822 protein-coding genes, 15 tRNA genes, 4 rRNA genes, 1 other RNA gene, 4 pseudogenes, 1 CRISPR repeat array and 1 other annotated feature (2 of these 848 only partly in view) are annotated in these 922,746 nt (G+C 28.7%); of the genes and pseudogenes, 369 read left to right on the forward strand and 477 right to left on the reverse strand.

Annotation, left to right across the window (positions count from 1 at the left end; all coding sequences use genetic code 11):
• From ACZ5RS_RS00810 to ACZ5RS_RS00850, 9 genes are all read right to left on the reverse strand, one after another.
• Positions 1–359: the 5' portion of a HAMP domain-containing sensor histidine kinase gene (locus ACZ5RS_RS00810; RefSeq protein WP_464636971.1), read on the reverse strand. The gene continues 832 nt to the left of window position 1, outside the view; the window shows 359 of its 1,191 coding nt (coding positions 1–359); the start codon lies at positions 357–359; its stop codon lies beyond the left edge, outside the window.
• Positions 347–1,021 carry a response regulator transcription factor gene (locus ACZ5RS_RS00815; protein ID WP_464636972.1) on the reverse strand — a complete coding sequence of 225 codons (675 nt, stop codon included), beginning with the start codon at positions 1,019–1,021 and terminating at the stop codon, positions 347–349. The genes ACZ5RS_RS00810 and ACZ5RS_RS00815 overlap by 13 nt, the downstream gene beginning before the upstream one ends.
• A 73-nt stretch (positions 1,022–1,094) precedes the next feature.
• A complete protein-coding gene (locus ACZ5RS_RS00820; RefSeq protein WP_464636973.1) occupies positions 1,095–2,417 on the reverse strand; it encodes a phospholipase D-like domain-containing protein in 1,323 nt (440 codons plus the stop codon).
• Positions 2,418–2,513: 96 nt separating this feature from the next.
• On the reverse strand, positions 2,514–3,233 hold the full coding sequence (locus ACZ5RS_RS00825) for a CatA-like O-acetyltransferase (protein WP_464636974.1): 720 nt from the start codon (positions 3,231–3,233) through the stop codon (positions 2,514–2,516).
• Positions 3,172–3,759 (reverse strand): helix-turn-helix domain-containing protein, encoded by a 588-nt coding sequence (locus ACZ5RS_RS00830; protein ID WP_464636975.1) that lies wholly within the window; start codon positions 3,757–3,759, stop codon positions 3,172–3,174. Before ACZ5RS_RS00830 ends, ACZ5RS_RS00825 begins: the two co-directional genes overlap by 62 nt.
• 81 nt (positions 3,760–3,840) lie before the next feature.
• The gene (locus ACZ5RS_RS00835) at positions 3,841–5,259 is read right to left on the reverse strand and encodes a phospholipase D-like domain-containing protein (protein WP_464636976.1); all 1,419 of its coding nucleotides are present in this window, start codon (positions 5,257–5,259) and stop codon (positions 3,841–3,843) included.
• 62 nt (positions 5,260–5,321) lie between these two features.
• Positions 5,322–5,792: a GyrI-like domain-containing protein gene (locus ACZ5RS_RS00840; RefSeq protein ID WP_464636977.1), complete on the reverse strand. Its 471-nt coding sequence runs from the start codon at positions 5,790–5,792 to the stop codon at positions 5,322–5,324.
• A gap of 4 nt (positions 5,793–5,796) precedes the next feature.
• Positions 5,797–6,177, reverse strand: a complete 381-nt coding sequence (locus ACZ5RS_RS00845) for a hypothetical protein (protein WP_464636978.1) — start codon at positions 6,175–6,177, stop codon at positions 5,797–5,799.
• Positions 6,178–6,183: 6 nt separating this feature from the next.
• Positions 6,184–6,600, reverse strand: a complete 417-nt coding sequence (locus tag ACZ5RS_RS00850; protein WP_464636979.1) for a hypothetical protein — start codon at positions 6,598–6,600, stop codon at positions 6,184–6,186.
• A 124-nt stretch (positions 6,601–6,724) separates the two neighbouring features.
• Here ACZ5RS_RS00850 and ACZ5RS_RS00855 point away from each other — a divergent pair, with 124 nt between their 5' ends.
• A complete protein-coding gene (locus ACZ5RS_RS00855; RefSeq protein ID WP_464636980.1) occupies positions 6,725–7,414 on the forward strand; it encodes an aspartate/glutamate racemase family protein in 690 nt (229 codons plus the stop codon).
• A gap of 32 nt (positions 7,415–7,446) precedes the next feature.
• On the opposite strand, the gene ACZ5RS_RS00860 is transcribed toward ACZ5RS_RS00855, so the two are convergent.
• The 10 genes from ACZ5RS_RS00860 to ACZ5RS_RS00905 all read right to left on the reverse strand — a co-directional run bounded on the left by ACZ5RS_RS00860 (position 7,447) and on the right by ACZ5RS_RS00905 (position 16,112).
• On the reverse strand, positions 7,447–8,442 hold the full coding sequence (locus ACZ5RS_RS00860) for a serine hydrolase domain-containing protein (RefSeq protein WP_464636981.1): 996 nt from the start codon (positions 8,440–8,442) through the stop codon (positions 7,447–7,449).
• Complete coding sequence (locus ACZ5RS_RS00865; protein WP_464636982.1) at positions 8,436–9,275, reverse strand: MerR family transcriptional regulator; 840 nt, start codon at positions 9,273–9,275, stop codon at positions 8,436–8,438. Before ACZ5RS_RS00865 ends, ACZ5RS_RS00860 begins: the two co-directional genes overlap by 7 nt.
• Before the next feature lie 109 nt (positions 9,276–9,384).
• Positions 9,385–10,371: a C45 family autoproteolytic acyltransferase/hydolase gene (locus ACZ5RS_RS00870; RefSeq protein WP_464636983.1), complete on the reverse strand. Its 987-nt coding sequence runs from the start codon at positions 10,369–10,371 to the stop codon at positions 9,385–9,387.
• A gap of 90 nt (positions 10,372–10,461) precedes the next feature.
• Complete coding sequence (locus ACZ5RS_RS00875) at positions 10,462–11,121, reverse strand: YczE/YyaS/YitT family protein (RefSeq protein ID WP_464636984.1); 660 nt, start codon at positions 11,119–11,121, stop codon at positions 10,462–10,464.
• A 440-nt stretch (positions 11,122–11,561) separates the two neighbouring features.
• Positions 11,562–12,815: a hypothetical protein gene (locus ACZ5RS_RS00880; RefSeq protein ID WP_464636985.1), complete on the reverse strand. Its 1,254-nt coding sequence runs from the start codon at positions 12,813–12,815 to the stop codon at positions 11,562–11,564.
• A 56-nt stretch (positions 12,816–12,871) separates the two neighbouring features.
• Complete coding sequence (locus tag ACZ5RS_RS00885; protein WP_464636986.1) at positions 12,872–13,609, reverse strand: GNAT family N-acetyltransferase; 738 nt, start codon at positions 13,607–13,609, stop codon at positions 12,872–12,874.
• Positions 13,610–13,758: 149 nt separating this feature from the next.
• Positions 13,759–13,887 carry a hypothetical protein gene (locus ACZ5RS_RS00890; RefSeq protein WP_464636987.1) on the reverse strand — a complete coding sequence of 43 codons (129 nt, stop codon included), beginning with the start codon at positions 13,885–13,887 and terminating at the stop codon, positions 13,759–13,761.
• A gap of 13 nt (positions 13,888–13,900) precedes the next feature.
• Positions 13,901–14,638, reverse strand: coding sequence for an amino acid ABC transporter ATP-binding protein (locus ACZ5RS_RS00895; protein WP_464636988.1), 738 nt, complete (start codon positions 14,636–14,638; stop codon positions 13,901–13,903).
• On the reverse strand, positions 14,628–15,317 hold the full coding sequence (locus ACZ5RS_RS00900; protein ID WP_464636989.1) for an amino acid ABC transporter permease: 690 nt from the start codon (positions 15,315–15,317) through the stop codon (positions 14,628–14,630). Before ACZ5RS_RS00900 ends, ACZ5RS_RS00895 begins: the two co-directional genes overlap by 11 nt.
• A gap of 9 nt (positions 15,318–15,326) precedes the next feature.
• Positions 15,327–16,112 carry a transporter substrate-binding domain-containing protein gene (locus ACZ5RS_RS00905; RefSeq protein WP_464636990.1) on the reverse strand — a complete coding sequence of 262 codons (786 nt, stop codon included), beginning with the start codon at positions 16,110–16,112 and terminating at the stop codon, positions 15,327–15,329.
• A 617-nt stretch (positions 16,113–16,729) separates the two neighbouring features.
• On the opposite strand from ACZ5RS_RS00905, the gene ACZ5RS_RS00910 reads away from it, so the two are divergent.
• Positions 16,730–17,326, forward strand: a complete 597-nt coding sequence (locus ACZ5RS_RS00910; protein WP_464636991.1) for an N-acetyltransferase family protein — start codon at positions 16,730–16,732, stop codon at positions 17,324–17,326.
• Between the two features lie 147 nt (positions 17,327–17,473).
• Complete coding sequence (locus ACZ5RS_RS00915) at positions 17,474–18,085, forward strand: hypothetical protein (RefSeq protein ID WP_464636992.1); 612 nt, start codon at positions 17,474–17,476, stop codon at positions 18,083–18,085.
• Between the two features lie 63 nt (positions 18,086–18,148).
• Here the strand turns inward: ACZ5RS_RS00915 and ACZ5RS_RS00920 are convergent, their stop codons facing one another.
• The 9 genes from ACZ5RS_RS00920 to ACZ5RS_RS00960 all read right to left on the reverse strand — a co-directional run bounded on the left by ACZ5RS_RS00920 (position 18,149) and on the right by ACZ5RS_RS00960 (position 25,998).
• Positions 18,149–18,583 (reverse strand): DUF3021 domain-containing protein, encoded by a 435-nt coding sequence (locus ACZ5RS_RS00920; protein ID WP_464636993.1) that lies wholly within the window; start codon positions 18,581–18,583, stop codon positions 18,149–18,151.
• Positions 18,584–18,586: 3 nt separating this feature from the next.
• Positions 18,587–19,030 carry a LytTR family DNA-binding domain-containing protein gene (locus tag ACZ5RS_RS00925; protein WP_464636994.1) on the reverse strand — a complete coding sequence of 148 codons (444 nt, stop codon included), beginning with the start codon at positions 19,028–19,030 and terminating at the stop codon, positions 18,587–18,589.
• Positions 19,031–19,152: 122 nt separating this feature from the next.
• Positions 19,153–19,881 carry an ABC transporter ATP-binding protein gene (locus ACZ5RS_RS00930; RefSeq protein ID WP_464636995.1) on the reverse strand — a complete coding sequence of 243 codons (729 nt, stop codon included), beginning with the start codon at positions 19,879–19,881 and terminating at the stop codon, positions 19,153–19,155.
• Positions 19,874–21,358 carry an ABC transporter permease gene (locus ACZ5RS_RS00935; protein ID WP_464636996.1) on the reverse strand — a complete coding sequence of 495 codons (1,485 nt, stop codon included), beginning with the start codon at positions 21,356–21,358 and terminating at the stop codon, positions 19,874–19,876. Before ACZ5RS_RS00935 ends, ACZ5RS_RS00930 begins: the two co-directional genes overlap by 8 nt.
• A 133-nt stretch (positions 21,359–21,491) precedes the next feature.
• Positions 21,492–22,523 carry an extracellular solute-binding protein gene (locus tag ACZ5RS_RS00940; protein ID WP_464636997.1) on the reverse strand — a complete coding sequence of 344 codons (1,032 nt, stop codon included), beginning with the start codon at positions 22,521–22,523 and terminating at the stop codon, positions 21,492–21,494.
• 244 nt (positions 22,524–22,767) lie between these two features.
• Positions 22,768–24,165, reverse strand: a complete 1,398-nt coding sequence (locus ACZ5RS_RS00945) for an MATE family efflux transporter (RefSeq protein ID WP_464636998.1) — start codon at positions 24,163–24,165, stop codon at positions 22,768–22,770.
• Positions 24,166–24,280: 115 nt separating this feature from the next.
• Positions 24,281–24,745 carry a MarR family transcriptional regulator gene (locus tag ACZ5RS_RS00950; protein WP_464636999.1) on the reverse strand — a complete coding sequence of 155 codons (465 nt, stop codon included), beginning with the start codon at positions 24,743–24,745 and terminating at the stop codon, positions 24,281–24,283.
• 73 nt (positions 24,746–24,818) lie between these two features.
• Positions 24,819–25,355 carry a flavodoxin domain-containing protein gene (locus ACZ5RS_RS00955; RefSeq protein WP_464637000.1) on the reverse strand — a complete coding sequence of 179 codons (537 nt, stop codon included), beginning with the start codon at positions 25,353–25,355 and terminating at the stop codon, positions 24,819–24,821.
• A 112-nt stretch (positions 25,356–25,467) separates the two neighbouring features.
• Complete coding sequence (locus ACZ5RS_RS00960) at positions 25,468–25,998, reverse strand: GNAT family N-acetyltransferase (RefSeq protein ID WP_464637001.1); 531 nt, start codon at positions 25,996–25,998, stop codon at positions 25,468–25,470.
• A 126-nt stretch (positions 25,999–26,124) separates the two neighbouring features.
• On the opposite strand from ACZ5RS_RS00960, the gene ACZ5RS_RS00965 reads away from it, so the two are divergent.
• Positions 26,125–27,255, forward strand: a complete 1,131-nt coding sequence (locus ACZ5RS_RS00965; protein WP_464637002.1) for a GGDEF domain-containing protein — start codon at positions 26,125–26,127, stop codon at positions 27,253–27,255.
• Here the strand turns inward: ACZ5RS_RS00965 and ACZ5RS_RS00970 are convergent.
• Genes ACZ5RS_RS00970 through ACZ5RS_RS00985 form a run of 4 tightly spaced genes read right to left on the reverse strand, consistent with a single transcriptional unit; the run spans position 27,252 to position 29,392 of the window.
• The gene (locus ACZ5RS_RS00970; protein WP_464637003.1) at positions 27,252–27,785 is read right to left on the reverse strand and encodes a DUF4256 domain-containing protein; all 534 of its coding nucleotides are present in this window, start codon (positions 27,783–27,785) and stop codon (positions 27,252–27,254) included. The two genes, ACZ5RS_RS00965 and ACZ5RS_RS00970, sit on opposite strands and share 4 nt — an antisense overlap.
• 12 nt (positions 27,786–27,797) lie before the next feature.
• Entirely contained in the window at positions 27,798–28,157 is a 360-nt protein-coding gene (locus ACZ5RS_RS00975; protein WP_464637004.1) for an iron chaperone, read from the reverse strand.
• Positions 28,158–28,217: 60 nt separating this feature from the next.
• Positions 28,218–28,703 (reverse strand): GNAT family N-acetyltransferase, encoded by a 486-nt coding sequence (locus ACZ5RS_RS00980; RefSeq protein ID WP_464637005.1) that lies wholly within the window; start codon positions 28,701–28,703, stop codon positions 28,218–28,220.
• A gap of 35 nt (positions 28,704–28,738) precedes the next feature.
• Positions 28,739–29,392, reverse strand: coding sequence for a sister chromatid cohesion protein PDS5 (locus ACZ5RS_RS00985; RefSeq protein WP_464637006.1), 654 nt, complete (start codon positions 29,390–29,392; stop codon positions 28,739–28,741).
• Between the two features lie 102 nt (positions 29,393–29,494).
• Here ACZ5RS_RS00985 and ACZ5RS_RS00990 point away from each other — a divergent pair, with 102 nt between their 5' ends.
• Positions 29,495–30,022 carry a PadR family transcriptional regulator gene (locus tag ACZ5RS_RS00990; protein ID WP_464637007.1) on the forward strand — a complete coding sequence of 176 codons (528 nt, stop codon included), beginning with the start codon at positions 29,495–29,497 and terminating at the stop codon, positions 30,020–30,022.
• A 63-nt stretch (positions 30,023–30,085) separates the two neighbouring features.
• Here the strand turns inward: ACZ5RS_RS00990 and ACZ5RS_RS00995 are convergent, their stop codons facing one another.
• From ACZ5RS_RS00995 to ACZ5RS_RS01050, 12 genes are all read right to left on the reverse strand, one after another.
• The gene (locus tag ACZ5RS_RS00995; protein WP_464637008.1) at positions 30,086–31,129 is read right to left on the reverse strand and encodes a DGQHR domain-containing protein; all 1,044 of its coding nucleotides are present in this window, start codon (positions 31,127–31,129) and stop codon (positions 30,086–30,088) included.
• Positions 31,123–32,268, reverse strand: a complete 1,146-nt coding sequence (locus tag ACZ5RS_RS01000; protein WP_464637009.1) for a hypothetical protein — start codon at positions 32,266–32,268, stop codon at positions 31,123–31,125. Before ACZ5RS_RS01000 ends, ACZ5RS_RS00995 begins: the two co-directional genes overlap by 7 nt.
• Positions 32,269–32,389: 121 nt before the next feature.
• Positions 32,390–33,517, reverse strand: coding sequence for a class I SAM-dependent RNA methyltransferase (locus ACZ5RS_RS01005; RefSeq protein WP_464637010.1), 1,128 nt, complete (start codon positions 33,515–33,517; stop codon positions 32,390–32,392).
• Positions 33,501–35,225: a M3 family oligoendopeptidase gene (locus ACZ5RS_RS01010; RefSeq protein ID WP_464637011.1), complete on the reverse strand. Its 1,725-nt coding sequence runs from the start codon at positions 35,223–35,225 to the stop codon at positions 33,501–33,503. The genes ACZ5RS_RS01005 and ACZ5RS_RS01010 overlap by 17 nt, the downstream gene beginning before the upstream one ends.
• Before the next feature lie 188 nt (positions 35,226–35,413).
• The gene (locus ACZ5RS_RS01015; protein WP_464637012.1) at positions 35,414–36,511 is read right to left on the reverse strand and encodes a glycerol dehydrogenase; all 1,098 of its coding nucleotides are present in this window, start codon (positions 36,509–36,511) and stop codon (positions 35,414–35,416) included.
• Between the two features lie 131 nt (positions 36,512–36,642).
• Complete coding sequence (locus tag ACZ5RS_RS01020) at positions 36,643–38,004, reverse strand: sigma-54-dependent transcriptional regulator (RefSeq protein ID WP_464637013.1); 1,362 nt, start codon at positions 38,002–38,004, stop codon at positions 36,643–36,645.
• Positions 38,004–39,320 carry a sensor histidine kinase gene (locus ACZ5RS_RS01025; RefSeq protein ID WP_464637014.1) on the reverse strand — a complete coding sequence of 439 codons (1,317 nt, stop codon included), beginning with the start codon at positions 39,318–39,320 and terminating at the stop codon, positions 38,004–38,006. The genes ACZ5RS_RS01020 and ACZ5RS_RS01025 overlap by 1 nt, the downstream gene beginning before the upstream one ends.
• 21 nt (positions 39,321–39,341) lie before the next feature.
• Positions 39,342–40,529: an ABC transporter permease gene (locus ACZ5RS_RS01030; RefSeq protein ID WP_464637015.1), complete on the reverse strand. Its 1,188-nt coding sequence runs from the start codon at positions 40,527–40,529 to the stop codon at positions 39,342–39,344.
• Between the two features lie 6 nt (positions 40,530–40,535).
• Positions 40,536–41,210: an ABC transporter ATP-binding protein gene (locus ACZ5RS_RS01035; RefSeq protein ID WP_464637016.1), complete on the reverse strand. Its 675-nt coding sequence runs from the start codon at positions 41,208–41,210 to the stop codon at positions 40,536–40,538.
• Complete coding sequence (locus ACZ5RS_RS01040; protein ID WP_464637017.1) at positions 41,210–42,355, reverse strand: efflux RND transporter periplasmic adaptor subunit; 1,146 nt, start codon at positions 42,353–42,355, stop codon at positions 41,210–41,212. The genes ACZ5RS_RS01035 and ACZ5RS_RS01040 overlap by 1 nt, the downstream gene beginning before the upstream one ends.
• Positions 42,356–42,365: 10 nt before the next feature.
• Entirely contained in the window at positions 42,366–43,835 is a 1,470-nt protein-coding gene (locus tag ACZ5RS_RS01045; protein WP_464637018.1) for a hypothetical protein, read from the reverse strand.
• Positions 43,836–43,865: 30 nt separating this feature from the next.
• Positions 43,866–44,594 carry an SDR family NAD(P)-dependent oxidoreductase gene (locus tag ACZ5RS_RS01050; RefSeq protein WP_464637019.1) on the reverse strand — a complete coding sequence of 243 codons (729 nt, stop codon included), beginning with the start codon at positions 44,592–44,594 and terminating at the stop codon, positions 43,866–43,868.
• 280 nt (positions 44,595–44,874) lie between these two features.
• Between ACZ5RS_RS01050 and ACZ5RS_RS01055 the strand changes: the two genes are divergently transcribed.
• Positions 44,875–45,792, forward strand: a complete 918-nt coding sequence (locus ACZ5RS_RS01055; RefSeq protein ID WP_464637020.1) for an Hsp33 family molecular chaperone HslO — start codon at positions 44,875–44,877, stop codon at positions 45,790–45,792.
• A gap of 71 nt (positions 45,793–45,863) precedes the next feature.
• A complete protein-coding gene (gene rlmKL / locus ACZ5RS_RS01060; RefSeq protein ID WP_464637021.1) occupies positions 45,864–48,104 on the forward strand; it encodes a bifunctional 23S rRNA (guanine(2069)-N(7))-methyltransferase RlmK/23S rRNA (guanine(2445)-N(2))-methyltransferase RlmL in 2,241 nt (746 codons plus the stop codon).
• Positions 48,105–48,206: 102 nt separating this feature from the next.
• On the opposite strand, the gene garR is transcribed toward rlmKL, so the two are convergent.
• From garR to ACZ5RS_RS01100, 8 genes are all read right to left on the reverse strand, one after another.
• Positions 48,207–49,091, reverse strand: a complete 885-nt coding sequence (garR, locus tag ACZ5RS_RS01065; protein WP_464637022.1) for a 2-hydroxy-3-oxopropionate reductase — start codon at positions 49,089–49,091, stop codon at positions 48,207–48,209.
• 11 nt (positions 49,092–49,102) lie between these two features.
• Complete coding sequence (locus ACZ5RS_RS01070) at positions 49,103–50,032, reverse strand: transketolase family protein (protein WP_464624074.1); 930 nt, start codon at positions 50,030–50,032, stop codon at positions 49,103–49,105.
• A 4-nt stretch (positions 50,033–50,036) separates the two neighbouring features.
• Positions 50,037–50,879 (reverse strand): transketolase, encoded by an 843-nt coding sequence (locus ACZ5RS_RS01075; protein ID WP_464637023.1) that lies wholly within the window; start codon positions 50,877–50,879, stop codon positions 50,037–50,039.
• An 18-nt stretch (positions 50,880–50,897) separates the two neighbouring features.
• Positions 50,898–51,647, reverse strand: coding sequence for an SDR family NAD(P)-dependent oxidoreductase (locus ACZ5RS_RS01080; protein ID WP_464637024.1), 750 nt, complete (start codon positions 51,645–51,647; stop codon positions 50,898–50,900).
• A 2-nt stretch (positions 51,648–51,649) separates the two neighbouring features.
• Positions 51,650–52,684: a zinc-dependent alcohol dehydrogenase gene (locus ACZ5RS_RS01085; RefSeq protein ID WP_464637025.1), complete on the reverse strand. Its 1,035-nt coding sequence runs from the start codon at positions 52,682–52,684 to the stop codon at positions 51,650–51,652.
• A 9-nt stretch (positions 52,685–52,693) separates the two neighbouring features.
• Positions 52,694–53,977 (reverse strand): TRAP transporter large permease, encoded by a 1,284-nt coding sequence (locus ACZ5RS_RS01090; protein WP_464637026.1) that lies wholly within the window; start codon positions 53,975–53,977, stop codon positions 52,694–52,696.
• 8 nt (positions 53,978–53,985) lie between these two features.
• The gene (locus ACZ5RS_RS01095; RefSeq protein WP_464637027.1) at positions 53,986–54,483 is read right to left on the reverse strand and encodes a TRAP transporter small permease; all 498 of its coding nucleotides are present in this window, start codon (positions 54,481–54,483) and stop codon (positions 53,986–53,988) included.
• Positions 54,484–54,553: 70 nt separating this feature from the next.
• On the reverse strand, positions 54,554–55,717 hold the full coding sequence (locus ACZ5RS_RS01100) for a TRAP transporter substrate-binding protein (protein ID WP_464637028.1): 1,164 nt from the start codon (positions 55,715–55,717) through the stop codon (positions 54,554–54,556).
• 439 nt (positions 55,718–56,156) lie between these two features.
• Between ACZ5RS_RS01100 and ACZ5RS_RS01105 the strand changes: the two genes are divergently transcribed.
• Positions 56,157–56,858, forward strand: a complete 702-nt coding sequence (locus tag ACZ5RS_RS01105) for a FadR/GntR family transcriptional regulator (protein WP_464637029.1) — start codon at positions 56,157–56,159, stop codon at positions 56,856–56,858.
• 85 nt (positions 56,859–56,943) lie between these two features.
• On the opposite strand, the gene ACZ5RS_RS01110 is transcribed toward ACZ5RS_RS01105, so the two are convergent.
• From ACZ5RS_RS01110 to ACZ5RS_RS01120, 3 genes are all read right to left on the reverse strand, one after another.
• The gene (locus ACZ5RS_RS01110) at positions 56,944–58,128 is read right to left on the reverse strand and encodes an iron-containing alcohol dehydrogenase (RefSeq protein ID WP_464637030.1); all 1,185 of its coding nucleotides are present in this window, start codon (positions 58,126–58,128) and stop codon (positions 56,944–56,946) included.
• A 101-nt stretch (positions 58,129–58,229) separates the two neighbouring features.
• Complete coding sequence (locus ACZ5RS_RS01115) at positions 58,230–58,991, reverse strand: Fic/DOC family protein (RefSeq protein ID WP_464637031.1); 762 nt, start codon at positions 58,989–58,991, stop codon at positions 58,230–58,232.
• Positions 58,992–59,162: 171 nt separating this feature from the next.
• Complete coding sequence (locus ACZ5RS_RS01120; protein ID WP_464637032.1) at positions 59,163–60,158, reverse strand: fibronectin type III domain-containing protein; 996 nt, start codon at positions 60,156–60,158, stop codon at positions 59,163–59,165.
• 319 nt (positions 60,159–60,477) lie between these two features.
• Between ACZ5RS_RS01120 and ACZ5RS_RS01125 the strand changes: the two genes are divergently transcribed.
• On the forward strand, positions 60,478–61,053 hold the full coding sequence (locus tag ACZ5RS_RS01125) for an LOG family protein (protein WP_464637033.1): 576 nt from the start codon (positions 60,478–60,480) through the stop codon (positions 61,051–61,053).
• Positions 61,054–61,064: 11 nt separating this feature from the next.
• Complete coding sequence (locus ACZ5RS_RS01130; RefSeq protein ID WP_464637034.1) at positions 61,065–61,970, forward strand: YitT family protein; 906 nt, start codon at positions 61,065–61,067, stop codon at positions 61,968–61,970.
• 43 nt (positions 61,971–62,013) lie between these two features.
• On the opposite strand, the gene ACZ5RS_RS01135 is transcribed toward ACZ5RS_RS01130, so the two are convergent.
• Complete coding sequence (locus ACZ5RS_RS01135) at positions 62,014–62,922, reverse strand: nucleotidyltransferase family protein (protein ID WP_464637035.1); 909 nt, start codon at positions 62,920–62,922, stop codon at positions 62,014–62,016.
• Between the two features lie 173 nt (positions 62,923–63,095).
• Between ACZ5RS_RS01135 and ACZ5RS_RS01140 the strand changes: the two genes are divergently transcribed.
• From ACZ5RS_RS01140 to ACZ5RS_RS01160, 5 genes are all read left to right on the forward strand, one after another.
• Positions 63,096–63,404 (forward strand): ArsR/SmtB family transcription factor, encoded by a 309-nt coding sequence (locus tag ACZ5RS_RS01140; RefSeq protein WP_464637036.1) that lies wholly within the window; start codon positions 63,096–63,098, stop codon positions 63,402–63,404.
• A 120-nt stretch (positions 63,405–63,524) separates the two neighbouring features.
• A complete protein-coding gene (locus tag ACZ5RS_RS01145; protein ID WP_464637037.1) occupies positions 63,525–65,369 on the forward strand; it encodes a heavy metal translocating P-type ATPase in 1,845 nt (614 codons plus the stop codon).
• Positions 65,370–65,447: 78 nt separating this feature from the next.
• A tRNA-Asp gene (locus ACZ5RS_RS01150) sits at positions 65,448–65,521 on the forward strand.
• Positions 65,522–65,748: 227 nt separating this feature from the next.
• Positions 65,749–67,872 (forward strand): helix-turn-helix domain-containing protein, encoded by a 2,124-nt coding sequence (locus ACZ5RS_RS01155; RefSeq protein ID WP_464638967.1) that lies wholly within the window; start codon positions 65,749–65,751, stop codon positions 67,870–67,872.
• A gap of 1 nt (position 67,873) precedes the next feature.
• Positions 67,874–68,827, forward strand: a complete 954-nt coding sequence (locus tag ACZ5RS_RS01160) for a serine hydrolase domain-containing protein (RefSeq protein WP_464637038.1) — start codon at positions 67,874–67,876, stop codon at positions 68,825–68,827.
• On the opposite strand, the gene ACZ5RS_RS01165 is transcribed toward ACZ5RS_RS01160, so the two are convergent.
• A complete protein-coding gene (locus ACZ5RS_RS01165) occupies positions 68,793–69,815 on the reverse strand; it encodes a pectinesterase family protein (protein ID WP_464637039.1) in 1,023 nt (340 codons plus the stop codon). The two genes, ACZ5RS_RS01160 and ACZ5RS_RS01165, sit on opposite strands and share 35 nt — an antisense overlap.
• A gap of 256 nt (positions 69,816–70,071) precedes the next feature.
• Between ACZ5RS_RS01165 and ACZ5RS_RS01170 the strand changes: the two genes are divergently transcribed.
• The 10 genes from ACZ5RS_RS01170 (at position 70,072) to ACZ5RS_RS01215 (ending at position 82,022) form a co-directional block, all read left to right on the forward strand.
• Entirely contained in the window at positions 70,072–71,586 is a 1,515-nt protein-coding gene (locus tag ACZ5RS_RS01170) for a type 2 periplasmic-binding domain-containing protein (protein ID WP_464637040.1), read from the forward strand.
• 35 nt (positions 71,587–71,621) lie between these two features.
• The gene (locus ACZ5RS_RS01175; RefSeq protein WP_464637041.1) at positions 71,622–72,632 is read left to right on the forward strand and encodes an ABC transporter permease; all 1,011 of its coding nucleotides are present in this window, start codon (positions 71,622–71,624) and stop codon (positions 72,630–72,632) included.
• A 13-nt stretch (positions 72,633–72,645) separates the two neighbouring features.
• On the forward strand, positions 72,646–73,497 hold the full coding sequence (locus ACZ5RS_RS01180; protein WP_464637042.1) for a carbohydrate ABC transporter permease: 852 nt from the start codon (positions 72,646–72,648) through the stop codon (positions 73,495–73,497).
• A gap of 3 nt (positions 73,498–73,500) precedes the next feature.
• Entirely contained in the window at positions 73,501–74,178 is a 678-nt protein-coding gene (locus ACZ5RS_RS01185) for a rhamnogalacturonan acetylesterase (RefSeq protein ID WP_464637043.1), read from the forward strand.
• 10 nt (positions 74,179–74,188) lie between these two features.
• The gene (locus ACZ5RS_RS01190; protein ID WP_464637044.1) at positions 74,189–75,658 is read left to right on the forward strand and encodes a glycoside hydrolase family 43 protein; all 1,470 of its coding nucleotides are present in this window, start codon (positions 74,189–74,191) and stop codon (positions 75,656–75,658) included.
• Complete coding sequence (locus ACZ5RS_RS01195) at positions 75,651–77,015, forward strand: MATE family efflux transporter (protein WP_464637045.1); 1,365 nt, start codon at positions 75,651–75,653, stop codon at positions 77,013–77,015. Before ACZ5RS_RS01190 ends, ACZ5RS_RS01195 begins: the two co-directional genes overlap by 8 nt.
• 9 nt (positions 77,016–77,024) lie before the next feature.
• Positions 77,025–78,137, forward strand: a complete 1,113-nt coding sequence (locus tag ACZ5RS_RS01200) for a glycoside hydrolase family 88/105 protein (RefSeq protein ID WP_464637046.1) — start codon at positions 77,025–77,027, stop codon at positions 78,135–78,137.
• A complete protein-coding gene (locus tag ACZ5RS_RS01205) occupies positions 78,137–79,705 on the forward strand; it encodes a glycoside hydrolase family 28 protein (RefSeq protein WP_464637047.1) in 1,569 nt (522 codons plus the stop codon). Before ACZ5RS_RS01200 ends, ACZ5RS_RS01205 begins: the two co-directional genes overlap by 1 nt.
• Complete coding sequence (locus ACZ5RS_RS01210; protein ID WP_464637048.1) at positions 79,705–80,559, forward strand: sugar phosphate isomerase/epimerase family protein; 855 nt, start codon at positions 79,705–79,707, stop codon at positions 80,557–80,559. Before ACZ5RS_RS01205 ends, ACZ5RS_RS01210 begins: the two co-directional genes overlap by 1 nt.
• Before the next feature lie 152 nt (positions 80,560–80,711).
• Positions 80,712–82,022, forward strand: a complete 1,311-nt coding sequence (locus ACZ5RS_RS01215) for a dicarboxylate/amino acid:cation symporter (RefSeq protein ID WP_464637049.1) — start codon at positions 80,712–80,714, stop codon at positions 82,020–82,022.
• Positions 82,023–82,076: 54 nt separating this feature from the next.
• On the opposite strand, the gene ACZ5RS_RS01220 is transcribed toward ACZ5RS_RS01215, so the two are convergent.
• Both ACZ5RS_RS01220 and ACZ5RS_RS01225 read right to left on the reverse strand, forming a co-directional pair.
• Complete coding sequence (locus ACZ5RS_RS01220; RefSeq protein ID WP_464637050.1) at positions 82,077–82,469, reverse strand: PH domain-containing protein; 393 nt, start codon at positions 82,467–82,469, stop codon at positions 82,077–82,079.
• Between the two features lie 50 nt (positions 82,470–82,519).
• Positions 82,520–82,699, reverse strand: coding sequence for a 4Fe-4S binding protein (locus ACZ5RS_RS01225; protein WP_464637051.1), 180 nt, complete (start codon positions 82,697–82,699; stop codon positions 82,520–82,522).
• Between the two features lie 179 nt (positions 82,700–82,878).
• On the opposite strand from ACZ5RS_RS01225, the gene ACZ5RS_RS01230 reads away from it, so the two are divergent.
• From ACZ5RS_RS01230 to asd, 3 genes are all read left to right on the forward strand, one after another.
• Positions 82,879–84,849 carry a PAS domain-containing protein gene (locus ACZ5RS_RS01230; protein WP_464637052.1) on the forward strand — a complete coding sequence of 657 codons (1,971 nt, stop codon included), beginning with the start codon at positions 82,879–82,881 and terminating at the stop codon, positions 84,847–84,849.
• Between the two features lie 297 nt (positions 84,850–85,146).
• On the forward strand, positions 85,147–85,560 hold the full coding sequence (locus tag ACZ5RS_RS01235) for a flavodoxin domain-containing protein (RefSeq protein WP_464637053.1): 414 nt from the start codon (positions 85,147–85,149) through the stop codon (positions 85,558–85,560).
• A gap of 401 nt (positions 85,561–85,961) precedes the next feature.
• The gene (gene asd / locus ACZ5RS_RS01240) at positions 85,962–86,987 is read left to right on the forward strand and encodes an aspartate-semialdehyde dehydrogenase (RefSeq protein WP_464637054.1); all 1,026 of its coding nucleotides are present in this window, start codon (positions 85,962–85,964) and stop codon (positions 86,985–86,987) included.
• A gap of 112 nt (positions 86,988–87,099) precedes the next feature.
• Here asd and ACZ5RS_RS01245 read toward each other — a convergent pair whose 3' ends face one another.
• The 6 genes and pseudogenes from ACZ5RS_RS01245 to ACZ5RS_RS01270 all read right to left on the reverse strand — a co-directional run bounded on the left by ACZ5RS_RS01245 (position 87,100) and on the right by ACZ5RS_RS01270 (position 93,052).
• Entirely contained in the window at positions 87,100–89,244 is a 2,145-nt protein-coding gene (locus ACZ5RS_RS01245; protein WP_464637055.1) for a U32 family peptidase, read from the reverse strand.
• A gap of 156 nt (positions 89,245–89,400) precedes the next feature.
• Entirely contained in the window at positions 89,401–90,222 is an 822-nt protein-coding gene (locus ACZ5RS_RS01250; RefSeq protein ID WP_464637056.1) for an SDR family NAD(P)-dependent oxidoreductase, read from the reverse strand.
• Positions 90,219–90,995 (reverse strand): annotated as a pseudogene (locus tag ACZ5RS_RS01255) (NAD-dependent epimerase/dehydratase family protein); the annotation flags it as partial. The gene ACZ5RS_RS01250 and the pseudogene ACZ5RS_RS01255, both read right to left, overlap by 4 nt.
• Before the next feature lie 13 nt (positions 90,996–91,008).
• On the reverse strand, positions 91,009–91,266 hold the full coding sequence (locus ACZ5RS_RS01260) for an NAD-dependent epimerase/dehydratase family protein (RefSeq protein ID WP_464637057.1): 258 nt from the start codon (positions 91,264–91,266) through the stop codon (positions 91,009–91,011).
• A gap of 60 nt (positions 91,267–91,326) precedes the next feature.
• A complete protein-coding gene (locus ACZ5RS_RS01265; RefSeq protein WP_464637058.1) occupies positions 91,327–92,385 on the reverse strand; it encodes a sensor histidine kinase in 1,059 nt (352 codons plus the stop codon).
• On the reverse strand, positions 92,378–93,052 hold the full coding sequence (locus tag ACZ5RS_RS01270) for a response regulator transcription factor (protein ID WP_464637059.1): 675 nt from the start codon (positions 93,050–93,052) through the stop codon (positions 92,378–92,380). Before ACZ5RS_RS01270 ends, ACZ5RS_RS01265 begins: the two co-directional genes overlap by 8 nt.
• Positions 93,053–93,584: 532 nt before the next feature.
• Between ACZ5RS_RS01270 and ACZ5RS_RS01275 the strand changes: the two genes are divergently transcribed.
• From ACZ5RS_RS01275 to ACZ5RS_RS01290, 4 genes are all read left to right on the forward strand, one after another.
• A complete protein-coding gene (locus tag ACZ5RS_RS01275; protein ID WP_464637060.1) occupies positions 93,585–95,483 on the forward strand; it encodes a phosphoenolpyruvate carboxykinase (GTP) in 1,899 nt (632 codons plus the stop codon).
• A 110-nt stretch (positions 95,484–95,593) separates the two neighbouring features.
• Positions 95,594–96,523 carry a helix-turn-helix transcriptional regulator gene (locus tag ACZ5RS_RS01280; protein ID WP_464637061.1) on the forward strand — a complete coding sequence of 310 codons (930 nt, stop codon included), beginning with the start codon at positions 95,594–95,596 and terminating at the stop codon, positions 96,521–96,523.
• 389 nt (positions 96,524–96,912) lie between these two features.
• Complete coding sequence (locus ACZ5RS_RS01285) at positions 96,913–98,214, forward strand: solute carrier family 23 protein (RefSeq protein WP_464637062.1); 1,302 nt, start codon at positions 96,913–96,915, stop codon at positions 98,212–98,214.
• A 91-nt stretch (positions 98,215–98,305) separates the two neighbouring features.
• A complete protein-coding gene (locus tag ACZ5RS_RS01290; protein WP_464637063.1) occupies positions 98,306–99,193 on the forward strand; it encodes a ribonuclease D in 888 nt (295 codons plus the stop codon).
• Here ACZ5RS_RS01290 and ACZ5RS_RS01295 read toward each other — a convergent pair.
• Both ACZ5RS_RS01295 and xdh read right to left on the reverse strand, forming a co-directional pair.
• Positions 99,190–100,113: a ketopantoate reductase family protein gene (locus ACZ5RS_RS01295; RefSeq protein ID WP_464637064.1), complete on the reverse strand. Its 924-nt coding sequence runs from the start codon at positions 100,111–100,113 to the stop codon at positions 99,190–99,192. The two genes, ACZ5RS_RS01290 and ACZ5RS_RS01295, sit on opposite strands and share 4 nt — an antisense overlap.
• Positions 100,114–100,168: 55 nt before the next feature.
• Positions 100,169–102,739 (reverse strand): selenium-dependent xanthine dehydrogenase, encoded by a 2,571-nt coding sequence (xdh, locus tag ACZ5RS_RS01300; protein WP_464637065.1) that lies wholly within the window; start codon positions 102,737–102,739, stop codon positions 100,169–100,171.
• Positions 102,740–102,949: 210 nt separating this feature from the next.
• On the opposite strand from xdh, the gene ACZ5RS_RS01305 reads away from it, so the two are divergent.
• The 5 genes from ACZ5RS_RS01305 (at position 102,950) to ACZ5RS_RS01325 (ending at position 108,076) form a co-directional block, all read left to right on the forward strand.
• Entirely contained in the window at positions 102,950–103,366 is a 417-nt protein-coding gene (locus tag ACZ5RS_RS01305) for a DUF3842 family protein (protein WP_464637066.1), read from the forward strand.
• Between the two features lie 151 nt (positions 103,367–103,517).
• Positions 103,518–104,546, forward strand: a complete 1,029-nt coding sequence (locus ACZ5RS_RS01310; protein ID WP_464637067.1) for a DUF1893 domain-containing protein — start codon at positions 103,518–103,520, stop codon at positions 104,544–104,546.
• Positions 104,539–105,342: a metal ABC transporter permease gene (locus ACZ5RS_RS01315; protein ID WP_464637068.1), complete on the forward strand. Its 804-nt coding sequence runs from the start codon at positions 104,539–104,541 to the stop codon at positions 105,340–105,342. Before ACZ5RS_RS01310 ends, ACZ5RS_RS01315 begins: the two co-directional genes overlap by 8 nt.
• A complete protein-coding gene (locus tag ACZ5RS_RS01320) occupies positions 105,339–106,094 on the forward strand; it encodes a metal ABC transporter substrate-binding protein (protein WP_464637069.1) in 756 nt (251 codons plus the stop codon). Before ACZ5RS_RS01315 ends, ACZ5RS_RS01320 begins: the two co-directional genes overlap by 4 nt.
• A gap of 317 nt (positions 106,095–106,411) precedes the next feature.
• Positions 106,412–108,076 carry an ammonium transporter gene (locus tag ACZ5RS_RS01325; RefSeq protein ID WP_464637070.1) on the forward strand — a complete coding sequence of 555 codons (1,665 nt, stop codon included), beginning with the start codon at positions 106,412–106,414 and terminating at the stop codon, positions 108,074–108,076.
• A gap of 58 nt (positions 108,077–108,134) precedes the next feature.
• Here ACZ5RS_RS01325 and ACZ5RS_RS01330 read toward each other — a convergent pair whose 3' ends face one another.
• The 3 genes from ACZ5RS_RS01330 to ACZ5RS_RS01340 all read right to left on the reverse strand — a co-directional run bounded on the left by ACZ5RS_RS01330 (position 108,135) and on the right by ACZ5RS_RS01340 (position 113,427).
• Positions 108,135–109,436: a transglutaminase domain-containing protein gene (locus ACZ5RS_RS01330; RefSeq protein ID WP_464637071.1), complete on the reverse strand. Its 1,302-nt coding sequence runs from the start codon at positions 109,434–109,436 to the stop codon at positions 108,135–108,137.
• Positions 109,437–109,542: 106 nt separating this feature from the next.
• Positions 109,543–111,207: an asparagine synthase B gene (gene asnB, locus ACZ5RS_RS01335; protein ID WP_464637072.1), complete on the reverse strand. Its 1,665-nt coding sequence runs from the start codon at positions 111,205–111,207 to the stop codon at positions 109,543–109,545.
• Positions 111,208–111,339: 132 nt separating this feature from the next.
• Positions 111,340–113,427, reverse strand: a complete 2,088-nt coding sequence (locus tag ACZ5RS_RS01340; RefSeq protein WP_464637073.1) for a glutamine synthetase III family protein — start codon at positions 113,425–113,427, stop codon at positions 111,340–111,342.
• Between the two features lie 457 nt (positions 113,428–113,884).
• Here ACZ5RS_RS01340 and ACZ5RS_RS01345 point away from each other — a divergent pair, with 457 nt between their 5' ends.
• From ACZ5RS_RS01345 to ACZ5RS_RS01370, 6 genes are all read left to right on the forward strand, one after another.
• Positions 113,885–114,985, forward strand: coding sequence for a class II glutamine amidotransferase (locus ACZ5RS_RS01345; RefSeq protein WP_464637074.1), 1,101 nt, complete (start codon positions 113,885–113,887; stop codon positions 114,983–114,985).
• Positions 114,986–114,988: 3 nt separating this feature from the next.
• Positions 114,989–116,494 (forward strand): glutamate synthase-related protein, encoded by a 1,506-nt coding sequence (locus tag ACZ5RS_RS01350; protein ID WP_464637075.1) that lies wholly within the window; start codon positions 114,989–114,991, stop codon positions 116,492–116,494.
• Positions 116,495–116,514: 20 nt separating this feature from the next.
• Complete coding sequence (locus tag ACZ5RS_RS01355; protein WP_464637076.1) at positions 116,515–117,243, forward strand: GltB/FmdC/FwdC-like GXGXG domain-containing protein; 729 nt, start codon at positions 116,515–116,517, stop codon at positions 117,241–117,243.
• Positions 117,244–117,271: 28 nt separating this feature from the next.
• Complete coding sequence (locus ACZ5RS_RS01360) at positions 117,272–118,555, forward strand: glutamine synthetase family protein (RefSeq protein ID WP_464637077.1); 1,284 nt, start codon at positions 117,272–117,274, stop codon at positions 118,553–118,555.
• Positions 118,556–118,623: 68 nt separating this feature from the next.
• Positions 118,624–119,154 carry an ANTAR domain-containing response regulator gene (locus tag ACZ5RS_RS01365; RefSeq protein ID WP_464637078.1) on the forward strand — a complete coding sequence of 177 codons (531 nt, stop codon included), beginning with the start codon at positions 118,624–118,626 and terminating at the stop codon, positions 119,152–119,154.
• 15 nt (positions 119,155–119,169) lie between these two features.
• Entirely contained in the window at positions 119,170–120,777 is a 1,608-nt protein-coding gene (locus tag ACZ5RS_RS01370) for a CTP synthase (RefSeq protein ID WP_464637079.1), read from the forward strand.
• A 44-nt stretch (positions 120,778–120,821) separates the two neighbouring features.
• On the opposite strand, the gene ACZ5RS_RS01375 is transcribed toward ACZ5RS_RS01370, so the two are convergent.
• From ACZ5RS_RS01375 to ACZ5RS_RS01405, 7 genes are all read right to left on the reverse strand, one after another.
• Entirely contained in the window at positions 120,822–121,286 is a 465-nt protein-coding gene (locus ACZ5RS_RS01375) for a hypothetical protein (RefSeq protein WP_464637080.1), read from the reverse strand.
• Positions 121,287–121,298: 12 nt separating this feature from the next.
• Positions 121,299–121,796 carry a deoxycytidylate deaminase gene (locus ACZ5RS_RS01380; protein WP_464637081.1) on the reverse strand — a complete coding sequence of 166 codons (498 nt, stop codon included), beginning with the start codon at positions 121,794–121,796 and terminating at the stop codon, positions 121,299–121,301.
• Positions 121,789–122,715 carry an alpha/beta hydrolase gene (locus ACZ5RS_RS01385; RefSeq protein WP_464637082.1) on the reverse strand — a complete coding sequence of 309 codons (927 nt, stop codon included), beginning with the start codon at positions 122,713–122,715 and terminating at the stop codon, positions 121,789–121,791. Before ACZ5RS_RS01385 ends, ACZ5RS_RS01380 begins: the two co-directional genes overlap by 8 nt.
• 45 nt (positions 122,716–122,760) lie before the next feature.
• Complete coding sequence (locus ACZ5RS_RS01390) at positions 122,761–123,378, reverse strand: NUDIX hydrolase (protein ID WP_464637083.1); 618 nt, start codon at positions 123,376–123,378, stop codon at positions 122,761–122,763.
• A complete protein-coding gene (locus ACZ5RS_RS01395) occupies positions 123,378–124,301 on the reverse strand; it encodes an Mrp/NBP35 family ATP-binding protein (protein WP_464637084.1) in 924 nt (307 codons plus the stop codon). Before ACZ5RS_RS01395 ends, ACZ5RS_RS01390 begins: the two co-directional genes overlap by 1 nt.
• Positions 124,302–124,448: 147 nt before the next feature.
• A complete protein-coding gene (locus ACZ5RS_RS01400) occupies positions 124,449–124,994 on the reverse strand; it encodes a nitroreductase family protein (protein ID WP_464637085.1) in 546 nt (181 codons plus the stop codon).
• A gap of 51 nt (positions 124,995–125,045) precedes the next feature.
• Positions 125,046–126,020 carry a sensor domain-containing diguanylate cyclase gene (locus tag ACZ5RS_RS01405; protein WP_464637086.1) on the reverse strand — a complete coding sequence of 325 codons (975 nt, stop codon included), beginning with the start codon at positions 126,018–126,020 and terminating at the stop codon, positions 125,046–125,048.
• Between the two features lie 513 nt (positions 126,021–126,533).
• On the opposite strand from ACZ5RS_RS01405, the gene ACZ5RS_RS01410 reads away from it, so the two are divergent.
• From ACZ5RS_RS01410 to ACZ5RS_RS01465, 12 genes are all read left to right on the forward strand, one after another.
• Positions 126,534–126,752, forward strand: coding sequence for an OadG family protein (locus ACZ5RS_RS01410; RefSeq protein ID WP_464637087.1), 219 nt, complete (start codon positions 126,534–126,536; stop codon positions 126,750–126,752).
• Positions 126,753–126,767: 15 nt separating this feature from the next.
• On the forward strand, positions 126,768–128,858 hold the full coding sequence (locus tag ACZ5RS_RS01415; RefSeq protein WP_464637088.1) for a biotin/lipoyl-containing protein: 2,091 nt from the start codon (positions 126,768–126,770) through the stop codon (positions 128,856–128,858).
• A gap of 15 nt (positions 128,859–128,873) precedes the next feature.
• Positions 128,874–130,073 (forward strand): sodium ion-translocating decarboxylase subunit beta, encoded by a 1,200-nt coding sequence (locus ACZ5RS_RS01420; RefSeq protein ID WP_464637089.1) that lies wholly within the window; start codon positions 128,874–128,876, stop codon positions 130,071–130,073.
• Between the two features lie 129 nt (positions 130,074–130,202).
• Positions 130,203–130,922, forward strand: a complete 720-nt coding sequence (locus ACZ5RS_RS01425; RefSeq protein WP_464637090.1) for an SIMPL domain-containing protein — start codon at positions 130,203–130,205, stop codon at positions 130,920–130,922.
• A gap of 67 nt (positions 130,923–130,989) precedes the next feature.
• A complete protein-coding gene (locus tag ACZ5RS_RS01430) occupies positions 130,990–131,535 on the forward strand; it encodes a histidine phosphatase family protein (protein ID WP_464637091.1) in 546 nt (181 codons plus the stop codon).
• 198 nt (positions 131,536–131,733) lie between these two features.
• Entirely contained in the window at positions 131,734–132,765 is a 1,032-nt protein-coding gene (locus ACZ5RS_RS01435; protein WP_464637092.1) for a BMP family ABC transporter substrate-binding protein, read from the forward strand.
• Positions 132,762–134,252, forward strand: coding sequence for an ABC transporter ATP-binding protein (locus ACZ5RS_RS01440; RefSeq protein ID WP_464637093.1), 1,491 nt, complete (start codon positions 132,762–132,764; stop codon positions 134,250–134,252). Before ACZ5RS_RS01435 ends, ACZ5RS_RS01440 begins: the two co-directional genes overlap by 4 nt.
• A gap of 1 nt (position 134,253) precedes the next feature.
• Positions 134,254–135,261 carry an ABC transporter permease gene (locus tag ACZ5RS_RS01445; RefSeq protein WP_464637094.1) on the forward strand — a complete coding sequence of 336 codons (1,008 nt, stop codon included), beginning with the start codon at positions 134,254–134,256 and terminating at the stop codon, positions 135,259–135,261.
• A complete protein-coding gene (locus ACZ5RS_RS01450; RefSeq protein ID WP_464637095.1) occupies positions 135,242–136,108 on the forward strand; it encodes an ABC transporter permease in 867 nt (288 codons plus the stop codon). The genes ACZ5RS_RS01445 and ACZ5RS_RS01450 overlap by 20 nt, the downstream gene beginning before the upstream one ends.
• The gene (locus ACZ5RS_RS01455; RefSeq protein WP_464637096.1) at positions 136,105–137,529 is read left to right on the forward strand and encodes a xylulokinase; all 1,425 of its coding nucleotides are present in this window, start codon (positions 136,105–136,107) and stop codon (positions 137,527–137,529) included. The genes ACZ5RS_RS01450 and ACZ5RS_RS01455 overlap by 4 nt, the downstream gene beginning before the upstream one ends.
• Positions 137,530–137,611: 82 nt before the next feature.
• On the forward strand, positions 137,612–139,513 hold the full coding sequence (locus ACZ5RS_RS01460; RefSeq protein ID WP_464637097.1) for an EAL domain-containing protein: 1,902 nt from the start codon (positions 137,612–137,614) through the stop codon (positions 139,511–139,513).
• A 94-nt stretch (positions 139,514–139,607) separates the two neighbouring features.
• A complete protein-coding gene (locus tag ACZ5RS_RS01465) occupies positions 139,608–141,752 on the forward strand; it encodes a sodium-translocating pyrophosphatase (protein WP_464637098.1) in 2,145 nt (714 codons plus the stop codon).
• 1 nt (position 141,753) lies between these two features.
• Here ACZ5RS_RS01465 and ACZ5RS_RS01470 read toward each other — a convergent pair whose 3' ends face one another.
• The gene (locus tag ACZ5RS_RS01470; protein ID WP_464637099.1) at positions 141,754–142,215 is read right to left on the reverse strand and encodes a MerR family transcriptional regulator; all 462 of its coding nucleotides are present in this window, start codon (positions 142,213–142,215) and stop codon (positions 141,754–141,756) included.
• Positions 142,216–142,272: 57 nt separating this feature from the next.
• Here ACZ5RS_RS01470 and radC point away from each other — a divergent pair, with 57 nt between their 5' ends.
• The gene (radC, locus tag ACZ5RS_RS01475; protein WP_464637100.1) at positions 142,273–142,959 is read left to right on the forward strand and encodes a RadC family protein; all 687 of its coding nucleotides are present in this window, start codon (positions 142,273–142,275) and stop codon (positions 142,957–142,959) included.
• Between the two features lie 34 nt (positions 142,960–142,993).
• Here the strand turns inward: radC and hisIE are convergent, their stop codons facing one another.
• From hisIE to ACZ5RS_RS01530, 11 genes are all read right to left on the reverse strand, one after another.
• On the reverse strand, positions 142,994–143,623 hold the full coding sequence (hisIE, locus tag ACZ5RS_RS01480; protein WP_464637101.1) for a bifunctional phosphoribosyl-AMP cyclohydrolase/phosphoribosyl-ATP diphosphatase HisIE: 630 nt from the start codon (positions 143,621–143,623) through the stop codon (positions 142,994–142,996).
• A gap of 6 nt (positions 143,624–143,629) precedes the next feature.
• On the reverse strand, positions 143,630–144,394 hold the full coding sequence (gene hisF / locus ACZ5RS_RS01485; protein ID WP_464637102.1) for an imidazole glycerol phosphate synthase subunit HisF: 765 nt from the start codon (positions 144,392–144,394) through the stop codon (positions 143,630–143,632).
• Positions 144,388–145,122: a 1-(5-phosphoribosyl)-5-[(5-phosphoribosylamino)methylideneamino]imidazole-4-carboxamide isomerase gene (locus tag ACZ5RS_RS01490; RefSeq protein ID WP_464637103.1), complete on the reverse strand. Its 735-nt coding sequence runs from the start codon at positions 145,120–145,122 to the stop codon at positions 144,388–144,390. The genes hisF and ACZ5RS_RS01490 overlap by 7 nt, the downstream gene beginning before the upstream one ends.
• Positions 145,123–145,127: 5 nt before the next feature.
• Complete coding sequence (gene hisH / locus ACZ5RS_RS01495) at positions 145,128–145,718, reverse strand: imidazole glycerol phosphate synthase subunit HisH (RefSeq protein WP_464637104.1); 591 nt, start codon at positions 145,716–145,718, stop codon at positions 145,128–145,130.
• The gene (gene hisB, locus ACZ5RS_RS01500; RefSeq protein WP_464637105.1) at positions 145,718–146,833 is read right to left on the reverse strand and encodes an imidazoleglycerol-phosphate dehydratase HisB; all 1,116 of its coding nucleotides are present in this window, start codon (positions 146,831–146,833) and stop codon (positions 145,718–145,720) included. Before hisB ends, hisH begins: the two co-directional genes overlap by 1 nt.
• Positions 146,820–147,875, reverse strand: coding sequence for a histidinol-phosphate transaminase (hisC, locus tag ACZ5RS_RS01505; protein WP_464637106.1), 1,056 nt, complete (start codon positions 147,873–147,875; stop codon positions 146,820–146,822). Before hisC ends, hisB begins: the two co-directional genes overlap by 14 nt.
• Entirely contained in the window at positions 147,868–149,172 is a 1,305-nt protein-coding gene (gene hisD, locus ACZ5RS_RS01510; protein ID WP_464637107.1) for a histidinol dehydrogenase, read from the reverse strand. The genes hisC and hisD overlap by 8 nt, the downstream gene beginning before the upstream one ends.
• 3 nt (positions 149,173–149,175) lie before the next feature.
• The gene (gene hisG, locus ACZ5RS_RS01515) at positions 149,176–150,036 is read right to left on the reverse strand and encodes an ATP phosphoribosyltransferase (protein WP_464637108.1); all 861 of its coding nucleotides are present in this window, start codon (positions 150,034–150,036) and stop codon (positions 149,176–149,178) included.
• Between the two features lie 242 nt (positions 150,037–150,278).
• Positions 150,279–150,878, reverse strand: a complete 600-nt coding sequence (locus ACZ5RS_RS01520) for a DUF308 domain-containing protein (protein WP_464637109.1) — start codon at positions 150,876–150,878, stop codon at positions 150,279–150,281.
• A 12-nt stretch (positions 150,879–150,890) separates the two neighbouring features.
• Positions 150,891–151,700, reverse strand: coding sequence for an FKBP-type peptidyl-prolyl cis-trans isomerase N-terminal domain-containing protein (locus tag ACZ5RS_RS01525; protein ID WP_464637110.1), 810 nt, complete (start codon positions 151,698–151,700; stop codon positions 150,891–150,893).
• Positions 151,701–151,904: 204 nt separating this feature from the next.
• Positions 151,905–152,408: a hypothetical protein gene (locus ACZ5RS_RS01530; protein ID WP_464637111.1), complete on the reverse strand. Its 504-nt coding sequence runs from the start codon at positions 152,406–152,408 to the stop codon at positions 151,905–151,907.
• A gap of 188 nt (positions 152,409–152,596) precedes the next feature.
• Between ACZ5RS_RS01530 and ACZ5RS_RS01535 the strand changes: the two genes are divergently transcribed.
• On the forward strand, positions 152,597–152,941 hold the full coding sequence (locus ACZ5RS_RS01535; RefSeq protein WP_464637112.1) for a DRTGG domain-containing protein: 345 nt from the start codon (positions 152,597–152,599) through the stop codon (positions 152,939–152,941).
• Between the two features lie 65 nt (positions 152,942–153,006).
• Here the strand turns inward: ACZ5RS_RS01535 and ACZ5RS_RS01540 are convergent, their stop codons facing one another.
• Positions 153,007–155,940 carry an insulinase family protein gene (locus ACZ5RS_RS01540; protein ID WP_464637113.1) on the reverse strand — a complete coding sequence of 978 codons (2,934 nt, stop codon included), beginning with the start codon at positions 155,938–155,940 and terminating at the stop codon, positions 153,007–153,009.
• A gap of 109 nt (positions 155,941–156,049) precedes the next feature.
• On the opposite strand from ACZ5RS_RS01540, the gene ACZ5RS_RS01545 reads away from it, so the two are divergent.
• Entirely contained in the window at positions 156,050–156,820 is a 771-nt protein-coding gene (locus ACZ5RS_RS01545) for a glycerophosphodiester phosphodiesterase (protein WP_464637114.1), read from the forward strand.
• A 4-nt stretch (positions 156,821–156,824) separates the two neighbouring features.
• Here ACZ5RS_RS01545 and ACZ5RS_RS01550 read toward each other — a convergent pair whose 3' ends face one another.
• From ACZ5RS_RS01550 to ACZ5RS_RS01575, 6 genes are all read right to left on the reverse strand, one after another.
• On the reverse strand, positions 156,825–158,153 hold the full coding sequence (locus ACZ5RS_RS01550) for a hypothetical protein (RefSeq protein WP_464637115.1): 1,329 nt from the start codon (positions 158,151–158,153) through the stop codon (positions 156,825–156,827).
• 52 nt (positions 158,154–158,205) lie between these two features.
• Positions 158,206–159,219, reverse strand: coding sequence for a hypothetical protein (locus tag ACZ5RS_RS01555; RefSeq protein ID WP_464637116.1), 1,014 nt, complete (start codon positions 159,217–159,219; stop codon positions 158,206–158,208).
• Complete coding sequence (gene pepT, locus ACZ5RS_RS01560; RefSeq protein ID WP_464637117.1) at positions 159,220–160,464, reverse strand: peptidase T; 1,245 nt, start codon at positions 160,462–160,464, stop codon at positions 159,220–159,222.
• 91 nt (positions 160,465–160,555) lie between these two features.
• Positions 160,556–161,407, reverse strand: a complete 852-nt coding sequence (locus ACZ5RS_RS01565) for a hypothetical protein (RefSeq protein ID WP_464637118.1) — start codon at positions 161,405–161,407, stop codon at positions 160,556–160,558.
• An 18-nt stretch (positions 161,408–161,425) separates the two neighbouring features.
• A complete protein-coding gene (locus ACZ5RS_RS01570; RefSeq protein ID WP_464637119.1) occupies positions 161,426–161,986 on the reverse strand; it encodes a hypothetical protein in 561 nt (186 codons plus the stop codon).
• A 78-nt stretch (positions 161,987–162,064) separates the two neighbouring features.
• Positions 162,065–162,544: a hypothetical protein gene (locus ACZ5RS_RS01575; RefSeq protein ID WP_464637120.1), complete on the reverse strand. Its 480-nt coding sequence runs from the start codon at positions 162,542–162,544 to the stop codon at positions 162,065–162,067.
• 114 nt (positions 162,545–162,658) lie between these two features.
• On the opposite strand from ACZ5RS_RS01575, the gene ACZ5RS_RS01580 reads away from it, so the two are divergent.
• Positions 162,659–164,719 (forward strand): hypothetical protein, encoded by a 2,061-nt coding sequence (locus ACZ5RS_RS01580; RefSeq protein WP_464637121.1) that lies wholly within the window; start codon positions 162,659–162,661, stop codon positions 164,717–164,719.
• Between the two features lie 32 nt (positions 164,720–164,751).
• On the opposite strand, the gene ACZ5RS_RS01585 is transcribed toward ACZ5RS_RS01580, so the two are convergent.
• From ACZ5RS_RS01585 to ACZ5RS_RS01615, 7 genes are all read right to left on the reverse strand, one after another.
• On the reverse strand, positions 164,752–166,377 hold the full coding sequence (locus tag ACZ5RS_RS01585; RefSeq protein WP_464637122.1) for a cation:proton antiporter: 1,626 nt from the start codon (positions 166,375–166,377) through the stop codon (positions 164,752–164,754).
• A 25-nt stretch (positions 166,378–166,402) separates the two neighbouring features.
• Positions 166,403–166,849 (reverse strand): PTS sugar transporter subunit IIA, encoded by a 447-nt coding sequence (locus tag ACZ5RS_RS01590; protein WP_464637123.1) that lies wholly within the window; start codon positions 166,847–166,849, stop codon positions 166,403–166,405.
• Positions 166,850–167,008: 159 nt separating this feature from the next.
• A complete protein-coding gene (locus tag ACZ5RS_RS01595) occupies positions 167,009–168,754 on the reverse strand; it encodes an NADH-dependent [FeFe] hydrogenase, group A6 (RefSeq protein WP_464637124.1) in 1,746 nt (581 codons plus the stop codon).
• Between the two features lie 23 nt (positions 168,755–168,777).
• Positions 168,778–170,565, reverse strand: coding sequence for an NADH-ubiquinone oxidoreductase-F iron-sulfur binding region domain-containing protein (locus tag ACZ5RS_RS01600; protein WP_464637125.1), 1,788 nt, complete (start codon positions 170,563–170,565; stop codon positions 168,778–168,780).
• Positions 170,565–170,969 carry a (2Fe-2S) ferredoxin domain-containing protein gene (locus tag ACZ5RS_RS01605; RefSeq protein ID WP_464637126.1) on the reverse strand — a complete coding sequence of 135 codons (405 nt, stop codon included), beginning with the start codon at positions 170,967–170,969 and terminating at the stop codon, positions 170,565–170,567. Before ACZ5RS_RS01605 ends, ACZ5RS_RS01600 begins: the two co-directional genes overlap by 1 nt.
• Positions 170,970–170,989: 20 nt before the next feature.
• Entirely contained in the window at positions 170,990–171,574 is a 585-nt protein-coding gene (locus ACZ5RS_RS01610; protein ID WP_464637127.1) for an ATP-binding protein, read from the reverse strand.
• Positions 171,575–171,585: 11 nt separating this feature from the next.
• Complete coding sequence (locus ACZ5RS_RS01615; RefSeq protein WP_464637128.1) at positions 171,586–172,056, reverse strand: NADH-quinone oxidoreductase subunit NuoE family protein; 471 nt, start codon at positions 172,054–172,056, stop codon at positions 171,586–171,588.
• A gap of 200 nt (positions 172,057–172,256) precedes the next feature.
• On the opposite strand from ACZ5RS_RS01615, the gene ACZ5RS_RS01620 reads away from it, so the two are divergent.
• A complete protein-coding gene (locus ACZ5RS_RS01620) occupies positions 172,257–172,904 on the forward strand; it encodes a redox-sensing transcriptional repressor Rex (RefSeq protein ID WP_464637129.1) in 648 nt (215 codons plus the stop codon).
• Positions 172,905–173,151: 247 nt separating this feature from the next.
• Complete coding sequence (locus ACZ5RS_RS01625) at positions 173,152–173,634, forward strand: hypothetical protein (protein ID WP_464637130.1); 483 nt, start codon at positions 173,152–173,154, stop codon at positions 173,632–173,634.
• 74 nt (positions 173,635–173,708) lie between these two features.
• Here the strand turns inward: ACZ5RS_RS01625 and ACZ5RS_RS01630 are convergent, their stop codons facing one another.
• The 4 genes from ACZ5RS_RS01630 to ACZ5RS_RS01645 form a co-directional block, all read right to left on the reverse strand.
• Positions 173,709–174,722, reverse strand: coding sequence for an endonuclease/exonuclease/phosphatase family protein (locus ACZ5RS_RS01630; protein WP_464637131.1), 1,014 nt, complete (start codon positions 174,720–174,722; stop codon positions 173,709–173,711).
• Positions 174,723–174,786: 64 nt separating this feature from the next.
• A complete protein-coding gene (locus ACZ5RS_RS01635) occupies positions 174,787–175,362 on the reverse strand; it encodes an ATP-dependent Clp protease proteolytic subunit (RefSeq protein WP_464637132.1) in 576 nt (191 codons plus the stop codon).
• Between the two features lie 75 nt (positions 175,363–175,437).
• Complete coding sequence (locus ACZ5RS_RS01640; protein ID WP_464637133.1) at positions 175,438–175,851, reverse strand: DUF134 domain-containing protein; 414 nt, start codon at positions 175,849–175,851, stop codon at positions 175,438–175,440.
• A 154-nt stretch (positions 175,852–176,005) separates the two neighbouring features.
• Positions 176,006–176,212 (reverse strand): DUF5320 domain-containing protein, encoded by a 207-nt coding sequence (locus tag ACZ5RS_RS01645; RefSeq protein WP_464637134.1) that lies wholly within the window; start codon positions 176,210–176,212, stop codon positions 176,006–176,008.
• 236 nt (positions 176,213–176,448) lie between these two features.
• Between ACZ5RS_RS01645 and era the strand changes: the two genes are divergently transcribed.
• Positions 176,449–177,330 (forward strand): GTPase Era, encoded by an 882-nt coding sequence (era, locus tag ACZ5RS_RS01650; protein ID WP_464637135.1) that lies wholly within the window; start codon positions 176,449–176,451, stop codon positions 177,328–177,330.
• A 44-nt stretch (positions 177,331–177,374) separates the two neighbouring features.
• Here the strand turns inward: era and ACZ5RS_RS01655 are convergent, their stop codons facing one another.
• The 3 genes from ACZ5RS_RS01655 to ACZ5RS_RS01665 form a co-directional block, all read right to left on the reverse strand.
• Positions 177,375–177,944, reverse strand: coding sequence for a flavodoxin family protein (locus ACZ5RS_RS01655; RefSeq protein WP_464637136.1), 570 nt, complete (start codon positions 177,942–177,944; stop codon positions 177,375–177,377).
• A gap of 58 nt (positions 177,945–178,002) precedes the next feature.
• The gene (lysS, locus tag ACZ5RS_RS01660; protein WP_464637137.1) at positions 178,003–179,583 is read right to left on the reverse strand and encodes a lysine--tRNA ligase; all 1,581 of its coding nucleotides are present in this window, start codon (positions 179,581–179,583) and stop codon (positions 178,003–178,005) included.
• 124 nt (positions 179,584–179,707) lie between these two features.
• A complete protein-coding gene (locus tag ACZ5RS_RS01665) occupies positions 179,708–180,805 on the reverse strand; it encodes a hypothetical protein (RefSeq protein WP_464637138.1) in 1,098 nt (365 codons plus the stop codon).
• Between the two features lie 171 nt (positions 180,806–180,976).
• On the opposite strand from ACZ5RS_RS01665, the gene ACZ5RS_RS01670 reads away from it, so the two are divergent.
• The 8 genes from ACZ5RS_RS01670 (at position 180,977) to ACZ5RS_RS01705 (ending at position 185,737) form a co-directional block, all read left to right on the forward strand.
• Positions 180,977–181,390 (forward strand): rhodanese-like domain-containing protein, encoded by a 414-nt coding sequence (locus ACZ5RS_RS01670; protein ID WP_464637139.1) that lies wholly within the window; start codon positions 180,977–180,979, stop codon positions 181,388–181,390.
• Between the two features lie 91 nt (positions 181,391–181,481).
• A tRNA-Ile gene (locus ACZ5RS_RS01675) sits at positions 181,482–181,555 on the forward strand.
• Positions 181,556–181,669: 114 nt separating this feature from the next.
• The gene (locus ACZ5RS_RS01680; RefSeq protein ID WP_464637140.1) at positions 181,670–182,908 is read left to right on the forward strand and encodes a tyrosine-type recombinase/integrase; all 1,239 of its coding nucleotides are present in this window, start codon (positions 181,670–181,672) and stop codon (positions 182,906–182,908) included.
• Positions 182,909–182,922: 14 nt separating this feature from the next.
• On the forward strand, positions 182,923–183,483 hold the full coding sequence (locus tag ACZ5RS_RS01685; RefSeq protein WP_464637141.1) for a zinc ribbon domain-containing protein: 561 nt from the start codon (positions 182,923–182,925) through the stop codon (positions 183,481–183,483).
• 167 nt (positions 183,484–183,650) lie between these two features.
• Complete coding sequence (locus tag ACZ5RS_RS01690) at positions 183,651–183,851, forward strand: helix-turn-helix domain-containing protein (protein WP_464637142.1); 201 nt, start codon at positions 183,651–183,653, stop codon at positions 183,849–183,851.
• A gap of 1 nt (position 183,852) precedes the next feature.
• Positions 183,853–184,194: a hypothetical protein gene (locus ACZ5RS_RS01695; RefSeq protein ID WP_464637143.1), complete on the forward strand. Its 342-nt coding sequence runs from the start codon at positions 183,853–183,855 to the stop codon at positions 184,192–184,194.
• Positions 184,195–184,319: 125 nt separating this feature from the next.
• Positions 184,320–185,318: a hypothetical protein gene (locus ACZ5RS_RS01700; RefSeq protein WP_464637144.1), complete on the forward strand. Its 999-nt coding sequence runs from the start codon at positions 184,320–184,322 to the stop codon at positions 185,316–185,318.
• Positions 185,319–185,383: 65 nt separating this feature from the next.
• Positions 185,384–185,737, forward strand: coding sequence for a hypothetical protein (locus ACZ5RS_RS01705; RefSeq protein WP_464637145.1), 354 nt, complete (start codon positions 185,384–185,386; stop codon positions 185,735–185,737).
• A gap of 82 nt (positions 185,738–185,819) precedes the next feature.
• Here ACZ5RS_RS01705 and ACZ5RS_RS01710 read toward each other — a convergent pair whose 3' ends face one another.
• From ACZ5RS_RS01710 to ACZ5RS_RS01720, 3 genes are all read right to left on the reverse strand, one after another.
• Positions 185,820–186,413: a hypothetical protein gene (locus ACZ5RS_RS01710; RefSeq protein ID WP_464637146.1), complete on the reverse strand. Its 594-nt coding sequence runs from the start codon at positions 186,411–186,413 to the stop codon at positions 185,820–185,822.
• Between the two features lie 51 nt (positions 186,414–186,464).
• Complete coding sequence (locus ACZ5RS_RS01715; protein ID WP_464637147.1) at positions 186,465–186,950, reverse strand: DUF4468 domain-containing protein; 486 nt, start codon at positions 186,948–186,950, stop codon at positions 186,465–186,467.
• A gap of 393 nt (positions 186,951–187,343) precedes the next feature.
• A complete protein-coding gene (locus ACZ5RS_RS01720) occupies positions 187,344–188,411 on the reverse strand; it encodes an alpha/beta hydrolase (protein WP_464637148.1) in 1,068 nt (355 codons plus the stop codon).
• A gap of 315 nt (positions 188,412–188,726) precedes the next feature.
• Here ACZ5RS_RS01720 and ACZ5RS_RS01725 point away from each other — a divergent pair, with 315 nt between their 5' ends.
• Positions 188,727–189,608 carry an AraC family transcriptional regulator gene (locus ACZ5RS_RS01725; protein ID WP_464637149.1) on the forward strand — a complete coding sequence of 294 codons (882 nt, stop codon included), beginning with the start codon at positions 188,727–188,729 and terminating at the stop codon, positions 189,606–189,608.
• 40 nt (positions 189,609–189,648) lie between these two features.
• On the opposite strand, the gene ACZ5RS_RS01730 is transcribed toward ACZ5RS_RS01725, so the two are convergent.
• Positions 189,649–190,557, reverse strand: a complete 909-nt coding sequence (locus tag ACZ5RS_RS01730) for an aldo/keto reductase (RefSeq protein WP_464637150.1) — start codon at positions 190,555–190,557, stop codon at positions 189,649–189,651.
• Positions 190,558–190,840: 283 nt separating this feature from the next.
• Between ACZ5RS_RS01730 and ACZ5RS_RS01735 the strand changes: the two genes are divergently transcribed.
• Entirely contained in the window at positions 190,841–191,599 is a 759-nt protein-coding gene (locus ACZ5RS_RS01735) for an NERD domain-containing protein (RefSeq protein ID WP_464637151.1), read from the forward strand.
• A gap of 114 nt (positions 191,600–191,713) precedes the next feature.
• Positions 191,714–192,913, forward strand: a complete 1,200-nt coding sequence (locus ACZ5RS_RS01740; protein WP_464637152.1) for a glycosyltransferase — start codon at positions 191,714–191,716, stop codon at positions 192,911–192,913.
• A 5-nt stretch (positions 192,914–192,918) separates the two neighbouring features.
• On the opposite strand, the gene ACZ5RS_RS01745 is transcribed toward ACZ5RS_RS01740, so the two are convergent.
• The gene (locus ACZ5RS_RS01745) at positions 192,919–193,752 is read right to left on the reverse strand and encodes an AraC family transcriptional regulator (protein ID WP_464637153.1); all 834 of its coding nucleotides are present in this window, start codon (positions 193,750–193,752) and stop codon (positions 192,919–192,921) included.
• Between the two features lie 219 nt (positions 193,753–193,971).
• On the opposite strand from ACZ5RS_RS01745, the gene ACZ5RS_RS01750 reads away from it, so the two are divergent.
• Complete coding sequence (locus tag ACZ5RS_RS01750; RefSeq protein WP_464637154.1) at positions 193,972–197,211, forward strand: DUF5107 domain-containing protein; 3,240 nt, start codon at positions 193,972–193,974, stop codon at positions 197,209–197,211.
• A 93-nt stretch (positions 197,212–197,304) separates the two neighbouring features.
• Here the strand turns inward: ACZ5RS_RS01750 and ACZ5RS_RS01755 are convergent, their stop codons facing one another.
• From ACZ5RS_RS01755 to ACZ5RS_RS01770, 4 genes are all read right to left on the reverse strand, one after another.
• Complete coding sequence (locus ACZ5RS_RS01755) at positions 197,305–198,189, reverse strand: aldose epimerase family protein (protein WP_464637155.1); 885 nt, start codon at positions 198,187–198,189, stop codon at positions 197,305–197,307.
• A gap of 138 nt (positions 198,190–198,327) precedes the next feature.
• Complete coding sequence (locus tag ACZ5RS_RS01760; protein WP_464637156.1) at positions 198,328–199,332, reverse strand: substrate-binding domain-containing protein; 1,005 nt, start codon at positions 199,330–199,332, stop codon at positions 198,328–198,330.
• Positions 199,333–199,375: 43 nt separating this feature from the next.
• The gene (locus ACZ5RS_RS01765; protein ID WP_464637157.1) at positions 199,376–200,371 is read right to left on the reverse strand and encodes an ABC transporter permease; all 996 of its coding nucleotides are present in this window, start codon (positions 200,369–200,371) and stop codon (positions 199,376–199,378) included.
• 1 nt (position 200,372) lies between these two features.
• Positions 200,373–201,878 (reverse strand): sugar ABC transporter ATP-binding protein, encoded by a 1,506-nt coding sequence (locus ACZ5RS_RS01770; protein ID WP_464637158.1) that lies wholly within the window; start codon positions 201,876–201,878, stop codon positions 200,373–200,375.
• A 242-nt stretch (positions 201,879–202,120) separates the two neighbouring features.
• On the opposite strand from ACZ5RS_RS01770, the gene ACZ5RS_RS01775 reads away from it, so the two are divergent.
• Genes ACZ5RS_RS01775 through ACZ5RS_RS01790 form a run of 4 tightly spaced genes read left to right on the forward strand, consistent with a single transcriptional unit; the run spans position 202,121 to position 205,975 of the window.
• The gene (locus ACZ5RS_RS01775) at positions 202,121–202,903 is read left to right on the forward strand and encodes an SDR family NAD(P)-dependent oxidoreductase (protein WP_464637159.1); all 783 of its coding nucleotides are present in this window, start codon (positions 202,121–202,123) and stop codon (positions 202,901–202,903) included.
• The gene (gene dgoD, locus ACZ5RS_RS01780; RefSeq protein ID WP_464637160.1) at positions 202,884–204,032 is read left to right on the forward strand and encodes a galactonate dehydratase; all 1,149 of its coding nucleotides are present in this window, start codon (positions 202,884–202,886) and stop codon (positions 204,030–204,032) included. The genes ACZ5RS_RS01775 and dgoD overlap by 20 nt, the downstream gene beginning before the upstream one ends.
• A complete protein-coding gene (locus ACZ5RS_RS01785; protein WP_464637161.1) occupies positions 204,026–204,895 on the forward strand; it encodes an SMP-30/gluconolactonase/LRE family protein in 870 nt (289 codons plus the stop codon). Before dgoD ends, ACZ5RS_RS01785 begins: the two co-directional genes overlap by 7 nt.
• Positions 204,896–205,975, forward strand: a complete 1,080-nt coding sequence (locus ACZ5RS_RS01790; RefSeq protein WP_464637162.1) for a substrate-binding domain-containing protein — start codon at positions 204,896–204,898, stop codon at positions 205,973–205,975.
• Here ACZ5RS_RS01790 and ACZ5RS_RS01795 read toward each other — a convergent pair.
• The 4 genes from ACZ5RS_RS01795 to ACZ5RS_RS01810 form a co-directional block, all read right to left on the reverse strand.
• Positions 205,972–206,865: an ArsA family ATPase gene (locus ACZ5RS_RS01795; protein ID WP_464637163.1), complete on the reverse strand. Its 894-nt coding sequence runs from the start codon at positions 206,863–206,865 to the stop codon at positions 205,972–205,974. The two genes, ACZ5RS_RS01790 and ACZ5RS_RS01795, sit on opposite strands and share 4 nt — an antisense overlap.
• Positions 206,866–206,879: 14 nt before the next feature.
• Positions 206,880–207,167 (reverse strand): DUF7990 family protein, encoded by a 288-nt coding sequence (locus ACZ5RS_RS01800; protein ID WP_464637164.1) that lies wholly within the window; start codon positions 207,165–207,167, stop codon positions 206,880–206,882.
• A 5-nt stretch (positions 207,168–207,172) separates the two neighbouring features.
• Entirely contained in the window at positions 207,173–207,601 is a 429-nt protein-coding gene (locus tag ACZ5RS_RS01805) for a hypothetical protein (protein ID WP_464637165.1), read from the reverse strand.
• 63 nt (positions 207,602–207,664) lie between these two features.
• Positions 207,665–209,398 (reverse strand): carbon starvation CstA family protein, encoded by a 1,734-nt coding sequence (locus ACZ5RS_RS01810; RefSeq protein ID WP_464637166.1) that lies wholly within the window; start codon positions 209,396–209,398, stop codon positions 207,665–207,667.
• Positions 209,399–209,832: 434 nt separating this feature from the next.
• Between ACZ5RS_RS01810 and ACZ5RS_RS01815 the strand changes: the two genes are divergently transcribed.
• From ACZ5RS_RS01815 to ACZ5RS_RS01840, 6 genes are all read left to right on the forward strand, one after another.
• Positions 209,833–210,630 (forward strand): gluconate 5-dehydrogenase, encoded by a 798-nt coding sequence (locus tag ACZ5RS_RS01815; protein ID WP_464637167.1) that lies wholly within the window; start codon positions 209,833–209,835, stop codon positions 210,628–210,630.
• 70 nt (positions 210,631–210,700) lie between these two features.
• Positions 210,701–211,711: a TRAP transporter substrate-binding protein gene (locus ACZ5RS_RS01820; protein WP_464637168.1), complete on the forward strand. Its 1,011-nt coding sequence runs from the start codon at positions 210,701–210,703 to the stop codon at positions 211,709–211,711.
• A 62-nt stretch (positions 211,712–211,773) separates the two neighbouring features.
• Complete coding sequence (locus tag ACZ5RS_RS01825) at positions 211,774–212,289, forward strand: TRAP transporter small permease (RefSeq protein ID WP_464637169.1); 516 nt, start codon at positions 211,774–211,776, stop codon at positions 212,287–212,289.
• Positions 212,290–212,291: 2 nt separating this feature from the next.
• On the forward strand, positions 212,292–213,572 hold the full coding sequence (locus ACZ5RS_RS01830) for a TRAP transporter large permease (RefSeq protein ID WP_464637170.1): 1,281 nt from the start codon (positions 212,292–212,294) through the stop codon (positions 213,570–213,572).
• 59 nt (positions 213,573–213,631) lie between these two features.
• A complete protein-coding gene (locus tag ACZ5RS_RS01835) occupies positions 213,632–214,411 on the forward strand; it encodes an HpcH/HpaI aldolase family protein (RefSeq protein WP_464637171.1) in 780 nt (259 codons plus the stop codon).
• A gap of 26 nt (positions 214,412–214,437) precedes the next feature.
• Entirely contained in the window at positions 214,438–215,178 is a 741-nt protein-coding gene (locus tag ACZ5RS_RS01840; RefSeq protein WP_464637172.1) for a GntR family transcriptional regulator, read from the forward strand.
• 62 nt (positions 215,179–215,240) lie between these two features.
• On the opposite strand, the gene ACZ5RS_RS01845 is transcribed toward ACZ5RS_RS01840, so the two are convergent.
• Positions 215,241–215,819, reverse strand: coding sequence for a DUF2202 domain-containing protein (locus tag ACZ5RS_RS01845; RefSeq protein ID WP_464637173.1), 579 nt, complete (start codon positions 215,817–215,819; stop codon positions 215,241–215,243).
• A 377-nt stretch (positions 215,820–216,196) separates the two neighbouring features.
• Between ACZ5RS_RS01845 and cas9 the strand changes: the two genes are divergently transcribed.
• From cas9 to csn2, 4 genes are read left to right on the forward strand one after another with little or no spacing between them, the layout of a single operon-like run.
• Positions 216,197–220,411, forward strand: a complete 4,215-nt coding sequence (gene cas9 / locus ACZ5RS_RS01850) for a type II CRISPR RNA-guided endonuclease Cas9 (protein ID WP_464637174.1) — start codon at positions 216,197–216,199, stop codon at positions 220,409–220,411.
• Positions 220,411–221,298, forward strand: coding sequence for a type II CRISPR-associated endonuclease Cas1 (gene cas1 / locus ACZ5RS_RS01855; protein WP_464637175.1), 888 nt, complete (start codon positions 220,411–220,413; stop codon positions 221,296–221,298). The genes cas9 and cas1 overlap by 1 nt, the downstream gene beginning before the upstream one ends.
• Positions 221,299–221,302: 4 nt before the next feature.
• A complete protein-coding gene (cas2, locus tag ACZ5RS_RS01860; RefSeq protein ID WP_464637176.1) occupies positions 221,303–221,608 on the forward strand; it encodes a CRISPR-associated endonuclease Cas2 in 306 nt (101 codons plus the stop codon).
• Positions 221,605–222,282: a type II-A CRISPR-associated protein Csn2 gene (gene csn2 / locus ACZ5RS_RS01865; protein WP_464637177.1), complete on the forward strand. Its 678-nt coding sequence runs from the start codon at positions 221,605–221,607 to the stop codon at positions 222,280–222,282. Before cas2 ends, csn2 begins: the two co-directional genes overlap by 4 nt.
• Before the next feature lie 135 nt (positions 222,283–222,417).
• Positions 222,418–223,312: a CRISPR direct-repeat array (repeat unit 37 nt; unit sequence GTTTGAGTTATATGTTCTTTCAGTAATTACAAACACA).
• 92 nt (positions 223,313–223,404) lie between these two features.
• On the opposite strand, the gene ACZ5RS_RS01870 is transcribed toward csn2, so the two are convergent.
• Both ACZ5RS_RS01870 and ACZ5RS_RS01875 read right to left on the reverse strand, forming a co-directional pair.
• On the reverse strand, positions 223,405–224,484 hold the full coding sequence (locus tag ACZ5RS_RS01870) for a Gfo/Idh/MocA family protein (protein ID WP_464637178.1): 1,080 nt from the start codon (positions 224,482–224,484) through the stop codon (positions 223,405–223,407).
• A gap of 29 nt (positions 224,485–224,513) precedes the next feature.
• Positions 224,514–225,713 carry an ROK family transcriptional regulator gene (locus ACZ5RS_RS01875; protein WP_464637179.1) on the reverse strand — a complete coding sequence of 400 codons (1,200 nt, stop codon included), beginning with the start codon at positions 225,711–225,713 and terminating at the stop codon, positions 224,514–224,516.
• 312 nt (positions 225,714–226,025) lie between these two features.
• On the opposite strand from ACZ5RS_RS01875, the gene ACZ5RS_RS01880 reads away from it, so the two are divergent.
• The 12 genes and pseudogenes from ACZ5RS_RS01880 (at position 226,026) to ACZ5RS_RS01935 (ending at position 238,969) form a co-directional block, all read left to right on the forward strand.
• Positions 226,026–226,538, forward strand: a complete 513-nt coding sequence (locus ACZ5RS_RS01880) for a TRAP transporter small permease (RefSeq protein WP_464637180.1) — start codon at positions 226,026–226,028, stop codon at positions 226,536–226,538.
• Positions 226,538–227,818, forward strand: a complete 1,281-nt coding sequence (locus ACZ5RS_RS01885; protein ID WP_464637181.1) for a TRAP transporter large permease — start codon at positions 226,538–226,540, stop codon at positions 227,816–227,818. Before ACZ5RS_RS01880 ends, ACZ5RS_RS01885 begins: the two co-directional genes overlap by 1 nt.
• Positions 227,819–227,828: 10 nt before the next feature.
• Entirely contained in the window at positions 227,829–228,983 is a 1,155-nt protein-coding gene (locus ACZ5RS_RS01890; RefSeq protein ID WP_464637182.1) for a Gfo/Idh/MocA family protein, read from the forward strand.
• Between the two features lie 36 nt (positions 228,984–229,019).
• Positions 229,020–230,015, forward strand: a complete 996-nt coding sequence (locus ACZ5RS_RS01895; RefSeq protein ID WP_464637183.1) for a TRAP transporter substrate-binding protein — start codon at positions 229,020–229,022, stop codon at positions 230,013–230,015.
• A 143-nt stretch (positions 230,016–230,158) separates the two neighbouring features.
• Positions 230,159–230,548 (forward strand): winged helix-turn-helix domain-containing protein, encoded by a 390-nt coding sequence (locus tag ACZ5RS_RS01900; protein WP_464637184.1) that lies wholly within the window; start codon positions 230,159–230,161, stop codon positions 230,546–230,548.
• A 15-nt stretch (positions 230,549–230,563) separates the two neighbouring features.
• Positions 230,564–231,367 (forward strand): annotated as a pseudogene (locus ACZ5RS_RS01905) (ROK family protein); the annotation flags it as partial.
• Between the two features lie 289 nt (positions 231,368–231,656).
• A complete protein-coding gene (locus ACZ5RS_RS01910) occupies positions 231,657–232,685 on the forward strand; it encodes a galactose ABC transporter substrate-binding protein (protein ID WP_464637185.1) in 1,029 nt (342 codons plus the stop codon).
• Between the two features lie 74 nt (positions 232,686–232,759).
• Complete coding sequence (locus ACZ5RS_RS01915; RefSeq protein WP_464637186.1) at positions 232,760–234,262, forward strand: sugar ABC transporter ATP-binding protein; 1,503 nt, start codon at positions 232,760–232,762, stop codon at positions 234,260–234,262.
• An 11-nt stretch (positions 234,263–234,273) separates the two neighbouring features.
• On the forward strand, positions 234,274–235,299 hold the full coding sequence (gene mglC / locus ACZ5RS_RS01920) for a galactose/methyl galactoside ABC transporter permease MglC (protein ID WP_464637187.1): 1,026 nt from the start codon (positions 234,274–234,276) through the stop codon (positions 235,297–235,299).
• A 10-nt stretch (positions 235,300–235,309) separates the two neighbouring features.
• Entirely contained in the window at positions 235,310–236,284 is a 975-nt protein-coding gene (locus ACZ5RS_RS01925) for an aldose epimerase family protein (RefSeq protein WP_464637188.1), read from the forward strand.
• A gap of 16 nt (positions 236,285–236,300) precedes the next feature.
• On the forward strand, positions 236,301–237,680 hold the full coding sequence (gene melA, locus ACZ5RS_RS01930) for an alpha-galactosidase (protein ID WP_464637189.1): 1,380 nt from the start codon (positions 236,301–236,303) through the stop codon (positions 237,678–237,680).
• A 14-nt stretch (positions 237,681–237,694) separates the two neighbouring features.
• A complete protein-coding gene (locus ACZ5RS_RS01935) occupies positions 237,695–238,969 on the forward strand; it encodes a family 4 glycosyl hydrolase (RefSeq protein ID WP_464637190.1) in 1,275 nt (424 codons plus the stop codon).
• Positions 238,970–239,015: 46 nt separating this feature from the next.
• On the opposite strand, the gene ACZ5RS_RS01940 is transcribed toward ACZ5RS_RS01935, so the two are convergent.
• Both ACZ5RS_RS01940 and ACZ5RS_RS01945 read right to left on the reverse strand, forming a co-directional pair.
• A complete protein-coding gene (locus ACZ5RS_RS01940; protein ID WP_464637191.1) occupies positions 239,016–239,504 on the reverse strand; it encodes a glycosyl-4,4'-diaponeurosporenoate acyltransferase CrtO family protein in 489 nt (162 codons plus the stop codon).
• Between the two features lie 12 nt (positions 239,505–239,516).
• The gene (locus ACZ5RS_RS01945; RefSeq protein ID WP_464637192.1) at positions 239,517–240,596 is read right to left on the reverse strand and encodes a glycosyltransferase family 2 protein; all 1,080 of its coding nucleotides are present in this window, start codon (positions 240,594–240,596) and stop codon (positions 239,517–239,519) included.
• A 99-nt stretch (positions 240,597–240,695) separates the two neighbouring features.
• Here ACZ5RS_RS01945 and ACZ5RS_RS01950 point away from each other — a divergent pair, with 99 nt between their 5' ends.
• Positions 240,696–242,300, forward strand: a complete 1,605-nt coding sequence (locus ACZ5RS_RS01950) for a phytoene desaturase family protein (RefSeq protein ID WP_464637193.1) — start codon at positions 240,696–240,698, stop codon at positions 242,298–242,300.
• On the opposite strand, the gene ACZ5RS_RS01955 is transcribed toward ACZ5RS_RS01950, so the two are convergent.
• The gene (locus tag ACZ5RS_RS01955) at positions 242,280–242,780 is read right to left on the reverse strand and encodes an HD domain-containing protein (RefSeq protein ID WP_464637194.1); all 501 of its coding nucleotides are present in this window, start codon (positions 242,778–242,780) and stop codon (positions 242,280–242,282) included. The genes ACZ5RS_RS01950 and ACZ5RS_RS01955 overlap by 21 nt on opposite strands.
• Positions 242,781–243,051: 271 nt before the next feature.
• Between ACZ5RS_RS01955 and ACZ5RS_RS01960 the strand changes: the two genes are divergently transcribed.
• The 6 genes from ACZ5RS_RS01960 (at position 243,052) to ACZ5RS_RS01985 (ending at position 250,272) form a co-directional block, all read left to right on the forward strand.
• The gene (locus ACZ5RS_RS01960) at positions 243,052–244,629 is read left to right on the forward strand and encodes a phosphohexomutase domain-containing protein (RefSeq protein WP_464637195.1); all 1,578 of its coding nucleotides are present in this window, start codon (positions 243,052–243,054) and stop codon (positions 244,627–244,629) included.
• Positions 244,630–244,639: 10 nt separating this feature from the next.
• Complete coding sequence (locus tag ACZ5RS_RS01965) at positions 244,640–245,476, forward strand: hypothetical protein (RefSeq protein ID WP_464637196.1); 837 nt, start codon at positions 244,640–244,642, stop codon at positions 245,474–245,476.
• Between the two features lie 38 nt (positions 245,477–245,514).
• Positions 245,515–246,510 (forward strand): extracellular solute-binding protein, encoded by a 996-nt coding sequence (locus ACZ5RS_RS01970; protein ID WP_464637197.1) that lies wholly within the window; start codon positions 245,515–245,517, stop codon positions 246,508–246,510.
• A 75-nt stretch (positions 246,511–246,585) separates the two neighbouring features.
• Positions 246,586–247,710, forward strand: a complete 1,125-nt coding sequence (locus ACZ5RS_RS01975; protein ID WP_464637198.1) for an ABC transporter ATP-binding protein — start codon at positions 246,586–246,588, stop codon at positions 247,708–247,710.
• A 3-nt stretch (positions 247,711–247,713) separates the two neighbouring features.
• The gene (locus ACZ5RS_RS01980) at positions 247,714–249,420 is read left to right on the forward strand and encodes an ABC transporter permease (RefSeq protein ID WP_464637199.1); all 1,707 of its coding nucleotides are present in this window, start codon (positions 247,714–247,716) and stop codon (positions 249,418–249,420) included.
• 75 nt (positions 249,421–249,495) lie between these two features.
• On the forward strand, positions 249,496–250,272 hold the full coding sequence (locus ACZ5RS_RS01985; RefSeq protein WP_464637200.1) for a DeoR/GlpR family DNA-binding transcription regulator: 777 nt from the start codon (positions 249,496–249,498) through the stop codon (positions 250,270–250,272).
• On the opposite strand, the gene ACZ5RS_RS01990 is transcribed toward ACZ5RS_RS01985, so the two are convergent.
• The 5 genes from ACZ5RS_RS01990 to ACZ5RS_RS02010 are packed head-to-tail and all read right to left on the reverse strand — an operon-like array spanning position 250,261 to position 255,484.
• Positions 250,261–251,526, reverse strand: coding sequence for a hypothetical protein (locus ACZ5RS_RS01990; RefSeq protein WP_464637201.1), 1,266 nt, complete (start codon positions 251,524–251,526; stop codon positions 250,261–250,263). The genes ACZ5RS_RS01985 and ACZ5RS_RS01990 overlap by 12 nt on opposite strands.
• Before the next feature lie 22 nt (positions 251,527–251,548).
• Positions 251,549–252,850 carry a TRAP transporter large permease gene (locus ACZ5RS_RS01995; RefSeq protein ID WP_464637202.1) on the reverse strand — a complete coding sequence of 434 codons (1,302 nt, stop codon included), beginning with the start codon at positions 252,848–252,850 and terminating at the stop codon, positions 251,549–251,551.
• Complete coding sequence (locus tag ACZ5RS_RS02000) at positions 252,851–253,351, reverse strand: TRAP transporter small permease (RefSeq protein WP_464637203.1); 501 nt, start codon at positions 253,349–253,351, stop codon at positions 252,851–252,853.
• Between the two features lie 54 nt (positions 253,352–253,405).
• Positions 253,406–254,389, reverse strand: a complete 984-nt coding sequence (locus ACZ5RS_RS02005) for a TRAP transporter substrate-binding protein (protein ID WP_464637204.1) — start codon at positions 254,387–254,389, stop codon at positions 253,406–253,408.
• A gap of 9 nt (positions 254,390–254,398) precedes the next feature.
• The gene (locus ACZ5RS_RS02010) at positions 254,399–255,484 is read right to left on the reverse strand and encodes a substrate-binding domain-containing protein (protein ID WP_464637205.1); all 1,086 of its coding nucleotides are present in this window, start codon (positions 255,482–255,484) and stop codon (positions 254,399–254,401) included.
• 165 nt (positions 255,485–255,649) lie between these two features.
• On the opposite strand from ACZ5RS_RS02010, the gene nagA (ACZ5RS_RS02015) reads away from it, so the two are divergent.
• The 11 genes from nagA (ACZ5RS_RS02015) to cuyB all read left to right on the forward strand — a co-directional run bounded on the left by nagA (ACZ5RS_RS02015) (position 255,650) and on the right by cuyB (position 270,640).
• Positions 255,650–256,846 carry an N-acetylglucosamine-6-phosphate deacetylase gene (gene nagA, locus ACZ5RS_RS02015; RefSeq protein ID WP_464637206.1) on the forward strand — a complete coding sequence of 399 codons (1,197 nt, stop codon included), beginning with the start codon at positions 255,650–255,652 and terminating at the stop codon, positions 256,844–256,846.
• Between the two features lie 5 nt (positions 256,847–256,851).
• The gene (locus ACZ5RS_RS02020) at positions 256,852–257,586 is read left to right on the forward strand and encodes a glucosamine-6-phosphate deaminase (RefSeq protein WP_464637207.1); all 735 of its coding nucleotides are present in this window, start codon (positions 256,852–256,854) and stop codon (positions 257,584–257,586) included.
• A 143-nt stretch (positions 257,587–257,729) separates the two neighbouring features.
• A complete protein-coding gene (locus tag ACZ5RS_RS02025; RefSeq protein ID WP_464637208.1) occupies positions 257,730–258,647 on the forward strand; it encodes a ketopantoate reductase family protein in 918 nt (305 codons plus the stop codon).
• Positions 258,648–258,750: 103 nt separating this feature from the next.
• On the forward strand, positions 258,751–259,239 hold the full coding sequence (locus ACZ5RS_RS02030; protein ID WP_464637209.1) for an HD domain-containing protein: 489 nt from the start codon (positions 258,751–258,753) through the stop codon (positions 259,237–259,239).
• Positions 259,240–259,331: 92 nt separating this feature from the next.
• On the forward strand, positions 259,332–259,880 hold the full coding sequence (locus tag ACZ5RS_RS02035) for a TetR/AcrR family transcriptional regulator (RefSeq protein WP_464637210.1): 549 nt from the start codon (positions 259,332–259,334) through the stop codon (positions 259,878–259,880).
• 1 nt (position 259,881) lies between these two features.
• Positions 259,882–260,790 (forward strand): alpha/beta hydrolase, encoded by a 909-nt coding sequence (locus ACZ5RS_RS02040; RefSeq protein WP_464637211.1) that lies wholly within the window; start codon positions 259,882–259,884, stop codon positions 260,788–260,790.
• Between the two features lie 188 nt (positions 260,791–260,978).
• The gene (locus ACZ5RS_RS02045) at positions 260,979–262,076 is read left to right on the forward strand and encodes an efflux RND transporter periplasmic adaptor subunit (RefSeq protein ID WP_464637212.1); all 1,098 of its coding nucleotides are present in this window, start codon (positions 260,979–260,981) and stop codon (positions 262,074–262,076) included.
• Between the two features lie 9 nt (positions 262,077–262,085).
• Complete coding sequence (locus ACZ5RS_RS02050; protein WP_464637213.1) at positions 262,086–265,373, forward strand: efflux RND transporter permease subunit; 3,288 nt, start codon at positions 262,086–262,088, stop codon at positions 265,371–265,373.
• Positions 265,374–265,377: 4 nt separating this feature from the next.
• The gene (locus ACZ5RS_RS02055; protein WP_464637214.1) at positions 265,378–268,434 is read left to right on the forward strand and encodes a hypothetical protein; all 3,057 of its coding nucleotides are present in this window, start codon (positions 265,378–265,380) and stop codon (positions 268,432–268,434) included.
• 15 nt (positions 268,435–268,449) lie between these two features.
• Entirely contained in the window at positions 268,450–269,838 is a 1,389-nt protein-coding gene (locus ACZ5RS_RS02060; RefSeq protein ID WP_464637215.1) for a TolC family protein, read from the forward strand.
• A 103-nt stretch (positions 269,839–269,941) separates the two neighbouring features.
• Positions 269,942–270,640 carry a cysteate racemase gene (cuyB, locus tag ACZ5RS_RS02065; protein WP_464637216.1) on the forward strand — a complete coding sequence of 233 codons (699 nt, stop codon included), beginning with the start codon at positions 269,942–269,944 and terminating at the stop codon, positions 270,638–270,640.
• Here cuyB and ACZ5RS_RS02070 read toward each other — a convergent pair.
• The 6 genes from ACZ5RS_RS02070 to ACZ5RS_RS02095 all read right to left on the reverse strand — a co-directional run bounded on the left by ACZ5RS_RS02070 (position 270,637) and on the right by ACZ5RS_RS02095 (position 275,906).
• On the reverse strand, positions 270,637–271,587 hold the full coding sequence (locus ACZ5RS_RS02070) for an alpha/beta hydrolase (protein ID WP_464637217.1): 951 nt from the start codon (positions 271,585–271,587) through the stop codon (positions 270,637–270,639). The two genes, cuyB and ACZ5RS_RS02070, sit on opposite strands and share 4 nt — an antisense overlap.
• 55 nt (positions 271,588–271,642) lie before the next feature.
• Entirely contained in the window at positions 271,643–272,998 is a 1,356-nt protein-coding gene (locus ACZ5RS_RS02075; RefSeq protein ID WP_464637218.1) for a sodium/glutamate symporter, read from the reverse strand.
• Entirely contained in the window at positions 272,991–274,166 is a 1,176-nt protein-coding gene (locus ACZ5RS_RS02080; RefSeq protein WP_464637219.1) for a lysophospholipid acyltransferase family protein, read from the reverse strand. The genes ACZ5RS_RS02075 and ACZ5RS_RS02080 overlap by 8 nt, the downstream gene beginning before the upstream one ends.
• A 101-nt stretch (positions 274,167–274,267) precedes the next feature.
• Positions 274,268–274,456, reverse strand: coding sequence for a methylated-DNA--[protein]-cysteine S-methyltransferase (locus ACZ5RS_RS02085; RefSeq protein WP_464638925.1), 189 nt, complete (start codon positions 274,454–274,456; stop codon positions 274,268–274,270).
• A gap of 12 nt (positions 274,457–274,468) precedes the next feature.
• On the reverse strand, positions 274,469–274,741 hold the full coding sequence (locus ACZ5RS_RS02090; RefSeq protein WP_464637220.1) for a methylated-DNA--[protein]-cysteine S-methyltransferase: 273 nt from the start codon (positions 274,739–274,741) through the stop codon (positions 274,469–274,471).
• A 13-nt stretch (positions 274,742–274,754) separates the two neighbouring features.
• Positions 274,755–275,906 (reverse strand): aminotransferase class V-fold PLP-dependent enzyme, encoded by a 1,152-nt coding sequence (locus ACZ5RS_RS02095; RefSeq protein WP_464637221.1) that lies wholly within the window; start codon positions 275,904–275,906, stop codon positions 274,755–274,757.
• 99 nt (positions 275,907–276,005) lie between these two features.
• Here ACZ5RS_RS02095 and yedE point away from each other — a divergent pair, with 99 nt between their 5' ends.
• The 8 genes from yedE (at position 276,006) to ACZ5RS_RS02135 (ending at position 284,498) form a co-directional block, all read left to right on the forward strand.
• Complete coding sequence (gene yedE, locus ACZ5RS_RS02100) at positions 276,006–277,052, forward strand: YedE family putative selenium transporter (protein ID WP_464637222.1); 1,047 nt, start codon at positions 276,006–276,008, stop codon at positions 277,050–277,052.
• A gap of 10 nt (positions 277,053–277,062) precedes the next feature.
• On the forward strand, positions 277,063–277,281 hold the full coding sequence (locus ACZ5RS_RS02105; RefSeq protein ID WP_464637223.1) for a sulfurtransferase TusA family protein: 219 nt from the start codon (positions 277,063–277,065) through the stop codon (positions 277,279–277,281).
• On the forward strand, positions 277,281–277,514 hold the full coding sequence (locus ACZ5RS_RS02110; protein WP_464637224.1) for a putative Se/S carrier protein: 234 nt from the start codon (positions 277,281–277,283) through the stop codon (positions 277,512–277,514). The genes ACZ5RS_RS02105 and ACZ5RS_RS02110 overlap by 1 nt, the downstream gene beginning before the upstream one ends.
• On the forward strand, positions 277,501–278,523 hold the full coding sequence (gene selD / locus ACZ5RS_RS02115; protein ID WP_464637225.1) for a selenide, water dikinase SelD: 1,023 nt from the start codon (positions 277,501–277,503) through the stop codon (positions 278,521–278,523). The genes ACZ5RS_RS02110 and selD overlap by 14 nt, the downstream gene beginning before the upstream one ends.
• A gap of 114 nt (positions 278,524–278,637) precedes the next feature.
• A complete protein-coding gene (yiaK, locus tag ACZ5RS_RS02120; protein ID WP_464637226.1) occupies positions 278,638–279,642 on the forward strand; it encodes a 3-dehydro-L-gulonate 2-dehydrogenase in 1,005 nt (334 codons plus the stop codon).
• Positions 279,643–279,644: 2 nt separating this feature from the next.
• Complete coding sequence (locus ACZ5RS_RS02125; protein ID WP_464637227.1) at positions 279,645–280,631, forward strand: LacI family DNA-binding transcriptional regulator; 987 nt, start codon at positions 279,645–279,647, stop codon at positions 280,629–280,631.
• Positions 280,632–280,647: 16 nt separating this feature from the next.
• On the forward strand, positions 280,648–281,142 hold the full coding sequence (gene msrA / locus ACZ5RS_RS02130) for a peptide-methionine (S)-S-oxide reductase MsrA (RefSeq protein ID WP_464637228.1): 495 nt from the start codon (positions 280,648–280,650) through the stop codon (positions 281,140–281,142).
• A 128-nt stretch (positions 281,143–281,270) separates the two neighbouring features.
• Positions 281,271–284,498, forward strand: a complete 3,228-nt coding sequence (locus ACZ5RS_RS02135) for an ATP-binding protein (RefSeq protein ID WP_464637229.1) — start codon at positions 281,271–281,273, stop codon at positions 284,496–284,498.
• 17 nt (positions 284,499–284,515) lie between these two features.
• Here ACZ5RS_RS02135 and citF read toward each other — a convergent pair whose 3' ends face one another.
• The 3 genes from citF to citD are packed head-to-tail and all read right to left on the reverse strand — an operon-like array spanning position 284,516 to position 287,256.
• Positions 284,516–286,072 carry a citrate lyase subunit alpha gene (gene citF, locus ACZ5RS_RS02140; RefSeq protein ID WP_464637230.1) on the reverse strand — a complete coding sequence of 519 codons (1,557 nt, stop codon included), beginning with the start codon at positions 286,070–286,072 and terminating at the stop codon, positions 284,516–284,518.
• 9 nt (positions 286,073–286,081) lie between these two features.
• Complete coding sequence (gene citE / locus ACZ5RS_RS02145) at positions 286,082–286,963, reverse strand: citrate (pro-3S)-lyase subunit beta (protein ID WP_464637231.1); 882 nt, start codon at positions 286,961–286,963, stop codon at positions 286,082–286,084.
• Entirely contained in the window at positions 286,963–287,256 is a 294-nt protein-coding gene (gene citD / locus ACZ5RS_RS02150) for a citrate lyase acyl carrier protein (RefSeq protein ID WP_464637232.1), read from the reverse strand. Before citD ends, citE begins: the two co-directional genes overlap by 1 nt.
• A gap of 329 nt (positions 287,257–287,585) precedes the next feature.
• Between citD and ACZ5RS_RS02155 the strand changes: the two genes are divergently transcribed.
• Entirely contained in the window at positions 287,586–288,173 is a 588-nt protein-coding gene (locus ACZ5RS_RS02155) for a class I SAM-dependent methyltransferase (RefSeq protein WP_464637233.1), read from the forward strand.
• An 8-nt stretch (positions 288,174–288,181) separates the two neighbouring features.
• Here the strand turns inward: ACZ5RS_RS02155 and ACZ5RS_RS02160 are convergent, their stop codons facing one another.
• A complete protein-coding gene (locus ACZ5RS_RS02160) occupies positions 288,182–290,671 on the reverse strand; it encodes a response regulator (RefSeq protein WP_464637234.1) in 2,490 nt (829 codons plus the stop codon).
• A 458-nt stretch (positions 290,672–291,129) separates the two neighbouring features.
• Between ACZ5RS_RS02160 and citC the strand changes: the two genes are divergently transcribed.
• Positions 291,130–292,164 (forward strand): [citrate (pro-3S)-lyase] ligase, encoded by a 1,035-nt coding sequence (citC, locus tag ACZ5RS_RS02165; protein ID WP_464637235.1) that lies wholly within the window; start codon positions 291,130–291,132, stop codon positions 292,162–292,164.
• Here citC and citG read toward each other — a convergent pair.
• Entirely contained in the window at positions 292,113–293,513 is a 1,401-nt protein-coding gene (gene citG / locus ACZ5RS_RS02170) for a triphosphoribosyl-dephospho-CoA synthase CitG (RefSeq protein WP_464637236.1), read from the reverse strand. The genes citC and citG overlap by 52 nt on opposite strands.
• A 128-nt stretch (positions 293,514–293,641) precedes the next feature.
• Here citG and ACZ5RS_RS02175 point away from each other — a divergent pair, with 128 nt between their 5' ends.
• Together ACZ5RS_RS02175 and ACZ5RS_RS02180 are read left to right on the forward strand one after the other, a co-directional pair.
• Entirely contained in the window at positions 293,642–294,352 is a 711-nt protein-coding gene (locus ACZ5RS_RS02175; protein ID WP_464637237.1) for a LytR/AlgR family response regulator transcription factor, read from the forward strand.
• 2 nt (positions 294,353–294,354) lie between these two features.
• The gene (locus ACZ5RS_RS02180; protein WP_464637238.1) at positions 294,355–295,674 is read left to right on the forward strand and encodes a sensor histidine kinase; all 1,320 of its coding nucleotides are present in this window, start codon (positions 294,355–294,357) and stop codon (positions 295,672–295,674) included.
• A gap of 53 nt (positions 295,675–295,727) precedes the next feature.
• Here ACZ5RS_RS02180 and ACZ5RS_RS02185 read toward each other — a convergent pair whose 3' ends face one another.
• From ACZ5RS_RS02185 to ACZ5RS_RS02240, 12 genes are all read right to left on the reverse strand, one after another.
• On the reverse strand, positions 295,728–296,672 hold the full coding sequence (locus ACZ5RS_RS02185) for an ABC transporter permease (protein WP_464637239.1): 945 nt from the start codon (positions 296,670–296,672) through the stop codon (positions 295,728–295,730).
• Complete coding sequence (locus ACZ5RS_RS02190; RefSeq protein ID WP_464637240.1) at positions 296,672–297,757, reverse strand: ABC transporter permease; 1,086 nt, start codon at positions 297,755–297,757, stop codon at positions 296,672–296,674. The genes ACZ5RS_RS02185 and ACZ5RS_RS02190 overlap by 1 nt, the downstream gene beginning before the upstream one ends.
• Positions 297,750–299,249 carry an ABC transporter ATP-binding protein gene (locus ACZ5RS_RS02195; protein WP_464637241.1) on the reverse strand — a complete coding sequence of 500 codons (1,500 nt, stop codon included), beginning with the start codon at positions 299,247–299,249 and terminating at the stop codon, positions 297,750–297,752. The genes ACZ5RS_RS02190 and ACZ5RS_RS02195 overlap by 8 nt, the downstream gene beginning before the upstream one ends.
• A 94-nt stretch (positions 299,250–299,343) precedes the next feature.
• A complete protein-coding gene (locus ACZ5RS_RS02200; RefSeq protein ID WP_464637242.1) occupies positions 299,344–300,375 on the reverse strand; it encodes a BMP family lipoprotein in 1,032 nt (343 codons plus the stop codon).
• A 42-nt stretch (positions 300,376–300,417) separates the two neighbouring features.
• Positions 300,418–300,921, reverse strand: coding sequence for a nucleoside deaminase (locus ACZ5RS_RS02205; RefSeq protein WP_464637243.1), 504 nt, complete (start codon positions 300,919–300,921; stop codon positions 300,418–300,420).
• Between the two features lie 86 nt (positions 300,922–301,007).
• The gene (locus ACZ5RS_RS02210; protein ID WP_464637244.1) at positions 301,008–303,728 is read right to left on the reverse strand and encodes a hybrid sensor histidine kinase/response regulator; all 2,721 of its coding nucleotides are present in this window, start codon (positions 303,726–303,728) and stop codon (positions 301,008–301,010) included.
• 98 nt (positions 303,729–303,826) lie between these two features.
• The gene (gene glmS / locus ACZ5RS_RS02215; protein ID WP_464637245.1) at positions 303,827–305,638 is read right to left on the reverse strand and encodes a glutamine--fructose-6-phosphate transaminase (isomerizing); all 1,812 of its coding nucleotides are present in this window, start codon (positions 305,636–305,638) and stop codon (positions 303,827–303,829) included.
• 185 nt (positions 305,639–305,823) lie between these two features.
• A complete protein-coding gene (gene xylB / locus ACZ5RS_RS02220) occupies positions 305,824–307,302 on the reverse strand; it encodes a xylulokinase (protein WP_464637246.1) in 1,479 nt (492 codons plus the stop codon).
• 18 nt (positions 307,303–307,320) lie between these two features.
• Positions 307,321–308,310, reverse strand: coding sequence for a LacI family DNA-binding transcriptional regulator (locus tag ACZ5RS_RS02225; RefSeq protein ID WP_464637247.1), 990 nt, complete (start codon positions 308,308–308,310; stop codon positions 307,321–307,323).
• Positions 308,311–308,420: 110 nt separating this feature from the next.
• Positions 308,421–309,461 carry an ABC transporter permease gene (locus ACZ5RS_RS02230; protein WP_464637248.1) on the reverse strand — a complete coding sequence of 347 codons (1,041 nt, stop codon included), beginning with the start codon at positions 309,459–309,461 and terminating at the stop codon, positions 308,421–308,423.
• Between the two features lie 17 nt (positions 309,462–309,478).
• Positions 309,479–310,972 carry a sugar ABC transporter ATP-binding protein gene (locus ACZ5RS_RS02235; protein WP_464637249.1) on the reverse strand — a complete coding sequence of 498 codons (1,494 nt, stop codon included), beginning with the start codon at positions 310,970–310,972 and terminating at the stop codon, positions 309,479–309,481.
• A gap of 80 nt (positions 310,973–311,052) precedes the next feature.
• The gene (locus ACZ5RS_RS02240) at positions 311,053–312,030 is read right to left on the reverse strand and encodes a sugar ABC transporter substrate-binding protein (RefSeq protein WP_464637250.1); all 978 of its coding nucleotides are present in this window, start codon (positions 312,028–312,030) and stop codon (positions 311,053–311,055) included.
• A gap of 245 nt (positions 312,031–312,275) precedes the next feature.
• Between ACZ5RS_RS02240 and ACZ5RS_RS02245 the strand changes: the two genes are divergently transcribed.
• On the forward strand, positions 312,276–313,307 hold the full coding sequence (locus ACZ5RS_RS02245; protein WP_464637251.1) for an NAD(P)-dependent alcohol dehydrogenase: 1,032 nt from the start codon (positions 312,276–312,278) through the stop codon (positions 313,305–313,307).
• A 169-nt stretch (positions 313,308–313,476) separates the two neighbouring features.
• Here the strand turns inward: ACZ5RS_RS02245 and bglB are convergent, their stop codons facing one another.
• The 6 genes from bglB to ACZ5RS_RS02275 form a co-directional block, all read right to left on the reverse strand.
• Positions 313,477–314,565: a beta-galactosidase BglB gene (bglB, locus tag ACZ5RS_RS02250; RefSeq protein WP_464637252.1), complete on the reverse strand. Its 1,089-nt coding sequence runs from the start codon at positions 314,563–314,565 to the stop codon at positions 313,477–313,479.
• A 69-nt stretch (positions 314,566–314,634) separates the two neighbouring features.
• Positions 314,635–315,882 carry an ABC transporter substrate-binding protein gene (locus ACZ5RS_RS02255; protein WP_464637253.1) on the reverse strand — a complete coding sequence of 416 codons (1,248 nt, stop codon included), beginning with the start codon at positions 315,880–315,882 and terminating at the stop codon, positions 314,635–314,637.
• Positions 315,883–315,910: 28 nt separating this feature from the next.
• Positions 315,911–316,732, reverse strand: a complete 822-nt coding sequence (locus ACZ5RS_RS02260; protein ID WP_464637254.1) for a carbohydrate ABC transporter permease — start codon at positions 316,730–316,732, stop codon at positions 315,911–315,913.
• A gap of 3 nt (positions 316,733–316,735) precedes the next feature.
• A complete protein-coding gene (locus ACZ5RS_RS02265; RefSeq protein WP_464637255.1) occupies positions 316,736–317,638 on the reverse strand; it encodes a carbohydrate ABC transporter permease in 903 nt (300 codons plus the stop codon).
• Between the two features lie 141 nt (positions 317,639–317,779).
• The gene (locus ACZ5RS_RS02270; RefSeq protein WP_464637256.1) at positions 317,780–319,036 is read right to left on the reverse strand and encodes a glycoside hydrolase family 28 protein; all 1,257 of its coding nucleotides are present in this window, start codon (positions 319,034–319,036) and stop codon (positions 317,780–317,782) included.
• A 102-nt stretch (positions 319,037–319,138) separates the two neighbouring features.
• The gene (locus ACZ5RS_RS02275) at positions 319,139–320,059 is read right to left on the reverse strand and encodes an AraC family transcriptional regulator (protein WP_464637257.1); all 921 of its coding nucleotides are present in this window, start codon (positions 320,057–320,059) and stop codon (positions 319,139–319,141) included.
• A 118-nt stretch (positions 320,060–320,177) separates the two neighbouring features.
• On the opposite strand from ACZ5RS_RS02275, the gene ACZ5RS_RS02280 reads away from it, so the two are divergent.
• Positions 320,178–322,628, forward strand: coding sequence for a hypothetical protein (locus ACZ5RS_RS02280; RefSeq protein ID WP_464637258.1), 2,451 nt, complete (start codon positions 320,178–320,180; stop codon positions 322,626–322,628).
• Entirely contained in the window at positions 322,625–323,509 is an 885-nt protein-coding gene (locus tag ACZ5RS_RS02285) for a sugar phosphate isomerase/epimerase family protein (protein WP_464637259.1), read from the forward strand. Before ACZ5RS_RS02280 ends, ACZ5RS_RS02285 begins: the two co-directional genes overlap by 4 nt.
• Here the strand turns inward: ACZ5RS_RS02285 and ACZ5RS_RS02290 are convergent.
• From ACZ5RS_RS02290 to ACZ5RS_RS02325, 8 genes are all read right to left on the reverse strand, one after another.
• Positions 323,506–324,411, reverse strand: a complete 906-nt coding sequence (locus ACZ5RS_RS02290; protein WP_464637260.1) for a helix-turn-helix domain-containing protein — start codon at positions 324,409–324,411, stop codon at positions 323,506–323,508. The two genes, ACZ5RS_RS02285 and ACZ5RS_RS02290, sit on opposite strands and share 4 nt — an antisense overlap.
• A gap of 4 nt (positions 324,412–324,415) precedes the next feature.
• The gene (locus ACZ5RS_RS02295) at positions 324,416–324,958 is read right to left on the reverse strand and encodes an HAD family hydrolase (RefSeq protein ID WP_464637261.1); all 543 of its coding nucleotides are present in this window, start codon (positions 324,956–324,958) and stop codon (positions 324,416–324,418) included.
• On the reverse strand, positions 324,951–325,940 hold the full coding sequence (locus ACZ5RS_RS02300; protein WP_464637262.1) for an ABC transporter ATP-binding protein: 990 nt from the start codon (positions 325,938–325,940) through the stop codon (positions 324,951–324,953). The genes ACZ5RS_RS02295 and ACZ5RS_RS02300 overlap by 8 nt, the downstream gene beginning before the upstream one ends.
• Positions 325,915–326,946, reverse strand: coding sequence for an ABC transporter ATP-binding protein (locus ACZ5RS_RS02305; RefSeq protein WP_464637263.1), 1,032 nt, complete (start codon positions 326,944–326,946; stop codon positions 325,915–325,917). Before ACZ5RS_RS02305 ends, ACZ5RS_RS02300 begins: the two co-directional genes overlap by 26 nt.
• 10 nt (positions 326,947–326,956) lie before the next feature.
• Positions 326,957–328,057 carry an ABC transporter permease gene (locus ACZ5RS_RS02310; protein WP_464637264.1) on the reverse strand — a complete coding sequence of 367 codons (1,101 nt, stop codon included), beginning with the start codon at positions 328,055–328,057 and terminating at the stop codon, positions 326,957–326,959.
• 2 nt (positions 328,058–328,059) lie between these two features.
• Positions 328,060–329,064, reverse strand: coding sequence for an ABC transporter permease (locus ACZ5RS_RS02315; RefSeq protein WP_464637265.1), 1,005 nt, complete (start codon positions 329,062–329,064; stop codon positions 328,060–328,062).
• Between the two features lie 80 nt (positions 329,065–329,144).
• Positions 329,145–331,100 (reverse strand): ABC transporter substrate-binding protein, encoded by a 1,956-nt coding sequence (locus ACZ5RS_RS02320; RefSeq protein ID WP_464637266.1) that lies wholly within the window; start codon positions 331,098–331,100, stop codon positions 329,145–329,147.
• Between the two features lie 297 nt (positions 331,101–331,397).
• Entirely contained in the window at positions 331,398–332,066 is a 669-nt protein-coding gene (locus tag ACZ5RS_RS02325) for an NPP1 family protein (protein ID WP_464637267.1), read from the reverse strand.
• A gap of 123 nt (positions 332,067–332,189) precedes the next feature.
• On the opposite strand from ACZ5RS_RS02325, the gene araA reads away from it, so the two are divergent.
• The 3 genes from araA to ACZ5RS_RS02340 all read left to right on the forward strand — a co-directional run bounded on the left by araA (position 332,190) and on the right by ACZ5RS_RS02340 (position 335,509).
• Positions 332,190–333,671, forward strand: a complete 1,482-nt coding sequence (gene araA, locus ACZ5RS_RS02330; RefSeq protein ID WP_464637268.1) for an L-arabinose isomerase — start codon at positions 332,190–332,192, stop codon at positions 333,669–333,671.
• Entirely contained in the window at positions 333,664–334,410 is a 747-nt protein-coding gene (araD, locus tag ACZ5RS_RS02335; protein WP_464637269.1) for an L-ribulose-5-phosphate 4-epimerase AraD, read from the forward strand. Before araA ends, araD begins: the two co-directional genes overlap by 8 nt.
• A gap of 85 nt (positions 334,411–334,495) precedes the next feature.
• Entirely contained in the window at positions 334,496–335,509 is a 1,014-nt protein-coding gene (locus ACZ5RS_RS02340) for a substrate-binding domain-containing protein (protein ID WP_464637270.1), read from the forward strand.
• 66 nt (positions 335,510–335,575) lie between these two features.
• On the opposite strand, the gene ACZ5RS_RS02345 is transcribed toward ACZ5RS_RS02340, so the two are convergent.
• Positions 335,576–337,159: a xylulokinase gene (locus tag ACZ5RS_RS02345; RefSeq protein ID WP_464637271.1), complete on the reverse strand. Its 1,584-nt coding sequence runs from the start codon at positions 337,157–337,159 to the stop codon at positions 335,576–335,578.
• Positions 337,160–337,370: 211 nt separating this feature from the next.
• Between ACZ5RS_RS02345 and ACZ5RS_RS02350 the strand changes: the two genes are divergently transcribed.
• The 7 genes from ACZ5RS_RS02350 to ACZ5RS_RS02380 all read left to right on the forward strand — a co-directional run bounded on the left by ACZ5RS_RS02350 (position 337,371) and on the right by ACZ5RS_RS02380 (position 344,642).
• The gene (locus ACZ5RS_RS02350) at positions 337,371–338,330 is read left to right on the forward strand and encodes a D-2-hydroxyacid dehydrogenase (protein ID WP_464637272.1); all 960 of its coding nucleotides are present in this window, start codon (positions 337,371–337,373) and stop codon (positions 338,328–338,330) included.
• Between the two features lie 18 nt (positions 338,331–338,348).
• Entirely contained in the window at positions 338,349–339,005 is a 657-nt protein-coding gene (locus tag ACZ5RS_RS02355) for a GntR family transcriptional regulator (RefSeq protein ID WP_464637273.1), read from the forward strand.
• A gap of 3 nt (positions 339,006–339,008) precedes the next feature.
• Positions 339,009–339,647: a GntR family transcriptional regulator gene (locus tag ACZ5RS_RS02360; RefSeq protein ID WP_464637274.1), complete on the forward strand. Its 639-nt coding sequence runs from the start codon at positions 339,009–339,011 to the stop codon at positions 339,645–339,647.
• A gap of 231 nt (positions 339,648–339,878) precedes the next feature.
• Positions 339,879–340,706, forward strand: a complete 828-nt coding sequence (locus tag ACZ5RS_RS02365) for an MBL fold metallo-hydrolase (protein WP_464637275.1) — start codon at positions 339,879–339,881, stop codon at positions 340,704–340,706.
• Positions 340,703–341,821 (forward strand): CdaR family transcriptional regulator, encoded by a 1,119-nt coding sequence (locus ACZ5RS_RS02370; protein WP_464637276.1) that lies wholly within the window; start codon positions 340,703–340,705, stop codon positions 341,819–341,821. The genes ACZ5RS_RS02365 and ACZ5RS_RS02370 overlap by 4 nt, the downstream gene beginning before the upstream one ends.
• An 11-nt stretch (positions 341,822–341,832) precedes the next feature.
• Entirely contained in the window at positions 341,833–343,170 is a 1,338-nt protein-coding gene (locus tag ACZ5RS_RS02375; protein WP_464637277.1) for a GntP family permease, read from the forward strand.
• Positions 343,171–343,286: 116 nt separating this feature from the next.
• Positions 343,287–344,642 carry an MATE family efflux transporter gene (locus tag ACZ5RS_RS02380; protein WP_464637278.1) on the forward strand — a complete coding sequence of 452 codons (1,356 nt, stop codon included), beginning with the start codon at positions 343,287–343,289 and terminating at the stop codon, positions 344,640–344,642.
• On the opposite strand, the gene ACZ5RS_RS02385 is transcribed toward ACZ5RS_RS02380, so the two are convergent.
• The 7 genes from ACZ5RS_RS02385 to ACZ5RS_RS02415 all read right to left on the reverse strand — a co-directional run bounded on the left by ACZ5RS_RS02385 (position 344,633) and on the right by ACZ5RS_RS02415 (position 352,262).
• Positions 344,633–346,075 carry a sodium:solute symporter family protein gene (locus ACZ5RS_RS02385; RefSeq protein WP_464637279.1) on the reverse strand — a complete coding sequence of 481 codons (1,443 nt, stop codon included), beginning with the start codon at positions 346,073–346,075 and terminating at the stop codon, positions 344,633–344,635. The genes ACZ5RS_RS02380 and ACZ5RS_RS02385 overlap by 10 nt on opposite strands.
• Positions 346,076–346,487: 412 nt before the next feature.
• Entirely contained in the window at positions 346,488–347,486 is a 999-nt protein-coding gene (locus tag ACZ5RS_RS02390) for an ATP-binding cassette domain-containing protein (protein WP_464637280.1), read from the reverse strand.
• Positions 347,483–348,175 carry a GTP-binding protein gene (locus ACZ5RS_RS02395; protein WP_464637281.1) on the reverse strand — a complete coding sequence of 231 codons (693 nt, stop codon included), beginning with the start codon at positions 348,173–348,175 and terminating at the stop codon, positions 347,483–347,485. The genes ACZ5RS_RS02390 and ACZ5RS_RS02395 overlap by 4 nt, the downstream gene beginning before the upstream one ends.
• 2 nt (positions 348,176–348,177) lie before the next feature.
• On the reverse strand, positions 348,178–349,380 hold the full coding sequence (locus ACZ5RS_RS02400; RefSeq protein WP_464637282.1) for an ABC transporter substrate-binding protein: 1,203 nt from the start codon (positions 349,378–349,380) through the stop codon (positions 348,178–348,180).
• Positions 349,381–349,509: 129 nt separating this feature from the next.
• Entirely contained in the window at positions 349,510–350,829 is a 1,320-nt protein-coding gene (locus ACZ5RS_RS02405; protein ID WP_464637283.1) for a M20/M25/M40 family metallo-hydrolase, read from the reverse strand.
• The gene (locus ACZ5RS_RS02410; RefSeq protein ID WP_464637284.1) at positions 350,829–351,512 is read right to left on the reverse strand and encodes a hypothetical protein; all 684 of its coding nucleotides are present in this window, start codon (positions 351,510–351,512) and stop codon (positions 350,829–350,831) included. Before ACZ5RS_RS02410 ends, ACZ5RS_RS02405 begins: the two co-directional genes overlap by 1 nt.
• Before the next feature lie 9 nt (positions 351,513–351,521).
• On the reverse strand, positions 351,522–352,262 hold the full coding sequence (locus ACZ5RS_RS02415) for a DUF5058 family protein (protein ID WP_464637285.1): 741 nt from the start codon (positions 352,260–352,262) through the stop codon (positions 351,522–351,524).
• Positions 352,263–352,639: 377 nt separating this feature from the next.
• Between ACZ5RS_RS02415 and ACZ5RS_RS02420 the strand changes: the two genes are divergently transcribed.
• Together ACZ5RS_RS02420 and ACZ5RS_RS02425 are read left to right on the forward strand one after the other, a co-directional pair.
• The gene (locus tag ACZ5RS_RS02420; protein WP_464637286.1) at positions 352,640–353,665 is read left to right on the forward strand and encodes a LacI family DNA-binding transcriptional regulator; all 1,026 of its coding nucleotides are present in this window, start codon (positions 352,640–352,642) and stop codon (positions 353,663–353,665) included.
• An 11-nt stretch (positions 353,666–353,676) separates the two neighbouring features.
• Positions 353,677–355,008, forward strand: coding sequence for a GH1 family beta-glucosidase (locus ACZ5RS_RS02425; protein WP_464637287.1), 1,332 nt, complete (start codon positions 353,677–353,679; stop codon positions 355,006–355,008).
• A gap of 132 nt (positions 355,009–355,140) precedes the next feature.
• Here ACZ5RS_RS02425 and ACZ5RS_RS02430 read toward each other — a convergent pair whose 3' ends face one another.
• The 8 genes from ACZ5RS_RS02430 to ACZ5RS_RS02465 all read right to left on the reverse strand — a co-directional run bounded on the left by ACZ5RS_RS02430 (position 355,141) and on the right by ACZ5RS_RS02465 (position 361,793).
• A complete protein-coding gene (locus ACZ5RS_RS02430; RefSeq protein ID WP_464637288.1) occupies positions 355,141–355,578 on the reverse strand; it encodes a hypothetical protein in 438 nt (145 codons plus the stop codon).
• A 150-nt stretch (positions 355,579–355,728) separates the two neighbouring features.
• Entirely contained in the window at positions 355,729–356,826 is a 1,098-nt protein-coding gene (locus ACZ5RS_RS02435) for a DUF362 domain-containing protein (protein ID WP_464637289.1), read from the reverse strand.
• Positions 356,827–356,881: 55 nt separating this feature from the next.
• On the reverse strand, positions 356,882–357,853 hold the full coding sequence (locus ACZ5RS_RS02440; protein ID WP_464637290.1) for a permease: 972 nt from the start codon (positions 357,851–357,853) through the stop codon (positions 356,882–356,884).
• 47 nt (positions 357,854–357,900) lie between these two features.
• Positions 357,901–358,206, reverse strand: a complete 306-nt coding sequence (locus tag ACZ5RS_RS02445; RefSeq protein ID WP_464637291.1) for an ArsR/SmtB family transcription factor — start codon at positions 358,204–358,206, stop codon at positions 357,901–357,903.
• An 81-nt stretch (positions 358,207–358,287) separates the two neighbouring features.
• Complete coding sequence (add, locus tag ACZ5RS_RS02450; RefSeq protein WP_464637292.1) at positions 358,288–359,232, reverse strand: adenosine deaminase; 945 nt, start codon at positions 359,230–359,232, stop codon at positions 358,288–358,290.
• 161 nt (positions 359,233–359,393) lie between these two features.
• Positions 359,394–360,641, reverse strand: a complete 1,248-nt coding sequence (locus ACZ5RS_RS02455) for a sensor histidine kinase (RefSeq protein ID WP_464637293.1) — start codon at positions 360,639–360,641, stop codon at positions 359,394–359,396.
• A complete protein-coding gene (locus ACZ5RS_RS02460) occupies positions 360,631–361,314 on the reverse strand; it encodes a response regulator transcription factor (RefSeq protein ID WP_464637294.1) in 684 nt (227 codons plus the stop codon). The genes ACZ5RS_RS02455 and ACZ5RS_RS02460 overlap by 11 nt, the downstream gene beginning before the upstream one ends.
• 98 nt (positions 361,315–361,412) lie before the next feature.
• Entirely contained in the window at positions 361,413–361,793 is a 381-nt protein-coding gene (locus ACZ5RS_RS02465; RefSeq protein ID WP_464637295.1) for a hypothetical protein, read from the reverse strand.
• Positions 361,794–361,979: 186 nt separating this feature from the next.
• Between ACZ5RS_RS02465 and ACZ5RS_RS02470 the strand changes: the two genes are divergently transcribed.
• On the forward strand, positions 361,980–363,068 hold the full coding sequence (locus tag ACZ5RS_RS02470; protein WP_464637296.1) for a GGDEF domain-containing protein: 1,089 nt from the start codon (positions 361,980–361,982) through the stop codon (positions 363,066–363,068).
• Positions 363,069–363,156: 88 nt separating this feature from the next.
• On the opposite strand, the gene ACZ5RS_RS02475 is transcribed toward ACZ5RS_RS02470, so the two are convergent.
• The 3 genes from ACZ5RS_RS02475 to ACZ5RS_RS02485 form a co-directional block, all read right to left on the reverse strand.
• A complete protein-coding gene (locus ACZ5RS_RS02475; protein WP_464637297.1) occupies positions 363,157–364,869 on the reverse strand; it encodes an ABC transporter ATP-binding protein in 1,713 nt (570 codons plus the stop codon).
• Between the two features lie 76 nt (positions 364,870–364,945).
• Positions 364,946–365,374 carry a DMT family transporter gene (locus tag ACZ5RS_RS02480; protein WP_464637298.1) on the reverse strand — a complete coding sequence of 143 codons (429 nt, stop codon included), beginning with the start codon at positions 365,372–365,374 and terminating at the stop codon, positions 364,946–364,948.
• Between the two features lie 8 nt (positions 365,375–365,382).
• A complete protein-coding gene (locus tag ACZ5RS_RS02485) occupies positions 365,383–365,802 on the reverse strand; it encodes a DMT family transporter (protein ID WP_464637299.1) in 420 nt (139 codons plus the stop codon).
• A 114-nt stretch (positions 365,803–365,916) separates the two neighbouring features.
• Here ACZ5RS_RS02485 and ACZ5RS_RS02490 point away from each other — a divergent pair, with 114 nt between their 5' ends.
• Complete coding sequence (locus tag ACZ5RS_RS02490; RefSeq protein ID WP_464637300.1) at positions 365,917–366,495, forward strand: Crp/Fnr family transcriptional regulator; 579 nt, start codon at positions 365,917–365,919, stop codon at positions 366,493–366,495.
• Here the strand turns inward: ACZ5RS_RS02490 and ACZ5RS_RS02495 are convergent.
• The 8 genes from ACZ5RS_RS02495 to ACZ5RS_RS02530 form a co-directional block, all read right to left on the reverse strand.
• Positions 366,492–367,445, reverse strand: a complete 954-nt coding sequence (locus ACZ5RS_RS02495) for a methylenetetrahydrofolate reductase (RefSeq protein WP_464637301.1) — start codon at positions 367,443–367,445, stop codon at positions 366,492–366,494. The genes ACZ5RS_RS02490 and ACZ5RS_RS02495 overlap by 4 nt on opposite strands.
• A gap of 10 nt (positions 367,446–367,455) precedes the next feature.
• On the reverse strand, positions 367,456–371,031 hold the full coding sequence (metH, locus tag ACZ5RS_RS02500; protein ID WP_464637302.1) for a methionine synthase: 3,576 nt from the start codon (positions 371,029–371,031) through the stop codon (positions 367,456–367,458).
• Positions 371,032–371,153: 122 nt separating this feature from the next.
• On the reverse strand, positions 371,154–371,852 hold the full coding sequence (locus ACZ5RS_RS02505; RefSeq protein WP_464637303.1) for a YaaA family protein: 699 nt from the start codon (positions 371,850–371,852) through the stop codon (positions 371,154–371,156).
• A gap of 84 nt (positions 371,853–371,936) precedes the next feature.
• Positions 371,937–373,205: a TolC family protein gene (locus tag ACZ5RS_RS02510; RefSeq protein WP_464637304.1), complete on the reverse strand. Its 1,269-nt coding sequence runs from the start codon at positions 373,203–373,205 to the stop codon at positions 371,937–371,939.
• A gap of 3 nt (positions 373,206–373,208) precedes the next feature.
• Complete coding sequence (locus tag ACZ5RS_RS02515; protein WP_464637305.1) at positions 373,209–374,516, reverse strand: ABC transporter permease; 1,308 nt, start codon at positions 374,514–374,516, stop codon at positions 373,209–373,211.
• Between the two features lie 11 nt (positions 374,517–374,527).
• Entirely contained in the window at positions 374,528–375,943 is a 1,416-nt protein-coding gene (locus tag ACZ5RS_RS02520) for an ABC transporter permease (protein WP_464637306.1), read from the reverse strand.
• Positions 375,933–376,634: an ABC transporter ATP-binding protein gene (locus tag ACZ5RS_RS02525; RefSeq protein WP_464637307.1), complete on the reverse strand. Its 702-nt coding sequence runs from the start codon at positions 376,632–376,634 to the stop codon at positions 375,933–375,935. Before ACZ5RS_RS02525 ends, ACZ5RS_RS02520 begins: the two co-directional genes overlap by 11 nt.
• 9 nt (positions 376,635–376,643) lie before the next feature.
• The gene (locus ACZ5RS_RS02530; RefSeq protein ID WP_464637308.1) at positions 376,644–377,936 is read right to left on the reverse strand and encodes an efflux RND transporter periplasmic adaptor subunit; all 1,293 of its coding nucleotides are present in this window, start codon (positions 377,934–377,936) and stop codon (positions 376,644–376,646) included.
• 150 nt (positions 377,937–378,086) lie between these two features.
• Between ACZ5RS_RS02530 and ACZ5RS_RS02535 the strand changes: the two genes are divergently transcribed.
• From ACZ5RS_RS02535 to ACZ5RS_RS02555, 5 genes are all read left to right on the forward strand, one after another.
• A complete protein-coding gene (locus ACZ5RS_RS02535; protein WP_464637309.1) occupies positions 378,087–379,832 on the forward strand; it encodes a sensor histidine kinase in 1,746 nt (581 codons plus the stop codon).
• On the forward strand, positions 379,829–380,524 hold the full coding sequence (locus ACZ5RS_RS02540; RefSeq protein ID WP_464637310.1) for a response regulator transcription factor: 696 nt from the start codon (positions 379,829–379,831) through the stop codon (positions 380,522–380,524). Before ACZ5RS_RS02535 ends, ACZ5RS_RS02540 begins: the two co-directional genes overlap by 4 nt.
• Positions 380,525–380,600: 76 nt before the next feature.
• A complete protein-coding gene (gene putP / locus ACZ5RS_RS02545) occupies positions 380,601–382,067 on the forward strand; it encodes a sodium/proline symporter PutP (protein WP_464637311.1) in 1,467 nt (488 codons plus the stop codon).
• Between the two features lie 66 nt (positions 382,068–382,133).
• Complete coding sequence (locus ACZ5RS_RS02550) at positions 382,134–383,333, forward strand: FAD-dependent oxidoreductase (RefSeq protein ID WP_464637312.1); 1,200 nt, start codon at positions 382,134–382,136, stop codon at positions 383,331–383,333.
• Complete coding sequence (locus ACZ5RS_RS02555) at positions 383,317–383,982, forward strand: succinate dehydrogenase/fumarate reductase iron-sulfur subunit (RefSeq protein WP_464637313.1); 666 nt, start codon at positions 383,317–383,319, stop codon at positions 383,980–383,982. Before ACZ5RS_RS02550 ends, ACZ5RS_RS02555 begins: the two co-directional genes overlap by 17 nt.
• Positions 383,983–384,046: 64 nt before the next feature.
• Here the strand turns inward: ACZ5RS_RS02555 and ACZ5RS_RS02560 are convergent, their stop codons facing one another.
• The 3 genes from ACZ5RS_RS02560 to ACZ5RS_RS02570 form a co-directional block, all read right to left on the reverse strand.
• A complete protein-coding gene (locus ACZ5RS_RS02560; RefSeq protein ID WP_464637314.1) occupies positions 384,047–385,936 on the reverse strand; it encodes a DUF2207 domain-containing protein in 1,890 nt (629 codons plus the stop codon).
• Between the two features lie 10 nt (positions 385,937–385,946).
• On the reverse strand, positions 385,947–386,417 hold the full coding sequence (locus ACZ5RS_RS02565) for a LemA family protein (protein WP_464637315.1): 471 nt from the start codon (positions 386,415–386,417) through the stop codon (positions 385,947–385,949).
• A 98-nt stretch (positions 386,418–386,515) separates the two neighbouring features.
• Positions 386,516–386,995 carry a nucleoside deaminase gene (locus ACZ5RS_RS02570; RefSeq protein ID WP_464637316.1) on the reverse strand — a complete coding sequence of 160 codons (480 nt, stop codon included), beginning with the start codon at positions 386,993–386,995 and terminating at the stop codon, positions 386,516–386,518.
• 264 nt (positions 386,996–387,259) lie between these two features.
• Between ACZ5RS_RS02570 and ACZ5RS_RS02575 the strand changes: the two genes are divergently transcribed.
• The 7 genes from ACZ5RS_RS02575 to ACZ5RS_RS02605 all read left to right on the forward strand — a co-directional run bounded on the left by ACZ5RS_RS02575 (position 387,260) and on the right by ACZ5RS_RS02605 (position 396,086).
• The gene (locus ACZ5RS_RS02575; RefSeq protein WP_464637317.1) at positions 387,260–390,268 is read left to right on the forward strand and encodes a glycoside hydrolase family 2 TIM barrel-domain containing protein; all 3,009 of its coding nucleotides are present in this window, start codon (positions 387,260–387,262) and stop codon (positions 390,266–390,268) included.
• A gap of 113 nt (positions 390,269–390,381) precedes the next feature.
• A complete protein-coding gene (locus ACZ5RS_RS02580; RefSeq protein WP_464637318.1) occupies positions 390,382–391,344 on the forward strand; it encodes an NAD-dependent epimerase/dehydratase family protein in 963 nt (320 codons plus the stop codon).
• 124 nt (positions 391,345–391,468) lie between these two features.
• Positions 391,469–392,035: a hypothetical protein gene (locus tag ACZ5RS_RS02585; RefSeq protein WP_464637319.1), complete on the forward strand. Its 567-nt coding sequence runs from the start codon at positions 391,469–391,471 to the stop codon at positions 392,033–392,035.
• 126 nt (positions 392,036–392,161) lie between these two features.
• The gene (locus ACZ5RS_RS02590) at positions 392,162–392,479 is read left to right on the forward strand and encodes a thioredoxin family protein (RefSeq protein WP_464637320.1); all 318 of its coding nucleotides are present in this window, start codon (positions 392,162–392,164) and stop codon (positions 392,477–392,479) included.
• Between the two features lie 197 nt (positions 392,480–392,676).
• A complete protein-coding gene (locus ACZ5RS_RS02595; protein WP_464637321.1) occupies positions 392,677–394,068 on the forward strand; it encodes a uracil-xanthine permease family protein in 1,392 nt (463 codons plus the stop codon).
• A gap of 233 nt (positions 394,069–394,301) precedes the next feature.
• Positions 394,302–395,525 carry an arginine deiminase gene (gene arcA / locus ACZ5RS_RS02600; protein ID WP_464637322.1) on the forward strand — a complete coding sequence of 408 codons (1,224 nt, stop codon included), beginning with the start codon at positions 394,302–394,304 and terminating at the stop codon, positions 395,523–395,525.
• A gap of 9 nt (positions 395,526–395,534) precedes the next feature.
• The gene (locus tag ACZ5RS_RS02605) at positions 395,535–396,086 is read left to right on the forward strand and encodes an NUDIX hydrolase (protein ID WP_464637323.1); all 552 of its coding nucleotides are present in this window, start codon (positions 395,535–395,537) and stop codon (positions 396,084–396,086) included.
• Between the two features lie 2 nt (positions 396,087–396,088).
• Here the strand turns inward: ACZ5RS_RS02605 and ACZ5RS_RS02610 are convergent, their stop codons facing one another.
• The 4 genes from ACZ5RS_RS02610 to ACZ5RS_RS02625 form a co-directional block, all read right to left on the reverse strand.
• Positions 396,089–397,150: a sigma-54-dependent transcriptional regulator gene (locus ACZ5RS_RS02610; protein WP_464638927.1), complete on the reverse strand. Its 1,062-nt coding sequence runs from the start codon at positions 397,148–397,150 to the stop codon at positions 396,089–396,091.
• A 79-nt stretch (positions 397,151–397,229) separates the two neighbouring features.
• A complete protein-coding gene (locus ACZ5RS_RS02615) occupies positions 397,230–397,697 on the reverse strand; it encodes a hypothetical protein (RefSeq protein WP_464637324.1) in 468 nt (155 codons plus the stop codon).
• Between the two features lie 17 nt (positions 397,698–397,714).
• On the reverse strand, positions 397,715–398,971 hold the full coding sequence (locus tag ACZ5RS_RS02620) for a YihY/virulence factor BrkB family protein (RefSeq protein ID WP_464637325.1): 1,257 nt from the start codon (positions 398,969–398,971) through the stop codon (positions 397,715–397,717).
• 4 nt (positions 398,972–398,975) lie between these two features.
• The gene (locus tag ACZ5RS_RS02625; RefSeq protein ID WP_464637326.1) at positions 398,976–399,890 is read right to left on the reverse strand and encodes an alpha/beta hydrolase; all 915 of its coding nucleotides are present in this window, start codon (positions 399,888–399,890) and stop codon (positions 398,976–398,978) included.
• A 110-nt stretch (positions 399,891–400,000) separates the two neighbouring features.
• Here ACZ5RS_RS02625 and ACZ5RS_RS02630 point away from each other — a divergent pair, with 110 nt between their 5' ends.
• Positions 400,001–400,639, forward strand: coding sequence for a YfcE family phosphodiesterase (locus ACZ5RS_RS02630; RefSeq protein WP_464637327.1), 639 nt, complete (start codon positions 400,001–400,003; stop codon positions 400,637–400,639).
• On the opposite strand, the gene ACZ5RS_RS02635 is transcribed toward ACZ5RS_RS02630, so the two are convergent.
• On the reverse strand, positions 400,622–402,286 hold the full coding sequence (locus ACZ5RS_RS02635; RefSeq protein WP_464637328.1) for an aldehyde ferredoxin oxidoreductase N-terminal domain-containing protein: 1,665 nt from the start codon (positions 402,284–402,286) through the stop codon (positions 400,622–400,624). The genes ACZ5RS_RS02630 and ACZ5RS_RS02635 overlap by 18 nt on opposite strands.
• A gap of 122 nt (positions 402,287–402,408) precedes the next feature.
• Here ACZ5RS_RS02635 and ACZ5RS_RS02640 point away from each other — a divergent pair, with 122 nt between their 5' ends.
• Positions 402,409–404,082: a uridine kinase family protein gene (locus ACZ5RS_RS02640; RefSeq protein WP_464637329.1), complete on the forward strand. Its 1,674-nt coding sequence runs from the start codon at positions 402,409–402,411 to the stop codon at positions 404,080–404,082.
• Between the two features lie 54 nt (positions 404,083–404,136).
• Here the strand turns inward: ACZ5RS_RS02640 and ACZ5RS_RS02645 are convergent, their stop codons facing one another.
• The 12 genes from ACZ5RS_RS02645 to ACZ5RS_RS02700 all read right to left on the reverse strand — a co-directional run bounded on the left by ACZ5RS_RS02645 (position 404,137) and on the right by ACZ5RS_RS02700 (position 415,708).
• Positions 404,137–404,745, reverse strand: coding sequence for an iron-sulfur cluster assembly scaffold protein (locus ACZ5RS_RS02645; RefSeq protein WP_464637330.1), 609 nt, complete (start codon positions 404,743–404,745; stop codon positions 404,137–404,139).
• On the reverse strand, positions 404,742–405,902 hold the full coding sequence (locus tag ACZ5RS_RS02650; protein ID WP_464637331.1) for a cysteine desulfurase family protein: 1,161 nt from the start codon (positions 405,900–405,902) through the stop codon (positions 404,742–404,744). Before ACZ5RS_RS02650 ends, ACZ5RS_RS02645 begins: the two co-directional genes overlap by 4 nt.
• A 68-nt stretch (positions 405,903–405,970) precedes the next feature.
• Positions 405,971–406,321: a CxxCxxCC domain-containing protein gene (locus ACZ5RS_RS02655; RefSeq protein ID WP_464637332.1), complete on the reverse strand. Its 351-nt coding sequence runs from the start codon at positions 406,319–406,321 to the stop codon at positions 405,971–405,973.
• On the reverse strand, positions 406,322–407,113 hold the full coding sequence (surE, locus tag ACZ5RS_RS02660) for a 5'/3'-nucleotidase SurE (protein WP_464637333.1): 792 nt from the start codon (positions 407,111–407,113) through the stop codon (positions 406,322–406,324).
• A 3-nt stretch (positions 407,114–407,116) separates the two neighbouring features.
• Complete coding sequence (locus tag ACZ5RS_RS02665; RefSeq protein ID WP_464637334.1) at positions 407,117–408,283, reverse strand: galactokinase; 1,167 nt, start codon at positions 408,281–408,283, stop codon at positions 407,117–407,119.
• Between the two features lie 109 nt (positions 408,284–408,392).
• A complete protein-coding gene (rpmE, locus tag ACZ5RS_RS02670) occupies positions 408,393–408,596 on the reverse strand; it encodes a 50S ribosomal protein L31 (RefSeq protein ID WP_464637335.1) in 204 nt (67 codons plus the stop codon).
• 68 nt (positions 408,597–408,664) lie between these two features.
• The gene (gene rho / locus ACZ5RS_RS02675; protein ID WP_464637336.1) at positions 408,665–410,656 is read right to left on the reverse strand and encodes a transcription termination factor Rho; all 1,992 of its coding nucleotides are present in this window, start codon (positions 410,654–410,656) and stop codon (positions 408,665–408,667) included.
• A gap of 210 nt (positions 410,657–410,866) precedes the next feature.
• The gene (locus ACZ5RS_RS02680) at positions 410,867–412,120 is read right to left on the reverse strand and encodes a nicotinamide-nucleotide amidohydrolase family protein (RefSeq protein ID WP_464637337.1); all 1,254 of its coding nucleotides are present in this window, start codon (positions 412,118–412,120) and stop codon (positions 410,867–410,869) included.
• Positions 412,113–413,762 (reverse strand): apolipoprotein N-acyltransferase, encoded by a 1,650-nt coding sequence (lnt, locus tag ACZ5RS_RS02685; RefSeq protein ID WP_464637338.1) that lies wholly within the window; start codon positions 413,760–413,762, stop codon positions 412,113–412,115. Before lnt ends, ACZ5RS_RS02680 begins: the two co-directional genes overlap by 8 nt.
• A gap of 29 nt (positions 413,763–413,791) precedes the next feature.
• Positions 413,792–414,118: an HU family DNA-binding protein gene (locus tag ACZ5RS_RS02690; RefSeq protein ID WP_464637339.1), complete on the reverse strand. Its 327-nt coding sequence runs from the start codon at positions 414,116–414,118 to the stop codon at positions 413,792–413,794.
• Positions 414,119–414,150: 32 nt separating this feature from the next.
• On the reverse strand, positions 414,151–414,414 hold the full coding sequence (gene rpsT / locus ACZ5RS_RS02695; RefSeq protein WP_464637340.1) for a 30S ribosomal protein S20: 264 nt from the start codon (positions 414,412–414,414) through the stop codon (positions 414,151–414,153).
• Positions 414,415–414,616: 202 nt separating this feature from the next.
• On the reverse strand, positions 414,617–415,708 hold the full coding sequence (locus ACZ5RS_RS02700) for a PSP1 domain-containing protein (protein WP_464637341.1): 1,092 nt from the start codon (positions 415,706–415,708) through the stop codon (positions 414,617–414,619).
• Between the two features lie 257 nt (positions 415,709–415,965).
• Between ACZ5RS_RS02700 and dusB the strand changes: the two genes are divergently transcribed.
• Both dusB and purD (ACZ5RS_RS02710) read left to right on the forward strand, forming a co-directional pair.
• Positions 415,966–416,961, forward strand: a complete 996-nt coding sequence (dusB, locus tag ACZ5RS_RS02705) for a tRNA dihydrouridine synthase DusB (protein WP_464637342.1) — start codon at positions 415,966–415,968, stop codon at positions 416,959–416,961.
• 83 nt (positions 416,962–417,044) lie between these two features.
• Positions 417,045–418,316: a phosphoribosylamine--glycine ligase gene (purD, locus tag ACZ5RS_RS02710; RefSeq protein WP_464637343.1), complete on the forward strand. Its 1,272-nt coding sequence runs from the start codon at positions 417,045–417,047 to the stop codon at positions 418,314–418,316.
• Positions 418,317–418,441: 125 nt separating this feature from the next.
• On the opposite strand, the gene ACZ5RS_RS02715 is transcribed toward purD (ACZ5RS_RS02710), so the two are convergent.
• The 13 genes from ACZ5RS_RS02715 to ptsP all read right to left on the reverse strand — a co-directional run bounded on the left by ACZ5RS_RS02715 (position 418,442) and on the right by ptsP (position 434,388).
• Positions 418,442–418,855, reverse strand: coding sequence for a DUF6672 family protein (locus ACZ5RS_RS02715; RefSeq protein ID WP_464637344.1), 414 nt, complete (start codon positions 418,853–418,855; stop codon positions 418,442–418,444).
• A complete protein-coding gene (locus ACZ5RS_RS02720) occupies positions 418,845–419,960 on the reverse strand; it encodes an ABC transporter permease (protein ID WP_464637345.1) in 1,116 nt (371 codons plus the stop codon). Before ACZ5RS_RS02720 ends, ACZ5RS_RS02715 begins: the two co-directional genes overlap by 11 nt.
• Positions 419,957–421,018, reverse strand: coding sequence for an ABC transporter permease subunit (locus ACZ5RS_RS02725; protein ID WP_464637346.1), 1,062 nt, complete (start codon positions 421,016–421,018; stop codon positions 419,957–419,959). Before ACZ5RS_RS02725 ends, ACZ5RS_RS02720 begins: the two co-directional genes overlap by 4 nt.
• Positions 421,018–422,655, reverse strand: coding sequence for a sugar ABC transporter ATP-binding protein (locus tag ACZ5RS_RS02730; protein WP_464637347.1), 1,638 nt, complete (start codon positions 422,653–422,655; stop codon positions 421,018–421,020). Before ACZ5RS_RS02730 ends, ACZ5RS_RS02725 begins: the two co-directional genes overlap by 1 nt.
• 72 nt (positions 422,656–422,727) lie before the next feature.
• Positions 422,728–423,945 (reverse strand): DUF3798 domain-containing protein, encoded by a 1,218-nt coding sequence (locus ACZ5RS_RS02735; RefSeq protein WP_464637348.1) that lies wholly within the window; start codon positions 423,943–423,945, stop codon positions 422,728–422,730.
• A gap of 357 nt (positions 423,946–424,302) precedes the next feature.
• On the reverse strand, positions 424,303–425,049 hold the full coding sequence (rlmB, locus tag ACZ5RS_RS02740; protein ID WP_464637349.1) for a 23S rRNA (guanosine(2251)-2'-O)-methyltransferase RlmB: 747 nt from the start codon (positions 425,047–425,049) through the stop codon (positions 424,303–424,305).
• A gap of 145 nt (positions 425,050–425,194) precedes the next feature.
• The gene (dnaJ, locus tag ACZ5RS_RS02745; RefSeq protein ID WP_464637350.1) at positions 425,195–426,313 is read right to left on the reverse strand and encodes a molecular chaperone DnaJ; all 1,119 of its coding nucleotides are present in this window, start codon (positions 426,311–426,313) and stop codon (positions 425,195–425,197) included.
• A gap of 81 nt (positions 426,314–426,394) precedes the next feature.
• Entirely contained in the window at positions 426,395–428,338 is a 1,944-nt protein-coding gene (dnaK, locus tag ACZ5RS_RS02750) for a molecular chaperone DnaK (RefSeq protein ID WP_464637351.1), read from the reverse strand.
• A 90-nt stretch (positions 428,339–428,428) separates the two neighbouring features.
• Entirely contained in the window at positions 428,429–429,040 is a 612-nt protein-coding gene (locus ACZ5RS_RS02755) for a nucleotide exchange factor GrpE (RefSeq protein ID WP_464637352.1), read from the reverse strand.
• Between the two features lie 147 nt (positions 429,041–429,187).
• Positions 429,188–430,342 (reverse strand): hypothetical protein, encoded by a 1,155-nt coding sequence (locus ACZ5RS_RS02760; RefSeq protein WP_464637353.1) that lies wholly within the window; start codon positions 430,340–430,342, stop codon positions 429,188–429,190.
• A gap of 16 nt (positions 430,343–430,358) precedes the next feature.
• Entirely contained in the window at positions 430,359–431,066 is a 708-nt protein-coding gene (locus tag ACZ5RS_RS02765; protein WP_464637354.1) for an HAD family hydrolase, read from the reverse strand.
• Positions 431,066–432,592 carry a ribosome biogenesis GTPase Der gene (gene der, locus ACZ5RS_RS02770; protein WP_464637355.1) on the reverse strand — a complete coding sequence of 509 codons (1,527 nt, stop codon included), beginning with the start codon at positions 432,590–432,592 and terminating at the stop codon, positions 431,066–431,068. Before der ends, ACZ5RS_RS02765 begins: the two co-directional genes overlap by 1 nt.
• 53 nt (positions 432,593–432,645) lie before the next feature.
• A complete protein-coding gene (ptsP, locus tag ACZ5RS_RS02775) occupies positions 432,646–434,388 on the reverse strand; it encodes a phosphoenolpyruvate--protein phosphotransferase (RefSeq protein ID WP_464637356.1) in 1,743 nt (580 codons plus the stop codon).
• A gap of 75 nt (positions 434,389–434,463) precedes the next feature.
• Here ptsP and ACZ5RS_RS02780 point away from each other — a divergent pair, with 75 nt between their 5' ends.
• Complete coding sequence (locus tag ACZ5RS_RS02780) at positions 434,464–435,018, forward strand: hypothetical protein (protein WP_464637357.1); 555 nt, start codon at positions 434,464–434,466, stop codon at positions 435,016–435,018.
• On the opposite strand, the gene ACZ5RS_RS02785 is transcribed toward ACZ5RS_RS02780, so the two are convergent.
• The 45 genes and pseudogenes from ACZ5RS_RS02785 to ACZ5RS_RS03005 all read right to left on the reverse strand — a co-directional run bounded on the left by ACZ5RS_RS02785 (position 435,002) and on the right by ACZ5RS_RS03005 (position 466,927).
• Positions 435,002–436,297: a hypothetical protein gene (locus ACZ5RS_RS02785; RefSeq protein ID WP_464637358.1), complete on the reverse strand. Its 1,296-nt coding sequence runs from the start codon at positions 436,295–436,297 to the stop codon at positions 435,002–435,004. The two genes, ACZ5RS_RS02780 and ACZ5RS_RS02785, sit on opposite strands and share 17 nt — an antisense overlap.
• Before the next feature lie 36 nt (positions 436,298–436,333).
• A complete protein-coding gene (locus ACZ5RS_RS02790) occupies positions 436,334–437,110 on the reverse strand; it encodes a TlyA family RNA methyltransferase (protein WP_464637359.1) in 777 nt (258 codons plus the stop codon).
• A gap of 3 nt (positions 437,111–437,113) precedes the next feature.
• Positions 437,114–437,908, reverse strand: coding sequence for a TIGR00282 family metallophosphoesterase (locus tag ACZ5RS_RS02795; RefSeq protein WP_464637360.1), 795 nt, complete (start codon positions 437,906–437,908; stop codon positions 437,114–437,116).
• A gap of 45 nt (positions 437,909–437,953) precedes the next feature.
• On the reverse strand, positions 437,954–439,483 hold the full coding sequence (gene rny / locus ACZ5RS_RS02800) for a ribonuclease Y (RefSeq protein ID WP_464637361.1): 1,530 nt from the start codon (positions 439,481–439,483) through the stop codon (positions 437,954–437,956).
• Positions 439,484–439,750: 267 nt separating this feature from the next.
• A pseudogene (rplQ, locus tag ACZ5RS_RS02805) lies at positions 439,751–440,125 on the reverse strand (50S ribosomal protein L17); the annotation flags it as partial.
• Complete coding sequence (locus tag ACZ5RS_RS02810) at positions 440,115–441,167, reverse strand: DNA-directed RNA polymerase subunit alpha (protein WP_464637362.1); 1,053 nt, start codon at positions 441,165–441,167, stop codon at positions 440,115–440,117. The pseudogene rplQ and the gene ACZ5RS_RS02810, both read right to left, overlap by 11 nt.
• A 123-nt stretch (positions 441,168–441,290) precedes the next feature.
• Positions 441,291–441,680 (reverse strand): 30S ribosomal protein S11, encoded by a 390-nt coding sequence (gene rpsK / locus ACZ5RS_RS02815; RefSeq protein WP_464637363.1) that lies wholly within the window; start codon positions 441,678–441,680, stop codon positions 441,291–441,293.
• Positions 441,681–441,693: 13 nt separating this feature from the next.
• Positions 441,694–442,059 carry a 30S ribosomal protein S13 gene (gene rpsM / locus ACZ5RS_RS02820; RefSeq protein WP_464637364.1) on the reverse strand — a complete coding sequence of 122 codons (366 nt, stop codon included), beginning with the start codon at positions 442,057–442,059 and terminating at the stop codon, positions 441,694–441,696.
• Between the two features lie 48 nt (positions 442,060–442,107).
• Positions 442,108–442,221 (reverse strand): 50S ribosomal protein L36, encoded by a 114-nt coding sequence (gene rpmJ / locus ACZ5RS_RS02825; protein WP_464624916.1) that lies wholly within the window; start codon positions 442,219–442,221, stop codon positions 442,108–442,110.
• A gap of 9 nt (positions 442,222–442,230) precedes the next feature.
• Positions 442,231–443,544 (reverse strand): preprotein translocase subunit SecY, encoded by a 1,314-nt coding sequence (gene secY, locus ACZ5RS_RS02830; RefSeq protein WP_464637365.1) that lies wholly within the window; start codon positions 443,542–443,544, stop codon positions 442,231–442,233.
• A 17-nt stretch (positions 443,545–443,561) separates the two neighbouring features.
• Positions 443,562–444,002 carry a 50S ribosomal protein L15 gene (gene rplO, locus ACZ5RS_RS02835; protein ID WP_464637366.1) on the reverse strand — a complete coding sequence of 147 codons (441 nt, stop codon included), beginning with the start codon at positions 444,000–444,002 and terminating at the stop codon, positions 443,562–443,564.
• A gap of 1 nt (position 444,003) precedes the next feature.
• Positions 444,004–444,195 carry a 50S ribosomal protein L30 gene (rpmD, locus tag ACZ5RS_RS02840; RefSeq protein ID WP_464637367.1) on the reverse strand — a complete coding sequence of 64 codons (192 nt, stop codon included), beginning with the start codon at positions 444,193–444,195 and terminating at the stop codon, positions 444,004–444,006.
• 2 nt (positions 444,196–444,197) lie between these two features.
• Entirely contained in the window at positions 444,198–444,710 is a 513-nt protein-coding gene (gene rpsE, locus ACZ5RS_RS02845) for a 30S ribosomal protein S5 (protein WP_464637368.1), read from the reverse strand.
• Positions 444,711–444,719: 9 nt separating this feature from the next.
• Positions 444,720–445,079 carry a 50S ribosomal protein L18 gene (rplR, locus tag ACZ5RS_RS02850; RefSeq protein WP_464637369.1) on the reverse strand — a complete coding sequence of 120 codons (360 nt, stop codon included), beginning with the start codon at positions 445,077–445,079 and terminating at the stop codon, positions 444,720–444,722.
• A gap of 14 nt (positions 445,080–445,093) precedes the next feature.
• Complete coding sequence (rplF, locus tag ACZ5RS_RS02855) at positions 445,094–445,630, reverse strand: 50S ribosomal protein L6 (protein WP_464637370.1); 537 nt, start codon at positions 445,628–445,630, stop codon at positions 445,094–445,096.
• A gap of 11 nt (positions 445,631–445,641) precedes the next feature.
• Positions 445,642–446,040 carry a 30S ribosomal protein S8 gene (gene rpsH, locus ACZ5RS_RS02860; protein ID WP_464637371.1) on the reverse strand — a complete coding sequence of 133 codons (399 nt, stop codon included), beginning with the start codon at positions 446,038–446,040 and terminating at the stop codon, positions 445,642–445,644.
• 9 nt (positions 446,041–446,049) lie between these two features.
• Positions 446,050–446,235 (reverse strand): type Z 30S ribosomal protein S14, encoded by a 186-nt coding sequence (locus tag ACZ5RS_RS02865; RefSeq protein WP_464637372.1) that lies wholly within the window; start codon positions 446,233–446,235, stop codon positions 446,050–446,052.
• A 14-nt stretch (positions 446,236–446,249) separates the two neighbouring features.
• Positions 446,250–446,804, reverse strand: a complete 555-nt coding sequence (gene rplE / locus ACZ5RS_RS02870) for a 50S ribosomal protein L5 (protein ID WP_464637373.1) — start codon at positions 446,802–446,804, stop codon at positions 446,250–446,252.
• Positions 446,804–447,106 carry a 50S ribosomal protein L24 gene (rplX, locus tag ACZ5RS_RS02875; RefSeq protein WP_464637374.1) on the reverse strand — a complete coding sequence of 101 codons (303 nt, stop codon included), beginning with the start codon at positions 447,104–447,106 and terminating at the stop codon, positions 446,804–446,806. The genes rplE and rplX overlap by 1 nt, the downstream gene beginning before the upstream one ends.
• A 10-nt stretch (positions 447,107–447,116) precedes the next feature.
• A complete protein-coding gene (gene rplN / locus ACZ5RS_RS02880; protein ID WP_464624934.1) occupies positions 447,117–447,482 on the reverse strand; it encodes a 50S ribosomal protein L14 in 366 nt (121 codons plus the stop codon).
• Positions 447,483–447,497: 15 nt separating this feature from the next.
• Positions 447,498–447,749, reverse strand: coding sequence for a 30S ribosomal protein S17 (rpsQ, locus tag ACZ5RS_RS02885; RefSeq protein WP_464637375.1), 252 nt, complete (start codon positions 447,747–447,749; stop codon positions 447,498–447,500).
• A 15-nt stretch (positions 447,750–447,764) separates the two neighbouring features.
• On the reverse strand, positions 447,765–447,971 hold the full coding sequence (gene rpmC / locus ACZ5RS_RS02890) for a 50S ribosomal protein L29 (RefSeq protein WP_464637376.1): 207 nt from the start codon (positions 447,969–447,971) through the stop codon (positions 447,765–447,767).
• Positions 447,972–447,973: 2 nt separating this feature from the next.
• Positions 447,974–448,390, reverse strand: a complete 417-nt coding sequence (gene rplP, locus ACZ5RS_RS02895) for a 50S ribosomal protein L16 (RefSeq protein WP_464637377.1) — start codon at positions 448,388–448,390, stop codon at positions 447,974–447,976.
• On the reverse strand, positions 448,390–449,082 hold the full coding sequence (gene rpsC / locus ACZ5RS_RS02900) for a 30S ribosomal protein S3 (RefSeq protein ID WP_464637378.1): 693 nt from the start codon (positions 449,080–449,082) through the stop codon (positions 448,390–448,392). The genes rplP and rpsC overlap by 1 nt, the downstream gene beginning before the upstream one ends.
• Positions 449,083–449,445: a 50S ribosomal protein L22 gene (gene rplV / locus ACZ5RS_RS02905; RefSeq protein ID WP_464637379.1), complete on the reverse strand. Its 363-nt coding sequence runs from the start codon at positions 449,443–449,445 to the stop codon at positions 449,083–449,085.
• A 3-nt stretch (positions 449,446–449,448) separates the two neighbouring features.
• The gene (gene rpsS, locus ACZ5RS_RS02910; protein ID WP_464637380.1) at positions 449,449–449,727 is read right to left on the reverse strand and encodes a 30S ribosomal protein S19; all 279 of its coding nucleotides are present in this window, start codon (positions 449,725–449,727) and stop codon (positions 449,449–449,451) included.
• A 9-nt stretch (positions 449,728–449,736) separates the two neighbouring features.
• Positions 449,737–450,561 carry a 50S ribosomal protein L2 gene (rplB, locus tag ACZ5RS_RS02915; RefSeq protein ID WP_464637381.1) on the reverse strand — a complete coding sequence of 275 codons (825 nt, stop codon included), beginning with the start codon at positions 450,559–450,561 and terminating at the stop codon, positions 449,737–449,739.
• 14 nt (positions 450,562–450,575) lie between these two features.
• The gene (rplW, locus tag ACZ5RS_RS02920) at positions 450,576–450,878 is read right to left on the reverse strand and encodes a 50S ribosomal protein L23 (protein WP_464637382.1); all 303 of its coding nucleotides are present in this window, start codon (positions 450,876–450,878) and stop codon (positions 450,576–450,578) included.
• A 13-nt stretch (positions 450,879–450,891) separates the two neighbouring features.
• A complete protein-coding gene (rplD, locus tag ACZ5RS_RS02925; protein ID WP_464637383.1) occupies positions 450,892–451,521 on the reverse strand; it encodes a 50S ribosomal protein L4 in 630 nt (209 codons plus the stop codon).
• Between the two features lie 14 nt (positions 451,522–451,535).
• Positions 451,536–452,156 (reverse strand): 50S ribosomal protein L3, encoded by a 621-nt coding sequence (rplC, locus tag ACZ5RS_RS02930; RefSeq protein ID WP_464637384.1) that lies wholly within the window; start codon positions 452,154–452,156, stop codon positions 451,536–451,538.
• Positions 452,157–452,172: 16 nt separating this feature from the next.
• Positions 452,173–452,481: a 30S ribosomal protein S10 gene (gene rpsJ, locus ACZ5RS_RS02935; protein ID WP_464624951.1), complete on the reverse strand. Its 309-nt coding sequence runs from the start codon at positions 452,479–452,481 to the stop codon at positions 452,173–452,175.
• 65 nt (positions 452,482–452,546) lie between these two features.
• A complete protein-coding gene (gene tuf / locus ACZ5RS_RS02940) occupies positions 452,547–453,737 on the reverse strand; it encodes an elongation factor Tu (RefSeq protein ID WP_464637385.1) in 1,191 nt (396 codons plus the stop codon).
• A 439-nt stretch (positions 453,738–454,176) separates the two neighbouring features.
• Positions 454,177–454,647, reverse strand: a complete 471-nt coding sequence (gene rpsG, locus ACZ5RS_RS02945) for a 30S ribosomal protein S7 (RefSeq protein ID WP_464637386.1) — start codon at positions 454,645–454,647, stop codon at positions 454,177–454,179.
• 10 nt (positions 454,648–454,657) lie between these two features.
• Positions 454,658–455,032, reverse strand: a complete 375-nt coding sequence (gene rpsL / locus ACZ5RS_RS02950) for a 30S ribosomal protein S12 (RefSeq protein ID WP_464637387.1) — start codon at positions 455,030–455,032, stop codon at positions 454,658–454,660.
• 227 nt (positions 455,033–455,259) lie between these two features.
• Positions 455,260–459,495 carry a DNA-directed RNA polymerase subunit beta' gene (gene rpoC / locus ACZ5RS_RS02955; protein ID WP_464637388.1) on the reverse strand — a complete coding sequence of 1,412 codons (4,236 nt, stop codon included), beginning with the start codon at positions 459,493–459,495 and terminating at the stop codon, positions 455,260–455,262.
• Between the two features lie 16 nt (positions 459,496–459,511).
• The gene (rpoB, locus tag ACZ5RS_RS02960) at positions 459,512–463,075 is read right to left on the reverse strand and encodes a DNA-directed RNA polymerase subunit beta (protein WP_464638929.1); all 3,564 of its coding nucleotides are present in this window, start codon (positions 463,073–463,075) and stop codon (positions 459,512–459,514) included.
• A gap of 179 nt (positions 463,076–463,254) precedes the next feature.
• Entirely contained in the window at positions 463,255–463,638 is a 384-nt protein-coding gene (rplL, locus tag ACZ5RS_RS02965) for a 50S ribosomal protein L7/L12 (protein ID WP_464637389.1), read from the reverse strand.
• A gap of 68 nt (positions 463,639–463,706) precedes the next feature.
• Positions 463,707–464,237, reverse strand: a complete 531-nt coding sequence (rplJ, locus tag ACZ5RS_RS02970; RefSeq protein WP_464637390.1) for a 50S ribosomal protein L10 — start codon at positions 464,235–464,237, stop codon at positions 463,707–463,709.
• A 12-nt stretch (positions 464,238–464,249) separates the two neighbouring features.
• Positions 464,250–464,936, reverse strand: coding sequence for a 50S ribosomal protein L1 (rplA, locus tag ACZ5RS_RS02975; RefSeq protein ID WP_464637391.1), 687 nt, complete (start codon positions 464,934–464,936; stop codon positions 464,250–464,252).
• Position 464,937: 1 nt separating this feature from the next.
• Positions 464,938–465,369: a 50S ribosomal protein L11 gene (rplK, locus tag ACZ5RS_RS02980; RefSeq protein WP_464637392.1), complete on the reverse strand. Its 432-nt coding sequence runs from the start codon at positions 465,367–465,369 to the stop codon at positions 464,938–464,940.
• A gap of 207 nt (positions 465,370–465,576) precedes the next feature.
• Complete coding sequence (gene nusG, locus ACZ5RS_RS02985) at positions 465,577–466,140, reverse strand: transcription termination/antitermination protein NusG (RefSeq protein WP_464637393.1); 564 nt, start codon at positions 466,138–466,140, stop codon at positions 465,577–465,579.
• Positions 466,141–466,153: 13 nt separating this feature from the next.
• Positions 466,154–466,333 carry a preprotein translocase subunit SecE gene (secE, locus tag ACZ5RS_RS02990; protein ID WP_464637394.1) on the reverse strand — a complete coding sequence of 60 codons (180 nt, stop codon included), beginning with the start codon at positions 466,331–466,333 and terminating at the stop codon, positions 466,154–466,156.
• 182 nt (positions 466,334–466,515) lie between these two features.
• Positions 466,516–466,589 (reverse strand) — tRNA-Trp (locus ACZ5RS_RS02995).
• A 31-nt stretch (positions 466,590–466,620) separates the two neighbouring features.
• Positions 466,621–466,800: a 50S ribosomal protein L33 gene (rpmG, locus tag ACZ5RS_RS03000; RefSeq protein ID WP_464637395.1), complete on the reverse strand. Its 180-nt coding sequence runs from the start codon at positions 466,798–466,800 to the stop codon at positions 466,621–466,623.
• A gap of 55 nt (positions 466,801–466,855) precedes the next feature.
• Positions 466,856–466,927 (reverse strand) — tRNA-Thr (locus ACZ5RS_RS03005).
• 209 nt (positions 466,928–467,136) lie between these two features.
• Here ACZ5RS_RS03005 and ACZ5RS_RS03010 point away from each other — a divergent pair.
• The 3 genes from ACZ5RS_RS03010 to ACZ5RS_RS03020 all read left to right on the forward strand — a co-directional run bounded on the left by ACZ5RS_RS03010 (position 467,137) and on the right by ACZ5RS_RS03020 (position 470,983).
• Positions 467,137–469,650, forward strand: coding sequence for a glycogen/starch/alpha-glucan phosphorylase (locus ACZ5RS_RS03010; protein WP_464637396.1), 2,514 nt, complete (start codon positions 467,137–467,139; stop codon positions 469,648–469,650).
• A 126-nt stretch (positions 469,651–469,776) separates the two neighbouring features.
• A complete protein-coding gene (locus ACZ5RS_RS03015) occupies positions 469,777–470,724 on the forward strand; it encodes an SPFH domain-containing protein (RefSeq protein WP_464637397.1) in 948 nt (315 codons plus the stop codon).
• Positions 470,725–470,776: 52 nt separating this feature from the next.
• The gene (locus ACZ5RS_RS03020) at positions 470,777–470,983 is read left to right on the forward strand and encodes a type II toxin-antitoxin system antitoxin (protein WP_464637398.1); all 207 of its coding nucleotides are present in this window, start codon (positions 470,777–470,779) and stop codon (positions 470,981–470,983) included.
• Between the two features lies 1 nt (position 470,984).
• Here ACZ5RS_RS03020 and ACZ5RS_RS03025 read toward each other — a convergent pair whose 3' ends face one another.
• Positions 470,985–471,701 (reverse strand): DUF554 domain-containing protein, encoded by a 717-nt coding sequence (locus ACZ5RS_RS03025; protein WP_464637399.1) that lies wholly within the window; start codon positions 471,699–471,701, stop codon positions 470,985–470,987.
• A gap of 48 nt (positions 471,702–471,749) precedes the next feature.
• Between ACZ5RS_RS03025 and ACZ5RS_RS03030 the strand changes: the two genes are divergently transcribed.
• Positions 471,750–472,355, forward strand: coding sequence for a nucleotidyltransferase family protein (locus ACZ5RS_RS03030; protein WP_464637400.1), 606 nt, complete (start codon positions 471,750–471,752; stop codon positions 472,353–472,355).
• Here the strand turns inward: ACZ5RS_RS03030 and clpB are convergent.
• Both clpB and ACZ5RS_RS03040 read right to left on the reverse strand, forming a co-directional pair.
• On the reverse strand, positions 472,322–474,898 hold the full coding sequence (gene clpB / locus ACZ5RS_RS03035) for an ATP-dependent chaperone ClpB (RefSeq protein ID WP_464637401.1): 2,577 nt from the start codon (positions 474,896–474,898) through the stop codon (positions 472,322–472,324). The two genes, ACZ5RS_RS03030 and clpB, sit on opposite strands and share 34 nt — an antisense overlap.
• Before the next feature lie 92 nt (positions 474,899–474,990).
• Complete coding sequence (locus ACZ5RS_RS03040; protein ID WP_464637402.1) at positions 474,991–475,596, reverse strand: TetR/AcrR family transcriptional regulator; 606 nt, start codon at positions 475,594–475,596, stop codon at positions 474,991–474,993.
• 227 nt (positions 475,597–475,823) lie between these two features.
• Here ACZ5RS_RS03040 and ACZ5RS_RS03045 point away from each other — a divergent pair, with 227 nt between their 5' ends.
• Positions 475,824–476,672 carry an AraC family transcriptional regulator gene (locus tag ACZ5RS_RS03045; protein WP_464637403.1) on the forward strand — a complete coding sequence of 283 codons (849 nt, stop codon included), beginning with the start codon at positions 475,824–475,826 and terminating at the stop codon, positions 476,670–476,672.
• A gap of 61 nt (positions 476,673–476,733) precedes the next feature.
• Here the strand turns inward: ACZ5RS_RS03045 and argF are convergent, their stop codons facing one another.
• The 28 genes from argF to ACZ5RS_RS03185 form a co-directional block, all read right to left on the reverse strand.
• The gene (gene argF / locus ACZ5RS_RS03050; RefSeq protein WP_464637404.1) at positions 476,734–477,753 is read right to left on the reverse strand and encodes an ornithine carbamoyltransferase; all 1,020 of its coding nucleotides are present in this window, start codon (positions 477,751–477,753) and stop codon (positions 476,734–476,736) included.
• 48 nt (positions 477,754–477,801) lie between these two features.
• Entirely contained in the window at positions 477,802–479,010 is a 1,209-nt protein-coding gene (locus tag ACZ5RS_RS03055) for a DNA recombination protein RmuC (RefSeq protein WP_464637405.1), read from the reverse strand.
• Between the two features lie 81 nt (positions 479,011–479,091).
• Positions 479,092–479,895 (reverse strand): MetQ/NlpA family ABC transporter substrate-binding protein, encoded by an 804-nt coding sequence (locus tag ACZ5RS_RS03060; protein WP_464637406.1) that lies wholly within the window; start codon positions 479,893–479,895, stop codon positions 479,092–479,094.
• 326 nt (positions 479,896–480,221) lie between these two features.
• Positions 480,222–480,884 carry a methionine ABC transporter permease gene (locus tag ACZ5RS_RS03065; RefSeq protein ID WP_464637407.1) on the reverse strand — a complete coding sequence of 221 codons (663 nt, stop codon included), beginning with the start codon at positions 480,882–480,884 and terminating at the stop codon, positions 480,222–480,224.
• Positions 480,881–481,876 (reverse strand): methionine ABC transporter ATP-binding protein, encoded by a 996-nt coding sequence (locus ACZ5RS_RS03070; RefSeq protein WP_464637408.1) that lies wholly within the window; start codon positions 481,874–481,876, stop codon positions 480,881–480,883. The genes ACZ5RS_RS03065 and ACZ5RS_RS03070 overlap by 4 nt, the downstream gene beginning before the upstream one ends.
• 137 nt (positions 481,877–482,013) lie before the next feature.
• Positions 482,014–482,124, reverse strand: a 5S ribosomal RNA gene (gene rrf / locus ACZ5RS_RS03075).
• 64 nt (positions 482,125–482,188) lie between these two features.
• A 5S ribosomal RNA gene (rrf, locus tag ACZ5RS_RS03080) occupies positions 482,189–482,299 on the reverse strand.
• Between the two features lie 78 nt (positions 482,300–482,377).
• Positions 482,378–485,321, reverse strand: a 23S ribosomal RNA gene (locus tag ACZ5RS_RS03085).
• Between the two features lie 86 nt (positions 485,322–485,407).
• Positions 485,408–485,481 (reverse strand) — tRNA-Ile (locus tag ACZ5RS_RS03090).
• A 140-nt stretch (positions 485,482–485,621) separates the two neighbouring features.
• Positions 485,622–487,163 (reverse strand): 16S ribosomal RNA (locus ACZ5RS_RS03095).
• The 16S, 23S and 5S rRNA genes sit together here with 1 tRNA gene alongside, the layout of an rRNA operon.
• A 502-nt stretch (positions 487,164–487,665) precedes the next feature.
• The gene (locus tag ACZ5RS_RS03100) at positions 487,666–488,841 is read right to left on the reverse strand and encodes a glycosyltransferase family protein (RefSeq protein WP_464637409.1); all 1,176 of its coding nucleotides are present in this window, start codon (positions 488,839–488,841) and stop codon (positions 487,666–487,668) included.
• A 92-nt stretch (positions 488,842–488,933) separates the two neighbouring features.
• Positions 488,934–489,530 (reverse strand): CDP-diacylglycerol--glycerol-3-phosphate 3-phosphatidyltransferase, encoded by a 597-nt coding sequence (gene pgsA, locus ACZ5RS_RS03105; protein ID WP_464637410.1) that lies wholly within the window; start codon positions 489,528–489,530, stop codon positions 488,934–488,936.
• A gap of 9 nt (positions 489,531–489,539) precedes the next feature.
• A complete protein-coding gene (locus tag ACZ5RS_RS03110) occupies positions 489,540–491,063 on the reverse strand; it encodes a carboxypeptidase M32 (RefSeq protein WP_464637411.1) in 1,524 nt (507 codons plus the stop codon).
• A gap of 151 nt (positions 491,064–491,214) precedes the next feature.
• On the reverse strand, positions 491,215–492,966 hold the full coding sequence (gene thrS / locus ACZ5RS_RS03115; RefSeq protein ID WP_464637412.1) for a threonine--tRNA ligase: 1,752 nt from the start codon (positions 492,964–492,966) through the stop codon (positions 491,215–491,217).
• 78 nt (positions 492,967–493,044) lie between these two features.
• Positions 493,045–493,277: a binding site (T-box leader), on the reverse strand.
• 45 nt (positions 493,278–493,322) lie between these two features.
• Entirely contained in the window at positions 493,323–493,772 is a 450-nt protein-coding gene (locus ACZ5RS_RS03120; RefSeq protein ID WP_464637413.1) for a GAF domain-containing protein, read from the reverse strand.
• Positions 493,773–493,821: 49 nt separating this feature from the next.
• Complete coding sequence (locus ACZ5RS_RS03125; protein WP_464637414.1) at positions 493,822–495,285, reverse strand: monomeric [FeFe] hydrogenase; 1,464 nt, start codon at positions 495,283–495,285, stop codon at positions 493,822–493,824.
• Positions 495,269–495,535, reverse strand: coding sequence for an NAD(P)H-dependent oxidoreductase subunit E (locus tag ACZ5RS_RS03130; protein WP_464637415.1), 267 nt, complete (start codon positions 495,533–495,535; stop codon positions 495,269–495,271). Before ACZ5RS_RS03130 ends, ACZ5RS_RS03125 begins: the two co-directional genes overlap by 17 nt.
• Before the next feature lie 12 nt (positions 495,536–495,547).
• Positions 495,548–496,744, reverse strand: coding sequence for a SpoIIE family protein phosphatase (locus ACZ5RS_RS03135; protein WP_464637416.1), 1,197 nt, complete (start codon positions 496,742–496,744; stop codon positions 495,548–495,550).
• An 11-nt stretch (positions 496,745–496,755) separates the two neighbouring features.
• Positions 496,756–498,537: a [Fe-Fe] hydrogenase large subunit C-terminal domain-containing protein gene (locus ACZ5RS_RS03140; RefSeq protein WP_464637417.1), complete on the reverse strand. Its 1,782-nt coding sequence runs from the start codon at positions 498,535–498,537 to the stop codon at positions 496,756–496,758.
• A 9-nt stretch (positions 498,538–498,546) separates the two neighbouring features.
• Positions 498,547–498,801: a (2Fe-2S) ferredoxin domain-containing protein gene (locus ACZ5RS_RS03145; protein ID WP_464637418.1), complete on the reverse strand. Its 255-nt coding sequence runs from the start codon at positions 498,799–498,801 to the stop codon at positions 498,547–498,549.
• Positions 498,802–499,007: 206 nt separating this feature from the next.
• Positions 499,008–499,670 (reverse strand): redox-sensing transcriptional repressor Rex, encoded by a 663-nt coding sequence (locus ACZ5RS_RS03150; protein WP_464637419.1) that lies wholly within the window; start codon positions 499,668–499,670, stop codon positions 499,008–499,010.
• Complete coding sequence (gene ispH / locus ACZ5RS_RS03155; RefSeq protein WP_464637420.1) at positions 499,660–500,529, reverse strand: 4-hydroxy-3-methylbut-2-enyl diphosphate reductase; 870 nt, start codon at positions 500,527–500,529, stop codon at positions 499,660–499,662. The genes ACZ5RS_RS03150 and ispH overlap by 11 nt, the downstream gene beginning before the upstream one ends.
• Before the next feature lie 104 nt (positions 500,530–500,633).
• Positions 500,634–501,824, reverse strand: coding sequence for a protein translocase subunit SecF (secF, locus tag ACZ5RS_RS03160; RefSeq protein WP_464637421.1), 1,191 nt, complete (start codon positions 501,822–501,824; stop codon positions 500,634–500,636).
• On the reverse strand, positions 501,814–503,550 hold the full coding sequence (gene secD, locus ACZ5RS_RS03165; protein WP_464637422.1) for a protein translocase subunit SecD: 1,737 nt from the start codon (positions 503,548–503,550) through the stop codon (positions 501,814–501,816). The genes secF and secD overlap by 11 nt, the downstream gene beginning before the upstream one ends.
• Positions 503,551–503,584: 34 nt before the next feature.
• Positions 503,585–504,049: a preprotein translocase subunit YajC gene (gene yajC / locus ACZ5RS_RS03170; RefSeq protein ID WP_464637424.1), complete on the reverse strand. Its 465-nt coding sequence runs from the start codon at positions 504,047–504,049 to the stop codon at positions 503,585–503,587.
• Between the two features lie 199 nt (positions 504,050–504,248).
• A complete protein-coding gene (gene groL, locus ACZ5RS_RS03175; protein ID WP_464637426.1) occupies positions 504,249–505,886 on the reverse strand; it encodes a chaperonin GroEL in 1,638 nt (545 codons plus the stop codon).
• Between the two features lie 122 nt (positions 505,887–506,008).
• Positions 506,009–506,890 (reverse strand): DUF92 domain-containing protein, encoded by an 882-nt coding sequence (locus tag ACZ5RS_RS03180; RefSeq protein ID WP_464637427.1) that lies wholly within the window; start codon positions 506,888–506,890, stop codon positions 506,009–506,011.
• Positions 506,887–507,558 carry a hypothetical protein gene (locus ACZ5RS_RS03185; RefSeq protein WP_464637429.1) on the reverse strand — a complete coding sequence of 224 codons (672 nt, stop codon included), beginning with the start codon at positions 507,556–507,558 and terminating at the stop codon, positions 506,887–506,889. Before ACZ5RS_RS03185 ends, ACZ5RS_RS03180 begins: the two co-directional genes overlap by 4 nt.
• Positions 507,559–507,794: 236 nt before the next feature.
• Here ACZ5RS_RS03185 and argR point away from each other — a divergent pair, with 236 nt between their 5' ends.
• From argR to ACZ5RS_RS03205, 4 genes are all read left to right on the forward strand, one after another.
• The gene (argR, locus tag ACZ5RS_RS03190; RefSeq protein WP_464637430.1) at positions 507,795–508,265 is read left to right on the forward strand and encodes an arginine repressor; all 471 of its coding nucleotides are present in this window, start codon (positions 507,795–507,797) and stop codon (positions 508,263–508,265) included.
• 89 nt (positions 508,266–508,354) lie between these two features.
• Positions 508,355–509,929 (forward strand): glucose-6-phosphate isomerase, encoded by a 1,575-nt coding sequence (locus ACZ5RS_RS03195; RefSeq protein ID WP_464637432.1) that lies wholly within the window; start codon positions 508,355–508,357, stop codon positions 509,927–509,929.
• A gap of 120 nt (positions 509,930–510,049) precedes the next feature.
• Complete coding sequence (locus ACZ5RS_RS03200) at positions 510,050–511,840, forward strand: hypothetical protein (RefSeq protein ID WP_464637433.1); 1,791 nt, start codon at positions 510,050–510,052, stop codon at positions 511,838–511,840.
• An 11-nt stretch (positions 511,841–511,851) separates the two neighbouring features.
• Positions 511,852–513,582 (forward strand): hypothetical protein, encoded by a 1,731-nt coding sequence (locus ACZ5RS_RS03205; RefSeq protein WP_464637435.1) that lies wholly within the window; start codon positions 511,852–511,854, stop codon positions 513,580–513,582.
• 199 nt (positions 513,583–513,781) lie between these two features.
• Here the strand turns inward: ACZ5RS_RS03205 and ACZ5RS_RS03210 are convergent, their stop codons facing one another.
• The 4 genes from ACZ5RS_RS03210 to ligA form a co-directional block, all read right to left on the reverse strand.
• The gene (locus ACZ5RS_RS03210) at positions 513,782–515,143 is read right to left on the reverse strand and encodes an ATP-dependent 6-phosphofructokinase (RefSeq protein WP_464637437.1); all 1,362 of its coding nucleotides are present in this window, start codon (positions 515,141–515,143) and stop codon (positions 513,782–513,784) included.
• 60 nt (positions 515,144–515,203) lie between these two features.
• Positions 515,204–515,584, reverse strand: coding sequence for a winged helix-turn-helix domain-containing protein (locus ACZ5RS_RS03215; RefSeq protein WP_464637439.1), 381 nt, complete (start codon positions 515,582–515,584; stop codon positions 515,204–515,206).
• The gene (locus ACZ5RS_RS03220) at positions 515,575–516,876 is read right to left on the reverse strand and encodes an aminotransferase class I/II-fold pyridoxal phosphate-dependent enzyme (RefSeq protein ID WP_464637440.1); all 1,302 of its coding nucleotides are present in this window, start codon (positions 516,874–516,876) and stop codon (positions 515,575–515,577) included. The genes ACZ5RS_RS03215 and ACZ5RS_RS03220 overlap by 10 nt, the downstream gene beginning before the upstream one ends.
• A 104-nt stretch (positions 516,877–516,980) precedes the next feature.
• Positions 516,981–519,092, reverse strand: coding sequence for an NAD-dependent DNA ligase LigA (gene ligA / locus ACZ5RS_RS03225; protein WP_464637442.1), 2,112 nt, complete (start codon positions 519,090–519,092; stop codon positions 516,981–516,983).
• Positions 519,093–519,196: 104 nt separating this feature from the next.
• Here ligA and ACZ5RS_RS03230 point away from each other — a divergent pair, with 104 nt between their 5' ends.
• From ACZ5RS_RS03230 to ACZ5RS_RS03270, 9 genes are all read left to right on the forward strand, one after another.
• The gene (locus ACZ5RS_RS03230; protein ID WP_464637444.1) at positions 519,197–521,227 is read left to right on the forward strand and encodes a molybdopterin cofactor-binding domain-containing protein; all 2,031 of its coding nucleotides are present in this window, start codon (positions 519,197–519,199) and stop codon (positions 521,225–521,227) included.
• Positions 521,224–521,781 (forward strand): (2Fe-2S)-binding protein, encoded by a 558-nt coding sequence (locus ACZ5RS_RS03235; protein ID WP_464637446.1) that lies wholly within the window; start codon positions 521,224–521,226, stop codon positions 521,779–521,781. The genes ACZ5RS_RS03230 and ACZ5RS_RS03235 overlap by 4 nt, the downstream gene beginning before the upstream one ends.
• Complete coding sequence (locus tag ACZ5RS_RS03240; RefSeq protein ID WP_464637447.1) at positions 521,771–522,655, forward strand: FAD binding domain-containing protein; 885 nt, start codon at positions 521,771–521,773, stop codon at positions 522,653–522,655. Before ACZ5RS_RS03235 ends, ACZ5RS_RS03240 begins: the two co-directional genes overlap by 11 nt.
• Positions 522,656–522,702: 47 nt before the next feature.
• Positions 522,703–526,173 carry a DNA polymerase III subunit alpha gene (gene dnaE / locus ACZ5RS_RS03245; RefSeq protein WP_464637449.1) on the forward strand — a complete coding sequence of 1,157 codons (3,471 nt, stop codon included), beginning with the start codon at positions 522,703–522,705 and terminating at the stop codon, positions 526,171–526,173.
• A 12-nt stretch (positions 526,174–526,185) separates the two neighbouring features.
• The gene (locus tag ACZ5RS_RS03250) at positions 526,186–526,797 is read left to right on the forward strand and encodes a YggT family protein (RefSeq protein ID WP_464637451.1); all 612 of its coding nucleotides are present in this window, start codon (positions 526,186–526,188) and stop codon (positions 526,795–526,797) included.
• A gap of 9 nt (positions 526,798–526,806) precedes the next feature.
• Positions 526,807–528,882 carry an ATP-dependent DNA helicase RecG gene (gene recG / locus ACZ5RS_RS03255; protein WP_464637453.1) on the forward strand — a complete coding sequence of 692 codons (2,076 nt, stop codon included), beginning with the start codon at positions 526,807–526,809 and terminating at the stop codon, positions 528,880–528,882.
• Between the two features lie 8 nt (positions 528,883–528,890).
• On the forward strand, positions 528,891–529,430 hold the full coding sequence (gene rsmD / locus ACZ5RS_RS03260) for a 16S rRNA (guanine(966)-N(2))-methyltransferase RsmD (RefSeq protein WP_464637455.1): 540 nt from the start codon (positions 528,891–528,893) through the stop codon (positions 529,428–529,430).
• A 45-nt stretch (positions 529,431–529,475) separates the two neighbouring features.
• A complete protein-coding gene (locus tag ACZ5RS_RS03265) occupies positions 529,476–530,360 on the forward strand; it encodes an AEC family transporter (RefSeq protein WP_464637457.1) in 885 nt (294 codons plus the stop codon).
• Between the two features lie 63 nt (positions 530,361–530,423).
• Positions 530,424–531,242 carry an acyl-[acyl-carrier-protein] thioesterase gene (locus ACZ5RS_RS03270; RefSeq protein ID WP_464637459.1) on the forward strand — a complete coding sequence of 273 codons (819 nt, stop codon included), beginning with the start codon at positions 530,424–530,426 and terminating at the stop codon, positions 531,240–531,242.
• A 1-nt stretch (position 531,243) separates the two neighbouring features.
• On the opposite strand, the gene ACZ5RS_RS03275 is transcribed toward ACZ5RS_RS03270, so the two are convergent.
• Positions 531,244–531,462, reverse strand: coding sequence for a SlyX family protein (locus ACZ5RS_RS03275; protein ID WP_464637461.1), 219 nt, complete (start codon positions 531,460–531,462; stop codon positions 531,244–531,246).
• Between the two features lie 293 nt (positions 531,463–531,755).
• Between ACZ5RS_RS03275 and ACZ5RS_RS03280 the strand changes: the two genes are divergently transcribed.
• The 4 genes from ACZ5RS_RS03280 (at position 531,756) to ACZ5RS_RS03295 (ending at position 534,619) form a co-directional block, all read left to right on the forward strand.
• Entirely contained in the window at positions 531,756–532,727 is a 972-nt protein-coding gene (locus ACZ5RS_RS03280) for a helix-turn-helix transcriptional regulator (protein WP_464637463.1), read from the forward strand.
• Between the two features lie 36 nt (positions 532,728–532,763).
• Positions 532,764–532,928, forward strand: a complete 165-nt coding sequence (rd, locus tag ACZ5RS_RS03285; protein ID WP_464637464.1) for a rubredoxin — start codon at positions 532,764–532,766, stop codon at positions 532,926–532,928.
• Between the two features lie 68 nt (positions 532,929–532,996).
• Positions 532,997–533,770 carry a nitroreductase family protein gene (locus ACZ5RS_RS03290; RefSeq protein WP_464637466.1) on the forward strand — a complete coding sequence of 258 codons (774 nt, stop codon included), beginning with the start codon at positions 532,997–532,999 and terminating at the stop codon, positions 533,768–533,770.
• Between the two features lie 42 nt (positions 533,771–533,812).
• Complete coding sequence (locus tag ACZ5RS_RS03295; protein ID WP_464637468.1) at positions 533,813–534,619, forward strand: histidinol-phosphatase HisJ family protein; 807 nt, start codon at positions 533,813–533,815, stop codon at positions 534,617–534,619.
• 72 nt (positions 534,620–534,691) lie between these two features.
• On the opposite strand, the gene nifJ is transcribed toward ACZ5RS_RS03295, so the two are convergent.
• From nifJ to gdhA, 3 genes are all read right to left on the reverse strand, one after another.
• Complete coding sequence (gene nifJ, locus ACZ5RS_RS03300) at positions 534,692–538,228, reverse strand: pyruvate:ferredoxin (flavodoxin) oxidoreductase (RefSeq protein WP_464637469.1); 3,537 nt, start codon at positions 538,226–538,228, stop codon at positions 534,692–534,694.
• A 387-nt stretch (positions 538,229–538,615) separates the two neighbouring features.
• Positions 538,616–538,843 carry a hypothetical protein gene (locus ACZ5RS_RS03305; RefSeq protein ID WP_464637471.1) on the reverse strand — a complete coding sequence of 76 codons (228 nt, stop codon included), beginning with the start codon at positions 538,841–538,843 and terminating at the stop codon, positions 538,616–538,618.
• A 359-nt stretch (positions 538,844–539,202) separates the two neighbouring features.
• Positions 539,203–540,540 carry an NADP-specific glutamate dehydrogenase gene (gdhA, locus tag ACZ5RS_RS03310; protein ID WP_464637472.1) on the reverse strand — a complete coding sequence of 446 codons (1,338 nt, stop codon included), beginning with the start codon at positions 540,538–540,540 and terminating at the stop codon, positions 539,203–539,205.
• Positions 540,541–540,751: 211 nt separating this feature from the next.
• Between gdhA and ACZ5RS_RS03315 the strand changes: the two genes are divergently transcribed.
• Positions 540,752–543,688: a PEP/pyruvate-binding domain-containing protein gene (locus tag ACZ5RS_RS03315; protein ID WP_464637474.1), complete on the forward strand. Its 2,937-nt coding sequence runs from the start codon at positions 540,752–540,754 to the stop codon at positions 543,686–543,688.
• 2 nt (positions 543,689–543,690) lie between these two features.
• Here the strand turns inward: ACZ5RS_RS03315 and ACZ5RS_RS03320 are convergent, their stop codons facing one another.
• From ACZ5RS_RS03320 to ACZ5RS_RS03330, 3 genes are read right to left on the reverse strand one after another with little or no spacing between them, the layout of a single operon-like run.
• Entirely contained in the window at positions 543,691–544,386 is a 696-nt protein-coding gene (locus ACZ5RS_RS03320) for an RluA family pseudouridine synthase (protein ID WP_464637476.1), read from the reverse strand.
• 8 nt (positions 544,387–544,394) lie between these two features.
• Positions 544,395–546,347, reverse strand: coding sequence for a DNA topoisomerase IV subunit A (locus tag ACZ5RS_RS03325; RefSeq protein WP_464637478.1), 1,953 nt, complete (start codon positions 546,345–546,347; stop codon positions 544,395–544,397).
• On the reverse strand, positions 546,347–548,158 hold the full coding sequence (locus ACZ5RS_RS03330) for a DNA topoisomerase IV subunit B (RefSeq protein WP_464638931.1): 1,812 nt from the start codon (positions 548,156–548,158) through the stop codon (positions 546,347–546,349). Before ACZ5RS_RS03330 ends, ACZ5RS_RS03325 begins: the two co-directional genes overlap by 1 nt.
• A gap of 165 nt (positions 548,159–548,323) precedes the next feature.
• Between ACZ5RS_RS03330 and ACZ5RS_RS03335 the strand changes: the two genes are divergently transcribed.
• The 3 genes from ACZ5RS_RS03335 to leuS all read left to right on the forward strand — a co-directional run bounded on the left by ACZ5RS_RS03335 (position 548,324) and on the right by leuS (position 552,918).
• Complete coding sequence (locus ACZ5RS_RS03335; protein ID WP_464637480.1) at positions 548,324–548,917, forward strand: lysoplasmalogenase family protein; 594 nt, start codon at positions 548,324–548,326, stop codon at positions 548,915–548,917.
• Positions 548,918–549,048: 131 nt separating this feature from the next.
• Positions 549,049–550,302 carry a hemolysin family protein gene (locus ACZ5RS_RS03340; RefSeq protein WP_464637482.1) on the forward strand — a complete coding sequence of 418 codons (1,254 nt, stop codon included), beginning with the start codon at positions 549,049–549,051 and terminating at the stop codon, positions 550,300–550,302.
• Positions 550,303–550,404: 102 nt separating this feature from the next.
• On the forward strand, positions 550,405–552,918 hold the full coding sequence (gene leuS, locus ACZ5RS_RS03345; protein WP_464637484.1) for a leucine--tRNA ligase: 2,514 nt from the start codon (positions 550,405–550,407) through the stop codon (positions 552,916–552,918).
• Between the two features lie 48 nt (positions 552,919–552,966).
• Here the strand turns inward: leuS and ACZ5RS_RS03350 are convergent, their stop codons facing one another.
• Both ACZ5RS_RS03350 and aroF read right to left on the reverse strand, forming a co-directional pair.
• Positions 552,967–553,719: a hypothetical protein gene (locus tag ACZ5RS_RS03350; protein ID WP_464637486.1), complete on the reverse strand. Its 753-nt coding sequence runs from the start codon at positions 553,717–553,719 to the stop codon at positions 552,967–552,969.
• Positions 553,720–553,784: 65 nt separating this feature from the next.
• A complete protein-coding gene (aroF, locus tag ACZ5RS_RS03355; protein ID WP_464637488.1) occupies positions 553,785–555,689 on the reverse strand; it encodes a 3-deoxy-7-phosphoheptulonate synthase in 1,905 nt (634 codons plus the stop codon).
• Between the two features lie 92 nt (positions 555,690–555,781).
• Here aroF and ACZ5RS_RS03360 point away from each other — a divergent pair, with 92 nt between their 5' ends.
• The gene (locus ACZ5RS_RS03360) at positions 555,782–556,450 is read left to right on the forward strand and encodes an endonuclease III domain-containing protein (protein ID WP_464637490.1); all 669 of its coding nucleotides are present in this window, start codon (positions 555,782–555,784) and stop codon (positions 556,448–556,450) included.
• Here the strand turns inward: ACZ5RS_RS03360 and ACZ5RS_RS03365 are convergent.
• Positions 556,444–556,755: an NGG1p interacting factor NIF3 gene (locus ACZ5RS_RS03365; protein ID WP_464637491.1), complete on the reverse strand. Its 312-nt coding sequence runs from the start codon at positions 556,753–556,755 to the stop codon at positions 556,444–556,446. The genes ACZ5RS_RS03360 and ACZ5RS_RS03365 overlap by 7 nt on opposite strands.
• A gap of 36 nt (positions 556,756–556,791) precedes the next feature.
• On the opposite strand from ACZ5RS_RS03365, the gene pth reads away from it, so the two are divergent.
• The 4 genes from pth (at position 556,792) to ACZ5RS_RS03385 (ending at position 562,989) form a co-directional block, all read left to right on the forward strand.
• Positions 556,792–557,292: an aminoacyl-tRNA hydrolase gene (gene pth / locus ACZ5RS_RS03370; protein ID WP_464637493.1), complete on the forward strand. Its 501-nt coding sequence runs from the start codon at positions 556,792–556,794 to the stop codon at positions 557,290–557,292.
• Positions 557,293–557,440: 148 nt separating this feature from the next.
• The gene (locus tag ACZ5RS_RS03375; protein ID WP_464637494.1) at positions 557,441–560,770 is read left to right on the forward strand and encodes an alpha-amylase family glycosyl hydrolase; all 3,330 of its coding nucleotides are present in this window, start codon (positions 557,441–557,443) and stop codon (positions 560,768–560,770) included.
• Positions 560,771–560,883: 113 nt separating this feature from the next.
• Entirely contained in the window at positions 560,884–562,152 is a 1,269-nt protein-coding gene (locus ACZ5RS_RS03380) for a cation:dicarboxylate symporter family transporter (RefSeq protein WP_464637496.1), read from the forward strand.
• 69 nt (positions 562,153–562,221) lie between these two features.
• Entirely contained in the window at positions 562,222–562,989 is a 768-nt protein-coding gene (locus ACZ5RS_RS03385; RefSeq protein ID WP_464637498.1) for a hypothetical protein, read from the forward strand.
• A 54-nt stretch (positions 562,990–563,043) separates the two neighbouring features.
• Here ACZ5RS_RS03385 and gpmI read toward each other — a convergent pair whose 3' ends face one another.
• The 3 genes from gpmI to lgt form a co-directional block, all read right to left on the reverse strand.
• Positions 563,044–564,690 carry a 2,3-bisphosphoglycerate-independent phosphoglycerate mutase gene (gene gpmI / locus ACZ5RS_RS03390; RefSeq protein ID WP_464637499.1) on the reverse strand — a complete coding sequence of 549 codons (1,647 nt, stop codon included), beginning with the start codon at positions 564,688–564,690 and terminating at the stop codon, positions 563,044–563,046.
• 138 nt (positions 564,691–564,828) lie between these two features.
• A complete protein-coding gene (locus ACZ5RS_RS03395; RefSeq protein ID WP_464637501.1) occupies positions 564,829–566,610 on the reverse strand; it encodes an aminopeptidase P family protein in 1,782 nt (593 codons plus the stop codon).
• Positions 566,594–567,562 carry a prolipoprotein diacylglyceryl transferase gene (gene lgt / locus ACZ5RS_RS03400; protein WP_464637503.1) on the reverse strand — a complete coding sequence of 323 codons (969 nt, stop codon included), beginning with the start codon at positions 567,560–567,562 and terminating at the stop codon, positions 566,594–566,596. The genes ACZ5RS_RS03395 and lgt overlap by 17 nt, the downstream gene beginning before the upstream one ends.
• Before the next feature lie 49 nt (positions 567,563–567,611).
• On the opposite strand from lgt, the gene ACZ5RS_RS03405 reads away from it, so the two are divergent.
• Positions 567,612–569,042: a S41 family peptidase gene (locus tag ACZ5RS_RS03405; RefSeq protein ID WP_464637504.1), complete on the forward strand. Its 1,431-nt coding sequence runs from the start codon at positions 567,612–567,614 to the stop codon at positions 569,040–569,042.
• Positions 569,043–569,801: an RsmE family RNA methyltransferase gene (locus tag ACZ5RS_RS03410; RefSeq protein WP_464637506.1), complete on the forward strand. Its 759-nt coding sequence runs from the start codon at positions 569,043–569,045 to the stop codon at positions 569,799–569,801.
• Positions 569,802–569,827: 26 nt separating this feature from the next.
• Here the strand turns inward: ACZ5RS_RS03410 and ACZ5RS_RS03415 are convergent, their stop codons facing one another.
• The 5 genes from ACZ5RS_RS03415 to murA all read right to left on the reverse strand — a co-directional run bounded on the left by ACZ5RS_RS03415 (position 569,828) and on the right by murA (position 574,496).
• Positions 569,828–569,962, reverse strand: coding sequence for a FeoB-associated Cys-rich membrane protein (locus ACZ5RS_RS03415; protein WP_464637508.1), 135 nt, complete (start codon positions 569,960–569,962; stop codon positions 569,828–569,830).
• 10 nt (positions 569,963–569,972) lie between these two features.
• Positions 569,973–572,009: a ferrous iron transport protein B gene (gene feoB, locus ACZ5RS_RS03420; RefSeq protein WP_464637510.1), complete on the reverse strand. Its 2,037-nt coding sequence runs from the start codon at positions 572,007–572,009 to the stop codon at positions 569,973–569,975.
• Between the two features lie 47 nt (positions 572,010–572,056).
• Positions 572,057–572,284 (reverse strand): FeoA family protein, encoded by a 228-nt coding sequence (locus ACZ5RS_RS03425; protein ID WP_464637512.1) that lies wholly within the window; start codon positions 572,282–572,284, stop codon positions 572,057–572,059.
• Positions 572,285–572,320: 36 nt separating this feature from the next.
• Complete coding sequence (locus ACZ5RS_RS03430; protein WP_464637513.1) at positions 572,321–572,533, reverse strand: FeoA family protein; 213 nt, start codon at positions 572,531–572,533, stop codon at positions 572,321–572,323.
• Positions 572,534–573,215: 682 nt separating this feature from the next.
• Positions 573,216–574,496: a UDP-N-acetylglucosamine 1-carboxyvinyltransferase gene (murA, locus tag ACZ5RS_RS03435; protein WP_464637515.1), complete on the reverse strand. Its 1,281-nt coding sequence runs from the start codon at positions 574,494–574,496 to the stop codon at positions 573,216–573,218.
• 242 nt (positions 574,497–574,738) lie between these two features.
• Between murA and metK the strand changes: the two genes are divergently transcribed.
• Complete coding sequence (metK, locus tag ACZ5RS_RS03440) at positions 574,739–575,893, forward strand: methionine adenosyltransferase (protein ID WP_464637517.1); 1,155 nt, start codon at positions 574,739–574,741, stop codon at positions 575,891–575,893.
• A 36-nt stretch (positions 575,894–575,929) separates the two neighbouring features.
• Here the strand turns inward: metK and ACZ5RS_RS03445 are convergent, their stop codons facing one another.
• The 9 genes from ACZ5RS_RS03445 to dnaA all read right to left on the reverse strand — a co-directional run bounded on the left by ACZ5RS_RS03445 (position 575,930) and on the right by dnaA (position 584,328).
• Positions 575,930–576,508: a hypothetical protein gene (locus ACZ5RS_RS03445; protein ID WP_464637518.1), complete on the reverse strand. Its 579-nt coding sequence runs from the start codon at positions 576,506–576,508 to the stop codon at positions 575,930–575,932.
• 134 nt (positions 576,509–576,642) lie between these two features.
• Entirely contained in the window at positions 576,643–577,293 is a 651-nt protein-coding gene (jag, locus tag ACZ5RS_RS03450; protein WP_464637520.1) for an RNA-binding cell elongation regulator Jag/EloR, read from the reverse strand.
• Between the two features lie 43 nt (positions 577,294–577,336).
• Entirely contained in the window at positions 577,337–579,193 is a 1,857-nt protein-coding gene (gene yidC / locus ACZ5RS_RS03455; RefSeq protein WP_464637521.1) for a membrane protein insertase YidC, read from the reverse strand.
• A gap of 59 nt (positions 579,194–579,252) precedes the next feature.
• Positions 579,253–579,600, reverse strand: a complete 348-nt coding sequence (rnpA, locus tag ACZ5RS_RS03460; protein WP_464637523.1) for a ribonuclease P protein component — start codon at positions 579,598–579,600, stop codon at positions 579,253–579,255.
• Positions 579,581–579,748 carry a 50S ribosomal protein L34 gene (gene rpmH / locus ACZ5RS_RS03465; protein WP_464637524.1) on the reverse strand — a complete coding sequence of 56 codons (168 nt, stop codon included), beginning with the start codon at positions 579,746–579,748 and terminating at the stop codon, positions 579,581–579,583. Before rpmH ends, rnpA begins: the two co-directional genes overlap by 20 nt.
• Positions 579,749–579,851: 103 nt before the next feature.
• Complete coding sequence (locus ACZ5RS_RS03470) at positions 579,852–580,163, reverse strand: DciA family protein (protein WP_464637526.1); 312 nt, start codon at positions 580,161–580,163, stop codon at positions 579,852–579,854.
• Complete coding sequence (recF, locus tag ACZ5RS_RS03475) at positions 580,156–581,244, reverse strand: DNA replication/repair protein RecF (RefSeq protein ID WP_464637527.1); 1,089 nt, start codon at positions 581,242–581,244, stop codon at positions 580,156–580,158. The genes ACZ5RS_RS03470 and recF overlap by 8 nt, the downstream gene beginning before the upstream one ends.
• Positions 581,244–582,362, reverse strand: coding sequence for a DNA polymerase III subunit beta (gene dnaN / locus ACZ5RS_RS03480; RefSeq protein WP_464637529.1), 1,119 nt, complete (start codon positions 582,360–582,362; stop codon positions 581,244–581,246). The genes recF and dnaN overlap by 1 nt, the downstream gene beginning before the upstream one ends.
• A 523-nt stretch (positions 582,363–582,885) precedes the next feature.
• Positions 582,886–584,328, reverse strand: coding sequence for a chromosomal replication initiator protein DnaA (gene dnaA / locus ACZ5RS_RS03485; RefSeq protein ID WP_464637530.1), 1,443 nt, complete (start codon positions 584,326–584,328; stop codon positions 582,886–582,888).
• Positions 584,329–584,676: 348 nt separating this feature from the next.
• On the opposite strand from dnaA, the gene gyrB reads away from it, so the two are divergent.
• Positions 584,677–586,719, forward strand: coding sequence for a DNA topoisomerase (ATP-hydrolyzing) subunit B (gene gyrB, locus ACZ5RS_RS03490; protein WP_464637532.1), 2,043 nt, complete (start codon positions 584,677–584,679; stop codon positions 586,717–586,719).
• A 12-nt stretch (positions 586,720–586,731) separates the two neighbouring features.
• On the forward strand, positions 586,732–589,242 hold the full coding sequence (gyrA, locus tag ACZ5RS_RS03495; RefSeq protein ID WP_464637533.1) for a DNA topoisomerase (ATP-hydrolyzing) subunit A: 2,511 nt from the start codon (positions 586,732–586,734) through the stop codon (positions 589,240–589,242).
• A gap of 444 nt (positions 589,243–589,686) precedes the next feature.
• On the opposite strand, the gene ACZ5RS_RS03500 is transcribed toward gyrA, so the two are convergent.
• On the reverse strand, positions 589,687–589,905 hold the full coding sequence (locus ACZ5RS_RS03500; RefSeq protein ID WP_464637535.1) for a NifU family protein: 219 nt from the start codon (positions 589,903–589,905) through the stop codon (positions 589,687–589,689).
• Between the two features lie 139 nt (positions 589,906–590,044).
• Between ACZ5RS_RS03500 and ACZ5RS_RS03505 the strand changes: the two genes are divergently transcribed.
• The 4 genes from ACZ5RS_RS03505 to radA all read left to right on the forward strand — a co-directional run bounded on the left by ACZ5RS_RS03505 (position 590,045) and on the right by radA (position 594,152).
• Positions 590,045–590,806, forward strand: coding sequence for a ParA family protein (locus ACZ5RS_RS03505; protein ID WP_464637536.1), 762 nt, complete (start codon positions 590,045–590,047; stop codon positions 590,804–590,806).
• On the forward strand, positions 590,796–591,698 hold the full coding sequence (locus tag ACZ5RS_RS03510) for a ParB/RepB/Spo0J family partition protein (protein ID WP_464637538.1): 903 nt from the start codon (positions 590,796–590,798) through the stop codon (positions 591,696–591,698). The genes ACZ5RS_RS03505 and ACZ5RS_RS03510 overlap by 11 nt, the downstream gene beginning before the upstream one ends.
• Positions 591,699–591,735: 37 nt before the next feature.
• Positions 591,736–592,683 carry a peptidylprolyl isomerase gene (locus ACZ5RS_RS03515; protein ID WP_464637540.1) on the forward strand — a complete coding sequence of 316 codons (948 nt, stop codon included), beginning with the start codon at positions 591,736–591,738 and terminating at the stop codon, positions 592,681–592,683.
• A gap of 125 nt (positions 592,684–592,808) precedes the next feature.
• The gene (radA, locus tag ACZ5RS_RS03520; protein WP_464637541.1) at positions 592,809–594,152 is read left to right on the forward strand and encodes a DNA repair protein RadA; all 1,344 of its coding nucleotides are present in this window, start codon (positions 592,809–592,811) and stop codon (positions 594,150–594,152) included.
• 48 nt (positions 594,153–594,200) lie between these two features.
• On the opposite strand, the gene ACZ5RS_RS03525 is transcribed toward radA, so the two are convergent.
• On the reverse strand, positions 594,201–595,394 hold the full coding sequence (locus ACZ5RS_RS03525) for a TraB/GumN family protein (protein WP_464637543.1): 1,194 nt from the start codon (positions 595,392–595,394) through the stop codon (positions 594,201–594,203).
• A gap of 113 nt (positions 595,395–595,507) precedes the next feature.
• Here ACZ5RS_RS03525 and ACZ5RS_RS03530 point away from each other — a divergent pair, with 113 nt between their 5' ends.
• Positions 595,508–596,530 carry a LysO family transporter gene (locus ACZ5RS_RS03530; RefSeq protein ID WP_464637544.1) on the forward strand — a complete coding sequence of 341 codons (1,023 nt, stop codon included), beginning with the start codon at positions 595,508–595,510 and terminating at the stop codon, positions 596,528–596,530.
• Here the strand turns inward: ACZ5RS_RS03530 and ACZ5RS_RS03535 are convergent.
• Positions 596,519–596,989, reverse strand: coding sequence for a hypothetical protein (locus tag ACZ5RS_RS03535; protein WP_464637546.1), 471 nt, complete (start codon positions 596,987–596,989; stop codon positions 596,519–596,521). The genes ACZ5RS_RS03530 and ACZ5RS_RS03535 overlap by 12 nt on opposite strands.
• 34 nt (positions 596,990–597,023) lie before the next feature.
• On the opposite strand from ACZ5RS_RS03535, the gene ACZ5RS_RS03540 reads away from it, so the two are divergent.
• Positions 597,024–597,746 (forward strand): M48 family metallopeptidase, encoded by a 723-nt coding sequence (locus ACZ5RS_RS03540; RefSeq protein ID WP_464637548.1) that lies wholly within the window; start codon positions 597,024–597,026, stop codon positions 597,744–597,746.
• 116 nt (positions 597,747–597,862) lie between these two features.
• Entirely contained in the window at positions 597,863–599,080 is a 1,218-nt protein-coding gene (locus ACZ5RS_RS03545; protein WP_464637550.1) for an FprA family A-type flavoprotein, read from the forward strand.
• Between the two features lie 51 nt (positions 599,081–599,131).
• Here the strand turns inward: ACZ5RS_RS03545 and ACZ5RS_RS03550 are convergent, their stop codons facing one another.
• The 4 genes from ACZ5RS_RS03550 to ACZ5RS_RS03565 all read right to left on the reverse strand — a co-directional run bounded on the left by ACZ5RS_RS03550 (position 599,132) and on the right by ACZ5RS_RS03565 (position 604,047).
• Positions 599,132–599,884: a gamma-glutamyl-gamma-aminobutyrate hydrolase family protein gene (locus tag ACZ5RS_RS03550; RefSeq protein WP_464637552.1), complete on the reverse strand. Its 753-nt coding sequence runs from the start codon at positions 599,882–599,884 to the stop codon at positions 599,132–599,134.
• A 58-nt stretch (positions 599,885–599,942) separates the two neighbouring features.
• Positions 599,943–601,382, reverse strand: a complete 1,440-nt coding sequence (locus ACZ5RS_RS03555) for an aminoacyl-histidine dipeptidase (protein ID WP_464637553.1) — start codon at positions 601,380–601,382, stop codon at positions 599,943–599,945.
• Between the two features lie 12 nt (positions 601,383–601,394).
• On the reverse strand, positions 601,395–602,573 hold the full coding sequence (gene nagA / locus ACZ5RS_RS03560; protein WP_464637555.1) for an N-acetylglucosamine-6-phosphate deacetylase: 1,179 nt from the start codon (positions 602,571–602,573) through the stop codon (positions 601,395–601,397).
• A 124-nt stretch (positions 602,574–602,697) separates the two neighbouring features.
• Positions 602,698–604,047, reverse strand: coding sequence for an MATE family efflux transporter (locus ACZ5RS_RS03565; protein ID WP_464637556.1), 1,350 nt, complete (start codon positions 604,045–604,047; stop codon positions 602,698–602,700).
• A 159-nt stretch (positions 604,048–604,206) separates the two neighbouring features.
• On the opposite strand from ACZ5RS_RS03565, the gene ACZ5RS_RS03570 reads away from it, so the two are divergent.
• The 4 genes from ACZ5RS_RS03570 to ACZ5RS_RS03585 all read left to right on the forward strand — a co-directional run bounded on the left by ACZ5RS_RS03570 (position 604,207) and on the right by ACZ5RS_RS03585 (position 608,422).
• Positions 604,207–605,142 carry a diacylglycerol/lipid kinase family protein gene (locus ACZ5RS_RS03570; protein WP_464637558.1) on the forward strand — a complete coding sequence of 312 codons (936 nt, stop codon included), beginning with the start codon at positions 604,207–604,209 and terminating at the stop codon, positions 605,140–605,142.
• A gap of 151 nt (positions 605,143–605,293) precedes the next feature.
• Positions 605,294–606,718 carry an MGH1-like glycoside hydrolase domain-containing protein gene (locus tag ACZ5RS_RS03575; RefSeq protein WP_464637559.1) on the forward strand — a complete coding sequence of 475 codons (1,425 nt, stop codon included), beginning with the start codon at positions 605,294–605,296 and terminating at the stop codon, positions 606,716–606,718.
• Positions 606,718–607,512 (forward strand): TerB family tellurite resistance protein, encoded by a 795-nt coding sequence (locus ACZ5RS_RS03580; RefSeq protein ID WP_464637561.1) that lies wholly within the window; start codon positions 606,718–606,720, stop codon positions 607,510–607,512. Before ACZ5RS_RS03575 ends, ACZ5RS_RS03580 begins: the two co-directional genes overlap by 1 nt.
• Before the next feature lie 49 nt (positions 607,513–607,561).
• Entirely contained in the window at positions 607,562–608,422 is an 861-nt protein-coding gene (locus ACZ5RS_RS03585; protein ID WP_464637563.1) for a patatin-like phospholipase family protein, read from the forward strand.
• A 13-nt stretch (positions 608,423–608,435) separates the two neighbouring features.
• Here the strand turns inward: ACZ5RS_RS03585 and recR are convergent, their stop codons facing one another.
• The 10 genes from recR to ACZ5RS_RS03635 all read right to left on the reverse strand — a co-directional run bounded on the left by recR (position 608,436) and on the right by ACZ5RS_RS03635 (position 613,171).
• Positions 608,436–609,023 carry a recombination mediator RecR gene (gene recR / locus ACZ5RS_RS03590; RefSeq protein ID WP_464637564.1) on the reverse strand — a complete coding sequence of 196 codons (588 nt, stop codon included), beginning with the start codon at positions 609,021–609,023 and terminating at the stop codon, positions 608,436–608,438.
• Complete coding sequence (locus ACZ5RS_RS03595; protein ID WP_464637566.1) at positions 609,023–609,343, reverse strand: YbaB/EbfC family nucleoid-associated protein; 321 nt, start codon at positions 609,341–609,343, stop codon at positions 609,023–609,025. The genes recR and ACZ5RS_RS03595 overlap by 1 nt, the downstream gene beginning before the upstream one ends.
• Before the next feature lie 69 nt (positions 609,344–609,412).
• On the reverse strand, positions 609,413–611,557 hold the full coding sequence (gene dnaX / locus ACZ5RS_RS03600; RefSeq protein ID WP_464637568.1) for a DNA polymerase III subunit gamma/tau: 2,145 nt from the start codon (positions 611,555–611,557) through the stop codon (positions 609,413–609,415).
• A gap of 66 nt (positions 611,558–611,623) precedes the next feature.
• Positions 611,624–611,722: signal recognition particle sRNA small type (gene ffs, locus ACZ5RS_RS03605), an RNA gene on the reverse strand.
• Positions 611,723–611,731: 9 nt separating this feature from the next.
• A tRNA-Ser gene (locus ACZ5RS_RS03610) sits at positions 611,732–611,817 on the reverse strand.
• A gap of 45 nt (positions 611,818–611,862) precedes the next feature.
• A tRNA-Ser gene (locus ACZ5RS_RS03615) sits at positions 611,863–611,950 on the reverse strand.
• Between the two features lie 26 nt (positions 611,951–611,976).
• Positions 611,977–612,050: transfer RNA gene (locus ACZ5RS_RS03620), tRNA-Arg, on the reverse strand.
• 131 nt (positions 612,051–612,181) lie between these two features.
• Positions 612,182–612,847 carry a Crp/Fnr family transcriptional regulator gene (locus ACZ5RS_RS03625; protein ID WP_464637569.1) on the reverse strand — a complete coding sequence of 222 codons (666 nt, stop codon included), beginning with the start codon at positions 612,845–612,847 and terminating at the stop codon, positions 612,182–612,184.
• 115 nt (positions 612,848–612,962) lie between these two features.
• A tRNA-Ser gene (locus tag ACZ5RS_RS03630) sits at positions 612,963–613,049 on the reverse strand.
• Between the two features lie 37 nt (positions 613,050–613,086).
• Positions 613,087–613,171 (reverse strand) — tRNA-Ser (locus ACZ5RS_RS03635).
• 224 nt (positions 613,172–613,395) lie between these two features.
• Here ACZ5RS_RS03635 and ACZ5RS_RS03640 point away from each other — a divergent pair.
• Positions 613,396–614,802, forward strand: coding sequence for a M28 family peptidase (locus ACZ5RS_RS03640; RefSeq protein ID WP_464638933.1), 1,407 nt, complete (start codon positions 613,396–613,398; stop codon positions 614,800–614,802).
• Here ACZ5RS_RS03640 and ACZ5RS_RS03645 read toward each other — a convergent pair.
• Entirely contained in the window at positions 614,799–615,410 is a 612-nt protein-coding gene (locus tag ACZ5RS_RS03645) for a YigZ family protein (RefSeq protein WP_464637571.1), read from the reverse strand. The two genes, ACZ5RS_RS03640 and ACZ5RS_RS03645, sit on opposite strands and share 4 nt — an antisense overlap.
• A 77-nt stretch (positions 615,411–615,487) precedes the next feature.
• Positions 615,488–616,402 (reverse strand): 8-oxo-dGTP diphosphatase, encoded by a 915-nt coding sequence (locus ACZ5RS_RS03650; protein ID WP_464637573.1) that lies wholly within the window; start codon positions 616,400–616,402, stop codon positions 615,488–615,490.
• Between the two features lie 198 nt (positions 616,403–616,600).
• Here ACZ5RS_RS03650 and deoC point away from each other — a divergent pair, with 198 nt between their 5' ends.
• Positions 616,601–617,263, forward strand: a complete 663-nt coding sequence (deoC, locus tag ACZ5RS_RS03655; RefSeq protein ID WP_464637575.1) for a deoxyribose-phosphate aldolase — start codon at positions 616,601–616,603, stop codon at positions 617,261–617,263.
• Complete coding sequence (locus ACZ5RS_RS03660; protein WP_464637576.1) at positions 617,250–618,377, forward strand: thymidine kinase; 1,128 nt, start codon at positions 617,250–617,252, stop codon at positions 618,375–618,377. Before deoC ends, ACZ5RS_RS03660 begins: the two co-directional genes overlap by 14 nt.
• On the opposite strand, the gene ACZ5RS_RS03665 is transcribed toward ACZ5RS_RS03660, so the two are convergent.
• The gene (locus ACZ5RS_RS03665) at positions 618,367–619,254 is read right to left on the reverse strand and encodes a hypothetical protein (protein ID WP_464637578.1); all 888 of its coding nucleotides are present in this window, start codon (positions 619,252–619,254) and stop codon (positions 618,367–618,369) included. The genes ACZ5RS_RS03660 and ACZ5RS_RS03665 overlap by 11 nt on opposite strands.
• Positions 619,255–619,423: 169 nt before the next feature.
• Here ACZ5RS_RS03665 and ACZ5RS_RS03670 point away from each other — a divergent pair, with 169 nt between their 5' ends.
• Both ACZ5RS_RS03670 and ACZ5RS_RS03675 read left to right on the forward strand, forming a co-directional pair.
• Positions 619,424–620,122, forward strand: coding sequence for a metallophosphoesterase family protein (locus ACZ5RS_RS03670; protein WP_464637580.1), 699 nt, complete (start codon positions 619,424–619,426; stop codon positions 620,120–620,122).
• Positions 620,123–620,124: 2 nt separating this feature from the next.
• A complete protein-coding gene (locus ACZ5RS_RS03675) occupies positions 620,125–621,039 on the forward strand; it encodes a transcriptional regulator (protein ID WP_464637581.1) in 915 nt (304 codons plus the stop codon).
• Between the two features lie 48 nt (positions 621,040–621,087).
• Here ACZ5RS_RS03675 and ACZ5RS_RS03680 read toward each other — a convergent pair whose 3' ends face one another.
• A complete protein-coding gene (locus ACZ5RS_RS03680) occupies positions 621,088–621,678 on the reverse strand; it encodes a flavodoxin family protein (protein ID WP_464637583.1) in 591 nt (196 codons plus the stop codon).
• Between the two features lie 152 nt (positions 621,679–621,830).
• Here ACZ5RS_RS03680 and ACZ5RS_RS03685 point away from each other — a divergent pair, with 152 nt between their 5' ends.
• Complete coding sequence (locus ACZ5RS_RS03685) at positions 621,831–622,397, forward strand: manganese efflux pump MntP (protein WP_464637584.1); 567 nt, start codon at positions 621,831–621,833, stop codon at positions 622,395–622,397.
• Between the two features lie 49 nt (positions 622,398–622,446).
• Here ACZ5RS_RS03685 and ACZ5RS_RS03690 read toward each other — a convergent pair whose 3' ends face one another.
• Entirely contained in the window at positions 622,447–623,187 is a 741-nt protein-coding gene (locus tag ACZ5RS_RS03690) for a FadR/GntR family transcriptional regulator (RefSeq protein ID WP_464637586.1), read from the reverse strand.
• Between the two features lie 659 nt (positions 623,188–623,846).
• Here ACZ5RS_RS03690 and htpG point away from each other — a divergent pair.
• Together htpG and ACZ5RS_RS03700 are read left to right on the forward strand one after the other, a co-directional pair.
• On the forward strand, positions 623,847–625,730 hold the full coding sequence (gene htpG / locus ACZ5RS_RS03695) for a molecular chaperone HtpG (protein ID WP_464637587.1): 1,884 nt from the start codon (positions 623,847–623,849) through the stop codon (positions 625,728–625,730).
• A 137-nt stretch (positions 625,731–625,867) separates the two neighbouring features.
• Positions 625,868–626,740 (forward strand): mechanosensitive ion channel family protein, encoded by an 873-nt coding sequence (locus ACZ5RS_RS03700; protein ID WP_464637589.1) that lies wholly within the window; start codon positions 625,868–625,870, stop codon positions 626,738–626,740.
• Positions 626,741–626,781: 41 nt separating this feature from the next.
• Here the strand turns inward: ACZ5RS_RS03700 and ACZ5RS_RS03705 are convergent, their stop codons facing one another.
• Positions 626,782–627,381, reverse strand: a complete 600-nt coding sequence (locus ACZ5RS_RS03705) for an SAM-dependent methyltransferase (RefSeq protein WP_464637590.1) — start codon at positions 627,379–627,381, stop codon at positions 626,782–626,784.
• Between the two features lie 738 nt (positions 627,382–628,119).
• Here ACZ5RS_RS03705 and ACZ5RS_RS03710 point away from each other — a divergent pair.
• Together ACZ5RS_RS03710 and ACZ5RS_RS03715 are read left to right on the forward strand one after the other, a co-directional pair.
• The gene (locus ACZ5RS_RS03710; RefSeq protein ID WP_464637592.1) at positions 628,120–628,752 is read left to right on the forward strand and encodes a rhomboid family intramembrane serine protease; all 633 of its coding nucleotides are present in this window, start codon (positions 628,120–628,122) and stop codon (positions 628,750–628,752) included.
• A gap of 82 nt (positions 628,753–628,834) precedes the next feature.
• Complete coding sequence (locus ACZ5RS_RS03715; RefSeq protein WP_464637593.1) at positions 628,835–629,344, forward strand: ankyrin repeat domain-containing protein; 510 nt, start codon at positions 628,835–628,837, stop codon at positions 629,342–629,344.
• A gap of 407 nt (positions 629,345–629,751) precedes the next feature.
• Here the strand turns inward: ACZ5RS_RS03715 and ACZ5RS_RS03720 are convergent, their stop codons facing one another.
• Positions 629,752–631,512: a proline--tRNA ligase gene (locus ACZ5RS_RS03720; RefSeq protein WP_464637595.1), complete on the reverse strand. Its 1,761-nt coding sequence runs from the start codon at positions 631,510–631,512 to the stop codon at positions 629,752–629,754.
• Between the two features lie 317 nt (positions 631,513–631,829).
• Between ACZ5RS_RS03720 and ACZ5RS_RS03725 the strand changes: the two genes are divergently transcribed.
• Genes ACZ5RS_RS03725 through ACZ5RS_RS03740 form a run of 4 tightly spaced genes read left to right on the forward strand, consistent with a single transcriptional unit; the run spans position 631,830 to position 635,144 of the window.
• The gene (locus ACZ5RS_RS03725; protein WP_464637597.1) at positions 631,830–632,657 is read left to right on the forward strand and encodes a transketolase; all 828 of its coding nucleotides are present in this window, start codon (positions 631,830–631,832) and stop codon (positions 632,655–632,657) included.
• The gene (locus ACZ5RS_RS03730) at positions 632,657–633,601 is read left to right on the forward strand and encodes a transketolase family protein (RefSeq protein WP_464637598.1); all 945 of its coding nucleotides are present in this window, start codon (positions 632,657–632,659) and stop codon (positions 633,599–633,601) included. Before ACZ5RS_RS03725 ends, ACZ5RS_RS03730 begins: the two co-directional genes overlap by 1 nt.
• A gap of 59 nt (positions 633,602–633,660) precedes the next feature.
• The gene (locus ACZ5RS_RS03735; RefSeq protein WP_464637600.1) at positions 633,661–634,392 is read left to right on the forward strand and encodes a glycerophosphodiester phosphodiesterase; all 732 of its coding nucleotides are present in this window, start codon (positions 633,661–633,663) and stop codon (positions 634,390–634,392) included.
• A gap of 8 nt (positions 634,393–634,400) precedes the next feature.
• Positions 634,401–635,144: a DUF6062 family protein gene (locus tag ACZ5RS_RS03740; RefSeq protein WP_464637601.1), complete on the forward strand. Its 744-nt coding sequence runs from the start codon at positions 634,401–634,403 to the stop codon at positions 635,142–635,144.
• Positions 635,145–635,216: 72 nt separating this feature from the next.
• Here the strand turns inward: ACZ5RS_RS03740 and ACZ5RS_RS03745 are convergent, their stop codons facing one another.
• Positions 635,217–636,404: a phosphopentomutase gene (locus tag ACZ5RS_RS03745; protein WP_464637603.1), complete on the reverse strand. Its 1,188-nt coding sequence runs from the start codon at positions 636,402–636,404 to the stop codon at positions 635,217–635,219.
• Positions 636,405–636,561: 157 nt separating this feature from the next.
• Between ACZ5RS_RS03745 and ACZ5RS_RS03750 the strand changes: the two genes are divergently transcribed.
• Positions 636,562–637,098, forward strand: a complete 537-nt coding sequence (locus ACZ5RS_RS03750; RefSeq protein ID WP_464637604.1) for a GNAT family N-acetyltransferase — start codon at positions 636,562–636,564, stop codon at positions 637,096–637,098.
• Here ACZ5RS_RS03750 and ACZ5RS_RS03755 read toward each other — a convergent pair.
• The 6 genes from ACZ5RS_RS03755 to ACZ5RS_RS03780 form a co-directional block, all read right to left on the reverse strand.
• Positions 637,095–637,991 (reverse strand): cation diffusion facilitator family transporter, encoded by an 897-nt coding sequence (locus ACZ5RS_RS03755; protein ID WP_464637606.1) that lies wholly within the window; start codon positions 637,989–637,991, stop codon positions 637,095–637,097. The genes ACZ5RS_RS03750 and ACZ5RS_RS03755 overlap by 4 nt on opposite strands.
• A gap of 59 nt (positions 637,992–638,050) precedes the next feature.
• Entirely contained in the window at positions 638,051–639,850 is a 1,800-nt protein-coding gene (gene aspS, locus ACZ5RS_RS03760; RefSeq protein ID WP_464637607.1) for an aspartate--tRNA ligase, read from the reverse strand.
• 183 nt (positions 639,851–640,033) lie between these two features.
• Positions 640,034–640,933: a DUF4097 family beta strand repeat-containing protein gene (locus ACZ5RS_RS03765; RefSeq protein WP_464637609.1), complete on the reverse strand. Its 900-nt coding sequence runs from the start codon at positions 640,931–640,933 to the stop codon at positions 640,034–640,036.
• Positions 640,930–641,298, reverse strand: a complete 369-nt coding sequence (locus tag ACZ5RS_RS03770; RefSeq protein ID WP_464637610.1) for a PspC domain-containing protein — start codon at positions 641,296–641,298, stop codon at positions 640,930–640,932. Before ACZ5RS_RS03770 ends, ACZ5RS_RS03765 begins: the two co-directional genes overlap by 4 nt.
• Positions 641,299–641,303: 5 nt before the next feature.
• On the reverse strand, positions 641,304–641,669 hold the full coding sequence (locus tag ACZ5RS_RS03775; protein WP_464637612.1) for a hypothetical protein: 366 nt from the start codon (positions 641,667–641,669) through the stop codon (positions 641,304–641,306).
• A gap of 1 nt (position 641,670) precedes the next feature.
• Entirely contained in the window at positions 641,671–642,312 is a 642-nt protein-coding gene (locus ACZ5RS_RS03780) for a PspA/IM30 family protein (RefSeq protein ID WP_464637613.1), read from the reverse strand.
• 243 nt (positions 642,313–642,555) lie between these two features.
• Here ACZ5RS_RS03780 and pspF point away from each other — a divergent pair, with 243 nt between their 5' ends.
• The gene (gene pspF, locus ACZ5RS_RS03785; RefSeq protein WP_464637615.1) at positions 642,556–643,623 is read left to right on the forward strand and encodes a phage shock protein operon transcriptional activator; all 1,068 of its coding nucleotides are present in this window, start codon (positions 642,556–642,558) and stop codon (positions 643,621–643,623) included.
• A 36-nt stretch (positions 643,624–643,659) separates the two neighbouring features.
• Here the strand turns inward: pspF and ACZ5RS_RS03790 are convergent, their stop codons facing one another.
• A complete protein-coding gene (locus ACZ5RS_RS03790; RefSeq protein ID WP_464637617.1) occupies positions 643,660–643,890 on the reverse strand; it encodes a PspC domain-containing protein in 231 nt (76 codons plus the stop codon).
• 2 nt (positions 643,891–643,892) lie between these two features.
• Positions 643,893–644,561 (reverse strand): PspA/IM30 family protein, encoded by a 669-nt coding sequence (locus tag ACZ5RS_RS03795; RefSeq protein ID WP_464637618.1) that lies wholly within the window; start codon positions 644,559–644,561, stop codon positions 643,893–643,895.
• Positions 644,562–644,854: 293 nt separating this feature from the next.
• Here ACZ5RS_RS03795 and rsmI point away from each other — a divergent pair, with 293 nt between their 5' ends.
• Together rsmI and ACZ5RS_RS03805 are read left to right on the forward strand one after the other, a co-directional pair.
• Positions 644,855–645,556 carry a 16S rRNA (cytidine(1402)-2'-O)-methyltransferase gene (gene rsmI / locus ACZ5RS_RS03800; RefSeq protein ID WP_464637620.1) on the forward strand — a complete coding sequence of 234 codons (702 nt, stop codon included), beginning with the start codon at positions 644,855–644,857 and terminating at the stop codon, positions 645,554–645,556.
• Complete coding sequence (locus tag ACZ5RS_RS03805; protein WP_464637621.1) at positions 645,556–646,362, forward strand: TrmH family RNA methyltransferase; 807 nt, start codon at positions 645,556–645,558, stop codon at positions 646,360–646,362. Before rsmI ends, ACZ5RS_RS03805 begins: the two co-directional genes overlap by 1 nt.
• Here the strand turns inward: ACZ5RS_RS03805 and ACZ5RS_RS03810 are convergent.
• Positions 646,330–648,342 (reverse strand): AAA family ATPase, encoded by a 2,013-nt coding sequence (locus ACZ5RS_RS03810; RefSeq protein WP_464637623.1) that lies wholly within the window; start codon positions 648,340–648,342, stop codon positions 646,330–646,332. The two genes, ACZ5RS_RS03805 and ACZ5RS_RS03810, sit on opposite strands and share 33 nt — an antisense overlap.
• A gap of 54 nt (positions 648,343–648,396) precedes the next feature.
• Between ACZ5RS_RS03810 and ACZ5RS_RS03815 the strand changes: the two genes are divergently transcribed.
• Genes ACZ5RS_RS03815 through ACZ5RS_RS03830 form a run of 4 tightly spaced genes read left to right on the forward strand, consistent with a single transcriptional unit; the run spans position 648,397 to position 651,037 of the window.
• On the forward strand, positions 648,397–649,149 hold the full coding sequence (locus tag ACZ5RS_RS03815) for a Nif3-like dinuclear metal center hexameric protein (RefSeq protein ID WP_464637624.1): 753 nt from the start codon (positions 648,397–648,399) through the stop codon (positions 649,147–649,149).
• 9 nt (positions 649,150–649,158) lie between these two features.
• Positions 649,159–649,695, forward strand: coding sequence for a signal peptidase II (gene lspA, locus ACZ5RS_RS03820; protein ID WP_464637626.1), 537 nt, complete (start codon positions 649,159–649,161; stop codon positions 649,693–649,695).
• Positions 649,696–649,730: 35 nt separating this feature from the next.
• Positions 649,731–650,009, forward strand: coding sequence for a leader peptide processing enzyme (locus ACZ5RS_RS03825; RefSeq protein ID WP_464637627.1), 279 nt, complete (start codon positions 649,731–649,733; stop codon positions 650,007–650,009).
• The gene (locus ACZ5RS_RS03830) at positions 650,009–651,037 is read left to right on the forward strand and encodes a hypothetical protein (protein ID WP_464637629.1); all 1,029 of its coding nucleotides are present in this window, start codon (positions 650,009–650,011) and stop codon (positions 651,035–651,037) included. The genes ACZ5RS_RS03825 and ACZ5RS_RS03830 overlap by 1 nt, the downstream gene beginning before the upstream one ends.
• Here ACZ5RS_RS03830 and ACZ5RS_RS03835 read toward each other — a convergent pair.
• Positions 651,034–652,104 carry an alpha/beta hydrolase gene (locus tag ACZ5RS_RS03835; RefSeq protein WP_464637631.1) on the reverse strand — a complete coding sequence of 357 codons (1,071 nt, stop codon included), beginning with the start codon at positions 652,102–652,104 and terminating at the stop codon, positions 651,034–651,036. The two genes, ACZ5RS_RS03830 and ACZ5RS_RS03835, sit on opposite strands and share 4 nt — an antisense overlap.
• A gap of 158 nt (positions 652,105–652,262) precedes the next feature.
• Between ACZ5RS_RS03835 and ACZ5RS_RS03840 the strand changes: the two genes are divergently transcribed.
• Positions 652,263–654,425, forward strand: coding sequence for a DUF4954 family protein (locus ACZ5RS_RS03840; protein WP_464637633.1), 2,163 nt, complete (start codon positions 652,263–652,265; stop codon positions 654,423–654,425).
• Between the two features lie 72 nt (positions 654,426–654,497).
• Here ACZ5RS_RS03840 and ACZ5RS_RS03845 read toward each other — a convergent pair whose 3' ends face one another.
• The 5 genes from ACZ5RS_RS03845 to accB form a co-directional block, all read right to left on the reverse strand.
• Positions 654,498–655,265 (reverse strand): NYN domain-containing protein, encoded by a 768-nt coding sequence (locus tag ACZ5RS_RS03845; RefSeq protein WP_464637635.1) that lies wholly within the window; start codon positions 655,263–655,265, stop codon positions 654,498–654,500.
• Between the two features lie 119 nt (positions 655,266–655,384).
• A complete protein-coding gene (locus ACZ5RS_RS03850) occupies positions 655,385–656,296 on the reverse strand; it encodes an acetyl-CoA carboxylase carboxyltransferase subunit alpha (protein WP_464637636.1) in 912 nt (303 codons plus the stop codon).
• Position 656,297: 1 nt separating this feature from the next.
• Positions 656,298–657,059 carry an acetyl-CoA carboxylase, carboxyltransferase subunit beta gene (accD, locus tag ACZ5RS_RS03855; protein WP_464638935.1) on the reverse strand — a complete coding sequence of 254 codons (762 nt, stop codon included), beginning with the start codon at positions 657,057–657,059 and terminating at the stop codon, positions 656,298–656,300.
• Positions 657,060–657,070: 11 nt separating this feature from the next.
• Complete coding sequence (locus ACZ5RS_RS03860) at positions 657,071–658,387, reverse strand: acetyl-CoA carboxylase biotin carboxylase subunit (protein WP_464637638.1); 1,317 nt, start codon at positions 658,385–658,387, stop codon at positions 657,071–657,073.
• Positions 658,384–658,827 (reverse strand): acetyl-CoA carboxylase biotin carboxyl carrier protein, encoded by a 444-nt coding sequence (gene accB / locus ACZ5RS_RS03865; protein WP_464637640.1) that lies wholly within the window; start codon positions 658,825–658,827, stop codon positions 658,384–658,386. The genes ACZ5RS_RS03860 and accB overlap by 4 nt, the downstream gene beginning before the upstream one ends.
• A 121-nt stretch (positions 658,828–658,948) precedes the next feature.
• Between accB and ACZ5RS_RS03870 the strand changes: the two genes are divergently transcribed.
• From ACZ5RS_RS03870 to ACZ5RS_RS03905, 8 genes are all read left to right on the forward strand, one after another.
• Positions 658,949–659,884: a beta-ketoacyl-ACP synthase III gene (locus ACZ5RS_RS03870; protein ID WP_464637642.1), complete on the forward strand. Its 936-nt coding sequence runs from the start codon at positions 658,949–658,951 to the stop codon at positions 659,882–659,884.
• Positions 659,872–660,789, forward strand: a complete 918-nt coding sequence (locus tag ACZ5RS_RS03875; protein ID WP_464637644.1) for an ACP S-malonyltransferase — start codon at positions 659,872–659,874, stop codon at positions 660,787–660,789. The genes ACZ5RS_RS03870 and ACZ5RS_RS03875 overlap by 13 nt, the downstream gene beginning before the upstream one ends.
• A gap of 2 nt (positions 660,790–660,791) precedes the next feature.
• Positions 660,792–661,502, forward strand: coding sequence for a 3-oxoacyl-[acyl-carrier-protein] reductase (gene fabG, locus ACZ5RS_RS03880; RefSeq protein WP_464637646.1), 711 nt, complete (start codon positions 660,792–660,794; stop codon positions 661,500–661,502).
• A gap of 9 nt (positions 661,503–661,511) precedes the next feature.
• Positions 661,512–662,747, forward strand: a complete 1,236-nt coding sequence (fabF, locus tag ACZ5RS_RS03885; RefSeq protein WP_464637648.1) for a beta-ketoacyl-ACP synthase II — start codon at positions 661,512–661,514, stop codon at positions 662,745–662,747.
• Positions 662,748–662,750: 3 nt separating this feature from the next.
• On the forward strand, positions 662,751–663,167 hold the full coding sequence (fabZ, locus tag ACZ5RS_RS03890; RefSeq protein WP_464637650.1) for a 3-hydroxyacyl-ACP dehydratase FabZ: 417 nt from the start codon (positions 662,751–662,753) through the stop codon (positions 663,165–663,167).
• A 4-nt stretch (positions 663,168–663,171) separates the two neighbouring features.
• Positions 663,172–664,368: an enoyl-ACP reductase FabV gene (gene fabV, locus ACZ5RS_RS03895; RefSeq protein WP_464637652.1), complete on the forward strand. Its 1,197-nt coding sequence runs from the start codon at positions 663,172–663,174 to the stop codon at positions 664,366–664,368.
• A gap of 180 nt (positions 664,369–664,548) precedes the next feature.
• Complete coding sequence (locus ACZ5RS_RS03900; protein ID WP_464637654.1) at positions 664,549–665,826, forward strand: GGDEF domain-containing protein; 1,278 nt, start codon at positions 664,549–664,551, stop codon at positions 665,824–665,826.
• A gap of 100 nt (positions 665,827–665,926) precedes the next feature.
• The gene (locus tag ACZ5RS_RS03905; RefSeq protein ID WP_464637656.1) at positions 665,927–667,756 is read left to right on the forward strand and encodes an amino acid permease; all 1,830 of its coding nucleotides are present in this window, start codon (positions 665,927–665,929) and stop codon (positions 667,754–667,756) included.
• 60 nt (positions 667,757–667,816) lie between these two features.
• On the opposite strand, the gene ACZ5RS_RS03910 is transcribed toward ACZ5RS_RS03905, so the two are convergent.
• The gene (locus tag ACZ5RS_RS03910) at positions 667,817–668,596 is read right to left on the reverse strand and encodes a GNAT family N-acetyltransferase (protein WP_464637658.1); all 780 of its coding nucleotides are present in this window, start codon (positions 668,594–668,596) and stop codon (positions 667,817–667,819) included.
• Positions 668,597–668,738: 142 nt separating this feature from the next.
• On the opposite strand from ACZ5RS_RS03910, the gene ACZ5RS_RS03915 reads away from it, so the two are divergent.
• Entirely contained in the window at positions 668,739–669,683 is a 945-nt protein-coding gene (locus tag ACZ5RS_RS03915) for a YkvA family protein (protein WP_464637660.1), read from the forward strand.
• A 4-nt stretch (positions 669,684–669,687) separates the two neighbouring features.
• On the opposite strand, the gene ACZ5RS_RS03920 is transcribed toward ACZ5RS_RS03915, so the two are convergent.
• Genes ACZ5RS_RS03920 through ACZ5RS_RS03930 form a run of 3 tightly spaced genes read right to left on the reverse strand, consistent with a single transcriptional unit; the run spans position 669,688 to position 675,259 of the window.
• Entirely contained in the window at positions 669,688–673,140 is a 3,453-nt protein-coding gene (locus ACZ5RS_RS03920; protein ID WP_464637662.1) for an ATP-binding protein, read from the reverse strand.
• A gap of 6 nt (positions 673,141–673,146) precedes the next feature.
• A complete protein-coding gene (locus ACZ5RS_RS03925) occupies positions 673,147–673,758 on the reverse strand; it encodes a DUF4194 domain-containing protein (protein ID WP_464637664.1) in 612 nt (203 codons plus the stop codon).
• Positions 673,751–675,259, reverse strand: a complete 1,509-nt coding sequence (locus ACZ5RS_RS03930) for a DUF3375 family protein (RefSeq protein ID WP_464637666.1) — start codon at positions 675,257–675,259, stop codon at positions 673,751–673,753. The genes ACZ5RS_RS03925 and ACZ5RS_RS03930 overlap by 8 nt, the downstream gene beginning before the upstream one ends.
• A gap of 352 nt (positions 675,260–675,611) precedes the next feature.
• On the opposite strand from ACZ5RS_RS03930, the gene ACZ5RS_RS03935 reads away from it, so the two are divergent.
• Complete coding sequence (locus tag ACZ5RS_RS03935; RefSeq protein WP_464637668.1) at positions 675,612–675,851, forward strand: hypothetical protein; 240 nt, start codon at positions 675,612–675,614, stop codon at positions 675,849–675,851.
• Positions 675,852–676,039: 188 nt separating this feature from the next.
• Here ACZ5RS_RS03935 and ACZ5RS_RS03940 read toward each other — a convergent pair whose 3' ends face one another.
• Complete coding sequence (locus ACZ5RS_RS03940) at positions 676,040–676,540, reverse strand: hypothetical protein (RefSeq protein ID WP_464637670.1); 501 nt, start codon at positions 676,538–676,540, stop codon at positions 676,040–676,042.
• 315 nt (positions 676,541–676,855) lie between these two features.
• On the opposite strand from ACZ5RS_RS03940, the gene ACZ5RS_RS03945 reads away from it, so the two are divergent.
• The gene (locus tag ACZ5RS_RS03945; protein ID WP_464637672.1) at positions 676,856–677,800 is read left to right on the forward strand and encodes an AEC family transporter; all 945 of its coding nucleotides are present in this window, start codon (positions 676,856–676,858) and stop codon (positions 677,798–677,800) included.
• Here the strand turns inward: ACZ5RS_RS03945 and ilvA are convergent.
• Entirely contained in the window at positions 677,797–678,996 is a 1,200-nt protein-coding gene (gene ilvA, locus ACZ5RS_RS03950) for a threonine ammonia-lyase (protein ID WP_464637673.1), read from the reverse strand. The two genes, ACZ5RS_RS03945 and ilvA, sit on opposite strands and share 4 nt — an antisense overlap.
• Positions 678,997–679,064: 68 nt before the next feature.
• On the reverse strand, positions 679,065–681,269 hold the full coding sequence (locus ACZ5RS_RS03955; RefSeq protein WP_464637675.1) for a HEAT repeat domain-containing protein: 2,205 nt from the start codon (positions 681,267–681,269) through the stop codon (positions 679,065–679,067).
• Between the two features lie 158 nt (positions 681,270–681,427).
• Between ACZ5RS_RS03955 and ACZ5RS_RS03960 the strand changes: the two genes are divergently transcribed.
• The 4 genes from ACZ5RS_RS03960 to ACZ5RS_RS03975 all read left to right on the forward strand — a co-directional run bounded on the left by ACZ5RS_RS03960 (position 681,428) and on the right by ACZ5RS_RS03975 (position 682,955).
• Positions 681,428–681,500, forward strand: a tRNA-Lys gene (locus tag ACZ5RS_RS03960).
• Between the two features lie 8 nt (positions 681,501–681,508).
• A tRNA-Glu gene (locus ACZ5RS_RS03965) sits at positions 681,509–681,580 on the forward strand.
• 171 nt (positions 681,581–681,751) lie between these two features.
• Entirely contained in the window at positions 681,752–682,246 is a 495-nt protein-coding gene (locus tag ACZ5RS_RS03970) for a hypothetical protein (protein WP_464637677.1), read from the forward strand.
• Between the two features lie 229 nt (positions 682,247–682,475).
• A complete protein-coding gene (locus ACZ5RS_RS03975; RefSeq protein WP_464637679.1) occupies positions 682,476–682,955 on the forward strand; it encodes a hypothetical protein in 480 nt (159 codons plus the stop codon).
• 888 nt (positions 682,956–683,843) lie between these two features.
• Here the strand turns inward: ACZ5RS_RS03975 and ACZ5RS_RS03980 are convergent.
• Positions 683,844–684,200 (reverse strand): DUF134 domain-containing protein, encoded by a 357-nt coding sequence (locus ACZ5RS_RS03980; protein WP_464637681.1) that lies wholly within the window; start codon positions 684,198–684,200, stop codon positions 683,844–683,846.
• Positions 684,201–684,289: 89 nt separating this feature from the next.
• Complete coding sequence (locus ACZ5RS_RS03985) at positions 684,290–684,703, reverse strand: NifB/NifX family molybdenum-iron cluster-binding protein (RefSeq protein WP_464637683.1); 414 nt, start codon at positions 684,701–684,703, stop codon at positions 684,290–684,292.
• 141 nt (positions 684,704–684,844) lie between these two features.
• Here ACZ5RS_RS03985 and ACZ5RS_RS03990 point away from each other — a divergent pair, with 141 nt between their 5' ends.
• Both ACZ5RS_RS03990 and ACZ5RS_RS03995 read left to right on the forward strand, forming a co-directional pair.
• A complete protein-coding gene (locus ACZ5RS_RS03990) occupies positions 684,845–685,303 on the forward strand; it encodes a MarR family transcriptional regulator (RefSeq protein WP_464637685.1) in 459 nt (152 codons plus the stop codon).
• On the forward strand, positions 685,296–686,633 hold the full coding sequence (locus ACZ5RS_RS03995) for an MATE family efflux transporter (protein ID WP_464637687.1): 1,338 nt from the start codon (positions 685,296–685,298) through the stop codon (positions 686,631–686,633). Before ACZ5RS_RS03990 ends, ACZ5RS_RS03995 begins: the two co-directional genes overlap by 8 nt.
• A gap of 46 nt (positions 686,634–686,679) precedes the next feature.
• Here the strand turns inward: ACZ5RS_RS03995 and ACZ5RS_RS04000 are convergent, their stop codons facing one another.
• Together ACZ5RS_RS04000 and ACZ5RS_RS04005 are read right to left on the reverse strand one after the other, a co-directional pair.
• Positions 686,680–687,735, reverse strand: coding sequence for a LacI family DNA-binding transcriptional regulator (locus ACZ5RS_RS04000; RefSeq protein ID WP_464637689.1), 1,056 nt, complete (start codon positions 687,733–687,735; stop codon positions 686,680–686,682).
• Between the two features lie 140 nt (positions 687,736–687,875).
• Positions 687,876–688,430, reverse strand: coding sequence for a lipocalin family protein (locus ACZ5RS_RS04005; RefSeq protein ID WP_464637691.1), 555 nt, complete (start codon positions 688,428–688,430; stop codon positions 687,876–687,878).
• A gap of 313 nt (positions 688,431–688,743) precedes the next feature.
• Here ACZ5RS_RS04005 and ACZ5RS_RS04010 point away from each other — a divergent pair, with 313 nt between their 5' ends.
• The 12 genes from ACZ5RS_RS04010 (at position 688,744) to priA (ending at position 700,480) form a co-directional block, all read left to right on the forward strand.
• Positions 688,744–689,760: a C4-dicarboxylate TRAP transporter substrate-binding protein gene (locus ACZ5RS_RS04010; protein WP_464637693.1), complete on the forward strand. Its 1,017-nt coding sequence runs from the start codon at positions 688,744–688,746 to the stop codon at positions 689,758–689,760.
• Positions 689,761–689,823: 63 nt separating this feature from the next.
• Positions 689,824–690,315, forward strand: a complete 492-nt coding sequence (locus ACZ5RS_RS04015; protein ID WP_464637695.1) for a TRAP transporter small permease — start codon at positions 689,824–689,826, stop codon at positions 690,313–690,315.
• Positions 690,315–691,610: a TRAP transporter large permease gene (locus tag ACZ5RS_RS04020; RefSeq protein WP_464637697.1), complete on the forward strand. Its 1,296-nt coding sequence runs from the start codon at positions 690,315–690,317 to the stop codon at positions 691,608–691,610. Before ACZ5RS_RS04015 ends, ACZ5RS_RS04020 begins: the two co-directional genes overlap by 1 nt.
• A 10-nt stretch (positions 691,611–691,620) precedes the next feature.
• Positions 691,621–692,556, forward strand: a complete 936-nt coding sequence (locus ACZ5RS_RS04025) for a glycerophosphodiester phosphodiesterase (RefSeq protein ID WP_464637699.1) — start codon at positions 691,621–691,623, stop codon at positions 692,554–692,556.
• Between the two features lie 140 nt (positions 692,557–692,696).
• Complete coding sequence (locus ACZ5RS_RS04030) at positions 692,697–693,671, forward strand: Gfo/Idh/MocA family protein (protein ID WP_464637701.1); 975 nt, start codon at positions 692,697–692,699, stop codon at positions 693,669–693,671.
• A 71-nt stretch (positions 693,672–693,742) separates the two neighbouring features.
• Positions 693,743–695,257, forward strand: a complete 1,515-nt coding sequence (gene glpK, locus ACZ5RS_RS04035) for a glycerol kinase GlpK (RefSeq protein ID WP_464637703.1) — start codon at positions 693,743–693,745, stop codon at positions 695,255–695,257.
• Between the two features lie 19 nt (positions 695,258–695,276).
• Positions 695,277–696,086: a diadenylate cyclase CdaA gene (gene cdaA / locus ACZ5RS_RS04040; protein WP_464637705.1), complete on the forward strand. Its 810-nt coding sequence runs from the start codon at positions 695,277–695,279 to the stop codon at positions 696,084–696,086.
• Positions 696,076–696,471 carry a hypothetical protein gene (locus tag ACZ5RS_RS04045; RefSeq protein WP_464637707.1) on the forward strand — a complete coding sequence of 132 codons (396 nt, stop codon included), beginning with the start codon at positions 696,076–696,078 and terminating at the stop codon, positions 696,469–696,471. Before cdaA ends, ACZ5RS_RS04045 begins: the two co-directional genes overlap by 11 nt.
• Positions 696,472–696,474: 3 nt before the next feature.
• Complete coding sequence (gene acpS, locus ACZ5RS_RS04050) at positions 696,475–696,843, forward strand: holo-ACP synthase (RefSeq protein ID WP_464637709.1); 369 nt, start codon at positions 696,475–696,477, stop codon at positions 696,841–696,843.
• Positions 696,836–697,708, forward strand: coding sequence for a tRNA pseudouridine(38-40) synthase TruA (gene truA / locus ACZ5RS_RS04055; protein WP_464637711.1), 873 nt, complete (start codon positions 696,836–696,838; stop codon positions 697,706–697,708). The genes acpS and truA overlap by 8 nt, the downstream gene beginning before the upstream one ends.
• Entirely contained in the window at positions 697,701–698,492 is a 792-nt protein-coding gene (locus ACZ5RS_RS04060; protein ID WP_464637713.1) for a uracil-DNA glycosylase, read from the forward strand. The genes truA and ACZ5RS_RS04060 overlap by 8 nt, the downstream gene beginning before the upstream one ends.
• 14 nt (positions 698,493–698,506) lie before the next feature.
• Positions 698,507–700,480 (forward strand): replication restart helicase PriA, encoded by a 1,974-nt coding sequence (gene priA, locus ACZ5RS_RS04065; RefSeq protein WP_464637715.1) that lies wholly within the window; start codon positions 698,507–698,509, stop codon positions 700,478–700,480.
• On the opposite strand, the gene ACZ5RS_RS04070 is transcribed toward priA, so the two are convergent.
• On the reverse strand, positions 700,477–701,712 hold the full coding sequence (locus tag ACZ5RS_RS04070; protein ID WP_464637717.1) for an MFS transporter: 1,236 nt from the start codon (positions 701,710–701,712) through the stop codon (positions 700,477–700,479). The two genes, priA and ACZ5RS_RS04070, sit on opposite strands and share 4 nt — an antisense overlap.
• Positions 701,713–702,076: 364 nt before the next feature.
• On the opposite strand from ACZ5RS_RS04070, the gene ACZ5RS_RS04075 reads away from it, so the two are divergent.
• The 9 genes from ACZ5RS_RS04075 (at position 702,077) to ACZ5RS_RS04115 (ending at position 712,152) form a co-directional block, all read left to right on the forward strand.
• Positions 702,077–703,048: a hypothetical protein gene (locus ACZ5RS_RS04075; protein ID WP_464637719.1), complete on the forward strand. Its 972-nt coding sequence runs from the start codon at positions 702,077–702,079 to the stop codon at positions 703,046–703,048.
• Between the two features lie 497 nt (positions 703,049–703,545).
• Positions 703,546–705,252, forward strand: a complete 1,707-nt coding sequence (locus ACZ5RS_RS04080) for an EAL domain-containing protein (protein WP_464637721.1) — start codon at positions 703,546–703,548, stop codon at positions 705,250–705,252.
• A 335-nt stretch (positions 705,253–705,587) separates the two neighbouring features.
• Complete coding sequence (gene def, locus ACZ5RS_RS04085; protein WP_464637723.1) at positions 705,588–706,094, forward strand: peptide deformylase; 507 nt, start codon at positions 705,588–705,590, stop codon at positions 706,092–706,094.
• Positions 706,091–707,017, forward strand: coding sequence for a methionyl-tRNA formyltransferase (fmt, locus tag ACZ5RS_RS04090; RefSeq protein WP_464637725.1), 927 nt, complete (start codon positions 706,091–706,093; stop codon positions 707,015–707,017). Before def ends, fmt begins: the two co-directional genes overlap by 4 nt.
• A 3-nt stretch (positions 707,018–707,020) precedes the next feature.
• A complete protein-coding gene (locus tag ACZ5RS_RS04095) occupies positions 707,021–709,312 on the forward strand; it encodes a patatin-like phospholipase family protein (protein WP_464637727.1) in 2,292 nt (763 codons plus the stop codon).
• On the forward strand, positions 709,309–710,319 hold the full coding sequence (mnmL, locus tag ACZ5RS_RS04100; protein ID WP_464637729.1) for a tRNA modification radical SAM protein MnmL/YtqA: 1,011 nt from the start codon (positions 709,309–709,311) through the stop codon (positions 710,317–710,319). Before ACZ5RS_RS04095 ends, mnmL begins: the two co-directional genes overlap by 4 nt.
• A complete protein-coding gene (locus tag ACZ5RS_RS04105; RefSeq protein WP_464637731.1) occupies positions 710,309–710,779 on the forward strand; it encodes a VanZ family protein in 471 nt (156 codons plus the stop codon). Before mnmL ends, ACZ5RS_RS04105 begins: the two co-directional genes overlap by 11 nt.
• Positions 710,772–711,641: a fumarate hydratase gene (locus ACZ5RS_RS04110; protein ID WP_464637733.1), complete on the forward strand. Its 870-nt coding sequence runs from the start codon at positions 710,772–710,774 to the stop codon at positions 711,639–711,641. Before ACZ5RS_RS04105 ends, ACZ5RS_RS04110 begins: the two co-directional genes overlap by 8 nt.
• Entirely contained in the window at positions 711,634–712,152 is a 519-nt protein-coding gene (locus tag ACZ5RS_RS04115) for a FumA C-terminus/TtdB family hydratase beta subunit (protein ID WP_464637735.1), read from the forward strand. The genes ACZ5RS_RS04110 and ACZ5RS_RS04115 overlap by 8 nt, the downstream gene beginning before the upstream one ends.
• On the opposite strand, the gene ACZ5RS_RS04120 is transcribed toward ACZ5RS_RS04115, so the two are convergent.
• The 10 genes from ACZ5RS_RS04120 to ACZ5RS_RS04165 all read right to left on the reverse strand — a co-directional run bounded on the left by ACZ5RS_RS04120 (position 712,149) and on the right by ACZ5RS_RS04165 (position 722,282).
• Positions 712,149–713,456 (reverse strand): MFS transporter, encoded by a 1,308-nt coding sequence (locus tag ACZ5RS_RS04120; RefSeq protein ID WP_464637737.1) that lies wholly within the window; start codon positions 713,454–713,456, stop codon positions 712,149–712,151. The genes ACZ5RS_RS04115 and ACZ5RS_RS04120 overlap by 4 nt on opposite strands.
• Before the next feature lie 112 nt (positions 713,457–713,568).
• Complete coding sequence (locus ACZ5RS_RS04125; protein ID WP_464637739.1) at positions 713,569–714,573, reverse strand: hypothetical protein; 1,005 nt, start codon at positions 714,571–714,573, stop codon at positions 713,569–713,571.
• 7 nt (positions 714,574–714,580) lie between these two features.
• Positions 714,581–715,306 carry an outer membrane lipoprotein-sorting protein gene (locus tag ACZ5RS_RS04130; RefSeq protein ID WP_464637741.1) on the reverse strand — a complete coding sequence of 242 codons (726 nt, stop codon included), beginning with the start codon at positions 715,304–715,306 and terminating at the stop codon, positions 714,581–714,583.
• Between the two features lie 10 nt (positions 715,307–715,316).
• A complete protein-coding gene (locus ACZ5RS_RS04135) occupies positions 715,317–716,522 on the reverse strand; it encodes an ABC transporter permease (protein WP_464637743.1) in 1,206 nt (401 codons plus the stop codon).
• Positions 716,522–717,784, reverse strand: a complete 1,263-nt coding sequence (locus ACZ5RS_RS04140; protein ID WP_464637745.1) for an ABC transporter permease — start codon at positions 717,782–717,784, stop codon at positions 716,522–716,524. The genes ACZ5RS_RS04135 and ACZ5RS_RS04140 overlap by 1 nt, the downstream gene beginning before the upstream one ends.
• A complete protein-coding gene (locus tag ACZ5RS_RS04145; RefSeq protein ID WP_464637747.1) occupies positions 717,772–718,473 on the reverse strand; it encodes an ABC transporter ATP-binding protein in 702 nt (233 codons plus the stop codon). Before ACZ5RS_RS04145 ends, ACZ5RS_RS04140 begins: the two co-directional genes overlap by 13 nt.
• Positions 718,451–718,780: a transcriptional regulator gene (locus tag ACZ5RS_RS04150; protein WP_464637749.1), complete on the reverse strand. Its 330-nt coding sequence runs from the start codon at positions 718,778–718,780 to the stop codon at positions 718,451–718,453. The genes ACZ5RS_RS04145 and ACZ5RS_RS04150 overlap by 23 nt, the downstream gene beginning before the upstream one ends.
• Positions 718,780–719,415 carry a hypothetical protein gene (locus ACZ5RS_RS04155; protein WP_464637751.1) on the reverse strand — a complete coding sequence of 212 codons (636 nt, stop codon included), beginning with the start codon at positions 719,413–719,415 and terminating at the stop codon, positions 718,780–718,782. The genes ACZ5RS_RS04150 and ACZ5RS_RS04155 overlap by 1 nt, the downstream gene beginning before the upstream one ends.
• 142 nt (positions 719,416–719,557) lie before the next feature.
• On the reverse strand, positions 719,558–720,802 hold the full coding sequence (locus ACZ5RS_RS04160) for a diaminopropionate ammonia-lyase (RefSeq protein WP_464637753.1): 1,245 nt from the start codon (positions 720,800–720,802) through the stop codon (positions 719,558–719,560).
• Between the two features lie 217 nt (positions 720,803–721,019).
• On the reverse strand, positions 721,020–722,282 hold the full coding sequence (locus ACZ5RS_RS04165) for an ABC transporter permease (protein WP_464637755.1): 1,263 nt from the start codon (positions 722,280–722,282) through the stop codon (positions 721,020–721,022).
• 209 nt (positions 722,283–722,491) lie between these two features.
• Between ACZ5RS_RS04165 and ACZ5RS_RS04170 the strand changes: the two genes are divergently transcribed.
• The 3 genes from ACZ5RS_RS04170 (at position 722,492) to ACZ5RS_RS04180 (ending at position 727,273) form a co-directional block, all read left to right on the forward strand.
• Entirely contained in the window at positions 722,492–723,184 is a 693-nt protein-coding gene (locus ACZ5RS_RS04170) for an anaerobic ribonucleoside-triphosphate reductase activating protein (protein ID WP_464637757.1), read from the forward strand.
• A gap of 72 nt (positions 723,185–723,256) precedes the next feature.
• The gene (locus ACZ5RS_RS04175; protein WP_464637759.1) at positions 723,257–725,692 is read left to right on the forward strand and encodes a ribonucleoside triphosphate reductase; all 2,436 of its coding nucleotides are present in this window, start codon (positions 723,257–723,259) and stop codon (positions 725,690–725,692) included.
• Positions 725,693–725,974: 282 nt separating this feature from the next.
• Entirely contained in the window at positions 725,975–727,273 is a 1,299-nt protein-coding gene (locus ACZ5RS_RS04180; RefSeq protein ID WP_464637761.1) for an aspartate kinase, read from the forward strand.
• A gap of 67 nt (positions 727,274–727,340) precedes the next feature.
• Here ACZ5RS_RS04180 and ACZ5RS_RS04185 read toward each other — a convergent pair whose 3' ends face one another.
• The 3 genes from ACZ5RS_RS04185 to ACZ5RS_RS04195 all read right to left on the reverse strand — a co-directional run bounded on the left by ACZ5RS_RS04185 (position 727,341) and on the right by ACZ5RS_RS04195 (position 731,678).
• Positions 727,341–728,432: an ABC transporter ATP-binding protein gene (locus tag ACZ5RS_RS04185; RefSeq protein WP_464637763.1), complete on the reverse strand. Its 1,092-nt coding sequence runs from the start codon at positions 728,430–728,432 to the stop codon at positions 727,341–727,343.
• 104 nt (positions 728,433–728,536) lie between these two features.
• The gene (locus ACZ5RS_RS04190) at positions 728,537–730,351 is read right to left on the reverse strand and encodes an ATP-binding cassette domain-containing protein (RefSeq protein WP_464637765.1); all 1,815 of its coding nucleotides are present in this window, start codon (positions 730,349–730,351) and stop codon (positions 728,537–728,539) included.
• Positions 730,344–731,678, reverse strand: a complete 1,335-nt coding sequence (locus ACZ5RS_RS04195; RefSeq protein ID WP_464637767.1) for a sigma-54-dependent transcriptional regulator — start codon at positions 731,676–731,678, stop codon at positions 730,344–730,346. The genes ACZ5RS_RS04190 and ACZ5RS_RS04195 overlap by 8 nt, the downstream gene beginning before the upstream one ends.
• A gap of 321 nt (positions 731,679–731,999) precedes the next feature.
• On the opposite strand from ACZ5RS_RS04195, the gene ACZ5RS_RS04200 reads away from it, so the two are divergent.
• The 4 genes from ACZ5RS_RS04200 to ACZ5RS_RS04215 all read left to right on the forward strand — a co-directional run bounded on the left by ACZ5RS_RS04200 (position 732,000) and on the right by ACZ5RS_RS04215 (position 736,641).
• The gene (locus ACZ5RS_RS04200) at positions 732,000–733,013 is read left to right on the forward strand and encodes a BMP family protein (protein WP_464637769.1); all 1,014 of its coding nucleotides are present in this window, start codon (positions 732,000–732,002) and stop codon (positions 733,011–733,013) included.
• Positions 733,014–733,159: 146 nt separating this feature from the next.
• A complete protein-coding gene (locus ACZ5RS_RS04205; RefSeq protein ID WP_464637771.1) occupies positions 733,160–734,677 on the forward strand; it encodes an ABC transporter ATP-binding protein in 1,518 nt (505 codons plus the stop codon).
• Positions 734,678–735,727, forward strand: coding sequence for an ABC transporter permease (locus ACZ5RS_RS04210; protein WP_464637773.1), 1,050 nt, complete (start codon positions 734,678–734,680; stop codon positions 735,725–735,727).
• Entirely contained in the window at positions 735,727–736,641 is a 915-nt protein-coding gene (locus ACZ5RS_RS04215; protein WP_464637775.1) for an ABC transporter permease, read from the forward strand. Before ACZ5RS_RS04210 ends, ACZ5RS_RS04215 begins: the two co-directional genes overlap by 1 nt.
• Positions 736,642–736,685: 44 nt before the next feature.
• On the opposite strand, the gene ACZ5RS_RS04220 is transcribed toward ACZ5RS_RS04215, so the two are convergent.
• The gene (locus tag ACZ5RS_RS04220; protein ID WP_464637777.1) at positions 736,686–737,279 is read right to left on the reverse strand and encodes a transcription termination/antitermination NusG family protein; all 594 of its coding nucleotides are present in this window, start codon (positions 737,277–737,279) and stop codon (positions 736,686–736,688) included.
• A 180-nt stretch (positions 737,280–737,459) separates the two neighbouring features.
• Here ACZ5RS_RS04220 and galE point away from each other — a divergent pair, with 180 nt between their 5' ends.
• Positions 737,460–738,464, forward strand: coding sequence for a UDP-glucose 4-epimerase GalE (gene galE / locus ACZ5RS_RS04225; RefSeq protein WP_464637779.1), 1,005 nt, complete (start codon positions 737,460–737,462; stop codon positions 738,462–738,464).
• 65 nt (positions 738,465–738,529) lie between these two features.
• On the opposite strand, the gene ACZ5RS_RS04230 is transcribed toward galE, so the two are convergent.
• From ACZ5RS_RS04230 to ACZ5RS_RS04240, 3 genes are read right to left on the reverse strand one after another with little or no spacing between them, the layout of a single operon-like run.
• Complete coding sequence (locus ACZ5RS_RS04230; protein WP_464637781.1) at positions 738,530–739,318, reverse strand: sulfite exporter TauE/SafE family protein; 789 nt, start codon at positions 739,316–739,318, stop codon at positions 738,530–738,532.
• Between the two features lie 2 nt (positions 739,319–739,320).
• On the reverse strand, positions 739,321–739,713 hold the full coding sequence (locus ACZ5RS_RS04235; RefSeq protein ID WP_464637783.1) for a rhodanese-like domain-containing protein: 393 nt from the start codon (positions 739,711–739,713) through the stop codon (positions 739,321–739,323).
• Positions 739,714–739,728: 15 nt separating this feature from the next.
• Positions 739,729–740,115: an ArsR/SmtB family transcription factor gene (locus ACZ5RS_RS04240; RefSeq protein ID WP_464637785.1), complete on the reverse strand. Its 387-nt coding sequence runs from the start codon at positions 740,113–740,115 to the stop codon at positions 739,729–739,731.
• A 168-nt stretch (positions 740,116–740,283) separates the two neighbouring features.
• Here ACZ5RS_RS04240 and ACZ5RS_RS04245 point away from each other — a divergent pair, with 168 nt between their 5' ends.
• The 4 genes from ACZ5RS_RS04245 (at position 740,284) to ACZ5RS_RS04260 (ending at position 742,989) form a co-directional block, all read left to right on the forward strand.
• Complete coding sequence (locus ACZ5RS_RS04245; protein WP_464637787.1) at positions 740,284–740,661, forward strand: GntR family transcriptional regulator; 378 nt, start codon at positions 740,284–740,286, stop codon at positions 740,659–740,661.
• Positions 740,645–741,487 (forward strand): ATP-binding cassette domain-containing protein, encoded by an 843-nt coding sequence (locus ACZ5RS_RS04250; RefSeq protein ID WP_464637789.1) that lies wholly within the window; start codon positions 740,645–740,647, stop codon positions 741,485–741,487. The genes ACZ5RS_RS04245 and ACZ5RS_RS04250 overlap by 17 nt, the downstream gene beginning before the upstream one ends.
• 6 nt (positions 741,488–741,493) lie before the next feature.
• Positions 741,494–742,294 carry a hypothetical protein gene (locus tag ACZ5RS_RS04255; protein WP_464637791.1) on the forward strand — a complete coding sequence of 267 codons (801 nt, stop codon included), beginning with the start codon at positions 741,494–741,496 and terminating at the stop codon, positions 742,292–742,294.
• Positions 742,295–742,395: 101 nt separating this feature from the next.
• Positions 742,396–742,989 (forward strand): carboxymuconolactone decarboxylase family protein, encoded by a 594-nt coding sequence (locus ACZ5RS_RS04260; RefSeq protein WP_464637792.1) that lies wholly within the window; start codon positions 742,396–742,398, stop codon positions 742,987–742,989.
• On the opposite strand, the gene ACZ5RS_RS04265 is transcribed toward ACZ5RS_RS04260, so the two are convergent.
• From ACZ5RS_RS04265 to ACZ5RS_RS04275, 3 genes are all read right to left on the reverse strand, one after another.
• A complete protein-coding gene (locus ACZ5RS_RS04265) occupies positions 742,981–744,165 on the reverse strand; it encodes a BaiN/RdsA family NAD(P)/FAD-dependent oxidoreductase (protein ID WP_464637794.1) in 1,185 nt (394 codons plus the stop codon). The genes ACZ5RS_RS04260 and ACZ5RS_RS04265 overlap by 9 nt on opposite strands.
• The gene (locus ACZ5RS_RS04270; RefSeq protein ID WP_464637796.1) at positions 744,166–745,209 is read right to left on the reverse strand and encodes a DNA/RNA non-specific endonuclease; all 1,044 of its coding nucleotides are present in this window, start codon (positions 745,207–745,209) and stop codon (positions 744,166–744,168) included.
• Positions 745,210–745,298: 89 nt separating this feature from the next.
• Positions 745,299–746,201: a lysostaphin resistance A-like protein gene (locus ACZ5RS_RS04275; RefSeq protein ID WP_464637798.1), complete on the reverse strand. Its 903-nt coding sequence runs from the start codon at positions 746,199–746,201 to the stop codon at positions 745,299–745,301.
• A gap of 130 nt (positions 746,202–746,331) precedes the next feature.
• On the opposite strand from ACZ5RS_RS04275, the gene ACZ5RS_RS04280 reads away from it, so the two are divergent.
• Together ACZ5RS_RS04280 and ACZ5RS_RS04285 are read left to right on the forward strand one after the other, a co-directional pair.
• Positions 746,332–749,022: a PD-(D/E)XK nuclease family protein gene (locus ACZ5RS_RS04280; protein WP_464637799.1), complete on the forward strand. Its 2,691-nt coding sequence runs from the start codon at positions 746,332–746,334 to the stop codon at positions 749,020–749,022.
• Positions 749,019–752,390, forward strand: coding sequence for a UvrD-helicase domain-containing protein (locus tag ACZ5RS_RS04285; protein ID WP_464637801.1), 3,372 nt, complete (start codon positions 749,019–749,021; stop codon positions 752,388–752,390). Before ACZ5RS_RS04280 ends, ACZ5RS_RS04285 begins: the two co-directional genes overlap by 4 nt.
• A 5-nt stretch (positions 752,391–752,395) precedes the next feature.
• On the opposite strand, the gene ACZ5RS_RS04290 is transcribed toward ACZ5RS_RS04285, so the two are convergent.
• From ACZ5RS_RS04290 to ACZ5RS_RS04315, 6 genes are all read right to left on the reverse strand, one after another.
• A complete protein-coding gene (locus tag ACZ5RS_RS04290; protein WP_464637803.1) occupies positions 752,396–753,736 on the reverse strand; it encodes a hypothetical protein in 1,341 nt (446 codons plus the stop codon).
• 19 nt (positions 753,737–753,755) lie between these two features.
• Complete coding sequence (locus ACZ5RS_RS04295; protein WP_464637805.1) at positions 753,756–755,006, reverse strand: MalY/PatB family protein; 1,251 nt, start codon at positions 755,004–755,006, stop codon at positions 753,756–753,758.
• Positions 755,007–755,011: 5 nt separating this feature from the next.
• Positions 755,012–755,788 (reverse strand): EFR1 family ferrodoxin, encoded by a 777-nt coding sequence (locus tag ACZ5RS_RS04300; protein WP_464637807.1) that lies wholly within the window; start codon positions 755,786–755,788, stop codon positions 755,012–755,014.
• A gap of 100 nt (positions 755,789–755,888) precedes the next feature.
• On the reverse strand, positions 755,889–757,145 hold the full coding sequence (gene aroA / locus ACZ5RS_RS04305) for a 3-phosphoshikimate 1-carboxyvinyltransferase (RefSeq protein ID WP_464637809.1): 1,257 nt from the start codon (positions 757,143–757,145) through the stop codon (positions 755,889–755,891).
• Between the two features lie 117 nt (positions 757,146–757,262).
• Positions 757,263–758,033, reverse strand: a complete 771-nt coding sequence (gene ygiD / locus ACZ5RS_RS04310; RefSeq protein ID WP_464637811.1) for a 4,5-DOPA-extradiol-dioxygenase — start codon at positions 758,031–758,033, stop codon at positions 757,263–757,265.
• A 165-nt stretch (positions 758,034–758,198) separates the two neighbouring features.
• Complete coding sequence (locus tag ACZ5RS_RS04315; RefSeq protein ID WP_464637813.1) at positions 758,199–759,938, reverse strand: peptide ABC transporter substrate-binding protein; 1,740 nt, start codon at positions 759,936–759,938, stop codon at positions 758,199–758,201.
• A 193-nt stretch (positions 759,939–760,131) separates the two neighbouring features.
• Between ACZ5RS_RS04315 and ACZ5RS_RS04320 the strand changes: the two genes are divergently transcribed.
• The 11 genes from ACZ5RS_RS04320 (at position 760,132) to ACZ5RS_RS04370 (ending at position 772,471) form a co-directional block, all read left to right on the forward strand.
• Positions 760,132–760,704 carry a hypothetical protein gene (locus tag ACZ5RS_RS04320; RefSeq protein WP_464637815.1) on the forward strand — a complete coding sequence of 191 codons (573 nt, stop codon included), beginning with the start codon at positions 760,132–760,134 and terminating at the stop codon, positions 760,702–760,704.
• Positions 760,705–760,970: 266 nt separating this feature from the next.
• Positions 760,971–761,897, forward strand: coding sequence for an oligopeptide ABC transporter permease OppB (gene oppB, locus ACZ5RS_RS04325; protein ID WP_464637817.1), 927 nt, complete (start codon positions 760,971–760,973; stop codon positions 761,895–761,897).
• A gap of 22 nt (positions 761,898–761,919) precedes the next feature.
• A complete protein-coding gene (locus tag ACZ5RS_RS04330) occupies positions 761,920–763,518 on the forward strand; it encodes an ABC transporter permease (RefSeq protein WP_464637819.1) in 1,599 nt (532 codons plus the stop codon).
• Positions 763,519–763,532: 14 nt separating this feature from the next.
• On the forward strand, positions 763,533–764,576 hold the full coding sequence (locus ACZ5RS_RS04335) for an ABC transporter ATP-binding protein (protein ID WP_464637821.1): 1,044 nt from the start codon (positions 763,533–763,535) through the stop codon (positions 764,574–764,576).
• Positions 764,573–765,646, forward strand: coding sequence for an ABC transporter ATP-binding protein (locus ACZ5RS_RS04340; RefSeq protein WP_464637823.1), 1,074 nt, complete (start codon positions 764,573–764,575; stop codon positions 765,644–765,646). The genes ACZ5RS_RS04335 and ACZ5RS_RS04340 overlap by 4 nt, the downstream gene beginning before the upstream one ends.
• A gap of 89 nt (positions 765,647–765,735) precedes the next feature.
• A complete protein-coding gene (rimO, locus tag ACZ5RS_RS04345; RefSeq protein ID WP_464637825.1) occupies positions 765,736–767,082 on the forward strand; it encodes a 30S ribosomal protein S12 methylthiotransferase RimO in 1,347 nt (448 codons plus the stop codon).
• The gene (locus ACZ5RS_RS04350; protein WP_464637827.1) at positions 767,075–769,360 is read left to right on the forward strand and encodes an ATP-dependent helicase; all 2,286 of its coding nucleotides are present in this window, start codon (positions 767,075–767,077) and stop codon (positions 769,358–769,360) included. Before rimO ends, ACZ5RS_RS04350 begins: the two co-directional genes overlap by 8 nt.
• 516 nt (positions 769,361–769,876) lie before the next feature.
• Positions 769,877–770,305, forward strand: coding sequence for a 50S ribosomal protein L13 (gene rplM / locus ACZ5RS_RS04355; RefSeq protein ID WP_464637829.1), 429 nt, complete (start codon positions 769,877–769,879; stop codon positions 770,303–770,305).
• Between the two features lie 11 nt (positions 770,306–770,316).
• A complete protein-coding gene (gene rpsI, locus ACZ5RS_RS04360; RefSeq protein WP_464637831.1) occupies positions 770,317–770,730 on the forward strand; it encodes a 30S ribosomal protein S9 in 414 nt (137 codons plus the stop codon).
• An 18-nt stretch (positions 770,731–770,748) separates the two neighbouring features.
• On the forward strand, positions 770,749–771,372 hold the full coding sequence (locus ACZ5RS_RS04365; protein WP_464637833.1) for a regulatory protein RecX: 624 nt from the start codon (positions 770,749–770,751) through the stop codon (positions 771,370–771,372).
• 55 nt (positions 771,373–771,427) lie between these two features.
• Positions 771,428–772,471: a calcium/sodium antiporter gene (locus ACZ5RS_RS04370; protein ID WP_464637835.1), complete on the forward strand. Its 1,044-nt coding sequence runs from the start codon at positions 771,428–771,430 to the stop codon at positions 772,469–772,471.
• Between the two features lie 81 nt (positions 772,472–772,552).
• Here the strand turns inward: ACZ5RS_RS04370 and eno are convergent, their stop codons facing one another.
• Positions 772,553–773,848: a phosphopyruvate hydratase gene (eno, locus tag ACZ5RS_RS04375; protein ID WP_464637837.1), complete on the reverse strand. Its 1,296-nt coding sequence runs from the start codon at positions 773,846–773,848 to the stop codon at positions 772,553–772,555.
• A gap of 203 nt (positions 773,849–774,051) precedes the next feature.
• Here eno and ACZ5RS_RS04380 point away from each other — a divergent pair, with 203 nt between their 5' ends.
• Both ACZ5RS_RS04380 and ACZ5RS_RS04385 read left to right on the forward strand, forming a co-directional pair.
• The gene (locus ACZ5RS_RS04380) at positions 774,052–775,032 is read left to right on the forward strand and encodes a GNAT family N-acetyltransferase (protein WP_464637839.1); all 981 of its coding nucleotides are present in this window, start codon (positions 774,052–774,054) and stop codon (positions 775,030–775,032) included.
• Positions 775,033–775,358: 326 nt separating this feature from the next.
• Entirely contained in the window at positions 775,359–776,573 is a 1,215-nt protein-coding gene (locus tag ACZ5RS_RS04385; protein WP_464637841.1) for a hypothetical protein, read from the forward strand.
• A 108-nt stretch (positions 776,574–776,681) separates the two neighbouring features.
• On the opposite strand, the gene ACZ5RS_RS04390 is transcribed toward ACZ5RS_RS04385, so the two are convergent.
• Positions 776,682–777,164 carry a flavin reductase family protein gene (locus ACZ5RS_RS04390; protein ID WP_464637843.1) on the reverse strand — a complete coding sequence of 161 codons (483 nt, stop codon included), beginning with the start codon at positions 777,162–777,164 and terminating at the stop codon, positions 776,682–776,684.
• 193 nt (positions 777,165–777,357) lie between these two features.
• On the opposite strand from ACZ5RS_RS04390, the gene ACZ5RS_RS04395 reads away from it, so the two are divergent.
• Together ACZ5RS_RS04395 and ACZ5RS_RS04400 are read left to right on the forward strand one after the other, a co-directional pair.
• A complete protein-coding gene (locus tag ACZ5RS_RS04395; RefSeq protein ID WP_464637845.1) occupies positions 777,358–778,113 on the forward strand; it encodes a 6-phosphogluconolactonase in 756 nt (251 codons plus the stop codon).
• An 11-nt stretch (positions 778,114–778,124) separates the two neighbouring features.
• Positions 778,125–779,048 carry a YitT family protein gene (locus ACZ5RS_RS04400; RefSeq protein ID WP_464637847.1) on the forward strand — a complete coding sequence of 308 codons (924 nt, stop codon included), beginning with the start codon at positions 778,125–778,127 and terminating at the stop codon, positions 779,046–779,048.
• Between the two features lie 38 nt (positions 779,049–779,086).
• On the opposite strand, the gene trpB is transcribed toward ACZ5RS_RS04400, so the two are convergent.
• Together trpB and ACZ5RS_RS04410 are read right to left on the reverse strand one after the other, a co-directional pair.
• Complete coding sequence (gene trpB / locus ACZ5RS_RS04405; protein WP_464637849.1) at positions 779,087–780,382, reverse strand: tryptophan synthase subunit beta; 1,296 nt, start codon at positions 780,380–780,382, stop codon at positions 779,087–779,089.
• Between the two features lie 85 nt (positions 780,383–780,467).
• Positions 780,468–780,869 carry an NUDIX hydrolase gene (locus tag ACZ5RS_RS04410; protein WP_464637851.1) on the reverse strand — a complete coding sequence of 134 codons (402 nt, stop codon included), beginning with the start codon at positions 780,867–780,869 and terminating at the stop codon, positions 780,468–780,470.
• 76 nt (positions 780,870–780,945) lie between these two features.
• Between ACZ5RS_RS04410 and ACZ5RS_RS04415 the strand changes: the two genes are divergently transcribed.
• Positions 780,946–781,593 carry a Crp/Fnr family transcriptional regulator gene (locus ACZ5RS_RS04415; RefSeq protein WP_464637853.1) on the forward strand — a complete coding sequence of 216 codons (648 nt, stop codon included), beginning with the start codon at positions 780,946–780,948 and terminating at the stop codon, positions 781,591–781,593.
• Here ACZ5RS_RS04415 and trxA read toward each other — a convergent pair.
• Positions 781,590–781,904 (reverse strand): thioredoxin, encoded by a 315-nt coding sequence (gene trxA / locus ACZ5RS_RS04420; protein WP_464637855.1) that lies wholly within the window; start codon positions 781,902–781,904, stop codon positions 781,590–781,592. The genes ACZ5RS_RS04415 and trxA overlap by 4 nt on opposite strands.
• Before the next feature lie 174 nt (positions 781,905–782,078).
• Between trxA and ACZ5RS_RS04425 the strand changes: the two genes are divergently transcribed.
• The gene (locus tag ACZ5RS_RS04425) at positions 782,079–782,762 is read left to right on the forward strand and encodes a YjjG family noncanonical pyrimidine nucleotidase (RefSeq protein ID WP_464637857.1); all 684 of its coding nucleotides are present in this window, start codon (positions 782,079–782,081) and stop codon (positions 782,760–782,762) included.
• Here the strand turns inward: ACZ5RS_RS04425 and ACZ5RS_RS04430 are convergent.
• Positions 782,754–783,476, reverse strand: coding sequence for a DNA alkylation repair protein (locus ACZ5RS_RS04430; RefSeq protein ID WP_464637859.1), 723 nt, complete (start codon positions 783,474–783,476; stop codon positions 782,754–782,756). The genes ACZ5RS_RS04425 and ACZ5RS_RS04430 overlap by 9 nt on opposite strands.
• Before the next feature lie 205 nt (positions 783,477–783,681).
• Here ACZ5RS_RS04430 and ACZ5RS_RS04435 point away from each other — a divergent pair, with 205 nt between their 5' ends.
• Positions 783,682–787,170: an ATP-binding protein gene (locus ACZ5RS_RS04435; protein WP_464637861.1), complete on the forward strand. Its 3,489-nt coding sequence runs from the start codon at positions 783,682–783,684 to the stop codon at positions 787,168–787,170.
• A 33-nt stretch (positions 787,171–787,203) separates the two neighbouring features.
• Here ACZ5RS_RS04435 and ACZ5RS_RS04440 read toward each other — a convergent pair whose 3' ends face one another.
• Both ACZ5RS_RS04440 and ACZ5RS_RS04445 read right to left on the reverse strand, forming a co-directional pair.
• Positions 787,204–788,931 carry a DUF1846 domain-containing protein gene (locus ACZ5RS_RS04440; protein ID WP_464637863.1) on the reverse strand — a complete coding sequence of 576 codons (1,728 nt, stop codon included), beginning with the start codon at positions 788,929–788,931 and terminating at the stop codon, positions 787,204–787,206.
• Between the two features lie 5 nt (positions 788,932–788,936).
• Positions 788,937–789,009, reverse strand: a tRNA-Met gene (locus ACZ5RS_RS04445).
• A 428-nt stretch (positions 789,010–789,437) separates the two neighbouring features.
• On the opposite strand from ACZ5RS_RS04445, the gene ACZ5RS_RS04450 reads away from it, so the two are divergent.
• Entirely contained in the window at positions 789,438–789,836 is a 399-nt protein-coding gene (locus tag ACZ5RS_RS04450; RefSeq protein ID WP_464637865.1) for an Hsp20/alpha crystallin family protein, read from the forward strand.
• Between the two features lie 59 nt (positions 789,837–789,895).
• Here ACZ5RS_RS04450 and ACZ5RS_RS04455 read toward each other — a convergent pair whose 3' ends face one another.
• Complete coding sequence (locus tag ACZ5RS_RS04455) at positions 789,896–790,507, reverse strand: class I SAM-dependent methyltransferase (protein WP_464637867.1); 612 nt, start codon at positions 790,505–790,507, stop codon at positions 789,896–789,898.
• 11 nt (positions 790,508–790,518) lie between these two features.
• On the reverse strand, positions 790,519–794,502 hold the full coding sequence (locus ACZ5RS_RS04460; protein WP_464637869.1) for an acyl-CoA dehydratase activase: 3,984 nt from the start codon (positions 794,500–794,502) through the stop codon (positions 790,519–790,521).
• 143 nt (positions 794,503–794,645) lie between these two features.
• On the opposite strand from ACZ5RS_RS04460, the gene ACZ5RS_RS04465 reads away from it, so the two are divergent.
• Both ACZ5RS_RS04465 and ACZ5RS_RS04470 read left to right on the forward strand, forming a co-directional pair.
• Entirely contained in the window at positions 794,646–795,341 is a 696-nt protein-coding gene (locus tag ACZ5RS_RS04465) for a Crp/Fnr family transcriptional regulator (RefSeq protein ID WP_464637871.1), read from the forward strand.
• Between the two features lie 296 nt (positions 795,342–795,637).
• Complete coding sequence (locus tag ACZ5RS_RS04470; protein WP_464637873.1) at positions 795,638–796,042, forward strand: Hsp20/alpha crystallin family protein; 405 nt, start codon at positions 795,638–795,640, stop codon at positions 796,040–796,042.
• A 223-nt stretch (positions 796,043–796,265) separates the two neighbouring features.
• Here the strand turns inward: ACZ5RS_RS04470 and ACZ5RS_RS04475 are convergent, their stop codons facing one another.
• Positions 796,266–796,613, reverse strand: coding sequence for a cupin domain-containing protein (locus tag ACZ5RS_RS04475; protein WP_464637875.1), 348 nt, complete (start codon positions 796,611–796,613; stop codon positions 796,266–796,268).
• 137 nt (positions 796,614–796,750) lie between these two features.
• On the opposite strand from ACZ5RS_RS04475, the gene ACZ5RS_RS04480 reads away from it, so the two are divergent.
• The 4 genes from ACZ5RS_RS04480 to ACZ5RS_RS04495 all read left to right on the forward strand — a co-directional run bounded on the left by ACZ5RS_RS04480 (position 796,751) and on the right by ACZ5RS_RS04495 (position 800,406).
• Complete coding sequence (locus ACZ5RS_RS04480) at positions 796,751–797,599, forward strand: sulfide/dihydroorotate dehydrogenase-like FAD/NAD-binding protein (protein ID WP_464637877.1); 849 nt, start codon at positions 796,751–796,753, stop codon at positions 797,597–797,599.
• Between the two features lie 2 nt (positions 797,600–797,601).
• Entirely contained in the window at positions 797,602–799,086 is a 1,485-nt protein-coding gene (gene gltA / locus ACZ5RS_RS04485) for an NADPH-dependent glutamate synthase (RefSeq protein WP_464637879.1), read from the forward strand.
• 100 nt (positions 799,087–799,186) lie between these two features.
• Entirely contained in the window at positions 799,187–799,675 is a 489-nt protein-coding gene (locus ACZ5RS_RS04490) for a PTS sugar transporter subunit IIA (protein WP_464637881.1), read from the forward strand.
• Positions 799,676–799,800: 125 nt separating this feature from the next.
• Positions 799,801–800,406 carry a hypothetical protein gene (locus tag ACZ5RS_RS04495; protein ID WP_464637883.1) on the forward strand — a complete coding sequence of 202 codons (606 nt, stop codon included), beginning with the start codon at positions 799,801–799,803 and terminating at the stop codon, positions 800,404–800,406.
• Here ACZ5RS_RS04495 and ACZ5RS_RS04500 read toward each other — a convergent pair.
• From ACZ5RS_RS04500 to ACZ5RS_RS04515, 4 genes are all read right to left on the reverse strand, one after another.
• Positions 800,399–800,947 (reverse strand): 5-formyltetrahydrofolate cyclo-ligase, encoded by a 549-nt coding sequence (locus ACZ5RS_RS04500; RefSeq protein WP_464637885.1) that lies wholly within the window; start codon positions 800,945–800,947, stop codon positions 800,399–800,401. The genes ACZ5RS_RS04495 and ACZ5RS_RS04500 overlap by 8 nt on opposite strands.
• Positions 800,937–801,650 (reverse strand): energy-coupling factor transporter transmembrane component T family protein, encoded by a 714-nt coding sequence (locus ACZ5RS_RS04505; protein ID WP_464637887.1) that lies wholly within the window; start codon positions 801,648–801,650, stop codon positions 800,937–800,939. Before ACZ5RS_RS04505 ends, ACZ5RS_RS04500 begins: the two co-directional genes overlap by 11 nt.
• Positions 801,635–802,402, reverse strand: coding sequence for an energy-coupling factor ABC transporter ATP-binding protein (locus tag ACZ5RS_RS04510; protein WP_464637889.1), 768 nt, complete (start codon positions 802,400–802,402; stop codon positions 801,635–801,637). The genes ACZ5RS_RS04505 and ACZ5RS_RS04510 overlap by 16 nt, the downstream gene beginning before the upstream one ends.
• 133 nt (positions 802,403–802,535) lie before the next feature.
• On the reverse strand, positions 802,536–803,126 hold the full coding sequence (locus tag ACZ5RS_RS04515) for a TetR/AcrR family transcriptional regulator (protein WP_464637891.1): 591 nt from the start codon (positions 803,124–803,126) through the stop codon (positions 802,536–802,538).
• Between the two features lie 462 nt (positions 803,127–803,588).
• Here ACZ5RS_RS04515 and ACZ5RS_RS04520 point away from each other — a divergent pair, with 462 nt between their 5' ends.
• The 9 genes from ACZ5RS_RS04520 to phoU all read left to right on the forward strand — a co-directional run bounded on the left by ACZ5RS_RS04520 (position 803,589) and on the right by phoU (position 813,314).
• Positions 803,589–804,626 (forward strand): threonine aldolase family protein, encoded by a 1,038-nt coding sequence (locus tag ACZ5RS_RS04520; RefSeq protein ID WP_464637893.1) that lies wholly within the window; start codon positions 803,589–803,591, stop codon positions 804,624–804,626.
• A gap of 174 nt (positions 804,627–804,800) precedes the next feature.
• Positions 804,801–806,249, forward strand: a complete 1,449-nt coding sequence (gnd, locus tag ACZ5RS_RS04525; protein WP_464637895.1) for a decarboxylating NADP(+)-dependent phosphogluconate dehydrogenase — start codon at positions 804,801–804,803, stop codon at positions 806,247–806,249.
• Positions 806,250–806,261: 12 nt separating this feature from the next.
• The gene (gene zwf, locus ACZ5RS_RS04530; protein WP_464637897.1) at positions 806,262–807,758 is read left to right on the forward strand and encodes a glucose-6-phosphate dehydrogenase; all 1,497 of its coding nucleotides are present in this window, start codon (positions 806,262–806,264) and stop codon (positions 807,756–807,758) included.
• Between the two features lie 12 nt (positions 807,759–807,770).
• Positions 807,771–808,469 (forward strand): 6-phosphogluconolactonase, encoded by a 699-nt coding sequence (gene pgl / locus ACZ5RS_RS04535; RefSeq protein ID WP_464637899.1) that lies wholly within the window; start codon positions 807,771–807,773, stop codon positions 808,467–808,469.
• A gap of 155 nt (positions 808,470–808,624) precedes the next feature.
• Entirely contained in the window at positions 808,625–809,464 is an 840-nt protein-coding gene (locus tag ACZ5RS_RS04540) for a phosphate ABC transporter substrate-binding protein (RefSeq protein ID WP_464637901.1), read from the forward strand.
• A 7-nt stretch (positions 809,465–809,471) separates the two neighbouring features.
• Complete coding sequence (pstC, locus tag ACZ5RS_RS04545; RefSeq protein WP_464637903.1) at positions 809,472–810,365, forward strand: phosphate ABC transporter permease subunit PstC; 894 nt, start codon at positions 809,472–809,474, stop codon at positions 810,363–810,365.
• Positions 810,362–811,852: a phosphate ABC transporter permease PstA gene (pstA, locus tag ACZ5RS_RS04550; RefSeq protein ID WP_464637905.1), complete on the forward strand. Its 1,491-nt coding sequence runs from the start codon at positions 810,362–810,364 to the stop codon at positions 811,850–811,852. Before pstC ends, pstA begins: the two co-directional genes overlap by 4 nt.
• On the forward strand, positions 811,853–812,623 hold the full coding sequence (pstB, locus tag ACZ5RS_RS04555) for a phosphate ABC transporter ATP-binding protein PstB (RefSeq protein WP_464637907.1): 771 nt from the start codon (positions 811,853–811,855) through the stop codon (positions 812,621–812,623). It begins immediately after the preceding gene.
• Between the two features lie 16 nt (positions 812,624–812,639).
• Positions 812,640–813,314 carry a phosphate signaling complex protein PhoU gene (gene phoU / locus ACZ5RS_RS04560; protein ID WP_464637908.1) on the forward strand — a complete coding sequence of 225 codons (675 nt, stop codon included), beginning with the start codon at positions 812,640–812,642 and terminating at the stop codon, positions 813,312–813,314.
• A gap of 237 nt (positions 813,315–813,551) precedes the next feature.
• Here phoU and ACZ5RS_RS04565 read toward each other — a convergent pair whose 3' ends face one another.
• Complete coding sequence (locus ACZ5RS_RS04565) at positions 813,552–815,348, reverse strand: ATP-binding protein (RefSeq protein WP_464637910.1); 1,797 nt, start codon at positions 815,346–815,348, stop codon at positions 813,552–813,554.
• Positions 815,349–815,351: 3 nt separating this feature from the next.
• A complete protein-coding gene (locus ACZ5RS_RS04570; RefSeq protein WP_464637911.1) occupies positions 815,352–816,038 on the reverse strand; it encodes a response regulator transcription factor in 687 nt (228 codons plus the stop codon).
• A 392-nt stretch (positions 816,039–816,430) separates the two neighbouring features.
• Here ACZ5RS_RS04570 and purE point away from each other — a divergent pair, with 392 nt between their 5' ends.
• From purE to ACZ5RS_RS04620, 10 genes are all read left to right on the forward strand, one after another.
• Positions 816,431–816,916, forward strand: a complete 486-nt coding sequence (gene purE / locus ACZ5RS_RS04575) for a 5-(carboxyamino)imidazole ribonucleotide mutase (protein ID WP_464637913.1) — start codon at positions 816,431–816,433, stop codon at positions 816,914–816,916.
• Positions 816,917–816,951: 35 nt separating this feature from the next.
• Positions 816,952–817,659: a phosphoribosylaminoimidazolesuccinocarboxamide synthase gene (gene purC, locus ACZ5RS_RS04580; RefSeq protein ID WP_464637915.1), complete on the forward strand. Its 708-nt coding sequence runs from the start codon at positions 816,952–816,954 to the stop codon at positions 817,657–817,659.
• Positions 817,660–817,661: 2 nt separating this feature from the next.
• Positions 817,662–819,071 carry an amidophosphoribosyltransferase gene (gene purF, locus ACZ5RS_RS04585; protein ID WP_464637917.1) on the forward strand — a complete coding sequence of 470 codons (1,410 nt, stop codon included), beginning with the start codon at positions 817,662–817,664 and terminating at the stop codon, positions 819,069–819,071.
• 9 nt (positions 819,072–819,080) lie between these two features.
• Positions 819,081–820,097, forward strand: a complete 1,017-nt coding sequence (purM, locus tag ACZ5RS_RS04590; protein WP_464637918.1) for a phosphoribosylformylglycinamidine cyclo-ligase — start codon at positions 819,081–819,083, stop codon at positions 820,095–820,097.
• Positions 820,091–820,675, forward strand: coding sequence for a phosphoribosylglycinamide formyltransferase (gene purN / locus ACZ5RS_RS04595; protein WP_464637920.1), 585 nt, complete (start codon positions 820,091–820,093; stop codon positions 820,673–820,675). The genes purM and purN overlap by 7 nt, the downstream gene beginning before the upstream one ends.
• Complete coding sequence (locus ACZ5RS_RS04600) at positions 820,672–821,376, forward strand: IMP cyclohydrolase (RefSeq protein ID WP_464637922.1); 705 nt, start codon at positions 820,672–820,674, stop codon at positions 821,374–821,376. Before purN ends, ACZ5RS_RS04600 begins: the two co-directional genes overlap by 4 nt.
• A 2-nt stretch (positions 821,377–821,378) precedes the next feature.
• Complete coding sequence (locus ACZ5RS_RS04605; protein ID WP_464637924.1) at positions 821,379–822,545, forward strand: phosphoribosylaminoimidazolecarboxamide formyltransferase; 1,167 nt, start codon at positions 821,379–821,381, stop codon at positions 822,543–822,545.
• A gap of 11 nt (positions 822,546–822,556) precedes the next feature.
• Positions 822,557–823,816 carry a phosphoribosylamine--glycine ligase gene (purD, locus tag ACZ5RS_RS04610; RefSeq protein ID WP_464637926.1) on the forward strand — a complete coding sequence of 420 codons (1,260 nt, stop codon included), beginning with the start codon at positions 822,557–822,559 and terminating at the stop codon, positions 823,814–823,816.
• Between the two features lie 11 nt (positions 823,817–823,827).
• Positions 823,828–827,502 (forward strand): phosphoribosylformylglycinamidine synthase, encoded by a 3,675-nt coding sequence (locus ACZ5RS_RS04615; RefSeq protein ID WP_464637928.1) that lies wholly within the window; start codon positions 823,828–823,830, stop codon positions 827,500–827,502.
• Positions 827,503–827,627: 125 nt separating this feature from the next.
• Positions 827,628–828,299: a hypothetical protein gene (locus tag ACZ5RS_RS04620; protein ID WP_464637930.1), complete on the forward strand. Its 672-nt coding sequence runs from the start codon at positions 827,628–827,630 to the stop codon at positions 828,297–828,299.
• A gap of 68 nt (positions 828,300–828,367) precedes the next feature.
• Here the strand turns inward: ACZ5RS_RS04620 and carB are convergent, their stop codons facing one another.
• The 3 genes from carB to ACZ5RS_RS04635 form a co-directional block, all read right to left on the reverse strand.
• Complete coding sequence (gene carB, locus ACZ5RS_RS04625) at positions 828,368–831,577, reverse strand: carbamoyl-phosphate synthase large subunit (RefSeq protein ID WP_464637932.1); 3,210 nt, start codon at positions 831,575–831,577, stop codon at positions 828,368–828,370.
• On the reverse strand, positions 831,577–832,704 hold the full coding sequence (gene carA / locus ACZ5RS_RS04630; protein ID WP_464637934.1) for a glutamine-hydrolyzing carbamoyl-phosphate synthase small subunit: 1,128 nt from the start codon (positions 832,702–832,704) through the stop codon (positions 831,577–831,579). The genes carB and carA overlap by 1 nt, the downstream gene beginning before the upstream one ends.
• Positions 832,705–832,947: 243 nt before the next feature.
• Positions 832,948–833,020: transfer RNA gene (locus ACZ5RS_RS04635), tRNA-Phe, on the reverse strand.
• A gap of 159 nt (positions 833,021–833,179) precedes the next feature.
• Between ACZ5RS_RS04635 and ACZ5RS_RS04640 the strand changes: the two genes are divergently transcribed.
• The 4 genes from ACZ5RS_RS04640 to ACZ5RS_RS04655 all read left to right on the forward strand — a co-directional run bounded on the left by ACZ5RS_RS04640 (position 833,180) and on the right by ACZ5RS_RS04655 (position 838,048).
• On the forward strand, positions 833,180–834,115 hold the full coding sequence (locus ACZ5RS_RS04640; RefSeq protein WP_464637936.1) for a DNA-processing protein DprA: 936 nt from the start codon (positions 833,180–833,182) through the stop codon (positions 834,113–834,115).
• A 79-nt stretch (positions 834,116–834,194) separates the two neighbouring features.
• On the forward strand, positions 834,195–836,000 hold the full coding sequence (locus ACZ5RS_RS04645; protein WP_464637938.1) for an alanine--tRNA ligase: 1,806 nt from the start codon (positions 834,195–834,197) through the stop codon (positions 835,998–836,000).
• A gap of 228 nt (positions 836,001–836,228) precedes the next feature.
• Positions 836,229–837,110 carry an ABC transporter substrate-binding protein gene (locus ACZ5RS_RS04650; protein WP_464637940.1) on the forward strand — a complete coding sequence of 294 codons (882 nt, stop codon included), beginning with the start codon at positions 836,229–836,231 and terminating at the stop codon, positions 837,108–837,110.
• Between the two features lie 44 nt (positions 837,111–837,154).
• Positions 837,155–838,048 carry an ABC transporter substrate-binding protein gene (locus ACZ5RS_RS04655; protein WP_464637942.1) on the forward strand — a complete coding sequence of 298 codons (894 nt, stop codon included), beginning with the start codon at positions 837,155–837,157 and terminating at the stop codon, positions 838,046–838,048.
• 91 nt (positions 838,049–838,139) lie between these two features.
• Here ACZ5RS_RS04655 and ACZ5RS_RS04660 read toward each other — a convergent pair whose 3' ends face one another.
• The 4 genes from ACZ5RS_RS04660 to ACZ5RS_RS04675 form a co-directional block, all read right to left on the reverse strand.
• Complete coding sequence (locus ACZ5RS_RS04660; RefSeq protein ID WP_464637944.1) at positions 838,140–839,018, reverse strand: carbohydrate ABC transporter permease; 879 nt, start codon at positions 839,016–839,018, stop codon at positions 838,140–838,142.
• The gene (locus ACZ5RS_RS04665) at positions 839,018–839,971 is read right to left on the reverse strand and encodes a carbohydrate ABC transporter permease (RefSeq protein WP_464637946.1); all 954 of its coding nucleotides are present in this window, start codon (positions 839,969–839,971) and stop codon (positions 839,018–839,020) included. Before ACZ5RS_RS04665 ends, ACZ5RS_RS04660 begins: the two co-directional genes overlap by 1 nt.
• A gap of 75 nt (positions 839,972–840,046) precedes the next feature.
• A complete protein-coding gene (locus ACZ5RS_RS04670) occupies positions 840,047–841,381 on the reverse strand; it encodes an extracellular solute-binding protein (protein WP_464637948.1) in 1,335 nt (444 codons plus the stop codon).
• 35 nt (positions 841,382–841,416) lie between these two features.
• Positions 841,417–842,424, reverse strand: coding sequence for a LacI family DNA-binding transcriptional regulator (locus ACZ5RS_RS04675; protein WP_464637950.1), 1,008 nt, complete (start codon positions 842,422–842,424; stop codon positions 841,417–841,419).
• Positions 842,425–842,699: 275 nt separating this feature from the next.
• Here ACZ5RS_RS04675 and ACZ5RS_RS04680 point away from each other — a divergent pair, with 275 nt between their 5' ends.
• Positions 842,700–845,123, forward strand: coding sequence for a glycoside hydrolase family 94 protein (locus ACZ5RS_RS04680; RefSeq protein ID WP_464637952.1), 2,424 nt, complete (start codon positions 842,700–842,702; stop codon positions 845,121–845,123).
• Positions 845,124–845,247: 124 nt separating this feature from the next.
• Here ACZ5RS_RS04680 and ftsH read toward each other — a convergent pair whose 3' ends face one another.
• From ftsH to rlmN, 3 genes are all read right to left on the reverse strand, one after another.
• Positions 845,248–847,107 carry an ATP-dependent zinc metalloprotease FtsH gene (gene ftsH / locus ACZ5RS_RS04685; RefSeq protein WP_464637954.1) on the reverse strand — a complete coding sequence of 620 codons (1,860 nt, stop codon included), beginning with the start codon at positions 847,105–847,107 and terminating at the stop codon, positions 845,248–845,250.
• 71 nt (positions 847,108–847,178) lie between these two features.
• Positions 847,179–847,730 carry a DUF3267 domain-containing protein gene (locus ACZ5RS_RS04690; protein ID WP_464637956.1) on the reverse strand — a complete coding sequence of 184 codons (552 nt, stop codon included), beginning with the start codon at positions 847,728–847,730 and terminating at the stop codon, positions 847,179–847,181.
• Positions 847,714–848,754 carry a dual-specificity RNA methyltransferase RlmN gene (gene rlmN / locus ACZ5RS_RS04695; RefSeq protein WP_464637958.1) on the reverse strand — a complete coding sequence of 347 codons (1,041 nt, stop codon included), beginning with the start codon at positions 848,752–848,754 and terminating at the stop codon, positions 847,714–847,716. The genes ACZ5RS_RS04690 and rlmN overlap by 17 nt, the downstream gene beginning before the upstream one ends.
• A gap of 269 nt (positions 848,755–849,023) precedes the next feature.
• Here rlmN and ACZ5RS_RS04700 point away from each other — a divergent pair, with 269 nt between their 5' ends.
• Positions 849,024–849,470 (forward strand): hypothetical protein, encoded by a 447-nt coding sequence (locus ACZ5RS_RS04700; protein WP_464637960.1) that lies wholly within the window; start codon positions 849,024–849,026, stop codon positions 849,468–849,470.
• Positions 849,471–849,512: 42 nt separating this feature from the next.
• Here ACZ5RS_RS04700 and hflX read toward each other — a convergent pair whose 3' ends face one another.
• A complete protein-coding gene (gene hflX, locus ACZ5RS_RS04705; RefSeq protein WP_464637962.1) occupies positions 849,513–850,805 on the reverse strand; it encodes a GTPase HflX in 1,293 nt (430 codons plus the stop codon).
• A 113-nt stretch (positions 850,806–850,918) separates the two neighbouring features.
• Here hflX and ychF point away from each other — a divergent pair, with 113 nt between their 5' ends.
• Positions 850,919–852,025: a redox-regulated ATPase YchF gene (gene ychF / locus ACZ5RS_RS04710; protein ID WP_464637964.1), complete on the forward strand. Its 1,107-nt coding sequence runs from the start codon at positions 850,919–850,921 to the stop codon at positions 852,023–852,025.
• A gap of 101 nt (positions 852,026–852,126) precedes the next feature.
• Here ychF and ACZ5RS_RS04715 read toward each other — a convergent pair whose 3' ends face one another.
• Complete coding sequence (locus tag ACZ5RS_RS04715; RefSeq protein WP_464637966.1) at positions 852,127–852,834, reverse strand: hypothetical protein; 708 nt, start codon at positions 852,832–852,834, stop codon at positions 852,127–852,129.
• 334 nt (positions 852,835–853,168) lie between these two features.
• On the opposite strand from ACZ5RS_RS04715, the gene topA reads away from it, so the two are divergent.
• The gene (topA, locus tag ACZ5RS_RS04720; protein WP_464637968.1) at positions 853,169–855,724 is read left to right on the forward strand and encodes a type I DNA topoisomerase; all 2,556 of its coding nucleotides are present in this window, start codon (positions 853,169–853,171) and stop codon (positions 855,722–855,724) included.
• 121 nt (positions 855,725–855,845) lie between these two features.
• A complete protein-coding gene (locus tag ACZ5RS_RS04725) occupies positions 855,846–856,913 on the forward strand; it encodes a PIN domain-containing protein (protein ID WP_464637970.1) in 1,068 nt (355 codons plus the stop codon).
• A gap of 35 nt (positions 856,914–856,948) precedes the next feature.
• On the opposite strand, the gene ACZ5RS_RS04730 is transcribed toward ACZ5RS_RS04725, so the two are convergent.
• The gene (locus ACZ5RS_RS04730; protein ID WP_464637972.1) at positions 856,949–858,166 is read right to left on the reverse strand and encodes an aminopeptidase; all 1,218 of its coding nucleotides are present in this window, start codon (positions 858,164–858,166) and stop codon (positions 856,949–856,951) included.
• 179 nt (positions 858,167–858,345) lie between these two features.
• Here ACZ5RS_RS04730 and ACZ5RS_RS04735 point away from each other — a divergent pair, with 179 nt between their 5' ends.
• From ACZ5RS_RS04735 to mglC (ACZ5RS_RS04745), 3 genes are all read left to right on the forward strand, one after another.
• Complete coding sequence (locus ACZ5RS_RS04735) at positions 858,346–859,362, forward strand: galactose ABC transporter substrate-binding protein (RefSeq protein ID WP_464637974.1); 1,017 nt, start codon at positions 858,346–858,348, stop codon at positions 859,360–859,362.
• Between the two features lie 74 nt (positions 859,363–859,436).
• Positions 859,437–860,942 (forward strand): sugar ABC transporter ATP-binding protein, encoded by a 1,506-nt coding sequence (locus ACZ5RS_RS04740; RefSeq protein ID WP_464637976.1) that lies wholly within the window; start codon positions 859,437–859,439, stop codon positions 860,940–860,942.
• An 11-nt stretch (positions 860,943–860,953) separates the two neighbouring features.
• Positions 860,954–861,976: a galactose/methyl galactoside ABC transporter permease MglC gene (mglC, locus tag ACZ5RS_RS04745; RefSeq protein WP_464637978.1), complete on the forward strand. Its 1,023-nt coding sequence runs from the start codon at positions 860,954–860,956 to the stop codon at positions 861,974–861,976.
• A gap of 59 nt (positions 861,977–862,035) precedes the next feature.
• Here the strand turns inward: mglC (ACZ5RS_RS04745) and ACZ5RS_RS04750 are convergent, their stop codons facing one another.
• From ACZ5RS_RS04750 to ACZ5RS_RS04765, 4 genes are all read right to left on the reverse strand, one after another.
• The gene (locus ACZ5RS_RS04750; protein ID WP_464637980.1) at positions 862,036–863,013 is read right to left on the reverse strand and encodes a sugar ABC transporter substrate-binding protein; all 978 of its coding nucleotides are present in this window, start codon (positions 863,011–863,013) and stop codon (positions 862,036–862,038) included.
• 1 nt (position 863,014) lies between these two features.
• Complete coding sequence (locus ACZ5RS_RS04755) at positions 863,015–864,784, reverse strand: histidine kinase (protein ID WP_464637982.1); 1,770 nt, start codon at positions 864,782–864,784, stop codon at positions 863,015–863,017.
• A gap of 80 nt (positions 864,785–864,864) precedes the next feature.
• The gene (locus ACZ5RS_RS04760) at positions 864,865–865,284 is read right to left on the reverse strand and encodes a hypothetical protein (protein ID WP_464637984.1); all 420 of its coding nucleotides are present in this window, start codon (positions 865,282–865,284) and stop codon (positions 864,865–864,867) included.
• Positions 865,285–865,434: 150 nt separating this feature from the next.
• The gene (locus ACZ5RS_RS04765; protein WP_464637986.1) at positions 865,435–866,346 is read right to left on the reverse strand and encodes a response regulator; all 912 of its coding nucleotides are present in this window, start codon (positions 866,344–866,346) and stop codon (positions 865,435–865,437) included.
• A 126-nt stretch (positions 866,347–866,472) separates the two neighbouring features.
• Here ACZ5RS_RS04765 and ACZ5RS_RS04770 point away from each other — a divergent pair, with 126 nt between their 5' ends.
• Positions 866,473–866,868 (forward strand): (deoxy)nucleoside triphosphate pyrophosphohydrolase, encoded by a 396-nt coding sequence (locus tag ACZ5RS_RS04770; protein WP_464637988.1) that lies wholly within the window; start codon positions 866,473–866,475, stop codon positions 866,866–866,868.
• Here ACZ5RS_RS04770 and ACZ5RS_RS04775 read toward each other — a convergent pair.
• Positions 866,855–869,722 carry a DEAD/DEAH box helicase gene (locus ACZ5RS_RS04775; RefSeq protein ID WP_464637990.1) on the reverse strand — a complete coding sequence of 956 codons (2,868 nt, stop codon included), beginning with the start codon at positions 869,720–869,722 and terminating at the stop codon, positions 866,855–866,857. The two genes, ACZ5RS_RS04770 and ACZ5RS_RS04775, sit on opposite strands and share 14 nt — an antisense overlap.
• Positions 869,723–869,843: 121 nt before the next feature.
• On the opposite strand from ACZ5RS_RS04775, the gene ACZ5RS_RS04780 reads away from it, so the two are divergent.
• From ACZ5RS_RS04780 to ACZ5RS_RS04815, 8 genes are all read left to right on the forward strand, one after another.
• On the forward strand, positions 869,844–871,382 hold the full coding sequence (locus tag ACZ5RS_RS04780; RefSeq protein WP_464637992.1) for a response regulator transcription factor: 1,539 nt from the start codon (positions 869,844–869,846) through the stop codon (positions 871,380–871,382).
• Positions 871,375–872,403, forward strand: coding sequence for a sensor histidine kinase (locus tag ACZ5RS_RS04785; protein ID WP_464637994.1), 1,029 nt, complete (start codon positions 871,375–871,377; stop codon positions 872,401–872,403). The genes ACZ5RS_RS04780 and ACZ5RS_RS04785 overlap by 8 nt, the downstream gene beginning before the upstream one ends.
• Positions 872,404–872,414: 11 nt before the next feature.
• Positions 872,415–873,881 carry a sugar ABC transporter ATP-binding protein gene (locus ACZ5RS_RS04790; RefSeq protein WP_464637996.1) on the forward strand — a complete coding sequence of 489 codons (1,467 nt, stop codon included), beginning with the start codon at positions 872,415–872,417 and terminating at the stop codon, positions 873,879–873,881.
• Positions 873,882–873,981: 100 nt separating this feature from the next.
• A complete protein-coding gene (locus ACZ5RS_RS04795; RefSeq protein ID WP_464637998.1) occupies positions 873,982–875,490 on the forward strand; it encodes a sugar ABC transporter ATP-binding protein in 1,509 nt (502 codons plus the stop codon).
• Between the two features lie 13 nt (positions 875,491–875,503).
• On the forward strand, positions 875,504–876,511 hold the full coding sequence (locus ACZ5RS_RS04800; RefSeq protein ID WP_464638000.1) for an ABC transporter permease: 1,008 nt from the start codon (positions 875,504–875,506) through the stop codon (positions 876,509–876,511).
• A gap of 32 nt (positions 876,512–876,543) precedes the next feature.
• A complete protein-coding gene (locus ACZ5RS_RS04805; RefSeq protein WP_464638003.1) occupies positions 876,544–877,446 on the forward strand; it encodes a substrate-binding domain-containing protein in 903 nt (300 codons plus the stop codon).
• A 91-nt stretch (positions 877,447–877,537) separates the two neighbouring features.
• Complete coding sequence (locus ACZ5RS_RS04810; protein WP_464638005.1) at positions 877,538–878,449, forward strand: ROK family protein; 912 nt, start codon at positions 877,538–877,540, stop codon at positions 878,447–878,449.
• A complete protein-coding gene (locus tag ACZ5RS_RS04815; protein WP_464638007.1) occupies positions 878,442–879,074 on the forward strand; it encodes a D-sedoheptulose-7-phosphate isomerase in 633 nt (210 codons plus the stop codon). The genes ACZ5RS_RS04810 and ACZ5RS_RS04815 overlap by 8 nt, the downstream gene beginning before the upstream one ends.
• A gap of 38 nt (positions 879,075–879,112) precedes the next feature.
• Here ACZ5RS_RS04815 and ACZ5RS_RS04820 read toward each other — a convergent pair whose 3' ends face one another.
• From ACZ5RS_RS04820 to ACZ5RS_RS04910, 19 genes and pseudogenes are all read right to left on the reverse strand, one after another.
• A complete protein-coding gene (locus ACZ5RS_RS04820; protein ID WP_464638009.1) occupies positions 879,113–880,291 on the reverse strand; it encodes a phosphopentomutase in 1,179 nt (392 codons plus the stop codon).
• An 86-nt stretch (positions 880,292–880,377) separates the two neighbouring features.
• Entirely contained in the window at positions 880,378–881,205 is an 828-nt protein-coding gene (locus tag ACZ5RS_RS04825; RefSeq protein ID WP_464638011.1) for a carbohydrate ABC transporter permease, read from the reverse strand.
• Positions 881,202–882,089, reverse strand: a complete 888-nt coding sequence (locus ACZ5RS_RS04830) for a carbohydrate ABC transporter permease (RefSeq protein ID WP_464638013.1) — start codon at positions 882,087–882,089, stop codon at positions 881,202–881,204. The genes ACZ5RS_RS04825 and ACZ5RS_RS04830 overlap by 4 nt, the downstream gene beginning before the upstream one ends.
• Positions 882,090–882,154: 65 nt before the next feature.
• The gene (locus ACZ5RS_RS04835; RefSeq protein ID WP_464638015.1) at positions 882,155–883,483 is read right to left on the reverse strand and encodes an ABC transporter substrate-binding protein; all 1,329 of its coding nucleotides are present in this window, start codon (positions 883,481–883,483) and stop codon (positions 882,155–882,157) included.
• A gap of 1 nt (position 883,484) precedes the next feature.
• Positions 883,485–884,291, reverse strand: coding sequence for a nucleoside phosphorylase (locus ACZ5RS_RS04840; RefSeq protein ID WP_464638017.1), 807 nt, complete (start codon positions 884,289–884,291; stop codon positions 883,485–883,487).
• Between the two features lie 21 nt (positions 884,292–884,312).
• Positions 884,313–885,068 carry a GntR family transcriptional regulator gene (locus ACZ5RS_RS04845; protein WP_464638019.1) on the reverse strand — a complete coding sequence of 252 codons (756 nt, stop codon included), beginning with the start codon at positions 885,066–885,068 and terminating at the stop codon, positions 884,313–884,315.
• A gap of 143 nt (positions 885,069–885,211) precedes the next feature.
• A complete protein-coding gene (locus tag ACZ5RS_RS04850) occupies positions 885,212–885,907 on the reverse strand; it encodes an alpha/beta hydrolase (RefSeq protein WP_464638021.1) in 696 nt (231 codons plus the stop codon).
• 15 nt (positions 885,908–885,922) lie between these two features.
• Positions 885,923–887,182: a UV DNA damage repair endonuclease UvsE gene (uvsE, locus tag ACZ5RS_RS04855; protein ID WP_464638023.1), complete on the reverse strand. Its 1,260-nt coding sequence runs from the start codon at positions 887,180–887,182 to the stop codon at positions 885,923–885,925.
• A gap of 14 nt (positions 887,183–887,196) precedes the next feature.
• On the reverse strand, positions 887,197–888,174 hold the full coding sequence (locus ACZ5RS_RS04860; RefSeq protein WP_464638025.1) for a Rieske 2Fe-2S domain-containing protein: 978 nt from the start codon (positions 888,172–888,174) through the stop codon (positions 887,197–887,199).
• A gap of 42 nt (positions 888,175–888,216) precedes the next feature.
• Complete coding sequence (locus ACZ5RS_RS04865; RefSeq protein WP_464638027.1) at positions 888,217–888,984, reverse strand: tryptophan-rich sensory protein; 768 nt, start codon at positions 888,982–888,984, stop codon at positions 888,217–888,219.
• A 152-nt stretch (positions 888,985–889,136) separates the two neighbouring features.
• Positions 889,137–889,210: transfer RNA gene (locus ACZ5RS_RS04870), tRNA-Arg, on the reverse strand.
• Between the two features lie 868 nt (positions 889,211–890,078).
• Entirely contained in the window at positions 890,079–891,227 is a 1,149-nt protein-coding gene (locus tag ACZ5RS_RS04875; RefSeq protein ID WP_464638028.1) for a helix-turn-helix domain-containing protein, read from the reverse strand.
• Positions 891,227–891,781 (reverse strand): hypothetical protein, encoded by a 555-nt coding sequence (locus tag ACZ5RS_RS04880; protein ID WP_464638029.1) that lies wholly within the window; start codon positions 891,779–891,781, stop codon positions 891,227–891,229. Before ACZ5RS_RS04880 ends, ACZ5RS_RS04875 begins: the two co-directional genes overlap by 1 nt.
• Positions 891,782–891,993: 212 nt before the next feature.
• Positions 891,994–892,704, reverse strand: a pseudogene (locus ACZ5RS_RS04885) (potassium channel family protein).
• On the reverse strand, positions 892,676–894,184 hold the full coding sequence (locus tag ACZ5RS_RS04890; RefSeq protein ID WP_464638030.1) for a KAP family P-loop NTPase fold protein: 1,509 nt from the start codon (positions 894,182–894,184) through the stop codon (positions 892,676–892,678). Before ACZ5RS_RS04890 ends, ACZ5RS_RS04885 begins: the two are co-directional and overlap by 29 nt.
• A gap of 18 nt (positions 894,185–894,202) precedes the next feature.
• A complete protein-coding gene (locus ACZ5RS_RS04895) occupies positions 894,203–894,949 on the reverse strand; it encodes a hypothetical protein (RefSeq protein ID WP_464638031.1) in 747 nt (248 codons plus the stop codon).
• Positions 894,950–894,959: 10 nt separating this feature from the next.
• Positions 894,960–895,463: a hypothetical protein gene (locus ACZ5RS_RS04900; protein WP_464638032.1), complete on the reverse strand. Its 504-nt coding sequence runs from the start codon at positions 895,461–895,463 to the stop codon at positions 894,960–894,962.
• Between the two features lie 469 nt (positions 895,464–895,932).
• Positions 895,933–896,514, reverse strand: a complete 582-nt coding sequence (locus ACZ5RS_RS04905) for a hypothetical protein (protein WP_464638033.1) — start codon at positions 896,512–896,514, stop codon at positions 895,933–895,935.
• Between the two features lie 435 nt (positions 896,515–896,949).
• On the reverse strand, positions 896,950–897,198 hold the full coding sequence (locus ACZ5RS_RS04910; RefSeq protein WP_464638035.1) for a helix-turn-helix domain-containing protein: 249 nt from the start codon (positions 897,196–897,198) through the stop codon (positions 896,950–896,952).
• 270 nt (positions 897,199–897,468) lie between these two features.
• Between ACZ5RS_RS04910 and ACZ5RS_RS04915 the strand changes: the two genes are divergently transcribed.
• Positions 897,469–898,908 carry an NAD(P)H-dependent flavin oxidoreductase gene (locus tag ACZ5RS_RS04915; protein ID WP_464638036.1) on the forward strand — a complete coding sequence of 480 codons (1,440 nt, stop codon included), beginning with the start codon at positions 897,469–897,471 and terminating at the stop codon, positions 898,906–898,908.
• A gap of 70 nt (positions 898,909–898,978) precedes the next feature.
• On the opposite strand, the gene ACZ5RS_RS04920 is transcribed toward ACZ5RS_RS04915, so the two are convergent.
• The 5 genes from ACZ5RS_RS04920 to ACZ5RS_RS04940 form a co-directional block, all read right to left on the reverse strand.
• Positions 898,979–899,809, reverse strand: a complete 831-nt coding sequence (locus ACZ5RS_RS04920; protein ID WP_464638038.1) for a Cof-type HAD-IIB family hydrolase — start codon at positions 899,807–899,809, stop codon at positions 898,979–898,981.
• A 112-nt stretch (positions 899,810–899,921) separates the two neighbouring features.
• Positions 899,922–901,409 (reverse strand): sulfatase-like hydrolase/transferase, encoded by a 1,488-nt coding sequence (locus tag ACZ5RS_RS04925; RefSeq protein ID WP_464638040.1) that lies wholly within the window; start codon positions 901,407–901,409, stop codon positions 899,922–899,924.
• 28 nt (positions 901,410–901,437) lie between these two features.
• Positions 901,438–902,940, reverse strand: coding sequence for a tripartite tricarboxylate transporter permease (locus ACZ5RS_RS04930; protein WP_464638042.1), 1,503 nt, complete (start codon positions 902,938–902,940; stop codon positions 901,438–901,440).
• A gap of 20 nt (positions 902,941–902,960) precedes the next feature.
• Positions 902,961–903,407 (reverse strand): tripartite tricarboxylate transporter TctB family protein, encoded by a 447-nt coding sequence (locus tag ACZ5RS_RS04935; RefSeq protein WP_464638043.1) that lies wholly within the window; start codon positions 903,405–903,407, stop codon positions 902,961–902,963.
• Between the two features lie 15 nt (positions 903,408–903,422).
• A complete protein-coding gene (locus ACZ5RS_RS04940; protein WP_464638045.1) occupies positions 903,423–904,430 on the reverse strand; it encodes a tripartite tricarboxylate transporter substrate-binding protein in 1,008 nt (335 codons plus the stop codon).
• 201 nt (positions 904,431–904,631) lie between these two features.
• On the opposite strand from ACZ5RS_RS04940, the gene ACZ5RS_RS04945 reads away from it, so the two are divergent.
• The 12 genes from ACZ5RS_RS04945 (at position 904,632) to ACZ5RS_RS05000 (ending at position 914,828) form a co-directional block, all read left to right on the forward strand.
• On the forward strand, positions 904,632–905,309 hold the full coding sequence (locus ACZ5RS_RS04945; RefSeq protein WP_464638047.1) for a Crp/Fnr family transcriptional regulator: 678 nt from the start codon (positions 904,632–904,634) through the stop codon (positions 905,307–905,309).
• Positions 905,310–905,383: 74 nt separating this feature from the next.
• Positions 905,384–906,208, forward strand: coding sequence for a purine-nucleoside phosphorylase (locus tag ACZ5RS_RS04950; RefSeq protein WP_464638049.1), 825 nt, complete (start codon positions 905,384–905,386; stop codon positions 906,206–906,208).
• Between the two features lie 7 nt (positions 906,209–906,215).
• A complete protein-coding gene (locus tag ACZ5RS_RS04955; RefSeq protein ID WP_464638051.1) occupies positions 906,216–907,790 on the forward strand; it encodes a sulfatase-like hydrolase/transferase in 1,575 nt (524 codons plus the stop codon).
• 145 nt (positions 907,791–907,935) lie between these two features.
• Positions 907,936–908,547, forward strand: a complete 612-nt coding sequence (locus ACZ5RS_RS04960) for an ABC transporter ATP-binding protein (protein ID WP_464638053.1) — start codon at positions 907,936–907,938, stop codon at positions 908,545–908,547.
• Positions 908,544–909,311, forward strand: coding sequence for an ABC transporter permease (locus ACZ5RS_RS04965; RefSeq protein WP_464638055.1), 768 nt, complete (start codon positions 908,544–908,546; stop codon positions 909,309–909,311). Before ACZ5RS_RS04960 ends, ACZ5RS_RS04965 begins: the two co-directional genes overlap by 4 nt.
• A 299-nt stretch (positions 909,312–909,610) precedes the next feature.
• A complete protein-coding gene (locus tag ACZ5RS_RS04970; protein ID WP_464638057.1) occupies positions 909,611–910,774 on the forward strand; it encodes an ABC transporter substrate-binding protein in 1,164 nt (387 codons plus the stop codon).
• 105 nt (positions 910,775–910,879) lie between these two features.
• Positions 910,880–911,800, forward strand: coding sequence for a branched-chain amino acid ABC transporter permease (locus ACZ5RS_RS04975; protein WP_464638059.1), 921 nt, complete (start codon positions 910,880–910,882; stop codon positions 911,798–911,800).
• Positions 911,800–912,717 carry a branched-chain amino acid ABC transporter permease gene (locus tag ACZ5RS_RS04980; protein ID WP_464638061.1) on the forward strand — a complete coding sequence of 306 codons (918 nt, stop codon included), beginning with the start codon at positions 911,800–911,802 and terminating at the stop codon, positions 912,715–912,717. The genes ACZ5RS_RS04975 and ACZ5RS_RS04980 overlap by 1 nt, the downstream gene beginning before the upstream one ends.
• Positions 912,717–913,493 carry an ABC transporter ATP-binding protein gene (locus ACZ5RS_RS04985; RefSeq protein WP_464638063.1) on the forward strand — a complete coding sequence of 259 codons (777 nt, stop codon included), beginning with the start codon at positions 912,717–912,719 and terminating at the stop codon, positions 913,491–913,493. Before ACZ5RS_RS04980 ends, ACZ5RS_RS04985 begins: the two co-directional genes overlap by 1 nt.
• Position 913,494: 1 nt before the next feature.
• Positions 913,495–914,223, forward strand: coding sequence for an ABC transporter ATP-binding protein (locus ACZ5RS_RS04990; RefSeq protein ID WP_464638065.1), 729 nt, complete (start codon positions 913,495–913,497; stop codon positions 914,221–914,223).
• A gap of 142 nt (positions 914,224–914,365) precedes the next feature.
• The gene (locus ACZ5RS_RS04995; RefSeq protein ID WP_464638067.1) at positions 914,366–914,575 is read left to right on the forward strand and encodes a helix-turn-helix transcriptional regulator; all 210 of its coding nucleotides are present in this window, start codon (positions 914,366–914,368) and stop codon (positions 914,573–914,575) included.
• Positions 914,568–914,828, forward strand: coding sequence for a hypothetical protein (locus tag ACZ5RS_RS05000; RefSeq protein WP_464638069.1), 261 nt, complete (start codon positions 914,568–914,570; stop codon positions 914,826–914,828). Before ACZ5RS_RS04995 ends, ACZ5RS_RS05000 begins: the two co-directional genes overlap by 8 nt.
• A gap of 88 nt (positions 914,829–914,916) precedes the next feature.
• On the opposite strand, the gene ACZ5RS_RS05005 is transcribed toward ACZ5RS_RS05000, so the two are convergent.
• Complete coding sequence (locus ACZ5RS_RS05005; RefSeq protein WP_464638071.1) at positions 914,917–915,873, reverse strand: bifunctional 4-hydroxy-2-oxoglutarate aldolase/2-dehydro-3-deoxy-phosphogluconate aldolase; 957 nt, start codon at positions 915,871–915,873, stop codon at positions 914,917–914,919.
• 125 nt (positions 915,874–915,998) lie between these two features.
• On the opposite strand from ACZ5RS_RS05005, the gene ACZ5RS_RS05010 reads away from it, so the two are divergent.
• The 3 genes from ACZ5RS_RS05010 to ACZ5RS_RS05020 all read left to right on the forward strand — a co-directional run bounded on the left by ACZ5RS_RS05010 (position 915,999) and on the right by ACZ5RS_RS05020 (position 919,616).
• Positions 915,999–917,036, forward strand: a complete 1,038-nt coding sequence (locus tag ACZ5RS_RS05010; RefSeq protein WP_464638073.1) for a PfkB family carbohydrate kinase — start codon at positions 915,999–916,001, stop codon at positions 917,034–917,036.
• A 137-nt stretch (positions 917,037–917,173) separates the two neighbouring features.
• Entirely contained in the window at positions 917,174–917,737 is a 564-nt protein-coding gene (locus tag ACZ5RS_RS05015) for a TetR/AcrR family transcriptional regulator (RefSeq protein ID WP_464638075.1), read from the forward strand.
• A gap of 112 nt (positions 917,738–917,849) precedes the next feature.
• Positions 917,850–919,616 carry an oleate hydratase gene (locus ACZ5RS_RS05020; RefSeq protein WP_464638077.1) on the forward strand — a complete coding sequence of 589 codons (1,767 nt, stop codon included), beginning with the start codon at positions 917,850–917,852 and terminating at the stop codon, positions 919,614–919,616.
• Between the two features lie 22 nt (positions 919,617–919,638).
• Here the strand turns inward: ACZ5RS_RS05020 and ACZ5RS_RS05025 are convergent, their stop codons facing one another.
• Positions 919,639–920,397, reverse strand: coding sequence for an IclR family transcriptional regulator (locus tag ACZ5RS_RS05025; protein ID WP_464638079.1), 759 nt, complete (start codon positions 920,395–920,397; stop codon positions 919,639–919,641).
• A gap of 276 nt (positions 920,398–920,673) precedes the next feature.
• Here ACZ5RS_RS05025 and ACZ5RS_RS05030 point away from each other — a divergent pair, with 276 nt between their 5' ends.
• Positions 920,674–921,144, forward strand: a complete 471-nt coding sequence (locus ACZ5RS_RS05030) for a MarR family winged helix-turn-helix transcriptional regulator (protein WP_464638081.1) — start codon at positions 920,674–920,676, stop codon at positions 921,142–921,144.
• A 168-nt stretch (positions 921,145–921,312) separates the two neighbouring features.
• Positions 921,313–922,746, forward strand: the 5' portion of a protein-coding gene (locus tag ACZ5RS_RS05035) for an ABC transporter ATP-binding protein (RefSeq protein ID WP_464638083.1). It continues 327 nt past the right edge of the window; only the first 1,434 of its 1,761 coding nucleotides appear in the window; it begins with the start codon at positions 921,313–921,315; its stop codon lies beyond the right edge, outside the window.

Here is a 922,746-nt window from a genome sequence, read left to right on the forward strand (position 1 = left end):
TCTAAGGGTTTCTTTAATTTATTTTTATAAAATAAAAAAGCAGCTAATATAATACCAACACCAAAGAATACTGGAATTGAAGCACTACTAATAAAGCTACAAAGTTTAATGATACGATTATCTGAGGATGAATAATCAATACTTGAAGAATTAAAGACTAATACCTTACCCTCATCATTGTTGATTGTATAATTATTAGATATATCACTATAAGACATTTGAATTTTATATTTATAATCATCAACAAAATTAATTGTAATTGAACTTAATATTGTAGCTATCACCAAAAATAAAAGCATATATAACATAAAAGATTTTTTTAGTGATAAATTTTTAAATATGTTTTTTATCCTATCCATCTATACCCTATACCCCAAACTGTGTCTATATATTTTTTATCACTTACATTTGCTAATTTTACTCTAATCCTTCTAATGTGTTCTGCAACAACACTACTATCCCCTTCGCCATCATAACCCCAAACACAATCATAAATTCGTTCTTTATCAAAAACTTGATTGTTATTTAAAGATAAAAATTCAATTATCTCAAATTCTTTTTTTACAAAAGGCAATTTCTTATCATTAAAGAAGACACATTTTAAACCATAATCAATAACTAAATTATCAATAAATTTCTTCTTGGAGGAAGTTCTCTCTCTTTCTTGACGACGAAGATGGGCGGATACTCTAGCTTTTAATTCATCTAGAGAAAAAGGTTTTACTATATAATCATCACCACCAACACCAAAACCAATAATTTTATCTTTCTCTTCCACTTTTGCTGTTAAAAACAAAATTGGAGCTGAAACATAATTTCTTATTTTCTTACAAAGATTTAGTCCATCAATGTCAGGTAAGTTTATATCTAATAAAATTAGATCAGGAGATTTTTCAATTAAAGTTAAAGCTTGTTTTCCATTATAAGCTATCAATACTTCGTAATTATTCATTTCAAAATAATCTTTAATCAATTCAACTATATCAACTTCATCATCTACTACTAGAATTTTATAGGACATTAAAATACCTCCAATAAATTAAGATATAGCTAAATTATCTATTTTTTATCAATTATTAAAATTTTAACACATTTTAAAGTAAAAAGTTAAAGAAATAAGTCAGTATGGAAAAAATCACTAATATTATTCTTTTAAATAAACTTGGAGACTTCTGTTTTACATTTTTTTGATTAACTAAAACACTATCATCAATAAGAATATTCAATTTTTTTCTCAATTCTTGGTTAAATTTAACACTATCGATTATAAGCATTGTTTCAGTACTAAGATATACACTTCTTGGATCTAAATTAAAGGAACCAACAATACTTAAATTGTCATCAAATACATAGCTTTTGCCATGGATAGAAGATTTTTCTCTTTGATATTCATATAATTTAAATTTGTTTTTAATAAGACTTTTCTTATGTTTTAAATATCCAGTAAATGCTAATAAATCTAAAGTCGAATAAGCTGAATTAGTAATTACAGATATTGATTTATTAGAATAATTATTTAATTTAAACTTATTTTTCATAGCTTTAGAAAAAATTATATATGGACTTTGAATAATGATATTTTCTTTAGCCACATCAAAAAATTTGATTATCTCTTTCCAACAGGAAGGTTCTTTTTTCCCTCTCTTTATTGAATTATAAATTAAAGAAATCTTATTTACTTCAATAGAATATAAATCCCAATCAAACTCATTATTAAATAAATGCTTGTATTTTTCTCTCTCAACTTTTAAGAAACTTTCAAAGTAATTAATTTTATTATCAGCTTTTAATATCCTTTTTTTATTCATTTTTATATTTAAAACTTTAGAATATTTACTTTGCCAAATTAAATTAAAATAATCTTCAATCTGAACTACGGCAGAAGAAGTAAAGTTAGAAGTATTTGTATAAATTAATACTTCTCTATCGTTTATTTTATTATAATCAGAGTTGTGAAAGGCAAAATATTGATTTCCAATATTTCTGCCACCTATTATTGCTATTTTATTATCCACAACAATATATTTATCATGTAAAATATTATTCCAACTTATTGGATTAAAGATATTCAATGGATCATAATATTTAATCTCAATATTTGGATTTCTTAGCAGTGCTAAATTTGTATCATCAAGATTATATTTTATTTTATTACACTTACCATCTAAAAGAATTCTTACTTTAACCCCACGCTTTGCAGCTTCGATAAGTCCTGCAAAAAATAATATGCCAGCTTCATCTTTTTGAACTTGGAAATAAGAAATATCTAAACTTTTTTTAGCATTTTCTATTAAGTTAATCTTTATTTTAGCTGAAATTTCTCTCTCTTCAACTAAAACAACTCTATCTCCTAAAAAGGTAGGAGATAAATATTTCTTAATAGATTCTTCATTCAAATTTGATTGTTTAATAGACATTAAATAAACCTTATAAGTTAAATTTATTTTTATCCTATAAGATTTATTATATGTAATAAATAGTTTTACTTATATTTATAATAATTTCAACAAAAACTATTTATCCAAAAATATTTTAGGATTATTAAATAAAAACTGTAAGTCATCAACAAATTTTTTAATGTTATAGCCATCAATAGTTGCATGATGAACTGTAATAGATAATGGCATTAAAATTCTATTATCAACTTTTTTAAATTTTGATGCTTCAAAACTTGGTAAAAAGTAATCACTAATACCATGATTAACTAATGAAAAACTATTAAAAGTAACCCAAGGTATACAAGAAATAATATAACTATTAGCTAAAGGAAGACCTTTTGTTGATAAAATTCCATTTGGAGCTTTATAAGCTTTTGTATCAGAGATGTATTTTTGATAAAACTCATAATAGTTGTCTATATATTCACTCCATAGTAATGATACAGAATTATCTTCTTCATGAAAAATTGGATAAGCTGGGGTTAATTTATCCCAATACCCTAAAATATTATCGACTTTCGCTATTCTAAATTCTTCATATTTATTTACTACTGTAGTAACTAGATATAAATAGGTTGGAAAAAATTTTAACTTCATTTCTTTTAATTTATTATATGTTTCACTTACATCAAAATCTAAATTAATACTATAAGTAGTATTTGCTATTTTTGTATAATAATTAAAGGTTTCAAGACGATTCCAACTAGAAAGTTCTAATGGAATAAAAGACTTATTACTCATCTTTTTGAACCCACAACCCATCTCTATTACAACCAAAATAAAAAGTTCCACCATACATTTTTGCAAAACGAACCCCGCTAGCTTGCTCTGGATATAATCTGACTAGAAAAACTCGATCTGAGGTTACATAAGCTATAAAATTAATATAATGCGATTTACTCATTTCATGAGAAAATGTTATATAGAAATCATCCTCAATTTCTTCAATATTCAAATGATGATCTAAATCACTTGCTTTTGCTTTTAAAGCTTTTAATGGTCTACCACAACAGGTAATACTAGTATCACTTGTCGCTGTTATTATATTTGAACAATTAGGACATACATAAAACCTAATTTTATTTATATTACCTGAATCAATTTTTTTTAAATCCAATTCACCATCAAGAATTCTATCTATGCTAATATTTAGGGCTTTTGATAATTGAGTTAATAGTGTTATATCTGGACAACCGGCTCCTCTTTCCCATTTAGAAATAGCCTTATCACTTACATTAATAATGTCTGCTAATTGCTTTTGTGTTAACTTTTTTTCTTTTCTTAATTGATATATTAATTTACCAACTTTTTCACTATTCATAAAAGTTCCTCCAATTAAGAAAACTATCTTATACTTAAGTGTATTTCAATGAACGGATAGTAGAGTTCTATATATCTTTATCTATAGTAAATAATTAAAGAAATAGGTTATAACTTTGGTTCCTCTTAATATTACTTTCTTTAATATTGGAACCCTTTTTACCATATCTATGTTAGCTTTATCGTTTACTAACATACTATCATTCTCTAAAATCTTTACTTTATCAGTTAAGGCTTTAGCAAAATCTTTACTATCTATTACAAACATTGTTTCTGTACTTAAATAAGCACTTCTACCATCCATATTAAAAGATCCAACTAAAGAAATTCTATCATCGATTATATATGATTTTGCATGAATTGATCCTTCTCCTTGGTATTCATACAAATCAACATTATTTTTTAATAAAGTTTTTCTATGTTTTAAATATCCTGAGAAAGCAAATATATTAGGAGAAGCATATTCAGAATTAGTTAAAATACTAATTTTTTTATTTTTCAAATAATCAAAGTCAATAAACTCTTGCATTTCTATGGTTGGAATAACATAAGGGCTTTGAATGAAAACTGAAGAATTTGCAGTATTAATTAAATTGGTTATTGTTCCCCAAATATAAGGGAATTTTTTATATCTAGTAAGAGGGTTATTTATTAAAGTAATTTTATTTGCTGGATAAGACATTCCAATAAAATCAAAACTATTATTAAATAGTTCTGGATGTTTATCTTTTACATAAATTAAAGATTTATCTAATTCAAGTTGTTTCTCACTAGCTTTATTTATATTACTTTTAGATAAATTTGATTTAACCTTTTTAGTGTATTCGCTATTCCACACCTCATAAAAATAGTTATTTATTTGAGATAAAGCACTATCTTTATAATTTAATAAATCAGTATTAATTATTAAAACTTCCCTATCTTTAGTAATAATTGGGGCCTCCCCATTTATTGCAAAATATTGATTTCCAATATTTCTTCCCCCTAGAATTACTATTTTATCATCTACAATTATATATTTATCATGTAAGATATTATTCCAAGTCCAAGGTTTGAAAAATAAAAAAGGCTCATAATATCTAATTTCTATATTTGGATTACTAGTTAATAAATAATTTAATCCATTAAAATTTTTACTTATTTTATTAAGCTTTCCATCAATAACTAGTTCAACCTTAACGCCCCTATTAGCAGCTTCAATTATTTTTGAAAAAAATACATCTCCAGCTTCATCATTTTGAATTTTATAATATGAGATCTTTAATGATTCTTTTGCTCCATCTATTAAACTAATTTTAACTTTTGCAGAAAGTTCTCTTTCTTCTATTAAGGCAATTCTATCATTTGAAACTGTATTACTTATAAAGTTATTTATATTTGGAAAATCTTCACTAACAATATTCTTTTGTTTAAATCCAAAAATTAAAACAAAAGTTATAATTACATAAAACAAATAAAGTAAGAAAAGATTTTTAATAAAAGAATTATTTCTATTTTTCATAACTAGTTCCTTAAAAAATAATAAACTTTTTGTTTATCTTTTTATAGGTTAACTAACAAAAATTAATCAATTATTTTTCTTATAGGGAAATAAATAAAGTTATCACCACTTTGAGGAGCAGTAAAATCATGAGCTGCCCCAACCAAACTTAAATTATTTTCTTTTAAATACTCTAAACCTTTATTAAACGAATCATTATCTTCATTTTTTATAATAATATACTCAAAACTAGGAACAGTCCATTTCACCCAACCCTTTGGAGCAATTGTTGACTCATCAACTTCAATCCCAGCAAGATATAGCCCTTTTGTAAAATTATCTTCCCAAGGTTTAAAACTATAAGATAAATCACTCATTAAGCCCCAAATTCCAGCTAGAATATTACTCTTATTCTTTTTAGCCAAACAAGCTACTTCATTAAAATTTGAATTTGCATCATCCCATAAAGCTTTTATAAAATTTGCTCCATCTTCAGTTGATCCTTGTTTACCAATAACAGAAAAAGATTTCTTTATCCTTTTGTTAACTTCCATAATTTTATATCTCCAATAAATCAAACTTTGAATCTAAACTATTCATTAATTTTATTAATTCATTATAATTGTCTGGATATTTCTGATGCCCATGAATATGCCTGCATCGTTTATCTTTAATTTTATATTCTAAACTCCAACTGTGACCATCTAACATTAACTTATCACTATAATCACTTTTCCAAGTGTTTATTTTTAAAGCATAGAGCTTCTCTAACCAAAGTTTACTATCAACTTTAGAAAGCTTTGAATTAACTCTAGGTTTATCTTCAATTGATATTTTACAGTTATAGAATAAGCACTCTTGATCAACCCAAATCTCTATATCTCTAAATGAACCAGGGGATCTATATAAAATATCACTAAATATTAAGTATTCAAGCATTAAACTTTAATTCCAAAGTACCTTTTCATCATTAAACTTAGGAATATCTCCTTTCTCATATGGATCATAATTGTTTGTACTACAACCATATTCTTTTAAATATATTATTTTATTTGTAAGATTAAACTTAACTAAAGACATACCATCAAAACTTGATATATCTTCTCCCATTTTACATTCAAAAGACCATTCAACAAATGTTTGATTTTCTTTATGAATAAACTGTTTTATATCCCACTTTAAAACAGATCCTCTAGTATTCCATTCATTAAACCATAATTTCAATTTTTCAATATTTTTATAACAAGGTCCCCAACTCTCAATATAAATAATTTTTTCATCAAAAATATTTGAAATTCCTAAATCTTTCTTTTTAAGCCACATTTCAAACCATAGTCTTATAATCTCTTCTCTATCGTTCATTTAAGTTCCTAATACTATTATTTTTCTTTATATGAAACATTATAACATGTAATTGACAATATTCGGAAAAAAATGACTTTATTAAAACTTTTACAATCACTATACTCAAAACAAGAGGTATTTTATGAAAAGAATTGGACTTATTGGTGGAATGAGTTGGGAATCTTCTCAAGATTATTACAGAATAATAAATGAAGAAGTAAAAGCTCAATTAGGTGGTTCACACTCTGCAGATTGTATTATGTATTCTTTTGATTTTCAGTTAATCGAAGACTTACAACATAATGGGGAATGGGAAAAATTAACTCAAATTATGGTAAATGAAGCTAATAACCTAAAAAAAGCTGGTGCTGAATTTATTGTAATCTGTACAAACACCATGCACATCATGGCAAAAGATATTGAAGAAAAAACTAATCTAAAAGTTCTTCATATTGCCCAAGCTACAGCCTCAGCTATTAAAGAAAAACAATTAAAAAAGGTTTTATTATTAGGAACTAAATTCACTATGGAAGGAACTTTCTATAAAGACATTTTAAATAAAAATGATATTGAAGTAATAATTCCTAACGATGAAGATAGAGAATTTATACATCATGTTATATATACCGAATTAGTTAGAGGGATTGTAAAAGAGGAAAGTAAGAAAAAATATCTTTCAATTATAAACGCTCTTAAAGCAAAAGGAATCGAAGGTGTTGTTTTAGGATGTACAGAGATTCCAATGCTTGTTAAACAAGAAGATTTAGACATTCCAGTGCTTAATACTACTGAAATTCATTCAAAAGCAGCAGCGGAATTTTCACTTAAATAATCTAATAGCTACTCAAATTGAGTAGCTATATTTTACTTTATCATTGGAATAATAGTATTTGCTATTAATTCTATTCGGTCTTTTACTCTTGGTTTAAATTCACACAATATTGATATAACCACATTTAATTCTGGAATAACACATATTATATTACCTCCATCTCCAATTGCACAATTTAACTTATATTTATTATCAATTAACCACCATAAATAACCATAACTATTTTTATTATTTTTCCAACTATCATTAATCCAATCTTCAGAGATTATTCTGTTATTATTAAAAACACCTTTACTTAAATATAACTGTCCAAACTTTGACATTTCTCTTACATTTAAACTTAACCCCCAACCTCCTGCACTATTAGTCTTAGTATCAACGATCCAAACTCTCTTATTTTTATCCTTTAAAAATGAGAAATAAGTCTCTAGAGTAACAAAATAATTTTCCAATGGGCTTATTGATAATGGTGCAAATAAATTTTCATTTGCAAAAGCTAATGCATTATTACCTGTAACTTTTGTAATAATTGAAGAGATTATATGTGCTCCTGCAGTTGAATATTTAAAATCCCCTATTTGATCTTTTCCTCCTAATAAATTAAGAGCATATTCTGTCCAATCATCACTACAACATAACTTTTTAAAAGGTTCAGTTTTATATTTATATGGAGCTGTCATAGTTAATAAATTTCTTAATGTGATATCTTGTTTTTTATTATCTTTAATTTTGTATTCTGGAAAAAAATCTAAAACCTTTTGATCTATACTTTCTATTAATTTTCTATCAATTAAAATTCCAACAATTGCAGATAAAAAACTTTTAGTTACTGATGCAACATGCAAACTATCATTAATCTTATAATCTTTAAAAGATTTTTCATAAATTATCTCTTCATTCTTAACAATATTAATTGAGACAATATTTGAATAATCAAGTTTTACTTTTTCTTCAAAGGCTTTTAATTTATCTTCTTTAATTGAAGATTTTACTACTTCATTTTCACTTAAATTATCATAAATTAGCATATAATACTCTCTTTAATTTTTTTTACAGGCATATAAATTTCTGTTATTAAGTCTTGGATATTACTAATCTCATAAGGATTTGAAATATATACATCAAAAGGGTTGTTAGTTGATTCATATCCAAATCTTTCACAAAACTGTTTTTGTTTTATATATGCTGAAGTTATATTTGAATAGGATCCTTTTAAAACTGATTTTAGGCACATCCCAGGAGAGAAAAGTCTTGTTTTTTCATTAGGTTTATCTAAGGGAATTGCAAATTCTATATCATATCCTTCTATTTTATATTCACTACTATGATAAATAGTCATAGGGGCATATTTCATAGTCCATTTATTTTTTATAATTTCATTAAACAAAGGAGAAAAGAATTTATCATAGCCATCTAAACAATCCTGGTGATTTACATTAACTCTTTTTGATAAAATATTCATATCAGGAAAAATTATCTCTTCTACTTTTATTTCATCCAAATAAGAATTAAGTGACTTACCATTTTTAACATCATCTAAATCTCTATCTATTTCTGATACAATACTAATTGAATCATTAATTATTTTTTGTATTTGTGCTTTTTTATTATTTAATTTGGTATAAAAAAGTTCTAAATTTTTATCTTTAAATTCTATTAACTCTTTTATTTCTTCAAGAGAAAATTGATACTTTTTTAACTTATTAATTAATAACATATCTTCTAATTGTTTGATTGAATAATTTCTATAACCATTTTCTAAATTTATATTTGTAGGCTTTAATAACCCTATTTCATCATAATATCTAAGAGTTTTTGTTGAAACTTTACATATTTTAGAAAATTCACCAATAGATAACATAAAAAATCTCCTCATTTATCTTACTAAGAAAATCATAGTCTTTCCCCTTAGGGTAAAGTCAATGAAATTTTTAAAAAAAATTAAAAGGAGATTCTTTTTATTATATAAATCAATATGTAAATTTAAGTCTTTTATCAATTATAAATTTCTTTCTGCTTGGATTTCCTTCACATCTATAAATTACTTTATTCTTTATATCGAATACTGAAGACCAAATTGTATCCATACCTTTCTTTCTATCATATTGGCACATAAATCCATATTTTCCTTTCATTAGATCAAAGGTGGAATTTAAATCATACTTAGAAAAATCTTGTTTTTTTATTACTTCATATCTTTGGTGAGAAAAAATATCGTCTTCTCCATCATAAACATATTCTGCCATATCTTTTTCAATGAAATGGTTGGTTTTATAACCAAGATTTTGTTTTCTTACTATACATTTATTGTTTGGATTAAGCTCACACTCTACAATATTATTAAATCTATCTGCAATTAATAAACATTGAGCAGAACCAATTGGAACACTATTTAAGAAGTTAATAGCTTGATCAACTGTTTCACACTTTTCTAAAATATATCTAACTAAGAAACCAGCATTTAAACCAAAGCCAATAGTGGTTGGATAAATAAAAGTTAATCCACAGGCTAACCCTTTTTCATTTATTCCATCTTCAATTTCCATTAAGGCTGTTGTGTTTCCAATAAAAGCATAAGATGAATCTAAATTATAGAAGGGACTATCACTTAATTTTTCTACATCAATTAAAAAGTCAGAATTCCTTGCAAAGATATAGTTATTATTATTTTTAAATGCAACCATTGAACAATAATTATTTAGAGTAAATGAATACATAGTAACTAAAAAAGGATAAATACACTCAATTGAACTTCCCTGGCCTTCTACAAAACCTTCCATTTCTTCTAAAATTTCTGGATAATACTTTTTATAGATTGGATAAACTGCTTTTGCATAATCAATTCTATCTTGATTAAGCATAGATTGAAAATCTAATTTAATTCCATTTTTTAATAATCTACTACCATAAATATAACCGGCTTCTCTGTGAGTTTTTTTCCATCTTGAGTGATACATAATTTTTATATTCTCCTTACAAAAATTACGCTATCACAATAAAAATTTAATGTAAAATCTTTTATGGTTAATATATTTTTTTTATTAAAATTAGTTTATTTCAACAAATTTATCAAAAAAATGGATCTTTTCATTGAACACTTTTAATATCATCCCAACAAATATAGCAGCAAGAACTGTACCTTCTCTAATTCCAGTTAATTCATGAGTAAACATAATACACAAAACAAAACTTATTAAAACAAGAGAACAGTCAAAACCTATTTTTACCTTACCAAAATCTATTTTAGAAATAGTAGATATTGCTTTCATAGCTCCATCACCTGCAATAAGTAATAAACCTGCTTTTACTTCAAGAAAAATACCAAAAGCAATAAAGAACATACTTAATACAAATACAACAAATTGTTGATGATATACTGATGGATTTATATGAGTAAAGAGAAGTAGAGCTCCATCAATTAAAGCTCCAAATACGACAGCTAAAATTAATTGTAAAAGTTGGAAAACTTCAAATTCTTTTTTTAATAAGACAATCTGTAAAAGCACAAATGATATATGCATTGCTGCTGTGAATTCACCAATAGTTACATTAGATATTATATGATTAAGCACATAAGGCAAACTAGAAATTGGTGTAATCCCAATATCAGCTTTTATTGATAAGGCTATCCCCATAGCCATAATGCTTAAACCACAAAAAAGCATTATATAACGTCTTGTATAATTAAAAAAACATTTCTTTGACATAATCTCTCCTCAAAAACAAAAGGATCTACAATACATAAGAGTTATATATATCAATTAAACTTTATTTATCTAAATTTTATTCACATACTCCCTTCAATAAAAATATTAATTTCACATTTATAATCAAGTTATAAAATTATACTTAAACTAACCAACTTATAAGTTGAGTTTAAGTTTTATTTTCTATAATTAGTTTTTGTAAACTAATAAATTATATAAATATAATACTTTTTTTGAAAGTAAATGAATAAATGAACATTCTTTAAGAACTCAAAGAATGATTCTTTAAAGTTTAAAGGGATTTATAAGACTCCCATATTCAATAAACCTCACTTATATTACTTATGGAGAGTATTTGTGTCAACATATTGCAACAATTTATTAATATTTGAATTGAAATATCAAAATAATAGACAATATATATTTAAATATTTGAATTACTAATTTGCATTTGCAACAACAAATTCAATCAATTTATCACTTTCATTTCTCTTATATGGAAATACTCTATTAAAATATTGAAAGAAAATTAGTAAAGACCAATATACCTCATAACCACCTTCATCAAATTCTTCTTTTGTTGGAAAGTATCCTGTACAACCATTAGTATATCCGCTTAAATAAAAATTTTTATCATTTAACTTATTTGATACTTCAATTGCAAATTCACACATAATTTCATTAGGTACACCGCAAAAACAAATCTTTCCTAAATAAAAGTATTGAACTTCAACTAAATCTTTTTGAACTGATACATTTAAACCATTCAATCTTTTTACTTCTTTAAGCCAATTTTCTCCATCAATTTGGCAATACATTTTCGCTTCTTTCGCAATTTCTAAAGCTCTGTTAAAAGAAGGAACCTCTGATTCAAATTCAACCGCTTTTGAATACATCATTAGTTTTTCAATGCTCTCAATTTGCATTAAATCAAATTTTTCTTTTACTGCTAAAAGAATTTGATTAGCCATTTTAAAAAGTGCATCTTCACATCTAATAAAGTTTTCATCTGTAGCATCTGGAGGATTTATTTTAGAATTATAATATTTAGGGGCAATATTACCAGCAGAACCTTGAGTTATTACAATTGGACAATTATATTGATTTTTTAATAACTCTCTAGTTTTTCCAATAAAATCACTTGAAATAAGATAATTATCAGCTTTTAAAACATTTGCATGAACACTTAATCTTAATAGAATCAATTGCAAAGTATTATTTGTATCAATAACTTTTGTAATTGATAGTCTATCATCTAATAAATAGCTACCCTTTCTTCTATTTATGCCAATATCTAAAGAGGAGATATCTTGAGAAAGTTTTACTTCTTTTAGATTATCTTTGATTTCAATAATTGATAACTCAATTTTTTTACAAATAGAATTAAACAATTCTTCTTCAAGACTATCATTAAATGAAGAATGAGTATGAGAAAAACATAACATAACTTTTTCTTTTTTTATTGATAAAATTTTTGCAACTAAATCTCTTAAATAGTCACAATGATTTATTCCAAACCCAATATGATCTATAACTATTAAAGTACAAACTTCATTTTCTAATTCCCAAATAGTAATTTGAGCTAATAGACTATCTAAAATACCTTTTGAGGTTTCATCAAATCTTCCAAATCCAACCATTTCAACATTTTTTTTAGGTGTAATATCTATCTCTTTATATGCAAATTTTAACATTTTCTCATACCTATTTTTAATCAGGTTTTACAAAAAAATTAGATTAAATAAAATATCTAATCTAAGTCATAATAATAAACAACATATGGAGTATCTAATTGATAGCCTAATTTTTCTGCTAATGCTACAGATCTTAAATCTATTGCATCCCAACTAGGATATATATTTCTATCTAAACATTCTAAAATTAGTTTAGCTCCACATACTGTTGCTAAGTTTTTTCCTCTATAATCAAGCTTTGTATCAATTTCAATTTCAAGACCATCATCATAAACAACATATGAAGAAGCCCCCGATACTACCTCAGAGTCTTTTAAGATTACAAAACCTAATCCTTTTTCTTTAAAATCATCATAATCTTTAAATTGTGAACATAAATCTTTTGACCAAGATTCTTTAAGCACACTTTCAAATAATGTTTGATCTATTTGTTTTAATTCATATTTCTTATCTAAAGAATTTACAAACTCAGATAACTTATATCTATCAAAAGAATTAATATCTTTCTTAATTTTATATCTATATTTTTTACTAACTTTATCCCCTAAAGTATCTTCTATAGCTTTTTGCCATTCTTTATTTTGTGGAGTTAAAATCGGAGCTTTCGCATCTTTAATTAATTCTATATTTACATCTCCCACAAAGAAGGAAAAATCGCCTACAACAATTTGAGCTGAAGTTGGATAATCTTCATTATCTACAAAAGCTTTTCCCGTATACCCTTGTAAATATGATAAAATTAAACCATCATCTTCTGTCTTTAACAAAGCCTTTATTTTTTCAAAATTTATCATGTCTGCCTCTTTTATTCATCAATTGTAAAAGCATATAAAATTTTATTCAATAAAAATTTTAATTCATTTATAATAAAAAAATTAGCAACTTTATCTCATAATTTTTAAGAATAAAGTTGCCCATATAAATTTATTTTATCTAAAAGAAATTAGAAAAAAAACATATAATGAATACCTGTTGAATATCTAATTTGTCCATGTACTTTCAGTGCTATTTTTCTAATCTCTTTATATTCTTTACTATTATAATAATTATATATTCGTTTTAAGAATTTCACACTTAACTCCTTTTTACCAAATACTTGCAATAAATGATTGCAATCTTTCGCTTTTAGGATGATCAAAAATATCTTCTGGAGTTCCACTCTCTTCTATCTTACCTTCATGTAAAAATACAACTCTATCAGATACTTCTTTTGCGAAACCCATTTCATGAGTTACTATTAACATTGTCATTCCTTCTTTCGCTAATTTATCTATTACTTGTAATACTTCTCCTACTAATTCAGGGTCTAATGCTGATGTTGGTTCATCAAATAATAAAACTTCAGGATCCATAGCAAGAGCTCTTGCTATAGCTACTCTTTGTTGCTGACCACCAGATAACATTGCAGGATAAACATCTGCTTTATCTAATAGTCCAACACTATCTAATAATTTAAGAGCTTTTGCTCTTGCCTTATCCTTATTTTCTTTTTTTATTACTACTGGACCAACCATTACATTATTAAGTACAGTTTTATGAGGGAAAAGATTAAATCTTTGAAAAACCATTCCTACTTTTTCACGAAGACTATTAATATCATAAGCACTTCTTTTAATATTTTTACCCTTTAAATAAATATTACCTTTATTTTTTTTCTCTAGGAAGTTTATACATCTTAGTAATGTGCTTTTTCCTGAACCACTACCACCAATTATACTAATTACTTCACCTTCATGAACATCTAAATTAATACCTTTTAAAACTTCCAAATCATCAAAGTTTTTATATAAATTTTCAACTTTTATCATTACTTTATCTTTCATCAACTTGTAATCTCCTTTCTAACCATTTCAGTGATTTTGATAAGATTGTAATAATCACATAATAATAAACTCCTGCAATAAACAAGATTGGGAATGGATTATAAGTTGCTGCACTAAACTGTCTTGCAGTTAGTGTAATTTCAGTAATAGTAATTACACTGGCTAAAGATGAATCTTTAACTGCAATAATGAATTGATTACCTAAAGAAGGTACTGACCTTTTAAAAGCTTGGGGTAAAATAATATGAAAAAAGGCTTGCATTTTATTCATTCCTAACGCTCTTGCAGCTTCTTCTTGTCCATAATGAATTGAAACAATTGCTCCTCTAAATATCTCACTTATATATGCTCCACTGTGAAAAGCTAAACCTATTGTAGCTGAGGTAAAGGAACTAAATTCTAATCCAATTAAAGGGAGGCCAAAGAATATGAAATATAATTGTAAGAGGAGCGGAGTCCCTCTTACAATTGAAATATATACTTGAGCTATTTTTTGTAACCACTTTAATTTTGTCAATTTTAGCACTGTTACAATTAACCCAATTACGGTTCCCAATAAAATTGAAAAAACGGATAATTCTAAAGTAAATATTATCGCTTGATCAAATTTTGGAGCATATTTTATAACTACTAAAAAAAACTCTTTTAGTGAATCAAAAATTCCAGCTATTACTTGCATCTATCTCTCCTAACGTTGTTCTAAAATATTTGTGCCGAACCATTTTTGACTTATCTCATCATAAGTTCCATTTTTAACAATAGTATCTAAGGCATTATTTAAAGCATCTAAGAAATCAGAATCTTCTTTTCTAACTGCAATACCAATTTTTTCTGAATACAACATATCGCCTGCAGGAATTAAATCAACACCATATTTTACTGGAGCTTGTAAGCCTACAAAACGACCAGTAACTAATCCATCAATTCGTCCTTGCTCTAATGCCATAATATTATCTACATCACTTTCAAACTGCATTATTTGGTCAATATTATCCATCTCACTAAGAGCTTCATGGAAAGTTGTTCCTGTTACTACCCCTACTTTTCCATCAACTAAATCAGTAATACTATTGATTCCAGAAGTAGAAGTTGTAAAGAATTGAGCTCCATCATAATAATAAGGATTTGTGAAATTTACTTTTTCTAATCTTGCATCTGTAATTGACATACTACCAATAATTGTGTCAAATCTATTGCTTAATAAACCACCAATAATTCCATCCCAGGCAGTAGTAATTGGAACGGCTTTAACTCCCATTTCTTTAGCTAATGCATTTGCTATATCAATATCAAAACCATCTAAATCTCCATCATCATTAATAAAGTTAAATGGAGGATACCCACCAGTCATAGCAAAGGTCATCTCACCTTTATCTTCAATTTTTTCCATTGTTGTTTGATCCTTACTGTTACAGCCAGTAAAGAAGATTGTGATCAAAAATACATTTAATAAAATCACTAAAAACTTTTTCATATTATACTCCTTGTATATTATTATCGTGGTTTATTCACGAATTAGTGCATAATTAGTTAGTTAAATAACTCTATAGATTGTTTTTATTCTAAATAAAAGACAGTCTTATAAAAATTTATATTTCAAATATCGATTAACTAAGGCAAAAAAAAACGCTCCTAACTCTATAAATTTAGAGTTAGAGCGCTTAAACTTCACATCTGCTCGAATCATACCACATAAAGTAGTACAGGTCATGACAATTAGTCCTAACCAAGCCCCAGTTCTATAAATTAAGATTTTTCATATACATTTTCTTCTTTACAACTCATTTATTGATACCTATTTAAAAACATGTAACAACTCATAAATCAAATACTCATGCAACTACTTCATCAGTCTATATTACTAATAATAATTTAATAAAAAGCAATTTAATAATTTAGAATAAATTGCTATTTAGCAATGAATAAATAATACAATAAATATTATTTATTTGTCAAGCACATAAGGTTTTATAAATAAATTAACATTTTTTTATTATTTTATAAAATATTTATACAAAAATTATAATTCAAACTATTGTAAATTTTTTAATTTATTGATTCTATTATTTAAGCTAGTAAAGGATAAAATTTATGAAAAATATAACAATAAGATTTGCAGATGAAAACGATGCTGAAGAAATATTATATATCTATACTCCATATGTAAAAGATACCACTATTACATTTGAATGTATTGTTCCAACTCTTGAAGAATTTAAAGCAAGAATAAATAAAATTTCGTCCATTTATCCTTATCTTGTATGTCTAATTGACGATAAAATAATTGGATATGCTTATGCTAGTAGACAAAGGGAAAGAGATGCTTACCAATGGAATGCTGAATTATCTATATATTTAGATAATAGATATTTAAATTTAGGAATTGGGTCTTTACTTTATAAAGCTCTTATTGAAATTTTAAAGCTTCAAAACATTTATAATGTTTATGGAGTAATTACAACACCAAATCCTAAAAGTGAAAAACTACATGAAAAATTAGGTTTTACTAAATTAGGTGTATTTCATAACACTGGTTATAAATTTAATGCATGGCACAATGTAAGTTGGTTTGAAAAAGCCTTATGTGAATACATTGTTCCACCTGCTGAATTAACTCCAATTAATAAAGTTGATAAAAAGCAGATTAATGAAATTATTTCAAAATACATTAATCTACTAAATAAATAAAAATTTTTAATTTTCTTTAATTTTAATGCTTTAAATAAGTATAAAGCCATAATATCTATTTTTCATTACAAATTTATTATATTGACAATGGTATATATTTGCTTATATAAAATTTTATATACACTATAAATATTGAGAGAAATAAAAATGAAAAAAACACTATTAATTGCTTTATTATTGCTACAATCGGTTTTTCTTTTTGCACAAGAAAATGATTCACCTTATGAAATTCCTGAATTATTAATGGACTATAACTCATTAACTTTTATTGATAATTTAACTGACTTTTCTACATCTTTTAGGGCAGAAATGAATTTTACTATGAAATTACCAGTAATAAAAAATGTACAAAATAAGAATATTCAATTAGGTTGTTTAGAATTAAATAGTGATATGGCTAGAGATGATTACTCATCAATTTACAGCCTAGCATTACTTCTAGGTGCTTATAATATAAAAATTGATAGCCCAGAATCAGATACTTCTTATTCTGGTCTTATAACAGGATTTGCAATTCCTCTAAGTTTCTATAGCCTAAGCGAAGAGGATGGTTCCTACAGATCCCTTTTTATTTGGGGCTGGGATCACCCTTCAGTAGATATCATTTTAGGAAGAATGGTTAAAACCCAAGTAGAAAATCTATTTGGTTATACAGAAGATTTATCAATCGCTCTTATGTTAAATAACAATTTATCATATTATAAAGAAAGATTAATGATTAGATCCTCAATAGGTATTGAATTAGGAGTTTTCTTCTAAAAATAATATTTATTAAATAAAGGGGCCCTTGTTAAAAATTTTAACAAGGGCTTTATTAATTGTTTATAATTTTGATTTTAACTTTGAAACTTCATTTTTATAATGAAAAAAAGATACTAACCAAATTATCAGATAAACTGCAAAACTAATAGGTAAAACTAAAGTAAAATAATATGATAACCAACTAAAAATATAGCCGATAAGAAGCAATAAAATTTGTAATAATATAAAATGTATAATTGTTGCTTTTAATAAAGACCATTCCTCTTTATTAAAAACAAACCCACTTAAATTACTAAAAATGCCTATAAACCCAAATCCCAATAATGAAATAAAGGTAGCTAAATTACTTCCTAATTTTCCAACCAAAGCAGGTGTTGGAATTGAAAAATATGATGTACCTAATAAAACATTTATAAATAAGCTTATAAATACACCTATTGCTATACCAAGATTAAAACTATGAAACAACCCACTTATATTTCTTCTATCTTTCATAAACTAAACTCCTAAAATCATTTTTAACTTATTAATATTTCTTCGACTAACATTACAAATATCATCATTTTTTAAATGCACAAGAACTTTTCCAGAATAGGTAAAATCAAAATCCTTAACTTTATTAAGATTAATAATTTCACCTTTATTAATCTTTATAAAAGAAAACATTTCTAATTTATTCTCTATTTCATAAAGTCTTTCTTTAATTTCATATTCTAATTTCTCAGTTTTTAAAATAACTATAGTATCTCTACAATAAATTCTATAAATTTCATCTATAGAGACTTTAAAAGCCTGATTATTCTTAAAACATGTTACTGTGTTGGGATAATTATCCTTTACAAAAGATTCAATTTTTCGAATAATAGCACAATCTTCTTTAGCTACTATCTCAATAAAGTTCTCTGGTAAATTCTCATCAAATTTGATATTTATATTGTTCATGATTTGATAATAGACAACTTTTATTTACAAGTCTATAAAAAAGAAATGATTGGTAGATTTTAGTATATAAGTGGTAAAATTTTTGTTTAAAGCAATAAAAAATACTTTAAAAAATTAATTGATTATTTTCTAATAAAATTTTTTACAAAATCAGTTTTTGGATTATTTACAATATCAGTAAAAAGACCATACTGCTCAATATAACCATTATTCATTACAATTACTTCATCTGACATTTTTTCAGCTTCTCTTTGATCATGCGTAACCATAATTGTTGTTATACCCAATTTCTTTTGTATTAATTTTATTTCATATTGCATACGATCTCTTAATAAAGCATCAAGATTTGAAAGAGGTTCATCAAGCAAAAGTAAATCTGGTTCCATAATTAAAGCTCTACCTAAGGCAACTCTTTGCTGCTCTCCTCCACTTAATTGATAAGGATAACTATTAAGTTTATCCTCTAAATTTAATAAACCTAATATTTTATCACTTTTTTCAATCATTTTATTTTTTGACATTTTTTTTGCTTTTAATGGGAAAAATAAATGCTCTTTAACATTCATATGAGGCCAAAGTGCATAATTTTGAAATACAAAACCAATATTCCTTTTTTCAGGCATAATATTTATTTTTAAATTTACATCAAAAAGAACTCTGTCATCTAATGTTATATTTCCACTATTTGGTTTTTCAATCCCAGCAATACAAGATAATAAAGTGCTTTTACCACAACCACTTGGGCCAAGTATTGTTAACAAAGATTTTTCTCTAACTTTTATTGAAAAATCCTTTACAACAGAATTACTATCAAACATTTTATTTATTTTATTAAGTTTTAAATTACCCATTTAATCCTCTATTTTTATTTTTATTTAATAAGTTACCTACTAATATTATGGAAACAACAATGACTGATAGTGCTGATGTCATTTCTAAACCATATGATTGAGATTGCATTCCAAATAATAAAACTCCAACAGTTTCTTGATTTGAGGAATATAACATAATGGAAATTGGAATCTCTCTTAATGCAATCATTAGAGATACAATAAATCCTGATTTAATCCCAGGTACTAAAAAAGGGAAAACAACCTTAAAAAAAGCTTTAAATTTACCGTAGCCAGATAATCTTGCAGCATTAAACAAATTGATATCTTGAGCATTTAAAAGGCCAGTAATTTGATTAATAATTATAGGAGTAAATAAAACCATATAAGTTATTATCAACCCCCATACTGAACCATATAATTTTAGAGGATATCTATTCCAAGCAAAAATAGCAGCGACAGCTAAGACTGTATTAGGAATCGCCATTGGCCATGAAGCAATAGCCTCAAAAATTTTATATTTTCTACCATAATAATGCCCAATTACAATACTAGATAGCCCTATGATTGTGGCAAAAAAAGTAGCTATCACCCCAAATAAAATACTATTTCTAAAAGCTAATACTGATTTAGATTCTAAGTTAAATATTTCTTTATAATTATCTAATGTAAAATTACTCAAAACTAAGTCTAATCCCCATCTTTTCAACAAAGATGAAATAAACATTATTATTGAAGGAATTATACAAACAAACAAAAAGAATAAAATTACTATTAACAAAATAATGTATTTTGATTTTCTTAGTTTTACTATACTTATGTCCCTATTTGGAATTGTTCCTTTCAAACTAATTTTGTGTTTTTTATTTATAAAATAGGCTTGTATAAAATAAAGTATTGAAGAGAACACAACTAAAATCAAAGAATAAAATGCAGCTTTTGAAGTATTCAACATACTTAATGAAGCATAAATTTCTGTAGTCGCTACATCTATCCTTGCTGGTAAGCATAATAAAGCAGGAACTGAAAAATTGGCTAAAGATCTTGAAAAAATAAAAAGCCCAGAAGAAAATAGACTTGGTAATATCAGAGGCAAGGTTATCTTATAAAACACTTTAAATGTTGTTGCCCCTGAAAGCTGTCCTGCATATTCTAATTTAGGTTCAATATTTCTTAAAGCATTTTTTATTGAAAAGTACATTAAAGGATATAGATGTAATGTTAAAACAATAATAGCTGCCCATAAGGAATAAGGAGACATTGTAAAACTATCAAAATTTAAAAAATATTTAACAAATCTTTCTAAATAACCATTTCTCCCAAATATTTGAACATAAGATAATGCAATAATATATGGAGGAATCGCAAAAGAAATTATGCAAAAAACATCGACAATTTTTTTTAATGGAAAATCAGTTTTTACAACTAACCAAGCAAAAAAACCTCCAATAATAATAGTTAAAAAAAATACACTAATTGATATCTTAATTGAATTCAAAAAAGGAATTAAAAAATTCCCAATTGAATTATCAAAACTTGTTATCCCTTTATAAAATAAGAAAATTGTGGGAAATACATAAAAGACAAATAATACTACTGAGAGGAGACCAATGGCTCCCCTCATAATATTTTTATTTAAACAATTCTTCAAAATCATTATTTATTTCATTTTGAGTTTCTGCAAGTTCATCCCAGTTTATATCTATTACTTTAATATTTTCTGGGATTCCTATAGGTAATTCAGCATCTTTTAAAACACTAATAAAACCAAAGTTCTTTGTAATATTTTGAGCTTTAGGAGATATTAAAAAATCTACAAAAGATTTAGCTAATTCTTCATTTATAGCAAATCTTGCTGAATTTTTACTAATGGCAACTGGTCTCTGTATAGCAATTGCTCCTTCTTGTGGCCAGCATATTTCTAAAGGAGTTGTATATCCTTTTTTCTTAGCACTTTTCTTTAATCTCCAAACAGCGTCATGAGGGGCTATCCCAATAATAAATTCACCTTCTTGAATTTTAGAAGGAACATCACTGTTTTTCTTTGCTAAATATAATCCATTTTCAATCAATTGTTTATGATAAGATCCACTAGGAGCTTCTAAATTCCATAAACTTGCAATCAAGGCCAAAGCTGTTGCAGATTGAGTAGGATCTGCATGTACAATTTGATTTTTATAAACGGGATCAATTAAATCATAATATGAATTAATCTCATTAACAACTTTTTTACTGTTATATATTACCACTCCATATCTCTCATTAACCAAGGTATAGGGTTTATCAATTTGGAAACGATTTGCCAATTTATCATAGCCTTTTGGAATATAATATTCTAAGACATCTTGTTTACTTAATGCTTCATATAATAAAGGATCAGAACCCCAAAAAACATCTGCATTAATACTGCCTGATTGAGCTTCAGTCCAAACACGTTGTCGTAATGGCCCACATCCCATTTGAACAATATCTAGCACATCCTCTTTATCTTCTTCAAATGCATTCTCTAAAGCTTCTAACATATTTGCAGGACCAGATATATAAGCTGTAATTTTTCCTTCTTTACCAGAATAAATTTGCTTGTTTAAATCTTCCTTTGTTCCCTGAGCATTAAGTGAAAGCAAAATAAATAAACTACTAACTAACAAAAATATTTTTTTCATAAAAACCTCTTTTGTATACTAAATCAATGTATAACAATCTCTAAAAATATTAGTTAATTAAAGCTAACTTGTCAACAGAAATACAAACATAAAAATATATAATACAGCTCTTTATAGTTAATAAATAACAATTACAACTTTATTTTTTTTAAAAATTACATTTTTTGTTTTAAAACACTAACTAATTTATTTATTTTTTAAATATTTAATTACTTCAATAAATCTACTATTAAGTTACTCAATTCTATATTCTAATACTAATTTTTTGATTAACATCTTCTTTATTACTAACTTTTTTTATTAAAAATTCTTGGCGAAATTTTAAAGCAAATTTCAAGGTTAAAAGGGTTGTTAATAAATCTGCTATACATTGTGTCCATATAACACCATTCAAACCAAACACTAAAGGTAAAATAATAATTAATGGAATGAAGAAGAACCCCTGCCTACTAATACTTAATAATCCTCCTTGTTTCCCTTTTCCTAAGGCTAAGAATAAGGACATATACACTTGTTGGAAACCAAAAAACAACAAACCAAGACTACTTAATTTTAAAGCTTTAACTCCAATTTCAATCATTTGTAAATCATCATTTTTTGTAAAAATAGCAATTAAAGATTCGCTAAAAAAGAAAGTAAAAATATAAAATAATAAACAAAATAAAGTCGTCCATATCAAAACAATTTTAATTGACTTATCCACCCTATCATATTGTTTTGCTCCATAATTATATCCTACGAAAGGCTGAAAACCTTTTAAAAACCCAAAGACTACATAAGTAATAATAGTTATTATTCTCATGACAACACCGAAAGCAGCCACAGCAGAGTCTCCATATATACTTGCTGCAGAATTTGTCATCCCCATTGAAATACTAGTCAATAACTGATAAATGAGTATAGGGGCTCCAATTTTTAAGATTTCAATATAAATAGCCTTATCAAAAGTAAATAATGATAATCTAATTTTTAAACAACCTTTTCCTTTTTTCAAATAAATTAGATAAATTATAGTAGTACATATTTGCGCAACTACAGTTGCTAGAGCAGCTCCTCTAATTCCTAAATTTAAAACAAAAATAAATATTGGATCTAAAACAATATTTAATCCCCCACCAACAATCATTGATGTCATTGTTAATTTGGTTCTTCCTTCTGCCGTCACTAAATTATTCATAGTAACATTAAAAATAGTTAAAATTGCTCCACTAACATAAATATAAGCATACTCTCTAGCAAAAGGTAAAATAGTATCAGTTGCTCCAAGTTTTCTTAAAATAATATTCATAAATAATAATGTAATTATGATTGCAACTATGCCTATAAACATACTTGTAAAAAGAGCAGTACTAGCTACCCTATTAGCTTTATCCTCATCATCAGAACCTAACAATCGTGATATATAAGATGCAGCCCCTGTACCAAACATCATTCCAAGACCAATAATTATTTGAACAATCGGAAAGGCTACTGATATTGCTCCGATTTGTTGTGTACCCAACCATCCTGCAAAATAGGCATCAACAATACTGTATAAAGCAGAGACTATCATCCCTATCATAGTTGGAATACCCATTTTCAATAAAACAATTTTAATTGAACCGTTTCTCATCATTAAGATTTTTTTATCTTTTGAATTCATACATTTCTCCTATTATTGTATAGTACCTATACACTTAAAATTAAAAATAATGTTTAGCACCTAAACACTCTACCAAAAAAATTTCCCTCATTCCTTTTTTATTAATAATCGGATTTTAAAAATTATTAATTTGATTCTCCAAAGAATCAAAAAAATCCTTTAATAATTCTTTCTCTTGTTTTGTATATTTGTCAGTAACACTATAAAATAATTCATTAAATTGTTGATGCAATTTCTCATGATTATCATTAGCTATTTTTCCCTTAGGTGTTAATTTTAATATGAGCTTTGATAAATTATTAGGATCAGTTTCCTTAACTATCATATTTTTTTTCTGTAATTTTACTAATATTTGTGATACTGCACCTTTTGTAACACCTAACTTCTGAGCTAACCCAGTTACATGAATCCCTTCATTTTCATTAATTGCCTTTATTAAATGAATTTCGGCATTATGTAATTGCGTATCAGTTCCATAATATCTGGTTTTTTGATCAATCTCAGATACCTTAGTAACAATTCGTAAAAATACATAACTTAGCTTATCATTATTTTTGAAAGACATTTTATTAATTTTCATACAATATAATTGTATAGTAGCTATACACTATTTTGTCAAGAACTTTTTTTCTATTTCCAATAATATTATTAATTTATTTTAATTTTAATTCAGAAATTATAATGTTCAAATTATCAAAATTTACAAAACTTAATTCTTGGTTTTCAGATTCAAAGACCTTTTTAATTTCAACAAATCTATCATTTTGAGGTTCTTTCTTAGCATGATTATATATAATTTTCATTATCAATCTTTCAAAGAAATTCAATTTATTGATAGATAAGCCACCTTGTAAATTATATACATAACACTTATCAAATAAATCTTGTGGCAATTGCTTTTTTAGTGCAACTTTTATTTCATCAACAATACTATCTAATCTAGGATCTCCAATTCCAACAGTTACTATTACTAATTTTTGATTATCTTTGATTGGATACTTTTTTAAAGTTTTAGATAAACCCAAAACATTACTAGCATATAAGCCACCAAAATAAACTATGGTTTCATAGTTTTCTAAACTAGAAATTTCTTTATAACTAATTGCTTTAATTTTTGTCCTTTTAGCTAGTTCAATAGCATAAGATTTTGTAAAACCATATTTACTGCCATAAATAATTATTTTCTCCATTTTTTCCTCCATATCAGAGTATAACATTGTTTATTATATAAATAAATTCTTTTATATTAATGAATTATGTAAAAAAAATTACTATTATAAATCATAATAGTAATTATAAATATTAATTAATTTCTTTTTCTAAACAAGTTATATGCTCTGTTCTAATATCATTCATTAATGGCCAGGGTTGGTTTTCTTTAGTATAACAATATTTAAAGCCACATTTTTCTTGAGTCCTCTTAGATTTTATATTTCCATCAAAATATCCACACCATAATTTTTTTAATTTCAAGTCCTCAAAACTATATCTAATTAATTCTCTTACTGCTTCAGGTATTAGTCCTTGACCCCAGTAAGGCTCTCCAATCCAATAACCAATCTCAGCTTCATCATCTTTAATATCGATATTGCTTTCTTTTCCTATCATTAAACCAATACTTCCCACAGCTTTATTATTACTCTTTAAAACTACAGCGAAAGTATATTCCTTTGATAAAACATTTTTTATTATATCTAAACTATTTTCTAAGCTTGTATGAATTGACCAACCAGCAATAGGTCCTACGTTTGGATTTTTTGCTTCTTGATATAAATCATTAGCATCTTCTTCTTTCCAAGGCCTAAGCAATAATCTCTCTGTTTCTAAATTCATTTTCTAACCCTTTTTTAAAATATCAAATTCTATCAATTATTATTTATTCTATTAATACAAATAATAACACATAAGAAATAATAATATGTTATACTTTTCAACAAAATAACTTAATAAGAGGGATTCATGAATAAATATTTTAAACCTTATTTATATTCTATATATTTCTTAGGGGTTTTGACTCTAATTATTTCTTTTATTCAAAAGAATCCTTTTGAGGTTAATCCTGCTCTTATTATATTAACTATCTTTATGATAATAACTGAAATAAAAGCTATAAGTCCATCAGAAAATGTTTATTTCTCTCTAATGGGTATTTTTGTTATTTTTGCATTATCCTTAGCTCCTGCTTTTGAAGTAATCATTAGCTTGATTATTACTTTAATCTTTGTAGATATAATCAGAGTATATTATTTTAAACTATATGATAAAGTTTTTAATATAAAATTATTCTTTAATTTATCTATGCATATTATTTGTCTCTATTTATCATATTTAATCAGTTTTAATTTAATCAAAATACCATTATTAAGTATTATAGTTGGAATTATAATCTATAATATTATTAACTCAATTATATTTTCTATTTTAATTAAATTATTAGAAGATAAACCCTTTTCAATAGAAATGACTAAACAAAGTTTTATTTTAACATATTATTTTGTACTGATTTCATTAATGCTTTATTACTCTTATCTAGCCTATCAAGAAATAGGATTAACTGTAGTTTTATTATTTTTAGTATCTTATCAATCAACATCTTTAAATAGGAATTTTAAAAAAGAAATAGAAAAAAATATATTTATAGATCCTCTTACTGATGCAGCTAATAGAACAAGTCTAAATAATGATATTGGTGATAAATTATTAAATAAAACACCTTTCTCAATTATTTTTATTGATTTAGATAATTTTAAAGATATTAATGATAATTATAGTCACTCAACAGGCGATCAAGTTTTAATTCATTTTGTTAATACAATACAAAAAAATATAAAACAAAAATTATATCGCTACGGTGGTGATGAATTTTGTATCTTAATTAATAAAAAAGAAAATATAACTGAAGTCATTAAAAGTATTGATAGTTTAAAAGATAGTTTGACCATAAATTATGATAATAAAAAAATAAACTATTCAATCTCCTATGGAATATATAATTACCTAGGAGAAGAAATGAATATTGAAAATATTTTTGATATAGCTAGTCAAACTATGCATGAAAATAAAGTTAACAATAAGAAAAATAAAATTTAAACTCTTAAGAGACCTCTAAATCCTCGAGAACTGTAATATGATTCTGCACTATTATGATATACAAAAACACTCTCATATCTGTAATCACAAAAAAGTGCACCACCTAAAGATCTAATTTTCTCTGGTGTTTTAATCCAGCTAGATGTCTTCAAATCAAACGGTCCTACTTTTTGCAATTGCCTATATTGGGTTTCATCCAAAACCTCAATACCAATTTCTGCTGCCATTTCCATTACGTTACTTTCTGGCTTGTTTTGTTTTCTTGAATCTAAAGCTTCTCTATCATAACAAAGACTGCGTCTTTCTTTTGGAGTTTCTTTTGAAAAATCAAAAAATAAGAACTCATTAGTCTCCCTATCAAAGGATATTACATCTGGTTCTCCGCCTGTTGCTTCCATTTTATATAAGGGTATTAATTTATCTGGATTCTTTAATAATTTTTTTTCAACATCTTTCCAATTAATATCTTCATGTCGATTCATATTGCTTACAAATCTTTCTTTTAAAACATTAATCATTTCTCGTTCCATAATTTAATCTCCTTATTTTTTATCCTTTGATAAATTTTCTTTTACTCGAAACTCAACAATTCTTTTAATTAAATCATAAGGTAAAGGTTTATCAATAGGGAATTGGATAGCACCTTTACTTGTTTTATATTCTTTTAATTCTTTTTGAAAGAATTCTATTGCTGAAGGAGTTGGATAGAAACCAATATGTTTTTTATATGCAGCAAAATGAACTAAATTACCCTTTAAATAAAAGGTTGGCATTTGATAACTGATTTTTTCTTCTACACCTGGTGCATTTTCATTTATAACAGATCTTAGTTTTGTTAATTCTTTCTGTATATCGAGAGGAAAATTTAAAATGTATTGATCTATTGTAATAATTTTATCCATAATATCATCTATCCTTAAATATAGCTTACAACAGTATTTAAGAATTTAAAAATATTATTTTTATTTTAAATCTAATTTCATATATATCAACGTATCTAAAGGATTATTATTATAGCTTGGTATTTCATAAAAACCATAATTCTTATAAATCTTAATTGCACTAGTTAAAAAAGGAAAAGTATCTAAAAGCATAGATGAATATCCAATTGATTTTGCTTCTTCAATTATCTTCTTTACTAATAAATTACCTATATGTTTTCCTCTAAATTTTGATCTAACATAAAGCCTTTTCATTTCACAAGAACTATCATCTATTTTTCTAAGCCCAATACAACCCGCTAATTCATCATCATAATATACTAAATATAATCTTCCATAAGGTAGTCCATATTTATTATCTATATGTTTTAATTCTTCATCATAATTTTGAAGGTCTAAATATTTCTTAAAAGAACTATCCCCTTCTATTAGCATATTTGTATATTCACTAAATAGTATTTCAATTTCTTTAGGATAATCATATGCATCTATCATTTTACAATTCATCAAAAAGTCCTTATCAATTTTTTTTATAATAAATATTATATGCTTTTATTCATAACTTTTGAATAAGCTTTTATCGCTCCATTTGAATGAACACGAACAACCTTATTACTATCCGTTTCTGATAATAATTTTAACTTATCTAAATAAGGAAAAACTAAATTAGGTTGCTTTTTTGACAAAACACGAAAGATTTCTGGAGCTTCCATCCTTACCTTATCATCAGGATCATCAAGCAAAGCTAAAAATATATTCATATATTCAGCATATAATTTAGGCATATTCGTTGCTATATTTTCACTAGCCCAAATAAAATACAATCTAACCAAAGGCTCAACATCATTACTCATATTTATTATATTTTCCCAGTAAGGAAGTATTAACCTATAATCTGCTCGACCAATACGACCTAAAGCATTTACAGCTCTTGCCCTAATTATTGTCTCTTCATCATCAAGAAAGCCACCAATTTGACTCAAATAAGGAATAATTTCTTTTGGATATTTTAAACCCATTTCACCTAAAAGCCATAACACTTTTGCTTTTATTTTTAAAGAAGGATGATTTAATAAGTTTCCAATATTTTCAATATAATTATTCCATTGCTTTTTATCTTTTGTAATCTCTCTTAGCTCTTTATACAAAATCTTTTCACTCTTATCATAAGATAAAGTATCTACATTTCTAATCATTTAAGTTCCTTATATAATACTGTACATAATATTAAAATAGTGCTATACTACTACATATATATAGTAGTATAATTTTATAGTAATAAAGTCAAGGAGAAAACTATGCTTTCAAAATCTTCAACATTAATTTTAGGATTAATAAACAATAAACCAATTAATGCTTATGAAATAACGAAATTACTTAATATTATGAATATAAAGGATTGGTATAATATTGCTGATTCAACAGTATATGCAACAATAAAAACATTAGAAAACAAAAAATATATAGAAGGGAAAATTGAAAAAGAAGGAAATATGCCTGATAAAAAGATTTTTTCAATAAGTGAAAAAGGTAAAAATATTTTAATTGAAACACTAAAACATGCAATTCTAAATTTTGATTATGACACAACAATTTTCTCTATTGCAGCATTTTTCTTATCAATTTTTGAAAAAAAAGAAATAATTGTTTTACTAAATACCCGTCTTGATATTTTAGAAAAATACTTAGACGGGATTTCACATCAAATTGAAAAAATGATAAAGGATGATAAATCATCACTATATTTAGCAAATATTTATAGAAATAAAGAAATTATATTAGCTGAAAAAAAAGGAACATCATTTATTTTAGAAAAATATAGATAAAAATATTATTTCTAAAATTTAGTGATTATGATTATAATAATCATCCTAGCTCATCTAATCTACTCAATTTGCAAATGAATCAAAAAGACTTTTTGCAACTAGATTAAATCCTGCTTCTGATGAAAACTTTGAAAAACTATTACCCTTATACCACAATTCTTCACTAACATTTAGCATTTGAATCCATTGTCCAACAAAAGTATTAAATTCTTCTAAAGTACATGCATCCTTATCTAAAGATTTCAATTTCATAATTATATATTTATTTATAGCTGAAACCCCAATAGTTCCCTGTAGAACTGTATTTTTTATTCTCCCTGAAATGAACAAATTTGGCCATTTAAATTTTATTTCATCCCAGAGATTTAAATAAATAGTCTTTATTTCATCTAAAAGGTTGTTTAACTCCTTATCATTTTTCCAATCAAGTTTTATAATATTAAATTTTCCTAAATAACTTATTAACACCCGATTACTTTTTACAAAAGAATTAAGACTAATTGTTTCATATGTATTCACAGTAGGATTTCCTTCTAATAATATTTTGTTATTCCATAATGAATTATCATCTTTATTAATTCTAATTGCTAATTCAACCGCTAAAAATTCTCTTTTTGCAACTGTTAAATCTCTTGAATCAGTATTATCTATATTCGATATATTTTTTAAAATATATGCTAACGATGTATCAACTTTCCTTGAAGTTTTGTTAATTGTAATAAAGGTATCTATCTCTAACGCTTTACTAGGTTTCTCTAATATTATGACTGATAATTCATAATTTTTTATATCATCATATATATTAATATCAGTTTCTTTAAGTTTTTTAAAAGCTTCTACTCTATGTTGACCATCAACAATATATAATTCTGTATTTTTATTTACATTTTTTACTGCTGAAGCACAAATTATAGAAGTAGGTAAATAAAATGTATTTTCTTTCAGATAATTAACTATTCTTAAAACATGATTCTCATTTACTTTCCTTTGATAACCAGTAAAGTTAATATTATCAAAAGTCCTTACTTTTGTATTTTCAACTAACCATTCAATAGTTCTTGAATCATTTATAATCTTACAACCACAATTTTGTTTTATAGTTAACATAAAGTTTGTTCCTCTTTTATTTCAATATTATTTTTTGTTACACAGGCCAAAGAACGCATCACTGCATTAAACACTTCCTCTTCACTTATTCCTTGGGTAGAATCAAAAATATCATCTTTGTCATTTCCTTCTGCTACATTTTTTATTTCATTTATAATATATTTCAATAAGATATCATTTGATTCATATTCGTACAAAACAGAAGCTATAGAACAAAACATTTTCCATTTATTTTTATCAATATTACTTTTATATTTCTCAATTTCTATAAAATCTTTACCATCATACTGAAGTTTTTCCTTGGTATAGGATTGGCTCAATAGCTTTTTACCTAGATATGTATCTATAAGATTTTTACTATTATTTATAAAATAAATTAATTTGAAAAAAATTTTATAATATTCTCCTAAAATAATATTAGATTCCTGTATTATTGGTTTTGAATATTCATAGAACAACTCTTTCTTCATTTCTTCAATACTTGTGTTAAATGAATAGAGTTCGCTTAACTGTTTATCTGTTCCATCTAAAATAGTATAAATACCTTCTATAATATTGTATTTTAAGTTTTCTCTATATTTAGGGTCATATGCTTTCCCTTTATAAATTATACTATGCTCAACTTCTCCCCATATATCATTTAATTGAGCTTTTACTTGAACCTCAAAAGAAAATATTTTTGAGTCTTCTTTATACTTACATGCTACTTTAAAAATAAGATGACCATTTTTTTGAACCTTATTTACTGATTTCTCTATCTCAAAGCAATTTTTTTCTTCTAAATAACGAATTAATGTTAAATAAATATTTTCTTCTTGATTTTTAAAATAGCAATTTATTTTAAATCCTATTAAATCAGGTAAATTTTTACATATAACGTCTTGAATATCTTTCTTATCTGTAGAATCTATTTCCCACTCACTTAAATAATTTTTTCTATTAACTTTTTCTTTAAAACTTTCTTTATCTTTAATACGAGAGACTATCTTTAGCGTTCCCAGTATTCTAGGATCCTTTATATATTTTTGATTATTAATAAACTCATTCAAAAAACAACTAATTTTGTCAAGTTTTTCTTGTATAGTCTCTTGAAAAGGTTGCTCAGAAAAGGCTTCAACTAAATCATCTATTTCCAACATATCATTTATTTTTCCTTAATTAATCTTTAATAATTTACTATAAATTTATAATTAAAAAGATTCAAGTTGCTTGTAAGATCTCCGCTATTGGATTTTTTACACGTAAATATAATTTGTTATACTACTTAGAAAGAAACGCTATGTTTTCCACATGATGAGTATGTGGATAGAAATCAAAGACTTTAACCTCTTTTACTTCATAGCCCAGTTTAACAAATTCTTTTATATCCCTTGCTAAAGTTACAGGATTACAAGATACATAAATTATCTTCTTAGTCCCAAACTTATTTATTAACTTTGGAACACTTTCATATAAGCCTGTTCGTGGAGGATCTACTACAACTATATCAACACTCTCTTTATTTTTCTTTCCCCACTTCTCAACTTCACCAGTATATGAAATTGCATTTGGAGCATTTATTTTACTTAGTGTTAAACAGTCCCTTTGCTTTTCTACAGCAATAGTATTTTTAGGAAGGAAAGCAGAAAAGGTTCCAACTCCACTATATAAATCCATAACAGAATCGCTATCAATTTTTGAAACTACATAATCTACTAACTTTGATAATAACTTTGGATTAGATTGGAAAAATACACTTGCACTTACACTAAAAATGTGTTCATTGATTGTGATTTTAACTCTATCATTTGAAAAACTTAATTTATCATCACCAGCAAATACAGGTACTTGAATATATTGGCCCCTAGTATTGTTGTTAAACATATTCATTCTTGCAGCTTTTAATATTTCTCCATCATCAATTGCTTCATTTATTGAATCTACTAGTAATGGACAATTATCTATTTCACAAAGTTCATCACTTTGCTTTTTTAAAAAGCCCACCTTTTTATCTGCCATTGATACATGAAATCTAACTCTATTTCTATAAGAGGTATCACTATCTGTTTCAGTTGGTAATATTTTTATTTTTGATAAATCAAGTTTTGCTATTCTTTTTAGATGATCAAATACTAATTCTTCTTTTAATTTTATTTGTTTATCATATTTTAAATGTTGGAGATTACAACCTCCACATTCAAAATAGTGAGGACAAAAAGGTTCTACTCTATCTTTTGATGCTTTAATAATATTAGTTATTTTAGCTTTAGCATAAGATTTTGTTTCTCTATATACTTCAATTTCCACAACTTCATCAACTAAAGCACCATCAACAAATACAGTTCTTCCACTTTCAAGAGAAGCAATCCCTTCTCCCCCTTGGGCCATTTTACTAATTGTTACTTGCATCAATAAAATCCTCAACATATTGTGCAACAATATCAATACTACTTTGCCAGAATTCTTCACTTTCAATATCACAATCTAACAAGGCAGCTACATTTTTAGCACTATCTTTTCCTGTATGTTCAAGCATATTTCTATATTTTGGAGCAAAAGCTTCACCTAGTTTTTCTTTTTGAGCAAATACACCTAAAGCAAATAGTTGACCAAAAGCATAGGGATAATTATAGAAAGAGAATTGGCTACTGTAATAATGACCTTTAACTGCCCACATATATGGATGGTATTCACTTAATGTACCGTATGTTTTCTTTTGAGAATCCACCATTATTTCACAGAGTTCTTCACTACTTAATTCACTATCTCTTCTTCTATTAAATACTTCTCTTTCAAAATAGAATCTACATAAAATATCTACACAAACTTGAGTTGTATCTTGAAGGAAAGTCTCTATTAATGAAATTGTCTCTTCATTATCTGCTTTTTCAAGAGCACCTTGTAATACTATTGTTTCACTAAATATTGAAGCTGTTTCAGCTAAAGTCATTGGATAAGTTCTAAGTAAATGAGATTTAGGAAGAACTACACTATCATGATAAGCATGACCTAATTCATGAGCTAATGTAGATAATCCATTATATGTATAATCAAAATTACACAATACTCTTGAGACTCCTGCATCAGGGAAAGCTACATCATAAGCTCCACCAACTTTATTTTTTCTAGGTTCAGCATCAATCCAATTATTTTTGAATGCGTTTGATGCAAAGTCTCCCATTTCTTTGGAGAATCCATAAAACTTATCTAAAATAAAATCTTTAGCATCTTCAAATTCATACCTTTTTACATTATCTACAACAGGAGCAAAAATATCATAAAAAGCTAAATGATCTAAATTTAATAATTGAGCTTTCTTATTTAAATATTTTCTAAATAATGGAAGATTCTTTTCTAAAGTTGAAATTAAAGCATCAATGATTTTCTCATTAATTCTAGATTGAGTTAAACTTCTATTTAAAGGATCATAAAGATGTAAATCATCTAAGGATATTGTAGCACCCTTAACTCCATTTATTGCAGCTGCATATGCTATTTCATGATTTCTCAATAATTGAACTTCTTTATCAAAAGCAGTCTTTCTAACATTTCTATCTTTATCAAAAGCAAAATTTCTAAGTTCTGTTACAGTTTTTTCTTCACCATTATATTCTATAGTGGTTATACTAGTTAAAGCTTCTTGTAGTCTTTCAAAAGCTTCTGTTCCACTTCTATTTAAATCAGCAGCAACAGCTTCTACTTCAGCACTCTTCATATGATTATGTTTTTCTAATAATTCATTTAAGACAAATGAATATTCACTTAATTCATTCTCACAAGATTCAAGTACTACTGTTTTATTTTCTGCAAGATAATTAATAACTAAAACTTCTAAATGATTAACAGTTAACCCTAATTTAGAAACTCTATTTAGGGCATACATATAATCACTATTATTAGTTTCTACTGAGAGTAAAACAGAAGTGAAAGCATCTAGAGTTTCATAAGTATCTAAAACTTTTTCCCAGGTTTTAACTACTTCTTCTATGCTAAAATTATCTTTAATTAAAGCTTTTACTCTTGTGCAATCTTCTTGGCAAGTTTTTATTGCTAAGTTAAAGTCCTCACTATTGTGAGCTTTATATATTTCATCTAAATTCCAATGTGGTAACGCCATTTTACTTCTCCTTAGATTATTCTAACTAATAAATCTTTACCCAATAAGCAATTGATTATAAATCTTTATAGAATAACGAATTATTACAACAACAATAATATTACATTTATTTCTTAAACAGGTCAACTAAATAAAAAAGGATACTCTTATTAGAGAGTATCCTAGGTTTGTTAGTAGTTCAATTTATTTTAGTTTTTATAAGCTTTTCCTAATTCGTTGGCAGTTAAAATAGCTGCATAAACATCATTAGGGGTTACTTTAAAAGGCATATTACTCATAGTATCACCTTCAGCACAAGCTAAAGTTGCTACTTTCATGATTTCTTCTTCTTTAACTTCTTTAATTCCTAATTCAGCTAAAGTTGTAGGAAGACCTACACTAGTACAGAAATCTAATACTGTATTTATTTCTTCTGTTGTAGAATTTTCTAATACTAATTGAGATAAAGTACCGAAAGCAACTTTTTCACCATGGTACATGCTATGAGTTTCTTCAATAGCTGTGAAACCATTATGAATTGCATGAGCTGCTGCAATACCACCTGATTCAAAACCTACACCAGAAAGGTATGTATTTGCTTCAATTACATTTTCTACTGCTTTAGTACAAACTTTATTATCTGCAGCTACTTTTGCTTTATAACCATCAGCTAATAATGTTTTATAACATAATTCACCTAAAGCACTTGAAGTTAAAGAACCTGTTCCATTTAAACAGTTAATTGCATTTGATGCTGTACAAGCTCTTGCTTCAAAATATGTTGCAAGTGCATCACCCATACCAGCTACAATTAATCTAGAAGGAGCTTTAGCAATAATAGTTGTATCCATTAATACCATATTAGGGTTTTCACTTAAGAATAAATATTCTTCAAAAACACCTTCTTTTGAATATATTACAGAAAGTGCTGAACATGGTGCATCACTACTTGCAATAGTTGGACAGATAATTACTGGTAGTTTTGAATAATAAGCTGCAGCTTTAGCAGTGTCTAAAGTTTTACCACCACCAATACCAACAATTACATTTGCTCCTAATTTTTTTGCCTCGTCTTCTACTCTTTTAATTTCTTCTCTTGAGCACTCGCCGTTAAAATAAGTAAAGTTAATTGTTACATCTTTAACATCTTTAGCACCATCTTCGATAATAGTACCTAATCTTTTTTTGCCGCTTTCAGTAATTAAAACTAATAAGTTATCTCCTAAAGTTTTACCGAAAGATCCTAAATCGTTTAATGCATTCTTTTGTTGTACATATCTACTTGGTCCACCGATTATCATTGCCATTGTTCTGACTCCCAATAAGTAATTTTTTATCTAAAGAAACCATAACAGATTGCTATTATTTATTAAAGGGGTTTAGGTATTTATTTATCGATTTTTTTATATAAAAAAGAAGGCACATTTGCCTTCTCTTTTTATTTAGTTTTCTTATATTCGTCTATGTCATATTCACTGATTTTATTAAGTAAAGTTCGTCGACTTATACCAAGTTCTTGAGCGGCTTTTGTTTTATTACCGGCCCATCTTAAAAGAGATTCAATAATTTTCTCTCTTTCAACTTCTTTCAGTGATTTTACCTCTAGGCTCTTGTTAATTGCAGGTTCATTAACTTGAATTTTTGTTATTTTAACATTGTCATCTAAGTTTATATCGTCTTCATGGATTAAAATATCATCACAAAATAATATAGCTCTTTCAATAACATTTTCTAATTCTCTAACATTCCCATAATACTGACCACTTTTGAGTTTTTCGATAGCATTTGGAGTAAATCCTGTTATTAATTCATTACCCATTTCTTTCTTAAGACGTTTCAAAATTCCTGCAGCTAATAATGGAATATCATCTCTTCTTTCACGAAGTGGAGGTAATTTGATTCTTAAAACATTCAATCTAAAATATAAATCTTCTCTAAATGTTCCATCATTAACCATTTGTTCAAGATTTTTATTTGTTGCTGCAATAATTCTTACATTGATATCTCTTTTTTGAGTATCACCCAATCTTTGAACTTGTCTATCATTGATTACTGTTAATAACTTAACTTGTAAATCTAATGGTAAATCACCTAATTCATCTAAAAATAAAGTACCACCATTTGCAACTTCAAAAAGACCCATCTTCTTATTCACAGCACCTGTAAAAGCACCTTTTTCATGACCAAATAACTCACTTTCAATCAATGTAGCAGGGACCCCGCCAATATTAATTGATTGGAAAGGACCATCATCACCAAAACTTTGTCTATGAATTTCTTTAGCAACAACACCTTTACCTGTACCACTTTCACCTGTAATTAAAACATTAGATCTAGTTTTTGCACATCTAGTTATTGTCTTTTTAATATCAAGCATTTGTTGAGATTGTCCAATAAAAGAAGAATCTTCGAAAACATCTTCAGCTACTAATTGTTTTACCTTATTAGCCTCAACCATTTTCTTAATTTTATCTACTAATTCTTCTGGATTAAATGGCTTTACAATATAATCAGCGGCACCACCTTTTAAAGCTGATACTGCATCTGAAATCTCGCCATGAGCACTAACCATTATTACTGGAATATCATAGCCTTCATCTCTCATCCATTTTATAAGTTCTAGACCATCCATCCCTGGCATTTTTAAATCTACAACCATAGCATCAAATGAATCTGAAAAAAGTAGCCTCTGGGCTACTAATCCATTTTCGGCTAATTCACTATCTATATCGCAAACACTAAAAAACTGACTTAAAGATGTTCTAATGTTTACTTCATCATCTACTATCAAAACTCTCATCAACGGCTCCTATGAGTATGTGAGGGCGCTAACGGTAAAACAACTTGAGCAACTGTTCCACCACCTTCTCTAGGATATAAATTAAGATTTCCACCTCTTGCACGAACAAATTGACGACTGATTGATAAACCAATTCCACTTCCTGAAGTCTTTGTGGTAAAGAAAGGATCATAAATTTTATCCTTTACTCCTTCAGGTAATCCATCCCCTCTATCATTTATATCAATCTCAACAGTACGAGCTTTACTACCCTTCTTTATTATAACCTCAACTTGAGGATTTTTTCCACTCTCAACAGCATTTTTAATTAAATTCTCGAATACACTTCGAGCTCTTAATTTATCCATTTTAACATAAAACTCTGAATATGAATATAATTCAATTTTATTTGGAAATTTTGATATTATATCTTTTACAAAGTCTACAAGTTCAAATTCACTTGGAATTCCACTTGGATTATGCAAGAATTCACTAACTTTATCAGTTAATATTTTTATTCTATCTACTTCAGATTGAATTACTTCAAGATTTGTTTTATAGGATGGATCTACTTTTACTCTAAGAATTGCTAACTGAATATTAATTGAACTTAATGGGTTTTTTATTTCGTGAGTAAGAGTTCTAGCCGCTTGCCCTAAGTTTACTAGGTTTCTTTGACTATCTAATTTGATTCGATATTTTCTATTATTATAATAAATTCTAAATATAAATATGAATAATACAGTTATCAAAGCTAAAGCGACAAACAACATAATCCTTAGATTTTTTTGGATTTCATTATAAGCTTTACCCTCTAGTACTATATACAATACATCTGGGAAACTTACTGTTGGAGCTTTAAAATCTGAGAGTTTAACCAAGGTAGGATCTATAACATCCCACAAGACTGTTAATCTATTAATAAATCTAATATATTCAATAGTATCATTATCATAATTGTATGTTGCAGTTCCTCCATTGGTTTCTGAAGAACCCCAACTACTAAAATTATCTACTGTTGTTTGTGGTAAGATTTTAGGAACATCGCCTAAGGATAAAACTTGTTTACCTGTATATGAATAAACACCAACTCCAATAATTCCTTTACTTTGTAATTCATCATTTGCTTTAATTGGATCGTCTTTTAAATAATAAAAAACACTGTTAAAAGCTTGTTCCGCTTCCATTTGTAGCCTTAGATATTCTCTATCTTGAAAAGCATTAAATAAGGATAAAACGAAAATTATAATCAATACATATGCGACAGCAAGGCCACTTATAACAAATAAGTGTTCCTTGCCGTTTATAAAAGAATTATTAAATCTTTTTATTTTCATCACTGTTCCTAATAGTAAATCTTATTCGTAGTTTAATGCTTCTATAGGATCTAATCTAGAGGCTGTCATTGCGGGGTACCAACCAAAGAATACACCAACAAACATACTAAAGCCAACCGCTACTATAAAAGAATTATAGGAAAGTGCTAATTCCCATCCAGCTACATTAGTTACTGCATAACTAATTAAACTTCCAAATAATATACCTAGAAAACCACCAATCAATGTTAGAGTTACAGCCTCAACGATAAATTGTCCTCTAATAACAGAAGGAGATGCTCCCAATGCTTTTCTGATTCCAATTTCTTTAGTTCTCTCAGCTACAGAAACTAACATAATATTCATTATACCAATACCACCTACTAATAAGGAAATACCAGCAATTGCAGCTAAGAATAAACTTAATGTTGAAGTTACTTCATTAGCCATTGTAGTAATCATTGCAGGTGAGAAACTTGAATAACTATCACTACCAACTGAGGTATCTAAGAATTCATTTAATTCATCACTTACTTTTATTGTATCAAAGTTTTTATTTGTTTTAACAACATAACTAGATACAACATCATTATTTACTAATTTTGTAGTAAATGTATTAAAAGGAATGAACACTGAATTATCAAAACTCATAGTATAAGATTGTTCTTTAGCAGCTAAAACACCTACTACTTCATAGCTTTTGACAGTTCCTGATTGTAATATAAAGTTTACTCTTTGTCCTATTGGATTTTCTACAGGAAAGAGTTCTTTTGCAATACCATTACCGAGAACAACAACTTCTTTGTGATCAATATTTTGAGTAACACTATATGAAGAACCTCTTTCAAATTCTAAATTTTGTGCATCAAAATATAATGATTCTGTTCCAATTATTCTTGCATTAATACTCTTTTTGTTTGCCCTAATATTACCATTATTCATCATTTGAGGAATTACTTGATCAATTCCTTCAACACTATTTTTTAAGGTTTGAGCGAACTCACTTGTAAAAACATCCTGAGTTCTCTCATTAGGTTGTGTCCAAATCGAAATTATATCTGTTCCACCAGCATTCAAACTTTTAGTAATATTTGCTTGAGCACTATCTCCTAAATTTAATATTGCAACTACAGCACCAACACCGATTACAATACCCAATAGAGATAGAGCTGTCCTCATCTTACTAGCTTTCATTGCTGATAGAGCTAATTTAATATTTTCCCAAAACATAATATTCTATCTCTCTATTTTTCCATCTCTAATATGGATTTGTCTCTTACAACGATTACCTAGATCCCTATCATGGGTTACAAAAACTACGGTTCTACCTTCAGCGTTTAAGTTTTCAAATAATTCCATTATTTGATTACCTGTTTTTGAATCTAATGCCCCAGTAGGTTCATCAGCTAACAAAATTGCAGGATTACTTACAATTGCTCTAGCGATAGCTACTCTTTGTTTTTGTCCACCTGATAATTCATTTGGACGGTGGTACATTCTATCTTTTAATCCAACTTTCTCAAGAGCTTGCATAGCTCTTCTTTTTCTCTCTCTTGGTTTTATACCAGAGTATAAAAGTGGAGTTTCTACATTTCTTAGGGCACTTTCTTTTCCAAGCAAATTAAATTGTTGAAAAATAAAACCTACTTTTTGGTTCCTAATATAGGCTAATTCTGTTTCGTTTAAGCCAGCAGTATTTTCTCCATCGATATATATATTTCCACTAGTTGCTGTATCAAGACAACCAATTAAATTCATCATAGTTGATTTACCACTACCTGAAGGTCCCATTATTGCAGTAAATTCACCTTTTTGAATATCGAGAGAAACACCATCAAGAGCTTTAACAAAGAAATCACCTACTAGGTAGTATCTTTTTACATTCTCTAGATGTATTACATTTTTAGCCATTATCTTCTTCCTATCATTCCTGTTTGCATTTCTTGTTGGAATGTCAAAGCTTTCTTAATTACTAAAGTATCTCCTGCTTCAACTTCACCAGATAATACTTGACACTTTGATTCACCTAAATACTTAATTTTAACTACAACATCTTTTAGGCTACCATCATCCATTTTCTTTGTTACAACAGTATCATCACCGCTTTGTCTAATAGTAGCTTGATCAATAATTAATCTATTAATTTCTTTTCCACTTTCAATTGTTCCATTAAATGTGAATCCAGTTCTTAAACCTTCTGGTGGATTATTAATAGTAATTTCAACATCCATTACACCAAAGCCTTGAGAATTATATCTACCTAGCATTGGGATTTTTGTAACTACAGCTTCTGCTTCTACACCAGGAAGAGAGTCGAATGTTAAAATAGCTTTTTGTCCAACTTCAATATTATTTATATCCATTTCATCAATTTCTACTGTAGATTTAAATCTACTTAAATCTGCAATAATCATATTAGAAGTTGTAGAACTTAAATTATTATAATCACCAGTTTCCCAACCTTGATAGGCTACAACACCATCAAAGTTTGCAATTGCTTTAGTATATTCTAGATTGTTTTGAGCATTCTTTAATTGTAGTTCTAACAATTTAACTGTATTAGCATTACCATTTAATTTTGCACTTTCTAAATCACTTTGTAATTTAGCAATCATATATTGTTGGTCAGTATCATCAACAGTTGCTAAGATATCACCTTTTTTAACAGCATCGCCTTCTTCAAAGTTAACAGCTGTAATAGCACCACTTGTTCTAAGAACAACATCTTGTAAATCATAAGCACTTAATGAACCACTAATATTTACAATAGGATGGCTTATTTCTTCAGTTACTAAGGATTCAGTATATAAATCTTCTGTAGGAACTTGAGCTACTTCTTCTTGCCAAGGCAATCTACCATTTGTGTTATAGAAAGAATAAAAATAATAACCACTAGCTAATAAAGCTAATATTATCAACCAAATAATTGTTTTTTTGGTCTTTTTTCTTCTAAGTTTTTTCTTAATTTCTTTTCTTACCTGAGTCTCAGTATCTTCTTCAACTTCTACATTAATTTTATTTTCAACGCTGTCGTCGTCTTTGTATAAATCAGCCATTTCAAGCCCCCTATAAATTCATTTGTTCAATATCAAGTTCGATGGTTAACCCATCGATTAGTAAGGTTAGTTTATCGTAATTTAATTGTGATAAATCAAATTCGATATCATCAATTTCACTCTTTGTTGCCAAACCTAGGTCTAACATCTGTTTCTTTAATTCTAAATTATCTTTATTAAATTGAATGTTATTCTCAAGTTGTTTATATTGAGCATTCCAATTTGTTACTTGTGATTTAAGACTTAGTTTTGTTAATTCTACATTTTGGATAGTTGCATTTTGTGCAAGTTGTGCACTAATTAATGCATTTTCATTTAATTTATTATCGATTATATCACTTTCTGTTGTTGTATCATTTGTCCATGTTCCACCAACTTGGAAAGATGGAGTAACTGAAGTTCCAAAATCTATATCTAAATTTGTTCCAGCATTAAGAGTAAAATTATCAGCACCATAAGTTGCTTGTGCTGCTAAAGCCATGTCTTTATTTGCTCTAGCATAAGTTGTTAAATTAGTATAAGTAGCATAAGGTTTATCTACTTGAGTAGTTAAATTTATATAACTTTGAGTCTTTTCTCTTTCAACTTGGTCAATAGTATCTTGTTTAATTCTTACATTTAATTTTGCAAGTTGAACTGATAAACTATCATCACTAGAAGAGTTAATTTCTAAATTAGGCATTCTTATATCATCAACATCTTTATAATCAATACCTGTATATTCTTTAAAGTTTTCAAGTAATGCTTGATGTTGAGCTTCTAAGGTTTCAAGAGAATCTTGATAAGCTTTTAGAGCTAAATCATATTGTTTATAAGCAATAGAATCTTTACTTATTTGATTTAGTTTTAAACTATCGTTTATTATTTTTTCTTGATCTGTAATCTTTTTCTCAATATCTGCTTTTGATTTCTCATTAGCTAAAATGTTTTTAACATAGGAATAAACATTTTGCTTAAAATCTACTACACCATTTTCATAAGTTTGATTTGCTTTTAATAAAGTAATTTGATTATTTAAATCTTTCTGATTATTTGTATAATCTCCTATTAAAAAGTTATGGGACAAACCTAAAGTAGTTTTTGCATCTAAAGTAGGATCCCCATCAGTACCATTAGCACTTGAATTATATTTTAGTCCACCATCTAAAGTAATAGTAGTTGTATCACTTACTTGATCACTAGAAGTTGGAATATAATCACCAGGGATAATTACACTAACTAAATTTGAAGATCCACTATCAAGTAGATAAATACCAGATTCAGGTGTTGAAAAATTTGAGGAGACATTAACTTTTGTTTTTGCATCCAATTCACTACCTTCAATAGATAACATTGTATAATCTTTATTTAACTTCAAATTTGTTATTTGGTCGCTGTTATTAACTGCCTCATTTACTAAGTTATTAAGGGAAGTTGCACTTAATAAACTAAAAGATGTAAAAGCAATTAAACCTAATAAAATAAGTCTTTTTCTTTTCATGTATATAACCAAGAAATCTTGGCCTCCTATCTATATTAGTTTCGTGGGCAATATAGAAAGACCACTATCGACCTTTAGTGTTTGTCCACTTACTTGTTCGCTATTTATAAAATAATTAATTGCATCAATTATTTCTTTTGACTTTGTAATACCAAAAGGTAATACATCCTCAATCTTCTTAAAATATTTCTCCTCATATTCTTTTGCTAAAGTAAAACCTGGAGCTATTTCATTAACTCTTACTATTGGGGCTAAACTATTAGACAATAATTTTGTTTGAAAAGACAATGCATTTTTTGCTAAATAATATGGAATCCTACTATCTGTAGGTCTGTCCAGTTGAGCATCGCTTATATTTACTACACATCCTAATTTATTATTTAATTTAAGATATTTATAAAATTCTATTGATAATAACAAAGGAAATACAGAATGAATATCATTATATTTTTCAAGTATTTCTCTGGTGATATCTTCTGTTTTGATTCTATTAAAAATTGAAGCCGCATTAATTATAATGTCTATTTGGTTGAAAAGATTTAGTGTAGAAGAAAAAAAGTCATTAACATCAACTTTAGTAAAGTCTGCTTGAATAATTTTACAATTATTAAGGCCAAGCTCACTTTGAATTTCTAAAGCCTTTTTTTGATTACTATTATAATGAATTATAATTCTGTAATCTTTTGCTAATGCAAAAGCAATTTCTCTTGCTAATGCTGTAGCTGAACCTGTAATTAAAACTACTTTTCTTTTTTCCATTTTTTTCTCTTTTCTTTACACAAAAAAATATAACACTATAAAGTTGCTTACTTAGTTATATGAGTAACTAACCATACAATTTTATAAAAAAAGTGTCAATTAGATGTATGCAAAGTCCATGCCAACTACATATTTGCTTAAATAATACTAAAATTGCGGGCAATCGCCAACAAAAATTAGTACTATTCATAATTTAATGGCATATTTTACCATTTTTTAAATCATATAGATATTAATTATCTTGAAAAAAGAAGACTTTTATCCTAATCTTTCTTTCGCTATGATAAAAAAACAAATAACAGATTCACAACTATTAGAACATTTAAATAATCTTGATGAAGATGCAAGAGAAGTGTTCTTATTAGAAGATAATAAATTTAGAGCAACAATTATTAGCACAACTCATTTATTAAACCAAATGAGAGCTAATCATGAACTAGGAGTAATAGAATCTCTAGTTCTTGGACAGGCTTATATTGCAAGTGCACTTTTATCTGCAACTGTAAAAGGTAATGATAGAGTTCAACTTACAGTTGAATGTGGTGGTCCTGTTGGAGGCATTTACACTGAAGCTTGGGCTTGTGGTGCAGTAAGAGGTTATTTAAAAAATAATCCTATCGAATTAACAAAAGAATTAACTAGTTTTGATACTAGTGATTTATATGGACCTGGATTTTTAACAGTTACAAAACTCATTGAAGGTAATAAAACTCCATTCACTGGACAAGTTATGCTAAAGAGTGGAAACCTAGCACAAGATTTAGCTTCTTATTTTATAGAGAGTGAGCAAACTCCTTCTCTATTTAATTTATCAATTGATTTTGACAAAGATGGAAGAATCATTGGAGCTGGTGGACTTTTTATTCAAGCTTTACCTGGCTGTGAAGATGAAGATTTAGAAAAAATGGAAATTTTAGCAAATAAGCTTCCATCTCTTTCAAAGAATATAACTAAAAATACTAGTCCTAAAGAATACATTATGGCTAACTTTCCAAGTGCAGAGCATTTAGCTCATGAAACAGTAGGATTTTCTTGTCCTTGTTCAAGAGATAATTTTTCAAAGCATTTAATGGGATTACCAGAAAATGAAAAAGTTGCTATATTAAATGAAAGTACATTTCCACTTGTTTTAACTTGTTTTAACTGTAATAGTCATTATGAGTTCAGTGAAGATGAAATCAAAGATTTAATGAAATAATATACTTACAAATTGATAAGTAAGTAAATATATATTATTAATCTCTGGGGAATCAGAGGTAAGGAGAAAACATGGTTTTTTTTGCAACGTGCGCAGCAAACCAACAAGATATCTTAGAACATGAAATTCATGATCTAGGAGTTGAAGAAACCAACGTAACAAACGGTGGTGTTGAATTCGAATGTGACTTAGAAGTAGCTTATAAGTTTACTTTATATACAAGAGTTGCTTCTCGTCTTTTATTAGCATTATATCAAGATGATGATGTAATTAATGCTGATGAATTATATCAAAGTGCAATGGAAATCCCATGGGAAAATTGGGTTACTCCTGAAAAAACTTTTTCAATCACACAAACAGTTAAACATTGTAAATGGCTAAAAAATGGTCACTTTGCTGCTATCAGATTAAAAGATGCTATCGTAGATAGAATCAAAAACAATTTTGATGGAGAAAGACCTAATGTTGAAAAAGATAATCCAGATGTATCTTTCCATATACATATAAGAAATGACAATGTAATTTATTTTGTTGACTTCTCAGGTAGAAAACTTCATAAAAGAGGTTATCGCCTAGCTTTCATCGATGCATCAATGAGAGAAACTTTAGCTGCTACTGTTATCAAAAGAAGTGAGTTTAGAAGAGTCCTAGAAGGTGAAAATGTTGAAGAAATTCCAACTCTATTAGATCCTTTCTGTGGTGCTGGCACTATTTTAATTGAAGCCGCTCTTTGGGCTAGTAAAGTAGCTCCTGGCTTAATTGATAGTGAAAGATATGACTTTTTGAAACTTCCAATTCATGATGATGAAATTTGGCAAAAAGTTATTAATCAGGCTATAAAAGAAGAGGAAGAAGGCAGCAAAAGAGATTTTAAATTCTATGGTTGGGATATTGATCCTAAAGCAGTTGAAGTTGCAAAGAGAAATGCTAAAGCAGCGGGTGTTGCTGATAGAATTGTTTTTGAAGTTAAAGATTTTACTCAAATTACAAAAGAAGATATTCCTACTGATAATGGTTATATAATTACTGACCCACCTTATGGTGTTAGATTAGATGAAACAGATATTGAAGTTTTATATTCTAAAATCGGTAAAACTTTAAATGAATTATTTGGTGGTTGGAATGTAACAATCGTTTGTGGTGAAAAAGAACTTTTAGGTTTTGTTAATATGAAACCAAATAGAACAAACTCTGTTATGAACGGAAGCATTCCTTGTCAAATTGCTCATTACTATGTATTTAGTGAAGAAGAAAGACTAGAATTTATAAAAAAAGCAGAAGAAAGAAAAAAAGAAAGATTATCAATCCCATTAAGTGAAGGCTCTCAAATGGCATATAATAGATTAGTTAAAAATCTAGAGAGAATCACACCTTTAATGGAAGAAGAAAATGTTACAAACTATAGAATCTATGATGCAGATATGCCTGAATATAATGCTGCAATTGATTTATATGCTAATAAATATGTTGTATTAAGCGAATATGCTGCACCAAATAGTATCGAAGAAGAAGCTGCTGAAAAACGTTTAGAAGAATTAATTCTTGCAACTGAAAGAGCTACTAATATCGATATTGATAACATTTTTGTTAAAACTAGATTAAAGCAAAAAGGTAATAATCAATATAAGAAATTAAATAGCAAAAGCCATTTTATCATCATTAATGAAAATGATGCAAAGTATCTTGTAAACTTTAATGATTATCTTGATACAGGTATTTTCTTAGATCATAGACCTATTAGAAAGAAACTAAAAGAATTGTCTAAAGATAGAAGATTCTTAAATCTATTCTGTTATACAGCTACTGCAACAGTTCAAGCTGCTATGGGTGGAGCTCTATCAACAGTATCCGTTGATGCTTCTTCAACATATCTTGATTGGGCAATTAAAAACATGGAATTAAATAATTTTAAAACCATGAATCATTTTTATTACAAAGAAGATTGTATGAGCTATCTATATAATACTCACGATAGATTTGATTTAATTTTCTGTGATCCTCCAACTTTCTCAAATGGTAAAGGAAGAGATTCCTTTGATGTTCAAAGAGATCATAAAAGATTAATTCACTTATGCATGAGACACTTAGACAAAGGTGGTATTTTAATATTTAGTAACAATAATAGAAAATTTGTTTTAGATAATTACATTTATCAAGATTATGATGTAAAAGATATTACTGAAGAATCTATTGGTTTAGATTTTGAAAGAAATTCAAAAATTCACCAATGTTATTTAATTAGAGAAAGACAAGTTATAAAAGTTAGAAAAAACCCTAAAAAGGTTATTAAAAAAAATAATATAACTCTATAATAAAAATATAGCTAAGTATAAAAGATTAATTAAAGAATATGTTATATATAACATATTAAAGGACTTGTTACAGTAATGTAACAAGTCCAAGGTAAATTAATGTTACTTGCCTATTTTTATTCCTGAGATTCTTTCATAATACTCAGCTAAACCACTATGATCGTGTTGACCTTTTCCGTCAAAATGTAAATTCTCGAACATTTCTTGTACTTGAACAGAAATAGGCACTGGACTTCCTATTTCATGAGCTGTAGAAATTGCATTTGCTAAATCTTTTATATGTAAATCAATTTTAAAGCCTGGGTTAAAATTTGATTCAATCATCATTGGAGCTTTTGCATTCATTACCGTAGAGCCTGCTAACCCTCCTCTGATTGCTTCAAAAACAGTTTGAGGATCTACACCAGTCTTTTTCGCTAATGTCATTGCTTCTGCTAAAACAGCGATGTTTCCTGCTACAATAATTTGATTAGCAAGCTTAGTTGTATTACCAGCACCTATAGCTCCACACAAAACAGCAGATCCTCCAAGAATATCTAATATAGGTTTTACTTCATCAAATAAAGCTTTTTCTCCTCCACACATAATTGACATAGTGCCATCAATAGCTTTTGGTTCCCCACCAGAAACTGGAGCATCAAGCATTCTAACTCCTTTTTTTTCACAGGCTCTTCCTATTTCTTGACTAGCCAATGGAGCAATTGAAGACATATCGACATATTTTAAACCAGATGCAGCACCTTCTAATACACCTTTTTCACCCAAAACAACAGCCTTAACATGAGGAGAGTTTGGTAGCATTGTTATTAGTAAGGGGACTTGAGAGGCAATATCTGCTGCACTTTTCCCTCTAATTGCACCAGCTTTTTCTACTTCAACAATATTTTCTTCAATTATATCAAATACAATAACTTCATGACCTGCTTTTAATAAATTTTTAACCATTGGTTTACCCATAATTCCTAAACCAACAAATCCAATTTTCATAATTATTTCTCCTATTTATTTAAAATTTTTAATACTTTTTCGACAATATCATTTTCAGTCAAATGATATTTTTCAAGCAATTCTTCATATTTTTTAGCACTAGTACCGTAGCTATCATTTATTGCAACCATACCTATAGGTAAAGGACAATCACATAAAGCTTCAGCAACTGCACTTCCCATTCCACAAAAAACATTATGTTCTTCAGCAGTAATTATTGCTTTCACACCTTTTATATTTTCTTTTAATTGTTCTAAATTTAAAGGTTTTATAGAGGATAAATTAACAACCCTTGTACTAATTCCTTTTTCTTCCAAAATTGTTGCTGCTTTTAAACTTTGCGAAACCATAGTTCCACATGCAAATATAACAACATCCTTACCTTCTTTCATTTTTGTCATCTGACCAAAGATATAAGGCTTATTAGGATCTGTTAACTCTGGAAGCTCAGCTCTACAAACTCTCAAATATACTGGGCCTTTATGATTTAACATTGCATGAACCATCTGCTTTGTCTCAATTGCATCGACAGGACATAAAACACTCATATGAGGAAGTACTCTCATTATTCCAATATCATCAATTGATTGATGCGTTTTTCCATCCCCAAAATCAGACAAACCAGCAGAAGAGCCACATATCATTACATTTAAATTAGGAATAGCTATTGAAGATCTTATTTGATCATAAGGCCTTCCTGATGAAAAGACAGCAAAAGAACTTGCAAAAGGAATTTTTCCAGCTAAGGATAACCCTGCTGCAGTAGAAATCATGTTTTGTTCAGCTATTCCCATCTGAAAATATCTTTCAGGATATTCATTTTGAAAATATACACTCATAGTAGATTTTCCTAGATCAGCTTCTAAAGCAACTACTTTTTCACAATTTCCAATTTCTACTAAAGCTTCACCATAAGCTTTTCTAAGACTTGATGTTTTCATTGTTTTATATCTCCTCTCTCATTCTTTCAATACACTTTAAACTTTCTTGATATTCTTCTTCTGTTAACGATGCATTATGATATTGACACTTCCCTTCAGCAAAAGGAAAACCTTTACCCTTAATTGTTCTTGCAACAATCACTGTTGGAAAACCTTTAGTGTTATCGGCTTTTTTAATAGCTTCTCTAATCTCATTAATTGAATGACCATCTATTTCTATGACCTTCCAACCAAAAGCTTCAAATTTATCAGCAATTCTATCAATTGGAAAAATTTCTTTTGTTGTCCCTGAAGCTTGTACAGAATTTTTATCGACAAATAAACATAAATTATCCAATTTATAATTAACACAACTCATTGCAGCTTCCCATATTTGTCCTTCTGATAATTCACCATCTCCACAAACACAAAAAACTTTTGCATCATTCTTATCTAATTTTAATGCCATAGCCATACCACTAGATATACTCAAGCCTTGGCCTAAAGACCCGGTAACAGCTTCAAGTCCTGGTGTTTTATCTATATCTGGATGACCTTGAAGAGTTCCATTAAGAGTTTTTACCTTATGTAATTCCTCTCTATCAAAATATCCCAACTCAACCAAAGCAGCATATTGTGCTAAAACAGCATGGCCTTTAGAAAATATAAGACGGTCTCTGTTTGGATCTTTTGGATTTTTTGGATCTAAATTTTTCATCCTTTCAAAATACAAAACTGATAAAACATCTGCAATTGATGAACTACCTCCAAGGTGACCGACTTTACCAGGGGGTATCATTTCAATGATATTTGCACGAATTTGAGTTGCCATTTTTCTCAAATATTTTTCTTTATTTACTGAGTTCATTATTATCCTCCTCAATTTCTAATAACAAGTTACTCCACCATCTACACAAAGAGCTAATCCATTAATAAAGGAAGCTTCTTCACTAGATAAATATAGGACTGCATTGGCTACATCATCTTTTGAACACAATCTACCCAAAGGGACTTCTCCATAACGCTGCGCTTTCTTCTCAGGATCTTTGAAAAGTTCATCAATAAATGGCGTATTTACTGTGCTTGGATGTATTGAATTGCATCTAATTCCAAATTTGGCATATCTAGATGCAATAGATTTTGTTAATAAAGTTACAGCACCTTTTGTTGTCGTATATGCTTCAGGAGTGAATTTATGACCAACAAGGCCACATACAGAAGACATGTTAATAATTGAACCATCTTTTTGTTTTTTCATTATAGGCAAAACAAATTTTGTACCTAAAAAAACTGATCCAACATTAACATCCATCATTAATTTCCATTCATTTAAACTAATATCTTCTATATCTTTTCTTATGTTTATTCCTGCGTTATTAACTAAAACATCAATTTTATTTTCTTTCTCTATTACTTCATTAACAGCTTTTTTCCAACTATCTTCACTAGTTAAATCCATGCATATAAAGTGCAAACTATTTTTATCTTTATTTTCATTTATAAGATCAGTTCCTTTCTCTTTATCTAAATCAAGAACATAGACTATTGCACCAGCATTAACTAATTTAATGCTCATAAATGAACCTAATCCACCGGCACCACCAGTGATCAAAAAGACTTTACCTTGTAGATTCATTTTTACATCTCCAAAATTATTTTAATCTTTTCGCCTTTAGGATTATTTTCTAAAGCTTCAAAGGCTATTATTGAATCATTAAAACTATACTTATCTGTAATAACAGGAGAAACATCAATTGAATTATTTAAAAGCAAATCTACACAAGTTTTAAAATCTTCAAAGTTATATACATAATTACCCTTAATTGTTAATTCAGTAGTAACAATTTTTTGCATATTTACTTCAATCATTTTTTGAGCATTTCCAATCCAAATTGCAGTCCCTCCAATTTTTAAGCAATCAAGAGATGAACTTGCAGTTGGAGTTATGCCTACAGCTTCAATTGAAAAATCACACATTTTTGAATCAGTTATTTCTTTTATTGTTTCTATAAGATTTTCTTTAATAGGATTTATTAAATAGGTTGCCCCCATTTTTTTTGCGACATTTAATCTATAATCCATAGTATCACTTACAAAAATATTTTTTGCACCGCGATAATTTAATATTGCAATAGCTAATAATCCGATTGTACCTGCACCAATTACTAAAAAATTTTCACTAGAATTTAAATCATTATCAGTAATTTTACTTACAGCTCTATAAGCAACAGCTAAAGGTTCAGCCATAGCGGCAATATTAAAATCCAATTGATCATCTATTGGTATTAAATATTTTTCTTCAATATTAACATATTCACACATTGCACCATTATTATCTAAAACGCCCATACAAATACCATTTGGACAAACATTAATTAATCCTTTTTTGCAAAATTCACATTCTCCACAAAAAAATTTTGGAAAAACAACTACTTTTTGTCCAACTTGAAATTTAGCATTTATATTAGGGGCTTTTTCTACAATTCCACTAAATTCATGTCCCATAATCATAGGAGGAGTTCTTCTTCCTGTTTTACCTAAATAACCTTCAAAATCGGACCCACAAATGCCGCAAGAAACAATTTTTATTAAATATTCTCTATCATTTATTTCTGGAATAGGAACATCTCTCATTTCTAACTTTCTTGGTCCCAAATAAAATAATGCTTTCATTTTCTCTCCTTAATATATATATCCCAACAAACGTGGAACGAATAAAATCAAATTTGGAATATATGTTAGTAATAACAAAGCTGCTAATTCAACAAAAATAAAAGGCAAAACAGCTTTAGCAATTCTCTCAAAATCTAAATGTGCAATTGGAGCTGCTGCAAATAAACAAACTCCCATTGGTGGAGTACTTAATCCAATATTTAGGTTAACTAACATTACTAAAGCAAAATGTAATGGAGCCACTCCTAATTGAATTGCTACTGGTAATAATATTGGAGCTAACAATAATACAGAAACGCCAGTATCTAATAACATCCCAGCTATTAATAAAATTACATTCATCATCAATAAGAAAACAAACTTATTATTTGTAATAGATAATATCGTTTTAGCCATTATTTCAGGGACTCTTTCTATTGCCAAAAATTGACCAAATAGAGAAGCCATAGAAATTATAAATAAAACAACAGCACCTGAAACTGCACCAATAATAAAACTTTGCCAAATATCCTTATATGTTAAAGTTTTTAAAATAAATCTTCCTGCAATAATTGCATATAAACAGGCTATTGCGGCAGCTTCAGTTGGCGTAAAAAACCCTGAAAAAATACCTACTACAAGAATTATTGGACATAATAACGCAACAATAGATTTTTTTAGAATGATAAAGGTTTCTTTAAATTTTATTTTTTCAGTTCTTCTTGGATGATTGTATTTTTTTGCATAATATAGTGATAACGCCATCAAAGCTAAAGCTATAGCAATACCTGGGACAAAACCTGCTGCGAATAAAGCTCCGACAGATTCCCCTGTACACGTTGAATAAATTATCATTACCACTGAAGGCGGAATTATAGGCCCAATTACAGAAGAAGCACAAGTTACTGCAGCGGCATACTCAGGAGTATATCCATCTTTTTCCATAGAAGGTATTAATACAGAGCCTAATGCGACTGTATCTGCAACCCCACAACCAGTAATTCCGGCAAAGAACAAACTAGCTACAATATTAACTTGCGCTAAAGCCCCTGGAATTCTACCAACAAGAATTTTTGAAAATTCAATTAAGCTATCAGTTATTTTAGACCTATTCATCAATTCCCCTGCAAGAATAAAAAAGGGAATTGCTAATAATACATAATTGTCTAAACCACTATATAGTTTTTGTCCTATCATAGACATAGGAATATTTCCCACAAACAAAAAGTAATACAATGAAGCACTACCAAGAACAAAAGCTATAGGAACTCCTATTATAAGAAGAACAACAAACACTAAAATTATTATACTCATTTTTACACCTATTGACCTATAGTTAGTTCTTTAATATTTTGACACTTTAGGATATTAGATAATCCAGCTAAAAGATGTACTATCATACAAGCAAATCCAAGAGGCAAAAAAAGTTTTACATACATCATTGAAAAAGGGATAATATCACCTTTAATTCTATAAGCACTTATTGCAGCAGAATAGCTATAATACAAACAAAAACTACAAACAAATATTACTGCTAAATATGCAATTACAGTTACAACTTTAGCAATCTTTAAAGGAAGTCTTGTGACAATAATATTAACACCTACGTGCTGTTTTTTATATACAGCAACACTTCCACCTAAAAAACCAATCGAAATTAATCCCCATCTAGCAATTTCTTCAGTCCATGAAGGATTATTTCTAATAATTCTTCCTCCAATTCCAATAAAAATTACTATGAATACGCAAATTAATAATAGTCCAGAGATTACAGAGGTAATTTGAGCGATTTTTTTACTAATCATATTTAATATTTTCATATTGATCTCCGCTTAAAAAATCCCAGAGCATTAGAATATCTAATGCCCTAGAAATTTGAGCATCAGTAGATTAATATCCACATCTTTTTTCAGATTTAGTAACTTCATCTAAGAACTTATCTACAATTTCATCACCTATTTCACCACGTAACCAATCATATGTAGGTGCAGCCGCATCTTTGAACATGTTTAATTCAGCTGTAGTAGGAACATATACTTCCATAGCAGAATTAACGGTATCAAAATCCAAAACTCTTGAAGCTAAGTCTTCTGCAGCCCTGTCTGCTTGTTGTGCATGATAAGCTGAAACAGCTATAATATGTTGTTCATCTTCAGTCAAACTGTTATAAAAATCACTATTCATCATTACAAAATTTTCACTCCAAGTATGACCATCTAAAGTAATATATTTTTGAACTTCATACCATTTATTTGCGGCAATATTCCAAATTGGATTTTCTTGACCATCAACAACCCCTGTTTGACAAGCTGTATATATTTCTCCAGAAGCTAATGGCGTTGCACTAGCTCCCATTGCTTCAACCATTTTTACATATATTGGACTTTGCATAACTCTAAATTTAATACCTTTCATATCTTCTGGGGTATGAATAGGTCTAACATTATTTGTAAAATGTCTTGTTCCATTTTGTCCTACTGAGAGCATTTTCAATCCACTAATATCTTCAAATTCAGAGCACATATCTTTCCACAAATCACTATTGTCAAAGAAATCCCAAGCTACTTCATCTCCTTTAAAAACATAAGGAAGGAAAATACACTGTAACTCAGGCATCAATGCAGAAGCTGTTCCAGTACAAGTTACCATCTCAATACTACCTGTCATAGCCATTTCCATAGTTGCTTTTGTATCACCTAATGCATTACCTGGATACAATTCAACTGCAATTTTACCATTAGATAAAGATTCAACCATACTTTTAAATACTAATGCATAAGCATGTTCAGGTAGAGGGGATTTAGCAATATCAGGCCAAGTTGCATTATCATAATAAGCGAATCTGATAACTTTTTCTGCATTTGTAGTGCTATCATTTTCTTTGATTGATACTGCATTAGCAACAGCTTCCTTTGTTTCAACATTTTGTGTTGTTAAATTTGATTCAATTGCTCCTGAAGCAGGTTTTGCATCAGCTTTTTTTTCACAGCTAACAAATAACCCTAGAATCAATGTTAACATAATCAATGAAAAAATTAATTTTCTCCTTTTCATACATAAACTCCTTTTGTTTAATTGAGTTTATCGTAGCATTGTATACTTTAGCTGTCAACAAATAATATTATTTTTAAATATTTATTATATTAGTTTCAACAACATATTATAATATGATAGCTTTAATTTAACAACTTACAAGAAATAAATCCCATTTTTTGCTTATAATGTAAAATAAATATAAATAAATAATTAATTATTGATTATAAACCAAATTTAAGATATTATGCTATATATAACAGATTTTCATATAATTGAATTTAAAATTTTAAATTAAGCTATCTTTTCTTTTTTTAAAATATATATTATAATATGTCATGTTTATATTAATAAACAATATAGGGAATAAAGCATTAAGCAATTGATTATCTTATATTTTTTTGATTATCATAAAACAAATAACAAAGATTTGTTATAAATAATATACAATGAGGCGCCTATGAAAAAAAAAGAACCTTTAAAAGTTGTCATATCACATACTCTCGAAGAAGAAATTTTATCAGGAATCTGGCAAATTGGTTCTTTGCTACCTTCGGAAATAAATTTATGTGAAAGATTCTCTGTAAGTAGAATTACAATACGAGCCGCAATACAGATTTTAGAAATTAGAGGATTTGTAAAATCAATTAAAGGAAAAGGAACTGAAATAATTTCTACTAATCCTAATTCAACTCTAAATTTTAATTCTTTTACATCAGATAAGCCATCAAATGAAGACATAATTGCAGTAATTGAATTAAGAAAAGTCTTTGAAAAAGGAATTGCAGGAATTGCTGCTGAAAGAATCAATAAAAATGAAATCATCGAATTGGAAGAAGTCTATAAACATATGATAACATCTGCTCGAAATACTGAAGAATTTTCTAAAACAGATTTTCAATTTCATGTTTTACTTGGAACAGCAACAAAAAATCCTTTTATTATTAAAACTTATGAATCTATGCAAACATATCTAAGTGAAACAATGGAACAAATAGTATCTATTATGGGATCAGCTAATGGATTAAGATTTCACAAGCAATTGTTAGAAGCTTTAAAAAAACATGATAAAGATTTAGCAGAAAAGATTATGGAAAAACACATACAAGATACAATAGATGCTATTACAATTTTCTTTACAGAGCATAAAGATTTTAAATAATCTAATGTAAAAAATTTCATATTATACTAAATTTATATAGCTGATGTCACTTAGCATCAGCTATTTTTATAATCATATATAATTATTATTTTGCCATATTATAAATTTTAATTAAATCATCTTTATCAAGACCAATGGTAGTACCTATTAATCTACCACCAAAATTTGTTGCCTTAATACTTAATTCTTCAATTTCTTTATCACTTGGATTTAAACCTAATTCTTTTAGGTTTGTTGGCATATCAATACTTCTATAAAATTCTCTTAGTTTTTCAAGACCTGCCAAAGCTGTTTCTTTTGGACTATCTTTAGCTTCAACATTCCAAACTTTGATTGCAAACTTTTCTAATCTATCCTCGATTTTATCAAAAACATATAATGCCCAAGCACTGAATACTGCACTTAATCCAGCTCCATGAGCTACATTATACATTCCTCCTAATTCATGTTCAATTTTGTGAACAGCCCATTCACCAGAATTTGTACCACAACCAGTTAACCCATTATGAGACAAACTACTAGCCCACATGACATTCCATCTAGCTTGAACATTTTGAGGATCTTCTTTTAAAATTTTAGCATTTTTAATTACTGCTCTCATTAATCCTTCAGCAATTTCATCTGTAATATCTAAGTTTTGATCTCCATCAGTATTAAGATATCTCTCCATAGTATGCATTAAAATATCTACAATTCCACTAAAAGTTTGATAATTTGGAAGTGTTAAAGTTAATAAAGGATTCATAATTGAAAATCTACAAGCAACATCTGGATGTTTACAAGATCTCTTTAAAAGACCTTCATCTTTAGTTATTACACAACCACTACTCATTTCAGAACCAGCCGCAGCAATTGTTAAAATTGATGCAACTCTAAAAGCTCCTTCAACTTTTCTTTTTCCTTCAAAAAAGTCCCAAACATTACCACCATTAAATAAACCAATAGCTATAGCTTTTGAAGAGTCAATTACACTACCACCACCTACTGCTAAAATAAAATCAACACCTTCTCTCTTACAGAGATCAATGCCTTCATTAACTTTAGATAATAGAGGATTAGCAACTACCCCGCCTAATAATACATAAGAAATATTTGCATCATCTAAATAAGATTTTACTCTATCAATTAATCCTGATTTTATGGCACTTTGACCACCATAATGAATTAATACTTTTTTAGGATTAAAAGGTTGCAATTCTTTAGCAATATCTTTTTCCCCATTTTCTTTAAAAATCACTTTTGTTGGAGTGTAATAATTAAAACTGTTCATAAATATACCCCTTTTGTTATTCTTTCTATATTATATAAAAAAAATTTAATTAATCAAATTATAAAAAAACAAATCCTAAATTAATAAGATTTGTTTGATTTTTATTTTTTATAAACGACTTCTTCAAGAACATCAATTAGTGGTTGATAATCACCATCAATAGCACAAATATCAGCTTCTAATAATCTATCAGGATCTATTCTAGCCCAATCTACTATATAGCCAGCTAAATAGATTAAATCCCAAAAGAACAATCTAGCTGCTAAGGCATTGCCTTGTCTAAAAGGATGTAGGGCTTCCACTTCTCCCATGTAATATGCTAAATCATTAATAAATGATTCTCTATCTAAGCCTCTTAAATATCTTTCTTTTTGTAATCTTTCAAAGATTTCTTTAGCAGAACTAACAATGTATTCAGGCCGACAAAACTCTGTTCTTTTTGCAGCAGTTTTTGTCCTTAGTGAACCTGCTGAAGGATAAATATCACTAAATAAAGAAGAATGAATTTCTTTTAGTCTTTCTAAATCAAATGGCCCATCAATTTTATTAACCATCATTTCAGCAGTTCTAATAGAAGTTATATAAATAGCAACTTCTCTTAATTTATGTCTATCTTTAATATCAAAGAAATTAAAGAAACAGATTGTGTTTTCGTAACAAGAAAAATCTTTATCACTAGCAACATAATTTTGATTAATTAAAGAATTATCAATAATATATTTCTCAATCAAACTATCGGCAGTCTTATCTTCATCTAATACTGCTAATATATCAGCCTCATCGTCATCAGAAAGTTCAAAACCTTCTGAATCATAATTAAATCTAATATAGTCGATGCACCGTTGCATGCGGCCTTTTTTCATTATTTTTCTACTTGGAGGTTTTTCCTCCATCTCCTTGTCATACAATAAATTTATTAAATAATACAAATACCATTCAACTTTGGCAAGGTATTGTGTATTAAGTTTTACAATAATCACTAAATAATAAATGGGTCAGCAGTAACTGACCCATTTTATATTAAAATATTTTAATTAAAACATTAATTTTATATTAGGTGTTACTTCAACTCCCCACTTATCTAGGTTATTCCAATCACTCATACCACCAAATTTTCTAAACTTAGCATCTGCAGCAATTTGGATATGGTCATTAACTTTAATTCCTAGACCTAATTGAGCACCATAACCAATTAAGAAATAGTTAGCAACATCTGCATTAAAGTCTAAACCACCAATATATGGGTAATTAACAATTGTAGCATCTACAAATGGAGCAACATCAACAACAACTCTGTTAAAGTTTAATTCCATTTCAGGAGCTACTGTTACTCTTAAGCTATAATCAGATAGGCTAGTATCTAAGAAGAAACTCTTTAATGCATTCATTGCATTTCCTGAAGTTGGAACTACTAAGAAATCAGTATCGATATTTAAACCAAATCCAACTTTAGAGAAAGCTAAGATGTTATTAAAACCAAGTCCAAGTCCAACACTTGCATTATATTGATCATAAGTTGTTGTGCCACTATTTATTTCAGCTAAAGTATAAACACCAGAACCCCTTAGTGAAACACTAGTATAATAAGGTACTTTTGTCTTTACAGCTTTTGGAGCTGCAACAGTTTCTTCTTTAACAGGGGCCTGTACTTCTTCAGCTTTTGGTTCACTAGCAACTACTTCTGGAGTTGGCTCTACAATTGTAGGAGCTTGAGCAACTTCAGTTGTTTCTTCAGCAAATAATGGCATTGCAGTTGAAGAAGCGCTTGGTGACCAATTAACTCCATCATATGTTTGTTGTAAATATAGTGTATATTCTTTTGAACCATCTAAATTTTGAATAGCACAAGAAGTAGTGTTTGCATCAACAACAACCCAATTCTCTGGATCTTCACCGTTTAATTGATATCTAAAACCTGTAATTTGAGGGTCATCAAGCATCCATTCCCAAGTAATAACCACGTCAGTAGCAAAAACCATAACAGGTAATAATACTAATAAAGCTAATAATGTAATAAATCTTTTTTTCATAATAGTTTTGCAGGGATACTATCCCCTTATCTCCTTATAATTCTTTCATAGGTCGTTTAATTAAATAATACACAATTTAAAAAAAACTAACAACTAAATTGTTTTTTATAGTTATATTATAGCACTAATTGCTACATTTTAACATATTAAATAAATTTCTCTAATTTAGAGTATATACATATCATAATACTTTTTCACTAAAAATCAAATTCATAAATAACAAATACATAAAAAAACCAATTTATGACAAAACAGCAAAATTTTAATTACCATAAAAATAACTTGCCACATAATTAGTTAATGATGTATGTTAGTTTATATGAATAAAATTAATAACTTAGCAGTGTTTTGTGGTTCTTCTACCGGTAAAAAACAAATATATAGTGATGTTGCTATAAAAGTAGGAAATTATATTGCAGATAATAATATGACTTTAGTCTATGGCGGAGGCAATATAGGATTAATGGGATTAGTTGCCTCTAGTGCCTATGAAAAAGGGGCAAAAGTTATTGGAGTTTTACCTAAAAGATTAAACTTACCTCAAGTCTGTAACAAAGTAGTTGAAACAGAGAGAATCATTAAAGAAGATATGTATGCACGAAAAAAGGAAATGTATAATAGAAGTGATGCTTTTATTGCAATGCCAGGAGGAATTGGAACTTTTGAAGAATTCTTTGAAACTTTTACCTGGTTACAATTAAATATACACACAAAACCTATTGGTTTATTAAATATTGATAATTTCTATACCCCTTTATATGACTTTTTAATCCAAGCCCAAGAAAAAGGGTTCATGAAAAAAGATATTTTAGATTGTTTAGCAATTTCTGATAATATTGATAGCTTAATTAAAATCATGAAAAACAAGGATTTATCTTTAAGTAAAAAAGTTTAAAGGAGGAAGATATGGAAAAAGATCCTATTCAGTATAAAATTCTCGAGTATTTCTACATAATAATTGGAACTTTTCTAACTGCTCTTGGAGTAGTTTTATTTGCAAACCCTGCACAAATAGCAAATGGCGGGGTAACAGGTATAGCCATTATTTTATATCATACTTTAAATTTTGATTTAGGTATTACAATATTTATTTTAAGCTTACCTTTATTCATTCTAGGGCTTTTAATTTTTGGTAAAGAATATGGATTAAAATCTTTAGTTGGAACTTTTTTATACTCTGGTTTTACAATTCTTCTCTCACATTTAATTGGAAATAATGGAATTATTAATTATGACTATCATGTTTCTTATCTTTTATCAGCAATCTTTGGAGGAATTTTATTTGGTTCTGGTCTAGGGTTTGTTATGAAAAGTGGTGCAAACACTGGAGGCACAGATATTCTTGCTCAAGTAATCTCTCGCTTCACTTGTTTAACACTTGGAAATGCAATGTTTATAATTGATGCAATAATAGTAAGTTGTAGTATCTTTATATTTGGAATTGAAGCAGCTATGTATGCAATTATAACAATATATATTACAAGCGTTGGTATTGATAAAGTATTATTAGGATTTGGAAGCTATAGTTCAAAAACTATTTATATAATTTCAGATAAAAAAGAAGAAATCAAAAAAGTTGTTCTTGAAGAATTAAATCATGGGGGAACAATTTTAGAAGGTAAAGGCCTATATACTGATAAAGAAAGACCAGTATTAATGACAGTAATTTCTAACAATAAAACAGGAAAGTTTATTAATCTAATTCATAAAATTGATAAAGATGCTTTTGTAATTGTTCATGATGCATACCAAGTTATGGGAGAGGGATTTACTCCTATTGCAACTGCAGCTTGGAGATCTAAGCACATATAAAAAAACTCTCCTAAATTTAGGAGAGTATCTAAAAAGGGGTATACTATTTTTCCCAAAGTTTTTCAGGATAGTAGCCTTCTTCAATTTTTTTAGCTAATTCTTTTTTTACATTAGCTCTATCTTCACTATAAGTCATTCCAAACCATTTTTCATTTGTAGTATAGAATTTTAATTTACCTTGATTAGTTTTTACAATTTCACTAGCGCCTTCAGGTAAATAACTTTCTGATTTTTCACTTTCAATATTTTTACTAATAAAATCATCCCAGAATTTATCAAATACTTCAAAAGCTGAAGGAGCAAAACCAAAGAAATTCATTGAAACCCACTCGTCTCCTTTCATTTCAATATCTTTGCCATCAAGATGACTAATTATAGTATCTCCAACATACTCAATCTTAGTATTTTCTTTCATACTTACTAAATAATCATCTTTTACAGTACAAACAGCTCTAGAAACACTACCAGACTTACTCATAGTATTTTTTAATACATAGCCTACCATAGCATGCTCTCTACTACCTTCTTCTAAAGAAGATAAGTGCTTAGCTATTATTTCAAAAGCTTCTCTACCATAATAATCATCACTATTAATTACACAAAAAGGTTCATTAATAACATCTTTTGCACACAAAATAGCATGGATAGTACCCCAAGGTTTTTTTCTATCTTTGCTTAAAGATTTTTGCTCATCAGTTAATAAAGAATCTATAGATTGGAAAACATATTCAGCTTCCATATTTCTGCTTACTCTATCAAATATTCTTTCTTTAAAATCTTTCTCAATATCTTTTCTTATGATAAATACAACTTTTTTAAAACCTGCTTGTAATGCATCATAAACGCCAAAATCTAATAAGGTTTCACCATTCTTACCTACTGAATCAATTTGTTTAACCCCACCATAACGGGATCCCATACCAGCAGCTAAAACAACTAATGTTGGTTTCATAGAACACTCCTAAATATATTACTATACAGTTGGCTATAGTTTATCAATTAATATTTGCCCGGTCAAACCAATTATTCTAATTGAACAAATTTTTAATTACTTTGTACAAATTATAAATTACTAGACAGTCAATAATTATTAATAGTACAATAAATATATATAGGGGAAAACAAATGATCGAAAAAAATTTAGTTAAAACGGACTTTGATTCTTGTTGCTTATTTTTTAAAGTGCTAGGGGACCCAACAAGAATGAAAATTATTTTGGAACTTGCTACTGGACCGTTATGTGTTAACGATTTAACCAAAGCATTAGAAATGGAACAATCAGCAATATCACACCAATTAAAAATACTGAAAGAAGCAAAAGTAGTAAAATCTAAAAAAATAGGAAAAAATGTTTTTTACTCTTTTGACGATGACCATGTTGAAAAAATTATTTCAATTGCAATTGAGCATATTAATCATAAGAATGTAGAATAACAGGCTTGACATATGAACTAACATTCATATATAGTCAAATTGTAAGCAACATTAACTTAGCTTATATATTTTTTACATTTATATATGAATATTTATTCATATATAAAAAGAAGGGGAATCATGTTTAACACAAGAGTAAAAAGAATTATTATTTCTTTTATACTATTCATACTAGCATTAACAATTTTAAAAGATTACAAATTATATGTAATGTTAATTTCTTATGTTATAATAAGTTATGATATAATATTTAAAGCAATAAAAAATATCATAAAAAGAGACTTTATGGATGAAACCTTCTTAATGGCTATTGCATCCATTGGTGCTTTTATAATTGGAAGCTCAAGTGAAGGTGTTGCTGTAATACTATTTTTCCAAATTGGTGAAGCTTTTGAACACTATGCTGTTGATAAATCAAAAAAATCAATTAAAAGCTTATTAAAGTTAAAAAGTGAAGTAGCCCATTTAGTTAAAGAATATGAAACCATTGATACAGAACCAGAGAGAATATCAGTTAATGATATAATTTTAGTAAAACCTGGGGAAAGGATTCCTCTAGATGGAATAGTAATTGATGGAAATTCTTCTTTAGATGTATCTCCATTAACAGGAGAAGCTCTCCCCTTAGATGTTAGTCCTAATACTAAAGTGTTGAGTGGCAGTTTAAATATATCCTCTCCACTAAATATTAAAGTTACAAAAGTTTATAAAGACTCAACATTATCTAGAATTTTACAATTGGTAGAATCTGCTACTGAAAAGAAATCTAAAAATGAAGTATTTATTAAGAAATTTGCAAAGTATTATACTCCAATAGTTGTTTATTCAGCCTTACTATTAGCAACTATTCCTCCATTATTTAATACAGGACTTCCCTACTCAACTTGGATATATAGAGCCTTAATGTTCTTAGTTGTATCTTGTCCTTGTGCTTTTGTAGTTTCAATTCCTCTATCTTATTTCAGTGGTATTGGAGCAATTTCAAAAAAAGGTATTTTAGTAAAAGGTAGTGTTTATCTTGAAAGACTTGCAACTATAGATACTATTGTATTCGATAAAACAGGGACCCTTACAAAGGGAAAATTTAAAATTAATGATATTAAGTTAAATAATATAGAGAAAACTGAATTATTAAACTATGTAGCAAGTGTTGAAAAATTATCAAACCACCCAATAGCTAAATCTCTTGTAAAAGAATATGAAGGAATTAAAAACAATCGAGAAGATTATAAAGCAAAAGATTTAGAAGAAATTGCAGGTAAAGGTCTAAAAGCTACAGTAAATAATAAAACAATATTAGTAGGTAAAAAAGAACTTTTAAGTGATAATAATATAGAAATAAAAACTTATGAAGATTTAGATGAAACTAATACCTTTATATACATTGCAGTTGATAATGAATTTAAAGGCCTTATCGCAATTGGAGACGAGATAAAGAAAAACAGTAAACACGCTATTGAAGAACTCAAAAAACTAAAAATTAATAATTTATTAATGCTTAGTGGAGATAACTATAATAATGCTCAAAAAGTATCAAACCAATTAGAGTTAAGTGGATTTAAATCAAATCTATTACCAGAAGAAAAGGTTAAAGAATTAGAAATTATTATAAAGAATAATAATTCTGTTGCTTATATAGGGGACGGAATAAATGATGCCCCTGCTCTAGCTATGAGTAATGTTGGAATCTCTATGGGTGCTATGGGAAGCGATGCCGCAATTGAAGCAAGTGATGTAGTAATAATGGGGGAAGAAATAAACAACTTAGCCTCAGTTATAACTCTAGCAAAAAAAACAATGAGAATAGTTAAGGAAAATGCTTTCTTTGCCATTGGAGTTAAATTTTTAGTTATGATATTAGGCGCTTTAGGAATTGCTAATATGTGGGCTGCGGTTTTTGCTGATGTTGGGGTAACCTTCTTAGCCATATTAAATGCCCTAAGATTATTAAGCTTTAAAAAATAAAAATATAAATTAATTAAGTTTTTTTATATTTCCTATTGACAAGAAATGATAAATTCTATAGTTTATCACTTGTCCTTTGGGGGCGTAGCGAAGATGGTTATCGCGTCGGCCTGTCACGCCGAAGATCGCGGGTTCGATCCCCGTCGCTCTCGAATTTCAATCCTTACTTTTTTTTAAGTAAGGATTTTTTTTAATCAAATCAACCTTTATTTACTCTACTAATATGTTATAATACTTATTGTTTGATTATAATAATCTAAAAATTAAGGAACTTGCTACATTGTTAAAAAATAAATTTTTCTTTACCCGCGAAGGATTTAATACGCACAAAGAATCTCTATTAAAAATACTATTAATAAATAGTATCATCTTTGTGTTAATGCAAGCTTTATTTATTTGGACTCTATCAAGCACCTTAGGCAATATTAAAAAAGAATTCTGGAATCAAGAGGGTAAAATTTTTCAAAAATCAGTCTCAATAATTGATACTGATATTAATTTAATGAATGCATATTGCAAAGATTTAGCTCAATCCTCTGCTTTCTATAGATTAACACAATTTGAAGATAGTAATGCTAATAATTTTTATTACTCAGCTATGAAAGTAAAAAATAGTTTATCTACAAATATTTATACTGCTGGAGATTTACCTATAAAGCATTTTTTCGCATATCTTTGGAATACTGATTATGTTTTATCAAATAATAGATTCGACTCCTCTTCCCTTTTCTATAATGGAATCCAAAGCTATCCTGATGGATATCAAAAAGAATGGGAACAAACTTTAAAAGATGATTCAATAATATATTCTTTTTATGATGTTGATAAATTGACTAACTCTAGTAATGAAGAATTTTATTATGCAGTTAATATGAATAAAATATCTTATAAAAAGATGCCTGCAACAATAGTCTTCTCAATTAGTTTAGATGAGGTTAAGAATAAATTTTCTTCCCTTTTACAAGACGGATGTGAAATTGTAATTTTAAACAAAGATAATTACCCTATTTTAAATCTTAAAGCAAATGAAAATAAAACTATTAATTATTCACTCTCTCAATTAATAAATTCTAGTGATGATGAAATCAAAATTGATAATACAAAATATCATATTAATAATATTTCATCAGAATCATTAAAATGGAAATTTATATTAATCCAACCTGCCTCTTTAGCAAAGCAACAAATTGTAACTTACCAAAAGATTTCTTATGTAATAATTGCAATAACTGCATTATTAGGTATTTTATTAATAATTTATCTAATTGGAATAAGTCTACAACCATTAATGACCTTAGATACTCAATTACAAACAGTTCAAGGGGATAAAGACAAACTTGAGACCTTTATAAATGATAGAACTCCTATCTTATATAAAACATATGTTAGGGAAATTATGCGAGGCTTAATAGTACGTGGAGAAGAACTTAGAACTGCAAGAGATTTTTTAAACTTAAATAATCCAGCTATTAGATATTTAGTTTTATATGTAATTGCTTATAACAATAGCAATGAAACTTATAATAAAAATGATTTTGATAATGCAATTGTAAATGAATTATATAAGGAATTTTCTCTTAACAATAAATTATATTTCTTCTCTCCTGATGAAAGAGCCTATGCCCTTTTATTACCTTTCACAAATGATGAAGAAGAGTATAAAAAAGAAGTCGAAAATAAACTTATTTTAGCTAATAAAAATCTATTAAATGATTCAGCTATTTGGATCTTCGGTGGAATTGGTGGAACTTGTGATAAACTTAAGAGAGTTTGGACAATTTACCAACAAGCTAGAACTGCAGCACAACTGGTAAAAAGTGGAAAGATTTTTAATACCTACACAATCAGTGAAAAAGAATTTGAACAATATTACTACCCAACTGAAGTTGCAGAGCAATTAACCTATTTTATTACGAAAAGCAATGAACACCAAGTAAAAGAACTCTTTGAATTAATTAATAGAGAAAACTTTACTAATAGAAGACTATCAAGCGAAATGGTAGCTTATTTAATTAATGATATAAAAAATACTATTATCAAATGTAGACTTTTAATTAATGACAATAAACAAGAAGATAATAAAAAATTAATCAGTACAATAGATAGGAAATTACAATCTCAATTAAGTATCTCAACATTAGAGCATATTTCGCAAAAATTATGTGAGTTATTTGATATAAATAATGATAATGAAACTTTAATTGAATCAATCCAAATTTATATTAAAGAAAATTATCAAGATCCATCTCTTTGTTTAACTAAGATTGCTGATGAATTCTTAATAAGTGAAAGCTATGTATCTCATCTATTTAAAAAAGAGAAAAATATTAACTTCTCAACATTCTTAGAAAAATTAAGATTAGATGCAGCAATGAAAATATTAAAATGTAAGAATTGTAAAGTCTCTAATCTTTATAAACAAGTGGGTTATAATAATCCAACCTCATTTAGAAGAGCTTTTAAAAAGCGTTATGGTGTACCACCTAGCTCAATAAGGAACTAATATGCTCAATTATAATACTTTAGAAAGAATTGATACTAATTCATTAAATACTTTAAAAAGAAGCTATAAAGATTTTTATGAAAGTTTAAAAAATAATAATATTGAATTACATAGTTTTGCACTTATAAAAGATGATAAATTATTATTAGAAGAATATACAAACTTTCAAAAAGAAAATGACTTACACAGAATGTACTCTATAACTAAAAGTGTTATTTCAATTGGTATTGGATTATTAATTAAACAAAATAAAATTAAGCTTGATGATAAAGTATATACCTATTTTAAAGACAAAATAGATGAAACCACTGATAAAGAAATTTTAAATATGAGCATTGAAAATTTACTTTCAATGCAAACTTGCTATAATAAAACAACTTACAAAAAAGATTTATCTTTCGATTGGGTAAAAAGTTTTTTCATAAGTGAAGTTGATCACAAATGTGGAACTGTTTTTAATTATGATAGTTCAGGCTCTCATGCTCTTTGTGCATTAATAGAAAGATTATCAAATAAAAATCTAATTGATTTTATAAATGATAATCTATCTCCTTATTTTTCTTTTAGTAAAGATGCCTACATGCTTAAAGATCCATTTGGAATATCCATGGGAGCAAGCGGGCTTATGTGTACCACAAGGGATTTAATAAACTTTGCTCTCTTTTTAAAAAATGATTGCTATAATTTAATTGATTTAGATTATTTTAAAAAAGCTACCACAAAAGTTGTTGAAACAAAAGATAGAGTAAATCATGAATTCGAAACTTACGGATATGGATACCAATTCTGGGTTTCAAAGCATGATGGCTATTTTTGTTACGGTAAAGATGGCCAATTAATAATTATTATTCCAAGTCAAAAATTCATAGCAATAACTACAGCTGATACTAGAGATATACAAGGCTTATTTGATCATATCTTTAAATATTTTCTATATCCGCTATCCAATCTTTAGGTTTTGCTAAGTTAAAGTATTCAAAATAATTATTTATATAATCTTTTTTTTCAGCTTCCCTTAAAACATGAGACCAATTAACTCTATTATCAAAAACATCACTAGCTGAATCTAGGGCAAAATAAGAAGTACTGTGGGCAATTTCTTTATTCCAGTCATGAAAAACTTCATCCTTAATTATATAAGGATTAATATTGCAATCAATAAAAACAGCTTTTGCACCTATTCTCCAAGGTCTAGCTAAATAAACAGATTTTTCATCAACATCCCCACTTATCATACACTTATAAAATAAATAGCCAAATTCTAAATCTTGAGTTGTACAAGGTGCAGCAATATAACCTTTTGTATCTCTATCTTTATTATCGTCGATTACAAAAATTGAGCAATTATCAAATAAAGCTGTAGCTCCCCCAAAAATAAAATCAATATTTCCAATAATTGAACAATCTTTATATAATTGCCTACAATGTTTTCTTGGATAAATAGCTTGAGGACCTAAGCCTTTATTACTTCCTGTTTTATCAGCTTGAGGTAAAGGAGCTGTAAATAATGTATCTTGATTTGCTTTTAAAATACAATTCTCAACTTTTATATTATCTCCATCAGAATAAAGAGCAACACACTGACCATTATCCTTTCCATTTCCTGCAGAATTCTCAATTGTTAAATTTCTTAAAGTAATATTATCTCCATCTAAATGAAGTGTAGCAGTTCTAAAAGTCCCCCGAATATTTCCATCATCCATAATTTCTAAGGCTCTATAGTTATTTGAAATAATACAATTTTTAAAATTAGATCCTTCAATTATTAGATTACTTATATCAACTTTTATTCTTTCTTTATAAAATCCATCTAATATGTTTATTTTTATTAAGACCTTTTCATCTTGCAATCTAACTTCTTTTGCACTATTTAATGCTTCATAAATAGTATTAAAGCAACCATTTTTGTCTTTTGACACAGTAAATTCTTGAATTCTTTCCAATTTAGTACACTCTCTCGTTTTTTTAATTTCTTATCTGATAAAGATATCCTTTATACAAACATCTATCAAGAAACAAATTTTGTTCAATGATACAAATTTTGCTATTTAGCTCTTTATATCCTAAAAAAATATATGTAAAATTTTTAACAATTATTGTATTAATTTTCAAAAATTGTTTCTTGTCTTAGTACAATTTCTAAATTATGGTCAAATACGTGCCAAAGAAAATTTGGAAATTATCAAAAAGGAGTTACTTATGAAAGTAAAAAGATTAATCACTTTTACTTTAATTTTATTAGCAAGTTTTTCTATCTTTGCTAATGGTTCTAGTGAAAAAGACTCTGCTGCTTCAAATGAAGTTGTAGATGCTGACGGTATTGTAAAACCAAAACAAATTACAATTATGGTTGATTCAACTGTATTTACAAAAGCAAACGATAGAGATGCTTTTGAAGCAAAGTGGGAAGAACTAACTGGTATTGATTTAAAATTTATCCAACCTGATCATGATGCATATTATGATGTAGTAGGACAAACTCTAGCTAGTGGCGATTGGCCAGATGTTATTTTATTAAACTCTGTTTATTATGCTGGTTACGCTTCAGAAGGTGTTCTATGGGATATGACTGATGCTTATGAAAATTCAGAACTAAAAACTAGAGTTACTAGTCCATCTACAATTGAAGGATTAAAGCTTGACGGTTCATTATATGGCTTTAGCCCTACTCGTGGTAATGGTTGTATTACATATATCAAGAAAGCTTGGCTTGATAATGTTGGACTAGATGCTCCAACCAATTATGCTGAATATTTAAATATGTTAGATGCTTTTACAAATGAAGACCCTGATGGAAATGGTATTGATGGAGACACTTATGCAATCTCAGCAGCTGGTTTAATCGGTAAAGAAGCTCCTTATATAAACTACTTACCTAACTTCTACCAAGATGCTTATCCTAGTTTCTATAAAAATGCTAATGGCGAATGGGTTGATGGATTTACAGAACCTTCAATGAGAGCTGCATTAACTAGATTAAAATCTGCTTATGAAGCTGGATATATTGATAAAGAAAGTTTAACAAACGGAACTAAAGACTGTAGAAATAAATACTATGAAGACAAATTTGGTGTATTTACTTACTGGGCAGGAGTTTGGGCAAGTAACTTATCAACAAACTTAATCGCTCATGGTCATGATGGCGAATTAATTGCACTACCACCAATCAAAGAAACTGGTACATATGTTGAACGTGTTGCTCCAACTTGGTGTATCACATCATCTTGTGAAAACCCTGAAGGCGTATTCAAATATTTCATTGAAACCATGCTTGATGGAAAAGATATGCAATTCTTATGGACATATGGTGTTGAAGACGTTCACTGGTCAACAAAAGCTGAAACAGTTTGTGGAAACACATACACAGAAGGTCAATTCCATGGTAGAGAAAGCTTAGAATTAAAAGGAACTCAATATAAAAAACATCATATTGATCCTCTATTAGCTGTTGCTCCATTAGAAAATGATCCAAAAGCATTATCACAATTAATTATTGATTCTTCAACTACATTTAACAATAACTCGCGTCCTGCTCAAATCGTTGTATCTACTGATGAAATGTCACAATACAATGGAGATTTAACAACTCTTAAAAATGAAATCGTTGCTCTTGTTGTTACTCAAGGAATGAGTGTAGAAGATGGAATGAAAAAATTCGAATCTGATGGTGGACTAAAATGGTCTAACTTAATCGTAGATTCACTAAATAAATAAAAAACTAAGACCTGGCTATAGGAGTGCAAGAAACAATGGAAAAAGGGAAACTCGGTATAGAATTAAACTATTCTAATCGCAAGAAAGAGAAAGAAGCCTCTAAAAGATTATTAAGAGCGTCTAATGAGACTTCATTGAAATCTCAATTATATAAGTACAGATATTTTTATCTGATGTTTTTACCGGTAATGATATTTGCAATTATCTTCTTTTACGTTCCTATGGCCGGTGTTATTTATTCCTTTACTAGTTATAAAGGAATAAGAGCACCAGAATTTGTAGGTTTAGCTAATTTTAGAAAAATGTTTCAAATGCCAAACTTCTGGACAGCATTTAGAAATACTTTAGAAATCAGTGTTGTTAAATTACTATTAAATACAGGGTTAGCAGTTATTATTTCACTTTTATTAAATGAAATTACAAGCTTAAAGTTTAAAAAGGTATCTCAAACAATAATTTATCTACCTCACTTTTTATCTTGGGTTGTAACAGCATCAGTATTTACATTAATCCTATCTCCTTCTAATGAAGGCTTAGTAAACCAAATATTACTATCCCTTGGATTAATTTCAAAAGGTAATGAAATATATTTCTTAGGTAATCATGAACTTTGGAGAACTAGTTATTATATAATTAACATTTGGAAAGATAGTGGATGGGGAACAGTTATTTTCTTAGCAACATTAGCAGGGATTAATCCTTGTTTATATGAAGCAGCAGCAATTGATGGTGCTGGTAGATTTAAAAGAATGACTGCTGTAACTCTCCCAGCTTTATCAAATACAATTATTACTGTATTAATTCTTAATTTAGCTAAAATTATGAATCTATTTGAATCGGCATTTGTATTGCAAAACGATGCAGTTATGAACACAGCAAACGTTTTACAGACATATATTTACTACCAGACCTTTAATAGTGGGGCTATTCCAGATTATGGATATACAACTGCAGTTGGTTTATTTAAATCAGTAGTTGGTTGTATTTTGGTTTTAACCTGTAACTACATAAGTAAGAAAACACGCGAAGGCCGTGGAATAGTATAAGGAGCTGATTATTATGAAGAAAAAAACCTCATTAAACAAAACCTCTGGTTTTGATGTATTTAATACAATATTATTTATAGTTGTCGGCTTAATAATGCTTATCCCATTATATAAAGTGTTAATTGACTCTTTTGACTTAATGTCTGCTTATGGTATGAGATTAATTCCTAAGAAATTTGGATTTGATGGATATATTTCTGTATTTACAAACCCTACCCTTTATAGACCATTATTAATTTCAATATTTACAACCTTAGCAGGTACTTTATTAGGGTTAACACTTTCAACAGTTGGTGGCTTTGTATTAATTCAATGGAAAATGCCAGGAAGAAACTTTTTTGCAAATTTTTTATTATTTACTATGATATTTAACGGTGGTATGATTCCAACTTATTTAGTTATTAGATCTTTACATCTAACTAACTCTTTAGGTAGTGTTATCTTATTCCCAGCATTAAATATTTACAATTTAGTATTAATGAGAAACTTCTTTGAAGGAATCCCTCAAAGTTTATATGAATCAGCAGAATTAGATGGATGTACTCCAATGCAAACCTTCTATAAAATTGTATTACCACTTTCAAAAGCAGCTTTAGCATCAATCGGCTTATTATTTGCTGTTGCTTATTGGAATGATTATACAAACTATAAATTATACATAACTGATTCAAGTCTATATAACTTCCAAATGAAACTTAGAAGTATAATGATGGGTTCAGATTTACCTGGAGCTGTTGGTTCTGCAACAGAAAATACTGTTAAAAGTGCAGCAATTATAATTGCTATCCTTCCATTTATGATTTTATATCCTTTCTTACAAAAATACTTTGTAAAAGGTATGAATTTAGGTTCAGTTAAGGAATAGATAATGTCAACAATATTTTGGGCAAGTGATTCTACTGTTGCTTATAATAGTATAAAAACATATCCACAAACAGGTATGGGGCAAGTTATAAATCTATTCTTAAAACCCTCAATAAAGGTTAAAAACCATGCAAAAAATGGAAGAAGCACAAAATCCTTTATAGATGAAAATTTATTAATGCCGATATATTTCAATATAAAAGAAAATGATTTTCTCTTTATTCAATTTGGACATAATGATGAAAAAAAATCTGATCCAAATAGATATACAGATCCTCAAACTACATATAAAGAGAATCTAAAAAAATATATCAATGTAGCAACAAATAAAAAAGCTTTTCCCCTCCTTATAACCCCGCTTGAAAGACGTTGGTTTAAAGATGGGAAACTGTTAACTAGCGATCATGGACCTTATGTAAAAGCTATGAAAGAAATAGCTAAAGAAGAAAATGTCCCTTTAATTGATTTGTTTTCATTAAGTAGAAAATTAATTGAAGATTTAGGGGACAATAATAGCAAAAAATTATTTATGCAATTAAAGATAAATGAGTTTAAAAATTTCCCTAATGGCTTAGATGATAATACCCATTTAAGATATGAAGGAGCAATTGTTTTTGCTCAAATAATTGCTGAAGAATTAGCAAAGTTAAAAGCACCTTATAAAGATTTACTATTAGAATAAAAGGAATTATATGAAATACTTTAATCCTATTATATTTGCGGATTATTCAGACCCAGATGTAATAAAAGATGAAAATGCATTTATTATGACAGCTTCAAGTTTTAATTACATCCCTGGTCTTCCTATCTTAATCTCAAAGGATTTGGTTAATTGGGAATTAAAAAACTACGCAATAAAGAAATTAAATTATGAAAAATATAATCTCCCTTGTTACTCACATGGAGTTTGGGCACCTTCTATAAGAAAACACAACAACACATTTTATATCTTCTTCGGCATGCCCGATGAAGGTATTTTTGAAGTTCATACCAAAAATCCCTTAGGGGATTGGAGTGAACCTCATTTAGTAAAAAAAGCAAAAGGCCTAATTGATCCTTGCCCCTTCTGGGATGAGGATAAAGCTTATATAGTTCATGCTTATGCAAAAAGTAGGATAGGATTTAAAAGTATCTTAGGTATATTTGAAATAGATAAAGATACTAATGAAGCTATAGGGGAAGATAAACTTCTATATAACGGGATTGAAACAAATCCAACTATTGAAGGACCAAAAGTATATAAAATAAATGATTATTATTATATTTTTGCCCCAGCTGGTGGTGTAGCAACTGGTTGGCAAACAGTATTGAGAAGTAAATCCATTACTGGCCCTTTTGAAGAAAAAATAGTATTAGCACAAAATAATACTAATATTAATGGACCTCACCAAGGTGCTTTAATAAAAGATAATAATAAATATTGGTTCATTCATTTTCAAGATAGAGATATTTATGGCAGAATTACTCATTTACAACCTGTAATTTGGGAAAATGATTGGCCCATAATTGGAGAAAAGGGCTCTCCAGTTCTCTCTTATGATAAAGCAGATATAAAAGAAAATATATCGATAGAACATCCTTCCAGTGATAATTTTTCTAATGAAGAATTATCTCTTCAATGGCAATGGAGTGCAAATTTTCAAGAGAATTTTTTTAAGATTAAAGAAAATAAGTTAATACTTAATTCCATATATGTAGAAAATGGAAATTTCAAAATTGAAAAATACCCAAACATACTAACTCAAAAGATTATTTATAACTCTTTTGATGTTGGTGTTGATACTGACTTTTCAAATTTACTAAATGAAGAAGAAGCGGGGTTAGCTTTTGTTGATAGAGTTAATATCTCAATTTCACTAAGGAATACTGATGGTACATATTACCTATATTTAAATGATAAGTTTGATAATAAACTTTTATGTGTTTTAGAAGATCCAAAAGATTTAACACATTTATCAATGAAATTAATAGAAAATAATAAAAACTTAGAATTTTCTTACACTATAAAAAATAAAACTACAACTATAAATCACCCATTATATGAGCAAATAACAAGTTGGGTTGGATTAAAAATTGGTATTTATTCTATTTCAAATCACAATAATGTTGATATGGGATTTGCTGAATTTATGAAATTTAAGGTAAGGAAAATAAATGCATAACAGTAAAGATTTTCAAAAAAAACTTGAAAGTGATAGCATTTTTTCTCCCATAATTACTCTTGCCCTCCCTATTACAGCCACAAGTTTTATTCAAACTTTATATAATTTAGTTGATACCTATTGGCTCGGTAGATTAGGCACGAATGAACTTGCTGCAATAAATTTAGTAACGCCAATACAACAAACAATAATATCATTTGGCTCAGGAATAACCATAGCTGGAGCAATATTACTATCTCAAAATATTGGAGCAAATAAAATAAAAACAGCAAATAAAATTGCTGGGCAAATATTCTCTTTTTCTTTACTCTTTGCCTTATTAAGTTGTTTTATCATCACATTATTCTCAACAAACATATTATTATGGCTTGGAACTAATGATGCCCTATTTGATTATAGTAAAACTTATCTAATCTTAATTTTACTGGGAATGCCTTTTTTATATTCTCTAAACATCTATACGGCAATTAATCAATCACAGGGTGAAAGTTTTTACCCCATGTTAATCAATTTATTAGGAACAATAATTAATATTATATTAGACCCTTTATTAATTATAACTTTTGATTTGGGAGTTTTCGGTGCCGGAATTGCAACTCTTTTAGCAAAAGGAAGCTGTTCAATAATAGCAATAATTATAATGTTTAAATCTAAAAAAGAAGTAAAACTTAAAACTAAAAATTTGAAATTAGAAAAACAGATACTAAGCAAAATAATAAAACTGGGAATTCCTCTTTCAATAGGAAACTCTGCTATGCAATTTGGCTTTATTCTTATGAGCAAAATTGTCTTAGTTTATGGGGCAACTGCTATGGCAGCCTATGGAATAGGAAATAAAATTAATGGACTAATCTCATTACCAGTACAAGGTATTAGTTCAGCTCTTTCAACGGTTGTTGGGCAATATGCTGGTAAAAATAATAAAGTAAAAATTGAAAAATCTTATATATTAGCTAGAAGAATTTGCTTCATATTCTTAGTAATTGGCGGAATAATTTTATCTAGAGATTTTGTGTCAAAATCTATAGTTAGTATTTTCACCAAAGATCCACAGGTAATAAAAATGGGATCAGAATTTCTTGCCATACTAGCTATTTTCTGTTTTACAAATGCTATTCACAATACTACCAAAGCTGTATTTAACGGTGAAGGTTATACAAAAATAGCAGTATTTACAGACGTACTTAGAATTTGGATTTTTAGATTTTCTAGCATTTATATATTAGAAAGATTTTTTAATTTAGGGGTAAAAAGTATTTGGTATTCAATTGTAATAAGCAATGGATTATCTGCACTGTTATCTTTAATCATATATTTAACAAAATTTAAAAATAAAGAACTACAAATTAAAATATAGGAGAGTTATATGGAATTAGCTAATGAATTTATCACAAATTATTTAAAAGATTATCAACCTACAACCAACAAATGGAATTATGAAGATGGATGTGTTTTAAGGGGTGCAAAATTAATATATGAACAAACACAAGAAGATTTATATTACAACTTCATAGAAGATTATTTAAAAATATATATAAATGAAGATGGTAGTATAAATTACTATGATTTAAAAGAATACAATATTGATAAGATAAATTGTGCAAAAATTCTAATTTTCATGTATGAAAAAACTAAAGAAGAAAAATATAAAATAGCTTTAGAAACCTTTAGAAAACAAGTAGAAACTCAACCAAGATGTAAATGTGGTAATTTTTTCCATAAAGCTATATATCCATACCAAGTATGGTTAGATGGTGTTTATATGGCATTACCTTTTTTCATGGAATATGATACTAAATTTGGAAAATTAGAACATTATCCTGATATTTTAAACCAATTTGAAAATGTTGAAAAGTTTTTATATAACGAAGAAAAAGGGCTACATTATCATGGTTATGATGAAAATCATTCAATCTTTTGGTGTGATAAAGAAACTGGCTGTTCCAAAAACTTCTGGTTAAGAAGTATTGGCTGGCATTTAATGGCTTTAGTAGATGTTATATCATTGATAAACAAAGACATCTATGATGATTATAGAAAATATATAGAATTATACAGAAAAGCTTTGGATGGAATTTTAAGATATCAGGATCAAAAAACAAAACTTTTTTATCAAGTTGTAGATCATCCTGATTATAAAGGGAACTATTTAGAAACTTCAGGTAGTCTAATGGTTGCCTACTCAATAATCAAAGCTTGTAATCTAAGAATTATAGATAGTGAAAAATACTATAAAATTGGAAAAGAAATTTTTGATAGTATTATAGAAAATAAAATTAAAAGAAAAAATGATAAACTAGTGCTAAGTGATAACTGCGCTGTTGCAGGACTTGGTCCTTATGATAACTTAAGAAGAGATGGAACAATTGATTATTACTTAAGTGAACCAATTACTGATGATGATAAAAAATCTGTTGGAACTTTTTTAATGACATATGCTCAAGTATTAGAATATGAGAAAAATTGGAGATTTAAATAATGCATATTGAAATACTATCAACTACTTCTTCAAGTATCACATATGAATTATGTATTAACAAAATATATGATGCTCCAAGTATTGAAGTAAAAATATATAAAGCTGAGAAACTTATACAAACTACAAATACTACTAAAATTATAAACACTTTTTATAATTTGGAAAAAGATAGTGAATATAAAATTGTCGCCGAGTTTAATTCTAATCAGTTAATAAAAGAAAATATTAAAACTGATTTTTCAAAACACACTCTTGATGTAAGAGACTTTGGTGCAAAAGGTGATGGTAAACAAAATGCCACACCTTTTATCCAAGCGGCAATCAATGTAGCTCCTAAAAACTGTAGAATAATTATCCCTGAAGGAACATATTTAATTAACAGTCTTTTTTTAAAAAGTAATATTGAATTTGAAATATGTAAAAATGCTAATTTAATTGCTGATACAAATAAAACACACTACCCTTTTTTCCCAGATATGGTAGAAGATTATAATAATAATGATTTTGAATATTTAGGTTCTTGGGAAGGAAATCCGTATAAAGCATACTGCTCAATAATAAATGCTATTAATGTTGAAAACGTAAAAATCTTTGGAGAAGGGACAATCAATGGTCAAGCTTCTTTTGAGAACTGGTGGAAAGATCCCAAACATAAAGAAAATCATATAGCAAGACCAAGATTATTCTTTGCTAATCATACAAATAATATATTAATTGAAGGCCTTAAATTTACTAATAGCCCTTCTTGGACAATTCATCCATTAAATTCAAAGAATGTAAAAATAATAAACACAAAGATTTTAAATCCTGAAATCTCACCTAATACTGATGGTATAGATCCTGAATCTTGTGAGAATTTATCAATAATTGGAGTTCATTTTTCATTAGGCGATGATTGTATTGCTATTAAAAGTGGAAAAATCTTTATTGCAAATCATAAAGGCCTTCCTTCTTCAAAAATTACTATTAGGCAATGTTTAATGGAAAATGGACATGGAGCAGTAACTTTAGGCTCTGAATTAGCTTGTGGTATTTATGATGTACTAGTTGAAGATTGTAAATTTAAAAATACAGATAGAGGACTTAGAATAAAAACTAGAAGAGGTCGTGGAGAAAGAGCCATTATTGATAATATAATTTTCAATAAAATAAAAATGGATGGAGTTAAAATACCTTTTGTAATTAACAGCTATTATTTTTGTGACATTGATGGTCATAGTAATTATGTTCAAACCAGAGAAAAACTCCCTATCGATTCAAGAACCCCAAACATTAAATCTCTAACTTTTTCAAATATTGAAGCAATAAACTGTGAAATTGCTGTTGCTAGTATTGAGGGCTTAAGTGAAAAACCAATAAATAAAATTTCTTTTAAAAACATAGAAGTAAATTTTAAGCAAGAAGCAAAAGAAGCATTTGCAGCAATGAATGACAAAGCAATTCCTATTAAAAAAAGAGGCTTTATTATAGAAAATGTAAATCAAATCGAAATGAATAATATCAAAATTTCTAACTATGAAGGTCCAAAAGTATTAATAAATGGTAAAGAAAATGAGGAGTTATTTTAATGTATGAAATTGGTTTTAGAGCTCATGATTTAGGAAAGTTTAATGATGTTGAAACTTTTAATGAAGCTTTATTAAAAAACAATTGTCCCAAAAATATTCAATTAGCGCCAACAAAGCTTTTTAGTAATATAGATCAAATCAGCTATCAAGATGAAAAATGGGCATTAAAAACTAGTGAAGATTTAAAGAAATACAATATAAAAGTAAGTATTTTAGGCTGCTATGTTAACCCATTATTAATCGATATAGACAAAAGAAATCTAATGATCAATAACTTTAAAAGATCTATCGAAATTTCAAAATTGTTTAATAATACAATTGTAGGCACAGAAACAGGCACTGATAAAAATGCAAGAGAATTAAATATAACTGAGGAAAAACGAATTAATCAATTCTGGAATTTCTTAGAAACCATATTAACAGTTGCTATTAAAAATAATTCTCAAATTGCAATTGAACCTGTTGCAGGGCATACAATCAATAATTTTGAAACCATTGATAAAATGCTAGATAGATTTAATTGTGATAATTTGAAGCTTATTTATGACCCAGTGAACTTTATTCCAACAAAAAATAATATAAAAAATGAAGATTATCTAAAAAAAGAAACACAAATCAAATTATTTGACACCTTTTTTAAAAAATATCACAAAAAAATTTGTGCTGTACATATGAAAGATTTTTTAATGATTAATAATGTTAAAAAAGGTGATTTATCCTTATTTGAAGGAAGATTATTTGTCAATGAATTCATAAAAGAAATGACCAAATATAAAATAAAATCACCTCTATTACTAGAAAATGTAAATATTAAGGAAATAAATAATATTGTAGCAAATTTAAACAAAATTTAGCCCTAAAAAAAAGTTATAAAAATTTTTTTTAATGGCTATATTAAAATTTTGCACTCTGCTAAAATCAAACAAAAAAAAATTGCAAATTTTAATAATCGTGTGTTACTATTTGTAATTGTTAGTAAGTAAATATTTATTTATGGAGGGTTTTTATGGCAAAAGAAGCTCCTGTTAAAAAGAACAGGCTATTCAGTTGGTATTTCAATTTCAATCTATTGTACAGAATCTTAATTGGTTTAGTTTTAGGTGCAGTAGTTGGTATCATTTTAGCAGCAAGCGGAATTACTGCAATTCCAGGCTGGTTACAATTTCTTGGGGATATATTTGTTAGACTATTAAAAATGATTTTAATACCTATTGTTTTATCAACATTAATAGTTGGATCTGCTTCAGTTTCTCCAGCTAATCTTGGTAAAGTTGGTATCAGAGTTGTTGGAATTTATCTATTAACATCTGCTGTTGCTGTTGCTATCGGTTTGATTATGGGATTAATTTTCCAACCTAATGCACAAATTGCTGCTACAATGGCTGCTGAAGCTGCTGGAAAAACTGCTGATGTTTCAATTTGGAATACACTAGCTGAAATTATTCCAAAGAACATTTTCTCTGCGTTAACTTCCGGCACAATCTTACAAATCATCTTCTTTGCAATTCTATTCGGTATTGGTCTTTCTTATCTTAAGATTTCTGATGACGAAAGATTAAACAGAGTTGGAAATATTATATTTGATTTCTTTGATGGTTTCGCTGAAGTAATGCTTAGAATGGTTAAAGGCATTATGGAATATGCTCCAATTGGTGTATTTGCATTAATTTGTGGCGTATTCGCAAAACAAGGTGCTGCAGTTGCTGGTTCTCTAGCAGTTGTTACAGTTGCTTGTTTCTTAGGTTATTTATTACATATCCTATTAGTATACTCAAGTATCTTAAAAATTGGAAAAATAAAATTATCAACATTCTGGAAATCTGCAAGAAATCCATTTGTTACTGCATTTGTAACACGTTCTTCAAGTGGTACATTACCTGTAACTATTGAAGCTGCTAAAGAATTAGGTATTAAAAAAGAAGTATATTCTTTCTCACTTCCTTTAGGTGCAACAATAAACATGGACGGAACCGCAATCTATCAAGGTGTATGTTCAATCTTTATTGCTTTATCTGTTGGTCACGGTTTATTCGGTGCTGGTGATTTAGGAATTATTGTTTTAACTGCTACTTTAGCTTCTATCGGTACAGCAGGTGTTCCTGGTGCTGGTGCTATTATGTTAGCAATGGTAATGCAACAAGTAAGAATGCCAATTGAACCTGGTACAGCTATTGCTGGTGCTTATGCATTAATCTTAGGTATTGATGCTATCCTAGATATGGGAAGAACAGCTCTTAACGTATTTGGTGACTTAACTTGTACTTCATTCGTTGCTAAGAAACTTGGCATGTTAGAAGAAGATTCAATTATAAAATAATAATAATCATTTTATAAATATAATCCCTTTGGTCTTCCAAAGGGATTTATAATTTTACTCTTCATATTGTTTTATTGGTTGTTCCATTGCCCATAAAAATAAATCAATTATTCTTTTCTGAGTATTCTTAAAAAGAAAGCTTTGCTCTTTTGTATTAAAAGAAAACCAAGAAGAAAAAAATTTTTCTTTAGCTTGATAATCAACAACAGCTTTTCTTTTTACTATTGTGCTTTCTGCAGATCCAATAATAGGAATAAATAAAATTATTATTCTATAATCAGTTATACAAACTAATCTTCTTTTTCCATCAAAGATTGCTGTAGCCATAAAATTGATTTGCTCATCAATATATAATAATGAGGCTAATGGTTTTAATTCTTTTTTAAAACCATATAAATCATAGATATATAGTTCTTGCAATCTTAAAATAATATCGTTTTTTTCCATATAATTATATTAACATATTTTCATATCAATAAAAAAGAAAATTTAAAATATTATCTAGAAAAAGAACCATAACCACAAACTCTTAAACATCTACCACAATCAATACACTTTGATTGATCAATTGTAGGAGCTGCAAAACCCTTTTGAATTATTGCACCTGTAGGACAGAATCGAACTGCTGGGCAAGGATGGTTTTGTGGACAACGATTTGGATTAACTTTAATTGACATAATTTTTCTCCGTTATTTTATTAAAATTTACATATAACACTAATAAATAGAAAAAAGATAATTTAGTCTGTAACAAACTCACAAATAATCCCTTTATAATATAAGTGGTATAGAAATAAAATAAGACTTACAAATTTACTTTTCGCATGCTACTATTAAAAAAATTTGAGAAACATAAAATGATTAATAAAAAAGAAAATGCTCTATTAATAATAAAAAATTTTTGTAATGCTTTTTATATCGAAAGAGATATAGAAAAATCACTAACATATTTATCAGAGGAATTAGCATGGACTGGCCCAAATAAAAAGACCGTAATAACAACACATGAAAAAGTAAAAGCAATATTTTATGTGGATATTTCATTAATAAATTCAAGCTTTGATTTAGAAGAAACCTCAAATACTACATTTAAAATAACTGATAACGTTTATAACATAAACTACATTTTTAGATTATCAAATACAGCAAATAGACTTGATCTACATATAAATCTTTATGCAACAATAGTCTATAAAAAAAATGTAGGAAAAATTAGTTCAATAAAATTTGAATACCTTGATAAACCAGATTTTCAAACAAATTATACAATTCAACATTCTCAAGGTGGTCTAATTGTAGCAAATTATATAAATAAAGATTTTTTAAGTGTCGAACTAATAAACCAACAGTTTTCATCAATCTTTAAATTAGATGAAGAAGAGCAAAAAAACTTTATATCTAAAAATTTATTTGATTATATTTATAAAGATGATTTACATTTGGTTAAACAAACCCTCTTTATAAACTTTAACACAAGCATGCCCTTCTCCTGTAATTTTAGAGTAAAACGCAATAATTCATATATTTGGATTGTTACTATCGTTACCAAAAACAAACAAAACGGAGTTGAAAAATTTTATATAATGGCGAGACCTACTGAAAGTTCTGAAGTAGCCAATAAACAAATTGAGAATCTAAAAAGCACAAAAGATATTGAAAAAATTAGCATTTCTGGTACACATAGAAATTTATTAGATGATAAATTAACTATTGAGGATCTAAGTTCTGAATTTTGTAATTTATTAAATTATTCAAAAAAAGACCTTATAAAATTTACTCATAGAAATTTTACTAAGTTAATACATAAAGAAGATATTGAGTATGTATTAAAAACCTACAATAAATTAAAGACTAATCGTCCCAAAAAGTATCTTGTTTATCGACTAATAAATAAAAAAGGTAATTCAGTTTGGATAAAAGAAAACATATCGATTTCAAAATCAAATGAAGAAGCTACACATACTTATTCTATAGTTGAAGAATTAAAATACTTAAACAGCAATAATTCAGCAAACTTAAATAATGGGAATTATAATACAAATACAATAAAATCTAAATTTGTTGTTATTGATCTTGTTAATAATAAGTTTGAAACTACTGCATTTGAAAATACTCAAATAAAATTTGTAAATAAGTATGTGCAGGATCTGCCAAATTCATTAATAGAAAAAAATATTATCTATAAGGACGATGTAAAAAGTTTTTTGGATTTTTATAATAACTCATTAAAAACGCATAAAAATATTTGGAATGGTAGAATAAATCTAAAAAACAATAAGATTGGATGGTTTCAAATATTAAGCTATACATTATTTAATAATAAAATGCCAATCAAAGCTCTTTGTACAATTATAAGCATTGAGAATCAAAAACTTTTATTTAGCAAATTTAATAAATACCAAGACTTAATTAAATTAATAATTTCAGAATTTGAATTTTTAGCGGAATATGACTTATTAGAAAATAAACCAATATTCATGTATTCACCTAAAGAACCAAAAGACTTTTATGAAAATAATAAAACCTGTAATCTAGATTTTTTAAATGATAAAATTATTCATCATGATTATGTACAACAATTATTTCAATTAAAAAATGATAATTTAAATTATGCTCTAAATGGCATTTTACCTCAGGATCATGAGATTGAAATAAGGTACAGATCAATTACAAACCGTTTTGAAGGCTATCAATGGGGAAAATTTAAATTTATTTATAAATTTGATGAGCAATCAAAGCACCTTCATTTACTTATATTAATGAAAAATATAAATGAAAATAAAAAAAATGAATTAATGCTTTTAAATAATATTACAAAAAATAATTAATTAAAAAAAAGACTATTGACAAAATTGTTAAATGGTTCTAATATACAAGCATAAGTTACATATTGCTAACAAATAACTACTTACAGATGTTATTTTTATTTAGTATTATTAATTTGTCACTCCATTATTTTTCCCTGTTGTATGGTGACTATTACAAAATAGTCACCATATTTTTTTATATTACAAAGATTTAATTAATAGAACAGTTATAAAACTTGACTTTTAGGATTATTGATATTAATATATCTATTGTTATACACAACTAACTAAAATTCTGTTTTTTAAAGGAGATTAAATATGAAGTCAGTAGTAGTTTATTGGTCAATGACAGGAAATACTGAAGAAATGGCAAAAGCTATAAAAGATGGGGCTGGTGATAATTGCGATATATTTGAAGTAGGAAACACCGATGCTCAAACAATTGCAGGTTATCAGGCTATAGCTCTTGGTTGCCCTGCTATGGGTGATGAAATTTTAGAAGAAAATGAATTTCAACCTTTTTTTGATGAATTGTTACCAAAGCTAAAAGACCAACAGGTATTTTTATTTGGATCATATGATTGGGGAGATGGACAATGGATGCAAAATTGGGAAGAAATTTGTACATCAAATAAAGTTAAATTATCTTATGATAGTATAATTTCTAATCTAGAACCTGATGAAAACACTATAAACGAATTAAAAAAAATTGGGGAAAATTTTTCAAAATAAAATAAAAAAAGTTATAAAATACTCTATTAAAAATTAAAATAGAGTATTTTTTTTGTTTAATATCCTAAAATGTTAATATTATTACTTTAATTTTTCTAATTTGATGTTTTCACAAAAAAAGAACTATAAATTTTTATTATTAACTAAATACCTTTATTCTATTGCTTTAAAACAGTTGATTTACTATATTTTACATATTAGTTAGTTACCTATTAAATAGGCAATTTTGTTTTTAAAATTAATCTCTAGCGTTTAATATAATAAACTTTTATGTTTATATAATAACATTTTGTAAATTTGTTAACATTTTTCTTTTAAATGTATTGATTTTTTAACTAAAAAAATATAATGTATTAAAAAATCGATAAAAATACAGGGGTAATACCCGATAAGGAAATGACATGGAAAAAAAGATTAATGTAGCTGTAATTGGCGCAACTGGTGCTGTAGGTCAGGTATTTATGTGGATGCTTGCTGATCATCCTTGGTTCAATGTAGCTTATGCTACTGCTTCCGCTTCTAGAGTTGGATTAGCTTATTCACAAACAACTCATTGGATTCTTCCTCTTGAAATGCCTAGTTCAATTAAAGATATTAAAATGCAAGAATTTAACTTTGATTCTATGAAAGAAGCTAATGTTCAAATTGTTTTTTCGGCTTTACCAGCAACAGTTGCTAGAGAAGCAGAACCTCAATTAAGAGCTCATGGTTTCTATGTATTCTCAAATGCAGCTGCAATGAGATATGATTCAAATGTTCCAATTTTAATTCCTGAAACTAACTTAGAACAATTAGACTTAATTAGAGATCAAGGTTATCCTAACACAGGTTTCTGTGTAACTAATGCAAACTGTGTAACTACAGGTCTTGCTATGGCTTTGGCTCCATTAAGAAAGTTCAATATAAATACAATTCATATTAATTCATACCAAAGTGTTAGTGGTGCGGGTTATCCAGGTTTATCTTCATTAGATATTACTGATAACTGTATTCCTTTTATCAACGGTGAAGAAGCAAAAATTGAAAAAGAAATTAAAAAGATTCTTTCAATTGACCCTGAAGTTTATGCTTTCACAGTTAGAGTTCCTGTCATGTTCGGGCACTTAGAAACTGTATGGATTGAATGCGATGAAGATGTAAATGAAGAAGATATAATTAAAGCATGGGATGATTTCAAAGTTGTAACTGATCTACCTTCTACTCCAGCTCAACCTGTAGTATTTAGCAGTGAACAAACTTTCCCACAACCAAAATATGCATTCTGGGGCAATCCTAGAGGTATGGTTGTTTATACTGGTAGATTACGCAAAAAGGGCAATAAAATTGGTTTTGCTCTTATGGTTAACAACATCGTAAAGGGAGCTGCAGGTGGTTCAATCCAAAACGCTGAAGCTTTTGTAAGAGAATACGGTTTGTTAGAAGAATAAAAAATAATATATTAATCTAAGGAGTCTTTCATTGAATACCTTGAGATATTTACTTGAAAGATCAAAGAGAGAAAATATAAAAAATGTCTAAGTGCTAGGAGGGTTATTCCTCCTAGTTTCTTTTTATCAAATAAGTTAATTCATTATTCGAGATTACCTTATATTCTTTATCTCTCTGACTAATATAATAATTGCCATCTTCTTTTTTACTATTAAGGCTATCATATGAAAAATTTGTCCTTGAGATAAATAAAGGTGGAACAAAATCTTGATTTACTTTTGAAGGAATAAAAGGCCACTGAGAAATATCCCCTTTTACAGTTTCTAAGAATAGATAAGCACCAACTAAATTTATATCTGAATCAAGTATTGATTGGGCTGAAAATCTATTAGCTAAATATAAATAAATATCTACAAAAACTTTTACATTTAATGTTTCTACCCATTTAATATGTGCAATATTGTTCAAACCAAAATAAACTTTATCAATCAAATTATTATTTCTTAATTCTTTTACTAATTCTTGCAAGTTTGAAATTTGTTTTTTCTCATTAAAGAACACTGGAGGTAAAGGAATATAATAAATGCCATCATAATTTATTAATTGTTCTATTTTTGTCGGAACTTCTTCATAAAATGGTAATTCACCAATTTGAATTTCTGATCTATTTGGAAGTTTTTTTATAGCTTCATCAAAATTATATTCTTTAAAGTCAATTGGCTTTTCTATATAAGCAGCAACTTTTTCATCTACTATATTATAGAAAGCTCTTCTCATTTCTTTTATTGCTGATAATGGCAAAAATATATTATCTATATCAAACTCAGTATTATTGACTAAATCAATAGAATTAATTTCATAATTACTATTTTGTGATTGCTTAAAAATTTTCTCAATTTTATTTTTATAATCAAAAGCTTTATCCGATTTTTCAATTAAAAGCTGTTTCTCGGCTACAATTTTACCGATAAAAATTAAATCAGCTTCAACTTTTATAGAATCATTATCAACTATAAATTTAGCATCAGAATAAATCTTTGATAAAGGTAATCTATCAGTATTAATTAATTTTTCGTCTTGATCATGCTTTTTTATTAAAAAGAGATCATCATCAACTTGAATTTCATTTTCTTGTTTTGATAATAAAAGGTATATTAAATCATTAGGTTTTGCTCTTTTAATTTCTTTACCCGATTTATTTATCATAGCTTTAACACTAAATTTAATTGCATTATCAACGCTTTTATTTTTATTTAGAAACATTAATCCATCATGAATTGCTAATGATGTTTTTAATTTAATCAAAGCATAATTATTATTTCGTATGCCCTTTTTTTCTATTACTTTTGCACAGTAAAGACCTTTATGCGAAGCATATGTATTATCTATTAAATTAGTTTTTTCTTCACTATAACTTTTAAGCCAGCCCATAGAACTATTTCTGCTAAAAGTTGTTTTAACATCCTCTAATAAATCTTCATAAGGTTTATTATCAATAATTGCTCTATAATATTTAGTGACAGCAGAAACATAAGAAGGAGACTTCATCCTGCCCTCGACCTTTAGACTATCAATACCAATTCTTTCTAATTCTTTTACTATTTTATTTGAATCTAAATCCTTCATAGAAAAGAAATAACCTTTTTTATTATTATAGGAAAACCAAGTCCTACAAATTTGAGCACAAGCTCCTGCATTTGCACTTCTATTTGTGATAATTCTACTAGCCATACATAAACCAGAAAAGCCATAACATAATGCACCATGAATAAAGACTTTTAATTCAACATCACTACACTCTTTTCTAATATTTTCTATTTCTTTTACACTTAATTCTCTTGATAAAACTACTCTAGAAAATCCCAACTCTTGCATTTCTTTTACCCCTTGAACTGAATGAACAGCTAATTGGGTACTACCATGCAAAGGAAGAGTTAAAAAATATTCTTTAATAATTTTTGCAATACCTAAATCTTGAACGATTATACCATCACTTCCAATTAATTGAATTTGTTTTAACAACTTTATAGCACTATCAATTTGAGCATCATAAATAACAGTATTAATGGTTACATAAACCTTCTTATTATTTGTTTTTGCATACCTATATATTTTTGAATATTCTTCAATATCAAAATTTACAGCTTTTTTTCTAGCAGAAAATTTTTGTAAACCTAAATATATTGCATCAGCTCCATCTCTAAAAGCAACTAAGGCACTTTGCATTGATCCAGCAGGCATTGCCAATTCTATCATGTTTTATCCTTTAATAAATTATTTAACTTATTTACCAACACTTTATTATATTTTATATAAATAAAAAAAACTATAGATCCTGACAAGGGACCTATAGTAAAATGTATAAATAAGCTTAATCGAAATTTATTTATGTAAGGTTAAGGTTTTCAAAAATTAAGCTATATTATTCTTCTTTCCTGCGACACAACCACCATCCATCAAAATATCAACACCTGTTAAATATCCAGCATCAGGTCTAACTAAAAATTCAATCAATTTAGCTATTTCTTCACTTTTACCTGATCTCTTAAATGCACAATATTTTCTATATGTAATTGCTTCATCTTTTTCTACTTCCCCCATAGGAGTATCAAAAGTTCCTGGGGATACTGATAAAATTCTAATTCCGTTTTCACCAAAATCACTAGCCATTGCAGCGCTATACCAGATTACAAAATTCTTTGATAAACCATATGCAACATCAGCTCTAAATTTTTTAGGGAAAATTTTAATTCTCTTCATCATTTTTTTGAAAAATTGATCCTTATTTGATAATGCCAATCTATATACTTTTTTAGGAATTATAATTTTAGGCATAAAGTATCCAGCCATTGAAGAGACATTTATTATACAAGAATTATTTTCCATAATTGGTAGAAATACTTCATCAACATTTATTGTTCCTAAAGCATTAATTTCCATAATTCTTTTTCCATTATCCATATGTGGAGAAACTCCAGCAGCATGAATAACTGCAACAATTCTACCTAAGCTTGAAGCGTGATTTGCCAAATCACGAACGGAATTAATATCACTTACATCACAAGGAAATGCACAAGAAGCAATTCCTAAAGCTTGTAACTCATTAACAGCAAATTTTAATTTTTCTACAGTACGCCCAGTTAATATAATAATATCATCTTTATCAGTAAATAATTTTGCTGTAGCAAGGCCCATTCCACTACCTCCGCCAGTAATTACATAGACATTTTTCATACTACTTCACTCTTTTTAACTGTTGATTTTTTTGATGGGATTTTATTTATTGAACTTAACCATTCAATTTCATCATTGATAGTTTCTGAAAAAGGTCTAACCTTATAGCCAAGTTCAAATTGAGCTTTTTTATATGAGAAATTATTATTTCTACTTAAATTATATACTGCATAAGGAGTTAAGGCTGTTGGTTTCTTAGTTATTTTTGTAATTACTTTCAAAACTCTAGCAATAGCCATTGCTACACCCTTTGGTATAATAGTTTTAACATTCTTACAGCCACTAGCATTTGAGATTAAATCAAACATTTGACGAATTGTTACATTCTCATTCGCCATGATATAACCTTCACCTTTTCTGCCTTTATCAACACAAGCAATAACGCCATCGGCTAAATCTCTAACATCAACTGCATTAAAAGAACCTGCAATACCTGCTGACATTTCTCCAGATACAAATTCCATAATAAATTTACTAACTGGACCAAATGCATAATCATGAGGACCACAAATTCCTGATGGATAAACAATTGAAGCATTTAAGCCATCATTTTTTACTGCATTTATAACATATTGAGTTGCTAAAGCTTTTGATTTACCATAATGCCCAACAACTTTTTTAGGATTGAAAGAATCAATTTCTACAATTTCATTTTTCTTAGGCAATTCAGGAATTGCCCCTGTGGAACTAATATGTACTAGTTTTTTTACATTATGTTTTAAACATCTTTTTACAATATTTTTTGTTCCATTAACATTTACATCATACAAAAGTTTTGAATAGTGATCATCTTGTTACAATACTTGCACAGTGAATTACAACAATCTCTTTACCTTTTTCAACAGTAAATATGTCTTCTAAAGAATTATCATCTGTTAAATCACCATAAAAAATTTGTATACCGTCTGAAAGAGCATCGGCAGCTTTATCGCCTTTTAATACAAATGCTCTTACACTTTTACCTTGTTTTAATAAAGATTCAGCTACATTACTTCCTAAAAAGCCTGCTGCACCTGTTACTATATATTCTATTTCATTAATCATGTTTTCCTCCACAATTTTTAACTTTCTAAGTGGAGGATGCAATATAAAATTAAACTGAAATTAAACTTTTGGAAAAATTAAAGAAAAAATTACTTTTTTTTCTCCTTGATTTTCAACACTAACATTTCCTTTATGTAATTCCATGATTTTCTTAACTAAGGAAAGGCCAATTCCATTCCCTTTTAATGAATGATTAGTATCAACTTGATAAAACTTTTCAAAAATTTTATCTAAAGCTTTAGAATCTATATGTCCATCATTAATAACTGAAAGCTTATAATCTTTAAGATAAATACTAACAATGCTTTTCTTTGGAGCAAATTTAATTGCATTATCTAGTATATTTAAAATTGCTTGCATTATAAATTGACTATTACAATCTACTTTTAATTCTTGCAAATCTATATCTAATACTAGAGCTTTCTCTTCAATATTTTTTTCTTGAATAAGAATACATTGTCGTGTTAATTCTGCCAAATTAACCATTTCTCTTTCATTTAAAATAGATATATTTTCTAATTTATTTAACAATAAAATATTCTCCGAAAGTTTAGACAACCTTTGAGATTCTGTTACAATTATATTTAAATAATCAAATTTCTCAGTTTCACTTAAAGTATTATCATCTCTTAAAATCTTTGCAAAACCTCTTATTGATACAATTGGGGTTTTAAACTCATGGGAAAAATTATGTATAAAATCATTACTGAAAATTTCTTTTTTTTGAAGATCTTCACTTAGAATATTAAAACAATCTATCATTTCACCAAACTCTCTTGGTGTTTTTGATTCGTTTAATAATCTTGTATTAAATTTTCCTTTAGTTAAATTAATTAATCCATTTTTTATCTTATTTATGGGCTTCATTTGTAATTTAAAAATTAAATAAGAAAATCCAAAAGCACACATAAAAACAATTGAGACAAATATTATTAAAATTAAAGAAGTTCCGTGTACATAATAAACTGTTTTAAAAGTATCTCTAATACCTACTGAAAAGTAATGTAAGAAAACAAAAGTTAAAATTATTATTATTAATTGAACAGCAATTACAATTAAAATAGAACTAATTATTAAATAAAAGAGCATGCTCTTAGATATTTTATCTTTTTTACTCATGCTTAATTCCTTTATAACCTAGCCCTCTAATTGTTATTATTTCAAATTGATTCCAATCAGCAAACTTCTTTCTAAGTCTATTAATGTGAACATTAACAGTAATTGGATCTGTATAACTTTCTTTTCCCCAAATCTCATCCATCAATTGATTTTTTGTAAATATTTGTCCTGGATATGCTAATAATTTAAATAATAAATAAAATTCTTTCGGAGGCAATAAAATTGAATTCTTATCATCACTAACGGTCAATGAAGCATAATCTAAAACTGCATCCTTTATAATAATTTTCTTATCTTTGGCAATCTTAGCTCTTCTTAATAAGGCGTTTATTCTTAAAAGCATTTCTTCTTCATCAACAGGTTTTATCATATAATCATCTATTCCAGATAAAAAACCTTTTTTTATATATTCATGTTCACCTCTAGCTGTTACCATCAAAATAGGAATTTGAGATTTTACAGCTCTAAGGTTTTTTGCAAAAGAAATACCATCCATTTTAGGCATCATTATATCCAATAATATTAGATCAACATATTCTCTATCAATTATATCAAATGCTTCTTCACCATCAGATGCTTCCAAAACATTGTACCCTTTATTTTTAAGTACAGCTTTCATAAGTTTTCTTGTGTTAGTATCATCTTCAACAACCATTATTGTTAACATAAATATTCCTTTTTAAATTTCTAATATCCCCTTTTTTTAATAATTATAACTTATAGTTTCAATATTATATATAATTATTTAATTTTCACACTTAATTAATGTTACACTAAAATAATATACATTTCTTCATATTTATCACATAAAAAATTAAATTTATTATACTTTTTAGTCAAAATAACAAATTAGTGCAAAATCTTTTTTAAGTTATATATTTTTATTTTCCAAATTTTTCTTCTTTGTTAATAAAAGTATATCAAATTCATCATAAAAATAGTTCACTATAATATAAAAAGGAATTTTTAAGTATTGATATTTTTAGTTATATTTTTTATTATTAGATAAGGAAATACAATATTTTTGTATAAAGATTTTTGGTCAGATACATAGTTTATCTTGATTTTTTTTTCTATTAAAAGATAGAATTATTATGTTAGATGAAAATCATCTAGTAATTAGTAAAAACATTATGATTACAATAATGTAATTATAGATTTTAGGGTATCTTTTTTAAGATACACCAAAGGAGAAATAAATGAATTCTAAGTATGCCGATTTACTTAAGAGCAAAATGAATGAAGCTAGCTATAAGAAGCTAACTGCACTTGAAAATGAAAAAGTTTTCAATTTCGTTGGACAGTTTGCTGAACACTGTAACCCAGCAAGTATCTATGTTTGTGACGATAGCAAAGAAGACGAACAATACATTAGAGAACAAGCTTTAGCAAAAGGCGAAGAATTTGTATTAGCAAATGACAAACAAACAATCCACTGGGATGGACCAGCTGACCAAGCACGTGACAAAGTTAACACACGCTATCTAGTATACAAAGAAAACCTAGAAAAAATGAAAAGCTTAAACTCTCTTGACTATGATGAAGGTCTTGCAGAAATTATGTCTATTGCAAAAGATAACATGGCTGGAAAAGATGCAGTTGTTAAATTCTTCTGCGAAGGTCCTGCTTTTAGTGAATTCACAATGCCTTGTGTACAATTCACAGACTCTTGGTATGTTGCACACTCTGAAGCTATTCTTTATAGACCTGCTTACGAACACTTCAAAGAAATGAAAGATTCTGAAAAAGATGATTTCTTCAGATTCATCCACTCAGCTGGTGAATTAGATGAAAGAAATTGTTCTAAGAATGTTGATAAGAGAAGAATCTATATGGATACTCAAAACAACATCGTTTATTCAATGAATGCTCAATATGCTGGTAACACTGTTGGTCTAAAAAAACACTCAATGCGTCTTGCTATCAACAAAGGTGGACAAGAAGGTTGGTTATGTGAACATATGTTCGTAATGGCTTGTGTAAACGAAGACAAAGGTCGTAAAACATACTTCACAGGTGCTTACCCATCAGCTTGTGGTAAAACATCTACAGCTATGATTCCTGGTGAACAAATTGTTGGTGATGATATTGCTTACTTCAGAAACATTAATGGTGAATTCAGAGCTGTTAACGTAGAACAAGGTATCTTTGGTATTATTAAAGACGTTAATGCAAAAGATGACCCAGTTATCTTCGAAAACCTACAAAAGAACCAAGAAGTTATCTTCTCTAACGTATTACGTGGACCAGACAATAAACCTTATTGGTTAGGTTCAGGTTTAGATACTCCTAAAACTGGTGACAACTTCTCTGGTGCAGATTGGTTTGAAGGCAAAAAAGATGCTGCTGGAAACGAAATCAAATGTGCTCACGGTAACGCTCGTTACACAATGAGACTTGACTACTTAGATAACTTCGACCAAGCTGGTTTTGAAGATAAGAAAGGTGTTAAAGTTGAAGGTGTTCTTTACGGTGGTCGTGATAGCGATACAACAGTTCCTGTTGAAGAATCAGCTTCTTGGGAAGAAGGTATCTTATTAAAAGCTTGTACTCTTGAATCAGAAACAACTAGTGCAACTTTAGGTGCTGAAGGTGTTAGAAAACCTAGTCCAATGGCTAACATGGACTTCTTATCATACCCATTAGGAGAATATACTTTAAATAACATTAACTTTGTAAAAGATATCAACAATGTTCCTAAAGTATTCTCAACAAACTACTTCTTAAGAACTCCAGAAGGAAAATTCTGTACTGACAAACTAGCTAAGAAAGTTTGGTTACATTGGGCAGAAGGTAGAATTCATGGTGAATATGAAGCATTAGATACTCCTACTGGTAAAATTCCACTATATGAAGATCTAAAAGTATTATTCAAAAAATATTTAGACTTAGATTATACTCTTGAAGAATATACTTACCAATTCACTTTCCGTTGTGACAAATGGATTGCTAAATTAGAAAGAAGTAAAGAATACTTCAAGAAGATGGATGAATTCTGTCCTCAAATGATTTTTGACAAATGGGATGCATTCATTAAGAAAATTTCTGATGCTAAAGCAACTTATGGTTCTGAAATCAAACCTGGTGAATTTAAATAAGATAATTTAATTACACTGAAAATTCATAGTCGTCATTTATTGGCGACTATTTTTATTTGCCCTAATTATTATTTTCTTTATTATTATCTTTCTATATGATAATTTAAAGTATGAGTCAAACAGAAAGAATTATATACATTGATAAAAACTTATCACAAAATAAAACCTTAACTTTAAAAAATATATCAGATAGATTCGAAATAAGCTCTAGACAGGTTAAACGTGATATTGAATATATGAGAGATCGTTTCCTTGCTCCAATTGTTTATGATTATCAAGATAAAAAATATAAATATGAAAACAAATTTTCTCTTACAAATATTAATGATGACAAAACATTAATATTTAAGGCTATTTTTGATAACTTTAGCCATGCTAATGGACTACAGCCTTTATCCTCTTCTCTGATTGCGGAAGGTATTAATAATACATTAGATGAGTCAGCTAGAAATTTATCTAAAAAAATCTTATTTCTTTCTCCAATTATAGATTTACCTGATCAAAAAATATTTTCTGCCGTATCATTTTCTATGAAAAACAATTATTGCTTAACTTTCGAATATACCTCTCTGACTAACAATGTATCAAATAGAGAAGTACAACCTCTAAGACTTGTAAATGATGGTAAAGCATGGTATTTAATAGCCTTCGATCTAAATAAAAAAGAATTAAGAAATTTCCACTTATCTAGGATGAAAAGACCAAAAGAATTAATTAAAGCATATATATATACTGAAGATGATGATGAATTACAAAAATATATTTCTTCTGGATTTGGTATATTTATGAATACAATTAGTTATACGGCAACGATAGAATTTAAAGATACTGCTGCACATATTGTAAAAACACAAACTTGGCACAAAGATCAAAAGATTGAATATAAAAAAGATACTCTTTTATTAACATTACCCTTTTCCTCATATCAAGAAATTTTATCAAAAATATTGTCATTTGGAGCTTTAGCAAGACCCATATATCCCGAAAAACTAATTACTCTTTGGAAAGACGAGATAAATAAGATGAAAAATTTATTATAAATAAAATATACAGGGACATTATATGTCCTTGTATGTGGGCTATACTGTGTACATAAACAAGGAGAGCCCCAATTATGGAAAATACTTATTTATTTAAAAAACCACTAAATCATATATTTAATAATAAAAAACTCCTAATCATTTTATTATTGTTAACTATTCTTTTATTTCCAATAGTCTTAATTATTGGGGCATTTATACCACTTTTCAAAAACAAATAATCTCCTTTTTTATCTTTTTTCTTCACATTTGTTGCACTCTGTTGAAGAAATATTAAAATTCCCCCTATTCTTTTTTAATAGGGGGTTCCCTTTTGTTTGGTATTTTTGATATTGTATAATGACTTATCATAAAGTCATAAAAATCACAATCTTTCTTTAGGAGTTTTTATGTCAGGTAAATTTATGAATAATGGTGCCGTTTATGGCCCTAGTGAAAAACCCCCTGTGCAAGAATGGGTATTCTTAAGTATTCAACATGTATTTGCTATGTTTGGTGCTACCATTTTAGTTCCAATTCTTACCGGTCTTAGTCCAAGTGCAGCTCTTTTTAGTGCTGGAACAGGTACACTAATCTACATTTTATTAACAAAAGCAAAAGTTCCTGCATTTTTAGGTAGTTCATTCGCTTTTATCCCTCCAATTACTTTGGTATCTGCAACTTACGGTTTACCTTATGCTTTGGGGGGTGCTTTTTGTGCAGGTATCTTCTACGCAATTGTAGCAGCAATAATCAAAGTAGCTGGTCACAAATGGCTTGATAAAGCTTTACCTCCAGTAGTAATTGGTTCTGTTATTATTGTTATTGGTCTAAATTTGGCACCTACTGCAATGGATATGGCTATGAATGATGCAAGTGGAAATTATAGCATGGTTTATCTTTCAATTGCTCTTGTTACATTAACAATAACAATCATTGCTAATATATTCTTCAAAAGATTCTGGGCTTTAATTCCAATTCTTATTGGTCTTTTCAGTGGATATATATTTACACTAATTATGGGTTCATTCTTCCCTGCATATCATATAATTGATTATTCAACTGTAAAACAAGCAGCATGGCTTAGTTTACCTACATTCGCATTTCCTAAATTTAATATAATTGCAATCTTATCTTTTATAATTGTATCTTTTGCTACACTTTGTGAACACTTAGGAGACATCCTTGTTTTAAGTAACGTTGTTGGTGAAAACTTCTATGAAAAACCTGGTCTACATAGAACTATCCTTGGTGATGGTATTGCAACTGCTTGGGCATCAATGTGGGGTGGTCCACCTAATACAACATATGGTGAAAATATCGGAGTTTTAGCAATTACAAAAGTTTACAGTGTATGGGTTATTGGAGGAGCTGCAGTATTAGCAACTTTATTATCATTCTTTGGTAAATTTGGTGCTTTAATTCAAACTATCCCAACTCCTGTTCTTGGTGGTATTTCAATGTTACTATTTGGAATTATCGCTTCTAGTGGTCTAAGAACTTTAGTTGAAAGTGGTGTTGACTATCAAGATAAGAGAAACTTAACAATAAGTAGTGTAATTATGGTTATTGGTATCGGTGGTGGTATGATTTCCTTCCCATTAAACGATAACTTAACATTCGCTCTTGGTGGTGTTGCTTTAGCAACTTTAGTTGGTATTATTTTAAATTTAGTATTACCACAAACAAATCCAGATGTTAAATATATTTAATTAATATATAACTTATAAAATTAAAGGGACTCAATAGTGAGTCTCTTTTTTATATCTTTATTATTTTCATAAAAAATTATATGTTTTATATATGTATAAATATAAACTAATAGAAACTGAACAAGAATTAATAAATTTACTCTCTTACTTTAAAGAAAATAATCTCAAAAGCATAGCAATGGATTTTGAAGGCGAATTTAATTTACACATTTATGGAGAACATCTATGTTTAATTCAAATATTTGATTCAAAAGATTTTTATCTTATAGATCCTTTTAAAATAGAAAAAGAAGGATTAAAAACTTTTTTGGAAGATAAAGAAATTGAAAAAATCATGTTTAGTTGCGATAGTGATGCTTCCCTTGTCAAAAAACAATATGATATACAGATACAAAATATATTCGATGTAAGAATTTTAGCCTTAGAATTAGAATTTGTTAAAGGTTATGCAGCCTGTGTAGATTATTTTCTAAACAAAAATATTGGTAGCAAATCTTCAAAGAAAAAAAATCAAATGACAAATTGGCTTAAAAGACCTTTGAGTGAAACACAAATTCAATATGCTCTTGAAGATGTTGCTCATTTACACAAATTAAAAGAAGTGTTAATAGAAGAAACAAAAAAAGAAAAGAAATATGAAGCAGCTATGCGTAAAATGAAAACTGCGGGTAAAATTACTAAACCTTTTAAACCCGGTTGGACAAAACTTTCGAATTGGAAAAAACTTAATAAAAAAGATAAAATATTTATAAAACATTTTTTTATTGCAAGAGATATTGTTGCAAAAAAATTGAATGTTCCAGCTGTAAGAATTTTAGAAAAGAAAAAGCTTACTGATTTATTAAAATCTTATGAAGATAAAGCTAAATTTAAGCAAATAATAAAAAACAAAGACTATAAAATAGAAAGGCTTTTATCCCCTTTAATGGAAAAAGCCATTCTAGATGCAAAACAAGAAATAAAAGAAAAAAATCTTTAAGCTTTATTTCTCATCATTTCATTTCTGCATTCAGCACCTTGTGCCAAATAATATATACTTTCACAATATGGAACTTTTAATCCATATTTTTCTGCTAAATCAATAATAGTTTTGCTAAACCATTTATTTTCAGTAGTTCTAGAAGCTTCTATATCTTGGCACATTGAAGTTTTTCCGTAAGGATCTAAACTTTCTATAACCTTTTGATTATTTATAATATCTTCATCAGTTAAATCAATCCCTTCTTTATTAGCTATTAATTTAACTTCTTGTGCCACATTAAATACTAATTTCTTAACATCTTCATTTTTAAATACACCATAGCCAGCTCTTAAAATTGAAGAAATTGTATTATATACAATATTAAGCATAAATTTATTCCATAAATCATGTTTAATATTTTTAGGTATTAGATAATTTATTCCAGCTTTTTTAAATAGATTCTCAACAGCTATAACTTCAGAAGTCTTTTCATCATTTTCACTACCAAAAACTATTATACCATCACTTGAATAATTAATTTTTTGATTAACATTTTCACTACTTAAACCAACAGCAAAACTATATAAAATCTTTGATTGAGGAAATTTCTCTTTTAGAATTCTTTCAGAAACAATTCCATTTAATAAAGATAAAATAATAGTATTTTCATCAACAATACCTTTAACATCTTCAATAACTTGTTCAATGTGATTATTTTTGGTAGCTACAATTAGCAATTGAGCTTTTTTAGCGTCATTTGAAGAAACAAAATTATAGAAACTTTTTTTATTATTAATTAATATTCCATTTTCTTCATATCTGCTTTTTCTTTCTCCATTTACAATAACTTCAAAAGAATCAACAACTTTAGAAATCATATCTCCATAAATAGCTCCAACAGCGCCCAATCCAATTAAACTTACATTATTAATTTCCATCAAAGATTATCTCCTATTAAAATATCCTCTAGTATATTAGAGGATATTATATAATCTATTTAGCTTCTTTGTTTTTTTTATAAGGCGTGCCTCCTAAAGGCAATTCCTTTCTAAAAATACCATCATACCTATAATAAGCCATCTGGCAAGCTGGTGCAGTAGCAATTGTACTTAATTCACCAATACCTTTAGCTCCATAAGAATAACCTGTTTCTCCGGGCCCTGTAACAAAATGTGTTTCAATCTCAGGAACATCAGTACTTCTTAATAGGCCTAGTGTACCATATTTTACCTTAAGATATCCACCATAAGTTGGAAAATCTTCTTTTAAGCCATAACCTAATCCCATTACAACACCACCTTCAACTTGTCCTTCTAGGGTAGTTAAATTAACAGGAGTCCCAACATCACTTATAGCATAGATTTTCTTTAATTTCCCTTCATCATCCAATTCAACTAATTGTATTGCATAACTATAAGCTAAATGGCTAACAGGATTTTTTTTAGTTGAAGTAATTGGATCAGAATAAAAAGTAAATTCACCAAAATATTCTTTACCTTCCAATTCTTCAAGAGAATATTTATCTAAATCTTTTTTTAGTTTTTCAGAAGCTCTTTTAATTGCTTCTCCTGTAAAAGCTGTTTGTCTACTTGCAGTACTACACCCTGAATCAGGCGTACGTTTTGTATTAGGAGGTTCAACTAATATTTGATTTCTCGATAATTTACAAGTTTCACCTAACATTTGAGTTGCCATAGTTGCAATTCCTTGCCCCATACAAGAAGCACTGGTTCTAATATGAACAATAGAATTCTCAATTGATAAAATACAACGACCTGAGTCAGGAACACCAACACCAATACCAGAATTCTTTAAAGAGTTTGCAAAACCAATTTTTTTTGGATTCTTATAATAAATATCTCTAGCTGCATCCATGCATTCTAAAATACCACAATCCTGAGATGTAATTTGCCCATTAGGCATAATATCACCAACCCTTAGAACATTCTTATATTTAAATTCAAAAGGATCCATATTTACTTTTTCTGCTAACAAATTCAAGTTTGATTCAATTGCAAAACAACTTTGAGTAACCCCAAAACCTCTAAAAGCACCACCTGGAACATTATTTGTATAAACAGCTTTTCCTACAATTTCAATATTTTGATAATTATAAGGACCTGATGCATGTGTACATGCTCTTTGTAAAACAGGACCACCTAAAGATGCATAAGCACCAGTATTTGCGATAATTTCTGCCTTCATTGCAGTAATTTTCCCATTTTCATCACAAGCTGTAGTTATATCAATTTCCATAGGGTGACGTTTTGGATGAACCATTAAACTCTCTTGTCTACTAAGATGTAATTTGACAGGTTTTTGTGTAAGATAAGCCATTAATGAAGCATGATGTTGTACACTCATATCTTCTTTTCCACCAAAACCACCACCTACTAAAGCAGCTTCAACTTCTACATCCTCTAAAGGTAATTTAAGCATTCTTGCAACTTCTCTTTGGTCATCATAAATTGACTGTGAAGAAGTGTATAATTTAACACCTTTACCTTGAGGCATAGCAACAGTACATTCAGTTTCCATAAATGCATGTTCAGTATATGGAGTTTTATAAGTATTTCTTACAACATATGCACTATTTTTAATTGCAGTATCTGCATCACCTCGTTTAATATGCTCAACTTGAAGCAAATTCCCTTTAGAATGTACTTTTGGAGCATCTTCTTTCATTGCTTCATGCACATCAGTTACTGGTGCTAATACTTCATACTCAACTTCAATTAAAGCTAAGATTTCATCTAAAGCATCAAATTCAGTGGCTGCAACAATAGCAATTCCATCTCCAATATATCGAGTTATATCACCCTCGCCGATTAATACATCCCAATCATGAACTAAATGCCCCAATTTATTTTCAGGCACATCTTTACGAGTAGCAATTCTTACACATTTTGGATGTTCTTCTGCTTTAGAAACATCTAGTTTAACAACTCTAGCTCTTGGATATGCACTTCTTAAAACTTTTAAATGGAGCATGCCTTCAATATAAATATCATCAGTAAATACACCCCGACCTAATGCTTTTTCAATTGCATCTGGACGTAAGAATCTTGTTCCTAATTTTGCTTCATCATTATTAACATTTGGAATCTGTAAATTTTCTCTAAAATAACGAGCACAATCCAATATAGCTTGTTCGATTTTTATGTAACCAGTACACCTACAAATATTTCCCCTAATTGCTTTTTTTACTTCTTCAGGGGTAGGATTATCATTTACATCAATTAATGCTTTAGCCGCAAGAATCATTCCTGGAGTACAAAATCCACATTGGACAGCACCAGCATTTGCGAAGCAGTATCCGTAGACATCTTCTTCTCTTTGAGAAAGACCTTCGATAGTAATAATATTTTTACCATCTAATTTTGAAACCTTGTTTACACAAGCTTTTGTAGCTTTACCATCAATAATAACAGTACAAGTTCCACAGGCGCCTTCACTACAACCATCTTTTGTTCCATAGAGATTAAGATTTTCTCTTAAAAATCTTAATAAAGACTTATCTACATCCGTCGATATTTTTTTACCATTAACGCTGAAAGTATGCACAGCGTTCCTCCCGGTTTGCACGTTGTGCGTTAAAATCTGCGTGTCGCTTAGTTTAACGTACGGTTAAGTCTGTGATACAACGCTATATATATTTTTTCATATCTGCCAACATTTTGTCAATATATTTTTATTGAATTAAAAGAATACAGTATTTAATCTAAGTTTTATATTATATTTTACACAAATTAAAATATAAATTATACTCTTTATATGAATAATAGCAAAACAATTACAGTTATAGATGGACAAGGTGGTAGCCTTGGAAAAGCTCTTGTAAAAAAAATAAAAAATAAATACCCAGAAATTGAAATTTTGGCAATTGGAACTAACAGCATTGCAACTTCATCAATGCTTCAAAGCGGTGCTGATTTAATAGCAACAGGAGAAAATCCTGTATTAGTCGCAGCAAGAAACTCTAATTTAATAATTGGTCCTATAGGAATTATAGTCGCCGATGCTCTTCATGGAGAAATAACACCTAAAATGGCATTGGCAATAAGCCAAAGTAATGCTCATAAATTATTATTACCAATTTCTAAATGTAATTTGAGTATTGCAGGTACTACAAATATTGGGCTAGATGCATTAATTGAAGATATTATAAATTCTATTGATAAATATATTTAATTAATAATTGACACACCATTGATTAACTGATATTTTTTTATAAAAGGTTTCAGGAAGAAACCTACTTATATTTTATTTTGTATTAATATAGCCAGGAAGGCTTCGATATATTTTTATCTGCTTCCTGGCTATTTTTTTTTGGAGAAATTTAATGGAAAAATATTTACAACCCTTAATTGAGGGTACAACATTAAACATATATAACAACGATGAATTAGTATTTAAATCCTCAAGTTCCTGGCTTTATCCATTATTTGAATTTGATAATTTTCTAAAAACTGTAGATACAAAATTCACGAATCTTTATGCTCATGATACTGTCGGTGGGAAAGCTGCAGCAGCAATAATGATTAAATTAAATATTAAAAAAGTTAATTTTAATTTAATAAGCTTGAGAGCCAAAGATATTTTAGAAAAAAACAATGTAGAAACACATTATTCTCAGACAATTGATAAACTTCTATGTAAAACAGAAGATTTATTTGAAAATGAATTTGATATAAATACTATTTATCAAAATATAAAAATAAGAGCAAAACAAGTTCAAGGACTCTCAATAACTATCGATGATTTAGCAATCGGATATAACAAAAAAATCATTTACTCATTTAATAAGTTAGAACTTGCTGGAGGAGAAGCCTTAATTATTGAAGGTGATAATGGTATCGGTAAAACTACTTTGATTAAGACTCTTTTAAGAGAAATTGATCCTATAAAAGGTAGAATCTTAATTAATGATGAACCAATTAATAAACTTGCAACTAAAACAATTGGATATATAAAACAAGAAAAAGAAAATCAAGCATTCCCTATTAGCGTAAAAGAAGTTGTTTCAATGGGCATTGCAAGAAATACAAATAAAATAGAAAAAAATTATTTAATAGATACGAGTCTTAGAAAATGTAAAGCAATCCATTTAATTAATAGAAATTATTATTCACTATCAGGAGGAGAAAAACAAAAAGTCTCTCTTGCTAGATGTCTTTGCCAAAAAGCAAAAATATTAATACTAGATGAACCAACCTCTTTCTTAGATAAAGAAAGCAAAGATCAATTAATTTCATTATTAAATTCCTTAAGGAATGGAGAGATGCCAACAATTATTTTAATCACTCATGATAAAGATTTAAAAGATCAATTAAATTGGAGAACTTATAAAATGGAGAAACAATATGCTTAGTCTTTTATCCTTAGCTCCAATTTTTAAAGCTTTTATCGCTCTAATTTTTTCTGGTATATCTTTTCCATTATGTGGTGCAATGGTTTTAAGAATGGATTTAGTTCCATTAAGATATGCACTAATGCATGGAGTAATCTTAGGAGGGGCTATAGCTTTAGCACTAGAAATTCCTCAACTCCCAATTATAATTTTAGTTAATTTAATTGTTGTAGCATTAATTGTAAAAATTCCAACTTCAAATTCATTCTCATCCGCTGCAGCTATGGTTTTTACAATGGGCTTAGCATCTCTTTTAATGCATACCTTTAATGTTCCGGCAAAAGACTCCCTACAATTATTATGGGGATCTCCTTTTGCATTAAGTTATTTAGATATCTCAATACTAATATTATTAACTTTTGTTGTATTAATTTATTTATTCTTTAACTTTAATAATGTTACTGCAATATTTTTTGATAAATCAATTGCTAAAAGTTTAGGAATAAATGTTAATTTCCATTATAACTTCATGGTCATGATTATTGCTTTATGCATAGCCCTTGCTATGAGATTAATTGGAGCTTTATTGATAGATGCTCTTTTAATTTTACCTGTCTTAATTGCCACTAGATTAAGTAAAGGTACAAAAACTCTATTTATTCTATCTTCTGGCTTTGGATTATTATTAGCACTTTTAGGCTTTTTTACAACAATATATTTTGATATACCACTTAGCGCAACTATAGCAATCACTGCTGTATTAATTTATGCAGCAATTTCAATAATAAATAAATTTAAAAAAGGAATTATAAAATGAAAAAAAAGTTTTTAACAAGTTTTCTTATTGCATTAATAGCAATACCTCTATTCGCCCAAGGAACTAAAGAAGATTACTCTCCTTATGTTGCTAGTACTAGCTGGACTGCATCATTTGCTTATGTTGGAGGATTAGATAATGTAATTAACATTGCTCCAGCAGATTTAGTTCATCCACCTGAATATGAAATATTACCTAGCGATATCTCAAAAATTCAACAAAGCCAAGCTTTTGTTTATGCAGGTTATGAAGTAATGATGAAAACCTTAAGTGACAATCTAATTAATGATGATATTAGGGTTCAAATAAATACTGTAAACACTCTAGATAATATAAAAGCACAAGCAAAAAAAATAAGTGAAAAATATAATACTCAAGATAAAAGTAAAATTAGGGTGCAGGAAATAGAAGATTTATATAATAAGGCTAGAAAAGAAATTAAAGAAAAACACATCGATCAAATGAATGCTTATGTTCATTTCCATCAAGTAGAATTTGCAAAATCTCTTGGACTTAATGTTGTAGGAAGTTTTGGACCAAATGCAGTTTCTCCTAAAAATATCGAAGAAATTTCAAAAATTGACAATGCTTTAATTATTGATAATATTCACAATCCATTAGCTGCCCCATTAACCGAAGTTAATAAAGATGCAAAACTAGTAGTTTGGAGGAATTTCCCTAATAATTGTGAAGATCAAGCTTTATATAAAATGCTAAAAGGTAATATTGACTTACTATTAGATGCCTTCTAAAAAATATTAAGCAAAATTTTTAATTATTTAATTACTTATATTATAAGCAATTAATACTAAAAATGAATATATTTTAAATAAATATACATTTTTTTTATTAAAACTTATTGACAAAAAATCAATAAAAGATTAAAAAATATACATACATCAAAGGCGATGCAAAAGTAATTTTGCACCGTCTTTTTTTTGTTTTTTATTGCACCTATAAAAATCTTTTTTTATCAATTTGTTTTTCGAGTAATTTCGAAAAGAACCACACAACGGCGTGTGATCCTTCAAAAGGGTCACACGCCATTTTTATTTTTCAGGAGGAGAAAATGTATTCTTCAGTTGACACAATTTGGGTACTACTCGGGGCGGTTCTCGTATTCTTCATGCAAGCGGGTTTCGCGATGGTAGAAACAGGATTTACTAGAGCTAAGAACAGTGGAAATATAATTATGAAAAACTTAATGGACTTCTCATTAGGTACTATAGTTTTCTATGTTATTGGCTTTGGTATTATGTTTGGTAGCGGGAAATTTTTTGGAGACCTTGATTTCTTTGTAAGAGGAGATTATTCATCTAGCTATCCAACATACGCATTCTTAATTTTCCAAACAGTTTTCTGCGCAACAGCTGCAACAATTGTTTCAGGAGCAATGGCAGAAAGAACTAAGTTCTCATCTTATTGTATCTATTCAGTTATAATAAGCGCACTAATTTATCCTATCAGCGGTCACTGGATATGGGGTGGTGGCTGGTTAGCAGACTTAGGATTCCACGACTTTGCTGGTTCAACAGCTGTTCATATGGTTGGTGGTGTTGCTGCTATAGTTGGTGCTAAAATGTTAGGACCTCGTATTGGAAAATATGATAAAGACGGAAAAGCAAAAGCTATTCCAGGTCACAGTTTAACTTTAGGCGCACTTGGTGTATTCATCCTCTGGTTTTGTTGGTTTGGTTTTAATGGTGGCTCTACAGTAAGTATGAGTGGAGACGAAACTATACTAAGTGCTTCTAAGATCTTTGTTACTACAAATATTGCTGCTGCAGTTGCTGCTACAACAACAATGTTTGTTACATGGATCAAATATAAAAAGCCCGATGTGTCAATGACATTAAATGGTGCACTAGCAGGTTTAGTTGGTATTACAGCTGGTTGTGATGCTGTATCACCAATTGGCGCAGCTATCATAGGTATAGTTTGTGGTATTGCTGTAGTATTCTCAATTGAAATCGTAGAGAAAACATTTAAAATTGATGATCCTGTTGGAGCTTTTTCAGTTCACGGTGTTTGCGGTGCTCTAGGTACAGTTTTAGTTGGTTTATTAGCAGAAGATGGCGGACTATTCTATGGTGGTGGTGCATCACTTCTATTAACACAAGTACTAGGCGTTGTAAGTGTTATCGCTTGGGTTGCAATCACAATGACCATTGTATTCTTCGTAATTAAAAAGACTGTTGGTTTAAGAGTAACAGAAAAAGAAGAAATTGCTGGTTTAGATATTGAAGAACACGGATTAGAAAATGCTTATGCAGACTTTATGCCTATCGTAAATGGTGCTGGTATGCCAATCGATGTAGAAGATGAAGGTATGCCAACAGAAGAAAAGGCTGTTAAAGTAGTAGATAAGCGAGATGCTAAATCTAAGTTCACAAAAGTTGTTATTGTTACTAAGAGAAGCAAATTCCCAGAACTTAAGAAAGCTTTACATGATATAGAAGTTACAGGTTTAACTCTTACAAATGTAATGGGATGTGGAATGCAAAAAGGCGTTACAGAAATGTATCGTGGTGTTCCAGTAGATATGACATTATTACCTAAGATTAAAGTAGAAGTAGTTGTATCTAAGGTTCCAGTAAAAACTGTAGTTGATACTGTTAAGAAAACTCTTTATACAGGGCACTATGGCGATGGTAAGATCTTCATCTACAATGTTGAAAATGTTATCAAAGTAAGAACTGGTGAAGAAGGTTATGATGCTTTGCAAGAAGATTAAGAGATAATAGAAGATAAAGATTCTTTTTCCCCTAGTTAATTCAAAATTGACTAGGGGATTATTTTATCTGTATATCTAACCTATTTATTTGATCATAACTTGTAAAATTAATTGAATTGATATCATCAAAAATATCAAATACATACCTATCTTCAATTAGCACTTTTTTAGCCTCCATATAATCAGATTTCTCTTCAAATACTAAAGGAAAAATAACCATATTATTTTTTTCCTTATCTAATATTATTTTTTTAATTAAGGTTTTATCAAATTTTGTAAAATATAATATATCTTCTTTTTCTAATGGTGTATCAAGAAGAAAAGTTAAAGTATTTGCAACTTTATTTTCATAATAATTTAATGCTGATATTTTATATCCCTGCTTAGACAAATTATTAATAAATCCATTTTGATTAATTAAATAATTATAAGCATTATCAAAGGCTGTATTATCATCAAAAATTAATGATATTTGACTTTCATTAGAATTAACAAGCTCCAAAAGCTTTCTATCTAGTAAAGTCTTATCAAAGCTTTTAAAATAAAGTCCTAACCTATCTAAGTAAAAGAATTCATCACTTTCTGCTTTATTAACTTCAACCTTGGATACTAAAACATGATCTTTATATATTTGTTTATCATTAACACAAAAATAAGAATAATCAACATAATTGCCACTAGAATCAGCTTGAGTAACATCCACGTGATACCAATTATTATTTAATTCTATCATATTCCAAATATGATTTTCATCTGAGTCAACAAACTTTCCTTCTACTAGAATGCAAGGGATATTAAAGAAATCCATTAAATATTTATAAGCTTTTGCATAAGAAGAACACACTCCCCTACCATATATTAATATGCTAATAAGGGATTGATCATTATTTAACTTATCATAATAAGAATTATTTACTAAATAATCAAAACAATATTTGGCTATTTCAAATTTAGACATACCAAGAGTATCAAACAAAATTTTATATTTAATATCATTTAATTTATCATTATAAGTTCTTATTTGCTCTTTATCATAGCTCTTGTAATCTAGTTCAAGAGTAGAATCAATAACCGTATTTTTATAAGTACTAGTTAAGTAATTAATTTTATTTGTTACATAAAAAAATTTAGGATTATCATATAAAACATAATAATATATATCGCTAATTGTTGAAAAATCATCACCAATATCTTTAATCTCTGGTAAATGATTATCTATAGCATTATATATCTTATCATAAATAATTTTACTATCAGCATTTAGATAATCATAATAAGAGACTTCAGCAAATAAATTAAATATGCTACCTAAAGCTATTATAAAAATTAATACTATTTTTTTATGTGTATTGGTTATCATTAAATTCCTTTTTATATATTTGAATTTAATTATACATCAAAGATTATTAAAAGACAAAAAAAATGCCCTTTTACATATAGCAAAAGGACAAATAACAAATAAGTTTTTATTTATAAGCTTTTTCGTGAACTGATTTAACAGCTCTACCGCTAGGCTCATTCATTAGTTTGAAACTAGCATCCCATTCAAGAGCTGTAGCAGTTGAACAAGCAACTGAAGCTTCATGAGGAACAGTATAAGCAGCTCCTTCACTCTTGAAATGTCTATTAAATAAAATTCTATAATATGCTTCTTCTTTTGTAGCAGGTGTGTTAATTGGGAATCTATTTTTAATATTAGCAAATTGAGCATCACTAATAATATTGTTTGTTAATTCTTTTAGACTATCAATCCAACTATAACCTACACCATCTGAGAATTGTTCTTTCTGTCTCCAGCAAACTTCTTCAGGTACAATATCTTTGAAAGCTTCTCTTAATACCCATTTCTCAATTTTGTCATTACATAATTTCAATTTAGGATTAATTCTCATAGCAACATCCATAAATTCTTTATCTAAGAAAGGAACTCTTCCTTCAACACCCCAAGCTGCCAAAGACTTATTAGCTCTAAGACAATCATAAAGGTGAAGCTTGCTAAGCTTTCTTACAGTTTCTTCATGGAATTCTTTTTCGTTTGGAGCTTTGTGGAAATATAAATAACCACCAAAAATCTCATCACTACCTTCACCTGAAAGAACCATCTTAATTCCCATGCTCTTAATAACTCTAGCTAATAAGTACATTGGAGTTGCAGCTCTAACAGTTGTAATATCATAAGTCTCTAAGTGATAAATAACATCTTCAACTGCATCTAAAGCTTCTTCAATTGTGAAGTGAACTTCATGGTGAACTGTATGTAAATAGTCTGCAGCAATTTGTGCAGCTGCTAAGTCTGGAGAACCTTCAAGACCAATAGCAAAGCTATGTAATCTAGGCCACCAAGCTTTTTCTGTATCCTTAGATTCAACTCTATCATTTGCATATTTAGCTACAATAGCTGAAACAATTGTACTATCTAAACCACCTGATAATAATACTCCATAAGGAACATCACTCATCAATTGTTTTTTAACTGCTTCTTCTAAAGCTTCTCGAATAACTTGTGGACTACCACCATTATCTTTAACATTATCAAATTCCATCCAATCACGTTTATACCAAGTTTTGATTTCTCTTGAATCACTATCATAAACACTAGCAGGTGGGAAAATGCTAACTGCAGGACAAGTTTTTTCTAAAGCTTTTAATTCGCTAGCAACATAATAATGATTTTCTATATCCCAACCTTGATAAAGAGGGATAATACCCATATGGTCTCTAGCAATTAAATAAAAATCTTTTTCACTGTCATATAAAGCAAAGGCAAAAATACCACTTAAATCTTCAATAAAATCAGGTCCTTTAGTAAGATAAAGTGCAATAATAATTTCACAATCGCTTTCAGTTTGAAATTCATAATCCTTACAATATTTTTCTCTTAATTCTAAGTGATTGTAAATTTCACCATTAGCTGCTAATACTACTTTCTTATCCTTACTATATAAAGGTTGTTTTCCTGATAATGGGTCAACAATACTTAATCTTTCATGGGATAAGATAACCTTATCGCCTTGATAAATACCTGACCAGTCCGGACCTCTATGTCTAATTTTCTTAGACATTTTCAAAACACTTTCACGATATAAGGAAGAATCTTCCTCTATGTCAAACATTCCGACAAAACCACACATAATTTATCTCCTATAGTATATAGTAATAAAAATATACTACTTAGCATTAAAAATCTAGAAGGTTGCCACACATATGTGCAGCAACCAAAAAACTAAAAAAATTGAACATATTCACTAATAATACAATTAGTATTATACCGAATATAAAAGCTCTCCGTAAGTTGGTATTGGCCAACAATCCTTATCAACGATTAATTCTAATTCATCGGCAAAGGATCTAATTTCTCCCATCAAAGCAAAGATTTTGTCTCTAAAGAAAATTGCTTGATCTTTTTCATCTTCAATAGCTCTAGCCTTGATCAATTCATCATCTAAAGAATTAATTTTGTCGCTTAAACAATTAACTAATTGAGCAATGTGTTCCATTAAGCCTAACTGTGATTTAAGATCTATGGTTGGTAATACAGTTTTTACCTTTGATACCTCATCAGCAAGATTATTTAAATACTTATTACAAGCTGGGATAATCATTCTTCTAACCATGTCCATCAAAGTTAGTGCCTCAATGTTTATTGTCTTAGCATAATTTTCGAATAATACTGTGGCTCTACTATATAATTCAGTAGCGCTCAATACCTTGAAAGATTCATACAATTCAATATTTTTCTTATCAGTATAAGCAGCAACAGCTTCAACAGTACTCTTTAAGTTGCTTAGGCCTCTCTCCTCTGCTTCAGCAACCCATTCGCTACTATAGTTATTACCATTAAATACTATTCTTTTATGTTCTTTATATGTTTCCTTAACAATTTCTGCTAGTTTTGCATCAAAATCTTTAGCTACTTCTAATTCATCAGCAAATTCTTTAAGTATTTTAGCAACTGCAGTATTTAATACTGTATTAGGTGTTGAAACACTTGCTGAACTACCTAGCATTCTTAATTCAAATTTATTACCTGTAAATGCAAATGGTGAAGTTCTATTTCTATCTGTTGTGTCTTTAACAAAATCAGGTAAAACATCAACACCAAGTATCATATTTTCTCTCTTAACGCCTTCAACTTTTCTACCATCAGCAATTGCATCTAAAATAGCTGTTAAGTCAGTTCCTAAGAACATACTTACAATTGCAGGAGGAGCTTCATTTGCACCCAAACGGTGGTCGTTGCCCGGAGATGCCACACTAGCTCTTAAGAGATCTTGATATTCATCTACAGCTTTAATAACTGAAACTAAGAATAATAAAAATTGTGCATTATCTTTTGGATTATCGCCTGGTTCTAATAGATTCATTTTATCATCAGCTGAAATTGACCAGTTATTATGTTTACCTGAACCATTTAAGCCAGCAAAAGGTTTTTCATGTAATAAACAAACTAAACCATGTTTATCAGCTACCTTTTTCATAACTTCCATTGTGAGTTGATTGTGATCACATGCAACATTTGTTGTAGCAAAAACAGGAGCTAACTCATGTTGTGCAGGGGATACTTCATTGTGACGAGTTTTTGCATAAATGCCTAATTTCCATAATTCCTTATCTAAATCTTGCATAAATGAGCTTACTCTAGGTTTTAATGAACCAAAATAGTGGTCATCTAATTCTTGACCTTTTGGAGCTCTAGCACCTAATAAAGTTCTGCCAGTGTATTTCAAATCAATTCTTTTATTATATACTTCTTTGTCTACTAAGAAATATTCTTGTTCAGGACCAACAGTAGTTTGTACTCTATTAACTGTGTGTCCAAATAATTTTAAAATTCTCTTTGCTTCTTTATCTATAGCTTCCATACTTCTTAATAATGGAGTCTTTTTATCTAATACTTCACCACTATATGAGCAGAATGCTGTAGGAATACAAAGTGTTTCTTCTTTGATAAAAGCATAACTAGTTGGGTCCCATGCAGTATATCCTCTAGCTTCGAAAGTAGCTCTTAAACCACCTGAAGGGAAAGATGAAGCATCAGGTTCACCCATTACTAAATTTTTACCAGAGAAAGATAAAATTACTTTTCCGTCTTTTACAGGATCAATAAACGAATCATGTTTTTCCGCAGTAATACCAGTTAGAGGTTGAAACCAGTGAGTAAAATGGGTAGCACCATTCTCTAATGCCCATTCTTTCATTGCATGTGCAACCGCATTTGCAATATTTAAATCTATTACTTTTCCTTCTCTAATTGTGTTCTTTAAAGCGCGATAAACATCTTTTGGCAATCTATCTCTCATAGCATCATCGCCAAAAACCATAGAACCAAAATAATCTGTTATTTGTTGCATCAGAGCACCTCTCTTATTTTATCAAATTTTTTCCATTAAAATTAATGAAAATAAAAAAAAGACACTGTAGCTCGATATGAACTACAGCGCCTTTGCTGTTATCTAAGAAATACAACAAACTAAAATTTTTGTCAACTGATACTATAATTTTTTTTGAAAGATTTTTTTAACTTTTAAAGTATTTTTATGCATTACAAAGAATTAATAAATTTATTAAATTTATTTAATATTCATTTTATGCATAAACTTGCATATTTTATTTATAAAAGAAATAAAAACAACTAGACAAAATGTATTGAAATCAATAATATCAAGCTAGACAACGAAGTCTACTTAGATGAAAAAACACTTATATATACTATAAAAAGATTGAACAAAGGCGTTCGCGGTTAGGATAATTGCGAGCGTTTTTTCATTTTTAGACTTATTGATTAAAAATCATATAAGGAGAAAAGTAATGGACCGAATTAAAAAAGAAGGAGAAATTAGAATACCCTCAGGCTGTGCTATCAGTGGTATTTTCTCAAAAAATGGAAAAAGATTTTCTGGACAGACGGCTATAGATTCTATTAGAGTCATGCACGATAGATCCAATGGTTTAGGCGGTGGATTCGCAGGCTATGGTATTTATCCAGAATATAAAGAATATTATGCATTCCATATTTTTTATATGGACTCTATTGCAAAAAACGAATGCATGGATTTCCTTGAAGAACATTTTGATATGATTAACTTATCAAAAATTCCTACTAGAAAGATTCCTGCAATCACTGATGAACCTATGATTTGGAGATATTTCTTAGCACCTCTTCCTACAAAATTAGCTGAAAGCCAATTAGATGAGGATGAATATGTTGCAAGATGTACAATCAAAGTTAATACAACAATAAAAGGGGCTTACATTGTATCCTCAGGTAAAAATATGGGCGTATTTAAAGCTCAAGGTTTTCCTGAAGATGTAGGTGAATTCTACAAATTAGAAGAATATGCAGGCTATAGCTGGACTGCACATGGAAGATATCCAACAAATACTCCTGGTTGGTGGGGCGGAGCTCACCCATTCTCTCTACTTAATTATTCAGTAGTACATAATGGTGAAATCTCTAGCTACGATGCAAACAGACGTTATATTGAAATGTTTGGATACAAGTGTTCTTTACAAACTGATACAGAAGTAATCACTTATATGATTGACTTCTTAAACAGAAAGAAAAAAATCGATTTAGAAAGAGTTGCACATATATTAGCAGCACCTTTCTGGAGCACTATAGAAAGAATGGATGAAAAGAAAAAAGCAGAATATAAATACCTAAGAAACAATTATGAAAGTTTCTTAGTTACTGGACCTTTTTCAATTATTGTAGGATATCCTAATGGACTTATGGCATTGAACGACAGACTAAAACTTCGCTCTCTTGTAGTAGGAGAAAAAGATGACATGGTTTACATGGCTAGTGAAGAAGAAGCTATTAGAGTTATTGCTCCTGAGTTAGATTCAATAAAATATCCAAGAGGTGGAGAACCTTACATCGTTGAATTAAATAAGGAGGTACAGTAATTTATGAAAATCAATTTAATTCAGAGTGAATATGAAGTAGTAAGAGATCAAAATAGATGTATAAACTGTAGACTTTGTGAAAAACAATGTTCAAACGGGGTTAACTATTTTGATCAAAAATTAAAAGTTATGTTAAGTGACGAAACAAAATGTGTTAACTGTCATAGATGTGTTGCTGTATGTCCTACAAACGCCCTAAAGATTGTTAAATCAGATCATTGCTTTAAAACCAACTCAAACTGGAGTTCACACGATATAACTAATATTTATAGACAAGCTAAAACAGGTGGTGTATTACTTTCTTCTATGGGTACTCCAAAAGAATATCCTGTATATTGGGACAAAATTTTAATTAATGCATCTCAAGTTACTAACCCATCTATTGACCCTTTAAGAGAACCTATGGAAACAAGAACTTTCTTAGGTAAGAAAAAATTAGATATTGAATTTGATGAAAATAACAATATTATAACCGATACTGAACCTCAAATGGAATTAAGTGTTCCAATTATGTTCGGGGCTATGAGTTATGGTTCAATCAGTTACAATGCTCATAAAGCTTTAGCAACTGCTGCTCAGAAATTAGGTATTTTTTACAATACTGGTGAAGGTGGATTGCATGAAGACTTCTACGTATATGGTGAAAATACTATAGTCCAAGTTGCATCAGGACGTTTTGGAGTACATCCAAAATATTTAAAAGCTGGTAAAGCAATTGAAATAAAAATGGGACAAGGTGCAAAACCTGGAATTGGTGGACACTTACCTGGAAGAAAAATTACAAAAGAAGTTTCAAAAACTAGAATGATACCTCAAGGTAGTGATGCAATAAGTCCAGCACCTCACCACGACATTTATTCAATTGAAGATTTAAGACAATTAGTATATATGCTAAAAGAATCTACTAATTATGAAAAACCAGTTATTGTAAAAATTGCTGCTGTACATAATGTAGGAGCTATAGCAAGTGGTATTGCTCGCTGTGGTGCAGATATTATTGCAATTGATGGTGTTAGAGGCGGAACAGGTGCTGCACCATTAAGAATCAGAGATAATGTTGGAATTCCAATTGAACTTGCTCTAGCTGCTGTAGATAAAAGATTACGAGATGAAGGAATCAGAAACGAAGTAAGTTTAGTAGCAAGTGGTACTATCAGATCTTCTGCAGATATTGTTAAAGCAATAGCTCTAGGAGCAGACGCAGTTTATATCGGAACAAGTGCATTAATTGCTCTTGGATGTCACCTATGTAGAAGTTGTCATTTAGGCAAATGTAACTGGGGTATAGCAACTCAAATCAAAGAATTAGAAAGTAGACTTGACCCAGAAGAAGGTGCTCAAAATCTTATAAACTTGGTCACAGCTTGGACAAGAGAGATTAAAGAGATGATGGGAGGCATGGGTATTAATTCAATTGAAGCATTAAAAGGAAATAGATTAATGCTAAGGGGAATTGGATTAAGTGAAAAAGAACTAGAAATATTAGGCATCCAACATGCCGGCGAATAGTACAATATTCAGGAGTCAATATGCAGAAAATAACAGTCAATCATATGAGTTTCAGAGAATTAAACCAAATTATCAGAGAAACAAAACAGCAAAAATTTGAATTAGAAGATGTTCATGGCCAGCGATTTATCGCTGCTGGAATGAAAAACAAACAAATAAATATACATGGAATACCAGGAAACGCTCTAGGAGCTTGTTTAGATTCTGGAAGTAAAATATATGTAAATAATGATTGCCAAGATGCTACAGGGGATACAATGAATGATGGAGAGATCATAATTTGTGGAAACTGTGGCGATACTGCAGGTTATGCAATGAGAGGTGGAAAACTTTTTGTTAAAGAATCTGCAGGCTATAGAGCCGGTATCCATATGAAAGCTTATAAAGACGAAAAACCAGTTATTATTATTGGAGATAAAGCTGGAAGTTTCTTAGGAGAGTATCTTGCAGGTGGATTAATCATTGTGTTAGGATTAAACCAAAATGGTAAATGTCCTGTTGGGAATTTCTGTGGTACAGGAATGCATGGAGGCCAAATATTCCTAAGAACTGATGAATTACCAAAAGACTTACCAAAACAAGTTGTAGCAAGGAAAGCAAACAAAGCAGATTTAAATTCCATAAAAGATATAATAAATCAATTTTGTGACGAATTTACCTTTGACAAAGATGACGTATTTAATGCAAACTTCTATGTATTAGAACCAAATTCTACTTTACCTTATCAACAACATTATACTGCAATTTAATTACACTGCAATTTAATTAGGAGGAATTATGGGTAATATGCAATATGAAATTTCAAATTTCATTGAAGAGAATAATGTTAAATTTATTAGACTTGCATTTTGTGACATCTATGGAAATTTAAAAAACATTTCAATTAGTAGTGACGAATTAGACAAAGCATTTGACTCAGGAATTTCTTTCGACGCTTCATCCGTAAAAGGGTTTTTAAATGTTGAAAAAAGTGATTTAATGTTGTTCCCTGACCCAGAAACCTTACAGATTTTACCCTGGAGACCATCCAGTGGTAAAGTAGTTATGATGTATTGCGATATTAAATATCCAGATAATACACCTTTTGAAGGTGATGGTAGATATTTAATAAAAAACTTAAACAAAAAAATTAAAAAAGAAGGTTTATCTTTCAAAATAGGAAGTGAATGTGAATTCTACCTTTTCAAATTAAATGAACAAGGTAATCCTAGTCATGTACCACTAGATAATGGAACTTATTTAGATTTTGCTCCAAAAGATAAAGGCGAAAACATTCGTCGTGATATCTGTTTGACACTTCAAGAAATGGGTTTCCATACAGAGAGATCTCATCATGAAAATGGTCCAGGACAAATGGAGATAGATTTTTCTTATAGTAATTTACTTAATTCTGCTGATAATTTAACCACCTTTAAAAGTGTTGTTAAATCTACAGCATCATTAAATGGATTATTTGCGTCCTTCTTACCAAAACCAATTGAAGAAGCAAGTGGCAATGGGCTACATGTAAATATTTCAATTAGAGCTCAAGAAGCAGTAGATAATTCTCAATTAAGAAAATATATGATTGGGGGGATTTTAAAACATAGCAAAGAAATTTCTATATTTACCTCCCCTATCTATAATTCTTATCAGCGACTAGGTAGATGTGAAGCTCCTAATCGAATTGGCTGGGGATATGAAAATAGATCAACTACTATTAGAATTCCAAGAACAAAAGGAAAATATAATAGACTTGAAGTAAGAAACCCTGACACTTCTGCTAACCCATATATTACTTTTACACTAATATGTGAAGCAGCTTTGGAAGGAATTATTAATAAAATAGATCCACCAGAACCAATTGATATCAATGCGTTTGAAAATACTACTGGAGAATTCTTACCCAAAACTATGGAAGAGGCTATAGATTTAGCTAAAAATAGTGAATTCCTTAAAAGAGTATTACCTCAAAAATTGATAGATACTTATTTAGCATTAAAAACAGATGAAGTAAATGAGTATAAAGAATGTAATGAAACTAAAAAATTGACAGAGGAAAAATATTTCCCTATTTATTAAATAAAGGTACATTTATAGTGTTTGAATTTGAAAAAATTTTACTAGTATCACCGAATGGAAAAGGTCATATGAATTTAAAATCACTTCTAAACAATAACGAAGTGAAAGGTTCAATGACCTCTTGTTTTTCCTGCAGTAAGGCCCGACAAGAAATTTTATCAATTGATTATGATTTAGTAATTATAGATGCGCCTTTAAACGATGAAAATGGAATCGATTTAGCAATTAGCATGTCAAAAGATTCTTATTCAACTGTAATTTTATTAGTTGAAGAGAGATATTTAGGAGATATAGCTTCAAGAGTATATAAATTTGGGACTCTAGTACTTGGCAAACCCATTAATTCTCCATTATTATTCCAAAGTCTTATTTTGGCAAATTCTATTAATATTAAATTAAAAGGAATTGCTGGTGAAAATAAAAAACTCAGAAAAAAACTTGAAGAAATTAAATTAGTAAACAAGGCGAAGTTTTTATTAATTCAACATTTAAAATTAGATGAACAAAAAGCTCATAGATACATTGAAAAAAGAGCAATGGATCAAAGAAAGAGTAAAGGTTATATAGCAAACGAAATACTAAAAACTTATCAACAATAAATTTAGGAGAGATGAATGGCTAAGCATATTTTTGTAACTGGTGGAGTTGTTTCAGGTCTCGGTAAAGGGATTACTGCGGCCTCATTAGGAAGACTTTTAAAGAATAGAGGACTAAAAGTAACAGCTCAAAAGTTAGATCCTTATATGAATGTAGACCCAGGAACAATGAGTCCTTTTCAACATGGAGAAGTTTATGTTACTGAAGATGGTGCTGAAACTGATTTAGACTTAGGTCACTATGAAAGATTTATTGATGAATATTTAAATAAATATTCTAATCTTACTAGTGGTAAATGTTATTTCAACGTTTTAGAAAAAGAAAGACGTGGAGAATATCTTGGTTCAACAGTGCAAATCATACCTCATGTTACAAATGAAATTAAAGATTTTATTTATTCAATTGAAAAACAAACTGACGCAGATGTAGTAATTACTGAAATCGGTGGTACAACAGGGGACATTGAATCACAACCTTTTTTAGAAGCAATTAGACAAGTTAGCCATGAAGTGGGAAAACACAACTGTTTATTCATTCATGTTACTTTGGTTCCTTTCTTAAGTGGTAGTAATGAACATAAGAGTAAACCTACTCAACACTCAGTAAAAGAATTAATGACAACAGGTATTTTTCCAGACATTATAGTTACTAGAAGTGATGCAGATTTAGAAGAATCAATTAAAGATAAAATTGCTTTATTCTGTAATGTAAAGAAAGATTGTGTTATTGAAAACAAAACTGTTGATGTATTATATGAAGCACCATTAATGTTACATAATGAAAAATTAGACGATATTGTTTGTAGAGAATTAAATCTCGAAACAAAAGAATGTGACCTTACAAGATGGAATAAGATGATTGAGAGAATCCATAATGCAGATAAAGAAATTAACATCTCATTAGTTGGTAAATATACTCAATTACATGATGCTTATTTATCAGTTATGGAAGCTCTAAAACACAGTGCTTGGGAAATTGGCTGCACAGTAAACTTATCTTGGGTTGATTCTGAAATGCTAACTGTTGACAATATAGAAGAACAATTAAAAGATTGTGATGGTATAATTGTTCCAGGCGGTTTCGGTAATAGAGGTATTGAAGGCATGATTTTAAGTGCAAGTTATGCACAAGATAAACAAATCCCATATTTTGGTATTTGTTTAGGAATGCAAATTGCTGTAATGAGTTTTGCAAGAAAAACATTAAATTGGAAAGATGCAAACTCTAGCGAATTTAATGAAAATTGCCAATATCCTGTAATTGATTTAATGGAAGATCAAGTAGATATCTCTAATAAGGGTGGTACAATGCGATTAGGTGCATATCCTTGTAAATTAATTGAAGGAACAGTATTAAAAGAATTATACAACAACCAAGATGTTATTTATGAAAGACATAGACATAGATATGAATTCAATAATAAATTCAGAGATGAATTAGTTAATGCAGGTTTAACTATTACTGGTATCAGTCCTGATAACAGCTTAGTTGAAGCAGTAGAAATAAAAGAACATCCTTTCTTCCTTGGTGTACAATATCACCCAGAATTTAAGAGTAGACCAAATAATACAAATCCTTGTTTTAATGGTTTCATTAAAGCTGCTAAAAAGAAAAGATATAACTAATCTATTAAAAAAACATCTCATTTTTGAGATGTTTTTTATTATTGTTAAAAGCTAATTCTTATTAACCGTTTTTCATTACCTATCATATAAGGTAATTCAAGAATAAATTTGTTACTATCAAGCCAAGGAAGTACTACAAATTCTTTTTTAATTATCTGCTTTTTTATATGTCCTACAGCAACAAATTTATCTTGCAATATAGAATTTGGAGATAACTCAACATTTTCAATTCTTACAGAATTAGAATCGGAAAGTGCATCTTCAAGTCTATATAATGCAACCATTTGATTATTTTTATCAAGAACTTTTGCTTCAGTAAAAATCAGTAAAATATTCTCATTAGTATTATTATGAATGCTTAATTCAACTGCTTTATTATCAAAATCATTTATGTTGCAATTTACACTAACTAAATTATCATTAAAGTCATAATTCTCAGTTTTTGTAGTTGCACAAGAAATTAATAAAAAAATAATTAATATTACTATAAAAATCTTACTTTTTTTCACATTCACTCCTAATTAAATATCTTTTTCATCCATATTTATAGATAAATTTGTATGATCAGGAACTAATTTTACATATTCAATACCGGATGCATCAAACATTTTCTTTGAAGCAATTGTATTATCTGATTTTTCGTATTTATCACTTAAATAAACAACTTTCTTAATTCCACTTTGTATAATAGCTTTAGCACATTCATTACATGGGAAAAGACCAACATAAATTGTACATCCCGATAAATCCCTACTAACGCTATTTAATATTGCATTTAATTCTGCATGACATACATATGGATATTTTGTATCTAACCAATCTCCTGTTCTTTCCCAAGGAAGATTATCGTCGCTACAGCCAATTGGAAATCCATTATAACCAATACCAACAATCTTCTTATTCCTATTTACAATACAGGCTCCGACTTGAGTACTAGGATCTTTACTTCTCATTGAACTAAGAACAGCTAACCCCATAAAATACTCATCCCAACTAATGTAATCACTTCTTTTACTCATGTAATATTCCTTCTATATAGTTTATTATATCATAGGTTAAATCTTCTTGGACTGAAAAATATAACAATAACACATGTTTTGTATGTTTGAAACCATCCATTTTAATTATTTTAGCTTTAAAATTTCTTGAATTATTATTTTTTGCAATTATTGGTAAATTAAAAAAGGGCACAGTTTCATCAGTAACATTATGTATTGCAAACATAGGACAAGTAATTTTTTTTAAATCTTTTCGAATAGTCTTCTCTGCTTTAATTAAACTTAAACCTTGAGATATAAATAATCCTGAGTAACCAGTCCAACTCAATTCATTATCAATTCCAGTTTCATCTCTTAAACAAATTGATGTTTTAAAACTCTTTTTGAACAAATTAATTATTCTAGCAAAATAAAAACCAAAATTCGTAATTTTTCTATCACGAATAAAACTGTTATACACAACAGGTGCACTGATTGGTATTATAGCAAGAGGTTCTATGTCTGTATTACTATACTTTTCCCCAAGTTTTAGGGTAATAGCTCCACCCATACTAATTCCAACTATTACAACATTCTTATATCTTGATTTCAATTCTTCATATTTTTTACAAGCATAATTAAACCATTGAGTGAAATATGTTTTTTTGAAATCTTCAATATTTGTTCCAAATCCTGGAAGCAAATATGCATAAGAATCATATCCTTTCTCAAAAAAACAATGAGCAGAATATTGATAAACATTTGGAGTTGATGGGAACCCATGAATCATTAAAACAGCAGTATCAACTTTTATCTCGTGTTCTAAGATAATACTTTTACATTTTGGTGAAAAAACTTTCGTTTCATCAACCTCTAAATCATAAGTATTTTTATCTCTAAAAAATATTAAAGATGAACTCCATATAAAAATTAAAATTAAAATAATTAAAGCAACAGTCATATATTTATAATACTCTATAAATATATGATAAAACAAGAAAAACTATTAATTTAGCAATGAATTATCAATTCTAGTTTGCTTTAAAAAAAGAGATAATGCCATTAGCATAACACCATTATCATATAGAGAATCTTTTCCCATTTTTTCTATTACTTCTTTTACAGGAACAGAAACAACATCTAATTGCTCAGTTTTATCTAATTCTTGCTTAGAGGCAATTTGAAATACATTTTTTGCAAGAAAAAAGTTTGCTTCATTAGACATAATTGCAGGGTTTGGATTAATTTTAGAAAGAAATATCATTTCTTCAGTTCCTAAAGCAGTTTCTTCTTTTAATTCTCTATAGGCACTATCTAAAGCTATTTCGCCTTTATCAACCATACCCGCAGGAAATTCCCTAACTACCTTTGCACTACCATGTCTAAATTGTTGAACCATAACAAAGCATGGTACATTATCTTCATTAATGTACCATGGAATTATAGTAACCCAATCAGGGGAATCCAAAGTAAAAAACTTAGAGCATACACCTTCTTTTGATTCTCTATCAATTTCAATTAAATCAAAAATTGGAGTATTCAAAACAGTTTTTCTATCTTTTTCATCCCACATTAGATGATTAAAATCATCCACTTTACCTATATTAAAAGTTTTCTTTTTCATTAACTATCTTTTCTTGAACTACAATTACTAGAACAAGTTGCACAAGCAGATGGAGCACATTTTGAAGTATTAATATAATCTGTTTTTTCTGATGATACAGCAATGCTAGAATCTAAGAATTGTGCAATATCTTTTAAAGCTTTAGTACTCTTGCTTTCTGGGCTTTTTTCTAAAGCACTAACACCTTCATCTTCATATTCTCTTAAATGCATTTCTAATGGAATGCTTCCAAGATATGGAGTATCCATTTCTTGTGACATTTTTACACCGCCACCTTTACCAAAAATAGGAATTTCTTTTCCACAATCAGGGCAAATTAAGCCACTCATATTTTCTATAATTCCTAGAACAGCAACACCAAGTTTCCTTGAGAAATTTACGCTCTTTCTGGCATCTAAAATTGCAACATCTTGAGGAGTAGTAACTATAATGGAGCCTGTCATTTCTGGAATAGCTTGAATTACAGTTAACTGTTCATCGCCTGTTCCTGGTGGAGTATCGATTAATAAATAGTCTAAGTTACCCCATTCTACATCTCCTAAGAATTGCTTAATAACTGCAATTTTCATAGGACCTCTCCAAATAACTGGATCAGAGCTAGAATTCAAAGCAAAAGATAAACTTACAACAAATAAACCATCTCTAACTTTAACAGGTATAAAATTTTGTCCATCAGCACTTTCTAAAGCACCACTTTCACAACCCAACATTTTAGCTACATTTGGACCATGTAAATCTGTATCTAAAATACCTACAGTTTTACCTGCGTCTACTAATGCATTTGCTAAATTAACGGTTACAGTAGATTTACCAACTCCACCTTTACCGCTCATAACTATAATCTTTCTATTAATACGATCTAATCGTTCCCTGATTTTTGCTTCTCTTATAGCTTGTTCATCAGGAGTTCCTTCATGAGACATATATACTCCTATTTTCATTTACTAATATAAAGAATAGTAAAAATAGAATAATAAGGCAATAAATTCGATAGTAAAAATTTAAATAATTAATGACATTTGCCTTTTTCATTAAAGGCTTTAATTAACAATTGTTAACAGCTATAAAAGCTAATCAAAAAATCTAACAACTTCATTTAAAGGCTTTCTTTTAGGAGGATTAGGATGGTGCTTTTCATATCCATATGCAATTATAGCAGCAATGATTTCACCATCCCTTATTTTTATAATATCAGAAAGTTTATCTTCATCAAAATAACCTAAAATAACAGTCGAAACACCTTTATCATAAGAGGCTAAAGCAAATTGATTTGCAACAATTCCAGCATCAAACATAGCCCAAGTATCACCTTTTTTAGATTGATTGGAACTTAAAGAATACGTCCCACTTAAATTATCAACATAGCTTAAAATAACAACACCCGCGGCTCTTTTTAAAATTTTACTATTTAATTTATAACCCATAAAACAAATTTCAGCTATTTTATTTTTTATATCCTCATTCTCTATAATATTATATCTTATTGGTTGAAAATTTGACCAGGAAGGACTAAAAGTTGAAGTTTCTAAAATATCTAATAAGATATCTCTATCTACTTTATCATCAGTAAAATCTCTTACACTCCTTCTATTTCTTAAAACTTCTCTCGCTTCCATAATCTAACTCCAAAATATTTTATATATACCTATTATATCACCTATAATTAATTAAAACTTAATACAATTTCTTCCAGCTTTTTTTGCACTGAACATCAAATTATCTACACGTTTAATAATTGAATTATAATCATCATCTTTTGAACTTGATACAACTCCAAAACTTGCAGTTGCTTTTTCACATTTGTTTAAAGGACAACTTTCTATTGCTCTTCTACAATCTTCTGCAAGATTAATCGAATATTTTAAGTCCTTTTTCTCTAAGATAATAATAAACTCTTCACCACCCCATCTACAAAGATACCCATTATCTTTAATTACATTAGAAACAGTATCACAAACAGATTTTAAAACCCTATCTCCAACATCATGTCCACTAGTATCATTTATTAATTTAAAATCATCCAAATCAAATAAAATTAAGGAAAAGCTTTCCTTATTTAAATATTGATAAATCTTTTCATCAAAAAATCTTCTATTATATACTTTTGTTAATTCATCATGAATTAATAAATCCTTTAGCTGTTCATTAGCTATCATTAAATCTTTTTCAATTTGTTTATTCTTACTTATATCAAAAACAATACCAGAAAGAATTAAAGGCTTCCCCTCTTCATCTCGTTGGGTAATTCTACCTCTATCATAGTACCATTTATAGCTCCCATCTTTTGCCTTAATTCTATATTCGACTTCATAAACGGGAGTTTTACCAATCAAATGATTTTTCATATTATCCATTACATTTTGATAATCATCTTTATGTAATTTTTCAGTAAAAAACTCATATCCCACTTTCTCTGGAATTTCATTTTTATCATAGCCTAATGTTGTTATCTTTTTATCATTAAAATAAACTATATTATTCTTTATGGACCAAAGCCATTGACCCAAATTACCTATCCACGGGAAAGTAATCAAATCATAATTATTCTTTTCTTGAACTAGTTCTTCAATTATATTCTCTAGTTCTGAAACTTTACTTTCTAGTTTATGAAGTTTTTCCTCACAATTAAATTTTTTTCCCATTTTTTCCCTTCAAAAAAAACATTTAATTTATTTTTTAAAAATTATTATATAAAAATTATAATATAGATAACTAAATAAAGACAGCTTATTTTTTAGCACGCAAAAAATTAGGTTAAATATAATAAAAATAATTTTAATTTAATAAAAAAATTAATATTAGATAATCTAATATCTATTTGTGTTTTTATTAACTTTTTCTTAAAAAATAGTGATTGTTCATGAACTATAATGAATGTTTTTGGATGAAAAATTCAATACAAAAGCTATAAAAATGTTGCAGTTTGTTGCAGGACTTATATTCTTATTGGAAAAAAAAATACAATAAATTATTCCTCAAAATTTGAGCTTAAAATACCTTGAAACAATACCAAGTTATGATTATGATACATAGTGAGTATTTCATGAATGGGATACATTATTTAACATACAAAAAAATCAGGAGTTAGTATGATTTTATTGACACAAATACCAAAAGAACAACTCGTCGAACAGCTATTCAATGGTGTCACACTCATGCTATTAGGAATGGGAACAGTTCTAGTGTTCCTAGTTGTATTGATTTTTGTAACAAAAGGAATGAGTTCTATTGTTAAAAAAATTGAAGCTAAGAAGCCTCAAGTTGCTACAGCAACACCAAGTAAGGTTTCAAGCGTTAATGCAGCACCTAATACAAGTGCAGACGCAGAAATTGCAGCCGCTATCGTAGCCGCTGTTGCAAAGTCCCGAGAATAAATAAGGAATAAGTTGATGAAGAAAAAAGTAGATTTTATGTGTACCGCCTTTAGAGACGGTTTCCAGTCAGTATACGGCGCACGTGTATTCACAAAAGATTTTATGCCAGCTGTTGCAGCTGCTAAAGAAGCAGGAATTAACCATTTTGAAGCAGGCGGTGGCGCTCGTTTCCAATCATTATATTTCTATAGCAATGAAGATGCTTTTGAAATGATGGATGAATTTAGACGTGTTGCTGGTCCAGATGCAGACTTACAAACATTATCTCGTGGTGTTAATGTTGTTGGTTTAGATTCACAACCAAGAGATATTATTAAATTACATGCTCAAATGTTCAAAAAACATGGTATTTCTAGAATTCGTAACTTTGATGCATTAAACGATGTTAATAACTTAATCGATAGTGGTAAAGCTATCCATGATGCAGGTTTAAAACACGAAGTAACAGTTACAATGATGAGTTTACCACCTAACACAACAGGTGCTCACGATCCAGATTTCTATGAAATGGTTCTAAAACAAATTCTAGATGCTGGTATTCCATTCGATTCTGTTTGTTTCAAAGATGCTTCAGGTACTTCAACTCCTCACACAATCTATGAAACAATTAAAAGAGCAAGAAAACTTTTAGGTAAAGATGTAAAAATCGTTATGCACAGCCACGAAACAGCTGGTGTTTCAATTCAACAATACATGAGTGCAATTGAAGCTGGTGCAAACCAAGTTGACTTATCAATGTCTCCTGTATCAGGTGGTACATGTCAACCTGACATCATTACAATGTGGCACGCTCTTCGTGGTACAGAATATGATTTAGGTATCGATATTAAGAAAATTCAAAAAGCTGAAAGTGTATTTGAAGAATGTATGAAAGATTACTTCACTCCACCAGAAGCTTCAAAAGTAAATCCAAATATTCCTTTCTCACCTCTACCAGGTGGTGCATTAACTGCTAACACTCAAATGTTACGTGATAATAATTTAATGGACAAATATCCAGACATCGTTAATGCAATGGGTGAAACTGTAGCTAAAGGTGGTTTCGGTACTTCTGTAACTCCTGTTTCTCAATTCTATTTCCAACAAGCTTTCAATAACGTTATGTTTGGACCTTGGAAAAAGATTGCTGAAGGTTATGGTAAAATGGTTCTTGGTTATTTTGGTAAAACTCCAGTTGCTCCAGATTCAGAAGTTGTAAAAATTGCTGCTGAACAATTAGGTTTAGAACCTACAACTAAAAAAGTTGTTGATATTAATGATGCTGATCCTAAAAAAGGTCGTGATGTTGCAATCAAGATGTTAAAAGATGAAAATTTAGAAACAACAGAAGAAAATATCTTTATCGCATCAGCTTGTAAAGAAAAAGGTATCCTATACTTAACAGGCAAATCAAAAGCTAATGGTGTTAGAAAAATTGATAGAGCAGCTGAAGCAGCTAAAAAGAAAGGCGAATTCACAGTTACTGTTAATGGTAAAGCTTACGGCGTAAAACTTGGCAAATCTGATGCTAAAGTTAATGGCGTTTCTTATCCTCTTTCAGTTAAAGATGGAATCGATGCTGCTGCTATTGCTAAAGCAGCTCCTGCTGCAAGTGCATCTAACGGTCCAACTCAAAGTGTTGAAGTTGTTGCTCCAATGCCTGGTCTAATTTTAAAGACTAATGTAAAAGTTGGCGATACAGTTAAAAAGAACCAATGTATCTTAGTTATGGAAGCAATGAAAATGGAAAATGAAGTTTTCGCTCCATGCGATGGTACTATTACTGAAATCAAAGTTGAAAACGGTGATCAATGTCAAGCTGATGATGTATTACTAGTTATCGGTGGCGCTGCTCCTGCTGTTGCACCTAGTGCAAGTGAAGCTCCAGCTGCAACTCCTACTACTTCAGCTGGTGGTTCAGCAATTGTTGCTCCAATGCCTGGTTTAGTATTACGCATTAACGTTAAAGAAGGTGAAGCTGTTAAGAAAAACCAATGTGTAATGGTTATGGAAGCAATGAAAATGGAAAATGAAATTTTCGCTCCAAACGATGGTGTGGTAAATAAAATTTGTGTAAGTCAAGGTGACCAACTTAACGCAGACGATGAATTAATGGTTATCGGTTAAGGAGAATAATTAGATATGATTGGACAAGCATTTTCCCAATTATGGCAAACAACCGGTATCGTTGGTTTTCTAGGACTAGCTGGTAGCGAATTCGGTTTAGGCAATTTTGCAATGATTTTAATTGGTTTCTTACTACTTTATCTTGCAATTAAAAAAGGCTTTGAACCACTACTTCTAGTTCCAATCGGATTTGGTTGTATATTAAGTAACATCCCTCTAGCATACATTGCAGGAATTGATCCTAACAATGGTGCTGCTGGATTCATTAAAATATTGTTTGACAGTGGTTTATCCTCTGGTTTATTCCCAATTCTTATTTTCATGGGTGTTGGTGCAATGACAGACTTCGGCCCACTAATTGCTAACCCTAAAACTTTAATTTTAGGTGCTGCAGCTCAATTTGGTATTTTCGTAGCATTACTTGGTGCATTAGCTCTTTCTTTTATTCCTGGTATTACTTTCGATTTACATGCAGCAGCTTCAATTGGTATTATCGGTGGTGCTGACGGACCTACAGCTATTTATGTAACTAGTAGATTAAAACCTGAATTATTAGGTTCAATCGCAGTAGCTGCATATTCATATATGGCTTTAGTTCCAATTATTCAACCACCTATCATGAGAGCTTTAACAACAAAAGAAGAAAGAACTATCAAAATGAAACAACTACGTCCTGTTTCAAAAACTGAAAAGATTATCTTCCCTATTGCTGTATTATTTGTTTGTGCTTTATTACTACCATCAGCAACACCTCTACTAGGTTCCCTTATGTTTGGTAACTTAGCTAAAGAATGTGGCGCTGTTAATAGATTAAGTGATACAATGCAAAATGCTCTTATGAACATTGTTACAATTTTCTTAGGATTATCTGTTGGATCAAAGATGGAAGCATCACACTTCTTAAACTTAAATACTTTAGGTATTTTATTATTAGGTATGATTGCATTCTCAATTGGTACTAGTGCAGGTGTTCTAATTGCTAAATTAATGAACAAGATTGACAAGAAAAATCCTGTTAACCCATTAATTGGCTCCGCTGGTGTATCTGCTGTTCCAATGGCTGCTCGTGTATCAAGTAAAGTTGGTCAAGAAGAAGACCCACATAACTTCTTATTAATGCATGCTATGGGACCTAACGTAGCTGGTGTTATTGGTTCTGCTGTTGCAGCTGGTGTATTATTAGCTGTAGTTCCAACAATGGAAGCAATACTATAATTTAAAATTATAAAAATTTAATAAATTATATTCCCTGTTATTTATTTAACAGGGATTTTTTATTTTTTGTCACTTAAACCAAATTTATATGTTATCCTTATTATAAAGATATTATAAGGAGCTCTTTTGATGAAAAAAAATATAACATTAATACTTAGTATTGCTGTTGTTTCTTTGATTTTTACTTCATGTCTAAGTTCAGGAAATATGGAAAGCAACGAAAAGCTAATAACTGTCTCAGCAAGTGGTTCTGTAACACTCAGTCCTGATATGGCAACATTTAATGTTGAAGCTTATGAAACTAAAAAAACTACTAGTGAAGCATTAAATGAAACCAATAAAAAGATAAATGAAGTATTAACAATTTTGTATAAATATGGAATTGATGATAAAGATATCTCAACAAATTCTATTAATTTAAGTCCAAGATATAATTGGGAAGATGGTAAGCAAATTCTAATTGGACAAAGTGCTAGTCAAAGTATAAACGTTAAACTTAAGGACATAGATGTACTTGGAAAAATTATTGATGAAATTGGCAGTATTTCTAATATCAATCTATATTCAATAAACTTTGATAAAGAGGATAAGGAAGCCGCTTATAATGAAGCTAGAACAAAAGCAGTACAAAATGCTATAGCAAAAGCTACAACTTTAGTTAAAGCCGCTAATATGGAATTAGGTGAGCCTATAAGTATTAGTGAAGGATCTATTTCTCCTTATGTCTCCTACGATAGAGTTAATTCTTCAAAAATGTTAATGACTGAAGCCGCTATGGCTCCAACACAAACTCCTACAGGAGAATTAACAATAACAACAAGTGTAAATATAATATTTAATATGAAATAAACAAAAGAGCCTTCGGGCTCTTTTTTACATATCGACTAATATATTCATTTTAAATATAATCAGATTCATGAATATATACATAACTCGTCATGGTCAAACAGATTTTAATAAAGAAAGAAAAGTATGTGGAAGAAGCGATATAAGTTTAAATGAAAACGGCTTAAATCAAGCACAATTATTAAAACAAAATATAATCAATAAAAAACTAAGTTTTAATGATATTTATGTTTCCCCACTAATTAGAGCAAGACAAACGGTAGCTCCAATTGAAAAACATTTTAATCAAAAAGCTATTATAGATAATAGATTAATGGAATTCAATTTTGGAGATAAAGAAGCTTGTGATTTTGATGATCCAGCTTTTAGAAAAAAAAGAAATGATCCATTTCAATATTTTACAAATGGTGAATCTATGGTTAAAGTCGCAGCTAGAGTATATAATTTTCTAGATGAATTGATAAAAAAATATGATAATAATTCTACAATCTTAATTGTAAGTCATGGAACTACTTCAAAAATTATTAATACTTATTTTAACTCTCAAAGCTTAGAAGAATTTAATAATTTCAAAATTGATAACTGCCAATTATTAGAATATAAAATCAACAAATAATTGAATTTATATATAACTTAGTGGATACTAAATCTTATCAATTTGGTATCCATTTATATTATAAAATAAATATTTTTACACAAAAAGCTAACGTAAGGTTCACTGCGTAAGATAAAAATAACCTTTTATGTATATTTTTTTATCTAAAGACTTGTAAGTTTTTTTTACAACCCATATTTTTTTCACATGGAGGATATAATGAAAAAATTTACAACCTTTATAACATTATTTTTATTAGTAATTTTTCCATTATTTGCTAATGGTAAAAAAGAAGAAACAGTACAAAATCAAAATAAAGATTTTTCTATTTTAGTATATATTAGTGGTAATTTAGCAGGAAGCCCACCCTATCAAAAACTAAACGATGGAGCTCTTGAATTTGCTACTAAGCATGAAAATATTAAAGTTAAAACTTATGAAGCTGGCTATAATCAAGCTGAATGGGAATCTCAATTAACAAGTTTAGTTGCAACTAATCAATATGATATCGTACTAACTACAAACCCTTCTTTATCAGAAATCTGTGATAATATTTCAAAGAAATTTCCAAATCAAAAATTCTTAATAACTGATGCATATTTTACTGGTAATCCTAATATCGCAACATATGAATTCAATCAATATGAACAATCCTATATTTTAGGAAGATTAGCAGCAATGATTGCTAGAAGCGATTTAAGTGGTATTAGAAATACTAATAAACTTGGATTTGTTCTTTCGCAAGAATATCCTCTAATAACTGAACAAACAATACCAGGTTTACTTGATGGAGCTCATAGCATTGATAAATCATTCGAGCTCGATAAAAGAATCATTGGAAACTGGTATGATGCAGATAAAGCTTACGAATTAGCTAATGCCATGATTGATAATGGTTGTGATGTATTAGCAACTATTAGTGGCAGTGCTTCTGTTGGAGTACTAAACAGTGCAAAAGAAAAAAATGCTTATATTGTATTCCATGATGAAAACATTTATGCTCAAGCACCTGGTGTAGTTTTAGGCTGTGGTGCAATGAATCAAAAAGAACTCACTTTAAAAATTCTTGAAGATGCGTATAATAATAATATAAATTGGGGACAAGCTGAAGTAGAATCTATTAGTAGCGGCTATGTAGATTTCTTTGATGAAGATCCTTTATTTATAAAATATTTACCAGAAAGCATTAGATTAGAATTTGTTTCTTGGTTAGATAAAGTAAGAAATGGTGAGATAATAATTGAGCAATGATTCAAAAAATAGAATTAACTGATATTTCTAAATTTTATCCCAGTGTTGGAATAAAAGCTCTAGATAAAATAAATTGCACCTTTAAAATGGGTGAAATAACTGCAATAGCAGGAGAAAATGGAGCTGGTAAATCAACACTGGTAAAAGTATTATTTGGGATAACAAAACCTGATACAGGAAATATCAAATTTGACAACAAAGAAATAATAATCAATAGTTCTAAAGATGCTATTAATAATAAAATAGGAATGGTTTTTCAACATTTCCAATTAATTGAAGAGTTAAGCATTGCTCAAAATATTGCACTGGGTATAGAAAAAAAGAAATTATTATTTATTACAGATCAAAATAAAATCAATAATGAAGTTCAAATATTAATAGATGAATATAATTTTAATTTAAAAGCCACAGAGTTAATCAAAGATTTAACTACTGGTGAAAAACAAATTGTTGAAATCTTAAAGATGCTATACAAGAAATCAGAAATTTTAATATTTGATGAACCAACAGCAATTTTAAGCCAAAGTGAAGCAAAAAGATTATTTAAAACAATAAGACATTTAAAAAATGAAAATAAATGTATTATTTTAATTACTCACAAGCTTAAAGAAATTCTAAAAGATTCTGATAAAGTTATTATCTTAAGAAAAGGCAATTTAATAGGAGAATATCAAACAAATTCTCTAAATGAAGAAGATTTAACAAAGCTAATGATTGGTCATGAAATTAAACAGACTAAAGAAATAGCTCATAAAGAAATCAAAAATGATACTATATTAGAATTTAAGAATGTATCATTGAAAAAACATAATCAAAAAAGACCTATATTAAATAATATAAACTTCTCTCTACATAGAGGAGAAATCTTAGGCTTCTGTGCTGTAAGTGGTAATGGAAAAGGCGTTCTTGAGGCAGTACTTGGAGGAATGATGAGAATCTCTACTGGTGAAATCCTCTATAACAATAGTGATATATCAAAATATCAGGCTCCTGATTTAAGAAAAATGGGCCTTGCATTCGTCCCTTCTGATAGAAATCATTATGGTTCAGCAGCTCAAGCAACATTAAGTGAAAACTTAATAATTAATAAAAGGGATCAATTAAATTTTAAAAACAAAATTGCTAAATCCTTTATTTCAAAATACAATATAAAAGGACTCGCTCATCAAAAAATGGGAACTTTAAGTGGGGGGAATATCCAAAAAGCAATTATTGCTAGGGAAATTGACAACATGAAAGATTATATTGTTTTTTCAAACCCAACTTGGGGTTTAGATTTAGAATCTAAAGATTTCATTCATTCTCAAATAATTGAACTAAAACAAAAGAACAAAGCTATAGTTTTATTATCCTCAGATTTAGAAGAGATACTAAAATTAAGCGATAAAATAAATATTATATTTGAAGGTCAAATATATAAAACTTTTATAAATAACAACTCAATTTCTAAAAAAGAAATTGGACAATATATGCTTGGGAAAGAATAAAATGAGAAAAATAAAAGGTATAATTTCGATATTACTAGTTAGCATTATCTCATTAATAATAATTGTATTTTTAATGAGTAAAACCCCACTCAACACATTGTACCAAATTTTTATTGGCCCATTAAATTCAAAATATTTCTTTGGAAATACGCTTTCCCATACAGCACCTCTTATAATTAGTGCAATAGCAATATCTATAGCCTTTAGAGCTAATTTGATCAATCTTGGTGGCGATGGACAAATGTATTTCGGTGCTATTATTGCAAATATAGTAGCAATATATTTATCCCCAATTGGAAAGTTAAGCATTATATTTGCACTTATTGCAGCAAGTCTTGTTGGAGGATTTATTGCTTTTATAAGTGCATACTTAAAAGTAAAACTAGATACACCTGAATTAATCTCTTCCTATCTTATATCAATAGCTATTTCTTATTTTGCTTCATATTTAGTAACTGGACCATTACAAGACCCAAACTCAAATTTACAATCAACTAGAAAAGTTCAATATATGCTAAGTAAGATATTTCTTCCATCTAATCTTTCGACTTCAATAATTTATGCTTTAATTATAGCAGTCCTATTTTATTTTATTTTTACAAAAACAAAATTTGGATATGAAACAAAATTAATTGGATTTAATAAAGAATTTGCTAGATATGGTGGAATATCAATAAGTAAAAATTATCTATTAAGTTTTACATTAAGCGGAGCTTTAATTGCTTTTGCTGGGGGAATATATATCTTTGGGAATTATCAAAGTGTTTATAAAGATTTTGCCTCAGGGTTAGGTTTTAGTGCATTAACTGTTGCATTAATAGCTACAAACAATCCTTTAGGAATTATTCCAATAGCATTCTTTATTTCATTAATAAATCAAGGCTCAATAATTGCAATGCAAAATAGTGATATAAGTAGTGATGTAGCACTATTATTCCAAGCAATTATTTTCTTACTGATTACAAGCAAAACACTAATAGGAGAAAAATATGATAACCGTACTAAATAGCACATTAAATTTATTTACTCCTCTATTTTTAATATCCCTTGGAGCAATTATTACCTCAATTTCAGGAACCTTAAATATTGCTTTAGAAGGACTAACCTTGATAAGTGCTCTATTTGCCATAATCGGAGCAAACCTTACAAACTCTCTATTTCTTGGGGTAATCTTTGGAATCCTATCATCCCTAATCCTTGCTGCTATAATTAGTGGAGTAAATGCAACATTAAAAACAAATCCTTTTATAACTGCTTTATCTAGTAATATGATAGCATCAGCATTAACTTTAATTATCACATATTCATTTTATAATTCGAAAGGATTACTAAGACTAGAAATTACACCAATACAATTATTGAATATACCAATTTTAGGGAGAATAAGTCCATTCTTACCTCTCTCATTAATCTTATTCATAGTAGTATATATTTTAATTGAAAAAACTCCTTTTGGACTTAAATTAAAAGCATGTGGATATAATCCAATGGCTTTAGATTCATATGGAATATCAAAGATAAAACTAGATTCAATAGCATTTTTATTATCAAGTATATTTTGTGGATTAGCTGGTAGTTATTTATCCTTAAGACAAGGAGCCTTTATATCACAAATGAGTGCAAATAAAGGTTGGTTTGCTTTAGTAATTGTTTTCCTATGCCAATCAAATATAAAATATTTAATTCCTTCTGCACTTTTATTTGCATTAAGTGAAGCTTTATCAAATTATGCACAAGGTTTAAAAAATTTACCAGCAGATATAGCTTTAATTATTCCAAGTTTGTTTACACTAATTGTTATGATTATAATAAGTTATTATAATAAACAAAAACAGAAAATTGAGGAAAAAACATGATATTAACTATTGATTTTGGAACAACAAATTTAAAAGCTGCATTAATCGATAAAAAAGGACATTTTTTTAATTTTTTAAGCAAAAAAGTTCCAACTCAAGTTAATAATAAAATTTATGAAGTTGATAGCAAATTATATTTAGATTTCATATTAGAATATCTTACCACATGTAATTCTAAAGATATTGAAGCTATAGCAATATCTAGTAATGGACCTAGCTTCTTAAGCGTTTATTCTGAAATTTCATTTAATAATGGTAATTTTGATTTTAATGGATCAAATACAAGATTATGGATGGATAAGCGTGGAGAAAAATATTCAAAACCTGTTTCTGACTTTTACGGTTCATACATTGATGGTAGTTTCTTCTTGCCTTCAATTTTAAATATAAGAGATAATGAAAAATCAAATTATAAAAATACAAAATATTTTCTCACAATCGATGCATTTATAAATTATGCACTCACAAAAAAAGCTCTTATAGTAAACAATGCTGATTTATTGATGAAATATTATTGGAATGAAGATAGCCTAAATTATTTTAATTTAGAACAAGACAAATTTCCTAAATTCATAGATAGTGGAGAAATAATTGGAAAAATAGATAAATCAATAGCAAACTATTTTAATCTAAGTGAAGATATTAAAATTATAGCTGGAGGTTCAGATTTTTATTTCTCTATAATTGGCTCAAACATTAGTAAGAAAAATGTATTAGCTGATATAAATGGAACAAGTGAAGGCTTGAATTTATGTATAGAAAAACCAATAAAAGATGATAGATTTTTATGTTATGAGCACCCATTAAAAAATCATTATAATTTATCAGGAGTAATCTCCAATTCAGGTATTTCTACTAATTGGATACGTAAAATATTAAATATAAAAAGCGATGAATTTAATAAAATTTATGAACTCGCAAAAGAAGCAAAACCAAACAATTTAATTTTTCTCCCATATTTAACAGGAGAGAGAGCCCCAATTTGGAACCCTGAAGCAACAGGACAATTCTTTAATTTAACAATAGATACTAGAGCTGAAGAATTATCAAAAGCCGTAATTGAAGGAAATATTTTTGCTTTTAAATCAGTGTTAAATTGTTTTGAAGAATTGGGTTTCATAATTGACGAAGTTCATACTACTACCTCAAGATATAACCTAGATTTCTATTATCAATTAAAAAGTAATATAATAAATAAAAAATTAGTTATATATAAAACACAATCAGCTGAATTATTGGGCTTATCAATACTTGGCTACACTTCCATAAAAGTGTACAATGATTACTACCAAGCAACTAATAATATAGAATTTGAATCAAAAGAGTTTTATCCTCAAAAAAAAGATCAAGATTATTTTGATAAAAAATTTAATTTATTTAATGAACTATATGCAAAAACTAAGTCATTAATGTTAAAATAATGCAATAAATTTTGCATATACTTATTAAAAATTCTATATTAAACTATTAGTTGATATGACTTTCGGGAGGGGTTGTTAATCTATGCTATTTGATTATTCTTTCAATATAACAGCTTTGACTTTTATAGCTATATTAACAGTATACTATAACGTATCCCCAATTTTCCCAAACAGAGCAAACAAATTATTTTCAAAAATTCTTATTGAAGGTACAATATCTGTTTTTTTAGATGTTCTAACTTTTTTCTGTATAAATAACAAAGTAAATATCTATATTAACTATACAGTGAACATGTTATTTTTCATTTCACAATGGATTATTCCATATTTATTATTTAAATATGTAGTTGTATTAACAAAATATGAGTTAAAAATTAATTATTATTTGAAAACACTCCCAGTTCTTTTACTAGTAATTAATTTTTCTCTCTTACTTTCAAGCCCTATAACACATTATGTTTTCTATTTTGATGAAAACCTAAATTATATCAGAGGCTCATTATTTGGAGTATCAATTTTAATTGAAAGTTCTATATTACTTATTGGATTACTTTATGTAATTGCTAAAAGAAAATATTTATCTCTAAGTCAGGTTTTAATTATTCCTTCTTTTATTACAATTAATATACTTGCAACATATGTTCAAATTAGATTTCCAGAAATTTCTATTATTAGTGCATCAATTTGTGTATCAATATTTTTAATGTATATTACTTTATTAAAACCAGCCTCCTATATTGATTCAGTAACAAACCTCTATAATAGAATGGCTTTTGATGAATATATTTATGCTTTAAATTCAAAAAAAATACCATTCAGTTTTATCGTAGTTGATATTGTTGGTACAACAAAAATTAATAACCTAATATCTGAAAATTTTGGTAATCAAGTTATAAAACGAATTGGTGAAGAATTGAATTTAATTACTAATAACTGTTTATTATTCAGAATTGATGGTGATAAATTCTTAATTATTTCAAGCAAAGATAAAGCACAACATGAAAATTTAAATAGAATTCAAGAACATTTCCCTATGACTATAAAAAATAATGAAATCTCTCTTGAAATAAAAGTACACATAGCTTATTCAGAAAAACTAACTGACATAAGAACTACTACGGAAATGATTGATTTAACAAACTTTATTTGTGCAAAAGCAAAAGAAGAAAAGACTACTCAAAAACTAAATCTATCAATTATTAATGAATACAGATATAAGAAAAAAAGAGATGAAGCTATTTTAAAAGCTATTGAAACAGAAAATATTGAAATTAAACTTCAGCCTATTTTTGATACTAAATTAAAAGAATTTAATTCAGCTGAAGCTTTATGCAGAATTAATACAAAAGAATTTGGATATATTAATCCATCAATTTTCATTAATTATGCAGAGAAAAAAGGTATTATTAGTCAATTGAGTCTAACGATGATTAAAAAAGTTTGCCAATTTTTATCTTATAATACTCTACCTAAAAATTTCAAAAATATTTCTATTAATTTATCTGTAATAGATTGTTTAGACCCAAATATTCAACAAAAAATATTAAATATTATTGATCAATATAAAATTGATAAAAAAATGATTTCTTTTGAAGTTACAGAAACTACAGCTAGCATTGCTCCTCAATTAGAAAGAACAATGATGATTTTAGGTAAAGAAAATATAACGTTCTCTATGGATGACTTTGGAACAGGTTATGCGAATCTAGATTCAGTTTTGCGCTTACCTTTTGCAACAGCTAAAATAGATAGAGCTCTTTTAAATCTTGCGCAAGAAAGTGAAAAATATAAAGTTCTAATTTCTTCCTTAATAAACATGATTAAAAAATTAGATTTAGAGATTATTGTTGAGGGTATTGAAACAGAAGAACAAATAGCTTTCTTATCAAAATTAGATGTAGATTACTATCAAGGTTTCTATTATAGTATGCCATTGTCTACTGAAGAATTCATTACTTTCATAAGAGCAAATAGCAATAAATAATAAATTATAAATCTCCTCAAACCTTCTAATATTTCATTGACAGAGAAAAATTACCATTTAAAATATAATTAGAGTAAGATAAAAAGGATTTTATATGATTTACATATTAGCTGTATCCGTTTTTTTTGCACTCATTTTAGCACTTTATAATTTCAAACTAATAGACAAAGAAAATCCAGGTACAGAACAAATGATTAGAATTTCTTCGTTCATTAAAGAGGGTGCAAAAACTTTTTTAAACCAAGAATTTAAAATCATTATTTTAGTTTCAATAGTAATTTTTATTGTTTTATCATTAATTGTTTCTTTTAGCGCTGCTATTTGCTTTTTACTAGGTGCTACTCTAAGCTCAAGCGCCGCTTGGATAGGTATGCAAATTGCAACAATTACAAATGTTAGAGTTACTAATAAAGCTAGGATTACTAAAGATAAAGGGAAAACCTTAAAAGTAGCTTTTTTAGGGGGCTCTGTTATGGGATTATGTGTTGCCGCCTTCGCATTATTCGGTTTATTAATAGTTTATTTAGTCTTTGGAAAATTATTTAACCAACTCACAATTGATAGTTTAACTTTTCATACAAACTTCATTGGGATAAGAGATATTCCATTTACGATGAGTGTAAGTTCTTATGCTTTAGGTTGTTCATTAATTGCAATGTTTAACCGTGTTGGTGGTGGGATATATACAAAAGCTGCAGATATGGGAGCCGATTTAGTTGGAAAGGCTGAATATACAATACCGGAAGACGATCCACGAAATCCTGCAACAATTGCAGATAATGTTGGAGACAATGTAGGTGATGTTGCAGGCTTAGGATCTGATTTATTAGAAAGCTATGTTGGTTCAATAATCAGCTCTATAGTTTTAGCTATTTACACATCATATTCACTACGAAATACTGATTTAGAAATATCTTATTCAATTCTTAATGAATTAATACTTTATCCCTTAGTTTTTTGCTCATTAGGACTTTTAGCCTCAACCATTTCTATCTTCATTTTTTCAAAGAAAAAGAAATTTAAGGACCCACATAATGATTTAAATAAAGTAACATATCTTAGTGCATTACTTACAATAATATCTACATTTTTCCTATCACTGTTTTATATAGACCCTAATATTAAAACATTTAACTATGGGTCCTTATCTCCTTGGTACTCAGCAGCTTTAGGAATTGTAAGCGGATTAATTATTGGGTTCTTTGCAGAATATTATACAAGTTATGATTTTAAGCCTACTCTAAGAGTATCAAAAGCCTCAAAAGAAGGGGGTGCTATAGTTATTACAAAAGGACTTGCTGTAGGAATGAGAAGCACATTCTTCCCAGTTCTAATAATAAGCTTTTGTATAATTTTATCATATTCCTGTGCAGGATTATATGGAGTTGGAATGTCCGCAATTGGAATGCTTAGCTTTGTTGCAGTAACTGTTAGTGTAGATACATATGGACCAATTGCAGATAATGCAGGCGGGATTTCTCAAATGTGTAATCTTGATGAGGAAATTAGGAATATTACTGACGAATTAGATGCTATAGGAAATACTACAGCAGCAATTGGTAAAGGTTTTGCAATTGGATCTGCTGCTTTAGCTGCTTTATCCTTATTTGCTTCTTATCTACATGCACAATTGGGAGAAAACAATACTCATCAAGCTTTAATTATGAATCTGATAGATACTTATGTTTTATCAGGGGCAATTGTTGGAGCCGCATTACCATATCTCTTCTCAGGAATTTTAATTGATTCTGTGGGAAAATCTGCACAAAAAATGGTTGATGCAGTTAGAGAACAATTCATTAATAACCCATTAATTTTAGAGGGGAAAGCAACGCCAAATTATAAAGAATGTATTTCCATTTCCAGCAAAGGTGCTTTATCAGAAATGAAAAAACCAGCTTTACTTTCAGTTTTAACACCTCTTATCTCAGGCTTTATATTTGGCCCAAAATTTGTTGGAGGAATTTTAATAGGCACAACCCTTTCTGCAATTATGCTTGCAATATTTACTGCAAATTCAGGAGGAGCTTGGGATAATGCTAAGAAATTTATTGAAAAAGGTAATTATGGAGGAAATTCAAGCGATGCACATAAAGCATCAATTATAGGGGACACTGTTGGAGATCCCTTAAAAGATACTGTAGGACCATCATTGGATATCTTAATAAAAATTATGAGTGTTATATCTGTTATTACTGTATCAATTTTTTCTGAATACAATTTAATTAATCTATTATAAATTAATCATTCAATTCATCATCTAAAGCAAATCTACATTCATTTTTAAATTTACAACTAATACAATCTTTACCTGGACATTCTCTAAAATCAATGTTTGATTCTAATTGTCTTATATGCCAATTGATAGTATCAATCTTCATTTCTAAAGCAACTTTCTTATCTAAAACTACTGATAGTTTTTTTCTATATTGATGTAACAATTCACTTCGTCTTCTACTACCGGAACTATCAACATCTTTCATTTTTATGATTTTTTTTATCTCATCCAGAGTAAAATCTAACTCTTTCAATTCTAGAATACGTTTTAAATATACTAAATCTTTTTCACTATAATATCTTTGTCCTCCCTGAGATCTATAAGAAGGACTTATTAAATTTAGACTTTCGTAATATCTAACAGTTCTAACTGTTACTCTAGCTTTTCTTGCTAAATCACCTATTCTATATTTTTTTTCTTCCATAGTTTTTTATTATCATATAATTAATGCAATTTGACAAGTTCTTAAATATATTGATATATGAGATATAAAATTAGAAACACCTTTTCTTCTAGCATTAAAGAAATGCCTTTAGACCAACAACCTCGCCAAAAATTGATTAATCTTGGAGTAAACTCACTAACAGACCAAGAACTCATTACCCTATTAATTGGATCAGGAAATAAAGAATACACTGTTAATAAAATTTCCGATTCAGTAATTAATATAATTGATAAAAAAGGGAGTCATATAAGATTCGAAGAATTGAACAAGATTAAAGGACTTGGAATAGCCAAAAGTTCTCAACTTTGTGCGGCATTAGAATTAGGAAGAAGAAAGATTGAGAAAAAAATGAGACAAATTATTGAGCCAAAAGATGTCCATAAAGTTGTAAGACATTACGCTAGTAGAGAACAAGAGTTATTTATATCTGTAGCTATTAATTGTGCTCATGAAATTCTAGCTATTGATGTTGCATCAATGGGCACAATAAACCAATGCATAGTACATCCTAGGGAAGTATTTTCAAATGCAATAAAAAATCGAGCAGTAGCTATAATAATTTGCCATAACCATCCCACAGGCAATTTAAATCCAAGTATAAATGATTTACAGATTACTCAAAGATTAGTTGAATGTGGAAAGATTCTAGGTATTGAAATAATTGATCATATAATTTTCAGTGAAGAAGAATTTTACTCAATGAAAGAAAATGACGAAATATAAAAGGCTATTAAAAATAGCCTTTGAATATATTTTTTTAAGTATGTCTATGTTGTAAGCATTCTAATACATCTAATAGTTTCACACCTTTATAAGTTAATAAAACTTGTAAATGATATAATAGATCCGCTGCTTCACCAATTAATAAATCTTTTTTGTCATCCATACCTTCGATAACTAATTCAGTACATTCTTCGCCAACTTTCTGAGCAATCTTTTTGATTCCTCTAGAAAATAAAAGATTAGTATAAGATCCTTCAATTGGAAAATCTCTTCTATCTTCAATAATTTTTTCTAAATAAAACATGAAGTCTTTTGCGTCAATATCATCTAAATCATTTTCCTCTTGGAAACAAGTATCATCACCTTTATGGCATACAGGACCTGTAGGACTAGCTTTTACTAACAATGTATCGCCATCACAATCCAATAAGATTTTTTTTAAGTTTAAAAAATTACCACTTGTTGAACCTTTTGTCCAAAGCTCTTGTCGACTTCTAGAGAAAAAAGTAACTAGCTTTCTATCAAAAGTTTCTAAAATAGATTCTTTATTCATATAACCTAACATTAACACTTTATCACTAATTGCATCTTGAACAATAGCAGGCACAAGTCCATTTCCTTTTTCAAAATCAATTAAATCAATATTATCAATTGTTAATTCCATATTTTATCACTCCCTAATACAAATTCCTTTATTTATTAAATATGATTTAAGTTCTGGAATAGAAATCTCACCAAAATGGAAAATTGAAGCTGCTAATGCTGCATCAGCCTTCCCTGTGGTAAACACATCATAAAAATGTTCAAGTTTACCAGCTCCCCCACTTGCAATAACAGGTATTGTTACACTTTGACTTATCATTGAATTTAAATCAAGAGCAAAGCCATCTTTTGTACCATCCTTGTCCATTGAAGTTAATAAAATTTCTCCAGCACCTTTATTATAAAATTCTTTGGCTACCTCTAAAGCATCTCTATTTGTTTCTGTTCTTCCACCATGAACATAGCATTGATAACCGGATTTAAATCTATCATCTTTTTTTACATCTAAAGCACAAACTACACATTGTGTACCAAAATTGTTTGCAAGATCAGTTATTAAATTAGGATATTTAAAGGCACTTGAATTAATTGATGTCTTATCTGCCCCAGAAGACAATAAAACATCAACATCCTCAATTGTATTAATTCCACCACCTACTGTAAATGGTATATTAATTTTTGAAGCAACTTCTTTTACTAATTTTGCTAAAGTAGCTCTTTTTTCGACAGTAGCAGTAATATCTAGAAAAACTAATTCATCAGCACCTAAATCACTATATAGTTTTGCGAGTTCGCTTGCATCTCCTGCATCAATCAAATCGACAAAATTCACACCTTTAACAGTTCTTCCATCTTTTACATCTAAGCAGGGTATAATTCTTTTTGCTAACATATTAATTTCTCCTGTAATCTACCTAATTCTTTAATAGATATTTTTCCTTCTAGATATGCTTTACCAACAATAGCGCTATGTAAATTATTTTTACTTAACTCTTCAATATCAGATATAGAACTTACGCCACCTGAAGCAACTAATTCTAATGATGAATCACATTTTTCTAATAACATCTTATATAAATCAAAAGAAGGTCCTTTAAGCATTCCATCCTTAGAAATATCCGTTGAAATAACTCTTTTAAAACCTTCTTTCAAATAACCATTAATAAATTCATCAACTCTTAATTGACTCACTTCTAACCACCCAGTGGTAGCTATCATATTATTTTTACAATCTGCACCTAATATTAATTTATCACTACTATATTTTTTTAACCAATCTAAAACTAATTCTCTATTTTTTACAGCAATACTACCACAAGTTACTCTTTTAGCCCCAGCATTAAAAGCATCTATTAAACTTTGTTCACTTTTAACCCCGCCACCAAAATCTATAATTAAATTAGTATTAGAAGCTATTCTTTCTAAAGTTTTTAAATTCATTATTTTATTATTTTTAGCACCTTCTAAATCAACTAAATGCAAATGTGTAATACCATTTGCTTCTAATTCTTTAGCTATTTCTACAGGATCTAAAGTATAATTTCTAACTGAATCATATTCGCCTTTAGTAAGTCTAACAACTTTATTATCAATAATATCTATTGCAGGAATAATTATCATAAATCTTATAGCTCCACAAAGTTTTTTAGTAAACGAGCTCCAACTTCACCACTTTTTTCTGGATGAAATTGAACACCATAATAATTATCTCTAGTCAATGCAGCACTAAAATCTACACCAGCATAATTACATGTTGCTAATGTATTTTCACCTTTTGGTGCATAATAGCTATGAACAAAATAAAAAAAGCTATTATGTTCTATATCTTTGAATAATGGGTTTTTATCATCAAATTTTATTTGATTCCAACCCATATGAGGTATTTTATAACCTTTTGTATCATCAAACTTTTTAACTTCTAAATCAAAAATATTAAGACAATCAGTATTATTTTCAACACTAAATTTGCACATTAATTGAATACCTAAACAAATACCCAAAAATGGTTGCTTTAAGTCTTTTAATAATGAATCTAAATTTGTTTTCCTTAGATAATTCATAGCAGAAGAAGCTTCCCCTACACCTGGAAAAATTACCTTGTCAGCATTTCTTAAAACTTTTGGATCATCACTTACAATATAATCAACATTTAATCTATCTAAAGCATATTTAACACTTTGAATATTTCCAGCATTATATTTAACAATAGCAATCACTAAATAACTCCTTTAGTTGTTGGCAACTTATTACTATATGGATATACATATAATGCTTGTTTTAAGCATTTTGCAAAACATTTATATACAGCTTCAATCATATGGTGAGAATTCCCTGCACTAACACTTAAATGAAGAGTTGATTTACTTGAATCACTAAATGATTTAAAGAAATGTTCAAACATTTCTGTAGGGAAAGATCCAATGTATTCTCTTGTAATTGGAACATCATAAACCAAATAAGGTCTATTTGAAAAATCAATCGCTCCTTGAGCTAATACTTCATCCATCGCTAGCAAATTAAAACCATACCTAGCTAAACCTTTTTTATCTCCCATAGCCTCTTTTATTGCAGAGCCTAATGCAATAGCAACATCTTCAACACTATGGTGTTCATCTACATCAACATCACCTTCACAAACTAAATTTAAATCTATATCACTATGTCTAGAAATTTGTTCAAGCATATGATCAAAAAATTTAATTTTTGTATCAATTTTTGATTGGCCAGTACCATCTAAATTAATTTCTAAATCTATCTTTGTTTCTTTAGTGTTTCTAATTACATGAGCTTTTCTTGCTAACTTTAACTCGCTATGAACTAAAAAATTTGAAATTTCATTCCAGTCATCACTAGTTAAAACTATTTTTGAATTATTATTTTTTAATTTTTTTTCTGAAGAATATAAAATACTATTTAATTCAATTTCTTGAGCAATCCGCAAGTTTTCTGTTTTAGAACCAATTATAAAGGAATTGGCAATGTCATAATCGCCATCTAAATAACCCTTCATTTTTAAATCATCAATAGTAAATTTTTGACACTTATCATTAATATCATAATCAATAATATCTTTTTCAAAAAATATTTTTTCTCTTGCCAAAATATCTTTTATATCATCAAAAAAACAAGTAACTTTTTCTAAAGAATTATTACTCTCACTAGCTTTATCACAGCAAAGGAGCATAACTAAAGTAAAATTACCTTTATCTACAATATTAGATAATCCTTTAAAAACTGATGGTCTAAATTTAATTACACCAAATTGATTATTATGCTTTTCAACTAAACTTTCACATTCAATAAATAATAAAGGGCCCTTATTTTGTTTCATCTCCCAACTCCTTAATTGCATTGTAAACAGTCTCACATTCAGCTTCGCTACCAATAGTAATTCTTACACAATTCTTTAAATATAAGTCTTTAGTTCGATTTCTAATAATGATTTTTTTATCCTGAAGTATTTTACATAAGTAATTACTATCTATAACTTCCATTAATAAAAAGTTTGCATCACTAGGATATACTTTTTTTACATAACTTAACTCATTAAATTTATCAAAATATATATCTCTTCTTTTTATTACTTCATCTCTTTGCTTAAATATTATTTCACTTTTTTCTAAAATTTTCAAAGCCTCAAGCTGTGTAGATGCCGAAACATTGTATGGAGCCTTCATATTATTAATAACTTGAACGATTTCTTCGTTAGAAATCATTATCCCTGCTCTAATCCCTGCGGCTGCAAAGCATTTTGATAAAGTTTTTAAAACTACTAAATTCTCATATTTTTTAACAAGTTGTACACAACTTTCTTTATTACTAAATTCACCATAAGCTTCATCAACTACTACGATACCTTTAAAATCTTTTACAATCTTTTCAATATCCTCAATATTTTCAGCTTTTCCAGTAGGATTATTTGGAGAACAAATAAAAAGTAATTTAACTAAACCTTCCTTTTCAATCGTCTTATTTAATAAATCAAAGTCTATTTCAAAATTTGTTTTATAATTTACAAATACAGTTTTTACATTATTAATATCAGCAAATACCTTATAAGCACCATAAGTTGGATTCATCAATATAATTTTATCTTCTTTTGGTTCACAAAAAGAACGAATTAAATTATCAATTAACTCATCACTTCCATTACCAATAACTGTATTATCAAATGGCAAATTCAAATTTTTTTCTAAAGATTTTCTTAAAGTTGTACAATGAGGATCTGGATAACGATTAAAATCAAAACTCGAATATGTTTTATAATTTTCATTAGCATCTAAAAAGACATCAGCAACACCATTAAATTCATCTCTAGCACAGCTATAAGGTGTTAATTCTCGAATATTTTTTCTTAGTAAATTCTTAATCATTTTTATTTTCCTTTAAACGAACCTTTACGCTGTTTGCATGAGCCATTAAACTCTCACCTTCTGCCATTGTAACAATCGTTTTTCCTAAGGATTTTAACCCCTCATAACTAATTTCTTGAATTGTTATTTTTTTCAAGAATGAATCAGTACTAACTCCAGATACACTTTTTGCCCAACCACTTGTTGGTAATGTATGATTTGTACCACTTGCATAATCTCCTGCACTTTCACAAGCATAAGGGCCTATAAATATTGATCCCGCATTATTTATATAATTGCAAATATCTTTAGCCTTAGCCAAATTTAATACTAAATGCTCTGGCGCATATTCATTTATTATTTCAATACAATTTTCTTGAGTATCTGTAGCTATTATTTTTGAATTTGATAAAGAAGATAATAAATAATCCTTTCTATCTAATGTATCTAGTTGAGCTTCAACCTCTTCAATAAATCTATTTTTAAATTCTTCAGAGTCCTCTTTATTAGCTAGAATCAATAATATTGATTGACTATCTAGACCATGTTCAGCCTGAGAGAGAAAATCACTTGCGGCAAAACTAGGATTAGTATCTTTATCAGCTACTACCATTACTTCACTAGGGCCGGCTAACATATCTATAGAAGTTCTTGAAGAAAGAATCATCTTAGCATAACTTACAAATCTATTACCAGGTCCAAAGATCTTATCAACTTTTGAAATAGTTTGAGTTCCATATGAAAGAGCAGCTATAGCTCCTGCGCCACCACTCTTTATAATCTTTTTAATTCCAATTAATTTTGCAGTATATAATACTACAGGATTAACACTACCATCTTTAGTTGGTGGGGTTGCTAATATAATTTCTCTACAGCCAGCAACTTTTGCAGGAATTCCAAGCATCAACACAGTAGAAAATAATGGAGCGGTACCTCCAGGAACATATAATCCAACTTTATCAATTGGAACAATTTTTCTACTTAAACTGATACCTTCTTCTATTTTTACTATTTCACCTTCAGGTAATTGAGCTTGGTGGAATTTTTCAATGTTTGCTTTTGCTCTTTTGATTGCATTCTTCAAATCAAAATCAACAAGTTTATCACATTGTTCAAATTCTTCTTCAGTTACAAAAAGACTATCTAATTCAACTTTATCAAACTCTTTTGCAAAATAATAAAGAGCATCATCTCCTTCATTTTTTACTTTATCAATTATCGTTTGAACAATTTCTTTTACTTTAGTATCATCACTTAATTCTCTTGATAACAAATCATTAAGTTCTGACTTTTTTGGATTAAAATAATAAGGAATCAATTTTTACTCCGTCATTTTTTCAATTTTTGTAACTAAAATACCTTGAGCACCAATTTCTTTTAATTTCTCAAAGGCATCCCAAAAACTATCTTCAGCGACAACAGTTTGAACTGAATACCAACCATCTTCATATAATTTTGTTACTGTTGGTGATTTCATAGATCCTACTAAAGCTCCAACTTGTGATAAATGTTCTTCAGGTAAGTTAAAACTTATATACTTATAATCTTTTGCTCTATTTACTGCATCAATTCTAATTAATAATCTATTTAAAATATCTGATTTATTTTTAGGTAAATTATTATTTTTTATCATAACAGCAGAGCTAGTATAAATACTTTCTACTTCTTTTAAACCATTCATTTTTAATGTAGTTCCAGTACTTACTAAATCACAAATTGCATCTGCAACACCAATTGCAGGAGTGATTTCTACAGAACCACTAACTTTAACATAAGAAGCATTTACACCATTTTCTTTTAATATTTTATCTAAAATATTAGGATAACTAGTAGCAATTTTTTTATTGTTTAAAGATTTTAAACCTTCATATTTAAAATCATTTTGAGTAGCAATAGATAATCTACATCTTGCAAAACCTAAATCTCTAACAATAGTTAATGGTATTTGTTGTTCATCATATTCATTCTTACCTACTATACCAATATCTGCAATTCCCTGTGCTACATATGATGGGATATCATCATCTCGAACATATAAAAACTCTATAGGAAAATTAGAGGCTATTTCTTTTAATACTCGAGAATCAGAACCAAAATGGATTCCACAAGTTTTTATTAGATCTAATGATTTTTCACTTAATCTTCCTTTATTTTGAATTGCAATTCTTAATCTTTCTTCCATTTAAATTCTCCTATTCTAATCAATTTTATTTGGTAAAAAAAAATCCCCGCTAAGCGGAGACTAAAAGGATACAACGAACAATCCAGACCACTTAGAGTTGGTTAAAACCGAATAAATGATGATGTATTGTTCTATTAGTTTTCATATTACCCATTATAACTATAATTATATTCATGTCAATAATGTATGAATAAATATTGAATAATTATACATTATTTTTATATAAAATTTTAAATAAATGATTAATTCATCTTTTCAAAATCTCCTTCAACATTAGTTTTTTCGAAATCTTTTTCAACTTTTCTTAATCTAAGACTCCAGAAAAAATGACCAATTCCATAAAAAACAAAGATAACACCAAATATTCTTAAGAAGAACTGTGCAACTTGATTAGGGAATAAAAAGAAAATAACAGCTATTAATAGATTTATTAATCCATTGATTAAAAAGGAATTACTAAAGAAATCTGTCTTTTTTAAACCAAAGAAACTAAATAAGTTATTCAAGCCATTAATTAACAATTGTAGCGCCAATAAATAAACAACAATTGTTACTGCAAGATTTGAAATAAAGTATGGAGCGGCAATAATAATTATACCAATAATGATACTAAAGATTGAAGAAAATAAATTTACATTTTTTGTTCTCTTTAATTCAACTAGATTGGTTGAGAATATTAATCCTTTTACTCCAACAAAAACACTATATAATCCATATACTAAAACAGCATATCTTAATAAACCTTGTCCATTAACTATTAAAACAATTCCAAAAATTGCAATTACAATTCCAAAAATCATTGATAAAATCAAATTATTTTTAAAAAAACTCTTTTCCTTCATTTGATAACCTCATTAATTTGTTTTTGCTAATGATATTGGATCACTAACAATTTGTTTAAGTTCAACATCAAATATTAATAATGAATTTGGTGGAATAGCATTTGTACCGTCCATACCATAAGCTAACTTAGGATGAACATAAAATCTATATTTTGCGCCAACATTCATCAACTCAATTCCTTCTATAAATCCAGGAACCAATTTATCTAAAGAAAATTTAGTATCTCCATCACTATCTAACAATAAGTCTTCATTAAGAGAATATATTTGATAAGAAACAACAACTTGATCTTGGTCAGTAGGATGATCTCCTGAACCTTCCTTAATTACTTTATACTGCAATCCTGATTCTGTTTCAATAACATCCTCATTGTTTGCATTTTCAGTCAAGAACTCTTCTGCTTTTTTCAAGTTTTCTTGTGCTTCTTGTTCTTGTTGCTTTTGTGCTCGGCTAAGCATCTCTTGTTGCATTTGTTGAATAATCTCTACAATTTCTTGTTCACTAAATAATGCATTGCCTTCAGCAGCATCAATTGCACCTTTAGCATAATATTCAGCATTGATATCTAAATTTTGACTTAATGTAGAGAGATATAATAGATATGAATATGCGTAACTAAATTTATCCTCTAAAGTTTTTGGTTCCTCTAAATCTTTAATAGCATCAACTTTTACTACTTCGACTTTTTGGTTAGGAACAATTTGAGTTACTAATTCATCTTCATCTTCATTCTTTTTTTCATTGTTTGGTAAAGCAAATAAATTTACGCAAACAAAAGATAAAATTAATAAAATTAAATATATTTTTGAAAAGCTCTTCACGGTATATCTATCCTTCCGTTGCAGGGGTTAGCTTCTCTTCCATTGTAGTTTTTACCTCACCCCCAGATTCAAACCATATAAAAGAGAACTTTCTATAAAACTTTACAATAGAATAATATATAAGTCTAGTTAAACTTATATCTTTTTTATTTTTTTAACTTAAAATCTTTATTTTTTCTCATTAATATGCAGTTTTGACTAGATTTAAACTTCTTTAGTAAAAGGAATTAAGTAAAACTCTTCATTATTGCAACCAATGGTAGATCTCTCTAAATTGTCATAAGTCACTAAAAAGTTAAAGAATAATTTATTGTTTTCAAAATAGCCTAATATTTCATTTAAACTATCTGAATCTCTTGAATAAATTGCATTTTTTACAATTTCAACAGGTATATTAAAATTACCATTTCTAAGATGTAAAATTAATGAATCTTCATTTATTTCAATACTAGAAAACGGAGCTTCAATTATCATATTTTGAACAAATTCATCTTCTCCAAATGCAGAAATCATTGTGCGTAAATTACTAACATTTTCTTTAAACTCTTCAGAATTAGGATCTACCCCATTTTCCACTAAAGAAAGTTCCATTATAGAAAGGACCGTATCTAAATCATAGGTATATGTCCCTAAAATATTACTTGCATAAACAGCTGAAGATAAAAACAATATAAAAATACTAATACTTATTGTTTTTTTTATTTGCATAAAAAATTGGCCCCTAAAATGATTTCTTAACTTACTACAAGTACTTAGTCTATAACAGAAAAATTGAATTGTCCATGTTTTTAACAAATGCTTATTTTTAGCTTTAAAAGATTAATTTAATCGATAAATTCTTACAGATATATAAAAAATTACTATGCTTGATTAAGAAAAAATGTTATACTCAAGCTATGAAATTGAAAGATGTATTAGAACTCTGTTCAGGAAAAATATTATGTGGAGAATCACATCTAGATGATGAAGTAGATTTCGCTTTTGCAAGCGATATGATGAGTGATGTCTTAACATTGCTTGAAGATAACATACTTTTGATTACAGGTTTATCAAATAATCAAGCAGTTAGAACTGCAGTTATGAGTGATATAAGAAATATTGTAATTGCTAGAAACAAGATTCCAAGTCAAGATATGATTGATATGGCTAATGAATTCGATATTGCAATATTAACGACTCCATTCTCAATGTATCATTTAAGCGGAATTTTATTTAATAAAGGCTTAAAATATATTTATTAATTTAAACTTAATAAAAAAATAAAGCAGGAAAAAATCCTGCTTATTTTTATGCTTAAATATATTTACTAAATTGATAAATAAACTAATTTATCCTCATCCATGTCTAAAATATCTTTTTCTTTATCAAAAGTACTCTTATCACAGAAGAAAGCATATGAATAGTTTGTTTCTTCTGATAAAGACTTTGCTTCATTTTGAATATCGAGACTATTTACATTTAAGATTTCTTTCCTAGAATTTCTACGAACTTCATCTTCTATATTATATAAAATTCTTCTAAAATCTATAATACTCTTTCTATCAGGACCATAAGGTTTTAAATCATTTGCAACATTACTTATTATTGCATCATCAATTAAACTCTTATCTACTAAATCTTTGCTGTATTTTTCTAAAGTTTTTTTGAATACCTCAAACGTCTTTGATAAATTTGGATCACTTGCTGAAATGAAAATAAATAATCTCTCAAGGCTTTCAACATGGCAGTCTACACCGTAAGCACCACCTAAGACTCTAATTTCATTCCACAAATCATTGCCAGATAGGATTGAAGATAAAATTCTTTGGACAGAATTTTCTTTACTACCTAAAGGTTTTGCTGGAATAACATAACTAGTATGATTTACTGAAGATGGTAAAATATAACCTTTTTTACCTTTAACATTTTCAAAATTTTCATATTTTTTATTATTAACAACTAAAGAAGTAGCTTCAAAAGAATTTAAAAATTTCTCAATAGTTTTTTTACATTCATCGGTTTTTTCTTCTTCACAAGTAAGATGAATTTCAAATCTATTTAAGTTATTAATTTTATTTTTTAATTCATTAAGTTCTTTTGCTAAATTAGCAACATCTTCTCTTTTGATAGATTTTAAAAATGTCCATTGTGTTATCCCAAGTAGTTGCTCAATTATTTTAGCATTATCTGAATAATCACTTGAAGCCGCAATTGTAGCAAAGCGATAGCCAGCACTTGAGGCAACCGATTTATACATATTTTTCATATCTACTAAAGAATTCCAAATTGCTTTATAATCATCAATCTTTGATTCTTTAATAATTCTTTTAGTTAAATCAATTCCATTATTAATATCTTCATTTAACATCTTTATTCTAAAAATAATTCCCAAACATCTTTCTTGAGAAACTTTAGAACCACCTTCTAATGAGATATTAAAACCTCCAGTATTATGCATAACCTCAGTCATTACTTTTGTGTTATCCATATCTCCAACAGAACAATTTTCTAATATTTTTGTATAAAGTGGTAACAACATTATCTCTCTAGCACTAAAATCTTCCAAATGAAGAAATATATCAAAATATGCAATAGAATTTGTTGCATCATTCATTAACCAAATTGGAGTATCTTTAATTTTTAACAGTTCATGATCATAGCATCTAATATCTTGAGGCAAATCCTCAATAAATAATTTTGGAACGCTTTTTAAAGCTTCTTCAGAATCACCTTTATCTTGAAAATCTAAAAAAGTTTTAGTTTTTTCAATATAAACTTGTTTTTCTTGTTCATTTATTTCTGCGGTTTTGTCTTTTATTTTTTTTGCTAATTTTTCATTATACTTATCCATTTCATTAGAATCTGGAGTAGCAACAAATAAAAGTCTATGATTATTATTTAGAATATTTGTATCAATCCATTCTTCTAAATATCTTGGATTGTCATTCATTTTTAATTTTAATTCATCAACAGCCTTACTATACTCAATAGTACTAACAGGACTTAAGCCCCTTAACCAACCTCTTAATGCTCTTTTTAAAACAATTAATCCCATAGGATTGGATGCTGGTTTTTCATGTATTTGGAAACTTAATCTTTTTAAAGTTGCAGCAACTAATTCTTTCTCAAACCCTGTTTCTACAATTTTTGTAAGTTGTTTTATTATAAACTTTTCAATCTTTTCTGGGTCTTTATCTTTTACCCCTGAGAAAGCAATAGTTAATGGCATTAAGGTATAATCTGTACTAATTCCACTTATATTAGATACATCTTCTCCTAATTTTGAATCTAACATAGCTTTATAAAAAGGACAGCCTGTTGATCCTAGTAATAATTCATAAATGAAAGATAAGGTAATAACCTCTAAAGGAACAGAAGAATCTGTAGTTACAAAAGAAGTTGCAACCATAGCCCCAGAATCATCATCACTACCTGGACATGTAATAGACAAGGTCCTAGGCTCTTTCCATTTAGTAGGTATTAAATTACCTTTTGAAACATTAATTTTAGCACATTCTGAAAGATATTCTTTATTTAAAAGTTCCAAGTACTTTTCAATTTTTAAATCGCCATATAAAAATAATTTTGAATTAGTTGGATGATAATATTGCATATAGAAAGATTTAAATTTTTTATAGTCTAAATCTACTATATCAATTGGTTCCCCACCTGATGAATAATTATATGCTGTATCTGGATACAAGCTTCTTAAACAAATATTATTTGCAACATATTCTCCATCATTCCTATCTCCAAGCATTTCATTAAAAACAACGCCTTTATAAACAAAGTCACCTTCTTTATTACAATGAAGTCTTATCCCTTCTTGCATAAAAGTTTCTTCTCTCAGTAATGGAGCAAATACTGCATCAGTATATACATTAAAAATATTATCAAAATCTTTTTCGAGTGGACTAGCAGCCGGATATAAAGTTTTACTTGGATATGTTAGTGCATTCATAAAAGTAGAAGCACTACTTTTCTGCAATTGCATAAATGGATCGCGTATTGGATATTTTTTTGATCCTGACAAAACACTATGTTCAATAATATGAGCAACACCAGTATTATCATTTGGAATTGTTTCAAACACATAAGAAAAAAACAATTCTTTATCATCATTTAATACTTGGTAAATTTCCATTGCGGTAGCTTCATGTTTATATAATAAACCAAAACCATCATACTCATTAAGTCTTTCAATTTCGATTAGCTTAAACCCAAAAAGTTCATCACCAACCTTTTTATTTTGAAGTTCCATAAAACTCCTCCGCACTATAAAGCTATCAAAACCATCTATGTTTTGCAAGCAAATAATAAACAAACAAAAAAAACTTGCTTAAATATTTAAATTAAACTAATGTATTAATATGATTTCTTATTACGATTTTAGAGATAAACCTATTCTTTTTGCACATAGAGGAATGAATTCTTTTGCTCCTGAGAACTCTTTACCTGCATTTGAATTATGTTTAAAAAATGATATTCCTGCAATTGAATTAGATGTACACTTAATAAAAAGTGGAGAGCTTGTAGTAATTCATGATTCTGCAACCAAAAGAGTTACAAATGAGGATTATATTGTTGAAAATTTAACTTTATCGGAAGTTAAAAAATTAGATATTGGTAAAAATTTTAATAAAAATTTTGACAAAACCCAAATTCCCACTTTAGAAGAAGTTTTCCAACTTTGTTCAAATAACATATTATATGATATTGAAATTAAAACTAATAAATTAAAAAATAAAGAACTTACAACAAAACTTTGGGATTTAATTAAAAAATATAAATTAGAGTTTAACACTATTATTACTTCTTTTAATCCATTTGTTGTAAGAGAATTTGAACAAATCTCAAAACATTCTTTATTAGAGGGGATTATATTTGCTAATGAAAAATCAGTCCCATTACTTTTAAGAAAAGGATTAGGTTCAAGATTTTTTCAATGCAATATCATGAAACCAGATATTACATTAGTTAATCAAACTACTTTATCAAGGTATAGAGAGAGAAATCTAAAAATTTTACCTTGGTGTGTTGATACTGAAGAACATGTTGATAAATTACTAAATCAAAATATCTTTGGAATAGTTTCAAATGTTCCTGAAAAAATGATACAAACTGAATTATTTAAAAATTAAATAATTACAAAAAATTATAAAAGGCTTTACGCGCTACTTGAATTATTGAAGCTGATTCACCAGCTTCAATACTGTCTTCTAACGCCATGCTGTCAATCAAAGTGCTATCAAATACTAAATCTAAAGTTGATAAATCATAAACTTCTAGACTGCCATGAGAAAGAACAATAGATTTAAGGCCATCTTCTTTATTCACTACTTCAGCTCTAAATAGAAATAGGTAATCGGCTTGATTTTGATATTGTTGGATATTATTTATATTTAAATTCTCTTTAACTGTTACATTTGCTTTTTGCTCAAGTAATTTTTCCTTGAGGAAATCAGTACTTACACTTTCTCTAGTATTTTGATTTATATCATTTTCTATTGTTGATAAAATAATAGTTTTATCCGCTAAATGAGAAATCTTATTATATGAAAAAACTTTTTCTTTTATTGCAAATTCAATCTGATTTGCAGCATCATTAAAATTTTTACTTCTTAATAATTTAAGTTTTTCATCTAAATTAATTTTAAAAATTATCAAACCATCCAAATTAATATTTGTATTTTCTATATCAAAATAAAATAAATTATTATTATCTGAATATAAATCTTGATCAATTAAATAATTATCAAATTTTATATCTTTTGAATTATAAGAAACAAGTATCTCCCCATCTATAACTAAAGGATCAATAAAACCTTCTTCTCTATTTAATCGAATTTCTAAATTATAAAGATCTCTTTTCCCATAAACAGTTATATTTAAGGCTTTTACTCTAGAAATTATCATATTTAAATAATCATCAGATTGTAAGATAAAATCATTTTCTTGAGCATAAATATAAGCATCAATTAATTCTCGAATAGATTGTAAGTCTTTATTTTCTCTATAATAAGCATTGCTTGTCTCTTCAAAATTTTTTAATTCTGCTGTGATTTGTTCTTCTCGATTTATTCTCTCTAAATTTTTCTCATCAATTGTCTTTTTATCAGCAGTAATTAAAAATATAACATGAACTCTACTATCTATTATTTCATCAAATTGCTTTATAATTTTTATTGTCAAATCTTCATAACTATAATTATCATATAATTCATTAATAAAAGCAGTTTCATCTTCTATTAAAATAAAAGAAGATAACTCATCATAAAAAGTTTTTAGAGCGTCCTTTTTAGCAATAATTTCAGTATCACCATAACCTTCTACTACATAATAATTTAAAAATTCATCACTATATTTTTCACTGACCCAATTTGGTACAGATTGTAAATTTATCTCATTATTCCCACTTATACAGGATGTAAATAATAAAAAACTAAAAACTAATAAAATTAATGTCTTTTTCATAATTACCACCTAATATAATTTTATTTTACCATTAAAATAAATCAAAACAATCCTAAAACAACAAATCAAAAGATATTAATGCATTATAATAACTTTCATTATAAGAATCCATTTTATATGCTACCCCTATTTTAGTCGAAGTAGATAGATAAGCTATTAAACCAACTTCAAATATACTATGTAAAGCTATAGGATTTTCATAAACCACACCAATTTTTGTCTTATTATAAACTGAAAAATTTTTTAAAAAGCTATTTATACCAAAAACTTTTGATAAAGGCAATTCAATAAATAATCCTAAATCAGAACTAAAATTATAACTATAATCTGTCAGATTTAAATAATATGATCCAGAAATGCCTAAATAAGCTTTATCAAAAGGTGTAAACAATCCTTTTAAATAGAAATAATCACTCGATAAATTCATCATATTATTTATAAAATCAAAAGAATAATTTATCCCTATCTGACTCTTTGGACCATCAAGAATTTGTGTATTTATAAGATTGATTGGATTATTTAAATAATCAATAGTAGCGTAATTATCATATATAGAATTCACAACTGCTAAAGATTTGTTATCATCATAAGTTTTTAAAAGAACAAAATCTCCAGATCTATATTTATCTTCTATATTTAAAAAAGAATTTACTTTGTTTGTATAACTTAGATGATAAGAATCATTATCTTCAAAAAGAAGATTTAAATCATAATTAAAGCTATTGTATAAAATACTATCTAACTTGTTGAATAATACTTTTATATCCGATTCATTAAATTTAATATCCAAGGCTAAAACTTTATCATTTAATTCAAGCTCTCCATTAATAATTAATAAATCGTTTTCATAAGAAATTTCGTTTAATTTTATAATTAAAGAATTCTTAAAATCCTCATCTACCTTAGTATATGCAACTAAGGTAGAATCTAGGTTTTTTGAAATCAATCTCTCAACTTCATCTCTAAAACTATTTGATTCATAATTTCTTTCGATATTATACTCTTGAGCAAATAGCAGGTTAGAAAAAAATAAAAGTAAAATAAGAAAAATAATATTTTTCTTCATCTATTTTTCTGCTCCAATTTTAATAATTTCCAATATTAATTTTACAGCATCTTCCATAGCATCTACAGCACACCACTCATAATATGAATGATAATTGTGACCACCAGTGTAAATATTTGGACAAGGAATACCTTTTTCATTTGCCATTCTAGCCCCATCTGTGCCACCTCTAATTGGAGATTCAAATAATGGCTGTTCTAGTCTTCTACCTGCCTCATATATGCTTTCTAAAACTTTAGGATTTTTCAAAGAAATATCTTTCATATTATAATATTGTCTTTTGAAATTGATTGAAACTTTACTTCCTGGATTTATTTGTTCAATCATTTGGCTTAAAGATTTAAGAACATTTTCTCTTCTTTCAATTTCACTAATTTCAAAATCTCTTAAATATATCATCAAATGAGCTTCATCATTTGTAGCATTGAGTTCTAAAGGACAATAATAACCAAATCTTTGATCAGTAGCTTCAGGGCTTTCAGCTTGAGGTAAATTATTTACAAAAGAAGTAGCTAAAGTTAATGCATTGACCATTTTTCCTCTAGCTGCACCAAGATGATAGGATACACCCTTAAAATCTACAGTTACTTTTGACGCATTAAAACATTCACTTTCGATTTCATATCTAGTACCGCCATCAATTGTATAGCAATAATCACAATGAATTCTATCATAAGGGAAGGCATCCATACCGCAACCTGTTTCTTCATCACAAGTAAATATAATTTCAACTTCACCATGTTCTATTTCTGGATGATTAACCAAAATTTTTGCAATTGCCATAATTTCACTAACACCAGCTTTATCATCAGCTCCTAAAAGAGTTGTTCCATCAGATGTAATTATTGTTGAGCCAACATAATTTGCTAATTCTGGATTTTCTTCTCTCTTAATAATTCTTGAAGAGCCTTTTAATACAATATCTTTACCATCATAGTTTTCAACTACTTGAGGTTTAACACCATTACCTTCTACATCATCTGCTGTATCAACATGAGCCATTAAACCAATACAAGGTGCATTTTCTACAGTTGCTGGAATATGAGCTACTAGAACTCCTTCAGGACCGACTGTAACATCTTCAATATTTAATTCTTCCAAATCTTTTTTTAATAAATTAATTAAATCTAATTGATTAAGTGTTGAAGGATGTTTTGTTTCTGCAAGTTTTTCATCACTCATAGTATCAACAACTGTATATTTTAATAAGCTTGATATTAAATCATTCTTTAAATCGTTAAACATGTTATAACTCCTAAAAATTTATCTTTATTCATTATTACACAATCTGATTTATAAAACAATTATATCTATTAATCTTTACCTAATTGTACAATCAAAGTACATAATTATATTTTTTTAGCATTGGTTTTAACATATCAATTACTTGATACATGGAGAAAACACAAATCATTATTCCAGTAACAACTGGAGATCTTTTCATTGTAGAACCAACTGCTATCATGCTATTAGCTAAAGCATAAGAAACTTGAGGTTCTGTTGAAACTTCATTTACCCATTGAGCAAAAGCTTCTTGAGCTTCTCCCCCGTATTTATAATATTGATATAAACTCATAATTGTACAAGATAATACTCCTGTAGCAACACTAATTGCGGCTGCAGCTGAGACTTTACCCCAAAATACTGTATCTGGCATAAAAATATATACTACACCAGCTGTAAATAATACAAAACTTCTTATAACTAGTTTTCTCAAATCCTTTTGAAAAGCAATTTGTTGACTTGGGGGAACTAATTTAGAAACTTTAGTTATATCTTTCTTCAATATCTGTTTTGTACTATTTAATTTTTCATCAATTCTATACTCTTCACTTTCTGGTATTAATTCTTTAGCTCTTTGTGCAATTTCATCAAGATTACTTTCTCCATCAAATACAACATCATAATTAAACGATAAATATTCTTTACCTCTTTCTTCTATTAGTGCGTTCTCTACTATTTGTTTTCCATCATAACTATCAAAATCTATTGCTTTAGCAGTTTGAGAAAAATATGGGGAAACTATATCTAACTGTTCATCAACAATTTTGGAAACAGAAGTAATTAATTCATCATCACTAATTTCTTTTGTCAAATTTCTATTTAAGGCAAAAGAGCAACCACTAAGAATAAAAACTAATAATAACACTAAGAAATCCACTAAAATATTTGTTATCTTTTTCTTCATAAAAATTCGATAGAAACTCTATCCTTCCTCCTTATTATTTTTAAATTCTATTATTTTATAACCAACTAAAATTGATGGTCTAATGCTTGAAAAGTCACCAAAACTTTCTTTTAGAGTTAAAATACTATCTTCATATATGCCATTTAAATTAAAGAAAGAAAGTGAGGGTTCAATATAAAAATTTTTATTAATATCGAAGGTATAACCAAAGGCTAATTTATTTAAATATTGAATATTCTCATAAGGAGAATCATAGCCTCTTAAATATTCAACTTTAACTAATGAAAAAGAGACTAAAAACCCATTAAAAAATGGACGATATAATATATCAAGAGAACCACCTAATCCAATTAAATCAATCTGGTTCGTAGTTGGGATAATAACATTTAATGGGATACGAATAGATAAATCCTCATTTATATTCAAAGAAAATGAAATCTCATTATAAACTAAGTGATCAATTATAGGATCTATATATAGAGCATCAATTGCTACATCTAAAGAAGATATTTCTTCTTGAGCAAATATATTATTAGAAAATGATAAAACTATAAAAAATAAAAAAACTACTTTCTTCATAAATTATCTCCTTCTAAAAACTTAAAAGAAGAACTTTTATTTGAAAATAGTTTAAATTACTTAGGTTATATTACTTAATTATCTCTCAAAGCCAAGAGCTTCAATAAATTTATCCTCATCAATTTTCTTAAAAGGAACTACAAATTCATGCTTATTATTATCACATAAAAGAGTAAATCCTTTTCTATTATTTGAAGTTTTTCCGAAATCTATTGATTCTATTTCATCTATTGGTTTTGACCAAGTGAGCTTAGCTTTTCCTTTTTCTTTTGTATAAAGCAATACCATTGAGTTATAGATAACAAATCTACCTCTAATAAAATCCCCTTCACTGTCACTAGGAACTTTTTCACAATAAATAGAAAAATCAAACTCATCATTTATAACTGCTGAAATAGCTTTAGTACTCAAATAATAAACTAATTTTAAGTAAAAAAATACAATTATAAATAATACTAAAAATAATAGCCAATAATTTAATACACCGATTACTGATCTAGGAATAAAGACTAAAACAAAAAATATTCCAACAATGAGAATTCTTAATAAATATTTCAAAAGATAAACTCCTTACCTAAAAGATATTTTAGTTTATAAGCTTTGACAATATTAATTGATAAAAAACTAAAGCAAATAAAGAATATTTTTAATTTATAAAAAAAGGAGGCTATTATGAAAAAAATAAAATTCTCATTAATGTTTATTCTTTTCTGTTTATTTTTCATCAGCTGTGATGATAAAATTTTTACATCTTCTTTATCATTAAATTTAAATCAAGAAACTACAAGAAAAAGCAAATCAATATTGCCAGAAGATATTCCATTAGAAGTAACCCAATATACTATTACAGGACAAGGTCCAAATGTGGAAGATACTTTTACTATAAATACTCGTGATAAGAAAACAACAATTGAAGGAATCACTATTGGCAGTTGGGATCTATTTGCTGTAGGGAAAAACTGTGATGGACTAATTTTAGTAAGTGGAACTAATACTGTTGAGGTAAAACAAGAGCCTACATCAACTGTTATAGAATTGAATAAACTAGTTGGAAATGGAAATATAGATATTGATTTTATTTGGAATCCTGAACTAGTTAATAATCCCAAATTAGAATTAGAATTGGCTAATCAAAATAATAATAAAATAAAAGTAAGCCCAACGAGTATAGATTATTCTCAAGGATATGCAACATTTGAAACAGTTACAAAATCTGATTCTTATACTCTAAACGCAAAACTTTATGATGGGGATGTTTTAGTCTCAGGTTGTATTGAAGCAATAAGAGTAGTAATGAACAAAACTAGTTCTGGAACTATTCAATTTAAATTAAATAGTGAAAATGATGATAATTATAATTCAGATTCAAATATTCCAATTACTATTAATAATCAAACAGGAACACCTATTACTTGTTCTATAAAGCAAGTACCAGATATTGTCGAGTATAATAAAGAAATTTGTCCAATTCTTCAAGAATCAAATGATATACCCCTAAATAACTTTAATATTGATTGGTATTTAGATGGAACAATAATTGGAAGTGGTATTGATTGTAAATTTTTAGCATCTATTGGATTCCATAGATTAGATGTAATTGTTGAAAATGGTAATATTGGTAGTACAAGTTCTGCTCATAAAGATTTTGAAGTAAAAATAAATGCCCCAACATTCTTGCCAAAGGTAATTTCTACAATTAATAACTCTGAAAATGGTTATAATGTTGGATTAAATATGCATATTTGTTTTTTACCTGATAATAAAATTATATCCTATTGTGGAGAAACAAAAACATTACAAATCTGTAGATTAATTAATAATAAAATTGAAGTAATTAACACTTATAATAGTTCATCTGAAATGCCTTTAAGTAATGTTATTGATATGAAAGTTGATACTATTAGAAATAGAGTTTTCATCTCTGAACAAAATAGCAATACAATAAATATATACGATTATTGCTATAATAAATTAACTCCATATTTTACAGATGATTCTTATCATCAATATGCTAAACATTTTGGACAAATCTTTATTAGACCTCAAGATTTTTTAGTTTTTGATAATCTTGGAGATTCATACAGAGAATACAATATAGATCCAAAAGAAGATAACTCATTTTTTGCAATAAATATGGTTAAGAATCCTGACGATATTTCATATCATTGTTCAAATGGATTAATGAGTCCGGACTTAGATGCAGTAACCTTTGCAAGTGATACAGGCTTTGTTTCTCATGCTTATAATACCCCTGGATATGATAATTGTTTATTAAGAGCAACTGCAGCATTAAAATACAATTCAGGCGAAGTCCTATCAGCAGGAGCTCTTGATTGGAAGTCTTTTATAATTGGTGCAAATGATAGAATTATTTTAGGATCTTTAACTGGTGATAATTTACTTTATTCAACTACAATAGAAGAAAAAATTTCATATTCAAGTCAGCAAGAAAACTTACCACAATTTAGTGATGTTTGTAATTTCATATATTATAATGAATATGATGAAATTAATAATAAATCTGATATTTCAAAAATATATGCACTTTGTGGAGGATCAAAATCTTTATTAGCCTTTAATGTAAATATGGTAGATCTCTCATTAGATTATATTGGAAAAGAAGACTTTATAGATTTTACTCCTAAAAATGGAATTTTATCTAAAGATAAATCTATTTTAATTCTTTGGGGCAATAATGAGAAGTGTATTAAAATTTGTCAAATCAATCATTAATAAATATTCCTCCTTTTAAGGAGGAATTATCTTTAGTTATCGCTAAACATATTCATTAATAATTGAGCACTCATCATTTCTGGATCTTGCATCGAAGATAAAGTATTTGCAAAAGCTTGGAAGTCAGCAATTGAATCAAGAAGCATTAATCTTACAAACTCTTCATCATTTTCATTACAAGTTAATTTTAAGGAGGCTTGTCCATCTTCTATTCTTTGAATTTCTAGCATAATAATTGTAGATTCTTTTCTAATTTGATATAAAAGGTTTTTACTTTCTACACTAGATACGAAAAAACCTTCGCTAATAAAGCCTTCTAAAACAGTATCAGATATAAAAGTTGCTGCTCTTTTTGAAGGGAAATCAAGAGCAATAGTAATTGTATTTCTATCTTCTTGAATATTCAATTTCTTCTTATATCCGCTTCCACCTTTAAAGGCTGAAACTAACATTGGAGGAGCGGTTACTGAAGCAACTAACATCGTCATAACGGCAACACCGAACAAGTCATGAGAAATAGCACCCGAAGCTAAACCAATACCCGCAACAATTAAAGTTACTTCACCTCTTGGTAACATACCACAACCAATTCTGTAAGCGCCTTTTAAATTAAATCCTACTAATAATGCTGGAGCCCCACAACCAATTAATTTCCCTAAGAATGCTATTACAGAGAATAATAGGGCAAAACCTAAAACACTTCTCAAAGCAGAGAAGTTAACCATCATACCCATAACAGCGAAGAAAACTGGAACAAAGAATTCACTAACAGATTTTATTCTAACACTCATACCATGAGCTACATCAGTCTGACTTAATGCTAAACCAGTAATATAAGCTCCAATAATCATTGCAAGTCCAGCCATTTCAGAGAAACCTGCTAAAAGCATCGCAACACCAAAAGCTATTTCACTTATTAATGGTAATGAATTTAATCTTTTCATTCCTTTAGTAAATTTTGGAGCAATTATTACTCCAATCACAGTACAAGCTAACCAAAAGAGAATTGCTTTAAAAGCTACGGCTGCAATAATTCCCCAGTGAATTGAGCCACCTTCAACTTGAACTGAAGTAATACCAACTACTACAGATAGTAATACAATTGAGATAACGTCATCCAAAACAGCTGCAGCCATAATTGTAACACCTTCAGGAGTTGCTATCTTTTTTGTTTCACCTAAAATTCTTGCGGTAATACCAATTGAAGTAGCTGTACAAACAGTTCCTAAAAATAATGCAGCAGGATCTAATAAAGAATGAACATTATCTAATAATAAAACAGTAGCACCTGCTCCGAAAGCAAAAGAGACGATAACACCACCTAATCCAACAACGGAAGCTTTAACACTAAATTTTATAAAAGTTGGTAAGTCTGTTTCTAAACCAGAATCAAAAAGCAAAAAAATAGAGCCCAAGGTGGAAATACCATATAAGGCTGGGGATACGGGAATTGTGGTATCAAGAGGTAATGGAAATAGAGGTCCAAACTCTCCTAAAGGAATACTCCCTAAAAGATAAGGTCCAACAATCATTCCAGCACATAACTCACCTAAAACTTTTGGCTGTTTTAAATAATTTGCAAATATATACCCAACAAATTTTGTTGCAATTATTATTACTCCTAATTGCAACATTAATACCATCATTTCCTCTGCCATCATCAACCTCGATTTTTTGTTTTATTTAGATTCCAAATACATTTAATAATTCAGTAGCATCCTTTGCTTCTAAAATACTCTTTCTTGCTTCTTCTGTTTTAATAACTCTACTTACCTCAGCAAGGAATTGCACGTGAGGGCCAATGTGGTCACTTGGTGATAATGTCATTATAAATATTTTACTTTTTTCACCATCTAATGCATTAAAATCAATACCTTCTTTCTTAATTCCAATGCATGCGGTTAATTGTTTTACAGCTCTAGTTTTTGCATGAGGGATTGCAACGCCATGTTGAATACCAGTAGACATTTTTGATTCTCTGTCCATAACATCTCTATATGCTAAATCAATATCTTCTAATAAATTATTGTCTTTTAAAATATTCAACAATTCTTTAATAACATCTTCTTTGTTTAAACTATCTAAAGAAATTTTTACAACATTTTCATTTAGAACATTTTTTAATTTCATAATATACCTCATAAGTAATATAGGCACCCTATATTATAATTATAAAAATAAGCTTTCTTCATAATATCATTTCAAGGGATTAACGTAAAGATATCAAAAGAATTGTATAAAAAAAAGGGCCAGTTATTTACTGACCCTTTTTATAATTATTTAAATTAATTATGCATTATATTGTTTTCTTTTTGTATAACTTGTATGCAATAAAGAATGAGCTTTATGTGACATTGGCTGACCCAAATAATCACTATAAATTTTCTTAATTGAAGGGTTATCATGAGATTTACGATATGTTGATTGTTCATCATCATTATATAAACCTGCAATTCTTTGCTTTCTTATTTGGTCATCAGTACCATAAGGTTGACCACCACCTGCAATACAACCACCACGACAAGCCATAACTTCAATAAAGTCATAAGGAGCTGGTTCATTAGCTTTCTTAGCTGCAAGAACTTCTTCACAAACTGCTTTAACATTTGCTAAACCATGAACAATAGCTACTCTTACTTTAGTACCATTCATGTCCACTTCACCCTTACGTACATTATCCATACCACGAACAGCATCAACTTCAACTTCTTCTAACTCATCACCAGTTACTAAATGATAAGCTGTTCTTACAGCAGCTTCCATTACACCACCAGTATTACCAAAGATTGTTCCAGCACCTGAGTATTCACCAATTGGAGAATCACAACCTTCTTCACATAGAGAAGCAAAATCAATTCCGTAAGCTTTAAATAATCTAGCAATTTCACGAGTTGTTAATACTAAATCAACATCATCGTAACCAGAAGATTTCATTGAATCATCTCTCTTACTTTCATATTTTTTAGCTGTACAAGGCATTAATGCAACACTATAAATTTTTGCTGGATCATTTTTAGTTGTTTCAGCATAATATGTTTTTGTAATAGCACCTTGCATCATCATAGGAGATTTAGCACTAGAAAGATTTTCTGTTAATTCAGGATAGAACTTTTCACAGTAATCAACCCAACCTGGACAACAAGAAGTAAATTGAGGTAATACACTACCTTCTGTTGTTAATCTCTTAACTAATTCACTACCTTCTTCCATGATTGTTAAGTCAGCACTGAAGTTTGTATCGAATACTAAATCAACACCAATTTTTCTTAAAGCAGCATATAATTTACCTGTAGAAACTGTACCAACTGGCAAATCAAATTCTTCACTAATACCAACACGTACAGAAGGAGCCATTTGAACTGCAACAACTTTTTCTGGATCTGCAATAGCAGCTCTTAAATCAGCTGTTTCATCTTTCTCATAGATTGCTCCAACAGGACAGTGAACGATACATTGTCCACATTTTACACATGGGCTATCATTTAATTTTAGATTTGCTGCAGGAGACATTACAGTTCCATCACCACGGCCAATAAAATCTAAAGCATAGACACCTTGTAAATCCTGACAAACTTGTACACAACGACCACATTTAATACATTTATTAGGGTCTAAAACAATTGAAGGAGAAGATGTATCAACCTTTAATGCTGCAAGTCTCTTTTCAAAAGGTTGTTCTCTAATTCCAAATTTTGCTGCCAAAGTTTGTAATTCACAATTTCCATTTCTAATACAAGTTAAACAAGAGTTAGGATGAGTACTTAAAGTCATCTCTAAAATTGCTTTTCTAACTTCAAATAATTCAGGATCATCAGTTATTACACTTAATCCTTCATGTACAGGAGTCGAACAAGCTCTAATCATTTTATTATTATTTTCTTGTTTACATACACACATACCACATGAAGCAAAAGGAGTTAAATCAGGGTGATAACATAAAGTTGGAATATAAACACCAACTTCCTTTGCTGCTTGTAATACTGTTGTACCTTCTGCCACTTGAACGGGGATACCATTTATTTTTACGTTTATCATTATCTCTTTGATCCTCCCGACGCCTAATGAACTTCAACAGCGCCGAATTTACAAGCTGTAAGACAAGCACCACATTTAATACAAGCTGCTTGATCAATAATATGAGCTTGTTTTCTTTCACCTGAAATTGCACCAGCAGGACACTTACGTGCACAAGCAGTACATCCGATACATTTATCTGCATTAATTGAATAAGAAATTAAATTCTTACATTTTCCTGCAGGACATTTTTTATCTTCAATATGAGCTTTATACTCATCAGGGAAATATTTCAAACTTGAAAGAACTGGGTTTGGAGCAGTTTGACCTAAAGCACAAAGGGAACCTTTACGCATTGCTAAAGCGATGCTATGAATATTATCAACATCCTTTTGAGTTCCTTGACCTTTAGTAATTTTTTCTAAGATATTTAGTAAGGATCTACCTCCAATTCTACAAGGAGCACACTTACCACAAGATTCATCAACAGTAAAGTTTAGGTAGAATTTTGCTACGTCTACAATACAATCGTCTTCATCCATAACAATCATACCACCAGAACCCATCATAGAACCAATCTTTTGTAATCCACCAAAATCGATAGGAGTATCAAGATTTTCTTTAGTAATAACACCACCTGATGGACCACCTGTTTGAACTGCTTTAAATTCTTTTCCGTTAGCAATACCACCACCGATATCATAAACAATTTCTCTTAGAGTTGTTCCCATTGGAACTTCAACAAGACCTGAGTTTTTAATTTTACCAGTTAAAGCGAAAACTTTTGTACCATGGCTATCATCAGTACCAATTTTTTGGAACCAAGCACCACCCTTGTTGATAATAACAGGGATATTAGCCCAAGTTTCTACGTTATTAATACAAGTTGGTTTTTGCCATAGACCTTTAACAGCAGGGAATGGTGGACGTGGTTGAGGCATTCCTCTAAAGCCTTCAATTGATTGTAATAAAGCAGTTTCTTCACCACAAACGAAAGCACCAGCACCTAAACGAATTTCAATATCAAAATCAAAACCGCTTCCTAAAATATCTTTACCTAGTAAGCCATATTCTCTAGCTTGTTTCATTGCAACTTCAAGACGATGAATTGCAAGAGGATATTCAGCTCTAATATAAATATAACCTTGAGTTGCACCAATTGCTCTAGCACAAATAGTCATAGCTTCAAGAATAGAATGGGGATCCCCTTCTAAAGTTGAACGGTCCATGTATGCACCAGGGTCTCCTTCGTCAGCATTACAAACAACAAATTTTTCATCGTTTTGTGACATTTTGGTAAAATTCCATTTCATCCAAGTTGGGAAACCAGCACCACCACGACCTCTTAAGCCAGCAGTTTTAACTTCTTCAATAATTTGATCTGGAGTAAATTCGAATAAAGCCTTTTCTAATGCAGCATAACCTTCACGAGCGATATACTCATCAATGTTTTCTGGATCAATGAATCCACAGTTACGAAGAACAATTCTGAACTGCTTTTGATAGAATTCAATTTCTTCAACTTGTGCATGTTTATGACTTTTTTCTTTATTATATAAAAGTCTTGTTACTTCACGACCTTTTATAATATGTTCACTTACTAATTCTTTTGCGTCTTCTGGTTTAACTTGTACGTAAAAAGAATCTTCAGGAAGAATTTTAACAATTGGACCTTGTTCACAGAAACCAAAACAACCTGTTTTAACAATCTGTACTTCGTCTTTTACACCCTGTGCTTCACATTCAGCAATAAGGTTTTTATAAATATCGTCTGCGCGACTAGATTCACATCCAGTACCACCACAAACTAAAATATAGTTTCTGAAAGCCATTACTTATTACCATCCTTTGCATAAATATCTGCTGCAGGTTTATCATATAAATGATCATTAACTAGTTTATGATTAAGTATATGTTCTTCAACAATTGCTTTTGCAACTTCAGCATCAACCTTTCCATAAATAACGTCAGGCATGTTTGGAATAATTACTTCAATAGTTGGTTCAACATGGCATAGTCCCATACAACCTGTTTGTGTAACTGAAATGTTGGTAATACCTTTAGCATCTAATTCAGAAATAAAAGTATCTAAGACTGTTTTTGCACCAGCAGCAATTCCACAAGTACCCATTCCAATAATGATCTGACCTTCTTTTCCTTCAATACTACGTTTTTGTAAAGAATTCTGTTTTGAAGCTCTTAATTTTCTAAGTTCTTCTAATGTCATTTTTGCCATTATAATTTCTCCAATTTCGACTACTTAAAAATTAATTTTCTATCCAAATAATATTGATGTAAATCTTCTTCTTGACTTAGCAAAAATTCTTTTAATAAACTTAATGAAGAAACAGTTGAAAAATCGCCTAAAATATCAAGCAATTCTGTTTTTGAATATTTATAACTACTCTTTCCTTTTGAAGTATCTATTTTTCTCTCAATAACAAGCTCTTGAGCTTTTGGATCACTAAAAAGAGTTAAAAAAGTAATACATAAATCTCCTATTGGAGGTGTATCAATATTACATAAATCAAAAACACATTTAACTTTTGTTCCAACATTAACAGTTGAATCAATTTCAAAACTACCACCACTTTCATTAACACATTGAACTAAAAATGGTAATCCTAAACCAACCTTTCGTTTATTATGTTTTACCCCATCAGTATAATAAGGATCTAAAACTTTATTTAAAACATCCTTTGTCATTCCTTTTCCATTATCTTTTACAATAACTGTCAGATATTTATTATCTTCTAATAATGATAGCTCAACTAAAGAACTGTTAGCTTCAAAAGAATTTTGAACAATATCTAAAATGAAATCACAAATATAACGATGCATAATTTTTATTTTTAAGCAAATTTCTTTAAGATACCAGGAATTTGATTCTTAGTAACCTTACCAAACACTTCACCGCCAACAGTCATAACTGGCGCTAAACCACAACATCCAATACATCTAACCGCTTCAAGAGAAAATTTCTCATCATCAGTGATTCCGCCTACTTCTAAATCCAAAACTTGTGAAAGTTCTTCAATAATAGCATCGCCACCTTTTAAATAACATGCAGTACCCATACAAACTTGAATGTTAAATTTACCTGGCTTAGTAAGCTTAAAGAAATGATAGAATGTTAATACTCCCCATACTTTTGCGAATGGGATATCTAACATATTTGAAACTTCCTCAGCAGATTCACGAGATACGTAACCATATTCACTTTGAACACGGTGTAAAACCATGATGAGATTTCCTGGTTTATTTCGCCATTGATTAATGAACTCAATCAATTCAGGCGAGAATTTTACATTATTCTCAGACATGTACCCTCCTAATATTCTTACCCTATATTTACTTAATCAAGAATCTTGATTGTTAATTAGTCTAACATAATCTATTTTTTTTGTACATATGATTATAGCACGTAAAGTTCTAATAAACGATATGAAAATTAAAAGGAAAAACAAATATTGACTAAAACGCTTAAATAATATACCATTATTCACATTAATAGGAGGTTTTCATGAATAATGACCAACTAACACGTATCACTAGATACTATCGGGCACTTAATAGACTTCGCTCTATTGGATTAGAAAAAGTATTTGCTCACAACTTAGCTGACGCTGCTGGAGTTTCAGCTGCTGTTGTTAGAAAAGATTTCTCACAATTATCAATACATGGACAAAAAAGAGGTGGTTATGAAATCGTTGATTTAATAACAGCACTTTCTGAGATTCTTGGAAAAGGCGATCCTCAAAATGCTATCATAATTGGATGTGGTAGAATTGGACTTGCTTTAATGCATTATGGTGGATTTGAACCTGATGGGATCAAGATTGTTGCTGAATTTGATAGTGACCCCCAAGTATATAGCGACTCATCACAACCAATATCAATTTACCCTCTTTCTAGATTGGAAGAAGTAGTTGATGCCTTAGATGTAAGAGTAGGTATTATTACTGTACCTGAAATTGCAGCTGCAGACACTTATCACAAATTGTTAAAAGCTGGAGTAAAAGGAATTTTAAACTTCTCACCTGTTACACTAAAGCCTGTTTTACTTAAAGATGGCTCTATGAGCGTTGTACAAAATATCAACCTCAGTTTATCTCTTGAGAAAATTTTCTATGAATTAAAATTCCCTAGAAAACAAAAACCAACTGACTAATATTTATAGTTAGAACACAAAAGAACTGATTTAGTAATATATATCAGTTCTTTTTTTTATCCTTTAATTGACATATGTTTTCAAAACGCAATACCGTAATATCGCACTTAAATTAAATATTTTGATACAAATAAATTAATTTATATTTATTTCATAAAAACTATTGACATAAGTTGCAATATTTATTATACATTAAATATAAACAAGAAAAAACAAAATAATTAATCAAGAAAAGGATAAAAACAAAATGAAAAAAGTATTAACAATCTTAACAATCTCTTTAATAGCATTAGCTCCAATCTTTGCTAAAACTAGCAAAACACAACTTATCACAGAAATCGAAGAAACTCCGGTTGAATACACATTAGCATACAACAACGACACTTCTATTGATAATTCAACTGACTATAAAATCACTGTTCAATCACTAACAAATGGTGGTTCTACTCAAGATTTCACATTAAAAGCTTCAAGTAATATGAACAAAGATTTAGGAGTTAGCGTAAAAATTAATACTGAAAATTTTAAGACAACACTTAATAATAAATCCCAAGTTTATGATTCAAACATAAGACCTGAAGTTAATACTATTTCAACATTAAGCACTTTAAAAGCAGGCCTTAATAAAGACGTTTTAGTAAATAAATTCAAACTTATTTGGGGCGGTAACAAAGAATTACCTGCTGGTGTATATGTAAGTAATGTTACAATTGAATATACTATCCAATAGTTTATATTCCAACGTATCATACAACTAAAAAGACAGCTTAAATAAGCTGTCTTTTATTATATTTTTTCGAAATTTTAATGTGAAATAAAATCATGCTCATTGGGAATAAAGTATTTGAAAGTAACATATATTGGAAAATGGTCACTTATTCCAGTTAAACTTTTTTCATTCCAAGCATAGGGAATCCCCTCTGAAGTACTAATTTTTTGAGGTGCATAAATGTGAAATGAAGAAAATTCTAAACCTAAAAGATCAAAAAACCTATTATTTATTAGAATTAAATCGAAATTAAACCAATCATTATTATAAACATAAGTCCCTTTTTTTTGCTTTTTTATTTCAAAATCCAGCTGTGGTGAATATAAAATATCTTGAAAAACACCGTATGGAGTAGGACTTAATAAAAGAGAACCATTATCTCTAAAATAGAAGGCATTTTCTTTTTCAACATTATATAAAGCTGTTTGAAATGTTGAATAAATGGAGGGATCTTCATTAAAGTCTCCAACACAAATTACATTAAAATCAGGACTTTCATTTATCAATCTTTTTAGTGTTGTTGATAAATTAATTCTATATTTTTCTGTTGCTTCAAATCCCTCAATTTGGCTTTTGCCATGACAAGCAAAGATACGTACTTTCTCATTATTTACATAAAAATCTATTGCTAAGACATTTCTTGAATCTAAGACTGAATGAACCCTAATATTTTTTGCTTCAATTTTTGAAATAAACCCAATGGCAATTGCACTATCTTCTTCTTTAACTGCCCCATAATAAATATAACCTTTTCTTGAGAGATACATATCCATCATATCTTTTAAAACATTAGAGTTTTCAATTTCTTCAAGAATTACTACATCTGCATTTACATCATCAATAACATCACAAGCATTTTTCAATCTTCTTCTATAAGATTCTTCACTGTACTCATCTAAGTTAAAATCTTCAAATTCACTTCCATCTACTTTATCATCCATCAAAGCCTGAACATTCCAATCCATAACAGTAAAAGTATTCTCATTAACTATTGGCTCTTCACAACTTATTAATGTAAAACTAAAAAGGAATAAAAAAAATGCAACCATAAAAACCTCTAAATTTAAAACTAGATTTTCTTATAAATTGCATTTATTAAATCAGATTATAAAATTATAAATCAGATCTTTTTTCTACTATTTTACTTATAAGACCATAATTTAAGGCTTCATCACTAAATAACCAATGGTCTCTTTCTGTATCTTTTTTTACTTGCTCTACACTTTTGTTTGTAGCATCAGCAATAACCTTATCCAACTTATTTCTTAATTTATCAATTTGTTTAGAATAAATTTCAATAGCAGTTGCAACACCTTTCATTCCACTCATTGGTTGGTGTATTAAATAAGAAGAATTTGGTAAACCAACTCTTCTCTCAGCTGGTACTGCAAGCAATACCAAAGAAGCAGCAGAAGCTACTAAACCAGCTCCAATCATAATAACTTTTGGAGTAATAAATCTAACCATATCATAAATTGCATATCCTGCATCAACATCACCACCAGGGCTATTGATAAAAATCTTTATGTCTTTTTCACTATCATCAGCTTCTAAAACAAGTAATTGTGAAATAATTTTTTCAGCACTTTCTTTATTTATTTCGCCACTAAGCATAATACTTCTAGTTTTTAATAAACGTTCACTGAATTGAGGATCTTGAGCTTTTGTTTCTTTCTTTTCTTCACTCATTTTTATTGACTCCTAAATTTAATATCCTTAATAATATAATAGAAAAATAGTATAAAGTAAAATAGTATAAACAAATTATTTATCGCTATTTCTGAATTGCCTATTTCTCCATCCTCTATTTCTTCTCTGTCTTATTCTATATAACTCATTTTCTTCAAAACCGACTTCTCTTTCTAACTCTTTATCATTAACAAGTTCAATAATTCCACCATCAACATATAAATTACTACCCTCAAGCAGTAATAAAGATAGTTTATATCTAGCATCAGAATATAATTGTTGCACTGTTGTTCTAGCAATATTCATAGATTTACTACATTCAACTTGCGTGTACCCTTTATAATCAATAAGCCTTATTGTTTCAAATTCCTCATTTGTTAAAACAACTTTATCTCCATTGTCCATAATTTCATCTGCTTTACTAATAGGAGCAAAATGTTTTATTGAAGTAAGATATCCAATCCTTCTATATTTCTTATTTCTTGGCATAAATTCAATCCTTTATATAAATAATACCACATGAGTAAAACTAAATAAATAAAAGAGGAGAAAACTAAACTAGTTTTCCCCTCAACAAAAGAATAATAAATGAATTAATAAATGAGTTAATATTTTTAAAAAATTATCTCAATTTCTTATTCCATTAAAAAACACAATTACGGCCTTGTCCTCGACCATGACGACGAGCTCTGTTTCCTGAACATCGTCTACCTCTTGAACCATAAAAATTTGAACCTTCAGTTTCTTTATTTAGTGATTCATTATTTACATTTTCTTTATTGCAGGGACCTAAGCCTCTACCTGTCATACTACCTTTGCCCTCTGGGCCTTTTTGATTAAATCTTGGCATAATTTTTTTCCTTATATTTTTTTTGTATTTTGTATTAATATTATAAATTTAAAACATTAAGCTGTTTTATTCCGGCATATGTCGTTTATGGTTTTAAGTTATCATTATATCTGGCATATGTCAAGTATAATATAAAAAAAATTTCACTTTTTTTTATTTCTCATTCAATTAGTAAATATATTGTTAATAGTTAAACTTTAGATTATTATATCGGTATTAAACTCAAGGAGCTTAAAATGAAATGTGGAACAGTAGCAATTATAGGTAGACCATCAAGTGGAAAAAGCACAATGGTAAATACTATTGTTGAAATGCCTGTATCAATAACAGCAAAAACACCTCAAACAACAAGAAATGCAATTAGAGGTATATATACAGATCAAAGAGGACAATTAATATTTACTGATACCCCAGGCTATCATTTAAATGAACAAACTCTAAATTTAAGACTCCAAGAAATTGCTACATCACCATTAAATGAAAGCGATATGATTATGTATGTAGTTGATGCTACAAGAGCTCCTGGAAAAGAAGAATTTGCTATTATTGAAATATTAAAAGCTATAAAAAGCCCTATTGTTTGTGTTTTTAATAAAAAAGATATTATTGAAGAAGAAAAAATAAAAGAAACAGAAGAAATTATTAAAAAAGAATTACCTAATGCTATTTATCTTAGTGCTAGTGCAAAAGTTGATGAAGGAATTGATGAAATTCTAATTGAACTATTTAAATTAGCGCCAGAGGGAGATTTGATGTATAGTGAAGACTCTTACACTGATCAACCTTTAGAATTTAGAATTAGTGAAATAATTAGAGGGAACACAATTGCTTTAGCAAATAAAGAACTACCCCATGCAATTTATGTAGAGGTAAGTGATATTGAATTTAGAGAAAAAGAAAATTTAATTTGGGTACGTGCTTTCATAATTGTAGAAAGAGAATCTCAAAAAGGAATTATAGTTGGTAAAGGTGGAGCTAATATTAAAAAAATTAGAGTATCCTCTTTTAAAGAAATCAAAAAAATATTCCCAGGGAAAACTCTTCAATTAGATTTAAGAGTTAAGGCTCAACCAAAATGGAGAAAGAACTCTTTCATTCTTGATAAAATTTTAAATTAGAAATAATACAAGCTAAGCATTTTGCTTAGCTTGTTTGTTCTATATTAAATAAAATTTGTTCTAACTCGTTTTTCAGCTTTTGGTTTTTCAAGATTTGCTATTTTAAAAGCTTTAATCATATAAGACATATTTTTTGCAATAGTTCTCATTATTTGTAAACCTTCTTCATCTTTTCTAACTTCAGATGGAGTGTTTCCATGAACCATAGCCCAGTATTGAGAAGAAACAACAGGCATTTGACTAATTGTAAAAAATTTATTTAATTGATCTATTGTTGAAGTTGTTCCTGCCCTTCTAGCACTAGCAATACTAGCAGCTGGCATTAATCTTATTTTATCGTTATCTAAAACTTTCATTAATTCAATCATAAAACTAGAGATAATTGGAGTTGGAGCTGCATAATAAACTGGAGAGCCAATTATAAGACCATCGGATTCTTCAATCTTTAATTTTGTTTCTCTAATAAATTCTTTATCAATACTTCTCTCTAAAGATCCGACATATACTATTTCACTTGAAATATCATTTCTTTCAAATTCACTAGCAATCTCACATAAAGCGGTATAAGTACAACCCTTTTCTCTAGGACTACCATTTATTAAAATTACTTTCATAAAAAATCCTCCAAAAAAATTAAGCAGTAAAGCTTTGACCTTACTGCTAAAATTAAAATTAATATCTTTGTAAAATAGGTAATATTTTTTTCTTACCACAGGTCAACATAAATTGTGCTAATTTAGGTCCCTTTGGCTTACCTATTAATATCATATAAACAACTCTAAAGAATTCTGATGTTTCTAAATCAATATCTGTTGCACAAGCATACATAGCATTTGTAAATTCTTTATCACTTTCAAAAGAATCCATTTTAGCTACAACATCTTTTAATGAATTTACAGCAGCTAATTCTTTTTCATTTAATTCAATCTTTTCAGTTTCTTCAGTTGCTAGAGCAAATCTAAAATCTTCAGGAGAGAATTGAGTAATCCAAGCCCATGCACATTCACATCTCTTAATTAATCTCTCTTTTTGACTTTCACTAATGTCTTCAAGAGATTCAATTACAGAATTGATATCTCCACCATGAATTTGTAATAAATTACATAAATGTCTAAATGGAATTTGATATGAAGGTTCTTCTGGAATACCATCAACTTGGCTTAATTCATAAATTCTTTTTTGTTTTGCAGTCTTCTTTTCATTAGCCTTTTGTAAACCGAAATAAATTCTTTCACAAGTATCATAATCTTCATAGATTTTTAATACATCTAAATCAAAAGAAATTGCAAACTCAGTGTTAGGTCTTGTTCCAACAAAAAGATATCTACAAATTTCAGGAGTATAAACTTCTAAAACATCATATAAAGAAACTACTTCACCACTTGAAGAAGAAATCTTTCCACCACGTCCTTTAATAGAAATAAAATCATATTGGAATGATACAGGAGCTTTACCACCAAACACTTCAACTATTTTTCTACTAGTATCAAAAGAGCCACCTTCACTATGATGGTCTTTACCAGCTGGTTCAAAATCAACAGTTTCTTCATTCCATCTCATTGGCCAGTCTAGTCTCCAAGGAAGTTTAGTATTTGGAGTCTCTCTAATATCAATAGTTTCTTCTTTGTTAATTGAATCATCTCTATATGTGATTTTATATTCGCCATCCCAATCTAAGATTGTTGTAGTATCTTTATCAGTAAAAGAAGAGAATACAGAAATTGGCCACCAATCATCACCTAAAGGTGTTGTTCTAAATTCATTTAAGATAGCTTTTATTTCTTCTTTCTTTTCTAAAGCTTTTTTGATACCTTCAGCATATTTATTACTTCTATACCTTTCAGCTTGATAAAGATATTCTGGTTTTACTCCAACATCTGGTAAAATTTTTTCAACATCAATCTCGTTACCACGAGCATAATTGTCTGCTCTTTTTAATGTATCAGGAACAAGAGTAATTGGTTTTCTTAAATATGTTTCTAAAAGCTCAGGTTCTGGCATGTTTTTAGGAACTTTTCTAAAAACATCATAATCGTCCCAACTATAAATAAAGCGAACGTTTTTACCTTTATCTTTTAATGCTCTTGCAACTAATTCAACAGAGATTATTTCTCTGAAATTACCAATATGGACAGTACCTGATGGAGTGATGCCACTTGCACAGGTATAACATTCTTTTTCACCCTTTTCACGAATGATTTTATCGGCGTAAATATCCGCCCAGTGTGTAGATACTATTTTATTATTACTCATAGAACACAATTATATAGAAAGAATAAACCTAATTCAATATTCAATAAACTATTTATAGAAAAAACTGGATTAAAAAAGCTTCCCAAATTTTTATTGAGAAGCTTATTATATAAATTATGTCTTACTAAAAATCTAACATTAAGGTTAAAGAACCAACTGTAACACCAGTTGCCTGTTTTGCTAAATTATCCCCTGCAATAATATATGCAAGTTGATAACCTAAATCAGCAAAGTCTGAAATACTAATAGTAGCTTGAACACCGGCAGAAGCAATAAGATTATCTTCAGCAACTGTAGTATTTACATATTCTAACATTCCATAACCAACATCTACAAAGAAATTAAATCTAGGGAAAACTCTTGCAAAACTAATTTCATCAAGTTCAAATACAGAAACTCTTAAATCTAAGTTATTAACAAAAGTTAATTTATTATTGTAAGAGAAATTACTGAATCCTCTAACTTTTCTACCTAAAGAAATAGATTTTCTAAAATATGTTGGAACAGCACTACCATCAGTATAGTTTACAACAAATCTATCAACTAATACCAATGAAATTAAGTTTCTATCTGTATCATTTGCTCTAGTGTGCATTAAAGTCTTTGCAAAATTAAATTTTACATTTCCACTATAGAAATCGGATTTACCAACAATTTGATTTAATAATAGAGGAGCATATGAAACTTCGCCATCAATTGAGAAACCATCTTGAACAAACATATCATCATTCATGAAATCAAGTTTTAGACCAAAAGTAAAATAAGTACCTAGATTTTGATCATAATTCATATCAGGATATATATCATTAGTTGTTAAAAAGACTTCAGTTTTGCTATTATAATTTTCAAAAATACCATCATATGCAAGAGAAGCAGTTAAAACATCAGAGAATAAACCTTGTTTTAATCTAAATTTCCAATCTGCTCTAAATAAATCAACAGTAAAACTATTTGATGCATCTTGTGCTCCATCACCTGTAGTGTTCCATAATGTTCTCTTTTCAAGTCCACCACCTAAATATGCTTGTAATTCAGTTGAATTATTTTCTAAAAATTGTAAATCAGTTTTTCCAATTCCAACATCTACATAAGTTGGGCCAATGCCACCTAAATAATCAGGATGCATTCCTAAAGCACCAAATAAAAACTTATAATTGCTAGAAAAAGCGAGACTTGATACGAATACTAATAATAAACAAAACACTGTAAATTTCTTTTTCATAAACTAAAACACCTCTTAAGTATGATAATAAAGCAGATACAATAAAAATACTAGAAAATTTTTTACTAGTAACAATTAATTAACTATTTGTGATTATATCACAGAAAAAAAGATATATAAAATTTATATTAGTAGACAAAGAATACATAAATTAATCAAATGAGGGAAAAAATGGACACAAACAGTTTCACTATGTACTTAGCAATTATCGTTGTTGCTATCTTAATTATCAATAATGTTTATAAACAAATTACAATGTTTATCGCAAAATCAAAAGGTGCAGAATATCATTATCTATCACAAGATGATGCAAAAAGCCAAATGGATAGTAATAAAAATATTGTAATTTTAGATGTTAGAACACCTAATGAATTTCAAACAGGACATATAAAGAGAGCAAAAAACATTTCAAGTATTAAAGAAATTCAAGAAAAATACCCTAATAAAGATACAAAATTCTTTGTCTATTGCCAAAGTGGTAGTCGTAGCGTAAAAGCTGCTAAAAAATTAGTAATGAAAGGTTATAAAGAAATATATGATATTGGTGGTCTTTCATACTGGAATTATGGTACTACAAAAAAATAGTTTATAAGGGCTATTTATAAAATCTACTTGACTTTATTTATATATTGGTTTATAAAACCTTCTGTGAATTAATTTTTTAATTCACTTTTTCGGGCCTATAGCTCAGTTGGTTAGAGCAACGGACTCATAATCCGTGGGTCGTAAGTTCAAGTCTTACTGGGCCCAATAATTAATTCCTTATCTAATATGAAATTATTAGGTAAGGTTTTTTACTTTGATGATAATTTTTAGACTATGTGCCAAAGAATGTGCTAAAAATTAAAATTCGAGGTAATTTATATGTCAAGAATGCCATTCTATGTTAGTCTAAGAAAAGGGTATGGTTATTATGTTTCTTTTAGAAGTTTAGATACTGGAGAGCCTACGACAAAACAAAGTGTTGAAAAGGTAAGAGAAAGATTACAGGGTAATAATGAATATTTACCTATTACAAAAAGAAAACAAGCTGAAAGATATTGCACACTTGCACTAGAACAAAATGTAGCTTTCAAAAATAATTCTACTGATAAAGGATACAATATCACTCTTGATGAATATGTATTATCTTTTTGGAATTATGAAACATCAGAATACATTCTAAGAAGAAATAATCTTAAACCTAATTCAATTAGTAAAAGATATACCCTAGATATGATTAGTGCATACAAAAATCATGCAAAAAAATTATTACCTAAGAATATCAAGCTAAATAAAATAAAAACTATTCACTTGCAAAAAGTAATTGATACAACACTAAAAGAATTTGCACCAAGCACAGTTAATAAAATAAGTTTGGCACTAAGTACCCCTTTAAATGAAGCATTTAGATTAGGTTTGATTAACAATGATCCTTCTATAAAACTTACCAAGATACCTAATTATGTTATCAAAAAAAGAGATATTCTTTCTAATCAAGAAACAAATTCCCTACTAAAAGAAATAAGAAAACTATTCAAGGATACTGAAATAAGTGCAAGTCAATATTATGCAATCCTATTAGGTTTATATAGTGGTATGAGATTAGGAGAGATTAGAGCCTTAAATATTAATGATATAATTATCAACAATAATATTGCTAAAATTAACATCAAGCATAGTTTAGATTATCAAAACAAAATCAAATGCACAAAAGGTAAGGAAAATAGAACTATTAATATTCATATTAAACTTGCAACTGAATTAATTAATCTAGGTTCAATCAATCCTCTTGCTACAGGCACTATAATTTGGAGCAACAAGCAAGATAAAAGCAATAGTGGTTATGTTAGTACTAGATACATTGAAAGAGGCTTTTACAAGGCTTTATACAACATAGGAATAAATGAACAAACTAGAAAAGATAGAGGGCTTGTATTCCATTCTTTAAGGCATATGTATTTAACAATGATATGTGATGATAAAGGCCTTATCGTAGCACAGCAACTAGCTGGGCACAAACAAGCTACCACTACTCTAAATTACCACCATGTAACAGATGAATATAGAAAACAAGGTTATGAGGCAATAAATAATATAATTCCATTTCAAGCAATAAGCTAAACAGGAGGTTAAAAATGGATATAGATTTAAAGATAAATAATTTAAAACATGAACTGAAAACAATAAATTATAAAAAAGATGAAAAAGAAAAAGCTATAAGAAAGATAGAAAATCAATTGGAAAATAAAAGTTTAGATGATATTACAATCGAACTAGGAGAAATTAGAGAAAGGGAAAGCCATATTGCCAATGAATTTTTTTTACAACAGTCATTAGAAATAATGATAAAACAATATAAAAAGCTTGAAATAGAGTACTTTACCCTAAAAAAACAAATAGATATTCTTGAAAAGCCATATATTCGTATAGGTTTTAAAGAAGATATATTGAAAGAATTTAAGGGAAAAACCAATAAGGTCTGCTTTACAAAATCACCCAATAATCAATTTAAATGGTTCAAAAATGAAGTCATCCAACAAGGAGAACTGTTTCCTTCTAATGAAGAATTATACAAAGAAGGCATAATACTTTCCACATATAAAACCAATTATGGAAAACCTTATAAACCAAAGGCATATGAAGGTTATTATTCCCAAGATGAAAATATAAGCAAAAAACATTTCAATGATAAATAAACAAATCCCATGATTAAATTCATGGTTTTTTTATATATTACTATACTTTCCACTATACTTTCCACTCTAGTTTTAAACCTCAACTATTCTTACTCTTAAATAGTAATAGCACATGAAAGGGCACATTGCTAAAAATATAAAAGTTTAATTATTCTGAAGGAGAAAACATGGAAAAGAAAGAGCACTATTTAAGAGTAAAAGGAGTAGCACAATATACAAAGCTATCAGAAAAAACAATTAGATCTTACATTCAACAAAGAAAAATACCTTATATCAAGGTTAATAAATCTATCTTATTTGATGTAACAAAAATTGATGAATGGATTAATAGTTTTCCTTCTTATTCAGTTATTGAAGGAGGAAATTAATATGGCCTCTTTTACTACTGAAACAACAGCAACCTTTATATTGATAAAAAAAGATATTCAAGGATTACATTATCAAAATAATAAGCTAGGAATAGAATTAATATTACAAGAAAATAAAAATTCATTTGGAAGTTCAAGAAAACCTCAATACTACCTTAAACAGATTTTTTCAAATGGTGGATTAGTTCATATTAGTGGTTTATTTGCACTATCAAAAGATAGAACATTTAGTGGTGATTTTTATAATTCAAAAGAAATGAATAAAACTAGATTTAAATTAGTTCTTTCATCTGAATTAACTACTTTGACAATTATTCCAGAAAGTAGGTCTAACCATGCATAAAAGCAACCTAGACTCAATTATAAACACATTGCCTATAATTTATCATTTAGGAATACAAAAGAGTATTACAAGCCTTTTTATATCCTATATAAGTATTATATATACAAATTAATTAGGGGGAAAGAATGGCTTTCCTATACTCAAACTTTTCATTAGATAAGGTATGTATAAAATTTGATAAACTTTGTAATCCTTCTAAAGATAGTAATTATATTATTCAAAAAGTAAGCAATATAAATGAAAATTTCTCACATAACAGTAATATAAACTCAAGTTTTAGAATTGGTAATTTAAGTAATGGCAAGAATAGACAACTAAGAATTTGTGAAAATTTGAAAGAAAGCACAACAACAATAAGTGGTAGTTTAAGTAAATTTGAAAATGGTAACAATCTTAATACTATTTCTATGGACTCAATTCCTATTCTTTTATTGAGTATTGGCAAGGAGTTAGGTTTTAATTCTACTACCATACTTAAAGGAGTGCTTATAAAAGAATTAGAATATTGTTTATCTTTAGAGGTTAAACAACCTGTAACAGAATATCTCAATGCTATGCTAGAAATGAAGGGACAATGCAAATGTGTAAATTATGGTTCAAATAAAAAAAACTTACCAAAAGAAACAAAAATTTATAAAACAGGTTCATGGTCTTTTATTGGATATGATAAAGTTCAAGAAATGAAAATCAATTCAACACCTTTACCACAACAATGGGAAAACAAATATATACTTAGACTTGAAAAGAAACTTAAGTCTAGAAAGGCTATAAGAGGCCTTCTATGTAAAGATATTCAAGTAAGGGATATATCATCAACAGCTTTTAAAAAAGCATGCATAGAGGATTTTATGAAGAGTTATAATAAAATTGCAATAATTGGAAATATTCCAAAGAATATAGATTTAACAAAATTATCTGAATTGGATTGTTTAAGAATGGAAAACCCTAGAAGAGCATTAGCTATTAATGAAATGCGATATAAAGAAGGCAAAATACAGAAAGCAAATTATTACAATCAAAAGAAAAGAATACTATATCTAGCAAAAGAAAAAACTATTAAAATATCAGAGGAACTCAATCCTAAAATTAAGGAAATTGAAAAGAACTTTATATTAGGTCTATAACAAGGTAAATATAGTCTACTTTAAATGGACTAATAGAAAATAAGCAAATACAAAGGAGGTAATCAATGGGAAGAAAAAAGATTGAAATAAACAAAGAAGAATTTGAAGAACTATGCAAAATGATGTGCACTAGGCAAGAATTATGCAACTTCTTTAAGATTGCTCCTAGTACTCTAATAGGTTGGTGTAAAAGAACCTATGGTGGTGATTTTCAAACAGTATATAAAAGGTTTTCAGAGTATGGAAAAAGAAGTATAAGAAGAAACCAATTCAAACTTTGTGAACATAATTCAAGTATGGCTATATGGCTAGGTAAACAATATCTAGGACAAAGAGATTTTGACAGAGAGAAACAAACAGAAAAAGACAATGGATTACTTGAAGAATTTGCTGAAATACTTAAAGACCTTAAAGAATAAGAGTCCTCCTTGTTCACTTATCATCATATAAAAAGGTTTAACCTTCCCACTATCCTATTAATTTAGAATAGTGGGTTTTTATTTAAAATACAGTAGATTGAAAATTATTAATTTTTTCTTCAACTAAATCATTTTTATCTGATTCATACTCCAAATAAAGAATTAAAGTAGACAAATCGTTTGCCCCAACTATTAATCTAACATTTTTTAAAGGTTCTTGAGATTTTAAATTCCATTCAGATCCATAAACTCGATCTCCGTAAGCAATAGATTGAGCCCAATTATCATCACTCTTCCAGAAACTATTAGATTTCAAATTGTCTACCATTTTGGTAGGTTCACCATAACTTTTTCCAATTTGACTTTTTATTGTTTCAAAATCTGATTTAATACTAGCCCCTTTATACACAGAATATTCATCTGAAAAAGTTTGAATTTTATACAACCCATATTCATCATCAAAACTACAGTAGTAAGTAGTAAAAGTTGGATGTTTCTTTGAAGGTATAACAATATAAGACCTTGAAGGTCCTTTAATAACAATATCATCTAAGTTGATAGTTGCACCAGCATTTATGCATTGCTCTACACTCCAACCCATTTCCAAACCAAAAGGCCCAGCAAATAAAGGAACATTAATAGCTATGAATAATATTAAAATACTATATTTTTTCATTATTACCTCTTTCTATTTTATAAATTCAAGTAGTTAAACACTTATGGAAGTTTACCAATCTAAATTATCTTGATTTAGTGATATAGCCTTTTCATATGAAGGGATAAAATCAGTTCTAACCCAATCAACAAATAAATCATAGTTAATACTTGAAAATCTTCCAGTTGTAACATTCCCACTCATATTTACAACAATTGTCATTCCACTAAAAGAAAATCGACTCTTCCCATCTTTAATATCAATTCTTAATTTCCAAGTCGTATCGGTAGGCAAAGAAAAAGCTCCTACAGGTAAATTTGCATTAATTTTACCAATAATTACACCTTTTTCTTTATCTGAATATTCAATCACAGAATTTGCATTTTTAAAGGTTGAAACTAACCAATCATTTGTTTCTAAGAATATTTCATCATTACTCATACTAGGGAGTTCAATAACTTGTTGGTATTGATTTTCTTCTTCTGTTAATTTTGAAGAAGAAGCACAACTTGTAAATAAAATTAATACAGCTAAAACACCTAAAATCCATTTTTTCATAAAACAATCTCCTAAATTTTTTACTATTATTTAATATTATTCTTTAATATTACCTTATTCAAGAGGTAAGGTAACTATTTAAATTAATTGAATAATTCACTAACAATAAAAATGTGCCAAAGAATGTGCCAAAAAAAGAACATTTAATAATGATTAATAATAGTAATAGATAGCAAAAGAACTTGATATAAGTTTAGAGTAAATATATAATAAGAGTAAGTAATAGCATTTCTTTACATGATAAGTAATTAGACTCATAATCCGTGGGTCGTAGGTTCAAGTCCTACTGGGCCCATAATGACTCTTATTGATTTATTCAATAAGAGTTTTTTTATACCAAAAAAAAATGCATAGTTAGAATTTTCAACCATGCATTATTAAATATCAATAATACTAATTTAAATACTCAGTAAAAAATGATTCAATCTTATCAAATGGAATCATATCTTCTCTATCATATAAATCTATATGTCTTGCACCAGGGATTATTACTAATTCTTTTGGATCTGCTGCTCTTTCATATGCTTCTTCAGTATAATATCGAGAATGAGCATTTTCTCCCATAATAAATAAAATAGGACGTGGTGAAATAGAATCAATATAACTTAATAATGGGAAGTTCATAAAAGAGATTGCACTTGTTAAGGTAAAATTATCTACTGTATTTGGATGCCAACCTCTCTCTGTTCCATAGTATTCAAAGAATTCATCCATTACTGGAGGAAGCCCTTCTGGAACACCAGGAGCTGGGCCATCAGTTGGCCAACCACCTTGAGGCATTGCTGGATATCCATTTTCAAAATCTACCCAACGTTGTTCTCCAAGAGATTTTAATGTTTTCTCTCTTTGCTCATCACTAATATAGTATCCAAGGCCATAACGGGTCATACTACTAATATCGTACATACTAGCTGTTACAATAGCTTTAATTCTATAATCAACTTCAGCAGCTGTTAGTGCGAAACCACCGCTACCGCAAATACCAATAGCACCAATTTTTTCTCTATCAACAAAATCTAATGAACCTAAAAAATCTACTCCTGCACTAAAATCTTCTACAAAGAAGTCTGGGGAAGAAACATCTCTTGGCTCTCCACCACTCTCTCCATTAAATGATTCATCGAAAGCAATAGCTACATAACCTCTTTCAGCCATGTTCATTGCATATATCCCTGCCCCTTGTTCTTTTACTCCACCATATGGAGTACCAATTATTACTGCAGGATATTTTTGAGTTTTATCAATGTTCTTTGGTAAAAACATATGAGCGGCAATATCAATACCATAACGGTTCTTATATTGAACAGCTTCTAAGGTTACAGTATCTCTTAATTCATATGTTAAATACATTGAATCTACATCCGTTATCATCCTTTGGTCTTCTTGAGTTAAAGTGCTACAACCGGACATTACAACTACAAAGAAAGATACAGATAAAATAAAAGTTAATACTTTTTTCATTTTAATCTCCTTAATTTCAACTAAAGTGAAAATCTATAAAAATTTGAGATATAGCATAGAAAATTAGATTTTAAAAGTTGCATAAACAATCTAAAATTTTTAGATTATAAATAATTTTATCTAAAGCTCTACACTAAAAAAATAAACTATCAAAGGTTTTTATTTTATCTAAATACTAATAATCAAATTATCATTTTGGAATATACAATCCATCTTATATTTTGCCTATTTTTACATTTTTTACACTTTATATGTTTATTTTTTTTAAAATATATGCATAATAAGATTAATTTTAAAAAAATTGGAATTTAAGTTATGAAAGAAAATATAGATACAATGAAAGAACTCTTATTAAAAGAATTACCAAAAGAAAAGTTTTTAATAACGAATATAAAGGATGTAGCAATCTTTAGAGTTGATAATCCACATAAGAAAAAACCAGAATTATATAGACCCTTTATAATTTTATTAGCACAAGGAGAAAAAAGAATTTTCTTAGGAAATAAAACATATATTTATGATTCTAAACATTACTATGTTCAATCAATTCCTTTACCAATTGAATGTGAAACAATTGTTGAAAAAGATAAACCAATGCTAGGAGTTGCTATTAGAATTGATCCTCAAATGATTAGTGAAATTCTTTTCGAAATTAACTCTAGTGTTCCAACAAATAAAAAAATTTATAATTCTCTATATGATGCTGAAATTACTGATGATATTCTTGAAGCAACTAATCGACTATTAAAAACTTTAGACTCTGAAAATGATTCTAAAATATTAGGTCCTATCTACTTAAAAGAAATACTATATAAAATACTAAGTGGTGATAATGGCGAAATACTAAGAGAACTTGTTATAAATAATAGAGGATTTTTTCAAATTGCAAGAATTATCAATAAAATACATGAAGACTGTTCTCAAACCTTTGATATACAAGAATTAGCAAAAGAAGCAGGTATGAGTTCAACGGCATTTCATACTGCTTTCAAAGCTATGACAAACACTTCCCCTTTGCAATACATAAAAAATATTAGATTGCATAAAGCAAAAGAGCTTATAAAAAATACTGGCGAAAAAGCAAATATAGCTGCTAGATTAGTTGGTTATGAAAGCTCCTCACAATTTAGCAGGGAATATAAACGCTGCTTTGGAGTCTCTCCAACCACTGATAAACAAACCTATACAACAAATTAATATCTGTTTTCTCGCCATTATAATATCAAAAAGGTTTAAATTATTTATTCTTTTTTGGTTTAATCATTGAAATCATTGATTTTAAATTAAGTTTACCACCATATACTGGCATCATGCTAGCTTCTCCGTAATCCTTAATTTTTTCAACATTTTTCAATGTTTCCATATCCTCAGCTTCAATAACAAAGTTTAGATCAGCATTGTTTTTCATGTGATTTGGATTTGCAGTTTTAGGTAATGGCAAAAGACCTAATTGAAGATCATAACGAATACATAATTGAGGAATTGAAACTTTATATTTTCCAGCAATTGCTGCAACTTCTTTATTCTTGAGTAATTCTCCATGTGCAACAGGTGAATATGCTTCAACTAAAATATCTTTATCTTGAGTATATTTTATTAAATCAAATGGAGTATTACTTACGTGAGCTAAAATTTGATTAACCATAGGCTTTGTTGAACTATTATTTATAATATTATCTAAATCTTGTTCTTCAAAATTTGAAAGACCAATAGCTCTTAATTTACCAGCTTTATAAGCTTCTTCTAAAGCTCTCCAAGCTTCAAGATTACCTTCAAAAAATCTATCACTCTCTCTAAATTTAGTCCAAGGTTGTGGACTATGAATAATCATCATATCAATATAATCAAGATTCATTTTCTTAAGAGATTTATCAATTGACTCTACTGCTTTTTTATAAGATTTTACTTCTGCAGCAAGTTTAGTTGTTACAAAAAGATCTGCTCTTTTAACCCCGCAATCGTTGATTGCAAGACCAACACCTTTCTCATTTCTATAAGCTTGAGCTGTATCTATATGTCTGTATCCAATTTTAATAGCTTCTTTGACAGCGCCTGTTACATCTTTATCATTAATAAACCAAGTACCCAGGCCAAGTTTTGGAATTTTAACTCCATTTGAAAGAGTATAATATTCTTCTAAAATCATATTAATTATCTCCTTTATAATTCTAGTTTCTATTAAAAATATATTAAGAAAAGTATATTAATTAAATATCTATTTTAACATATAGTTTGCCTATTATTACATTTTTTAATTAAATTATAGTTATATTTTATCGAATATATGCACAATTTCAATAAAAAATTTATATATTAATTATAAAAAAGCAAATTATAACATTATTAATACTTAAATTAATTCATTTGCAATACCAAAAAAATCCTTTATTATATATTTTATAGTTTTTTAACTATAAAAGGTCTCTATTATGAATTTTATATTAATACTTATATTCATCTTTTTTATTTTTTATATTCTATATGAAAAACACAATAACCCGATTATTAAAGGAAAAAAAGGTGAAGCAAAAGTTGCAAATATCCTAAAAAAATTAAATTCAAAAAAATATATTATAATAAATAATTTAACTATAAAAAATAATTTTGGAAGTACCCAAATTGATCATATTATAATTTCTATTTATGGAATTTTTGTTATAGAGACAAAAAATTATAGTGGATGGATTTTTGGCGATGAAAGAAATGCCTATTGGACTCAAGTAATATTTAATGAGAGAAACAATTTTAGAAATCCTATAAAACAAAATTACTCACATATTTATACCATAAAAAATTTTCTAAAATCAAATTTTGAGTATAATAATATACCCTTTTATTCAATAATTGTTTTTACAGGAGATGCAACATTAAAAAATATAATTTCTACAACTCCAGTAATTTACACCCATGAATTACTAAGAACTATCATAAAAAATAAAAAACCATATTTAACAATTGAAAATACTAAAAAAATTGCATCTGAATTAAAACTTATGGCAAAAAAACAAAATATAAAACAAAGCACTCATAAGAAAAATATTCAAAAAAATTTAAATCACAGACACGCTTTATCACAGAAATTAATCTGTCCAAATTGTGGTGCAAAATTAATACTTCGTACTGGAAAATATGGAAAATTTTACGGCTGCTCAAATTATCCAAAATGTAGATATACAAAAAATATATAAGCATTTTGCTAGTTCCAATCATTTATGTATGATATTATTTTTAAAATAAAAGAAACTAAAAATACTATTATCAATCATAATTTTTTATAAATATTATTTAAGGGGGAAAAACTTATGAATTTATTAATACCAATATTTTCACCTCCTACAGGATCTTGGGGAAGTCTCACAAGATTAATGGCTATAGCAAATAAATTTATCAAAGAAGGACATTCAATTGCTTTTTGTGCCTCTGGATATGTAAAAGAAACTTTAATTGAGAAAGGGTTTAAAACTTATGAAATCCCAGAAATGACAATATTAAGTTTACCAAAATTCTTATCAAATATTATTAGTAAAAGGTCAAAAAATTTATCTCCACCTGCTAAGAAAGGACGTGCTGTTGGAAATATTTGGCTATTATTTAATTTTACAGGATATAACAAAACAAAAAGTATTTTAAAATTAGTTAAATCAGAAATTGAAACAATAAAAGAATTTAAGCCAGATGCTATATTAACAGAAATGGAATTAGCCTCTTATGTTAGTGCATATATTATGAATATACCAATGATTACTACATACGCAAAAATTTCTAGTAATGGGAAAGATTCCTTTTTCTATAAAAAAATCAAAAGAAGAATAAATAGAGTATTAAAAAAATATTCAATCAAAGATCATATTGAACCTTACGAACTCGCTTTTGGGAAAAATGTATTAAAATTAATACCTTCAATCCCTAAATTAGACACAACAGACTCTAACGAAATGGATGTTTGTTATACTGGGAATTTATTAGAACCAATTCAAAAAACTAAAATAAAATTTATACCAGAGCCTAACAAAAAATATATATTTTGCTATTTTGGTACAGGCTCTATAAACATCCCAACAGTAATAAAAATTTTACCTAAAGTAATTAATAAAATGAAAAATACAGTTTGCTATGTAGCTTCCCAATCAATTTGTAAAGAATTTAATATCAAAAATATTTATTTTGTAAAATATGTTCAAGCTTCAGAAATTTTACCCCATTGTAAAGTTACAATTTGCCATGGAGGTTTAAATACCATAACCCAATCTCTTGAAGCAGGAGTTCCATTAATTATTTCCCCAGGAGCTATTTTTGAAAGACGATTTAATGCTCAAAAAGTTGCAGAAGCAAAAGGTGGATATATGGGAGAATTAACTGACTTTAATGAAAAATGGATAACTGAAAAAATTGGAAGTTTAAATAAGCTAGATGTTAATAGATTAAAAAAAGAATTTCATAAATATCATGGAATTGATACCGCATATAATAAAATAATTGATTGGATAAATTCAAAAAATTAATTAACTTATTTATTTATCTGTCTAAATTTTGATGGCGATATTTTTACAATTTTTTTAAAAGAACTAGAAAAAGCACTCTCTGTTTTAAAACCGCAAATATATATAATTTCTTTAATTGATTTATTGGAAGTCGATAGATAAAATTTTGCTGCATTTATTCTAGAATTAATTATAAATTCATGAGGAGTATATCCTACCTCCTTATAAAACGTTCTAATAAAATGATATTTTGACATATAAGCTCTTTTCGCTAATTCATCAATTGTAATATTTTTATTTAAATTATTGTTTATATAACCAACAATAGTTTGAAAAGGATTCTCTTGAGATTCAACATTTTCTTCAATCAAAAACTCACTTAAAATATCAACAATTAATTTATTTATTAAAGCTTCATTACTTCCATTATTATATTTTAAACAATCAATTATTTTTTTCATATTTTCAAAAGTATTAGCAGTATTGATTAATTCTTTATAACCTTGAGTCTTATGATAAATTTGATTATACCAATCCATAGCTAATTTGCCATTAAAATGAACCCAAAATATTTTCCAACCAGTATGAGTACCATATTCATGAGGCTTATTACAATCAATTAAAGTAATAGAGTTTTGCTTGATATAATTAATCTTATTATCAACTTTATAAAAACCTCTACCCTTAATAACATAAATTAATAGAAAACTATAATAATTATTTCTTTTTACTAGGTAATGATTATCGCAAGAAAAGTTCCCACAACAAATGATATTAAAATACATTTTTTGTGATAATTGACTAGGATTATGGAAAAATATTTCTGATTCTTTCAATACACCTTTTTCATTAACTTTCATTTTTATTATTTCTCGCAATATATTAAAATTTTTTAAAAATTACTTTTTTATTAATTTATCATATATCTTAATAGAATACAATAAATTACAATTTTTAAATAAAATTTAAGCCACAAAAATTTAAATAGAAAAATAGCAATTTTTTGAAATATTTTAGCAATTATAAATATTTATTTCTCACTAACTTAATGGTAAATTATTATTGATGGAGGATTTTTAATGAATAATTCTAAAATATGGAAAGAAATGATTACAATACCCACTTATGGGATTGGAAAAGAAAATAAAAACCCTATGTTTTTTGAAAAAAGAACATATCAAGCTTCTAGTGGTAAAGTGTATCCCTACCCAATAATTGATACACTAACTAATAAAAAACAAGATAAAGAATATATTGGTATATATCTTGAAAATGATTATATAAAAGTTTTAATTTTACCTGAAATTGGGGGAAAAATTCATCAAGCAATTGATAAAACAAATAACTATGATTTTGTTTATCATAATGAGGTAATTAAACCTGCACTAGTTGGATTACTTGGACCTTGGGTTTCTGGAGGAATTGAATTTAACTGGCCACAACATCACAGACCAACCACCTTTATGAAATGTGAATATGAAATAAAAGAAAACGAAGATGGAAGTGTAAGTGCAATTCTCTATGATTTTGATAGAATGAATGGAACAAATGTAGTTACTAGTTTTACTTTATACAAAGATAAAAGTTATATCAAAATTAATGCTAGATTATTTAACCCAACATGTGAAAATCAAACTTTCTTATGGTGGGCAAACCCTGCTGTAGCAGTAAATGATAATACTCAATCTATTTTTCCACCAGATGTAACAGCTGTTTATGATCATGGGAAAAGAGCTGTTTCAAAATTTCCTATTGCTACAGGTGAATATTATAAACATGATTATAAAATGGGTGTTGATATTTCTAGATATAAAAACATTCCTGTACCTACTAGCTATATGGCATATAAAAGTAAATATGACTTTGTAGGTAATTATGACTATGGAAAAAATGCTGGGTTATTACATGTAGCAGATCATCATATTTCTCCAGGCAAAAAACAATGGACTTGGGGTAATGGAGATTTTGGTCAAGCATGGGATAGAAACTTAACTGATAAAAATGGCCCATATATTGAATTAATGACTGGTGTATTTACAGATAACCAACCTGATTTTTCTTGGTTAAAACCATATGAAGAAAAAGAATTTAATCAATACTTTATGCCTTATAAAGAAATCGGTGCAGTTAAAAATGCTAACACTGATTATGTTTTAAATTTAGAAGTTGAAGAAAATACTGCAAGTTTTAAAATTTATTCTACAGGCGAAAATGAATGTATAGTTTCTTTAATTGGGGATAAAGTTTATTTTAATGAAAAAGTTCTACTCTCTCCAAATGATATTTTATCAAAATCAATTAAGGCTATTAGCTGTTCTAAAGAAGATTTAAAATTAATAATTTCAAATCTTGATGGTAAAGAATTGATTTGTTACCAAGAAGAAGAGACAGAATTAACACCTCTACCAAAACCACAAAAACCTGCTGAAGCACCAAAAGATATAAGAACAACTGAAGAATTATATTTAACAGGTCAACATATTGAACAATATAGACATGCTACATTTATAGCTGATGATTATTATCTTGAAGGTTTAAAAAGAGATGAGAATGATATTAGATGTAACATTGCTTATGGCTCTTTATTATTAAGAAGAGGTCAATTTGAAAAAGCTGAAAAACATTTTAAAACAGCTATAAAAAGATTAACCAAATTACATCCAAATCCATATGATAGCGAAGCTTATGTATATCTAGGATATGCCCTAAAATATCAAGAAAAATATGATGCAGCATATGAATATTTCTTTAAAGGAACCTGGATGCAAAGTGAAGCAGCAGTAGGTTTCTATGAAATTGCTATTTTAGAAACTAGAAAAAAAGAATATTTAAAAGCTCTTGAATTTGTAAATAAAGCATTACAATATAATACTAAGAATTATCTAGCTCGAGGCTTAAAAGTTCTTCTACTAATGAAACTAAATGAAGAAGAAAAAGCTAAAAAAGTAGCTAAAGAAAATTTAGAAGATAATAGTTTTGATTTTATTTCCTATTACTTATTAAGTTTAATGGATTCTTCAGTTATCTTTGATTTCACAAGAATTAATACCTTCTTAAGTATAAGTTCTTTCCTTGTAGATACTAAAAATGAAACTCTAGCTTTAGAATTACTAAATAAATGCAAATGTGAAAACATTATGATTGAATATTACAAAGCATATTGTTTAATAAAAGCTAATCTTGATGCTACAGCACAATTAGAAAATGCAAATAAAACAGCTATTAACAGTTTCTTTGCTAATGGAATTCAAGATGAAATTGTTTTAAATACAGTTATAAAAGCTGATCCTAATAATGATAAAGCTTTATATCTTTTAGGAAATATGCATTACAATAATATGAGATTTGAAGAAGCAAAAACTGTTTGGTCTAAATGTGCTGAAATTAATGATAATTTCTCATCAGTTCATAGAAACTTATCAATTATATTATTTAATAAATATAATGAAGTTGAAAAAGCTAAAGCAGAAATTGAAAAAGCCTTTAAATTAGATTCTACTGATTCAAGATTATTCTTTGAATTAGATCAAATGTATAAGAAAATTGGTAAATCAATTAACTTTAGATTAGATTTATATGAAAAATTTATAAATTTAGTTAAAGAAAGAAGTGATTTAAAATGTGAATATGCAACTCTATTAAATTTAAGTAAAAAACATAAAGAAGCATATGATTTTATCATGAGTAATATTTTTAATCCTTGGGAAGGAGGAGAAGGTAAAGTTTCAACTCAATATACTCTTGCTCTAAGAGAATTAGCAATTGAAGAAATTGAAAATAAAAATTATCAAAATGCTTTAGATCTTCTTTATCAAGCTCTTGTTTATCCTCACAACTTAGGGGAGGGCATCCTAGAGGGAAATAAATCTAATGATATTTACTACTATCTTGGAATAGCTTATCAAGGATTAAATAATGATAATAAAGCTAATGAATGTTTTGAAAAAGCAACACTTGGAAACAGTGAACCAGCAGGTATTCTTTATTATTATGACCAACCAGCAGATATGATTTATTATAAAGGACTTGCATTTAGGGCCTTAAACAATGAGCCTGAAGCTAGAAGTTGCTTTAATAAACTTATAGATTATGGTGAACAACATTACTTTGATCACATTAAATTAGATTATTTTGCAGTTTCATTACCAGATTTACAATTATTTGATGAAGATCTAGATAAGAAAAATAAAATTCATTGTAATTTCCTATTAGCTTTAGGTAATTTAGGAATGAATAATGAAAAATATAAAAAATACCTTAACCAAGCTTTAGAAGAAGATAATAGCCATTTCAGAGCTAAACTAATTTTGAAAGACTAAAAGCTTCTAAAAAATTACTAAATTACAGTTATATAAAGTGCTTAAAGAACAATATGTTTTTTAAGCACTCTTTTTATATTAAAAAAATTGTTGCTAATATTTTTCTATATCAAACTCAATTGAAAAAGAAAATTCTTCACCAGTTTTTAAAATTGGGCAGGCATTATTTTTTCTTGCAATATCTATTGAATCATAATAACCATTACTCATCTCAAGTGCAAAATTATAATCAGATCTAAATCCACCTTGAGTATTCCAAAATCCTAAATAAGGCAATTTTTTACTATCAAAAGATATTAAAAGTTTTACTCTTTCATTTTTATAATCGTAGCCAATTACCCCTTCTTTAAGAGGTTTTGTAAAATAAAACTTTTCACATTCATTTTTGTTTAATAAAGTAGGTTTTGATAAATCAATACTATTTTTTGCAATTGGATAATTTACACATTCATCTTGTTCAAATCGTGAGGATGGAAATACTATTTTTACCTCATTACAATCTTTTGGAGTAATTAATTCTATTGCGGGTTTGGAATCAACTAAACAATGAAAAGTATAGAAACCAGGGAAATCAAAATCACCAGTATTTTTTATAAAATAATCAATCTTAACACCATTTTTCTTTAGAGAAATTGTTTTTTTGTAATGATAAGGTAATATAACACTGTCATATTCTAGTTTAATCTTATCTCTCAAATTTATTGCTTTCATATTAGCAGACCAAATTTCACCATGATCTGGATAAGCTATTTTTTTGTTATCAAAGATTACTTCTTGAGCATCAATTGAGGGAAAAGTATCGTCAAAACCACAGGCTTCAAATAATGAAAAATCACTATAAACTTCAGCCTTACTATAATTAGTTTTTGGATTTTGAAATAAAAACTCAAACTGTTTTTCTTTATCAAAAATTGAACTTAATTTACCACCATGGTCAGTTAAACATTCTATACTAATATTATCATTTTCTAATTTCATAATTGCTCCTAAAAAAGTTTATAATCATAAATTTTATAAATCAATATTTATGCTTATAAAATTTTCTATTTATAAAATAAAAAAGAGGCTACAGTAAAAATACTGTAGCCATACATAACTTCAAATACTAATTAAATACTACATATATTCAGGCATGATAGCATTTAAATCATCATCTGGTTCAACAATTATAGCACCTGCAGCATATACTTCAGGAATTGCTGTTCCGTTTTGTAAATAATCCATCATTTGTTTTGCTGATGTACCACCTACATCTTTAGCAGAGAAATAAGCACAAGCTTTAAAAGGAGAAGATGCTTTAGCAAATTCTTCTGGTGCAAAATATCCACCTAAGCCAACACACATTGAGCCATCAACTAAACCTACAGCTTCTAGAGCACGAGCAGCACCTTGAGCACCATCATCAGATACACCTAAAATTAACCATTTTTTAATTTGTGGGTTACCAGCAATAACTGTTGATGCAGCTTCATTACCTTTTGCAGCTGTTGTATCGTGGTCAGCTCTAAATAATTTACCTTCACTTTCGAAATTAGGGAAAGCTTTTACAATTGTTTCATATTGACCATCAGTTCTTGGTACACAAGAAGAAACTGTATCAGCTGTTAAGAACATAATAGCAAAATCAGGATCATTAGCTAAATTGTTTTTGTTAATGTAATCTACAGACCATTCACCAACGCTTTTACCAATGTTATAAGCATCAATACCTACCCATGGTGCTAATTTGTTACCATTTTCATCTTGAAGAGCATCATCACAAGCAATAACAGGGATTCCAGCTTCTTTTAATTTATTTACTGCAGCTTTTGATAAGTTTTGGTCTGGAGTACATGTTAATACACCATCAACTTGTTGTGTAATAGCATTATCTAACATTTCCATATAACGAGCACCATCAAGACCTGCATCCATATACATGAATTTTCCACCAGCTTCTTCGATTACTTTTCTTGCAGCTTCACCTTCTTGTAAGAACCACTCTGCATCGCCCATCTTATAGATACCTGCAATAACTAATTGGTCATTTGCACTATCTTCTGAAGATCCCTGTGCAAAAATAGGTGCTACACTACACAAAACTACCATCAATGAAACTAATAATTTCCATTTTTTATTCATAAGAACTCCTTTTTATGTGGGCCTTTCCCACTATTAAACTTTTTTATCTATTTGCCTTAATTTCGGCTAATTCTTTCTTTCTTGCTGAACTCTTTCTTAATAAGTCAAAAGCTAAAGCTACAATCAACAATGAACCTTGAGCAACATTTTGCCAGAATACTTGAACATTCATCATAACAAGACCTGTATTAAAACATTGTAGAATTAACATACCAATAAAGGTACCAAGCATTGTTCCAACACCACCAGTAAATGCACAACCACCTAAAACCGCTGCTGTAACACCATCAAATTCAAGACCTACACAAGCTGAAGGTTGTCCAGAATTCATTCTTGCTGCTAAGAGAGCACCTGCTAAAGCTGCTAAAGCACCAGACATGATATATAATTTAAATATTGTTTTAGTTGGATTTAATCCTGCTAATCTTGCAGCATATGGATTTCCACCTTGTACATAAACACTTCTACCAAAATAAGTTTTCTTTAAAACATAACTAAATACAAAGAAAGCTATAATTAATAAAATAATTGGAAGAGTAATTTTACCAATAATTTTATAAGTTCCTAAATGGATAAATCCCATATCATTAATTGGAACAGCTTTACCATTACAAAGGATATAAGCTAAACCTCTGAAAATTGACATTGAAGCTAAAGTAGCAATAAAAGGTTCAATCTTTAAGAAATTGATAAATGACGCATTAACAACACCAACAACACAACCCATTAAAACAGTTAAAATTAATACTAAAACAGGATTCATACCTGTAGAAACTAATAAAGCTGCAAAAACACCTGAGAAAGCGGCTACAGAACCAGCAGATAAATCAATTTGATTTGCAATAATTAAATATGTTTCAGCAATTGCAATGAAACCCATTAAAGAACAAGTAACAAGAATGTTTACCAAGTTCTGCATAGTAAAATAATGCGAATTCAGAATTGAAAACAAAAATACTAATACTATTAAAGCAACGATCAATGTCATTTTATTAGCAAAATCAGATTTTTTGATTCTATTAACTAAACTATTATTCATTTTATTTTTCTTCCTTTTTATGACTAGCCATGGCTAATTTTAATACGCTCTCTTCTGTTGCATCTTTTCTAAGCAACTCACCTGAAATACGACCTTCTTTAACTACAACAATTCTATGACTTAAACCAATAACTTCTTGTAATTCAGAAGATATTACAATTACAGCCATTCCTAATTTTGCACAATCTTGAATAATATTATAAAATTCAGCTTTTGCACCAACATCTATACCTTTTGTTGGTTCATCCAAAATTAATACTTGAGGATTTGTTTCCAGCCATCTAGCTAAAATAACTTTTTGTTGATTTCCACCTGATAATTGAGAAATAATTTTTTGAGCATCTGGTGTTTTAATATTCAATTTCTTTATCTTTTCATTAGCAATTTCTAATTCTTTCTTTTCATTAATTGAACCAAATTTATTAAGTAATGATTTAAGAATTGAAATTGAAATATTACCTTGAACAGAAATATTTGGTAAAATTCCTTGATCCTTTCTATCTTCAGGAACAAGTGCAATTCCATAATTTATTGCTTGTTCAGGATTCTTAACTACAATAGGGTTACCATTTAAAAGTATTTCACCGCTCTTTACTTCATCTATACCAAAAACAGCATTCATAATTTCAGTTCTACCTGCTCCAACTAAGCCTGCAAAACCTAAAACTTCACCTTTTCTAGCTACAAAAGAAACATCATCAACATAGTCGGTAGTAACATTTTTAAATTCTAAACAAACATCTCCGATATCTTCATTTCTATCTAATTCATCAAAGATTTGACCTAATGGTCTACCAACCATCATACGAATTAATTCATCTTCAGTTACATCTTTTTGGTGTTTAACACCTACTAAGCAACCATCTTTAAAAACAATAACATCATCAGCAATCTCTGAGATTTCATTCATTCTATGAGAAACATAGAAAATAACCTTTCCCTCTTCTTTTAATTTTTCAATAATTGAAAAAAGAATTTTAATCTCTTTATCACTTAAAGCTGCAGTAGGTTCATCAAATGCAATAATCTCTGAATTACGATTAATAGCTTTCATGATTTCTATCATTTGTTGATAAGCAATGCTCAATTTACTTACTTTTTCATCAGGTTCAATATCAAGCCCAAATCTTTTTGAAATTTCAGCAGTTTTCTTATTCATTGTTTCATAGTCAATAAAACCATTACTCTTTCTAATCCAGTCTCCTAAAAATACATTTTCAGCAACTGTCATCTCTTTTAGAATTTGTCTTTCTTGATAAATAACACTAATACCATGCTTTAATGCATCTTTTGGATTTTCAAAATTACATTCTTCAGAATTAATTAATATTTGACCATTATCAGCTATATAATCTCCATTCATTATTTTTAATAAAGTAGATTTTCCTGCCCCATTTTCTCCAAGAAAGGCATATACTTTACCACTTACAGCAGTAAAGGATATATCGTCCAAAGCTTTTACTCCTGGAAAATATTTATTAATACCTCGAAATTCGACTGTGGTCATACACACTCCTCTTAATACTAAGGTAAAAAAAGCTTTTTAAATTAGTGTGTCCGGTAACACAAGCACACACAACGAAAAGCACCTTTTTCCTATATATTTTGAAGTTTACCCCCGTATTTTTAATCTGTCAAACATTATTTTTATTTTTTTTACTTGCAATATCCAAATTTTGGGGTAATAATAATAATGTAATTTTAGTAATCAATAAAAAAAATGTGTGCGCACACATTTTAGGAGCAACAATGAAAAATGCATTAGTGACTGGAGCAAGTCATGGGATTGGACAAGCAATTGCGATTGAACTTGCAGATAAAGGTTATAACGTTGGTATAAATTATTTTCACAACCTCAAAGGTGCAGAAGAAACAGCAAAGGAAGTTGAAAAAAGAGGCGCAAAGGCTTTAATAATTCAAGCTGATGTAAGCAAAAATGCCGATTTAGAAAAAATGTTTACAACCTTCGAAAAAGAGTTTAAATCGATAGATGTTATGGTAAACAATGCAGGAATAAGTGAATTTTATCCTATTTTAGAAGCAACAGAAGAACAATGGAAAAAAGTTATATTTTGTGATTTTAAAGGCTGTTTCTTTGGAACACAACTAGCAGCAAGATTAATGGTAAAAAATAATACTAAAGGTGTTATACTAAACATTGGCAGTAATCATACTGATGGCTGTTGGCCTAATGCAACAATATATGCATCAAGTAAAGCAGCTGTTAAGAAATTTGGTGAAAATGCTGCAATGGAACTTGCTGAATATGGTATTAGAGTAACTACTCTTAGCCCTGGATATACAAATGTTGATTGGCCTAAAGATCATCCAATATTTAATTCAATGGAAAAAATTCCTCTAAAGCGTTTTGCTTCCCCTAAAGAAGTTGCTAAAATAGCTGCTTTTTTATGCAGTGAGGATTGTGCATATATGACAGGAAACTGTGTTGTTGTTGATGGAGGTTCTTTACTTCCTATTCTACCAGAAAACACTTACTATGGAGCTGAAGCATATGAAAATTGCCAAAATTGAGACTTTTAAAATCATCCCTAGATGGTTATTATTAAGAATTGAAACTGATAACGGAATTGTTGGTTGGGGAGAACCTGTTGTTGAAGGTAAAGCTGCCACAACTGAAGCTTGTGTCCATGAATTAGGAGACACATTAATAGGAAAAGATCCTACCAAAATTGAAGATATTTGGCAAACACTTTACAGAGGAGGCTTCTATAGAGGTGGTCCTGTTTTAACTAGTGCAATGTCTGGTATAGACCAAGCTTTATGGGATATTAAAGGTAAAGCCGCTAATCTTCCTGTTTATGAATTCTTTGGCGGAAGCGTAAGAAATAAAATGGAAATTTATAGCTGGATTGATTCAAATACTCCTGAAGAAGCAGCCGCTTCTGCAAGAAAAAGATACGATGCAGGATTTAAAAAAGTTAAGATGTTTGGAACAGAAAAAGGTCATTGGTATAATGATTTTGATCAAATTGATTTATTAGTTTCAAAGGTAGATGCAATAAGAAAAGAATTAGGTAATAAAATTGGAATTGCTATAGACTTTCATGGCAGAGCACATAAATCAATGGCTAAAGCTTTAATAAAAGAATTAGAACAATACAATATCTTATTTATTGAAGAGCCCGTATTAATTGAAAATGAAGAAGCTTTTAAAGAGATTCACAGCTTTAGTTCAATTCCACTTGCTACAGGAGAGAGAAACTATACTAGATGGGGCTTTAAAAAAATGCTAAGCGAAGGTTATGTTGATATTATTCAACCAGATTTAAGCCATGCAGGAGGTTTATCTGAAGTTAGAAAGATCGCAACTATGGCTGAAGCTTTTGATGTTGGCTTAGCTCCTCATTGTCCTCTTGGACCAATCGCCCTTGCCTCTTGCCTACAAGTCGACTTTTGTTCTATAAATGCTTGTTTCCAAGAACAAAGTTTAGGAATGGCTTACAACAATGGAAATGAAATGTCAAAATATATTAAAGACTCTTCAGTATTTGAATATCAAAATGGGTATGTTAATCTATTAAAGAAACCAGGATTAGGTATTGAAGTAAACGAAGAATCAATAAGAGAAATGGCAAAACAAGGCCATAATTGGAAAAATGATGTATTATATAATGAAGATGGGAGTGTAACTGAATGGTAATAGATAGAGTTGGAAATGATAATTTTGAATTAGCTGAAAATCCATTATGGATGGAAAGCTCGAACTCTTTCTTCTGGGTTGATATTGAAAAAGGCAACCTCTACAAATACAACTTAGATGAAAAAAAAGTAAAATGTATTTTATCAACCCAGTACCGTATTGGAGCTTTTGTTTTTAACTGTAATGATGAAATAATTCTTTTAACTGAGAAAGGGTTAATCAAAGTATTAAATGAGAATAATAAATATTTTTTAGATTCAAATTTTTTAATTGAATATCCATTAATTAATCAGCGTTTCAATGATGCTATATGTGATTCTACAGGCAGAATTATTGCAGGAATCAAATGTGATGACAACTCAGATAAAGGTAGATTAATAGTTTTTGAAAAAGACAAAGATCCAAGAATAATCCAACAAGGACTTCATATCAGTAATGGTATGGGATTCTCAAGTGATGAATCAGTGTTTTATCACACAGATTCAGAAAATAAAACAATTTACAAATACAAATATAATATTGAATTGGGAAATATTTCAGATAGACAAATTTTCTTTATAAATGAAGGAGAGGGTGTCCCTGATGGAATGACAGTTGATAACGATAATAATATCTATACTTGTATTTGGGGTGAAGGAAAAGTCTTGAAAATACTCAATAATGGGGGTAAAATCAACAATGTTATTCAACTTCCATGTAAGTACAGTTCAAGCCTTACTTTTGGGGGAAAGAATTTAAATATGCTTTTATTGACTTCAGCAAATATTGCGTGTGAACAAGGTGAACAAACAAATTTTGATGGAGCTATATACTTATTAGACTGTTTAGACTTTGGAAAAAATGAATATAAGGCAAAAATATAAATGATTGAAGACATGGTTAATAAAAACATTACTATAAAAGACGTTGCAAAGCTGGCACAAGTTTCTACTGGAACTGTAGACCGAGTTATTCATAATCGCGGTAAAGTTTCAGATAAAAACTTAAAGAAAGTCCAAGCTGCAATCAAAGAGCTTTCCTATTCTCCAAGTCAAATTGCTAGCGCATTATCATATAGAAAAAATCCAATAACAATTGGAATAACATATCCAGCTGTAGATATAGATTTCTGGAATGAAATACCATTAGGAATCAAAGCTGCAAGAAAACAACTTGAACCTTTTGGAGTTAATATAATTGAAATCCCAACTACCAGTTATGGATTTGCCGAACAAAACCAAGCATTAAAAAAATTATTGGAAATGGATGTTAATGCTATTATATTTTGTGCAGTAAATGATTTTTCATCTTCTGCAATAACTCCTCCAAGCGATGTGCCTTTTGCAACAATAGTTAACAAAACTAGAACAAAAGGTATAGCTTTTCATATTGGTCCAAACGATTTTCAAATAGGACAATTATCAGCTAAATTGGCCTCTTTATATACTTGTGAAAAAGGGAATGCTCTAATTCTTTCACCAAATGCAAGTTTTACAGGAACTCAAGAAAGAGTTGCCGGATTTATAAGTAAAATAAACCAAGAAAAACTTGGAATTGAAGTATTAAAGACTGAAAACATTGAAGGCGAAAGCAACAGCGAGATTAAAAAAAATATTTATGAAATGGCTATAAAAAATATTTCTAATTATCCTGAGCTTAATTGTATATATGTTACCAATGGGTTCTTCTCTTCAGCTGCTGATGCAATAATAGACGCAAATAAAGTTGGCAAAATAAAATTAATTGGACATGAATATACAAAAAATATGAAAGATTATTTGGCTACAGGAGCCTTATCAGCAACAATATATCAACACCAAGCTAGACAAACCTATTTAGCAATAATGCAAATGTTTAATCATTTGCAGAACAAACAACAATTAGAAAATTCCTCTATTCAATGTTCAATAATAATGAAAGAAACACTTTCAATTGTTAAAATTGGAGAATCTGATTTACTTTAATTTAGACTAATAAATTCAAAGTTATAATTTATAAGCTTTTCAACATTTGATAATTTATCTTGAATCATAGGATTTAGTTGAATTATTGAAGAAGGAAAAGCTTCTTTTATTCTATTATAAAAATCAAAATTATCTTTTGATGATTTGTTTATAATAATTCTATCAATAGAAAAAGCTAGTTCTTTCATTTCTTTTTTAATTAACAAACTCTCAGAAAAGCTTAATTCATCTTCATTAAGGATTAAAACAAATTCAACTAAGTTTGAATCTTTAAGTTTATCATTTAATGAATCATATCGTCTCTTCATTGAAAGCAATCTGTTATAAATTGGATCTTCACTTAATAATTCTTGATTTTCTTTTCTAATGTTTTTTATTGTATTTTTCTTATTTACAATTTCACTTCTCATTTCTATTAAACTATTAATCCAATGTAAATTAACACTTGGAAGGGCTAAAGTTTTTAAAGTTAATGCTGTTGGTGGGGTATCAATTACGACATTATCATATTTTTTTTCAGTTAAACATCTCTCTAATGCCAACAAAGCAGCATATTCTTCAGTACCAGGAGCATATTTTAAAATAGAAAAATATCTATCAATATTTAATGATTGTTGATAATGATACAATCCTTTTAGTTGTTCTTGTGTTGCTTTAATATATTTCTTTCCCAAAAGAGATATATCACTTTCTCTTATATATAGATTATCAACAACTTTTTTTACCTTATTAGAAAAAGTTTGATTAAAAATGTCATGAAGGTTATGTGCAGGATCTAAAGAATCTAATAAAACCTTATTATCCGATTTGGATAATTTAATGGCTTCCATTGAAGAACAAGTTGATTTACCAACCCCACCTTTTCCTAAAAATATATTTATTTTTTCCATTTTTAACCCTCTTTTTATGGTTCACCCATTATACTTGCTAATTCACTTAAACCGTTACCTGTTTGAGTTGCTCTTAAAAACATTTTCTCAACATCTTTTTCCATCAAAGGTAATAATTCAAGACAAAGAGGCATAGGAGGAGAAGGAAGTCCTACTGCCGATCCAAAAAGCATTAAGGCAAAAGAATTTTCCATTTCAGAAACTTCATATTCAATTTGAGATGTAGCTTTATATAAAGAAGCTTGATGAAAGCCTATAATAAAACCTTTTACATTTATAAAAATTTTCTTAAATAGATTCATAATTATTATTTTTCAACCATGTATGTAATAATATCTTTTTCATAAATTCTTTTTGAAGGAATAACAGAATATAAACCCCAAAGACCAAATAAAAAAGATAGATATAGATGATATTTTAGTATTGGAAAATAATAAGCATACAAAGCAAATAAAGATCCAATAAATACACTTATTATGATTAATAATTTCATTACAAAATATTCATTTTTTTTCAATTTTTTATTCTTATAACTTTTATTATAGAACCCTGTTCTAAAAAGAATTGGTAATGCAATTGAAAAAATTGTAGATCCTAATAAGACATTTGTAGAAAGAACTCTTGAAGCAAGTCTTTCTCCATTATCTTTAATCAAGAAAATTATTAAAAAAACAATTATTAAAACTATATAATTAATTGCCGTGATAGTAGTTATTTTTTTAAATATTTTCTCCATTTTTAATCCTTCCTTTTTTTCATTATAACAAAGGGTGCCCAATCAGGCACCCATTATTTTTAATTATGCTAATTTTTCTTCTTCAACTTTAAAGATAGCTTTAAAACTCTCAATAGAAACAACAATAACAATTAAAATAATAATTATATTTATTATGCCTAATAAATAAGTACTAGATTTAATATATGTTAATTCATTTACTACTAATGCCCAAAGGGTCATAATCAACATAAATACAGCTGGAATGAAAGAAATTAAATATTTATTACCACCACGTTTCTTCAAATAAACTGAAGCAGTAAATAATGCTAATGCAGCTAAAGTTTGGTTATTTGCACCAAATAATGGCCATAACTGTAAAGCACCTTTTCCATCAACACCAGTTGAGAAAGCTAATATACCAGCTGTTAGTAAAGCTAATAAAGTAGCACCATATTTATCAGTAAAGAAACTCTTCTTTTCAGCAGCACCAACTCTGTTAGCACCTAATAATTCTTGAATAACATAACGTTGTAATCTTGTAGTTGTATCTAAAGAAGTACCAGCAAAAGAAGCAACAAATACACCCATGATAATTAAACCTAGATATTGAGGAATACCTAAATAACTGATCATATTTGCAGATCCAAGAACAAAAGCTTCAACCTTTGAGCCTAAACCGGAAGCAGCACCCCAAGAAGCATAGTGTTCACTCCACTTAGCAACACCAACTACTCCTGTTGTATCTCCACGAGAAGCTAAACCAATACCAGCAACTGTAGCTACAATAACCAATACAGCTAAAGCACCTTCCATTAACATTGAACCATATCCAACAAATAGAGCATCATCTTCTTTTTCAACTTGTTTTGAAGTTGTACCTGATGCTACAACAGAGTGGAAACCAGAGATAGCACCACAAGCTATTGTAATAAATAAGAATGGCCAAAGAGATGGAGCCCCTTCAGGATGAACTTGTACAGTTGGAGCAACAATTTCTAATCCATTAAATGAAGAAACTACAACACCAGTTACCAATAACGCCATAGCAATAAATAATTCCCAAGCATTAATATAGTCTCTAGGTTGTAATAGAGTTGTAACAGGCAAAGTGGATGCAATAAAAGCATAAATGAATAAAATTATTGTCCAAGTTCCTGTTGCAGGCATTGAACCAATACTAGGCATATCAATAGGAATAATATGACCTAGAACAACAGTAATATACATAGCAACTACAGCAATAACAGTTGAAGTTGTAACATTCTTATTTTTCTTATATACAGCAATACCAAGAGCAATAGCAATTGGAATTTCCATCCATACAGGGAAAACGGCTTCTGGATACATATGAAAAATAACTGCCATAATCATACCTAAAATAGCTAAGAACAACCATAATTCAATAAATACAATTAAGAAAAAAGCGAAACGAATCTTTTTACTAATATATTGAGAAGCTACTTCAGAAATTGATTTACCTTGAGATCTTAAAGACATTACTAAAGCGGCAAAGTCTTGAACTGCGCCCATAACAATAGAGCCAACAAAGACCCAAATTAGAGCAGGCAACCAGCCCCAAATAACACCAATAGCGGGACCTACGATAGGGCCAGTACCAGCGATTGAAGTGAAATGGTGACCAAAAATTATTCCCTTTTTAGTTGGAACATAGTCGATTCCATCTTTAAATTCATTTGCAGGGGTAACGTTCTTTTCTGATAATTGAAAGATCTTATTACCAATAAATTTACCATATAATTTATATGCAATTATATAACCTACAAAGGCTAAAACCATAATTAATACAGCATCCATATATACCTCCTTAAAAAATATACCACTTCTAAAATTGAACACCCAATTAGGTGGTATGTCAAAAAAAATATAGTTTTTTTTTGAGATAATATACAATTATTAATTAATTTGAATATTATATAATAAATAATAAATCTTTATAAAATAAGAAATTAGTTATAACAACTCTTTTATAGATACCTAATTATAATGATAATTTCAAACAAAAATAATTAAATAAAAAAACTAATATTAACTTTAATTTGTTAAGTAATATTATGCCTTTTTACATATAACTAAATATCAATGTTTTAAATTTAAGTTTTAAAAAAAATAAGTTGACAGCTAATAAAAACCGTTATACATTACCAAATGTGATATCACTTTTTGAATTTAATATTAAAATTTAATTTTGATTTCAAAAAACCATTTTTATTAAATTTAGGACAAAAACTATGAGTTTTACTTTTTCATTAGAAAACAAGGTAGCCTGGGTAACAGGAGCATCCTATGGTATTGGATTTGCAATAGCATCAGCATATGCAAAACAAGGAGCAAAGATAGCTTTTAATGATATTAATCAAGCATTAGTAGAAAAAGGTATTAAAGCATACAAAGAAATAGGAATAGAAGCAAAAGGGTACGTATGTGATGTAACAAAAGAAGCTGAAGTACAAGAATGTGTAAAAGCAATAACCAAGGATCTAGGAAGCATAGATATATTGGTTAACAATGCAGGTATTATAAAAAGAGAAAGCATGTTAGATATGAAAGTTGAAGACTTTAGAAAAGTAATAGACGTAGATTTAAATGCACCATTTATAGTATCAAAAGCAGTATTACCACAAATGATAGAAAATGGACATGGAAAGATAATCAACATCTGTTCAATGATGAGTGAGTTAGGCAGAGAAACAGTATCAGCATATGCAGCAGCAAAAGGCGGCTTAAAGATGCTAACAAGAAATATCTGTAGTGAATTTGGTGAATATAATATACAATGTAATGGTATAGGACCTGGGTATATAGCAACACCACAAACAGCTCCATTGAGAGAAAAGCAAGCTGATGGCTCAAGGCATCCATTTGATTCCTTTATAATAGCAAAAACACCAGCAGCAAGATGGGGAACACCAGAAGATTTGATGGGTCCAGCAATATTTTTAGCTAGTGATGCATCGGATTTTGTAAATGGTCATGTCTTGTATGTTGATGGTGGTATTTTAGCTTATATCGGCAAACAACCTCAATAAATTCAAATTTTTCAATTAAAAAAATTAAAAAAACAAATATTAAAAATAATTAAAATTTAAGGAGTTAATTATGAAAAAATTTATGGCAATTGCACTCTGCCTTTTACTTAGCATCCCAATGATCTTTGCTAATGGTGAAAGCGAACAAGCACAGAAAAAGGAATATGTTATTAAACTTGGTCACTCAATGACAACACAAAGTCCAAGACATCAAGCTCTATTAGAATTCAAATCTTATGTTGAAGCTCAATCAAACGGTCAAATCAAAGTTGAATTATTCCCAGCTGGTGTTTTAGGTAAAGAAGCAGAAATGGTTGAATCATTAAAGATGGGAAATCTTGAAGCTTATGTTGGTGGACCTTTTGATGCATTAACTGAAAAATTAAACTTAATCTTAATGCCTTTCTTCTTTGATTCACAAGAATCATTAATGAAAGTAGCTCACAGTAACTTAGGTGCACAAATTATGGATGATGCAAAAAAGAATAACATCAAGATTTTAGCATTTGGTAACGGTGGTTCAAGAAATATCACAAACAATGTTAGAGAAATTAAAACTCCTGCAGACATGGCTGGTATTAAACTAAGAACACCTCCAATGAAATCAATCATTGAATGTATGAAAAGCTTAGGTGCAAACCCTGTTTCAATTCCTTATGCAGATACATATATGGCATTAAAGACTGGTGTAGCTGATGGTCAAGAAAATCCTTTAGCAAATATTGTTGATATGAAATTCTATGAAGTACAAAAATATATGACTTATATTAATTACCAATTCCATCCTGAAGTATTAAGCATGAACTTAAACTTCTTCAACAACCTTCCACAAGATTTACAAAAGATTTGTGTTGATGGCGGTTGGGTATTTGCTAATAAATTAAATGAAATCCGTAAAAACACTGACCAAGATTATTATAATGTAATTAAAGACAGTGGTGTTAAAATCTACACACCTACAGCTGATGAAGTAGAACTATTTAGAGAAGCTTGTGCTCCTGTTTATGACTACTTTATTAACGAAGGATCATTCACTCAAGCTGAATTAGATCAAATGAGAACAATCACACAAGGAAATTAATATTTCTATTATTTACGCTTCAGTTTAGACTTCTAAACTGGAGCAATTAATTTGAGGTCTATATGAACAAAGTATTGAAAATTATTGATAAAATAATTTCATTTATACTATCATCACTAGTTGCTATTTTAGCAATTGGAATTATCTTAACAGTATTTTTAAGATATATATTTGGAATATCATTTAACTTTTTCGAAGAATTTTTAACAAATTGTTTTGCTGCTATAATTTTTATTGGATCAGCTCTTGCTATCAGAGAAAAACAACATATCCAAATATCATATTTTAAAGATTCTTTTACCCCTAAACGACAAGAAATAGTTGAAATAATCATAATGAGTATAATAATTATTATTTCAGCATTCATTATAAATTATTCAATCAAATGGATAAGTATGGTTGGCTCAACAGTATCTCCTGCATCAGGAATTCCGATGGGAATATTTTATCTAATGGTTCCAATCTCATTTATATTAACAATTTTTTATTGTGCTATAGATATCTTAGGACATTTTATCAAAATTGATCCAGCAATATCAGGATATTTTGATGACGCAGACTTACCGGAGGAAAATTAATCATGTATCTAGCTATAATGTTTATTACACTCATTGTATTATTAGTTATTGGTCTTCCAATAGCCTTTGCTCTCGGAGGGTCTGGTATTATTTATATGCTTTTATCAAACCCATCTTTCTTATTAAGTTTTCCACAAAGAATTTGGAGTGGCTGTAATAGTTTCTTAATTATTGCAATGCCTCTATTTATGCTAAGTGGCGAATTAATGAACCATGGAGGACTAACAAAAAGACTTATTGATTTCTCTCTTTTATTAGTTAGACCTTTCAAAGGCGGTTTAGGAGAAGTAAATGTTGTCTCTTCAATGGTTTTTGGAGGAATTACAGGTTCTTCTGTTGCTGATACTTCTGCTTTAGGTAGTATTTTAATTCCAGATATGGTTAAAAAAGGTTATTCAAAAAGCTTTTCAACAGGTGTTACTGTAGCCTCTTCTACCGTAGGCATGATTATTCCACCTAGTATACCAATGCTCATGTTTGCTATGGTAAGTGGAGTTAGTGTTGGTAAATTATTTATGGCAGGATTGATTCCTGGTATTTTAATTGGAGCAACACAATTAGGTATTACTTGGTCACTATCAGCAAAAGGTGGATACCATAAACTACAAACAAAAAAAACATTTGCAGAAAATAAGAAAATTGCAAAAGATGGTATCTTAGCTGTTTTAATGCCAGTAATGATTTTAGTTACAGTAACTATGGGTGTTTGTACAGCAAGTGAATCTGCTGGAATTGCAGTATTATATGCAATACTTTTAGGTACTTTAGTTTATAAAGAATTAACATTTAAAAATATAAAAGCAGCATTAAAGAAAACTTCAATGATTACCGCATCTATTATGATAATTGGTGGGTTTACAATGATCTTTACTTGGATTTTAGCAATGGAACAAATTCCTACTATGCTTGCTGATTTTATTTTAAATTCAAATATTCCATATTGGGTAGTCTTAATTTTATTTGATATTTTAATATTAATATTAGGAACATTTTTAGATGTTGTACCTTGTATTTTATTAATTGCTCCTATCCTAATGCCAGTTATGCAAGCTATTGGGATGAATGAATTACAATTTGGAATAATAATGGTTGTTGGCTTAGCAATTGGACTTGTTACACCACCTGTAGGAATGTGCTTAAATGTTGCTGCCAAAATATCTGATTTATCTATTATTGAAGTATTTAAAAGTGCAATACCATTTTTAATTTGTAATATAACAGTTTTAATTATAGTAACATTTATACCATCAGTTAGCTTATGGTTACCTACTTTATTATTCTAATTACAAAAAGAACATCAAATATATTTGTTTTCAAATATATAAGTTAATACGAGGGAAAAATGACTTTAAAAGAAAAAATGAAAAACGGCCCAGTATTTGGGGTTGTTTGCTACACAGGTGCTGTTTGTGCTGTCGAAGCAATTGGATATAGTGGATTTGATTTTGTATATTTAGATTTAGAACATTGTCCAATTGATAATGTTTCAAATATAGAAAAATTAATATTAGCTGCAAAAACAAGTGGTGTTTCTCCACTAGTAAGAGTAAGTTGTGTCGATGAAGTAGAAATTAGAAAAGTTCTAGAAATGGGTGCTGAAGGCGTTATTGTTCCACACTGTAGAACAAAAGCTGATATTGAGGCTATAATACATAGTGCAAAATTCCCTCCAATTGGAAGAAGAGGTGGGGAGTCTTGCGTTAGAGCAGCACAATTTGGAGTAAATGATTTTTCTTGGGATGAATACACTAAAAAAAGCAATGAAGATACTTTAGTAATACCAATGGATGAAGATTTTGAATTTAGTGATAATATTGAAGAAATATTTAGTGTTGATGGAATTGATGCAATAAACTTTGGACCAATAGATTATTCTTTAAGCATTGGTGCAAAAGTTGGTTATAAAAACGATGATAATAGACTAAAAGAAGCTTATAATAAATTAGCTGATGAAACAAAAAAAAGAAATATTGGTATATTAGCACCTGTAGTTCCTTCTTCTCCTGCTGATTTAAAACAAGCAATTGATAAAGGAATAAACATGTTGATTCTTGGCAATGATATGTTATATTTCAATAAAGCATTAGCACAATTAAAAGAAAATATTAAAGAAATTAAATAACAAAATAAAATATAATTAGGAAGACTATGGCAAAGAAACAACAAACAGATTTAAGTAACAACATTTTTAATACGCTAAAGCAAGAAATAATTTCATTGGCGATTAAACCTGGAGAATTGATAGTAGAAAATGAAATTTGTAATCGCTTTTCTGTAACAAGACCACCTGTTAGAACTACTTTTAAAAGATTAAGTGATATAGGATTAGTCGATATTGTCCCATACAAAGGAGTTAGTGCTACCCTACTAGACCTTGGAAAGATTTATCAGATAATTCATATGAGAACTATTTTAGAAGCTCAAACAATATGTGATTTTATTGATAGTGATCCTGATGGCTTTACAATAGAAGAATTAGAACACAATCTAAGATTACAAAAACTTCTTATTCAAGAAGATCCAGTAAATGAAAATGAATTTTTTGATAAAGATAGTTCTTTTCATGAGACTTGGTTTAATAAAATGTATTGTGACCAAATCTGGGGACTAATTCAACAACAACAAGTAGAATACACCCGATTTAGAATGTTAGACTTTGTCGTTACCCTAAAATATCCAGAAATTGTTAGTGATCATGAATTATTATTAAAAACCATTAAAGCAAAAAAGAAAGATTTAGTATTACCAGTTCTTGGATCCCATCTTAATAATGGATTAAGAAGAATGGGAGATTTAATCTTTACTGATTATAAACAATATTTTAAAAATACAGATCAAACCAAATATTGGAGAGCTTATAACTTAAAATATAGAGAAGCTTTAAAATAACAAAAGAAAAGCACCATATCAATAATAATGATATAGTGCTTTTTTTATAATTAAAACTCTTTTTAATATTTACTTGCTTGTCTCTCAAAAGCTTGTAGATGGCTTATTGAACCATTTTTTAAAGCTTCAAAAACTCTTCTTACATCATCAGGTAAATCTTCTGTTGCTAAAAATTTATCATACATTGCAATATTTGCTATTTCAGCTTCAACTCCAACATCGTAAATTTCAGCTAAACTATTTGGAAGAACCACATGTTCACTTGCATCAAACTCTTCAATCTCAAAACCATATACATCATATAAATATAAAATTGCGTTTTGATGAGATTGCTCAGCTTTAATAATATTACTAAAAGGCCTACTTACATTAAACTCATCCATTATAAAAGCATATTCAGCTAAAGCTAATTTTTCATCTTCTAATGCATATTTTAACATTTCTTCTAATGTAAAATATTCTCCTGCTTTTGCAGCACTAGCTCCTAAAAGAGTAGAAGAAGTATTATCCTCTATTTGACTTAGTACTTCATTTGCTACTGGACTTGTAGTTGTACTTATTTCTTTTGTGCCTTGAGCAAATAAAACTGCTGAAGCTACTAAACTTATTAAAACTAAACTTACTAATATTTTTTTATTCATGATTATTTCCATCCTTATTTGTTTTTATCTTTTATCTATTTACAATTTATAAAACAAATGTGGTGAAAATATGATGATTTAAAATTTTTTTAATTATTGAAAAATATTTATTATTCTAATGATTTATATAAACAAAAAAAAGCTTGCCCAAAAGCAAGCCTATTCACACAATGTGAGTCCCAAAAGGACGATTTGAATAAATTTTTATTTGAACATATGTTCTTTCTTCTTTAGTTTTGCACTAAAAATATTTTAAGTCAAGCTAATTTTTTTGCATTTATTAACAATAAGGTTTATCATTAGGGTACTATATTATTATAAATTTTCATATCTATCATTTATACAAATATACTTTAATATCTCAAAAAGGAACAAAAATGAAAAACGACTATTACTTAGGATTGGATTGTGGAACCTCATCTGTAGGTTGGGCTGTTACTGACAATAATTACAACATACAAAAAGCCAAAGGCAAATCACTTTGGGGAATTAGATTGTTTGAAGAGGCAAAACCTGCGGCCGAAAGAAGAGAATATAGAGCTACAAGAAGAAGAACTTATCGAAAAAGAGCTAGATTAGATTTAATCAATGAACTATTTGAAGTAGAAATTAATAAAATTGATCCAAAGTTTTTTCAAAGATTAAAAGATAGTAAATACCTTTTAGAAGATAAAACTAACAAAAATGACAAAAATACTTTATTTAATGATAAAGATTTTAATGATATAAAATTTCATTTAACCTACCCTACAATATATCATTTAAGATCAGAATTAATACACAGTAATAATCCTCATGATATAAGGTTAGTATATTTAGCAATTCATCATATAATAAAAAATCGAGGGCATTTTATATATGATGGGCAAAATATAGAAAGTGTTCAAAATGTTGATAGATTATTAAATAATTTAAAAGAAATATTTTTTGATTTATTCCCCAATATTATTATCACATATCCTAACGGAATTAATAAAGTCAAAACAATATTAACAGATAAAACCGTAAAAAATAAATTAAAAGAATTAAAAAGTAATATTATTGTTGAAGCAGAAGATACAAAACTAGCAAAAACAATACAAGGAGAAATTGCAAAAGCTCTCAATGGAAATAAAGTCAATATTACTAAATTAATACCTGATATAACAATTGAAGAGGAAGAATTACCTAACAAAGATTTTACTTTTTCATCAAGCACTTATGATATTAATGAAGTAATAATTAAGAATTCTCTAGGATTAGATAATTTTGAAATAATATCTTGTTTAAAAGAAATTTATGATTGGTCTCTTTTATATGAAATTCTACAAGGACAAAAATATATTTCTGATGCAAAAATTAATAACTATGAAATACATAAAAAAGAATTAAATCAACTAAAGGAATTAATTAAAAAATACAATCCCACAAAATTCGAGGAAGCTTTTAAAACAACAAAAGAAAAACTGATAAATTATTGTTCATATATTGGACATGGACTAGATAATGGGAAAAAAGACAAAGGTCCAATTAAATCTAAATGTTCAAAAGAAGAAATAAATAAATATTTTCTTAAATTACTAGAAAAAGCTTACAAAGAAAACAAAGATGATAAAATACTAATTGAAATTTACAAAAAATTGGAATTAGGACAACTTCTTCCAAAAATTGTTTCAACAAACAATAGAGTTATTCCATACCAAGTTAATTTATTAGAACTTAAGGCGATTTTAGAGAAGGCATCAAATTATCTTAATTTTTTAAATATTAAGGATAGTGAAGGGTATAGTGTAAAAGAAAAAATAATAGCAATAATGGAATTTAGAATTCCATACTTTGTTGGCCCATTGGTTGAAAAAACTGACAAAAATAAAGAATATCAAAAATTCAGTTGGTTGATTAGAAAAAATAATAGTACCGGTAGAATTTTACCTTGGAAATTTGCTAAGCAAGTGGATTTAGCTGCTTGTGGCAATGAATTTATAAAAAGGATGTCCAGAAAATGTAGCTATCTCCCAAATGAAAATTGTTTACCAAAAAACTCTTTATTGTATAGTGAATACTCTTTACTTAATGAATTAAACAATTTTAAAATCAATGGACAAAAACCTCCAATTGAATTAAGAGATGAAATCTTCAGCCTTTTTAAAAATACTAAAACGGTATCCACTACCAAAATAAGAAATTTACTGATAGCTAGAGGTATATATAACAAACAAAGTGAACTTGTTTTTTCAGGTATTGATAAAACATTTAAATCATCACTCAAGTCCTATATTGATTTTAAAGAATACCTTGAAAATGAAAAATTAACAAAAGATGAAGTTGAGTTAATTATTGAATGGGGAACTATTTTTAATGAAGGGCAAAACCTTATTAAAAATAAAATAATAGAACAATTTGGAACAAAACTAACAGAAAAAGAAATTAAAGATATTTTAGGCAAATGTAAAACCTATACAGGCTGGGGTCGTCTTTCAAAAAAATTCTTAACAGAAATGTATCATTTTGATGAATATGGCGAGTGTAAAAATATAATTACATTAATGAAAGAAACTTCTAATAATTTAATGGAATTAATGAGTAACAAATATACTATTTCAAAAAGTGTTGAAGAAGAATTATCATCTTATAATAAAGATTATAATACTTGGAGTTATGAAAATCTTGTTGAACCTTTACTCGTTTCGCCTTCAATAAAAAGAAGTATTTGGCAAACTTTGCAAATAGTAAAAGAAATTAGAGAAGTTACTCAAAAAGATCCTAAAAGAATTTTTATTGAAATGGCAAGAGGTCCAGAAGAAGCACAAAAAAATAAAAGAACAATATCTAGAAAAGAAACATTAATAAAACAATATCAAGAATTAACAAATAATGATGAAGTAAATAAAATACTTAAGTCACTAGAAGACCAAAGTGATGCTAATTTAAGGAAAGACAAACTATACTTATATTTCACTCAAATGGGCAGATGTATGTATTCTAATGAAATTATAAATTTAGAAGATCTATTAAACTCTAATAATAAATATGATATAGACCATATTTATCCTCAAAAAAGTATAAAAGACGATAGTTTAAACAACCGTGTTTTAGTGCTTAAAGAAGAAAATGGTAGGAAAAGCGATAAATATCCTTTGTCCTTAGACATTCAAACAAAATGTTCTTCTCATTGGGCTTTATTATATAAAAAACATTTTATAACAAAAGAAAAATATAATAGATTGATTCGTAAAACAGAATTAGACAAGGATGAACTCGAGAGCTTCATAGCAAGACAAATTGTTGAAACAAGACAAAGTACAAAAGCAACTGGGGAATTATTAAAAAAACTTTGCCCGAATTCAACAATTGTTTACTCAAAAGCAAATACAGTAGCTGACTTCAAAACAAAAAATCAAATTTACAAATCTAGAGGAGTTAATGATCTCCATCACGCAAAAGATGCCTATTTAAATATTGTAGTTGGAAATGCTTATTATACAAAATTCACAAAAGATCCAAGTTACATTTTAAAAAATGAAATAAAAGATTCATATAACTTATCTAAATTATTCTTTTTTGATATTAGAAGAAATAATTATCTTGCTTGGGAAAGAGATATTAATGGAAAAGCACGAAGAGATAAAGAAAATCAAATAAATGGTAAATTAGATTATGAAAAATATCCGGAAACAGGAACAATTGTAAAGATAAGATCTACATTAAGTAAAAATAATATTTTATTTACTCGACAAACATTTCAAAGAAGTGGCGGAATTTCTGACATGCTATTTGTAAAGAAAAATGATAACACTGATACATTATTACCCATTAAATCTTCAGATAAAAATTTGCTAAAAGTTGAGAAATATGGGGGTTTAAATAAAATAGCTAAATCTTATTTCTTCTTAGCAGAATATACAAATAGAAATAAAAGGGTCAAAAGAATATTGGATGTTCCTATTCATAAAATATCAGAATTTGAAAGTGGTAAAACAACCCTTTATGATTACTGTATAAATGATTTAAATTTAGAAGAGCCTAATATTATAATTCCTCAAATATTAGTTAATACTAAAATAAAATATAAAAATTTTGTTTATGAAATATCAGGTGCTATGGGAGAAAAAATAGGATTAAAAACAGCTGTTCCATTAGTAATATCAGATAAAAATTACAAATATTATTTTTACATTGAAAAATATTTAGACAAAATGAAAGAATTCCTTAGATTTCACAGAAATGAATCAGAAGAAATTATATCAAATTTTTCTGAATACTTAATTTTTAAAAATAAAATCTCAAAAGAAAAAAATATTAATTTATATAGTGAATTAAAAGAAAAAGTTAATAAAACAATATTTCAATATAGAATTAGTGATGATATTAGAAATAATATAAATAATAATATTGATTTATTTATTAATTCTTCAATATATGAACAAACTTTGTTTTTAGAACAATTCATGACTTTGTTTACATGTAAATATGGTAATGTTAATTTCACTTTAATTAAAGGATTAAAAAAAACAGGAACTCCCACAATGGGCAGAAATCTAAATTCTGATATAGAATTTATTTATCAATCAGTAACAGGTCTATATGAAAATAAAAAGAAGGTGAAAATTTAATGGGATTTAGAGCTATTGTAATTTCAAAACAGTCAAAATTAGAATTTAGACAAAATTATCTTGTTATTAGAACAAAAGAAGGTATTCAAAGAATATATATTTCAGAAATATCTTTATTATTAATTGAGCATACAGCAATATCAATTACTGCTGTTTTACTTCAAGAACTAATAAATCAAAATATTGATGTTATATTTTGTGATAACAAAAGAAATCCTTGTTCAAATCTATTACCTTTTTATGGAAGTTATGATAGCTCTGAAAAAATTCGGATTCAAATTAACTGGAGTAATGATATCAAATCACTTGTCTGGACAGAATTAGTAAAAGAAAAAATCAGAAAACAAAAAGAATTATTAGAACATTTAAATATTAATACTGAAAACTATTTTGAAAACAAAATTAATGAAATGAAGTTAAATGATACAACTAACATTGAAGCTCAAGCTGCAAAAAAATACTTTCATTATTTATTCTCTAATCAATTTACAAGAAGTTCTGACAACGCTAAAAATTCAGCTTTAAATTATGGATATATAATATTACTTTCTTTAGTAAATAGAGAAGTAACATCAAAAGGCTATTTGACACAATTAGGATTACATCATAGTAGTATAAGGAATCAATTCAATTTATCATGTGATTTAATGGAATTACTAAGACCAATAGTAGTCTATGAAGTTTTTACATTAAAAATTAATGATGAATTTGGACCAGAAGAAAAACACCTATTATTAAAAATATTTGAAAAAAAATTTCTAATTAGTAATAAGAAATATGATTTAAAAGATGTTGTAAATATATATTGTTCTAGTGTTTTTACAGCTCTAAGAAACAATGATATTTCGGAATTAAAATTCTACAATTTTGCTTATGGGGAAAAATAGATTTATGAGATTAATATTAGTCTTTGATCTTCCAACACTAACAATAGAACAAAGAAGAGATTATCGAATATTTAGAAAATGGTTGATAAAAGAAGGATTTATTATGCTCCAAGAATCTGTATATTCCAAATTAGCCTTAAATAATAATTCATCAAAACTCATAATAGAAAATGTTAAAAAGCACAAAACACTTGAGGGAAGTATTCAGATATTTGAAATAACAGAAAAAGAATTTAATAATAGAGAAATTATAGTAGGAACTTCACAAAATGAAGTGCTTGATACAATGGAAAAAGTAGTTATAATATGAAAATTAGATTAGTAAATGAACCATTAGATTTATTTATAGATAATGTTGACATTACATTTAACATATTAGTTATTGAATCAAAAACATTACTTTATAATATTATACAAGATTTAAATAATCAAATTAATAATGGATATGGTGATTTTGTATTATCTATTGACGATAATCCTATTGAAATAAAAGATAATCTTGAACTAATTATTAATCCATTTAATATTGATATAAATAATAAAAAAGTATTATTAGCTATTCAAAAGCTTGCTATGTCAGAGGCAAAAAATGAAATACATTATTCTAAAACTAATAGAATTATTTCATTAATCGAAGAATATGCACAAAATATTGCTTTTACTTTTAATGGAAATATTGCTCCAAAAACAGAAATAACAAGTGACAATATTATAAAAATGATTAATTATCAAGTTGATACTTTTAGTACTAATTTCTATGAAAATTTGTTTGAATATTTATTGAATTCAAATAAATATCTTAATACACAAGTTTTTTGTTTTATTAATCTTTTTAATTATTTAGAAAACGAGCAAATTGATGAATTAATAAATTCATGCATTAACTATGATATTCATGTAATTTTTATTGAAGCTTCAGATATAAATTATAAAAATAAAAACTGTAAAAAATTAATAATAGATTCAGATTTTTGTCAGATTTAGCGTAGGAAAAGCTGTGATAATATGTTATAATTCAAATATAAAAAGAAAGGACAATTATGAAAAAATTCAAATATTCATCATTTACTAATTATTTACCTAATATAAAATTAAATAATTACGGTAAACAGATGTTATGTTTGAGTTATATGTTCTTTCAGTAATTACAAACACAATCTGTTCTTCTTCTAGTCCAGGAGGAAGGTTTGAGTTATATGTTCTTTCAGTAATTACAAACACAAATACCAACGTTCACCCCATGTTTGAGCTGTTTGAGTTATATGTTCTTTCAGTAATTACAAACACATAGATCAATCGGAAACATCTTACTTGAAAGTTTGAGTTATATGTTCTTTCAGTAATTACAAACACAAAAGTATTTGCAAACTTTTTGACGATAATGTTTGAGTTATATGTTCTTTCAGTAATTACAAACACAAGATAATAATAAATGTTGGTCGCTATCTGGTTTGAGTTATATGTTCTTTCAGTAATTACAAACACGATTACTATTTAGTAGCCGATACAGTTAATGTTTGAGTTATATGTTCTTTCAGTAATTACAAACACTTTAACATTGATTTCATGATTAAGACTATTGTTTGAGTTATATGTTCTTTCAGTAATTACAAACACAGCGAACTCGCTAGCTCTGTCTAATATCTCGTTTGAGTTATATGTTCTTTCAGTAATTACAAACACATCAAGTTTCTGACTCGGAGAAGCTTCTATGTTTGAGTTATATGTTCTTTCAGTAATTACAAACACAGAAAAACATAAAAAATCATCTAAAGATCTGTTTGAGTTATATGTTCTTTCAGTAATTACAAACACCAGTCCACTGTGAGTAAATACATCTGTTCCGTTTGAGTTATATGTTCTTTCAGTAATTACAAACACTTAAAAATAAAGGTTCGTTAATGCTATCTTGTTTGAGTTATATGTTCTTTCAGTAATTACAAACACTAGTTGGTTCTTAGTGCCACTTGCACTATTGTTTGAGTTATATGTTCTTTCAGTAATTACAAACACTGTTACGACTAATTGAGCTACATGGTTTGTGTTTGAGTTATATGTTCTTTAATACCTCTATGAAATAATAATAACATTTCATAGAGGATTTTTTTATAATACGACAGCTTCATTTTGAGCTAGGATTGCTAATTCAATAGATTTAAAAGTATGCTCTTGAGAAATAGCTAATTCAGTTCTATCTAAACAATCTCTAATCATTTGACCAAAGAAAGGGAATCCTACTTTATTATGCACTCTTAAATGTTTTTCTTCTTTTTCATCAACCAATATTATATGATCAGATTCACTAGAAGAAGCAACATCCAGATATTTTCTAATTTCAATATATCCTTTAGTTCCTGATATAATTAATCTTCCATCTCCCCAGGTAGAAAGACCATTGGGAGTAAACCAATCTACAGAAATATAGCAAGGTATATTATTATCTGTAATATAAGTTGCATCACCATAATCTTCAAAATCAGGATATTTTTTATTCTTTAAATTACCAACTCTTGATGATAATAATTTAGCATCTTTTGCTTTTGCATAATATAAGGCTTGTTCTAATTGATGAGATCCAATATCTACAATTATTCCACCAAATTGTTCTTTATTAAAAAACCAATCAGGTCTATTTTTTTCATCCAATCTATGAGGACCCCATCCTTTTATACTAACAACATCCCCTATTTTCCCTTTTTCAATTAAATCTCCTGCATATACAGCAGCTTCAACATGTAGCCTTTCACTATAATATACAAACCATTTTAAAGAAGTTTCTTTAACTTTTTTTCTAGCTAAATCAACTTGTTCTTGAGTTGTAAAAGGAGGTTTATCAGAGAAAAAATCTTTTCCATGATCTAAAGTTTTTAAACCTATTAAATATCTTTCATTAGGAATTGCTGAGGTTGCAATAAGATTTATTTCTTCAATATTCATTAAAGTTTCTTCATCTTCAATGTATTGAGCAGAAGGGAAAACTTTTTGAAAAGCTTTAACTTTTTCAAGATCTTTATCATAAACATATTTGATTTGTGCACCAGCTTCTAAAAGACCATTACACATACCATATATATGTCCATGATCCATTCTACAAACACCAACTATAAACTCTCCAGGTTTACAAACGATATTTTCTATTCCTTTAGGTGCATAATTTTGCCCATCTTTTTTCTGAAATTCACCCATTAAAGCCTCCAAGCTTTTATCAATAAAATTTAAGTTATTTTACAATCATTGGCTTTTAACTTATCTAAAACCAACTCTAATTTATTATCTAAAACTTGATATGCTGCTCCAACTGCTCCACCAAAGAAATCTATCTGAGTTTGAACTATGGAAATTTCAGTAGTATTATAGTAATCAGAAATTTTATTATTTACATATTCACAATAAAACTTACCATAAGTGCCCATAGGGCCCCCTATAATTATTCTTTGAGGATTAATAATATTAATTAAATCTCCAATAACAACACATAAAGGATCAGCAACTTTTTTAACACAATCTATTGCTAATTCATCACCTTTATTTGCAGCATTCATAATTTCTTCCATATTTACAGTATCAATTTTATCTAATAGACTTTTTTCATGGCTTTTTTCTAAAGCTAATTTAGTTTTTTCTTCTAAAACACTTAAAGAGCCAACAGTAAATAGACACCCTCTTTTACCACAACGACAAAAAGGTCCATTAGGTTCAACAACAATATGACCAATACCACCAGTGTGAATATTGGTTGTTAATACAAGTTTTCCCTCTAAAAAGATTGCTGTACCAAAGCCATTTCCAACACCTAGATAAATAAAATTATCATATTCTTTTCCAAGGCCTTGTCTTGCTTCAGCTAACCCCATAGTCCTATATCTGTTATTAATAAATATTGGAAGATTAAACTCTTCTTCTAACATTTTCTTTAATGGAATATTAAACCAACCTAAATCAACAGCTTTTACAATAGAGCCATCTTTAGGATCAATAACACCTGGGCTACCAACCCCGATAGCTGGTAAAATATTTTCGCTATATTTATCCAAAAAGAATCTAATATTTTCAACTAACTCTTTATAGAACTTATCAAAGGTCATTGGAGAAATTTCAACTTGATTTTTATCAATTATATTTCCATATAAATCTACAACAGTAAAAAACAAAGAATTGTTTTCAAAACAGGCACCAAGCGCACACCATTTACTTTCATCTAAAACTAAAGGTCTACCTGGACGGCCTCTACCTACTAAAGTATTTTCACATTCTTTTACTAGTTTAAATTCAATTAATCTATTGATATTTTGAGAGGAAGTAGTTCTACTTAATCCTAAATATTTTGCAATTGTAGCTCTGGAAGGACTATCTAATTCCTCTACACTTTTGAGCACATTCTTACAATTAATAAATTCAACTTCTCCATTTTTCATCAACAATACTCCTAAGGTTAAAAATATTTTGTCATCTATTCTTACAAAAAGTCAAGAATTATTTAGAATATTTTTAGGTAAATTTCATTAGTTAATTATATTCTAAAAAACGATATATAACAATTATTATATTATCCTAATGGCGTTTATTTACAAATTATGTCAAAAACAAGCGCTTAAACAAGTAATTTTTCTCTTATTATAATATAAAAGTCATAATAATTATTTTTTATCATTGACAACATATAAAATTATTATATAATAGCATTTTGTAAGATACTTTTACAAATTACTAACTTCATTGGGGTAAAAATGAAACAAATTTATAAAATCATAGATAAAATCCGCTCTTACATGATTATTGGAATATCAACATTAACAATAACTTTGTGCTTATTACAAATCATATTAAGATATTTTACTTTCATTTCTTTAAGACCATTTGCATGGGGAGATGAAATAATTCGTTTAAGTAGTATTTGGATTATATTTCTAGGAATAAGTATTGGAATAAAAGAAAATGCACACTTCTTTGTAGATTTCTTTTTAAATAAGATTAAAAGCAAAAAAATATTAAATATTGTTCAATTAATTACTGATGTAATAGTAATAATTATTTTTGCAATTATTAGTTTTGAAGGATTTAAATATGCTCTATCAAATACTACAAGCATGTTACAAAATGTAGATATTTCTATGTCACTTTTCTACATCTCTATTCCAATTGGAAGTTGTTTATGCATTTTTGAATACATTTTAAAAATGATATATGGCCCAAATTACAAAAACATCCTATTAAACACATCAACAGAAGGAGATAACTAATGTTTCAAATTTTTGCAATCTTCGCGCTATTATTATTCTTAATTTTTATAGGGTTCCCTATTTTTATTGCGCTAATAACTACTACAGCAACTTTCATGTTAATAATGGATTTACCATTTAATTTAATAGTTATTAAAATGTTTGGAAGTGTTAATTCGTTTTCATTAATGGCAATTCCTTTCTTTATTATTGCTGGAAATATAATGAATAAAGCTGATATTACAGACAAAATTGTTACCTTATCCGATTCTTTAGTTGGTCAATTTAAAGGTGGTTTAGGTCATGTTAATATTTTAGCAAGTATGTTCTTTGGAGGAATCCAAGGCTCTGGTATAGCTGATGCATCAGCTATTGGGGGTATGTTAATTCCAGCAATGGAAAAACAAGGCTACGAAACAGATTATGCTGTTGCAGTAACAGCTGGATCTTCTATGCTTAGCCCAATAATTCCACCTAGTATTGCTATGATTCTTTACTCATTCTACACAGAAATTCCTGTCAGTAAGTTATTCTTAGGGGGTATTCTTCCTGGTTTTATAATTGCAGCTCTAATGATGATAGTAAATAGACTTGAATACAAAAAAAGAAAATATAATATTCCAACTCACAAATTTTCACTTAAGGTATTAATCAAAAGCACAAAAGAATCAATTGGTGCATTAATGATGCCTCTCATCATTATAGTAGGGATTGTAAGTGGAGTAGTAACAGCAACAGAAGCTGGTGTTATAGCAATTGCCTATGGCCTATTATATGGATTTGTTTTTACAAAAAAATTAAAAGTATCAGATTTACCAGACATTTTAGTAAAGTCAGCAATTACTACTGCTGTAGTAATGATTACTATATCAGCAGCTGGTGCATTATCTAATGTTTTAGTTAGAATGAGATTCCAAAACTCTGTTGCAAACTTTGTTGTAAATGTTATTGCTAATAAATACTTAGGAACTCTTTTCTTAATGCTTGTAATTATGATTTTGGGAATGTTCTTAGACCCAACAGTATTAATAGCTATGTTATCAACAACTATATTAACCATTGGAACACAATTTGGGTTTGATCCAGTTTTCTATGGAGTAATTTTAGTTATATTAATGCAAGTTGGAGCAATTACACCTCCTGTTGGATCGTTTTTATTTGTATCCTGTGGGGTTGCAAAACTACCAATAGACAAAGTTGTAAAACCACTTATCCCATACATTTTATCAGTAATAGCTATTGTTTTACTTAGCTTCTTTGTACCAAGTTTAATAACTTTCTTACCAAATTTAATTAGTTAAAGGAAAAAATATGATCAATATAGGAATAATTGGAACAGGCGCAATTGCGAGAATACATATAGATAGTTATAAAAAATTCCCTAAACTATGTAGAATTGCAGCAATTTGTGACACTGTAGAAGAAAAAGCAATTGAAATATCAAAAGAAAAAGAACTTGATGTAAAGATTTACACTGATGTAAATCTTATGATGAAGGACAGTGAAATTGATGCAGTATCAATTTGTTTACCTCCAAGTTTACATAGTAAATTTTCAATTCTTGCTTTAAATAATAAGAAAAATGTTCTTTGTGAAAAGCCTATGGCAACATCAATCGAAGAATGTGATTTGATGATTGATGCAGTAAATAGAAATAAAAAAATATTATCAATTGTTAGTCAAAATAGATATAAAGATGAAATTAATAAAGTTAATCAAATCTTAAAATCAAATAAGATTGGCAAAGTCCACTATGCTAACTTTAACTCTTTATGGTGGAGATCAGATATTTATTACCACTTAAAATATAGAGGTACATGGGAAACTGATAATGGTGGTTGTACCATGAATCATTCAATCCATTATATAGATTTAATGGTAATGCTATTTGGTATGCCAAAATCAGTATTAGCATATTTTAATAATCTTAATCACCCAAATAGTGAATGTGAAGATATCTCAATTGCAATATTTGAATATGAAGATAAAGTAATTACATTTAATTCTTCTTTAGTATCTCATGGAGAGCAACAATCTATAACAATTGATGGAGAAGAAGCTCAAATAAACATCCCTTGGAAAGTTAATGCTTCTAAATCTTTAGCAAATGGATTTCCTACACAAAATAATGATAAAGAAATTGAGATTAATAAAATTTATTCTTCAATAGAAAATCTAGAGGAAATAGAACATGATGCTCAAATTAAGCATTTCTTATTAGCCATCAATGATTTAACTTCTCCATATATAAGTGAAGTTGATGGCAAAAAACCAGTTGAAATTGTAATGGGAATATATAAGTCGGCTCAAGAAGGAAAGAAAGTAACATTCCCTATTGAAAAAGATGATGTTTATTACAAAAAAGAAACAATGATTAAAGAAATAAATAGATTCAATAAAAAAGAAATATTTCTTGATGCATTACCAAATATCGAAATTAGTTTAGGAAGAAATTTTTCTAAATAAAAAAATAATTTGTATAACCAAGCATGGAGGTTTTGAATGAAAAAATTTAATCTATTAGTTTTACTATTAAGTATTACTTTAATTACACCTATCTTTGCTCAAGGACAATCTGAAGGAAGTTCTAAAACTTATAAACTAAGAACTTCAACTAACCTTGCTGCAACAGGTACAATCGGAAGAAGTTTAACAAAATTTGTTGAACTAGTTAATGAAAAGAGTGATGGAAGAATTGAAGCAACTGCTAACTTCGGTTCAGAATTAGGTAACCAATCAGAACAAGTTGAAATGTGTAGAACAGGTTCATTAGAAATGGTTGTTGCTGCTCCTGGTACAGGTCCTGGGACTTGGGTTCCTGAATTAATGATGTTCGAATTCCCTTACCTATTTAAAGACAATGCTCACTATAGAAGAGCACTAAAGTCTATGGAAGACGTAGTTAGTGATTTAGTAAAACCTTATGGTATGATTGCTAGAGCTGGTATGTCTCAGGGTTCAAGAGATATGTTAACAAAAGAACCTATTAGAAAAATTGAAGATATTAAGAACGTAAAAATGAGAGGTCCAAACTCTGTTTATATTAGTATGTTTGATAGCTTAGGTGCTGCTGGAACTACTATGGACTGGAATGAAATCTATACAGCCCTTAGCGCTGGTGTTATCGATGGTATGGAAGCTTCCCCAAGTATGATTTATTCAATGAAATTTCATGATAATGCTAAATATTTAACAATTACTGACCATATTATTGCTTGTACTTATTACTTCTTTAATGCTGAATGGTATGATAGTTTACCAGCTGATTTAAGAGCAATCGTTGATGAATGTGCTGATGAAGCTGTAGCTTTCCAAGCTCAAATTGATGATAAAGACCAAATTGATGCTCTTGAAGCTATGAAAGCTGAAGGTGTTACTGTAATTGAATTACACGACAAAGATAAATGGGTAGAAGCTTGTAAACCAATGCTTGATGAATACAGAGCAAAAGGTGAAAACTGGAATTCATTTATTGATGCTTTAACCGCTATCGAATAAACAGTTTACAAACATAATATACATTTAAAGGCTTTCATTATTGGAAGCCTTTATTTTACTAATAATCATTTAATAAAAAATTTTAAATCCAAAATTAAAAAAAAATCTATCATTTTATTAATTACTTAGTTATTATATAGCTTATGAGATATAAAAACAATTCATTAGTTCAAAACAGAAATCGAAGAAAAATATTAAAGAAAGTTTGGGAAGAAAAATCAATTTCTAGATCAGATCTCGCAAAACAACTAAAAATTACACCCGCAACAGTATCTTCAAATGTCGCTGAACTTGAAAAAATGAATTTTATTAGATTGGGAACCGAAGGAGAATCTTCTGGAGGAAGAAAACCAATCATGCTTGAAATAAATGAAGCTTCATTATTATGTATAGGTATTACAGTCAAAAAAACTGAAGTAGTATCTGCATTAGTAAATCTTAAAGGAATTTCAAAGTTAACAAAAACAAAAAAATACCCTCTACCAATTACTAAAGAACATATTTTTGAAACTATAATTGAATCAATAAAATAATTAAAAAATACCCTTAATAATAACACTCAAAGAATCTTAGGAATTGGAGTAGGATTCCATGGTATTGTGAATTATGACTCTGGTATTTCTATATACGCTCCAGCATTTAATTGGAGATATGTAAATATAAAAGCCCTACTTGAGAAAATTTTTAAAATCCCTGTAATTGTAGACAATGATGCTAGAGTAATGGTATTAGCAGAAAAATGGTTTGGAAAATATCGAAGCATAAAAAATTTAATATTTGTCAGCTTAGATTCTGGTGTTGGTAGTGGAATATTAATTGATGGAAAAATCTTTAGAGGTTCAAACTCCGCAGCAGGAGAAATAGGACATATTAGGGTAAAAGAAAATGGTACAAAATGTTTATGTGGTAACTATGGTTGTTTAGATACTGTGGCTTCAACAAAAGCTTTAATCAATGATGTTGTTACTCAAATTAATTTAGGCTACCCTACTATTATAACCTCAATGGTTGATAAAAACTTAGATAATATTAATTATGAAATAATCGATAAGGCTGCAAGAGAAAATGATGAAGTAGCTATTAGAGCTTTTAATTCTATTGGAGCATATGTAGGTACAGCTTTAGCTGATATTGTTAACGTCTTTAATCCTGAAGCAATTATAATTGGTGGAATAATATCATCTTCTTGGCAATTTATTGAAAAACAAATTACAGAAACAGTACAAAAACAATCGATGACAGAATGCTATAGAGGATTAAAAATTCTCAAATCTTCATTCCCTGGCAGCTGTGGGCAAATTGGTGCAGCAGCACTTGTCTTAAATAAAATTCTAGAAGAAGATTTCTTATAATAAAAATTTAAAAGTCACTAAAAATTATGTTTTTATAAATACTTTTTTTAATAATTAAAATTAGTTCATTTACTCTCTAATTCTTTATATTTGATTTATAATATTTAAATATCTTACATTATTTTCTTGTAATATAAAGAATTATACTCAAATATAAATTTTTATAAAAATAAACTTGCGCGATAATAAATACAATGGTATCATATTTTTAGGTAAAAAATATTATATTTTTTTAATTACTTTATTTAATCATTAAAAAAAGTAATTAAAATATAAAAAGGAGTTAACGATGAAAAAAGCTATTTTAATTTGCTTATCTGCCCTATTTATTTGCAATTTTAGTTTATTTGCAAATGGCCAAGAAGAAGCTGGTACCCCAAAAATTGGTGTTACAGTTTACAAATATGATGATAACTATATGTCATTTGTAAGAAAAGCTATCGAAAACGCTGCTACAGAAAGCAATGAAGTTGAATTATTAATCTGTGATTCAATGAATGACCAAGCAAAACAAAATGACCAAATTGATGCTTATATTAATAAAGGTGTAAAAGCATTATGTGTTAATTTAGTTGAACCAGCTGCTGGAAAAACAGTAGTTGAAAAAGCAAGAAAAGCTGATATCCCAATCGTATTCTACAACAAAGAACCAGATAAAGACGTAATCATGGGTTACGATAAATGTTGGTATGCTGGTATAACATCTGCTGAATTCGGTATTCAACAAGGTCAGATGATTGTTGATGCATGGAAAGCTAATCCTGCTTGGGATAAAAACAATGATGGAAAAATCCAATATGTATTATTAAAAGGTGAACCAGGTCATCCAGATGCAGAAGTTAGAACAACTGAACCTATTAGAATTATTAAAGAAGCTGGAATTGGCGTTGATGAATTAGAATTACAAACAGGTATGTGGGATGCAGCTAAAGGTAAAGATTTAATGGAAACTTGGTTAGCAAAACACGGTGATTCAATTGAATTAGTAATTTGTAACAATGATGCTATGGCTCTTGGTGCTGTTGAAGCACTTAAAGCAGCTGGTTATTTCACTGGAGATAAATATATGCCTGTAGTTGGTGTTGATGGTCTACCTGAAGCAATCGAACTAATTAAAAAAGGTCAATTATTAGGAACAATCTTAAATGATCCAAAAGTATTAGGTCTTGCAGCATACAAGATGACTGTTAATGCAGCAAATGGTAGAGATCCTCTCTCTGGTACTGATTATGTTTTCGGTGATAAAAAAGATGTTCGTGTTGCTTGTGAAATTACAATGGCTGGAAATCTAGAAAAAGCTATTGAAGCTTACAAATAAAAAATAGATTCAAAAACAATATATCATGGCACTTTAGTGTCATGATATATCAACCAATTGGAGAGATCTTTATTATGGATAATAATCCTGTATTATTAAAAGTTACAAATATATCAAAAGCATTTCCTGGAGTTCAAGCTTTAGATGGAGTAAGTTTAACTGTTAAAAAAGGGACAGTTCATGCTCTTTTAGGTGAAAACGGTGCAGGAAAATCAACATTGATGAAATGCATCTTTGGTATATATTATGCTGATCAAGGCACTGTAGAACTAGAAGGACAATTAGTTAATTTTACAGAACCTAAACAAGCATTGGATCATGGAATAACCATGGTTCACCAAGAATTAAATCAAGTATCTAGATTAAGAGTAATGGATAATATTTGGCTTGGTCGATTCCCAATGAAAAACAAAATAGTAATCGATGAAAAAAAAGTATTTGAAAACACTAAAGCAATATTTAAAGATTTAGAAATTGATATTAATCCTTTAGAAAAAGTTGAAAAATTATCTGTTTCAGAAAGACAAATGATAGAAATAGCAAAAGCAGCCTCCTACAACGCAAAAATTATTGTTATGGATGAACCCACTTCCTCCTTATCAGAAAAAGAAGTTGCTCATTTGTTTAAAGTTATTGATAAACTCAAAGCTAAAGGTTGTGGCATTATTTATATTTCTCACAAATTAGAAGAAATATTTAGTGTAGCAGATGAAGTCTCAGTTATGAGAGATGGAAAAATGATAGCTACTAAAAATATAAATGAAATAAATATTGATAATGTTATAACTTTGATGGTTGGTCGACAGTTAGTAAACAGATTCCCTAAAAAAACTAATACCCCAGGAGATATTCTTTTTGAAGTAAAGAATATGACTTTAACTTATTCTCCTTTAGTTAGCGATATATCTTTTTCTCTTAGAAAAGGAGAAATATTAGGTATTGCAGGCTTAGAAGGTTCAATGAGAACGGAAATTGTTGAAGGAATCTTTGGCTATAGAAAAAGAGAATCTGGCCAAATCTTTTTAAATGGCAAAGAGTGCAAAAACACCTCCCCAGAAGATTCAATAAGAAATAAATTTGCACTACTAACAGAAGAAAGAAAATATAATGGAATTTTCCATGGTATGAGCGTAAAAGATAATGTAACCATCTCAAACATTGATGAATATTGTAACCTTGGAGTTTTAAATAACGAGAAAATCAATAAAGACGTATCAAAAGTTATAGATTCTTTAAAGGTAAAAACACCTTCAGATAAAACAATAATTAGAAATCTTTCAGGAGGCAATCAACAAAAAGTAATATTTGGCCGTTGGATGCTTACCTCCCCTGACATTCTTCTTTTAGATGAACCAACAAGAGGTATTGATGTTGGTGCTAAGTATGAAATCTATCAATTAATTATAGATTTAGCAAAAGAAGGCAAAGGCATCATTATGATTTCTTCTGAAATGCCAGAACTATTAGGTGTTTCAAATAGAATTCTTGTTATGAGCAACGGCAAAATCGCCGGAATCGTAAACACAGAAGAAACAAATCAAGAAGAAATTTTAAGACTTGCTGCAAAATATTTATAGGAGTTATGAAAATGGTCGAATTAACAAATGAAGATTTAGAAAAAAGAAAAAAACATAGACAAATCAAACAAATATTAATGAACAATGCAATTTATATTGTATTAGTGTTATTAATAATTATCATTACTATGGTTGATCCAACTTTCTTATCAATAAACAATTTTAAATTTATATTTACCCAAGCATCAACAAGAATGATATTAGCCTTGGGTGTTAGTGGAATCATCGTATTGGCTGGATGTGACTTAGCCATTGGTAGATTTGTAGGATTAGCAGCTGTTATATCCGCTTCAATGATGCAATCCTTAGATAATCCAAACATTATATTTCCTGGACTTAATTTACCAGTAATTGTTCCAATTATTTTAGTTACATTAATTTGTGGATTAATCTCATTAGTTGATGGTCTTATTGTTACCAAATTATCTGTAACCGCTTTTATTGCAACATTAGGTATGCAAATGATTTTATATGGCGCAACTTCAACATACTATGAAAAAGTTTGTGGTGCTGCCCCTATTGGTAGTTTAAAATCATCTTTTACTGTTTTTGCACAAGGAGATATTTTTGGAATACCTTTGTTAATTATTTATGCAGCAATAGTTGTTGCAATCATGTGGTTTATTTGGAATAAAACAAAACTTGGTAGAAACCTTTTTGCTATTGGAAATAATCTAGAAGCTGCAAAAGTTTCAGGTGTAAATATTACAAAAACAATTATTCTAATCTATTTAATTGCTGGATTTTTATATGGTTTTGCTGGAGCACTAGAAGTTGGAAGAACAGGTAGTGCAACAAATAACTTAGGTAATGGTTATGAATTAGATGCTATCGCTGCTTGTGTAGTTGGAGGAGTTTCCCTAATGGGTGGTGTTGGATCAATATTTGGAATTGTTATTGGTGTAATAATCTTCCAAGTAATCAACTATGGTTTGGTTTATATCAGTGTAAGCCCATATATGCTTTATATCATCAAAGGTGCAATTGTTATTCTAGCTGTAGCCATTGATGCTCAAAAATATGTAACTCGAAAATAAGGAGAATATGATGGGATTTTATTATGACACTGAAATTATAGAAGGAAAACTCTCATACCTATTAGGCTATAACAAAGAAAATAATGGGGAACATAATGTACTTATTAAAGTATCTCCAACACTTGGGAACAATCTATATTGTTTTAGAGTAGATGAATACGAAGTAATTCATTATGATAGCTATTTTTCACTAAATTCTTATTATACTGGCAACCCAATTCTTTATCCTTTCCCAAATAGATTAAGAAACTGTTTCTATGAATTTAATAATAAAAAACATTGGCATCAGAAAAATGGTATCCCAGTATTCTTACATTCCTTAGTATATGATGAACAATGGGAATGTGAAGAACCTGAAATAAGTGAAAACTATTCAAGAATTAAAACCTGGATTCATGTAACTAAGAATCATCCAATTTATGAAGGCTTTCCTTGGGAACATAAATTGTATGTTATTTTCGAAGTCAATAAAAATGGTTTTGATATTAAATATGAAGTAGAGAACCTATCAAATGAAGAACTTCCTTTTGGAATTTCTTATCACACTTTCTTTAAAAAATTATGTGGCGATGATAATTCATTTATAAGAGTTCCTGCACAACATATGATGGAATTATCTGATGATTTATTACCAACTGGAAAATTATTAGATGTAGAAAATCAAGATTTTGATCTCAGAGAACCTATAGCACCTAGTAAATTAAATCTAGATAACTGTTATACAACCATGATAGAGGATGAAAGAGTTTTTGTTGATTATCCAAAACTAGGTTTAAGAGTTTACATGGATGCAACTAAAGACTTTACACATATGCAAGTTTTCACACCTAAAAACAAACCTTTTTTCTGTGTTGAAAGACAGACTTGTTCAACTGATGCTGTAAATCTAGATAATAACGGATTCAAAAAAGAAGCTCATTTGTTAAGGGTTCAACCTAATGAGAAAAAAGAAGGCACTGTTAATTTCATATATGAATTTAAATAAATGTACGAGGTAAAATATGACTAAAATATCCTTAATTGGAGCAGGGAGTGTTGTTTTTTCAAAACAACTAATGGTAGATATATTAGAATTTCCTTCCCTTTCAAAATGTGAATTCTGTCTTGAAGATATTAACCCTGAGAGATTGGATTTGATAGAAAAAGTAGCTAAAATGTTCATTAAACAAAGAAATAGTAAAGCTACTATTACTACAACAAATAGTATAAATGAAGCAGTTAAAGATGCTGATTTTGTAATTAATTTGGTACAAGTTGGAGGCTTTAAATCTACTCTTGTAGATTTTGAAATCCCAGAAAAGTATGGCCTAAAACAAACAATTGCAGATACTATGAGTGTTGGTGGAATTTTTAGAGCATTAAGAACAATGCCTGTAATGGATGAGATATGTCAAGCAATTATAAAATATGATTCTAAGGCTTATTTCTTAAATTACACAAACCCAATGGCTATGTTATCTCAATACGTTTTAACAAAATACCCAACAGTAAAATATGTTGGATTATGCCATAGCGTTCAAACCACATCCAAGCAATTAGCATTATATCTAAATGTTCCATATAAAGATTTAGATGTTAAAGTGGCTGGAATAAATCACCAAGCATGGTTCTTAAAATTAGAAACTAAAGGAAAAGATTTATATCCTCAATTACAAGAGTTAAAAAATAAAATTGATGAAGATGAAAATTTTGTTCCAGAACATCTATATTCTTGTCCTGCTTCTGATTCTTGGTTTAGAGAAAATTTCAAAGACAGTGCAGTAGATACTTTCATTGGAGATAAAGTTAGATTCGAAATGTTTAAACGTCTTGGATATTATGTAACTGAATCTAGTGAGCATAATGCTGAATATTGTCCTTACTATCTAAAAGATCCAAAGCTAATTGAAAAGTATAAAATCCCGGTAAATGAATATATTAGAAGATGCAAAATAAACTTAAAAGAATTTGAATCTATGAAAGAAAGTATTAAAGCAGGTGAAGAACTACATGTAAATATGAGTGAAGAATATGCAGGTTCAATAATTAATTCAATTGTTAGTGGTGAAAATAGTCAAATAAATGGAAATGTTTTAAACACAAATCTTATAACTAATTTACCTCAAAATTGCTGCGTAGAAGTACCCTGTTTAATTAATAAAAACGGCATTCAACCTACATATATTGGTAAAATTCCTGAACAATTAGCTTGCTACAATAGAACTAATGTAAACGTACAAATGCTTGTTGTTGAAGCTGTAATTAAAAGAGATAAACGTCTTATTTATAATGCAGTACTTGTTGATCCTCTTTGTTCATCAATGTTGGATTTTGATTCAATGGAAAAAATGGTTGATGAGTTATTTGAAGCTCATAAAGATTTAATCCCTTATTTTAATTAAAAGGAGGAGAAAATATGAAAATTGTATTAATTGGTGCTGGTAGTGCCATGTTTGGATTAGGTGCATTAGGTGACATCTTTAAAAGTAAAATATTAGAAGGTTGTGAAATTTCTCTTGTAGACATCAATTCCATTTCTCTTGGAGAAGTAGAAAAAGTATCTAAAGAATATTTAATAAACAACAATCTAAATTATAAAATAAGTGCTACAACAGATAGAAAAGCTGCATTAAAAGGTGCCGATTTCGTTTTAATTTCAATTGAAGTTGGAGATAGATACGAACTTTGGGAAATGGATTGGAACGTTCCTTTACATTTTGGTATTAAACAATGTTATGGAGAAAATGGTGGCCCAGGAGGTCTTTTCCACTCCTTTAGAATAATTCCTCCAATTTTAGATATTTGTGATGATGTAATGAAAATTTGTCCTGATGCATTAGTTATGAACTTAAGTAATCCTATGACAAATATTTTAACAGCAGTATCTAGAAAATATCCTGATTTAAAATTTGTTGGACTTTGCCATGAAGTTTCTTCCTTAGTAATCCATCTCCCAGAAATTTTAAATATGCCATTTGAAGATTTACACATCACAGCTGGTGGTTTAAATCACTTTAGTTGTTTACTAGATGCAACCTATGTAAAAGATGGCACATCTGCAATGAATGATATTATGACTAAAGGTATTCCATATTTTGAAGGAACAAATGAAAGAGGCTTATTTATGCAAATAATTAAGTATTTCAAAAAGATTCCAATTACTACAGACAGTCACTTCAGTGAATATATCCATTGGGCACAAGAAGTTGCTGATCATGCAGGGATTATGGATTTTTACACAAACTATAAAAAAGAATGTCTTGGCCACCAAGTCAATATGTATGAAAGAATAAAGTCAGGAACTCTTCCTGAAGAATATTGGAGAGTAGTTCCAATTATTGAAGGAATAATGAGTGACGATAATCATGAAGAATTAGCAGTTAACATCAAGAACAATGGATTAATTTCTACTCTTCCTCGTGATGCAATTGTAGAAGTTCCAGGCATTGTAAATAAAAATGGAATAACTGGAGTCAATCTTGATAAAGTAATGCCTTTAGGGTTCTCTTCATTATTAAATAATAGAATTGGGGTATTAAGACTTTGTGCAGAAGCTGTAATTCAACAATCAAAAGAATTAGCTCTTCAAGCATTACTGGTGGATACCACAAACAATAGTATTTTACAAACAGAAAAACTATTAAATACTATGATAGATTTACAAAAAGATTATTTAGGATACCTAAAATAATAATACAAAAACATTAACCCTTGGAGCTGATGAGAAATCATCAGCTTCATTTATTTTTTTTAAGATTATATATTTTTATTAATCTAGGTCTATTATAGCGTTGAGCTAAAATGCAAGGTATATTTACAAGCAAAGCATATATAAACATTAATACTATTACAAAAGGAGGACACCAAAATCCAAAAACCCAAAAAGGTATTATTTGAGCCCAATGTGTTATTTCCGCTCTTCCTGTTTGGAAAATAAATTCATTAATATATTTAGAATCATAACTTTTCATTTCTTTTTTTTCAAAACCTTTTTTATGGGCTTTTGCTCCATCAGGTAGAAAATGTTTCCATTTATGAATCTTGAAAACAGTTTTATAAATCTGTCCATTATTTTCCCATTTATGAGATCTTAAAAAGAAAGAATTAGGATTATATCTTTCTAATTTTATTTTATTACAAATTAAAGTAATAGAAATTTGAAGAAGTGGCCAAACAATAAAAAATGATAAAACCATCATACCATCAGATAAATATAATACTTGCACCTTTCTCCTCCTCTATAATTTTCTACCTTTCCAAGTAGTATTTCTAAATAAAAAAGTACTAAATAAAGAATAAACAAAAATTAAAAAAAATATTAATAAATAAAACGGGAACAAAATGCTTACATATATAGGATATGAACCAATTTTTTTAATATCATTATTTAATTTAATTACAGTAATAATATAAAGAATAAATGAACCAATTAAAAAAGAAGTACTCTTTAAGCTTAAAGCTATACCCATCTCTATAGGTAAGCTACCTAAATACCCAACCCAAAAAAATATCATTAAAAATAGTTTTAAATCGATAGCAAAAGAAGCTTGAGAAAAATTTTTTGACCAACCTTCTATTAATTGAGTTATTCCTTTTGGATACATTCTAAATTTAATTAAATCTCCGCCTAAGAACAATTCTATATCAATATTATTGTTCTTGTACAATTTACCTAAATGTAGATCTTCAACTACTTTATCTTTAACCCCTTCATATCCCCCTAATTTTAGAAACATATCCTTTTGTACTAAAAATACGGGACCATAAAAACCTACTGTTTTTTTTGCTCTAAAAATGGATAAAGAAGTTGAACAAATTTGAATTAAATTAAAGAAAAAGGAAAACATTTCATACTGCTTTTTTACGATATGATAAGGTTGAACAGATATTGGGTTTCTATTTTTATCATAGGCACTTACTAAGCTTGAAATTGCATCTTTATCAAGTCTAACATCTGCATCAATGAAAATTAATAAATCCCCAGTTGCATTTTGTCCACCAACCTGACAAGCCCAGTTTTTACCTCTCCATCCTTTTTTTACATCATCTATAAAAATGTATTTAACATTATGATTTTTAATTATCTCACTAGTTTTATCTGTTGAATTATCATCAACACAAATTATTTCATTAATGAGACAATCTTGATTCTTTAAATCACAAAGTAAGTTATCAATATTATTTTCTTCATTGCGTGCTGGAATAACGATAGAAATATTATATTTAAGCTTTTTATTATTTCTTGGTAAAATTGGGAATTTATAAAAAAGAAAAAATGAAATAATAAACCCAATTATTATAAAATAATTATAATGCATAACCCACCTTGATAAATATATTATTCTAATAACAATAAATTATAATTTTTTTAACATTATATCACACAATAGTATATAATATAAAAAAAGGATGGATTTATGAAAAAAAATATTATTATAGTTGGAGGCGGAATTTCTGGCCTAACTACAGCAGCTTTTCTTTCAAAAGAAAACCTTAATGTAACACTTTTAGAAAAAACAGAAAAACTTGGAGGTTTAGTTGGAAGTTTTTTCATTGATGATTTTTTAATCGATGCAGGAATTAGAGCGACAGAGAACTCTGGGGTTTTATTTCCTATGTTAAAAAGTTTAGACATAAATAATATTAAATTCAAAAGGAACATCGTAACAATAAAAATAAAAGACAAATCAATAGCAGTTAAAGATCAAGCAAGTTTAAATGAATATAAGAAAATGCTTATTGAATTGTTTGAAAAAGATAAAAAAGAAATTACTGAAATTATTGATTTGATTAATACAATATCTCAATACATGGAAATTTTATATGGCGTAGATAACCCTCTATTTTTAGATTATAAAAAAGATCAAACATATTTACTAAAAACCATATTACCCTGGATGATTAAATATCATAAAACAATAAAAAAAATTGAAAATCTAAATTTACCTGTTGAAGAATATTTAAAAAAGATTACAAATAATCAGGCCTTAATAGACATGATAATTCAACATTTTTTTAAAGATACTCCAACTTTCTTTGCTCTAAGCTATTTTAGATTATACAATGACTATTATTATCCAGAAAAAGGAACTCAAGAGTTAATAGATGAACTAGAAACTTATATAATCAATAATAAAGCTAAAATACTTAAAAACACTGAAGTTATAAAAATTAATCTAAAAGACAAAACATTAATCACAAATAATGAAACCTTTAGTTATGATCAAATAATTTGGGCAGCTGATTTAAAAACCCTTTATAAAAACACAGATCAAATAAATAGTTCAAATACTGATATAAAATTATACCAACATAAAAAAGAATTAATAAATAATGCTCATGGTAATGATTCAATCTACTCATTATATCTAACAACAAATTTTAATACTGACTATTATAGTGATAAATGCTCTGAACACACCTTCTTTACTCCGACTCTTGATGGATTATCATCAATGGAAATGGGAGAAAAAGAATTATTAGACTTATTAAAACAAAACAAATCAAAAAAACTTATATTAAAAAAATGGTTAAAAGAATTTGCTAATAAAACAACTTATGAAATTTCAATACCAGTTCTTAGAAATAAAGCTTTAGCACCTGATAATAAATCTGCAATTATAGTTAGTACAGTTTTTGATTATGATTTAACTGCATATTTAAAAGAAGAAAATTTATATGAATATTTGAAAGAAAATCTAAATAATGAAATAATTAATTGCTTAAATAACACTTTATTCACTTCACTAAAAGATAATATTATCAAATATCAAAGCTCATCTCCAATTACTATAGAAGAGAGATTTAATAATACTGATGGAGCTATTACTGGCTGGAGTTTTTCATCAACACTCCCAATAGAACATAGAATGAACAAAATGGCAAAATCAATTAATACCCCATTTAAAGATATTCATAAAACAGGACATTGGAGTTTTTCACCAACAGGCCTACCTACTTCTATAATACTAGGGAAAGTAGTTTCAGATAGAATAATTAAATTAAGCAAACATTGGACGTAATAATAATTTCTTACCTAAGTTTGTAAATAACTCATAAGTAGAACATATTTTATCACTAAAACAAACCACAAAACTTTCTTTTGATTTAGGTATAGAAAAAGTTATAGGGAACATATGCTTTAAAATAATATCAATTTCTTTTTTTGTTAAAAGAAGATCTTCTTGTGCTGCTAAAACAGCTTTTGCTGGATGACGACGTAAATGATGTTTTTTATTTAAATCTTCTTTATCATGACAATCATAGAGATAATAATCATGCAATAAAGCACCTCTTACCATTTGAAAGTAATCAACATTCAAACGAAAGAATTTAGAAATAAACATCGAAACATAGGCAACATTTACACTATGACGTAACAAGGAAGTACCAAAATGATGTGTATAAGCCCGAGTTTGCAAAATACGAGTTTTCTTACATAATTGACTAAAGATATCCGATAATAAATCGATATCGACTCTTGTTTTCCTTTTTTTATTCACGCGCTCAGTATATAGAACTTAAAAAGTTATTGCTATAGTCAACTATCCAAATTCTGTTAAAAAAATATTAATTTCTAAATTATACATTTTTTTGTTTCGAAACTTAATCATTAAGCATAATTCAATTAATAGATATTTATAGCTAATTTTTGTTTTTATACTTACAAAACAAAAACAAATAAAAATAAACAAAAAATATTTTTTTTATTTTCTTGCATTTTCTTTCATCAATGTTATACTGATTTTAAATCACAACAACTAGAGGGTCCCCATGGAAAAAGAATCAGATTTAAATATGACTATGTTTAAAGCATATGATATTAGAACTAAAAGTAAGAAATTAAACATAAACATAATAAAAAGATTAATTAAAGCTATAGGACGCTATTACATAGAAATATTAAAATGTGAATCTGTTGTAATTGCCAGAGATGCTAGATTAGCTGCTCCTGAAATAATGCAAGTTGCAATAGATTATTTCCCATCAATAGGAATTGATGTAATAATAAACCCCGCACAAATTTCAACTTGTCAATTCTACTATAGTTGTATGCAAAATTTAGACTCTGCAGGAATAATGATTACCGCTAGCCATAATCCTGGCGAATATATAGGTCTTAAACTAATGGCACAAAACGTACAAACCTTAGCAACCGATTGTGGACCAGAAGGTGGAATAAGACAAATTAAGCAATATTATATTGAGAATAAAGATTATAAACCTTTAAATAGAAAAGCTGGAATCAAAATAAAAAGATACACTGATGATTTTATTAATTACTCTATGCAATTAGCTAATATTAAAGAAGGCTCTTTAAAAGGAGCAAACATTCTTTGTGACTTTTTAAATGGTGCAGTAGGATCAGAAATTGGTGAAGCCCTACAAAAATGTGGTGCTAATGTAACAATGCGGAATTTAGTTCCTGATGGATATTTCCCTATTGGAGATCCAAACCCTAGCATTCTATCTAGTGTAAAACAAACCTGGGAATATATTAAAACAGGCAATTATGATTTTGGATTCTGCTATGATGGGGATGGAGATAGATTTGATATAATCACAAAAGAAGGAATACAAATTGCTCCAGCTTTTAATATAACAGTCTTACTACCTGAATTAAAAAAAATCTATCAATCAGCTAAGGAACAAAATTATTTTAATGCAGATAATAAATTCTTTAATGTTTATGCTGATGTAAAAGCTAATCCTCTATCTATGAAATTGCAATCTTCATCTGATACAAAGGTTCACATAATAAGAAATGGTCACTCATTTATAAAAGAAGCTTTAAGAAAACATTCTAAAGAACAATATCTAATATCAAGTGAAGAATCAGCACACTATTATCTAAACTGCCCTATAGATTTAAAAGACAGTACTAAAGGTTTTGCAGCTACTGAAAACACTCTATTCTTTTCTCTTTTGACAGCAAAAGTTTGGTTTAATAACCCACAAAAATATTTAGATATTTTAAAGATTCAAGATTCATTATTTAGAATTAGAGAATGGCCTTGTCATTTCTTAGTTGAAGAAAGAATGGAAGAAATTATGGAAAAAGTTGAAAAAACTTTTAAAGAAAAAGGCTTAACTATTATTAAATCAATGGAAGATGGAAATGATTTAGATGCAACACTAATGAGATATAATCTACCAGAAATAATAACCCATGAAACAGATATGGAACAACCTTGGTTTCAAGTAGCACAAAGAATCAGCAGAAGTGAAGAAGGAATGACTAGATGGGAAATCGTTTCTAACAATAAAGATTTAGCGATTAAAGCAAATAATACAGTAAAAGAAATTACAGATTGGTATGTAAAAAATAATTTTGCTGAGTATTGTGAATAGTTGAGGGAATATGATGAAAATATTAGAAGAATTTATTGAATCAAAAACGGGTAATTTAAACACCTGTGAAGATGGACTTTATTATAATGATGATTTTGTTGCAATAATTGATGGTTGTACAAACAAAACAATAGTAGATTATAACGAAACTCCTGGAATTATTGCTAAAAATTTAATTATTGAAGCAATTTCAAAATTACCTAAAGAAATAAAAGCTTATCAAGCTTTCGATGAACTCTCACAAAATATTACATCTTGGTATAAAGAAAACCAATTATTAGAAAAAGTATCTAAAAATCCAGAATTAAGAGTAAGTGCTTGCGCTCTAATATATTCAAAATATTACCATCAATTATGGTTTGTAGGAGATTGTCAGGCTTTAATTAACGATAAAAAACTAATACATTTTCCAACATTAATTGAACATTATACTTCTAATATAAGAGCCTTTTTAATTCAAGCAGAACTACAAAAAGGAAATACAACAAAAGCCTTATTAGAAAATGATATTACTAGAGAAAAATTGATTCCTATTTTATCACAACAAGTTTATTTACAAAATGAATTAGGAATTGGAGCATTTGCATACTCAGTTATAAATGGATTTCCAATCAGAAAAGAAGATATAAAAATAATTCAATTATCTAAAGATCAAACAACAATTTGTCTTTCAAGTGATGGATATCCAAAAATAAAAAAATCCTTAGAAAAAAGCGAGAAATATTTAAAGAAAATCATAAATGAAGATCCTTTATTATTCACAAAGTACAAAGCTACAAAAGGAGTAATGAACAATCAAATATCATTTGATGATAGATCATATATTAAATTCACAGTTAGTGAATAACTGAAAAAAATATTCAATAATTAAAAATGGAGGAGAATATGAAAAAAATTGTTACACTTAGTTTAATCTTAGCATTGCTAGCACCAATGCTATTTGCTAATGGAACTCAAGAGGAAAAATCTCAAGAACCAACAGAATTGATTGTATGGAGTGCTGCAGCAGAGGAAGAAGCACAAGCTTTAGTTGCTGAATTTGAAAGCCAACATCCAGAAATTAATGTTTCTGTTATTAGAGCAGGTTCTGGAGAATTATTAACCAGATTAAATGCTGAACAACCAAAACCACAAGGTGATATAATCCTTGCTATTGCTAAAGAATCATTCGATACAGCTTATGATTTCTTTAGACCATATAAAACAGCTAATCATGATAACATTGCTGCAACAGTACGTGATAACAAAGATGTTCCAAGATATTATGGATACTCAATGCCACTACAAGCTTTAATGATCAATACAGAAAAATTAGCTAAAGAAGATTATCCTAAAACTTGGAAAGATTTAGCTGACGAAAAGTATAAAGGAAAAATTGTTATTGCAAACCCAGCTCTATCAGGTTCTGCTTATGCACAAGTTTATATGATGTATAAACTATATGGTACAGAATTCTTAGAAAAATTAGCTAAAAATGCTACTTTCACTACTTCATCAACTATCGGTCCTGAATCAGTAGCAAGAGGTGAATATGCAATTACAGCAACAGGTGAAAATAACATTGCAAAATACATGGAAAAAGATGATCCTGTAACTTATGTTTATCCAGAAGAAGGTACTGGTGCTAGATTTGATGCTTCAGGTATTATTAATAATGGACCTAACCCAAAAGCAGCTGAAATGTTCATGGATTTCTTAACTAGTGAAGATGCTTATAAGATTATCTTAAACACAAGAAACAGAAGAGTTGTTGTTCCAACCCTACCTGGTCCAAAATTCTTACCAGCTTTAAGTGAAATTAAACTATTTGAATATGACGCAGTCGAAGCTGCAGAAATTCGTACTGATTTAACTGATAAATTCAGTGAAATGATAATGTAATTATTATTTATTATCTTTATTGGAATCTGTATAAATTAATACAGATTCCAAAATTACCTATTTGGAGTTATTTATATGAGTTTAGACTTAACATACCTCAATGTTAATAAGATTTTTGACAAAGATTCAAAAAATCCAGTACATGCTTTATCTGATGTAAGTTTTACTATTAAAGCTGGAGAGTTATTCTGTTTATTAGGTCCTTCGGGATGCGGTAAAACTACTTTATTAAGAAGCACTGCAGGTTTGGAAGACATAACAAGCGGAAAAATTATGTATGGCGATAAAGATATTTCTTCAATTCCCCCATTTAGAAGAAATATTGGAATGGTTTTCCAAAGCTTTGCACTTTATCCACATATGTCTATTTTTGAAAATGTAGCATATGGCTTAAGGATTAGAAAACTTCCTGAAGATGTAATAAAAGAAAAAGTTACTAAAGTAATGGAACTTGTTGGGCTACAAGAAGAATTAAAAAGAAATCCAAGCCCAACTGGTCTATCGGGTGGGCAACAACAAAGAGTTGCAATTGCAAGAGCTCTAGTTTATGATCCAGATATTTTATTATTAGATGAACCCTTAGCAAACTTAGATGCAAAATTAAGAAGATACATGCGCGCAGAAATACGCAGAATTCAAAAAGCAACAAACATTACTACAATATTTGTTACTCATGACCAAGAAGAAGCTATGGCTGTTGGGGATAGATTAGCCGTTTTGAAAAAAGGTGTTGTAAAACAAATTGGTACAAGTGATGAACTATATAATAAACCAAAAAGTGCATTTGTTGCTAACTTTATTGGTAAAATGAATTTCTTAAATTGTACAATTGAAAAAGTTAATGACGATAAATCTTGTTCTATTTCAATCAATGATACTAATATAAAATATGAAATTATCAGTGAAAAGAATCATATTGAAAATGTAAATAAAAAAGATAAGGCATTAATCGGAGCAAGACCTGAACAACTAATTATTACTAAAGAAGCTCAAGAAGAAGCAATTAAAGGTAAAGTATTAATAATTCAACATCTAGGACAATTTATTAGATATGAAGTTCAAGTTGATTCAAAAATATCTGAAAACAATTTTGAAATTGATATGCCAAAATTAGTTGAAGAGGTTAAAGAACAAGACACTGTTTTTGTCACTCTAAAGAAAGACTTAACTTCCCTTTATAGCAATACGGAGGTTAACTAGAATATGAAAAAGAGCTCAAAAATTAGTGGATTAAAAGAAAAAGATATTACTCCATATCTAGTTTTTTTAGTTCCAATGTTATTTTTGTGCATTTTCCTTTTCTGGCCCTTAGTAACTACTTTATTAAGAGCATTTATGAAAACAGGAAATGCCTTCTCCTTTGATAACTTAAGCTTAAGTGGCTTTGAGAAGTTTTTTACTTCAAAGTTATACCAAAAGAGTTTGAAAAATTCATTTATCGTAGGAATTTCAGTAACTTTATTAACTATATTAATAGGGGTTCCTATGGGATACTTTGTTGCGAGAGTTAAAATACCTGGCAAAAAACTAATGCTATCCTTGGGAATTTTACCAATAATTATGCCTTCCTTTGTTGGGGCTTTTTCTTGGGTTATTTTATTAGGAAATGAAGGTATTGTTAGACATATTATAAATTTCATTCTTTCTCCATTTGGCATTGAAGCACCAAGTATTTATGGGCTAGCCGGTATGATTTTCTGTATGACAATGACATATTATCCTTTTGTATTTATGCTTAGTCATGGAGCTTTCTCATCAGCTAATGCATTATTAGAAGATTCTGCAATGCTAATGGGTGCATCAAAATGGCATATTTTAAAAACTATTACTTTCCCATTAATACTACCTTCTCTTGGAGCAGCTGCATTATTAGTATTCATTAGATCTATTGATAACTTTGGTATACCAGCTATTATCGGTGGAGAAGAATATGTTTTACCAACTTTGATATACTTTAGAGTAAATGGGTTCTGGGATTTAAATGGAGCTGCATCAATTGCTGTTGTTAATGTTATGATTACAGGCTTTGTTCTTTGGTTCCAAAAATATGTTGTAAACAAACGACAATATGAAACAATATCAGCAACTCATGTTGAGATTAAAATGCATGATAATCCTACATTAAGAGTTATTGCTTTTATCTATTGTTTTATAATTCTACTTGTATCCTTAGCTCCTCAATTATGTATTATTGTAATGTCATTCTTTGAAAAATGGTCCGGACTTTTACCTCAGGGATTTACACTAGCAAATTATATAAATATTCCAAGAAAATCGAGCACAGAATTATTTAATACATTCTACTTATCTATTTTAGCTACAGTTTTATGTGCAATACTGGGAAGTTTAGTAGCATACATTACTGAAAGAAACAAACCAAAAGGCTCTGCAATTTTAGATATGGCAGTTATGGCTCCTTTTATACTTCCGGGAACTGTTGTAGCTGTTGCTCTCTTATCAGCATTTAGTGGCAATCATATAATCAGCATTGGCGGAACTTTCACAATATTAATTATAAGTTACATGGTAAGAAGAACACCTTACGTATATAGATCTGTTGCAGCATCTCTTACTCAGTTAAACCCTTCTTTAGAAGAGGCTTCAACAATAATGGGTGCAAACTGGTTTAGAACTTTTAGAAAAGTAAGTGTTCCTTTAATAATGCCTGGAATTATAAGTGGATCAATTCTTACATTTTCAACATTACTTCAAGAATTAAGTACCACAATATTATTATATGGTTCAAAAACTCGAACAGTTCCAATTCAAATTTATGGAGCAGTTGCTGATGGCGATTTAGGACAAGCTAGTGCTTTATCTGTTATCTTATTGGTTGCTGTATTCATAATTGTTTATGCAACAAATAAAAGTCAGGGAAATGATTTGTCATCCGGCTTCAAAATGGGTTAACTATTTTTTAAATTTATTATTTAATTATTATAGGTAGAACACACGTTCTACCTATAAACTCAAATTGGAGAGAAGATGCATATTTCAAATTCATATTTAAGAAAACAAAAGATTATTTCTGAATTAATTAATAACAGAAGTATAGAAGTAAATGATTTAGCACAAAAACTTGAAGTAACCCCAGCTACAATAAGAAATGATTTAACAAACTTAGAAAAAAGAGGTTTAATAATTAGAACTCATGGCGGGGCGGTTCTCTCTGAAGATGAAACACTTGCAAGAAATTTTTCAAATACAATACATGAGCATACCAAAGAAAAAGAAGAAATTGCAAAAGAAGCAGCATCCTTAGTAAAGGATGGTGATACCATCATAATTGATGCTGGTTCGACAAATGCATTTTTAGCTAAATATTTACAAAATAAAAATATTACGGTACTAACCAATAGCCTTCCTGTGGTACATGCACTAATGAATTATACAAATATTGAGATAATTATGATTGGTGGAGTTATTAGAAGAGCAAGCCAATCCTCTATTGGTAACTTTGGAAAAGCTATCCTAGAATCTTTTAATGTAGATATATATTTTATGGGTGCAACAAACTTTGATATTCAAAAAGGAATATCTAACTCTAATATAGTTGAAGGTCAAACAAAACAATTAATGCTTGAAGCCTCTCAAAAAGTTTGTTTTATTGCAGATAGTTCTAAAGGCAATAAATCTTCAATGTTTAAGATTTGTAACTGGAATAACATTGATATCTTTATAACAGATAATTTATCTCAGGATGAAAAAAATATCTTATTAACAAAAAATCCTGAAATAAAAATTACTGCTTTAGATAATTGAATCAAAAATCTTTATGAAATCAAAAGAAGGAATACTTGTATGATACCCCATATCTATATCTGGGGTTGCTGGTATTTTATCTATGATTTGCCCAGTGCTATCAACATTTTGAATTGGAACAAAAGTGTCTAAATCTTTTAAATAAATTTCATTTATACAAGCTAATTGAGCTTCAATTTTTTCTAGAATCTTTACATCTTTATTTAAATAATAAATTTCACTAAACATTCTTAAAGCTTCAAAACTACTCCACCAAGGGCAACAGTTATTAACAATATTATTATCAATAAGATTAACTTTTAAATTTATTGTATTATTTAGATTTCTTCCAACACTAAAATGAGACAATCCCATCTTAATTAAAGTATCAATACAAGAATCTATATTAATAGAATTGTTAACTAAAATTTCTTTATTAATTCTAATAAATTGTAAAGCTAATCCAATTATTTCTATACAATGACCTGGATTATTTATTAACTGTGTATCATTAGCAATTGGCTTATTATACAAATCTATATAATCAATTATAAAACACTTATCCCTTAATTCCATTGAAAATAAGCTTATTATATTTCTAATTGAGTAATATCCAAATAATAAATCATTTATATTTTTTGAATTATCATAAAGAATCTGACTAGCACCTAAAGCTAACATACTTCCTTCAATACCCACTCTATCTTCAAAATAATTAATTGTATCACCATTATCAAAACTAATTTGATCGTTTATTAAACTACCATTTATTGAAACTTCAATTATATTTCTTAGCTTATTTTTCAAAATATCATAATCATCAACAAATTCTCTAATACTTGCATAACTTAAAAGACCTCTAATAACAAACATATCTGATATTGTTGGATAGTTAAAAGTATTATATTTTGATCCATTAATATCAAAAACAAATTTTATAGTTTTCTTATTATTAATATAATCGGCATCTTTCACAATAGAGATTAAATTACTATATAAACTATCACCAAATTCAATTAGCAAAATTTTATCTATTTTTGTATATTCTATATTTTTTATGTATTCGCTTATGGTTTCTAAAGCTCTACCTTGAATCCAAGAATAAATTTTTTCTTTAGCACACCAAATATTTTTATAATAGATATCTTCTAAAGATGATGGATTGATTTTCATATCAACCCATCCATCTAATCTGTTTTCTATAAATGATCTTTGAATAGAAAGATTCATAACATCATTAATAGTTTTTTTTATAATTTTGTCATATTTTTTCATAAGTTTTTTCTTTCTATAATTTTTAAACTGTTGAAATTAAAGATGGTAACCAAAGTGATATAGCTGGTATAAAGGTAATCAGCAACAACATAAAGATCATAGATAGATAAAATGGTAAGAAATCTTTTATTACAGATTCTACAGGAACTTTACCTATTGAACACCCTAAGAAAAGAGATGTACCAACTGGTGGAGTACATAAACCAACACCTAAACTTAGAACTAAAATAATTCCAAATTGATATGGATCATAACCGATGCCTGTAGCAACAGGAAATAAAATTGGTGTTAATAATAAAATTAAAATCCCCATATCCATAAAACAGCCTAAAACTAATAATAGTAAAATAATTAACAACATTAAAATACTACTATTATCTGTTATAGATAATAAAACCATAGTCAATCTTTGTGGTACTTTTAAATATGATAAAACATAACTAAAAGCACTTGAGGTTGCGATAATTGCCATTACTGTTGATAAAGCAGGTAATGTTTTTATTACACCTTTTATAAACAATTTGAAACTCATATTTTTATAAATAAATGTAGTAACAAAAAGTGCATAAACAGCAGCAATACCAGCGGCTTCAGTTGCAGAGAAAATACCTCCAACAATACCACCAATTACTACAACAATTGCTCCTAATCCAATTAATGCTTGAGCAACAACTCTTAGACTTTCTTTTGCACCTAATTTTGGACTTACTGGATAATTTCTTTTCTTTGCTATAACAACAGTCGGGATTAATAAAGAAATACCAAGTAAAATTCCAGGGACATATCCTGCAACAAATAATTTACTAATTGATAAACCACTAGCGGCAGCTACTACATAGAAAATCATATTTTGACTTGGAGGAATTATAACCCCTTGTACAGAAGAAGTTACTGTAACAGCAACTGCATATCCAGAATCATATCCTTCATCTTTCATAGCAGGAATAATCATAGATCCAATTGAAGCAACATCAGCTGAAGAAGAACCAGAAATACCACCGAATAACATACTTACCAATATATTAACTATAGCTGTTCCACCTCTAACACGTCCTACAATAATCTTACAAAAGTTCATCAACCTATCAGTAATTTGACCATCACTCATTATTTGCGCCATCATAATAAAAAATGGAACGGCCATAAAAACAAAACTTGATAAACCAACACTCATTTTTTGAAATAAATTAAAAAATGGGATTTGTAAATATATTGCAGTAACTAATGCAGAAACACCTAAAGAAAAAGCAATCGGCATACTTAAAAGCATTAATAAAATTAATGATCCAAAAAGGATAATCATAGCTACATATTCAGGACTCATTTACTCATTCTCCTCTCTAGATTCTATTTTTGTATTAGTTATTACAGAAGCTAAATTGATTAAACTAAAAACTAACATTATAAATCCACCAATCATCATTGGGGCAAACTGAAATCCTTGTGATATATGAGAAGCCGGTAATTTTTTTCTCATAGAAATTGCTAATAATTGCTTGCCATAAACAACCATATAAAAAAAGAAAGCAGACAATAAAAAATGTTTAAAAATATTTAAAATTTTCTTTCCCTTTTTATTTAAATGATTATAAATTCCTGTTAAAGAAATATGAGAATCATAAAAAATATCAATTGACATGCAGAAAAAGCCAAACCAAACCAAAAGCACTAGTATTATTTCTTCTGACCAAGCAAAAGGAGCATTAAAAACATATCTCATTAAAACTTGCATAAAATTAATTGCTAACATAATAGTTAGAGAAATTACACAAAACCATTTTTCAATATTAACTAGTTTTTCTAAATAAAACCTAATTTTTTTCATGTTATACCTTTTATAAATTGCCAATATGATAACATATTGGCAATTATTATCTGATTATTGTAAATCTTTAATTTCTTGAAGAATATCACTGTATTGTGGATACATATCATAAATTTCAGATACTGCAGCTTGGAATTCTGTTGTATCTACTTCATAAATTGTACATCCACTATCAATTGCTGCTTGTTTAGAAACATCTTGATAATCATTCATTGCTTTTCTTTGCCAAATTGAAGCTTCTTCAGCTGCGTCTTTTACTGCTTGTTGTTGTTCTGCATTCATTTTATTCCAAGCATTTTTGCTACATAAAACAATTGCAGGAGGAGCCATATGAGCATCTACTGAATAGTTTTTAGCTACTTCATAATGACCTGAAGTATAATATGATACATAGTCATTTTCAGCACCATCTACAACACCAGTTTGAAGACCTTGGAATACTTCACCATAAGCCATTGGAGTTGCTTTTGCACCTAATAATTCAACCATTTTCATTGCAACTTCATTTTGTTGAACTCTAATTTTTAATCCAGCCATATCAGCAACAGATTTAATTGGAGTATCAGTGGTATAGAAACATCTAGAACCTGCTTCCCAATATCTTAAACCAATCATGTTATATTTTTCTAAAGCTTTAATAACATCTTGACCTGGTTTACCATCTAATACTTTATATTTATGAGTTTGATTAATAAATACATATGGTAATGTAAATACACCAACTTCATCAGCAGTGGATGCTAAAGCAGAAGTATTAACTCTTGCAAAATCTAATGTTCCAGCTTCGATTTGAGCTATAGTTGAAACTTCATCACCTAATTGAGCATCAGTATAAACTTCAATTTCTACACTTCCATTAGTTTTTTCTTTTACTAAATCAGCAAACATCATCATACCTTCAGAAATTGGATTCTTTGCAGGTTGGTTTTCTGCCAATTTAAACTTTAAAACTTTTTCACCACTACTTTCTTGTGTCCCACTTGCAAACGCAAAAGATCCGATTAAACAAACGATAAGTACCACCATTAACTTTTTCATTTTTCACTCCTAATTAGAACAATCGTCTTTATAACGACATTCATAAAATTTTAAATTACTTCTTAATACAACCATTGTCTGAATTGTTTTATAATCTTTGTTTGTTTTATTTTTTTTAACTAAGAAATCAACTAACGCTTTAATTGAATAATACCCTCTTTCAAAAGGTTCTTTATTTACGATAGCAGTTAATACCCCATCTTTTAGCATTTGCCTATTAATAGGAATTAAATCACTTCCTATCAATTTAATTTTGCCAACTAAGTTTTTATTAATGACAGCATTGCATAAATCAATTGTATTTGTTTCTCTAATCGAATACATTGCAACCACATCATCGTTAGCATCTAATATTTTTTCTATTTCTTTTTGTGTATCTTTTGTGGGATCATTAAAAACATCTATATATTCAAAATTATTATTTTCTTTATTTAAATATTCTTTAAATCCTTCTAAGTTTTCTAAATGAACTCTAGAATCTTTCTCACCAGCAGCAACAACAATTTTTCCAGTATTTAAATTCATAATATCAATCAATTCCCCAGCTAATTGCCCAGTTACAAAACTTTTAGAAGCAACATAACACAATCGATTTAATGTTGGAAAATCGTTATCTAATAACACAACAGAAGAACCTTTAATTATTAATTTTTCTATTGCATATTTCATTTTTTCTGAAGTAGTAATGGGAAGAACAACAATACCATCAAAGATTACATCATCGTTAAAAATTTCATCTAAAACATCTAATTCGTTTTGTTCTGCATTTTTATTAATGTCATACAAGAAAAAAGAAACATTAAAATTTAAATTTGAAAATTCTTTTATACTTTTTTTACAGCCTCTTATAACATGCTCATAATAATCTTCTTTATTTCTAGAAGTTGCACTAACAAAAGCAATGTTTAAAGTTTTTCTCTTCAAGGATGAGGCAGCATAGTTAACTTCATAACCCATTTCTTTAACAGCTTTTAAAATTTCTTCACGAGCTTTTTTACTAACGCCCTCTTTTCCATGGACAGCTCTATGCACAGAAATTAATGAGTATCCAGTTTCCAAAGATACATCTTTAAGTGTAACAGTTTTATTTTTCATCCCAAATCCTTGTAAAAAAAATTAAACGCTAACGTTAACGTTTACTATTACTAGTATGAATCATAAAAATTTATTTGTCAAGAGTTTTTATTTCCTTATCATATAAGAAATTAGTACTTGACAAAATTTCTTTTTAGGTAAATTATATGTCCTAAGAGGTTCAAAATGATAAGACTTTTTTTTAGGGCAAAAATCATTTCTTCAGGTGAAATTTTAACAAAAAATTCCTTATTAATTGATGATTCAAAAATCATTTTTATTGGAACAAAAGAAGAATGTTTAAACTATATAAAAGATAAAAAACTTAACTATGAAGAGGTTGATTGTAAGAACAATTACCTATCTTCTGGCTTTATAGATTTACACTGCCACGGTGGTGGTGGTTATGATTTTATGGATGGAGACGATATTAGTATAATTAAAGCTGCACAACTGCATTTAAAACATGGGACAACTTCAATTTACCCTACTTCAATGACAAGCGATAATTCATCATTATTCACATTTTTTGACAATTATAGAAAAGCTATTAATACAAATGAAATCATCCCTAATTTTTTAGGATTGCATCTAGAAGGGCCTTTTTTTTCTCCTAAACAATGTGGAGCTCAAGACCCCAATATTATGCAATTACCTACATTAGATAACGTAAAAACAATTTGGGAAAAAGGTAAGGATATAATTAAAAGATGGAGCATAGCTCCTGAATTAGAAGGCGGTTATTTAAGTGGAGACTTTTTAGCTTCTAAAAACATTCATTTATCAATGGGCCATAGTGATGCAACATACTCTCAAGTTAAAGAAGCTATCAAGCATGGATATTCTCATGTAACACATTTATATTCTGGAATGTCCACAATTACAAGAAAAGGTGGTTTTAGAGTATTAGGTCTAGTTGAATCAGCCTATCTATTTGATCAATTAAGTGTTGAATTAATTGCAGATGGGAAACACCTCCCACCAGAATTATTACAATTAATTATAAAAACAAAAGACAATAGTAAAATTTGTCTAATAACTGACAGTATGAGAGGAGCTGGTGAAGCTGAAGGTCCATCTATATTAGGAAATAAAAAAGATGGCTTAAAAGTCTTTATAGAAGACGGAATAGCAAAAACAATGGATAAAACTTGTTTTGCAGGTAGTGTAGCTACAACTGATAGATTAGTTAGAACTATGGTACAACAAGCTAATTTACCAATTGAAAAAGCAGTGCAAATGATGAGTGAAAATCCAGCAAAATTTATGAAAATAGATAAATCAAAAGGTAATATAAAAATAGGTTTAGATGCCGATTTAATTATCTTTGATGAAAATATTAATATCCAAAAAATATACATATTAGGTAAAGAGGTAAAATAAGAGTTATGAACATCTCAGTTAGCGAAAGTTCTAAAGAACTAGGTGAAAAAGCCGCAATTGTTATTGCTGATAAAATTAACAAAGCAATTGAAAAACAAGGTTATGCAAGAATTGTATTATCAACTGGTGCATCTCAATTTGATACTATTGAAGCATTAATCAAACAAGATGTAGATTGGAGCAAAGTAACAATGTTCCATTTAGATGAATATGTTGATTTAAATGAATCACACATTGCTTCCTTTAGAAAATATTTAAAAGAAAGATTCGTTTCAAAGGTTAATTTAGAAGCAGCATATTTTGTTAATGGAGAAGGAAACATTGAAGAAAACATCAAAGAATTAACAGTTAAATTAAGAGAAAAACCTGTAGATGTTGGTGTAATTGGTATTGGCGAAAATGGTCATATTGCATTCAATGATCCACCAGCAGATTTTGATACAGATTTAGCTTATAAAGTTGTTGATTTAGATGACAAATGCAAAAAACAACAAGTTGGGGAGGGTTGGTTTGAAACTGTAAATGATGTTCCAAAACAAGCTATTACAATGTGTGTAAAGCAAATCCTATCCTGTAAAGCTATTGTTACTTGTGTACCTCATGCTGTAAAAGCTCAAGCAATAAAAGCTACTCTACAAAATCCTGTTACAAATACTGTTCCTGCAACAATATTAAAAACACATAAAGACTGGAATTTATTTATTGATAAAAACTCAGCAAAAGATGCTTTTGCTCTCTAAAAATCATAAAATAAAAATTAAAAAAATTATACACATCCTCTAAAGCTAAAAGTTAATAACAAGTTTTGCTTTAGAGGTTTTATTTTATAGAATATAAATCAATGCTATAATTAATTTATATTAATACAAATAAGGAGATTATTATGAAAATTGCAATTATAGGAGCTGGTTCAATGGGATCAATTTATGCAGGAAAATTATCCAAAGCAAATGAGGTCTCCCTTATTGGCCGTCATCAAGATATTGTTGATTTAATAAACTCTAAAGGATTAAAAATTGATGAAGATGGATTAACAAATACATACTATCCAAAAGCATATGTTGACTCTACTACTATTGGTCAAGTTGAATTAATAATTCTATTTGTAAAATCCACTGATTCAAAAGAAGCTTTAGAACAAAATAAAAACCTTATTGATAAAAACACCTATATTTTAACTCTTCAAAATGGTGGAGGACATCAAGATTTAATTAAGAATTATGTAAGTGAAGATAAAATAATAATAGGAACCACAGAAGATGGTGGTAAAAGAGTTGCTACAGCCCATATTGCTAGAAATGGAATAGGAAAAACAAATATTGGATTTTATAATTCTAAAGAGATAGACAAACTAAATGCTATAAAAGAAGCCTTTGATTTAGGGGGATTTAAAACATATATTTATGAAAATATAAACCAATTAATCTGGAATAAAATCTTTATAAACACTTCCTTAAGTGCAACAACAGCCTTACTAAAATGTGAAAGTGGATATCTTGGTGAATCAAAAAATGCATTATACCTTGTCAAAGAACTTCTAAAAGAAGCTGTTTTAGTAGCACAAAATCTAGGACTTAATGCTGATTATAATAAGGAAATTGAAAGAGTATTAAATGTAATAGAAAATTCTAAAGATGGTATTACTTCTATTTGTGCTGATATTAGAAATAGTAGAAAAACAGAAGTCGATACTATAAGCGGCTATGTAATAAAAACAGCTAAAAAAATAAATATTGATACTCCTATCCATAATTTTGTTGTAAACCAAATACATGCTTTAGAAAACTATAAAATTAAATAAAAAATTAATTTCTAAATAAACTTAATAACCTTTTTTGGTTTTAATTGTTGCATTTTATATTGTTATTAATGATAATATTATAACAAGCAAGGAGTAAAATTAAATGAGCATTAAACAAGTTCGAGATAAAATGATTGAATTTTACAAAGGAGATCCAAGGAGAATCAATCATTTAATTAAAGTTCAAGCATTTGCAACATTAATTGCGGAAAAAGAGAATGTTGATGAAGATACAAAAACTTTAATTTCTATTCTAGGATATGTTCATGACATTGGAATAAAATTTGCTGAAGAAAAATATGCAAATACCAATGGAAAATTACAAGAAAAACTAGGTAAAGAGCCTTCTAAAAATTTAGTACTCGATTGTGGTTTCTCAAAAGCAATTGCTGATAGAGTTAGCTATGTAGTATCTCATCATCACACATACGATAATATCAACGGATTAGATTATCAAATTCTTGTAGAAGCAGATATTATTGTAAATATTTATGAAGATAATTTATCTAAAGAAATTCTACCCTCGGTAAAAAACAATATCTTTAAGACACAAAGTGGTAAAGATTTGTTAGATTTAATCTTTCTAGAATAATCAAATAAAAAAATAAAACTTGCGAATATAGGGGTTATATAATAAAATGGAAACTGTAATACCACTTTTGAGTTTCCATAAGGATTTGTACAATGAAAGATTTGATAATCAATGAAACCATAAACCTATTCAATATTTCTGGTTATAAATTTTCTATGGAGACTCTATCTAAAAACCTTAAAATAAGCAAAAAAACTCTCTACAAATATTTCTCATCAAAAGAAGCCTTAATTACCTATATAATTGATGAAAGTTTTAATGAAGTTCATATAAAACAACATGAAATCTATAAATCAGATTTAGATATTGATTCAAAATTAAGATTAATATTAACAACTAATTTTACTAGAGAAGATAAAATAAAAATGGATAAAGCAAAAGATATTGAAAACTATTATCCCCATCTAGCTAAAAAAATTAATCAAAGATATAGAGAAGAATGGGACTTAGTAGAGAAACTCTTAATTGAGGGGAAAAAACAAGGTCTTTATGAGTATTGGAGTCTCCCCTATACTATAAATTTAATGAAAGAAGCCATGTCCTTAGTTATGAAATACATTGATGAAGATATTACCTATACAAAGGCTATGAAAATATCCATGAACAATATAGTTAACTCAATAAAAAAAGGAAGCAATTAATATGATTTTATTAATTATTATATCAATAATCATCATAATTTTATTATTAGCACAATTAACAATAACTATTGCAACAAATAAAGTATGTAAACCCAAAGCAAGAAGTTGGGAAGAAACAAAAGAAATTGAAAACCAATATGAACAATGGAATGATTATGATAATTTAGAGAAATCAGATTTAGATTTTACTCTTGATGATAATTATCTTATTCATGGCACTTTTATTAAAGCTCCAAAAGAATCTAACAAATATATAATTTTTACTCATGGATTTAGATATTCAAGATTAGGTGGAGTTAAATACATCGATATCTTTAGAGAAAACAATTACAACATATACTTATATGATTTAAGAAATCATGGAATGAATAAACATAATGGCATTATCGAAATGGGTGAAAGAGAATATAAAGATTTAGCTCAAATAATAGATAAAGTATATGAAAAATTTGGTAATGATATAATTCTAGGTCTTCATGGGGAATCTCTAGGAGCTTTTACCTCTATGTATGTAACAACAATAAGAGAAGACAAAATAAATTTTGTAATTGAAGATTGTGGCTACTCATATACCAGAGATGAATTAGTCTATCAAATGAAGCAACAAATGAAATTACCAAGATCATTTTACAATCTTGTAGAAAACCATGCTAAAAATAAATATAACCAACATTGGGGAGATATGGATTTAAGACCAATATTAAAAAAATGTGAAATACCAATGCTATTTATACACGGAAAAGCCGATTTATTTACTCCTCCAAAAATGGCTCAAGAGTTATTTGATGCACATAAAGGTTTTAAGATGCTTTGTTTAATTGATGGTGCAAAACATGCTCAAAGCGTTGTAACTGATTACAAAAAATATAAAGAAACTGTAAACAAATTCTTAACCCATCTTGGATACTAGAAATCCTTTTTTATATAAAAATATTATTTAATTGAGTTGTTTTTATTATTTTTTTTACCCAAATAACTAAATCTGTCCAAAAATTAAATATTTTTTTACCCAGATGTGTATAATTGTCCAAAAAAAATACTTGCTAATTACTTTTTTTATTAATAATTTTTCCTTGAATCAAACATTGAGGTAGAATTATGGGGACAAAAAACAATAAGAAAAAAAGTAAAGTTTTTAAGATAATACTTAGGTATTTAATTTTATTTATCCTTTTAGGCTCATTAGTTTATTTTGTAAATTATCAAATTTCAAATAAAGAAGAAATAGTATATATTGCTCCAAAGCCAACAGTTAAAATTGAAAAACCACACATTGATACGATTGAAAAACAAGTTACTTTCCCAACTTATATTGAAGCAAACGATACAATAGCCGTCATACCTTTTGTTCAAGGTACAATAAAAAGTTATAATATAAAAGTTGGAGAATATATTGAAAAAGATCAAATAATCGCACAAATTGATCCTATACCTTTTGAACAACAAGTTTTACAAGCTCAGGCAGCTTTTGATGCTTATGAAAAAACCTTTGAAAGAGTCGAAGCTTTATACAAAAAAAATGCAACAAGTGCTCAAAATTATGATGAGATAAAAGCGAAATATAATGCAGCAAAAGCTCAATTAGAACTGGCTAAAGTTCAATTAGGCTATGCAAGTGTTAAGGCCCCAGTAAGTGGTACAATTCTTCTTGCCCCTCAATCAGTAGGTAATGTCGCAGCGGCTCCTAATCCATTAGCCGTAATAGCAAATCTTGATTCTCAAATAGTTAATATTCAAGTTCCTGAAAAATATTATGACATTTTTATTAAAAATAAGGATATGTTGACAATAAACCTAAGTAGACCTCAATCAGAAGCTACTGCTAAAGCAAAATTATTATCCATAGATCCATATATCCAACCAGAATCAAAAGTATTCATAGTTAAAGCAAAATTAATTGGAGACTTAACATACTTTAGACCAGGTATGTATACTCTTGCTACAATTACTTACGATAAAATTGATAATGTATATGTATTAAGTCAAGAAGCTAAGAAGCTTGATGGATCCTTGTACTATTATGATGAAAGTGATAAAAAAGCACATTTCTTAGATAGTAAATTTATATCATCAGATCAAGAAAATAATGAAATATTTAGAGTACCTGATAAATTCTCAAATTATAATTTTATTGTTGAAGGTCAAAACACAGTATTTGATTCACAACAGGTAAATGTAATATCTAAAGACAATTAGGAGTTCTCTATGAAAATATCACATTTCTCTGTTAAACATCCAACAATAATTGCAATGGTATTAGTAGCACTATTAGTTTTTGCTTCATATTCATTTTCAGAAATGCCTTTAGAATTTTTAAGCAATATTAATCAACCTTCAGCTACAATTGTAACAATCTATCCTGGAGCTAGTGCAACTGATGTTGAATCAGATATTACAAAAATACTTGAAGACGATTTTGTAACTTTACCTAACTACAAATCCATGGATAGTGAATCACACAACTCTTATTCTATGATTACAGTCAACTTTAATGATGGAATTGACCCATATGATCAACTTCCTGAGATTAGATATAGAGTTTCTCAATTACTTGATGATCTTCCTGATAATATTCAAGGAGAACCTAGTGTATTCGTTGGTGGAGCAAACATGCTTCCTGTTATCACTTTTACAGTACAAGGTGGAGAAGATATAGCTCAATTAACAAATTACTGTGAAGATGAATTGAAACCATTAATTAACCACATTCCTGGGGTTTCCACTGTTAATGTTTTAAATAAAAAAGAACTTCAAGTAAATGTAAAATTAAGACTTGATGATTTAGCTGCAAAAGGTATTAGTGTAGCAACAGTATATAAAGCATTACAAGCTGGAAACATTAAATTACCTGTTGGAGATGGAGAATATCAAGGAAGAACAATTGATATTAGATATGAAGGGGATTATAAAACTCTATCAGATATAAAATCTTTACCTGTTGGAATGTACAATAATGTAATAATCAGAGTAAAAGATGTTGCAGATGTTTCTTTTGAATATCCAGAAAATGAATATTATGTTGATAGTACAAATGGTTCTTTATTAGTTGTACAAATTACAAAAAGATCAGAAGGAAATGTTGTTGATATATCAAATCAATTAAAAAAGATTTTAGCATCAGAATCAGCAAGAAAAGGTAATGCTATTAATTTTGATATTATATCCGATGATAGTAAAACTACAAAAGTTGCAATTCATACTGTATTAAATTCAGGTATATCAGGCTTAATTATGGCCGTATTAGTTATACTCTTATTCCTAGGAGATTTAAGAGCAACTTTAATTATCGCACTCTCAATTCCTATATCAATTTTATTAACTCTAATTGAAATGAGAATAAGTGGCATGAGTATGAACGTATTGGCTATTGCTGGATTAGTAGTCGCACTTGGTATGATAGTTGATGGTTCAATTGTTATGTTAGAGCAAGTTTATCGGTACTATAAACAGCGAAATAGGAGTAGAGAAGAAAATATCCTATTAGCAGCTGATGAAGTTGGTCCTTCAATTTTTGGATCAGTTATGACTACTATTGTTGTATATATTCCAATACTTATGCTTAATGGATTAATTGGACAATTATTACATGATATCTCTCTTGTATTAATATTTGCCCTATCCTCTTCTTTCTTAGTTGCAGTAGGCATTGTCACATTCTTTATGAATAAGATACTAAAACCAGTATCAAAAATTCCTAGAAAAAGATTATTCGATAAGATAATGAATGGTATTGAAGCGGCATATAGAAAAGGCTTAAATTGGTGTATAAACACTCATAGATTTATAATATTAATATCCATTTTAGTATTTGCTTTCTCACTATATATAGTAACTGCTTTAGGATTTACTTTCTTACCTTCTGTAGATACAGGTGAATTCGATATTTATATGGAATTTCCACAAGGTTATAGTTTAGAAAAAACTAGAGACAAAACACTTGAAGCAATGGATTTAGTATCGGCATCAGTGCCAGAAGCAAAATCAATAGTTATTTATACTGGAGATAAAGGAGATTTTTCTGGACAACACCCCGCAAATTTCTCTCATATAAATGTAGTATTAAAGGATTTAGATCAAAGAGATAGAAAAGTACAAAAGATTATTCTTGAAACACAAAAATTATTATCATCTAAGATTATAGATTGTACAACAACTGTAACAAATGGTGGTATTGATAAGCTTATCGGATATGTTTCTGATGGTGGTGGTTACGGCTTAACTCTAGTAAGTGAAGATTTGGATTTATTATATAGTGAAGCAAAGAGAATTGAAGAAGAAATTAAAAAAGATCCAAGTGTAGTATCCACATCTCTTAACACCAATTTTGATAGCTCAACATTGATAATCGATATGAGTCATGATTTCTTAAATAGTGTTGGAGTAAACAGCTATGAAGCTGGAATTACTTCTATAATTCTATTTAGTGGTCTTGATGCTGGAATTTATCACTCTGATAATGGAGAACAATATACAATAAATCTTGAAAGTAATATGAAAGATGAGCCAATAACTCCAGACTCAATTGCAAAAATGCATATTATATCTTCTGCTGGTAAAGAAATTAGTTTTGCTTCCCTCTCTGATATTGAAATACAAAAAGCGGTATCACAGGTCAACCATAATGATAGAGCTAAAGAAATTACCATAAATGCAAAATTGGTAAGTGAAGATACAGCGCCTATTACATTCCATATAAATGATTATCTTAAAGCTCATCCCTTAGCTGATGGTGTAACTAGCCAAGCAGGTGGGATTATGGAATTAATTGAAGAATCCTTAAAACCAATAATAACTGCATTATTAATTGCAATATTTTTAGTATTTACAGTAATGGTATTCCAATTTGAAAACTTTAGACAACCAATTATTGTTATGGCTACAGTTCCTTTCTGTATCATTGGAGTTGTTTTAGGGCTATTATCTTTTGGCTCTACCATGAGCATAGTAAGTGTATTAGGGGTATTATCATTAGCTGGTATTGTAGTTAATAACGGTATTATTCTTATAGATTATTTCAATCAAAAAAGAGCCCTAAAAAAAGATAATGAAGAAAACTTAAGAAAAATTGTATTACAAGGTTCTGCTTCAAGACTTAGACCAATTTTAATGACAACTTTATCAACCATGTTTGGTGTATTGCCTATGGCTGTAGCAAAAGGAATTGGTAGTGAATTATATGCTCCACTAGGACAATCAATTGCAGGTGGATTAATTACATCAACTTTAATTTCTTTATTTATAATCCCAACAATTTACTATGTAGTAGAACTAAGAGTAATAAAGAAAAAAGTAAATAATGGTGTTTTATTAGAAGATGGAACAAAAGTCACTGTTTCAATTGAAGATCAATTAAAACAAGTAGATAAAGAAACTTTAGTTTCTCGTCAAAAACTAAGAGAACTATTAAAAGCTTCTAGAAACCAATCAAAATTAATAAATAATGTTTCAAAAAAAATTAATGAAAATCACTCAGAAAAAAAGGATGAGGAATAACGATATGAAAAACAAAAAATCCAAAATTTTATTTTTAGTTATTAGCATTTTTACAATTATATTCAATATAGGTTGTAGTAGTGCATTTACAGCAACTATAAGTGGTAATGTAAAAACTGAACCAAGAAATAATAGTAGTTCTGACGAGCAAACAGCCTTAGCCGCTGCTGATGTATATGTATTTTTTAATGAAGATGAATGGAATGCATATAAAACAAAATGGGAAAATTTTTCAACTATAACTCAAAAAAGTATTACAACCACAATTGATATGCCAAAAGCAAGTAAAACAATAAGAGAAACTACTACTAATGCTAATGGTGGATTCTCAATAAAAACAATGTGGATTACAACTTCTCCATTATTTGGAAAAGATGGAGATGAAAAAACTTTCCATGTTGCAGTCTATCATAAAGATTATGGAATGTTCTTTGATGATACAACTTACTCTGTTTTCTCCGATTCTTCACAAAACATATCCTTCATTTGCCAGTATGATGAAAAACAAAAAGCAAAATATACAATTGAATTAAACACCTTAGATTACTCAAATAATAATGAAAAAATCTCTATAAGTGATGTTGATCCAAAAGTTGTTATAAAATATAAATTAGAGACATTAAGTGGCGAAATATCAGATGTTGGAGAAATAACTCAAGTTTATGAAACTCTTCCTGAAAATGATACTACAGGCTATTCAAATAACTATTCTTTTATTTGTGATAAATATTATTATGATAGTGTAGAAAGTAAATACACCAATGATAAAGTTTATCCAGTTGGAACAATATACTTCTATGATAAAGGAGCTGATGGCGAGAAAAACTTTAGAATGTGTGATGATTTTGGTAATGATTTATCTTCATCAGGTACTAGTTTTAACATTACTACTAATAGCAATATTCTCTCAAAAGATATTTATGTTGATAGATTAAATAGAGATTATAGAATTAGTTTTGATATTGATTATCCAGACAATGATCAAAATGATTATTCAGGCAATCCCCCTACTACACAAAGTTTCTCTCCAAAAGTTACATTAAAGGTATACTTTGATGGTTATGATTCAACTAGCAACTCAATTTCAACACAAAATTCAACAATTGAAACATCTGAATTATATAAGACTTTTAATTACAATGTTGATGAAGTACCAGAAGATGGATATTACACCTTTAATATAAATAGAATGTTCGATTCAGCAGGAAATGAAGTTTTTCCAAAGGTTACATATCTTTTAGAAGATGATGCTAATGATATTGAATACTTACAAACAGATATTTCTGGTAATCTAATCAACACTGATAATACTTTAAGTAAAACTTTAACAGCCTATTCAAAGGATAATTATTCAACTACCTGCGATACTTACGTTGATAAAGTAAAATTGACATATACTGTACAATTTAACTTAGAGAATTTTGAAGATGGTTCTACAATTAATTTAGCAACTGATGAAACAGATAACTCAGAAGCATTCGATGCAAATGTAAAATTAATTATCCTCCCTTATGTAGAAGGAGATGATTTATCAGCACTAGATTTTACTTCATCACAGGCAGTAGTAAAAACTCCAGATGAAAGAATTAACAACAATACCTTCTCTTTTGATTGGGATAAATATAATAGTAATGGTAAAATCCAATACCCAGCTATAAAATATTATATTTATGATGAAGTTGATCCTCAATATTGCCAAGTTGAAAGTGATAACAATATAGACTTTACTCATATTAAAGATTTAACTATTGCTAAATCAAATGTTGAACCAATAATTTATAAGAAAAGAGTATTAAATAAAAGTATTGATGTTGATGTTGAAAAGTTAAATGAAGATTATTCTTTAAATTTCACATTAAATGATATTGAAGATAATAACAAAGAAATTAGCTTTACTGAATTTAGTCCAAAAGTAAAACTAAATATCTATAAAACTAGTATTAATGCAGCTAACCTAATAGATACTCAATATATACAACAAACTAAAACAGATGGAATTTATACCTTTAATTGGGATAAATATGGAAAAGATATTGATTTAGTTGATTTACCTTTAAACGTAAATTCAAACAAAATCTATCCAATAGTAAAATATTATTTATTTAATACAGATGAAGATTCCTATCAAATGCTTGAGGATAATAATACAACTACACCAACAGTTGTTAGTGATATAGACTCAGCACCTAATACCTCATTATTTAAAGAATATGAGACTTCAAAAGATATTGATGTATATATTAGAAGTAAAAAAATCACATACAATTTGACTTTAAAATTAATTAATATAGCAACAAATAATGAAGTATCCTTATCAACTATTAATCCAATAGTAAGAATCTCCTACAATGATGGAATAGAGGATGTTATAGATACTTATAACAATATCCCAAGAGATAATGTATATACTGTTGAAATAACTAGGGATTCTTCAGTAAGTAATCCTACAACAAATCTTTCTATTGATTTGGAAGATAAGAGAAATGAAGTTAGATATCGTTTATGTAGTAATGATCCAACCAATAGTAATCCTGATTTAAGATATACTGTTGGAACAAGTGAAACAAATAGATATGAACAAGAATTTACTTTAAATAAAGCAAATGACAATGAATTAAAAATGTATGTTAAAGATTATCAATACCCAAGTTCAATAAATATTGAAGGTCGTTTCATTGAAAATGATAATACGTTAGATAATGGTCATACAGTTTGGTTGTTACCTGAAATTAATAATGCTTTCTCAAGTGAGGATTTGATTCAATTAGCATCTCCAACACATTCAAATTATAAGAATAGTACAGACACCTATGATCCTTCAAATATCGAAAATGGATATTTCTCAACTACTTATAACCAAAACAGAATTGCTACATTTGATCAATATTCAAATAGTTCAAAATATTTAGAACAACAATTCAAAGTAATCGTAAACAAGGTACAAAATGAGACAAACCCAAGTGTAGATACAACCGATTATATGAGTGTAATAACTACAAACAACAATTCAAATAATTCTGTATATGTATATGTTGATAATTCAACAACTTATACAGAATAAACCAAGGTAAAATAAATGAATATTAAAAAAATATCTAAGATATCATTATTATTATTTATAACAACCATTACCCCTTTATTTGCTTTAACTCATCAAGAGTTAGCAAATAAAGTATATATAAATAACCCAAGCTTAATAAATAGTAAAAAAGATGTAGATTTAGCCAAATTAGATTTAAAAGATGCAAAAGCAAATTATCAACCAACAGTTGATTTTTTAACTACTGCAACTTACATGGTAAATCCACCTCTTGGAAAAATTGTGGTTAATCCAGAAGATTATATTACCGGGGAAACTGGGACTTCAGGAACTCTAGCTAATTTAGGACTTGATGGACCAATAACAGTATATAAAGGGATGGAAGATACTTTATATAATTTTGACATTAAAATAACACAACCTTTATATACTTGGAATAAAATTAATACATCTGTTAACCTATATGATAAAGTAGTTTCTATAAAAGATATTCAAGCTAAAACTTTATTTAAAAAATTATCTAGCGAATTAGAAGCAAGAGAAGCCGCAATCTATTATCTTATTCAAATGAAAAATAATTTATCAGAACAAAAAGAAATAGCTGAGGAGTTGATTAGTATTGTTAATGATGCTTATGAAAATGAAATTCTTGTTGAACAAGATTTATTAGAAGCTCAAATTAAAGCAAAAAAAATCGATGTTGGATTACAACAAATTGATAAAGAAGAAAAGACTCAATTATCTCAAATTATTAAATTGACCAATGATCGTTCAATTGAAATTGATGATATAGAATATCAATTCGATGAAAAAAAGATTAATCATTTTTTAACCGAAGATGATAAAGTCCTATTGAATAGAGCAACATCCCTTTCAAATGATAATATACAAATCTTATCAATTTTAGATGATGTAAAACAAGATGAATTATCCATTGCAAAAAACAGTATCTATTATAAACCTGATTTCGCACTTCAAGTTGAAGCAAGTTATAGTGGATCAAGAGTACCTTTAATTGAAAAAGGTTATTACACTCAAGATCAAAGCGGATTAAATTTCACCTTAGCAATAAAAACTAATTTATGGGATGGTGGTAAAAAAATTAACGATATTGCTAGAAAAAAAATCAATGAAGAAGAAGCACAATATAATATTGATGATGCAAAAAATCAGATAATTCAAACTTTTAATGAAAATCTTTATACAATGAAACTTGCAACAAGCAATATTGAATATGAAGAATTAAACTCTAAAATTATAAATAGCAAGATAAATAATTTGCAACAAGAATTTGAACAAGGCTATGGAGATAAAGCTTCTATCTTACAAGAACAACTTGAAAAAAAAGCTAGTGAGTTAGAAATACTAAAACAAAAAACACTGAGAGTACAATCATATTTTACTATTATGTATTTACTAAATTAAGATAAAAAAGCTATAACGTTAATGCTAGCAATCAAAGTTGCTAGCATTATTTTATTAGTTAATGATATAATCTTTTAAGTCATTATAAATACAGAGGTAAAAAATGAAAAAAACAGCTGGAATAATTGGAGGAATGGGTCCTCAAGCAACCGTTGATTTATTTCAAAAAATTGTATCAAATACTGTTTCAGATTCTGATAACAATCATATTCATATAATTATAGATAATAATACCGATATACCAGATAGAACTAAATCTATTTTAGAAAAAAGTGATTTACCTTTAAAATATTTGAGTGAATCGGCTAAAAAATTAGAATCAATTGGAGCTGATTTTCTAGCAATGCCTTGCAATACAGCACACTTCTTTTATGATGCATTAAAAGAAACTGTTAATATACCAATCATAAATATGATTGAAGAAACTGCAAAATATTTACAAAGCAGAAATGAAAAAAGATTATTATTACTTGCTACCACTGGAACAATAAAAACTAATATTTATCAACAAATATTTTCAAATTTTGATTTAGAAATTATAGTGCCAGAAGAGACTTTCCAAGAAGAAATTATGTCTGCAATATATGATTCAGTAAAGAAAGGGCTCCCTTATAAAAATGCAGAAAAATTTAAAACACTTTTATCAAAAGAACTTAATAAAAATATCGATAATGTCATTTTAGGTTGTACTGAATTACCCATCCTTTTTGAAGAAAACGAACTACATGATAAAGTTGTAGATCCAACTTTAATTTTAGCAAAAGCTATAATAAAAAAAGCTGGATATGAAATTAAAAACTAAATTTGTTTTTTAAAATAATTATCCTTAGCATAATTTAACTCATGCTTAATAAATTCCTTAGCTTCTAAAGATTTAGGAGCTACAGGATTTACATGTTCAAACCCATGATAAACATTCTCAAAAACTTTAATTGTATTTTTAATATTTGCGTTATCTAAATCTTTAAAATATTTTACTGTCTCATCATAAAAAGGATCTAAAGTACCAATATATGTACTTGCTGGTGGTAAATTAGAAAAATCCTTGCATCTACTAGGAGATGCATAAATTGGAACTTCTTTTATATCTTTTAAATACAAACCCCAAGCAAATTTATTTTGAGCCTCATTCCAGATTGGTGCATCATTATCTTTCATTGAATTCGTATCCATATCACTATCAAGCATTGGACAAATTGGAAATTGATATGCAATTGAAACTTTTTTCAAATCTCTTGCTAATAAAGCTAAACTAACAGCTAAATTACCACCTGCACTTTTACCCATCACAAAGATTTGATCAGATCTAAAACCTAATTTTTCACAATTTTCTTTCATCCATAATAAAGTTGCATAACTATCGTTAATTGCTGCTGGGTAAGGATGATCAAGAGATCTTCTATAATCTGGAGCTACAACAACACAATCAATTGAATTTAATATATGTTTAATTTCACTATGACTATTTTCTGGGTAATTTAATATAAAACCACCACCATGCAAATATATTATTCCAGGAGAATTATTATCATGATCTAATCTTTTATAAATTCTAAGCCTAATATCATTATTCTCTTCATCCTTAATAAAGACTTGTTTAGAATAATATTTCTTTAAAGGTTTATTTATTAATCGTGAATTTAATCTATTTATTTGTTGATATCTTTTAATATTTGGGTTCAAAATAATTTTCGAAATTTTAAACCCAAATCTATAATCTTTATCAATCATTTCTTTTTCTATTTTCATAATTCACAATTTATCATAGAAATGATTAAAATTAAATTTATTGATAAAAAATATTTTAATTTATTTTTCTTAAGGCCAATTTTTTCTTTCTAAAGAATAGATAAATTAATGCAGCCACTAAGTAAACAAAGGCTACAGCCAAAGCAATATAAAAATATAACATATTTCCAGTTGTAGCAGCCATTGCTGGTAAATTAGCACATAAAATTAAAGGGATCATTATTGGAAAAACAATTGCAGATGCATACATATAATCAGTAGCAACACTAGAATCCATATTAGGTTCTACTATTCTTAACAAGGCTAGGCCTGTAGGAAGAGTTCCTGTAGCACAACCAAATAGCACTAAAGTACGTTTAAACCAATTATCAGAAAAAACAGATCTACAATATCTTGTTAATAGTTTTGCTGCAATAAATACACCAAGAGCAATCATTAAAATAATTTCAAAGATATAATTACTAATTGCTGTTAATGAAATAGCACCAAGAGATGATGCAATAGTTAAATCAATACTTAAACCACTAATTCTATTACACATAGCAGTTTCAATAGAAGGTCCGATACCAACTTTATTAATATACTTTCTAACAACAATAGCTATTAAAGAAGAGAAAATAAAATTTAATCCCCATAAACTATCTCCAAATTGAACACCTAATGGACCTAAGAAAGCCAACAAATATGTAATAAAGGTTAGAACTAATAAACTAATCAAATAAGTAGCTAGAACTATAGCAACATGATAAGAAAGTGAATCTAAATTAAAATACTCAATCAAGCCATCATGTTTTTTTACTTCAGTTGTTTCAGATTCTTTTGGATTAGAAATATACCCTTTTAATATTCCCCAGTTAACTAAAATAACACCACCAATTGCACCGACTAAGAAACCAGCCGCTGCAATTGTTAAAGCAACAGAAGTAGCTCCTTCAAATCCCATTTGAATCCAAGAGTGAGAAATAGAATATGCCTGTCCTGGTCCTAATTCAAAACCTAAAGGTAATAAGAACCCAAAAGCAGGAAATAAATTTGGAGAAATAGTTACCATAAGAATAAGGGTTAATAATAGACCTAAAAAGGTTTGGTAACCATACTGACTTACAGTTGAAAAAACATTTGCAAAAATATTACTAGTTGTTTTATTTTCAAAATCACCGTCTTTAGTTCTTAACATCATAGCAATGAAAGAAATATTTAACATATGATAAACTAAATTACCCAAGAATTCTTGCGTCAAACCAAATTGTGGAGCCAAAAAATTATAAAATAATAATAGGAAAAATCCAGCAATAATTGGTGCAGGAATTAAAAATCTACTTAAAATAGATATCTTATGGCGAATAAATGCTCCTATAATTAGGGCTACAGAGATTACTCCTAAATTAACCATTATTTCATACTCAAGCATTATTAAGGACCTCCCATTTTTGGAAATATTTATAAGAATTTAATTTTGGTTGTAACCGGAAACTAAATAAATGATTATCATAATAGAATTCTATTGATTGTTTAACTGATAAAACCATACTCTCAATTTTATCAATCTCAAAGATATATTCTTGATTATCAGATAAACTAAATATGATATTATTCTTATCCAATAAACAAGTAAAATTAGTTGAAATCATTTCAAAATGGCTATTATCTACACCTTTTCTAAAGAAATCACCTTGATCTTTTTTATAAGTTAATTGATGTTCTTCAATATATTCTTTTTGGAATTCATTCCAATCAGGTAAAGTTTTATAACCAAAATTACCTTCTTTAAAGTTAGTATATTCAGTTAATAAATCCTCTGTATGACAATGGCTACAAATTACTTTGTTTCTTCTTCCATAAATGGTTTGAACACTATTACATTTAGGGCAAATATATAAAAGCCTTTGAATTCCATGCGCATTTTTTTTACCAACATATGCTAATTGAGCTTTATCTTGCCATTCTTGTTGATTAAAATATAAGTTTTCTTTTGTAATTTGAATTAATTGTTCAAGAGAAGAATTTTTTAATTCTTCAGCAGTCAAAACTTTCTTCAATTTTATAATAAGAAGTCCACGTCTCTTATAATCAGCCCATCTAGGGTGCAAATCATAAGCACCTTCAAATGATAAAAAATATACAGGAACTTTAAAAATCCTTAAGAGTTTAGCAGTAGCCTCATTATTAATATTTAGACTATTGCCATCCCAAGTTCGAGTTCCTTCTGGAAATAATCCAACAATAGAACCATCTTTTAAAGCTTTATTTATTCTACGAATCGTAGTTAAATCACTTCTACCCTGTTGCTTTGGAATACAAGTTGCTAAATTTCCAATAACAAAATTTGTAAATTTATTTTTGAATAAATACGCACCAGCGACCCATCGAACATGGGGCCTCATACTTGCATATGCAAATATTGGATCTAGAGAATGACTATGGTTTCCTACAATTATTGCAGGTCCTTCAATTTTATCTAAAACTCCATTATCTTCTTTTATTATCTTTACTCTAGGATTTAGATAAAAAAATTTATAAAGAGGTTTTGCTATAAATCGTAAAAATATGTGTTTCTTTCCTGACATCTGTAATATCATAAAATAGAAATAATAATTTTAAAACAATTATTTTAAAAATTAGCAAAAAAAAAATATATATTACTCAAAAGGGAAAAAACTGAGACATAATAACAAGTGAATTAATTTAAAAAATTAGAATTTTCTAATTCTAAAAGCCTTTTTTTAAACTCAAGCCCATAAGCATAACCACCTAATTTAGAATTACAAGCTACAACTCTGTGACAAGGAATTATTATAGGAATCGGATTTTTATGATTTGCTGAACCAACAGCTCTATAGGCTTTTGGATGATTTGTAGCAATAGCAATATCCTTATAGGTTCATACCTCCCCATAAGGAATATTAATTAAAGCTTTATAAACTTGTTGTTCAAATTCAGTAAAATTATCAAATTTTAATGGAATAGTAAATTTTGTTCTTTTACCATCAAAGTATTCTCTTAGTTGCTTAATAACGTTATCACTAAAAGAAGTAGTTTCAAAAGAATACTTTAAATTATCAGAAAAACTAACTGATAATAAATAATTATCATCAAATCCAATAACTACATTACCAAACTTGGTGCTATAAAATGCATATTTTATTTTGTCCATTTTCCCTCAAAATTTAGGAGGCACACTCCTTAACAACTTCTTTTACCATTTCAATAGTATATTCTATTTCATCTCTTTTTGTAAAAGAACTTGGACTCAATCTAATAGTGCCATTTGGATAAGTACCCATAGCTTTATGAGCTAAAGGAGCACAATGCAAACCAACCCTAAGTTCAATCTTACGATCATTTAACTTCATAGCAATAATTGAAGGATCTTGATTTTTAACATTAAAGGATATAGCACTACTTCTTTTATCAATATCAAAACTACCATAAACAATAACATCATTTATGGATGCAAGTCCATCAACTAATTGAGCAATTCTCTTTTTATAATCTTTTTTCAGTTGCGTTTCATTTTCATAGAAATACTTTAATGCAGCATTTAATCCTGCAACACCAATCATGTTTTGTGTACCTGCTTCAAAGTGATCAGGTAAGAAATTAGGCATTGTTAATAAAGCACTTTTTGAACCGGTACCACCTGAAATTAAAGGAGTAAGCCCTAACAAAAACTCATTACTATTAGATGTAAACCCACCAATACCCATTGGGCCAGATAATCCTTTATGTGCAGTAAATGCTATAGCTGTTATACCATCAATATCTAAATCTACCATAGGAGTACTTTGAGCTGAATCAACAAAAAGCATAATCTTATTTTCACTACAAAAGGCTTTCGCATCATCAATAGGTTGTACCATGCCAAATACATTTGATGCTAAATTAAATATTAAAGCTTTTGTATTTTTTCTAATTAATTTCTTTGCATTAGAAAAATCAGAAAAACCATCTTTTGTATTCTCTAGTATGCTGTACTCAATTTTATTTGTCTCTAAAGCTCTCACTACAGAATTATGTTCAAAAGGAGAAATTATAACATGGTCATCCTTACTCAAGGATCCATAAATCAATTGATTTAAAGAATGAGTAATACCACTAGTGAATATAACATTCTTAAAATCATTCACATTATAAAGTTTTTTGACTAACTCTCTAGTTTCAATTTGTAAAAATGAAGCATCTAAAGCACAGTCATAAACTCCTCTTGCCGGATTACTACAACAATGAGTTAAATAGTCACTTATTGCATCAATTACAATTTGTGGCTTTGGATAACTTGTTGCGGAATTATCTAAATAAATTTGATGTTTTTTATACATATATAAATAATATCATCAATTTTTGAAAAAATCCATTGCTTTTTTTAAAATATAATGGTTATAATTCCATTATATAAATATTTATCAAATGGAGTTGAAATGAAAAAAGAAAATTCAAAAATTATTTTAACTGGTGCTATTATTGGTGTAGCTGCTGTTATACTAGTTATGTTAGGAAATCCTAAAAACATGGGATTCTGTATTGCTTGTTTTATTAGAGATATTACAGGTAGTTTAAAATTGCATAGTGTAGAAAAACTTCAATATGCAAGACCTGAAATCTTTGCAATTATTTTAGGCTCATTCATTGTATCAAAAATCAAAGGAGAATACAAAACTACTGGTGGTTCTTCACCTGTATTAAGATTTGTATTAGGTGTTTTTATAATGATTGGTGCTTTAGTATTCCTAGGTTGTCCATTAAGAATGGTATTAAGACTAGGTGGTGGAGATGGTAAAGCAATCTTTGCATTAATTGGATTCATCGGTGGTATCTATGTTGGTTCTAAATTCTTAGGTCAAGGATTCTCTCTTGGAAGAACTTATAAAATTGAAAGATACGGTAGCTATAGTTTTATCGCTGCAATTATCTTTATTACAATTTTAACAGCTTTTGGTTTAATTGGTAGACCTGATCTTGAAGCACATGCTCCTTTCATTGCAAGTTTTGCTTTTGCAATTGTTGTAGGTATCATGGCTCAAAGAACTCGTTTCTGCATGGTTGGTGGATACAGAGATATCTTCCTATTTAAAGATTTTAAATTATTCTGGGGCTCTCTTTCTTTATTCGTAGTAGTATTAATTGGAAATATTATCACAGGAAACTTTACTTTCTCTATTACTTTTGATAACGCAATTTGGTACTTCTTAGCAATGGCTTTAGTAGGTTTTGCTGCTGCTCTAGCTGGTGGTTGTCCTTTAAGACAATTAATCTTAGCTGGTGAAGGTAACACAGATAGTATTATTACAATTTTAGGTATGGTTTTTGGTGCTGCTATTTCTCATAACTTTGCATATGCATCATCTCCAACTACTGTTAACCCTAACGGAAAAATTGCTGTTATAGTTGGTTTAGTTGTAGTAACAATTATTGCTGTAACTATTACAAAACAAAAGAAAGAAGAATTAAAAAAATTAGGACTATAAGGAGAAAATTATGGAAACAAAAGTAATTGATGCAAGAGGACAAAGTTGTCCAATTCCAATTGTTTTAACAAAAAAAGCAATTGATGCAAAACCTGAAAAACTTGAAGTTATTGTTGATAACGTAGCTGCAAAAGAAAACGTTACTAGATTTGCCACTACTATGGGATATAATGTTGAGCTTAAAGATATTGATAATGGTGAAACTAAATTATTTCTTGAGAAAAAATAATGAATAATTTTGTTTTAACTTTTAACACACAACTAGATGCAATTATTACAAAGAGATTTTGTGAAAAAACAAATATTAATTGCAAATTAGCCCCTGTTCCAAGATGTTTATCTTCCTCATGTGGGACTTGTGCGTTTGTCAAAACAGAAAATATCGATTTACTTTCATCACTAGAAATAGAAGATATTTATTTTGATGAAAATGGAGAATATATCAAATATGAAAGAAGTTAGATTAACCTCAATGGTAAAAACTAGTGGTTGTGCTGCAAAGTTGCCACCAAAAAAATTAGAAGAAATATTAAAAACTCTTCCTAGTTTTAAATCTCCTCAACTTCTAGAAGATTTTAGTGGAAATGAAGATGCACTTGCCTATGATTTAGGCGATGGTAGAATTATGGTTCAAAGTGTAGACTTCTTTCCACCAATGATTGATGATCCATATACATTTGGCCAAGTTGCTGCTGCAAATGCAATCTCAGATATTTATGCTATGGGCTGCGAACCTAGCATCGCTTTAAATTTGCTTTGTTTTCCTTCCTGTTTAGAGGATGATGTTATGAGACAAATCCTTAAAGGTGGATTAGACAAAGCAATTGAAGCAAATTGTATTATTGCAGGTGGTCACACAATTAGTGACGCAACACCAAAGTATGGACTTTGTGTTACAGGTTTTGGTACTAGAGAGCACCTTTGGAAAAATCATGGTGCAAAACTTGGTGATGTACTTGTATTAACAAAGAAAATTGGTGTGGGTGTTATTAACACTGCAACTAAAGCACAAATGGTGGATGATGAATTAAAAGAAGCCGCAATCAAGTCAATGACAACCTTAAACAAGGCAGCTAAACAAGCAGCTATCAAATATGATATCTCTTGTGCTACCGATGTTACAGGATTCTCATTAATTGGTCACTCTATTGAAATGGTTGGAAAGGAAAACTATTCTATAATTATTGATTCAAACAAAGTTCCTTTGTTTGACGGAGTTTTAGATTTAGCTAGACTTGGATTACTTGCTGAAGGTATGTATAACAACAGAGATTTCAGTGATAAAAAAGTCACTTATAAAAATGACATCCCAACTGAAATAGTTGATTTATTGCACGATCCTCAAACTTCTGGAGGTTTACTATTATCTCTCAACAAAGAGGACGCAAATAAATTAGTTAATGATTTAAATGATGCCTGGATTATTGGAGAAGTTGTAGAAAAACAAGAAACTCCTTTAGTTATTATTTAAAATTATTATTTAGTGATTATAAACCAGTTCAATTTATTTGGGCTGGTTTTTTATTGACAAATGACAATTATAATTTAATAATGTTAGCAATCGATTGCAAAAAAGGAGCCCAATATGAGAATTCCAGAAAAAGAAATGTTTGAAGTCTTTAATAAGATATTATTATCTAGAGGTTATGATAAAGATAGAGCAAAAGAATCAGCTACAAATTTCGTAAACAACAGTTTAGATGGCATGTACTCTCATGGTGTTAATAGATTCTCACGTGTGATTGAATATATTGATAAAGGATATATCAAAGTTGATAATATAGAATTTGTAGAACAAAAACTTGGAGCTCTAGAAATAATCAACGGAAATCTTGCAATGGGGAATCTTGTAGCAACACATTCAATGGATAGAGCAATAAAATTAGCTAATGAAAATGGAATTGGAGCAGTAGCTATTAAAAACACAAATCATTGGATGAGAGGTGGTGCATATGGTTGGCAAGCTGCAAATGCAGGATGTGCAAGTATTTGTTGGACAAATACAATAGCAAATATGCCAGCTTGGGGTGGCCTTGAAGCTGTTATTGGAAATAATCCTTTAGTACTATCACTACCAAGAGAAAATGGAAAACATGTTGTTGTTGATATGGCAATGTCCCAATTTTCATACGGAAAAATTGAACAAGTATCTCTTGAAAAAGGACAATTACCTGTTTATGGAGGCTATGATAGTAATGGTAATTTAACAAAAGATCCAAGCGAGATTGAAAAAACTCAAAGACCAATACCTGTTGGATATTGGAAAGGGTCTGCTTTATCAATAACTTTAGATCTTTTTGCTTCGTTAATTGCTGGAGGATTATCAGCAATCAAAGTAAAAGATCAATGTGAAAGTGAATATTCAATATGTCAAATTATGATTGCAATCGATACCAAAAAATTACAAAATCAAGAAGTTTCAAATGCTATGATTGAAGAGACTATAAACCTTATTAAGAACTCTCAGAAAATAGATGAAACAGGTGAAATAAGATACCCTGGAGAAAGAGAATATAAAACAAGAATTGAAAATAAAAAATTAGGAATCCCTGTAAACGATTCAATTTGGAATAAAATTCTAGGTCTATAATTATGACTATTTATGATATTGCAAAAGAAGCTGGAGTTTCTGCTAGTACTGTATCAAGAGTAATAAACAATAAATCAGGAATAAAGGCTTCAACTAAAAGAAAAGTTGAAAAATTAATAACTAAATATGATTTTAAGCTAAATGAAAATGCCAAAAGCCTAATAACAAAAGAATCAAAATTAGTTGCAATCTTTGTATCTGATATTCGCCTAGAACATCATAATACAATCTCCTATGAAATATCTAAAAAGCTATTAGAGAAGGAATATCTTTCAGTTGTAATAAATATTGCTAATGATTTCTCTCAAATAAACACGGCTATAAATATTCTTCGCCAAAGACAAATAGCTGGAATAATTTTTATCGGCTCAATTTTTGAAACACCATTAATAAAAGAAATAATAACTAAATATTTTATTTCAGTTCCAATAATTATGACAAATGGATATTTTGATCTTCCAAATGTTTATAGTGTTAAAATAGATGATTATAATGGTTCAAAGGATGGAGTAAATTTCTTATATTCAAAACAATATAAAAAAATTGCATTCATTGGTAACCTAAACACAAAGAGTAATAAAGAAAAAGTCAAAGGCTACATTGATGGTCTATCATATAATAAAAAACAAACTACCCCATTAATCATAGATACTTATAATAACAATAATTCCTTTTTTGAAATTGATAAAATGTTTGAAGAAAACCTTGATATTGATGCTATTATGTTTAGTGATGATTTTACCATGTTCAAATATATTTACTATTTAATGAAATTTAAAAAAGATATTCCAAATGAATTAGGACTTATGGGATATAATGATGATTTAATTGCTACCTTAAATAAACCAAAATTTACTACTATAAATAACAAAATCAATGATATAGTAAATACAACAGTTGATACTTTCTTAAGTGTTATAAACAATCAAGAGAGAGCAAAAAGAGTTGTTCTATTAACAGAAATAATAGAAAGAGAAACAACTAAATAATAAAGTAGGAGGCAACATGAAAAAAGTTTATTTAGCAGGTGGATGCTTTTGGGGAACTCAACATTTCTTCTCCTTAATTGATGGAATATTAGAAACAAAATCAGGATATGCAAATGGAACAAAAGAAAATCCAACATACGAAGAAGTCTGTTCAAATGACTTTGAATTTGCTGAAACAGTAGAGATTCAATACGATGAAAAAGTTATTTCATTAGAAAGAATTCTTCAAAAATTCTTTTTAACAATTGATCCAACTTCTAAAAATAGACAAGGTGGAGATATTGGACTTCAATATAGAACAGGAATATATTATTTAGATGAACAGACTGAAAAAATAGCAAAAGAAGAATTAAGTAAATTACAAACAAAAGTAGAAAAACCAATCCAAATAGAATTATTAGAACTAAAAAACTTTTACCCAGCAGAAGAATATCATCAAGAATATTTATATAAAAATCCACATGGATATTGTCATATACCACTTGATATATTAAGAAAAGCAAATGAATAAAATTTTATTACTATACTAATTAAGTTTTTTCCTTTATTTAATAAATTTTTAATGTATAATATTCATATAGGCTAATTAATTTAAATTAATTATTATTCTGTAACAGAAAATATAAATTTAGGAACGCAATGAAGAAAAGATTACTTATTACTATATTAATTACTCTTTTAACCAATTCTTTATTATGCTCAAATGATTTATCAAAATCTATATCCCCTATTCAAAATCAAACAATTATTGTAGCAAGTGTAGAAAATACCGGCTTTATAGAAAAACACTCATCAACTACTTATGCAGGGTATTTAGTTAATTATTTAAATACTGTTGGAGAAATATATAATTTAAACTTCCAATATATCTTAGTTGAAAATAATGAAGAATGTTTAGATCTGGTAAAAAAAGGATTAGCGGATATTAGTTGTTTCCAATATAAAAGTGAAAATTTAGAAAAAGATTTTGATTTTTCTTATATTCCTACAATTACCTTAAGAACTAATCTATATACAATTGGAGATAATGATTCTTATTATTATGAAGATTTTGAAAATTTTAATTCAATAAAAATTGGTGTAAGAAAGGACTTACCTTCAAAATCAAATTTAATTAAATATTCTGAAAATAATAATTTTACAATGAATCTAATTTATTTTAATTCAGAAAAAGATTTATATAATGCCTTAATATCAAAAGAAGTAGATGCTATTGCAACTGATTATTTAATTTTCACAGAAAACCCTTTAAAACAAATTGGATCAATAAGTTATGCCCCAGCTTATATAATTACTAGAAAAGGCAATCCTTTAATGGATAAATTAAATTCATCAATTAATGAAATATCAAAATATAATTCAGATATTTTTGATTTTCTTTACGATAAACATTTAGAACATGAAACATCTTTTATAGCCTACACCAAAGAAGAAGCTGAATACATACAAAATAGTAAAACATTAAAAGTAGGACTACAACCCAATTCATATGTAAATGCTCATTATGAAAACCAAGAAAAAGAATTTTCTGGCATAATTATTGATTATTTAAAAGAAATTGAAGAAAAATCAAACTTAAAATTTGAGTTTATGATCTTACCTAATAATATGTCTCCACAAAGAGCTCTAAGCACAAATTATTGTGATTTAGTACCTGAATTATCACGAAATGATATTACAATTAATGACAAATCAATCTTTGCTTCAAAAAATTATTTAAAAATGAAGCAATTAATTGCTATAAAAAATGATAATCCTGTTAATATTGATGAAATAAAAATTGTTTCTTGCCCAGAAAATTATCAAGGATTAATCTATTTTATAAAAACAGAATTTCCTGATTGGGAAATTGTTGAAACAAAAGCAGATAATATACTAAATCCATTATTAGCTGGTATAGTAGATGCCGCAATAGGAAATGAATATGAATTAAGATATTTAATGCAAAATCCCAAATATGCAGATATCGTTTTAACTGAATCTTTTTTAACTGATATTCTCTTTTCAATTGGGATGAAAAGCAATCAAAATCCTTATTTGTTATCTGTAATCAATAAAACAATTTCAAATATTCCTCAAACAACTGTTGAATCAATCAAACTAAAAGGTGTACTAAAAAATTATGAGTATACTTTTTTTGATTCATATTACGTAAACAGTAATTTATTTAATTTCATTGTTTTTCTATTAATATCAATAATTATTAGCCTAGTATTATTTGTTCTTTACCAAAAAGTAACAAATAAAAAAATAAAAAAGAATGAAACGGCTCTAAGTATTAGTAATGAGAAATTTGAAAAAGCAAATAAGGCAAAAACTGAATTCCTTGCTTCAATGTCACACGATTTAAGAACTCCAATGAATGCAATAATTGGGCTCACTGAAATTTCTAAAAACTCATTATCAAATTCTGAACAAATTGAAGATTATATTAATAAGATAGATATTTCTTCAAAATACTTACTTAGTTTAATCAATGATATTCTTGATATTTCAGCAATTGAAGATGGAAAATTAAAAATTTACAATGACCCATTTTCCTTAAAAGAATTGATTCATGAATTAGCAAGTATGTATGATGTAAAAGGTCAACAAACAGATATTAATTTTTTAATACACATGGAAAATATTTTTAACGAATATTTAATCGGTGATTATTATAGAATAAAACAAATTTTAACAAATCTTTTAAGTAATGCATTTAAATTTACACCAAAAGAGGGCACAATTGAGCTAACAATAAATGAAACCATACTTAACGATGATAAACTAAATGTTAATATTGCAGTCAAAGATACAGGAATAGGTATCCCAAAAGAAGATCAAATAGATATTTTCGAGAAATTTGTACAATCTAATAAAGAAACAGCTAACAAACAAGGAGGAAGTGGTTTAGGACTCTCAATTGTTAACAATTTAATTAAATTAATGAATGGTTCAATTTCATTAGAAAGAGAAGAAGGCAAAGGTTCAACTTTCTCAATTAACATTCCTTTACATATAAATAAAAAAATTCTTAATACGAAAACAGAAAACAAATCTATTAATGTAAAAATATTAATATTAGATAGTGACTTAGCTAATTGTTTATATATTTGTGAAGTTTTAAAAACTTATAATATTGCTTGTGAATATGCATTAAATTTTAATGAAAGTACAGAATTAATACAAAAAGCAAATTTAACAAAACAAAAATTCAACTTACTAATAATTGATAAAAACCAATTAGATTATCACAAAGATTTCTTCTCAACTGAAATAGCTCAATATTTTATGGAAAAAGGAAATAATTTAATTGTATCCGGTTATGATATTTCTTATTTAAAGAAAATTCACAAATCAAAAAAAATTAATTTTTATCTACAAAAACCTATTTTTCCATCCTCAATTGATTTTATTATTAATAATTTATCGAATCTTAATTTAGCACAACATGAAATTGAAACAGTAAAGATAAATAAGCTTACGGGATTAAGAGTTCTACTATGCGAAGATAATCAAATCAATCAACTTGTAGGTAAAAAACTTCTCGAAAACTTTGGCTGTAAAGTTACCTTAGCGTCAAATGGATTAATTGCTTATGAAACATTTATGCTTGATAAAGGACAAAGTTTTGATGTAATACTAATGGATATAAGAATGCCAGAATTAAATGGGTTTGAAGCAACAGAAAAAATTAGAAACTCTAATACATTAAAAGGTAGACTTATTCCAATTTATGCAATGACTGCAAACGTAATGAAAGAAGATATAGAAAAAAGCCATGAAGTAGGCATGAATGGGCATATCGGAAAACCAATTGATACAATGAAATTGTATAATATTCTAAAAGAAATATGGATAGAAAAAAATAGAGCTACTTTTTAGTAACTCTATTAATTAATTTATTCATCATCATCACTAATATCTTTTACTTGATATATCAAATCAATTATTGATCCATCTCTATAAGTTACTATTCCAACTACTTTGTCAGTATATTCTATTTCTTTTCCAGCACCTACTAAATTAAGAGCTTTATCTCTTAAATTTTCAATTGTAGTTAAAGGAAGATTAGTCTTAGACAATCTTTCTAATAAATCAGGTCTATTTGGATTAACAGCAACTCCTTGATCAGTTACTACAATATCTACAGATTTCCCTGGAGTTACTATTGTATTAACTTTATCTACAACACTAGCAATTCTTCCTCTAGTTAATGGACAAACAATAATTGATACCGAAGCTCCTGCAGCAGTATCTTGATGCCCACCAATTGCACCTCTAATTGTACCATCAGAGCCGGTTAATACATTTACGTTAAAATTAACATCTACTTCTAAAGCTGATAGAATAACTACATCTAATTGATTTACTGCGGACCCAGGATTATAAGGACTTGCATAATAATAAGCTGATATTTGTTGATGAAATCTATTATCTTTTAAACTTTTAGCAGCCTCTAAATCAAAGGATTGAACATCTAATATTTTTTTAATTAAGCCTTCTTCATGTAATTTTACTATAATTCCAGTAATTCCGCCCAAAGCAAAATCTGCACGAATATTCTTTCTTATCATTTTTTCCTTAAGAAATCTTGCCGTCGCTAAAGATGCTCCTCCACTACCCATTTGCAATGAGAAACCATCTTTAAAAACACCACTAGCTTCAATTACTTCAGCTGTAGTTTCTGCAATAAGTAATTCTTTTGGATTTTTAGTAAATCTTGTTGCTCCACTCATTATCCCTTCAGGATTTCCAATAGCATCAATTTTTACAACATAATCAACATCACTTTGGAATACACCAGCTGGAAGATTAGGGAAAGGAACTAAGTTATCAGTTAAAATAATTACACAATTAGCATATTGTGCATCGGTTTTTGCATAACCTAAAGAACCACAAATAATTCCATTATCATGATCTCTTGAATAACCATTTGCATTACCAAAAGAATCACAGGAAGGGGCTCCTAAAAAAGCTACATCTATTTTAATGTCTCCATTTTTTATTGCATAAGCACGGCCACCGTGAGATCTAAATACAACTGGAATATCTAAAAGACCTTTAGAAACAGCCTGAGCTAAATCCCCTCTCATACCACTTGTTTCTATTCTAGTTATTACACCATTTTTAACATGCTCAATCAAAGGAGAATGAACTGATAAAAGTGAAGATGCTGCCAAAGTTAAGTTTTTTATCCCTTTTTCTGCTATAACATCTAATACTTTATTTAATATATAATCTCCTTCTCTGAAATGGTGATGGAATGAAATTGTCATACCATCTTTTAATTGGGATTTTTCAATTGCTTCCTCTATACTAAACAACACTTTTGATTCACATTCTTCTCTTTCTTTACAAGATTTTCTATCTTTATAAACATTATCACTAGTAAAAAGTGGATGTGAATCAGCTAACTTTCCAAATTTAGGTAGATTGTTTTTATCAATATTTTTCATCTCACACCTCTAATACAAAACTTTTGAAGCTTTTGCTAAAGCAATTACTCTTTCAGCTCTTAAAACAATTGGTCTATCAATCATTTTCCCATTTAAACTAATAACTCCACTTTTATGTCTTTCAGCTTCTTTTATTGCTTCCATAACTTCCATGGCTTTCTCAATTTCTTCTTTTGTAGGAGTAAAGATTTCTATAATAGGTTCAATTTGTCTTGGATTTATTATTGATTTTCCATCAAATCCTAATTTTTTTATTAGCATTACTTCATCTCTAAATCCTTCTTCATCATTTAGATTTGAAAACACGGTATCTAGTGCATCAAGTTTTGCAGCTCTAGCTGCATGTAGAATCATAGATCGAGCAAACATCAATTCTACTCCATCTTTATATCTTTTGGTTTTTAAATCAGTTACATAATCTTCTGCACCTAAAGCAATAGCAATTAATCTTTTTGAAGAGAAAGCAATATCTTTTGCATTTAATACACCTAATGCACTTTCTATTGCTGCCATCATTTTGGTACTACCAATTTCTAAGCCAAATTCTTTTTCTGCTTTTTCAATTTCTTTTTCACAAATAATAATATCTTCTACAGTTTCAGTTTTTGGGAGTCTAATAACATCAATTTTTGAAGCAACCATAGCTTTAATATCCATAATTCCACATTCAGTTCTTGGATTATTAATTCTTACTACAAGTTCCTTCTCCCCATAATCTATAGTTCTCAAAGAATTATAAATTAAATATCTAGCAGCATCTTTTTCATTAAGAGAAACAGAGTCTTCTAAATCGAACATTATACTATCACATTTATATATATAAGCATCTTTAACCATTCCTGGATTATTGCCTGGAACAAACATCATAGTTCGTCTTAATCTATCACCCATTATTTGCTCTCCCACTTATAATCAGTTGAATCACAAGCTCTATAAAAAGCTGTTAAAGCTCTGGCTTTAATTACACAATCTAAAGCCCCTTTATCTACAGCAGTTACATAAGCGTTTTTAACACCAACTATTGAAGCAGAATCTTTTATAACTTGCTTAATTTGATCACCAAATTGCTTCTTTACTGGACTCTCTAGATGAATAAAAATACCCTCTCTATCATCCTTTTCAACTGTAATTAGAATATCACTTGATTCTAAAGTCCCAGCACTTGCTAATTTCTTGATTTCCAAAATAACCTCCTTATATTTTGACAAAAAAAATAAATTTAGCAGGGAATCCCTACTAAATTTTATTTTCTTGTACCAAATATATATTTAAAAAATCATGATTTTCTTTATCATCATCAACAAAATCTAAACCAACAATATTAAATGTATTTTTTATAAAACACTCTAACATTTTAATCTCCAAAAAATTAAAAAATACAATTTTTTTATTTCCGTTATTCATTGTAACACGTTTAAATTTTTTGTAACTAATTATTTACTTTTTTCACCTTTTTTTACCAAATCGAATTCATATTGTTCTCAATAAAACTTCATGTTACTCTATAAACAAGATGAACAATAAAACAATTAATTACTATGATAAAAATTTTGAAAGTTACAAATCAAATACCCAAAGACTTAATTTTTCGAATATACAAAAAATATTTATAAAAAAACTAAAAGCTAATTCTACGATATTAGATTTTGGATGTGGAACAGGTCGTGATACCAAATTTTTTTTAGATAATAATTTTAATGTTAAAGCAATCGATGGATCAAAAAAAATGTGCCAAATAGCTAGTGAATATTGCAATATTAAAGTTGATCAAATCTTGTTTAATGATTTCAATGAAATAAATTGCTATGATGGGATTTGGGCCTGTGCAAGTTTATTACATCTTCCATATCTAGAATTAAATTCTATTTTTCACAAACTACATGATGCGCTTAAAAAAGATGGAATATTATACACATCCTTTAAACTTGGTACTTTTGAAGGGTATATTGATAATAGATATTTCACTTTTTTAACATATGAAAGATTTATAAAAATTCCAGCGATTAAAACCTTATTTAAAGTTGATAAATACTTCATTAGTGAAGATATTAGAGATGATACAAATCAAAAATGGTTAAATGTGTTCTTAGTTAAAGAATAGATATTAATCTATGTAAAATATTTATTTAATAAATAATATAATTTCTTAATATTTACGGGTTTTGCTAAATGTTCATTCATCCCAGCTTCTAAAGACTTTTCAATATCATCTGAATAAGCATTAGCACTATATGCAAAAATAGGAATTGTAGTATTAAATTCTCTTATTTTCTTTGTAGCTTCTATACCATCCAGTTTTGGCATTCTAACATCCATTAAAACTGCATCATAGGTATTAAATAACACTTTTTTTACTGCTGTCTCACCATCATAAGCTACATCAACAATAATTTTTTTATTTTCTAATATTTTCCTAGCAATTTTAATATTAATTTCAGTATCATCACAAACCAAAATTTTCTTACCATCAAAACAATTATTATATTCTGCTTCAAAATTTATATATTGTTTTTCAATACAATCATCGATATCAATATCTTTAACAATGTCATAAACTATTTCAATTGTAAAAGTTGTACCAACTCCCAAAACACTATCACATACAATACTACCGTGCATTTGATCAATTAATTTTTTACAAATACTTAATCCTAACCCTGTTCCACCTTCACTTCTACTTAAAGAATTTTTTTCTTTTGAGAAAGGTTCAAATAAATGATTTTTTACAAAATCAGGACTCATACCAACACCTGTATCTCGAATAATAGAAATTACTTTAACTTTATCAGAACCTACATATTCACAAGTATTCTCCCAATATATAGTTCCATCTTTTGGTGTATATTTAATTGCATTATTTAAAATATTAACATATATTTGTGAAATTCTTTTCTCATCAGTATAAATACACTTATGAAAGTCATTTGTGTTATTTTTTATTTCTAATTTTATATTCTTTTCTTTAGCTTTATTATCAACAAAAGTTACGACTCTCTTAAGAATATTACACATATTTACATAAGAAAAATCAAATTCAAAATTCTCGCTTTGTAAACGTTGGCTATCTAAAATATCATCCATTAAACTTAATAAATATTTTGCTGAATCATAAATATCTAAAAAATATGCTTTGATATCATCAATACTTGCTTCGTTGATTCCGAACTCAGATAGAACAATAATAGCACCTAAAGGGGTTCTCATATCATGACTCATTCTTGCTAGGAAAACACTTTTTGCTTGGCTAGCTTCATTAGCAATTTTCTCAGCTTCAACTAATTCTTCATTATTTTCTTCCAATTCTTTTCTTCTTCTATTACTAGAGTAATAATACAACCCAAAGAAAAAGATTATTATTAAAGATAATGTAGCCAAATATTCTAATCTATGAGATAGAAAATTATCATATAATGTTGGAGAATATGAAATTTCTGAAATATTTGAATAAACAATATTTGATAAAGTATTCTTCTTTAATTTAATTGTAGCTTTATTTATAATTTGGGCTAAAATAGAATTAATATTTTGATTAACCACAATGTTTAAATCTTCAGAATAAATACTTAAAGGATATCTAGTTAATGCTTGGTATCTAGGATTAGAATTTAAATAATTAAAGCTATAACTGGAATCTATTAAACAATCAACTTCATTTTTTAATAACATATCATATCGCTTTAATATATTATCCTCAAATACGATAATCCAGGAAGGATAATTTTCTTTGACAAATTTGTAGGTTGAACTACCTTCTCTTGCAACAGCAATAGTTCTTACTTCACTATTATCTAAGACTTCTCCTCTTTTAGTTATCAATTCCATTGGAATTTTCATAACTGAATTGATATAAAATAGATTATCTTTATCTACTTTTGATTTTAAACAATCAAGTCCAATAGCAATATCTGTTTGATTATTAGAAAGAATTTCACCCATAGAAGCATGTCCATCATTTGTGACAATTTCAATATTCAATCCACTTGTCTTATTAATATCACGAATAATGTCAGGGAAAATACCAACGATTTCTCCACTTGTATTTACAGATGAAAAAACATTTTTATTTAATGCTGTAGTTGCAATCAACTTTGGATTACTGTTTATATAATTTAATTCTTCCCTAGTAAATTCAGTTGTAATAACTCTTGGGTAAAAATCTTCATATAAAGAATTATATATATCATGTGAATTATTCAATAAATTTGAGAAAGCTTTTGATACTTGCCAATATTCATTTTCTCTTGTTATATAATAAGTTGGAAAAGAATATAATCTATCTATTATATTACAACTATTCCCTATTGAACCAAAATCAAATATACCAAGATTAATTTCACTATCAAGTAAAGCAGAGTAGAGTTCTTTAGAATTATCATATTCCATAAATTCAGCATTTTTAATTTTACTTTTTACAAAAGCAATACTTTTATTTGTTGCTTCTCCCCTAAATACATATCCAATTTTTGAATTTTCAAAAGATGCATAATCTTGATAAGTATAATAATCATTTACAGAACAAAGAACTAAATTAACATTTCTAACCATTATATTAGAATAATCAAATTCTTCATCGATTTCTTTAGAATAATAAGAAGACATTACTACATCAACTTGATTATTTCTTAGAGCTTCTAAACAATCAAGCTTATCATCAAAAGCTATAATTTCTATATCCTTTTCTAAAAAAGGAACTAGCTGTTTGAATATCTCTGGTTCAAAGCCCGTGATACTTCCATCTTTATTAATAATTGCACTATTAGGTTTATTCCATACAGCAAATCGAATTGTATCAGTTTGAGTGTCATTGGCAAAAACATTAAGAACTACATTTAATAGGAATATAACTAATAAAAAAATTCTTTTGGATTTTAATCCGTTTTTTTCACAATGATAAACCCCTTTATATACTATTATGACTTAACATCAATAATATATCAAACAAAATTATCATATTAGTTAAATAAACACAAAAAAGTGCAAAAATTTATAAAAAAATATTATATTTCTCAAAACAAGACTCATAGGGTATAATGTCTTTAGTATAAAGGAATCATATTTTGTATAATAATCAGATAAAAATTGGGAAACCTTTTAAAAATCAAAAGTTAGATAAATTAATTTCTTTTCTAAATGCTAATGATTTGACATATGATGTTAATATAGAATATTCAATAATTATTGAAGATTTTGAAGGCAATATTATTGCAACAGGATCTTTAGAAAAGAACATTATAAAATGTGTTGCAGTTGATAAAACTCATAGAAATGAAAATTTAACATCAACTATTATTACCCATTTATTTAATCATTCAATTAAAAATGGAAACAAAAAACTCTTTCTTTTTACAAAAGTAAAAAATGAATTACAATTTAAAAACTTAGGTTTTTATACAATTGAAAAAACAGATCAGATTGTATTAATGGAAAATACAAAAAATGGACTTTCATCTTATTTAGATTCTATAAAACAAGAAAGCCTTAGCTTTTATACTGACAAAGTTAAAAAAATCGGTTGCATAATAGCTAACTGTAATCCCTTCACAAATGGTCATCTATATCTAATTGAAACAGCAGCAAAAGAATGTGATTTATTGCATATATTTATTTTAAGTGGTGATAATAATTTTTTTAGTGAAAACGAAAGATATAATCTTGTAAAAGAAGGAACAAAAAATATTTCAAATATTATTATCCACCATGCTAAAGAATATATTTTATCACCTTTAACTTTTCCTACATATTTTATAAAAGATAAAAATCAAACTACAAACATAAATTGTAAATTAGATATAAATCTCTTTTTAAATAAATTAGTACCACTTTTAAAAATAAACTATAGATTTGTAGGCACAGAACCAAAAGACATAGTAACAAATTCTTATAATAATGAATTAATAAAGGGGTTAGCAAATTCTAATGTTCACTTAATAATAGTTGAAAGGAAAAAACTATCCTTTGATGTTATATCTGCAACTAAAGTTAGATTTTTAATTGAAAATAAAGACTTTAAGGCTATCATTCCATATGTTCCAAAAACTACCTATGATTTTATAATATCAAAATTTGATAAAACTTCTTCCTCAAAAAAATAGAAAAAATATGTTAAAGATAATAAATCAGCAGCACCACCTGCACTAATATTTTTTGCTATAAAATATGAATCTAATTCTTTTATTAGCCCAATTTTATTTTTATCTTTCAATTCTAAAATATCTTTAATTCTTATTTTTATTTCTAAAAGAGTATTATAATCACTTCTAGCTATTATATTTGTATCTTCAATTAATAAAACAATTTCTAATAAGGTATATGCCCCACTATCATTAAATGAATTACCAGCATCAATATATGAATAAAATTTAGGTAATATTTTTTCTATTACTGTTGAGTATCCGTTATATGCCTCTCCTCTAATTCCTAAAACTTGTTCGCTTAGATAAAGCTTTTCACCATTCGTTAATTTCTCTTTATTATTTAGATTCTCAAAATCACAAAATATATTCTTTGTTAAATCTTTTATTGTTATAATAATATTTTCTCTTGAATAAAAATTATTATGAGATAGCCAACCAAGAGAAGCTAAAACTATCGCATAAGAGAAAATAATCCCCTTATGAGTATTAACATTATTTGTAACTTTATACATAGCAATTTCAGCTTTTTTACCTAACTCTCTTATAGGTATAAAAAGTTTCTCTATAGCAGTTGTACTATTCTTTGCTCCAATCATATAAAATTCTTTAAAGAAAGGAATTAAAGCTATAGCACTTTTGTTAAAAAGAAAAATATCCATATCCTTATGAGATCCAGAATTATTTTGATCAACAAGTCCTGGTTTTGGAGTTGTTAATACTTCATACAATAAAGCTTTTAAACAAATATCAGAAATTATATTTGCCATTTTATTATCAAAATAATCTAGCATCACATCAATTTGTTTCTCTAAAATTTGATCTATACTATGAGATTTTAACCTTCTACATTGATATATATTATTATTACAAATAATACATTTTCTTTGATTATAGCCAATTACTTCTCTACTTATTTTTTCTCTATTATTTGAAATAACATCAATATCAAATAATCTTCCAATCTTCAAAGACTCTTCAATATCACAACAATATCTTTTCAATAACATGGAATCACATTCGATTAGATAATATTTTTCATATCCACATTTTGACTTATTTATTTCTTGATATTTAATTTTTAAATTATGAAAGATTAATTTATCCTCTATTAATCTTGCTCCTTCATAAAAAGTTTTTTTAGATAATTCAAAAACTTTATTTGAACCAGCTATATTCAAAGTTAAAACGATTAAAGAACAATTATATTCTTTAAGTAATTGATTTTCTTTTTCAACTCTAAGATCTCTACTAAATAAAATATTCTCTAAAGTAATATCATTATTTGATAAATATTTATTATATCTCATAAGATTCACAATAATATCAATATTTTTAATTCGCAACATAAATTTAATAATATTATTCTCACATTAATTTGATTACTTTTATAAAGTACTTTATAATTAAATCCAAGTATGATAACAAGGGAATAAAAATGAAAATATGCATTTGTGATGACAATACTTTTGATACAAAAGTATTGGTTGATACAATAAGAAATTATTATAAATTAAATAATAAAATTGTTTGTACAATTGACACATATAGTTTTGCAGAAACTTTTATTGAAGAATTTTATAATTCTCCAAATAAATATGACCTTTTATTTATAGATATTTTTCTAAATGATAAAAATGGTTTTTCTATAGCCGAAAAAATAAAGAAAGACTTTGATATTAATATAGTTTTATATAGTTCCTCAAAAGATTTTGCTATCGAAGGATATTCTATAGATATTTTTGGATATCTATTAAAACCTCTTAATTCTTCGAAACTTTTTTCTTTACTAGACAAATTTCATAAAGAAAATAATAATAAAATTATTCAGTTAAAAACTAATGGAAAAATAGATTTAATCAAAATCAAAGAAATAATTTATGTTGAAAGCAAAGCTAGAAAAGTATTATTCCATTTTGACAATAATGAAATCAAATCATATTATTATCCTTTAGATAAAATACAAGAACTAATTGATAGCCCCATATTTCTTAGAACTCATAAAAGTTATTTAGTAAATATGAAAAAAATTACTAAAATTCAAGATACTCATTTTATTGTAACTAACGGTGATTTTGTACAAATTAAGCAAAAAGCTGTAAAAAAGATTTATCAAGAATACAATAGCTTTATATTAAAGGAGCACTAGTATTGGTTGTTTCAAATGAGATAAGTCACTTATTAGTAGTTGAACCTTTATATTTAATTCAACTAATAACTTGTTGGAATTTACTTCCTCAAAAGAAGAGTAGAAAAAAGAATTTATTTTTTTTACTAGTTGTTTTTTTTGTTTTATTAGCAATTTATAATTATCTACTTTTCTTTAAAGGCTTTGATGCTGCTTTTAATTCTATTTTCATATTATTAACTATTCCTGGTTTTGTTTTATATTTTATTATAAGTAAATATAAGGATGGTAGATTAGTATTTTCTTATTTTTTCTCAGATTCTATGCTATCAATTTTTAATTTCTTAACATATGTAATTGGAATTCACTTTTTTAAAGAATTAACAGTTCCCTTTATAATTGTTAGAGATGTGAGTATGATAATTTTTGCTTTATTATTTAATCTTTTATATATCCCTAAAATCAGAAAAGCTTTAAATACTAAAGATGTTAATTGGAATATAATTGCTCTAATTGCTGCATTTGCCGGAGTTTATATTTATTATGAATTAACTAGAGAAGGCTCTATGCTAAATAGACAAAATGAATTATTCCCAATAACTTTAACGTTCTTATTGCTATGCATTGTTTTTCTAACTTTATTATGGACATTGGTAAAAATAAGAGAAAAAGAAACTCAAAATATTGAATTACTCAAAAAAGAGAATGCTTTAGATTTAGTTAGAACTCAGCTCAAACAAGTTGATTCAACTTACCAACAAATCAATCAAACATATGATAAAGTTAGGATGTTACGTCATGATATAAACAAGGAACTTTCAATTATTCAAGCTTTATGTGATGAAGGTGATATAGATAAAGTAAAAAAATATACTTCAAAACTTACTAAGAAAGTTCCAATTCAAAATTTCATTAAATATTCAAATAATCACATGTTAAATTCAATATTAAACCATTACAAATCAATTCTTGAAAAAGAAAATATTCCTAATAAATTTTCAATAAGTTATAATAACAAAGATGAAATAATTACCTCTGATATATGTATTATCATATCTAACGCCATTGATAACGCAATTGAGGCTACTATTAAAGCTGAGAACAAATTTATAGAGATTAATATTAAACAAGATATAAGTTCAATATTAATCTCAGTTAAGAACTCATATAATCAACAATATTTAAAATTAACAAATGATAAATTAGTAAGCACAAAAATAGATGCACAGAACCATGGCTTAGGTATAAAAATTATAGAACACATTACGAATTCGTATTTTGGTAATATGGTTTATACTACTGATGATTCTGTTTTCAGATTAGATGTTTGGCTATATATATAAAAATAGCCAAATGATTTTCAATCAAATGGCTATTAAATATTTATTATAAATAACTAAGTCCGCTTTTCTCTATCAAAAGGAACGCCTAATGCAGCAGGTTCCTGCTTCTTCTTATCTCTAGAAAAGGCAAGTGTTAATATTACTAAAATATATGGTAACATAACCGCAAATTCATAAGGGAAATTAATTCCTTGTCCTTGAATTGCTAATTGGAAACTTTGTGCCAAAGAGAATAATAGTGCACCCCACATTATTTTAACAGGATCCCAGTGTCCAAAATATACAAGTGCTACAGCAATAAAACCTCTACCAGCAATCATTTCATCACTGAACATCTTTGCTTGACATAAGGATAAATAAGCACCAGCTAAACCTGCAAAAGCTCCACCAACGGCTAAAGCTTGGAATCTAACTCTATTAACATTAATACCCAAACTATCTGCAGCTCTTGGGAATGTTCCAACAGCTCTAACTCTTAATCCCCAAGGGGTTTTGAACAATACATAAACAGATAATGGTACAAATAAAAATGCTACATATACTAAGATATTATGAGAGAATAAAATTGGGCCTAAAATTGGAATATTTGATAATACTGGAATATTTAAATTACCAATACCTGGAATACTTTGAGTACCACCAACAAAGTGTCTAAATAATGTACCAGCTGCTCCAACACAGAACAATTGTAAACCAATACCTGCAATACCTTGTTTAGCCTTAAAAGTAATTACTACAACTCCAAATAAGAGACCTAGTAATGCTCCTAATCCAGTTCCAGCTAAAATTCCTAAGAAATTATAAACACCTGGAGTAACCCCGCCATGACCTACAGAATAAGGCACAAGCATTCCAATAAAGGCACCCATAGCCATAATTCCTTCACAACCTAGATTAAAAATACCCGATCTTTGGTTAAACATCTCACCAATACTTGCTAATAATAAGGCTACACTAAAGGGAATGCCTAAGGCTAATATATTTACTACAAAATCCATTACTTAGCCTCCTTCTTATTGATTTTTTTCCAAATCTTATCCATTAAATATTTATCATTCATAACCTGTTGAGCTGCAACTATAACTAAAATGATAATACCCTCTAGAACTTGAACCATATTTGCAGGAACACCAACAATTCTCTGAGTCATATCAGAACCAACTAATAATAATCCAAAGAAGAAGGATGCCGGAAGAATACCCGCAGGATGAAGGCCTCCAAATAAAGCTACAACCAAACCAGAAAAACCATATCCACTAGTTATACCTTCAATAGCTCTATGGTGAACACCTAAAACTTCAACACTACCGGCAATACCAGCAAAAGCACCAGAAATAACCATTGAAATTGTTACAAAGAATGCAACTTTAATTCCACCATATCTTGCAGCCTTCTCACTTGCCCCTGCAGCTCTTAATTTATAACCAAAAGAAGTTTTCCATAATAAAATATAAATTAAAATAGCTAATACAAAAACAAAGAATATACCAGAATGCAATCTTGTACCTTTAATTAATCTATTTAACCAAACAGCTTTATCTAATCTCATTGATTGTGGAGTACCACTACCCATAGTTAATTCAGCTGGATCAATCATCGGGCCTCTTAAAAAGAAAGTATATAATTGTGCCGCTATATAGTTTAACATTACCGTAGATAGCAGTTCACTGACCTTTAATTTTGCTTTTAAAATACCAGGAATAAAGCCCCATAAAGCACCACCAAGCATACCAGCTATTACAATAATGAAAATGTTAAATGGTCTAGGAATATTATAAAGAGTTAAAGCAGCTGCAGTAGCTGTTAAAATTCCAATAGCCATTTGTCCTTCAGCACCAATATTAATAATACCTGAACGATAAGCTACAGTAATACCTAAAGCAATAATTGATAGAGGTATTGCCCTAATAATAACTTCAGTTAATTGAATTTTATTCTTTAATGGCTCTGTTAAAATAACCAAATAGGTTTTAAAAACATTTGCATCAATTGTTACTAAAATAATTGAACCAATTAGTAAAGTTGCAATTATGGCAATTAACATGATTGAAGTTTTATATAATACTTTAAATTGTTTATTCATCACTTACTCCTGCCATTAACATACCAATAGCTCTCCTTGTTGCTGTTTTTGCAGGTAATACTTTTTGAATATGACCTTTAAAAATTACTGCAATATTATCTGAAAGATTCATTATTTCATCTAATTCTTCACTAATTAATAAAATACCTACTCCATTTTCTCTCATCTCAAGTAATTTTGAATGAATAAATTGAGCAGCTCCCATATCCAACCCTCTAGTAGGATATACAGCAATTAAGAACTTTGGTTTACGTGCAATTTCTCTAGCTAGAATAACTTTTTGGATATTCCCACCTGATAGTGCACCAGCACTTAAAGAAGTGTTAACACAACGAATATCAAATTGTTCTCTTAACTTTTCTGCATTACTATTTATTACTTTATTTTTAATTATTTTATGATTTGAAAATCTTTCATCTTCAATATCTTTTAGAACTAAATTTTCTTTTATAGAAAAGGATGGAACAATTCCTTCTGTATTTCTATCTTCAGGAATGTAACCCATTCCTTTTTTAATAATATTTACAGGATTTAAATTTTCAATATGATCATTAAAAAATAGAATTTCACCCTTATTAACTTTTCTTAGACCATTAATTATTTGAGCTAATTCTAATTGTCCATTTCCAGAAACACCAGCTAGTCCCATTATTTCACCTGATCTGATTTTCAAATTCAAATCATTTAATGCTAAGAAACCTCTAATGCTTTTTACATCAACATGTTTTAATTCTAAGGCATATTCTTCATCACTAAATTCTTTTCGTGTTGTATTTTCAGGCATTTTTACTTCATGACCTGTCATTAATGCAGCAATATCAGAAGAACTATAATCATCTGTATTTCCGGCAAAAACAATTTTACCATGCCTTAAAATAGCTAATTTATGTGATAATTCTTTTACTTCCTTAAGCTTATGAGAAATAAAAATCATTGGAAGTTTTTTATTCATAGTCTTAAGTAATTGAATCAATTCATCAATTTCTTGGGGTGTTAAAGCACTAGTAGGTTCATCAAGAATTAAGAATTTAGCACCTAAACATAATGTTTTAACAAGCTCAACTTTTTGCTGTTCTCCAACTGATAATTGCCAAATATAGGCCTCAGGATCAATAACTAAATCATATTTATCCCCAATTTCCTTGATTTTATTAACAACAAAGTCCATATCAATTTTTACTTTTTGCCAAGCTTTTTTCATGCCTAAAGCAATATTTTCTTTAACTGTTAAATTGGGAACCAACATGTATCGTTGGTGAACCATACCGATACCACATTTGAAAGAATCATTAGGTGAAGAAAAACATACTTTTTGTCCATTAAGAATTATACAACCATCATCACATTGATAAAGACCCATTAGAACGTTCATTAAAGTTGTTTTACCAGCTCCATTTTCACCTACTAAAGCAAAAATTTCACCTTCTTTAACTTCAATGGTAACTTTATCTAATGCCTTCATACCCGGAAAAGTTTTGGTTATATTTTCCATTCGGAGACTAGTAATTTTATCCATATTTTACCTTATAAAAAGGACATCTTTATAATATATAACTATATAAAAAGATGCCCTTCATTAATTTATCTTATAATTGAGAATAATCTACACTCTTCCAATCTACTGAATTTGGATTTTGAACAAATTTTTCAATTTGTGCATTAATAGTTGAAACTAAATCTGCACCATAAACATCTTTCAATGCATCATTAAATCCGAAAACAAATCCACCATTAGAGAAATTCATAGGTACACAATAACCCCCCTTAACTCCATTTTGTACATTTTCTACTAATGAAACAATTACAGGTGCATAATCATATGAAGAAGCAGCTAAACATTTCATTTGTCCTTCTTCCATACCTAATTGTGCTAAATCTTGTCCAACCCACCAAATATCATCATTTGGATAGTCTGCAGTAGCTCTTAAAGCACCTAAAGCTTGTTGTGATGATCCAGTTAATACATCTACACCAGCTTTAATTTGTGATTGAGCAACTTGACCTGCTTTAATATAGTCTGAGAAAGAACCAGTGTGTGCAACCATAATTTTAACATTAGGATTAACACTCTTAGCACCTAATACGAAACCTCTATTATAACGAGCTGAGTCTCCACCATCTACAGGACCAACAACACCTAGTACTTGTTTGTTAGAAACTGTAGCAGCAATAATACCTGATAAGTAACCTGTTTCTTCACTTTCTGGCATATATGTTACAACATTGTCTGGACCAATTTCTGAACTTGTTCCAAAAGCAAAAGTTACATCTGGATATTCATCAGCCATTTCTAGAATTAAGTTCTTATATTGAGCACCATGGCCAATAATAATATCATAACCATCTGCAACATATTGTCTTGCAGCAGAACCAGCATCTACAGGTTTCATTTTTTCACTATAGCTGTATTCAATTACACCTGGTAATTGTTCTTGAGCACCAAGAATACCATCATGCATTGCTTGACACCAGCCTTTATCATCAACTGTATTTTCAACAATTAATGCAACTTTAACCATTCCTGAATCTTTAGCTACTGGTTCTTCACTTCCACCTTGAGCAAACAAAGATGTTGATAGAGCAACTAACATTAAACTAAAAATAAAAATTTTTTTCATTTTTCTCTCCTCATATGTATGATATAAAAAAGTTTTACCTTTTTAATTCCAAAAACTTAAATGATCCTTTAATATAGCTTCTTTTAATTTTTCATCACTTGTAGGACCACAAACAATCATTTCTCTTTGACCATGCTCTAATACTTCATCGCAAGGCAAGTCAAAGGTAGGATTTTCTTCATGATTTCCTGTTTGTTTTAATAATTCAGCTTCTGTTAGACCAAATACTATTCTCCCAACATTGGTCCAATAAACTGCACCTGTGCACATAACACAAGGTTCAAAATTAGTATATAAACTACATGTACTTAAAAATTCTGGGCTATATTTCTTACCTGCTTCAATCATAACTGAAGTCTCAGCATGTAAACATGGACTGGCATCTTTATTATTGCCAATTTCAATTAAAATATTTCCATCTTTATCAGCTAATAAAGCTCCAAAAGGATGACAACCTCTTTCTACTGCCTCATGAGCAATACGAACAGTTTCATATAATAATTCTATATCCTGAGCGGTTAACTCATTCTTAATCACTTTTTTCATAACTTCTCCATTGAAAATTATTATAACATATTGAAAATTATACACAATATATATTGTAAAATTAAATACCCAATAAAAAATAAGATTTAATTATTTTCTAATAATTTAGAAATTGTTATAAACAGTTCATCTTGATTTATGGGTTTTGAAAGATATGCATTCATACCAGCTTTAAGATATCTATCAATATCATTCGAGAAAGCATTTGCACTTAATGCAATAATTGGTAAATTTTTATTAAATTTTCTTATATTTTTTGTTACATCAATTCCACTCATTTTAGGCATACTTATATCCATTAAAACAACATCATAATGGTGAGTTTTTACTAAATTTAATCCCTCTAGTCCATTACTTGCAATTGTTACAATTATGCCTTTAGACTCTAGAATCTTTTTAATTATAATTTGATTAATTTTAATATCTTCACAGACAAGGACTTTTAATGAAGTAAAATCAAAAATTGGAGTAACATTTTCTAAAGATTTTAAATAAGCCTTTACTTGTTCATCTGTTGGAATTTTTATTGGGATTTTAATTATAAAAGTAGTTCCTTTACCTATTTCTGATTCACATTCTATTGACCCATTCATAGCATCCACAATTCTTTTTACAATAACCAATCCTAACCCTGACCCATCTTCAATTGCAGATAAAGAATTTGTCTCTTTTGCAAATGGTTCAAACATACGTTTTTGGAATTCTTTACTCATTCCAACACCATTATCAGAAATTGTATGTGTCACAAATAGCTTATTACTATTTCTTTCAACAGTTATAGCCCACTTAACAATTCCTCCGGGGTTAGTATACTTGATAGCATTATTTAAGACATTAACTAAAACCTGTTTAACTCTTTTTGAATCAACAATTACGTATTTATAATTAATAGCTTTACCTTTATCAATAATGAAAGAAATATTTTTTTCTCTAGCTCTTTGAATAACAATTTTTTTAATTGCTTCAGAATTATAAGCAACATTAAAAAGTTTTTCTTCTAATACAATTTGATTTCTTTCAATTTGTTGATAGTCTAGAATATCATTAATCAATGATAATAAATAATTTCCATTTTCTTTAATTTGTTGGAAGTATTCTATAAAAATATTATCTTCACACTCACTTATTCCAAAATCAGATAAACTAATAACAGCTCCTAGAGGAGTTCTCATATCATGACTCATTCTAGATAAGAATTCAGATTTTGCTTTATTTGCAATAGAAGTTTCTCTTTGAGCAACAAATAATTTATTATTAACAAGTCTTAATTTTTCATTTCTCTTCTCAGCTTCTTTAGTCATATCAGTTACATCATAAACAACAGTAAATAAATCCCCTTCAGCGTCTCTAAAAGCTAAACTTCTTTTATAATAAATTTCATCATCAACTTTTATTTTATAAACTACTGAATATGGTTTATCCTTTATTAAGGCCTCTCTATCGCGACAAGATTTCAATCTTTTTTCACCAGAGGTACTAATGATTTCAGCTTTATCATGAATATAATTTTCTAATTCTTTATAGGTGTATCTACTATATCCTTTTGGGAACCCTAAAAAAGTATTCCCTCTAGAATAAACAATACATGTTTCAGTTGTTTTATCTTGTCTCATTACAAATTCATTTTGATAAGAAACTATAGCTTTGAGCATTTTTTCCATTTCAATTCTATCTGTGACATTTAAAACATTTATAACAACTAAAGGATTTTTTGAGATAGGGTCAACTAAGAAATTATAATTTGCTCTCATGTATATAATACTATCTCCAACTTTTTGGTGATATTCAACTTGAGAAGACTTTTGATCAAAATAATGAGCTTTAATTTTTTCAAATTTAAAATAATCTTTAAATTTTTTCTTATCCTCATCACCTACAATATTTGGATAATAATATGTAACGACTTCATCAAAAGTCTTACCATCAAAATTATATTTTGAAGCATTTGTAAAATAAAAAACAATTTTTTGAGTTACTAAATCAAAACAATATAAAGCACCAATTTCTGAATCAGTATTCTTTCTATGTTCAATTAGATCTTTATATAAATTAAATAATCTTTGATTTCTTCTCTGTTCAGTTTCATCAATTAAATACTCAATATAAGCTTCTTCATTATCCCATATTGTTTCAGCAAAATGTATTTTAAATTCTTTGTCTAATTCAACAAATTTTTGAAAAAAGAAAGAATCAGAATTTTTATTAGAGGCAATAGGACAATAATCACAAGGCTTATCAGTTTTTTTTACTAAATTATAACATTTACAATTATCTGATAAGGTTGAAGAATCTTTAAACATTGTTTTTGCAACTTGATTTAAATATAAAATTCTATAATCCTTCTTTGCTATTACAATAATAGCATTTGGACTTTCTTCGGCAATTTTTGTTCTTTGTTCTTGAAAGATTTTATATACTTTTGTTTCTTGGACATAACTATTAGAGATATCAGAATAGGAAAAATAAACAAAAACTTTGCCATCAATTATTTTTTTCTCTGCATTAATATTAATAATTAAAAAATCTTTATCTCCTTTAAGTTTAAGTCTACAAGTAATATTAAAGTTTTCTACTACACCTTTAATAAAATTACTTTCAACTTCTCTAACCCATACTTCATCAAATTTATCTAATTTTGAATACTCTTTATTATTTAATCCTAATATTGCTGTCTCTCTATCAATTCTAAATAAATTACAAAACCCATCAGAAACTAAAAAATATTCTAATTTTTCATCAATAATTTGTGCAAGGCTAATGGCAATAGGAAACGATTCAATTTGTTCTTTTTCTTTATCACTAATCAAAAACAAAAAAACGCCTCCATATTATTAAAAGAATATATAACAATTATATCATCATAAATGTGAAGAAACAAATAAAATCATTTTCCCTTATTTTTTTACTATTCAACTGTAACGCTTTTTGCTAAATTCCTTGGATGATCAGGATCATTTCCTCTGTTAATTGAACAATAATAAGCATATAACTGAGTTACAATTACACTTAACATAGGAGAGAGATAAGAATCAGTTTTTGGAATTTGGAACACTTCATCCGCAACTTTATCAAAAACATCATTTCCTTCAAATGTTATAGCTAGAACCTTTGCTCCTCGAGCTTTTACTTCTTTTATATTAGAATCCATCTTGTCATAAAGTTTTGAATTACAACAAGAAGCAACTACCAAAGTATCTTCATCAAGTAAAGCTATTGGACCATGTTTTAATTCTCCAGCAGCAAAAGCTTCTGAGTGGGTATAATTTATTTCTTTTAATTTCAAAGCAGATTCTAAAGATATTGCAAAATCACTTTGTCTACCAAAATAAAATACCTTTGTTTTATTAAACTGTCTCGCAGCAAAACGTTGAATTTCTTCTTGTCTTTCAGTAATTAATTGAGCTTTACTTGGTAAAGTTTCTAACTCACTCATTAATTTATTAGCAACATTCTCATCTTTTGTTAAAGCACAAGTTAATAAGAAAACACACATTAATTGAGTTGTAAAAGCCTTAGTAGAGGCAACTGCAATCTCTGGTCCAGCTTGGGTATACATTACATAATCAGCTTCTCTAGAAACAGTTGAACCAACTACATTGGTTATTGCTATAATATTTATACCCTTTTTCTTCAAGATTCTCATAGCTTGTAAAGTATCTGCAGTTTCTCCAGATTGAGATATTACAATACATAAATCATCTTTATTAATTATTGGATCTCTATATCTAAATTCGGAAGCTACATCAACCTCAACAGGAATCCTAGCATAATGTTCGATAGCATATTTTGCTACTACTCCAGCATGATATGCTGTTCCACAACCAATAATGACTACTTTTTTAGCATTTTTGACAGCTTCATCAATCTTCCCTAAATCCAATTTACCACCATAAACTCTAGCCTTAAAAGTTTGTTCAAGAGCATATGGTTGTTCAAAGATTTCTTTAAGCATGAAATGTTCATAACCATTTTTTTGGGCTGATTGCATATCCCAATCAACATGAGAAATTTCTACATCTATTAAATTACCTTCATAATCATAGATTTGAACTTCATCAGCAGTTATTTTTGCAATTTGATTATCTTCAAGATATTGAACTTCTCTTGTATATTCTAATAAAGGAGTTACATCAGAAGCTAATAAATTATATTCTTCAGCTCTTCCTATTATTAAAGGGCAGTCTTTTCTTGCAACAACAATAGAATTTGGTTCATTTTTACAAACAACAGCTAAAGCATAAGAACCTTCAACTCTTTTTAGTGCTTCAGAAACAGCTAATAATAAATCATCGTTATAATGAAAATCTATTAAATGGGCTATACATTCTGTATCTGTTTCACTTCGAAACTTAACATTATGTTTTTCTAACCAAGCTCTCAATTTTACATGATTTTCAATAATACCATTATGAACAACAGCGATATCATTACTAACATCCGTATGGGGATGAGAATTTACATCACTAGGTTCTCCATGAGTTGCCCATCTAGTATGTCCAATACCAACTGAGCCATGAATTGGTTTTTCTTTAACTAATTTTTCTAAATTTGATAATCTTCCTTTAGCCTTTCTAATTTGTAAATCTTTATTATTTAATAAAGCAATGCCAGCAGAATCATATCCCCTATACTCTAGTTTAGATAAACAATCTAATAAGATATTTGATGCATCTAAACCCTTCTCCCCGTTTGAACAAAATCCAACTATCCCGCACATAGTAAATCACCCTTAAATTTTTAAATTTTTTCCATTATAACAAAATATATTCAATTTAAGTAGTCTTTTTTGTTTATTTACCAATATAAACTAACTTTTACATTCAATTCTAATAATTATTTAATATTTCCTTAATTATTAAAATCAAATTATATAATTAAAATATAAAAGTAAATTTAAATAAATTATTTAAAAATTGGACTTAGAGCTAAATCATATTTTTTATATTTTAAATATGCTTTTTGATATTTTTCATTATTCTCAATATTAGGATAATACCTACCAATTATATTCATCTCGCAATGCTCTAAAGCACATTCATCTATACTAATCTTCTCTAATAAACTTAATACTTGAATAGCTCCGCCAAATGCAGCACTTTCTTTTATTCCTGGGATTGCAACAGGTAAGTTTAATATATCACTAACCATTTGTGCCCATATATTACTATTTGCTCCACCACCAATTAATTTTAATTCTTTTGCATCAAATCCCAATTCAACAAAAGCATCAAAACCTATTTTCATAGCATATACAGCACTTTCCAATGCAGCTCTAGCTATATTCTCTCTTGAAGTGTTTGTAGTATTCATTCCTAAAATAACTGCTTCTCCATGTGGATAATTAGGAACTCTTTCCCCATTGAAATAAGGAAGAATACATATTCCACTAGCACCAATATTTGCGTAAGAAGCTAAAGAATCTAATTCCTTAACTGAAACATTTAATAATTCTCTAATTTGTTCAGAAACTACTGTACAATTCATTGTGCAAAGTAAAGGCAAATACCCTCCACTAGAAGAAATGAAAGCAGCTAATCTAGAATCAACATCACTAACTAATTTCTCACTATAGCCAAAAAGAGTACCACTTGTACCCATACTCATTACTAAGGATCCTTCATGAGTACAACCACAACCAATGGCGCCCATCATATTATCCCCACCACCACAAGAAACAATTACACCAGATTTTAAACCTAATTCTTTGGCAACTTGATCTCTAACAATACCTTGAACTTCATCAGATTTAATAATGTTAGGTAAACACTCTAATAAATCTTTTTGTTCATCTATTGCTTTTAATATTTTCTTAGACCATTTTCTATTTTTTACATCAAATAATGCTGTGCCACTTGCATCACCTTCCTCCATTGTTAGGGTTCCAGTTAAATAAAAATTAATATAATCATGAGGTAATAAAATACAAGATAATTTATTATATAAGTCTTTATGATTTTCTTTTAAGAATAAAATCTTTGAAGCAGTATACCCAGGTAAAACTTGATTTTGAAGCTCTTTAAAGACTTCTTTTTCTCCACCAACAATCTCAGTTATTTCATTACATTGGTTAACAGTAGAGGTATCACACCAAAGTTTAACAGGGACTAAAACTTCATTTTTATCATCTAAAGCTACAAAACCATGTTGTTGTCCAGAAACTCCAATTCCTTTAATTTTTGACTTTATTTCTTTTGGAAGTTTAGAAAAACAATCTTTTATAGCATCAATATACCAAAAAGCCATTTGTTCTCTAGTGCCATCTTCTTTACTGATTAGTTCATGAGCAGAAGAAGCTTTAGCAATTATAACTTTACTATCCGAATCATAACATACAACTTTTGTACTTTGAGTACCACAATCAATTCCAGCTACTATAGCCACAATTTACTCCTATTAATTTTACAATCGATCTATAAATCCTGTTTCATACAAGATTTCAGATTGTTCAATACTGCTATTATTAGGATTTTCTATAAAATGAATTATCATATCAACAGAAGCCTTAGCTATTTCTTTTGTAGGCTGAGTAATGACTGAAATTGGATACTGAAGCATATCAAACCATTTATTATTATCATATGTAACTATTTTAATATCATTTGGGATTTTAAGGTCTAAAAGTTCTATAGCTTTTATAGCTAAATAACAAACACCAGAAGTAGCACAAATTAGTCCATCAATTTTATTTTTAGTAATGAATTTTGCAATAAGCTCTACTGAGTCTTCCTGAAAATAATTAATTTTCTGAATTTTAGGTAATTTTTCATTATATTTCTCTTGCCAACTAAGTCGATAACCTAATTCACGCTGATGAACACTATAAACTTCTTGTGGGTACCCAATAAATCCAACATTTTTACAATTATGATTAAACAAATAATTTGAAGCAAAATAACCAGATTGAAGGTTATTAATACCAAAAAATACTTTATTTACATATTCAAACTTTCTATCAAAGCAAACTACTGGAACTTTTGTAATTTTTAATCTTGGATTACAATTATATGCATCAACAGGAGAGATAATAATTCCACTAACTCTTTCATTATCTAAAAGTTTATTAATGTTTTGAGTTTCTAGTTCATAATCATCTTGTGAATCACATACAATAATAGAATAATTAATTGTTCTACAATGATTTTCAATAGATTTAATAACAGAAATTGAATAGTCTTCCGTAATATCAGCAACAATTAAACCAATATATCTAGTTTTTTTTGAAAATCCTTTACCTTTTTCAAAAGACATTTCATCCATTGTCTTTTCAACAAGTTTTCGGGTTTCAGGTTTTACAAATCTAGTATTATTAATTACATGGGATACTGTTGAAATTGATACACCTGCAGCATTGGCAACATCTTTTAAAGTAACTTGTTTTTTACTACTCATTTATTTAAAACTCCTCTTCTGCAGATATATTTTTTTAATTCTAATCTAATAATATTATTCTTTCAATATAATTATTTTTTTATCTTTTTATTATTTAAAAATATAAATAATCATTCAATTTTATTTGTTGGTTTTTCTTTTTTGTCAACATTTTTATTACTTTTCTTACTATTAATATTTCCAATATGGCTTTTTGTTCTTCTATTTTTGGACCATATATCATAAATAACAGCTAAAGCAATAATTGCACCACGTACTACTTGTTGCAAATATGAATTAACATTTTGTAGGTTCATAATATTATTTAAGAAACCAACAATAAAAGCACCAATTACAGTACCACCAGCTGTACCAATACCACCAGAGAAACTAGTACCACCAATAACAGAAGAAGTTAAAGCCGTAAATTCATAATTAATTGCACCATTTGGAAGACCTGCATTAACTCTAGACATAAATAATACACCAGCAATACCAACAAAAACACCATTAATTAAATAAGCAACCATTTTATTCTTATTAACATTAATACCTGATGCTACAGCAGCTTCTTCATTACCACCGATTGCATAAAGAGAACGACCAAATCCTGTATTTCTTAATATATACCAAGTAAAGACTAAAGTAATAACTAAAAATATAACTGGAGTTGGGATAAAACCAATTGATCCTTGTCCTACCTTAACATAATCTCCAATTTGATAAATATTTTGACCATTGGTAAATAATAGAGCGCCACCTCTAGCCATTGCTTGCATTGCAAGAGTAGCAATAAATGGCGGAGTTTTAAACTTTGTGACCATAAGTCCATTTAAAAAATTACAAAAAACGGCAACAATAATTGCAACAAAAAAAGCAAAAATCATTGAATTATAACTTTGATATGCAGCAACAGATAATACACCTGATAAAGCTAAAACTGAGCCAGCAGATAAATCCAACATACCACATATTATCAAAATAGTTTCACCAAAAGCTAAAATAGTAGTAACAGAAATCTGCCTTGAAACATTTGATAAGTTTCTCGGTGAAAAGAAGTTTTCATTCACGAAAGTAAACACAATGAATAAAACAACTAAAACCATAAATATACTATATTTCTTTGTCAAATTTGACCAAACTCGACCATATTTTTTTAATTTATTTTCCAAAACAAACACTCCTTATTTTAAATTACACCAGTTGCATAACGCATAATATTTTCTTGAGTAAAATCTTTTCTAACTAATTCACCCTGAATTTTTCCCTCAGCCATGACATAAATTCTGTCACACATACCAATTAATTCAGGCAATTCAGAAGATACCATTATTTGAGCACGACCCTCTTTTGCTAAATCGGTCATTAATTTATAAATTTCAAACTTAGCACCTACATCAATACCACGAGTTGGTTCATCTAAAATTAATACATCAGGATTACTTAACATCCATTTTGCCAAAACAACCTTTTGTTGATTTCCTCCACTTAAAGCTTCAATAGCAGTTTCAATGCTAGGAGTTTTTACATTCATAGCTACACAAATTTTATTTACACTATCAATTTCTTCTTTTGAATGTAAAAACCCATGATAAAAAATTTGTTTCAATGAAGATAAAGTAGTATTTTCTTTTACATCCCTAACAGGGATTATGCCAAATCGTCTTCTATCTTCGGATAGCATTACTAATTTATTTTTTATACTATTTTCAACATTGCTAATTTCTATTTTTTTATTTGATAAATATACTTCACCTTCATCATATGGATCTAAACCAAAAAGAGCTCTCATTACTTCTGTTCTACCCGCACCCATAAGTCCAGCAAAACCTACAATTTCTCCTGCTTTGACATTAAAATTAATATTATTAAAAACTCCAGTTTTAGAAAAATTCTTTACTTCTAGTTTTACATCCCCAATCTCAATATCTTCTTTTGGATAATTACTACTATCGAATTCTCTACCAACCATTAAATTAATAACTTTTTCAATTGTTAATTCTTTTGCAGGCTTTGAATCAACTACCATACCATCTCTTAAAACTGTAATATCATCAGCAATCCTAAAAATTTCATCCATTTTATGAGAAATATAAATTATAGCGACACCTTTTTCTTTTAACTCAAATATCTTTTTAAACAAGCTTTCAACTTCTTTATTTGAAATAGCTGAAGTTGGTTCATCCATAATTATTATTGATGAATTATTTGATACCGCCTTCAATATTTCTAACATTTGACAATCTGAAACTGATAATTCTTTTACTTTTTGTTGTGGATTATAAGATAAATTTTCACTTTCTAATAAATCTATTGCATTTTTTCTAATAGCTTTCCAATCAATTCTATTAATTTTATTTTTAGGCCATTTACCTAGAATCAAGCTTTCTTCTACAGACATTTCAGGAACAAAATTTAATTCTTGAAATATCATAGAAATCCCATTTTCTCTTGCTTGAATTGGGTTTTTTATATTGACTACTTTTCCATCAATTTTTATATCACCAGCATCTTGATGATAAACTCCATTAATTATTTTCATTAATGTAGATTTACCAGCTCCATTTTCTCCACAAAGAACATGAACAGTTGCAGGTCTAACAGCAAAATTAATATTATCTAAGGCTTTAACCCCAGGAAAAGATTTTTCAATATTAGTGACTTCCAATTTATATTGACTCATAACTCATCCCTCTGTTTTTTATATAAACATATGAGGCATATCGAGTAGATACACCTCATAAATTTTTAATTACTATTTTCTTATTTAATAAAGCCAACTTCTTTATACATTGTAATATATTGGTCAACGTTATCTGCATTAACTAATGGACAATCAATATCTATATTAATTGGTTCTGCGTTTTCATTAGTTAATAAAGTATTTGCAGTTGCTAAAAGATTTGTTGCTAAATCAAATGCACTTTGTAAACAAGTTGAAGTCATTCTACCATCTTTAATTAATAAACAAGCTTCAGCTGTTCCATCAACACCATAAGATAAAATATCTTTATATTCAGGCATATCTTTTATTACTTCAATTGCACCAGCACACATATTATCATTCATAGAAATGATTGCATCAATCTTATCGTTTGCTTGTACCCAGTCTTCCATGTGAGCCATTGCTTCATCTTTATTCCAGTTAGCAATTTGCTCCCCTACAATTGTTACATCAGAACGTTTGTCAAAAAATTCTTTTTGCCAAGAAATTCTTCTTTGATCTGCATGGAAGTTTCCTGGAGGGCCTAACAATACTACTACATTAGCATTCTTAGGAATTTGAGTTACTGCTACTCTTGCATTAACAGCTGCTTGTTCATATGGATCAGCATCAACTGAGGATGCACCATCTATTCCTGATATACGAGCATTAGTTGTAATACATTTGATTCCAGCTTGAACTACTTTTTCTGCATAAGGTCTTTGAGATTCACCATTATTTGGTTGAATAATAATACAATCAAATTGATTTGTAATAGCATTTTCAATCATGGAATTTTCAATATCATCAGAAGCTTGTCCATCAAATACACTTAATTCAATATTTGGATATTTTTCAGCTTCTGCCTTTACTGAGTTAGCTAACCATGCAGCAAATGAATCAGCTTGAGCTCTTGCGATATATGCTACTTTATAAACTTTTTCTCCTGAATCCTTTGATTCTGAAGATCCGCTTGCAAATAACATACTTACAGATAAACAACACAACAATATTGATAATAAAAATTTTTTCACCATCCAATCACTCCTTTTGTTTTATAAAAATTTTTCTTTATGCCTTATATTATCATATTAATTTTCCTTGTCAAGAAATTTTTTAAAATATTTATTTCCTTATAATATAGCTATTTATAACTTTATATATAAATATTTTTTTATCTAATTTGCGCAAATTATAATTAATTATTCGATAGATTTTTCTTGACATGATTTTTTTTTCATGCAAAACTTTATATAGATTATCAAAAAAAGGATACAGAAAAATGAAAGCATTAGTTCTTGAAGAAATTAAAAAACTATCTATCAGAGATATAGATATAAAAGAAAAACTGTCTCCAAATGATGTACGTATAGAACCTCAATGCGTTGGTATTTGTGGAAGCGATGTTCATTATTATAAATATGGAAAAATTGGAGACTTTATTGTCAAAGAACCTATGGTATTAGGCCATGAGGCAAGTGGTATAATTACTGAAATTGGATCAAATGTAAAAAATCTTAAAGTTGGCGATAGAGTTTGCATGGAACCTGGTGTTCCAAACTTTCAAAGCAAAGAAACTTTAAATGGAATGTACAACTTAGATCCAGAAGTCAAATTTTGGGCTACCCCCCCTATTCATGGTTGTTTAAGAGAGTCTTTTATTCATCCAGCTATTTTAACATTTAAGCTTCCTGAAAATGTTTCATTCGAAGAAGGTGCAGCAGTTGAACCTTTGGCTATAGGAATGTATTCAGCAAAAAAAGCAAAAATAGAACCTGGTGATATAGCTTTAGTAATGGGTGCTGGTACTATTGGTATAGTTACGGCTATTTCAGCATTAGCTTCTGGTTGTTCAAAAGTTATTATTGCTGATATTAAAGAAGAAAAATTAAACATTGTAAAAGAAAATTATCCTTCAATTATAACTGTAAATTCAAAAGAAGAAGACCTAAAAGAAGTAGTGTATAAAAATGCTCCTTATGGCGTTGATATCTTTTTTGAAGCAACAGGTGCAAAAGGTATTTTGGAAACCTTCACTAAATTTGTAAGGCCTGGTGGTCGTGCTGTTATGATTGGAATGCCAATAGAACCTGTAAAATTAGATGTTGTTGGATGCCAAGCAAAAGAAATTACTCTTTATAGTATTTTCAGATATGTTAATATGTTTGAAAAATCTCTTAGATTAATTAGCTCTCAAACTCTAAATGTAAAACCTTTAATTACTCATAGATACAACTTTGATGATGCAATTGAAGCTTTTGAATTTGCAGCCACAGAACCCGGAGATGCAATTAAAGTAATGCTCCATAAATAAAAATTATTACTTGATTCTCCTTTATCTTATAATTTTTATACAAATATATAATAACAGCTCAGTTTTAGTAAATTAAAAACTGAGCTGTATTTGTTGGTTAGTAAAATAAAAATTTTTTACCTATATATAAAATTTAAACACAAACAAAAAGAAAAATAAAACTTAAAATTTATTTATCATATTTTAGCTTCTCAACTAAAGCCAACATAGCTAAAGCTTGGCCATAGGGCATGGTTTTTATTGGTATATCCTTATAAAATTGTTTTGAATCTCTACCCATTGGAGTCCCATAAGAAACATTTTCTAAAGTTCCAACTTCATTTATATTCTCTAAAATTGCACTAATAGCTCTATCAACATTATCTAAATATTTTGGTTCAATAATTTCTTGATTAATGGCACATAAAATTCCAAAAACAAAACCACAAGTTGCACTGGTTTCTAAATATGAAGTTTCATCATCTATTAAGGTATGCCACAATCCAGATTTATCTTGGAATTCAATTAATGTCTCAATTTGCCTTGATAACAACATTTTCAAGAATCGAGCTTCACTTTCACTTGAGATTTCTAAAGATAAGAATTCTGGAATGGCCGCTGTTATCCAACAGTTTCCACGACCCCAAAAAGCTTCAACAAAATTATGATTCCCTTCAAAAGTCCAACCGTGATACCACAATCCATTTTTATTTTCACTTAAATAATAAGAATGAATTAAAAACTGATAATTTGCTTCATCGATATATTTTTTATTATTAGTAAATTTTCCCCAATTTGCTAAGAATAAAACAGACATAAATAAACTATCATCCCATAATTCTTGTCTATTAACAGAATCACTTGTTTGATGTTGCAACCCACCAAAAGCAGTTCTAGTCATTTCATTTAGAATAAAATCTGCCCAAGCTTCACATTCTTCTTTATATTTTTCATTTTCTGTATAAGCTGCATATTTAGCTAATGTAAGCATAGGAGTAACTGTATTAATATTTTTTGAAGGTAATCCTATCTCAAAGCACAATGAAAAATATTTTTCAATCATATTTAAATACTTATTATCTTTTGTTATTTCAAACAATTTCCAAAGGCCATATAATCCAACCCCTTGTGTCCATTCCCAAAATTTATATCTGTTTATATTATCTCCAGCTAAATTCTTTTTTTCCATGTTTGTTAAAAAAGCTTCATCTTTTTCATATAAAATTGATTGAAAACTCTCAATAAGTAAATTTAATTTGTTTAATAATTGCTTCTTCATATTTTCCCTTATATGTTACTAATATCAAAAATCGGGGGAGATAACTCCCCCATAAATAAAATTGTTATTTTATTTCATTGAAACGTTTGTATAGTTATCTAAAATTGCCTTAGTGAAATAATCTATTACACCTTCTGTATCTAATTCTTTAGCTATAGCTTTATCAACAGCATCTCTTAATGCATTACCATAAGTTTCACCAGGATGTGCATTTCTAACTGCTTCATCAAAAGCTGGTTGAGCAACTGTAGCATTTAATTCTGCATTGAAAATATCCATACCCTTAACAGTATATGTAGCATTGATACCTGTCTTTGATGGTAAATAGTTACCAACAGAACAATATAGTGAATAATTTTCAGGTTGATAGAACCATTCAATAAATTCTTTTGATTCTTTTTCTAATCCTGTTCCCTTAAATGCATATAAGTAGTTACCACCTAAACAAGTTGCTCTATCAGTTGTATAAGGCATTAAAGCAGGATCCCATTCGAAGTTAGTGATATTTTTTGAATAATCATTTAATACCCAGTTACCAGACATATGAACTGCAACCTTTCCTGTTTTAAAAGTTGATTGAGCATTTTCTGTACCAAGCCCTACTGAAGCTGGAGAAATATTTTGATCATAAATATTTAATAAGAAATCTAAACCTTTTCTAGTTTCTGGTGAATCAAAAGCAATTTTACTAGCATCATTTGGATCAAAAATTTGCATTCCAAATTGATAAAGTAATGTTTGAATACGTTGTGCACTATGATCAATTACAATACCATAATCACAATCAGAATTAGCTACTACTTTATTTACAGCTTCAATGAATTCATCCCAGGTCCATCTTTGAGATTCTTCTGTAGGATAAGCTACACCTGCTTGATCAAAAGCAGTTTTATTAACAATCATTCCAACTGCAGTTGAGTTAATTGGAGTTGCTAATAATTGGCCATTTCTTGTTACATCTCTTAAGAAATCTGCTTGTTTTAAGGATGTATCATCTAATGGTAATAAGAAATCAGCATATGCATCCATTTCAGTAGTTTTAACTAATGCTGGCAATTCATTTACTGAAGCTCTATTCATGATTTGAGTCTTCATATCACCATAAGCGATTTCATTAATTTTTACTTTAAATTCCTCGTGAGTTGAATTCCATTTTTCAACAATAGCAGCCATTGCGCCACCTTCTAAACTATCGTCTGATAATAGAATTTCTAATGTTTGAACATCTCCTTTTGATGATGTTTTTTCACTTGTTCCGTTTGCAAATAAACTAATACTTACTAATAAACAAAGAAACACTGTTAAAATTTTTTTCATTTTTATCTCCTTATAAAAAAATTTTTTATTATCCTTTAACACCACTTGTAACGTTGGTGCTCATAATTTGCCTATTAAAAATTATAAATACGATTAATATTGGAATCATTGTTAACACTGATGCAGATAATAAGGTTGTCCAATCAACAGCTTCTGCTCCAGACAATGTTCTTAAAGCAATTTGTAAAGTATATTTTTCTGGAGATCTTAAAGAGATTAATGGCCAAATGAAATCATTCCATCTCCATCTGAAAGAAAAAATACCTAAAATAGCTAATTGACTCTTACATAGTGGTAACATTAAAGATATAAAAATACGGCCTTCATTTGCGCCATCAATTCTTGCTGCCTCAAGCAAATCATCAGGAATTGATGTAAAAAATTGTCGCATTAAAAATACACCAGTCATTGTACCAACTGTTGGTAAAATACAAGCCCATAAAGTGTTATATAACCCAAGCTTATAAATTACAGTAAAACTAGGACGCATAATTACTTCTGTTGGTAACATCGTTGTAGCCAATAAACAAATAAATAAAATATTTAACCATTTATATTTATATTTAGCTAAAGCAAACCCACACATTGAACTCATAATTAGAGTTATTATTGTTGCTATAATTGTTATAAAAGCGGTATTTGATGTATATCTTAAAAAATCAAATCTAAATAAAGCAGTAATATAATTATCAAAACTAGGACTCTTTGGAAAAATAGTCATAGGATATGCAAATAATTCAGTCCCATTTTTAAAAGAACTAACAATTAACCAAAAAACAGGAAATGCCCAAATTATTCCAAAAAACAATCCTAGAAAACCATTTAATGTATTATTTTTTTTATTCTTCATATACTACTCCCTCTCAGCTTTTGCATTATGTTTGGTTTGAATTACAGAAATAATAATTAAGATTACAAACATCACCATTGAGGATGCAGAGGAATAACCAACTTGCATTTTGTCAAAACCAGTTTGATAAATATATTGGATCATATAAGTAGTTGCTGAACCTGGACCGCCACCAGTTAAGGTTAAAATCATAGCAAAAGACTTAAAGGCACTAATTACAGATAAGATTATTATCATGAAAGATACAGCTGATAAACCGGGAAGGGTTACATTAACAAAATCTTGAAAAGCTGTAGCTCCATCAATTTTTGCGGCTTCATGCAAAGACTTAGGAATTTGTTTTAATCCCCCAATAAAAATTAACATATTGGTACCACAATTGGCCCAAACAAAAGCAATTATTGTTGTAATAAAAGCAGCATTACCATTAGTTGCCCATTTTATTTTTGATAAATGTGCCATTTCTAATAAATAATTTAATATTCCAAAATTCTCACCAAAAATCCATCTCCAAGTAAGCCCAACCATAATTGTTGATAATAAAGTTGGCCAATAGATTAAGATTCTCATAAAAGAATTCCCTTTTATTGATTCATTATTTAACAATAGTGCTAAAAACAAAGCAGTAAAATAACCAAGAGGTACACAAAATAAAGTAAATTTCACTGTATTAAATAAGACTTTATAAAATTCAGGATCACTAAAAAGTTTAAAATAATTATCTAGTCCAACAAAGTCCATTCGAGAAAGACCATTATAATTAGTAAATGAATAACTAATTCCAAGTGTTGCTGGAGCTATAAAAAATATTAAGAAAAACAATATATTTGGTGCACAAAATAATAAAGCCCACTTTTGTTTTGTATCCAAATTATTCTTATAATTTCCTTTTTTTTGTAATTTCAAACAAGCCTCCTTAATATCAAATAACAAAAATCTTATTATTCAATTGTGAAAAAAACACATATAAACTATCTAATATTTAATAATACATTGCATTTTTTGCTATAATTTAAGTAAAAAACACTATATTTACTAATTTTTTAACTATGAAATTTTTATTATTTCAGCACTAAAATTCTCTTTATCTATATTTGATTCAAAGTCATTAATCTCTGGGGTTAAGCAATTAACTAAAATAAAAAGTGAGGGTTTATTATAAATAAATTGTGGCTCATCGTACTTTGGTCTTAAATCAATTTTATCCTTGGACCACTTACTTTTACTTTTCAAATTCATATCTATTTTATTAAATTTAATTTTTCCTATTTTGCTCTTATCATCTGTTGCTAACAAAATAGAACTTTCACTTTCAATATATATATTTTCAAATACTACATTATCAATGAATCCACTTATTGTATTTGAATTTCTATTAAAACTTGTTATTGAAATAGGTTCACCAGTACCCCACCAATCATCACTAAAGCGTCTTGTTTTTATGATAATATTAGAAAATCTAACGTTTTTGACATTTCCTGAATCTCGAATTTGCAAGGAAATACCTCTATTACTATCTATTATTTGGCAATTGTTTATTAAAACATCTTCAAAGGAATCAACACCTTCTGTTCCAATTTTTAAAGCAGCACTAGTGCTAGTTAAAATACAATCACTAATTATTACATTTTTTGTTGGAGGATATTCACTATTACCATTACAATTTTTTAAGCAAATACAATCATCAGCACAGGAAATTCTACAGCCCTTAATTATTACATTTTGACTATGATCAGGATCAATACCATCACTATTTGCAACATCTAAAGGATTATCGATTTGTATTGAATCAATTAATACATCCTTACACCCCGCAAAATGAATTGTCCAAAATGGGGCATTAATAAAGGTTGTTTCTTTTACTACTAAATTCTTACAATTTTCTACGTATAATAGAGTTTGTCTAGGATAGAAATCCCCATTTTTATAATACTTATTTATAGTATGAACAAAACAATCACAATTCCCATCAATAGTTCCATAACCATCTATTGTAATATTATTTGCATTTAAAGAATATAAAAAAGCATAAGCTGGTTTTCTTGTTACAGGAGTACCAACACCCCTATTAGAATCATTATCAATATCCCCTGGTTTAATATATTTATCTATATTATCACTAGCTAGTAATTTTGAATTTTTCTCAAAATGTAAATGAAGATTTTCATGTAATATTAAAGAACCAGTTTTATAAATCTTACCACTTTTAAATACAACAATATCATTATTATTAATTGCTGTTTGTATGGCTATTGTATCATCAACAATTCCATCTCCTATGGCATTTTTGGGATAATATTCCATGTAAAAGCTCCTTTTATAAAAAAACTTTAACACCCAAAAAAAGCATAAACTACTTATTATTTGCTTAAAAATCAAAATTATATTGCATTTTTTGTTATTTAATTAATTAAAATTCTTAAATCTTAAAAGTTTTCTCATATCTCCATTCCCAACTTTCCTAAACTGAGAAGGAGACATTTTTACATATTTTTTAAAGACCCTATTAAACTGACTAAAAGAATTAAATCCACATTCTTCACCAATTTCCTTTATTGGTTTCTTCGTATTAATTAGTAGACTTTGAACTTCCCTAACCCTAGTCATTTGAACATAATTAATTAAAGTAAAACCAGTAATTTCTTTAAATTGATGAGATAAATAACAGGGACTAATAGAAAAATAATCAGCTATATAATTTAGGTTTAATTCTTTATTCAAATTTAAGTGAATGTAACTAGAAATTTCATATATCTTTTGAGTAATTGAATTACCTATCTGTTCAACCTCAAACAAATTCTTTTCCTTATATTCTAAAATATTATATAAAAACTCAATAAATTTAGAATGAATATACAATCTATTATTTGATACTTTATTATAATGTGCTGAAAAAATTTCATTTAAAGGACTAAAGATTTTTTGTCTATCCTCAAAAGAAAATCTATAAATTGGGACATCATTTTCAAATGTAGAGAAAAGCTTTTTTAAATCTCCATTTAATCCAAACATTGTATATGGGATATTAAAATTAATAATGACTCTTTTTCTTGGATTTCCTTGATGATATTTTGATTTGTGTAATCTAGAAGGTTTTAATAAAACAATATCATATTTATTTAAGTCAAAATATCTACCTTCAATTATATGAGAAATTTTATCATCTAATGAAATTAAAATTTCATAAAAATTATGGAAATGTTGAAATTCCATATTAATCTTATAACTTCTAACATCATAATCAAAACTATAAAATAATTCATCTTTATCTTCATTAATAGTAATTCTATATTTTTCAATATATTTTAATTCTTCTAAATTTTGCATAAATCAATTGTGTTTCACTAACACAAAAAATGCAACATTTTTTTTGCAAAATAAAAAAAAATGAGTAGATTTTGCCAAAAACAATGTTAAAATTTTAAATAATTAAAAGGAGAATCTAATGTCTGAAATTAAATATGAGATAAATAAAAATGAAAGTATTACACGGTGGTGGACTAGTGATGTTAAAATCACACCATTTGAATCCCCATGTAAAACCTTTAATGCTGAAATTAATTCTGGAGAAGGATATGTCCAAATAATATATCCTGTTAGAGAAGCTTTTATTAAACAACATAGTTTATCAAATGTAGAAAGATATAAAAAAGATTATGATCATGTATATTTCCCTTTTGAGAATAATCGTGTTGATTTTTCTACCTTTATTAGTACTCCTCATAAAATGGAAGTGCACGCCCTAACTTCTATCGAAGTAAATGAAACAAAGAAATATAGTTTTGAGATTTATACTTGTGGAGCTATTAAAATCTGGGTAGATAAAAAAGTTGAACTAGAATTTTCTCCTTTTACTAGAAACATTGCAACTAGCACTGTATTAGATCTTTTATTAACTGAAGGAAAACATACTATTGAAGTCTATGCTGAAGAATTAGCGGAAAGAGATGTATTTTTCTATTTTGAAATTAGATCATTAAATGATGAAAAAATTATTGGGGTACTCCCTTTTAATGGCGATGCTAATATTTTAAACAATTATGAAAATTGGTTAAAAAGTTGTTATTTTAAAAGAGATGTTTATACAGATGGGATTATCTATTTAGATTTTGACAATTGTCCTTTTAATGAAGGAATAGAATTACTACTTAGCGTAGATAAAAAAGATTCTCCAGATTTATTTGAAGAAGATGTGGTTAAATATCAAATAAAAAATAATCAAAAGAAAATAACCTTAGGAAATGTTAAAGACTTTAGAACAGGAGTATATAAATTAAAATTAGGAATTAATATTGAAAATCAAACAGTTTATAGGATTTTACTATTAGCTATTAGACCTCCTCTTAATATTGAAAAAGCTCCATTAGCTTCAATTAATGAAAGAAAAGAGCAAGCTGCTTCCTATATAATAGAAAATGGCACAGCTTCAATTACGACCTCTCTTTTAATGATTGATAGAGAGAAGAAAGTAAGCAAAAAATGTGAACAAGGCATCTTAAAAAGTTTAAAAACTATTGAAGATAAAGCAGACTGTGCTGATTTCGTTTTTTCTCCAATGCTTATATTAATAAAAAGATATAAAGAATATTTATCGACTGAATTATATAACAAAATTTATAATACTATTATCAATTTTAGATTTTGGATTGATGAACCGGGCAATGATGTAATGTGGTATTTTTCAGAAAATCATGCGCTTCTATTCCATACTGCTCAATTTTTATCAGGACAAATGTTTCCAGATGCTGTTTTCTCTGTTAGCAAGAAGAAAGGCAAAGAGCAAGAACAAATTGGAAAAAATAGACTTATAAGCTGGTTTGATTCCTTCTTCAAATTTGGTTTTGGTGAATGGAATAGTGCAACATATATTCCTATTGATTTAATTGGATTCTTTAGTTTATATGAATTATCTGAAGATATTGAAATTAAGAATCTTGCTAAAAAAGCATTGGATTATGTTTTTGAGTTAATCGCTTATGCGTCTTTCAATGGTATCTTATCAACATCCTATGGAAGATGTTATGAAAAAACACTTAAAAGTAGAGAACAAGTTGAAACAAGTTTCTTTTCTTGGATTGGATTTAAAGAAGGTTTTGTTGGTAGAAGAACTCAAGCAGTCCCTCTTTTCTGTTTATCTAATTATACTTGCGATATTAAAATTTCAGATTATAATCCAGAAAAAAATAAAAACTTAATTTTTAAACAAGGGCAAGGCTTAAAAAAAGTAAATATTTATACCTATAAAACTGAAGATTATATGTTATCTTCTGTTCAAGCTTTTAATCCCTATAAACATGGGCATCAACAACATATAATGAATGTTACCCTAGCTAAGAATTGCGAGCAATTCTTTATTAACAATCCAGGGGAAAGATCCTTCAGCGGAGAAAACAGACCAAGTTATTGGGCTGGAAATGGCACAAATCCATATGTTTTCCAAGAAAAAAATACTTTACTTATGAATTTTAAAATTGATGAAAAAGAATTAGTTCATGCCATTCATGCTTATGTACTATTTGATAATTATGATGCAACAATTGAAGAAAATAATTATTTATTTCTAAAAAAAGATGATACTTATTTAGCTATCTGGTTTTCAAATGGTTATAAAAAAACCACTTCAGGAGCTAATACGAATAAAGAAGTTATAGCAAAAGGTTTAAATCAAGCCGTTATTATAAAATGTGGATGTAAAAGAGATGATTCATCATTTACTGATTTTATTAATAGTTTTAAAGCTTCAAAAATAACATACAATAAAGAAAAAAATTATTTAACTTTTGAAGAATTAAAATCAAATAAAATGGAAATTAAAGATACTCAATCTTATTTAAATAATCAGTTAGTTGAATTTAATTATGATTATAATCTAGAAAAAATTGAGGAATATCTATGATTGGATTTAGAGCCCATGACTTTGGAAAATTTGATGATTTCGATTGCTTAATAAATGAAATAAAAAAATTTAATACACCAACCTGTATTCAATTTGCTTTATCGAAAGTATTAAACAACTATAATTCATATTCTAATTTACCAAATGAAGTAGCAAAAGAATTTTCAACAAAATTATTAGAAAATAATATCTCTATTGCAATAATTGGTTGTTATATTAATCCTATTCATCCGAATATAGAAATTCGAAAAAAACAATGGGATGATTTTGAAAAAGCCTTAGTAAAGGCTAGGTATTTAAACTGCCCCTATGTTGCAACAGAAACGGGTATTACAAATCTAAATGATGAATATGATATTGAGACTTTTAGTCAAAAAAACCTAACTATTTTCTATAATTTTCTAGATAAAATGCTCCCTATTGCTCAAAAAAATAATTCAATAATAACTATTGAACCAGTAGCTGATAAACATACTATTTGTTCAATCGAAAGAACAACTAATATGCTAAATAAATTTAAATGTGAAAATTTGAAAATAATCTATGATAGTGTAAATTTAATGAGCAAACAAGCTATAAAAGAAATAGATGGAAGTGTAAAAAAAGTTCCAACTTATGAAGCTCAAAAAAAATTTCATGATTACTTTTTAGATGTTTTATATAAAGATATAGTAGCTTTACATATAAAAGATTTCAAAATAGATAATCATGGAAACAAAATTGGAGATTTACCAATTGGTAGTGGTGTAATGAATTACAAAGCATTATTTGATAGCTTAAATAATCATCAAATAAAAGCTCCTAAATTATTAGAAATGGTTGATTTGAATACTTTAAATCAAACTATCAAGACTTTAAAAACTCTTGATATTAATGATTAATCATCAATAGGTTGAATATATCTAACAGAATTTGTCAATTTTTCATAAACTAATTCACAATCAATTTCAGGTTCCCACTCTTCGCCTCTCTTATATTGAAGAGTTGTCAAACCTGTTATTTTTTTAAAAGATTTTGAAAAATTATATTGATCACTATAACCTACTTTTGAAGCAATCGTTGCAATTGTATCATTTGTTGTTCTCAATAATTGGCAAGCCTTTTGAATCCTTAACAAAATAAAGAATTTTTTTGGAGTCATTTTAATTGCATTTTTAAATGCAATACTTAATTGACGCCTAGTTAAATTACTTTGTTCTGCTAACTCATCAATTGAAATTGGTTTAGAAATATTACCTCTAACAGTTTCTAAGGTATTAGATACTAAATAAGCTGCATTATTTCTTACATCTATTCTAAGCATAGAATTATTAATTTCAATTAAATAAGAGAACATAGAATATAAAAGAGAAGCTATTGTACAATATCTATTAGGCAAATTCTGAGCTTTATCATAAATTTTGGTTAATTGCTTAGATAAAAAATTCTCCTTATCATTCTCAATTTTTGGGTTCCATCTATATATGTTACCTCTAGCGAGATATATTTCAATCATAAAACCAGTAAATTCAATCCAGTAAAAACAAGTATCATTATCATGCGATTTAATTTTAAAATCTTGAAAAGGAAACGCAACAAACGTTTCCCCTTCTAAAATATTTCCATCATATTCACTACCATTAAAAATAATATCATTTTTTGTAACACAAAATAAGACAAACCTATCTTTAATTGTTCTTAAATACTCTTCATTTTTTCGCATAGTAACTTTGCCACAGCCTAAAATATCTAATAATAAATTTTTGTCTTTTCTTTCAGCTATTTCAATGTTTCTACTATCCATATATTCAATCCTTATTCAAATTATCTTCTAATTTATAAATTAAAGAAAGCAGTTGTTCTGGAGTTTTAACAGAATAATCTGCTATTTCATATTTATCTCTTGGCATTGAAAAATATCTTGGAGACCAATTCATCCAAATACTTTTTATACCTAAAAGCTTTGCACCTAAAATATCTTTTCTTAAATTATTACCCACCATAACAATTCTTTTAATATCTTCTTCACAAAGATTTAATTTTTTTATTGCTGTTTCAAACATTATTGAATTAGGTTTTTGTTTTCCAACTTCACTTGAAATAATTTTTTCTTTAAAAATATCCCACAATCCATAATATTTATAAACATTTTCAAAAGACTTATAATTCCCATCAGCTACTAATGCTATGATAAAACCGTCCTTGTATATTTTTTCTAAAAATTCTTTTGCACCTTGAATTAGCTTAGCCTTAATAACGATTCCGTATTCATCATATATTTCAGTTGATTCATCAATAAAAGTGTCACCTGAATCTAAAAATAAAATTAACTTTTTATTTTTATCAATCATATTTTATTCCTTGTAATTTTAAATTTTTATATAAATGACAAGCCACTTTATGCTCATCATTTTCATCCAATTTAGGCTGAATTTGTTCACAAATTTCAGTTCTATATCTACATCTTGGATGGAAATAACATCCAGTTGGAGGATTCGAAGGATTAGGAATTTCTCCAACTAAAGGTAATCTTTCATTTTGTAATAATGGATCTGCTATTGGAACCGCAGAAAGTAAAGCTTCAGTATATGGATGCTCAGGATTTGAAAATAATTCTTTAGTATCACTAAATTCAATTAATTTTCCTAAATACATAACTCCTACTTTATCACTAATGTATTCTACTACAGATAAATCATGACTAATAAAAATGTATGTCAAATTCATTTGGTTCTGTAATTCTTTTAATAAATTTATAACTTGAGCTTGAATTGAAACATCTAAAGCTGATACTGATTCATCACAAATAATTACTTTAGGTTCAATTACCAGAGCTCTTGCTATCCCTATTCTTTGCCTTTGTCCACCTGAGAAGGCATGTGGATATCTTTTTAAATAGCTAGTATTTAAACCTGTTTTTCTAGCAATATCTATAACTCTATCATTTCTTTCACTTTTAGGCATTTTAGGATAATTTGCCTTTAAAGGTTCACTTATAATATCAAAAACAGTCATTCTAGGATCTAAAGAAGAATATGGATCTTGGAATATCATTTGAATATCTTTTCTATATTTTTTTAGTGCTTTTTTATCTAATTTTAAAAAATCAAAAGTATTATTATTTTCATCAGTATATAAAACTTCACCACTAGTAGCATTATATGCTCTAGCAATACAACGCCCTAATGTTGTTTTACCACAACCCGATTCACCAACAATTCCAATAGTTTGGCCTTTTTGAATTTTAAAACTTACATCAGTTAAGGCTTTCACTCTAGTTTTCTTTGACACGAAGACTTTTGTTAAATTATTTATTTCTAAAATTGTTCCCATCAAAAACTTCTCCATAATTATAGCATCGAACGAAATGATTCGGCTTTACCTCAATTAATTGAGGAATAGATTTATCACATTTACCCTCAATATGTTTAATACATCTTTGATAAAAACCACATTGTGTTTTTAGATTTAAGGCAAGAGGAACAGTCCCTTCAATTGAGAATAATTTATCTTGTCCTTTTGTACCTATTTTGTGTACAGACCCTAATAAACCTTGAGTATAAGGATGTAAAGGATTTTTATATAATTCAACAACATCAGCTATTTCTACAATTTCTCCCAAATACATTACGGCTATTCGATCACACATTTTAGCTACAACACCTAAATCATGAGTAATAAACAAAATACTCATCTTAAATTCTTTTTGAATTTCTTTCATTAATTCTAAGATTTGAGCTTGAATAGTAACATCAAGAGCTGTAGTTGGTTCATCAGCTATTAATAGAGAAGGATGACAAACCAAAGCCATAGCTATTAAAGCTCTTTGTAACATTCCACCAGAAAATTCATGAGGATATTGATTATATCTTTTTTCGGCATTAGCTATTCCAACTTTTTTCATCATTCCTAAAGTAATAGCTTTAGACTTCTTTTTATCTTTAGTTATATGCAACATTGTTGATTCATTAATTTGTGATCCAATAGTATACATAGGATGAAAAGCTACCATAGGTTCTTGGAAAATCATAGAAGCTTTTTCTCCTCTAATATTTCTTATTTCCTCACTACCATATTTCAATTTTAATAAATCTAAAATTTTATCATCATCATTAAATATTATTTCACCTTTAGTTATACATTTTTTCGCATTAATACCTAAAATAGCTTTACTAGTTAAACTCTTTCCACAACCAGATTCACCAACAAGGCCTAAAGTCTCTCCTTCATAAATATCGAAATTAACTGATCTAACAGGAGTTAAAAGACCTTCATCAATAGGAATATCTATACTTAAGTTTTTTATTGAAACAATTTTTTTCTTTTGAACTTCATTCATATCATTCCTCCTATTTATATGGATCCGCTGCATCTCTTAGGCCATCACCTAAGAAGTTAAATGCCAAAACGGTAATAATTACTGCAAATAATGGTACTAATCTCCAAGGATAACTAGCAATTGATGTAATATCTTGTGCTTCTTGTAATAATACTCCCCAACTAGTAGCCGGTGCTCTTATTCCTAAACCTAAGAAACTCATTGATGTTTCACCAATAATCATTGTTGGAATTCCTAAAGTTAAATTAACAATAAGATATGAAATAAAACCTGGGACCATATGTTTTCTTATTATACTCATTGTTGAAACGCCAGAAAGTCTTGCAGCCATAATAAAATCTTCTTCTTTTAAAGAGATAAAACGTCCTCGAACAATTCTAGCTAATCTAGTCCAAGATAGAAGAGATAAAATCATAGTTATATACAAATACATTCTTACAACGGGTATATCGCTAGGTATTGCTGCAGATAAAGCCATCCATAAAGGAATTGAGGGAAAAGAGGATAATACTTCTATTATTCTTTGAATAATTAAATCTGTAACTCCTCCAAAATATCCAGAAATTGAACCTATTAGAACACCAAGTACAAAGCTAATAGCTGTTCCAACGAAAGGTATTGTTAATGAAACTTGGCTACCTAAAATAATTCTAGAAAAAAGATCTCGTCCCATAGAATCTGTGCCAAAGAGGAAAACATTCCCTCCTTCTTCAGCTTCAAAGAGATGAATATCACTCTTAATAAATCCAAAGAACTTATATTCTGGTCCTTTTTGAAATAATTTAATTTTATAGAATTCTTCAGTATTTTCTTTATAAATTGTTTCATAGGTCTCAAAATCTTTCTCTGATTTTATACCATAAACATAAGGTCCAATAAATTTGCCATCTTTTATAAGATGTATTTTTGTAGGAGGACAATTCTTAGTTTTTGAATTATAAGCAACTAAATCAGATGGAGAAATAAAATTACCAAATAAAGCGAAAAAATATAAAATACATAATAAAATAATTGAGAATTTTGCTAGTTTATGTTTTTTGAGTTTTTGAAACATCAATGCCCATTGGGACGCTAAAAAATAGGATTCTTCATTTTTGTTTTTCTTTTTCATATCTATGCCGTCCTATTTTCAAATCTAATTCTTGGATCTAACCAAGCTAGGATAATATCTGCTAACAAAGTTCCAAAAACAATTAATACAGATTGAACTAATAAAATAGTTCCTGCTAAATACATATCTTGATTTTTTAAAGCTGTATAAAGAATTGGGCCTAAAATAGAAATGTTCATTACAATTGCTGAAATTGTTGAACCAGTAAATATTTTTGATAATGTCGTTGCCAAATTACTTACTATAGGATTGATTGCCGCTCTTAAACAATATTTATAAGTTATTTTTTTCTCACTTACACCTTTAGCTCTAGCTGTTAAAGTATATTGTTTTCCTTTTTCATCAAGCATCTGTGATCTAATTGTTCTAATAATTCCACAAGTATCTGCAGTACCTATTACAACTACCGGGATTATAAGCCGTGCTAAAAAAGCACCAAAATTATAAAAATGTATTCCATTTAATAACATCTCATCTGAAAAAAGACCAATAAACGGAGTGCCTGTCCAAATATATGAAAAGTACATTAGAATAATTGCTAATAAGAAATTTGGAGTTGCCATACCAATGAACCCAATAAAAGTAAACAAATAATCTCCAGGAGAATATTGATGATTAGCACTATAAATTCCAATTGGAAGAGATACTAAATATGTAAAAACCATAGTAATTAATGAAATAATTAACGTTAATGGCAAATAATCCATAATTACTGTCCAGACAGGTTTTAGATATGAAAATGAATATCCAAAATCCCAATGAGTTAGAATGCCTTTCATCCAAATAAAATATTGAATATACCAAGCTTTATCTAAACCATATTCAATTCTCAACTGATTTACCATTTCTTGAGTGAAGATTTCACCTTCTGCACTCATTTTTGCAATATAACTAGAGATATAATCTCCAGGTGGTAATTGAATAATAAAAAAAACAATAAATGAAATTATAAATACCGTTGGAATCATGGCTAAGATTCTTTTAGAAATATATTTTAATAAATTCAATTTTCTCTCCTGATAATAATTTTATTAAACAGGGCTTTTGACCCTGTTTAATAATAAAATTTAATTAATAACAATTAGTCTTATTTTCTAAAGAATAAGTTTTGCCAATGAGCTAAACCCAATTCTCTAAATTCATCACAAGAAATTGCTTTTTCAGGGAAGTTTACTAAATTATTATTTATGGCAATTAATACAGGAGTAGCAGACATATAGCCAATTTGCCAAAGATTTTCTTGGTGTAACTTCAAAATTTCTTTACTATATTCTGTTATTTCCGCTTTTGTAGGAGCAGCAATTAACTTATCATACAAATCAATCATCTTAGCTACATCACCAACTGGTTTTACACCATCTTTTCCATGAGATGCATACCAAACACCATATTGACCATACCAAGCAGCATAGTTTCTGACTGGAACTACAGTATCAGGTCTTAATGCAACGTTAATACTACTCATTGGGGCTACTGGAGCCAAAATTGCTTCAATTTTATTTGAGGAAAGCATTTCATCAACATAGCCTCTATCCTTTAGACTAAAGGTTGCTTTGATTCCAATTTCTTTAAAGTATTTTTCTGTTAATAATTCAGCACATTTTGGAGTACTAGCTGCATCATTTCCACTAACAATTTCCAAAACAAAATCATCACCATTTTTAAAATTATAATAGCCATCATTACCTAAAACTAACCCAGATTTTTCTAATAATTGTTTAGCCTTAGTAGGGTTATATTCTGTCCATTTTTTTGTCCAAGCTTCATCATAACCTTGAGCACCTAAAGGAGGGCAAGATTGAATTGGAGAGGCAAAACCATCAGATAATAGAGCATTAACTTCTTCTCTATCTACTGCAATTGAAAGAGCCTCTCTAAAGTCTTTATTGTTAAATAAAGTTCTTAAATTTGGATCTTCGCATGTTAAATTGAATTGTAATACAGTTGCTGTTTCAGCCCAATCTGTTGTGGACCATTGTAAAACAGTATAATTACCTTTTGATTCATTTTGTTTTACTGTTACAACATCTTCAAAGTTTATTAAAGAAATATCTGCTTCACCAGAAATACATTTCAAAACATTTTGATTTTCATCAGCATATTTTACAAAGTGAAGTTCATCTATATATGGTAATTGTTTTCCATCTTTATCAGTTTTCCAATAATAAGGATTTCTTTTACAAACTAATAAATCAGAATCAATATCATTTGTTAAAATCCATGGTCTTAATACAGGTCTATCTGTTTGTAACCAATAATAGTATCCTGTTTCTTTACCCATTGCAGCAACATCTTTAAAGCCTAATTCTTTTGCTTTTTGTTCAGCTGCTTCTTCACCAATAAATTCAGGTAATAATTTTTCATAATAATGTTTTGGAGCAAATAACCATTTACAATCAATTGCAACTCTTTCTAAGAACATTGGACTAGGATTTTTAAATTTAACTTTAAATGAATAATCATCAACTTTTTCCATCTCACATAAAGATTTCTCTCCTGTATTAGGATCTACAGAATAGAAACAAGAATAAATTGATTTACCAAAAGTCTTTTTCTTCATCATATGCTCATACCAGAATAAACAATCCTCAGAAGTAAAATCTACTCCATCAGACCATTTCATGCCTTCTCTTAAATAAATAGTATATTCAGTGGAATCTGCATTAACGTCATAGCCTTTTGCAACATTAGGTTCAACAAGACCATCTTCTCTGAATCTGAACAATGGTTCTTCGAAACATTTTTCAATTTTCCATTTATCATCTCTACCTTTGAACATCATAGTTAAACTGTCATTATAATTTCCAATTTCATCCATATCTTCAATCATAATATCAGAATTTACAGGAAGTCTTTGATCTAACGGTAAGATTTCTCCACTTTGAATCATTGAATCTAAATAAGGACTTTCTTTTACTAATTCAACTTTAGCACTTTCATTTGTATCAACTTTTACTTCTGGGGAAACCTCATTTGCACCTCCGGCAAAGAGACAAGTAAAACTAAATGAAAGTAAGACTAACATAGCAAATATTTTTTTCATATCTAATCTCCTTAATATAGTTATGTCTAATCATTTTTGCTAAATCACTATTAAAAAAAAATTCAAGAAAATTTATCAAAAAAAAATTTATTTTTATCTTTTTTTGACAAAGAATTAATAGTGATATACCTATCAAAAAACAGAATAAATTATATTTAAATAGCTATTTATAAGTACTTACATGAACGAATTTCTTATTCTGATTAAAATAGTATCATGGTATTTTTCATAAAAGAATGTTAATTATGGATATATTTTTTGTTATTTTGTACAAAGAAAATTAAGATTTTAATACTTTTATAACACAAAATTAATATTTTTTATTTCTTTATACAAATCATCAACTATATAAGGTTTAAAATGCTTGTTTGAAAGCAACAGTTGTTCCTCTATTACCTTTCTCTCATATTGAGGAGCATAATCAAAAGTAAACATTTTTCTAATATATTTCTCTACTTTTAAATCAAAAGTTATATCTTTTTTGAAAACATCATCAAATAAATTATAAATTAAAAAGCCTGCGATACCACAATCTTCTTTACAACAAGTATCAAACTGTTCAAATAAGTTAAATAATTCGATGCTTGGCATTAAAGCATGCTTTCCTGGTTGAACGAACAATTTTGGATGTTGTGGATCTTCTAATACATTATTATTGGGAATTAAGGAATTATAGAATTTACCATGAAAAGATGATACAACTTTATTAATTTTCTCATTTTCATCAACATAAACAAATACATGTTCTAAATCATAAAGATGTTGAATATCATAAGTATAATAAATTGCATATTCTATAGCATATTTACTATTTGGAGGAAAAATAAATTTATATTTAGATGTATTACTAACTATACTTATTGCATTTGAATAAACTTTATAAAATATTTTTTTTGGTAAAAATGGCTCATTTCTATTAAAAAACAGTCTTGGTACATATTTTTTGGCTAATTCTTTTTCATTCATTATAACAACCTCTTTACCTACTATTTTAATCAACTTATTCAAAATAAAAAAGGAAAAAAAAGTTGCAAATCAAAAATATCTATAATATACTGTGTGTACGTTAACGCAAATTAGGAGCAATTTATGAAACATATTAAAGATTACACTTTTTGGTTTTTGACTGGTTCTCAAGACCTTTATGGTGAAGAAACTCTAAAACAAGTTGAAATCCATTCAAAAGAAATTATTGAAGGACTTAATTCAAGCAATAATTTAGCTTGTAAATTAATTTACAAAGATATCTTGATCAATTCAAGAAACATTGAAAAAACAATCAAAGAAGCAAATCTTGATGACAATTGTGCTGGAGTTGTATGTTGGATGCACACCTTCTCTCCTGCAAAAATGTGGATAAATGGATTAAATGCTTTGAATAAACCTATGCTACAAATTAATACTCAATTTAATAAAGCATTACCATATGAGACAATTGATATGGATTTTATGAATTTAAATCAAAGTGCTCATGGAGATAGAGAATTTGGCTACATTACAGCAAGAATGAATATTAACAGAAGTGTTATTGTTGGACATTGGCAATCTCCTCTTTTCCAAAAAAGAATGTCTAAATGGATGAGAGCTGCTGTTGCTGCTACTGCAGGTAAATCATTAAATGTTGTTAGATTCGGAGACAACATGAGAGATGTTGCTGTAACTTGTGGTGATAAAGTTGAAGCTTATATTAAATTAGGTTGGAATATTCCTTATTTTGGTATTGGTGATTTAGTTGAGATGATGAAAGATGTTAGTGAAGCTGAAATTGATAATTTAATGGAAGAATATCAAAGAGATTATGTTATTGCTGAACCAACAAAATACAATCTAGAACATATAAGAGAACAAGCAAAAATTGAAATTGCATTAGAAAAATTCTTAATAGAAAATAATGCTGAAGCTTTCTGTACTAATTTCCAAGATTTACACGGAATGAAACAATTACCAGGTTTAGCTTGCCAACATTTAATGGCTAAGGGTTATGGCTTTGCTGGTGAAGGAGATTGGAAAACAGCGGCTATGGTTAGAACCTTAAAACTTATGGGTGAAGATTTAGATGGAGGTTGTACATTTTTAGAAGATTATACTTACAATCTTGAAGAAGATAATATGTTTAACCTTAGTGCTCATATGCTAGAAATTTGTCCATCTGTTGCTAAAAACAAACCTACAATTGAAGTTCATCCCCTAGGTATTGGAGATAAAGAAGATCCTGCTAGACTAGTATTCAACTCAAAAACCGCTGCTGGAATTAGCGTTTCAATCGTTGATTTAGGCACTAGAATGAGAATAGTTTCTAATAAAGCTCAAGTTATTGAAGCAGAAAAAGAATTTAAAAATTTACCTGTAGCAAGAATTTTATTAAAACCAGAACCAAACTTTATAACATCTAGTGAATGTTGGATTTTATCTGGGGCAGGACATCATAACTCTTTTTCAACTCAAATCGATGAAGAAACCCTAGAATATTATTCAGAAATTGTTAATATAGAATTAATAGAAATAAATAATGAAACCACTGTATCAAGTTTTAGAAAACAAGATAGGTGGAATAGGGCTTATTATGGATAAATATAAAAAAATAAAAGAAGAAGCTTATTTGGCAAATTTAGAGATCCCTAAACAAGGTCTTGCAATTTACACTTGGGGTAATGTTTCTGCTTTTGATGATAAGTTAGGTGTTTTTGCAATTAAACCTTCTGGAGTTTCTTATGACAAGCTAAAAGTTGATGATATGGTAGTTATCGATTTAAATGGCGAAAAGGTTGAAGGGAAATTAAATCCTTCTTCTGATACTCAAACCCATCTTCAATTATATAAACATTTTGAAGGAATAAATGGAATTTGTCATACCCACTCCCCTTATGCAACTGCTTGGGCACAAGCTATGAAATCAATTCCTCTACTTGGAACTACTCATGCTGATCATCTAGCAAATCCTATTATCTGTACAAAACCTCTTTCAAAAGAAGAAGTTGAAAATGGATATGAAAAAAATACAGGTATTTTGATTTTCAAAACTTTTGAAGATCCATCAAGTGCTCAAGAAATATTAAATGTTGGCCCTTACCCAAGCGCTTCTATTAATGCTAAAGAAAATCCAATGGTTTTAGTTGGCGGACATGGCCCTTTTACTTGGGGTAAAGAGGCTATGGCTAGTGTTTATAATGCTAGAGTTTTAGAAGAAGTTGCAAAAATGGCTATGTGGGTTAATAATTTGAACCCTAATTTCAAACAACTTCCTTCCCATATAACCAATAAGCATTATGAAAGAAAACATGGTAAAAATGCTTACTATGGCCAAAAATAAAATACTTTTATTATTATAATATATATCTTATAATCTATGAGACAAGAGAACCTCTTGTCTCATATTTACCAAAAAGGAACTAATTATGAAAATTGCTGAAATTGCTAAAGAAGCCGGTGTATCAGTCGGTACTGTTGATAGAGTCTTACATAAAAGAGGAAGAGTTTCTGCAGCAACAAAAGCAAGAATTGAAAAAATAATTCAAGAAAATGGGTATGTACCAAACGCAATGGCTAGAAATTTAAAGATTGGATCTAACCTTAAATTCGGTATATTAATCCCAAAATTAGATTCTGAAAGTGGTTATTGGCATAAAATATATAATGGAATAAAAAAAGCTGGTGATGAAATCGCAGCTTTTAATATCTCATTGGTAATAAAAGAATTTGATAGAGATGAAGAAAACAGTTTAAATGAAGAAGGGAAACAATTAATTGAAGAAAATGTTGATGCTATAGCTTTAGCCCCAGTAATTCAAAAAGAAGCCTTTTCTTTTGTAAAAAGTTTAAAAGATATTCCTTATGCTTTTTTTGATTCCTCTATTACTAATGCATCACCTATTTCTGAAAATATCCAAATAGCATATAAAGCTGGTTGGTGTGGTGCTAGAGTAATGCAATTATTCTCTCCAAATAATAATAATTTTATTTGTCTTCAAATGCATGAAAGTGCATATAACCAACAACAAAGAGCTCAAGGGTTTATTGATTTCTTTAAGCAAAAAAATATACCAATAAAAACTTATACTTGGAAAAGAGAAAAAAATCTTTCCTTTAATAAATTCTTAGATTCTCTTTTTGAAGATAACAATAACATAGATGGTATTTTCATTACAAATGATGCAACTGGGCTAATATCAAAATATGTATTAAAAAAAGAATTATTAAATACCCCTTATATAATTGGATTTGACTTAGTTGAAGATAATAAAGAAGAATTATTAAACGGTAATATTAGTGCAATAATCTCTCAATCACCTGAAACTCAAGGCTATAATACAATTATGGACATGTACAAAATACTATTTTTAAAACAAGAAGATAATATAAATAAATGTCCTATCCCAATTAATATTATAATTAAAGAAAACCTTCCATAAAAAAAACACCATTACTCTTTATAAGTGAATGATGTTTTGTAAATTAAGTAAATATATTTATTAAAGTTATAGGATTTCTATAGCTTTTCTTTCAATATCTAGGCCTGCATGATAAGTTTTAAAGAATTTATTAAATCCTTCAATGTCTTTTTCTTTAGCCATAATTGTTTCTTTTGTAGCATTAGCAAAAACATATTTTTCTAAGTAATCTTCTAAAAGCATATCACTATTAATAAATCCTGCTAAAATTGCAATTCCCCAAGCGCCCCCTTCACCTGCACTAGATAAAACAGAACAAGGAGTATTTGTTGCCGCAGACATAATATTTTGACCAACTTCAGCAGTTTTAAAGAAACCACCATGACCATTAATTTCATCTACTTTTACATTTTCATCTTCAAATAAGATATTTAAGCCAGTTCTTAAAGCACAAAGAGAAGTAAATAATTCAGATCTAATTAAATTTCCAACAGATAATTCACTATCAGGATTTCTAACAATTAAAGGTCTACCTTCACTAAATCCAGTAATATGTTCTCCACTTAGATAACCATAAGAGAGAATACCATCACAAGATGGATCAGCTTTTAAAGCCTCAAACAAGATTGCATCATATAATTGAGGTTTTGTTAATTTTCCACCTGTTAAATCCATAACCTGCATGAATAACTTCATCCATTTATCAATTTCGCCACTACAGTTATTAGAGTGAGCCATAGCAACAGGTAATCCTGATGGAGTCGTTACTAAATCTAATTTCTCATATAATTGTGATAATTCTTTTTCTAGAACAATCATTGCAAAAACACTTGTACCTGCAGAAACATTACCTGTTCTAGCTTTTACAGAATTTGTTGCAACCATACCTGTTCCAGCATCACCTTCAGCAGGACAAAAAGGAATATTTGATTTTAAATCACCATCAACATCTAATAACTTAGCTCCTTTTTCACTTAAATAACCACCAATCTCACCAGCAACCATTGGTTTAGGTAAAATTTCACTAATTTTCCAAGAATAATCTTTTGCTAAATCATCAAATTTTAATAACATTTTTTTATTATAATCTTTACTTTCAGAATCAATTGGGAACATACCTGAAGCATCCCCTATTCCTAAAGTAAAAGAATTTGTTAAACAATAATGAACATAACCAGCTAAAGTATTAATCTTTGCAATATCTTTTACATGTGCTTCGTTATTTAAAATTGCTTGATATAAGTGAGCTATACTCCATCTTTGAGGAATTGGGAAATTAAACTCTTTAGTTAGTTTTTCACTAGCCTCTTTAGTAATATTGTTTCTCCAAGTTCTAAATGGAACTAATAAATTATCATCTTTATCAAAAGCTAAATATCCATGCATCATTGCACTGAAACCAATTGCTTTCAAATCAGTTAGAACAACATTATATTTTGATAAAACATCTTTTTTTAAAGCACTATAACAACCAGCAACACCTTGCCAAACTTCACTAAGCTTATAAGTCCAAATATTATCAATTAATGAATTTTCCCAATCATATCCACCTGATGCAATTGGTACATTTTCACTATTTATCAATATAGCCTTAATTCTGGTTGATCCTAATTCAATACCTAAAGAACATTTACCGTTTTTTATTTCACTAGTGATTAATTTATTATCCATTTTATCTCCTATGCGTGTTCGTTAACGCTATCATTATATCACAACTTTAAAATTAAACAATATTTTTTTTGATTATATCATGGCTTATAAAATATAACAAAGACTATTATTAAACTAAATAATATTAACTTTTTAAATAATAAAACATTTACTAAACATAGAAATTTGATACAATAAAACAAGATATTTTATTAATAATCGAGGAATTTATATGAAAATTGTTGTATTAGACGGATATACTTTAAATCCTGGTGATCTAAGTTGGAATGAATTAAAAGATTTAGGTGATACCATAATATATGATAGAACAAAAGCTTGTGATATTGTATCTAGAATTGGAGATGCACAAGTTGTTTTAACTAATAAAACACCTTTAACAAAAGAAACCTTTGAAAAATGTAAAAATATAAAATACGTTGGTGTCCTTGCAACAGGATATAATGTTGTAGATACCAAAGCTGCAAAAGAACATGGAATAATTGTTACAAATATTCCAACATACAGTACAACTGCTGTAGCTCAGTTTGTATTTGCCCTTTTATTAGAACTCTGCCATAGAGTTGGACATCATAGTGAAAAAGTATCCACTGGAGCTTGGGCAAATTCAATAGATTTTGCTTTTTGGGATTATCCATTAATTGAATTATATGGCAAAACTATGGGAATTATTGGACTTGGGAAAATAGGACATCAAACAAGTATAATAGCAAAAAGCTTTGGACTAAAAGTAATTGCATATAATCCCTCAAAAAAAGAAGAATGGGAAAAAGAAGGCATTGAATATGTATCCTTAGATACTGTTTTAAAAGAGAGTGATATAATCTCACTACATTGTCCTCTAACTCCAGCAACTGAAAAAATTATTAACAAAGAAAGTTTATCAAAAGTAAAAGATGGTGTTATGATTATTAATACTTCCCGTGGAGCATTAATTGATGAAGAAGCATTATACCAAGCTTTAGAAAGTAAAAAAGTAAGCGGTGCTGCAATGGATGTTTTAACTCATGAACCACCTGAACAAGATAATAAATTGTGTACTCATCCAAATTGTATAATAACCCCACACATTGCTTGGGCACCAAAAGAAAGTAGACAAAGATTAATGGATATTGCTGTTGATAATATTAAAAACTTCATTAACAACACACCAATAAATATTGTTAATAAATAAATTAGGAAAACTCCTCTAATGTATAAAAATGATAATCACATAATGTTTGAAGATTTAACGACAAAAGCTTATAAAAAAATTAAAGATATGATTATCTCTGGTGAATTAAAACCTGGAGAAAAATTAAATCAAGAAAAATTAGCTAAACAATTAGGTATAAGCAGAACTCCTTTGCTACAAGCATTACGTAGATTATCAAGTGAACAGTTAACTCAAACAATCCCTAGAAGAGGAAGTAGAGTAAAGATTTTCTCAAAAGAAGATTTATTATCAATATTTGAAATCAGAGGTAAACTCGAACCTTATATTTGTGAATTATCTGCCAAATTTATAACAGAAGAACAAATTGAAGAATTAAAAGAAAATATAGAAAACATGAAGCTCTCTATTAGTGAAGGTAATAAAATCAAATTTAAAACTTTAGATAATCAATTCCATTCAATAATTATTAAAAGCTCAAAGGATAATATAATTTCAGACATTTTAAATAAATATATTCCTTTAATGTATTCAATAGATATATTAAAACCAATGGAAAAGATTTTAGAAGATCATAAAAACATTCTAGATTTATTGATTTCAAAAGATTCTTTTAGCGCTTCACAATTAATGCATTATCATATTTATGCATCCACAAAAAACAATTTAATTAATGAGTTAAATCAAAGAGAATAATTGATGGAAATAGAAAATAAAAACATTAATGATTATATTTATGAAGAAATAAAAAATTTATTGGATAATCATGTACTTCCGATAAATAGAAAAATTAATAAATTAGAATTATCAAATAAATTTAATATAAGTCTAACTCCAATTAATGCAGCATTAAATAAACTAGTAGGGGAAAATTATTTAACCTATGTACCTAGAAAAGGATTTTTTATAAAACAAATTTCTAAAAAAGAAATCTTAGAAGCTTTTGATATTTTAGCTGCAATTGAAAGTATTGCTATAAAACTATTTTCAACAAAAATAGACTATAACAAAATTGAAAAATTAACTCATCTCTTTGATGAATTTTCCAACGGAATTGAAGAAAATCTTATAAATGATTACTTAAAATCAGAGAAAGATTTTCATCAGAAAATCATTGAATATTCAGACAATAAAAAACTATTGGAAATTTATAATTCATTAAAATTTTACACAAATTATTATAATAGAAATATTAACAATTTAAATTTATCATTAATTGAACACTTACAAATAACCAATAATTTAAATCATCATAATTTTATTGAAGCACAACAGGCAATTGAAAATCACTTTTTAAATTCTAAAGATAGATTATTAAAAGCAAAAGATAACAATTAAGAACTATTATGCTTTTTATGTTTATCACACATATCTAAAAAAAATATTTTCGTACTATTAACCTAATTAATTAATTAAAAAATAAGTAAAATCTCATTTAATATCAAAAAAACTTTATCATAAACCTATATATAAAGGTCTAAATAGTTTTATAAAAATTCGTACTTTTATACAATTGTCCTAAGCTTTTTTACGTTTAATAATTATTATCAGCGAGGAAAAAACATAAATATGGACAAATGTACTATTTTGCTTGAAAACACTCATAGCGAACTTCTATCTACTAAAACTGAACATGGATTATCAATACTAATAGAAACAGATAAAAATAAATACTTATTTGATATGGGATCTACTGGGATTTTTGAATATAACGCAAGATTAATGAATATTAATTTAAAAGATATTAAAACAGTTATTCTATCCCATAGTCATTATGATCATTGTAGTGGCTTATTATCCTTTTTAGATAATCATTCGATTGATAACATTTATGTTGGACAAGACTTTTTTAAAGAAAAATATGCACTAAACGATAGTACTATCACATATTTAGGTTGTGGGTTTGACAAGAAATATCTACAAGATAAATCCATTAAAATAAATGAAATTAATAAGGATGTTTATAAATTAGAAGAGTCTTTATATATTGTTACAAATTTTAAGCAACACTATGAACACGAAATTATTCCCTCTAGATTCGTTAATGGAAACTTAGAGACTCTAACAAAAGATAATTTCATAGATGAAATTGCATTAGTAAAAGAAACTGAAACTGGATTAACACTAATTGTAGGTTGTGCTCATAGAGGAATATTATCAATTATAAAAAGTGTTAATTCTATGTTTAATAAAAATATAGATACTGTTATTGGTGGTGTTCATTTAAATGCTGTTGACGAAGATAGAATTATTTCGACTTCTAAAGAATTATTAAATCTTGGCATTAAAAAAACATACTTTCTACATTGCAGTGGAAAACAAATAACTAATCAATTAAAAAAAGAAAAAAATATAGAAGCTAATTATGTAGCTACAGGAGACATTATTTTATTATGAGTGCAAAAAATATTAAAGCAATAGCTCAAGAAATAATTGCTAAAACAGCCTCAATAGTTGCGCCTAACACAGTAAATTTAATGGATGAAAATGGAATTATCATAGCTAGTAGTGATGAAAAAAGAATTGGAACTTTTCACTCTGGAGCTTATAAAGCCATTAATGAAAAAAAAGAAATCCTAATTTATCCAAATGAAATCGATAAATTTGAAGGATCTAAGCAAGGTGTAAATATTCCAATAATAAAAAAGGGAAAAGCAGTAGCTGTAATTGGAATATTTGGGAACCCTGATGAAGTTAAACAAACCGCTTACCTCTTAAGTATTAGCACCTCCCTTTTTTTAGATCAAGCAGCATATATGCAAAAAGAACAAAGAAGAACTGAATTACGTTCTAATCTGTCTGAAATTCTATATTCAAAAAATAATGAAAACGTATTTCTTGAAACTATCGATGCATTAGGAATTTCTCTAAAATTTCCATTACAATTAGTTTTATTTTCTTTTGAATCAAAAAAAGCACAATACAATACGACATATCAATTCTTAAGAGATAATAAATTAATAAATAGTAATAATGATTTATTAATTGAATACCCTTCCCATTATTTAATTTTAAAAAGTGATTTTGAAAAAAGCTTAACTACTAACGATTTCATTTCAGCTCTAAATCAAAAAAATATTGCTAAAATTGTATTTAGTCCTAAAATTCATCAATTAAATGAGTTAAGTTTTGCGGCAATGATTTCTAAATCATTTATGAGTATCCCTCATGATAGAAAATATTATAATTGCACCAATTATGATGATTTAGCTTTACTAGCTTTTGATATAAATTCCAGAGATTTGCTAACAAAATATTATGAAAATTTAATAAATGAATTAGATAATATGCACTCTTATTGGATTTATCAAACAATAGATGCCTATATAAACAATGATGGAAGAATTCAAGCTATGGCTAATTCATTAAACATTCATAAAAACACTTGTATTTATAGAGTAAATAAAATTCTAGAAATTTGTAATTTAAATAATTGTAATTGCTTTACTGTATCCTATTTCTTTAGAGCAATTATGCATATAAAAAAGACGGATAATTCCGAGATTTTATAGGAGGGAAAAGAATGTCAGCTATTTATATGTTCTCAGTGATCATTCTTGCAGTAATTGCTATGGTTCTTGCCATAAGCAAATTAAAAATTCATCCATTTATAGTTTTAACAACAATTTCAATTGTTGTAGGTCTACTTTGTGGAATGGATGCTATTACAGTAATCAATACTGTAAAAAATGGATTTGGTAGTATCTTAGGTTCTATTGGTATTGTTATCTTAGCAGGAACAATCATTGGTACTATTCTCGAAAAAACTGGTGCAGCTTTAACTATGGCAAACTCAATTCTACACATTGTAGGAAAAGATAAATCTGCTCTAACTATGGCAGCAACAGGTTATGTAACTGGAATTCCTGTTTTCTGTGATTCAGGATTCGTTATCCTATCCCCTATTGCTAGAGCTTTAGCAGAACAAAGTAATAAAAGTTTAGCTATTTTAGCAACTGCTCTTTCAGCTGGGTTATATGCTACACACTGTTTAGTACCACCTACTCCAGGGCCTATTGCTATGGCAGGTACTTTAAGTGCTAACTTAGGTTTAACAATTTTAATTGGTCTTTGTGTTTCAATTCCTGCAACTATTTCTGGTTTAATTTATGCAAAAAAAGTTGCTTCAAAAGTACATATTGATGCAAATCCTGAAAATACAGTTGAAGAATTACAAGATAAATATGGTAAATTACCTTCAGCTCTTCATTCTTTTTCTCCTATTTTAGTACCAATTATTTTAATTGCTTTTAAATCTATTGCTGATTTCCCTTCTAGCCCATTTGGTACTGGTCATATTGCAACTTTCTTTAGTTTCATCGGTAACCCAGTTGTAGCATTATTAATTGGTATCGCAATTGCAACAACTTTAATTCCGGTATCAGAAAGACCTAATAAATTAAATTGGGTAACACAAGGTGTAACTAATGCTGCTGGAATTCTTGCAATCACAGGTGCTGGTGGTGCTTTCGGCGCTATCTTAAAAACATTACCAATTGCTGATGCATTAGCTGGATCATTACTTCATTTAAATATTGGTGTATTATTACCTTTTATTATTGCTGCACTTCTTAAAACTGCAATGGGAGCTTCTACTGTTGCAATGATTGTCACATCAGCAATGATAGCACCATTAATGAGCACATTAGGTTTTGATAGCGAAATTGCAAAAGTATTAGTAATTATGGCTATTGGTGCAGGTTCAATGACAGTTTCACATGCTAATGACTCATATTTCTGGGTAGTATCCCAATTCAGTGATATGAATACAAAACAAGCATATAAATGTCAAACTGGAGTTACTGCAGTAATGGGTATTACTACAATTGTAATAGTCTTTATCATATCTCTTTTTGTATAAATATTTCTAACTAATCAAAATCCATAAGTTGTTTTTTCAACTTATGGATTTTGTTATAACAAATAACAAAAACTAGCTTTACTATAAATTATAATTGATATACTTTAATTATAATCATGAAAACAAATACAAAATTATTAACCTCTGGTTCAATAAGCAAAAACATTCTTCTTTTTGCTTTTCCTATTTTTCTAGGGAATTTATTTCAACAGTTATATATGGTTGTTGATACTCTTATTGTAGGGCGCTATGTAGGTAAAGAAGCTTTAGCAGCTATTACTTCTTGCAGTCCTTTAATTTTCTTATTAGTTGGATTATTTACTGGAATTTTTATTGGGGTTGGGGTAGTAATTTCAAAATTTTTTGGTGCTAAAGATTACGAAAATGTAAAAAAGGCCGTTCATACAACTGTTGCTTTTGCATTTTTAAGTAGCATTTTTCTAACCATTATGGGATATTTTTTAACCCCTTATATATTAAAATTAATGCAAACTCCAGATTCCGTATTAGAGGATGCTAGAGGATATATACAAATTTATTTCTTAGGGATTAGTGCTTTAGTCTTCTTCAATAGTGCAAGTGGAATATTACAAGCTATGGGAGATAGTAAAAGACCATTATATTTCTTAATTATTGCATCAGTCTCAAATATTATCTTAGATTTAGTATTTGTAATTATATTTAATCTTGGAACAAAAGGTGCTGCAATTGCAACTATAATAAGTCAAGGAATTAGTGCTATTTTAGCCTATAGAATATTATTTACAACTAAAGATATTTTTAGAGTTCAATTCAAGAAAATAAAAATTGATGTTCCAATCTTAAAACAATTTTTAGCTGTTGGGATTCCATCAGGGATACAAAATTCAGTAATTTCTATAGCTAATGTTTTTGTCCAATCTAGTATTAATATTTTTGGACCAATAGCTATGGCTGGAAATGGTGTAATGATGAGAATTCAAGGCTTTGCTTTTATTCCTGTAACAAGCTTTGCAATGGCAATGACTACTTTTACAAGCCAAAATATTGGAGCTGGAGAATTCGATAGAGTTAGAAAAGGCACAAAATTTGGACTTTTATCAGCGACTATTCTTGCTCAATCTTTAGGTGTAATTATTTTTATTTTTGCGCCAAAAATAATATTACTTTTTACTAACAATCCAGAAGTAATAGAAATTGGTGTACTAAAAGCACGAATCTCAGCTTTTTTCTTTTTCCAATTAGCCATGTCACATACTATGGCAGGAATATATAGAGGAGCGGGTAAATCCGTCATACCAATGGCTGTAATGTTATTGTTCTGGTGTGTGTTTAGAGTAACTTACATTACGATAGTGTTAAAATTCTACTATGATATCAAAGTAGTTTTCTCAGCATATCCTGTTACTTGGACATTAAGTGCAATTATTTTTGTTATATATTATTACAAAGGCAAATGGCTAAATAATCAGAAAATTAGTTACTATAAATAATAATTTTCAACACTTAGTTCAACCGATTCAACCTCAGGTGGGAAAAATTTGCTAAATAATATAAAAGCAACAAGACTAATAAATAATGCTATTAAAATTGGCTCTAACCCCAATATAAAGATATTTTTAATAGCTAAAAGTGCATAGGAAGCGCTTCCAAACAATAAAGAAGCAAAAACACCAATAATAGAAGCTTTTTTCCATACTAAACCTAATACATAAGGGAAAAAGATTCCTGCTGCTCTTAATGAAATAGCGAATATAAACACTTTAATTAAAGATGCTTTACAAAAAATTGCTAAAACATAAGCAACAACTCCACCTATTACTATAAAGATTCTTGAAACCTTTATGGTTTCTAAATCTTTCGCATCTTTATTAATATATATTCTATAAATATCATTTGCAAAAATAACACCAATGGAAAAGATCAAAGAATCTGCAGAACTCATTGTTGCAGCCAATAAAGCAACAAATAAGGATACAATAATAAATGATGGCATATAATTAAAAACAAAATTAGGTAAGCCATATTTAATACCATCCACAAAAATAATAGAGCCATCAATTCGTCCCATACGTTCTAATGCCAAAGTTACTATTCCTAATAATGAAGGAAAAAATGCAAAAACAAAAAGGACAAACCCTGTAATTATAAAAACTTTTGAAACGTGATAAGAGTGCTTAATTGAAAAATATTTTGAAGAAATTTCTTGTCCAACTGTAAAATTTGCAATAAACATAATTATTAAAGCAATAATAGTAGAAATACTAATACCTTGGAAAAAATTTATTTTTGAAAGAGGAACATTACAAACTGCAGTTGAAAAATTACTACTCATTCTAAATGAATAAGGAATAACTAATAAGAATCCAACAAAAATAATTATAAACTGTAGAGTATCGGAAGCTACAAGCCCTTTTAGACCTCCAAGAGCTGTATAAGTAATTACAACAAAAGCTATTATGGTTAATGCAATTTTATAATCAACATTCAATATAATTGATAAGATTTTAGCGCCAGCAATAAATTGGACTAAAGTTAATGCAATCAAAGGAAAAATCATAAAAACAGCAACAACTAAACCTACAGTCTTACCATATCTTCTTCTAAAAAATTCTGAAACTGTTTTTAATTCTAACTTTCTTATTTTAGGTGCAATAATTGTCATTATTAAAAAAGCAATTACCATAGCAAATATATACCAAGTCGCTGAAAGACCAAATGGTCCATAAGCTTTTTCATAAACACCTAATGTATTAACTGAGCCTAAAACAGTCGCAGATAAAGTTCCAGCTAAAACTATTGAACTAACATGTCTATCTGCTACAGCAAAATCATCATTAGAATAAATACGCTTGGAAAAGAACAGTCCAATTGATAGCAAAAGAAAAAAGAATAATATAATTACTATTAACAAAAAAAGACTCATTAAAACACCCCTTACTACATCAAATAAAATATAGATGTATCAAATGCACCTTTATAGCTAGTAAACTAATTTTTAACCATGCCAGCACATCAAGAGCTATAATATTTTAATTAAGACTGCAACTTATTATAATAACAATACATTTACATACAATACCAACACTTATCCCCTATGTCATAAAGTATAAAATATAAATATACATATATTATATTAATAAAAACTATAACTCTCTATCATATATAACAGCACAACTTAAATAAAAAGTCATAAATATATCTTACCAATTATTACAAAATAACAACTAGTTTTTACATTTAGCTTCCCCAAATTATCTAAAGTTAGCTCATTATATCATGTTATAATATTTTATTAAATGATAACTTTTTTTTTAGACTATTCAATTTTTGATTTTTTAAAAATTTATTTCATTTCCTTCTCTTATTTCATTTCTTAATTTCATGAGTTCTAAATCTATAATTTCTAATTTTTCTAGAGCCTTTTTTTCTGTTTCAGAGGTCATAATTATTTTATCTATGCCCCCATTTTTTATTACAATTCTTTTATTTGCCATTAGTGCTAAAATTGGATCATGTGTAGCAATTAAAACTATTTTTTCTTCTTTGACTAATAAATTTAAAGCCTTTTTTCTATCAATTCCAGCGTTCTCAATTTCATCAATTAAAACAATAGGTGATTTTGATAGTATTGCAGTATCAGCAATCATTAAAGCTCTTGATTGTCCACCAGACAAACTTGTTATTTGAGAATTCGAGTCAAATGCTTCTCCAGCAAGTAAATTTGCTTCATTAATAATCTTATCAACAATCTCATTAACATTCTCAACCAATCTACTTTGGGCATGTAATTCTAAAAATTCTTTAACACTTAAATCCATTACAAAATTCATATTCTGGGATAATTGTGCTACTAATTTATTTGTTGACGAATATCTCCATTCCTTATCCCTAGTTTCCCCATTAATTAAGATTTTTCTTTTAGTAGGAGTATCTCTGTTTGCAATCCATTCTATATCTGAGAGCAATCTACTTTTACCAGATCCTGTTGGGCCAACTATAGCTACAATATCTCCAACATTTATAGTTACATCGTATAATTCATTATCCTTATTTTTATTATAACCCCTCAAAATTGTTATATTCTCAACCTTGTCTTTTTCTAATCCTAAGAATTCAAACATTTGATTAAAAAACTGATATGTATTATTTAAAAGTAGCTCTTTATCAAGGGCTAAATCTTCTGCTTCAACATCATTGATAGTATCAATATTTTCAAAAGCACTTTTTTCATAATCAGTAAAAATACTCTCATAATCTTTATAAAAATCAGCCATAAAAGGATAATCTTCAATAACTTTATTAATTTTTATATTCAAAAATTCTTTTTTATTCATTTATCCTCCAAATCTATTTTTCTAACATTTCCAAGTTGATAATCATCACCTATTCTTCTTTCCCCTAAACAATATGAACATAATGCACTTGGCATAGAAAATCTTAATTCTTTGCCCTTTACGCTGCATATTTGATTATTATCTACAATTAAAGTTGATAATTCAAAAGCTCCTTGCCCAGTTAATCCATTTACATTCATTACTATAGCTTTTGAATTAACTTGTCTAACTCTAGATGAAAAAACTTCTCTCTCTGCTTGAGACACAATATCACCCTTTGTTATGACTACAATATCTGCTGCTTTTAACATAGGACCTATTTTTTTTGGAGTATTAATCCCAGATAAATTATCTATAACACATATAGCTTTAATATCTTTAATATATGGGGAGCACCGATTACACAACCCCGCCGATTCTGTAATTAAAACATCTAAGTTTTTATTGACGCCCCATTGTGTAACTTCCTCAATATTAGACACAAAATAATGATCAGGACAAAGGGAACCTGATAACCCTTTTTTTACTGGAATACCTAGTTTTTGATAAATAATATCATCATCTGTATATAAACAATCAAATTTAACAACTCCAACTTTTAAATTCCTTTGTTTTAAAGAATCAATAGTTTTAACAATTACTGAAGTTTTTCCTGAGGACGGTGGCCCTGAAATTGTAATTAAATTCACTCTTATTCCTCCTTAGAGTTTTCAAAAGTAGCCAAACAAACATCTAATGTTTTTCCAATATCAGTATTATTAATATAATCCCAACCTAACCACATATATTTATTTTCTTTTGGAATCATATTATCGACATCAGGATTTGTTGAGGGAAATAATCCCTTATGACTGAAAATTTCACCAACTTCTTTAGAGCTAAAATATTCAACAAATTTTAATAATTCACTCTCTTTTTCTTTTTTTGTAAGCATAAAAATTGGAGAAATAATTGCTCCATCTTTTGGCCAAATTGCTTTCATTGCCCCCCCAAACTTTATCATTTTAGTAAAGAAATATGGCATTATAGTTATTGCAGGCTGTTCTTTTAAAGTATTTGATTTAACCATTTGAGATGGATGCATACCTTTTAATAAAGTTTTTGATAATTTCTTTACACCATCAAGTCCATATTTTTTAAATATGTTGAGAAGAATAGCATTAAATAAATCAAAATCTCCTACTGGTAAACTTACTTTATTTTCAAACTTTCCATTTATAAGTTCTTCCCAAGATTTTGGAGCCTCATTAAAATCTATTATTTCTTCATTTATCAAAAAAACGGCTGGAACAACACCTAAAATTGAATAATCACCTTTTGGGTCTTTCAATGATATATAATCATTATCAAAATCAGAATTATATTTTTCAAAAGGAATAAGATCTTTAAAAACTTTTTTCTTCTTAAATTGGTTTATATATTTATCATCAAAGAATAAATCAAAACCTGCAGATAAAAAGATATCAGATAATGATTCTTCTTTCATATTATTTTTAAGCCAATCTACTCCCATTGAAGCTGCTTTCAACTCATAATTAATAATATTTTCACAATCCTTTAATTTAAGCCATTTATCAAAAGACTCTAATAATGGAATTCGAATTGGGCAAGGAAGCACGCCATCTAATTTTATGGTTGCAGCTTCCTTGCTTACTTCTTTAGATAAAGTTAAATCAATAGATTCTTGATTTAATATTTGATTCAATTCATCAATAAATAAGTTAGTATTAATTTTTTTTGATTTTGTAATAGTTTCTATTGTAATTCTCTTTGCTAATGTTGATAAAATCAAATTATCTTCAACTTGCTTAATTCCTTTATTAATAAAATATTCTTTTGTTTGAGGGTATCTAGTTATTACATCATATAAATTATCACTGCTTTTTATTTTCATAATTTTATCCTTTATCTATATTTTAAACAGAGAATAAAAAATTTAATAATTTATGTCTGTTGCTTTTGCAACAAAAAAAAGGTTATTGCAAAAACTTACAATAACCTTAAATATTTAATTACTATTATTTTATATTTTTTCTAAAATCCTCTTATAGAAATCAACTCCAGAAGGTAATGTATTTGTACAAATATTTTCATTTAACCCATGAACTGAATCTAATTGTTGATGATTAATTTCTAAAGGAGCAAATCTAAATACATTATCACAAATTGGTGCATAATGCCTTGCATCAGTACCGCCTGTTAATGTATAAGGAGATGGAATTACATCACTCCATAACTCTTTTATTACATTTTCTAATAATTTAAATTCTTTACTCTTATAATCTACAACCTGACAATCACCACCATCATTTAATACTTCAATTTCTATGTCAAATTTTTTAGCTATCTTTTCAAATATTGCCATCATTTCTTCTGGCCCTTGATGATTTATATATCTAATATTTGCAGTAACAAAGGCTTCTTCTGGTAATACATTCAATCCATTAGCACCTTTTGCAGTAGTAAAGGCTATTGTTGTTTTAAACATAGCACCACCCATTGTATTAACTTTAGGAACTATAAAGGCCAATAAAGGAGCAAACCCCCTAGCATGTCTCATCAAAAAACCCATTGCACCAGTGGTAGTTTTTCCTAATCTAGTAAACATTTCTGCAGTAACATCATTCATTTTAGATTTAGTTGGATCATGTTTTTCTAAATACGAAATAAACTTTGCTAATCTAACAATTGGAGTATTTTTAGGAGGAGCAGAAGCATGACCACCTTCAGATCTTGCTATAAATTTTAAATTACCAGTGCTTTTTTCTAAGCTACCAATCATAGCATATTTGCCTTTTGCACCAGCCATTGGAGCTTCTACTATCATACCACCTTCATCAATAACTAATTTTAGGTGAACACCTCTATCTTTTAAGTATTGGCAAGTTCTTGGAGCTCCATCACCTAAGACTTCTTCTCCACAAGAAGATGCGATATAAATATCTGTAGGTGGTTCATAATTACTAGCAATAAGTTCATCTATTGATTGAAAGATACAAAATAATGCAGCTTTAGTATCTACAGTACCTCTGCCCCAAATAACGCCATCTTTAATCTCTCCACTAAAAGGAGGATATTTCCATTCCCCAGTAGCCTCAACAACATCTTGATGACTCATAAATAATACAGGCTCACATTTAGGATTTTTACTTTCCCATTTAATTAATAAAGATCCTTCAATATCTACAACTTCACAAGTATTAAATACATTAGGAAATAATTCTTTTAAAACATCATGAAACTTATCAAATTTCTCTTTTTGTCTAACTTGAAATATTGAAACAGTTTCACACTGAATCATTTTAGCTAATTTTGAACTATATAAAGCCTCTCTATCTTCCATTATTTCTTCTCCCTATTTACATGTCTAAAAAACAAATATGAAACACCAATTGAAATACCGCCAATTATTATAATCATTGTACCTGTGTCTCCAATTAAGGATGGAACACCAATACAAATTAAAATCATTGATACCATAGCAATTGCTGATAATTTTAAATCCTTAATAAAATATTGATAACCTAAAGCTCCAAATAAAGCAGGAAGAACATTATCAAAAGCAGGCTTAACAATAGGATTTTGTAACACCGGTGTTAAAGGAACAATTAATAAGACACCTATAGCAATTACAAGCATCGTTGTTAAAGCAGAAGTAGCAATAGATAATGTCATAATTATTTCATCTTCAGGTGTTCCAGCTCTTGTCTGAGCAATTTCTCTTGAACTAAAAGCACAAGGCAATTTTAAATTTGTTAAATTTCCTGTAAGAAAAGATAAATATACCCCACCAATTCCTAAAAGAGGAACATAAATTAAATATTCAGCAACACAAGAAGGAATATATATTAATAATATTTTTGTTATCGATGTTGCGAAAGCTTTTACATTTACATGAGCCTTTGTGAAATATGCAATTATAAAAGGAGCTAATAATAAAGCAAGAACTCCAACTGATAAGAAAAATCTTCCTAATTTATGAGTATCTTCAATATAATTATCATAATCAAAATTACTGTTTTCCATTATATTCTCCTATAATATTATTGAAAATCCGACTGTTGCTATCATAGCAATAATCATAGAAAGAGCTAATGAGAAAGATTCCAATACTTTATGATTTTTCTTTTTAATTAAATATTCGAATATAGCCATTACAAGTGCGGATACAATCGTTGTTAAAACAGGTAAATATACACCGTTTACGATAAAATCTGCTAAATAATTTCCTACAAAAGCTGCACATAAACCAATAAACATTGCTACCATAGCAATATTTGCAAATGAAGGTTTTGAAGAATCTTTTGAAGCTTTTTCACTTACTGATATTTTTTTAGAATATTTTTTTAAAGTAAAAATTGTTAATAAACATCCCCAGATTATTCCAACAGTCATAACTAATAAAATAGTTACTAAATCATCCATTGATAATAAAGCACTATCTAAAGTCTTACCCATTCCTTGCGCAGCTACTTGAGCTACAGTAGCCTCATATTGTAAATTACCAATAACAGAAAGTCTAAGCCAAGCAACAGGGACCCCTAAATTTCCACCTAAAGCTAAAACTCCTAATAAAATAGAAATACTTGGAATTGCAGTAAAAGTAGCAGAAGAAGTAATAGCTCTTTTTAATACCGTTTTATCCATCCCCATTTTTACTCCAGCTCGAAAACTCCGGAAAATAAATGTAAAGCAAAACAAGGCAACAAAAAGCAAAATAGCAGCAACTATTAAATAAATCGTCTTGGAATTTGCTAATGTTAAATAATCATTCATCAAATCCTCCAATATATAAGCACATTTAAATATTATAATGAGTATAATTATACAGTAGTATAGCATAAAATAGTCATATATAAATATTTTTTAGAAAAAGATATCAATTTATTATAACAACTCAAAATAAAATATTTCGAAACATGTTTCTACAATAAATTAATAGCATTATTATACTATAATTTCAAAAAATGTAGACTCTAAACTCTATATATTATAAAAAAATAGTTAAAAATATTTATTAAAAGCAATTGATTTAATATTCTAATATATGAAAAAAGTTTCTATATTTCGAAATTGACTTCTTTTTAATTTATGTTAACCTATATTTATAGAAATCGATTTCGATTAGATTGAATTAAAACAATGGAGCATTAATGGCAACTATTTATGATGTAGCAGAAAAAAGTGGATTCTCAGCAGCCACAGTTTCAAAGGTGTTTAATCGTTACCAAGGTGTTAATGCTAAAACAAAAGAAAAAATTCTTATAACTGCTAGAGAATTAGGATATACACCAACTCAAAGCGCTCAAGCTTTAGTTACAAAAAAATCTTGGCTAATAGGAGTTATCTTCCAAGAAGATTTAAAACAAGGATTTGTACATCCCCATTTTAGTGAAATACTTGAAGCCTTCAAATCTGAGATGGAAAAAGCTGGCTATGATATTATCTTCATCAATAGAAATTTTCCAAATCAAAATATGAGATATCTTGAACATTGTAGATATAGAAATATTGATGGAGTTCTTTTTGCATCTAGCACTCTAGATATAAAAGAAGCAATAGCAATTAATAATATTGGAATAAAATGTGTTTCGGTCGAAACAAAATACCCCAAAATACCTACTATACTTTCTACTAATTATGAGGGCTCTTTTGAAGCTTTAAAATATCTTTATTCCCTTGGACATAGAAAAATTGGCTACTTAGGATCACCTTTAAGTTCATTATCAGGAATAGAAAGATTTGAAGCTTATAAAGCTTTCTTAAAAGAATTCAATTTACCTTATGATAAAAAAATTATTGATTTTTGTGAAAACTACACACCTCAAGAAGAATTAGAAAGAGCTTCTTCATATATAGAAAGAAATAAAAATGATTTACCTACTGCTATTTTTGCTAGTCATGATAGAATAGCTATTACATTACAAAAAACTTTAATTTCAAAAGGCATTTCGGTACCTAATGATATATCAATAATTGGTTTTGATGATATTGAAATTACCAATGTTTCAACTCCAGCATTAACTACAGTTAAACAATTTAGATCAAATATTGGCATAAAAGCAGCTGAACTAATGAAAGATTTATTAAACAATAAACCAATTGAGTCAAAAGAAATTTTCAGAATTAATACTCAATTAATACTTAGAGATTCAACTTGCAGAGCAAGAATAATATAGAGGACAAATAAATGAATTTTAAAGAAGACTTTGCTTGGGGGGTTGCGACCTCCTCTTATCAAATTGAAGGGGGCAACCTTGAAGATGGACGTGGTAGAAATATTTGGGATGATTTTTGCAAATTCCCAGATAAAGTATATAAAAATCATGATGGGTTAATTGCTTGTGATCATATACATAAGTTTAAAGAAGATGTCAAAAGAATGAAAGAAATAGGTATTAAAGCCTATAGATTCTCAATTAGTTGGCCAAGATTAATACCTAATGGAACAGGTAAAATTAATGAAAATGGTATTAAATTTTACCATGATTTAATTGATGAATTAATAAAAAATAATATTGAACCATATATCACTCTATTCCACTGGGACTTACCTATTGAATTACATAAAATTGGAGGTTGGTTAAATCCAAATATAGTTGATTATTTTGAGGAATATACAAAATTGGTTGTAAAAGAATACTCCTCAAAAGTTAAATACTTTATGACATTAAATGAACCTCAATGCTTTTGTGGTTTAGGTTATATCTCAGGTATACATGCACCAGGTTTAAAGCTTAATCATAAAGATTCACTAACAGTAATTCATAATGCTTTAAAAGCTCATGGTATTGCAGTAAAAACTATTAGAGAAAATGCTAAAGGTCCTGTATCAATCGGAATTGCTCCTAATAGTTCCCCTTCTATACCAACCGGTAATACTGAAATTGAAATAGAGAAAGCCCGAGAAGACTATTTTAGAATTCCTGAATTAAATGAAAATTATTACTTCTGTGCATCTTTATTTATGGATCCTATATTTTTAGGTGACTATCCAAAGGATTACTATATTAAGTATAAAGAATTTCTTCCTGAAATAACAAAAGAAGATTTAAAGCTTATAAGCCAGCCAATAGATTTTTTAGGACAAAATATTTATTCAGGAAATAAAGTCCAACCTTTAATTAATAATGAAGAACACACTGACTTAAACTGGGAAATTGTTCCAGAAGCCTTGTATTGGGGACCTAAATTTTTGTATGAACGATATAATAAACCAATATATATTACTGAAAACGGAATGGCTAATGGAGATATTATTTCTTTAGATGGTAAAGTTCATGATCCACAAAGGATAGATTACTTAAATAGATATTTACTTCAACTAAAAAAAGCTATAGAAGAAGGAATTGATATTAAAGGATATTTTCTTTGGTCTTTATTAGATAATTTTGAATGGGCAGAAGGTTATAGACCTAGATTTGGAATTGTCTATGTTGACTATAAAACTCAAAATAGAATTTTAAAAGATTCTGCATATTGGTATAAATCAATTATTGAAAGTAATGGCAAGAAACTTTAAAAGCTATAAAATATTTTTAATAAAAGAAAATTATACTTAAATTAAAATATTAATTAATTAAAAAAAGTTGCTGCTTAAATATTTAAATTTTTTTTGCAGCAACCTTTTTATCAATATTAATTTAAATTAATATTAATAAAATTCCACCCATTCCCCGTTTTCAATTTCAAAATCATTATTATTAGGATCTGATGATTCTCCAGGTTTAAAGGTAATTTTTACAACATGACCTTCTGAATATTTAAACTTAACATCAAGATAATGATCAGGATCTTCTGAATCGTACATCTTCAAAACAAGTGTTGCATAAGAATCTTCATGCAAAATTGGAAGTAATGGTAATTTTATATATTCTCCTGGGGAAATAACTTCACCAGAATCTAAAACATTAGCCCCAATTCCAAGTCTTTTAGGAGCAGAAGACCCATTCCAAACTTCCAATTCTTCTATGTTCACATCACTACCATTAACAATCAATACCGATGTTGAAGCATAATCATCAAAAAAAGAACAACTTGATAATAATGTTAAAGCAACAATCAAAACAGATAACACTAATTTTTTCTTCATAAAGAACTCCTCTTAGGTAACTAATTTATTATAATAATTTTATTATAACAAGTTAATTATATGAGGAAAAACTCTGATTTAACAAGTTTTTTTTAATTTATTTTATATAGCAACCATTTTTTTATGTTTTATATATATAAATATAAAATATTAACTATTATCAAGTAAAAATTTTATCATGTCATTTGCACTTGGAGGACATCCTTTTAATGATTTCCCAAGTTTTCTAGTACAAGATCCAACTCCAATCAATGTTTGGTCTTCCTTATTTTTAAATCCTTGCCCAATACAAACTTTTTTAATATCAAACAATTGATTAGTATCATTAAGTCTTTTTATTGCATGTATTAAATTCCCATAACAAGCAGAACAAGCTTTATCAGCTTCAACATATTTTGCAAGATAAGCAACAGTACCTTTTGGCTTTTTGTTTAAAGCATCAATACTATCAGGATTATTTAAATTAATAATATTTGCTTTATTTATATCAGAATTTCCAACACCATAACTTTGAGCTAATTTTATGTACTCAACCTCATCAACACTGTATCCAAGTAGAGAAGCTCCAAAAGCATCACATAAAACACTATCTTTACAAGCATAGATTCGATTAGTCTCGATGGGGTTTCCACCTTCTTCAAAATCCAAATCTCCATTTAATGAATCAACAATTACCAAATCAGCAGTTCTTATTTTATTTAAAGTAGCTATAGGTTTCATTAAACCTAGATTATGAAACATTCTCTTATTTTTATCAGAAATACAACCTTTCATGTTTTTTAATGCACAGGTTATCTTAGTTTGACAATGACCTTTTAATACTGGAACTGAAATTAAAAAATCACAATTAAAAATTTCTTTACTAATTTCTACTTTTATACCATTTTCAATTTTAGTTTCATAATCATCATCTTTAACATCAATTAAAGGAACTTTATATTTTTTACTAATTTGAGGGTATCCAAAATATTTAAAGGCCTGTTTTGTTGAGGCTCCAATCCAAGAAGATTCAACGATTTTAATATTTTTAAAACCTTTTTCTTGTAAATACTCAATTATTTCTACAACAATCTCAGTATGAGTAGTAGCTCCTAAACTGGGATCTTTGGCTATAAGCAAATTAGGTTTTATTACAATATTTGCATTTTTATCTTTAATCTGATCTTCAATTTTAATATATTTTAATAATTGGTTAATACTTTTACTACAATCATTACCATATATAATTACTATATCCTCATTTCTCATACCATCTCCTCCAAATTAATCATAGCATAAAAATACTAAAATTAATTAAGAGAAATTATGCTAATAAATAAGGTGAAATATAATTAAAGACAAGACCAACAAATAATATTCCTAAAGTAGTAATAATAATAAATTTTGCAATTAATTTTGGTTTTATAACTTTTCTAAGGATTACCATTTCTGGTAAAGATAGAGCAGTTGTAGCCATCATAAAGGCTAGAGCGGTTCCAATTGCAACACCTTTATTTATTAAAGCTTGAGCTATAGGAATAGTACCTAATGCATTAGAATATAATGGGACACCGGCAATTACGGCAACCAATAAAGCTAAAGGATTGTCTTTACTAGCATATTTTGATAAGAAATTTGCAGGAACCCAACCATGTATAACAGCACCAATACCAATACCAATTAACAAAAATAAATAAACTCTTTTTATTATATCTTTCATATTTGATAGTGCAAAATTAACTCTTTCTTTGTGAGTTAATTTTTCTACTTCATGATGTGTTGCATTCAAATTATATACATATTCTTCAACTTGATCTCTATTATTAAATAAACCAATAATCGCACCACCAACAACTCCAACAAAAACACCAGTTACAACATATAACAAAGCAATCTTCCATCCAAAAGCTGCTAATAAAATAACAAATGCGGCCTCATTAACTATAGGAGAAGTTATTAAAAATGAAAAAGTTACTCCAATTGGAATGCCTGCCTCTACAAAGCCTATGAACAAAGGAACGGATGAACAGGAACAAAATGGTGTTACAATCCCTAATAGGGATGCCATAATATTAGCTTTGATTCCACTAAACTTATCAATTATTTTTTTTGTTCTTTCTGGTGGAAAAAAACTTCTAAGATATGAAATTAAAAAAATCATAAAACTTAATAAAATTATAATTTTTATAACATCATAAATAAAAAAATGAACACTTGAACCTAAAGAACTTTCCAAATCTATTTTTAAAACATTTGTAACAAAAAAACTTACTAAATTATCTAACCAATTAAACATAAAAACCTCATATCAATTTTTTTTGATATATTAGCAGAAAAAAATTTCTACTTCTTACAATTACACTTTATTTCAGTATTGTTATTAATAAATAAAGAATCCAGAATCTTTTTAACAGATTCTTTTCCTTCCATATTTAGACTATAATGACTCCATTTCCCTTCATTTCGACATACAACTAAATTGGATTCAACTAGAATTTTCATATGATATGATAAGCCGGATTGAACCATATCCAATCTCTCTAATAAATTACATGCACAAAGCTCACCATCTTGAAGTAGATTAAGAATCTTAATCCGTCTTTCATCTGATAATGCTTTAAAAATATTTGCAATTTCTTTATTATCCATATCATCCTCATATCAACTTTTCTTGATATGAGAATATTGCTAATATTATTTTTTGTCAATATTTTAAATAAATATATCCTTTTATTTTAAGAAAGAAGCTTCATAGGTATATTCTTTTATTTTATCTATCTCTTTTTCACTAAAATTTAATTTTGTTCTTAACAAATCAAATTCTTTTTGAATGTTAGTATCAGAAACTGTCATATTATCTGAAGAAAGAGCAATATGAACACCTTTATCAAATAAAGATCTAATAGGATGATTCTCAATTTTTTCAACGGCTTTTGTTTGTAAATTACTACTTACACAAACTTCTAAAGTAATATTATTATCTATTAGTTTTTTTATTATATCTTCATGATTAATTGATAGAATTCCATGTCCAATTCTGTCTGTTTTAACTTTTAAAGCCACATCTAAATCATCTCTAGTCCCGGCTTCTCCCGCATGTATTGTTAAAGGCAAGCCTTGTGCTTTCGCATCCAATAATAATGGCATAAAATCTCTTGTTGGATATATTGCTTCAGCCCCAGCTATATCTAAAGCACAAACAGTTCTTCCTAAATATTTTTTTACCAAGGAAATTGACTCTCGATTTAAATCTTCATTATCCTTTGATCTAATCATACAAATAATTAACCCCGCTTTAAAATTATCCAATTCTCTTTCTGCCTGTTCAATTCCATTAATAGCTGCTTTTAAAATTTCTTCTTGGCTATATTTAGTTAAAGTTGATAACTGTGGGGCAAATCTAACTTCAGAATAATCCATATTTAAAGCTGATAAATCTTTTATCAATTCATAACTTACTCTTTCAATTGCTTGAGGAGTTTGTAGAACTTTTAATGGTATTTTAAATTTTTCTAAATATTCATTTAAACTTTTACAAGTGGGAGAGACTTTCATAATGCTAGATAATTCATTCTTTTTTATGCCTAAATCTAATTTTTGTTCTTTCATCAGATCCCATACTGTATCAACTCTTAACGAACCATCAATATGTAAATGTAATTCTCTATTTTTCATAACACCCTCCTATTTAAAGTATCTTATATTCTATTCAATTTTTTATAAAAAGACAAATTAAATTTTATTAACTTTTTTTATCTCTTATAACAAATATAATAAAAAAATAAGCACTTAAAAAATTAAGCGCTTCTAATAATCAAAATATCAAATAAAAAATATCATTTTTTTATAATATAACTAAATTTTGTCTCTTCATTTTCTTTACTAGTAACATAAATAAATCCATCTAATTTTTTTGCACTAGCATATACTATAGATAAACCTAACCCGGAGCCACCTAAATTTCTAGAGCGAGATTTATCAACTCTATAAAATCTCTCAAAGATTTTATCAAGATTTTCTTGGGCAATTCCTTTACCATTATCACTAACACTGATTATATCATAACTATTACTTACATCTAAATTTTCAGCTATGATTTTATAATACTTAGAAGATACATCATTTGCATTGAATTGATTGTAATCTATTGTTACTTTTGTGTTCTCACCACTATATCTAATAGCATTTGAAATTAAGTTATTAATAGCTGATTTAATAATATTCTCATCATTATTAATTTCAACATCAGGGGTGATATTATTAATTAAAATCATTTTGTTCTTTTCTAACATTAAATGATGTTCTTTAGCTAAAGTATCAATCAAGTTTTTTAAATTAAAATCTACAACTGTTATAGTATCATCATTTTCTATCATCCCTAATTGATGTAGCTGATCAACTATCTTATTTAATCTCTCTATTTCATTTAAACAAAGATTTAAATTATCCTTATCGAGGTCCCAAACATCATCAAGCATAGCTTCGATTTGAAGTTTCAAATTAGTGATTGGAGTTCTAAGTTCATGCTGAACATCTTGTGACAATCTCTTATCGTGTTCAATATTTTCATTAATTCTATTAGCCATTTTTTCTAAGGCTACAATTAGTAATGAAATCTCTTCAATAGAGGTGTTTTTTTTCAATTTTATATCATAGTCACCATTTTCTATTTTTGAAGTTGCTTCTTTTAAAGTCATTAAAGGTCTAGAAATTCTTTTTGATAATAAATACCCAACTACAATTGAAACCAAGAAGGAAAATATTCCTATTATTAAAATATAATAATTAATTGAATTTTTTAAATTTTGTTCAACACTATTTAACTGATAATGCATCCCAGAAGTATTTGCATTATTTCTTTGAAGAACACTCCTATTAGATCTTAAAGCTCCAAAAACAACAGAAGAGGTATCCTCTTGTGAAAGTTGACTTTCTAATATCTGTTGGTTTTTAACAATTAAATAATTATCAAAACTCTTACCAACAGCAAAATTCAATAATAAAGCAATTAATAAAGTAAAAACTAATGAAAATATTCCAAAAGCTAAAGCCAATTGTTTTTTGATTTTTATTTTATGTTTCAAAGCTATACCCTAGCCCATGTTTTGTTACTATAAATTTAGGTTTTTTCCTATCTTCTTCTATTTTTTTTCTTAAACTTTTTATATATGTATCAATACTTCTATCAAATCCATCAAAATCATCATTTAATGCATAAGTTATTAAATCATCTCTTGAAAAAATTCGTGAAGGAGATTTAGCCATAGTAAATATTATTTTCCTCTCTGTAGGAGTTAAATCTAATATTACTGAATCCTTATATAAAATTTCTTTTTCAAAATCAAATTTTAAATTTCCATAAGTAATTGGCTTTGAAACAAGAATATCATTTTTACTTCGTCTAATTACAGCTTTTACTTTTGCTACAACTTCTTTTGGACTAAAAGGTTTTTCAATATAATCATCAGCACCTAAATTAATACCTTTTACTAAATTATCTTCACCAACTTTTGCTGTTAACATTATTATTGGTACTCTAGAATCTCTTCTGATTATATTGCACACTTGTTCACCAGAGTAATAAGGCATCATTAAATCTAAAATAATTAAATCAATTTGTTCAGATTTAAATTTTTCTAATGCTTCTTTACCATCATTAGCAACAATAATTTTATAACCTTCTTTTTGAAGATACCCTTTTAAAACATTAGTTATATTTTCTTCATCATCAGCTAATAAGATAGTATAATCTTTCATTTTTCTTCTCTCTTAATCCAATTTATATATGTATTATAGCATATAAAAAAAATACTAGTCGAAAGAAAAATCTCTCAACTAGTATATCCTATCTAATCTTATCTATTTCTAAAGTTTCTACTTGATTGAGATACTCTTCTTGACGAATTACTAGAACTTTGTCTCTTTGAATTACTACTTGATCTAAATTGATTATCATTATAACAATTTCCAATACAATCATTATTTTGATTTCTTTGGTTTAATAATTGTCCATCTCCACCAACTAATCTACAATAGTCAGGTAATTCTGATTCAGATACTATTTGATTTGTTTCTGTGTTTCTATAAGTTCCATCTGCTAATTCAACATATGTAGGATTACTATTTAAACCTAATTGTGTTCCGTCTTGATAATAAGCTCTTTGTTGTACTCCAGCGAAAAGTCCTACTGCTACTACTGATACCATTAAAATAATTGTTAAAATTCTTTTTTTCATTTTTCTATCCTTAAAATTTAATTTCACTTTTATCTTGTGATAATTCTAATTTATATATAAAATGTGGTAAAAATATGGTGATATAATTTTTTTATAATATTTTTTTACCAACTATTTTCATTAATATTTTTACAATATTTAGGACACTCTATTATAAAAAAACATTTAAATAAAAGGAGCTTATTAATGGATTTATTCTTTACAAACCCGGACAATGAGGTTCAAAAACATATAGACAATTTTAATATAAAATATTTAAGGCTTTTGACTCTTGTATTTGGATTAATTCAATTTGGCTATTTTATTTTAACTTATACTTCATATTTTGATTGTCCTGAAAGAATGGAATATAGAATTTTATATATTATTAATTCAGCAGTTTGTTTTTTCTTTTTCTTTGCATCGACTTATTTTTATTTTAAGAAAGAAAGACATGCTCAATGGGTTGTTGATATTCAAGCAATAGCCGTAATTGCAGTAATAATATGTACAATACTAATTAGTAATTTAGATTTTAGATATGGCGGAGATTGCATTATTTACTGTACTATCGTATTAGCAGTTACAACATTAACTCTTCAATCTCCATTCCAAGCAGCATTGTTTCATTTTATTGCTGGTTTCTTTTATCTATTATTTTGGACAAAATTCATTGGACATTTTGATTTAGCATACACATTTAAATTTGTAAGCTTTTCTATTTTATGTTTTGTTTCTGGTCTTGCTAAATATAAACTATATGTAGATGTTACAAAAACACAAATTGAATTAACAAATCTTAGTGAAGAATTTAGACAATCTTCAATTAAAGATTCTCTTACTGGGGTTAAAAACAGAAGAGCTCTTATCCAAGATAGTTACTTATTTTGTGATGAACATTCTTTCTTCTTGTTCACAGATATCGACCATTTCAAATTAGTAAATGATTCTTTTGGTCACCAAAATGGAGACTTAGTAATTTGCTATTACGCTGAACAATTATGCAAGATTTTTAGTAAAGAACATGTCTATAGATTTGGTGGTGATGAATTTATGGTAGTTGTTCCAAACATGGATAAACATGATGCTGATATAGCATTAGAGAAATTAAAAGTATCTCTTTCAAATGTTGTATTTGATGAATCAAGCCACAGTTTCTCAGTTAGTGGTGGATACTTATTTAATAGACTTGGTTGTGACAATCTAACAATAAAAATTGAAGACTTATTAAGAAAATTAGACCATGCTTTATATGAAGTAAAAAATAACGGACGTGGATATTTCTTACAAGGTTAATTAAAAAAGCATACAAACAAATAGAATCTCCAAAGTAAATAAAGAAATTACTTTGGAGATTATTATTTATATATATATTTAAAAAACATTATAATTTTTGACTGTTATATAAATGAGTATATTTACCATTTTTCTCAATCAAGGTTTTATGATTACCCATCTCTATAATTTTTCCATCATCAATTACGATTATATTATCAGCATTTCTAACTGTAGATAATCTATGAGCAATTACAATTGAAGTTCTTCCTTTTGCCAATCTATCAAATGCTTCAGTAATTAATTGTTCACTTTCACTATCTAAAGCACTTGTTGCTTCATCAAAAATTAATATTGGAGGATTCTTTAAGAATACTCTTGCAATTGATAATCTTTGTTTTTGGCCTCCAGATAATCTAGCCCCATGTTCTCCTACTTGAGTATCTAAACCATGTGGTAAAGAATCAACAAATTTACTTAAATTAGCGGCTTTTAAAGCATCCCAAAGTTCTTGATCAGTAGCCCCAGCCTTACCATATTTCAAGTTTTCCCTAATAGAAGCATCAAACAAAAATACATTTTGCTGAACAAAACCAATTCTCTTATGTAAAGAAGACTGAGTAATTGTTTTAATATCTTGATCATCAATATAAATAGATCCTGAATTGATTTCATAAAATCTAGGTATTAAATTAGCTAAAGTACTCTTTCCTGCTCCAGATTCTCCAACTAAGGCAATAGTTGAACCCCCTTTGATTGTTAAATTAATATCCTTTAAAACTGGAGTTTCATCATCATAAGCAAAATTTACATTTTCATATCTAATGATACCTTTTGTAACATTTAAGTCTTTTGAATTAGGAGAGTCTTCAATTTCAGGGTTAATTTCCATAACATCAACAAAACGTTGGAAACAAACAATACCTTGTTGTAATTGTTCCATAAAGTTAATTAATCTATCAATTGGAGGTAAAATTACTGTTATAAATAATACAAATGTAATTAAATCATAAGTTTGTAATACACCTTTATAAATTAATAAGGAACCACCAACAATAGGGAATAAATAACATAAATTTCTCAAGAAGTTTAAAATTGAATGGAATTTTGCCATAGCATCATATTGTGCTTTTTTTGCATCCATTAAAACATTATTACTATTTGCAAATTGTTCTTCTTGATAATTTTCTTTATTAAAAGATTTAACCTCACGAATCCCTTGAATTGAATTTTCTACAGTACTATTAACATCAGCTAAGGTTTTTCTAACTGTATCAAATCTTGATTTCAATTTCTTACCAGATATTATTCCATAAACTGCTAAAATAGGGAAAGGAATTAAAGTAATAAAAGCTAATTGCCAATTAAAAATAAACATAGCAACAAACCCACCAATAATTGTAATACTACTTATAATTATATCTTCTGGGCAGTGGTGTGCTGTTTCTGTTATTTGGAACAAATCATTTGTAATTCTACTCATTATATGACCAGTTTTTGTTTGGTCATAATAACTAAATGAGAGTTTTTGTAAATGTGAAAACAAATCGCTTCTCATATCAGTTTCTATATAAACACCTAAAATATGGCCCCATTTTAATCTAATAAAGTCACATATCAGTTGAATTACATATATGGCTAAAATAGCAACAAAAGTTAAAATCATATAATTCCACATCATATTTGGAATATATGTTTTTATTAAATTTCTAGTTACTATTGGGAAAAAAATAGATACTGTTGAGAAAATGATTGCCGCAACAATATCTAAGACGAATAAACCAATGTAAGGTTTATAATACGAAAAAAACTTTTTTAACATCAATTTTCTCCAAAAAAATCTTATATTTTAAGTATATTAAATTACCAATTAAATAACAATGTGATTCATTAATATATCAGTCTTTTTGATTAATAAATAATAACCCAATAAATACTAAAATGCCACCTATAATATTTATATAATCTAAAGTACCTTTTAATATCCAATCTATAATTATTGCAGCACTAATTTGACCAAAAAACATTAAAATTGTCATAATTAAGGATGAAATTCTGATTGCTAAATATGCTGAAAAAAACACTACCAATATCCCTAATGGACCTCCTAGATAATATATAAAAGAAGGATAATTATTATGATTAAAAAAGGAGGGTTCTCCTTTTGCAAATATCAATAAAGCTATTATAGAAAAAAACAAACCTATAACATAATTATAGAAAGTACTAACTAAAGTATTAACTTTGGTTGAAAGTAATGCATTAGTAGTTCTAGATAAAACAATTGTTACACCTGATAAAATTGAAAATATAATTGCTAAAAACATATTACCTCCTAAAACACTATCATGATTGTTATTCCAAGACTTAAAAAAGCTAGGCCAATATATGTCTTAAAATTATTTTTAGTTTGATGATTAAAAACATGCATTAAATCTAAAATTAATGAAGTAACACTCTGTCCAAATAGACAAAGTGATAATAATACTGATACATCTAAATATGAAAAGGCATAATTATTAAAGACTGTTGTAAGTACACCTAAAAAACCGCCCATAAAATAATAAAGAGGAAGTTTATTATCTATTTTAATTTTTTCTCTTCTGGCAATGACTATCACTAATAAAATTACAAGAGCAAAAACATGAGCTAATACTGTTGCATGATAAACTCCAAAACTTTCAGTAAGCTTACCATTTAGTGCAACCATAATTGAAATTATAAAACCAACTGATGCTGACAAAAAATAATACATAATTATCTACCTCAATTTTATCTTCAACTATTTTTATCAATACTAATATGACAAAGGTCATATTAGTGTGAAAAAATAATATTTAATATTAAAAATTAATGTTAAAATATTTATATGATTGAAGAACTAAAAAAATTAGGAAAAATAATAACAATAAAAAAAGATACTTATATTTGCCAAGAAGGCTTTGAATTAAATAACGTTTATATAATCTTATCTGGTAGTTGTAAAATATTTAGACTTAGTGAAACTGGTAAAGTTATGAGCTTTGGTTTCTATAACAATTCAGGAATAATTGGAGATTTAGAGACTTTTAGTGATTCGAACATTGCTGAAACAAGTGTTTTATGTACCTCTGAAATTAGCTGTATTAAAATTTCACTAGAAAAAAGTAAACAACTTATTAAAACGAATATTGAATACAGCAACAATTTAGCAAAAACGCTAGCTCAAAAATTAACTTCATCCTCTATTCAAACTACACAAAATATCTTATTGCCTTTAGAAGATAGATTAATTATCTATTTGAAAAATACATATCCTAATAACATATTTAGTGGAAATTTAACCCATATTTCACAAGAGTTAGGCACTAGTTATAGACATCTTTTAAGAGTTATAAAAAAATTAAAAGAAAACAATATTCTAATACCAATAAAAGATTCTAAGAAATATAAGATAAATATAAACTAAAAAGTTTCTTCAACAATTTTTGCTACACTATTAACAGAACCAATAGTATAAAAATGTACACCTTTTACACCATGTTCAATTAGTTCTTTAACTTGTTTAATTCCCCACCAAATTCCAATTTCTTTGATTTCTTCTTTAGATTTTGCTTTATCAATTTGAGTATATAAATCAACTGGAATATCAACAGAAAAAGTTGTTGGAATTGTTTCTATATGTGATTTTCTAGCTATAGGTTTGATACCTGGAATAATAGGAATAGTAATCCCATTTGCACGACATTTATCAACAAAATCAAAATATTTTTTATTATCATAAAACAATTGAGTTACAATATAGGAGGCTCCAGCATCCTGTTTTTTCTTCAAATTAATGATATCTACATCTAGATTTGCTGCTTCAAAATGTTTTTCAGGATATCCAGCAACTCCTATGCAAAAATCAGTTTTTATTGGATCAATAATACTCTTATCCAAATAAATACCATCATTCATTCTCTTTATTTGTTCAACCATTTCACATGAGTGTGTATAACCGTTTTCACAAGGAATAAATCTTCTTTCACCCTTTGGAGGATCTCCTCTAAGTGCAAATATATTATCTATATCTAAGAAGTTTAATTCTACTAAAGTATTTTCTATTTCCAAATCACTCATTCCGCCACATATTAAATGAGGAATTGTAGGAATATTAAATTTATATTGTAAAGCTGCAGCAATACCAATTGTACCAGGTCTTTTTCTTACTATTTTTCTAATAATTTTATTATCCCCAGCATCTTCATAAACAACTTCATTTTGATGATTAGTAATATTAATATATGAAGGAGAATATTTTAATAATTTTTCAGTTGATTTAAAAATACCTTCAATTGTATGCCCTTTTAAAGGGGGTAATAATTCAAAAGTAAACAAAGGTGATTTTGAATCTTTTAAGATATCTGTTACTTTCATTTAATCTCTCCTATCTCTCTTTTATTCCTAGTTTTAATAAAGAATCTTTTGAAATATTTAATTTATTACTAATTATTTCAATTTGCTTATTACTAATCTCACCAACATTAAAATATTTTAAATCATTTCCTTCAAATACTAATGCGGCAATACTTGCCTCAGGTAACATCATATAATTATCACTTAATTTAACTGAGGTGTTTTTCTCGCCATCTAATAAATCAAAAATTACTTTTTTATGATAGTGATTTGGACAAGAAGGATATCCAGGAGCAGGTCTTAATAAATTTTTAGACCATACCTTTTCTAAAATATCTCCAACATACTGAGATAAAGCTTCCGCTAATCTAGCTGCAATAAGATTTATCATCAAATATTCACCTTCATCAAAAAGTGCTTTAGATTCTTTTATTTTTAATCCTGCACTTACAATATACATCCCTATATAATCATTCTCATTACAGAAATCAGCTAAAGAATAAGAGAGATTCTCTCTTTCTTGTCTTGCAAAAACAAACTCAGAATTCTCACTTACTTTTACACTTAGACCGTCACTTTCACAAGGAAAAATTCCATAAACACCAACTAAAGAATCTTTTAAAGTTTTTATAACAATATCTCTATGAATAAAGTTTTTTGCATCATTGATTAAATTATTATATTCTTCACTTTTTATTGGAATTCCATAACTAAATGCAAACATTTTCCAATTAATCATTTCAATCAATTTATCTATATCTATATTATCCAATTTTTGAATACCAATATTACTTGGTTTATTTGAAATAGATTGTTTAATAAATCGATTTTTAAAGGCTGTTTCATAAGAAATAGTAGGATTAGTTTTAATACCTTTTAAATTATTTCTTACTCTTTTTTCAATTTCTTTATATTTATCAGAAAAATCATTTATATAAGGCTCTTTTTTTCTAATTATATTTAATGCTATTGTTGATAATTCTGAAGCATTTGAAGAATGAAAAACTCTATAATCATACAAAGGTGAGAGTTTTAAGGCTGTATGTTCCTCACTTGTTGTAGCGCCTCCTACCATTATAGGAGTATTCAATCTTTTTTCTTTTGCTAGTTTGCAGACTTTCTCCATTTCTTCTAGTGATGGAGTTATTAAACCAGAAAGACATATTAACTTTGCCTTATTTTCTATTGCTGTTTCAATTATCATTTCTGGAGGGACCATAACACCTAAATCAATTACATTTAAACCATTACATCTTAATACTAAAATACAAATATTTTTACCAATATCATGAACATCTCCCTTTACTGTTGCAAATACAACAGTATCGAGATTTACCCCATCATCTTCCTCTTGATTATTTTGTTTCCAATCTTCAATAGCTGGTTGCAATATGGCAACTGCATCTTTCATTATTCTAGCACTTTTAACTACTTGAGGTAAAAATAATTGGCCCTTAGAAAATTGCTCTCCTACTATTTGCATAGCATCCATTAATGGCCCTTCAACTATAGAAACAGGAGATTCATTTTCTTTTAATTGATCTAATAAAATTGTTAAATCTTCTTTTAAAGTATTTTTATTACTACTAATTATTGCATCAATTACTCTATCTTTTGGATTTAAAACTTCTATCTTATTTTCATTAGAATTTCTCTTATTTATTGTATTTTTTGCACTCAATTCTTTTGTAGCAAACTCTATTAATTTTTCTCTATTTTCTATAGATGGTTCAAAAAGAGCTTTCTCAATTACTTCTCTTAATTGTTCATCAATTTGATTAATATCTAAGTTTATACTTGGGTTTATGATTGCTAAATCAAGGCCTGCTTTTGCAGCATAGTGTAAAAAAACTACATGAATTGCTTTTCTTAAGCTATTATTTCCTCTAAAAGCAAAGGAAAGGTTACTTACACCCCCACAAACTCTTGCGCCTTTTAAATTTTGTTTTATCCAACGAGTCGCTTCAACAAAAGCTTGAGCATAATAATCACTTTCTTCAATTCCAGTTGCAACTGTTAAAATATTGGGATCAAAGATTATTGAATTTCTATTAATTCCATTTTGTATTAAAATTTCATAACTTCTTTTTGCAATTTCAATTTTTCTTTCATAAGTAGTTGCTTGTCCTTTTTCATCAAACAGCATTACTATTATTGCATGTCCAAAGCTATTAATTTTTTTCGCTTTTTCAACAAATTTTTCTTCACCTTCTTTTAAACTTATTGAATTTACAATACATCTTCCTTGTAATTCTCCAAAAGAGCTTTCTATTGTTTTCCAATTAGAGGAATCAATCATATAAGGTTTTCTTGAAACTATTGGTTCACTATTTAAATATCTAAGAAAAGTCTTCATTGCAAAAGGAGAATCTATCATAGAAGAATCCATACAAACGTCAATAACATCAGCTTTTCCTCTAGCTTGTGAAATTGCTATTTGAGTTGCTTCTTCCCAATTATTATTTTCAATAAGAGTTGCAAATTTTTTTGAACCGGCAACATTACATCTTTCTCCAACTAAAATGAGCTTTTCTTTTTCTTCAAATTTATCAATCCCAGCTAATTCAAAAATATCTTTTTTATCAATTGGCAATTCTCTAGGCAAACAAATTTTATTACCAAATTCATCCTCTTGATTAATAACATCGTAGAGGGCTTTTATGTGTTCTGTTTTTGTACCACAACAGCCACCAATAATATTTATTTTTCTTTTCTTCAATAATGGGAAAAGTAACTGAGCCATTTCTTTTGGGCTTTGGCTATAACTACCATCAGCTAAAGGAAGTCCTGCATTAGGATGAGAAGAAACATAGAAAGGTGAAATTTCTGATAATTTTTCAATCAAAGGGAGCATCTCTTTTGCACCCATAGAACAATTTATACCAATAGAAAATAAAGAATAATATGAAAGAGTTGTACAAAAGGCTTCAATGCTTTGTCCTGATAAAGTATGTCCACTTATATCACTAAAAGTTACACTTACCATTATAGGTACTTCTTTTTGACTTTCTAATTGTGCTATCCTGATTCCTTCCAGAGCAGCTTTAGCTACTAAAGTATCAAAAACAGTTTCTATCAATAAAAGATCACATCCAGAATTAATTAAAGCTAAAGCTTGTTCTTTATAAGCTAATACAAAGTCTTCAAAACTTTCTTCTCTTTTTGTTACATCATCACTATCGGTAGAAAATGATAACATTCTACCTGTTGGGCCAATGCTTCCTGCTATAAAAACAAATCTATTTTCTTCTTTTTCAGCTAAGTCTACAGAACTTTTTGCAATCTCAACAGCACTTTGATTTAGATCAAGTACATAATCTTCTAAATTATATTCTTTTAAAGTAATTCTATTTGCATTGAACGTATTAGTAGTAATAATATCAGCACCACTTTTAATAAAATCATTATGAATATCGAAGATTACATCAGGCCTATTAATATTTAATAGTTCACCAAAGTTTAAGAACTCTTTATTTTGCTCATCAAGATAGGAAGTGGTAAAATCATTACTTGTTAGATTTTTAGATTGAATAAGAGTTCCCATTGCACCATCTAGCAAGAGAATTCTTTCTTTAACTATCTTTTTTAAATACTCACACCTATCCATAAATGTCCCTAAACCTTAAAAAATAAAATTTCCTTATTCTAACATAATTCATTTATATAAACAATAATTCAAGTCATTATAACAAATTATTTAAAAGCCTTATGTATTATAAACAATTAATATCATAAAAAATCTTTTTGGAAAATTAGTTCATTTGGAAAAGAGTCTTTTAAAAAATAATTATTCCAACTAAATTTTTTTAATACATCAAATGAACTACTCTCTTCAATTGCCAAATATCTTACAAATTGACCTCGTGCAATTTTAGTATGGGTACTATAACTCTTTATTTGTCCTTTAACATTTTGTAAAAAACTAATAGTAAGTAAATTTTCTTGGTTCAAATTTTTTGAATATTCTTTAGAACATAAATTAATAACTCTTTCATTAATTTGAGCATCTAAATCTTGCTTATAATAATTATAATTAAAAAAAGATAACTTTGTATGATAGTCTAATCTGTAATTACTTATCAAATCAGTTGGCTTTAATATTCCATATAGAGCATCAATTATATATAAATTGTCTAATAAGAATTTAACTTGATTATCCTCTAAAGTATCTACACCAATATTTTTATATTGTAATCCAGAGTAAAAAAACAATGCAGGATAAGATTCTAAATTGAATTGTTTATAATCTTCAAATACTTGTTTTGCAATATTCTCATTACATTTAAATGCTGTAATTATTTTTTTTATTGATAACTTTTTTATTTTATTAGCTAAGTAATCAGCTTTTGCTTGATATATAGGAATTGTGGGTTCAAAATTATAAGGAATTTTTTGTTTCTGTTTTGAAGGACTAATTAATATTTTCATGAATATATTTTACACATATTATTAAATATTATCTACAAAAAAAACCTACCTCAAATTTTACTAAGAGGTAGATTAAGAAGGTTTCTATAAATAATTTATTAACTTTAATTGGTCCACATATAACGTAGCATATGCTTTTATTAAACTTAATTGTAAATTATTTGCATTTAATTCTAGAGTCTCATAATCCAAGCTCTCATATTCACCAAGGTCTAATAGTGCCTTAGCTTCATTCATAACTAGATTATTTTGCTCTATCTGCATTTCAATATCACTGATACTTTGTTTATCACTAGCTACAGTATTCTGTAATAATTCGATTGAACTAGTTACCTTTGAAATTGTTTGTGCAGATTCTATTTTTGATAAATCTATTTGATTTAACAAATCCTCTTTTTCATCACCATTGTAATCAGCTGCACTTGTTTTAAAGGATACTCCTGCTGAAACAGTGCCGTCTAACTTAACTTTTGTATTAATACTAAAGGTTGGACTATATAATTTTAATGTATCATATGAATCCTCTAATAATGCTGTACTATTAAGAGCAGCAACTACATCTTTATCACTTAAAGGAGAGAAAGATTTACCATCTAATACAGTTTCTAAATCTGAATTTAAATCTACTAATTGATTTAAATCAGCTTGAACTAACTCGATACTTGAATAATCACTAACACCAATTAATTGGTAAAGAGTGACTTTAGTTGAATATACTGCTAACTCTAAATCTTTTATTTTATTTTTTGATTCCGTATAACTCATTAAAGAATCTTGAAGGTCAATCAATGTAGTTTCTTGATAATCATATAATTCTTTTTGTTGTTCATACTCTTTTTGATCATGTGTAACTTGAGCTTCTTGTTGATTTAAATCTTCAATTGCTAATAAGTAGTTTATATAAGCTTGAGCTATATCAACTTTTAAAGACTCTTCAACTTCATTTAAATTTACACTTGCATTCTCTAAATTAATTTCATTTGGAACTGTTGAGTCACTAGAGGCTAAAGGATTATAAGTTAAGCCAACACTTCCATCTAAATTTGTATCAACACTAGCGGATAAAGTTAATTGATCAATTAATGGAATTGAAACATCTAATGAAGATACAAAAGTCGTTGAACTAGATGAATATGAAACACTTGAATCTGAACTAATACTTGAATCTAATATTGCTGGTGATTGTTCTAAATCATCTTGAGAATTTTTTAAATCATTTTTTGCATTCAAATAATCAATATTATTTTGCAATGAGATATTTACTAAATTACTAATTTCTTCATCCACACTTGTTGCATATAATGCTGTAAATGGAATCATTAAAACTAATAATACACTTATATATTTTTTCATAAATTATACTTCCTTTAATCCTTCTGCTATATTGTCTTTTACTACTGGAATTACAGGAATAACTCCAAAAAATCCACCAAATATTAATATTAAAACGACACTCTTTAATAAAGCGATGAAACTAAATCCAACATTAAAATTAATTTCATTTGATAAATCTCCAAATAAAGGAGAAATTATTTCTATAATTGTTGGGAATGAGAAATAAGCTATTACTGAACCAATAACAACGCCTAAGAAACTCATTGCGATTGACCAACTCCAGAATTCTTTAATTATCTTATTTTTGGTAGCTCCTAATGATCTTTCAATACAAATTTTTCTTCGTCTACTTAAGGCTTCAACTAACATAATACTAAATACACCAAGTGTACTTACAAGCATCAATACAAGACCTAATATATTAACTGAAACAGTAAATACTTGAACCGTTTGTCTTAAATCATTCATGTATGTTGATTCCCCATCTAAAGAGCCTTCCCAAACTGCAAGATCAATATCTTCACCATAGTTTTGGTAAATTACTTGACTAATAGCTTGCTCAGTTTCATCAAATGAAGAATTATTACTCTTTACAACTAAAATACCTGACATCATTTGCTTTGCCATTTCAGTATTCATATCACTAGAAAGCATAGATGTATAAGGAACAACTAAGTCACTAATTCCATAAACTTTTCTTGATATTTCTGAAGGATCTTCATAGACACCAGCGATTTTATATTGTGTTACAACTACTTGATCTCTATTTGCCATACCACGCCCCATCATCATTCCAGGAGGTTGTATCCATTTCCCTACTGCATTCTCTGCAGAGCCAAAGACTAATATAGCAGTCTCTTCACTTATCCAAACTTTTCTTGAACCTAATTCGACATCTTCACTAGTCATTGACTCCCCAGCTATTATTTGTAAATTATAAATGTCAAAATAAGATTCTTCAGTTGCTATTGAGCTTCTCAAATCATAGGAGGTACCATTATATGTAAATTCATTAAACATAGATCTACTTACAATAGCTGAAGCATCAACAACATCTGTATCACTTTGTAAATAAGATTGAACTGAAGAATCCCATTCACTAGGTCTAGTCTGATCTAAAGATCCATCAGCCGCCCAAGTTGCATTTGCTACTTGAACAATTATCCCATTGGAATCTAATTGGTTTTCAACTTGGTCTTGAATTATATCTGTGACATTAAAAGATAATACTAAAATGAAAGCACCCATAGATACAGCAACTAAAGTTAAAACCATCTTAAATGGAGCATCAGAGAATTGTCTCATTAACATAACTAAAAATTTTTTCATAACTTATTCTCCTATCTTACTCTCATTGCATCCGCAGGTTTTATCCTGTCAAATCTTCTAATTGGAATTAATGTAAAAGCAAAAATTATTGCTGCTGAAACTAAAGCGCTAACAAAAATAGTCCAGTTTGTACTTATTTCAAGATTCAAAGCACTTTGCATCTGATTATTTATTGGAAGAGCAATTAATACCCCTAAAATGGTTCCTATTGCTATAATACATATAGCTTCTATTGAAAATAGTTCATTGATTTTTCTTCTAGTTGCTCCTAAAGCCATTAATATACCAACATGTTTTTTCATTCTTAGAGTTCTACTTAATAATATATGAGCAATATTTACTGAAGAGATAAACAATCCTGAAATTGCTAATATTAAGAGCAAAATACTGATTCCAGTATTTCTACTTACGGTTTGTTCAGCTTCAACTCTAGGGTTACTGATAATTACTTGACCTTCTCCATATTCACTCTCAAACCATTGATTTAACATAGTTGATACACTTTCCAATTCACTAGTATCAGAGACGGAGAATCTTAATTGAGAGTTCATGAACATCTTTCTAAGTCCACCTGTTGATCCTTCAATTGAATCAGTATTATATGGGGAAAAATATTCATAATCATAATCAGTATTTGTATCTTCTAATATTCCAACAATAGTTTGATAACCTTGCATTGCTAACAATCTTTTACCAATTAAAGATGATAACTGACTATCATCATCAACTAAGGTTCTTGCAAAATCACTTCCTAAAATTACTAATGAATTAGTATTAGAATAATCCGCAGAAGAAAATAAGGATCCATATTCTGTTTTCAAATCCCAAGCATCAAAGAATTGAGATGTTACTTCATAACCAGAGACTTCATCTTCATCACTTAAAACAATTGAATCATCTTCTAAAAGCGTTGATATATCTTCATCAAAAATTTGATTTGTACCCATATCTTCAGGAGGAGCCCCCATATCAGAAGTTGCTCCATCACTTGATACATCACTACTAACTGCATCAGTTGTAGTATCTGATGTAGTATCACTCGTAGGTGGTGTAAAATTGGCCCTTTGAGTTTGGAAATCTTCATTTATCATCCTAAGACGAGATTGATTCATTATATAGGAATAACTAATAGAGGGGATCATTTCTGCAGCTGTTAAATCTGATGAGGTTAAAACAGCTGTTTGATTTAATAATTTTTCCTCAACTGGAACTTCCATAGTTTCTTTTTCTTCTCTAGTTGAAACAACTATTTCTTTATAAGAAGGAGAATTTAATAATGTATTATTTTGATTTACAACATTAACAAATAAAGTTCCACCAGCGGCAAAAGCCCCAACACCTAAAGCGACACTTATAATTAACAATCCAGATTCTGTAAGACGATTTATAAATCGCCTAAAAATGATCTTATAAGGTTCACTTAGCATATAATTCTCCACCTGTTACTTTGTTTAAATTTTCTACGATATGCCCATCTCTAACATTAATAATTCTATTTGCTCTTTTACCTTGATTTGGGTTATGCGTAACCATTACAACAGTTACTCCAGTTTTATTTACTTTTTCAAGAATCTTCATAACTTCATCGCCCTTATCAGTTGGTAAATTACCAGTAGGTTCGTCAGCTAAAATCAAATCAGGTTCATTAGAAAGAGCTCTAGCTATTGCAACTCTTTGTTGTTCACCACCACTCATCATTGTTGGTAAGTGGTTCAAACGATGAGATAGCCCTACTTCATCTAAAAGATATGCTGCTCTATCTTTTCTTTGTTTCAATGGAACAGAAGCATATTGCATTGGAAGCATTACATTTTCTAAAGCACTTAATTCTGGAAATAAGTTGAAACTTTGGAAAATAAAACCAAAATGCTTATTTCTAATTCTTGCTTGTTCCTTGTCTTCAAGGGTTGTAATATCATAACCTTCTAATTTATAAACACCAGATGATGCTGTATCTAAAATCCCTAGAATATGCATCAAGGTTGATTTTCCTGATCCTGAAGGTCCCATAATTGCGATATATTCGCCTCTATCTATATTTATTGAAACATTATCTAAAGCTGCTACTTTTGTTTCATCTAAATCATATACTTTTGAAATATTTTCTAAACTAATCATAATTTTCCTCTACTTTAATTGAATTACATCTTCTGAAATAAAACCTTGATAAGAAGATGTTATAACTTGATCTCCGACCTTAAGTCCGCTAACAATTTCTACTGTGTTAGATTGGATATCACCATAAACGACTTGAGTTTTATAAGCTTTGTCCCCATCGACAACATAAACATATTTTTGGTTACCTGTTGTTAAATAAGAACCTCTAGGAAGTTGTAATACATTTTCTTCAACACCTAAAACAATACTTGCAACAGCAGATGCGCCTGGGTTTAAAGTAGTTTGTGTATCGGGTTTTACTCTAATGGTTATTGTTGCAGATAATCCGTCTGAATCCATTGAAGCGACTTTACCAATACTTACAATTGTTGCATTCATTGTTTCTGTACCAATAGTTAGTTCTAATGAATCACCAACCTCTAATAAGGAAGCATATTGTTCATAAATATCTAAATCTACATATACTTTGGATCTATCAGCTACAGTAAATAGGGATTGAGAAGTTGATAAATAATTACCTTGAATCATTAAATCTTCATTTATGGATAAAACTTCTCCTGCCATTGGACTTGTAATATTTAATGCCTCAATTTCTTTTTGTAATTGGCTAATATTTAATTCTATTTTTTCAATACTAGCTTTTTGTTTTTCAATATTTATTTCTTGAATATTTTTTTGATAAGCTAATTCTGCTTGTTTATCAGAAAGCGATTGATTTAATGTTTCTAAAGAAGAAACAGCATTATCATATGAGGTTAAATAACTATTTTTTATTTCTGATAATTTTTCATATTTTTCTTTTTCTTCAGTTGCACTAGCAATTTGATCTTGTAATCTGCTAATTTCTGTTTCCAAAGTATTTAGTGTATATTCATTTGCAGCAAGCTCTGACTCTAATTCAATATTTGCTTGTTTTAATTCCAAAGTGTAACTTTCCATTTCTTCGTCATATTCTGGAACACTAAACTTTACTAATACATCATCACTAGTAATTGAATCACCTTCACTAACATATAAGGAATCAACATAGCCTTCTTGTGTATTTACTATTGTTACTTGATTTGGAAGTACAACAGTACCACTTGCTTCAGTGGTTGATACTAAGTCTCCTGCAACAACACTTGAAGTTGTATAATTAGAAACTGTGACTAAATCAGATGAAACGGATTGGTTTAAGTACCAATAAATTCCACCAGCTAATACAACTAATAATAAAAATACTATTAGAACTCTTCTTTTCTTTTTTTTTGATGAATGTGGTTTAACTTTATCAACATTAATTATTTTATCTTCTGAACTCATAAGAATTCCTCCTACACTTGAGCTAAGAATATGAAATAATTAAATTCTTATGGTTAAAAATATGTAAACGCTTTGTAAACTATGTAAAATCTAAATATCAAATTAAAATTTATTCTATGATAAATTATTGTTGTAAGTTATGATTAGGATATGGAATTAACAAAAAGAAAAACAAATATTATTATTTTTATAGCTTCAATAATCTTTATTTCTATTTTAGGAATCTTTAGTTTCTATGAATATAATTGGTTTAATAATTTAGCTTCAAAAGAATATTACAAAGCATATAACTCTATTATCTCAAACATCAATAGAACGGCAAATCGTGAGTTTGACAGAATAACGATGTTCACGTCTTGGTTAAATAGATATAATAATTTTAACAATATAGATAATACCTCCTTAGAAGATTTTACTACAAAAATATATGATGAATTTACTAGCTCCCAATCTGAGCAAAACCTTTTAACTTCAATTGGATATATTGAAAAAACAGAGGATAAAACAACTGAGTATTTATATGATGGAAAAACTTGGACTAGTAGTGATTTTGTAGATTCAACTTTACCTCAAAATAATTCAAATGAAGAGATAAGTACAAATTTAAATAATGAAACTTTATCTATTACCATATATATTAATAGTAATAAGTATTTTATTTTAAACTTTGATTTAGACAAATTCACAAATAATTATTTAGCTCCAGCAATTGAAGAATATAATGATGAAATACAAATTGAAAAAATTAGTTTATCTAATAAGACTTCTATTGATAATATAAATTATAAAGCATATACAGATACACTAAATTATAAATTTAGCCCAATAAAAACTTTATTTTATGGCCCTGAATTAACAAATAAAGATATATATGTACCATTAATTACTAATCAGATTTTTACTCAAAATCCACATAGTATTCCTTTCTTTGATGATAAATCAAATAAATTTTCACCACCTCCTGAAATGAAAGACGAAGCTAATACTTTAGACCAAAGTGAGATTTATGCTTATTTAAAAATTAATATAATGGGAAATAGTTTCTATAATTCATATATAGAAGAAACTTTAAGTTATATATTTTTAGGAGGAATTCTTTTAATAAGCTTAATAGGATTTATTTGTATTTTATTAATTTATCAATTAATTAGAATACAAAAACAACAAAATAAAGAAAGAGAATTTACAGCCTCTATTACCCATGAATTAAGAACACCATTGACAGTTATTCAATCTGCATCAGATAACTTAAGTGAAAATCTTATTCCTAGCCAAAAGATTCCATCCTATGGTAAATTAATTAAACAACAATCAATTCGTTTAAATTCAATGATTGAAAATCTATTAGTTTTTTCTAAGATAGAGAATAATAAAGCATACAAAAAAAATGAAAACTTGATTAATCTAAAACAATATATTGATAAACTACAATCCCAAGCAAATGCCTTAGCAAAAGAAAAAAATATCCCTATCTCTTGGGCAAATATTAACCTAGAGAGAGAAGTATATTTAGATATAAATCTTTTTGAATTAGTTCTTTCTAATTTAATAAGTAATAGTTTATTCCATGCATATAATAATATAGCTAAAGGTGAAATTAGAGTTTTTATACAATACTCAGATCAAAATGAAACTTTAAATTGCTCTATAGAAGATGATGGAATTGGAATTCCAACTAAAGAACAAAAATATATTTTCAATTCTTATTATAGAGGTGAAAATTCTAAAAACTCTCAAGAAAGAGGAAGCGGACTTGGATTGTTCATTGTAAAAAGAAATGTCTCTATTCTTGGCGGTAAAATTAAACTAGTATCCCCTTATAAAAGAATCAATGGAAAAATTAAAAATGGCTGTAAATTTGAAATAGTAATACCTTGTAAGGAAAACACTAAATGAAGAAAATACTTTTAATCGAAGATGAATTAGGCGTTCAAATTACTCTCGAAGATAGATTAATATCTGAAGGATATCAAGTTACGATAAAAGATAATGGCGTTGATGGAGAAAATGAAGCGAAAAAGAATATTTATGATTTAATTCTTTTAGATATAATGTTACCCCAAAGAGATGGTTTTTCTGTTTGCAAAAATTTAAGAAAAAATGATATTAATACTCCAATAATAATGTTAACAGCAAGAAATACTAATATTGATGTCATCTTAGGCCTTCAACAAGGTGCAGATGATTATGTTATGAAACCTTTTGATATGGGGGTTTTATTAGCAAGAATTGACTCTTGTATTAGAAGAACTGAGCTAATTACAGAAACACCTCCGCCTCAAAAACAAGGTGTTTATTATTTTGGCTCTTATAAACTTGATACAATAAAAGGCATTTTAGAAAAAAATGGAAATAAACAAATTGAACTTAATGCTCAAGAATTTAGATTATTAGAATATTTTGTTACCCATCCTAATCAATTACTTGATCGAAATAAAATTCTAGATGATGTTTGGGGATATGACTCTAATATTTATACAAGAACAGTTGATGTTCATATTGCAAAATTAAGATATCATTTAGAAGAATCTCAAAAACCAAATCATATTAGAACTATTAGAGGAATGGGATATAAGTTCATTCCTTAAGACAATAATATAATCTGCATAATAGTTGCATATTTATGCATAATCTTGTACTATAAAAAAATATTTAGGAGAGTATATGGCTACTATTGCAACTATTATTACATTTATTATTTATTTAATATTTTTACTTACAATCGGTTTTTTCTTCTACAAAAAGACTAATAATTTAGAAGATTATTTACTTGGTGGAAGATCAATGGGGGTTTGGGTTACTGCTTTATCTGCTCAAGCTAGTGATATGTCAGGTTGGCTACTTATGGGGCTTCCCGGCGCTGTTTTTTTATATGGAATTGGGCAAATTTGGATTGCAATAGGACTTTTTATAGGAACCGTTTTAAACTGGATTTTAGTAGCTCCTAGATTAAGAGTATATACAGAAACTACTAAATCCTTAACTCTTTCAAGTTTCTTTGAGAATAGATTTAAAGACCCAACTGGATTGTTAAGAATTATATCTGCAATAATTACTTTAATATTCTTTACAATTTATGCATCCTCCGGTATGGCTGGTGCTGGTAAATTATTTGAATCAATGTTTAACATTCCTTATAAAGTTGCTGTAATTAGTGGTTGTATTGTAATAGTATTATACACATTTTTAGGTGGTTTCTTAGCTGTTTGTTGGACAGACCTTTTCCAAGGTGCTCTTATGTTTATCTCAATTCTTATTGTACCAATCTTTGCTTTAACAAAAAATGGTGGTTTTGATGCAATTTCTGCAGCAGCAAGTGCTAAAAACATTTCAATGGCATCATTTGATTCTTCAACAGGGTTCGCAGGAGTTATTGCAATTATATCTACTATGGCTTGGGGCTTAGGTTATTTTGGTCAACCTCATATTCTAGCAAGATTTATGAGTATTAAAGATGTTAAGGAAATGTCTAGATCAACATTAATTGCATCAATTTGGGTAATAATATCTCTATGTGGTGCTGTATTAGTAGGCTTAATTGGAATATCTATTTATAAAGAAGCTCCTGGTGGAGATGCAGAAAAAGTGTTTATCTACATGATTAGTGATTTATTCAATCCTTGGGTTGGTGGAATATTACTTGCAGCTATTTTATCTGCAATTATGTCTACAATTGACTCTCAATTATTAGTATCATCCTCTGCACTAACTGAAGATTTTTATCAAAAAGTTATTAAACATGAGGCAAGTGAAAAAGAATTGATTTGGATTGGTAGATTATGTGTAATAATCATTTCTGTAATAGCTATGGTATTAGCATTAAATCCCAAAAGTAGCATTCTATCTCTTGTTTCTTATGCTTGGGGTGGTTTTGGAGCTGCTTTCGGACCAGTTGTACTTGTTGCACTATTCTCTAAGAAAACTACATGGAAATCAGCTCTATTGGGGATGATAACTGGAGCTGTTGTTTGTGTATTATGGAAACAAGTAGGACTAGGAAATGTTATGTATGAAATCGTACCTGGTTTTATACTAAACTTTATAGTAATTTTAATTGTTAATAAAATATCACCTCAAACAGATCCTATTATCTTAACTGAATTTTCACAAATGAAACAAAGTATAAAATAATATTTTTTATATGCCATTATTTAATGATATAATCTATATAAATCAATTTATAGGAGATGTTAAATAATGGCTAAAGACAATTATCATATCCTTATCATTGGTGGTGGTGGCACAGCCATTGCCACAATGTACGACTTATGTCTACGTGGATTCAAAGTTACCTTAGTTGAAAGAGGTGAACTAACTAGTGGAACAACAGGTAGACATCATGGGCAATTACACTGTGGAGCTCGCTATGCTATGGGAGATAAAGATATCGCTCAAGAATGCATGGAAGAAAGTAGAATACTTAGACACATCGCTCCTAATGCAATTGAATATAACATGGGAATGTTTGTTGCATTAAATGATGAGGATATGCAATATAAAGAAAAATTCATCGCAAGCTGTCTTGATGCGCAAATTCCTGCAAAAGAAATTCCAATATCCCTTGCTTTAGATTATGAAAAAGAATTAAATCCTAATATTAAAACTGCCGTATTAGTACCAGATGGTACAATTGATCCATATCGATTAGTAATTAGTTTTGCAGCAGGAGCAATGGAAACTAATAATGCTGATATTAGAGTATATTCAGAAGTTATTGGTTTTAATAAAAAGCATAATTTTATTGAATCAGTAAAAATAAAAAATCATTTAACAAATAAAACTGAAACTATAAAAGCTGATATATTCATTAATGCTACAGGTGCTTGGGCAAATCAAATTGCTGATATGGCTGATATAAATCTTGATGTAACCCCTTCTCCAGGGACTTTACTTGCTATGAAGAAAAGAATTTCTAACATGGTAATTAGTCGACTTCATAAAGCTGGTGATGGAGATATTCTAGTTCCTCAAAGACAATTAAGCATTATTGGAACCACACAATGGATTACTGATAATCCTGATATAGTAAAAGTACCAAAAGAAGATATTGAATTTCTTATGAAATCTGGCAAAGCGATGTTTCCAAATTTTGACAAACTTGAACATCATACTGCTTGGGTTGCCACAAGACCTCTTTATGGCAATTATTCAAACAATAAAAATGTTAGAGATCTCAGTAGAGATTTCATAGCAATAGATCATGGAAAGTTTGACAATGTTAATAACATGATAAGTATTGTGGGAGGAAAAGCTACAACCCTAAGAGCCATGGGAGAAACAGTTTCAAACATGGTATGTGAAAAATTTGGACAGTATATTGAATGTAATACTGATAAAAACGTATTGCCAAACCATAGACTTTTTTACAAAGGAGGTTTTCATGGAAAACAATACTAAACAATATAATATATCAATAAAACGAGATAATAAATTAACTGAATTTAAAATTGAATTAACCCCTAATTCTACAATACTTGATGCATTAGAACAAATTCGATTTAATATTGATTCTTCACTAACTTATAGACATTCCTGCCATCATGGTTCTTGTGGGACTTGTGCTTGTTTGATTAATGGAAAAGAAAAACTAGCTTGCATGACGTTCTTATCAGAATTTGAAAATAATAAAATTACAATAGAAGCTTTAAGTTCTTTTAAAATCATATCTGATTTAGTAGTAGATATCTCTCAAATGATATCCCAAATGCCAATCACGAACTATTTAAGAGATAGTGAAGTCTCAAAAGAGTCTATCAAACCTAATGGTATTTTCAGTTGGAAAAGATTTGAAAATTGCATCGAATGCGGATCTTGTTATAGTGCATGTCCTGTAGTTGATAATAATTTTATTGGACCTGCTGCACTTGCAGCTATAAACAATGAAATAAAAAAAGACAACCATTTCACAGATAAAGAATCCTTAAAAAATATAGCATATTCAAAAAATGGCGTAGAGAAATGTGAAGAGCATTATGCTTGCAGCAGAGTTTGTCCTACTAAAGTTTATCCCGGAAAACATATTAATGAATTAAGAAAAAATAAATAAAATTAAAAATATCCATCTGTTAATAAACTATTAACAAATGGATTATTTTTTTTAAAATATTTTTCTACCAAGCGCCACCGCCGCCGCCTCCAGCTCCGCCACCAACAGAGCCTGAGAAACCAGAGAATGAAGAGCCTGATGAAGAATGACTTGAATGAGCTTTTGCATACTCAGCTAAAGGAACATTCAAAGATTTATTCAAGCTATTAGAAATTGTATTAATTCTATGATATGAATAGAAACCATAAGTTGGTGCTATATACCAAGAAGGTTGTGCAATTTCAAAATTAGCAAATTTATGTTCCCAAGTTTTTGTCAAATCTAATACTTGAGCATAAGATAAATGTTTGAAATATAACTGAGGATTGTCTTCAATCATCTTTTCTATTTGATCTACTTCAACTAATTTCAAAAATGAAATATAACCTAATAATTGTTCTAAAACAGTCTGAGTGAAAACACTTCTTTTTTCCGTTAAACAGAATAGTAAAATTAAAGCTAACATTGAAATTGCTGATATAACTGATACAAATAAATTAACTTTAAAATCTACTAAATTAAGTAAATAAACATTAATAAAATTCATTAAACCATAAAGGACTGTTAATATAGCGGTTGCTAAAATTATAAAAAATCTTTTTGGCCACTTGAACAAAGCCCATTTAGAATTTATTGGAGCTAATAAAATAATTGCAAAAACAATATAGAAGAATGAACCAACTAAACCTAATGGCATGAAGATTGAGGATACTGAATAAGTAAATAGAAATGATAAACCAGCTGAAATAAAAGCAAATAATAGAATTAATACTCTCATTTTTGCAGCTTTAGAATCATTTAAAAGCCTTGAATCAAATTTTCTTTCTCCAGCTTTTTTAAGTTTATTTAAAGAAGTTCCTAAGTCTTCACTATCAATATTCTCTAAATTAACTTCATCTCCAATATTGGTCCCTCTAAAAATTGCTGTAAACAATTTATAGTCTAAATCATTTTTCTTATGTTGCTTTATTTCTAAAAAATCAACTTTTCTAATTAATACAATATTATCATCATCATATTGTTTTATATCAATATATCCTTGATCTGCCCAATATATAAAACTTGCTGAATAAGCTTTTGATGAAAAGAATCCATTCAAAAAATAATCTAAAGATAAGGGCGTAAAACCATTTGGAGCGTCAAACCTTGATTGTTCAATTAGTTTTTGATCTCTTCCATGTTTACTAAAAATTATAAAACCTAAAAGCATAAGAAGAATATTACCAATTGCTAAAACAAACTTCATTAAGTTTATAGTTTTTTTATAATCTCTAGCCCCAACAAAGTAACCATCTTCAAATTCACTTCTTAAAGTAGCGCCTTCTCTTGCATCTAAGTTTTTAATATTTCCACTAATACTCTTTAAATCACTAGATATAGTTATTAAAGAATTATTGACCTTATCTGTATTAGCACTACCTACTGTTAACCAGACTTTATCTTTATCTATTGGTTTTGGAAAATTAACCACAAATGAAGCATTATTTATTTCACAATCCCACATTGTACCAATTAAATTAAAATAAAATTCATCAAAATCAGCATATGTATCTACACCTATATCATAATCATAGGAAATTGAATAATTAACTTTTCCTAAAACTGTTTCATCAGGATCCCCAACTCTTATAGTTAATAATCCCCCAGATCTTTCAGTTCTATAGTCTCCACCTTTTACCCTTATATTTCTTATTTTAATATTATGATTGGGATAATTTTGATAAGGAATAACCCTATAAAAGCCATGTCTTGGAGTATCAAACTCAAAGACATAATCTTCTTTTACATTAAGCACATAATTTTCATTAACATTAACATTTATTTTATAATCGACAATTCTATAATTTGCAAATAAAGAAACAATAGAAACAAATAAAGAAACGATTAACAAAACTATTCTTTTATTAGTTTTCATGCAAACTCCATTAGAATTTTATATCAACCCTTTTCCTTTCTGTTTCTTCAACTTCTAAATAATTCATTTTCTTTTTATGCATCATATTTGCAACAATAGAAGAAGGGAATACTTCTACTAAATTATTAAATTCTCTAACTACAGCATTATAATATTTTCTAGCTTGTAATATCTGCTCTTCAATATTAGTCAATTGAGTTTGCAATTTTACAAAGCCTTCATTTGCTTTCAAATCTGGGTAACTTTCAGCTAAAGCGAAAACACTTTTTAGAGCACCTGCTAAAGTTTTATTTGCAGCTTCTTTCTCTTCGATTGAACTAGCGCCAATAGCCATATTTCTAGCTTCAATAACACTTGTTAATGTTTCTTTCTCATGTTTAGCATAACCTTTAACGATTTCAACCAAATTGGGTACTAAATCATATCTTTGTTTCAAATGAGCATCAATTTGAGCAAATGATGCTTCAATTCTATTATTCATTTTAATAATTTTATTATAAATAGAAATATAAACTATCAAAATAATTAAAACTATAGCCAAAATTACCCACAACACCATGATAAAACTCCTAATTTTTTTTAATTGTCAAATTTCCAAAAGTCAAAATGCGGTTCTCTAGCTTCTTCTTCAAGAACTGGACCTATTACCTTCACTTTTCTAGAACCACTTTCTAAAACTTCTCTACAAGAAATATTTAAAGAATTTTTATGCTCTGGATCACTTATTTCATAAAGCCATTGAGAACTAATTCCATAAATTATAGTTCCAATGTTTGACCAATAAATAGCTCCAGTACACATAGCACAAGGTTCTGCACTACAAACGATAACACAATTCTTTAGAAATTCCTTATTATATTTCTTTGTTGCCATCGAAATTAAGTTCATTTCAGCGTGAGATGTAACATCCATATCTTTATCAACAGTATTTTCAGCCTCAAGCAGAATCTTACCAGTCGAATCAACTAAAAGAGCACCAAAAGGATGATTATTATGCTCTCTTGATTTCCATGCTAATTTGATAGCCTCTCTCATAACTTGATTAATATCAAAATCCATAAAAAACCTCCTTATCATTTTGCTATTACTACACTTATATAATAACACACTTTTTCTATATGTGAGTAAATTAATAAAGAATTAACAATTAATGATAGTACAATATTTATTATTTTACTATACAAAAATATATTAAAGTATTTAAATTCCTAATATAATTGAAATTAAGTTTCAAATAATTAAGTATTTTTCACAATATAGTAATTAGTTATGATATTCTATTTTTAAGAAAAACTAATTTATTAGATTCAAAAAGGACTGACTATGTTCAATTTTAGCTATTTAGAAGACTTAACAAAATTTAATGAAGGAACGATTGCTTCTCATAGCAATTTATTTACATCTCATAAAATACATTCCTTAAATGGATTATGGGATATTAAATGCTTTAAAAACCCTCAAGAAGTTCCATCAAACTTATTATCAGGAGAGAAATTGTCTAATCCTGATCAAATTAAAGTTCCATCAAATTTACAAATCCAAGGCTTTGATATACCACAATACACAAACACCCAATATCCTTGGGATGCAAAAGAAAATATTAAACCACCTCAAGTACCTGAAATCGATAATCTTGTTGCTATTTATCAAAAAACTATAACTCTCAACAAGGAAGAAATAGAATCAAATATTATTCATTTAACTTTTGAAGGAGTTGAGACTTCCCTCGCCTTATTTATTAATGAACAATATGTAGGATATAAAGAAGACTCTTTTACTCCTTCATCATTTGAAATTAATAAATATCTTAAATCTGGAGAAAATTTAATAAGTTGCATTGTTACTCATTATTGCAGTGGAAGTTGGTTAGAAGACCAAGATTTTTGGAGATTAAGTGGAATTTTCAGACCAGTAAATCTAGAATTTCTTCCTAAAGTTTTCATCTCAGATGTATTTGTTAATCCAGAACTCTCATCTAACTTAGAAGATGGGAATTTAAAAATAAATTTAAAATTAAATAAAAAATCTAATAGCAAATTATCAATCTTTTTAAGTAATGCAGAAATTAAATCTGACAAAATTAATTTAGAAGACTTTTCTATTAATAAAATAAAAAAAGGGAACTTAATTATTGAGAAAGAAATAGATAATGAAGAACAAATAAGCCTTAATTACAATATGGGAAAAATTAAGTTATATAATCATGAAACACCATATCTATATACATTATTTTTTGTATTAGAAGAGAAAAATAATATATATGAATGTGCTCTTGAATTTGGCTATAGAAAAATTGAAGTAATAAAAAATGTAATCTATTTGAATAATAAAAGATTAGTTTTCCATGGTGTAAACAGACACGAATTTAATAGAGATAAAGCAAAAGCTATAGATTTTTCGGACATAAAAAAAGATTTATTAATAATGAAAGAAAATAATATAGATTCAATTAGAACCTCTCACTACCCTAATCAAAACATATTTTATTCTCTCTGTAATAGAATGGGATTTTATGTTATAGACGAAGTAAATATAGAATCACATGGTACAACAATCAATGCATATGGGGTAAAAGATTATACTATTGCAGTTCCTTATAATAGAAAAGAATGGAATGAGTGTACAATCGATAGAGCAAACAATATGGCTCAACGTGATAAAAACCATCCAAGCATTATTATGTTTTCCTGTGGTAACGAAAGTAGTGATGGTACCAATTTACTTGATGTCAGTAAATTACTAAAAAAATTCGGTAATAGAATAATACATTATGAAAATGTATCTTACGATTCTGAATATGAAGCTATTAGTGATGTTGAATCTCAAATGTATACGAAACCTAAAGATATTGAAAAGTTTCTAATTGAACATCCTAAAAAACCTTTCATGCTTTGTGAATATTCACATGCTATGGGAAATTCTTGTGGGAACTTAAAAGAATATACAGATTTAGCAAGAAAATATGAAAATTACCATGGTGGATTTATTTGGGATTTTATAGATCAAAGTCTTAGTTTTAATAGTAAAGAATTAGTTTATGGGGGGTTAAAAGGAAAATTTCCAACCGATGCCGATTTTTGTTGCAATGGAATAATATCCTCAAAATATGAAGAAAGCTTTAAATTAAAAGAGATAAAAAAACTTTACTCTCCTATAGTTTTTGAAAACAATATTGATTCAATTACTATTATAAACGAATACTGTTTTACCTCTTTAGACAAATTTACATTTAAAGCTGAAATAATATTAGATGGGAAGTATATAAAAGATAAAAGCCTAGAAGACTTTATTGAAACTGATAATATAACTACAATTGATAACAATTCTTTTAAATTAAATCTTCTACCAGGAGATATGATTAATTTAAAGATTAAAGAATTATCTTATAAAGATATTATTATTAATTTATTTGTATATGATGAAAAACAAAATCTAATAAATGATAACAGTTTCACAAATTTGAAGCAAAGAGATCTAAATCCATATTTTACCAAAATCTCCGATTCTAAAAAACTAATTTGGGGAAAGGACAATGTAGGCTGTAACACGGATATAGGACAGTTTTTAATAAAATATTTAAGCACAAAAGCGAACGGAATTTTATTAAATCAAATAAACATTCTAGAAAAACCAATAAGTCTAGAATTTTGGAGAGCTCCAAACAGTAATGATTTAGCAAATAATAATTCTTTCAAATGGGCAGTAAATAAATTACGTTCACTCTATCAAAAGTTAGTCAAAGTTGATATGGAAGAAAAAAAAGCAATCTTTGAAGTCTTATGCTATGACCAAAACTTTGAAATAACTTACTCTTTTGAAAACACAGGTAAGATGCAAATAAATGTGAAAAAATTAACAAAAGATTCAAGTGACATGCCATGTTTTGGCCTCAGTTTTGCACTTAATAGCCAATATAACAAAATAAGATATTTTGGTAATACCAAAGGAGAAGCTTATATTGATAGAAAAGAATCTTCATTAATAGGATTCAAAGAAGAATCTATTGATGATCAATATGTAAAATATGTAAATCCTCAAGAATGTGGAAATAAAACTGATTTAAGATATATAGAACTTTTAGATAAAGACAATCATGGATTAAGAATTACTACTTCTACGATTTTTGAAGCTTCTTTCTTACCTTATTCTTCACACGAACTAGAAGAAGCAAAACATTTTGAAGATTTAAAACAACATAATTTTAATTCAATTAGAATCTTACATGGCCAAAGTGGTATTGCTGGAGATGATACTTGGGGTGCCCCAATACACGAACAATATCTATATCATGGTATAGAAGACTCTTGGTCCATTAGTTTTGAAATAGTTTAATAATTTAATTTACCATATAAGCAACATTTTACTTCACTAAATCTCCACTCAATTAATTATTTTTCAACTTGATTTATAAATTAAATAGAAAAAAATTAGAGTGGAGGTGGCTTATGGAATATACATATTTAGTTACAGGTTCTGATGGCCATTTAGGAAGTTGGGTTGTTAGAAAGTTATTAAAAAAAGGCAAAAAAGTAAGAGGTCTTAGATTACCAAATTCAAATTATAAAACACCTATAATCGAAGAAGTCTTTTATGGTGATGTCACAAAAATTGAAACCTTAGAAGATTTCTTTACTGTTGAAAACGCTAAAGTTATTCATACTGCAGGAATTATCAATGTTTCAAATAAGATGACTGAGTCTTTGTACAATGTTAATGTTAACGGATCTATAAATATTCTTACCATGTGTAAGAAAAAAAACTTTCCTTTAATCTATGTTAGTTCTGTTCACGCCTTTGTAGATAGTTATAAAAACATTGATGAATCCTCAATCATTGATCCTGATAAAGTTGTTGGACCTTATGCAAAAACTAAAGCAATTACAACTAAAATTATGGAACAAGAAAGAAAAAACTTACCAATCAATATAATATTCCCAACTGGAATTCTTGGCCCTAAAGATTTTGGCAATAACCATCTTAATTCTGTAATAAAAGACTGTTTGCATAATAAACTTTTTAGTTATATAGATGGCGGCTATGATATGGTTGATGTAAGAGATGTTGCAACCTTTATTGCTAACTTAGCGATAAGTGATATAGAAAATGAAAATTTCATTCTATCCAACTCTTTTGTAAAAGTTAAAGATTTTATTGAATTAATTTTTAAAGATTTAAACATTAAGAAAAAGCTTGTTAAATTACCTACAGAGTTAGCAAAATTCTTGGCACCTTTGTCAGAACTATATTATAAAATGTTAAAAAAACCTGCACTTTTTTCTTCCTATTCAATTTATACACTGAATAATAGCCCAAACTTTTCTCATAAAAAAGCTACAAAATACCTCTCCTACCACCCTAGAATAATTGAAAAATCAATTAAAGCAGTAATTAAAGATTTGAAAAATTAGACTTTTGGGACATTATTACTATTGACATATGTGATTTTGTAAACTATTTTTAAGTTGTGCTTATTTGAAAATATTATATGTGCTTATATGAATATTTAACAATAATAGTAATAAGGAGAAAAACATGAAAAAAGTAATTCTATTATCTATTTTTTTGCTCTCAATTTCAGCAAGTCTTTTTGCAGCAACTATTACTAATGGTGTTGTAACCTTACCAACTGATCCATCTGGAAGTGAAAATTCTTCATTTTATGTTGAAGCTAAGGCTAGTGAACTAGCTCAAGGGTTATTATTGAAATACGGTGACAATGATGCAACTGCCGATTTAGTAACTGATACAATTAGAAAATCTGAGACTGAGGCTTGGGATGTTTTTGGTTCTGTAACAACAAAAAACTTCTATTTCTTTGGAACTGGTAGAGCTTCTTCTACAAAGTCTGTTAATGTAACAGCTTCAGCTACTTCATTTGCTAATGGTCAATTTGATACAGGTGTTGTACCAACTATCACAGGTTACGATACAGTTAATGGTTGGGATATAACAATTGCAGCAGCTAACCCTGTTGGACTGGGACAATATACCGGAACATCTTTTGCAGTTGCTTGGAACGGAACAAATTCCCCCAATTTAGCAACTACACCTGCTGGTACTTATACTTCTGAAATCACCTTAACAGTAACAAATAATTAATATATAAATACACCCTTTATATTAATTTAAAAACCATTGCTATGAAATTATATTTCTTAAACTGCAATGGTTTTTTTATGAGACTTTATCACTGAAAAAATTTTTAGATTTTATTAATATATAAATATGAAAGAATTAACAAACGAAACCTTTAATACATTTATAAATAAAAATGAAAATTTGATTCTAGTCGATTTTTGGGCCCCTTGGTGTGGTCCTTGCACGATTCAGAAAGAAATACTTGAAGCTTTAGAAAGAGATAACAAATCTAACACTTTATTTACTAGTGTTAATGTCGATTACGAAAGAGATATAGTTGATCAATTTAAAATATATTCAATTCCAGGAATATATTTATTTAAAAATGGAGAAATTTTATACAAATCTGAAGGCAAAATTAAAAATGAATCAGTGCTTAAAGATCTTATAAAAGACTATTCATAAGTTTATTTTCCTAAATAATACACTATTAAACTAATTTATCTAAAACTCAAAATATTGATTAAAATTTGATGTAAATATAATTTTATATATAAAAAATTATTTTCGTTCAATTTTTTTCAATATTTTTTTATCTTTTCCCTTTACATATAAAAAAAATTGCTTTTATACTATCTCGGTATTATTAAGGAGATTTTTATATGGCAAAAGAAATCAATGAGAATGTCTATAAACTAGACGGACCCGTTCCTGTAAAAGAAGCTATACCTTTAGGGCTTCAACACATACTAGCTATGTTTGCAGGAAACTTAACTCCAATTATTATTATTGCTGGTATGTGTGGTATTACAGCTGGAACACCATTACAAATCACAATTATTCAAAATGCAATGATAATTGCTGGAATCGTAACTTTGATTCAAGTATTAGGGGTTGGTCCTGTTGGCGGTAAACTACCAATCGTTATGGGCACAAGTTCAGGTTTCATCGGAGTTGCAAAAAGCATAGTTGCAACTATGGGTGGAGGTGTTGTTGCTTTTGGAGCAATCCTTGGAGCATCATTAATTGGAGGCCTTTTCGAAGGCATTTTAGGATTTTTCTTAAAACCTTTAAGAAGATTTTTCCCCCCAATTGTTACAGGTACAGTAGTTCTATCTATTGGATTATCTTTAATTAGCGTAGGTATTAAATACTATGCTGGTGGTGTTGGCGCAAAGGATTTTGGTTCTTTAGGTAACTTATTCATAGCAACTTTAGTTTTAATTGTAATTGTATATTTTAAGCACCGTTTTGGTGGTTTCGTTAGTGCAACTTCAATTTTAATTGGTATTGTAGTTGGTTATATTGTTGCAGCAATTATGACAGCAACAGTAGCAAATACTTTCATGCTTGATGGTCAAGAAGTTACAAAATCTTGGGTTTTACAATGGCATAAAGTTAATAATGCAGGTTGGTTCTCTATTCCAAAGCTCATGCCTGTAAAATTAGTTTTCGACATAAGAGCAATTATTCCAATGTTAATTATGTTTATTGTTACAGCTGTTGAAACTATCGGTGACGTATCAGGTATTACTCAAGGTGGTCTAAAAAGAGAAGCTACAGATAAAGAATTATCTGGTAGTGTAATGTGTGATGGTCTTGGATCTTCATTAGCATCTATTTTTGGTGTATTACCAAATACTTCATTCTCTCAAAACGTTGGTCTTGTAGGAATGACAGGAATTGTAAATAGATTTGTTATTTTTGTTGGTGGAGTATTCTTACTATGTTGTGGATTCTTCCCTAAACTAGCTGCTATCGTTTCAATCATGCCTAACAGTGTATTAGGTGGTGCTGCAGTAATGATGTTCGCATCTATTGCTGTAAGTGGTATCCAATTAATCACTAAAGAACCAATTACAAATAGAAACGTAACTATTTTAATTGTTTCTCTAGGTCTTGGTTATGGGCTTGGTAGCACAGAAGGAACACTAACTCACCTACCACAAGTTATTCAATTAATCTTTGGTGGTTCAGGAATCGTTCCTGCTGCAATTTTTGCAATTTTATTAAATATTATCTTACCAAAAGATAAGGTTAGAGAAACTGCATAAGCAATAAATTATACAAATTGATACAAAATAGGCTAAGAAAATTCTTAGTCTATTTTTTTTGATGACAAATCCTAAAACTTATCATAAAATATATTCGAAAAGAAATTAAGCAAATTACTTTAATATTGAGACCTAACAAATATTAATCTTAAATTTACTCCTGAAATAAAAATCAGGAGTATTTTATTGTAAAACTATTATATATGGAGTAAATTTAAAAAGTAGGAGCAAACATGATAAATGTTAAATCAGAAACTGGAACATTAAAAAAAGTTTTATTACATAGACCTGGAGTAGAACTTGAACAACTAACACCTGAAGCTCTTGAAACTTTATTATTCGATGATATTCCTTATCTAAAAGTTGCTAAACAAGAACATGACACCTTCTCAAATATTCTAGTAAAAAACGGTGTACAAGTAATTCGTCTTTCAAGATTAATCACAGAAACCTTAGATATTGATTTTGATATAAAGAAAGAATTTATTAAGGAATTAATTAAAGAAAGTTATAATTCTATTGCTCACACTTATGAAAAGGAATTAACTTCATATTTATTAGATTTTGAAAACACACATGATTTAATTCTTTCAATAATGGGTGGGATAAAAGCAAATCAACTTGAAAAAAAAGAAAGAAACCCACTCTCTTCATTATTGAATGATTCAAGAACTAGTTTTGCATTAGATCCAATTCCAAATCTATATTTTACTAGGGATTCTTTTGCTACTATTGGCAATGGTGTTACAATAAACCACATGTATTCAAGGACTAGAAGACGTGAGACTATATTTGGAAAATATATATTTAAATATCATCCAGAATATAATAAAACCCCAATATTTTATACCAATGATATTCCTCATAATATTGAAGGTGGTGATATTTTAAATATTAATGAAAATTTATTATTAATTGGGCTCTCTCAAAGAACTTCCTCAGAAGCTATAGAAAGATTAGCTATTAATTTATTTAAGCATCCACAAAGCAAAGTTAATAAAATTATCGCATTAGATATTCCAAACATAAGAGCATATATGCACTTAGATACAGTTTTCACTCAAGTAGATATTAATAAATTTGTCATTCATCCAAATATTCTTGATAACTTGAGAATCTTTATAATGACACCAAAAGAAAATGGATACCTTAAAGTTGAAGAATATTTTAACGGATTAAAACCTCTATTATCTCAACAGCTAGAAAGAGATGATATTCAGCTTATAAGCTGTGGAGGAAATGATTATATTGCCTCTGCAAGAGAACAATGGAACGATGGCTCAAATACTCTATGTATTGCTCCAGGAAAGGTAATTGTGTATGACAGGAACACTATAACAAATAAAATACTACAAGATTATGGAATTCAAACTTTAGAAATTCCTAGCTCAGAACTATCTAGAGGACGGGGTGGTCCAAGATGCATGAGCATGCCATTAGAAAGAATTGATACTTAGGAGAAACTCATGAAAGATTTAAAATACTGCCCTAATTGTGGTAAAGAAACATTAGAATATATTAATAACAGAAAATGGAGTTGTAGTGAATGTAACTTATCATTATACAATAATGTTGCTGCTGCAGTAGGACTAATTATAATTTTAAAAGATAAAGAAAATAAACAAAAAATTTTATTAATCAAAAGAGGTAAAGATCCTCAAAAAGGAAAACTTGCAGTACCTGGAGGTTTTGTTGATCCAGGCGAAAGTGCTGAAGAAGCGGCGATGAGAGAATGTAAAGAAGAAATTGGATTAACACCAAAAAGCATCAAATATTTAACTAGTGCAACAAACAATTACTCTTATAAAGATATTGATTATATAACCTGTGATATTTTCTTTATTGCTACTTTTGAAACATCAAATTCAGAAATAATTATTAAAAAACTATTTCCTGAAGATGAGAATGAAATTACAGGTTATGAGTTAAAAGATTTAAATATTAAAGAAGATATTAAAAAAATTGACTTAGCATTTAACTCTGCAAAAATAGCTTTAAATAAATACTTTGATAAATAATTTTAATCCTTTAATCTAATTATATTGGAAGGACTAAAAATCCTACTTTTTTCAATAACACTATTTAATTCTCTGACATTGCCCTTCCAATCTCTTTCTTTTAATTTTTTAATAAAGTCTTTTTCTAAGACTCTTTTATCATCTTTTTTACTTAAATAATAAAAGACTAACTCATCAATATCCTCTTTATGTTCATTTAAAGATGGTAATCTAATTTGAAAAGCACTTATTCGATAATAGAAATCTTCTCTAAATTTTTTTATTTTTACCAATTCCTCTATATCTCTATTAGAGGCACAAATTAATCTGAAATTACTCTTTAATATTTCATTATCACCAATCTTTCTATATTCTCCCAATTCAAATACTCTTAATAGCTTTGTTTGACAAGTTATAGATATATTTTCTATCTCATCAAAAAAAAGAGAATTATTATTAGCCTTATCCAATAATCCATCGGTATCTTCATCTGCTCCAGTAAAAGAGCCTTTTCTATGTCCAAAAAGGATTGAATCTGATATATCAGAATTTAATAATGCACAATTGATACTTACAAAATTCTTTTTATTATAAACACTATTGTTATGTATCATATTAGCTGCTAATTCTTTGCCTGTACCACTTTCTCCAATTAACATAATTGGACAATTTTGCTTAGCTAATAAAACTATTTCTTTACGAACATTTTCCATAATCTTACTTGAACCTATTAACGTATTGAATTCTGTTTTTATTATTGAATCATTATTATTCTTCTTAGAAAGAATATAATTAATCTTATTTTCAGTTAAAGGTTTATTAGTAAATAAAAAGCGCCCATTTTCAACAAAATTTGCCTTATTATATTTCAATAAAAAAATAAATTTAGAATTTAAAAATTCAAAAAATAATAAATTAAGATTTATAGATGGAAAAATTAATTCATCGATTATAAAATAATCAATTTCTTGATGTTTATTTATGTATAACTTCAATTTTTCATTTGAAGCTATCATCACACATTTATTTTGAATACTTTTATTAATTATTGTTCGCAAATGACCATCTCTAGATAATAGCAACACATTCAAAATAAAAAACCCCTTACTAATAAACTAGCAAGAGGTCTAATATCTGTAAAGAAAATTGCATTACATAACAACTTTAATTGACAAATAGAGGTTCTAATTCCTCATCACAATCTAAAGTATCCATAAGCAATTCTATAAAAAACATTTTAATACTCATTAAATCAGTTTCACCATTATATACACCAAGATCTTCTTTATCCTCATAAGAATATAAAACAGTATGTATTGGTCCATAATTTGATTTGGTATCATATTCTTCTTGCATATCCTTTAATTTACAACCAAAAGAACTTGATAAAGCTCTCAAATCATCTTTTTCAAGATTAACTGTTAAAATATTATCCCCATTTAATTTTACTATCATTGAATATTCAATCGCTACTAAAGATTCATTACTTATAGTTACAGGATTTCTTAACATAATTAATTCATAATCACCAACTTTATAACATTCGTCTTTTATAATACCAAATTTATCACTTGGAATTGAATGCCAAGTTAAGTTATCTATTTTTTTTAATTCGTCTATATCTAAATACATATAATACTACTCCAAACTTAAATTCTTTCTAAAAGATTTTCTAAATTTAACTTACCTAAAGAAGAAATTCCATGACCATGAATTTGTATAGCTATAGCTTCCCCAGCTGTATCTTTATCTTCATAACTAATCTTATTTAAGCCATATAGACCATCAACAATATCTTTAATATAAATTTCTGACAAGGGTCTTGCTGGTATAAAAGCTGTTTTACCATTATTTGTAGGAGTTAGATAATTCAAGGATACAAAATAATCTAAATAACCATATAACCTTTTATCAGGAATTGCTAAACGTTCATTCATTTCTCTAGTAGTGGTAGTACCTTTTCCTTGTCTAAAATTATCACCAATCAACATAATTATATTTACTCCTTCAGAAATAAATCTTGCAGGAGATTGAGCAAGGCCTTCCACTGGTACTAAATCAGGTCTAAATTGATAAACATAAGAAAGGTTAACCGAGAATAAAAGAATAACCCACAGCATATAAAACCAAACCAAGAATAAGAAAAAGGCCGCAAAAGAACCATAAATAATTGATAAATTAACTACAAAGGTTGATAAATTAAAGAATATATAGTTAGCAAGTAAAACAATGATACTACCTACGGTAGAACCAACTGCTGCTGCTGAAAATTCAACTTTTGTATTTGGTACAAAAAATATTAATAAGAAAATTGCTATCCACAAAATAAAAAATGGTAATAATTGGTTAACAACTTTTGCTGTATCACTAACTGTTTTTAAGCCCATTAATTCAACATATCTCTCACTTAAACGCGATTGAACATTAATAAAAGCAGCTATTAATAAAATTGCAACAATTGAAAAAGAAATAAAGTTCGCAAATCTTTTTATAATATTTCTGTTTACAGCAGTTCTATAGATCCCATTAATAATTATCCATACTCTATTAATCAATAAAATCATTGTAATTAAAAAGGAAACAAGCCCAACAATACCTAAACTAGTTGCATTTTGAGCATAACCAGTAAGTAAATTTATTACATCACTTCCAACATTATAATTTGTAAAATCATTTATCGATGAAATTATAAAGCTTTTAAACGGCGTCAAAACGCCTAGAGCACCAAAGAAAGTAAAGAATACAGTCAAAGCAGGAATCAACGCTGTCAGAGTCGTATATACAAGCCCAGAAGCCGAAACAAAAGATCTATCAGCTAGAAAATGGTTTATAGAAATTCGTCCAATTTGAACTCCGCTATAAACCCGTCTTTTAAATTCACTGGAGGAAGATTTTTTTACTACCATGTTATTATAATTTATCCTTTAACCATAAATAAAGATATTCATAAGTTTTCTCTTTATCTATTTCATTTAAAACCTCATGTCTTGCATTTTCTACTAAATACAAATCAACATTCTCTAATCCTGCTTTTTCATAAAGTTTCTTGACTTTTAATACGCCTTTACCGTAATTACCTACAGGATCTTTACTCCCACTAATTAACAGTATTGGATAATTTTTTTCAATACTTTTCGCTAAATTAATATCATTAGCCTCAAAAACACCAGTTAATAAATCAAAATAGAAAGAATTCGAGCAAACAAAACCACACCAAGGATCTTTTTCATACTTATCAACAACTTCTTTATCTCTGCTTAACCATTGAAATTCTGATCCAGATGGATCAAATTTTTTATTATATGAAGCGAATGTCATGTTATTTAACTTTTTATTTAAAGTATGAGCACCCATTTTTTTTATGCTGTTTTTTGCAATCAACTTTCCAATTTTTCCTTTTAATCCAGGATTAGCACCAGTTCCCATGACAATAGTTCCGCAATACAAATCAGGATTTCTTGCAGTCAAAACTCTTGCTATAAAAGAACCCATAGAATGACCAAATAGAAAAAGTGGTTTATTAGCATTATCTGCCTTAATTTTTAAAGACAATTCTTCTGCATCACTTACAACTTTTTCCCAACCATCTACTTCAGCAAAAAAGCCTAAAACTTCTTTTTCCCCAGTATACCCATGGCCTCTATGATCTTGTGCATATACTTTAAAACCATTATCACACAAAAAGGTTGCAAAATCATTATATCTTGAACTATGTTCTGCCATTCCATGCTGAATATGGAGAACTGCCACGCATTCTTCTTTTGGTTCCCAAACATGATAATAAAGGACGTGAAAATCCTTACAAATTAATTTCTTCCTTTTCATATAAAACTCCTCAAGAAATGCATAAACCTATTTAATGATATTATATTAGACATAATATATTAATGCAAATTAATATTTTCACCTTTATATATCAAAAACTATAAATATATATGTTTCTTGACACAGCAAATTCATCTAGCATATATTTCTTTTATAAGAAAAGAATTTATGTAAAGACTATTACTAAATTCAACAACAAAACTTTCAATAGGATACAATTAAAAATAGTAATTATGGAAAAAATATTTATCTGTTCAGATGTTCATGGCGATTATAATGCTTTCTCAAAATTTATAGAATTAAGTGAAAATAATCCTATTATTATTTGCGGGGATTTAACTCCATATAGTCAAAGCTTTGCTTATTTATTTTCTACATTAAACAATGATTTATTTATTGTGAAAGGGAATTGTGATAATGCATATGATTTTTCTATCTCAAATATTAATATTCCTCCTAGAGTTAGATTAGAAAATTTCTTTAATCGTCAAGTTTTAATTACTCATGGAGATTTAATAAAATATCCTTACCAAAGCCCATATAAATTAGAAGACGGAGATATATTTATTTCTGGACATACTCATGTAGTTAAATTATTTAAAGATAAAAATGCTGTTATTAATTTAAATCCAGGAAGTCTTAGCAGACCTAGAGGTGAATTTGATTCAAGTTATGCTATCTTATACAAAAATAAAATAGAAATTAGAACTCTCTATGATAATAAAGTAATACTAAATTTGAATATTTAATTTTTCTTTCTCATATTCTAAAATTGTAAGATACTTATCTAATTCCCCTGCTATTGATACAATGCTTTCTTTTTTAAAATTACAAATACGATTAGTTAAAAAATATATTGGAATATTACTAATTGAGTATTTACAATTATCTCTACTTTGACATTCAATTGCTCTTCTATGGAAAAAGCTTTCTTTACCAAATTGAATCAATTGTTCTTCACTGATATTATAACCTTCCGATAAAGCGAATAACTTTAATAATATTTTTATAAATTTATTATTTTCTTTTTTATAGCTACCATCAATATTAGCTAAGTAAAGAACATTCTTCCAACTAATTCCTAAAGATTCACAGATTTCTCTATATATTTGTGAATAAAATAATGCTTTTGCGCTATCTTTTTTATTTAATTCTCTAAACATTTCCCAAGGAACAAAAGTATCATCATCTATAGCTACAGCAATAGAAAAAGCATTTAAACCTCTTAAATCTAAAGGTAATAATTCTTTTCCAAAAGAAGTAAAATTATTTTTATCAAATCCATATTTTTCTGCTAAATTACTTACACTTTCATTGATTGAAGAGAAAGATCCTTTTGCACTACTTAAAGCTTCTAAAAGTAAAATTAGTCTATTCAAAAATTTAATATTTTTATCAATCTTTAAATCTATAATACCTTGGTCTTCTGCAAATAAAGCCCAATTTAAAAAAATACTTACTGAGAATGGATCTAGTGCTAAATCTAAACATTTCTCTTGTAAAATCTCAACTTTATTATAATCGTATATTCCAATATTAGCGCCTAAAGCTAAAGCATTTAACCAATCTAATGTACAATCTTTTGTTAACTCGCTACCTAATCCCCAAAGACGAGGATCATACCTGTATTGAAAACTTTCGATTGCGCCCCAACCCAATTCATTTGCAGAATTTAAATAATTCACTTTAGGTTTATTATCAAAATATTTAAATACTTCATCTACGTATCTATCATAATAAGGGGTTCTTATAACTTGTTCATTATTATATATTGCTACACATTTTAAATTTTTTTCACCAAATATTGCTCCAATACCAGCTCTTCCAACATTTTGTGAATCAATATTAATTGATGAATATATTGACCTATTTTCTCCAGAAGCCCCAATAGAAATTAAACTGGCGGCAGTTTCATGTTCTCTCTCAATTTCTCTTGTGGAAAGATTATGAAAAGTTTCACACAAATCAATATTGATTTTATTTCTAAATATTTCTATTTTTGTTAATCGTCTAGCTCTACCCTTTATAACAATTGCACAAAAACCTAAAGAGCTAATAGCTAAAGATAATTTTTTTGAAGAAAAATTATAAGTTACAACAGATTTACTTTCTAAAGAATAAGACATTAATGTTGAACTTGAGGAAAAATTGAAACCCAAATCATTAGAAACACCGAGTGTTATTATAATTGGGGCACCTACATATAAACAGTTTTCATTTATAGTTTCCCAGTTTGCATAATCATCCCAGAGCTTATAAGCTAAAGCTCTTCCTCCATGATATTGCTTTCCAATCTCTTCAGAAATACTAACAAAACTATATTCATCTTTAGTTAAATCAATAACTAATATGTCTCTATTTCTGTATGGATATCCTTTCTCAACATTTTTTTTCATCAGTATTTTTATTATACCTTTTTTTATAATATGCGCAACAATCTAAAAATATAAAATTTTTTACATCAATAGTACACAATTTTTCACTTGCACTTAAAATATAACGTTATAGAATATATAATATGAATATTACAATTAAATTTGAAAAAAAATCAATTATTTCCCAATGTGGAATAACTGTTGAAGACAGTTTAAAGCAACTTGGCTTTGCTTTAGATAACACTTATGAAAACAACCCTATAGTAGCAGCTCAAGTCAATTATGAACTATTACCTTTATCTTATATACTTACATACAATGCAACAATTAAACCTGTTTACTTATTTTCTGATCTTGGGAAAAGAGTTTACAGACATAGCATTTGCTATTTGCTTTGTTATGCTTCTTGGATTTTATTTCCTTCTCGTCAATTAACAATTGGGCATAGTCTTGGAGATGGATATTTCTTTCATTATTCAGATTCCTCAAAGATTGATGAATCTGATATAAATGCTTTATCAGAAAAAATGAAGGAAATTGTTAATAATAATTATCCTATAACTTATCGACAAATAACATTTGAGCATGGACTTGAATATTTTAAAAATAGAGGCGCTCTTGAAACAGTTGATTTAATTAATTATCAACATGAACCTACAATCGCTATTTATCAAATAAATGAATACATGGATAAAAGTTATGAACCTTTAGTAAATAAGACAGGTGTATTAGGATTGTGGCAATTAAGGAAATATGATGAAGATGGAATGTTACTAAGATATCCTAGATCAAGTGATTTCACAGTTCTACAAGATTTTAAAGACAACCCTTTATTATATAAAGTATTTAAAGAATATCGAAAGTGGAATGAAGTATTACACTTCCAATCACTTGGTAAATTAAATATGAACTGTATAAAAAATGAAATTGGAGAATATATAAGATTAGCTGAAACTCTCCAACAAAAAAAGATTTCTAGCATTGCAGATTCTATATGCAATAAGAAATCTACAAAAGTTGTTTTTATTGCGGGTCCATCATCCTCCGGTAAAACCACATTTACCAATAAATTAGGAATTCAGTTAAGGTTATTAGGTAAAAGTCCTATATTAATTTCTTTAGATAATTATTATAGATTGAAAAAAGACATTCCAATAGATGAAAATGGAAAATTAGATTTTGAATGTCTTGAAGCTCTTGATACAGATTTATTTAAACAAAATATTCTTGATTTATTTAATCATAAAGAAATAAATCTACCTTCTTTTAATTTTAAGAAAAACAAAAGAGAGTATTTAGATAAAACTGTAAGCTTAAAAGAAAATACAATTTTTTTAATTGAAGGAATTCATGGATTAAATCCAAAACTAATACCAGATCTTAATCCAAAAGATACTTTTAAAATTTATATATCAGCATTAACACAACTTAATCTTGATGATCATAATAGAATTAGCACAACAGATAATAGAATTTTAAGAAGAATAACTAGAGATAATATGACAAGAGGTATAAGTGCAACTACAACCCTTTCTATGTGGGACAGTGTACAAGCTGGTGAAAATAAACATATTTTCCCATATCAAAATAATGCAGATATTATGCTAAATTCAGCTCTTGAATATGAATTAGGAGCAATAAAACCTTTTGTTGAACCTCTTTTAAAAACTGTTGAACCTTCAAATGAAATGGCTTTTGCTATAGCAAGAAGATTACTTGTATTTTTATCAAGAGTCCATCCAATTTCTGAGGCATTAGTCCCAAAAGATTCTCTTTTAAGAGAATTTATAGGTGGCAGTGAATTTAATGTCACTTAAAACTAAAAAAGGTATGCTCTATTGAACATACCTTTTTATATTTTTATTAATTATTTATTTACCATAAATATGTTTATATTCATCAAATAAGTCTTTTACCTTATCTTTACATTTACCACAAGTAGTTCCATATTTTGTTATTTCTTGAAGTTCTTCTAAAGTATTAACTTTATCATTTTTTACCAATTCTTCAATTGTTTGATCTGTTACATTATTACATTCACAAACAACAACAGCTACTTTATGTTTATAATTATTAGGTAAGTTATTCTTCTCTAAATAGTCATCAATTGCAGCTCTTAAAGCTTTATCACCTAATACTGAACAGTGGAATTTATGTTCAGGAAGACCGCCTAAGGCATCAGTAATCATTTTAGGAGTTACATGATATGCATCTTCTAAAGTCATTCCTTTAACTAATTCACTCATTGCAGAAGTACTAGCTATTGCTGAAGCACAACCATAAGTTAACCATCTAATATCTTTAATTTTATCATTTTCAACTTTGATTCCAACTCTCATCTGATCTCCACATGCCATTGAACCAACTTCACCGACACCATCAGCTTCAAAGTTTTCTTCTTTTCTCCAAATATTTTTTGGATTCATAAAATGATCTTTAACTACATCTGTATATACCCATTGTTCTAAAAAACTACTCATCTTGTACTCATCTCCCTAATTCTTTTAATAATCGGTGGCAATTTTTCTAATACATAATTTACATCATCCATAGAATTATATCTGCCAAAACTAAATCTAATCGATCCATGAGCTATTTCTATATCTAATCCACCTGCTAATAATACATATGAAGGCTCTAAACTACCTGTAGCACAAGCAGAACCTGTTGAAACAGCTATTCCTTCCATATCTAAATACAATAAGATGGACTCACCTTCTGCCCTTGGAAAAGAAACATTTAATGTTCCGGGTAAACAATGTTCTTGATTTCCATTGATTACAACATCATCTATTCTTTCTAAAATGCCTTTTCTTAAAGCTTCTCTCATTTTCCATAATTTTTCACGTTCTACAGCAATATCTCTTTTTGCTATAGCACAAGCTTTACCTAAACCAATGATACTAAAGTTATTATAAGTACCAGGTCTAAAGCCTTGTTCTTGGTGACCACCATGCATCAAATTAAATATAGGAGCTTTTTTTCTAACTGCAAGAACACCAACACCTTTTGGTCCATAGAATTTATGTCCTGATAAACTTAAATAATCAATTTTTAGATCTTTCATTGAGATATCAATTTTACCAATTGATTGTGTGGCATCACAATGCAATAGAGCACCAACTTCATGAGTTAATTTTGATACTTCTTCGATGGGCTGAATTGTTCCAGTCTCATTGTTTGCACTCATAACGCTAACAAGTACAACATCTTTATCTAACTTACTTTTTAAATCATCTAAATCAAGTAAACCAGTCTTATCAACTTTTACTAAATCAATTACATATCCTTTAGTTTTTAGATATTTTACTGTTTCTATAATTGCAGGATGTTCAATTGTAGTAGTTACAATTCTTTTTCTATTTTCACTTTTATCTACCAAGTTAGCAGCTATATTAAATACAATATTATTTGATTCAGTAGCGCCACTTGTAAAATATATTTCTTCTTTTTGTGATCCAATCAAATCAGCAACTTGACCTCTAGCTTTTGAAATTGCCATAGCAGCAGCTCTTCCAAAGCCATGCATGCTTGAAGCATTGCCGAATAATTGTTGAGAGTCACTCATAACCTGCCAAACCTCAGGAGCAACCTGTGTGGTGGCATTGTTATCTAGATAAACAAATCTGTTATCCATAATTTCACCTCTAGTTATAATATACAAAAATATTACATAAAGTCCAAATTCGCACTTATGTAACTTTATCAATTAAAATATTGATAAAGAGAATCATTTGCATCATCATCACTAGTTGGTTGTTTACTATGAATTAATCTTAACATTCTTATTGAAGAGAATCTAATACCTTTTAATCTTGCCCATTCAACATATCCACAAGTTGGAGGTAAATAGGGAGCAAACATAGCTTTTGCAAGTGTTACTTTTTTACATCTAACACTATCAATAAAGCGTTTTGCATATATTTTACAGGTTTTAGTTTTTATATCGAAATTTTCACAATATGAATCTAAATCAACAACTAAAGTATCATCTATTACTACTTTTTCATGACAGCAAAGGCCACACTTCTTACAATGGGATTCCCAACTTTGCATTTAGGCCTCCCTTTCAAGAGCTAATAAATTCTTTTGTAAAGAAGAAACCGCTGGTAAAACCTCTAATATTGATACAGAAATTATGTTTTTACTTATTAACTCAAAATCAGTTACTGATTTATAATCTTGATTAACTAATATTGGAGAATCGGCCATAGAATTAAGACCTAAAGTAATAGCATTTGAAGGAGAGTTCTTTATATCGTTTAAATCCCCATTTGTAACTTCTGCTGCGTCTCTATAATCTAAAAGTCCTAAACTACCAGTTTTCCAATTCCCTTGCATATTATGAGGAACATTTATGTTAATAATTGAATTTGTAGTACATAATGGATAGAAAACATCTAAATGCTCAGCTAAAAATATTGCAGCATTTTCAAAATTATATGATTCATTATTTTTTGGAGGTTCTAAAGATATTGCAATAGCCTTTACTCCAATCATTACAGCTTCTCTAGCCGCACTAACTGTTCCAGAATAAAGAATATCACTAGATACATTTAAACCATGATTAATACCACTTATTACTAAATCAAATTCATTAACATCAAATAGACCACCTCTGAAACTGAATAACAGACAATCAGCTGGAGTCCCTGAACAATGATAATGATCTTTTGCATATGAAGAAATATTTATTGAATCTCTTAAACTAACTGAATGAGATGAAGCACTACGTTGATTAGAAGGCGCACAAACACTAACCTTATGACCATAAGATTTTAATACTTGCTCTAAAATAATTATACCTTCACTATTGTAACCATCGTCATTAGTTAATAATATTCTCATCAATTATTTTATAAACAATACTTCTGCGCTTTTTGTTGGGTTGAAATCTTTCCAAGTAGGTTCAAAGCCAAAAATATGTCCGTATTCCTCCATCTTTTCTTGATAGTCGTTAAGAGCATTTTCATCAACCAATAGCATTATTGAGCCACTATTGCCATCAAAAACTACGTGAGCTCCTTTACAGCCATCAATTTCGATTGCTCTTTTTACTAGCCAATCAATTTCAGGACAGGTTATCTCAAGTTTGTCTCTCAAGTCAACCTCTGCTCTATTCATACCCCTACCATATAGTACAGCTTGATTTTGTTCAAGCATATTCTTAGCCTCTAGAGCAAATCTAGATTCGCGTAAGGTAAAAACACAAATATTTCTGTATTTTTCTTCAATAGGAATAATTCTAGATGCGACATCTTTTTCTGGAATATCTCTTCTTGGAATATCTTTATAATGTAAATGAAGTTTATCTAAAGCAATTTGAGTTAATTTATGTGCATAAACATTCTCATCTCTCATAGCTTGAGGAGGAATTTTACTATCAATAATTACAGTCCAATATTTTGAAAGACCTCTTACAAATGGAAAATTTACAAATTGATAAGTACTATGCTGATGATCAAAAAATACTACTTTATTTTCCTGACCATTTAATAAAGTCATTAAATCACCAATTCTACAAGTTTCATTATTAAATGAAGTATTTGCTTGATGAACAACCCTAACTATATCTTGTTGATTTAATTCTAATTTGAATAATTCATTTAAAGCTAAACAAGTGGCTAATGCTAAACTAGTGCTTAAAGAAGTATTATCACTATTTAACCCATCACCATCTAATGTTACATTCATGCCAACAAAAGAATGTCCTTCTTTTATCAAAACTGCAACAACTGCTTTAACATAATTAGCCCAACGATCTTCTTTTCTAAATCTTAGGGCATTTATTGCAAAACGTTTTCTATCACTTCCGTCTGCTTTATATACTTTTATTAAATTATCTTTACGTTTAGAAATGGCTATTGTAACAGAATTAATGCCACAACACAAAATTGAATAACCCTGACAGGCATCCGCAAAGGCACCAAATAGAGTACAAACAATTGGAGCTTTTGCTATTACTTGAGGATCTATTTTTTCAAAAAATTTTTTATGTTTAGCAATAATATTATTCATAAATGGCCCTTTATCTTAGTTTAAGCTATCTATTGCTATATTGCAACAAAAAAAAATATTTGAAAATTTTAAAAAAAACCACTGAGAAAACTCAGTGGCATGATGATATTTATTTTGAAATACCATATCTCTTTTTAAAGCGTTCTACACGACCAGTTGTATCAACTAGTTTTTGGTTACCAGTGTAGAAAGGGTGACAAGCAGAACAAATTTCTACTTCTAAATTATTTGAGGTAGTTTTAGTCTTAAAAACATTACCACAAGAACAATGAATTTCTTTTAATTCATATTTTGGATGAATATTATCTTTCATAAGATGCCTCCACTTATATATCAATTTGCTGATACGAATTAATCTTGACAGCAAACAAATTTCTTTTTCTATTTTGCAATAGCAGTATTAATTGATTTAAAGAACGCTTCATTATTCTTTGCTTTTAACATTTTGTCAATAAGGAAAGGGGTCTGATCGACCTCATCCATATCATTTATTGCATTTCTTATAATCCAAATACGTGCTGCTTCATCATTAGGTATCAATAAATCATCTCTTCGTGTACCAGATTTCTTTAAGTTTATTGCTGGGAATATTCTTCTATCTGATAAACGACGGTCTAAAACAATTTCATTATTACCAGTACCTTTGAATTCTTCAAAAATAACTTCGTCCATACGAGAACCTGTCTCAATTAAAGCTGTTGCAACAATTGTTAAGCTTCCGCCACCTTCCATATTTCTAGCAGCACCAAAGAATCTTTTTGGTTTATGTAGTGCATTAGAATCAACACCACCACTTAAAATCTTACCACTAGCTGGAACTGTTTGGTTATATGCTCTAGCTAAACGAGTTATTGAATCCAATAAAATAACTACATCTTTTCCAGCTTCAACCATACGCTTAGCTTTTTCAATAGCCATTTCAGCAACTTGAACGTGTCTAGTAGCTTGTTCATCGAAAGTTGATGCTATTACTTCACCTCTAACATTATCTTTCATATCTGTAACTTCTTCTGGACGTTCATCAACTAAAAGAACCATTAAAACAATTTCAGGATAATTTTCACTTATGGCATTTGCAATTTTTTGCATTAAAACAGTTTTACCTGTTCTAGGAGGTGCAACGATTAAAGAACGTTGACCTTTACCAATAGGACAGAACATATCAATTAATCTTGTAGATACATCTTCACTACTATTTTCAAGTCTCATTCTCTCATCAGGGAATCTAGGAGTTAAGCTATCAAATGATGGTCTTGTTTTTGCTTTTATAACATCATCATTGTTAATTTGTAAAACTTTGTGTAAACCATAGAATCTCTCTGAATCTCTTGGAGTTTTTACTTGACCTAAAACTAAATCACCTGTTTTTAGAGAATTGTGTCTAATAATATTGGCAGAAACATAAATATCTTCAGGTCCAGAAATATAACTATTTCTACTACTTCTTAAAAATCCATAGCCATCAGGTAAAACTTCTAATGTACCTTCTACAATTAAAGCACCACCTTTTGCACAATGAGATCTTAAAACTTCAGTAACAATTTCTTGTCTCTTATAATCATAAATATTATCTTTATTTAATCCAAGTTCGATACCTTTTTCTCTTAAAACATCAAAACTCATATAATATAAATCATTTACAACTAATCTATCTGCATCAGGATTTTCATCGAGATTAACTTCTTCAATTCTTTCCTCATGATATTTTTTATTATTTTTGTTTCTATTATTTCTATTGTTGTTATTATTATTTGTTCTTCTAGTGTTATTGCGATTATTATTATTGTTATTATTTCTTCTAGAATTTTGTGAATTATCTTTTTGAGGTTTTTCTTCATTATTGTTTGAAGAAGATTTAGAATCCTCAGATTTATCTGTTTTGTTATCATCAGTTAAAGAATTTTTACTTTGAGAAACTTCTTTTTCTACTGATTTTGATTCGCTTTCAGCCTTATCTTTTGTTTCAATTGTTTTTTTAGTTCTTTTTCTTGTAGTTTTCTTAGCTACAGGTTTCTTTTCTTCTACTGTTTCTTTACTTGATGATTTTTTTTCTTCTTTCACTTCATTATCATCAACTTTTTTTACAACTTTCTTTTTTGCAACTTTTTCTACAGGCTCTGGGGTGTCAAGCGCTAGCTCTAATTGATCAGTTGCATCATCTTTTTTTGCTGCAGTCTTTGTTGTTTTTCTTTTTCTAGTTGTTTTCTTAGGTGTAACAGTTTCTTTTTCTTCAGATTTTTCACTATCTGTCTCGTTTTCTAAAGGTTTTTTTGCTGTAGTTTTTCTTACGCGTTTTTTAACAACGACTTTAACACTTTTTTTACCTTCAGAAGCAAGGTCTTTTTCAGCATCTTGCTTTACTTCTTCAGCCATATAATCAAGCTCCGTTTTATATATAGATTTTGACAATTTATTTAGAGATACAAAGCAACAAATTAGGAAGACCCTAATTTTCTTTACATCAATTTTTTATGAATTATATTATTTTTATTTAAACTGGAAATCTTTAAATTGTTTTTTTGTTTTAAGATCATAGCCTATGAATTCAATATTTTTATACAAAGTACATAAGCATTTGATAAGTTAAATATATTCCCACCCGTTAATAATGTCAAGCAAACTATACTCATTTAAATATAAACAGGTTAATAAAAATGCTGCAACAGCTGCTCTATTTCTTATACTGAATCTAGTTTTTACTGAAAAATTCAATTTTACGGCTTGTGATTTAGCATTTTTACTACTAAACCCAAACCAAACAGTACCTACAGGTTTTTCTGGTGTACCACCGGTTGGGCCGGCTATTCCTGAAATTGAAAATGCGACATCTGTATCTAATAAACTTAAAGTATTCTCAGCCATTTCTATTACAGTTTCTTTTGATACAGCACCATACTTTTCTAAAGTATCAGCTTTTACATTTAATACTTTATTTTTAATTTTATTGGAATAAGAGACTACCCCGCCTTCAAAGAAAGAGGAACTTCCACCATTATCTGTTAATAGTTTTGCGCATAATCCACCAGTACAACTTTCTGCACAACTAATAGTTAAATTATTTTCTTTTAAAATATTTATTAACATATTTAATGCAGTTTCATTTCCATCTACTACTAATTCTTTTCCAATTAATTTTCTCAAACTTTCAATAAAATTAGCAGAATCATTTCCTGTTACAAATAAACTAATTCTATCATCTTGGAAACGAGTTCCCCAGCTTATATCTTTTTTTGCAAGAGAAGAACAAGCTTCTTCTAATTTGCTTTCACAAATTAAAAAAGTAGATAATTCAACACTTTGTTTTTCACTGTAACCTACATAATTTTTTAAATATGGTAATACTTGATCAAAAAACATTGGTTTTAATTCTCTAGGAGGGCCAGGCATACTTACTATCAAAGGGTTTCTATTTGATTTTTTAATATTTCCATAAAAACCTGCAGCAGTTCCATTAGGATTTCTTAAAACAGAAAATCCGTCTGGAATATATACTTGTGAATAATTAGCACCATGAATACGATCTTGAACTCTCTTATATAAATCATCATAAGCTTCTTTGTTCTTAACTAGATTTACGTTAGCAACTTTTGCTATTGCACTTCTAGTTAAATCATCACTTGTTGGCCCTAAGCCTCCAGTTACAATTATTAAATCATTATCATCTAACCAAGATTCTAAAACTTTTTCTATTGATCCATCATCATTTACAATGATTATTTGATTTACACTAATATTTAATTTATATAATTCTTGAGATATTAATTGTGAATGTTTATCCCCAATAATACCTTTTGTTAATTCAGATCCAATTATACAGATAGATGCTGTTTTATTCATTTTTCCCTCTATTTTTTATTAATAAAGCAATTCCAAAGATTAGTAAAACTAATGAAATATACACAGAGATTTGTGCAAATAGATTAGGATGTAATGTAAAGAATGTACTACCGTTTGCTTCAGTAGTATAAACTGGAACTTCATAAATTTTCCAACCTGGGTGGAATGGTTCCATAGGATCTATCATTCTTCCTACAGTATCTATTCTACATGTTATACCACTATTAGTACTTCTAATAGTAGATTTACGATTTTCAATTGATCTAAATACACCAATAGCGGCATGTTGCATTTCACTAGTAACAGAATCAGCCCAACCATCATTAGTCATATTTACAAGTACATTTGCACCATTTTTAACAAAATCAGCTGAAATTTCTCCAAAAACATCTTCGAAACAAATTGGAGTTGAGAAGGTTATTCCTCTATCAGCTGTAAATACAACAGGATCATCGCCTTTTTCCCACCAATGATAATCATTAGCTTCTAAAAGGGCATATAAATGAGGCATTTGCTTTTGATAAGGGAAATGCTCAGTAAAAGGTACTAAATGTTGTTTTCTATAAGTATTTTGAATCTTCCCATTGCTAAAATATATAACAGTATTATAGTCTTTTCTATTCCACTCACCATTATCTAATATAGCTGGTTTAGTTACATCATCAATTACACCTTCTGGATTTCCAGTTAATAAAGGAACATTTAATTCATATCCAAAATTTACAAATTCATCAACTAATTTACTTGTTTCTTCATCACTAGGATATTTTTCATGCCATGCAACACTTGGAACAAAAGCGGTTTCACTCCAAATAACAATATCTGGATTTTCTCTTAATGATTCTAAAGAATATAATCTTAAGTTATTAAAATTACGCTTATAAGTTAAATATCCACCTTCCCAAGTATCAGAACTATGTTGAACACTAGCAACTCTCCAATAATCTTGAGGCTCAGTATTATCCCACTTATGCATAGATACAAAACCAAATATTAGAATTGCAACAAACAATGCACAATAAATGATTAAATCAATAAAATATTCTTTTATAAAAGACTTAAAAGGCTTTGCTTTATTTAGTATATAATCCCCTAAATAAATCCCAAATAAAATTTGAGGGAGAACCATAACAAAGTTAATTCCCCAAACACCAGTAATTGATGCAATTTGTATGAAAGGTATAAATTTATATGGAGCATAACCAATAATGCCATAAGGATAGCCTGCGAACCAATTTTGAGAAACATAAGTATATGCTACATATAAAATAGCATTAATAATATAGCCTCGTTTTTTGAATGCAGAATCTATTAATTTAAACAAAGGAAAAGCTACTAATAACTCCCCACCTTTGATGATAGGTACTATTAATATAGCTAGTGGATGAAAGGCTTTTAACCAATAATTAAAAATCAAATAAAACACAAAACCATATAAAAAACCATATATTGGAGTTAAATACCATTTTGTATTATGAATTACCGCAAACATTGGAATTAATCCAACAAAAGCAAAAATCCAAAATCCATGAATATTAATAAAGCTTGGAAAAGCAATTGCAAAAATAAATGCAGATATAATTAAAAACAAAACCTCAGTCATTACTGTCCTGAGGCTTCTTCTAGAGTCTAATTTAAACAATTGATGTTCTCCTTAATAGGAAAAAAGGGTTAACCACGAAGGTCCCATACTCTTTCTTTTAGCTCTCGACCAGGTCTAAAGAAAGCAACTCCATGAGTATCAACGGTTACAGGAGCACCAGTTTTAGGATTGTGTGCACGATCTCTTTGTTTTCTTGTATGAACTTCAAAAGTTCCAAATCCCCTGAGTTCGATAATTTGGTCACGTTTTAAACCATCTTTCACTTCTTCAAAGAACTCATCGATAAGCATATGAATTTCTGTTTTTGTAATTGCTGTATCTTCGTAACGTTCTTTTAATTTAGCGTATAAATTATCGATTATTATAGACTTAGTTAATTTCTTGGAATCAGCCATGAAAAATGCTCCTTAACAATTATATATTTTTATTAGTTTAATTTAGCTAAAGCTGCATAAATTCTAGATTTTTTACGACTAGAAGTGTTTCTGTGTAATACACCCTTACTAGTTGCAGAATCTAATAATTTAAAACTTTCTTTCATTGCTACTTCAGCAGCAGCTTTATCACCAGCTAAAACACATTTTTCAAAATCTTTTATTGCTGAACGAACTTCGCTTTTGATAGCACGATTTCTCATGCGGCGACTCTTATTTTGTCTTTCTCTTTTTTTTGCAGAATTGTTGTTAGACACGTAATACCTCCGAAATATTACTAATAACTTTTTTATTATTTTCTTATCATTTATATATTTAAATGAGTTGGTCAAATACCAACAAGTATTTAAAATATCACAACTATATAAGTTGGGTCAATACAAATCTTAGTATTAAGTTATAAATAATTTAATTACCTATAAAATTATGCATTTTTTTTACCTATCAGTAATTACTTAATCAATCATCAATTAATTGTTTCATATATTCTTTATCAACTACCCAATATTTACTTTCATTATTATACTTTGTTTTAGTTGCATCAATACTAATCATACGTCCATCAATAGCAACTAATAAAATTTTCTTTGAAATTACATTAACTTCAGCGACCTTCATTAACTCTCTTCCAATTTTAATTTTATTGCCTTCTTGAGGATATTTTAATTTTTCTTCAACATAAAAATCTTGTTCATAAGCTAAGCAGCATAATAGTCTTCCACAAGGCCCTGAAATCTTCATTGAATTTAGTGATAAATTTTGTTCTTTAGCCATTTTTATTGATACAGGTTGTAATTTATCAGTGATACCATGACAGCAATAATCTCTACCACATACAGCTAAACCACCTAGAACTCTACTTTCGTCACGAACTCCAATTTGTCTTAATTCAATTCTAATTCTAAAGACACTAACTAAATCTTTTACTAATTCTCTAAAATCAACTCTTGCTTCAGAAGTAAAGAAGAACACAACTTTAGGTTCAACTAATAAAAAGTGAGCAGTTACCAATTTCATATCCAAATTATGTTTTTGAATTTTTTCTCTACAAAGAGTTAAAGCATCAACTTCCCTTTTACATAACTCTTCATATCTTTCTAAATCTTTTTTTGTAGCTACTCTATCTAGCCAGGTTATATCTTTTTTTATTAAAACCTTATCTTTATTACAATGTTTACAACTGTTATCTAAATTGTCATAGTTTCTATAAAGAAAGACTTCATTTTCATCATCATTCTCTATCTCAATAGGTTCACCTTCCGCTACTAAGTCGCTATTATCTTCAACATCTTCAGCTTCTAAACAAGCTCCGCATGGAGAAGAATTTCCACAACAATAAGGAGCTCCAAGCTTTGAAGCATCGCCAACAACTTCTCCAAGATCTAATCCATATCTAGTTTCAAAAATAACTTTTTGACCTTTAACTAAAGAACTATCCCAAGCACATAATGCTACTTCATTTGAAGCTGGATTTTTTATCAAATATACATATCCATATTCAGGATGGTCTGTATTTATATTTTCTATATTATTATTTTTATTTTTTTTCATAAAGTTCCTATTTTCGTAACTTAGTATAAAATTACACTACAAATCAAATTACCATGAGAAGAATAAAAAGTCAAATATTGAACATTTTTTATATCTTATAATCCACAAAAAAATAAATATATTTTTGATATGAATTTTTGAACTTAATTTTATTGTCTGTATATATTTTTTTGATGAGCTTTGATAAACTAATTCTTGAAAACAAATTTAAAAAAATATATAAATTCATTACACAATACAATATTAGGAGATAATATTTGGATACCTCAAAATTATATCATCCAATAAAAATAAAAGATTTAACAATTGATGGGAATTTATTTCTTGCTCCTTTAGCAGGATATACAGATATTCCTTTTAGATATCTATGCAAAAAACATGGTGCAAATCTAACAACCTCTGAAATGGTAAGCACAGAAGGCATTGCTAGAGGAAATGAAAAAACTGTTAATTTAATGAAAAGAGCAGAAAATGAAGATCTTTTTGTAATACAGATTTTCACAGATAATCTTGATTCTCTTCAAAGAGGCTTTGAAGCTTTATTAAAATTTAACCCAACAATTATTGATATTAATTGTGGTTGTCCAGTTCCTAAAGTTACTAAAACTGGAGCAGGTAGTGCACTAATGCAAACCCCAGAAAAGATGGCAGCATTGGTTAATTTTATTCACAAAAACTCTGATATCCCTGTTAGTGTAAAGTTCAGAACAGGTTGGGACAGTGAAAATGAAAATTACTTAGACTTTGCTAAACTTGCGCTTGATAATGGAGCTAGTTCAATTTGTATGCATGCAAGAACAAAAACTCAAGGTTATATGCCCACTGCTCATTGGGATAGATTAGAAAATTTAACAAAAGTGATTCATGAAGAATATAAAGGAATACCAATATTTGGATCTGGAGATTTATTTGAACCAAAAGATGGTCTAAGAATGCTAAGTGAGACAAATGTTGATGGTCTTATGTTTGCAAGAGGCGCCATTGGGAATCCTTTTATATTTGAACAAACAAGGCATTTATTACAAACAGGTGAAGATATTTATCCTTCTTCAGTTATTGATAGAGTGGATATAATTCTTGAACAACTTGATTTAATGTGTCAAATTTATCGAGAAGATGTTGCTTATAGAGAAATGAGAAAACACTGTTGTGCATATTTAAAAGGAATAAATGGATCCGCAAAAGTCAAACAACTTTTAATGAAAGCAAATAGTAATAAAGATTATATAGAGGCTTTATCTTTATTATCTTAAATTATAATATATATGATAAATATATACATGTTGACCCTACCATTATGATAATGATATCTTTACAAAACTAAGGGGGAACTTTAATGAGATTATTAGTATTAGGCTCCGGAGCAAAAGATCATGCTATTACATGGTTTTTTTCACAAAGCAAACTTATAAATGGACTATATGTTGCTCATGGTAACATTGGTACAGAAGGGATTGCTGTTAATTTAAAATATGTAAACCCCTCTTCTCCTGAAAGTGTTTACAGAGCTTGTTTATTACACAATATAGACACAGTATTTATTGGTACTGAAGCTCCTTTACTCACTGGAGTTGTTGATTTTCTAAAGGAAAAAGGAATTACCGTTTTTGGAACTCCTTCTCACTGTCTAAAACTTGAAAATGATAGAGAATATGCTAGAGACTTCTCAACAAAGAATAACATTCAAATCCCAGCTCATAAAATTTTCTCAGATTATGCTTCTTTAGAAAAATTCTTAGATAAAACTGAAAATAAAAGATTTGTAATTAAAAGCAATGAGCAAGCACCTTCTAGAGTAATGATTGATAGCGATAATAAAAAATCATTATTAGATTTTGCTAAAAAACTTTTAAATAGTGCATCAATTCTATTAGAAGATCATATTGAAGGACTTCCACTAACAATAACTTTATTCATTGATAAAAAAGGTTATTTAACACTTCCTTTCTGTAGTGAATATACCAAAACAGAAGAAGGGGGCCTACCAACTGGTGGAATGGGTGCTATTTGTCCTGTACCAATCTCTCAGAAAAACAAAGAAGAAATACAAGAAAAAATTATTACACCAGTTCTAAAAGGCATGGAGAAAGAAGATTTACTATATAGAGGTGTTTTAACTTTATCTATAATCCTAAATAAAACTTTAGGTCCAATTTTAGTTGATTACCATGTAAGATTAAATGATCCAGCTACTCAAGCTATAATTCCTTTAATTAAGTCTGACGCTGTTTCTATTTATGAATCATTAACAAATGATTCTATCAAGGATTTTAAACTAAAATTAAGCAATGATACCTGTACTGCTATTGTAATTGCTAGTGAAGGCTATCCGGGCAACCCTATAATTCATAAAGAACTAAGCCCTATTTCTTCCCCATTATTATTTAATACTTTCAGCAAAGATCTTCCTTTATTCTTCTATGGTAGTATAGATAGAAATGGATCAAAACTTGAAACAACTGGTGGACGCTGTGTTACTATTGTTGGTAGATCAAGTAATATAATAAAAGCTGGTGAAGAAGCTTATAAAGCTATAAAACATATTAAATTTGATGGTATGTGGTATAGAAAAGATATTGGAATTAAATTCTACGATATTTGTAATTAATTATATTTTATAATAAATGAACCCCTTAATTTGATAAAAAATTAAGGGGTTTTAATATTTTGATAGCTAAAAATAAATATTATTAACAAAAAATTAAATAATAATATCTTTTTTATACTATCATTTTAATCTCCTACTGTTTCAATAACAAAAGGTTGTAGATAAGAATCTATATCATCAACGTTGTTAATAAAAGCAGGAATTGAGAATAATAACATATCATGAGAGAAAGGAACTTTTATCTTTTTCTCTATTACTATTTCATTCCAATCATCATCAGTATATGTAACGATAATTTTATGTCTTTGTCCTTGAACATCAACTTGATCTCTATCTCTTCTAGCTAATTCCATCACGGGTTGTTTATCTATTTGAATTTCAACTAACTGTAAAGCCTTCAATTCTTGATTATTAACTTCAATATTTTTGTTATCCAATAATATTGAATGTTGTTTCCCAACAAGTGCCATTAAAATTGCAAATAAAATTACTATAATTATTGCAGCAGCTCTAATATAAAATCTTTTATTAATTATCATTTGCTACTCCTTGGTTTTCTTGTAATTTTTCTGCATTAACTAGGTTTTCTCTTTTTTTACGCATTTCATATAAAACAAGAGATAATGTAATAACACCATAAGATACAAATACTCTGAAATATTCACCTAATTGAGCTTGACCAATTAAGTTCTTTCCTGCCATTGGAGATACAATAAACATAAGATGGAATAATATTACACCTAAGAATACGTTACCAATATTAGCTTTACTTACAGAAGCACCACCAACTAATAATGCAGCAACACTGAACATACCAATTTGTGTATGAGAGTTATAAGTATTTAAAGTTCCAATATTTTGTAAATAAATTATCATACCAATTCCAGCAACCACTGTTGAAATAACTATTGAAATAATTCTTGTTTTTTCAACTTGAATGCCAGCAGCAGCTGCAACATTTAAATCTTGTCCAACAGCTCTCATATCTTGCCCTAGTTTTGTTTTTCTAAACCAAATAATAAATAAACAAATTAATCCAATAACAATAAAGGTCATCAAAGGAATCTTAATTCCAAAAATTGATATATTAAATAATGAATCAAGACTTTTTCTAATGCCAATCAAGTTAACTGTATTTCTTATTCCATATCCTCTAGGTAATACTAAAGAAGCATTTTTAATTGGAATAACAGACCCCATTCCATATAATACAACTAATTGGTAAACACCATTCATAAAGAAGCCTAAGATATAAGAAGTAACCATTTCTCTACCTTTAGCCTTATTTAATATGCGTCCACAAATTTCACCTAAAACAATAGAAATTGGAATACTAATTATTATTGCTAAAACCATTGCAGGTATTCCAACAATATTCCAGTCAGTAACAAAAATTAAACCAATCTGTCCTGCCATAGCACCAAGAGTCATACCAAAGTTTAGCCCCATACCAGCCATGATAGGAATTAATAAACTTAATATTAAAAAGGAGTTTCTTGAGATTCTAACAATAATTTCTGAAATCAAATAATTTGCAGAGTAACCACTTAATGGAATTCCAACACTACAAATAACTAAAAATAATACTGTTACAAGATTATTTGCTATTAAATTCTTAATACTTTTAAAGGTTATTTTTTTCATCTTGTAGCCTCCGTTTTTCTAGTCAATGCATAAAGAATCATACCATTAGAAACGACAATACGAATAACCTCAGACATATCAGTCTGTATTACTGAATTCATTACACTAGGAGTCATTGTTAATATTCCTTGGAATAAGAATGTACCAATTATTACATTTGTTATTGAAGCCTTATTAACAGAAGCTCCTCCAATTAATATTGCAGATACTGCAGGTAAAGCCATAAAGAATGGCCCCATATATAATTGAATAAACCCAAAAGATTGTTGATAAACTAAAATACCAATTGCCCCTAGCCAAGTTGATAAAATTACTGACAATATTCTAGTTCTATCAATATTAATTCCACTTGCTCTAGCAAATACTGGATTTGAACCAACTGCAGTCATTGCTGTACCTTTTTTGGAATGTAAGAAAGCCCAAATTAAAAAAGCTAAAAGTACAAATAATAAGAACATACCAGTAGGGAAAACAAAGTGATCTCCAATTCTAATTGCTAAAAAATCATTTAATACATGTAAATAATAGCCCTCTGTAGAAATTGTAGTTCTCAGTCCTCTACCTGTATAACCCCATACCATTGTAGGATTTGAATAAGGAAGTAATAACCACATCATACACATAAATGCTACAGATGAAAAACCAACATAAGTTGCAATCATCATCTCTCCACCTTTAACTCTATTAAGCAATTTACCATAGGCCCAACCAAATATAACAGCAAATGGAGTAGCGAAGGCCATTGCCATTAAGAATGAAGGAAATCCTACAAAATTAAATTCAATAGCTAAAGTTCCACCTAATAATCCAGCAATAATACCAAGAGGGAGTCCAAAATTCAAACCACATCCACTATGTATCATTGGGACCATAGCCAATACCATAATACAGTTCATACCAAATCTATTTAATGTATCTGATAATGAAGTACTAATATTTACTCCAACAAACGGAGCAGCTATAAATAATAGCAATAAGAATAAACCAATAATTATTCTTGGCCATCCAAAATTTCTAATAAATGTCGCTAATTTATCTATCAATTTTTCATTTCCCATTAGATAGCCTCCTCAACCTTTTGACCAACCATTAATAATCCAAAGTCTTCACTAGGTCTTGAAGCTTTTAAAACACCTTCAATTTTACCATCGGTTACAATTGCGATTCTATCGCAAATAGCTCTTAATTCTTCTAACTCTGAAGAAATAATAACTATAGTTGTACCTAATTCTCTATTATATTTTCTTAAAGATTCTAAAACTAATGATTTCGCACCAATATCAATACCTCTAGTTGGTTCACTTACAAATAACATCTTTGGCTCTAATGCGAAGGCTTTTGCCAAACAAATCTTTTGTTGGTTACCACCAGATAACTCTTTTGCTTTTTGTTTTGAACTAGTACATTTAATTTCTAATTGATCTATATATTTATGTGTGACTTCTTCAATTGCCTTACTATCTCTCCAAGTTACAAGACCATTAAAATACTTCTTTAAGTATTTCTCTTGAACTTGCATTGCTGTAAATGCAACATTCCATTCTAGTGACTCATCTAACAATAAGCCAACGCCACGCCTATCTTCACTTACAAATGCTAATCCGGCATCTAATAAAGTTCTTGGGTCATTTAATTTTAATTCTTTTGAATCAAAATATACTTTTCCGCCAGCAGTATATAAACCCATAACTCCATTAGGAATTCCAAGTTTACCTTGTCCTGCCATTCCGCCAATACCAAGGATTTCTCCTCTCTTAACTTCTAGTGAAACATCTTTTACTGTTTCACCTGGCATATCAACCCATAAATGTTCAATTTTTAAAATGCTATCTTTATCTTTATAATCAAATTCTCTAGTACTAACATTGCTTGCTACATTTCTTCCGACCATCCATCTAGCAATATCTTGTACTTTAACACCTTCAACAGGAACTTTTTTAATTATTAATCCATCTCTCATTACCATTAATGAGTCACAAACATCAATAATTTCATTTAATCTATGACTTATAAAAATCATAGCAATTCCTTGGTTAGCTAATTTTCTCATAGCAACTAATAAACTACTTGCTTCTTTTTCAGATAAAACAGCTGTAGGTTCATCTAGAACCAATAATTCAATAGGATTATCTTCACCTTTTGAATCTTTGCTTAATTCTCTAGCTATCTCAGTAAATTGTTTATGACCAACAGGCATTGAAGATACTTTCATCTCAGTATCAATTTCAACATCAAGTTTTTTAATTGCAGTTTTAGCAATTACATCAATTTCTTCTCTATCTAAAATATTTAAACGATCACCAAATAATTCACTAGCAATAGATTTTTTTACTGGTTCTCTATTTAAAACAATATTTTCTGCAGCACTAAAATCTGGTAACAACGAAAATTCTTGATGCACCATACCTATACCTTTTTCTAATGCATCTAAAGGAGAGTCAAAATTAACTTCTTCACCTTTAATAATGACTTTACCACCAAAGCCACCAGTTTCCCTAATTTCATCCATTCCAAAAAGAATTTTCATTAAAGTACTTTTACCAGCACCATTTTCACCAACTAAACCTAAAATTTGGCCTTTATCAATTGAGAAATTGATATCATTCAATACTTGGTTGCCAGAGAAATCTTTACTAATATTTATCATCTCTAGTAAAGGTTTATTATCATCTTTCATCATTTTTCCTTTTATCATTCATAAAGGATTGTAAAGAAGAAATCTTCACAATCCTTTAGCTTTGGGACAAGCCCTAAATACTTAATTTAATTATTTAACAGTAAAATATTTGTCTGGTACTTCTACTGAAGGAGTATCCATATAACCTTTACCCATAATATAAGTATCTTGATAAATTAAAATATGATTCTTAGCTCTTACACCTGTATTTACATCAGAATAGAATGAACCATTCCATTTTGCACCTGGTGTAAATTTGTTATAAGCTTTCATGATGTCTGATAATTTTAATAATTCACTTTCGCCGTTTAATACGTTAATAGCATGTTGGCCTAAACCTGCTGTGGTTGTATAACCATAACTATATGCCCATGTACCAAATCTACCAGCACCACCCTTTTCAACAACAGCATCTTCAACTTTTGCTAAAATTGCAGGGAAATCACCAGTTTCGTTTGTTAAGTCGATACCTAAAGCTCCAGGATAACCCATTAATGGAGAAGGTAAATCAGCTTCGATGAAATATCCACCATATGCTAGTAATTGTTTTAATAATGGTTCTGTATGTGCATCATTAGTACAGAAGAATGCAGCATTTTGACCATATTTTTCAATCCAAGCTGGAACTTTTTCTAGAATGTATTGTTGAGCACCTGCAACACCAACATCACTAGTTGGGTCTGGAGCTGTTTCAAATACAAAAGTCATTCCTTTATCTTCACAAGTTTGTTTCATGATAGCAGCACGACGGCTTAATGTTTCATAACTCATATGACGAGGGAAAGAAATATGTACAAATGTATCACAACCTAATTTTTGTGCTGTATCAATAATTAAATAACCACGAGCAACGAAGTCATTATTTACAGCTAAATCAGCAGCAGATTGGATAACACCTGGATCTTCATGTGCTTCACCAGCAATACATAAGATATCAGGTCTCTTTTCTTTTATACGTCTAAAAGCTTCTGTAGTACCAGGAATTGATTGGTTAACTACTACAGCTTTCATTAATGGATCATCTGCTAATCCAGAAATAACTGAAATTGTTGTTTCAGCTTCATCCATAAAATTATCAGGATATGTAACATGTTGAATCATTCCACCATCTTCAACAGTACCGTATTCTTGAATTAATCTTTCAGCACCTCTTAAATCATCTTCTGATTGAGATACAGTTCCTGTAACTATTCCAATATGGAATTCATTAGTTTCTGCATCTCCTGTTGCAGGAGCTTCGGTTGTTCCTCCAGCAAAAACAGTTGTTAGTGCAAAAGAACATAAAATTAAAGCAATTATTTTTTTCATAACTCAATTTTCTCCTTATTTAAGTTAACTATAATAATAAATTACTTGCCGATAAAACACAAGAATAATATTCATTTTTTAGTATATATATTCATTTTATATAAATTTTTACATATATATAAAAATCAATATATTATTTTTATGTATATAAAATTATTTTAAAATGTTTTTATATAAACATTATTATTAAACTCAAAATTTATTTAATTCTTTTTTTACTTATAAAAATAATTTTCAAGGGCCTTATTTCTTATACCACAAATTTTCATTTATTTGTATAAAACAAAAAAAACCTCTTTGTTTATAGTAATTAACTAATTACATTACAAAGAGGCTTAAATAAATAGTATTTTAAAACTATTTCATATTTCTTCTAAATTCATATAATAAGATTCCAGCAGCAACACTAACATTTAAAGAATCTATATGACCTTGCATATCGATGGATGTTGTATAATCGCAAGCTTCTTTAACTAATCTTGAAATTCCAGAACCTTCACTACCCATAACAATAACACTTCTCTTATCAAATTTAGTATTATATGATGATTCACCATTCATATCAGCTGCATAAGCCCAGAATCCACTATCTTTCAATAATTTCAATTCTCTATTAATATTAACAACTGGTGCGATTGGAACATATTGTGCTGCACCACTAGATATTTTAATTACAGTTTCATTTGCTTGAACACTTCTTCTTTCTGGGATAACAACTAAATCAACTCCAAATTGATCACAAGATCTTAATATTGCACCTAAATTATGAGGGTCAGTTATACCATCTAAAATTAAAACTAAGCCACCTTGATCATCCTTTAAATTCTCAAGATATTCTTTTACGCTAGTGACATTTACTCTACTTGTTGCTCTTCTAGCACCACCTAAATCTAAAATAGCACCTCTATGGTCTACACCAGGCATCATTTTATCCATTTCAGCTACTGAAATTTTCTTTACAATAACTTTTTTGCTAAATCTTGCCATTCTATCTAGATCTGCATTCTTATTTCCATTACCTCGACATAAATACAATGTCGATCCTGAAGGAGCCATTTTAATTCCTTCTTCTATCGCATGTTTTCCATATATTTTTTCACCCATGGTGCATCTCCTACAAAAAAACGTAAATAAAAACTATCATTTTATAAGAAAAAATACTAGTAGATAAAGAGTTACATATAAAAATAAAAAACTACCAATCCAAATTTCTTATGAATTGATAGTTTGAAATATATATAATTAGAATTTATTCAAAAGGAATTGGAGTTGGAGCTTCATCTTCTCCTAATACTTTTGCCAATTCTTTTAATAGCTTTTTAGCTTTTTGAGAAGTTAATCCAATTTTAGGTGTATCAACTCTCAATTTAATATACATATCCCCTCTTCTACTCATATTTCTATCTTTAGGGATACCCTTATCTTTTACTCTAATCATTTTACCATTTTGAACGCCAGAAGGAACTACTATTTTAACATTTTTGCCTTCTAACAATGGTACTTTAATTTCTGTTCCTAAGGCTGCTTGAGTCATTGAAATTGGTATTTGAACATACAAATCATAACCATGACGGATAAAATACTTATGAGGTTTTACATTAATAAAAACATATAAATCCCCAGAAGGACCACCATTCTTGCCTGCATCTCCCATGCCTCTTAAAGAAATCCTAGTTCCATCATCTGCTCCTGGAGGAATTGAAACTTTTACTTTTTGTTGTTTTCTTACAACTCCAGAACCATGACATTGAGTACAAGGATCCTCAACAACTCTACCTGTACCATTACAATTACTACAAGGAGTAGAAACTGCAAAGAAACCACTAGTCCTATTTACTTTTCCAGTACCATTACAGTGTGGGCAGGTTTTTGTTCCACCTGTTTTACTTCCACTACCATTACAGGTTGGACAACTTACATGATGAGCATAAGATATTTCAATCTTTTTGCCAAATGCTGCTTCTTCTAAATCTAAAGAAACATCATATCTTAAAGTTGCACCTTCACTAGGTCCTGTTCGTCTTCGTGAAGAGGTACCTCCACCACCAAAGAATGATTCGAAAATGTCGCTAAAACCACCGCCACCAAAAATGTCACTGAAATCATTATAGACGTTCGAATAATCATGTCCGCCAGCCATTCCATCAACACCAGCAAAACCAAATTGATCATAAGTTGAGCGTTTTTTTTCATCACTTAACACTTCATAAGCTTCAGTAGCTTCTTTAAAGCGGTCTTCTGCAGCTTTATCTCCTGGATTTCTATCAGGATGGTTCGCAATCGCTAATTTACGGTATGCTTTTTTAATTTCATCAGCAGTAGCAGTCTTTGAAACTCCTAATACTTCATAATAATCACGTTTTGCCACGACAATTTCCTTACTATAATTTAATTAAAACACATCATGCCTATAGACATGATGCGTTCTATTTTATTATTTTACACTATCTTAGTCTACAACTTCAAAGTCTGCATCTTCAACACCATCATTATTATTTGGTGCACTATTTGCTTCATTTGGTTGAGCATTAGATTGGCCAGATGCATTAGCTGCATCAGCACCAGCTTGTTGTTGAGCTGCAGCTGAATTTTTATAAACTTCTTCAGCTAACTTATATGAAGCTTGTTGTAATGTTTCTAATTTAGTCTTAATTTCTTCTGCACTAGAATTAGAATCGTTAACAACTTTCTTTAAGTCTTCTAAAGCTGATTCAATTTTTGCTTTATCTTCACTGCTTACTTTATCACCATAATCTTTTAGTGATTTTTCTGTAGAATAGATTAAGCCATCAGCTTCGTTTTTAGCATCAATTTTAGCTCTTTCTTTTTTATCTTCTTCAGCATGTGCTTCAGCTTCTTTTACCATCTTATCAATATCTGCATCTGATAAACCTGAAGATGTTTCAATTCTAATTTTTTGTTCTTTACCTGTGCCTAAATCTTTAGCAGAAACATGAACAATACCATTAGCATCAATATCAAAAGTTACTTCAATTTGAGGTACTCCTCTAGGTGCTGAAGGAATTCCTTCTAAGTTAAAGTTACCTAAAGTTCTATTTTGGCTAGCCATTTCACGTTCACCTTGTAATACATGAATTGAAACAGCAGTTTGTCCATCAGCAGCAGTTGAGAAAATTTGACTCTTCTTAGTAGGAATTGTTGTATTTCTTTCAATTAATTTAGTACATACACCACCTAAAGTTTCAATACCTAATGATAATGGAGTAACATCTAATAATAGTACATCTTTAACATCACCACCTAAGATACCACCTTGAATTGCAGCACCCATAGCTACAACTTCATCAGGGTTAACACCTTTGTGAGGTTCTTTGTTAAATAATTCTTTAACAGTTTGTTGTACTAAAGGAACACGTGAAGATCCACCAACAAGAATTACTTCATCAATATCACTTGCACTTAATCCTGCATCTTTTAAAGCTTTGATACAAGGTTCTTTTGTTCTTTCAACTAAAGGGTTAACCATTTGTTCAAAACGAGCACGTGTTAATGACATTTGTAAATGCTTTGGACCTGTTTGGTCTGCAGTAATAAATGGTAAGTTAATATCTGAGTTATTTGAGTTTGATAATTCAATCTTAGTCTTTTCAGCTGCTTCTTTTAATCTTTGTAAAGCCATTTTATCGCTAGATAAATCAATGCCGGTTTCTTTCTTGAATTCATCAATCATCCATTCAATTAAAACTTGGTCAAAGTTATCACCACCTAGGTGTGTATCACCATTAGTTGATTTAACTTCAAAAACACCATCACCTAATTCAAGAATAGAAATATCAAATGTACCACCACCTAAGTCGTATACAGCGATTTTTTCTTCTCTTGAAGCATCTTTACCAAATCCATAAGCTAATGCTGCAGCAGTAGGTTCGTTAACAATTCTCTTAACTTCTAAACCTGCGATTTTACCAGCATCTTTTGTTGCTTGTCTTTGTGAGTCATTAAAGTAAGCAGGAACTGTTACAACAGCTTCTGTTACTGTTTCACCTAAATAATCTTCTGCAGTTTTTTTCATTTTTTGTAATACTGCAGCTGAGATTTCTTGTGGAGAATATTCAGTACCTCTAATGTCTACTTTAATTTCTTGGTTTGAGCCAGCCTTAATTTTATAAGGAACCATTTTTAATTCGTTTGGTACTTCATTATATTTACGGCCCATGAAACGTTTAATTGAGAAAACTGTATTTTCTGCGTTAGTAACAATTTGGTTTTTAGCAGGTTGACCAACTAAACGGTCACCTTTTGCTGTATAACCAACAATTGAAGGAGTTGTTCTTTGTCCTTCTGAGTTGGCAATTACCATTGGTTCATTTCCTTCCATTACGGAAACACAACTGTTTGTTGTTCCTAAGTCTATTCCAATTATTCTACCCATATGTATATCTCCTGATCTTGTTTAATTCTTTATTATTTATTTATTTTTTATTTCTAAATTAAAAGTAATAATTCTTTCATCAATCGTCAATTAATTTGGTTTACCAACTTTAACTTTTGCAGGTCTTATTACTCTATCATGTAATGTATACCCCGCACCTAACTCTAAAACTACTACTTCTTTATCATATTCATCAGATTGTTCCATCATATAAGCTTCATGTTTTTCTGGGTCAAATTCTTCGCCTACGCAATTAATTTTTTTAAGTCCCCAGTTTTTTTCTAAAACTGAATGTAGCTTATCATTTACCATTACAACTCCATCATGAATTTTATCAAAATCTCTTGAAGCTTCTGATGCTGTAATAGCTCTATCAAAATCATCTAAAGATTGTAATAAATCACAAATAAGCTCTTTATTAGCATAATGAATACTTTCTTCTTTATCTCTTATTAATCTTTTTCTAAAATTTTCAACTTCAGCAGCTTTTCTTAATAAATCATCTTTAGCTGTTTTTTCAGCTGCTTTAGCTTCTTCTAGTTGTTTCTTTAACTCTTGAATTTCTAGCTCTTTTTCTTCTAGAGGAGTTAATTCTTTATCCTCTTTCTGAGTGGCATCTGCTTCTTGAGTTTTATTAACATCTACTTTAATTTCTTTTTCTTCTACTTTTGTTTGTTTTTCATCAGTAGTTTTTTTACTCATTTTTACTTTCCTGTATTAATCAAAAGGCCTTAAAAAATTAACTAACTTTTTGCCATTAGTTAATTTATTAGCTTCAATGTTTATTTTATTTACGTGATAAAAATAATACGAGGGTAATTAATCGTCAAGTATTTGATAGAAAAAACTTTAATCTATTTCTATTTCTTCTTCTTCACCAACTACCATATATTTCTTTTTATCTTCATTATCTAAATCTTCTTTAGAATCTAACTCTTTATTAACTTTTTTATTTGCTACTTTCTTTTCTTTTTCTACTAGCTTTATTTCTTCTGTTTTATCTTCTTTAGAAGAATTTTCTTTCGCACTATTTTTGTTTTTATCTTTTTCTACAACGTTTTCTACCACTGTATTTGATTGAGCTTTTATTTGATTTATTGACTCAAAAGCTTTTGCTAAGGAATTTTCTACTTCTTCCATTTTCTTTTCATTGAGAATTTGCAGATTATTAATATATTGAGAGCTCTTTTCTACTGTTAAATTATCAATTTTTGATTTCAACTGATTAAAACCAGCAGCGGTATCTTCATTAATTTTATTCTTTAAATCAACAATTGAAGCTTCTTTTTTTTCATCTAAGTTTTTAAAATCAGTTTCGACATCAACTAAGAAATCATTATGTTTCTTTTCAATATTATTAATAATAGTTTGAGCACTATTAATATTTTCAACTAATTTATTTGAAGCTTGATTAATTAATACAACCTTTGAATTTAAATTATCTTCAACTAATTTTATATTATTTTCTATTTCAGAAAAATAATTATTTTTTAAATCTTCTAACTTAGATTCATATTCACCATAATAAGCATTTTGCTTTTTTGTAGCCTCATCATAAGAATCAATTATTTGTAAAGTTGCTTTTTGATGCTCATTAATTAACTGTTCTAATTCTTGTAGTTTTGCACAATCATTTCTAACAGTAATTACCCATTCATGAGTTTTATTTGTAGATACTTCTAAAACTGCTAGCATTGATCTATATTCATTTAAAGTATTTGTAAGTTTTGCCAACTCTTGGCTATAAGATTGTAATTCTTTAATTTTATCATCAATAGCTTGAAATAAAGTTTTCATTTCTATTTTTTGAGAATTTATTTTTTCTTCTGAGGTAATTAGTTTTTCATTTAATGACTGTTCGGCTTTTCTTACTCTTTCTATCAATCTTTTTTGAGCATTATTATTCTTATTATTTTCACTTACTTTATAATTGATAACAATAATATTAATTAATATTGTTAACCCAAATAATAAAAAAGGTAATATTAAAGAAAAAGTATTCAAGAAAAGCCTCCCTTTGTTAATTAAATAATAACGCTTCTATTTCAAACCAGTCTTTACAAATATAATCAGCCTTATTATATTTTTCTGATTTCTTTTTATTTGATATATAAAGTGTTTGCATATTAAGTTTTTTTGCACCCACCATATCTTTAGTATAACTATCACCAAAATAAATACAATTCTTAGGATCAACATTTATTTTATTTATCAAATATATGAAAGTTTTTTCACTAGGTTTCAAATATCCTGATTCTTCAGTTGAAGTTGCAAAATCAACAATATCTGATAAACCTAAGGTATTTACTTTATCTGCAATTGGGAAATCACTTAATAAAGCAATTTTAATTCCCTTTTGTTTGGCTTTTAGTAAAACTTCTCTCATATTTGCAAAACCTTTTATAGTTTTAAAAGATTCTGCCCAAGCACTATAAAATTGATGCTCTATCTTTTTGATGATCTTATCAATTTCTGCTTGAGAAGGATTATCTTTATTTAAATATATAATAGCTTGTTTTTCTAGAAAGCCTTTTCTATCATCAGTTTTTGGAGGAAACTCTTCTTGAGTTTGTCTATAAAGTTTTCTTACTTTATTAAAAGAAAGGCCTAACTTTACATCTGGAAATAACGTCAATGCAAGGCGAAGATTCATTTGCATCTTTGAATACAAAGTGCCATCGATATCAAGACATATAGCCTTGATATCTTTCTCCTTAATAATCGACATTATCTACTTCTTCCCTTTCTATTCTTTTGAATTTTCTTTGCTTTATCAATTGCTTTTCCAAGAGAAGCTTTATTCCCTGGTTTTTTATTTTTCTTTTTAGCAATAGCTTTACCAGCAGTATTCTTACTAGGAGCAACACTTTCTCTAGCTTTTGAGTCTTTAGATAAAATAGGTTTATCACCTTTTTTATTTAAGGAAGGGTTTCTTCTTCTTTCTCTTAAATCAACTTCAATTGGAATTTGAGAAAATCCTAAATCACGTCTAATACAATTCTTTAAGTATTTAACATAAATTTCTGGGAAATTCTTTATTCTATTAACAAAGAATAAAAATCTTACTGGAGTTGCACTAACTTGAGTACCATAATATACCTTAAAGTGACCTTCACTACCTCTAGGTGGAGTATAACTTTCACTCCAACTTTTTAAAGCCTCATTAATTGCAGAAGTATCTACTCTTTTATTTAATTGTTTCCAAACTGACCAAACTGTATCAAGCATAGAAGAAATTTTAATACCGTTTAATGCACTTATAGCTGTAATTGGAGCAAAACTTAATATAGGGAATAAGAATCTAATTCTATCCTTAATTGCAGTAATTTCATTATCTATTCCAGATAGTCTATCAATCTTATTTAATACAAGAATTATACCTTTACCTCTTCTAACTATTAAATTAGCAATCTTCTTATCTTGATCTGATAAGCCATCAACACTATCTATCATTAATAGAATAACATCTGCTTCATCAATAGTTTTAATTGCTCTATTAACAGAATAATATTCTACATCTTCATTTACTTTACTTTTACGTCTAATACCTGCAGTATCTAGAATTGTAAAATCAGTCCCTTTATAAGAGAATGCACCTCTTATTACATCTCGAGTAGTTCCTGCAATATCAGAAACAATTGAAACATCATCTCCAACTAATAAATTAGTCAAAGTACTCTTACCTGTGTTAGGTTTTCCCAAGACTGCAATTTTTACAGTTTCTATCTCTTCAGGAGCTTCAAATCTTTCTTCAAGATTTAACATTCCAAGAAGAGTTTCTTCTAATTCTTCAATTCCAAGTCCATGGGCAGCACTTATGCCAAGAACTCTTTGATAACCATAAGAATAATATTCCCAAATTAAATCTTCTCTATTAGTATCATCAAGTTTATTAACGACAAGTAAAACTCTATCTTCATAAGCTCTTAATTTTTGCATTATAACTTCATCTTCAGCTGTTACTTCCATACAATCCATCATGAAAATAATAACATCACTTTTATCTAATAAAGATAGGCTTTTTTTACTTACTAAATCATCAAGACCTTCAAGTTCTTGTTTTACTCCACCACTATCTACAAGTGTAATATAATGATTCCCAATCAAACATCTTTCTGGAATAGGATCTCTAGTTACACCAGGAGTTGGGTCTGTTATAGCTCTTCTTTTTCCTATTAATCTATTAAATAATGTAGATTTTCCTACATTAGGTCTTCCAATTATTGAAATTACAGGTATTTCTTGATTATCCATAATTTTAGCAGAATATAATCTGCATTCTCCTTATCAAAATTATTTACCCTTTTTTATAGAGTATGCGATTTTGGTAAATATTCAAATCTCTCACTCATCCATTTCTTTATAAATGCGACTATAGAGCTTGATGAATTCATTTTCAATACTTCATCAGTCATTTTTTGTGCTTCTTTGAAATCTATAGTCCTTAAAATTTTCCTAACTTCTAATAAAGAAGATGGACTCATACTAAATTCATCTAAACCAAGTCCTGCTAATAATATCGTTGCATATGGATTACTAGCCATTTCCCCACACATTCCTATAGGAATATTTGCTTTATGTGCATTATCTATTACTAATTTAATTAGTCTTAAAACACCTGGGTGAAAAGGTTGATAAAGATGAGCAATTTTTTCATTACCTCTATCTACCGCAATAGTATATTGAATTAAATCATTTGTTCCAATTGAAAAGAAATCAACTCTTTTAGCTAATTCATCTGATATAAGGGCAGCAGATGGGACTTCTATCATAGTTCCAATCTTTATATCTTTATCAAAAGGTATTTTATTAACACGAAGTTCTTCTTTGACTTGTCCAAAAATTAATAAAGTTTTTTCTAATTCATCCAAACCACTAATCATAGGAAACATTATATGAAGTTTACCATAAATGGAAGCCCTCAATAGAGCTCTTAACTGAATTCTAAAAATATCTTTCCTTTCTAGACAAAAACGAATTGCTCTCCAACCTAAAATCGGATTCTCTTCATCTATTCCTAGACTAGTTAAAGCTTTATCTCCACCAATATCAATTGTTCTAATTGTTACAGGTTTTCCTTTCATGCCTTCTAAAACTTCTTTATATATTTCAAATTGAACTTCTTCTTTAAGCAATCCATTTTTTTGTAAAAATATAAATTCACTTCTAAACAAGCCAATTCCACTAGCTCCTTTATCTAAAGCATTTTCTACTTCATCAGGAGTTTCGATATTTGCTTTTAAAATATATTTCTTTTTATCAGGAGAAACTACTGGCAACTTTGCCACTTGTAATAATTCTTTTTGATGGGTTTCCCAATTATTTTTAATATCATCAAAGTTTTTCTTTACATACCATTCAGGTCTTATAACAATTTGACCTTGATTACCATCTAAAATAACCTCATCACCATCTCTAGTTTTTGAACTAGCACTATATAAACCTAAGACTGTAGGGATTCCAAAGGATCTTGCAAAGATTGCAACATGGGAAGTCCTTCCTCCTGTATCTACAGCGATTGCTTTAATATATTTTTTATTTAGAGTTAACATCTCTGAAGGTAACAAAGAATCAGCTACTAGAATAACTTGTTCTTTAATATTATTTAATTTTTTACTTCTTTTCTTTAAAAGATTTTCAATAATTAAACGAGCTATATCACTCATATCAACAGCTCTATCTCTAATCATTTCAATGTCACTAGCTTCTAATGTAGCAATTAAGGAAGCAGTAACACTTTCCACAGCCCAAGCTGCATTTTGATAATGAATTTTTATCGCATCCTTAATCTCTGAATGATATTCAGGATCTTGCAACATTATAATATGTGTCTCTATTATCTCTTTTTCTGTTTCTTCAGATTTGGATTCAAGTAATTGTTGAGTTTCTTTAACACTCTTTTCAACTGCTTGCTCAAATCTCAGCAACTCATCATCAACCTTATCTGGTTCAATTTTCTCTTTGCTAACTTCTAAACTATTATGTGTAAAAACTAAAGCTTTTCCACTCGATATCCCGCCAGAAGCTGCTATACCATTAAGTATTCTCATATGCACTTATTTTACGTTCTATTTTTTGCCTTGTAAAGTATCGATTATTATAATTATTTATTATAATATATAGATATGAAAAGATTTACTTTTGGCAACAATAATAAATTTAAAAATATTTTAATAATTATTTTTTGTTTCATTATTTTAACAATAATTGAATTGTTAATTTTCTATCCAAAAGTAAAAAAAGCTGTAATAGACTCTAATGCTATAGAATTAATAAATACAGCTAAACAGAACAAAGAAGATTCTCAATATAGAGACTATAATTTATTCTTTGTTTCAATGAATAATAATATAATCTCGTTTAAGTATTCAGGCAAAAAAAGATATAATTTACTTCATGATAGCTTTGAATATCAATTAAAAACGCCTCCAATTAATGCATTAAAAAAATATTGTGTTACATTAATTCCTGAGAGAACTAAACTTATTGGAGTAACCTCAGAAGACAAAGCGACATATTTAAATGTGTCTAAAGAAATTTTAAATAGTCCAAATTTCAAACTTTGTTATCAACAATTAAAAGCACAATCTTTATCAATAAATAAAGAAGCCAAATTTTTCTTACTTATTGAAGGAGATTTATATAACGAAGATAAACAACTAATTAAAAAATACTCTTAGTTTTATTTAAATAATTTATCCTAAATAACAAATACATTACTTCCATAAAAAAGGACAGAGCATACGCTATAGAAGCTATATATACCCCAGCAACATCAAAAATTAATGGTAATATCAAAATTGACAACAATAGTGTTAATACATTTATAAAAACACCAACTGTAATTGATGAAGTATCTCTAATTGAAACCAATGTTGCCCTATAAAAAGCTATTTTAGCTCCGATAAAAGGAATTAAAGACATTAGTAACAATGAAATTGGTAGATAATGCAATAAATTTTGAGGAACTCTTGAAACATTGATAAACCAAATATTTAATAAAGGTTTATTTAAATATATTACAAAAAATAAGACAGTTAAACTTATTGCAACAATATTAACAAATCCTTTTAAATTCTTAATATTATCTTTTTTATACTCTGCAATAATTATTTCTTGTAAAGATTGACTGATAGAAGTATATAAAAATAAATAAGCTAAAATTACTGGCCAGATGGCTAAGGATTCAACAGGAAAAGCTCCTTTTGTAATTCCTAAATTCAATAACGGTCTAACTCCTAATGTTATCCAAGAAGTTATTGCTAAAGGAATATAAAAATGCACCATTTGTTTAAAATTTAAATTCTCATTATCTGTTTCAGGAAGCTTATCTAAGGCTGGTTTTGCAAGAACATAAGCTGTAATCATTCCTGAAATTACACCTAAGGATAAAGTAAATCCACCTAATAAAGCTCCACTTATATTAAAAAGTTTAGTACCAATGAATAATATTATAAAAGCTATTGCAATTCTTACATACATAACAATAGGTACATATTTACTTCTCGAGTGAGCTATCATTACACCTTGCCATAGTCTTCTATATCCTATTGTTGGAGCCCAGGGAATCAATAAAACAAAACACCAATAGGCACTATCCAATAAATTAACAGGTAAATTAAATAAATTGATAGCAATAAAATCGAAAACAAAAGGAATACATAATATTAAATGCAAAGTTACTGTAATCACTGAGAGAAAATTCATTACTCTCAATATTTTTTTATATGAGCTTATACTTTTTACTATTGCTGTTCCTGCAGATAACATTTGAACTACAGGCCCTTCAATAAAAAGTGCTAAGGCAAAAGAATAACCAAAGGCAGCAAGTTGGTTTGTTGCATCTGGCATTCTTGTTATAAAACTTGTAATCATGGGTTGTTCTGTGGCCATAACAATCCACATAATTGCTAAGGGAACCCATAATAAAAATAATTTTCTTTTTGTAATGTTGTTCATAATCGAACTAATATTAATAACAACCTAAATTAATGTCTATAGATTTAGTAACAAGGTCACTTTATTAATAAATTCATCTCTATTTAAGCCAGATGATTTATTTAAAAGTGATAAAAACTCTATATTACCTTTTCTACCTTTAATAGGGCTTAAAATAATATCAGAAACAAAAACATTATCTTCACTTAATATATCAAAAACATGCATTAAGATCTCTTTCAATAATGAAATATCTTCAACAACTCCAGAGAATTCCTTTGTATATTTTGACACTTCGAATTGAGGCTTAATTAAACAAATCAACTTAGAATCTTCACACAAAGATAATATGTGAGAAGCTGCATTTTTTATTGATCTAAAGGATAAATCACAAACTGCAAAATCAGGAGTATGTTCTAGGTTTTCAAGTTGCATAATATTTTGTTTTTCATAAACTACAACTCTTTCATCATTTCTTAATTTCCATGCAAGTTGATTATATCCAACATCAACACTATAAACTAACTTAGCTCCATTCTGCAATAAACAATCAGTAAAGCCTCCTGTTGAGGAACCTGCATCTAATACAACTTTATTTTCCACATCAACATTAAAAACTTTTAAAGCTTCTTCGAGTTTATAACCACCTCTAGATACATATTTACCAAAAGACAACTCAATATTAGAGTCTTTATCTATTTTTACTTTTGTATCAGGAACTAATTCATTATTTACATATACATTTTTACATACAACGAAAGCAGTCAATTCATCCTTACTATATTGAGGATATTCTTCTTTTAACTTTTGAAGTATTGGAATTTTTTTTGCCATTGTCTATACCAACAATTGTTTATTGATTCTTTTAATAGATTTAGCTTTTGATGTCTTTTTATCAATTTCAATTACTACGCCATTAATGACAGGAGCTGTTGTATGAATTTGAGTTTTTATTGGCATTTGTGTAAGTTGTTTTTTAATTGATATTTCTGGATCTGAACCAATTACACTATCCTTTGGACCACATAAACCCAAATCAGTAATAAAAGCTGTTCCATTTTCTAATATCATTTCATCTGCAGTTTGAACATGTGTATGTGTTCCAACTACAGCACTTACTTTCCCATCTAAATATATAGCTAAGGCTTTCTTTTCTTCGTGATTCTCGGCATGTACATCAATTAAAACAATATCACATTTTCCTTGCATTTTTCTTAATTCATCATCAGCTGCTCTAAATGGGCAATCAATTTGTGGTAAGCTAATTCGACCTTGCAAATTAATAACACCAACTTTCACACCATTAGATTCAATTATAGTTGAACCATGGCCAATAGTACCACTTGGATAGTTTAAAGGTCTTAATAGTCTATTATCATTTTTTAATGAATCATAAATTTCTTCTTGTTGCCAGATATGATTACCACTTGTAATCACATTAGCTCCAAGAGAAAATATTTGATTTTTTTCACTTTCATTTAATCCAAAACCATTAGCTGCATTTTCACCATTAACAACGACAAAATCAGCTCTGTATTCTTTGATTAATTGATTTAATCCCATAAATAAAGCTCTCATACCAGGTTGTCCACAAACATCACCTAGCATTAAAACTGTAAATGTATTTCCCACAAACTCACCTTATTAAAAAAAGAGGCTAATTAAAGCCTCTATTTTTTATCGTGCATATTCTATTACACGCATTTCTCTTATTATTGTGACTTTAATTCTTCCAGGATATCTTAATTCTGCTTCAATTCTTGCTGCAATTTCTTTTGCCATATCCTTTGCATCATCATCACTTACACTAGAATTATTTACTAAAATTCTAAGTTCTCTACCTGCTTGAACTGCAAATGCTTTTTCAACACCTTCAAAGCTTTCTGCAATTTTTTCAAGACTTTCTAACCTTTTAATATAATTATCTAAAGTTTCCCTTCTTGCGCCTGGTCTAGCTGCACTAATAGCATCAGCAATTTGTACAATAATAGCTTCTGGAGATTTTGGTTCTACATCATTATGGTGTGCTAATATAGCATTAACAATAACAGGATTTTCACCTAATCTCTTAGCATGATCTGCTCCAAGTTCTGCATGGTTAGCATCACTTTCTGTTTCAATACCTTTACCAATATCATGTAATAGTCCAGCTCTTTTTGCTATTTCTGGATCAGCTCCAACTTCACTAGCTATCATACCGGATAACACAGCTACTTCACGAGAATGACTTAATACATTTTGTCCGTAACTTGTTCTAAAATATAATCTTCCTAAAGCCCTAATCATTTCTTGGCTCATATTATGGATTCCCATATCAAATACAAGTTTTTCACCTTCATCTGCAATTGTTCGATTTACTTCTTTTGCAACTTTGTTTACAACTTCTTCAATTCTAGATGGGTGAATTCTTCCATCTTGGACTAATCTCTCTAAAGCAACTCTAGCAATTTCTTTTCTAACTGGGTCAAAACAAGAAATCACAACAGCTTCAGGTGTGTCATCAATAATTATATCAACACCTGTAAGAGTTTCTAATGTCCTAATATTACGACCTTCTCTTCCTATTATCCGTCCTTTCATCTCATCGCTAGGTAAGCTTACTGATGTTATTGATACATCACCACTTACTTCTGTAGCCATTCTCTGTATTGATGTTAAAATAATATCTCTAGCTACTTTATCAGCTTTAAGCTGTGCTTCTTGTTCTATTTTATTAATAATAGATTGAGAATCTCGCTTTGCTTCTTTCTGCATTTGCTCAATTATAAGCTCTTTTGCTTCTTCTTGAGACATACTAGCTATTTTTTCTAACTCCATCATCACAGAGTTTTCTCTTTTTTCTAATTCTACTTCAGTATTTTCAATAACCTTTTTTCTATCTTCGAGTTGATTCTTAATGGTATCTAATTCTGCTAACTTTCGTTCTGCATTCTCCTCTTTTTGAAGAATCCTTCTTTCTGAACGTTGCAATTCGCTTCGTCTTTCCCTGGCTTCTCTTTCACTTTGTTGTTGCTCTTTTAACAACTGGTCACGAGTTTCAAGGATAAGTTCCTTACTTTTTGCTTCAGCTTCTTTTACTGCTTCTGCATCTAAGCGTCTTGCTTTTTGTTCAACAGAAGTCAGTTTAAATTTCGAATACAGCCATCTTCCGATAAATCCAAAAACAGCACCAAGAACAACAAGAAGGAGATAAATTAATTGTTTCATAATATTTCTCCTTAGTTGCAATTGGTTCAATATTATTCAACTAATGTCAAATTGTCAAGTTTTAGAGATATAAAAAACCGTTACCATGAATGGTAACGGCTAAGTCAGTATCTGACATAAAACAGTAATAATGTACTAATTAATAATCAAATCTATTATTACTATCACTTTCAAATAAATTTTGAAAGATTTTTGTATTTAGAGCTTAAAGGCTTTTTCTCCTTCATTCTAAATACACTGAATATTATTTACTAATATTTCAGCTTATTTTTCCTCTTTGGCACCAGTCTTATCAACAAGTTCTAAGATAACCATTTCTGCAGCATCTCCTAAGCGGTAACCAGTTTTTAAAATACGAGTATATCCACCTTTGCGTTCTGCATTAAGAGGAGCGATCTCTGTGAAGAGCTTATTAAGTACAGCTGGGTCCTTAATATCCTTAGCTACAATACGGCGATTATGAACACTATCTTCTTTTGCTCTAGTGATCATTTTTTCTACCTTCTTGCGTACTTCAAGAGCCTTAGCTTTTGTTGTCTCAATTCTCTCATAACGGAGAAGTGAGGTTGCCATGTTGCGTAACATTGCTTCACGTTCAGCAGTTGTTCTGCTTAACGAGTTGAAACCAAATCTATGTCTCATCTTCTTCTTCCTTGTTACTAGGTAAGTTGATAGTGTTTTTTAATACACTATAATCTGTCATTCCAAGACTAAGGTTCCACTCTTTAAGTTTATCTTTAATCTCTGTTAATGACTTTTTACCAAAATTCCTAGTTTTTGCAATTTCATCTTCAGTCTTCTTTGTCAAATCACCAATAGTTCTAATATTAGCATTTTTTAGACAGTTGCTTGAACGAACAGTTAATTCTAATTCTTCAACAGAAGTATTTAAAATCTTTCTGATCTTTTCTTCTTCTTCATCTACTTCTTCTTCACTATTAACTAGTGCTTCATCAAAGTTGATAAATACAGAGAAGTGATCTTTTGCAATTTTTGCTGCTTCTGCTAAAGCATTAACCGGCGCAATGGTACCATCAGTATAAATTTCTAGAATTAACTTATCATAGTCATTTCTATAACCTACACGAGTTGGTTCAATTGAATATTTTACACGGGTAACTGGAGAGAAGAAAGCATCGATAGCAATAACTCCAATCTCTTCAATGTACTTTTCATTAACTTCAGCAGGAATATAACCCCTACCTAAATCAATTTGTACTTCCATTTCAATATTCGCATCATCCATCATTGTGAAAAGAACTAAATCTTTATTAATTATTTCTACCTGGTCGCGTTCAAAGTTCTGACCGGTAACAACGCCGGGCCCTTTACACTCAATGAGAAGATTAACACCTTCGCAATCTTCTGGCATACTGATTTCTAATTTTTTAATAGCAGCTATGATATCAGCGATGTCTTCACGAACACCTGGTAGCTGATCATATTCACTTGAAATTAAATGTGGTACACCTTCTTCATTAAAGCTAGTGAACTTAACAGCAGTAACTGCATAACCCTGAATTGAAGATAAAAGAACTCTTCTGAGCGTATTTCCAATTGTTGTTCCGAACCCACGTTCGAAAGGGTAGGCAACAAATTTTCCATAATTTGCTTCTACTGCACTATGCTCAAAATTAGTTCCCTTGGGTTTCTTAAAGCCCTTCAAAAGGTTTTTGCGTGCCATGGTTACTCCTTAAAGTCTGGATATGCAGATAAGTTTTATCTGCGTTGGCGTATGAATGGCTCAATTTGAGCCAATTCATAATAGACAGCATCCCAAGATTTACCTTGGAAATGCTCCTAACAATTAAACTCTACGTGTCTTACGAGGACGGCATCCATTATGTGGGATTGGAGTTACGTCACGAATAGAACGTACTTTTAATCCTAGAACGCCAAGAGCTCTGATAGCACTTTCACGTCCAACACCAGGTCCTTTTACGAATACATTAACTTCACGAAGACCATAATCCATAGCCTTCTTAGCTGCTGTTTCGCATGTTACTTGTGCTGCATAAGGAGTTGACTTCTTAGCACCACGGAATCCTAAACCACCAGCAGAAGCCCAAGAAATAGCATTTCCTTCAAGGTCTGTCATGGTAACGATTGTGTTATTAAAAGTAGCCTGGATGTAAACATTACCATCATAGACTGTCTTTTTAACTTTGCGTTTTGCTTTCGCTTTTGCATTAGCCATTATCATCTACTCCTTATTTCTTCTTACTTGCGACGGTTTTCTTTTTACCCTTACGAGTTCTAGCATTAGTTTTAGTCTTTTGCCCTCTTACAGGTAAACCTTTTCTGTGACGTAAACCGCGGTAACAACCGATGTCCATAAGTCGTTTAATATTTAAGGCAATCTCTGTACGTAGACGACCTTCAACCTTATAATTGTCTTCGATTTCATGACGTAATACTGTCAATTCATCGTTAGATAATGAATTAATTTTTACATTTGGATCAATATTTGTTTTATTACAAATTTCAATCGCTGATACTTTGCCGACACCAAAGATATACGTTAAAGCAATCTTAACAGCTTTGTTCGGCAAGTCAACGCCTGCAATTCTTGCCATTATTGGCCTCCTAATTAATATTCTTAGAGAGGTGGCTTTCGCCGAACCTTACTTCTGTCTTTGCTTATGTTTTGGGTTTTCACAAATAATGCGAACTACCCCATTTCTTCTGATAACCTTGCACTTGTCACATATTGGTTTGACACTTGCTCTGACTTTCATGTTAAGCTCCTATTTTTTTCTTGCCTTTGATTGGCTAAAAATACCGGTTTGATGATGCATCTTCATTACACCTTCAACCTGTCTCATTGTATCTAAGTCTACACCAACCATAATGATTAATGAAGTACCACCGAATAACATTGCTACAGTTGATGGGAAGTTAAAGAACTTCTGCACTAAAGTAGGAATCAATGCGATAAAGGCTAGGAAAATAGATCCTGGTAAAATAACACGGTTAATAACCTTTGTTAAATACTCCTCAAGTTTCTCACTTCTTACTCCAGGAACAGAACCACCATTTTCACGAATCTGTTTAGCCATTTCGACAGGATTCATTGTTACTTGTGTATAGAAGAATGCAAAACCAATAATCAACAGAGTGTATATAATAATGTAGGGGATACCCTGTGGATTTAACCAATTTGCAAATCTTGCTAACCATCTCACTTCAGATCCTAAACTGGATGCTATTTGAAGTGGGAAAGACATTAATGCGGAAGCAAAGATAACCGGAATAACACCACTTGGGTTTAATTTAACAGGAATATAAGTACTTTGAGCACCATACATTCTTCTGCCAACTACACGTTTAGCATAGTTTACCGGAACTTTTCTTTCGCCTTGTTGTTCATAAACAACTAACGCAATAACAATTATAAACATTGCTAATACAATTAGTAATGCGATTGGATTAAAGCTACCATCTTGAACTCCTCTGAACAAAGTAACAAGAGCGGATGGGATTCTTGCAACGATACCAGCAAAGATTAATAAACTGATACCATTTCCAATTCCAAACTGTGTAATTTTATTACCAATCCATACAAGGGCCATACTCCCTGCTGTTACAGATAGCATTGCTATCAAAGTAAATGGTACACGATCCATAGTCATAGAACCAGGAATCGAATTAGCATAAATTGTTATAACATAGGATTGAATTAAACAAACAACTATTGTTCCATATCTAGTATATTGTTGAATTTTCTTAGATCCATGTGGGTCTTGCGCGAGTTTTCTCAAACTTGGAACTACAATCATCAATAATTGTATAATAATTTGAGTACTAATGTAAGGCATTACACCTAACATGAATAACGAGAAATGTGAAAATGCCCCGCCTGAAAAGAAATTCAAATATTCAGTAAAACCAAAATTATTAGAATTACTTTGAGATAGGAAATATTGCTGTAGAACCTGGACGTCAATTCCTGGAATCGGTACAACCGCTCCCAACCTACTGATAAACAGTAGGAGGAAAGTGATTAGACTTTTTCGTCTTAACTCCTGGATTCTCATAATGTCAACTAGGGAGTTTGCCATTTAGATCAACCTTTTTGTTATTTTATTTCGCCACCAGCTGCAGTAATTTTTTCAACTGCACTTGCTGAAACCTTTATACCTTCAATAGTTACCTTTTTAGTAATTTCACCATTAGCTAAAATCTTAGCTTTTGCACTATGACCTTTTACTAAATTAGCTTTTTTTAATGTTTCTAAGTTAACTACTGCACCATCTTCAAATTTTGCACTAATAGCAGACAATGATACAACTTCGTATTCTGTTTTGAAAGGTTGGTTTGAAAAACCTCTACGTGCTACACGTCTGTATAAAGGCATTTGACCGCCTTCAAAACCAGGACGAACACCACCACCAGAACGAGAGTTTTGTCCATCATGACCTCTACCACTAGCACGACCCTTCGAAGAAGCTCCACGACCTACAATAGTTTTCTTTGTGTTAGCACCAAATGGTGCATTAATTTGACCAACATTTGCCATCTTACATCTCCTCAACTTTTACAAGGTGAGCAATGACGTTTACCATGCCAAGCATATCTGGAGTTGCATCGATAACTACACTGCTATTTATTTTCTTTAAACCAATTGCTTTAACAGTTTTGCGTTGCTTTGGTAATGAACCAGCAACACTATGAGTTAAAGTAACTTTTAGTTGTTTTACATCTTTAGCCATCATTAACCCCACATGCTCTTAAGAGTTTTACCTCTATTCTTAGCGACTTGGTTAGCATCAAACAAGTTTTCAAATGCATCAAAAGCAGCTTTAACTGTATTAATAGTATTTTTTGAACCTAAGGATTTACCTAAGATATCTGTAATACCTACAGCATCACATAATGCTCTAACAGGACCACCAGCGATTACACCTGTACCAGGAACTGCTGGTTTAATTAAAACACTTGCACTTTTGAAATTACCAATACATTCATGAGGGATTGTACCATTTTTCAATGGAACAGTGATCATATCTGTTTTTGCACGATCAACAGCCTTACGAATAGCATCAGTTACATCATTAGCTTTACCAAAACCATAACCAACTTTACCATTTTGGTCTCCAACAACTACGAGAGCTGAGAAAGAGTATCTTCTACCACCCTTTACTACTTTAGAAACACGATTTAGTTTAATTAGTTTTTCTACGTATGTGTCGTTCTTTTTTTCTTCTCTTTTTCTTGATCTTTCCACGGTGTCCCCCTAGAACTTAACGCCAGCACTTCTAGCGCCATCAGCGATACTCTTAACAATACCATGATAGAGGTAGCCATTTCTATCGAATACACAAGTTGTGATATTCTTCTCGATCATCCTCTTACCAATCACCTCACCAAGCTTTGATGCGTCAGCAACACAGTTCTTTAAACCTTTTAATTCAGTTTCTACTGTGTTTGCAGAAACAAGAGTCTTGCCTGCAACATCATCAATAACTTGAACATACATATGGTGATTACTACGAAAAACAGTCATCCTCGGTCTGCTGGCAGTACCGGAGATGCTTTTTCTGATATGAAGCTTACGTCTTTGAAGCTTGCGTTGTTTATCAATTATTCTATTCATCTCTTACCTACCGATTATTTGCCGGACTTACCGACCTTACGACGAATGACTTCATCCTCATACTTAACACCTTTACCTTTATAAGGTTCTGGTTTACGTAGAGAACGAATCTCCGCAGCAGTCTGACCAACTAATTGTTTATCAATTGCGGAAACGATAATCTTATTTTGACCTTCTACTGTAATTGTTACACCTTCTGGAATAACAAATTCAATGATATTTGAATAGCCTAAGTTAAGAATTAATAAATTACCTTTAACTTCTGCACGATATCCAACACCATTAACAATAAGATTTTTTGTAAAACCTTTTGTAACACCAATTATCATGTTATTTAATAATTGACGGTATAGGCCATGATAGCTACGGCTAACCTTGGATTCGTCTTTGCGAGTTACAATAACTTGTTCTTTTTGAACTTCAAATGCAACTTCTTCACGGACAGGTTGTGTTAATTTACCTTTTGGTCCTTCAACACTTAATAATCCGCCATCAATAGTAACTTTAACCCCTGCAGGTAGTGCAACGGGCATTTTACCAATACGCGACATTTCTCACCACCTTACCAAATTGTACAGACTAGCTCACCGCCAATCTTCTTTTCAGAGGCCTTTTTACCTGTAATAACGCCGTTAGATGTAGAAACAACTACTACACCATAACCGTTAAATACACGAGGCATGTTACGATAGCCACAATACACACGACGACCAGGTGTTGAAACACGTTGAATGTCGTGAAGAACAGGGCTCTGTTTTTCATCATATCTTAAAAATACACGAATGTAAGACATTCCATCTTTTGAAATTTTCTTGAAATTTTTTACATAACCTTCATTTTTCAATATCTTGACAATTTGAAGTTTCATTTTAGATGCGGAAATATCTACTTTTTCATGCTTAGCCTGACTAGCATTTCTTACTTTAGTCAGCATATCTGCAATTGGATCACTTACAGCCATAATTATCTCCTACCAACTTGACTTGGTTACGCCAGGAATCTGACCTTCACTTGCCAATTTACGAAAGCAGACTCTGCACATATCAAACTTACGCATATAACCGTGTGGTCTTCCACAGATTCTACATCTGTTCACCTTTCTAGTACTGAATTTAGGGTCTTTTTGAGCCTTAACAATCATTGATTTTTTAGCCATTTATTAAATTCCTCTTACTTTGCAAATGGCATGCCTAACTTCTTAAGTAAAGCAAACCCTTCTTCATCGGTCTTGGCCGTCGTAACGATTGCGATATTCAGACCGCTGATGCGTTCTATTTTATCGAAGTCAATTTCTGGAAAGATAATTTGCTCAGTAATACCTAATGAGTAATTACCATGTCCATCAAATGCATGAGGTTTAACACCCTTGAAGTCTTTAACACGTGGTAAAGAAACGCCAATTAAACGTTCTAAGAAATACCACATATTATCTCCACGAAGGGTAACCATAGCTCCAATTTCTTGACCTGCACGAACTTTAAAGTTAGCAATAGATTTTCTAGCTTTTGTTTTTACAACATGTTGACCAGCAATTTGTTCTAATTCTTTAACTGCTGCATCTAAAAGCTTTTTGTTTACAAGAGCTTCACCAACGCCAACACTCAATGTAATTTTTTCTAGGGCAGGAACTTGCATTACAGATTTATAACCGAACTCTTTGAAAAGAGCAGGTGCAACTTCTTCAAGATATTTTGTCTTAAAGGCTGGTATAAATTTTTCTTCCATTAGAGCACTTCCCCAGTTTTCTTTGCATAACGAACTTTCTTTCCGTCATCGTCGAACTTATATCCGATCTTGCTAACTTTTCCGTTTACAACTAAAGCAACGTTAGAAACATGAATCGGAGCTTCAATATCAATTATGCCGCCTTTGTCTTGTTGACTACGTCTTTTTACGGTTTTTTTAACCATATTAGCGCCTTGGACGACTACCCTGTCAGTATTAGGGTCCACCTTAACAATCTTGCCGACATAACCTTTGTCTTTACCAGCAAGAATTTTAACGGTGTCATTTTTTTTGAGCTTCATCGCTATTCTCCTACAACACTTCCGGTGCTAGTGAAACAATCTTCATATAACCGTTACGTAACTCACGAGCTACTGGGCCAAAGATTCTTTTACCGCGTGGGTTATTGTTGGCATCAATAATAACACATGCGTTATCATCGAACCTGATATAGGTACCGTCAGGTCTTCGGTATTCCTTCTTGGTGCGCACAACAACAGCCTTCAAAACAGCACCTTTTTTAATAGCACCGTTTGGAAGAGCGTTCTTTACTGCAACAACCACAATATCACCAACACTAGCAACGTATCTATGGCTACCACCTAAAACTTTGATAACTTGAACACGTTTTGCACCACTATTGTCAGCAACATTTAAATAACTTTGCATTTGTACCATGACGTATCTCCTTGCTTAACGAGCACGCTCGACGACTTGAGTTAGGCGCCAGCACTTGTCTTTGCTATAATGACGACATTCAATAACACGAACTGTATCACCAACATGAGCATCATTTCTCTCGTCATGGGCCTTAACTTTTTTAGTCTTGGTCACATACTTTTTATATAAAGGATGAAGGCTTTTTGTATTAATGGCAACAACAATAGTTTTGTCCATTTTATCACTTATAACCTTTCCTGTAAAAGTTTTTTTACTTACTTCCATCTACCTCGAGCCTCTCTAATTAGCGGATGTGCGAATGCCTAAGGCATATTCGTGAATAAGAGTGTTAAGGCGAGCAATTTGTCTCTTAACATTTCTCACTGAAAGAGGATTTTCAACATGACCGAGAACCCTATCCATACGAATATCAAGATATTGCTTGCGAAGTTCATCACGCTTTGCAATCATTTCTTCTAATGTAAGATCTTTGAAAGAATTCTTCATGTTTATTCTACCTCTCTTCTAACTACAATCTTTGTTTTAATTGGTAATTTTTGTGCTGCTAAAGAAAGAGCTTCACGAGCTAAATCTTCATTAACACCTGCCATTTCAAACATCATAGCTCCAGTTTTAACAACTGCTACCCATCCTTCTGGATTACCCTTACCGTTACCTTGTCTTGTTTCAGCTGGTTTCTTTGTATATGGCATATCAGGGAAAATTCTGATCCATACTTTACCACCACGCTTAATATGACGAGTCATAGCAATACGAGCTGCTTCGATTTGGCGGTTTGTGATCCATTTTGGCTCTAAAGCCATTAAACCATATTCACCAAATGCAATGGTATTTCCACGATGAGCAACACCATCTCTAGTGCCTCTTTGCTTTTTTCTATGAATGATTCTTTTAGGACTAAGCATTAATTAACTCCTTTTGCAGGTTTTTTAACTAAACCACCTGCATCATTCTTTTTAGCATGGTCGTAAATTTCACCATTGAATACCCAAACTTTAACACCAATAGCACCAAAAGTTGTGCGAGCAGTAGCTACACCATAATCAATATCAGAACGTAATGTATGTAGAGGCACACGACCTTCTTTCATCCATTCTGTTCTTGCGATTTCAGCACCACCAAGACGTCCAGAACATTTAATCTTAACACCTTGAACACCACTTTGCATAGCTTTAGAAACAGCCATCTTCATTGATCTTCTAAAAGAACCACGAGATTCTAACTGTTTTGCAACATTTTGAGCAATAATTTGTGCGTTTCCGTCAGGTTTCTTAATTTCTTTAATCTTAATTTGTACTTTCTTTGCTGATAATTTTTGTAAACGAGTACCTAATTTTTCAACATTTGAACCCTTAGAACCAATAATAATTCCAGGACGACTTGTTGTAATTACAATAGTAACACGTTGTGGTTTACGAATAATTTCAACATCAGCAATATCAGCACCTTGTACTTCTGGACAGTCTACTAAAGTTTTACGAAGTAATAAATCTTCATGTAATGTGTCTGCATATTCTTTTGAATCTACATACCATTTAGACTTCCAAGTTTTATTAACTCCTAAACGGAGTCCAATTGGATTAACTTTTTGTCCCATTTATTCCCCCAAGTTTGCTTTTTCGTCAACAATGACTGTGATGTGAGACATTCTCTTGAGTAGAATATCACGTCTTCCATGGGATCTTGGCCATACACGTTTCATGCGAGGACCGTCGTCAACCATCAACTGAGTAACATATAATGAATCTTCATCAATTTTACTGTTAACATTCATAGCATTGGCTCCAGCACTCTGCAATACCTTAAGAAGAAGTCTTGCTCCTTTCTGAGGCATAGCCTCTAAAATTGCAACAGCTTCTGTGTAAGGTTTTCTTCTAACTAAATTTGCAACTGGGCGAACTTTAGTTGGAGAAATCATAAGATATTTTGCAACTGCTCTATAGCCTGTATAATTTTTCATATCTTACCTACCCTTCTTTTTATCAGAGGCAGCATGGCCACGGAATAATCTAGTTGGTGCAAATTCACCAAGTTTGTGACCTACTAAGTTTTCTGTTACATAAACTGGAATCCATGTTTTTCCGTTATAAACAGAAACTGTGAACCCAATCATTTCAGGGATGATCGTTGAAGCGCGGGAATACGTCTTGATCATCGCATTACTACCAGATTTACTAGCTTCTGTAACTTTTTTTAAAAGCTTCTTTTCAACAAAAGGGCCTTTTTTGATTGATCTTGCCACTTTAAACTCCTACTTACGCTTCTTAACAATGAACTTACTTGAAGGTTTCTTCTTAGAACGAGTCTTGCCACCTTTAGTTGGTTTACCCCAAGGAGTAACAGGATGACGACCACCGTTAGTTTTACCTTCACCACCACCATGTGGGTGATCAACAGGGTTCATAACTACACCACGTACTTTTGGACGTCTGCCAAGATGACGTGATTTACCAGCTTTACCTAAATTTACATTCATGTGATCTTCATTACCTAATTGACCAAGTGTTGCATAACATTCACCGAATATTAAACGCATTTCACCTGAAGGTAATTTAACTGTTACGTAATCACCGCTTTTTGCAACAATACTTGCACCTAAGCCAGCACTACGTACTAATTGTCCACCACGTCCAAGTGTTAATTCAATATTGAATACTTGAACACCTAATGGGATATTCTTCAAAGGAAGAGCATTACCACTAGTTAATGGAGCATCAGGACCACTCATTACTTTAGCACCAACTTCTAAACCTTTTGGAGCTAACATATAACGTTTTTCACCATCAGCATAGAAAACTAAAGCAATATTTGCTGTTCTATTTGGATCATATTCGATGGTCTTTACAGTACCAGGAATACCAATTTTATTACGCTTAAAGTCAATTACACGATAAGCGCGTTTATGCCCACCACCTCTTCGGCGTACACTAATACGTCCATGACTATCACGACCAGCCTTTTTACTCAAACTAGTTGTTAGTGATTTTTCTGGCTTATTTGTGGTCAACTCGTCGAAAACTAAAGAAGTTTTCTGACGAAGAGCGGGAGTATTGGGCTTATAAGATTTAAGAGCCATATTCCAAATTCTCCTTATACGCCTTCGATGGCTTGGATAGTTTCACCCTTAGCCAAAGTCACGACAGCCTTTTTCCAATTACCAGTGTTACCTTTTATAGCTCCACCTTTTCCTCTTGAAAATTTAGGCTTACCTTTTACAATCATTACATTACATTTTGAAACTGAAACATTAAATAATTCAGCAACAGCAGACATTACATCGAACTTGTTAGCACGACTGTCTACTTTGAATGTATACTTTTTAAATTCACCTTCACGAGCAAAATTTGATTTTTCACTCAATACCGGTGCAATGATTACTTCATCTGCTCTCATTTTTCTGATCCCCTTATTTGTCGCCGTAGAAGCTATTCAAGTTCGAAGCGGCAGTTTCTAATACAAGAATCTTTCTAGCATAAAGAAGCTCTTTAGCTGAGAGTTTATCGAATGAAAGAACATGCAAATAAGGAATATTTCTTGCTGCTCTACGCAACATTGAATCATCATCCTTTAAAATAATAGTTGTTCTTTTTTCGTCACACTTGAAATTCTTCAATATGGCAGCGAGGTCTTTGGTTTTGCCGTTTTCACTTGTAAAGTCTTCAACTACTACCAAACGTTCATCTTGAACACCTTTTGAAAGAAGACTTCTCATAGCAAGACGTTTCATCTTCTTTGGTAGTTGATAACTATAATCACGTGGTTTTGGTCCGAAAATTGTACCACCACCTACATGAACAGGAGACTTTTTATCACCAAAACGTGCATTACCAGTTCCCTTCTGCTTGAAAGGCTTAGTATTGCTGTAATTGACCTCAGCACGGGTCTTTGTGCTTGCTGTACCAACACGTCGATTAGCAAGCTCATTATTTACGGCATAATATATGCTTCCGTCACTAACTTCACAATTAAATACTTTTTCATTTAATTCTATAGTTTTAACTTCGCTGCCGTTTGTAGAAAAGACTTTATATTCCATAATCTATCTCGCACCTACTTCTTTATCGCTTTTTTAACGATGACAACGCTTTGAGCGGGACCAGGAATTGCACCTTTAACCATTAGTACCTGCATGTTTTCATCTACACGAATCACTTTTAGATTCTGAACTGTTGTCTTTTCTCCACCCATACGTCCAGCCATGTGATGACCTTTAAATGTACGAGAAGGGTCTGCAGACATTGCAGTACCACCAATATCTCTATGGAACTTAGAACCGTGGGTTGCACGTCCACCAGAGAATCCATGGCGCTTCATACCACCAGCGAATCCTTTACCTTTTGAGGTACCTGTTACATCAACGAAAGTAGCGTCTTTGAAAATATTTACGCCTAATTCGTCTCCAATTTTTACTTCCTTGTCATATGCGCGGAATTCAACGATATTCTGCTTTGGTGCACAAGTATCTTTGAATTGGCCTGCGTAAGGTTTAGTAACGGTGCTCTTCTTTTTGTCAACAGAACCTAAAACTGTAGCTTCATAGCCATTCTTTTCTTTAGTTCTTTGATCGATGACAACATTGTCCTCAAACTTTATAACTGTCACAGGAGTGAGTCTGCCTTCAGCATCAAACACCTGTGTCATTCCAACTTTTTTGCCGATAAGCCCTAACATTTCTTACCTCACCTCTTTATTGCTTAATCTCTACATCTACGCCTGCAGGAAGCTCAAGTTTCATTAATGCATCCATAACCTTAGATGTGGGATCTAAAATGTCAATCAAACGCTTATGTGTTCTCATCTCGAACTGTTCACGGGACTTTTTATTGACATGGGGCGATTTCAGGACAGTGTACTTATTGATACGAGTTGGGAGAGGTACCGGACCTGAAACTTTTGCTCCGGCCTTTACTACTGTCTGAACGATTGCTTTTGAGCTTTGTTCTACTAGCTCAACATCAAAACCTCTCAATCTGACTCGAATTCTTTCTTTAGCCATTATTCCTCCAAAAAACGGGTCTTGTCAGTAAGTATTTCTACTGACAAGACATTCGCTGATAAGAATTATTCGATTATTTCTGTAACCTGTCCAGAAGCAACTGTTCTACCACCTTCACGAATTGCGAAGCGTAGACCTTTATCCATAGCTACTGGGTGAATTAATTCAACAGTGAAAGTTGTATTATCACCAGGTAAAACCATTTGTTTATCTGCTGGTAATTCTACAGAACCTGTAATATCAGTTGTTCTGAAATAGAATTGAGGACGGTAACCACTGAAGAATGGTTTGTGACGTCCGCCTTCTTCTTTATTTAATACATATACTGTACCAACAAATTTGCTGTGAGGTGTAATTGTCTTTGGAGCTGCAAGAACTTGTCCACGAACAACTTCTTTCTTATCAACACCACGTAATAAAGCACCGATATTATCACCAGCTTGACCTTCGTCTAATAATTTGTTGAACATTTCAACGCCAGTACATACAGAATCTTTTGTTTCTTTAATACCAACAATTGAAACAGGATCGTTAACATGAATAACACCACGTTCTACACGACCAGTTACAACAGTACCACGACCTGAAATTGAGAAGATATCTTCAATAGGCATTAAGAATGGTTTATCAACAGCTCTATCTGGTAGAGGGATATATTCATCCATAGCAGCTAATAAATCTTCAATACATTGTGTTTTTTCAGGATCATCAGGATTGTTTAATGCTTCATAAGCAGAACCACAAATGATTGGGCAGTTATCGCCATCGAAACCATTTTCAGTTAATAGGTCTCTCATTTCTTCTTCTACTAATTCGATTAAGTCTGGATCGTCAACTTGGTCAGTCTTGTTAACAAAAACAATAATTGATGGAACACCAACTTGGCGAGCAAGTAGGATATGTTCTTTTGTTTGTGCCATAGCACCATCTGTTGCTGCAACTACGATAATTGCACCATCCATTTGTGCTGCACCAGTAATCATATTCTTGATGTAGTCAGCGTGACCAGGACAGTCAACGTGTGCATAGTGTCTGTTGTCAGATTGATATTCAACGTGACGAGTGTTGATTGTGATACCGCGAGCTTGTTCTTCTGGTGCGTTGTCGATTGCATCATAAGCTAGAGCTTTGTCACCAAATTTTCTTGCACAGTGCATTGTTATTGCTGCGGTGAGAGTAGTCTTACCGTGGTCAACGTGACCAATAGTACCAACATTTACGTGAGGCTTAGTTCTCTCAAACTTCTCTTTAGCCATCTCTTTCCTCCTTGTGCCGTGTTATTCCGGTCACAAAAAATTTAATATGTACCTATAAAGGCAATAATTCCTTCATAGTTTTTCTTCATGAGACAAACCAATATTTATCTATATAGGAAAAGAGGGTTTCCAGAGGTCGATAATTGCAATAATTACCGACATAGCTTAAGTTTGAAAAAAAACTCAGTCTGGAACCATCAATTACCATATTTGGATAATATGTTTGGCTCGCTATCACATGAGGGACACAAGTCTCCACAAATGTGAACCTTTGTTAATATATTAAAAAGAAAACTTATTGTCAACACCTACAAAGGTTTAATTATGAATAAATTAAATATTGAGCAAATAAAGAAATATATGAACAAATTTTATTCATTTATTTACTAAAAAAAACAAGCAACACAACGGTTGCTTGCTATATTTATAGTTTTTAAAATTACCATCTGAAATGAGTAAAAGCTTTGTTTGCTTCTGCCATTCTGTGTGTATCTTCTTTCTTTTTGAAAGCAGAACCAGTATTTGCATAAGCATCTAGCAATTCACTAGATAATTTTTCACCCATTGAGCGACCATTACGAGATCTTGCAGCAGCAATAATCCATCTCATAGCCAAAGCTTCACTTCTTACTGCGTTGATTTCAACAGGTACTTGGTAAGTTGAACCACCAACACGGCGAGATTTAACTTCAACAACAGGTTTTACATTTTCAATAGCTTTTAAGAATACTTCTAATGCTTTTTCATTTGATTTTTCTTCTACTGTTTCTAGAGCAGTATAAACAATCTTTGTGCTTACTGATTTTTTACCATCAATCATTAAATGACGAATGAATTTTTCAATAATAACACTACCGTATTTTGCATCAGGTATAATTTCACGTTTTGTAGCAGCTTTTCTTCTTGACATCTCTTACTCCTTAAGCCTTTGGCTTCTTAGCGCCGTACTTAGAGCGACTTCTCATACGATCTGATACACCAAGAGTATCCTTAGCACCACGAACGATATGATAACGTACACCAGGAAGGTCCTTTACTCTACCACCACGTAGTAAAACTACTGAGTGTTCTTGTAAATTATGACCAATACCAGGAATATAAGCAGTTACTTCAATTCCATTTGACAAACGAACACGAGCTACCTTTCTTAAAGCTGAGTTAGGTTTCTTAGGAGTTACTGTCATAACTCTTGTACAAACACCACGCTTTTGAGGGCAACTTTCAAGTGCAGGAGACTTAGTCTTGTTAACTTGACTTTTTCTCCCTTTTCTAATTAGCTGATTAATAGTAGGCATCTTCTAGATACACTCCCTTATTTTATTCGCGATCCACACAATTCTCACATTTGGGGATCTATACTCTTCTTCACAAGAAAAATATTTCCAATAAAAAGTAGCCAGCATGAACACTTTTTCATCTTTGCTAATAAACTCTACCAAGAATATCATGCCAACAGGCATAACACTCTTGAGTATCATCTATCAAATAAAATAGTATCAAACTACTTTTTAAAATTACAATTTTATTCTAAGCCCATCTCTGCTGCCATAGACTCGCGTCTTTGTGCAACCTGTTGTTGTTCTGCTTCATGAGAATTTACAAGTAATTCCTCATCAGCAAGCTTAACGTTTCTATAACGTTTCATACCTGTTCCAGCTGGAATTAGGTGCCCGATAACAACATTTTCTTTTAAGCCTCTTAACTCGTCTGTTTTACCAGCAATAGCACTTTCTGTCAAGACCTTAGTAGTCTCTTGGAAAGAAGCAGCAGATAAGAATGACTCAATAGATAAAGCAGCACGTGTAATACCTAATAATAAAGGTTTAGCAACTGCTGGTTGACCACCTTCTTTTACAACACGACTATTTTCGCTATGGAAACGATGTTTGTCAACTTGTTGTCCTTGAACTAAATCAGTATCACCAGCAGAAACAACTTCTACTTTTCTAAGCATTTGTCTAACAATAACACCTAAGTGTTTATCATTAATATCTACACCTTGCATTCTATAAACAGCTTGAACTTCATCAACCAAGAATGATTGTAGTGCATTTTCACCTTTGATATTTAAAATATCATGTGGATCAATTGCTCCATCACACATTGGTTCCCCAGCTTCAACGCTATCTCCATCTCTTACAAGCATGTGCTTATTCATTGGAATAACATGTTTATAGCTCTTATCGTAAGCATCTCTTACTCTTACAATAATCTTACCTTTTGCAACATTACCAACTTCAACAACACCAGATACTTGAGCAAGAACTGCAGGACTCTTAGGTCTTCTAGCTTCAAATAACTCACCAACACGTGGTAAACCACCTGTAATATCAGCAGTTTTTGTACCACCTTTAATAAGTTTAGCTATAACTTCACCAACTTTAATTTCTTGGTTATCCTCACAAGTTAAGTAAGTACCACCAGGAAGTTGATAATTAACCAAAGTTTCACCTGTACCATTTTTACCAGAAGTAATAGTAATTCTTGGTTGTAAATGTTCAAGTTTATGCTCTGTAATTCTTCTTTGTATATTACCTGTTTCAAGGTTCTTTTCTTCAACCATAGTTGATCCAGCAGTAATATCAACAAAATGAATATAACCTTCAAACTCACTAATAAATGGTTCACTAAATGAGTCAAATGTAGAAATTGTTTGTTCAGCAGGTATGTAGCTGTTTTCTTGTACATTGTTTTCTAATTCAGAACCTGTTTTAATAACAGTTTTTTGAGCTTTTCCAACAATTAATACTCTATCACCAATTTTCTTGATTATACCATTATAATTACTTGCAACAGTTTCCTTTGAATCACCATTTTCAATATATAATGGAGTTCCTTTAGCTATTGCATCACCTTCACTTACTAATAATTTAGAATAAGTTCCATTTTCAATTTCATGAACAACTGGTTCGTAATGTAAGAAACCTTTTCTAGAGAATACTCTAATTTGGTCAGTTTCTCTTATTACAAAATGACCTTCAATCTTTGTAACAATAATTGGGTTCTTAAATGAAATTGTATTGTCTTCAGAAGATGTAGATGCAGTACCACCAACGTGGAATGTTCTCATGGTTAACTGAGTACCAGGTTGACCAATTGATTGAGCTGCAATTGTACCAACTGCTTCACCAATTTCAACTGATCTATTAGTTGCAAGGTTTCTACCATAACATTTTCTACATACACCATGTTTAGCTTCACAAGTTAAAACAGTTCTGATAAATACTTTTTCAATACCTGCTTCTTCAACTGCTTTAGCTACTTCTTCGTCAATTTCTTCATTTGCAGGAGCAATAACTTTACCAGTAAATGGATGATGAACATCTTCAACTGGGCAACGTCCTACAATACGAGAACTTAAGGCTTCAACTAAATCATCACCTTCTTTTATTGCTTCAATCCAAATACCATTAATTGTATGACAGTCATCTTCGTTAACAACAACATCTTGAGAAATATCAACAAGACGACGTGTTAAATAACCAGCTTCAGCTGTCTTAAGTGCTGTATCAGATAAACCTTTACGAGCACCGTTTGTAGAAATGAAGAATTCAATAATTGAAAGACCTTCTTTGAAGTTAGATTTAATTGGGAATTCAATAACATCCCCTGTAGGTTTAGCCATCAAACCACGCATACCACCTAATTGTCTGATCTGAGTTTTACTACCACGAGCACCAGAATCAGCCATTAAGAATAATGGGTTAAATCCGTTTTGACTTTCTTTTAAGTCCTTCATTAATTCATCGGCTAATCTTTCATTAGCATCAGTCCAAACTTCAATTACACGGTTATAACGTTCTTCAGAAGAAATACTTGCTAAGACACTATATTGTTTCTTAATTTCAGCATGCTTTTCTGTTGCTTCTTTCATGATTTCAGCTTTTGCTTCAGGGATTATCATATCAGATAAACCAATAGTAGCACCAAAGACTGTTGCATATTTAAATCCAACATCTTTTACAGCATCAAGCAATTGAACTGCTACAGAATTTTTCTTTTCTGAAATAGTATTTCCAATTAACTTCTTAAGTTCTTTATCACCTAAGCAATAGTTTTGGAATTCAATACCTTCAGGTAATACTGAATTGAAAATAACTCTACCTGGAGTTGTTTCAATTTTTTCACCATTAGGTAATTTATATTTAATTCTTGCATTATAGGATAATACATTACTATCAATAGCTAATTCGATTTCACTTAAGCTATCATAATAATATCCTTGTCCTTTTGCACCTTTCATTTCTCTTGTTAAGTAGTTAACACCAAGAACCATATCTTGTGATGGGAATACAATTGGTTTACCATTAGCAGGGTCAAGAAGGTTTGTAGCACTCAACATAAGAGTCCAACATTCTAATTGAGCAGCCTGTGTTAATGGAACGTGTACAGCCATTTGGTCACCATCGAAGTCAGCATTAAATGCGTGACATACTAATGGGTGCAACTTAATAGCCTTACCATCAACCAATACTGGTTCGAAAGCCTGAATACCTAATCTATGAAGAGTAGGAGCACGGTTAAGCATAACTGGATGTTCACTTACTACATCATCTAGGATTGACCATACTTCATCTGTTTCTTGTTCAACTAAGTTTTTAGCTTTCTTAATATTATAAACTACACCTTTTTGAACTAATTTCTTCATAATAAAGGGTTTATATAATTCAAGAGCCATTTTTGAAGGAAGTCCACATTGGTGAATTCTTAATTCAGGACCAACAACGATAACTGAACGACCAGAATAGTCTACACGTTTACCAAGTAGGTTTTGTCTAAATCTACCTTGTTTACCTTTCAACATATCTGAAAGAGATTTTAGAGGTCTATTATTTGCGCCTCTAACAACACGTTTTCTCTTTGTGTTGTCAAATAGAGCATCAACAGCTTCTTGTAACATTCTCTTTTCATTTCTGATAATAATATCAGGAGCATGTAATTGTATTAAACGTGATAAACGGTTATTTCTATTAATTAAACGTCTATATAAATCATTTAAGTCTGAAGTAGCAAAACGGCCACCATCAAGTTGAACCATAGGTCTTAAATCTGGTGGAATAACAGGAATAACTGTTAAAATCATCCATTCAGGTTTATTCTCTGAGTTTCTGAAACTTTCACAAACTTCAATTCTCTTATATAAATGCTTGTCAATTTTTCCTTCTTTTGCACGCATTTCTTCGCGAAGTTCATAGCTTAATTTATCTAAATCGATATTAGCTAAAATTTCACGAACAGCTTCTGCTCCCATGCCAGCACGGAAAACTTCACCATATTGTTCAAGAGCATCATAGTATTCATCTTCACTTAAGATTTGTTTTTCTTTTAAATCTGTTTCACCAGGAGAAATAACAATATATTTTTCATAATATAAAACACTTTGCAAATTTGCTCTGGAAATATCAAGCAATAAGCTCATACGAGAAGGAACTGATCTATAATACCAAATATGAGAAACAGGAGAAGCTAAAGTAATATGGCCCATTCTTTCACGACGAACCTTTACATTAGTAACTTCAACACCACATCGGTCACAAACTACCCCTTTATAACGGATAGATTTGAATTTACCACAATAACATTCCCATTCTTTTGTGGTACCGAATATTTTCTCACAAAATAGACCATCCCTCTCAGGACGCAAAGTACGGTAATTGATAGTTTCTGGTTTTTTAACTTCACCATAGGACCAGTCCTTAATTTGTTCTGGTGAAGCTAATTTAATTTTTACACTATCGAAATCTTGAATTTCTTTCATTCCGTTATACTCCTGATTAGTTTAGAGTTGATTTCTCTTTCTTAACGATGAGCTCTTCATCCCTTTCGGTTAGAGGAACTTGTCTACCCTTATTGTCGTAGACGGACATATCTAATGCTAGACCACGTATTTCTTGTACCAATACATTAAATGCTTCAGGCATACCAGCAGCTGTAGAAGGTTCACCTTTTACAATGCTTTCGTAAATCTTAACACGACCAGTCATATCATCACTCTTAATTGTTAACAATTCTTGTAGAGTATTAGCAGCACCATAAGCTTCAAGAGCCCATACTTCCATTTCTCCCAATCTTTGTCCACCAAATTGTGCTTTACCACCAAGAGGTTGTTGAGTAACTAATGAATAAGGACCTGTTGCACGTGCATGCATCTTATCATCAACTAAGTGGTGTAATTTTAGATAATAAATATATCCACAGAATACAGGATTAACAAAAGCTACCCCAGTTCTTCCATCATATAGTACTTGTTTACTATCTCTAGGAAGTCCTGCTTCAACCATTTTCTCTTCAATTTGATCCATGCTAGCACTTTGGAATACAGGAGATGAGAACCATTCATCCAAAGCAACAGCTGCCCAACCTAATTGAGTTTCCATTAACTGACCAATGTTCATACGAGATGGAACACCTAGAGGATTAAGACAAACATCTAATGTTGTACCATCAGCCATGAATGGCATATCTTCTTCAGGTAAAATTCTGGATACAACACCCTTGTTACCGTGACGACCAGCCATTTTATCACCTTGTCTTAACTTTCTCTTAGTAGCTACTAAAACTTTTACAGATTCTTCAACTCCAGGTGGTAATTCATCGTTATTAGCTTTTGTTAAGCGTTGAACGTCAATTACTGTACCAGAAGTTCCATGAGGAACTTTCAATGAAGAATCTCTTACTTCTTTAGCTTTTTCTCCAAAAATAGAATTTAATAGTTTAAATTCAGGAGTTGTATCTCCTTCACTCTTTGGAGTAACTTTACCTACTAAAATTGAACCAGGAGTTACATATGTACCAATTCTTACAATACCATCTTCATCCAATTGTTCTAGCATTTTTTCACTAGTATTTGGAATATCAGCAGTAAGTTTTTCAGGTCCTAATTTTGTTTCACGAACATCAATTGTATATTCTTTTATGTGTATTGAAGTAAAGATATCTTCTCTAACAACCTTTTCACTAATAAGAACAGCATCTTCATAGTTGTAACCATTCCAAGGAACGAAACCTACAAGAATATTACGACCTAAAGCTAATTGTCCTCTGTCAGTAGCAGGTCCATCAGCAAGAACTTCACCAGCTGCTACATGTTGACCTTTTTCTACTAAAGGTTTTTGGTTCATACATGTATCTTGGTTTGTTCTAGAGAACTTTTGTACTTCATAAACATCAACAATACCGTCAATTTCTACTTCGTCTGGTTTAATTATAATCTTTGTTGAAGATACATAATCAATAACACCAGCTCTATTTGCTTTCAACAATACGCCTGAATCATATGCAGCTTTTTCTTCCATACCTGTACCAACACGAGGTGTTTCAGGGAATAATAAAGGAACTGCTTGACGTTGCATGTTTGATCCCATCAAAGCTCTGTTTGCATCGTCGTGTTCCAAGAATGGAATTAAAGAAGAAGCAACAGAAATAACTTGTTTTGGACTTACATCCATGTATCTGATTTCTTTTGCGCCTCTTGTTGCATAATCGCCACTCTTTCTTACTGGAATTTCTTCTTCTAAGAAGTGACCTTCAGCATCAATTTTTGCAGATGCTTGAGCAATGAAGTATTTCTCTTCATCATTTGCATCTAAATATTTATATTGTTTTGAAGCTACGCCATCAATAACTTTTCTGTATGGAGTTTCTAAGAATCCATACTTGTTTATTCTAGTATAGTTAGCTAGTGATAAAATAAGACCAATGTTTGGACCTTCAGGTGTTTCAATAGGACACATTCTACCATAGTGAGTGTAGTGTACGTCACGAACTTGGAAACCTGCACGATCTCTTGATAAACCGCCTGGGCCTAAAGCTGTTAATCTTCTCTTATGTGTTAATTCAGCAAGAGGGTTAACTTGGTCCATGAATTGTGATAATTGAGATGAACCAAAGAATTCTTTGATTGCAGCTACAATTGGTTTAATTGAGATTAAATCTTGAGGTCTAACGCTATCGTTTTCAAGGTTCATTCTATCTTTAGCAATACGCTCCATTCTTGAGAATGCACTCTTTAAAGCGTTTTGTAATAATTCACCAACACATCTAATACGTCTATTACCTAGATTATCAATATCATCAATGTGATATAATTTTTCATCTTGGTTAGAATAAACTTTTATTAAATAATCCATTGTATTAACAATATCTTGAGCTGTTAATACAGTGTTTGATGTATCTTCTTCTTCATCTTCACCAGCATTTGTGCCGAATTTTTTATTAAATTTATAACGTCCAACAGCACCTAAATCATAACGACGAGAAGACATAAACATGTTAGGAAGATCTTTTTCAGCTCTTTCTACAGCAATCATTTCGCCAGGTTGTAAAACATTATAAATTGTTGATAATACAGCTTCTTTTGTTGGTTCACCGTTTTCATCTAATTTAAATTTAGAGTTTTGTTCATTCTCTAAACAATTTAGAATCATTGGGTTATTTAAAGTTTCATCAGATTCTAAATCAACAATATCTAATTTATTAATTTTATAAACTTTTAATAATTCTTCAATTTCATGTGGGTGTAACATTGATCCAGCTGTCAAGAATATTTTCTTACATGGAGCTCCGTTTTCATCAACAGAATCAACCCATATATCTTTTGCAATATATCTTGAATCTAAATAATCAACTACTTCTGGATCATCTTTTAATTCTACTTCATCAATTTTATAGAATTTTTCAATAATTGCCTCACGAGTATTTACACCAATAGCTCTAAGGAATAAGGTTGCTAGAATTCTTTTCTTTCTATCGATTTTTGCATAAATCAACTTCTTTTTATCGTCAATTTCAAATTCTAACCATGCACCACGATATGGAATAATTCTTGAAGAGTAAATTTCTTTGTCTGTTTTTTCATAAGAAAAAATAACACCAGGAGATCTGTGAATTTGTGAAACTACAACACGTTCAGCACCATTAATAATAAAAGTACCACGATCAGTCATTACTGGAATGTCACCAAAGAAAATTTCTTTTTCTCTGATTTCACCATCAGGAAGTTCTAAACTTATTGTTGCTTTAATTGGAACACTATAAGTACGTCCTTTTTTCTTACATTGTGACTCAGTTAATTTTTGGTTTTGAAAGTCAATTACATAGTTATTATAAACTAAACGCATTTCACCATTTGGACTTTCAATAGGGAAAATACTTTGAAAAACTTCTTCTAAACCAGAAGTAACATCAGCATCTATAACTGAGTTCTTTAAACTTTGATTATAGTGTAAAAAACGTTCATATGAATCTAATTGAACACCAATTAGATTTGGGAGTTCACAAACTTCATAAAATTCAGAACCGATGTATGTGCGTTTTATGGATTTGCCTACGGCACCCATCATCTACCCTCCACGTCAAAGATCTAAGATAAACTTAGTCGGTGTATAACACCTATCTCCCCATATGGGGAATGAAAAGACACGTTTAGCCACCTTATAGGGTGGCGTTTTGCCTTTATTCAAAATTAAGGCTAAAAAAAACAAAGTCTAGCCCGGAAATCCGGGCTTGACAATAGTTCTTATTCAGCAGGAACAAGTTCAACTGTTGCACCAGCTTCTTCAAGTTGTTTCTTAAGAGCTTCAGCATCTTCTTTGCTAACAGCTTCTTTAACAGTTTGTCCGCCTTCTTCAACCATAGTTTTAGCTTCTTTAAGACCAAGACCTGTAATAGCACGAACAGCTTTAATACAAGCAATCTTCTTCTTAGCGTCAGCTTCTTTTAATACTACGTTAAATTCAGTTGGTTCTTCTGCAGCAGCAGGACCAGCAGCAGCTGCAGGACCAGCAGCAACAGCAGCAGCAGCTGTTACACCGAACTTTTCTTCCATCATTGAGATTAGTTCTGATACTTCAAGAACACTCATGTTTGCAATTGATTCTAAAATTTCTTCTTTAGTAGCCATATTATCTTCTCCTTAAGATTATATTTCTTCACAACAGTAGCAGGTTACATGTGAAGACTAATGTTGTGTTAGTTTTCTTCAGCTACGGCTGTTGCGCCATCGCTGTTTTTTTCTACGTATGCTAACAATGTAGCAGCAAGTTTTTGTACTGGAGCTCTCATTGTTCCCATCAATGATGAGATTAATTCAAGTCTACCAGGTAATTTACTAAATGCTTCAATTTGAACAGAATCAAATAGCTGACCATCAATTTTTGCACATTTAACAACCATTGGTGCGCCATCTTCTTTTGCTTTAAATACAGCTTTAGCTACTTCATTTGCAGTATCACCTTTTGATAAAGCAATAGCTGTAGGACCAACAAATACATCATCAGCAACATCAAGACCTAAGTCTTTCATAGCTAATTTAGCAAATCTATTCTTTACAACGCGGAAAGCACCCTCGTTTGTAAGTAATTCTTTACGTAATTTTGTAATTTGTTCTACAGTCATTCCTCTGTAATCAGTAAAAATGAAACCACTATATTGTTCAAACTCATTTTTTAATTCTTTTACAGCATTTTCTTTAGCTGGAGTTATGCGTGTTTTATATTCCATTGCAATTTCCTCCTAGTTTGCCATGAAGTCTTTGACCGAAACATGAACACCAGGGCCCATTGTAGAGGACAAAGCTAATGAAAGAACAAAATCGCCCTTTGCATCAGAAGGCTTCTTACGAACAATTTCCTTAAGAGCAGCTTGTGCATTTTCACAAACCATCTTAGGATCCATGCTTACATGACCAACAGCCATGTGAACTACACCAGTCTTATCTGAACGGAATTCAACACGACCTTTTTGTAATTCAGCTAAAGCACCCTTAATATCAAATGTAACTGTTTGTGTTTTAGGGTTAGGCATTAAACCTCTTCTACCTAAGATAGGACCTAAACGACCAACATCTTTCATCATATCAGGTGTTGCAACTGCTACATCAAAGTCTAACCATCCACCACGTACTTTCTCAATTAAATCCATATCACCAACATAAGTTGCGCCTGCTTCTTTAGCTTCGTCTACTTTGTCGCCTTTACAGAATACAAGAATACGTTTTTGTTCACCAAATTGATTAGGTAATACACAAGTATCACGAACACTTTGGCTTTTCTTTAATGATAATTTAACTGATAATTCAACTGTTTCATCAAATTTTGCGAATGCAATTTCTTTAACTAATTCAGAAGCTTCACTAAAAGTGTATAGTTTTTCACTATCAATCTTTTTAGCTGCTTCAAGATATTTCTTTCCGTGCTTCATATTAGTTCTCCACCTCTACGCCCATACTTCTACAAGTACCAGCGATGATTTTCTTCGCTGCATCGATGTCATTTGCATTTAAATCAGGCATCTTAACATTTGCGATCTCTGTTAACTGAGCATCAGTAATTTTTCCAACTTTAGTTGTATGTGGAATACCACTACCTTTTGCAAGGCCTAAAGCTTTCTTAATTAATACTGCTGCAGGTGGAGTCTTTAATATAAAAGTAAAGCTCCTATCAGAGTAAACGGTAATGATAACTGGAAGTGTTAGTCCAGGTTCATAAGACTTAGTCTTATCATTAAACTGCTGAACAAATTGTGGGGCACTTACGCCATGAGGACCCAAAGCTGGACCAATTGGAGGTGCAGGGGTAGCCTTTTGAGCTGGACATTGTAATTTAATTACAGCTGTCACCTTTTTCTTTGCCATAGTTTTTTCTCCTTACGTAGCTGAGCTTGGTCTGAGCTGACCGATAATACGAGCCCCTACGTTGGTTATAACGCCTGTCATACGATCAGGCTCCCACCTTTTCAATTCGAAAATTGAAGAGGAGTACAAACAAAATTAATAATTTTTAAAAATCAAAAATTTTTATAAACTAAATTAGTTTATTTTATAAAAATATCGTAAAATATATTATTTTACAAATTTTTCTACTTGGTCAAAAGTTAATTCAACTGGAGTAGAACGTCCAAAAATACCAACGCTTACTACAATCTTGTTCTTTTCTAAATTAACTTTTTCAATCTCACCTGAGAAAGTATCGAATGGACCATCAATAATTCTAACAGTCTCACCCACAGAGAAATTCTGACGAGGTTTAAATACCTTATCAGCTGGAATTTCCCCAGTCTTTCTAAATATTTGTTTAACTTCTTCAGGATGTAAAGGTTTAGGCTTTGCTCTTTCAGATGATGTTAAAAAACCTGTAACACCTTGAATTCTTTTAATTTCACCACACCACTTAGCCCAAGAATTTTCTGGTAAGTCAAGTTCTACTAAAATATATCCAGGAAGTATTTTTTTCTTTACTTCCTTTTCCTTGTCATTTTTAATTTCAATAACAGTTTCAAAAGGAACTTTAACCTCAGAACAAACACTTGCAAAGTCAGGATTATTTTCTCTTAACTTGTTTATTGTTCTTTCTATCTTTTGCTCATACCCGGTGTAGGTATTTACTACGTACCAACCTTTAGCCATAAACCGTCCTATCTTAGAAAATCAAATATAGACCTTGAAGTAATAAATAATCAACAAGACCTAAAACTGCTGCAAAAATAATTACAGAAACCAAAACAACCTTAGTAGAAATACCTACTTGTTCTCTTGTTGGCCAAACTACTTTTGAAAGTTCTTGACGAGATTCTTTAAAAAATTTCACAATTTTACGCATATCTTCTCCCTAGAATATTTTGATTCAAATCAAGACTTTAAATGAAAAACCTTCATTTAGGCGCTTCTAGAGCACCTTTACCTTTAAAAAAATACACACTATATAATAATGCTTAAATCCCAGCAAAGCATATTACTGAGATTTTATCGCGATTCCCCATAAAAATCAATACGAGAAGCCAACAGGTCAGGTAGGATTCGAACCTACAACACCCGGTTTTGGAGACCAGTGCTCTAGCCGTTGGAGCTACTGACCTGTTCGCTTCTCGATTAACAATAGGAATTAGACTATTTTATTTTTGCTTCTTTGTGCAATGTGTGTTTGTGTTCAAAAGGGCAATATTTATTAAGCTCTAATTTACCTGGTGTATTACGGCGATTCTTTTGTGTAGTATAATTCTTTTGATTACAAGAAGTACACTTTAAAGCAATCTTCTCTACAGGTCCTTTTTTCTTATTACTTGCCATATCCTAACTCCTCAGCAAATAGCATTCTACATGTTATTTTGTTTTTTTATCTTATAGCCCTCAAGCAGATTTGAACTGCTGACCCCCACCTTACCAAGGTGGTGCTCTACCACTGAGCTATAAGGGCAAATTCATTGCCGTTGCATATGAAAAAACCGATACATGCGAAATTCAACATATCAAACACAATTCTTTTTGTCAACCAACTTTACATTATAATTACATTTTTTTTTATATTTTATATGTTTAGGGGAAAACATATACTTATAATATCTTGTAACATTGAGTTCTTTACTATATTTTATAATATATAACAATCCTTCAAAGGAGACAAAAATGACAGAGACACAGAAGACACGTTTCGGTAGGACATCAAAAGACATAGTCCAAGACTATGCTGAGCACCTAAAATATACTTTAGATGCTGATATCTTTCACAACACAAAAGAAGGCCATTATTATGCATTAGCATTATCAATAATGGATCGCATTGTTCATCAACTTCACCAAAGTAGAGAAACTCAAAGAAAAAAAGATGCAAAAAGAGTTTATTACTTATCCCTAGAGTTTTTGATGGGGAGAGCTATGACAAACAATATCATTAACCTTGGTATTGAAAAAGAAGTCAAAAACGCATTAAAAGAACTTGGGAAAAATTACGAAGATTTACAAGAACAAGAACCAGATGCTGGTTTAGGTAATGGCGGACTTGGTAGACTTGCTGCTTGTTTCTTAGATTCTTTAGCTACTTTAGAAATTCCTGCTTTTGGTTATGGTATAAGATACAATTACGGTATTTTTAACCAATTAATTAAAGATGGATGGCAAGAAGAAGTTCCTGATAGTTGGTTAAAAAATGGTAACCCTTGGGAAATTCCAAGAAAAGATTTAAAATTCCCTGTACGCTTTGGCGGTCAAGTAAATATTATAAATGAAAATGGTAAAGACATATTCAAATGGGTTGGTGGCGAAGTTATTCGTGGCATGGCCTATGATATGCCTATTGTTGGTTATGGCTGCAAAACAGTTAACACATTAAGACTTTGGAGTGCAAAAGCTACTGAAGATTTTAATTTCCAAGAATTCAATGATGGTGATTACACAGAAGCTGTTAGAGCTAAAATTACTGCTGAAAACATTTCTCAAGTTTTATATCCTAATGACACTGGTTATATGGGTAAAGAATTAAGATTAAAACAACAATATTTCTTTGTATCTTGTTCTCTACAAGATATTATTAGAAGATTTAAACAAAAACCTAATCATAAGTGGTCAGATTTCTCTAATTTAGCTGCAATTCAGTTAAATGATACTCACCCTTCTTTAGCTGTTCCTGAATTAATGAGACTTTTAGTTGATAAAGAAGGTTTAGGATGGGATGAAGCTTGGAATATTTGTGAAAATACTTTTGGGTACACAAACCATACTTTAATGCCTGAAGCATTAGAAAAATGGTCTTTACCAATGTTACAAAATCTATTACCAAGACACGTTCAAATTATTTTTGAAATAAACCATAGATTCTTACAAAAAGCTGCTGCTTATTTCCCATTAAAACCACAAATGCTTAGTAAAGTTAGTATAATTGAAGAATCTCATCCAAAAATGGTTAGAATGGCAAATTTAGCGATTATTGGCTCTCATAGCACTAATGGTGTTGCTCAATTACATAGTCAATTGTTAAAAACTAATATGTTCCCAGAATTTAATATGATATTCCCTGACAGATTCAATAATAAAACAAATGGAATCACTCAAAGAAGATGGTTATTAGATTCTAACCCTGAATTAGCTTCTTTAATTAATAGCGCTATTGGAGATGAATGGATTTTAGATTTTTCAAAAATTAAAAATCTTGCTCCATTTGCTGAAGATAAAAACTTCATTGCAGATTTTTCAAAAATAAAAACAAATTGCAAAATCAAAGCTGCTCAATTCTTAAAACATGATTCAAATATAATTCTTGATCCAAACACTATGTTTGATACTCAAGTAAAAAGAATTCATGAGTATAAGAGACAACTTTTAAATGCTATGAATATTTTATTAATTTATTCCAAATTAAAATCAGGAGAAATTAATAAACAAGATATGGAACCTATTACTTTCCTATTTGGTGGAAAATCTGCTCCAGGATATGTTAATGCAAAATTAATTATTAAATTTATTAACAATATTTCTAAAACCATTAATAATGATCCTGCTGTAAATGATGTTCTTAAAGTATTCTTTATGCCAAACTATAGAGTATCCCTTGCAGAAAAAATTATTCCAGCAACAAACCTTAGTGAACAAATATCAACTGCAGGTACAGAAGCTTCTGGTACTGGTAATATGAAATTTATGGCTAATGGTGCTTTAACTATTGGAACTCTAGATGGTGCTAATGTTGAAATGGCAGAAGAAGTTGGAAAAGAGAATATGTTTATCTTTGGTAATACGGAAGAAGAGATTGAAGCTCTAGCTCCTTCTTATAATCCTTATGATTACATTTTAAATAATGACTCAATAAAAACTATTATTGATTTAGTAACTAGTGGCTACTTCAATGTTGGAGAACCACATATATTTGATAGATTAACTAAATCATTATTAGAAGAAGGGGACAGATATTTCTTATTCGCAGATTTAGATATGTATAGTATAGCTCATACAAAAGCTAGAGATTTATACAAAAACAATAAAGATGAATGGAACAAAAAAGCAATCTTAAATATTGCTGCTTCTGCAAAATTCTCTTCAGATAGAACTATTGAAGAGTATGCAAAAGATATTTGGAATGTTGAACCTTGCCCAGTTAAAAGAGCAGCTCAAAAAGAAAACGCAGTAGATAATGCTAAAAAATTCTAAATAAAAACATTCATAAAACAAAAGTGGCTTGATTTTTTAAATCAGGCCATTTTTTATTGACAAAAAATTAAAAGAGATACATAATTAATTATGATATCAAATTGATATCATACAGGAGTATACAAAATGGAAGAAATTAAAGACATTAAAACTAAAGCTCTAAATGGTGGAATTATGTTCCTTCTTATCATATTATTACAAATTGGAGTTGGTGTTGTATTTGCATTTACTTTAAAAACTCACCTAGTTTTCTCAGTAATCTTTTTACCGATTATGGAAATTGTAATTATCGTTTTATTAACAGGACTTAAAGTTCTAAAACCTAATGCAGCTAGAGTTTTAACCTTCTTTGGTAAATATGCTGGAACTTTAAAAGGACCAGGCTTTTATTATGTGAATCCATTTTACACAAGCGCTATAGTTGGTTATAGAAAATCTGAAAGAAAAGATTCTAATGGAAACTCTATTACCTTTGACCGTCCTATAAAAAGGATGTCATTAAAAACTATTACTTTAAACAACCAAAAACAAAAAATTAATGATTCTATGGGGAATCCTATAGAAATTGGCATTATTGTAATCTGGAAAGTTGTTGATTGTGCTAAAGCAGCATTTGCAGTTGAAAACTACTTTGAATTTTTGTCTATTCAAAGTGACAGTGCGCTTAGAACAATTGTAAGAAAATATCCTTATGATTGCCCTGAAGATGATACAAAATTATCCCTAAGAGGCGATGCTCAAGAAATTTCAGAAAGTTTAAAAGCAGAAATCCAAAGCAAAGTAAATATGGCAGGACTCGAAATAATTGAAGCTAAAATAACACATTTAGCATACTCTCAAGAAATTGCTGCTGCTATGTTACAAAGACAACAAGCTGCTGCTATTATTGATGCAAGAAAAATGATTGTTGATGGCGCAGTATCAATGGTACAAATGGCAATAGAGCAATTAAAAGAAAACGATGTATTAGAATTAGATGAAGAAAGAAAAGCTGCAATGGTAAGCAATTTATTAGTTGTACTTTGTGGAAACAAAGATGCTCAACCTATAGTAAATTCTGGTTCTTTATATTAAATATATATATAAGGAGAATCTACTCCGTCAATTTTGACGGAGTTTAATTTATATGAGTGATACAAAAAAGCAAAGAAAACAAGTACCTTTAAGACTTTCATCCGCATTATATGATGAGTTAGTTCAATGGGCTGATCAAGATTTTAGATCTGTGAATGGCCAAATTGAATATTTACTTTATGAATGCGTAAAAAAAAGAAAAAAGAGACTAAAAGATGATGTAAGTTATAAAGAAGAGCCCGACGCTGTAGATAAATAGTTTATGATAATAAATTAATAAACCAATCTATAAGAGAAGGAATATATTTTATAAATATAGGAGCTAAAATTAAACTTGGTAAATAATTTGCTGTTTTAAATTTCTTAATATCTAATAAATTAAAAGCAATCATTAAAATCATAACCCCGCCTACTGCTGATAATTCATTTATACCAGCATCTCCTAACATTGGGGAGATTAAAAATCCTAATACCGTAAAAAAGCCCTGATAAACTAAGATAACAATAATACTAAACATTACCCCAATTCCATAAGTTGCAGCAAATACAATTGCCATACTACCATCTAAGAAGCTTTTTACTAACAACAATTGATAATCTTGAAGAGTCCCTGCTTGAATTGGGCCTAAAATACTCATTGCACCAGAACAAAATAATACAGAAGCATTTAAAAACCCTTTCGCAAAAATATCACCATCTCCTTTATTAAAGGTCATTTTTTCAATTGAATTACCAAAATTATAAATTCCTTCATGTATTTTTAGTGTGTAACCAATTAAACCACCAATAATTATGGAAAAAAGTAAAACAACATAAGAACCAGTCTCTAGTCCCATTGAAATTCCAATTAATAAAGTCACCAAGCCTGCAGCACTTTCCACTATATGCTTAAATTCTTTACTAATATGATTTTTGATAAAAAGGCCTATTAATGAACCTATAAAAACAGTTATACAATTTATTATTGTTGCAATCATAAATATAAAATTATATTATTATAAACACACTTTCAAGAGGAATATAAATTGTTTAACATTATTTTAGCAGCTGGACTTTCATCCAGAATGAAAAAGAACAAATTGTTACTAACTTACCAAAATAAAACTTTTTTACATCATATTATTAAATCCTCATTTGAAGCAAATCTTGATATAATAGTAGTTACAGGTTGTTATAAAGAAGAAATAACTAAAGAAATAGATTTCTTAGAAAAACTGTATTCAAAAAAAATTTATACAACACACAATAGAGACTATGAATTTGGGCAATTATCTTCATTAATAACGGGAGTTAAGAAACTTATTTCTCTAAACAATACTAAACCATATTTTATAAGTGTTGGGGATACACCCCTTTTAAGCAAAGATGACTTTATTAAATTAATTCCTGAATTAAAAAATCATGATGCTTTACGCCCTTGTGTTAATAACACCTTTGGACACCCTGTATTAATCAATCCCGTATTGAATAATGAAATAATAAACCTTGAATATAAAAACAAAAAGGAAGGCCTTAGATCTTTCTTAAAAAACAAAGATACATTAGCCTTCCCTTCAAACAATTTAGCTTATATTCAAGATATTGATACAATAGAGGCTTATAATAAGCTTATTTCTAATCCATCTTCATAAGTTAAATGAATATTTGCATCATCAGCAAAACTTCCCTTAAGAATTTCTTTTGCTAATGGATTTTCTACAATTCTTTGAATTGCTCTTTTTATTGGTCTTGCACCAAAATTTGGATCATAACCAACTTCATACAACTTTTCTAATAATGAATCATCCCAACTTAAATGTAAATGTTTCTTCTCAAGTCTATTTTTTAATTCATCTAATTGTAATTCAACAATTTTATGAACTTGAGCTTTTCCTAATTTATCAAAGATTACAATTTCATCAATTCTATTTATAAATTCAGGTTTAAAAGCTGAAGCAATAGCTTGATGAACTCTTTGATGTGCTTCTGCTTCACCAATATCTTCTAATAAATATTGAGAACCCAAGTTACTTGTCATAATAATAATTGTATTTGTAAAGTCTACAACCCTACCTTGTCCATCAGTCAATCTTCCATCATCCAATACTTGTAATAAAACATTAAAGACTTCAGGATGAGCCTTTTCTATTTCATCAAATAAAATAACAGAATAAGGTCGTCTTCTTACAACTTCAGTTAGTTGTCCACCTTGATCATAGCCAACATATCCTGGAGGAGCACCGATAAGTCTACTTACTGAATGTTTCTCCATATATTCACTCATATCAATTCTCTCTAAAGCTTTTTCACTATCAAACAAAAGTTTTGCTAATACTTTAGCAAGTAAGGTTTTACCAACACCTGTAGGTCCTGCGAAAAGGAAACTTCCTAAAGGTTTTCTCTCATCAGAAATACCAGTTTTATTTCTTCGAATGGCATCGCTTATAGCACTAATTGCAGCTTTTTGACCAATAACTTCTTTTGAAATAGTATCTTCTAAATTAATATATTTTTCCATCTCACTTTGTTCCATTTTATTTATAGGAATACCAGTCCAAGCGCTTACAATTTTCTCTAAATCTTCTTCGGAAACCTCTTCTCTTAATAAGGATTTACCATCTTGCTTTAAAGACTCTATCTTATTCGATAATTCTTCAATTTCACTTCTAAGCTTTGGTAATTCTCCATGTTTTATTTGAGCAGCTGTTGCTAAATCACCATCACGTTCTGCAGCACTTTCTTTATTTTTCAATTCTTCAACTTGTGCTTTTTTTGCTCTTAAGCTATCAATAGCTTTTTTCTCATTTTGCCATTGAGCACTCATTGCATCCATTTTTGATTGTAAATCAGCTAATTCTTTTTCAATTTTGCCTAATCGTTCTTTACTTACTTTATCTTCTTCTTTACTTAAAGCCTGTTTTTCAATATTTAATTGTAGAGCTTTATGTTGTAATTTATCTAATTCCTCTGGTTGACTTTCAATTTCAATCTTTAATTGGCTTGCCGCTTCATCAACTAAATCAATAGCTTTATCAGGTAAAAATCTATTTGTAATATATCTATCACTTAATACTGCTGCAGCAACTAAAGCTTCATCTTTAATTCTAACACCATGATGAACCTCATACTTTTCTTTTAAGCCTCTTAATATGGCAATAGTATCTTCAACACTTGGTTCTTTAGTAAATACTGGTTGGAAACGTCTCTCTAAGGCTTTATCACTCTCAATATATTTTCTATATTCATCTAGAGTAGTTGCCCCAATAGTATGTAATTCCCCTCTAGCCAAAGCTGGCTTAATTAAGTTAGAAGCATCTGTTGAACCTTCAGCAGCTCCAGCTCCAACAATAGTATGTAATTCATCAATAAATAAAATTATACTTCCATCACTGTTAGTAATATCATTTATTACAGCCTTAAATCTTTCCTCGAATTCACCTCTATACTTAGCACCTGCTAATAAAGCACCCATATCTAAAGATAAAACTCTTTTATTTTGCAATGAATCCGGAACATCATTTGATATAATTCTATTTGCTAAACCTTCAACAATAGCAGTTTTACCAACACCGGGTTCCCCAATAAGAACAGGATTATTTTTAGTTCTTCTTGATAAGACTTGCATTATACGACGAATTTCTTCATCCCTACCGATAACTGGATCTAATTTACCACTACGAGCTAATTTAGTAATATCTCTACAATATTTATCTAAACTCTTATATCTAGATTCAGGGTCATTAGAAGTTATTCTTTGGCTACCTCTAATATCTTTTAGAGATTCCATAACATTATTTCTATTAACTCCTAATTTAGTTAAATCCTCTTTTAAATTACAATCAGTATCTAATATAGCTAACAAAAAATGTTCTGTACTGATATATTCATCTTTAAATTTTTGGCTTTCTTTCTCAGCTTCAAATAAAATATTTGAGGCTTCTTGAGACAATGTTTGTGCTGTATTTCCACCGTAAGCTTTTGGTAATTTTTCAATTCTTTGAGTTACAACATCTATAACAAGTCTAGGAGCAACACCTATTTTTTCAAACAATGGTGCTAATAGCCCTTCTTCAGCATTTAACATTGCCAACACAATATGTTCTGTTGTAATTTGAGGATTGCCATTCTCGTTTGCTATTGATCCAGCAGCTTGAATTGCTTCTCTCATTTTAATTGTCATTGATTCAATGTTCATATTTTATTCCTTTTTACTCACCCCTATACAATAGGAAAAATAATAAAAAGAAGTTAAATCGACAATATATTTTTATTTTTTTATAATGGATATTATTTATTTGGATTTCTTAAATAATTTAAATAAGTACTGATTAGTTCTTTGTTTTTACTTGCATCATCTAATTCTAAAAACGCAAATTCAATACAAAAAGATTCTAACAATAAAGAGATATGTTCTGTAACAGTTTCGATAGAAGTACCTGGGATAATATCACCATTATCAATACCTAATCTAAGAAGTCTTTTAAATAAAATATTTAATTTAGCAGTTCTTCTTAAAATTACTGTATTAAAATCTGTTCCTTCTTTTCTCATCATAAACATTACATCAACTAGAGAAGTTAATTCTCCAAGATGTAAAACACCCATATCAATGATATCTGAACAAATAGCAATAATTCTATCTAATACATTCGCATCAGAGTTCCAAGCGAAATCTACATACTTCTCAAACATTCTTCCTGTAACTAATTTTACAGCATAATAATAGATTTCATCTTTATCTTTAAAATATTGATAAATTGTAGGTCTAGATATACCACATTCTTGAGCAATTAATGAAAGATTTGAATCTTTATAACCCTCTTTAGCAAAAACCTCTAAAGCTGTTTGTAAGATTTTTATTTTTCTTAATTCATGATCAATTTTTTTTGGCATTTCCTTTTTCCCTCAATTTCTTTATTCTGACATTTGTAATAGTCTTCGTACTATTATGCAATATAATTTTATACATCTCAACATTTTTTGATAAAAAAATAGCTTAAAAGTATAATTTATTTGAAATATATATAAAAAAACATGTACTATAATTTTTGTACGACAATTATGGGGCAACTAAATTTAATGTTTGATATCCTTCAATCAATAGAAAACAGGAGTAAAAAATGAATACAATTGAGTCATTTAATAAATGTTTAAAATATATTGATAAAGTTTTAGATGATGAGATTGATGAAAAAACTGTTTCAACTCTATCTGGATATTCATATCCTCTATTTAAAAGAATTTTTTCAATTATTACAGGTATAACACTTAGTGAATACGTTAGATTTAGAAAACTGACTTTTGCCGCAATTGACTTAAGAGAAACTAATGAAAAAGTAATTGATATTGCTATTAAATATGGCTACGATTCTCCAGATTCATTTACTACAGCTTTTAAAAAATTTCATGGATTCACTCCTAGTGAAATTAGAAATGGAAGCCCTTTTAAAGTGTTTTCAAGATTACAATTAAAATTGAGTATTACTGGAGGAAATGAAATGAACGTAAGTATTCAAGAAAAAGAAGCTTTTATAGTAGCAGGTATAAAAGAAGAACACATCGAAAGTAAAAACTGCCCAAAAGTTTGGGATTCTTTATTAGAAAAATTCTCTCAAGAAACTTTAATAAATCTTGGATCAGGACAAAGCTATGGAATGTGTTTTGAAACTAAAGATAGTTCTTTAATCAATTACATGGCTTGTTTTAATGTTAAAGATATTGATAAAGCTAAAAAATTAGGACTAACCATAATGGAGATTCCAGCAAACAACTATGCCATAGTTGAATTAAATGGACCTATTCCACAATCAATACATGAAGGCTGGAAATATGTTATGGAAAGATTCTTCCCTGAACAAGGATATCAACACTCAGGAGCCCCTGATTTTGAAGTTTACCAAGAAGGGGATATGCATAGTAAAAACTATAAAATGGAGCTATGGATTCCAATAAAAAAACTTAACAATTAAAAAAAAGCCCTAAGCTGTTTGAGTAACTCTCAGTAGCTTAGGGTTCTTTATAATAAATGATTTATAAAACGTCACTCATAGTAGCAACAATTACAGCTTTAATAGTATGCATTCTATTTTCTGCTTCATCAAAGACAACAGAATGTTTAGATCTAAATACTTCATCAGTAACTTCCATTTCTTTTAAACCATATTTTTCATATACCATTTTACCAACAGTTGTTTCTAAATCATGGAAAGAAGGCAAGCAATGTTCAAATAATACATTATCATTACCACTAGCCTTTAATAAGTCCATATCAACTTGATATGGTTTTAAAAGCTTAATTCTTTCTTCCATTTTATCTTCTTCACCCATTGATACCCAGATATCTGTATAAATAACATCAGCAGCTTTTACAGCTTCTTTTGGGTCATTAACAACAGAAATTTTTGCCCCACTAATTTTAGCAGCAGCTTGAATTTTAGCCATTAAATTTTCATCTGGAGTTAATTCTTTTGGTGTTGCTACACAGAAAGTCATTCCAACTTTTGCAGCCCCTATCATAAGAGCATTTGCAACATTATTTCTACCATCACCAACATATGCAAATTTAATATCCTCTAAAGCTTTATTACTATGTTCTTGAGCGGTTAAGAAATCTGCTAATACTTGAGTTGGATGATCATCATCTGTTAAACCATTAAAAACAGGAACTTCACTATATTTCGCAATATCTTTTACAAGATCCATGCTATAGCCTCTATATTGAATACCATCATACATACGGCCTAAAACTCTAGCAGTATCTTCAATTGATTCTTTCTTACCCATTTGGCTATTTGTTAAAAATGTTACTCCACATCCTTCATCATTAGCTGCAACTTCAAAAGAACAACGTGTTCTTGTTGATGTCTTATCAAATAGTAATACTAAATTCTTATTTTCTAATAATTTACCCGATAAGGACTTATCATATTCTTTGTTCTTTTTCTTGTTTTTTAATTGTTTTGATAATTCAATTAAATATAAAATTTCTTCTTTTGAATAATCTAATAATGATAAAAAACTACGCCCTCTTAAATTTATATTTTTATCCATATAGCTACCTCGCTGTATATATTATTGTATGTTAAATAAAATTTCTAGTTAATCAATATTGTTTTGATCAACTTCATCATCTTCAATCTCATCCAAATCTTCAGTCAATCTTAATTTCTTACTCATAACTCTTGTTCGTGTACCCAACTTATCAATTGAAGTACTTGCTTGATTTAATTTCTGCTGAACTTTCTCAATTTGAAGTGCAAATCTCTTAAACTCAGTTTTCACACTAGAGAGAACATGCCAAACTTCTTCACTTCTCTTTTCTATAGCTAAGGTCTTAAATCCCATCTGTAAACTATTCACTAAAGCAGCAAAAGTAGTTGGACCACTTATTATTACTTTATAATCTCTCTGAATAGAATCTACTAATCCATTTATACCTAAAACCTCTGCAAACAAACCTTCTATTGGTAAAAATAAAATAGCAAAGTCTGTTGTATTTGGAGGATCAATATATTTTTCATATATATCTTTTGCCTCAGCTTGTATTCGTGTTGCAATAGCTTTCTTTGCAACTACAACTTGTTGCTTATCCCCTTGTTCTTGATAATCTTGTAATCTCTCATAATCTTCTTTAGGGAATTTTGCATCAATTGGCAAATAAACATTATTATCATCTTTTCCAGGTAGAATAATTGCAAATTCAACCCTATTATTTGTACCTTTCCTTGTTACAACATTTTTTTCCCACTGAGATGGTATTAATATTTGTTCAAGAATATTTTCTAATTGATATTCGCCCCAAGTTCCTCTGACTTTTACATTCATTAAGATTCTAGATAAATTACCAACATCATTAGCTAACTCTTTCATCTCGCCTAGAGAATGATGAACTACTTCTAACTGCTTACTTACTACGCTAAAAGATTCACCTAACCTTTGATTTAATGTTGTAGTTAGTTTTTCATCAACAGTATTTTTAATTGATTCTAATCTTTTTTCATTATCTTCACGGATTTTTTCTAATTGAGAATTTACATCTTTTGTTAGTTTATCACTTTTTGTCTCAACTTGATTTAAGGAACTGATTAATCTTTGATCAAAACTTTGTATTTGATCAAAAATTCCTTTTCTTTGAGTCTCTAATATCTGTAGTAATTCCTTCCTTGTTTCATTATTTTGATTTAATAAAATATTCAAGGAAGAAGAAGACTCATCTTTATTATCTTTTTTCTTTTGTTTTAATAATAAAATTAATATTACAAAAAACAAAATAAAGTTTGTTATTAAAATAATTATTTCTATGTTCATTTCGTAATAACGATATCATTAATTATTGAAAATAAAAAGAAAAAGGGATGCAAACTTTTTTGCATCCCCAATAATTTTCAATTATTTTACTAGAACTACTTCACCATTTGGATATCTTTCTTTAACCCAAGCAGCTACTTTATCGCTCTTTAATGCTTTTACTAAAGCATCAATTTTTGGAGATTCATTTCCTTCTTTAATTGCTACAACATTTACATAAGGGCTTTGTGCACCTTCAATTAATAATCCATCCCGAGTTGCAATTAAACCTGCAGGAATAGCATAGTTACCATTAATTACAGCAGCATCTACATCTTTAATAATTCTTGGAAGAGTTGCAGCTTCAATTTCTTGGAACTTGAAATTTTTTGGATTTTCACTAATATCAAATGGAGTTGCTTCTAAACCTGCATTATCACTTAATTTAATTAAATTAGCACTTTCTAATAATAATAATGCACGACCTTCATTTGTAGGGTCATTAGGAATTGCAATTGTTGCTCCACTTGGAAGAGCGTCTAAAGAATCATAATCATTTGAATATAATGCAATTGGTTCAACATGGACTCCACCTGCAGAAACTAAATGAGTGTTATGTTCTTTATTAAATGTTTCTAAATATGGTAAATGTTGGAAGAAGTTTGCATCAATTTCTCCACTTTCTAATGCTTCATTTGGAGTTACATAGTCTGTAAATTCTACAACTTCTAAATCATAACCTTCTGCTTTTAAATCATCTTTAATAAGATTTAACATTGCGGCATGAGGTTCTGGAGTAGCTCCAACTACAATTTTATTTGAACTTTGTTCTTCTTTAGCACCATTTGCAAAAAGAGAAGCAACTGATAATAATGCTATTAATAATGTGATTGTTGATTTTTTCATATTTTTTACCTCGTTATAATAAAATTTGGATATAATAATCCCTATCGTTTTAATGTTCATTTTCTAATATATATATTTTTTGATTGTTTGAAGATATAAAGATGTATGCCCGCTAGGGCATCATAGTACGAGACATCATTGTTGTTGTGAATAAATAATTGATATTTTTAATCATGACATCTCTCCTATTTTTTTGATATTTTCACTCTATATTTTTTCAATATATATTTCAAGTATATTTATACACTTTTTGTATATTTTTATTAATATAAAAAAATTCTCCAAGAAATTAATTTGGAGAACTTACTATAATTAATATATAAAGTTTATCGTTTTGACATTAAATGTGCTACTAATTTATCACCTAAAACTTGAACAACTTCAACTAAAACTAAGATAACAACAACAGCAACAAACATAACATCAGCTCTAAATCTTTGGAATCCATATCTAATAGCTAAATCACCAAGACCACCACCACCAATTGCACCAGCCATAGCAGAATAACCAATTAGATTGATAATAGTTAAAATAATTCCTGATACAAGAGCTGGAAGAGCTTCTGGTATTAAAACCTTAGATATTATTTGATAATTTGTTGATCCCATTGCTTTTGCAGCTTGAACAACACCAGGATCAACTTCTTTTAATGCAGATTCAATTACTCTAGCAACAAATGGAGCTGCTGCAATACTTAATGGAACTATAGCTGCAGTTGTACCAATAGAAGTACCTAAAATTAATCTTGATAAAGGAAATAGTAAAATCATCAATATTATAAAAGGAAAAGATCTTAATACATTTACAATTCTGCCTAAAATATTATTTAAAACAGGATGAGGTAAAATACCCCCTTGTTGTTCACTAGAAGTAACACAAAGTAAAACGCCTAAAGGCAATCCTAATATTAAAGAAAACAATGTTGAGAAAAACACCATTTGTAAAGTTTCAATTGTTGCAGATGTAACTAAGCTAAATAATTGGTTCATACACTTTCCTCCACTACAATGCCTTTTTCTTTCAACATATTCAAAGCTTTTTCTACTAAACTTGGATCTCCAGCAATATCACAGATCAAAGTACCAATGTGTACATTATCAACATTTTGTACTCCTCCTGCTCTAATATTAAATTCAACTCCAAGCTCTCTAGTTATAGTTGATAATATTGGTTCATCAGTGTGTACACCTTTAAATCTTAAGGTATATAAACCACCTTCACTCCATCTTATAAGTTCATTAGAAGTATCTTCACTTGTTAAATGAGCTAAGAAATCTTTTGTAACTTTTGTTTTTGGAGAACTAAAAATATCAACAACTTTTCCTTCTTCAACAACTTTTCCATCATCCAAAACAGCTACATGTTCACAAGCATCTCTAACAACTTCCATTTGGTGAGTAATCATAACAACAGTTAAACTCATTTTCTTTTGAATATCTCTAATCAAATCTAAAATAGCTCTAGTGGTTTGAGGATCTAAAGCACTTGTTGCTTCATCACAAAATAGAATATCAGGTTCTGTAGCTAAAGCTCTTGCAATTGCTACTCTTTGTTTTTGTCCACCAGATAAAGTACTAATTGGAGCATTTTCTCGGCCACTTAAATCAACTAGTTCTAACATTTGTCTAACACGACTTTTTATTTTAATTTTATCATAGCCCTGAATTTCCATAGGGTATGCTATGTTTTGACCGGCTGTTCTAGAAGAAAATAAGTTAAAATTTTGAAAGATCATACCTATTTTTCTTCTTTGTTGATACAATTCTTCTTTCTTTAGATTATCAACACGTTTATCACCATAAAAAACTTCTCCAGCATCTGGTTTTTCAAGCATGCTTACCAATCTAACCAATGTTGATTTACCAGCACCACTACGACCAATTATGCCATAAACAGTATTAGAAGGAATATTCAAACTGATTTCATCAACAGCTTTTAATTCTCCATATGTTTTCTTCAATTGATTCAGTTTAATTTGCATTATAACTCCAAAAAAGTTGTTTACTCTATTCTATATTAAAGTTGACAATAATAACAATATTATGCTCATAAAAAAACTCACCTTTTACAGTGAGTCATATATTTATATTAAAAATATCTAAGTCTTATAAAAAAAAGATTTGGCAGCTACCTACTCTCCCACAAGAATGTAGTACCATCGGCGTGAGAGCGCTTAACTGCCGTGTTCGGGATGGGAACGGGTGTATCCACTCTGCTATGGCCACCAAATCAATTTATATTTAGAGAGATAAAAAATTATCTATCGAATATAAACTGATAAACAAAAAAAAAGGCCCGGCAGCTACCTACTCTCCCACAAAAATGTAGTACCATCGGCGTGAGAGCGCTTAACTGCCGTGTTCGGGATGGGAACGGGTGTATCCACTCTGCTATGGCCACCGGGCCAACTTAAATTTAGAGAGATAAATTAGTATTTATCTATCCAACTTAAGTGCGATATTTTCGGGATCGCAACGATAATATGGTCAAGCCTCACGGCTTATTAGTATCGATAAGCTGAACATGTCACCATGCTTACACTCTCGACCTATCAACCAGGTATTCTTCCTGGTTCCTTCAGTCCTCTTAAAGAGGATGGGATGTCTCATCTCGGGGAGGGTTTCCCGCTTAGATGCTTTCAGCGGTTATCCCTTCCAAACGTAGCTACTCAGCACTTACCGTTGGCACGATAACTGATACACTAGAGGTTTGTCCACTTCGGTCCTCTCGTACTAAAAGCAGAACCCCTCAAACATCCAACGCTTGTGGCAGATAGGGACCGAACTGTCTCACGACGTTCTGAACCCAGCTCGCGTACCGCTTTAATTGGCGAACAGCCAAACCCTTGGGACCTGCTCCAGCCCCAGGATGCGATGAGCCGACATCGAGGTGCCAAACCTTGCCGTCGATATGAACTCTTGGGCAAGATCAGCCTGTTATCCCCGGAGTACCTTTTATCCGTTAAGTGACGGCGCTTCCACACGCTACCGCCAGATCACTAAGACCTACTTTCGTACCTGCTCGGCTTGTATGCCTCGCAGTCAAGCCACCTTGTGCCTTTACACTTGAAAGATGATTCCCAACCATCCTAAGGTGACCATCGCGCGCCTCCGTTACACTTTAGGAGGCGACCGCCCCAGTCAAACTTCCCGCCTGACACTCTCCCCTAACCGGCTTCACGGCCAGGGTTAGAAAACTGGAAAAGGAAGGGTGGTATTTCACCAACGACTCAGCGCAAACTGACGTCCACGCTTCTACGTCTCCCACCTATCCTACACATCCTTGTCCAATTTTCAATGTCAAGTTGAAGTAAAGGTTCACGGGGTCTTTCCGTCTAACCACAAGTATCAGGCATCTTCACCTGAACTTCAATTTCACCGGATCTCACGTTGAGACAGCGCCCATATCGTTACACCATTCGTGCGGGTCGGAACTTACCCGACAAGGAATTTCGCTACCTTAGGACCGTTATAGTTACGGCCGCCGTTTACTGGGGCTTAGGTTCGCAGCTTCTTCAAAAATGAATAACCACTCCCCTTGACCTTCCAGCACCGGGCAGGTGTCAGTCCATATACTTCCCATTGCTGGTTGGCATGGACCTGTGTTTTTGGTAAACAGTCGCATGGGCCATTTCTCTGCAACTCACTCACGTGAGCCATACTTATCCCTAAGTTACGTATGCATTTTGCCGAGTTCCTTAACGTGAGTTCTTCCGTACGCCTTCGCATTCTCAGCTCGCCTACCTGTGTCGGTTTGTAGTACGGTCCCTCAGTGCCTTACCTTAGAAACTATTTCTTGGCACGACGATTACACGCGCTTCTTACTCCCGTAGAAGTAATCGCTGACAGCTCCTCTTGGATAATGGATTTTCCTACTATCCTTAACGCATCGCTGCTTTGACAGGGACAACCGTCGCCCTGCCGCGTTTCACCCTATGCTTCATTCCATCGAAACACTGAGAGGTGCGGGAATATTGACCCGCTTCCCATCGACTACGACTTTCGTCCTCGCCTTAGGGGCCGACTAACCCTTGGGTAGATTGACTTTACCCTGGAAACCTTAGGCTTTCGGCGGAGGGGGATCTCACCCCTCTTTTCGTTACTCATGCCTGCATTCTCTCTTCTGTCCCGTCCACCAAAACTTCCGTCTTGACTTCATCCGTACACAGAATGCTCCCCTACCCACAGCGTCTAGCGCTGTGCCGTAGCTTCGGTGATATACTTAGCCCCGTTGGATTGTCGGCGCATGACTACTCGACCAGTGAGCTATTACGCACTCTTTGAAGGAATGGCTGCTTCTAAGCCAACCTCCTGGCTGTCTGTGCAATCACACTTCCTTTCCCACTTAGTATATCTTTGGGACCTTAGCTGACGGTCTGGGCTGTTTCCCTTTTGACGACGGCCCTTATCAGTCGCCGTCTGACTGCTACGCATTGTACCACGGCATTCAGAGTTTGGTTAAACTTGGTACCCGGTGAAGGGCCCGCATCTATCCAGTGCTTTACCTCCGTGGCAGTCCACGTAACGCTAGCCCTAAAGCTATTTCGGGGAGTACCAGCTATCTCCAAGTTTGTTTAGCCTTTCACTCCGAACCACAGCTCATCGCAACCCTTTTCAGCGGATTTACGTTCGGCCCTCCACTGGATTTTACTCCAGCTTCAGCCTGGCCATGGTTAGATCACTTGGCTTCGGGTCTACCACATGCAACTTATCGCCCTATTCAGACTCGGTTTCCCTACGGCTCCAGGACTCCTATCCCTTAACCTTGCTACACACGGTAACTCGCAGGCTCATTCTACAAAAGGCACGCCATCACCCATTACTGGGCTTTGACCGCTTGTAAGTCCACGGTTTCAGGTTCTCTTTCACTCCCCTCCCGGGGTGCTTTTCACCTTTCCCTCACGGTACTATGCGCTATCGGTAGCCGCCGAGTATTTAGCCTTGGAGGGTGGTCCCCCCAGATTCCGACAGGATTTCTCGTGTCCCGCCGTACTCAGGTAGTGCATCCAATTAGAGTATTCGTTTTCAACTACAGGGCTTTCACCTTCTTTGACAGATCGTCCCAGAATCTTTCGTCTAACTCATACTTTTCTTACTAACCGGGTATTCCCAGATGCACCCCTACAACCCCAAACACTTAAAAGCGCTTGGTTTGGGCTCTTCCCCTTTCGCTCGCCGCTACTAAGGGAATCTCATTTTTGATTTCTACTCCTGCTGGTACTTAGATGGTTCAGTTCCCAGCGTATACCTCTATTATACTATTTTATTCATATAACAGTGACAATCATCCAGACTGTCGGGTTACCCCATTCGGAGACCTGCGGATCATTGGGTGTTGGCCCCTACTCGCAGCTTTTCGCAGCTAACCACGTCCTTCTTCGTCTGGCGGCTCCTAGGCATCCTCCGTGGACCCTTTTTCGCTTGACCATATTATCTTTACAATCCCTAACGCTATATTGAATTAAAAAATATTCTGTAAAAAAACCAGCGAATCAATATTTCGCTGAACTAAATGGGACTGACAAGACTTGAACTTGTGACCTCTTGCTTATCAGGCAAGCGCTCTAACCACCTGAGCTACAGTCCCGAACGACATAAATACAAAAGAAGAGAAGAATACATTAGGGTCTTTGCTTTTTTTTGATAGGTCTTTCACCTATCGGATAACATCCTATCAGTATTTCGTATCTGGCTGTGAGATTCCTAGATACTTGCCTTTCTTATTAGAAAGGAGGTGATCCAGCCACACCTTCCGGTACGGCTACCTTGTTACGACTTCACCCTCCTCGCCAAGCATACCTTCGGAACCGTCCCCCATTACTGGTTAGACTAGCGACTTCGGGTACCCCCAACTCGGATGGTGTGACGGGCGGTGTGTACAAGGCCCGGGAACGTATTCACCGCATCATGCTGATATGCGATTACTAGCGATTCCAACTTCATGGAGTCGAGTTGCAGACTCCAATCCGTACTGAGACCGGCTTTTTGCGATTCGCTTAGCCTCGCGACTTAGCTGCGCTTTGTACCGGCCATTGTAGCACGTGTGTAGCCCAGGACATAAGGGCCATGATGACTTGACGTCGTCCCCACCTTCCTCCGGTTTGTCACCGGCAGTCCCACCTGAGTCCCCACCATAACGTGATGGTAACAGGCAGTAGGGGTTGCGCTCGTTGCGGGACTTAACCCAACACTTCACAGCACGAGCTGACGACAGCCATGCAGCACCTGTATATCGACCCCGAAGGGAAAAACTATCTCTAGTTTCGTCCAATATATGTCAAGCCCTGGTAAGGTTTCTCGCGTATCATCGAATTAAACCACATGCTCCACCGCTTGTGCGGGCCCCCGTCAATTCCTTTGAGTTTCACCCTTGCGAGCATACTCCCCAGGCGGTACACTTAATGCGTTAGCTTCGGTAGCGAATATTATTACCCACCACCTAGTGTACATCGTTTACTGTGCGGACTACCAGGGTATCTAAACCTGTTTGCTCCCCGCACCTTCGCGTCTCAGCGTCAGTACATGGCCAGACATTCGCCTTCGCCACCGGTGTTCTTCCAGATATCTACAGATTTCACCCCTACACCTGGAATTCCAATGTCCCCTCCTGTACTCTAGTATTACAGTTTCCAGCGCGTTCCCTCGGTTAAGCCGAGATCTTTCACGCCAGACTTGCAACACCGCCTGCACGCCCTTTACGCCCAATAATTCCGAACAACGCTTGCCCCCTACGTGTTACCGCGGCTGCTGGCACGTAGTTAGCCGGGGCTTATTCCGAGATTCACGTCATCTGCCTACCATTCCCTGCAAACATTATTCCTCCTCTCGAAAAGAACTTTACAACCTCACGGCCTTCATCGTTCACGCGGCGTCGCTCCGTCAGACTTTCGTCCATTGCGGAAGATTCTTAGCTGCTGCCCCCCGTAGGAGTCTGGACCGTGTCTCAGTTCCAATGTGGCCGATCACCCTCTCAGGCCGGCTACCCATCATTGCCATGGTAGGCCTTTACCCTACCATCTAGCTAATGGGACGCAGACTCATCCTCTTGCGACGCCGTAGCGCCTTTCCCTCTCTAATCTTATGATTAAAAAGTATTATTCGGCATTACCCTATGTTTCCACAGGCTATTCCCAACAAGGGGGTAGATTATCCACGTGTTACTCACCCGTCCGCCGCTCTAGGCTAACCGAAGTTAGCTTACCGCTCGACTTGCATGCTTAAAACGCGCCGCCAGCGTTCGTTCTGAGCCAGGATCAAACTCTCCGTTATATAAAATGTGATCATAAAGATCACAATATTAATTAACAAAATTATTTAATTCCTGTCACTCGCTTATAACGAACATTAGCTTATTTCATCTTTAGTTCTTATTTATTGAATTGACAGAAAGCCCTAATGCTTTCTATTTCACTGCTTTTTCAACGGCCTAGAATAGGCAATCAAAAAGCAATTTAACTTCTCTTCTCTTCTCTAATATTTATGTCAAAAAGCTACTTGAAATAATTAAAAATTATTAGCAAGCTTGTTGAAAATACCATGTATAAAAATTATAGTCAATAGCTAAATATTTTTTTCTTAATTTTTTCAACAAAATTGTTGTTTTTTGCTATTTGTTTTAACATCTAGCGTTAAACAACAAGAGGGATATTACGAAAACTTTAGTTTTTTGTCTAGTACTTTTTTTATTTTTTTTCATTTTTTTTAAAGGTTTTTTTATTCTTTAATTTTTGTGTGAAAAAAGGACTTTTTTTTGACCTAAAAAAGTTGATTTTTATCCTACTATTTCTTCTATAGTTTCTACTAAATTTTTATCACTTAATAAAACTTCCCATTTTTCTCTATAATTAAAGTATTCTTTACTCTTTTGTTTGCAAATTAAAATAGCATTATTTAGAAATAGTTCTATTTCCTCTTTTTTATTACTACCCTCAAATTCTAATAATAAATTTCTTGCTTGTTCTTTTAAAAAAGGAATTGGACCAATTAACATACCTGGATAAGGATTTAATATTTGCAAATCAAACTCTTTATCTGGATATAATTCTTTAAAAGTATCAATTTTTACATTCATATATATAAATCTAACTATATCTGCTCTTAGCTTTCTTAAATTTTTATTATCGTTGCTAGCTATTGAAGTTGGAGGTAAATGTATAATTGCAGCATCTTTTTTAAAATAATATCTATAACCAAACATTAAAGCATTTAAAACATAATCATAATCTTCTCCACGAGGGATAAATGGGTCATGACAAATTCTATTTATAGTTTTCTTTTTAAAGGACATATTTCCACCAAAAGCTACAATACTAGGATGAAAGATTTCTTTATGATTCATTTCTTTCTTTAAAGCTTCATTCATATAATAAATTTTACTCTGAAAAATGTTATTTGAATTTTTTAATTTATCTGCTCCTTCAATTTCGTATTCGCCCTTTTTATCAAAATAAGGACCTGCTATTCCACATGCTTCATTGTTAGTATCTAATGCTTCAACAATTTTATTAACATAATTTTTATCTTCTATTATTTCATCATCATCTACGGCTAAAACATATTCGGCACCAAAACAATAAGGTATTAAAAGTTGAATATTTCGAATATTCCCGTAAGAATCCATACTAAAAGATTCATCTTCTATTTCTCTATTTATTTTTTTTATTATATCTTCAGTAACTAAATAAATTTTTTTGTTAGTTATTATTGAATCAACTATATTCATTACTCTTTGTTTAACAAGTGAAAGATATTTAGAATGAGTAACTGCTAATACAATCAAAATATTAAAATCACCATCTAATTTAACAATACTATTTATTGTTCTCGATAAAGTCTCTTCTCCATAAGGATTAGTAGGATGGTCAAAATCTATTGTAGGTGGATTTTCTTTTGTTCCAAAATCTCCCCAATATGAAGGAATAGTAATCCATATTTTATTTTTTTCCATAACATAGCTCCTTTTGTATATTCTATAATTATAAAAAATTGGTTGTCACACAAAAGATGTAACAACCAATATTTGAATTATTTTTTTAATTTTTATTTGCTTAAATGGCTTAATATCTTACTTTTCTTAATTTCATAAATATAAGTAAAGAAAGAAGCCAAAGAAGCGACTGCTGAAATATAGAATAAAACTGTTAAAACATTCTTAATCATTAACAAATTATTCATATCAGGGAAACTTCTATATACAATTAAATACAATACACCAGCTACTGCTGATACTGCATATAAAACTGCCTTTGTTTTTCCCCAAATATTTGCAGGAAGAGCTTTCCCTTCTCTCATCAATAAAGATCTAATAAAAGATTGTGCTAATTCTCTCCAAAGAATTATAACAAAAGCTATTATTGGGAAAATGTTTACGCTCATAAGACAAACAAAATATGTTAATCTTGCAAAAGTGTCAGCGAAAGGATCCATAACCTTTCCTAAGTCTGTTACTAAGTTTCTTTTTCTTGCAATAATGCCATCTAATAAATCTGTAGCTTCAATTGCAATAAACAAAATTAAGACTAATATAGTAGAGATAGCTTGCAAACTAGAATCAAACCATACAGGTAAATTAAATGCTATAAAAAAAATCGGTGTCATTATTAAACGGGCAAGTGTTAATTTATTTGGTAAATTCACAATTATCTCCTAATCAAATATATTCTTCAACTTCTTCTCAAGGTACTGTGTGAAATACTTAGAGTCAAGTGTTTTATTTGTAATTTGTTTGATCAGCACTTCAGGAGTATATAGACTACCTTTTGAATGAACATTTTCATTTAACCAGCTACTTATCATAGAAATTCCATTTTCTAAAGATAAAACTTCACTAAGATCTTCTACTTCAAAATCTTTTTCCATTTTATCTAATAACTGAGCTGAATAGAAATTACCTAAAGAATATGTAGGGAAATATCCAAACAACCCACTAGCCCAATGGACATCTTGCAAGCACCCCTCACTATCTTTATTTATTTTAATTAAAAATAATTCTTCAAATAATCTATTCCATTCTTTTGCCAAATCTTTAACAGCCAAAGAACCTTCAATCAATCTTTTTTCTAATCTATATCTTAATATTATATGCAAATTATAAGTAACTTCATCGGCATTTACCCTAATATATGAAGGAGTAACTTTATTAATTGCTTTTACAAAAGCTTCTTTTGATACATCTTTTAACTGAGAGGGAAATATTTCTTTTAATTTTATATACCAAGTATCCCAAAAGGCAGGACTTTTTAAAATAATATTTTCCCAAAATCTACTTTGACTTTCATGGAAACCCATACTAACACCATCACTTAAGCTAGTTGTTTTCAACTGGCCTTTTGATGCATTCATTTCATATAGGGCATGACCCCCTTCATGTATGGTTGAGCTTAGTGGGTCACAGAAATTAGGATCAGTATATCTTGTAGTAATTCTTACATCATCAGATCCTAAAGTCGAAGTAAATGGATGTGGAGCTAGAGCTAAAGTTCCTCTTTCAAAATCAAATCCCATTTTTTTTAAAATCTCAATTGCAAAAGTTTCTTGTTTCTTTTCATCATATTTTTCATATAAAAAAGAATCCTCTACTTCCATCTTTTTATATTTTGCAACCAAAGGGACTAAAAACTCTTCTAAAGGATCAAATAGTTCATCTAACTTTTCACTAGTCATTCCTTCTTCATAATCATTTAAAAGAGCATCATATAAGCTTTGTCCTTCTTTCTTTAAATATGAAGCTTCAGCTTTCTCTATATTTATTACATCTTCTAAAAAAGGTACAAAGGATTCAAAATCATCAGTTTTTCTAGCAACAACCCATTGATCATAAGCTTTTGCAAATATATCCTGCTTTTTCTCAATATGTTCTTCTGGAATTTTTTTCGCTCTAGAAAAAGCTTTGAATCTACTTCTAATTAATGCCTTTTCATAATCGCTTTCTCCATTTCCTTCTGGATTCTCTTCTGTTGCTCCTAAATCAAATAATAAATCTTTAATACAATCACTTGAAGATAATTTATGTGCTTCTAATTCACACCAAGCCATTTGCTTTGCTCTTTCACTAAAAGCTTTTTTGGGAGCATTGACTTCTAAATCATATTCTAATGTTTGTGTTAAATGATTAATCATTGTAATTTTTTTATCTAAATTTTCTAATTCTTTAAATTTCTCTTTATTCATTTTTACACCTTACAATTTCAATAGTTCATTTATTTTTTTTTAAACTACAATATCTATATATTAATACATACAGAGAAAAAAAGAAAATACTAAAACTATTTCCTCTATAAGATAAAAAAGGTGCTACTAAATGTAACACCCTTCAAATATTTTATAATTCAATCTGTTTTGAATCAATAATACCATGTAATTTTTCAACAAAGGCTTCATAGGAGCCCCAGTTTTCTTGTTTACCATTTCTAAGTCTTACTGACATTTGTTTTGATTCAACTTCTTTATTTCCTACAATTAACATGTAAGGAATTTTTTGTTGTTGAGCCTCTTTAATTTTAGCTTTAAAGTGATCACTGCTTAACTCAGCAGAAACTCTGAAGTTTTCACCTCTTAATTTCATCTCTAATTCTTTACAATAATCAAAACATGAATCATTAATTGGAATAATTCTTACTTGTTCTGGTGATAACCATGCTGGGAAAGCTCCTGCATAATGTTCAACTAAAACTCCAAAGAATCTTTCAATTGAACCAAGTAAAGCTCTATGAATCATATATGGACGTTTTTCAACACCATCTTTATCAACAAAGGTCATATTAAATCTATCAGGTAAGTTAAAGTCAAATTGGATTGTTGATAATTGCCATTGTCTTCCAACAGCATCTTTTATCTTCAAGTCAATTTTTGGACCATAGAATGCTCCACCACCTTCATCTACTTCATATTCAAGGCCTTCTTTTTCAATAGCACTTCTTAAAGCAGCTGTAGCAGCATCCCATCTTTCAACCTCTCCAACACTCTTTTCTGGTTTTGTTGATAAATAAGCTTTAATATCTTGGAATCCAAAACTATGGAGCATATATAAAGAGAATTTTAATACAGTTGCAATTTCATCGTCCATTTGCTCTGGAGTAACAATTAAGTGAGCATCATCTTGTGTAAATCCTCTTACTCTTAATAGACCATGTAAAGCACCAGCCTTTTCATATCTATAAACTGTTCCAAGTTCAGCCCATCTACAAGGTAATTCTCTATAAGAGTGTTTTGTATTGTTATAAATCATAATATGGAAAGGACAGTTCATAGGTTTTGCATAATAATCAGCTTTATCCATAACCATTGGAGGGTACATACTTTCTTTATAGAAATCTAAGTGTCCACTTGTTTCCCAAAGCCAAGATTTACCAACGTGTGGAGTATAAACCATTTCATAACCATTTTTATAATGTTCTTCTCTCCAGAAGTTTTCAATTGCTAGTCTTATTCTTGCTCCTTTGGGATGCCAATATACTAAGCCAGGACCAGCTTCTTCATGAATAGAGAATAAATCTAATTCTTTTCCTAATCTTCTATGGTCACGTTTTTCAATATCTTCTAATTTTTGTAAATATAATCTTAAATCTTTTTTATTTGTCCAAGCAGTTCCATAGATACGTGTTAACATAGGATTGGACTCTTTTCCTCTCCAATATGCACCAGCAATGCTCATTAGTTTAAATGAATCTGTTCTTAATTCTTTAGTAGAATTAACATGTGGGCCTCTACATAAATCAGTAAAATTACCTTGATTATATAATGTTACTACTTCATCTTTATCAATAGCATCTAATAACTCAATTTTATATTTTTGATCTTTAAATTTTTCTCTAGCTTCTTCTCTAGAAACTTCAATTCGAACGAATTCTTTATCACTTTTAATAATTTCTTTCATTCTTTCAGTTATTTCATCTAAATCTTCGCTTAATAACTGTCTTGGTAATTCAAAATCATAATAGAAACCATTTTCAATTGAAGGACCAATTGCAATCTGAGCTGTTGGGAACATTTCTAATACAGCTTCAGCCATAACGTGTGCCATTGAATGACGAATTCTAGCTAGTTTTTCATCTGCACTTAATTTTTCTGCCATAATATTCTTCTCCTAATCAAATAACAAAAAAAAGCTATTATGTCCTCATCTTTATAAATGATGACATAAATCACCAATTACAAGGACGAAGGCATAATAGCTCCCGCGGTTCCACCTTGTTTCCTTTCCTAAAAAAGAAAAGACACTTAATTAATCTCATTACGTTGAGAATACGGCTTCCTTAATAGATAAATCGTTAGGGTCGCAGCTCTAAAGGGGTTTTCACAAAATCGTTACTAAGTATCTTCCAGCCTTTGAATACTCTCTCTTTAGCACTTTATTTTGTTACTCGTCTTTGTCACAGCTTTTATAAAAATATGCTCTTTTTAATTTGTGATGTCAAGCAAAAAAGATATCTAAAATAATTTTTTTGCTACAATTTCAACTAATTCTTCTAATAATTTAATTTCATCATCTTTAAATCTACCAAAAGATTTAGAATCAATATCTAAAACACCAACTACTCTTGATTTTGTAATCATTGGAATTACCAATTCACTACAAGTATCACTTTCACAAGCAATATGATTTTCATATAAATTTACATTATCAACGTTAATGGTTTTTCTCTGTGAATAAGAATCACCACAAACTCCTTTTGTAAAAGGAATCTTTTCACAAGCTACATTGCCTTGAAATGGCCCTAATACTAAAAAGGAGTCTTTTTTTATATAATAACCTATCCAAGAAATTTCATTTAAAAGATTTTTCATAAACGCAATTGAATTTGCTAATGAACAATATTTACTTTCTATTGATCCATCATAACATTCTAATAACGCTTCTAATTCTTCTTTTGTATCCATAAATACCTCACCGATATAGACTATAAAATAAACATTTATTAGCTATTGGTCAATAAAGGCTCTTTTTCTTCATAGCTTTAGCTATGGATTTGGTATTTCCATTTCTTAGTTTTAAAGCAATTTTGGGTTTTACTATTGTTCCAGGGCCATTAATACAACCACCTTCACAACACATTACTTCAACAAAATTTCCCTTTGATGGAATTCTATCAATAACTTTTAACATCTTAAATGCTTTATTATCTATACCATCAATATTATATGCTTTTACAATAGATGGATCTGATACTCTCTTTAAAACACAACCTGTAACCCCTTGGCTAATTGCAAACTCTCTGCAATCTTCAAAAGTTTCAGTTTCTCCCAAATCATCTTCTTCTATTTCTTTAACATCAATATCTTTTGCAATAAATATAGAAGCTAATTCACTGTAAGTCATAACTCCATCGATACAATCCAGTTTTGTAGCTTCAACACGCTTTGCTAAACAAGGACCAATAAATACAACTTTTGCATTTTCATCCTTTTCTTTAACTAATTGTGCAGTATAAGCCATAGGAGATAATGTATCACTCTTGATAGCTTTTAAATTAGGCAAATGTTTTTCAATTAATTCAACATAAGCAGGACAACAACTAGTACTCATTAATTTATCACCATTGCTTAATCTATGTTCTAATTCTTTAGCTTCTTTGATACTTGTAATCTCAGCACCTTCACTTACTTCCACTACATCATCAAAACCAATTGCTTTAAGAGCCTTTTTAATTTGTGCTAAATTACCTGGAAATTGACCATCAATAGAAGGTGCGATTATTGCAACAGTTTTTTCACCTTTTCTCATCATTTCAAGAATAGGTAAAAGTCCACTTCTTTCAACTATAGCGCCAAAAGGACAACTTCTAGAACATTTTCCACAGCTAATACATTTAGTATAATCTATTTCTACGAAGCCCTTTTCATTCTTTTTTATAGCACCAACTGGGCAAGCTCCTTCACAAGGAACAGGAGTATGTAAAACACTATTAAAAGGACAAACTTCTTGACACTTGCCACATCTAATACATTTTTCTTGATCAATTTTTGCTTTCCCATCAACAAAAACAATTGCATTAGCTGGACAGTTTGCTAAACAAGGTCTTGCAAAACAACCTCTACAAGCATCACTGATTAAATATTGATCTTTTGGACAGGCACTACAAGCTGTGCTAATTGTAGTTAATACAGGAAGAGGTTTCATTGGAGTTTCTAAAGCTTCTTTGTAAAATTGTTTTAATGACTTTAATTCATCATCATCTTTCTCAATATTCACACCAAGAAAAGCTAAAATCCTATAACGAATCATTGCTCTTTCTTTATAAATACAACATCTACTTGGATCTGTATCTTTTGGAATAATCCAAAAAGGTATCTTATCGATATCTTCTTCTAAAGTGCCATTGAAATAACTTTTTAAAACAGTAGCATATACTTTATTTTTTAAATGAGTAAATTGATTATTTATTTCTAGCATTATATACCTCTGTTACTATCTTATTTAATTTTTCTGGAGTCATATCTCCGTAAATTACATCATTAACCATTACAAAAGGAGCACCTTCATTTTTATTTGTTTTACAAGCATTAAAGCAGGATATTCCTTCAATTTGGCATTTCTCAATGATCTCTGGATCAATAAATTCATTGTATAACAATAAATCTGATCCTCCTTGAACAAAGCATGAAGTTCCTACACAAATTTTTATTACTACTTTTTTACTCATTTTTTACTCCTTTTAAATATATTCTATAGATGTTTCTTTTAAATAATTATCTTCTAAAGCTCTTCTCAATCTTTCAATTAAGGTTCTACGAATTCCAATTTCTACTGGAATACTAGGGTCTTGGTGAGCTTCATTAATTTTTGTACCAACTAAAAAAGCTACTTGATCACTATCTAAAATTAATTCTATATATTTTTTAACAGCATCATTTTCTAATCTATTAATTGCCACTTTATTTTCTAAGGTCTTTACTACTTTTGATAAAGTAAGCATCCCTTCAGTAACTAAATCCATTCCCTCCATAGTTGAATATGGCGGGACATCTTTAGACCAAGATGTCATATTTACTTTAACCTTTCTGTTTAATTCCCTTGAAACAATTAAAGCTGTTGTTCCTCCTGAAATTATCTTCTTACCTTTAAATGCTTGAATCTTTTCGCACAAAAGTTTATCAGATTCTTTTATAAATGGAGGACCTGTTACAATTAAGGTTCTTCTTGGTCTTCTTATATATATACAACAACAAGTAATATCATCTTTTGAAGCTAACCCATCAAGATTTAGTGCTTTATAAACAACCTTTTTAGTTAAGGCTCTACTACTAATTGAAGGATCATTTTTCAATATTTCAGTTATATATTCTTCAACTCCTGATAGTCTCCAGCCCAAAGGTTTTGAAGTTCCCATACCTGATTGAGTTACACCATCACTTATTATTATTAATCTATCACCAACTTCTAAATTAAATTCATTATGAATTAGCTCTTCTTTTTTAAACGCTTTATTTCTATCTAATATTATAGATTCGCCTTCCCATTTTACATTCATATCATTTCTAAAATACAAAGCTCTTGGGTTATCATATTCTAAAAAATTTACTTTAATATTAGAATTTAAAGCATTATATCTAACATCAGCGATAGAAAAAGTTGAATAACTAATTTTTCTTTCTTTACATACAGGCAAAGTATCCATAATAATCTTTGCTGAATGTTTCAAATCCATTGGAGAAAAACTCAATTTTTTTGCCATATTTGCTGTTAATGAGGCTAAAACATTAGCTTTAACACCAGAGCCTAACCCATCACTTAATACAGCAACTATTTGATTTCTCTCAGGATTTCTTTTTTGTAAGAAAACGTCTCCACCTATTTTCTGTCCATATTTATATATTTGGCAATAATCTATATCAATAAAAACATCATTCATAAAAGCACCTATCAGTTTTTTTTCTTCTTGTCTTCAGAAGGAACATCAAATGCTTCTATTAAAGAGTTTAAAGTAATTTCAGTATCTGCTGCATTTTCACCAAGTAAAGAAGCTATTTGTTGTACTGTTTCTAAACTTTTTTGTATTACAGCTTCGGCTTTTTTAACAACAGTTTCTCTTCTTACTGTTGGATTTGTTATATCATCAAACAAAGCCCCAACCATATTATGCTTATTAATTGAGAAAAATGTTATCTTTAAGAATAAATTACCAACTTTTAATCTAACTTGCTTTGAAAGCACTCTCTTAAATTGTTCTTCAAAAACATCTTCAAAAGGAATAAATTTAGAGATTGATAAACCTTTTATAATTTCTAAGGCTGCATTGTCTACTTCATAATCTACTTCAGAAAACAATTCCAAAAACTTTGCATTACAATCAACAATTTTTAATTTTTCATCAACTATTACAACGCCCATTGGAATAGTTCTTAAAAGCACATCCATTTTATTTTGTGCTTCTTTTCTCATTTTTGTAACACACATTTCTATTTCAGCCATTCCATCTAAATATGCAATAGCCATATCTCTACAAGTTGAATAACCACAACCTCCACAATTTAATTCATCTGCTGGTTGGATTTTTCCTAATTCATGTAAGGCCTTTTTAATTTGTTTTTCTGTATATATTTCTCTATCATAATGTTGGTTAATTTTAGTAGTCTTTTCAACTTTCAAAATCTTATAACCTTCATCAATCACTTTATCAATAAAGTCTTTAGGAGGAATAAATAAATCTTGTTGAACTAGTCTTTCTCTTGTATAACCAGTGGTTATGGCTTTTTTATTAGACAATGCAACTAATTTATTTGTTGCTGGACCATTAATACAGCCACCTTCACAACTTAACAATTCTAAAAATTGATTATTTTCACAATTAACTAAATTATCTAAAGTTGCTTTAACAGCTAAGTTCCCTGAAATCGCAATTGAATTATCTTGGAAGAAATTATCTCCACCTTCAAAAGAAGCTATCATACCACCTTCAACACTGTAGGCTGAAGTTTTAGCAGCTTTTGCAGGAACGTATTCTGGATAATCCCCATTATTAGCAATTAATTGCTTGTTTATAAAATCTAGATTTATACCTTCTTCTTCAAACCATTGTTTAAGCTCTTCAAAAGTTAAAGCAAAGTTTGGATAACCAGGCCATTCATCAGCTTCCCATTTTTTTGCTATACAAGGGCCAATAAATACAATGCCAATATCAGAACCATATTTTTCTCTTAAATATGCACAATGTAATTGTAAAGGAGATGGAATTGGTGCTAATTGTTTTTCTAATGTTGAATAATATTTTTTTACTAATTGAACTATAGAAGGACAAGCTGTAGAAATCCAAGATGTATCAATTTTTCTTTTTCTACATTCATCAATACTAGCACTTACTAATGATGCTCCAATAGCTGTTTCACTTATATAATCAAAACCAAGTTTCTTTAATGCAATTAACAAAGCAGCTTCTCTATCAACAAATTCACTACTATGAGAAGGGGCAATAGAGCAAAATATTTTTCTATTTCCTTTTACAAACATTTGAACTCTTGCAAGATCTTTTCTTACTTTTTTTGCGTTAGCAGGGCAAACATCCACACAAATACCACAATAGGTACACCTATCATGGATTACAACTGCATTTCCTTCTTTGACCTGGATTGCTTTTGTGGGGCAAGCTCTTACACATTTATAACAATCTCGACATTGTGTTAATTCTGTAAATATTGGAGGAATCATAAGCTATCCTTATTTGTCATCTTTTTTTAATTCTTCTTGAACTATGTCAATAACACATGCAGGATTTATATTTTCAAAATCCTTATTGTTTATTTTTACAATTGGACCTGAACTACATCTGCCTAAGCATAAATGGCCTTTTATACAAATTCTATCTTGATAATGATTTTCTTTAATAAAAGATTCTAATAGTTCTAAAGTCCTTGAATTTCCCCTAGAAAAGCAAGAACTGCCCATACATAATTCAACTACAACTTTTTTCATGTTTTTCCCTTGTAGTTATTCTTATAATACTTTTTTATATAAGGGTCAAGAGTAATTTAATTATAAAGCACTGTTTCGAGAAAATATTACCCTATTCCTTTAAAATAATTCACAAAATAAAGAATTTTCTGCAATAAAACCAATATTTTTCATATTAATTATATATTATATAAAGTTAATGTGATAAAAATCACATTAACTCTCTTTTACCATAAATCTAAATCTGATTTATCGTTATCTTTCATTAAGTTAGATTTTAATTTCGCAGAAAGGACAGCAAATTGAGTTGCTAAGTCAGTTCTTTGTACTGCAATGTTTTCAGGTAAAGTTAAATCTTTAGGCGCAAAATTCCAAATTGCTTGAATTCCACACTTAACTAACAATTGAGCGCAGGCTTGAGCTTGATTTGCAGGAACAGTTAAAATCGCTATACTAACACCATTAAGCAGAACATATTCTTCTAATTCTGTTAAAGGTTTTACACAAAGGCCCCCTATAGTTTTACCTATAGTATCTTCTTTCTTATCGAAAGCTGCTACAATTTTTAAGCCATAATTTCCAAAACCCTTATACCCCAATAATGCAGAACCTAAATTACCAGCACCTATTAATATTGCATCTGTAGCATTATTCCATCCCAAGGATTCAATTAAAGCTTTTTGCAATTGATCAATATCAAAACCAACTTTTGGTTTCCCCTCAATTCCAGAAAAAGCTAAGTCTTTTCTAACTTGTATAGGATTTAATCTTAAATCATTTGCTAATATTGTTGCACTTACGCTTTGAAGTCCATTTTCTTTATATTGTTTTATTAAACGAATATAAGAAGGGAATCTTTTAATTGTTGGAATTGGAATTTTATGTTTCATTTTTACCTCTTTTTAATTTATCTTCTATTTCATCTATTACAAAATGGGGAGTAGATGTCCCAGTTGCTAGCCCTATAACATCATAATCAAATACTTCTAAAGGAATTTCATCCTTATTACTAATTAAATATGTTTCAACACCTTGATTAACACAATAATTATACAAGCCTCGAGTATTCGAACTATTCTTACCTCCTATGACAATTATGCAATTACATTGCTTTGCTAATTTAGCTACAGCAATTCTTCTTCTTTGATTGCTATTACACAATTCATTTGCAAATTCTATCTCCACACCATTTTTCTGAGCAAAATTCTCTAGAGAACTTACAATTTCTTTACTCATTCCACTTGGAAACGTGGATTGTATAACAACAAAAATATTATTTGTATTTGGAATATTAATAATATCATGCTTATCACTTATTATAACCTTTTCGTTGGGAGTTTCAACATTTTTTAAAGCTAAAGCTTCAGGATGTATTTTACCTCCGATTACTACTATTGTAGAATCATGAGGAGCAAATTCAACTAATTTTTGTTCTTTAAGTACAATTGGACAAGTTGCGTCAAATATATAAAAACCATTCTCTAAAAAGGTTCTTCTAACATAATCACTAACTCCATGAGCTCTTAATACCACAATTCCTGGTTCCACATTAGTTGCATCAGACTCTTCAATTACTTTAACACCTTCTAATGTTATTCTTTCAACAACTTGAGGATTGTGAATTAAATTACCTAAAGTATAAACTTTTTTATCTAATTCTTTTCCTAACTTAATTGCCTTATAAACAATTGATATTGCTCTTGATACTCCCTTACAATAACCTATTACTTCAGATCTAATAACTTTCATGTTTTTATCCTTACCACATTATAAATGAAAAAGGAATCTTTTAAAAGAAAAAAAACCGCAAGAAAAATCTTGCGGTTATATATAATTGACTATCAGTTTATATTTTATTTAACTTCTTTAACTTTTTCTTCAACATGTTTACCACCGCTTATCCAATATAAGAATGAAGGTGCGATAAAGTTAGAAGAATATGTACCAATTACAATACCAAAAATCAAATTAATAGCAAACAATCTAATTGTACCGCTAGCTAAAATTGCTAATGGTAATACAGCTAGAACTGTTGTTACACTTGACATTATAGTACGTGTTAAAGATTGAGTAACACTATGTTCAATTACTTCATTAAAAGGTTTGTTTTTCATCAAAGAACTATTTTCACGAACTCTGTCGAAAATAACAATTGTTGCATTTAATGAGTAACCAATAATAGTTAATACTGCTGCAATTGTAGTACTTGATACTTCAAATTGGAATAAAACAATAAATCCTAATAACAATAATACGTCATGTGTTAATGCTATTAAAGAAGATACTGCATAAGCAAATCTGAATCTAATCCATACATAGAATAGAATTAATACCATAGCTATTAATACAGCAAATAAGGAAGTTAAAACCAAAGTTTGACTAAATCTTGGTCCAACGAAGTTACTTTCTAAAACTACAAACCCATTATCAAATGTGCCTTGTAAATTTTCAGTAACGGCTTTTTCCATACTATCTTGTGTATCAGCTTCACCAGTACCTAATCTAATTTGGAAGATTTGATCAACTTCATTTCCAACAGTTTGTACTTGAACATTTCCTAAAGCAGATAATGCTGATCTAACCTCTTCAATACTAACTGAACCACCAACACCAAAATTCAATTCAGTAGGTTCACTTGTTAATGAAGCAGGGAATCCATATCCAGATAACATAGTATTAGAAGCAATACTACCATCTATAACTGTTACTGTTACTCCATCAATTGTTTCTAAAGCTGTTGCTAAATCACTTACTGTTGGATAGTCAGCACTCTTAAATACTGTATTTGTAACACCATTTTCACTTCTTTCTTCCACTGTTAAATTACCATTATTAACTGATAATAGAACATCTTCAGAACCTGAATATACTACATTCATTCCAACTGGAGCAATTTGAACTCTTTGGCTTAAACCACTTTCAAAGTCAATACCAGTATTAAATCCACCGTTTACAATAAAAGAAACAATACCAACAACTAGTAATAGAATTGAGAAAGATAACGCTATAAAACGTGCTTTAATAACAGGAAGATTATTTTTCATATTTTTTCCTCCAGCTTATTCGTATTTTTGCGCCTTCACGATCAGTGATTGATGCATCAAAAATTAAATGAGAAACAAATAATGCAGTAAATAATGAACTAACAATACCAATTGCTAATGTATTTGCAAAACCTTTAACCGCACTAGATCCTAATTGTGAAAGAACTAATGCCGCAATAATTGTTGTAATATTCGCATCCATAATTGTCCAGAAAGCTTTACCAAAACCAGCATTTACAGAAGCCTGTGGGCTCTTTCCTAACTTTAATTCTTCTTTAATACGTTCAAATATAATTACATTTGCATCAACAGCCATACCTAAGGTTAATATTAAACCAGCGATTGAAGTTAGTGTTAATGTAAACTTTAATGCAGACAATACTGCCAACATTATTATCAAGTTTAAGACTAAAGCTAAATTAGCAACTAAACCACTTACACTATAATATGCAAACATAAATACAATAACTAAGATAACACCTATTAATATTGCTTCTAAACCAGCACTAACAGCATCTTCACCTAAGGTTGCACCAACAGATTGTTGACTTGATACTATTAACTCAATTGGAAGAGCAGCAGTTCTCAATACAATTGCTAAATCTGATGCTTCTGTTTGACTGAATCCAGAAATTTGAACATCTTGTCTAATTGGTTCATTGATTGTTGCAATAGATTTAACTTTACCATCCATAACAACAGCCATTGATTCACCAACATGAGTTGATGTTAATTTATAGAATGCATCACCACCGCTAGCATCTAAATGGAAGTTAACAACAGGTTGTCCTGTAATTGAATTTGTTCCAGTTTGTGCACTTTCTAAATGAGCACCATCTAAACCAACTTCATCATTTAAAACTACAAAATTCTTTAATTCATCAATTCCATAAGAATCTTTTACAAAATAACCAGCTGCAATTTTACCAGCAGGTAAGAAATCAGGTTGTTTGATTTCACCACTTTCTGTATATACTTCTGTTGGATTTTCTTCAAAATAAGTATTTAGTTGTTGTGTTAATGATTCATCAACAATTTGGAAAACTAAAGACCCTTTACCTCTTAAGAATGAGTTAACTCTTTCAGGATCCGCAGCGCCAGGAATTTCAATTAATATTTGATCATTGCCTTGAATTCTAATCTCAGGTTCACTTACACCAAATTGGTCAATACGATTCTGAAGTATTTCAATATCTTGTTGAACTAATGTATTAATTTCACTTGCACTTGCACTCTTGCCTGCTTTTTCATTATAAGCATCGACATCAGCATCAAGTAAAATACTCATACCACCACGTAAATCTAAACCTAATTGTAAAACATTATCGCTTAAGTTTTTGACTTCTATCAATGAAGATCTGTAATATTGTTCAATTGAATCGAACATATCTTGTTCACTATAGAAACCAGCACAAAGATTTTCAATATTCCATTTAGATGGAACATCTTTATCCATATCACGATAATTTTCTTTTGCAATTTTTTCTAGATAAGAATATTCAGATGGAACAGCTGCTGAGGCATCGCTTTTTACTAAATCTTTTATAGCGCGAAGCTCTCGAGTTGCTTGTCCACGTGCATACTCTCTAATTTGCTCATTTGAGCCACTTGCGAGATCTTTTGTTTCCTGAGGCACGATTGTATACCACTTGAAAGTGGGATATAAGAAATAACCGCACAAAAGTAACACCAAAAGAACTATGATCAATCGATCACGTTTTTTCATAATATTCTCCAATAGTAACTTATGTGATTAAAATTTATTTTTCTTCTTTAGTTGATTTTTCAGCAGAGTCATCAGTTTCAGCTGGTGTTTCTTCAATTGCTTCTACTTTTTTTTCTTCAGTAGCTTTATTAGCATTTTTAGATTTTGCTTTGTTTTTAGTTGAAGCTTTTGCAGCTCCTTTTTTAGCAACAACACTACTAACAGCTGATTTACTAAATTCCATTCTAGTATTGTCATCAACTTTGATTACAACTGTTTGTTCTCTAACTGCAACAACAGTACCATGGATTCCACCAATTGTAACGATCTTATCGCCTTTTGCAATTGAAGAAATCATATCTTTAGCTTCTTTATCACGCTTTTTCTGTGGGCGAATTATTAAAAAATAAATAATTACAATTATTAAACCAAAAGTAATGATTGATGTTGCCATACTTCCAGTTTGTGCAGTACTTGATGCTGCTCCTGTTGTGCCCATTAATGCTAATAATGAATTCATTAATTAAACCACCTTTATAAACATAATCTTTATATTATGTCAAAAATAATTCTCAGTATTTATAAAAAAATAAATACCAATGCAAATTAAAATAACACGTTAAGTTTATTATAGTCAAGTTTTTCGTTTTGTCTATGGGAATAATAATATTAGGACTTCGTAAAAATACGAAGCCCTATTTATTACTTTTATAAGTTTTTTACATCATGCCGCCCATACCGCCCATGCCTGGAGCAGGAGCAGCTGGAGCTTCTGGTTCTGGAATATCAGTAATTGCACATTCTGTTGTTAAAATCAATTGTGCAATAGATGCTGCATTTTGTAGTGCACAACGAGTTACTTTCATTGGATCGATAATTCCATTATCTACCATATTAACCCATTGCATTACATTAGCATCATAACCGATACCATTTTCACTGTTTTTACACTTGTCAGCAATGATTGAACCATCTAGACCTGCATTTTCAGCAATTTGACGAATTGGTTCTTCTAATGCTCTTCGAACAATCTTGTAACCGATTCTTTCATCTTCTGTTAATTTGTCTAGATTTTTATTTTCTAAAGTCTTAACTGCTTGAACTAAAGCTACTCCACCACCTGGGATAACACCTTCTTCAATTGCAGCACGGGTTGCACTTAATGCATCTTCAACTCTATGTTTCTTTTCTTTTAATTCAACTTCTGTTGCTGCACCAATATTAATTACTGCAACACCACCTGCAAGTTTTGCAAGTCTTTCTTGAAGTTTTTCTTTGTCATAATCACTAGTTGATTCAATAATTTGTGCTTTAATTTGAGCTGTTCTTTCTTCGATATCACTCTTTTTACCTGCACCATTAATGATTGTTGTGTTTTCTTTATCAACTTTTACATTTTTAGCTCTACCTAACATAGAGATTTCTGCTTTTTCTAGTGTTAAGCCAATTTCTTCACTAATTACTTCACCACCAGTTAATACAGCAATATCTTCTAGCATTGCTTTTCTTCTGTCTCCAAATCCTGGAGCTTTTACAGCAACAACATTTAAGATACCTCTTACTGAGTTTACAACTAAAGTTGCTAAAGCTTCACTTTCAACATCTTCAGCAATAATTAATAAAGGTTTATTTGTTTGAGCAATTTTTTCTAAAATTGGAAGTAATTCTTTCATGTTTGAAATCTTTTTATCATAAATAAGGATAAAAGGATCTTCTAATACTGAAGTCATTGTTTCTCTGTTATTACAGAAATATGCACTTAAATAACCTCTATCAAATTGCATACCTTCAACAAAGTCAGTTGTTGTTTCAAAAGTTTTAGATTCTTCAACAGTTATAACACCGTCTTTACCAACTTTTTCCATTGCATTAGAAATTTCATCACCAATTGTTCTATCGTTGTTTGCACTAATTGTTGCAACTTGTGCGATTTCTTCTTTATCTTTAATTGATTTTGACATTTTTTTGATTTCTGCAACAGCATCTTCAACAGCTTTATCAATACCTCTTCTAATTCCCATTGGGTTTACACCAGAAGCAACACTCTTCATTCCTTCTTTTGTAATAGACCAAGCTAATACTGTAGCTGTAGTAGTTCCGTCTCCAGCTACATCGTTTGTTTTTGTAGCAACTTCTTTTAGTAATTGTGCACCCATATTTTCAAATGGATCTTCAAGTTCTATTTCACGAGCGACGGATACGCCATCTTTAGTTACAGTTGGAGCACCAAATTTTTTATCTAATAAAACAAGGCGACCTTTAGGGCCTAAAGTTGTCATAACTGCACGAGAAATTTTCTCAACACCATTTACCAAAGATTTTCTAGATTCTTCACTAAATTGTAGTTGTTTAGCCATTTCTTTTTCCTCTCTTCAAATTCAATTATTTAAAGTAAATTTTAGTAGCGCAAAGCTATCTATAAAAAAATACAAATAAATTTGCCAATAAGCAAGTCAATATTTTATTTTTTTATATAGAATTAAATAATAACAACATAAAAGAATGCTGCAAAAGCAATACTAAATAAATTGCTTATAAAATCTACCTTATTGTTATTTATAAATCTAATACCTTTTACTAAAGGTATTTTTTTACCATCTCTTATTTCTTTTTCAACAAATATATTATCATTTTCATCAAAGAAACTTGCTTGAACAGTTATACCCAAAAGACTATCAATAATACAACCTGTAAACCCCGATAAAGTCATAATTGCTATAAAAGATATACTTTTTATTGATGGAACTAGATATATTGAATACCACAAAAGCGAAACTAAAAAAGCTCCAACTATAGCAGATAAAGCACCTTCAAAAGAAATCCCTCCTGATAATCCAGGTTTTATAGGACTTCCATTCAATATAGAAACAGTTTTCCCTCTAGAAAAAACTCCAAGTTCTGTTGAATATAAATCACTAGATACTTGAGATAAGGAAACTCCAAATAAAAAAATGACTAAATTACTAGGATTAATTAAATATATAAAAGACAATACAAAAATTATAATCCCTTTAGAAAATAAATCTAAAAAATTTATTCTATTTTTCCTACCTTGAATATCTAAAACTTCTTCATAAATTTCATTCTTATTATTTAAATTATATAAAAAGATCGCACTTAATATATAAAACAAAAATAGTGATAAGCCTCCGAATCCAAAAGCAAAAACAACAATTAAACTTATAGAAAAAGCTGAAATAGCACCGCCAATTGTTACTTGTTTAAAAAGATAAGCTACTAAAGTTAATAATAATAAAATTAATATAATCCAAATTACATAATAATCTAACTTTATAAAAAATCTATCTATTACAGCGGCAAAAGAATGAGTTTCTGCACTTGTTAAAAATCTATCTATCATACTATTACTCCTGTTAATAAGGCACATAATAAAGGAATACTGATACTATCTAAACCCCTTGGAGTAATTAATTCTAATAAAGTTGCAACCAAACTAATTAATAAGCTAAGAAATAAAATTATATTTAAAGCCATACTACTCATAAAGCATAAAACTGCAAATATAATGATAAAACTAAAGAGAAACATTAAAATTGTCCCAAATATTGTTTTATATCCGGTATTTAATAAAATTTGTTTCTTTTTCCAAAGCTTTGAGAAAATACTAGAAACACTATTTGCATATCCCATCAAAAAAATGCCTATTGTTGCAGCAAAAAGTTCTAATTTTCCTATATAAACAAATATAGTTAATATTAAAAAAGAAAAAGTAAAATTATAAATACTAATATTATATTTACGATTTTTAAAATTAAAAGATTTTATTAGTTTCGGATAAAACAAGAATAAAGAATTAATAAATAAAAAAATAAGAATAAGCATAATAGCTAATAAAGAAGATTTTATAAAATAAATTAAAATTATCCACCAAGTTGATGTTAATATAAAAACAATTTTTTCTTTTACAAAATCATCAATTTTTGTTTTTTTACTAATTAGAAACAAACCTAAAAAAACTATTCCAAAATAAAATATTGATATAATTATTCCTATACAATTTGTATTCATACTAAAATAATGCACTCACATAATATATTTTTCAAGTCTATAATAGACAAATAATTAAGGTTTCTAAGTAAGAATAATTAGTAGTCAATAAAAAAAATATTTAGATGACCTTTTATATTAATAGTAAAAATCTCAATATTATAATTTTCTTCTAGGTAAATAATTATATCTTGTTTTTTTCTACTTTCTATTGTATATTTATACAGTACGAATGCATAGTATTAAAGGAGCATATAATGCGGGAACGTCATACTAGACTCAATCTTGTAAAAGAATTAATTAAAAATAATCGAATAGATAACCAAGACACTTTATTAGAAATGTTAAAAAAAGAGGGTTACTCTGTTACTCAAGCAACATTATCAAGAGACTTAAAAATGTTAAAAGTTGGTAAAATTTCAGATGGTTGGTCAGGCTATTACTATGCTTTACCCGAAAATGACTTAATTAGCGAATCTGAAAAGAGCTACATCCAAGATGTACGTCGTGGAATTTTATCAATAGAGTTCAGTGCAAACTTCGGTGTTATAAAAACAAGAAGTGGCCATGCTAATAGTGTTGCTATTGCATTAGATGTTTTAGCAATTCCTGAAATTTTAGGAACACTTGCTGGTGATGATACTATTTTTGTTATTTTAAGAGAAGGAATGACTAAAGAAGACTTACAAGAAAGTTTCAAAAACAGAATTCCTGATATACAAGAATAAAAAAAATTAGGGCTTTGATTAACTTCAAAGCCTTTTTTCTTGAAATTTTCTTTATCTATAAATATGATAATCTCATATAGGAGACTAATATGGAATATAAAAATTTTTCAGAGCTTAATACTTATAATAAATTAAATGCTCTAAGTCCTTTAAATTTAAAAGAAGGTTTAAACAAAGAAAGAATTGAAGAATGTCAAATTAAAAACGGCTCTCAATTATCTTATTCTTATGCAGCAATGCCAATCAATGAAAAACATATTGAAATCATGCAAGAGCTAAGTGACGAACAAAGCTTAATTGAAAAATATAAAACTCTATTAAATGGAGAAAGAATTAACACTGGTGAAAATAGATGTGTACTACACCAATTAACTAGAGGTCAAATCTTAGATGATGTTGTAGTTGATGGTGAAAATAAAGGTGAATTTTATAAATCACAATTAGCACGCATAAAAGATTTTTCTGAGGCTGTTAGAAGTGGAAAAATAAAGGGATCAACAAACAAAAACTTTAATACTGTTGTACAAATTGGTATTGGTGGTAGTGATTTAGGTCCTAGAGCATTATATTTAGCACTAAAAGGATATTGCATTGCACAAAAAAAACAAATCATTGATGCAAAATTCATTAGTAATGTAGACCCTGATGATGTTAGCGATGTTATCAAAGACATTGATTTTGAAACTACATTATTTGTTTTGGTTTCAAAAAGCGGAACAACTCAAGAAACTCTAACTAATAGAGATTTAGTATTTGATGCTTTAAAATCCTGCAATATTGAAGGTTTTGATCCAAGCAAACATATGATTGCAGTTACAAGTAAAACTAGCCCATTAGCTAATAGCAAACAAGTTTTATCTGCTTTCTTTATTGATGATTATATTGGCGGTAGATATAGCTCAACTAGTGCTGTAGGAGCAACAATTTTATCAATTGCTTTAGGTTTTGAAACTTTTAATGAATTATTAGAAGGTGCTCATGAAGCTGATATTAATGCATTAAATCCAAATATTAAAGAAAATGCTTCATTAATGGATGCTCTTATTGGTGTATATTTAAGAAATGTTTTAAAAATACCTTCAACAGCAGTACTTCCTTATTCACAAGCTTTATCAAGATTCCCTGCTCACCTTCAACAATTAGATATGGAAAGTAACGGTAAACATGTTAATAGATTTGGTGAAAGCATTAATTATCAAACCGGACCAACTATCTTTGGTGAACCAGGAACTAATGGACAACATTCTTTCTACCAATTACTTCACCAAGGAACTGATATTGTACCTCTTCAATTTATTGGATTTAAGAAAAGTCAATTTGAAAAAGATATTACTGTTGATAATTCTACAAGCCAAGAAAAATTGAATGCAAATTTAACTGCTCAGATTGTTGCCTTTGCAATTGGTAAAGATGATACAAATCCAAATAAACAATTTGAAGGAAATAGATATTCTTCCCTTATATCAGCAGAACAATTAACTCCAAAAACTCTTGGTGCCCTATTAGCACATTTTGAAAATAAAGTAATGTTCCAAGGTTTTATTTGGAATTTAAACTCTTTCGATCAAGAAGGTGTTCAACTTGGAAAAATTTTAGCAAAAAAAGTATTAAACGGATGTGAAGGTGATGAATTGCTTTTAGCATATTCTGCATTACTTAAATAACCAATTTGTTATTTATCTACATTTCCTTTAAAACTTTTATCTATTAACCTAATATTTTAATTGTTTTAATAAAACTTCTTTGTTACAATAGTCAAACCGACATAACAGAGGAGTTTTTTTATGCCTAAAAAAAACAATAGACTTGCAATATTATTTACCTTATTGTTATTTTCCTTAAATAGCCTTTTTGCTTTTAATAACAATCAAAAAATTGAACATATAGATAGCGATTTATATGATGGAATTAAAGACTTATATTTAGCTCAATCATTAGCAATGCCATCAGCCGCTGCCCCTTATTCTGATAGCGAATTAATTATGATGCTTGACTTATTAGATACAAGTAAATTTAGTAAAGCTGATGCTAATGTATATAAATATATCAAAGAAAGCTTAACCCAAGATGAAAAGAACACCAACAAATACAGTAAAATTAACTGGGATGTTGACTTAAACTTAGAAAGTTATATTCATCAAAACACTACAGATTTTGTTAGACGAGAAAACTTTATCTACAATTTCTTAGATCAAAAACCTCTTATAAATATTGGATTCGAAGCTTGGATGGGTGAAAACTTTTATGGTCTTGGCAATTTCTCAATTGCTTCAACATATACTACAGAAACAACATTTGGAAGTGAAACAGTATCTCACAATATAGTCGGATTACCACCAAATCAAATTTTTGATTTAGATTTTAATTTCCCTTATAGAGGCTTTTTAGCATTTGGTGATGATACTTGGTCATTAGAAATAGGTAGAGATAGAACAAAATGGGGCCATGGAATTTCTTCAAATCTTATGATTGGTGACAATCTTCCCTATCTTGATGAATTAAGATATACAACCTTTTCAAACCAATTTAAATATACCTTTATAACATCATTCTTCCCTCATCCAATGAATTATATAGATGGTGATTTTGATCCCACTACAGGATTAAATCAAGGTGATCCAGTCGAGGGAACTAGAGCATTAATTGCTCATAGAGGAGAAGGTAGATTATTTAATAATAAAGTTGGAATTGCAATTTCTGAGTCAATTATGTATCAATCAGAAGAAAATGTATTAGATTTAAGATATTTATCTCCAGCAGCTTTATTCCACAATTTCTACATTAGAGCAAATGCAAACTCTCTTCTTTCTTTAGAATTAGATTACACTCCATTTAAAAACTTTAACATTTATGCACAAGGCGTAATGGATGAATTTGCTTTACCAGGAGAACCTTATCCAGGAATTGCTTCTTCAGCTTATCCAAATGCCTTTGGATATATCGCTGGTATAAAATATAATTATGATGTTTTAAACAAATATAAAGGTAATACTACTTTTGAATTTGCATATACTGACCCATATTTATATTTAAGAGGGAATGGATTATCTTCTAGTCCACAAGGTGATGGTGGATTGGATCAATATGGAATAAACTATGTTGTAGCGTTTAGAGAATTTGCAAGTCATGGAACTTGGTATCATAATGAATTCTTAGGTTATAAATATGGTGGGGATGCTGTTGTATTCAATTTAAATTCTTCTGTTAAGAATTATGGAAAATGGAATATTGAAACAAATCTATTCTATATGTTACATGGAACATTTGATAAATTCACTTGTTGGCAAAAAGTTGAATCAGATCAAGATACTTCTGAATACACAACACCTACTACAACGAACCCCAATAATAATTTAAATTCTTCTTCAACTTCAAGAGAACCAACTTCTGTATTCGCTGATAGAGACTCTGTATCACAAACCTTAGTTCTTGGTGCTAGTGCAAGCTATAATGTAAATAAAAACTTAAGTTGTTTTGTTCAATTAGATTATATCAACATCAATAACTATCAAAATGTATCAGGAGAAAAAACCTCTGATATGCAATTAGTTTTAAGTCTTTCTTATAGCTTATAGAAGAAATTAACATGAAAAAATTTTTAACTTTAATTAGTATGCTTATTCTTGTTCCATTGAGTTTATATTCAATGGATCAAGAAATATTTTCTCTAGATAATAATGTTTATGATTATATAGACTATATATATATAATTGATCATAAAGTACCTCCTACCGCAGCGAAACCATATTCTATTGGACAATTAAAATTATATCTAAGCCAAATTGACTATAATGAATTAAATGCCACAGGTAAAAATTATTATTCATATATTAATAAAATAATTAATCAAAATAATTTAGACATCACTCTTGATGATAAAGCGTCTATGGATGTTGAAGCTTTAAGTGGGTTTGAAGTTTATACTCATACTAATACAGTAGATATAAAAACCCATAGAGATTGGGTTTATGAACAAGAAGATAGATTACCCTTACTAAAATTAAATCTTAAACTAGCAATGGATGATATATTTTTTACCAGTTGTGATTTACAATATTCACAAGGAAAATATGAACCAAGTAGTGAAAGTCAATATTATTATACGGGAAATCAATTGTATGATAATTTAGCTCAATATGGTATTGGAGCTCTTCCAAAAACCGCTATAAAATATAATATTTTAACAAATCAATATAACCAAAGTACAGCAACTAATATTCCTTTAGCAAGTAAATATATTGATTTTGACACACCTAAAAGAGCTATTTTCTCCGTAGGTGGAGATAATTGGAACTTTAACTTTTCAAAAGATAAACTAGAATGGGGAAATAGTACTATTGGAAACTTTATTTATGATGATCATATAAAAAATAATTTTATTAATCTAAAAATATTTTCGAAAAACTTCAATATAAATAACACAATAGCTTTATTAAATACTCAAACGGATTGGGGAGAAAGTCCTGATACAAAAGTAAAAATGTTTTTAACTCACAGACTTGAATTTAGACCAACAGAATTCTTTAGATTTGCAGTAAGTGAAAATGTCATGTACCAAAATGACACCTTAATCCCATTATATCTCAACCCATCATATATTTATCATAATATTAATATGAGAGGCATGTTTAACGCTATTGCATCATTAGAATCAGATATTTTATTAACAAATAAATTAAGTTGGTATTCACAGTTTGTTTTAGATCAAGCTAGAGCTCCTAATGAAGATGATAGCCAATCTGGTGCTTGGGGCTTTTCTAGTGGGTTGAAATATGTTTCAACTATTAATAATACAGATATTCTAAATATTAGCGCTGAAGCTCTTTTAGCGTCGCCCTGTCTATATAGAAGAGATGAAGTAGATTTTATTACTTTCGATAGAACTTTTGTAATTAATCAAAGTTATATAATTGAACCAACATTTATTGGTTTTAGTGAAGGAGGAGACTCCGTAGCCTTCAAACTTCAAACAACCTATACTAGATTAAATAAATTTGATTTTTCACTCTATTATTATTTGTTATTAAAAGGTGAAATGAATATATTTATGGCATCTACTGTAGATAGTTCTGGCAATCCAATTTCAAATGATGGTAGACCTAACTATGGCAGTGAGATATTTAAAAATGGAATATTCTCAATTAAACATGTTGTAAATGGAACTCTAAATTATCAAATATATAAGAATAATTATTTTGAAGTTTCAAACAGAAATACCCTCTCATATGTTTATATGGATGTTTTACAAACATCAGATGTAAATCCAAATAGTTATTCAGATATTCAATTTAGTTCAGGAATCTCAATAAAATTTTAAAAGATTTGGGCAAAAAGAATCCTCAGTAGACTAAAAGGAGGTAAAAGCCTACCGAGGCAAAACAAAAGGAGGTTGAAGAGAAAATTCATCGAGGAATTACTCTCTTACAAGGCGAAAGATACCTAAATTAAGCGTTTTATTCAACCCCTTTTTTAAAAAATTTTGAGAATTAATAAAAATTTATCGTATTATTAATAAATTACATATCAATTTTACTATCATTCTTCATAGAGAAAGGTTGTCGTGTGTTTTCGATAACATCTCTCCAAAGACTTCCTTCAACATCAACATGGTTTCGTTTGCATACTGCTTGTTTAATAGGAATATGTACGAATCTATTATTAATTTGTGAAATTAAACATTGTGTCTTACCAGCCATTGCAGCATGAGCAGCATGAGCACCAAGTCTAGCACAATAAATTGAGTCAAATGAATTAGCTGGAGCACTTCTAATAATATAAGAAGGGTCAATATATTTTATATTTGCTTCAATTCCTTCTTCATCAAAATATTTTTTAATTTCATTTTTTAGGAATATCCCAATATCTGCATATTTTACATTACCAGAAGCATCTTTTTTACCTGTAGAAGGGACTAAGTCTTGTCCAGCGCCTTCTGCAACTAAAATAACAGCATGCTTTCTAGTCATTATTCTTTCTTTTAAGTGAGCTAATAAACCATTAGGACCATATAAATCAAAAGGATTTTCAGGAATTAAACAGAAGTTAACATCACTTTGAGCTAAAGAAGTGTGTGCGGCTATAAAACCACTTTCTCTACCCATAACTTTTACAAGACCAATACCGTTGATTGAATTTTTAGCTTCAACATGTGCTCCTCGTACACTAGGCACAGCAGCACCAACTGCAGTATCAAATCCAAATGAACTTTGAATAAATGATAAATCATTATCAATAGTTTTTGGTACACCAATAACAGAAATTTTTAATCCTCTTCTTTTTATTTCTTCACCAATATCATAAGCACCACGTAAAGTACCATCACCACCAACGGTAATTAAAATATTAATGTTTAATCTTTCTAAAGAATCAACAATTTCATCTACTTGCATTCCACCACCACGTGCAGAACCAAGAATTGTACCACCTTTTTCTTGAATATCATCAACTACATCAGGATCTAAAGGAATCAAAGGCCAAGGAGAATTTTCTAATAAACCTCTATAACCAAATTGAACACCACTAATTCTTCTAACCCCATATCTATACCAAAAACATCTTACAACAGATCTAATTACATTATTTAAACCTGGGCAAATACCCCCACAAGTTGTAATTGCTGCATGTACATGAGCAGGGTTAAAATATATTTTCTTTCTAGGTCCTGCTTTTTCAACTGTATCTTTTACTAATGGAACTCTATTACCTTTCTCATCAATATTAGATTCAACGCTAAAAAACAGTCTATCATCATCACAAACATAATCAGCTTGACCATCACCTTGATCATCGCTCATTATAATTGGTGTAGATAATTTTGGCTCCCCTAAATTTGTAATGTCAAAATTATATTGCAATCCTTCGACTGGCTTCTTTTTCATCTATATATCCTCCTAAGAAAAACTGAATATCTTTTATTAAAAAGATAATTCTAGTCTATCTTACAATTTTTTGCCCTCTTTATCATACATATTTAATAAAGAATTTACTTCTTCATTAAATGTTTCAAAAGGTTTTTTGGTTATCTCTTTGATTTCATTATGAAAAACTTTATATGACTTTAAAAACTCTTCACCGAACTCTGTCAAATAGGCTCCTTGTCTAGAGAAGCCTCCTCGCCTTCTAACTAAAATAATTTTACCTAAAGAAGCTTCTAACATATTCATCATCGAATATGCTTTAGAATAGGATATACCTATTTCATTTGCTGCTGCTCTAAGAGAAGAATGTTTTTTTATTTCTTCTAAAAGCCAAACAACACCTATTCCCATGAATTTCTCATTTTCGGTATTTACCAAATATATTTTAGTTTTTAAGTCCATAGCTCTCCTGCAGCCTTATAAATAATATCAAATAAATCTGCTAATTTTTCTGAATCAACAGAACAATATGCTACTCTTAAAACTTTATTCATAATGTTGATAGCTCCAATATTATAATTGTCTAATAAATAAAGTCTTAATTCTTCAACATCACCTTTACATTCAAAAGATAAAAAATATCCACTATTAAAGGCAAGAGGTTTAAGATAATCAATATTTTCTTTCTCTTTTAGCTTATCTTTGATTATGTAATAACGCAACTCCATTTCTTTACGAGCTTCCTCTTTTCCAGCATTATAAGTTGATTTATTACTTAAAGCTTTAATTAATAAACTTTGAGAAGGTTTACTACAGTTTGAAACTGAAGATCTAATACTTCCTAAAATTTTCTTATTAAATGCTTCATATTGTTCTGCACTAAAGTTCTTTGTTGAAACAGTTATAAATCCAACTCTAAAGCCCCATACCATTGCTTCTTTTGTTGCTGCATCACCTTTTACTGCAAATAAATTTTCATGAGCATCTGCAATTTTTGCAAATAAAGATTCTCTTGCTGTATCTTTTTCATAGAAAAGACCAAAATATGCATCATCACATAATGCTAATACTTTTTTTCCTTGATCAGCTGCATCTATTAAAATATTTGCAATTTGATCCATTTCAGTATTTGTTGGAGTATAACCAGTTGGGTTATTTGGGAAGTTTAAAACTGTAACAATCTTTTTTGACTTAGAAGAGGCAATTGCATTTTTAAATCCTTCTAAATTAAAAGCTTGGTTACTAGAATCATATAAAGGGAAAGTTGTAAATGAAGCATTAACATTTTCCTTAATAATTAAATCATAGTTATCCCAGAATAAATGAGGTAATATTACAGTATCATCTTCATTTAAAAATAATCTTAATACAATTGATAAAGCTTGAGTTAAACCACCAGTTACAACAGGCATTGAAAAAGATTTACCTTTTAGAGAAGGATTTTTTTCAATCATATCTTCTCTCCATAATTCTTTTAACTGAGGCATACCACCACCAGGTGCATATGTAAAGATTTCTGCTGGGCTCATTTTGCTTTTATCAAAATTATCATAAATTTCATCCAAGTACAAAGGAGCACCATTTTTAAAAGCTTGACCAACAGTTGCATTATATCTAGTTGCTTTTGCTTTAGCTTGTGCACTTTGTGCTACAATCCCTTTTGGGAAATACATTCTCTTACCATAATCTGAGAATAAATCATACACCACACTACCATTTAGAATATCATTTAATTCTTTAGCTAATTCATTCATTTCTTTTGCTCCCACAATGATTTTTATATAAATTAATAAAAAAACGATTATTTTTCTATATTAATATACTATATTTTGTATATTTATTAACAAAATATGCACATTTAAAACAATTCTTGTTGTTCATATTCAGTTTTTTTAACTTTTTCTGAAGCTTTACCTATATTTAACAAATTTAAAAACTCTTCTTCACTTACTATCTCAATATTGAGTTTTTGAGCTTTTTCTCTTTTACTTCCTCCACCTTTGCCTAATAATAAATGAGTAGTTTTTGATGAAATTGCAGATACAGTTCTACCGCCTCTTTTCTCAATTTCTTCTAAAGCTAAAGTTCTTGGATTATAGTTTTCAAAAGAACCAGTAACAGCCCAAACTTGATTTTCAAAGGTTTGTTCAAAACTACCACGTTCTTCTTTTTCTTCCATGTTTAATCCAATTTCTTTTAAAGCAGTAATTCTCTCCCTCATTAAAGGTTCATCCAAGGTTTCAATAATATTATGTGCAGTTTTCTCTGCAATTAAAGGAATTTCACACAACTTATTATAGTCTTTAGATTCAACTATTTCATATAATTTATCAATAGAATTAAACCCATTTTTTATTAACATGTCGACAATTTTCTTTCCAACTTCTGGAATACCTAAAGCAGTTAAAACTCTACTAAATGGCTTTTTTTTGCTTTCTTCTATTGCATCAATTATGGCTTTAATTTTTTTATCACCAAAACCTTTTTCATAACTTAATTTTTCATAATCGATATTATAAATATCTTGAACATCTTTAACTAAATCTAAATTCAATAAGACTTCAATAGTTTTAGGACCAAGGGTATCCATATCCATTTGCCCTTTTCCTACAAAGAATTCTAATCTTCCTTGTACTTGCTTTGGACAAAATTCATTTGGACAAAATTGATGAGAACCTTTTAATACTACAGGAGTTGAACAAACAGGGCACTTATCAGGCATTTTATAAGTAGTCTCTCCATTTTCATTTTTTTCAACTACTTTTTCTACAGCAGGAATTACATCCCCTCTTTTACTAACTTCAACAGTGTCTCCTAAGGCTAATTCTAATTCATCAATATATTGTTGATTATGAAGAGTAACATTACTAACAGTAGAGCCACCTATTTCTACAGGATTTATTCTAGCAACAGGGGTTAATCTACCAGTTCTTCCAACTTGAACTTCTATTAAATTTACGACACTTTGAGAAAAAGGAGATTCAAACTTATATGCTATTGCCCAACGAGGATGGTGAATTGTATATCCTAATTCTTCTCTTACATTAATTTCATTAACTTTTAAAACTAAACCATCAATTTCATATTCAAGAGAATTTCGTTTCTCTGTTTGGGTTTTTATTTCATCAGCTATATCTCTAAACTGGGAATACTTGCCTTCAACTTTTTGATTTTCTAGAAGAGCTTTTGCACTTTCAATATCTTTTGAAAACAATGTTAAATTAGGATTTGTTCTAAATCCTAATTGTTTTAATTTTGATAAAATTTCTACATGAGAGTTAAAAGAATACTGAGCCTCATCAAAAAAGCCTTCATAAACAAATATATTTAAAGGTATTTTAGCACTTTCTATACTCTTTTTTCTTCGAATTGTTCCAACACATAAATTTCTAGGATTTGCAAAAGGTTGTTCTAATGTCTTATTTATTTCTTCAAAGACTTTTTTTTCTAAATATATCTCTCCTCTAACAGCAATATTAATATCTTCAGTTAATCTAAGAGGAACAGATTTTATAGTTTTAACATTATTGGTTACATCATTACCAATTGTACCATTACCACGAGTAACAGCTCTAATTAATAGACCATTTTCATAATACAAAACAATTGAAATACCATCTATTTTTTGTTCTAAAACAAAATTTAAAGCACTAGTAGCTTTCTTTTGGTTTTTATCTATCCAAGAAGAGATTTCTTCAACACTGTAAGCTTTATCAAGACTCAAAACAGGTATTGTATGTTCAACCTCATCAAAATCTGAATCTAAATCACTTCCTACTCTTTGTGTAGGAGAATCAGATTTCTTAAATTGAGGATACTGCGTTTCTAATTCAACAAGCTTATCGAACAATCTATCATAGTCTATATCCTTAACAACAGGATTTGCATCAATATAATAAGCCTTCTGATATTCTCTTATTTTTTTACTTATATTTTCAACTTCTAAAAGTATTTCTTCATCATTTTTCATATGATTATGGTACACTAGAATTCAACTTTTTTCCACTAAAGTTATAGAACTTTCCTAGTTTCCATCAAAGGCTTTTCATGTTATTCTTAAAATAAGAGGTCAAGATGGGAAAAAAGAAATTTTCATTAAATAATAAAAGCAGTTTACAAGGATTTTTAGTAAAAGCAACTGATGGAATTTTTAAAAACCCTCAATTTAAATTACCAACAATTCCTAATGACTGTTTAGTTCTTTTTCCAAAAGATATAATTGGATCTAACATATTAGAAATTCAAAAACAAAGTATTCCTTTACTAGCATCATCTTATATTTCATATATAGGTCAACCTCTTTTTGCTGTTTTTGCCCCAACTTTAGAAAAGGCAGAACAAATAGCTAGAGAAATTAGTATTGAATATTTACCTGTTGAAGATATAGATAACAAACCTATTCTTGAAGATCAGAAGATTTCTTTTGAGACAGGACGATATGCAAAAGAATTCGATAAAATAATGGAGGAGAACTCCTTAATAACTCAACAAAATGAAGAAGAACAAGATGAAAAAGAAGAAAAGATAGAAATAAAATATAAAGCTTTTAAATCAACACTTAAGTTTGAAAGAATAAAATACTTTTCTAATCAAACCACTTGTATTTCTGTGGAAATTAACGATGATACTTTAAACATTTATGCTCCTACACAATGGCCTTCTTTAATTGTTAATTCAGTAAGCAATATTTGTGGATTTAATAAAAAAAAAATAATAGTTAATAAAGAGCAAACCTATTCAAACAAAGATGAAATGTTAATCCAACCTGCTATTTTAGCAAGCTTTGCTTCCTTAGCAGCAATAAAAACAAATAAAAATATCTTTATTCATGAAAACATTGAAATGTTTAGACCAGAAGTTTTAATAGAAAGAGAAACTTGGTATAGAGTTAATGATAAAAAAACAATATTAGAAGATATAAAAGTTACTATTGATCAAGGGGCTTTTTCTTTATTTTCTAAAGAAATGAGCAAGCAATATATTGCAGGACTTGTACCCTTATATGATTTAAAAGCTATAAAAATTAATTTTGATTTTATTCAAAGTCCAGTTTCCCCTTCAAACTTTTTTGGAGGACTTGGATTTGAAAATGCACTAGCATCAACACAAACACATACTACTAAACTTGGTAAGTCTTTAGGGCTTTCTCCTTTTTTCTGGACTACAAAAAGTCTCTTTGAAAGCACCTTGCATAAAAAAGTAATGGAAATTAATTCTTTACAAGAACCAAAAGAATGTCTACAAGATTTAGTTGATAGAAGCTTCTTTAACAGAAAATATGCCGCTTACAAAGTTAATTCAGCCCTAGATAAACATTTCTCTACTTTCACCCCATATGCAAGAGGGATTGGCTTAGCTGTAGCTCCAAGCATCAGTGGATTTTCTACAAACAATTCAACCTTTGGTTATCCAAAAGTTAAATTAACATTAAATTTTGACAGCAAAGTAGAGTTGAACACTTCTTTCTATAATGCAAGCAAAGCTAGTAATATTTGGAAAGAAATAATATCTCAGGAACTTGATATAAAGAAAAAAAATATTACTTTTTGTACAAATAGTACAGAATTAGTTGATAGTGGACCATGTACATTATCTACAAATAGTAAAATAATGTCTGAACAAGTAAAGCTAGCTTGTAAAAAAATTAATGATAAAAGATTTATTGAAGGGCTTCCAATAAGTGTTACGGTTGCCAGAAATAAAAGACCTGTAAAAGGACCATTATTTTCAAGTGAATCTTGGATAGCATTAATAATAGAAGCCGGAATTGATCCTATAACATTAGAACCAATTGTTTTTAAAGTCTCCGCAAATTGTTCTGTAGGTGATATTCTTGATGAAGTCGCATATATAAACAATTTAAGAGAGGAAATTTTGGATTGTATTTATGAATTAGGTGCAAAAACTACAAAAGGTGAAGATTTTAATATTGATATAAAAATAACTCAGAAGAGCGAAAATATTAGTGATAGTATTACTAGTGGATTGAGAGGTGCTGTTTTTGCTGCTTTTAATACAGCTTTGGAAATGGCTTTGAATTTTGATAATGATAGCCTTCCAACATCAAGTGAAAAAATTCTAACAAAAATTGGAGATTCATTATGATAAAATTATCAATCAAGCTAAATAAAACAGCTTTGGAACTTGTTGTAGATGAAATGAAACCTTTATCTCAAATCTTATATGAAGATTTAGATGTAAATATGCCAATTAGGAAATGCTCTAATACAGGATGCGGAAATTGCTTAGTAATTTTAGAAAAAGAACCTGTATTAAGTTGTTTAATACCAGCTTATCAATTACAAGGAAAAACAATAACCACGTTTGATGCTTTTATGCAAAGTGCACACTATAGGAATATTAAAAGAACCTATGATGCATTAAATTATGAACCTTGTCCTCATTGCTATGAAGCAAAAACACTAATTATTGAATCTTTATTATTAAAGGCTAAAACAAAAAGAATAGATAATAAAGTTGATGACTTTTCAAAAAAGTTTTTAACAAAAGCAATTGAAGAAGACACTCAAAATCAAATTGATTTTAAAACAGCTGAAAAAGAATTTGCATTAAATTCTTGCAAATGTTTAACATCAAAGCAATTGTACACTATTACAATAAAAGCTTTAGAGGATAGGATAAAACGTCGTGTATTATAGAAATAATAAATTATTTATACCTGAAACAATAAATGAGTTGCATCAGACTATTTTAAAAAATCCCGACCACATAATTTTTGCTGGGGGGACTTATCTTATGAAAGAAGCATCCCTTTATCCTTCATCTAATAAAACAAAAATCATATCTTTAGAAAAGATTAAAGAACTATTTGAAGTTACTAGAAACATAAAGCATGTTGAAGTTGGTGCGATGGTTACTACAAACAAATTACTCGAAATTGGTACTTTAGCTTTTAATGATTTATTATTAGATACCTTAAGTAATACAGCAACAAATATTATCAGAAACCAAATCACAATAGGCGGAGCTTTATCCACTCCTAATATTAGGTATTCACTACCAGGAACTTTGGCTTGTATGGATGCAAGTGTTGAATTATTAGATTTATCCAAACAAAAAATTATTACTAAAATTATACCAATAGAAAAAATGTATAAAAATGATTCTATTCTTTTAGAAAAAGGGTCTTTAGTTAAAAAAGTTAGAATTCCATTAAATAATTTTGATTTTGAAAGATTTTGTTGTATAGGTAGCCCAATACAAAATCCTTATTCTACAGTAATATTTGCTTTTGGTGCTAATATAAATCAAACCTTTATAAACAACATCAAAATGAATATTACTTTCCCTAAGGCAGGAATATATTATGAATCATTTATCGCTTCTGAATTAGAAGGCGCTCAAATTCCAATAATTCCTAGAACCGTAAATTCTGTGTCAAAGAAATTAGTCACAGAAATAAGTAAAAACTTAAAAGGTGTAACTCCTTTACAAAAAGAAAGAGCAAAAAGAATATTTCAATCAATTCTTTATCAAATCACACCTTCAAAGAAAACGATTGAAAAAACGTAATAAAAACTTTAAATTAAAAAAAAGAAAAAATTAAATAGGAGATTTCGTTGACAAATTTTGTTCATCTTCACAATCACACTGACTTTTCATTACTAGATGGAGCAGCCCCAATAAATAGATATATACAGAAAGCTAAAGATTATAACATGACTAGTTTAGCAATAACAGATCATGGAAATTTATTTGGAGCTCTTAGATTCTATTCCGCATGTAGAAAAGAAAACATTAACCCAATAATAGGTTGTGAAGTTTATTCTAACCCAGAAGGTCATACTCAGAAAAAAGCTATGGGTTATGAAGACACAACTAAAAGATACCACTTAATTTTATTGGCTATGAATGAAGTGGGTTATAGAAATTTAATTAAATTAGTTTCTATAGCTTATACTGAAGGGTTTTATAAAAAACCTAGAATTGATGATGCTCTTTTAGAACAATATAATGAAGGCTTAATTTGTCTTTCTGCTTGTTTAGGTGGAGAAATTTTACAACATTTACTTGCTGATGATTATCCAAAAGCTAAAGAAAGAGCGCTTTGGTTTAAAAATCTTTTTGGGGATAGATATTATTTAGAATTACAAGATCATGGTCTTGAAGAACAAAAAAGAACAAACCCTCTTTTAGCTAAATTAGCAAAAGAAACGGATATTCCTTTAGTGTGTACAAATGATATCCACTATATTGAAGATACTGACTGGCTTTCTCAAGATGTATTATTATGTATTGGTACTGGAGCAAAATTATCAGATAAAAATAGAATGCGTTTTGACGGTAAAGAATTCTATTTTAAAAGTCCTGACCAGATGGCAGAAATTTTCAAAGATTATCCTCAAGCAATTGAAAACACAGTAAAAATTGCTGAAAGGTGTAATTTGGAAATAGACTTCCCCGGACCAATTCTTCCTGCATCTACAATACCAGAACCTTTTAAAGATGAATCTGAATATCTAATACATTTATCAAAAGAAGGTATAAAACAACGATATAACCCTGTTCCTAAAGAATATTTAGACAGATTAGACTATGAATTAAAAACAATTATCGATATGAAATTCCCTGGATATTTTCTAATTGTTAGAGATTATATCTACTGGGCAAAGCAACATAATATACCTGTTGGTCCAGGTCGTGGATCAGGAGCAGGTTCAATTGTTGCATATTCTCTTGGAATCACCGATGTAGATCCAATGAAATATAATCTGCTTTTTGAAAGATTTCTTAACCCTGATAGAGTAAGTATGCCTGACTTTGATATTGACTTCTGCCAAGAAAGAAGAGCTGAAGTAATAGATTATGTAACAGATCATTATGGTATTGAAAAAGTTGGGCAAATTGCGACCTTTGGAACTCTAAAAACAAAAGCCGTTATAAAAGACTGCGCTAGAGTTTTAGATATTCCTTTTGCAGAATCTAATAGAATTGCAAAACTCATTCCAGATGAAAGAAAAATGAGCATAGACAAAGCTTTAGAAATGAGTGAAGAACTTAGAGCGATTAGAGAACAAGGCGGCGTTTATGAAACGCTTTTTTCCGTTGCTAGTCGACTTGAAGGCCTAAACCGCCATATATCTACTCACGCAGCTGGAGTTGTTATTGGTAGAGAAGAATTAACTAAATATGTTCCTCTTTACAGAGATCCAAAAACAGGAGCTGTATCCACTCAATACACAATGGACTTAATTGAAGAATGTGGTTTAGTTAAAATGGACTTTTTAGGATTAAAAACACTTACTTTAATTAAGCATTGTGTTGATTTGATTCATAAAAAAGATAAAACATTCGATATAGAAAAAATTAGTGAAACAGATGAAAAGACATTTAAAATGCTTCAAAGTGGAGATTCTTCTTGTGTATTCCAATTTGAATCTGCGGGTATGCAAAAAATCTTAAAACAAGCCCAACCTAGTAACATAGAAGATTTAGTAGCTTTAAATGCATTATATAGACCAGGGCCAATGGCATATATTCCTCAATTTATTGAATGTAAACATGGACGACAACCAATAAAATATGCAGATCCAGCATTAGAAGAAGAATTAAAAACTACATATGGGGTTATTGTTTATCAAGAACAAGTTATGAAAGTTGCTCAAATAATTGCAGGCTACTCTCTTGGTCAAGCAGATATTCTTAGAAGAATAATGGGTAAAAAGAAAGTTTATGAACTTGAAACACAAAAAAAGATTTTCATAGAAGGTGCTGCAAAAAAAGGCCATAGCAAAGAACATGCTATCGAAATTTTTGAAATGCTAGAACCATTTGCTGGTTATGGATTTAACAAATCTCATGCAGTTGCATATTCTGTTGTTGCTTACCAAACAGCATTCTTGAAAGCAAATTATCCAGCAGAATTTTTAGCAGCCAACTTAACAAACGAAATGAACAATCCTGATAAATTCAAGGAATACTTAAATGTTGCTGAAAGCATGGGATTAGAAATATTACCACCATCAATAAACTATTCAGAAAAAAGTTTCAGTGTTGTTGATAACAAAATTGTTTATGGACTAGCTGGAATAAAAAATGTAGGTGAAGTTGCTGTAGCAAAAATTATTGAAGAAAGAGAGCAAAATGGAAAATATAAAAGCTTTATGGAATTCTTAGAAAGAAGTAATCCAAAAGTTTTAAATTCCAAATTATTAGAATCTTTAATTACAGCAGGAGCTTTTGATTCATTAAAAATAAATAGACCTTCTCTACTTGAAGCTCTCCCAGAAGCTGTAAAATTTGCTCAAGGAATTATTGAAGATAAAGAATTAGGGCAAATGAGTTTATTTGAAGAAATTGAAGAAACTTCTTTCAATGAATTTGAAATACCAATTATTGAAGATTGGAAAATACTAGAAAAATTGGAAAGAGAAAAAGAATTATTAGGCTTTTATATTTCAGGACATCCTCTAGATATATATAAAAAAGAGATTAAAAATAGTGTAATTTTTGATTTGTCAAAACCTGATAAATTTGTGCTAAATCAAAAAACAGCCATAGTTGCAACTGTTGTAAGCAAAAGAGAATTCACATCCCAAAAAGGAAAAAAAATGGCTTTTCTTGTATTAGCTGACGCAAATGGGACTATCGAAAGTGGATTATTCAATAAAGCTTATGAAAACTTAAATAATAAATTAGAAGTTGATTCAATTTATGGTTTTGTTGGTAAATTTAAAGAAAATTATAAAGATAAAGAAAAAATTGATTTTGAAATTGAGAATGTAGTAGATCCTAAAGATTTACCACCTATAGCTCTTTCAACTTGTAATATTAAATTAAATTATAATGTCGCAAAAGAAATAGGATTAGAGGAATTAAAACAAATAATTATAACAAATTCTGGACCATTAAATGTTAATCTTTTCTTAGAAAAAGAAAGACTATCATCAAATGAAGATGATATTGATATTGTAAAAGATACGGTTCCAATAAAAATTAATTGTAATGTTGTTTTTAGTGTAAAATATAGCCAAAATTTTATTTCACAAATTAATGAAAGACCAGAAGTTATTGATATCTGGTTCAATTAAAGGAAAAAAATTATGCAAGAATCTACAATTTTTATGAGATTAGCTCTCGGATTAGCACAAGTTTTAGCATTTTATAATTTATTACTTTGGGTTCGAATTATTTTATCTTGGTTTGCTCCCGTATCACATTTAAATCAAAATAGTATATTCATTATTTTAAAAAAGATTGTTGATCCATATTTAAATTTATTTAGAAATGTAAACTTATTAAAAACAAAAAATATTGATTTCACACCATTATTAGCTTTTGCTTTATTATCTGTTTTACAAAGTATATTACATCTATTTGGAACAACAGGACAAATTACTTTCTATATTGTATTAGCCTTGATTCTTAATACTCTATGGGGATATTTAATCTCACCTTTTTTAGTAATAATTACAATAATAATAGTTATAAGATTAATCTTATGTTTCAAAAAAGGACCAAATACAATTACCTTAATTAGGACTTTAGAATCTATTATTGGCGGCTTTTTAAATTGGATTCAAAAAGTATTTTTTGCAAGCAAAATAGTCTCTGATAGAAAGCTTCTTATTGTAAGTACTATTTTCTGTATCCTTGTGTATATTACTACTAGAACTGTTGTTACATATTTGATTTCTTATTTAATAAACTTATAAGAGTGAACTATGTTTATTAGGAATTATTCAACAGATATATCAAGTTTAAAAGGCGTTGGAAATTCCGCTAAAGAAAATTATGCATCTTTAGGGGTAAAAACCTGTGGAGATTTATTACTTCTTACCCCTCGAGATAGAGAAGATAGAACAAAATTTATTAATCTTGAAGACTTACCTAATCATTTTTTAGAGGCAAGACAAATTAATACTTTTGTAGAAATAAAATCTCATTCATTTTTTGGAGCTTTTTCAAAAAATGGAAGAACTTTAAAAATAAAAGTTAAAAGTTATTTTGGAGATAGATCTCTAAACTTACTCTGTTTTGGTAGAAACTTCCTTCAAAAAATAATCAAAGTAGATAAATTATATTATCTTTATGCTTCTGTGTATTCACACAATGGTGAGTTACAAGCTTCAAGTTTTGAATTGTATGAAATAAAAGATATAGATAATCCTCCATTACCTTTTGGCCAAATAATTCCTCTCTATCCATTAAAAGGCTCTTTAACTCAAAAATTAATTAAAAAAAATTTAATTGAAATTTTTTCTAAACCAATAAGATTTGAAGACGAACTTCCTCAATCTATTATGACTGAATTAAAATTAATGCCTTTTGATAAGGCTATTAGAGCTTATCATTTTCCAAAAGATATAGAACAATTAAAACAAGCAAAAAAAACTTTGGCCTTTTGTGAACATTTTTATATGCAATTAATTGCAAGAAAAGATATAAAAATTCATAGAACAAATAAACCTGTTAAAAGCATTCCTTCTAAATTAGAAATACAACTTATTTCAAATTTAGATTTCCAATTAACGAATGATCAATTAAGTGTTTTAAAAGAAATAAGAACTGATTTAGACAACAAAGAAGCAATGAATAGAATGCTACAAGGAGATGTAGGAGCCGGAAAAACTTTAATAGCTTGGGCATCAGCGTTACATGAAATTTCTAAAAAACATCAAGTAGCCTTTATGGCACCAACAGAATTATTGGCCAATCAACACGCTCAAAATGCTGCAGAACTATTAGAACCTTTAGGAATTTCAATAGCATTATTAACAGGATCAGTGTCTCAAAAACAAAGAAAACCTATATTAGAGGGTATTAAAAATGGTTCTATACAACTTTTAATTGGTACTCACGCGTTATTCAGCGACAATGTAGAATTCCTTGATTTGAGATACATTATAATTGATGAACAGCATAGATTTGGAGTAAACCAAAGAGAAAAACTATTATCTAAAGGGCTTCATCCCAATATACTAATGATGAGTGCAACACCAATCCCAAGAACCTTAGCGTTAACGGTGTTTGGAAATCTAAATATTTCTACAATTAGACAATTACCAAAAGGAAGAAAGCCTATTATAACACATCTTGTTGGAGAAGCTTCTAGACAAAGAATGTATAAATCGATTGCAGTAGAATTTCAAAGAGGACACCAAGCTTATTTTGTATATCCTCGGATTGACGATTCAGGCCCTCAAGAATTAAGAGATGTAACAAATATGTTTGAATATTTGAAAAAACAATATCCGAATGTTCCGTCAGCTCTTTTACATAGCAAAATTGATGACGATGAAAAAATAGAAATATTGACAAATTTTAAGAAAGGAAAAATTTCATATATAGTTTCCACTAGTGTAATCGAAGTTGGAATAGATGTACCAAATGCTACGTGCATTATAATTGAACATGCTGATATTTTTGGACTTTCAGCACTTCATCAGTTAAGAGGCAGAGTTGGTCGCTCTCAATTACAATCCTTTTGTTTTTTGGTTTTTAACAATAATATTAGTGAATTAGGAAAAGAAAGACTAAAAGTAATGAGAGAAACAAATGATGGTTTTATCATTGCTGAAAAGGATTTAGTTTTAAGAGGTCCTGGAGATATTTTAGGCACAAAACAATCAGGATTTATTAGACTTCATTTTGCCTCTCTTGTAAATGATTTAGAAATGATTAAAATAGCAAGAGAATATTGTGATAAAATCTTGAAAGAAGATTCGAGTTTTATTAATCTAGATAACAGAGTTATAGAAAGAGTTTTAAAAGAAGCAAATCCTTTCTTAGAAGAATAAGAGGTATTATGAGAATTACAGGTGGAAAATATCGTGGACGTACAATAACCTGTCCTCCAGGAGTAATTAGACCTGCAATGGATAGAATGAGAGAATCACTATTTTCTATATTAGGAAATTTAGATGACCTATCATTTTTAGATTTGTTTACAGGTAGTGGTTGTGTTGGAATAGAAGCTGCATCTAGAGGGGCAAATCCTGTTCATATAGTTGAAAAAGACAGAGGTAAAAAATCAGTTATTAACAAAAATATTTCTTTTGTTGATTCAAAAATCTTATTATTTCTAGTTGATGTTTATCGCTTTATACCAACAGCAAAACAATCTTATGATATTGTATATGCAGACCCTCCTTTCCCTATGGATGGAAAAGTTGAATTAACTCAAGCAATAGCAGATGCTCAAATTGTTAAAAAAAATGGACTGTTTATTATACATTATCCTAGTGAAGAAAAAGCTCAATGGCCTGAAAAAATAGGCGATTTAGTTACATATGATGAAAGAAAATATGGTAGAAGCATATTACGCTTTTTTAGACGTGAAGAATAATTAGACATGGATGTTGCAACTAGAACTAGCCTCCAGATAATTCAAATGATAGTTATTCTTGCATTTGGAGCATATGCATATAAGAAAACAATAATTCAAGAAAATGGATTAAAAAGCTTAACTAATATTTTATTAGAAATTGTTAGCCCTCTTTTAATTTTTACTTCTTATCAAAGAGATTACGATCAAGAACAAGTAAGAGGTTTGATAATTACTTTTATTCTTTCTTTTCTCTCAATTTGTATTGCAATTATTTTAGCTAGAATATTAATAAAAAAATCAACAAAGACAGATTACCTTGTTGAGAGAATGGCAGTAATGTACACTAACTGTGGATTTATTGGGTTACCTCTAATGAATGCAGTTTATGGACAACTTGGGGTATTTTATTGTACAGGAGTTATTACCGCTTTTAATATAATTTGTTGGTCTTATGGTATCAGCATGCTAATCAAATTGCCATTAAAAGAAAAAATAATTAAAATAATAACTGGCAGAAACATGCTAGCAATTATTCTTGGTCTATTATGTTACTTTTTTTCTATAAGAGTTCCTTCTCTTGTTTTAGCTCCAATGAAATCTATTGGTGATATGAATGGATCTCTTGCTTTATTGATTGTGGGTGCAACGATTATGAAATGCCCATTAAAAAAACTGTTCGGAGATTTAAGAAGCTATTATATTTTATTTTTACATAACATATTAATTCCAATAATAATAATCTTTTTCTTATTAAAGATTAACGCCCCAATAATGTTAAAAAATATTGTTTTAATTGCTATGGCATGTCCTGTTGGTGCAACTACTACAACATTCTCCCTGTTATATGATAGAGACGAATTATATGCCTCATCTCTATTAGGTTTATCTACTATTGCAAGCATAATTACTATCCCAATAATACTTTTCTTGAACAGTTTTTTTTACTAACTCTCATTGAATAATTTTGTCGATTTTATGTATAGTAGTTTATATACGCGGAGGAAACTATATATGGAAAGAAAAATTAATACTTTTGGTAAAATTGAAAACAAAGTATATAAAGAAATGTTTATCCCTTATACTTATAACTGTGATGCACATGCAAACGCTAGACTTGATTGGATTTTTGAAATAGTTCAAGAAGCGGCAGCATCTCATTCCTCTATTCTAAATTGCTCAATATTTGATTTAAATGAAAGTGGATTAACTTGGGTAATTTCAAGAGAAAACATAGAAGTTTATAAATATCCAAAATGGAGAGAAGAAGTTTTTGTAGAAACTTGGGCTGAAAAACCATATAGAAGAGTTTTAGTTCCTAGAATTATTCAAGGGAAAAATGCTGATGGCGAAATCCTCTTTAGATCAGTAACTTTATGGCCAATAATTGATTTAAAAACAAATAGACCTATTGAACCTACAGCCATGTTAGAAAAAATTGGTATCCCTGAACAAACAAAGCAAGTTGATTTTCAAATCAAAAAAAGAGATGTAATTGACGACACAAATCCTTTAATATCAAAAATTGTTCCAAGAATTAATTATTCTGATACTGATTTTAATAAACATGTTAATAATATTTCATATATTCGCTGGACTCTACAATCAATGCCTAATGATTTTAGAGATAAATATATTACAACAAATATTGATGTATCATGGTTAAAACAAACATATTTAAAAGATGATGTTGAAATTATTACAAGAAGCGAAAGTCCAAATGCAATAAATGAAGATAATCCCACCTTTATACATCAACTTATCAGAGTTGATGAAAATGGCGATAAAAAAACTGTTTTTGAAGCAAAAACATGTTGGGAAAAAAGAGCTTAATTTAATAATGTGGTGGTTTTCTGTTTGGAAGATCGGAAGATTCCCCTTCTTCCAACAGTTCAACAATTTTCTTTTCTAATTTATTTATATGATTGTTTAATATTCCAATCTCTTTTTGTTGATTAGTTACAATTTCATTTAACTGTGCAACAATTTCTTCAGTATATGAAATTTTGATTTCAATCTTTTCAATAGATTTTTCTAATTCATGAGTTCCCATAAACATCTCCTATTCTACAATTAATATTTTTAGTACAAAAAGAGGGTTTTTTCAATATAAATTAATAACTCATTAAAATTTACTCTCAAAAATTGAGTAATAATTAAGTACTTTCAAATTTTTAAAAGTTGTTTTTTTGTTTCATTTTTTTATTATTACACAATTATTAATTTTTTGTAAAAATTTTATCTCATTTTTTTTATTTTTTTGTTGTTTTTTTGTTGCATTTTTTCATTTTTATGATAAGGTATAATATGTTGCAGTTTGGTGCATAAACAAATAGGAGAAACTAAATGAAAGGCGAACGTGTTGCACAATTAGAACTATTATTACTTTCACATCCTGAAGGTCTAAGAAGAGCTGAGATTGCTAGAAGACTCGGTGTCCATAGATCAACAATAAGTAGATATGTTACTGATTTAAGTAAATACATTGATGTATATGAAGAAAATAATTTAATTAAAATAAAAAGCGATAAAAATGAAGATGAAAATATTGAATTAAGTATTTATGAGAGTTTAGCATTTAATATGTCTGCTGAAGCCATAGCTAAAAATTCAGAATTTCAAAACCCTCATCTAGCTTCTGGACTAAGAAAAATTGCTTTAAACATGAGATCTTATGCTCCTAAAATTAGTAATAATATTATTCAATTATCAGAAGAAATTGATAAATATATACAAAAAAAGAGTGGTAATTCAAAATATAACACAATTTTAGATGTATTAATTGATTCCTGGGTTTCCGGTAGAATTGTTAAGATTGAACATACTGTTAATGGTAAAAAACGAATTTCTGAAGTAGCTCCATACTTTATTGGATTTAGGGAAGAGACTACAGGAAGAAACCCAATTAGTGTTACAGGAAGATTACGCCATACTACAGAAATGATAACCATTGATATAAGCACAATAACTAAGGCTATAATTCTAGAACAAACTTATACAATTCCTGATAACTTAAAACCCTTTAAAATGCCAAAACAAGAAAATACATATGAGCCAATCGATGTAATTCCTTTAAAAATAAAAGTAAAAGAAATTTCAGCTATAAATGTTTTTAACAACTTAAAACATACCCCTCCAGTTATAGAAGAACTTGATAACTTTTATATCTATTCTTTTGATATAGAAAACTCAATTGAATTGATTTTAAGAATTATTCAGTGCGGTTCTTCGGTTGAAATTCTAGAACCAGAGTCATTTAAGCAAAAATTTTGTAAAACTTTGATGGAAATTCTTGCCGTTTACAATATAACTTGCTAATATTTAATAAAGACAACCGTCTTGTAGGAGAAAAAGATGAAAAAATATGAATGCGATTTATGCGGTTACATTTATGACCCAGAAGTAGGTGATCCTGATGGCGGAATCGCTCCAGGAACAGCATTTGAAGACATCCCTGATGATTGGGTTTGCCCTCTTTGTGGTGCAAGTAAAGATGATTTTTCTGTTGTAGAAGAATAAGCATTAAATATGAGATTATTACTAAAGAGGCTCTGTAAAAGCCTCTTTAGTTTTTATATAATGAATTTATGATAAATAATTTACTTAACAGACGCTCCCATAGAGCGTTTTTAGAAGAAAGAATCAATGACAAAGATTTGGATTTGATTAAAAAAGCTACATTACAAGCACCCACCGCAGGGAATCTAACTTTATATTCTATTATTGAAATTGAAAATCCCTCAATTAAAGAAAAGCTTTCTGTGCTTTGTGATAATCAACCTATGATAAAGAAAGCTCCTCATGTTTGGGTTTTTCTTGCTGATTTTAACCGTTGGTTAAAATATTTTAAATTAAGTAACACAGAAACTAAAACAAATACAAAAATTAGAAAAGTAAATGTTGGTGATTTACATTTAGCTTTACAAGATTCAATAATTGCAGCTCAAAGTGCCACTGTCGCTATTGATGAATTAGGCTATGGATCTTGTTATGTTGGTGATATTATAGAAAACTATGAAGAAGTACAACAATTACTAAATCTCCCAGCACAAGCAGTTCCTGCGGCAATGTTAATCTTTGGAAAACCAAAGAAAAAACTAACAACACCTAGAGAGAGACCTGATGCACAATATATATTCTTTACAGATACATATAAAAATCAATCAGATGAAGAAATTGTTGCAACATATAAGAAACTTGAAGATAGCCAAAGAAAAACAAAAACTCTACCCTTTAACAATGAAGGAACAATTGCAGATCAGTTTTATCTAAGAAAATTTTCTACATCTTTTATGAAAGAAATGAATCGCTCTACAAAAGTTTTCATCGAGAGATGGTGTAATGAAAACGATATTAAATAAAAATTTAATATTAAAAGTTTAATTTATCATAGGAGAATAAATTTGATTTTAACTAACCTTCATACACATACGACCTACAGTGATGGAAAAAACTCATTAGAAGAATATATAAACAAAGCAATTGAATTAGGTTTTGATTCAATTGGTTTTAGTGAACATGCTCAGTGTGGTTACGATATTGATTGTAAAGAATTAGCAAGGGATGAACAAGTTTCTTACTTTAATCTTCTAGATGAGTTGAATGAAAAACATGAAAATATAGATATATTTAAAGGTCTAGAATTAGACTCTTTAAATGGTGAATATAAAGGAAATCCAGACTACACTATAGGTTCAGTTCATTGTCTATTAATAGAAAACAAAATCTATTTTTTAGATTATAATGCAGAAAGATTAAAAGAAATAATTTCTGTATGTGGTGGCATAAAACCTTTTATAACTAAATATTACCAAGAACTTTTAAATTTTGCAAAAAATGTTGACTATGATATTGTTGGCCACTTAGATTTATATACAAAATTTAATGAAAAAGAACCAATATTTAATATCAATGAAAAATGGTATAAAGATATTATTTATAATGTTATTGAAGAACTTAATAAATTAGATAAAATAATTGAGATAAATACTGGTGCAATTGCAAGAGGTTACAGAAGCTCCCCTTACCCAGATTTAAATACCATTAAAACATTAAAACAACTAGATTCTAAAATTATTGTTGGTTCTGATGCTCATACAATTAATGGTTTAAATTGCTTTTTTTCTGAAGTAGAAAACATTTTAAAATCTTTAGATATTAAAAATATTTATAAATTCACAAAAAATGGATTTATAGAAACTTCTTTATAAAATTTTTTATTATTTAACAAATAAAAATGAGGCCCGTTAAGGACCTCATTTATTATATCTTGTAAAAATAATTTACATGATGTTTCCCATAGCTTTGTAGAAATCCATACGGTTCTTAGCATCTTCTTCAGCTTTCTTGAATAATTCATCAGCTTGTGCTGGGTTAGTTTTGTATAATGATGTATAACGTACTTCACCCTTTAAGAAGTCTTGATATTCTACAGTAGGTTCTTTCTTGATATCCCAAGAGAATCTCTTACCTGCTTCTAAAGCTGGGTTGTAGCGATATAATGGCCAGTAACCAGCATCAACAGCTTTCTTAGCTTCAACTTGACTATATCTCATGTTCATACCATGGTTGATACATGAAGAATAACAGAATACGATAGAAGGACCATTCCATGCTACAGCTTCTTGTAGAGCTTTTTGAGCATGCATTCTGTTAGCACCTAATGCGATAGAAGCAACATAAACATAACCATAACTCATACACATAAAGCCAAGGTTTTTCTTACCTAATTGTTTACCAGCGTTAGCAAATTTTGCTACAGCACCAATTGGAGTTGCCTTTGAAGCTTGTCCACCAGTATTTGAATATACTTCAGTATCTAATACTAAAATATTTACATTTTTACCAGAAGCAACAACATGGTCAACACCACCGTAACCAATATCATAAGCCCAACCGTCACCACCAATAATGAATACAGTCTTTTCTGAGAAATAATCTTTTAATTCATTGATTTTTTCTAAGTAAGCTCTATTTTCATCAGTTGCAGCAGCTAAAGCAGCAGGTAATGCAGCTTGTACAGCATTTTGAGCATCAATTGCATCTTCTTTTGCAGAACCCCAAACAGCTAAACTAGCATTAATTGCTTCAGTTAATTCTTTTGTTGTTCCAACTTCTAGAAGATTATCAATATTAATCTTTAATAAGTTTCTGTTACTATCTACAGCTAAACGCATACCTAAGCCGTATTCAGCATTATCTTCAAATAGTGAGTTACCCCAAGCTGGACCTCTACCATCTTTTTGACGTGTAGTATAAGGAATTGTTGGGAATGTACCAGAATAAATTGAAGAACAACCTGTTGCGTTAGCAGCAATCATGCTTTCACCACAAATTTGAGAAACAAGTTTTACATAAGGAGTTTCACCACAACCTGCACAAGCTCCACTGAATTCAAATAGAGGTTGTTTAAATTGTAAACCTTTAACTGTTGTATCTTTTGTACCGTCTAATACATCATATGGTAAATCTTCAAAGAATTCAGCATTAGCAACTTCACCCTTATCTCTTTCATCTTGAATAGGAGATAATTCTAAAGCTTTAGTCTTAGCAGGACATGCTTCTACACAAACGCCACAACCTTGACAATCTTCTGTGTAAATTTGAATCTTGAATCTAAGATCTTTATCATTCTTTGTATTTGATTTTAATGTTACAAATGTTTCTGGAGCATTATCTAATTTTGCAGGTTCGATTTGTTTTGCACGAATAGCAGCATGAGGACAAGCTTGTACACATTGGTTACATTGAATACAATTATCAGGCATCCATTTTGGAACAAATGGTGCTACACCACGTTTTTCTAGTTTAGCAGTACCTGAAGGTAATTTACCATCATAAGACATTTTTGATACTGGAATACTATCACCTTCACGGTGCATGATTGGTAAAATAATGTCTTTAGCAAAATCAGAAGCATCTTCACTAATTAATTTTGCAGGTTCATAACTCTTAGTAATTGTTGCAGGAACTTTAACTTCATGTAATGCATCAGATGCACCATCAACAGCTGCCCAGTTCTTTTTAACAATTTCTTCACCTTTCTTTAAGAAAGTTTTCTTAATATATTCTTTAATTAAAGCAATTGCTTCTTCTTCTGGTAAAATAGCACTAATCTTAAAGAATGCAGCTTGCATAACAGTATTAATTCTTGTACCTAAACCAGCTTTTCTAGCAATTTCTAATGCATCAATGTTATAGAAACGAATCTTTTTATTGATGATTTGTTCTTGCATTTTTCTTGTTAAATGATCAAATACTTCATCTGAAGGAATTTGGCTGTTCAATAAGAATACACCATTTTCTTTCAAAGGACTTAACATATCATAACGACCAATATATGCAGCATTATGACAAGCAACAAAGTCAGCATGGTCAATTAACCAAGGCATGTTCAATTTACTTTCACCGAATCTTAAGTGGCTAACTGTAATACCACCAGATTTCTTTGAGTCATAAGCGAAATATGCTTGAGCATTTTTGTTTGTATTGTTACCAATAATCTTAATTGAGTTTTTATTAGCACCAACAGTACCGTCTGAACCAAGACCCCAGAACATACAAGAAGATACATCACTAGGTGTAACATCAATTGTTTCACCAATCTTAATTGATTTATTAGTTACATCATCTTCAATACCAACTGTGAAATCATGGAAAGCTGCGCCAGCTAAATGATCAAATACTGCTTTTGCGTGTGTTGGAGGGAAGTCTTTACTACTTAATCCATAACGACCACCAATAACTTTAACGCCTTCTACACCCATTTGACTTAATGCTGCAACAACATCTAAGTATAAAGGTTCACCTAAAGCACCAGGTTCTTTAGTTCTGTCTAATACAGCAATTCTCTTAACAGTTTTTGGTAAAGCAGCAACTAAATGTTTTGCACTGAAAGGACGATATAGGTGTACATTAATAACACCAGTTTTTCCACCATTACTGTTAATATAATTACTTGCCCATTCACATGTATCAGCACCAGAGCCCATTACGATTACAACATCAGTTGCATCTTTAGCACCTGAGTATGAGAATAAATGTAAAGGTCTACCTGTTAATTCAGATACTTGAGCCATATAATCTTCAACAATTTCAGGAACAGCATCATAATATTTGTTAACTGTTTCACGACCTTGGAAGTAAACATCTTCGTTTTGAGCTGCAACTTTTGTCATTGGAGCTTCAGGACGTTGTCCTCTAGCACGGAATTTTTCAATTAATGATTCATCAACTAAACCTTTAATATCATCATATGAGATTTCTTCAACTTTTTGAATTTCATGAGAAGTTCTAAAACCATCAAAGAAACTTAAGAAAGGAACATCACTCTTTAAAGTAGCTAAATGAGCAACTAAAGCCATATCCATTGTTTGTTGAATACTACTTGCAGCTGTCATTGCAAATCCTGTATTACGACAAGACATTACATCTGAGTGATCACCAAAAATTGATAGTGATTGAGCTGCTAAAGAACGAGCAGAAACATGGAAAACTGTAGGTGTCATTTCACCTGCAATCTTATGCATGTTAGGAATCATTAATAATAAACCTTGAGAAGCTGTGAAAGTTGTTGTTAAAGCACCACCAGCTAAAGCACCGTGAACAGCACCTGCTGCACCTGCTTCTGATTGCATTTCAATGATTTCAACTTTTTTTCCCCAGAGGTTTTTCTTACCAGTACTTGCCCATGCATCAGCATATTCACCCATTGGTGAAGATGGTGTGATGGGATAAATTGCAGCAACTTCACTGAAAGCATAGGCTATATGCGCAGCAGCGGTATTACCATCAATTGTTACCATTTTTTTGTTGTCCATTTTGACACTCCATTACCAGAATATAATATTTGATTTAAAATAAAATCGTACAATTACTTAAAAAGATAATAAAAGTCATAAAACCTTTATTACCAAAACAAATTATAATACACCATTTAGTGGTTTTCAAGTACACCAAGCAAAGTATTCTTAATTTAATCTTCTATAAAATACCTATTTTAAATTAAGTTTTTGATTAAAAATCCCATTTTAAACAAATTAAAATATTATTGCACTTTATATTAAAAGAAATGTGAATTATTGTGATTTTTTTCCACATGAAGGATAAAAAAAATCAGGATAGTCACAAGATTTGCAACTATCCCAATTTAATGTGAAACTATTATTTAAAAGTATAAAATAAATTTTATCTAATTATTTTCATTTTTATTTTTTAAAAAATTTGAAAAGACCTTTTTTCTTATCATCTTTATTTATAGTGACATGAACACTTTCCATCTCAATTGGATTTACTACAGCTTTCTTATCCAAATTGATTTTACTGATCTTTTTTATAGGTGTAAAAATATCACTAGCCTCTTCCACTCTAAAGCGCTGACTATCGAGGGTGCTATTTCTTCTTGACGTCTTCATTTCATATAAAGAATCTAACATCTTTTATCTCCTTAACACTGCAACAACGATACACTATCACGAAAAAAAGATTACCGCAAGACGATGATTTTTTAGAGTACTAAACAGAAAAAACTAATTATTTTTATATAAAAAAAATATAACTACAATACAAAAATAAAAAAAATTTATTAGTAATTCGATAACTTTAAAATTGAATTTATCTGCATATTTTTGATTAAAAAAAGGATTTTCCCGAAAAACAACTTAACTAACTTTTTTTTACAGCATTTTATTAAAATTAGTTTTACTTAAATTTTTTTAAGTAAAAAATAGGCGAGTATAAAATACCCGCCAAACAAAACCAACAAACCTGAAGACTAATCTAGTCTAATTTATAATTAATAACCTTGAGCTACCATTGCATCTGCTACTTTTTTAAAGCCTGCAATATTTGCACCTAAAGGATAATTAACGCTACCATCTTCCTGAGTTCCTTCTTTAACACATTGTGAATGAATGTTTTTCATAATCTGTTTAAGTTTCTCATCTACTTCTTCTGCTGTCCAGAAAATATGCATTGCATTTTGAGTCATTTCTAAACCAGAAACAGCAACTCCACCAGCATTAACAGCTTTTCCTGGAGCAAAAATCATATCGCTTGATAAAATATATTCAATAGCTTCTGGAGTACAACCCATGTTTGATGTTTCAACAACATATTTACAACCATTTTTTGCTAATTCTTTTGCATCTTCATATGCTAATTCATTTTGAATTGCACAAGGGAATGCTAAGTCAACTTTTACTTCCCAAGGTTTTTTCTTTGCAACGAATTTTGCACCAAAGCGTTTTGCATAAGGTTCTACTACATCATTATTTGAAGCTCTCAAATATAACATATAATCCCATTTCTCTTTTGTGTTAATTCCGTCTTCGTCATAAATATATCCATCAGGGCCACTTATGGTTACAACTTTAGCACCTAATTCTGTAGCTTTTTCTACAGCACCCCAAGCAACGTTACCAAATCCGCTAATAGCAATTCTCTTACCTTCAAGAGTATCTCCTCTATGAGCAAGCATTTCTTGTGCAAAATAAAGAGCTCCATAACCTGTTGCTTCTGGTCTAATTAATGAGCCACCCCAGCCTTGACCTTTTCCTGTTAAAACACCTGTGTTTTCATGTTTTAATCTTTTATATTGGCCATATAAATAACCAATTTCACGACCGCCTACACCAATATCTCCAGCAGGAACATCAGTATCAGGACCAATGAAATTATATAACTCAGACATAAAACTCTTACAGAATCTTAAAATTTCTGCATCACTTTTTCCTCTAGGATTAAAGTCTGATCCACCTTTACCACCACCCATAGGAAGTGTTGTTAAACTATTTTTAAAGATTTGCTCAAAACCTAAAAATTTCAAAGTATCTAATGTAACAGAAGGGTGGAATCTTAAACCACCTTTATAAGGACCTAAAGCACTATTGAATTGAACTCTCCATCCCTTATTTACTTGGATTTCTCCATTGTCATCTTCCCATTCTACTCTAAATTCAATGATACGTTCTGGCATTGTGATACGTTCAAGAATTTTATTTTTTAAATAAATTGGATTTTCATTAATGACAGGAAGTATACTTTCTAATACTTCTCTTGTTGCTTGTAAGAATTCTTTTTGACCAGGATTCTTCTGTTCTAATTGAGCCATGAAAGCTTCTAAATTATACATTTATTTTATCTCCTTCTAGATAAAAACTTATTTGTTACGACAACAGAGTATACCCTCTTTTAATAATCGTCAAGTTGCAATTTACAGTAATTTTAAAAGATTTTTTTAGTTATATGTTATTTTTTAACTTTCTATTTAAGAATAACTAAATTTTTAAAATAATAACATTTTTCTAATTGTTAAACAGAAATTCCTGTGTTATTATTATTAAATGTATAAATTAGACCCAACTTGGTTGCCATTTAGCAACTTGATGTTAAAACATATCTATAATGTATTATTAATATGTAGCGACTATGATAGATTCTTACTTGAAGAAGATGGAAGAGTCGAAGAAGCGCTTTATACTGAGTATACCCAATTAGGACTTTCAAACCCTCCAAAAATAACTCATGTTAATACACCTCAAGAAGCTTTGAAAATACTTAGTTCCTCTAGCAGAAAATTTGAACTAGTTATTTCAATGCTAGACTTAGGGAACGAACACGTAGAAGAATTAGCAGAGGAGATTAAAGAAGTCTATCCTTATATGCCAATTGTAGTACTCTCTCCTTCCCCTGTTCATAAAAGAAACAAACAAATAAAAGCAAAACAAATTCCTTCAATAAGTAATTTTTTCTACTACCAAGGAGATCCTATGATTTTCTTAGCTATGATTAAATTAGTTGAAGATAGAATGAATATTGACCATGATACAAACGAAGCTGATATACAAGTAATTATTTTAGTAGAGAACTCAATTAGATTTTATTCTTCCTTCTTACCTATATTATATAAGAGTTTAATTACACAAAACAGGTCTTCAATCCTTGAAGGATTAAACTCTTGGGGCAAAATACTAAGAATGAGAGGAAGACCTAAAATCTTACTTGCAAAAACTTATGAAGAAGCTTTGGAACTATATAATAAATATAAAGACAACATACTCGGAATAATCTCTGATATGGCTTATGAAAGAAATAACAGAGAAGATAAATATGCTGGACTAAAGTTATGCAAAGAAGTAAAAAAGGATAAACCTCGCTTACCTTTCTTAATCCAAAGTATGAATAAGGATAATGAAGAATTAGTAAATAAAACAGAAGCTCAATTTCTTTGGAAGAAAGCAGATAATTTATTATTTGCTTTAGAAGATTATGTAACAGCAAACTATGGTTTCGGTCCCTTCTTATTTAAAAACCCAAAAACTAATTCAGTTATTGCTTTAGCTAAAACTATGCGTCAGTTACAACATTCTATAGCAGATATACCAATTGATAGTTTTATATATCATGCAAGAAGAGATGATTTTTCAAAATGGCTAAGAGCTCAAAGTTTATATGTTTTAGCTGCTAGATTAAAACCTATAAAAATCATAGAAGGAGAAGAAGAAGAGGGTCGCCAAAACTTAGTAAGAGTAATTAAAGAATATAGAGCAGAAAGGACAAAGGGTGTTCTTGCTCAATTTTCAAAAGAAAATTATGACGAAACCCTATTCTTTAGCAGAATAGGAGAAGGTTCCCTTGGAGGTAAAGGTAGAGGTCTTGCTTTTATTGATATGGAATTAAGATCTAGTGGCATTTTAGAGAAGTATCCTGATGTATACCTTTCAATCCCTAGAACAGTAGTTATATCTACTCATAGTTTTACAACCTTCATCAACAATAATAATTTAAGAAACACTATTATAAAAACCAACGATGATAAAAAGATGCTTAAAGCTTTTTTAGAAAAGCCAATGCAACAAAGTCTAAGAGAAGATTTAAAAGAAATAATAAACGTTATTAAACAGCCCATATCAATTAGATCCTCTTCTCTATTAGAAGATTCACATTTTCAACCCTTTGCCGGAGTATACGAAACCTGCATGATTAGAAACTTAGGTGATGATGAAAGTAGATTAAGAGAATTAGAAATGGCAATAAAAACAGTTTGGGCTTCTACTTATTTCCATAATGCAAAAGAATACCTAAAAGCAACCGACCATATGATTGAAGAAGAGAAAATGGCTGTTGTTATTCAACAGGTTATTGGATCTAAACATGGAAAGTATTGGTATCCAAATATTAGTGGAGTTGCAAGATCCTTAAATTACTATCCGATAGCAGGAGAAGACATTAAAGATGGAGTTGCAAATATAAGTTTTGGTTTTGGTAAAAGCGTTGTAGATAATGGTAGCGTGTTTAGGTTTTCTCCAAAAAACCCTAAACGACCAATTCATTTTTTAGGAAAAAATCAGTTTAGTAGTCAAAGCCAATTCTATGCACTTGATTTAGAAACACCTTTTAATCCTTATAAAGATTTAGATAATCTAGAATTAATAGATATTTCAGAAGCAATAAAACATCCGGAAAGCTTAAAAGGCTGTGCTAGTACTTTTGATATTTCTACAGGAACTTTAAATGAAAATCCAAAAGCTGTTGGAGAAAAAATTATTACTTTTAACGGAGTACTAAAATACGACATGTTCCCATTAGCATCAATTGTCTATGATATTTTACAACTAGGAGAGACTGCAATGAGTACTCCTGTTGAAATTGAATTTGCTATAAACCTAAACAGAAAGCTTCCTAAAAAACCAGAATTTAGCTTATTGCAAATAAGACCAATAGCTGAAGGAAATGAAGAGAGTGATGTTACAATATCGAGAAAAGAAGAATTAGATTCTTTAATAGTATCAAATTCAGTTATGGGTAATGGTAAAGTTGATAACCTTTCAGATTTAATAATGATTAATTTAGACTCTTTCAAAACAGAAGATATGATTAATATGCCAAACGAAATTGAAGAATTTAATTCAGAGTTTGAAAACAAAGAAAATCAATATGTATTAGTAGTGGCAGGAAGACTTGGCTCTACAGATCCTTGGCTTGGAATACCAGCAAACTGGGCTCAAATTTCTAATGCTAAAGTTATAATTGAAACAGGATTGCCAACATTCCAAGTTGAACCTAGCCAGGGAACTCACTTTTTCCAAAACCTAACTTTATTAGGTACAAGATACATGACAATTAATCCATCCTTCAATGATGGCGTTCTAAAAACAGAAGCAATTGAAAAATTAAAAATAGTAAAAAAAGGAAAATATTTTACTCACTATAAAGCAAAAGAGCCATTTATCATAAAAATAAATGGCCTAAAAAGCAAAGGAATAATTAAATTACCTTAATTTTAATTTGAAATTGAATTAACAAAGTAGTCCCAAACTATCTCTTTTGGTGGTGGGGCTACAATTTTCATCATTTCTTTCTTTACAGGATGCATAAACTCAACCTCTCTAGCATGCAAAGAAATTCCACCATCCTTATTTGAACGAGGGAATCCATATTTTAAATCACCCCTAATATGAATATTCATAGCAGCTAATTGTGCACGAATTTGATGATGTCTACCTGTATGTAAATCAATTTCCAATAAATAAAAACTTTTTGAAGCTCCAATTAATTTATAAGATAATTTAGCAATTTTACTATTTTTCTTCTTTTCTAAGGTTGCAAAACTTTTATTCTTTTTTGTGTCTCTTGTTAAATAATGTGTTATTGTTGCCTCTTTTTGCTCAGGAGCGGCATCAACAACTGCCCAATAAGTTTTTTTTACGGTATTTTCTCTAAAAGCATTACACATACGACTCAAAGCTTTATCTGTTTTAGTATAGATTACAATTCCACTTGTAGGTCTATCTAGCCTATGAGGAATACCTAAAAAAACATTACCTTGTTTATTATAATTTTTCTTTAAATAATCCTTAACTTTATCTGCTAAAGTAAGATCATTAGTAATGTCACTTTGAACAAGTTCTTTAACATTTTTGTTGACTATAATCAAATGATTATCTTCAAACAAAATTCTATTCTTAATACTTTCCATTTTTTCCTTTAATCAAAAAGAGTTTTTTCTTCTACTATCTCTTTTACTTCTCTCATTTTTAATGAAGAAACTTCTTTAACTGTTAATCGAACGCCTTTTGTTTTACTACCCTTTATTAAATAGTCACTTAAATAGAAACTTTCTTCTTTTATTCTCAAACCTGGTTTCGGTTTATATACTACTTTAATTTCTGCATTCTCATAAGTCGTTAACTTAGTTAATTTAAAATCTTTATCATTTGGTAATAAAGGGTATACCTTATTTAATTGCCCTGAGCCAATAGTAAATCTCTTAATAAATAAATATTTATAAGTTTTTTGTTGAAAAATAATTGTAAATACTTCTTTTTCTAAAGTTTCTTTATCTCCATAGTTAATATAAAGCAAACCCTTTCCAATATATTCTTTTTCAGGATTAACTAAGAATCTATAAGAACCATCTTTCATTATTATCAAAACTCTATCAAAAACACTTATCTCTAAAACACTTTTTCCTGTTTTAATTGTATATCCAAGATATCCTGTTGATGAATCATATCTCAAATCTTTATCTCTTTGAGCGACTTCTTTTTCTTTTACTATTTCAATATTTTTAATAGTAGTTTTTCTTTTTCTCCTATCCTTATCAACCATTGATCTTAATTCATTGATATAGGTTATTGCATAGGATGTTAAATTTGCTAACTTTTTATCAATTTCTTCAATATTATTTTTTAAAGATTCAATTTCATCTTTATTTTTTTCTATATCAAACAAACTAATTCTTCTAATAGGAATTTTTAACAATCTTTCAATATCATCATCATTTAATTCTCTATATAGTTCTTCTTTATATGGAATAAATCCTTTATATATAGCTTTATTTATAGCTAAAGAACTCTTTTGTTGTTCAATTTTTTTATAAATTCGCTCTTCAACAAAGATTCTTTCAAGAGTCCTTAAATGTAATTTATCTTCTAATTTCGATCTTTCTAGTTCTAATTCGGCTTTTAATACATCAATTAAATGATGTGCATGAAATTTAACAATTTCACTTATTCCCATAATAGTTGGAACATTATCTTTGATAACTAAAGAATTACAAGATATTTTTCTTTCACATTCGGTATATGCATATAAGAGTTTTACAATATCTTCAGTATAAGTTCCTCTAGATAGATTAATTTCTATATTAACCTTATCAGAAGTATAATCATTTATTGAAGCAACTTTTAACTTACCTTTTTTTGCTGCGTCATCTATTGAAGAAATCAATCTTTCACTAGTAATTCCAAAAGGTAACTCTGTTACTACTACTCTCTTTGGATCTGAGGTATCTAACTTAGCTCTTGCAACAATTGAACCTTTTCCGTCATCGTAATTACTTACATCAATAAAACCACCAGAAGCAAAATCAGGATATAAGATAAAAGATTCACCTTTTAATTCTTTAATCATAGCATCCATTACTTCATCAACATTATGAGAAAAGATGGTTGTAGCCATTCCAACTGCAATACCATTTACACCTTGAATTACAACCAAAGGCAATTTTGATAAAAAAGCAACAGGTTCTTTATTTCTACCATCATAAGAATCAACAAATTCTGTTAATTCAGGATTATATAAAACCTTCTTTGCAAAAGGAAGAATTCTACATTCAATATAACGAGAAGCAGCCGCTTTATCTCCAGTTAACGAATTACCGAAATTTCCTTGTTTCTCAATCAATAAATCATTATTAGCAATATTAACTAAAGCTTCATATATTGAAGAATCACCATGAGGATGATATCTCATTGCCCAACCAACAACGTTAGCAACTTTATGGAATTTACCATCATCCATTTCAAAAAGAGTATGTATTATTCTTCTTTGAACAGGCTTAAATCCATCTTCAAGATCTGCAATTGCTCTATCTTTGATTACATAAGATGCATATTCTAAAAAGTTTTTCTTAAATAATTTTTCTACTTGTGCCATTAAATCAAGTTCTCCATAATAAATTCTCTTCTTTCTGGAGTGTTATCTCCCTGATAAAATTTTAAAAGTTTTGGAATTTCTGCAATTGAATTTACTCTAACTGGTTCAAGACGCATGTCTTCGCCAATAAACATTCCAAATTCCTTTGGATCAATTTCCCCAAGCCCTTTAAACCTTGTTATTTCAGCACCTTTAATTTGTCCAATTAAAGTATCTCTTTCCGCTTCAGAATAACAATAAGCAGTATTTTTCTTGTTTCTTACTCTAAATAGTGGAGTTTCTAAGATATAAACTCTTCCAGCTAATACCAATTCTTCAAAATAAGTTAAAAAATAAGTCATTAATAAATTTCTAATATGGAAACCATCAGTATCAGCATCAGTTGCAATTATAACTTTTCCATATCTTAAATTTTCAACACCATCTTCAAGGCCCAAAGCTTTCATCATGTTATAAAGTTCTGCATTTTTATATAATTCTGCTTTATTTTTATTAAAGACATTTAAAATTTTACCTCTTAAAGAGAAAACAGCTTGAGTCTTTACATCTCTACATTTTGTAATGGAGCCTGAAGCAGAATCTCCTTCTGTTAAAAAGATCATTGAATTCTCACATTCTTCAACATGAGATTTACTTTGATTCAAATGATATCGACAATCCTTTAATTTAGGAATGTTTAGGGCAACTCTTTTTGCAGAATTACGAGAGCTTTTTCTTACTTCATTTAATTCTTTTCTTAATTTTTCATTATGATTTATTTTTTCTGAAAGCTTATTTGCTTCTTCTGTATTTTTAAGTAAAAAATCTATAACACCATCTTTAACTTCTTGTACAATCCAACCTCTAATTTCTGTGTTTCCAAGTTTATTTTTTGTTTGACTTTCAAAAACAGGGTTTTCAATTTTTACAGAAATTGCACCTAAAATACCTTCTCTAACATCTTGTGCTGACCAACTCTTTTTAAAATGATCATTAACGGCCTTTAAAAAGCCTTCTTTAAAAGCAGAAAGATGAGTCCCTCCATCAGCTGTGTGTTGTCCATTTACATATGAAAAATAATTTTCTCCATAACTATTCGCTATATGAGTAATTGCAAATTCAATATATTCTCCTCTATAGTGAATTAGAGAATACATCGAGTCCCCATCTACTTCTTTATCTAGTAAATCTAATAAGCCTTTAGAACTTTTATATTTTTTACCATTATATATTAAGGTTAAGCCAGGATTTAAATATGCATAATTCCATAATCTAGCTTCAATAAAATCTTCATCAAATTTATATTTTTTGAAAATTTCATCATCTGGAATAAATTCTGTATAAGTACCATCTAATTGAGTTTTATCTTTACCTTTTTTTTCTTCTAAAAGTTTTCCCTTTGAAAAAGTCGCACTTACATATTTTCCATCTCTATAACTTACAACTTTAAAATGCGAAGATAAGGCATTAACAGCTTTAGTTCCTACGCCATTTAATCCAACAGAACGATGGAAAACTTCATTTGTATATTTAGCACCGGTATTAATTTTTGATACGCAATCTACAACTTTACCTAAAGGTATACCTCTTCCATAATCCCTAACAGAAACTAAAGAATCTTTTAATGAAATTTCAATTCTATTACCACATTTTTCATTAAATTCATCTACACTATTATCAATAACCTCTTTAAAAAGTATATAAATACCATCGTTTTGATTACTACCGTTACCCAAACGACCAATATACATACCACTTCTTAATCTTATATGTTCTAGAGCTGATAAAGATTGAATTTGATCTTCATCATATATATTCTTTTTATTTTCCATATCATTTTCATTATACATTATTTTGCTTCTTTTTAAAATATCAATAATTTTTTGTATTTTAGTATTAATCTATTGAAAAACCTTAACTATATTATATTTGATTTTTCCCCAACCGTGTAATATTATTTACATATGAATATAATTGCCTTAATTTTATTTATATTAATGAGTATTTTTAATATAATTGCATGTAATAAAAATAAAAAAATTCTTATTGCCTTAACAAAAATAACTCTTGCTCCATTAGCATTAGTTAATGTATTAATTAATTCAAACTTCAATAATAGAATAATTTTTCTACTATGCTTAGCTTATGCACTATATTTAATTGGAGATATTTTACTCTTAAGTATGAAAACTCTTTTATTTGCCTTAGGTTTATCAAGTTTTCTTTTAGGACATTTAACTTTTATCTTTATATTTACCCTTTTTAATAAATCATATTGGATTTTACTTATTGCTTTAGTCCTTTTAATTTATCCTGAAATTTTAATGTTTAGGATAACTAAAAATGGACAAGAATTAAAAATCCCAATGAGAATCTATTCCTTATTAATGGCTGTATTTATTGCCTTTAGTGCAACAACTCTAAATCCTCTTTTAATTTTTGGCACATCTATTTTTACTATAAGTGATAGCTTTATTGCAAGAAATAATTGTATGAAAAAGAGAATATTTAGTGATGGAGCCATTATGGGCACATATACCTTAGCTTTAATATCTTTATCTTTAGGAATGGTTATAATAAATACCTTATAATCAGCCTTTTTAATTGTTAATTACTAAAAAGAACTTGCTTGCTTTAATTTTTTCTTTTATATTTTTATTATGAAATGCTCAATAGATGATGATGTTAATCTGCAATTTTTAATTAATATAGGAAGAACTCTATGATTGATGAAATAATAATCATAATAGTTCTAATAATTCTTAGTGGAATTTTCTCTTCCGCAGAAACAGCTTATACAGCTCTTTCTCTAATTCAAATTAAAGAACTTGAAAAAAGTAAAAAACGAAGTGCTAGACTTGCTGCAAAACTTACACAAAATAAAGATACTTTATTAACAACCATACTAATTGGAAACAATGTAGTAAATATTAGTGTTTCATCTCTTGTAACAACTTTCTGTATAAAATATTTGGGTCATAATTTAGTAGCCTATGGAACGGGTATATTAACTTTAGTAATATTAATATTTGGGGAAGTAACCCCAAAACAATTAGCTATTAGCAATTCTAAAAAAATAGCTAAGTTTATGAGTTATCCAATTTTTATTTTATCAAAAGTATTATTTCCTTTAGTCTTTTTCATTAAAGCTTTCGGAAACATTGTTGATAAACTATTTAATAAGGAAAGCAAAAAGGGATTAACTTTAGAAGGATTATTACATGTTGTTGATGTTGCTGAAGACTTTGGTGTTGTTGATGAATATGAATCTGATTTAATGCAAAAAGTATTACACTTTTCCAATAATCCAATAAAAACCATTATGACTCATAGAAATGATGTTTTTTCTATTTCTGAACAATTAACTATAAAAGAAGCTTTTTTAGAAATAGTTAATTCAGGATTCTCAAGAATCCCTGTATATAAAGATACTAAAGAAAATATTATTGGTATTGTTTTAGTAAGAGATATATTACAAGCTCAAATTAACAATAATATGGACGAACCTCTTTCTACTATTATTAGAAAACCAATTTTTGTTCCTGAAACAAAACATGTTGATTATATTTTCTTCTTATTTAAAAAAATGAAACTACAACTTGCTATTGTATTAGATGAATATGGTGGTTTTGCTGGAATTATATCAATGGAAGATGTAGTTGAACAATTGCTTGGTGAAATATATGACGAACACGAAATCAGAGAAGGTGAAACAATACGACCTGTGAAAGGGGTAAAAGATTTATATATTGTGCAAGGAGAAACACCTTTTATTAATTTCTGTGATAAAATGGACATTAGTTATAAAAATGCAGAAAAAGTTGGAACTATTGCAGCATACTTAATGAGTTTAACAGGAGACATCCCTAAAGAAAAAGATTCAATAAGCGATGAATTTGGTATATATACAATCTTAAAAATGAATAAAAGAAAAATCGAAGAAATTAAATTCAATAGAGTTAGAGAAACTTTCTAATTATTTATTATTGGGTCAATTGTTTAAATAGTTTATCTAAATCTTATTTTCAAAAATAAAACTATATTGACTCAAACATTATGCAAATGTATTATTGGATTTATGAGTAATTATCCTTTTAACGAAATAGAAAAAAAATGGCAAAAATATTGGGAAGAAAACCAAACTTTTGCTGTTTCAGAAGATGCGTCAATCCCAAAAGATAAACGCAAATACGTATTGGACATGTTTCCTTATCCATCAGGGGCAGGACTTCATGTAGGACACCCAGAAGGCTATACAGCTACAGATATTTATTGCCGCTTTTTAAGAATGAATGGCTATAATGTTCTCCATCCAATGGGTTTCGATTCTTTTGGGTTACCTGCAGAAAACTATGCTATAAAAACAGGCACTCATCCAAAAACAACTACTGAAAAAAACATCGACAATTTCAGAAAACAAATTAAAAGTTTAGGCTTTTGTTATGACTGGAATAGAGAAGTTGCAACTCATACAAAAGAATATTATAAATGGACACAATGGATTTTTATTCAACTATTTAAAAAAGGTTTAGCTTACGAAGCTCAAACTCCTATTAACTGGTGTCCAAATTGTAAGACTGGTCTTGCAAACGAAGAAGTAAAAGACGGAAAATGTGAACGTTGTGGAACTCAAACTGTTAGAAGAAATATTCGACAATGGGTTCTAAAAATCACTGAATATGCTGATAGATTATTAGAAGACTTAGACACCTTAGATTGGCCTGATTCTGTAAAAGCTATGCAAAGAAACTGGATTGGAAAAAGTGAAGGAGCTTCAGTATTCTTTAAATTAGAAAATTATGAAGATAAATTAGAAGTATATACAACCCGTTGTGATACATTATTTGGTGCTACATATATGGTTATTGCACCAGAACATCCTCTTGTTGACAAAATTACAACTGCAGAACAAAAAGAAAGTGTTAAGGAATATCTCGCTAAAACCGCTCAAAAGAGTGACCTAGAGAGAACAGACCTTGCAAAAGATAAAACAGGTGTATTCTCAGGCAGTTATGCAATTAACCCTGTAAATGGGAAAAAGATTCCAATTTGGATTGCAGACTATGTATTAATTAGCTATGGTACTGGTGCAATTATGGCCGTTCCTGCCCATGATACTAGAGACTGGGAATTTGCTAAGAAATTTGATCTTCCAATTATTGAAGTATTAAAAAGCAAAGTTGATGTTCAAAAAGAAGCTTGGACTGAAGACGGTGTACATGTAAATTCTGATTTCTTAGATGGCCTTAATAAAGAAGACGCAATTAACGCAATGCTTGCTTGGCTTGAAGAAAGAAAATTAGGTTATAAAACAACTAACTATAAATTAAGAGACTGGATTTTCTCAAGACAAAGATATTGGGGAGAACCAATTCCTCTAGTACATTGCCCAAAATGTGGTATTGTACATATTAAAGAAGAGGATTTACCTCTTGAATTACCTCAAGTAGATAGTTATGAACCAAGTGGAACAGGAGAAAGCCCTCTTTCTGTTATTGATGAATGGGTAAATACAACATGTCCTGTTTGTGGTGGTCCTGCAAAAAGAGAAACAAACACAATGCCTCAATGGGCAGGTTCTTGTTGGTATTATCTAAGATATTTAGATCCACACAATACAAAAGAATTTGTTTCTAAAGAAAAAGAAGAATATTGGATGCCTGTTGATTTATATGTAGGTGGAGCTGAACATGCAGTTCTTCACTTATTATATGCAAGATTCTGGCATAAAGTTCTTTTTGATTTAGGTCTAGTAAAAACAAAAGAACCTTTCCAAAGATTAGTAAACCAAGGAATGATAACTAGTTTTGCTTATCAAAGAAAAGACAAATCTCTTGTTCCAACAGACTTAGTTGAAGAAAAGGGTGAAAAATACTTTGAAAAAGACACTGATAATGAATTAGAAAAAGTAATTGCAAAGATGTCAAAAAGTTTAAAGAATGTAATTAATCCTGATGATATCATAAATGAATATGGTGCAGATTCTATGAGAATTTATGAAATGTTCATGGGACCTTTACAGGTATCAAAACCTTGGTCTACTTCAGGTATTGGTGGAGTTTATAGATTCTTAGATAGAATTTGGAGACTAGGAGAAGAAAGAACAATCTCTGAAGAAAAACCTTCAGAAGAATTACTTAAATCTCTTCATAAGACCATAAAAAAAGTAACAATTGATACTGATACTCTTAACTTTAATACAGCAATTAGCCAAATGATGGTTTTAGTAAATGAAATTTACAAAACTGATACTCTACCTAGAGAAGTCTGGGAAACTTTATTATTACTATTAAGCCCATATGCTCCTCACATGGCAGAAGAACTATGGCAAAGAGCTGGTAATAAGGCTTCTATTGCTAATGTAAAGTGGCCTACATACATTGAAAAACTTACTATAGATAATGAAATTGAATTAGTTATTCAGGTTAATGGTAAATTAAGATCAAAATTAAATGTAAATAAAGATATTTCAAAAGATGAAATGATTGAACTTGCATTAAATGATGAGAAAATCAAAAACTGGACTGATGGAAAAACTATAATTAAAAAAATTGCTGTTCCTGGTAAACTTGTAAATATCGTTGTAAAATAAAAGATAATACTCAATCTTGGCTGTATCCTTTGCTGATACAGCCTTTTTTTATAAAAATTCTGGACAAATTTCTTCTACTTTTACAAAATACTTTCTTTTTCTTGTATCAACAATAATATTCATACTATAGCCTTTTTCAAAATTTATATAATAATGCTCTCCATCCCCTAAACTTAAACTGATTCTTCTATAATTTTTATCAGAAATATTAAATCCACCTTCATCTGGATTTTCACTAATCCAATAACCATCTATTGCTTGTTCTAAAGATATATTTAAATTATCCAATTCATATATAGAATCAAAACTTAAAGTTCCATTTAATAAATCTCTTGCCAAAATTAATTTATCAAAAGAAAATAAGAGATTTTTTTTATTCAAATAATCAAATAATTTATCGTAATTTAAAGAGCTTACGGCTTTTGAGTTTTGTAAATACAAAGATTGAAGGTATTTCACTAAATATCCATTTTTATAATCAAGTACAACTCTATTATCATCCCCTGGCATAATTACCCCTCCAAGAGGAGAATATTTATTAAACGGTTTAGCACAAATAAAAATTGGCCTATCTTTTCTGACCCAAAGTTTTATGCTTTTTTTACCTCTACATAAATGTTTAAAAAGTAAATTACCCACTTCATTTGTATAACTTAGGGTATACCATAACTCCATATTGCTAGCACTTTCAAAAGGATGTTCATCTTTAAGTATTACTTCAACCTCCTTATAATTAAAACAAAGAGAACAATTAGAAAATAATAAAAGCACAATAAATAATAAAAAAAATACCCTTTTCATATAATTAGAAAAGGATATTTATATTAGATTGCTTTTAATTTATAATTTATATTTTAAAACATTTATTAATTTGATGAATTAAATTTCCCTAAAACTCTAAAAGAAGAACATTGTTTCTTTAAAATTTTTACAACATCTTCAAAAGCTTCTTCTTTGTCTAAAATATCTGTTTCAGCAAAGAAAGAATATTCCCAAGGTTTTCCTTGTATAGGTCTCGATTCTAATTTACCTAAGTTAAATCCATAATCACTTAAAACTTTTAAAGCTTCAAATAAAGAACCTGGTTTATGAGATACATTAAATACAATAGCAGCTTTATTTACTTTACTTGCACTTAAAAAGTTCTCAGCATTTTCTTCTCTAGAAATTATATAGAATCTTGTATAATTATTTGGATGAGATTCAATTCCACCTTCTAAGATTTTCATCTTATGATAAACAGCAGCTGGTTCTCCTGCGATAGCAGCAAGAGTTTTATCATTCTTTTCTTTAATAAATTTAACAGCACCTGCGGTATCAAAGAAAGGAACAGCTTTTGCATTTGGAAGTTGTTTTTTTAGATAATTTGCACATTGAGCTAAGCCTTGTGGGTGTGAATAAACTTCTTTAATATCTTCTTTTTTTGCATCAGGTAATGAAATTAGATTATGAATTATTCTAACATGTTGTTCCCCGATTACAACGATATCTGGATAATTAATCAAATTATCAATATTATCGTTTATTGTACCACCAAGAGTATTTTCAACTGGGATAACACCATATAAAGCATCCCCTTTCATAACTGCTTCAAAAACATCTTCAAAGGCTTCACAAGGCAGAACATCTTTATCATCAAAAGTTCTTCTAAGAGCTAATTCACTAAATGCTCCGCGTTCACCTTGGAATGCAATTTTGTCAGAAGAAGAATATTGATTTTCAATATCTGTTAAACTAGAAGGAATAATTCTAGGAATTCTTTCTAAACTTTTTCCAACAACAGTTGAAAGAGATTGAACATCTCTCATTAATTTTTCAAATTGAGCAGGATATAAAGATTGAGGGCCATCACTTAATGCAACTTCAGGTTTATTGTGTACTTCAACAATTAAACCATTTGCTCCACTAGCAATAAGTGCTAAAGACATTGGAGAAACTAAAGATCTGATTCCTGTAGCATGACTTGGATCTCCGATAACTGGTAAGTGTGTTAGCTTTTGAACAATTGGAATAGCACTACAATCTAAAGTATTTCTAGTTGCTCTTTCATAAGTTCTAATACCTCTTTCACAAAGAACGATTTGATCAGTTCCGTTAGCCATTAAATATTCAGCAGCCATTAACCATTCTTCAATAGTTGCAGATAAGCCACGTTTTAATAATACTGGCATTTTAGTTCTACCAACTGTTTTTAATAATTCAAAGTTTTGCATATTTCTTGCACCAATTTGGAACATATCAATATATTTACTCATCATTTCAACATCGGAAGGAGAAACTACTTCTGTAGTAACAGGCATACCATAAGTATCCCCAGCTTTTCTTAAATATTTAAGACCTTCTTCTCCTAAACCTTGGAAAGAATAAGGAGATGTTCTTGGTTTAAATGCACCACCTCTAAGAATAACTGCACCAGCTTCTCTTACTTGTGAGGCAATTGTCATAATTTGTTCTTCAGATTCAACAGCACAAGGTCCAGCCATTACAACAACTCTTGAACCACCAATTTTAACATTTCCAACTTGAACAATTGTATCTTCTTTTTTAAGTTCTCTAGATGCAAGCTTATAAGGTTTTGAAATTGGAACAACAGAAGAAACACCTTCCATTTGTTCAACAATTCTATGATCTATACTAGCTCGTCCAACAGCGCCCAAAACAGTTTCTTCTTGTCCAACTATTTCTTTTACTTTGAACCCTTTATTAATTAAAAAGTTTTTAATATCTTCTTTTTGTTTAGGTTTTATTTGCTTATTTAAAATTACTATCATGAAAAAACTCTAAGCATAATAGTTAAAAAAATCAAGTAAAACAAATACAATTTTGACTTGTTTAACTATTATTTATATGATAAAGAGTTAATATGAATACAATATATTGGGATAATTTTTTTTCTAGAATAAAAAGTGAATTAGAGAAGTCTAATATTTCATTACCATCTGTTTCATTAATTGCAATAAAATATGATAAAAATCCTTTTTGTATATTAGTCTCTACAATTATTTCCTTAAGAACAAAAGATAAAATTACTCTTGAAGCAAGTTATAGATTATTTGATTTAGCAACCTCAGCAAAACAGCTAATAAAACTTGATAAAGGTCAAATAGAAAAAGCTATTTACCCTTGTGCTTTTTATAAAAGAAAAACAGAAAATATAATTAACATTAGTCAGATTTTAATAAATAAATTTAATTCAGAGGTTCCTAACAATACTAAAGAATTAATGCAATTACCCGGTGTTGGAATTAAAACCGCCAATCTTACATTAAATTTAGCTTTTGATATAAAAGCAATATGTGTAGATTGTCATGTTCATCAAATTGCGAACAGATTAGGCTGGATTAATACAAAAACAGCTGAGGAAAGTGAAAAAGAACTTCAAAAGGTAATGCCTAAAAAATATTGGATTGGACTTAATGAACTCCTTGTAAGTTTTGGACAAAGCATTTGTACATCAATTAATCCAAAGTGTGATATTTGTAGTGAAAATTCATATTGTCCAAAAATCGGTGTAAAAAATAAAAATCAATAATCTTCAAGTTTTACTAAAGAATAAGCTATAACTTCATAAGGATGTGTTTTCTTCATAGCTAAAATAACAGCATCAAGGTATTTATCATCAATAAAAAATTCAACTTTCCACTCTTCTTCTTTATGAATTTCCCCTATATCTCCAATAAAAGGATGAGAGTTTTCACAAGCTCTAAATTGACCTACACCTTTTGTTTGCCAACAACAATAATCATAACCACCAAATTTTCCAGCACCTGCATCTAACATCGCTGCTTTTACAACTTCCAAATGAGTAGCTGGAATATATACATGCAAAGAATACATCTTGTAATTGCCTCCTGCAAATATTATATTATAGTTATGATAAAATTGATTATATTTTTAGGCAACCCTGGTAAACAATATGAAAACACAAGACATAATATAGGGTTTAGCTTATGTGATTATAAATTTCCACAATTAGTATTTCAGAAAAAATTCTTTAGTCTATATTCAAACTATAATTCAATTAAAATTTTAAAACCTCAAACATTAATGAACAATAGTGGTAAAGCGGTACAGGCTGCTATGTCTTATTTTTCAATTGAAAGCAATGAAATTCTTGTCGTTCATGACGATATGGAATTGGCTTTTTCTGATATGAAAATCCAGCAAGGAGGAGGCTTAAAAGGCCATAATGGATTAAAAAGTATAAAAAATTTTATTAAAAAAGATGATTTTTATAGATTAAGGTTTGGTATAGGTAGACCAAAACACAACAACGTTGCTGCCTATGTTTTATCGAAATTTGACACAGATGAGAAAATATCTCTTCCAATTCAATTAGATAAAGCTAGTAAATTAATTGATTCTACTTTATAAATAAATAAAAGCACAAAAAATATCTAAAAAAGTTGAACAAAAAACCGATTTAAAACTGAAAGATTATTAATTACTGTAACCGTTTGCATGATTAATTATTTAACTTATAAACAGAAATATGTTATACTTCATTTGTTTAGGAGGATTTATGACATCTAGAGATTTTAGGCTATCAAACATTGTCAGAAAGGAAATTAATGACTATTCGAGTTACTTCAAAACCACAGATAATATTGCTTCTTATTATCAACAAGCTCAACAATTATCTTATAAATATAATACCACAACAAAAAATGAGGATTATATTAGTGCTTCAAAATTGAATGCTTGTGCAATATTACATTTATTGTACCAAAATTTAATTAGTCAATATTTACAAAATACAGATATCAATTTCTTTTCTAGAATGTCGCCTTTGGTTTCTAAAAACAAATCAGTTAATGATGTTTTAGCATTCTACTCAAGAGAATTTCCATCAACAGCACTCACAGAACAAGAAGTATCACTAGAACAATATACTGAAGAAACTACAAGAGGCTTTTTTGTTCATAGAGTTATGACTCATAATCCAGCATTAAAAAAAGCTATAAAACCTTTAATTTATAGAGATGAATTAAAATTCCCTCCAGCTTCAAAAGCTCTTTCTGCTATATTAGGGGAATTCATATCTAATGGTCCTAATATGATTGGAAGTGAAGAAGATCTTTTTTCTTTCTTACTTACGCCTTCAACACTTTATCCTGATTCCCTTTTTGATCAAATAAACTTTATATTAGATGAATGGTCTCATCTATTATCTGATGAATTAAAAGTAAATTTGATTAAAGCAATAGACTTAGAAAAAGAAGAAAACAAACCAGTATTCTTTGATAATCAAGGTGGTAATAATACTGGAGAAACATATGTTCCAGATTATTCACTATTAGACAATGAATATGAAGCTTTTACTGAAGATAGAAACTGGATGCCAAATGTAATAATGATGGCAAAAAGTACTTTAGTTTGGTTAGATCAATTATCTAAATATTACAAAAGAGATATTACAAGATTAGACCAAATTCCAGATGAAGAATTAGATAATTTAAGACAAAGAGGTTTTACCGCCTTATGGTTAATTGGACTTTGGCAAAGAAGCGATGCTAGTAAAAAAATCAAAAATCTATGTGGAAATCCTGAAGCAGAAGCCTCAGCTTATTCTTTAAAAAACTATGAGATTTCTCCAGCTATTGGAGGCTGGGAAGCACTAAATACATTAAGAGAAAAATGTATTCAAAGAGGCATTAGACTTGCTTCAGATATGGTTCCAAACCATACGGGTATTGATGGAGATTGGGTAATTAACAACCCAGAATTATTTATTCAACAATCATACCCTCCTTTCCCTTCCTATACTTATAGCGGAGAAGATTTATCAAATGATCCAAATATTGAAATTAAACTTGAAGATCATTACTACAATCAAAGTGATGCAGCAGTAACTTTCTTAAGAAGAGATAAAAGAACAAATGAAACAACTTATATCTTCCATGGAAATGATGGTACATCCATGCCTTGGAATGATACAGCTCAACTAGATTTCTTAAATCCATTAACTCGAGAAGCAGTATTCCAACAAATTAGACATGTTGCTAAAAACTTCTCAATAATAAGATTTGATGCTGCTATGACCTTAGCAAAAAAACATATACAAAGATTATGGTATCCAAAATTAGGTCACGCAGGAGATATTGCAGGAAGAACAATTTATAGTCTAAGTGACGAGGACTTTAACAATAGAATTCCAAAAGAATTTTGGAGAGATGTTGTTGATAGAATGGGAGAAGAATTACCAGATACCTTATTACTTGCTGAAGCATTCTGGATGATGGAAGGTTATTTTGTTAGAACTTTAGGAATGCATAGAGTTTACAATAGTGCCTTTATGAACATGTTAAAAAATCAAGAAAATAAAAAATATATTGATTCAATTAAGAAAACATTATTATTTGATCCAGAAATTCTAAAAAGATATGTAAACTTTATGAGCAATCCTGATGAAGAAACCGCTATTGGACAATTTGGAGATGGGGATAAATATTTTGGTGTTTGTACTTTACTTTCAACTATGCCAGGACTTCCAATGTACGGTCACGGTCAAATTGAAGGACTAAAAGAAAAATATGGAATGGAATATAAAAAAGCATATTGGGATGAATGGCCAAATGATTGGTTAATCGAATCTCATTATAAAAAAATATTCCCATTATTAAAAAAGAGATATTTATTTAGTGGGGTTGAATATTTCAATATTTATGATTTATATCAAAATGGAAATATTCATGATTCAGCTTTCTGTTATTCAAATGGAACAAGTGATGAAAAAACTATTGTTTTCTATAATAACCAATATGAAAGTGTTGAAGGTTATATTAAAAATGCTGCCCCTAAACTAAATAAAAATAAAGACAAGACAATTCATTCAACAATTGCTTCTAATTTAAATTTAATTTTAAGTGGTAAAAACTTCTTAGTATATAAAAACTTTAATGATGGACTAACTTATTTAATCCCATCCTTAAAGATATATGATGAAGGTTTTTGGATTCACCTAAATGGATTTGAAACAAAAGTTTTAATTGATATTAGAGAAGTTGAAGATATAGACGGAGCTTATTCTAGATTATATGCAAAACTTGGTGGCAATGGTGTTCAAGATTTAAATCTAGAAATTACCGCAATGCGCTTAAAACCAATTTATAAAGCTATGGATAGTTTAAGAGATCCTTCTATATTAAAAACAATAGAAAATATAACAAAAGGAAAATCAACTAAAGCTCTTAATAAAAAACTAATCTTACAAATTGCACAATTATATTCTGTATTACCAACAGCATATGAAAAGTTAAGTGATTTTACAAAGACCTATATTATAAATGAACCTAAAACTATTGATCCAAAAAAAATGTTAAAAACTTTTGATAATTTCTCAAAACTTTTTAAAGAAAATTTAATATTCTCAAATAGTGGATATGCAATGAATGAATTACCGTTAATTATTGCTTCAAGTCTATTCATTTATCCATACATTAGAAATTCATACTCCATTGATGATACAAATAAACTAAGCAAGAAACTATTAATTTCTTACTTCTTTAAAGATTTCTTTAAAGACTTAAATTTAAATGAATCTCAAGAAAAACATGTTATTAATGGTGTTGCAGTATTTGTTGGAGCCTATAAACACATAAAAGAAGATAGTATTAATGACTTTAAGAAATTGTTTGATTTAGAATTCTTTAGAAGATTCATCTTATGCAATGATTACAATAATATAACTTGGTACAAAAAAGAAGCTTTACAAGAATTAGTAATTTTAACAGCAATATCAAAAGCTCTTTTTTCAGATGAAACTTTTGATATAGAGGAATATGTTTCAACTCTATTTAACGCAGAAAGGTCTTCTGAATATAAATTAAATAAACTTCTTGAAAATATTTAAGCAACAAATAGATGAAAGAAGAACTATACATAAATTATGTATAATAAGAACAAATACAAGCCTAAATACTATATTTAATTGACTTGTATTAAAGGATAAGGTAATCTAAAAACATGAAAACTTGGATAACTTATTTAGTTGCAACCTTTATGGGGCTAGCTACAACTTTATTATTAGGGCAGTTTGAGGCCTATACAACTTTTATTCAAACACTTTCTTCAATCTTAATTCAGTTTGGAGGTTTTGTTTTATTCCCAATAGTTCTCATATCCTTTGCTTCTGGTGTTGCTTCTTTAAGAAAAGATAATATGGGATTACGCTTAGCGGCTTCATCAATAGTTTGGACAGTATTATCAACTTTAATTTTATCATTTGTTGGTATTTTACTTTTCTCTATTTTTCCTGTAGTTTTTCCTGCTTCTTCAAGTGCCGGAGCGGGAACATCCGCAGTAATAAACTATATTGAAACCTCTTTTTCTTTAATAAAAGATGTTTTTAGACCTATCAATCCTTTCTATTCAATAAGTTCTGCTCAAAATTTTCTACTACCAATAGTTGTAATTGCATTTTTATTTGGATATTTTTTAAAACCATCAAGTGATATTATTAAACCCGCATATGTTACAATAAATTCTTTTAGTGAAGTAATGTATAAAATTTGTAGATCCTACTCTATTTTAGGCTTTGCTCTAGTATATATTGTTTCTGCTTCATTCTTTGCTACACTTCAAGATGAAGCAACTATTTTTGTTGCTCCAACATTTGTATTAAATATATTAATTATAGCAGTACTAGCAATCTTTGTTGTTATTCCTTTGCTTTTTGGAATAATTACAAGCTTTAAAGAAAATCCTTATAAAATATTATATAGAACACTTGGAGCTTCAATTGCCGGATTATTTTCTGCAAATATATTCTTTGCAACCCCAATCACATTATCCTTAACAAGAATGAATCTTGGCGTTCAAAAAAGAACTTCTTCAACAGCAATTCCTCTTGCAACAATTTTTGCTAGAGGTGGAAGTGCAATGATTGCAAGCTTTACAATTGCTTCATTAATATATGCAACAACTAATACAATTCCAGATATTTCTCTCTTAGTATTTATTGCTTTAGTTTCAACCTTCATTTCTTTTATTTCAAGTATGTTTTTAGGCTTTGAAGTTTTCTTTATTGTATATTTTACACTAAAATTATTAGCAATAGATTTACATACTGCTGAAATGTCAATTGTAGGATTAATTCCTTTCCTTTGTGGGCTTGGAACAATGATTGATGTAATAATTTCAGCATTTGCTGCTGCAATTTCAAATATTTGGATTTTACATAAGGAAAAAGGCTTATCTCAGCTAGTTCATGTTCCTTATAAAAACATGATATAATAATTAAATAGATATTAGATATGGGCTTTTAATTATTAAAGCCCTTTAATTATATAAAAAAGAGGGGTTATGAAAAAAAAATTTCAATTAACAATAATAACACTCCAAGGAGCAATCTCTTTAATTTATATTCTATCTGTTTTATATATCCTTATAGATAATTTACGTTTTAATACTAATTTATATTTTAATGATCAAAACTTTTTTTCTATAGTTATTCAATTAATAACTTTTTTTGCTCTTGCTATACAAATTTACCAAATGAATGAACCTCAAAGAAATAGTTCAACCTCATTATTACTTCTAGTTTTATTAATGTTATCTATAGATGGAATTGTACTTTTACCAGATTTATTTAAAGCATTAAAAGTAACTATTATATCTCCAATAATTATTGGTAAAATACATATATTCTCTATAGTATATTCAACTCTATTATTAATTCTATGTGGAATAAATCAGAATGAAAGAAATACAAAAAATACTAATAGTCAAATCATTTTTTCTTTTGCAATAACATTTATTTTAACTTATGCAATTAATATTAATTCCCCAACAATTAATAATCCATATTATATGTTAGATACAAGTATTCAATTTAAAGCATTTTTTATTTTTCTAATGATTTTAGCTATTTTAAGTTTTATTCCCTCTTATTTAACTGATAAAACAAAACATAATAAACTTAAAACTTATTCATATATATTTTTTACAATTTCATTAGCATGTTTAAAAACATCAAATAATATTAATTTAATTGTTCAAATTATTGCCTTATTATTACTTATTAGTAGCTCTATAATATTAACAATAAATTTAAAATCTTATTCTATATAAAAAAAAGGAAATAAACTTAAAATTTATTTCCCTTTTTTCTATTTATTTTAATTACTATTTTAAAGTAATAATTGATTTATCATAATCTTCTGGAGCATCTAAACCTAAGAAATTCATAATTGTTGCAGGAATTGAACTAATTCCTAAACCTTCATTTAATTCTTTACTATATTCTCCATTATATTGTGGATCAACAATAATACAAGGAACAGGATTTAATGAGTGAGAAGTCTTTGATTTAGGAGAACCATCTTTTTTAGCTTTTACCTCACCTTTTTTATCATGTTCAAACATATCATCAGCATTACCATGATCGGCTGTAATAATCATTACACCACCAGCTGCTTCAACAGCTTTTTGAATTCTTCCGATTTGTAAATCCATTGCTTCCATAGAACAAAGAACAGCTTCGAAAACACCTGTATGTCCAACCATATCACCATTAGGGAAATTTAATTTTATTACATCCCAAGAGCCTTCATTAACTTCTTTTATTACTCTATCAGCAATTTCCGCACATTTCATCCAAGGTCTTTGTTCAAAAGGAACAATATCTGATAATACTTCAACATATTCTTCTAAGTTCTCATCAAATTTACCAGACTTATTACCATTAAAGAAATAAGTAACATGTCCAAATTTTTGTGTTTCAGAAATTGAGAATTGTTTCTTGTTATTTGCACATAAATACTCTGCCATAGTTCTATCAATTGAAGGTGGAGATACTAAATATTGAGCTGGTACATGTAAATCACCATCATATTCCATCATTCCTGCATATTCAACTTTTGGACAGCGTTTTCTATCAAATTCAGTTAATTCCTTTGCTTCAAAAGCCTTAGTAATTTCTAGAGCTCTATCTCCTCTAAAGTTAAATAATATAACACTATCATTATCTTCAATTGTTCCAACAGGTTTATTATCTTTTGCAATTACAAAAGGAGGTAAATCTTGGTCAATAGCACCAGTTTCAGCTCTTAATGTTTCAATGGCTTCATGAGCAGATTCAAATTTTCTACCTTCACCTAAAACATGAGTTTCCCAACCTTTTTTTACCATATCCCAGTTAGCATTATATCTGTCCATTGTGATAACCATACGACCACCACCTGAAGCAATTTGAGCATCAAAAGAATCATCACTTAATTCATTTAAGAATTCAACAAAAGGATCAAAATATTCTAAAGCACTCATTTCACCTACATCACGGCCATCTAATAAAGCATGAACTCTAACTTTTGAAACACCATCAGCTTTAGCTTTTTTTACCATTTCTTTTAAATTATTTATATGAGAATGAACATTACCATCAGATAATAAACCAATAAAATGAAGAGTAGATTTATTGTCTTTAGCATTTTTAATTAATTTTGTCCAAGTTTCACCTTCAAACATTTTGCCAGAAGAAATTGAATTAGCTACTAATTTAGCACCTTGTGCAAAAACTCTACCACAGCCCATTGCATTGTGACCAACTTCACTGTTTCCCATATCTGCATCAGAAGGGAGTCCTACAGCAGTACCATGAGCTTTTAATTTTGTCCAAGGATATGTTTTATATAGTTTATCTAAAATTTCAGTATGAGCAGCTTCAACTGCATCTCCTGATTTATATTTACCAAAACCTACACCGTCCATTATAACTAGAACAATAGGACCTTTACGACTAATCTTACCATTAGATTTTAAGGGTTTAACCATTTTTAAAATCTCCTTATTTTATTTATTGATAATAATTTATTCATTTTTTAATAAAGATTATATAATATTTATATTTTAGTAAAGCTATTGAATTAAGCTCTCACTTAAAACAATTAGCTTTTACTTAATATCTAAACTTTATTTTTCCATTATTAATGGGCTAGTGGCTTCTTTTAAATATGTTAAAGATTCTTTTTCAACTGAATCTTTTAATTCTTCATATACCCATTTATGATATGAATTCACATAATTAATTTCTTTTTCACTTAACATAGAAACATTTATTAATTTCTTTTCATATGGACATAATGTTAATATTTCAAAATTTAAAAATTGTCCAAATTCTGTTTCAACATCATTTTGTACAGCAACTAAATTTTCGATTCTAATACCATGTCTTCCTTCTTTATAGATACCTGGTTCATCACTTATTACCATACCTTTTTGTAATGAATAATCATTAAAAGCTGGGGAAATCTTTTGAGGACCTTCATGAACACATAAGCGATGACCAACTCCATGACCGGTTCCATGATAATAGGTTAAACCATAATTCCATAAAAATTGTCTAGCTAAAACATCTAATTGATAACCCTTTGTTCCTTTTGGGAAAGTTTGTAAAGCTAAAGCAATATGACCCTTTAATACTAATGTATAATCTCTAATTTCTTCTTCAGTTGCTTCACCAAATAATAAAGTTCTTGTAATATCTGTGGTTCCACTTTCATAAGTTCCACCACTGTCTAAAACTAATAAACCATTCGCTTTAACACTCTTTGAGCTTTCTTCTGTTACACTATAATGACAAAGGGCACCATTATCTTGGAATCCAGAAATAGTATTAAAAGACAAACCTAAACACTCTTTATTTTTAAATCTATATCCCTCTAGAATTTTTGCAATTTCTAATTCTGAATATTCACCTTTTTCAAAATCAATATTTGCTAAGAAATTAACCAAAGCAACTCCATCTAATAAATGAGCTCTTCTCATACCTTCTAACTCTGTATCATTTTTACAAGCTTTTAATCTTGTTGTAACTTCAATTTCATTAATTACATTTAAATTAAAATCATTTATTAGTTTTTCAAATAAAGAATTTGTTTTTTGCTCATTAATTAAAATAGTTTTATCTTTTTCTAATAATTGGGATAATTTAGTTATTATTGATTCATAAGGATAAATTTCTAAATCTTTTTTTAAATTTTCTAAAATTGAAGAATCAAATCTATTATCATTTGTAAATAAATATGCCTTATCAGTTGTTACAAATAAATAAGAAATAAAAACAGGATTATAGGCAATATCATTACCTCTTAAGTTTAAGGTCCAAGCAATGTCATCTAATGAAGCGATTAATTCATAATCAGCCTTTTTTTCATTTAAATAAATCCTTATCATATTTAATTTTTGGCTTCTAGTAAAACCAGTTAATTCTACATTCATTTCAACAACTGGTTCTACAGGAATTTCTGCTCTATTTTCCCAAAACTCATCTAATAAATCTTCTGTTACTACAATATCAACATTACTACATTCTTTTTGGAAAGATTTTTTCTCATCGAGCATTAAAGTGTCTTTAGAAAAGCCAATTCTAGCACCCTTACTAAAAGTTTTATTAATAAATTCTTTTGGAGTAGGAGTATCATTAATTTCTTGTTTCATAACAATAAATTCAGAACCTTTAGTTTGTTTATCTGCTTGAATGAAATATCTTGAATCTACCCATAAATAAGCTTTATCTAAAGTAACAAGAACACTACCTGCACTTCCACTAAAATCAGAAATAAATTCTCTAGTTTTCCATCTGTTACAAACATATTCACTATTATGTGGATCCGTTCCATTTATAAAATAAGCATCAAGATTTTCTTTTTTCATTAATGCTCTTAGTTTAATTAACTTATCGTTTACTATCATTAAAAGCCTCCAAAGCTTTGTTATTAATTTTTTTTAATATTATGAATAATACAATTCCTGATAAAATCATAGCCAAACATAATATTTGTCCCATACTAAAATTAAAGAATGTTTCAAATATCGCTGGATTATTAGCTTTGTCATTAAATTGAATAATATATCCTAAATTAGAATCGGGTTCTCTAAAATATTCAATAAAGAATCTTATGAATCCATATCCTATTAAATACCAAGATAAAGTATATCCATTAAATTTTCTTTTTTTTCTTATTATAAACCACATGAATAAAAATAAAACAATTCCTTCAAAAAAAGCTTCATATAATTGTGAAGGATGACGAGGTAAATTTACAAAATCACCTAATACATAATTAATATTTAGTTTATCAGCAAAGTCTCTTACCCATTGATAATTTGTAGAAAATTGCTCTGCATGAGGAAATAAAACAGCTAAGGGACTATCACTAACTCTTCCCCATAACTCTCCGTTAATAAAATTTCCTAGTCTACCAAAGGTATATCCTAAAGGAATTCCAACACATAAAGCATCAGCTAATTCAAAGAAACTTCTTTTACTTTTTTTTGCATAAATCAAACCACCGAGAATAGCACCAACAAGACCTCCATGATAACTCATTCCAGGAAGTCCAATAAAACTGCCATTTCTAAAGGGCCAAAAAATTAACCAAGGATGCAACCAATAATAATTTGTTCCATTATATATTAGAACAGAAAATAATCTTGCTCCTAATAACAACCCAATTATACAAAACATAAAAAAAGACTGACTATCATCGGAATTAATTATTATTTCTTTTTTATTTGCTTGTATTCGAAAAATTATATACGTTATTACAAAAGCTATAACATACATTAAGCCATACCATCTAATTGGAAAATTAGGAAATATTTCAGGCCTTATCCATGAAGGAAAATTTATAAATATTAACATATTTCAAAGTTTACTTGCCTATTTAGGGGTGGTCAACACCTAAAGTTGTATGTATTATATTATTATGAATAAGTTTATAAAAATTTTTGTTATTTTAATTTTTTCAACAAGTATTTTATTTGCTAATGGATCAACAGATAACAATACAGATACAGCAGTTGTTAGCTCGCCTAACACTGAAATTATTCAAGACAATATAAATAATATTGCCTATCTTTATCAAGTAATAGATGCTTTATCTATAAATGAAATTGATAACGACAAAGCTTTAGAAGGAATGGCAAGCGGTCTTTTAGATTCCTTAGGAGATGAATATTCTTTCTATGTATCAGCAGATGAATCGGCAGAATATGAAGAACAATCTACAGGTCTATATTCTGGAATTGGTACTTATTTAACTAAGAAAAATCCTAAAGTTGTTGATACTAAAGAGGATAAAACAGAAAAAGATTATTATGTTAAAATCTCTTCACCTTTTCCTGGCGGTCCAGCCGATAGAGCAGGATTAAAAGCTAATGATTATATAACACATATTGATGGAGAAGCTGTTGATAGTTTAAATGCAACTGAAGCTTCTTTAAAACTAAGAGGAGAAGCTGGAACTCAAGTTGTAGTTACTGTATTAAGAGGTTCTAAATCTTTTGATATTACACTTACAAGAGCAACTGTTGAAACACCAACTACTGTAAAATCAATTATTAATAATCACATTGGTTATATTCAAATATATCAATTTACTCCAGGGACAGCTGAACAATTTACAAAAGATATAAAAGACTTACTAAAAGATAATATTGACAGTTTAGTTATAGATTTGAGAAATAATCGTGGTGGAGTTGTTGATGCTGCATTAAACATTGCTGATTTATTCTTAGCAAATGATACAATTTTAATAACACAACAAAAAGAAACATTACAAAACAGTGTTCAAATTACAAAAGCTACTCCAAATACAATAGTAAATGACAATTTTAAAATTGTATTATTAGTAAATGGAGGAACTGCCTCTTCCTCAGAAATTTTAACAGGCGCTTTAAAAGACAATAATAGAGCTTTAATTATTGGTTCTAAAACCTTTGGAAAAGGAATAATGCAACAAACCTTCCCATTTGGAAAAGGCTATGTACAATTCACAATTGCACATTATTTAACTCCAAATTCAATAGATATTCATGAAAAAGGCATTGAACCAGATATTGAAATTGAAGAAGAAATTTTCCAAGATGATGAAATTCCAATTTTTGAAGAACTAATGGAATCTAATAAAGTTATTGATTTTGTAGATAAAAACCCAATATATTCTTATGAAAATTTAGAAAAATTTGCTGATGAAATTAATAATGATAAATTAAATAGAACAGCTTTATTAATTCTTGTAAGAAATGAATATCTTTCAAGGATGGATTTTGAAGATCGTCCAGTTTATGATTTAGATTTAGATAAAGCATTACAAGAAGCTGTTATTCAATTGGAGAAATAAATGCGCCAATATGTTTTACCCAAATACTTTAAAGGCGATAGTGAATTTAAATTAAATAAAGAAGATTCTCAATATTTTATAAAAGTTCTACGTCTAAAAAAGAAAGATAAAATTTTCTCTAGAGATCAAAATGGAGTTCCATATCAACTAACTATTATGAGTTATGATAAAAATTCTTGTTTATGCAAAGTAGAAAAAATTAATGAGGGAGATACTTTTGAGACAACAGATACACTTCCTGAAATTAATGAGGAAAGACCTAAATTAAACCTTTTCCAATGTGTTTGTAAAGGAAAGAAAAACGAATCAATAATTAGAATGGCAACAGAATTTGGTGTTGAATCAATTACTTTAATTCAAAGTAAATTTTGTATTGCTAAAAAAGAATCATCAAATAATCAACGTTATGAGAAAATAATTAAGGAGGCAATTCAACAATCAGGATCTCCTGTAATTACAAAATTTAATGATGTAATTAATTTTAAAGATTTTATTAAAAATTTAGATATGCCTTTATTCTTTTTCCATCAAATATCTTTAGAAGAAAACTTAACATTAAAGGAAAAAGTTAATTCTATAGATCCTAAGAAACCAATTGGAATATTGATTGGGCCAGAAGGTGGATTAAGTGATGAAGAATGCTCATTATTATTAGAAAAAAAAGCTATTCCTGTAACCTTAAAAACAAATATTTTAAGAGCAGAAACAGCTTCTATTGTTGCTTTAAGTACTATACATACTTTATTAGTAGAAAAATAAATCCCACTAAAAAGTGGGATATTTTTTTATAAACCGCAGCCGCTACACCCGCCACTGCAACTTCCATCACAATTGTTATTGTTTTTATTTTTTTTAACAAAACTAACAATTCCAAAAATTACTATTCCAATTGCTACTATAGCAATAATCCAATTAATCATAAATGTCTCCTTAAAAACCAAATATGAGTCCTATAATTCTTACTATTAAGCCGACTATATAAGCGGTTAGCATCTGAACGCCAACACCACCTAAAGTTTTCTTAAAGGTTTTAAGTTCTCTATGCATTGCTCCTACTGCAGCAAAACATGGCATACACAACAAATTAAATAAGATATATGCAAAACCACCACTCTTTGTTGGTATATCTCTTTTTACAGAAGGTAAGGCATTACTATCACCACCTTCATTTAATATTTCATCATATATTTCTCTTGCAGTATCAATATTATAGACACCATCTTCAAAACCAGCTTCAGTTAATTCCTCAACACTTGCTGTTTTCTCATTAAAGTAATCACTTAAATAATCATCAGTAATATCATCTTGATAAACTTGTGCAAATGTTGTAACAACATTTTCTTTAGCAATCCAACCTGTTATAATACCAACTGTAGGTCTCCAACCATCGAATCCTAAAGGTTGGAAAATAGGGCTAATAACTCTACCAAAAGAAGCCATAAATGAATCATCCATTTGACTCATTACACTATTATCTTCATTGTTAGCTTTATTCACACCATTAAAAGAATTTACATTAAAGTTTGTTAAGAACCAAATTAAAATAGTTGAAGCTAAAATTATTGTTCCAGCTTTTTTTGCAAAACCTTTAACTTTTTCATAAGATCTTTGGAAAACTGAAACTAAAGTAGGTATTCTATATTGAGGTAATTCCATCAAGAAATTTGATGTAGCACCTTTATACCAAACTTTATTTAAAATTAAAGATACTATAATAGCGACTACCATAACTATGATATAAATTAAGAAAGTAATATTAGCCGCATAAGCAGGATTAAATAATATTGCTACAAATAAAGCAATTATAGGTAATTTAGCTCCACAAGGCATAAACGCTGCAATAATTGTTGTAATATGTCTATCTTTTTCTTCATCTAATGTTCTAGTTGCCATTATTGCAGGAACACCACATCCAAAGCCCATTAATAATGGAATAAAAGATTTACCAGAAAGACCAAATTTTCTAAATATTCTATCTAATACAAATGCAACTCTAGCCATATATCCACTATCTTCAAGAATACTCATGAATAGATATAAAACTAATACTAAAGGCATAAAGCCTACGATTGCACCGATACCACCAAAAATACCATCTATTACCAAGCCATGTGCCCAAGGCGCTGCATTTACTAAACCTAGAGCTACTAAATTAGTTAAAGCCTCCCAAAGGAATTCTACCCAGCCTGCTAGCAATACACCTAAACCAGGAATACCCATAAAGAATAAATTTTCACCTAAACTAATTTGGAACAATAAATACATTATAACAGCAAAAATTGGTAAACCAAAAAGTCTACTTGTTAATACTCTATCTAATTTACTACTTCTTGTTTCTTCAGTTTCTTTTTTTATATTCTTTTTATAAGATTTTTTTACAACAGATGTAATTTTTTCATATCTTGCATTTGCAATACCTTCGTCATCTAAATCTTTTATTTTATCAAACAATGGTAGTTTTTTTGGTGTAATTTTTTTCTCGATAGTTTCTTGCACTGCTTCATATAATTCTGAAACACCTTTATTAATTCTTGCAGATATTTTTACAACTTTAACACCAAATTCTTTCTCTAAAAAAGAAGAATCAATTGATTCCCCTCGTTGTTCTAATTCATCGCTCATATTTAGTGCAATAACAGTTGGTACGCCTGTTTCTAAGATTTGTAAAGTTAAGTATAAATTTCTTTCTAAATTTGGAGATTCAACGATATCAATAACACAATCTGGCTTTTCATCTACGATATAGTCTCGTGCAATTTTTTCTTCTGCACTATAAGGAGATAAAGAATAAGTACCTGGCAAATCTAGAATACTATATTCTGTATGTTTCTTCCAAACACCTTCTTTTTTATCAACAGTAACACCAGGCCAGTTTCCTACGTGTTGTTTAGATCCTGTTAAAATATTAAAAAGAGTTGTTTTACCACAATTAGGGTTACCAGCTAAAGCTAAAGTATATTTACTCATGATTAATCCTTTTTTTATTATTCTTTTCTTATATATTTATATTTATTCTATTCAATAAATTTGATTTCAATTGCACTTGCTTCAGATTTACGCAAGCTTAAATTGTATCCTCTTAAACGAATTTCTAAAGGATCTCCAAGAGGAGCAACTTTAACTAGTTGAACTTCAATTCCTGTTGTAATACCCATATCTAATAGTCTATGACGCAACACGCCTTCAGTTCCAAAAGACAATACCTTACCCTTCTGTCCTGGCTTTAGATCACATAAAGTCATACATAATACCTCTCATAAAAAATGTAATTAAATTTATTAAGCAACTTGGATTAAGTGTGCTAACCCTTTATTTAACGCTAATCTTGTTCCTTTGACTTCTAAAACTAAGCCCATATTATTCATATTAATAATTTTAACAGAATTTCCAGGAACGAACCCCATAGATAATAAGCGATCTTTTAATTCGGATGAAGCACTAATTGACACAACCTTTTTAGATTCACCCAAGCCTAACATTGATAATGGCATACAAAATCTCCTCCGTTAGATACAACTAACTTTAGTACATTAATTATGTTAGCCTTGTATAATAAAAAAGTCAATAATATAAAGCAATTTTATTTGTTTTTTTAATTTCTTATATAATAAGTAATTAGCAAAAAATATTAAAAATATTAATATTTTTTTTTAATAATTTAAATGTTTTATAATATTTTTCTTTGTTATTTTAAGTTAATTTATTAATTTATTTTTTACTAAATAATTTTTATATAATTAAAAATTATTATATTATATAAATTATTATAGGATAAATAGTTACAAGTGTTTATATTTATATATGAGTAGAATAAATATCACAACATACACCCTAAAAAAACATTTTTTAGGGAAATAATATTTTTTACACACTTAGACTCTTTTTTTAATAAAATTTTGTGGAAAAGTTAATTATATTATATGTATATATATATAATAATTCTTATATAACATTTATTGTAATTCTATAATTATCTATTTAACTATAATAGTTATAGACTACACTTAACTTATTATACTATAAAGAATTAAGTATTTTTTATAATCTTTTATTTTACACTATAAAGTGTTAAAAAAGTGTTAAGCACAATATTAACTTAACATATGTTCTTGTTGTGGAAAACTTGTGGATAACTTTTATAAAGCAAACAATTTTTACTACTTTTTACGAAAATTAGGCTTTCGTAATATCAATTCCGATACTACCTAACTTACTTTCTAAATTTTCGTAACCTCTTTCGATTTGATAAATATTTTGAATTTCACTTTTACCGTCACTACAAGCTGCGGCAATTACTAAAGCCATTCCAGCTCTAACATCAGGACTTGTTACTATTGCTGGTTTTAATTTAGTGGGACCATTAACTATAGCTCTATGAGGATCGCATAAAATAATATCAGCACCCATTCGAATTAACCAATCAATAAAATACATTCTTGATTCAAACATCTTTTCATGAACTAAAATTGATCCTTTCATTTGTGTTGCACAAACACTTATTATAGACAATAAATCCGCTGGAAAACCAGGCCAAGGAGCATCATCTATCTTATTAGTTAGACTACTTAAACTTTTTTGTATTAATCTAGATTGTTTATTTGGAATGATTATTTCATTTTTTCCACTATGAACAAAATTAATTCCTATTTTATTAAATCCTAATGAAATACTATTAAAAATTCTATTTTCTACATTTTTTAATAATAATTCTCCTTTTGTAGCTGCTGCAAGCCCTATCATAGATCCAACTTCCATATAGTCACAACCTATCTCAAATTCACAACCTTTTAATTTTTTAGAACCTTTTATTCTAAGTAAATTTGAACCAACCCCTTCTATATTACAACCCATTTTAATTAATAAATTACATAAGTCTTGTATATGAGGTTCACATGCAGCATTTTCTATTATACTTTCATTAGGATTTAAAGCACATGCCATTAAAATATTCTCAGTAGCAGTAACTGAAGCCTCATCTAAAAAAATATGATTACTTTTTATTTTTTTACATTCAACAATTAAATTACCGCTCTCTGAAATTTTACTTTCACAACCTATATAAGAAAATCCTTTAAAATGGGTATCAATTCTTCTAAGTCCTATTACATCTCCACCAGGAGGTGGTATTTCAACTTTGCTTTGAGTAGCTAAAAGCGGTCCCATAAACAAAATAGAACCTCTAACTAATCCTATTTCATTTTTATTAAAGATTCCTTTACGAGAACCACTTTTTATTCTTAAAGTATTATTATTTTCTTTTATAATTGTCGTTCCTATATCTTCTAATAAATTACACATTACTTGAACATCTTTTATATCAGGAACATTTTTTAAGACTATTTCTTCATCAGTTAACAGAGTTGCCGCTAATAGAGGTAATGCTGCATTTTTATTACCACTAATTTTTATCTCGCCAAATACTGGTTTTCCACCATTAATAATATAAGAACACATAGCAACTCCCTTTAATTTAAAATTATTATAGCATAAAATTTTTAATAAAATTATATTTTTTACCCAAATTGTATGTTTTGTCCCTTTACCAAAATCACTTTTATCCATATTCTTATTTTAACGTCGATTTGATAGCTCCCAGCTTGCGGACGAAAAACTGCTAAAGAGGGAATAAATAATATCTTAATAAATTTTATTTCCCCTTCCCCAGTTAGATAAATAATAATAAGGAAGGTCATTTTATGATTTCTAATTTAAATAACCATATTTTTACTTCAGAAAGTGTAAGTGAAGGACATCCAGATAAAGTATGCGACCAAATAAGTGATGCAATTCTTGATGCCTGTTTAGCACAAGATTCTCTTTCAAGAGTAGCTTGTGAAACTTTGGCAACAACAGATACTGTTATAGTTGCTGGAGAAATTACAACAAAAGCAAACATAGACATTGATTCAATAATCAGAGATGTAATTAAAGATATTGGTTACACAGATAAAAATAGTGGATTCAGTTATGATACAGTAAAAATAACTAATTTAATTCATTCACAAAGCCCAGATATTTCTCTTGGTGTTACAGCTGAAACTAGTTTATTTAACGAACAAGGAGCAGGGGACCAAGGTATGATGTTTGGTTATGCTTGTAATGAAACGGAGGAATATTTACCTCTTTCTGCTGTTTATTCTCATAAATTATTAAAAAAGGCTGCTGAGCTTCGTAAAAACAAAGTAGTAGATTTTTTACGCCCAGATGCAAAAAGCCAAGTATCAGTTGAATATGATAAAGATAACAAACCAATAAGAATTACTGCAGTTGTTATGAGTCATCAACATTCAGAAAATATAAGTAGAAATGAATTAGAAACTTTTCTAATTAATGAAGTAATAAAACCAACATTAGAACCAACTAATTTATTAGATAAAGATACAAAATATTATATTAATCCTACAGGAAGATTTGTAATTGGTGGTCCAAATGGTGATACAGGCTTAACTGGAAGAAAAATTATTGTTGATACATACGGTGGTATGGGAAGACATGGTGGTGGAGCTTTTTCCGGTAAGGACCCATCAAAAGTTGATAGATCAGCTGCATATATGGCAAGATTTATTGCTAAAAATTTAGTAGCAAATAAACTTTGTGATAAATGTGAAGTCGAATTAGCTTATGCTATCGGTGTTTCTTCACCAATTTCAGTTTTTGTTAATACTTTTAATACAAGCAAATATCATTATAAAGAGTTAGAAGAAATTGTAAGAAATAATTTTGATTTAACTCCAAAAGGAATTATAAAAACTCTAGATCTTTTAAAACCAATTTACAAAGCAAATGTTAATTATGGACATTTTGGTAATAAAGATGTTAGTTGGGAAAAAATTATTAAACTTAACTATTAATTAATTCATAGTGCTACTTCAATTGAAGTAGCATTTTTATTTTATAACTGAATATTCAATATCAATATCAGATGAATACAAACCAGAAGGTAATCTTTCATTACCTTTCCAAGCTAAAATAAAATTAGTTTCAATAGTATTCTCATCAAAACTATGATTTCCTTTAGGTATATTTATTACTTTTGTAAATTGATAATTATAATTAGGTATATTTAAATCCGATATTTCTGGAGAAAAGGCATTTACATAAAGATTAGTATCTATATTTTCTGTTTCAGTTCCTGACATTCCAATAAATTTCTGACCATTAATCTTTAATTCTAAAAAGCTATCAATTTCTTGATTTCCTTCAATTATTATACGAAATTCATTAGTTCTACCTGCTTTTGAAATATCAAATCTCTCATTATCATTAGTCAAAATATTTAAATCATTCTCTAATTTTTCATCATCATAATATAAACTAGCAACATAATTTTGCTTTTTGACTTCACCTAAAACAATAATTCTTATATTTTCATTTTCTCCTTGGAGAGTATTTGTTTCAGCAAAAACTAATAACTTAGAAACAAATATAACAACAACAAAAAGCAAAAATACTTTCTTTTTTTTCATAAAAAGTCTCCTAATAAAAACTTTTATTAAACACAAAACACATTATAAATTTATTACATGCTCTTATCTGCTGTCAATAAAAAAAAGAACTAATAAAAATATTAGTTCTTTTGGATTTGTTTTTTTTTCAACAATTATTTTATAGGAATAATTCTAATTTGCTTATATAAACTATCACCTTCACTTTTTGTTTCAATACCATCAAAATCATTTAAAGCTGTATGAATTAATCTTCTTTCAAAAGGATTCATTGGTTCTAGTAATCTGCTTCTACCTGTTTTCTTTACTTGTTCAGCAGATTTATAAGCCATTCTAATAATTCTTTCTTCATGACGTAATCTATAATTTTCACTATCAATAATTACTTTTTGATCCTGGTCTAAACGGCCAACAAAAACATTAGTTAATAATTGAATAGAATCTAAATTTTTTCCTTTACGTCCAATGATAATTGAAGAATTATCACTTTCAATATTTAGTCCTAATTTTCTTTCTTGTCTAAAATTAACACTAACTTTCGCTTCATACCCCATTTTAGTTATTAAGGTAGTTACAAAATCAACTACTTTTTGTTCAAAATCACTGTTTATTGGAGCATCATTTAAATCAGTTTTTTCTTCATTTCCATCATTATAATAAATCTTTATTCTAACGTTTTTCTTAAAAAAACCTTTTCTTTTTGGAGGAAGAATTTCCACATCAAAATCTTCCCTTTCTATTTGAAGCTCTTCAACAGCTTTGGCTATAGCTTCTTGTTCGCTACGTCCTTCAAATTCTCGAGTCATATATTTCTCCGTCGCAGATAAGACAATTAAGTCTCCTGCTCAATTATTTCTTACTTTTAGCTTTTTTTGAAAAGGCAATACTTTTTTTTGTACTACTATTTTTCTTAGCTTTATTATTATTCCATAACTGTTGTAATATACTAATCGAGTTCATTACTGACCAATATAATAATAGCCCAGAAGGTGCATTATATAATACAAAGAAGAACATTATTGGCATACCATAGGTCATTACTTTCATCATTGATGCACTTTGTCCAGCTGCTGCACTTTGTGCTGATTGAGTAATTTTCATTGAGAAAATCATACTTACTGTATATAAAATTGGTAATAAGTGAATTTGATTTCCTAAGAATGGTAATGAAAGAGGTAATGTAAATATTGTTTCTGGTTGAGATAAGTCAGTAATCCAACCAGGAATAAACATAGCACCTCTTAATTCAAAATGCTTATTTAATAATCCATAGAAAGCTATAAGAATTGGGAATTGTATCAACATAGGCAAACAACCACTTATTGGATTTACACCTTCCTTTCTATACAATTCAGACATTTCTTTATTTAGTTTATCTGGATTATTTTCATATTTTTTCTTCATTTCCTCCATCTGAGGACCAAGAGCACTCATTTTTGCTGAGCTTTGCATACTTTTCTTGGTTAATGGATTAATAATAATTTTTAAGATAATTGTTAATAAAATAATATCAACACCATAGTTAGGTATTATTTTATTTAACATGGCTAATGCCCATTTTAGAATATTTTCTAACCATCCAAGCCATGATGATGCATCTACTGCTTCTTCAAGATTTAAACCTGATAAGCCAAATGCGTTATCATCTGAATGATTATATATTGATAGATTCTCTGGTAATTCTGGACCACAATAGAATCTAAAAGTATCAGTATTATAAGCGCTCTTTATTACTGGTCTTGTGTAATACATACCATTAGCTTGAGCTAGACCATCTTTATTTGTTTCTTGAGTTAGTGTAATATCATATTTTGTTGCATCAGGAATTGCAATCATAGTAAAATATTTTCCGGCTAAAGCAGACCATGTTACATAATCTTCAATTTTCTCAGACCCATCTACTCTAAGAGTTTTCTTCTTTGATTCTCCATCGTATTTTACATAGAATCTTCTATAAGAATAGTTATTATTACTTATAGTTTCAAAAGAAGGTCCAATTTGAGGTTCAAATGCTAATGTATATGCATTATTTTCAAAATTTAAAGGAATTGCTTTATTTACACTATTTTCAATTGTAATATTTACTTCAAATAAATATTCATTTTCTGCAAAAGTGTAAGTTTTTATAACATTGAAGGTATCACTTGGATTTGAATTATCATCTAATAAAGCAAAAGTTTTAGTAAAGGTAACAGTATTTCCATCTATAGAATAATTAAAGTTTGCATCAATAGGATTTTCTATATCTCCACCAGCATACATTAAGAATGCATTTTTATCAGAATTACCTTTAAATAATAATTCAACAGGTTCACCATTTTCATCTAAGTGATTTAAAGTTTTTATTGAAGAAACAGATGCACCTTTTGTATCAAAGGTAATATCTAAAACTCCATTATTATAATTAAATGATTGATCTTTTGAATTATCATCAACAGCTATAAATGAACCTGGTTTACCAGAGTTCCAAGCATCTTTTTCATTAACATATGTATAATTACTTGTTGATAAAGTTGAACTATTATCACTTGTAGATGTGCTATTTGAAATAACACTTTGAGTTGTATTATTATTTAAATTTTCTTCTTGAGCAACTGTTTCTGTTGGTGTAACAACGTCTGGGGTAAAAAATGTTGTCTGAATAAACATCCCCAATGTTACAACTACTATTGTTAGAAACATTGCCAATACAGTTCTTTTGTCCATGTCTACTCCTGTAGATAACATATTAGGTTCTATACAGGAAATGGAAATAAGGAATTTATTTAAGCTAAATAAATTCCCTGTTCTTCACAAAGTTCGAGAATAGTTTTCTCAAGTTTTTTGCTTTCAAAAACCTTTCCTGGATATACCAAAAAAATAAAATCATTGCCAGAAACAAATTTTTCTTTTTCTTTTCTCCAAATTTCTTTAATTCTTCTACGAATTGTATTCCTTTGGACAGCATTCCCATAATGTTTAATAGGTATCACAATTATTCTATTACGATTTAAATCATTAGGTGCTACTATTAATCTTATTCCACGTCTAGAAGTGGATTTACCAAGTTTAAAAGCGTTATCTATTTCTGACTTTTTTTTTAATATTTCTAATTTAGAAAGGCTTTTTCTCATCACAAACAGACAATTTATGTCTACCTTTAGCTCTTCTACGTGCTAACACTTTTCTACCACCTGCTGTAGCCATGCGTGCACGGAATCCAAACTTTCTGTTTCTTTTTACCTTACTAGGTTGATAAGTTCTTTTTCCTTTATAACTCATGATTATCTCCAATTTATCGCTTACGCGTATATTTATCAATTTATTTGGGCATAAACCCTACGAGTTGCAAAGTATACAGAGCATAACAATATCAGTCAAGTGCTTACCTACAAATAATATGTATTGTTTTTATATTAGTTAGAGGTATTTGTTTTTTTATGTTTTTCAAAATATTGTTTTTACTCATGTTTGCTTTTTGCAACCAAGCTGGATGATCTGCTGCTAAAATTAAAACATCATCTTTGATTTCTTTTATCTGTAAATGTTCTCTAAGTTTATTTTGTACTATTATATCCCATTTTTCATAAATTTCAAAATTTAATGGTTTTCTTTTTTTTAAAACATTATCTAAATAAAAGTCAATCAGTTTTTTACATGAAATTGTATCATTATCTTTACATAATCTTTCATCCATCTATTTTAAAGACTCCTTGATTAACATTATATACAATACTTTGTTGTAAATCAATTTCGTTAAAATATTTTTCATCAGGTAAAAAAGTAAAAAATGCTTGGCTATATTCACTAAACATAGATAAGAATTTATTTCTTTTTTCATGATCTAATTCTAGTAATACATCATCGACTAAAATTATAGGTTCTTTTTGTGTTTTTAATTTATAATATTTACATTGAGTAGCTCTTAAAACTAAAGAAGCTAACCGCTGTTGTCCTGTAGACCCTATAGCAGATAAATCTCCATTTTTTGTTTTTACAGTAAATTTATCCCTATGTATTCCAATATTAGTAACTGCATATTTTATGTCTTTATCTCTATTTTGATTTAAACTTTTTATAATATCATCTTCATTTTCACAATCAAGCCATGAACTTTTATATTCTAAATTTACATCTTCTAGATCTGAAACAGATTCATATAATTTAGGAAATAACTCATTCATTTCTTTAACTGCTTTTAATCTATTTTCTTTAATTATATATCCATATTTTGCTAAATTAAAATCATATACATCTAATAATTTGGTATTATTATTTTTAAGTAAAGCATTTCTTTGTTTTAATAGTTTATTATAATATCTTAAATCATCAAAAAAAATAGGATCATACATACTCATAGTTTGATTAAAATACTTTCTTCTTGACTCAGGACTTCCAGTAATAAAAGCAATATCATCATGAGAAAAAACAATACAAGGAATGTTATAAATTAACTGTTTTCTATCATGTATTATTTTTCCATCTAATTTAATTTCTCTTTTTTTATTATTAATAGAAATTTGAATTTCTCTTTTTTCATTAGTATTAGTTAAAAAATGAGCTTTTAAATTTAATTTTTTAGATGAATAATTAAGTAACTCTTTTATGTTTGAAGTTCTAAAAGAGTTACCATAACAAATAAAATACAAAGCTTCTAATAAATTTGTTTTTCCTTGACCATTAGAGCCAATTAAAAGAATTTGCTTTGTATTTAAATCTAATTTTTCACTTAAATCTAAATTTCTAAAATTAGAGCCTTGTATATCTATTATTTTCATTATTTTGGTTGTATAGGCATAACAATATGTAAGTAACTTTTTTCATTAGATTCTGGAAGTAATTTTAAAGTTTTATTAGGTCCATCAAAATTAATTGAAAAATAATCAACATCCATATTTTTTAAAGGATCTAAGAAAAAGTTATAGTTAACAGCAATTGTTATTTCTTCACCATTATATTCACAATCAATTTCTTCTAAAGCTTGTCCTTGGTCTGTAATATCACTAGTTAAAATTAATTTATTAGATTTAATATTTAAGAAAATTCTATTGCTTTTATCCAATACAAATAATTTAACTCTATTAATTGCATCTATAGTATCTTGAAGATTTAAAATACATTTAAATTGTTGATTTTGAGGAATGATTCTGTTGTATACAGGAAAACCTACTTCAATTAAAGATGAATAGAAAAATGTTTCATCAGCTAATCTAATTGCTATTAAATTTTTTTCTAAAGCAATTTCAATTTCTCCAGAGTCTTCAATAATTTTTGAAGCTACAGAAATAAACTTTGTAGGTATAGTAACTGAAGGAAAATTAGGAACAGAATCATCACATCTTTCTTTGATATAAGATAGACGTTTTCCATCAGTTGCAACCATAGCAATACCACCATCTATTTTTTGAAAAAATTGACCACATAGATAATGTCTAGATTCATCTTTAGATGCAGCAAATTGTGTATGTTTTATCATTTCTAAAAATGAAAGAGAACTAATTTTAAAAAAGTCTTTATTATCAGGAGATTCCATCTTTGGAAATTCATTAGCATCAATAGTTTTTAGTTCAAAATTAAAATGCTTTGTTGAATCTTTTGGATATATATTTAAATTATCATTATTGGTTTCTAAAATTATATTTTCAATATTAGAAAATGCTTTTAATATATCTCCAAGTTTAGTACAAGATACTGTTGTTTCACCTTCTTCAATTGTTATTACAGGAAGATAAGAAATATATCCCATATTATTATCAGTTGTTTTAATAATTAATTGATCTTGACTAGTTTGTAAATAAACATTTGTTGTTATCGATATTGAACTCTTTGTGTTTTTAAAATCGTTAGCACTAAAAATCTTTTTAGAAAAGGAATCTTTATCGCACATAAATTTCATAATTTAAATCTCCTATTGTTAATTATTATATATATATTTTTATAATAATAATAGTAATAAGGCTTGTGGAAATGTGTAAAACTTTCTTAATTTCTTTCCTTAGCAAAACTTATTCTCTATATAGCTTGTGGAAAAGTTGTGAATAAAAAAAAAGTTATTAACAAGTAATTCACAAGCTTTTATTTTCATAAAAAGTTATTAACATTTTATAAACATTATATTAACAGTTTTTGCACAGCCTTTCCACATCTTTTTCACAACTTATTAACAAGATATGCACAGTATGAATTTTGTAATCCACAATTTATTAACAGGTTTTGCACAACTTATCAACAATTTATCCACAACTTATACACATATAGAAGAAAGTAAAGAAAGTAGAATTTTAAAAATGTATATAATATATAAGGAAGAAATATTAAAAAATGCATTAAAAAAAATGCCTCTTATTATAAAAAAATTAGTAATAAAAATTACTAACTATAAAGAGACATTTATAAAATATAAATTATTTTGTTTGTTTTTATTCTAAGGAAAGAAGTGAATTTTTTATTGATTCTAAACTCTTACTTAATTCAATATTTGTTGCTTTTGCTTTTTCAACTTTTTCTATAGCATGCATAATTGTTGTATGATCTTTACTAAAATCATATCCTATTTCTGTAGTAGAAAGACTTGTTAAATCTCTTGATAAAAATATAGCTATTTGTCTGGCTGAAACTATTTTTTTATTTCTCTTTTTTCCTTTAATTTCAAAAGACGTTAAGTCAAAATATTCAGCTGTTGCTCTTATTATTTTATCTACTGAAAGGTTTTTTAAATTAGGATTTTCAAAAGGTAAAGTAGGTGCTATTAACTCTTTTGTTTTATCTAAAGTTAGCTTAACATTTGTAAATTCATTAAATGCTGAAAGCTTAGTAAAAGCAGCTTCTAAATCTCTAACATTTGTATTAATATTTTGGCATAAATAATCAATAATTTCCTCATTTAAAATGTTACCTTTTTCATTATTTTTTACTCTTAAAATTTTGACTTTTGTTTCATATTCAGGAGGTCTTAAATCTACATTTATACCTCTAGAGAATCTACTTTTCAATCTATCTGTCATAGATTTTAATTCGTTAATTGGTCTATCACAAGTGAAAACCATTTGTCTTCTTGTTTCGTATAAATCATTAAAAGTATGAAATAATTCTTCTTGTATCCCTTGTTTTTTTTGTAAAAAGTGTACGTCATCAATTAATAAAACATCAACTTTTCTATACTTATTTTTAAAATTATTAATCTGATTATTGTTTCCTAAAGAATTAATAAATTCATTAGTAAATTTTTCTGCAGTAACATAAATAACTTTTAAACGATTATTATTATTAATAATATAATTACCAATAGATTGTAAAAGGTGAGTTTTTCCAAGACCAACACCTCCATATATTAAACAAGGGTTATAAGCAATACCTGGTTCTTTTGCTATAGCTAAAGAAACATTGTAAGCAAGGCTTGTATTGTCTCCCATTATAAAGGAATCAAAAGTATATCTTTCGTTTAAATTGCTATCTTTTTTTCTTTCTAATAATTTTTTTTCTTGGTAACTATCTTTTTTATTATTTACTAAATTTGAAAAGGAAGATTTCTTAGTATCGCTAATTTGGTTTATAGTTTTGTTAATTTTTTTTTCTGCTTGTTGTGCTTTAGAAGTTTCTGTTTTTTCACTTTTATTATCATTCACAAAAAATATTATTTCCAATGATTCTTCAGTAAATTCTAAAATGTATTCATTTAATAATTTTGAATATTGGTTAGTATAATAACCTTTACGAAACTCTGATACAGCATCTATATACAATTTATTATCTTCGGCGTAAACAAATTGCATTTTACTATTTTCGGCAGATTTATTAACTTGTTTTAATTTATCTAAAATTTTATCCCATAAATCAGAATAGTATTCTTGTGTATAATTCATAAAATTATATTACTCTTTCTTAATAATGGTTGCAAGCTTTATTTGAAAAAAAACTTGGTTCGATTAGTCTAATAATTAATATAAAAAGTAAAGAAAAAAAGTTACAAAAAAGTGGTATATTTATTTTTTATAAAAGAATTTAGTTGTGATTTAAAAAATAAAATTACTTGTAACTTAATCTTGATTTTGTTATAATAAAATAGATTAAAGGTATTTTATTTTTATAATAAAATCTTCTTCTATTAATTATTTTAATAGTTAAAGAAAAAACCTAAAATATGTGCAATATTATTAAATAGGAGTTTTCTATTTTTATATTAATTTTCTTCGCACAAATAAGGAATTATCATGATAGAAGATATTAAAAAAGAAGAATCTGTAACAGAAACAGAAGATTTTATTGAGACTTCAGATACTGTTAAAAACAATGATTATGGTGCAGGTAATATTCAAGTTCTAAAAGGCTTAGAAGCCGTTAGAAAAAGACCCGGTATGTATATTGGTTCTACAGGAATAGAAGGGCTCCATCATTTAGTATATGAAGTCGTCGATAACAGTATTGACGAAGCAATGGCTGGTTACTGTTCTGAAATTATTGTTACATTAGATATTGATGAAAATGAACGTGAAGTTTGTATTGTTGAGGATAATGGTAGAGGTATACCAGTTGATTTACATCCTACAGAAAAGAAAAGTTCTCTTGAGGTTGTATTAACTCAGCTTCATGCTGGTGGTAAATTTGATAAAAACTCTTATAAGGTTTCTGGGGGACTCCATGGTGTTGGTGTTTCTTGTGTAAATGCCTTATCTGATTACCTTGAAGTAAATGTTTTTAGAGATAGAGAAATCTATAAACAAGTATATGAAAAAGGTATTCCACAAATGGAAGTTGAAAGAGTAGGACAAACTGAGAAAACAGGTACTATCATAAAATTTACTCCTGACTTTACTATTATGGAAGAAAACAAATTCTCTTATGAAGTTTTAGCTAATAGATTTAGAGAACTAGCTTTTTTAAATAAAGGTATTGCAATTTCAGTTACTGATAATAGAGATAAAGAAAATGTAAAACATGAAACTTTCCATGCTGAAGGTGGTATCTCTCATTTTGTTTCATATTTAAATGAATTTAAAAAAGTTATTCATGAAACCCCAATTGATTTTGAAGGTGAAAAAGACAACATTAGAGTTGAAGTAGCTCTTCAATATAATGATAAATATGATCAAAAAATTCTTACTTTTGTAAACAATATTAATACAAGAGAAGGTGGTACTCACCTATCTGGTTTTAAGAGTGGTTTATCAAGAACTATTAATAATCAATTACAGAAAAATACTAAATTACTTAAAAAGTTTAGTGATAAAATTGATTCATCTGATATTGCTGAAGGGTTAACTGCTATTGTTTCAGTAAAAATGCCTGAGCCTCAATTTGAAGGACAAACTAAGATGAAACTTGGAAACTCTGCTGTTTCTGGATTGGTTCAATCATTAGTTTATGAAAAATTAGGAAATTATTTTGATGAATTCCCTAATATTGCAGAAGTTATATTAACTAAAATAATTGGTGCTGCTCAAGGAAGAATTGCTGCAAGAAAAGCAAGAGAACAAATTAGAAAAAAAAGTGATGGTGGTGGCCTTCCTGGTAAATTAGCTGTCTGTTCAGAAAAAGATCCAGCAAAATGTGAAGTTTATATTGTTGAGGGAGATAGTGCAGGCGGTTCTGCTAAGCAAGGTAGAGATAGATCTTTCCAAGCTATTTTGCCTCTTTGGGGTAAAATGCTCAACGTTGAAAAAGCGCAAGAATATAAAGTAATTGGAAATGATAAATTACAACCTATTATTCAAACTCTTGGTGCAGGAATAACAAGATATAATAATGTAGTAAATGAAGATGAAGATGAACAAGATAGTGGAACTTTTGATATTGAAAAAGTACGTTATCATAAAGTAATAATTATGGCTGATGCTGATGTTGATGGTTCTCACATTAGAACTTTATTATTAACTTTCTTCTATAGATATATGAAACCATTAATAGAAGCTGGCTATGTATATTTTGCAATGCCTCCTCTATATAAAATTACTATTAATAAAAAAGTCTTTTATGCTTATGATGAAGAAGCTAGAGTAAAAATTCTTGATGAGAATAATATTACAGATTCTTCTAAAGGTGTTGCTATTCAAAGATATAAAGGTTTGGGTGAAATGAATCCTGATCAACTTTGGGAAACAACTATGAATCCTGAAACAAGAATGATAAGTAGAATTAGGTTGGAAGACGCAGAAGAAGCAGATAGAGTTTTCTCAATGTTAATGGGAGAAGATGTTGCTCCAAGACGTGAGTTTATTGATGCAAACGCAGAATATGTTTCTAATTTGGATGTATAGAAGGGAATCTTTATGGATGATGATCAAATAATAGAAAAAAATGAAAGAATTATAGATGTTGAAGTTTCAAAAGAAATGAAATCTTCTTATCTAAATTATGCAATGTCTGTTATAGTTTCAAGAGCTTTACCAGATGTAAGAGATGGCTTAAAACCCGTTCATAGACGTATTTTATATGATATGTTTGATATGGGATTAAAATCTTCTGGAAGTTATAAAAAATGTGCAAGAATTGTTGGTGATGTACTAGGTAAATATCACCCACATGGTGATGCTTCTGTTTATGATGCTCTTGTAAGATTAGCTCAAGATTTCTCCTTAAGATATCCAGTTGTAGCTCCACAAGGTAACTTTGGATCTATCGATGGAGATCCACCAGCTGCAATGAGATATACTGAATCAAAAATGAGTAAAATCGGGGAAGAAATGTTAACCGATATCAATAAGGAAACTGTTGATTTTGGTCCTAACTATGATGATTCAATGACTGAACCTACAGTCCTTCCTGCAGCTTTTCCATTTTTATTAGCAAACGGAACTAGCGGTATTGCTGTTGGTATGGCTACAAATATGGCTCCCCATAACATTAGTGAAATTTGTGCTGCTTTAGAGGCTGTAATACAAGATCCTGATATAACTATTGATGAATTAATGCAAAATTATATTAAGGGTCCAGATTTTCCTACAGCAGCTAATATTTGCGGATTAAGTGGAATTAGAGATGCTTTTACAACAGGTAAAGGAAAAATTGTAGTTAGAGCTTCTTATGAAATAGAAATTCCAGATAAAGGACATGATCAAATTGTATTTACTGAGATTCCATATCAAGTTAATAAAGCTGAATTAGTAAAAAAAATTGATGCTTTAAGAAAAGATAATATAATTCCAGGAATAGCATTAGTAAAAGATGAATCTGATAGAAACGGAATTAGAATAGTAGTTGAATTAAAATCAGGTGCTCCTGCAATAGTAGTATTAAACTTATTATTTGCAAAAACGCCATTACAATCAAATTTTAATGTTAATAACTTAGCTTTAGTAAATGGAAGACCTCAATTATTAAACTTAAAACAAATGTTAGTTTATTATATACGTCATAGAGAAGATGTTGTAACAAGACGAACTAAATATGATTTGAAAAAAGCACAAGAAAGAGCTCATATATTAAAAGGTTTAAAGATTGGTTTAGATAATATTGATGAAGTAATTAGTATTATTAAAAATAGTCCAAACAATACTATTGCTTGTGATAGATTAATGGAAAGCTTTAATTTAGATGAAGTTCAAGCTCAAGCAATTATTGATATGAAGTTAGGCCGATTATCACAACTTGAAGCTAGTAAAATTTTAGATGAATTAGCTGATTTAGAGACAAAAATTGCATATTACCAAGAATTATTATCTAGTAAAGAAAAAATACTTAATGTTATTTCTCAAGAGATAAAAGATTTAGCAAGCAGAGTTGGAGCAAAGGATAAGAGATTAACAAAGATTCATCCTGAAGAAATCGGACAAAGTAATTTAGAAGATTTTATTAAAGAAGAAGATGTTGTAGTTTTAATTAGTAATAAAGGTTTTGCAAAACGTATTCCTTTAGAAGAATATAAAGCCCAAGGTAGAGCTGGTAAAGGTTCAAAAACAACTAAGCTTCAAGATGAAGATTTTGTAGAACATATGTTTGTTGCTTCTACTCATGAATATGTAATGTATGTAACTGATGCAGGAAAGGCTTATTATACAAAAGTCTTTGAGATCCCAGAAGCTTCAAAAGCAGCTAAAGGTACTAGCATCAAAACCTTGCTACAACTTAATTCGGAAGAAAAAATAACAACTATTTTCAATTTTAAAGAATTCGATGAAGATAAATACTTAATGGTAGCTACTAAGTTTGGTGTAGTAAAAAGATGTAGATTGGATTTATTCAGAAATGCAAAATCCAAAGGTGTTATAGCTATTATTTTAGATGAAGGTGATGCTTTGTTGCATTGTGAATTTGTACAAGATGAAGATGATGTTATGCTTGTAACTAAAAACGGTCTTGCCTTAAGAATGAATGCTACTGATGTTAGAGCTATGGGTAGAGCAACCCATGGTGTTAGAGGTATTAAATTAAGAGGCGATGACAATGTTGCTGGGTTATTAAAAGTTGACAACACTAAATGTGTATTAATGGTAACTGATAAAGGAAAAGGAAAACAAGTTGCTTATGATCAATTTATGAATCATCACAGAGGAACCCAAGGTCAAAAAATCTTTAGATTAACAGATAAGGGTAGTTCTATCGTAAATGCTGTTTCTGTTAATGAAGAAAATGATATTGTTTGTGTTACTTTATTAGGACAAACTATAAGAATGCACGTTAAAGATATTTCTACACAAGGAAGAAATGCAAGTGGTGTATGTGTTGTAACGATGAAAAGTAAAGAAGATAGTATTGTAGCTTTAGCAACTACTTCATATTTTGATGAAGAAGAGGAAAATAATGAAGAGACTGAAGAAACTATCACTACTTCAGAGGAATAAATCGTTATCATATAAGAAAATAAAAAGTACATAAATATAAAGGTAATAAAGTTACCAAATAAAATCACCTATTCTATACAATAGGTGATTTTTTTATACTATAAGTGATATAAATAAGAAAAATTACCAAGCAATTTTGTTTCTTTCTAAAGAAACAAAAGGAAGAAATTTATCATTTTAATTCCTTTTGTTATAACAAATTAAATAATTTAATAAAGTGGAAAAAATAGAAAAAATATATTAAAAAAGAAGAAAAACTGATGAATTTAGTTTTTTTAAAAAAAGATACCCATAATTTGTGTTAATAAACAACAAAAAATGGGTAAATAAATAACAGAAGACGTCACTATTCTAACTCTACTTTTTAAATTTGTATATAAAAAATTAAAAAAAATACATTACAAATAAGATGTAATGTATTTTTAACTATATTAATGTTTCACGTTAAACATTTTCTACAACGATTTCTGAATCAACTTTATCTCTTAAATATCTTTCAACGCCACCTTTTAGTGTCATTTGAGACATTGGACAACCAGCACAAGCTCCTTGAAGACTTACAAATACTGTTTTTCCTTCTAATTTGATAAATTCTATATCTCCACCATCGTTTTGTAGAGAAGGGCGAATATCATTAATGGCAGCTATTACTTTTTCTTCCATGTTAAACTCCTATTTTATTATTTCTTTTGTGAGTTAAGTATACAAAAAAAAGTTTTAATCGTCTACAAAATAAAAATGGTTTGACTCTAATTTAACTTTTATTACTGACAATTTAAGATATTTGCCTTATATTTAATATATGAATGCTATAAAAATAATTTTTTTAAATCAAAAAGGTGGCGTTGGTAAAACAACAAGTGTTGTTAATTTAGGTGCTGCCTTAGCTTTAAGTGGGAAAAAAGTTTTATTAATTGATTTTGATTCTCAAGGTAATCTATCAAGTTCTCTTTCTGCTGATATTGAAGCACCTGGAACTTATGAGGTTGTAACTAATCAAATTTCTGCAACTAAGGCTTGTCAAAAAACATTAGTTAAAAATTTGGATATCATACCTGCTAGTGTTGATATAGCAGGATTAAATATAGAATTAGTTAATGAAGATAATAGGAACTTTTATGTAAAAAATGCATTAAAAGATTTGAATAATCAATATGATTTTATAATAGGAGATTGTCCCCCTTCTTTAGGTATTGTTACTGTTAATGCTTTAGTGTGGACGGATTTTGTTATTATTCCTATGCAATGTGAGTATTTAGCAATGGAAGGATTAAATTCATTGATGCGTACTGTTATTAGTATAAAAAGAGAATTAAATAAAAACTTAGAGATTCTTGGTATATTATTTACTATGTACAGTAAGAGAACTAAATTAGCAAATGAAGTTGTTGAAGATGTTACTAATTATTTCAATGATCTTGTTTTTAAGACAATGATACCTCGAAATGTTAGATTGTCGGAAGCGCCATCATATGGGTTACCAATTTTTGCATATGATAATAGTTGTTTAGGTGCAAAAGCATATCGAAAATTAGCTCAGGAGGTTGTATCTCGTGTCGAATAATAGAAAAAAAGGGTTAGGAAAAGGAATGGGCTCATTAATTGAAGGCTATTCTTTAGATGGACTATTTTCAAATAAAATATCAAATGATGATAATCCGCAAACTAATATATTAGAAATACCAATTGATGCCATAAAAACTAATAAAAATCAACCAAGAAAGAATTTTAATTCAGAATCTATAAAAGAGTTATCAATATCAATAAAAGAACAAGGTGTTTTACAACCAATTATAGTCGAAGAAATTGAGGGTGGTAATTATGCTATTGTTGCAGGAGAAAGAAGATATAGAGCTGCAAAAATAGCTGATTTAAAAACAATTCCTGTAATCGTAAAAAAAATAACTAATTTAAATAGATTAGAAATCGCGTTGATAGAAAATATTCAAAGAGAAGATTTAAATCCTATTGAAGAAGCTAATGCTTATTTAGCATTAATAAATGAAACAGGCTTAAAACAAGAGGACTTAGCTCTAAAAATTGGTAAAAGTAGATCAGCAATAAGTAATAGCATGAGGTTATTACAATTACCAAATGACATGCAAGAAGATATTATAAATGAGGAATACTCATCAGGTCATGCACGAGCTTTATTGTCTTTAAAAAATCCTGCAGATAGAATAGTTCTATTAAATAAAATAAAAAATGAATCACTATCTGTAAGAGCTGCTGAAAATTTAGCAAGAGATTATAACGCAGGAAAAAGAAGCAAAAAGATAGAAGAAAAAGAAAAAAAGAATAAAGACGATAAAATTCTTGAACTTCAAGATAAATTAATGCAAGAATTAGGTAATAAAGTAGAAATTAAAGGTAATATAAAAAAAGGTAAAATTATGTTATCTTATAATACTGAAGATGAATTAAATGATATATTTCATAGGTTGTTAAAAGAATAAGCCATATTATGAAATAAATATAAGGAGAATAAATTTTATGAGTAAAAATTTAAGTGATGGATTATACGCCATTATTAATACAGAAAAAGGTGATATAACCTTAAACTTAGAATTTGAAAAAACACCAATGACTGTTATGAATTTTGTTGGATTAGCAGAAGGTGTTCTAAATAGAGAAGATGAAGGAACTCCATTTTATGATGGATTAAATTTCCATAGAGTAATAGATAACTTTATGATTCAAGGAGGTTGCCCTTTAGGAACAGGAACAGGTGGCCCTGGTTATAAATTCCCTGATGAATTTGATAGTTCTTTACGTCATAGTGGTCCAGGTGTTTTATCTATGGCTAATGCTGGACCAGGAACAAACGGTTCCCAATTTTTTATTACTCATGTTGAAACCCCTTGGTTAGACGATAAACATACAGTTTTTGGAAAAGTTGTAGAAGGTCTAGATGTAGTAAATTCTATAGCTCAAGGTGATAAGATTAATAAAGTCACTATTGAAAGAGTAGGTGATGCAGCTGAAGGCTTTATTGTTTCACGTGAAAAGTTTGAAGAATTAATTCAAAATGCAGACAAGGTAAGATTAGAAAAGATTAAAAAAGAAAGAGCTGGTGTTTTAAAAGCAATAAAAAAGGCCTACCCTACTGCAAAAGAAACCGAATCTGGTCTAATGTATGTAGTAAAAAAAGAAGGCGATAAAAAAGAAAGTCCTAAAATGGGAACAACAGTAACTGTTCATTATGAAGGAAAACTATTAGATGGAAAAGTTTTTGATTCTTCTAGAGCAAGAGGTGTTCCTGCTCAGTTTAGAATTGGAACAGTCATTGAAGGTTGGAATGAAGCTCTACAAACCATGACAAAAGGTGAAGAACGAACTTTAATTATTCCTCCAGAATTAGGTTATGGTGCACAAGGTTATCCTGGTGTAATTCCACCTAATGCATATTTAATATTTAATGTTGAATTAATTGAATTTTAGAACTTCTAATAAATAATAATTTTAAGCATCTCAAAAAGATATAGAATAATTTCTAGATTTTTGTAGATGCTTTTTTTATTTATTGGGATCTATGTTATAATAATTAAGATAAAACAGGAATTAAAATGAAGAAAAATAAAGTTAAATATGTTTGTAAAGAATGCGGTAAAGTAGAATCAAAATGGATGGGACGTTGTACCTCTTGTGGTAGTTGGAATTCTTTTGAAGAACAAATTATTGAAGAAGAAACGCTAAAGGGAAAACGTGTTAATATCTCAACAACTAATGAATTGATGGTATTAAAAGATGTTGAAATAGCAAGTGAAATGAGACTTAAAACAGGCTTTGATGAGTTTGATAGAGTTTTAGGTGGAGGTCTAATGAAAGGCTCAGCTATCCTTTTAGGTGGTGAACCGGGTATTGGTAAATCTACTTTAATGCTACAGACTGTAGCGAACTGTTCTTCACAATATAAAGTGCTATATGTTAGTGGCGAAGAATCTGCTTCCCAGATAAAGCAAAGGGCAATTAGACTCGGTTTAGATTCTAGTAAAGTATATATTTATAATAATACAAAGATTGAAAATCTTTTAAGTATTATAGATGAGTTAAAGCCTCAAATCATGGTTATTGATTCCTTACAAACATTAACTTCATCACAAATTAATTCAATAGCTGGTTCTTCCGCACAAATGAGAAGTTGTGCAATGGAATTAGTTGGGAAAGCAAAACAAATCGATGCTTCTGTATTTTTTATAGGACATGTAACAAAAGATGGTTTAATTGCTGGCCCAAAAATTGTTGAGCATTTAGTTGATACTGTGTTGTATTTTGATCAAAGTACAAATGGTGTTAGAATTATTAGAGCTGTAAAAAATCGATTTGGATCGGTGGATGAGTTAGGTATTTTTAAGATGGATGAAAAAGGCCTTCAAGTGATAAAAAATCCGTCTGGACTTTTTCTAAATAAAAGAGCAAAAGGACATTTGCCCCCTGGTATTGCTTTTACCGCAGTTGTTGAAGGATCAAGAACTTTTATAGTAGAAATTCAAGCATTAACAATTCCAACAAAAGGTGGATATTCTAGAATATATAGTGATCGTATAGATGTTTCACGTGTAACACGAGTTGCTGCAATCTTAGAAAGACACACAAATTTGTGTTTTGGAAATTATGATATTTATGTAAATGTTGGTGGAGGTATAAAATTAAAAGAGGTCTCAATTGAATTAGCATTAGCAGCAGCCTTAGCCTCCTCTTTAAAGGGTAAGATGTTTGAAGAAAGTTGTATTGCTTTTGGAGAATTAAGTTTGGCGGGTGAAGTTAGACCTGTTAATTATAATGAAAAAAGAGTTAAAGCCGCAATTGAAATGGGCTTTGAAGAAGTAATCGCTCCAAATACGTTTGAATCAAAAAAAATTAAAAGTTTAAAATGCTTTAATATTCTAGATGTAGTAAATTTGATATAAAAAAACAATCTCATTAATGAGATTGTTTAATATATATTTTTTATAAAATTAAGCTAATATATTTAGTAAAACAGGGAATCCAATAAAGGTTCCAATTGCTGAACCTATTGAACAAACAAAGAAAACGTATAAACCGTGTAAGGCTTTATTTTTGTACCAGCCTTTCAAGGTAAGAGCATCGTCACTCATGTTTGTAAAATCTTTTACACTTGGTTTTCTAAACTTATATTCTAAAAGTCCTGAAACAATTCCAACCCCAATAGTTGGATTTAAACTTGTAAAAGGGGCCGCAAACATACTAATAATTATGTTAATAGGATGGGCAAGCGCTACAATACCTCCAATGGCTGTAAAAATAGCATTTACCATAACCCAATATCCAAAAAGTTTTAATCCTCGAGTCCAACCTGAATGAATAAATCCATATGCTATAATTCCTATTATTAAAGCTGGAATAATATATTTTAATGCTTTTGTAAATTTACTAGATGGTGGAACTTCAGATATCTTTGAAGTGTCTGTATCAATTTCACCATTATCTAGAGCTTCTAGTTGTTTCAAAATTCCTTTTGTATGTCCAGCTCCTATAACCCCAAGTTTTTTTTGACCCTTAGCTTTATACATGCTTTTTGCCAAGAATTGATCTCTTTCATCGATAAGGACTTCTTTTATTGTTGGAAGTTCTTTAGACATTTCTTTTAGCATGGTTTCTAATACATCAGCTTTTTTTAATTCAGCGATTTCCTCTTCAGAAATGCTTTCTTTGCTAAATGCAGCAGAGATTAGAGTTGCTAATAATTTCATTTTATTCCAAAAATTTGATTTTTTCCAAGCTCTTTTAAAGGTTGTTTGTATCTCTCTATCACAAAAGGAAAATGGGATATTTTTTTCTTCAGCTAATTTAGCCGCATTAAGAATTTCTTCGCCAGGAGATATTCCTGTATTATTTCCCATTCTTTTTTGAAAAGAGGCTAAAGCCATATTAGCTAATAATAAAAAACCTTTACCTTCTTTTAAAACTTTTATTAATGTTTTATCTGACCAAGTTTGATTGTCTTTTTTATTAGAATATCTTGTTTTATCTAGTTCAATACAAATTCTATCAGGTTCATATTCTTCTATTTGTTGCTTAACTTCATTGACGCTGTCTTTTGAAATATGTGCAGTCCCAATTAATAGTAATTCACTATTATCTTTAAACTTAATTAAATGTACAGTATCGCTTTTTTTCTCAATGTTCATGAATAAAAATATACCCTTCAATCCTTAAAGCGTAAAGACTAAATTTATTTTTATTATGTAAAACCTCACAAATTGTGATTGATTTATGTTTATATTTGGATTATGTTGCCTTTATGGAAACTGTTGTATATTTAGCAAAATTAATTTCATCATTAATTTTGGGTGTGTTTGTAGGTAAGAAAATATCAAAAAAAATACTTAAATTTTCTGACTTTTTTTTAAGTATTACATTATATCTTTTATTATTTTTTATGGGAGTGAATACTGGTTCTATCGAAGGAATTCTATCTAAACTAGATACCATTGGCGCTAAAGCTTTGCTTGTAACAGTCTTTTCGATTGGGGGGACAATCTTGGTTTCTACTATAGCTTCATATTTGATAGATTTTAAAAAGCATAAAATTGTAGATGAAAAGGGCTACATAAAAAACAACAATATCATTATAACAAATAGTGATGTAAATTCTCTTTATAATCAAGAATTAAAAGAGGAAGCCAAAATACAATTAAAGAGACATAGATTTAAAAAAGCTATTAATGTAATTAAAGAACCTTTAGTTCTAATTTCTATTGTTTTTTTGGGAATAATTTTAAGATTATTTACACCTCTTTTTAATTGGTTTGAGTCTTCTATTATTTCATATTTATTGTATTTTTTATTATTCTTTTCTGGTGTTGGAATAATAAAAGCTAACATAAAAATTAAAGAAATTTTTAGCTCTCCTGTTCTTTTGTTATTGCCTGTTTGGACGGTAGTAGGAACATACCTTGGAGCTGCTAGTTTATCTTTAATTTCAGATTTTACATTAAAAGAATCTTTAGGGTTATCTTCAGGCTTTGGTTGGTATAGTTTATCTGGAATAATGATTACTGATTTAGGATATCCTATTTTAGGTTCAATTTCTTTTTTAAGTAACATATTTAGGGAAAGCTTTTCCTTCTTTTTAATCCCAATATTATCAAAATTTGGTAGAAGGTTTTATTACCCAGCCGTATGTGTTGGAGGTGCAACAACAATGGATGTTACACTCCCTATTATAACAACACATTTCGGCCCATCGACTATAATCCCTTCAATGTATCATGGTTTATGCATGACAATACTAGTGCCTTTCTTAATACCACTATTTTTCTAATTCAATTATGATTTGGGCCAATATAACAATGGAATTTTCTTTAAGCAATCTTAAATAAAAGAATCCATTGTTTTTCTTGGTGATTGAACAAGCGATTTGTAATAAGGTAGCAAAAAGATTTTCTTTAGTTGGAAGAAAAGGTAATTGAATAAATTTATAATTACCAGGTTTTATCTCCATATCATGGTTTTCTAAAGGTATTTCTTTAGCTTCTTTTACGGCATCTATAACTGCTTGAGAAGGAGATTCTGCAAAACCAAATTCTTCGGCGTTAAATTCGATACTATCATTACTGCTGTATTGTATTTTAATACAAGCTTCAGATGCTATTCCATTTTTATCTAATTTTTTGATTAAAAAATCGTATATGTTTTCTATATCTTGTGTTTGAATAGATCTTTCTTTATTATAAATAATTGGTTGGTATAAATTCAAATTTATTGAGTTAAAATTGTTCATAAAAATATTATAAAGAGAAAAAAAAATATCGTCTATGTTGGATGCAAATAAAATTGATTATAAAATAATAAAATCTAAAAAATATAAAAGAATTACAATTTCGATAAAAAGATCTCAAGATATTGTAGTGAGTGCTCCGAGCACACTTTCTAATAGAAAAATATCTGAATTTGTCAAAAAAAATGAAACTTGGATTAATAAAAATTTAGTTAGATTGGAAGAAGATTTAAGAACAAAAAGGCATACCTTTTTAGATGGTGATAAATTCCTTTTTTTAGGAGAATTGTATTCCCTTAAAATTATTGAATTAAACAATTCAAAAAAAAATATTTTTATATATAGAGATGAGAAAACAAAAGAATTAATAATATATATTGATGAAATAAATAAAGAAAAAATAAAGAATGCTATCTTTGATTATTATAAAAAAGAAACACTTTATGCTGTTAAAAAAATATTTAAAGAAAATTTAGTAATGCAAAGATATGAGAATAAAATCAATGTAATAAAAGTTCAGAAATCAAATACAAGATGGGGCTCTTGTTCTTCAAAAAATAATTTAAATTTTTCTTTTAGATTAATTATGTTACCAAGAGAATGTATTGAATATGTAATGCTACATGAATTAGCCCATGTAAAAGAAAAAAACCATGGTCCATTTTTTTATATCGAACTTGGAATTCTTTGTCCTAACTATAAAGAATTAGAGCAAAAATTAAAACAAATTAGTAAAACATATAATGTTTCTTTAGCGTAAATTAATAAAAAAAATAAGAAAATAAAAAATCTGACTTGTTTAAATAATTCTCTATGTCTATAATTGTGTAAGAAAAATATATTTCTTTATAGAATAATATTTTAGGAGTAAATTATATGAACCCAGATAAAATTGTTGAAAATGTTTATCGTTTACCATCAACAGTATGTTGTAAACAGTTATTTGAAGGAATTTGGCCTATTCCTAATGGAGTAATGATTAATTCTTACCTTGTTAAAGGAAGTGATAAAACTGTTCTAATTGATTATGTAAAAGATTGGGATGGTGCTGAAGAAGAAGTTAATGCTGAATTGGATTCATTAAACATAAAAGAAAATAATATAGATTATTTAGTAGTTAATCATATGGAACCAGATCATACAGGAGCTCTTGTAGATATCGTAAAAAAGAATCCTAATGTACAAATATTATGTTCAAAAAAAGCAGTACCTTTAATGGAAGCCTTTTATGGTTTATCTGATAATGTCAGAGCCGTTGAAGATGGAGAAACCTTAGATATTGGCGGAAGAACGTTACAGTTTTTTATGACTCCAAATGTTCACTGGCCTGAAACTATGATGACTTATTTGATTGAAGAAAAAATTCTTTTTTCTTGTGATGCTTTCGGTTCATATGGTATTTATAAAAATAGTTTTGATGATCAATTAACACAAGAAGAATGGGATTTGTTAATGCCAGAAACTGAAAGATATTTTGCTAATATAATTAGTTCTTTTTCAGCTTTTTGTTTAAGAGCAATTAAGAAATTAGAAACAATTGAAGTTAAAACAATTTGTCCTTCACATGGTGTAATTTGGAGAAAAAATGTTGAGAAAGCGATTTCAACTTATGAACGTTTAGCAAATTATGCAAAAGGAAAAAGAGAAAAAGAAATAACAGTTGTTTGGTCCAGTATGTATGGAAATACTCAAGCTTTATTGGATAGTATCTTAAAAGGTATTGAAAGTGTTGAAGGTGTTCAAGCACATGTTTTCCAAGCACCACAAACACATGAATCTTTTATTTTAGAAAAAGCCTGGAGAAGTGAAGGTATTATTATTGGAATGCCAACATATGAATATAAAATGTTCCCACCAATGTATACTGTTTTAGATCAAATGGATCGTTCACATATTACAGGCAGAAAAATTGCAAGATTTGGATCATATGGTTGGTCTGGTGGTGCTTTGAAACAGTTCTTACCTTTTGTAGATTCAATGAAACTTGATTTCCTTGGAGAAGTTGAATATCAAGGCGCTCCAAGTGACGAAGATAAGAAAAAAGCATTTGATTTAGCTGCCTTAATGGCAAAACAAATTCTTGAAGAAGATTAAAAAGAATAAAGATATAAAAGAATGGCCTTAGTAAAAAACTAGGGCCTTTTTTTAATTAATGGCAGAATTTACAAATTCTTTAAAAAGCGGAAACATGGAATCTGTTTTTGAAATTAAAGTTTCTGGATGCCATTGAACTCCAAGACAGAAATAGTTTTTATCACTATGCTCTATTGCTTCAACGCTTCCATCTGTACTTAATGCGCATAGTTCTAAATCTTTTCCGACTTGATTTACGCTTTGATGGTGTAAGCTATTAACATCTAATATTTGTGATTTAAATATATTAAATAGTTTAGATTCTTTATTAATAATTATTTGATGACTAGGTGTATCAATATGGGTTAAGTCAAAATGATTTAAATCTTTATTTTCTCTTTCATCAAATTTTTGATCTTGGAATAATGATCCTTCCAAAGCTACATTTAGTAATTGGCAACCTCTACAAATTCCTAAAATGGATTTGTGTTGTTTAATTGCTTCTTTAATTAAGGCAATCGTAGCTAAATCAAAGGCTTTGTCACTTTGCTTGCATTCTTTTATTCTTTTCTCATTATATAAACTAGGATCAACATCAAGACCTCCTGTTAAAAGGAGCCCATCAATTTTAGAAATATAATTTTCTATATTTAGTTTTTTGTTTTCTTTTATATATGGGATAATAATTATGTTTACATCTAAATTATTAAACGCATTTATATAGGTATCAACACAGCCTTGACGTTTAAAATTTTGAAAAGCAGAAGTTGGAGAGGGTAATGTAATTTCTCCAATTATTCCAATAGTTGGGATTATATTAGACATGATTTCCTCAAAAAGATAAAAAGGTTAATTAAAAAAATGATTAATTAACCTTTTATGATTATTCAATAATTGATAATAAATGTTTTAAAAATTCACTAGTTCTTTTAGTTGAAGAAATTGAAAGACGCTCTTTTACGGAATGAACATCATTCATATTTGGACCAAAAGAAACTGAATCCATTCCTGGAATCCTTGAATTTATAATTCCACATTCTAAACCTGCATGAATCGCAGTTAGAATAGGTTTTGTGCCAGCATAATCTTCATAAGCTTTTGCACAAAAAGCTGCTAACTTTGAAGATAAATCTGGTTTCCATGAAGGATATGCTCCAACTAGTTTCACTTCAGCATTGCAAGTTTTAAATGCTTGGAGACATTGATTAGCTACATGATCTCTGCTACTCATTATTGAAGATCTATGAGAACTGATAGCTTCTAAACTATTTTCATCAGATTTTACAATCGCTAAGTTTGATGAAGTTTCAACAATTCCTTTTAATTCCATACTCATTGCAGCAACCCCATGAGGTGCTAAGAATAGAGATCTGATGAACTTTGTACTATCTTCAATCGAGAATGCTTTATTAATTACTTCTGGTTCTAGTAATATTGTAATTTTTGGTTCTTGAATTGAATATTCATCTTTATAAATTTGATGAAGATTTTCAATTGCTTTATTAAGAAGATTTTCATCCTCTGGCGCAATTGAAAAAACACAAGTACAAGAGGATGGGATTACATTTCTTTTATTTCCACCGTTAATACTTGAAATTCTTAGAGAAGGTAAATCAATTAAAGTTCTTGCAATTAATTTAATTGCATTTGCTCTTTGTTCATGGATTTCCCCGCCACTGTGTCCTCCGAGAAGATCTTTGATTGTTAATTTATAAGATTTTGTTGAGTTCTCTAATATTGATTGTGAAGTTGTTAACTTTGCCTGAGTTTCAATTCCTCCAGCACAGCCAATAAAAATGATTCCTTCTTCTTCACTATCTAAGTTAATTAGTTTTCTGCTTTTTATATTTTCTGGTTCAATGTTAAAAGCTCCAGTTAGACCTGTCTCTTCACTAATAGTAAAAATACCTTCTAATGGACCATGCTGAACCTCTTTATCTGTAAAAACATCTAATGCCATTGCAAGTGCAATACCATTATCACCACCTAAAGTAGTGTCCTTTGCTTTTAAAAAATCTCCATCTACAACAAGTTCAATTGGATCTTTTGTAAAATCATGATTTGATTCAAGTGTTTTTACACAAACCATATCCATATGGCCTTGTAATGCTACAGTGCTTTTGTTTTCATATCCTTTTGTTGCTGGTACATAAATTATTACATTCCCGATGTTATCAACTTTTGATTTGAAATTATTTTTTTTTGCAAACTCTAATAAATATTGTCGAACACCTTCTTCATTCCCAGATTCTCTGGGAATGTTTGAGATGTCTTTAAAATAAGAGAAAATTGCTTTTGGTTCTAAAGTGTTATATTCTTTCATTCTTAGTTTCCTTTATGCAAATCTATCTCTTATTAGTTTACCCCCAATAAACAAAGCTTTCAACTGTAATTTATCATCTAATATTGTTAAATCAGCTCTATATTCTGGAATAATAGATCCAACTTTTTTCATTGAATATATTCTTGCTGGATTTGTTGAAGCCATTTGGACTGAATCGGTTAATGGAATTCCCCAATCCGTCATGTTTCTTAAACCTTGTAGCATTGTTAAAGCACTTCCTAAGAATAGGGAAGGATCCTTTTTACTAACAAAAGCTCCTTCTTCGTTGAGCATTGCTTCAACACCATTAGCAGTCATTTTGCCTGTTCGTTGTTTTGTTGGTTTTAAAGCATCAGTAACCATTACAATATTATCTAGAGGTTTTTCTCTAAGTAGTAGTTTTACCAATTCTGGATGAACATGAACTCCGTCACAAATGATTTCTGCATTCATGTTACTTTGAATCATAATAGCACCAACAGTTCCAGGGTTTCTGTGATGTAATCTACTCATAGCATTGAAAAAGTGTGTTGAGTGTAAAATGCCACATTGAATACCTTCCATAATATTTTCATAAGTAGCATCAGTATGTCCTGCTAATAGCACAACATTATGCTTTCTTGCTTCAAGAGCAAGAGCTCTCATTTGCTTTAATTCAGGAGCAACGGTCATACAAATTATATGACCTTGACCAACTTCTAAGAATTTATGGAAAAGTTTTAAATCAACATCTTTTCGACCTTTTGGATTTTGAGCTCCAATTCTTTTTTCGGAAATAAAAGGACCTTCTAGATTTACACCTTGAATTACGGCTCCTTTTTCCTTTCCCATTGCACTAATAATAGCTTTTATTCCATTCATCATATTTTCTTCAGAATCAGTATAGATTGTAGGCATAAATCTAGAAACTCCAAAGTCAGCTAATCTTTCACTCATTCCTAGAATTGAATCTGGAGAATTATCTTCTGTTCCATATCCTCCAATTCCATGAATATGTGTATCGATTAAACCTGGTATTATATAACTATTTTGAACATCTATTATTATTGTATTTGCTGGAAATTTTTTTTCTGGGAATCTTTGCATATTAAAGATATCTCCAATATTTCCATTATCATCTATTAAAATTGCACAATCTTTTAACTGCGCATATCCAGTTAAAACTGTGCCATTAATTAAAACAGTACTCATAAAAAACTCCTTATCACTTGAAGTATAGAGAAGTAAATAATTAAGGTCAAATTTATTATCAAAATATAAGTAGAAAATATAAAAAAAATGGAAAATTGTGTACTAATTTTTATAGTTACTAAGATTATGTAAAATCTTTAATCCAAGTTTTTCTTTTTATTTTTAAAAGACCAATTATACCTTTACTAATTTCTTCTAGACTCATTACAAGATAGACTACAGGTAATGATACGTTAAAGACAAAAACTGCAATGAAAACACTTGGAACGCCAATAAGCCAAATACATAAGGCCTCGGTTAAAAAAGCAAAAGTTGTACTTCCACCACCTCTTAAAATTCCAACTATAATTGCTGTAACTAGAAATTTTAATGGTAAAAGAAAAGCATAAACAGATAATGATTTTATAATTAAAATAGAAACATCATCGCCTAGAGAAAAAGCCTTTGTTAATACTGGTGCTACAAAATATAGTATTAACCCAACACCAATACCACTTAATATGCTTAGATAATTAAATCTAATAGCATAGGTTTGAGATAAAGGATAATTTTTTTCTCCAATTTTATTTCCTATCATAATTGATGCAGACATACTAAAGCCCATAGCAACAACAAAGAATAATCCTGTAATGGATTCTGTTACTTGTACTGCGGCTAAAATATTTGTTCCCATTTTAGAAAAGGCATATTTGTAGGCAACCATTCCAAGTGCCCAAGTTAATTCATTTAATATAACAGGGGAACAGGCTTTATAAAAATTTTTTATAAACTCTTTTGTTAATTTAAATACTTTTAAATTATTTAGGCTTATTTCAGAATATTTTTTCTTATATGAAAAACTTATTAACAAAAACACCTCTAAGAATCTACAAAAAGCGGTAGAAATAGCGGCTCCTTGTACTCCTAATTCTGGGAAAGGTCCAATACCAAATATTAATAGATAATTCCCAATAGTGTTAATAGTAAGGGCTAATGTAGCAATAAATAAAGGTAGTTGTGTGTTATGAGTAGCTCTAAATGCAGTAGCATAAATAAACCCAATTGAAGAAAAAATATAACTAATACTAACAATCTTTAAGTATTGTACCCCTAAAGTAATTACAGTTTCATCATGAGTGAAAAATTGCATTATTTTCTCAGGGAAAAAGAAAGATGAAATACTAAAAATTAAAGCAAAAACAGAACTTGTTAATATAGCAAGAACTATTGTTTTTTGAAAATTTAATGTTTTTTTTGCACCCCAAAATTGTGACATTAATACACTAGAGCCACTTCCAAGACCAAAATAAATTAAATTAATTAAAAAAAACATTTGATTAGCAATTCCAACTGCAGCAATACTTTTTGCCCCTAAATGTCCTATCATAATTGTATCTACAAATGATGCTGAATTTAAAAGCAATTGATGAAGCATTATTGGAACAGATAATTGGATTAATTTTTTATAGAAACCTCTTTTTTCTGTTGTAAACATTGTAACACCTTTGAATTAGATTAATATAGTATTTATTAAAATGAAACAATAGGAAATTAAATTATTATAAAAAATAATTAAATAAACTTGTTTGATAAAAACCAATAGTGTAAAATGCCAATGGATAAAATTTCTTAATGATAAATAGTAGGTATAATAATGGAAGAAAGAGGTTTAGTAATTTTAAACCCTAATGCAAATAAAGGAAAAGCAAGTAAGTTAGAAAAAAACATATTTGAAGCATTTAATAAAGAAAATTTAGATGTAGATTTAGTTAAATCCAAAGGTATTGAGGATTGTAGAAATTTAGCTTATCAGGCAGTTGAAAAATACTCTTTTATTTGTGCTGTTGGTGGAGATGGTACAGTTAACGAAGTTGCAGATGGCCTTTTAAAAAGAGCAGAAGAGCTTTCTTTACCTGTAGAGAAAAGGCCTTTGTTTTCTATTATTCCTATTGGTCGTGGAAATGATTTTGCTTGGATGTTGAAAATAAATAAGAAAGATATATCAGAAATTGTAAAAAAAATAAAAGAAAGGAAAGGAAAACTTATTGATGTAGGTTTTTGTATTGGTGGAATTTATCCTAAAGGTTCTCATTTTGTTAATGGATTAGGGATAGGGTTTGAACCTTCTGTTAATTTTATAGCTAGTAGTTTTAAAAAGGTTTCTGGTACTTTGAGTTATGTTTTAGCCTTGATCAAAATGTTAAGACATTATCCAACTCCAATGAACTTGACTATAGAAAAAGAATCAGGAACCTTTGACATTGAATCACAGCAACTTTCTTTAGGTAATGGAAAAAGAATGGGTGGTGCTTTTTTAATGACACCAAAAGCTATAATTGATGATGGTTTTTTAGATTTTGTTTATGCGAACAAACCGATAGAGAAAAAAATTATTTTAAAAACAGCAGTAAAGTTTTTATCTGGGAAACAAATTGATGATTCTCATTTTTCATTTTCAAGGGAAAAATGGGTTAACATTATTGCAAAAAATAAAGATATGCCTATTCACATAGATGGAGAAATGGTAGGAAAAAATGTTGAAAAGATACAAGTTTATATAAAATCAAAAGTCTTAAATGTCATTTATTAAAAAAAATGTAAAAAAAATAATTTTTTTTGTAAGAATTTATAAAATATAGTGTATGATAATAGAGTACGGTATAATTTGCCTATTGCATGGATTATTATTATATTGTATTTTATTAGGTTCTAGTTAGTAAATTAGATTTGAGGAGAAAACATTGATTAAGGAATTAGTTCCAGCAATACATTTTTATGATCAAGATTTTGTCGACATGTATAATCGTACATGGGTATGGATAAATGAACAATGGAATAAAGGCACAGACAAAAATGGTTTTGTTGGTGATTATTTAGCATATCCTGAACAAAAAACATTTAATCAATTTGAAGCTTGTATGTCTGCATTATTTTTAATTTATAGTAATCAAAAATATTCTCCATTTGCTTTGTTAGATTATTTCTATTCAAAGCAAGAAGAAGATGGTGCAATTAGAAGTGATTATTCGATTGAAGATGGATCTCCTGTAAAAATCCCTAATAATCCTTTAGGATTAGCTCCTTGTTTGTTTGCTTATGTTGAATTTACTTTTTATCATAAAATTGGTAATAAAAAGAGATTAAAAGAAGTTGTTCCAAAATTAGAAAAATATTTTGAATGGTTAGATAATAATTTTAAAGCTGAAAATGGTTTATATTCAGTCCCTTTGACTGCTTGTGTCAGTGGAAATATACCAAGAAGCAATTGTTATTATCCAATAGATTTTAATGCTCAATTAGCAATGAATGCTTTATATATGTCTGCAATTGGTGATGTGTTAAATGATAAAGAATTGAGTTTTAAATATAAGAAAATGTATTTTGGTTTAAAAACAAGAATAAATACACATATGTGGGATGAAGAAAGTCAATTTTATTATGATTTAAATATTAAAGGTAAAAAAATTGGAGAAAAATTTATTGGAGCCTATTGGACTTTATTAGCAGAAATCCCTAATGATGAAAGAGCCTCTTTCTTAATTGAGAAATTACATGATTCTAATGAATTTGGAACAGATAATCCATTCCCAGGTCTTCCTGTTAGTTCACCTAATTTCAGTGAAAGTGGAAATGGTTGGTGTGGTGGTGTTATTCCAATTAATACTTTTATGGTTGTTAAAGGGTTAATAAAATATAATGAGTTTGTTTTTGCTCGTGAATGTGCTATTAGGCATTTATATTTTATTTTAGATACATTTCATCCAGATGCAGATAAAGTTGATGATATTTGGGAAGGATATTTACCAAATAAAGAAGGAAAAAGCACGACTGATGAAATTGCGGATTTCCCAAGAAAAAGATTTTTACCTATGAATGGATTAATCACAATCGCATTAATGATAGAAAATATTATTGGTATGGATATTTCATTACCAAGAAAAACCGTTGATTGGACTATGACTAGTCGTGAAGCAATGGGGATTGAAAATTTATCATTGAAGAGAAATATGATAACTATTTTAAGTAATAAAAATGCTAGAGGTTGGGAAGTTCGTTTAGAGAGTGAAAAATTGTATTATTTCACAATCGAAATAATAGATGAAGATAAGAAAAAAACACTTCCAATTCCTTCTGGAAAATGTTCTATGTTGGTAGATAAATTATAATGGCTTGGTATGGAAAACTTATAGGAGGTCTATTAGGTTTTACCTTAGGTGGCCCTTTAGGATTAATTGCAGGAATTGCTTTTGGCAATTTATTTGATAAAGCTGATACTTACGATACAAATAATTCTTACACTGGTACTAAATATTATGAATTTGGTCAAAGACGTATGAATAGGGTTGAACAGAGAAATATGCTTTTCTTTGTTGGTGTTTTTTCGTTGTTAGCAAGAATGTCTCAAGCAGATTCTACAGTTAGTAAAGAAGAAAGAGCTGCTGTAAATAATTTTATAGATAATGATTTAAACTTGGATATGGCATCAAGAGATGCAGCAAGAAGAGTTTTTGAAGCTGCTTTAGTTAATGGTGGAACAGTAGAACAATTTGCACGCCAATTATATTCTGCCTTTAATCATGATCAAGCTATATTACAATTAACAATTGAGGCTTTATTTAAAGTTGCAGTAGCTGATGGAAATATTTCTATTGAAGAAGAAAATATTATAAAGCAAGTTATAGCTATTTTTAGATTTTCTCCATCATATTATGCTGGCATGAAAAATAAGTATTCTACAGAAAGTTTTTCTGATAAAACTGCTTACGCTGTTTTAGGCTTAAGCAAAGATGCTACAGAGTCAGAAATTAAGAAAGCTTATAGAAAATTAAGTATTGAATATCATCCTGATACTATTGCATCCAAAGGGTTGCCAGAAGAATTCTCAAAAATGGCGACGCAAAAGTTTAGAGAAATTCAAACTGCTTATGAAAAAATAAAGAAAGAAAGAAATATAAAATAGATTATGACATGGACAGTTTTGTCCATGTTTTTTTAAGGAAAAATTTAATATGTTAATTGATGGTACTATAATATTAGAAGGTGGAGCAAACCGAGGGATTTTTACTGCAGGAGTAATTGATTTTTTTATGAAAAATGATATTTATTTTTCTAATATTATTGGTGTTTCTGCAGGAGCTGCAAATGCTTTGAATTATGCATCCCATCAAATTGGACGATCAAAAAAAACAATTATTATTGATAAAAAAGAAAATCGATATATAAATAAGAAGAAAATTTTATCTTCCAATATTTTAGATATGGAAAAATTGTTTGAAACATTTCCTGATGTAACATTCCCCTATGATTATTCTGCTTATAAAAAATTTAATCATGATGTCGATATTACTGTTACTAATTGCAAAACAGGAGAAACCGAGTATCATAAAATAAATCCAGATAAAAGAGATATAACTTGTTGTAAAGCCTCATGTAGCATGCCTTTTGCTGCCCCAATTGTAGAAATAAATAATACACCTTATGTTGATGGTAGCGTATCAAATTCTATACCATTGGATTATGCTAAGGCTAAAAATAGCAAAGCCATAGTTTTAGTATTAACACAAAAAGAGGGATATTATAAAAAGCCTTTAAAGTCACTTAATAAGAAAATGATTGAATATAAATATAAACAATACCCTGAAGTTGTTAGATTAATGTTAGAAAGGCCTGAAAGATATAATAATAAGCTCTCAGAAATCAAAAAAGATGAAGAAGAGAATAAAATCTTTGTTATAAGACCTGAAGTTGATACGATATCACATCTAGAACAAGATATTAATGTTTTAAAAGATTTTTACAATCATGGAACAAATGTAATCGAAAAAAAATATGACAATTTCTTAGAATATATTAACAATAGTCTTAATTAAGACTATTGTTTTATTAAAATTTAACGCGACCTCTTAAAGATCTAGCAATAGTGATTTTATCGGCATATTCTAAATCACCACCAATTGGTAATCCACTAGCTAATCTTGTAACATTAATATCTGTATCTTTTAGCATTTGTCTTATATAAAGAGCTGTTGTATCACCTTCTTCTGTTGGATTGGTAGCAATAATGACTTCTTTAAAATTGCCCTCTTTTAATCTTTGAAAAAATTTTGCAAAATTAAGTTGATCTACACCTATTCCATCGATTGGGCTTATTGCTCCGCCTAACACATGGAACATACCATTATAAATATCGCTTGCTAATAGGGTCACAACGTCCTGTGGCTGTTCAACAACGCAAATAGTGGTATGATCTCTATTGCTATCAGAACATACAGGGCAGGGGTCTGTTTCCGTAAAACTTCCACAGACACTACAAGGAAATATTTTTTCTTGAATAGATGCTATTTCTGAGCCTAAGAGTTTATTATAGCCATTATCTGTTTTTATTAAGTGATAAGCTAATCGAGAAGCTGTTTTTGGACCAATGCTAGGTAAGCGACTTAAATGTTCTATTAATGTTTCTAAAGCACTCATTAATTTTGTCCAAAAAGATTTCCAAGATCACCTAAAGAGCCTGCCATTTTAGTACCTTCTTCTTGTAACTTTCTTTGCAAATTTTCTGAAGCACTATTAAAAGCAGCAGCAACTAGAACTTGAAGAGTTTCTACATCTTCTGGATCAACTATAGCTTTATCAATTTTTATATCTGTGATGTTATACTTTCCGTTAATTGTGATTTCGACCATTCCTGCTCCAGCATTTCCTGTTGCAAATGTAGTTTCAAGTTGTGATTTCATAGCATCTACATTTTTTTGTAGATCTTTCATATTTTTCATTATGTCAAATGGATTCATATTTTTAATGGCTAAAAGCCTTCCTCCTAAATTTCTTCATATTATATTAAATATAATTTTTATACCAAATTAGTCAACTTCTTCGATTTTTCCTCTAAACATTTTTCTAGTTTCCTCTACAAAGGGGTCTGTAACATATTTGTTTTGAGTTTTAGGTTTTACTTGTTCTAATTCAAAAGAAATTGGACCTGCATAATTACATATTCGTTTTATAGCTGCTCTGATAATTCTTTCATTATCTTTCATAATAGTTAAACTAAAATTTACTTGAGTATATAAAACTAAAATATTACTGCTTTGTTGGATCTTTGATATTTTTTGACAAGCTGTAGATACGTTTAAATATTTGTTTTTCATTAAATCAATAATTAAAGGTAATTTTTCCATATTAAAAATACCATTTTTTAAGTTTTCTTGATTATACTCTGTTGCTGGTTTTTCTTCAGAAACCTTTTGAGATGGAATCCCTGAATCGTTAATATAGGTAGTTTCTTGTTTATTAATCTCAGCCTGTTTCTGTAGCTCAGCTTGTTTCTGTAGCTCAGCTTGTTTTTGAAGCTCAGCTTGTTTTTGAAGCTCAGCTTGTTTTTGAAGCTCAGCTTGTTTTTGAAGCTCAGCTTGTTTTTGAAGCTCAGCTTGTTTTTGAAGCTCAGCTTGTTTTTGAAGCTCAGCTTGTTTTTGAAGCTCAGCTTGTTTTTGAAGCTCAGCTTGTTTTTGAAGCTCAGCTTGTTTTTGAAGCTCAGCTTGTTTTTGAAGCTCAGCTTGTTTTTGAAGCTCAGCTTGTTTTTGAAGCTCAGCTTGTTTTTGAAGCTCAGCTTGTTTTTGTAGTTCGGCTTGCTTTTGTAGTTCGGCTTGCTTTTGTAGTTCGGCTTGCTTTTGTAGTTCGGCTTGCTTTTGTAGTTCGGCTTGTTTTTGTAGTTCAGCTTGCTTTTGTAGTTCGGCTTGCTTTTGTAGTTCGGCTTGCTTTTGTAGTTCAGCTTGTTTTTGTAGTTCAGCTTGTTTTTGTTGATCTAATTGATCAATTTGGAATGAATTTTTAGGTGTAGAATCTGATATTGTGCTATTATCAGCATTTTGTAGCTCATTTTGTAGCTCATTAATTTTCTTCATTAAAACAGTTGGGGAGGCTAATTGTTGTAGATTACTTAATTTATTTACTGCTAATTCTAATTCAAATCTAGGGTTTATTGAGTATTTAATATCTCTATAAAGAGTAATAAATAGTTCCAGGCCTGCTTCAATCTGATCATTTGTATATGCATTAATAATTGAGGTTGGTATATCTTTTGTTTGTGCTCCTAAAATATTAGGATCTGATATATTTTGTTTTATTAAAAGTATTGTTCTAAAATATGAAGCAAAATCTTTGATGCATTGTTCAACAGAAACTCCAGCTTTTAACATAGTATTTAATTCAGAAAATACTAAATTTAAATTATTGCTTATTAAATTTAAGAAAATTGAATTTATTTGTTCAAGTCCGACTAATCCTAATTTATCTTTGATTTTATCAAGAGAAATATGATCATTGCTAAAGGAAACAACTTGATCAAATAGGGTATAAGCATCACGCATTGAGCCTGTTGCTTCTTTTGCAATCCAAAATATAGCATCTTCATCTGCTGTTATATTTAAATCATTAGCAGCTTCTTTTAAACATTTACTGATTGTTTCAATATTGATTAATTGAAAATGGAATTGTTGGCAACGACTTCTAATTGTTGCAGGAACTTTTTGTGTTTCTGTTGTCGCAAAAATAAAAATAGTATAACTTGGTGGCTCTTCAATAGTTTTTAATAAAGCATTAAAAGCACTTTTTGATAACATATGTACTTCATCAATAATATATATTTTATATCTTCCTTTCTGAGGATGAAATCGTACTTCTTCTTTTATATTTCTAATATCATCAACGCTATTATTACTTGCACCATCAATTTCAATTACATCACTACTAATTCCCTTGGTAATTTCAGTACACATCTCACATGTCCCACAAGGGGTAGGCGTTGGTCCATGTTCACAATTTAAGGCTTTTGCTAATAATCTAGCTGAAGAAGTTTTACCAACACCTCTAGGACCACAAAATAAATATGCATGAGCTATTCTATTTGCTTTTATTGAGTTCTTGATTGTTGAAACAACAAATTCTTGACCGACTAAACTATCAAAAGATTGAGGTCTTTTTCTTGTTGCTGTTACTACATAAGCCATAAATTTCTCCTATAAAAATAATTATAACATATAATTAATGAAATTAAATAAGATTAAAATAAAAACAGCCGGTAAATCACCCATATCTCATGAAAAAATTACTTACCGCTGCTACCTTCCGGTCCTGACGGGGTTGGGTAATTTTTCATAGTATAGAATCTACCGACTGAAAAACGGAGAGAGAGGGATTCGAACCCTCGGTGCCTTTCGGGCACATACGCCTTCCAAGCGTACACCTTCGACCACTCGGACATCTCTCCATAAAGGTCTAAGTTATTATTTTGGTGTATTAGAGATAAAAATATCGGAGAGAGAGGGATTCGAACCCTCGGTAACGCTGTGCGCTACAACGGATTTCGAGTCCGTCTCCTTCGACCTCTCGGACACCTCTCCAGTACTATAACTGAAAGTAAATTTGTCGAGACCTAGAGGATTCGAACCTCCGACCCTCAGTTCCGCAAACTGATGCTCTATCCAGCTGAGCTAAGATCTCATTTTAAAAAAAAACGAAAGGAATATAATTTCTTTTAGTTCCTTTATTTACGATAGACGACTTTATTCTTTTTTTATAAAGATGTCAAGGGGCAGGAAAATCTCGGATTTATTTATTACTTAAAACTATTATTAAATTAGTTTAAAATTGTTTTTATGATATTTAATAATACCGTCTTTTTCTAATCTCATTAGTTCTTTGCTTAATGCACTCCTGTTTACTCCTAGAAAATCAGCTAACTCTTGTCTATTGTAAGGAATAGAGAATTCATTATTTTTTGTTTTTAATGAGATCGATTTTAAATAAGTTAGTAATTTGTCTTCAATTGAACGTTTTGATAGAATTTCAATTTTTTTATTCATTGCAGCAGTTTTATTTGCAAATATTTTTAGTAGATTGATTATTAGTTGAGTATGGAAGGTACAGGCACTCTCACATGGGGATATTATTTTGTTGAAATTTATAAAAAGTATTTCACTATCAGTATTAGAAATAATAGAAACTTCAAGAGGTTGTTTTTCAAAAGCATAGATCTCACCAAACATTTCATAATTTGTTAAAATTTTTAATATTGAACTATTTCCCCAAAAATCTATTTTTTCTATCTTTAGTTCTCCATATAATATAATTCCAACTTTTTCTATAAAATCGCCTTGATGGAAAATGATTTGATTTTTTTTGAATTTTTTTACGGATGCTTTTAAACACGGTAATAATTTTCTTATATCTTTGTCCGTGATGTTTTGGAATATTTTACTTCTTTTTAAGTTATTTATATATTCAATATCATTTTGCATTAATTTAGTTTACCCTTTTTATTATTCTATAGTTTTATAATATTATAAAAAAAGCTTATTGGAAATTAAATTTTAAGGCAAAAAAAAAGTTCTTGTTACAAACAAGAACCTTAATCGGAGAAGGGGGGATTCGAACCCCCGGACCCGTTACCAGGTCAACTCCTTAGCAGGGAGCCCGATTCGGCCACTCTCGCACCTCTCCAAACCCTAACTATTATATAATAAATTATGTTAGATAGCGGAGAGAAAGGGATTCGAACCCTTGGTGAGTTGCCCCACGGTAGTTTTCAAGACTACTGCCTTCGACCACTCGGCCATCTCTCCATCTATTTTTTTGACAATAAGATGTCAACAGAAATATAATATAGTGGGACTTATAAATTTAGTCAAGATAGTTTTAAACTTATTTCTTTATGATTAATAAAAAAACTGTATGTAAAAATGTAGTAGTGATTAATTGTTTTTTTATTAATAAATATTTATTCTATTAATAAGCATAGTTTGAAATAAATGATAGTAAAATAATAGGAGAATATAATTTGTTAAAAATGCCAAAATTATTTAGTACAAAGAAACAGATTAACGAATCAAATTTGGTTAAACCTGATTTATATACACATAGAAAATCTCCTTTAGAATCTTTAAAAGCAAAAAAATTAGCAGAAGATGCAATAAATGATACAGAGACTTTGATAAATGAATTTGGACCGAGAATAACAGGGAGTGAAGCCTGTAAAGCTTGTGGTGAAAAAATAAGTGAAAGATTGGATGACTTTTGTGATTTTACTTCAAAGCAAAGTTTTAATCATAAAGGAAAAGCTTTTAGCCTTTGGTTAAAAATTCTACCATATGTTTATGTTGTTTCATTAATTCTCTTATTATTTGGATTTTCTTTATTACCTTTATTATTAAATATATTTTTTGCTTATTATGTTTATAGAGAGTTTATAATTTATAAACCTTTATTTGAAAAAGGGGTTAAAACTACCAAAGCAATTAATATCCATGGTGTAATTGAACCAGACGAAGAAGTTGAACAAACTATTATTTTTTCAGCACATCATGACAGTGCTCAATTATTAAATTATAATAGAGGTGAAAGAGGTCATTTTTTTAATGTTGAACTACCTTTAATATTATTTGGTGCTGCCTTTATTGTAAATATTGTTGATATATTAGTTGAGTTATTAACAAAAAAGATATTTACATTAGGTTTTCCAACAATTACGACTGTTATTTTTATTGTTTTATTATTAATAGCCTCTCCAATTGTTTTTAAAATAAAAAATTATTATTCAGATAAAGGTTCTCCAGGTGCTGGAGATAATTTGATTAGTTCAAACATTTTAATACAATTATCAAAATATTTTAATTGGAAAAAATCTAATAATAAGGGTTTGAAAAACACTAGATTAATTTTTACAAGTTTTGACGCTGAAGAGGTTGGGGTTAGAGGTTCAAGCCTTTGGTTTGATAAACATCAAGCCTTATTAATTAATCCTATGCAATTAAATTTTGATTGTATTTATAACTCCGAAGATCTTGTGTTTATTGATAGTGATATAAATGGTTTAAGTCCTCTATCAAAAGAGTTAGCTCAAAAATGTGTTAAATTAGCAAATGATATGGGTTTTGAAGCTAAAAATCATCCCTTGCCTTTTTTAAGTGGTGCAACTGATGCTGCTAGCGGAGCTAGAGCAAATGTTGATTCATGTACTTTGATGGCTATTGATTTTTCTAATGGAATAAAAAATTCTTATTTTCATACTAGTAAAGATACTGCAGATAAAATTGAGCCTAAAGCTGTAGAAAAAGCTATATCAATTGCAATAAAATTGGCAAATAATGTTGATAAAGATACAAATGATGAAGATCAAAGTCTTATTGTTGTGGAAGATGAAAAGGAAGAAGATATTGAAGATCTTTTAAAATTTAATAAAATTGCTAGACGTTAAAAAGCCAATTCAGTGAAATCGATTTGATCTCTAGCATTAGAAAAATCAATAATTTCATTTTTTAAAGAGTCTGTTTTATCAAAGGCAAGTATTCCTTTTATTGTTACAGAGGTTTCAAATATTTCATCAGTAATTGTGCAATTATAATCATTTAAAATCAATTTTAGTTTTTCGTAACGATCATATGAGGTTTTAAGAATAAAACTACTTTTTTTAATTAATTCTTCACTTTCAATTTCACTTAGAGCAAGTTTTGTGCTATCTCCATAAGCTTTTACAAGCCCTCCAGTACCTAAAAGAGTTCCTCCAAAATATCTGATAACTAATACAGCAATATTTGTTAAATTACTTCCTTTTAACACTTCAAAAGCCGGTCTTCCTGCAGTGTTTTTGGGTTCTTTATCATCACTATAACTATAAATAGTCCCTTGATTACCTATTACGGCTGCATGAACTACATGATTAGCATTTGGGTGCTCTTTTCGTGTGTTATTTATTAAAATTTTTAGTTCTTCTAATGTGTTAATTTTAGTAGCAATAGATATAAATCTAGATTTTTTTACAATTAGTTCTTTTTGAACTGAATTAATAGGTGTTCTTAAACTCATACTTTATATAATAAAGAAGTAAAAAATAGATATCAAGATTTAATATAAAAAAAGAGGCTTTTTAAGCCTCTATAATTTTATTCAAAAGTTATTTGATGGGAAAGCATCTTCTCATCATCAAAGATAAAGTTTCCAACAAATTTCTCGCCATTTAAAGCTCTTTGTAGCCACAATTTATCATCTTCCCACATTTGATCTAAAGGTAATTCATCTATTGGACACCAAAAAGGAGTTGCTTCTTCATTGTCTTTTAGTTCCCCTTTAGCATTTTCACCAATATATACATATCCTCTCATAGAAAGACCGTCTTTAAATTGGAAATTTAATGTACCTACATATTCGAGATTTTCTGTAGTATAGCCTGTTTCTTCTTCAAATTCTCTGTATGCTGCTTCAATAGCAGTTTCTTCTAATTCAATATGTCCTCCCGGACCATTAATAAGACCTTTACCAATTCCTTGTTTTTTATTGATTAATAGAACTTTATCATCTTGTTTAACATAAGAAAGAACACATCTTTCTTCAGGGTCCCAAGCATCCCAATCTATATCTTCTACATTATCAGGACAAACAAATTTATTTTCTTCTTCAATTTGCTTTTGCTTTTCTTCTTCTTCTTTTTGTTTCTTTTCAGCTTCTTCAGGATGTTCTTCATACCAACATGATTCACAAAGATTTTCATCACCGCCAATTATTCTTTCGAATTTCATCTTTTTATGACATTTTTTACAATGAATTCTAAAAGGCCAAACACGATCTCTAAAGATATATCCAAGTAAAACAGGAATTATAATAGCAACATATCCTAAATAGATAGGGAGTTCTCTTAATAATACTATAACAACTAGAATGTTATATAATAGTAATAATGCAGCAATATAAATTGTTGCAAAACGTTTTTTTTCTGAGTGGTTTAATTTTCGTTGTGAAATGTTAACAAGTAAAACAACCATTAATACCCACATAAAATTATCTGCAAATTTTTGTAACATGAGTAAAGATTATCTATATAATTCTTATTTAGTCAAGAATTACTTCTTTAATATAAAAAAGTTAGCCAAAATAAATCTAAATATAAAATTTTTGTATTAGTTGCTTTACCTATTACAATGGAGTAAAATAAGATATATTTTTGTTTTAATTTAAGTAAATTTATGGAGGACATTAAGATTCAATCTTAATATATTTTTATGGATATAGCATCTTATATAGATCATACTTTGCTTGCTGCGAATGCATCAAGTGAACAGATTAGTAAATTATGTAATGAAGCGCTAGAATATCATTTTGCTTCAGTTTGTGTTAATAGTTGCCGTGTAAAAGAATGTGCAAAGAAATTAAAAAATAGTGATGTAGCAGTTTGTACTGTCGTTGGTTTTCCTTTAGGTGCTATGAGCACAGAAGCAAAAGCTTTTGAAGCAAAGAAAGCTATTGAAGATGGTGCAGACGAAATAGATATGGTTATAAATATTGGTTGGCTAAAAGAATCTAAAGATGATTTAGTCTTAAAAGATATTCAAAACTTAAAAGAAGTTTGTGGCGATAAAATTTTAAAAGTAATTATTGAAACTTGTTTATTAAGTGATGAAGAAAAAGTCAAAGCTTGTGCACTAGCAAAAAAAGCTGGAGCTGATTTTGTGAAAACTTCTACAGGTTTTTCTAAATGGGGTGCAAAAGTTGAAGATGTAGCATTAATGAGAAAAAGTGTAGGTAAAGAATTAGGTGTTAAAGCTAGTGGTGGCATTCATAATTATGAAGAAGCTTTAGCTATGATTGATGCAGGAGCAAGTAGACTTGGAGCTAGTTGTGGTGTGGCTATTGTAACTGGAGCGAATTCAAATGCTGAATATTAAAAAAAATAAAGAAGAAACTTCTGATTTCTTAAAAAGTTTAGGCTTTCCTTCTTTGGAAGTTTTAGATACTTTTACTCATTTTGATTTTACTCTTCCTGGAAGAAGAGTTTTATTAATTGGCCCCATGGGCTCTGGTAAAACTGAATTTGCTGCAAGAGTTTGGCGTGATGCGAATGTTGCACAAAGAAAGAGTGATGTTGTAAAAAAAGCTACTAGTTATAAAGATATTGATAGAAGAAATGTCTTTTTTATACGTTCAGAGGTAGATGCTGATAGGTTCCAGGATTATCCTGAAGATGCTTTAGCTTTTAGATCAGGTTATGTTCGTTGTGGAAAAAATATTGCAAGAATTAAAGATTCTTTTGGATTAGAGAAAGTTATAGAAGATAATCCAACTGTTGGAACATATATAATAGATGAAGCATCCTTTTTTGATGAAAGATTGGCTTATGTTGTAAGAAATAATAGTTTAGAAAAAGGGATTATGTTTATATTTCCTACTTTAATATTAAATTTCAGAAGAGATTTATTTAACTCAACTGCAAGATTAATGTTAGACGTTGCTACAGATGTTATTCCTTTAACTGCTTATTGTGAACATCCTGATTGTTTAGAACATGCGTTCTTTACATATAGATATTATAAAGTTGATAATAAGGAGTGTCCTGCTTTATATTTTGATCCATTAATTATAGTAGGTGGAGATAGAGAAAAATCATCAGATTTAGAACCTGATTATGAAGCAAGATGTGATAAGCACCATTTCTTACCAGGAAAAGAATATACTTATTATAATTTAAAACCATTTGGTGAATCAGCTGCTAGAGGGGATACAAAGCCTTTAATAGAAGAATTGTATAATATTAAAAATGATTTAACTAAATCTTATCTTTATAAGAATATTTATAATAGATATAAGGATTATGAAAATTCAGATGTATATTTAAATTCTTTATTGCCAAGAAATATAAGCGAAAAAGCTCTATTATATTTGTATTGCGAACAAAATTTAGTTTCTGAACAATTATTAATAAAGATTGCTGATGGTTTACATTTGGATAAAGAGTATTTAAGTAAAGTTGCTTTTGATAATAGGCATCCAATTAATTTTTAATTGTAGTATTTATATCTAGATTATAACAAAGCTTTTCAACTTCTTTTAAAAGCTTTGTTGTTTTTATAGTCCTATTAATTTTAAAAGCATTAATAGTTTTTAATAATGTAATAATATTTTCAAATCTATATGTATTATAAAAACCTTTTTCTGCAATTTTATTTTTTATTGAGTTTATTACATGACTTGCCATAAAATTAATAATAGCTAGACCATAAGAAAGTTCTTCTTCTCTATTGTTATTAAAAGAAGTTTCTTTTAATAATAGAATATCATCTTCTAAATTTTTATAAGAAAGCGGATCAAGGAAATAAGAATCAAAAGAAAATTGTTTATTAATTAAATTTTCATAGTATTTTAATAAATCATTACATTCGTCAATATTAAAAAAGTTTTCTAGAATTTCAATTTCTTGTGCTAAAAAAATAATCGCTTTTTTTATTTCTTCTTTTTTGTAAGGAACTTTCCCAATTCTAAATTTTAAATAAGATGTTTCATATAAAGTGAAAAAATCTGAAAGTACACTATTTTCTTTAACTTTCATTAAAACTAAAGCATAAATTGTTTTCCAATAATCAGAATAATAAGTTTCTAATCTATCTTTTAGCTCATGAGTGTAACTATATAAAAAATTTGAGGCTCCAAATTCAAAACAAGAAATGGCATTAACATCTTGTTTGTCTTTTTTTAAAATTAGGCCATTTTCAGTTATAGTTCCTATAAGTTTACCACTTTTTTTCTTTGCTTTACCTTTTGACGCATCCCAAACAGAACTTCTTTCATAAAGATACCAATGCCCATTGATGAATTTTATTTCTGTTGCAGTAGGTTTTTTAAAATTTTTTACCCATTCTGGTCTAGTGTGCTTTCTTTCCATTTATAGATGATTCCTCAAATTTCTTATTATTATTATTATGCAATAAGAAGTTATAAACGTCCATAATTAATTTATATGATGTGTTAAATGTTTTATTATAAGTATAAATTATATTTATTTACTGTAAAAATACTTTTAGATGTTGTAAAATATATTCAAAGAGGACTCAATGAACATATTATGCATTTCAGATGATAAAGATAGATTGGTTTATTCTTCACATATAAAAGATCACTTTAAAGATGTGGATTTAGTAATTGGAGCAGGAGATTTATCTATTGATTACTATGAATTTATTATTTCTTCTTTGAATAAGCCTTTATTTTTTGTTTTTGGAAATCATAATTTGGAAGCATTTCCTCGCTATATGGAACCTAAAAAATATAATAAAGCTTCAGATTTACATCAGAGTTATAATGGTGTCTATGCTGGTGAATGTATTGATGGAAAAGTTTTTCGTGATAAAAAAACAGGGTTGCTAATTGCAGGCTTGGGTGGAACTTATAAATATAATAGAGGTTTACACCAATATTCTGAATTCCAAATGAGAAGAAGAATCTTTAAATTAATTCCAAAATTATTGATTAATAAAATTAAATATGGTAGATATTTGGATATTTTAGTTACACATGCACCTCCACTAGGGTATAATGATGATAAAGATAACTGTCATAGAGGATTTTCAAGCCTTTTAACTTTTATGGATATTTTTAAACCTAGATATTTATTACATGGACATGTACACCTAATAGATTCTAATGCACGAAGAAAAGTAGTATATAGACAAACTAAGGTAATAAATGTATATAAATCTTATCTTTTAAAAGATGAAAAGCTTGGTGATGTAAAAAAGGATAGTAAGGAATAAATATGAGTGAGCTAAATATTAATACTCAAGCAGAAGAAAATTTTGAGAAGGCAAAAAATAGAGCAAGAATTCAGGTATTACTTTCTAAATTGAAATGGGAGAATTCGGATTTGTTGTCTTTGTATGATGTTACTGAATTAATAAAGCCAAGAAGTCAGTCATATTTAGGAATAAAATCAATTTTAATAAAAGATATTATAGGAAGTGAAGGTCGTTATAGAGATTTTTCAAAAGCCTTTTATCCTAAGAAAGAATTATTAAAAGAAAGATGGAAAAGTATTGATAAAGCTCATTTACAATTTATAGATTTACCCGCTATAAGTGTTTATAAATTGGGACAATGGTATTTTGTTAGAGATGGGAATCATAGAGTTTCTGTTGCAAAAAGCCAAGGTGCCCAATTTATTGATGCAGAAGTTGTAGAACTAGATTCTCAAATCCCTTTGAAAAAAGGTATGACAATGAGAGACTTAAGAAAAAAAGTTATTGATTTTGAACGTAAAGAATTTTTAAGTCAGTATAATTTTAAGGACTTAATTCCTATTGATGAAATAGTTTTTTCAGCTTCAGGTATGTACCCAGAAGTATTAAATCATATAAATGTTCATAAATATTATATGAATGAATCAAGTAAAGAAGAGATTTCTTTTGATAAAGCTGTTAAAAGTTGGTACAAAAATGTTTATTATCCAATTATAAAAGAATGTCGTAAATTAAATTTATTAGCCTCATTTCCTGGGAATACTGAAGGTGACTTATATATTTGGATTGTAAGGCACTGGGATAATTTAAAGAATATGAGTAATTCGCAACAAGTCTCAATTGAAAGTGCTACATTAGATTATAAGTTGAGATTTGGGAAAGGCTTTTGGAGTAGATTCTTTAATCGAATTTTAGATTTTTTTAAGAAAAAATAAACTACTGTTTTTAGCAGTAGTTTATAAATCATTTATCTTTAAAAAAGATTATTCTTGAATATAGGCAGCTAAAGTATCTGCATATACTTCCATAACAGTACCTAGTTTTTGACTAGGCCTAATTAAATTTTCTTTACCTGCTAAATGGACTAATCCTGCAACAGGTTGATTATCTGAATCAATTTCAGTATGAACTCCAAAAGGAATATGTAACATACCCATATTTTGTGCCCATAATAACATAGAATCTATTGCATGAGCCCCTTCACATGTAGAATGTGTACAACTAGTAAAACAAGCGAAGAATTTTGAATCTAAATCTCTGCTTTCAGAAAGGGCGAATGTTGAGTCTAAAAAGGCCTTCATTTCCGCACTTACGTTCCCAAATAAAGTAGGGGTTCCTAAAATTACCATTTCGCTTTTTTTCAAAGTTGATGTATTTGCAATTGGCAATGCCAATATGTCTTCTAGAAAATCATTTGCTGTTTCTAACTTGTTTGCCCAAATGTGCAAATCGTCATCCGCTACTCTATAAAGTCTAGCATCACAACTTCTTTCAATTAATAATTCTTGTAGATATTGACCCATAATAAAGCAATTCCCATTTACACTATGAATAATGATTGAACATCTTTTCATTCGCAAACCTCCTGTACTTATTTAATTTAGTATATCATGAAATTATATTATTTGTTAAAAAAATAGGAAAAATAATATATAGATATTTTGTGTTTTGTGTTTTTTTGTTATTCTTGTTAGAATAAATATGTTTTATTAAACAGAGGAAAAAAATGGGTTATTTAGAAATAGTGATTATTGCAATAGGGCTTGCAATGGATGCTTTTGCTGCATCAATTAGTAAAGGTCTTTGTATGAATAAATTTGAAAAAAAATATGCCTTGTTAATAGCTGTTTTTTTTGGTAGCTTTCAATTTTTGATGCCAGTTATAGGATGGATATTAGGAAGTTCTTTTGCAAAATATATTATGTTTATAGATCATTGGATTGCTTTTATTTTACTTTCATTTATCGGTGGTAAAATGTTGATTGAAGCCTTTGAAAAACAAAAAATAGAATGTTGTGATGTAAATCTTTATAATATAAAAAGAATTTTAATATTAGCTATCGCTACAAGTATTGATGCTTTAGCTGTTGGGATTACTTTTGCATTGATGCCTGAAATTCATATTTTAGATTCTGCAATAATAATTGGCGTTATTACATTTGTTATATCTTATTTTGGTGTATTTATTGGTTATAAATTTGGTACAAAGTTTGAAAAGATGGCAGAAATTTTTGGTGGTTTGATTTTAATCATAATTGGTATAAAAATTTTGGTTGAACATCTATTTTTCTAATAAAAAAACACCTCATTTTTTGAGGTGTTTGTCTTTGATGTCTTGTTTGTTAGAATTTTAAATCTTCGAATTTATCTGAAATGTTCGTTAAGTTAACCAAAGTTAAAGCAACAGCTAAATCAGTTTGTCCGTTTTCCAAGGCATCAACTAAGTATCTGTATTCATTAACTTTTTTCTTCTTTTCAGTTAAATTTTCTTTTATTCTTTCTAATGCTGCATAAAGTTGTGGTGACAAATTTTCATAAATTGATGTTAATATAATATTATCATTAGATTTAATTAAGGTTGTGTGAAATTCAAAGTCACTTTGAGTAAACGTTCTTAATGCTTCAGCATCTTTAGGGTTTTCTTCTAATATTGGGATTGCATTTTCCATTTTAGTAACACAACGGCCAAGAGATCTAACAATTAACATTCTAGAAGGGCTTCTTGATAATTCTCTAGTTGCAGAAACCTCCATAGTAGTTCTAACTTGCATTAAGTCTGTTAATAATTTTTTATCAGGGACTTGTTTTGACAACATAGACATTGATAAAGATTCAACAAATTGATCCAAGTTATTACTTTTTACAAGAGCTCGTTTTCCTTGGCTAACTTGAATCAATCCTTTTGCTTCGAGATTTTTAAAAGCTTCTCTAACAGATCTGCTTGAAGCAGCGAATTGTTGTGCAAGTTCATGTTGGCTTGGAAGGGTTTCACCAGCTTTGTATTTTTTTGAAAGAATCATCTCTTCAAGCTTAGTTGCGATTTGAGTTGATTTTGTTTCGTTTGTAATAGGTGGTATTAACATTTTTAGTTCCTTTTTCTATTATTTTCAACTTAATTATAACATATAACATTTGACAAATGTAAGAGGTTTGTCAACAAAATAATTAAAATTTCAAAGCTTATTATGTACTTATTACATCATAAAAAAATTTTATCTATAAAAATTATAGCTATTTATTATATGTTAAAATGCTTTAATTACAAAAAAAACTAATTTGTAATAGTAAAATAATATAAGACATATGAATAGATTTTTTTTTACCATAAAATTAAAATATAGTATAAAATTGATACTATTTTATACTTATACAAACATATTTTTCTTATAATATTATTAATTTTTGTGTGCTTGGGTGAATAAAGTTTTACTAAGTATTTATTTTTTATTTAGCAAATTTTTTATTTATTTTTGTTGGAATAAAAAATATTAAAAAAATGTTTTACAGAATATAAAAGTTATGTAATAATAATAACTGTCGTTGTTCATACCTATAGTGATTGACCCAGCACATAGGTATTAAGATTCTAATTGTGTAGAATCAAATAGGAGGTTGCCGCTTTTCCCTTTGGTTGAGCGGTATTTTTTTTGTCTTTAGGTTGCCGATTATAATTTTTTTTTGTATTTTCTTTAAAGGAATTTAATTATTTTAAAAAGAATATATAGTTCTTCTGGAGGAAAAAGTGGAAAAGAAAAAATTTAAAACAGAAGTTTCTCAATTATTACAATTAATTATTCATTCTCTTTATTCAAATAAAGAAATATTTTTAAGAGAATTAGTATCAAATTCATCAGATGCAATAGATAAATTAAAATATTTATCTTTAACTGACGAAAAGTTAAAAAATTATGAATTTGATCCAAGAATTGATATTGAATTCACTGAAGGTGAAAATGCAACTTTAATAATTAAAGATAATGGTCTTGGAATGAGTCATGATGATTTGAATGATAATCTAGGTACAATTGCATCTAGTGGTACTAAAAAGTTTTTAGCTGCATTAAGTGATGATTTAAAGAAAGACAATAATTTAATTGGACAATTTGGTGTTGGTTTCTATAGTGCATTTATGGTAGCTAAAGAAGTTGAAGTAATTACAAAGAAAGCTGGTGAAGATCAAGCCTATATTTGGAAAAGCACAGGTGAAGGTAATTATACTATTGAAGAATCAACAAGAGATGAACAAGGTACAACATTAATCGTTCATTTAAATGATGAAGGAAAGATGTATGCAAATCGTTGGGAAATACAAAATTTAATTAAAAAGTATAGTGACCATATTGCTTACCCTATTTATTTAAGTTATGACCAAGAAAACTATGATGATGAAAAGAAAGATGATGAAGGAAATCCTATAAAAACTATTGAACATAAAGTTGAACAAGTAAATAGTTGTACTGCTTTATGGAGAAAGAATAAAAGTTCTATAAAAGAAGAAGAATATAATGAATTCTACAAAAATAATTATAGTGATAGTGAAAATCCTTTATTCTATACTCATGTAAAAGCAGAAGGGGTAACAGAGTATACAACTTTATTCTATGTTCCTGCAAAAGCTCCTTTTGATATGAAGTATGCAGATTATAAACCTGGCGTAAAATTGTATGTAAAAAGAGTTTATATAACTGATGATGATAAAGAATTGTTGCCAACATACTTAAGATTTGTTAGAGGTGTTATCGATAGTGAAGATTTACCTTTGAATGTATCAAGAGAAATCTTGCAACAAAATAGAGTAATGAGCACTATTAGAAATGCTAGTGTTAAGAAGTTATTAAGTGAATTTAAGAAAATCTCAGAAAATAATCCAGAATTATATGCACAATTTATTGAACAATATAATGGACCTTTAAAAGAAGGTTTGTATAGTGATTATGCTAACAGAGATACCTTATTAGATTTAGTTAGATTTAAATCTTCTACAGAAGATGGTTATGTTTCATTTGCTCAATATAAAGAAAGAATGAAAGATGGTCAAAAGAGTATTTATTATATTACTGGTGGAAAAGAACAAACTTTGAAATCAAGTCCTTTATTAGAAGCATATAAGAAAAAAGGTTATGAAGTATTAATTATGGCTGATGATATTGATGATTTTATCATTGGTTCAATTGCTAATTATAAAGATATTCCTTTAAAAGCTATTAATAAGAGTGGTGCTGTAGATGATTTGAAAGATGAAGCAGAAACCAAAGAAGATTCTCAAGAAGACAAAAACATTATTGAAAAGATTAAAAAAGCTTTAGGTGATAAAGTAAGTAATGTTGTTGCTTCATCTCGTTTAGTTGATTCTCCAGCAATCGTAGTTGTTGATGAAAATGACCCAAGTGTACAAATGCAACAAATTTTGAAACAAATGGGACAAACTGATATTCCTGAATCAAAACCAATTTTAGAAGTAAATTGTGATCACGAGATTGTTAAGAAAATTGTTAACAGTGATGATGAGGAATACAATAAGAACTTAAGTGAAGTTTTATTAGGCCAAGCAATGTTATCTCAAGGTGTAATGCCAAAAGATCCTGTAGAATTCACAAAACAATTAAATAAATTATTAGTTAAATAGGTAATTATTATTTAATTATTATAAACTATTGTATAAAAAGAAAGTTAAACTTCTTTTTTGCAATAGTTTTTTTTATTTGTTTTTTATAAAAATTATGTATAATAAAGAAGAAATACTATTATAAAAGGATAATTTTTATGAACGCATTATTTGTTTTAGCAGCAGACGCTGTAGAACCTTCAATTACTGAAAGTTTTTTTGACGCAATTAAATTTTGGCAAAACCAAGGGTTTAAAGCCTTTAGTATAAGTTTTTTATCAGGGCTATTAATTGTAATTATAGCTTGGATAGTTTTGAAAATTGTTTTACGTTCATTAAAAGCTGTACTAAATAGATCTAAGAAATTAAGTGAATTAATGATTTCTTATATTTTAAAAATTATTTCAGTTCTTGGTTGGATATTAATAATATTAACTTTCCTTCAACAAATTGGAATTAATATGGGGCCATTAATTGCTGGTCTTGGAGTAACAGGTGTTGTTTTAGGTTTAGCATTTCAAGATTCCCTATCTAACTTCTTTGCAGGCGCTATGCTTGTTTTAAATGAACCTTTTAGAAAAGGCGATTATATTGAAGTTGGTTCCTTGTCTGGTTCTGTTGCCTCAATGGATTTAATGTGTGTTACTTTAAATACTCCAGATGGAAAAAGAATTACTATGTCAAATAAGTTGGTTTGGGGTGTTGCAATCACAAACTATTCATATACAACAAAGCGTGGTGTTTCTATGACAGTTTGTGTACCGTATGATGCTGATTTAGAAGCTTGTAGAGCTACATTTACAGAAATGTTAAAATCATATCCGGAAGTACTCGAAGATCCTGCCCCAATTATAGAAGTACATAAACTTTCAGATTCTTCAATAGACTTCTTATTGAGACCTTGGGTAAAACCAGAAGATTATTGGAAGGTATATTGGAGATTCCATTCTCAAGTTGTTGGTAAACTGGGAGAGAAGGGTGTTTCAATTCCTTTCCCTCAATTGGATGTTCATTTTGATAAAGAAAATTAAAAACTAATAAAATCTCTTGAGTAATAAAATACTTGAGAGATTTATTTTTTGTCTAAGCCTATTAAGAAAATCTCAAAAGAATCTTTTCTGCAAGCTTTAGGTTTTGTTGTTTTTGCTTTAGTAAAAAGAGTTCTCATCTTTTTTAAAATTTCTTGTTGTCCTCCACCTTGGAATATTTTAATAACTAAATTGCCATGAGTTTTTAATTGTTCCATAGCCAATATTAAAACTTGCTCAGCAAGATTTTCACTTCTAGCTGTATCTACGCTTCTATTTCCTATTGTCATAGGAGCTGCATCACTTATAATTGCATCGTATGGACCTAGTTCAATTAATTTAGCCCTAATTTCTTTACTAAAAGCATCCCCTTGAAAGAATGTAACAGTAGGTGGAATAGGATTTAAGTTTAATGGGTTTAAATCTACCGCAACTATCGAACCATGTTTTTTTATTAGCTTGTTATGTGTATATAAAGTCCAAGAACCTGGAGCTGCTCCAACATCAAGAACTTTATCTCCTGGTCTTATAATATTATTGTTTGCTTGAATTTCTTCAAGTTTATAAATTGATCTAGCGGGATATCCTTCTTTGTGAGCTTGCTTTGTATAAAAGTCTGCTTTATCTCTTCTCGTTTTAGCCATAATTAAATTGTATCAAAAAAGGAATATTAAATCGAGATAAAGGCACAAAAAAAGACGCCGAATAAAAGGAGAGAATCGGCGTCCAAAAAGGAGGTTGAAAAAAACTGTTGCTCTGTTTTTACATTAATTAGTATGCAATTAGCGTGCCAAAAATATAAAACCTCTATTAAATAGCTTAAAATGAAGGTTTAGTAAAATAAATTAGTTTTTACTTAAAAAATAAATGTGTAATATTTTCACTAAAATAGAAAATGGGAAAAATTTTCACAGTTGAAAGACAAAAAAATATAGATGTTAACAAGGGGGTGGGAGAGGTTTGTTAACATCTATAAATCACACTTAAAAAAGGAGGTTGAAAAAATCTACTCTGTTTGATTATATACATGCAATAAACGTGCCAACTTATAAAACTTAAAAATTAATAGTAAAATCAATGATTTATTAAAAAAAAATATGACTTTTACTGTATATTTTTTTCAAAAATGTAAAATTTGTGCAATTTTTTCACAGTAAAAAAATAAAAGAAGCAATAGAATTGGAGAGAGATTTATTCTATTGCTTCAATGGGAGTTTTTATTTTATATGAAAAAAATAATTATCTATATATTAAAATAAGCATAATACGTACCAAAAGAAAGAGTTTCCGTGTGTAGAATTATGTAGAATCATAATATATAGAATTAATGTTTTTTTGGGAATATTGTTGACGTTATTTTTTTGGATATATATCTTATGATTATGAAAATGAACTTATTAAATAAAAAATTTAAATATACTTATTCAAATGTTACTCTATATCTTATTGGTATAAACGTTTTAGTTTATATCCTAACGGCTTTTGTATGGCCTAATGGTATATACTACTTATCTATGATTCCTAGTTTTGTATTACATGGTTATGTATACCAAGTATTTACATATATGTTTGTTCATAGTAATTTTACTCATATTTTATTTAATATGCTTTCGTTATTTATTTTTGGACAGGCTTTAGAAAAAAGATTAGGTTCAAGAGAATTCTTGCTTTATTATTTATTGATTGGAACTTTGTCAGGTATTTTTAGTTTTATTAGTTATTATATAGCTGGACAAAATGCTATATTATTAGGTGCATCTGGTGCAGTATACGGAATTCTATTATTGTTCGCAGTCTTTTTCCCTTTTGCAAGAGTTTATATTTTTGGTATTTTACCAATTAGAGCGCCGTTGTTAATCTTATTATTTTTTGTAATTGAATTGTTTAGTCAAATCTCTGGTGTAAACGGAGGTGTAGCTCATTTAACTCATCTTGCTGGTTTATTATTTGGTTATATTTATTGTTTAGTAAGAATGAAAATCAATCCTATAGATGTTTGGAAAAGAACCCTATAACATCTTGGTGTCTTTACAAAAACTTCTTAATTAATGATAATGCAAGTAAATAAGTTAATTTCTAGCATAACAGGAGATACACATGGCAAAAAAAATTGATGCATTAAACAAAGAATTGTTAATTGCAGCTCAAGAAGCTACAAAAGCTAAAGAAATTAAAGATTTGATAAAAAAAGGTGCTGAGGTTAATTGTGCAAATGAATGGGGCTTAAGCCCAATATTACTTGCAGCTCAAAACAACTCTGCTGTAGTAGTTTTGAATGCATTAATTAGTGCTGGGGCAGATTTAGAAGCTGTAGAACCAGAATATAAATCTAATGCGCTTCATTTAGCAGCTAATAATAGTACTAATCCAAAAATCATTTCTGCTTTAATTAAAGCAGGATGTGATATGAATGGGAAAAATTATTTAGGAGAAACTCCTTTAATTATGGCAGTAAACGGAAACAAAGAGACAAAAATTGTAACGGCCCTAATTAAAGAAGGATCTGATGTTAAAGCTACGGATTATCAAAATAAAAGTGCTTTAGATCACGCTAAAGAAATAAATAGAACTTATGTTATTAACACTTTAGAAAAGCTAGGAGCTTAAGTTTTGTGAAATAGAATAAGAGATTTCTAGATATTAACTTATAAAAAAATATACCGACCAAATTTGGTCGGTTTTATTTTGAGACAAAAAAAGCAATATTAAAAAATACTGCTTTTTTTGTTGTGCTTATTTGTGTTGTCAATAAAAGTAATTAGAGACGTGTTAGTGAAAAATGAAATTTCTCACTTACAGTTGTTATAGTATGTTATATGTTTGAATAAGTCAATATAAAATAAATAAATAATACTACAAATTTATATCATTAATGCTTAAATAAGCAATTTATCTAAAAAATTATATAAATTTTTGATAATTTGTAGAAAAACAATAAGGGAGAAGTTTGAAATATGTTAAAAAAATCTCTTCCAATAATTAAATTAGAAGAGATAAATATTAAAAATAAAAAATTATAAACTTAATTCTTTGTGAATAATCTTATCATTAATGTCTTTTGTTAATGAATCAATAGTTTCAATTACTTTTTGTGTTAGAGTATCTAAATCAAAAAGTAGATTTTCATCAAGATTGCTTCTAAATTTAACTTCGGCTTTTCCTTCTTTAACACTTCTGTTTCCAAGAGTGATTCTAATAGGTAAACCAATTAAATCAGCATCATTGAATTTTACACCAGGACTTTCTTTTCTATCATCATAAAGAACATCAACACCAGCATCAGATAATTCTTTGTATAGTTTTTCTCCGATAGCAGCGTCTTTAATAAGATTGATTAAATGTACTTGATAAGGAGCAACAGTAATTGGAAGTTTTAATCCTTTTTCATCATTGTATTCTTCTGCTAAACAAGCTAAGAATCTACCAACACCAATTCCATAAGATCCCATAATTACAGGTTTTTTCTTTCCATCAATATCAGTGAAGTAACAATTCATAGCTTCGCTATATCTTGTACCTAGTTGGAAAATATTACCCACTTCAATACCGCGGTTTTCTTTCAATTTATGACCACATAAACAAGTATACCCAGCTTTTGCACTTGCTATATCAGCAACTATTCCTTTATAGTCTCTACCATAATTGGTGTTTAATAGATGATATCCTTTTTCATTTGCACCAGCTACTAAATTGTTGCTTTTCTTAACTGAGTCATCAACTATTATTATTGCTCTAGAATCACAATTAATTGCAGAACCATAGCCAGGAACCATTTTAGCAGCTAAAATTTCTTCTTCATGAGCAGGTCTTAAAGAATTTGCTCTTGCAGCTTTTTGTAATTTGTTTTCTTCAACATCTAAGTCTCCACGAATTATAGCTACAATTAATTTTTCTTCCTCTTCACCTGTTTTATCGTTTATAAATGTTCCTACCATAAATACAGCTTTTGCAGTTTGTCTTTTTTCAATTTTTAAGAAATTGCATAAATCTTCGATTGTTTTACAATCTGGGGTTAGTACTTTTTCAATTTCTTTTTCTTCTTCTTTAAAATATTCTTTTTTAAATTCAGCAACTTGTCTATTAGCAGTGTAGTCACATTCATCACAGGTAATAATTGTATCTTCTCCAATAGGGGATAAATACATATATTCATGAGAAATCTTTCCTCCCATCATGCCTGAATCAGCACCTACTACAATTACAGGTAAGCCAGCTTTTGAGAAGATTCTAAAATAAGATGCATAGTGTTCTTTATATTGTTCGTTTAAACCTTCAATATCTTTATCAAAGCTATAACTATCTTTCATAGTAAATTCTCTTACACGAATTAAACCAGCTCTAGGTCTAGCATCATCTCTCCATTTTGTTTGGATTTGATAAATAAGTTGAGGTAATTGTTTATAAGAACCAATTTCTTGTCTTGCAATAGCAGTTGCATCTTCTTCGTGAGTCATTGCAAGCACCATGTCTCTATCAGCTCTATCATTAAAACGACTCATTTCTTTATCGATGCTATAGTATCTTCCTGTTTCTTTCCAAATATCAGCGGGATTAACTACAGGCATTAAAATTTCTTGACCACCAATTTGGTCCATTTCATCTCTAATAATTTTTTCAATTTTAGAGTTTGTTTTATAGCCTAAAGGCAAGAGAGAAAATATTCCAGCTCCCATTTGTTGTACAAAGCCTGCTCTTAAAAGATATTCATAACCTTTACTTTCTGCAGAACTTGGAGCTTCTCTTAAAGTTTTAGAAAACATTTTGCTCATTCTCATAGTTATATCTCCTGATATTGATAATTTTTCAATGTTGGTATTGTATCAAAATTGATAATTCACTACAAGTTTTTTAGTTCAATAAAAACTCTTATTTTATATAATATATAATTAATTACTGATTATGTTATATATCTTTATTTGCATGATTTTTCTTTTATGTTATAATTTGCGAACAGAAAATAGTGTAATTTTATGCTTAAATAACTTTAATTAAAGAGGTTTTTATAAAATTATAATTTTTTTATAGATTAATATTATTTAGGTTTAAAAATAAAAATAAAAAATTAGAAAAAATAAAAAATTAGGAGAAAACCATGGATGTCAAAAGCTTAAAGCAACAAGCTTTAAAAATCAGAGAAATGACAATAAGAGAAATTGGACATTTTGGCTCAGGACACATAGGTGGAAGTATGTCGATAGTAGAGTTATTAACATATTTGTACTATGAAGAATTAAGAATAGATCCAAAAGATCCAAAGAAAGAAGACAGAGATAGGTTTGTATGTTCCAAAGGACATGCAGGACCAGCAGTATATGCAACCTTAGCAAGTAAGGGATACTTTCCAGAAGAATGGTTATTAACATTGAACCAAGGTGGAACAAAACTACCAAGTCATTGTGATATGACAAAGACACCAGGAGTAGACTTTACAGGAGGATCTTTAGGACAAGGATTTTCAGCAGCAGTAGGAATAGCATTAGGACAAAAGATAAAGAAGATAGATGCAAGGACATATGTAGTAATAGGAGATGGAGAGAGCCAAGAAGGCCAAATATGGGAAGGAGCAGAAACAGCAGCCCAATGGAAACTTGGAAATCTAATAGCCTTTACAGACTTAAACAAATTGCAACTAGATGGATATACAGAAGATGTAGTAACTATGGATAACATAGATACAAGATGGTTAGGTTTTAACTGGCATGTACAAAGGATAAATGGACATGACTTTAGAGAAATAGCACAAGCCATAGAGAAAGCAAAGAAAGTAGTAGATAGACCATCAATGATAGTATTAGATACAATTAAATCATATGGCTTTATACCAGGAGAAAATACAACTGCAAACCATAGTATAGCATACGATGAAAGTGTAGCAGAGAAAGCAGTAGAAGAACTTCGAGAAAGAGAAGGAGTTAACTAATGAGAGATACAAGCGATATAAAGAATATGAGAGATGCTGTAATGGCAGCAATAAATGATTTAGCAAGCGAACATGAAGATGTAGTAATGCTAGATGCAGACTTAGCAAGTTGTATAGGCTCAAAAAGTTTCCAAGAGAAATATCCAGAAAGATTTTTCAACTGTGGAATAGCAGAAGCAAATATGATAGGAGTAGGGGCAGGATTATCATCAGTAGGATTAACCCCATTTGCACACACCTTTGGATGTTTTGCAAGTAGAAGGACCTTTGACCAATTCTTCATATCAGTAGGCTATGCACATCAAGTAATACACCTAATAGGATCAGACCCTGGAATAACAGCACAATTAAATGGTGGAACACATATGCCATTTGAAGATATAGCATTAATGAGACAAGTACCAGGGGTAGTAATAATAGACCCATCAGATGCACAAAGTATGTATGAATTAATAAGACAAGTGTATGAAAATGGAAAGACAAGCTATATAAGATCTGCAAGAAAAGGTGTAACTCATAGATACCCAGTAGGAACAAAGATAGAGTTAGGAAAGGGAATCGAGTTAAGCAAAGGAAAAGATGTAGCAATAATAGCAAGTGGACAGACAATGGTAGATGCAGCAAGTGGAGCATTAGATATTCTAAAAGAAAAAGGAATAGATGCAACATTAGTAGATTTACATACAATAAGACCATTAGACACAGACTTAATAGATGAAGTAGCAAAACGCTGTAAGAAGATATTAGTATGTGAGAATGGAAGATACAGTGGTGGAATAGGAGAAATGATTTCTTCTTATCTAGCAAAGACAAATCCAGTAAAGATGGACTTTGTAAATGTTGGAGAAAGATTTGGAGAAGTCGGAAAACTAGACTACCTAGCAAAGACCTTTGGTTTTACAGCTGAGAATATTGCTGAAAAAGCTCAAGCTCTAATTAAATAAAAGTAAAATTATTTAGGGAGTTGTTAGTGATAACAGCTCCCAATTTTTAGAGGCGATAAATGTCAATAAATGTATATGCTCATAGAGGTTTTTCTGGAATGTATCCAGAAAATACAATGATTGCTTTTTCAAAAGCAATTGAAGATTGTAATTGTAATAGGATTGAATTGGATGTTCATTTATCAAAAGATGATAATTTAGTGATAATTCATGATGAAAAAGTTGATAGAACAACAGATGGAGTTGGTTTTATAAAAGATAAAACTATTGATGAAATAAAAGCGTTAAATGCTAATTACATTTTTAATGATTTGTATCCAAAACAATCTATACCTACTTTTGATGAATATTGTGAATATATAAAAGATAAAAATGTTATTACAAATATCGAATTAAAGACAAATTTGATATATTACGATAATATTGAAGAAAAGGTTATAAATACTTTAAAACGATATAATTTATTAGATAGAGTTATAATATCTTCCTTTAATCATAGTTCAACAATAATTACAAAGCAAATTGACAAAACAATACCTTGTGGGTTATTAGTTGATTCCTCTGGCATCATAAACATTGGCAAATATGCTACTAAATTAAACATGAATGCTTACCATCCTGATGTAAAAACTTTATCTAGAGAAGTTGTTCAAGAATGCAAAGATAATAATATTCAAGTTAATACTTGGACAGTAAATTCAATGAAGGATTTGATGAATTGTGTAGATTGGGAAGTTGAAGGAATTATAACAAACTATCCTAATGTAGTAAGCAAATATATTAACGGATAAAATAATAAATGAGTAAACCAAAATATAAATTAGAAACGATTCCTGTTTGGGATGCTTTAGAAAAAGATGATGAATGCTTTTTGTGTTCTTTGATGAAAGAAGCAGAAAAACATGGAATTGATTTTTATTTAGGTTCTTCTGTAATGAATCCCGAAACTAGAGTTAAAGTAAATGAACATGGATTTTGTTTCCATCATTTTCAAGAATTAAGTAAAGCAAATAAGCCTCAAGGTTTAGCTTTAATATGTGATACTTATTTGGCTCAAAGTAGGGATAAATTAAAAAAATCTTTTACCAATTTATTAAATGTTAAACCTGGAAGAAAAACTAATAATGCTATAAAAGATTTTGAAAAAGAGTTATTAGATAGAGAAAAGGGTTGTCTTATTTGTTCTCAGATGCAAGATAGATTAAACAGATATCTTTATACAATTATATATATGGCTTTTCATGAAGAAGACTTTAAAAAAGCTTTAGCAGAAAGTAAAGGGTTTTGTTTACACCATTATAATGAATTAATTAATAATGCAGTTGATGTATTAGGGGCAAAAGATGGTGCAACCTTTATAAAATACTTAACTGAAATTGAAATAAGAAATTTAGATAGAATCGCTGATGATGTTCTTTGGCTAACTCAAAAATATAAAAGTGAAAATAAAGATAAACCATTTAATGGTTGTGAAAATGCTCATAAAAGAGCTGTCAGCAAAATGGTTGGTGATTATAGAGTAATTGATCCAATAAAAGAATAAGCTGTTAAAATCAAAACCAAAAGATTTTGGTATACTTGAATGTTAACAGCTTAATTAAAATATAATTTATTATTATTTTAGTTCATCTAAAATTGAGTGGCCAATTGTATCTTTTGGCATTTTTACATCAAAATTATCAGCAATTGTATTTCCAATTATAGCAAAAGTATCATAAATTTCTAATTCTTTAGGTTCTTTAATTTTATTAGAATAAGCTAAGAAAGGGACATATTCTCTAGTATGGTCACTTCCTGTGTATGTTGGATCGTTTCCATGATCTGCTGTAATAATTAGTAAATCATCGTCATTAAGAATATCTAATAATTCTCCTAACTTTACATCGAAGCGTTCAATTTCTTGTGCGTAACCTTGTGGGTTTCTTCTATGTCCCCATAGAGCATCAAAATCTACTAAGTTTGTAAAGCAAAGTCCTTCAAAGTTTCTTTTTGCAATTTCTATTGTTTGTTCCATACCATGAACTGAACTTTTAGATTTATTTGATTCAGTTAATCCTTCTCCATCAAAAATATCAAAAATCTTTCCAACAGAAATAACATCAAAGTTTTTTTCTTTTAATACATTTAATGCTGTTTTTCCATAAGGTTTTAGAGCATAATCATGTCTATTCGCAGTTCTTTTAAATTCACCTTTTTTTCTTCCTAAATAAGGTCTTGCGATAACTCTTCCAACTTTCCATTCATCTCTAAGTGTTAATTCTCTTGCAATTTCACAACATCTATAAAGTTCTTTTAAGTCAAAGGTTTCCTCATTTCCACAGATTTGTAAAACAGAATCTGCAGAGGTATAAACAATCATATTTCCTGTTGCAATTTCTTCTTCTGCTAATTCATCGAGAATTACTGTTCCACTTGAGCTTTTGTTTCCAATTACTTTATGTCCGGTTCTTTTTTCTAGCTCATCAATAAGTTCTTTGGGAAATCCTGTATCAGTAAAAGTTTGGAATGGGCTAGTTATATGAAGACCCATCATTTCCCAATGCCCTGTCATTGTATCTTTGCCAAGACTCTTTTCAGCAAGTTTTGTATAATATGCGAGTGGTTTTTTTACAGGTTCAACTTGTTTTAATTTACATATATTTGCTAATCCTAATTTTTGTAAATTAGGAATCTTAAAGGAATCTACACTTTCAGAAATATGAGAGAGAGTATTAACTCCAACATCCCCATATTCTTTTGAGTCAGGCATAGCTCCAACGCCAAGTGAATCGATAACGATTGTAAATATTCTTTTATATTTCATACTTTTCTCCTAGAGGCTGTCTAAGGCTTTCAGCTAAGTGCTGGTATGTTTCTTTTACAACGCTTTAATTATTTGTATAGTAATAATACTTGTAAAAAGCTATACTATCAACTCTAGAATTTTTTTTTATAAAAAAGAGCTCTTTTTAGGAGGAAAAATGGAAAATAATGAAATTATATTAAAAGCTCCTGATTGTTTTTTTGCAAATCAATTATTGGATTATTGTAAAAGGAATAATTCTTTTTTAGCTCCATATTCACCTATAAGACCTATTAATTTTCTTACTTTGGATTTTCAAGCAAATGTTTTACTAAAGAATAGAGAAGCTTGGGATAAGGATGATTCATATACTTTTTATATTTTTGAAAAAGAAAATAATCTTCTTATAGGACATATTTCTTTATCCAATATTGTAAGAGGTGCTTTTCAATCTTGTTTTATGGGATATGGATTAGATAAAGATTTTTTAAATAAAGGGTACATGTCTTTTGCTGTTAAACAAGTTGTTAATTTTGCTTTTACTACTTTAAAATTGCATAGAATTGAAGCTAATGTTATGCCAAGAAATATGAGATCATTAAAAGTTTTACAAAAAAATGGGTTTAGTGAAGAAGGTCTTGCCAAAAAATATTTAAAAATAAATGGAAAATGGGAAGACCATGTTCATATGGTAATTTTAAATGAAAATCTTTAATCTTTGTTATCAATATTATATGGGTTAACATGAACCATACAATGTTTAACATTTGGGAATTTTGTTTCGATATTGTTATGAACTTTTGCTGCAATTTCATGAGCTGCAAATAGTTTTAAATTTCCATCAACTGATATCTCAACATCTACATAACATTTATTTCCAAATTGTCTAGATTTTAATAAATCAATATCTATAACACCTTCAACTTCCATTACTTCATTTCTTATGCTATCTAGTACTTTACTAGGAATGGAGGTGTCAACCATTTTATTTATTCCATCTTTGAAAATATCGTAGGCAGCTTTTAAAATAAAGATACAAATAACTAGAGTTGCAATTGGGTCAAGAATTGGAAATCCGTTTTTTGCTCCTATAATACCTATAAGTGAACCAACAGAAGATAACGCATCTGATCTATGGTGCCAAGCATCTGCCATTAAGGCTCCGCTATTGATTTTTTTTGCTCCAAATCTTGTATACCAATACATACTTTCTTTTACAATTATTGAAGTTAATGCTGCAATTAATGCAATAGTAGTAGGTATTTGAGCATTTAAATAGCTTTTTTCAATAATTTTATTAAAGCCATTAAGTCCAATACCAAAGCCTGTTATTGCTAAAACAATTGATAATAATATAGCGGTAACGCTTTCAAAACGTTCATGACCATATTGATGGTTTTTATCTGGTTCCTTACTAGCAACTCTTATACCAATTATTACAATTATAGTTGAGAATACATCTGATAATGAATGTATTGAGTCACTTACCAATGCTTCACTATGTCCAAAGACCCCAGCAAAAAATTTAAATGCTGATAAAACTAAATTAGCTAGAATACTTGTTGTGCTAATATGTTTTACTGTTTTTTCTTCAATTGTTTTAGCCATTTTTTTAGCCCTATAAAATAATAAGGGGTATCAGTTTTGATACCCCAGTAATATTAAAATTATTTATCTTTCTTTTCCGGATAAACAACTTTTAAATGGAGATCAGATAATTGTTGATCGTCAACATATGATGGAGAATCATCCATAGGAGATGTAGCAGCAGTATTTTTAGGGAATGCTATTACTTCCTTGATTGATGTTTCTTCAGCCATAATCATTACCATTCTATCAATTCCAGGAGCGATTCCTCCATGAGGTGGAGCTCCATATTTAAATGCTTCTAATAAGTAACCGAATTTTTGTTCAGCTTCTTCTTCACTAAAGTTACAAATTTTAAAGATTTTCTTTTGTAATTCTACATCATGAATACGAATTGAACCTGAAGCGACTTCATAACCGTTTAATACTAAGTCATATAAGTCACCTTTTACTGCACCAGGATTTTCTTCTAAAGTATCTAGGTATTCAGCTTGAGGCATACTGAACATGTGGTGTGCTGCTTCCCAGTGATTTTCATCTTCATTAAATTCAAATAGAGGGAAATCAATAATCCAACAGAATTTAAAACCAGGTTGAATTAAATCTAAATCTTTACCAACTTTTGATCTAACTGCGCCAAGGCTAGTACAACATTTTTTCCAAGAGTTATGAGCTATCATAACAATTAAATCACCTTCAGTTGCACCAAAGTATGAAATTACTTTACTTTCTAAACCTACGAAGAATTTTGAAACGCCACCAGATAAGGTGTTGTTTTCGCCAACTTTTATCCAAGCTAAACCTTTAGCTCCATAAGTTTTTGCTGCCTCTTGAAGTTCATCAATATATTTTCTTGAGAAGTTTACTTTATCACTTTTTGGAATACATAGACCTTTAATTGATCCACCAGCACTTATAATGTCTTTGAATGTTGCAAAACTTGATTTTTCAGCAATTTCAATAGCATCTTTAATTTTCACATCAAAACGTAAGTCCGGTTTGTCATTACCATAAGTGTTCATACTTTCTTCATAAGATAAACGAATGAATTCTTTTGGTAGGTCGATGTTCATTACTTTTTTGAAGACTTGGTTAAACAAATCTTCCATTAATACTAAAACATCATCTCTTTTAACAAAGCTCATTTCTAAGTCTAGTTGAGTAAATTCTAGTTGTCTGTCACCACGAGCATCTTCATCTCTATAACATCTAGCAATTTGGAAATATTTGTCAAAACCACCTACCATTAAGATTTGTTTTAATAATTGTGGACTTTGTGGTAATGCAAAGAATTTTCCTGGATAGAATCTTGAAGGAACTAAGAAGTCTCTAGCACCTTCTGGAGTACTTTTGATTAAAGTTGGAGTTTCAATTTCATAAAAGTCTGTTTTATAGAAGTATTCTCTTATAGCTTTAACAAATTCATGACGTAGCTTGATTCTTTTTTGCATACCGGAAGATCTTAAATCTAAGAATCTATATTTTAATCTTAAATCTTCATTGGCTTCTGTTTCTTCATCAATCATAAAAGGAAGAGGTAAACATTTACTTAAGATTTCAATTTTTTCTGCTTTTACTTCTATTTCTCCAGTAACCATGTCTTTATTAATCATTGTATCTGGACGTTGACGAACTAGCCCTGTAACAGCAATACAAAATTCCATTCTTAATTTTGAAGCTGTTTCTTGAAGTTCTTTTGATGCATCATCATCAACAACTACTTGAGTAATTCCATATCTATCTCTTAAGTTTATAAAATGTAGTGCACCATGGTTTCTGTCTCTATGTACCCAACCATTTAATACGACTGTTTTTCCTGCGTCTGCTTTTGTTAAACTACCGCAAGTTGTAGTTCTTTGAGCGAAAGCTTCTTCTGACATAATATTTCCTCTATATTCAATAATTTAATTTATTTGATAATATTATTTTAAATAATAAATAGCAACTTGTATTATACTATAATAAATTGCAGATTATGAAAATAAAAAAATGTTATATACTTAATTATTTTTAATTTATAGTTAAAAATAAGAGTATATAACATATAGTATGTTTTTATTAATTTATTTTGTGTTTATATTTAAATCTCCTGAAACTGTTTTTAAATTAAAAGGAATACCTGTGGGAGTAGAATATTTTTTTTCATATTCTGCTTCATTAATATTTATTTCTCCACTAATAGTATCAATATTGTATTTATATTCTACATCTTTGAAGATTCCATCTATTTCTCCAGAAACGGTAGAAATATCAATTTTATCTTTTACATCAGCATAGTCTAAATCAACATCAGAGGAAGTTGTTTTTATTTTTAGCTTATCAGTAGTTATATCATTAACTGATATTTCTCCACTAATACTTGATAAAGAAGTATCACTAGAATCTAAGTTATATGTTTCAATTGATCCACTAGTTGAAGATATATTAATAACATCAGCATTTCCATTATTTAAGAAAATTTCTCCAGAGATTGTTTTTATGGATAAATCTTTTTCTGAATTAACATCAAGAAGATTTATATTACCACTAGTTGAAAAGAGTTCTAAATTTTTAAAATTAAGATTTTCATAAGCTTCAATGTTGCCACTAATTGAATTAATACGTAAATTATTTAATTCATTTGAAGGTAAATATATTGATAGTGTAGGAGTTTCATTATCAAATACAAAATTAATAAATTTCTTTTTAACTTTTTCTTTTATATTTGTCGTTCCATCTCTTTCCTCAACATCTAAATATCCATTGTTTTTTGAATTGTAAATAACTTGAGCAGTGTCATACTTATTATCAACCCAAATATTGATGTTTGCAGAAATTGTTTCAATATTTATATCATTTTTAAAATTGAATTCTGCTGTGCTAGAACCGCTATTTGAATACTTCGAGTCAAAGTAAACTATCATTATTATGATAAGTAATACTAGCATGAATATTTTATTGGCTTTTGTATCTTTTATTCTCATTTTTCCTCGTGGAATCTTTGATCCCAATCCTTTTCTTTGTCGAACATATCGTTTTCCATGGATTCAACTTTTTTCTTAAGTTCTTCATATTCTTTTCTTAATTCATCAGTTGTTTTATCAGAATAAGGATCTTCTTCTCTATTGTCATCATAGTAATAGTTTGATGAAGAGCTTTCTGCTGGTATGATAAGTGCTAAAATAATGTAAATCACTGCACCAGGGAAAAATCCTGTAAATAATACAATTAGGAATGCAAAAATTTGAAAAGTTCTTACATCTAATTCTGCCCATTGTGCGATTCCTGCACAAACCCCAAAGATACGAGCATTTCTATTTGATCTTCTAATTAATTTTATGTCTTTCATCACGATTATTCACCTTTTTTCTTTTCTTTTTCAGATTCCATAATGACTTCTAGATTGTTTATTCTAGTCATCAAATCATCAATGCCTTCTTTTAAATCGGCTCTTTCTTTTTGTCTTTCTTCTTTTATATTTGTATCAAAAACTGGAACAAAATCATCTTCTTCATAGTGTCTATGTTTTGATCTTTTTTTATAATCTTTTTTACTTCTTTTAGCATTATATTCGCTGTAAGTACCAGGTTTATAACCTCTTCTCATTTCTTCCATTCTAAGAGCGGCATTAATTTTATCACGTTCTCTTTTTTTGTTATAATCAAGATAGGTTGAAAATGCTAAGAAAGAAAAAACAATTGCAACAATCCAAACTCCCATACTACTTCTCCAATTTTTTTCTTAGTTCTGCTAATTCGCTTTCGATATCATCCATGCCTTCTAGATCTTGGAATTTTTTATCTAAATCGTCATAAGTGTTATCTAAGTCATTCATAGCTTCCATTCTATTTATTTTATCTTCCATAAAATCAAAGTTTGTATTTTTTGTTTTATGAAGGATATCTTGAGCCTTTTTCTCTTCTTCAGCTCTCTTTGTTCTTTCTTTCATTAGATTGTATTTGTTGTTTACACTTCTAAGTTTTTCTTCAACTTGTGCTATTTCATCTTTAGAAACTTTTACAAGTTCTTTAATACTTTCTAAATTTTTAAGTTCTTTATCTAAAGCTGCAACTAATTTTTTCTTTTCTAGTAAAGCTTCTTTTGCTAAATCTTCTCTATTTTTTTCGATAGCTAGCATAGCTCTACTTTGCCAATGGCTAATAGCAGATTCTAATTCTTTTACTTTTTTGTCAGCTCTTTTTTCATTTGCCATTGAAGAGGCACAGGATGTTTTTAATTCAATTAATGTGTCTTCCATTTCCGTTATCATTAATTTAATCATTTTTTCTGGATCTTCTGCTTTGTCTAATATTGAATTAATATTAGCGTTTATAATATCCATAAATCTTGAAAATACACTCATTATATTGTCTCCTTACATTAAGGTTTTGTTTTTACATATATTTATATGCAATAATGGTGCCAAAGTTTAAAAAAAATAATAAGTTTTAATTAAATTAGTATTAAATCCTTTTAATACAATAAATTATAGGCACTTTTGTTTCTGTTTGTAAATATTTTATTTTATTTATTGAAACTATTTATTTTAATTTAGATTTGTATTAATACTAAAGTATGGTAAAATTCACCATGTAGGAGTAAATTTATGTATTATGATTATCAGACGGAAAAACCTCTTGGAGAAAGTGATATATTTTTAAAATTTCAAAGTAAATTAAGTAAAGCTGCAAGAGTAAATAGAAGTGTTTTGGTAATTGGGGAAAGAGGAAGTGGTAAAGAGCTTGCTGCCCAAAGATTACATTATTTGTCTCCTAGATGGGAAAAATCTTTGGTAACTGTTAACTGTGCAGCATTACCTCCTTCATTAATAGAAACAGAATTATTTGGTCATGAGAGTGGTGCTTTTACTGGAGCACAAAAATCAAGAAAAGGTCGATTTGAAGAAGCCGAGGGAGGAACTCTTTTTTTAGATGAAATTGGACTAATTCCTTTAGAAGTTCAAGAGAAAATTTTAAGAGTTGTAGAGTATGGTACTTTTGAGAGAGTTGGATCTTCTAAGCCATATAAAACAGATGTAAGAATCGTTGGTGCAACAAACCAAGATTTAAAGAAACTATGTAATGAAGGAAAATTTAAAGAAGATTTATTAGATAGGTTGTCTTTTGAAGTTTTATTTTTACCTCCTCTAAGAGCAAGAGGGGATGATATAATTCTTTTAGCTAATTATTTTGCTTCAAAAATGAGTATGGAATGCAAATTAGAACAACTTCCAGAATTTAGTGATGAAGTAATTGAACAAATGTTAAATTATGATTGGCCTGGAAATGTTAGAGAGTTAAAAAATGTTGTTGAAAGGGCGGTTTATAGATCTGAAGAACCTATAATTAGAGAATTAGATCTAGATCCATTTAAAAATCCTTTTGAACCTGTTTCTAAAGGCATAAAAAATAATGATGAAGAAGAAAAAATAGAAGTAGTTAAAAAAAGTTCAGAGAGTGAAAAGATGGTTAAAACAGATCCTGAAATTCAACAAGTAGTAACTGAAAAAATTGAATTAAACAATTATTTAATAAATAGACAGAATTTTGATTTACAATATTTAAAACAAGCTCTAATTGAATCAAATAATAATCAAAGACAAGCCGCAGAGTTATTAGGTTTGTCTTATGATCAGTTAAGAGGTTTATATAGAAAATTTAAACATTTATTATAAAAATAAAAAATGAGAGCCGAAGCTCTCAAATTTTGTTTAATACCTTGTTGGCAAAAAGAGTGCCATCAATAAATATATGATTCCGATTGGAAAGAAGCCAGATATAATAAAAGTAACAATGGTTATAAAACGAATCAAACCAACACTTATCCCTGTATAATCTGAGAGTCCTTCACAAACACCAAATAGTATACCGTGTGAACTTTTATAAAGTTTTCTACGTGGTCTTTTTCTTCTGTAATAATATTCTTCTTCGTCATAATACATGATTACTTTGTTTCCTTTTTAGTTTCTTTTTTTGTAGCGGCTTTTAGTTTTTCTAATTCAGCTTCAATTTCACTATCAATTTCCATTTTTTCAAATTCATTAACACTTGAACTATGGCTTAAATTTACTTCACTTTCCATTTGTTCAATTTTTGCTTCAAGTTCATTGAATTTTTCACCAATTTCAAAACTCTCTGAAACTTTTATTGCACTGTTAACTTTTTTCTTGTTTTTTGCAGCTTGTGCTCTTCTTACTAAAGTTGATTGTTTTTCTTTAATTTCTTTTAACTTTGTTGTTAATTGTGCTACTGATTCATCATCACTCATTAATAGACTTTCATAATTTTTTAGATCATCTACAATAGTATTAATTCTTGCTTCACAATTTCTTTTTTCATTTAGAGCTTCTCTAGCTAAATCATCTTTTCCTTTTTCAACTGCTAATTTTGCTCTGCTTTCCCATCTTTCGATTCTTTGTTTTAAATCTTTAATATCTTTTTCTAATACACTTTTATCTCTTAAGTGAGATGCTTTTGTTCTTTTAACTTGTGTTAGGGTTTCTTCTAAATCTGTAATCATTAATCTGATCATTTTTTCTGGGTTTTCTAATGAATCTAATGCGCTGTTTAAATTTGAGTTTACAATGTTTTTAAATCTTTTGAAGGTTTTCATACTTTTTTTCTTCCTTTATAATAAATTTTATTTTTTATTTTTATGTTTGTGAAAATACTAATGCATTTTCTGTGCCAAAATAAAAAAATAGGGAAAAATAGCAAAATTAGACAAATTAAACTTATGATATGTTAAGTAATAACTCAAATTTTTTAAAATTTTGGTTATTTTTACCATAAGTAATTTAAAAATAGGAAAAAAACAAATTTTAAAATTTATATAATTATATTTTGTTTGTTGTTTTCTTTTTTTAACTATTGTACATTAATAAAGTAATATAAATAGGAGTTTTTATGGCAAAATTATATATAGTAGCAACACCAATTGGAAATTTAGAGGATATAACTTTAAGAGCTTTAAATATCTTAAAAAGCGTTGATGTTATTGCTTGTGAAGATACTAGGCATACTCAAATTTTATTAAACAAATATGAAATACATAAAAGATTGATAGCTACTCACTCATATAATGAGAAAGCTTCTGCACAAGGTATTATTAGTTTATTAGAACAAGGTAATAATATTGCTTTTGTAAGTGATGCCGGTACTCCTGCAATTAGTGATCCCGGAGCACGTTTAGTAACAAGTGTAAGAAATGCAGGTTTTGATATTGTTGCAATTCCAGGTGCTAGTGCAATTATTACCTTAATTAGTGTTTCTGGCTATGTTGGTAAAACCTTTACTTTTGAAGGCTTTTTACCAATTAAAAAAGGTAAAAGGACAACACGATTATCTCAATTATTAGAAAGAGATGAAGCTTTTGTAATTTATGAATCTCCATTTAGAGTTCTTAAAACTTTAAAAGAACTTTATGATTTAGATAAACAAAGGGTTGTTGTTGTTGCAAGAGAATTAACAAAAGCTCATGAAGAGATTATTAGAGATACTTTAGAAAATGTGATTAATGATTTTGAAAATAGGCAAGCAATAAAAGGTGAATTTGCAATTTGTATTTGCCCAAAAAAAGCTAATGAAGAATTTGAGGAAAATAAGTAATGATCACTGTAAAAAAGTTATATACATTAAAAGAGAGAACTCAAGTTAGAAAATGTGCAGCAATTTTTCATCAAGCAACAGGTGATATATTTGAGTATGAATATTTAATTGAAGTTTATAAAGTATTATATAGTGATAAAAGTAAAAAAGTATTATCAAATGAACATTATAAACAGCTTGATAAATTAGGTGAAAAACTATTTTCAAAAAATTATGATTATATATTGTTTGAAGATATTTCACAATTATTATTAAAAGCATTGGGAAGTGAACCTTCCGATTGGGATTTTTATAATGATAATGGTTCTTTAGACCAAAGTAAAAGAATTATTTATAATCATAATTTGATTATAGATAGGGTAAGAGCACCTTTTAATATTGGCTCTATTTTTAGAAGTGCAGATTCTTTTGGTGTAAAAAGTATTACTTTAGTTGAAGGTAGTGCAGATATTACTCACCCAAGATGTTTAAGAAGTGCAAGAGGTACTATTGAAACTGTAGAAAACCATATTTTAGATGAAGAGACTTTAATTAAAAAACTCAAAGAAGAAAAAGCTAATGTTTTTGCTTTAGAGTTAGGTGGAACTGATATTAATAATTTTGAATTTCCTGAAAATGGTTATGCAATTGTTGGTAGTGAAGAATTTGGAGTAAGTCCAAAATTATTAGAATTATGTGATTCTTCTTTAAAAAGAGTATCAATACCCTTAGTTGGTACTAAGGGCTCGATAAATGTAAGTGTTGCAACAGGAATAATGTTACACCATTGGATGTCAGCTTCTAGTAGCACTAACCATTTTAAATAGTTCTTTTAATGAATCATCAATTTCTCTATTTAATGTGCTCATTGGGAATTGGCCTTTCTTATTTCTTTCGCCAATAGCTCTATTTGTTAAAATTTGCATCCCTTCATCAATATTTTTGACAGGATATATATGGAATTGTTTATTTTTTATAGCATCTTCAACTTCATAAGAAAGAATTAAATTTTTGACATTTTGAATTGGTATAATTACTCCTTGTCGTCCACTTAAACCCAGACGCTTACAAGCATTATAGAATCCTTCAATTTTCTCATTAATTCCACCAACTGGTTGTATTACTCCCATTTGATTTACACTTCCTGTAACTGCAATATCTTGTCTAATTGGAATCTCTGCTATTGCAGAGAGCAGTGCATATAATTCAGAAGAAGAAGCACTATCTCCATCAATTTCTGCATAGGATTGTTCAAAACAAATACCAGCATATATAGAAAGGGGGAAAGTCCTTGCATAGTTTTTTCTTAAATAACCTTCAAGAATTAATAATCCTTTATCGTGGATTTCTCCAGATAGCCCTGCTTCATGTTCAATATTTACAATACCTTCACTTCCAGGAGCAACAGTTGCTGTAATTACTGTAGGGAGTCCAAATGATGCAGCCCCTCTATCAATTACGGCTAAGCCATTAACAATCCCAACTTTTGATCCAGTAAGAGAAATTATCATCTCTCCTCGTTCAATTTCTTGGTTAATTTTGCTCTCAATCAATGAAACAGTATAGTCTCTTTCTTGAAGAGCATTTTTTATAGCATCTTTATTTATAATGGTTTGATTTTGTTTTGTTGCCCACCAATTTGCTTCAACTAATAAATCTGTTAATTGTGAAAATTGGGTGGTAAGTTCATTTCTGTGTTCACAAAACCAAGCACTATATCTTAAAATTGCTTTTTTACCAGAGTCGTCTAAATTTAATATATTATTTGTTTTAATAAACCTATCTAAGTAGGTTAATGTAAGAGCGCTGTTTAAATCATTTAATTCCATAGAATAGTCGAATTGTGCTGAAATCTTGAAATGTTTTAAAAATTGTTCATCAACTTCGCTTAGTTTATTATATAAATCCTCATTTCCAATTAAAACAACTTTTAATGGTACGTTGGGTACTTCAGCTCTAATATTTTTATTTTTTAGAATTCCCTTTTGTGAGTAATATCTATGTTTTAACCTTAGTTTATTAGAGTCTAAATATTTTTTTAGAGCATCCCATAGTCCATCAACTTGTAATAATTCTTTTGCATATAGCACTAGTAAACCACCACAAGATTCTAGAATTGAACCTGCTTTTATTCTTTGATATGGAAGTAAATCTTCTTTACTATCATCAATTGCTCCAAAAAGAGTAGTAAATGATGGATGGTTTTCAATTACTAATGGTCTAGTTTTTTTAAATTGGTTATCAATTACAAGGTTAATATTATATCTCTTTGTAATATCTTTATCTGTTGAAAGCGAAATAGAGGTTAAATCTTTTTCTATTAAAGATAGATGTTCTTGTATTCCACTATCCTTATATTGTTCTTTGATGTTCTTAATATCTTCAATAGCAATTTGGATTGCTTTATCTCTATTGTTGTTTAAGTTATCCTTTAATTTATTTGAGAATTGATCCAATGTGTTTTTATATTGCTTACCAAGGCCTCTTTCAAGGATAAGCGCTTTTGGATTATCATTATTAACAAAGTTATGGATATATGCTATATCTTTCAAGTTTGATATATCTTTTGCTAGAGAAGAAGCAACAGCTTGTACTGCGGATAATCTTCCTGTCCCACTATCTCCAGAAATAAAAATATTATATCCCCATCTATCAACATTAAGTCCCATCTCTAAAGCTTTAATAGCCCTAGGTTGACCAATAATTTCATCTTCTTTTAATGTTACTTTTTCTTTTGGAAGGTCAAGAATTTTAAAACTTGCCTCTTCATAAGATAATTCTTTTATGTTTATTTTGTGTTCTGCCATGAGAAAAATATAAAATGGTGGTAAAACCCTGTCAACTCTATTATAATGTTTTTTATGAAACGAGATGATTTAATTAAGAAAATTGATAAATATTTAGATATTAGTTCTTTTAATGGTATTGATATTTCTCTAAATGGTCTACAAGTAGGTGGTCCAAACAGAGATATTAAAATTATTGGGTTTGCAGTGGATGCTTGTTTAGAGACAATTGAAAAAGCAATTGAAGATAAAATTGATGTACTTATTGTTCATCATGGACTCTATTGGGGTTCCCCAATTGCAATAACAGGTAATTTTTACAAAAAAATAGAATTGTTGATTAATAATAATATTGATTTGTATGCGGCTCATTTGCCCTTAGATGCTCATATGGAAGTTGGAAATAATAAAGCTATGGCAACTGCATTAAATTTAACTGATGTTGAGTCTGCTTTTAATTATAAAGGACTTGATATTGGTGTTGTAGGTTTACTAAACGAGGCTTTAGATATAGATGAAATTGCTAATATTTTAAATTTTACAAATCCAATTAAATTAGATTTTTCTAATGAGCCGATAAAAAAGATTGCAATTGTAAGTGGAGAAGGTGCTCATGATGTGCATGAAGCAAAAGCTTTAGGTTGCCAATTATTGATAACAGGAGAGGCAAGACATAGTGAATATCATTATTGCAAAGAAGAGAATATTTCTATGTTGTGTGGAGGCCATTATCAAAGTGAAACTTTTGGTGTTAAATCTTTAGCTGTTGAACTTAGCAAAAAACATAAGTTATTAATAAAATTTATAGATGTCCCAACTGGATTGTAGGAGTACTTAATGATTAAAAAATATAGGCATTTATTTTTATCCTTATTTATTATTTTAATTGATCAAATTTCAAAGTTTTTTATAGTCGCAAATATTGCAGAGAATACTATTGGTTATTCCTTTTTTAATGACTTCTTATGGATTGTTCATGTAAGAAATAATGCGGTAGCTTTCAGTTTAGGACATTCTTTAGATTTACCAATTAGAATTGTTTTATTTATAATTATTCCAATTATTGTTTTAATATATATTTTTTATTTAATGTATTTTGAGAAAGACTTTAAATTAACAAATTTTCAACGCTGGCTTTTTGCTGGTTTTATTGGTGGTGGGATTGGTAATTTAATTGATAGAATTTTTAAAAACTTTCAAGTAGTAGATTTTATGAGTAATAGAGTTTATGGTTTTTTAGGTTTTGAAAGATGGCCTACCTGGAATTTTGCAGATGCAAGTATTGTAATATGTGTTTCTCTCATGTTAATAAGTCTTATAGTAGGACATTTTAATAGAAAAAAAGTATTAGAAGATAATATAATTGAAAAATAATAAGTAGATATGATAGATTAAGAATAGAGGGAAAAATGAGTAAACAATCAAATACAGTTATTTTTATGATAATTGCAACAATAGTGAATGTATTATTAATGTTTGTAATTTTTATTTTAGTTTTTGTTTTAGCAGGACTAATTTTTAACCTAGATGGAAATCTTGGTGTTGTTGTTTTAGGCGTTTCATTTGTTGCTGCAATAGGTGGAAGTATTTTTATTTATTCCAAATTAGTAAATTGGGCTGTAGCAAAATTTAATTTAGAGGATAAACTTGTTCCTTTATTTAATAGAAGAAGAGGCCCTAAAAAATAATGACGCTACAAACTATGAATACCTTTGATAATTTAAGTTGGTATCCTTTTACAGAAGATCCTATTCTTGAAGCAACAATTTATACTCCAAGATTATGTGATCCAACTTTTATTTTGCCAAAAGATTCACCTGATAATAGGTGGCATCTTTTTGCACACAATTGGATTGGTATTCAACATTTTGTAAGCAATAATGGACTAGATTGGCAAGCTAAGAAAATGATTGAATTAAGAGGGCATTCTCCTTTTATCTTTTTTAATAAAGGCTTGTGGTATTTAATTTATGAAAAACATGATTCATCACCAGATACATTAAATTGGCAAGAATTAAAATCAAATGATAGAATTTCACGAAGTAGAATAGAAATTTGTCATACAGAAGATATGGTGAATTTTAGTAAATCTCAAATTTTATTTGATAGTATTAATGTTTCTTTTGCTAAGGATAAATTGCAAAGACCTAGATTATCTAGACCTCAATTATTTTATGATGAAAAATTAGGTTATAGATTATTCTTTGGGGCTTCACATATTTTAATGAAAGATACAAAACAAAAAGCTACGTTATATTTTGCTATGGCAAGTTCAAAATCTTTATTAGGACCTTATGAAGTCATGAATAATAATCAGCCTTTGATTTCTCCTAATGCAGATGATGAGCATAGGAGTTTGGCAACAGGAAGTATAAGAATTTTGCCTGTCAAAGGTGGTGGCTATATAGCATTAGAATGTGCCTTTGGTTGGGATAAAGTAAATAATAAAAGTGTTAGTTCTTTAATTCAATTAAAGAGTAATGATGGTATCTCTTGGAGAAAATCTGAGAGAACCCCTGTTTTGACTTTACCTCAAAAAGGATGGGCTTCAAGATATATTACTAGTTGTGATGTAAGATATATGGATGATGATTATTGTTTTTATTGTTATTTTTCAGCAAATGAAAAGACTAAGATTGGACCTTTTAGTTATGTAAAAGAGTCTTTAGGCTTGCTTTTAGGAAAAGATCCAAATCCAAGAAAGGTTTTTGTTTAATTTATTATTGTATATTTTGATTTTTTCTTTTTTGCTGCTTCTTTTCTTTCTTTTTTAATTTCTTGTTGCATTTTTTTTGCAGTAATTAATTTAATCTTAGATAAATTTTTCCCTGAAACAAATTGTAATACAGCACATTCAGCTTCCTCATTACCTCTAGCCATTGGATAGTTAATAAAACTATGGTATGCCCCCTCAATTTCTAAATATTTAACTGGGGTATCCGCTGAAGCTAAAGCATCAGCATAAAGCATAGCGTCATCTCTTAATGGATCTATTTCTGCACTAATAATTAATGTTTGAGGTAATCTAGAATGATCTTTTGCTAATAAGGGTGAGAAATTTGGATTTAACAAATCTTTTGGTTCTGATTGATATTGTTTAATGAAAAAACTTATTTCTGCTTTACTCATAGTTGGAGTAGTAGAATATTTTTCATAGCTATTTGTTCTCATCCTTGCATCAGTTAATGGGTATAATAAAATTTGTCCAGCAATTTTTGGCCCTTTTCTATCTCTAGCTAATCTTGAGACTCCTGCACAAAGGTTTCCTCCTGCTGAATCCCCCATTAAAAAGATTCTATCAGGATCAACTCTCCAATATCTTGCTCCATTATATGCCCACTTAAGAGTGCTATAGCAATCTTCAAGAGCTGTTGGGAATTTAAATCTTGGAGCAAGTCTGTAATCAACTGATAATACTCTAACCTTTGTGACTTCTGTAATTCTTGAACAATAATAGGAATATAATTCCATATTGCCCCAAACCCAGCCTCCACCGTGGAAGAATATTATTAGAGGGGTTAAGCCTCCATGATCTGCATTATTTTCTTTTTCAAATAAGTAGCCTGTAATAGCTCCTCCTTCAACAGGAATGATGAAGGTTTTTTGTGAAACATTTTTAGTATGTTTCTTCAAAGCTTTTTTTACCCAAAAAGAGTTTGGTAAACTATCATCATTTAATTCATCAATCTTTTGTTGAGTTAATTCATTAAAATCAGGTATCTCTTTTTGATTTTTTATTATATTAATTAGTTTTAAAAACTGTCTATTATTTCTATCACTCATAATGTGTATATTACTTCAACAATTATAGTAAGGCAAGTATTGATGAATAAATATGTATTCGTTATGCAAAAAATATCTTTTTTTCTTAAATCCTGGCATTTTGTACAAATTTTTAAGCAGATATTGCAATTGTTAAAAAAACAATTATACTATTTCTTATGAGTAAAGTAATATTAATTGACAATAATCAACTTGGTGATAATTTTATAGAATCCCAATTTATTTTAAAAGATAAGGATGAATTTTATTTTAGAAATCAACAAGTCCAGAAAAAAAATTGGAGAAAATTAACCCCAGCAGAATTAGAGATTTTAATAAAAAATGGAAACACTTCCTCTGCTTGGGAAAAAGTTTTTGTAAGTGATCCCTTTGACCCCTCATTAATAATTAGATCGAGCTTTCATGGATTTGTTAGAATTGGAAGTATCGAAAAGGGTTTACTAAAATATCATGATTTTGTATTAAATCAAGGGATTTGTGATAGTGTTATTATCTCTAGTGATATTGGAGATAATTGTGCGATTAATAAATGCCATTATTTAAGTCATTATATTATTAAGGATCGAGTAATTCTTCATCAAATAGATGAACTTCAAACTACTAATCATGCAAAATTTGGTGTTGGTATTATAAAAGAAGGGGAAGATGAAGATGTTAGAGTTTCTATAGATATTATGAATGAAGCTGGAGGGAGAAAAGTTTATCCTTTTGTTTCTATGAGATGTGCTGATGCTTATTTATGGGGAAGCTATAGAGCTGATCCTGAACTAATGAAGAAATTCGACCAATTTACTAAGGATACTATTAGTGATAAAAGAGGCTGGTATGGAGTAATTGAATCAAACTCTGTTATAAAAAGCTCTAGAATTATTAAGGATGTAAACTTTGGTCCTTGTTGTTATATAAAAGGTGTAAATAAACTTAAGAATTTAACCATTCAATCTAGTGAAGTTATGCCAACACAAATAGGTGAAGGCGTTGAATTAGTTAATGGTATTGTTGGTGAAGGTTGTCATATTTTCTATGGTTGTAAAGCTGTAAGATTTATTATGATGGATAATTCTTTCTTGAAATATGGAGCTCGATTAATTAATTCAATTTTGGGAGAGAATTCAACAATAAGCTGTTGCGAAGTTTTAAATAATTTAGTTTTTCCAGCTCATGAGCAGCATCATAATAATTCTTTTTTAATAGCTTCTACTATACAAGGTCTCTCTAATATGGCTGCAGGGGCTACTATTGGATCAAATCATAATAGTAGAGGGGCTGATGGAGAAATATTTGCAGAAAGAGGGTTTTGGCCAGCTTTATCAAGTACCTTAAAACATAATTGTAAATTTGCAGCATATACTCTAATTGCAAAAGGAAATTATCCTAGTGAATTAAATATTATTTTCCCTTTTTCTCTATTAAGTAGCGATAAGGATTCAAGACAAATAATGCCAGCTTATTGGTGGCTATATAATTTATATGCGTTAGAGAGAAATAGTTTCAAAGTCAAAGCTAGAGATAAAAGAAAAAAAATCAAACAGATTGTTGAGAGTAACTATTTAGCCCCAGATACGGTTCTTTCAATAATTTCTTCAGCACAAATTTTAAAAATATTAGTAGCAAAAGCTTATGATAAAGAAGAAAAAGATGAATCAAAATTATTAGCTCTAGGTTATGATTTATTAAATTCTGATAAAAATGTAATAGATAAATTAGATGTAGTAAGTCTTGAAAGTGAAAATTCTAATACTCCTGTAAAGATTTTAAAATCTTATGAAGCCTATCATGCATATAAAGAGATGCTATATTATTATGGTGCAAAAGAGATTGCAAATTGGTGTTTTGAAAATAAGAAAAGTTTAACTGATTTACAAAATATTACATCAGGAAATTTAAATCCTTGGGTAAATATTGGTGGGCAAATAGTCTATGAAGATAAAGTTGATCAATTAAGAAACGATGTAAGAATAGGCAAAATTAATAGTTGGGAAGAAATCCACGAAAGATATAAACAATGGTATGAAACATATGAAGATGATAAAGTTTCAAATGCTTTAGGGGTTTTAAAGCATTGTTTGAAGATTGATTATCTTGATGAAAAGTCTTGGTTATATATAAAGAATAAAGTTGTTAATACGAGAAAATATATCGAGCAACAGGTCTATGAAACAAGAAATAAGGATTATAATAATAAATTTAGATCAATTACATTTAGAAATAATGAAGAAAGAGATATTGTTTTAGGTGCTGTTGAAGAAAATTCATTTATTAATGAAAGTAAAAAGATTACACAAGATTTATTTAAGAAATTAGATTTTGTAAAAATATAATTTGATTTATATATACAAACACCTCTAAGTAGTTTTCTACAATAGAGGTATTTTCTTTTATATTAATTTACTTTAATTATATTGTTTTCTTTTCTTATTTTTTACATAAACAATTTGAGCGCCATTTTTATTTCCTAAATCTTCTCTTCTTGTTTCAACAGTTTTTATTGAATCCAATAGAGATGTCATTTTTGAAAAGCCATAATTTCTAACGTCAAATTCTGGAAATCTATTTAATAATATTGAGCCAAGAGTTCCAACATTAAGCCAACCGCTTTCATCTGAGGCTTCATTAACAATTGTGTTAATTGCTTTTTTAATTTTTTGTAATTCAGGAGCTTGTTCTAATTGTGGAATAGGGATACTTTCTCCATTGTTTTCAGGACAATTTTCTTCATTTTCAGCAGCACATTTTAATCTATCTAAGAATTTAAATTTATCACAGGCTGAAATAAAAGCTTGAGGGGTTTTACTCTCTCCCATACCAATTACGATTTTTCCAGCTTCTCTTAACCTTGATGCTAATCTAGTGAAATCACTGTCTGAAGAAACTAAACAAAAACCATCAACATTTGAGGTATATAAAATATCCATTGCATCAATAATCATTGCACTATCAGTTGAATTTTTTCCTTTTGTATAACTGTATTGATGAATGGGAATAATAGCATATTCTAATAGAACTTTTTTCCACCGAGTATCACCTTTTGATAAATCTCCATAAATCCTTTTGTAAGTTGTTGTTCCTTCTTTTGATATTTCGTCAAATATAATATTAATATATTTTGAACTAATGTTTTCAGAATCAATTAAAACAGCAAACCGTTTTTCAATTTCCATACCGTGTTCCTTCTTGTTGTTTGTTTGCTTATAATAATAACCTATAATTAAGAAATTATCTATTTAAAAAAAAGGTTTGGTTTCTATTAGAAAACCAAACCAAAGGAATAGAGTTTATATTAATTAATTTTTTGGAGCACTTTCAACAAAGGTTCTGACCAAGAGTGTTGTTCTTTACTTGCTCTGATACTTCTGATTTTTTTCAATCTGTATCTAACAAGACTTTCAGGATTTTTTGTTGTTAAAGAATTAAGATCTTTAATTATAGTTTTTTTAATCTCTTCAGCACTCAATGAAGGATTCTTATGAGCTCCTTCACTATCTTCACCTATAATACCGTGAATGATTCCCAAATCTAAAAGATCATGGGCTGTCATTTTCATTATATTAGCAGCTTCTTCAGCTTTTGAAGGATCATGCATTAAAATGGAAGCAAAGCCTTCTGGTGTTATTACTGAATAAACAGCATTTTCTAATAAATATAATTTATCACTAACGCCAATTCCTAAGGCACCACCACTACCACCTTCACCAATTATAAAGCTTATAATTGGAACGCTTAAAGTTGCAAATTCTTTTAAGTTTGTTGCAATTGCTTCACCAATACCTCTTTCTTCAGAACCAAGACCAGGATAAGCACCAGGAGTATCAATAAAACTAATAATTGGTCTATTAAATCTTTCTGCTTGCTTTGCTAGACGTAAAGCTTTTCTATAACCTTCTGGATGACTCATACCATAATTAACATCAATGTTTTCTTTAAGGTTTGAACCTTTTCTATTTCCAATTATTGTAACAGCTTGTCCATTTATTATACCAATTCCACCTAACATTGCTTTATCATCACCGTAAAGTCTGTCTCCTGCTAATGGCATAAATTCATCAAAAATTAATTTAATATAATCTTCAACACCAGGACGGTTAATGTTTCTTGATAATTTTACACATTCCCAAGCTGTTCTTTTAGGTGTAGCGTATTTATCGACTCTAGAGAGTCTTTGTTTCATTTCATTTAATTCGATATTGCTCATATTAATTCACCTTATGTGTTTTCATAAGAAAAGATAGGGTTTGCTTCAAATCTTTTCTATCAACTATTGCATCAACAAATCCATGATCTTTTTGGAACTCTGAAGTTTGGAAGCCATCAGGGAGTTTTGTCCCAATTGTTCCTTGAATAACTCTAGGTCCTGCAAAACCAATTAATGCACCAGGTTCACTTAAAATTACATCACCTAACATTGCAAAAGAAGCTGTAACACCTCCAGTTGTAGGGTGGGTTAAAACGATAAATAAAGGGACTCTACATTTATTCATAAGAGCTACTGCAGCACTAGTTTTTGCCATTTGCATTAAAGAAAAAATACCTTCTTGCATCCTAGCTCCTCCACTAGCACTAAAAATTACTACAGGAGTATTATTTAGGGCTCCTTCAATCATAATTTTTGTGATTTTTTCTCCTACAATTGCGCCCATTGATCCGCCCATGAAATCAAACGACATAATACATAAATATATATCCTCATTATTTAGTTTTGCTTTACCAGTTGTTACTGCATCATTTAAATTTGATTTATCTTTATGTTGTTGTAGTTTTGCTTCATAATCTTTTAATTTTAATGGGTTTGATGAAGTTAATTCACCATCAATTTCGATAAAACTATCTTTGTCACAAATTAATTCAATTCTTTCATCACATTTTAGTCTGTAGTGATAATTACAATTTGGACAAACTTCTAAGTTTTCTTTTAAAATTTGTTTGTCAATTTCTTGGTGACAATTTGGACATTGTATTAAATTTTCCATTATAATTCCTTTTCAATTTCTTTATATAAAGAAGTATCGAATTTACCACTAACAAATTTTTTGTTGTTTAAAATTTTAATAATGGTTTCTTTATTTGTTTGGATTCCTTCTATTTCTAATTCTTGTAATACAGAGAGCATTGTTTTGATACTTTCTTGACGATCTTTTGTATAAACAATTATCTTTGCTAGCAATGAATCATAGTAAGGAGATACATAAAAATCTGTATAGATATGAGTATCTACTCTAACACTTGGCCCTAGTGGTGGAACAAATTTTGTAATTTTTCCACAAGATAATGCGTTTATTCTAACTTCCATAGAATGATTTCTTAAAACTGGTGATGATTTCATTATTTGAGATGAATTATCATCACTTATTAAAATCATTTCTTTAATAATATCAATTGAAGAAACAAATTCACTTACAGGGTGTTCAACTTGAACTCTTGCATTAACTTCCATAAAGTAACATTTTTCATCTTCTAATAGAAATTCTATAGTTCCTGCACCTTTGTAATTAATCATTTTAAAAAGCTTTATTGAAGCTTTTTTTAGTTGATTTCTTAATTTTTCATTTACTACATTGGAAGGACTTTCTTCAATTAATTTCTGATGATTTTTTTGAACAGAACAGTCTCTTTCTCCCAAAAATATAACATCTTTACCATTAGAAAGTAGTTGAATTTCAATGTGTCTAGGTTTAGTTAAAAATTTTTCAACATGAATTGCTGGATTAGCAAAGAATTTATTAGCTTCTTCTTTTGCAATAGTAAAGTTTTTTTCAAGTTCACTATCATTGTTTATTACTCTCATACCTTTACCACCTCCTCCAAGGGAAGCTTTAAGTATTATTGGGTAACCAATCTTATTAGCTATTTCTTTTAACTCTTCTACACTTTCTATTTCTTTAAAACTACCAGGAGTGACTTCAAGGCCTGCTTTTCTTGCAAGAATTCTTGCTTCTACTTTATTTCCTAATAAGTTAATTGTATTTTTATCAGGACCAATAAAAATTAAGCCACTTTTTTCTACTTCTTCAGCAAAAGATGCACTTTCGCTTAAGAATCCAACACCTGGGTGGATAGCATCACAATGTGTATATAGAGCTGCACTAATTAAGTTATTTACATTTAAATAACTTTCATTAGTATTAGGACCACCAATACAAATTTTTTCATCAGCTAGTTTTGTCCACAAGCCGTCTTTATCAGCAGTAGAATATACACTAACACTTTTTATAGACATTGCTCTTAATGCTCTAATAATTCTAACTGCTATTTCACCTCTATTTGCAATTAAAACTTTTTTAATCATAATACCTCAACTTTGAAAAGGGGTTGATCAAATTCTACAAGATCTCCAGTATTAGCTAAAATTTCAACAATTTTACAATTACAATCAGCTTCTAGCTCATTCATCATTTTCATAGCTTCAATGATACAAACTGTTTGTCCTTTCTCTATAGTTTCACCTTCTTCTACAAAGGGTTTAGCATCTGGAGATGGAGCTCTATAGAAAGTTCCAACAATAGGCGATTTAATTATTTTAAAGTTTTCATCTTCTTTTACAGGAGGCACTTTTTTAATTTCACTCTCTTGTATTACTTGTTTCTCCACAGGTTGTGGAGCACTGTTATAAACCTTTGCAATATTCTTCTTACATTTTATTTTAAAGTCTTTATAAGTAATCTCTAGTACATCCAAAGAACTCTTTTCAAAGCATTCAATTATTTTTTCATATTCTAAATTATCCATATTATTCCTCATTGTTCTAATTTTTTTTAATAACTTAATATTTACATTTTATTTTTATAGTGTCAATATTGACATTTTTTAAAATAATGTAATAATAGATAATAAATTGTTTGGAGGCTTTATGGAAATAGGAAAAAGCATAAAAATAAGTGCTTTAGGATCATATTTACCAGAAAAAGTAGTAACTAATACAGATTTATCAAAAATCGTTGATACAAGTGATGAATGGATATATTCACATACTGGTATTAAAGAAAGAAGATATGCAAGTGATAATGACAAAGCAAGTGATTTAGCCATTAGGGCTATTAAAAATATGAATGTTAATGTAGATGATGTTGATGCAATTATTGTTGCAACAGCGACCCCTGATTATTATGGGTTCCCGTCAACAGCTTGTATTATTAGTGAAAAAATGCAGTTACAAAATGTGAAAATGGCTTTTGATATTACTGCAGGATGTACTGGTTTTATATATGCTTTAGAAAATGCTAAAGCATTAATTTGTTCCAAAAGTGCAAAAAAAGTTTTAGTAATAGGATCTGAAATCCTATCAAAAATAGTTGATTTTACTGATAGAAATACATGTGTTCTCTTTGCTGATGGTGCAGGTTGTGCTTTAGTTGAAGAAGGTAATGGTGTATTTAATTCAATTATCGGAGTTGAAAAAGCAGGAGCTACTGATCTTTATATAGATGAAAAAGCTCATATACGAATGAATGGTCGTGCTGTTTATAACTTTGCAGTAAAAAGAATTGTAGAAACTATTAAGAATTTAGTTGAAGAAAATAATATTAGTTTAGATGAAATTGATTATATCGTGGCACATCAAGCAAACATAAGAATATTACAAGCAGCAGCAAAAAGATTAAAAATAAATGATGATATTTTCTTTTCAATTGTAGATAAGGTTGCAAATACTAGTGCTGCATCAATCCCAATAGCTTTAGATTTTTTAAATAAGAAAGAAGAAATTAAGGATGATGCAAATATTATTTTAGTAGGATTTGGAGCTGGATTAACTTATGGAGGAACCTTTTTTAAATGGAAAAAGTAATTATGTGTTTCCCCGGACAAGGGTCTCAAAAGCCAAAGATGGCAATTGATTTATATAATTATAGTTCAACAGTTAAAAAACTTTTTGAAGAAGCTAGTGATATTTCACATCTTAATTTGTATAAAATTTTAGCTGAAGGTGATGCTGAAGAATTAAAGCAAACAGAAATTGCACAAAATGCAATTATTTTAGCTAGCTTATCTGCATATTCTCTTCTGCTTGAAAAAGGAATTGAACCTTTAGCTTGTGCTGGTTTTTCATTAGGGGAGCTAATGGCCTTAAGAGCTAGTGAAATTATAGATAATGAGAAATTGTTTAATCTTGTTCAAAAGAGAAGTTTATTAATGGCTCAAGCAAGTGCTGAAGCTACAAAGCAATATGGCGAAATGGGTATGGCTGCAGTTCTTAACTTAAACAAAGCTGGTATTGAAGAAGTAATTAATAATACAAATTATAAGAATGTATTTGTAGCTAATAATAACACAGAAAGCCAAGTTGTAATTTCTGGAGTTAAAGAAGAAATTGATTCAATTGCTCCTCTCTTAAAAGAAAAAGGTGCTAGACGTATTATTATGTTAAAAGTATCAGGCCCTTTCCATACTCCTTTATTAAAATCAGCTGAAATTGAATTTGATAAATATTTAAATAAAGTAGTTTTAAATTCTCCAAAAGTAGATGTTTATAGTAATGTGACTGGAAAAATTGAAAAGGATATGAAGCCTTTTATTCCAAAACAAATAACAAATAAAGTTCAATGGATTGAAATCATGAAAGATATGAAAGAAAGATTCCCAAATCAAGGAATTTTAGAAGTTGGAGTTTCTAATACTTTAACAAATTTCTTTAAATCTGAAGATATGGTTTGTAATCCTTGTGGCACAGTAGAACAAATAGAAGGAATATAAAAATGGAAGAAAAAAAAGCAATAATTACAGGCGGTTCGAGAGGAATTGGCTTAGCTATAATTAAAAAATTATTAAGTGAAAATTATGAAGTTTGGTATATAAGTAGAAGTGAAATAGAAGAAGATTTGGGTGATAAAGTTCATCATTGTTCTTGTGATATTTCAAATCATCAACTTTTAGAAGATTGTTTAAAACAAATAATTAATGAAGCAAAGACTATTGATTTACTAATTAATAATGCAGGAATTACAAAAGATAACTTGATTATGAGAATGCAAAATGATGCATGGAATGATGTAATCAATGTTAATTTAACTTCTGCTTTTATTACTTCAAAAGTATTATCAAGAGTTTTCTTAAAACAAAGAAAAGGTTCAATTGTAAATATTTCTTCAGTAGTTGGTGTGGTTGGTAATGCAGGACAAGCTAATTATAGTGCATCAAAAGCAGGTTTAATTGGTTTAACAAAAACCTTAGCAAAGGAATTTGCTTCTAGAGGTGTTAGAGTAAACTGTGTTGCTCCAGGTTTCATTGAAACAAGTATGAGTGATAAATTAACTGATGATCAAAAAGCAAAGATTGTTGAAAATATTCCTTTAAGTAGAATGGGAAATGTAGATGATATTGCAAATGTTGTATCATTTTTAGCTTCATCTAATGCAAGTTATATAACTGGTCAAGTAATTTGTGTTGATGGTGGAATGGTAATTTAGGAGAAAAATATGAACAAAGTAGTAATTACAGGTATGGGGAGTATTTCTCCTTTAGCTGATAATGTAAATGATTTTTATGAAGCTATTAAAGCTGGTAAATGTGGTATTGATAAAATTACACTTTTTGATGCTAGCGAATATCCAGTAAAGATTGCTGGTGAAGTAAAAGATTTTGATGTAACAAAAAGAGTAGAAAAGAAAAAAGCTAGATCTATGGCTAGATTTACTCAATTTGCAACATATGCAGCACAAGAAGCTGTTGATATGGCTAATTTAAAACCAGAAGAAGATAATAATATTGGTGTTTATATTGGTAATGGTATTGGTGGTTTTGAAATTGCTGAAACTAATTTAGAGAAACTATTTAATAAGGGGCCAAGAGGAATTTCTCCTTTAACAATTCCTTTATTAATTGGTAATGAAGCAGCAGGTAATATTGCATTAATTCATAACCTAAAGGGACCTTGTTTTACAATACAAACTGCTTGTGCTTCAGGGACTGATGCAATTGGTTCTGCTTTCTTAGCTATTAGAAGCGGGCAAATTGACACTGCATTAGCAGGTGGATGTGAAGCAGCAATAACCCAATTATCTGTTGCAGGATTCGCAAGATTACATGCATTAAGTGCATCTCACAATGATGATCCTAAAACCGCTAGTTGTCCTTTTGATAAAAATAGAGATGGCTTTACAATTGGTGAAGGCGCAGGAATTCTAGTTTTAGAAAGTGAAGAAAGTGCAAAGAAAAGAAATGCAAAAATTTATGGTGAAATTGTAGGTTATGGTGCTTCATGTGATGCTTTCCATATTACAGCTCCAAATCCAACAGGCGAAGGGGCAGCATTAGCTATGAATAGAGCACTAAAAATGAGTGGCTTAAAAGCTGAAGATATTGATTATATTAATGCACATGGAACTAGTACTGTAGCAAATGATGTTATGGAAACAAATGCAATTAAGTTAGTATTTAAAGATTATGCTAAGGAAGTTAAAATTTCATCAACTAAATCTATGACTAGCCATTTAGTAGGTGCTGCTGGTGCTGTAGAAGCAATAGTTTGTGTAAAATCAATTATGGAAGGTTTTTATCCTCCAACTATTAATTATAATACAAAAGATGAAGAATGTGATTTAGATTATATTCCAAATGAAGGTTTTTCTGCTAATATGGATTATGCATTAAGTGAATCCTTAGGCTTTGGTGGTCATAATGGCGTATTAATCTTCGGAAAGTATAAGGGGTAAATAATGGAAATTAAAGATATTTTACTTCATAGAGATCCTTTTCTATTCGTAGATGAAATTTTAGAAGCTGATGAAAAGAAAACAATTGGAACATATACTTATAAAGAAGATGAATTCTTTTTTAAAGGGCATTTTCCAAATCATCCAGTTGTACCTGGTGTTTTACAAATTGAATTAATGGCACAAGTAGGTGGAGCTGGTTTAGGTTTTGCTAATTTATTAGAACCTGGTCAATTATTTGTTTTAGGTTCTGTTGAAAAAGCAAAGTTTAGAAAAGTTGTTAAGCCAAATGATAAATGCGTTGTTGAAGTTGAAAATTTAAGAATTTCAAAAATTGGCATAAAGCAGAAGGGTTGTGTTAAAGTTAATGGAGAAATAGTTTCAGAGGCAACATGGCTTTGTCTTTTAGTAAAAGGCTAATATTATGATAGTAAAAGAAAAAATTATTAAGAATGTATGTTTAACAGCACATCCTGCAGGTTGTAGAGAATATGTAGAAAATGAAATTTCATTTGTTAAAAGTGCAATGCAAGGCGAGAAAGGTGAACTCTATAAACCTGTAACAGAAAAATATAAAAATGTTTTAGTTTTAGGTTGTTCAACAGGTTACGGTCTTTCTTCAAGAATTGTAAATGCATTTGCAATGAAAAGTAATACAATTGGAGTATCTTATGAAAGAGCTCCTAGTGAAACAAAATGTGCTACTCCTGGTTGGTATAATAATGAAGTTTTTGACCAATTAGCGAAAGAAGAAAATTTATATTCAAAAACAATTAATGGAGATGCTTTTTCTTTTGAAATTAAAGAAGAAGTTGTAAATACTATAAAAAAAGATTTAGGAAAAATAGATTTAGTTGTTTATAGTGTTGCTTCTCCTATGAGAATAGATCCTGTAACAAAAGAAGTATATAAATCTGTATTGAAAACTACAGAAGCTGATTATGCTAACTTTAATGTTAATTTAAAAACTGAAATGGTAGAGAAAGTTAATTTAACTACAGCTACTGAAGATCAGATTAATGATACTATTAAAGTAATGGGAAGTGAAGATTGGAAGTTATGGATTGAGTATTTAGTTAAGAATGATTGTTTAAATGAAAACTGTAAAACAATAGCCTATTCTTATATTGGTCCTAAAATAACTTATCCAATATATAGAGAAGGAACTATTGGAAAAGCAAAAGAAGATCTAGAAAAAGGTGTTCCAGTAATTAATGAAATGCTTAATTCTTTAAATGGAAAAGCTTTTGTTTCTGTTAATAAAGCATTAGTAACAAGAGCAAGTGCTGTTATTCCAATTGTACCTTTATACATAGCATTATTATATGATGTTATGAAACGTAAAAATGTTCATGAAAATTGTATTGAACAAATTTACAGACTCTTCAGTGATAAATTACCTAATTCAAAAATGGATGAAGAAGGAAGAATTCGTCTCGATGATTTTGAAATGAGAGATGATATTCAAAATGAAATTGAAGAGCTTTGGAAGACTCTGAAAGAAGGTGAAAAATTAGAAATAGGGGATTTAAAAACCTTTAAAACTGATTATTCACATCTTCATGGCTTTGGCTATAAAAATATCGATTACTCCAAAGATGTAGATTTATTAAAGCCTTAATAATTATATATTAAGGTGTGTTGACGCAAGGCATAATAAATTTATATTAATGAAGGACATAGGAATAGTGTGTGTAAATATACTATTCCTATTGTTTGTTAACTAAACAAATTAATTCTTATTGAAAAATCTTACATACAGTATTATACTTTACTAAATTTTTAATACTGGGTTGGATTAGTGAAAAAAGAGTTTACAAATTTATTTGATATAGCAATTAATGAATTTAATTATATATTAGATGTTAATCTGTCCCAAAAAAAAATTGTTCAAGTGTTCTCTCATATTCCTCAAATTTATAAAACAATAACCTATGAAACGTTCATGACAACTTTTGGCAGCAATGTTCCCTTTGTAGATAAAGAGAAAGCTTTTGCGTTTATTAGACACATAAAAAACTCTATTGAAACGAAAGATTATTCAACACAGGTTGTAGAATTAAGGTTTGAAAATTATATAAATAAAACTAAATTTGATTGGTCTACTATTAAATGCATATATGAAGAGAAAGAGAATGAATTACATGTATATATTATTTCAAAAGACATTACTGTTGAAAAAGAAAATGAGATAAAAGTAATTCGAAGTTCTCAAAGAGATCCTTTATCTGGCTTAATAAACAGATTTGGCTTCTCTCTATTATCTAATCAAGCCTTATTAGAAGCAAATTCTCATAATACAAAATTGGCTTTTTTCTTTTTGGATATAGATAATTTTAAAAATGTAAATGATGCTTTTGGTCATAGAGTTGGAGATAAAGTAATATTAGAAGTATCAGATATTTTAAGAAATATATTTGGGAAATCAGATATAGTTTGTCGCTATGGTGGTGATGAATTTGTAGCAGTTTTAACTAACTTTACAGATGAATCTATTATAAATATTAAAGCAGAAGAAATTTGTAGAACAATTGAAAATATAAAATTACCATCTAAAACTGTTCCAATTTCTTGTTCAATTGGTATTTCTATTTATCCTGTAAATTCTATAGATATAATAGAATTAATTAATTTAGCAGATACTGCATTATATTATGCCAAAAGTTTAGGTAAAAATTGTTTTTATTTATTTGATGAAACAAATAATTCAATGAGATTATCTAATGATTTAAATAAAATAAAAAATAATTTATTAACTCAGAATCAACTATTAGAATTAATCCTAAACGAGACTGAAAAGGGTGTAATGATTACTGATGCTGCAACTTATGAAATAATTTACGTAAATAATGCTTTTAGAGATTTATTTAAATTTTCGTTAGATTTTAGAATCATTGGGAAAAAATGTTTTGAAGTTTTGTATGATCATAATGGACCTTGTATAAATTGTAGTTTTAAAAGACAAGTATTTGATTGTAATAGAATTGAATATAAAGGCGAAATATTTCGTCATAAAACAAGAATGATTGAATGGGATAATCAAACTGCATATATAAATTTTTTCAATGTTTTTAATTAATTATAGTCTGTAATAGAATTAAATAAAATTTTTTTTAAAAAGTATTAGTAAGATGTTTTAGCCTTATGATATAATTTAGAAAAAAGGTGGAAAGAATTTTATGGAATTAAAACAAGAAGTAAGTTTCTTGGGTGTTTTTTCTTTAGCTACTGGGTCAATGATTAGTTCAGGTATTTTTATTTTACCGGCACTAGCTTTTGCCGAAAGTGGTCCAGCGTCTTCGATTTCTTATTTATTAGCTGGTATATTAGCATTATTAGGTGTTCAATCAATTATAGAATTATCTACTGCAATGCCAAAAGCAGGAGGAGACTATTATTTTATTAATAGATCTTTAGGTCCACTTATTGGTACAGTTTCTGGCTTGTTGGGTTGGATAGCTATTTCATTAAAAAGTGCTTTTGCAGTGTATGGTATTTCAGAAGTAGTTTATATTTTTACAGGTTTTCCAGTTCTTATTACTGGTGCAATAATCACAATATTCTTTGTTGTTTTGAATATTGTTGGAGTAAAAGAAGCTACAAGACTTCAAATAGTTTTAGTATTTTTCTTATTATTATTGATGATATTTTTTGTAGTAGTCGGGTTTCCTAAAATTGATTATTCACATTTTAAACCTTTTGCTCCAAATGGATATAATAAAATTTTATATACTTCTGGATTTGTATTTGTTTCTTTTGGTGGGTTATTAAAAGTTGCTAATATTGCAGAAGAAGTTAAAGATCCTAAAAAAAATATTCCTTTAGGCATGATTGCTTCAGTTATTGTTGTAACTATCTTATATGCTTTTACTGTCTTTATTACTACTGGGGTATTAACTAGTACAGAATTTGTTGATTCAGTAACTCCTATTGCAGATGCAGCAATGAAAAGTGTTGGTAATGGAGGTTATATAGCAATTACAATAGCTGCCTCTTTAGCTTTTATTACTACAGCCAATGCAGGGTTGTTAGCTGCTAGTAGATATCCTTTATCTTTATCAAGAGATGGTCTATTGCCTGAGATTTTTTGTAAAACAAGTAAAAAAGGTGATATGCCTATTGTTTCAATAATAATAACTGGAATAATTATATTTTCTTCTTTATTGATCAGCTTAGATAGTCTAGTTAAAGCTGCATCAACTGTAATTTTAACAAGTTATGTATTAACGAATGTTTCAGTTATTGTTCTTAGAGAAGGAAATTTAGCAAATTATAAACCAAGTTACAAAAGTCCTTTGTATCCTTTTGTTCAATTATTATCAATAGTTGTTTTTACTTATTTTATCTTCGAATTGGGATCAAATTCAACAGGTTTATCTTTATTCTTTATTTTCTGTTGTTTCTTAGTATATTTCTTTTATGGAAGAAAACACTTCTCTGGAGATTATGCAATATTACATGTAATTAAGAGAATGATGGATAAAAGAATTATTGGAGATTTATTAGAAGATGAGCTTAGAGAAATTGTAATTAATAGAGATAATATTGAACAAGATGATTTTGATGAATTAGTAAAAGAAGCTACTGTTTTTGATATAGATCATAGCATTAATTTTGATTCTTTGTTGTCTATTACTGTCTCTGATATAGCCACAAGAGTTAATCTTGATGAGGCCGAAATTTATAAAAGATTTACTGAAAGACAAGCTGAGTTAAATACTGCTTTAACTCCTTTTATAGCAGTTCCTCATATTGTAACTGATGATAATTCAAAGATGTTCTTAACGCTTGTAAGATGTAAAGAAGGTATTAAATTTAGTGATGATGAAGAGAGTGTTAAAGCAGCTTTCCTTTTTGGAGGTCCTTATAAAATGAGAACTTTCCATCTAAAAATCCTTTCTTCAATTGCTGAAATTGCTAGTGAAGATAATTTCCCAGATATGTGGATGAATGCTAAAAATGAAGAAGATTTAAAGAATTTATTCATTATGAATTCAAGAAAAAGATAATTTTAAATTCAATTAATGTATATTAGGAACTAGTGATTGTACTAGTTCCTATTTTTTAATTTATAGTTGTTCAGGAATATATAAATTGGCACAAATATTTTTTTCAGAGCTCATTCCTAAAGGAATAAAAACAGGTTGAGCTTCAAAAAGGTATGCTAAAGGAGAATTAGAAGGCATCCAAATTTGTGATACATTCATTGTTTCTAATTTCTCTTTTAAAGCTCTCGCACTATTTATTCCTTCACACATTGTTTCATAGGCTATATCATCAATAATAAGCGCATAGGCTTTTTCAAAATTATCTTCAGCTACTATTGTTTTACAATTTGATTGAATGCTGTGCCAAGAGAATTTATCCCTATCTAATGAGCCTGTCTTTTCAGTTGAATTAATATATATTGTAGATATATCATATTTCTCATTTATAACTTTGTTTTTTTTATTTCCATTTAATTTAAAACCTACATTATTTGAAGAATAATAAAATCCATGTCTTTCAAAAAAGGAATTAAATTGTGGATATAAGGTCAATATTTTACCTTCATCCTGATGAGCTAGAGTTAATAAATTAGAACATAATCCTTGGCTTTTCATTTCTGGTAAGGTTGTTGCACCCACAATATAGGAAACGTCAGTGTTGTTCATCTCTCGTGAAAAAGAGAATTGTAGACAATGTAAAACAGAAAAAATTTTATCTTTTTCTTTTGCGATATAACAATGATCAATTGGCCATCGATTTTCAAAAAAATCGTTTACAAAGTTTTTTGGAGTATTAAAAGTGTTTGTCCAAATCTCTTTTAATTGAGGAATATCTTTATCTATTGCTTTTATAAATTTCATATAAGAAAAGTATATTTTTTATTTAAAAATTTCAATTAAAATATATATTAATTTAATTCATAATAAATTTTTTAATATTAATATTTTTTATTAGTTATATTTATTTGTTGACGTGAGTATTTCTTGTTATTATTATTTTTTTATGTTGGAAAAAAAAGAAAATAAGAAATCAATTGAACTTGCTACTAAGTTAGGGGAAAATGCTAGTTTAGAAAATATAGAGAATATGGAAGTAAAACTTCCAACTATGAAGCGTGGTCCTGTAAAAAAGATTTGGGGTAAAGTAGTAGATATTTATAATGGATTTATGAGTGAAGAAACTCCAAAAGGGCTAAAGATCTTATTAATTGGCTCTTTATTGTATTTAGTTCTTCCTATAGATATTGTTCCCGATTTTATACCTGTTGGCGGATTATTGGATGATGTAACGGTTTTAACTTATGTTTGGACTAAATTATCTAAAATTATGAAATTAGGTGGTAAAATTGGTAAAGTAGTTGTAAAAGAATCTCTTAACGATAAAGTCCAAGAATCTATAAAAAAAGGATATGAAAAAGCTTTTGAGTTTGCAAAAAACAAATTAGAACAACTATTAAAAAGAAAAGCAAAAAATACTGTAAAAAATTGTATAATTAATTTAGCCTTTTTTGTTATTGCTATAATCTTTTTGAGAAGCAACACTCATGAAAGCAGTTTAATATCTTCGTTAATTATTTTAGTTTTATTTATAAGAACTTTATATTCTGTTATAAGAAATATTCCAACCGTTTTTAGGCTTATAAAGATTTATTTTAAAGAGAAAAATATAGATTCTACAATTGCTGTTTATATGAAAAATACTTATGCCTTTATTGCTCCAGTAGAAGAATTTAAAAATAGAATTACAATTTTAAATGATATCCCAGATTTGCAAGAATTAGTCAAATTGCAACGAAAAGCTTTAAATAAGACTATTATTGAAGTTGCTTTAACCATAGTAATAGCTTTAATTTTAGCCTTTGTATTTAAAAGAGTTTTGATTCAATATTCTTCTTATAATTTTTTAGAATTAATAAGTTTACCATTTAGAATATTGTTTAATGTTTAACCTTCTATTTTAGAGCTTTTAATTCTTCTTTTTTTATACATCTTACAAATGAATGTTTTCCATCATTACAAACTGTTATTTGAACAGTATCAATAAATGGTTCAACTAAGTTTACTTTATCCATTGGCGTTACAACCATTAGTTGTAAATCCATAGCATTAAATAAATTCATAGCATATTTGCTATTTTCATCATCACTTTTGCTAAAGGCTTCATCTACTATTACAAATCTAAAGGATCTAGAATTGTTATCAAAATTGAATACATCAAATTGATGAGCAATAGCTGCAGCAAGTATTGTATAAGCTAACTTTGCTTTTTGACCACCAGAAATAGCTGCACTATCTTTGTAATATCTTGCTTGTTCTAAAGTCTCACAGTAATATTCTTCAACACCAAATTGATACCAATTTCTAACATCTAAAACTTTTTGAGCAAATCTTTCATTTTCTTTTAGACCTTTTACCAAATCATCAACTGCAATGATGAACTTCTCATTAGCTTTTTCTTTTTCTTCATTGGATAGAGTATTAAAATTAGGATCAGGTAAAGCATTGTTTAAAATGTTTTTAAATTTTCTAACTTCTTTGTCTCTGTTTGTTTCAATTGAAAGTCGAATTTTTGTTTCAGGAGTTTTTTGATAAATTAGGCTATTTAAGCTTTCATTTAAATCTTCAATGTTTTCTTTTATTTTTCTATTCCATTCTTTTAGGCTAGAATTTAAATCAATAATATCTTGTTGAATTTGACGAGTTCTCAATGTTGAAAATTGTTCTTTATATTTTGGTAGTGAATCAGTCTTTAATTTATCAAGCATTAATTTAAATAAATCAATCGCATCAATATCATTTGATAAATTATTTGTATCTCTAGTCCAAGAAGGATAGTCACTAATAATTGAAGCTTTTGGATTGATAAATTGATTAATTTTTGTAATTAATTCTTTTTCTGTTTTATTGTATTGAACTTCAATATCTTTGATTTCTTTGTTCAATGTTGCTTCAACTTGATCTTTATAATATTTTACTTCTTTTGTATCTATAAATTTGTTTGGGATATTATATTCTGTTTGCATTTTTGCTATTGGTTCAAAATATGTTGTTAAATCTTGATTAAATAAAATAGATTCGATTTGTTTTTTATAGCCTGATTTTGAAGTAATTGCCGATTTTAAGCCACCAATTTGTTGATTTAAGCTATCAATATTATAATCATATTCTTCGCTCTTGATTTCTAAATCTTTTAATTTTTCTCTAATATTTTCTAGATCTGATGAAGAATTTTTTAACTCAAGGAGTTGTTTATCGATATTTTCAATTTGAGCCTTATATTGTTTTGTATTAATGGATGAATAATCAGAGAATTCTGATATAAAGATTAAACTATCCATTTTCTTTTTTTCTTTACGGATTAATGAATCTTGATGTTTTATATCAGTTTCAAATGTTTTAATCTGGCTTATTAATTCTTGTTTTTTTGTATTGAGTCTAGATATTTTTTCCTTAGTATCCCAGCCAATTATGTTTATATCATATTCTTCATTTGTAATTGGTTTTATAAATTGATTATTGAAATTTAATAATCCATTTTCATTAAAAGTTTTATTAGTATTAAAAATAATTTCTTTATTTTGGGTATAAGAATATGAGAAATAATTTGATAAGTATTTTGTTAAAAAAGCTTTATGTTGGTAATCATCTTTTATTTCAAGCATGAGATTAGATAGTATAGGGAATGAATCCTCTTCAAAAATAATTTCGTCAGTATCTTCAAATATACTTAATTGATCTTTATCTTCACCATTAATTAAAGTGTTTTCTATTACATCTTCAATAATAATTAATCGCATTTCATTTTTTAATTGATTATTATCTAAATAGTCTACTACTTTTTTTGCATGTTGAGGTAAAACTAATAAAGCAGTTGCAATTGATCTTATTAATGCATTAATTGGTTTTGATTTGTCCAAAGAACTTTCTTTTACTCTAATTAATTCTCCTAAAAAATTTAATTCATCAATGTTTATTGAAGTGGCTTCACAGATTTGATCTCTAATTTTTAAATAAGAAATTGGAATATTACTTTGCTTATCTTCGATAGCTGAAAGTTGAGAAGATATATTTTCAATTTGATTATTTATAATATTTTTTTGACTTATTAATTCATTTTTATCTTCTTCTAAGCTTAAAATTTTATGGTCAATTATCTCTATTTTTGATGATGCTTCATGGATAATTTTTGTAAAAAGCGTTTCATCTTCAGGAAAATCAAACCCTATATTATCTAAGTGTTTTTGATAAAGGTCCACTTGATTTTGTAAATGAGAAATTGTATTTAATAAATCTTTGCGTCTAGTGTTAAGTTCTTCTATTCTAGAATTCCTTTGATCAGAGAAAAGAGTTTGGTGCATCTCTTTTATATTATCCTGAGCAATGATTTTTTCTTCTTTAATAGTTTTTAACTTTATCTCCTGTTCTTCTAAACTACTAGATAATTCTTTAAGTTCTTCATTTAAAATATTTAAAGAGGTTTGTGCTTCCCAAATCTTTAAATATTTTTCTTTTATAGTTTCTTTCTTTTCTTTTTTTGTATAGAAATATTGATATGAAGAATATGCTTCATTTATTTTTTCAAGCATTTCAATTTGTAATTCTTCTTTATCTATTTGATTTTTTAGAATAGTTAAATTGTTATAGTTTTTTGAAATATTATTAAAAATATCGAAAGAGTCATTTTCATCAAGGATTTTTTCCCTTATGAAGGAATTTAAATCATGAAGATCTTTCATTCCTACAGTTTGTGAGAAAATTTTAATAGCTTTATCTTTATATCTAAATCCAAATATTTTGGCAAAGTCATGACTATATCGTTTAAAAGTATCATAGGACGTAATTTCTAAGTCAGAAAAAGTTTTCTTTATATCTTGAATCCAGTTTGTAGCTGGATTATAGCCAACTTTTTTCTCGTTTAAATCGTCAATAGTTAGTTCACCTTCAATAATAAAATACTGCCTTTTTAAGGCTCCATTAGAGGAAAAGTATCTAAATTGCATTAAAGTTATGGAATTTGCAGCAGTTTTATTTGAAAATATAGCTAGAATAATATTGTGACAATTTTTATCTCTTAAAGTCTTTCTGCTAGTAGTATACTCATTAACTTCTTTGCTTGTAGAATAAGTTCCTAGAACATAACTTTCTTCGGTTCTACCATTTTTACCATCATTCCCGCTTGATAAATTATATGTTCTATCATTTGTTGGAACTAATAAAGTTAATAGTGCATCAACTAATGTAGTTTTACCAGATCCATTTCCACCTGTTAATAAAGTATTTTTTCCATATAAGTCTAAATTAACAATGTTATTATCAAAGGTTCCCCAGTTAAAAAGTTGGAATTTGGAAAGTCTATAACCAGCATTTTCAATATTGAAACCTAAATCTAAGCCTTTGTCTCTCATCTTTAATTACTCTCCCTGGTTTTCTTCCAATTTTTCTTTAAATTCTTTTAAGAATTCTGTACTAACTTTTGCTCTAATAATATTTCTAATTAAGTATTCTTTATCATTTGATATTTGAAGATTGTCATCTGTTTTATTAATTCTTTTTATTAAATTCATGTTAGAAATATATGTTAAATTTGAGGATATTAAATCTTTAAATTTAACCTTATCTGAGCTTTCTTTATAATAAGGTTCAATTAAATCAACAATTTCACTTTCTTTTAGAATTAAATTTTCACTGTTTAAATTTTCTAATTCAAATTTATCTAATTCTTCTCTTAATATTACAAGAATTAATGAGGCTTCATAAGTAAGAGGATGTCTTTTTAACAATCTATTTAAATTATCAATAACATTTCCATCTTCATCTTCTATTTGTTCTAAATAGGCATAATTAATATCATCACTGTAAAAAAGTTTTAACCCAATGATGTTAAAATATGAATTGATTTCTTTATTCCATAATTTTAATCTTTCAAAAATTTCAAGATTATCTTCTTCGAATATAGGACCTTGAAGGAGTCTTACACAAATGTCTTTCCATTGTTTTGTGTTTGACAATTTGTTATCATTCATTATTTATTACCACCTTTGGAATTGATAAGGAAATTTCTTTGTTATCGGTATAGCTTTTATATGTTATGCTCTCATATTCATTATCAATAATTTTAGCCCATTTGGATTTATAAATTACCGATAAATAGGTTAATACCTCAGCTAAGCCATAGTTTATAGGAAATTCTCTAAAAAGATTTTGTACGGTAAGTTCTTTTTTATTGTTTTGTATTTCCAAATAATATTTTTTCACATTATTTTTTATTATGGATTCATTTACATGTATATCTACAACTAATTGAGATAAATCAAAATTAGGAATTTCTGGAGTTTTATATGAAGTAATACGATTTGCTTGCTGATAATTGAAAAGCTCTAATGGTCTAGCCATATCGTTGTTTATATCAACATTCCCATCTATAGATAAGATTTCTTGTTTATATGGAATATCTATATTTTTATTTACACATAAAGTTTTTATTTCTTTTGTAATTTTTGAAATATATTTATACTCAGGACTAGTTTTTCTAGTAATAATCTTTTGTAGCTTTTCTGATAATAATCGATTTTCTTCTAAAATATTCTTGCCAGATTTATATAGAGTTTCTTCAAAGTTATTAAAAAATTCTGTATCTAATATGTGGTTTGGAGTTTTTTTATTTATTCTAGAAATTTTATTTTTTATAGATTCTTTATCTTTTCTGTTGCTTAGGTAAAGCCAAAAGGCATTAAAACTTTCTCCTTGTGGTGTTTTTTGCAATTCTTCGGTTTGTTCAAGGATTTGAGATAAAATCATTCCTCTATTTTCTGTAGTTTCTAATTGTTTTTTACACAATTCTGAGAAAACTTTATGGTTGTTATCTCTTAATTGTTTAAAGTCACTTACTAGTGATTTCGCGACTCTATCTAAGGAGTTAACTCTTTCTTTTATTTGAGTGTGAGAATATATTTCAACTTCTCCCGTTTCTTTTATTTGATTTATTTCTTTTTCAATTTCAAGCTTTCTTTTTTGTAATTCATCTATTCTAGCTTGAGGATTTTTAGTTGTCTTTTGGTCTAATTCTTTGATTCTATCTAAGATTTCAATAAATTTTGATTCTGTGCCAATAAATAAACTTTTTAAATTTTCAATTTCTTCAAAATATCTAAATAATCTATCAACGGAAGTTGAAAGATCAACCATTTCTATATTGTTGTCGTTGTAGTATCTGTAAATAAATTGATTATCCGGATTAGACCACTTTTTTGTTAAATTCAATGCTTTATCAAAATTATCTAATTCAAGATTGTATAAAGGATCATTTTCATCATAGTCATCATCAATAGTATTTTCATTATTGTTTAAATAACTAGCTAGCTTTTGAACAAAGTATTGTTGCTCTATTCCCTCTGGCTGAATAGAATCCGTTTTAAACATTTTATATAAAAATGAAATTATAAATGGAGAATTCTTTTTTGTTAATAAATTTAAACCACTATCAGTTTCTATTAGTGTTTTAATTTCTTCAATATCTGAAAACAAAGTACTCTCCCTATAGCTTATATTGAATAAATTTTACCATAAACCATATATATTATCTAGATGATTTTTTTATATATGATTCTAGACAAGCTATTTATTATTAAAATTTTTTCTTCATTTATTAATATAATATTTCTTTTAAAAAATAAAGCTAACCTAAGAGAAAATACGTCAGTTTTAACTTACTTCTACAAACTTATTACATTGTTGCTTATTATACATTATATTTAATTATTGTATAATAATTGCATATTTTAGGGGGTATATTAATATTTTTTATACTTTTTTATTATTTTTATGTTGACTTATACAAACTTCTAACATATATTATGGATGTAAGGAGCAAAAGACAATGAAGAAGAAAGTTTTATTATTAGCTTTAATTTTATTAACTACAGTTTTTTCATTAACTGCTAAGTCTGTAACAATCAGAATCGCAGCTTATGTTCCTGAGAAAATTACTTTTGAACAAACTGATAATTCTTTTGAAGTTAAAACTAATATGGATAATGTTAGATTTGATTTCTTTGATAGTGAAGGCGATGTAACAGATGCTTATGATGCCGATGTTTTATCAATAAGTGCTCTTTAGTAATTAAAATACTTTATTTGAAATTTTATCGAAGACAGACGATATATAAAAACTTGCGAACCCAATTCTGGAAGGGAAAATCAGAATTGGGTTTCTTATTTTTTTATTAATTTGTTTGGACATAATAAAGGGCAGCTTATTAAAGCTGCCACTCTCTTAATGATTTCCTATTTTTTTATATATATGTTCTAGTTAATGGAGTACATAATCTTTACGTTACTTACATAATCACCAGCAGGAAGATCTTCATCACCACTCCAGCTTAAGTTAAATTTATTTACTAATAAGTCAACGTGTTTACCAGCAGTTAGAGTTGCTACTTCTTTAGATGTATTAACACTTGGTTTAATACCTGAATCATAATCATCATCACCATTATTTAAAGTTGTTTGGAATGTAGAAGGAACTACTTCTACTAATACGCTTAAGTCGTTGTTTAAGTTACTTGTAGCTATAACAGTAAAGTCTTTAGTAGAACCGTCTTTAGTTAAAGTTAAAACACCAATTTCATAATTAGTAGTTTGATCATCAATAACATCACCGTCATAAGCTAATTCATAAGAAACAGGAGTTTCTTCAATATTTGTTTTTAATTGAACGTCTGCTGTTTTACCTGAGAAAGATACAGTTGCGAATACTGGAGCTGATACGATTAAAGCTGCTGCTAAGATAGTTAATAATTTTTTCATAATTTTGTTTTCCTTTTAATTAATTTTGTTATTTAGTTTCTTTATGGTTTTACTATATAATATCTTGTAACTTATGTCAACAATTATTATAAAAAATATTACAAAAAAATACAAAAAATATATAAATGCTTATAACACAACGAATTAAATAGCAATAAAACATGTAGTAAGTATCTAACATATGCAATAAGTTTGATTTTATATCTTAAAATGAATATTTTCATGTTATTTAATAGGAAATATTATTTTATATTTCACTTATATATTTAAATTTCTTTTTATTTATATATAATAGCCATATGGAGTATTTAACTTATGGATAACGTGCTTTTTTCGTTTAACGTAATTTTTCCTTTATTTGTTTTGCTTTTTTTAGGAAATGTTTCTGTTAAATTTAAATGGATAGATAAGAAAACCTTAAATAATTTAAATAGATTTATTTTTAGATTACCTCTTCCTTTGTTATTGTTCTTAGGAATATATAATATGGAACAGGTTGATATTCAAAATTCTATAAAAATGATTTCAATTATTGTTGTAATTTTACCATTAACTGCAATAATCATGGCAATGATTGTAAATAAAAAGACTAAACTTTCTAATCCTCAAAAAGGTGTTATTGTTCAAGCCTGGTTTAGATCCAATATAATGATTTTTGGAGTTCCTGTTGTTATTGGAATGTATGGTAATGTAGGAATGCCAATTTTAAGTACTTTATTATTATTTGCTGTGCCTTTGGTTAATATTTTAGCTGTATTTGTTTTAGAAGGATATAGAGGTAGGGCGATTAAGATTTCTACTTTGTTCTATGGTGTAATCACAAATCCTTTAGTAGATGCAGCTTTATGTGGAATTTTATTTTATTTATTTAAAATAGAAATTCCTACAATTATTTTAGAGCCAATTACATCTGTATCTAAGATAGCTACTCCATTAGCTTTTATAGTATTAGGTGGAACTTTAGAATTTGAAAGTATAAAGAAAAACTATAAATTAATTTTATTAGGAAGTTTAGGAAAACTTATTGTTACTCCATTAATTATAATATTAATAGCAATTGCTATGGGACTAAGAGGAATTTATCTAGGTTGTATTGTTGCCTCAATGGCATCTCCAGTTGCCGTTTCTTCTTTTACTATGGCAAAAGAAATGGATGGAGATGCAGATTTAGCAGCACAACTTGTTGTTTTCACAACTGTTCTTTCTTTAATTACAATTTTTATATGGATTTATGTTCTAAGAAGTTTAGCACTACTTTAGTTTTCACTTACAAATTTGAATCCATGATTAATTAATGTTTGTCGTATTTTGTTAATATGGTTGTGATCTCTAGTTTCAACTTCAAGGGATAAAGTGCAACTATTTAAATCAGTACCTTCTCTACCTCTATCATGGTGAACTGCAATAACATTTCCGCCTAAGCTTGCAATTATTGTTGAAACTTCAACAAGTTGACCAGGCTTATCTATTAAGTTGATTGTAAATTTTGCACTTCTGCCACCTTTCAAAAGGCCTCTAGAAATAACACGAGATAAAATAGTTACATCAATATTACCACCACTTATGAGGCAGACTGTTTTTTTGTTTTTAATATCTATTTTATTAAACATTGCTGCAGCTACAGAAACCGCACCTGCGCCTTCGGCTACTAATTTTTGATTTTCCATTAAAGCTAAAATTGCACAAGCTACTTCATCATCACTTACAGTAACAATTTCATCAACATATCTTTTACATAAATCAAAAGTTATATCACCTGGTTTTTTTACAGCTATGCCATCTGAGATTGTACAAACTTGATTTAATTCACAAACTTGATCTTCTTTTAAAGAAGAGAACATACTTGCAGCCCCAGATGCTTGAACTCCATAGACTTTGCATTGTGGTTTTAGTGATTTTATTGCGAAGGCAACACCACTTATTAAGCCGCCACCACCGACTGGAACGATTACAGCATCAACATCTTCTAGTTGTTCTAGTATTTCAAGTCCAATGGTTCCTTGTCCAGCTATAACTTCTTTATCATTGAAAGGGTGTATGAAGGTCATACCGGTTTCTTTTTGTAATTCAATAGCTCTAGTATATGCATCATCATAAACGCCTTTTACTAGTTCAACTTGAGCTCCATAGCTTCTTGTTGCTTCAACTTTTGAAATAGGTGCTCCATCAGGTATGCAAATAATAGATTTTATATTATTTCTTTGAGCAGCTAGAGCAACGCCTTGAGCATGATTGCCTGCAGAACATGCAATAACACCTTTTTCTTTTGCTTCTTGTGATAATTGAGAGATTTTATAATATGCCCCTCTAACTTTAAAAGATCCAGTAATTTGTAAGTTTTCAGTTTTTAGAAATACTTTATCATTGGGAAAGATATATGGGGCTGGTAATAAATCTGTTTTATGTATTACATCTTTTAATACATAAGCAGCATGGTATATTTTGTCTAATTTCATGAATATAAGAATATCAAAGCAATTAAAGTCGAACAATATAGGATGAAGATATTCTCTGTATTTTTTTATTAATTTTTTGCTATAGCATAAGAAAAATAAAATAGTGCAATCATATCTTGTATGTCTACTTGGGATATTTCAAAATTATTTATTTTTAATAAACCTTTTTTTATGTGAATAATCTTATTATCTTTGTTTTTCGTGTTTTTATTTAGTATTTCCAAACTATATTTTTTAATGATTTCATTATCCTTATTTAGAAAGGCCTCTAATATTTGTTCATAGTTGTTAAAAATTATATCAACATCTAAAGAATCAGATAAAAAGTCTATTATTGCAGAGTTATAATTTCCTAAGTTTATGTTTCCATATAAATTGGCTAGTACAGGAGATCCAAAATGTAATAATGATGCTAAAACAGCGTAACGGGTTTGTCTAAATGTTACACCTCTTTGTTGTTTTATTGGATCAAAGAAATCTTCATAAAAACAACCTTCTTTATCAAGATTTTTTTTAGCAATTAAGAAATCTATTTCTTCATCAATGTGTGAAGCACTTTTTGATAATTCATTTATTTTCACTAATAGGTCTTTATCATTAGTAATATTTGAAAGACTTTTTGATGCAACAGATCTTACACTACTCCATTTTGAATTAAGCATACTTTTTAGTGCTTCAATAGCTGCAGTATTATTTTTATATGCGCCAAGAGCGATTAATGCCTCAATTTGTGAGCTTTCTTCATCATTCTGTGCTAATTTTATCAAATCTGGGACTAAAGCTTTTCTTGGTCTTATAGATAAGGATCTAATTATTTCTTTTTTATCAACAGAGAATGGAGAGGCAAGTATTGATTTTAATTGATATGTTGCTAGAGTATTGGTATTTGTTCCTAAAGAAAAAAGTAAAAGTCTTCTTTTATACGGGTCAAATGTGTGTGATAATCTTTCAATTTTAGATATAGCTTGAATTCCATGCCTACTAAATAATATTTTAGCAGTTTGGGAACTTGAATAAGCTCCTGTTTCTTTTAATTTTGCAACATAACTTATAAAAAATAGATTTAAAACAGTTAAGAAGAAAAACATTAAAGAATAATCATTGAAGAAAATATTTGTACTAAGATAGTCAAGAACATTTATATTTGCTAAAAAACCATTAATAAGGCCAGTAGCTAATGCAATTATTGCAATAATAAAGTTGTTCATAGAATTAAAAGATATTGCATCAGAATCAGGAATAACAGCTGATATTAATCTGAAGACTGAAAAATATGCAATTAATAAGAAGAAGTTACTAGTAACTCCTAACGCAAAGAAAAATCCAAAACCTAAAGAGATTGGACATACTACCCAAGCTAGTTGGAAGAATAAATATATAATACTACTAATTAAACATATCGGTTTTGATCCAAGTCTATCAGATAATTGTTTATTAACCATACCTGCTAAAAGAGATGAAATACCACAAGCTGCAGTGTAGAATAGAATTTCGCTATTATTAAATCCAACATAAATTCTCAAAAAAGGAACAATCATTGCAAAGCCAACGGTTAATGCACTGCTAATCCATCTTAGTATTAATCTTCGTCTTCTACTTTCATTTTGAAGAGCTTCTTTTAAAACTTTTGTTATACCTCTTCCTTTTTTATATGTAATTGTTCTTCTGCAAGGGATTTTTGACATTTCTCTAGCTGAAAAAGTATTAATAATTGCACCTATAACTTGAAGAATAATTATAGGAATGATTCCACTTAAATTTAAAACTCCAAGATATACTGCAGCGACACAACAAACAATTATAGCAGCAGATTGATATGCAATATTTATATTGCCTACAATTCTTCCTAAATTACTTGAGTTGCTTATACTTTTTATAGTGAAATCATTTAATGCGATTCCAATAACTCTAAAGATTGAAAAGAGGGTATATATTCCAAGTAAACATAAAACAGCAAATTTCCCATCAAGAAAAATTAATAAAACATATAATAGAGAAATTAAACCTCTTAAAAGCCAAGCAGTGGATTGAACTTTAACAATATTTTTTTTATTAAAGAGTTTTGGCATTATTGGGAGTACTGCTCCTGCTATATATAATACAGAGGATATATAGCCTAAAGAAAAGTTTCCTGCATTGAAGTATATAGCTAAAAGGTAAACAAAAGTGCCACCAAGAAGATTATATGAGATTCCGTTATAAACTTCTTCTTTCATCATGTGCTTTAATCCGATAGCTTTTTCTTTTTCACTTAAATATAGTGTGCTTGCCATAAAATAGTATTACTCCTAAAGTGTTATACCCTAACTCTAACACGGGTAAAAATATGAGTATATAATTTTTGAGAAAAAAAATATAAAAAAAATTCAGTTATTTTTAGAAAAGTGGTTGATTAGTGCGCAAATTCTTGGTATATTCCAATTCGTTGCTTGGGCTGCTAGCTCAGTTGGTAGAGCAACGCCCTTTTAAGGCGTGGGTCAAAGGTTCAAATCCTTTGCAGCTCAAATAAAATGTCTCCTTCGTCTAGTGGTTAGGACACCGGGTTTTCATCCCGGCAACACGAGTTCGACTCTCGTAGGAGATGTAACCAGTTCTTAGAACTGGTTTTTTTATGCCCAAATGTATAATTTTATAATATATATGTTATAAGTTATCTCCTTGTATTATAATAAAATAATAAACTATTTTTTATAATATTTTTTTATTAGAATAAATTGTTGACATAAGTTGCAAGTTAATATATTATTTAATTGCTATGAAAAGAAAAACAATTTTAGTTTTGCTTTTATTAGGATTAAATATATTACCTATTTTTTCTAGCAGCGCAGATATTGATCTAAAAAGCAAAATTGTAGAAAAACCATTAACTTATGATTTATATAGAAAGACAGATGGTGGATTGATTTTGATAGAAGATGACTCGACTTATACCATTGATGAGATAAATCCCTTAACTACAAATACTATGATTACTGATTTTAGTATAATAGTTAATTCAAATTTAAATTCTTCAAGGAGTATAACTGTTAAAGTAACGCCTTCTTCTTTTAAAACTGTTTTGAATGGTGATAGACCTTTTGATTCAGGTGTTGTACCAGTAATTAATACAATTATAGATAGAAAAATTGTTAAGGCTGGATTAAATAGTGATAAAGAAGTATATCGCTTTAATATATTTGTTGGAGGTAAGCCTAATTTACCTGCAGGAATATATAAAAGTATTGTAAATGTTGATTATATAATAGAATAATTTTTATTCTTTTTAATATTTAGTTTTTTTTGCAACCATTAATTTGGTTGCATTTTTTTTGCTTTTTTTAGTGTTTTTTAAAGTATTACGTATGTGTTTATAAGTTAATTTCTTTATTTATAAGTAATTATATGTAATAAGTTTAATAAAAATAAAAAAAATATTTAATTGTTGACATAAGTTACAAGATATATTATAGTTAAGACATAACAAAGAGGAAAACAAAATTATGAAAAAATTATTAACAATAACAATATTAAGTCTATTAGTAACGGTATCAGTATTTGCTAAGACTGCCCAAGTTCAATTAATTACATCTGTAGCCGAAACTCCAGTATCATATTATTTAACATATGATGGTGAAAAAATCGAAGATGGAACTCAAGAGTATGAAATTTTAGTACAACCTTTGACTCAAGATGGGGATACAGAGAATTTTAAAGTTTTTGCTTCTAGCAATATGAATAAAGATATGGCAATTTCAGTTGTTGTTTCTCCTGAAACATTTAAAACAACTTTAAACGGTAATCAAGTTTATGATTCAAAAATAAAACCTAGTGTTAAAACAGTATCTAGTATTACTACTTTAACTGCAGGAAAGCATGATGATTTAGTTGTAAATAAATTCCACATGAGTTGGAATGGTGATGAAGATCTTCCAGCAGGTAATTATGTAAGTAATGTAAAAATTGAATACTCAATCCTATAAATAGGGTATGAATATATTATAAAGAACTTGGCAGCCAATTAATTTTGGCTGTCATTTTTTTATAAAAAAACCTAACCAAATAGGTGTTTGGTTAGGCCGTTTTTGAGTGATGAAAAAGAGGGTAACATATATAAAAAAAAATAATTGTATAAGAAGTTATGAATATAGTTAAAACATTAAAGTTGCATACAAACGTGTTTGTTTTACAACCTTACACTTGTTAAAAGTTTTGTATTAAAAATAAATTTTTTTTACTTTTGTTATTTTCCTCATTTTCTATAAATAGATTAGATATAATCTATCAATAAGTCAAGGATAAAAAACAGGGTATTTGATAAATTTAATACAAATGTATAAAAAAAATAATGATCCAATTATAATAATTGGATCAATGCAAGCTCTTTCTTAAAAAACTGATATAGGAAATCATACAAAGCGATTAATAATTAGCAATCTTAAGATAAATAGGGGAATTTATCATTAAAAAACGATATATTATAAAGAAAAACAAACATCGCTTTGTGTTTCATTAAGAGAGATATTACTCAGCTTGCTTAAGTACTTAAACTATATGTTATATGTTTGTATAAGTCAAGTTTTTTGTCTTAAAAATATTTTTTTATAGTATTTTAATATAAATATTTTCTTTTCTGTAAAGGAATTAAAATAGTTGATATATGTTACATATAACAAGTTAAAATATGTGAAAATGTCTTTAATAAAAAAAAGATTCTTTCATATTCTCTTTAGAACATATAATAACTAATTATATATATGCATATTATATGAAATAAAGAATATTTCTTACTCAATTTTATTAGTTTAAATAAAAAAAATAATACACACTTTTTGCTTCGTGTGTATTGTTATAATTGAGTGATAAGTATTTTATTCTGTATCATTTTCATCAAAGCATTTTCCTTGATGGCATCTTTTATGATGTTTTGGACAAGGCGGACAAAGCTCAATATCTCCACCTTCAATAATAATATCTTTGCCTTCTACTAAAGCTGTAGAAACTTTTTTTCTAGCGCTTGCATAAATTGCTTGAGTAGTAGTTCTTGCTACATTAAGTTTTTTAGCGGCTTCTTCTTGCATAAGGTTTTCATAGTCTATTAATCTTAAGGTTTCATATTCGTCAACCGTCATTACAATTGCAGAGTTATTTCTTTTCCCTTTTGGTCCAAAACGGGTATATTCTGGCATTCCACCAGAAATTCTTCTACATTTTTTAGGTCTTGGCATATTTTTCTCCGTTAAATTTATATAACTAATTTATTACTTTTTTAAAGAAAATGCAATTGGAGTATGGGGAACTCCAATTGCAAAGTAGTCTAGTGAGAACTACATGTATGACCATTATCATGAGATCCGCAAGAACCGTCATGTGAATGATTGTGACCTTCACCGTGATGATTGCCTGAACAAGAAATATCTGGATTATAAACTAAGCTGTTTTTCAAATATTCTTCAATTGCATCATCAGCTTTTCCGTTAACTCCTGGTAGAAGGTTGATTCCTGCTTGTGCTATTGCTGTACGAGCACCTCCACCTAAACCACCACAAATTAAAGTATCGACATTATTCAAAGCTAATAAATTTACTAAAGTACCATGAGCATATCCGTTTGTAGATTTTACTTCTTGGTTTGTAATTTTACCATCTTCTATAGTATAGATCTTAAATTCTTGAGTTTGACCAAAATGTTGTTCAACTAACTCATTATTATAGGTTACTGCTATTTTCATAGGTAAACTCCTTATTAATTCTTATGATAAATAAAGTTTAATGTTATTTTAGGCATATGTCAATAACTTTTATCTATTGACTTTATTTGTTGATTACTTTAAAACTGGATAGTACAAAATTGAATTAATTTGGAGTAAAAAATGATAGTTAATGAATTTTCATCTTTTAGAGAATGTAGAGAAAAGATGAATAGACTTATGTGTTTTTTTATTAAAAATGCTCAATCTTCTGAAAGCCAAGCTTTAAATTTAAATTCTACTCAAGTTCATGTAATTTTGTTGTTAAGAAAATTTAAAGTTTTGAAAATGAGCGATTTAACAAAACATATAAATGTTGTAAAGAGTTCAATAACAAATATTATAGACAGTTTAGAAAAATTGAATTTAGTTGAAAGAAGTAGAGATGAAAATGATAGAAGAATAATTTTTGTTTCTTTGAGTAATAAAGGTATAGAATTGTCAGAAAGCTTGAGAAGAGCAGTATATAATTCTTTTAATAATAGTCTAAAGGCTTTAGATGTAGATGAAAAAGAGAACTTTGCTTCATCATTAGTGGTTATTGATGAATATTTAGATAAAATGGAGAAAATTAATGGCTAATAATCCTCATGAATTTATGGGAAAAGAAAAAATAACGCCTTTGCTTTTTAAATTATCAATTCCAGCTATGATTGGAATGATAAGTAATGCTTTATATAATGTAATAGATACTATATTTGTTGGACATGGAGTTGGTGCTTTAGCTATAGGAGGCTTAACAATAGCGTTCCCTTTCCAATTAATTATTGGAAGTTTTGCATTAATGTATGGAGTAGGTGTTGCTTCAATTATTTCTAGAAAACTAGGTGAAGGAAAGAAAGAAGAAGCAGAAGCCGCAGCAGCAAATGCTTTTATGTTAACAATTATTACTGGTGTATTAATTTTAGTATTAGGGCAATTATTTTTAAAGAGAATTTTATTGATATTAGGTGCTACTGAAGATATATTACCCCATGCAACAAGTTATATGCATATAATATTATTTGGAGCTCCCTTTTTATCTTTTTCGATGTGTGCGAATAATGTTCTAAGAAGTGTTGGTTCAGCGAAGTATTCTATGAATATAATGATTTTAGGAACTTTTTTAAATATAATTTTAGATCCTATTTTTATATTTGTTTTTAAACTTGGTATAGCTGGTGCTGCATATGCAACAATAATTTCACAAATTATTGGATCTTTATATGCTCTATCTTTCTTTATAAGAAGGAAAGCTACTTTAGATTTTAAATTACACCTATTTAAATTGAAATTAAAATATATCAAAGACATTGTTCTATTAGGTCTTGCAACTTTTATTAGACAAATAGGTGCTTCTGTTATGGCTTTAGCTGTTAACAACATGGTTAAAATTTATGGCGGTGACTTAGCTATAGCTGCATTTGGTATGGTAAATAGATTCTTAACAATGGTATTAATGCCAATATTTGGGATGAACCAAGGGTTACAACCAATTATTGGATATAATTATGGAGCAAAGAGAAATGATAGGGTAAAAGAAGTATTAAAAGTTGCAACCTTAATTACAACAATAATGGGATTTGTAGCTTCTGTAATTGCTTTCAGTTTTCCCACATTATTATTAAGAATGTTCACTTCTAATGAAGAATTATTAACAATTGGCGCTACTGCTTTAAGAATTATCATTTCTTCAATGATTTTCTTAGGAATTCAGACCTGTGGAACTACATATTTTCAATCCTTAGGTAATAGTTTTGCTGCCATCTTATTGGGAATGAGTAGACAGTTTATTTTATTAATTCCTCTTGTTTTAATATTGCCAAGATTTATGGGCTTAACAGGAGTATGGTTTGCTTTTCCTATTGCAGATATTAGTTCGACTATAATAACTGTTATTTGGGTCTTATCAAATTTGAAAAAACTTAAATAGTTTATAATATCTTTCATAATGCTTAAGAATTATTCTTAAGCGTTTTTTATTCCTTTGGTTTTGAAGTTGTTCCTCTATTAATTAATTTGCTTTTATAATCAATTCTAGTGACTTGTAAATTGTCATCATTGTTTTCTTGGTCTGTAAGCTTGCTAATCATGAGATTCATAGCTTTTACACCACGTCTAAAAATAGAATGCTCAATTGTTGTTAATTTGATTGAATTAAATTTAGAAGGGAAGATGTTGTCAAAAGCGCAGACGCTATAATCTTCTGGGATTCGTAGTTTCTTATCCTTTATTGCATTGATGATTCCATATGCTACCATATCGTTTATTCCAACAATTGCAGTAATTCCTTTATATTGATCAATACAAATATTTGCAAGTTTATAACCTGTATTAAATTCAATATCAGCAGTAGCAATTTCATCTGAAGGAAGAATGTCTTGACTTAGGATTGTTATTGGAGGTAAATTGTTTTCTTCTAATACGGCTTTTATCCCATCTAATCTCTTTGTTCTAGCTGTATGAAATTCATTTAAACTTGTAGAAATATAGGCAATTTTTTTATGTCCCAAATCAACTAAATGTTGTCCAATTATTTTACCAGCTTCAAAGTTGTTTATATTAACTGTATCGAAATCAAAATTATTATCTTCATCTCCAACTGCAACAATAGGCATTTGTTTACTAAGTTCTTTTACTTTTTCAATATTTTCAGGAATCATCGAGAAAATAATTCCTGATACAGGGGGCCTTGCAAAAAATTTTAAACAATCTTGTTCAATAGCTAAATCCCAATATGTAGTTTTGATAATTGTTCTAATTCCTAATTCAATAGCCTTTTGTTCCATCCCTTGTATTAAGGTTGAATAATATGGATTGTAGACAGAGGGGCAAACAATTAGAATCGTTTTTCCAAGTAGGGAGGAATGTTTCTTGTTAGTATAATATAAATCTTTAGCAGTTTTTTTAACTAAATTTATTGTTTCATTTGAAAAGCGATCAAGTTTTTTGCCACTTAAAATCATTGAAACACTTGCTGTAGAAAGATTTGTTACTTTTGCAATGTCTGAAAGTGTTGTTTTTTTTGTTTTCATTATTATTTCCTCTGTTAAAATATTCTATAATAGAATGTTTCATTAAGCAATATTTTTTAAACAATTGCTTAAACAGAGAAAAACCTTAACAAATAAGCATATTTATTAAGGTTTAAAATTGATTTCTTAAATTAATATATTTATTCTCTAGCTTTTTGATCTACAAAAAATAACTTTGATAAATCATATCCTTGATCAATTGCAATAGATTTCATTTGCTCTAAAACCTCATCAGAAATAGTTGGGGTTCTTGAAAGGAACCAAAGAGAACTTCTACTATTGTCGCCAACAAGAGCCCATTGATAATTGTCATCTAGTCCAAAAACTAAATAATCACCTGTAAAAAGACCAAAAAATTTAACTTTTAAAGCTCCAGGTACTGAATCATCGGGTCTCCATGCTACAGCTTTTGCTGATTTATATTTTCCATCTAATGAATATTTAAATCCACTATTTAAAACTTGGATTTGTCCATCATCTCTTAAGGAGTACTCAGCAGTAACACCATAGAGGTTTTTTTCAAAGCTTTTTTGATATCTTGCAATTTCATACCAACGTCCCAAGTACTGTTCTAAATCTAAAGATTCTACAGTTTCTAAAGGGTCATTTTCAAATTTGTTGGTCATACAGCTTGTCATAATTAATGAACAACAAATAGTTAGTAAAAATAATTTTTTCAAATGATATTTTTTCATATTAGTCTCCTTACGTCTATTATTACATATTTGTATATTTCCTGCAAAGAAAATAAAATAAAGGATTGTTTAATTTAAATATCATTTTTTTAAACATACAGTTTAAATTTTTGCTATATTTTTTAAATAAAATAATTGTAATTTGTTTAAAATATTGAATTTTACCGTTTAAAAATTTAACTTGACAACTCAAAAAAAGGCTTTTACTATGTTTTATGGAAATAATAATTAAGTTTTTTAAATAATTTTGATTAAATTTTATTTAATAATTTGTTTAAAAAATTATTATTTAAAACAAAAAGGAGAAAAGAAAATGAAGAAAGTATTATTATCAGTAGTCTTAGCATTACTATTAGTAACTCCAATTTTCGCAAATGGACAAAATGAGGCAGCAACAAGTGATGATGATTATCATTTAGTATTAAAAATGAGTCACGTTTTTGCTCCAAATGAACAATTAACTAAATCATTAACTATTGTTGTTGATAATATTAAAGAAAGAACTAATGGAGCTATTGAAATTCAACAATATCCACAAGGTCAATTAGCAACATACAAAGATGGTGTTGAACAAGTTGCTTTAGGTGCAAAGTTTATTTCAGTTGAAGATCCATCATATTTAGGTGACTATGTACCAGATTTTAATGCATTAGTTGGACCTATGCTTTATAGCAATTTTGATGAATATGAATATTTAATCAATACAGATTTAGTAAAATCAATGCTCAGTGAATTAGAAGATCAATATAGAATAAAAGTATTGGCTTTAGATTATATATTTGGCTTTAGATCATTAATGACAAACAAAGTTATTGTTGAACCAAGTGATTTACAAGGTATGAAATTAAGAACCCCTGGAAGTCAATTATTTATTGATACTATTAATGCTATGGGCGCTACAGCAACTCCACTACCATTCTCTGAAACAATCAGTGCAGTACAACAAGGTGTTGTTGATGGATTAGAAGGAACTATGGATGCTTATGGAACAAACGGTAGTTCAGAAGTTGCTAAGAATATGGCATTAACAAATCACTTCTTAGGTACATGTGGTGTTTATATTAATGCAGATTTATTTAATAGCATCCCTGAAAAATATCAAACAATTATTGAAGAAGAATTTACTAAAGGTGCACAACAAATGATTTCTGAAATTTCTAAGAACTATAATAGTGCAAAAGAAAAATTAGAATCAGAAGGTATCAAATTTAATGAAGTAGATCATGACGCTTTCGTTGAAGCAGTTGCTCCAGTTTATGATAATATGAAAGGTGTAACTCCTGGTATTTTAGATACATTCAAAGCTGAATTAGCTAAAATGCCTAAATAATTAAGTTTTATTAATTAGTCAGGCTGTATTTATACAGCCTGTTTAATCTTAAAGGAGTGATTTATGAAAATTAGTTTTAAGAATATCATAAATAATTTTGAAGAAATCGGTTCAGGATTCTTTTTAATAATTACTACATCTTTAGTTTTGTTAAATGTTTTTCTTAGATATTTCTTAAATATGGGTATTGTTTGGACAGAGGAAGTAGCTACAGGATGTTTTGTTTGGAGTGTTTTTTTAGGAGCAGCTGCCTGTTATAAAAAGCATATGCATGTAGGTGTAGATATGCTTGTAAAAAAATTCTCAAAACCAATTCAAGATAAAATAAATTTAGTTATTAATTTAATTTTATTAATAATCAATTCATCAATTAGTTTTATAGCAATTGAATATATAAGAGTTTCAGCAAGAAAACCAACCCCAGTGTTAGGAGTTTCTTCTGCTTTTATTAGTTCTTCTATATTAGTAAGTTTTATATTAATGACATTTTATACATTGGTATTTTTATATAAAGATATCATTGATTTAAAGAATGATAGAAAAGGAGAGGTTTAATGTTAGCTTTTCTTCCAGTAATTTTAGTTTTTATATTATATTTTTCAAGCATACCAATCTCTTTTGCTCTATTAGGTTCAACACTCTTCTATTTTGGAGTTATTGATAATACCTCCCCTGTAGCATTATTATTACAAAAATTTGTTACAAGTACTCAATCCTTTCCTTTACTTGCTATCCCTTTCTTTGTAATGGCTGGTTCAATTATGAACTATAGTGGAATTAGTAAAAAACTTATGCAATTTGCTGATGTTTTAACAGGTCATCTTCCTGGTGGTTTAGCTCAAGCAAATGTATTGTTAAGCATGTTAATGGGTGGTGTATCAGGATCTGCTAATGCAGATGCAGCAATGGAAAGTAAAATGTTAGTTCCAGAAATGGAAAAAAGAGGTTATGATAAAGCCTTTTCTACTGCTATAACTGCAGCATCCTCAGCAGTTACTCCAGTAATTCCTCCAGGTATAAATTTAATTATTTATGCTTTAATTGCAAGTTGTTCAGTAGGTAGAATGTTTGCTGCTGGATATCTTCCAGGGTTATTAATGACTTTTGCCTTGATGGTAACTGTTCATTTAATTTCTAAAAAAAGAAAATATGTTGCTGTAAGAGAGAAAAGAGCATCAGGAAAAGAAATATTTGTTCAAGCTATAGATTCAATTTGGGCTTTATTATTTCCTTTTGGAATAATTTTAGGTTTAAGAGTTGGTCTATTCACTCCATCTGAAGCTGGGGCTGTAGCTGTTTTATATTGTATTATTATTGGTAAATTCGTATATAAAGAATTGAAAAAAGAATATTTTTTCCCAATTATGAAAGAAACTATTTATGGAACTAGTTCAGTTGTATTAATAATTATTGCAGCTAATGTTTTTGGTTATTATTTAAACTGGGAAAGAATACCTCAATTAATTACAAGCTTCTTATTGAGTGTAACAACTAATAAATATTTAATGTTATTACTATTCAATTTATTATTATTGGTAATAGGAATGTTTATTGAGGGTGGTGCCGCAATTATTATATTAGCTCCATTGTTGGTTCCTGTTGCAACATCTCTTGGAGTGGATGTAATTCACTTTGGTTTAATTTGTATTGTAAATATCATGATTGGTGGTTTAACTCCTCCATTTGGCTCAATGATGTTCACTTGTTGCTCTATAACAGGTTGTTCTTTACAAGATTTTACAAAAGAGGCTATTGCATTTATAGTAGCATTATTAATTTCTCTAGCACTAATTACATATCTACCGTTTATTACTTTAGCACTTCCAAATTTAATTTATGGTGTAGCATAGGAGAGTAAAAATGCTAATAATTGGACACAGAGGTTGTAGCTATAAAGGTTATAATCAAAATACTATACGAAGTTATAAAAAAGTAATTGAAGAAGGTGCAAAAGCTTTCGAGTTTGATGTACAACTAACAAAAGATAAAAAATTGGTTGTTGTTCATAATTTAAATTTAACAAAAGTTTCTAATGGTACTGGGTTAGTATCAACAAAAACTTTGAAAGAGATAAAAGAATTAAATGCAGGGAAAATAGAAAATGGTAAAGATGAAATCCCAACTTTAGAAGAAGTTTTAGATTTGGTATCTTCATATCCAAAAGAAAAAAGAGTAGTAATGCATTTAGAATTAAAAGGTGATAATACTGGACTTATAAGTGGAAATATAATTAAAAAATATATTGATGAAGGCTTTTTACAAAATGATGATTTTTTAATTAGTTCCTTTAATTGGGTTGAATTAGATTTAATTAGAACAATTTGTCCTCAAATTAATATAGCTTTATTAGAAGGCTCTATCAGAAGAAAACAATTATTACCATTATTAAATAGTAATGAAGAAATCTTTTCAAAGATTTTTTCCTATGGTGAAGAAGATTATATGTTACCAATTTCTGATGATTTTGAAACTTCAAAACAAGTTGTTGAAAATGAAGTTAAAGATGAAAATGATTTAAAGATATTGATAGCAGAAATTCATAATGCTTTAAATGGTAAATACTATACACAAAAACTAATACAAACTGCTTTAGAGAAAAATGCTGTATCCTTAAATCTATGGTACAAAACCGTTGATAAAGCTTTTATAGAAGAAGTTCATAAAAATGGATTGAAAGTATTTTTGTTTACTGTGAATGAAAAAGCAGATATTGATAGGTTGAAAATATTAAAACCAGATGGAATTTTTACCGATTATTACATGCAAACAAAAAATTATTATTTAGAAAACAAATAACTTTTTTTTATACACTCCACGATTCCTCCTAACTTTTTTTGTTAGGAGGTTTTTATTGCTCTAATAAATTGTATTTGACCCGTTACAATTAGCTCTTTTTACGATATAATTTAGATATTAGAGATATTTAAGGAGAAATGATGAAAAATATTGGGATTTTAGGATTAGGTAAAATTGCAAAAATGATGGCAACAACAGTTTCAGGTATGGATGATGTGAATTTATATGCAGTAGCATCAAGATCTTTAGAAAAAGCACAAGCTTTTAAAGATGAGTATTCAGCTGAAGTTTCATATGGTTCTTATGAAGATTTGTTAAAAGATAAAAAAGTAGATTTGGTTTATATTGCTGTTCCTCATTCAAATCATGCAAAATTGATGGAATTAGCTATTAATCATAATAAACCTATTCTATGTGAGAAGTCTTTTACATCAAACTTGGAAGAAGCAAAAAGAATAATTAATTTAGCGCATGAGAAAAAAGTCTTTTTAGCTGAAGCAATTTGGACAAGATATCAACCATCTAGATATATAATTGAACAATTACTAGAAAGTGGACGAATTGGAAATATTAGCCTTGTCGAATCTAATTTAGGTTATAATGTTGCAGATAAAGAAAGAATTTATAAGAAAGAATTAGCTGGTGGAGCTTTATTGGATTTAACAGTATATCCAATCAATTTTACTTGTATGTTCTTGGGGTCAGATATTCAAAAAATTAATTCAACAGTAATAAAGATGACATCAGGAGTAGATGGAATCGAAAATGTTAATTTTGTATATGATAATGGTATTTTAGCTACATTCAATACTAGTGTTTATTCTAGATTAAGTAGAAGAGGAACAATTTATGGTTCAAAAGGTTATCTAGAGATAGAAAATATTAATAATCCAGAAAAGATTAGTATTTATGATGAAGTTGGAGAACTAGTAGAAGAGATTATACCTCCTGAACAAATCACAGGATATGAATATCAAGTTAGTGCTTGTTTTGAAGCAATGGAGGAAGGTTTGCTTGAACCAAAACAAATGCCACATAGTGAAACTTTAAGAATGATGGAGATAATGGATCAGTTAAGAAATAGCTGGGATATTGTATTCCCTTGGGAAGAATAATTTATCATTTTATTTTTGAAAAAGAAGGATATTTGCTTTATAATTATATAAAATAATATAGGAGGTATATAATGCAATATATAGGATCCCTTGACCAAGGGACTACTTCGACAAGATTTATCATATTTGATGAAAAAGGAGAAATTGTATCTACTCATCAAGTAGAGCATAAACAGATTTTCCCAAAACCAGGTTGGGTTGAACATAATCCTCTTGAGATTTGGGAAAATAGTGAAATTTGTATTAGAGAAGCTTTGAAAAAAGCTAACTTAAAAGGATCAGAAATTAAAGGTATTGGTATAACAAACCAAAGAGAAACTGTTATAGCTTGGAATCCAAAGACTGGAAAGCTTTGGTATAATGCGATAGTATGGCAGGACTTAAGAGGTTCAGATTATATTGATAGCTTAGAAAATAAAATAGATGCTAATTGGCTTGCTAAAAAATCTGGATTAAGATTAAGTCCTTATTTTTCTGTAAGTAAAATAGTATGGCTTCTTGATAATGTTGAAGGATTAAGAGAAGCTTGTGAAACAGGTGATGCTGTTTTTGGAACAATTGATACTTGGCTCACTTGGAAATTAACTGGTGGAAAAGTTTTGGTAACTGATGTTACTAATGCATCAAGATATGTTTTAATGAATATTGAAACATTAGAATGGGACGATGAACTATTAGAAGCTTTTAATGTACCTAAAAAGGCCTTGCCAAAAATTGTTCCTTCTGCCGGTGTTGTTTATGGTAATACTGTTTTAAATGGAGCCTTAGAAGCTGAAGTTCCTGTATGTGGTATTTTAGGAGATCAACAAGCAGCTTTATTTGGACAAGCTTGTTTTACTCAAGGTCTTGGTAAAAGTACTTATGGAACAGGTTGTTTTTTATTAGTAAATACTGGAGAAAAGGCATATATTTCAGATAATGGCCTATTAACTACAGTTGCTTATCAAATTGGTACTGATAAGCCAAAATATGCCCTTGAAGGATCAATTGCTGTTGCAGGTAGTTTAGTCCAATGGGCTAGAGATAACTTAGAGATTATTTCTAATCCGAAAGAATTAGATGAATTAGCCGCTAGTGTTGAAGATTGTGGTGGTGTATATATTGTTCCAGCTTTTAGTGGACTTTTTGCTCCATATTGGAGAAGTGATGCAAGAGGGGTTATAGCTGGTTTAACTGGGTTTGCTACAAGAGCACATCTTTGTAGAGCTATATTAAATTCAACAGCTTTCCAAGCTTATGATATTTTCCAAACCATGGAAAAAGATTCATCAATAAAGATGAAAGAGTTGAAAGTTGATGGTGGTTTAACTAATAGTAATCCTTTGATGCAATTCCAAGCAGATTTGTTAGGAATCCCTGTAATTAGACCAAAAGTTGTTGAAACTACAGCTTTAGGTGCAGCATATGCAGCAGGAATAAGTGTTGGTATTTTTTCTTGTTTAGATGATTTATCAAAACAATGGCAAGAGAAAAATAGATGGGAACCAAATATGTCTTTAGAAAAAAGAGAAGCTAAATTGAAAAAATGGAAAAAGGCTGTTTCAAAGACATTAAATTGGACTACAGATGATGAAGGTTGCTTGTAAGCTATTTTAGAGGAATAATATGGGTGAATTAGCAAACATACAGATAATTGATATATTAAAAGCCGTTTTACAAATTGGTTTAATGACTTGGGCTTTTTATCAATTTTATATGGCTTTAGATAGAACTAAAATACAAAGAATGCTAAAAATGATTTTTTACGCAATCACAATTTATGCAATTAGTTTTATTTTAAAATTGGATATATTAGTAAAAATATTTAATATTCTAGCTATACCGTATGTTGTTTTCCTCTGTATTATTTTTCAGGCAGAACTTAGAAGATCTTTCTTAACTGAAGGTTTAGGCAAAACAAGATTAAAATTAAGTTCAATAAACAACTATTCAGATCAAATAGACATAGCATTGAATGCTTGTTCTGTATTACAGAATAAAAGGCGTGGAGCACTTTTAGTGTTTTCACGTCGTGATAGTTTAAATTCTGTTATAAGTTCTGGAACAACATTAAATGCTGATTTATCCATGCAGCTAATTTTAACAGTTTTTGATCACGATACGCCTTTGCATGATGGTGCTATGGTAATCCAAGATGGGAAAATCAAAGCTGCTGGATGTTATTTGCCCCTAAGTGAGCAAACAGATATAAAAAAGACTTTTGGTACCAGACATAGAGCTGCATTAGGTATTAGTGAAGAGACTGATTCTATTGTAATTGTTGTATCAGAAGAAACGGGTACTATAACTTTAGCTTATAATGCTAGATTATTTTATGATTTAGAAGTTGATAACATAAAAAGAGTATTATTAACTTGGTTTAGTAATAAAGATATTTTGGAAGAAGAAGAGGATATAAAAGAAGATGAAAAATAAAATTTCTTTATATTTATTAGACAATTGGAAAGTGAAATTAGTAAGTCTAATTTTAGCTCTTTGTGTTTTTTTCTTTTATTCCTTTTATCAAAACTCAAGTAGAGTTGTAACAGTTCCTCTTGAAGTTATACTTCCATCAGATTATGAAGCAGAGAGTTTAATTCCTACTTCGATTGAACTAGAAATTAATGGGAATAATGATATCATTTATCTAATTGATCCTAATTTAGTTGTAGCTGTTAGTGATTTTTCATTTGTAAATAAAGATGGAATTTCAAATGCAAATGTTGAATTGAAATATGATGAAAGAATGTTTTCAAAAGGGAATATAAGTTTAGTTGCAAATCCATCAATAGTAAAAATTTCTTTTAAAAAAAAGGATTAAGAATTGAATAAAATAGGTGTTGATATAGTAAATATTGATAGAATAGCTAAATTAAATGAACATGCAATTAATAGATTATTCCATAAAGAAGAAGTAGAAAAAGCTAATACATATAAAAATCCTAAAATGAGAGCAGAATTTTTAGCTGGACGTTTTGCTGCTAAAGAAGCTTTAGCAAAAGCTTTAGGTGTGGGCTTTACAAAATTGATTCCCTCTGAAATATTAGTAACTAATTTAAAAAGCGGACAGCCTATTATTAAGCTTGAGGGAAAAACACTTGAAACTTTTAGAAATATTAATTGTCAGGTTTCAATAAGTCATGATTTTCCTTGTGCAGTGGCTGTAGTATTATTAGAGGAATTAGATGGCTAGAGTAGATTGGAGAAGACCCCCCTTATTAGATTTAGAAGAAGGAAAAGTAAGATATAAGATGATTATATCTTATGATGGTAGAGCCTTTAATGGTTGGCAGACTCAAAAAAATGGGATGGGTGTTCAACAAGTAATAGAAAAAGCTTTAAAAAAAATGTTAAATGAAGAGGTTAAAGTTATTGGCTCTGGAAGAACAGATAGCGGGGTCCATGCTATGGGACAAGTTTGTCATTATGATATTATAGATAGGCAAATTCCTGCTAAAGCTTTTTTGAATGTAATCAATTGTAATTTGCCACCAACCGTTAGAGTTTTAGATTGTGAAAAAGTTGATGGTTTATTTCATTCTAGATATACAGCTTATGCTAGAAAATATAGATATTATCTAAAAAGAGAAAATGAAATGACTGCAACTGATAATGGATTTGTTGCAAAAATAAAAAGATTCCCTTCAATAGATTTATTAAATTCTTATGCAAGACATATAGTTGGAACTCATGATTTTTCAACTTTTGTAGCTAGTAAAGATATGAGTCCTTCAAAATGTAGAGATATGTATGAATCTTATTGGGCTTTTGAAAAAGATAAATGGGGTTATGATGTTTTAACTTATACAATTTGTGGGAACGCTTTTCTATATAAAATGGTTAGATCAATTGTTGGTACTCAACTTGATTTTGCAATGAAGAATAAAACTAGTGAAGAATTTAAAGCAGCTTTAGAAAGTAAAAATAGAAAAAGGGCAGAAAGAACAGCTAATCCAAATGGTTTGTTTTTATTAAATGTTTCTTATGATGAGAATGAATATAAATGGTTTGAAGATACAGCAATTCCATTAACAAAAATAGAAGAAGACAATGAATAAAGAACAAAGTGAAAAGTTTAATGATATTTTAAATACAGCCAAATTAGCTTTTAGCGATGATTATTTATGTCCAAAAGTTGAAAAAAAGGTTGAGAAAGTTAATAATTTTTCAAAATTTAATTTTAAAGAAGTATTACTAAACAATTTAGATAAGAAAGAAATTAAAAATTCTCAAACTGACCAAAAAGAATTTAATCCAGTAAAAAATAAGATAAAAGAAAATATATCTGATTATTCATCATTAGATTATTTTGAATTAGAAAAAGTAGTATTGAATTGTTCAAAATGTGATGCGGCTTTAATTCGAAAAAGCATTATTTATGGTGAAGGCAATAAGAATGTTAAATTAATGGTTATTGGGGAAGGTCCAGGAAAAGATGAAGATTATAATAATAAAATATTTGTTGGGAAAAGTGGTCAATATTTAAGGAAATGGCTTTCGTCTATTAACCTAAATATAGAGAATGATGTATATCTTTCAAATATTGTTAAATGTTTCAGTAATTCTAATCCTACAAATGAAATGGTAAATGCCTGTTTACCTTATTTAGAAAGACAAATTGAATTAATTAATCCTAAAGTAATATTAATTTTAGGAAAAATTGCAGCAAATAATTTATTAAAACTCAATCTTCCTATGAAGAATTTAAGAGGAAATATATATTCATATAAAAGAGTTCCCTGTGTTGTAACTTATCATCCTGCTGCTGTATTGAGAAATCCTGAATGGAGAAGACCTGTTTGGGAGGATTTAAAGAAAGCAAGTAAGCTTATTAATATATAATAAGGGAATAGGATATGTTTGCAAAAATTTTATTTGATTTACCATTAAATACCGATTTTGTTTATAAAATACCAGAGGAATTAATTGATCAAATTTTTGTTGGAATAAGAGTTAATGTCCCTTTCCGTAATTATTCAAAAATTGGTTATGTTATAGAAGTTGTAGAGGAATTTGAAACTTCCTACACTATAAAAGATATTAAGCGTGCTGTTGATGAAGAGCCTATATTTGATCAAAATCAAATTGATTTAGCAATTTGGATGTCAAATTTTTATTTATGCTCAGTAGGTGAAGCTTTATCTCTTCAATTACCTGGAGGTAAAAGAGAGAAAGCCATTTCAATGAGTATTAATGAAGAAGATATTTCGACTAAAGCTGTTGAGAGTTTATCTAAAGAACAAGAAAATGCTTTAGAAATTCTTAAGAAAAAAGAAAATGCGCTTTATTATCTATATGGTGTTACAGGTTCAGGTAAAAGTGAAATTTATTTTAGATTTGCAAAAGAAATAATAAAAGAAAATAAGCAAGTTATATATTTAGTCCCTGAAATAACATTAACTCATCAATTGATTCAACAAGTAAGTAAAAGGTTTAGTGATGAAGTTGCAATACTTCACTCTGCTATGACAAAGAGTCAAAGATTATCACAATGGTTAAAAATCTTTAAAAACGAAGTTTCAATTGTTATAGGAGTAAGAAGTGCAATATTTGCTCCTTTTCATAATTTAGGGCTTGTAATAATAGATGAGGAACATGAAAATTCTTATAAAAGTTCTCAAACTCCTAGATACCATGCAAGACAAATAGCTCAGCATATCTGTAATAAGAATAATGCAACTTTGATAATGGGTAGTGCAACCCCTTCCTTAGAAGCTTATAAATTAATGAAAGAAAATAAGATACAAAAGATTGAGTTATTAAATCGTGTTGGATTTGGGCATCTTCCAAAAATGAAAGTTGTAGATATGATAAAAGAGAAATCTATAATTTCAAGAGAATTAGAGGATGAAATAAATATAACTATTAAGAAACATAAACAAGTAATTCTCTTTTTAAACAGAAGAGGCTTTTCTTATTATTTCCATTGCAAAAGCTGTGGTTATGAAATGCAATGTCCTAACTGTTCAATCTCATTAACTTATCATAAAAATACAAATTCAATGGTTTGTCACTATTGTGGATATAAAACTAAACCAATTAAAATTTGTCCTGAATGTAATAGTTTAGATGTTGGGTATCGAGGTTTTGGTACCGAAATGGTTGAACAAGAGATAAAATCTTTATTTCCTTTCGCTTCTGTAGATAGGTTAGATGGTGATATTGCTAAAGATAAGAAAAATATGTTTAGTGTTTTAGATAAATTTAAAAATGGTGAAACTGATATATTATTAGGAACACAAATGGTTGCTAAAGGCTTCAATTTTCCTAATGTTGAATTAGTTGGAATTGTTTTAGCAGATTCTGCTATGAATATTCCTGATTTTAGAGCACAAGAGAGAACTTATGCTTTAGTAACTCAAGTTGCAGGTAGAGCTGGTAGATTTAATGATAAAGGAAAAGTTGTAATACAAACATTACAACCAAAAAATCTCGCTATTCAAAAAGCTCTCAGATGTGAAAGAGACTCTTTTTATGATGAAGAATTAAAAGTCCGTGAAGAAACTGATTTTCCACCTTATACAAGACAATTGAATTTAGTTTTTAGAGGGATGAATAAAGATTCAACATATGATTTTAGTTCATTCTTTTATGAAGAATTAGAAAAAGCAAATAATATTTTAGAGCGTCAAAGAAATGATTCAGTAATTATGTATGGACCAAGTGAATGTAGTATTTTTAAAATATCAAATAACTATAGATTTAATATTTTACTACAGCATGAAAAGATAAATTTTTGCCAATGGATTGTGAGAGAGGTTTTACAAAGAGTAACTGTTCCTAACAATATTTATATTGAAATTGATGTTGATCCATTACAATTAATTTAATTGTTTTTAACTTCTTTTATTGTTGCTGCAAAAATACTATTTAACAAGCCTAATATTGCAGAAATTGTAAATAATATTTCAATACCAGCTAGTTGCCAGATTAAACCACCTAACAATGCAATAACAATACTAATTAAATGATTAACAGAAATCCCTGTTGTAATTGTTTTACCAAATTCTTCTTGATTAGCGGATAAAGCTCTACAGTAAACTAAAGATGCCATACTACAAATTGAAAGAATTGAATCAAGTATATAGTTAATACTAACTACATAAAATGCAACATTATGTGCAAATAATCTATGAGCAAAGCCATAAAAAAAGCAAACAATAATTAATATTAGGGTATCTCCTATCATTACTTTTTTATAGCCAATTTTATCTATTAATTTACCGATTATAGGTGCAAATATTATGGTTAATCCTGCTGTAATTGCAAAAAGGATAGACATATATGAAGCACTAGCCCCATAATTTAATACTAATACAAATGGAGCAAAGGTTAAAAATATTTGTTTTCTAGCTCCATAGAAAAAGGAAAGTATGTAATATTTTCCATATTTTTTATGAAAATATATTTTTGGCCCAACTTTTTCTTCTGATTGTAGTTTAGGAATTTTTGATGTAAAAATATATGCAATAAAAGCTATTAACATTGCAATGAAATAAATTGTTTTATAACTTTTAGCGCTATCTTTACCAAACCCAATTTTAGATAAAAAGAAAAAGAGAATTGGAACTATCAAGAATCCTAAAATATTTCCTAAAGATCTAAAACCTTGCATTATCCCTAGGGAATTGCCATTCATATTTTTTTTAGACATTTCAACAGCTAAGCTTTGTCTTACTTGCATACTAATATGTTCACCAAGACTATTCATTACTAAGAAGATTATAACAATCCATAAGTTTGTCCCTAAAAAGGTAAGGCCTAAAAAACCACAAATAGAAATAATTATGGCGGTTTGATAATTCTTTTTATCACTTTGCTTATATAAATAAGCTAAAATGAAAATTAAAAATAATCCAGGAAGTTCTCTAAAAAATTCAACAACACCCAATTGTATTCTTGTAATCTTAATAATATCTGCAAGATAATTATTCATTAAAGCTTTTGCAATACTATTTGTTATTCCAAAAAATAGTACTGAAAAGAGAAAAGGCATCACATTATAATTTTGTTGAAAAGAATCTTTAATTCCTATTTTTTTAGATTTATTTATTTTTGACATTTTTATTCCCAGATTTTAAATTAGTATAACGATATTAAATAAATTTTTCATAGTCAATATAACTAATGTAATTAGGACCTTTCTTTATTTTTAATTTATTAAATATATTACGTAACAAAAAATCGAGAAAGATTGATTAATTTCTAAAAAATTCTTTGATGGATTAAAATAATATTTTGTAATGAATTTTAATAAAAAAAAATACAATTTAGTATAACGAAATAATAAAATATCATTTGGTAAAAATTAGAGAATATTGTGTAAAAAAAATTATAGAAAAAAAATAGTAAAATGTTTAATAATATAACTAATAGAGTATTGTTAGATACATAATTAACTTGATTTTAAAATAGGAGGAAATAATTTGAAATTAATAAATAAATCAGTTGAATATAAAATGTTGAATTCACAAAAGCTTGAAGAAGTTTTAAATACAAATTTTAAACAACTTTTTCCTCCTACATTAAAACAGATTATTATTACTCCTAGAAAACATAATCAATATATTTCAATTGTTCATGAATATGATTGTAATGCAAAAATTTCTAAAGGTGAAAATCATTCAGGATATGCTATTTATGTTAATTTTATGAATAACGATAATTTTGAACAAGTTATAATTATAAAGGATATAGTTTTTTTAATAGCTATTAATACAATTTTCGCTGAATTTTCATTTAAGAAAGTTGAATTGCTTGGTTATGCAACAGAATTTGAAGAACTTTTTACCGGATGTTTTTTCCATGAAGTAGGTCACTCAATTGATTATTTTTATCGAAATAAGTTATATGGAGAAATCCCTTATATAAAAAAAGATTATGATTTATCTGATGCTAAAGAAAATAATGAATTTTTTAAAAATGTTGCAGCAAAACTTTGGAGTGAATTTTATGCGCAATTTGTTTCAGAAGAATGTTTAAAGCAAAGCCATTTATTTTATGTAACTGAATTGAATAGATTAATAGAGAATCCTATAAAAGAAATTAATTCAGATAAGGATATAATTGAGGCTTTAAATTACTGTTATAGGATTGCATATAATCTTTCATTAGTAACAGCAAGAATTATCTCAAGAAATAAAAAAATTAATAATATCCAATTAATTCAGGAACTTGAATCCATTATTAATAATATTGATCAATCTAGTATTAAGTATTCATTAACATTATATGATTTATATTTACATATAGATCATTGGATTTTTGATAATGTAAAAAAATATATGGCCAATGCATATCTTGAGTTAATACAAGAGTTTACTGAGGAAAAAATTGAAATTATCAAATTTGAAATAGATGAAAAGAAAATATTCACAAAGAGAAATCTAAATTTTTGATTTTTGAATTAATTATTTATGATATATAACAAAATTAATATATAATAAAAAATAGTTTATAAATAAAAAATGATACTTTTAAGGGGAAAATATAATTAGCATTTTTTAATAATTATTTTTTAGATTTGTATAGGAGGATAAATATATAAGTCATTTTATTGTGACTTGTATGATGGTAATAATAGGTTAAATACCTTTAGAAACTAGATCACTTTTTTTAAACAATTTTATTCCTTTATGAGGTTTTTTTTATATGTGTTTATATAAAATATCTAGTTCTTTTGTGCTTAGGTGGTTTAAGAAAAAAGTTTTATGATATTTAGTGCGAATAAGTTTTGTTTTATTTATTTGTATCAATAATAATTTGGATTTCTAAAAGACAATATTCAAATAATCAATATATAAAAATAAAGTTTTAAATTCAAATTTGCTGACTTAATTAATATTGAGTTAGTATCTTCTAACTAAATATCATCTCATTTGGGGGGACACTATAGATGAGGGAGGTAGGATTTTCTTATAAAAAGTTTTTGAAATATTTTATTTTAGTACTTTTTATAATATATAACATTGTTGCTGTTATTTTAAATAAAGGGAATTATTTAGAACAGTTAATTTATATTGTGATAATTTTAGTAGCATATTTTTTTAAAGAAAATGGTATCTATCTAGCGGCTATTATCGCTGATGGAATAATGGATTTATTTAATATTTCTAATAATGCTTATGATTTATTGAATATTCCTAATAATTTAGTATCAAGACTTGTAATCTATATTTTAATTGGTATTTATTTTATATATTTTTTTAAACAAACGGATGATGAAGAAATCCCAATAGAAATAGATGAAGATGAAATATTTTTCAAAGAGATTGAATATGCTGGGACAATTGAAAATCTTGAAGATAATGATGCGATAAAAAATGCTTATTTAAAAAGAAATATAAAAGGATTATATAATTTAAATAAATTATATTTAATATTAAAGCATTTTCATAAGAAAAAAATTAATTATCACATTGCGATAATAAAAATTAAAAACCTTGAAGAATTATGTAAATGTTATGATTTTGATATTATCAATCCAATAATAAACTTTTTAGTTAATTTATTATCACAGATAGATAAACATTTTTATATTTATCCAATTTCTCATAATGCGATTATAATAATTAAAAAAAAATCAACTTTAAGTAGTTTTAAAAAGACTCTCCATATTTTTCTAGAAAAAACAAAAGTTCCTATAAAATTTGGGAAATGTGATATTCGATTAGTTTTAAAAACAGGTATAATCAACGATTATAACTTATGGTTATATACTCCATCCGAAATATTAGGTAAATTAATGACATCGATAGAACAAAATGATTTATGTGAGTGTGGTCTATATTTATATAATGAAAAGTTTGCACGTGAAAGGAAATTTTATAATGAAGTTGCTAATTCACTTATCCAAGCAATAGAAGATAATAATTTTTATCTTCTTTACCAACCAATAATTGATATAAAGAATAATAAAATTTCAAATTGTGAAGTTTTGGTTCGTTGGGATAGACCAGAAGACCAACTTATAAACACTAGTACATTCATAAAAGTAGCTGAGGAATTTGGTGTTATCCAAGCAGTAACTAAATGGGTTTTTGAAAAGGCTATAAATAATTATTTTATTTTAAAATATAAAGGTGTTGAAATAAAATATTCAATAAATATATCCGTTAGTGAGTTGTTAGATGAAGATTTATTATTGTGGATAGATACTTTGCTTATTGAAAATGATATACCATGCAAAAATTTTGAATTAGAAATAACAGAAAGAATATCTTCTAAAGATAATAGTAAATTAAAAAAAGTTATATTGGATTTGAAAAATAAAGGGTATATTATAAAAATTGATGATTTTGGCACAGGTTATAATTCTCTAAAGTTTATAAATGAAATTCCCTCAGATGTAATTAAAATAGATAAGTATTTTATTGATAAAATCTATGAAGATAATATGAAGATTGTTGTAGAAAAAATTATTTCAGCAGCTCATAAAATTGGTTTTATAGTTATTGCAGAAGGTGTTGAGGATAGAGAACAATATAAAATATTAGAGCAAATGTCTTGTGATAAAATCCAAGGGTATTATTTTTCTAAACCATTAAAATTAGATGATTTTTATGAATATTATAAGACTTTTAATTTAAAAGAATATGATTGAAAAGTATGAGAAAAAAGAATAATTATAGGCTTTTATTTTTTTAGACTTTCTTTAACCTCTGATTTTTAAAGAACTGTTTTGGGATAAAAATTTAAGTAATTTTATATTGAGATTAATGGCAGGTTTTATTATTATTGTATATAAAGAAAATTAATATAAGGTAAGTAATAGAAATATAAAAAGTTTTATAATATACTACTGATGATAATAGATAATTATTTTTTTATAAAAAAAATTAATTGGTGTTGGTAGTAAATAGAATATAAGCATAAAATAATTTTATATGTTGTAATAAATAAAGTAGAATAAATAAATATGATGTGTGAGGAAAATCCATGTTAGAGATATATACAATTGGTGAAGAAATATTAAGAAAAAAAGCAAAAAAAGTTGAAAAGTTTGATTCTGCTTTAGAATTGCTTATTAATGCGATGTTTGAAAAAATGGACGAAGCTGATGGTGTCGGTTTGGCAGCGCCTCAGGTTGGTGTTGATTTAAGAATTTTTGTTATTGATGATCATCGTGGTGTAAGAAAGGCTTTTATAAACCCAGAGATAATAGAAACCTCTATGGAAGAATGTTCAATGGAAGAGGGCTGTCTATCAATTCCAGGTGTTTATACTTATCTAACTAGAAGTAAAAAAGTAACTGTTCAAGCTCAAGATGTAAATGGAAAAACTTTTAGAGTTGAAGGTGATGATTTATTAGCTAGAGCTATACAACATGAGAATGATCATTTAAATGGTGTTTTATTTGTTGATAGATTGGATGAAAAAACAAAATTGAAAGTTCTTAAATCATATGAAAGAAGAAATAGATTAAAAAAAGGATCAGTTAGTTGAGAATATTATTTGCAGGAACTGCAGAAATTGGAGTATTAACACTACGTGCTTTAGCAGAAACTTTTGAAGTTGGTCTAGTTTTAACAAATCCAGATAAACCAAAAGGAAGAAGTAATAAATTAATTCCTTCTCCTATTAAAGAAGAAGCTGTTAAGTTAAATTTACCAATATTACAACCAGAAAGATTGAGGGGCGATGCTTTAAAAGAGGTTGCCTCTTTTAATTGTGATGTTTTGATTTGTTTTGCTTATGGTAAGATTTTTGGTCCAAAATTTCTTTCAATGTTTAAAGGGGGTTGTTATAATATACATCCTTCAAGATTGCCTCAGTTTAGAGGAAGCTCTCCTATCCAATATGCAATTTTAGAAGGTTTGACTTCTAGTGCAATCTCTATTCAAAAACTTGGTTTGGAAGTTGATAGTGGTGATATTTTATCTACATTGGATTTTGAGATTTCAAAAAAAGATACTACTTTAACATTAACCGAAAAAGTAGAAGCCTTAAGTGCTCCTTTTGCTGTAGAAACTTTTAAAAAATTAGAAAAAGGTGAAATCGTCGTTAAGCCACAAGAGGGTGATGTTTCTTTTACTAAACAATTTACTAAGGAAGATGCTATAATTGATTGGAATAATAGTGCAAGTGAAATTAGTGCAAAAATTAGAGCGTTTACTCCTTGGCCAAAAGCTTATACAATTTATGATGGTCAAATGCTATTTTTAACAAGTGTATATGATATAATAGATGTCTCTTATGATGTTCCTCTTGGAACTGTTGTGGAAAAAAGGAAAAAACAGGGGCTTGTTATCGCTTGTAATTCAGGAGCAATTATTATTGATAGATTGCAACTGCAAGGTAAAAAAGAAATGGATTTTAACTCCTTTATTAATGGGCATAGTGAAATCATTTCAAAAAAATTAGGGTAAAAAATGAAAAAAAAATTTAAATTATTATTAGTTATCCTACTATTATCTATTTCTTCAATTTATGCAACTTATCCAAAAGTTGCATTAGTATTATCTGGGGGTGGAGCAAAAGGTTTTGCTGAAATTGGTGTTGTTGATGAAATAATGAAAATGGGTATTCCGATAGATTTTATTTGTGGTACAAGCATGGGTGGATTAATTGGTGCTTATTATGCTTTAGGATACAGTACAAATGATTTGATTAATATTTTAAAAGAAGACCCTTTAATAAATTATTTAGTACCAAATAGATATACAAAAAATGCAACACCGCCATCCTTACTTAAAGATTCTGATGGCTTAAAATTGAGTATTGGAGTTAATTCTACTGGGATTGGAGATGTACCAGGCTTTTTATCAGATCAAGGTGTTATAAGTTTTTTAAATAAAACAACAATAAAATCTGCAGGTGAAATTGATTTTGATGATTTACCAATTCCATTTAAAGCTGTTGCGATAGATTCAGCAACGGGAAAAGAAAAGATACTTGATCATGGGTTTCTTTCAGATGCTATGAGAGCAACAATGTCATTACCAATTATTTTTCCACCATATGTTTTGAAAGATGGAACATATTGTATGGATGGTGGATTATCAGATAATTTACCAGTAAGGGTTGCCGTTGATTGGGGTGCAGATATAATAATTAGTGTTGATGTTTCAAGTGAAGGATTAAAAGGTCCTGGAGATTTTTCAACTTTATCTGGAGTTTTAGTTCAGACGATTAACTTAGCAACCTTTTCAAATAGAGAAGAAAGTCAAGCTTTAAGTGATATTTTAGTTAAACCAGATGTCTCAAATTTTATGATACTTGAAGTAAATAAGATTGATGAAATATTAGAAAAAGGCTATGAAGCATTTGAGCAACATAAAGAAGATTTTATAAAAATTAGGGATGAAATAAAAAAGTATAGGAAATTAGAAGTAAAAAATGAAGATACTTCAAGTATCTATGAAAGTTTACAAGATCCTTTAGTAAAGTATGTAAAATTTGTTGATATCAATAATAATAAAAAATATTCATTTACCAATATTTTTGATAAATATATAAACAAAAGATTAACTTCTGAAATGTTAAAACAATTAGAAGAAGATGTAACATCTTTTGGGACTATAAATGATATTTCTACAGTGAGTTTTAATTTTAACTTAATTAATAAAAAAGATTATTCAGGAAATTTAGAAATTGGGTTAAGAAATTGGGATAGCTCGCCTTCAAAAATAGATTTTAGCACATCTATGAAAATGGGCTTTTCAAATAATACTGATAATAGAGCTTGGGCTTATTTAGCTGTTGAGTCACATCCAAAAATAAAATATGTTTTTGCTGATAGAATAACTGCAGATTTAAAATTAAAAATTGCTGAAAATATTAGCATTGTTTCTAAAGTTGGATATCAACTTTTAGAGCAAGAAAATCTTAATTTGAATTTATTCTCACAATTTGGTTCATACTTTGGTTCCTTATCTCCAGCTAATAATAAATATGTAAAGTACTATATCCCGTCGTATTCTGTAGGATTTGATGTTGGAATGGGTTTGGATTTAAAACTTTCTAATATGTTTTCTTGTGAAACTTTAATTAATTATAAATTAGTTGCTTTAGGGGCAAATGAGTATATTGATTCGAATGATAATTATATTTCCTTTGATGATACTCCATTAAATATTTTTAATTTTGATTTTACTTTTACGTATCTAAATTCTCAGGATACTGTATTTGCTACCTCAGGATATGGTGTAAATAGTATTAATTCAATAAATATAACAAATGGAGAATTAGGGTACTACGGATATTTTGATGGTAGTTTTGCATATCCAATTACAAAAATGGATACTATAAAAGCAGAAGCTAAATTTGGTTTTTCTACTGCTAATTATCAATTAACTTCATCTTATTTTGATTTAGGTGGGTATAAAGAACTTCCAGGATATTATTTTGGCTCTTTTACTAGAGAATATTTTAGTTTTGGACTTTCTTATCAAAGATATTTAAATGAAATTATTTATCCTATATATTTACAAGCTGGAATGAAATTTTATGGAACAGATAATAGTTATAATCCAATTCTAAATATATATCCTAAGGATGCTTCAAGTATGTTAAAAGCTCCAGCCAATAAAATTCCTAGCATTACTGATCTTGGTTTTGGAATATTTACAGGAGTTGGTATAAAAACTAGTTTTGGTGATATGATTTTTGGAACTGGTTTTTCTATAAATGGTAACTTTAATATTGTTCTGGAGTTTGTATGAGTGTAGGTCTACCGTGGAAAACTTATAAACAATATTTGTTGGAAACTTATTCAAAGAGTGTTTATAGAATTGGAGTGGATGGCGGTTTTTCTTGTCCAAATAGAGAAAATGATAGAACTGGTGGATGTATCTTTTGTGATGGTACTGGTGCTAGTGCTACATATCAAAGAATTGGAGAAGGTATTTGGAAAAGAGATAGTAGCTTTCAAAAAAGAGTAGCTCATAGTGGTCCAAGACCTAGAATAAGTTTAGAAAAGCGTCTAAATGCTTTAGAGAAACAAGTAGAAAAGGGAAAAGTTTTTTTAAAAGAAAGATATAATGCTCAAGCCTTAAGTTTATATTTTCAAGCTTGGACTAGTACATATGCTCCAGTTGATGAATTGAAACTACTATTTGATAAAGGCTTATCTTTATATCCTTTTACTGAGTTTATTGTTTCAACTCGACCTGATTGCTTAGATGATGAGATAATTGATTTATTAGTTTCTTATAAAGATAGAGTTGAGGATGTTTGGGTTGAAGTCGGGTTACAAAGTGGAAATGACAAAACTTTAGATTCAATTAATAGAGGCCATGATGTTGCAACTTTCTCTGATGCAATTAATAGACTCCATAAAAAAGGAATAAAGGTTTCTACCCATATTATTACTGGATTACCAAATGAAAGTTTTAAAGAATTTGATAACACAATCAAATTAATTAATGATTTGAATATTGAAGCAGTTAAAATACATAATTTAGATATACTTGGAGGAACGATGTTATTTGATGATTATATTAGAGGTGAAATTGCAGTTGCAAGCACATTCCGTGCTGTTGAACACTGTATGTACTTTTTGAGAAAGCTCTCCCCAAATATTATTATTCAAAGATTATTGTGCGAGACACCTCCTCATCGTTTAGCTGCTCCAAGAAAATTTTATGATAAATCAAAGTTTATACAAACTCTTGAGAAAAGAATGAATAAGTTAGGAGCTGTACAAGGAGATTTGTTTGATGGAAAATAGAAATAAATTAGAGAAATTCTTATCTCATATAAGTATTGTTGGTGTTGGAATAAGTATATTATTAATAATTTTAATTTCATATTTAAGTTTAATATCAAGTGATCGACTTAGTGCTATTAATTATTTACCTTTTGGGGATAAGGGCGCTCACATGATAGCTTATGCTGCTTTAGGTGTTTTTTTATATTTCGCATTTGTTAGATTAGCTTTTAATAAGCACCATGAAAATAGAGATTTATTTGAATCAAATTGGATTGTTTTACCATCAGTCTTTACTTTGATTGTCGGCGTTGCTATTGGTACAATAATAGAATTTATCCAAAAAACCGTTGGTAGACAATTTGAAGTTTTAGATATTATTTCTGATGGATTGGGGCTATTAGTTGGTTGTGCTATTGGTTTTTATATTTTAAAATTATTTTTAAAAATCATTGTTAAAGAGGATCCTTCTAATGAATAGTTTATTTGTTCAAAGCTTAAAAAATAAATTAATTGACAGTACTTTAAAATTAGATTCTTCAATCGTTGACTTAATTATAGCTGCTAGAGACAAAGAATTAACAAAAACTACTAGAGAGTCAAAATCTTCTTTAGTAGTTTTAAATAGTATTTTAGAAAATTTAAAAATTTCAAAACAAAATAAAATTCCTATGTGTCAAGATACAGGTATGTTTGATGTTTTTGTTGATGTAGGTAGGGACAATAAAAGTAGTCTAGTGGCTATAGAAAAAGCAATCATTGAGTCCTGTTCTTTGGCTAGTGAAGAAGGCTTTTTTAGAAAAAGTGTAGTTTCAGAGCCTGTTTTTGATAGACTCAATACAAAAAATAATTTACCTCCTATTATCACTTATAATTTAGTTGACGGGGATAAAATTGAAATTAATGTACTTTTGAAGGGTTTTGGTTCTGAAAATTGTTGTGGTGTGAAAATGCTTAATCCAACAGTATCAAAAGAGGGTGTGATTGAGGCTGTTTTAGATATAGTTAAGAAAGCAGGTGGTAAACCTTGTCCTCCTATTTGTGTCGGTATTGGACTTGGAGGCACTATGGAAAGAGCAGCATATTTATCAAAAAGAGCTTTGATTAGAGACTTAGACATTAAAAACACTGATATTAGATATCAAGAGCTTGAGAATGAATTATTAAGTAAAATAAATGAGACTCAAATTGGTGCAGGTGGTTTTGGCGGGGTAACAACAGCTTTGTTTGTTCAAATTGAACAAGAGCCAACACACATTGCAGGATTGCCATTAGCTGTTTCAATAAATTGTTGGGCGGATAGAAAGGCTCATTTTATATATGAAGGAACACTCAATGATTAATATTAATTTACCATTAGATAATCAAGTTATAAGCAGTTTAAATATATTCGATGAAGTAAGGTTAAATGGGGAATTTTTTGTAGCTAGAGATCAAGCTCATAAAAAACTTTTTGAATTGTTAGATTCAAATAAAGAATTACCTTTTGATATAAAAAATCAATTAATATATTATATGGGTCCATCTCCAGCTCCTGATAATTTTATTATAGGATCTTGTGGTCCTACAACAAGTGCTAGAATGGATTATTATTCTCCAAGATTATTAGACTTAGGTCTAAAGGGAATGTTAGGAAAAGGCCCACGTAGTAATGATGTAATTGAAGCTATAAAAAGAAATAATGGTATTTATTTGGCAGCCTTTGGTGGCTGTGGGGCTTTATATAATTCAAAAATTATTCAAGTTGAAACAATTGCTTTTAAAGAATTAGGCCCAGAAGCTTTATTAAAACTTAAAGTAAAAGATTTCCCTTGCATAGTTGCGATAGATAGCAAGGGAAATAGTGTTTATTAATTATTGATTTGAGCTTCTTTTGCTTTTAAGAAATTTTCTATTTCTTTATCGTTGTTATTTAAATCGACTTTATTAAGAAGTAGTCCACCTGCTATAAATAGAATTATTAATGAAACAATCCCAACTCTATTATTATCAGTAATCAAAGTTACAAGGCCTAATAGTAATGGCCCTAAAATAGCTGCAAATTTACCTAACATATTAAAGAATCCAAAGAATTCAGCATTTCTATTTGATGGTATTAATCTAGTATAGAATGATCTAGACAGAGCTTGTATACCTCCTTGGAATAACCCAATGGAACTAGCTAAAATATAGAAATGTATTTCTTTAGTCATGAATGCGCCAATACATGCAATTAGAGTATAAGCTAATATTGCAATCATCAAGGCTCGTTTTACACCGACTTTTTTTCCAAAGTAGCTGTAAAGAATTGCAGCAGGGAATGCAACAAATTGTGTTAATAGTAATGCTACAATTAAGGAACTTGCAGAGAATCCTAAGGCTGTTCCAAAGTCGATTGCCATTCTAATAATTGTATCTACACCATCAATATAAAACCAATAAGCAATTAAAAACGTTAAGAGAGTAGGTAAATGTTTTAAATCTTTTACTGTAGTTTTAAACTCAATGAGTCCTATTTTAATTGATCTTTTAACTTTTAATTCATTCTTTTTTTCTTCTTTAACGAATAAAAGTAGAGGAATTGTGAAAACAAACCACCAAACTCCAACTATTATAAAGGAAGCTTTAATAGCTGCTTCACTACTACTTAGATTAAAGAATTCAGGTTTTAGATACATTATTACATTTAATAAGAAAAGTAAGCCGCCACCAATGTAGCCAAGACTATATCCCAACGATGAAACGAAGTCTACTTTGTCTTTTGAAGCAACAGTAGGTAGTAATGAATCATAGAAAGTATTTGCTCCTGAAAATCCAATACAAGCAATAATGTAGAAAATAACAGCCATTTGCCAATGCCCAGCTTGAATCAAGCTAAGATTTGCAGTCATAAGACATCCAATAAAGGCAAAGGTAACTAAAAATTTCTTTTTATAGCTTCCATGATCAGCAATAGCTCCTAAAATTGGTGCTAAAACTGCAACTATTAGGGAGGCTAAGCTGTTTCCTAACCCTAAATAAAACGTTGTTGTTGAAGCCTTGGCTCCTTGTGTCCAATATTCACTAAAGAAAACAGGGAAAAAACCTGCCATTACTGTTGTTGCAAAAGAGCTGTTTGCCCAATCGTATATTGCCCAAGACAAATAAGACTTAGGCTTGTCTTTGTTACTTTCATGCATGAGATAATTATAATATGTAAATAGAAATATAGCTATTAAAATCGTTTTTTTTACATATTATTAATATTTTATTATAACGATTTTTAATAGCTTATTTTTTGATATATAATTCTTAGAATTTGTGTGTAATATTAAATGCTAGACTATTCTTTGTTGCTTTAGAATAAGAATAAACAAAATTGAAATCTAATCCTTGGACTATATTTTGTGTGAAACTTATAACCGGGGATAGCATCCAATCTGTTGTTTCATTATATTTTGTAACAGCCATAAATGAGATACTATTTTTTGCATTTATAGCATAAGAAATAGAAGGTAATATATTATAAGTATCTATTTCATTTTCATATAAGCCTTCAAATTTGAAAGTATAATCAGAGAATATTTTTAACAAATAGAAAGAAGCTTCAAAGTTATTTAAATCTTGTAAGTCAGTTTTTGCATATAATCCATAATCAAAGAAAAGGGTACCATTAAAGCCTCCAGCAAGAATTGTTTCACTCTTATCTGTTAAGAATGAAGTTTCAAAAGTTCCAAAACTTGCACTATTAACATCATATGTAATTCTAGCTCCAGCTTTTGTATCAGAATCTTCGAAAGGAAATTTGAATAATAATTCTAAATTTAAACTTTTGAAATCCTTTAAATCAAAAAGTCTTGTTTTAGCTGAAGCTATCCATGGATTATTATTATCACTAGTATTTGTTAAAAGTGAAGTTGAATAAGTAGTATCAAATGGAGTTCCACTATTAAATTGCCAATCTCCTCCAATATCTAAAGGCGTTTTTCCAAAATTGAAAGTCAAATAGTTATTGTTAAAAGGAATTCTAAATTTAAGATATGCTTGGCTTATCTCAAATGAAGTATTATTGGGTTGTGATGGATCTGTGATTATATCATAATAATAATTAACAGTTCCTTTTACAGTATATTTTACATTATTTGAACTAGAATTTAAGAATAAATTTAAATTTGCAAAACTAAAATTGGTTGTATTAAAACTATCATCAATATTAACTAATTCGCTAAGGCTGAAGTCTCCTTTTATAGTAGTGGTAGCAAATATAGTATTAGTTATTATTAATAAGGCTATGATTGATAAAAAAATTTTTTTCATAAAATACCTACCAAGATAAATTGTCTGTAGTAAATAGATTATTATCTAGAGGAATATCTATATCAAGTGATTCTATTTTTAATGTTGTTGATCCTTGATTTTTTAATAAATCAACCATTTTAATATTAAATGCAACATATTTATCTCCTACTTTTCTTATATCTGAAGATTCCATTTTTCTTAATTCTCTACCACTAGAACTCATTAGAGTTGCTTCAACACATACAAAAGTTTCTTTGTCAATTATCAATAGTTCTTTCTGATATGGTTGTTTTCTAGATTTTGCATTTAATTCAACAATATAATTGGAATCAGTTTCATCTATTAATGTGGCATTATAGTTATTAATTATTGATTCATCGCCAGATAAATCTTCATAAGAAAAGTCTGATCCCATAAAAGAATCTTTTAAAGCAGCTCCTTGTAATCTAATAATTTGATTAGCCTCAGGATAATATAAAAAAATTGCAGAGCTTAATCTTAAGACTTTTTGTCCTGCATCAGGACCTTCTGTTATTTCAATTAAGGTATCTCCATTTCTTTTCGAATAAGCAAGAATCTTTTGGTTAGAAGTACCAAGAGAATCTTTAACAATAATAGAACTTTCCATTTTTGAAGTTTCAAAAATAGAATTATAATCATACTTTTCTATAATGGTATTTACATCAATAGAAAAAATATTTGCAGTTATGATAGTAGATAATATAAATAATAAGATAAATTTTTTTTTCATATATGACTCCTTAAATTTCATCATGTAAAGCTTTTGCTGGTTCGATTTTCAAGACTCTTCTTGTTGGGAAGAAACAGGTTAATGTGCTAATAATGATGGCTAGAATAATTAAAAATATAAAGTTTTTAAATGGTAAGAATGGATATACAAAAGAGCTCATAGCAAAACCAGATACACTACCACCACCCATGGCTACCATGTCTAATCCTGTTCTATTTAAAACTGTAATTATAATTCCACCAACAATTGAACCAACAATACTAGCAATAAAAGTTAATAGTGCTGTTTCAAATAAGAACAATCTTCTTACCCAATGAGCTTCATAACCTAGTGCTATTAAAGTTGCAATTTCTCTTTTTCTTTCAATAATACTCATCATGGTGGTATTTAGAATTATTGTAGAAGCAAATAGTAAGAAAAGAACTTCAATAAATCCATAAATTATTTGGACTAAGGAAAGCATTTGTCCTACTAAAGAATTATCTTTCCAATCTGTAGCAACTAAAGAAGAATCATTTAGTACTTGATTAATTTCTGAGGCAGAAACAGTTGAATCAGTATAGATTAATATTTCTGTGGCACCTTGATTCATTCTCAGCGTTTTACTTAATTGATCAATTGATATAAAGAAGTTTAGGTTATTCATATCCATATCATTTGAAGAATATATACCTGAGACTTTTACTCCTAGAGCATTTGAACCCCCAATTGCTGTTTTAGTAAGGAATGTAAATGAATCTCCTACAGCTAAATTCATTTCATCTGCTAGTTGAGAACTTATTAAGACTTCTTTATCCGCTTTTGGAAAATTTCCCGCATTTAAAATTCCTAAATCAAAGAAATTTGAAGTTTCAAAGTCTACTCCATAAGTATATACGTTGTAGCTTTCATCTCCTAAAAAGGCCATTGAAGGGATTCTAGTAACAGGAGAGGCTTTAATAACACCATCAACAGAATTAATTTTATCAATTTTTTTATCTACTTCACTTATATAAAATTGTAAAGGAAGTATTCTTTCATTATCTATATATTTTCGTGTTTTAACGTTGATATTTCCTAATTGATGATTAATAGCGTTATCAGACATATCTTTTATCATTGCTTCATAAAGAGAAAGCATTGAGCTAACAAACACAACGGCAAAGAAAATCGCACTTGCTGAAAGTATAGATCGTCTTTTGTTTCTTAATATATTTTTCCAAGCTAATTTAAACATTATATCCTCCTAAACATTTCAGCGATTTCGCCTCTGCCTGTTCTTCTTACAGCTAAATATGCAGTAATCATTGAAACTACAATGCTTAAAACCATTATAGCTATGATTTGAGAAGGCGAAACAAACGCATTCATTACACTGTTTATTCTATATCCAATATTATCAGTCTGATCCATAAATGCTGAAATATTAATTCCATTTTTTTGAAAGTATAATGAAATTATTGTTCCAAAAATTGAACCTACAACTACTCCCATAAAGCCAATAATTGTACCTTCTAGAGTAAATAATTTTCTAATGTATTTATTAGTATATCCAAGAGTTTTTAGCATAGCGATTTCATTCTTTCTTTCACTAATAGCCATTAACATAGTATTGCTTATTCCAACTATTGCAATTACGAATGTGAAGAATAAGAAGATATTTGCAAAACCACCTTTAGAAGCTTGAAGATGTAATATATCATCAGCAATTTCTTTCCAGGAATAAGCTTCTAGATCAACTTGATTTGCTATCTCTTTTAAATTAATTGTTTCTTGATCTGTTATCTTTTTTAGTTTTGCTATGTTTTTTGTATATGAAACAGCATAACTAGTAGCAGAACCATCTAATTCTAGATAATAGTCTATTGTATCCATATCAAAGAATAGGGTTGATGCATCTATTACTGGATCTCCTGTTGATATTATTCCAATAATTGGTATATCAAAAGCTTGTATAAATCCACCTTTTCCTTTTGTTTGAATTGTTAAGAAGTATCCTACATCTGCTTTTATATCATCAGCAAGTTTTGCTCCAATGACAACTCCATCAACACCTTTAGTTAACCATTTCCCTTTTATATTAGCATCATCATATTTATAAGCTTGAGAATTAGTACTATCAATAGCTTTGATTACTGCAGTAAGAGAGCCAGATGTTGGAAAAGGATCTTCATAAAACATTATTTGTGCAGAAGAGATAAACTCTTTAGTAATTTCAGTATAGTTATTATCTAGTAAAAGTTTTTGAAGAGAAGTACCTTGTTCTTTTGTGATTAATTTATCAATGGGTAGATAATCTCTTTCACTAAAATATCCTTTAGCATATATTTTAGCACTTGAGGTATCATTATAAATTAAATTTTTATCTGAGTCTGCTGCGATTCCAGTTAAAAGAGATTTCATAAAAATAGAAAAAATAACTGCAATACAAATAGCGAAAGAGGTAATTATAGTTCTTCTTCTATATCTTGAAACACCTCTAAAGGCTAATTTAAACATAATTTACCATCCTCTAATTTTATTATTCTCTTAACATGTTCAAGAACAAGCATATCATGGGAAGAATAGATACATGTTAAGCCTTTAGTCTCATTTAGATTTGAAATTAAATCTAAAATATTTTCACTATTAGCTTTGTCTAAATTTGCAGTAGGTTCATCTGCTAATAATACTTTAGGATCTTTAACGATAGCTCTAGCAATAGATATTCTTTGTTGTTGTCCACCAGATAATTCATTTGGTCTTCTATTTTCTAAATTTGTTAAATCAACATCTTTTAGAGCACTATAGCAAAGGTCTTTTTTATCTTTCTTGTTGTAAACATTTAGACTAGCCAATTGTTCCTTTGAGAGACAGTTTAAAGCCATTTCAACATTTTCATATGCTGATAAAACAGGAATTAGATTATAGGATTGGAAAATCATGCCAACCATATTCTTTCTTATTTCTGTTTTTTCTTTTTTACCTAGAGTAGAATATTTAATATTATTTAATTCTATATCTCCTTTTGTAATATCATCTAAAAGTCCAATAAGATTAAGTAATGTTGTTTTACCACTTCCTGATGGTCCTGATATTGCTAGGATTTCTCCTTTTTTGATTTCAATTGATAAATCAATTAAAGCATGTACCTCTTCACTTTGTGTTGTGTAAGTTTTTGAAAGATTAATGGTTTTTATTAGACTCATTTTCGTCTCCTTTGAGATTTGATAATAGTGTTTCTAAATCATTTAAATATTGATTTAATGCGTTAATTCCTGTTTCTGTAATATTTACATAAGTTTTTATTTTATTTTTTTCAATTTTTTTATTTTGTTCTATAAGATTTTCTTGTTCAAGATTTTTTAATTGGATGCTTAAATTACCACTGGTCATATGTAAATCTTTTTTTAATTGAGTAAAGATTGTTTTTGACGGTGTTTTTTGAGATAGATATATAAGTATTTTGAGTCTACTTTGTTCATGTATTAATTTATCTAGCTTGGGATATTTCATTATACCTTATTTCTCCTTGAGATATTTAATACAACAAAGTATGAGAACAAAATTATAGTATACATAGAAAATCCAAGAATTAATAATGGAACTTGAAGGAATAACATACTAATAATCCCTATAAAGATTGTTATATATCCAATATATTTAAATTCAATTATTCCAACTTTATTAGCCATTGAAATAATTAAAGAACCATATGCAATGGTAATTGTGGGTAGATAAATCCAATTAAGTTTTGTAATTGTAGCAAAAATAACACAGAAAAATATTGCTAAGAATAATGAGATTATAATATCTACAGAAAATATTTCACCAATAGTAGTAGCAATAGAAATTTTTGTATTTTCATTAAAAGCTTTAAGCTTTCTAATTAGTACTTGAATAAAATTTGCAAGTAAAGAAAGCATTATTATTGCTTTAAGATATATTGGAAAATCCCAAAAAGATGAATTGTTAATATATCCTGTTGCAGTAATTATTGTTGTTATTAAAAGTAATATAGAGGCAGATAACAACATGTTAATAAAATCTTTTGCAAGAATCATTGGTGTTAATAGCTTTTGCTTGCTAGTAATAATTTCTTTTAATTCTCGAATGTTATCAATAGCTTCTTGTATTTCTTTGTTGTCCATGTTTATCTCCTAAAGTGGTTTATACTATAAACTTAAAATAGATATTGTTTTTTGTCAATCAAAAAATAGCTTATAAAAAAAGTTAGCCATAAAATTATGACTAACTAAGTGTGTTGTATTATTTATTTATATATGAAAAAGTTTAACGTTCTGTTGCATATTTTTCTGGAACTTGATCAGCTCCATCCCAAATTATTTGTCTAAAACTTTTTGGGTCTGTATTTCCTTCAGTATTAATGAATAATAAGTTACTACTATGATCAATACCTAGATATTCTTTTAATTCTTCGTTACCAGGAAGAGTCAATAATTGATATAATGCGCCTAAAGTTACGGCTCCACTTTCACCACTAATAATCATTGGATCGCCTTTTAAAGGTGTTGCCATGATTCTCATTCCTCTTGCAGCAACATAATCAGGTACTTCAATGAATACATCAGCGCATTCTTTTAAGATTTCCCAAGCAAGAGGTGAAGGTTCACCACATGCTAAACCTGCCATAATTGTAGATAAGGAACCATCTACTGTATGAATATTCCCATCATCAGCTTTTGCACTTTCAAAAATACATCCTGCTTGATCTGGTTCAACAACTATGAATTTTGGAGTATTTTCACCATTACATAATGCGCTGTAGAATCCAATAACAGATGCTGCTAAAGCACCAACCCCTGCTTGTACAAATACATGTGTAGGATATTGAATACCTTGGCTACTAAATTGTTTTTGAGTTTCAAGAAGCATAGTAGTATAGCCTTGCATAATTCTAGTTGGAACTTCTGTATAACCATCCCAGCTAGTATCGCTAATAACTTCCCAGCCATATTTCTTTGCATCAATAACACATTGTTTTACTGCATTATCATAGTTACCAGGAATAACTTTTACAGTTGCGCCATATGCTTTTATAGCATCAATTCTTGCTTGGCTAGTTTCACTATGAACGTATATCATACATTTATGACCTAACATTTTAGATGCCCATGCAATACCACGTCCATGATTTCCATCTGTAGCACTAGCGAAAGTAATTGTGCCTAATTTTTCTTTTACTTCATCACTTGTTAAATATTCGAATGATAGTTGTTCATCCTTTAAATTTAGACGATCTTGGAAGAATCTAAATAAAGCAAAACTTCCACCCATTACTTTGAAACTGTTTAATTCCATTCTTTCAGCTTCGTCTTTTACATAAATGCCACCAACACCTAACATATTTGCTAAGTTTGGAAGGGCTGCTAGGCGAGTCATATGGTATCCAGGTATTTGACTATGTAGACGACGAGCTAATCTTGCGGTTTCAATAGGAAACATTTCTTTTGCTTTTGAAATGTTTTTATGTTCATGTTTTTTAATAATCCATGAAATGTCTGATTCGTTGTTCATTGTTTTCTCCTATTAAAGAATTCAGATTATTTTTTTTACACCCGCAATGTATAACTAATAAATAAATAATGCAATAGCAAAGAACAAAAAATATTAAAAAAATTTAGGAAATGCTAAAAATTTTTTAAATTTATAATGATATGCTCATATTTTCTTAAAAAAAATTAAATAATTATTAATTTTTAGAAATTTAATTTTTGTGTAAACCTAAAAAATATTAAAGTTTTTTGAATAATTGTTTAATTTCACCTTTTGCAGTTTTTTTAACAGCAAAATAAGCTGCAAGCATTGAAACGAGTAAACCGCAAATTGCTATAATAATCATTTGAGAAGGAAGAACGTAGGTATATACAATACTATTTATTCTATAGCCAATAGAATCTGTATATTTTAGGTAATAAGAGAAATCAATTCCTTTAAATTGATAGTATATAGATATAACTATTCCCAATATTGAACCAATTAAAATTCCAATTAATCCAATTATACCGCCTTCGATTGTAAAAGATTTCTTAATATAACTATCACTGTATCCAAGAGTTTTTAGCATAGCGATTTCATTTTTTCTTTCACTAATGGCCATTAACATAGTATTGCTTATTCCAACTATTGCAATTACGAATGTGAAGAATAAGAAAACATAACCAAAACCTGCATCAGCACTTTGGAATTTTAATAATTCATCAGCAATTTCTTTCCAGGAATAAGCTTCTAGATCAACTTGATTTGCTATCTCTTTTAAATTAATTGTTTCCTGATCTGTTATCTTTTTTAATTTTGCTATGTTTTTTGTATATGAAACAGCATAACTAGTTGCAGAACCATCTAATTCTAGATAATAGTCTATTGTATCCATATCAAAGAATAGAGTTGATGCATCTATTACTGGATCTCCTGTTGATATTATTCCAATAATTGGTATATCAAAAGCTTGTATAAATCCACCTTTTCCTTTTGTTTGAATTGTTAAGAAGTATCCTACATCTGCTTTTATATCATCAGCAAGTTTTGCTCCAATGACAACTCCATCAACACCTTTAGTTAACCATTTCCCTTTTATATTAGCATCATCATATTTATAAGCTTGAGAATTAGTACTATCAATAGCTTTGATTACTGCAGTAAGAGAACCAGATGTTGGAAAAGGATCTTCATAAAACATTATTTGTGCAGAAGAGATAAACTCTTTAGTAACTTCAGTATAGTTATTATCTAGTAAAAGTTTTTGAAGAGAAGAACCTTGTTCTTTAGTGATTAATTTATCAATGGGTAGATAATCTCTTTCACTAAAATATCCTTTAGCATATATTTTAGCACTTGAGGTATCATTATAAACTAAATTTTTATTAGAATCTAATTGTAATCCAGTTATTATGGTTTGCATAAAAATTGTAAATACTACAGCAATTGCTATTGCAAACATTGTAATAAATGATCTTTTTTTATATCTGAATACTCCTCTAAATGCTAATTTGAACATAATTGCCTCGAGTTTTTTAAATTTATATACTTATGATAAGTAGTATGATACTTATTATTTCTATATTTTAAGTAATACTTTAATTATATTTTAAAGTAAATTGTTTTATTGTATTTGTCAAATTTTCAATTATTATAAGATTTGTATTATCAGTTATTATATAATAGAATTATTTTATTCTTTTATATTAAGTTTTAAGAAGGTGTTATATGTTATTTCATGGTTTAATTAAATCTACTCTTTTAGATTATCCTGGTAAATTAGCTTGTACTTTGTTTACAGGTGGATGTAATTTGAGATGTCCATTTTGTCAAAATTCAGCTTTAGTCTTAAATCCAGCGAGTGAACCGACTTTGGATAGCGAAGAATTAAATGCTTTTTTGAAAAAGAGAACTAAATATCTTGATGGTGTTTGTATAACTGGTGGAGAACCTTTGTTACAAAAAAATGTTGATGATTTTTGTAAATATTTAAAAGATTTAGGATATTTAGTTAAATTAGATACTAATGGCTCTTTTCCAAGCAAATTAGAAAATTTAATTTCTCATAATTTAGTAGATTATGTCGCAATGGATTTAAAAAGTAGTAGAGAAGGTTATGCGAAGGCAGTAGGTATTGAAAATTTAAAAATTTCTTTAATTGAAGAAAGTGTAGAAATTTTAAAAAATACTTCAGTTGAACATGAATTTAGAACTACTTTGGTTAAAGAATTACATGGTGAGAAAGAAATTAAAGGCATTGGCGAATGGTTAAATAAGGATCAGAAATTATATCTTCAAAAATTTGAAGATAAAGGTGCTAATATTGTACAAAATCTTACAGGATTTAATTTAAATGAAACAATTTCTATTAAAAATATATTAAAAAATTATATAGATTTTATTGAAATTCGAGGGTTCTAATATATCAGTAAAACACTATCTATAGTGTGCATGAAAAAAAAATACAATATATATTGCGTATAAATAAATCATATGATATACTTAAGGTTATTGAGAGTTATTTTCATTAGTGCTCTTGAAATATTTAAAGAGGTGAGTGTTGTGTATAAGGTTGCAAAGAGAGATGGTAGCATCGTAGAGTTCGATATTAGCAGAATTTCCCATGCGATTGAAAAGGCTTTTAGAGCTTCTGGTCGTAATTTTAATTCTAGTGTTATAGATTTATTAGCATTGCAAACAACTTCAAATTTTGAAGATAAAATTGCAGATGATCTTATAAGTGTTGAAGCTATTCAAGATTCTGTTGAAGAAATTTTACAGCTATCAGGTTATTCTGATGTTGCAAAGGCATATATATTATATAGAAAACAACGTGAAAAAATTAGAAATATGAGATCAACTATTGTTGACTATAAAGACGTTGTTGATGGTTATTTAAAACTTGATGACTGGAGAGTTAAAGAAAACTCCACAGTAACATATTCAGTAGGTGGATTAATTTTATCTAATAGTGGAGCAATTACTGCTAACTATTGGTTATCTGAAGTTTATGATGAAGAAATTGGTAATGCTCATAGAAATGGGGATTTCCATATTCATGATTTATCCATGTTAACAGGTTATTGTGCTGGTTGGTCATTAAAACAATTAATTAAAGAAGGTTTAGGTGGTATTCCTGGTAAAATAACTAGTAAACCTGCAAAGCATTTATCATCTCTTTGTAACCAAATGGTAAACTTTTTAGGTATTTTACAAAACGAATGGGCCGGCGCACAAGCTTTCTCTTCTTTTGATACTTATTTAGCTCCTTTTGTTAAAGTTGATAATTTGTCATATGAACAAGTAAAACAAAATATTGAATCATTTGTATTTGGTGTTAATACTCCTTCTCGTTGGGGAACTCAAGCTCCTTTCTCTAATATTACTTTAGATTGGACTGTTCCTAATGACTTAGCTGAATTACCTGCAATTGTTGGTGGTAAGGAAATGGACTTTAAATATAAAGATTGTAAGAAAGAAATGGATATGATTAATAAAGCATTTATTGAAGTATTCATTGCTGGTGATGCAGATGGCCGTGGTTTCCAATACCCAATTCCAACATATTCAATTACTAGAGATTTTGACTGGTCTGAAACAGAAAATAATAAATTATTATTTGAAATGACAGCAAAATATGGTACTCCATATTTCTCAAACTATGTAAATAGTGACATGGAACCAAGTGATGTTCGTTCAATGTGTTGTAGATTACGTCTAGACTTGAGAGAATTAAGAAAGAAGAGTGGTGGTTTCTTTGGCAGTGGTGAATCTACTGGTAGTATTGGTGTTGTAACTATCAATTTACCAAGATTAGGTTATACATCTAAAGATGAAGCTGAATTCTATAAAAAGTTAGATTATTTAATGGATCTAGCTGCAAGAAGTTTAAAAGTTAAGAGAAATATTGTTTCTAGATTATTAGCTGAAGGTTTATATCCTTATACTAGAAGATATTTAGGTACTTTTGAAAATCACTTCTCAACAATTGGTTTAGTTGGAATGAATGAAACTTGTTTAAATGCTTCTTGGATTAGTGATAATATTGCTAGTGAAAAGGGTAAGAAATTTGCACAAAATGTATTAAACCATATGAGAGAAAGATTATCAGATTATCAAGAAGAATATGGGGATTTATATAACCTTGAAGCTACTCCAGCAGAAAGTACTTCATATAGATTAGCATTACATGATAAAAAACATTATCCTGGAATCATTACCGCAAGTGAAGATGATAATAGACCATATTATACAAATAGTTCTCATTTAGCTGTTGATTATACTTCTGATGTATTTGAAGCATTAGAACACCAAGATGATTTACAAACACTATATACTTCAGGAACAGTTTTCCATTCTTTCTTAGGTGAAAAATTATCGTCTTGGAAAGAAGCTGCTCTTATGGTAAAGAAAATTGCTGATAATTTTAAACTTCCATATTATACAATAAGTCCTACTTATTCTATTTGTCCTGAGCATGGTTATATTGCAGGTGAACATTATACATGTCCTACATGTGGAGCAACTGCAGAAGTATATAGTCGAATTACTGGATATTATAGACCTGTTCAAAACTGGAATATAGGAAAAAGTAAAGAGTTTGAAAAACGTAAAGTTTATAATTTCGAAAGAAGTGTTTTAGACAAAAAAGATAGAAAAGAACATAATTCAGATGTACAACGTGAGACTTCAGTTGAAGATGGAACTATATTATTTACAACTCCAACTTGTCCCAATTGTAAAATTGCTAAAAGATTTTTAGATGAGGCTGGCGTTATTTACCAAGTAGTCGATGCTACTAAAAACTTAGATTTAGTAAAAGAATTTGGTATTATGCAAGCACCTACTTTAGTTTGTATAAATAGTGGTGAGGTAAGTATTTATTCCAATGCTTCTTCCATAAAAAGCTTCTGTGAGAAAAGGGCATAATTGAATTAATTGATACATAGCAAGAATATATTATAAAAAAAAATTCTTGCTATATTTTCAATGTTGTCTTATCATATAGTTACTAAAGATTATGTCTTTGTGTTTCTGACTGAAACAAAATGGAATCTATAAGGTAATCTTATAGCAAGTTAGGTCTCCAAATAGTTAACATATTCCATTGGGGAGAGTTTTGAGGGCTCTCTCCTTATTTTTTGCCTTTTTATCTTGATGAAAAATTAATCTATATGTATAGTAAGTTTAAATAGTATAAGGAATAAGCGAATGATAGTTTGTAAATTTGGTGGAAGCTCCGTTGCGAGCGCTAAACAATTAGAAAAAGTAAAATCTATTGTTGAAGCAGATAATAGGAGACAGATTGTAGTAGTATCTGCTCCAGGTAAAAGAGATAGTTCTGATATTAAAGTAACAGATCTATTATATTCTTGTTGTAAAGAAGTTAAAGAATTTGGAACTTGCGATAAATCTTTTTCTTTAATCGAAAAGAGATTTTTTGAGATATTACAAGATTTAAATCTAGAAACCGATTTGATGGCAAAAGCTTTAGCAGAAATCAAAGAAGTAATTAATTTAAATGCTAATGAAAATTTTGCAGCTTCAAGAGGCGAATATTTAAATGCGATTCTTGTTTCTCAATATCTTGGATTTGAATTTGTTGATGCAGCAGATTTAATTGTTATAAATGATAATGGTTATGTTGATGATAAAACTTGGGAAATTATTAATGAGAAACTTGATAAAGATAAAAAATATATTATTCCAGGATTCTATGGACGTAACAAGAATGATGTTATAACAACTTTTTCTAGAGGTGGTTCGGATATAAGTGGTGCTATATTTGCAAAAGCAATGAATGCAACCTTATATGAAAATTGGACAGATGTAGCTGGTTGTTATAATGCTGATCCTCGTTTTATAAAAAAAGCTTACCCAATTGAAACCATGACTTATAAAGAAGTTAGAGAATTATCAGCTCTTGGTGCAAGTGTTTTCCATGCTGATGCTATTGCTCCTGTTAGACAAGAAGGGATTGCAATTAATATCAAAAATACAAATGATATTGAAGCTAAAGGAACAATGATTGTATCTTCAAAAGAAACTGATGGTCCAGTTGGTGTATCACAAATAGGAACTTATTCAAAACTTACTTGTAGAAAATTGATGCTTAATAAAGAAGCAGGTACTATTAACACAATTCATTCTGTAGTTAGATCATATGGAATTAATCCAATGTATATGACTCACGGAGTAGATACTTTCTCATTTATTTTTGATAAAAATGATATTAGTGAAAAAAGTCTAGATGAATTAAAACAAAGATTCTTTACAGATTTTAATGTAGATGAAATTGAAGTTGAAAATGATTTAGCTTTAGTTGGTATTGTTGGCCAAAATATTAATAGAGATTTTATTTATTATAAGAAATGTGTAGATGCTTTATATGATAATAATATAAAGATTTATCAAAGCTTAGCTGAATCTAGTACTATATCAATTCTATTTATTGTAAATGATAGTGAAGCTAAAAAGGCTGTTGAAGTAATTTTTGATGTATTGTTTTAATAATTTTAATAAATAAAAAATAAAGGCTGTTCAAATTGAACAGCCTTTTTAATTCAGTAGTTATTAATTAGATAACCAATTCAGTTTCTAAATCAAAGAATTTAGCTTTTTCCATGTTAGGAATAAGAGCAACTTTTTGATCTGGTTTAACTTCGAATTGAGGATCAATTTTACCAATAACTTGAGCTTTAGAAGTTGAAACATAAACATGTGTTTCACTACCTAAAGGTTCAACAACTGAAACGCTACCAATGATAGTTTCATCTTTAATAGCTTTGTCACTATATTGTACATCTTCTGGACGAATACCAAATGTAACAGATTTTCCAACATAGCTCTTTAGTTTAGCTGATTGTTCAGGAAGAACTTTAATTCTGAAAGTACCTTCATTAACAAAAATGTCATCGCCTTCAGCTTCAACTTTTGTTTCAACAAAGTTCATTGGAGGTGATCCAATAAATCCTGCAACAAATTTATTAACTGGTTCATTATAAAGTTCTAATGGTTTACCAATTTGTTGAATAACACCAAATTTCATAACAACAATCTTGTCAGCCATAGTTAAAGCTTCAACTTGGTCGTGAGTAACATAAATCATTGTTGCTTGTAATCTGTGGTGAAGACCAGAAATTTCTGCTCTCATTTGAACACGTAACTTTGCATCAAGGTTTGATAAAGGTTCATCAAATAAGAATACTTTTGGTTGACGAACAATAGCACGACCTACAGCAACACGTTGTCTTTGACCACCGGATAATGCTTTAGGTTTTCTGTCTAATAATTCTTCAATGTCTAGAATTTTTGCAGCTTCACGAACTCTTTGGTCAATTTCTGCTTTATCAAATTTACGGATTTTAAGACCAAAAGCCATATTATCATAAACAGTCATGTGAGGGTATAAAGCATAGTTCTGGAATACCATTGCGATATCTCTATCTTTTGGTGGTACATCATTTACTAATTTATCATCAATCAATAATTCGCCAGAAGTAATGTCTTCTAAACCTGCGACCATTCTTAAAGTGGTAGATTTACCACAACCTGAAGGTCCTACTAGGACCACAAACTCTCTGTCTTCGATGTCGATGTTAACATTGTCTACAGCTTTAACGTTACCATCGTAAATCTTACAGATGTTTTTTAGATTTACAGTTGCCATTTTTAGCTCCTATATTTATTTTATTTGATATTAGCATAACTTTTAAAATAAGAAATGTCAAATAAATTATAGCTAATGTGGTTTAAATCCCTGTTTTATCCTAATTATACTAGTTTTGCAGTAGGGAATGATAGTTTAATAATACAGCCTTTTCTGTCTTGTCTATTATTAATAGAAATTGTTCCTTGATATTTTGTTACGATTCCATAAACAAGAGAAAGTCCTAATCCTGTGTTGGTTCCATTATTTGATTTTGTTGAATAGAAAGGAGTAAAATAGTCTTTGCTTTCATCAATGCCATTTCCTGTATCTTTTATTTGGATTTCAGTTTCAAAGTTTATATTATCTATAATGATTTCAACTTCACCGTCTTTTTTAATTGATTCAAAACTGTTTTTTATAATATTTAATATAGCTTGTTTTAATTCATTTTCATTTATATAAACAATATTGTTTTGAGTATTTTCAGTTAAAATGATTTTAATATTTTTTAATTTTGCATTTAGTTTTAATAAATCTATCATTTCTTTTATTAGATCATTTATGTTGATATTTTCTTCAGATACTTTTTCTAGATTTGAGAAATTCTGTAAATTGCTAACAATTCTAGTAATATAATTTACTTGTTTTGTTAACTTATTTACTATTTTTAATAAATCAGGTTCATTGTATCTAAATTTTATATTTGTTAAATAATTGCTAATTATTTCTAAAGGATTATTGATTTCATGAGCAACACCAGCTGATAATAACCCTACAGAGGATAATTTATCAGATAATTGATGGTTTTGTTGTAATGAATCATATTCAGTAATATCATAAAAAATAAACATAGATCCTATTTTTTCAGATTCATCAAAAATAGGTGAATAGTGTACGTTATATATACCTTTTTTATTGTTAATACAAATGGAAAGATGGAAAATTGTATTTTCTTCTGTATAAGGTATTAAATTCATAATAGTATTTATTGTTGTTGAATTTGTATTTTCTAATAAATATCTTCCAGACTTTTCAAGAAAGAGAGAAGGATCAATTTGAAAATTGTTTATAAAATATTTATTTGCTAGTTTTAGTATCCCATCATTATTTAGAATAATTAAGTTAACAGGCAAGTTTTCTAAAATAGCTTCATTATATTTTATAAAATGATAATATGAATTAATTGGCTGTTGTTGAAGAGGAGCCTCTGATAATTGAGTATATGCCATTTTAATTATTTGCATCTTTCCAACACTTTCAATATTTTCAGTTAAAACATTTTTACCATATCTTATTATGGAAATGTTATCTGCTATATCATAAACCCAGTCAATTTTATGGGTCATAATTATTATAGAACAACCTTGTTTTTTTAGATTAATTAAAATCTTTTTAAGTTTTGAGTAGTCTTGAGCAGATAATTTATCGAGAGATTCATCCAAAATTAATACTCTTGGATTAGCTTTTATCTTTGCTAAAATAGCTACTAGAGCTCTTTCTGATAAGGTTAAATTTTTTGTGATTTGAGTTACATCAATATCAAAACCTAAGCTTTTTATATATTCATTCGCCAAATCTTGAACTTTCTTTTTTAAATTCAATGAGAAAAAAGGAGATTTCTTATCACAGAAAAACAAATTTTCAGCTACAGTAAAATATGGATTAAGTAACAATTGTTGATGAACAAATTGTATTCCTTTTGCTTTTGCAACCTTTGTCTTTATATAGGAATATTCTTGATTATCAATAAAAATTTTCCCTTTTGTTGGTTTTTGAAGGCCACACAATAATAGACCAATACTTGATTTACCAGCACCATGTTCTCCAATTAGAGCATGGATACTGTTTTCTTTAAAACTTATATTTGTATGATCTAGGGCTTTTACTGCGCCATAATGTAAGCAAACATTTTCAATTTCAACAATGTTTTCATTCATCTATTACAATTCCATATTTCTTTAATTTTAAATATAAAGTATTTCTACTCATTTTTAAAAATTTAGCAGTTTCAGTTTTATTATTATTATTTCTTAATAATACTTTTTTAATTAATTCTTTTTCTCTCTGTTGGATAATGCTTAATGAATCTTGGCTTTTAGTTCCATATAATTCAAAGCTTGGCGGTAAATCTTCAATTTGTATTTCATTATCTTGAGATATAGTTGCTGCATATAATAAAGCATTTTTTAATTCACGTATATTTCCTGGCCAACGATAATTGAAAAAGATTTGTTTTACTTCTTCAGAGAGAGTTTTCTTTGAAGTTTTAGAATTTTCACTTATATTTTGTAAAAGAGAATCAATTAAATCTTCTAGATCTTCTTTTCTATTTCTTAGTGGAGGTATTCTTAATAATCCACCATTTAATCTATAGAACAAATCTTCTCTAAAGCTTTTTTCTTCTACCATTTTAAATAAGTCTTTATTTGTAGCAGCAATGAATCTTACATCAATTTTTCTTGTTTTTTTGCTTCCAATTCTTCTAACTTCTTGGTTTTGTATAACTCTTAGAATTTTTGCTTGAAGAGTTGTGGGCATATCTCCAATTTCATCAAGTAATAAAGTTCCTTTATCTGCTTGTTCAAAGACACCTATATAATCACTTTCAGCTCCGGTATAAGCTCCTTTTTCATGACCAAATAACTCATTATCTAAAAGGGCTTCAGGAAAAGCTGCACAATTTATTTTAATAAATTTTTCACTAATTCTATTTGAGTTTTTATAGATATAATCAGCTAATAATTCTTTTCCACTTCCATTATCACCAATAATTAAAATAGAGATATCTGATGCAGCTAATTTTTTTGCTCTCATTAATTCATTATTAAATGAAATATTCTTACTTGTAAGAGTTGGGCTTTTTTCTTTTAATCTGTTTTTTAATTTCTCATTTTCTTTTTTATACTTAATGTTTTCAGTTGCAGAATCTATTCTTGTACATAAAGTGTTAAAATCAATAGGTTTCTTTACAAAATCATATGCTCCTAATTTCATAGCTTTAACAGCTGCCTCAACTGTTGCATAGCCAGTAATCATAATAACTGGAATTTGAGAGAACTGTTTTTTTATTTTTGCTAAAGTTTCAACTCCATTTTCTTCACCTAATTTTACATCAAGTAAAACTAAATGTATTTGTTCATTATTTAATACCTCAAAAGCTTCTTTTGTATTACTTGCAAAAAATAGATAATGTCCAACAAAGGAAAAGTTATCTTTCAATACTTCAAAAAGTTGAATATTGTCATCAATGAGTAAAATATGCACTTAATTTCTCCTTTGTTCATGAAATGATACTGTATTTTAGGACACATATGAACAATCATTGTACTATTTTAGGACAATTGTAAAGCATCTTCTATTTTTTAACAATATTTATTTTTAAATAATTTATTGTCTGATATAACTTAAAGATTATTTGGATTTTTTTGGCACATATATTGCATTAATCTTTATATTCAATGGAGAATAAATTTTTTAAAAAATTGATAAGGCCTGTATCAAAAGAAAAAAACAATATCATTATTAAAATAATATTTTATTTTAAAAATATAATATGATATAAAAAGTTATGAAGAGGAGAGAGAAATGAAAAAATTATTAACATTATTATTAATTTCTAGTTTAGCTTTAACTACCATTTTTGCTCAAGGTAGTAGTGAAGAAAAGGCAAGTTCTGCAGAAAAGACTATTGGGGATTTAAAAATAGTTCTTATTCTTCCTGGTCCAATTAATGACCAATCTTGGAATGCTACTAACTATGCTGGTTTAGTTGCTTGTAATGAACAATTAGGTACAAAGATGGAATATTTAGAAAATGTTCAAGCATCTGACTACGAATCAACATTCAGAAACTATGCTGAAAGAGGTTATGATTTAATCATGGCTGCAGGTACTCAATTTGATGATGCAGCAAATAAAATTGCTGGTGAATATCCTGATTCAACATTCTGTGTAGTAAATGGTTTCAGAGCTGACTATTCTAATGTTGCTCCAATTTTCCCTAAAGAATATGAAGCAAGTTACGTAGCTGCATTAATTGCTGGTGAAGTAACTGATAATGGTCATTTTGCAACTATAGGTGGTTTCCCAAATGAAGCAATGGAAAACTTATTAGACGTTTATGAACAAGTTTCTACTGAAATTGCAACAGAAAGAGGAATCAGTGGAGCTTCTGCAACACGTTCTTATGCAAACAGTTGGGACGATATTGCTTTAGGTAAACAAATGGCTGAAACTATGATTGATAATGGTGCAGATACATTATTTGTTTATGCTAACCAAGTTGGTCTTGGTGCAATTCAAGCAGCAAAAGAAAAAGGTGTTAAATTCGTTGGATTCTCAAGCAATCAAAATGATATAGCTCCTGGTACTGTTGTAGCTTCTGTATTATTCGATTTCCAAACTTTCTATACTTGGGCTGTTCAAAAATATTATGATGGCACATTAGATGGTGGAAAAGTTCACGAAGCTGGTATTAAAGAAGGTATCTTTAAACCTGTTTATACAGATCAAATCACTAGTGCAATTCAAGCAAAAGTTGAAGCTGGTATGGCTAGCGCAGCAGCTGGAGAAGTTGATTTACAATCAATGTTTAAATAAGATAATTAATTATAATACACAATACTCATTAAAGAGTATTGTGTATTCATAAAACAAAAGAGAGTTTTATCTAATTGTTATGCAATTAGAAATATTAGAATAATTACCTATATTTTTTAGGTAATTTTAGGTTATGGGAAAAATAAATGGAAAAACCTTTTTTTGAACTTAGAGGCATATCAAAATATTTTGCAAAAGTAATTGCAAATAAAGATGTATCCTTCTCTGTTAATAGAGGTGAAGTATTAGCTCTTTTAGGTGAGAATGGTGCAGGTAAAAGTACTTGTATGAAAATTCTTTATGGACTTTATAATGCTGATGAAGGTCAGATTTTTAAAGATGGTAAAGAAATCTTTATCAAGTCACCAAAAGACGCAATGAAATATAAAATTTCTATGATTCAACAACATTTCTCATTAGTTGCTGCACATACAGTTACTGAAAATATTATTTTAGGAAATGTAAAAGGTCGCATTAATTGGGAAGAAGAAGAAAAGAATATACAAGAGTTAGCAAATAAATATGATTTAAAAGTTGATGCTACAAAAAAAATTAAGGATTTAACTGTTGGAGAACAACAAAAAGTAGAAATTTTAAAAGCCTTATATTTGAAAGCTAATTTATTGATAATGGACGAGCCTACCGCTGTTTTAACACCTCAAGAAATAGATACATTAATGAATTTCGTTACTGATTATTCAAAACAGGGTAATGCTGTAATCTTTATAACTCATAAATTAAAAGAAGTAATGTCAGTTGCTAATAGAATTATAGTTATGAGATCTGGTATTGTTTATGGGAATGTAAACAAGGAAGATACAGATGAAGTCCAATTATCAAAAATGATGATAGAGAGTTCTATTGAAGAAATTAAAAAGAGAGATACTTTAGATTTAAATAAAGATGTTTGCTTGTCTGTTAAGAATGTCACTGTAAAAAGTAAAAGTGGTATTCCTTTAATTAATGATGTTTCATTTGATATACATAGGGGTGAAATATTTGGTATTGCAGGAGTATCAGGCAATGGTCAACAAGAATTATGTATGGCTATTTGTGGGGCATTAAAAACAGATGATGGTCAAATAACATTAAATGATAAAGATATTTCTAATTTATCAATTAAGGAAAGAATTTCTTTAGGTATTGGTTACGTTCCTTCAGACCGTCATAGATATGGTTTAGTTATGGATATGAGCTTAGCTGAAAATATTTTATTAAAAACTAGCTATTCTAAAGAATGGTCAAAAAATGGTTTAATTGATAGAAAGAAATTAAATAATAGAACAAATAAAATTTTAAAAGATTTTAAAGTTAAAGCTCCAGGACCCTTTTCTTTAGCTAAAGAATTATCTGGAGGAAACCAACAAAAAGTTATTGTTGGTCGGGAAGTAGAAAATTGTGGTGATTTCATAATTTTTGACCAACCTACAAGAGGTTTAGATTTAGGAGCAATTAATAATGTTCATACTTCTATAATAAATGAAAAAGATAATGATAAGGCTGTTATGTTAGTTTCTACTGAATTGTCTGAAATATTTACACTTTGTGATAGAGTAGCTGTTTTCTATAAGGGTGAAATTCAAGGTATTTATAAAACTTCAGATTTGAATAGTGAAAAAATTGGTTTATTAATGGCTGGTTATAAAAATCAGGAGGTAGTTTAAATGGATAAGAAGACTCGTGATATATTTATTACTAGCTTAATGGCTATTATTCTTGGGCTGTTTTTGAGTGGTATAATGATCCTATTCTTGGGTAAAAATCCTATAACTGTTTTTGGTTTGTTATTTTCTTCAATGTTTAGAGATGGTTATACAATAGGTGAAATTTTTGTTAAAGCAACTCCTTTGATTTTCACATCATTAGCTTTTGCTTTTACCTTTAAAGCAAATTTATTTAATATCGGTGCACAAGGTCAATTCTATATTGGTTCTTTAACAGCTGCATCAATATCTCTTTTGATTCCACACCCAATTGCGATTTTCCTAGCAATAATATTTTCTTTTATTCTTAGTGGAATTTGGGGTGGTTTGATAGGGTTCTTTAAAGCTAGATTTAAAGCAAATGAATTCTTAATTAGTATGATGAGTACATATGTTGCTTTAAATTTAATGAACTATTTATTAAGAACGGTATTAATGGAAGCAAAAGGTGAATATCCACAAACTGATTCATTAGCTAAAAGTACCTGGCTTGCAAAACTTATTCCACATACAAGACTTCATTTTGGTTTTGTGTTGGCTATTGTGGTTGCAATTGTAGTATGGCTTTTGTTATATAGAACAACCTTAGGTTTTAGAATTCGTGCTGTTGGACAAAACCAAGAAGCAGCAAGAATGAGTGGTGTTAATCCTGAATTGATATTTGTGTTAACTTTCTTTATTAGTGGCGGTTTAGCTGGTCTTGCTGGTGTTACTGAAGTAAATGGTGTTCAACATATGCTTCTACAAGGATTTAATCCTTCTATTGGTGCATTGGGTATTGGTATTGCGATTTTAGCAAATGCAAACCCTATTGGAATAATCTTTGCATCTATTTTGTTTGGAGCTTTGCAGGTTGGTGGTACTATTATGGGCCAAATTTCAGGAGTTCCTTCAAGTATTATTGACTTGATGGAAGGTTTTGTAATGGTTTTTGTTATTATGTCTTATTTTGTTAGAAATAAATTGGAAGTAAGAAGAGAAAAGAAATTGTTATTAGAGGGGGATAAATAATGATCGTAAATTTATTATCTAGAGCAATTATGATGAGTACCCCTTTATTATTTGGTGCTTTATCTGAGGTTTTTTCTGAAAGAACTGGTATGATGGTAACCGCAATTGAAGGTATTTTCTTAATGGGAGCTTGGGCTGGTTTCACTACAGCTTATATTTCTGGTAGTTTAGCTTTTGGCTTATTATTTGCAGCTCTTGCTGGATTATTGGTTGCTATTTTGTATGCATTTTTGTGTGTTACTTTAAAACAACATCAGATTGTAACAGGAACTGCTATTAATATTTTAATTGCAGGGTTATGTTCTTTCTTACAAAGAGTTGTATTTGGAGTTCCACTTTCTCCTTTGACAGTAGAACCTTTACAAAAAATAGCTTTACCGCTTTTATCTAAAATCCCATTTTTAGGTCCAATATTTTTTAATCAAAATATATTAACTTATGCAATGTATATTTTAGTTCCATTAGGATTCTTTATTTTATATAAAACTTCTTTAGGTTTAGTGATTCGTTCTACAGGAGAAAATCCTGAAGCAGTTGATGTTTCTGGAATTAATGTATCTAAGGTTAGATTCTTGACTGTAATGGTATCTGGACTCATGTGTGGTATTGCTGGTGCTTTCTATTCAATCGGTTATTTAGGAATGTTTACTACTAATATAATTGGAGGAAGAGGCTGGATTGCTTTTGCTATATGTTTCTTAGGTAACTGGAATCCTGTTGGAGCATTTATAGGAACAGTTGTTTTTGGTTTAGCTGAAGCTTTTGCAATATTAATGCAAGCAAGTTCAACTACAATTTTGCCAAATGAGTTATTCATTGCATTACCATATATCTTAACAATTGTTTTGACTATAAGTAGAAAATCTTTCAATGTCCCTGCAAAATTAGGAACTGCATATATTAAAGAAAATTAAAATAATTACTGCTATTTTGAATATTTCAATTTAGCAGTATTTTTTTAATAAACTTTAGAGAATTCTTTAAGAATTCTCTCCGTTGAATCTAATTCATCTTTTTTTACAATTTCAACAGGTACCCAAACTTTTTGTAAGGTGCCAGAATTCTCAGAGAATATACAAACTTTATTATTTCTTTTATCAACTTTTATAATTTGTCCATTGAAGGTAGCTAAAGGTCCTGATATAACATTAACAGAAGAGCCTATTTCTAAAGTAATCTTTGAAGGGATTATATTTCCTTTGTTTGAATAGATCCAAGTTGCATATATTAAATCTTCTCTTTCAAGTTTATAGCTTGTATTTTGTTCAGAATCTGTTTTCTTGCTTTGAACTAGGCCATAGCAATCTTTAATTCTTTTAAAATCTCTAGCAAATTTATCAATATCTTTTGAAGTTTTTATAAATAGATAACCTGGTGTTAGTGGTTTGATTATATCACTAGGAGTTTTTTTTCTTTTAATTTTATATTGTTTTGTTGGGAAAAGGACTTCAACAATTTTATCTTCGTCAAAAATTCTATTAAAAGTATCCTCAATTTCCTTTTTTATTTGGGTTTCTTTTGAAACTTTACATGCAACACAATAATAATTCATATATTGAAAATACTTTATAAAAGAGCTTTATTCAAGAAAAAAATAAATTTATTAGTATTCTTTCTAGTAGAAAAATAATATTGTATAAAAAAAAAGGATAATTAGGACTTAACAAAAGTCTAATTATACTAGAAAATATAGTTGTAAAATAAAAAATATTATGATATTCAGAGGGCGTGTATGAAAATTTTATTAACTGGCGGAGCGGGGTATATTGCTACCCATACTTGTATTGAATTGATTAAAGCAAATCATGAACCAATAATTGCTGATAATTTTTACAATAGTCAAAAAGAAGCTATTAAAAGAGTTGAGCAAATAGTAGGTAAAAAAATTCCTTTCTATGAAGTAGATGTTTGTGACAAAGAAGCTACAAGAGTTATCTTTGAAGAAAATAAGATTGATGCAATTATTCATTTTGCTGGATATAAAGCAGTTGGTGAATCTGTTGCAAAACCTTTAGCTTATTATAGAAATAATATTGATTCAGCATTAACAATCTGTGAATTAATGAAAGAATATGATGTTAAAAAAATAGTATTTAGTTCTTCAGCTACTGTATATGGTTTAGCTGAAACTGTTCCTCTAAAAGAAGGCATGCCAACTGGTTGTACAAATCCTTATGGTTGGACTAAATATATGATTGAACAAATCTTAACTGACTTTGCAGCCGCTAATAAAGGTTTTTCTGTAGTACTATTAAGATACTTTAATCCAGTTGGAGCACATAGTTCAGGATTAATTGGAGAAGATCCAGTTGGAATTCCAAATAATTTAATGCCATATATCTGTCAAGTTGCTGTTGGGAAATTAAAGAAATTATCAGTATTTGGTGCTGATTATCCTACCCCAGATGGTACTGGTGTTAGGGACTATATTCATGTTGTTGATTTAGCTAGAGGTCATGTTGCTGCTTGTGAATATGATAATGAAGGTTCAGAAATTATTAATTTAGGTACTGGTATTGGTTATAGTGTTCTAGATATAGTAAAAGCCTTTGAAGAAGCAAATGGAATTGAAATTCCTTATGTGATTACTCCAAGAAGACCTGGAGATATTGCAACTTGTTATGCAGATGCATCTAAAGCTAAAAAATTACTTAATTGGGAAGCTAAATATGATTTAACAACTATGTGTCGTGATGCATGGAATTGGCAAAGTAAAAATCCAAAAGGTTATAATTAATTATAGCTTTAATTAATATAAGAAAAGACTGTTAAATGTGGTGTGAGCATAAAACAGTCTTTTTTTTATCTTAAAATATTTATTATCATAATGATTGCCGCGAGTAAATTTGTAAAAGCAAAAATCTTTTTTAAATTTTTTGGCTTATTTTTTAGAGCTAATTTGCTTCCGATTAACCCACCACAAACTGCTATAAGAGCAAGAGGTATAGCTAAATTAGGATTGAAATCTCCGTTAATAGAGTGTCCGATTAAACCCATTAAAGCAGTAGCAGCAACCATAGCTGAAGATGTACCAATAGCTATCTCCATTGGAATTCCACAGAGCATAACCATTAATGGAATTTTAAAAGCTCCACCAGAGATTCCTATTGCTCCTGCAAAGAATCCGACTGTAGCTGTTAAGGGAAGAACTGTCCATAAATTTACACTATATTTATAACCATTAAATTCTCTATTCCAATATCCTTTTTTATTATTAAAACTCAAGGGCTTCTCTTTTACTGGAATAAACATAAATATAGATATTAAAATTAATACTGAAGCAAACATAATCTTTAATGTTGTTGCATGGATACCACTTGCAAAATATCCCCCGACAAAAGCCATAATATCTGTTGGAGGATCTATAATTAAAGCTAATTTCCAATCGACTTTTTTATTTTTATGAAAGATTAGCATTGAAGTAAGGGCAGTAGCCATCATTATTAATTGAGATGTTGTGGCTGCGTTTTGCATTTTTATTCCAGCAAGGATCATTACTAATACATAAAAATTACCTCCACCTTTTCCAACCATCGCCATGGTTATAGAGATAATCAATATAATTAAGTACATAATAATATTAGTATTCATTTTTAATTTTCAAAGGATTTATGGTTTTTTAATACAAATCCAGGTTTGAAATGATTAGAAATATCACCAATATTTTCTAACAATATTCTAGAATTTTTAAAACCTTTTGCTTGTAGATAAGTATAAATTATAGTAGCTCTCGTTGCTCCAGAACAGAATATTATAATAGTTTTATCTTTTGGTAATTCATTAATATGAAGAGGAACTTGTTCCACTGGAATATTATTTGCAAATGAAAAATTCAAAATACTACATTCTTCTTTTGATCTTACATCTAGAATATATGCTTTGTCTTCATTTATTAGCTCTACCATTTTTTCAAATGAAATTTTATGACTACCTGTTCCAAAAAATTTTAAATCAAATGAGCTTATTAGTTCATCAAAGTTGTCCATAATTTTTATACCTCTTCATTTTTTAAAGTTTAATTTATTAAAATCGAAGCCAATATCACGTAAATTTTGGCAACACATTTTGCTGTTTTTATATTTTTCTAGTTTTGATAAATCTTCTTTATATATTTGAGAATTGTTTATATCTTGATAAAGTAAATCAGTAATAAAAGTATATTGTTTTAATTTTTCTTTATCTAATTTATAGTAAATCCATTGTGCTTGTTTTTGTTGAATTAATATATCAAGAGCTTTAAGTTTCTCTAAATGTCTAGATACGTTAGATTGTTTGATATTCAATATAGTTTGAATCTCCCCAACACAAAGTAAATCATCTTTGATTAAATTAATTATTCTTAATCTGTTTTGATCAGAAAAAATCTTAATTATATTTGTTATTTCCAAAATTCTCCTCTCATTAAATTATTATATGATTATATAGTAATATAAAAAAATAAAATTTATTTGTCAATCTTTTATAAAAGACTAGAAATAAATTGACAAAGTATTTGTTTTGTTATATGGTTAGTTACTGTAGTAATTAACCATATAACATTAATTAAAGGATAGCCTATGGAATTTAAACAAAATGATCTTCCAATATATATTCAGATTGCTAAAAATTTAGAAGATGAAATTTTTATTGGGGTTTATAAAGAAGGAGAACAAATACCTTCAACAACAGAAATCTCTGTTGGTTATAAATTAAACCCAGCAACAGTACTTAAGGGTATGAATATATTAGTACAAGATCAAATAATTTTTAAAAAAAGAGGTGTTGGCATGTTTGTTAGTGAAGGTGCAAGAGAAAAAATAAAAACAAAGAGGTTGTCATTATTTAAGGAAGATTTTGTTTTCCCATTAGTAAAAGAAGCTAAGAATTTGGGATTTAATAAAGAAGATATTGTTAAATTAATAGGGAAGGAAATTGACAATGAAGTTGCAAATTAATAGTGTTTCAAAAAAATTTAAAACAGTAAATGCTTTAGACAATGTTAGTGTTGAATTTGAAACCGGTAAAATTTATGCCCTTTTAGGGAGAAATGGTGCAGGTAAATCAACTTTAATGAATATAATAGCTAATAGAATTTTCCCAAATGAAGGTACAATTTGTATCGATGGTGAGAATATTTATGGAAAAGATGCTTTATTAAGTAAAGTTTTCTTGATGGGTGATGATGATTTTTTTGGAAGCATTTCAGCTCTTAAAGTTTTCAAAATGGCTAAATCTTTAGATCCAGCTTTTGATTATGATAGAGCAATTGAGCTTGCAAAAGATTTTGAATTAAATATTAAAACAGATGTAATTAAATTATCTACAGGATATGCATCAATTTTTAAAGTAATCTTAGCTTTTTGTTCAAGTTCTAAATTTATATTATTCGATGAACCAGTTTTAGGTTTAGATGCATCACATAGAGATATGTTTTATAAATTATTAATTGAGTCTTTTAATGATAAGGGAGATGATGTTTGTTATATCGTTAGTACCCATTTAATAGATGAAATAGCTAATTTAGCACAAGAAGCAATTATTATTAATAAAGGTAAAGTCGTAGCTAATGGCGCAATAGATGAATTGAGTGCCAGTGTAATTGAAGTTGTTGGTCCTAAAGAATTAGTAAAAAAAGCTATTATAGATGCAAAACTATTAGGAACAAGTAAAGTTGGTAAAACTTATTCAGCTTATGTAAGTGGTAAAGTTGATGAAATCGATGGAGTAACAGTTAATAATGTTGATCTTCAAAGAATGTTTATTGAGATAACAAAAGGATAAATTGAAATGGATATAAAAAAAACTTATTCATATTTTGTTTTAGATTATTTAAAATCTATTGCAATAGTATATCTAATCGTAACTGGGGTAACTGTAGCACTATTTGTTTTAGCTATGTTTTGGGGTGAAGCTTTTTCTATAGAGGTATTAGCTGATTTTGTTCCAAATTATTTTACGGTTTTTATTGTATGTTTTATTTTTAGTTTAGTTAGTAATAGAAGTGGTGATTTAATTTTTAACCAATTTGGTAAAAGTCGACAAACTTCTTTTGTTGTAAATCTTTTAGTTATGATTACAATTAGTATAATTACAGCATTTGTATTTTCTCTTTTATTATCATTTTTTTATACTCAAAAATTACAAAATTATTTAGATATGGAAAATATGTTTAAATATTTTATGATAAATAAGGCCCATGAGTTTAATCCAGTAGATTCAAAATTTGCTTCAAGATTTTCATTTTGGTTGTATAGTTTTGTATATTATATCTATGTTTCAATTTTTGCTTCATCTATTGGAATATTCATATATTCACTTTGGATTAGACTAGAAAAGCTTTATAGATGGATTGTGTTTTTACTAATTCCTATTGGATTAACATATTTAATTCCTAAATTTATTATTGAATATATTGGAGGAAATCCTAATTCAAAAATGTTCCTAATAAACTTTATAAAGTTCTTTGGATTAGAAAATGGATTTTCATTTAAATTTGTATTTGTCTCTACTTTAGTCGTTATACTTCCTATAATAGTTATTTCCTATTTTATTATGTTAAGAAAGCCGCTTTACGGTAAAAAGAAGTAGAAATATTTTTGCTAGCCCTAATCGGCTAGCTTTTTTGTGATATAATCACATAAGAAAGATGTATTTTATTATATATTTTTTATATCTATGAGGTATAAAAATTGAATAAAGGAAAAAAATTATATAGTTTGAAAGAAACTTTTTTTCATTTATTAAGAGCTTTTAGTACAATAAAATATTTCAGCAAAGCAAGAAAGAGTGGTTTAATAAGTGAAAAATTTCAAGAGCGTTTAATGCTTGCGACAACTCAAGTAAATGGATGTGCAATGTGTTCTTATGCACATACACAGATAGCATTAAAGGCTGGCTTGCCTGAAGATGAAATTAGACAATTATTAGATACTGAAGATCAAAGAAATAGTCCAAAAGAAGAATTAAATGCCATATTATTTGCTTCATATTATGCTGAATGCAGAGCAAATGTTGAGAGACCTATTTGGGTTAATATTGTTAAAGAGTATGGTATAGATAAAGCTTTAGGAATTTTAGGTGCTATAAGGATGATTACTGTTGGTAATGCTTATGGTATTCCTTTAGGTTCTTTCTTAACTAGATTTAAAAAAGATAAAAGTAAAAGGGATGCTCGATCAAATATATTTTATGAACTTGCAATGTTGATTACTTTTATACCTTTTACTCTTGTAGCTATAATAATTTCTTTTTTCTTAAGATTATTAAAAATTAAATTAATCTAATTTATTTATAATATTTGTTGCGATACTGTATGCAGTTGACCAACAAGCTTGGAGATTATAACCGCCACAATCGCCACAATAATCAAGAACTTCTCCGCAGAAATATAAATTCTTATTTATCTTAGATTCTAAGGTTTTATTATCAACTTCATTTAACGATATTCCACCGTCAGTTGCCATAGCGCCTTTTAGTTGACCTTTTAGGGATATAGTAAATTCCCATCTTTTTAATTTTTCATTAATTTTGTTAATACTTTTTTTAGAAATGTTTATACACATTTCATCTTTTATTGAAAGAGAAGCTAATAAATAATTGATTAATCTAGCTGGTAGTTTTGTTTGATGTTTAATACTAGTAGATAATAATTTTTTGGAATCTTCTTTTTCTATAGAACAATTTAAGTTTAAATAAATTGTTTGATCAGTTACGGCAAATTTAGATATATCCAAAACAACTGGTCCTGATATACCAATTCTAGTAAATAATAAATCTCCAGTATTTTTATGAATTTTTTTCTTTGAAGTAGCTAAAGCATCATTAAAAAATAAAGTTATATTATTTAGTGAAATTCCTTCTAATGCAGATACATTTTCACTTGTAATTTTAAAACTTGCTAAAGCCGCTTTTGGTTCAACAATAGAATGTCCTAATTGTTTTGCAAATGTATATCCATCTCCTGTGGAACCTGTTGAGGGATATGACATCCCACCTGTTGCTATCACTAAATTTGTAGCTCTATATTGATCATTTACTATATAATAATTTTCTTCTTTTATTATTTTTTCGACTTTAGTGTTTGTCAATAAATCATATTTTTTATCTAGTAGTATATCTAATACTGCTTTAGAATCTTTGGCTTTTGGGAAAATCTTTTTATCATCTCTAATAATTAGCTCAAGACCTCTATTTTTGAACCAGGTTTGAGCATCTTGTGCAGAAAAAAGAGAAAAACTTGGGCCTAAAAATTTATTAGCTTTATCATAGTGTTTTAGAATTTCATAACTATCATCATCGCGAGATAGATTACACATGCCACCACCACTAATTAGTAATTTTTTTGCAGGGGAATCCATTTTTTCTAAAACAAGAGTTTCTATATTTTTTTCACACAGATTTTTAGCAAGGAACAATCCTGAAGCTCCACCACCAATTATTATAGTATTATATTCTTTCATTTAATTAATTCCTAAATTAGTTAACATATCTTTTGGAACAAATTGACTTAATAATTTGACAGATTCTTTTCGAATCTGAACTAGAATATACATAGAGCCTTCTTTTAAAATAGTTGAAAAGCCTTGAGGTTGTGCATTAGTAGTTGTGTTTTCTTGTACTGCGGAGCCATCAAAAGAACCTTTACCTTGGGAAGCCAGAAATTCTTTGAATTCCCATTTATTTACATCAAAAGTTCCTTCTATAGTTTCTTCTACATCATCAGGAAGGTTAACAAAGAAGTCTATATTGGCAATTTTTTCAACATCATTAACACTTAATGCATAATCTTCTAAATCTTTTTCTCCTTTTTTATTTGGGAGAATAAAACCAATCGCTTTAATTTCAGGATTAGTATAATCTAAAATTACTTTGTAATAGTAATTAGGTACAGCAACTTTATTTTTTCCAATTGTTTTATAAGGTCCATCTGTAAGAATAGGTCCGGTAGTAACATAAAGTTCATAGTTATCATCGGCAAAAGTTCTTACACATCCTTCTAAATCAGCCCAAATACCTCTATTAAATTGAGGGTTTTGAGGACTCATATTACTTAAATAAAAAGAATCTGACATTGCCTCTTCACTTTCTTTCTGGTCAGCGGCAGGACATAGATGTCCTCTATCATATCCACTACCTTTATAATCAGCTAAGGAAGCACTTTTTGTAGTAATGCTAGGATCTTCTCTAAAGTTATCTTTTCTTTCATAAGGGCCATATAATTCATTTTGAGTAAGTTTATATGCGACATAACTTGCTTGTTCATATTCTTCATTATAGCTTAAAGTATACCCTTCATGTTTTACAATTTGTTCTCCACTAATTGGTTTTGGCATTTCTAAATTTGCAATATTAGTAGTTTCTAATGAAATAGTTTGCTGTTCTTGCCATTCTTGTTCTGTTGGTGCAATAAAAATTGAAACAACAGATAATATTAATAAAAGAATGATTAAAATAATTATGTTTTTAATAGTAGATTTGATAGTAGTTTTCTTTCTTTTTGACATGTATGATCCTTTATTTTATTTAAGCATATTTCTAGAAAAATATGAATTATGTTTGTGTGATATGTAGTTTATAACAAAGAAATAACTAATTAGTTAATAAAAACTTTCTTTTTACTTAAATCTTTAATTTTATCTTTTAAAATAAAGCTAATCATAAATAATAAAATTATAAGGGTTATTAATTCAAAATATTTTGAAGCTACACTTTCATTGCTTTTTACAAACAATGATATTGAAGATAGAGCTGAATCTTTATAATTGCATAGATAAATTATCATAAAATTATTGGCTAAATGTATGGCGATTGCAGTTTCTAATCCTTCACTAATTATAATAGTAAAAGTTGCAAATGCGCCAAAAACAAAATAATACAGGATTGAACTTAGAAAATTATCTTGCAATTCAGGATTAGATAAATGAGGTATTATAAAGAGAATTCCAATAAAAAAGGAGATTAATATTGCTGATAGTAATGGTTTTTTACTATATTTTACTCTTCCATATTCTTTAACAGCAATCTTTAAAATAATAGCCCTAAATAGTATTTCTTCTGCCATTACTTGTAATGGTGTAATAATAAGAGCGATGGGAATAAATATTAGCCTTATTAATGCCTGATTTTTCATATACTCTAATTCATAAAAGTTTAACCAATAGCCAATAAAAGTTATTAAACTAAAAAATATAATTGAAACTAAAAAAACTTTTAGAAATAATTTTTTATTAATAATTTCTGAACTATTAAGTATTTTTTTTAGACTTATTTTGTTTATATATTTGAAACAAAAATAAAAACCTAGCCACATAGCAATAAAAGGTAAATTTGAAAGAATATAATGATATAATTTTGAATTATAGAATATATTATTAGAATCTAATTTATAAGAAAAGTATGCAAATGCATTAATAAAAATTGAGCCAAGTAATATCCAAAATAATAAAATAATTATAAATGAAGCAAGCCAAAGAAGGCGATTATTATTTTCTTTCATTGTTTGTCCTTTTAGTGATTATGTATATAATAAACAAGATTATAAATAAATAAAAGTTTGTTTGTAATTTAAAATATGATTTTTATATAGTATAATAATCTTATTAGGGTAATAGTTTTAGGAATAATTTATGAATAAACAAATAGTATTTAATGAATTCAATGCAAATAGAGTTTGTGTTTTTCACAATGAGGTAATAGCTAGAAATTTTGCAATTGAATATGCCTATAAATATGGAGTAATTGAAGCAGAAAAAGCAATCTCTTATGATACTTTTAAACAGTATTTTTTGCCTAATCATGAAAACTTAACAGAAGTAAATGATCAAATTAGAGAGTTTTTTTTAATTGAATTTTTAGAAAATTATAAATTAAAATATATGGTAAATGATAAATATCCTGAATCTTTTTCTCGTTTCACATCCTATTTAATTAATATATTAAAACAAGTAAAAAGAGTTCAAGATTGTGAAGTCTTTTCTTCTTTGGACTCTGATTTTAAGGATGATATAAACTTACTATATAAAGAATATAATGATTTCTTAATTAAGAATAATCTTTTTGAACCCTCTTTCGAAGATCCTTCTTTAAATTTTGCACCAAAGGAGGTTTTAGAAAAGCAATATTCAATTATTGCTAGTGATACAAAAATTGGTTGTAAACAGTTTATAAATAAATTAGAAAATCCTAAATTTATTAAATTAATTGAAGTTGAAAAAATAGATTCTAGTTTAGGTAATTGTGAAAATAATTCTAAATTAATTAAGTTTGATAATTCAGCAGCTTTGCAAAATACTTTATTTAGAGAACTAAAAAAACTTTTAGATTCAAGTGTTCTAGCTCGTGATATAGCAATTACTTTGTGTAATTTTGATGATGATATACAAGAAATTGAGTTAGGTGCTAAAAAATATAATATTCCTATTTCAAAATCTAAAGGTTACAGTATTTCAAAATATCCTGGAGGAAAGTATTTATTATATTTATCAAATTTATATGATAATAATTTTTCTTTAGACGATATGAAAAGTTTCTTTCTTGAAAGATCTTTTCCTTTTGAGAACATTTCATTTAATAGAAAGTTTATAAGATTTGCAATTGATGCAAATATTGATCATGGTTCAAATAAGTATGATTTTGATTATTGGCTATTAAGATTAAAATATGAGCCAGAATTATTAAATTTTTATAAGAAATTTAAAAATTTAGTTATTAAATTAAATACTATAGAGACAATTTCAGATTTATTAAATTCTTTATATAGTTTAGAGAGATTGTTATTAAAAGATAATTTAGGTTGGATTAATAGTAATGGTGAAGCTAGTTATCGGTTTGCAATAGATAAATTAGAAGGCTTAAAGAATTCTATGCAAGCTTGTAATGTAACCAAGATAAAACAAATTTTTAAGGTATATATTAGACTTTTAGAAAAAGAGAATTATGTAGAACAAGGGAAAAGGGATGGAATAAGAATATTTGAATATCCTTTAGCTGCTTCTTTAGATATTCCTTATCATTTTGTCTCTGATATTAATGCAAAAAATAGTGAAGTAATTGATAAGCCATTATTTGTATTACCTCCTTCTGTTGAGGATCAAGTATTAAGAGAAGAGGAAGATTTAACTAATAATGTTATAAAGGATTTTTGTTTAAATAGTGGCATGACTTACTTCTTATTTGGTGAAACTACTTATGATGGAGCACAAATTGCACCCTCATTCTTTATGGAAAGAAACAGTATAGTTGAACCTTTTTTTTATAATAGTTATACACCATATATTGATGAGTTAGACCTTTGGGAATCTAATTCGAATAAAAAACTAAAATTATCGTCTTATCAAACAGAAGTTTTAAATAAAGTAAAAAATAATGTTTTAACTTTTGATGAAAATGGTTATGTAAATAAGAAAATTGAAAAAGAGTTTAATGATTTTTTATTAGATAGAATAAAGACAAAAGAGGGTTTGTTAAATTTTTCAGCAACCAGTATTAATTTATTTCAAAATTGTCCTTATGCTTTTGCTATAAAGTATTTATTAGGGGTTGATAAAAATGAATATAGTGTAGTTCAATATGCAGCAAATGAGGTTGGGACAATAGTTCATAAGATATTTGAATTGTTTTTTATAAGAGTAATGAGAGAAGATACTCAATTTTATAGTGCTAATAAAGTCAAATATATTTCTTGGTTGGATGAGATTAAAGAAAAAGAATTTGAGATGTATTTTAAAAGTGAGAAATCTCCACCAATTTCAACACAAATTTATATTAAAGATAAATATAAAGATTTAGCCTCTGATTTTATTGATGTTGAAATATTAAAATTTAATACTTGTAGATCTCAAGAAATGGAAAATAAATATTCTTCAATTGAACAAATTGAATTAAATGGGAATGAATATTTTTATTCTCTTAATGGGAAAATAGATAGAGTAGTAAATGTAGGTAATGGTGATTATGCAATTGTAGATTATAAAACAGGGAAACCGCCAATTGGTGTTACTTGGCATAAAAAAGCTTTTGAAGAAAAAAGACTTGATTTTCCAGATTATCAATTTCCTTGTTATAAAAAATTATTAAATAAAAAAGCAATGAATGTAGATATTGCTTCATATTATTCGGTTTCAGATTCAAAATATGTTGATATGTGGAATAGTAATATTCCAGAAGATAAAGAAGATATAGATTATACTTTTGATTTAGTAATGAAATTAATGATAGAACAAATTTTAAATGGTAATTTTATAGCAACTCCTTCTGAAGATCATTGTGCAAATTGTAATTATCGTCAGGTATGTAGAAAGAGGTATTCAACAAAATGATTGGAAAACTTGAAATTGAAAAATTGTTACAAACAAAACATAGTTTAAACGAAGAGCAAAGATTAGCCATAGAATGTTTTGATAACAGTGTTGTAAAAGCTGGTGCTGGTGCTGGTAAAACAACTGTTCTATCTTATAGGTTCCTAAATCTAATTTTAAAAAATCAAGCAAATTGTGATGAAATCCTTACCTTAACATTTACAAAAAAGGCAGCAGCCGAAATGTTTGAGAGAATATATAAACAATTATTAGCTATAAAAGATTCTTCAGCTCTTATGAATCATCAATTTTCTTTGTTCTCAAAAGCAACAATTTCAACAATTGATTCTTTTTGTAATCAAATTGTTAAGCAAGATTGTATGAGATATGGGATTCCAAGTGACTTTTCGATAGATAATAATAAAGCTTCTGATATAACAAAGAGATGTACTCAACAATTAATTGAGAATGAGGATATGTTACCTGGTTTTAAATTTTTATCAAAAGCTTATTCCCCAAATGATTTGATTGATAAAATTATTGTGAATTTAGCAAATAATAGTTTTTATTTCCCTCTTGAATTAGATAAAGAAAAGCTATTTGAAGAATGTGATTTGTTAATTGATAACACAATAAAAGATAATATAGATAGACTTTTTAATCTGTTTAATAATATCTTGAATCAAGATTATCAAAGCTTAACAAAATCAACTTCTACAACTTTAATTCAGTTAAAAGAATATAGAGATATACTTACTCTTCTTTCAACAAATTCAGAAAATTTTTATCAAGAATTAAGTAAAATTAGTTTTACTACACCTAGGAAGAATAAAGATCCTTTTTCAGAGATTTTAGTATCAAATTGTAAGGAATTAAAAGAAGTTGTTTCTGAATTGATTTCTTTGAATTTTATAAAAAAGAACAATCATTTAGTTGAAGTGGTTGATGCTTTAGAAGTATTAAAAAATAAGATATTTGAAGAAAAAAGAAAACTTGGAATTTTAACTTTTAGTGATATTTCTCACTTAGCTGTAGATATTTTATTAACAAATAAAAAAATTAGGCAATTATATAAAGAAAAATTTAAATTTATCATGGTTGATGAATTTCAAGATAATAACCAACTGCAAAAAGATTTAACATATCTTTTAAGTGAAAAGTATGATTTGTTAGGAGATGATATTCCCGATGTTTTTTCAATAGAAAAAAGAAAGCTCTTTTTTGTAGGGGATGAAAAACAATCAATTTATAGATTTAGAGATGCTGATGTATCTGTTTTTAAAGCTTTATCTGATGAAATTGAGAAATCTGGTGGTAAGGTTATTAACCTAGGAATAAACTATAGAAGTGAGCCTAAATTAATAAAGTTTTTTAATCAGACTTTTTCTAAAGTTTTTGGAAATGCAGAAAAACCATTTGAAGCCAATTTTGAGGAATTAGCTTACAGAAATCCAATTCCAAATATAAATCCAAAAATTGAATTATATATTAAAGATTCAGATAGTTTTTCATTTGTTAAAGCAGGGGAAGAAGCCGCTTCCTCAGCTAGTTGTGAAGCAACTAAAATAGCTAAAATTATTAATAATATGTTAAATAGTGACGATTATTTGATTCCTGCTAAGGATGGAAGTCTTAGAAGACCTAATGTTAATGATATAGCTATATTGATTAGAACTAAAACTCATCAAATTGAATTTGAAAAAGCTCTTAGAGCCAAGAAAATTCCATTTATTATTCAAGATAATAAAGCGTATCCTTTAGAAGCCTTATCGAATGATCTTTATAATATTCTTCAATTATTAGTTTATCCAGATGATAAATTAGCTTATTTAAGTGTTCTAAAAGGTCCTTTAGGTGCACTACATGAAAGTTCCATTATTAAGATTTTGGAAAATCATGATAGTGAAAATTTATTTGATTGGGAAAATCTTAATTTAGAAGAGACAGATCTAATTAAGTTAAAAGAGCTTAAGAATACTTTTGATGAATTAATAGAACTCTCTTCTATAAGTGATATTTCTAGTTTATTAAATTATATTTGGTGGGATGCTGGGCTTCGTTATTATTATGTATGTGAGCCGAACTACCATTTATATATTGATAATTTTGATTATCTCTATAGATTGGCTAAAAAATATGATTCAAACCAATATTCTCTTTCAATATATTTAGATAATATGAGAGATAATTTGGGATCATCTTCAAATGAAGAAGAAGTATCAGTTTTAAAAGAAAGCCCAAAAGGTGTTCAAATAATGACAATCCATAAATCTAAAGGGTTAGAGTTTCCAATAGTAATTGTAGCAAATATGGGTACAGACATTATAAATAGAAGTGTTGATTATTCTATTGAACATAATATTCCAGTTCCTAAACATTGTTTATCAATTGATAATAAAACTAATAAAGTTAAATTTGATAGCTTGTTTATTGCAAAGGCTAAAGAACTAAGAGGGGAGATGGAATTAGCAGAAATCAAAAGAGTTCTATATGTTGCTTTAACAAGAGCTCAAGTTCATTTAATTATGAGCGGAACAATTAGATCCACAATTGAAGATTCTGTTATAGGAAAAGAGAATAAATCATTATTAAATATGATATACAATGCAGCTTTAGAAAATGATCAAATTAATCCTTTATTAGAAGTAAAAGATATCGAAATTGTTAATAGTTATGAGAATTATGTCAAAGTTGAGAATAAGCCGATTGTAGAAAGAACTCAGTATAAAAAAAATTTAGAGTATTATAATGTTTGTAAAGAAGAGTATGATACCAGATTAAAAAATATTGGTGTAACAACTTTGTTTGGTCATAAAGATGATGGAAACTTTGAAGATGGAGTGGCACTACCGCTTTCTCAAGTTGATAAAATGCTGTCTGGATTAAATGAAATTAACAAGAATGTTTATACTGATTTTGGAACGCTTTGTCATATTTATGTTCAATCTCTAGTAATGAATAAACCTCTTTTAGGTTTAACTGATGAGAGGGTTTTATCTAGAGGTTCTTCTCTATCTAAATTAAAACCAACTGAAATAAAAGCTATAGAGAATATTGCAAAAAGTTATGCTTCAGATTTTATAAATAGTGATTTTTATCATAAATATGTAGAAAAGTTTGAATGTAAATGTGAAGTCGGTTTCTTTTCTCGAGTAGAAGATGAAGTTGGAAAGCCTTTAGTTGTTGAAGGATTTATAGATTTATTAGTTAAAGACGATAAAAATAATTATTTAATTATAGATTTTAAAACAGATAAAGTAAGAAATCCAAAATTGCATGAAATGCAAATAAAGACCTATATCACGGCTGTTAAGAGAATGTATCCAAACAGCCATGTAACAGGTTGTGTTGTTTATTTGAGAAATAAAGATAAAGAATATTTCTATTAAAATTATTATAGATGACTTATATCAATAGCACTAAAGCCATTATTTATCCACTTTGGTGCTTCATTGAATGCTTTTTGTACTAATAATAATAAATATTCAATATTTGCTTCTTGCTTTTCTGAAAACTTTGTAGCTAAAAAGAAATGTCTTACAATATTAGGAGAATTATCACCACAATTGTTTACATATCTATTAAAAATAGCTCTAAATATTTTTAGATTATCTTTATAAGCTCCACCAATTTTTACATAATAATTTTCTAGATTAATATAATTTTCGGTTTCTTTGATATTAGAAATATCAATATATTTTAATAACTCATCTTTTGATAAAACTAAGAATTTCTTTTGTTCTTGAATTTTTTTAATCATTGAAAAGCTATATTCTGCTATTAAGTTTGTATCTAAAGGAGAAATGCTAGTATTATTATTTTTTTCAGCTTTATATTTTGCATAAGCTTCTGTATCTAATTTTTGTAATGTTTCTTCTTTGAATAAATCAAAACTCCAGTCATAAATTCTATCAGTTACAATATAATTGTTGAAAAAGAAAAGACTGCTTTCATTATTAACTTTTTCAAATAATGCTTTTAATTCATCTCTAGATAAAGTGATATCTTTATAATAAATCTTCAATAATTTATGAAAATTCTTTAATGAAATTACTCCATAAAAATTAGTTGCTGCTTTAGCAAGTCTAAAGAGAGTTTGAAATTTTTCTTCTGATAATTTAATAATTTCTCTAGCTTCTTCCATCCAAGTTAATTTTATTCTTTCATTTCTTGTTCTACCAAAGCATAACCAAGAAGTTTGATTAAAAATTGCTTCTAAAATTAAAGATTCAAGTTCGATATTCCATACTGGTAATTTAAATGGGTCTAAAAGAAATTTTGTTATAGAACATTTTGAAATAATTTTATGAGTATTAACATAGTTGCTGAATCTAAAAGCAAATAGTTGCTTATTATCTACTAATTCTTTGTTGATTGAACAACAGTAATTAAATAATTCTTGTGCTTTTTTACATAGAGGTAAATCGTAAGTGTCTTGATAATCTTTAATATCATCCCAAGTTATTACATTCCATTGCTTATATTCATTTTTAGCTTTTAAAACTTCATCTGTTCTATCATATGTAATATCAAAATAAATAATTTTTAATATATCATCTTTTACTACATATTCAGCACTTTCACTTTCTTTTAATACTTTATGAATAGAAACAGCTTTTACGCCCTTTAATTCTGGATGTATTTTATTAGTAATATCTTTTAATTCTATTGCTCCGAATCTATTTACTAAAGCCTTTGCCGCAATATCAATAGCACTTAACTGCTCAGCGTTCATTGTATCTCCTTGTATTTTCTTATTTTCTATATGTATTTAATAATTCATCTACTGCGTTTTTTACTTTGTCTAAAGCGCTTTTAATATCGTCTAAATTAGTGCCATAATTGAAACGAACATAGCCTTTATATTCGTCTCCACCAAACCAAGTGCCATCATTTAAGCAAATATTTGCTCTTTGTGCAAAAAACATAGAAGCTAATCCAGTTTCTGAATTTGCTTCAAGTTTATATAATTCTGGATGGTTTAATTTATCTTGTTCTATATAAGGTAATAATTCTCTACAGTCCCAGAAACAAATAAATGAAGCTTGTGCTTTCATAGGTTTTATTTCTTTAATATTTTCTTGCATATAATTTTCTATATATCTAGCGTTTTTTTCTAAGACAGCTATTGCTTCCATTAACCAATCATAACCTTTATCATAAGCTTCTCTAGCTAAGGTTGTTGAAAAATATGGGGAAGAGCTACAGTGTAGAGCAACTCTGAATTTATCAAATTTTTTCTTTAGTTCAAGATCATTAAAAAGTGAGACTGAGAAAAATTCTCCAGCAATATTAAATGTTTTTGAAGGAGCCATCGCTACCATAGCTTTTGTATTTTTTTCTTTAGCAATATCGATAAAACTATAAAATTGAGTATCTTTAAATACTAAATCAGCATGTATCTCATCACTAATAACAAATACATTATATTTATTAGCTATATCACAAATTTTATATAGAGTTTCTTTTGAGTATACTTTTCCACTAGGATTATGGGGAGAACAAAGAATAAAAACTTTTGCTTTTTTACATAAATCTTCAAAAGTAGAAAAATCAAATTCAAAAGAATCATCAGTTCTTTTTAATTTCCAAGGTAATACATTTAAATTATTATTATGAGCAATTCTTACAAAAGGTCTGTAAGCTGGGAAAGGAACGATAATATTATCATTTTCTTCGCAAATAACATTTAGCATACAAGCAATTGCATTTAAAACACCTTGGCAAAGAGATATTTGTTCTTGCTTTAAATCTAAATTATGTCTTTTTTTTGCAAATGTAATAAACTTTTCTTTTATATCTGGATAGTCAGAATATCCATAAGTCTCATAATTAACAAGTTTTTTTGCTGCTGCATCAATCTCTGGTGCTACTTTATATTCCATATCAGCAACCCAATAAGGTGCTGCAGTTTCATTCCCACAAAATATTTTTAAGTGGTCTTTATCCCATTTAATGCAAGCTGTTTCTTTTCTGTTAGCTAGATTTTCAAAGTCATATTTCATTATTTTTAGCTCCTATATAAATGATTAAAATTACCTTTTGGATTTTTATAACGTTTTCCATCATCTTTCTTTTTTACAATTGCATTTGTTGGACAAGTATTAATACATCCTGAGCAGGCATAACAGTTATCATGAAATATTGGTTTGCCATTTTCCATAGTAATATTATTTGCCGGACAACTTCTGTAACAAAGTTTACAGTTTATACAATCTTCAGTAACTTCAAATTCTCTACTATAGTGGTTTGTGAAATTTTTATTGATGAAATAAGTTAATACAGTAAAGGTTCTTGTAAAGATTTTAAATTTTGGAAATTTTATTTTTTCATTTTCAATATCATCGATTATAGATTTAATTTTTACATCAGCATCTGTAAATAATTGATCAATTTTTTCTTGAGGTTGTTGATGTGCATAATTTCGAGGCAATCTAACATGATTAACATAAGTTGTAGCAACTCCAAAATCTTTTAATGTTTTTTCAAGTCTGATGTGAGCCCAACCTGGTGAATTGCTAGCGGCAGTTGAAATTACATAAACGAATTTCAAAGGAGTAAAATCTTTAACAGAGGATAGAACTTCGCGTAATATTTTTTCAAATATTAGTGGTTCTCTACTTATATGTATAGGGAAAACAAAACCAAGCCTTTCAGGTATTTGAAAATTATCTTTTGATAGTTCATTTAGCATAATAATATTATTATGATTTTGTGATTCTGCTATTTTATTGGCAACGTAAAAACTATTTCCTGTGCCAGAAAAGCATACGATTAAATCTTTCATATCTTTTTCCTTAAAGTTTTGATTTTATTTGTATCTCCACCATTATTATCTAAATTTAAATTCATAACAAGATGGTTCTTATGCTTGAAATTCAAATAGATTAATTTGATTTTAAGATTTCTATTAAATCAAAAAATGTTGGAAAAGTAACACTAACTGCACTTATATCGTCTATGGTAATTGGAGAATCTGCATATAATCCAGCTATAGCCATTGCCATAATTATTCTATGATCATTATAGCCTTTTACAAGATTCCCTTGTACCTTTCCGTTTCCAAAAATAGTAATGCCATCATCAAATTCTTTCGTTTTGACTCCAAGCAAATTTAGGTTTTTATTCATAGTATCAATTCTATCTGTTTCTTTTAAACGAGCTTGTGGAACATCATTAAAGGTAATTGGTTCTTTAGCAAAAGCAGCTACACTACAAAGTGCAGGAAGTGCATCAGGCATTGAGTTAAGAGAGAAAGTGCCTCCTTTTAACTCTTTTGGACCTGTAATTTCAACATCTTTATCAATCCATTTTATTGAGCAACCCATTTTCTCTAAAATATCAAGAGTATGTTTATCCCCTTGTATATCAAATTGATTGAGACCTTTAATTCTTATGGTAGTTTTTCCAATTGCTGCTAAAGCAAAGAAGAAGGTAGCACTTGAATAATCTCCGTTGATTGTTACATCAATAGGTGAAAAATGTTGATTACCTTTTACAACGGAATGTTGTAAATCTTCACTTATTTTATATTCTAGCTTTTGTTCATCCATCCAGTCTAAAGTAAGACTAACATAAGGTTTTTCATATAATAATGGAGTAATAATTTCCACATCAGTTTTAGCTAATGTTGAAGCTAGTAGTAATGAAGATAAATATTGAGAAGTAGGGCAATCAATAATAGTTTTTGATTTTGTTATTGGCCCTTTGATTGTAAATGGTGGATAGTTTGTGTCACTAACTTCACAGCCCAAATCTTTATATGCTTTCAAGAGAGGTCCGACAGGACGACTTTGTAAAGATTCATCACCTGTGAATGTTATTTCCTTTTCTAGAGATGCGGCTAGTCCTAAGGCTAGATAAAGTGTAGTCCCACTATTTTCGCAATCAATAGTTATAGGAGAACCACCTTTCTCAAGATTAAGAGAGTCTAAAATGATTTGATTTTCATTTCTTGTAATAGTTGCACCAAAGGCTTCGCAAGCTTTTATACAGCTTATTGTATCGTTAGATAAAAGTGCATTGTTTATTATACTTTTCCCTTTTGCAAAAGTAGCTATCAATAAAGCTCTAATGGTTTGGCTCTTTGAACTAGGAATAGTAATTGTTCCTTCTATAGTCGAGGGTGTAATTATTTTTTTCATAGGCAAAATATAAACTAAAAAAATATATAAGTCTATAAAAGGCTATTCTTAATAACCTTTTAATTGCTTAAATAAAATTAATTTAATAGTTGATCTTTATACAATATTATAAATTTCTTATTTAAAAAGATAACTTGTCATGGATAAGGTTCCTAGAGTACAAGCTTCATTGAAAACTGTTATTTTATCTTTTTTTGAAGTTGCTCCTAATATATAAAGTAAAGGCGCAAAGTGATCTATTGTAGGAACTGAAAGTTCAGCAAAAGGTTTTTCTTTTGTATAGTTAATTATATTATCATGATTAGTTTTTAAGATATTTTCTTTAATATAATTATCAAATTTATAAGCCCATTCATAACCTTTATTAGGCATTCTCCAATTTACACTCATTAAATTGTGAACAATGTTACCACTTCCAAAAATTAAAACACCTTCATCTCTAAGGGTTTTTATTTTTTTCCCAATATTATAATAATCTTGAGGTGTTGCTTTTCTATCAACACTTAATTGAAATACAGGAATATTAGCTTTTGGATACATTCTATGTAACACAGACCACGTTCCATGATCCGTCCCCCAAGAATTATCTATAGAAACATCTTCTTGCAATAAATCTTTAACTTTATGTGCAAATTTAGGAGAGCCTGGAGCGGGGTATTCTACAGCAAAAAGTTCTTCAGGAAAGCCATAAAAGTCATGAATGGTTTTGGGCATTTCTGAATCAGATACTTTTAATCCTGAAACAAACCAATGTGCAGAGATTGAGAGTATTGCCTTTGGTTCAGGTATTAAAGAGCTCAATGATTTCCAATAAGTGGAAAATTCGTTATCCTCAATTGCATTCATTGGGGAGCCATGACCAACAAATAAGACAGGCATTTTATCCATATATCCTCCTAATTAAATATTATAGTATAGATAAATATTATTATGTTTTTCTGATATTAGAAAGCGGTAAATTGATAATTTTTATTTTTATAAATTTATAGGCATATAGTAGTTAAAAAAAACACTCCTCATAAAAGAGGAGTGTAATTAGCTTAATTTATTATACTATTTTTTGAAAATAGTTTTTGGTGGATGGTAGTCCATTGTATTTGTATACCAACCGCCCCATACACTTGTATCAATCATGTTTAGAGTTACATAGTAGTATAGAGGCATAATAGCAGCATCTTCATTAACCATAATATCTTCAGCAGTTCTTAATACACCAAGTCTTTCAACAGGGTCAGAAATAGTTGCTGCTTCTTTTACGAATAATGCATATGTGTCATTTGCGTATTTACCACCGTTCATTGCAGAACCAGGTAAGAACATATCTAAGAATGTATTAGGATCTTGGTAGTCTCCAACCCAACCAGCTCTAGAAATTTCGAAGTTACCAGCATTTCTATCTGTTAGGTAAGTTCCCCATTCCTTGTTAACTAGTTCAACATTAACATTTAATTTGTTCTTAACTTCTTGTTGAATGAATTCAGCAATTTGTTTGTGGCCTTCACTTGTGTTATATAAAATTTCTAATGTAGGACATCCGATACCATTAGGATAACCAGCTTTTGCTAAGTAAGCTCTAGCAGCATCTTCTCTGTTATCGTATGTTGTTCCATCGATTGTGATTTCTTCTGGGAATTCAAGAGCTTCGTAACCAGCCATTGGAGGTACAATACCCCAAGCAGGAATTTGACCAGCTTTTGTAACACCTTCAACTAAAGCTTCACGATCGATAGCATAAGAAATAGCTTTTCTTAAGTTAACATTGTCTAAAGGAGCTTTTTGTGTTTGGAATACATAGTAGTAAGTTGCTAATTGAGGAGAAGCTTTGTAATCATCTCTCATAGAAGCAGAACTTAATTTATCTGTAGGTACGTTAGTTAACCAGTCGATTTGACCATCTAAGTACATGTTGTAGTTAGTATTGTCATCGTCTGATGCTAAGTATTCTAATGTATCAATCTTTACAGAGTCTGCATCCCAATAGTTTGGATTAGGAACACAAACAATCTTTGATTGTGGAATTCTTTCTTTTAATACGAAAGGACCGTTACCTACGAAGTTTTCAGGTTGTGTCCATTGATCGCCATATTTTTCAATTGCATGTTTAGGAACAACAGCGAATGAATAGTGTTCTAGAGCACCAATTGCATATGGTAGAGGTCCGATTAAGTCCATTTGGAATGTGTAATCGTCAAGTGCACGGATTCCAACATCTTCTGCTGAGCCTGTGCCATCGTTGTATGCTTGAGCACCTTCTAAGAACATACATGGGAACCATGCATATGGAGCTGCTGTTGCTGGATCTAATTCTCTTAACCAAGACCAAACAACATCTTGAGCTGTGATAGGAACACCATCAGACCAAGTTGCATGTCTTAAGTGGAATGTATATTGAGTACCATCTTCGTTTGATTCCCAAGATTCTGCTAAACCAGGAACTGGGTCAGCTGTTTTAGGATCGATAGATGTTAATCCTTCAAATAAAGCCATTAAAATTCTGTGTTCTGGAACACCTTGAACTTTTGCAGGGTCTAAAGATTGAGGTTCAGCGCTGTTTGAAATTACAAATTTTACGCCTTCATCGGTGACTACTGCTTCAGCTTGTTGAGGTTCTGCTTTTGGTTCTTCTGCTTTTGTTTCAGCAGGAGTTGTTTCTGCTGGAGTTGTGGTTGTAGTTGTTGTAGTTGCAACAGGTTTTGATTCTGCTGGTGCAGCTGCTTCTTCTTTTCCACCACAAGAAACTAATACAGTAGCTAAAAGTAATAAGCTAAGAGTAATAGATAATGTCTTTTTCATAGATTATCTCCTTGTAGATTTGTTAAATATTCTCTATTCTTTTGAAATATTTTTGAGTATATTATATCATAATATATATAGAATAGTAAACGATGTATTATTGATTACGTCAAGTGGAAATATTAAAAAACAAGATTAAATGTTATTATTTTTACATATAGGTTATTATTTTAACACAAAAAAGGACTATTAAATGAAATATCATCTAAAAAATACTGATAAAAAATTAATATATAGAAATAGTAGGTTATCAAAAGCTATAAGTTTGATTTTTTTTCTATTTTTTTCTTGGGGTATGATAGATGCACTGTCAAGAGGTGATAGTTTTTCTTCTATACTAATTCCATTTATTTTGTGGATAATTGCCTTAATTGGTATATTATTTGTTGATAGATGGGTTGTTGAAAAAGTTGATAGATCAATAAGATATGAATTTGGAATTTTTCCTTTTGTATCTGTAAAAAAGTATGATATAAATTCTATTAAGAAAATTGCTTTAACTCATTTTGTAAAAGGTAGCTTTGATGAAAATGCTGATTACAAGAAAAAAGGTAGAGCTTATAGAGCACATGTTAGATTTTCATTAATTTTTACAAATGATGAAAAAGTTGATGTTGAGATTATAGATGAGAAAAAAAGTGGTGGAACTTGTGAGAGAGCTGCGCTTCTTTTTAGTACAGTTTTAGGCTTGCCATTAACAAAAGACAGAGAACGAGACATGGATTTGGATGTGGGACTTAGAGACATTAATAAGTTTAGAGGTTAGGGTTTTCTTGCTAATTTCTACTAAAATTTTAACTTTTTTTTGTATTATGATTTTAGACAAAAGACAAGTTGTTTGACGAAAATTAAATAATATTTCTTGTCCTCATTTGAAATTATTTTTCAGGGTATATTTTATTAAATGATATAATTTAATGAATAATTATTGAATAAAGTTGCAATTTCCTGTAAAGTTCTTTAGTCTGTCAAAGATGTAATAGTATCAATTTTCTTATTTTAATTGATATAATTTCACAATAGAGGAAGAATATGACAAAATATATTATTAAACGTTTATTAGGTATGATTCCTACTTTGCTTATCATTATTACTTTGAGTTTCTTTATTGTTAGAGTTGCTCCTGGTGGGCCTTTCGACGGTGAAAGGGCTTTGCCAGAAGAAGTTTTAGCTAATATTGAAGCGAAATATCATTTAGATGAACCTGTTTTAAAACAGTATGCAAGATATTTATTTGATGTTTGTCGTGGTGATTTAGGCCCTTCATACAAATACGTGGACAATGATGTTAATTTCTATATATTTACATCATTACCTAATTCAGCCGTTTTAGGCTCGATTGCTATTATGTTAGCACTTATATTTGGTATTTTATTCGGAATTCTAGCTGCTGTTTATCAGAACTCGTGGATCGATTATCTGACGATGGGGCTGGCGGTTCTGGGGATATCGATACCGTTATTCGTTATAGGGCCATTGCTCCAGTTAGTTTTTGCAATGAAACTCCATTGGTTCCCTATTTCAGGTTGGTATAGTACAGGTGAAGGTTATTCAACAATTGTACTTCCAGCTATTTCCTTATCATTTGCCTATTTTGCTACTATTGCTAGATTAACTCGTTCTTCAATGTTAGAAACTTTAAGAAGTGATTATATCAGAACAGCAAAAGCAAAGGGTATGAAAAATAGTACTATTATTTTTAAACATGCTATGAAAGGCGCTATGTTGCCTATTGTTAGTTATTTAGGTCCTGCATTTGCTGGGGTTATAACTGGATCAATCGTTATTGAACAGGTTTTCCGTGTTCCTGGTATTGGTAAGTTCTTCGTTCAAAGTTCATTTAACCGTGACTATACTTTGATTATTGGAGTAGTTATTGTTTTCTCAGTTATTCTTGTTGTCATGAACTTTATTGTTGATATTGTTTATGCATTATTAGATCCAAGAATCGCTTACTAATAAATAAGGAATTGATTAGAACATGAAAGAAAAAAATAAAAAAACAGAGAATGCAGCTACTAATGAATTTGATCAAGTTGTAGTTGGTAATAGTTTAACAAAAGATGCTTGGAAACGATTAAGAAAAAATAAAATGGCTCTTATTGGTATGGTAATTGTTATTATATATGCACTTTTATCTGCTTTCGCACCAATATTGCCTTTACATCCTTATGATGAAATTATTTTAGACCATCAAAATCTACAACCTTCCTTGGATAAAACAGCTGGGGAGTTGATGTTATTAAATAAGAAGAAAGACTTATATTTTAAAGCATGGAAAGATGGTTCATTAATTTTAACTGAAGATCAATCTAATACTATCAGAGAATGGATTGATGATAGTAAAACAAATAGTGTTTGGAATCTTTGTTATAGTGAAGGGGAAAAACAATTAGCAGCAGGTACTTTTACTTGGAGTGCTAATGATCAAAAAACTTTAGATAAATTACAAGATAAGATTGATAACCAATTATTTGTATCTATTGATAAAATTGAATTAAATGGTGAAGATTTATCAAAAGCTAACAGTACAAGTTTAGCTCAAGTTTATGCAGATATGCTAAATATTGATAATGTTCAGTTGATTTTAGATCAAGCTAATAGTGAAATGGAAGCTTATGTATTTAATACAATTGAAATGGATGCTGAAATGAAAAAAGCTTTATCTGATGATGAAAAATCTAGTTTAATACAGAAAGAAATTGAAAAACTAGGTCAGAAAGAATATGAATCTAAATTAGCAGATAACTTATATGGTAAAATTGATGCTCAACTTTTAAGAGAAATTACTAAAAGCCTAGAAAAAGAAAACGAAAATGGTGATTTAGAATTCCCTTATAAAACTGAAATGACTGTTTCAGGATTAAATGTTTCAATTGAATCTTCTAAAGTTAATGAAAGACATTATTTATTAGGTACAGATTATAGTGGACGTGACTTATTAAGTAGAATTATTTATGGTGGTCAAATTTCTATTATGATTGGTATTGTTGGTACTTTATTCAGTGTATTCATTGGTATTGTACTAGGTGCCTTAGCTGGATATTTAGGTGGTAAAACAGACTATATTATTATGAGAATAGTTGATGTTATGTATGGGCTACCTTATATGTTAATTGTTATTATTTGTATGGCAATATTCGGACGGTCAATCTTAAACTTATTTATAGCTCTCGGTATTGTATCTTGGCTAACTATTGCTCGTATGGTTAGAGGTCAAATAATGAGTCTTAAAAATAGTGAATATGTTGAAGCTGCTAGATCAATGGGAGCTAAAACTTGGAGAATTATATTTAAGCATATGATTCCAAATTCATTATCCATAATTATTGTTTATTCAACACTTAGAATTCCATCCTTTATTATGCAAGAATCTTTCTTATCCTTCTTAGGTCTTGGTGTTCAAGCTCCAATGGCTTCTTGGGGGTCTTTGATTAGTAATGGTGTTTCAAGTATGACAATTTATCCATGGAGACTTATTTTCCCATCAATTGCAATGACATTATTCTTATTTGCAATGAACTTCTTTGGTGATGGTCTTCGCGATGCGTTCGACCCACAAAGTAAGAACCAGCTTTAGGAGATTAATAGAATATGAAAGATAATAAACAACCAATTTTGGAAGTTAAAGGGTTAAAAACTCATTTTAAAACTGATGCTGGTATTGTTAAAGCCGTAAACGGAGTTTCTTTCTCTGTTGGTAAAGGTGAAACTGTTGGTATCGTAGGTGAATCTGGATGTGGTAAAAGTGTAACAAACTTATCAATCATGAGATTAATTCCTTCTCCTCCTGGAAAAATCGTAGGTGGTGAAGTTTTATTCGAAGGTCAAGATATTTTAGATTTACCTGAATCAGAATTAAGAAAAATTCGTGGTAACAAAATATCAATGATTTTCCAAGATCCAATGACTAGCTTAAATCCATTTTTAAGAATTTCAACTCAAATGATTGAAACTATACAATTGCATGAGAAAAATGTTTCAAAAGATGAAGCAAGAGCAAGATCAATTGAAATGTTAAAAAAAGTTGGAATTCCTGCTGCTGAAAAGAGAATAGATTCTTATCCTCACCAATTTTCTGGTGGTATGAGACAAAGAGTTATGATTGCTATGGCATTATCTTGTAATGCTCAAGTATTAATTGCTGATGAACCTACAACTGCACTTGATGTTACAATTCAAGCTCAAATTCTTGAATTAATACAAGAGATTAGTAAAGATTTTGGTACTGCTGTAATTTTAATTACTCATGATTTAGGTGTTGTAGCTGGTATGTGTGATAAAGTTTGTGTTATGTATGCTGGTAAAGTTGTTGAAGAAGCATATACTGATGAATTATATAGTAATCCATCTCACCCATATACAAGTGGTTTAATTCAAAGTGTTCCAAGAATGGATACTAAGAATAAACAAAATAAACTTTTCTCAATTGAGGGACAACCACCTAACGTTATTGATTTGCCTCCTTGTTGTCCTTTCCATCCTCGTTGTCATAAAGCAATGGATGTATGTCGTTGTGCATTACCTCCAACTTATACAGTAGGTGAACACCATAATGTTAATTGTTGGTTATATGCAAGTGAAGAGGAAAAAGCAAAAGCACTAGCTGATGCAGCAAAGGAGAATGATGATAAATGAGCAAAGAAAATAAAGTCCTTTTAGAAGTAAAAAATCTTAAACAACATTTTCCTATTAAATCTGGTGGTTTATTAAATAAAACTGTTGGATCAATTAGGGCTGTTGACGGAATTTCTTTTGAAGTTAGAGAAGGTGAAACTTTAGGTATTGTAGGTGAATCTGGTTGTGGTAAATCTACAACAGTTAGATCTATCTCTCAATTATATAGACCAACTGCTGGTGAAGTATTATTTGATGGTGTTGACTTGTGTAAAGCCTCTGAAAGAGATTTGGCATTAGCAAGACGAAATATTCAAATGATTTTCCAAGATCCATATGCATCTTTAGATCCAAGAATGACAGTTAGATCTATTATTAGTGAACCATTAATTATATTTAATAAAAGAGGTTTGTTAGAAAAAAAATTGACTAATCTTGAAATTGAAGAAAGAGTTGAACAATTAATGGAAAGAGTAGGTTTAAATAAGGCTTTCAAAAATAGATATCCACATGAATTCTCAGGTGGACAAAGACAAAGAATTGGTATTGCAAGAGCTTTAGCTTTGAATCCAAGAATTATTTTGGCTGATGAACCTGTTTCTGCATTAGATGTATCAATTCAAGCTCAAATTTTGAACTTATTGAATGATTTACAAAAAGAATTAAATTTAACTTATATCTTTATTGCTCACGATTTGGCTGTAATTCAACATATTTCTACAAGAGTTGCTGTTATGTATTTAGGTAAACTTGTTGAAGTTGCTAACTCTGCAGATTTGTATGATAATCCTGCTCATCCATATACTCAAGCTTTATTATCTGCAGCTCCAATTCCAGATCCTGAAATTGAAAGAAAGAGACAAAGAATTATTTTAACTGGAGATGTACCTTCTCCTGATAAACAACAAGAAGGTTGTTATTTCCAAGCTCGTTGTCCAAAAAGAATGCCTTGGTGTACTTGTCATATTCCACCAACATTTGATTTAGGAAATGAACATAAAGTAGCATGTTGGTTATATGATGATAAAGATTATTCAAAAATAACCGAGGAAGAAGCAAAAGCTGATGCTGCAAAAAATAAAGTAGAATAGAAAAAAAGTAATATACTACTTATTGACTAACATTGCCAATGACAACCTATAATAGGAGGAGCCATTGGCAATATTTTTAGGAAAATCATATGAGTAAAAAATTTTATATAGAAAGCTTAGGTTGCGCTAAAAACCAAGTAGATTCTGAAGTAATAATCAATATTTTAATTGAAAAAGGTTTTGAAAGAGAATTAGATCCAAGTAAATGTGATCTCGTTTTTATTAATACTTGTGGTTTTATTCAAAGTGCTAAAGAAGAAGCAATAGAGACTTTGTTTAATTTAAGAGAAGCCGCTCCAAAAGCAAAAATCATTTTGGGAGGTTGTTTAGCTCAACGATATAGTGATATTTTGGAATTACCTGAAGCAGATGGTATATTTGGTAATAGAGATCTTAAGCAAGTTGATGAATTTGTTGATGAATTATTAGAGGATGAAGAACAATTAATTTCTTCTCCAGAATATCCTAATGATCCTTCAGATGATTATTATTCTAGAAGCACTTTGTTGAATTTTCCAGGTTCAGCATATTTAAAATTAAGTGAAGGCTGTAATCATCGATGTGCATTTTGTGCAATTCCTGTAATTCGAGGGCCATTGAGATCTAGAAATAAAGATCAAATATTAGCTGAAGCTAGAGAACTTATAAGTTCTGGAATTAAAGAAATAAATATAATAGCTCAAGATTTAGCAGCTTTTGGTACGGATATTACTAATAAATCTCAACTTTTACCTTTATTAGATGAAATTTGTCAAATTGAAGGTGATTATAAACTAAGATTATTATATATACATCCAGATGCTTTTCCCCTTGAATTATTAGATTTTATCAAAACACATGATAAAGTTCTTCCATATTTTGATATCCCCTTCCAACATGCAGCAACCCATATTTTAAGAAAAATGGGCCGGGTTGGTACAAGCGAAAGTTATTATAATTTAGTTAAACAAATAAGGGAAGCTTTACCTGATGCTGTTATTAGAACAACTCTTATGCTGGGGTTCCCTGGTGAAACAGAGCAAGATGTTGAAGAACTTTTAGATTTTACTAAGAAATGTGAATTTGATTGGATGGGTTCTTTTATATATAGTAGAGAAGAAGATACTAGGGCTTTTGATATGGTTAGTGAAGAAGAACATGAAAAAGTCATAAAAAGAGCTAAAAAAGATCAAAAAAAATTAGAAGCAATTCAAGAAGAAATAACGGCAAAGAGATTAAATAGATTTGTTGATAATGTTTATGAAGCTTTAATTGAAGAAAAGATTGAAGGTGAAGATTTAGCAATTGGTAGAATCTATTCTCAAGCACCAGAAGTCGATGGTGCAACTGTAATTATGGCAAGAGATTTAGTTCCAGGTTCAGTTGTCAAAGTTGGGATAAGAAAAGTAAATGGTGTAGACTTAGATGCAATAATAGTAGGAGATATTGATGGATAATTTACAAGCATGGATAGAAAAACTAAATAAAGATCAACGAGATGCTGTATTAGAAAATTCTCATCCATTACTTGTATTAGCAGGAGCAGGCAGTGGTAAAACACGTGTTATTACTACAAAAATTGCTTATTGCATTCAAGAATTGAATATAAATCCATGGAATATCTTAGCAGTAACATTTACAAATAAAGCAGCAAAAGAAATGAAAGATAGGGTAATAGAAATGTTACCATTTTATAATCCGAATGATTTTAATATTCGAACCTTTCACTCTTTTGGTGTCTGGTTATTGCGTCGTTTTACATCTGAAGCTAATTTAGCTCCTTCCTTTACTATATATGATGATAACGATTCTCTATCATTATTAAAAAGTATTTTTCCAAATATGCAAAAAAATGAATTATCTGGAATTATGAAAAAAATTAGTAGAGCTAAGGATATGGGATTAACAGATCAAGATAATTTAGATTTAGTTTCTAGTGATCCCTTCTTTAAGAGAGCTTTCGTAGAATATGAAAAAGCACTAAGAAAAGTTGGAAATGTAGATTTTGCAGATTTAATTTCAATTCCAAATAGATTGCTTAATACTAATACTGATGTACTAAACTTTGTTAGAAGAAGATTTAAAGTAATTTTAGTTGACGAATATCAAGACTCAAATATTGCACAGTTTAATTTATTAAATTCCTTAGTTGGGGATGATACTTTTATCTGTGTCGTTGGGGATGATGATCAGAGTATTTATAGATTTAGAGGGGCTGAAGTTAAGAATATTTTATCTTTTCCTCAAATATTCCCAAATTCAAAAACTATTACCTTAAATGAAAATTATAGATCTACTGTTTCCATATTAGATGTTGCTTCTAGTGTTATAAAACATAATAAGGCAAGGCATAACAAAAAATTATTTACAAACAATTTTGTTGGGGAAAAACCTACGATTTATTATGTTAGTGATGAAAATGAAGAAGCTATTACGGTTATTAATTTAATAAAAAGAGCTAAAAATTATAAAAATAGTGCAATATTATATAGAACAAATGCTCAATCCCAAACTTTTGAAACTTTATTAAATAGATATGCTATACCATATAAAATTATAGGTGCATTAAAATTCTATGATAGAGAAGAAGTTAAAGATGCTTTAGCTTTGATGCAACTGTTTTTAAATACAAAAGATATTGTTAACTTTAAAAGAATGATTAATAAGCCTTCTAGAGGTATTGGAAGAACTAGTGTAGAAAAAATTGAAACTTTATTAGGAGAAACTGATGGAGATGTTTTTGATGCAATCAATTTAGCTTGTTCTAAAAAGCTACTATCGGTTAAATGCTGTAATAGTGCTAAAGAATTTATTGATCATATGAAAACTGCATATACTATGATTGAAAATGGTGAGTTATCTTTAGGTGTTCAAAAACTTTTAGCTAATGTTGGTTTAATTGATTATTATAAAAAGCAAGACATTTCAAATCATACATTTAAAGTTGATAACTTAGAAAGTTTAATAAATGCTTTGGAATCTTATAAACAAAATCTAGATGGATTAAAAGACTTTTTAGAAGAAGTTTGTCTTGATAGAACTAAATTAGGAAATAATCAAAATGAGGAAGAAGAACAAGGTGTTGTTCTAATTACTATGCATAATACTAAAGGTCTTGAATTTGATGATGTTTATGTTGTAGGGATGGAAGAAGGTCTTTTTCCAAGTAGTATGAGCATTGATGAAGATCCTAATGTAGAAGAAGAGAGAAGGCTTTTTTATGTTTCTTCAACTAGAGCAAAAAATAGATTAAGTTTTTTTAGTGCAAGTTCAAGAAGAATTTGGGGTCGAGTTGATTTTAATAGAACTCCTTCTAGATTCTTAGATGAAATTGATGAAAATCTTGTTAATGTTGTTGGTAAAAAACCACATAAATTTGATACAGAGTTAGACATTTTTGGTGATAGTGCACTTTCATATAAAAGAAAAATAAACAAGAGTAGATCAAGTAGTTGGGAATCTTCAACTCCTGATGTTTCAAATTTAATACATCAAGGATTTTCTTCTAGCCCAAAAAAATTCAAATTTGAAAAAGAAACTCAGCCTCAAGAAAGTGAAAAATCTTTATTTGAAGTGGGGGATAGAGTTTTTAATGAAGAAAAAGGAAAAGGCTGGGTTATTAGCTGTACAAATAAAAATAATAGAGAAATTATAAGCGTGAAATATGATAATGGGAAAGAAGCCAAATATATAAGTAAGTATGCAAAATTAGAAAAAATATTTGATGAATTATAATTTTTCCTTTATATAATGATATTATTTAAATAAATGTATATATAAGAAATAAATAGCGCAAAAAAAGCGATTAAATACTAGACAAAAAGCCTTAGATTGTGCTAAATATTTAAAAGTTGCGTGTAGAAGTTTTCTATACGAGATGAATTGAAGTTTTTTGACATTGATATATCAAGCAGCAAGATAAATAGGGTGAATAATGTTTGTCTTGTTAAAAGATTTGTTATTAATGAATTGTTATATATTTTAGTTCTCAGCTATATTAAACTAATAATTTATTGGATATCAAATTTTTAGATTGTGATTTAAGTATGAAAAAGTAGAATATTAAGTAGAAAGGTAGGACTTTCTAATCCCTTATACCCGACCTTTCCTTAGGGATTAAAGCTTAAAACATTTTATTTTTGTCCATTTAAATTTTTAAGGCTTGTGATATGTCATTTAATAAAATTGGTAGAATTACCAATAAATAAATAAAAAAGAGATATATTCTCTTGAATAATAGGGTATTAAAACATGAAAACTATTTTTGTAAAGCCACAAACAATGGAAAAAAAATGGTACGTAATTGATGCTGAAGGCAAAGATTTAGGTCGTGTAGCTGTTAAAGTTGCTCGTATTCTTCGTGGTAAGAATAAACCTGAATACGTACCTCACCAAGATATGGGTGATTATGTAATTGTTATTAACGCTGCTAAAGCAACAATGTCTGGAAAGAAATTTACTGATAAAATGTATTACAGACACTCTGACTTCCCAGGTGGATTTAGAGCAACAAGTTATGCAGATATGTTAAAGAGAAAACCTGAATTCCCAATGGAACACGCAGTTAAAGGTATGCTTCCAAAAGGACCTTTAGGACGCAGTCTTTTCAGAAACATGAAAGTCTATGCAGGTGCTGAACATCCTCATAAGGCTCAAAACCCAATTGCGGTTGAAGTATAAGGGAGTGTAAAATGGCTAAGAAAGATGCAAAAACAAATATAAACCTTGGTGCAGGTGTAGGTAGAAGAAAAACTTCTGTTGCACGTGTTTATCTAAGAGAAGGAAAAGGAGTAATTACTGTTAATGGTAAATCTGTAGATGAATATTTTGCAAATCCATTATTAGTTAATCTTCTAAAACAACCTTTAGAAGCAACTGAAACAGTTGATAAATTTGATATTTTAATTAACTGTAAAGGTGGTGGTGTTTCAGGTCAAGCTGGTGCTTGTTTACATGGTATCGCTCGTGCACTATGTGACAACGATGAAGCTTACCGCAGTGCATTACATGCTAAGGGTTATATGACTCGTGATGCACGTATGGTCGAAAGAAAGAAATTCGGTCAAAAAGGTGCACGTCGCAAATTCCAATTCAGCAAACGTTAATACATTTGTTTTATTTATATGTTTATTGCGACAATTAACAGGAGAGATTTTCCAGAAGGTATTAACGTACTTTCAAAAGGAAACTCTCCTTTTTTTATACCAAAATCCTTAATTCTTGAATTTGAATTACCTTATTATGATGATGGGCAAGAGATTGATGAGGATTTATATATTGAATTAAAAAAAATTAATGAAATTTTTCTTTGTAGGAAAAAAGCTTTAGATTTATTAGCTAGGCGTGAACATACTAAAATGGAAATTAAAGCAAAATTAGTTCAAAGGAAATTTTCTTCATTTGCAATTGAAAATACAATTTTTTATGTAGTTAATAAAAATTATTTAAGTGAAGAGCGATTTTGTGAAACTTTCATTATAAATAGAAATCGTAAAGGGGAAGGGAAATTCTTGGTAGTTACTAAATTACAAAACAAAGGAATTTCTTCAACTTTAGCAAATTCTATATATGATAAAATTGTTAATTACGATATGGAATATGAAGCTTGTTTCAAAGCTTTTAACAATATAATTGGCAAAAATAATGAAAAAGAGGTTGTAAAATATAAGTTAATAAAAAAAGGGTTTAATAATTCAATTATTAATAGTGTTTTAGAAGATGAATATAAGCTATTAAAGAATAATTAATTAAAGTTAAAAAAATGTAGCCTTTTTTATATTAATAAATTACTATTTGGTTATTATGATTGATGAATTAATTTTAAGTGTAGTTAATATGGTTCCTAAAAGTCCTTTAGGAATGTTTATTTTATTTGCTATTATTGCTGTATCTTTAGCAGTTTTAGGAAAAGGTGCTGATTTATTAGTAGATGAAGCAGTCTCCTTATCTTATCGTTGGGGTGTGCCAAAAATGTTAATTGGTGCAACAATTGTAAGCTTAGGAACAACCCTTCCAGAAGTTACAGTTTCTGTTGTTTCTGCTTTGCAAGGATTCCCTGATTTAGCATTAGGAAATGCTGTCGGATCAATTATTTGTGATACTGGTTTAATTTTGGGGGTTGCAGCATTAATTAATCCTTTACCTTTTAAAAAAGAAGTAGTAAATAGACAAAGTTGGTTACAATTTTCCGCTGGGGCTTTATTAGTATTAGTAGCATTCGTTTTTGGAAATGGTTTTAACTCTTTTACAAAAGGTGGTCATATACCTCAATTTATAGGCTGGTTGTTTTTAGTTATTTTAGTAATATATATTTATAATACAATCAGACAAGCAAAAAGAGGAACTATTGATGAACATGAAGAGAATATTGAAGTTGATCAATCTTCTACAGTTATGATTTTTGTAAAATTATTTGTTGGTATTGCTTTGGTAGTATTAGCTTCAAAGGTTTTAATTCCAACTGTTCAAGAGACTGCTATAAGATTACACATTCCTGAAACAATTATTGCAGCAACTTTAGTTGCTTTTGGAACAAGTTTACCAGAATTGATTACTGCAGTAACAGCAACAAGAAAAGGTTATGGTGATTTAGCTATTGGTAATGTTTTAGGTGCTGATATTTTAAATGTATTATTTGTAGTAGGGGCAGCCGCTTCAGTAACTAAGGGTGGCTTAAATGTTGATGTAAACTTCTTCAAATTACTTTTCCCAACAATGCTTTTTGTATTGTTAGTATGCAAATTAGCGATTGCTTTTTCTAAAGAAAAACTAAATAGAGTAGTTGGTGTTGTATTATTATCAGCTTATTTATTAGTTACTATCTTGAGCTATACTTTGGCGATTTAATTAAAGTCAAAAACAATATATAAAAAATCCTCCATGATGAGAAAGCTCTCAAATGGAGGATTGTTTTTCTAAACTAATTAATTAAAGAACGCGGAATGCTTTACGTCCAGCATATTTAGCTGTATCGCCCAAGTAGTCTTCAGTTCTCATTAATTGATTGTATTTAGCTAATCTGTCAGAACGGCTCATTGAACCAGTTTTGATCTGTCCAGTTTCTAAAGCTACTACTAAGTCAGCAATGAAGCTGTCTTCTGTTTCACCTGAACGGTGAGAAACAATAGCTGTGTAACCGTTACGTTTTGCTAAATCAATAGCTTCGAAAGTTTCTGTTAAAGTACCGATTTGGTTAACTTTGATAAGAATTGAGTTTGCAACACCTTTTTCTAGACCAGTTTGTAGTCTTTCAGTGTTAGTTACAAATAAGTCGTCACCAACTAATTGAACTCTATCACCAATTCTGTCTGTTAGCATTTTCCAGCCTTCCCAGTCATCTTCAGCCATACCATCTTCAATTGAAATAATAGGATAACGGTTTGCCCAGTCTTCCCACATATCAACCATTTGTTCACTTGTTAGTTTTTCGCCTGTTGACCATCTTAATTCATAAACTTTTTCTTCTGTGTTATATAATTCAGATGAAGCAGGGTCTAATGCAATCATGAAGTCTCCATCACGACCAGCTGTGTAACCAGCTTTCTTGATAGCTTCCATGATAACTTCTAAAGCTTCTTCGTTTGATTTTAAATCTGGTGCGAAACCACCTTCATCACCAACACTTGTGTTGTAACCACGACTCTTTAATACGTTCTTTAAGTTGTGGAATACTTCAGCTGTCATTCTTACAGCACTTCTGATTGAATCAGCACCAATTGGCATTACCATAAATTCTTGGAAGTCAACTTTGTTGTCACTATGAGCACCACCGTTTAAGATGTTTGCCATTGGAACAGGTAATGTACATGCATGATAAGCGCCTAAGTAAGCGAATAAAGGTCTGTCTAAGTAATCAGCTGCTGCACGAGCTACTGCCATTGAAACACCTAAGATTGCGTTAGCACCTAATTTACCTTTGTTTGGTGTACCATCAAGAGCAATCATAGCTTTGTCGATAGCAACTTGATTAAGAGCATCCATACCTTCGATTTCTGGAGCAATAATGTTGTTAACATTATCTACAGCTTTTAAAACACCTTTACCTAAGAAACGGCTTTTGTCGCCATCACGTAGTTCAACTGCTTCATGAACACCTGTAGAAGCACCGGAAGGTACTGCTGCACGACCCATGAAACCACTTTCTAAAATTACATCAACCTCTACTGTTGGGTTGCCGCGTGAATCAAGGATTTCCCTTGCTTCAATTGATTCAATAATACTCATGATTTTACTCCTGATATTTTTTTTATATCGTGTTTAAAATATCTTAATTTTTTAGCTTATTGTCAAGCTTTACTTATATTATCTACAAATATGAAAAAGAAAAAAAGACCCTTAGGATAAAAATTTATCTTTTTTTTAATATTATTAATTAATCTTCTCAAATTATTGTTTCTAAAGTATGATGTAACAAGGAGTAATAATCAATGGAAAAAAACAATTATAAGTTACCACCTTTAAATTCTTATTTATTAAAAAATATTATTTTCTCTATGGAAAATCAGGATACTATTGGATATTTGGATCTTGAAAACGCAGAAGTAGTTGAAATTTCAGATATAAAAGATCCAGTAGTCGTAAAAGAGTCAAAAAAATCAGATAAATTGGTTTCATTATCTATATTAAAGAATAAAGATAGGTTTTTAGCTTTGCCTCCTTGGGGGTCAATTGAAGGATTTAAAATAAGAGAACAATTTATAAAGGATGTAAAGAATCCTGTATATAAAAAGACTTTAAATCATGTCTTTCATAATGGAAGAGGAGTTTTTAGGAAATTTAAACAAATCTTAAAAGAAAACCCAATTATTGAAAGACAATGGTTAGAATTTAAATCTAATTATATGAAAGCTATAGTTACTAATTGGTATAAAGAATGTGAAGGATATGTAAATCTAATTAATTTAGAAGAGGAAATCGAAGGATTGCCAAATGATCTTTTAGTTAGTGATTTTAGATTTTCTACAGAATATTCATTAAATGATAAAAAACAAATTGATGAGTTAAAAACAAAAGTCTTATCTGAACTAAATAAATATGAAAGCTTAATTGTTCAAAGAAGACAAAAGCTTTTAATCTCTCCAAAATATATTGTTGCATATAATTTAGAAGAAGAGATTATAGGGTACATTGAGTGGGAAAAAATTGATAATGAATTAGTTGAAATAACCTCATATGGTGTTGATATAAATTATCGGGGATTAGGTGTTTTAGACTTCTTAATTGACAAATTTATAAGACAATCAGCGAGGGAAAAGTTTGAAAAAGTTCTACTTTATAAATCTGAAAAATTACAAGAATTTGACGAAATTAATCAAAATAATAAGTTTTTATGTAACTTTGGATATTCAATAATTGATATAGTTAATTGGAATCTCGATGAAGATTCTAGTGAATTAATGGATGTTTAGCCGTTATTTTGCGACTAAAATAGTATAGAAAGTATAAAAAAAGTATAAAAATACAAGAAAAGTAGTTGCTTTTTCTTGTATGTTTTATATTATATGACTAACTGGTATAAATATTCTGTCGGTATAAAAAAATGTACTAAAAGTGCATAAAAATGCTGAAAAATATTTATTTCGAACGTATGAAGATATATGTATTTGATTGTGCCTAGGGTGTTTTTTTTTCTTGACATATAGAAATAGCCTTGTTACAATCCAAAATATATATATGGAAATAAAGGGATTTCGTGCGTTTTTTTGACGTGCTCCCGAAACTATTTGGAGGAAGTATGAAGAAGGTTTCTACTTTATTATTAACAGGTCTTTTAGGAACAGGTATGGTTTTTGCTGGTTTTTCTGGAACTGCAACTTTAACAAATACCTTAATTGATTTTTCTGATAATTCATTTGGATTTGCAAACACAATTGAATTAGATGCAACAATTGACATTGCTGCTTCAACAGCAGAAATGGTTGGCGAAGGTGATATTTATGCTGAAATTAACGCATCTTTAAATATCCCTGTAACTATTGATGAATTAGCTGATGGTACATCTCCTGCAATTTCTGCAGATGACATTAATATCGCTTTTGATTCAGCTAATATCGTTGGTGATGGTTGGACTGTAAGTATCTTAGGTCCTAATGGTCCTGTAGACTATGCTGCTGACACAATTGCTTTAGATGATGATGATGATGCTTATAACTACAGTGTTGATGGTAACACAGTAGCTGGTGTAGCTGTAACTTTAGATGAATTAGGTTCATTATCTATTGGTTACACAGGTGATTTCGATGATTTATCTGCTACAAAAGCTTATGTTGCTTATGAAGCTCCTGAAATGGAAGTTGCTGAAGGTTTAACAGCTCAAGTTGCTGTATCTGGCTTATTAGATGCAACTAAAGAAGCTGCTGCTTCTGCAAAAGTTGCTTATGCTTCAGACGATCTTTCAGCTAGCGTAGCTGTAGATGCTGGTAAAGATGCTTTAGGTTACAATGCTGATGTAGTTGCTAACGTTGCTGTTGCTCCATTAACAATTGATGCATATTTCGGTACAGTAAACACTAATGGTGATTTTGATTTTGGTGATACAGCTATTGCTGCTGCAACTGCTAATCTATTAAACGCTAAAGTTGTTGCTGACTTAAACGAATTTGATGTACCTGCTACATTAACAGTTACTGGCTTAGATTTAGTTAACGTTCAAGATTTAGATGCAAAAGTATCTGTTGATTTAACTGACGAATTAAGCGCTTATGTAAGTGGTGGTTATGTATTAGTTGGTGGTGCATGGACAGTTGGTGCTGGTGCAACTTATGCTGTAGATGCTTACACAGCTGCTGCTGATGTATCTTATGATGGTGCTGCTATTGCTGCTAGTGCTTCTATCGAAAGCACAACATTAGTAGACGGTGCAACATTAACATTAGAATGGGCTGACGGAGACGATATCTTCAACGGTACTTTAGGTGCTGTAACAGCTTCATGTACAATGGAATTCTAATATAAGTTTAACTAATATTAAAAATAAAAGGCTGTTCTTTTTGGACAGCCTTTATTATGTAAAAAAATAAGCTACTTTTTGTAGCTTATTTTAGTTTAAATATATTAATTATAATAAATCGATTTTGCTAAAGTCTATATTTCCACTTTCATTTAAATATTCCTCTTTAGCATGTACCTTTTCAACTTTTACAATAAACATTTCATGAGATCCTGTCATAATAGAATCCACAATTGTTCCTTCTACATTAACTGGGCAATCACTTAACATTGGACAGTCTATTAAATCAGCAGGTTCGGTATTAATATCTTTTAGTTTGTCTTCATCTCTACCACTAACAGTTCCTAAGTACTTATATTCATTTGCATAGCTTTTTGGAACAATATTAACAACCATAACACCACTTTCTTTAATTAAGTGATATGAAAATCTACTTGGAACAATTCCAACCATTAACATTGGTGGATCATAACTACAGTTTCCTGCATATGCAACTGCTAGAGCATTTTCTCTACCATCTTTTCCTTTGCAAGATACTAGAACGTTTGGTTTAGGAGCCAAGCTATTTTTTTTTGCTGCTTCTTTTTTCATAATATATACCTCGATTAAATTTTTTTATTACTTACTATTATCCAGATTTTTCGACATAAGTCAAATATAGCTGAGCTTTTATATATTTTTTTAGTTTAATTAAAGTTCAAAAGTAAAAAAAAATTGAATTTATGCTATAGTAATATTGCTAGAGATTACGCAAAACAGTAAATTAGTCACAAGGAGAAAAATAATGCGTATAACAATTAGTGAAGATAAAAAAGATTTGGGAGTTCAAGCAGCAAAGCTTGGTGCTTCAAAGATTCTTGAAGCAATTGAAGAGAAAGGCTCAGCAACAATTGTTTTAGAATCTGGTGCAAGTCAAATTGAAACTTTGAAAAATTTAGCTAGTTATGATGAAATTCCTTGGAATAAAGTAAAGGTTTTACAATTTGATGAATTTATTGGGATTAAATCAAGCTCACCTAAAAGTAATACTTATTTCATACAAACTTGTTTCTTAAATCTTCTTGGTGAAACTAAAGTTAAATGCTTTTATCCCCTTGGTACAACAGAGGAATCTGTAGAAGAAGCAAATAAAATTGCTCAAGATTTAGATATTGATGTTGCTTTTTCTTGTATCGGTGAAAATGGACACTTAGGATATAATGATCCTCCAGCTAATTTTGAAATTAAAGATGCCTATATTGCTGTTGATTTAGATTTAAGAAGTAGAAAGCAATTAGTAGGTGAAAAATGGTTCAATAAATTGGATGATGTGCCTAATCGTGCAATCACACTATCAATTAAAAAGTTGTTAAGTGCAAAAACTATAATTGTATCTTGTCCTGATCAAAGAAAGGCAAGAGGTGTTGCAACTTGTTTATATGGTCAATTATCTCCTTTACAACCTTGTACTGTTTTAAGAAGAAAATTAAATTGTAATCTATTTTTAGATAAGCCATCATCTTTATTAATTCTAGGTGATAATAGGCCTAAATATCATTAAGAAAAAAAGTCATGCAAAATAAAGTTCGTAATTATATCCAAATTATTTTTGGAACAATGATTTCTGGGTTTGGAATTGCTTGTTTTATTACTCCTGCAAAAATTGCCCCAGGTGGTGTTAATGGTTTAGCAACTGTTATTTATTATCTTTGTGGTTTAGATACAGGTTTAACCATGTTAATAATTTCAATCCCATTATTCTTAATCGGAATGAAAATCTTTGGTGCAGGTTATGGATTAAAGAGTTTTATTGGCATGTCCTTATTATCTCTATTTGTTACCTTGTTTGGACAATTAACTAGTTACCAAGGATTTTTAGATTATAGTGATAAAATGGATATCCTACTTTCTGCTATATTTGGTGGAGTCTTAATTGGTGGTGGTATTGGCTTAGTAATGAGAGCTGGTTCAAACACTGGTGGTACTGATATTATTGGACAAATTTTAAATCTATTAACACCATTAAACTTAGGTACATGTATTTTTATTTGTGACGGAGTTATTGTATTAATTGGTGGTATCGCTTTTGGCTTAGAAAGAGCTTTATTTGCAATCTGTACATTATATATCTCTGGGCAAATGATTAACTATGTTGTAATGAGCATGGGAAACAAGTATGCAAAAACAGCCTATATAGTTAGTGATAAGTATGAAACGATATCTCGTAGGATTATTGATGAACTTAAGCGTGGTGGCACGTTATTGGGCGGTACAGGCATATATACTAAACAAGATAGAACAATCTTAATGGCTGTAGTACCAAATCAATTAATAAATCAATTAACCCAGATAGTTCATGAAGAAGATGATAATGCTTTTATGTTTGTTCATGAAACTTATCAAGTATTAGGTTTTGGTTTTGTTCCTTTGGCAAAAGTCTTAGATTCGGATAGAAGTCGACCAAAACCTAAAACTGTAAAAAAATCCCTACGTTAATAAATTAACATAGGGATTAAATTCATAAGTATTATTTCTTATTTTGCCGATTTCTCATGTATAGCAGACATGAATTTTTCATAACCACTTTGTAAATCTTTACTAGGTTCATAATCTACAAGGGGATAATTTTCAATTACAAAATCAATATCTTTATCTCCACGACCAGAAAGATTTACTAATAAATTAACATCTTTATCTAATTCTTTTGCTCTTTTTATTGCATATGCTACTGCATGTGATGATTCTAGGGCTGGAATAATTCCTTCCATTCTTGATAAGCCATAGAATGCTTCAACAGCTTCTCTATCATTAGCATAGTGATATTCAACTCTATTGATATCTTTTAAATAACAGTGTTGAGGACCAACACCTGGATAATCTAATCCACTAGCAATTGAATAAACAGGAAGAGGAGAACCTTGTTCATCTTGAAGAACATAACATTTAAATCCATGAATCATGCCCTTTGTTCCTTTAGTAATTGAAGCAGCATGATCAGGTGTATCAATACCTCTACCAGCAGGTTCAACTCCATGAATTTTAACCTCTTCATCTTTTAAGAACCCACTAAAAATACCAGCAGCATTAGATCCACCACCAACACATGCAATAACTTCATCAGGTAATTTACCAGTTAATTCAAGCATTTGTGTCCTAGCTTCTCTTCCCACAACTGATTGGAAGTCTCTTACCATCATTGGGAAAGGATGAGGACCAACAACTGAACCAATACAATATAATTGATTAATTGGATCTTTTAGATATGCTTCAAAACATGCATCAACTGCATCTTTTAATGTTTTAGTACCTTGAGTAACAGAAACAACTTTTGCGCCTAGAATTTTCATTCTTGTAACATTTGGAGCTTCTTTTTTTACATCAATTTCACCCATATAAATATCACATTCAAGGCCTAATAAAGCAGCTGCAGTTGCTAAAGCAACTCCATGTTGTCCAGCTCCTGTTTCAGCAATAATTTTTTTATAACCCATTCTTTTAGCTAGTAAAGCCTCACCTACACAGTGATTAATTTTATGAGCACCAGTATGGTTTAAATCTTCTCTTTTTAAATAAATTTGAGCTCCACCAATTGCTTCACTTAATCTTTTTGCATGATAGATTGGAGATGGACGACCAACATAATGTTTTAAAAGATATTCATATTCTTCTAAAAAAGAAGGGTCTTCAATAGCTTTTTTATACTGTTGAGTAACATTATCCATTACTTTTTGTAAGTCTTCAGGGATAAAAGAACCACCATATTCACCAAAAAACCCATCATTGTTAGGTTGATTTTCTGTATTAATACCTTTAGTAATTAAATTAGTCATTATTATTGCTCCTATATGTTTCTGTTTGTAGAAACTTAATTGTTACACGAATGTTACTATAAACAGAAACAAGTTGTCAAGCTTTTTATGAAATTTTTTTTACTGCTCTACTTATTTGGTCTTCTAGTAGATCAATTAAAGGCATAGGAAGATTATTTACATCAAACCAAGCTGATTCTAAGACTTCTTCTTTAAATATATTGTTAATAGAATAAGGGACTTCACACATATAAGTATTCCAAATAAATTTATTATCTCGAATCTCATCTAATATAATTAATTTTGAATTAACTTTTATTCCAGTTTCTTCTTCACATTCTCTGATTGCAGTTTTTTCAAAGTCATTATTATCTTTTTCTTCCATTTTTCCACCAGGGATTCCCCAATATCCTATATTTGGAAAGTATTTCCTTTTCCCTAATAGTACTTCAATTTTATTATTATTGATTCTATAAATTAAAATTGCTGCACCTTTACAGTTTTTCATATATCTTTTACCTCAAATTTATTAAAAAAATTATAATTCCCTTTCCTTTTTATTTAGTTCAAATTATTATAATAGTATGGAATCTAAATTATCGAAAATTTTACCTTTTTATAATAAATTAAGAACTAGTGATAAACTAGTCCTAGATAGAGTATCTTCAAAAACTTTTGAGAAAGGCACAATGTTACCTAGATGTTCTGGTATCTTATGTGTTCTTTCTGGAAGATTAAGAGTATATATAGTTAATGAAAGTGGAAAAGAAATCACCCTATATCGTTTGTTAGAAGGGGAAGTTTGTGTTTTATCTGGTAGTTGTGGAATTAGAAATATAAGTTTTGAAGTCCATGTTAAAGCTGAAGTTGAAACTACTTTAGTTACTATAAATAGTAGTATGTATCATAGTTTAGAAGATAAATACCCTGAAGTAACAACTTTTACAAATTCTGTTATGGCTGCAAGATTATCTGATGTTATGTGGACTTTAGAACAAGTCGCATTTAGCAGCATGGATAGAAGAGTAGCTTCATATCTAATTGAACAAAGAGCAATAACACAGTGTGATGATTTATCAATAACACACGATGAAATTGCCCGGGATTTGGGTACTGCTAGAGAAGTTATCTCTAGAATGTTAAAATATTTTCAAAATGAAGGTTGGATAATTCAAGGCAGAGGGAGGGTGTCCATAATTGATTACTCTGCCTTGTATGATTTATCAGCCTAGAGGCCTAACATCCTTCTTAATCCAGGTTCTTGGTTTACACCAGCAACTTGGCTTTTGATTTTACCATTTTCAAATACAATTAGAGTAGGAATACTCATTACTCCAAATTGTTGTGCTAAAGCAGGATGTTCATCTACATTTACTTTGCAAATTCTAGCTTCTTTTTCGCTGATTTTGTTTTGGAAATCTTCTAAGATAGAACCTTGCATTCTACAAGGGCCACACCATGCTGCCCAAAAGTCTACTAATACAGGAACATCTGATTGTAATACATCTTTTTCGAAAGTTTCACTTGTAGTGTGTCTGATCATTTTTCTCTCCTACATATTTTATTGCAAATATTATTTTTATTATTTAATTTATTTTATACCCATAATATAGCAATATAATCTTTTTTTGTTTGTGATTAAGTCACCCAATAGTAAATTTGCTTAAATAAAAACCCGGGCTTTTACAAATCTACGTTTTTATTATACATTAAATTTATGAAATATAAACATTTATTATTTGATGCTGATAACACTTTATTTGATTTTACACAAGGTGAGTATGATACTTTTCATAAGTTAGGTGAAAAATATAATTTTGAAGTCTATCCTGATTTAATGAAAAATTATCATGAAATCAACAAAGCTTGTTGGAAAGCATATGAAGAGGGAACACTCTCTCAAGACAGACTTAGAATTTTAAGATTTGAGAACTTTATAAAGTATTATAATTTAAATATTGATCCTATAAATATGGAGAAAGATTTTACAGCTATATTATCTAGTCAAACACATTTGATTGAAGATACTCATTATGTTTTAGCCAAACTAAAAGAGAAAGGTTTTAAACTAGAAATGATTACAAATGGTTTGGTTGAAGCTCAGTACGGTAGATTAAGAGCTACAGATATTGAAAAATATTTTTCCAATGTTTTTGTTAGTGGAGAAATGGGTTGTCAAAAACCAGATATTGAATATTTTGATAAAGTATTATTCTCAATTAAAGCAAAAAAAGAGGAATGTTTGGTTATAGGAGATCGCTTAGAAAGTGATATCCTTGGAGCTATGAACTCAAATATTGATTCTGCTTGGTTAAATATAGATAATAGTGCTTTACCAAAGGAATATAAACCTACCTTTATACTTGAAAATCTTAAAGCTCTAATTACTTTATTAGATTAGAAGTTTTACTTCTTCTCTGAGTTGTTTTAGCTTAATTTTATCAGATTCAGAAATCCTTAGACTTTCTATGGATTTTTGAATTGCTTTTTTATTTACACGAGGATTTATCTTTTTCTCAAATAAATAAGGATATGTTTTATCTCTTTGTTTAGCTAAGGCTGTTGCAAAAGCCCAACCTAAAGCCATTTCAACATAGTATTCTTGATTATTAATTTTACTTAATATCTCTAAGGTCTGATCTATGTAATTATCTTCTAGATAACTTTTCATTAAACTAACTGTGGCAAAACGAATATCCCAAGGATTAGAGGAAGTAATTTTTTCTTTCAAATAGTTAAAATATAAATCTATGATTTTTTTATTTGGCTTTATAGCTAAAGCTAAAGTATCATTTGTAGCCCAGCTATTATTATATTTTAATAAATCATTTAACATCTTTATAAAGGTATCAAAATCTAAATCTTTTGCTAAGAGAGAAAAATAGAAATAAGTTGTACTAACTTCCTCATAGAATAAAGGTTCTTTATAGGATAAAAAATCTTTAACATGGTTTTCTTTTTCATTAACATAAATATTTTTTGCAATGTTCTTTATGATTTGTGTTTTTAATCCTAATATTGCATATTCATCATTTATTTTTAGTTTATTTGCGAACTTAGAATTATTTTTATTTGAAAAGTTTAATAGTTCTGCTTTTAATAATTTTTGTTTCATATAATCCTCTTTTTTAAATTATTATACCAAAGATATTTAGCTAAAATAAGGGGCTTAAAGTTATAATATTTTGATCTTTTTTTAAATAATATAATAATTATAACAATTGAATAAAATGGTAGATATTAATTTGCATTCTTAAATATAAAAGGTTATACTATTTCCCATATAGGGAAAGACTTAGTTAGTATATTTGGGGAAAAAAATGCAAAAGGTTATAGGGGTTGAAGCTTTAAAATCAATATGCATTGAATTTATTAGTAATTGTTTTATTCTAAAAGATATTAGTAAAAATAATAAGTATCTATCAAAGGGGTGTTTATTATCAGATGAAGAAAGTGGAATGACAATTGAAAATTCAGATGTAATTTTAGAGTATTTGTTTAATGAGAAAAAATTTAATGGGTATCAAGTATTAAATGTCAAAGCTTTTAAAATTGATGAATATTGTGGAGTAGTTTCTATAGAATTATATTTGAGAAATCTTTATAAAATTCCAATAAATATTACTTGCAAAACAAAAAATAATAAAATAGAAATTGTTAAAATATATATTGAAAAGCTTCAAGAAATTTCAGCAGATAAACAAGTAGATACAATCAATAATGAATTATATGATATTTTTGAAATTAATGAAAAAGTAGATATAGAAAGAGAGAATTTAATTAATTCTATTGATGGGGGCTATTGCTGTTTTAAGATAGATGGCTCAAAAATTTATCCTTTATCTTTTTCATATAAATTACCAGCTTTTTTTGGTTATACTAATAATGAATTTTCCGAAATATTTTATTCAAGAATTCTAGATATATTTCCTAAAAATAAAAGAAAATATATTAATGAAGAAGTTCATAAAGCAAGCTCATTAGACAGACCATATTCAACTACTTTAGAAATAATTAATAAAAAAGGTGATATCAATGCTATTTATTTAACCTTTAAGACAGTGAATGATTATAAAGGTAATAAAATTTTAAATGTCTTAATCTTAGGTAAAAATTATGAAGTAAAATTACATAAGGATGTATTGAATTATATGAGTCTTGGAATTGTTGTAATTCAAGATAAATCTAATGAGATAATATTTATTAATAATACTGCAAAGCATGTTCTAGATAAAAATCCTGATTTGAAATCATTTATTGTTAATAATGAAGAACTGATTGATAATTATAATTTTGATAATGAAATTAAAGAGATGGTTTTTGAAAAGAAAGTTGCCTCTGGTTTGTATTATGAAATTAAAGAAAAAATAGTAGAGTGGCTAGGTGGTTATGTAAGAATAAAAATTATAACAGATTTAACTGCAAATAGAAGAATCTTAAAATCAATGTCAGAAAATACAAAAAGATTAGATTTATCTATTAGAAGTTTGAATGCTATTTGTTGGACTTATATTGTTGAAAAAGATTCTCTCATTGTTGATAATCATTTTAAAAAAAGTTTTGAATTAAAATCAAACTTGATTGTCAATTTTGATTCAGTTATGAAAAAAACTTCTTTTATTCACCCTCAAGATAGAAATATCTTTTTTAATGAAATAAATAAAATAATTGTAGGCTCTCCAAATAGAATCTTTTGTGTACGAATGAGATTAAAAAAAGATGGTCCATATAAATGGTGTAAATTAATAAATAATTTAATAAATGAAAAAGATGAACCAATTAAAATCTTAATTACAATTCAAAATATATCTGAAGATATGGTTTCTATGAAGAAATTTATTAACTTATCAGAACAATTTGAATATGAAGCTTCAGTTAATCTTGTTTCCTTTATTATAAACTTAACTCATAATTCAATTGAAAAAATTATTTCTTCTAGAGGTGATATCAACTATAGTCAATTTAAAAATGCTGAACAATTATATAATTTTTCTAAAGAATGTAGAATTGGTAACTATAATAAGAAAAATGACGAAACATATATGAATGTTGATTATCTTTTAAATTGCTATAGAGAAGGAAAAACTAGTTATAATTATTTAGTAAGTTATTTATTTAATGGTAAAAGACTTTGGGTAAAAAAATCTTTTTCTTTATTAAAAAATCCAATTAATAATGATATTTTAGCATTCCATAATATTAAAGATGCAACTGACGATATACATGTAAATCAAATTCTAGATTATGTTGTAAATAACCATTTTGATTTTATAGTTCGTATAAATTTGAATTCAAAACAATGTAATATGGTTGCAAATCCAAAATATGCACCTCAAAAAGGAAAAAATCGATATACTTATAATTTAAATGAGTTAATTTCCTTTATGTTTGATAGAGGTAATTTAAGAATTCCTTCTGAAGAAGAATATTTAAATACTTTAAGAGCAAACTTAATAAATAGAAATTTATATGAAAATTATATTGAGTATGAAGAAAATGGTAAGAATGTTAGAAAGAAATATAATCTATATAAATTAGATGATATTGATGAATCAATTATTATAGCTTGTTCAGATATTACTGCATTAACTCATGCCGATAAAAAGAAAGCAGATGCATTAACTAATGCTCTTGATTTAGCAAATCAAGCAAATAAAGCAAAAAGTACTTTCTTATCAGCTATGAGTCATGATATTAGAACACCTATAAATGCAATAATAGGTATGACAAATATTGCACTATCAGATTTAAAAGATGAAAAGCAAATCGCACAAAGTTTTAGAGTTATAAAGGATTCTTCACTTCATTTATTATCATTAATTAATGAAATCTTAGAAATGAGTGCGATAGAAAGTGGCAAACATAAGATAAAAAATGAGCCTTTAAATTTTGATAATTTAATTATAAAACTTATGGAAAGAATTAAGCCAATTGCTGAAAAAAAAGATATTAATTTAGTTTTAAAGAATAGAGTTAATAATCCTTGTTTCTTAGGAGATGCCTTATCAATTAATAGGATTATAGAAAATATTGTAAATAATGCAATTAAATTTACTCCTAATAAGGGCTTTGTGTTTATTGATATTACTGATCATAAAATTGATGTTTTTGATAATAATGTTTTAACTATTTCTGTTAAAGATTCAGGACAAGGTATAGATGAAGAAAATCTTTCAAAAATATTTGAGTCTTTTTATAGAACAGGAAATGCTGCTAAAGGTGGAATAGAGGGAACTGGTTTAGGTTTATCAATTACTAAAGGTTTAGTTGATTCTATTGGTGGTAAAATTACTGTTGAGAGTAAATTAAAAGTTGGAACTGCTTTTAATGTTGAACTTCCAATTATTAGATTTGAAAAGAAAATTATAGAAAGCGAGAATTTACAACAACAAAAATATTCAAGTAATGTTTTAGAAAATTTAAAAGTTCTTTTAGTTGAAGATCATCCTATAAATGCATTAGTTGCAAAAAAAATGTTGGTTAATGTGGGAGCTAAAGTAATTAATGCAAAAGATGGTCAAGAAGGAATAGACTTGTTTAAAAGATCTTCTATTAATTATTACGATATAATATTTATGGATATTCAAATGCCAAAAGTTGATGGATATGAAGCAGTAAAAATCATTAGAGATTTAGATAGAGATGATGCAAAATCTATTCCCATTATTGCTATGACAGCAAATGCTTTCGTAGAAGATGTTAGAAAATGCTTATCATGTGGCATGAATTCACATATAGCTAAACCAATAGAAATGAATAAATTAATTTCTGAAGTTAGAAAGTTTACAGTAAATAAAAATATTTCATGAAAATATAAGGGCTAAAATTTAGCCCTTAATTTTTTAGTTATTGAATAATTGTTTAGATGCATATTTTGGTGCGCTAGTAACATTTATTCCTAGCTTTCTTAATCCTGCTTCATCTCCATTTGTTGGAATGTGTGTTAAATGAGCATCAGTACCTTTTAGATTTTTTAATTGATTCATTCCTGCCTCTGCAGCGGGGTTTGTTGCAGCAGATACGGCTAAAGCAATTAATACTTCATCAACATCTAAACTGATATTTTTATTTCCAAGTAATTCTTGTTTCATTTTAGTAATAGATGAGACAATTGATTTAGGAATTAAATCAATTTCATCAGGGATTTTTGCTAATGTTTTAATTGCATTTAAAATCAAAGCAGAAGAAGAGTGAAGTAGAGGAGAATTGAGTCCGTAAACGACTTCAGACGTAGGTAATTCTAGTGCAGAAGCAACAACTATACCATTATTTCCTTTCTTTTGCTCAATCCCTTTTTGTCTCATTTTTTCTGAAAAATTAACAACAATTCTATCTGTTGTTTTAATATTATAGTCTTCTAAAAGTAAAATAATTTTATCAACTGCTTCTTGAGTTCCAAAACCCATTGCATATTCACAAGAGGTCCTAAAATATCTTCTAATTATTTCTTGCTTTGAGGCTTCTTCACAAATTTGATTATCAATAATTCCTTGAGAGATTCTATTTACACCCATATCTGTTGGAGATTTATAAAAAGATTGAGCACCTATAATCTTTTCAACAATTCTCTTTAAGAGCGGGAAAGCATCTAAATCTCTATTATAGTTAATAGCCGTTTCTCCATAAGCCTCAAGGTGGAAATGGTCAACTCTATTAATATCCCCTAAATCTGCAGTTGCTGCTTCATAAGCTACATTAGTCAAATGGTTTAGAGGCAAATCCCATACAGGGAAAGTTTCGAATTTTGCATATCCAGATTGAAGTCCTTTCTTATAATCATGATATAATTGAGAAAGACATGTTGCTAATTTTCCACTTCCAGGTCCAGGAGCAGTTACAATAACTATATCTCTATCTGTTTCAATGTAAGAGTTTGCACCATAACCTTCTTCACTTACAATTAAATCAGTTTGAGTAGGGTATCCTTTTGTCTTTTTATGAGTATAAACAGCAATTCCTCTTCTTTCTAACAACTGTTTAAATTGGGTAGCAGCTGGTTGTTCTTCATATCTAGTAATTACTACAGCTTTAACTCTTAATCCATATTCGCTGAAATCATCAATCATTTTTAAAGTATCAACATCATAAGTTATACCAAAATCGCCACGAATTTTTTTCCTTTCAATATCCCCAGCGTAAATACAAATAATAACATCAATCTTGTCTTTTAATTTTTTGAAGACTTCAATTTTTACATTCGGATTAAATCCAGGAAGAACTCTTGATGCATGATAGTCATACATGAGTTTTCCGCCACATTCTAAATAAAGCTTGCCATGAAACTTTTTCATTCTATCTAGAATAGCTTCTGTTTGCTTTTCTAAATATCTTTGATTATCAAAACCTTTTTTCATCATGGAATCTAATTGTAAAAAATATATTTTGAGTTGTAAATATTTTATTTTGATTAAATTAATTTTTTTATAGAAAAATAATAAAGAAGATAAAAAAAATGAAGGCAACCCACTTGCTACCCAGATGGTGCTAAACGAGTTGCCAAAACTTCGATGTATAGGAACTGCTGATCTAGTAGTTACCTTTGTATACTTACTAGTCCTATAATTCATCATTTTTATAGCGAGGGCAAGACTCGAACTTGCGACCTACGGGTTATGAGCCCGTCGAGATACCTGCTTCTCCACCTCGCGACGAATAACTATAGAGAAACTACAGTGTTTTATAATAAATGTCAAGGACTTTGTGGAAAATAATAAATTATGATAAATAATACAGAAAAAAATTAAAAGAAAAATTTCAAAATCCTAAAAAAATACTGTTATAGTTTCGTTTTGCCATTATTTATCAAATTTTTATTCTGATTTGTGTCGAAATTACCTAAAAAAAGCGAGTATTTTTTAATCTGTGTCAAAATGATTCAATTTTAGAGTCTTTTAATACTAAAAATAGTATGAATTAAATAAGAAATATTTTTTATATTTTATTATATTAAAATAATTCTTTTTGTAGTAAGCATTTGACTTAATAGATTTAGATTTTGGCACGGAAATTGCTTACATATTAATGAACATAAATAAATAGAAAAGATAAAGATAGAATAATTATTGGAGGCAAAATAATGAGATTTTATTTAAATGATACAAACCCAATTTTAAATGGTGCATGGACTAACTGGTCAAATATGCAAAGTAAATATCCTCCTTTGGATATAATTGAAACAAAAGATAGTTATTTAGTTGAAGTTGAACTTCCTGGGTTCAAATTAGATGATATGGATATAAAACTAGAGAAACATGTTTTAAGAATTTCTAGTAAATATGAAAATTGCAATAGCGATAATAAGAGATATATTATTCGTGAAAGAGTATGCAAGGAATTTGAAAGAACGTTATCAATAGGTTCTGATATTGAAGAAGAAAAGATTGCAGCAACTTTTAAAGATGGTATTTTACATATCACTCTTCCTAAAAAAGAAGAAGTTGTACCAAAAAAGATTAATGTAGCTATTAACAGCTAATTAAAAATTATATATAACTCCCCCTAAGAGCTGGACTAGTATCCAGCTCTTTTTTTGTATTATAAATTTTTATTAAGTTTGAAAAGGATAAAATAATTTGTTTCTAAATCTAAATAGTCAATTTTTATGAAACCAAAATTTTCAAGATCTTTTATAAGATTATTTTCTGAAATTCTATTTTCTATAGGTGGTCCAAAATTTGTATTCTTTTTTTTGCATTCAATTATTGCTAGTCTACCGTTATTTTTCATTACTCTAACTATTTCTGAAAAAATTATATTTTTGGACTTTTCATAATTGGTTGAGTGTAAAACCGTTGCAACTAAACAAATATCAATAGTATTATCAGCTAAATCAATTTTTTGCTTTATGTCGGAGTTAATAATTTCAATATTATTAATTTTCTGCTCTTTAATTCTATTTGAAAAATTATTTATAATTGATTGATTATTATCTATTGAATAAATTTTCCCTTTATCTTTTAATAAATTGCTAGCATATATTGAGTAATCACCAGCACCACAACCTAAATCTAAAAAAATTTCGTTTTCCTTTAAGTTTAATTTATTAAATATGTTTTTATAGTTATGCATTGCAAAACTACTTGGTCCATATTTCTTGTGATTTTTATGGCAATTGTGTTCGTTTTTACATAAAATTTCTTTATTCATCTGATTCTCCTTTATAAATAGTATATAAAAGCATCAACTTTCATTTGATCATTTTCATTTTTGTTGCCATCAAAAGTAAGATTTAGAATAGGTTTTGATGCTTTATCTTTGAAGCTTTTTTGAAGCATACTAAGTACAATTGCTGTGTTTTCATACATTGAGGTTGCTGTAATTATTCCATCAATTATTTTTGAATCAGTTAATTGTTTAGCTTGACGATATCTGCCATTTGATCCTGAAAAGTATCCGATTGTATTATCTGCTTTTTTTATTAAAGTCTTTATATTTTTTTCGAAAGGACTCCAAAGACTTAAACTAGAAGAAAGAATATTGATATATGATTCAAATTCTTTAAGGCTGTGATTTAATTTTGAATTATTTTTATTTATGTTCTGATTTATATAATCTTTCCAAAACATTAATAATATTTCACTTAAAGGACTGTAAACTATTTTATAATTTTTTTCTTCTAGAATTTTAAAGGTATTATTATTTAATATATCATCAAATAAAATGGGGACTTCCCCAATAACTAAAATATTTTTCTTGTAAGTTTTTTGCTCTAATTCATTTTTTATTGATTTAGCTATTGTCTTTAAATGTTCAATACTTAATAAATCATTATTTAAGAATTCTAATATTATATTTAAGTATGAGTTTCTAGATTCTCTTGGAGCACATAAAATTAAGTCCCCAGCCAAAATACATAAAGATAGTTTGTTGAAAAAATTAGCATTAACAAATAAAATATCTTCTAAATATGGTGATATTATTTCTATGTTTTTAAATCCTTCTTCATCTAATTTTGTTCTTAATAATCTACTATATTGCCCGTTAGTTTCAGCGCCTTCATTTTGTAAAACAAATAAGGAAGTGTTTTTATAATCTTTTTCTTTCAACTTATTAAAAGAATTAAAAACATTACCAAGTAGTGCTGTTAAAGAAAAATACTCTTCAGTCATTGTATATTTTCTACCAATTTCAATTGATTCAGTTGAAGTTGAATCTATAATTTTAATATCATATCCCTTGTTTGATAAGATAGGTTCAATTAATTTTGAGTATGGATATATATTAGGTATAAATATTTTTTTATTATTATCAATATCATCAATTTTGGTATTTATATAGGTAGCTTTATGTTCAATTTTTTTTAGATAATAATTTATATTTTCAGCATTTTCAATTTTTATATTTTTTATGCTATTTATAAAAGCTTCAACTCTAGTAATAATTCCTACATCAGATGAATGTTCATCAATTTCTATATGTAAATAAGGTTTATTTTTCATACCTTCTTTAAAGAAATGTGATAATACAGAATCAGGACCACATCCATGATGTGTTAATAAAATAGGATAAAGATTAGGGTGTTTTTCAGCAAGTAATGATGGTTCAAGTATATGTTGTCCGAATGGCCAATACATGTTTGGATGTTCTTTTGATATATCTCCTTCTGGTAAATCATAGAAAGGAAAAACTTTGTACCCCATATTAATAAGTTTGTCAGGAATGTTCATGTTTAACATAGGATCTGCAACTCCATAAATCTTGGAAATAATTACAAAAGCCTTTTCATTTGGTTTTAAGCTCTTCATTAACTTTTTGCTATGATTTTCAATTATTTTTTCAAAATTTTCTGCAGCTTTCATTCCTTTTTGTAAAGCTTGTTGGATTTCTATTTTGCTTTTGTTTATTTGTAATCCTATTTTAAAGAAACTTTCCATCATTTTGTTTGGGCCTAAATGAACTGCCATAGTTGGTGATAATAATTGAATTCCTTTTTTATCTAAATCCATAGCTCTGTTCATTACTTTAAAAGCTAATTGCATAAAAGCACATCCATAATTTTTTCTAGTTTCTGAACCAGGATGATCTATTGTAACTAAATCAGGGAAGAAAATATAATCTACTTTTTTTTGCATTAATTGAGCTACATGTCCTGTTATTAGTTTTATAGGATAACAAGTTTCTTCCATAGCATATTGTTGTCCTAATGCTATTGTTTTTTCATTTGTTGGATCAGATAGTATTACATTTAAGCCTAATTCTTGGAAAAAAGTATTAAACATTGAGAACATTCCATAAGTAAATAAAGCTCTTGGTATTCCGACAGTCTTTTTTTTAGGATCATTGTTATTAGGATTATAATCAGAAAAGATTAAAGTCTTAACATCTTGATCAAATTGGCTTTCATTTTGTCCTTTCTTATTTTTAATATAGTTAATTTCTATAAGTGTTTTATTAATTTCTAAACCTTTAAATTTAGATTTAGTCTTAATTTCCTCTTTTGCTAAAATAGCTACCCCATAGGCTCCTGTGACACTAAAAAATTTTGGAACAATAATTTCTTTTTTTGTAATTTCTCTAAAAGCATTTATAACTCCTTGATTATAGGCGACACCACCTTGGAAAAAAATTTTGTTACCAATCTTTTTTTGACCAACAACTCTATCAATATAATTCTTAACAATGGAGTAGCATAATCCTGATACAATATTATTTAATTGTGCGCCACTAGACAAACAAGCCGCAATAGAACTTTCAATAAATACGGTACACCTTTCTCCTAGGTTAATTGGGTTTGTGCTATTAAGAGCAATCTCTCCAAAATTATTAATTGGGATATTAAATTTCTTTGCTTGTTCTTCAATAAAAGACCCTGTTCCTGCAGCACAGATTTTATTCATTTGGAAATCAACAACTGAGCCATTTTGTATACTGATAAATTTTGAATCTTGGCCGCCAATTTCAAAAATTGTATCTACATTTTTATCTATTTTGACTGCAGCTCGAGCTTGAGATGTAATCTCATCTTTTATAACATCAGCTCCGATTTCTTCTCCAATCATGTATCTTCCAGAGCCGGTTGTTCCGACTCCAATTATATTTAGAGAGTTTTCATATTTATCTTTTATGTCCTTTAACCCTTTAATTACAGCATTTAAGGGCTTTCCTAAAGTTCTTAAGTATTGATAATCAATAATTTCCTCATTTTTATTTATCAAGACTAGATTTGTACTTGTAGAACCTATATCAATACCAAGATAGCAATCTGTTATTTTTGTTTTATCAATTTTTTTGCAAATATGCTTGTTTAGACTATCGCCATTACCAAAAGGTTTTAACTGAGGAAGTGTCGATTCAAGAATAGGGGGTGTTGCTGTTTTTGTTATATTAATTATTTGAGTAATATCTATTGATAGTTTCTTTTTCTTTGCTATCAGTGCTGTGCCTAAGGCCCCAGAACAACCTAGATTAGAAGGTAATATTAATTCTCCTTCTTTTAAGTTTAGAATATCATTTATTGCATTTATTATGCCTTGGTTAAAAGCCACTCCTCCTGTGAATAAAATTGGTCTTGTTATTGGATTTTTTTTGATTACTGTTCCTTTAAAGTTTCTAATAAGAGAATATGCTAGACCGAGTAAAATATCTTCGACAGCAACACCTTCTTGTTGATGATGAGTAATATCAGTTTTTGCAAAAACACTACATCTTCCTGCAATTCTAGGTATAGTTTTTGCTTTTTTTATCAATTGGGAATAATCAGATATATCTAGATTTAATCTAGACATTTGTTCTTCTAAAAAAGATCCAGTTCCAGAAGAACAGTTTGAATTCATTGATATTTCAATATTGGATTTTCCTTTGAAATTTATACCTGAGATAAATTTTGCACTTTCTCCACCTATATCAATAATGGATCCTATTTTTTGTGTTTGAAGGCTTGCCCCTTCAACTACGGCTGTTACATCATTTATATATTCTATAAAATTTTCTTTTTCTAAGTATCTGCTTCCACTTCCTGTGACAGCACCAAATTCTATATCTTTTGTATTATATAATGTTGTGATTTCTTTGATGATATTTAGTAGAGTTTCTTTAATTTTGCCTTTGTGCATTTTATATTTACTAAATATAATAGAATTTTCTTCATTTATTAGTATTGTTTTTACTGCTGAATATCCGATATCTATGCCTATGCTATACATTTTTTCCTCCGCAATTAATAAATAGATAATAATCAATTTACTAATTTGTAATATTTACATTTTGAATGCTTTATAGCACAATTATTTTATATAATTAGTATCTGTAGATACTTTTTCTTATTTTTTTATGGGAGTATACCAAATTGAAAGAGTTAATAAATATATTAAAAAAGTGTAAAGTTTTTTCAGAAAAAGATGAAAAAGAGATAGAAAGTATACTTTTGAAAATTAATTATAAGATAAAAGACTATGAAGAAAAGGATATAATATTATCTCCTGCAAATAAGGCAGATAACATAGGTATTATTTTATTAGGAGCCGTAAATATAGAAAAAGTTTTTCCAACTGGAAAGATGATTCTAATAGAAAGAAGACAGGTTGGTGATTTAATAGGAGCCAATTCAATTTTTTCAAAATATGAATATTCTACTAATATTGTAATTTCCTGCAAGGCTTCAAAGATTCTATATATACCTAAATTAGATTTGTTAAAGCTTTTTTTAATAGATCGTAAGCTTATGTATAATTTTATAGAAATATTAAGTAATTACTCATTAATGTTTGAATATAAGATAGGTCTTTTATCTTTAAATTCTATTAAAGAAAAAATAGCAGGATATTTAATACATGCTTTACAATTTGATGAGAAAATTAAAACTTCTTCAAATATAGTAGAATTACCTTTTTCAAAAAAAGATTGGGCTGAGTTTTTAAATGTTTCTAGAACTTCATTATCAAGAGAGTTAAAAAGTCTTGAAAGAGAAAGAATCTTAACTTTTGATAAGCGAAAAATAATAATTAATAATATGGAAAAACTAAATAGTATCATATCTTATTAGTGATTATATTTTTTAGTGTCTAAATTGCTCAAAAAAAATATAACTAAAATTATCATTGTGTCATTTTGACACTGTTTTGTTATGTACTTTGCCTTGATTATTCGATATGACCCATATTGTTTATATTCAAGTAATTCTAAATTGTTGCTTTTAAAGCGGTGTGTTTATTTAATTTCTTTATGTGTAAGTAATTAAAATTATTTATTTGTTTTTTATGATTTTTTGGCACGCTTGTTGCAATGTTATTTGTATAAAAAATAAATGATAAATAATATATGTCAAGGAGGACAAATAATATGTATACAAACTTTAATTCACTATTTGATGATTTCTTTGATGCTTTTAATAATGCATCTCTAAGGGTTCCACCTGTAGATGTTTATGAGATGGAAGATGGCTACTACATTGATGTAGAATTGCCTGGTTACAAAAATGACGATGTAGATGTAAAGATCGATAATAATGCTTTAACATTATCTACAAGTGAAGAATATAATAAAGCCTTAGATAAAGAAGCAGAGAGTGTAAATTATTTGGTTAAAGAAACTAATGCTAAGAAGAAATTCAAAAGAACATTTTCTTTACCAAAGGATGTCGATGAACAAGCAATTAGTGCAACATTTAATAATGGTATTTTAAATATTAAATTACCAAAATCTAAAAAATTGGCTCCAAAAACAATTGAGATTTTAACCCAATAGTAAAAATAAATTGATGTGGTTTTGGCTGGCAGTGTAAATTGCCGGCCATTTTCTTTGCTAAAAAATATCTTAATTTTTTTAAAATTTGTTATAACGTTTAAAATTCATTAATATGACTATATGGTATATTAATGTAGTAAAGTGGATTTTATTTGAAATTGTTGTTTTTTTAGAAGACTAAGCCGTGAGCGGATGGTTCCCAAAGGAACCTTCCAGCTCAAGTTTAATCATTTAATAAGATAAGAGCTATGAAAACTAAATCTTCATCGCCATTATTAATGATTGAATGGGATTGTTGATCTCCTGTAACTACTACATCACCAGGTTTTACAGTTGTTGTTACTGAATTTTCAGTTACAACGCCTTCTCCCTCTAAAATATAGTAGTATTCAGTTTCTTGAAGGTGTGTATGGGTCCCAATAGAACAACCTTTCTTTAAGGTTATTTTTGAAAAAAGGCGACTATGACTAAGTTCATTTCCTTCAATAATGTTTTTTAATACAACTTGACCGTCCCCTCCTCTCATTTTGACTTTTACATCGGTTTTTTGGTTTTCGTTTCTTATTACCATATTTTTCCTCCATATATAAATTATCATAAAAAGCATATAATATTCTAGAGTACATAAAAAAAGGGAAAAATCGATAATTAAGTATTTATTAAAATTTCTATTATGTGTATTATGTCTGCGGACAGGAGTTAAAAAAAATGAATGAAATACTTTATAAGGAAAAATTATCTGCAGAAGTCTTTAAGATGATTGTTCACGCTCCCCGAATTGCTGAAGCTCGAAAACCAGGACAATTCATTATTCTACAGCTAGGTGGAGACTATAATGAAAGAATTCCTCTTACTATTGCAGATGCAGATGCGGAGAAAGGAACTATTACGTTAATTTTCCAAGCTGTTGGAGAATCTACTCACCATTTAGCTATGTTAAATGAAGGTGAGTATATTGAGAATTTACTAGGCCCATTGGGAACTCCAACAAAAATTGGTAAATATGGAAAAGTTGTTTGTGTTGGTGGTGGTATCGGTACTGCTCCATTACATCCAATTGCAAAAGCATTAAAAGAATTAGGTAATGAAGTTAAAATTATCATGGGTGCACGAACAAAAGATCTTTTTGTTATGAAAGAAGAAATGAGTGCAATTGCTGATGAATTAATTTTAACAACTGATGATGGTTCAGAAGGTAAAAAAGCTTTAGTAACAGAACCATTAAAAGAATTATGTGAAAACTGGAAACCTGATTTAGTTGTTGCAATCGGTCCTCCTATTATGATGAAATTCTGTGCTTTAACAACTAAACCATATAATGTTCATACTATTGTATCTTTAAATACTATTATGATTGATGGTACAGGTATGTGTGGCGGATGTAGAGTAAGTATCGGTGGTGAAACAAAATTTGTTTGTGTAGATGGTCCCGAATTTGATGGACATAAAGTTGATTGGGATAATATGTTGATGAGATTAGGTACTTACAAACCTCAAGAAAAAAATAATCATCATAGATGCCATATTGGTTTAGATATTAAAGAAGGGGAAGCTTAAGAATGCATATTAGTAAAGAAGAATTAGATATGCAAGCAAAAGAAATTCTTGCTAAATTTAATGATAACGAAATAACTATTAAAGAAAGAGCGACTATCCCTCTACAAGAAATGCCAGCGCAAGATCCAGCTGTTAGAATTACTAACATGGAAGAAGTTGCTTTAGGATATACTGAAAATCAAGTAAAAGTTGAAGCAATGAGATGTTTACAGTGTAAAAACAAACCTTGTGTTCAAGGTTGTCCTGTAGGTATTGATATTCCAGCTTTTATTAAAAAAGCTGCTCAAGGTGATTTTGCTGGTGCTAATGCAAAAATTAAAGAAAGTTCATTGTTACCTTCAATTTGTGGTCGTGTTTGTCCTCAAGAAAATCAATGTCAAAAGTATTGTACTGTTGGTAAAATGAAGAAAAATATTGGTCAAAGTGTTGCAATTGGTAGAATTGAAAGATTTGTAGCTGATTACTCTAGAGAAAATAGCCAAGATATAGTTCCAGAAGTAAAAGCAACAACAAATAAAAGAGTAGCAATTGTTGGTAGTGGTCCTGCTTCTGTTGCAGCTGCTGCAGATGTAAGAAAAGAAGGCCATGAAGTTGTTATGTATGAAGCATTACATAAAGCAGGTGGTGTATTAGTTTATGGTATTCCTGAATTCAGATTACCTAAAAAACTAGTTGAAAAAGAAATTAATAGCCTTGCTGACATGGGTATTGAAATTAATAAAAACTTCTTAGTTGGTAAAACTAGAACTTTAGATGATTTACTAGAAAAAGATAATTTTGATGCTGTATTTATTGGTGCTGGTGCTGGTCTTCCAAAATTCTTAAATATTCCTGGTGAAAACCTTATTGGTGTATTCAGTGCAAACGAATATCTTACTAGAAGTAACTTAATGAAAGCTTATGATCAAAAACATAGTTTAACTCCATTATTCCATAGTGAAAAAGTTGCTATTTTTGGTGGTGGTAACGTTGCTATGGATGCTGCAAGAACCGCAAAAAGATTAGGCGCAAAAGACGTTACAATTATTTATAGAAGAAGTGAAGATGAACTTCCTGCACGTAAGGAAGAAGTTGAACACGCTAAGGAAGAAGGTATTAACTTTATGCTACTTCACCAACCACATGAAATTGTTGGTAATGAAAAGGGTGAAGTAATTGGTGTAAAAGTTGTTACTTGTGAACTTGGTGAACCAGATGCTTCAGGTAGAAGACGTCCTGTAGAAATCGAAGGTTCTGAACAAATTGTTGATTTTGATACTGTTGTAGTTTCAATTGGTAATGCTTCAAACCCATTATTAAAACAAACTACTGAAGGTTTAGAAGTTAATAAACGTGGTAATATCATTGTAAATGAAGAAACTTGTGAAACTTCTATTGAAGGTGTTTTTGCTGGTGGAGACATTGTTTTAGGCGCTGCTACTGTTATTCTAGCTATGGGACAAGGTAGAAAAGCTGCTAAAGCTATTAATGAATATTTAGCTAAATAATTTATAAATAACTGTTTATATAACCAATGGGGGGCTCTAAAAGTAGTCCCCCTTCATATTTTACTTGCATTATATTTGTAAGATGGATATAGTATAGGCTATGAATATGGATTCTTTATATGGTTATTCTGTATGCCCAGTTACTGAAACAGAAAAATTTGCTGCAATTGATGAGGTAATAGACAACTGTACTGTTTTTAATGGGCTTCATAATAATAAGGAACGCTTTAGAAGAGCTGTACACAGAAGAGAAATAATTGAAACAACGGGGATCGGCCATGGTGTAGCCGTTGCTCATGGGAAATTGCCTTGTATTGACCATTTAAGAATTGGCTTAGGAATTAGTCAAAAGGGTATTGATTTTAAGGCAAAGGATGGGAAACCTGTCCATATTTTATTTGTTATTGCTTCAACTCCTTTTCATCAAATTAATTATTTAAAGGCTTTAGCTGTAATTTTAAGAGGTGTTAGAAATTTGGAAATAAAGGATGAAGTTATGAAAATTTTTGAACCAAATTTCAAACCAGAATTAAGTATTGATTTTTTAACTGATTTAGTTAAGCAAGATTTTAATTGTATAAATACATAACATTTGTCATATCTTACAATAAATTTAATGAATTTTATTATTATTTAGTTGCACATCTTGCTTTTATCTGTGGTGTTTGTTATTATTTAACTAAACTAATGACATAAATTAATCCGGAGGTAGCTATGAAAAAGATATTATTATTAATTTCCATGTTTTTATTAACTTTTAATGGCATTTTTGCCTCAAATAATGCTAATGTTTTGATTAATGGGCATTTAGGTGAAGATCTTCCTCCAGCAATTGTGTTAGAAGTTAATTCAACTATAGTAGAAGAAAATGGTGGTGCTGTTGCAATAATGGATAATTATAACTTCACTACTAATCGGACTTCTCAGACAATGCCCGTTTATGTTTATATTGGTTATTCTTCATATATGAATAGTTCAAATATTTTATTTAATTTAACTGTTTCTACTGATGGTTTTAAATCAAAAGATACTTCAGGAGTATTAGTTGGTTCTCCATTAGATGTTGATATTCAATTACACACAGAAACTTTATATTCACCAACAAGTAAAATATTGGTAGGCTCTTCTGTTTTAGATTTTTATAATTCTAATATTTTCCAGGATTTATCATCAACTCCTGTCAGTTATGTATATTCTGTTGAACCTGGAGCAAGTATTAATGATTCAAATTTCTTAATTTGGTTCCTTTGGTCTGAAAAAGAAAATGCTCCTGCTGGACAATATGGTGCTTTAATTAACTTTTCAATAACAGCTAGTTAGAAGTAATAATTAAGTCTAAGAAAATATCATTTTTATCAGTTGGAACACTTTCGAATAATAGATGGTTTCTACATATTCCTAATTTTTTTATATTTTTGTATTTGCTAAAGAATTTGTCATAATAACCTTTACCATGACCTAATCTTGAATTGTTTTTACCTAGGGCTAAGGAAGGAACTATTGCTAAAGTCTTTTGTGGATAGTCTTTGATTAAATTATTATCCTTTGGCTCAACTGTATGATATAAGCCATTAATGAGTTGTTCTTGCCAGTTTTTATTTATATATACAAACTCAATAGTTTCATTAAAGGTTTTAGCAAGTGCAACAGCTTTATTATTTTCAAGACAATAATTTATTAGATTAATTGTATTAACTTCATTCTTTATAGGGTAATAAAGCAGAATCGCTTGAGCTTCAATAAATAGCTTTGAAGATATTACTTTATCAATAATAATTTGATCCTCTTTTGAAAAATCAAAATCTTTATATTCTTTATTAATTTTATAAACTTTTTCTCTAAATTTTTTTTTATCCAACATAAAATGTAGCTCCAATTAATATTAATACTGAAAATAGAAAAACAAAATCAGAAAATTTATATTTTATTGAATCTCTTTCAATAGAATGATTATATCCTCTACTGTCTAAAGCATAAGCTATTTCATCAATTCTATATAGTAAGTTATCTAATAAGGAAATACTATAATTTGCAATATATTTTAAAGGGTGCTTTTTAATGTTTTCTAATCTTGAACTTCTAGCATCACCAATTGATTGTGATACTTCAAAGATCAAAGGTAAGCACATAAGTGTTAATTCAATTTGGCTAGAAAATTTCCAACCATTTACAAAAGGTATATGATTTAATGTTTTTCCAAGAGATCTAGCAATATCACTAGGATCACTTGAATCAGCTAATAAAAAACTCATTAGAATTGCTGTGTCAAATTTTAAAACACTATTGATAGTCTCAATTATAGTTTTATCGCTAAAAATAGATGTTATAGCTATAAATAAAGATATTATTATAAAGAAAGTCAATTCTTTACCATATTTTATAATTGGCAGTTTAGTTATTATCATTAATATAAATGTTGCAATTAAAATTATTAAAGTTCCATAAATATTTGCTTTCACTAAGGTTGTACAAAGCAATAACAATGAAAGTAATTTTATAAAGGGATTAGTTTTGTTTAGAAAAGTATTTGAATCTCTATAATGGAAAATTAGTGCTTGAGCCATGATAACTCCTCTAGGGGAACTAATTCATTATCATTTTTAGAAGGTACATAAACTCCATTATCTTTTAATAGAGGTAAAACATTCTCACTAGTATCATCCTTTACGACTTCGCCATTTCTTAAAAGAATTATTTTTTGAGAATGCGCTGCAATTTTATCAATTTCGTGACTTACAATTATTATAGAATGACCTTTTTCTTGTAAAGTTAATAGCGTCTTTAATACTTGAGTAACACCAGGATAATCCAAATTAGCAAAAGGTTCATCAAGGAATATAATATCTGGATCCATTGCTAGAATTCCAGCAATAGCTAATCTTCTTTTTTCTCCACCACTTAATTCTCTAGGTCTAGATTTTAGTTTATTTTCTAATGATAAAAGTTGAGTAACATTTTGTAATCTTTCTTTTTTTGTTTTTTCATCTAATTCAAGATTTTCCATTCCAAAAAGTATATCTTTTTCTACTGTTTGACCAACTATTTGACTATCAGCATCTTGGAATACTAATCCGATTTTCCTTCTTCTTTCAATTTTATTTTTAGCTACCTCTTCTCCTTTTATAATAATGGAGCCACTTTGAGGATTTAATAAGCCTTTTATACATTTTAATAGTACAGATTTACCTGAACCATTTTTTCCTGCAATAATACATAAAGAGCCTTTTTCAATTGAGAAGTTTATATTTTTTAATATTTGTTTTTCCTTAGAAAAAGAAAAGTTTAAATCTTTTATTTCTAGAATTGTCTGTTTCATGTTTTGATATTACAAGGTAAGAAAATTAATGTAAATATAAAGATAATCAATTGTTAATTAAAACTTAAAAAATAAGTTAACAATAAGCACCCCTAATGGAGTGCTTAAGTGTTATATATTATTTATATTAGATTTATTCGTTATTTAAATATGGACCCATACCATTGAATATTACTTTCGCAACAAAGTTGCTGATTTGTACAATACTTAATTCGCTATCATTTCTGATCCAACTCATAAAGACTCTATGCATTGAAGAAGATATGATTAAACATAAGTATTCAATTTGTTCAATTGGTAAATCACAGATAGGTTCGATTACATCATATAGTTTAGAGAATAAAGCATCTCCAATATGATCTGAGAATGTGTTTGCAAAACTAGATTGTGCTATTTTCTTATAATAGTCTAAATCATCGTTAAAATATTTGTCTAAATTATAAAAGATATCAAAGAAGAATTTTGAATTATTTGAATATTTCAAATCTTTAGTAGCAAGTTGGAAAGCATCAATCAATTCTTGCTCAAATTCATCTAAAACATCAACAATCTTTGTGTAATGAATATAGAAGGTTTTTCTACTTATATTAGCTTGTTTTGTTAATTCAGTTATTGTGATCTTGCTTAATTGTTTTTTGTCTAGTAATTGAAAAAGTGCAAGTCTAATAGCTTTTTTAGTTTTAGCGGGACGCCTATCTTTGGCTCGTTTTTTTGTTTGTTCCATAAATTGTAACTCCTAAGTCGGGTGTTTATGTAATATCACTCATTACATAGGGTATATGGAAAAAAAAATCTGTCAATAGAAAAATGTTATAATATGGAAATATTTTGATAAAAATATCCAAAAATGTATAAAATGTAAATAAAAATACAAAAATGGCACACTTTTTGTATATATTTCTATATTGAAATGTGAATAATTATATTTTTATTTGTATAATGGGAAATAGTTAAATATAGGGGCTATATTGATAAAAAAATATCTATATATGTTAAAATAAATAGATTAATAATGCAAAAATTTTGATATAATTGTTAGTATTTTCACTGTTTTTCTTAAAATTTTATTATTTTTTTGTTTAGATATTCTGAATGTATACTAATTGTATATTTGTAGATTATTTTTTATTATTTTAATTAATAATTTAAAAAAGATTTTATATTAAATATTTTTATAGAGGGCTTTATGTTTAGTTTTAGAAATGATTATAGTGAATTGTGTCATGAAAATATATTAAAGAAATTAGCAGAAAACAATCATGCTCAATTTGATGGATATAGTGATGATGTAGCAAGTAAAAGAGTGATTGCTCAGTTAAAAACCATATTAGATAATCAAGATGTAGATATACATTTTTTATCTGGAGGTACTCAAACTAATTTAGTAGCTATATCTACAATCTTAAAACCATATCAAGGTGTAATTGCTGCTGATACAGGTCATATTGCAACTCATGAAACTGGTGCAATTGAAGCAACTGGGCATAAGGTAATTACTGTAAAGGGAGAAAACGGTAAAATTAAACCTTACATGATAAAATCTGTAATTGATGAACATTATAGTGATGAATCAAGAGAACATGCTCCACAGCCAGCTATGGTTTATATTTCAAACCCAACTGAATTAGGAACTGTATATACTAAAGATGAATTAGCTGATTTGAAAACGATTTGTAAGGCTTATGATATTCCTTTATATATGGATGGAGCTAGATTGGCTCAAGTTTTAGCAAACAAGGATACAAATATTTCTCTTAAAGATTTGCCAAATTTATGTGATCTGTTTTATATTGGAGGTACTAAAAATGGTGCATTATTTGGTGAATGTTTAGTAATTTCTAATGAAAACTATAAAAAAGATTTTAGATATAATTTAAAACAAAGAGGTGCTTTATTAGCTAAAGGATTCTCAATTTCTTTACAGTATGAAGCCTTATTTGAGGATGATTTATATATAAAACTTGGAGCAAAATCTAATGAAAATGCAAAATATATTGCAGATGAATTAAAAAAGCTTAATATTAAATTTTTAGTTCCAGTAGAAAGTAATCAACTTTTTCCAATTTTAGATAATCAATTAATTGAAAAATTAAGAAAAGAATATTTATTTTATACTTGGCAAGTTATTGATGAAAATAATTCTGCAGTTAGATTGTGTATTTCTTGGGACACCCCCAATGAAATAGTCAAAAAGTTCATTGAGGATGTTAAAAAATACATTTAAATATTAATTAATTATTAATAAAACTATATAGGGATTAGAAATATACTTCTAATCCTTTTTTTATCTTTATAATTGATAATTCCTGGTATATGATTAATTAGTGATAATATCACTTTGTTCTTTTGTTTTTTGTTATATCTTTTATATATAAGAAGTAAAATTGGAGGCTTGTAAATGAAAGCAACAATTGGATTAATTGGTTTAGCAGTAATGGGTGAGAACCTTGTATTAAATTTAGAAAGTAAGGGATACAGTGTTGCTGTATTTAATAGAACTACTCAAAAAGTTGATAAATTTATTACTACTAGAGCAAAAGGGAAAAATATTATCCCAACTTATTCGATAGAAGAATTAGTAAATAAAGTAGAACGACCTAGAAAAATAATGATGATGGTAAGAGCAGGTGAAGCTGTTGATAAAAATATTGATCTTTTATTAGATTATTTAGAGCCTGGAGATATTATTATTGATGGTGGAAATTCTAATTATAAAGATACAAATAGACGAATTAAATATGTAAATTCTAAAGGAATTTTATACATTGGAGCTGGTGTTTCTGGTGGAGAAGAAGGAGCTTTAAATGGCCCTTCTATTATGCCGGGTGGAAATATCGATGCTTGGACTCATTTAAAACCTATTTTACAAGGTATTAGTGCAAAGGTTGAAAATGATGAACCTTGTTGTAATTGGGTTGGTCCTGATGGAGCTGGCCATTTTGTAAAAATGGTTCATAATGGCATTGAATATGGTGATATGCAATTAATTAGTGAAGTCTATGATGTTATGAGAAAGGTTTTGAAATTATCATATCCAAAAATGCATGAAATATTTGAAGATTGGAATAAAAAGGAATTAAATTCCTATTTGATCGAGATTACAAGTAATATTTTAAAATATTATGATGAAGATAATACCCCTTTAGTTGAAAATATATTGGATGCTGCAGGTCAAAAAGGCACAGGTAAATGGACTGCTATTAATGCTTTAGATAATGGTGTTGACTTGTCTCTAATAACTGAAGCTGTTTATGCAAGAGTAATTAGTAGTGATGTTGATTCAAGATTAATAGCCAATAAAGAATATTCTTCAATAAAAATTGAAAGTGATTTTAATCAAGAAAAAACAATTGAAGATTTGTATGCTGCTTTATTTGTAGCTAAGATAATTTCTTATGCACAGGGTTTTGATTTAATAAAAAAAGAATCGGATAACAATAACTGGAATTTAAATTTAAGTGATATTGCTTTGATGTGGCGCGGTGGATGTATCATTCGATCCTCATTTTTAAATAATATCAGTAATGCTTATAAAAATAATTCTAGTCTAAATAATTTACTTTTAGATGATTATTTTAAAAATATTGTTTTAAAATTTCATAGTGGTTTGAGAGCTATTGTAGCATTAGCTGCTTTAAATGGTGTAGCTACGCCTGCATTAAGTTCAGCTCTATCATATTTTGATAGTTACAGAAGTAGTAATCTTCCAACTAATTTAATTCAAGCTCAAAGAGATTATTTTGGAGCTCATACTTATGAGAGAGTTGACCAACAAAGAGGTAAAACTTTCCATACAAATTGGACAGAAAAAGGTGGAGATACATCCTCAACAAATTATTCTGTTTAGGAGGAATTGTTAATGAAAGAACCATTTGTGTTTGTTATTTTTGGTGCTAGTGGTGATTTAGCACAAAGAAAATTGATTCCTGCATTATTTAAATTATATACAAAAAAAATGTTTGATACAAAATATAATATTTTAGCTGTTGGTAGAAGAGATATAAGTGATCAAGATTTTAGGAATCAAATAAAAGAGTCATTATTAAATAGAGGCTTTATAAAAGATGAAGTGGAAAGATTTGTTTTAAGTATTGATTATTTTAAAATAGATTTAGTCCATAATATAGATTATGCAGATTTAAAACAGTTTTTAAATGCAAAATATGAAAAACAAAATTTTGTTTATTATTTTGCCATAGCTCCTCATCTTTATTGTACTGTTGCATCAAAATTGCATTTAACAGGTTTAACAAACGAAGATGATGGCTTTAAGAGGGTTATAATAGAAAAACCTTTTGGCCATGATTTAAAGAGTGCAATAGATTTAAATAATGATTTACATGAATTTTTCAATGAAAGTCAAATTTTTAGAATTGATCATTACCTAGGAAAAGAAACTGTACAAAATATATTAGTAACTCGTTTTGCCAATAGTATTTTTGAACCTTTATGGAATAGAAATTATATTGATTTTGTAGAAATTACATCAGCAGAGTCTTTATCTGTTGGAACTAGAGCTGGATATTATGAAAAAGCTGGAGCCTTAAGGGATATGGTTCAAAATCATCTTCTTCAGGTTTTAGCCCTAATTGCAATGGAACCACCAATTAATACTAGTTCGAAAGCTTTAAGAGATGAGATGGTAAAAGTTTTTCAATCTCTTAGACCTATTAGTAAAGAAGATGTTCCCAAATATGTAGTTAGAGGTCAATATGTCGATTCTTTCTATAAAGGGGTTAAACAGTTAGCCTATAGGGATGAAAAAGGCGTTGATAAAGATTCTAAAACAGAAACTTATGTTGCTATGAAATGCTATATTGATAACTGGAGATGGAGTGAAATCCCATTTTATATTAAAACAGGAAAAGCTTTAGCAACAAATGTTACTGAAGTAGTAATTCATTATAAGTCTAATCCTCATAGTATTTTTAAGAATAATGATGAGATTGCTCAAGAGCATAATCAATTAGTAATTAGAATTCAGCCTGATGCAGGTTTTTTAGTCACTTTCCAAATGAAAGTTCCAGGGGCTGGATTTAAGGTTCAACCTGTAAAAATGGATTTCCATTATAAATCTTTACAAGAAACTGAAATCCCTGAAGCTTATGAAAGACTTTTATATGATTGTGTAATAAATGATCCGACATTGTATCAAAGAAATGATGCAATTGAATTAACGTGGAAGTTTGTTCAACCAATATTAGATGCTTGGAAGGATAATGAAGATATACCTCTTTATGGTTATCCTGCAAGAAGTTGGGGTCCTCAATATATTGAGAATAATCTTTCAGAGAAAAATCATCACTGGAGATTTCCATGTAAAGATTTAAGTGATGGTAAATATTGTGAGTTATAGAGTATGGAAAATATGAAAAAGATAAAAATATTTGAAGATAAATATAATGCTTGTTTTGATATTGCTTTAATTTTAAAGAAATTAAATAAGGAAAAAGCTAACATTGCAATTTCTGGAGGATCTTCTCCAATTTTACTGTTTGAGATTATGAGAAATATTTTTCTTCCTTCTGATTTTATTAATTTAAAATTCTTTTGGGTTGATGAAAGATATGTAGATGTTGAAAGTGATCAAAGTAATTTTGGTAATTTTTCAAGAATTTTGATAGATAGTGGGATTATAAGAAAATCAAATGTTTTCCCAATGTTAAAACAGGCAGATCAAAACAAAGTAATTTTAGATTCAATAAATAATATTAAAGAAAATGTTGATTTTAAAAATGGATATCCAAGCTTTGATTTAGTTATTTTGGGTGTTGGTGAAGATGGCCATACTGCTTCATTATTCCCAAATGATTTAAGTAAATTAGATTCAAATGAAATAATAATAAAGACTAATCATCCAAAAACAAATCAAACTAGATTAACATTGACAAAAAATGTGATTAATAATTCTAAAAAAATTATCTTTTTAGCTTTGGGAGAGAGTAAAGCTAATATTATTAGTCAGATTCTTATAAATAAAAATGATGCTTTACCAGCTACAGCTATAAAAAAAGATGACGATAATCTCTTGTGGTATTTAGATAAATATTCAGCCTCATATTTATAAAGGTTTAAGTATTTTGTTAAGAGATTGTTTAAATATTTAATATTTTTTTTCTAAAATAAGTCAAAAAAAAGCATATTTAACACTTTTCTAACAATTCATTATAATTTCATTAACAATTTTTCTTTATCTTCTAATTAAAAAATAGGAGATAAAAAATGAAAAAATTATTCTTAATTTTATTAGTAACAATGACAAGTTTCGCTTTATTTGCTCAAGGCCAAGGTGAAACAACAGAAAAACAAGTTAAAAATTACACTTTTGGAGGATCTTCTACAGTTGCTCCAATTGCAAAGTCAGCAATTCCTGAATTTGAGAAAGAGAATCCTTCAGTTAAATTAGGTTATGAAACATTAGGTTCTTCTACTGGTATCAAACAGTTAATTGCAGGAACTTTATCTTTAGCAGGTTCTTCTAGAGAATTAAAATCAAGCGAAGTAGATCAAAATTGTGTACCAACTACTATTGCTTTAGATGGTTTATCAGTTGGTGTTAACTCTTCAGTAAATGTAAGTAACTTATCAATTGCACAATTAGCAGCTATCTTTAGTGGTGAAATTACTAACTGGAGTGAAGTTGGTGGTAAGGATATGAAGATTGAATTAATCGAAAGAGATGAAACTTCAGGAACTTACGGATCATTTAATGAAATCGTTTTAGATTCACAAGGTAAAGAACCAACTAAGAATGCAATAATTGCTAAAGAAAATGGTGAAGTAGCAACAAAGATTGCTTCAACTCCTGGTTCAATTGGTTACATTGGAATGGCTTTCAATAGCATCATTACAAATGCTGGTGGTAAAATTTTAAGCATTGATGGTGTAGATCCAACTCCAGCTAATGTACTTAATAAATCTTATCCAATTAGTAGAGCATTATATGTAGTAACTATTGGAGAACCAAAAGACGGAACAGTTGAAAAAGATTTTATTGACTTCCTTCTATCAAGAAAAGGTCAATCAATTGTTGAAGAATGTGAATTTATTCCACTTAACTAGTTAAAGTATGGCAAGAGAAAATAATAACAATAAACGTAGAGTTATTGAACAAAGTAGTAAAATTATTTTACTACTTTGTGCTCTAGTTTCTATTATAGCTGTAATTGCAATTACTCTTTATATAATTAATCAAGGAATTCCATTTTTTGGAAAGGTTCCTTTGAAGGATTTCCTTTTTTCATTAAATTGGAGACCTTCTGCAGATATACCAAGTTATGGAATTGCAGCATTTATAATAGCAAGTTTTGAAGTAGTCTTAATATCAATTGTTTTAGCTTTACCAATTGGTCTTTCAACAGCGATATTCTTGAGTGAATTTGCAAAAGGTAAACTATCTAAAATTATTAGAAATACAATTGAGTTATTAGCAGGGATTCCCTCTATTATTTATGGTTTATTTGGGATTGCAATAGTAGTTCCAGCTGTAAGAAATATATTTGGGGGAAATGGTTATAGTTTGTTATCTGCTAGTATTATTTTAGCAATAATGATTTTACCTACTATTATTAATATTAGTGAAGTTTCAATAAGAAGTGTTCCAGATGCATTAAGAAATGCTTCAATAGCAATGGGAGCAACAAAATGGCAAACTATATATAAAGTTGTTGTTCCTTCAGCTGTAAATGGTATTGTTACTTCAATCATTTTGGCTCTAGGTAGAGCAATAGGAGAAACCACGGCTGTATTATTAGTTGGTGGTAATGCTGCAGTTTTTGCAAAATCTCCGACTGATATGGGTAGAACTCTTACAATGAATATTATTACTGATATGAGTTATGCTGAAGGTACTCATTTATCTGCATTGTTTGCAACAGCAATGTTATTATTCATTTTCATTTTATTATTAAATTTTGTAGTTGTGTTTATCTCAAACAAAAGTAAAGTTGGAGCAGGTGAATGAACAGAAAAAATACTAACAAAATTGCATTAATTCTTATTCAAGGATTTTCAATTTTAACAATTTTAATACTCGCTCTAATGCTTTCATATTTAATTTATAGAGGCTTGTATAGTAATAAATTAGTTGAAAGAGAAGTAACAGATCAAGTTAATACAGAATTACCTTTTGAGATATATTCAAATAAAAATTCTAACTTGGATGAACTTGATTATTTTACTTTGAAAAAAATAGTTGAAGGTAGAGTATATTCTTTAAGAAAAATAAGTAATTTAAATAGAGATATCAATTTATATATTGATTCTTCTTTATTCCCATATTTAGAAAAATATTTATTAGTAGACAGTAGTGATTTAGAAGAAGACTATATACATATAGTAGATAGTGCTTCTATAAAAAATCAAAAAGATTTAATTAAATCTTTGAAAGCAGATGAAGGTTCCTTATTAATTTTAAATAAAGGTTCAGATTTGAAAGGTTTTAATTCAGTTACAATCAGCGATATGGTTATAGCTGTAAATCCTGAAGTAATGAGTATTTATGAAAATAAAAAAATAGGGAATCTGAAAGAAGAAGAAGTTAATGCCTTACTAGAGGGTAATTATAAGAATTGGAGTGAATTGAATGGACCTCCAATTGATATCACTTTAGTAAATTCGATTAACCAGGTAGAGAATGTTAGAGGAGCTATAAAGATAGTTAATGCAACATCCTACCAAGAGGCGGTTGATTCAGGCTTAAATATAAGTAAATTAAAAGTATTCCATGAAGTAGCTAAAAGAAATTTGAAACTTCATTATTTATTAAGTGAAAGTGAAGAAGAAGGAAAATATGGTGGTATATTAAGTATTATTTATAACACATTAGTTATGGTTTTACTTACAATATTAATTGCAACCCCTATCTCAGTAGCTGGGGCAATTTATTTAGTTCAATATGCAAAAAAAGGACGATTAACAACTATCATAAAAGCTGGTATTGATTTATTAGCTGCAGTTCCTTCAATTATCTTTGGTTTATTTGGGTTATTAGTTTTTGTACAATTATTAGGGTTTGGTTTTTCATTGATAAGTGGAGTATTAACTATTTCATTAATGATTTTACCTACAATATTGAGAACTAGTGAAGAAGCTATTAGAAGTGTTAGCCCCTCTTTAATTGAAGCAAGTAGAGCCCTAGGTGCCACAAAAATAGAAACAATTTTTAAAATAATATTACCAAGTGCTTCAAAGGGTATTACAACAGGTATTGTTTTAGCAATTGGTAGAGCAATAGGTGAAACTGCTGCATTAATTTTTACAATTGGTTCTTCAACTTCTTTTGCAACAGGACTTAAGAGTTCTTCTAGAGTATTAGCACAACATATTTATTTAATAATTACCGAAGGTGGATCTATAGATGAAGCTTTTGCTTCGGCTCTAGTTTTAATAGTTTTAGTTTTAATTATAAACAGCATAACAAAGTTGATTATGAAAAAGGAAATAAAATAGATGAATGAACATTTATTTAAAGTAACTGATTTAGATTTATGGTATGGAGATCATCAAGCTTTAAAAAAGGTTAATATGGAAATTAAAAAGAATTCCATAACAGCTTTTATTGGGCCATCAGGTTGTGGTAAAAGTACTTTTTTAAGAGTTCTCGATAGAATGAATGATTTAATTGATGGTGTTTCAATAAAAGGTGAAGTTTTATTTGAAGGTAAAAATATTTATAGCGATATGGATATTTTGGAATTGAGAAGAAGAGTAGGTATGGTTTTCCAAAAACCAAATCCATTTCCAATGACAATTTTTGATAATATAGCTTATGGACCTAAATTATATAAGAAATATAAAAAAGGTGAGTTATATGAGATTGTTGAAAAATCATTAAAACAAGCTGCTTTGTGGGATGAAGTAAAGGATAGATTGCACTCAAGTGCTTTAGGTTTATCTGGAGGACAACAACAAAGACTCTGCTTAGCTAGAACATTAGCTGTTAATCCTGATGTTGTATTAATGGACGAACCAACAAGTGCCTTAGACCCTATCTCTACAGCTAAAATTGAAGAATTAATGATTGATCTAAAAAAAGAATATACCATTATTGTTGTAACACATAACATGCAACAAGCTTCAAGAGTTTCTGATGTGACTTCTTTCTTTTTAATAGATGATAAAAGAAGAGGTTATTTAGTTGAAAGTGGTGAAACTAGTGAAGTCTTCTTAAATCCAAGAGATAAGAGAACAGAAGATTATATTTCAGGAAAATTTGGTTAGGCTGGAGGTTAAATATATGGATAAGAAACAAGTTTATCAAATAGATGAAAAAATTATGTTTTATAGAGAATTGCTTATGCAAATGGTAACAAGAGTTGAACAAGCAATTTTAAAAGCTACCATGGCTATGGAAAATAATGATGTAAAATTAGCTAATGCTGTAATCAAAGAAGATTTCTTTATTAATCAATTAAGAGATATGATTGAAAGTGATGCAGTTAGATTATTAATTAGTGAAGCTCCATATGGGCATTACATGAGACAAGTTATTGCTGGTTTAAAAATAGTTACTAGTTTAGAAAGAATGGGCGACCATGCTACTCATTTAGCTAAAATGGTAGGAAAAGATACTTCATTCAATGATGAAAGGGCAGTATCAATAGTTAAGGGTATTATTGAGATGTCAAATATTGTTGCTGATATGTTTAGAGGAGCAGTTGATGCTTTAATAAAAATTGATTCTAAACAAGCAAAAGAAGTTGCAAAAATGGATGATGAAGTTGATAAGAGACGTGAATTATTAAAGTCTCAAATTTTAGAATGTGGTCCATTTGAAGATATAAATTTGAGACAGAATATGTATAGCTATTATTATTTAGTTATTGAATTAGAAAGAGTTGGAGATCATATAACTAATATTTGTTCTTGGGTAGTCTATATGGATGAAGGTGTTAAACCTCACTTAAATTAAGATTAGTTAGTTTGATTTTTTTGCTGCTATTGGTTATATAGCAGCATTTTTATTGCTTTTTAAAGTATTAATAAATTTTGATATTACTCTTTTTGAATTATAAATATATTAGTTAATGGATTAATTAATATAGAGAGTCTATGACTATATATAAAAAGTTCATTTGATGAACTGATAAAAAAAACTAAAGGCAAAAGCCTTTAGTTTGTAGATATATATAAATCTCTTTATTTAAGTTTAAGCTTTATACATAAGATCGCTTTTTTTAAATAAAGATGTTAGCACGTTATTTGTTTTAGAGATGGTGAAAATGAATGTAGAACCTTTGTTTTCTTCGCTTTCAACTTTTATATCTCCAGAATGTAACAATGCTATATGCTTAACAATAGAGAGACCTAAACCAGTACCTCCACTATCTCTAGATCTATTTTTATCAACTCTATAAAATCTTTCAAAGATTCTATTTATATCAGCTTTAGGAATTCCAATTCCATTATCAATTACTTTAAAGATTATTTCATATTTCTTTTCACTAACACTTATAGTTACTTTGCTGTTTTCAGGGCTGTAATTTATTGCATTGACTACTAAATTAATCAAAGCTTGACGAATTAAGCCTTCATTACAATAAATTTCTAAATTCTTTAGATAGTCTTTTTTGATAGAAATATTCTTCTTATTTGCTAAAGGTGTAGCTGTTTTTATAACGCTTTCAATGATTGCTTCAACAGGTATTTCATCCATAGCTGGTTTTGCTTTATCTTTTTCTAATGAAGATAATAATAATAAATCTTCAATAATGGCTTTCATATTTTTATAATTGATAAATAGATCTTGGTAGAAATCTAGTCTTTGTTCATCGCTTAATTGGCTATTAATTAAAATTTCTGTAAACCCACCAATTGCTGTTAATGGTGTTTTTAACTCATGAGAAACATTGCTAACAAAGTCTTTTCTAATCCGTTCTAATCTGTTTATTTCTGTTGTATCAACTATAGTTAATAGAACTCCTTCGCAGATATCGTTTCTTTCCATACAATTGATGTTTATATGTAAATTTTTCTCTTTTCCTTTTCCATATAACTGAGCCATATCACCAGTATAGTTTTTATAGAAGCATAATTCTAATTCACTTTTTTCAAAATTATTTAGTGCATTGTTTATTTTGGTGTTTAAATCAATATCACTAATAATATCTCTTATAAACATATTTTTGGAAATAACCTTTCCTAAAATTTTAACAGCAGCTTTATTACATAATACGATTTCTTTATTTAAATTTAAGAAAATAACACCTTCTTGCATGGATTCAAGAACTAGAGCATATTCATTTTTTTCTCTTTCTAGATTAGAAATAATTGTTTGTAATTCTTCTGCCATGTAATTTAGTGTTTGAGAGAGTTCTTTTATTTCTAGAGGAGATGTTATATGTGTCTTGGAACTTAAATCTCCTTTTGCATAATCTTTACTAACTTCAACTAAAGATTCAATTGGGATAAACAAATACCTTAATATTAGATAAAGAGCTATACTAACAATAATTATAATAATTGCTAATATGGGCAAGATTGCATATAAGAATTGAGAATTTAAAAATGAAAATTTTGATAGAGGGGCAGCAACTCTTATATAAATATTTTTTGTTGCTGAATAAATTGCACAATATAGAGTATCATCTTCTGTAGTTTTGCTTGTTCTTTTACTATATCCAACATCATTGACTCTAGCTTGTTTTATTTCTTCTCTATAAAAATGATTATCCATTAGACTAGGATCTTTTTCACTATCAAAGATTACAACACCATCTTCATTAATAAGGGTTACTCTAAGTTTATTTGCTAATGAAAAATTCTTTAAAGTATTATTATCTATTGTTTCAAAAGAATCTAAAAATAAGGCTTGTTGTTTTAATGTTTCTTTTTCTTCTGATGTAATTATGTTTGTAAATACTTTTCTAGAAGAAAAGAAAGAAGAGCCTAAAACCAATATAATAGTGCAAAACAATAAAAGGGAAATTTGCTTTTTAAATTTCACTAACTAATCTCCTATATATTTATAACCAACACCCCAGACAGTTTTTATTCTACTTCCATAATGTTTTAATTTTTTTCTAAGTGCAACAATTTGAACATCAATTGCTCTTTCTGTGACAGGATAATCAGAGCCTTTAATTTTAGTAATTAATTTTTCCCTAGAATAAACTTTTTCAGGATTTTGAATTAACAAAGCTATTAAATTGAATTCTGTAGCAGTTAAGATTATTGGATCATTATCAATTAAACAGATTCTTTTTGATGTATCAATATTAATTCCATTATCACTTATTGCAGTATTAGCTTCTTCTTCGTTTGTCCTTTTTAGCAATCTCAAGGCAGCTTTTACTTTAGCAGATAATATTTTAGGGCTAAATGGTTTTGTTAGATAATCGTCAGCTCCTAGTTCAATTGCAGAAATAATATCACTATCATCACTTTTTGCTGAAGAAATTATAATTGGAGTTTTTATATCTAATTTATATCTAGCAATTTTTAGAATCTCAAATCCATTTATATATGGAAGCATTAAATCTAAGATAATGCATTCATAACTGTTTTTTGTTAGTGCATCAATCGCAGCTTGACCATCATAGACGTTTTCTGTACTAAAGCCTTCGGATTGTAAATGAAAGCTTAATAATTTAGAAATACTTTTGTCATCTTCAATTATTAATATTTTGTTATTCATGTGATAATTTTAGGCTTTAGTTTAATAATTTTGCAATAGTTTGCCCCCTATTTAACACAAAATTAACAATTACTAAATATTTTTAAAAAATAGAATCTATTGGTAATATTTATACATAAAATATAGAAAATATTTGTTAAGAAAACTTTACGAAACTATAAAAATTTAGTTATTTGTGATAAATATTTGTTATTTTTTTATTTAATGTTCAAAAAAGATTTTAAATAATTTATAGTACTAGATAATGGTTTTTGCAACAAAAGTGTTGCTAAATCGTTAAATATTTATTTATTTATTACATTTTTAATAAAATTGTAATATTTGTGTTGTAAAAGTGTTGCATTTATTTTTTCTTTTATATAATGTACAGCTATGACGAGGTATTTACAATTATGATAAATAAAGTTGCAATACTGATGGGGAGTCTTAGTGACTTCGACAAAGTTAAGGGTGCTTTAATTATTCTAAAGGAATTAGAAATTCCTTATGAAGTTAAAGTTTTAAGTGCACATAGAACTACCATGGAAACTTTAGAATTTGCACAGAGTGCGGATAAGGAGTATAGCGTGGTAATCTGCGCAGCAGGTATGGCTGCACACTTAGCAGGTATTGTTGCGTCTAACACCTTGATACCAGTCATAGCAATCCCGATATCATCTTCTTTAAACGGTATGGATGCGCTTCTTTCAAGTGTACAGATGCCAAGCGGGATTCCTGTAGCTACTGTAGCAATAGACGGGAGTAAGAATGCTGCCCTTTTGAGTGCTCAGATTATAGCATTGGAAAATAAAGAAGTATTGTCACGCTTAATCAATTTTAGAAAACAAAATAAAAAATCTTCATTAGAAGCTAATGAGAAACTAAAGCAAATCCTGTAAATTTTTTACGGGATTTTTTTATTGGAGTGGTAAAAATGAAAAAATTGGATTTACTTTATCAAGGTAAGGCAAAAAAGGTTTATCAAACAGATGATGAAAATTTATGTATTGTTGATTACAGCGATTCAGCAACAGCTTTCAATGGTGTAAAAAAAGGTACAATTGAAAACAAAGGTATTATCAACAATCAATTAAGCAATTATTTTATGAAAATAATTGAAGCAAAGGGTATTCCTACTCATTTAGTTGAAGAGATTAGCCCAAGAGAAACTTTAGTAAAAAAATTAAAGATTATTCCTCTTGAAGTTATTGTAAGGAATATTGTTGCAGGTTCTCTATCAAAAAGAATTGGTATTGAAGAAGGGTTTGAATTAAAAACTCCTGTAGTAGAATTTTGCTATAAAGAAGATAGTTTAAATGATCCAATGTTAAATATTTCACATATTACTTCTTTAGAAATTGCAACTAAGGATGAAATTGATTTAGTTACTGAATATAGTTTAAGAATTAATGAAATCTTGAAAGAAGAATTAATTGAGAAGGGTATTATCCTTGTTGATTTTAAACTTGAATTTGGTAAAGACAAAGAAGGTAAAATTTACTTAGCTGATGAAATTTCTCCTGATACTTGTAGATTCTGGGATTCTCAAACACGTAAAAAATTAGACAAAGATAGATTCAGAAGAGACTTAGGCCAAGTTGAAGATGCTTATATTGAAGTTCAATCTAGGATAATGAAATAAAAATGTTCGATAAACTTAGAGAAGAATGTGGTGTTTTTGCAATAAGTGAAGCTGACGATAATTTAGACATTGTAAATACTAGTTACTTAGCTCTTTATGCTTTGCAGCATAGAGGGCAAGAAGGCTGTGGTATTTGTACCAATAATAAAGATTCTTTATCAATTTACAAAGATGTTGGACTAGTAAGTGAAGTTTTTACTAAAAGAAATTTAGAAAAACTTCCAAAGAGTTCAATTGCTATTGCTCATGTTAGATATGGCACTACAGGAAATAATAATAGGCAAAATGTACAACCTCTTTTAGTTAATCATAAAGAAGGTAAAATGGCATTGGCTCATAATGGTAACTTAGTTAATGATCATATATTAAGAGATAAACTAGAATCAAAAGGGCTAATATTTCAAACTACTAGTGATACAGAAGTAATTGCCTATTTAATAACAAAAAATCGTTTAAAAAGTGATTCAATTGAAGAAGCCATTGAAAAAACAATGTATGAGATAAAAGGTGCTTATTCATTAGTAATCATGACCCCATATAAATTAATAGTTGCAAGAGATCCTAGAGGTTTTAGGCCACTTGTTATGGGAAAATTGAATGATCGATATGTATTTGCTAGTGAAACCTGTGCTTTTGATGCGATAAATGCGAAATATATTAGAAGTGTCGAACCTGGTGAAATTATTAGTATTAATAAAGGCCAAGTAAAATCTATTAAAACTCATTGTAATAAATATAAGAGAAGCTTATGTGTTTTTGAACTTTTATATTTTAGCAGACCAGATAGTAAAATAGATGATATTGATGTATTAGATGCTCGTTTAAAAGCTGGGGAATATTTATTTAAAGAAAATCCTATAGATGCAGATGTTGTAATTGGTGTTCCTGATTCAGGAATATTAGCAGCCATTGGTTATTCTAGAGCAAGTGGAATTAATTATGGTGTTGGATTAATAAAAAATAAATATATTGGAAGAACCTTTATTCAACCTAAACAAACACAAAGAAATTCTTCTGTTCAAATTAAGTTAAATGTAGTTGAATCTGTTATAAAAGGCAAAAGAGTTGTTTTAATAGATGATTCTATTGTTCGTGGCACTACAAGTGTAAGAATTGTTAAACTCTTGAGAGATGCCGGAGCAAAAGAAGTTCATTTTAGATCTTCAGCCCCTATGTTCTTAAATCCTTGCTACTTTGGAACTGATATAGATAGCAAAGATAATCTATTTGCTTGTAAATATACCAAAGAAGAAATGAGGGACATCTTAAATGCTGATTCACTTGAATTCTTAAGTGTAAAAAATGTAGTTAATTTAGCAAAAGAAAATATTGGATTTTGTACAGCTTGCTTTAGCGGTAAATATCCTATTAAGCCTAATGGTGAAAAACTAAAATCTCATTTAGAAGATTAAGGAAGTTTTATGAAAACTAATGAAATGTATAAAGAAGCTGGTGTCGATTTAGAAGCCGGATATGAAAGTGTTCGTTTAATTAAAGAAAAAGTTAAGCAAACTTATAACTCTAATGTTTTAAGTTCCTTAGGTGGCTTTGCTTCTTTATTTAATCTAGATTTAAGTGGTATAAACAATCCTGTTCTTGTTAGTGGAACTGATGGTGTAGGTACAAAATTAAAGTTAGCCTTTTTAGCTCAGAAATTTGATACTATTGGAATTGACTGTGTAGCAATGTGTGTTAATGATATTATTTGTACTGGTGCAAAACCTTTATTTTTCTTAGATTATATCGCTGTCGGTAAAAACAATCCTAAACAAATTGAAGAAATTGTAAAAGGGATGTGTGATGGTTGTATTGATTCCCAATGTAGTTTAGTTGGTGGAGAAACAGCTGAGATGCCAGGTTTTTACAAGATTGGTGAATTTGATGTGGCTGGATTTGCAACAGGTGTTGTTGATAAAGATAAGATGATTAATGGTGAAAATGTTAAAGAAGGGGATTTAATTTTTGCTATTCCATCTTCTGGAGTTCACTCAAATGGATTTTCACTTGTTAGAAAAATCTTCCATACCAAAGAGTCTTTATATAAAGTTTATGATGATATTGATAAGCCTTTAATTGATTATTTATTAGAACCAACCAGAATTTATGTTAAAGATATTTTAAAGTTACAAGAAAATGTTGAACTAAAGGGTGTCTCTCATATTACTGGAGGTGGTTTCTTTGAAAACATTCCAAGAACCATTAAAGATGGCTTATGTGCAAAGATTTATAAGAATAATATTAATGTATTAGATGTTTTTAAGGTAATTCAAAAAGAAGGAAATCTTGATGAAAACACAATGTTTAATACTTTCAATCAAGGTGTTGGTTTGATTTTTATTGTTGATAAAAATGATAGTGAAAAAGTTAAATCCTTAGTTGATGACTGTTATTTAATTGGTCAGATTGTTAAGGGTGAGGAAAAAATAGTTTTATGTTAAATGTTGCTGTTTTAGTTTCTGGGAGAGGAACAAATTTAGAAGCAATTTTGAAGGCAAAATTAAAGGGAAATTTACAAAAAGCTAATATATCTTGTGTAATTAGCAATAAAAGTGATGCATATGCATTGCAAGTGGCAAAACAATATGGTGTTGAAGGTTTTATTATTGATGCAAAAAAGCAATTTGAATTTGAGAAAGAATTATTAAATCTTTTAATTAGTCGAAAAATTGACTTAGTAGTTTTAGCTGGGTTTATGAAAATTCTTTCCTCTTCATTCATTATTTCATATAATAAACCAATAATTAATGTGCATCCTTCTTTAATTCCAAGTTTCTGTGGTAAAGGGTTTTATGGCTTGAAGGTTCATGAGGCAGCTCTAGAAAAAGGGGTTAAAGTTAGTGGTGCAACAGTTCATTTTGTAAATGAAATCCCAGATGGTGGAAAAATAATTTTACAAAAAGCTGTTGAAGTGAAAGATGGTGATGATGCACCAACTCTACAAAAAAGAATTATGGAAGAGGCCGAATGGATTATTTTGCCAAAAGCAATTGATATGTTATCAAAGGAAGGTTTATGATTGATATTTTTGATTTTTATTCATCTTTAGAATATCCAGGAAGAAATATTACTATTGGAAGATTAAATGATGATTCGATTTTTTTCTGTTATGGAATTATGGGACGTAGTACTCATTCTAAAAATAGAATTTTTATAAAAGAAGATGGCGTTGTTAAAACTAAAGCTTTTGATGAAAGCCTTTTAAAAGATCCTAGTTTAATAATTTATAATGCTATTATTCCTTTAAAAAATGGATTTATTGTAACTAATGGTGATCAAAGTGATACAATCCATAATTATTTAAAAAGTAATCAAACCTTTGAAGCTGCTCTAGATACTAGAGAATATGAAGATGATGCTCCAAATTATACGCCTAGAATTAGTTCTTTAATAACTTTTAAGGATAATGATTTAGAAAAACTTAAAATAGCAATTCTAAAAAGAGGTATGGAAGGAGTTAGACGTTATTACTTCAATTACGAAAAAATTGAAAAAAATACAGCTTTAATTATTACCACTTATAGTGAAAATACTAACCCATTAAAATCATTTGTAGGGGAACCTATTGAAGTACGTTTACCAAAAACATGCGATATTAAAGAATTAACAGAAAAAGTTTTTGCATCTCAAAATGACGCAAATAAGATTTCTTTATATGGTTTGAAATATAAAGATGGTAATAGTGAAGATATAATAATAAATACAAATGGGGATAAATAATAATGGACACAATTAATTTAAAATATGGATGTAATCCACATCAAAAGAATGCAAAAATTTATGCTGATAATTTACCAATTAAAGTTTTAAACGGTAACCCAGGATATATTAATTTAATGGATGCATTAAACTCTTATCAATTAGTTAGAGAATTAGATTTAGCTTTGGATTTACCAGCAGCTGCATCGTTTAAACATGTTAGTCCTGCTGGGGCAAGTGTATATTATCCACTAAATGATGCTGAGAAAAAAATGTATTTTGTTAAAGAAGAATTAAGTGATTTAGCTGTTGCTTACACTAGAAGCAGAGGTGCAGATAGACTTTCTTCTTTTGGAGACTTTGTAGCATTATCAAGAGAATGTGATGAAAGTACTGCAAAATGTATTAGAAGAGAAGTCTCCGATGGTGTTATCGCTCCAAGCTATAGTGAAAAAGCATTAGAAATTTTACAAAAGAAAAGAAATGGTTCTTACACAGTAATTCAAATAGATAAAAATTATTTACCGCCTAAAAGTGAAAAAAGAGAAATCTTTGGGATTACATTTGAAATGGATCGAAATGATGTAATTTTTGATAAATCATATTTAGAAGAAATTGTAACAAAAAATACTAATTTAGATGAAAGTGCAATTATTGATCTAATTGTTGCTTCCATTTCAGTTAAATATACTCAATCTAATTCAGTTTGTTATGCTTATAGAGGTCAAACTATTGGTGTTGGTGCTGGTGGACAAAGTAGGATCCATTGTACTCGATTAGCTGGTGATAAAGCTGATAGATGGTTATTAAGAACTCATCCAAAAGTATTAAATCTACCTTTTAAAGAAAAACTATCTAGAAATACAAAAGATAATGTTATTGAACAATATTTAAATGAAAAGAGAGAGATTGATTTATTTAATGAAGAAACTCTTGCACAATATTTTACTTCTCCAGTTGAAGAGTTAACTGAGGTAGAGAAAGCTGAATATTTGAAAAATATTAGAGGTGTTAGTCTATCCTCCGATGCTTTCTTCCCATTTGAAGATAATATTTTCAGAGCTTATAGAAGCGGGGTTGATTATATTGTTCAACCTGGTGGTTCTATTCGTGATGAACAGGTTATTAAAACCTGTGATGATTTAAATATGGTTATGGCATTTAGTCATTTAAGATTGTTCCATCATTAGGAGATTTAAGGGTGAATATTTTAATTGTTGGTGGCGGTGGTAGAGAGGATGCAATAATTTGTAAATTGCTTGAAAATGAATCTATTGAGAAAATATTTGCCCTCCCTGGTTCAGGAATCAAAAGAGAAAAAGTTGAATCTTTTGATATCAAAACTACTGATTTTGATAAAATAATTAAATTTTGTAAAACTCATATAGTTGATTTTGCAATTGTATCTCCAGATGATCCATTAGTTTTAGGTTTAGTTGATGAATTAGAAAAACTAAATATATTAACTTTTGGACCAAATAAGAGAGCTGCAATAATTGAAGGAAGTAAAAGTTTTGCTAAAGAATTAATGGTAAAATATAATATTCCTACAGCAGAATATGCTTCATTTGTTGATAGCGATAGTGCAATTAAATATCTTGAAAATTGTAGCTTTCCCGTTGTAATAAAAGCTGATGGCTTAGCCTTAGGCAAGGGTGTAGTTATTTGCGAAACAAAGTTAAATGCAATTGATACTATTATAGATTTTATTGATAACAAAAAGTTTAATCAAAGTAGCAGTAAAATTATTATTGAAGAGTATCTTGATGGATATGAAGTTTCAATTTTAGCTTTTTGTGATGGTAAAAATATCAAGCTTTTAGCTTCTTCAATGGACCATAAAAGAATATTTGATGGTGATGAAGGGTTGAATACCGGAGGTATGGGAGTTGTTGCTCCTAATCCTTATTTTACAGATGAAATAAAACAATATTGTGAAGATCATATTTTTTATAAAACTGTTGATGCAATGAATCAAGAGAATCGAACTTTTAAAGGTTGTTTATATTTTGGACTAATGATTTTAAAAGATAAAGCAAAAGTAATTGAATATAATTGTCGATTTGGAGATCCAGAAACTCAAGCTGTTTTACCATTGTTAAAAAGTGATTTATTAACGATAATGATGGCCTGTACGGAAGGTAATCTTAATGATATTGATGTTGAAGTAAGTGATATGACATCATGTAACTTAGTTGTAGCTAGTGGTGGTTACCCAGAAAGTTATGAAAAAAATAAAGAAATAAAGATTTCAAAACTTGAGAATTCTTTTGTTTATTATTCTGCAATAAAAAGTGAAAATGAAAAAATTTATACAAATGGTGGTAGAGTATTAAGCCTAACAGCAATCTCTCCTAAATTAGAAACCTCAATTAATATGGTATATGAAGATGTAAAAAATATTCATTTTGATAATATGTACTATAGAAAAGATATTGGACAAAAAGCCTTAAGAAAATAAAGTGGGAAGTTATGGTTAAAACTGTTTATGTAAAGAAAAAAAATAATTTTAAAGATAAAATTTTAAGAGATGAATTAAATCAATTATTAAATCTAAAGATAGAAAATTTGGTTACATATAATAGATATGAAGTTGAAGGATTAACTGAAGAATTATTTGATAAAAGTGTTAAATATGTTTTTAGTGAAGTAAATTTAGATGAAGTTTTTTATAAATTACCAAAATATCCTTTAATGTTTGCAATAGAATTATTAGATGGTCAATTTGATCAAAGAGCAGATTCTGCTGCAAAATGTATTAATTTATTGTCTGAAGGTAAATCTATTAAATTGAAAAGTGCAACAGTATATGCTCTTGAAGGTTCTTTAAAAGAAAATGAATTAGAGAAAATAAAAAAGTATTTAATAAACCCTGTTGAATCTCATGAAGCTAGTTTAATAGAAAGAGAACACATTGAGACAGTTGAAAAAAAGGTTTCTGAAATCGAAATTATCAATGATTTTATAAGCTTTGATTTAGATAAACTAATAGCTTTAAGAGAAAGTTATGGATTAGCTATGGATATTGATGATTTAAAACTATTTCAAAGTTATTTCATTAAAGAAAATAGAGATCCAAGTGTTGTTGAGTTAAAAGTTGTTGATACTTATTGGAGTGATCACTGTAGACATACAACCTTTAATACAATTTTTAATGAAGTCTTAATTGAAGATGAACAAATTAGAAAAACATATGAAGATTATTTAACCACAAAGCAAAAGTTAAATTCTAAAAAACCTAATTGTTTGATGGATGTTGCAACTATTGCTTCAAAAGCTTTAGTTAAAGAAGGTTATAATAAAGCAGTTGAAGTAAGCGAAGAAATTAATGCTTGTTCTATAAATATAAAAGTTGATGAAAATAACAAGGATGAAGATTACTTGTTATTATTTAAAAATGAAACACATAATCATCCAACAGAAATTGAACCTTTTGGTGGAGCTGCGACTTGTATTGGTGGGGCTATAAGAGATCCATTATCTTCAAGAGCTTATGTTTATCAATCTATGAGAATAAGTGGTTGTTCAGACCCTAGAGAGTCTTTTAATCAAACAATGAAAAATAAATTACCACAAAGAACAATTGCTAAAGTTGCTGCAAAAGGAAATAGCAGTTATGGTAATCAAATTGGTTTAGCAACCTCTTTAGTAAAAGAATTTTATCATAGTGGTTATAAAGCAAAACATTTAGAGTTAGGAGCAGTAATTGCAGCTGCAAAGAGAGAAGATGTAGTTCGTGAGACACCTCTTTTAGGAGATGTAGTTATTCTATTAGGTGGCAGAACCGGTAGAGATGGAATCGGTGGAGCTACAGGCTCTTCTAAAGCCCATGATAAAAAATCTTTACAATCATGTGGAGCCGAAGTTCAAAAGGGAAATGCTATTGAAGAGAGGAAATTACAACGATTCTTTAAAAATGGTGAAATAACAAAACTTATTAAACGTTGTAATGATTTTGGTGCTGGTGGAGTTTGTGTTGCAATTGGAGAGTTAGCACCTGCTTTAAATATTAATTTAGATAAAGTCCCTTTGAAGTATGAAAATTTAAGTGTTGATGAAATTGCTATAAGTGAATCTCAAGAAAGAATGGCTATTGTTGTTAGGGAAAAAGATTGTAAGTTCATAATTAATGAAGCCAATAAAGAAAATATTGAGGCAACAGTAGTCGCAAATATTACTGATGATGGTAAATTGACAATGACTTATAATGATGAGATTGCTGTTTCAATTGATAGATCTTTCTTAGATACAAATGGTAGTGAAAAATATACTGATGTTTTAATTAAGAAAAATGATGATTTTGATACATGTTCTATACCAGATAATATTGAAGCTTATTTAAATGATATGTATCAAAAATTAGATTATTGTTCTCAAAAAGGTTTAAGTAATATTTTTGATTCGACTATTGGTGCAGCTAGTGTGTTAATGCCTTATGGTGGTAAATATCAAAATAGTAAAGAGCAGGTAATGTGTGCAAAAATTCCTGTTTCCACTAACACTAGTACAGTTTCTCTTATGAGTTATGGTTTTGATCCAAATTTAGTTGATTCAAATCCATATAAAGGTAGTTATTTATCAATATTGAGTTCTGTATCAAAATTGGTTGCTAGTGGAGCTCCTTTAAATAGTATTTATTTATCATTGCAAGAATATTTTCCTTCAGTGAAAAATGATAGTGAAAGATGGGGAAATGTATTAAGCGCATTACTTGGAGCTTATAAAGCTCAAATGGATTTGAAACTAGGGGCTATTGGCGGTAAAGATTCAATGAGTGGAACATATGAAGATTTAGATGTTCCAAAAACTTTAGTATCTTTTGCTGTAGGTACCACAAAAGTTGAACATGTTAAACCCTCTCTATTTATGAAAAATAATTCAACTATTATAGCTTTACCAATTATTGATGATGTAAAATTATATTTTGAACAAATTGGAAAATTAGTTGATAATGATTTAGTAATATCCTCATATTCTATTGAAAGAGGTGGAATTTTAGAAGCACTAACTCAAATGAGTTTTGGTAATAGAATAGGAATAGATATTTTAAATGATGTTGATTTATTTAAATATAAAATTGGTTCTATTGTATTAGAAGTTAGTGATATTAATAAATTTAATAGCACCTTAGATAATACTTCTATTAATTTTGATATAATTGGTAATACATTATGCGATTATTATTTGAATTATAAAGATGAAAAAATTGATTTATTAACTCTTCAAAATGTTTCAGAAAATGTTTTAGAGAAGGTTTATCCAACAAAAGTAGAAGAGAGTGATATTGAAATTTCTAATGTTGATTATGAATGTAAAAATGTATTATATGCTAAAAATAAAATTTCTAAACCAAAAGTAATTATTCCTGTATTTGTTGGAACTAACTGTGAATATGATAGTGCTAAAGCTTTTAGAGATGTTGGTGCTGAAGTTGAAGAGGTAATTATTAATACCTTTAATAAGTATACTCTTGATGAAAGTATAAAAGATTTTTCCAAGAAATTAGCTAATAGTCAAATATTATATTTCCCTGGTGGATTTAGTTCTGCAGATGAACCTGAGGGTAGTGCAAAATTTATTTCAAGTTTTATTCAGGCTCCAAGAGTTACTGCAGCAATAAATGATTTATATAAAGAAAGGGAAGGCTTAATTTTAGGAATATGTAATGGATTCCAAGCTTTAATTAAATCTGGTTTATTACCATATTCTGAGATTTCAAAAATAGATTCAACTAGTCCTACTCTTACATATAATACAATTAACCAACACCAATCATCTTTGATAAATGTCAGAATTTCTTCAAATAAAAGTCCTTGGTTAATGCATTATAATGTAGGGGATAATTTATTGATTCCAATCAGTCATGGAGAAGGTCGTTTTACTTGTAATAAAGAACATCTTGATAGACTTATACAAAATGGTCAAATTGCTGCTCAATATTGTGATTTTGATAATAAGCCTTCTATGGATACTTTCTATAATCCTAATGGTAGTGTTTTTGCTATAGAAGCAATTACAAATGAAGATGGAAGAATATTAGGAAGAATGGGACATCTTGAGAGATGTAGAGAAGATTTATATAAGAATATTAAAGAATATAAAGCTAATAATTTGATGTTTAAAGGGGCAATAACATATTTTAAATAATTTTACTTGTATTTATTAGTAATATACTTTAATAATAAAATCGTTATATTTGATTATTAGTATGTAACTAAATATAGTTGTTATGTGTTAATGATGATGTAGACATTTTTTACGGGAGTTTATATATGAAAAAGAAATTTTTAACTGTTACCTTTTTAGTTTTGCTAATTAATATGAGTTTGTTTGCTAGAACAACTATAGTTCACTCATCTTATTATGATGATGGTCCAAACCCTTTGTTTAATGATATTTATTCATCTTTATTATTCAATACAACTGCTACTCAAGATTATAATGCTGCAAATGATGATTTTTTATTATTATATGGAGCTAATTTTAGTGGTTCTGTATATTTTATGGATGTACCAGTTGGTGTAAATTATAGTTTAGATTTACTTCCTATTGAGAATACTACTTTCATGATGGAAGGTATGGTAGGTCTATCTATTAGATCAAATACAGAAACAACTCAAGAGAGCTTCTTTAATTTAGGACCGGCTTTCTCTATTGTTGATAATAGTGAAGCTACTCTTGATCCATATACTTTAGTTTATTGGGGTGTTGGACTTAATACAGGAGTTAGAGTATCTGCTGCAAATATGAAATACTTTACAATGGATTTAGGTCTATCTGGAAAAGCTTTATGGTTAGATTCATATAATAGTGAAACACCTATTACAATGTCTTTTACCCCAAAAGACTTTAGATATTCATTCAGTGGATATATTGGTTTTACATATAGATGGTTTGCTCCAGATTGGAGTGATAAAGACTTAAACGTAATAGTTGCACTATAGATTTATAGATTTATTTTAAATTAATCGCTCTTTGTAAGACTTAAAATCTTACAAAGAGTTTTTTGTTTTTAGTTAATAAACTTTTTGATAGCCATAACATTAAATTCGTTCTTTTTAAGATACTTTATTGCATCGAGAGCTGCTTTTGCAGCACTAGTTGTAGTTGTATATGGAATTTTTTGTTTTAAGGCTTCACTTCTTAAATCATCATTACTCATTATTGAATGGAATCCCATTGGAGTATTAATAATTAAATCGATTTTTTTAGCTCTAATATAATCAACAATATTAGGATTTCCATCTTTAGTTTTTAACATTACTTCACATAATATTTTATTTTCATAAAGATATCTTGCGGTTCCTCTAGTTGCAGCAATGGTAAATCCAAGATCAATTAATTCTTTTACAATTGGTAAAATTGTCTCTCTGTCTTTTTTATTCACACTGATTAATACTTTACCTTTTGTTGGGAGCTTGTTTCCAGAACTAATTTGACACTTTGCAAAAGCTTCGCCAAAAGTTGTACCACTTCCTGTTGTTTCTCCTGTACTTCTCATTTCAGGTCCTAGTACAGGGTCAATGTTTACAAATCTGTCAAAGGAGAATACGGCTTCTTTAATTGCCCAACCAATTGTACAAGAACCTGATTCATATTTTTGATCTGCTTTTACTAAATTCTGTTCGATAAGGTTGATATTTGAGAAAACTTTTGTAGCAACTTCTATTAAATTTATTTGTGAGTATTTGGAAATGAACGGAACAGTTCTACTTGCTCTTGGGTTTAATTCAATAATGTAGAGAGTGTCATCTTTAATTGCAAATTGCATATTAACAAGACCTACAATATTGAACTTTTTACATAATTTATAAGTAGCTTCTTTCATCTCAGTTAGATGTTTTTCTTTTATTTTATAAGGAGGGAATACTGCGGCACTATCTCCACTATGGATTCCTGCAGCTTCAATATGTTGTAAAATACCACCTACAAATAATCTTTCTCCATCAAATACTCCATCTAAATCATATTCAAAGGCATCTTCTAAGAATTCATCAATTATTAAAGGTTTTTCTTGAGTAATTATCACATTCTGTGTTTCTAAGAATTCTTTTAATGAGATAGCATTATAAGCAATAAACATGCTTTTCCCACCTAACACAAAAGAAGGTCTAACTAGAACAGGGTATCCAAATTTTTCAGAAATATTGAATACTTCTTCTTTGCTATAGGCAATACTGTTTTTAGCTTGGTTTAAATTTAAATCAATAATTGCTTCTTTAAAAATTGCTCTATCTTCGCTAGCATTAATTCCTTCTACACTTGTTCCAATAATATTAAAACCAGCATTTCTTAAATCTTCTGCAATATTTAAAGGAGTTTGACCACCAAGTTGTATTATTACATCTTTAATTTGTTCTCTTTTTAATATTTCAATAACACTTTCGCTGTTTAATGCTTCAATATATAGTCTATCACTAGTATTGTAGTCTGTACTTACAGTTTCTGGGTTTGAGTTAATTATTAAAGTCTTTCTATTTAATTTTTTATAAGTTAAAGAACAGAGAGAACAGCATGTATCAAATTCAAGACCTTGTCCTATTCTATTTGGTCCACTAGCTAAAATTGCTATACCTTCATCTTTTAGGATTTCTCCTTCAGCTTCTTCCCCATAGGTATTATATAAATAAGGAGTTAAAGCTTTAAACTCACCAGCACAAGTATCAACAAAGTGAGGAGTAATATGGATATTAAATTCATCTCTAAGCATAGAAATATCTGCTTCTTCTCTATCTGTAAGAGTTGCAATCCTTTTATCGCTCATTCCAAATTGTTTAGTCTTTAAAAGTAATTCTTTGGTTAATTGAGAATTTTTAATTTCCTTATCTAATTTTGTTTGTTCAAGTAGTTGATATAAGAAGAATTTATCAAAGCCAGTAATATTTTCTATTTCATCAATTATACCCTCTCCAAATTCAGCAATTTTTGTGTATGCAGAGAAAATTCTAAGTGGGTGAGCATTATTTAAATATAAATCAACATTATCTTTTAGTTCTTCAAGACCTTCAAATCCAAATTCAATTGATCTAATTGCTTTATTTAATGCTTCTAAAATAGTTCTTCCAATTGCAAGAGATTCTCCAACACTTCTCATTTGGGAACCAATAGCAGAAGGTGGAAGAGGGAATTTTTCTAATTCAAATCTTGGTACTTTAACAGCACAATAATCTAGTGCTGGTTCAAAACAGGATACACTTTTACCAGTAATCTCATTTACAACTTCATCTAGACTATATCCTATTGCTAATTTTGTTGAACAATGAGCAATAGGGAAACCAGTAGCTTTTGAAGCTAGGGCTGAAGATCTTGAAACCCTTGGGTTCATTTCAATGACTACCATCTCTCCAGTATTTTTATTCATAGCAAATTGTACATTAGATCCACCACAGTCAATTCCGACTTCTCTAAGGATTGCAATTGATGCATCTCTCATTGCTTGATATTCTTCATCACTTAAAGTTTGAATTGGAGCTATAGTAATTGAGTCCCCAGTATGAACTCCCATTGGGTCAATGTTTTCAATAGAACAAACTACAATAGCATTATCATTTTTATCTCTCATAACTTCCATTTCAAATTCTTCCCAACCTATTAAAGATTGTTCTATTAAAACTTGAGAAGTTGGACTTTCTAATAAAGCATTTTTAATTAAATCAATGTACTCTTTTTCGTTATCAGCAATAGCACCACCTCTACCACCTAATGTAAAGCTTGGTCTAATTATTAAAGGAAATCCAATAGTTTTAGATAAAGCTATAGCTTCATCTAGATTATTTGCTATACCACTTTGAGGAGAGTTTAGATTAAGTTTTGAAACTAATTCTTTGAATTTGCCTCTATCTTCAGCTTTTTCAATTGATTCTACACTAGCACCAATTATTTCAACATTATATTTATCCAAATATCCCTTATTTTTTAAATCTAAAGTTAGATTTAATGCTGATTGTCCACCAACAGTTGAGAGGATTGCATCTATTTTTTCTTTCTTAAAAATAGCTTCTACATATTCACAAGTTAGAGGTTCCATATATACTTTATCAGCAAGGGATGGGGTGCTCATCATAGTTGCAGGGTTTGGGTTAATTAAAATAACTTTATACCCTTCTTCTTTTAAAGCTTTAATTGCTTGAGTTCCACTATAATCAAATTCACAAGCTTGACCGATAATAATTGGTCCACTACCTATAACTAATATAGTTTTTATATCTAATCTTTTTCCCATTATTTAACCTCACTTAAAAATTCATCAAATATCCATAGGCTATCTTTAGGACCAGGACTTGCTTCAGGATGGAATTGAACACATTTTATATTTTCTTTAGGGAATTTCATTCCTTCAACTGAATTATCATTAGAGTTTATAAACCAAAGCTCTGCACCTTTAGGTAGCTCAGAACAAACAAAACTGTGGTTTTGGCTTGTTACAAAAGTTTTTTTAGTGAAAATATCTGTAACAGGTTGGTTGGCTCCATGATGACCAAATTTCATTTTTTCTGTTTTCCCACCTAAAGCAATTGTTATAATTTGATGACCTAAACAGATTCCAGCAATAGGAATTTGGGATTTACAATCTTTTACTAATTTTATAGCAGCAGTTTGTGTTTCAGGATCCCCAGGACCATTGCTTAAAAATAATAAATTAAAACCTTTATTTAAAATTTCTTCTTTTGTTGTATCTGAATTAAATAAAGTAACATCAACATTTCTTTTATATAATTCTTTAACAATTGATTTTTTTATACCAAAGTCAATTAATGCACATTTAATCTTATTATCCTTATTTATTGTTGTGCCAATTATTTCTGGATTTAGAGTTGTTTTTTTTGTAGAAACATTTTTGCATTGGTTCGTTTGTGAAATAAAAGGAAAGGATAATAAATATTTTTGAACAAATTCTTTATCTTCCTTTCCTAAATTATCTTCTTTAATAATAATAGCTCTTTTAAAACCGGTGTCTCTGAGATGTAATGTTAAGGCTCTAGTATCAATACCGGATATTCCAATAATATCATTATCAATGAGATAATCTTTTATTTTTTCCCGGTTGTTAAAAACTGCTCCATTATAATAGTCTTTTACGACAATAGCACTGACATGAACCTTTTTCTCTAGTATGGTTTCTTCCTCATTTTTTAATATCCCATAATTACCAATTTGAGGATATGTAAAACAAACCATTTGTCCAGTATAAGAAGGATCACTGAGTATCTGTTGATAACCGCACATACTTGTATTAAATACAATTTCACTAGTACTAGTATTTAAATTAATATCTTTTAAATTAGGGATTTCTGCCCCAAAAGATATGCCTTTAAAAGTTGTACCATCTTCTAAAAATAATGTTGCCAAAATGTTGTCCTTTTTATGTTTAATTTGATTTAAAAAACTTAAAAACTTAAATTGTTGACATCATAGATTATAATTGTTGCAAAATCAAGTATTTTAGCAACAATTTACGAATATTTTTTGAATATTTATTTAATAATTGTTGCAAAGTTGTTGTATTTAGATAAAAATTTACATAATTGTTGCATTTTTATTTAGAAAAAGCATAAAAAAAACGGAAGTAAAATACTTCCGTTACTATTAAGATGCCGCCTCCAGGAATTGAACCAGGGACACAAGGATTTTCAGTCCTTTGCTCTACCAACTGAGCTAAAGCGGCGTCAACGATGTTGTTTATACACTGTAGAAAATTTATTGTCAACACCTTTTACCAAAAAAATTGTTTTTTTGAAGTATTTGCTTGTTTTTTTTGCATTAACTAAAGTTGAACTAAAAATATTATTGAATAATTATTATTGCTCATGATATTCTAATATTCATGGAAAAAGAAAAATTAGCTCAAGCTATAAACTGGGAAACAATATTAAAATTATATAATGATGATTATGAAAAAGCCTGTAAAGTATGGGATTTATATAAGCATATGTTTTTATTTCCAATTAGTAGTGATTTTTCTTTATGGTCTGTAAAGTTGGATGTTTCAATAAATAAATTATTTGAAACATATTCTATTATAAAAGACAATTTTAAAGATTTATTAAGTGAAACAAAAATATTAGTTTATGGAGATATTTATTGGCCAAATCAAATAAATGATTTTCCTTATCCTACGAGAGTTTTATATTGCTTAGGAAAAGTAGAACTTTTAAGTAAGACAAATGTTTCAATTATCGGAACGAAATCTCCAGCGGCAAAATCAGTTGATAAAATAGATAAAGTTGTTGATAATTTGATTAAAAATGAAATTTTAGTAAATAGTAGTTTATCTTTTGGTATTGCTGGTCATGCAGCAGTAAAAAGTCTTTCTAGTTTTGCACCAGTTATTGCAGTAATTCCTACCTCTTTAGATAAGTACTATCCAAAAGAACATAAAGATATACAATCTTATATAGCAAAAGAAGGTGGAGTAGTAATTACTAGGGTTGCTCCAAGAGATAAAAACATTAAATGGAATATTTTATTAAGAAATAGACTTATGAGTGCGCTCTCTTCTTCTCTGTTAATATTAGAAGAAGTGGATGGTGGTGGTTCCATTCAAATTGCTGATTTTGCACTAAGTAATAATAGAGATGTTTATTTTTTTAGTTCCCTAAAATCTGATTCTTCAATTTCTTGGCCACAGAAGTTAATTAATAAAGGTGCTAAAACATTAAGATTCCCTAGTGATCTTCCTAAAGCTATAAATGGTATTGTCCCTGTAAAATTGAATAAAAAAAGAGAATCTGAAGAAATTGTTCAAATGAGATTATTTTAATTTTAAATATTAGGCTAATTTTTTGAAATAATTACTATAAATCTTGACTAAAAAGAAGACAAAAATTACTATCGTTGATATGGATAAACAACTAACCGCAAACGCATTAAGAAAAAAATTTATAGATTTTTTTGTATCAAAAGACCACAAACAAATTAGTGGTGCTTCATTGATTCCTGAAAATGATCCAACAGTATTATTTACAACTGCTGGAATGCATCCCTTAGTACCTTACATTTTAGGTGCTGAACATCCTTCTGGAAATAGACTTTGTGATTATCAGAAATGTATAAGAACAGGTGATATTGATTCAGTAGGGGATCCTCATCATCTAACTTTTTTTGAGATGTTGGGAAACTGGTCATTAGGGAGTTATTTCAAGAAAGAAGCAATAGCTTTTAGTTATGAATTTCTAACAAAAGAATTAGGTATTGATCCAGAAAAATTATCAGTAACTGTTTTTGCAGGAGATGATCTTGTTGCAAGAGATGAAGAATCTGCAGCTGAATGGAAAAAACATGGTATTCCTGAAGAAAGAATTTATTTCCTACCAAAGAAAGATAACTGGTGGGGACCTGCAGGTGAAACTGGTCCTTGTGGTCCTGATAGTGAAATGTTCATTGATACTGGTCGTGAAAAATGTAGTGAGGATTGTAAGCCTGGTTGTTCTTGTGGAAAATATTTTGAAATTTGGAATGACGTATTTATGGGATACAAAAAACTAGAAGATGGCTCCTATATTGAAATGGATAGAAAATGTGTTGATACCGGTATGGGTATCGAAAGAACAATTGCTATTCTTCAAGGTAAGAAAAATGTTTATGAAACTGAAGTATTTACTCCAATTATCTCTGGTATCGAAGAATTATCAAATGTAAAGTATGGTGATTCTGATGAAACTGATATGTCAATTCGTATTATTGCAGACCATATTAGAACAAGTTGTTTTATCTTAGGCGATCAAAGAGGCCTAGCTCCATCTAATGTAGGTCAAGGTTATATTTTAAGAAGATTAATCAGACGTGCTATTAGACATGGAAGAAAAATTGGTATTGAAGGTTCTTTCTTAAGTGAATTAGCAAAGATTGTTATTGATCTTTATAAAGAAGCCTATCCTGAATTATTGGAAAATGTTGAATTTATTCATAAAGAACTTGAATTAGAAGAAGATAAATTCAGTAAGACTTTACAAAAAGGTGAAAAGGAATTTATGAAAATGATTCCTAATATCTTAAAAGGTAAAGCAAAAATGATTCCTGGTAGAATGGCTTTTAAATTATATGATACTTATGGTTTCCCAATTGAATTAACTAAAGAGTTGGCTCAAGAAAATGGATTAAGTGTTGATGAAGAAGGTTTCTCAGTAGCTTTTGAAAAACACCAAAGCCAAAGTAGAAGTGGTTCAGAGCAAAAATTTAAAGGTGGTTTAGCTGATCATAGTGAAAAGACAACAGCTTTACATACTGCAACTCATATGCTTCACCAAGCTTTAAGAACTATCTTAGGTGATCATGTTGGTCAAAAAGGTTCAAATATTACTGTTGATAGATTACGTTTTGACTTTACACACCCTGAAAAAATAAGCAAAGAAGACTTAAAAAAAGTTGAAGATATGGTTAATGCTGAAATTCAAAAGAATCAAGATGTTATTTGTGAAACTATGACTTTAGAAGAAGCTAAAAAGCAAGGTGCTATAGCATTCTTTGATAGTAAATATGGTGAACAAGTAAAAGTATATTCTATTGGAAATTTCTCAAAAGAAGTTTGTGGTGGTCCTCATGTTTCAAATACTAGAGAAATGGGTCATTTCAAGATTTTGAAAGAACAATCATCTTCTGCAGGAGTTAGAAGAATTAAAGCTAACTTAATTAAAGAAGATAAATAGTTTAATTAATAATTTGTTTATTATTTATAGCCTCTAAATTAATATTATAATTTCATTTGAAGTTGGAAATATTGTTTAGAGGTTTGTTTTTTAGTAACATTCGTATTTTTTTTGGGTACTCTTTTTTACTTTTTATAATATATATTTTACAAAAAGGATTTTAATAATTAGAATAAATACATACTATGAAACTAATAATAATTATTTAGTTTTTTAGTTGGAGGTTTTATGCCTAAAATAAAAAAAATTGTTTTATTTTTTTTAATTATTATTACCTTTTGTTTTATAAGTTGTGATTCGAAAGATCCAATAATAACAATTGTAAATAAAAACTTCACGGAACAGAGAATTATTGCAGAAGCTTTAAAACAATATTTAGAAGCTAGAGGCTTTAATGTTGAAGTGAAAGAGTTAGGTGGAACTTTACAATGTTTTAATGCAATAAAAAGTGGTGATGCAGATTTATATTGTGAATATACAGGTACAACATATAGAGCAATTTTTGGGCAAACTGACAATCTTAGTATAGAAGATACATATAATTATGTAAAAGATAGATGTGAAGAAGAATTTGGTATCACCTGGTTAAGACCTTTAGGCTTTAATAATACTTATGTAATAACAGTAACTCAAGATTTAGTTAATAAGTATAATCTTAAAACTATTTCTGATTTAAAACCTATTGCAAATAATTTAGTATTAGGTGGACCATTTGAATTTGCTGTGAGAGAATATGATGGTTATCCTGCTTTAATAAGAGAGTATGGATTTGAATTTAAAGCATATAAAGCAATGGATCCTGCATTGACAACTAAGGCTTTATTAAATGGGGCGATAGATTTAAATACTTATTTTTCTACAGACGGGAGAATTGCTAAAAATAATTTTATAAATTTAGAAGATGATAAGAATGTTTTTCCTCCCTATTATTGTACTCCCATTATGAAGGCAGATTTTGCAAAAGCAAATTCTGAAGTAGTAAAAGCCTTGAATGAATTAGAAAATGTTATATCGGATAAAGATATGCAATATTATAATTTGATTGCTGATGAAGGTTTAAGTATTGAAGAAACAGCAAAGAAATTATTAGAAGATAAAGATTTGATTTAATTTTAAATCTTTTATAATGATTAAAGTTAAAAGAGAGAGTGAGAATGAGAAAAAGAAATAAGATAATATTAATTTTTTTGATAGTATTAATTATCTCATTCTTTTTTATAAATTGTAATTCTCAACAAAAAGATACAATAATAGTTGCACATAAAAACTATACAGAACAAAGAATTATTGGTGAAGCTGTTGGTCAATATTTAATTAATAAAGGTTTTGATGTTGAAGTAAAAGAATTAGGTGGTACCTTACAATGCTTTAACGCTCTTCAAAAAGATGGGGCTGATATTTATTGTGAATATACAGGGACAACATACAGTTCAATATTTAATCAAACAAAAAATTTAGGTAAAGATGCAACTTATGATTATGTTAAAAAACGATGTGAAGAAGAGTATGGAATTACTTGGCTTGAATCCTTAGGTTTTAATAATACATATGAATTGGTTGTTAATAAAGATTTTGCTAATAAATATAATCTAAAAAACATATCAGATTTAAAGCCAATTGCAAACCAATTAATTTTAGGTGGAGATCAAGAATTCCCTATTAGAGAAGGTGATGGATATTCTGCATTTATTGGAACATATGGTTTTGGATTTAAAGAATATAAGGGAATGCCTTATAGTAAAACAGCTCAAACCTTAGTAAATAAAGAGGTAGATATATTAGCATATTATTCAACAGATGGTAGAATTTCAAAATATAATTTTGTAAGTCTAATAGATGATAAAGGTGTTTTCCCGCCTTATTATTGTACACCAATTATGAAAGAAGATTTTGCAAAACAGAATCCAGAAGTAGTTGATGCACTTAATCTTTTAGGAAATAAATTTACAGATGCAGATATGCAAAAATATAATTTAATGGTTGATGAAGGCTCTAGCATTAAAGAAACTGCAACAAAAATGTTACAAGATAAAAATTTAATAAAATAAGAATATAAAAGAGGCTGTTTCAGAATTAAACAGCCTCAGTTTAGATAAAAAACTTTATTTTACAGAAGTTAAATAGAATTAAAATAAAATATTATCCTTTAACACTTCCTAAAGTGACACCTTGAATAATAAATCTAGATAAGAATAAATAGATTATAATTAGAGGTAAAATAGCAACACAAATCAGCATGTATACTTTTCCATAATCGAATTTCATATAATCTGCACCTCTTAATTGTGCAATTAATATTGGAATTGTTTTTTTATTTTTTGAATTAATAATTAAAGCAGGCATGAAATAATTATTCCAGCTACTTACGAAACTAAAAATCATTTGCAAAGCAAAAGCAGGTTTTAAAATGGGAATAACAATTCTATTAAATGTATAAAATTCATTTGAACCATCAACTCTAGCAGCTTCAACAATTTCAAAAGGAAGAACACTTTGCATATATTGAATCATAAAAAATACCACAACTGGTGCAGCTGCTCCAGGTAATATTAAAGGATAGAATGTATCCATTAGTCCAAACTTAATCATGAGTTTTATAAAACCTAAAGCTGAAACTTGAATAGGAACCATCATTACTAACATAATAAAACTAAATGCAAATCTTCTGAGCTTAAAATTGTACATATAAATACCAAATGCTGTCATAGAAGAAATATATACTGTTAATACAGCAGTACAGGTAGAAATATATACACTGTTTAATAAACCTCTTAGAATCGGAATATTTGCATCAGTAAATAAATTTCTTGCATTTCTAAAGAAATATTGGCTAGGGATTAATGTAAATCCTTTTTGAATTTCAGAATTTAGTCTAGTTGAATTTATTAATAGAATAAAAAAAGGAAATAGACAAATTAAGCATAAAAGAATAAGGAAAAGGTAAGAAAAAAATCTTGAAATCTTAAGGCCTTTTTTATAGTTATAACTAAAGGGTTTTATTTTTTTAGTATTATTCATTATTTGTTTTTCCCTCCCATTATAGAGTTTTCTCTCATTAGACTTTTATAAACAAAGATTCCAAGGAAAGCTGTAACAATAAAAATAAGTACTGATAAAGCACCAGCCATACCATAGTTTTTACTTCTTAGATGATTGTTTAAATACATAATTAATGTTTCACTTGTCCTATTTGGAGTTCCAGCTCCATCTGTTAAGATTTGTGGAACATCAAACATTTGAATACCACCAATTATTGAAGTCATTAAGGTATAAACAAAAATAGGCTTTAAAAGGGGCAAGGTAACTTTGAAGAAAGTTTTTGAAGAGGAAGCTCCATCAATGAAAGCCGCATCAAATAAACTTTGATCAATTCCCATAATACCGGCCATTAGTAAAAGAGTTGTATTACCAAACCACATTAAGAAGTTCATCGTTGCAATTAATCCTCTAGTAGTTGCTGTCTGGGTTAAGAATCTAACTGGTTTTTCAGCTAAATTTAATGACATTAGTATTTGGTTTACAGGTCCTACATCAGAAAATAAAGTGAAAAACAACATTGCGAATGCACTTGCCATTATAAGGTTAGGCATATAAATGACAGTTTTAAATACCTGTTTACCCTTTAGATTTAATCGATTACTGGTAAACCATACTGCTAAAAGTAATGCAACTAAAATTTGAGGAATAAAACCAATAATCCAAATTATAAAAGTGTTGATTGCAAATTTTGGGACTTCGGTTTCAAAAAGTACCTGATGGTAATTTTTCCATCCAATAAAATTAGGGCCTACTTCAGTTAATCCAATTCTATAGTTTTCAAAAAAACTATAATAAAAGGTCGAAAGTAATGGCACTAAAGAAAATATTATGTAAATGATAAAAAAAGGTAAAATAAAAAAATATCCCCAACGAGAATAACTAATTGATTTAGTTTTTAATTTCCCTTTTTTTAATAATGGTTTTTCTTTCATCTGTTTCTCCTTATTAATTTTTGGAGCAAGACTTTTTTGCCTTGCTCCAAAATTAAACAACTAGTAAGATAAATTTTATCTGGATAGGTTAGGATATTTTTCTATTACTGAAGTATAGAAGTTATCGTAAGCTTGTTGTTTTGTTACTGTTCCATTGAAATAGTCAGCAAAAGCATCTTGAATAGATTCTGTCATGCCTTGATCGTAAGGACCCATAGTGCTTCTATCAATTGAAGTTGCTGAATCTAAGAACATTGAAATATGGTTTTGTCCACCTAAGAAGTCGTTCTTATAATCACTATTAGCTAATTCTTCCATTGCTGCAACGTTATTTGTGAAATCACCCATATCTTTAGCAATTGCTACTAATGTGTCTTTATCACAAGTCATTGTGTACAATAAGTCTTTAGCTAACTCAATATTATCTGATCCAGCTGCAACACAAATCCAAGTTCCACCCCAACTGAAGCCTTGAGGTCCAGTACAAAGTCCCCAGTCACCATAGCTACCATTTCCAACAGTTTTTGGTCCTTCTGGATCTTCTAATACAGCAGGAGCTAAACTAAAGTCTACGAACCAACCTGGACCAAAGTAACCAAATACTTTACCATCTTTTGCAGCACCAGCCCAAGATTCAGCTGACCATAGGTTTGCTTTATTATTATATCCCATGTCTGTATAAGTCTTAGTTTGTGTTATCCAGTTTTCAATTGAATCAGAGATAGTAATTTTTCCATTAGCGTCAACCCAAGGTTTTTCTGTGTTATCACTAAAGATTCTAAATGCATCATCATAACCACTTAGCATGAAATAACCTTTTGCTTTAGCTTCTTTTGCAACTGCATCAAATTTTGTCCAATCGCTTAATCTTTTTTGTACTTCTTGAGGGTCATCGGTACCTAAAACATCTTTAGCAATTGATCTACGATAAATGAAACCACCTGGACATGATTGCCATGAAAGACCTTTAAGATTTCCATTAGAATCAGTCATAATGTCTTTAGTGTATTTGTACATACCTGATACATCAGCTTGAGTTAGTCCAACATCATTTATTACATCTAGACAATAAGGAGTGTCTACATATTTAAGTGCATAGTCAGCTTCTACTAAGAATATATCAATCTTATCATCATCATTTGCATTGTCTTGTGCTAATAAAGCTTCATCTAATTTGTTTTGATATGCGTTATCAGCATTAGGAGTAATAATCCAGTTTACTGTAACTCCATCAGGAACTAATCCTTTTGCTTCAAAATAGTCATTAAAACGAGTTTGGAATTCTGTATTCCAACAATAAATGTTAAAAACTTTGCCTTCTGGTTTTTCAACAGATTCTTGTGTTCCATTTGCAAATAGCATGCTAGAACATAAAATAACGGACAAAATAATTAAACTAATCCTTTTCATTTTTTCCTCCAATTTATATACGTGCTTTTTAAGCATTATATTTTTTCTACAGTCCCACCTCTAAGTAGTTTTCCTGTGACAGTAATAATTTCAGGAATATATAGAGTTGGCTCTTCAATTTGTTCTATTAATTTTTGAGCTGCAATTTTTCCAATTTCTTCAGAATCCTGTTTGTAAGTTGTCAATTGTGGTCTAAGAATTTGGCTTAATAAAACTCCGTCATAACCAACAACACTTATATCTTCAGGTATTTTAAACCCTCTTTCTTCAATTACATTTTTCCCACCAATGAATGAAAAATCATCAGGATAAAGGATACATGTTGGTTTTTTATCTAAATCTAGTAATTCTTTAGTAGCGAGTGCACTTAGTTTAGGATCGTGATAACGAGCTTCTTTTATTAAGCTCTCATCAAGTTCTAAACCAATCTTTTTGCAAGTGTTTCTAAAGCTTGCTAATCTTTTTTGTGTAACTGAAGTATTTTCACCATGAATTATTGCAATGCGTCTGTGGCCTTGTGAATAAACATATTCAGCGATTTGTTTCATACCATCTAGGTTGTCAGATAAAACAGAAGTACATTTATTGTATACATAATCAATTGTAATAGTTGGAATTTCACTATTTACTAGTTCGATTACATCTGGATTAGTAAAATCAACACTAGCAATTACAACACCATCACAACCTCTGTATTTTGCATGTTCATAAAAGCTCATTTTTCTCTCTCCAAGATTTCTGCTTATAAAAGTAATATCGTAACCTTTTGATTCTGCAGTAGATTTAATACTTTCTAACATTCCTGAAAAGTATTCGTGTCTAAGTCCACTAGATGTTTTATCTACAAATAAAACTCCAAGGTTTAATGTTTTATTAGTCTTAAGAGATCTTGCTGCTGAATTTGGCAAATATCCTAATTTACGAGCAGCTTCTCTAACTTTTTGAGCTGTTTCTTTGCTTATATCTTTTTGTCCATTAAGTGCTTTTGAAACTGTAGAATTTGAAACTCCACAATATTCTGAAATATCTTTTAATGTAATCAATTTTAATTCCTTAAACTTACTAAATCGTTTTCGTTCTTTTATAAAATTAGTATTAATCGCATTTATTAATCTGTCAAGGAATATTTAAAATTTTTATTCATTTAATTATTAATACTCATTTTACAGAATATTTGTATAAATTATAAGTGTTTTTTTACCTAGTGAGAAAATTTATATAAAAAAATCTTTACAAATAAAATATTCATGATATAAATTATATTTATGTTCGAAAACGATTTCGGAAGTTTAAATATATCATTTTGGAGAGATATGCAATGAAATTTGGAGAATTTGACGATAAAAACATGGAATATGTTATAAAAACACCACAAACACCACAGCCATGGATAAATTATTTGGGTAACGATGGTTTTTTTTCATTGATATCTAATACTTTAGGAGGATATGCTTTTTATAAAGATGCAAAACTTAGGAGATTAACTCGCTATAGATATAATAATGTTCCTTTTGATTTTGGAGGAAGATATTATTATATAAAAGAAAATTCAAATATTTGGAATCCTGGATGGCAACCTGTTAAAACTGATTTAGATCATTATGAATGTAGGCATGGTTTAGGATATTCAAAATTTAATTCAACAAAAGATAATTTAAAAGTTGAATTAACTGCTTTTGTACCTTTAAGAGAAAACTGCGAAGTCCATAAATTAACTTTTAAGAATTTATCTAAAGAAAAAAAATCTTTTCAAGTATTTAGTCTTTTAGAATGGTGTTTATATAATGCTGTAGATGATGCAAATAACTTTCAAAGAAATTTAAATATTGCAGAAGTTGAAGTAGAAAATTCAGTTATATATCACAAATCAGAATATAGAGAGAGAAGAAATCACTATGCATTTTTTTCTGTAAATGAAGAAATTAATGGTTTTGATACTGATAGAGCAACTTTTTTAGGCCCATATAATGGTTGGGATAAACCCTTATCTGTTACTAGTGGTAAATGTTTTAATAGTATGGCTAGTGGAAACTCTCCAATAGCTAGTCACCAAATTGATATTGAATTAAATAGTAATGAAGAAAAAACCTTAATTTTTATTTTAGGGTATGTAGAAGTTGATAAAGATAAAAAATTTATTGGAAAAAACGTAATTAATAAAGATAAAGCTTATAACTTAATAGATAAATTTAATTCTGTAGATAAGGTAGATCAAGCAATTGATGATATTAATAATTATTGGAGGGCTTTACTTTCTAATTTTATTATTGATAGTAAAGATGAAAAATTAAATAGAATGGCCAACATCTGGAATCAATATCAATGTATGGTAACATTTAACTTAAGCAGAAGTGCCAGTTATTTTGAATCTGGAACAGGAAGGGGAATGGGTTTCAGAGATAGCTGTCAAGATTTATTAGGTTTTGTGCATTTAATTGGAGATCGTGCAAGAGAAAGAATAATTGATATTGCTAGTATCCAATTTGAAGATGGCAGTTGTTATCATCAGTATCAACCATTAACAAAACGTGGTAATGCAGATGTTGGTTCCGGTTTTAATGATGATCCTCTTTGGTTAGTAGCTTGTGTATCTAGCTATATAAAAGAAACTGGAGATATAGATATTTTATCAACTATGGTTCCTTTCAATAATGAAAAAGGGTCAGAAAAACCTCTTTTTGAACATCTGAAGAGAAGTATTCATTTTACTATGAATAATCTTGGACCTCATAATCTTCCATTAATTGGAAGAGCTGATTGGAATGATTGTTTGAATTTAAATTGTTTTTCAGAAGATCCAAGTGATAGCTTTCAGACTTGTAGTAATTTTGATTCAAAAAAAGCTGAGAGTGTTTTTATTGCTGCAATGTTTGTACTATATGGCAAAGAATATATAAAATTATGTGAAAAATTAAATTATTTTGATGAAGTAAAAGAAGTTACAAAAGCTATCGAATTAATTAATGATGCTGTTTTGGAATTTGGTTGGGATGGAAAATGGTTTAAGAGAGCTTATGATGCTTTTGGAGAACCAATTGGATCTGATACTTGTGAAGAAGGTAAAATCTTTGTTGAACCTCAAGGCCTTTGTACTATTGCTGGAATTGGTAAGGATAAAAATTTTGGTAAAACAGCTCTAGATTCAGTAAGAGAATATTTAGTTAATGATTATGGTGTTGAATTATTACATCCTTGCTATACTTCATATAAACTAAATCTAGGTGAAATTTCTAGTTATCCTCCAGGATACAAAGAAAATGGTTCAGTATTTTGCCACAATAATACTTGGATTGTTTTAGCTTATTCTTCATTAAAAGATAGTGATAATGCTTTTGATATTTATAAAAGAACTTCTCCTGCATATCTCGAAGATGTTAGTGAAATTCATGAAACTGAACCTTATGTATATAGTCAAACTATAGCAGGAAGAGATGCTCAATATTATGGAAAAGCAAAAAATAGTTGGTTGACTGGAACTGCTGCTTGGAGTTTTGTTGCATTAAGTCAGGGGCTTTTTGGAATTATTCCTGAATATGAAGGATTAAAAATAGATCCATGTCTTCCACAAGATTTAAAAGAATTTAAAGCAATTCGTCATTTTAGAGATGTTACATATAATATAGAAGCAAAAAATTCTTTAGATGGTAAAAAAGGTTTATTTGTTGATGGTGTTTTGATAGAAGGTAATACTATTTTTTATAATGATGATAAAGAAAACGTTAATGTAGAATTGTATTATTAAAAATAATTTTATTAGGATTTTAAATTGATATCTTAATCAATTTTATTAATAAAGATTAAAAACAAACTAAAAAGCTTAGCTAAAAAATATAGCTAAGCTTATTTTAATGTTAAGTAAATATTTTTTATGATATTGCTTTAGGTTCTTCTTTTGATAAGATTTCCATAAATTCTTCACCATTTATGGTTTCTTTCTTGTATAAGAATTCAGCAATTTCATGGAGTTTCTTAATGTTTTCTTGTAATAATTTTTTAGCTTTTTGATATTGTTCATTTACAAGTTTTGTAACCATGTCATCTATTTTTGAACTGGTTTGTTCTGAACAAATTAAAGCAGAATCACCACCTAAATATTGACTACCTTGATTTTCAAAAGCAACCATTCCAAATTCTTCACTCATACCAAATCTAGTAATCATTGCTCTAGCTAGTTTTGTAGCTTGTTCAATATCGTTGCTTGCTCCAGTTGTAACTGAATCAAAAATTAAATCTTCAGCAACTCTACCTGCTGTAAAGATTGCTATCTTATTTTCTAATTCTTGTTTGCTTAGTAAATTCTTTTCTTCTTCATCTACCTGCATTGTAAAGCCTAAGGCACCTGAGGTTCTTGGTATAATAGTAATTTTAGAAACTGGAGCTGTATTGGTTTGTAATGCTGCAACTAAAGCATGTCCTACTTCGTGGTAAGATACAATAAGTTTCTCTTTATTGCTTAATACTTTGTTTTTCTTTTGATATCCTGCAGCTACTACTTCAATGCTGTCTTGTAAATCCTTTTGAATTACTTTGGTTCGCTTGTTTCTAACAGCAATTAATGCAGCTTCATTTACAATATTTGCTAAATCAGCGCCGCTCATACCTGATGCAGCTCTTGCAATTTCGTTGAAGTTTATATTGCTTGCGATTTTAATATTTTTTGCATGAACTTTTAAAATTGCTTCTCTTCCTATTAAATCAGGTAATTCTACAGGAATTCTTCTATCAAATCTTCCGGGTCTCAGAAGGGCTGGATCTAAAGTTTCTGGTCTATTTGTAGCAGCAAGTAAGACAACCCCTTTTGAACTATCAAAGCCATCCATTTCTGTTAAAAGTTGGTTTAAGGTTTGTTCTCTTTCATCATTTCCACCTTGAGGTGAGGTTGTTCTTTTTTTACCAATAGCATCAATTTCATCAATAAATACTATACAAGGAGCTTTTTTATTTGCTTCTTTGAATAAATCTCTTACTTTTGCTGCCCCCATACCTACAAACATCTCAACAAATTCTGAACCAGAAATTGAGAAGAAAGGAACATTTGCTTCGCCTGCTACTGCTTTTGCTAATAAAGTTTTACCAGTTCCTGGAGGGCCTACTAGTAATGCACCTTTAGGAATTTTTGCTCCAATTTGAGTATATTTTTCTGGCTTATGAAGGAAATCGACAATTTCAGTCAATAAATCTTTTGCTTCATCTTCCCCTGCAACATCATTGAATTTTATTCCAGTTTCACTTGGAACATATACTTTTGCATTGCTTTTTCCAAATTGCATTGAAGAAGAGAAGAGATTACCACCACCACCAGCGGAGTCTGTCATTTTCTTTTGTAGATATCTTCCTAAAAGGAAAATTAGTAAGAAAGGTAATAGCCAAGATATAAGCATAGTAATTAGCGGGGAAGTTTCTTTTGGTGCTACTCGTCCAAAAGAACAACCAGATGCGTAAAGTCTATTTACTAAATCAGGGTCTTGGAAAGTTGTTGTTCTATATAATTGATCATATCCATTATTTGTTGTGAAAATAATATCATTGCCATCTATTTCAACTTTTTCAATAGATTTATTATCAAGCATTGTTAAAAAGGTACCATAATCTACTTTTTGATATTGTGCTTGGTTATAATAAGGTACGATAAACATATTAATAAGAATAATAGCAACTAGAGTAATTAAATAAAATTTAATTAATGAGTTGTTATTATTTTTTTTATTATTAACGTTGTCAGCCATTTGTCCTCCAAAGTGTTATAAACAATAACATTCAGAAAATAGTAATAAATTTTGGCAAAGGCTATTATAATTTATGGAGTTTTTGTGTAGAAATGCATGCTTTCCCCTTCATCTAAGACAAAGGTATCTTTAGGTTTCAGTAAGGTTATTAAAGAAATATATAAGTCTCCAATAGCTCCGCTAAAGTTTAGAGCAAAAAGTAAAAGCATTGCATTATAGTATTCTACACTAACATTATTTAGTATTAAAAGTAAAATAATAGATAGGATTATCACAGGAGCTAAAGCAATAATAATATAGGAAGATTTATCAAAATATCTATCTTTTGATCCTGCACTAGCATAGAAAAAAGTAAAATTATAAATAGCTTTCTTTTTTGAGAAAACTTTTATAAAAAACCCGTGAATTAATTCGTGTAATAGCATAAATACATAAAGCAATATTACTAAAACAATTATGCTTTTTATTGAAAATAATGGGCACATATTAATTCTTAGTGTATAAAAAAATAAGAAAGTAAATATAATTATCAATATATTAAAGCTTATCAAGTATTTCTTTTTATTAAAATCAATGTATTGTATTTCTTTGTAGTTATCACTTAGTTCAAATATTGCTTTCATTTCTTCTCTTTGTTGTTTTTGTAGCTAATTGTCCACAAGCGCCATTTACTTCTCTACCTCTAGTAAATCTTCTTGCATATTTGATATTAAATTCATCTAAATATTTGGTGAATTGATTTATTTCTTCAGTCGTTGGTGTTTTATATGGTAATTCAGCTGCAGGGTTCCAAGGAATTAAATTTACTACTGCATCAAGGTTATTTGCAAAACTAGCCAATTTTTTTGCTGCATTTAAATCACAATTTAATCCACTTAACATACAATATTCTAATGTGAAACGAGATCCACATTTATGTTGGTAGTGTAATAGACTTTGTTTTAGTTTTTGTAAATTAAAGGTTTTGTTAACAGGCATTATTTGATCTCTTAAAGAATTTTCTGCACTAACAAGAGATACTGCTAATTTCACTTTTAAATTTTGTTCTGTTAATTTTGTAATTCCATTAACTAAACCACATGTACTTATTGTAATTCTTCTTAAACTAATATTGAAAGAATCTTCTCTGTGAAAGAAATTAATAGATTTATTTACTTCTGCAAAATTTGCTAAAGGTTCTCCCATACCCATATATACAATATGTGTGATATTTCCTAGACTTCTTAAATGAATAAATTGCTCAATAATTTCTGCAGTACTTAAGTTCCTAATTAAGCCCATAGTTCCTGTTCTACAAAACTTACAGCCCATGGCACATCCAACTTGAGAAGACAAGCAAGCAGTTTTTCTATCATTTTTATCAACTAGCATTACACTTTCAATTATTGAACCATCTTTTAATTCAATCGCTAATTTTGTTGCACCACTTTCATCTACTTGAGTATCTATAATTTTTGAAGAAATTGCTGAACCATATTTTGCTTTTAATTCTTCTCTTAAAGCTTTTGGTAGGTTACTCATTAGATCAAAGTCATAAATTCCTTTAATTAACCATTGATTAATTTGTTTTGCTTGGAATTTTTTGTCTAAATTTAAAGTGTTATATATTTCATCTATCTCTAATCCATAAAGGGATATATTATTCATTTTCTATTGCTCCTATAAGGTAAATATATATGTAATTTTATAAATATAAAAGACTAGCAGATTTATATTTATTTTAGTTACTTATGTCAAGAATGTATTAATTTATTTTGCCAATTTTAATAGAATATTATTTTTATTAGTTTAGAAATTATATGTTAAATTTGTGTTAACATAGAAAATATTTTATATAATGTAAATATTTTACTGTTCAAGTATACTTAAGTTTGCTATACTGTGTAAAAGATATATTTTAGAATAAGGAGTTTACAATGAAGAAAAAAATTTTATTACTCGTAGCCCTAATGGGTTTAGTTCTTGTTCCAACTTTTGCAAAAAGTTCAGACATGAGTGCTGGTCTTGCTTTAGGTACAATCAATGGTGTCGGATTTAAATATAATTTAGACAAAGATTTTACTTTAGGTGGAACAGTAGGCCTTGATGTTGTAACTACAGGTGCTCTTAGTGTTGAAGCTTTTGGGCTTTATAAAGTTGCAGAAGTAGAAGTACAAAAAGAAGATTTTGATATTAATGCTGGTGGTGGAGTTTCTGCAAGTTTCATTAATGATTTTAATTTTTCAATACTTGGTATGGTTGAAGCTTCTTATAGTTTTAAAGGTGATTATCCTATTGATCTCTTATTACGTCTTGAACCTGGTTATACTTTTGGTAAATCATTTGTTATGCATGGATCAATTCAGGGTTTATGGAGATTATAATTTAATACCTCACATTACTAATGTAATACAACTCTCAGCTAGCTAGTGAGAGTTGTTTTTATATTTGCTCAATTCGCCTAAAAATCTTTCTCTGATTTTTGCTTTAATTAAAATATATTCTTTTTCATATTTTACATCTAAAACTAATGCATTTCTTTTTGCATAATAAACTAAATCATGTCTGCTATTAGGAAGTTGGAAATATGATATTTCTTCGTCTTCTTCATATATTTCATCAATTTTTTTTAGTACTTCTAAAATATTTTTATCATCTTTAATGCTAGTTTCAATTAAATCTGGTTCTAGGGCTTTTAATCTTGATTTATCAAATTCATTTTGTTCTAAGTCACATTTATTTAGCATAACGAGAGTTGGTTTGTTTTCACAGTTTAATTGTTTTAAAGTGTCTTTTGTTGTTTTATAACAGCCTAGTAAATTAGGATGAGATACATCTAATACAATCAAAATTATATCTGCATAAGTAGCTTCTTCAAGAGTTGAATTGAAGGCCTCAATTAAGTCATGTGGTAAGTCACTTACAAAGCCAACTGTATCTGAGAATATCATTTCTCTATGACTTGGCATTTTTATTTTTTTACTGGTTGTATCTAATGTAGCAAATAATTTATTTTCTACTAAAATATCACTATTTGAGAGTAGTCTTAATAAAGAGCTTTTTCCACTATTTGTATATCCTACAATTGCTACTGTTGGAATATTTGAATTTAATCTAGTTTTTCTTTGAGTATCTCTAATTTTTTTTACTTTTTCTAATTCTTTCTTTGTTTTAGCAATTCTATCAAGGACTAAACGTCTATCTATTTCAAGTTGAGTTTCACCAGCACCTTTATTTGATTTTGTGCCACCTCTTTGTCTAGATAAATTAGTCCAAGCTCTAGTTAATCTAGGTAGGGAATATTCTAATCTAGCAAGTTCAACCTGTAATGTAGCTTCTTTAGTAGAAGCTCTATCACTAAATATTTGTAATATTACTTCTCGTCTATCTATTACACAGACATTTAATTCTTTTTCTAAGTTTCTTTGTATGTTAGGAGATAAATCATTTTCAAAAATAAATAAATCTATTTCATTATATTCAGCAATTTCTTTTAATTCTTCAACTTTTCCTTTTCCTATATATGTATGGCTGTTTTCTTTTCTTAAATATATAATGATGGAATCAATAACATTTACATTCATAGTAGTTGCTAAAGAAATTAATTCATTTTTTCTAATTACTGGGGATATCGGATTTAAATTTTCTTCTACAATAATAATTATAGCTTTTTGTAAATTATTGTTTTTTTCTAAATCAATTGGTTTATTTTTTGGCAAATTTTTCTTTTAACCTCATTTTTTTTTATATTAAATAGATTAACTATGGTTTAATAAGTTGTCAATCTGTGATATATTCAAGCGACAGAACTTATCCTAGTGAGGTAATTATTATGAGTTTAAATTGTGGTATTGTAGGGCTTCCAAATGTTGGAAAGTCAACTATATTTTCAGCACTAACTAGTGCACCAGCGGAATCAGCTAACTATCCTTTTTGTACAATAGATCCAAATGTTGGTATTGTTAACGTTCCTGATCCACGTTTAGATAAAATAGTAGAGTTAATTCCTCCAGCAAAAATAATTCCAGCAACTTTTGAATTTGTAGATATTGCAGGTTTAGTTGAAGGAGCTTCTAAGGGTGAAGGTCTTGGTAATAGATTTTTAGCTTCTATTAGAGAAGTAGGTGTTCTCGCTCATGTAGTTAGATGTTTTGATGATGAAGATATTATTCATGTTAATAATAAAATTGACCCTATTGGTGATATTTCCACAATTAATATTGAGCTTGCTTTCTCTGATTTAGATACAGTAGAGAAACGTTATGATAAGATGTCTAAAATGGGTAGAATTAATAAAGAGCAACAAAAAATAAACCAAAAACTTTTACCAATATTAGAAAAATTAAAAGATTGTTTAAGTGAAGGACAATTAGCTAGAACTTTAAATTTGGAAGAAGAGGAATTAGAAGAAATTAAAGATTTACATCTAATTACTCTCAAACCAGTTATTTATGTTTGTAATGTTGATGAAGATAGTCTTGAAGAAGATAATGAATATGTAAAGATTGTTAGAGACATTGCTGAAAAAGAAAACTCTGAAGTTATAACTATTTGTGGAAAGATTGAAGCTGAAATAGCAGAGATGGAAGATGAAGCTGATAAGTTAGAATTTTTAGAAGCTTTAGGTTTAAAAGAATCCGGCTTGAATCAACTAATAAGAAGTGCATATCATACTTTAGGTATGAGAACTTTCTTTACTGCTGGTAGTGATGAAGATAGAGCTTGGACTTTTAAAGCAGGTTATAAAGCTCCTCAAGCTGCAGGTGTTATTCATACTGACTTTGAGAAAGGCTTTATTAAGGCTGAAGTTTATAACTGTGAAGATTTATTTGAATTTGGTAGTGAACAAAAAGTTAAAGAAAAAGGTAAACTAAGAATGGAAGGAAAAGAATATATTGTCCAAGATGGTGATATAATGCATTTCAGATTTAATGTTTAATTTTTAATTATTTATATAAAAAAGAGGACTATGCAAATTGCATAGTCCATTTTTATGAATGAAATAAATAGCAGCAAAGAATAATTGCTGTAATCTATTTATTACCAAGTTAATTCAAATTGTAGTGGTTTTGCAAGTAATAAGAAATCAATTAATGGGAAACTATAAGTAAATTGGTTATCTGAAACCTTTATTCCCCCAGAGAAAGTTTTAATTGGGGCAGGTGTTTCAAAATTTAAAGTTATAGTAGAATTTCTAATAGCATCAGGACCTTCTTCACCTAACATAAAACTAATCATTTCTAAATAATCATCTTCACTTAACCCTTCATTATATTCAGGGCCAAAAGGTTCAAAGTTTGGATCAGCTAGGAAAGGAATAGCTTTTGTTAATTGATTGTAATTATTTAAATCTAAATAGAAATTTAATTTGTTATTATTTAAGGTTAGTATGGTCTGATTTTCTGTTTCACCTAAATCAGAGATTAAAGTTGAAAGGGAAGTAAAATCAAAAGAGCCAACATAGCTATTTTTACCTACCTTAGTAAATAATACATTTGTAGTAGTTTCATTCTTAATTAATTTATTAGATGTGTCTTCAATAGCTAAATCCATAATGGGTTTATCATTTTCATCTGTAGAAAATTCAGAAAAGTCATTTAATACATCAATAAAGAAATCTTCAACACTTATTGCAATATTTGAGTTACCACTTTCGTCATTATTTATTGATAAGTCTTCTGTAACAACACAACTCATTAAAAAAGGAATTGTAATTGCTAGCAAAATTATATATTTTTTTAGTTTCACTAAAATCTCCTAAACACAATTTTTAATAATAAAACAATATTATAAATGAAATAAGGGTGCAAGACCTAATGATAAGTCTACATAAATAAAACATTTAAAGTAAGACCTGAATACAAAAAAATAAATAGTAATTTGATTATTTTCGTAATTCGTGTAATATTAGTAGAAAAGAAAAGGTGATAACTGTTAATTATTTAGCAATAGAAATAGCTATTTATCACTATTTCTTAATTTTTTGTGTACGAGAAATTGGTGCAAGCGTTGACAAAAATAGAATCCCTTTTTATATATTGTATAACAAAGGTGATAAATTTTGTCACTATTGGAGGAATTGATGCAAGATTTGGATGGCCAAAAAACGTTAATAATCGTTGAGTCTCCTACAAAAGCAAAGACAATAAAAAAGTTTTTACCCTCAAATTGTACAGTTGTTGCAAGTAATGGGCATATTAGAGATTTAGATGAAGATAAAAATGCTGTTGATATAGAAAATGGGTTTAAACCTCATTATATTATTCCAAGTGAGAAAAAAGCTTTAGTTAAAACTTTAAAAGATGAAATAAAAAAAACAGATTTCTTATTATTAGCAACTGATGAAGATAGAGAAGGGGAAAGTATTTCTTGGCACTTATTGCAAGTGTTAAAACCAAAAGTGGATTATAAGAGAATGGTTTTCCATGAAATAACTAAAAAAGCTATTTTAGGTGCATTATCCTCAGGTCGTGATTTAGATATGGATATGGTACATGCTCAGGAAGCTAGAAGAATTATTGATAGACTTTTTGGTTATGATGTATCAGCTTTAGTTGGACAAAAGTTATCTTCAAGAAAATTGAGTGCAGGAAGAGTTCAATCTCCTGGCTTAATGTTAACGGTAGAAAGAGAAAAGCAAAGAATATTATTTAAAAAGAGTTTTTACTTTGATGCCAAGGCAACTTTAGATACAGGCAAAGGTGTTTTTGATGCTAAATTAGTAGAGTATAATTCACAATCTTTAGCTTCTAGTAAAAGTTTTGATTCTATCACTGGTGAATATAAAAATGATAATTCCTTATTATTAGATGAAAAAGCTATAGATAAAATTATTAATCAAGTTGAGGGTGGTCCTTTTATTGTTGATGAAATAATTAGTAGACCTACTACTTCAAAGCCTAATGCCCCTTTTATTACAAGTACTTTACAACAGGAAGCAATAAAAAAATTACATTTTAGTTCAAAACAAACTATGAGAGTTGCTCAAAAACTATATGAAAATGGTTTAATTACATATATGAGAACTGATAGTCCTTTCTTAAGTGAAGAAGGAATTAATGGTGCTAGAAATAGTGTTTTGAAATTATATGGTAAGGAATATTTATCCAAAACAGTAAGACAATTTAAAGCTAAAAATGCTGAAGCTCAAGAAGCTCATGAAGCAATTCGTCCTGCAGGTGATACTTTTGTATCTCCAAAAGAAGCGGGGTTAAGTGGAAATGAATTCTCCTTATATTCTTTAATTTGGGCAAGAACTTTAGCAAGCCAAATGGCAGAGGCTAAGAAACAAACTACAACAGTAAAAATTAGTTCTAATGGTGCAATTTTTAGTGCTAGTGGTACACAAATAGTTTTCCCTGGTTTCTTAAGAGCTTATGTTGAATCAAAAGATGATCCTGAAGCAGCTTTAGATGATAAAGAAACTTTCTTACCACCTTTAGAAGAGAATCAAAAACTTAAATTAGAAAATTTAGAAAGCCAAAAACATGAAACTAAAGCACCTCCTCGTTATACTGAAGCTAGTTTAGTTCATGAACTAGAACAAAGAGGTATTGGTAGACCTTCAACTTATGCATCTATTATTGATACTTTGTTAAATCGTCAATATTTAATAAAAGAAGGTAGTGCTTTAGTTCCTACTTTTATAGGTTTTGCTGTTTGTCAATATTTAATAAATTCATTCCCAAAATATGTTGATTATGATTTTACTAGATTACTTGAAGCTGATTTAGATGAAATTGCTAATCATAAAATTGATAAAATTAATTTATTAGAATCTTTTTATCTAGGTGATAACGGATTACAGACTAGAGTTAAAGAACAAAAAAGTATAAATGATAAAGTAGAAGCTAAAACTATAAAATTACCTCAAATAAGTGATGACAATCCAATTATGATAGGACCTTATGGACCTTATGTTTTAGGTAATGTTGTTGATGGTAAACCAGAATATATTAATTTACCTAAAGAAATGGTTCCTGGAACAGTTACTGATAAAGAAATTAAGGAATTAATTAAAAAGGGTAAAGTAAAAAATGAGCCTAAGTTATTAGGGACTGATGATGAAGGTAATGAAATATATTTATGCTCAGGTAGATTTGGACCTTATTGGCAAATTGGTAAAGAAGCAAAAGGAAAACCTAAAAGAGCCAGTATTCCTTCTTGGTATCAAAAAGAGGATGAGGCTCAAAATAATATTGAATTTGCAAAAAAATATCTTTCTTTGCCTAGAGAATTAGGTGAGAATGATAAAGGTGAAAAAGTTATTGCTACAAAAGGTAAGTATGGTCCATATATTAATTGTGGTGATTTAAATGTTAATTTAAATAAACGCGATCATGATGAACAATTATTTAGTGTTAGTTTAGAAGAAGCCCTTAACCTGATAGAAAATAATGCAAAATCAGCAAATGATAAAGGTAAAGCTAAGACCAAAGCAGAATTGAAAGATTTTGGTGAATTTGCTGGGGGCAGTGTAAAATTGTACTTGGGTAGATATGGTTATTATTTAAAACAAGGCAAAACTAATATTCCTATTGATGATGAACAAGCTAGAAATGATGAAAGCTTAGCAATGAATTTATCAAAAGAAGTTATTCAAAGATCAATAGATAAAAAGAAAAATAAGAAAAAATAATAATTTTATATATTTAAGATCCCTTCAAGTTTTGTAAAAAAAGTTACTTGGAGGGCTTTTTTTTATTATAAGTTGCAATTTTAATATTTATTAGTGTATTGTTTATATAGAAGGTAATGATATGCAAGAAAAAAATAGTTCTTATACAAAAACAGATAAAGATAAAAAAGATGATAAATTTATTATTGAGTTATCTAAAGAATTGAATCTTGCAAAATTCAAAATAATAGCATGCTTCGATAAACTCTCAATAGATTATAATGATAGTTATTTTAGAAATCGATATTCCTTGTTAAAAGATATCGTTTGTTCCTATTATGGTTTATTAAATTCTTATATTAGAAATGATGAAGCTAGAAAAGAATTAGATAATGAAATAAAAAGATTTGATGAAATATATATTGATACAGCTCCAATAATTCATGAAGATTGGTTTTTATATTTTATTGCTAATGTAATTCCATATTTGAGAAAAAGAAGAAAAAAACTTGTAGTTTTGGAAAAAACTATGGAAGAGTTATATGGTATTTCTCGTAATGAAGAAAAAGACTTAGAAGTAAGATTAAGAGCAAACGTTAGACCATATTTTTTAAGATATTTAGCAAGAAAAGGTTTATTAAAAAAAGTAGATACTGGAAGCAAAGGAATCGCAGATGATCATCTAATTAGACTTTTTAGGCGAAGAGGTAAAAATAAGAAAATTCTCTTAATAACTCAAGATAGATATTTAAGTGAAAGAGTTGTTCAATTAGGTGAAAATTTAAATAGAAATATTGAAATTCCACATCATTCTCTTTTCGATAGATTTATTAGTTGGAAATTTGTAGATGACGATATTGTAAAAAAAGTTGTAGCCTGTGAATTATTAAGTAATGGGGACTTATTGAGATTATATATTTGTCAACATTGCGGCGATAGCTACTATGATAAACTTTTTGATTGTGGTGGCTATGTGCTTTGTTCTAGTTGTTATTATGATATTGAAAGGCAAAAACATAAGAACCAATTAAATAAAGAAAGAGAAGAGCAAAAAAGGTTAAAAGAAATAAAAGAAATTGAAGAAAAACGAGATATAAATGAGAAAATTCTTACAGTAGGAAAGGTTATAAAAAAGAAGCAACGAAAGTCACTTCTAATAGTTATATTAATTTTAATTGTTTTAGTTTTTTCACTATATTTGTTTATTTAAAAGGCTGCTTCTAAAAGAAACAGCCCTTATTAAAATTAGAAAGTAAATTGTCCATTTTTGTAAATTTGAATTTCTTTGCCATCAAAAGTTGTAGCATAAATGTTTAAATCAGAAGAACCAATCATAAAGTCAGTGTGAACTCTTGAAACATTACAACCATATTTTTCAAGTACTTCATTAGAATCTAATTTTTCTTCTGTATTTAAGCATGATGGATATCCAGCTCCGATTGCTATATGGCAAGAAGCATTTTCATCAAAAAGAATTTCATTAAATACTTTTCCACTTTGAGCAATTGGAGTCCTTTCATCTACAAGTGCGACTTCTCCTAAATATGATGAATTTTCATCTGTTTTTAAATAGTGATCTAGAACTTCTTGTCCTTGTTTAGCTTCACATTTAACAACTTTACCATCTTTAAATTCAAATCTAATATCATTACATAGAGTTTGAAGTACTGTAACTGGTTTTGTAGTTGTTACATAACCATTTGCGCTGTATTTATCTGGAATGCTAAAATGTTCAAAAGTAGGAAGGTTTACAAATATATTTTTTCCATTACATTCATCGCTACCTCCTAACCAAACAGCTTCTTTTCTTAAAGAAATAGTTAAGTCAGTTCTGGGACTTACATAATGAAGAGTTTTAATATTTAAATTATTAAGATATTCATTACCACTTTCAAATTCTTTATCAAAATCTTTCCAAGCTTGTATTGGGTCATCTCTGTCAAGCATCAAGATCTTTGCTAATAAATCTCTCATATCTTCAGTAGTTGAATTTAAAACTTGTTTTGCCCATTTTTTCATTGGGTAACAAACAATACACCAAGGTACTTCAAAATTTTGTCTTGCAATACGACCATATTGTACTAATTCACTTTTTGACTGAATATGTGAAGCTAATTTATTTTTATCTACATCGTTTAAAACCATGTTGTTTTCTGCATCAGGAATATAAAGCATTGCCCATTTTTCATCAGTTCTTTCTTTATCAATAGCAGTTAGATATTTTGGGAAAATTGATACTTGATCAATGTCTTGTGAATCACATCTTGCTTTTATAAGAGCTGAGTCTAAAATATCAATATCTACATTAATTGCACCAATTTTATATGCATCTTTAGCAACTTTTGCAGCAAATTCATAATAATCAGGTGCACATCTGATTACAAGATTCATGCCTTTTTCAAAACCCAATCCTAAATCTAAAATTAATTGAGAGTATAATTTATCAAAGCGATTTTTTGTCATTCTAATCCTCCTAAAACCACATAATACCTTTAGATGATATTACTTTTATAGTATTAATTCAATTCTTAGTTAAATTATTAAAATCTAAAAATTTTTAAGTAATTTATAAAAATTTTCTATTTCGGGATTCAAAAAACAATGTGAGAATAAACAAGCAATAAAGTTCTAAGGAGGAAAAAATGAAAAAATTAACAATAGGATTATTGCTCTCTCTCGTTTTAATTAGCCCTGTTTTTGCTAATGGTCAAGCTGAAAGTGGAAGTGACGAAATAGAAATTGGATGTGCAATTTACAAATTCGATGATACTTTCATGACTAATACTCGTAATGCATTTGCTGATGCAGCACAAGGTAAAGCAAAGGTTAACATTGTTGATTCAATGAACGTTCAAGCAACTCAAAATGAAAAGGTTGATTTATTTATTACACAAGGTGTTGATGCATTAGCTCTTAACCCTGTAGACCGTGCAGCAGCTGGTGTCGAAATTGAAAAAGCAAAAGCAGCAAATATTCCTGTAGTATTTTTCAATAGACAACCATTTGATGAAGATATGGCTAAATGGGACAAGGTTTATTATGTAGGTGCTAAAGCTGAAGAATCTGGAACAATGAGTGGACAAATTGTAGCTGATTATTGGAAAGCTCATCCAGAAGCAGATAAAAATGGCGATGGTGTTTTACAATATGTAATGATTAAAGGTGAACCTGGTCACCAAGATGCTGAATTAAGAACTGAATATTCAATTAAATGTTTAAATGACAATGGAATTAAAGTTGAAAAATTAGCTGAAGATACTGGTATGTGGGACCGTGTTAAAGGTCAAGAAAAAATGGCTGCATTCCTAACATCAAAAGGCGATTCAATTGAAGCAGTATTTGCAAATAATGACGATATGGCACTTGGTGCAATTGAAGCATTAAAAGCAGCTGGTTATTTCTCAGGCGACAAATATATGCCAGTAGTTGGTGTTGATGCAACAGCTCCAGCACTACAAGCATTAAAAGAAGGTACTTTATTAGGTACAGTATTAAATGATGCTGTTAACCAAGGTGCTGCAACATTCAATATTGCTTATGAATTAGCAAAAGGTAATGTACCAACAGCTGCATCAATCGGTTATGAAATTACTGATGGTAGATATGTTTGGGTTCCTTATCAAATGGTAACACAAGACAATTACGAAGATTTTATGTAGACTAAACAATTTAGTTTGATGCTCTAGGATGATATGTAATTGTCCTAGAGCTAATTCTTAAAAAAGGATCTAAGATGGAATATATTTTAGAAATGCGTAATGTAACAAAAACATTCCCAGGTGTAAAAGCTTTGGATGATGTTACTTTACAAGTTAGACCAGGTACAGTTCATGCTCTAATGGGAGAAAACGGAGCTGGAAAATCGACATTGATGAAATGTTTATTTGGTCTCTATAAAATGGACTCTGGAAATATTTTATACAACGGCGAAGAAGTACAAATTAATGACGCTAAAGAGGCTTTGCATCTTGGTATATCTATGATTCACCAAGAACTTCATACAAACCCTCATAGAAGTGTTATGGAAAATGTTTGGCTTGGAAGATTCCCCAAAGTAGGTGGTCCCAAATCTCCTTTTGTTGATCACAAAAAAATGTACAAAGATACTAAGGAATTATTGGAAAGTTTAAACTTAACAATGAAGCCAACAGAGCTATTGAGGAATTTATCTGTTTCTCATGCTCAAAGTGTTGAAATAGCAAAAGCTGTTTCATATGATTCGAAAATTATTATTATGGATGAACCTAGCTCTTCATTAACAGAAAGTGAAGTAGCTCATCTATTTGGAATTATAAATGGATTAAGAGACAGGGGTGTTTCAATAATTTATATCTCTCATAAAATGGAAGAAATTTTACAGATTTCTGATGATGTTACAATTATGAGAGATGGTCAAAATGTTGGAACATGGAAAGCTTCTGAGTTAACTACTGATTTAATTATTAAGAGAATGGTTGGTAGAGATTTAACTCATAGATTCCCTGATAGATCTCCAAAAATTGGTGATGAATTATTAAGAGTTGAAGATTATACTTCTCCTAATCCTCTTTCATTTAAAAATGTTTCTTTAACTTTAAGAAAAGGTGAAATTTTAGGTATTGGTGGTCTAGTTGGAGCACAAAGAACAGAAGTTATGGAGTCTATATATGGATTAAGAATTCATACTACTGGAAAACTTTTCTTAAGAGGCAAAGAAATTGAAGTCAAACGTCCAATTGATGCTATGAATAAAGGTATGGCTTTATTAACAGAAGAAAGAAGAAGAACAGGTATTTTCCCACTATTATCAGTTAAAGAAAATTTATTAATTGCTCATTTAAAGGATTACGCTAAACATGGGCTTTTGAAAAATGATGGTATGGAAAAAGATAGTATTGAACAAATAAAAACATTAAGGATAAAAACACCAAGTACTAAAACTTTGATTAGATCTCTTTCTGGTGGTAACCAACAGAAAGTACTATTTGCTAGATGGCTTTTAACTCAACCAGATATTTTAATTTTAGATGAACCAACTCGTGGTATTGATGTTGGTGCTAAATATGAAATTTATGTATTGATGAAAGAAATAGCAGAACAAGGTAAGGGTGTTATTATGATTAGTTCTGAAATGCCAGAATTACTGGGAATGACAGATAGAATTGTAGTAATGAGTGAAGGTCGCGTTGCTGGAATTGTAAATAGTAAAGAAACTAGTCAAGAAGAAATAATGACACTTGCAACAAAATATGTTGGTTAGGGAGAAATATGATGGAAAAATTAGCTAGAAAAAATAACCTTTCAAAAGATAATTTAAAAGTGATATTAATGGATAAAGCAATATTAATTGTTTTGTTTGTTTTAATTGTAATAATTGCAATTATTAATCCAAGAATTCTTAGTTTAAGAGTTTTAAGAGATGTTTTAATGCAAAGTTCCACAAAGATTATTATAGCGCTTGGTATGATGCTAGTAATCTTAATTGGTGGTGTTGATCTTGGTGCTTCAAGACTTGTTGGTATGGCTGCTGTTGTATCTGCTTCATTGTTGCAAACACAAGATTATGTTAGAAGATTCTACCCAGAAATGGGCAATTTACCAATTATTGTACCTATTCTCATTGCTGTAGTTTTAGGTGCTGTTTGGGGTGTTTTAAATGGTGTTGTTGTTGCAAAGTTCCAAGTTCCTGCATTTATTGCAACCTTAGGATCTATGTTAATAATATATGGTGTAAATTCAATTTATTTTAATTTACCTCCAAATAATTCACAACCAATTGGTGGTTTAAGAAGTGATTTTACATTCCTTGGTTCAGGTTCTATAGGGCCGATTCCTGTCATTGTAATATTCGCTTTAATTGCAATAGTCTTTATGTGGGTTTTATTAAATAAAACTGTATTTGGTAAAAACATATATGCTGTTGGTGGAAATAAAGAAGCTGCAGTTGTTTCTGGTATTAATATTACCTCAATTATCATTGGCTTATTTATCGTTTGTGATTCATTAATTGCATTTGGTGGTGTTTTAGAAGCTGCTAGAACTGGTGGTGCAACAAATAACTATGGTGTCGGATATGAATTAGATGCTATCGCATCCTGTGTTGTTGGTGGTGTTTCTGTTACAGGTGGTGTTGGTAAAGTAAGTGGAGTAATCACTGGTGTATTAATCTTTACATTTATTAACTATGGATTAACTTTTATTGGCGTTAATCCTTATTGGCAAAACATTATTAAAGGTATGATTATTGTTTCTGCAGTTGCCTTTGATATACAAAAATATGTACAAAAAAAGTAGTCTTTATATTAACTCCTTTATTATTATTAATTATTAGAGCTCTTCGGAGCTCTTCTTTATTAATACAAAATAAATAGTTTTCTTTGGACATCTTCATCAAACATAGTTTCTTTAGTTACAAAAATATAATCAATATCTTGTTTAATTATATCATTGCCGTTAAGAATTTCACTTGCTGCATAGACTCCTTGATAGCCCATAGCAAAACTGTTTAAAATTAAAAGTTCATCTATTATACCAGTTTCTAAATTTTGAATATTAGATAAAGAATGGCTTGTTGCCATATAATAAATATTATCTTTATGGTTATGTGAGATAAAATATTTAGAAACACCTTCAGATGAATCATCATCAAGGGCAATAATATAATTAATTGTTTGATAGTTATTTAAATAATTATCAAGAATCTCTTCTATTCTATTAATATTGCTTCCTGCATATAATGAATTGCATTTTATATTATCTTGGGATTTGAGCACATCCATAATACCTTTTTCTATATACCTACTAGATGAAACATTTTTACTTCTACTTACTAATAGAATGTTGGTTTTTTCACCATTTATTTTATTAATAATTTTTTTAGCGACATTAGTTCCGATCTGATAAGTATTTGTCATTACTGAGGCTGTAATTATATTTTCGTCGTCATCGATTTCATTATAAAGTTGAACAATTTTAATTCCTTTATCTTTTGCTTCTCTTAGTGGTTCAATTAATGCTTTATTATCACTAGGTGTTATTACAATAGCATCAACATTTCTTTCAATAGCGTCTTGAACAAATTCAGTTTGAACTTTTATATCAGATGCACTGATTGTTGAAAAAAATTCTACTGAGGTTTGTGTATCTGTTCTAGCTTCTCTTGCTCCATTTCTCATCGCACTCCAGAATTGGCCACCTTCTTTCATTCTGATAAAAGCAATTTTATAAGGATGTGTTTCATTTGTTTGTCTTTGATTAATGTATATGAAAACAGAAATAGCCATTGCAATTATAATTAAAATTATTGGTATTATTATATTTCTCTTTTTCATTTTATAATCCTTTTGACTTTGTGATTTGTTTGATTTGTTCTAGATGTGGAATTGTAATTGTAACTTTTGTACCTTCATCAATCTCAGATTCAATATTCAAGCCATATTCATCGCCATACGCAAGTTTTAATCTCATATTAACATTATATACTCCAATACCATTTCCATCTTTTAAGTGTTGTTTTTTATCAGTAGTTAATAAAGATTTTCTCACTTCTTCACTCATTCCTGTTCCATTATCTTCAATAATAATTTGAATTTTATCAGTACCCATTTTTTGTGCTCTGATTTTAATTATTCCTGGATCCATTAAATATTTTATCCCATGATAAATACTGTTTTCAACAATCGGTTGAGTAATTAATTTAATGGTTTGGCATAATTTAATATCTTCTTCAATAGAGATTTCAAAATTAAACTTATCAACATAACGCATCTTTTGAATGACTAGGTAATTTTTACAATGCTCTAATTCCTCTTCAAGTGTAATAACTTCATGACCTTTGGAAATTGATATTCTAAAAAGCTTTGCAAGTGCAGAAATAAGAGTGATAACTCCTTCATCATCCCCTTGTTCTGCCATCCAAATAACGGAGTCTAAAGTATTATATAGAAAGTGAGGATTAATTTTTGCTTGTAATGCTTCAAGTTCACTCTTTCTTTTTAACTCTTGTTCTTCAATTATTTTTTCCATAAGAGTTTTCATTCTTTTTGACATTTCGACAAAAGAATTTGAAAGAGATTTTACTTCTAATGAAGCTCTATCAATTATCTCTGGAGAAAAAGCTTCTTTATGTATATTTTCCATTTGTTTTTCTAAAATTCTAATTGGACTTGTTATATAGTTGGATACAATTTTTGCAATTAAAATTGTTATAAAAATACTTGCTGCTAAAATTATAATGATTGCTATAGTAAATGAGTTGAAACTTTCTAGTAGCATTTCATTTGGAAAAGCAACACCAACAATTCTCCATCTTGTGTAGTCAATTGTTTGGATAACTTTTAATTTATTTTCACCTGAATCATTAGAATAATATTTTCCATAAATCTTTTCTTTAATATCATCAATATTTTCAAAGAATTGGTCATAGTTAATTAAAGTTTGTTTTGGGTGAAATACTATATTATTATCTTGATCAATTATAAAAGCATAACCCGTTTTACCAATGGTCGCATAACTCATTATTTCTTTTAATTTAGTATAACTAAAGTCAATTAGCATTATTCCAAGTTGTTCAACACCGTTTTCATCTATATAGTTAAAACTTTTACTATAGCTAATTACCCAAGGATATCTTAGTGGAATAAGACGTTGAACATGAGCTCTTGAGAAATAATAATCTCCATTTCCTTTTAGTGCATTTTGAAACCAGCTTTGTTGCGATATCTCATTTTTATCTCTTAAATTATTAGCTGTTGTACCACCTATTATTGTTCCATCACTGTTGAAAAAGTTAATAGTAATAATATCGTTTCTAGAATCTAGAATAGTGTTTAATCTAAGATCAATACTTTCTTTATCAATTAGGTTAATGTTTGTGCAGTAGTCTAAAGTAGTATCACCAATTTGCATAACATCCGTTATAAAAGATGTTATGCTTCTGTTTGCTTGAGTTACAGTTTGTGTTGTACTAATTTCTATATTACTTTTAGTTGATCTATAAAATTGAACAGTTATAGTAATCGTAACAACTGAAACAACAATAATAGTAAATAAAATTAAAATTCTGGCGAAAATATTATTAATTGAGGATTCACTTGTCTTCATTTTATTCTTTTATCTTTTGTTTATAAGTTGAAGGTGAATCACCTGTAATTTTTTTAAAACAGAAAGAAAAGTAGTTAGAATCAGAAAATCCGACTCTCTCGGCGATTTGATAAGTTTTTGGCATGTTCAATTCTAGTTTGGGTAAGGGCTTTGGTAAATGGAGTTTTGGTTTCTTTTTTGAAAGTGCTACTAAAATAAGCATTGCTTACACCTAATGTGTCGCAAATTACATCTTGATTAAAATTTTTATCTTGGTAATTTTGTTCAATTAATTTCTTAGCTTCTTCAACAAATTTTATATTGCTTGATTCTCTTTTTTCTTGAATTTTTTGATTAATTTTTATAGATATTTCTTTGATTTGTGGAATAACAGTATTAATTGTATTAACAGAAGAAATTTTATTTATTAATCCTAAATATTTACTAAGATTTATATTATAGCTTAGTGCTAAATTGGTTAATAAAGACAATATTTTCATTACATATGATTCAACTTCCAAAGGATTATAATTTGAATCTTTACTGAATAATAAATCAACAGCTTGATCTATATCTTCTTTACTTCCTAGTTTTATAGAAGAAATTAAGTTTTCAATATAATCATCTTGTAGATTTTCTGTAGCTTCAATTAAGCTAATAGGTTCTAAGTCTTATATAAAGAAAATATTTTGATCTTTGTAATAAGCTTTGTAGTTGATTGCTTGTATGCATTCTTTATAAGCAATATTGAGATCTTTAATATCATTTATAATTTTACTTATTCCTATATTGCATTTAGATTTTGTGTAAAAATGGATAAATTGACTGATTTCTTGAATTTGTTTTAGAGTTCTTTTTTTAAATAATGGTTTTTCAATTGATTCTTGGCCCTTCAAGGAATAGTAAAAAGTAAGAATCATTTTGTTATTAATAATTGATTGAATAATATTATTTTTTGAATCAAAATGATTTTTTAAAATGTCTTTTATAGTTAATAAATTTAATTCTATATCATCATTAATTTCAGGCTCAATTAAACATGTCATGTAATAGCTATAGTAAACAGGTAATCCATATTCTTCAGCTTGTTTAATCATGCCGTGATAGTTTCCTAAATAAATCTCGTTAATTGTTTTTTCTTTTATTGCAGGAATTAAATTATTATATATTTTATTTAATCTTTCTTTGTCCGTTCTAAGAGCAATTTCATTATCTAATTTAACTTTTATATTTTTTAATAGTTCAATAATGTCATTTTTTGAAACAGGTTTTAATACATATTCAGTTACATTATATTTTATTGCTGTTTGGGCATAAGAAAATTCATCATGTCCAGATAGAATTACGATTGAAGTAGTAGGTGAAGTTTTTCTTAGTTCTTTTATTAATTCTATGCCATCCATGTATGGCATTCTAATATCAGTAATTATTACATCTGGAGCTTTTTCTTCGATTAAATCTAAAGCTTCTAAGCCATTTTCAGCAAAGCCTATAATATCAAATCCATATTCATTCCAAGGGATTAATCCTTTAATTGAATCTCTAATTCTAGACTCATCGTCAACTATTATTATTGAATACATGTTTATATTTTAAAATATGTATTCCTATATGGCAACTAATTTATTTTCTAGAATTATTTTGATTTTTATTTATTAAATAGATATTATTTGTATAATAGAGTGTAAATTGAATAGTTAGGAATTTGTATGAAAAAAATAGAAGTAGTTGCAGCAATCATTATAAAAGATAATAAAATATATTGCGCTAAAAGACCTGATAAGGGAGAAGTTGGTTTAAAATGGGAATTCCCAGGTGGAAAAATTGAAAAAAATGAATCAGCTGAAAATGCACTTATCAGAGAAATTAAAGAAGAATTAAATGCAACTATTGAAGTAGATAAATACTTTATGACAGTTGAACATCAATATACTTCATTTTTTATAACTATGCATAGTTATCTATGCTCAATAAAAACAGGAGACTTAAAAAGAAATGAACATGTTGCTGATACTTGGTTAGAAGTTGGTAACTTAGATTCTTTAGATTGGGCCCCTGCAGATCAACCTATTGTGGACAAACTAATTAATACTATTCAGCAGTAGTAAAATATTCATAGATATCATCTCGTACAGGAGTTTCAAGAGTATAGTTTATTTTAAAAGCAGAGGTGTTATCAATTTTTATTGGTATTGCATCACCTTGTGGATATATCTCTCCTAGAAAGTAAAAATCTTTAGAATTATTAGTAGCTTTATTCTTTCTAACAAATAAATAAATTTTAGTATTATTTTCTTTAGCTCTATATATTTTTTGCCAGTCTATACTCTTTATAGTTCTATTCTTTTTTGAGATTGCAATTATAGAGGTGGGAGAGGTGAAATGATCTTGATAGTTTATTGCATCCTCTTCTTTTTCATAATTTATGAATACAGGTAAGGTATTAGTATTTTTATCATACATATATCCATTCATAACAGCAGAGCAATCTTTTTCCCAGTTTAAAGCCTTACAGACTTCTTCATAAGAATATTGTTTAAATAAAGTTAATTGAGTGTTCTTATAATTGTTTTTGTAATTCTCATTATATTGAGAAATAGAATAGTTAATTATTTCTTTAACACAGTTGATGAAAGTTATATTTTTTAGATATTTTTTTAATTGACTTGTTGGTTTTATATAATTATCAAACTTTTCAACTAAAATACAAGCTTTATGTTTTTCTATACTTTTTTGAGTTTTCGGAATTATATTATATTGATGAGATAATATTTTATAAGCAACTTTTTGTTGTTTTGTTATATAAGGAATTTGTATTTCAGCAACTTTTTCATTCGAATCAATTAACTGATTTAAAAGATTAATCGATTCATAATGTTTACCTTTTGCAATCTTAGTTGATAAATAATTAAGAGCAAAAAGTTCTTCATTATTAAGTGTATAAGGAGAATTTTCTTTTTCACATTCTTTTATAAGTTGATAATAGGAGCCGTAGTTTTCAATTACTAAGTTAAAGTCAATTTCTGCGTACTTATTAAATTCTTCAAAGGATGGAATGTGTGATAATTCACTTTTCAAATATTTATAAGCTTCTTTAATATTCTTTTTTGTACTTAATTTGCTATTATCTATTGCACTGTAAATTTGATGTCTTGAAATTTGATCAAACTCAATAGTTGAGCAACCAGATAAGAATGCTGAGCCATCACTTACTGTTTTTCTAATTGTTTCTCTATTAAAAGATTTATCTGAGGATAGAGCCATAGGTATACAATAATTGTTTTCATAATTTCCAATAAAATCTAGAACTATTACAAATTCTTTATCAGGATATTTTCTTAACCCTCTACCTAATTGTTGAGTAAAAATTACAGCAGATTTTGTTGGACGAAGTAAAATAATTTGATTTACTGATGGAATATCAACACCTTCATTAAAGATATCAACACTAAAGATATAGTCTAAATTTGAATCATCAATATCATCACTTTCTAATCTTTCAATTGCTCTTGTTCTCTCTTCAATACTACTACTAGCTGATAGTGCAATTGTTTTATAGCCATTTTTATTAAACTTATCTGATAGAAGCTCTGCTTCTTTTACATTTCTTGTAAAAATTAAGCCCTTCACTCTATCTCCAGAATGTCCATAGAATTTTATTTTTTCAATTATATTTTTTACTCTATCATCACCACTTAGGTCATTAATATTTGTATTGTCATCTACTATTTTTCCATCAATATAAATCTCTGATATTCCAAAGTAATGAAAAGGACAAAGCAAGTTGTATTCCATTGCTTGTTTTAAATCAATTTTTAAGGCAATGTTTTTATCAAAGTTTTCTAGAACATCTTTAGCATCTGTTCTACTAGGTGTTGCAGTCATTCCAAATAAGAACTTTGGTTTAAAATAATTTATAATTTTTTGGTAACTATATGAAGGAGATCTATGAGCTTCATCTATTATGATATAATCAAATTCATCTTTTTTAAATTTTGTATAAATCTCTTCTTTTGCCATCATGTTCATGGTTGAAAAAAGATAGTCACAATCATAATCTTTATATTTGCCAGAAAGAAATCCAGTGTTAATTTCCGGCCCTAAAACTGTCTTATAACTTTCTTCAGCTTGTAATAAAAGTTGTTCTCTATGGGCTAAAAAAAGGAATTTTTTTGGCTTATAATTTTTAACATCAAAGGCTGATAAATAAGTTTTACCAGTACCCGTTGCAGAAATTAATATTGCTCGTGTTTCTCCTGAATTACGTATCTTTTTTAAAGCTTCTACCGCTTTTACTTGCATCATATTGGGTTCTAAGGACATCGTTTTAATATTTATTTGTGAAACTTTATCTCTTAGTTTTTTGGTTTCTAAATACTTTTTCTTATATTGTTCTAACCAGATGGGAGTTAAGTTTATAGAATCTTTCCAAAGCGTTATAAACTCTGAATTAATATTATTTATTAAATTACCATTTTCTTTACTAGTTACTTTTAAATTCCATTCTTTGTTAGATAGAAGCGCCGCTTGAGTAAGGTTTGAGCTACCTACAAAAAGAGAGAAATAATCTTCTTGTTCAAAGAGATATCCCTTTATATGAAAAGCTTCTTTTTCATATATTTTTATTGTTAGATTTTTAAATTCATTTAATCTTTCTATTGCTTTTGGTTCAGAGAAGTTTAAATAGTTAGAAGTGATTATTCTTCCCTTAATATCTTTTTTTTCTAATTCTTTTAGAATTTCTAATAAGATATTTACTCCACTGTGTGTAATAAAAGCAACTGAAAAGCAAAAGCTTTTACAGGTTTTTAATTCTTTTTTTATTTGTTCAAAGACTTTTAACCCTTGTTTACTATCATTTATAATTAGTTTTGGAGCAAAACTTAAATTTGCCTCAGTGTTTTTGTCAATTAAGCCAAATTCAGTAGCTTTTAATAATACAGAAGAATCACATTGCATATATAGCAGCTTATCATTCAAAATTTAGTGAGTAAAGATCTTTCTTGATAGTTATCTATTTAAAATCTATTAACTTTTCTTTTTCTTGCTTACTTCAATACACTAGGGTATTATAACATTTATGAAAGTTTTAGTTATGGATGATGAAGAAAAAGTTTGTTCTTTAGTTTGTGCATTAATATTATGGGATGAGTTAGGTCTAGAATTAGTAGGTACTGCTGGTGATGGATTAGAAGGTTTAAATTTAATTCAAAAAACAAATCCTGATATTTTAATTACAGATATAAGAATGCCTTCTTTAGATGGGTTAGAATTAATTGAAAGAGCAAAAAAAATAAATCCAAATTTACAAGTTATAATTATAAGCGGATATAGACAATTTGATTATGCAAAGAAAGCTATAAAATTTGGTGTTTCAGATTATTTATTAAAACCTATAAAACAAAATGAATTATTAACTGCCTTAGAGAAAATGATTGCAAATTATAATGAGAAAAAAGATTATAAAAATTATTTATCAAATAAGGATGATTTAAGATCTTATTACTTATTAAACTATTTTGAAAATAAAGCTGATAAAGAAAAAGTTAGTGAGTTATTTAATTTTAGTAATTTTATTAACTTATCTTTAATCTCTGTAGATGGAGAGTTTTACCAATATGATTTGAAAGCTAAAGAGGCTATAAAGACTAAGTTAAAAACTTTCTTTTTTACTTATTTGAATGATGTATCTGATTGGGAGTTAGTTTTTTCTGATAAATATCATGGATATATTCTTTTTATAACATTTGATGAAAATCAATATGATATTATTATAAAAAATATCAAGAAAGCTTTTAAGGAAGTTGTTATAAATTTTTCTTCTCTATTTTCAAATATTGAATTAACTCTTTCTCAAGGGAGCCATATATCAGATTTTGATAAAGTCTTTAAAGAACTTGAGAGAATAATTAATTTAAGTTACACCAGAATTAATAATAATTGTGATAACTATATTGATGAATTTCAAATTCCTCTTACTTTTGATAGTGATGAAATTGATTCTTTTATTTTGAAAATAAACTCATTATATGCTAATGAAAAGTTAAATATGGATGATTTTAATTTATTAATTAATAATTTATATATGCTTGATGAAAACATGTTCTTCTTAACTATAGAAGCAATAGTAAATAGATTATTTGTAATTTTTAAGAATCAAGTGAATAAAGAAGATGTTGAAAAATTGTCCTTTGATAGAATCTATTATTTAAATTCAAAAAATAAAATAATTTCTTTCTTTAAAGAAAAGTTATTATTAATTTATAATTTATTATTAGAAAAAAGAAATAATGATAGCGCAAAACCTATTAAAGATGCACAAAATTATATTGAAAAACACTATTGGGACAATCAATTGTCTTTAGATACTCTTTCTGAGTTAGTTCATTTATCTCCAACATATTTTAGTTCCTTATTTAAAAAAGAGACAAATAAAGGTTTTGCAGAATATCTAAGGGAAGTAAGAATTAATAAAGCAACACAAATTTTAATTAATACATCTTTGCCTATCAAAGAAGTTTCAAAGCAAGTTGGTTATCAAGATTCAAGACATTTTACTAAATGTTTTAAGAATCAACTAGGTATTAAACCGCAGGATTATAGGAAACTTTATGGCTAAAATTAAATGGCTTAGAGAACCTAAATATATTGAGACTAGAGTTATTGTTTTATTCTTTTCTAGTTTAACCTTAATTTTATTAACTTTTTTTATTGTATTTTTATCTCACTTTGGAAGGATAAAAAGCCCATACTGGTTTTTTTTACCTTTAACATTATTAGTGATTTTTTATATTTATGGCTATTCAAAAATTTATAAACCATATAGGAAATTCATACACTTAATGCAACTATTTAATTCGGGACAAACTTATTCTCATTTTAGTGATTTAAAAAATCCATTAAGTAAAGAATTTGAGGATATGGATAAGAGATTAGCTCAAATATTAGATAGTGATATATTAATGAGTGTTAGTAAAAGACAAGCTCAATATTTAGCTCTACAAAATCAAATTAATCCGCATTTTTTATATAATACTTTAGAAGGAATTAGATCTGAGGCTTTAATTGAGGGTAATAAATCAATTAGTTCAATGTGTGAAGCCCTAGCTACATTTTTTAGATATACCATTAGTCATGTTCAAAATTTAGTACCTTTATCACAAGAGTTGGAAAATACTAAAAATTATTTTTATATTCAACAATATAGATTTGGTGAAAGACTTACTATGAATATTAATTTTAGTGATAATTGTGAAGAAGAAGCATTAAGAATTAGAATTCCTAAATTAACTTTACAGCCTATTGTTGAAAATGCGATTGTTCATGGACTAGAGTGTAAGAATGAAAAAGGTATTTTAAATATTAATATTGATTTATTTAATTCAAGGCTATTAATTAATGTTAAAGACAATGGTGTTGGAATGCCAGAAGAACAATTAAAGAAACTTCAGGATGCTCTTTTAAAAGAGAGTTCAGATCAATTACATAGTAATTCTTATCAAGGTGGTATTGCTCTTATAAATGTAAATAACAGAATAAAATTATTGTTTGGTGAAAGATATGGTCTTGAAGTTACTAGTTGTTTAAATTTAGGTACGGATGTAACAATCAGTCTTCCAATTGAATATAAAGCTGATTAGGAGGGGTATAAATGAAAACAGAAATTCTATGTTTAGAAAAAGTTTCATATCCTCCTTTTTTAGATGATATCAATTTATATATTTCTAAAGGTGAAATTATTGGTTTAATTCCTATAAACATTTTAGGCGTCGATGAACTTGTTGAATTAATAAGTAATGGTCTTTCTTTGCATTATGGGTATGTTTCTTATAATGGAAAGATTGTAAATGATTATTTAGATCCAAACCCAGGTAAAAATAATGTTGTAATAATAGATAAAGATACTACATTAATAGATTCCTTAACTGTTTATGAAAATTTATTTGTACTGAGAAAAAGATTTTCACAGCATATAATAAATAAAAAAATGCTATTTGAACAAACTCAAAGATTATTGAACAAAGTTAGTGCAAAATTTAATCCTGATGATTTTGTAAGTGATTTAGATATATATGATAAAGTTGTTATTGAATTAATCAAGGCTCAAATTAATGGCTCAAGTTTAGTGATATTAAAAGATATCTCAAGTTTTATACACGAAAGAGATATAGTCCAATTACATAGTTTAATAAAAGAATTAAGTGAAATGGGTATGTCATTTTTATATATTTGTAATCATCATCAAGAGGCTTTTCTTATTAGTGATAGGTGTTATCTAATGAAAGAAGGTCATATGGTGAAAAATTTATTACCTTATGAGATGAGTGATGAGGTAATGGAACATTACAGTTATGTTTTTAAAAAAAGTTTATCTAAAGAAGAGAGAAAAGAATTATATGAAAATGAGAATACTGATGATAGTAATATTATTTTTTCTGTTAAAGATTTAAATTTTGAAAATCTCACTAATATTAATTTCGATTTGCATAAAGGAGAAACAATAGTATTACTCGATAGTGATAATTCTGTTATTGATAGTTTTTCTAAGCTGCTTAAAGGAGAGGAAAATCCACAAAGTGGTAAATTATTATTAAATGGCTCAAAGATAAAAAATGGAGATAGAAGATTATCTTTTGTAGATAAGAAACCTTTAAAATCAAATCTATTTTATTCTTTATCAGTAATGGATAATATTCTTTTTTGCGCTGATCATAAATTAAAGAACTTGTGGCTTAAACATAATATTGAAAAATCTTTAGCAAAGTCTTTAGAAAAAGATATTGGTTCAATTGTATATGAGAAGGATTTATTATCACTTAATGAAACCGAATTATTTAAAGTTTTACATCAAAAAATATTATTCCAAAATCCTGATTTATTAGTATTAGTTCAACCCTTTTCTTTCTTAGATTTATATCAGAGAATTAGAAATATTGAATATTTTGATAAGCTCAAAAAGAGAGGTGTTTCTATCCTAATTTTGGCTTTATCTCTTTCAGATACACTTCAAGTTGCAGACAAATTATTCTTAGCTGCAGAAGGTAAAATTATTAACTCATATTCTCGTAAAGATTTCGATTCTTTATCATTTTTACATGGATCAATGTTGATAAAATAATGTAAATCATAAAAATACCCCACCTTTTCACAAATTTACAACTCTTTTCAACTCATAATTCTCATGAGAGGATTAGATTGTCAAAAGGAGTTAATAACCTATGAGTAATGAATATATTGTAGAAATGAAGCATATTTCTAAATCTTTTCCAGGTGTAAAAGCTTTAGATGATGTTTCTTTTCATCTAAAAAGTGGGCAAGTAATGGCTCTCTTAGGTGAAAATGGTGCTGGAAAATCTACTTTAATGAAAATTTTATCTGGAGTATATACAAGAGATGAAGGTGAATTAACTATTTTTGGTGAAACTATTGAGGGGCATTTAACTCCAAAAAGCGCACAAGAAAAAGGTGTTGCTATTATTCACCAAGAATTGAATATGTGTTCACATTTAACTGTTGCAGAGAATATTTTTTTAGGAAAAGAACTCCATAGTAAAGGTTTATTAAAAGACAAAGAAATGATTAGTCGCTCTAGAGAAGTTTTAGAGAGATTACAAATTGATATTTCTCCAACCTCAGTTGTTGGTTCTTTAGGTGTTGGGCAACAACAAATGGTTGAAATTGCAAAAGCTTTAGAGTCTAATGCAAAAGTTCTAATTATGGATGAACCAACAAGTGCTTTAACTACAAAAGAAATAGAAGACTTATTTAGAATAATAAAAGAAGTAAAAGCTAATGGATGTGGAGTTGTTTATATCTCTCATAGATTAGAAGAATTACAACACATCGTAGATGCAGTTACTATCATGCGTGATGGTAAATATATTACTGAAGGGGCTTTTAAAGACTTTACAATGAAGCAAATTATTGCAAATATGGTAGGTCGTGAAATTAAGGAACAATTCCCTAGAGTTGAAAGCCATAAAGGAAAAGAACTCTTTAGTGTAAAAAATCTTAATGCTGGTAAAATGGTCCGTAATGTAAGCTTTGAAGCTTATGAAGGAGAAATCCTTGGAATTGCCGGCTTAATGGGTGCCGGTAGAACAGAAACTACTCGTGCGATTTTTGGTGTAGATCCAAAAGAAAGTGGTGAGGTTTTTGTTCAAGGTGAAAAAGTAGATATTAAATGCCCAATGGATGCAATTAGATGTGGTATCGTATTGGCTCCTGAAGACAGAAAAAAAGATGGGCTTTGTACAAAATTATCTGTTAGAGAAAATATAGCATTAGCTAATTTAGATGAATTATGTTCAAAGGCTGGCATTGTAAATCGTAAAAGAGAAAAAGTAATTGTTAAAAAAGCAATTAACGATTTAAAGATAAAATTGCCTAATGGGGAAGTAAATGCGGCTAGCCTTTCAGGTGGTAACCAACAAAAAGTTGTTGTAGCAAAATGGCTTGCTAGAAATAGTAAAGTTGTTATTTTTGATGAACCAACTAGGGGAATTGATGTTGCAGCCAAAGTAGAAATTTATAATATTATGAACACTTTAAAAAATAGTGGTATAGCTGTTATTTTCGTTTCAAGTGAAATGCCAGAAGTATTAGGTATTTCAGATAGAATTGTAGTTATGTGTGATGGAAGGGTTACAGGTTCCTTGATTACGCAAGATACAAACCAAGAAGAAATATTATCATACGCAACAAAATTTGAGAAAAAGATTGACTAAGAGGTAAAAAATAATGAATCAAAAGATAGAAAGTCCTTATAAAAGATTATTAGCTATAAGGGGAATGGGGCAAGTATTAACAGTAACTATAGGTTTAATAATTCTTTGTATTGTATTTGGATTAATGAATCCTATGTTCTTTTCATCAAGAAACGTATCTAACTTGCTTAGACAAATTGCACCAATTTTGTTAATTGGTATTGGTCAATCTTATGTTTTGTTAATAGGACAAATTGACTTAAGTATTGGTTCTGTTGTTGGTATGAGTTGTATGATCAGTGCAACACTGATGACTAGAGGTGTAAATCCTTTACTTGCAGTAATCATCACTATTATTTGTGCATTAATGGTAGGTTTTGTTAATGGATTTTTAGTAGCATGGTGTAAACTTCCTTCCTTTATTGGAACTCTTGGAACAATGACAATTGCAAGAGGTATAGCACAAATTGCAAACCACAACTACAACACAGATTCAATTGGTGAAGCAGCAGAGACCTTTAGAAACTTTTTCTATTATGGAAAAAGCTTAGGTTTATATAATACGATTTGGATTGCTCTAGTATTATGGCTAATTTTTAATTTTGTATTAACTAGAACTCGTACAGGTCGTCATATCTATGCCGTTGGATCAAATGTTGAAGCTGCAAGATTATCTGGTGTTTCTGTTTTAAGTACAACAATAAAAGCATATTTAGTTTCTTCATTTGTTTGTTGTGTAGTTGGTTTAATTACAACAGCAACTAGTGGTATGGGAACAATGGATGCTGGTATGTCTTATGAATTATATGCTGTTGCAGCATCAGTTATTGGTGGTGTTTCTACTTTAGGTGGACAAGGACTCCTCTTTGGAACAGTTATTGGTGCTTCAATTTGGGGCGTTTTACAAAACGGTCTTCAATTTGCAGGTGCTCCAATCGCAATTAGAAATATTGTTATTGGTATTATCGTAGTGGTTTCAGTACTACTTGACGTTATTGTTAGAAGCAATAAGGGCAAGAGTTGGAAAATATTAAAAAAATAAAAGCGTTAAGCTTATAATAAAAGGAGAATAGTATGAAAAAAGCGTTATTAATCGTTACTCTTTCAATTTTCGCTGTAGTTGGTTTATTTGCACAAGGTCAAAATGAATCATCAAATAAAAAGGTTTATTTAATTACAATGGACCAGATGGATCAACATTGGCAAAATGTTAATGCAGGTTGTGAAAAAGCTGTAGCAGAATTTGGTGGAATTGATTATAAATGGTTAGCTCCAGATATCAAAGACGATAACAAACAAATCGAATCAATTAACAATGCTGTAGCAGGTGGCGCAGATGTTATTTTATTAGCAGCTAATGGTCCTGATGCTGTAACTTCAGCATTAAAAGAAGCTACTTCAGCTGGTGTAAAAATCATTTATGTTGATAGTGCTGCTGATTATCCTGGTGAACAAACTTTAGCAACAGATAATAAAGCTGCTGGTACAACTGCTGGTGAACAAATGCTTGATGCTTTAAAAGCTAATGGTGTAACTTCAGGTCCAATTGGTATTATTAACGTTAATGCTGCAACAGCATCTACAGTTGATAGAGAAGCTGGTTTCAGAGCTGCTTTTGCTGGATCTAACTATACAATCTTAGAAACACAATATTGTAATGGTGATGCAGCTGTAGCAAAAGATATGAGCGCAAACTTTATTACACAAGGTGTTGTAGGTTTATTCGGAGCAAACGAAGGTTCAACAGTTGGTGTTGGTAATGCAATTCAAGAAGCTGGTAATGCAGTAGTTGGTGTTGGATTTGATAAATCTGATATGATTCTATCATTAATTGATAAAGGATATATCCTTTGTACAATGGCTCAAAATCCTGACGTAATGGGTTACGAAGGTATAAAGACTGCTATTAAAGTACTTAATGGTGAAACAATTGCTAATAAATATGTTGATACAGGTGTATCAGTAATTAAGAAATAATTCTAATAGAGGCACCTAGAAAAAAGGTGCCTCATTTTTTCAATTATATTAATTATTTTAAGAAAAATAAAATCGACATTTTGAGGAAAGTATGAACTATTATATTGGAGTAGATGTTGGTGGAACTAAAATAGCGATAGTTTTATCAAATGATGATTGTGAAATAATATATAAAGAAAAGTTTTTTACAAAAGAAATTTTTGAAGATAATTTTAAAATAATTGCAGATATAATCGAAAAAATACAAAAAGAATTTAAAGTCAGTATTTCATCAATTGGAATTAGTGCTGGTGGTCCTTTAGATAGTGAAAAAGGGATTTTTATATCACCAACTCATCTTCCTTCTTGGCATGGAGTAAATATAAAAAAACTTTTTGAATCTAAATTTCATATTCCAACCTTTTTAGAAAATGATGCAAATGCTTGTGCTTTAGCTGAGTATTATCATGGTAACGGTAGAGGAAGTAAAAATTTCGCATTTTTAACTTTTGGTACTGGTTTAGGTGCGGGGTTAATTTTTGATGGCAAGTTGTATAAAGGATCCAATGATCAAGCCGGAGAAATAGGGCATGTAAGAATTGCTGAAGATGGACCTTTTTGTTATGGGAAATTTGGATCTGTTGAAAGTTATTGCTGTGGTGCAGGAATTTCTATGCTTCATAAAAAATTATTTAATGAAGATTTAAGTGCAAAAGAAATTTTTGATAAAGCAGAGAAAGAATCAGATATTAAAGCTATAAAAACTGTAAAAATTAGTTCTCAGAAATTAGGTTTAACTCTTTCAATTTTAATAGATTTATTAGCCTTAGATTGTATTGTAATTGGTAGTATTTATTCTAGAAGTAAAGAGATTATTGATAAGTACATGATGAGTGTAATTCAAGAAGAAATCCTTCCTATTAATAGAGATTTATGCAAAATAAAAACAGCATTCTTACAAGAAAATTTAGGCGATTATGCCGCTATTACAGTAGCACAAAGAGGTTTAAAAAAAAGTGAATAAACATATTGAAACTTTAATAGAACGATATCCTAGTTTAGAAAATTCTAAAGCAGCTATTTTAGAAAGTTTTGAGATAATTAATAATGCTGCAATGAATCATAATAAGATTTTAGTTTGTGGTAATGGTGGTAGTAGTGCAGATAGTGATCATATAGTTGGGGAATTAATGAAGTCTTTTGTTAAGAAGAGACCTATATCTAATTCTATTAAAGAAAAAATAGATTTGATAGCTCCAAATGATTCTGATATGATTAATAATAGTCTTGAAGATGCAATCCCTGCTATTAATTTGTCACAACATAGTGCATTAAATACAGCTTTTTCAAATGATGTAAATCCTAATTTAATATTTGCACAACAAATTATTGGTTATGGAAACAAAGATGATATTTTAATTTGTATTTCTTCCTCTGGCTCTTCAAAGAATGTGGTTTTTGCAAGCATTGTTGCAAAAGCTAAAAATATGAAAGTTATTGGTTTAACTGGAGAAAGAGAAGGTAAAGTTGATAAATATTGTGATGTTGTAATTAAAGTTCCTGAAGTTGAAACCTATAAGGTTCAGGAATTGCATTTACCCATTTATCATACTCTATGTTTGATGATTGAAGATTCAATTTGGCCTTAAAAGCTATTTATTAATTAAACAGCTTTTAAGACATAGAATTAAATAAAGGAAATACCATTTTTCATAGAGCTTATATTAAAGTATTTACAAATACTTTGACTCATATCAGAAAAACTATTTCTTATTCCAAGGTTATTAGTTGTTTTTCCTTTTTCATACCATAGTATAGGAACATATTCTCTTGTGTGATCACTTCCTTTGAATGTTGGATCACATCCGTGATCTCCTACTATAATTAATAAATCATTTTCTTTAATATTGTTTATGATTTGTCCAATTGCAATATCAATATTATTTACTTCTTTACCATACCCTAAAACATCTCTTCTATGACCAAAAATCATATCAGTATCTACTAAATTAACAAAAATTAATTCAGGAGTTTCATTAATTTCTTTTGATAACTCTATCATTCTTTTTATGCAATCTTTATTCCCTGAATCATGATAGGATTGATTTATTCCTGATTCATTAAATATTGGTCCAATTTTACCAACTGCAACAGTATTAATTTTCTTTTCTTGAAGATGATCTAATAAACTTTTTTCAGGTAGAGCAATACTAAAATCATGTCTATCTTTTGTTCTTATATAGGTATTTCCTTCTTTAATAAAAGGTCTTGCAATAACTCTTCCTATATTGTATTTATCACAAAGCTCTCTAGCAACTTCGCAAATATCATATAATTTTTTTAAAGGAATAATTGCGGTATTTGCTGCTATTTGAAAAACAGAATCAGCAGAGGTATAACATATTGGAAATCCTGTCTTATCATGTTCTGCTCCTAATTCTTGAATTATTTTTGTCCCGGATGCAGCTTTGTTTCCTAAAATCCCTTTTATTTGGGTTCTTTTACAGAGTTCATTAATTAACTCTTTGGGAAAAGATGGGTAGGTCTGTGGAAAAACTGTAAAGGGTTTTTCTAATATGATTCCTGCCATTTCCCAATGTCCTGTTGTAGTATCTTTGCCTGGTGACTTTTCAGCCATTATTCCATAACTTGCAATAGGCTTATCTACTTTTTCACATCCTTTAAGTTCTTCATTAATTAAAAGGGAGGCATTTCCTAATCCTAATTTTTTTAAGTTAATCCAATTAACTTTTGTGTTTTCGCAGATATGTTTTATGGTATTTGCTCCAGAATCATTATAAGTTTTTGCATCAGGAAGAGCCCCAATCCCAAAACTATCAATTACAACTATTATTGCTTTTTTCATTTATTTCTCCAATATTTATGTAGTGTGTCTCAATTAATTAAAACAACTGCAAATAAAATTGCAGTTGATTATTGTTAATAAAATTTTTATTTCACGCTTCCCATTGTTAAGCCTCTTACAAGATGCTTTTGAGAAAGTAAACCAAATACTATTAATGGTAAAACCGTGATTATTCCAGCAGCACTCATAGTGCCCCAATCAATTGATTTTTCGCTTACAAATGAATTAACTAAAACCGGTAATGTTTGAGTATTTTTTCCACTTAATATTAGGGCAAAAAAGAATTCATTCCAAACTAATAAGGAAGAAAGTACTGCGGTTGCGGCAAGTCCTGGTGCAGCAAGAGGTAATACAATTTTTCTTAATGCATAAGATCTATTACAACCATCAATCATTGCTGATTCTTCAAGTGATGATGGAATATCTAAAAAGAAACCTCTCATCATCCATATTACAAATGGTAATGATAAAAATATTCCCATAATAACTAATGCAATATATGTGTCAGAAATATTTAATTTTACTGCAATCAAAAAGAATGGTACGACTAATACTACTGGTGGAGTCATTCTAGCTAATAAAATAAATAACAAAATTTTAGGGCTATTTTTTATTTTGAATCTTGCTAAAGCATAAGCTGTAGGGGTCCCAATAATTAAGCCAGCAATTACTGAAAGTACAGTAACAATACAACTATTAAAAAAACTTTTTAACAAAACTTTGTTAGAAAAGAAAGTAGCATAATTATCTAAAGTTGGTATAAATCCAAACCAATTAGGTGAAAATTGTGCACTTTTTGGTTTAAATGAAACTAAACCAATCCATGAAATAGGATATAGTGTCCATATTAGTAAGAGTATTACTACTATGAAATAAATAATTTTTTGTTTTGTATTATTTTTTTTATTTATCATGAATCTACTCCTACTTTATTTAAATAAGTAATAGTTAATCCTAATGCTAATAGCATAGTTATTATTCCCACAGTCCCAGCTAATCCCATTGAGTAAGATTGAAAAGCTAATCTATAACCATAGTATGATATTATTTCAGAAGAGGATCCTGGGCCCCCACCAGTCATTATACTAATTGTATCAAAAACTCTTAGTGCTGTTAGTGTTCGCATAACTAGTGCTACCAATATTGATGATTTTAATAAAGGTAAGGTAATATGCCTAAATTTTTGCCATGCTGTTGCACCATCTACTTCAGCTGCTTCAAAAGGAGAAGTTGGCAATGATTTCATCCCTGCTAGTAATACTAAAACTACAAATGGTGTAAATTGCCAAACATCAACAATAATTAACATCAGCATTACTGTTTTTGAATTTGCCAGTAGTGGGGTTTCAACAATTGAACCTAGACCAATATTTGTAAGTAATTTTGGAATTGGCCCAAAAGTATTGTTTAAAAGAAATTTCCAAGTAAATCCAACAACAATTGGAGCCATCATAAAAGGAATTAAACAAATTGATTGTATTAATGAGTGTCCAAAATAACCCCAATTTAATACTGTTGAAATAAGGAGCCCTAATATCATTTCAATAATTACTGCAAAAACTAAAAATAATAGAGTTCTAGCCAAAACCTCATAGGTGAATGGATCTGTTAATACGGTAATATAGTTTTTTAATCCAACAAATTTTATTCCTAATTCAGGTCTAATTAAAGTCCATTTCACAAAAGTTATGCCTATTGCATAACATAAAGGAATGACGAAAATTATTCCAAGAACAATAAGTCCAGGTGATAGATATAAAAGATCTTCTCTTTTATTTTGTAATCTATTTTTTTTCATATAATCTCCATAACCTAGAGAAGCCTTACATATTATATATAGAGGGCTTCTCTAGTATTCCTTTCTTAGTAGTATCCGTTCTCTTGTAATAAATCTTTAGTTGATTTTGCTGCTTCAGATAATAATTCTTGAGCTGATCCATTACCTGAAATATATTCAGATACCATTGGAGCTATGAATCCATTAACAATAGACATTCCTTCTGGAATTAGAGGTACCATTGGGGTTGGGATACAAGTATCTAAAGCTTCTTGAAATTGAGGTATCCAAGGTAATTCTTCAATTAATTGAGTATTATTCATAGCACTTAATCTTGTTGGGATAGTTCCAAGATGAGCGGTTTGTGCTAAAGCATCAGTAGATGTTGCATATTTTATCCATTCGAGTGCTTTATCTTTTTGTTTACAAGTATCGGAAACTGCAAAACCCCAAGAGATAAATAATCTAGGTCTTTTCTCATTAATAGCATTTTCAGGTTTTGGGAAGCCCACAAATGATGCTTTGCCTACAACTTTTGAGCTTTCAGGATCATCAACATGGAACATCGCTGTAGTCCATAATTCTGCCATTGCACTTTTACCCATTTTGAATTCAGTCAAAGCTTCTTGGAAATCATATGAGTAAGAAGAAGGACTTGAGTAATTAAAGAAATCTTTTACTTGTTCTAAACTTTCTACACCAATTTCATTGTTAAAAATTGGTTCATAATTTTCATCAAGAAGATTTCCACCATTGGCCCATAATCTATTCATAAAATGTGTTGCTAAAAAGATACTTCTTTTTCCCATTAAGGTAACTCCATATAATTCTGGAGGTCTAGTAAAGAATTCTGCAATATCTTTATATTGTTCTAATGTTTTTGGAGGTGTTAATTCGTAGCCATATTTTTCTTTGAAGTTTTTCTTTTCTGTTTCATCTTCAAATAAATCTTTTCTATAAACTATTCCTCCGACTTCATTCATATAAGGTATAAAATAATAATTCCCATTTATCTTAGCACTTTGTAAACCTGGCATATCTTCAGGTAAAGTAGAATCATTTTCTATAAATTCATTTAGAGGTTGAATATATCCAGCGTTTGCTAAAGTTGGGTACCAAAGTAGAGAAATATAAGGAACATCATATTCTCCTTGATTTCCTGTATAACTAAGCATTAGTTGATCAAAATAGTTTGCATATGGATGTTGAGTTATTTCTAAATCGATTCCTGTTTCAGCTTCAAATGGAGCCATTTCTGTTTTCCAAGCTTCTGTGTGAGTTCCTCTTTCACTAACTAATTGTAATGGTTCAATTTCTTTATTTTCATTAGTACCATTAGCAATAAGTGATAAGATAGGAATTGTTGATAAAATTAAAATTGAAAATATATTTTTTGTTATTTGTTTATAATTCATATTAGTTTCTCCATTTTTGTTTATATGTGGATATTGCAGCTTTTAATGCAATCTCTATTGATGCATTAACTCCTTTTTCAATAAGCTGGTCATTAATATTCTTTACTGATAAATCCATGTCATTTTTTTCAGTTTGATTAAATCTATTTTCATAAATAGTTCCAATCATTGCTGTTGAGACTCCTCTCAGCATTCCAATAACAAATAAAGCTGAAGCTTCCATTTCGAGTGTTTTTACGCCTTTTTTTGTCCATTGTAAAAAGTAGTCTTTTGAACGAGAATAAAATGCAGAATGTGTCCAGTTAATACCTGTATGAATTTGGATATTACTTTTTTCACCTTCTTTTATTAAATTATTGTATAGAATTGGGTCTGCAATTGCAGGGTAATTTTGAGGTACATAATATTGAGTTAACCCATCATCTCTAACGCAAGCCATTGGTATTGAAATATCTCCACGATTTATTTCTGGTTGTATTGCAGCCATACTACCAATTCTTATCAAAATTTTTGCACCTAGATTAATAAGTTCTTCATATACTATTCCTGCGGCCGGTCCTCCCATTCCTGTAGAAGTAACAGAGACAGGAATTCCTTCATAGGTTCCCTTATAAGTTATTAAGCCTCTATTTTCTGCAATTTTTGTAGGATTTTCTAAAAATTTAATAATTCTTTTTACTCTTCCTTGATCTCCTGGTACAATAGCTATAGGAGCTATGTCTCCTTTTTTACATTGAATATGGTATTGGGACTTGTTTTCGACGCCGGTTCCTTTACCATAATCAATCTTTTCCATCCAATTTTCCATTAAATCCTCCTTGAATTTTTTTTATAACGATCGTTTTCTTACTACTAGTAATTCAAAATTTTCACTATCAATTAAATCAATTGAATGCATTAAAATAGTGCCATTTGCATCAAAATATGTTTCATTTAATTGAACAATTGGTTTTCCAATTTTTATTGATAGAGATTCTGCTGTTTCTTCATCTGCAGCAACAGCAGATATTTTTGTTATTGCATGATCAACTGTATATTCAGTAAAATTTTCAATTAAATTAAAAATATTAGTTTTTGTATCATTGCTACCTTCAATTTTAGAAAGGAAAGCTGTTGCATCATTATTGTAAATTTTAGGATTTATATAACAAATCCCTTTTATTATTTCTGATTTATCTGCTAAATAGGTTTGTACGATTTTAATTATTTTTTGATTGTTCTTTATCTTTAGATATGAAGCAATTTCTGAGTCAGTTAAAACAATATCAATTTGATTTTGTTTAAATTCTAGAGTTTTTCCCTCAGATGCAACAATTTTTTGAATTCCGTGTAGATTATTCAATGCTGTAACAACATTTACACTTTGTTTATTAATGAATGTTCCAACTCCATGTTTTTTTATTAAGACATCAGCTTTTTCAAGATTTTGTATAGCTTCTCTTACCGTATTTCTACTTACACCCATGTCTTTTGATAGTTTTGCTTCACTAGGTATTGGGCGTGAATTATCCCATTCTTTTATTAAATTTAGAATTTCTTCTTGTACGTATTCATATAAAGGTTTTTTTTGGCCAACTTTTTTCATTTAATATCTCCTATATATCACCAGTGTTTAGACGTCCAACGTCTAACATCAATTGAAGATTACCTTATGATTATTAGTCTGTCAAGTTTTAATTTTTGAAAAAAGTTAAGTAGTTATGTATAAAAAAATAATTATATATTTAATTAATTAATAAAATTAATAATTTGTTTTATTGCAAATTCTTGTTGCTCATCTCTAGTTATGGTTGGAGTCCCATCTCCTTTTTGGTTGCCATAGTTACCAAAGAAGGCATGGTTTCCTCCTTTGATTTCAATTTTATTTTGGACTGTATCTAATTTAGTTTTATCTAAAACCATATCATTTGATCCATATAAGCAAAGAACATTATTTATCGCATTATTTATTGGATAAGCAGCGAGTAAAATTAAACCAGAGATTTTATTATAATTTTTTTCTACATAGCTACTTGCCATAGCACCACCTAGTGAATGTCCTCCAATGTACCATTTATTGATCTCATTATATTTTTCAATTATTTTATCAGCAGCATTTATATTAAAAACAGCTAAGTTAAATGGCATTTTTACAAGATAACAAGTAATCCCTTTATTTGATAATTCTTTTAATAATGGAAGGTAGGCAATATCTTCTATTTTTCCTCCAGGATAAAAAATTAATCCAATTTTTTTATCCATATCTTTATTTGGTAAAAGAATTGTTAAATTATTTTCTTGAATTACATTTTCAGATTCTAATATTGAATTAGCTTTTTCATCAGCTTTGTAGTAATTGCTAGCATAAATTATAAAAGCTAAAAAGATAATTATAATAAAAGCTAAAATAGAAAGTAAGATTTTTTTTAAAGTATTTTTTTTCATAAGCATTATTTTTAATTAAATATAAAAATATAAAGAATCTAAAAGATATTCAACTGAATATTTATATGAAAGTTTATATAAGTAATTTTTTAAAGAATTAATTGTTTTTTTATCATTCTTAAAAGATTCTAATAATGATAAGAATTTAGTTTTTTCTTCTTCTGTTGCATCCTTTTTAAAATAACCCCATATATGTTGAAGAGAGTTAATTTGATTCTTTTTAGACATTTCAATTTCTAAAGCTTCTTCAATAAGAGTATAAAAATCTAAAGCATTATATTTTGATTTTTCTTTTAATAATTCTCTAATTTGGTTATAGATTTGAGGTGAAGCACTTAGAGTAAAATATTTGTATCTAGTCCATTCCTTTTCTAAGTTTTTAATTTTTTTATCACTTGTTGTTAATAAATTACATTTGATTGCAGAAAGATTTTTATCTTTTACTTCAAGCATTATATCAATATCTTTGTTCAGTAAATTTTTATAAAAAGATAAGAATTCATTAGCATTTATAGTTTTTGAATGAGCTCCATTTTTATAATTATTAGCACTTTGAGAATAATGAATTTTTTGTTTACCATCGTATAGATTCCAGGTTTTATTACACTTTTCAATAAGTTGATATTCATTTAGGCTATTGTTTTTGGGAGGATTAAGTTTATGGTGCAAATTATCAAAAACAACAGGAATATTTGTTTTTGATGAAATATAAAGAACTTCTTCAATATTATATGACTTATCATCATTTTCTATTATAAGTCTATCTTTAATTGATTTATCTAAATTTTTATAGTTACTAATGAATCTATCAATTGCTTTCTCTTTTTTTGAATAAACCCCGCCAATATGGAGAACTATTTTGCTTGAGTTATCACAATTTAGTGAATTGAGGAATTTTGTATGATATCTTAATTCTTCAATTGAATTTTTTACAACTTCATCTTTTGGTGAATTTATAACAGTATATTGACCTGGATGCATTGTGACTCTTATATTATTAGCTTTTATAAGATCCCCAATATCTTTTAATTTAGACTCAAAAATTTCCCACCAAGGAATTTTATTTATTGGATGAGATGCAAGTGGAATAATATCGGAGCTTATACGAAATAATTTTATATTGTTTTCAATGTTATAGTGGATTATTTCATCTAAAGCATTTAGATTATTTTCAATAACTTGGAAGATTTTATCTTCATCATAATTTTTAATATATAAAGTTGATAATTTAGTATTTGCACTGCCTAGATGTATACATGCATATCCAATTGCCATTTTCTCTCCTAATATTAATTATTATTTTCTTTTATTAATTGATCTCTTTTCTTTCTAAATTCTGCTATTGGTCTATCCCCAGCAATTAATTTTTCATCCATTTTTAATTCTGAGTGTTTTGGAAGTTGAGTAATAACAACTCTTTTATCTTGTCTAAGAATTACTTTGCTATAAATCTTACCAACAAAACCAATGAAGTGCTTAATTCCCCAAGCAGGCATAAATGATTGATAGAATCGAAGATAAATCATTGTGTTTTCATTATCTATTGGAGCAAAAGCTGCAAAAACCCTAACTTTTTCTGCTATTATGTTATGCCAAATATTAGGCATTATAAGTTGAAGTGAAAATAAAGATTTTTCATCTCCCATTTCAGATGCACTTTTTGCTTCTGTTTTCCCATCATCAACTATATTTTTTACATACCAAGTTAATTTATTCCCTTCCCACTTAACTTTTGGTCCATAAACAATAGTTTTGTTTCCTTTGCCAATAGTGTTGTGATGAACAAAGGGTACATGAACTACATCCATTTGGTTTTCAATACATCTTGTATAATGCATAGGCCAAAGATCTTTTATTTGAGAATAATTAAAGCCATGTTTTAAATCTTCAAAGAAAGGAATTGGTGGAAGATCTTTTGTAGCTTCACCCCAATATAACCATATAAAACCATATTTTTCTTTTGCAACATAAGCGTTTACTTTGTATCGAGGTGGAACACTTTTTATTCTTCCATTAGCTGGAATTATTTGGACTTTACCATTTTTATCATATTCAAATCCATGAAATGGACATTGAGCATGATCATCAACAATTTTACCTTTACTAATTGAAGCTCCTCTATGGCAACATTGATCAAAGATACAAGCAATTTCATTATCTTTGGTTCTCCATAGAGCTAACTTTTCACCTAGTCTAGTAACACCTATAATACCTTTTTTAGGGACTTCTTTTGAATCTAAAATAGCGTACCATTGGTTTCTTATCATTTAGAACTCCTATTAAAATTGTCTATAATAAAATATGTAGTACTAATATTCTTTTTTTGTTATTGCATAGATATCAGCTAAGATAAAGCAGATAATACAGATTGTAGCTGTTACAATAACTGAAGTATACATACTATTGAAAACTGTTATATGTTTGATAATTATGCCAATATATGCCCAGATAAATACTAATCCATAGAAATAATCTCTGTTATATAAAAGAGTAATTATTCCAATAATTGCACCAATAATAATAACTATTACTGTCCAAATATATTCAGGTATTCCAAAGCCTTTAAAATTTAAACTTACTAATAGTGTTGTGGTATTTGCGATAGTAGCTACACTAATCCAACCAAAGTAAATACTGAAAGGAACTTTTACAAAAAATTTCTCTTTTGCACTTAGTCTTTCTTCTTTACACGCCATAACTATATTAATAAGAGAAATTAATATAATTATCATAAATATCATGGATAACCAGATTATTTGATAATGCCAAGTAAAAATCCAAACTGAATTAGCAATAGAAGAAATTATAAAAAAAGTGCCAATTTTATTTAATAATTCGTTACTGATTTCATCATTTTTATTTATTATCCCTAGCTGGTAAATAGTAAATAGTAGTAATAGAAAATATATTACTCCCCAAATTGCAAAAGTAATTCCAGCAGGTGCAAAGAGGTTAGGATAAGCATCTGAAATCATACCTGTATCAACACCATTAATTGGAAGAGTGTTTGCTAGAACATTTATTACAATCATTGCAACAAATGTTAATACTACAAATATTTTGTTTATAGTTCTCATAATCTTGCCTCCATATAGTTCGATTATAGCACATAATGTATTTTTTTGTAGTTAAATTATTTTACAATGGACATAAGTTGTTGTTTAGGAATAATTTATTAGAATAATAATAAGGAAACTATATTTAATAGATTTTATAGAAAAAAGAAAAATGCCCCGTAGACGATTCGAACGTCCGACCCCTTCCTTAGGAGGGAAGTGCTCTATCCAGCTGAGCTAACGAAGCCGTTTGGTTAATAATTGCAATTCACATAAATTGGTTGTTATTTGCGCCTATGCGTTAAATTACCATATTGGAGAATTAGTGTCAATTAAACTAAAATTGCAATATGCAACCAAAGTGCAACCAAAGAAAATATAAAAGTGCAACCAAATTATTTTATGTATATAAATATATTTATTGATTTTTTTATAGTAATTATATAATAACTGTAATAGTTTATTTAGCTATAGTAGTTTGATTTGATTTACCCTAAATTATCATTAGGCGTTCCATTTTTTTTACTACGAATTACTAGGATGTCTTTTCTTCTGTAATGTTCATAGTTATTGTATTTACCATTATCTATTTTTTTTGCAACTGTACTCCTCTGTTAAGTCGCTTATTTGTCTCTTTGTTTCTAAATTCAATGTTCAATTCACTTTTTACTTTTTTAGTAGCTTCTAATTTCCTATTTGCCATATTTTTTTCCTTTAAAATTTAATTAGTATTTGGCATAGAATTGCTAAGCCAAAGTTGTTTGTTTTAGTTAGTATTCCTTATATAGGTATCCTAAAAGCTCAAGGCCCATAGTCTTTTGTATAATATGTTTTGCTTTTGACTGTAATAGACGATCTAAAAATAAAATAATGAGGTCTATTAGGATCTACTTTTGGTGAAAATTCCATAAGCTTTTCCAAATCTATATGGTGCTATGGAGCAACAAACAGCTAAATTACATCAAGAAAAAATATTGACAAGTGGTATTAAAGAGATTACGTTTTAAACGCCTGTATACAATGTGAGTTTGTAATATTATCAACGATAATGTAACTCCATAGTTCGTTTAATCTCTCAATTATCGCTAAATAATTGAGATTTTTTATTCTATTAATTATATATCCTTTTTATAGTTAATATCAAAATTAAATGAAAATTGTTCTATTTTAAATAAATCATATATTCCTGAAAAGTTATTTAATTCTTCAAAAGATAAGGCAGTTTGCCTTGATACAACAATGGGGGAAATATAATTTGATTTAAATAAAAATTTAAACGCTTCTCCAATTAAATATGGTTTTTCTTTTTGTGTTTCTTTATCTAAGGGTTCTATAGTTCTCCATTTTTTTCTTGAAATTTCAATATTTAGGTTTCTATATTGTCTCTCAGATATTAATTTTAAATCTTTTAATCGATATATAATTGCGCCAAGAGATGCTCCCCATAATTTTTTTGCTTCAATCAAACTTGGAAAATTTAAATTATGTATTGAATATTTGAATTCGTTGGAAGGCATTAAAAAAGCTGAAGCAAATTTATTAGCTTGATTCTCTAATTTTTTGTGATTGATTTGGATTTCATTTTCATCTAGAAATGAATGTAATAAAATATGTCCTAATTCATGAGCTATATCGAAGCGTTGTCTAAAATAGGAAGAATCTTTTTTATAGACAATGACAATACATTTTTGCATATTGTGTTTTAAAGAAAAGTTAAAATTAAAAGCGTCAATTCGACTTGGCAAAGAAATAGATGAACAAATAATGCCATTATTTTCTACTATTACAGCCAAATTATTAATAGGATTATTATTGAGTTGCCAATAATGACGTAATTTAAGAGCCAAGTCTTCAATTTTATTATCCTCTAAATCTAGAGGATCTTCAATAAATAGTTTTTCATCAATATTTATTGGGAGAGCCTTAAGCTGCGAAAAAATATATTGAACAATTGATGCAATCTTTTTTTTTATAATCATTGTTTGATTTCTTTGAAGAACTGTTTTTGAATTAAAACTTCTAAAAATAATTGGTGATTCTCCAATAATATCAGTTGATTCAGGAGTATAATAATAACTAATTGATTTTTGTAATACTTTATTTATGCTTTGTAAAGTGAAATCTTTTGGTTCAGAAAATCCGTGTTCTAAATTAGAAATAGTAATTCTTGAACAATTATCACATTTTTCTGCTAATTCAGTCTGAGTTAATCCCATTTCTATTCTTGCATCAGTAAGCCTAGACGGAATAAATTTGTTATCCATTATTTTGCCTCAATTGTATTAATATCAAGATTGTTTTCATCTAATTCAAAATTAAATGAAGGAGTAGAAATAATAATATTTTCATCTAAATTAGTTATTTCATTTATATTCTCATATTTTGAATTAAATAGTGGAATTTGTTCCCCATTTTTTAATTTGAAGTAAACTTCTTCTATGGTTCTTTTTCCTTTAACACATAATTGATTAAATTTTCTAATAGTTGTTCTAGGAATAGAGGCTTCAGGGAAAAGCATATCTTCTTCAATATAAATAGGATTATATGAATTATCTATTTTTTTATATGTAAAGGTTTCTCCTGATGAAACTGAGAAAATATAAAATTCATGATTTCTATTAGAATTTAGGAGACTTTGGCCAGAAAAATATTTTGTAAGATTATACAAAATACAACTTCTTAATATTCTCCCATAATCATTATATTCCATGAATGATAAACGAGTATTATTTTTAAATTGATAATTAGTCTCAATAAAAGCCTTTGAAATACATTTTAATAAATTTTTCTTTTCTGTATCTTTTAAATAATCCATCATGTGTTCACCTATTTTTTATTTTATATATAAAAAAAATACAATATTTAGCAAAAAATGTAAAGAGAATAAACTAAAAAACTTTTTTCATGCATAGTTACAATTTTTTAGCTTTTAATAAAATGAATCAATTTTTTTGTATTAAATACCTTATAGAAAATATTGTAATGATTATACTCTCATTATTTTAATTGGTAAAAATATTAAAGCTTTTATTATTTTTTGTTTAATTCTTCAAGTAATCCAGCAGTAATAATTGAAGCAGGCATAGCAACTAACGCTATACCAAATAGAGAAGAGAGCATTGTAATAATTTTACCTATTGTAGTTTTAGCATAAATATCTCCATAACCTACTGTTGTTAATGATACAGTGGCCCAGTAGATAGCATCAAAAAAATTGTTAAAAGTATCAGGTTCAACATTAAAAATAATTAAAGCAGTAATAAAAATATAACCAGCAGCTAAAATACCAAATGAAATTAATGCGTTTTTCTCTTTTTTAAAAATATTTTATAATAATTGTAATTCTCTAGAAATCCTAAAAATTCTTAAAAGCCTTAATCCTCTTAATAGCTTTGTAATCCTAAAAGCCCTAAATATTTTAAAAGTACGTGGAATAATATTAAAAGTCGGAATTATAGATAATAAATCTATAATAGCCAATGGTGTAAATGGATAAATGATGTATGATTTAAAACCCTTTTTCAATGAGTAATTAGATGTTATCCACCTTAAAATATAATCAATAATAAAAATTGATACAGTAAGATAATCTACGTATTTTAAAATAGTATAATATGTTTTAAACACTAAGTTTATTAGACTTAATATTATTACTATTAACATAAATACATTGTAATATGGATTTAATTTGGCTTTGTCATTGTTAATTTGTTCATATAGTTTTGTTAATATCATTTTCATTCTCTTTGATATTTTTTGATTTATATCCAAAAGTTAGTAAATTAATTAATTTATCTATATCAAATGTTTGATCAATGACTAGTGATTTTTCTTTTATAGTTATTTTATTTATATTGAAAATAGAATTTCCAGGTTTAGAAGGATCACGAAAGGTATTAAAGTTCAAAGTATAATTTGTATTATTAATACTAATTTTATTGTAGTGTTGAAATTTAAAATCTTGATGCATTTCATAATTTATTTTTTGAATCTGTAAAAAAGAATTAAGTCCATCTGATATATTGGTATTTAATTCAGTTATATTATCAGTTCTTGATTTATAATTGAAAACTCTTTTTTTAAAAAGAGAATCCTCAGTAGATATTGATATACTTTCCTTTCTTACAAATAGTGAAACAAAAGCTTTTTTGTTTAAAAAATTTATAATTAATCCAATAGTTAAAAATGCAATTTCATTTTTTGTTAATTCCTTATCACCTTGTATTATAAGGATTTTTTTAATGGATTTATTAATTTTTTCATAATCTCTTAAAGAAAAATCTTTGGGTATTGCGGCATGAACACATTTGATAAAATCTATATTATTGGGGGAAATAGGTTCAATATTTTTTCTAGTTATCTCAAAGTATTCAGAAATATCTGGTTGAGGCAGGTAAAATTCATAATCAAAAAATCTTCTAAAATATCCTGATTCTTTAAATCCATCTCCATATATTTTTTTTACACTACTAATTAATTGTTTTGAATTAATAGTAAATATAAACAAGTATTTATTAGAGTTAAAGAAGTGTTTAATTCTTTCCAATAGTTCGATGGCAAAGGTTGGGTTACATCTATCTAATTCATCAATCAGAACTATTATTTTATTTTCATTCTTTGGTGTTATTTTATCTAAAGCGTTAATAAAATCATTTTTTAATTTGGTCGTTTGTGATATCTCCATTGCGCATTTTATAGCAACAGATTCATTATTAAAGACTTCTTTTTTATTTTCTTTTATTTCTTTTTTTATTTTGAGTAAATCTATTGATGGTATAATTGGTGTTGCTTCAGTAGCTAATTTTATAACAGAATTTGCTACAGAGATAAAAGTACTCATTTTGTTTTGATAATCTTTATAGTCATCGAAATTTTCATCTTGTGCACTGATTATTTGAGGTATTATAGCTCTCACAAAAGAGGCTAGAGGATCTTCTTCTAAATCATTTTCCCAAGCATTGTAGGTAAAAACAGTAAAATTCTTTTTTTCTAATTCTCTTTTTAATACATTTATAAAAGTTGTTTTACCAAATCCCCAATCCGCATCAATACTAATAACTCTAGTATCTTCTGTATCTTCAGGATGATTTGGATAATCTATGTTTTTAGGTTTTATAGATTCAATAAATTTAATAAGAGTTCTTCCAAATATTTTTCTTTCTTCAAATATTCCTGGGAAAGAATTATCTTTTGAATTTAATTCTTTATTTTCTTCTGGCATATTTTTTACTCCTAATAGTTATTTATTTTGAATGAATTGAAGTGCTACAGTAATTATTGGAACAATTATTGCTATTATAGCAATTACATAAAGTTTATTATCTCTTGATTCCTTGATTTCATCATCTGTTTTATATTTGTTTTCGATAAATTTATTTAACTTTTCTTCATTGATAAAATATTGATTAGTTAATATTGAAAAAAGGATTTTTGAATTTAATGAAGAAGGTATATTTTTTATAGTGTTTTTATTAGTTTGATTAACTTTAAGTGTAAGTGGCTCATTTTCCCCAATTCTATCTTTGTCATGCCAAAAAAATAAAATATTATTTTTTACTAATTTTTCTAAAATTAGATTTATTTCAAATAAAAATATTAAATGTGTTTTATTATAAAATAATGCTTCTCTAATTTGTACCATTTCATGAGTACCTTTATCATCAATAATGGTTGAAGGTCTTTCATAATAGGTTTTTCCATTTGCAAAAAAAGTAAAATAATAACTTTGTGGAATCCATTTCTTTATTAAATTTCTTATTTCTTCTGATGATTGCTCATTCGAAAGATAGTTACATATTATTTTTTGTCTATCCTCGAATGAAATATTTGAAGTGTTTTGTTTATCTATTAGTATTTGTTCAGTGCTATTTAATCTATTTTTAATCAAATATATACACAATCCAATAATCCCACCAATAGATATAATCTTTAGGGAAATTATTAAAGCATCATATAAAATATATTTTGATAATAATGGGTTAATCATAAAACGACCTTTATAAAGAATTCATGTTATTCTGTAATACTACTTCAAGAGTATTTAGGAAATAAGTCTGAATTGAATTATATTTTTCCCAAATCTTGTAATATTTAGAATAAAATTCTTCTTTTTCTTTGTTAAAGTTATATTTTGATAAATAATTAAATAGATTTGTATAATATAGATGCTTAATTTGAAATATTACAGCTTTGTAATAGGGTAAGTATAATGTATGCTTGCCAAATACTGATTCTTTGTTAATTTCTAGGTAATCAAAAATAATGTCATAATCAATATTCGTATACTTATTTATTTGTGATGACGCTATTGATATAACAGTATTCATCCCATATTCGCGATTATAATCAAAAATTTGTTCAAGATTGTTTTTATTTTTTGGAATAAACGTTCTTAAAAGTATCGTTTCTTTAGGGGGAACATAATATTCATAATTTAATTGACGTTGTTCATCTTCTCTTAGCATTTTTTCTAAAACGCTTAGTTTTTCAGACTCGTCCATTTTCTCATTTCCTTCCCAGATTATATTATTTATTTGATTACTAGTTTTAGTTTTAATGATTCTATTAGTGTTAAAAATATTTATATTGTAAAAAATACTACTACAAATTATTATTAACTGTAAGATTATAATGAATAATTTGTTTTTGTTTGATTTGCTTTTGATAATTAATATTGAAAAAATGGTAAACAATAAAAACATTAGAAGAATATATATTAAACCCTTAATGTTTTTATATTGTGCTGAATTATAAGAATTATAAAAAAGATAATAACAAATTGTACAAAAAATGGAAAAACAAGTTAAATAATTAATTATTAAAGCAAATACTATGCTAAATGAAATTTTTATTTTTTTCTTTATAATTATTATTCCTAGTATAATGAATGGCAAAAGAAGAATAATTATTTTATATGTCAAGTATATAGAAAAAGTGCTTAAAGAATATGGTATCATTTTGTTCCCTTTATTAATTTATTTTTATTGATTTTAAAAAATCTTTAATTATATATTCATATTTGTATGAATCATTAATCCGGTATGAACAAGTTATTATGATAAAATTTTCATCAATTAAAAATGTATAAGTATTTACTTTTACGTGAAAATTTTTTCCTTTTAATGATTCCCGAACATAAGTGGTTTTTATTGCTCTTGTATTTCCTGTAATATTAATAATTTGTATTGGATACCAGTCTATTATTCGATATTCAGAACTTTTAGTGAAGTTTTCTAGAGTAAAATCTAATTGATCAATTAAATTTTTTGGTAGTTGTTCAATATTATTAAAAAGATCTTGAACTAGTTCTCTTGCTTTACTTATTTCAATAATAATTCTTGCATATTGATCTAGGGAATTAAAAGCTTCATTATTCAAACTTTTTTGTTGAAAAACAATTTTTCCATCGTTAAAGGATGAATCAATCTTAGATGCTTTTATTTCCATATTAGAAGGATAATCAAAATATAATTTATTATCTAGAATTGAAATAGCATATAAGTTACTCATAAAAAATAATAAACAACATAGTAAGCTCATTTTTCTTTTCAATTTATTGCTCCAAAATTTATTTAGCTAATAAAAATTGTTGTATTATTATTAATAGGTATATAACATTATAACAAATTTTCGATTATATTATATACGATTTGTTCTCAATTGTGTATATTTTTTTATATTAATAGTTATAGAAATTTATGATATTTGGGCTTTATTATCATTTGTTTCAATTGGTAGAGAATCAATAATTCTTTCAAAGGTTAAATGACTTTTTTCAACATGACATAATTTATCAGCAAAATTTTTAATATTTTTTTGGGTTTTTGTTTTACTCTAACTAAAGAATGTACAATTAATAGATATTTATTATTAGTTTTTTTATGATTTTACAATTAGAAAAGCATATTTAAGACTAGGAGATTTATCTCTAGAGTGTTGAGCTTTTAAGGTGTTATACTTTAACCACAACGTTTTAATTAAGTTTTTTTACCACTCTAACTCAGAATCATTTGGATCTTCATTTTTTACAAGTTCAATATGATAATCACAAGCTTGAATAAAATTCATAAAACTTTCAATTGTACATTTTATGTTTCCATTTTCTAAAGCTGAGATTGTTTTAGGTAATAGTCCAGATTCTTCAAATAATTGTATTTGTGTAAAATTATTTGATTTTCGAATATCTTTTAGTAATGGTCCCATTTGGACATGTGCTCTTATTATTCTATTTCTCATATTTTATTATATGATTAGAAAAAGTTGTTTGTAAATATACCCCTGAAGGTAAAAACACGAAATATACCTTTAAAGGTAAAAAAATGTGTTTTACCTTATCGGGTAAATATTAATTATAAGTGCTAAATAATCCTTTTTTAAGTTTAAGATATTTTTTTCTTTAAATTTTAATATTTTTTATTATTGACACTTTCCAAAAAAATGTAAAAATAGTATTATATATTATAAATACACATAAATTTAAAAAACAGTGTAATAATGGAGAATTAAATGAAGTCATTATCATTAGATTGTTTAAAAACTAATTTAAAACAATTGACTCAAAAAGTTGAAAGTAACATTTCAATTAAAAAAATTATAAATCAAATTGAAATCCCCAATTCAAAAAAATATGATTTTAATGAATTAAAAATCGGAAATCATGTTGCAAAAGTTCCAATTGTGCAGGGAGGAATGGGAGTAGGTATCTCTCTTTCATCTTTAGCTAGTGCTGTTGCCAACGAAGGTGGTGTTGGTGTTATAGCTGCTAATGGAATTGGTCTTTTGGATAAAGATTATTTTAAAGACGGAGCTGGTGCAAGTGAAAGAGCATTTAGAGAAGAGATTAGAATTGCTAGAAAAAAGACTGATGGTGTTATTGGTGTTAATATCATGGTTGCAATTAATAATTTTAAAGAAATGCTTAATGTTGCAATAGAAGAAGCTGTTGATGTTATTTTTATGGGTGCGGGATTGCCTATTAAAAACATTCCAGTAAAGAGACTAAGAGAAAAAAATATTTGTCTTGTTCCAATTGTAAGTTCTGCAAGAGCTTGTGATTTAATTTACAAAATGTGGTCAAAAATCTACAAAGATGTTCCTGATGGAGTAGTTGTTGAAGGACCTTTAGCAGGTGGACATTTAGGTTTTGAAAAAGAACAAGTTAGTCAAAAAGAATATCAATTACCTCATTTAGTTAAAGATATTAAAAAAACTTTAAAGAAATATGAAGTTGAGTTTAATAAGCATTTACCTTTAATTGCAGGTGGTGGTGTTTACACAGGTAAAGATATTCATGAAATTATCAAAGCTGGTGCAGATGGTGTTCAAATGGCAACTCGTTTTGTTGCTACAAATGAATGTGATGCTGATGAGAAATTTAAATTAGCTTATGTTAATTGTAAAAAAGAAGATATTGGTTTTATTAAAAGCCCAGTAGGTATGGTTGGTAGAGCTATAAGAAATAGTTTTATTAAAAATAGTGAAGAAGGGAAAAAGCTTAATTTCTCTTGTAACTGGAGATGTTTAGGATCTTGTAAAGCAAATGATGCAAACTATTGTATTTCTATAGCCTTAAATAATGCTAGACTTGGTAAAATTGATAAAGGTTTCGTTTTTGCTGGAGCTAATGCTTATAGAATTAAATCAATTGTTTCGGTTAAAGAATTAGTAAGTGAATTAAAATCTGATTATATTAAAGTTTTAAAGGCTGAAAGTGTAAATAATTTTAAAGCTATTTTAGATAAATTAAATAAACTCTATCAGAATTATCAAGATAAATTACAAATTGAATTAGCTTATAAAAAGGCTTATGAAAAAGCTTTAGCGGGATTTAATGATGCAATTATTCCTGAATTAAGAAAGCAATATAAAAAAGCAAAAGCTAGTACAATGAATGTCCAATTAATGTTGGAAGAAAAATTATTAGTTGCTTGGAAAATTATTCTTTAAGTTTTTTCTTAAGGATTAAAAAAGAGTATGAAATTTTTACTTCATACTCTTTTTTTTATATTAATTGTTTTTATATTTCGTATTTATCTTCAAAAATGAATTTATTTATAGCTTTAGCTATTCCATTATTATCATTAGTATCAGTTGTATATTTTGCTATTTCTTTTACTTCTTTTTTTGCATTACCCATTGCTATAGAAACTCCTGCTTCATTTAGCATTTCTATATCATTATAGTAATCTCCAAAAGCCATAATTTCATTTTTGCTAATATTAAAATAATTAGCTAATAATTCAATAGTTCTGCCTTTATGAGAAGAGGACGGAAATATTTCTATAATAAAAGAGGAAGATTGAACTATTGATAGGGATTTAAGATTTAAATCTAAAAGAGCTTTTCTAGTATTTTCTAATTCTTCTGGATTATCGTTTTTTGCAAGCATTTTATATGGAGCATAATTTTCTTTTTCCCATATTTCTATTTGTTTGAATAAATCTCCAATTTTTCCTTCATATCCACACATATTAATTTGATGAGATACCCATTGATTATCGTCATTAAAATAATAATCAAATAAATCAAAGATTTGAGGGGTTGAGTTCGTTTTTTGAATTACAGGAATTACCTTTTTTAAATCCTCAAGATCAATTCTAGTATCTTGGATTATATTTCCTTGCCATTCAACATATGAGCCATTAAAACAAGAATATATACAAGGAATTTCTAACTCTTCTTCAATAAAAGTTAATCCACCTTTAAATCTACCTGAGACTAGGGCTATTGGAATCTTTTTCTCATTCCAAACTTTCTGTAACATCTCTTTATCTTTTTTATTGATTTGACTTTTTGAGTTAAATAGTGTTCCATCGATATCTGTACAAATTAATTTAATATTATTCATTTAATAAATCCTTTAATGTTTTTTTATCATTAAATTAATTAAATATCTAGGGCTATAGAAATAATAAAGAATTGAGTTAGAAACATGATTATTTCTAACTCAATAAAATAAATTAATCAATTTTTATAGGATCATCACTAAATATTTGATCTTTATTTAACATCTCTTTTAATTGTTTTTTAATTGAAGAATATTTATCATCATAGGCTAAATTAATTAACTCATATGGATCTTCCTCTATGTTATAAAATTCTTCTTTTTGTCCTTTGTACCAAACATATTTCCAATTTTTATATACATACATTCTTGCAGGAATTCTCTCAATATATCCATGGCCATAAGTTTCACACATTAACCCTTCTCTCCATTGTTTTTTTTCAGGAGTAAATAGTTTTAGTAAACTTTCTCCAGGTTTCTTTTGGTTAAATTGCAACCCCGCAGCATCTAAAATGGTTTGTGGAAAGTCTAATGAACAAACTAAATTATTATTATTTTGATTAGCTTCTATAACATTTTTCCATTTCATTGCTAATGGTATTCTCATTACTTCTTGACTCATGTATGAACATTTATCGAAGTGTCCTCCATGACTTGCTATTGCATCTCCATGGTCAGTAGTCCAAATTATTAAGGTATTCTCATCTAGTCCTAATTCTTTTATTTTATTTAAAACTAATCCTCCAGCTGCATCAATCATAGAGATTTGAGCATAAACTCTTGAAAGAATTATTTGCCACTGTGTCCAAGGTAGAGGATTTGGAATAATGATTTTACCATCTTTTGATATATGATTATTTTCATCAACACTATGAACAGCAGCTTTATCAGCTAAATCATCAGAAAAGTTTCCATATTCCTTAATTTTTGAAGGATCATACATATCAATAAATTCTTGAGTTGGGAAAAATGGTTCATGTGGTCCCCAAAAATCTAATCTTAAGTGCCATGGTTGATTTGTATTATTTTTAGCAAGTTCTTCTAGTTTTTTTATCGCTAAATTTGCTAAGAAGAAGGATTCATGGGTTTCTTTTGGAGTAATAGTTTTTCCAACAGCATGTTCACCACACCAAGAGTCTTCACAACAGTATTCTTTTTGTTCTTCCATTTTTTCAAAAAAATGGCTTTTTTTGTGAGATGCTGTAGAAAAATCTTTTTCAACAAAATGTCTTGCTTGAGGTAAATTATTTTCTTTTATATATTCTTTATACTCTTTTGTAATATATGGATTTCCATATCCTTCACAACTAAAGCCTTCACAATTATGTTCAGCTAAAGGAGTTTTTGGTCCAGCATGCCATTTACCATAGTAATAGTTTTTATATCCATTTCTAGCTAATATTCTTAAATAACTTTCTTCATCATAAGGGATATTAGAATCATTGTAATAATTTTTATGAGTATGTGGATATAATCCCGATACAATAGATCTTCTTACTGGTCCACATAAAGGTGTTGAGCAATATGCATTCTCGAATTTAACACCTTCTTTTGCCAGTTTATCAAAATTAGGAGTTTTGGGTTTTTCACCTCTATTGTTTATGTGGTTAAAATATGCTTGGTGATCATTCATTATAAATAATATATTAGGTGTTTTGTTCATTTGTTTAGTCCTTTGATTTTAATAATTCTTATTTGTTAAGGTTTTTTCTTTCTTTGTTATTTTGTTTTACGATTCCAAATAGCATCAGGATAGTTAAGATGATAAAGAAAATGCTAATAGGTCTACTTAAAAATATTAACCAAGACCCATCAGACATAATTAAAGAACTTCTTAAATTATCTTCTGCCAATTGACCGAGTAATAAACCAAGTACAATTGGAACAGCAGGGAATCCTAATTTTATTAAGTAGAACATAACTATCCCAGCAAAAGCTAAAACATATAAATCAAATGTTGCATTCCTTATAGAAAAAGCTCCTGCTGTACATAAAATCATTAATGACATTGTGATAAGTTTCTTTGGTACTTTAGTAACTAACGCAAAATATTTACTTAAGGTTTTTCCTTGAATATACATAAAGATATTAATTACTATTAATGAAGCCATGATTACATAAACTTCAAAACCATGATCCTTAAATAGCATCGGACCAGGATTCATTCCTTGTATTGCTAAAGCTCCCATAAGAGTAGCAGCAATTCCACTACCTGGAATTCCTAAGGTTAACATTGGTATTAAAGCAGCCCCTGTAACTGCATTATTAGCAGCTTCTGGTGCAGCAATTCCTTCAAGTTCTCCTTTTCCAAAATTCTCTGGATGTTTGCTTTTACTTTTTGCCTCGTTATAAGACATGAATGTTGCTATAACTGGCCCTGCGGCTGGTATTGCTCCAATACCTGAGCCAATTAATGAGGATTTGATAATTGTTTTTAGACTCATTTTAACTTCTTTCAAAGTTAATTTATCCTCTTTTTGCATATTTTGTTCTTCCTGAATTTTGTTCTTAGTATTTGATTTATTGTAGTATTCAGAAATTTGAACTAGTACTTGGCTTAAGGCAAATACCCCTAATAATATACTGATAAATTCAAAGCCATTAAAAAGGTACATAGAGTCGAATGTAAATCGCATAACTCCCGTTATATTATCTAGCCCAACCATACCTAAAAGAAAACCTAATAATCCAATAATTATTCCTTTTAAAATACTTTTACCACTAACTGCTCCAATTATTGTTATTCCAAAAATTGCTAGCATAAAATATTCAGGAGGACCAAAAAGTAAAGCGACTTTAGCTATTAAAGGGGAGAATAGTAATAAACAAATTGCACTAATTAAGCCTCCAATACAGGATGCGGTTAATGCCATATCGATAGCCTTTTTCGCATGCCCTTTTTTAGCTAGAGGATACCCATCTAAAACAGTTGCTGCAGCACCACCGGTACCAGGGGTTCCAACCAAAATTGCTGTAATTGATCCACCAAAACCACCACCCCAGGCAATTCCTAATAAGAAAGTCATTGCAACAATAGGATTAAGGGAGAAGGTAATTGGTAAGCTTACAATTATACCAAGGTTTCCAGTTAAGCCTGGAATTGCTCCAAAAATAATTCCAATTAATAGGCCTATATTCATTAATATAATATTTTGAGGTGTAAAAACAGTAAAAATAATATCTATAATATTCATCATGTATCCTTGGTAAATTGTTAAATAAGACTACTTGGTAGTTGGATGTTTAAAACTAATTTGAATGAGAAGTAAACAATTAGAATTAAAATTGTCATTATTAAGAAATAAACTTTCTTACCTTTTAATAGAAAAATTGAAGTTAAGGTAAATATCAATGAAGCAATTATAAAACCTATTTTATTAATCAAATAAATATAGCCAATCATAACTAGTGCATATAAAAGGACTTTTAACTCTTCATTTATCTCTATTTCCATAATTTCCTTATCCTTTTTAAAAAAGGAGGATATTGTTAGAATTATTGATAAAATAAACATGGCAATTACTACAATTTTTGGGAAAAATTGAGCATTAAATCCTTCTTCAACTACTGCTATATGATTTGGAATCATAAACCAAATGATAGATGAAAAAATCATAAATACAATTCCAGCTACCAAGTTTTGTCTTATTCGTATTTTCAATTTAATACTCCAGTTTTATTTTATAGCTGTTATATTTCCAATATTAGCTTCATATTCATCTAAGAAAGCATCTACTTCAGCTGAATCTCTTATATCCCAGTTAATATCTTGAATTGCAGTTATTTCTTTTCTATAAGAATCATTTTCCAATACTTTTCTGATTGAAGATTCTAAGTAATCTACAATTTCTTTATCACTACCGCTTCTTATACAAAATATTCCTAACATGTCATTATTTAGTTTATAACCATAGTCATAGATGCTTTTTATTTCAGCTCCAGAAGGGTCTACAAAACTTTTGTCACTCATTAGTGCAATTGTTTTTAAATCGCCACTTGTAATATAATCTTTTGCTGCACTTGTACTAGCTACTAAAACATTTGTACTGTTGCCTAATAGGTTTAATATTCCTTTTGCACCATTTTCATGCGTAATTGTATTATTTTCACCACCTATAGCATCAAATAGTTGTTTTTGAGTTTCATAAACAGGTTTTCCTTTTCCAGGACTTCCAAATAGTATTTTATTATTCTTTGCAAATTCAATTAATTCTTCCATATTATTGATATTTGTATTTTTAGGCGCTGTATATAATCCAAAAAGAATAGAATCACAACTGATTATAGGAGTGAAATCACTTCTAGTATAAGCTACCTTTTGTGCCTTAGGTGTGAACGATAATAAAGAACTATTTGTATAAATTATTGTATCTGAATTTGGTGCTTCATTTAGGTAATTTGTCATTCCAATTACACCACCTGCACCAACTACGTTTTCAATAATAACATCACAGTTCATTTCATCTTTTAAATATTTTGCTATTATTCTACATTTGATATCTGCTGCTCCACCACCTGCATATGGAACAACTATTTTTAGAGTAGTTTTAGGATAATCTAATTTTGTTTCTTGAGAACTAGCTGTATCTTGTACTTCTTTAGTGCTTTTCTCTTCAGCTTTAGAACAACCACTTAATGCAAATATTAGTAATACTGTCATTAAAGTAATAAATATTTTTTTCATTTCTTTCTCCATTAGGTTTAACAAATATATTTTAAGAGCTCCCATTTATTAAACTTTGTTAAAGTATAGTAGAGTTATAAAAAATAAAAACATGCCAGTTGGCATAAAATAACTACTTTTTTAGAAAATTCTATTATATAATAGTATTATTAATTTTTGAATTAATGAATTTTTATTTATCATTTTTTAAAGAGGTTAATTTTGAATATAGAAGAAATTATAAAATCATCACCAGAATTATCATCATTAATGGAGAACTTACCATTAATAATTATGAACAGACTTTTTTATAAAAAATATAAAGCTAATACTGTGATTTTTTATAAAGGAGATATGTTGGATTATATATATTTACTATTCAATGGTGAGGTTCAGATTTCTAATATGTTTAATAATGGTTGTATCTTTGTTATTCATAAAGACAATAATGTATCTTTTATAGGAGAACAAACAGTTTTAGCTGGAGAGAATATTGCATCTGTTACTGTAACTGCAATTAAAGATAGTGAGTTTATTTTAATTAGAAAAGATGATTTCTTAAGATGGCTAGAATTAGATCATAAGTTTGCCTTATATCAATTAAAGAATTTAGCTAAAAGAAATTATTATAATTCATTGGAACTAGGGTCAAAAAGTTATTATTCAAAACAGATGTTATTAGAGAGATATTTATGCTCTCAATTTGAGAAAGAAAGTTCTTCAAAGGTAATTATTAATATTAAACGACAAGAAATGGCAGATAGTATAGGAACAAGTCTAAGAAGTTTAGAAAGAGGAATTGCTTCTTTAAAAAATGAACAGTTAATTACTATAGAAAAAAGAAAAATTACTGTTAATCAGCTGCAATATAATCGAATGGTTGAAAAAATGAATGAGTAGATGCCATTTGGCATTTATAAGTTATTTTTTATAATCTTAAACTAATTGTTATAAAAACTAAATTAGGATAGGTTATGGAAAATTTATTTGATAAAGCATTAGTTTCTAAGAATTTCATTAGAAGTAAAATTGGAAATAAAAAAATAGATGTTGCTATTATTTTAGGTTCTGGATTAGGTCATATTGTTGATGTTTTAAGTGAAAAATCTGTTATTAAATATTCTGAAATCCCTTATTTTAATCAATCAAAAGTAAAAGGGCATGATGGAGAGTTAATTATTGGGAAAATAGCAGATAAAACTGTTTTAGCTTTTAATGGAAGAATTCATTTTTATGAAGGTTATACTATGAAAGAAGTTACTTTTAATGTTTTTGTAATGAAATTATTAGAAGTAAATAAATTAATTATCACAAATTCTTGTGGTGGAATTAATACTATGTTAGAACCAGGGGCTTTAATGATTATTGACGATTTCATTAATCAAATGGGATCTAATCCTTTAATTGGGGTAAATGATGAAAGATTTGGGCCTAGATTTCCTGATATGAGTGAACCTTATTCTAATAGCTTGATTGAAATGGCAATTGAAGTAGCAAAAAATAATTCAATTAATTATAAAAAGGGTTGCTATCTAGGTGTTGCAGGTCCATATTATGAAAGTAAAAGTGAAATTAAAGCTTTTAAGTCAATGGGAGCAGATGCTGTTGGTATGTCGACTGTGCCTGAAACAATTGTTGCAAATTATTTAAATATTGAATGTTTGGCAATTGCTTGTATTACAAATATGGCTACTGGTATACAAAAGATGAAACATTCTCATCAAAGAGTTGTAGAAAAAGCAAACTTAGCTGCTAAGAATTTTAGTAAATGGTTGATTGAAATCATTAAGAATATATAGAGGGCGTATGAAAAAACCAAATGTTATTTTTATATTATCAGATGATCATGGACAATGGGCTTTGGGCTCTTATGGTAATAAAGATGTAAAGACTCCTAATCTTGATAGGTTAGCAGATAAAGGTATTTTATTTGAAAATTTTTATTGTGCTTCTCCTGTTTGTTCTCCAGCTAGAGCTTCAATTTTAACAGGTAAAATGCCATCTCAACATGGAGTTCATGATTGGATTGGTAATGGCTGTGTTGAAAAGAAAAATTATGAAAATATTTTGGTTAGTAAGAAACGCTATATTGCTTCATTAGGAAATGAGGCTGAAGAAGATTACCATTTGATTGATGAAAAAGAAAAAGTCTCATATAAAGAAATCTCACAATATAAATTTGTTTCTCATGAAGTTAATAAACCCATACAATATTTACGTCATGATAAAGCTTATACAGAAATTTTAGCTGATAGTGGTTATGAATGTGGGCTAATTGGTAAATGGCATTTGGGCGATAGTGCTGCTCCTCAAAAAGGTTTTTCTACTTGGTATGCAATAGGTAAAGGAGGATGTATTTACCATTTACCTGATTTCTATAGAAATGGGAAATTAGAAGTAAGGGATGAATATATAAGTGATGTTATTGTGGATGAGAGTATTAATTTCATTAAAGATTCTGTTAAAAAGGATAAACCTTTTTACCTTAATTTAAATTATACAGCTCCTCACTCTCCTTGGATAAAGGAGGATCAAGTTGAAGAGGTGTGGGCCTCTTATGATAATTGTGCCTTTGATAGCGTAAAATATGAAGGTGTTCACCCCAATCAAGTTGAAAGACGCCATCCAGGCTATAATAATCCAGAAAAAAGAAGATATATGTTGCAAGGTTATTATTCAGCAATAACTTCTATGGATTATAGTATTGGTCGATTATTGGACTATTTAGAAGAAAATAATTTATTAGATAATACAGTAATAATTTTCACCTCTGATAACGGCATGAATTTAGGGCAACATGGAATATGGGGAAAAGGAAATGGGACTTTCCCAATGAATTTTTATGATTCAAGTATTAAAGTCCCAACTATAATTTACCAAAAAAATGCTGAGATAAAAAATAAAGTAAATTTTGATATGTTAAGTCATTATGATTTTTATCCTACAATTTTAGATATTTGTGGTATTGATTATAAACTTGATGAAAGTTTTCCAGGTAGAAGTTTTGCTCCTTTATTAAATAATCAAGAACTTGATTGTGATAAAGTGTTAGTCGTATTTGATGAATACGGTCCTAATCGAATGATTAGAGATACAAGATATAAATTAATTCACAGATATCCTTATGGAGAGAATGAATTATATGATTTAGAAGAAGATCCTTGGGAAACTAAAAATTTATTTAATAATGATGGATATAAATCAGTTATAATATCCTTAGAAAATAAATTGAGTAAATGGTTTTCAAAACATACAAATACTCTAGTTGATGGTTTAGCTCTTGGGGTAAATGGAAATGGGCAGTTTAGTGAAGTAGGAGCAAGAAGTGCAGGTAAAAATCCTTTCAAAGGTTCTTTCCATATTGAATTAGATACAAAGTAGCTCTTCTTATTATATTAAAATAATATTAATTATTTTCTCTTGTATAGCAACTTCCATGGTGGTATTCTTTCCATAATATCTATTTATTTAAGGAATAAATTTTAAGTTATATCCTATATATTTAAAAATTAGATATCAGGGAAAAATGTTAGAAATAAAGTTAAATAATATATCTTTAGAATATAAAGATAAGAAAATTTTAGATAAATTTTCATTGCAATTTAATAATCAAGCAAAAATTTTGCTAGTAGGTAAATCGGGAATAGGTAAATCTACTATTTTTAGGATCCTTTTAGGTTTTCAAAAATTCGATAGTGGTCAATATTTAATTAATAATAAAGATTATTCTGATTGCGATATAGCAGAGATTAGAAAAAACTTTGCATATGTGGATCAAGAAAATTCTTTGAGAAAACTTTCTGTTAAAAAATACTTAGAAGAAATTTCAAAGTTTAATAATAATACTTTTAATTCAGTTATAGATGAAAAACTCAGTGATTATTTTGAATTTGAAAAGTCTTTATTTGAGAAAGATATTTGGCAATTATCTGGTGGTGAAAAACAGCGTTTAGCAATTATGATATCTATAATGTTAGATAGGCCAATTTTCTTATTAGATGAGTGTACCTCTTCTTTAGATAAAACTTTAAAAAAGAAAGTTGTTAATTATTTCAATGATTGTGAAAAGGGTGTTATTGCTATAAGTCATGATAGTGTTTGGGATGATGCTGATAAATTTAATAGGGTAGAATTATGAATACAATAAGTTATTGGGGAATTTTCTATTTAGCATTATTGATAGTACCAACTTTATATATTAACTATCTTTTAGATATTCAAATGAATAAAAGGATTGTCATTTCTGTTGTTAGAATGATAGTCCAATTAAGTTTAGTTGGTTTTTATCTACAGTATATTTTTAAAATAAATAATAAGTTTTTAAATGTTTTATATATTTTAATTATGATGTTTGTTGCATCAATCTCAATTTCAAATTCTACTAAGCTTAAACAAAAAAAATTATACTTTCCTATTTATATGTCTATGATTATACCAAATTTATTTATGGTTTTTTTCTTTAATTTTGTAGTAATACGATTAAATAATATTTTTGATGCAAGATATATAATAACTATTGGGGGCATGCTTTTAGGTAATGTTTTAAGTGGAGATATTGTTGGTGTAAATTCTTTCTTTAAAGATATAGAAGAAAATAAAAATGTAATAAATTACGATCTATCTTTAGGTGCTACTTTATTACAAGCTATAAAACCATATATTAAAAATGCACTAACCGCTTCAATTCGACCAACTGTATCTTCAATGGCAACTATTGGATTAGTTTCTTTACCTGGTATGATGACAGGACAAATTTTAGGTGGTAGTGTTCCTTTTGAAGCAATTATGTATCAAATAGCTATAATGATTGCAATTTATGTTACTAGGTATATAAATATTTTAATGTCTATAATTGTCTTAAATAAGTATATTTTCGATAAAAATAATCAGATTAATTGTTAATTATTTTAGATTAAGCTTAATTTAATATACATTTTTTATTGAAATTGATGAGTTTACTTAAAAAACCTTATATGTAATTTAGTAGTATTGATTTTCTACAAAAAAAACAATATTGAGTAATAACATGCACGAAAATAGTTAAAAAATAGTTAAAAACAATTAATTTCACTATTTATTTGAAAATAAGTTGAATGTTTATGCAGTTTATTGTATATATTATTCAATAATATTTTAAAAAATATTGTTACAAATCACTTAGTTAGGAGGAAAACTAAGATTTATCTTAGTATGAGAGAACTATGAAAAAGAAATTAATTATGTTTGTAGCTTTATGTACTTTAGCAACTGCACTTTTTGCAAATGGTAGTTCTGAAGAACAAGCCTACAATATTGGTTTTATTGGCCCAATGACAGGGGACTATGCAAACTATGGTATTCTTTGTAACAACAGTGCTAAACTTGCTGTTGATAACTTTAATAAAGCTGGTGGAATTAATGGTGTAGATGTAAATCTAATTACAGAAGATTCTGAAGGTACAATTGAAAAAGGTAACTCTGCAATTGAAAAATTATCAAATTCAGATAAAATTTTAGCTTTAGTTGGTCCTGTATTTACTGGAACTACTTTTGCTGTTGCTGAAAGATGTCAAAATGAAGGAATCCCTCTAATTACTCCATCTGCAACACATGCTGATATTACTGCTACTGGAGATATGATTTTCAGAACAGTTGTATCTGATGGTTTACAAGGTGAAGTAGCTGGTCATTATTTCTATGAAGTATTAGGTTATAAAAAACTAGCTGTATTATATGCTAAGAACGACTATTCACAAGGTTTATATGAAAGCATGAGTGCAACATTTGAATCCCTTGGTGGTGAAATCGTTTCTGCTGAAACTTGTATGGTTGGAGACAAAGACTTTAAGACTCAATTAACAAAGATTAAAGCTGTTGGTCCAGATGCAATTTATATTCCAAACTATACTGCTGAAATGGCACAAATTCTTGAACAAGCTAGTCAATTAGGAATTAAAGCTCCATTCGTATCTTGTGATGGATTCTCAAACCCTGAAATTTATAACTTAGCTGGCGATTATACAGACGGTGTTGTTTATGTAGGTCCTGCAAAAGTTAAAGAAAGCGATGCATTCAGTAAATTCGTAAGTGAATATCATAGTGTATATGGTGTTGATCCTGATTCATTTGCAATCAATGCTTATGATGGTGCAAACATTATCTTAAATGCTATTAAAGCAGCTGCTGCTGATGGAAAAGTTACAAGACAAGAAGTTAGAGATAATATTGCTGCAACAAAGAATTATGAAGGCGTTGGTGGATTAATTAACTTTGCTGCTAATGGTGACTTAGTTGCTTACCAAGGTGTATACAAAGTAAATGGAACAACTCCAGAATATATTGGTGCATTTAAAGTAGTTAATGGTAAACTTGAAAAAGTCGAATAAATTAAAAATTAAATAACTTATTAGCCGGCTTTTTATTAGGGCCGGCTTTGAGTTTGAAATACAAAGAAAAATAATAAATATAAATAATAATTAAGGAGACCCAGCGTGGGATCACTTTCAGAATTTTTCCAACATTTTGTAAACGGTTTAACACTTGGAGGCGTTTATGCATTAATCGCTTTAGGTTATACAATGGTTTACGGAATTTTAAAATTTATTAATTTCGCTCATGGCGATGTTTTAATGGTTGGTGCATATATAGGTTTATTTGTGTTTGATGCTTTAAGAGGTAGTGCTCCATTAGGAACCTGGACTTTTATCGCCTTCTTTATCGCAATGATTGTTTCAATGATTTTGACTGCTGCTTTAGGTATGGTTATTGAAAGGGTTGCTTATAAACCTTTAAGAAAAGCATCAAGATTAGCTCCACTTCTATCAGCAATTGGTGTTTCATTTATTCTATCAAATGCTGCTGCGTGGGCATGGGGTACACAAAGTAGAAAATTAAACTATCCTTTCGATAATACTCCATATGAATTTGGTGGTGTAGTTATTACTCCTCACCAAATTTTAGTTTTAGTTGTTTCACTTCTTATGATGATTGCTCTTAAAATATTCGTAGATAAATCTAGAATGGGTAAAGCTATGAGAGCAACAAGTTTGGATCAGGATACAGCAAAATTAATGGGAATAAATGTTAATGTAGTAATTAGTATTACATTTGCTATCGGTTCTGCTCTTGCTGCTGCTGGTGGTATGTTAATTGCTTTAGACTTTAAATGTTATCCTTCAATGGGTATGATGCTTGGCTTAAAAGCATTCGTAGCTGCTGTTGTTGGAGGCATAGGAAATATAGGCGGTGCTATGTTAGGTGGTATCACTCTTGGGTTATTAGAAACTTTTGGTGTTGCTGTCTTTGGTATCCCACAGGCTATGAAAGATACAATTTCTTTCGCAGTATTGATTATTGTATTACTTGTTAGACCACAAGGACTACTTGGAAAAGTAGTAAGGGAGAAAGTATAATGTTAAATTTTTTCTTACTTATTTTAATTTATAGTGGTATTTATGCTTTAATGGCAATCGGTCAGAATTTGATTACAGGTTATACAGGTTTATTAAGTCTCTGTCATGCAGGATTCTTTGCAATTGGGGCTTATGTAACTGCAATTTTAACAACGGCTTATGGTTGGCCTTTCTGGTTAACGCTTCCTTTCTCAATGTTATTAGCAGCATTGTTTGGAGTTTTAATTGGTCTCCCAACTTTAAGATTGAATGGTGACTATTTAGCAATCGCAACTTTAGGTTTTGGTGAGATTGTAAGAAATATTTTAAATAACTGGGACAGCTTAACAGGTGGTCCTATGGGTATTCAAAGAATTCCTATGATTAAAGTTTTTTCTTATACAATCAGTCCTTATAAAAAAGTCGGTTTCTTAGTAATAGTAATAATTTTAGTACTTATTGCTTACTATCTTTTCGAACGTTTAGGTAGAAGTAGAATGGGAAGAGCTTTGCAAGCTATTAGAGATGATGAAATTGCAGCTGCTTCTATGGGTATTAATGTTACAAAATATAAAGTATGGGCTTTCGCAATTGGTGCTTCTGTTGCTGGTATTGCAGGATCCTTACAAGCTGTATTTGCCCTTTCTGTTACTCCAAACTCATATACATTCATGGTTTCAATTATGGTTCTATGTATGGTTGTTCTAGGTGGAATGGGAAATTACAAAGCAGTTATTTTGGGTGCTTTTATCATTCAATTAATTAGTTATTTCCCTCAATTAACTGGTCTTTCAAGTGTAATCCCACCTCAATTTAAACAAATTTTATTTGGTTTAATTTTAGTAGTAATGATGATTTGGAGACCTCAAGGTATAATTGGGGCTAGAAGTTATCGAGTTGGACAAAAAAAGAAATCAAAGGTTAAGGAGGCAAAATAATGAAGTTATTGCAAACTGAAAAATTGACTCGTGCCTTTGGTGGAGTTATGGCTGTTAATGAAGTAGATTTTTCTGCTCAAGAAGGTTTAATCACTGGATTAATTGGTCCTAATGGTGCAGGTAAAACCACTTTATTTAATAATATGACTGGTCTTGATACGCCTACTGCAGGTAAAGTATTTTTCGAAGAAAATGATATTACAGGTTTACCTAGTCATAAAATTGCTAGATTAGGGATTGCTAGAACTTTCCAAAATATTAGACTTTTTAAAGAAATGTCTGTAATTGAAAACATTATGATTGGTCGTCATTTTATGACAGGCAAAAATCCTACTAAAGGTAGATTTGTTAATGCTATTAAATCTTATGTTTTTATGGAAAATGAAGAAGAAATTATGCTTGAAAATGCTCATAAATGGTTAAAATTCTTTGATATGGGTTCATTAGCAGATGAAGATGCAAAAAACTTACCATATGGTAGACAAAGAGAATTAGAAATTGCTAGAGCATTAGCTTCAAACCCTAAGATATTATTTTTGGATGAACCTGCTGCAGGTATGAATCCTCAAGAAACTGAACATTTAATGGATACCATTAGAAAAATTCGTGATACAGGTGTTACTGTTGTTTTAATTGAACATGATATGAAATTAGTTATGAGTATTTGTGATAACATTACCGTTTTAAATTATGGTCAAAAAATTGCTCAAGGAACACCTAAAGAAATTAAGAATAATCCATTAGTTATTGAAGCTTATTTAGGTAAGGAGGAATAAAGTGGCATTATTAAATTTAGATAATATTAGTGTTTCCTACGGTGCAATCAATGCTCTTAAAGAAGTTTCAATGCATGTTAATGAAGGTGATATTGTAAGTCTTATTGGAGCAAATGGTGCTGGAAAAAGTACCTTGTTAAAAGCAATTGTTGGACTTGAACCTTTAGTAAATGGTTCAATAACTTTTGAAGATAATATTATTTGTGATTCAAAAGGAAAAAGTTTAGCTACTGAAAAAATTGCAATGAAAGGTATTGCTTTAGTTCCAGAAGGAAGACGTGTTTTTGCAGATATGAGTGTAGAAGAAAATCTAGATATGGGTGCTTTTATGGTTAGAGATGATGCTTTAATCAAAAGAAAGAAAGAAGAAATGTATGAATTCTTCCCAATTTTAGGTGCACGAAGAAAGCAAAAAACAAGATCTTTATCTGGTGGTGAACAACAAATGATGGCAATCGCTAGAGCATTGATGAGTTCTCCAAGATTGATTTTATTAGATGAACCTGGACTTGGTTTAGCTCCATTAATCATTCAAGATATTTTCGATAAAATTGAATATATTAATAAGAATGAAAAAGTAACTGTATTCTTAGTTGAACAAAATGCAAAAATGGCATTAAAGGCATCTACAGAAGGTTATGTAATGGAAAATGGTAGAATAGTTTTATCTGGTTCTTCTAAAGATTTATTAAATAACGATAGTATTCAAAAAGCATATTTAGGTGCTTAAATATTATTAAGAAATAATTAGCTTGCTCTTAATTGAGCAAGTTTTTTTTGAGAAAATTTGTAAAGTAAACTTTACATTTTTTATTAACTCTGCTATTTTATAAATGTAAAGCAAGCTTTACAATTTAAATTAGGAAAAGATAGTGAAAAATAGATTGGAAGAATTTCGTAAGTTAAAAAAAATAAATCAAGAAGATTTGGCAATTGATTTAAATGTATCAAGACAAACCATTTGTTCTTTAGAAAATGGAAGATATAATCCATCAATAATTTTAGCCTTTAAAATAGCAAAGTATTTTTCTACAACTATTGAAGAAATTTTTATCTATGAGGAGGAAAAAGAAAATGAGTAGAGTTAATATAAAAAGATTGAAAAATGCATTGTTATTAACAAAGGATGAAAGAGGCTTAAAAATACAGCAAAAAATTAATTCTAAAGCTTCAAAAATTGAAGATATTCTCTTATTGATTTTTCTTTTTGGATTAGCTTTTTTCAAATCAGAAGAAGTTCATGTAATAATTTTTATAGCTTTATTAGTCATAATTAAAACAATGTTAAAAGTTTATTTCTTAATTACCAGCGATAAAGTAGAGATAGAGGTATAAAAAAGAACTAAACCATAAAATTATGATTTAGTTCTAAATACCAATTAAAAAATTACGCTATGTTATTAATAATTTTTTAGAGTATATATTATTTCCTTACTAAATGAAGAGCAAAACCAGAAACCTCTTCATTGAAATAACATACTTTTAATTGATTATTGTCGTTGTATTTGAAAGAGCTTTCTTTAGGAGTAAAACCTTTATCCTTTAAGTATTCAATTGCTCTTTCAATATCATTGCACTTAAAGCCAATGTGTCCTTTCTTTGCACTAATCAAAGAAGGAACAACTTCTATATAATTTGAAACGAAGGAACTGGAGGATCCTCTTTTCAAATCTAAACCAAATAATTGTAAAGCTGAAATTGTTTTTTCAGAATCTTTATCATCTTCAATTCCCATATGAGCAAATTCAAAACCTTGTAATTCAAGCATTGCTGCTTTACACATATCAGTAATTGTATCCCATTTTTCATTTTCGATTAAATCAGCTTTAACCATCCAAGATCCACCTGTTGCTAAAACATTTTTAGTTTTTGCATAATCTTGTAAGTTAGTAAGGTTAATACCACCTGTAGGCATGAACATAAGATTAGGGAAAGGACCTGCGAAGTTCTTTAGCATGTTAATTCCACCGGATGCTTCAGCTGGGAAGAATTTTAATACATCAAAGCCTCTTGCTAGACCTTTTTCAATATCACTTGGAGTACAAACACCAGGAATAATTGGAATATCATTAGCAACACACCAACCAACAGTGTCTTCATTGAATCCAGGAGAAACAATGAATTTAGCACCTGCATTTACAGCCTTTTTAGCTAATTCAACGTTTGTTACAGTTCCTGCACCTACAAACATTTCTGGATATACTTTAACTATATTTTTAATGCTTTCTTCTGCTGCTGCAGTTCTAAAAGTAACCTCTGCACAATTAATTCCACCATCTAGTAAAGCTTTTGCTAAACCAACTGCTTTATTGGCATCATCTAATTTTACAACAGGAACAATACCGATGTTATGAAGTTTTTTCTTTAATTCTTCAGTCATTGTTTTTCTCCTTATTTTCAAAAATGGAACAATGTTCCAAAAATCTTGACAATTAAGATAATAACCTTTAATATGAAGTTTATCAAGAGAAAGTTTAATAAAAATTGAACATTTTGGAGGAAATTATGGGCAAAAAGTTTGTTAGCTTCGGTGAAATAATGCTTAGATTAAGAAGTGAAGAGCACGAAAGACTCTTTCAAACAAAAAAGTTAGAATCAACTTTTGGTGGTGGAGAAGCTAATGTTGCTGTATCCTTATCAATTTTTGGCAAAGATGCAAAATTTGTTACAGCTTTACCAAACAATGCTGTAGGTGAAGCAGCTACTAGAGAATTAAACAAATATGGTGTTGATACATCCGATGTAGTTTTAACAGAAGACGGTAGAGTTGGTATTTATTTCTTAGAAACAGGTGCAAACCAAAGACCATCCTCTGTTGTTTATGATAGAGCAAATAGTTCAATTGCTTTAGCAAGTCCTAGTGATTTTGACTTTGATGCAATATTCGAAGATGCTGCTTGGTTCCATATCACAGGTATTACTCCAGCATTAAGCCAAAATGCTGCTGATTGTGCACTTGAAGCAATGAAGAGTGCAAAAGCAAAAGGTTTAACAGTTTCTATAGATTTAAACTACAGAAAAAAATTATGGAAATATGGAAAAACTGCACCAGAGGTTATGAGATCATTAGTTCCTTATGCTGATGTTGTTATTGCAAATGAAGAAGATGTTCAAAAATGTTTAGGCATTGAAGCAGATAGTGATGTTACTTCAGGCGAATTAGATACAAGTGTTTATCAAGATTTAGCTAAGAAAGTAAAAGCACAATTCCCTAATGTAAAACAAGTTGCAATTACTTTAAGAGAAAGTAAGAGTGCTGATAGAAATGGTTGGTCAGCAGCTTTATTAGGAACTACAGGTTTCTATTTATCTAGACATTATGAAATTACAGATATTATTGATAGAGTTGGTGGAGGGGATTCATTCTCTGCTGGTCTTATTTTTGGTTTAAGTGAATATAGTGATGATGAAGAATATGCATTAAATTATGCTGTTGCTGCATCTTGCTTAAAACATTCAATCAATGGAGACTTTAACTTATCAAGAAAGAGTGAAGTTGAAGCTTTGTGTAAAGGTGATGGATCTGGAAGGGTTCAACGCTAAGTCATTTTTGTTTTTGTTACTCCATATTATTTACATTTGTAGATGGTATGGAGTTTTTTTTAACCTGAAATTATAACCTATAAATTATGCTAAAAATCTTATATAATTAAATAATCTAGCAAAAATAGGAGAAATGAATGTCAACAGTAACCAAAAAAGCCCTTGCATATAGTCTTAAAAAATTATTAGAAACAAAGACTTTAGATAAGATTACTATAAGCGAAATAGTGGATGATTGTGATTTAAACAGACAATCTTTTTATTATCATTTTTCAAATATTTATGAGCTAGTACAATGGACCTTTTCAAAAGATGTTGAGAAACAATTGCAAAATAAAGTTAATTATAAAAATTGGCAAGAAGGCTTTTTAGTCATTTTATCTTATTGTAAAGAAAATAATTTAATAATATATAATCTTTACCATAGTCAAGGTAGATCTATAATTGAAGATGGTTTAAAAGAGTATGTTAATAATTTGCTTTTAAAAGTTATTGAAGATGAAATTAAAAAGTTAAATGTTAAGGTATCAGAAAAAGATAAACTTTTTATTGCGAATTATAATATGTTTGCCTTTGTAGGTATTGTTATGCTTTGGATTGATTCTAATATGATTGAAGAGCCTAATTTGATAATTGAAAGAATTAATATATTAATAAAAGGTGATTTCGAAAAAGCTTTATTAGAATATTCAAAAATTTAATTATACATTTCTCTCTTTTTGTCAAAAATTCATACAATCCTTTATTTATGTAAATTTCTTTAGATAATTTTATTGAATATATTTTAATCAGATTAATCATAGGAGTATTAAAATGTATTACAGTAAAGGAAATTTTGAAGCTTTTTCTACACCAGAAAAACCAAAAGATGTAGAAAGTAAATCAGCATATATTGTAGGTGCTGGCTTAGCATCACTTTCAGCAGCATGCTTTTTAGTTCGTGATGGACAAATGGATGGTAAAAATATTCATATTTTTGAAGAGTTAGATATTGCAGGTGGAGCTTGTGATGGTATCCATAATTCTGAAAAAGGCTTTGTAATTAGAGGCGGAAGAGAAATGGAAGAACATTTTGAATGTTTGTGGGATCTCTTTAGATCAATTCCATCTCTTGAAGATGAAAATGTTTCCGTATTAGATGAATTTAATAGATTAAATAAAAAAGATCCAAATTATTCTTTAATGAGAGTTACTCAAAATAGAGGTGAAGATGCTCATACAGATAAGAAATTTGGTTTAAGTGATAAAGGTGCAAAAGAATTATTAAATTTATTTTTTACCCCAGAAGAAGAATTAGCTGATAAAAACATTGAAGATTATTTATCAAAAGATTTCTTTGATTCCAACTTCTGGCTATATTGGAGAACAATGTTTGCTTTTGAACAATGGCATTCTGCTATTGAAATGAAAAGATATATTCAAAGATTCATACATCACATTGGTGGTTTACCAGATTTTACTGCATTAAAATTTACCAAATATAATCAATATGAATCTCTTATTTTACCAATGATAAAATATTTAGAAAAACATGATGTAGATTTTCAATATAATGCTACAGTTACAAATGTAGTTTTAGATAAAGAAAAACATTATGCAAAAAGTTTTGAATATATCCAAAATGGAAATGCTAAAGAAATTGAATTAAGCAAAAATGATTTAGTTTTTATTACTAATGGTAGCTGTACTGAAAATTCAAATTTAGGAGATCAAAATACTCCTGCAAAATTAGATAGTTCAATTAGAGGCTGTTGGAGTTTATGGAAAAATTTATCCAATCAAGATAGTACCTTAGGAAATCCAGAAGTTTTCTGTAGTGATACAGAAAAATCAAACTGGGAATCTTGTACTGTTACTACTTTAGATAATAAAATTCCTCCTTATATTGAAAAAGTTTGTAAAAGGGATCCTTTTTCAGGGAAAGTTGTAACAGGGGGTATAATTTCTTGTAAAGATTCTTCCTGGTTATTAAGTTATACACTAAATAGACAACCTCATTTTTCTAAACAACCAAAAGATCAATTAGTTGTTTGGGTATATGGACTATTTACAGATGTTGATGGTGATTATGTTAAAAAACCAATGAGAGATTGTACAGGTGAAGAAATTACAAAAGAATGGTTATATCACTTAGGTGTTCCTCTAGATCAAATAGATGATTTGGCTAAAAATAGTGCTAATGCAGTTCCTTGTATGATGCCTTATATTACCGCTTTCTTTATGCCTAGAAAATATGGGGATAGACCTTTAGTTGTTCCAAATAATTATGAAAATTTAGCTTTTATCGGTCAATTTGCAGAAACTCCAAGAGACACAGTATTTACAACTGAATATTCTGTTAGAACAGCTATGGAAGCAGTTTATACTTTATTAGATGTTGATAGAGGCGTTCCTGAAGTATTTTCTTCCCTATATGATATAAGAGTATTATTAGATTCCTCAATAAAAATGTTAGATGGAGCCTCTCCTTTACAAACCTTAGATTTGAGCCTAAAAGAAAAAATGGCTTTGAAGAAGGTTTTAGGAAAAATCAAGAATACTGATATAGAGAAATTATTAAAAGAATATAAGATAATATAATTGTTAGGGGCTTTATAGCCCCTTATTTTTCATAACCAAGCATTGCAGATATTTTATCACAAGTATCAACAATTTTATTAATAACTTCGTCTTTGTTTTTGTCTTTAAATCTAAAGATAGGCCAAGATACACTAAGTGATGCTACTACTTTGCCACTAAAATCTCTTATGCTTCCACCAATACAAGTAATCCCTTCTTCATGTTCTTGATCATCTTGAGCCCAGCCTTGTTGCTTTACAATATCGAGTTGTTTCTCAAGATTTTGCTTATTAAGAGTATATTTAGTAAAAGGAATAAATTCGGTAGCCTCAATATAATTGTTAACATCTTCTTTGTTCATGTCGCTAAGTAAATTCTTGCCAATAGCCGTACAATATAATGGGATTCTTTTTCCAACTCTCGAATACATTCTTATAGTATATGAGGATTCTCTTTTTAATACATATACAGCATGATCTTCATCTAGGATTCCCATATGAACAGTTTCTTTAAAATAATTACAAAGTTCATCAGCAAAAGGAGCTGCAATATCAATTAAATTTATATGGGAAAGACTATTAGAGCCAATACTAAACATCTTTAGTGTAAGACTATATAAATCATTTTCGTCTTTGTAGATATATCCCAGATTAATTAAGGAGCCTAAAAATCTTAATAAAGTTGGTTTAGGTAACTCAGTTATTTTTGCCAATTGTTCAAGATTGATTTTTTTTATTTTTGATAGGGTTTCTAGAATTAGTATTGTTCTAGAGACTGCTGATAATTGATTTTTATTTTCCATTAATTATTCTCTCGGTATTTTTTGTTTATTATATAATATTTTTAATTTCCATCAAAGTGATTTGAAGGATAAACTTTTTTATAAAAAAATAAATTAGATTTCTTTATTGACTTTAAAATAGTTTATTACTATATTGTTTTATAGTAAACAGTTTAGTATTAAACTATTGTTCTAATCAATAGTATTTAATACCATTAATAATTAATTAACCTTATTATTGAAGTTTAATAATATCAAAAGTTTTCTTCAATAATTTATTTATGGAGAAATATGTAAATGGAACAAGATTTAAATTGTGAACTTATACAGTCAATTTTCCAGTTAAAAAAAATGATGCACAAAGGTTTTGGTTTTGATCCTGCTCATAAAAAAATTTCAGCTACTGAACTTATTATTATGAATGAGATTATTCATAATACAAAAGATCCTGAAGGTAATGTTAAAATTTCCGATATTAAGGGTTTCTTATCTTTTTCAAAAGGTGCTGTGTCTCAAAAATTAGCTTCATTAGAGAAAAAAGGATATATTCAAAGAACTATTAATAAAAATAATCGAAGAAATATTATAGTTACTTTAACTCCTGAAGGTCATAATTTAATGAAACAGCATTATGCCGGATTCACAAATAAATTAAGTCAAATTATAAGCCGTCTTGGTGAAGATAATGTAAAGCAAATGATTTTACTTATAAATAAAATGATTGAAATCACTGAAGATATTAATAATGAAGCAACTCAAGATAAATAGAAGTTGTACTAATTTTAAATTTTAAAAAAATAAATTGGAAAAAATATAAATAATTATAAATACTCCTATCTCTATTTATTTCTTATTATTGAATTATAAATATTATTTATTTTGGTTTTATTAATGGAAAAAAAGTAGATGGGTTATTATTTAAGGAGACAAATTTAAATGATAAAGATATTCAAGTATTTAAAGCCAAAAGAATGGTTTATGGCTGCTATAAGCTTGATTTTTATAGTTTTACAGGTATGGTTATCCCTAAAATTACCTGACTATATGTCTGAAGTAACGCGCTTAACTCAAACAGCTGGAAGTGAGATGAAAGATATTTGGCTTAATGGTGGCTATATGCTTTTATGTGCTTTAGGTACTGTTTTTACTGCAGTGGCAGTAGGTTATTTTGCAGCAAGAATTAGTGCATCTTTTTCGCAAAGATTACGTAGCTTATTATTTAATAAGGTAGAATCTTTCTCTATGGAAGAGATAAATAGATTTTCAACTTCAAGCTTAATTACTCGTTCAACAAATGATATTACTCAAATTCAAATGTTTATCGTTATGGCTTTGCAATTAGCAATTAGAGCACCGATTATGGCTGTATGGGCAATTACAAAGATTGTTGGTAAAGGGACTGATTTTGTTTTAATTGTTGCAATTGCGGTTTTCATTGTTTTATCTATGGTATCAATCTTGATGGTTAGAGTAATTCCTAAATTCAAGAAAATGCAGATTTTAACTGATAATATAACAAGAGTTACAAGAGAAAACCTTTCTGGTTTAAGAGTCGTAAGAGCATATAACGCTGAAGACTATCAAGAAGAAAAGTTTGAACAAGCAAATGAAGATTTAACAAGTACTCAGATGTTTACAAACAGAGCTATGGCAATCATGATGCCTGTTATGACTATTATAATGAACGGTCTTTCCCTTGCAATATATTGGGTTGGAGCATATTTAATTAATGCCGCTTCTATGATGGATAAATTAACTATTTTCTCAAATATGGTTGTTTTCTCTAGTTATGCAATGCAAGTGATTATGTCTTTTATGATGTTAGTAATGATTTTTATTATGTTACCTAGAGCTGAAGTAGCAGCAAAACGTATTAATGAAGTTTTAGATACTGAACCAAAAATTAAAGACGGTAAAAAGACAGCAAAAGATACAGATATAAAAGGCGAAATTGAGTTTAAAAATGTTAGCTTTGCTTATCCAGATGCCGCAGCACCAGTACTTCAAAATATTAATTTTAAAGCAAAGAAAGGTGAAACTGTAGCATTTATAGGTTCCACTGGTAGTGGAAAAAGTACCTTAATTAATTTAATACCTAGATTTTTTGATGCAACAGATGGCGAAGTCTTAGTTGATGGGGTTAATGTTAAAGATTATCAATTAAAAGAACTTTTAAATAAGATAGGATATGTTTCTCAAAAATCAGTTTTGTTTAAAGGTACAGTTGAATCAAATGTAGCCTATGGTGATAACGGAGTTAATGATTATAGTCAAGAAGCTGTAAAAAAAGCTATTGAAATTGCCCAAGCCTCTGAATTTGTTGATAATATGGATGGTGGTGAAAAAGCTCCCATCTCACAAGGTGGAACA

The organism is Pleomorphochaeta caudata, from assembly GCF_055395745.1.

What these genes read in the sequence shown, in the direction of transcription:
- ACZ5RS_RS00815 (WP_464636972.1), bottom strand. Translation starts at nt 1,021, where the DNA reads ATGTCCTATAAAATTCTAGTAGTAGATGATGAAGTTGATATAGTTGAA.
- ACZ5RS_RS00820 (WP_464636973.1), bottom strand. Translation starts at nt 2,417, where the DNA reads ATGTCTATTAAACAATCAAATTTGAATGAAGAATCTATTAAGAAATAT.
- ACZ5RS_RS00825 (WP_464636974.1), bottom strand. Translation starts at nt 3,233, where the DNA reads ATGGTGGAACTTTTTATTTTGGTTGTAATAGAGATGGGTTGTGGGTTC.
- ACZ5RS_RS00830 (WP_464636975.1), bottom strand. Translation starts at nt 3,759, where the DNA reads ATGAATAGTGAAAAAGTTGGTAAATTAATATATCAATTAAGAAAAGAA.
- ACZ5RS_RS00835 (WP_464636976.1), bottom strand. Translation starts at nt 5,259, where the DNA reads ATGAAAAATAGAAATAATTCTTTTATTAAAAATCTTTTCTTACTTTAT.
- ACZ5RS_RS00840 (WP_464636977.1), bottom strand. Translation starts at nt 5,792, where the DNA reads ATGGAAGTTAACAAAAGGATAAAGAAATCTTTTTCTGTTATTGGTAAA.
- ACZ5RS_RS00845 (WP_464636978.1), bottom strand. Translation starts at nt 6,177, where the DNA reads ATGCTTGAATACTTAATATTTAGTGATATTTTATATAGATCCCCTGGT.
- ACZ5RS_RS00850 (WP_464636979.1), bottom strand. Translation starts at nt 6,600, where the DNA reads ATGAACGATAGAGAAGAGATTATAAGACTATGGTTTGAAATGTGGCTT.
- ACZ5RS_RS00855 (WP_464636980.1), top strand. Translation starts at nt 6,725, where the DNA reads ATGAAAAGAATTGGACTTATTGGTGGAATGAGTTGGGAATCTTCTCAA.
- ACZ5RS_RS00860 (WP_464636981.1), bottom strand. Translation starts at nt 8,442, where the DNA reads ATGCTAATTTATGATAATTTAAGTGAAAATGAAGTAGTAAAATCTTCA.
- ACZ5RS_RS00865 (WP_464636982.1), bottom strand. Translation starts at nt 9,275, where the DNA reads ATGTTATCTATTGGTGAATTTTCTAAAATATGTAAAGTTTCAACAAAA.
- ACZ5RS_RS00870 (WP_464636983.1), bottom strand. Translation starts at nt 10,371, where the DNA reads ATGTATCACTCAAGATGGAAAAAAACTCACAGAGAAGCCGGTTATATT.
- ACZ5RS_RS00875 (WP_464636984.1), bottom strand. Translation starts at nt 11,121, where the DNA reads ATGTCAAAGAAATGTTTTTTTAATTATACAAGACGTTATATAATGCTT.
- ACZ5RS_RS00880 (WP_464636985.1), bottom strand. Translation starts at nt 12,815, where the DNA reads ATGTTAAAATTTGCATATAAAGAGATAGATATTACACCTAAAAAAAAT.
- ACZ5RS_RS00885 (WP_464636986.1), bottom strand. Translation starts at nt 13,609, where the DNA reads ATGATAAATTTTGAAAAAATAAAGGCTTTGTTAAAGACAGAAGATGAT.
- ACZ5RS_RS00895 (WP_464636988.1), bottom strand. Translation starts at nt 14,638, where the DNA reads ATGAAAGATAAAGTAATGATAAAAGTTGAAAATTTATATAAAAACTTT.
- ACZ5RS_RS00900 (WP_464636989.1), bottom strand. Translation starts at nt 15,317, where the DNA reads ATGCAAGTAATAGCTGGAATTTTTGATTCACTAAAAGAGTTTTTTTTA.
- ACZ5RS_RS00905 (WP_464636990.1), bottom strand. Translation starts at nt 16,112, where the DNA reads ATGAAAAAGTTTTTAGTGATTTTATTAAATGTATTTTTGATCACAATC.
- ACZ5RS_RS00910 (WP_464636991.1), top strand. Translation starts at nt 16,730, where the DNA reads ATGAAAAATATAACAATAAGATTTGCAGATGAAAACGATGCTGAAGAA.
- ACZ5RS_RS00915 (WP_464636992.1), top strand. Translation starts at nt 17,474, where the DNA reads ATGAAAAAAACACTATTAATTGCTTTATTATTGCTACAATCGGTTTTT.
- ACZ5RS_RS00920 (WP_464636993.1), bottom strand. Translation starts at nt 18,583, where the DNA reads ATGAAAGATAGAAGAAATATAAGTGGGTTGTTTCATAGTTTTAATCTT.
- ACZ5RS_RS00925 (WP_464636994.1), bottom strand. Translation starts at nt 19,030, where the DNA reads ATGAACAATATAAATATCAAATTTGATGAGAATTTACCAGAGAACTTT.
- ACZ5RS_RS00930 (WP_464636995.1), bottom strand. Translation starts at nt 19,881, where the DNA reads ATGGGTAATTTAAAACTTAATAAAATAAATAAAATGTTTGATAGTAAT.
- ACZ5RS_RS00940 (WP_464636997.1), bottom strand. Translation starts at nt 22,523, where the DNA reads ATGAAAAAAATATTTTTGTTAGTTAGTAGTTTATTTATTTTGCTTTCA.
- ACZ5RS_RS00945 (WP_464636998.1), bottom strand. Translation starts at nt 24,165, where the DNA reads ATGAATTCAAAAGATAAAAAAATCTTAATGATGAGAAACGGTTCAATT.
- ACZ5RS_RS00950 (WP_464636999.1), bottom strand. Translation starts at nt 24,745, where the DNA reads ATGAAAATTAATAAAATGTCTTTCAAAAATAATGATAAGCTAAGTTAT.
- ACZ5RS_RS00955 (WP_464637000.1), bottom strand. Translation starts at nt 25,355, where the DNA reads ATGGAGAAAATAATTATTTATGGCAGTAAATATGGTTTTACAAAATCT.
- ACZ5RS_RS00960 (WP_464637001.1), bottom strand. Translation starts at nt 25,998, where the DNA reads ATGAATTTAGAAACAGAGAGATTATTGCTTAGGCCTTGGAAAGAAGAA.
- ACZ5RS_RS00965 (WP_464637002.1), top strand. Translation starts at nt 26,125, where the DNA reads ATGAATAAATATTTTAAACCTTATTTATATTCTATATATTTCTTAGGG.
- ACZ5RS_RS00970 (WP_464637003.1), bottom strand. Translation starts at nt 27,785, where the DNA reads ATGGAACGAGAAATGATTAATGTTTTAAAAGAAAGATTTGTAAGCAAT.
- ACZ5RS_RS00975 (WP_464637004.1), bottom strand. Translation starts at nt 28,157, where the DNA reads ATGGATAAAATTATTACAATAGATCAATACATTTTAAATTTTCCTCTC.
- ACZ5RS_RS00980 (WP_464637005.1), bottom strand. Translation starts at nt 28,703, where the DNA reads ATGAATTGTAAAATGATAGATGCATATGATTATCCTAAAGAAATTGAA.
- ACZ5RS_RS00985 (WP_464637006.1), bottom strand. Translation starts at nt 29,392, where the DNA reads ATGATTAGAAATGTAGATACTTTATCTTATGATAAGAGTGAAAAGATT.
- ACZ5RS_RS00990 (WP_464637007.1), top strand. Translation starts at nt 29,495, where the DNA reads ATGCTTTCAAAATCTTCAACATTAATTTTAGGATTAATAAACAATAAA.
- ACZ5RS_RS00995 (WP_464637008.1), bottom strand. Translation starts at nt 31,129, where the DNA reads ATGTTAACTATAAAACAAAATTGTGGTTGTAAGATTATAAATGATTCA.
- ACZ5RS_RS01000 (WP_464637009.1), bottom strand. Translation starts at nt 32,268, where the DNA reads ATGTTGGAAATAGATGATTTAGTTGAAGCCTTTTCTGAGCAACCTTTT.
- ACZ5RS_RS01005 (WP_464637010.1), bottom strand. Translation starts at nt 33,517, where the DNA reads ATGCAAGTAACAATTAGTAAAATGGCCCAAGGGGGAGAAGGGATTGCT.
- ACZ5RS_RS01010 (WP_464637011.1), bottom strand. Translation starts at nt 35,225, where the DNA reads ATGGCGTTACCACATTGGAATTTAGATGAAATATATAAAGCTCACAAT.
- ACZ5RS_RS01015 (WP_464637012.1), bottom strand. Translation starts at nt 36,511, where the DNA reads ATGGCAATGATAATCGGTGGACCAAGTAGATATGTACAACAAAAGAAT.
- ACZ5RS_RS01020 (WP_464637013.1), bottom strand. Translation starts at nt 38,004, where the DNA reads ATGAGAGTTTTGATAGTAGATGATGAAGTAAACATTAGAACATCTTTA.
- ACZ5RS_RS01025 (WP_464637014.1), bottom strand. Translation starts at nt 39,320, where the DNA reads ATGAAAATAAAAAGATTTAATAATTCTTTTATAAACGGCAAGGAACAC.
- ACZ5RS_RS01030 (WP_464637015.1), bottom strand. Translation starts at nt 40,529, where the DNA reads ATGTTTTGGGAAAATATTAAATTAGCTCTATCAGCAATGAAAGCTAGT.
- ACZ5RS_RS01035 (WP_464637016.1), bottom strand. Translation starts at nt 41,210, where the DNA reads ATGGCTAAAAATGTAATACATCTAGAGAATGTAAAAAGATACTACCTA.
- ACZ5RS_RS01040 (WP_464637017.1), bottom strand. Translation starts at nt 42,355, where the DNA reads ATGGCTGATTTATACAAAGACGACGACAGCGTTGAAAATAAAATTAAT.
- ACZ5RS_RS01045 (WP_464637018.1), bottom strand. Translation starts at nt 43,835, where the DNA reads ATGAAAAGAAAAAGACTTATTTTATTAGGTTTAATTGCTTTTACATCT.
- ACZ5RS_RS01050 (WP_464637019.1), bottom strand. Translation starts at nt 44,594, where the DNA reads ATGGAAAAAAGAAAAGTAGTTTTAATTACAGGTTCAGCTACAGCATTA.
- ACZ5RS_RS01055 (WP_464637020.1), top strand. Translation starts at nt 44,875, where the DNA reads ATGATAAAAAAACAAATAACAGATTCACAACTATTAGAACATTTAAAT.
- rlmKL (WP_464637021.1), top strand. Translation starts at nt 45,864, where the DNA reads ATGGTTTTTTTTGCAACGTGCGCAGCAAACCAACAAGATATCTTAGAA.
- garR (WP_464637022.1), bottom strand. Translation starts at nt 49,091, where the DNA reads ATGAAAATTGGATTTGTTGGTTTAGGAATTATGGGTAAACCAATGGTT.
- ACZ5RS_RS01070 (WP_464624074.1), bottom strand. Translation starts at nt 50,032, where the DNA reads ATGAAAACATCAAGTCTTAGAAAAGCTTATGGTGAAGCTTTAGTAGAA.
- ACZ5RS_RS01075 (WP_464637023.1), bottom strand. Translation starts at nt 50,879, where the DNA reads ATGAACTCAGTAAATAAAGAAAAATATTTGAGAAAAATGGCAACTCAA.
- ACZ5RS_RS01080 (WP_464637024.1), bottom strand. Translation starts at nt 51,647, where the DNA reads ATGAATCTACAAGGTAAAGTCTTTTTGATCACTGGTGGTGCCGGTGGA.
- ACZ5RS_RS01085 (WP_464637025.1), bottom strand. Translation starts at nt 52,684, where the DNA reads ATGAAAGCATTATTTTATTTGGGACCAAGAAAGTTAGAAATGAGAGAT.
- ACZ5RS_RS01090 (WP_464637026.1), bottom strand. Translation starts at nt 53,977, where the DNA reads ATGAGTATAATAATTTTAGTGTTTGTTGTTCTTCTTATAATAGGAGTT.
- ACZ5RS_RS01095 (WP_464637027.1), bottom strand. Translation starts at nt 54,483, where the DNA reads ATGAAAATATTAAATATGATTAGTAAAAAAATCGCTCAAATTACCTCT.
- ACZ5RS_RS01100 (WP_464637028.1), bottom strand. Translation starts at nt 55,717, where the DNA reads ATGAAAAGGAGAAAATTAATTTTTTCATTGATTATGTTAACATTGATT.
- ACZ5RS_RS01105 (WP_464637029.1), top strand. Translation starts at nt 56,157, where the DNA reads ATGAAAAAAAAAGAACCTTTAAAAGTTGTCATATCACATACTCTCGAA.
- ACZ5RS_RS01110 (WP_464637030.1), bottom strand. Translation starts at nt 58,128, where the DNA reads ATGAACAGTTTTAATTATTACACTCCAACAAAAGTGATTTTTAAAGAA.
- ACZ5RS_RS01115 (WP_464637031.1), bottom strand. Translation starts at nt 58,991, where the DNA reads ATGAAAAAAGGCCGCATGCAACGGTGCATCGACTATATTAGATTTAAT.
- ACZ5RS_RS01120 (WP_464637032.1), bottom strand. Translation starts at nt 60,158, where the DNA reads ATGAAAAAAAGATTTATTACATTATTAGCTTTATTAGTATTATTACCT.
- ACZ5RS_RS01125 (WP_464637033.1), top strand. Translation starts at nt 60,478, where the DNA reads ATGAATAAAATTAATAACTTAGCAGTGTTTTGTGGTTCTTCTACCGGT.
- ACZ5RS_RS01130 (WP_464637034.1), top strand. Translation starts at nt 61,065, where the DNA reads ATGGAAAAAGATCCTATTCAGTATAAAATTCTCGAGTATTTCTACATA.
- ACZ5RS_RS01135 (WP_464637035.1), bottom strand. Translation starts at nt 62,922, where the DNA reads ATGAAACCAACATTAGTTGTTTTAGCTGCTGGTATGGGATCCCGTTAT.
- ACZ5RS_RS01140 (WP_464637036.1), top strand. Translation starts at nt 63,096, where the DNA reads ATGATCGAAAAAAATTTAGTTAAAACGGACTTTGATTCTTGTTGCTTA.
- ACZ5RS_RS01145 (WP_464637037.1), top strand. Translation starts at nt 63,525, where the DNA reads ATGTTTAACACAAGAGTAAAAAGAATTATTATTTCTTTTATACTATTC.
- ACZ5RS_RS01155 (WP_464638967.1), top strand. Translation starts at nt 65,749, where the DNA reads ATGCAAGCTTTATTTATTTGGACTCTATCAAGCACCTTAGGCAATATT.
- ACZ5RS_RS01160 (WP_464637038.1), top strand. Translation starts at nt 67,874, where the DNA reads ATGCTCAATTATAATACTTTAGAAAGAATTGATACTAATTCATTAAAT.
- ACZ5RS_RS01170 (WP_464637040.1), top strand. Translation starts at nt 70,072, where the DNA reads ATGAAAGTAAAAAGATTAATCACTTTTACTTTAATTTTATTAGCAAGT.
- ACZ5RS_RS01175 (WP_464637041.1), top strand. Translation starts at nt 71,622, where the DNA reads ATGGAAAAAGGGAAACTCGGTATAGAATTAAACTATTCTAATCGCAAG.
- ACZ5RS_RS01180 (WP_464637042.1), top strand. Translation starts at nt 72,646, where the DNA reads ATGAAGAAAAAAACCTCATTAAACAAAACCTCTGGTTTTGATGTATTT.
- ACZ5RS_RS01185 (WP_464637043.1), top strand. Translation starts at nt 73,501, where the DNA reads ATGTCAACAATATTTTGGGCAAGTGATTCTACTGTTGCTTATAATAGT.
- ACZ5RS_RS01190 (WP_464637044.1), top strand. Translation starts at nt 74,189, where the DNA reads ATGAAATACTTTAATCCTATTATATTTGCGGATTATTCAGACCCAGAT.
- ACZ5RS_RS01195 (WP_464637045.1), top strand. Translation starts at nt 75,651, where the DNA reads ATGCATAACAGTAAAGATTTTCAAAAAAAACTTGAAAGTGATAGCATT.
- ACZ5RS_RS01200 (WP_464637046.1), top strand. Translation starts at nt 77,025, where the DNA reads ATGGAATTAGCTAATGAATTTATCACAAATTATTTAAAAGATTATCAA.
- ACZ5RS_RS01205 (WP_464637047.1), top strand. Translation starts at nt 78,137, where the DNA reads ATGCATATTGAAATACTATCAACTACTTCTTCAAGTATCACATATGAA.
- ACZ5RS_RS01210 (WP_464637048.1), top strand. Translation starts at nt 79,705, where the DNA reads ATGTATGAAATTGGTTTTAGAGCTCATGATTTAGGAAAGTTTAATGAT.
- ACZ5RS_RS01215 (WP_464637049.1), top strand. Translation starts at nt 80,712, where the DNA reads ATGGCAAAAGAAGCTCCTGTTAAAAAGAACAGGCTATTCAGTTGGTAT.
- ACZ5RS_RS01220 (WP_464637050.1), bottom strand. Translation starts at nt 82,469, where the DNA reads ATGGAAAAAAACGATATTATTTTAAGATTGCAAGAACTATATATCTAT.
- ACZ5RS_RS01225 (WP_464637051.1), bottom strand. Translation starts at nt 82,699, where the DNA reads ATGTCAATTAAAGTTAATCCAAATCGTTGTCCACAAAACCATCCTTGC.
- ACZ5RS_RS01230 (WP_464637052.1), top strand. Translation starts at nt 82,879, where the DNA reads ATGATTAATAAAAAAGAAAATGCTCTATTAATAATAAAAAATTTTTGT.
- ACZ5RS_RS01235 (WP_464637053.1), top strand. Translation starts at nt 85,147, where the DNA reads ATGAAGTCAGTAGTAGTTTATTGGTCAATGACAGGAAATACTGAAGAA.
- asd (WP_464637054.1), top strand. Translation starts at nt 85,962, where the DNA reads ATGGAAAAAAAGATTAATGTAGCTGTAATTGGCGCAACTGGTGCTGTA.
- ACZ5RS_RS01245 (WP_464637055.1), bottom strand. Translation starts at nt 89,244, where the DNA reads ATGATAGAATTGGCAATGCCTGCTGGATCAATGCAAAGTGCCTTAGTT.
- ACZ5RS_RS01250 (WP_464637056.1), bottom strand. Translation starts at nt 90,222, where the DNA reads ATGAAAAATGTCTATGTAATTACTGGCGGAGGTAGTGGAATGGGCCTT.
- ACZ5RS_RS01260 (WP_464637057.1), bottom strand. Translation starts at nt 91,266, where the DNA reads ATGATTAATGAAATAGAATATATAGTAACAGGTGCAGCAGGCTTTTTA.
- ACZ5RS_RS01265 (WP_464637058.1), bottom strand. Translation starts at nt 92,385, where the DNA reads ATGAGTAAAAAAGATAAAATATCTAAGAGCATGCTCTTTTATTTAATA.
- ACZ5RS_RS01270 (WP_464637059.1), bottom strand. Translation starts at nt 93,052, where the DNA reads ATGTTAACAATAATGGTTGTTGAAGATGATACTAACACAAGAAAACTT.
- ACZ5RS_RS01275 (WP_464637060.1), top strand. Translation starts at nt 93,585, where the DNA reads ATGAATTCTAAGTATGCCGATTTACTTAAGAGCAAAATGAATGAAGCT.
- ACZ5RS_RS01280 (WP_464637061.1), top strand. Translation starts at nt 95,594, where the DNA reads ATGAGTCAAACAGAAAGAATTATATACATTGATAAAAACTTATCACAA.
- ACZ5RS_RS01285 (WP_464637062.1), top strand. Translation starts at nt 96,913, where the DNA reads ATGTCAGGTAAATTTATGAATAATGGTGCCGTTTATGGCCCTAGTGAA.
- ACZ5RS_RS01290 (WP_464637063.1), top strand. Translation starts at nt 98,306, where the DNA reads ATGTATAAATATAAACTAATAGAAACTGAACAAGAATTAATAAATTTA.
- ACZ5RS_RS01295 (WP_464637064.1), bottom strand. Translation starts at nt 100,113, where the DNA reads ATGGAAATTAATAATGTAAGTTTAATTGGATTGGGCGCTGTTGGAGCT.
- ACZ5RS_RS01305 (WP_464637066.1), top strand. Translation starts at nt 102,950, where the DNA reads ATGAATAATAGCAAAACAATTACAGTTATAGATGGACAAGGTGGTAGC.
- ACZ5RS_RS01310 (WP_464637067.1), top strand. Translation starts at nt 103,518, where the DNA reads ATGGAAAAATATTTACAACCCTTAATTGAGGGTACAACATTAAACATA.
- ACZ5RS_RS01315 (WP_464637068.1), top strand. Translation starts at nt 104,539, where the DNA reads ATGCTTAGTCTTTTATCCTTAGCTCCAATTTTTAAAGCTTTTATCGCT.
- ACZ5RS_RS01320 (WP_464637069.1), top strand. Translation starts at nt 105,339, where the DNA reads ATGAAAAAAAAGTTTTTAACAAGTTTTCTTATTGCATTAATAGCAATA.
- ACZ5RS_RS01325 (WP_464637070.1), top strand. Translation starts at nt 106,412, where the DNA reads ATGTATTCTTCAGTTGACACAATTTGGGTACTACTCGGGGCGGTTCTC.
- ACZ5RS_RS01330 (WP_464637071.1), bottom strand. Translation starts at nt 109,436, where the DNA reads ATGATAACCAATACACATAAAAAAATAGTATTAATTTTTATAATAGCT.
- asnB (WP_464637072.1), bottom strand. Translation starts at nt 111,207, where the DNA reads ATGTGTGGTTTTGTCGGAATGTTTGACATAGAGGAAGATTCTTCCTTA.
- ACZ5RS_RS01340 (WP_464637073.1), bottom strand. Translation starts at nt 113,427, where the DNA reads ATGCAACAAATAACAGATTATTTTGGTTCTATGGTTTTTGGCGATGAT.
- ACZ5RS_RS01345 (WP_464637074.1), top strand. Translation starts at nt 113,885, where the DNA reads ATGGACCGAATTAAAAAAGAAGGAGAAATTAGAATACCCTCAGGCTGT.
- ACZ5RS_RS01350 (WP_464637075.1), top strand. Translation starts at nt 114,989, where the DNA reads ATGAAAATCAATTTAATTCAGAGTGAATATGAAGTAGTAAGAGATCAA.
- ACZ5RS_RS01355 (WP_464637076.1), top strand. Translation starts at nt 116,515, where the DNA reads ATGCAGAAAATAACAGTCAATCATATGAGTTTCAGAGAATTAAACCAA.
- ACZ5RS_RS01360 (WP_464637077.1), top strand. Translation starts at nt 117,272, where the DNA reads ATGGGTAATATGCAATATGAAATTTCAAATTTCATTGAAGAGAATAAT.
- ACZ5RS_RS01365 (WP_464637078.1), top strand. Translation starts at nt 118,624, where the DNA reads ATGAATTTAAAATCACTTCTAAACAATAACGAAGTGAAAGGTTCAATG.
- ACZ5RS_RS01370 (WP_464637079.1), top strand. Translation starts at nt 119,170, where the DNA reads ATGGCTAAGCATATTTTTGTAACTGGTGGAGTTGTTTCAGGTCTCGGT.
- ACZ5RS_RS01380 (WP_464637081.1), bottom strand. Translation starts at nt 121,796, where the DNA reads ATGAGTAAAAGAAGTGATTACATTAGTTGGGATGAGTATTTTATGGGG.
- ACZ5RS_RS01385 (WP_464637082.1), bottom strand. Translation starts at nt 122,715, where the DNA reads ATGACTGTTGCTTTAATTATTTTAATTTTAATTTTTATATGGAGTTCA.
- ACZ5RS_RS01390 (WP_464637083.1), bottom strand. Translation starts at nt 123,378, where the DNA reads ATGAAAAAGAAAACTTTTAATATAGGTAAAGTGGATGATTTTAATCAT.
- ACZ5RS_RS01395 (WP_464637084.1), bottom strand. Translation starts at nt 124,301, where the DNA reads ATGTCTCATGAAGGAACTCCTGATGAACAAGCTATAAGAGAAGCAAAA.
- ACZ5RS_RS01400 (WP_464637085.1), bottom strand. Translation starts at nt 124,994, where the DNA reads ATGGAAGCGAGAGAAGTTTTAAGAAATAGAAGGAGTGTAAGAGATTTT.
- ACZ5RS_RS01405 (WP_464637086.1), bottom strand. Translation starts at nt 126,020, where the DNA reads ATGGGAAAAAAATTTAATTGTGAGGAAAAACTTCATAAACTAGAAAGT.
- ACZ5RS_RS01410 (WP_464637087.1), top strand. Translation starts at nt 126,534, where the DNA reads ATGCTATTAGGAATGGGAACAGTTCTAGTGTTCCTAGTTGTATTGATT.
- ACZ5RS_RS01415 (WP_464637088.1), top strand. Translation starts at nt 126,768, where the DNA reads ATGAAGAAAAAAGTAGATTTTATGTGTACCGCCTTTAGAGACGGTTTC.
- ACZ5RS_RS01420 (WP_464637089.1), top strand. Translation starts at nt 128,874, where the DNA reads ATGATTGGACAAGCATTTTCCCAATTATGGCAAACAACCGGTATCGTT.
- ACZ5RS_RS01425 (WP_464637090.1), top strand. Translation starts at nt 130,203, where the DNA reads ATGAAAAAAAATATAACATTAATACTTAGTATTGCTGTTGTTTCTTTG.
- ACZ5RS_RS01430 (WP_464637091.1), top strand. Translation starts at nt 130,990, where the DNA reads ATGAATATATACATAACTCGTCATGGTCAAACAGATTTTAATAAAGAA.
- ACZ5RS_RS01435 (WP_464637092.1), top strand. Translation starts at nt 131,734, where the DNA reads ATGAAAAAATTTACAACCTTTATAACATTATTTTTATTAGTAATTTTT.
- ACZ5RS_RS01440 (WP_464637093.1), top strand. Translation starts at nt 132,762, where the DNA reads ATGATTCAAAAAATAGAATTAACTGATATTTCTAAATTTTATCCCAGT.
- ACZ5RS_RS01445 (WP_464637094.1), top strand. Translation starts at nt 134,254, where the DNA reads ATGAGAAAAATAAAAGGTATAATTTCGATATTACTAGTTAGCATTATC.
- ACZ5RS_RS01450 (WP_464637095.1), top strand. Translation starts at nt 135,242, where the DNA reads ATGATAACCGTACTAAATAGCACATTAAATTTATTTACTCCTCTATTT.
- ACZ5RS_RS01455 (WP_464637096.1), top strand. Translation starts at nt 136,105, where the DNA reads ATGATATTAACTATTGATTTTGGAACAACAAATTTAAAAGCTGCATTA.
- ACZ5RS_RS01460 (WP_464637097.1), top strand. Translation starts at nt 137,612, where the DNA reads ATGCTATTTGATTATTCTTTCAATATAACAGCTTTGACTTTTATAGCT.
- ACZ5RS_RS01465 (WP_464637098.1), top strand. Translation starts at nt 139,608, where the DNA reads ATGATTTACATATTAGCTGTATCCGTTTTTTTTGCACTCATTTTAGCA.
- ACZ5RS_RS01470 (WP_464637099.1), bottom strand. Translation starts at nt 142,215, where the DNA reads ATGGAAGAAAAAAAATATAGAATAGGTGATTTAGCAAGAAAAGCTAGA.
- radC (WP_464637100.1), top strand. Translation starts at nt 142,273, where the DNA reads ATGAGATATAAAATTAGAAACACCTTTTCTTCTAGCATTAAAGAAATG.
- hisIE (WP_464637101.1), bottom strand. Translation starts at nt 143,623, where the DNA reads ATGGAATTAACAATTGATAATATTGATTTAATTGATTTTGAAAAAGGA.
- hisF (WP_464637102.1), bottom strand. Translation starts at nt 144,394, where the DNA reads ATGTTAGCAAAAAGAATTATACCCTGCTTAGATGTAAAAGATGGAAGA.
- ACZ5RS_RS01490 (WP_464637103.1), bottom strand. Translation starts at nt 145,122, where the DNA reads ATGATAATTATTCCTGCAATAGATATTATTGATAATAAAGTTGTTAGA.
- hisB (WP_464637105.1), bottom strand. Translation starts at nt 146,833, where the DNA reads ATGAAACAAAATAAGGGCCCTTTATTATTTATTGAATGTGAAAGTTTA.
- hisC (WP_464637106.1), bottom strand. Translation starts at nt 147,875, where the DNA reads ATGATTAAGAATTTACTAAGAAAAAATATTCGAGAATTAACACCTTAT.
- hisG (WP_464637108.1), bottom strand. Translation starts at nt 150,036, where the DNA reads ATGGAAGAAAGATTAAGAATTGCAATTCAAAATAAAGGAAGATTAAGT.
- ACZ5RS_RS01520 (WP_464637109.1), bottom strand. Translation starts at nt 150,878, where the DNA reads ATGAAGGAAAAGAGTTTTTTTAAAAATAATTTGATTTTATCAATGATT.
- ACZ5RS_RS01530 (WP_464637111.1), bottom strand. Translation starts at nt 152,408, where the DNA reads ATGCAAATAAAAAAAACAATAAGTATTAGTATTTTTATATTGTTTTTA.
- ACZ5RS_RS01535 (WP_464637112.1), top strand. Translation starts at nt 152,597, where the DNA reads ATGAAATTGAAAGATGTATTAGAACTCTGTTCAGGAAAAATATTATGT.
- ACZ5RS_RS01540 (WP_464637113.1), bottom strand. Translation starts at nt 155,940, where the DNA reads ATGGAACTTCAAAATAAAAAGGTTGGTGATGAACTTTTTGGGTTTAAG.
- ACZ5RS_RS01545 (WP_464637114.1), top strand. Translation starts at nt 156,050, where the DNA reads ATGATTTCTTATTACGATTTTAGAGATAAACCTATTCTTTTTGCACAT.
- ACZ5RS_RS01550 (WP_464637115.1), bottom strand. Translation starts at nt 158,153, where the DNA reads ATGAAAAAGACATTAATTTTATTAGTTTTTAGTTTTTTATTATTTACA.
- ACZ5RS_RS01555 (WP_464637116.1), bottom strand. Translation starts at nt 159,219, where the DNA reads ATGAAGAAAAATATTATTTTTCTTATTTTACTTTTATTTTTTTCTAAC.
- pepT (WP_464637117.1), bottom strand. Translation starts at nt 160,464, where the DNA reads ATGTTTAACGATTTAAAGAATGATTTAATATCAAGCTTATTAAAATAT.
- ACZ5RS_RS01565 (WP_464637118.1), bottom strand. Translation starts at nt 161,407, where the DNA reads ATGAAGAAAAAGATAACAAATATTTTAGTGGATTTCTTAGTGTTATTA.
- ACZ5RS_RS01570 (WP_464637119.1), bottom strand. Translation starts at nt 161,986, where the DNA reads ATGAAGAAAGTAGTTTTTTTATTTTTTATAGTTTTATCATTTTCTAAT.
- ACZ5RS_RS01580 (WP_464637121.1), top strand. Translation starts at nt 162,659, where the DNA reads ATGAAAAAAATAAAATTCTCATTAATGTTTATTCTTTTCTGTTTATTT.
- ACZ5RS_RS01585 (WP_464637122.1), bottom strand. Translation starts at nt 166,377, where the DNA reads ATGGCAGAGGAAATGATGGTATTAATGTTGCAATTAGGAGTAATAATA.
- ACZ5RS_RS01590 (WP_464637123.1), bottom strand. Translation starts at nt 166,849, where the DNA reads ATGAAATTAAAAAATGTTCTAAATGAAAATGTTGTAAAAATTTCTTTA.
- ACZ5RS_RS01595 (WP_464637124.1), bottom strand. Translation starts at nt 168,754, where the DNA reads ATGATAAACGTAAAAATAAATGGTATCCCCGTTCAAGTGGCAGAAGGT.
- ACZ5RS_RS01600 (WP_464637125.1), bottom strand. Translation starts at nt 170,565, where the DNA reads ATGGCTTTCAGAAACTATATTTTAGTTTGTGGTGGTACTGGATGTGAA.
- ACZ5RS_RS01605 (WP_464637126.1), bottom strand. Translation starts at nt 170,969, where the DNA reads ATGGCAAAAATGACATTAGAAGAACTTAGAAAATTAAGAGCTTCAAAA.
- ACZ5RS_RS01610 (WP_464637127.1), bottom strand. Translation starts at nt 171,574, where the DNA reads ATGCATCGTTATATTTGTGATTTCATTTTAGATATTGTTCAAAATTCT.
- ACZ5RS_RS01615 (WP_464637128.1), bottom strand. Translation starts at nt 172,056, where the DNA reads ATGTCTGAGAATAATGTAAAATTCTCGCCTGAATTGATTGAGTTCATT.
- ACZ5RS_RS01620 (WP_464637129.1), top strand. Translation starts at nt 172,257, where the DNA reads ATGAATAATGACCAACTAACACGTATCACTAGATACTATCGGGCACTT.
- ACZ5RS_RS01625 (WP_464637130.1), top strand. Translation starts at nt 173,152, where the DNA reads ATGAAAAAAGTATTAACAATCTTAACAATCTCTTTAATAGCATTAGCT.
- ACZ5RS_RS01630 (WP_464637131.1), bottom strand. Translation starts at nt 174,722, where the DNA reads ATGGTTGCATTTTTTTTATTCCTTTTTAGTTTTACATTAATAAGTTGT.
- ACZ5RS_RS01635 (WP_464637132.1), bottom strand. Translation starts at nt 175,362, where the DNA reads ATGAGTGAAGAAAAGAAAGAAACAAAAGCTCAAGATCCTCAATTCAGT.
- ACZ5RS_RS01640 (WP_464637133.1), bottom strand. Translation starts at nt 175,851, where the DNA reads ATGCCAAGAAATAAGAAATATAGAAGGATTGGATATCTTACTTCAATA.
- ACZ5RS_RS01645 (WP_464637134.1), bottom strand. Translation starts at nt 176,212, where the DNA reads ATGCCAAGATTTAATCAAAAAGGCCCAGAGGGCAAAGGTAGTATGACA.
- era (WP_464637135.1), top strand. Translation starts at nt 176,449, where the DNA reads ATGAAATGTGGAACAGTAGCAATTATAGGTAGACCATCAAGTGGAAAA.
- ACZ5RS_RS01655 (WP_464637136.1), bottom strand. Translation starts at nt 177,944, where the DNA reads ATGAAAGTAATTTTAATAAATGGTAGTCCTAGAGAAAAGGGTTGTACT.
- lysS (WP_464637137.1), bottom strand. Translation starts at nt 179,583, where the DNA reads ATGAGTAATAATAAAATAGTATCTACACACTGGGCGGATATTTACGCC.
- ACZ5RS_RS01665 (WP_464637138.1), bottom strand. Translation starts at nt 180,805, where the DNA reads ATGAAAAAGAAATTTACAGTGTTTTGTTTATTATTAGTATTCGTATCA.
- ACZ5RS_RS01670 (WP_464637139.1), top strand. Translation starts at nt 180,977, where the DNA reads ATGGACACAAACAGTTTCACTATGTACTTAGCAATTATCGTTGTTGCT.
- ACZ5RS_RS01680 (WP_464637140.1), top strand. Translation starts at nt 181,670, where the DNA reads ATGTCAAGAATGCCATTCTATGTTAGTCTAAGAAAAGGGTATGGTTAT.
- ACZ5RS_RS01685 (WP_464637141.1), top strand. Translation starts at nt 182,923, where the DNA reads ATGGATATAGATTTAAAGATAAATAATTTAAAACATGAACTGAAAACA.
- ACZ5RS_RS01690 (WP_464637142.1), top strand. Translation starts at nt 183,651, where the DNA reads ATGGAAAAGAAAGAGCACTATTTAAGAGTAAAAGGAGTAGCACAATAT.
- ACZ5RS_RS01695 (WP_464637143.1), top strand. Translation starts at nt 183,853, where the DNA reads ATGGCCTCTTTTACTACTGAAACAACAGCAACCTTTATATTGATAAAA.
- ACZ5RS_RS01700 (WP_464637144.1), top strand. Translation starts at nt 184,320, where the DNA reads ATGGCTTTCCTATACTCAAACTTTTCATTAGATAAGGTATGTATAAAA.
- ACZ5RS_RS01705 (WP_464637145.1), top strand. Translation starts at nt 185,384, where the DNA reads ATGGGAAGAAAAAAGATTGAAATAAACAAAGAAGAATTTGAAGAACTA.
- ACZ5RS_RS01710 (WP_464637146.1), bottom strand. Translation starts at nt 186,413, where the DNA reads ATGAAAAAATATAGTATTTTAATATTATTCATAGCTATTAATGTTCCT.
- ACZ5RS_RS01715 (WP_464637147.1), bottom strand. Translation starts at nt 186,950, where the DNA reads ATGAAAAAATGGATTTTAGGTGTTTTAGCTGTATTAATTTTATTTACA.
- ACZ5RS_RS01720 (WP_464637148.1), bottom strand. Translation starts at nt 188,411, where the DNA reads ATGAAAAAAGTATTAACTTTTATTTTATCTGTATCTTTCTTTGTAGTT.
- ACZ5RS_RS01725 (WP_464637149.1), top strand. Translation starts at nt 188,727, where the DNA reads ATGAAAGAAAATATAGATACAATGAAAGAACTCTTATTAAAAGAATTA.
- ACZ5RS_RS01730 (WP_464637150.1), bottom strand. Translation starts at nt 190,557, where the DNA reads ATGATTTTAGAAGAATATTATACTCTTTCAAATGGAGTTAAAATTCCA.
- ACZ5RS_RS01735 (WP_464637151.1), top strand. Translation starts at nt 190,841, where the DNA reads ATGAATTTTATATTAATACTTATATTCATCTTTTTTATTTTTTATATT.
- ACZ5RS_RS01740 (WP_464637152.1), top strand. Translation starts at nt 191,714, where the DNA reads ATGAATTTATTAATACCAATATTTTCACCTCCTACAGGATCTTGGGGA.
- ACZ5RS_RS01745 (WP_464637153.1), bottom strand. Translation starts at nt 193,752, where the DNA reads ATGAAAGTTAATGAAAAAGGTGTATTGAAAGAATCAGAAATATTTTTC.
- ACZ5RS_RS01750 (WP_464637154.1), top strand. Translation starts at nt 193,972, where the DNA reads ATGAATAATTCTAAAATATGGAAAGAAATGATTACAATACCCACTTAT.
- ACZ5RS_RS01755 (WP_464637155.1), bottom strand. Translation starts at nt 198,189, where the DNA reads ATGAAATTAGAAAATGATAATATTAGTATAGAATGTTTAACTGACCAT.
- ACZ5RS_RS01760 (WP_464637156.1), bottom strand. Translation starts at nt 199,332, where the DNA reads ATGAATAAAAAATGGAAATTATTAGTTTCATTGATGGTAGTTTTGTGT.
- ACZ5RS_RS01765 (WP_464637157.1), bottom strand. Translation starts at nt 200,371, where the DNA reads ATGAATAATAGTTTAGTTAATAGAATCAAAAAATCTGATTTTGCTAAT.
- ACZ5RS_RS01770 (WP_464637158.1), bottom strand. Translation starts at nt 201,878, where the DNA reads ATGACCACAGTCGAATTTCGAGGTATTAATAAATATTTTCCAGGAGTA.
- ACZ5RS_RS01775 (WP_464637159.1), top strand. Translation starts at nt 202,121, where the DNA reads ATGAAAAATGCATTAGTGACTGGAGCAAGTCATGGGATTGGACAAGCA.
- dgoD (WP_464637160.1), top strand. Translation starts at nt 202,884, where the DNA reads ATGAAAATTGCCAAAATTGAGACTTTTAAAATCATCCCTAGATGGTTA.
- ACZ5RS_RS01785 (WP_464637161.1), top strand. Translation starts at nt 204,026, where the DNA reads ATGGTAATAGATAGAGTTGGAAATGATAATTTTGAATTAGCTGAAAAT.
- ACZ5RS_RS01790 (WP_464637162.1), top strand. Translation starts at nt 204,896, where the DNA reads ATGATTGAAGACATGGTTAATAAAAACATTACTATAAAAGACGTTGCA.
- ACZ5RS_RS01795 (WP_464637163.1), bottom strand. Translation starts at nt 206,865, where the DNA reads ATGGAAAAAATAAATATATTTTTAGGAAAAGGTGGGGTTGGTAAATCA.
- ACZ5RS_RS01800 (WP_464637164.1), bottom strand. Translation starts at nt 207,167, where the DNA reads ATGAATCTATTTAAGAAAATTTTTATAAATGTAAAAGGTTTTATTATA.
- ACZ5RS_RS01805 (WP_464637165.1), bottom strand. Translation starts at nt 207,601, where the DNA reads ATGGAGAAAATATTTAAAAAAATAACTACTATCACGGCAATTAATTAT.
- ACZ5RS_RS01810 (WP_464637166.1), bottom strand. Translation starts at nt 209,398, where the DNA reads ATGGATGCTGTATTAATTATGGTTTTAGCCTTTGTAGGTTATATAATT.
- ACZ5RS_RS01815 (WP_464637167.1), top strand. Translation starts at nt 209,833, where the DNA reads ATGAGTTTTACTTTTTCATTAGAAAACAAGGTAGCCTGGGTAACAGGA.
- ACZ5RS_RS01820 (WP_464637168.1), top strand. Translation starts at nt 210,701, where the DNA reads ATGAAAAAATTTATGGCAATTGCACTCTGCCTTTTACTTAGCATCCCA.
- ACZ5RS_RS01825 (WP_464637169.1), top strand. Translation starts at nt 211,774, where the DNA reads ATGAACAAAGTATTGAAAATTATTGATAAAATAATTTCATTTATACTA.
- ACZ5RS_RS01830 (WP_464637170.1), top strand. Translation starts at nt 212,292, where the DNA reads ATGTATCTAGCTATAATGTTTATTACACTCATTGTATTATTAGTTATT.
- ACZ5RS_RS01835 (WP_464637171.1), top strand. Translation starts at nt 213,632, where the DNA reads ATGACTTTAAAAGAAAAAATGAAAAACGGCCCAGTATTTGGGGTTGTT.
- ACZ5RS_RS01840 (WP_464637172.1), top strand. Translation starts at nt 214,438, where the DNA reads ATGGCAAAGAAACAACAAACAGATTTAAGTAACAACATTTTTAATACG.
- ACZ5RS_RS01845 (WP_464637173.1), bottom strand. Translation starts at nt 215,819, where the DNA reads ATGAATAAAAAAATATTAGTAAGTTTAGTTTTAATAAGTTTAGTAGCT.
- cas9 (WP_464637174.1), top strand. Translation starts at nt 216,197, where the DNA reads ATGAAAAACGACTATTACTTAGGATTGGATTGTGGAACCTCATCTGTA.
- cas1 (WP_464637175.1), top strand. Translation starts at nt 220,411, where the DNA reads ATGGGATTTAGAGCTATTGTAATTTCAAAACAGTCAAAATTAGAATTT.
- cas2 (WP_464637176.1), top strand. Translation starts at nt 221,303, where the DNA reads ATGAGATTAATATTAGTCTTTGATCTTCCAACACTAACAATAGAACAA.
- csn2 (WP_464637177.1), top strand. Translation starts at nt 221,605, where the DNA reads ATGAAAATTAGATTAGTAAATGAACCATTAGATTTATTTATAGATAAT.
- ACZ5RS_RS01870 (WP_464637178.1), bottom strand. Translation starts at nt 224,484, where the DNA reads ATGGGTGAATTTCAGAAAAAAGATGGGCAAAATTATGCACCTAAAGGA.
- ACZ5RS_RS01875 (WP_464637179.1), bottom strand. Translation starts at nt 225,713, where the DNA reads ATGAAAAATGGAGAAGTTGAATTTATTAATTGTAAGAATGTGCTCAAA.
- ACZ5RS_RS01880 (WP_464637180.1), top strand. Translation starts at nt 226,026, where the DNA reads ATGAAACAAATTTATAAAATCATAGATAAAATCCGCTCTTACATGATT.
- ACZ5RS_RS01885 (WP_464637181.1), top strand. Translation starts at nt 226,538, where the DNA reads ATGTTTCAAATTTTTGCAATCTTCGCGCTATTATTATTCTTAATTTTT.
- ACZ5RS_RS01890 (WP_464637182.1), top strand. Translation starts at nt 227,829, where the DNA reads ATGATCAATATAGGAATAATTGGAACAGGCGCAATTGCGAGAATACAT.
- ACZ5RS_RS01895 (WP_464637183.1), top strand. Translation starts at nt 229,020, where the DNA reads ATGAAAAAATTTAATCTATTAGTTTTACTATTAAGTATTACTTTAATT.
- ACZ5RS_RS01900 (WP_464637184.1), top strand. Translation starts at nt 230,159, where the DNA reads ATGAGATATAAAAACAATTCATTAGTTCAAAACAGAAATCGAAGAAAA.
- ACZ5RS_RS01910 (WP_464637185.1), top strand. Translation starts at nt 231,657, where the DNA reads ATGAAAAAAGCTATTTTAATTTGCTTATCTGCCCTATTTATTTGCAAT.
- ACZ5RS_RS01915 (WP_464637186.1), top strand. Translation starts at nt 232,760, where the DNA reads ATGGATAATAATCCTGTATTATTAAAAGTTACAAATATATCAAAAGCA.
- mglC (WP_464637187.1), top strand. Translation starts at nt 234,274, where the DNA reads ATGGTCGAATTAACAAATGAAGATTTAGAAAAAAGAAAAAAACATAGA.
- ACZ5RS_RS01925 (WP_464637188.1), top strand. Translation starts at nt 235,310, where the DNA reads ATGGGATTTTATTATGACACTGAAATTATAGAAGGAAAACTCTCATAC.
- melA (WP_464637189.1), top strand. Translation starts at nt 236,301, where the DNA reads ATGACTAAAATATCCTTAATTGGAGCAGGGAGTGTTGTTTTTTCAAAA.
- ACZ5RS_RS01935 (WP_464637190.1), top strand. Translation starts at nt 237,695, where the DNA reads ATGAAAATTGTATTAATTGGTGCTGGTAGTGCCATGTTTGGATTAGGT.
- ACZ5RS_RS01945 (WP_464637192.1), bottom strand. Translation starts at nt 240,596, where the DNA reads ATGCATTATAATTATTTTATAATAATTGGGTTTATTATTTCATTTTTT.
- ACZ5RS_RS01950 (WP_464637193.1), top strand. Translation starts at nt 240,696, where the DNA reads ATGAAAAAAAATATTATTATAGTTGGAGGCGGAATTTCTGGCCTAACT.
- ACZ5RS_RS01960 (WP_464637195.1), top strand. Translation starts at nt 243,052, where the DNA reads ATGGAAAAAGAATCAGATTTAAATATGACTATGTTTAAAGCATATGAT.
- ACZ5RS_RS01965 (WP_464637196.1), top strand. Translation starts at nt 244,640, where the DNA reads ATGATGAAAATATTAGAAGAATTTATTGAATCAAAAACGGGTAATTTA.
- ACZ5RS_RS01970 (WP_464637197.1), top strand. Translation starts at nt 245,515, where the DNA reads ATGAAAAAAATTGTTACACTTAGTTTAATCTTAGCATTGCTAGCACCA.
- ACZ5RS_RS01975 (WP_464637198.1), top strand. Translation starts at nt 246,586, where the DNA reads ATGAGTTTAGACTTAACATACCTCAATGTTAATAAGATTTTTGACAAA.
- ACZ5RS_RS01980 (WP_464637199.1), top strand. Translation starts at nt 247,714, where the DNA reads ATGAAAAAGAGCTCAAAAATTAGTGGATTAAAAGAAAAAGATATTACT.
- ACZ5RS_RS01985 (WP_464637200.1), top strand. Translation starts at nt 249,496, where the DNA reads ATGCATATTTCAAATTCATATTTAAGAAAACAAAAGATTATTTCTGAA.
- ACZ5RS_RS01990 (WP_464637201.1), bottom strand. Translation starts at nt 251,526, where the DNA reads ATGAAAAAATATGACAAAATTATAAAAAAAACTATTAATGATGTTATG.
- ACZ5RS_RS01995 (WP_464637202.1), bottom strand. Translation starts at nt 252,850, where the DNA reads ATGAGTCCTGAATATGTAGCTATGATTATCCTTTTTGGATCATTAATT.
- ACZ5RS_RS02000 (WP_464637203.1), bottom strand. Translation starts at nt 253,351, where the DNA reads ATGAAAAAAATTAGGTTTTATTTAGAAAAACTAGTTAATATTGAAAAA.
- ACZ5RS_RS02005 (WP_464637204.1), bottom strand. Translation starts at nt 254,389, where the DNA reads ATGAAAAAGTTAATGGTGGTACTTATCGTTTGTTTAATCGGATCTTTT.
- ACZ5RS_RS02010 (WP_464637205.1), bottom strand. Translation starts at nt 255,484, where the DNA reads ATGAAAAATAAAACTGTTACACTTAAAGATGTATCTTTGGAAACTGGA.
- nagA (WP_464637206.1), top strand. Translation starts at nt 255,650, where the DNA reads ATGATAAGACTTTTTTTTAGGGCAAAAATCATTTCTTCAGGTGAAATT.
- ACZ5RS_RS02020 (WP_464637207.1), top strand. Translation starts at nt 256,852, where the DNA reads ATGAACATCTCAGTTAGCGAAAGTTCTAAAGAACTAGGTGAAAAAGCC.
- ACZ5RS_RS02025 (WP_464637208.1), top strand. Translation starts at nt 257,730, where the DNA reads ATGAAAATTGCAATTATAGGAGCTGGTTCAATGGGATCAATTTATGCA.
- ACZ5RS_RS02030 (WP_464637209.1), top strand. Translation starts at nt 258,751, where the DNA reads ATGAGCATTAAACAAGTTCGAGATAAAATGATTGAATTTTACAAAGGA.
- ACZ5RS_RS02035 (WP_464637210.1), top strand. Translation starts at nt 259,332, where the DNA reads ATGAAAGATTTGATAATCAATGAAACCATAAACCTATTCAATATTTCT.
- ACZ5RS_RS02040 (WP_464637211.1), top strand. Translation starts at nt 259,882, where the DNA reads ATGATTTTATTAATTATTATATCAATAATCATCATAATTTTATTATTA.
- ACZ5RS_RS02045 (WP_464637212.1), top strand. Translation starts at nt 260,979, where the DNA reads ATGGGGACAAAAAACAATAAGAAAAAAAGTAAAGTTTTTAAGATAATA.
- ACZ5RS_RS02050 (WP_464637213.1), top strand. Translation starts at nt 262,086, where the DNA reads ATGAAAATATCACATTTCTCTGTTAAACATCCAACAATAATTGCAATG.
- ACZ5RS_RS02055 (WP_464637214.1), top strand. Translation starts at nt 265,378, where the DNA reads ATGAAAAACAAAAAATCCAAAATTTTATTTTTAGTTATTAGCATTTTT.
- ACZ5RS_RS02060 (WP_464637215.1), top strand. Translation starts at nt 268,450, where the DNA reads ATGAATATTAAAAAAATATCTAAGATATCATTATTATTATTTATAACA.
- cuyB (WP_464637216.1), top strand. Translation starts at nt 269,942, where the DNA reads ATGAAAAAAACAGCTGGAATAATTGGAGGAATGGGTCCTCAAGCAACC.
- ACZ5RS_RS02070 (WP_464637217.1), bottom strand. Translation starts at nt 271,587, where the DNA reads ATGAAAATAGAAAAAGAAATGATTGATAAAGATTATAGATTTGGGTTT.
- ACZ5RS_RS02075 (WP_464637218.1), bottom strand. Translation starts at nt 272,998, where the DNA reads ATGCTTGAGTATGAAATAATGGTTAATTTAGGAGTAATCTCTGTAGCC.
- ACZ5RS_RS02080 (WP_464637219.1), bottom strand. Translation starts at nt 274,166, where the DNA reads ATGATATTACAGATGTCAGGAAAGAAACACATATTTTTACGATTTATA.
- ACZ5RS_RS02090 (WP_464637220.1), bottom strand. Translation starts at nt 274,741, where the DNA reads ATGGACAAAATAAAATATGCATTTTATAGCACCAAGTTTGGTAATGTA.
- ACZ5RS_RS02095 (WP_464637221.1), bottom strand. Translation starts at nt 275,906, where the DNA reads ATGTATAAAAAACATCAAATTTATTTAGATAATTCCGCAACAAGTTAT.
- yedE (WP_464637222.1), top strand. Translation starts at nt 276,006, where the DNA reads ATGAAAAAAGAAAATTCAAAAATTATTTTAACTGGTGCTATTATTGGT.
- ACZ5RS_RS02105 (WP_464637223.1), top strand. Translation starts at nt 277,063, where the DNA reads ATGGAAACAAAAGTAATTGATGCAAGAGGACAAAGTTGTCCAATTCCA.
- ACZ5RS_RS02110 (WP_464637224.1), top strand. Translation starts at nt 277,281, where the DNA reads ATGAATAATTTTGTTTTAACTTTTAACACACAACTAGATGCAATTATT.
- selD (WP_464637225.1), top strand. Translation starts at nt 277,501, where the DNA reads ATGAAAGAAGTTAGATTAACCTCAATGGTAAAAACTAGTGGTTGTGCT.
- yiaK (WP_464637226.1), top strand. Translation starts at nt 278,638, where the DNA reads ATGAGAATTCCAGAAAAAGAAATGTTTGAAGTCTTTAATAAGATATTA.
- ACZ5RS_RS02125 (WP_464637227.1), top strand. Translation starts at nt 279,645, where the DNA reads ATGACTATTTATGATATTGCAAAAGAAGCTGGAGTTTCTGCTAGTACT.
- msrA (WP_464637228.1), top strand. Translation starts at nt 280,648, where the DNA reads ATGAAAAAAGTTTATTTAGCAGGTGGATGCTTTTGGGGAACTCAACAT.
- ACZ5RS_RS02135 (WP_464637229.1), top strand. Translation starts at nt 281,271, where the DNA reads ATGAAGAAAAGATTACTTATTACTATATTAATTACTCTTTTAACCAAT.
- citF (WP_464637230.1), bottom strand. Translation starts at nt 286,072, where the DNA reads ATGAAAAATATTGATAAAAACAATCTACCTAAATTTGGAAAGTTAGCT.
- citE (WP_464637231.1), bottom strand. Translation starts at nt 286,963, where the DNA reads ATGGGTGATAGATTAAGACGAACTATGATGTTTGTTCCAGGCAATAAT.
- ACZ5RS_RS02155 (WP_464637233.1), top strand. Translation starts at nt 287,586, where the DNA reads ATGAACAATAAAACAATTAATTACTATGATAAAAATTTTGAAAGTTAC.
- ACZ5RS_RS02160 (WP_464637234.1), bottom strand. Translation starts at nt 290,671, where the DNA reads ATGTCTTCTTATTATTCTAAAGAAATCGATGAAGAATTTGATTATTCT.
- citG (WP_464637236.1), bottom strand. Translation starts at nt 293,513, where the DNA reads ATGAGATATAATAAATATTTATCAAATAATGATATTACTTTAGAGAAT.
- ACZ5RS_RS02175 (WP_464637237.1), top strand. Translation starts at nt 293,642, where the DNA reads ATGAAAATATGCATTTGTGATGACAATACTTTTGATACAAAAGTATTG.
- ACZ5RS_RS02185 (WP_464637239.1), bottom strand. Translation starts at nt 296,672, where the DNA reads ATGGATTTTGTAGTAAATATATTAGCCTTAGGCATTCCCTTTAGTGTA.
- ACZ5RS_RS02190 (WP_464637240.1), bottom strand. Translation starts at nt 297,757, where the DNA reads ATGAATAAACAATTTAAAGTATTATATAAAACTTCAATCATGTTAATT.
- ACZ5RS_RS02195 (WP_464637241.1), bottom strand. Translation starts at nt 299,249, where the DNA reads ATGGAAAATATAACCAAAACTTTTCCGGGTATGAAGGCATTAGATAAA.
- ACZ5RS_RS02200 (WP_464637242.1), bottom strand. Translation starts at nt 300,375, where the DNA reads ATGAAAAAAATTTTTATTTTTAGTTTAATGTTAGTTGCTCTATCAACA.
- ACZ5RS_RS02205 (WP_464637243.1), bottom strand. Translation starts at nt 300,921, where the DNA reads ATGAAAAAAGTGATTAAGAATGAGTTAACCGCTCAGGATATAGAATTA.
- glmS (WP_464637245.1), bottom strand. Translation starts at nt 305,638, where the DNA reads ATGTGCGGGATAGTTGGATTTTGTTCAAACGGGGAGAAGGGTTTAGAT.
- ACZ5RS_RS02225 (WP_464637247.1), bottom strand. Translation starts at nt 308,310, where the DNA reads ATGAGTAGTAAAAAACAAGTTACTTTAAAAGATGTTGCCAATGCTGCA.
- ACZ5RS_RS02235 (WP_464637249.1), bottom strand. Translation starts at nt 310,972, where the DNA reads ATGAGTCAATATAAATTGGAAGTCACTAATATTGAAAAATCTTTTCCT.
- ACZ5RS_RS02240 (WP_464637250.1), bottom strand. Translation starts at nt 312,030, where the DNA reads ATGGTGAAAAAATTTTTATTATCAATATTGTTGTGTTGTTTATCTGTA.
- ACZ5RS_RS02245 (WP_464637251.1), top strand. Translation starts at nt 312,276, where the DNA reads ATGAAAGCATTAGTTCTTGAAGAAATTAAAAAACTATCTATCAGAGAT.
- bglB (WP_464637252.1), bottom strand. Translation starts at nt 314,565, where the DNA reads ATGAAGAAGCAATTATTAAACAAATTAAATTTACTTATTGAGAGTTTT.
- ACZ5RS_RS02255 (WP_464637253.1), bottom strand. Translation starts at nt 315,882, where the DNA reads ATGAAAAAAATTTTAACAGTGTTTCTTTGTTTATTAGTAAGTATTAGT.
- ACZ5RS_RS02260 (WP_464637254.1), bottom strand. Translation starts at nt 316,732, where the DNA reads ATGAAGAATAAAAAAAATAATACATTAAATGGTTTTCTAGGATTGTTT.
- ACZ5RS_RS02270 (WP_464637256.1), bottom strand. Translation starts at nt 319,036, where the DNA reads ATGGAATATTATCCCAAAAATGCCATAGGAGATGGAATTGTTGATGAT.
- ACZ5RS_RS02275 (WP_464637257.1), bottom strand. Translation starts at nt 320,059, where the DNA reads ATGCAAAATTTAGAAGAATTAAAATATATTGAAAAATATAGAATTACT.
- ACZ5RS_RS02280 (WP_464637258.1), top strand. Translation starts at nt 320,178, where the DNA reads ATGTCTGAAATTAAATATGAGATAAATAAAAATGAAAGTATTACACGG.
- ACZ5RS_RS02285 (WP_464637259.1), top strand. Translation starts at nt 322,625, where the DNA reads ATGATTGGATTTAGAGCCCATGACTTTGGAAAATTTGATGATTTCGAT.
- ACZ5RS_RS02290 (WP_464637260.1), bottom strand. Translation starts at nt 324,411, where the DNA reads ATGGATAGTAGAAACATTGAAATAGCTGAAAGAAAAGACAAAAATTTA.
- ACZ5RS_RS02295 (WP_464637261.1), bottom strand. Translation starts at nt 324,958, where the DNA reads ATGATTGATAAAAATAAAAAGTTAATTTTATTTTTAGATTCAGGTGAC.
- ACZ5RS_RS02300 (WP_464637262.1), bottom strand. Translation starts at nt 325,940, where the DNA reads ATGGGAACAATTTTAGAAATAAATAATTTAACAAAAGTCTTCGTGTCA.
- ACZ5RS_RS02305 (WP_464637263.1), bottom strand. Translation starts at nt 326,946, where the DNA reads ATGAATGAAGTTCAAAAGAAAAAAATTGTTTCAATAAAAAACTTAAGT.
- ACZ5RS_RS02310 (WP_464637264.1), bottom strand. Translation starts at nt 328,057, where the DNA reads ATGAAAAAGAAAAACAAAAATGAAGAATCCTATTTTTTAGCGTCCCAA.
- ACZ5RS_RS02320 (WP_464637266.1), bottom strand. Translation starts at nt 331,100, where the DNA reads ATGAAAAAAATATTTGCTATGTTAGTCTTACTTTCATTTAGTTTTACT.
- ACZ5RS_RS02325 (WP_464637267.1), bottom strand. Translation starts at nt 332,066, where the DNA reads ATGAATGAAAAAGAATTAGCCAAAAAATATGTACCAAGACTGTTTTTT.
- araA (WP_464637268.1), top strand. Translation starts at nt 332,190, where the DNA reads ATGAAACATATTAAAGATTACACTTTTTGGTTTTTGACTGGTTCTCAA.
- araD (WP_464637269.1), top strand. Translation starts at nt 333,664, where the DNA reads ATGGATAAATATAAAAAAATAAAAGAAGAAGCTTATTTGGCAAATTTA.
- ACZ5RS_RS02340 (WP_464637270.1), top strand. Translation starts at nt 334,496, where the DNA reads ATGAAAATTGCTGAAATTGCTAAAGAAGCCGGTGTATCAGTCGGTACT.
- ACZ5RS_RS02345 (WP_464637271.1), bottom strand. Translation starts at nt 337,159, where the DNA reads ATGGATAATAAATTAATCACTAGTGAAATAAAAAACGGTAAATGTTCT.
- ACZ5RS_RS02350 (WP_464637272.1), top strand. Translation starts at nt 337,371, where the DNA reads ATGAAAATTGTTGTATTAGACGGATATACTTTAAATCCTGGTGATCTA.
- ACZ5RS_RS02355 (WP_464637273.1), top strand. Translation starts at nt 338,349, where the DNA reads ATGTATAAAAATGATAATCACATAATGTTTGAAGATTTAACGACAAAA.
- ACZ5RS_RS02360 (WP_464637274.1), top strand. Translation starts at nt 339,009, where the DNA reads ATGGAAATAGAAAATAAAAACATTAATGATTATATTTATGAAGAAATA.
- ACZ5RS_RS02365 (WP_464637275.1), top strand. Translation starts at nt 339,879, where the DNA reads ATGGACAAATGTACTATTTTGCTTGAAAACACTCATAGCGAACTTCTA.
- ACZ5RS_RS02370 (WP_464637276.1), top strand. Translation starts at nt 340,703, where the DNA reads ATGAGTGCAAAAAATATTAAAGCAATAGCTCAAGAAATAATTGCTAAA.
- ACZ5RS_RS02375 (WP_464637277.1), top strand. Translation starts at nt 341,833, where the DNA reads ATGTCAGCTATTTATATGTTCTCAGTGATCATTCTTGCAGTAATTGCT.
- ACZ5RS_RS02380 (WP_464637278.1), top strand. Translation starts at nt 343,287, where the DNA reads ATGAAAACAAATACAAAATTATTAACCTCTGGTTCAATAAGCAAAAAC.
- ACZ5RS_RS02385 (WP_464637279.1), bottom strand. Translation starts at nt 346,075, where the DNA reads ATGAGTCTTTTTTTGTTAATAGTAATTATATTATTCTTTTTTCTTTTG.
- ACZ5RS_RS02390 (WP_464637280.1), bottom strand. Translation starts at nt 347,486, where the DNA reads ATGAATAAAAAAGAATTTTTGAATATAAAAATTAATAAAGTTATTGAA.
- ACZ5RS_RS02400 (WP_464637282.1), bottom strand. Translation starts at nt 349,380, where the DNA reads ATGAAAATAAAAAGCAGTGATAATTTATATGATGTAATAACTAGATAC.
- ACZ5RS_RS02405 (WP_464637283.1), bottom strand. Translation starts at nt 350,829, where the DNA reads ATGGAAGATAGAGAGGCTTTATATAGTTCAAAATTAGCTAAAATGATT.
- ACZ5RS_RS02410 (WP_464637284.1), bottom strand. Translation starts at nt 351,512, where the DNA reads ATGGAAAACAGTAATTTTGATTATGATAATTATATTGAAGATACTCAT.
- ACZ5RS_RS02415 (WP_464637285.1), bottom strand. Translation starts at nt 352,262, where the DNA reads ATGAATGATTATTTAACATTAGCAAATTCCAAGACGATTTATTTAATA.
- ACZ5RS_RS02420 (WP_464637286.1), top strand. Translation starts at nt 352,640, where the DNA reads ATGGCAACTATTTATGATGTAGCAGAAAAAAGTGGATTCTCAGCAGCC.
- ACZ5RS_RS02425 (WP_464637287.1), top strand. Translation starts at nt 353,677, where the DNA reads ATGAATTTTAAAGAAGACTTTGCTTGGGGGGTTGCGACCTCCTCTTAT.
- ACZ5RS_RS02430 (WP_464637288.1), bottom strand. Translation starts at nt 355,578, where the DNA reads ATGAAGAAAAAATTAGTGTTATCTGTTTTGATTGTTGCTTTAACATTA.
- ACZ5RS_RS02435 (WP_464637289.1), bottom strand. Translation starts at nt 356,826, where the DNA reads ATGAGAAATGAGGATATAGTAATTATATATGGTAATGATTGTAGTAAA.
- ACZ5RS_RS02440 (WP_464637290.1), bottom strand. Translation starts at nt 357,853, where the DNA reads ATGTTTAATTGGTTAGATAATTTAGTAAGTTTTTTTGTTACAAATGTT.
- ACZ5RS_RS02445 (WP_464637291.1), bottom strand. Translation starts at nt 358,206, where the DNA reads ATGGATAATAAAGAAATTGCAAATATTTTTAAAGCATTATCAGATGAA.
- add (WP_464637292.1), bottom strand. Translation starts at nt 359,232, where the DNA reads ATGAAAAATAGAGAATTACATTTACATATTGATGGTTCGTTAAGAGTT.
- ACZ5RS_RS02460 (WP_464637294.1), bottom strand. Translation starts at nt 361,314, where the DNA reads ATGAAAGATTATACTATCTTATTAGCTGATGATGAAGAAAATATAACT.
- ACZ5RS_RS02465 (WP_464637295.1), bottom strand. Translation starts at nt 361,793, where the DNA reads ATGAAAAAAAGAATTTTAACAATTATTTTAATGGTATCAGTAGTAGCA.
- ACZ5RS_RS02470 (WP_464637296.1), top strand. Translation starts at nt 361,980, where the DNA reads ATGGATTTATTCTTTACAAACCCGGACAATGAGGTTCAAAAACATATA.
- ACZ5RS_RS02475 (WP_464637297.1), bottom strand. Translation starts at nt 364,869, where the DNA reads ATGTTAAAAAAGTTTTTTTCGTATTATAAACCTTACATTGGTTTATTC.
- ACZ5RS_RS02480 (WP_464637298.1), bottom strand. Translation starts at nt 365,374, where the DNA reads ATGTTTTTAGCAATTATATTTTCAATTTTATCAGGTGTAACAATTGTT.
- ACZ5RS_RS02485 (WP_464637299.1), bottom strand. Translation starts at nt 365,802, where the DNA reads ATGTATTATTTTTTGTCAGCATCAGTTGGTTTTATAATTTCAATTATG.
- ACZ5RS_RS02490 (WP_464637300.1), top strand. Translation starts at nt 365,917, where the DNA reads ATGATTGAAGAACTAAAAAAATTAGGAAAAATAATAACAATAAAAAAA.
- ACZ5RS_RS02495 (WP_464637301.1), bottom strand. Translation starts at nt 367,445, where the DNA reads ATGAAAGTAACAGATATCTTAAAAGATTCAAAATCACCTTTGTTTACT.
- metH (WP_464637302.1), bottom strand. Translation starts at nt 371,031, where the DNA reads ATGGATAGGTGTGAGTATTTAAAAAAGATAGTTAAAGAAAGAATTCTC.
- ACZ5RS_RS02505 (WP_464637303.1), bottom strand. Translation starts at nt 371,852, where the DNA reads ATGAAAATATTAATTAGTCCTTCAAAACAGAAACAAAAAATTCCTTAT.
- ACZ5RS_RS02510 (WP_464637304.1), bottom strand. Translation starts at nt 373,205, where the DNA reads ATGAAAAAATATATAAGTGTATTATTAGTTTTAATGATTCCATTTACA.
- ACZ5RS_RS02515 (WP_464637305.1), bottom strand. Translation starts at nt 374,516, where the DNA reads ATGAAAAAATTTTTAGTTATGTTAATGAGACAATTCTCTGATGCTCCA.
- ACZ5RS_RS02520 (WP_464637306.1), bottom strand. Translation starts at nt 375,943, where the DNA reads ATGCTAAGTGAACCTTATAAGATCATTTTTAGGCGATTTATAAATCGT.
- ACZ5RS_RS02525 (WP_464637307.1), bottom strand. Translation starts at nt 376,634, where the DNA reads ATGATTAGTTTAGAAAATATTTCAAAAGTATATGATTTAGATGAAACA.
- ACZ5RS_RS02530 (WP_464637308.1), bottom strand. Translation starts at nt 377,936, where the DNA reads ATGAGTTCAGAAGATAAAATAATTAATGTTGATAAAGTTAAACCACAT.
- ACZ5RS_RS02535 (WP_464637309.1), top strand. Translation starts at nt 378,087, where the DNA reads ATGGAATTAACAAAAAGAAAAACAAATATTATTATTTTTATAGCTTCA.
- ACZ5RS_RS02540 (WP_464637310.1), top strand. Translation starts at nt 379,829, where the DNA reads ATGAAGAAAATACTTTTAATCGAAGATGAATTAGGCGTTCAAATTACT.
- putP (WP_464637311.1), top strand. Translation starts at nt 380,601, where the DNA reads ATGGCTACTATTGCAACTATTATTACATTTATTATTTATTTAATATTT.
- ACZ5RS_RS02550 (WP_464637312.1), top strand. Translation starts at nt 382,134, where the DNA reads ATGGCTAAAGACAATTATCATATCCTTATCATTGGTGGTGGTGGCACA.
- ACZ5RS_RS02555 (WP_464637313.1), top strand. Translation starts at nt 383,317, where the DNA reads ATGGAAAACAATACTAAACAATATAATATATCAATAAAACGAGATAAT.
- ACZ5RS_RS02560 (WP_464637314.1), bottom strand. Translation starts at nt 385,936, where the DNA reads ATGAAAACTAATAAAAGAATAGTTTTGTTAATCGTTTCTTTATTTGTT.
- ACZ5RS_RS02565 (WP_464637315.1), bottom strand. Translation starts at nt 386,417, where the DNA reads ATGAATAATAGAATTGAAGCATCATTTGCTCAAATTGATGCTCATTTG.
- ACZ5RS_RS02570 (WP_464637316.1), bottom strand. Translation starts at nt 386,995, where the DNA reads ATGGATTTTGATATTAATCAAGTTATGAGAGAGGCTATCAAATTAGCA.
- ACZ5RS_RS02575 (WP_464637317.1), top strand. Translation starts at nt 387,260, where the DNA reads ATGTTCAATTTTAGCTATTTAGAAGACTTAACAAAATTTAATGAAGGA.
- ACZ5RS_RS02580 (WP_464637318.1), top strand. Translation starts at nt 390,382, where the DNA reads ATGGAATATACATATTTAGTTACAGGTTCTGATGGCCATTTAGGAAGT.
- ACZ5RS_RS02585 (WP_464637319.1), top strand. Translation starts at nt 391,469, where the DNA reads ATGAAAAAAGTAATTCTATTATCTATTTTTTTGCTCTCAATTTCAGCA.
- ACZ5RS_RS02590 (WP_464637320.1), top strand. Translation starts at nt 392,162, where the DNA reads ATGAAAGAATTAACAAACGAAACCTTTAATACATTTATAAATAAAAAT.
- ACZ5RS_RS02595 (WP_464637321.1), top strand. Translation starts at nt 392,677, where the DNA reads ATGGCAAAAGAAATCAATGAGAATGTCTATAAACTAGACGGACCCGTT.
- arcA (WP_464637322.1), top strand. Translation starts at nt 394,302, where the DNA reads ATGATAAATGTTAAATCAGAAACTGGAACATTAAAAAAAGTTTTATTA.
- ACZ5RS_RS02605 (WP_464637323.1), top strand. Translation starts at nt 395,535, where the DNA reads ATGAAAGATTTAAAATACTGCCCTAATTGTGGTAAAGAAACATTAGAA.
- ACZ5RS_RS02615 (WP_464637324.1), bottom strand. Translation starts at nt 397,697, where the DNA reads ATGTATTTAGATATAGACGAATTAAAAAAAATAGATAACTTAACTTGG.
- ACZ5RS_RS02620 (WP_464637325.1), bottom strand. Translation starts at nt 398,971, where the DNA reads ATGGTAGTAAAAAAATCTTCCTCCAGTGAATTTAAAAGACGGGTTTAT.
- ACZ5RS_RS02625 (WP_464637326.1), bottom strand. Translation starts at nt 399,890, where the DNA reads ATGAAAAGGAAGAAATTAATTTGTAAGGATTTTCACGTCCTTTATTAT.
- ACZ5RS_RS02630 (WP_464637327.1), top strand. Translation starts at nt 400,001, where the DNA reads ATGTTTCTTGACACAGCAAATTCATCTAGCATATATTTCTTTTATAAG.
- ACZ5RS_RS02635 (WP_464637328.1), bottom strand. Translation starts at nt 402,286, where the DNA reads ATGAAAAAAAATGTTGAGAAAGGATATCCATACAGAAATAGAGACATA.
- ACZ5RS_RS02640 (WP_464637329.1), top strand. Translation starts at nt 402,409, where the DNA reads ATGAATATTACAATTAAATTTGAAAAAAAATCAATTATTTCCCAATGT.
- ACZ5RS_RS02645 (WP_464637330.1), bottom strand. Translation starts at nt 404,745, where the DNA reads ATGAGTAGTTTTTTAGAACAATGGGTATATACAGATGTAGTTAAAGAT.
- ACZ5RS_RS02650 (WP_464637331.1), bottom strand. Translation starts at nt 405,902, where the DNA reads ATGGATAACAGATTTGTTTATCTAGATAACAATGCCACCACACAGGTT.
- ACZ5RS_RS02655 (WP_464637332.1), bottom strand. Translation starts at nt 406,321, where the DNA reads ATGCAAAGTTGGGAATCCCATTGTAAGAAGTGTGGCCTTTGCTGTCAT.
- surE (WP_464637333.1), bottom strand. Translation starts at nt 407,113, where the DNA reads ATGAGAATATTATTAACTAATGACGATGGTTACAATAGTGAAGGTATA.
- ACZ5RS_RS02665 (WP_464637334.1), bottom strand. Translation starts at nt 408,283, where the DNA reads ATGAATAATATTATTGCTAAACATAAAAAATTTTTTGAAAAAATAGAT.
- rpmE (WP_464637335.1), bottom strand. Translation starts at nt 408,596, where the DNA reads ATGAAAGATAATATTCATCCAAAATATGAATTAAAAGAAATTCATTGT.
- rho (WP_464637336.1), bottom strand. Translation starts at nt 410,656, where the DNA reads ATGGCTGAAGAAGTAAAGCAAGATGCTGAAAAAGACCTTGCTTCTGAA.
- ACZ5RS_RS02680 (WP_464637337.1), bottom strand. Translation starts at nt 412,120, where the DNA reads ATGAATAAAACAGCATCTATCTGTATAATTGGATCTGAATTAACAAAA.
- ACZ5RS_RS02690 (WP_464637339.1), bottom strand. Translation starts at nt 414,118, where the DNA reads ATGGCTGATTCCAAGAAATTAACTAAGTCTATAATAATCGATAATTTA.
- ACZ5RS_RS02700 (WP_464637341.1), bottom strand. Translation starts at nt 415,708, where the DNA reads ATGAAAAAAAATAAAAATAATAATATAGAAAATATAAATACAGACCAT.
- purD (WP_464637343.1), top strand. Translation starts at nt 417,045, where the DNA reads ATGAGATTATTAGTATTAGGCTCCGGAGCAAAAGATCATGCTATTACA.
- ACZ5RS_RS02715 (WP_464637344.1), bottom strand. Translation starts at nt 418,855, where the DNA reads ATGATAATTAATAAAAGATTTTATATTAGAGCTGCTGCAATAATTATA.
- ACZ5RS_RS02720 (WP_464637345.1), bottom strand. Translation starts at nt 419,960, where the DNA reads ATGAAAAAAATAACCTTTAAAAGTATTAAGAATTTAATAGCAAATAAT.
- ACZ5RS_RS02725 (WP_464637346.1), bottom strand. Translation starts at nt 421,018, where the DNA reads ATGGGAAATGAAAAATTGATAGATAAATTAGCGACATTTATTAGAAAT.
- ACZ5RS_RS02730 (WP_464637347.1), bottom strand. Translation starts at nt 422,655, where the DNA reads ATGATAAAAGGAAAAATGATGAAAGATGATAATAAACCTTTACTAGAG.
- ACZ5RS_RS02735 (WP_464637348.1), bottom strand. Translation starts at nt 423,945, where the DNA reads ATGAAAAAAATAATTGCTTTAATTTTATGTTCTTTTGCACTAACAACT.
- rlmB (WP_464637349.1), bottom strand. Translation starts at nt 425,049, where the DNA reads ATGGGTGAAAAAATATATGGAAAACATGCGATAGAAGAAGGAATTAAA.
- dnaK (WP_464637351.1), bottom strand. Translation starts at nt 428,338, where the DNA reads ATGGGTAGAATAATTGGAATAGACTTAGGAACAACAAACAGTTGTGTT.
- ACZ5RS_RS02755 (WP_464637352.1), bottom strand. Translation starts at nt 429,040, where the DNA reads ATGAGTAAAAAAACTACTGATGAAAAACAAACAAAAGTAGAAGAAAAA.
- ACZ5RS_RS02765 (WP_464637354.1), bottom strand. Translation starts at nt 431,066, where the DNA reads ATGTCGATTATTAAGGAGAAAGATATCAAGGCTATATGTCTTGATATC.
- der (WP_464637355.1), bottom strand. Translation starts at nt 432,592, where the DNA reads ATGGATAATCAAGAAATACCTGTAATTTCAATAATTGGAAGACCTAAT.
- ptsP (WP_464637356.1), bottom strand. Translation starts at nt 434,388, where the DNA reads ATGAGAATACTTAATGGTATAGCAGCTTCTGGCGGGATATCGAGTGGA.
- ACZ5RS_RS02780 (WP_464637357.1), top strand. Translation starts at nt 434,464, where the DNA reads ATGAAAAGATTTACTTTTGGCAACAATAATAAATTTAAAAATATTTTA.
- ACZ5RS_RS02785 (WP_464637358.1), bottom strand. Translation starts at nt 436,297, where the DNA reads ATGAACAACATTACAAAAAGAAAATTATTTTTATTATGGGTTCCCTTA.
- ACZ5RS_RS02790 (WP_464637359.1), bottom strand. Translation starts at nt 437,110, where the DNA reads ATGGCAAAAAAAATTCCAATACTTCAAAAGTTAAAAGAAGAATATCCT.
- rny (WP_464637361.1), bottom strand. Translation starts at nt 439,483, where the DNA reads ATGAAACAATTAATTTATCTCCTTCTTGTTGTTCTTGGTGCTGTTTTT.
- ACZ5RS_RS02810 (WP_464637362.1), bottom strand. Translation starts at nt 441,167, where the DNA reads ATGGCACGCAAAAACCTTTTGAAGGGCTTTAAGAAACCCAAGGGAACT.
- rpsK (WP_464637363.1), bottom strand. Translation starts at nt 441,680, where the DNA reads ATGGCTAATGCAAAAGCGAAAGCAAAACGCAAAGTTAAAAAGACAGTC.
- rpsM (WP_464637364.1), bottom strand. Translation starts at nt 442,059, where the DNA reads ATGGCAAGAATTGCAGGCGTTGACTTGCCGAACAAAGCTGTTAAGATT.
- rpmJ (WP_464624916.1), bottom strand. Translation starts at nt 442,221, where the DNA reads ATGAAAGTCAGAGCAAGTGTCAAACCAATATGTGACAAGTGCAAGGTT.
- secY (WP_464637365.1), bottom strand. Translation starts at nt 443,544, where the DNA reads ATGGCAAACTCCCTAGTTGACATTATGAGAATCCAGGAGTTAAGACGA.
- rplO (WP_464637366.1), bottom strand. Translation starts at nt 444,002, where the DNA reads ATGGCAAATGTTGGTCAAATTAATGCACCATTTGGTGCTAACACAAAG.
- rpmD (WP_464637367.1), bottom strand. Translation starts at nt 444,195, where the DNA reads ATGGCTAAAGATGTAAAACAACTAAAAGTTACTTTAACTCATAGTGTT.
- rplR (WP_464637369.1), bottom strand. Translation starts at nt 445,079, where the DNA reads ATGAATAGAATAATTGATAAACAACGCAAGCTTCAAAGACGTAAGCTT.
- rplF (WP_464637370.1), bottom strand. Translation starts at nt 445,630, where the DNA reads ATGTCGCGTATTGGTAAAATGCCCGTTGCACTACCTGCAGGGGTTAAA.
- rpsH (WP_464637371.1), bottom strand. Translation starts at nt 446,040, where the DNA reads ATGGCTGTAAGTGATCCAATTGCAGATATGCTGACTAAAGTAAGAAAT.
- ACZ5RS_RS02865 (WP_464637372.1), bottom strand. Translation starts at nt 446,235, where the DNA reads ATGGCTAAAAAATCAATGATTGTTAAGGCTCAAAAAGACCCTAAATTC.
- rplE (WP_464637373.1), bottom strand. Translation starts at nt 446,804, where the DNA reads ATGGAAGAAAAATTTATACCAGCCTTTAAGACAAAATATCTTGAAGAA.
- rplX (WP_464637374.1), bottom strand. Translation starts at nt 447,106, where the DNA reads ATGAAGCTCAAAAAAAATGACACCGTTAAAATTCTTGCTGGTAAAGAC.
- rplN (WP_464624934.1), bottom strand. Translation starts at nt 447,482, where the DNA reads ATGGTACAAATGCAAAGTTATTTAAATGTTGCTGACAATAGTGGTGCA.
- rpsQ (WP_464637375.1), bottom strand. Translation starts at nt 447,749, where the DNA reads ATGGAAGTAAGTAAAAAAACTTTTACAGGAAAGGTTATAAGTGATAAA.
- rpmC (WP_464637376.1), bottom strand. Translation starts at nt 447,971, where the DNA reads ATGAAGAATTCTTTCAAAGATCTTACATTAGAAGAAATGATTGCAAAG.
- rplP (WP_464637377.1), bottom strand. Translation starts at nt 448,390, where the DNA reads ATGCTTAGTCCTAAAAGAATCATTCATAGAAAAAAGCAAAGAGGCACT.
- rpsC (WP_464637378.1), bottom strand. Translation starts at nt 449,082, where the DNA reads ATGGGACAAAAAGTTAATCCAATTGGACTCCGTTTAGGAGTTAATAAA.
- rplV (WP_464637379.1), bottom strand. Translation starts at nt 449,445, where the DNA reads ATGAAAAATTATACAGGCTATAGAGCAGTTGCAAAATATCTTATGATT.
- rplB (WP_464637381.1), bottom strand. Translation starts at nt 450,561, where the DNA reads ATGGCTCTTAAATCTTATAAGCCCAATACTCCCGCTCTTCGTCAGAAA.
- rplW (WP_464637382.1), bottom strand. Translation starts at nt 450,878, where the DNA reads ATGAGAGCAGATGAAGTAATCATTGCACCGGTATTGAGTGAAAAATCA.
- rplD (WP_464637383.1), bottom strand. Translation starts at nt 451,521, where the DNA reads ATGGAATATAAAGTCTTTTCTACAAACGGCAGCGAAGTTAAAACTATA.
- rplC (WP_464637384.1), bottom strand. Translation starts at nt 452,156, where the DNA reads ATGTTAGGGCTTATCGGCAAAAAAGTTGGAATGACACAGGTGTTTGAT.
- rpsJ (WP_464624951.1), bottom strand. Translation starts at nt 452,481, where the DNA reads ATGGCTAAAGAAAGAATTCGAGTCAGATTGAGAGGTTTTGATGTTGAG.
- tuf (WP_464637385.1), bottom strand. Translation starts at nt 453,737, where the DNA reads ATGGCTAAAGAGAAGTTTGAGAGAACTAAGCCTCACGTAAATGTTGGT.
- rpsG (WP_464637386.1), bottom strand. Translation starts at nt 454,647, where the DNA reads ATGTCAAGAAGAAAAGCTGCTACAAAACGTGAAATTATACCTGATGCA.
- rpsL (WP_464637387.1), bottom strand. Translation starts at nt 455,032, where the DNA reads ATGCCTACTATTAATCAGCTAATTAGAAAAGGGAGAAAAAGTCAAGTT.
- rpoC (WP_464637388.1), bottom strand. Translation starts at nt 459,495, where the DNA reads ATGAAAGAAATTCAAGATTTCGATAGTGTAAAAATTAAATTAGCTTCA.
- rpoB (WP_464638929.1), bottom strand. Translation starts at nt 463,075, where the DNA reads ATGGGTGCCGTAGGCAAATCCATAAAACGCACATACATCGGTTCTGAA.
- rplL (WP_464637389.1), bottom strand. Translation starts at nt 463,638, where the DNA reads ATGGCTACTAAAGAAGAAATTTTAGAATCAATTGCAAACATGAGTGTT.
- rplJ (WP_464637390.1), bottom strand. Translation starts at nt 464,237, where the DNA reads ATGGAATATAAAACACGCATAACTCCAGCTAAAGAAAATGCTGTAAAA.
- rplA (WP_464637391.1), bottom strand. Translation starts at nt 464,936, where the DNA reads ATGAAGCACGGAAAGAAATATCTTGAAGCAGCTAAAAAGATTGATAGT.
- rplK (WP_464637392.1), bottom strand. Translation starts at nt 465,369, where the DNA reads ATGGCAAAGAAAAAGGTGACAGCTGTAATTAAATTACAATGTCCAGCT.
- nusG (WP_464637393.1), bottom strand. Translation starts at nt 466,140, where the DNA reads ATGGCTAAAGGTTGGTACGTAGTAAATACCTACACCGGGTATGAGCAA.
- secE (WP_464637394.1), bottom strand. Translation starts at nt 466,333, where the DNA reads ATGCGTAAAATTGTGAAATTTTTTAAAGAATCTCGTCAAGAACTTTCA.
- rpmG (WP_464637395.1), bottom strand. Translation starts at nt 466,800, where the DNA reads ATGGCAAGTAATAAGAAAAAAGGACCTGTAGAGAAGATTGCTTTAAAG.
- ACZ5RS_RS03010 (WP_464637396.1), top strand. Translation starts at nt 467,137, where the DNA reads ATGACAGAGACACAGAAGACACGTTTCGGTAGGACATCAAAAGACATA.
- ACZ5RS_RS03015 (WP_464637397.1), top strand. Translation starts at nt 469,777, where the DNA reads ATGGAAGAAATTAAAGACATTAAAACTAAAGCTCTAAATGGTGGAATT.
- ACZ5RS_RS03020 (WP_464637398.1), top strand. Translation starts at nt 470,777, where the DNA reads ATGAGTGATACAAAAAAGCAAAGAAAACAAGTACCTTTAAGACTTTCA.
- ACZ5RS_RS03025 (WP_464637399.1), bottom strand. Translation starts at nt 471,701, where the DNA reads ATGATTGCAACAATAATAAATTGTATAACTGTTTTTATAGGTTCATTA.
- clpB (WP_464637401.1), bottom strand. Translation starts at nt 474,898, where the DNA reads ATGAACATTGAATCAATGACAATTAAAATGAGAGAAGCAATTCAAGCT.
- ACZ5RS_RS03040 (WP_464637402.1), bottom strand. Translation starts at nt 475,596, where the DNA reads ATGCCAAAAAAAATTGATCATGAATTAAGAAAAATAAAAATCTTACAA.
- ACZ5RS_RS03045 (WP_464637403.1), top strand. Translation starts at nt 475,824, where the DNA reads ATGAATACAATTGAGTCATTTAATAAATGTTTAAAATATATTGATAAA.
- argF (WP_464637404.1), bottom strand. Translation starts at nt 477,753, where the DNA reads ATGGATAAAAATATAAATTTAAGAGGGCGTAGTTTTTTATCATTATTA.
- ACZ5RS_RS03055 (WP_464637405.1), bottom strand. Translation starts at nt 479,010, where the DNA reads ATGAACATAGAAATAATTATTTTAATAACAAACTTTATTTTGTTTTTT.
- ACZ5RS_RS03060 (WP_464637406.1), bottom strand. Translation starts at nt 479,895, where the DNA reads ATGAAAAAATCAACAATCACATTATTAATAGCATTATTATCAGTTGCT.
- ACZ5RS_RS03065 (WP_464637407.1), bottom strand. Translation starts at nt 480,884, where the DNA reads ATGAACCAATTATTTAGCTTAGTTACATCTGCAACAATTGAAACTTTA.
- ACZ5RS_RS03070 (WP_464637408.1), bottom strand. Translation starts at nt 481,876, where the DNA reads ATGCAAATTAAACTGAATCAATTGAAGAAAACATATGGAGAATTAAAA.
- ACZ5RS_RS03100 (WP_464637409.1), bottom strand. Translation starts at nt 488,841, where the DNA reads ATGGAAAAAAATAAAATATGGATTACTATTCCTTCATATTGGGGAGAT.
- ACZ5RS_RS03110 (WP_464637411.1), bottom strand. Translation starts at nt 491,063, where the DNA reads ATGAATAAAGAGAAATTTAAAGAATTAGAAAATTTAGATAAAAAAATT.
- thrS (WP_464637412.1), bottom strand. Translation starts at nt 492,966, where the DNA reads ATGGCAGAAAAATTAAGTGCAGATGAAAAACTAGCTAGAATTCGTCAT.
- ACZ5RS_RS03120 (WP_464637413.1), bottom strand. Translation starts at nt 493,772, where the DNA reads ATGGATACAAAAGAAGAATTAGAAGCGTTATTAGAATGTTATGATGGA.
- ACZ5RS_RS03125 (WP_464637414.1), bottom strand. Translation starts at nt 495,285, where the DNA reads ATGCTAGAAATAAATAATCAATTTACTCATTTAAAAAATAAAGTATAT.
- ACZ5RS_RS03130 (WP_464637415.1), bottom strand. Translation starts at nt 495,535, where the DNA reads ATGAGTAAAAAAGTAGTAATAAAAATTTGTGTAGGAACTTCATGCTTT.
- ACZ5RS_RS03135 (WP_464637416.1), bottom strand. Translation starts at nt 496,744, where the DNA reads ATGAATGATGTTTTTATTGATATAGATTATTGCCAAATATATAAATAT.
- ACZ5RS_RS03140 (WP_464637417.1), bottom strand. Translation starts at nt 498,537, where the DNA reads ATGATTCCTCCAATATTTACAGAATTAACACAATGTCGAGATTGTTAT.
- ACZ5RS_RS03145 (WP_464637418.1), bottom strand. Translation starts at nt 498,801, where the DNA reads ATGAAAAAAGTTGTAGTTGAATTATGTATGGGCAGTTCTTGCTTTTCT.
- ACZ5RS_RS03150 (WP_464637419.1), bottom strand. Translation starts at nt 499,670, where the DNA reads ATGAAACATAAAATTCCAATTCCAACAATTAAAAGATTCCCTTCTTAT.
- ispH (WP_464637420.1), bottom strand. Translation starts at nt 500,529, where the DNA reads ATGAAAGTTATTAGATCTGAAGTAATAGGTTATTGTAAGGGAGTATCA.
- secF (WP_464637421.1), bottom strand. Translation starts at nt 501,824, where the DNA reads ATGAAAAATAATCTTCCTGTTATTAAAGCACGTTTTATAGCGTTATCT.
- secD (WP_464637422.1), bottom strand. Translation starts at nt 503,550, where the DNA reads ATGAAAAAACGTGATCGATTGATCATAGTTCTTTTGGTGTTACTTTTG.
- yajC (WP_464637424.1), bottom strand. Translation starts at nt 504,049, where the DNA reads ATGAATTCATTATTAGCATTAATGGGCACAACAGGAGCAGCATCAAGT.
- groL (WP_464637426.1), bottom strand. Translation starts at nt 505,886, where the DNA reads ATGGCTAAACAACTACAATTTAGTGAAGAATCTAGAAAATCTTTGGTA.
- ACZ5RS_RS03180 (WP_464637427.1), bottom strand. Translation starts at nt 506,890, where the DNA reads ATGATAGATAGATTTTTAACAAGTGCAGAAACTCATTCTTTTGCCGCT.
- ACZ5RS_RS03185 (WP_464637429.1), bottom strand. Translation starts at nt 507,558, where the DNA reads ATGAATACAAATTGTATAGGAATAATTATATCAATATTTTATTTTGGA.
- argR (WP_464637430.1), top strand. Translation starts at nt 507,795, where the DNA reads ATGCGGGAACGTCATACTAGACTCAATCTTGTAAAAGAATTAATTAAA.
- ACZ5RS_RS03195 (WP_464637432.1), top strand. Translation starts at nt 508,355, where the DNA reads ATGGAATATAAAAATTTTTCAGAGCTTAATACTTATAATAAATTAAAT.
- ACZ5RS_RS03200 (WP_464637433.1), top strand. Translation starts at nt 510,050, where the DNA reads ATGCCTAAAAAAAACAATAGACTTGCAATATTATTTACCTTATTGTTA.
- ACZ5RS_RS03205 (WP_464637435.1), top strand. Translation starts at nt 511,852, where the DNA reads ATGAAAAAATTTTTAACTTTAATTAGTATGCTTATTCTTGTTCCATTG.
- ACZ5RS_RS03210 (WP_464637437.1), bottom strand. Translation starts at nt 515,143, where the DNA reads ATGAAAAAGAAGCCAGTCGAAGGATTGCAATATAATTTTGACATTACA.
- ACZ5RS_RS03215 (WP_464637439.1), bottom strand. Translation starts at nt 515,584, where the DNA reads ATGGACTTAAAAACTAAAATATATTTGGTAAATACCGAAAATGAGAAA.
- ACZ5RS_RS03220 (WP_464637440.1), bottom strand. Translation starts at nt 516,876, where the DNA reads ATGAATGAATTAGCTAAAGAATTAAATGATATTCTAAATGGTAGTGTG.
- ligA (WP_464637442.1), bottom strand. Translation starts at nt 519,092, where the DNA reads ATGAAAAATGATGAAGAAATACTTTTAGAAGTTGAAAATATAAGTAAA.
- ACZ5RS_RS03230 (WP_464637444.1), top strand. Translation starts at nt 519,197, where the DNA reads ATGGGAAAAAAGAAATTTTCATTAAATAATAAAAGCAGTTTACAAGGA.
- ACZ5RS_RS03235 (WP_464637446.1), top strand. Translation starts at nt 521,224, where the DNA reads ATGATAAAATTATCAATCAAGCTAAATAAAACAGCTTTGGAACTTGTT.
- ACZ5RS_RS03250 (WP_464637451.1), top strand. Translation starts at nt 526,186, where the DNA reads ATGCAAGAATCTACAATTTTTATGAGATTAGCTCTCGGATTAGCACAA.
- recG (WP_464637453.1), top strand. Translation starts at nt 526,807, where the DNA reads ATGTTTATTAGGAATTATTCAACAGATATATCAAGTTTAAAAGGCGTT.
- rsmD (WP_464637455.1), top strand. Translation starts at nt 528,891, where the DNA reads ATGAGAATTACAGGTGGAAAATATCGTGGACGTACAATAACCTGTCCT.
- ACZ5RS_RS03265 (WP_464637457.1), top strand. Translation starts at nt 529,476, where the DNA reads ATGATAGTTATTCTTGCATTTGGAGCATATGCATATAAGAAAACAATA.
- ACZ5RS_RS03270 (WP_464637459.1), top strand. Translation starts at nt 530,424, where the DNA reads ATGGAAAGAAAAATTAATACTTTTGGTAAAATTGAAAACAAAGTATAT.
- ACZ5RS_RS03275 (WP_464637461.1), bottom strand. Translation starts at nt 531,462, where the DNA reads ATGGGAACTCATGAATTAGAAAAATCTATTGAAAAGATTGAAATCAAA.
- ACZ5RS_RS03280 (WP_464637463.1), top strand. Translation starts at nt 531,756, where the DNA reads ATGAAAGGCGAACGTGTTGCACAATTAGAACTATTATTACTTTCACAT.
- rd (WP_464637464.1), top strand. Translation starts at nt 532,764, where the DNA reads ATGAAAAAATATGAATGCGATTTATGCGGTTACATTTATGACCCAGAA.
- ACZ5RS_RS03290 (WP_464637466.1), top strand. Translation starts at nt 532,997, where the DNA reads ATGATAAATAATTTACTTAACAGACGCTCCCATAGAGCGTTTTTAGAA.
- nifJ (WP_464637469.1), bottom strand. Translation starts at nt 538,228, where the DNA reads ATGGACAACAAAAAAATGGTAACAATTGATGGTAATACCGCTGCTGCG.
- ACZ5RS_RS03305 (WP_464637471.1), bottom strand. Translation starts at nt 538,843, where the DNA reads ATGTTAGATTCTTTATATGAAATGAAGACGTCAAGAAGAAATAGCACC.
- gdhA (WP_464637472.1), bottom strand. Translation starts at nt 540,540, where the DNA reads ATGTATAATTTAGAAGCTTTCATGGCTCAATTAGAACAGAAGAATCCT.
- ACZ5RS_RS03315 (WP_464637474.1), top strand. Translation starts at nt 540,752, where the DNA reads ATGTATAAATTAGACCCAACTTGGTTGCCATTTAGCAACTTGATGTTA.
- ACZ5RS_RS03320 (WP_464637476.1), bottom strand. Translation starts at nt 544,386, where the DNA reads ATGGAAAGTATTAAGAATAGAATTTTGTTTGAAGATAATCATTTGATT.
- ACZ5RS_RS03325 (WP_464637478.1), bottom strand. Translation starts at nt 546,347, where the DNA reads ATGGCACAAGTAGAAAAATTATTTAAGAAAAACTTTTTAGAATATGCA.
- ACZ5RS_RS03330 (WP_464638931.1), bottom strand. Translation starts at nt 548,158, where the DNA reads ATGGAAAATAAAAAGAATATATATGATGAAGATCAAATTCAATCTTTA.
- ACZ5RS_RS03335 (WP_464637480.1), top strand. Translation starts at nt 548,324, where the DNA reads ATGAGTATTTTTAATATAATTGCATGTAATAAAAATAAAAAAATTCTT.
- ACZ5RS_RS03340 (WP_464637482.1), top strand. Translation starts at nt 549,049, where the DNA reads ATGATTGATGAAATAATAATCATAATAGTTCTAATAATTCTTAGTGGA.
- leuS (WP_464637484.1), top strand. Translation starts at nt 550,405, where the DNA reads ATGAGTAATTATCCTTTTAACGAAATAGAAAAAAAATGGCAAAAATAT.
- ACZ5RS_RS03350 (WP_464637486.1), bottom strand. Translation starts at nt 553,719, where the DNA reads ATGAAAAGGGTATTTTTTTTATTATTTATTGTGCTTTTATTATTTTCT.
- aroF (WP_464637488.1), bottom strand. Translation starts at nt 555,689, where the DNA reads ATGATAGTAATTTTAAATAAGCAAATAAAACCTAAACAAAAAGAAGAT.
- ACZ5RS_RS03360 (WP_464637490.1), top strand. Translation starts at nt 555,782, where the DNA reads ATGAATACAATATATTGGGATAATTTTTTTTCTAGAATAAAAAGTGAA.
- ACZ5RS_RS03365 (WP_464637491.1), bottom strand. Translation starts at nt 556,755, where the DNA reads ATGTATTCTTTGCATGTATATATTCCAGCTACTCATTTGGAAGTTGTA.
- pth (WP_464637493.1), top strand. Translation starts at nt 556,792, where the DNA reads ATGATAAAATTGATTATATTTTTAGGCAACCCTGGTAAACAATATGAA.
- ACZ5RS_RS03375 (WP_464637494.1), top strand. Translation starts at nt 557,441, where the DNA reads ATGACATCTAGAGATTTTAGGCTATCAAACATTGTCAGAAAGGAAATT.
- ACZ5RS_RS03380 (WP_464637496.1), top strand. Translation starts at nt 560,884, where the DNA reads ATGAAAACTTGGATAACTTATTTAGTTGCAACCTTTATGGGGCTAGCT.
- ACZ5RS_RS03385 (WP_464637498.1), top strand. Translation starts at nt 562,222, where the DNA reads ATGAAAAAAAAATTTCAATTAACAATAATAACACTCCAAGGAGCAATC.
- gpmI (WP_464637499.1), bottom strand. Translation starts at nt 564,690, where the DNA reads ATGGTTAAACCCTTAAAATCTAATGGTAAGATTAGTCGTAAAGGTCCT.
- ACZ5RS_RS03395 (WP_464637501.1), bottom strand. Translation starts at nt 566,610, where the DNA reads ATGATAGTAAACGATAAGTTAATTAAACTAAGAGCATTAATGAAAAAA.
- lgt (WP_464637503.1), bottom strand. Translation starts at nt 567,562, where the DNA reads ATGTTAATATTTATAAATTTTCCTTCATGGATAAGGCCTGAAATATTT.
- ACZ5RS_RS03405 (WP_464637504.1), top strand. Translation starts at nt 567,612, where the DNA reads ATGTATTATATTATTATGAATAAGTTTATAAAAATTTTTGTTATTTTA.
- ACZ5RS_RS03410 (WP_464637506.1), top strand. Translation starts at nt 569,043, where the DNA reads ATGCGCCAATATGTTTTACCCAAATACTTTAAAGGCGATAGTGAATTT.
- ACZ5RS_RS03415 (WP_464637508.1), bottom strand. Translation starts at nt 569,962, where the DNA reads ATGATTAATTGGATTATTGCTATAGTAGCAATTGGAATAGTAATTTTT.
- feoB (WP_464637510.1), bottom strand. Translation starts at nt 572,009, where the DNA reads ATGAGTAAATATACTTTAGCTTTAGCTGGTAACCCTAATTGTGGTAAA.
- ACZ5RS_RS03425 (WP_464637512.1), bottom strand. Translation starts at nt 572,284, where the DNA reads ATGACTTTATGTGATCTAAAGCCAGGACAGAAGGGTAAGGTATTGTCT.
- ACZ5RS_RS03430 (WP_464637513.1), bottom strand. Translation starts at nt 572,533, where the DNA reads ATGCCATTATCAATGTTAGGCTTGGGTGAATCTAAAAAGGTTGTGTCA.
- murA (WP_464637515.1), bottom strand. Translation starts at nt 574,496, where the DNA reads ATGTGTTCTTATATTATTAATGGTGGAAAACCAGTATTTGGCGAGATA.
- metK (WP_464637517.1), top strand. Translation starts at nt 574,739, where the DNA reads ATGATTTCTAATTTAAATAACCATATTTTTACTTCAGAAAGTGTAAGT.
- ACZ5RS_RS03445 (WP_464637518.1), bottom strand. Translation starts at nt 576,508, where the DNA reads ATGAAAAAAAAGAAAGTATTTTTGCTTTTTGTTGTTGTTATATTTGTT.
- jag (WP_464637520.1), bottom strand. Translation starts at nt 577,293, where the DNA reads ATGACTCGAGAATTTGAAGGACGTAGCGAACAAGAAGCTATAGCCAAA.
- yidC (WP_464637521.1), bottom strand. Translation starts at nt 579,193, where the DNA reads ATGGACAAAAGAACTGTATTGGCAATGTTTCTAACAATAGTAGTTGTA.
- rnpA (WP_464637523.1), bottom strand. Translation starts at nt 579,600, where the DNA reads ATGAGAAAAAGCCTTTCTAAATTAGAAATATTAAAAAAAAAGTCAGAA.
- rpmH (WP_464637524.1), bottom strand. Translation starts at nt 579,748, where the DNA reads ATGAGTTATAAAGGAAAAAGAACTTATCAACCTAGTAAGGTAAAAAGA.
- ACZ5RS_RS03470 (WP_464637526.1), bottom strand. Translation starts at nt 580,163, where the DNA reads ATGGATGAAAGATTATGTAAAGATAATGATACAATTTCATGTAAAAAA.
- recF (WP_464637527.1), bottom strand. Translation starts at nt 581,244, where the DNA reads ATGAAAATAATAGATATACAAGGCTCTAATTTTAGAAATTTAGATTTA.
- dnaN (WP_464637529.1), bottom strand. Translation starts at nt 582,362, where the DNA reads ATGAAATTTATGTGCGATAAAGATTCCTTTTCTAAAAAGATTTTTAGT.
- dnaA (WP_464637530.1), bottom strand. Translation starts at nt 584,328, where the DNA reads ATGAATTATACACAAGAATACTATTCTGATTTATGGGATAAAATTTTA.
- gyrB (WP_464637532.1), top strand. Translation starts at nt 584,677, where the DNA reads ATGATAGAAGATATTAAAAAAGAAGAATCTGTAACAGAAACAGAAGAT.
- gyrA (WP_464637533.1), top strand. Translation starts at nt 586,732, where the DNA reads ATGGATGATGATCAAATAATAGAAAAAAATGAAAGAATTATAGATGTT.
- ACZ5RS_RS03500 (WP_464637535.1), bottom strand. Translation starts at nt 589,905, where the DNA reads ATGGAAGAAAAAGTAATAGCTGCCATTAATGATATTCGCCCTTCTCTA.
- ACZ5RS_RS03505 (WP_464637536.1), top strand. Translation starts at nt 590,045, where the DNA reads ATGAATGCTATAAAAATAATTTTTTTAAATCAAAAAGGTGGCGTTGGT.
- ACZ5RS_RS03515 (WP_464637540.1), top strand. Translation starts at nt 591,736, where the DNA reads ATGAGTAAAAATTTAAGTGATGGATTATACGCCATTATTAATACAGAA.
- radA (WP_464637541.1), top strand. Translation starts at nt 592,809, where the DNA reads ATGAAGAAAAATAAAGTTAAATATGTTTGTAAAGAATGCGGTAAAGTA.
- ACZ5RS_RS03525 (WP_464637543.1), bottom strand. Translation starts at nt 595,394, where the DNA reads ATGAACATTGAGAAAAAAAGCGATACTGTACATTTAATTAAGTTTAAA.
- ACZ5RS_RS03530 (WP_464637544.1), top strand. Translation starts at nt 595,508, where the DNA reads ATGGAAACTGTTGTATATTTAGCAAAATTAATTTCATCATTAATTTTG.
- ACZ5RS_RS03535 (WP_464637546.1), bottom strand. Translation starts at nt 596,989, where the DNA reads ATGAACAATTTTAACTCAATAAATTTGAATTTATACCAACCAATTATT.
- ACZ5RS_RS03540 (WP_464637548.1), top strand. Translation starts at nt 597,024, where the DNA reads ATGTTGGATGCAAATAAAATTGATTATAAAATAATAAAATCTAAAAAA.
- ACZ5RS_RS03545 (WP_464637550.1), top strand. Translation starts at nt 597,863, where the DNA reads ATGAACCCAGATAAAATTGTTGAAAATGTTTATCGTTTACCATCAACA.
- ACZ5RS_RS03550 (WP_464637552.1), bottom strand. Translation starts at nt 599,884, where the DNA reads ATGTCTAATATAATCCCAACTATTGGAATAATTGGAGAAATTACATTA.
- ACZ5RS_RS03555 (WP_464637553.1), bottom strand. Translation starts at nt 601,382, where the DNA reads ATGAAAGAATATAACACTTTAGAACCAAAAGCAATTTTCTCTTATTTT.
- nagA (WP_464637555.1), bottom strand. Translation starts at nt 602,573, where the DNA reads ATGAGTACTGTTTTAATTAATGGCACAGTTTTAACTGGATATGCGCAG.
- ACZ5RS_RS03565 (WP_464637556.1), bottom strand. Translation starts at nt 604,047, where the DNA reads ATGTTTACAACAGAAAAAAGAGGTTTCTATAAAAAATTAATCCAATTA.
- ACZ5RS_RS03570 (WP_464637558.1), top strand. Translation starts at nt 604,207, where the DNA reads ATGGAAGAAAGAGGTTTAGTAATTTTAAACCCTAATGCAAATAAAGGA.
- ACZ5RS_RS03580 (WP_464637561.1), top strand. Translation starts at nt 606,718, where the DNA reads ATGGCTTGGTATGGAAAACTTATAGGAGGTCTATTAGGTTTTACCTTA.
- ACZ5RS_RS03585 (WP_464637563.1), top strand. Translation starts at nt 607,562, where the DNA reads ATGTTAATTGATGGTACTATAATATTAGAAGGTGGAGCAAACCGAGGG.
- recR (WP_464637564.1), bottom strand. Translation starts at nt 609,023, where the DNA reads ATGAGTGCTTTAGAAACATTAATAGAACATTTAAGTCGCTTACCTAGC.
- ACZ5RS_RS03595 (WP_464637566.1), bottom strand. Translation starts at nt 609,343, where the DNA reads ATGAATCCATTTGACATAATGAAAAATATGAAAGATCTACAAAAAAAT.
- dnaX (WP_464637568.1), bottom strand. Translation starts at nt 611,557, where the DNA reads ATGGCTTATGTAGTAACAGCAACAAGAAAAAGACCTCAATCTTTTGAT.
- ACZ5RS_RS03625 (WP_464637569.1), bottom strand. Translation starts at nt 612,847, where the DNA reads ATGCAAAATGATATTGAATATATAAATAACTTAAAAAGAAGTAAAATA.
- ACZ5RS_RS03640 (WP_464638933.1), top strand. Translation starts at nt 613,396, where the DNA reads ATGCCAAAATTATTTAGTACAAAGAAACAGATTAACGAATCAAATTTG.
- ACZ5RS_RS03645 (WP_464637571.1), bottom strand. Translation starts at nt 615,410, where the DNA reads ATGAGTTTAAGAACACCTATTAATTCAGTTCAAAAAGAACTAATTGTA.
- ACZ5RS_RS03650 (WP_464637573.1), bottom strand. Translation starts at nt 616,402, where the DNA reads ATGTTACAAAAATTTGCAGATAATTTTATGTGGGTATTAATGGTTGTT.
- deoC (WP_464637575.1), top strand. Translation starts at nt 616,601, where the DNA reads ATGGATATAGCATCTTATATAGATCATACTTTGCTTGCTGCGAATGCA.
- ACZ5RS_RS03660 (WP_464637576.1), top strand. Translation starts at nt 617,250, where the DNA reads ATGCTGAATATTAAAAAAAATAAAGAAGAAACTTCTGATTTCTTAAAA.
- ACZ5RS_RS03665 (WP_464637578.1), bottom strand. Translation starts at nt 619,254, where the DNA reads ATGGAAAGAAAGCACACTAGACCAGAATGGGTAAAAAATTTTAAAAAA.
- ACZ5RS_RS03670 (WP_464637580.1), top strand. Translation starts at nt 619,424, where the DNA reads ATGAACATATTATGCATTTCAGATGATAAAGATAGATTGGTTTATTCT.
- ACZ5RS_RS03675 (WP_464637581.1), top strand. Translation starts at nt 620,125, where the DNA reads ATGAGTGAGCTAAATATTAATACTCAAGCAGAAGAAAATTTTGAGAAG.
- ACZ5RS_RS03680 (WP_464637583.1), bottom strand. Translation starts at nt 621,678, where the DNA reads ATGAAAAGATGTTCAATCATTATTCATAGTGTAAATGGGAATTGCTTT.
- ACZ5RS_RS03685 (WP_464637584.1), top strand. Translation starts at nt 621,831, where the DNA reads ATGGGTTATTTAGAAATAGTGATTATTGCAATAGGGCTTGCAATGGAT.
- ACZ5RS_RS03690 (WP_464637586.1), bottom strand. Translation starts at nt 623,187, where the DNA reads ATGTTAATACCACCTATTACAAACGAAACAAAATCAACTCAAATCGCA.
- ACZ5RS_RS03700 (WP_464637589.1), top strand. Translation starts at nt 625,868, where the DNA reads ATGAACGCATTATTTGTTTTAGCAGCAGACGCTGTAGAACCTTCAATT.
- ACZ5RS_RS03705 (WP_464637590.1), bottom strand. Translation starts at nt 627,381, where the DNA reads ATGGCTAAAACGAGAAGAGATAAAGCAGACTTTTATACAAAGCAAGCT.
- ACZ5RS_RS03710 (WP_464637592.1), top strand. Translation starts at nt 628,120, where the DNA reads ATGAAAATGAACTTATTAAATAAAAAATTTAAATATACTTATTCAAAT.
- ACZ5RS_RS03715 (WP_464637593.1), top strand. Translation starts at nt 628,835, where the DNA reads ATGGCAAAAAAAATTGATGCATTAAACAAAGAATTGTTAATTGCAGCT.
- ACZ5RS_RS03720 (WP_464637595.1), bottom strand. Translation starts at nt 631,512, where the DNA reads ATGAGAATGAGCAAAATGTTTTCTAAAACTTTAAGAGAAGCTCCAAGT.
- ACZ5RS_RS03725 (WP_464637597.1), top strand. Translation starts at nt 631,830, where the DNA reads ATGGATGTCAAAAGCTTAAAGCAACAAGCTTTAAAAATCAGAGAAATG.
- ACZ5RS_RS03730 (WP_464637598.1), top strand. Translation starts at nt 632,657, where the DNA reads ATGAGAGATACAAGCGATATAAAGAATATGAGAGATGCTGTAATGGCA.
- ACZ5RS_RS03735 (WP_464637600.1), top strand. Translation starts at nt 633,661, where the DNA reads ATGTCAATAAATGTATATGCTCATAGAGGTTTTTCTGGAATGTATCCA.
- ACZ5RS_RS03740 (WP_464637601.1), top strand. Translation starts at nt 634,401, where the DNA reads ATGAGTAAACCAAAATATAAATTAGAAACGATTCCTGTTTGGGATGCT.
- ACZ5RS_RS03745 (WP_464637603.1), bottom strand. Translation starts at nt 636,404, where the DNA reads ATGAAATATAAAAGAATATTTACAATCGTTATCGATTCACTTGGCGTT.
- ACZ5RS_RS03750 (WP_464637604.1), top strand. Translation starts at nt 636,562, where the DNA reads ATGGAAAATAATGAAATTATATTAAAAGCTCCTGATTGTTTTTTTGCA.
- ACZ5RS_RS03755 (WP_464637606.1), bottom strand. Translation starts at nt 637,991, where the DNA reads ATGGCTAAAACAATTGAAGAAAAAACAGTAAAACATATTAGCACAACA.
- aspS (WP_464637607.1), bottom strand. Translation starts at nt 639,850, where the DNA reads ATGTCAGAAGAAGCTTTCGCTCAAAGAACTACAACTTGCGGTAGTTTA.
- ACZ5RS_RS03765 (WP_464637609.1), bottom strand. Translation starts at nt 640,933, where the DNA reads ATGAGAATAAAAGATACAAAAGCCAATAAAATATTCATGCTAGTATTA.
- ACZ5RS_RS03770 (WP_464637610.1), bottom strand. Translation starts at nt 641,298, where the DNA reads ATGAAAGACATAAAATTAATTAGAAGATCAAATAGAAATGCTCGTATC.
- ACZ5RS_RS03775 (WP_464637612.1), bottom strand. Translation starts at nt 641,669, where the DNA reads ATGGGAGTTTGGATTGTTGCAATTGTTTTTTCTTTCTTAGCATTTTCA.
- ACZ5RS_RS03780 (WP_464637613.1), bottom strand. Translation starts at nt 642,312, where the DNA reads ATGAGTGTATTTTCAAGATTTATGGATATTATAAACGCTAATATTAAT.
- pspF (WP_464637615.1), top strand. Translation starts at nt 642,556, where the DNA reads ATGTATTATGATTATCAGACGGAAAAACCTCTTGGAGAAAGTGATATA.
- ACZ5RS_RS03790 (WP_464637617.1), bottom strand. Translation starts at nt 643,890, where the DNA reads ATGTATTATGACGAAGAAGAATATTATTACAGAAGAAAAAGACCACGT.
- ACZ5RS_RS03795 (WP_464637618.1), bottom strand. Translation starts at nt 644,561, where the DNA reads ATGAAAACCTTCAAAAGATTTAAAAACATTGTAAACTCAAATTTAAAC.
- rsmI (WP_464637620.1), top strand. Translation starts at nt 644,855, where the DNA reads ATGGCAAAATTATATATAGTAGCAACACCAATTGGAAATTTAGAGGAT.
- ACZ5RS_RS03805 (WP_464637621.1), top strand. Translation starts at nt 645,556, where the DNA reads ATGATCACTGTAAAAAAGTTATATACATTAAAAGAGAGAACTCAAGTT.
- ACZ5RS_RS03810 (WP_464637623.1), bottom strand. Translation starts at nt 648,342, where the DNA reads ATGGCAGAACACAAAATAAACATAAAAGAATTATCTTATGAAGAGGCA.
- ACZ5RS_RS03815 (WP_464637624.1), top strand. Translation starts at nt 648,397, where the DNA reads ATGAAACGAGATGATTTAATTAAGAAAATTGATAAATATTTAGATATT.
- lspA (WP_464637626.1), top strand. Translation starts at nt 649,159, where the DNA reads ATGATTAAAAAATATAGGCATTTATTTTTATCCTTATTTATTATTTTA.
- ACZ5RS_RS03825 (WP_464637627.1), top strand. Translation starts at nt 649,731, where the DNA reads ATGAGTAAACAATCAAATACAGTTATTTTTATGATAATTGCAACAATA.
- ACZ5RS_RS03830 (WP_464637629.1), top strand. Translation starts at nt 650,009, where the DNA reads ATGACGCTACAAACTATGAATACCTTTGATAATTTAAGTTGGTATCCT.
- ACZ5RS_RS03835 (WP_464637631.1), bottom strand. Translation starts at nt 652,104, where the DNA reads ATGAGTGATAGAAATAATAGACAGTTTTTAAAACTAATTAATATAATA.
- ACZ5RS_RS03840 (WP_464637633.1), top strand. Translation starts at nt 652,263, where the DNA reads ATGAGTAAAGTAATATTAATTGACAATAATCAACTTGGTGATAATTTT.
- ACZ5RS_RS03845 (WP_464637635.1), bottom strand. Translation starts at nt 655,265, where the DNA reads ATGGAAATTGAAAAACGGTTTGCTGTTTTAATTGATTCTGAAAACATT.
- ACZ5RS_RS03850 (WP_464637636.1), bottom strand. Translation starts at nt 656,296, where the DNA reads ATGAGCAATATCGAATTAAATGAAATGAAACAAAGACTCTCTAGAGTC.
- ACZ5RS_RS03860 (WP_464637638.1), bottom strand. Translation starts at nt 658,387, where the DNA reads ATGATTAAAAAAGTTTTAATTGCAAATAGAGGTGAAATAGCAGTTAGA.
- accB (WP_464637640.1), bottom strand. Translation starts at nt 658,827, where the DNA reads ATGGATAATTTAGAATATGAAAAAATAATTGAATGCTTTGAAAAGAGT.
- ACZ5RS_RS03870 (WP_464637642.1), top strand. Translation starts at nt 658,949, where the DNA reads ATGGAAATAGGAAAAAGCATAAAAATAAGTGCTTTAGGATCATATTTA.
- ACZ5RS_RS03875 (WP_464637644.1), top strand. Translation starts at nt 659,872, where the DNA reads ATGGAAAAAGTAATTATGTGTTTCCCCGGACAAGGGTCTCAAAAGCCA.
- fabG (WP_464637646.1), top strand. Translation starts at nt 660,792, where the DNA reads ATGGAAGAAAAAAAAGCAATAATTACAGGCGGTTCGAGAGGAATTGGC.
- fabF (WP_464637648.1), top strand. Translation starts at nt 661,512, where the DNA reads ATGAACAAAGTAGTAATTACAGGTATGGGGAGTATTTCTCCTTTAGCT.
- fabZ (WP_464637650.1), top strand. Translation starts at nt 662,751, where the DNA reads ATGGAAATTAAAGATATTTTACTTCATAGAGATCCTTTTCTATTCGTA.
- fabV (WP_464637652.1), top strand. Translation starts at nt 663,172, where the DNA reads ATGATAGTAAAAGAAAAAATTATTAAGAATGTATGTTTAACAGCACAT.
- ACZ5RS_RS03905 (WP_464637656.1), top strand. Translation starts at nt 665,927, where the DNA reads ATGGAATTAAAACAAGAAGTAAGTTTCTTGGGTGTTTTTTCTTTAGCT.
- ACZ5RS_RS03910 (WP_464637658.1), bottom strand. Translation starts at nt 668,596, where the DNA reads ATGAAATTTATAAAAGCAATAGATAAAGATATTCCTCAATTAAAAGAG.
- ACZ5RS_RS03915 (WP_464637660.1), top strand. Translation starts at nt 668,739, where the DNA reads ATGTTGGAAAAAAAAGAAAATAAGAAATCAATTGAACTTGCTACTAAG.
- ACZ5RS_RS03920 (WP_464637662.1), bottom strand. Translation starts at nt 673,140, where the DNA reads ATGAGAGACAAAGGCTTAGATTTAGGTTTCAATATTGAAAATGCTGGT.
- ACZ5RS_RS03925 (WP_464637664.1), bottom strand. Translation starts at nt 673,758, where the DNA reads ATGAATGATAACAAATTGTCAAACACAAAACAATGGAAAGACATTTGT.
- ACZ5RS_RS03935 (WP_464637668.1), top strand. Translation starts at nt 675,612, where the DNA reads ATGAAGAAGAAAGTTTTATTATTAGCTTTAATTTTATTAACTACAGTT.
- ACZ5RS_RS03940 (WP_464637670.1), bottom strand. Translation starts at nt 676,540, where the DNA reads ATGAAAAAATTATTAACTATCTTAGCAGCAGCTTTAATCGTATCAGCT.
- ACZ5RS_RS03945 (WP_464637672.1), top strand. Translation starts at nt 676,856, where the DNA reads ATGGATAACGTGCTTTTTTCGTTTAACGTAATTTTTCCTTTATTTGTT.
- ilvA (WP_464637673.1), bottom strand. Translation starts at nt 678,996, where the DNA reads ATGAAATTAGACAAAATATACCATGCTGCTTATGTATTAAAAGATGTA.
- ACZ5RS_RS03955 (WP_464637675.1), bottom strand. Translation starts at nt 681,269, where the DNA reads ATGGCAAGCACACTATATTTAAGTGAAAAAGAAAAAGCTATCGGATTA.
- ACZ5RS_RS03970 (WP_464637677.1), top strand. Translation starts at nt 681,752, where the DNA reads ATGAAAAGAAAAACAATTTTAGTTTTGCTTTTATTAGGATTAAATATA.
- ACZ5RS_RS03975 (WP_464637679.1), top strand. Translation starts at nt 682,476, where the DNA reads ATGAAAAAATTATTAACAATAACAATATTAAGTCTATTAGTAACGGTA.
- ACZ5RS_RS03980 (WP_464637681.1), bottom strand. Translation starts at nt 684,200, where the DNA reads ATGCCAAGACCTAAAAAATGTAGAAGAATTTCTGGTGGAATGCCAGAA.
- ACZ5RS_RS03985 (WP_464637683.1), bottom strand. Translation starts at nt 684,703, where the DNA reads ATGAAAATAGCAGTAACCTATAATAATGAGTTAGTTGAACAACATTTT.
- ACZ5RS_RS03990 (WP_464637685.1), top strand. Translation starts at nt 684,845, where the DNA reads ATGATAGTTAATGAATTTTCATCTTTTAGAGAATGTAGAGAAAAGATG.
- ACZ5RS_RS03995 (WP_464637687.1), top strand. Translation starts at nt 685,296, where the DNA reads ATGGCTAATAATCCTCATGAATTTATGGGAAAAGAAAAAATAACGCCT.
- ACZ5RS_RS04000 (WP_464637689.1), bottom strand. Translation starts at nt 687,735, where the DNA reads ATGAAAACAAAAAAAACAACACTTTCAGACATTGCAAAAGTAACAAAT.
- ACZ5RS_RS04005 (WP_464637691.1), bottom strand. Translation starts at nt 688,430, where the DNA reads ATGAAAAAATATCATTTGAAAAAATTATTTTTACTAACTATTTGTTGT.
- ACZ5RS_RS04010 (WP_464637693.1), top strand. Translation starts at nt 688,744, where the DNA reads ATGAAGAAAGTATTATTATCAGTAGTCTTAGCATTACTATTAGTAACT.
- ACZ5RS_RS04015 (WP_464637695.1), top strand. Translation starts at nt 689,824, where the DNA reads ATGAAAATTAGTTTTAAGAATATCATAAATAATTTTGAAGAAATCGGT.
- ACZ5RS_RS04020 (WP_464637697.1), top strand. Translation starts at nt 690,315, where the DNA reads ATGTTAGCTTTTCTTCCAGTAATTTTAGTTTTTATATTATATTTTTCA.
- ACZ5RS_RS04025 (WP_464637699.1), top strand. Translation starts at nt 691,621, where the DNA reads ATGCTAATAATTGGACACAGAGGTTGTAGCTATAAAGGTTATAATCAA.
- ACZ5RS_RS04030 (WP_464637701.1), top strand. Translation starts at nt 692,697, where the DNA reads ATGAAAAATATTGGGATTTTAGGATTAGGTAAAATTGCAAAAATGATG.
- glpK (WP_464637703.1), top strand. Translation starts at nt 693,743, where the DNA reads ATGCAATATATAGGATCCCTTGACCAAGGGACTACTTCGACAAGATTT.
- cdaA (WP_464637705.1), top strand. Translation starts at nt 695,277, where the DNA reads ATGGGTGAATTAGCAAACATACAGATAATTGATATATTAAAAGCCGTT.
- ACZ5RS_RS04045 (WP_464637707.1), top strand. Translation starts at nt 696,076, where the DNA reads ATGAAAAATAAAATTTCTTTATATTTATTAGACAATTGGAAAGTGAAA.
- truA (WP_464637711.1), top strand. Translation starts at nt 696,836, where the DNA reads ATGGCTAGAGTAGATTGGAGAAGACCCCCCTTATTAGATTTAGAAGAA.
- ACZ5RS_RS04060 (WP_464637713.1), top strand. Translation starts at nt 697,701, where the DNA reads ATGAATAAAGAACAAAGTGAAAAGTTTAATGATATTTTAAATACAGCC.
- priA (WP_464637715.1), top strand. Translation starts at nt 698,507, where the DNA reads ATGTTTGCAAAAATTTTATTTGATTTACCATTAAATACCGATTTTGTT.
- ACZ5RS_RS04070 (WP_464637717.1), bottom strand. Translation starts at nt 701,712, where the DNA reads ATGTCAAAAATAAATAAATCTAAAAAAATAGGAATTAAAGATTCTTTT.
- ACZ5RS_RS04080 (WP_464637721.1), top strand. Translation starts at nt 703,546, where the DNA reads ATGAGGGAGGTAGGATTTTCTTATAAAAAGTTTTTGAAATATTTTATT.
- def (WP_464637723.1), top strand. Translation starts at nt 705,588, where the DNA reads ATGTTAGAGATATATACAATTGGTGAAGAAATATTAAGAAAAAAAGCA.
- ACZ5RS_RS04095 (WP_464637727.1), top strand. Translation starts at nt 707,021, where the DNA reads ATGAAAAAAAAATTTAAATTATTATTAGTTATCCTACTATTATCTATT.
- mnmL (WP_464637729.1), top strand. Translation starts at nt 709,309, where the DNA reads ATGAGTGTAGGTCTACCGTGGAAAACTTATAAACAATATTTGTTGGAA.
- ACZ5RS_RS04105 (WP_464637731.1), top strand. Translation starts at nt 710,309, where the DNA reads ATGGAAAATAGAAATAAATTAGAGAAATTCTTATCTCATATAAGTATT.
- ACZ5RS_RS04110 (WP_464637733.1), top strand. Translation starts at nt 710,772, where the DNA reads ATGAATAGTTTATTTGTTCAAAGCTTAAAAAATAAATTAATTGACAGT.
- ACZ5RS_RS04115 (WP_464637735.1), top strand. Translation starts at nt 711,634, where the DNA reads ATGATTAATATTAATTTACCATTAGATAATCAAGTTATAAGCAGTTTA.
- ACZ5RS_RS04120 (WP_464637737.1), bottom strand. Translation starts at nt 713,456, where the DNA reads ATGCATGAAAGTAACAAAGACAAGCCTAAGTCTTATTTGTCTTGGGCA.
- ACZ5RS_RS04125 (WP_464637739.1), bottom strand. Translation starts at nt 714,573, where the DNA reads ATGAAAAAAATTTTTTTATCAATCATAGCCTTATTAATAATAACTAAT.
- ACZ5RS_RS04130 (WP_464637741.1), bottom strand. Translation starts at nt 715,306, where the DNA reads ATGAAAAAAAAATTTATCTTATTATTTATATTATCTACTATCATAACT.
- ACZ5RS_RS04135 (WP_464637743.1), bottom strand. Translation starts at nt 716,522, where the DNA reads ATGTTTAAATTAGCTTGGAAAAATATATTAAGAAACAAAAGACGATCT.
- ACZ5RS_RS04140 (WP_464637745.1), bottom strand. Translation starts at nt 717,784, where the DNA reads ATGTTTAAATTAGCCTTTAGAGGTGTTTCAAGATATAGAAGAAGAACT.
- ACZ5RS_RS04145 (WP_464637747.1), bottom strand. Translation starts at nt 718,473, where the DNA reads ATGAGTCTAATAAAAACCATTAATCTTTCAAAAACTTACACAACACAA.
- ACZ5RS_RS04150 (WP_464637749.1), bottom strand. Translation starts at nt 718,780, where the DNA reads ATGAAATATCCCAAGCTAGATAAATTAATACATGAACAAAGTAGACTC.
- ACZ5RS_RS04155 (WP_464637751.1), bottom strand. Translation starts at nt 719,415, where the DNA reads ATGGACAACAAAGAAATACAAGAAGCTATTGATAACATTCGAGAATTA.
- ACZ5RS_RS04160 (WP_464637753.1), bottom strand. Translation starts at nt 720,802, where the DNA reads ATGAACAACGAATCAGACATTTCATGGATTATTAAAAAACATGAACAT.
- ACZ5RS_RS04165 (WP_464637755.1), bottom strand. Translation starts at nt 722,282, where the DNA reads ATGTTCAAATTAGCATTTAGAGGAGTATTCAGATATAAAAAAAGATCA.
- ACZ5RS_RS04170 (WP_464637757.1), top strand. Translation starts at nt 722,492, where the DNA reads ATGTTATTTCATGGTTTAATTAAATCTACTCTTTTAGATTATCCTGGT.
- ACZ5RS_RS04175 (WP_464637759.1), top strand. Translation starts at nt 723,257, where the DNA reads ATGATATACTTAAGGTTATTGAGAGTTATTTTCATTAGTGCTCTTGAA.
- ACZ5RS_RS04180 (WP_464637761.1), top strand. Translation starts at nt 725,975, where the DNA reads ATGATAGTTTGTAAATTTGGTGGAAGCTCCGTTGCGAGCGCTAAACAA.
- ACZ5RS_RS04185 (WP_464637763.1), bottom strand. Translation starts at nt 728,432, where the DNA reads ATGGCAACTGTAAATCTAAAAAACATCTGTAAGATTTACGATGGTAAC.
- ACZ5RS_RS04190 (WP_464637765.1), bottom strand. Translation starts at nt 730,351, where the DNA reads ATGAATGAAAACATTGTTGAAATTGAAAATGTTTGCTTACATTATGGC.
- ACZ5RS_RS04200 (WP_464637769.1), top strand. Translation starts at nt 732,000, where the DNA reads ATGAAAAAATTATTAACATTATTATTAATTTCTAGTTTAGCTTTAACT.
- ACZ5RS_RS04205 (WP_464637771.1), top strand. Translation starts at nt 733,160, where the DNA reads ATGGAAAAACCTTTTTTTGAACTTAGAGGCATATCAAAATATTTTGCA.
- ACZ5RS_RS04210 (WP_464637773.1), top strand. Translation starts at nt 734,678, where the DNA reads ATGGATAAGAAGACTCGTGATATATTTATTACTAGCTTAATGGCTATT.
- ACZ5RS_RS04215 (WP_464637775.1), top strand. Translation starts at nt 735,727, where the DNA reads ATGATCGTAAATTTATTATCTAGAGCAATTATGATGAGTACCCCTTTA.
- ACZ5RS_RS04220 (WP_464637777.1), bottom strand. Translation starts at nt 737,279, where the DNA reads ATGAATTATTATTGTGTTGCATGTAAAGTTTCAAAAGAAACCCAAATA.
- galE (WP_464637779.1), top strand. Translation starts at nt 737,460, where the DNA reads ATGAAAATTTTATTAACTGGCGGAGCGGGGTATATTGCTACCCATACT.
- ACZ5RS_RS04230 (WP_464637781.1), bottom strand. Translation starts at nt 739,318, where the DNA reads ATGAATACTAATATTATTATGTACTTAATTATATTGATTATCTCTATA.
- ACZ5RS_RS04235 (WP_464637783.1), bottom strand. Translation starts at nt 739,713, where the DNA reads ATGGACAACTTTGATGAACTAATAAGCTCATTTGATTTAAAATTTTTT.
- ACZ5RS_RS04245 (WP_464637787.1), top strand. Translation starts at nt 740,284, where the DNA reads ATGGAATTTAAACAAAATGATCTTCCAATATATATTCAGATTGCTAAA.
- ACZ5RS_RS04250 (WP_464637789.1), top strand. Translation starts at nt 740,645, where the DNA reads ATGAAGTTGCAAATTAATAGTGTTTCAAAAAAATTTAAAACAGTAAAT.
- ACZ5RS_RS04255 (WP_464637791.1), top strand. Translation starts at nt 741,494, where the DNA reads ATGGATATAAAAAAAACTTATTCATATTTTGTTTTAGATTATTTAAAA.
- ACZ5RS_RS04265 (WP_464637794.1), bottom strand. Translation starts at nt 744,165, where the DNA reads ATGAAAGAATATAATACTATAATAATTGGTGGTGGAGCTTCAGGATTG.
- ACZ5RS_RS04270 (WP_464637796.1), bottom strand. Translation starts at nt 745,209, where the DNA reads ATGTCAAAAAGAAAGAAAACTACTATCAAATCTACTATTAAAAACATA.
- ACZ5RS_RS04275 (WP_464637798.1), bottom strand. Translation starts at nt 746,201, where the DNA reads ATGAAAGAAAATAATAATCGCCTTCTTTGGCTTGCTTCATTTATAATT.
- ACZ5RS_RS04280 (WP_464637799.1), top strand. Translation starts at nt 746,332, where the DNA reads ATGAATAAACAAATAGTATTTAATGAATTCAATGCAAATAGAGTTTGT.
- ACZ5RS_RS04285 (WP_464637801.1), top strand. Translation starts at nt 749,019, where the DNA reads ATGATTGGAAAACTTGAAATTGAAAAATTGTTACAAACAAAACATAGT.
- ACZ5RS_RS04290 (WP_464637803.1), bottom strand. Translation starts at nt 753,736, where the DNA reads ATGAACGCTGAGCAGTTAAGTGCTATTGATATTGCGGCAAAGGCTTTA.
- ACZ5RS_RS04295 (WP_464637805.1), bottom strand. Translation starts at nt 755,006, where the DNA reads ATGAAATATGACTTTGAAAATCTAGCTAACAGAAAAGAAACAGCTTGC.
- ACZ5RS_RS04300 (WP_464637807.1), bottom strand. Translation starts at nt 755,788, where the DNA reads ATGAAAGATTTAATCGTATGCTTTTCTGGCACAGGAAATAGTTTTTAC.
- aroA (WP_464637809.1), bottom strand. Translation starts at nt 757,145, where the DNA reads ATGAAAAAAATAATTACACCCTCGACTATAGAAGGAACAATTACTATT.
- ygiD (WP_464637811.1), bottom strand. Translation starts at nt 758,033, where the DNA reads ATGGATAAAATGCCTGTCTTATTTGTTGGTCATGGCTCCCCAATGAAT.
- ACZ5RS_RS04315 (WP_464637813.1), bottom strand. Translation starts at nt 759,938, where the DNA reads ATGAAAAAGACATTATCTATTACTCTTAGCTTATTACTTTTAGCTACT.
- ACZ5RS_RS04320 (WP_464637815.1), top strand. Translation starts at nt 760,132, where the DNA reads ATGAAATATCATCTAAAAAATACTGATAAAAAATTAATATATAGAAAT.
- oppB (WP_464637817.1), top strand. Translation starts at nt 760,971, where the DNA reads ATGACAAAATATATTATTAAACGTTTATTAGGTATGATTCCTACTTTG.
- ACZ5RS_RS04330 (WP_464637819.1), top strand. Translation starts at nt 761,920, where the DNA reads ATGAAAGAAAAAAATAAAAAAACAGAGAATGCAGCTACTAATGAATTT.
- ACZ5RS_RS04335 (WP_464637821.1), top strand. Translation starts at nt 763,533, where the DNA reads ATGAAAGATAATAAACAACCAATTTTGGAAGTTAAAGGGTTAAAAACT.
- ACZ5RS_RS04340 (WP_464637823.1), top strand. Translation starts at nt 764,573, where the DNA reads ATGAGCAAAGAAAATAAAGTCCTTTTAGAAGTAAAAAATCTTAAACAA.
- rimO (WP_464637825.1), top strand. Translation starts at nt 765,736, where the DNA reads ATGAGTAAAAAATTTTATATAGAAAGCTTAGGTTGCGCTAAAAACCAA.
- ACZ5RS_RS04350 (WP_464637827.1), top strand. Translation starts at nt 767,075, where the DNA reads ATGGATAATTTACAAGCATGGATAGAAAAACTAAATAAAGATCAACGA.
- rplM (WP_464637829.1), top strand. Translation starts at nt 769,877, where the DNA reads ATGAAAACTATTTTTGTAAAGCCACAAACAATGGAAAAAAAATGGTAC.
- rpsI (WP_464637831.1), top strand. Translation starts at nt 770,317, where the DNA reads ATGGCTAAGAAAGATGCAAAAACAAATATAAACCTTGGTGCAGGTGTA.
- ACZ5RS_RS04365 (WP_464637833.1), top strand. Translation starts at nt 770,749, where the DNA reads ATGTTTATTGCGACAATTAACAGGAGAGATTTTCCAGAAGGTATTAAC.
- ACZ5RS_RS04370 (WP_464637835.1), top strand. Translation starts at nt 771,428, where the DNA reads ATGATTGATGAATTAATTTTAAGTGTAGTTAATATGGTTCCTAAAAGT.
- eno (WP_464637837.1), bottom strand. Translation starts at nt 773,848, where the DNA reads ATGAGTATTATTGAATCAATTGAAGCAAGGGAAATCCTTGATTCACGC.
- ACZ5RS_RS04380 (WP_464637839.1), top strand. Translation starts at nt 774,052, where the DNA reads ATGGAAAAAAACAATTATAAGTTACCACCTTTAAATTCTTATTTATTA.
- ACZ5RS_RS04385 (WP_464637841.1), top strand. Translation starts at nt 775,359, where the DNA reads ATGAAGAAGGTTTCTACTTTATTATTAACAGGTCTTTTAGGAACAGGT.
- ACZ5RS_RS04390 (WP_464637843.1), bottom strand. Translation starts at nt 777,164, where the DNA reads ATGAAAAAAGAAGCAGCAAAAAAAAATAGCTTGGCTCCTAAACCAAAC.
- ACZ5RS_RS04395 (WP_464637845.1), top strand. Translation starts at nt 777,358, where the DNA reads ATGCGTATAACAATTAGTGAAGATAAAAAAGATTTGGGAGTTCAAGCA.
- ACZ5RS_RS04400 (WP_464637847.1), top strand. Translation starts at nt 778,125, where the DNA reads ATGCAAAATAAAGTTCGTAATTATATCCAAATTATTTTTGGAACAATG.
- trpB (WP_464637849.1), bottom strand. Translation starts at nt 780,382, where the DNA reads ATGACTAATTTAATTACTAAAGGTATTAATACAGAAAATCAACCTAAC.
- ACZ5RS_RS04410 (WP_464637851.1), bottom strand. Translation starts at nt 780,869, where the DNA reads ATGAAAAACTGTAAAGGTGCAGCAATTTTAATTTATAGAATCAATAAT.
- ACZ5RS_RS04415 (WP_464637853.1), top strand. Translation starts at nt 780,946, where the DNA reads ATGGAATCTAAATTATCGAAAATTTTACCTTTTTATAATAAATTAAGA.
- trxA (WP_464637855.1), bottom strand. Translation starts at nt 781,904, where the DNA reads ATGATCAGACACACTACAAGTGAAACTTTCGAAAAAGATGTATTACAA.
- ACZ5RS_RS04425 (WP_464637857.1), top strand. Translation starts at nt 782,079, where the DNA reads ATGAAATATAAACATTTATTATTTGATGCTGATAACACTTTATTTGAT.
- ACZ5RS_RS04430 (WP_464637859.1), bottom strand. Translation starts at nt 783,476, where the DNA reads ATGAAACAAAAATTATTAAAAGCAGAACTATTAAACTTTTCAAATAAA.
- ACZ5RS_RS04435 (WP_464637861.1), top strand. Translation starts at nt 783,682, where the DNA reads ATGCAAAAGGTTATAGGGGTTGAAGCTTTAAAATCAATATGCATTGAA.
- ACZ5RS_RS04440 (WP_464637863.1), bottom strand. Translation starts at nt 788,931, where the DNA reads ATGATGAATTATAGGACTAGTAAGTATACAAAGGTAACTACTAGATCA.
- ACZ5RS_RS04450 (WP_464637865.1), top strand. Translation starts at nt 789,438, where the DNA reads ATGAGATTTTATTTAAATGATACAAACCCAATTTTAAATGGTGCATGG.
- ACZ5RS_RS04455 (WP_464637867.1), bottom strand. Translation starts at nt 790,507, where the DNA reads ATGAATAAAGAAATTTTATGTAAAAACGAACACAATTGCCATAAAAAT.
- ACZ5RS_RS04460 (WP_464637869.1), bottom strand. Translation starts at nt 794,502, where the DNA reads ATGTATAGCATAGGCATAGATATCGGATATTCAGCAGTAAAAACAATA.
- ACZ5RS_RS04470 (WP_464637873.1), top strand. Translation starts at nt 795,638, where the DNA reads ATGTATACAAACTTTAATTCACTATTTGATGATTTCTTTGATGCTTTT.
- ACZ5RS_RS04475 (WP_464637875.1), bottom strand. Translation starts at nt 796,613, where the DNA reads ATGGTAATAAGAAACGAAAACCAAAAAACCGATGTAAAAGTCAAAATG.
- ACZ5RS_RS04480 (WP_464637877.1), top strand. Translation starts at nt 796,751, where the DNA reads ATGAATGAAATACTTTATAAGGAAAAATTATCTGCAGAAGTCTTTAAG.
- gltA (WP_464637879.1), top strand. Translation starts at nt 797,602, where the DNA reads ATGCATATTAGTAAAGAAGAATTAGATATGCAAGCAAAAGAAATTCTT.
- ACZ5RS_RS04490 (WP_464637881.1), top strand. Translation starts at nt 799,187, where the DNA reads ATGAATATGGATTCTTTATATGGTTATTCTGTATGCCCAGTTACTGAA.
- ACZ5RS_RS04495 (WP_464637883.1), top strand. Translation starts at nt 799,801, where the DNA reads ATGAAAAAGATATTATTATTAATTTCCATGTTTTTATTAACTTTTAAT.
- ACZ5RS_RS04500 (WP_464637885.1), bottom strand. Translation starts at nt 800,947, where the DNA reads ATGTTGGATAAAAAAAAATTTAGAGAAAAAGTTTATAAAATTAATAAA.
- ACZ5RS_RS04505 (WP_464637887.1), bottom strand. Translation starts at nt 801,650, where the DNA reads ATGGCTCAAGCACTAATTTTCCATTATAGAGATTCAAATACTTTTCTA.
- ACZ5RS_RS04510 (WP_464637889.1), bottom strand. Translation starts at nt 802,402, where the DNA reads ATGAAACAGACAATTCTAGAAATAAAAGATTTAAACTTTTCTTTTTCT.
- ACZ5RS_RS04515 (WP_464637891.1), bottom strand. Translation starts at nt 803,126, where the DNA reads ATGGAACAAACAAAAAAACGAGCCAAAGATAGGCGTCCCGCTAAAACT.
- ACZ5RS_RS04520 (WP_464637893.1), top strand. Translation starts at nt 803,589, where the DNA reads ATGTTTAGTTTTAGAAATGATTATAGTGAATTGTGTCATGAAAATATA.
- gnd (WP_464637895.1), top strand. Translation starts at nt 804,801, where the DNA reads ATGAAAGCAACAATTGGATTAATTGGTTTAGCAGTAATGGGTGAGAAC.
- zwf (WP_464637897.1), top strand. Translation starts at nt 806,262, where the DNA reads ATGAAAGAACCATTTGTGTTTGTTATTTTTGGTGCTAGTGGTGATTTA.
- pgl (WP_464637899.1), top strand. Translation starts at nt 807,771, where the DNA reads ATGAAAAAGATAAAAATATTTGAAGATAAATATAATGCTTGTTTTGAT.
- ACZ5RS_RS04540 (WP_464637901.1), top strand. Translation starts at nt 808,625, where the DNA reads ATGAAAAAATTATTCTTAATTTTATTAGTAACAATGACAAGTTTCGCT.
- pstC (WP_464637903.1), top strand. Translation starts at nt 809,472, where the DNA reads ATGGCAAGAGAAAATAATAACAATAAACGTAGAGTTATTGAACAAAGT.
- pstA (WP_464637905.1), top strand. Translation starts at nt 810,362, where the DNA reads ATGAACAGAAAAAATACTAACAAAATTGCATTAATTCTTATTCAAGGA.
- pstB (WP_464637907.1), top strand. Translation starts at nt 811,853, where the DNA reads ATGAATGAACATTTATTTAAAGTAACTGATTTAGATTTATGGTATGGA.
- phoU (WP_464637908.1), top strand. Translation starts at nt 812,640, where the DNA reads ATGGATAAGAAACAAGTTTATCAAATAGATGAAAAAATTATGTTTTAT.
- ACZ5RS_RS04570 (WP_464637911.1), bottom strand. Translation starts at nt 816,038, where the DNA reads ATGAATAACAAAATATTAATAATTGAAGATGACAAAAGTATTTCTAAA.
- purE (WP_464637913.1), top strand. Translation starts at nt 816,431, where the DNA reads ATGATAAATAAAGTTGCAATACTGATGGGGAGTCTTAGTGACTTCGAC.
- purC (WP_464637915.1), top strand. Translation starts at nt 816,952, where the DNA reads ATGAAAAAATTGGATTTACTTTATCAAGGTAAGGCAAAAAAGGTTTAT.
- purF (WP_464637917.1), top strand. Translation starts at nt 817,662, where the DNA reads ATGTTCGATAAACTTAGAGAAGAATGTGGTGTTTTTGCAATAAGTGAA.
- purM (WP_464637918.1), top strand. Translation starts at nt 819,081, where the DNA reads ATGAAAACTAATGAAATGTATAAAGAAGCTGGTGTCGATTTAGAAGCC.
- purN (WP_464637920.1), top strand. Translation starts at nt 820,091, where the DNA reads ATGTTAAATGTTGCTGTTTTAGTTTCTGGGAGAGGAACAAATTTAGAA.
- ACZ5RS_RS04600 (WP_464637922.1), top strand. Translation starts at nt 820,672, where the DNA reads ATGATTGATATTTTTGATTTTTATTCATCTTTAGAATATCCAGGAAGA.
- ACZ5RS_RS04605 (WP_464637924.1), top strand. Translation starts at nt 821,379, where the DNA reads ATGGACACAATTAATTTAAAATATGGATGTAATCCACATCAAAAGAAT.
- ACZ5RS_RS04615 (WP_464637928.1), top strand. Translation starts at nt 823,828, where the DNA reads ATGGTTAAAACTGTTTATGTAAAGAAAAAAAATAATTTTAAAGATAAA.
- ACZ5RS_RS04620 (WP_464637930.1), top strand. Translation starts at nt 827,628, where the DNA reads ATGAAAAAGAAATTTTTAACTGTTACCTTTTTAGTTTTGCTAATTAAT.
- carB (WP_464637932.1), bottom strand. Translation starts at nt 831,577, where the DNA reads ATGGGAAAAAGATTAGATATAAAAACTATATTAGTTATAGGTAGTGGA.
- ACZ5RS_RS04640 (WP_464637936.1), top strand. Translation starts at nt 833,180, where the DNA reads ATGGAAAAAGAAAAATTAGCTCAAGCTATAAACTGGGAAACAATATTA.
- ACZ5RS_RS04645 (WP_464637938.1), top strand. Translation starts at nt 834,195, where the DNA reads ATGGATAAACAACTAACCGCAAACGCATTAAGAAAAAAATTTATAGAT.
- ACZ5RS_RS04650 (WP_464637940.1), top strand. Translation starts at nt 836,229, where the DNA reads ATGCCTAAAATAAAAAAAATTGTTTTATTTTTTTTAATTATTATTACC.
- ACZ5RS_RS04655 (WP_464637942.1), top strand. Translation starts at nt 837,155, where the DNA reads ATGAGAAAAAGAAATAAGATAATATTAATTTTTTTGATAGTATTAATT.
- ACZ5RS_RS04660 (WP_464637944.1), bottom strand. Translation starts at nt 839,018, where the DNA reads ATGAATAATACTAAAAAAATAAAACCCTTTAGTTATAACTATAAAAAA.
- ACZ5RS_RS04665 (WP_464637946.1), bottom strand. Translation starts at nt 839,971, where the DNA reads ATGAAAGAAAAACCATTATTAAAAAAAGGGAAATTAAAAACTAAATCA.
- ACZ5RS_RS04670 (WP_464637948.1), bottom strand. Translation starts at nt 841,381, where the DNA reads ATGAAAAGGATTAGTTTAATTATTTTGTCCGTTATTTTATGTTCTAGC.
- ACZ5RS_RS04680 (WP_464637952.1), top strand. Translation starts at nt 842,700, where the DNA reads ATGAAATTTGGAGAATTTGACGATAAAAACATGGAATATGTTATAAAA.
- ftsH (WP_464637954.1), bottom strand. Translation starts at nt 847,107, where the DNA reads ATGGCTGACAACGTTAATAATAAAAAAAATAATAACAACTCATTAATT.
- ACZ5RS_RS04690 (WP_464637956.1), bottom strand. Translation starts at nt 847,730, where the DNA reads ATGAAAGCAATATTTGAACTAAGTGATAACTACAAAGAAATACAATAC.
- rlmN (WP_464637958.1), bottom strand. Translation starts at nt 848,754, where the DNA reads ATGAATAATATATCCCTTTATGGATTAGAGATAGATGAAATATATAAC.
- ACZ5RS_RS04700 (WP_464637960.1), top strand. Translation starts at nt 849,024, where the DNA reads ATGAAGAAAAAAATTTTATTACTCGTAGCCCTAATGGGTTTAGTTCTT.
- ychF (WP_464637964.1), top strand. Translation starts at nt 850,919, where the DNA reads ATGAGTTTAAATTGTGGTATTGTAGGGCTTCCAAATGTTGGAAAGTCA.
- topA (WP_464637968.1), top strand. Translation starts at nt 853,169, where the DNA reads ATGCAAGATTTGGATGGCCAAAAAACGTTAATAATCGTTGAGTCTCCT.
- ACZ5RS_RS04725 (WP_464637970.1), top strand. Translation starts at nt 855,846, where the DNA reads ATGCAAGAAAAAAATAGTTCTTATACAAAAACAGATAAAGATAAAAAA.
- ACZ5RS_RS04730 (WP_464637972.1), bottom strand. Translation starts at nt 858,166, where the DNA reads ATGACAAAAAATCGCTTTGATAAATTATACTCTCAATTAATTTTAGAT.
- ACZ5RS_RS04735 (WP_464637974.1), top strand. Translation starts at nt 858,346, where the DNA reads ATGAAAAAATTAACAATAGGATTATTGCTCTCTCTCGTTTTAATTAGC.
- ACZ5RS_RS04740 (WP_464637976.1), top strand. Translation starts at nt 859,437, where the DNA reads ATGGAATATATTTTAGAAATGCGTAATGTAACAAAAACATTCCCAGGT.
- mglC (WP_464637978.1), top strand. Translation starts at nt 860,954, where the DNA reads ATGGAAAAATTAGCTAGAAAAAATAACCTTTCAAAAGATAATTTAAAA.
- ACZ5RS_RS04750 (WP_464637980.1), bottom strand. Translation starts at nt 863,013, where the DNA reads ATGAAAAAGAGAAATATAATAATACCAATAATTTTAATTATAATTGCA.
- ACZ5RS_RS04755 (WP_464637982.1), bottom strand. Translation starts at nt 864,784, where the DNA reads ATGAAGACAAGTGAATCCTCAATTAATAATATTTTCGCCAGAATTTTA.
- ACZ5RS_RS04765 (WP_464637986.1), bottom strand. Translation starts at nt 866,346, where the DNA reads ATGTATTCAATAATAATAGTTGACGATGAGTCTAGAATTAGAGATTCA.
- ACZ5RS_RS04770 (WP_464637988.1), top strand. Translation starts at nt 866,473, where the DNA reads ATGAAAAAAATAGAAGTAGTTGCAGCAATCATTATAAAAGATAATAAA.
- ACZ5RS_RS04775 (WP_464637990.1), bottom strand. Translation starts at nt 869,722, where the DNA reads ATGCAATGTGATTCTTCTGTATTATTAAAAGCTACTGAATTTGGCTTA.
- ACZ5RS_RS04780 (WP_464637992.1), top strand. Translation starts at nt 869,844, where the DNA reads ATGAAAGTTTTAGTTATGGATGATGAAGAAAAAGTTTGTTCTTTAGTT.
- ACZ5RS_RS04785 (WP_464637994.1), top strand. Translation starts at nt 871,375, where the DNA reads ATGGCTAAAATTAAATGGCTTAGAGAACCTAAATATATTGAGACTAGA.
- ACZ5RS_RS04790 (WP_464637996.1), top strand. Translation starts at nt 872,415, where the DNA reads ATGAAAACAGAAATTCTATGTTTAGAAAAAGTTTCATATCCTCCTTTT.
- ACZ5RS_RS04795 (WP_464637998.1), top strand. Translation starts at nt 873,982, where the DNA reads ATGAGTAATGAATATATTGTAGAAATGAAGCATATTTCTAAATCTTTT.
- ACZ5RS_RS04800 (WP_464638000.1), top strand. Translation starts at nt 875,504, where the DNA reads ATGAATCAAAAGATAGAAAGTCCTTATAAAAGATTATTAGCTATAAGG.
- ACZ5RS_RS04805 (WP_464638003.1), top strand. Translation starts at nt 876,544, where the DNA reads ATGAAAAAAGCGTTATTAATCGTTACTCTTTCAATTTTCGCTGTAGTT.
- ACZ5RS_RS04810 (WP_464638005.1), top strand. Translation starts at nt 877,538, where the DNA reads ATGAACTATTATATTGGAGTAGATGTTGGTGGAACTAAAATAGCGATA.
- ACZ5RS_RS04820 (WP_464638009.1), bottom strand. Translation starts at nt 880,291, where the DNA reads ATGAAAAAAGCAATAATAGTTGTAATTGATAGTTTTGGGATTGGGGCT.
- ACZ5RS_RS04825 (WP_464638011.1), bottom strand. Translation starts at nt 881,205, where the DNA reads ATGATAAATAAAAAAAATAATACAAAACAAAAAATTATTTATTTCATA.
- ACZ5RS_RS04830 (WP_464638013.1), bottom strand. Translation starts at nt 882,089, where the DNA reads ATGAAAAAAAATAGATTACAAAATAAAAGAGAAGATCTTTTATATCTA.
- ACZ5RS_RS04835 (WP_464638015.1), bottom strand. Translation starts at nt 883,483, where the DNA reads ATGAATTATAAACAAATAACAAAAAATATATTTTCAATTTTAATTTTA.
- ACZ5RS_RS04840 (WP_464638017.1), bottom strand. Translation starts at nt 884,291, where the DNA reads ATGGAAAATTGGATGGAAAAGATTGATTATGGTAAAGGAACCGGCGTC.
- ACZ5RS_RS04845 (WP_464638019.1), bottom strand. Translation starts at nt 885,068, where the DNA reads ATGAAAAAAGTTGGCCAAAAAAAACCTTTATATGAATACGTACAAGAA.
- ACZ5RS_RS04850 (WP_464638021.1), bottom strand. Translation starts at nt 885,907, where the DNA reads ATGAAAAAAAATACTTTAAAAAAAATCTTACTTTCTATTTTAGCTTTT.
- uvsE (WP_464638023.1), bottom strand. Translation starts at nt 887,182, where the DNA reads ATGGCAATTGGATATGCATGTATACATCTAGGCAGTGCAAATACTAAA.
- ACZ5RS_RS04860 (WP_464638025.1), bottom strand. Translation starts at nt 888,174, where the DNA reads ATGATAAGAAACCAATGGTACGCTATTTTAGATTCAAAAGAAGTCCCT.
- ACZ5RS_RS04865 (WP_464638027.1), bottom strand. Translation starts at nt 888,984, where the DNA reads ATGAGAACTATAAACAAAATATTTGTAGTATTAACATTTGTTGCAATG.
- ACZ5RS_RS04875 (WP_464638028.1), bottom strand. Translation starts at nt 891,227, where the DNA reads ATGGATAACAAATTTATTCCGTCTAGGCTTACTGATGCAAGAATAGAA.
- ACZ5RS_RS04880 (WP_464638029.1), bottom strand. Translation starts at nt 891,781, where the DNA reads ATGATGGATTATTTAAAAGATACAGAAAAGAAAAATTTATTAAAATGT.
- ACZ5RS_RS04890 (WP_464638030.1), bottom strand. Translation starts at nt 894,184, where the DNA reads ATGCCAGAAGAAAATAAAGAATTAAATTCAAAAGATAATTCTTTCCCA.
- ACZ5RS_RS04895 (WP_464638031.1), bottom strand. Translation starts at nt 894,949, where the DNA reads ATGATTAACCCATTATTATCAAAATATATTTTATATGATGCTTTAATA.
- ACZ5RS_RS04900 (WP_464638032.1), bottom strand. Translation starts at nt 895,463, where the DNA reads ATGGACGAGTCTGAAAAACTAAGCGTTTTAGAAAAAATGCTAAGAGAA.
- ACZ5RS_RS04910 (WP_464638035.1), bottom strand. Translation starts at nt 897,198, where the DNA reads ATGAGAAATAGAATAATAAGAGCACATGTCCAAATGGGACCATTACTA.
- ACZ5RS_RS04915 (WP_464638036.1), top strand. Translation starts at nt 897,469, where the DNA reads ATGAAGTCATTATCATTAGATTGTTTAAAAACTAATTTAAAACAATTG.
- ACZ5RS_RS04920 (WP_464638038.1), bottom strand. Translation starts at nt 899,809, where the DNA reads ATGAATAATATTAAATTAATTTGTACAGATATCGATGGAACACTATTT.
- ACZ5RS_RS04925 (WP_464638040.1), bottom strand. Translation starts at nt 901,409, where the DNA reads ATGAACAAAACACCTAATATATTATTTATAATGAATGATCACCAAGCA.
- ACZ5RS_RS04930 (WP_464638042.1), bottom strand. Translation starts at nt 902,940, where the DNA reads ATGAATATTATAGATATTATTTTTACTGTTTTTACACCTCAAAATATT.
- ACZ5RS_RS04940 (WP_464638045.1), bottom strand. Translation starts at nt 904,430, where the DNA reads ATGAAAAAAATATTTATTACTTTAATGACAGTATTACTAATATTTGCA.
- ACZ5RS_RS04950 (WP_464638049.1), top strand. Translation starts at nt 905,384, where the DNA reads ATGGAAAATTTATTTGATAAAGCATTAGTTTCTAAGAATTTCATTAGA.
- ACZ5RS_RS04955 (WP_464638051.1), top strand. Translation starts at nt 906,216, where the DNA reads ATGAAAAAACCAAATGTTATTTTTATATTATCAGATGATCATGGACAA.
- ACZ5RS_RS04960 (WP_464638053.1), top strand. Translation starts at nt 907,936, where the DNA reads ATGTTAGAAATAAAGTTAAATAATATATCTTTAGAATATAAAGATAAG.
- ACZ5RS_RS04965 (WP_464638055.1), top strand. Translation starts at nt 908,544, where the DNA reads ATGAATACAATAAGTTATTGGGGAATTTTCTATTTAGCATTATTGATA.
- ACZ5RS_RS04970 (WP_464638057.1), top strand. Translation starts at nt 909,611, where the DNA reads ATGAAAAAGAAATTAATTATGTTTGTAGCTTTATGTACTTTAGCAACT.
- ACZ5RS_RS04980 (WP_464638061.1), top strand. Translation starts at nt 911,800, where the DNA reads ATGTTAAATTTTTTCTTACTTATTTTAATTTATAGTGGTATTTATGCT.
- ACZ5RS_RS04985 (WP_464638063.1), top strand. Translation starts at nt 912,717, where the DNA reads ATGAAGTTATTGCAAACTGAAAAATTGACTCGTGCCTTTGGTGGAGTT.
- ACZ5RS_RS05000 (WP_464638069.1), top strand. Translation starts at nt 914,568, where the DNA reads ATGAGTAGAGTTAATATAAAAAGATTGAAAAATGCATTGTTATTAACA.
- ACZ5RS_RS05005 (WP_464638071.1), bottom strand. Translation starts at nt 915,873, where the DNA reads ATGACTGAAGAATTAAAGAAAAAACTTCATAACATCGGTATTGTTCCT.
- ACZ5RS_RS05010 (WP_464638073.1), top strand. Translation starts at nt 915,999, where the DNA reads ATGGGCAAAAAGTTTGTTAGCTTCGGTGAAATAATGCTTAGATTAAGA.
- ACZ5RS_RS05015 (WP_464638075.1), top strand. Translation starts at nt 917,174, where the DNA reads ATGTCAACAGTAACCAAAAAAGCCCTTGCATATAGTCTTAAAAAATTA.
- ACZ5RS_RS05020 (WP_464638077.1), top strand. Translation starts at nt 917,850, where the DNA reads ATGTATTACAGTAAAGGAAATTTTGAAGCTTTTTCTACACCAGAAAAA.
- ACZ5RS_RS05025 (WP_464638079.1), bottom strand. Translation starts at nt 920,397, where the DNA reads ATGGAAAATAAAAATCAATTATCAGCAGTCTCTAGAACAATACTAATT.
- ACZ5RS_RS05030 (WP_464638081.1), top strand. Translation starts at nt 920,674, where the DNA reads ATGGAACAAGATTTAAATTGTGAACTTATACAGTCAATTTTCCAGTTA.